At 40.0% G+C, this 852167-nt stretch carries 822 protein-coding genes, 23 tRNA genes, 6 rRNA genes, 3 other RNA genes, 23 pseudogenes, 1 riboswitch and 3 other annotated features (1 of these 881 only partly in view); of the genes and pseudogenes, 428 read left to right on the top strand and 449 right to left on the bottom strand.

From position 1 onward, the window contains the following. Positions 1–238: 238 nt before the first annotated feature. Both ACWPVZ_RS06740 and ACWPVZ_RS06735 read right to left on the bottom strand, forming a co-directional pair. Positions 239–1006, bottom strand: a complete 768-nt coding sequence (locus ACWPVZ_RS06740) for a ParB/RepB/Spo0J family partition protein (RefSeq protein WP_037598566.1) — start codon at positions 1004–1006, stop codon at positions 239–241. A gap of 65 nt (positions 1007–1071) precedes the next feature. Further along, positions 1072–2307, bottom strand: a complete 1236-nt coding sequence (locus ACWPVZ_RS06735) for a S1C family serine protease (RefSeq protein WP_002892211.1) — start codon at positions 2305–2307, stop codon at positions 1072–1074. Positions 2308–2512: 205 nt separating this feature from the next. Here ACWPVZ_RS06735 and rlmH point away from each other — a divergent pair, with 205 nt between their 5' ends. Continuing rightward, the gene (gene rlmH, locus ACWPVZ_RS06730; RefSeq protein ID WP_037598563.1) at positions 2513–2992 is read left to right on the top strand and encodes a 23S rRNA (pseudouridine(1915)-N(3))-methyltransferase RlmH; all 480 of its coding nucleotides are present in this window, start codon (positions 2513–2515) and stop codon (positions 2990–2992) included. Between the two features lie 16 nt (positions 2993–3008). Continuing rightward, a complete protein-coding gene (locus tag ACWPVZ_RS06725) occupies positions 3009–3692 on the top strand; it encodes a YoaK family protein (protein ID WP_070577141.1) in 684 nt (227 codons plus the stop codon). 24 nt (positions 3693–3716) lie between these two features. Here ACWPVZ_RS06725 and ACWPVZ_RS06720 read toward each other — a convergent pair. Continuing rightward, a tRNA-Arg gene (locus ACWPVZ_RS06720) sits at positions 3717–3790 on the bottom strand. Between the two features lie 186 nt (positions 3791–3976). Between ACWPVZ_RS06720 and ACWPVZ_RS06715 the strand changes: the two genes are divergently transcribed. Together ACWPVZ_RS06715 and ACWPVZ_RS06710 are read left to right on the top strand one after the other, a co-directional pair. Continuing rightward, positions 3977–4048 (top strand) — tRNA-Glu (locus tag ACWPVZ_RS06715). Positions 4049–4070: 22 nt separating this feature from the next. After that, positions 4071–4144, top strand: a tRNA-Asn gene (locus ACWPVZ_RS06710). 96 nt (positions 4145–4240) lie between these two features. Here the strand turns inward: ACWPVZ_RS06710 and ACWPVZ_RS06705 are convergent. The 3 genes from ACWPVZ_RS06705 to ACWPVZ_RS06695 form a co-directional block, all read right to left on the bottom strand. Next, positions 4241–6835: a YfhO family protein gene (locus ACWPVZ_RS06705; protein ID WP_414341113.1), complete on the bottom strand. Its 2595-nt coding sequence runs from the start codon at positions 6833–6835 to the stop codon at positions 4241–4243. Between the two features lie 49 nt (positions 6836–6884). Next, entirely contained in the window at positions 6885–8507 is a 1623-nt protein-coding gene (locus ACWPVZ_RS06700) for an ABC-F family ATP-binding cassette domain-containing protein (RefSeq protein WP_454381479.1), read from the bottom strand. Between the two features lie 66 nt (positions 8508–8573). Then, complete coding sequence (locus ACWPVZ_RS06695; protein WP_037599377.1) at positions 8574–9446, bottom strand: YitT family protein; 873 nt, start codon at positions 9444–9446, stop codon at positions 8574–8576. A gap of 144 nt (positions 9447–9590) precedes the next feature. Next, positions 9591–9830 (top strand) — a binding site (T-box leader). A 45-nt stretch (positions 9831–9875) separates the two neighbouring features. On the opposite strand from ACWPVZ_RS06695, the gene trpS reads away from it, so the two are divergent. Together trpS and guaB are read left to right on the top strand one after the other, a co-directional pair. Next, positions 9876–10898: a tryptophan--tRNA ligase gene (gene trpS / locus ACWPVZ_RS06690; protein WP_002892198.1), complete on the top strand. Its 1023-nt coding sequence runs from the start codon at positions 9876–9878 to the stop codon at positions 10896–10898. 178 nt (positions 10899–11076) lie between these two features. Next, on the top strand, positions 11077–12558 hold the full coding sequence (gene guaB, locus ACWPVZ_RS06685; protein WP_064523650.1) for an IMP dehydrogenase: 1482 nt from the start codon (positions 11077–11079) through the stop codon (positions 12556–12558). A gap of 181 nt (positions 12559–12739) precedes the next feature. Here the strand turns inward: guaB and recF are convergent, their stop codons facing one another. Together recF and yaaA (ACWPVZ_RS06675) are read right to left on the bottom strand one after the other, a co-directional pair. Beyond that, positions 12740–13840 (bottom strand): DNA replication/repair protein RecF, encoded by a 1101-nt coding sequence (gene recF, locus ACWPVZ_RS06680; protein ID WP_064523648.1) that lies wholly within the window; start codon positions 13838–13840, stop codon positions 12740–12742. Between the two features lie 2 nt (positions 13841–13842). Then, positions 13843–14220: a S4 domain-containing protein YaaA gene (yaaA, locus tag ACWPVZ_RS06675; RefSeq protein WP_002892188.1), complete on the bottom strand. Its 378-nt coding sequence runs from the start codon at positions 14218–14220 to the stop codon at positions 13843–13845. Between the two features lie 77 nt (positions 14221–14297). Between yaaA (ACWPVZ_RS06675) and yfmF the strand changes: the two genes are divergently transcribed. The 18 genes from yfmF to rpsD all read left to right on the top strand — a co-directional run bounded on the left by yfmF (position 14298) and on the right by rpsD (position 33361). Continuing rightward, entirely contained in the window at positions 14298–15548 is a 1251-nt protein-coding gene (gene yfmF / locus ACWPVZ_RS06670; protein ID WP_198463573.1) for an EF-P 5-aminopentanol modification-associated protein YfmF, read from the top strand. A gap of 1 nt (position 15549) precedes the next feature. Then, a complete protein-coding gene (gene yfmH, locus ACWPVZ_RS06665) occupies positions 15550–16827 on the top strand; it encodes an EF-P 5-aminopentanol modification-associated protein YfmH (protein ID WP_414341114.1) in 1278 nt (425 codons plus the stop codon). A gap of 58 nt (positions 16828–16885) precedes the next feature. Then, a complete protein-coding gene (locus ACWPVZ_RS06660) occupies positions 16886–17743 on the top strand; it encodes a helix-turn-helix domain-containing protein (protein WP_070577130.1) in 858 nt (285 codons plus the stop codon). 12 nt (positions 17744–17755) lie between these two features. After that, entirely contained in the window at positions 17756–18298 is a 543-nt protein-coding gene (pgsA, locus tag ACWPVZ_RS06655; RefSeq protein ID WP_454381474.1) for a CDP-diacylglycerol--glycerol-3-phosphate 3-phosphatidyltransferase, read from the top strand. Between the two features lie 12 nt (positions 18299–18310). Further along, positions 18311–19141, top strand: a complete 831-nt coding sequence (locus ACWPVZ_RS06650; protein ID WP_414341116.1) for an energy-coupling factor ABC transporter ATP-binding protein — start codon at positions 18311–18313, stop codon at positions 19139–19141. Continuing rightward, positions 19117–19959: an energy-coupling factor transporter ATPase gene (locus ACWPVZ_RS06645; RefSeq protein ID WP_060971636.1), complete on the top strand. Its 843-nt coding sequence runs from the start codon at positions 19117–19119 to the stop codon at positions 19957–19959. Before ACWPVZ_RS06650 ends, ACWPVZ_RS06645 begins: the two co-directional genes overlap by 25 nt. Continuing rightward, positions 19952–20746, top strand: a complete 795-nt coding sequence (locus ACWPVZ_RS06640) for an energy-coupling factor transporter transmembrane component T family protein (RefSeq protein ID WP_002892171.1) — start codon at positions 19952–19954, stop codon at positions 20744–20746. The genes ACWPVZ_RS06645 and ACWPVZ_RS06640 overlap by 8 nt, the downstream gene beginning before the upstream one ends. 300 nt (positions 20747–21046) lie before the next feature. Then, positions 21047–21619, top strand: a complete 573-nt coding sequence (gene apf, locus ACWPVZ_RS06635; protein WP_037599365.1) for an aggregation-promoting factor — start codon at positions 21047–21049, stop codon at positions 21617–21619. 183 nt (positions 21620–21802) lie between these two features. Continuing rightward, complete coding sequence (locus ACWPVZ_RS06630; RefSeq protein ID WP_060971635.1) at positions 21803–22501, top strand: transglycosylase SLT domain-containing protein; 699 nt, start codon at positions 21803–21805, stop codon at positions 22499–22501. A gap of 129 nt (positions 22502–22630) precedes the next feature. Further along, a complete protein-coding gene (locus tag ACWPVZ_RS06625; RefSeq protein ID WP_414341117.1) occupies positions 22631–24340 on the top strand; it encodes a hypothetical protein in 1710 nt (569 codons plus the stop codon). Between the two features lie 144 nt (positions 24341–24484). Continuing rightward, positions 24485–25606 (top strand): tRNA 2-thiouridine(34) synthase MnmA, encoded by a 1122-nt coding sequence (mnmA, locus tag ACWPVZ_RS06620; RefSeq protein ID WP_060971633.1) that lies wholly within the window; start codon positions 24485–24487, stop codon positions 25604–25606. A gap of 19 nt (positions 25607–25625) precedes the next feature. Further along, positions 25626–26240: a MarC family protein gene (locus ACWPVZ_RS06615; RefSeq protein WP_060971632.1), complete on the top strand. Its 615-nt coding sequence runs from the start codon at positions 25626–25628 to the stop codon at positions 26238–26240. A 179-nt stretch (positions 26241–26419) separates the two neighbouring features. Then, entirely contained in the window at positions 26420–28321 is a 1902-nt protein-coding gene (gene mnmG / locus ACWPVZ_RS06610; RefSeq protein ID WP_347100251.1) for a tRNA uridine-5-carboxymethylaminomethyl(34) synthesis enzyme MnmG, read from the top strand. Between the two features lie 73 nt (positions 28322–28394). After that, entirely contained in the window at positions 28395–30359 is a 1965-nt protein-coding gene (locus ACWPVZ_RS06605) for a DHH family phosphoesterase (RefSeq protein ID WP_201553318.1), read from the top strand. 1 nt (position 30360) lies between these two features. Further along, positions 30361–30819 carry a 50S ribosomal protein L9 gene (gene rplI, locus ACWPVZ_RS06600; RefSeq protein ID WP_002885729.1) on the top strand — a complete coding sequence of 153 codons (459 nt, stop codon included), beginning with the start codon at positions 30361–30363 and terminating at the stop codon, positions 30817–30819. Positions 30820–30862: 43 nt separating this feature from the next. Beyond that, positions 30863–32224, top strand: a complete 1362-nt coding sequence (gene dnaB / locus ACWPVZ_RS06595; protein ID WP_002892156.1) for a replicative DNA helicase — start codon at positions 30863–30865, stop codon at positions 32222–32224. 25 nt (positions 32225–32249) lie between these two features. Next, positions 32250–32552, top strand: a complete 303-nt coding sequence (locus ACWPVZ_RS06590; RefSeq protein WP_070577122.1) for a Veg family protein — start codon at positions 32250–32252, stop codon at positions 32550–32552. A gap of 197 nt (positions 32553–32749) precedes the next feature. Then, positions 32750–33361: a 30S ribosomal protein S4 gene (gene rpsD / locus ACWPVZ_RS06585; protein ID WP_002885833.1), complete on the top strand. Its 612-nt coding sequence runs from the start codon at positions 32750–32752 to the stop codon at positions 33359–33361. 210 nt (positions 33362–33571) lie between these two features. On the opposite strand, the gene ACWPVZ_RS06580 is transcribed toward rpsD, so the two are convergent. Then, complete coding sequence (locus ACWPVZ_RS06580) at positions 33572–33760, bottom strand: hypothetical protein (protein ID WP_003095232.1); 189 nt, start codon at positions 33758–33760, stop codon at positions 33572–33574. 115 nt (positions 33761–33875) lie between these two features. On the opposite strand from ACWPVZ_RS06580, the gene ACWPVZ_RS06575 reads away from it, so the two are divergent. After that, positions 33876–34238, top strand: a complete 363-nt coding sequence (locus ACWPVZ_RS06575) for a DUF1304 domain-containing protein (protein ID WP_060971628.1) — start codon at positions 33876–33878, stop codon at positions 34236–34238. Between the two features lie 74 nt (positions 34239–34312). On the opposite strand, the gene ACWPVZ_RS06570 is transcribed toward ACWPVZ_RS06575, so the two are convergent. Next, positions 34313–34852, bottom strand: a complete 540-nt coding sequence (locus ACWPVZ_RS06570) for a TetR/AcrR family transcriptional regulator (protein ID WP_037599355.1) — start codon at positions 34850–34852, stop codon at positions 34313–34315. A 128-nt stretch (positions 34853–34980) separates the two neighbouring features. Between ACWPVZ_RS06570 and ACWPVZ_RS06565 the strand changes: the two genes are divergently transcribed. Further along, entirely contained in the window at positions 34981–37350 is a 2370-nt protein-coding gene (locus ACWPVZ_RS06565; RefSeq protein WP_060971627.1) for a YhgE/Pip domain-containing protein, read from the top strand. Between the two features lie 37 nt (positions 37351–37387). Here ACWPVZ_RS06565 and ACWPVZ_RS06560 read toward each other — a convergent pair whose 3' ends face one another. From ACWPVZ_RS06560 to ACWPVZ_RS06550, 3 genes are read right to left on the bottom strand one after another with little or no spacing between them, the layout of a single operon-like run. After that, positions 37388–38233 carry a DUF4097 family beta strand repeat-containing protein gene (locus tag ACWPVZ_RS06560; RefSeq protein ID WP_414341119.1) on the bottom strand — a complete coding sequence of 282 codons (846 nt, stop codon included), beginning with the start codon at positions 38231–38233 and terminating at the stop codon, positions 37388–37390. Beyond that, positions 38230–38814, bottom strand: a complete 585-nt coding sequence (locus ACWPVZ_RS06555) for a DUF1700 domain-containing protein (RefSeq protein WP_414341120.1) — start codon at positions 38812–38814, stop codon at positions 38230–38232. Before ACWPVZ_RS06555 ends, ACWPVZ_RS06560 begins: the two co-directional genes overlap by 4 nt. Next, positions 38801–39127, bottom strand: coding sequence for a PadR family transcriptional regulator (locus tag ACWPVZ_RS06550; RefSeq protein WP_414341121.1), 327 nt, complete (start codon positions 39125–39127; stop codon positions 38801–38803). The genes ACWPVZ_RS06555 and ACWPVZ_RS06550 overlap by 14 nt, the downstream gene beginning before the upstream one ends. A 162-nt stretch (positions 39128–39289) precedes the next feature. Here ACWPVZ_RS06550 and ACWPVZ_RS06545 point away from each other — a divergent pair, with 162 nt between their 5' ends. Beyond that, complete coding sequence (locus ACWPVZ_RS06545; RefSeq protein ID WP_414341122.1) at positions 39290–39898, top strand: NUDIX hydrolase; 609 nt, start codon at positions 39290–39292, stop codon at positions 39896–39898. 558 nt (positions 39899–40456) lie between these two features. Here the strand turns inward: ACWPVZ_RS06545 and ACWPVZ_RS06540 are convergent. From ACWPVZ_RS06540 to rpmF, 5 genes are all read right to left on the bottom strand, one after another. Further along, positions 40457–40633, bottom strand: coding sequence for a hypothetical protein (locus ACWPVZ_RS06540; protein WP_454381465.1), 177 nt, complete (start codon positions 40631–40633; stop codon positions 40457–40459). Between the two features lie 198 nt (positions 40634–40831). Beyond that, positions 40832–41398 carry a hypothetical protein gene (locus ACWPVZ_RS06535; RefSeq protein ID WP_454381463.1) on the bottom strand — a complete coding sequence of 189 codons (567 nt, stop codon included), beginning with the start codon at positions 41396–41398 and terminating at the stop codon, positions 40832–40834. A 1-nt stretch (position 41399) separates the two neighbouring features. Next, positions 41400–42332: a hypothetical protein gene (locus ACWPVZ_RS06530; RefSeq protein ID WP_414341124.1), complete on the bottom strand. Its 933-nt coding sequence runs from the start codon at positions 42330–42332 to the stop codon at positions 41400–41402. Between the two features lie 63 nt (positions 42333–42395). Next, on the bottom strand, positions 42396–42545 hold the full coding sequence (rpmG, locus tag ACWPVZ_RS06525; RefSeq protein WP_002262412.1) for a 50S ribosomal protein L33: 150 nt from the start codon (positions 42543–42545) through the stop codon (positions 42396–42398). A 15-nt stretch (positions 42546–42560) separates the two neighbouring features. Then, complete coding sequence (rpmF, locus tag ACWPVZ_RS06520; protein ID WP_002892130.1) at positions 42561–42743, bottom strand: 50S ribosomal protein L32; 183 nt, start codon at positions 42741–42743, stop codon at positions 42561–42563. A 230-nt stretch (positions 42744–42973) separates the two neighbouring features. On the opposite strand from rpmF, the gene ACWPVZ_RS06515 reads away from it, so the two are divergent. From ACWPVZ_RS06515 to yaaA (ACWPVZ_RS06475), 9 genes are all read left to right on the top strand, one after another. Then, positions 42974–44086, top strand: coding sequence for a vitamin B12 independent methionine synthase (locus tag ACWPVZ_RS06515; RefSeq protein ID WP_414341125.1), 1113 nt, complete (start codon positions 42974–42976; stop codon positions 44084–44086). Between the two features lie 208 nt (positions 44087–44294). Beyond that, positions 44295–44564, top strand: a complete 270-nt coding sequence (locus ACWPVZ_RS06510) for a PTS beta-glucoside transporter subunit IIABC (RefSeq protein ID WP_454381455.1) — start codon at positions 44295–44297, stop codon at positions 44562–44564. Positions 44565–44660: 96 nt separating this feature from the next. Further along, positions 44661–45320, top strand: coding sequence for a PTS transporter subunit EIIC (locus ACWPVZ_RS06505; RefSeq protein WP_414341127.1), 660 nt, complete (start codon positions 44661–44663; stop codon positions 45318–45320). Beyond that, on the top strand, positions 45301–45498 hold the full coding sequence (locus tag ACWPVZ_RS06500; RefSeq protein ID WP_414341128.1) for a hypothetical protein: 198 nt from the start codon (positions 45301–45303) through the stop codon (positions 45496–45498). Before ACWPVZ_RS06505 ends, ACWPVZ_RS06500 begins: the two co-directional genes overlap by 20 nt. A 152-nt stretch (positions 45499–45650) precedes the next feature. After that, on the top strand, positions 45651–46931 hold the full coding sequence (hisS, locus tag ACWPVZ_RS06495) for a histidine--tRNA ligase (protein ID WP_414341129.1): 1281 nt from the start codon (positions 45651–45653) through the stop codon (positions 46929–46931). Positions 46932–46938: 7 nt separating this feature from the next. Next, the gene (locus tag ACWPVZ_RS06490; RefSeq protein WP_070576091.1) at positions 46939–47361 is read left to right on the top strand and encodes a hypothetical protein; all 423 of its coding nucleotides are present in this window, start codon (positions 46939–46941) and stop codon (positions 47359–47361) included. Positions 47362–47470: 109 nt separating this feature from the next. Then, positions 47471–49222, top strand: a complete 1752-nt coding sequence (gene aspS, locus ACWPVZ_RS06485; RefSeq protein ID WP_454381452.1) for an aspartate--tRNA ligase — start codon at positions 47471–47473, stop codon at positions 49220–49222. Further along, positions 49215–50156, top strand: coding sequence for a YitT family protein (locus tag ACWPVZ_RS06480; protein WP_002892117.1), 942 nt, complete (start codon positions 49215–49217; stop codon positions 50154–50156). The genes aspS and ACWPVZ_RS06480 overlap by 8 nt, the downstream gene beginning before the upstream one ends. Before the next feature lie 86 nt (positions 50157–50242). Beyond that, positions 50243–50974 carry a peroxide stress protein YaaA gene (gene yaaA / locus ACWPVZ_RS06475; RefSeq protein ID WP_037599334.1) on the top strand — a complete coding sequence of 244 codons (732 nt, stop codon included), beginning with the start codon at positions 50243–50245 and terminating at the stop codon, positions 50972–50974. Positions 50975–51005: 31 nt separating this feature from the next. Here yaaA (ACWPVZ_RS06475) and nrdG read toward each other — a convergent pair whose 3' ends face one another. From nrdG to rpmB, 9 genes are all read right to left on the bottom strand, one after another. Next, positions 51006–51611 carry an anaerobic ribonucleoside-triphosphate reductase activating protein gene (nrdG, locus tag ACWPVZ_RS06470; RefSeq protein WP_002892115.1) on the bottom strand — a complete coding sequence of 202 codons (606 nt, stop codon included), beginning with the start codon at positions 51609–51611 and terminating at the stop codon, positions 51006–51008. Between the two features lie 4 nt (positions 51612–51615). Further along, a complete protein-coding gene (locus ACWPVZ_RS06465; protein ID WP_414341130.1) occupies positions 51616–52116 on the bottom strand; it encodes a GNAT family N-acetyltransferase in 501 nt (166 codons plus the stop codon). A gap of 1 nt (position 52117) precedes the next feature. Next, entirely contained in the window at positions 52118–52249 is a 132-nt protein-coding gene (locus ACWPVZ_RS06460; RefSeq protein WP_002885877.1) for a hypothetical protein, read from the bottom strand. 89 nt (positions 52250–52338) lie between these two features. Next, positions 52339–54543: an anaerobic ribonucleoside-triphosphate reductase gene (gene nrdD, locus ACWPVZ_RS06455; protein ID WP_414341131.1), complete on the bottom strand. Its 2205-nt coding sequence runs from the start codon at positions 54541–54543 to the stop codon at positions 52339–52341. 98 nt (positions 54544–54641) lie between these two features. Beyond that, the gene (locus ACWPVZ_RS06450) at positions 54642–56288 is read right to left on the bottom strand and encodes a hypothetical protein (protein WP_070576077.1); all 1647 of its coding nucleotides are present in this window, start codon (positions 56286–56288) and stop codon (positions 54642–54644) included. Positions 56289–56498: 210 nt separating this feature from the next. Next, positions 56499–56804, bottom strand: coding sequence for a DUF1292 domain-containing protein (locus ACWPVZ_RS06445; RefSeq protein WP_002887079.1), 306 nt, complete (start codon positions 56802–56804; stop codon positions 56499–56501). Between the two features lie 107 nt (positions 56805–56911). Beyond that, complete coding sequence (gene ruvX / locus ACWPVZ_RS06440; RefSeq protein WP_002887078.1) at positions 56912–57331, bottom strand: Holliday junction resolvase RuvX; 420 nt, start codon at positions 57329–57331, stop codon at positions 56912–56914. Next, positions 57331–57597 (bottom strand): IreB family regulatory phosphoprotein, encoded by a 267-nt coding sequence (locus ACWPVZ_RS06435; RefSeq protein ID WP_002885737.1) that lies wholly within the window; start codon positions 57595–57597, stop codon positions 57331–57333. Before ACWPVZ_RS06435 ends, ruvX begins: the two co-directional genes overlap by 1 nt. 126 nt (positions 57598–57723) lie before the next feature. After that, on the bottom strand, positions 57724–57912 hold the full coding sequence (gene rpmB, locus ACWPVZ_RS06430; protein ID WP_002885786.1) for a 50S ribosomal protein L28: 189 nt from the start codon (positions 57910–57912) through the stop codon (positions 57724–57726). A gap of 169 nt (positions 57913–58081) precedes the next feature. Between rpmB and ACWPVZ_RS06425 the strand changes: the two genes are divergently transcribed. The 44 genes from ACWPVZ_RS06425 (at position 58082) to ACWPVZ_RS06210 (ending at position 85009) form a co-directional block, all read left to right on the top strand. Further along, entirely contained in the window at positions 58082–59350 is a 1269-nt protein-coding gene (locus ACWPVZ_RS06425) for a replication-associated recombination protein A (protein WP_414341133.1), read from the top strand. Between the two features lie 86 nt (positions 59351–59436). Further along, positions 59437–59632: non-coding RNA, 6S RNA (gene ssrS / locus ACWPVZ_RS06420), on the top strand. After that, positions 59633–59705: transfer RNA gene (locus tag ACWPVZ_RS06415), tRNA-Lys, on the top strand. It begins immediately after the preceding RNA gene. A gap of 187 nt (positions 59706–59892) precedes the next feature. Then, positions 59893–60399 (top strand): DNA topology modulation protein, encoded by a 507-nt coding sequence (locus tag ACWPVZ_RS06410; RefSeq protein WP_414341134.1) that lies wholly within the window; start codon positions 59893–59895, stop codon positions 60397–60399. 235 nt (positions 60400–60634) lie between these two features. Continuing rightward, positions 60635–61927 carry an adenylosuccinate synthase gene (locus tag ACWPVZ_RS06405; protein WP_002887072.1) on the top strand — a complete coding sequence of 431 codons (1293 nt, stop codon included), beginning with the start codon at positions 60635–60637 and terminating at the stop codon, positions 61925–61927. Between the two features lie 275 nt (positions 61928–62202). Further along, complete coding sequence (locus tag ACWPVZ_RS06400) at positions 62203–62637, top strand: low molecular weight protein-tyrosine-phosphatase (RefSeq protein ID WP_049545228.1); 435 nt, start codon at positions 62203–62205, stop codon at positions 62635–62637. Then, positions 62634–63044, top strand: a complete 411-nt coding sequence (locus ACWPVZ_RS06395) for an MORN repeat-containing protein (protein WP_014635145.1) — start codon at positions 62634–62636, stop codon at positions 63042–63044. Before ACWPVZ_RS06400 ends, ACWPVZ_RS06395 begins: the two co-directional genes overlap by 4 nt. Then, the gene (locus tag ACWPVZ_RS06390; protein ID WP_454381444.1) at positions 63041–64864 is read left to right on the top strand and encodes an acyltransferase family protein; all 1824 of its coding nucleotides are present in this window, start codon (positions 63041–63043) and stop codon (positions 64862–64864) included. The genes ACWPVZ_RS06395 and ACWPVZ_RS06390 overlap by 4 nt, the downstream gene beginning before the upstream one ends. A gap of 80 nt (positions 64865–64944) precedes the next feature. Further along, the gene (gene ruvB / locus ACWPVZ_RS06385; protein WP_002892095.1) at positions 64945–65946 is read left to right on the top strand and encodes a Holliday junction branch migration DNA helicase RuvB; all 1002 of its coding nucleotides are present in this window, start codon (positions 64945–64947) and stop codon (positions 65944–65946) included. Between the two features lie 243 nt (positions 65947–66189). After that, positions 66190–66498, top strand: coding sequence for a 30S ribosomal protein S10 (rpsJ, locus tag ACWPVZ_RS06380; protein ID WP_002885653.1), 309 nt, complete (start codon positions 66190–66192; stop codon positions 66496–66498). Between the two features lie 114 nt (positions 66499–66612). After that, a complete protein-coding gene (gene rplC / locus ACWPVZ_RS06375) occupies positions 66613–67239 on the top strand; it encodes a 50S ribosomal protein L3 (protein WP_002885755.1) in 627 nt (208 codons plus the stop codon). Positions 67240–67263: 24 nt separating this feature from the next. Further along, positions 67264–67887 (top strand): 50S ribosomal protein L4, encoded by a 624-nt coding sequence (gene rplD / locus ACWPVZ_RS06370; RefSeq protein WP_002885795.1) that lies wholly within the window; start codon positions 67264–67266, stop codon positions 67885–67887. Next, positions 67887–68183, top strand: coding sequence for a 50S ribosomal protein L23 (locus ACWPVZ_RS06365; RefSeq protein WP_002887066.1), 297 nt, complete (start codon positions 67887–67889; stop codon positions 68181–68183). The genes rplD and ACWPVZ_RS06365 overlap by 1 nt, the downstream gene beginning before the upstream one ends. A 17-nt stretch (positions 68184–68200) precedes the next feature. After that, positions 68201–69034, top strand: a complete 834-nt coding sequence (gene rplB / locus ACWPVZ_RS06360; RefSeq protein WP_002887065.1) for a 50S ribosomal protein L2 — start codon at positions 68201–68203, stop codon at positions 69032–69034. 93 nt (positions 69035–69127) lie between these two features. Next, positions 69128–69406 (top strand): 30S ribosomal protein S19, encoded by a 279-nt coding sequence (gene rpsS / locus ACWPVZ_RS06355; protein WP_000533765.1) that lies wholly within the window; start codon positions 69128–69130, stop codon positions 69404–69406. Positions 69407–69421: 15 nt separating this feature from the next. Next, positions 69422–69766, top strand: a complete 345-nt coding sequence (rplV, locus tag ACWPVZ_RS06350) for a 50S ribosomal protein L22 (protein WP_002887063.1) — start codon at positions 69422–69424, stop codon at positions 69764–69766. Between the two features lie 12 nt (positions 69767–69778). Beyond that, on the top strand, positions 69779–70432 hold the full coding sequence (rpsC, locus tag ACWPVZ_RS06345) for a 30S ribosomal protein S3 (protein WP_002885727.1): 654 nt from the start codon (positions 69779–69781) through the stop codon (positions 70430–70432). A 3-nt stretch (positions 70433–70435) separates the two neighbouring features. Beyond that, the gene (gene rplP, locus ACWPVZ_RS06340) at positions 70436–70849 is read left to right on the top strand and encodes a 50S ribosomal protein L16 (RefSeq protein WP_000960950.1); all 414 of its coding nucleotides are present in this window, start codon (positions 70436–70438) and stop codon (positions 70847–70849) included. Between the two features lie 9 nt (positions 70850–70858). After that, complete coding sequence (gene rpmC / locus ACWPVZ_RS06335) at positions 70859–71065, top strand: 50S ribosomal protein L29 (RefSeq protein WP_002885754.1); 207 nt, start codon at positions 70859–70861, stop codon at positions 71063–71065. A gap of 27 nt (positions 71066–71092) precedes the next feature. Then, positions 71093–71353, top strand: coding sequence for a 30S ribosomal protein S17 (rpsQ, locus tag ACWPVZ_RS06330; protein WP_002885836.1), 261 nt, complete (start codon positions 71093–71095; stop codon positions 71351–71353). Positions 71354–71377: 24 nt separating this feature from the next. Further along, entirely contained in the window at positions 71378–71746 is a 369-nt protein-coding gene (rplN, locus tag ACWPVZ_RS06325) for a 50S ribosomal protein L14 (protein WP_002885711.1), read from the top strand. Between the two features lie 80 nt (positions 71747–71826). Next, positions 71827–72132: a 50S ribosomal protein L24 gene (gene rplX, locus ACWPVZ_RS06320; RefSeq protein WP_002885874.1), complete on the top strand. Its 306-nt coding sequence runs from the start codon at positions 71827–71829 to the stop codon at positions 72130–72132. A 26-nt stretch (positions 72133–72158) separates the two neighbouring features. Then, a complete protein-coding gene (gene rplE / locus ACWPVZ_RS06315) occupies positions 72159–72701 on the top strand; it encodes a 50S ribosomal protein L5 (RefSeq protein ID WP_002887058.1) in 543 nt (180 codons plus the stop codon). 17 nt (positions 72702–72718) lie between these two features. Further along, entirely contained in the window at positions 72719–72904 is a 186-nt protein-coding gene (locus ACWPVZ_RS06310; RefSeq protein ID WP_001085699.1) for a type Z 30S ribosomal protein S14, read from the top strand. A 122-nt stretch (positions 72905–73026) separates the two neighbouring features. After that, a complete protein-coding gene (rpsH, locus tag ACWPVZ_RS06305) occupies positions 73027–73425 on the top strand; it encodes a 30S ribosomal protein S8 (RefSeq protein ID WP_002885642.1) in 399 nt (132 codons plus the stop codon). A gap of 126 nt (positions 73426–73551) precedes the next feature. Beyond that, positions 73552–74088 (top strand): 50S ribosomal protein L6, encoded by a 537-nt coding sequence (gene rplF / locus ACWPVZ_RS06300; protein ID WP_002887056.1) that lies wholly within the window; start codon positions 73552–73554, stop codon positions 74086–74088. Between the two features lie 89 nt (positions 74089–74177). Next, positions 74178–74534 carry a 50S ribosomal protein L18 gene (gene rplR / locus ACWPVZ_RS06295; RefSeq protein WP_002885810.1) on the top strand — a complete coding sequence of 119 codons (357 nt, stop codon included), beginning with the start codon at positions 74178–74180 and terminating at the stop codon, positions 74532–74534. Between the two features lie 18 nt (positions 74535–74552). Further along, positions 74553–75047 carry a 30S ribosomal protein S5 gene (gene rpsE / locus ACWPVZ_RS06290; RefSeq protein WP_002885626.1) on the top strand — a complete coding sequence of 165 codons (495 nt, stop codon included), beginning with the start codon at positions 74553–74555 and terminating at the stop codon, positions 75045–75047. A 14-nt stretch (positions 75048–75061) separates the two neighbouring features. Beyond that, positions 75062–75244: a 50S ribosomal protein L30 gene (gene rpmD, locus ACWPVZ_RS06285; RefSeq protein WP_002885773.1), complete on the top strand. Its 183-nt coding sequence runs from the start codon at positions 75062–75064 to the stop codon at positions 75242–75244. A 127-nt stretch (positions 75245–75371) separates the two neighbouring features. Beyond that, on the top strand, positions 75372–75812 hold the full coding sequence (gene rplO, locus ACWPVZ_RS06280) for a 50S ribosomal protein L15 (RefSeq protein ID WP_110980794.1): 441 nt from the start codon (positions 75372–75374) through the stop codon (positions 75810–75812). Positions 75813–75828: 16 nt separating this feature from the next. Beyond that, positions 75829–77124 carry a preprotein translocase subunit SecY gene (gene secY, locus ACWPVZ_RS06275; protein WP_002892081.1) on the top strand — a complete coding sequence of 432 codons (1296 nt, stop codon included), beginning with the start codon at positions 75829–75831 and terminating at the stop codon, positions 77122–77124. Between the two features lie 131 nt (positions 77125–77255). Next, positions 77256–77894: an adenylate kinase gene (locus ACWPVZ_RS06270; RefSeq protein ID WP_454381429.1), complete on the top strand. Its 639-nt coding sequence runs from the start codon at positions 77256–77258 to the stop codon at positions 77892–77894. Positions 77895–78011: 117 nt separating this feature from the next. Further along, positions 78012–78230: a translation initiation factor IF-1 gene (gene infA / locus ACWPVZ_RS06265; protein WP_001040189.1), complete on the top strand. Its 219-nt coding sequence runs from the start codon at positions 78012–78014 to the stop codon at positions 78228–78230. A gap of 25 nt (positions 78231–78255) precedes the next feature. Next, on the top strand, positions 78256–78372 hold the full coding sequence (gene rpmJ / locus ACWPVZ_RS06260) for a 50S ribosomal protein L36 (RefSeq protein WP_000868345.1): 117 nt from the start codon (positions 78256–78258) through the stop codon (positions 78370–78372). Between the two features lie 17 nt (positions 78373–78389). After that, positions 78390–78755, top strand: coding sequence for a 30S ribosomal protein S13 (rpsM, locus tag ACWPVZ_RS06255; RefSeq protein ID WP_002885820.1), 366 nt, complete (start codon positions 78390–78392; stop codon positions 78753–78755). Between the two features lie 26 nt (positions 78756–78781). Then, positions 78782–79165 carry a 30S ribosomal protein S11 gene (gene rpsK / locus ACWPVZ_RS06250; protein ID WP_002885718.1) on the top strand — a complete coding sequence of 128 codons (384 nt, stop codon included), beginning with the start codon at positions 78782–78784 and terminating at the stop codon, positions 79163–79165. Between the two features lie 48 nt (positions 79166–79213). Continuing rightward, positions 79214–80152 carry a DNA-directed RNA polymerase subunit alpha gene (locus tag ACWPVZ_RS06245; protein ID WP_002885793.1) on the top strand — a complete coding sequence of 313 codons (939 nt, stop codon included), beginning with the start codon at positions 79214–79216 and terminating at the stop codon, positions 80150–80152. Between the two features lie 17 nt (positions 80153–80169). After that, the gene (gene rplQ / locus ACWPVZ_RS06240; RefSeq protein WP_002885709.1) at positions 80170–80556 is read left to right on the top strand and encodes a 50S ribosomal protein L17; all 387 of its coding nucleotides are present in this window, start codon (positions 80170–80172) and stop codon (positions 80554–80556) included. A gap of 248 nt (positions 80557–80804) precedes the next feature. Further along, on the top strand, positions 80805–82100 hold the full coding sequence (locus ACWPVZ_RS06235; RefSeq protein ID WP_110980795.1) for a gamma-glutamylcysteine synthetase: 1296 nt from the start codon (positions 80805–80807) through the stop codon (positions 82098–82100). 192 nt (positions 82101–82292) lie between these two features. Then, a tRNA-Leu gene (locus ACWPVZ_RS06230) sits at positions 82293–82378 on the top strand. Between the two features lie 145 nt (positions 82379–82523). Next, on the top strand, positions 82524–83405 hold the full coding sequence (locus tag ACWPVZ_RS06225) for a class II fructose-bisphosphate aldolase (RefSeq protein WP_002885816.1): 882 nt from the start codon (positions 82524–82526) through the stop codon (positions 83403–83405). A gap of 300 nt (positions 83406–83705) precedes the next feature. Then, positions 83706–84062: a hypothetical protein gene (locus ACWPVZ_RS06220; RefSeq protein WP_002892073.1), complete on the top strand. Its 357-nt coding sequence runs from the start codon at positions 83706–83708 to the stop codon at positions 84060–84062. Between the two features lie 32 nt (positions 84063–84094). After that, complete coding sequence (locus ACWPVZ_RS06215) at positions 84095–84433, top strand: hypothetical protein (RefSeq protein WP_080611667.1); 339 nt, start codon at positions 84095–84097, stop codon at positions 84431–84433. A 15-nt stretch (positions 84434–84448) separates the two neighbouring features. Further along, the gene (locus tag ACWPVZ_RS06210; protein WP_070576053.1) at positions 84449–85009 is read left to right on the top strand and encodes a TIGR01440 family protein; all 561 of its coding nucleotides are present in this window, start codon (positions 84449–84451) and stop codon (positions 85007–85009) included. Between the two features lie 51 nt (positions 85010–85060). On the opposite strand, the gene treR is transcribed toward ACWPVZ_RS06210, so the two are convergent. Further along, the gene (treR, locus tag ACWPVZ_RS06205; protein ID WP_002887040.1) at positions 85061–85771 is read right to left on the bottom strand and encodes a trehalose operon repressor; all 711 of its coding nucleotides are present in this window, start codon (positions 85769–85771) and stop codon (positions 85061–85063) included. A gap of 156 nt (positions 85772–85927) precedes the next feature. On the opposite strand from treR, the gene ACWPVZ_RS06200 reads away from it, so the two are divergent. From ACWPVZ_RS06200 to ilvC, 15 genes and pseudogenes are all read left to right on the top strand, one after another. Continuing rightward, entirely contained in the window at positions 85928–86116 is a 189-nt protein-coding gene (locus tag ACWPVZ_RS06200) for a PTS transporter subunit EIIB (protein WP_414341141.1), read from the top strand. Position 86117: 1 nt separating this feature from the next. After that, positions 86118–86783, top strand: a pseudogene (locus ACWPVZ_RS06195) (glucose PTS transporter subunit IIA); the annotation flags it as partial. Between the two features lie 63 nt (positions 86784–86846). Next, positions 86847–88472: an alpha,alpha-phosphotrehalase gene (gene treC, locus ACWPVZ_RS06190; RefSeq protein WP_414341142.1), complete on the top strand. Its 1626-nt coding sequence runs from the start codon at positions 86847–86849 to the stop codon at positions 88470–88472. A gap of 81 nt (positions 88473–88553) precedes the next feature. Then, entirely contained in the window at positions 88554–90449 is a 1896-nt protein-coding gene (locus tag ACWPVZ_RS06185) for a M13 family metallopeptidase (RefSeq protein ID WP_454381385.1), read from the top strand. Between the two features lie 116 nt (positions 90450–90565). After that, positions 90566–93178, top strand: a pseudogene (gene adhE, locus ACWPVZ_RS06180) (bifunctional acetaldehyde-CoA/alcohol dehydrogenase); the annotation flags it as partial. A gap of 160 nt (positions 93179–93338) precedes the next feature. Continuing rightward, positions 93339–94184 carry a hypothetical protein gene (locus ACWPVZ_RS06175; protein WP_201709822.1) on the top strand — a complete coding sequence of 282 codons (846 nt, stop codon included), beginning with the start codon at positions 93339–93341 and terminating at the stop codon, positions 94182–94184. 25 nt (positions 94185–94209) lie between these two features. After that, a complete protein-coding gene (locus ACWPVZ_RS06170; RefSeq protein WP_155213319.1) occupies positions 94210–95187 on the top strand; it encodes a hypothetical protein in 978 nt (325 codons plus the stop codon). A gap of 159 nt (positions 95188–95346) precedes the next feature. Continuing rightward, complete coding sequence (gene thrC / locus ACWPVZ_RS06165) at positions 95347–96831, top strand: threonine synthase (RefSeq protein ID WP_037599311.1); 1485 nt, start codon at positions 95347–95349, stop codon at positions 96829–96831. Between the two features lie 61 nt (positions 96832–96892). Further along, complete coding sequence (locus ACWPVZ_RS06160; protein ID WP_002885805.1) at positions 96893–98179, top strand: MATE family efflux transporter; 1287 nt, start codon at positions 96893–96895, stop codon at positions 98177–98179. 111 nt (positions 98180–98290) lie between these two features. After that, on the top strand, positions 98291–98656 hold the full coding sequence (locus ACWPVZ_RS06155; RefSeq protein WP_002885694.1) for an Asp23/Gls24 family envelope stress response protein: 366 nt from the start codon (positions 98291–98293) through the stop codon (positions 98654–98656). Further along, positions 98656–100323 carry a DAK2 domain-containing protein gene (locus ACWPVZ_RS06150; RefSeq protein WP_014635125.1) on the top strand — a complete coding sequence of 556 codons (1668 nt, stop codon included), beginning with the start codon at positions 98656–98658 and terminating at the stop codon, positions 100321–100323. The genes ACWPVZ_RS06155 and ACWPVZ_RS06150 overlap by 1 nt, the downstream gene beginning before the upstream one ends. Before the next feature lie 158 nt (positions 100324–100481). Continuing rightward, positions 100482–102203, top strand: coding sequence for a dihydroxy-acid dehydratase (gene ilvD / locus ACWPVZ_RS06145; protein WP_454381381.1), 1722 nt, complete (start codon positions 100482–100484; stop codon positions 102201–102203). A gap of 133 nt (positions 102204–102336) precedes the next feature. Beyond that, positions 102337–104037 carry an acetolactate synthase large subunit gene (locus ACWPVZ_RS06140; protein WP_454381379.1) on the top strand — a complete coding sequence of 567 codons (1701 nt, stop codon included), beginning with the start codon at positions 102337–102339 and terminating at the stop codon, positions 104035–104037. After that, positions 104030–104506: an acetolactate synthase small subunit gene (gene ilvN, locus ACWPVZ_RS06135; RefSeq protein WP_002887025.1), complete on the top strand. Its 477-nt coding sequence runs from the start codon at positions 104030–104032 to the stop codon at positions 104504–104506. The genes ACWPVZ_RS06140 and ilvN overlap by 8 nt, the downstream gene beginning before the upstream one ends. A 75-nt stretch (positions 104507–104581) precedes the next feature. Further along, positions 104582–105604 carry a ketol-acid reductoisomerase gene (ilvC, locus tag ACWPVZ_RS06130; protein WP_002885764.1) on the top strand — a complete coding sequence of 341 codons (1023 nt, stop codon included), beginning with the start codon at positions 104582–104584 and terminating at the stop codon, positions 105602–105604. A 153-nt stretch (positions 105605–105757) separates the two neighbouring features. On the opposite strand, the gene tyrS is transcribed toward ilvC, so the two are convergent. Further along, positions 105758–107014: a tyrosine--tRNA ligase gene (tyrS, locus tag ACWPVZ_RS06125; RefSeq protein ID WP_073686092.1), complete on the bottom strand. Its 1257-nt coding sequence runs from the start codon at positions 107012–107014 to the stop codon at positions 105758–105760. Positions 107015–107115: 101 nt separating this feature from the next. On the opposite strand from tyrS, the gene pbp1b reads away from it, so the two are divergent. The 17 genes from pbp1b to ACWPVZ_RS06040 all read left to right on the top strand — a co-directional run bounded on the left by pbp1b (position 107116) and on the right by ACWPVZ_RS06040 (position 126105). Next, positions 107116–109539 carry a penicillin-binding protein PBP1B gene (gene pbp1b / locus ACWPVZ_RS06120; RefSeq protein WP_145517083.1) on the top strand — a complete coding sequence of 808 codons (2424 nt, stop codon included), beginning with the start codon at positions 107116–107118 and terminating at the stop codon, positions 109537–109539. A 359-nt stretch (positions 109540–109898) separates the two neighbouring features. Continuing rightward, on the top strand, positions 109899–113480 hold the full coding sequence (gene rpoB, locus ACWPVZ_RS06115) for a DNA-directed RNA polymerase subunit beta (protein WP_454381375.1): 3582 nt from the start codon (positions 109899–109901) through the stop codon (positions 113478–113480). 100 nt (positions 113481–113580) lie between these two features. After that, on the top strand, positions 113581–117219 hold the full coding sequence (rpoC, locus tag ACWPVZ_RS06110; protein WP_454381373.1) for a DNA-directed RNA polymerase subunit beta': 3639 nt from the start codon (positions 113581–113583) through the stop codon (positions 117217–117219). Positions 117220–117381: 162 nt separating this feature from the next. Next, entirely contained in the window at positions 117382–117744 is a 363-nt protein-coding gene (locus ACWPVZ_RS06105) for a DUF1033 family protein (RefSeq protein ID WP_073949471.1), read from the top strand. A 79-nt stretch (positions 117745–117823) separates the two neighbouring features. Next, a complete protein-coding gene (comGA, locus tag ACWPVZ_RS06100) occupies positions 117824–118765 on the top strand; it encodes a competence type IV pilus ATPase ComGA (protein WP_414341149.1) in 942 nt (313 codons plus the stop codon). Next, on the top strand, positions 118647–119747 hold the full coding sequence (gene comGB, locus ACWPVZ_RS06095) for a competence type IV pilus assembly protein ComGB (protein ID WP_414341150.1): 1101 nt from the start codon (positions 118647–118649) through the stop codon (positions 119745–119747). Before comGA ends, comGB begins: the two co-directional genes overlap by 119 nt. Before the next feature lie 8 nt (positions 119748–119755). After that, on the top strand, positions 119756–120070 hold the full coding sequence (comGC, locus tag ACWPVZ_RS06090; RefSeq protein ID WP_037611125.1) for a competence type IV pilus major pilin ComGC: 315 nt from the start codon (positions 119756–119758) through the stop codon (positions 120068–120070). After that, a complete protein-coding gene (gene comGD / locus ACWPVZ_RS06085; protein ID WP_014632541.1) occupies positions 120030–120458 on the top strand; it encodes a competence type IV pilus minor pilin ComGD in 429 nt (142 codons plus the stop codon). Before comGC ends, comGD begins: the two co-directional genes overlap by 41 nt. A gap of 31 nt (positions 120459–120489) precedes the next feature. Next, the gene (gene comGE / locus ACWPVZ_RS06080; protein ID WP_014635119.1) at positions 120490–120720 is read left to right on the top strand and encodes a competence type IV pilus minor pilin ComGE; all 231 of its coding nucleotides are present in this window, start codon (positions 120490–120492) and stop codon (positions 120718–120720) included. Next, positions 120707–121144, top strand: coding sequence for a competence type IV pilus minor pilin ComGF (gene comGF / locus ACWPVZ_RS06075; RefSeq protein ID WP_002887014.1), 438 nt, complete (start codon positions 120707–120709; stop codon positions 121142–121144). Before comGE ends, comGF begins: the two co-directional genes overlap by 14 nt. Then, entirely contained in the window at positions 121122–121439 is a 318-nt protein-coding gene (gene comGG / locus ACWPVZ_RS06070) for a competence type IV pilus minor pilin ComGG (protein WP_064523505.1), read from the top strand. The genes comGF and comGG overlap by 23 nt, the downstream gene beginning before the upstream one ends. Before the next feature lie 44 nt (positions 121440–121483). Further along, positions 121484–122440: a class I SAM-dependent methyltransferase gene (locus tag ACWPVZ_RS06065; protein ID WP_064523503.1), complete on the top strand. Its 957-nt coding sequence runs from the start codon at positions 121484–121486 to the stop codon at positions 122438–122440. A 56-nt stretch (positions 122441–122496) separates the two neighbouring features. Then, the gene (locus ACWPVZ_RS06060; protein ID WP_073949473.1) at positions 122497–123690 is read left to right on the top strand and encodes an acetate kinase; all 1194 of its coding nucleotides are present in this window, start codon (positions 122497–122499) and stop codon (positions 123688–123690) included. A gap of 250 nt (positions 123691–123940) precedes the next feature. Then, entirely contained in the window at positions 123941–124138 is a 198-nt protein-coding gene (locus ACWPVZ_RS06055) for a helix-turn-helix transcriptional regulator (RefSeq protein WP_454381368.1), read from the top strand. Positions 124139–124149: 11 nt separating this feature from the next. Continuing rightward, entirely contained in the window at positions 124150–124806 is a 657-nt protein-coding gene (locus ACWPVZ_RS06050) for a CPBP family intramembrane glutamic endopeptidase (protein ID WP_454381366.1), read from the top strand. Positions 124807–124883: 77 nt separating this feature from the next. Next, positions 124884–125330 (top strand): CAAX protease, encoded by a 447-nt coding sequence (locus tag ACWPVZ_RS06045; protein WP_073949479.1) that lies wholly within the window; start codon positions 124884–124886, stop codon positions 125328–125330. A 112-nt stretch (positions 125331–125442) separates the two neighbouring features. Continuing rightward, entirely contained in the window at positions 125443–126105 is a 663-nt protein-coding gene (locus ACWPVZ_RS06040) for a CPBP family intramembrane glutamic endopeptidase (protein WP_073949481.1), read from the top strand. Between the two features lie 26 nt (positions 126106–126131). Here ACWPVZ_RS06040 and proC read toward each other — a convergent pair whose 3' ends face one another. Both proC and pepA read right to left on the bottom strand, forming a co-directional pair. Continuing rightward, positions 126132–126902, bottom strand: a complete 771-nt coding sequence (gene proC / locus ACWPVZ_RS06035) for a pyrroline-5-carboxylate reductase (RefSeq protein WP_347105856.1) — start codon at positions 126900–126902, stop codon at positions 126132–126134. Between the two features lie 15 nt (positions 126903–126917). Then, positions 126918–127985: a glutamyl aminopeptidase gene (pepA, locus tag ACWPVZ_RS06030; protein WP_454381363.1), complete on the bottom strand. Its 1068-nt coding sequence runs from the start codon at positions 127983–127985 to the stop codon at positions 126918–126920. Between the two features lie 99 nt (positions 127986–128084). Here pepA and ACWPVZ_RS06025 point away from each other — a divergent pair, with 99 nt between their 5' ends. From ACWPVZ_RS06025 to tadA, 7 genes are all read left to right on the top strand, one after another. After that, a complete protein-coding gene (locus ACWPVZ_RS06025) occupies positions 128085–128369 on the top strand; it encodes a DUF4651 domain-containing protein (protein WP_070576705.1) in 285 nt (94 codons plus the stop codon). Then, the gene (locus ACWPVZ_RS06020) at positions 128366–128680 is read left to right on the top strand and encodes a thioredoxin family protein (RefSeq protein WP_014635108.1); all 315 of its coding nucleotides are present in this window, start codon (positions 128366–128368) and stop codon (positions 128678–128680) included. Before ACWPVZ_RS06025 ends, ACWPVZ_RS06020 begins: the two co-directional genes overlap by 4 nt. Positions 128681–128683: 3 nt before the next feature. Then, complete coding sequence (locus ACWPVZ_RS06015; RefSeq protein WP_070576702.1) at positions 128684–129208, top strand: hypothetical protein; 525 nt, start codon at positions 128684–128686, stop codon at positions 129206–129208. 32 nt (positions 129209–129240) lie between these two features. Beyond that, positions 129241–129864, top strand: coding sequence for a YtpR family tRNA-binding protein (ytpR, locus tag ACWPVZ_RS06010; protein WP_002885779.1), 624 nt, complete (start codon positions 129241–129243; stop codon positions 129862–129864). 265 nt (positions 129865–130129) lie between these two features. Then, entirely contained in the window at positions 130130–130807 is a 678-nt protein-coding gene (locus ACWPVZ_RS06005) for a CPBP family intramembrane glutamic endopeptidase (protein WP_070576695.1), read from the top strand. A 427-nt stretch (positions 130808–131234) separates the two neighbouring features. Then, positions 131235–131627, top strand: coding sequence for a single-stranded DNA-binding protein (locus ACWPVZ_RS06000; RefSeq protein ID WP_129852291.1), 393 nt, complete (start codon positions 131235–131237; stop codon positions 131625–131627). Between the two features lie 769 nt (positions 131628–132396). Then, positions 132397–132915, top strand: coding sequence for a tRNA adenosine(34) deaminase TadA (tadA, locus tag ACWPVZ_RS05995; RefSeq protein WP_060971580.1), 519 nt, complete (start codon positions 132397–132399; stop codon positions 132913–132915). Between the two features lie 85 nt (positions 132916–133000). Here tadA and ACWPVZ_RS05990 read toward each other — a convergent pair whose 3' ends face one another. Genes ACWPVZ_RS05990 through ACWPVZ_RS05980 form a run of 3 tightly spaced genes read right to left on the bottom strand, consistent with a single transcriptional unit; the run spans position 133001 to position 133649 of the window. Then, entirely contained in the window at positions 133001–133255 is a 255-nt protein-coding gene (locus ACWPVZ_RS05990) for a hypothetical protein (protein WP_002892006.1), read from the bottom strand. 47 nt (positions 133256–133302) lie between these two features. Continuing rightward, complete coding sequence (locus tag ACWPVZ_RS05985) at positions 133303–133470, bottom strand: class IIb bacteriocin, lactobin A/cerein 7B family (protein WP_270281210.1); 168 nt, start codon at positions 133468–133470, stop codon at positions 133303–133305. 20 nt (positions 133471–133490) lie between these two features. Continuing rightward, positions 133491–133649, bottom strand: a complete 159-nt coding sequence (locus ACWPVZ_RS05980; protein ID WP_080611755.1) for a class IIb bacteriocin, lactobin A/cerein 7B family — start codon at positions 133647–133649, stop codon at positions 133491–133493. A gap of 315 nt (positions 133650–133964) precedes the next feature. Here ACWPVZ_RS05980 and ffs point away from each other — a divergent pair. The 8 genes from ffs (at position 133965) to ACWPVZ_RS05940 (ending at position 140416) form a co-directional block, all read left to right on the top strand. Next, positions 133965–134062: signal recognition particle sRNA small type (gene ffs / locus ACWPVZ_RS05975), an RNA gene on the top strand. 6 nt (positions 134063–134068) lie between these two features. Next, positions 134069–134908, top strand: a complete 840-nt coding sequence (locus tag ACWPVZ_RS05970) for a methyltransferase domain-containing protein (protein ID WP_454381357.1) — start codon at positions 134069–134071, stop codon at positions 134906–134908. 113 nt (positions 134909–135021) lie between these two features. Next, positions 135022–135774, top strand: a complete 753-nt coding sequence (locus ACWPVZ_RS05965; RefSeq protein ID WP_454381355.1) for an HAD family hydrolase — start codon at positions 135022–135024, stop codon at positions 135772–135774. An 85-nt stretch (positions 135775–135859) separates the two neighbouring features. Further along, positions 135860–136558 carry a 2,3,4,5-tetrahydropyridine-2,6-dicarboxylate N-acetyltransferase gene (gene dapD, locus ACWPVZ_RS05960; RefSeq protein ID WP_060971575.1) on the top strand — a complete coding sequence of 233 codons (699 nt, stop codon included), beginning with the start codon at positions 135860–135862 and terminating at the stop codon, positions 136556–136558. 78 nt (positions 136559–136636) lie between these two features. Continuing rightward, a complete protein-coding gene (locus tag ACWPVZ_RS05955; RefSeq protein WP_002891992.1) occupies positions 136637–137770 on the top strand; it encodes an N-acetyldiaminopimelate deacetylase in 1134 nt (377 codons plus the stop codon). A gap of 68 nt (positions 137771–137838) precedes the next feature. Then, positions 137839–138366, top strand: coding sequence for a 5-formyltetrahydrofolate cyclo-ligase (locus ACWPVZ_RS05950; protein WP_454381353.1), 528 nt, complete (start codon positions 137839–137841; stop codon positions 138364–138366). After that, positions 138357–139031 (top strand): rhomboid family intramembrane serine protease, encoded by a 675-nt coding sequence (locus tag ACWPVZ_RS05945; RefSeq protein ID WP_454381351.1) that lies wholly within the window; start codon positions 138357–138359, stop codon positions 139029–139031. The genes ACWPVZ_RS05950 and ACWPVZ_RS05945 overlap by 10 nt, the downstream gene beginning before the upstream one ends. Positions 139032–139165: 134 nt before the next feature. Next, on the top strand, positions 139166–140416 hold the full coding sequence (locus ACWPVZ_RS05940; RefSeq protein WP_454381349.1) for an ISL3 family transposase: 1251 nt from the start codon (positions 139166–139168) through the stop codon (positions 140414–140416). A gap of 80 nt (positions 140417–140496) precedes the next feature. On the opposite strand, the gene galU is transcribed toward ACWPVZ_RS05940, so the two are convergent. From galU to ACWPVZ_RS05910, 6 genes are all read right to left on the bottom strand, one after another. Next, entirely contained in the window at positions 140497–141411 is a 915-nt protein-coding gene (galU, locus tag ACWPVZ_RS05935; protein ID WP_080611756.1) for a UTP--glucose-1-phosphate uridylyltransferase GalU, read from the bottom strand. A gap of 17 nt (positions 141412–141428) precedes the next feature. After that, a complete protein-coding gene (locus tag ACWPVZ_RS05930) occupies positions 141429–142451 on the bottom strand; it encodes an NAD(P)H-dependent glycerol-3-phosphate dehydrogenase (protein WP_060971571.1) in 1023 nt (340 codons plus the stop codon). 118 nt (positions 142452–142569) lie between these two features. Next, positions 142570–143130 (bottom strand): MptD family putative ECF transporter S component, encoded by a 561-nt coding sequence (locus ACWPVZ_RS05925; RefSeq protein ID WP_454381346.1) that lies wholly within the window; start codon positions 143128–143130, stop codon positions 142570–142572. Positions 143131–143138: 8 nt separating this feature from the next. Continuing rightward, positions 143139–143930: a formate/nitrite transporter family protein gene (locus tag ACWPVZ_RS05920; RefSeq protein WP_414341153.1), complete on the bottom strand. Its 792-nt coding sequence runs from the start codon at positions 143928–143930 to the stop codon at positions 143139–143141. Positions 143931–144046: 116 nt separating this feature from the next. Next, positions 144047–145297, bottom strand: a complete 1251-nt coding sequence (locus ACWPVZ_RS05915; RefSeq protein ID WP_414341154.1) for an NAD(P)H-dependent oxidoreductase — start codon at positions 145295–145297, stop codon at positions 144047–144049. 18 nt (positions 145298–145315) lie between these two features. Further along, on the bottom strand, positions 145316–145918 hold the full coding sequence (locus ACWPVZ_RS05910) for an NADPH-dependent FMN reductase (RefSeq protein ID WP_002886986.1): 603 nt from the start codon (positions 145916–145918) through the stop codon (positions 145316–145318). A gap of 206 nt (positions 145919–146124) precedes the next feature. Between ACWPVZ_RS05910 and ACWPVZ_RS05905 the strand changes: the two genes are divergently transcribed. The 5 genes from ACWPVZ_RS05905 to ACWPVZ_RS05885 all read left to right on the top strand — a co-directional run bounded on the left by ACWPVZ_RS05905 (position 146125) and on the right by ACWPVZ_RS05885 (position 149839). Continuing rightward, entirely contained in the window at positions 146125–146571 is a 447-nt protein-coding gene (locus ACWPVZ_RS05905) for a dUTP diphosphatase (RefSeq protein WP_002886985.1), read from the top strand. A 9-nt stretch (positions 146572–146580) separates the two neighbouring features. After that, a complete protein-coding gene (locus tag ACWPVZ_RS05900; protein WP_414341155.1) occupies positions 146581–147048 on the top strand; it encodes an isochorismatase family protein in 468 nt (155 codons plus the stop codon). Continuing rightward, entirely contained in the window at positions 147045–148406 is a 1362-nt protein-coding gene (gene radA / locus ACWPVZ_RS05895) for a DNA repair protein RadA (protein WP_454381502.1), read from the top strand. The genes ACWPVZ_RS05900 and radA overlap by 4 nt, the downstream gene beginning before the upstream one ends. An 88-nt stretch (positions 148407–148494) precedes the next feature. After that, entirely contained in the window at positions 148495–149190 is a 696-nt protein-coding gene (locus ACWPVZ_RS05890; RefSeq protein ID WP_037598509.1) for a TIGR00266 family protein, read from the top strand. 151 nt (positions 149191–149341) lie between these two features. Continuing rightward, positions 149342–149839: a beta-class carbonic anhydrase gene (locus ACWPVZ_RS05885; RefSeq protein WP_198463599.1), complete on the top strand. Its 498-nt coding sequence runs from the start codon at positions 149342–149344 to the stop codon at positions 149837–149839. A gap of 94 nt (positions 149840–149933) precedes the next feature. Here the strand turns inward: ACWPVZ_RS05885 and ACWPVZ_RS05880 are convergent, their stop codons facing one another. Next, positions 149934–150287, bottom strand: a complete 354-nt coding sequence (locus ACWPVZ_RS05880) for a DUF3397 domain-containing protein (protein WP_002885872.1) — start codon at positions 150285–150287, stop codon at positions 149934–149936. A gap of 171 nt (positions 150288–150458) precedes the next feature. On the opposite strand from ACWPVZ_RS05880, the gene rplK reads away from it, so the two are divergent. The 38 genes from rplK (at position 150459) to ACWPVZ_RS05690 (ending at position 182933) form a co-directional block, all read left to right on the top strand. Further along, positions 150459–150884 (top strand): 50S ribosomal protein L11, encoded by a 426-nt coding sequence (gene rplK / locus ACWPVZ_RS05875; protein WP_002885648.1) that lies wholly within the window; start codon positions 150459–150461, stop codon positions 150882–150884. 99 nt (positions 150885–150983) lie between these two features. After that, on the top strand, positions 150984–151673 hold the full coding sequence (rplA, locus tag ACWPVZ_RS05870) for a 50S ribosomal protein L1 (RefSeq protein ID WP_002885800.1): 690 nt from the start codon (positions 150984–150986) through the stop codon (positions 151671–151673). A gap of 181 nt (positions 151674–151854) precedes the next feature. After that, positions 151855–153825 (top strand): peptide ABC transporter substrate-binding protein, encoded by a 1971-nt coding sequence (locus tag ACWPVZ_RS05865; protein WP_073689646.1) that lies wholly within the window; start codon positions 151855–151857, stop codon positions 153823–153825. Between the two features lie 236 nt (positions 153826–154061). Then, positions 154062–155516 (top strand): glutamate--tRNA ligase, encoded by a 1455-nt coding sequence (gene gltX / locus ACWPVZ_RS05860; RefSeq protein ID WP_347093431.1) that lies wholly within the window; start codon positions 154062–154064, stop codon positions 155514–155516. Between the two features lie 464 nt (positions 155517–155980). Beyond that, complete coding sequence (locus ACWPVZ_RS05855; protein ID WP_037600068.1) at positions 155981–157288, top strand: GHKL domain-containing protein; 1308 nt, start codon at positions 155981–155983, stop codon at positions 157286–157288. A gap of 55 nt (positions 157289–157343) precedes the next feature. After that, positions 157344–158234, top strand: coding sequence for a histidine kinase (locus tag ACWPVZ_RS05850; RefSeq protein ID WP_454381339.1), 891 nt, complete (start codon positions 157344–157346; stop codon positions 158232–158234). A gap of 21 nt (positions 158235–158255) precedes the next feature. Next, positions 158256–159536 carry a hypothetical protein gene (locus tag ACWPVZ_RS05845; RefSeq protein ID WP_454381337.1) on the top strand — a complete coding sequence of 427 codons (1281 nt, stop codon included), beginning with the start codon at positions 158256–158258 and terminating at the stop codon, positions 159534–159536. 20 nt (positions 159537–159556) lie between these two features. Next, the gene (locus ACWPVZ_RS05840; protein ID WP_347096367.1) at positions 159557–160873 is read left to right on the top strand and encodes a GHKL domain-containing protein; all 1317 of its coding nucleotides are present in this window, start codon (positions 159557–159559) and stop codon (positions 160871–160873) included. 1 nt (position 160874) lies between these two features. Then, positions 160875–161618: a response regulator transcription factor gene (locus ACWPVZ_RS05835; protein ID WP_073690048.1), complete on the top strand. Its 744-nt coding sequence runs from the start codon at positions 160875–160877 to the stop codon at positions 161616–161618. 943 nt (positions 161619–162561) lie between these two features. Beyond that, positions 162562–163761 (top strand): argininosuccinate synthase, encoded by a 1200-nt coding sequence (locus ACWPVZ_RS05830; RefSeq protein WP_037598503.1) that lies wholly within the window; start codon positions 162562–162564, stop codon positions 163759–163761. A 326-nt stretch (positions 163762–164087) separates the two neighbouring features. Beyond that, entirely contained in the window at positions 164088–165473 is a 1386-nt protein-coding gene (gene argH, locus ACWPVZ_RS05825; RefSeq protein ID WP_002891959.1) for an argininosuccinate lyase, read from the top strand. Positions 165474–165557: 84 nt separating this feature from the next. Further along, positions 165558–165893 (top strand): ribonuclease P protein component, encoded by a 336-nt coding sequence (gene rnpA / locus ACWPVZ_RS05820; RefSeq protein WP_002891957.1) that lies wholly within the window; start codon positions 165558–165560, stop codon positions 165891–165893. Between the two features lie 114 nt (positions 165894–166007). Then, entirely contained in the window at positions 166008–166814 is an 807-nt protein-coding gene (locus tag ACWPVZ_RS05815) for a membrane protein insertase YidC (protein WP_414341157.1), read from the top strand. Between the two features lie 11 nt (positions 166815–166825). After that, positions 166826–167869: an RNA-binding cell elongation regulator Jag/EloR gene (gene jag / locus ACWPVZ_RS05810; RefSeq protein WP_414341158.1), complete on the top strand. Its 1044-nt coding sequence runs from the start codon at positions 166826–166828 to the stop codon at positions 167867–167869. A 130-nt stretch (positions 167870–167999) separates the two neighbouring features. Further along, a complete protein-coding gene (locus ACWPVZ_RS05805; protein WP_414341159.1) occupies positions 168000–168596 on the top strand; it encodes a TetR/AcrR family transcriptional regulator in 597 nt (198 codons plus the stop codon). Continuing rightward, on the top strand, positions 168593–169156 hold the full coding sequence (locus ACWPVZ_RS05800) for an NAD(P)H-dependent oxidoreductase (protein WP_073686074.1): 564 nt from the start codon (positions 168593–168595) through the stop codon (positions 169154–169156). Before ACWPVZ_RS05805 ends, ACWPVZ_RS05800 begins: the two co-directional genes overlap by 4 nt. Positions 169157–169351: 195 nt before the next feature. Continuing rightward, complete coding sequence (rpmH, locus tag ACWPVZ_RS05795; protein WP_002885866.1) at positions 169352–169486, top strand: 50S ribosomal protein L34; 135 nt, start codon at positions 169352–169354, stop codon at positions 169484–169486. 204 nt (positions 169487–169690) lie between these two features. Beyond that, positions 169691–170833, top strand: a complete 1143-nt coding sequence (gene tgt / locus ACWPVZ_RS05790) for a tRNA guanosine(34) transglycosylase Tgt (protein ID WP_414341160.1) — start codon at positions 169691–169693, stop codon at positions 170831–170833. Positions 170834–171248: 415 nt separating this feature from the next. Further along, positions 171249–172796: ribosomal RNA gene (locus tag ACWPVZ_RS05785) — 16S ribosomal RNA — on the top strand. Positions 172797–172850: 54 nt separating this feature from the next. Continuing rightward, positions 172851–172923, top strand: a tRNA-Ala gene (locus ACWPVZ_RS05780). A 146-nt stretch (positions 172924–173069) separates the two neighbouring features. Next, a 23S ribosomal RNA gene (locus ACWPVZ_RS05775) occupies positions 173070–175969 on the top strand. Positions 175970–176052: 83 nt separating this feature from the next. Continuing rightward, positions 176053–176168: ribosomal RNA gene (rrf, locus tag ACWPVZ_RS05770) — 5S ribosomal RNA — on the top strand. Positions 176169–176173: 5 nt separating this feature from the next. Next, positions 176174–176246: transfer RNA gene (locus tag ACWPVZ_RS05765), tRNA-Val, on the top strand. A gap of 2 nt (positions 176247–176248) precedes the next feature. Beyond that, positions 176249–176321, top strand: a tRNA-Asp gene (locus ACWPVZ_RS05760). 19 nt (positions 176322–176340) lie between these two features. After that, positions 176341–176413: transfer RNA gene (locus ACWPVZ_RS05755), tRNA-Lys, on the top strand. A gap of 5 nt (positions 176414–176418) precedes the next feature. Continuing rightward, positions 176419–176500, top strand: a tRNA-Leu gene (locus ACWPVZ_RS05750). A gap of 12 nt (positions 176501–176512) precedes the next feature. After that, a tRNA-Thr gene (locus tag ACWPVZ_RS05745) sits at positions 176513–176585 on the top strand. Positions 176586–176591: 6 nt separating this feature from the next. After that, positions 176592–176663: transfer RNA gene (locus ACWPVZ_RS05740), tRNA-Gly, on the top strand. Positions 176664–176669: 6 nt separating this feature from the next. Further along, positions 176670–176755: transfer RNA gene (locus ACWPVZ_RS05735), tRNA-Leu, on the top strand. A 14-nt stretch (positions 176756–176769) separates the two neighbouring features. Then, a tRNA-Arg gene (locus ACWPVZ_RS05730) sits at positions 176770–176843 on the top strand. Between the two features lie 6 nt (positions 176844–176849). Further along, positions 176850–176923 (top strand) — tRNA-Pro (locus ACWPVZ_RS05725). Between the two features lie 130 nt (positions 176924–177053). After that, positions 177054–178601, top strand: a 16S ribosomal RNA gene (locus tag ACWPVZ_RS05720). Positions 178602–178655: 54 nt separating this feature from the next. Then, positions 178656–178728, top strand: a tRNA-Ala gene (locus tag ACWPVZ_RS05715). A 146-nt stretch (positions 178729–178874) separates the two neighbouring features. Next, a 23S ribosomal RNA gene (locus tag ACWPVZ_RS05710) occupies positions 178875–181774 on the top strand. A gap of 83 nt (positions 181775–181857) precedes the next feature. After that, positions 181858–181973: ribosomal RNA gene (gene rrf / locus ACWPVZ_RS05705) — 5S ribosomal RNA — on the top strand. The 16S, 23S and 5S rRNA genes sit together here with 12 tRNA genes alongside, the layout of an rRNA operon. A 5-nt stretch (positions 181974–181978) precedes the next feature. Further along, positions 181979–182052 (top strand) — tRNA-Asn (locus ACWPVZ_RS05700). Between the two features lie 114 nt (positions 182053–182166). Further along, the gene (gene traF, locus ACWPVZ_RS05695; protein WP_060971720.1) at positions 182167–182502 is read left to right on the top strand and encodes a conjugal transfer protein TraF; all 336 of its coding nucleotides are present in this window, start codon (positions 182167–182169) and stop codon (positions 182500–182502) included. A gap of 17 nt (positions 182503–182519) precedes the next feature. Next, the gene (locus ACWPVZ_RS05690; RefSeq protein ID WP_073950916.1) at positions 182520–182933 is read left to right on the top strand and encodes an acyl-CoA thioesterase; all 414 of its coding nucleotides are present in this window, start codon (positions 182520–182522) and stop codon (positions 182931–182933) included. 31 nt (positions 182934–182964) lie between these two features. Here ACWPVZ_RS05690 and ACWPVZ_RS05685 read toward each other — a convergent pair whose 3' ends face one another. Continuing rightward, entirely contained in the window at positions 182965–183747 is a 783-nt protein-coding gene (locus ACWPVZ_RS05685) for a protein-ADP-ribose hydrolase (RefSeq protein ID WP_414341163.1), read from the bottom strand. A 194-nt stretch (positions 183748–183941) separates the two neighbouring features. On the opposite strand from ACWPVZ_RS05685, the gene trxA reads away from it, so the two are divergent. Both trxA and ACWPVZ_RS05675 read left to right on the top strand, forming a co-directional pair. Further along, on the top strand, positions 183942–184256 hold the full coding sequence (trxA, locus tag ACWPVZ_RS05680) for a thioredoxin (RefSeq protein ID WP_002884315.1): 315 nt from the start codon (positions 183942–183944) through the stop codon (positions 184254–184256). Between the two features lie 65 nt (positions 184257–184321). Beyond that, positions 184322–184753, top strand: coding sequence for a CoA-binding protein (locus ACWPVZ_RS05675; RefSeq protein ID WP_414341164.1), 432 nt, complete (start codon positions 184322–184324; stop codon positions 184751–184753). A gap of 197 nt (positions 184754–184950) precedes the next feature. On the opposite strand, the gene ACWPVZ_RS05670 is transcribed toward ACWPVZ_RS05675, so the two are convergent. Next, positions 184951–185277 carry a helix-turn-helix transcriptional regulator gene (locus ACWPVZ_RS05670; protein WP_129852423.1) on the bottom strand — a complete coding sequence of 109 codons (327 nt, stop codon included), beginning with the start codon at positions 185275–185277 and terminating at the stop codon, positions 184951–184953. A gap of 263 nt (positions 185278–185540) precedes the next feature. On the opposite strand from ACWPVZ_RS05670, the gene ACWPVZ_RS05665 reads away from it, so the two are divergent. The 13 genes from ACWPVZ_RS05665 (at position 185541) to rsmA (ending at position 195509) form a co-directional block, all read left to right on the top strand. Continuing rightward, positions 185541–186050: a hypothetical protein gene (locus ACWPVZ_RS05665; protein WP_129852422.1), complete on the top strand. Its 510-nt coding sequence runs from the start codon at positions 185541–185543 to the stop codon at positions 186048–186050. Positions 186051–186060: 10 nt separating this feature from the next. Beyond that, on the top strand, positions 186061–187224 hold the full coding sequence (locus ACWPVZ_RS05660) for a hypothetical protein (protein ID WP_454381299.1): 1164 nt from the start codon (positions 186061–186063) through the stop codon (positions 187222–187224). A gap of 10 nt (positions 187225–187234) precedes the next feature. Next, positions 187235–187822, top strand: a complete 588-nt coding sequence (locus tag ACWPVZ_RS05655) for a hypothetical protein (protein ID WP_454381297.1) — start codon at positions 187235–187237, stop codon at positions 187820–187822. A 21-nt stretch (positions 187823–187843) separates the two neighbouring features. Further along, positions 187844–188701, top strand: a complete 858-nt coding sequence (locus ACWPVZ_RS05650) for a hypothetical protein (RefSeq protein WP_129852419.1) — start codon at positions 187844–187846, stop codon at positions 188699–188701. A 222-nt stretch (positions 188702–188923) separates the two neighbouring features. After that, positions 188924–189358 carry a sigma factor-like helix-turn-helix DNA-binding protein gene (locus ACWPVZ_RS05645; protein WP_129852418.1) on the top strand — a complete coding sequence of 145 codons (435 nt, stop codon included), beginning with the start codon at positions 188924–188926 and terminating at the stop codon, positions 189356–189358. Positions 189359–189491: 133 nt separating this feature from the next. After that, positions 189492–189866, top strand: coding sequence for a hypothetical protein (locus tag ACWPVZ_RS05640; protein ID WP_073688629.1), 375 nt, complete (start codon positions 189492–189494; stop codon positions 189864–189866). A 59-nt stretch (positions 189867–189925) separates the two neighbouring features. Continuing rightward, a complete protein-coding gene (locus ACWPVZ_RS05635) occupies positions 189926–190495 on the top strand; it encodes a hypothetical protein (RefSeq protein ID WP_347088443.1) in 570 nt (189 codons plus the stop codon). A gap of 232 nt (positions 190496–190727) precedes the next feature. Beyond that, positions 190728–191600: a rolling circle replication-associated protein gene (locus tag ACWPVZ_RS05630; RefSeq protein ID WP_347088445.1), complete on the top strand. Its 873-nt coding sequence runs from the start codon at positions 190728–190730 to the stop codon at positions 191598–191600. Positions 191601–191626: 26 nt separating this feature from the next. Beyond that, positions 191627–191839 carry a DNA-binding protein gene (locus ACWPVZ_RS05625; RefSeq protein WP_073688611.1) on the top strand — a complete coding sequence of 71 codons (213 nt, stop codon included), beginning with the start codon at positions 191627–191629 and terminating at the stop codon, positions 191837–191839. Between the two features lie 60 nt (positions 191840–191899). Continuing rightward, positions 191900–193039 (top strand): tyrosine-type recombinase/integrase, encoded by a 1140-nt coding sequence (locus ACWPVZ_RS05620; protein ID WP_347088447.1) that lies wholly within the window; start codon positions 191900–191902, stop codon positions 193037–193039. Positions 193040–193180: 141 nt separating this feature from the next. Next, a complete protein-coding gene (locus ACWPVZ_RS05615) occupies positions 193181–193957 on the top strand; it encodes a TatD family hydrolase (RefSeq protein WP_454381292.1) in 777 nt (258 codons plus the stop codon). Next, positions 193950–194510, top strand: a complete 561-nt coding sequence (gene rnmV / locus ACWPVZ_RS05610; RefSeq protein ID WP_414341166.1) for a ribonuclease M5 — start codon at positions 193950–193952, stop codon at positions 194508–194510. Before ACWPVZ_RS05615 ends, rnmV begins: the two co-directional genes overlap by 8 nt. A gap of 126 nt (positions 194511–194636) precedes the next feature. Beyond that, the gene (gene rsmA, locus ACWPVZ_RS05605) at positions 194637–195509 is read left to right on the top strand and encodes a 16S rRNA (adenine(1518)-N(6)/adenine(1519)-N(6))-dimethyltransferase RsmA (protein WP_049546081.1); all 873 of its coding nucleotides are present in this window, start codon (positions 194637–194639) and stop codon (positions 195507–195509) included. Between the two features lie 39 nt (positions 195510–195548). On the opposite strand, the gene ACWPVZ_RS05600 is transcribed toward rsmA, so the two are convergent. Then, positions 195549–195631 (bottom strand) — tRNA-Leu (locus ACWPVZ_RS05600). A 134-nt stretch (positions 195632–195765) separates the two neighbouring features. On the opposite strand from ACWPVZ_RS05600, the gene rsgA reads away from it, so the two are divergent. From rsgA to gap, 10 genes are all read left to right on the top strand, one after another. Next, positions 195766–196638: a ribosome small subunit-dependent GTPase A gene (gene rsgA, locus ACWPVZ_RS05595; protein WP_107372382.1), complete on the top strand. Its 873-nt coding sequence runs from the start codon at positions 195766–195768 to the stop codon at positions 196636–196638. Between the two features lie 7 nt (positions 196639–196645). Further along, positions 196646–197305, top strand: a complete 660-nt coding sequence (gene rpe / locus ACWPVZ_RS05590) for a ribulose-phosphate 3-epimerase (RefSeq protein WP_002891923.1) — start codon at positions 196646–196648, stop codon at positions 197303–197305. Continuing rightward, the gene (locus tag ACWPVZ_RS05585) at positions 197298–197930 is read left to right on the top strand and encodes a thiamine diphosphokinase (RefSeq protein ID WP_201036119.1); all 633 of its coding nucleotides are present in this window, start codon (positions 197298–197300) and stop codon (positions 197928–197930) included. The genes rpe and ACWPVZ_RS05585 overlap by 8 nt, the downstream gene beginning before the upstream one ends. Before the next feature lies 1 nt (position 197931). Beyond that, positions 197932–199206: a DNA recombination protein RmuC gene (gene rmuC / locus ACWPVZ_RS05580; RefSeq protein WP_414341167.1), complete on the top strand. Its 1275-nt coding sequence runs from the start codon at positions 197932–197934 to the stop codon at positions 199204–199206. After that, a complete protein-coding gene (locus ACWPVZ_RS05575) occupies positions 199196–200137 on the top strand; it encodes a 3'-5' exoribonuclease YhaM family protein (protein WP_002891919.1) in 942 nt (313 codons plus the stop codon). Before rmuC ends, ACWPVZ_RS05575 begins: the two co-directional genes overlap by 11 nt. Before the next feature lie 93 nt (positions 200138–200230). Continuing rightward, a complete protein-coding gene (gene purR / locus ACWPVZ_RS05570; RefSeq protein WP_002891918.1) occupies positions 200231–201046 on the top strand; it encodes a pur operon repressor in 816 nt (271 codons plus the stop codon). Positions 201047–201273: 227 nt separating this feature from the next. Next, positions 201274–201687, top strand: a complete 414-nt coding sequence (gene rpsL, locus ACWPVZ_RS05565; RefSeq protein ID WP_002884809.1) for a 30S ribosomal protein S12 — start codon at positions 201274–201276, stop codon at positions 201685–201687. Between the two features lie 18 nt (positions 201688–201705). Further along, positions 201706–202176 (top strand): 30S ribosomal protein S7, encoded by a 471-nt coding sequence (gene rpsG / locus ACWPVZ_RS05560; RefSeq protein WP_002884746.1) that lies wholly within the window; start codon positions 201706–201708, stop codon positions 202174–202176. A gap of 211 nt (positions 202177–202387) precedes the next feature. Continuing rightward, the gene (gene fusA / locus ACWPVZ_RS05555) at positions 202388–204469 is read left to right on the top strand and encodes an elongation factor G (protein ID WP_002891917.1); all 2082 of its coding nucleotides are present in this window, start codon (positions 202388–202390) and stop codon (positions 204467–204469) included. A gap of 188 nt (positions 204470–204657) precedes the next feature. Continuing rightward, positions 204658–205668, top strand: a complete 1011-nt coding sequence (gene gap, locus ACWPVZ_RS05550) for a type I glyceraldehyde-3-phosphate dehydrogenase (RefSeq protein ID WP_002884461.1) — start codon at positions 204658–204660, stop codon at positions 205666–205668. A 111-nt stretch (positions 205669–205779) separates the two neighbouring features. On the opposite strand, the gene ACWPVZ_RS05545 is transcribed toward gap, so the two are convergent. After that, the gene (locus tag ACWPVZ_RS05545) at positions 205780–206484 is read right to left on the bottom strand and encodes a hypothetical protein (RefSeq protein WP_454381284.1); all 705 of its coding nucleotides are present in this window, start codon (positions 206482–206484) and stop codon (positions 205780–205782) included. Positions 206485–206625: 141 nt separating this feature from the next. Here ACWPVZ_RS05545 and ACWPVZ_RS05540 point away from each other — a divergent pair, with 141 nt between their 5' ends. The 5 genes from ACWPVZ_RS05540 to ACWPVZ_RS05520 all read left to right on the top strand — a co-directional run bounded on the left by ACWPVZ_RS05540 (position 206626) and on the right by ACWPVZ_RS05520 (position 211276). Continuing rightward, a complete protein-coding gene (locus tag ACWPVZ_RS05540; protein ID WP_151404775.1) occupies positions 206626–207825 on the top strand; it encodes a phosphoglycerate kinase in 1200 nt (399 codons plus the stop codon). A gap of 188 nt (positions 207826–208013) precedes the next feature. Continuing rightward, positions 208014–208517, top strand: coding sequence for an FUSC family protein (locus ACWPVZ_RS05535; protein ID WP_037602725.1), 504 nt, complete (start codon positions 208014–208016; stop codon positions 208515–208517). A 173-nt stretch (positions 208518–208690) separates the two neighbouring features. After that, positions 208691–209065, top strand: coding sequence for a MerR family transcriptional regulator (locus ACWPVZ_RS05530; RefSeq protein ID WP_008535631.1), 375 nt, complete (start codon positions 208691–208693; stop codon positions 209063–209065). A 48-nt stretch (positions 209066–209113) separates the two neighbouring features. Next, positions 209114–210457 carry a type I glutamate--ammonia ligase gene (gene glnA / locus ACWPVZ_RS05525; RefSeq protein ID WP_454381280.1) on the top strand — a complete coding sequence of 448 codons (1344 nt, stop codon included), beginning with the start codon at positions 209114–209116 and terminating at the stop codon, positions 210455–210457. 186 nt (positions 210458–210643) lie between these two features. After that, positions 210644–211276, top strand: a complete 633-nt coding sequence (locus ACWPVZ_RS05520; protein WP_008535629.1) for a CHAP domain-containing protein — start codon at positions 210644–210646, stop codon at positions 211274–211276. Between the two features lie 99 nt (positions 211277–211375). Here the strand turns inward: ACWPVZ_RS05520 and rnjA are convergent, their stop codons facing one another. Together rnjA and ACWPVZ_RS05510 are read right to left on the bottom strand one after the other, a co-directional pair. Then, positions 211376–213058 carry a ribonuclease J1 gene (gene rnjA / locus ACWPVZ_RS05515; protein WP_002884294.1) on the bottom strand — a complete coding sequence of 561 codons (1683 nt, stop codon included), beginning with the start codon at positions 213056–213058 and terminating at the stop codon, positions 211376–211378. A gap of 4 nt (positions 213059–213062) precedes the next feature. Then, the gene (locus ACWPVZ_RS05510) at positions 213063–213293 is read right to left on the bottom strand and encodes a DNA-dependent RNA polymerase subunit epsilon (RefSeq protein WP_002884752.1); all 231 of its coding nucleotides are present in this window, start codon (positions 213291–213293) and stop codon (positions 213063–213065) included. Positions 213294–213553: 260 nt separating this feature from the next. Between ACWPVZ_RS05510 and tsaB the strand changes: the two genes are divergently transcribed. The 5 genes from tsaB to ACWPVZ_RS05485 are packed head-to-tail and all read left to right on the top strand — an operon-like array spanning position 213554 to position 216725. After that, positions 213554–214240, top strand: coding sequence for a tRNA (adenosine(37)-N6)-threonylcarbamoyltransferase complex dimerization subunit type 1 TsaB (tsaB, locus tag ACWPVZ_RS05505; protein ID WP_347096059.1), 687 nt, complete (start codon positions 213554–213556; stop codon positions 214238–214240). Beyond that, positions 214200–214655 (top strand): ribosomal protein S18-alanine N-acetyltransferase, encoded by a 456-nt coding sequence (gene rimI / locus ACWPVZ_RS05500; protein WP_045769118.1) that lies wholly within the window; start codon positions 214200–214202, stop codon positions 214653–214655. The genes tsaB and rimI overlap by 41 nt, the downstream gene beginning before the upstream one ends. Next, complete coding sequence (tsaD, locus tag ACWPVZ_RS05495; RefSeq protein ID WP_454381276.1) at positions 214655–215668, top strand: tRNA (adenosine(37)-N6)-threonylcarbamoyltransferase complex transferase subunit TsaD; 1014 nt, start codon at positions 214655–214657, stop codon at positions 215666–215668. The genes rimI and tsaD overlap by 1 nt, the downstream gene beginning before the upstream one ends. A gap of 51 nt (positions 215669–215719) precedes the next feature. Next, on the top strand, positions 215720–216412 hold the full coding sequence (locus ACWPVZ_RS05490) for an AzlC family ABC transporter permease (protein WP_270317651.1): 693 nt from the start codon (positions 215720–215722) through the stop codon (positions 216410–216412). Further along, on the top strand, positions 216399–216725 hold the full coding sequence (locus tag ACWPVZ_RS05485; RefSeq protein ID WP_073686400.1) for an AzlD domain-containing protein: 327 nt from the start codon (positions 216399–216401) through the stop codon (positions 216723–216725). The genes ACWPVZ_RS05490 and ACWPVZ_RS05485 overlap by 14 nt, the downstream gene beginning before the upstream one ends. Positions 216726–216776: 51 nt before the next feature. On the opposite strand, the gene recD2 is transcribed toward ACWPVZ_RS05485, so the two are convergent. Genes recD2 through rnhC form a run of 3 tightly spaced genes read right to left on the bottom strand, consistent with a single transcriptional unit; the run spans position 216777 to position 220874 of the window. Then, positions 216777–219281, bottom strand: coding sequence for an SF1B family DNA helicase RecD2 (recD2, locus tag ACWPVZ_RS05480; RefSeq protein WP_454381273.1), 2505 nt, complete (start codon positions 219279–219281; stop codon positions 216777–216779). 60 nt (positions 219282–219341) lie between these two features. Continuing rightward, the gene (gene lepB, locus ACWPVZ_RS05475; RefSeq protein WP_013991198.1) at positions 219342–219965 is read right to left on the bottom strand and encodes a signal peptidase I; all 624 of its coding nucleotides are present in this window, start codon (positions 219963–219965) and stop codon (positions 219342–219344) included. 18 nt (positions 219966–219983) lie between these two features. After that, positions 219984–220874: a ribonuclease HIII gene (gene rnhC, locus ACWPVZ_RS05470; RefSeq protein ID WP_414341175.1), complete on the bottom strand. Its 891-nt coding sequence runs from the start codon at positions 220872–220874 to the stop codon at positions 219984–219986. Between the two features lie 316 nt (positions 220875–221190). Here rnhC and zapA point away from each other — a divergent pair, with 316 nt between their 5' ends. Both zapA and ACWPVZ_RS05460 read left to right on the top strand, forming a co-directional pair. After that, complete coding sequence (gene zapA, locus ACWPVZ_RS05465) at positions 221191–221505, top strand: cell division protein ZapA (RefSeq protein ID WP_414341176.1); 315 nt, start codon at positions 221191–221193, stop codon at positions 221503–221505. Beyond that, positions 221502–222044, top strand: coding sequence for a CvpA family protein (locus tag ACWPVZ_RS05460; protein WP_002891882.1), 543 nt, complete (start codon positions 221502–221504; stop codon positions 222042–222044). The genes zapA and ACWPVZ_RS05460 overlap by 4 nt, the downstream gene beginning before the upstream one ends. Before the next feature lie 102 nt (positions 222045–222146). On the opposite strand, the gene ACWPVZ_RS05455 is transcribed toward ACWPVZ_RS05460, so the two are convergent. Beyond that, positions 222147–224495, bottom strand: coding sequence for an endonuclease MutS2 (locus ACWPVZ_RS05455; RefSeq protein ID WP_414341178.1), 2349 nt, complete (start codon positions 224493–224495; stop codon positions 222147–222149). 231 nt (positions 224496–224726) lie between these two features. Between ACWPVZ_RS05455 and polA the strand changes: the two genes are divergently transcribed. The 4 genes from polA (at position 224727) to ACWPVZ_RS05435 (ending at position 228866) form a co-directional block, all read left to right on the top strand. After that, complete coding sequence (gene polA, locus ACWPVZ_RS05450) at positions 224727–227366, top strand: DNA polymerase I (protein ID WP_414341180.1); 2640 nt, start codon at positions 224727–224729, stop codon at positions 227364–227366. A 543-nt stretch (positions 227367–227909) separates the two neighbouring features. Continuing rightward, a complete protein-coding gene (locus ACWPVZ_RS05445) occupies positions 227910–228311 on the top strand; it encodes a DUF6608 family protein (RefSeq protein ID WP_070847552.1) in 402 nt (133 codons plus the stop codon). A gap of 20 nt (positions 228312–228331) precedes the next feature. Next, positions 228332–228592 carry a hypothetical protein gene (locus tag ACWPVZ_RS05440; protein ID WP_347100339.1) on the top strand — a complete coding sequence of 87 codons (261 nt, stop codon included), beginning with the start codon at positions 228332–228334 and terminating at the stop codon, positions 228590–228592. 148 nt (positions 228593–228740) lie between these two features. Continuing rightward, complete coding sequence (locus ACWPVZ_RS05435) at positions 228741–228866, top strand: hypothetical protein (RefSeq protein ID WP_268926489.1); 126 nt, start codon at positions 228741–228743, stop codon at positions 228864–228866. A gap of 21 nt (positions 228867–228887) precedes the next feature. On the opposite strand, the gene mutY is transcribed toward ACWPVZ_RS05435, so the two are convergent. Both mutY and ACWPVZ_RS05425 read right to left on the bottom strand, forming a co-directional pair. After that, positions 228888–230039, bottom strand: a complete 1152-nt coding sequence (mutY, locus tag ACWPVZ_RS05430) for an A/G-specific adenine glycosylase (RefSeq protein WP_414341181.1) — start codon at positions 230037–230039, stop codon at positions 228888–228890. 1176 nt (positions 230040–231215) lie between these two features. Continuing rightward, positions 231216–232169 carry a hypothetical protein gene (locus ACWPVZ_RS05425; RefSeq protein WP_414341182.1) on the bottom strand — a complete coding sequence of 318 codons (954 nt, stop codon included), beginning with the start codon at positions 232167–232169 and terminating at the stop codon, positions 231216–231218. 203 nt (positions 232170–232372) lie between these two features. Between ACWPVZ_RS05425 and rpsF the strand changes: the two genes are divergently transcribed. From rpsF to rpsR, 3 genes are read left to right on the top strand one after another with little or no spacing between them, the layout of a single operon-like run. Beyond that, the gene (gene rpsF, locus ACWPVZ_RS05420; RefSeq protein WP_003093185.1) at positions 232373–232663 is read left to right on the top strand and encodes a 30S ribosomal protein S6; all 291 of its coding nucleotides are present in this window, start codon (positions 232373–232375) and stop codon (positions 232661–232663) included. Positions 232664–232674: 11 nt separating this feature from the next. After that, positions 232675–233193: a single-stranded DNA-binding protein gene (locus tag ACWPVZ_RS05415; protein ID WP_002891844.1), complete on the top strand. Its 519-nt coding sequence runs from the start codon at positions 232675–232677 to the stop codon at positions 233191–233193. A gap of 41 nt (positions 233194–233234) precedes the next feature. Next, positions 233235–233474 carry a 30S ribosomal protein S18 gene (gene rpsR / locus ACWPVZ_RS05410; RefSeq protein WP_000068665.1) on the top strand — a complete coding sequence of 80 codons (240 nt, stop codon included), beginning with the start codon at positions 233235–233237 and terminating at the stop codon, positions 233472–233474. 123 nt (positions 233475–233597) lie between these two features. Here rpsR and ACWPVZ_RS05405 read toward each other — a convergent pair whose 3' ends face one another. The 3 genes from ACWPVZ_RS05405 to ACWPVZ_RS05395 all read right to left on the bottom strand — a co-directional run bounded on the left by ACWPVZ_RS05405 (position 233598) and on the right by ACWPVZ_RS05395 (position 236280). After that, positions 233598–234479, bottom strand: coding sequence for a DUF4300 family protein (locus ACWPVZ_RS05405; protein ID WP_002891843.1), 882 nt, complete (start codon positions 234477–234479; stop codon positions 233598–233600). A gap of 116 nt (positions 234480–234595) precedes the next feature. Beyond that, complete coding sequence (locus ACWPVZ_RS05400; protein ID WP_002891841.1) at positions 234596–235267, bottom strand: DUF1129 domain-containing protein; 672 nt, start codon at positions 235265–235267, stop codon at positions 234596–234598. A 68-nt stretch (positions 235268–235335) separates the two neighbouring features. Then, on the bottom strand, positions 235336–236280 hold the full coding sequence (locus ACWPVZ_RS05395; protein ID WP_004183470.1) for a magnesium transporter CorA family protein: 945 nt from the start codon (positions 236278–236280) through the stop codon (positions 235336–235338). Positions 236281–236574: 294 nt separating this feature from the next. On the opposite strand from ACWPVZ_RS05395, the gene uvrA reads away from it, so the two are divergent. From uvrA to nusB, 10 genes are all read left to right on the top strand, one after another. Next, complete coding sequence (uvrA, locus tag ACWPVZ_RS05390) at positions 236575–239400, top strand: excinuclease ABC subunit UvrA (protein ID WP_454381249.1); 2826 nt, start codon at positions 236575–236577, stop codon at positions 239398–239400. A 95-nt stretch (positions 239401–239495) separates the two neighbouring features. Beyond that, positions 239496–239738, top strand: a complete 243-nt coding sequence (locus ACWPVZ_RS05385) for a DUF3923 family protein (protein WP_082759633.1) — start codon at positions 239496–239498, stop codon at positions 239736–239738. A 174-nt stretch (positions 239739–239912) separates the two neighbouring features. Next, entirely contained in the window at positions 239913–240062 is a 150-nt protein-coding gene (locus tag ACWPVZ_RS05380; RefSeq protein WP_171966959.1) for a hypothetical protein, read from the top strand. 36 nt (positions 240063–240098) lie between these two features. Then, the gene (locus ACWPVZ_RS05375) at positions 240099–240299 is read left to right on the top strand and encodes a hypothetical protein (protein WP_004183464.1); all 201 of its coding nucleotides are present in this window, start codon (positions 240099–240101) and stop codon (positions 240297–240299) included. A 265-nt stretch (positions 240300–240564) separates the two neighbouring features. Next, entirely contained in the window at positions 240565–241425 is an 861-nt protein-coding gene (locus ACWPVZ_RS05370) for a thioredoxin family protein (protein ID WP_014632606.1), read from the top strand. A 214-nt stretch (positions 241426–241639) separates the two neighbouring features. Beyond that, complete coding sequence (locus ACWPVZ_RS05365; protein WP_014635041.1) at positions 241640–242701, top strand: M24 family metallopeptidase; 1062 nt, start codon at positions 241640–241642, stop codon at positions 242699–242701. Between the two features lie 18 nt (positions 242702–242719). Next, positions 242720–243175, top strand: coding sequence for a deoxycytidylate deaminase (locus ACWPVZ_RS05360; RefSeq protein ID WP_002884736.1), 456 nt, complete (start codon positions 242720–242722; stop codon positions 243173–243175). Between the two features lie 115 nt (positions 243176–243290). Further along, positions 243291–243851 (top strand): elongation factor P, encoded by a 561-nt coding sequence (efp, locus tag ACWPVZ_RS05355; RefSeq protein ID WP_002884532.1) that lies wholly within the window; start codon positions 243291–243293, stop codon positions 243849–243851. 70 nt (positions 243852–243921) lie between these two features. After that, on the top strand, positions 243922–244311 hold the full coding sequence (locus ACWPVZ_RS05350) for an Asp23/Gls24 family envelope stress response protein (RefSeq protein WP_002884704.1): 390 nt from the start codon (positions 243922–243924) through the stop codon (positions 244309–244311). Further along, positions 244304–244738, top strand: a complete 435-nt coding sequence (gene nusB, locus ACWPVZ_RS05345; protein ID WP_002884506.1) for a transcription antitermination factor NusB — start codon at positions 244304–244306, stop codon at positions 244736–244738. The genes ACWPVZ_RS05350 and nusB overlap by 8 nt, the downstream gene beginning before the upstream one ends. 90 nt (positions 244739–244828) lie before the next feature. Here nusB and ACWPVZ_RS05340 read toward each other — a convergent pair whose 3' ends face one another. Both ACWPVZ_RS05340 and ACWPVZ_RS05335 read right to left on the bottom strand, forming a co-directional pair. Continuing rightward, on the bottom strand, positions 244829–245794 hold the full coding sequence (locus tag ACWPVZ_RS05340) for a LacI family DNA-binding transcriptional regulator (protein WP_414341185.1): 966 nt from the start codon (positions 245792–245794) through the stop codon (positions 244829–244831). A gap of 8 nt (positions 245795–245802) precedes the next feature. Next, positions 245803–247245, bottom strand: coding sequence for a sucrose-6-phosphate hydrolase (locus tag ACWPVZ_RS05335; protein WP_414341186.1), 1443 nt, complete (start codon positions 247243–247245; stop codon positions 245803–245805). Between the two features lie 188 nt (positions 247246–247433). Here ACWPVZ_RS05335 and ACWPVZ_RS05330 point away from each other — a divergent pair, with 188 nt between their 5' ends. The 14 genes from ACWPVZ_RS05330 to ACWPVZ_RS05265 all read left to right on the top strand — a co-directional run bounded on the left by ACWPVZ_RS05330 (position 247434) and on the right by ACWPVZ_RS05265 (position 262911). Then, entirely contained in the window at positions 247434–249335 is a 1902-nt protein-coding gene (locus tag ACWPVZ_RS05330) for a sucrose-specific PTS transporter subunit IIBC (RefSeq protein ID WP_002884626.1), read from the top strand. Positions 249336–249515: 180 nt separating this feature from the next. Continuing rightward, complete coding sequence (scrK, locus tag ACWPVZ_RS05325) at positions 249516–250409, top strand: fructokinase ScrK (protein WP_002891824.1); 894 nt, start codon at positions 249516–249518, stop codon at positions 250407–250409. A gap of 65 nt (positions 250410–250474) precedes the next feature. Next, on the top strand, positions 250475–251422 hold the full coding sequence (gene manA / locus ACWPVZ_RS05320; RefSeq protein ID WP_414341187.1) for a mannose-6-phosphate isomerase, class I: 948 nt from the start codon (positions 250475–250477) through the stop codon (positions 251420–251422). A 2-nt stretch (positions 251423–251424) separates the two neighbouring features. Next, positions 251425–251769, top strand: a complete 345-nt coding sequence (locus tag ACWPVZ_RS05315) for a hypothetical protein (protein WP_013991167.1) — start codon at positions 251425–251427, stop codon at positions 251767–251769. 182 nt (positions 251770–251951) lie between these two features. Further along, positions 251952–254501, top strand: coding sequence for a preprotein translocase subunit SecA (gene secA, locus ACWPVZ_RS05310; RefSeq protein WP_225745629.1), 2550 nt, complete (start codon positions 251952–251954; stop codon positions 254499–254501). Between the two features lie 19 nt (positions 254502–254520). Then, positions 254521–255552: a 3-deoxy-7-phosphoheptulonate synthase gene (locus tag ACWPVZ_RS05305; RefSeq protein ID WP_002891816.1), complete on the top strand. Its 1032-nt coding sequence runs from the start codon at positions 254521–254523 to the stop codon at positions 255550–255552. An 84-nt stretch (positions 255553–255636) separates the two neighbouring features. Continuing rightward, positions 255637–256665, top strand: coding sequence for a 3-deoxy-7-phosphoheptulonate synthase (locus ACWPVZ_RS05300; protein ID WP_371482571.1), 1029 nt, complete (start codon positions 255637–255639; stop codon positions 256663–256665). Positions 256666–256670: 5 nt separating this feature from the next. Then, on the top strand, positions 256671–257024 hold the full coding sequence (gene acpS, locus ACWPVZ_RS05295; RefSeq protein WP_002891813.1) for a holo-ACP synthase: 354 nt from the start codon (positions 256671–256673) through the stop codon (positions 257022–257024). Between the two features lie 27 nt (positions 257025–257051). Further along, on the top strand, positions 257052–258155 hold the full coding sequence (gene alr, locus ACWPVZ_RS05290; RefSeq protein ID WP_414341189.1) for an alanine racemase: 1104 nt from the start codon (positions 257052–257054) through the stop codon (positions 258153–258155). A 132-nt stretch (positions 258156–258287) separates the two neighbouring features. Continuing rightward, positions 258288–260306 (top strand): ATP-dependent DNA helicase RecG, encoded by a 2019-nt coding sequence (gene recG, locus ACWPVZ_RS05285; protein WP_454381240.1) that lies wholly within the window; start codon positions 258288–258290, stop codon positions 260304–260306. 11 nt (positions 260307–260317) lie between these two features. Beyond that, positions 260318–260824: a hypothetical protein gene (locus ACWPVZ_RS05280; protein ID WP_414341191.1), complete on the top strand. Its 507-nt coding sequence runs from the start codon at positions 260318–260320 to the stop codon at positions 260822–260824. A gap of 618 nt (positions 260825–261442) precedes the next feature. Then, positions 261443–261913, top strand: a complete 471-nt coding sequence (locus tag ACWPVZ_RS05275) for a hypothetical protein (protein WP_414341192.1) — start codon at positions 261443–261445, stop codon at positions 261911–261913. A 167-nt stretch (positions 261914–262080) separates the two neighbouring features. After that, complete coding sequence (locus ACWPVZ_RS05270) at positions 262081–262689, top strand: DUF2975 domain-containing protein (RefSeq protein WP_073688474.1); 609 nt, start codon at positions 262081–262083, stop codon at positions 262687–262689. Positions 262690–262698: 9 nt separating this feature from the next. Beyond that, a complete protein-coding gene (locus tag ACWPVZ_RS05265) occupies positions 262699–262911 on the top strand; it encodes a helix-turn-helix domain-containing protein (RefSeq protein WP_414341193.1) in 213 nt (70 codons plus the stop codon). Positions 262912–262960: 49 nt separating this feature from the next. Here the strand turns inward: ACWPVZ_RS05265 and ACWPVZ_RS05260 are convergent, their stop codons facing one another. Together ACWPVZ_RS05260 and ACWPVZ_RS05255 are read right to left on the bottom strand one after the other, a co-directional pair. After that, a complete protein-coding gene (locus tag ACWPVZ_RS05260) occupies positions 262961–263104 on the bottom strand; it encodes a hypothetical protein (RefSeq protein ID WP_171966960.1) in 144 nt (47 codons plus the stop codon). Between the two features lie 3 nt (positions 263105–263107). Beyond that, a complete protein-coding gene (locus ACWPVZ_RS05255) occupies positions 263108–264073 on the bottom strand; it encodes an asparaginase (protein WP_060972674.1) in 966 nt (321 codons plus the stop codon). Positions 264074–264146: 73 nt separating this feature from the next. On the opposite strand from ACWPVZ_RS05255, the gene ACWPVZ_RS05250 reads away from it, so the two are divergent. The 17 genes from ACWPVZ_RS05250 (at position 264147) to tnpA (ACWPVZ_RS05170) (ending at position 288399) form a co-directional block, all read left to right on the top strand. After that, positions 264147–265532 (top strand): Cof-type HAD-IIB family hydrolase, encoded by a 1386-nt coding sequence (locus ACWPVZ_RS05250; protein ID WP_049545361.1) that lies wholly within the window; start codon positions 264147–264149, stop codon positions 265530–265532. Between the two features lie 117 nt (positions 265533–265649). Then, positions 265650–266867, top strand: coding sequence for a DUF6574 domain-containing protein (locus ACWPVZ_RS05245; protein ID WP_454381236.1), 1218 nt, complete (start codon positions 265650–265652; stop codon positions 266865–266867). A gap of 46 nt (positions 266868–266913) precedes the next feature. Beyond that, positions 266914–268641 (top strand): zinc ribbon domain-containing protein, encoded by a 1728-nt coding sequence (locus tag ACWPVZ_RS05240; RefSeq protein WP_414341197.1) that lies wholly within the window; start codon positions 266914–266916, stop codon positions 268639–268641. Between the two features lie 216 nt (positions 268642–268857). Further along, complete coding sequence (locus ACWPVZ_RS05235; protein WP_037598460.1) at positions 268858–269304, top strand: LytTR family DNA-binding domain-containing protein; 447 nt, start codon at positions 268858–268860, stop codon at positions 269302–269304. Between the two features lie 4 nt (positions 269305–269308). Continuing rightward, positions 269309–270004 carry a hypothetical protein gene (locus ACWPVZ_RS05230; RefSeq protein WP_414341198.1) on the top strand — a complete coding sequence of 232 codons (696 nt, stop codon included), beginning with the start codon at positions 269309–269311 and terminating at the stop codon, positions 270002–270004. 96 nt (positions 270005–270100) lie between these two features. Further along, on the top strand, positions 270101–271138 hold the full coding sequence (locus ACWPVZ_RS05225) for a S66 family peptidase (RefSeq protein ID WP_414341200.1): 1038 nt from the start codon (positions 270101–270103) through the stop codon (positions 271136–271138). A 355-nt stretch (positions 271139–271493) separates the two neighbouring features. After that, on the top strand, positions 271494–273092 hold the full coding sequence (locus ACWPVZ_RS05220) for an Hsp70 family protein (protein WP_414341202.1): 1599 nt from the start codon (positions 271494–271496) through the stop codon (positions 273090–273092). Then, positions 273089–273601, top strand: coding sequence for a hypothetical protein (locus ACWPVZ_RS05215; RefSeq protein ID WP_414341204.1), 513 nt, complete (start codon positions 273089–273091; stop codon positions 273599–273601). The genes ACWPVZ_RS05220 and ACWPVZ_RS05215 overlap by 4 nt, the downstream gene beginning before the upstream one ends. 9 nt (positions 273602–273610) lie before the next feature. Beyond that, entirely contained in the window at positions 273611–274396 is a 786-nt protein-coding gene (locus ACWPVZ_RS05210; RefSeq protein WP_037602569.1) for an ATP-binding cassette domain-containing protein, read from the top strand. Positions 274397–274404: 8 nt separating this feature from the next. Continuing rightward, the gene (locus ACWPVZ_RS05205) at positions 274405–275220 is read left to right on the top strand and encodes an ABC transporter permease (RefSeq protein WP_107372357.1); all 816 of its coding nucleotides are present in this window, start codon (positions 274405–274407) and stop codon (positions 275218–275220) included. Then, positions 275221–275481 (top strand): hypothetical protein, encoded by a 261-nt coding sequence (locus ACWPVZ_RS05200; RefSeq protein ID WP_084915313.1) that lies wholly within the window; start codon positions 275221–275223, stop codon positions 275479–275481. 9 nt (positions 275482–275490) lie between these two features. After that, positions 275491–277233 carry a DUF6287 domain-containing protein gene (locus tag ACWPVZ_RS05195; protein ID WP_414341205.1) on the top strand — a complete coding sequence of 581 codons (1743 nt, stop codon included), beginning with the start codon at positions 275491–275493 and terminating at the stop codon, positions 277231–277233. 279 nt (positions 277234–277512) lie between these two features. After that, positions 277513–278823: an ATP-binding protein gene (locus tag ACWPVZ_RS05190; RefSeq protein WP_414341207.1), complete on the top strand. Its 1311-nt coding sequence runs from the start codon at positions 277513–277515 to the stop codon at positions 278821–278823. A gap of 35 nt (positions 278824–278858) precedes the next feature. Continuing rightward, positions 278859–280232, top strand: coding sequence for a GHKL domain-containing protein (locus ACWPVZ_RS05185; protein ID WP_073686189.1), 1374 nt, complete (start codon positions 278859–278861; stop codon positions 280230–280232). A 245-nt stretch (positions 280233–280477) separates the two neighbouring features. Further along, positions 280478–283798 (top strand): ATP-dependent nuclease subunit B, encoded by a 3321-nt coding sequence (gene rexB, locus ACWPVZ_RS05180; RefSeq protein WP_414341208.1) that lies wholly within the window; start codon positions 280478–280480, stop codon positions 283796–283798. Then, positions 283788–287441, top strand: coding sequence for a helicase-exonuclease AddAB subunit AddA (addA, locus tag ACWPVZ_RS05175; RefSeq protein ID WP_454381229.1), 3654 nt, complete (start codon positions 283788–283790; stop codon positions 287439–287441). Before rexB ends, addA begins: the two co-directional genes overlap by 11 nt. A 493-nt stretch (positions 287442–287934) precedes the next feature. Beyond that, the gene (gene tnpA / locus ACWPVZ_RS05170; RefSeq protein ID WP_414341212.1) at positions 287935–288399 is read left to right on the top strand and encodes an IS200/IS605 family transposase; all 465 of its coding nucleotides are present in this window, start codon (positions 287935–287937) and stop codon (positions 288397–288399) included. A 159-nt stretch (positions 288400–288558) separates the two neighbouring features. On the opposite strand, the gene ACWPVZ_RS05165 is transcribed toward tnpA (ACWPVZ_RS05170), so the two are convergent. Then, positions 288559–289290 (bottom strand): DUF554 domain-containing protein, encoded by a 732-nt coding sequence (locus ACWPVZ_RS05165; RefSeq protein WP_173018052.1) that lies wholly within the window; start codon positions 289288–289290, stop codon positions 288559–288561. A gap of 274 nt (positions 289291–289564) precedes the next feature. On the opposite strand from ACWPVZ_RS05165, the gene ACWPVZ_RS05160 reads away from it, so the two are divergent. The 29 genes from ACWPVZ_RS05160 (at position 289565) to ACWPVZ_RS05020 (ending at position 316498) form a co-directional block, all read left to right on the top strand. Continuing rightward, positions 289565–290296 carry an ABC transporter ATP-binding protein gene (locus ACWPVZ_RS05160; RefSeq protein WP_155198283.1) on the top strand — a complete coding sequence of 244 codons (732 nt, stop codon included), beginning with the start codon at positions 289565–289567 and terminating at the stop codon, positions 290294–290296. Positions 290297–290298: 2 nt separating this feature from the next. Next, positions 290299–291888, top strand: a complete 1590-nt coding sequence (locus ACWPVZ_RS05155; RefSeq protein WP_021146443.1) for a DUF4231 domain-containing protein — start codon at positions 290299–290301, stop codon at positions 291886–291888. Positions 291889–292067: 179 nt separating this feature from the next. Then, positions 292068–292541: an IS200/IS605 family transposase gene (gene tnpA / locus ACWPVZ_RS05150; RefSeq protein ID WP_002891962.1), complete on the top strand. Its 474-nt coding sequence runs from the start codon at positions 292068–292070 to the stop codon at positions 292539–292541. A gap of 215 nt (positions 292542–292756) precedes the next feature. Next, a complete protein-coding gene (proB, locus tag ACWPVZ_RS05145; RefSeq protein ID WP_021146442.1) occupies positions 292757–293560 on the top strand; it encodes a glutamate 5-kinase in 804 nt (267 codons plus the stop codon). Position 293561: 1 nt separating this feature from the next. After that, a complete protein-coding gene (locus ACWPVZ_RS05140) occupies positions 293562–294812 on the top strand; it encodes a glutamate-5-semialdehyde dehydrogenase (protein ID WP_021146441.1) in 1251 nt (416 codons plus the stop codon). Between the two features lie 95 nt (positions 294813–294907). Further along, a complete protein-coding gene (locus tag ACWPVZ_RS05135; RefSeq protein WP_021146440.1) occupies positions 294908–295300 on the top strand; it encodes a DUF805 domain-containing protein in 393 nt (130 codons plus the stop codon). 99 nt (positions 295301–295399) lie between these two features. Beyond that, positions 295400–295813 carry a DUF805 domain-containing protein gene (locus ACWPVZ_RS05130; RefSeq protein WP_414340930.1) on the top strand — a complete coding sequence of 138 codons (414 nt, stop codon included), beginning with the start codon at positions 295400–295402 and terminating at the stop codon, positions 295811–295813. 102 nt (positions 295814–295915) lie between these two features. Beyond that, a complete protein-coding gene (locus ACWPVZ_RS05125; RefSeq protein WP_414340929.1) occupies positions 295916–296314 on the top strand; it encodes a DUF805 domain-containing protein in 399 nt (132 codons plus the stop codon). A gap of 87 nt (positions 296315–296401) precedes the next feature. Beyond that, positions 296402–296800 carry a DUF805 domain-containing protein gene (locus tag ACWPVZ_RS05120; RefSeq protein ID WP_414340928.1) on the top strand — a complete coding sequence of 133 codons (399 nt, stop codon included), beginning with the start codon at positions 296402–296404 and terminating at the stop codon, positions 296798–296800. A gap of 140 nt (positions 296801–296940) precedes the next feature. Continuing rightward, positions 296941–297354, top strand: a complete 414-nt coding sequence (locus ACWPVZ_RS05115; RefSeq protein WP_414340927.1) for a Wzz/FepE/Etk N-terminal domain-containing protein — start codon at positions 296941–296943, stop codon at positions 297352–297354. A 30-nt stretch (positions 297355–297384) separates the two neighbouring features. Then, entirely contained in the window at positions 297385–298413 is a 1029-nt protein-coding gene (locus ACWPVZ_RS05110; RefSeq protein ID WP_454381224.1) for a hypothetical protein, read from the top strand. Between the two features lie 114 nt (positions 298414–298527). Next, the gene (gene rsmH / locus ACWPVZ_RS05105) at positions 298528–299478 is read left to right on the top strand and encodes a 16S rRNA (cytosine(1402)-N(4))-methyltransferase RsmH (protein WP_014635000.1); all 951 of its coding nucleotides are present in this window, start codon (positions 298528–298530) and stop codon (positions 299476–299478) included. A gap of 2 nt (positions 299479–299480) precedes the next feature. Beyond that, positions 299481–299801 (top strand): cell division protein FtsL, encoded by a 321-nt coding sequence (gene ftsL, locus ACWPVZ_RS05100; protein WP_002891750.1) that lies wholly within the window; start codon positions 299481–299483, stop codon positions 299799–299801. Between the two features lie 3 nt (positions 299802–299804). After that, positions 299805–302072, top strand: coding sequence for a penicillin-binding protein PBP2X (gene pbp2x, locus ACWPVZ_RS05095; protein ID WP_289092878.1), 2268 nt, complete (start codon positions 299805–299807; stop codon positions 302070–302072). 1 nt (position 302073) lies between these two features. Next, positions 302074–303096, top strand: coding sequence for a phospho-N-acetylmuramoyl-pentapeptide-transferase (gene mraY / locus ACWPVZ_RS05090; RefSeq protein ID WP_002891748.1), 1023 nt, complete (start codon positions 302074–302076; stop codon positions 303094–303096). 73 nt (positions 303097–303169) lie between these two features. Further along, on the top strand, positions 303170–304513 hold the full coding sequence (locus ACWPVZ_RS05085; protein ID WP_002884262.1) for a DEAD/DEAH box helicase: 1344 nt from the start codon (positions 303170–303172) through the stop codon (positions 304511–304513). Positions 304514–304996: 483 nt separating this feature from the next. Then, positions 304997–305227 carry a Blp family class II bacteriocin gene (locus tag ACWPVZ_RS05080; RefSeq protein ID WP_013991130.1) on the top strand — a complete coding sequence of 77 codons (231 nt, stop codon included), beginning with the start codon at positions 304997–304999 and terminating at the stop codon, positions 305225–305227. Between the two features lie 270 nt (positions 305228–305497). Continuing rightward, the gene (locus ACWPVZ_RS05075) at positions 305498–306853 is read left to right on the top strand and encodes a bifunctional metallophosphatase/5'-nucleotidase (RefSeq protein ID WP_454381220.1); all 1356 of its coding nucleotides are present in this window, start codon (positions 305498–305500) and stop codon (positions 306851–306853) included. A gap of 54 nt (positions 306854–306907) precedes the next feature. After that, a complete protein-coding gene (locus tag ACWPVZ_RS05070; RefSeq protein ID WP_048790202.1) occupies positions 306908–307630 on the top strand; it encodes a YutD family protein in 723 nt (240 codons plus the stop codon). 63 nt (positions 307631–307693) lie between these two features. Beyond that, positions 307694–308803, top strand: a complete 1110-nt coding sequence (rlmN, locus tag ACWPVZ_RS05065; RefSeq protein ID WP_096832658.1) for a 23S rRNA (adenine(2503)-C(2))-methyltransferase RlmN — start codon at positions 307694–307696, stop codon at positions 308801–308803. Between the two features lies 1 nt (position 308804). Beyond that, complete coding sequence (locus ACWPVZ_RS05060) at positions 308805–309332, top strand: VanZ family protein (RefSeq protein ID WP_454381217.1); 528 nt, start codon at positions 308805–308807, stop codon at positions 309330–309332. Positions 309333–309485: 153 nt separating this feature from the next. Further along, positions 309486–309881: a hypothetical protein gene (locus ACWPVZ_RS05055; RefSeq protein ID WP_014634994.1), complete on the top strand. Its 396-nt coding sequence runs from the start codon at positions 309486–309488 to the stop codon at positions 309879–309881. A gap of 63 nt (positions 309882–309944) precedes the next feature. Beyond that, on the top strand, positions 309945–311705 hold the full coding sequence (locus ACWPVZ_RS05050) for an ABC transporter ATP-binding protein (RefSeq protein ID WP_037599120.1): 1761 nt from the start codon (positions 309945–309947) through the stop codon (positions 311703–311705). After that, positions 311695–313443 carry an ABC transporter ATP-binding protein gene (locus tag ACWPVZ_RS05045; RefSeq protein ID WP_414340921.1) on the top strand — a complete coding sequence of 583 codons (1749 nt, stop codon included), beginning with the start codon at positions 311695–311697 and terminating at the stop codon, positions 313441–313443. The genes ACWPVZ_RS05050 and ACWPVZ_RS05045 overlap by 11 nt, the downstream gene beginning before the upstream one ends. Before the next feature lie 159 nt (positions 313444–313602). Then, on the top strand, positions 313603–313830 hold the full coding sequence (locus tag ACWPVZ_RS05040) for a Blp family class II bacteriocin (RefSeq protein WP_070575402.1): 228 nt from the start codon (positions 313603–313605) through the stop codon (positions 313828–313830). 17 nt (positions 313831–313847) lie between these two features. Beyond that, complete coding sequence (locus ACWPVZ_RS05035; protein WP_070575405.1) at positions 313848–314249, top strand: hypothetical protein; 402 nt, start codon at positions 313848–313850, stop codon at positions 314247–314249. A 283-nt stretch (positions 314250–314532) separates the two neighbouring features. Then, positions 314533–314700 carry a hypothetical protein gene (locus ACWPVZ_RS05030; protein ID WP_002884432.1) on the top strand — a complete coding sequence of 56 codons (168 nt, stop codon included), beginning with the start codon at positions 314533–314535 and terminating at the stop codon, positions 314698–314700. Positions 314701–315029: 329 nt separating this feature from the next. Then, entirely contained in the window at positions 315030–315431 is a 402-nt protein-coding gene (locus tag ACWPVZ_RS05025; protein WP_454381213.1) for a hypothetical protein, read from the top strand. 767 nt (positions 315432–316198) lie between these two features. Continuing rightward, positions 316199–316498 carry a bacteriocin immunity protein gene (locus tag ACWPVZ_RS05020; RefSeq protein WP_049545907.1) on the top strand — a complete coding sequence of 100 codons (300 nt, stop codon included), beginning with the start codon at positions 316199–316201 and terminating at the stop codon, positions 316496–316498. Between the two features lie 198 nt (positions 316499–316696). Here ACWPVZ_RS05020 and ACWPVZ_RS05015 read toward each other — a convergent pair whose 3' ends face one another. Continuing rightward, entirely contained in the window at positions 316697–318964 is a 2268-nt protein-coding gene (locus tag ACWPVZ_RS05015; RefSeq protein ID WP_414340920.1) for a Xaa-Pro dipeptidyl-peptidase, read from the bottom strand. Positions 318965–319084: 120 nt separating this feature from the next. On the opposite strand from ACWPVZ_RS05015, the gene gla reads away from it, so the two are divergent. Continuing rightward, on the top strand, positions 319085–319951 hold the full coding sequence (gene gla, locus ACWPVZ_RS05010) for an aquaglyceroporin Gla (protein WP_037602504.1): 867 nt from the start codon (positions 319085–319087) through the stop codon (positions 319949–319951). Between the two features lie 89 nt (positions 319952–320040). Here gla and ACWPVZ_RS05005 read toward each other — a convergent pair whose 3' ends face one another. Then, entirely contained in the window at positions 320041–320712 is a 672-nt protein-coding gene (locus ACWPVZ_RS05005; RefSeq protein WP_316714805.1) for a CPBP family intramembrane glutamic endopeptidase, read from the bottom strand. Positions 320713–320885: 173 nt separating this feature from the next. Between ACWPVZ_RS05005 and ACWPVZ_RS05000 the strand changes: the two genes are divergently transcribed. From ACWPVZ_RS05000 to ACWPVZ_RS04990, 3 genes are read left to right on the top strand one after another with little or no spacing between them, the layout of a single operon-like run. Continuing rightward, positions 320886–321641, top strand: a complete 756-nt coding sequence (locus ACWPVZ_RS05000) for a CppA family protein (protein WP_022495893.1) — start codon at positions 320886–320888, stop codon at positions 321639–321641. Continuing rightward, positions 321641–322588 (top strand): serine hydrolase domain-containing protein, encoded by a 948-nt coding sequence (locus ACWPVZ_RS04995; RefSeq protein ID WP_148512869.1) that lies wholly within the window; start codon positions 321641–321643, stop codon positions 322586–322588. The genes ACWPVZ_RS05000 and ACWPVZ_RS04995 overlap by 1 nt, the downstream gene beginning before the upstream one ends. Then, positions 322572–323246 (top strand): hypothetical protein, encoded by a 675-nt coding sequence (locus ACWPVZ_RS04990; protein WP_398581429.1) that lies wholly within the window; start codon positions 322572–322574, stop codon positions 323244–323246. The genes ACWPVZ_RS04995 and ACWPVZ_RS04990 overlap by 17 nt, the downstream gene beginning before the upstream one ends. 16 nt (positions 323247–323262) lie before the next feature. Here the strand turns inward: ACWPVZ_RS04990 and ACWPVZ_RS04985 are convergent, their stop codons facing one another. The 3 genes from ACWPVZ_RS04985 to pflB all read right to left on the bottom strand — a co-directional run bounded on the left by ACWPVZ_RS04985 (position 323263) and on the right by pflB (position 327157). Continuing rightward, positions 323263–323715, bottom strand: coding sequence for a GNAT family N-acetyltransferase (locus ACWPVZ_RS04985; protein ID WP_316714801.1), 453 nt, complete (start codon positions 323713–323715; stop codon positions 323263–323265). 85 nt (positions 323716–323800) lie between these two features. Continuing rightward, entirely contained in the window at positions 323801–324583 is a 783-nt protein-coding gene (locus ACWPVZ_RS04980) for a carbonic anhydrase (RefSeq protein WP_316714799.1), read from the bottom strand. A 261-nt stretch (positions 324584–324844) separates the two neighbouring features. Then, on the bottom strand, positions 324845–327157 hold the full coding sequence (gene pflB / locus ACWPVZ_RS04975; protein ID WP_004183340.1) for a formate C-acetyltransferase: 2313 nt from the start codon (positions 327155–327157) through the stop codon (positions 324845–324847). Positions 327158–327424: 267 nt separating this feature from the next. Between pflB and dinB the strand changes: the two genes are divergently transcribed. The 15 genes from dinB to ACWPVZ_RS04900 all read left to right on the top strand — a co-directional run bounded on the left by dinB (position 327425) and on the right by ACWPVZ_RS04900 (position 342574). Beyond that, positions 327425–328531 (top strand): DNA polymerase IV, encoded by a 1107-nt coding sequence (gene dinB, locus ACWPVZ_RS04970; RefSeq protein WP_175057761.1) that lies wholly within the window; start codon positions 327425–327427, stop codon positions 328529–328531. Positions 328532–328647: 116 nt separating this feature from the next. Continuing rightward, positions 328648–329538 (top strand): peptidase, encoded by an 891-nt coding sequence (locus ACWPVZ_RS04965; protein ID WP_198463644.1) that lies wholly within the window; start codon positions 328648–328650, stop codon positions 329536–329538. A gap of 216 nt (positions 329539–329754) precedes the next feature. Beyond that, positions 329755–330585: a transporter substrate-binding domain-containing protein gene (locus tag ACWPVZ_RS04960; protein WP_316714796.1), complete on the top strand. Its 831-nt coding sequence runs from the start codon at positions 329755–329757 to the stop codon at positions 330583–330585. Positions 330586–330972: 387 nt separating this feature from the next. After that, positions 330973–331719: an amino acid ABC transporter permease gene (locus ACWPVZ_RS04955; protein ID WP_134954496.1), complete on the top strand. Its 747-nt coding sequence runs from the start codon at positions 330973–330975 to the stop codon at positions 331717–331719. Next, a complete protein-coding gene (locus ACWPVZ_RS04950) occupies positions 331719–332462 on the top strand; it encodes an amino acid ABC transporter ATP-binding protein (protein ID WP_201042986.1) in 744 nt (247 codons plus the stop codon). The genes ACWPVZ_RS04955 and ACWPVZ_RS04950 overlap by 1 nt, the downstream gene beginning before the upstream one ends. A gap of 207 nt (positions 332463–332669) precedes the next feature. Beyond that, on the top strand, positions 332670–332894 hold the full coding sequence (locus ACWPVZ_RS04945; RefSeq protein WP_002884393.1) for a DUF4059 family protein: 225 nt from the start codon (positions 332670–332672) through the stop codon (positions 332892–332894). Positions 332895–332926: 32 nt separating this feature from the next. Then, positions 332927–333880 (top strand): thioredoxin-disulfide reductase, encoded by a 954-nt coding sequence (gene trxB / locus ACWPVZ_RS04940; RefSeq protein WP_255296714.1) that lies wholly within the window; start codon positions 332927–332929, stop codon positions 333878–333880. 181 nt (positions 333881–334061) lie between these two features. Beyond that, the gene (locus ACWPVZ_RS04935; RefSeq protein WP_414340912.1) at positions 334062–336365 is read left to right on the top strand and encodes a hypothetical protein; all 2304 of its coding nucleotides are present in this window, start codon (positions 334062–334064) and stop codon (positions 336363–336365) included. Positions 336366–336504: 139 nt separating this feature from the next. Next, positions 336505–337101 carry a 16S rRNA (guanine(966)-N(2))-methyltransferase RsmD gene (gene rsmD / locus ACWPVZ_RS04930; protein ID WP_257214342.1) on the top strand — a complete coding sequence of 199 codons (597 nt, stop codon included), beginning with the start codon at positions 336505–336507 and terminating at the stop codon, positions 337099–337101. 32 nt (positions 337102–337133) lie between these two features. Further along, positions 337134–337631: a pantetheine-phosphate adenylyltransferase gene (gene coaD / locus ACWPVZ_RS04925; RefSeq protein WP_002891701.1), complete on the top strand. Its 498-nt coding sequence runs from the start codon at positions 337134–337136 to the stop codon at positions 337629–337631. Then, a complete protein-coding gene (locus tag ACWPVZ_RS04920; protein ID WP_414340911.1) occupies positions 337609–338685 on the top strand; it encodes a SepM family pheromone-processing serine protease in 1077 nt (358 codons plus the stop codon). The genes coaD and ACWPVZ_RS04920 overlap by 23 nt, the downstream gene beginning before the upstream one ends. An 85-nt stretch (positions 338686–338770) precedes the next feature. Further along, a complete protein-coding gene (locus tag ACWPVZ_RS04915; protein ID WP_414340910.1) occupies positions 338771–339715 on the top strand; it encodes a TIGR01212 family radical SAM protein in 945 nt (314 codons plus the stop codon). Beyond that, a complete protein-coding gene (locus tag ACWPVZ_RS04910) occupies positions 339712–340260 on the top strand; it encodes a class I SAM-dependent methyltransferase (protein ID WP_347105706.1) in 549 nt (182 codons plus the stop codon). Before ACWPVZ_RS04915 ends, ACWPVZ_RS04910 begins: the two co-directional genes overlap by 4 nt. Then, the gene (locus tag ACWPVZ_RS04905; protein WP_288562429.1) at positions 340257–340499 is read left to right on the top strand and encodes a hypothetical protein; all 243 of its coding nucleotides are present in this window, start codon (positions 340257–340259) and stop codon (positions 340497–340499) included. Before ACWPVZ_RS04910 ends, ACWPVZ_RS04905 begins: the two co-directional genes overlap by 4 nt. Before the next feature lie 8 nt (positions 340500–340507). Then, entirely contained in the window at positions 340508–342574 is a 2067-nt protein-coding gene (locus ACWPVZ_RS04900; RefSeq protein WP_414340909.1) for a cation:proton antiporter, read from the top strand. 32 nt (positions 342575–342606) lie between these two features. On the opposite strand, the gene ACWPVZ_RS04895 is transcribed toward ACWPVZ_RS04900, so the two are convergent. Next, positions 342607–342927 (bottom strand): hypothetical protein, encoded by a 321-nt coding sequence (locus ACWPVZ_RS04895; protein ID WP_080611826.1) that lies wholly within the window; start codon positions 342925–342927, stop codon positions 342607–342609. A gap of 256 nt (positions 342928–343183) precedes the next feature. On the opposite strand from ACWPVZ_RS04895, the gene ACWPVZ_RS04890 reads away from it, so the two are divergent. Beyond that, positions 343184–344347 (top strand): hypothetical protein, encoded by a 1164-nt coding sequence (locus tag ACWPVZ_RS04890; protein ID WP_414340908.1) that lies wholly within the window; start codon positions 343184–343186, stop codon positions 344345–344347. Between the two features lie 98 nt (positions 344348–344445). On the opposite strand, the gene ACWPVZ_RS04885 is transcribed toward ACWPVZ_RS04890, so the two are convergent. Then, positions 344446–345228, bottom strand: a complete 783-nt coding sequence (locus ACWPVZ_RS04885) for an ABC transporter ATP-binding protein (protein WP_080611827.1) — start codon at positions 345226–345228, stop codon at positions 344446–344448. Between the two features lie 109 nt (positions 345229–345337). On the opposite strand from ACWPVZ_RS04885, the gene ACWPVZ_RS04880 reads away from it, so the two are divergent. The 4 genes from ACWPVZ_RS04880 to ACWPVZ_RS04865 all read left to right on the top strand — a co-directional run bounded on the left by ACWPVZ_RS04880 (position 345338) and on the right by ACWPVZ_RS04865 (position 349548). Then, positions 345338–346669 (top strand): hemolysin family protein, encoded by a 1332-nt coding sequence (locus ACWPVZ_RS04880; protein WP_080611828.1) that lies wholly within the window; start codon positions 345338–345340, stop codon positions 346667–346669. Positions 346670–347022: 353 nt separating this feature from the next. Next, positions 347023–347757 (top strand): LPXTG cell wall anchor domain-containing protein, encoded by a 735-nt coding sequence (locus ACWPVZ_RS04875; protein ID WP_347095155.1) that lies wholly within the window; start codon positions 347023–347025, stop codon positions 347755–347757. A 186-nt stretch (positions 347758–347943) separates the two neighbouring features. Then, the gene (gene pflA / locus ACWPVZ_RS04870) at positions 347944–348744 is read left to right on the top strand and encodes a pyruvate formate-lyase-activating protein (RefSeq protein ID WP_002891689.1); all 801 of its coding nucleotides are present in this window, start codon (positions 347944–347946) and stop codon (positions 348742–348744) included. Between the two features lie 69 nt (positions 348745–348813). Continuing rightward, positions 348814–349548, top strand: a complete 735-nt coding sequence (locus tag ACWPVZ_RS04865; RefSeq protein WP_347100380.1) for a hypothetical protein — start codon at positions 348814–348816, stop codon at positions 349546–349548. Positions 349549–349644: 96 nt separating this feature from the next. Here the strand turns inward: ACWPVZ_RS04865 and ACWPVZ_RS04860 are convergent, their stop codons facing one another. Further along, positions 349645–350097: a universal stress protein gene (locus ACWPVZ_RS04860; RefSeq protein WP_002884397.1), complete on the bottom strand. Its 453-nt coding sequence runs from the start codon at positions 350095–350097 to the stop codon at positions 349645–349647. Positions 350098–350460: 363 nt separating this feature from the next. On the opposite strand from ACWPVZ_RS04860, the gene ACWPVZ_RS04855 reads away from it, so the two are divergent. From ACWPVZ_RS04855 to gatB, 11 genes are all read left to right on the top strand, one after another. Further along, complete coding sequence (locus ACWPVZ_RS04855; RefSeq protein ID WP_004183315.1) at positions 350461–351675, top strand: pyridoxal phosphate-dependent aminotransferase; 1215 nt, start codon at positions 350461–350463, stop codon at positions 351673–351675. A 267-nt stretch (positions 351676–351942) separates the two neighbouring features. Beyond that, complete coding sequence (gene codY, locus ACWPVZ_RS04850) at positions 351943–352728, top strand: GTP-sensing pleiotropic transcriptional regulator CodY (protein ID WP_002884784.1); 786 nt, start codon at positions 351943–351945, stop codon at positions 352726–352728. Between the two features lie 65 nt (positions 352729–352793). Continuing rightward, positions 352794–353345, top strand: a complete 552-nt coding sequence (locus tag ACWPVZ_RS04845; protein WP_454381198.1) for a cysteine hydrolase family protein — start codon at positions 352794–352796, stop codon at positions 353343–353345. 192 nt (positions 353346–353537) lie between these two features. Further along, positions 353538–354977 (top strand): 6-phospho-beta-glucosidase, encoded by a 1440-nt coding sequence (locus ACWPVZ_RS04840; RefSeq protein ID WP_454381196.1) that lies wholly within the window; start codon positions 353538–353540, stop codon positions 354975–354977. Between the two features lie 218 nt (positions 354978–355195). Next, positions 355196–356404 (top strand): glycosyltransferase, encoded by a 1209-nt coding sequence (locus tag ACWPVZ_RS04835; RefSeq protein ID WP_454381194.1) that lies wholly within the window; start codon positions 355196–355198, stop codon positions 356402–356404. Positions 356405–356407: 3 nt separating this feature from the next. After that, positions 356408–357289: a glycosyltransferase family 2 protein gene (locus ACWPVZ_RS04830; protein ID WP_454381192.1), complete on the top strand. Its 882-nt coding sequence runs from the start codon at positions 356408–356410 to the stop codon at positions 357287–357289. 49 nt (positions 357290–357338) lie between these two features. Further along, positions 357339–358637 (top strand): accessory Sec system glycosyltransferase GtfB, encoded by a 1299-nt coding sequence (locus tag ACWPVZ_RS04825; RefSeq protein WP_454381190.1) that lies wholly within the window; start codon positions 357339–357341, stop codon positions 358635–358637. Next, positions 358618–360090, top strand: a complete 1473-nt coding sequence (locus ACWPVZ_RS04820) for a glycosyltransferase (protein WP_454381188.1) — start codon at positions 358618–358620, stop codon at positions 360088–360090. Before ACWPVZ_RS04825 ends, ACWPVZ_RS04820 begins: the two co-directional genes overlap by 20 nt. A gap of 139 nt (positions 360091–360229) precedes the next feature. Beyond that, positions 360230–360532: an Asp-tRNA(Asn)/Glu-tRNA(Gln) amidotransferase subunit GatC gene (gatC, locus tag ACWPVZ_RS04815; protein ID WP_002884769.1), complete on the top strand. Its 303-nt coding sequence runs from the start codon at positions 360230–360232 to the stop codon at positions 360530–360532. Continuing rightward, positions 360532–361998: an Asp-tRNA(Asn)/Glu-tRNA(Gln) amidotransferase subunit GatA gene (gene gatA / locus ACWPVZ_RS04810; RefSeq protein WP_454381182.1), complete on the top strand. Its 1467-nt coding sequence runs from the start codon at positions 360532–360534 to the stop codon at positions 361996–361998. The genes gatC and gatA overlap by 1 nt, the downstream gene beginning before the upstream one ends. Beyond that, positions 361998–363440 (top strand): Asp-tRNA(Asn)/Glu-tRNA(Gln) amidotransferase subunit GatB, encoded by a 1443-nt coding sequence (gene gatB, locus ACWPVZ_RS04805; protein ID WP_454381180.1) that lies wholly within the window; start codon positions 361998–362000, stop codon positions 363438–363440. Before gatA ends, gatB begins: the two co-directional genes overlap by 1 nt. 106 nt (positions 363441–363546) lie before the next feature. Here gatB and ACWPVZ_RS04800 read toward each other — a convergent pair whose 3' ends face one another. Next, positions 363547–363912, bottom strand: coding sequence for a hypothetical protein (locus ACWPVZ_RS04800; protein WP_060971917.1), 366 nt, complete (start codon positions 363910–363912; stop codon positions 363547–363549). 157 nt (positions 363913–364069) lie between these two features. On the opposite strand from ACWPVZ_RS04800, the gene ACWPVZ_RS04795 reads away from it, so the two are divergent. The 26 genes and pseudogenes from ACWPVZ_RS04795 (at position 364070) to ACWPVZ_RS04670 (ending at position 385068) form a co-directional block, all read left to right on the top strand. Next, positions 364070–365506, top strand: coding sequence for a 6-phospho-beta-glucosidase (locus ACWPVZ_RS04795; RefSeq protein WP_454381178.1), 1437 nt, complete (start codon positions 364070–364072; stop codon positions 365504–365506). 54 nt (positions 365507–365560) lie between these two features. Continuing rightward, positions 365561–365800 (top strand): annotated as a pseudogene (locus ACWPVZ_RS04790) (SemiSWEET transporter). Positions 365801–365931: 131 nt separating this feature from the next. Next, positions 365932–366246, top strand: coding sequence for a PTS cellobiose transporter subunit IIB (locus ACWPVZ_RS04785; protein WP_003096262.1), 315 nt, complete (start codon positions 365932–365934; stop codon positions 366244–366246). A 164-nt stretch (positions 366247–366410) separates the two neighbouring features. Then, the gene (locus ACWPVZ_RS04780; protein WP_414340902.1) at positions 366411–368387 is read left to right on the top strand and encodes a BglG family transcription antiterminator; all 1977 of its coding nucleotides are present in this window, start codon (positions 366411–366413) and stop codon (positions 368385–368387) included. A 9-nt stretch (positions 368388–368396) separates the two neighbouring features. Further along, entirely contained in the window at positions 368397–368711 is a 315-nt protein-coding gene (locus ACWPVZ_RS04775) for a PTS cellobiose transporter subunit IIA (RefSeq protein ID WP_048790340.1), read from the top strand. Between the two features lie 29 nt (positions 368712–368740). Then, on the top strand, positions 368741–369247 hold the full coding sequence (locus tag ACWPVZ_RS04770; protein WP_454381175.1) for a hypothetical protein: 507 nt from the start codon (positions 368741–368743) through the stop codon (positions 369245–369247). A gap of 58 nt (positions 369248–369305) precedes the next feature. Further along, the gene (gene celB / locus ACWPVZ_RS04765) at positions 369306–370652 is read left to right on the top strand and encodes a PTS cellobiose transporter subunit IIC (protein WP_454381173.1); all 1347 of its coding nucleotides are present in this window, start codon (positions 369306–369308) and stop codon (positions 370650–370652) included. An 88-nt stretch (positions 370653–370740) separates the two neighbouring features. Beyond that, positions 370741–371124, top strand: a complete 384-nt coding sequence (locus ACWPVZ_RS04760) for a hypothetical protein (RefSeq protein WP_454381171.1) — start codon at positions 370741–370743, stop codon at positions 371122–371124. 158 nt (positions 371125–371282) lie between these two features. Continuing rightward, a complete protein-coding gene (locus ACWPVZ_RS04755; protein ID WP_002891676.1) occupies positions 371283–372326 on the top strand; it encodes a 2,3-butanediol dehydrogenase in 1044 nt (347 codons plus the stop codon). A 97-nt stretch (positions 372327–372423) separates the two neighbouring features. Continuing rightward, the gene (locus ACWPVZ_RS04750; protein WP_454381168.1) at positions 372424–373341 is read left to right on the top strand and encodes a DMT family transporter; all 918 of its coding nucleotides are present in this window, start codon (positions 372424–372426) and stop codon (positions 373339–373341) included. Between the two features lie 136 nt (positions 373342–373477). After that, entirely contained in the window at positions 373478–374005 is a 528-nt protein-coding gene (locus ACWPVZ_RS04745) for a YqeG family HAD IIIA-type phosphatase (RefSeq protein ID WP_002891674.1), read from the top strand. After that, on the top strand, positions 374005–375123 hold the full coding sequence (gene yqeH / locus ACWPVZ_RS04740) for a ribosome biogenesis GTPase YqeH (RefSeq protein ID WP_002891673.1): 1119 nt from the start codon (positions 374005–374007) through the stop codon (positions 375121–375123). The genes ACWPVZ_RS04745 and yqeH overlap by 1 nt, the downstream gene beginning before the upstream one ends. A gap of 29 nt (positions 375124–375152) precedes the next feature. Continuing rightward, positions 375153–375470, top strand: a complete 318-nt coding sequence (gene yhbY, locus ACWPVZ_RS04735) for a ribosome assembly RNA-binding protein YhbY (RefSeq protein ID WP_002884193.1) — start codon at positions 375153–375155, stop codon at positions 375468–375470. 105 nt (positions 375471–375575) lie between these two features. Then, complete coding sequence (locus ACWPVZ_RS04730) at positions 375576–376208, top strand: nicotinate-nucleotide adenylyltransferase (protein WP_021143701.1); 633 nt, start codon at positions 375576–375578, stop codon at positions 376206–376208. Then, positions 376205–376798, top strand: a complete 594-nt coding sequence (gene yqeK / locus ACWPVZ_RS04725) for a bis(5'-nucleosyl)-tetraphosphatase (symmetrical) YqeK (protein WP_004183288.1) — start codon at positions 376205–376207, stop codon at positions 376796–376798. Before ACWPVZ_RS04730 ends, yqeK begins: the two co-directional genes overlap by 4 nt. A 3-nt stretch (positions 376799–376801) precedes the next feature. After that, positions 376802–377302: a cysteine hydrolase family protein gene (locus ACWPVZ_RS04720; protein WP_004183286.1), complete on the top strand. Its 501-nt coding sequence runs from the start codon at positions 376802–376804 to the stop codon at positions 377300–377302. Positions 377303–377316: 14 nt separating this feature from the next. After that, positions 377317–377667, top strand: a complete 351-nt coding sequence (gene rsfS, locus ACWPVZ_RS04715; RefSeq protein ID WP_107372311.1) for a ribosome silencing factor — start codon at positions 377317–377319, stop codon at positions 377665–377667. Positions 377668–377831: 164 nt separating this feature from the next. Further along, on the top strand, positions 377832–378572 hold the full coding sequence (locus ACWPVZ_RS04710) for a class I SAM-dependent DNA methyltransferase (RefSeq protein ID WP_454381163.1): 741 nt from the start codon (positions 377832–377834) through the stop codon (positions 378570–378572). A gap of 6 nt (positions 378573–378578) precedes the next feature. Beyond that, complete coding sequence (locus ACWPVZ_RS04705) at positions 378579–379670, top strand: nucleotidyltransferase (RefSeq protein ID WP_454381161.1); 1092 nt, start codon at positions 378579–378581, stop codon at positions 379668–379670. 141 nt (positions 379671–379811) lie between these two features. Further along, positions 379812–380066: a type II toxin-antitoxin system Phd/YefM family antitoxin gene (locus tag ACWPVZ_RS04700; RefSeq protein WP_060971904.1), complete on the top strand. Its 255-nt coding sequence runs from the start codon at positions 379812–379814 to the stop codon at positions 380064–380066. A 3-nt stretch (positions 380067–380069) separates the two neighbouring features. Then, positions 380070–380324: a Txe/YoeB family addiction module toxin gene (locus ACWPVZ_RS04695; protein ID WP_070476136.1), complete on the top strand. Its 255-nt coding sequence runs from the start codon at positions 380070–380072 to the stop codon at positions 380322–380324. 709 nt (positions 380325–381033) lie between these two features. Continuing rightward, a complete protein-coding gene (locus ACWPVZ_RS04690) occupies positions 381034–383139 on the top strand; it encodes an AAA family ATPase (protein WP_060971902.1) in 2106 nt (701 codons plus the stop codon). Between the two features lie 436 nt (positions 383140–383575). After that, positions 383576–383701 carry a hypothetical protein gene (locus ACWPVZ_RS04685; RefSeq protein WP_002884447.1) on the top strand — a complete coding sequence of 42 codons (126 nt, stop codon included), beginning with the start codon at positions 383576–383578 and terminating at the stop codon, positions 383699–383701. A 17-nt stretch (positions 383702–383718) separates the two neighbouring features. Then, on the top strand, positions 383719–384327 hold the full coding sequence (locus tag ACWPVZ_RS04680) for a DUF4230 domain-containing protein (RefSeq protein WP_002884297.1): 609 nt from the start codon (positions 383719–383721) through the stop codon (positions 384325–384327). A 92-nt stretch (positions 384328–384419) separates the two neighbouring features. Continuing rightward, positions 384420–384794 (top strand): hypothetical protein, encoded by a 375-nt coding sequence (locus ACWPVZ_RS04675; RefSeq protein ID WP_454381158.1) that lies wholly within the window; start codon positions 384420–384422, stop codon positions 384792–384794. A 106-nt stretch (positions 384795–384900) separates the two neighbouring features. Next, positions 384901–385068, top strand: coding sequence for a hypothetical protein (locus ACWPVZ_RS04670; protein WP_173014516.1), 168 nt, complete (start codon positions 384901–384903; stop codon positions 385066–385068). 180 nt (positions 385069–385248) lie between these two features. Here ACWPVZ_RS04670 and ACWPVZ_RS04665 read toward each other — a convergent pair whose 3' ends face one another. Both ACWPVZ_RS04665 and ACWPVZ_RS04660 read right to left on the bottom strand, forming a co-directional pair. Beyond that, positions 385249–385548, bottom strand: a complete 300-nt coding sequence (locus ACWPVZ_RS04665) for a hypothetical protein (RefSeq protein ID WP_454381155.1) — start codon at positions 385546–385548, stop codon at positions 385249–385251. Then, positions 385545–385964 carry an HIT family protein gene (locus tag ACWPVZ_RS04660; RefSeq protein ID WP_037599159.1) on the bottom strand — a complete coding sequence of 140 codons (420 nt, stop codon included), beginning with the start codon at positions 385962–385964 and terminating at the stop codon, positions 385545–385547. Before ACWPVZ_RS04660 ends, ACWPVZ_RS04665 begins: the two co-directional genes overlap by 4 nt. A 64-nt stretch (positions 385965–386028) precedes the next feature. On the opposite strand from ACWPVZ_RS04660, the gene ACWPVZ_RS04655 reads away from it, so the two are divergent. From ACWPVZ_RS04655 to ACWPVZ_RS04635, 5 genes are all read left to right on the top strand, one after another. After that, positions 386029–386760 (top strand): ABC transporter ATP-binding protein, encoded by a 732-nt coding sequence (locus ACWPVZ_RS04655; protein ID WP_342982879.1) that lies wholly within the window; start codon positions 386029–386031, stop codon positions 386758–386760. Further along, positions 386757–387794: an ABC transporter permease gene (locus ACWPVZ_RS04650; protein ID WP_454381152.1), complete on the top strand. Its 1038-nt coding sequence runs from the start codon at positions 386757–386759 to the stop codon at positions 387792–387794. The genes ACWPVZ_RS04655 and ACWPVZ_RS04650 overlap by 4 nt, the downstream gene beginning before the upstream one ends. Before the next feature lie 57 nt (positions 387795–387851). Beyond that, on the top strand, positions 387852–388643 hold the full coding sequence (ccrZ, locus tag ACWPVZ_RS04645; RefSeq protein WP_002884270.1) for a cell cycle regulator CcrZ: 792 nt from the start codon (positions 387852–387854) through the stop codon (positions 388641–388643). Positions 388644–388652: 9 nt separating this feature from the next. Further along, positions 388653–389294 carry a tRNA (guanosine(46)-N7)-methyltransferase TrmB gene (gene trmB / locus ACWPVZ_RS04640; protein ID WP_003096317.1) on the top strand — a complete coding sequence of 214 codons (642 nt, stop codon included), beginning with the start codon at positions 388653–388655 and terminating at the stop codon, positions 389292–389294. Between the two features lie 58 nt (positions 389295–389352). After that, a tRNA-Ser gene (locus ACWPVZ_RS04635) sits at positions 389353–389439 on the top strand. 109 nt (positions 389440–389548) lie between these two features. On the opposite strand, the gene ACWPVZ_RS04630 is transcribed toward ACWPVZ_RS04635, so the two are convergent. Then, a complete protein-coding gene (locus ACWPVZ_RS04630; RefSeq protein WP_454381149.1) occupies positions 389549–390730 on the bottom strand; it encodes an NAD(P)/FAD-dependent oxidoreductase in 1182 nt (393 codons plus the stop codon). A gap of 112 nt (positions 390731–390842) precedes the next feature. On the opposite strand from ACWPVZ_RS04630, the gene ilvD (ACWPVZ_RS04625) reads away from it, so the two are divergent. Beyond that, a complete protein-coding gene (gene ilvD, locus ACWPVZ_RS04625) occupies positions 390843–392561 on the top strand; it encodes a dihydroxy-acid dehydratase (RefSeq protein WP_002891655.1) in 1719 nt (572 codons plus the stop codon). Positions 392562–392718: 157 nt separating this feature from the next. On the opposite strand, the gene ACWPVZ_RS04620 is transcribed toward ilvD (ACWPVZ_RS04625), so the two are convergent. Then, on the bottom strand, positions 392719–393078 hold the full coding sequence (locus ACWPVZ_RS04620) for a metal-sulfur cluster assembly factor (RefSeq protein ID WP_073685960.1): 360 nt from the start codon (positions 393076–393078) through the stop codon (positions 392719–392721). A gap of 503 nt (positions 393079–393581) precedes the next feature. Here ACWPVZ_RS04620 and ACWPVZ_RS04615 point away from each other — a divergent pair. From ACWPVZ_RS04615 to ACWPVZ_RS04600, 4 genes and pseudogenes are all read left to right on the top strand, one after another. Next, positions 393582–394118 carry a DUF536 domain-containing protein gene (locus tag ACWPVZ_RS04615; RefSeq protein WP_002884601.1) on the top strand — a complete coding sequence of 179 codons (537 nt, stop codon included), beginning with the start codon at positions 393582–393584 and terminating at the stop codon, positions 394116–394118. 49 nt (positions 394119–394167) lie between these two features. After that, positions 394168–394758 carry a 3'-5' exonuclease gene (locus ACWPVZ_RS04610; protein WP_454381146.1) on the top strand — a complete coding sequence of 197 codons (591 nt, stop codon included), beginning with the start codon at positions 394168–394170 and terminating at the stop codon, positions 394756–394758. A 174-nt stretch (positions 394759–394932) separates the two neighbouring features. Then, a complete protein-coding gene (locus ACWPVZ_RS04605) occupies positions 394933–395661 on the top strand; it encodes a MerR family transcriptional regulator (RefSeq protein ID WP_454381144.1) in 729 nt (242 codons plus the stop codon). Between the two features lie 156 nt (positions 395662–395817). Further along, positions 395818–397056 (top strand): annotated as a pseudogene (locus tag ACWPVZ_RS04600) (ISL3 family transposase). Between the two features lie 65 nt (positions 397057–397121). Here the strand turns inward: ACWPVZ_RS04600 and ACWPVZ_RS04595 are convergent. After that, the gene (locus ACWPVZ_RS04595; RefSeq protein WP_454381142.1) at positions 397122–399764 is read right to left on the bottom strand and encodes an FtsX-like permease family protein; all 2643 of its coding nucleotides are present in this window, start codon (positions 399762–399764) and stop codon (positions 397122–397124) included. A gap of 14 nt (positions 399765–399778) precedes the next feature. Further along, positions 399779–400480, bottom strand: a complete 702-nt coding sequence (locus tag ACWPVZ_RS04590) for an ABC transporter ATP-binding protein (protein ID WP_060972587.1) — start codon at positions 400478–400480, stop codon at positions 399779–399781. 1101 nt (positions 400481–401581) lie between these two features. Here ACWPVZ_RS04590 and ACWPVZ_RS04585 point away from each other — a divergent pair. Continuing rightward, positions 401582–402199: a signal peptide protein gene (locus ACWPVZ_RS04585; RefSeq protein ID WP_347100618.1), complete on the top strand. Its 618-nt coding sequence runs from the start codon at positions 401582–401584 to the stop codon at positions 402197–402199. A gap of 118 nt (positions 402200–402317) precedes the next feature. Here ACWPVZ_RS04585 and ACWPVZ_RS04580 read toward each other — a convergent pair whose 3' ends face one another. After that, on the bottom strand, positions 402318–402617 hold the full coding sequence (locus ACWPVZ_RS04580; RefSeq protein ID WP_347100616.1) for a YbaB/EbfC family nucleoid-associated protein: 300 nt from the start codon (positions 402615–402617) through the stop codon (positions 402318–402320). A gap of 311 nt (positions 402618–402928) precedes the next feature. Between ACWPVZ_RS04580 and ACWPVZ_RS04575 the strand changes: the two genes are divergently transcribed. From ACWPVZ_RS04575 to ACWPVZ_RS04545, 7 genes and pseudogenes are all read left to right on the top strand, one after another. Continuing rightward, positions 402929–403438 (top strand): hypothetical protein, encoded by a 510-nt coding sequence (locus tag ACWPVZ_RS04575; RefSeq protein ID WP_347100624.1) that lies wholly within the window; start codon positions 402929–402931, stop codon positions 403436–403438. Between the two features lie 367 nt (positions 403439–403805). Further along, entirely contained in the window at positions 403806–404690 is an 885-nt protein-coding gene (locus ACWPVZ_RS04570; RefSeq protein ID WP_454381139.1) for a hypothetical protein, read from the top strand. Between the two features lie 257 nt (positions 404691–404947). Next, positions 404948–405646 (top strand): hypothetical protein, encoded by a 699-nt coding sequence (locus ACWPVZ_RS04565; protein WP_454381137.1) that lies wholly within the window; start codon positions 404948–404950, stop codon positions 405644–405646. Between the two features lie 317 nt (positions 405647–405963). Continuing rightward, entirely contained in the window at positions 405964–406824 is an 861-nt protein-coding gene (locus ACWPVZ_RS04560; protein ID WP_454381135.1) for an ImmA/IrrE family metallo-endopeptidase, read from the top strand. Between the two features lie 8 nt (positions 406825–406832). Next, positions 406833–407519 (top strand): helix-turn-helix domain-containing protein, encoded by a 687-nt coding sequence (locus ACWPVZ_RS04555; RefSeq protein ID WP_454381133.1) that lies wholly within the window; start codon positions 406833–406835, stop codon positions 407517–407519. A gap of 14 nt (positions 407520–407533) precedes the next feature. After that, positions 407534–407989: a hypothetical protein gene (locus ACWPVZ_RS04550; protein ID WP_454381131.1), complete on the top strand. Its 456-nt coding sequence runs from the start codon at positions 407534–407536 to the stop codon at positions 407987–407989. After that, positions 407989–408180, top strand: a pseudogene (locus ACWPVZ_RS04545) (DNA polymerase); the annotation flags it as partial. The gene ACWPVZ_RS04550 and the pseudogene ACWPVZ_RS04545, both read left to right, overlap by 1 nt. Positions 408181–408292: 112 nt before the next feature. Here ACWPVZ_RS04545 and ACWPVZ_RS04540 read toward each other — a convergent pair. The 6 genes from ACWPVZ_RS04540 to metK all read right to left on the bottom strand — a co-directional run bounded on the left by ACWPVZ_RS04540 (position 408293) and on the right by metK (position 416776). Then, a complete protein-coding gene (locus ACWPVZ_RS04540) occupies positions 408293–410233 on the bottom strand; it encodes a hypothetical protein (RefSeq protein WP_060972324.1) in 1941 nt (646 codons plus the stop codon). Continuing rightward, positions 410230–412455 (bottom strand): glycosyltransferase family 2 protein, encoded by a 2226-nt coding sequence (locus ACWPVZ_RS04535; RefSeq protein WP_454381129.1) that lies wholly within the window; start codon positions 412453–412455, stop codon positions 410230–410232. The genes ACWPVZ_RS04540 and ACWPVZ_RS04535 overlap by 4 nt, the downstream gene beginning before the upstream one ends. Beyond that, positions 412445–413509 (bottom strand): bifunctional glycosyltransferase family 2/GtrA family protein, encoded by a 1065-nt coding sequence (locus ACWPVZ_RS04530; protein WP_195413973.1) that lies wholly within the window; start codon positions 413507–413509, stop codon positions 412445–412447. The genes ACWPVZ_RS04535 and ACWPVZ_RS04530 overlap by 11 nt, the downstream gene beginning before the upstream one ends. Continuing rightward, on the bottom strand, positions 413506–414540 hold the full coding sequence (locus ACWPVZ_RS04525) for a sensor domain-containing diguanylate cyclase (RefSeq protein ID WP_195413972.1): 1035 nt from the start codon (positions 414538–414540) through the stop codon (positions 413506–413508). Before ACWPVZ_RS04525 ends, ACWPVZ_RS04530 begins: the two co-directional genes overlap by 4 nt. Positions 414541–414555: 15 nt before the next feature. Beyond that, a complete protein-coding gene (locus ACWPVZ_RS04520; protein ID WP_008535356.1) occupies positions 414556–414717 on the bottom strand; it encodes a UDP-N-acetyl glucosamine 2-epimerase in 162 nt (53 codons plus the stop codon). 865 nt (positions 414718–415582) lie between these two features. Beyond that, positions 415583–416776 (bottom strand): methionine adenosyltransferase, encoded by a 1194-nt coding sequence (gene metK, locus ACWPVZ_RS04515; RefSeq protein WP_454381126.1) that lies wholly within the window; start codon positions 416774–416776, stop codon positions 415583–415585. Positions 416777–417055: 279 nt separating this feature from the next. On the opposite strand from metK, the gene birA reads away from it, so the two are divergent. After that, positions 417056–417994 carry a bifunctional biotin--[acetyl-CoA-carboxylase] ligase/biotin operon repressor BirA gene (gene birA, locus ACWPVZ_RS04510; protein WP_004182623.1) on the top strand — a complete coding sequence of 313 codons (939 nt, stop codon included), beginning with the start codon at positions 417056–417058 and terminating at the stop codon, positions 417992–417994. Here the strand turns inward: birA and ACWPVZ_RS04505 are convergent. The 4 genes from ACWPVZ_RS04505 to miaA all read right to left on the bottom strand — a co-directional run bounded on the left by ACWPVZ_RS04505 (position 417981) and on the right by miaA (position 421531). Continuing rightward, on the bottom strand, positions 417981–418166 hold the full coding sequence (locus ACWPVZ_RS04505; protein ID WP_002883500.1) for a DUF3272 family protein: 186 nt from the start codon (positions 418164–418166) through the stop codon (positions 417981–417983). The two genes, birA and ACWPVZ_RS04505, sit on opposite strands and share 14 nt — an antisense overlap. Before the next feature lie 267 nt (positions 418167–418433). Continuing rightward, the gene (gene dnaX, locus ACWPVZ_RS04500; protein ID WP_454381123.1) at positions 418434–420086 is read right to left on the bottom strand and encodes a DNA polymerase III subunit gamma/tau; all 1653 of its coding nucleotides are present in this window, start codon (positions 420084–420086) and stop codon (positions 418434–418436) included. Then, positions 420086–420586, bottom strand: coding sequence for a GAF domain-containing protein (locus ACWPVZ_RS04495; RefSeq protein WP_282186302.1), 501 nt, complete (start codon positions 420584–420586; stop codon positions 420086–420088). Before ACWPVZ_RS04495 ends, dnaX begins: the two co-directional genes overlap by 1 nt. Positions 420587–420619: 33 nt before the next feature. Continuing rightward, positions 420620–421531, bottom strand: a complete 912-nt coding sequence (gene miaA, locus ACWPVZ_RS04490) for a tRNA (adenosine(37)-N6)-dimethylallyltransferase MiaA (RefSeq protein WP_454381120.1) — start codon at positions 421529–421531, stop codon at positions 420620–420622. Positions 421532–421606: 75 nt separating this feature from the next. Between miaA and ACWPVZ_RS04485 the strand changes: the two genes are divergently transcribed. After that, positions 421607–421783 (top strand): DUF3042 family protein, encoded by a 177-nt coding sequence (locus ACWPVZ_RS04485; protein ID WP_002883513.1) that lies wholly within the window; start codon positions 421607–421609, stop codon positions 421781–421783. Positions 421784–421856: 73 nt separating this feature from the next. Beyond that, on the top strand, positions 421857–422390 hold the full coding sequence (locus tag ACWPVZ_RS04480) for a hypothetical protein (RefSeq protein ID WP_454381117.1): 534 nt from the start codon (positions 421857–421859) through the stop codon (positions 422388–422390). Positions 422391–422574: 184 nt separating this feature from the next. Here the strand turns inward: ACWPVZ_RS04480 and ACWPVZ_RS04475 are convergent. The 26 genes and pseudogenes from ACWPVZ_RS04475 to ACWPVZ_RS04350 form a co-directional block, all read right to left on the bottom strand. Next, positions 422575–422646, bottom strand: a tRNA-Arg gene (locus ACWPVZ_RS04475). 50 nt (positions 422647–422696) lie between these two features. After that, positions 422697–423044, bottom strand: a complete 348-nt coding sequence (gene rplS / locus ACWPVZ_RS04470; RefSeq protein ID WP_002883489.1) for a 50S ribosomal protein L19 — start codon at positions 423042–423044, stop codon at positions 422697–422699. 127 nt (positions 423045–423171) lie between these two features. Then, positions 423172–424398, bottom strand: coding sequence for a voltage-gated chloride channel family protein (locus ACWPVZ_RS04465; protein ID WP_454381114.1), 1227 nt, complete (start codon positions 424396–424398; stop codon positions 423172–423174). Between the two features lie 9 nt (positions 424399–424407). After that, positions 424408–424680, bottom strand: a complete 273-nt coding sequence (locus ACWPVZ_RS04460) for a chorismate mutase (protein ID WP_004182630.1) — start codon at positions 424678–424680, stop codon at positions 424408–424410. Positions 424681–424753: 73 nt separating this feature from the next. Next, positions 424754–426289: a chloride channel protein gene (locus tag ACWPVZ_RS04455; RefSeq protein WP_454381112.1), complete on the bottom strand. Its 1536-nt coding sequence runs from the start codon at positions 426287–426289 to the stop codon at positions 424754–424756. 51 nt (positions 426290–426340) lie between these two features. Next, positions 426341–426784 (bottom strand): flavodoxin, encoded by a 444-nt coding sequence (locus tag ACWPVZ_RS04450; protein WP_002888085.1) that lies wholly within the window; start codon positions 426782–426784, stop codon positions 426341–426343. A gap of 368 nt (positions 426785–427152) precedes the next feature. Further along, positions 427153–427524 carry a hypothetical protein gene (locus ACWPVZ_RS04445; RefSeq protein ID WP_347101061.1) on the bottom strand — a complete coding sequence of 124 codons (372 nt, stop codon included), beginning with the start codon at positions 427522–427524 and terminating at the stop codon, positions 427153–427155. 12 nt (positions 427525–427536) lie between these two features. Further along, positions 427537–428256 carry a matrixin family metalloprotease gene (locus ACWPVZ_RS04440; protein WP_454381108.1) on the bottom strand — a complete coding sequence of 240 codons (720 nt, stop codon included), beginning with the start codon at positions 428254–428256 and terminating at the stop codon, positions 427537–427539. A 119-nt stretch (positions 428257–428375) separates the two neighbouring features. Further along, entirely contained in the window at positions 428376–429158 is a 783-nt protein-coding gene (locus tag ACWPVZ_RS04435; RefSeq protein ID WP_061652391.1) for an alpha/beta hydrolase, read from the bottom strand. A gap of 134 nt (positions 429159–429292) precedes the next feature. Beyond that, positions 429293–430954: a ribonuclease J gene (locus ACWPVZ_RS04430; RefSeq protein ID WP_211180921.1), complete on the bottom strand. Its 1662-nt coding sequence runs from the start codon at positions 430952–430954 to the stop codon at positions 429293–429295. Positions 430955–431133: 179 nt separating this feature from the next. After that, positions 431134–431892 (bottom strand): ABC transporter ATP-binding protein, encoded by a 759-nt coding sequence (locus tag ACWPVZ_RS04425; RefSeq protein ID WP_454381105.1) that lies wholly within the window; start codon positions 431890–431892, stop codon positions 431134–431136. Then, the gene (locus ACWPVZ_RS04420; RefSeq protein ID WP_002883493.1) at positions 431889–432758 is read right to left on the bottom strand and encodes an ABC transporter permease; all 870 of its coding nucleotides are present in this window, start codon (positions 432756–432758) and stop codon (positions 431889–431891) included. The genes ACWPVZ_RS04425 and ACWPVZ_RS04420 overlap by 4 nt, the downstream gene beginning before the upstream one ends. A 9-nt stretch (positions 432759–432767) precedes the next feature. Next, entirely contained in the window at positions 432768–433769 is a 1002-nt protein-coding gene (gene trpX, locus ACWPVZ_RS04415; RefSeq protein WP_002890797.1) for a tryptophan ABC transporter substrate-binding protein, read from the bottom strand. A gap of 135 nt (positions 433770–433904) precedes the next feature. Next, on the bottom strand, positions 433905–434126 hold the full coding sequence (locus ACWPVZ_RS04410) for a DUF4649 family protein (protein ID WP_002890796.1): 222 nt from the start codon (positions 434124–434126) through the stop codon (positions 433905–433907). A gap of 185 nt (positions 434127–434311) precedes the next feature. Next, a pseudogene (locus ACWPVZ_RS04405) lies at positions 434312–436210 on the bottom strand (LPXTG cell wall anchor domain-containing protein); the annotation flags it as partial. 60 nt (positions 436211–436270) lie between these two features. Beyond that, on the bottom strand, positions 436271–443779 hold the full coding sequence (locus ACWPVZ_RS04400) for a CshA family fibrillar surface protein C (RefSeq protein WP_454381102.1): 7509 nt from the start codon (positions 443777–443779) through the stop codon (positions 436271–436273). A gap of 48 nt (positions 443780–443827) precedes the next feature. Next, complete coding sequence (locus ACWPVZ_RS04395) at positions 443828–446374, bottom strand: CshA/CshB family fibrillar adhesin-related protein (protein WP_454381100.1); 2547 nt, start codon at positions 446372–446374, stop codon at positions 443828–443830. A gap of 741 nt (positions 446375–447115) precedes the next feature. Continuing rightward, positions 447116–448618 carry a pyruvate kinase gene (gene pyk / locus ACWPVZ_RS04390; protein WP_002890793.1) on the bottom strand — a complete coding sequence of 501 codons (1503 nt, stop codon included), beginning with the start codon at positions 448616–448618 and terminating at the stop codon, positions 447116–447118. Between the two features lie 69 nt (positions 448619–448687). Next, positions 448688–449707, bottom strand: coding sequence for a 6-phosphofructokinase (gene pfkA / locus ACWPVZ_RS04385; RefSeq protein ID WP_013990713.1), 1020 nt, complete (start codon positions 449705–449707; stop codon positions 448688–448690). Between the two features lie 92 nt (positions 449708–449799). Further along, positions 449800–452910 (bottom strand): DNA polymerase III subunit alpha, encoded by a 3111-nt coding sequence (locus tag ACWPVZ_RS04380; RefSeq protein ID WP_454381097.1) that lies wholly within the window; start codon positions 452908–452910, stop codon positions 449800–449802. A gap of 168 nt (positions 452911–453078) precedes the next feature. After that, entirely contained in the window at positions 453079–453669 is a 591-nt protein-coding gene (leuD, locus tag ACWPVZ_RS04375) for a 3-isopropylmalate dehydratase small subunit (RefSeq protein WP_002890790.1), read from the bottom strand. A gap of 11 nt (positions 453670–453680) precedes the next feature. Further along, entirely contained in the window at positions 453681–455072 is a 1392-nt protein-coding gene (gene leuC, locus ACWPVZ_RS04370; protein ID WP_048674602.1) for a 3-isopropylmalate dehydratase large subunit, read from the bottom strand. Positions 455073–455102: 30 nt separating this feature from the next. Continuing rightward, complete coding sequence (locus ACWPVZ_RS04365) at positions 455103–455384, bottom strand: DUF1294 domain-containing protein (protein ID WP_073950880.1); 282 nt, start codon at positions 455382–455384, stop codon at positions 455103–455105. Between the two features lie 4 nt (positions 455385–455388). Further along, a complete protein-coding gene (gene leuB / locus ACWPVZ_RS04360) occupies positions 455389–456426 on the bottom strand; it encodes a 3-isopropylmalate dehydrogenase (protein ID WP_454381094.1) in 1038 nt (345 codons plus the stop codon). A gap of 18 nt (positions 456427–456444) precedes the next feature. Further along, complete coding sequence (locus ACWPVZ_RS04355; RefSeq protein ID WP_037597709.1) at positions 456445–458001, bottom strand: 2-isopropylmalate synthase; 1557 nt, start codon at positions 457999–458001, stop codon at positions 456445–456447. A 347-nt stretch (positions 458002–458348) separates the two neighbouring features. Next, entirely contained in the window at positions 458349–459041 is a 693-nt protein-coding gene (locus ACWPVZ_RS04350; protein ID WP_454381091.1) for a phosphoglycerate mutase, read from the bottom strand. 255 nt (positions 459042–459296) lie between these two features. Between ACWPVZ_RS04350 and ACWPVZ_RS04345 the strand changes: the two genes are divergently transcribed. After that, positions 459297–460232, top strand: a complete 936-nt coding sequence (locus ACWPVZ_RS04345) for a dihydroorotate oxidase (RefSeq protein WP_060971492.1) — start codon at positions 459297–459299, stop codon at positions 460230–460232. 61 nt (positions 460233–460293) lie between these two features. On the opposite strand, the gene ACWPVZ_RS04340 is transcribed toward ACWPVZ_RS04345, so the two are convergent. The 26 genes and pseudogenes from ACWPVZ_RS04340 to ACWPVZ_RS04215 all read right to left on the bottom strand — a co-directional run bounded on the left by ACWPVZ_RS04340 (position 460294) and on the right by ACWPVZ_RS04215 (position 487917). Next, on the bottom strand, positions 460294–460494 hold the full coding sequence (locus ACWPVZ_RS04340; RefSeq protein WP_454381089.1) for a hypothetical protein: 201 nt from the start codon (positions 460492–460494) through the stop codon (positions 460294–460296). Between the two features lie 59 nt (positions 460495–460553). Further along, positions 460554–460829, bottom strand: a complete 276-nt coding sequence (locus tag ACWPVZ_RS04335; protein ID WP_002884048.1) for an HU family DNA-binding protein — start codon at positions 460827–460829, stop codon at positions 460554–460556. 136 nt (positions 460830–460965) lie between these two features. After that, the gene (locus tag ACWPVZ_RS04330; protein WP_454381087.1) at positions 460966–461538 is read right to left on the bottom strand and encodes a YpmS family protein; all 573 of its coding nucleotides are present in this window, start codon (positions 461536–461538) and stop codon (positions 460966–460968) included. After that, positions 461531–462406, bottom strand: coding sequence for an SGNH/GDSL hydrolase family protein (locus ACWPVZ_RS04325; RefSeq protein WP_149561287.1), 876 nt, complete (start codon positions 462404–462406; stop codon positions 461531–461533). Before ACWPVZ_RS04325 ends, ACWPVZ_RS04330 begins: the two co-directional genes overlap by 8 nt. Next, positions 462399–463241, bottom strand: coding sequence for a DegV family protein (locus tag ACWPVZ_RS04320; RefSeq protein WP_156246651.1), 843 nt, complete (start codon positions 463239–463241; stop codon positions 462399–462401). Before ACWPVZ_RS04320 ends, ACWPVZ_RS04325 begins: the two co-directional genes overlap by 8 nt. Before the next feature lie 69 nt (positions 463242–463310). Then, a complete protein-coding gene (recN, locus tag ACWPVZ_RS04315) occupies positions 463311–464981 on the bottom strand; it encodes a DNA repair protein RecN (RefSeq protein WP_454381085.1) in 1671 nt (556 codons plus the stop codon). 8 nt (positions 464982–464989) lie between these two features. Next, positions 464990–465436 (bottom strand): arginine repressor, encoded by a 447-nt coding sequence (locus tag ACWPVZ_RS04310; RefSeq protein ID WP_002890762.1) that lies wholly within the window; start codon positions 465434–465436, stop codon positions 464990–464992. Continuing rightward, positions 465423–466250 carry a TlyA family RNA methyltransferase gene (locus ACWPVZ_RS04305; RefSeq protein ID WP_155198180.1) on the bottom strand — a complete coding sequence of 276 codons (828 nt, stop codon included), beginning with the start codon at positions 466248–466250 and terminating at the stop codon, positions 465423–465425. The genes ACWPVZ_RS04310 and ACWPVZ_RS04305 overlap by 14 nt, the downstream gene beginning before the upstream one ends. Further along, positions 466243–467115, bottom strand: coding sequence for a polyprenyl synthetase family protein (locus ACWPVZ_RS04300; RefSeq protein WP_070476336.1), 873 nt, complete (start codon positions 467113–467115; stop codon positions 466243–466245). Before ACWPVZ_RS04300 ends, ACWPVZ_RS04305 begins: the two co-directional genes overlap by 8 nt. Beyond that, positions 467115–467330 carry an exodeoxyribonuclease VII small subunit gene (locus ACWPVZ_RS04295; protein WP_454381082.1) on the bottom strand — a complete coding sequence of 72 codons (216 nt, stop codon included), beginning with the start codon at positions 467328–467330 and terminating at the stop codon, positions 467115–467117. Before ACWPVZ_RS04295 ends, ACWPVZ_RS04300 begins: the two co-directional genes overlap by 1 nt. Continuing rightward, a complete protein-coding gene (gene xseA, locus ACWPVZ_RS04290; RefSeq protein ID WP_454381080.1) occupies positions 467320–468648 on the bottom strand; it encodes an exodeoxyribonuclease VII large subunit in 1329 nt (442 codons plus the stop codon). The genes ACWPVZ_RS04295 and xseA overlap by 11 nt, the downstream gene beginning before the upstream one ends. Before the next feature lie 186 nt (positions 468649–468834). Then, entirely contained in the window at positions 468835–469596 is a 762-nt protein-coding gene (locus ACWPVZ_RS04285) for a hypothetical protein (RefSeq protein WP_002890759.1), read from the bottom strand. A gap of 127 nt (positions 469597–469723) precedes the next feature. Continuing rightward, entirely contained in the window at positions 469724–470368 is a 645-nt protein-coding gene (gene nth / locus ACWPVZ_RS04280) for an endonuclease III (RefSeq protein ID WP_002884001.1), read from the bottom strand. Next, positions 470368–471066: a DnaD domain-containing protein gene (locus ACWPVZ_RS04275; RefSeq protein WP_002890756.1), complete on the bottom strand. Its 699-nt coding sequence runs from the start codon at positions 471064–471066 to the stop codon at positions 470368–470370. The genes nth and ACWPVZ_RS04275 overlap by 1 nt, the downstream gene beginning before the upstream one ends. 71 nt (positions 471067–471137) lie before the next feature. Continuing rightward, positions 471138–472082: a homoserine O-acetyltransferase MetA gene (gene metA / locus ACWPVZ_RS04270; RefSeq protein ID WP_060972377.1), complete on the bottom strand. Its 945-nt coding sequence runs from the start codon at positions 472080–472082 to the stop codon at positions 471138–471140. A 172-nt stretch (positions 472083–472254) separates the two neighbouring features. Continuing rightward, positions 472255–472773 (bottom strand): adenine phosphoribosyltransferase, encoded by a 519-nt coding sequence (locus ACWPVZ_RS04265; protein ID WP_004182660.1) that lies wholly within the window; start codon positions 472771–472773, stop codon positions 472255–472257. A 119-nt stretch (positions 472774–472892) separates the two neighbouring features. Then, entirely contained in the window at positions 472893–475094 is a 2202-nt protein-coding gene (gene recJ / locus ACWPVZ_RS04260) for a single-stranded-DNA-specific exonuclease RecJ (RefSeq protein ID WP_454381076.1), read from the bottom strand. Between the two features lie 310 nt (positions 475095–475404). Continuing rightward, positions 475405–475809: a GNAT family N-acetyltransferase gene (locus ACWPVZ_RS04255; protein WP_014634313.1), complete on the bottom strand. Its 405-nt coding sequence runs from the start codon at positions 475807–475809 to the stop codon at positions 475405–475407. A gap of 1 nt (position 475810) precedes the next feature. Then, entirely contained in the window at positions 475811–476521 is a 711-nt protein-coding gene (locus tag ACWPVZ_RS04250) for a class I SAM-dependent methyltransferase (RefSeq protein ID WP_454381074.1), read from the bottom strand. A gap of 11 nt (positions 476522–476532) precedes the next feature. Continuing rightward, positions 476533–477300, bottom strand: coding sequence for an SDR family NAD(P)-dependent oxidoreductase (locus ACWPVZ_RS04245; RefSeq protein ID WP_454381072.1), 768 nt, complete (start codon positions 477298–477300; stop codon positions 476533–476535). Further along, the gene (gene rnz / locus ACWPVZ_RS04240) at positions 477300–478229 is read right to left on the bottom strand and encodes a ribonuclease Z (protein WP_201041214.1); all 930 of its coding nucleotides are present in this window, start codon (positions 478227–478229) and stop codon (positions 477300–477302) included. The genes ACWPVZ_RS04245 and rnz overlap by 1 nt, the downstream gene beginning before the upstream one ends. A gap of 31 nt (positions 478230–478260) precedes the next feature. Next, complete coding sequence (locus ACWPVZ_RS04235; RefSeq protein ID WP_454381070.1) at positions 478261–478902, bottom strand: cystathionine beta-lyase; 642 nt, start codon at positions 478900–478902, stop codon at positions 478261–478263. Then, on the bottom strand, positions 478895–480133 hold the full coding sequence (gene hflX, locus ACWPVZ_RS04230; protein WP_037601066.1) for a GTPase HflX: 1239 nt from the start codon (positions 480131–480133) through the stop codon (positions 478895–478897). Before hflX ends, ACWPVZ_RS04235 begins: the two co-directional genes overlap by 8 nt. A gap of 377 nt (positions 480134–480510) precedes the next feature. Then, positions 480511–481680: pseudogene (locus ACWPVZ_RS04225) on the bottom strand (FtsW/RodA/SpoVE family cell cycle protein); the annotation flags it as partial. 139 nt (positions 481681–481819) lie between these two features. Beyond that, complete coding sequence (locus tag ACWPVZ_RS04220) at positions 481820–486619, bottom strand: glycoside hydrolase family 70 protein (RefSeq protein ID WP_454381068.1); 4800 nt, start codon at positions 486617–486619, stop codon at positions 481820–481822. 123 nt (positions 486620–486742) lie between these two features. After that, a pseudogene (locus tag ACWPVZ_RS04215) lies at positions 486743–487917 on the bottom strand (IS256 family transposase). A 51-nt stretch (positions 487918–487968) separates the two neighbouring features. Between ACWPVZ_RS04215 and ACWPVZ_RS04210 the strand changes: the two are divergent. Next, entirely contained in the window at positions 487969–488508 is a 540-nt protein-coding gene (locus ACWPVZ_RS04210) for a DNA-3-methyladenine glycosylase I (RefSeq protein WP_051148714.1), read from the top strand. Positions 488509–488741: 233 nt separating this feature from the next. Here ACWPVZ_RS04210 and ACWPVZ_RS04205 read toward each other — a convergent pair whose 3' ends face one another. Both ACWPVZ_RS04205 and ACWPVZ_RS04200 read right to left on the bottom strand, forming a co-directional pair. Beyond that, positions 488742–489005, bottom strand: a complete 264-nt coding sequence (locus ACWPVZ_RS04205) for a SemiSWEET family transporter (protein WP_060934300.1) — start codon at positions 489003–489005, stop codon at positions 488742–488744. A gap of 241 nt (positions 489006–489246) precedes the next feature. Further along, positions 489247–489456 (bottom strand): annotated as a pseudogene (locus tag ACWPVZ_RS04200) (DUF1129 family protein); the annotation flags it as partial. Positions 489457–489547: 91 nt separating this feature from the next. Here ACWPVZ_RS04200 and ACWPVZ_RS04195 point away from each other — a divergent pair. Next, positions 489548–489768, top strand: a pseudogene (locus ACWPVZ_RS04195) (transposase); the annotation flags it as partial. Positions 489769–489848: 80 nt separating this feature from the next. Here the strand turns inward: ACWPVZ_RS04195 and ACWPVZ_RS04190 are convergent. The 4 genes from ACWPVZ_RS04190 to ACWPVZ_RS04175 all read right to left on the bottom strand — a co-directional run bounded on the left by ACWPVZ_RS04190 (position 489849) and on the right by ACWPVZ_RS04175 (position 501923). Further along, positions 489849–494405: a glycoside hydrolase family 70 protein gene (locus ACWPVZ_RS04190; RefSeq protein ID WP_454381066.1), complete on the bottom strand. Its 4557-nt coding sequence runs from the start codon at positions 494403–494405 to the stop codon at positions 489849–489851. 426 nt (positions 494406–494831) lie between these two features. Further along, positions 494832–499313: a glycoside hydrolase family 70 protein gene (locus ACWPVZ_RS04185; RefSeq protein ID WP_454381064.1), complete on the bottom strand. Its 4482-nt coding sequence runs from the start codon at positions 499311–499313 to the stop codon at positions 494832–494834. A gap of 273 nt (positions 499314–499586) precedes the next feature. Further along, positions 499587–500609 carry a glycosyltransferase gene (locus ACWPVZ_RS04180; protein WP_155222235.1) on the bottom strand — a complete coding sequence of 341 codons (1023 nt, stop codon included), beginning with the start codon at positions 500607–500609 and terminating at the stop codon, positions 499587–499589. Positions 500610–500642: 33 nt separating this feature from the next. Then, entirely contained in the window at positions 500643–501923 is a 1281-nt protein-coding gene (locus tag ACWPVZ_RS04175; protein ID WP_454381061.1) for a carbohydrate-binding domain-containing protein, read from the bottom strand. Positions 501924–502245: 322 nt separating this feature from the next. Here ACWPVZ_RS04175 and ACWPVZ_RS04170 point away from each other — a divergent pair, with 322 nt between their 5' ends. Together ACWPVZ_RS04170 and ACWPVZ_RS04165 are read left to right on the top strand one after the other, a co-directional pair. Then, positions 502246–503025 (top strand): polyphosphate polymerase domain-containing protein, encoded by a 780-nt coding sequence (locus ACWPVZ_RS04170; RefSeq protein WP_454381059.1) that lies wholly within the window; start codon positions 502246–502248, stop codon positions 503023–503025. Next, entirely contained in the window at positions 503018–503701 is a 684-nt protein-coding gene (locus tag ACWPVZ_RS04165) for a DUF4956 domain-containing protein (RefSeq protein ID WP_454381057.1), read from the top strand. The genes ACWPVZ_RS04170 and ACWPVZ_RS04165 overlap by 8 nt, the downstream gene beginning before the upstream one ends. Before the next feature lie 135 nt (positions 503702–503836). Here the strand turns inward: ACWPVZ_RS04165 and ACWPVZ_RS04160 are convergent, their stop codons facing one another. From ACWPVZ_RS04160 to cdaA, 32 genes are all read right to left on the bottom strand, one after another. Continuing rightward, positions 503837–504631, bottom strand: coding sequence for a hypothetical protein (locus ACWPVZ_RS04160; RefSeq protein WP_454381055.1), 795 nt, complete (start codon positions 504629–504631; stop codon positions 503837–503839). Between the two features lie 213 nt (positions 504632–504844). Further along, entirely contained in the window at positions 504845–505159 is a 315-nt protein-coding gene (hisE, locus tag ACWPVZ_RS04155; protein ID WP_002884043.1) for a phosphoribosyl-ATP diphosphatase, read from the bottom strand. Between the two features lie 8 nt (positions 505160–505167). Then, a complete protein-coding gene (hisI, locus tag ACWPVZ_RS04150) occupies positions 505168–505506 on the bottom strand; it encodes a phosphoribosyl-AMP cyclohydrolase (RefSeq protein WP_073689295.1) in 339 nt (112 codons plus the stop codon). Continuing rightward, complete coding sequence (hisF, locus tag ACWPVZ_RS04145; RefSeq protein ID WP_073689296.1) at positions 505503–506261, bottom strand: imidazole glycerol phosphate synthase subunit HisF; 759 nt, start codon at positions 506259–506261, stop codon at positions 505503–505505. The genes hisI and hisF overlap by 4 nt, the downstream gene beginning before the upstream one ends. A 1-nt stretch (position 506262) precedes the next feature. After that, complete coding sequence (gene hisA / locus ACWPVZ_RS04140) at positions 506263–506982, bottom strand: 1-(5-phosphoribosyl)-5-[(5-phosphoribosylamino)methylideneamino]imidazole-4-carboxamide isomerase (RefSeq protein WP_183139595.1); 720 nt, start codon at positions 506980–506982, stop codon at positions 506263–506265. A 48-nt stretch (positions 506983–507030) separates the two neighbouring features. Beyond that, complete coding sequence (gene hisH, locus ACWPVZ_RS04135; protein WP_454381051.1) at positions 507031–507639, bottom strand: imidazole glycerol phosphate synthase subunit HisH; 609 nt, start codon at positions 507637–507639, stop codon at positions 507031–507033. Next, on the bottom strand, positions 507636–508220 hold the full coding sequence (gene hisB / locus ACWPVZ_RS04130; RefSeq protein ID WP_002884025.1) for an imidazoleglycerol-phosphate dehydratase HisB: 585 nt from the start codon (positions 508218–508220) through the stop codon (positions 507636–507638). Before hisB ends, hisH begins: the two co-directional genes overlap by 4 nt. Positions 508221–508239: 19 nt before the next feature. Beyond that, a complete protein-coding gene (gene hisD, locus ACWPVZ_RS04125) occupies positions 508240–509523 on the bottom strand; it encodes a histidinol dehydrogenase (protein ID WP_454381050.1) in 1284 nt (427 codons plus the stop codon). Beyond that, the gene (hisG, locus tag ACWPVZ_RS04120; RefSeq protein WP_021144333.1) at positions 509520–510170 is read right to left on the bottom strand and encodes an ATP phosphoribosyltransferase; all 651 of its coding nucleotides are present in this window, start codon (positions 510168–510170) and stop codon (positions 509520–509522) included. Before hisG ends, hisD begins: the two co-directional genes overlap by 4 nt. Continuing rightward, complete coding sequence (locus ACWPVZ_RS04115) at positions 510163–511143, bottom strand: ATP phosphoribosyltransferase regulatory subunit (RefSeq protein ID WP_454381047.1); 981 nt, start codon at positions 511141–511143, stop codon at positions 510163–510165. Before ACWPVZ_RS04115 ends, hisG begins: the two co-directional genes overlap by 8 nt. Then, entirely contained in the window at positions 511140–512192 is a 1053-nt protein-coding gene (hisC, locus tag ACWPVZ_RS04110) for a histidinol-phosphate transaminase (RefSeq protein ID WP_368386705.1), read from the bottom strand. Before hisC ends, ACWPVZ_RS04115 begins: the two co-directional genes overlap by 4 nt. Positions 512193–512941: 749 nt before the next feature. After that, on the bottom strand, positions 512942–513331 hold the full coding sequence (locus ACWPVZ_RS04105; RefSeq protein WP_368386706.1) for a hypothetical protein: 390 nt from the start codon (positions 513329–513331) through the stop codon (positions 512942–512944). Continuing rightward, complete coding sequence (locus ACWPVZ_RS04100; RefSeq protein WP_156685429.1) at positions 513312–514235, bottom strand: phosphodiester glycosidase family protein; 924 nt, start codon at positions 514233–514235, stop codon at positions 513312–513314. The genes ACWPVZ_RS04105 and ACWPVZ_RS04100 overlap by 20 nt, the downstream gene beginning before the upstream one ends. A 161-nt stretch (positions 514236–514396) precedes the next feature. Next, the gene (locus tag ACWPVZ_RS04095; protein ID WP_454381496.1) at positions 514397–515131 is read right to left on the bottom strand and encodes a PHP domain-containing protein; all 735 of its coding nucleotides are present in this window, start codon (positions 515129–515131) and stop codon (positions 514397–514399) included. 8 nt (positions 515132–515139) lie between these two features. Beyond that, positions 515140–515784, bottom strand: a complete 645-nt coding sequence (locus ACWPVZ_RS04090) for a TIGR01906 family membrane protein (protein WP_022495926.1) — start codon at positions 515782–515784, stop codon at positions 515140–515142. Beyond that, positions 515774–516547, bottom strand: coding sequence for a TIGR01457 family HAD-type hydrolase (locus ACWPVZ_RS04085; RefSeq protein WP_410534426.1), 774 nt, complete (start codon positions 516545–516547; stop codon positions 515774–515776). The genes ACWPVZ_RS04090 and ACWPVZ_RS04085 overlap by 11 nt, the downstream gene beginning before the upstream one ends. A 1-nt stretch (position 516548) precedes the next feature. Continuing rightward, the gene (locus ACWPVZ_RS04080) at positions 516549–517292 is read right to left on the bottom strand and encodes an acyl-ACP thioesterase domain-containing protein (RefSeq protein ID WP_454381043.1); all 744 of its coding nucleotides are present in this window, start codon (positions 517290–517292) and stop codon (positions 516549–516551) included. Continuing rightward, positions 517293–518429 carry a radical SAM family heme chaperone HemW gene (hemW, locus tag ACWPVZ_RS04075; protein WP_013990758.1) on the bottom strand — a complete coding sequence of 379 codons (1137 nt, stop codon included), beginning with the start codon at positions 518427–518429 and terminating at the stop codon, positions 517293–517295. It lies immediately after the preceding gene. Between the two features lie 96 nt (positions 518430–518525). Then, positions 518526–519266, bottom strand: coding sequence for a hypothetical protein (locus ACWPVZ_RS04070; protein WP_201061494.1), 741 nt, complete (start codon positions 519264–519266; stop codon positions 518526–518528). Positions 519267–519474: 208 nt separating this feature from the next. Continuing rightward, positions 519475–520590: a hypothetical protein gene (locus ACWPVZ_RS04065; RefSeq protein WP_454381041.1), complete on the bottom strand. Its 1116-nt coding sequence runs from the start codon at positions 520588–520590 to the stop codon at positions 519475–519477. 64 nt (positions 520591–520654) lie between these two features. Further along, the gene (rfbB, locus tag ACWPVZ_RS04060) at positions 520655–521701 is read right to left on the bottom strand and encodes a dTDP-glucose 4,6-dehydratase (protein WP_002884100.1); all 1047 of its coding nucleotides are present in this window, start codon (positions 521699–521701) and stop codon (positions 520655–520657) included. A gap of 271 nt (positions 521702–521972) precedes the next feature. Then, positions 521973–522566, bottom strand: coding sequence for a dTDP-4-dehydrorhamnose 3,5-epimerase family protein (locus ACWPVZ_RS04055; protein WP_022495791.1), 594 nt, complete (start codon positions 522564–522566; stop codon positions 521973–521975). Next, a complete protein-coding gene (gene rfbA, locus ACWPVZ_RS04050; protein WP_002883992.1) occupies positions 522566–523435 on the bottom strand; it encodes a glucose-1-phosphate thymidylyltransferase RfbA in 870 nt (289 codons plus the stop codon). Before rfbA ends, ACWPVZ_RS04055 begins: the two co-directional genes overlap by 1 nt. A 213-nt stretch (positions 523436–523648) precedes the next feature. Further along, complete coding sequence (locus tag ACWPVZ_RS04045; RefSeq protein WP_454381038.1) at positions 523649–524995, bottom strand: acyl-CoA thioester hydrolase/BAAT C-terminal domain-containing protein; 1347 nt, start codon at positions 524993–524995, stop codon at positions 523649–523651. A gap of 186 nt (positions 524996–525181) precedes the next feature. Next, the gene (locus ACWPVZ_RS04040) at positions 525182–526270 is read right to left on the bottom strand and encodes an NAD(P)/FAD-dependent oxidoreductase (protein WP_454381036.1); all 1089 of its coding nucleotides are present in this window, start codon (positions 526268–526270) and stop codon (positions 525182–525184) included. Positions 526271–526334: 64 nt separating this feature from the next. Then, positions 526335–527162, bottom strand: coding sequence for a ZIP family metal transporter (locus ACWPVZ_RS04035; RefSeq protein ID WP_454381034.1), 828 nt, complete (start codon positions 527160–527162; stop codon positions 526335–526337). A 12-nt stretch (positions 527163–527174) separates the two neighbouring features. Beyond that, positions 527175–527963: a Nif3-like dinuclear metal center hexameric protein gene (locus ACWPVZ_RS04030; protein ID WP_454381032.1), complete on the bottom strand. Its 789-nt coding sequence runs from the start codon at positions 527961–527963 to the stop codon at positions 527175–527177. After that, a complete protein-coding gene (locus ACWPVZ_RS04025; protein WP_070575006.1) occupies positions 527953–528639 on the bottom strand; it encodes a tRNA (adenine(22)-N(1))-methyltransferase in 687 nt (228 codons plus the stop codon). The genes ACWPVZ_RS04030 and ACWPVZ_RS04025 overlap by 11 nt, the downstream gene beginning before the upstream one ends. 97 nt (positions 528640–528736) lie before the next feature. After that, positions 528737–529177 (bottom strand): GtrA family protein, encoded by a 441-nt coding sequence (locus ACWPVZ_RS04020; protein ID WP_013990768.1) that lies wholly within the window; start codon positions 529175–529177, stop codon positions 528737–528739. A gap of 2 nt (positions 529178–529179) precedes the next feature. Further along, complete coding sequence (glmM, locus tag ACWPVZ_RS04015) at positions 529180–530532, bottom strand: phosphoglucosamine mutase (protein ID WP_454381029.1); 1353 nt, start codon at positions 530530–530532, stop codon at positions 529180–529182. 220 nt (positions 530533–530752) lie between these two features. Then, on the bottom strand, positions 530753–531718 hold the full coding sequence (locus ACWPVZ_RS04010) for a CdaR family protein (protein WP_002890696.1): 966 nt from the start codon (positions 531716–531718) through the stop codon (positions 530753–530755). Further along, a complete protein-coding gene (cdaA, locus tag ACWPVZ_RS04005; protein ID WP_155211851.1) occupies positions 531715–532566 on the bottom strand; it encodes a diadenylate cyclase CdaA in 852 nt (283 codons plus the stop codon). The genes ACWPVZ_RS04010 and cdaA overlap by 4 nt, the downstream gene beginning before the upstream one ends. 101 nt (positions 532567–532667) lie before the next feature. Between cdaA and murT the strand changes: the two genes are divergently transcribed. Then, on the top strand, positions 532668–534011 hold the full coding sequence (murT, locus tag ACWPVZ_RS04000; protein WP_014634270.1) for a lipid II isoglutaminyl synthase subunit MurT: 1344 nt from the start codon (positions 532668–532670) through the stop codon (positions 534009–534011). Beyond that, positions 534011–534799, top strand: coding sequence for a lipid II isoglutaminyl synthase subunit GatD (gatD, locus tag ACWPVZ_RS03995; RefSeq protein WP_014634269.1), 789 nt, complete (start codon positions 534011–534013; stop codon positions 534797–534799). Before murT ends, gatD begins: the two co-directional genes overlap by 1 nt. Positions 534800–534851: 52 nt before the next feature. On the opposite strand, the gene mprF is transcribed toward gatD, so the two are convergent. From mprF to udk, 5 genes are all read right to left on the bottom strand, one after another. Beyond that, on the bottom strand, positions 534852–537407 hold the full coding sequence (mprF, locus tag ACWPVZ_RS03990; RefSeq protein WP_454381025.1) for a bifunctional lysylphosphatidylglycerol flippase/synthetase MprF: 2556 nt from the start codon (positions 537405–537407) through the stop codon (positions 534852–534854). After that, positions 537404–538123: an alpha/beta fold hydrolase gene (locus tag ACWPVZ_RS03985; protein WP_454381023.1), complete on the bottom strand. Its 720-nt coding sequence runs from the start codon at positions 538121–538123 to the stop codon at positions 537404–537406. Before ACWPVZ_RS03985 ends, mprF begins: the two co-directional genes overlap by 4 nt. A gap of 195 nt (positions 538124–538318) precedes the next feature. Further along, entirely contained in the window at positions 538319–538579 is a 261-nt protein-coding gene (locus tag ACWPVZ_RS03980) for a YiaA/YiaB family inner membrane protein (RefSeq protein ID WP_002883990.1), read from the bottom strand. A gap of 89 nt (positions 538580–538668) precedes the next feature. Then, on the bottom strand, positions 538669–540588 hold the full coding sequence (gene abc-f, locus ACWPVZ_RS03975; protein WP_104020858.1) for a ribosomal protection-like ABC-F family protein: 1920 nt from the start codon (positions 540586–540588) through the stop codon (positions 538669–538671). Between the two features lie 36 nt (positions 540589–540624). Continuing rightward, complete coding sequence (gene udk / locus ACWPVZ_RS03970) at positions 540625–541260, bottom strand: uridine kinase (RefSeq protein WP_002890688.1); 636 nt, start codon at positions 541258–541260, stop codon at positions 540625–540627. A gap of 91 nt (positions 541261–541351) precedes the next feature. Between udk and ACWPVZ_RS03965 the strand changes: the two genes are divergently transcribed. Beyond that, a complete protein-coding gene (locus tag ACWPVZ_RS03965) occupies positions 541352–542434 on the top strand; it encodes a DEAD/DEAH box helicase (RefSeq protein ID WP_339157094.1) in 1083 nt (360 codons plus the stop codon). Between the two features lie 52 nt (positions 542435–542486). Here the strand turns inward: ACWPVZ_RS03965 and ACWPVZ_RS03960 are convergent, their stop codons facing one another. The 9 genes from ACWPVZ_RS03960 to acnA all read right to left on the bottom strand — a co-directional run bounded on the left by ACWPVZ_RS03960 (position 542487) and on the right by acnA (position 554321). Continuing rightward, a complete protein-coding gene (locus ACWPVZ_RS03960; RefSeq protein WP_454381019.1) occupies positions 542487–543650 on the bottom strand; it encodes an ATP-grasp domain-containing protein in 1164 nt (387 codons plus the stop codon). A gap of 46 nt (positions 543651–543696) precedes the next feature. Further along, positions 543697–544437, bottom strand: a complete 741-nt coding sequence (locus tag ACWPVZ_RS03955; protein WP_002884014.1) for an esterase family protein — start codon at positions 544435–544437, stop codon at positions 543697–543699. 47 nt (positions 544438–544484) lie between these two features. Next, positions 544485–545312: an alpha/beta hydrolase gene (locus ACWPVZ_RS03950; RefSeq protein ID WP_049528774.1), complete on the bottom strand. Its 828-nt coding sequence runs from the start codon at positions 545310–545312 to the stop codon at positions 544485–544487. Positions 545313–545427: 115 nt separating this feature from the next. After that, positions 545428–546861 carry an NADP-dependent glyceraldehyde-3-phosphate dehydrogenase gene (locus ACWPVZ_RS03945; protein WP_070574978.1) on the bottom strand — a complete coding sequence of 478 codons (1434 nt, stop codon included), beginning with the start codon at positions 546859–546861 and terminating at the stop codon, positions 545428–545430. 218 nt (positions 546862–547079) lie between these two features. Then, positions 547080–548813 (bottom strand): phosphoenolpyruvate--protein phosphotransferase, encoded by a 1734-nt coding sequence (gene ptsP, locus ACWPVZ_RS03940; RefSeq protein ID WP_454381016.1) that lies wholly within the window; start codon positions 548811–548813, stop codon positions 547080–547082. Between the two features lie 4 nt (positions 548814–548817). Continuing rightward, a complete protein-coding gene (locus ACWPVZ_RS03935; protein ID WP_045772118.1) occupies positions 548818–549081 on the bottom strand; it encodes a phosphocarrier protein HPr in 264 nt (87 codons plus the stop codon). A gap of 261 nt (positions 549082–549342) precedes the next feature. Then, a complete protein-coding gene (gene icd / locus ACWPVZ_RS03930) occupies positions 549343–550518 on the bottom strand; it encodes an NADP-dependent isocitrate dehydrogenase (RefSeq protein WP_454381014.1) in 1176 nt (391 codons plus the stop codon). Between the two features lie 13 nt (positions 550519–550531). Beyond that, positions 550532–551656 (bottom strand): citrate synthase, encoded by a 1125-nt coding sequence (locus ACWPVZ_RS03925; RefSeq protein WP_002890679.1) that lies wholly within the window; start codon positions 551654–551656, stop codon positions 550532–550534. A gap of 1 nt (position 551657) precedes the next feature. Beyond that, positions 551658–554321: an aconitate hydratase AcnA gene (gene acnA, locus ACWPVZ_RS03920; protein WP_454381012.1), complete on the bottom strand. Its 2664-nt coding sequence runs from the start codon at positions 554319–554321 to the stop codon at positions 551658–551660. 331 nt (positions 554322–554652) lie between these two features. On the opposite strand from acnA, the gene nrdH reads away from it, so the two are divergent. The 3 genes from nrdH (at position 554653) to nrdF (ending at position 558245) form a co-directional block, all read left to right on the top strand. Beyond that, complete coding sequence (gene nrdH / locus ACWPVZ_RS03915; protein ID WP_004182714.1) at positions 554653–554877, top strand: glutaredoxin-like protein NrdH; 225 nt, start codon at positions 554653–554655, stop codon at positions 554875–554877. Between the two features lie 90 nt (positions 554878–554967). After that, positions 554968–557127 carry a class 1b ribonucleoside-diphosphate reductase subunit alpha gene (gene nrdE / locus ACWPVZ_RS03910; protein WP_002890676.1) on the top strand — a complete coding sequence of 720 codons (2160 nt, stop codon included), beginning with the start codon at positions 554968–554970 and terminating at the stop codon, positions 557125–557127. 158 nt (positions 557128–557285) lie between these two features. After that, positions 557286–558245, top strand: coding sequence for a class 1b ribonucleoside-diphosphate reductase subunit beta (nrdF, locus tag ACWPVZ_RS03905; RefSeq protein ID WP_347099960.1), 960 nt, complete (start codon positions 557286–557288; stop codon positions 558243–558245). 91 nt (positions 558246–558336) lie between these two features. Here nrdF and ileS read toward each other — a convergent pair whose 3' ends face one another. The 18 genes and pseudogenes from ileS to ACWPVZ_RS03815 all read right to left on the bottom strand — a co-directional run bounded on the left by ileS (position 558337) and on the right by ACWPVZ_RS03815 (position 575825). After that, positions 558337–561135 carry an isoleucine--tRNA ligase gene (ileS, locus tag ACWPVZ_RS03900; RefSeq protein WP_454381009.1) on the bottom strand — a complete coding sequence of 933 codons (2799 nt, stop codon included), beginning with the start codon at positions 561133–561135 and terminating at the stop codon, positions 558337–558339. Positions 561136–561182: 47 nt separating this feature from the next. Further along, positions 561183–561394, bottom strand: a binding site (T-box leader). Further along, on the bottom strand, positions 561381–562256 hold the full coding sequence (locus ACWPVZ_RS03895) for a DivIVA domain-containing protein (protein WP_002890673.1): 876 nt from the start codon (positions 562254–562256) through the stop codon (positions 561381–561383). (Overlaps the previous feature by 14 nt.) Positions 562257–562308: 52 nt before the next feature. Further along, positions 562309–563112 carry a YlmH family RNA-binding protein gene (locus ACWPVZ_RS03890; protein ID WP_293921825.1) on the bottom strand — a complete coding sequence of 268 codons (804 nt, stop codon included), beginning with the start codon at positions 563110–563112 and terminating at the stop codon, positions 562309–562311. Further along, the gene (locus ACWPVZ_RS03885) at positions 563112–563369 is read right to left on the bottom strand and encodes a YggT family protein (protein WP_002890670.1); all 258 of its coding nucleotides are present in this window, start codon (positions 563367–563369) and stop codon (positions 563112–563114) included. Before ACWPVZ_RS03885 ends, ACWPVZ_RS03890 begins: the two co-directional genes overlap by 1 nt. Positions 563370–563372: 3 nt before the next feature. Then, positions 563373–563972 carry a cell division protein SepF gene (locus tag ACWPVZ_RS03880; RefSeq protein ID WP_037600934.1) on the bottom strand — a complete coding sequence of 200 codons (600 nt, stop codon included), beginning with the start codon at positions 563970–563972 and terminating at the stop codon, positions 563373–563375. Positions 563973–563976: 4 nt separating this feature from the next. Then, entirely contained in the window at positions 563977–564660 is a 684-nt protein-coding gene (locus tag ACWPVZ_RS03875; protein WP_002890668.1) for a YggS family pyridoxal phosphate-dependent enzyme, read from the bottom strand. 2 nt (positions 564661–564662) lie between these two features. Then, positions 564663–564821: pseudogene (locus tag ACWPVZ_RS03870) on the bottom strand (cell division protein FtsZ); the annotation flags it as partial. A 74-nt stretch (positions 564822–564895) separates the two neighbouring features. After that, positions 564896–565985, bottom strand: a pseudogene (gene ftsZ / locus ACWPVZ_RS03865) (cell division protein FtsZ); the annotation flags it as partial. 28 nt (positions 565986–566013) lie between these two features. Continuing rightward, entirely contained in the window at positions 566014–567390 is a 1377-nt protein-coding gene (gene ftsA, locus ACWPVZ_RS03860; protein ID WP_037600477.1) for a cell division protein FtsA, read from the bottom strand. Positions 567391–567516: 126 nt separating this feature from the next. Beyond that, complete coding sequence (locus ACWPVZ_RS03855; protein WP_454381004.1) at positions 567517–568659, bottom strand: cell division protein FtsQ/DivIB; 1143 nt, start codon at positions 568657–568659, stop codon at positions 567517–567519. Positions 568660–568668: 9 nt separating this feature from the next. Further along, positions 568669–569739: a UDP-N-acetylglucosamine--N-acetylmuramyl-(pentapeptide) pyrophosphoryl-undecaprenol N-acetylglucosamine transferase gene (locus ACWPVZ_RS03850; protein WP_454381002.1), complete on the bottom strand. Its 1071-nt coding sequence runs from the start codon at positions 569737–569739 to the stop codon at positions 568669–568671. Between the two features lie 3 nt (positions 569740–569742). Continuing rightward, the gene (gene murD, locus ACWPVZ_RS03845) at positions 569743–571095 is read right to left on the bottom strand and encodes a UDP-N-acetylmuramoyl-L-alanine--D-glutamate ligase (RefSeq protein WP_454381000.1); all 1353 of its coding nucleotides are present in this window, start codon (positions 571093–571095) and stop codon (positions 569743–569745) included. 127 nt (positions 571096–571222) lie between these two features. Beyond that, positions 571223–571492, bottom strand: a complete 270-nt coding sequence (locus ACWPVZ_RS03840) for a DUF3165 family protein (RefSeq protein WP_002890660.1) — start codon at positions 571490–571492, stop codon at positions 571223–571225. A gap of 19 nt (positions 571493–571511) precedes the next feature. After that, entirely contained in the window at positions 571512–573362 is a 1851-nt protein-coding gene (typA, locus tag ACWPVZ_RS03835; RefSeq protein ID WP_454380998.1) for a translational GTPase TypA, read from the bottom strand. Between the two features lie 140 nt (positions 573363–573502). Beyond that, entirely contained in the window at positions 573503–574471 is a 969-nt protein-coding gene (locus tag ACWPVZ_RS03830) for an ROK family glucokinase (RefSeq protein ID WP_037600464.1), read from the bottom strand. Then, positions 574464–574670, bottom strand: a complete 207-nt coding sequence (locus ACWPVZ_RS03825) for a YqgQ family protein (protein ID WP_454380995.1) — start codon at positions 574668–574670, stop codon at positions 574464–574466. Before ACWPVZ_RS03825 ends, ACWPVZ_RS03830 begins: the two co-directional genes overlap by 8 nt. Positions 574671–574777: 107 nt before the next feature. Beyond that, the gene (locus tag ACWPVZ_RS03820; protein ID WP_002884117.1) at positions 574778–575215 is read right to left on the bottom strand and encodes a Fur family transcriptional regulator; all 438 of its coding nucleotides are present in this window, start codon (positions 575213–575215) and stop codon (positions 574778–574780) included. 88 nt (positions 575216–575303) lie between these two features. After that, complete coding sequence (locus ACWPVZ_RS03815; RefSeq protein ID WP_195413660.1) at positions 575304–575825, bottom strand: Dps family protein; 522 nt, start codon at positions 575823–575825, stop codon at positions 575304–575306. A 109-nt stretch (positions 575826–575934) separates the two neighbouring features. Here ACWPVZ_RS03815 and ACWPVZ_RS03810 point away from each other — a divergent pair, with 109 nt between their 5' ends. Continuing rightward, positions 575935–576591: a prepilin peptidase gene (locus tag ACWPVZ_RS03810; RefSeq protein ID WP_195413659.1), complete on the top strand. Its 657-nt coding sequence runs from the start codon at positions 575935–575937 to the stop codon at positions 576589–576591. Positions 576592–576620: 29 nt separating this feature from the next. Here the strand turns inward: ACWPVZ_RS03810 and ACWPVZ_RS03805 are convergent, their stop codons facing one another. From ACWPVZ_RS03805 to ACWPVZ_RS03780, 6 genes are all read right to left on the bottom strand, one after another. Further along, entirely contained in the window at positions 576621–578066 is a 1446-nt protein-coding gene (locus ACWPVZ_RS03805) for a serine hydrolase (protein WP_454380992.1), read from the bottom strand. A gap of 41 nt (positions 578067–578107) precedes the next feature. After that, entirely contained in the window at positions 578108–578713 is a 606-nt protein-coding gene (gene sodA, locus ACWPVZ_RS03800) for a superoxide dismutase SodA (RefSeq protein WP_049545964.1), read from the bottom strand. Between the two features lie 95 nt (positions 578714–578808). Continuing rightward, on the bottom strand, positions 578809–579843 hold the full coding sequence (gene holA, locus ACWPVZ_RS03795; RefSeq protein WP_454380990.1) for a DNA polymerase III subunit delta: 1035 nt from the start codon (positions 579841–579843) through the stop codon (positions 578809–578811). Between the two features lie 67 nt (positions 579844–579910). Beyond that, positions 579911–582733 carry a phosphoenolpyruvate carboxylase gene (ppc, locus tag ACWPVZ_RS03790; protein WP_002890650.1) on the bottom strand — a complete coding sequence of 941 codons (2823 nt, stop codon included), beginning with the start codon at positions 582731–582733 and terminating at the stop codon, positions 579911–579913. 173 nt (positions 582734–582906) lie between these two features. Beyond that, on the bottom strand, positions 582907–583302 hold the full coding sequence (locus ACWPVZ_RS03785) for a DUF4430 domain-containing protein (protein WP_037600447.1): 396 nt from the start codon (positions 583300–583302) through the stop codon (positions 582907–582909). After that, positions 583299–583772: a membrane protein gene (locus ACWPVZ_RS03780; RefSeq protein ID WP_037597654.1), complete on the bottom strand. Its 474-nt coding sequence runs from the start codon at positions 583770–583772 to the stop codon at positions 583299–583301. The genes ACWPVZ_RS03785 and ACWPVZ_RS03780 overlap by 4 nt, the downstream gene beginning before the upstream one ends. Positions 583773–584061: 289 nt before the next feature. On the opposite strand from ACWPVZ_RS03780, the gene ACWPVZ_RS03775 reads away from it, so the two are divergent. The 4 genes from ACWPVZ_RS03775 (at position 584062) to ACWPVZ_RS03760 (ending at position 587292) form a co-directional block, all read left to right on the top strand. After that, entirely contained in the window at positions 584062–584790 is a 729-nt protein-coding gene (locus tag ACWPVZ_RS03775; protein ID WP_002884031.1) for a metal ABC transporter ATP-binding protein, read from the top strand. Further along, the gene (locus tag ACWPVZ_RS03770) at positions 584780–585619 is read left to right on the top strand and encodes a metal ABC transporter permease (RefSeq protein ID WP_002884063.1); all 840 of its coding nucleotides are present in this window, start codon (positions 584780–584782) and stop codon (positions 585617–585619) included. The genes ACWPVZ_RS03775 and ACWPVZ_RS03770 overlap by 11 nt, the downstream gene beginning before the upstream one ends. Positions 585620–585638: 19 nt before the next feature. Further along, on the top strand, positions 585639–586565 hold the full coding sequence (locus tag ACWPVZ_RS03765) for a metal ABC transporter substrate-binding protein (protein ID WP_037600902.1): 927 nt from the start codon (positions 585639–585641) through the stop codon (positions 586563–586565). 79 nt (positions 586566–586644) lie between these two features. Beyond that, on the top strand, positions 586645–587292 hold the full coding sequence (locus tag ACWPVZ_RS03760) for a metal-dependent transcriptional regulator (RefSeq protein WP_454380986.1): 648 nt from the start codon (positions 586645–586647) through the stop codon (positions 587290–587292). Between the two features lie 50 nt (positions 587293–587342). Here the strand turns inward: ACWPVZ_RS03760 and htpX are convergent, their stop codons facing one another. The 10 genes from htpX to ACWPVZ_RS03710 all read right to left on the bottom strand — a co-directional run bounded on the left by htpX (position 587343) and on the right by ACWPVZ_RS03710 (position 598774). Further along, positions 587343–588242 (bottom strand): zinc metalloprotease HtpX, encoded by a 900-nt coding sequence (htpX, locus tag ACWPVZ_RS03755; protein ID WP_002890638.1) that lies wholly within the window; start codon positions 588240–588242, stop codon positions 587343–587345. Position 588243: 1 nt separating this feature from the next. Continuing rightward, positions 588244–588804 (bottom strand): LemA family protein, encoded by a 561-nt coding sequence (locus ACWPVZ_RS03750; protein WP_454380983.1) that lies wholly within the window; start codon positions 588802–588804, stop codon positions 588244–588246. Positions 588805–588952: 148 nt separating this feature from the next. Then, complete coding sequence (locus ACWPVZ_RS03745; RefSeq protein WP_454380981.1) at positions 588953–589954, bottom strand: DNA/RNA non-specific endonuclease; 1002 nt, start codon at positions 589952–589954, stop codon at positions 588953–588955. A gap of 147 nt (positions 589955–590101) precedes the next feature. Further along, complete coding sequence (locus ACWPVZ_RS03740) at positions 590102–592933, bottom strand: YSIRK-type signal peptide-containing protein (protein WP_454381494.1); 2832 nt, start codon at positions 592931–592933, stop codon at positions 590102–590104. 532 nt (positions 592934–593465) lie between these two features. Beyond that, positions 593466–594401, bottom strand: coding sequence for an Rpn family recombination-promoting nuclease/putative transposase (locus ACWPVZ_RS03735; RefSeq protein WP_454380979.1), 936 nt, complete (start codon positions 594399–594401; stop codon positions 593466–593468). 81 nt (positions 594402–594482) lie between these two features. Beyond that, positions 594483–596228 (bottom strand): DUF2075 domain-containing protein, encoded by a 1746-nt coding sequence (locus ACWPVZ_RS03730; protein WP_080610404.1) that lies wholly within the window; start codon positions 596226–596228, stop codon positions 594483–594485. After that, entirely contained in the window at positions 596228–596563 is a 336-nt protein-coding gene (locus tag ACWPVZ_RS03725; RefSeq protein ID WP_080610403.1) for a nucleotide pyrophosphohydrolase, read from the bottom strand. The genes ACWPVZ_RS03730 and ACWPVZ_RS03725 overlap by 1 nt, the downstream gene beginning before the upstream one ends. Positions 596564–596677: 114 nt before the next feature. After that, a complete protein-coding gene (locus ACWPVZ_RS03720; protein ID WP_263970029.1) occupies positions 596678–596809 on the bottom strand; it encodes a hypothetical protein in 132 nt (43 codons plus the stop codon). Positions 596810–596818: 9 nt separating this feature from the next. Further along, positions 596819–597586 (bottom strand): SDR family NAD(P)-dependent oxidoreductase, encoded by a 768-nt coding sequence (locus tag ACWPVZ_RS03715; protein ID WP_080610402.1) that lies wholly within the window; start codon positions 597584–597586, stop codon positions 596819–596821. A gap of 30 nt (positions 597587–597616) precedes the next feature. Continuing rightward, positions 597617–598774: an Mbeg1-like protein gene (locus tag ACWPVZ_RS03710; RefSeq protein WP_080610401.1), complete on the bottom strand. Its 1158-nt coding sequence runs from the start codon at positions 598772–598774 to the stop codon at positions 597617–597619. A gap of 109 nt (positions 598775–598883) precedes the next feature. Between ACWPVZ_RS03710 and ACWPVZ_RS03705 the strand changes: the two genes are divergently transcribed. Further along, positions 598884–599510 carry a Pr6Pr family membrane protein gene (locus ACWPVZ_RS03705; protein WP_080610400.1) on the top strand — a complete coding sequence of 209 codons (627 nt, stop codon included), beginning with the start codon at positions 598884–598886 and terminating at the stop codon, positions 599508–599510. Positions 599511–599546: 36 nt separating this feature from the next. Here ACWPVZ_RS03705 and ACWPVZ_RS03700 read toward each other — a convergent pair whose 3' ends face one another. Beyond that, the gene (locus ACWPVZ_RS03700) at positions 599547–600389 is read right to left on the bottom strand and encodes an HAD family hydrolase (RefSeq protein WP_454380975.1); all 843 of its coding nucleotides are present in this window, start codon (positions 600387–600389) and stop codon (positions 599547–599549) included. Between the two features lie 151 nt (positions 600390–600540). On the opposite strand from ACWPVZ_RS03700, the gene ACWPVZ_RS03695 reads away from it, so the two are divergent. From ACWPVZ_RS03695 to ACWPVZ_RS03680, 4 genes are all read left to right on the top strand, one after another. Then, the gene (locus ACWPVZ_RS03695; RefSeq protein WP_061652211.1) at positions 600541–600930 is read left to right on the top strand and encodes a hypothetical protein; all 390 of its coding nucleotides are present in this window, start codon (positions 600541–600543) and stop codon (positions 600928–600930) included. 190 nt (positions 600931–601120) lie between these two features. Continuing rightward, positions 601121–602023 (top strand): glycoside hydrolase family 25 protein, encoded by a 903-nt coding sequence (locus tag ACWPVZ_RS03690; RefSeq protein WP_037597645.1) that lies wholly within the window; start codon positions 601121–601123, stop codon positions 602021–602023. A gap of 112 nt (positions 602024–602135) precedes the next feature. Then, positions 602136–602609 (top strand): aminoacyl-tRNA deacylase, encoded by a 474-nt coding sequence (locus tag ACWPVZ_RS03685; RefSeq protein ID WP_022495771.1) that lies wholly within the window; start codon positions 602136–602138, stop codon positions 602607–602609. 2 nt (positions 602610–602611) lie between these two features. Beyond that, positions 602612–603250: a histidine phosphatase family protein gene (locus tag ACWPVZ_RS03680; protein ID WP_454380972.1), complete on the top strand. Its 639-nt coding sequence runs from the start codon at positions 602612–602614 to the stop codon at positions 603248–603250. Positions 603251–603349: 99 nt separating this feature from the next. Here the strand turns inward: ACWPVZ_RS03680 and ACWPVZ_RS03675 are convergent, their stop codons facing one another. From ACWPVZ_RS03675 to ACWPVZ_RS03655, 5 genes are all read right to left on the bottom strand, one after another. Beyond that, entirely contained in the window at positions 603350–603517 is a 168-nt protein-coding gene (locus tag ACWPVZ_RS03675; protein ID WP_454380970.1) for a hypothetical protein, read from the bottom strand. Positions 603518–603600: 83 nt separating this feature from the next. Then, complete coding sequence (locus ACWPVZ_RS03670; protein ID WP_454380968.1) at positions 603601–603771, bottom strand: hypothetical protein; 171 nt, start codon at positions 603769–603771, stop codon at positions 603601–603603. A gap of 57 nt (positions 603772–603828) precedes the next feature. Next, positions 603829–604731, bottom strand: a complete 903-nt coding sequence (locus ACWPVZ_RS03665) for an HAD family hydrolase (RefSeq protein ID WP_454380966.1) — start codon at positions 604729–604731, stop codon at positions 603829–603831. Between the two features lie 320 nt (positions 604732–605051). Further along, the gene (locus ACWPVZ_RS03660) at positions 605052–605531 is read right to left on the bottom strand and encodes a hypothetical protein (RefSeq protein WP_002885961.1); all 480 of its coding nucleotides are present in this window, start codon (positions 605529–605531) and stop codon (positions 605052–605054) included. Between the two features lie 13 nt (positions 605532–605544). Next, a complete protein-coding gene (locus tag ACWPVZ_RS03655) occupies positions 605545–606852 on the bottom strand; it encodes a LysM peptidoglycan-binding domain-containing protein (RefSeq protein ID WP_226973189.1) in 1308 nt (435 codons plus the stop codon). A gap of 227 nt (positions 606853–607079) precedes the next feature. Here ACWPVZ_RS03655 and lysS point away from each other — a divergent pair, with 227 nt between their 5' ends. From lysS to ACWPVZ_RS03640, 3 genes are all read left to right on the top strand, one after another. Continuing rightward, positions 607080–608570 carry a lysine--tRNA ligase gene (gene lysS, locus ACWPVZ_RS03650; protein ID WP_013990828.1) on the top strand — a complete coding sequence of 497 codons (1491 nt, stop codon included), beginning with the start codon at positions 607080–607082 and terminating at the stop codon, positions 608568–608570. Positions 608571–609155: 585 nt separating this feature from the next. Next, entirely contained in the window at positions 609156–610034 is an 879-nt protein-coding gene (locus ACWPVZ_RS03645; RefSeq protein ID WP_454380963.1) for a hypothetical protein, read from the top strand. A gap of 308 nt (positions 610035–610342) precedes the next feature. Then, on the top strand, positions 610343–611677 hold the full coding sequence (locus ACWPVZ_RS03640; RefSeq protein WP_064520520.1) for an Nramp family divalent metal transporter: 1335 nt from the start codon (positions 610343–610345) through the stop codon (positions 611675–611677). Between the two features lie 33 nt (positions 611678–611710). Here ACWPVZ_RS03640 and ACWPVZ_RS03635 read toward each other — a convergent pair whose 3' ends face one another. Beyond that, entirely contained in the window at positions 611711–611923 is a 213-nt protein-coding gene (locus ACWPVZ_RS03635) for a YdbC family protein (RefSeq protein WP_002886106.1), read from the bottom strand. 124 nt (positions 611924–612047) lie between these two features. Between ACWPVZ_RS03635 and ACWPVZ_RS03630 the strand changes: the two genes are divergently transcribed. After that, positions 612048–612332: a hypothetical protein gene (locus tag ACWPVZ_RS03630; protein ID WP_247924705.1), complete on the top strand. Its 285-nt coding sequence runs from the start codon at positions 612048–612050 to the stop codon at positions 612330–612332. A gap of 97 nt (positions 612333–612429) precedes the next feature. Then, complete coding sequence (locus tag ACWPVZ_RS03625) at positions 612430–612969, top strand: biotin transporter BioY (protein WP_073686238.1); 540 nt, start codon at positions 612430–612432, stop codon at positions 612967–612969. Between the two features lie 46 nt (positions 612970–613015). Here ACWPVZ_RS03625 and ACWPVZ_RS03620 read toward each other — a convergent pair whose 3' ends face one another. The 3 genes from ACWPVZ_RS03620 to ACWPVZ_RS03610 all read right to left on the bottom strand — a co-directional run bounded on the left by ACWPVZ_RS03620 (position 613016) and on the right by ACWPVZ_RS03610 (position 615644). Then, the gene (locus ACWPVZ_RS03620) at positions 613016–613333 is read right to left on the bottom strand and encodes a CHY zinc finger protein (protein WP_454380959.1); all 318 of its coding nucleotides are present in this window, start codon (positions 613331–613333) and stop codon (positions 613016–613018) included. Continuing rightward, a complete protein-coding gene (locus tag ACWPVZ_RS03615) occupies positions 613333–614619 on the bottom strand; it encodes a peptidase U32 family protein (protein ID WP_254734930.1) in 1287 nt (428 codons plus the stop codon). Before ACWPVZ_RS03615 ends, ACWPVZ_RS03620 begins: the two co-directional genes overlap by 1 nt. Positions 614620–614714: 95 nt before the next feature. Next, entirely contained in the window at positions 614715–615644 is a 930-nt protein-coding gene (locus ACWPVZ_RS03610) for a peptidase U32 family protein (protein ID WP_454380957.1), read from the bottom strand. Between the two features lie 238 nt (positions 615645–615882). Between ACWPVZ_RS03610 and ACWPVZ_RS03605 the strand changes: the two genes are divergently transcribed. Beyond that, positions 615883–616179 carry a DUF3270 domain-containing protein gene (locus ACWPVZ_RS03605; RefSeq protein WP_002890571.1) on the top strand — a complete coding sequence of 99 codons (297 nt, stop codon included), beginning with the start codon at positions 615883–615885 and terminating at the stop codon, positions 616177–616179. A 56-nt stretch (positions 616180–616235) separates the two neighbouring features. Here ACWPVZ_RS03605 and ACWPVZ_RS03600 read toward each other — a convergent pair whose 3' ends face one another. The 7 genes from ACWPVZ_RS03600 to ACWPVZ_RS03570 form a co-directional block, all read right to left on the bottom strand. Beyond that, positions 616236–616676: a YtxH domain-containing protein gene (locus ACWPVZ_RS03600; RefSeq protein WP_002890570.1), complete on the bottom strand. Its 441-nt coding sequence runs from the start codon at positions 616674–616676 to the stop codon at positions 616236–616238. A 12-nt stretch (positions 616677–616688) separates the two neighbouring features. Next, entirely contained in the window at positions 616689–617087 is a 399-nt protein-coding gene (locus ACWPVZ_RS03595) for a DUF948 domain-containing protein (RefSeq protein ID WP_002885965.1), read from the bottom strand. A gap of 124 nt (positions 617088–617211) precedes the next feature. Beyond that, a complete protein-coding gene (gene lgt / locus ACWPVZ_RS03590; protein WP_347105154.1) occupies positions 617212–618003 on the bottom strand; it encodes a prolipoprotein diacylglyceryl transferase in 792 nt (263 codons plus the stop codon). Next, the gene (gene hprK / locus ACWPVZ_RS03585; RefSeq protein WP_347105156.1) at positions 618003–618932 is read right to left on the bottom strand and encodes an HPr(Ser) kinase/phosphatase; all 930 of its coding nucleotides are present in this window, start codon (positions 618930–618932) and stop codon (positions 618003–618005) included. Before hprK ends, lgt begins: the two co-directional genes overlap by 1 nt. Before the next feature lie 126 nt (positions 618933–619058). Further along, a complete protein-coding gene (locus tag ACWPVZ_RS03580) occupies positions 619059–619322 on the bottom strand; it encodes a PspC domain-containing protein (protein ID WP_247924698.1) in 264 nt (87 codons plus the stop codon). Positions 619323–619387: 65 nt separating this feature from the next. Beyond that, positions 619388–619828 (bottom strand): SprT family protein, encoded by a 441-nt coding sequence (locus ACWPVZ_RS03575; protein ID WP_347105157.1) that lies wholly within the window; start codon positions 619826–619828, stop codon positions 619388–619390. Next, complete coding sequence (locus ACWPVZ_RS03570; RefSeq protein ID WP_454380953.1) at positions 619815–621947, bottom strand: Tex family protein; 2133 nt, start codon at positions 621945–621947, stop codon at positions 619815–619817. The genes ACWPVZ_RS03575 and ACWPVZ_RS03570 overlap by 14 nt, the downstream gene beginning before the upstream one ends. 341 nt (positions 621948–622288) lie before the next feature. On the opposite strand from ACWPVZ_RS03570, the gene ACWPVZ_RS03565 reads away from it, so the two are divergent. The 3 genes from ACWPVZ_RS03565 to ACWPVZ_RS03555 are packed head-to-tail and all read left to right on the top strand — an operon-like array spanning position 622289 to position 624143. Then, on the top strand, positions 622289–622420 hold the full coding sequence (locus tag ACWPVZ_RS03565) for an SPJ_0845 family protein (protein WP_002885949.1): 132 nt from the start codon (positions 622289–622291) through the stop codon (positions 622418–622420). 5 nt (positions 622421–622425) lie between these two features. Further along, positions 622426–623328: a permease gene (locus ACWPVZ_RS03560; protein ID WP_454380950.1), complete on the top strand. Its 903-nt coding sequence runs from the start codon at positions 622426–622428 to the stop codon at positions 623326–623328. Next, entirely contained in the window at positions 623328–624143 is an 816-nt protein-coding gene (locus tag ACWPVZ_RS03555; RefSeq protein ID WP_073950150.1) for a TIGR03943 family putative permease subunit, read from the top strand. The genes ACWPVZ_RS03560 and ACWPVZ_RS03555 overlap by 1 nt, the downstream gene beginning before the upstream one ends. A 52-nt stretch (positions 624144–624195) precedes the next feature. Here the strand turns inward: ACWPVZ_RS03555 and ACWPVZ_RS03550 are convergent, their stop codons facing one another. The 8 genes from ACWPVZ_RS03550 to ACWPVZ_RS03515 form a co-directional block, all read right to left on the bottom strand. After that, positions 624196–625857 (bottom strand): SulP family inorganic anion transporter, encoded by a 1662-nt coding sequence (locus tag ACWPVZ_RS03550; RefSeq protein ID WP_454380947.1) that lies wholly within the window; start codon positions 625855–625857, stop codon positions 624196–624198. 239 nt (positions 625858–626096) lie between these two features. Further along, positions 626097–626711 carry a DUF2140 domain-containing protein gene (locus tag ACWPVZ_RS03545; RefSeq protein ID WP_247915871.1) on the bottom strand — a complete coding sequence of 205 codons (615 nt, stop codon included), beginning with the start codon at positions 626709–626711 and terminating at the stop codon, positions 626097–626099. 95 nt (positions 626712–626806) lie between these two features. After that, complete coding sequence (locus tag ACWPVZ_RS03540; protein ID WP_454380944.1) at positions 626807–627448, bottom strand: GDSL-type esterase/lipase family protein; 642 nt, start codon at positions 627446–627448, stop codon at positions 626807–626809. 26 nt (positions 627449–627474) lie between these two features. Beyond that, positions 627475–628086, bottom strand: a complete 612-nt coding sequence (locus tag ACWPVZ_RS03535) for a CPBP family intramembrane glutamic endopeptidase (protein ID WP_454380942.1) — start codon at positions 628084–628086, stop codon at positions 627475–627477. A 103-nt stretch (positions 628087–628189) separates the two neighbouring features. Beyond that, positions 628190–628552, bottom strand: a complete 363-nt coding sequence (locus tag ACWPVZ_RS03530) for a hypothetical protein (protein WP_156246601.1) — start codon at positions 628550–628552, stop codon at positions 628190–628192. Positions 628553–628556: 4 nt separating this feature from the next. Beyond that, the gene (locus ACWPVZ_RS03525; protein WP_060972784.1) at positions 628557–628934 is read right to left on the bottom strand and encodes a hypothetical protein; all 378 of its coding nucleotides are present in this window, start codon (positions 628932–628934) and stop codon (positions 628557–628559) included. Between the two features lie 12 nt (positions 628935–628946). Then, positions 628947–629309 (bottom strand): TIGR02328 family protein, encoded by a 363-nt coding sequence (locus ACWPVZ_RS03520; protein ID WP_070476439.1) that lies wholly within the window; start codon positions 629307–629309, stop codon positions 628947–628949. Further along, on the bottom strand, positions 629306–629698 hold the full coding sequence (locus ACWPVZ_RS03515) for a YbgA family protein (protein ID WP_060972385.1): 393 nt from the start codon (positions 629696–629698) through the stop codon (positions 629306–629308). Before ACWPVZ_RS03515 ends, ACWPVZ_RS03520 begins: the two co-directional genes overlap by 4 nt. A gap of 175 nt (positions 629699–629873) precedes the next feature. On the opposite strand from ACWPVZ_RS03515, the gene ACWPVZ_RS03510 reads away from it, so the two are divergent. Together ACWPVZ_RS03510 and ACWPVZ_RS03505 are read left to right on the top strand one after the other, a co-directional pair. Further along, positions 629874–630293, top strand: coding sequence for an SP_0198 family lipoprotein (locus ACWPVZ_RS03510; protein ID WP_454380939.1), 420 nt, complete (start codon positions 629874–629876; stop codon positions 630291–630293). Between the two features lie 98 nt (positions 630294–630391). Continuing rightward, complete coding sequence (locus tag ACWPVZ_RS03505; protein ID WP_139723964.1) at positions 630392–630589, top strand: bacteriocin immunity protein; 198 nt, start codon at positions 630392–630394, stop codon at positions 630587–630589. A 255-nt stretch (positions 630590–630844) separates the two neighbouring features. On the opposite strand, the gene ACWPVZ_RS03500 is transcribed toward ACWPVZ_RS03505, so the two are convergent. The 3 genes from ACWPVZ_RS03500 to ACWPVZ_RS03490 form a co-directional block, all read right to left on the bottom strand. Then, complete coding sequence (locus tag ACWPVZ_RS03500) at positions 630845–631594, bottom strand: CPBP family intramembrane glutamic endopeptidase (protein ID WP_454380937.1); 750 nt, start codon at positions 631592–631594, stop codon at positions 630845–630847. A gap of 96 nt (positions 631595–631690) precedes the next feature. Then, a complete protein-coding gene (locus tag ACWPVZ_RS03495; RefSeq protein ID WP_037600327.1) occupies positions 631691–632002 on the bottom strand; it encodes a hypothetical protein in 312 nt (103 codons plus the stop codon). A 110-nt stretch (positions 632003–632112) separates the two neighbouring features. Beyond that, positions 632113–632700 carry a TetR/AcrR family transcriptional regulator gene (locus ACWPVZ_RS03490; RefSeq protein WP_316582265.1) on the bottom strand — a complete coding sequence of 196 codons (588 nt, stop codon included), beginning with the start codon at positions 632698–632700 and terminating at the stop codon, positions 632113–632115. Between the two features lie 155 nt (positions 632701–632855). Here ACWPVZ_RS03490 and ACWPVZ_RS03485 point away from each other — a divergent pair, with 155 nt between their 5' ends. Then, entirely contained in the window at positions 632856–633449 is a 594-nt protein-coding gene (locus ACWPVZ_RS03485; RefSeq protein ID WP_454380934.1) for a class I SAM-dependent methyltransferase, read from the top strand. A 199-nt stretch (positions 633450–633648) separates the two neighbouring features. Here the strand turns inward: ACWPVZ_RS03485 and ACWPVZ_RS03480 are convergent, their stop codons facing one another. The 6 genes from ACWPVZ_RS03480 to ACWPVZ_RS03455 form a co-directional block, all read right to left on the bottom strand. Beyond that, positions 633649–634878, bottom strand: coding sequence for a dihydrolipoamide acetyltransferase family protein (locus ACWPVZ_RS03480; RefSeq protein WP_201041587.1), 1230 nt, complete (start codon positions 634876–634878; stop codon positions 633649–633651). A 10-nt stretch (positions 634879–634888) separates the two neighbouring features. Beyond that, positions 634889–635920 carry an alpha-ketoacid dehydrogenase subunit beta gene (locus tag ACWPVZ_RS03475; protein WP_002890539.1) on the bottom strand — a complete coding sequence of 344 codons (1032 nt, stop codon included), beginning with the start codon at positions 635918–635920 and terminating at the stop codon, positions 634889–634891. A 16-nt stretch (positions 635921–635936) separates the two neighbouring features. Next, complete coding sequence (locus ACWPVZ_RS03470) at positions 635937–637010, bottom strand: thiamine pyrophosphate-dependent dehydrogenase E1 component subunit alpha (protein WP_014634179.1); 1074 nt, start codon at positions 637008–637010, stop codon at positions 635937–635939. A 104-nt stretch (positions 637011–637114) separates the two neighbouring features. Further along, positions 637115–638455, bottom strand: a complete 1341-nt coding sequence (gene lpdA, locus ACWPVZ_RS03465) for a dihydrolipoyl dehydrogenase (RefSeq protein WP_195413815.1) — start codon at positions 638453–638455, stop codon at positions 637115–637117. 566 nt (positions 638456–639021) lie between these two features. Continuing rightward, positions 639022–639225, bottom strand: coding sequence for a CsbD family protein (locus tag ACWPVZ_RS03460; RefSeq protein WP_004182825.1), 204 nt, complete (start codon positions 639223–639225; stop codon positions 639022–639024). 256 nt (positions 639226–639481) lie between these two features. After that, positions 639482–639721: a GlsB/YeaQ/YmgE family stress response membrane protein gene (locus ACWPVZ_RS03455; protein ID WP_002890536.1), complete on the bottom strand. Its 240-nt coding sequence runs from the start codon at positions 639719–639721 to the stop codon at positions 639482–639484. Between the two features lie 780 nt (positions 639722–640501). Here ACWPVZ_RS03455 and ACWPVZ_RS03450 point away from each other — a divergent pair. Together ACWPVZ_RS03450 and ACWPVZ_RS03445 are read left to right on the top strand one after the other, a co-directional pair. Continuing rightward, the gene (locus ACWPVZ_RS03450) at positions 640502–641527 is read left to right on the top strand and encodes a DUF389 domain-containing protein (RefSeq protein WP_155212933.1); all 1026 of its coding nucleotides are present in this window, start codon (positions 640502–640504) and stop codon (positions 641525–641527) included. A gap of 103 nt (positions 641528–641630) precedes the next feature. Continuing rightward, positions 641631–642512 (top strand): diacylglycerol/lipid kinase family protein, encoded by an 882-nt coding sequence (locus ACWPVZ_RS03445; protein ID WP_454380930.1) that lies wholly within the window; start codon positions 641631–641633, stop codon positions 642510–642512. Positions 642513–642804: 292 nt separating this feature from the next. Here ACWPVZ_RS03445 and ACWPVZ_RS03440 read toward each other — a convergent pair whose 3' ends face one another. The 12 genes from ACWPVZ_RS03440 to ACWPVZ_RS03385 form a co-directional block, all read right to left on the bottom strand. Continuing rightward, the gene (locus ACWPVZ_RS03440) at positions 642805–643494 is read right to left on the bottom strand and encodes an alpha/beta hydrolase-fold protein (RefSeq protein WP_454380928.1); all 690 of its coding nucleotides are present in this window, start codon (positions 643492–643494) and stop codon (positions 642805–642807) included. Beyond that, positions 643475–644491: an ABC transporter substrate-binding protein gene (locus tag ACWPVZ_RS03435; RefSeq protein WP_454380926.1), complete on the bottom strand. Its 1017-nt coding sequence runs from the start codon at positions 644489–644491 to the stop codon at positions 643475–643477. The genes ACWPVZ_RS03440 and ACWPVZ_RS03435 overlap by 20 nt, the downstream gene beginning before the upstream one ends. Before the next feature lie 20 nt (positions 644492–644511). Beyond that, positions 644512–645267: an ABC transporter ATP-binding protein gene (locus ACWPVZ_RS03430; RefSeq protein WP_073950125.1), complete on the bottom strand. Its 756-nt coding sequence runs from the start codon at positions 645265–645267 to the stop codon at positions 644512–644514. A gap of 4 nt (positions 645268–645271) precedes the next feature. Continuing rightward, positions 645272–646315, bottom strand: coding sequence for a FecCD family ABC transporter permease (locus ACWPVZ_RS03425; protein WP_073950123.1), 1044 nt, complete (start codon positions 646313–646315; stop codon positions 645272–645274). 121 nt (positions 646316–646436) lie between these two features. Beyond that, on the bottom strand, positions 646437–647186 hold the full coding sequence (locus ACWPVZ_RS03420; protein WP_064521320.1) for a CPBP family intramembrane glutamic endopeptidase: 750 nt from the start codon (positions 647184–647186) through the stop codon (positions 646437–646439). A gap of 49 nt (positions 647187–647235) precedes the next feature. Next, positions 647236–648075 (bottom strand): DUF4300 family protein, encoded by an 840-nt coding sequence (locus ACWPVZ_RS03415; RefSeq protein WP_454380923.1) that lies wholly within the window; start codon positions 648073–648075, stop codon positions 647236–647238. A 132-nt stretch (positions 648076–648207) separates the two neighbouring features. Next, a complete protein-coding gene (locus ACWPVZ_RS03410; protein WP_454380921.1) occupies positions 648208–649455 on the bottom strand; it encodes a DUF4767 domain-containing protein in 1248 nt (415 codons plus the stop codon). A gap of 118 nt (positions 649456–649573) precedes the next feature. Then, on the bottom strand, positions 649574–649846 hold the full coding sequence (locus ACWPVZ_RS03405; RefSeq protein WP_021144457.1) for a hypothetical protein: 273 nt from the start codon (positions 649844–649846) through the stop codon (positions 649574–649576). A 123-nt stretch (positions 649847–649969) separates the two neighbouring features. Continuing rightward, positions 649970–650605: a copper homeostasis protein CutC gene (locus ACWPVZ_RS03400; protein ID WP_454380919.1), complete on the bottom strand. Its 636-nt coding sequence runs from the start codon at positions 650603–650605 to the stop codon at positions 649970–649972. Between the two features lie 41 nt (positions 650606–650646). After that, positions 650647–651471 (bottom strand): CPBP family intramembrane glutamic endopeptidase, encoded by an 825-nt coding sequence (locus ACWPVZ_RS03395; RefSeq protein ID WP_454380917.1) that lies wholly within the window; start codon positions 651469–651471, stop codon positions 650647–650649. A 49-nt stretch (positions 651472–651520) separates the two neighbouring features. After that, the gene (locus ACWPVZ_RS03390) at positions 651521–652093 is read right to left on the bottom strand and encodes an HD domain-containing protein (RefSeq protein ID WP_454380915.1); all 573 of its coding nucleotides are present in this window, start codon (positions 652091–652093) and stop codon (positions 651521–651523) included. Between the two features lie 99 nt (positions 652094–652192). Next, positions 652193–652762 (bottom strand): TetR/AcrR family transcriptional regulator, encoded by a 570-nt coding sequence (locus tag ACWPVZ_RS03385; protein ID WP_156246584.1) that lies wholly within the window; start codon positions 652760–652762, stop codon positions 652193–652195. 125 nt (positions 652763–652887) lie between these two features. Here ACWPVZ_RS03385 and ACWPVZ_RS03380 point away from each other — a divergent pair, with 125 nt between their 5' ends. Both ACWPVZ_RS03380 and ACWPVZ_RS03375 read left to right on the top strand, forming a co-directional pair. Beyond that, positions 652888–653730, top strand: a complete 843-nt coding sequence (locus tag ACWPVZ_RS03380; RefSeq protein WP_155198122.1) for a DegV family protein — start codon at positions 652888–652890, stop codon at positions 653728–653730. Positions 653731–653950: 220 nt separating this feature from the next. Next, entirely contained in the window at positions 653951–655123 is a 1173-nt protein-coding gene (locus ACWPVZ_RS03375) for a CynX/NimT family MFS transporter (protein WP_155123864.1), read from the top strand. 143 nt (positions 655124–655266) lie between these two features. Here ACWPVZ_RS03375 and ACWPVZ_RS03370 read toward each other — a convergent pair whose 3' ends face one another. The 21 genes and pseudogenes from ACWPVZ_RS03370 to rlmD form a co-directional block, all read right to left on the bottom strand. After that, positions 655267–656004: a DUF4336 domain-containing protein gene (locus ACWPVZ_RS03370; RefSeq protein WP_061652240.1), complete on the bottom strand. Its 738-nt coding sequence runs from the start codon at positions 656002–656004 to the stop codon at positions 655267–655269. Between the two features lie 32 nt (positions 656005–656036). Beyond that, a complete protein-coding gene (locus ACWPVZ_RS03365) occupies positions 656037–656813 on the bottom strand; it encodes an alpha/beta fold hydrolase (protein WP_061652241.1) in 777 nt (258 codons plus the stop codon). A gap of 131 nt (positions 656814–656944) precedes the next feature. Next, complete coding sequence (locus ACWPVZ_RS03360; protein WP_002890505.1) at positions 656945–657118, bottom strand: hypothetical protein; 174 nt, start codon at positions 657116–657118, stop codon at positions 656945–656947. A gap of 199 nt (positions 657119–657317) precedes the next feature. Further along, a complete protein-coding gene (locus ACWPVZ_RS03355; protein ID WP_454380911.1) occupies positions 657318–659000 on the bottom strand; it encodes an ABC transporter ATP-binding protein in 1683 nt (560 codons plus the stop codon). Between the two features lie 2 nt (positions 659001–659002). Beyond that, a complete protein-coding gene (locus ACWPVZ_RS03350) occupies positions 659003–659740 on the bottom strand; it encodes an ABC transporter ATP-binding protein (protein WP_454380909.1) in 738 nt (245 codons plus the stop codon). A gap of 134 nt (positions 659741–659874) precedes the next feature. Further along, on the bottom strand, positions 659875–660615 hold the full coding sequence (locus ACWPVZ_RS03345) for an ABC transporter permease (RefSeq protein WP_002890499.1): 741 nt from the start codon (positions 660613–660615) through the stop codon (positions 659875–659877). Positions 660616–660892: 277 nt separating this feature from the next. Further along, positions 660893–661522, bottom strand: coding sequence for a TetR/AcrR family transcriptional regulator (locus tag ACWPVZ_RS03340; protein ID WP_002890498.1), 630 nt, complete (start codon positions 661520–661522; stop codon positions 660893–660895). A gap of 452 nt (positions 661523–661974) precedes the next feature. Beyond that, positions 661975–662151, bottom strand: a complete 177-nt coding sequence (locus ACWPVZ_RS03335; protein WP_241673361.1) for a hypothetical protein — start codon at positions 662149–662151, stop codon at positions 661975–661977. A gap of 185 nt (positions 662152–662336) precedes the next feature. After that, positions 662337–662903, bottom strand: a complete 567-nt coding sequence (locus ACWPVZ_RS03330; RefSeq protein ID WP_002890492.1) for a hypothetical protein — start codon at positions 662901–662903, stop codon at positions 662337–662339. A 200-nt stretch (positions 662904–663103) separates the two neighbouring features. Beyond that, positions 663104–663646 carry a GNAT family N-acetyltransferase gene (locus tag ACWPVZ_RS03325; protein WP_454380904.1) on the bottom strand — a complete coding sequence of 181 codons (543 nt, stop codon included), beginning with the start codon at positions 663644–663646 and terminating at the stop codon, positions 663104–663106. A 26-nt stretch (positions 663647–663672) separates the two neighbouring features. After that, a pseudogene (locus ACWPVZ_RS03320) lies at positions 663673–663819 on the bottom strand (TfoX/Sxy family protein); the annotation flags it as partial. 41 nt (positions 663820–663860) lie between these two features. Next, positions 663861–664613, bottom strand: coding sequence for a CPBP family intramembrane glutamic endopeptidase (locus tag ACWPVZ_RS03315; protein WP_002890489.1), 753 nt, complete (start codon positions 664611–664613; stop codon positions 663861–663863). Positions 664614–664771: 158 nt separating this feature from the next. After that, positions 664772–665122 (bottom strand): GntR family transcriptional regulator, encoded by a 351-nt coding sequence (locus ACWPVZ_RS03310; protein WP_454380901.1) that lies wholly within the window; start codon positions 665120–665122, stop codon positions 664772–664774. Then, positions 665119–665340 (bottom strand): DUF1648 domain-containing protein, encoded by a 222-nt coding sequence (locus ACWPVZ_RS03305; protein WP_002890487.1) that lies wholly within the window; start codon positions 665338–665340, stop codon positions 665119–665121. The genes ACWPVZ_RS03310 and ACWPVZ_RS03305 overlap by 4 nt, the downstream gene beginning before the upstream one ends. Positions 665341–665358: 18 nt before the next feature. Beyond that, positions 665359–666918 carry a putative ABC transporter permease subunit gene (locus ACWPVZ_RS03300; protein ID WP_454380899.1) on the bottom strand — a complete coding sequence of 520 codons (1560 nt, stop codon included), beginning with the start codon at positions 666916–666918 and terminating at the stop codon, positions 665359–665361. After that, the gene (locus ACWPVZ_RS03295; protein ID WP_002890485.1) at positions 666911–667621 is read right to left on the bottom strand and encodes an ABC transporter ATP-binding protein; all 711 of its coding nucleotides are present in this window, start codon (positions 667619–667621) and stop codon (positions 666911–666913) included. The genes ACWPVZ_RS03300 and ACWPVZ_RS03295 overlap by 8 nt, the downstream gene beginning before the upstream one ends. Positions 667622–667729: 108 nt before the next feature. Next, complete coding sequence (locus ACWPVZ_RS03290) at positions 667730–668347, bottom strand: TetR/AcrR family transcriptional regulator (RefSeq protein WP_002890483.1); 618 nt, start codon at positions 668345–668347, stop codon at positions 667730–667732. A gap of 135 nt (positions 668348–668482) precedes the next feature. Next, positions 668483–669613: pseudogene (locus ACWPVZ_RS03285) on the bottom strand (IS3 family transposase). 299 nt (positions 669614–669912) lie between these two features. Further along, entirely contained in the window at positions 669913–670533 is a 621-nt protein-coding gene (locus ACWPVZ_RS03280) for a class I SAM-dependent methyltransferase (protein ID WP_444817940.1), read from the bottom strand. A 150-nt stretch (positions 670534–670683) separates the two neighbouring features. Beyond that, positions 670684–671010, bottom strand: a pseudogene (locus tag ACWPVZ_RS03275) (23S rRNA (uracil(1939)-C(5))-methyltransferase RlmD); the annotation flags it as partial. 60 nt (positions 671011–671070) lie between these two features. Then, positions 671071–672429: a 23S rRNA (uracil(1939)-C(5))-methyltransferase RlmD gene (gene rlmD / locus ACWPVZ_RS03270; RefSeq protein WP_454380896.1), complete on the bottom strand. Its 1359-nt coding sequence runs from the start codon at positions 672427–672429 to the stop codon at positions 671071–671073. A 212-nt stretch (positions 672430–672641) separates the two neighbouring features. Here rlmD and ACWPVZ_RS03265 point away from each other — a divergent pair, with 212 nt between their 5' ends. The 3 genes from ACWPVZ_RS03265 to ACWPVZ_RS03255 are packed head-to-tail and all read left to right on the top strand — an operon-like array spanning position 672642 to position 675256. Continuing rightward, a complete protein-coding gene (locus ACWPVZ_RS03265) occupies positions 672642–673190 on the top strand; it encodes a carboxymuconolactone decarboxylase family protein (RefSeq protein ID WP_002885920.1) in 549 nt (182 codons plus the stop codon). A 46-nt stretch (positions 673191–673236) separates the two neighbouring features. Then, on the top strand, positions 673237–674301 hold the full coding sequence (locus ACWPVZ_RS03260) for an acyl-CoA dehydrogenase family protein (RefSeq protein WP_004182902.1): 1065 nt from the start codon (positions 673237–673239) through the stop codon (positions 674299–674301). Positions 674302–674317: 16 nt separating this feature from the next. Then, a complete protein-coding gene (locus ACWPVZ_RS03255; protein ID WP_004182904.1) occupies positions 674318–675256 on the top strand; it encodes an SLAC1 family transporter in 939 nt (312 codons plus the stop codon). A 14-nt stretch (positions 675257–675270) separates the two neighbouring features. On the opposite strand, the gene ACWPVZ_RS03250 is transcribed toward ACWPVZ_RS03255, so the two are convergent. The 12 genes from ACWPVZ_RS03250 to ACWPVZ_RS03195 form a co-directional block, all read right to left on the bottom strand. Then, a complete protein-coding gene (locus ACWPVZ_RS03250) occupies positions 675271–676704 on the bottom strand; it encodes an LCP family protein (protein WP_265107498.1) in 1434 nt (477 codons plus the stop codon). Between the two features lie 11 nt (positions 676705–676715). After that, positions 676716–677540, bottom strand: coding sequence for a prephenate dehydratase (gene pheA, locus ACWPVZ_RS03245; protein WP_002890467.1), 825 nt, complete (start codon positions 677538–677540; stop codon positions 676716–676718). Next, positions 677531–678022, bottom strand: coding sequence for a shikimate kinase (locus ACWPVZ_RS03240; protein ID WP_014634149.1), 492 nt, complete (start codon positions 678020–678022; stop codon positions 677531–677533). The genes pheA and ACWPVZ_RS03240 overlap by 10 nt, the downstream gene beginning before the upstream one ends. Beyond that, entirely contained in the window at positions 678015–679298 is a 1284-nt protein-coding gene (gene aroA, locus ACWPVZ_RS03235) for a 3-phosphoshikimate 1-carboxyvinyltransferase (RefSeq protein WP_342983042.1), read from the bottom strand. Before aroA ends, ACWPVZ_RS03240 begins: the two co-directional genes overlap by 8 nt. Before the next feature lie 80 nt (positions 679299–679378). Further along, entirely contained in the window at positions 679379–680329 is a 951-nt protein-coding gene (locus ACWPVZ_RS03230) for an L-lactate dehydrogenase (protein ID WP_454380891.1), read from the bottom strand. 88 nt (positions 680330–680417) lie between these two features. Continuing rightward, positions 680418–680756: a YlbF/YmcA family competence regulator gene (locus ACWPVZ_RS03225; RefSeq protein WP_454380889.1), complete on the bottom strand. Its 339-nt coding sequence runs from the start codon at positions 680754–680756 to the stop codon at positions 680418–680420. Positions 680757–680765: 9 nt separating this feature from the next. Next, on the bottom strand, positions 680766–681872 hold the full coding sequence (locus ACWPVZ_RS03220; RefSeq protein WP_148512756.1) for a prephenate dehydrogenase: 1107 nt from the start codon (positions 681870–681872) through the stop codon (positions 680766–680768). 29 nt (positions 681873–681901) lie between these two features. Beyond that, entirely contained in the window at positions 681902–683068 is a 1167-nt protein-coding gene (gene aroC, locus ACWPVZ_RS03215; RefSeq protein ID WP_454380886.1) for a chorismate synthase, read from the bottom strand. Beyond that, positions 683069–684136, bottom strand: coding sequence for a 3-dehydroquinate synthase (aroB, locus tag ACWPVZ_RS03210; RefSeq protein WP_084869395.1), 1068 nt, complete (start codon positions 684134–684136; stop codon positions 683069–683071). It lies immediately after the preceding gene. A gap of 12 nt (positions 684137–684148) precedes the next feature. Next, positions 684149–685006, bottom strand: coding sequence for a shikimate dehydrogenase (locus tag ACWPVZ_RS03205; RefSeq protein WP_454380884.1), 858 nt, complete (start codon positions 685004–685006; stop codon positions 684149–684151). Beyond that, entirely contained in the window at positions 684996–685673 is a 678-nt protein-coding gene (aroD, locus tag ACWPVZ_RS03200; protein WP_070839839.1) for a type I 3-dehydroquinate dehydratase, read from the bottom strand. Before aroD ends, ACWPVZ_RS03205 begins: the two co-directional genes overlap by 11 nt. Continuing rightward, positions 685670–686833 (bottom strand): class I SAM-dependent rRNA methyltransferase, encoded by a 1164-nt coding sequence (locus ACWPVZ_RS03195; RefSeq protein ID WP_037597587.1) that lies wholly within the window; start codon positions 686831–686833, stop codon positions 685670–685672. The genes aroD and ACWPVZ_RS03195 overlap by 4 nt, the downstream gene beginning before the upstream one ends. Before the next feature lie 161 nt (positions 686834–686994). On the opposite strand from ACWPVZ_RS03195, the gene ACWPVZ_RS03190 reads away from it, so the two are divergent. Further along, a complete protein-coding gene (locus ACWPVZ_RS03190; RefSeq protein ID WP_454380882.1) occupies positions 686995–689175 on the top strand; it encodes an LTA synthase family protein in 2181 nt (726 codons plus the stop codon). Between the two features lie 170 nt (positions 689176–689345). Further along, positions 689346–689531, top strand: coding sequence for a hypothetical protein (locus tag ACWPVZ_RS03185; protein WP_002890454.1), 186 nt, complete (start codon positions 689346–689348; stop codon positions 689529–689531). Between the two features lie 149 nt (positions 689532–689680). Here the strand turns inward: ACWPVZ_RS03185 and eno are convergent, their stop codons facing one another. After that, the gene (gene eno / locus ACWPVZ_RS03180; RefSeq protein ID WP_002886048.1) at positions 689681–690985 is read right to left on the bottom strand and encodes a surface-displayed alpha-enolase; all 1305 of its coding nucleotides are present in this window, start codon (positions 690983–690985) and stop codon (positions 689681–689683) included. 205 nt (positions 690986–691190) lie between these two features. Between eno and ACWPVZ_RS03175 the strand changes: the two genes are divergently transcribed. Next, positions 691191–691646: a YueI family protein gene (locus ACWPVZ_RS03175; protein ID WP_064523269.1), complete on the top strand. Its 456-nt coding sequence runs from the start codon at positions 691191–691193 to the stop codon at positions 691644–691646. Positions 691647–691676: 30 nt separating this feature from the next. Here the strand turns inward: ACWPVZ_RS03175 and ACWPVZ_RS03170 are convergent, their stop codons facing one another. The 3 genes from ACWPVZ_RS03170 to ccpA are packed head-to-tail and all read right to left on the bottom strand — an operon-like array spanning position 691677 to position 694933. After that, complete coding sequence (locus ACWPVZ_RS03170; protein ID WP_454380878.1) at positions 691677–692792, bottom strand: glycerate kinase; 1116 nt, start codon at positions 692790–692792, stop codon at positions 691677–691679. A 12-nt stretch (positions 692793–692804) separates the two neighbouring features. Then, positions 692805–693872, bottom strand: coding sequence for an MmcQ/YjbR family DNA-binding protein (locus ACWPVZ_RS03165; protein WP_454380876.1), 1068 nt, complete (start codon positions 693870–693872; stop codon positions 692805–692807). Between the two features lie 59 nt (positions 693873–693931). Next, positions 693932–694933 (bottom strand): catabolite control protein A, encoded by a 1002-nt coding sequence (gene ccpA / locus ACWPVZ_RS03160; protein WP_454380874.1) that lies wholly within the window; start codon positions 694931–694933, stop codon positions 693932–693934. A 312-nt stretch (positions 694934–695245) separates the two neighbouring features. On the opposite strand from ccpA, the gene ACWPVZ_RS03155 reads away from it, so the two are divergent. Further along, positions 695246–696328 (top strand): M24 family metallopeptidase, encoded by a 1083-nt coding sequence (locus ACWPVZ_RS03155; RefSeq protein WP_454380872.1) that lies wholly within the window; start codon positions 695246–695248, stop codon positions 696326–696328. Positions 696329–696426: 98 nt separating this feature from the next. Here ACWPVZ_RS03155 and ACWPVZ_RS03150 read toward each other — a convergent pair whose 3' ends face one another. From ACWPVZ_RS03150 to argF, 27 genes and pseudogenes are all read right to left on the bottom strand, one after another. Beyond that, positions 696427–696795 carry a S1 RNA-binding domain-containing protein gene (locus ACWPVZ_RS03150; RefSeq protein ID WP_002886108.1) on the bottom strand — a complete coding sequence of 123 codons (369 nt, stop codon included), beginning with the start codon at positions 696793–696795 and terminating at the stop codon, positions 696427–696429. A 1-nt stretch (position 696796) separates the two neighbouring features. Then, entirely contained in the window at positions 696797–698203 is a 1407-nt protein-coding gene (locus ACWPVZ_RS03145; protein ID WP_454380870.1) for a Cof-type HAD-IIB family hydrolase, read from the bottom strand. A 146-nt stretch (positions 698204–698349) separates the two neighbouring features. Continuing rightward, positions 698350–698814 carry an SsrA-binding protein SmpB gene (smpB, locus tag ACWPVZ_RS03140; RefSeq protein ID WP_002885905.1) on the bottom strand — a complete coding sequence of 155 codons (465 nt, stop codon included), beginning with the start codon at positions 698812–698814 and terminating at the stop codon, positions 698350–698352. Between the two features lie 21 nt (positions 698815–698835). Further along, entirely contained in the window at positions 698836–701289 is a 2454-nt protein-coding gene (gene rnr / locus ACWPVZ_RS03135; RefSeq protein WP_454380867.1) for a ribonuclease R, read from the bottom strand. Between the two features lie 62 nt (positions 701290–701351). After that, positions 701352–701588 carry a preprotein translocase subunit SecG gene (secG, locus tag ACWPVZ_RS03130; protein ID WP_002886135.1) on the bottom strand — a complete coding sequence of 79 codons (237 nt, stop codon included), beginning with the start codon at positions 701586–701588 and terminating at the stop codon, positions 701352–701354. Between the two features lie 45 nt (positions 701589–701633). Then, on the bottom strand, positions 701634–701780 hold the full coding sequence (gene rpmG, locus ACWPVZ_RS03125) for a 50S ribosomal protein L33 (RefSeq protein ID WP_002890443.1): 147 nt from the start codon (positions 701778–701780) through the stop codon (positions 701634–701636). Beyond that, positions 701770–702993 carry a multidrug efflux MFS transporter gene (locus ACWPVZ_RS03120; RefSeq protein WP_454380864.1) on the bottom strand — a complete coding sequence of 408 codons (1224 nt, stop codon included), beginning with the start codon at positions 702991–702993 and terminating at the stop codon, positions 701770–701772. The genes rpmG (ACWPVZ_RS03125) and ACWPVZ_RS03120 overlap by 11 nt, the downstream gene beginning before the upstream one ends. A gap of 50 nt (positions 702994–703043) precedes the next feature. Then, positions 703044–703637: a dephospho-CoA kinase gene (gene coaE / locus ACWPVZ_RS03115; RefSeq protein WP_454380862.1), complete on the bottom strand. Its 594-nt coding sequence runs from the start codon at positions 703635–703637 to the stop codon at positions 703044–703046. Beyond that, a complete protein-coding gene (mutM, locus tag ACWPVZ_RS03110; RefSeq protein ID WP_454380860.1) occupies positions 703634–704455 on the bottom strand; it encodes a DNA-formamidopyrimidine glycosylase in 822 nt (273 codons plus the stop codon). Before mutM ends, coaE begins: the two co-directional genes overlap by 4 nt. 44 nt (positions 704456–704499) lie before the next feature. Continuing rightward, positions 704500–705399, bottom strand: a complete 900-nt coding sequence (gene era, locus ACWPVZ_RS03105) for a GTPase Era (RefSeq protein WP_454380858.1) — start codon at positions 705397–705399, stop codon at positions 704500–704502. A 22-nt stretch (positions 705400–705421) separates the two neighbouring features. Then, positions 705422–705826 (bottom strand): diacylglycerol kinase family protein, encoded by a 405-nt coding sequence (locus tag ACWPVZ_RS03100; protein WP_454380856.1) that lies wholly within the window; start codon positions 705824–705826, stop codon positions 705422–705424. Beyond that, positions 705807–706304 (bottom strand): rRNA maturation RNase YbeY, encoded by a 498-nt coding sequence (gene ybeY, locus ACWPVZ_RS03095; protein WP_454380854.1) that lies wholly within the window; start codon positions 706302–706304, stop codon positions 705807–705809. Before ybeY ends, ACWPVZ_RS03100 begins: the two co-directional genes overlap by 20 nt. A gap of 216 nt (positions 706305–706520) precedes the next feature. Then, a complete protein-coding gene (locus tag ACWPVZ_RS03090) occupies positions 706521–706682 on the bottom strand; it encodes a PRD domain-containing protein (protein ID WP_454380852.1) in 162 nt (53 codons plus the stop codon). 134 nt (positions 706683–706816) lie between these two features. Next, complete coding sequence (gene tnpA / locus ACWPVZ_RS03085) at positions 706817–707290, bottom strand: IS200/IS605 family transposase (RefSeq protein ID WP_002891962.1); 474 nt, start codon at positions 707288–707290, stop codon at positions 706817–706819. 132 nt (positions 707291–707422) lie between these two features. Continuing rightward, a pseudogene (locus ACWPVZ_RS03080) lies at positions 707423–708106 on the bottom strand (PRD domain-containing protein); the annotation flags it as partial. Positions 708107–708207: 101 nt separating this feature from the next. Further along, positions 708208–708804, bottom strand: coding sequence for a recombination mediator RecR (gene recR, locus ACWPVZ_RS03075; RefSeq protein WP_002889030.1), 597 nt, complete (start codon positions 708802–708804; stop codon positions 708208–708210). A gap of 140 nt (positions 708805–708944) precedes the next feature. After that, positions 708945–711059, bottom strand: coding sequence for a penicillin-binding protein PBP2B (gene pbp2b, locus ACWPVZ_RS03070; protein ID WP_454380850.1), 2115 nt, complete (start codon positions 711057–711059; stop codon positions 708945–708947). A gap of 121 nt (positions 711060–711180) precedes the next feature. Beyond that, a complete protein-coding gene (locus ACWPVZ_RS03065) occupies positions 711181–712017 on the bottom strand; it encodes an NAD(P)H-hydrate dehydratase (protein ID WP_454380848.1) in 837 nt (278 codons plus the stop codon). A 3-nt stretch (positions 712018–712020) separates the two neighbouring features. Beyond that, complete coding sequence (locus tag ACWPVZ_RS03060; protein ID WP_022496003.1) at positions 712021–712875, bottom strand: bifunctional methylenetetrahydrofolate dehydrogenase/methenyltetrahydrofolate cyclohydrolase; 855 nt, start codon at positions 712873–712875, stop codon at positions 712021–712023. A gap of 147 nt (positions 712876–713022) precedes the next feature. Continuing rightward, on the bottom strand, positions 713023–713799 hold the full coding sequence (locus tag ACWPVZ_RS03055) for an alpha/beta fold hydrolase (protein WP_347105196.1): 777 nt from the start codon (positions 713797–713799) through the stop codon (positions 713023–713025). 149 nt (positions 713800–713948) lie between these two features. Continuing rightward, entirely contained in the window at positions 713949–714089 is a 141-nt protein-coding gene (locus tag ACWPVZ_RS03050) for a FeoB-associated Cys-rich membrane protein (protein ID WP_155211674.1), read from the bottom strand. A 17-nt stretch (positions 714090–714106) separates the two neighbouring features. Next, the gene (gene feoB, locus ACWPVZ_RS03045) at positions 714107–716245 is read right to left on the bottom strand and encodes a ferrous iron transport protein B (protein ID WP_201709367.1); all 2139 of its coding nucleotides are present in this window, start codon (positions 716243–716245) and stop codon (positions 714107–714109) included. Then, positions 716242–716718 carry a ferrous iron transport protein A gene (locus ACWPVZ_RS03040; protein WP_064523218.1) on the bottom strand — a complete coding sequence of 159 codons (477 nt, stop codon included), beginning with the start codon at positions 716716–716718 and terminating at the stop codon, positions 716242–716244. Before ACWPVZ_RS03040 ends, feoB begins: the two co-directional genes overlap by 4 nt. A 171-nt stretch (positions 716719–716889) precedes the next feature. Then, positions 716890–717624 (bottom strand): amino acid ABC transporter ATP-binding protein, encoded by a 735-nt coding sequence (locus ACWPVZ_RS03035; RefSeq protein ID WP_037602114.1) that lies wholly within the window; start codon positions 717622–717624, stop codon positions 716890–716892. Beyond that, complete coding sequence (locus ACWPVZ_RS03030; RefSeq protein ID WP_002890385.1) at positions 717624–718304, bottom strand: amino acid ABC transporter permease; 681 nt, start codon at positions 718302–718304, stop codon at positions 717624–717626. The genes ACWPVZ_RS03035 and ACWPVZ_RS03030 overlap by 1 nt, the downstream gene beginning before the upstream one ends. 314 nt (positions 718305–718618) lie before the next feature. Continuing rightward, complete coding sequence (locus ACWPVZ_RS03025; RefSeq protein ID WP_002885970.1) at positions 718619–718849, bottom strand: DUF1797 family protein; 231 nt, start codon at positions 718847–718849, stop codon at positions 718619–718621. 68 nt (positions 718850–718917) lie between these two features. Beyond that, positions 718918–719898 (bottom strand): ornithine carbamoyltransferase, encoded by a 981-nt coding sequence (gene argF / locus ACWPVZ_RS03020; protein WP_454380843.1) that lies wholly within the window; start codon positions 719896–719898, stop codon positions 718918–718920. A gap of 242 nt (positions 719899–720140) precedes the next feature. Between argF and ACWPVZ_RS03015 the strand changes: the two genes are divergently transcribed. The 3 genes from ACWPVZ_RS03015 to ACWPVZ_RS03005 all read left to right on the top strand — a co-directional run bounded on the left by ACWPVZ_RS03015 (position 720141) and on the right by ACWPVZ_RS03005 (position 723324). Beyond that, a complete protein-coding gene (locus ACWPVZ_RS03015) occupies positions 720141–722411 on the top strand; it encodes an AAA family ATPase (RefSeq protein WP_454380841.1) in 2271 nt (756 codons plus the stop codon). Between the two features lie 142 nt (positions 722412–722553). Then, complete coding sequence (locus ACWPVZ_RS03010; RefSeq protein WP_002890379.1) at positions 722554–723012, top strand: NUDIX hydrolase; 459 nt, start codon at positions 722554–722556, stop codon at positions 723010–723012. Positions 723013–723021: 9 nt separating this feature from the next. After that, a complete protein-coding gene (locus tag ACWPVZ_RS03005) occupies positions 723022–723324 on the top strand; it encodes a DUF1827 family protein (protein WP_002885967.1) in 303 nt (100 codons plus the stop codon). 45 nt (positions 723325–723369) lie between these two features. Here ACWPVZ_RS03005 and ACWPVZ_RS03000 read toward each other — a convergent pair whose 3' ends face one another. From ACWPVZ_RS03000 to parE, 14 genes and pseudogenes are all read right to left on the bottom strand, one after another. After that, on the bottom strand, positions 723370–724332 hold the full coding sequence (locus ACWPVZ_RS03000) for a Gfo/Idh/MocA family protein (protein WP_145516341.1): 963 nt from the start codon (positions 724330–724332) through the stop codon (positions 723370–723372). 99 nt (positions 724333–724431) lie between these two features. Then, a complete protein-coding gene (locus ACWPVZ_RS02995) occupies positions 724432–725667 on the bottom strand; it encodes an aminoacyltransferase (protein ID WP_454380837.1) in 1236 nt (411 codons plus the stop codon). Next, entirely contained in the window at positions 725645–726145 is a 501-nt protein-coding gene (locus ACWPVZ_RS02990) for a TVP38/TMEM64 family protein (protein WP_192831325.1), read from the bottom strand. Before ACWPVZ_RS02990 ends, ACWPVZ_RS02995 begins: the two co-directional genes overlap by 23 nt. Positions 726146–726410: 265 nt before the next feature. Further along, positions 726411–727031, bottom strand: coding sequence for a DUF3862 domain-containing protein (locus tag ACWPVZ_RS02985; RefSeq protein ID WP_454380835.1), 621 nt, complete (start codon positions 727029–727031; stop codon positions 726411–726413). A gap of 45 nt (positions 727032–727076) precedes the next feature. Then, positions 727077–727426, bottom strand: a transfer-messenger RNA (tmRNA) gene (gene ssrA, locus ACWPVZ_RS02980). Between the two features lie 252 nt (positions 727427–727678). Then, positions 727679–727750: transfer RNA gene (locus tag ACWPVZ_RS02975), tRNA-Arg, on the bottom strand. Positions 727751–727818: 68 nt separating this feature from the next. Further along, positions 727819–729021: a 30S ribosomal protein S1 gene (gene rpsA, locus ACWPVZ_RS02970; RefSeq protein ID WP_003094841.1), complete on the bottom strand. Its 1203-nt coding sequence runs from the start codon at positions 729019–729021 to the stop codon at positions 727819–727821. Positions 729022–729141: 120 nt separating this feature from the next. Beyond that, positions 729142–729213: transfer RNA gene (locus ACWPVZ_RS02965), tRNA-Gln, on the bottom strand. 68 nt (positions 729214–729281) lie between these two features. Continuing rightward, a tRNA-Tyr gene (locus tag ACWPVZ_RS02960) sits at positions 729282–729362 on the bottom strand. Positions 729363–729422: 60 nt separating this feature from the next. After that, positions 729423–729653, bottom strand: a complete 231-nt coding sequence (locus ACWPVZ_RS02955) for a DUF2969 domain-containing protein (RefSeq protein WP_002890369.1) — start codon at positions 729651–729653, stop codon at positions 729423–729425. A 118-nt stretch (positions 729654–729771) separates the two neighbouring features. After that, positions 729772–730803: pseudogene (locus ACWPVZ_RS02950) on the bottom strand (branched-chain amino acid aminotransferase); the annotation flags it as partial. Between the two features lie 155 nt (positions 730804–730958). Next, positions 730959–733415: a DNA topoisomerase IV subunit A gene (parC, locus tag ACWPVZ_RS02945; protein WP_454380832.1), complete on the bottom strand. Its 2457-nt coding sequence runs from the start codon at positions 733413–733415 to the stop codon at positions 730959–730961. 623 nt (positions 733416–734038) lie between these two features. After that, positions 734039–734587, bottom strand: coding sequence for a hypothetical protein (locus ACWPVZ_RS02940; protein WP_060972431.1), 549 nt, complete (start codon positions 734585–734587; stop codon positions 734039–734041). A gap of 155 nt (positions 734588–734742) precedes the next feature. Continuing rightward, positions 734743–736692 carry a DNA topoisomerase IV subunit B gene (gene parE / locus ACWPVZ_RS02935; protein ID WP_454380830.1) on the bottom strand — a complete coding sequence of 650 codons (1950 nt, stop codon included), beginning with the start codon at positions 736690–736692 and terminating at the stop codon, positions 734743–734745. 137 nt (positions 736693–736829) lie between these two features. Between parE and plsY the strand changes: the two genes are divergently transcribed. Next, positions 736830–737471 carry a glycerol-3-phosphate 1-O-acyltransferase PlsY gene (gene plsY / locus ACWPVZ_RS02930; protein WP_454380828.1) on the top strand — a complete coding sequence of 214 codons (642 nt, stop codon included), beginning with the start codon at positions 736830–736832 and terminating at the stop codon, positions 737469–737471. Positions 737472–737587: 116 nt separating this feature from the next. Here the strand turns inward: plsY and ACWPVZ_RS02925 are convergent, their stop codons facing one another. From ACWPVZ_RS02925 to ACWPVZ_RS02885, 9 genes and pseudogenes are all read right to left on the bottom strand, one after another. After that, a complete protein-coding gene (locus ACWPVZ_RS02925; protein ID WP_454380826.1) occupies positions 737588–737965 on the bottom strand; it encodes a helix-hairpin-helix domain-containing protein in 378 nt (125 codons plus the stop codon). A gap of 74 nt (positions 737966–738039) precedes the next feature. Beyond that, entirely contained in the window at positions 738040–738294 is a 255-nt protein-coding gene (locus ACWPVZ_RS02920) for a DUF1912 family protein (protein WP_002886199.1), read from the bottom strand. Between the two features lie 112 nt (positions 738295–738406). After that, positions 738407–739357 (bottom strand): homocysteine S-methyltransferase, encoded by a 951-nt coding sequence (gene mmuM / locus ACWPVZ_RS02915; RefSeq protein WP_454380824.1) that lies wholly within the window; start codon positions 739355–739357, stop codon positions 738407–738409. An 11-nt stretch (positions 739358–739368) separates the two neighbouring features. Then, positions 739369–740745 (bottom strand): annotated as a pseudogene (locus tag ACWPVZ_RS02910) (amino acid permease). 129 nt (positions 740746–740874) lie between these two features. Then, positions 740875–741474, bottom strand: a complete 600-nt coding sequence (gene yihA / locus ACWPVZ_RS02905; protein WP_145516357.1) for a ribosome biogenesis GTP-binding protein YihA/YsxC — start codon at positions 741472–741474, stop codon at positions 740875–740877. 9 nt (positions 741475–741483) lie between these two features. Further along, positions 741484–742710 carry an ATP-dependent Clp protease ATP-binding subunit ClpX gene (gene clpX / locus ACWPVZ_RS02900; RefSeq protein ID WP_002890340.1) on the bottom strand — a complete coding sequence of 409 codons (1227 nt, stop codon included), beginning with the start codon at positions 742708–742710 and terminating at the stop codon, positions 741484–741486. A 17-nt stretch (positions 742711–742727) separates the two neighbouring features. Beyond that, the gene (locus ACWPVZ_RS02895) at positions 742728–742898 is read right to left on the bottom strand and encodes a hypothetical protein (protein WP_002886174.1); all 171 of its coding nucleotides are present in this window, start codon (positions 742896–742898) and stop codon (positions 742728–742730) included. A gap of 4 nt (positions 742899–742902) precedes the next feature. Next, on the bottom strand, positions 742903–743406 hold the full coding sequence (locus ACWPVZ_RS02890; RefSeq protein WP_037597549.1) for a dihydrofolate reductase: 504 nt from the start codon (positions 743404–743406) through the stop codon (positions 742903–742905). Positions 743407–743514: 108 nt separating this feature from the next. Next, positions 743515–744375 (bottom strand): thymidylate synthase, encoded by an 861-nt coding sequence (locus ACWPVZ_RS02885; RefSeq protein ID WP_454380820.1) that lies wholly within the window; start codon positions 744373–744375, stop codon positions 743515–743517. A gap of 344 nt (positions 744376–744719) precedes the next feature. On the opposite strand from ACWPVZ_RS02885, the gene ACWPVZ_RS02880 reads away from it, so the two are divergent. From ACWPVZ_RS02880 to ACWPVZ_RS02860, 5 genes are all read left to right on the top strand, one after another. Further along, on the top strand, positions 744720–745886 hold the full coding sequence (locus ACWPVZ_RS02880; RefSeq protein WP_060971322.1) for a hydroxymethylglutaryl-CoA synthase: 1167 nt from the start codon (positions 744720–744722) through the stop codon (positions 745884–745886). 1 nt (position 745887) lies between these two features. Next, positions 745888–747159 carry a hydroxymethylglutaryl-CoA reductase, degradative gene (locus tag ACWPVZ_RS02875; RefSeq protein ID WP_454380818.1) on the top strand — a complete coding sequence of 424 codons (1272 nt, stop codon included), beginning with the start codon at positions 745888–745890 and terminating at the stop codon, positions 747157–747159. Between the two features lie 171 nt (positions 747160–747330). Beyond that, a complete protein-coding gene (locus ACWPVZ_RS02870) occupies positions 747331–747780 on the top strand; it encodes a DUF1836 domain-containing protein (RefSeq protein WP_060971320.1) in 450 nt (149 codons plus the stop codon). Next, complete coding sequence (gene trhA / locus ACWPVZ_RS02865; protein ID WP_454380815.1) at positions 747773–748450, top strand: PAQR family membrane homeostasis protein TrhA; 678 nt, start codon at positions 747773–747775, stop codon at positions 748448–748450. Before ACWPVZ_RS02870 ends, trhA begins: the two co-directional genes overlap by 8 nt. A gap of 58 nt (positions 748451–748508) precedes the next feature. Next, positions 748509–748700, top strand: coding sequence for a PspC domain-containing protein (locus ACWPVZ_RS02860; protein WP_002886147.1), 192 nt, complete (start codon positions 748509–748511; stop codon positions 748698–748700). 72 nt (positions 748701–748772) lie between these two features. On the opposite strand, the gene ACWPVZ_RS02855 is transcribed toward ACWPVZ_RS02860, so the two are convergent. The 25 genes from ACWPVZ_RS02855 to ACWPVZ_RS02735 all read right to left on the bottom strand — a co-directional run bounded on the left by ACWPVZ_RS02855 (position 748773) and on the right by ACWPVZ_RS02735 (position 779823). Then, entirely contained in the window at positions 748773–749831 is a 1059-nt protein-coding gene (locus tag ACWPVZ_RS02855) for a DUF3114 domain-containing protein (protein ID WP_454380813.1), read from the bottom strand. Between the two features lie 29 nt (positions 749832–749860). Then, positions 749861–750799: an alpha/beta hydrolase gene (locus ACWPVZ_RS02850; RefSeq protein ID WP_454380811.1), complete on the bottom strand. Its 939-nt coding sequence runs from the start codon at positions 750797–750799 to the stop codon at positions 749861–749863. Positions 750800–750847: 48 nt separating this feature from the next. Then, a complete protein-coding gene (gene thrS, locus ACWPVZ_RS02845; protein WP_454380809.1) occupies positions 750848–752794 on the bottom strand; it encodes a threonine--tRNA ligase in 1947 nt (648 codons plus the stop codon). Between the two features lie 44 nt (positions 752795–752838). Further along, positions 752839–753234 carry a hypothetical protein gene (locus tag ACWPVZ_RS02840; protein ID WP_454380807.1) on the bottom strand — a complete coding sequence of 132 codons (396 nt, stop codon included), beginning with the start codon at positions 753232–753234 and terminating at the stop codon, positions 752839–752841. Between the two features lie 458 nt (positions 753235–753692). Further along, positions 753693–755015: a glycosyltransferase family 4 protein gene (locus ACWPVZ_RS02835; RefSeq protein ID WP_454380805.1), complete on the bottom strand. Its 1323-nt coding sequence runs from the start codon at positions 755013–755015 to the stop codon at positions 753693–753695. Continuing rightward, the gene (locus ACWPVZ_RS02830) at positions 755016–756014 is read right to left on the bottom strand and encodes a glycosyltransferase family 4 protein (protein WP_454380803.1); all 999 of its coding nucleotides are present in this window, start codon (positions 756012–756014) and stop codon (positions 755016–755018) included. A gap of 130 nt (positions 756015–756144) precedes the next feature. Further along, positions 756145–759165, bottom strand: coding sequence for a Spy0128 family protein (locus ACWPVZ_RS02825; protein ID WP_454380801.1), 3021 nt, complete (start codon positions 759163–759165; stop codon positions 756145–756147). Positions 759166–759556: 391 nt separating this feature from the next. Then, positions 759557–760249 carry a 5'-methylthioadenosine/adenosylhomocysteine nucleosidase gene (locus ACWPVZ_RS02820; RefSeq protein WP_145516379.1) on the bottom strand — a complete coding sequence of 231 codons (693 nt, stop codon included), beginning with the start codon at positions 760247–760249 and terminating at the stop codon, positions 759557–759559. Positions 760250–760315: 66 nt separating this feature from the next. Then, entirely contained in the window at positions 760316–760576 is a 261-nt protein-coding gene (gene macP, locus ACWPVZ_RS02815) for a cell wall synthase accessory phosphoprotein MacP (RefSeq protein ID WP_454380798.1), read from the bottom strand. A gap of 3 nt (positions 760577–760579) precedes the next feature. Next, on the bottom strand, positions 760580–761128 hold the full coding sequence (locus ACWPVZ_RS02810) for an NUDIX domain-containing protein (RefSeq protein WP_454380796.1): 549 nt from the start codon (positions 761126–761128) through the stop codon (positions 760580–760582). 75 nt (positions 761129–761203) lie between these two features. Next, the gene (gene glmU / locus ACWPVZ_RS02805) at positions 761204–762586 is read right to left on the bottom strand and encodes a bifunctional UDP-N-acetylglucosamine diphosphorylase/glucosamine-1-phosphate N-acetyltransferase GlmU (protein ID WP_454380794.1); all 1383 of its coding nucleotides are present in this window, start codon (positions 762584–762586) and stop codon (positions 761204–761206) included. A 284-nt stretch (positions 762587–762870) separates the two neighbouring features. Beyond that, a complete protein-coding gene (gene mgtA, locus ACWPVZ_RS02800) occupies positions 762871–765531 on the bottom strand; it encodes a magnesium-translocating P-type ATPase (RefSeq protein ID WP_454380792.1) in 2661 nt (886 codons plus the stop codon). Positions 765532–765755: 224 nt separating this feature from the next. Continuing rightward, positions 765756–765911: riboswitch (M-box (ykoK) riboswitch) on the bottom strand. Between the two features lie 498 nt (positions 765912–766409). Beyond that, positions 766410–767414: a type 2 isopentenyl-diphosphate Delta-isomerase gene (gene fni / locus ACWPVZ_RS02795; protein ID WP_454380790.1), complete on the bottom strand. Its 1005-nt coding sequence runs from the start codon at positions 767412–767414 to the stop codon at positions 766410–766412. A 48-nt stretch (positions 767415–767462) separates the two neighbouring features. Further along, positions 767463–768458: a phosphomevalonate kinase gene (locus ACWPVZ_RS02790; RefSeq protein WP_454380788.1), complete on the bottom strand. Its 996-nt coding sequence runs from the start codon at positions 768456–768458 to the stop codon at positions 767463–767465. After that, positions 768451–769395, bottom strand: a complete 945-nt coding sequence (gene mvaD / locus ACWPVZ_RS02785; protein WP_060971304.1) for a diphosphomevalonate decarboxylase — start codon at positions 769393–769395, stop codon at positions 768451–768453. The genes ACWPVZ_RS02790 and mvaD overlap by 8 nt, the downstream gene beginning before the upstream one ends. Next, positions 769377–770255, bottom strand: a complete 879-nt coding sequence (gene mvk / locus ACWPVZ_RS02780) for a mevalonate kinase (protein WP_454380786.1) — start codon at positions 770253–770255, stop codon at positions 769377–769379. The genes mvaD and mvk overlap by 19 nt, the downstream gene beginning before the upstream one ends. Before the next feature lie 242 nt (positions 770256–770497). Beyond that, positions 770498–771814, bottom strand: coding sequence for an FAD-containing oxidoreductase (locus tag ACWPVZ_RS02775; RefSeq protein WP_454380784.1), 1317 nt, complete (start codon positions 771812–771814; stop codon positions 770498–770500). Between the two features lie 141 nt (positions 771815–771955). After that, on the bottom strand, positions 771956–772756 hold the full coding sequence (locus ACWPVZ_RS02770) for an alpha/beta fold hydrolase (protein ID WP_454381492.1): 801 nt from the start codon (positions 772754–772756) through the stop codon (positions 771956–771958). Positions 772757–772788: 32 nt separating this feature from the next. Then, positions 772789–773154, bottom strand: coding sequence for a hypothetical protein (locus ACWPVZ_RS02765; protein ID WP_073950745.1), 366 nt, complete (start codon positions 773152–773154; stop codon positions 772789–772791). Positions 773155–773375: 221 nt separating this feature from the next. After that, positions 773376–774488, bottom strand: coding sequence for an alanine dehydrogenase (ald, locus tag ACWPVZ_RS02760; protein ID WP_454380782.1), 1113 nt, complete (start codon positions 774486–774488; stop codon positions 773376–773378). A gap of 464 nt (positions 774489–774952) precedes the next feature. Further along, a complete protein-coding gene (locus ACWPVZ_RS02755; RefSeq protein WP_454380780.1) occupies positions 774953–776098 on the bottom strand; it encodes an amidohydrolase in 1146 nt (381 codons plus the stop codon). A 247-nt stretch (positions 776099–776345) separates the two neighbouring features. Next, positions 776346–777065 (bottom strand): 16S rRNA pseudouridine(516) synthase, encoded by a 720-nt coding sequence (locus ACWPVZ_RS02750; RefSeq protein WP_454380778.1) that lies wholly within the window; start codon positions 777063–777065, stop codon positions 776346–776348. A gap of 82 nt (positions 777066–777147) precedes the next feature. Beyond that, positions 777148–777831, bottom strand: a complete 684-nt coding sequence (locus tag ACWPVZ_RS02745; RefSeq protein ID WP_037599694.1) for a VIT1/CCC1 transporter family protein — start codon at positions 777829–777831, stop codon at positions 777148–777150. Positions 777832–777948: 117 nt separating this feature from the next. Beyond that, a complete protein-coding gene (trhO, locus tag ACWPVZ_RS02740; RefSeq protein ID WP_454380776.1) occupies positions 777949–778932 on the bottom strand; it encodes an oxygen-dependent tRNA uridine(34) hydroxylase TrhO in 984 nt (327 codons plus the stop codon). Positions 778933–779121: 189 nt separating this feature from the next. Continuing rightward, positions 779122–779823, bottom strand: a complete 702-nt coding sequence (locus ACWPVZ_RS02735) for a glucosamine-6-phosphate deaminase (protein ID WP_454380774.1) — start codon at positions 779821–779823, stop codon at positions 779122–779124. Positions 779824–779974: 151 nt separating this feature from the next. Here ACWPVZ_RS02735 and queA point away from each other — a divergent pair, with 151 nt between their 5' ends. Then, positions 779975–781018, top strand: a complete 1044-nt coding sequence (queA, locus tag ACWPVZ_RS02730) for a tRNA preQ1(34) S-adenosylmethionine ribosyltransferase-isomerase QueA (RefSeq protein ID WP_060973333.1) — start codon at positions 779975–779977, stop codon at positions 781016–781018. A gap of 88 nt (positions 781019–781106) precedes the next feature. Here the strand turns inward: queA and ACWPVZ_RS02725 are convergent, their stop codons facing one another. From ACWPVZ_RS02725 to ACWPVZ_RS02690, 8 genes and pseudogenes are all read right to left on the bottom strand, one after another. Then, on the bottom strand, positions 781107–782903 hold the full coding sequence (locus tag ACWPVZ_RS02725; RefSeq protein ID WP_454380771.1) for an ABC transporter ATP-binding protein: 1797 nt from the start codon (positions 782901–782903) through the stop codon (positions 781107–781109). A 12-nt stretch (positions 782904–782915) separates the two neighbouring features. After that, positions 782916–784652, bottom strand: a complete 1737-nt coding sequence (locus tag ACWPVZ_RS02720; RefSeq protein ID WP_254734985.1) for an ABC transporter ATP-binding protein — start codon at positions 784650–784652, stop codon at positions 782916–782918. A gap of 197 nt (positions 784653–784849) precedes the next feature. Continuing rightward, positions 784850–785005, bottom strand: a pseudogene (locus tag ACWPVZ_RS02715) (LysR family transcriptional regulator); the annotation flags it as partial. Positions 785006–785014: 9 nt separating this feature from the next. After that, on the bottom strand, positions 785015–786568 hold the full coding sequence (locus ACWPVZ_RS02710; protein ID WP_454380769.1) for a BCCT family transporter: 1554 nt from the start codon (positions 786566–786568) through the stop codon (positions 785015–785017). Between the two features lie 165 nt (positions 786569–786733). Then, positions 786734–786799, bottom strand: a pseudogene (locus tag ACWPVZ_RS02705) (nucleotidyl transferase AbiEii/AbiGii toxin family protein); the annotation flags it as partial. Beyond that, complete coding sequence (locus tag ACWPVZ_RS02700; RefSeq protein WP_454380767.1) at positions 786796–787389, bottom strand: type IV toxin-antitoxin system AbiEi family antitoxin domain-containing protein; 594 nt, start codon at positions 787387–787389, stop codon at positions 786796–786798. The gene ACWPVZ_RS02700 and the pseudogene ACWPVZ_RS02705, both read right to left, overlap by 4 nt. Before the next feature lie 57 nt (positions 787390–787446). Beyond that, positions 787447–787656, bottom strand: a pseudogene (locus ACWPVZ_RS02695) (CHAP domain-containing protein); the annotation flags it as partial. Between the two features lie 372 nt (positions 787657–788028). Further along, positions 788029–788286: pseudogene (locus ACWPVZ_RS02690) on the bottom strand (type II toxin-antitoxin system Phd/YefM family antitoxin). Positions 788287–789234: 948 nt separating this feature from the next. On the opposite strand from ACWPVZ_RS02690, the gene ACWPVZ_RS02685 reads away from it, so the two are divergent. Next, on the top strand, positions 789235–789978 hold the full coding sequence (locus tag ACWPVZ_RS02685) for a response regulator transcription factor (protein WP_060972488.1): 744 nt from the start codon (positions 789235–789237) through the stop codon (positions 789976–789978). Positions 789979–789987: 9 nt separating this feature from the next. After that, complete coding sequence (locus ACWPVZ_RS02680) at positions 789988–791295, top strand: sensor histidine kinase (RefSeq protein ID WP_454380764.1); 1308 nt, start codon at positions 789988–789990, stop codon at positions 791293–791295. Between the two features lie 239 nt (positions 791296–791534). Here ACWPVZ_RS02680 and ACWPVZ_RS02675 read toward each other — a convergent pair whose 3' ends face one another. Continuing rightward, positions 791535–792101 carry a transcriptional regulator gene (locus tag ACWPVZ_RS02675; protein ID WP_454380762.1) on the bottom strand — a complete coding sequence of 189 codons (567 nt, stop codon included), beginning with the start codon at positions 792099–792101 and terminating at the stop codon, positions 791535–791537. A gap of 403 nt (positions 792102–792504) precedes the next feature. Between ACWPVZ_RS02675 and ACWPVZ_RS02670 the strand changes: the two genes are divergently transcribed. Continuing rightward, positions 792505–792795 (top strand): hypothetical protein, encoded by a 291-nt coding sequence (locus tag ACWPVZ_RS02670; RefSeq protein ID WP_454380760.1) that lies wholly within the window; start codon positions 792505–792507, stop codon positions 792793–792795. 100 nt (positions 792796–792895) lie between these two features. Here the strand turns inward: ACWPVZ_RS02670 and ACWPVZ_RS02665 are convergent, their stop codons facing one another. Genes ACWPVZ_RS02665 through ACWPVZ_RS02645 form a run of 5 tightly spaced genes read right to left on the bottom strand, consistent with a single transcriptional unit; the run spans position 792896 to position 797387 of the window. Next, positions 792896–793642 (bottom strand): flavodoxin family protein, encoded by a 747-nt coding sequence (locus ACWPVZ_RS02665; protein WP_454380758.1) that lies wholly within the window; start codon positions 793640–793642, stop codon positions 792896–792898. A gap of 9 nt (positions 793643–793651) precedes the next feature. Next, positions 793652–794965 (bottom strand): MFS transporter, encoded by a 1314-nt coding sequence (locus ACWPVZ_RS02660; protein ID WP_454380756.1) that lies wholly within the window; start codon positions 794963–794965, stop codon positions 793652–793654. A gap of 14 nt (positions 794966–794979) precedes the next feature. Beyond that, entirely contained in the window at positions 794980–795618 is a 639-nt protein-coding gene (locus ACWPVZ_RS02655; RefSeq protein WP_454380754.1) for an NAD(P)H-binding protein, read from the bottom strand. Positions 795619–795634: 16 nt separating this feature from the next. Continuing rightward, entirely contained in the window at positions 795635–796516 is an 882-nt protein-coding gene (locus ACWPVZ_RS02650; protein WP_454380752.1) for an alpha/beta hydrolase, read from the bottom strand. Between the two features lie 10 nt (positions 796517–796526). Further along, positions 796527–797387 (bottom strand): aldo/keto reductase, encoded by an 861-nt coding sequence (locus ACWPVZ_RS02645; RefSeq protein WP_454380750.1) that lies wholly within the window; start codon positions 797385–797387, stop codon positions 796527–796529. A 108-nt stretch (positions 797388–797495) separates the two neighbouring features. Between ACWPVZ_RS02645 and ACWPVZ_RS02640 the strand changes: the two genes are divergently transcribed. Next, complete coding sequence (locus ACWPVZ_RS02640) at positions 797496–798323, top strand: LysR family transcriptional regulator (RefSeq protein WP_454380748.1); 828 nt, start codon at positions 797496–797498, stop codon at positions 798321–798323. Between the two features lie 61 nt (positions 798324–798384). Here the strand turns inward: ACWPVZ_RS02640 and ACWPVZ_RS02635 are convergent, their stop codons facing one another. From ACWPVZ_RS02635 to ACWPVZ_RS02475, 33 genes and pseudogenes are all read right to left on the bottom strand, one after another. Further along, on the bottom strand, positions 798385–798948 hold the full coding sequence (locus tag ACWPVZ_RS02635; RefSeq protein WP_454381490.1) for a TMEM175 family protein: 564 nt from the start codon (positions 798946–798948) through the stop codon (positions 798385–798387). 112 nt (positions 798949–799060) lie between these two features. Then, positions 799061–799624, bottom strand: a complete 564-nt coding sequence (locus ACWPVZ_RS02630; RefSeq protein WP_065868426.1) for a TMEM175 family protein — start codon at positions 799622–799624, stop codon at positions 799061–799063. Positions 799625–799880: 256 nt separating this feature from the next. After that, complete coding sequence (locus ACWPVZ_RS02625) at positions 799881–800294, bottom strand: flavodoxin family protein (protein WP_454380746.1); 414 nt, start codon at positions 800292–800294, stop codon at positions 799881–799883. Positions 800295–800329: 35 nt separating this feature from the next. Then, a complete protein-coding gene (locus tag ACWPVZ_RS02620) occupies positions 800330–801184 on the bottom strand; it encodes an aldo/keto reductase (protein WP_454380744.1) in 855 nt (284 codons plus the stop codon). 49 nt (positions 801185–801233) lie between these two features. Continuing rightward, entirely contained in the window at positions 801234–802106 is an 873-nt protein-coding gene (locus ACWPVZ_RS02615) for an alpha/beta hydrolase (protein ID WP_454380742.1), read from the bottom strand. Between the two features lie 389 nt (positions 802107–802495). After that, on the bottom strand, positions 802496–802930 hold the full coding sequence (locus tag ACWPVZ_RS02610; protein ID WP_454381488.1) for an SDR family NAD(P)-dependent oxidoreductase: 435 nt from the start codon (positions 802928–802930) through the stop codon (positions 802496–802498). Between the two features lie 26 nt (positions 802931–802956). Then, positions 802957–803997: a zinc-dependent alcohol dehydrogenase family protein gene (locus tag ACWPVZ_RS02605; RefSeq protein WP_454380740.1), complete on the bottom strand. Its 1041-nt coding sequence runs from the start codon at positions 803995–803997 to the stop codon at positions 802957–802959. 22 nt (positions 803998–804019) lie between these two features. Then, a complete protein-coding gene (locus ACWPVZ_RS02600; RefSeq protein WP_268690951.1) occupies positions 804020–804676 on the bottom strand; it encodes an NAD(P)H-binding protein in 657 nt (218 codons plus the stop codon). A 27-nt stretch (positions 804677–804703) separates the two neighbouring features. Further along, positions 804704–805561 (bottom strand): aldo/keto reductase, encoded by an 858-nt coding sequence (locus ACWPVZ_RS02595; protein ID WP_454380738.1) that lies wholly within the window; start codon positions 805559–805561, stop codon positions 804704–804706. A 2-nt stretch (positions 805562–805563) separates the two neighbouring features. Further along, positions 805564–806427 carry an aldo/keto reductase gene (locus tag ACWPVZ_RS02590; RefSeq protein ID WP_454380736.1) on the bottom strand — a complete coding sequence of 288 codons (864 nt, stop codon included), beginning with the start codon at positions 806425–806427 and terminating at the stop codon, positions 805564–805566. Between the two features lie 109 nt (positions 806428–806536). Beyond that, positions 806537–806872, bottom strand: coding sequence for a hypothetical protein (locus ACWPVZ_RS02585; protein ID WP_454380734.1), 336 nt, complete (start codon positions 806870–806872; stop codon positions 806537–806539). Positions 806873–806955: 83 nt separating this feature from the next. After that, positions 806956–807039: pseudogene (locus tag ACWPVZ_RS02580) on the bottom strand (replication initiator protein A); the annotation flags it as partial. A gap of 11 nt (positions 807040–807050) precedes the next feature. Continuing rightward, positions 807051–807209, bottom strand: coding sequence for a hypothetical protein (locus ACWPVZ_RS02575; RefSeq protein ID WP_183139468.1), 159 nt, complete (start codon positions 807207–807209; stop codon positions 807051–807053). 210 nt (positions 807210–807419) lie between these two features. Then, on the bottom strand, positions 807420–807788 hold the full coding sequence (rplL, locus tag ACWPVZ_RS02570) for a 50S ribosomal protein L7/L12 (RefSeq protein ID WP_004183006.1): 369 nt from the start codon (positions 807786–807788) through the stop codon (positions 807420–807422). A 74-nt stretch (positions 807789–807862) separates the two neighbouring features. Then, the gene (rplJ, locus tag ACWPVZ_RS02565) at positions 807863–808366 is read right to left on the bottom strand and encodes a 50S ribosomal protein L10 (protein WP_003095623.1); all 504 of its coding nucleotides are present in this window, start codon (positions 808364–808366) and stop codon (positions 807863–807865) included. A 31-nt stretch (positions 808367–808397) separates the two neighbouring features. Beyond that, positions 808398–808534, bottom strand: a sequence feature (ribosomal protein L10 leader region). A 122-nt stretch (positions 808535–808656) separates the two neighbouring features. Continuing rightward, a complete protein-coding gene (locus ACWPVZ_RS02560) occupies positions 808657–809865 on the bottom strand; it encodes an ABC transporter permease (protein WP_060971850.1) in 1209 nt (402 codons plus the stop codon). A 9-nt stretch (positions 809866–809874) separates the two neighbouring features. Further along, positions 809875–810561 (bottom strand): ABC transporter ATP-binding protein, encoded by a 687-nt coding sequence (locus ACWPVZ_RS02555; RefSeq protein WP_155124436.1) that lies wholly within the window; start codon positions 810559–810561, stop codon positions 809875–809877. A 10-nt stretch (positions 810562–810571) separates the two neighbouring features. After that, the gene (locus tag ACWPVZ_RS02550) at positions 810572–811825 is read right to left on the bottom strand and encodes an efflux RND transporter periplasmic adaptor subunit (protein WP_454380730.1); all 1254 of its coding nucleotides are present in this window, start codon (positions 811823–811825) and stop codon (positions 810572–810574) included. Positions 811826–811888: 63 nt separating this feature from the next. Continuing rightward, the gene (locus tag ACWPVZ_RS02545; protein ID WP_454380728.1) at positions 811889–812644 is read right to left on the bottom strand and encodes a class I SAM-dependent methyltransferase; all 756 of its coding nucleotides are present in this window, start codon (positions 812642–812644) and stop codon (positions 811889–811891) included. A gap of 367 nt (positions 812645–813011) precedes the next feature. Then, the gene (gene carB, locus ACWPVZ_RS02540) at positions 813012–816191 is read right to left on the bottom strand and encodes a carbamoyl-phosphate synthase large subunit (protein ID WP_454380726.1); all 3180 of its coding nucleotides are present in this window, start codon (positions 816189–816191) and stop codon (positions 813012–813014) included. Between the two features lie 230 nt (positions 816192–816421). Next, complete coding sequence (locus tag ACWPVZ_RS02535; RefSeq protein ID WP_002890257.1) at positions 816422–817510, bottom strand: carbamoyl phosphate synthase small subunit; 1089 nt, start codon at positions 817508–817510, stop codon at positions 816422–816424. 163 nt (positions 817511–817673) lie between these two features. Next, the gene (locus ACWPVZ_RS02530; RefSeq protein WP_454380724.1) at positions 817674–818600 is read right to left on the bottom strand and encodes an aspartate carbamoyltransferase catalytic subunit; all 927 of its coding nucleotides are present in this window, start codon (positions 818598–818600) and stop codon (positions 817674–817676) included. A gap of 24 nt (positions 818601–818624) precedes the next feature. Continuing rightward, a complete protein-coding gene (locus tag ACWPVZ_RS02525; protein ID WP_048676126.1) occupies positions 818625–819902 on the bottom strand; it encodes a uracil-xanthine permease family protein in 1278 nt (425 codons plus the stop codon). Between the two features lie 776 nt (positions 819903–820678). Further along, positions 820679–821200 carry a bifunctional pyr operon transcriptional regulator/uracil phosphoribosyltransferase PyrR gene (gene pyrR / locus ACWPVZ_RS02520; protein WP_002890254.1) on the bottom strand — a complete coding sequence of 174 codons (522 nt, stop codon included), beginning with the start codon at positions 821198–821200 and terminating at the stop codon, positions 820679–820681. Positions 821201–821420: 220 nt separating this feature from the next. Next, positions 821421–822311 carry an RluA family pseudouridine synthase gene (locus tag ACWPVZ_RS02515; protein ID WP_454380721.1) on the bottom strand — a complete coding sequence of 297 codons (891 nt, stop codon included), beginning with the start codon at positions 822309–822311 and terminating at the stop codon, positions 821421–821423. Further along, positions 822295–822756: a signal peptidase II gene (gene lspA / locus ACWPVZ_RS02510; protein ID WP_037602007.1), complete on the bottom strand. Its 462-nt coding sequence runs from the start codon at positions 822754–822756 to the stop codon at positions 822295–822297. Before lspA ends, ACWPVZ_RS02515 begins: the two co-directional genes overlap by 17 nt. An 8-nt stretch (positions 822757–822764) precedes the next feature. Next, entirely contained in the window at positions 822765–823670 is a 906-nt protein-coding gene (locus ACWPVZ_RS02505) for a LysR family transcriptional regulator (RefSeq protein ID WP_245084418.1), read from the bottom strand. Between the two features lie 115 nt (positions 823671–823785). Continuing rightward, positions 823786–825024, bottom strand: coding sequence for a CD20-like domain-containing protein (locus ACWPVZ_RS02500; RefSeq protein WP_454380718.1), 1239 nt, complete (start codon positions 825022–825024; stop codon positions 823786–823788). A gap of 217 nt (positions 825025–825241) precedes the next feature. Beyond that, entirely contained in the window at positions 825242–825571 is a 330-nt protein-coding gene (locus tag ACWPVZ_RS02495; protein WP_454380716.1) for a hypothetical protein, read from the bottom strand. 86 nt (positions 825572–825657) lie between these two features. Continuing rightward, positions 825658–826125: a helix-turn-helix transcriptional regulator gene (locus ACWPVZ_RS02490; RefSeq protein WP_454380714.1), complete on the bottom strand. Its 468-nt coding sequence runs from the start codon at positions 826123–826125 to the stop codon at positions 825658–825660. 21 nt (positions 826126–826146) lie between these two features. Further along, positions 826147–826383 (bottom strand): hypothetical protein, encoded by a 237-nt coding sequence (locus tag ACWPVZ_RS02485; protein ID WP_454380712.1) that lies wholly within the window; start codon positions 826381–826383, stop codon positions 826147–826149. Positions 826384–826780: 397 nt separating this feature from the next. Continuing rightward, a complete protein-coding gene (locus tag ACWPVZ_RS02480; RefSeq protein ID WP_454380710.1) occupies positions 826781–827287 on the bottom strand; it encodes a hypothetical protein in 507 nt (168 codons plus the stop codon). A 334-nt stretch (positions 827288–827621) separates the two neighbouring features. Next, on the bottom strand, positions 827622–829007 hold the full coding sequence (locus ACWPVZ_RS02475) for a hypothetical protein (RefSeq protein ID WP_454380708.1): 1386 nt from the start codon (positions 829005–829007) through the stop codon (positions 827622–827624). A 287-nt stretch (positions 829008–829294) separates the two neighbouring features. Between ACWPVZ_RS02475 and ACWPVZ_RS02470 the strand changes: the two genes are divergently transcribed. Next, complete coding sequence (locus tag ACWPVZ_RS02470; protein WP_021144561.1) at positions 829295–830053, top strand: peptidylprolyl isomerase; 759 nt, start codon at positions 829295–829297, stop codon at positions 830051–830053. 36 nt (positions 830054–830089) lie between these two features. On the opposite strand, the gene ACWPVZ_RS02465 is transcribed toward ACWPVZ_RS02470, so the two are convergent. Further along, positions 830090–831991: a beta-glucoside-specific PTS transporter subunit IIABC gene (locus tag ACWPVZ_RS02465; protein ID WP_454380706.1), complete on the bottom strand. Its 1902-nt coding sequence runs from the start codon at positions 831989–831991 to the stop codon at positions 830090–830092. Positions 831992–832296: 305 nt separating this feature from the next. On the opposite strand from ACWPVZ_RS02465, the gene ACWPVZ_RS02460 reads away from it, so the two are divergent. Beyond that, positions 832297–832932 carry a nucleotidyltransferase gene (locus ACWPVZ_RS02460; RefSeq protein ID WP_414341298.1) on the top strand — a complete coding sequence of 212 codons (636 nt, stop codon included), beginning with the start codon at positions 832297–832299 and terminating at the stop codon, positions 832930–832932. 71 nt (positions 832933–833003) lie between these two features. Here the strand turns inward: ACWPVZ_RS02460 and ACWPVZ_RS02455 are convergent, their stop codons facing one another. From ACWPVZ_RS02455 to ACWPVZ_RS02415, 9 genes are all read right to left on the bottom strand, one after another. Beyond that, positions 833004–834395: an amino acid permease gene (locus ACWPVZ_RS02455; protein ID WP_414341299.1), complete on the bottom strand. Its 1392-nt coding sequence runs from the start codon at positions 834393–834395 to the stop codon at positions 833004–833006. A 167-nt stretch (positions 834396–834562) separates the two neighbouring features. After that, positions 834563–834820: a DUF896 family protein gene (locus ACWPVZ_RS02450; RefSeq protein ID WP_002886085.1), complete on the bottom strand. Its 258-nt coding sequence runs from the start codon at positions 834818–834820 to the stop codon at positions 834563–834565. Positions 834821–834853: 33 nt separating this feature from the next. Then, positions 834854–836890, bottom strand: a complete 2037-nt coding sequence (glyS, locus tag ACWPVZ_RS02445; RefSeq protein WP_454380703.1) for a glycine--tRNA ligase subunit beta — start codon at positions 836888–836890, stop codon at positions 834854–834856. A gap of 281 nt (positions 836891–837171) precedes the next feature. Continuing rightward, positions 837172–838089 (bottom strand): glycine--tRNA ligase subunit alpha, encoded by a 918-nt coding sequence (gene glyQ / locus ACWPVZ_RS02440; protein ID WP_002886077.1) that lies wholly within the window; start codon positions 838087–838089, stop codon positions 837172–837174. 211 nt (positions 838090–838300) lie between these two features. Next, on the bottom strand, positions 838301–838672 hold the full coding sequence (locus tag ACWPVZ_RS02435) for a GFA family protein (RefSeq protein WP_414341303.1): 372 nt from the start codon (positions 838670–838672) through the stop codon (positions 838301–838303). A gap of 272 nt (positions 838673–838944) precedes the next feature. Further along, complete coding sequence (locus tag ACWPVZ_RS02430; RefSeq protein ID WP_414341304.1) at positions 838945–840189, bottom strand: YkvI family membrane protein; 1245 nt, start codon at positions 840187–840189, stop codon at positions 838945–838947. Positions 840190–840294: 105 nt separating this feature from the next. Further along, positions 840295–841443, bottom strand: coding sequence for an N-acetylglucosamine-6-phosphate deacetylase (nagA, locus tag ACWPVZ_RS02425; protein ID WP_414341305.1), 1149 nt, complete (start codon positions 841441–841443; stop codon positions 840295–840297). An 84-nt stretch (positions 841444–841527) separates the two neighbouring features. Beyond that, complete coding sequence (locus ACWPVZ_RS02420; protein ID WP_002890237.1) at positions 841528–843159, bottom strand: Na/Pi cotransporter family protein; 1632 nt, start codon at positions 843157–843159, stop codon at positions 841528–841530. A gap of 136 nt (positions 843160–843295) precedes the next feature. Further along, positions 843296–844354, bottom strand: coding sequence for an SH3 domain-containing protein (locus ACWPVZ_RS02415; RefSeq protein WP_414341306.1), 1059 nt, complete (start codon positions 844352–844354; stop codon positions 843296–843298). Between the two features lie 224 nt (positions 844355–844578). On the opposite strand from ACWPVZ_RS02415, the gene ACWPVZ_RS02410 reads away from it, so the two are divergent. Together ACWPVZ_RS02410 and tnpA (ACWPVZ_RS02405) are read left to right on the top strand one after the other, a co-directional pair. After that, entirely contained in the window at positions 844579–845088 is a 510-nt protein-coding gene (locus tag ACWPVZ_RS02410; protein ID WP_414341307.1) for a YgjV family protein, read from the top strand. 148 nt (positions 845089–845236) lie between these two features. After that, entirely contained in the window at positions 845237–845710 is a 474-nt protein-coding gene (gene tnpA / locus ACWPVZ_RS02405) for an IS200/IS605 family transposase (protein WP_002891962.1), read from the top strand. A 141-nt stretch (positions 845711–845851) separates the two neighbouring features. Here the strand turns inward: tnpA (ACWPVZ_RS02405) and ACWPVZ_RS02400 are convergent, their stop codons facing one another. The 9 genes from ACWPVZ_RS02400 to tmk form a co-directional block, all read right to left on the bottom strand. Then, on the bottom strand, positions 845852–846673 hold the full coding sequence (locus tag ACWPVZ_RS02400; RefSeq protein WP_414341308.1) for a Cof-type HAD-IIB family hydrolase: 822 nt from the start codon (positions 846671–846673) through the stop codon (positions 845852–845854). Between the two features lie 17 nt (positions 846674–846690). Further along, complete coding sequence (locus ACWPVZ_RS02395) at positions 846691–847347, bottom strand: glucosaminidase domain-containing protein (RefSeq protein WP_002890229.1); 657 nt, start codon at positions 847345–847347, stop codon at positions 846691–846693. Between the two features lie 90 nt (positions 847348–847437). Then, positions 847438–847779, bottom strand: coding sequence for a P-II family nitrogen regulator (locus tag ACWPVZ_RS02390; protein ID WP_347095736.1), 342 nt, complete (start codon positions 847777–847779; stop codon positions 847438–847440). Between the two features lie 10 nt (positions 847780–847789). Further along, positions 847790–849025 (bottom strand): ammonium transporter, encoded by a 1236-nt coding sequence (locus tag ACWPVZ_RS02385; protein WP_414341309.1) that lies wholly within the window; start codon positions 849023–849025, stop codon positions 847790–847792. A 139-nt stretch (positions 849026–849164) separates the two neighbouring features. Continuing rightward, complete coding sequence (gene rsmI, locus ACWPVZ_RS02380) at positions 849165–850031, bottom strand: 16S rRNA (cytidine(1402)-2'-O)-methyltransferase (RefSeq protein WP_002890224.1); 867 nt, start codon at positions 850029–850031, stop codon at positions 849165–849167. Positions 850032–850033: 2 nt separating this feature from the next. Further along, positions 850034–850354, bottom strand: a complete 321-nt coding sequence (yabA, locus tag ACWPVZ_RS02375) for a DNA replication initiation control protein YabA (protein ID WP_002887582.1) — start codon at positions 850352–850354, stop codon at positions 850034–850036. After that, the gene (gene ricT / locus ACWPVZ_RS02370; RefSeq protein ID WP_073950236.1) at positions 850341–851147 is read right to left on the bottom strand and encodes a regulatory iron-sulfur-containing complex subunit RicT; all 807 of its coding nucleotides are present in this window, start codon (positions 851145–851147) and stop codon (positions 850341–850343) included. Before ricT ends, yabA begins: the two co-directional genes overlap by 14 nt. Continuing rightward, positions 851144–852019, bottom strand: coding sequence for a DNA polymerase III subunit delta' (locus ACWPVZ_RS02365; RefSeq protein ID WP_414341310.1), 876 nt, complete (start codon positions 852017–852019; stop codon positions 851144–851146). Before ACWPVZ_RS02365 ends, ricT begins: the two co-directional genes overlap by 4 nt. Positions 852020–852027: 8 nt before the next feature. Continuing rightward, positions 852028–852167, bottom strand: partial view of a dTMP kinase gene (gene tmk / locus ACWPVZ_RS02360; RefSeq protein WP_414341312.1) — the final stretch only. Its footprint extends 490 nt past the window's final position; the window shows 140 of its 630 coding nt (coding positions 491–630); the start codon falls outside the window, past its right edge — the gene reads right to left on this strand; it ends in the stop codon at positions 852028–852030.

The raw sequence follows: 852167 nt of genomic DNA, 5'->3' as shown, positions 1-852167 counted from the left end.
TCCATCAATTCTCCTTCTTTATTCTTGTTCTCTGATTCTATCATAAAACAAAAAAGTTTTCCACAGGTCAGAAGATAAAAGTTTTCCGAGTTATCCACAGATAAAAAAAGACAATTCACATTGTGCACAATAGTTATCCACAAGTTGTGAATAAAAAAAGAAACCCTCGTAAATAAAGGGAGGGCAACATTTTTATGATGTGGATAAGTTTGTTTCTTTTTTCTCATCAATTCACAGGTCAAATTAGCTTGTTGATAATTCTGTTAAAATCTTCTTCCGTCGAAAAGTGGATCTGAATAGTTCCAGAGTGATTTTTGTGATAACGAAGAGTAACGGGGAGACCAAGTGATTTTTCTAGTTCTTTTTCTTTATCTTTTATGTGAATATCTTTTTTTGATTTTTGTTTTTTAGGAAGTTCTTGAAGTCTTTTTTCCAGAGTACGAACGGACCATTTTTCAGTAAGCACCTGATGATAGATAGTTAATTGCTTTTGGGTATCCTCAACAGATAAAAGCGCTCTAGCATGTCCTTGACTCAGTTTGCCATTTTCGATACTTGTCTGTATCTCTTTGGGAAGTTGGAGGAGTCTGAGAGCGTTACTGATATAGGGCCTGGATTTTCCCATAGCTTTTGCCAGTTCCTCGTGACTGTAAGCTAACTCATTAATTAAACTACGATAGGCCTTTGCTTCTTCAATAGGATTGAGATTCGAGCGTTGTAAATTTTCAATAATAGCTTGTTTACGACTCTCTTGATCTGAGACTTCCTTTACGACTGCAGGGATTTCTGTCATTCCCAGACGTTTACAGGCACGTAAACGTCTTTCCCCAGCAATTAGTTCATAACCAATAATGTCCGATTTTCGGACAATGATTGGCTGTATCAGTCCATTTTCAGCGATTGATTGGCTTAGTTCTGCTAATTCTTCATCAGAGAATTCTATACGAGGTTGAAAAGGATTTGGGTAGATTTCACTAATAGGTAAAGCTTTGAGTTGTTCTTGCATGTTATTCCTTTCCAAAAAAGACCTTTACATTATTGTAAAGGTCTTTTGACAGATTTGTCAATGACTTAGTCAGATAAGTCTTCTGTAGATTTTGTTAATTTAAGTTCTTCAGTTTTCTTCTCTTTACCACGATAGAAGGTTACCTTGATTGTATCTCCGATACTATGGCTGTAAAGATTGGTTTGAATATCAGTTTTTGAGCTGATTTCCTTACCGTCAATTTCAGTAATAACATCATTTTCTTGAAGTTTACCGTCAGCTGGCATACCTTTTTGAACGCTACCGACAACAACTCCAGATTTAACTTCATCTGGTAAATCTAATTTAGAAGTTGCACTGCTAGAAAGGCTATTAAGATCGGCCATTGAGATTCCTAGGGCTGGGCGTGTAACTTTACCGTCTTTTTCCAATTGATTAATGATTTCGACAACATCGTTTGATGGAATGGCGAATCCCATACCTTCAACGGCACTACCAGCGACTGCTGACGTTGATGAAATCTTACTTGAGTTAATACCGATAACTTGTCCTTCAATATTGACTAAGGCACCACCAGAGTTACCAGGGTTAATGGCAGCATCTGTTTGGATAGCATTTGTTGAGACAGTTTCACCATTGTCGTTTTGCATAGTTACGGTACGGCTAAGGCTAGATACGATTCCCTCTGTTACTGAGTTGGCGTATTCGGTACCAAGTGGGCTACCGATAGCAATTGCCTTTTCACCAACTGTGAGGGAGTTTGAATCTGCAAATTCTGCGACGGTTTTTATTTTATCTGAAGAAACTTTGACAACTGCTAGGTCAGAGTAAGTATCTTTACCAACGAGTTCACCAGTAATTTTTGATCCATCTGAAAGCATGATTTCAAGTTTTTTAGCACCATCAACAACGTGGTTGTTGGTTACGATGTAGGCCTCTTTCCCATCTTTTTTATAGATAACACCGGAACCTTCACCAGCGACTTGCAATCCATCAGAATCTTTTGATTTGTCTTGGCTAGAATCAGAACTATCATCTCCACCAAAAATACGACCATAAAGTTCATTTAGGGAATCTGAAGATGAGCCTTCTTGGTAATTGATGACAGAAACAACGGCATTTTGTACTTTCTTAACGGCCTTAGTTGTATCTGTTGTATTGTTGTATACGGTCTTAGCTGTTTTAACACCTGTATCTGTTGTATTGGTAAAAGATACCCCTGCTGCTGTTAATAGGATAAAGGCACCTAGTAGACCACCTAGTAAGCCAATAACAAGCATTGCAATTGGCGCTACTATTTTTTTCCAGTTAAATTTTTTCACGTTTAGTCCTCCTTTTTGATAAACATATCAAAGTAAGCTTAATTATATCATAAAGTGATTTTAAAAAACAGTTATCAACAGTCTGTGGATAAGTTTCAAAAAGTGTAGATAAAAAGCGATTTTATAAGGATAACTATAGATGCTTGACACGAAAAAGGTGTGGATAAGGTGTTAAAAGATTGTGGATATGTGCTATAATAAGCCTATGAAAGTTAAATTGATTACCGTTGGAAAACTGAAAGAAAAATATTTGAAAGATGGCATTGCGGAGTATGTCAAACGACTAGGACGCTTCACAAAATTTGAATCTATAGAATTAACGGATGAAAAGACGCCAGATAATGCAAGTGAAGCTGAAAATAAAGCTATCCTAGACAAAGAAGGACAGCGTATCTTGGCTAAAGTAGGTGATCGTGATTATGTCATTGCCTTAGCTATTGAAGGAAAACAATTTCCCTCGGAACAATTTGCTAAAGAGTTAGAGCAAGTGACCCTTAGAGGCTATTCAGATATTACTTTTATTATAGGGGGCAGTTTGGGACTCTCTCCAACAGTAAAAAAGAGAGCTAATCGATTGATGAGTTTTGGTCTCTTAACATTCCCTCATCAGCTTATGCGCCTTGTATTAGTAGAACAAATTTATCGTGCATTCATGATTCAGCAGGGAAGTCCTTATCATAAGTAGAAAAAAGGAAACAGACATGTTCAGAATGAAAAAACGCTCCTATCGTGTTTTTGAAGGATTACGAGTAGCAACTCTTGTTAGTTATATAGGAGGCTTCATTGATGCCTATACTTACAATACTCAAGACGGTCGATTTGCAAGTATCCAGACAGGCAATCTCCTCTATTTGGTCATTCACCTTGTTGAGGGGCATATTGCAAGAGCTTTTAGCTATGTAATACCTATTTTTTTCTTTGTTTTAGGTCAGTTTTTTGTTTTTTTTGTTAAGAAGTGGCTCATTAACCATAAGTGGGGATGGCATTTGCAAGCGATTAGACTTGCCCTTCTCTTGATGACTATTCTTGCAATTATTACACCATACGTTGATTCTACTATTACGATTGCAGGCTTGGCATTCTTCGCCTCTCTTCAAGTAGGTATTTTTAAGCGAGTCAGAGGTGTAAATTATGCTTCCTTTATGATGACTGGTAATATTACTAATACTTCTTTAACCATTGCTAGGGCTATTGACGAGGGTGATGCCAAAGTGCTTAAACAAGCTTCTTATACAACTATTATCATCTTTACATTTATGGTAGGAGTCGCAGCCTCAACTTGGTTTGCTCAATATTTACATGAATACAGCCTATATACGACTTTGCTTCCCTTGTTTGTTTTAAATTATTTCTTATTTATCGAGGCAAAAGAAAAACGCAACTAGAGATTCTAGATTGCGTTTTTTATCTGATCCCAGCAGGATTCGAACCTGCGACCGTTCGCTTAGAAGGCGAATGCTCTATCCAGCTGAGCTATGGGACCAATAACTCTATTAGTTTACAAAATATATAGCAACATGTCAATACTTTGTAAAAGCAAGATAAAAACTAACGTAAAATTCGAATAAATTTAGCAAAATTTAATATTTTTTTTGAAAAAAAGTATAGACAAAACCGAATACTCTGATATAATAATAAGAGTATTAACGAGATAAAAATCTCAGAACTTGGTCCGTTGGTCAAGGGGTTAAGACACCGCCTTTTCACGGCGGTAACACGGGTTCGAATCCCGTACGGACTATTTTTGCTACTTAGCAGTTTTATCCGCCATAGCTCAGTTGGTAGTAGCGCATGACTGTTAATCATGATGTCGTAGGTTCGAGTCCTACTGGCGGAGTGATAAGACACCTCAAGTTGTATAGCTTGAGTTTTTTTGTACCCAAAGTTAAATAGGTCTGGAACACTTGTTCCAGACCTATTTAATTTAAGATAATCAGCTTTTTTGAATAATAGTTGTTTTTCTGATGAAGTAAGCGTAGCAACAAAATATGATACTTGCCAATAGACTAATCAATGAACCTGTCTTAAGTCCATAGGGAATAAAGGTTAGAACAACTTTTCCTTTTCCACTAGTGACATCGACTTTCATGAACCCCTTTTGAGCTCGTTGAATCTTAACTTTTTTATGATTTATGGTCGCTGTCCATCCCTTATCATATGGAATGGTAAAGAATAGTGACGCATTCGTTTTACTGCTATAATCAACGAACACTTTATTTTTTGACATAGTAACCTTGCTATCACGTTCATTAATAGTATCCATAGCTATCTGATAGTTTTGAGTATCAAGGGCATAAAAACTAGGATTATCAAAGGATATTGCTTTATTGCCAGGGAAACTAAGTTTGATGGTAACCATTGATTCTGTTTCAAAGTAGCCAAGGTCAAAGAAATCAAAGGTATTGTCAGTAACTTGATTCTTTGTCACACCGTTTACAGTAATTGACAGAGAGTGGTTATTGTCATCAGACCAAGAAATATTAGGAATACTAACATGGAGTTGACTATGTGGTGGAGCAATAACTTGATAGGTGATTGTTACAAAATCTTTATTCGAGTTGCTAACGTTTTTAGCCACGCGCTGATTCAAAAATCTAGCATCCTTATCAAACAGTTGAGATGGAGCTCGTTTAAAATAGGTTAAGTTAAGTCCAGAGAGAGTATTCAGCAAGCTAGTTTGATTGTCAAGCGTATTGACAGTGAAGTCAATATTATTGTAAATGCCATCAGTTAAGATAGCAAGCTGACTTGCATTATTATTTTGATAAAGTCCTATTGTTTTCTCAGAAGTTACGTGATTAAAACCATACTTATTAAGGTCAAAGTTCGATAAATTATATTTTATTCCGAAGAGACTATCAGCGATAATGGTGTTATTTTGGTAACGTAGGTTTAAATTAGTCCCTTCAGATTTGAAGCCTAACCTATCGAGTGTTGAGCTTGAAGCGGTATTTCGAATGGATGAAAACTGAGAAATACCATTATAATTGAATTTCATACTGTCGTTACCAGTTTGAGCCTCTAACCTTTCAGTACGGTAAAAAGTTTTATTTGCTTGCTTAGTTTTTGAAACTAGTTTTGTAATGGCAGACATATTTCGCAGATAGCCTTCATGAGTTGGGAATACCCACTCATTTCCAAGAGCTCCAACAACATAGTAAGTACTTAATGTAAGCTCAAAAATGCAGAATAAGAAGGTGAAACAGCGAAAAACACTCCCAGGAATTTGCTGTCTAAAATAGCTAGTAAATAGAATAGCATAGGCTAGGAGAAATGCTAGACTTAATAGCCAGGAGACTGATTCAATAAAGCTATAGTGAGATTGGAAAATCCAAGTTAGTAAGTAAGCGGTACTCAATCCTAAGAAAGATAGGAGGAGTCTTTTAAAAGAAAACTTTCTAATTCGGTTGAGTGTTTCTCCTGCCAAAAGAACAATTAGGAGAGATAGTAGCCAAGAATAGCGATGGAGAAACATGTTGGGTGCATGCATTCCTTGCCAAAACAAATCAAGAGGCTGTAAGTAGAAGCTAGCGATAAAGAAAGCTACTAATAAGAGGTAACCTAGACGTAATGATAGCTTGATTTCCCTACTAATAAAGAAAAGTAGAAAAAGAATCAAAGGTAAGATTCCCACATAAATCATAGGGATTGATCCGAATTTAGTAGTATCGTAAACTCCAACGAGATTTTTCGCAAAGAAGTCAAAATAATAGGTAGACTCTGTCAACAAACTTGACGCACCTGTAAATTTTTCACCATGTGTTGTCAAGTCAAGTAGCGTTGGTAACAGCATGACAGCACTACTTAAACCAGCTAGTATAGAGACAATTCCAAAGTCTATGAAATGAAGAATCTTACTCTTCCACCCCTTGATAGTTATCAATTGTACTATGGTGTAAAGGGTTAGGAAAATAGCCATCATATATCCAAAATAGTAGTTTTGGATAAAAAGGCAGGTTAGACTAAAAAAGTATAAGCCCCGTCTATTGAATCTTAGTAAGAGGTGTAAACCTAATATGATTAGAGGTGCTAGAATAAAGGCATCTAGCCAGGTGTTAATTTCTAACTGACTGGTAGCAAAGCTCATCAAAGCAAATCCTGTAGAAAGACATAGGATGAAACTTCTTGACACTTTTGTAAAGAGACGCTTAAAGCTAAAAGCTCCTGAGAGCCCAATAAGACCGAACTTAAGCAGTGTTATATAATAAAAAGCATCGGCCATTTGGTTGACAGTAAAGAAATAGTAAAGTGGAGACAAGAAGGAACCTAAGTAATAGCTTGTTAGAGCATAGAAATTAAGGCCTAGTCCACTTGTAAAGGTGTAAAAGAGGCTTCCATCTCCATGAAGTATATTCCTAAGTCCAGTTGCAAAAATCACATACTGATGAAAACCATCACTTGTTAAAATAGTCCGCTCACTACCAGGATAGATTTTTTGGCTATACAGCACACCTATCATGATTAGTACTGGCAAGAAAAAGGCAGCCAGATAAAATAATAAAGTCGTATGGTATTTTTTATTTGTCATAATGATACTAAGACAGGTTGGGATATCCCAACCTGCATCTTTTTATAGTTTAATCAGCCCATAGTGCTTTGACTTTAGCTTGCACTTCTTCATTTTCAAGGAATTCATCATAAGTTTCATCAATACGGTCAATAACCCCATTTTTAGAAACGACTACGATGTGGTTCGCTATTGTTTGGATGAATTCATGGTCATGACTGGCAAAGATAACAGACTCTTTGAAGTCACGGACGCCATCATTCAGACTTGAGATTGATTCCAAATCCAAGTGATTAGTAGGATCATCTAGAAGAAGGACGTTAGATTTCAAAAGCATGAGTTTAGAAAGCATGACACGTACCTTTTCTCCCCCTGAGAGAACACTAACAGATTTATTAACCTCATCTCCTGAGAAGAGCATACGTCCAAGGAATCCACGCAAGAAGGTATCATCATCTTCACCTTTTTCGGCAAATTGACGGAGCCATTCGAGAATTGATTCACCGGATGCAAAGTCTTTAGAATTATCTTTTGGAAGGTAAGAGCGGCTAGTAGTAACACCCCATTTGATTGTACCTTCGTAGTCAATATCATCGGCAAGAGCACGAATCAATGCAGTTGTTTGAATATCGTTTTGACCGATGATGGCAGTCTTATCTCCCGGTCGCAAGATGAAACTAATGTTATCAAGAATAGTCTCACCATCCATCTTAACAGTGAGATTTTCAACTGTTAGAAGGTCATTACCGATTTCACGCTCTGCTTTAAAATTGATGAATGGGTATTTACGACTTGATGGGACGATTTCTTCTAGTTCAATTTTATCAAGCATTTTCTTACGAGAAGTCGCTTGTTTAGATTTTGAAGCGTTGGCAGAGAAACGTGCAACGAATTCTTGAAGTTCTTTGATTTTTTCTTCTGCTTTTGCATTACGGTCAGCCTGCAAGCGTGCAGCCAATTCTGAAGATTGTTTCCAGAAGTCATAGTTACCGACATAGAGTTTGATTTTACCAAAGTCAAGGTCGGCCATATGCGTACACACCTTATTCAAGAAGTGACGGTCATGGGATACGACAATGACAGTATTTTCAAAATCAATCAAGAAATCTTCAAGCCAAGAGATTGACTGGATATCAAGACCGTTGGTAGGTTCGTCAAGAAGAAGTACATCAGGTTTACCAAAAAGCGCTTTTGCAAGGAGGACTTTCACTTTGTCACCATTAGCTAATTCGCTCATGTTTTGATAGTGAAGGTCTTCTGAGATATTTAGGTTCTGAAGCAATTGTGAGGCTTCGCTTTCAGCTTCCCAACCACCTAATTCAGCAAATAGACCTTCTAATTCAGTAGCACGAACACCATCTTCATCTGAAAAATCTTCCTTCATGTAGATGGCATCTTTTTCTTTCATAATATCGTAGAGGCGTTCATTCCCCATGATAACAACATCAATGACGCGTTCATCTTCATAGTCAAAGTGGTTCTGACGAAGAACAGAAAGACGCTCATCAGGACCAAGAGAGATATGTCCTGTTGTTGGTTCGATATCACCAGCTAAAATTTTCAAAAAAGTAGATTTACCAGCACCATTGGCACCGATAAGACCGTAAGTATTACCTGGTGTGAAGGCAATATTAACATCATCAAAAAGTTTACGATCGCTAAAACGAAGCGATACATCCGATACAGTAAGCATATAATATCCTTTATTTTTATTCTTAACTACTATTTTACGAGAAATTAGACTTTATTTCAATCGATTTTATAAGGGATTAATAAAGTCATTTGGAACTTTTTGGTAATCTTTTTGGAGGCTAAATCCACGTCCCATAACTGTAGAAGCAGGAACAATGACGATAAAGGCAGTTTCATCTATTTTTTGGATTTCTTCTTGAACTTTCGGAACCTCATGAGTTGACAAGGTAGTCATAATCATATTTTGTGCATGTCCAGTATGTCCACCAAGAACTGGAATTTTTGTTGCTCCTCGATCAGCCACTCTAGTGATGTAGTTTAGGATTTGTTCACTATTTTGCGAAATGATTAGAAGATTTCGTGATGAATTGAGTCCGACCATCATTTTATCAATTGTAAGAGAAACAACTCCAAGTGAGAGAATGGAGTACATAACAGTATCAGGAGGAAAGGCAATAGCACTGATTGCGACAATGATTCCATCAACAATAAGTAGTACCATTCCTAGTGGGAGTGGCGTATACTTGTGGAGAATTTGTGTGATAATTCCAGTTCCCCCAGTTGAGGAATTTCCATAAAAGACTATTCCTAGTCCTAACCCTAATACAATCCCACCAAAAATAGCAGCCAACAAAGGTTGTTTGGTGAGTGTAGGTAAGCCCTCGGTTAATTTAATAAAAGTTGGGAAGATAAGAGATCCATAGAAGGTTTTTAGAAGAACTTCGCGACCAAGAAAGCACCAACATAAAATTAACAAAGGGATGGTGGTTGCTAAGACGAAGTTAGCATTGTTCCAACCAAAAAGGGCGTTTAAACTAATGGCTAGCCCTCCGACACCACCCGAGGCAATATTATTCTTAACTAAAAGTGAGTTATAGCCAACCGAAGCTATAAAAGAACCGATTGTAACTAAAAGTATATCTATTATTCGACGTTTCATATATTATCTCCTAGAAATGATATTCTTATTATCAAGTCTTTTTAAGTTTCCGTCAAGTAATGACTATTTTGGTTGTATCTAAGGTTGTGTTTCACGTGAAACTAGAAACATAATCTTGACAAGAATAGATAAAACAATGTAGAATAATAGTCATCAGAAGAGTAATTCTTTCCTTTTTTATAGAGAGCTGGTGGTTGCTGAAAACCAGTATGAAGGTGGAATGAATGGGCTGAAGAGAATTGACGGTTAACGTGAACACATAAACGTTAGGTTTGGCACCCCTTATCGTGCAACTTCTTTGTTGAGAAGGTTTGAGATGATAGCTTCAGAAAGAGTTATCAACTGAGGTGGTACCGCGTATCAAAAGTGATTAACGCCCTCACGCATGTTTTTGCGTGGGGATTTTTTTTGTATTAGAGAGGTAATTATATGACGAAACCTATTATTTTGACGGGAGACCGTCCAACAGGGAAACTTCATCTAGGACACTATGTTGGTAGTTTAAAAAATCGTGTCCTTTTACAAAACGAAGATAAATATAACATGTTTGTCTTTTTGGCTGATCAGCAAGCCCTTACGGATCACGCCAAAGAGTCAGAGATTATCAAAGAATCAATTGGGAATGTTGCTTTAGATTATCTCTCTGTAGGTTTGGATCCAACGAAGTCGACTATTTTCATTCAAAGTCAGATTCCTGAGTTGGCTGAGTTGACTATGTATTACATGAACCTAGTTTCATTGGCACGTTTAGAGCGTAACCCAACGGTTAAGACGGAAATTGCTCAAAAAGGCTTCGGAGAATCTATTCCAACAGGCTTTTTAGTTTATCCAATTTCTCAGGCAGCTGATATCACGGCCTTTAAAGCAAATTATGTTCCTGTAGGTAATGACCAAAAGCCAATGATTGAGCAGACACGAGAAATTGCACGTAGCTTCAATCATACTTATCATTGTGATATTTTGGTTGAGCCAGAGGGAATCTACCCTAAAAATGAAGCTGCAGGACGTCTTCCAGGTCTAGATGGAAATGCTAAGATGTCTAAATCCTTGGGTAATGGTATCTTCCTTTCAGATGATGAGGACACTGTTCGTAAAAAAGTCATGAGCATGTATACGGATCCAAATCATATTCGTGTGGAAGATCCAGGCCAAATTGAAGGTAATATGGTTTTCCATTATCTTGATATCTTTGGTCGCGAAGAGGATGCTACTACAATTGCTGAAATGAAAGAACATTATCAACGAGGTGGTTTGGGAGATGTGAAGACAAAACGTTATCTTCTAGAAATCTTAGAACGTGAGTTAGCTCCAATTCGTGAACGTCGTTTAGAATATGCCAAGGATATGGGAGAAGTTTTCCGTATGCTTGAAAAAGGTAGTCAAGCAGCGCGTGAAGTTGCTGGACAAACATTGACGGAAGTAAAAGAAGCGATGGGAATTAAGTATTTCTAAGAAATAAAAAGTAGGGACTCAAGATAATCTGGAGCCCTATTTTTATTTGGAAAAAGGTTTTCTTAGAATCTTATGCGAAATCTGTTGACAAATCATTTTAGCATGATATGATATTAACAATTAAAAAATAGGCTGGGGTTTTTGTACCTCAAAACTTTGAGAAAAGAGGACGATTATAATGTCAAATTGGGACACTAAATTCTTGAAAAAAGGTTACACTTTTGATGACGTATTGCTTATTCCTGCGGAAAGTCATGTTCTACCAAACAACGTCAACTTGAAGACGAATTTGGCTAAAAATTTGACATTAAATATCCCAATTATCACTGCAGCCATGGATACGGTCACAGATAGTAAGATGGCTATCTCAATTGCTCGTGCAGGTGGTTTGGGTGTCATTCACAAAAACATGTCTATTGCGGAACAAGCTGAAGAAGTTCGAAAAGTAAAGCGCTCTGAAAATGGTGTCATCATTGATCCATTCTTCCTAACGCCTGAAAATAAAGTTGCTGAAGCTGAAGAGTTGATGCAACGTTACCGTATCTCAGGGGTTCCGATTGTTGAGACACTTGAAAATCGTAAATTGGTTGGTATTATCACAAACCGTGATATGCGTTTTATCTCTAATTACGATACTCCAATTTCAGAACACATGACTTCTGAGAAATTGGTCACTGCTCCAGTTGAAACAGATCTTGAAACGGCTGAAAGTATTCTTCATGAGCATCGTATTGAAAAGCTACCTCTAGTTGATGAAGAAGGTCGTTTGTCAGGACTTATTACTATTAAGGATATCGAAAAAGTTATCGAGTTTCCTAATGCAGCTAAGGATGAGTTCGGTCGTCTTTTGGTAGCAGGTGCTGTAGGTGTTACTTCTGATACCTTTGAACGTGCAGAAGCTCTTTTTGAAGCAGGCGCAGATGCTATTGTCATTGATACTGCACATGGTCATTCAGCAGGTGTTCTTCGTAAAATTGCTGAAATTCGTGCCCACTTCCCAGACCGTACTTTGATTGCAGGAAATATCGCAACAGCTGAAGGTGCGCGTGCACTTTATGAAGCAGGTGTCGATGTTGTTAAAGTAGGTATCGGACCAGGTTCTATTTGTACAACACGTGTGGTTGCGGGTGTAGGTGTTCCTCAAGTCACTGCTATTTACGATTCAGCTAGTGTTGCGCGTGAATACGGAAAAACAATCATTGCTGATGGCGGTATCAAATACTCAGGTGATATTGTAAAAGCTCTTGCAGCAGGTGGTAATGCTGTAATGCTTGGTTCTATGTTTGCTGGTACTGATGAAGCACCAGGTGAAACTGAGATTTTCCAAGGTCGTAAATACAAATCTTACCGTGGTATGGGATCAATTGCAGCGATGAAGAAGGGATCAAGCGATCGTTACTTCCAAGGTGCAGTTAATGAAGCGAATAAACTTGTTCCAGAAGGAATTGAAGGCCGTGTAGCTTATAAGGGTTCTGCTGCTGATATCGTATTCCAATTGATTGGCGGTATCCGTGCAGGTATGGGTTATACAGGTGCAGAAGATATCCAGGCTTTACATGACAAAGCTCAGTTTGTTGAAATGTCAGGTGCAGGACTTATTGAAAGTCACCCTCACGATGTTCAAATTACAAACGAGGCGCCTAACTACTCAGCTCATTAAAAAAACATAAAAGTACTTACTTCAGGTAAGTACTTTTTCTTTACATTGGTTTTTACAGTAGGTTTACAATATATTTACACAAACAAAATTGTCAATAAAGGGTTTGGGTGAGTTTTTGTTTACACTTTTTTTAACATCACTTGTCATATATGTAAAACACAGAAAACAGAAAAAAAGTCGCTTAATCGACTTGTTTTTCACAAATAATACCATTCTTGACTAAGAAGGTCTTTAAATCGGGTGGTAGGTTACTCAGATGATCAAGTGAAGTTGTCGTCATGAAGGTTTGAACCTCTTCGTCAATACTTTCTAACAGTTTGAGTTGACGGTGATTGTCAAGCTCACTCATGACATCATCGAGGAGAAGAATTGGAAATTCACCTGTTACTTTTTTTATCAGAGCAATCTCAGCCATTTTTAAAGAAAGAATGAGACTACGTTGTTGCCCCTGACTGCCGAAAGATGCGTTCATGTCATTAATGTAAAATGTCAAATCATCCCTATGTGGACCAACACCAGTGTTCTTTTTGAAGATATCCCTTTTGCGATTTTGCTTTAACGTGGTTAAAAATGATTCACGAATAACTTTGTTATTCCCGAATGGGATATTAGATTCGTAGGAGATTTTAAGGCGCTCTATCTGATTTGAGAGATTACTATGATGTCTATCTGCCTCTTCCTCTAATTGCTTGATAAATTCTAGTCTATGTTCGATAACGCGTGCTCCAAAATCGGAAAGCTGTTCATCTAACACTGAGAGAAAATTAATATCTACATTGTCAGTAGATTTGAGATAGGCATTACGTTGCTTGAGTACATGATTATAACTTGATAGGTCTGAAAGGTAAACAGGCTTAATCTGTCCTAAATCAATATCTATAAATTTACGTCTTAGGCTTGGCGATCCCTTTACAAGTTGTAAATCCTCAGGAGCAAAGAGTACCACTGTCATGTGACCGATATAATCGGATAATTTAGCTTGTTTGAGGTGGTTGACCTTTGTTATGCGGCCTTTATTAGATAAACTGATTTCCAGAGGTAGCTTTCCACTATGATGATGCACGATGCCGTTCAGTTTGAGAGTATTTTGCTGAAATTGAATCAGTTCCTTATCTGAACGGGTCCTATGACTACGTGTCAATGCTAGAAAATAGATGGCCTCAAGAATATTTGTTTTTCCTTGAGCATTGCGACCAAGAAAAATATTGAGATGAGGTGAGAAGCTCACAGAGGCTTCAGTATAATTTCTAAAGTGTTGAATATCAATATTTTCGAGCCACATAGTTAGGTTCCTGGGAAACGAACGGGTTTTCGTTTAGTTTTATTGCCTTCTTTTGACGGATGTGCCTTTTGTTTCTTTTTATTATCCTGATTCATTTTTTTAACAATGGCAGCAACACGTGCTTTTTCAGCGACTTCTTTTTGATGCTCTTCAATTTCATTTGTTGTAGGAGCTATAATCGTTATTTCAAGTTCCTCAGACGGAATAGTAATAACATCCCCATAACGAAGTTTTTTTCCACGACGTTTTTCATCCTCACCATTGAACAAAACGGTATTGTTGGCTAAAAAACCTTTAATAGCTCCGCCACTATGAATGATACTTAATTCTTTTAAAAGTGCCTGCAGTGTGATGTATTCATCAAATAATTTATATTCCATAGTACCTCAACTTTCTCTTGAGATAAGATAGCATAAAAATGGTATAATTGGAAGCATAAACTTTTTAGAGGTTATCAATGAAAATTGCTGATGGTGTCTATGTACACTTCATTCCAACACAAAAATATAAAACTAATCGTATTGTTTTTCGAATGACAGGTTCTTTGAATAAACAAACAATTGCTAAACGAGCTCTGGTTTCACAAATGTTGGCTACAGCCAATCAGACGTATCCAACAGTACAGTCTTTTAAAGAGAGATTAGCTTCTCTTTATGGAACACAGTTGTCAACTAGAGTGTTAACTAAAGGGTTGACACATAGTGTTGACATAGAGTTGACATACCTGAAGGATGCCTTTATCCCTACGAATAATGGATTATTTTGGGAAGTTCTAGGATTTTTGAAAGAGTGTCTTTACAAGCCACTGTCAAGAGTAGCTCAATACCAAAATAGAGTATTTGATATAGAGAAACAAAATTTAAAGACCTACCTTGATGTTGACACAGAGAATAATTACTATTACAGTGAAGTTAAGGGAAGAGAGCTTTATTTTGTAAATGAAGGCTTGAAAGTTCCCAAATATGGTCAAGCAGAACTTGTTGAAGCGGAGACTTCGTTTACAGCTTATCAAGAATTTCAAAGTATGTTGACAAGAGATCGTATTGATATCTTTATGGTTGGAGAATTTGATGATTATCAAGTACTCCAAGGTTTACATCGTTTTCCTTTGGAGGGACGTCAAGTTGATTTACAGTTTAGCTATAGTCAACCTTATGTCAATGTGGTGAAAGAAAAGATAGAACCTAGACAGAGCAGTCAATCTATTTTACAATTAGGGTACCAATTTTCATGTCAATATGGAGATAAAGATTACTTTGCTTTAATTGTATTTAATGCCATGTTTGGTGAATTTGCCCACTCTGCTTTATTTACAACGCTTCGAGAAAAGGAAGGATTGGCTTATTCAATTAGTAGTCAATTTGATGTCTTTACAGGTTTACTAGAAGTTTACGCTGGAATTGAAAAATCTAATAGAAATCAGGCTATGCGAGGAATTAGTAGAGAATTGAATTACATTAAATTAGGACGTTTTTCAAGTTCTCTCCTGAATCAAACCAAAAAAATCATACGAATGAATGCCCTACTCTCTGAAGATCATGCCTTAACATTGGTGGAACAACGTTTTAATAAGGTGATTTTTGGCGATAAAAGTCTTTCATTAGAGAATTGGTTAGATGAGATTGAGAAGGTTAATAAAAAAGATGTTTGCCGTGTAGCGCGTCAAGTTAAGCTACAGAGTTTGTTCTTTTTAGAAGGAGTGTCTTAGAATGGCTGCTTTGAAGAAACGTTATTATCAAAAAATTGATGAAGAAGTTTATTCAGCAATTTTAGATAATGGTATGTCTTTATCAATTATTAAGAAAAAAGGATTTTTAGAAAAAGCCGCCTTTCTGTCAACGAATTTTGGGGCGCTAGATAATCACTTTTATATTGATGGTGAGTTACAATCTTATCCTGCAGGTATTGCTCATTTTCTGGAACACAAGCTATTTGAGGATGAGCAGGGAAGGGATGTGACATTGGATTTTGTCAAGCTTGGAGCTGATGTCAATGCTTTTACAACCTTGGATAAGACAACATATTATTTCTCTACCCTTGATCACTTTGAGGAGTCTTTAGAACTTTTATTAAAGTTTACATCGAAGTTTACAAGTTCCGAAGATGCTGTCAACCATGAAAAAAGAATTATTGAACAAGAAATAAATATGTATCAGGATGATCCTGATTATAGAGTATATCTGGGTTGTTTACAAAGTTTGTATCCCAATACTATATTAGGGCAAGACATTGCTGGAAGTGTTGATAGCATTGAAAAAATTACTGTAAAGGATTTGAAAGATAATTTTGACTGCTTTTACAAACCAGCAAACTGTCATCTCGTTTTGGTAGGTGATTTTGATGTTGAAGATATTTACACTTTTGTCAATGAAAAACAAAGCGAGTTTACACTACCTGAGAGAATAGTTGAAAAAGAAAAGAACCCCATTGAGTCAGATGTCCAAAAATTAGATAGTATTCAAATGGAGATTTTCATCTCAAAGCTAGCCATTGGTTTTAAGAGTGTTCCTTTTACTGATAATCGTATGAGAGAAAACATACTGGTACAGTTATTGTTTAATTTACTGTTTGGCTGGACGTCTCCTTATTATCAAAATTGGTATGCTGAAGGAAAAATAGACGAGTCTGTATCAATTGAATACGAGGTATCTAATCGATATTCATTTGTCATTATGACTATGGACACTGCAGAACCTATCCGTATGTCAAGCTTAATTCGTCAAGTGATGACGTCGGCAGATAAAAAAAGACTGTTGACGGATGAGGCATTGGATTTGCAAAAGAAAGCTTTGTATGGTGAATTTTTACGTAGTCTAGACAATATCCAGAATTTAGGAAGTCAGTATTTAGCTTATTTTGAGAATGATAAAACATACTTTGATTTTGGTCAGGAACTGATGAGCATTACTTCCAAGGATTTGAAGGACTTTTTGAATCATTATCTATCAAATATAGAGATTACCGATTTTGTTGTCTTCCCTAAATAAGTGATTATTTGCTATAATAGAGACACGAAAACAAAGAAGAATATTAGAAAGGGGAAAAATGAAGTTACACTCTCTAGGTGAGCAATTACGTGCAGCACGTGTAAAGAAAGAATTAAGTTTATATGATGTAGAAAAAATTTCTGGAGTCGAAGCTCAGTTTCTTCTGGCTATGGAAATGGATCAACTTAAAGCTTTGCCAGAGGACATTCAGCAAGAAGCGCTTGAAAAGTATGCCACTTCGGTTGGTTTAGATGGAAAGCGTCTGTTTGAGGAGCAGAGGCAGAACGAGCAAAAACTAAAAAAAGAAAAGAAAACAGTTGAACGTAAGGAAGAAAGCTTAGCTACCAAAGCTCCTATGTCACGCTTTTTAAAGCATAAACGTGAAGAAAAAAGAAAGTCTAACTATCTACCTTTACTAATTCTTAGTGCGGTTTCGTTACTTATCATTTGTTCAGTAGGTTATATTATTATTAGACATCTTTCTAATCAACCTCAGGTGATAAAACCGAATACTATCTCTACAGTTAATCATCTATCAACGGCTAGTAAGGCTAAATCGTCACGAAGCATTTCTGAGGTTACCGTTTCAGGGGCAAATGTAACAACGACAACTCAAGGAAATCAGCTAATGGTTGATTTCTCCAATGTGAATTCTTCAGTAGTTTTAGATGTAGAGTTATCAGAAAATAATGATGACACCTGGTTTTCAGTAGATAATTCAGAGACTTCAGAGAGTTACCTCCTTTCAAAAACGAAAAATTCAAAATACTCTTTAGATTTTTCTGATAAAACGAAACCAACTCAAATTATTATTGCTCAATCTTCAAAAGTAACTCTAAAGGTAAATGGGGAGTCACTTGATTTATCGCAATTAGATAAAAATACACCTAGCTACCTAACATTAAGAATCCAATAGAATCGAGAAGAAATGTTTAAAAAAGAAAATTTACCTAACTTATTGACACTTGCTAGAATTATTTTGATTCCTATCTTTTTATTAATGACATCACTTGCGTCAAGTAATATCATGCATATTGCTGCGGCGGTTGTCTTTGCTATTGCCAGTATTACAGATTATTTGGATGGCTATTTGGCACGAAAATGGCATGTTGTTACTAATTTCGGGAAATTTGCAGATCCATTAGCGGATAAAATGTTGGTAATGTCAGCTTTTATTATGCTAGTAGGTATTAATCAAGCGCCGTCCTGGGTAGTTTCGGTTATTATCTGTCGTGAGCTTGCAGTAACAGGTCTTCGTCTTTTATTAGTGGAAAACGGTGGTACAGTTCTCGCTGCATCTATGCCTGGTAAGATTAAGACAGTGACTCAGATGTTATCTATCATTCTATTATTGTGTCATTTGCATTTTATTGGAACAATTATGCTTTATATCGCTTTGTTCTTTACAATTTACTCAGGCTATGATTATTTCAAAGGTGCAGGTTTCTTATTTAAGGATACTTTCAAGTAGTACGATAAACAAATGATTGAAATAAAAAATTTAAAGTTTAAATATCATCAAGATCAACCATCCTATATTCTTGATGATGTATCGTTTCACGTGAAACGTGGGGAGTGGCTATCCATTGTAGGGCATAATGGTTCTGGAAAATCCACGACAGCACGTCTTATTGACGGACTATTAGTGGCAGAGTTTGGGCAGATTATCGTTGATGGTCAAGAATTAACAGAAGAGAATGTCTGGGATATTCGTGATAAGATTGGCATGGTCTTTCAAAATCCAGATAATCAATTTGTTGGGGCAACTGTTGAAGACGATGTTGCTTTTGGTCTTGAAAATAAAGGTGTTCCCTATGAAGAAATGGCTTCAAGAGTTCAAGAGGCTCTGGAATTTGTAGGAATGTCAGAATTTAAGGATAGAGAGCCAGCTAGATTATCTGGAGGTCAAAAACAACGTGTGGCTATCGCAGGTATTGTAGCTATGAGACCATCAATTTTGATTTTGGATGAGGCAACTAGTATGCTGGACCCAGAAGGTCGCCAGGAATTGATTCAATCTATTAAAGCTATTCGTAAAGAATACGGAATGACTGTTTTATCAATTACTCATGATCTCGATGAGGTCGCTTTGAGTGACCGTGTTTTGGTTTTGAAAAAAGGTAAAGTGGAGTCTGTTTCAAGTCCTCGTGAACTATTTAGTAGAGGCACAGAGTTGGTTGACTTAGGTTTGGATATCCCTTTTAGTGCATTATTAACTCAAAAGCTAAGAAATAAAGGTCTGATAGAGTGTGAAGACTATCTGACAGAAAAGGAATTGGTAGAACAATTATGGGAATCTCTCTCGAAAATGTAAGTTATATCTATCAAGCGGGTACTCCTTTTGAGGGGCGTGCCCTTTTTGAATTGACAACGACGATAAAAGATGGTTCATATACAGCCTTTATTGGACATACCGGAAGTGGTAAATCTACTATTATGCAGCTCTTGAATGGCCTCTATTTACCAACTAGTGGTCAGGTTCAAGTTGATGATACTATCATAACCAGTCAATCAAAGAACAAGGACATAAAACCAATTCGTAAGAAAGTAGGTTTAGTTTTTCAATTTCCAGAAAGTCAGTTATTTGCAGAGACTGTTTTAGAAGATGTTGCCTTTGGACCTCAAAATTTCGGAGTTTCTAAGGAAGAAGCAGAACAACGTGCTATTGAAAGTCTAAAATTAGTTGGACTCCCGGAAGAATTTCATGGACAGAATCCTTTTGATTTATCAGGAGGGCAAATGCGACGTGTTGCCATTGCAGGGATTCTAGCTATGCAACCAGATATTCTGGTGCTGGATGAACCGACTGCAGGTCTAGATCCACAGGGCCGGAAGGAATTGATGTCTCTCTTTAAGGAGTTACATCTTTCTGGAATGACGATTGTTTTAGTTACTCACTTGATGGATGATGTTGCCGATTATGCAACAGCTGTGAATGTTATGGAAAAAGGGCAACTAGTGTTGACGGGAGCTCCTAAAGATGTTTTTCAAAAGGTTACTTTTCTTAAAGAAAAGCAATTAGGTGTTCCTAAAATTACAGAGTTTGCACTACTGCTACAAGAAAAAGGTTATCGATTTGAAACTCTCCCTATTACAATCGAGGAATTCGTAGAGGTGTTGTCGCATGGATAAGTTAATTATTGGACGTTATATTGTTGGGGACTCTTTTATACACCGATTAGATCCTAGAAGTAAATTATTAGCCATGTTGATTTATATTGTTATTATCTTTTGGGCTAATAATCCTTTAACTTATGCTGTAATAACTTTATTTACACTTTTCTTGGTTTTCTTGTCTAAAATAAAACTTGGTTTCTTTTTAGGTGGAATTAAACCAATGATTTGGATTATTTTATTTTCTACCCTATTTCAAGTTTTCTTCAATACAAAAGGGAGTGTGCTTTGGTCTATCGGCTTTTTAAAGATTACGGAAGTCGGTTTAAATCAAGGTTGGATGATATTTCTTAGATTTATCCTCATTATTAGTTTTTCTACCCTACTTACTCTAACGACAACACCTTTAAGTTTATCTGATGCAGTTGAATCACTTTTAAAACCACTTACTGTTTTCAAAGTGCCAGCACATGAAATTGGTTTAATGCTATCTTTGAGTCTACGTTTTGTACCAACTTTGATGGATGATACGACTCGTATTATGAATGCTCAAAAGGCGCGTGGTGTTGACTTTGGTGAAGGAAATATTATTCAGAAGGTACGGTCAATAATACCTATTTTAATTCCTTTGTTTGCATCAAGCTTTAAACGAGCAGATGCTCTGGCGATTGCTATGGAAGCACGAGGCTATCAAGGTGGTGAAGGACGAACAAAATATCGTCGACTTTCATGGAATAGTCGAGATACCTTATCAATTATTGCTATTTTAGCTTTAGGATTAATGCTTTTTTATCTTAAGAGTTAATTCGTTGAGATAAATAAAAACTAGGTCTTAAGACCTAGAAATTTTAGATGGACGCCCACGTAGGCGTTCTTTTTTCGTCTAATCCCAACCTACTTGTAATATTTTTAATATCCCTAACAAGGGGATGTTATATTTCCAAGGTATCATAGATACATGGTTATAGTTCTTCAGCTTAATCTGGATTGAAAAATCCCTATATAGAATAAGCCCGTTGATTTACCTATTAGTCATAAACAATAAAATAACTTAATATCTTTGACTAATATGAATTGGACTATAAATAGATAAAGGAGCATCATCATGCAAAAAAAGAATACATCTAACACTAAAAAATTAGGTCTTTTTGGACTTGTTACAGTAGCAACACTTGGAGCAACAGCCTTAGCTAATGCAGAAACTTACACAGTTCAAAAAGGCGATACCCTTTCAGCTATTGCTAAGAAGAATGGTACGACTGTAGATGAAATCGTTTCAAAAAACGGTATTCAAGATGCTAATAAGATTTCTATTGGTCAAAACTTAACAATTAATGAAACTACTGAAGAAACTACAGAACCTTCAGTTACAACAGAAGCAACTGCTGAATCAACACAATCAACAGAGTCTACACAAAGTGAAGATACTCAAGCAACCAATACAAATCTTTCTTCTTCAGAGGCAGCTGCCAAAGAAGAAATTGCACAACGTGAGTCAAGCGGTAGCTATACAGCTCAAAATGGGCAATATTATGGACGTTACCAATTAGCATCATCATATTTGAATGGAGACTTGTCTCCTGAAAATCAAGAGAAAGTAGCAGATAATTATGTAGCAAGCCGTTATGGTTCATGGACTGCAGCTCTTGCTTTCTGGAATGCTAATGGTTGGTACTAAATCATTATTACTGACTTATGAGGAAAACTAGTAAAACCTCATACAAATAAGGGAAAAATGCCAGATTTTTGGCATTTTTTTATTAAATTGATAAATCATTGTAACATTAGACATAATACAAATAATCGGCAGTAATATTACTAGGTTATGATGAATGTAACTAGAATTAACTAGGAGGGATTTATGTTTAAAAAAAGTTATAAGGGACGCCGTATTAAATTTGCAGCGAAGAAATCATTGGCGGTACCAGTAGCAATTGTAACAAGTTTTATTGTCATTTTGGCAGTATCACTGTCTACACTAATTAATAAAGGGTTGGTTAATGCATTTTCAGATTCTGTTACTCCAGCGCCTTCAACAGCATCAACAACGTCAGAATCGACAGCAGATTTAGTAAAATCAACAGAAATTAGCTCAAGTAAAGATAATAAGGCTAATAAAGAAAAGGTTGAAGAAAGTAAGCCTCAGTCAGAAACAACAGGAGAAGCGGTAGAAGCAGCTGAAAAGTCTCAGTCAGATACTGCTACTACAAGCACTACTACAACGAGTACTGATACTACGTCGACTCAAAATACTGGAACAGCTCCTTCGGTTGCTGCAAGTGGTAGTGGGTCAGTTGTTCTCTCAAATGGTAACACTGCAGGAGAAGTTGGTTCTTATGCAGCAGCACAGATGGCAGCTGCTACTGGTGTTCCTCAGTCAACTTGGGAGTCAATTATTGCGCGTGAGTCAAATGGTGATCATACTGCAGCAAATGGTTCAGGTGCATCAGGTCTTTTTCAAACAATGCCTGGATGGGGCTCTACTGCAACAGTTGAGGATCAAATTCAATCAGCCTTGAATGCCTATAACGCACAAGGTTTGTCAGCTTGGAATTACTAATATTAATAGAAGTTGGGAGCGTACTCTCAGCTTTTTAATTTGGATGTGGGTAATATGTTTTATAGAGCTTTTTGTTATTATTAGGTAGGGTATGGCCTTTTTGTTATAATAGGAATGAAAGGTATAGCAATGAAACAAATTTTTAAATCAAGAGAAAAGTTGTGGGTTTCTCTTATTATTATAGCTTTTGCTGTGTTATTGGTTACACCACAACTATTTACAAGAAAAGTCATTTTAGGTTCAGATTCCATCTTTCACTATAACAGGTTCTATGAAGCTGCTATGCAACTAAAAAATGGTAACCTTTCTTACTTTTTATCTTTATATGGATTCCAACAGTCAGGCCGCATTGTCAATGCTCTTTACGGTCCTTTTTTTGCTTATTTACAAGGAGGGCTTATTTTAATAAGTGGCACTTGGTTTCGTTATCAGATTGTGTCAAGGGTATTACTACATATACTGGCTGAGTCCTCAATGTATGCTTTGCTCAAGCAGTGTAAAGTTAAGACAAACATTGCCTTGTCACTAGGTTTACTCTATGCGACAACATTCTCTATCCAATACTGGACGATGCGTCAGGGGTTCTCTAGTTGGGGAGCAGCTTTACTACCTTTTTGTTTTATTCCAGCGATTCACTATGTCTTTTATCAAAAAGTAGAACCAATTAGACTTGCCTTATCACTGGCATTGATTTTTCAGATTCACGTACTTAGTGCTTTGATGCTAGTGATGATGTATCTTCCTTTTTATCTTTACACTTTTGTAAAGTCTCCTATCGCAAAGAAAAAGGAAACCTTCGTGCAAGTCGTTATAGCAGTCATTCTGTTCCTCTTACTGACTGTCAATGTCTGGTTAGTACTCTTATATTTGAGAGGGACTAATCACCTTTTAGATCCATTTATAAATAGAGAAATAGGTAAGAATGGGATAGATGGAACGGCAAGATACTGGCTATATACCCCAATTTCCTTAATGGTGTTACTCATTTTACAGTTTATTTACGCTGTTTTGAATTGGAAGAAATTTGCTAAATGGAAAAAAATACTGCATTTTATTTATTTTATCTTTTTCTTCTTATCGACAGGTCTTTTTCCATGGCAGTATCTAGTAGAAAATGGAAATACATTTGCTGAATTGATTCAATTTCCATTTAGATTTTTTGTTCCTGCGACTATTTTACTTTTAGCAATTACAGGGTTAACGGTCACGCGATTTGTAAACTGGCGAAAAAGTATTGCTGTTTTACTCTTTGCCTTTGCGGGCGTTGGTCTTATTCAGAATATGATGGATACTACCGATCGTGTAAAAACTGCGGCACAAGATGGTGAACTTATTTCCATTGTTAAACATACTTACGTTGAAGGAGATTACCAGACGATAAGTCTTACCATGAATGACAGTGACTTGTCACAGTTTTTAAATTTAGTTGTCAAACCCACACCAGATTACGTACCGATTTATGGGAAAATAGGTGAGCAAAATACTTACGATCTTTATTATAAAAATATCGTTACGAATCAGAAGGCAAAGAAGATAATCGAAGATGGTTATCTTGTATTAACTTGGTCAGCTGCTGAAGGGGAGGAACTGAATCTACCGATAGTTGTTTATAAAGATTCCATCTTGACACTAAATGGTAAAGAACTAGACAAGGATGACTATAGTTTGTCAACGATTGGTACACCGACCGTTTCATCACAAAAAGGACAGAATAAACTTGTGTTAAGTTATCAGGAGCCAGGATGGCTATTTGTAGCGTTAGTGATTCCAATAATAGTTCTGGGAGTAATTGGTTTACAGTGGCTTTACACAAAAATAAGTATAAAAAAGGTTGCCTAGTGGTAACCTTTTTGCATTATTCTTTAATCATGATATAATTAAGCTTGCGTGCTTTTACGCTTCAAAATCGACCTTCAAATCGATATTTGAATAACTAGACCCTTCAAGTCTATGTTAAATTTTATTTGATGGGAGGAGTTATCAATGACTGATAATTCAAAAACACGTGTTGTTGTCGGTATGAGTGGTGGCGTTGATTCATCAGTAACAGCCTTACTTTTAAAAGAGCAAGGTTATGATGTAATTGGTGTTTTCATGAAAAACTGGGATGACACAGATGAATTTGGTGTGTGTACAGCAACCGAAGATTATAAAGATGTAGCAGCAGTAGCTGATCAGATTGGTATCCCCTATTACTCTGTCAACTTTGAAAAAGAGTACTGGGATCGTGTATTTGAGTATTTCTTAGCAGAGTACCGTGCAGGCCGTACCCCTAATCCAGACGTTATGTGTAATAAGGAAATCAAGTTTAAGGCATTCTTAGATTATGCGATGACATTGGGAGCAGATTATGTGGCTACAGGACATTACGCTCAAGTTGTTCGCGATGAAGACGGCATTGTCCATATGTTGCGTGGTGCAGATAATAATAAAGATCAAACCTACTTCCTTAGTCAACTTTCGCAAGAGCAGTTGCAGAAAACGATGTTTCCCTTAGGACATCTACAAAAGCCAGAAGTTCGTGAGATTGCTGAACGTGCAAGTCTTGCAACAGCCAAGAAAAAAGATTCGACAGGAATTTGTTTTATTGGTGAGAAAAACTTTAAAGAGTTTCTTAGCCAATACTTGCCAGCTCAAAAAGGTCGTATGATGACTGTCGATGGTCGTGATATGGGGGAACATAACGGACTCATGTATTACACCATTGGTCAACGTGGTGGTATGGGTATTGGTGGTCAAAAAGGTGGAGATAATGCTCCTTGGTTTGTAGTAGGGAAAGATCTTTCTAAAAATATTCTTTACGTGGGTCAAGGTTTCCACCATGAGTCGTTGATGTCAACTTCACTTGACGCTTCAATGATTCACTTTACTCGAGAAATGCCAGAAGAATTTGAAATGGAATGCACAGCAAAATTCCGTTATCGTCAACCTGATAGTAAAGTTACTGTAAAGGTTAAGGGTGATAAAGCAGAGGTTATTTTTGCTGAACCTCAGCGTGCTATTACACCTGGTCAAGCTGTTGTTTTCTATGATGGTCAGGAATGTTTGGGCGGCGGTATTATTGACCAAGCGTATAAAGACGGAAAAGTTTGTCAGTATATCTAACTGGAGGTAAGTAATAACGATGAGTTCCCAATTGTTTTATGCATTTATGGCATTTTTCGCTATAATGAATCCAATTTCAAATCTTCCTGCTTACATGGCTTTAGTAGCAGATGATAGTCAAAAAATTTCACGAAAAATTGCTTTTAGGAGTCTTTTGATTGCCTTTGTTATTGTAACTGTTTTTATCTTTTCAGGAGATTTCATTTTTAAAGTATTTGGAATTACAATTGTTTCTTTCAGAATTGCTGGTGGAATATTAGTGGCCGTTATCGGTTATCATATGATTAATGGTAATCATTCACCTAGCTATAAAGGAATGGAGCAGCAAGCAGTAAACTCAGATCCAATGTCTATTGCTATTTCTCCTCTTGCAATGCCGCTTTTTGCAGGACCAGGAACAATTACAACTGCCTTAAGCTTGGCTAATGGAGGTTTGCGGAATCAACTAATAACCGTAGTTGCTTTTGCTCTACTATGTGTAATCACTTATCTCCTACTAAGAAGTGCAAAACAAATTGCAGGCTTCTTGGGAAAAAATTTGATGAAAATTATAACGAAAATGATGGGACTTTTACTATTCTCGATAGGAATACAGATGATTATCGTCAGTGTGCAGACCTTGATCAAACAGTGATTTGCATTGACAAAACGATTTGATTTGATAAAATAACTTTAACAATAGTCATGATGGTCAAAGCTCATGAGAATTGTGCGTTTTTGCGTACAGTTTTCTGGAGTTTTGGCTATTTTTGTAGGAAAAAAACAAAGAAAGGATAGGGCAGTTGATTGTAAATCACTGCATAAATCTAAAAAATGTCTTACGAGTTTGATGAAAATTTTGATGTAATTGTTGTTGGTGCTGGTCACGCTGGTGTAGAAGCCTCCCTAGCTGCAGCCCGCATGGGATGTAAGGTTTTATTAGCGACTATTAACCTAGAGATGCTGGCATTTATGCCATGTAATCCTTCTATTGGAGGATCGGCCAAGGGTATTGTTGTCCGTGAGATTGATGCCCTCGGCGGAGAGATGGGTAAAAATATTGATAAAACTTATATTCAAATGAAAATGTTGAATACTGGTAAGGGACCTGCTGTCAGAGCTTTACGTGCACAAGCAGATAAAGCCTTGTATGCTATGACGATGAAGCATACAGTTGAGCGTCAGGAAAACTTAACTCTCCGTCAGTCAATGGTTGATGAAATTCTTGTTGAAGATGGTAAGGTAGTTGGTGTCAGAACAGCCACAAATCAAAAATACGGAGCAAAAGCGGTTATTGTAACAACAGGAACGGCTTTACGTGGTGAAATTATCCTAGGTGAGCTCAAATATTCTTCTGGACCAAATAATAGTCTTGCATCGGTTACTTTGGCAGATAACCTGAGGGATCTTGGCCTTGAAATAGGAAGATTTAAAACGGGTACCCCTCCTCGTGTTAAGGCATCATCAATTAATTACGAAGAAACTGAAATTCAACCAGGTGATGAAAAGCCAAATCATTTTTCATTCTTGTCGAAAGATGAAGATTATCTTCAGGATCAAATACCTTGTTGGCTAACTTATACGAATCAAGAGAGCCACGATATTATCAATAATAATTTACACCGTGCACCAATGTTTTCAGGTATTGTCAAGGGTGTAGGACCTCGTTATTGTCCATCAATCGAAGATAAAATTGTCCGATTTGCCGATAAGAATCGCCATCAACTTTTCCTTGAACCTGAAGGAAGAGAGACTGAAGAAGTCTATGTGCAAGGCCTGTCAACTAGTCTGCCAGAAGATGTTCAAAAAGAGTTGATTCACTCAATTAAAGGCCTCGAGAAGGCAGAGATGATGCGAACTGGTTATGCGATTGAATATGATATCGTGCTCCCTCATCAATTACGTGCAACACTTGAAACGAAGTTAATTTCAGGTCTCTTTACAGCAGGACAGACCAACGGAACTTCTGGATACGAGGAAGCAGCAGGTCAAGGTCTAGTTGCTGGTATCAATGCAGCTCTGAAAGTCCAAGGTAAACCTGAGCTTATTCTCAAACGTAGTGATGCCTATATTGGTGTAATGATTGACGATCTTGTCACGAAAGGAACCTTGGAGCCATATCGTTTATTGACATCACGCGCAGAGTATCGTCTCATATTACGTCATGATAATGCTGACATGCGCTTGACACCTATTGGTCGAGAAGTTGGTTTGGTTGACGATGAACGTTGGAATATCTTTGAAATTAAGAAAAATCAGTTTGACAGCGAGTTGGCACGTTTGTCAAAAGAAAAATTAAAACCAATTAAAGAAACGAATGAGAAAATTCAAGCTCTAGGCTTTAAGCCATTGACAGATGCCATGACAGCTAAAGAGTTTATGCGTAGACCAGAGATTGATTACGCCACAGCTACTCAGTTTGTGGGTCCAGCTGCAGAAAATTTGGACGCTAAGATTATAGAGTTGCTTGAGACTGAAATCAAGTACGAAGGTTATATCAATAAAGCTTTGGATCAAGTAGCTAAGATGAAGCGTATGGAAGAAAAGAGGATTCCCAAAAATATTGATTGGGATGCTATTGATTCTATTGCTACTGAAGCTCGTCAAAAATTTAAGAAAATCAATCCTGAGACCATTGGTCAAGCGAGTCGTATTTCAGGGGTCAATCCAGCAGATATCTCAATTCTGATGGTTTATCTTGAAGGCAATAATAAGGCCCGCAGAAAAGTAGATTAACGGTGGTAACACGTTTAAAAGCCTTTTAATTAAGGCTTTTTTATGTTATAATTGTTAGATTAAGAGGTTTTATATGAAAAGATTTCACTTTGCAACGATTCATCTTATAATGATTGGGTTAATTCTTTTTGGAATTGCTACTATTTTTGTTCGCGTACTAAAATCGGAGTCTGCCCTCATTTTTGCGCTTTTTATTATTATGGTAGTAGTTGTTGCCTTATTGCATTACCAAAAGACAACATATGAGTCCTTAGAAATAGAGCAATTAGATGAACTGAATCAGGATGTTGAAGATTCTTTGAAGACCCTTCTCGGAAAGATGCCTGTTGGGGTTATTACTTTTGATGAGAACGATCATATTGAATGGTTCAACCCCTATGCGAAGCTAGTACTTTCGGATGAAAATGGAAATTTCAATAAACAGTTGATTGCGGATTTTATTTCTCAGAAACGAAAAGGTTCGCCTTCGAATGTGATAACCGTTGGTGACAATAAATATGCCGCTTTTGTGGATTTTGACAATAAGTTGACATATTTTATTGACAATGTTTATGATCAAGATGAAAATGCTGATCCAAATATGACTCGTCCTGTTATCGGGATTATTTCAGTTGATAACTACGACGATGTGACAGGAAGTTTACCCGATGCCGATGTTTCAAAAATCAACACATTCGTGGCAGGGTTTATTTCTGAGTTTGCTAAGGCTAAGCATATTCATTATCGACGTATTGAAGGCGATCGTTTTTACTTCTTCACCAATTACAGTGTCTTGACAGAATTCATGGATCAAAAGTTTTCTGTCTTGGATGACTTTCGTCAGCAGGCTCAAGAGCGTGGTTTACCACTGACTTTGAGCATGGGAATTTCGTTCGGTACGCTTAAGCATGATCAAATCGGTCAGGTTGCCTTGCAGAATCTGAACATCGCACTAGTTCGCGGTGGAGATCAAGCTGTTGTCAAGGAAAACGATGATCACAAGGAACTTCTTTATTTTGGAGGAGGTTCTGTCTCAACAGTAAAACGTTCTCGTACAAGAACAAGGGCTATGATGACTGCAATCTCAGATAAGTTGAAAACAGTCGAAAAAGTGTTTGTTGTCGGACATAAGAATCTCGATATGGATGCTCTAGGGGCCACTGTCGGTATGGCTCATTTTGCTAGTCAAATTGTTCGAAAAAGCTATGCTGTTTACGATGATACGGCTATGAATGCAGATATTGAGCGTGCGGTCGAACGCTTAAAAGAAGATGGTCAATCACCTCTTATTACACTTTCAGAGGCTGAAGAGTTAGTCAACCAACATTCATTACTAATTATGGTTGACCATTCTAAAATCAATTTAACTTTGTCTAAGGATTTTTATGATCGATTTAATGAAGTTATTGTGGTAGATCATCACCGTCGAGATGACGATTTTCCTGAAAATGCTGTTTTGACCTTTATTGAAAGTGGGGCAAGCTCAGCCTGTGAATTGGTTACGGAGTTGTTGCAATTCCAGGGTGCCCCAGAACGTTTGAGTAAAATCCAAGCCTCTATCCTTATGGCAGGTATCATGCTGGATACTAAAAATTTCTCAACTCGTGTGACTAGTAGAACCTTTGATGTTGCCTCTTATCTACGTAGTTTAGGAAGTGATAGTGGAGAAATCCAAACAATCTCTGCTACTGATTTTGAAGAATATCGACGTATCAATGAGCTAATTCTAGCAGGTGAACGTATTACAGATGATATCATTGTTGCCTCAGGTGATAATCCTAAATGTTATAATAATGTTGTGATTTCTAAGGCAGCAGATACGATGCTTGCCATGGCAGGTATCGAAGCAACTTTTGTTGTCGCTAGGACAAGCGATTCTACTGTGAATATCTCTGCTCGAAGTCATAAAACGATTAATGTACAACGTATTATGGAGAAAATGGGTGGTGGTGGCCATTTCAACTTAGCTGCCTGCCAATTGCGAGACTGTAGTGTTGCTCAAGCAAAAAATAAATTGATTGAAACTATTATGGGAGAGTTGGCTCCCAAGGAGGACTAAAATGAAAGTTATTTTCTTACAAGACGTTAAAGGTAAAGGTAAAAAAGGCGAAATTAAAGAAGTACCATCAGGTTATGCTCAAAACTTCTTGATTAAAAAGAATCTTGCTAAGGAAGCGACAAACCAAGCTATCGGTGAGTTGAAAGGCAAGCAAAAATCTGAAGAAAAACATGCAGCAGAGTTGTTGGCTGAAGCGAAGCAAGTTAAAGAGCAACTTGAAAAAGAAGAAAATCGTCTTCAATTTACTGAGAAGGTCGGACCAGACGGACGTACTTTTGGTTCAATTACAGCCAAAAAGATTGCAGAAGGACTTCAAAAACAATTTGGTATAAAAGTTGATAAACGTCATATTGAACTTGAACATCCTATTCGTGCGATTGGTCTGATTGAGGTTCCTGTAAAGCTTCATAAAGAAGTGAGCGCACAAATTAAACTTAACATCAAAAATAGTGCTGAGTAATTCGTTGACACTATAAGTAAATCTTGTAAAGGAGGGAATAATTGTGGCAGAGGCTCAAGAATTACGAGTACAACCTCATGATTTAGTAGCGGAACAGTCTGTTCTAGGGGCTATTCTCATTAACCCGGAAAAGTTGATTACAGTTCGAGAATTTATCGAAGCAGACGACTTTTACAAGTATTCCCATCGTGTCATTTTTAAAGCAATGGTAACACTGTCGGATCGAAATGATGCCATTGATGCCACGACAGTACGTACCATTTTAGATGACCAAGATGACCTCCAAAATATAGGGGGTATTTCTTATCTTGTAGATTTGGTCAATAGTGTCCCAACATCCGCAAATGCTGAGTACTATGCTAAGATTGTGGCTGAGAAAGCCATGCTTCGACGTATTATAAATAGGCTGACAGAGACTGTCAACCAAGCATATGAGGGTGCAACGGAATCTGATGAAATTATTGCGAATGCTGAGAAAGCCTTGGTTGATGTTTCAGAGCATAGTAATCGTAGTGGTTTCCGCAAAATATCTGAAGTTCTTGACGTTAATTTTAATACCTTGGAGATGCGTTCCCAGCAAACATCAGATGTTACTGGATTACCAACAGGTTTCCGTGACCTTGACAAGATTACAACAGGTTTACACCCTGATCAATTAATTATTTTAGCAGCTCGCCCCGCAGTTGGTAAAACAGCCTTTGTGTTGAACATTGCTCAGAATGTTGGCACCAAGCAAAATAAAGCTGTTGCAGTCTTTTCATTAGAGATGGGGGCAGAAAGCTTGGTTGATCGTATGTTGGCAGCTGAAGGGATGATTGATTCTCATGCTTTACGTACAGGTCAATTGACAGAGCAAGATTGGAATAATGTTATGATTGCTCAAGGAGCACTGGCTGAGGCACCTATTTACATAGATGATACCCCTGGTATAAAGATTACTGAGATTCGTGCACGGTCCCGTAAATTGTCACAAGAAGTAGAGGGTGGTCTTGGTCTTATTGTGATTGACTACTTGCAGTTGATTACAGGTACGCGACCAGAAAATCGCCAACAAGAGGTTTCAGATATTTCAAGACAGTTAAAAATCCTGGCCAAGGAGCTCAAAGTTCCTGTAATTGCCTTGAGTCAGTTATCTCGTGGGGTTGAACAACGTCAGGACAAACGTCCAGTCTTATCTGATATCCGTGAGTCAGGATCTATCGAGCAGGATGCCGATATTGTCGCCTTCTTGTATCGTGATGATTACTACCGAAAAGAGGGTGAAGAACCAGAAAATGCGATTGAAGATAATACCATCGAAGTTATCCTAGAAAAAAACCGTGCTGGTGCGCGTGGAACAGTCAAGTTACTATTCCAAAAAGAATACAATAAATTTTCATCGATTGCTCAGTTTGAGGAATCATAATTTTCAGATTTAAGGAGATATATATATGAGTGATGCATTTGCAGATGTTGCTAAGATGAAAAACATCAAGGAAGCTATTAAGTCACATGAAGGTCAGCTAGTAGAATTGACCCTAGAGAATGGTCGTAAACGTGAAAAGAATAAAATTGGTCGATTGACAGAAGTTTATCCATCATTGTTTATTGTTGAATATCAAGACTTCAGTTCCCAAGCAGGAGCTATTAATAATAGTTATGTTGAATCTTACACTTATTCAGATATTTTGACTGAGAAGACTCTCATTCGTTATTTGAGTCATGAGGAACAAGCTGAAATCGAAAATAAATAAGAAAAAGCCTTTACTTGGGCTTTTTTTCGTGGTAAAATATTTGAGTATGTGAAATAATAGCAGGATAAAATGAAGCTCGTCAACAGGAAGTCGGCTAGAAAAGTAACCTTTGCTGTTTGGGCGAAGTCTTTCTGAACGAATCAGGTTTATCTAAAACGTTATTTCCTAAAAATATTTTTTATAGGAGGACATTATTAATGTCACGTTATACAGGTCCATCATGGAAACAATCACGTCGCCTTGGTTTCTCACTTACAGGCACAGGTAAAGAATTGGCACGTCGTAACTACGTACCAGGTCAACACGGTCCAAACAACCGTTCAAAACTTTCAGAATACGGTTTGCAATTGGCTGAGAAACAAAAACTTCGTTTCTCATACGGTTTGGGTGAAAAACAATTCCGTAACTTGTTCGTACAAGCTACTAAAGTTAAAGGTGGAACACTTGGTTTCAACTTTATGGTTCTTTTGGAACGTCGTCTTGACAACGTTGTTTACCGTCTTGGTCTTGCAACTACTCGTCGTCAAGCACGCCAATTCGTAAACCACGGTCACATCCTTGTTGATGGTAAACGTGTTGATATCCCTTCATACCGCGTTGAAGTTGGTCAAGTAATCTCAGTTCGTGAAAAATCAGCTAAAGTTCCTGCTATCCTTGAAGCAGTAGAAGCTACTATCGGACGTCCAGCATTTGTATCATTCGATGCTGAAAAACTTGAAGGTTCATTGACACGTCTTCCAGAACGTGATGAAATCAACCCAGAAATCAACGAAGCACTTGTCGTTGAATTCTACAACAAAATGCTTTAATTTTAAGATTATTGTATCTAAAAGCCCGTTGTTATGGGCTTTTTTGTTTGTCTTAAATCATTGATTTCTAGGTTTGTTCAGTTACAAGTTTCCTAAAGCCATTTCATAGAATGAGACGGCTTTTTGTTTTCGAATATTAAAAAGACCCCTAGTCTGATACAAGTGACTAAGGGATTCGTAACATGATGATAGATGATTTTGAGGTATAAATTATTTATTATCCAATCCGCCTTCAAAATCTGCTGAAACGTTTGAAACGTAGTTGGTGAAGTAGCTTTCAAAATCTTTTTTTAGTTGGTCGTACTCCTCTTCGGAGTAATCTTTATCCTCTATATAAGCCTGAAATCTAGGAATTCCCAAATCTTTTTGGAGACGTTGGATTACTTCTGTCTTTGTCATAAGAACCTCTCTTTCATTCTTTATTTTACCATATTTCAAATTGTATGAAGCATACATGTTGTTTTAAAAGTTTACTTTTGATATACTGTCAAAGTTATTTAAGAAGGAGGCTACTATGTCTATTATTACACTAATCTTAGCTGGGATTGTTGCTTTGGAGCATCTCTATATCATGTATTTGGAAACTTTTGCGACACATTCAGACACGACTAGTCGTGTTTTCAATATGAGTAAAGAAGAACTTCAACGTGATTCTGTTACAAACTTATTTAAAAATCAAGGGATTTACAATGGTTTGATTGCTATATTCCTCTTGTATGGGATTTTCACAAGTAGTCAGCTACTTGTAACTGTTTTTGTACTCAATGTTTTCTTTGCTGCTATTTATGGTGCTATAACTGCAAATAAGAAAATTATTTTAACGCAAGGTGGACCCGCAATCTTGACCTTACTTTCACTTATCATTTCCTTATTTTAAGGATTTTATTGTAAAAGAAAAAGCTGCTTTAACTGTTGAAATGGTTTGCAGCTTTTTATGCTTTTGAAGTTGTTTTATTGTGGAATAAATCGTAGAAGAAAATCTGTCATTTCTCGGGGGGATTCTTTTTTTCCTTTATTTATCCAGGCTTGACAAGCACCAAAAATAGCGTGCGCAAAATAAATACTGGCATAGTCTTTCTCAAATCCTTTTAGAGATCTTTCTTCAGCAGTAGGGACAATGAAGTCCTCAGCTATCATACGCTGAAGTTTATGTATCAGAAAATCTTGAATTTCTTTTGATCCATTGGTAGACAATAGAGCTGATAGGAGTTTTTCACGAGTAAGAAATTCAAAGATTTCGAGGAAGGCTCCCTCTTTCTTTCCTTCGTATTTATCGAAGATATACTCTAGTTTATGGAAAAGCTCTTTCTGATAACTATCAATCATTTCATACTTATCTTTGTAGTGGGTATAAAAACTCGAACGGCTAATCCCAGCTGTTTGAACCAGACGAATGGTAGTAATATCATTGAAATCTTGGTCTTTTAAGCATATTACTAAAGCATCTAAAAGAGCTTTTTTAGTTTGAGCTCGCCTTTGATCTTTTGACATACAAATCTCCTTTTATACACTCTTAGACTATGTGTCCAAAAACTAATTATTTAACATTGATTTTCATGTAAATGAGTTTATAATTGATTATATCATAAAAATAAACACAATGTCTAAAAAGGAGAAATATGTTAGCAGAATTAAAGGCGCTTCTTAAAAGTCCAAAGCTCTGGATAACTATTATTGGTGTCTCATTGATACCCGCTTTATATAATCTAATCTTTTTATCTTCTATGTGGGATCCTTATGGAAATGTAAAGCATCTGCCAGTAGCCGTAGTGAACAAAGATAAGAGTGCTAGTTTCCAGAATAAAACTCTAAATATTGGTCATGATATGGTAGACAATATGTCTAAAAATAAAAATCTAGACTATCATTTTGTGACTGAAAATGAAGCCAAAAAAGGAATTGATGATGGTGACTACTATATGGTAATCACTTTTCCAGAAAATCTCTCAAGTAATGCAGCAAGTCTTTTGACAAATGATCCTAAGAAACTTGAAATTTCTTATCAGACAACAGCAGGGCATAGCTTCGTTTCTTCAAAAATGAGCGATTCTGCCATGTCTAAGTTAAAGGATACCGTTTCTAAAAATATTACGTCAACTTATGTTGGAGCTGTCTTTAAGAGTATGACTCAACTACAGAGTGGTATGGGAACTGCGGCGAATGGAGCTAGTCAATTATACGCAGGTGCAGGCGCACTTCAGTCTGGGAGTCAGACCTTATCAAGTGGTTTAGGAACTCTTGCTGGTTCTACACAGACATTGGCTACAGGTGTTGATACCTTGAGTTCAGGTGCATCTGCCTATACTTCAGGTGTGTCAACTTTGTCAGGTGCTTTGTCACAGTTAAATGCTAACTCTGAGGCTGTTAATTCTGCTGCAGGTCAATTTGTATCAGGAGCAGATGCTATGAGTACCTTAGTTACTGGTGCAGATTCTTTGTCAACTGCACTCAGTCAAATGGCTACGGCAACAAGTTTATCTGAAGAACAGCAAGCACAGTTGTCAACCTTGTCAACTAATTTAACCGATTTAAATACAGCAATTCAAAATCTCAATACAGCGGTAAGTAACACATCATTACCTAGTGGAACATCAACAACATCAGTAGATACAAGTTCAATAGCGACTTATCTTTCAAATATTTCTTCTGCGGCTAGTTCTATAGCTACGGCTAGTGCCACTGACAAAGCGAACGATTTGGCTGCGGTACAAGGAACAGCTGCTTATCAAAGCTTGACGGCAGATCAACAAGCAGAGATTACATCGGCAATTAGTAACGCAGGATCTACGGCTAGTAGTTACGCTTCAACTATTGCATCAGAAGTGTCAAGTATGTCAACGGCCTTATCTAGCTTGACAGGTACGACAACAACTAGTAGCGGAGATTCAAGTAGTTTAGCTTCTCTACAAACATCTATTTCAGGCATTGCAAGTTCGGCGAATGCTCTTCTTCCTGTAGCTTCATCAACGGTATCATCAATGCAAGCTAATATTGCTAATGTCAATTCGGTACTTGTCAATCAATTATCACCAGGAGCAATTCAAGTGGCTTCAGGTGTGTCAACCGCTCAAAGTACTCTAGCAACAGGTGCAAGCGCACTTTCAACTGGTTTGTCAACTTATACTGGTGCTGTGTCAACAATTGCTAGTGGCGCTCAAACTCTAGATGCTAACAGTAGTAGTTTAATGACTGGTTTTTCTACTCTTCAAAGTGGTACAAGTGCTCTCAATGCAGGTGCTCAACAATTAGCAACTGGAGGAAACACCTTAACAAATGGTTTGACAAGTCTGTCAACTAACCTTTCTACATTATCTGATTCATTAAACAAAGCTAATCAGCAACTCTCTCTTGTTTCTGTAAACTCAGACAATTCAAAAATGGTGAGTGCTCCGCTCAAAGAGAAGAAAACTGATAAGGATAAGGTTGACACTAATGGTGTGGGAATGGCTCCATATATGATTTCTGTTTCTCTTATGGTTGTCGCTCTTTCAACTAATGTTATCTTTGCTAAGAGCTTGACAGGAAGAAAATTTACGGGTCGTTTTGATTGGGCTAAGAATAAGTTACTTATCAATGGTATTATTACAACTATGGCTGCTATTGCGCTTTATATTGCCATTCGATTTGTGGGAGTTGAACCAAATCATCCATTAGCTACATTTGGTATGATTCTCCTTGCAGCATGTACTTTAATGGCGCTGGTTACAGCCCTTGTGGGTTGGGATGATAGATATGGTGCATTTGCTTCCATGATTATACTCCTTTTGCAGTTAGGTTCTAGTGCAGGAACTTATCCAATTGAACTTAGTCCTAAGTTCTTTAAGGTCGTCCAACCATTCTTACCAATGTCCTACTCGGTATCAGGTCTTCGTCAAACTATTTCAATGACAGGACAGATCTCAGATCAAGTACGTATGTTATTCATTTTCTTACTTATTTTTGTAGTTGTAGGTATTATTATTTATAGACCAAAGTCTGAAAATGAATAAACTAAAGGCCAGCTCTAATGTGAGCTGGCTTTTTATGTTATTCAACAGTTATATCACCGAGGTCTGAGGTAATGGTTAGTGAGTTATCCTTTGAGATTTTAAGGTTATTTGTGATGTCTACCTCTCCTGAATGACTATCGGCTTGAACATTGAGCGTGTAATCTTTAAGAGCTAGTTCAATATCACCAGATGTAACATCAAGTTTATTGTGACCATTGAAAATTAGGTTATCTCCAGAGTAATCTCCCATTGCAATAGATAAATCTGAGTTAGTAAAAAGTGTATGATTACTATCAACACTACCAACATCAAGGTTAGCTTTTAGGTTGCTGACAATCATTTTAGTAAAAGTTAGGTCCCCTACATTTAGATTGATATCTGCTTGTTTGATGGTGCTATTACTTAAATCTAGATTTCCAGTTGCTAAATCAACCTTTAAAAAATCAATCGTTTGTTTTTTAGGGAGTGTAATGACAATGGTTTTATTTCTGACTTCCTCGTTGAGAGTAGAAAGCTTTACTAAATCTTTTAATCCGAAAAAGTTAATATGTTTGTTAGAAGTTGAATCTAATTCAGAGTTGCTATCATTGATAGTCAATTGACCATCCTTTACAGATGTGTCAATTGGATTTTTTGTTTTTTGGTAGTAAGAAAGCGTTGCTTTGTCAACATCACCATTTTTTATAAGCACATTGTAGCTACTACTTTTAATATCAATTTTATTGAAGTCCTCAACTTCTTTCTTGACATAATCTTGCTCACTTATAGTTTGATTTTGTAAATCTGTTAAGCCACCTTGGCTATAACCCCAAGCTACGAATCCTCCTCCTAAAAATAGAGAGATAAGAGACACTCCGAGGACAATCTTTTTCCAAGTTTTCATGATTTTCTTCCTTTCTTGATGAGCCATTTAATCAATAGGGTAATTAGATTTACAATAAGTTTACAGATTTCAAATGAAATCAAAAGCAGTAAGAGTGCTCCTCCAAACATCAATAGACCTAGACCTACTCCAAACAGTGTTGAAGCTAGTGAAATATTTAAGAGAGAGAAGCTTGTAAAGAAAGTGTAAACACCACTAATGAGCAAGGCAAAAGTAAGAGCTAAGGCAGTCACTATAACTGCGAAAATAATCATAAGAAGTGTCACTATCATAGCTAAGAAGAATAGTAGAATTGGTAAGGCGACTGGACTGGCTAAAACAGCTAGAATCGCAATCCAGAGGATAGTTGTTTTATTACGTAAGCTACTCTTTTCCTCAATAATCTTTTCGTCTAGAAGACGACTAATGACTTCATGTGCGGCTTCCTTAGGTGTACCCAGTTCTGCAATAACCTGAGCTTCATTCTCAGGTCCAGCCTCTTCAAAATATTCCATGAAATATTCTATAGCTTCTTCGTAGTCCTGTTGTGGTAATTTTCGTAGATATTTTGTTAATTTGGCTATATATTCAGTCTTTGTCATGTCTTAATCTCCCTTCTAGAATACCGTCCAGAGTTTCTTTATAGGTTAACCATTCTTCATTAAGAAATTGAAGTTGCTCTTTTCCCTCTTGGGTAATACTGTAATATTTACGTTTACGCCCTTGGTACGCTTGGCTATAGGTGGTCATATAGCCTGCTTTTTCAAGCTTTTTTAGAATAGGATAAAGTGTTGACTCCTTGATATTAGCCGCAAGCTTTATTGTTTGACTAATCTCATAGCCATAAGAGTCATCTCTATCGATAATAGCTAATATTAAGAACTCTATCAGTCTTGATGATGTTGGAAAATACATAGTGTGCTCCTTTGCTTCTAGGATATGTATAAAAATTATATATAATTATTTTATATATAGAGTGTATCTCTTTTAGAAATATATGTCAATATTTTATATATATAAATTTTATATAATAGGGCTATCTTCTTTTTTATGATAATATGAAGTCAAGGAGTTCTTATGACTATTAAAGATAAACTAGCTCGTTACGAGCCGAAGCCGCTAGGGGAGAAAAGACGCTATGCGGTGCTTTTACCCCTGATATATGATGTAAAAACTGATAAGTATCAAATTCTTTACCAAGTACGAAGTGAGCACATTTCTCAACCAGGTGAGGTCTCTTTTCCTGGTGGTCGTGTCGAAAATGGTGAGACTTTTCAGGAAGCTGCTATACGAGAAACTTGTGAAGAATTAAACCTAGTTCCTGATCAAATTGACATTTGGGGAGAGCTTGATTATCTGATTCATCAGGGGAGAACCATCCATTGCTTTGTTGGAAAGATAAATATAGAAAATTGGGAGCATATTCATCCAAATGAAGAGGTGAAACGGTTGTTTACAGTTTATGTTGACACGTTGTTGACAGAAGATCCGATTTATTACAAAGTCACTTCTACCTTGAGTGATGCGAAAGGTTTCCCATTTTTCTTGGTAAAAAATAGAGAAAAATATAATTTTGGGTACAGTGAACGTCATATTCCTTTTTACAGAAACTTGACAGAGAATATATGGGGGATGACAGCTATGTTTACACATAGGTTTACAGATATTTTAAAAGGTTTAGAGTGAAAATAAAAGATCAACGGTAATATGTTGATCTTTTTACTATTAATTAAATTGTTTATTTGCTACCAAAGGAGTGAAATTTATTTCTGGGACATGAGTCTAGAGTATTCCTAAAATGATTTTCAAAATTAATATCGAAGCTTTTAGCTAGGTGGTCAAATTCAGAGTGGACAATGACTTTTTGTTTCGTTTGTGTCATTCCTATGCTAAAAGGGGAGTACTATGTAGATAGAGGCTGTTATGCTTTGGTGTTATTCTGCCTAAGATTGATGATTCTATTGATCTTTCTTAGGGAGTTACCTATGTTGAAGAGAAGGTAAAGCATATAACTATAAATAGTAAAGCTCCAAAAATCTGGGACAATACTGAGACTATAGACAAATAGGACTGTTGCACTAACAAAAATTAGACAGCTACATATTATTGAAAGTAGAGGATATCCTTTTGAAAATAATAGGCTTTCTATGATTAAGGCAAAAGCAGGTAGCAATAGAGTTAGAATGATAATAATAAAGATGAAGCGTTGTGTATCATCTAGCATCAAGTTACCCAATGATTTACCTAGGTAAAAATGAGAATCACTCCCCCCGGATAAATCAATTCTCTTGTCAAGGGACTAACTAGGATTAGGGTGTCAAATAGTGAGAAAGCCGCCCATCTCCAAATAGGGAAAGCCCATTCTTCCTCAGATAATTCTCTCTGAGTGCTTTCTTTAGTTAATTTTAATTTGATTGCCATCAATATGTACCTCTTTTGGAAAGTCGTTATTTTGATTTAAGATATACCATCCATCTGGTAGTTCAGAGTTTTTTAGTACTTGTTCTAATTGAGAATGTAAGTCAATTTCTTTAGTCGTGGAACCAGAAGTAAAACTCAATTGGACAGTAAGTTGTTTGTTTCGTAGAGCATCTTTAAGTGAAAAATCATAATAGCCACCTAGCGCTTTAGAATGTCCCTCTCATAAGTATAGAGCGTCGTGTATGGTACAGGTTCTATCTGAACAATAATATTTTTTAAATCTTTCTCGGTACTTAAAGCTTCAGAGATATCATTGATAAATTTTTGATTTCTAGGGTTGATTTTAATAGACTTTTTAACAAAGTCGTCCCCATATTCTCTTTCATCAGGTAAAATCTTATATTCACTATTTTGGCGATTAAAATCTGAGTCGTTTTCTGTTGGGCTGGCAATGTAAGGATAGAGTAAATCTTGAATATGGAGAGGAAGTTGAGTCTTTACATGTTCTTTTTTGTTATTAATGGTCTCTTGATAATCAATATGGAAAATCAGGTAATGTTTAACCTCATCTTCTTTATTCATACGATAAGTAATTTTATCTGCCCATCCGATACCAGTTATTTGCCCCTTTCCTTGAAATCCACGAGTTTTATAAAAACCTTTAATATTTTCTTGAGCATTGTAATAGAAAAAGATAGCAATCATGGTCAATAATAAAATCAAGGGCATAGTAATTTTAAGGTATTTGAAGCTATTTTTTACCATCTTAGTTCTGACTCTCCTTAACTAGTAGGTTGTAATCTTTTTGACTTTTAACTTCCTCGAGGCGTCCAGTCGTTGTATCAGTACTTGTAAAATACCAATAGATATCCTCCTTATCTGGTGTTAATTCTTTTTGGAGTTTAATGGCATCATCCAGATTAAGTGAGTCAGTTGTTACAATAATTAAGCTAAATCTTTTTTTGAGTGATTGGTCACTGTATTCGTTATCACCTTGATCTTTGTAATCAGCAAAATTTCTTTCTTTAGTCCAGATAAGGGGCATGGAGTTGATAGTGAGGGGATCATCTTTATGACCTACAGAAAAATTATCCTTTGAAAGGAGATAGCGGTAAGGTTTAGCAAATCCGTAGTATTGACTAACTCTTTCTGGTTTGGTTTTAGTTGCCTTATGGGTGCGTAAATTGACATAGAATACTCTTTTGTTGTTATAGGATGAAAATTTCACAAACTCATCCCTACCATCGGAGTACATGGTATTATCCATGGAACCGGGATTATTATATCCTAGTTTTTTAGCAAGGCCTAGTACATTAATAGTGTGTCCTTTTCTAGTGTCTTTACCAAGCTGATAAAAGTGAATAATATCATAATTTTTAGAGTCTTTCTTGTTTTTAGATAGTTTATACCTAGATTCTTGGAAGGCTAGGTAGGTGCGACCAACGGCTAATTGACTTCTCTCCAGTGATTTTTCATTTCCAAACTTAACACCTAAAACGTTAAAGTTTCCAATTTTGACGTTTTGAAAGGATGTTACAGTAACTTTTTTGTTAGTATAGTCGTAAAGTCTATCGTCTAAGGAATAAGCGGCTTGAATTCTATAAGCATGGCGAACGAATGTACCTGTAAGTAGAATGGTTATAAAAATAAGGAGGTAAACATGCCACATACGCCATCTAAATGTTTCTATTTTAGTCATAGGAACTCCTCTTTGAGTAATAGAAAAACCATGAAAATCTTATTTTCATGGTTTTTAATTCAATTATTTTACCTCTGTAAAGATTACGTGTTTACGCAATTTTGGTGAGTATTTTTTCAATTGAAGACGGTCTGGAGTGTTACGTTTGTTTTTTGAAGTAAGGTACAAGCGTTCACCAGATTCTTTGTGTTCAAGTGTAATATTTACGCGCATGGTATCTCCCTTCTATTATTTAGTTGCGTTAGCTTTAGCGATTTTACGTCCTTTGTAGTATCCTTTAAGTGATACACGGTGTGAACGTGAGTAATCTCCAGTTGTTTCGTCAAATTGTACTGATGGAGCAGTCAATTTGTAGTGTGTACGACGTTTGTTTTTCTTCGCTTTTGAAGTGTGACGTGCAGGTACTGCCATTTCTTTATTTCCTCCGAGTTAATATTTATGTTCTTGATTTTAAATCAACTATAACAGAATAACATATCTTTTTTGTAAAGTAAAGTTACTTGACAAAAAACTTTCCAAGAAATGATATAGTTAAAAACTATATCATGCGATAACAAATACATATTTCACTGCTATAGCAGCAAGTGCTAGAATAGGCTTATTATTACATTAAGCGAAAGCATAAAAAGGAGTAAATAACTATGAGTAAAGTTCATTATCATTTTGATCATGTTGGTTCTTACCTTCGTCCACAAGCTTTAAAAGAAGCACGTGAAAAATTTGCCAATGGTGAGATTTCGCAAGAAGAATTGTTGAAAGTACAAGATGAATTGGTTAAGGAATTGGTTCATCATGAGGTAGAAAATGGTCTTCAAGTAGTTTCTGATGGTGAATTTGGTCGTTCTTGGTGGCACCTTGATTTCCTATGGAACCTAACTGGTTTTGAAGCTTACCAACAAGAAGATTCATATAAATTCCATGGAGCTAAGACACGTACAACCAACGTTCGTATCAATGGTAAGATTGCCGAAAATCCTAATCATCCTTTCTATCGTGACTTTGAATATCTTAAATCAGTGACTCCTGAAGGAATTACTCCAAAAGTAACTATTCCAAGTCCATCACTCATCATTAACCGTGACCACCGTAGTGATCTTTATGCAGATTACTATGATTCGTGGACAGATTTTCTTGATGATTTGGCAAAAGCTTACCATGATACCATCCAACATTTCTACGATTTGGGTGCACGTTATGTACAGTTGGATGATACGACTTGGGGTTATTTGATTCAACAGTTTGAGAATGAAAAAAATAATCCTGAGAAAACAGCTGAGTTGGTAAAAATTGCTGAGGATGATGTATACACTATCAATAAAGCCTTGGAAGGTCTTCCAGAAGATTTGACTTTGGCTACTCATATTTGTCGTGGAAACTTTAAATCAACTTATCTTTTTGAAGGTGGCTATGATTCAGTAGCTAAATATCTTGGGAAATTGAATTATGATATCTTCTTCTTGGAATACGATGATGCGCGTTCAGGTAGCTTCGCACCACTTCCAACGATTTGGAATAACCGTGATCATGTTGAATTGGTGCTTGGTGTGATTACTTCTAAGGATCCAGCTTTGGAAGATGTAGATGCTGTCATCGCTCGTATCCATGAAGCGGCTGAGCTTGTACCACTTAAGAACCTTGGTATCTCAACTCAATGTGGTTTTGCATCAACTGAAGAAGGCAATATCTTGACTGAGAAAGACGAGTGGAATAAATTACAATTGATTAAAACAATTACTGATAAAGTTTGGTCATAATAGAAAAATGTAGAGGACAGGCTCAGCTTGTTCTCTCTTTTTATGAGTATAGAAAGGAAGTGTCATGAACTATAAAGAGACAGGACAGAAGATTTTAGATGCTGTAGGAGGAAAGGAGAAAGTTTAGAATCTTGTAAACTGTGCTAAACGTTTATGTTTTACCTTAGCGGATGATAAAGTTGTTCAAACTATCTAAGGTATTGTGAGTTTGGCTAAGAGTGGTGGCCAGTATCAAGTTGTTGTTGGGAGTGATGTACCAAATGTATACCGTGCCTTGGAAGGCTTATTAGACCTAGATGAAGTGTCTAAGGAATCATCGGAAAAACAAGACAGAACTCCTCTTCAAAGCTTTTTAGCCCTTATTTCTGGGATTTTCACACCAATCTTACCGGTAATTACAGCAGCAGGGATGATCAAAGCCGTTTTGTCTCTTTTGGTTGTCTTTAAGGTAGTAGCTGTAGATGATGTTAACGATTAAGTTCTTAATTTTATTAGTGATGCTGGATTTTATTTTTTACCTGTATTTTTAGGTGCTTCAGAAGCTCGATAGTTTAAGACAACCGCTCAATTGGGGATGTTGATTGGTGCTATTTTATTACACCCAACTTTTACGCAGATTGTGACAACTGCCAAGGAATCAGGTCATGGCGTCTCTTTCTTTAGTATTCCTCTTACATTAACTTCTTACTCATCAACGGTTATTCCTGTTATTTTGGCAGTTTGGTTTATGAGTTATGTGGAGCGCAATGCAATTAAAATTTCATCAAAGGCTGTTAAATTTTTCTTGGTGCCTATGATTACGACCTTGATCACTGCAATCGTAACACTTTTGATTTTAGGTCCAGGTGGTGCTGTCATTGGTAACTGGTTGGGTGATTTCTTTAAGTGGTTGGAAAACTTTGGTTCATGGGTTGTTCCAACAATTGTAGGGGCAACCTTCCCATTAATGGTTACTACAGGAACTCACTATGGCTTAGTATCTATTGGAATTAATAACCGTATGACTATTGGGTATGATACGATTGCACAGCCAGGTGCTTTGGCTTCGAATGTGGCTCAGGGGGGAGTAGCCCTTGCTATTGCTTTAAAAACTAAGGATACCAATGAAAAAGCTCTGGCTTCATCTGCTGGAATTACTGCAATTTGTGGGATTACGGAACCGGCTCTTTATGGGGTAACTTTGCAAAATAAAGCTGCCCTCATAGGATCTATTGTTGCAGGGGGGAGTAGGTAGCTTCTTCCTTGGTATTTTAGGTGCGAGAAATTTTGCAGGTGCTTCCCCAGGTCTCTTGACGATTGCAGCCTATATCGGTGAAGATACACTTAAATATTTTTACACAGCTATTGCAGGTCTTGTAATTTCTGTTGTGATATCTTTTATTGTGACCTTCGTTCTTTATAAAGAAGATTAATGATTGTGGCAGGCCGAGAGGTCTGTTTCTTTCTTACGTTGAAAAAACCTCTACCATTTCCCAAAAGCTATGTAAATTATGATAGAATAGAGTGATTATATCTGTAATAACGGAAAAGGAGGGCAGGTCTATTTGAGACCTGTATCATCATTATGAAACTTCAAAAACCTAAGGGAACGCAGGATATTTTACCTGCTGATAGTGCTAAATGGCAGTACGTAGAAAATGTTGCACGTGAAACATTTAAGAAATACAATTATGGTGAAATTCGTACACCTATGTTTGAACATTACGAGGTCATTTCACGTTCAGTAGGTGATACAACTGACATCGTTACTAAGGAAATGTACGATTTTCATGATAAGGGAGACCGTCATATCACACTTCGTCCAGAAGGAACAGCACCGGTTGTACGCTCTTATGTAGAAAATAAACTCTTTGCGCCAGAGGTTCAAAAACCCGTTAAAGTTTATTATATTGGATCAATGTTCCGTTATGAACGTCCTCAAGCAGGACGCTTGCGTGAGTTCCACCAACTAGGTGTAGAGTGCTTTGGATCAAAAAATCCAGCCACAGATGTTGAAACCATTGCTATGGCCTACCAACTCTTTAATACGCTTGGCATCAAGGAAGTCACCCTTCATTTGAATAGCCTTGGAAATACTGAGAGTCGTCTGGCTTATCGTCAGGCCTTGATTGACTACTTGACACCAATGCGTGATACTTTATCAAAAGATAGTCAGCGCCGTTTGGATGAAAATCCTTTGCGAGTACTCGATTCAAAAGAAAAAGAAGATAAGGTTGCAGTTGAAAATGCACCCTCTATTCTTGATTATTTAGATGACGAAAGTCAAGCGCACTTTGACGAAGTGCGTGCCATGCTCGATAGTCTTAACATTCCTTATGTGATTGATACTAATATGGTACGTGGTCTTGATTACTACAACCACACGATTTTTGAATTTATTACCACTATTGATAAGTCTGAATTGACAATCTGTGCAGGCGGTCGTTACGATAGTTTGGTTGAATACTTCGGTGGTCCAGAAACAGCTGGTTTTGGTTTTGGACTTGGTTTAGAACGCTTGCTTTTGGTTATTGATAAACAAGGTATTGAACTTCCGGTGGAAGAAAGTCTAGATGTTTACATTGCAGTACTTGGTTCAGGTGCTAATGGTAAAGCTCTTGAGTTAGTTCAAGCTATCCGCTATCAAGGATTTAAAGCTGAACGTGATTACCTTGGACGGAAGATTAAGGCACAATTCAAGTCAGCAGATACCTTCAAGGCCAAGACTGTTATCACATTAGGTGAGAGTGAAGTGGAGTCAGGTCAAGTTAATGTCAAAAATAATGCTACTCGTGAGGAAGTTACTGTAAGTTTCGAAGAGCTAACTAAGAACTTTGCAGCAGTCCTCAAACAGTTAGAAAAGTAGGGGGCATATGATTAGTATAGTTGATATGCTCAAACGGAGTGAAAAGTTTAGTTTGGCTTTTGATCGTAGTATGCCTATTCGTTTCCAACAACAGTTTTGGCAGTTGATTGCTTTTCTTGATAAGCATGAAATTACTTGGTTTAATGATGAGCCTGCAAGTGATCATGCGATGTGTCAGCAATTACTTGGTCAAGTTTGGCGTCAAGATTGTCAAGATGTAGTCTTGAGTTTTGAAACTCAGGAACGTTATTTGGGATGGCAGGTAGACGAGGAAACTGATGAACTTAGTGTTATCATTGAAGATGTTTACGGTTTCCGCTGGAATAGTTTACTTGACTTAGAAACAGCTGATTATCGTTTTGAAGAGTTTGAAGAGTTTGCTGAAGATTACGTGGATACTAGTGATTTGTTGAAACAATTTGGCAAATAGTTTGATAAAAAAGAAAGTCTATTAAAATTCTAACCTGAAATGGGTGGGGTTTTGATGGGCTTTTTGCTATAATAGTTAAGACTAAAAAATTAACGAAAGAAGTGTATTTATGGAACGTTCTATGTATGCCGGACGTGTTCGTAGTGAACACATCGGAACTACTATTACTTTGAAAGGTTGGGTATCTCGCCGTCGTAACCTCGGAGGTTTGATTTTCATCGATCTTCGTGACCGTGAAGGTTTGATGCAGTTGGTTGTTAACCCTGAGAATGTGGATGCAACTGTGGTTGAAACAGCTGAGAGCTTGCGTAGCGAATTTGTTATTGAAGTAACAGGAACTGTTGAAGCGCGTGAACAAGCTAATGATAACTTGCCTACAGGTGCTGTCGAACTTAAAGTTGAAGACCTTAAAGTCCTTAATACTGCCAAAACAACACCATTTGAAATCAAAGATGGTGTTGAGGCTAGTGATGATACACGTATGCGTTACCGCTACTTGGATCTTCGTCGTCCAGAGATGTTGGAAAACTTTAAGCTCCGTGCAAAGGTAACTCACGCCATCCGTAATTATCTTGATGACTTGGAATTTATCGATGTTGAAACACCAATGTTGACAAAATCTACACCAGAAGGTGCTCGTGATTACTTGGTTCCAAGCCGTGTTAGCCAAGGCCACTTTTATGCTCTTCCGCAAAGTCCTCAAATCACTAAACAGTTATTAATGAATGCTGGTTTTGACCGTTATTATCAAATTGTTAAGTGTTTCCGTGATGAAGATTTGCGTGGAGATCGTCAACCTGAGTTTACACAAGTTGACTTGGAAACCTCATTCCTTAATGAGCAAGAAATCCAAGATATTACTGAAGGGTTGATTGCTAAGGTCATGAAAGAAACTAAAGGGATTGAAGTTACACTACCATTCCCACGTATGTCTTATGATGATGCCATGAATAACTATGGTTCTGACAAGCCAGATACACGCTTTGACATGCTTTTACAAGACTTGACAGAGGTTGTCAAGGGTGTAGACTTCAAAGTGTTTGCTGAGGCACCAGCTGTTAAGGCAATTGTTGTCAAAGGAAATGCAGACAAATACTCACGTAAAAGCATTGACAAGTTGACAGAGTTTGCCAAACAATTTGGCGCTAAAGGTCTTGCTTGGGTTAAGATGACTGACGGAGCTCTAGCTGGTCCAGTTGCTAAATTCTTGACAAGTATTGAAGAAAAGTTGACAGGTGCTTTACACCTTGAAGAGAATGATCTAGTTCTTTTTGTAGCAGATACTCTTGAAATTGCTAATAACACACTTGGTGCTTTGCGTAATCAGATTGCTAAAGAACTTGACATGATTGACAATACTAAGTTCAACTTCCTTTGGGTTGTCGATTGGCCAATGTTTGAGTGGTCTGAAGAAGAAGGACGCTATATGTCTGCTCACCACCCATTTACTTTGCCAACAGAAGATTCTGTAGCAGAGCTTGAAGGTGATCTTTCCAAGGTTCGTGCTGTGGCTTATGATATTGTCTTGAATGGCTATGAGCTTGGTGGGGGTAGTCTACGTATCAATCATAAAGACCTACAGGAACGTATGTTGAAAGCCCTTGGCTTCTCTGAAGAATCAGCCTACGAGCAATTTGGATTCCTTCTTGAAGCTATGGACTATGGTTTCCCACCACATGGTGGTTTGGCTATCGGTCTTGACCGTTTTGTTATGCTTCTTGCAGGTAAAGATAATATCCGTGAAGTGATTGCCTTCCCTAAAAATAATAAGGCATCAGATCCTATGACTCAGGCTCCAAGTCTTGTGGCTGATAAACAGTTGGAAGAACTTGCCCTTCATGTAGATTTAGAAAATGAATAAAGCACCTCTTCATAAACATGTTAAATTTGTAGCGAAAAAGTCTGCGAAGAGAATGGGCGTTTTGCAGGCTGTTCGTAGTATTTCCCGTGAAAAGTATACTGAAAAAGTCTCAGCGTCTTTACTTTATGGGCTCTTATCGTCAATCGCTGTTAATTTCTTTTTTCAACCTGGACATGTTTACTCCAGTGGAGCGACAGGTTTGGCACAGGTTTTATCGGCATTGAGTGTTAGAACTTTGGGCTTTGAGATACCAGTATCATTGACTTTCTACGCGATTAATATCCCTCTCTTGATTTTGGCTTGGTATAAGATTGGCCATAAATTTACTATCTTTACCTTCATTACAGTAACGATGAGTTCCCTTTTTATTCAGGTGATGCCACATGTAACCTTGACAGAGGATCCTTTGATCAATGCTATCTTTGGTGGTTTGGTCATGGGAACAGGGATTGGTTTCGGTTTAAAATCTCGTATCTCTAGCGGAGGGACGGATATCGTTAGCCTCACTATTCGTAAGAAAACAGGCCGTGATGTTGGTAATATCTCCTTGATTGTCAATGGGATTATCATGGTTTTTGCGGGCATTCTTTTTGGTTGGAAATACGCTCTCTATTCAATGGTTACGATTTTTGTTTCTAGTCGAGTAACGGATGCGATTTTCACTAAACAAAAGAAAATGCAGGCTATGATTGTTACAAGTAATCCAGATCCAGTTGTACGAATGATCCAGAAGAAACTCCACCGTGGAGTAACGTTGATTAATGATGCGGAAGGAACATATAATCACGAAAAGAAAGCCGTATTATTGGCGATTATTACGCGTGAAGAGTATACTGACTTCAAGCATTATATGAGAAAAGCAGACCCTAAAGCCTTTGTCTCCATTGCAGAAAATGTACATATTCTAGGTCGTTTTGTTGATTTAGATGACTAACAAAAAAAGAAAGTTGACGAACGTTAGCTTCTTTTTTGTTGGATAGAATTCTTGACGAAATGCTTGCTTGACTTTACAATATCAGTATGATTAGATTTTTAATTCCAACCGCAAAAGAAATGAAGGCCAGTAAGGAAGTTCCGTCTCAAAAATTATCTGAAAAGAGTGCGGCTATCCTAACTGAAATGGCAAAATTATCCACAGATGAATTGTCCACAGCTTATAAAATAAAGCCTGAGCAGGCTGAGAAAGAGAAGCAGCGCTGGGCTGCGATTTTGTCTGGAGAAGCGAAGAACTATCCGGCTGTCGAGCTTTTTAATGGACTGATGTATCGTCACATCAAACGTAGTGACTTATCCACATATGAAAAAGATTTCTTAGGCCAACAAGTATTCATCACATCTTCTTTTTATGGAATCATTCCCGCTTTTTACCCGATTCAAGAACATCGTCATGACTTTCATACGAAGATCAAGGTTAATGGTCAGTCCTTAAAAAACTATTGGCGTGCTGAATATGACCAATTTCTAGAGGAGAGTCAAGTTCCAGTTGTTTCTTTGCTTTCAAGTGAATTTGAAGATGTTTTTAGTCCAACTCTTCGTAAGCAGTTATTCACGGTTAGCTTTATGGAAGACCGCAATGGGGTTCTTAAGACTCACTCTACGATATCCAAAAAGGCAAGAGGGGCTTTTTTGACAGCTGTTATGGAGGAGAATTGTCAAACGATTAATGCTTTACGAAAATTGTCTTTTGATGATTTTAACTATCGTGAGGATTTATCCTCTAACAATGAGCTAGTTTTTGTTAAAATAGTCTAAAAAAGTCTGAGTTATCAACTCAGACTTTTTCTTATAGCATATCTTTACGATCAACTTGTTCATAGTTAGTTTGACCGTCATTTAGTTTGTCCCAAATAACGACTGCTCCTTGATCAAGAGATTTTTTGACATCAATAATACGTTGATTAGATGATCCTCGAAACTGGAGCATAAGATTCTTTTTAGTGATGTCAAAGCGGCCGTCAACGAGAATATCAACGAGTTGAAGAAGTTCTAGTTTATCAGGGGTTTCAAGCATCAACTCCTCCCAAGTATACCCAGTCCAAGACCAGATATCTTTTTCCGGGAGTTCCTTACGAATGCGTTTGACTAGGGGAATGAGAATTCCTGTGTTTAGGAAGGGTTCACCACCAAGTAGCGTGAGACCTTGTACGTAAGGTTGAGCTAGGTCAAGCATGATTTGTTCTTCAAGTTCTTTGGTATAGGGAATACCTGCCTTAAATGACCAGGTAGCAGCATTATAGCATCCCTTGCAATGAAACATGCAACCAGAGACGTAAAGCGAATTACGTACGCCTTCACCATCAACGAAGTTAAAAGCTTTGTAGTCAATAATGCGTCCTTGGCTAAGTTCTTCAGACTTCCATTCTTGTGGTTTTGGTGTATTCCATGTCATTATTCTACTCCAAATCTATCCAATAGCGCTCAGTTTCATGGCGAATGTCCTCCAACTGACCACCGTTGGCCAATATAACAGCTTGGCTAGCAGGGTTTTCTGTGCTACAAGTTACCAGAGCTCGTTTGATATTCTTTTCCTTAGCAACTTGTAAACCTTGGCGGAGGGCCTCTTTAGCATAGCCCTTACCTCTTTCAGATGGACGAATGGAGTAGCCGATATGGCCCCCTTTTTCTAGTAAGTAGTCATTTAATCGGAGACGAAGGTTGAGAAAGCCAAGAGCCTGGCCTGCTACGTCAAAACTAACCAGCTGGATAGCAGGAACCCAGTTTTCAGGAATATTGAGTCCCGCTTCCGCTTGAAGATTTTCTTCTAGCCACTCTTCATAAACAAAATTGTTGGCGTTCCAAAATCCACCATCATGAGCAGCTTGCTCCCTTTCAAATTCAGCCATCATCTCTAAGATAGCTTCTTTATCTGTTTGACTTGGACGGCGTAAAATCATATTACTTCTTCTTTCCAGCTTTTTTCAAAAGGGCTTGGACACGTGCTTTTTTATCATTTTTGACGGTTGCATTTTTTTCGTGGTAACGTTCCACTTGTTGCATACCTTTATAATCTAATTGATATTTTCCCATAATATTCCTTTCTAAAAATGAAATAAGCAAAGCAGTTGGAAGGTATCATCCAGCTGCTTCTAGTTTATTATAATGTATTCTAGGTCGTATTAAAGGTGTTTACCTTCATATTTTATGGTTGAACCGTTCATGTGTTTGACTCGAGCTGAGATTTCTTTGTGGCGTCCTTTAACCATTGGGCGTGCCTGTGGATTTCCTAGATAACCGCAAGTACGTTTGACAACATCAACTGTTTTAGGATCTGTGTTGCCACAGTTAGGACACATGAATCCACGTTCTGTTGGGGTGAAGTCCCCTTCAAAGTCACACTTGTAGCATTTATCTATTGGAGTATTCGTTCCAAGATAACCGACACGGTCATAAGCAAAGTCCCAGACAGCTTCGAGTGCTTTAGGGTTTTGCTGGAGGACTGGATATTCACAATAATGGATGAATCCACCAGTTGCGCCAGCTTCTGGGTAAGCTTTTTCGAATTCTAATTTTTCAAATGGTGTTGGATTTTTACGAACATCGTAGTGGAAAGAGTTGGTGTAATATTCTTTATCTGTGATATCAGTCACGACACCGAATTTTTCGGTATCCAAACGACAGAAGCGATCAGTCAAACTTTCTGATGGTGTTGAATAAACAGAGAAATGATAATCATATTCGTCAGACCAACCTTCACAAGCATTTTTCATAGCTTTTACGATATTTAAAGAAAATGCCTTGGCTTCTAGATTTGTCTCCCAGTCACTACCATAAAAAACAGATGCTACTTCATAAAGCCCAATATAACCAAGTGATACGGTTGCACGGCGATGTTTGAAGAGTTGATCTACATTGTCGAATTTACCTAGACGTTGGCCAAAGGCCCCATACTGATAAAGTATAGGCGCATTAGCAGGTGTAGCTTCTTTGACACGTTCAACTCGATAAACGAGTGCATCTTTGGCAATTCCCATTCTTTCTTCAAAAATTTCCCAAAATTTATCTTGGTCTCCCTTAGATTCTAAGGCAATTCGAGGAAGATTAAGGGTTACAACCCCCAGATTCATTCGTCCAGAATTAACTTCAACACCATTTTCATCCTTCCACCCCTGTAGGAAGGAACGACATCCCATAGGAGCCTTGAAGGAACCCGTCAATTCAATGACTTTGTCATATGATAGGACATCCGGGTACATACGCTTTGTTGCACATTCAAGAGCTAGTTGCTTAATATCGTAGTTAGGTGAGCTAGGCTCTAAGTTAAGTCCACGTTTTAAGGTAAAAATCAGTTTAGGGAAAATAGCTGTACGGTGTTCGGAGCCAAGTCCTAAAATACGAACTTGTAGGATAGCCTTTTGGATTTCACGCTCAAACCAGCTTGTTCCCAAACCGAAACCTAGAGAGGTAAAGGGAGTCTGTCCATTTGAAGTGAAAAGCGTATTAATCTCATATTCAAGAGATTGCATAGCATCGTAGATATCTTTACGCGTTTTGGCGCGTGCATAATCTTCACGTTTTTCTTCAGCTACCCACTCTTTAGCATCAGCTAAGTGTTTTTTGTAGTTAAGTTTTGCGTAAGGAGCTAAAAACTCATCGATACGGTCAGCAGTACAGCCACCATATTGACTAGAGGCAACATTTGCGATGATTTGTGAAATTTGTGCTGTTGCAGTTTGAATGGATTTAGGACTTTCAACTTCTGCGTTACCAATTTTAAAACCATTTGCCAACATGCCTTTGAAGTCAATCAAACAACAGTTGGTCATAGGTGTGTAGGGGCTATAGTCTAAATCGTGGAAATGGATATCTCCCTTTTGATGAGCATTTGCCACGTGTGGAGGAAGCATTTTAAGTCCTACAGATTTTCCGACAATTCCTGCGGTTAAATCACGTTGTGTATTGTAAAGGTCGCTATCTTTATTAGCATTTTCATGAACAACAGCTTGATCTTTATTAACAAGTTTACTGATGGTGAAATTAATGTCAGTAGCCTGAGAACGCTCAAAATCACGTTTGGTACGATAGTTAATATATTCTTGAGCGATAGTATATTCGTTAGCTTCGAGTAACTCGTGCTCTACAATGCTTTGGATTTCATATATTTTGATATTTTGAGTGAAGCGGTCATTGATTTCAGCAACAATACGGTTGGCAATTCCCTCCAACTTTGCTTCAATTAAGGGTGTGATAGGTGTAATAGCTTCACTCGCTTTGAGAATAGCTTCATATATTTTACTTGAATCAAAGACAACCATACGACCATCACGTTTGATGACTTTGATATCAGGGTTGGTTGTAACCTTTTCTTTTTCTAATGTAATCATCTAAAAATCACCTCGTTACTAATTATAGCACTAGGCAAAAAAAAATCAATATATTGTGGTATATTTTTATTCCAACCACTATATATTGATTTTTTGACCTATTTTAGGACATAAACAGTGTATCGTTTAACGCCTTTTACAGGGGCCTTTTTATAGTTTTTTGAAAGTGTAGATTTAACCTCAGAAGGTAGTTGTGTATCCTGTTGGACAACGATATATTGTGCTGAATCTTGGATAATAGTATCCGAAAGAGCTTTCTGATGACTAGATTTAGCTGTGTTAAGTTCTGGAAGAACAAATTGTGAGGCTGCTTTACGACTGCTTTCCAAATAAATCTTTGCTGAGGAATCGTAAACGTAAATCGTTTCATCTTTCTTGGTATTTTTAGAGAGGTAATTTGCAACAGTACTACGTTCAGTATTATTTCCTAAATTAAATAGGAACATAATGATTGGCATCGCAAAAGCGAATGCAAAGACTGCAATAGGTAAGAAGTAATTACGGCTAAGGAAGATACCAAAAACTTTAAGTGTGTGAATCTGGTTACCATTACGACGTCGGTGAGAAGTTCGCTCTGCTCTCTTTTTAATAGCATCATCTAAAGAAAGTGCTGTTAAGACTAGACCATAAGGTACGATATTGAGCATACTGTAAAGTCCAAAGCTTTGAGAGAATAAGCTGTAAACCACTGTAAAGATAAAACTAAGGAGCAGTACCCACTTGATGCTCTTATCTTTAGCCTCGCCAAGAAGGTGGTTGCTTGTAGTAAGTGCACCAATAAGTAACCCAGAGCCTAAAACAGCAAAGCTTTGATAGGCTAATGTAAGTAGAAAGTCATTTTTTTCTACAGCGAGTTGTGTAAAGTTGTAAACCAAAACTTGGTTAATGTAGTCCGATGTAATTTGTAAATTAAGGATAAAGTAAAGACATAGATACAATACTAGAATATTACCAAAAACAATACAAAGAACTTGATAAAAACCACGAGCAAAGTGTTTGTTGACAAGGTTGTAAACGAATATTGTCACAAGTGACAATATCCAGAAAATAAGAGTTCGAGCTTCAAAGAGGGCCCCGGCAGTTCCAGCAAAGCCGTAAAGAATAAAGGCTTCGTCACGACTATGACCCGCAAAGTAACGAGTTAAGAAGAAGATTGCACCTAGGACAAAAGGCATAGCAAATTGGATAGGGTAAAGCCCACCAAAACCAAGTGTTCCATTAGTGACATAGAAAATAATACTAATTAGAGTGGCAATTTCCTTCTTACTTGTCATGTGCATGACAGTCTTGTAAAGGTAACTACCAGAAAGATAGTAGGCGAGGAATTGTATAGGAATTAGCCAAAGCGTTGATCCTAAACGGAAAGCCAGAGAAACCAGGAGGTAATAAAAGAATCCACCTGTCGCAAAAAAGTCAGAGTAAGGTAAGCTACCATTGGCAAACATTTTTGCAATATAAAGGTTTTGAGACTGTATATTATTGGCAAAGTCTGTAAAGCAGGGAACTGATATACTAAAAATACTTAAGATCAAACTGAAAATCAGGATATGACCTTTATGCTTCCATGGAAGTGAGATCTTAGTTTTTTTCTCTATTTGAGAAGAATCTGATTCTTCGGTATGTCCTTGAATTGTCACTTCAATCTTTTCGGATTGACTATCTTGTGTATGAGATCGATGGTGGCTTCGATGATAACCTTGGTAGCCACTTGAATCTACAGTATTGTCTTCGTTGTATGGACTCACAATTAAACTCCTTTGTTGACATTTGGAAAGTTATAAATAGAAGGGTCTTGCCTCCTAATTGTCTTATTTAAAGTATATCAGATAATACCATTTAGTCAATTTTCCTCTAATTTCTTACATTTAATAAAAAATATCTAAAAAAGAGACTGAAATACAATATCCCAATCTCTTTTTAACAAGCCAATTCTTTGCCTATGGCATTGAATATTTTTAGTTTTCGTCGATAAAGCTATTGAAAACTTCTTCAATCATATCCCATTCAGCATCTGAATCTTCAGGGATTGGTTGAAGGTCGCCTTCAGTACCGTCTTCATTTTCAGTGAATGAGTATGCTTGTATTTCGATTTCTCCATTAGCATCTTCTTCAGCACCAGCTGGTACTAAAAGAACATAGTTTTTACCAAATTCTTCGCGTCCATCAATAGTCAACAAGATTTCAAAAAGTGTTTCATTTCCTTGTTCGTCTACTAAAGTGATGACTTCATGATCATGGTTGTGGTCGTGATTGTGTGACATATTGTTCTCCTTTTTGAAGAGAGCGCTGAATAGTGAGGAAAATCTAGTATATTTGCTTGTCAGTTTACTAGATTGTCACTTGACTATTAGGTCTCTATTACACTTTCTTAAAACATTCGATCGAGGTAGTTTTGTAGAATAAGTTGGGCAGCTAATTTATCAATAACTTTTTTACGTTTTCCACGGCTGACATCTGCTTGTTCAACTAACATACGCTCGGCTTGAACAGTTGTCAAGCGCTCGTCTTGGTAATCTACAGGAATTCCAAAGATTTCCTTGATTTTGTCACCATAGGCTTTGCTTGCCTCAACACGTGGTCCTTCAGTGTTATTCATGTTTTTAGGAAGACCAACAACAAATTTTTCTACCTTATATTCTTTAACGAGCTCGCCTAGTCGGTCGAAACCAAACTCTTCAGCCTCCTCGTCAATTTTGATAATTTCAACGCCTTGGGCTGTAAAACCGAGGGGGTCACTAATCGCAACTCCTACTGTTTTTGAGCCAACATCAAGTCCCATTACTCGCATTAGAGGTCAATTCCATTTCCTTTAAGATAATAGCGAACGAGTTCTTCAACGATTTCATCACGTTCGTATTTACGAATCTGGTTACGGGCGTCATTATAACGCGGAACATAAGCAGGGTCACCGCTCAGAACATAACCGACGATTTGGTTGATAGGATTATAACCTTTCTCAGCCAACGAACGGTAGACATTTGTCAAAGTATTACTGATTTCATCTTTGCTACCGTCGTCTAGGTTGAAACGAACAGTTTCATCTGTAAATCCCATACTGACACCTTCTTTCTATAAGAATTATCTGTTAGTTCTTTATTATAACATAAGTATACCCAAAAGGGAAAGATGATAAATAAAAAAAGAGACGACTAAAGTCATCTCTCTTAATATCCAATAAGATTAAACGCGTTCAACTTTACCAGATTTAAGCGCACGAGCTGAAGCCCAAACTTTTTTAGGTTTACCATCAACAAGGATAGTAACTTTTTGAAGGTTAGGTTTAACGGCACGTTTAGTTTTGTTCATAGCGTGTGAACGGTTGTTTCCAGAAACAGTTTTACGTCCTGTAAAGTAACATACTTTAGCCATTTCGTGTTTTCCTCCTAGGTAGAATTTATTACGGATGTGCTAGCACCACATACCAAAACATTCTATCATAAGAATTTAGGTTTGACAAGAACTATTTATGATTTCTTTTTGTAACAAAATAGTATATGCTTATTATAATAAGAAAAAATCAGTTAAAAAAGGAGAGAAGATGCCAGATAATCTTGCTCTACGCATGCGTCCACGTACAATTTCAGAGGTGATTGGTCAGAAGCATCTGGTTGGTGAAGGTAAAATTATTCGCCGTATGGTAGAAGCTAATATGCTATCGTCAATGATTCTCTACGGGCCACCAGGAATCGGGAAGACCTCAATAGCTAGTGCTATTGCAGGAACAACAAAATTTGCTTTTAGAACCTTTAATGCTACAGTTGATAGCAAGAAACGCCTGCAGGAAATTGCGGAAGAGGCTAAATTTTCAGGTGGCTTAGTTCTGCTCCTAGATGAGATTCATCGTTTAGATAAAGCTAAACAAGACTTTTTATTACCACTCTTAGAGAATGGTAATATTATCATGATTGGGGCTACAACGGAGAATCCGTTTTTTTCTGTAACACCAGCCATCCGTAGTCGTGTACAAATATTTGAGTTGGAACCACTCTCTAACGAGGATATTAAGGAAGCTATCCTAGGTGTTTTAGAGGACAAGGAGCGTGGTTTTGACTTTGATGTCCAGTTAGATGATGATGCTCTAGATTTTATTGCTACAGCTACTAATGGTGATTTACGTTCAGCTTATAATTCGTTGGATCTAGCTGTCATGTCGACGCCAGCTTCAGAAGATGGGCTTCGCCATATTACTTTAGATACAGTGGAAAATAGTTTACAACGTAGCTATATCACCATGGATAAAGACGGTGATGGACACTATGATGTGCTCTCTGCTTTGCAAAAATCTATTCGAGGCTCTGATGTTAATGCCAGTCTTCATTATGCAGCGCGTTTGATTGAAGCAGGAGATCTCCCTAGTCTAGCGCGGCGCTTGACTGTGATTGCATACGAGGATATTGGTTTAGCTAATCCTGATGCGCAAGTTCACACGGTTACAGCTTTGGAAGCTGCACAGAAAGTAGGTTTCCCAGAGGCGCGTATTTTGATAGCCAATGTAGTTGTTGACTTAGCTTTATCTCCTAAGTCGAATTCTGCTTATATGGCTATGGATGCTGCCTTGGCAGACCTTAGAAAATCAGGAAATTTACCGATTCCTCGTCATTTGAGAGATGGGCACTATGCTGGAAGTAAGGAACTGGGCAATGCACAAGATTACAAGTATCCCCATGCTTATCCTGAAAAGTGGGTCAAGCAACAATACCTTCCGGATAAATTAAGAGGTGTGAATTATTTCCAACCCAATGAAACCGGGAAATATGAAAGAGCTCTTGGAGCTAATAAAGACCGAATCGATAAGTTATCTAGATAATGCGAGAGGAATCAACGAAAACGATTGCAAAAAAATTGATTTTTCCTCTTGCAATAATTTTCAAAAGTGGTATTATAAAAACATAGAAATTGCTGTGGTATACGAATCCACATATAAGTGTTGACCGACTAATTTTTGTATTATCGGGAGACAGAGGTCTATTAACAGTGTGCAGGCTGGCTCACCCAGAAGCAACTGAAGTTAGTAGCGAGTCGCCCACCTGCTTTTTTACGTCGCGGGTTCAATACAAACCGTGGATCATCGGTACCAATACAGCATCCAGCCTCCTTAGCTCAGTTGGTAGAGCAGTGGACTCTTAATCCATGGGTCACAGGTTCGAGCCCTGTAGGGGGTATCTTAATATCGGAAAGAGACTTGCTTATAAGTCTCTTTTTTATTTCTCTAAGAAAGAACTCACTTTAAACAGAACTTTACGTGCTTGTTTGTCTAAACGAGAGTTGTTCCCAATAATAATTTCTTCTAAATATATGCTATGTGTTATGATAATAGTCAAGAAACAGAATTGAAAAAGGAGACATGAGTTGAAAATTGCAATCATTGGCTATAGTGGTTCTGGAAAGTCGACTTTGGCAAATTTTTTAGGTCAACACTACAATTGTGAGGTACTTCATTTAGATAAAATTCATTTCACATCAAATTGGCAAGAGCGAACAGTTGATGAAATGACTGACGATATATCAACATTTATGCTACAAAGTGATTGGATTATTGAAGGGAATTACTCGGCCTGTCTTTATGAAGAACGTATGAGGGAAGCTGACTGTATTGTCTATTTCAACTTTAACAGAGTTAATTGTCTCTATCGGGCGTTTAGGCGTTATTTAACATATAGGGGAAAGACACGTCCTAGCATGGCAGAAGGCTGTAATGAAAAATTTGATTTTGCATTTGTGAAATGGATTTTATTAGACGGACGTTCTAAAAAATATGTAGAGCGATATAATGCAGTTGTTAAAAATTATTCTGACAAGACAATTATTTTAAAGAATCAAAGGCAGTTAAATAATTATATGAAGCAGGTTAAATAGCTGATAGTTATACATAAGAAGCAAGGTTAAAAATATATAGTAAATAACTAGTTGCAATCTTAGCTATAACTGTCAGAATATTTTGTAAGAAGCGCTTTCAACGTTGAACAAATAGACTTTTTTCTGCTATAATAAACTGTAACGCAAAACTTGTGGGTGAAATTCCCACCGTGAAGTTTTTCAAGAAAGGTGGGGACAGCCTCGTAAAGGTGGAGCTGTCCGTTATCAAAATAATATGACATCAGTAGTTGTTGTGGGTACCCAGTGGGGTGATGAAGGTAAAGGGAAAATTACAGATTTCCTAAGTCAAGATGCCGAAGTGATCGCACGTTATCAAGGTGGAGACAATGCAGGTCACACGATTGTTATCGATGGTAAGAAATTTAAATTGCACTTGATTCCATCAGGTATTTTCTTCCCAGAGAAAATCTCTGTTATCGGGAACGGTGTAGTGGTCAATCCTAAATCACTTGTCAAAGAGTTGGAATATCTTCATGCAGAAGGTGTGTCAACAGAGAGCCTTCGTATTTCTGACCGCGCACACGTTATTTTGCCGTACCATATTAAACTTGATCAACTGCAAGAAGCCGCCAAAGGTGACAATAAGATTGGTACAACTAACAAAGGTATTGGTCCTGCCTATATGGATAAGGCTGCGCGTGTAGGTATCCGTATTGCAGACCTTTTGGACAAAGAAATCTTTGCTGATCGTTTGAAAACGAACTTAGCTGAGAAAAACCGTCTTTTCAGTAAGATGTATGAAGCTGAAGAATTATCATTCGATGAGATTTTTGAAGAATACTACGCTTACGGACAACAAATTAAGCAATATGTCACAGATACATCCGTTATCTTGAATGACGCTCTTGATGCAGGTAAACGTGTCCTCTTTGAAGGAGCTCAAGGGGTTATGCTTGATATTGACCAAGGTACTTACCCATTTGTAACGTCATCAAACCCAGTTGCGGGTGGTGTTACAATCGGTTCTGGTGTTGGTCCATCTAAAATTAATAAGGTAGTTGGTGTATGTAAGGCCTATACGAGTCGTGTTGGTGATGGTCCTTTCCCAACTGAGTTATTTGATGAAGTGGGTGAACGCATCCGTGAAGTTGGTCATGAATATGGAACAACAACTGGACGTCCACGTCGTGTAGGATGGTTTGACTCAGTGGTGATGCGCCATAGTCGTCGTGTATCAGGTATCACAAACCTCAGCTTGAACTGTATCGATGTTCTCTCAGGTCTTGACACTGTAAAAATTTGTGTAGCTTATGACCTTGATGGTGAGCGTATTGATTACTACCCAGCTAGTCTTGAGCAACTGAAACGTTGTAAACCAATCTATGAAGAATTGCCAGGTTGGGAAGAAGACATCACAGGTTGCCGTAGTTTAGATGAGCTTCCTGAAAATGCTCGTAATTATGTTCGTCGTGTTGGTGAATTGGTAGGTGTACGTATCTCTACTTTCTCTGTAGGACCAGGACGTGAACAAACAAACATCCTTGAAAGTGTTTGGTCAAATATCTAAAGCCAACAAAAGGAGAATCTAGGAAACTAGGTTCTCTTTTCTCACGCCTTAAACATATAGATTAATATGAATATTGCAACTGTTAAAAAAGGTTACTAATTTTTCGATATGATTAGGAAAGAAACCTTTCTATTTGATTAGTTTTTCGGTATAATATGGATTGATTAAATGAAAATTAATGAGAACCTACTTTCATAATTTAAAAGTGTGTTCATAATTTTGACGAAGAAAATAAGTGAGCAGATCTCTTAATAGTTTTGGGCAAGAGGTGAATAATGAATAAGATTGTATTTGTTTGTCTGGGGAATATTTGTCGTAGCCCAATGGCAGAATTTGTGATGAAAGAGCTGGACCAAGAAAAGTCTTTGCATATCGAAAGTCGCGCGACGTCTTCATGGGAGCATGGAAATTCAGTTCATCAAGGAACCCAAAAGATTTTAAGGAAATATGCTATTTCTTTTGACTCTTCCAAGGGCTCACAACAGATTAGTCAGGCTGATTTTGAGTTCTTTGACTTAGTTGTGGGAATGGATGAGTCAAATGTTGAGGATCTTTTACAGATATCTGCAGGGCGTTATGACGATAAAATCAAGCTTTTCAGACCTGGTGGAGTTCCGGACCCATGGTATACAGGTGACTTTGAAGAAACATACAAATTGGTAACTGCAGGTTGTCGAGACTGGTTACAGTGGATTAAGGATAGACAATGAATTTTAAACAACTAAAGGATTTTGATTTTAAAAATATTGATATCGACCGAAATCAATTTGAGCGTATTACAGTAGGGGTTATTATTTTATGCGCCCTATCCTTGTTTTTGGTGACTATAAAAACGCAACATTCTATCAAGATTGATGGGACTAAGATTGCCTATAAAGGTCAGATGCAGAACCATCGTTTGAATGGTCAAGGAACTTTGACCTATGATAATGGTGATACCTATACGGGAGAATTTAAGAATGGTTCCTTTAATGGTCAAGGAACCTTCAAATCTCATGAGGGTTGGATTTATCAAGGAGAGTTCAAGTCTGGTCAAGCCGATGGTCAAGGAAAATTGACTACTGAAAATAAGGTTACCTACAAAGGAAAATTTAAACAGGGGATTTTTAAAGGATGAGAATTAACTGGTTTTCTTATATTCGTGTGACAGGACTTCTTTTGGTTCTGATCTATCATTTCTTCCCAAGTATTCTTCCTGGGGGCTTCATCGGTGTTGATGTCTTCTTTACCTTCTCAGGGTATTTGATTACAGCACTTTTGATTGATGAGGTATCTAGGACGCATCGCATTGATTATCTTGGTTTTATGCGACGACGCTTCTACCGGATAGTACCACCACTTGTGTTGATGGTTCTTATCTGCACCCCTTTGGCACTCTTGGTTCGAAATGATTTTATTGCAGGTATTGGACGTCAAATCACCTCTGTTATCGGTTTTGTAACTAACTATTATGAGATTTTGACCGGGGGAAATTATGAGAACCAATTTAACCAGCATATTTACCTCCATACATGGAGTCTGGCTATTGAGGTTCACTATTATATTCTTTGGGGTGCCTTGCTTTGGTTCCTAGCTAAGCGTGTTAAACATCAAAATCAATTTAGAAGCCTAGTCTTTATGGTATCTCTTGCCTGCTTTATGGTGAGTTTCCTATCAATGTTTATTAGTGCTTTCTTTGTTGATAGTTTTTCTCGCTTATATTTCTCGTCAATTACGCATGCTTATCCGTTTTTCCTAGGTTCGCTCTTTGCGACACTTTCAGGTGTGTATGAAACGACCGCTAGGTTCAAGAAAAATATACGCCTTTGGACTCTGAAAAAGATAGTCCTTTATATGGTAGGAAGTTTTGCCTTGCTCGTATTGTTGGGCTTAGTTCTCCATTTTGAGGAACGCATTACCTATCTATTTGGTTTTGTTTTAGCTAGTTTGTTCACGGCTGTTATGATTTACTCTGCCCGTGTCCTCCATGAGAAATTGCCTGGAAAATCAGAGCCTGCTCTTATTAGTTATTTGGCAGAGATTAGCTATAGTGTCTATCTTTTTCACTGGCCGCTATATATTATCTTTAGTCAATTGACCAATAATATTATTGCAGTCATTCTGACAACGATTCTGTCAATTGTTTTCGCAACACTTTCCTACTATATAATAGAGCCATTTATTGCAGGAAGAAAGGCCAGTCTCTTTGGAATAGATTTAGACTTGACGCCGTACCGACATATTGTGCTTTATGTTTTTAGTGGTCTTACTTTAATTACAGTGCTTATTTCTCTCTTTGCGCCAGCTGTAGGGAACTTCGAGAAAGATTTAGAAGCTAATGGTTTGTCGCAAGCTCAGACTAAGATGAAATTAACGCGTACCAATGCGGAAAACAGTCAGGCTACTTCATTTGGTGTGAATAAGGGAGTGACAGTTTTAGGGGACTCGGTAGCTCTTAGATCAAAAGATCAGCTGGAATCAAGTATTGATAATGTCGCTATAGATGCGGTTGTCAGTCGTAACCTATCAACAATCAATGATTTGCTTAAAGATTACGCGGATAGTAATGCTCTTGCTAAGGATGTTGTCATTGCTGGTGGTGTTAATGAGATTGACGACTATAAAGGCGTTATTAATAAAATCATCAAGAATTTACCTAAGGGTCACCATATTATCTTTGTGACACCATATAATGGTAGTAAATCTGGTAATGAGGCCCAATCTTTGATTCAGTTACGTAAGTATGAGTTAGAGATGGCTAAGAAATACGACTTTGTGACGGTTGCTGACTGGTATCAAGTGGCTAAAGAAAATATTTCTATCTGGAATGGTACAGATGGAGTTCACTTTGGATCTGATAGCGACTCTATTAACCGTGGTGCTAAACTCTATACTAAGACAATTAAAGAAGCTATAGAGAAAGCTGATAAGGCACCAGTTAAGGGTGGTAAGAAATAATCAAAAAAGAAGGCAAGTCTTGTCTTCTTTTTTATGGACAAATTTTGACTGCATTTTTTGTTTTGTGCTAAAATAAGCCTATGGCAAGAATATTAGATAATGATTTACTAGGAGATGAAGAGTATGTTGAGCGTACCCTTCGTCCTCAGTACTTTAAGGAATATATTGGTCAAGATAAGGTTAAGGACCAATTAAAGATTTTCATAGAGGCAGCTAAACTTCGTGATGAAGCATTGGATCATACTCTTTTGTTTGGTCCTCCAGGTTTAGGGAAAACGACCATGGCTTTTGTGATAGCTAATGAGATGGGCGTCAATTTAAAGCAGACGTCTGGGCCAGCAATTGAGAAGGCTGGAGATCTGGTTGCTATACTCAATGACTTGGAGCCGGGTGATATCTTATTTATTGATGAGATTCATCGAATGCCTATGGCAGTGGAAGAAGTACTTTATAGTGCTATGGAAGATTACTACATCGATATCATGATTGGTGCAGGAGAAACAAGTCGTAGTGTTCATCTAGAGTTACCACCGTTCACTTTAGTGGGTGCAACCACACGAGCAGGTATGTTGTCAAATCCATTGAGGGCTCGTTTTGGGATTAATGGTCATATGGAATATTATGAGTTACCAGATTTGAAGGAAATTATAGAACGCACTTCAGAAATCTTTGATATGACTATAACACCTGAGGCTGCCCTAGAGTTAGCACGTCGTAGTCGTGGAACGCCACGTATTGCTAACCGCCTACTTAAGCGTGTGAGAGACTATGCACAAATTATGGGTGATGGCATCATTGATGATAAGATTGCAGACAAGGCGTTGACTATGTTGGATGTGGACCATGAAGGACTAGATTATGTCGACCAAAAAATTCTCCGAACCATGATTGAGATGTATGGTGGTGGACCGGTTGGTCTAGGGACCTTGTCAGTTAATATTGCTGAAGAGCGAGAAACGGTAGAAGATATGTATGAACCCTATCTAATTCAAAAAGGATTTATTATGCGAACACGAACAGGACGTGTTGCAACGGTTAAAGCCTATGAACACATGGGGTACGACTACACTAAAGAAAGTTGATAAAAAATCCATCGAAGGTGGATTTTTTTGTTTAGTCAAAAAGAAAATAAAGAAAAAAGAAAAAAACTTTAAAAATCCCTTGCAATGAGTGGGTTCTTTTGTTATTATATTATGGTGCTGTAAATACAGCGCTTAGCTATGATACAAGAGGTTGCGACACGCCTGGTTGCACTGCCACGCAATCCGTGTTGGTTTTCTTGAGGAGCTAGCCTATTATCTTAAATAGACGAAAGAGGAGAAAAAATGGCAAACAAAAAAATTCGTATCCGTTTGAAAGCTTACGAACACCGTACGCTTGATACAGCGGCTGAAAAAATCGTAGAAACTGCAACTCGCACAGGTGCGACAGTTGCTGGACCAGTTCCACTTCCAACTGAACGTAGTCTCTACACAATTATTCGTGCGACTCACAAATATAAAGATTCTCGCGAACAATTTGAAATGCGTACACATAAACGTCTTATCGACATCATCAACCCAACTCAAAAAACAGTTGATGCTTTGATGAAACTTGATCTTCCAAGTGGTGTGAACGTAGAAATCAAACTTTAATTTAAAGTTTGATTCAATGAGCATAAAAAACGCTCGTTAAAAACTTTTTTGAGCATAAAAAACGCTCATAAAAAACTTTTTGAAAAAACAATAAAGTAAAGGAAATATTTTCTCATGACAAAAGGAATCTTAGGGAAAAAAGTGGGAATGACTCAAATCTTCACTGAAGCAGGTGAATTTATCCCTGTTACTGTCATCGAAGCTACTCCAAACGTTGTGCTTCAAGTTAAAACTGTTGAAACAGACGGTTACGAAGCAGTTCAAGTTGGTTTTGACGACAAACGCGAAGTATTGAGCAACAAACCTGCCAAAGGCCACGTAGCGAAAGCTAACACAGCTCCTAAGCGCTTCATTCGTGAATTCAAAAACATTGAAGGCTTGGAAGTTGGATCAGAAATCACTGTTGACACATTCGAAGCTGGAGATGTTGTTGACGTAACTGGTACTTCAAAAGGTAAAGGTTTCCAAGGTGTTATCAAACGCCATGGTCAATCACGCGGACCTATGGCTCACGGTTCTCGTTACCACCGTCGTCCAGGTTCAATGGGACCTGTTGCGCCTAACCGTGTTTTCAAAAACAAACACTTGGCAGGACGTATGGGTGGCAACCGTGTGACAATTCAAAATCTTGAAGTTGTACAAGTTATCCCAGAGAAAAACGTTATCCTTATCAAAGGTAACGTACCAGGTGCTAAGAAATCTCTTATCACTATCAAATCAGCAGTTAAAGCTGCTAAATAATAAGAAAGGAGAAATCAGTTAAAAATGGCAAACGTAAAACTATTTGACCAAACTGGTAAAGAAGTTAGCACAGTTGAACTTAATGACGCTATCTTCGGTATCGAACCAAACGAATCAGTAGTATTTGATGTCGTAATCAGCCAACGTGCTAGCCTTCGCCAAGGTACTCACGCGGTTAAAAACCGTTCAGCAGTATCAGGTGGTGGACGTAAACCATGGCGTCAAAAAGGAACTGGACGTGCTCGTCAAGGTTCTATCCGCTCACCACAATGGCGTGGTGGTGGTGTTGTCTTCGGACCAACTCCACGTTCTTACGGATACAAACTTCCACAAAAAGTTCGTCGCCTTGCATTGAAATCTGTTTACTCAGCTAAAGTTGCAGAAGATAAATTTGTAGCAGTTGAAGCTCTTTCATTTGCAGCTCCAAAAACTGCTGAATTCGCAAACGTTCTTTCAGCTCTTAGCATCGATTCTAAAGTACTTGTTATCGTTGAAGAAGGAAACAAATTCGCTGAACTTTCAGCACGTAACCTTGCAAACGTAACTGTTGCAACTCCTGCAACTGCAAGCGTACTTGACATCGTAAACGCAGATAAACTTCTTGTTACTAAAGAAGCTATCTCATCAATCGAGGAGGTTCTTGCATAATGAATTTGTATGACGTAATCAAAAAACCTGTTATCACTGAGAAATCTATGATTGCTCTTGAAGCAGGAAAATACACTTTCGAAGTTGATACACGTGCACACAAACTCTTGATCAAACAAGCAGTTGAAGCTGCATTTGAAGGTGTTAAAGTTGCTAGCGTGAACACTGTAACTGTTAAACCAAAACAAAAACGTGTTGGACGTTACACTGGTTTCACTTCAAAAACTAAAAAAGCTATCATCACTCTTACAGCTGATTCTAAAGCAATCGAGTTGTTTGCAGCTGAAGCTGAATAATCAAAGGAGAAATTAACGTGGGTATTAAAGTTTATAAACCAACGACAAATGGCCGTCGTAACATGACTTCTTTGGATTTCGCAGAAATCACTACAAGCACTCCTGAAAAATCATTGCTTGTTTCTCTTAAGAACAAAGCTGGTCGTAACAACAACGGTCGTATCACTGTACGTCACCAAGGTGGCGGACACAAACGTCACTACCGTTTGATTGACTTCAAACGTAACAAAGATGGCGTTGAAGCAGTTGTTAAAACAATTGAGTATGATCCAAACCGTACTGCAAACATCGCTCTTGTACACTACACTGACGGGGTTAAAGCTTACATCATCGCACCTAAAGGTCTTGAAGTAGGTCAACGTATCGTTTCAGGTCCAGATGCGGATATCAAGATTGGTAACGCTCTTCCACTTGCAAACATCCCAGTTGGTACAGTTATCCACAACATCGAGCTTCAACCAGGTAAAGGAGCTGAACTTATCCGTGCCGCTGGTGCTTCTGCTCAAGTTTTGGGTCAAGAAGGTAAATACGTACTTGTTCGTCTTCAATCAGGTGAAGTTCGTATGGTTCTTGGTACATGTCGTGCAACTATCGGTACTGTAGGTAACGAACAACAATCACTTATCAACCTTGGTAAAGCCGGCCGTAATCGCTGGAAAGGTATTCGCCCAACAGTTCGTGGTTCTGTAATGAACCCTAACGATCACCCACACGGTGGTGGTGAAGGTAAAGCACCAGTTGGACGTAAAGCGCCATCTACTCCATGGGGTAAACCTGCGCTTGGTCTTAAAACTCGTAACAAGAAAGCTAAATCTGACAAACTTATCGTTCGTCGTCGTAACGAAAAATAATTTAGTCGCTTAGCACATAACATCCGCCAACTCGGTAGCATTTCTTAGTGCAAGCCGCTGTGGTACATTCAATTTAAAGGAGAAAACTACAAAATGGGACGTAGTCTTAAAAAAGGACCTTTCGTCGATGAGCATTTGATGAAAAAAGTTGAAGCTCAAGCCAATGACGAAAAGAAAAAAGTAATTAAAACTTGGTCACGTCGTTCAACGATTTTCCCAAGTTTCATCGGATACACTATCGCAGTTTATGATGGACGTAAACACGTTCCTGTTTACATCCAAGAAGACATGGTAGGTCACAAACTTGGTGAATTTGCACCAACTCGTACTTACAAAGGTCACGCAGCTGACGATAAGAAAACACGTCGTTAATAGGAGGAGGACACAATGGCAGAAATTACTTCAGCTAAAGCAATGGCTCGTACAGTGCGTGTTTCACCTCGTAAAACACGTCTTGTTCTTGATCTTATCCGTGGTAAGAACGTTGCTGATGCAATCGCAATCTTGAAATTCACTCCAAACAAAGCAGCTCGCATTGTTGAGAAAACTCTTAACTCTGCTATCGCTAACGCAGAAAACAACTTTGGTTTGGAAAAAGCTAACTTGGTAGTATCTGAAACATTCGCAAACGAAGGACCAACAATGAAACGTTTCCGTCCACGTGCGAAAGGTTCAGCTTCACCAATCAACAAACGCACAACTCACGTAACAGTAGTTGTGTCAGAAAAATAAGGAGGTAAACTCGTGGGTCAAAAAGTACATCCAATTGGTATGCGTGTCGGGATCATCCGTGACTGGGATGCGAAATGGTATGCTGAAAAAGAATACGCAGATTACCTTCACGAAGATTTGGCAATCCGCAAATTCATTCAAAAAGAACTTGCAGACGCTTCAGTTTCAACTATTGAAATCGAACGTGCTGTAAACAAAGTTATTGTTTCACTTCACACTGCAAAACCAGGTATGGTTATCGGTAAAGGTGGATCAAACGTTGACGCTCTTCGCGCTCAACTTAACAAATTGACTGGAAAACAAGTACACATCAACATCGTTGAAATCAAGAAACCTGATTTGGACGCTCACCTTGTTGGTGAAACAATTGCTCGCCAACTTGAGCAACGTGTTGCTTTCCGTCGTGCACAAAAACAAGCTATCCAACGTGCAATGCGTGCTGGAGCTAAAGGAATCAAAACTCAAGTATCAGGTCGTTTGAACGGTGCAGATATCGCCCGTGCAGAAGGATACTCTGAAGGTACAGTTCCACTTCACACACTTCGCGCTGATATCGATTACGCTTGGGAAGAAGCTGACACAACTTACGGTAAACTTGGTGTTAAAGTTTGGATCTACCGTGGAGAAGTTCTTCCAGCTCGTAAAAACACTAAAGGAGGCAAATAACAAATGTTAGTACCTAAACGTGTTAAACACCGTCGTGAATTCCGTGGAAAAATGCGCGGTGAGGCTAAAGGTGGTAAAGAAGTATCATTCGGTGAATACGGTCTTCAAGCTACAACTAGCCACTGGATTACAAACCGTCAAATCGAGGCTGCTCGTATTGCCATGACTCGTTACATGAAACGTGGTGGTAAGGTTTGGATTAAGATCTTCCCACACAAATCATACACTGCTAAAGCTATCGGTGTACGTATGGGTTCTGGTAAAGGGGCACCTGAAGGTTGGGTAGCACCAGTTAAACGTGGTAAAGTAATGTTCGAAATCGCAGGTGTTTCTGAAGAAGTTGCACGTGAAGCGCTTCGTCTTGCTAGCCACAAATTGCCAGTTAAATGTAAATTCGTGAAACGTGAAGCAGAATAAGGAGAAGACATGAAACTTGAAGAAATCAAAAAGTTTGTTGCTGAGCTTCGTGGCTTGTCTCAAGAAGAGCTTGCTAAAAAAGAAAACGAACTTAAGAAAGAACTTTTCGACCTTCGTTTCCAAGCTGCAGCAGGTCAACTTGATCAAACTGCCCGTTTGAACGAAGTGAAAAAACAAATTGCACGTGTTAAAACGGTGCAATCTGAAATCAAATAATAGATTGGGAAAGGAGCAATTCTAATAATGGAACGTAATCAACGTAAAACCCTTGTTGGACGCGTAGTATCTGACAAGATGGATAAAACAATCACAGTTGTAGTTGAAACTAAACGTAACCACCCAGTCTATGGTAAACGTATCAACTATTCTAAAAAATACAAAGCACATGATGAAAACAACGTTGCTAAAGAAGGCGATATCGTTCGTATCATGGAAACTCGCCCACTTTCAGCTACAAAACGCTTCCGTCTTGTAGAAGTTGTGGAAGAAGCTGTTATTATCTAATAAAACTAAAAGGAGACAATTGAAATGATTCAACAAGAAAGTCGCTTAAAAGTTGCTGATAATAGCGGTGCTCGTGAAATCTTGACTATCAAAGTTCTTGGTGGTTCAGGACGTAAATTCGCTAACATCGGCGACGTTATCGTTGCAACTGTTAAACAAGCTACACCAGGTGGAGCTGTTAAAAAAGGTGATGTTGTTAAAGCTGTTATCGTTCGTACAAAAACTGGTGCTCGCCGTCCAGACGGTTCATACATCAAGTTTGATGATAACGCTGCAGTAATCATCCGCGATGACAAAACTCCTCGTGGAACTCGTATCTTTGGCCCTGTTGCACGTGAATTGCGTGAAGGTGGATACATGCGTATCGTATCTTTGGCGCCAGAAGTACTTTAATCTGAATTAACACAAACTTAGTCCCCTGAAATGTTCAGGGTGCCCATTAGGGCGTAAGAAATAATAGGAGAAATACTCAAATGTTTGTAAAAAAAGGCGATAAAGTTCGCGTTATTGCTGGTAAAGACAAAGGAACTGAAGCAGTAGTTCTTAAAGCTCTTCCAAAAGTAAACAAAGTTGTTGTTGAAGGTGTTGCAATCATCAAAAAACACCAAAAACCATCAGCTGAAAACCCTCAAGGTGCTATCGTGGAAAAAGAAGCACCAATCCACGCTTCAAACGTTCAAGTTCTTGACAAGAACGGTGTAGCTGGACGTGTAGGTTACAAAGTTGTTGACGGCAAAAAAGTTCGTTACAACAAAAAATCAGGCGAAGTGCTTGACTAATCACGAAGGAAAGGAGAAAGTATTAAATGGCTAACCGTCTTAAAGAAAAATACACTAACGAAGTAATTCCAGCTTTGACTGAAAAATTCAATTATTCTTCAGTTATGGCTGTGCCAAAAGTTGATAAAATCGTTATCAACATGGGTGTTGGTGAAGCTGTAAACAACGCTAAAACTCTTGAAAAAGCTGCTGCTGAGTTGGCACTTATTTCAGGTCAAAAACCATTGATTACTAAAGCTAAGAAATCAATCGCTGGCTTCCGTCTTCGTGAAGGTGTAGCGATCGGTGCTAAAGTTACCCTTCGTGGTGAACGCATGTACGAATTCTTGGATAAATTGGTATCAGTATCACTTCCACGTGTTCGTGACTTCCATGGTGTTCCAACTAAATCATTTGATGGACGTGGTAACTACACACTTGGTGTTAAAGAACAACTTATCTTCCCAGAAATCAACTTCGACGATGTTGATAAAGTACGTGGTATGGATATCGTTATCGTAACTACTGCTAACACTGACGAAGAAGGTCGTGAATTGCTTAAAGGCCTTGGAATGCCTTTTGCAAAATAATCTAGGAGGTAAATAAATTGGCTAAAAAATCAATGATTGCTAAGAACAAACGCCCTGCGAAGTTCTCTACGCAAGCTTACACTCGTTGCGAACGTTGTGGACGTCCACACTCAGTTTATCGCAAATTTAAACTTTGCCGTGTTTGCTTCCGTGAATTGGCTTACAAAGGTCAAATTCCAGGTGTTACCAAAGCTTCTTGGTAAAAACATGGTACATTTAAGTTAGTTTTACCTAATTTGAATGTATTTAACACAATCTGAGCCTAGCTCAATCATTAACTAGCAAGTGAATTATTCAAACTACTAGTAAGAGGAGAAAATATAAAATGGTTATGACTGACCCAATTGCAGATTTCTTGACACGTATTCGTAACGCTAACCAAGCTAAACACGAAGTACTTGAAGTACCTGCATCAAACATTAAAAAAGGTATCGCTGAAATCCTTAAACGTGAAGGTTTCGTAAAAAATGTTGAAGTTATCGAAGATGACAAACAAGGTATCATCCGCGTATTCTTGAAATACGGACAAAACGGTGAACGTGTTATCACTAACTTGAAACGTATTTCTAAACCAGGTCTTCGTGTTTACTCTAAACGTGAAGATGTTCCTAAAGTTCTTAACGGACTTGGAATCGCGATCATCTCTACTTCAGAAGGTCTTTTGACTGATAAAGAAGCTCGTCAAAAGAACGTTGGTGGAGAAGTTATCGCTTACGTTTGGTAAGAAGTTGATACTAAGCGCTTATCTCAAATGATTTGTGCGAGTTTCGTTGTTTATATTCTATGAAACTCATCCCCGTGAAAACTAGTCACTTTGTGGCTTGATAATCTAACAGGAGAATTAAATACTATGTCACGTATTGGTAATAAAGTTATTACTTTGCCTGCTGGTGTTGAAGTAACAAACAACGATAACGTTGTTACTGTTAAAGGACCTAAAGGCGAACTCACTCGTGAGTTTAACAAAAACATTGAAATCAAAGTTGAAGGCAATGAAGTTACACTTCACCGTCCAAACGACTCAAAAGAAAACAAAACAATCCACGGTACTTCTCGTGCAAACTTGAACAACATGGTTGTTGGTGTTTCTGAAGGTTTCAAAAAAGAACTTGAAATGCGCGGTGTCGGATATCGTGCGCAACTCCAAGGAACAAAACTTGTTCTTTCAGTTGGTAAATCTCACCAAGACGAAGTTGAAGCTCCAGAAGGTATTACTTTTGAAGTACCATCTGCAACTTCAATCGTTGTAAGTGGTATTAACAAAGAAGTTGTTGGTCAAACAGCAGCTTACATCCGTAGCCTTCGTTCACCAGAACCTTACAAAGGTAAAGGTATCCGTTACGTTGGTGAATACGTACGTCGTAAAGAAGGTAAAACTGGTAAATAATAGGATTTTATCCTTATGGCAATTCTTTGTGGATTGTCTCTTTACCAAAAGCTCTCATGAGCTAGCATTATAATTAAGAGGTGAAAATTGTGATTTCGAAACCAGATAAAAACAAACTCCGCCAAAAACGCCACCGTCGCGTTCGCGGAAAACTCTCTGGAACTGCTGATCGCCCACGTTTGAACATTTTCCGTTCTAATACAGGCATCTACGCTCAAGTTATTGATGACGTAGCGGGTGTAACGCTCGCAAGTGCATCAACTCTTGATAAAGAAGTTTCTAAAGGAACTAAAACAGAACAAGCCGTTGTTGTCGGTAAACTTGTTGCTGAACGCGCAGTAGCTAAAGGTATTTCTGAAGTGGTGTTTGACCGCGGTGGATATCTCTATCACGGACGTGTTAAAGCTTTGGCTGACTCAGCTCGTGAAAACGGATTGAAATTCTAATAGGGAGGACACTTAATAATGGCATTTAAAGATAATGCAGTAGAACTTGAAGAACGCGTAGTTGCTATCAACCGTGTTACTAAAGTTGTAAAAGGTGGACGCAACATGCGTTTTGCTGCTCTTGTTGTTGTTGGTGACCGTAATGGTCGCGTAGGATTTGGTACTGGTAAATCTCAAGAGGTTCCAGAAGCTATCCGTAAAGCAGTTGAAGCAGCTAAGAAAAACCTTATCGAAGTTCCTATGGTTGGTACAACTATTCCTCACGAAGTTCGTTCAGAATTTGGTGGAGCGAAAGTATTGTTGAAACCAGCTGTTGAAGGGGCTGGGGTTGCCGCTGGTGGTGCAGTTCGTGCCGTCATCGAATTGGCTGGTGTTGCTGATGTAACATCTAAATCACTCGGTTCAAACACTCCAATCAACATCGTTCGTGCGACTGTTGAAGGATTGAAACAACTTAAACGTGCTGAAGAAGTTGCGGCTCTTCGTGGCATCTCAGTATCTGACTTGGCATAAGAAAGGAGATAACAATGGCTCAAATTAAAATTACTTTGACTAAGTCTCCAATCGGACGCAAACCAGAACAACGTAAAACAGTTGTTGCTCTTGGACTTGGTAAATTGAATAGCTCAGTTGTTAAAGAAGACAACGCTGCTATCCGTGGTATGGTCAACGCAGTATCTCACTTGGTAACTGTAGAAGACGTTAAATAAAAATTGATTTAAGTCGTGAGGGTTACCTTGCGACTTAAACTGAATTTCATGTATAGGCGAGTTTCTAATCAAGCTACCTTACTTGGTTAGAGGCGCTAGCATTTTACAAAAAGAGGAGAAAATAATAATGAAACTTCATGAATTGAAACCTGCTGAAGGTTCTCGTAAAGTCCGCAACCGTGTAGGTCGTGGTACTTCATCTGGTAACGGTAAAACTTCAGGCCGTGGTCAAAAAGGTCAAAAAGCTCGTAGCGGTGGTGGCGTACGTCCAGGATTTGAAGGTGGACAAACTCCATTGTTCCGTCGTCTTCCAAAACGCGGATTCACTAACATCAACGCTAAAGAATACGCACTTGTAAACCTTGATCAATTGAACGTCTTTGAAGATGGTACAGTAGTAACTCCAGCAGTTCTTAAAGAAGCTGGAATCGTTCGTGCTGAAAAATCAGGCGTTAAAGTTCTTGGTAACGGCGAATTGACTAAGAAATTGACTGTTAAAGCAGCTAAATTCTCAAAATCTGCTGAAGCAGCTATCACTGCTAAAGGTGGTTCAATCGAAGTCATCTAATGAGGGGTAACTCATTATGTTCTTTAAACTATTAAAAGACGCATTGAAAGTCAAAAACGTTCGTAATAAGATTTTATTTACAATCTTCATTATTTTCGTTTTTCGTGTAGGGACTCATGTAACAGTTCCTGGTATCAATGCGGAAAGTTTGAAACAATTAAGCGATTTACCTTTCTTGAACATGCTTAACTTGGTGTCTGGTAATGCCATGAATAACTTCTCAATCTTCTCGATGGGGGTTAGTCCTTACATTACAGCATCAATCATCGTCCAACTTTTGCAGATGGATATCTATCCGAAATTTGTGGAGTGGGGCAAACAAGGGGAAGTTGGTCGTCGTAAATTGAACCAAGCGACTCGCTATATTACTCTTGTTTTAGCCTTTGTTCAATCGATTGGTATTACAGCAAGTTTTAATACTCTCTCATCAATTTCATTGGTTAAAACACCAAATGTTTCAACCTACCTATTGATTGGGACAATTCTAACTGCTGGTAGCATAATTGTGACATGGCTTGGTGAACAAATCACAGATAAAGGTTTTGGTAATGGTGTGTCAATGATTATCTTTTCAGGGATTATTGCTTCTATTCCAAAAATGTTCTCAACGATTTACGAGGATTTCTTTGTCAATGTTCGTTCAGGAGAATTGACTCGTTCATATATCATAGTTGCTTTGTTAATTGTGGTAGGTTTGGCGATTGTCTTCTTTACGACCTTTGTTCAACAGGCAGAATATCAAATTCCAATTCAATATACTAAATTGGTTCAAGGGGCTCCAACGAGTTCTTACCTTCCATTGAAAGTAAATCCAGCTGGTGTTATTCCCGTTATCTTTGCTAGCTCGATTACAACAATTCCTAGTACTATTCTTCCATTCTTCTCGAAGGTTACATGGTTATCACACTTACAAGGACTACTCTCGTATAATACACCTAGTGGAATGATTACTTATGCGATATTGATTATCTTATTCTCATTCTTCTACACATTTGTCCAAGTAAATCCTGAAAAAACTGCTGAAAATCTTCAAAAGAATGGGTCTTACATTCCTAGTGTTCGTCCAGGTCGTGAGACTGAAAAGTACATGTCTTCATTGCTTAAGAGATTGGCAACAATCGGGGCTGTATTTCTCGCGTTTATTTCATTGGCTCCAATTGCGGCTCAACAGTTTATGCACCTTACAAGCTCAATCGCGCTTGGTGGTACATCTCTCTTGATCTTGATTTCAACTGGTATCGAAGGTATGAAACAACTCGAAGGTTACCTATTGAAACGTCAGTACGTTGGATTTATGAATCTTGAAGACTAAGTCTTCTCATGAACAATTGAGAGGGAAAGAAAGGTTACTTTCTGTCCCTTCTCTTTTGTTTTTTGATAACTCTACCAATGTGTTAAAACCTTGATAGAGTTATTTGAAAACAAAAATAAGGAGTTCGTAAGATGAATCTTTTAATTATGGGTCTACCAGGTGCTGGTAAAGGGACTCAAGCTGCAAAAATTGTTGAAGAATTTGGTGTAGCTCACATCTCAACTGGTGATATGTTCCGTGCTGCTATGGCTAACCAAACTGAAATGGGTGTTTTGGCCAAATCATTCATCGATAAAGGTGAATTGGTACCAGATGAAGTAACAAACGGAATCGTTAAAGAGTGTTTGGCTCAAGACGACATTAAGGAAAAAGGATTCCTTTTGGATGGTTTTCCTCGCACAATCGAACAAGCTCATTCCTTGGATCAAATCTTGGTTGATCTTGGTTTGGAGCTTGATGGAGTAATCAATATCGAAGTGGATCCATCTTGCCTTCTTGAACGCTTGAGTGGTCGTATTATTCACCGCGAAACAGGTGAAACTTACCATAAAGTATTCAACCCACCAGCTGACTACAAGGAAGAAGACTATTACCAACGTGAAGATGACAAACCAGAAACAGTGAAACGCCGCTTGGATGTGAATATTGCTCAAGGTGAGCCAATTATTGCACATTACCGTGAGCTTGGTCTTGTATCAGATATTCAAGGTAACCAAGATATCGACGATGTATTCGCTGATGTTAAAAAAGCGATTGCAGCAATTAAATAATTATATAATCTTACTTGCGTATCAGACTTAAGCATGTTATAATACTTTAGTCTGACTTATAATTGTTACCTCTGTGCTCAGAGGAAATCAAATCGAAATTTTAGGGGGTACTTTTGCGTGGCAAAAGAAGACGTGATTGAAATTGAAGGTAAAGTTGTAGAAACTATGCCTAATGCTATGTTTACTGTTGAATTGGAAAATGGACACCAAATTTTGGCGACAGTTTCTGGTAAAATCCGTAAAAACTACATTCGTATTTTGGTCGGTGACCGTGTGACTGTTGAAATGAGTCCTTATGATTTGACACGTGGACGCATCACATACCGCTTTAAATAATCGAAATAATTGGAGGGATTGAAACATGAAGGTAAGACCATCGGTTAAACCAATTTGCGAATACTGTAAAGTTATTCGTCGTAACGGTCGTGTTATGGTAATTTGTCCAACAAATCCAAAACACAAACAACGTCAAGGATAATATAGAAAGGAGAAATCATGGCTCGTATTGCTGGAGTTGACATTCCAAACGATAAACGTGTAGTAATTTCACTTACTTACGTATACGGTATCGGACTTGCAACATCTAAGAAAATCTTGGCTGCTGCAGGCGTTTCTGAAGACATCCGCGTTAAAGATTTGACAAATGATCAAGAAGACGCTATCCGTCGCGAAGTGGATGCAATCAAAGTTGAAGGTGACCTTCGTCGTGAAGTTAACCTTAACATCAAACGTTTGATGGAAATCGGTTCATACCGTGGTATCCGTCACCGTCGTGGACTTCCTGTCCGTGGACAAAACACTAAAAACAATGCCCGCACTCGTAAAGGTAAAGCTGTTGCGATTGCAGGTAAGAAAAAATAATTAAAATAAAATAGGAGGTAAAAACATTGGCTAAACCAACACGTAAACGTCGTGTGAAAAAGAATATCGAATCTGGTATTGCTCACATTCACGCTACTTTCAATAACACTATTGTTATGATTACAGATGTGCATGGTAACGCTGTAGCATGGTCATCAGCTGGTGCTCTTGGTTTCAAAGGTTCTCGTAAATCTACACCATTTGCTGCACAAATGGCTTCAGAAGCTGCTGCTAAATCTGCACAAGAACATGGTCTTAAAACAGTTGAAGTAACTGTTAAAGGTCCTGGTTCAGGTCGTGAGTCTGCTATCCGTGCTCTTGCTGCTGCAGGTCTTGAAGTAACAGCAATCCGTGATGTAACACCTGTACCACATAATGGTTGTCGTCCTCCAAAACGTCGTCGTGTGTAATCTTTAATAACAATAGTACACAAGGTTCGTTTCGAGGGAGTATAATAAATGATTGAGTTTGAAAAACCAATAATAACAAAAATTGATGAAAATAAAGATTACGGCAAATTTGTCATCGAACCACTAGAACGTGGTTATGGTACAACTTTGGGTAACTCTCTTCGTCGTGTACTTTTGTCATCACTTCCAGGTGCTGCCGTAACATCAATTAAGATTGATGGAGTACTCCACGAATTTGATACCGTACCAGGCGTCCGTGAAGACGTGATGCAAATCATCCTTAATATTAAAGGACTTGCTGTAAAATCTTACGTCGAAGACGAAAAGACAATTGAACTTGATGTCCAAGGTCCAGCTGAAGTTACTGCTGGAGACATCTTGACTGATAGCGACATTGAAATTGTTAACCCTGATCATTATCTTTTCACTATCGCTGACGGCGCTTCTTTGAAAGCGACTATGACAGTAGCTACAAACCGTGGTTATGTTCCAGCAGATGAAAACAAGAAAGACGATGCACCAGTGGGAACATTGGCTGTAGATTCAATCTACACACCAGTGAAAAAAGTCAATTATCAAGTTGAACCTGCCCGTGTAGGTAGCAATGATGGTTTTGATAAATTGACAATCGAAATCATGACAAACGGAACAATCATCCCTGAAGATGCCCTCGGTCTCTCGGCTCGCGTTTTGATTGAACACTTGAACTTGTTTACTGACCTTACTGATGTTGCTAAAGCTACTGATGTAATGAAAGAAACTGAAAAAGTGAACGATGAAAAGGTGCTTGACCGTACCATCGAAGAACTTGATTTGTCTGTACGCTCATATAACTGTTTGAAACGTGCCGGTATTAATACCGTTCATGATTTGACAGAAAAAACTGAGCCTGAAATGATGAAAGTCCGTAACCTAGGTCGTAAATCTCTTGAAGAAGTCAAAGTTAAGTTGGCTGATCTTGGACTTGGACTCAAAAACGATAAATAATAATATAGGAGGATAACATGGCTTACCGTAAACTTGGACGCACAAGCTCACAACGTAAAGCGGTTCTTCGTGATTTGACTACAGATCTTATCATTAACGAAGCAATCGTTACAACTGAAGCACGTGCTAAAGAAATCCGTAAAACAGTTGAAAAAATGATTACTCTTGGTAAACGTGGTGATTTGCACGCACGTCGTCAAGCAGCTGCATTTGTACGTAACGAAATTGCATCTGAAAGCTATGATGAAGCAACTGATAAATATACATCAACAACTGCTCTTCAAAAACTTTTCTCAGAAATCGCACCTCGTTATGCTGAACGTAACGGTGGATACACTCGTATCCTTAAAACAGAACCACGTCGTGGCGATGCTGCCCCAATGGCAATCATCGAACTTGTTTAATTTTTATCAATTTTGTTGAGTGTTATGATGATGGAATAGCTTAGCTTTTCTTAGTCTAGCTCTGGTCTACCGCTGGGCATACGCCTAGCGGGAACACTCATCATAAAAATGGGAATAAATAAGCATGTAACGCTTGTTTACGAAAGGTAATACGGTTATTTTTCGTAAGCAGGCGTTTTTTTGTCTATAAATCGTCTGAATATTTTGATATAATGGAATAAGCTTATTTTAAAAAGGGGGACATTATTTTGACAACAGCCAAGGAACTGCTTAAGCAAAGGTACTATGAGCCAATTAAGGAGCAACCCGAATTATTTGTGGGGATTGAGTTGGAATACCCAGTTGTTAATTTGAGTGGTAATGCTACAGATGTCTCTCTTACAAAACAGTTACTAGTCTATCTTTTGGATAATTTTGATTTTCAAGCTGATAAGTATGATTCTTATAATAATCCTATTCAGCTTATCGATAAAGTTTCTGGAGACATGATTCTTTTTGAAGTTTCGTACAATACGATCGAGTTTGCTTTTGCAAAGGCTGAGAGAATTTCTGAGGTTGAGGAACGTCTGGATACTTACCTCAGTATAATCCAATCCTATCTTCAGAATCATAATCATGAGTTGCAAGGTTGGGGAGTGAATCCAAACTGGGCAAAAAATGACAACAGACCTGTTAAATCTCCTCGTTATGAAATGCTTATGGATTTTCTCGAGCTATCTAAAGCAAAGAACGATCCTTTCTTTCATGATTATCCAGAATATGCTTCTTTCATCTGTGGGAGTCAGGTACAATTAGATGTTTCAAAAACATCCTATTTAAGAGTCTTAAATGCTTTTAACCAAATAGAGGGACCCAAGGCAGTATTATTGGCAAACTCTGAGTTTTGGGGTTCTGATTGGGATTTAGCGCTTTCCCGTGATGTTTTCTGGGAGAATTCCATGCATGGTGTGTTTGAGGAAAATGCAGGAGTATTTCCTAAGGTATTTAAGAATGAAGATGACTATTTTTCTTACTTGTCTGAGACAGCCCTTTTTACTGCTAAGCGTGGTGACGAAACTTACTATTTTGAACCAATACGCGCTAAAGACTATCTGAGTACGCCATCTATCAAAGCACACTCTATTCGTGGCGAAGTAGTCACTATTGAACCAAGTGAGGAAGATTTTAAGACTCACCGTTCTTATCAATTTCAAGACTTAACGACTAGGGGAACCGTTGAGTTTCGCAGTGTTTGTACCCAACCTTTCTCATCAACCTTTGCGCCAGCAGCCTTTCACCTTGGTCTTTTAGTCAATTTGGTAAATCTAGAAAATATTTTAAATGACTCACCTTTTTTTGAAGCACTTGACTATGATTACCCTAGAATTCGTCGTTTATTTTCGAAAAAAGATATTTCTGCTACAGACCTCAAAATGATTTTACCTTTGACAGAATCGTTATTGTCTTGTGCTGAGGATGGCTTAAAATTGCGTGGTTTTGGAGAAGAAGTTTACTTAGCTCCCCTTAGAGAGAAATTAGATAGGCTGAATAAGAGTTTAGCTTAACCTTTGACAAGAGATATGATAGATAGTTTTTGCTAAAAAATTTAAAAAAAGTCAAAAAAGTATTGACGTCAGCAAACAATAAATGGTATTATATAATAGTTGTTTCGAAAGAGACAAGAGAAAGTTATTAAAAAACTTTCAAAAAAGTATTGACACGAGTTGTCAATCTTGATATAATAACTAATGTTGTTAGCGGAAATGGCGGAATTGGCAGACGCGCAGGACTAAGGATCCTGTGACCGCTTTAGGTCGTGAGGGTTCAAGTCCCTCTTTCCGCAGAGTAACCAGTCACATGACTGGTTTTTTTGTATTAAAAAATCAAAACGCTTACAAATTGTAGAAAAGCTAGTTTTTTGAGTTCAATTGTGATAGAATAAACTTGTAAACGGGTTCAAACCCAAAAAAATATAGGAGGCCTTTATAATGGCAATCGTTTCAGCAGAAAAATTTGTCCAAGCAGCTCGTGATAATGGTTACGCAGTTGGTGGATTTAACACAAACAACCTTGAGTGGACTCAAGCTATCTTGCGTGCAGCAGAAGCTAAACAAGCTCCAGTACTTATCCAAACTTCTATGGGTGCAGCTAAGTACATGGGTGGTTACAAATTGTGTAAAGTCCTTATCGAAGAATTGGTTGAATCAATGGGTATCACTGTACCAGTTGCTATTCACCTTGACCACGGTCACTACAATGACGCTTTGGAATGTATCCGTGTAGGTTACACTTCAGTTATGTTTGACGGTTCACACCTTCCAGTTGAAGAAAACCTTGAAAAAGCAGCTAAAGTTGTTGAATTTGCACACGCTAACGGTGTATCAGTTGAAGCTGAAGTTGGTACAATCGGTGGTGAAGAAGATGGTATCATCGGTGATGGTGAATTGGCACCAATCGAAGATGCTAAAGCTATGGTTGCAACTGGTATCGACTTCCTTGCAGCAGGTATCGGTAACATCCACGGTCCTTACCCAGAAAACTGGAGCGGACTTCACCTTGACCACTTGCAAAAATTGACAGAAGCTGTTCCTAACTTCCCAATCGTATTGCACGGTGGATCAGGTATTCCTGATGATCAAATCCAAGAAGCTATCAAACTTGGTGTTGCTAAAGTTAACGTTAACACTGAATGTCAAATCGCATTTGCTAACGCAACACGTAAATTTGTTGCTGAATACGAAGCAAATGAAGCAGAATACGACAAGAAGAAACTCTTCGACCCACGTAAATTCTTGAAACCAGGTTTCGAAGCTATTACAGAAGCTGTTGAAGAACGTATCGACGTATTCGGTTCAGCAAACAAAGCTTAATTAGACTATATAAGCTTGAAAATAAAGGGTTTGTCCAATATGGACAAGCCTTTTTCTTATGTTTTGCCACAAATTTGCCACACTTTCTAAATCTCAGTTCCTTTTGATTATAGATGTAGTGCAAACAAAGCGCAATTAGGCTATTAAAACAAGGTCCTTTCTGGGTCTTGTTTTTTTGTACCCAAATAAATAGTTAGTATCTGCGAATCAATCTGTGATTGAGAGGAAACAAATTTTAAAGATTGGATATGGCTTTGGTTGATAGATTCTATTTCCTAACTTTTTAAGATATGCTATAATATGAATATGTTTGATAATTATATTGTACCTGTATTTTTTGGTGGTGGAGCTCTTGCTCTACTAGGTTTAGTGTTATTTGGTTGGGCCTTGCCTTCATTTTTGAAGGGTAAGTGGTCTTATTTGATTTCTTTGCTAGGTTTAGGTTTGGTTGCTTTTGCCTATTTTGATGCGGCGATTGTTATCACTTATAAAATCTGGCTTGGATTGCTAGGTGTCATCATGATTGGTTGGGGACTTCCTTTCAACAATCGCAAGGGACGCCGTGCGATGACTATTTTCTGGGCTGTCATGGCAATCGTTGTGGGTATTGCTGCTATTGCATTCACTATTGCTTATGGTGTCATTAACCGCCACTAACATGAAACTGTAAAACATGCTATAATAATGGCATGTTTTATTTTATGACCCTATCATTTATTATCATGCCTGCCTTGGGCTGCTTCTTAATAGGCTTGGCTTTTGCTAAATCAGATTGTTGGGAGTTTTCTTGGATATTATCCTTAATAGGTTTAGTGGCCTTTATTTCTTCTTTTTGGCATATAGCACGCGTAGATTTATGGTTTATGCTAAGTTATAGTGTTGGTCCTTTTTTGATGGGATTTGGTTTCTCTTGGGATCTAAGTAAGAAACGCCGTAGGCAGTTATTATTATTAGGGGTATTTTTCCTTATCTTTTTTGTGATTCTGTACTATCTTATTGTGCGAATCCTGAATACAGCTGTTGTCTAAAGGAGGGCTGTTGTGATGTTGCTAGATTTAGAAGAGAAGACACGTGTGCTTGTAGAAGATATTGTTGAACGTTCCGCTATTGGGCGAGGAGCTATCTTTGTCTTGGGATTGTCTTCCAGTGAGGTCGCTGGTGGGATAATCGGAAAAGCCTCTAGCCGTGAAATTGGCCAACGAATTGTGAAAACGATTCTTGAAGTTTTGGAACCTAAAGGAATTTACTTGGCTGTTCAAGGATGCGAACATCTGAATCGTGCTTTGGTTGTTGAGCGTGAGCTCGCCATGGCTAAAGATTTGGAAATTGTTAATGTTCTTCCGACCTTGCATGCTGGGGGAAGTGGTCAGCTGGCTGCTTTCGACTATATGAAGGATCCTGTTGAGGTGGAGGAAATTGTCGCTCAGGCTGGTATCGATATTGGGGATACCTCTATTGGTATGCATGTGAAGAGGGTCCAAGTTCCTCTTCGCCCGATTGCTCCAGAATTAGGTGGTGCCCATGTGACTGCTTTGGCGAGTCGACCTAAGTTGATTGGTGGTGCTCGTGCGGAGTATCTAGCAGATCCTATCCGTAAAAACTAAAAAGTATCGGACAAGTGTTCGATACTTTTTCTGTGAGCAGAGCCCTTTCTTTCAATGACGACGCTTGGCATAATCGACAAATTTGAATTTTTCAAGTTTGTGGCGACTTTCCGTAAATTGGAACTGTTTTCCATTAGTTAAATAAACTTTAGAACGGATACAAACAACGTGCTGGTCTTTACCTAGGTCGATAAGAATCTTATCTTGATCGGTAGCATTATCAATAGTGATTTCTTTAAAGGCGTGGGAAATGCTAAGGTTGAGCTGATTCTCGATGTAGTCGTAAATAGAGTGTTCAGCAATGTTACGGTTTAGTTGAGGAACAAGGCTAGTATCTAGGTAATCAATATCTATAACAGAGGCGCAGCTATCAACGACTCTTTGACGAACAACACGCCAGACCTGTCGGCTATTAGAAAACCCAGTTCTTTCTGAGAGTTTGGAATCAACGATGATTTTATCCAGAGAAATAACGTTGGTTTGCGAATTAAGGCCTTGTTGTACTATTAGCTCCTGGTAACTAGTAAGGTCAGACACAGGAAAGTTGATTTGTTCCTGGTTAATAACCTGGGAGCCAGAGCCATGAATCTTTTTGACCAAGCCTTCTTCAACGAGTAAGGTTAATGCTTTTCGTATAGTGTCTCGACTAACCTGGTAAGATTGAACCAGTTCTTGCTCGGTCGGGAGAAAGTCTCCCACTTGATATTTTTGATCATGGATAGCTTTCTCTAAATCCTTATAAATAATCTGATATTTTTTCATTGTTCTCCTTATTTGTAGGCAAAAAAACATACAACTAATGTTTTTTTCAAAAAATATGTTTAAAAAATTCCGGAACACTTACAGACAAATTTGTAAACGTTTACAATTAGTTTATCAAGTTAATCAGATATTGTCAAAAAAGAAAAGGAGATTCAAATGGGTAAATTTGAACAAGAAGCCAAAGATTTGCTTGCTGCAATCGGTGGTAAAGAAAATGTGACTGCTGTTACTCACTGTGCGACGCGTATGAGTTTCGTTCTTGGTGATGACAAGAAGGCAGATGTGAAAACAATCGAAGCCATTCCTGCTGTTAAGGGGACTTTCACCAATGCAGGTCAATTCTAAGTTATCATTTCAACCTAAATATATGATTCCATTTGCAGCAATCATGCTTGTTGCTATCATTGTACCTATGGTCCTAACTTTCTTCTTCCGCAAGGTGGGTCTCTTTACTAAGACAGAAGATGATACAGAACTTAAGGAAGAATTTGCAGCTCAAGAAGAGGCTGAATTTGCATCACATACTGCAACTCCAACAGTTCTTGCTGAATCAGCAGAGGTTGTTAGCCCACTTGCTGGTCAAGTTAAACCACTTAGCCAAGCCACAGACCCAGTTTTCTCATCAGGTGTCATGGGACAGGGGGTAGTCATCGAACCAAGTCAAGGCGAATTGGTTTCACCAGTAAATGGTACAGTGACAGTACTCTTCCCAACTAAGCACGCCGTAGGCATCGTTTCTGAAGAAGGTGTTGAAATGCTAATGCACATTGGTATGGATACTGTTAGCCTTGACGGAAAAGGTTTTGTGGCTCATGTTGAACAAGGTGATAAAGTTGTTGTTGGTCAACAATTGATTAGTTTTGATATGGATGTTATTAAAAAGGCTGGTTTGGTCACTGAGACTCCAGTTATCATTACAAATCAAGATGATTTCCAAGCAGATGTTGAAGGGGATCTTCCACGTGATATCAAACGTGGTGATGTTCTCATGATTGCTCATCGAACAAAATAAGCTAAGGGGTGGAGACGTTACGCTTCCACCTCTTCATATAAAGAACAAAAGAGGAAAAATCACATGGCATTAGATAAAACAAAGGTTGTATACCAAATTTATCCAAAATCATATAAGGACACGACAGGAAATGGAATCGGTGATTTCAGAGGGATCATTGAAAAAATTCCTTATCTAGCAGAGTTGGGCGTGGATATGGTTTGGCTCAATCCTTTCTATCCGAGCCCACAACGTGACAATGGTTACGATATTTCAGACTATACAGCCGTTAACCCTGTCTTTGTAGACATGACTGATTTTGAAGAACTGGTCCGTGTCGGAAAAGAGCACAAGATTGATTTCATGCTAGACATGGTGCTCAACCATTGCTCAACGGAGCATGAGTGGTTCCAAAAAGCTTTGGCTGGAGACCAGTATTATCAAGATTTCTTCTTTATTCAGGACCAACCAACCGATTGGTTGTCTAAATTTGGTGGTTCTGCCTGGGCTCCTTTTGGAGATACAGGGAAATACTATCTTCACCTCTTTGATGAAACACAGGCGGACCTTAATTGGCGCAATCCCAATGTCCGTAAGGAGTTGTTCAAGGTGGTCAACTTCTGGCGTGACAAGGGAGTCAAAGGTTTCCGTTTCGATGTGATCAATTTGATTGGGAAAGATGAAGTCTTGGTAGATTGCCCTGAAAATGAAGGGAAACCAGCTTATACGGATAAACCAATTGTCCATGACTATCTTCGTATGATGAATGAAGCGACCTTTGGTTCTGATGATAGCTTTATGACAGTTGGAGAGATGTCATCGACAACCATTGATAACTGCGTTCTTTATTCAGCACCGGAGCGTCACGAGTTGTCTATGGCCTTTAACTTCCATCATCTTAAAGTAGATTATGAAGATGGTCAAAAATGGACTATTACTCCCTTTGATTTTGAAGAGCTCAAACGTCTCTATCATACCTGGGGTAAGGAAATGAGTGAACGAGGTGGTTGGAGTGCCCTTTTCTGGAATAACCATGACCAACCTCGTGCCTTGAATCGCTTTGTGGATATCAAGAACTTCCGTAATGAAGGAGCGACCATGCTAGCAGCTAGCATTCACCTATCACGTGGAACACCTTATATCTACATGGGCGAAGAAATCGGGATGATTGATCCAGATTATGATTCTATGGCAGATTACGTGGATGTCGAGTCCATCAATGCTTACCAAATGCTCTTGGACCAAGGCGAGTCTCCTGAGCAGGCCTTCAAGATCATTCAAGCCAAATCACGTGATAATTCTCGTACGCCAATGCAATGGGATGCTTCTGAGAATGCAGGTTTTTCAACAGGCACTCCATGGTTGAAAGTCGGTAAATCTTATAAAGACATCAACGTTGAAAATGAAATCGATGGACCAATCTTTAAATTCTATAAAGAATTGATTCGCTTGCGCAAAGAAATGCCTATCATTTCAGAAGGAAGCTATCAGCCAGCATTTGAGGATAGTCAACAAGTCTACGCCTTTGAACGCCACTTAGAGGATCAAAAACTCTTGGTACTCAATCATTTCTATGGAAGTGAAGTCGAAGTAGCGATTCCAGCAGAATATCAGTCAGGGCGCGTGCTCTTATCCAATTATGATGATGTAGAGCTTGCTGAAAAGATAATTTTGAAACCTTATCAAACCCTAGCAATCTTAGTAAAATAAACCAAACTTTCCTCAGTAAATGCTTTTGCTGGGGAATTTTGTTATAATGAAAGCACTTTTAATGTTGATGGAGGAAGTGTAATGACACGCTTACAAGATGATTTTTACCATGCGATTAATGGTGAGTGGGAAAAAACAGCAGTGATTCCCGATGATAAACCACGCACAGGAGGTTTCTCAGATTTAGCAGATGAAATTGAAGACCTCATGCTTGAAACAACTGATCAATGGTTGGCAGGAGAGAATGTTCCTGACAATACCATTCTACAAAACTTTATAAAGTTTCACCGTATGGCTGCGGACTTTGACAAACGTGAGGCATTGGGTATCGAGCCTGTTAAACCTTGGATTGAAGAATACAAGAAGCTTTCCTCATTCTCAGAATTTGCTTCGAAAATTGCTGACTATGAGATGTCTGGTAAGCCTAATGAGTTCCCATTCGGTGTATCTCCAGACTTTATGAATGCTCAATTAAATGTCCTCTGGGCAGCAGCGCCAAGTATTATTTTACCTGATACAACCTATTACACTGAGGATAATGAGAAGGGCAAGGAGCTTTTAGGAATCTGGCGTGAAATGGAAGAAGAACTCCTTGAGAAATATGGCTTTACAGCTGAAGAAATCAAAGATATCTTGGACAAGGTTATCGCCCTTGATGCTAAGTTGGCCAAGTATGTCCTTTCGAGTGAAGAATCTTCCGAGTATGTGGAACTCTACCACCCATATGATTGGGAAGACTTTACCAAGCTAGCACCGGAACTCCCACTTGATAACATCTTCACAGAAATCTTGGGACAAGTTCCTGATAAAGTTATCGTTCCTGAAGAGCGCTTCTGGACAGAATTTGCGGCGGAATATTATTCAGAAGATAATTGGGAGCTACTTAAGGCGAGCCTACTTATCAATGCTATGACAATTTGGAATGCCTATTTGACAGACGAACTTCGTGTTCTATTTGGAAAATATGGTCGTGCGCTTTCAGGAACACCACAAGCCTGGGACAAGAAAAAAGGAGCCTACTATTTGGCACAAGGACCTTACAATCAGGCTCTTGGACTTTGGTATGCAGGTGAAAAATTCTCTCCAGAAGCAAAAGCAGATGTTGAAGCGAAGGTGGCAACTATGATTGATGTTTATAAATCACGCCTTCAAACTGCGGATTGGTTGGCACCAGAAACACGTGAAAAGGCTATTACGAAACTTAATGTTATTACGCCTCACATTGGTTATCCAGAAAAACTACCTGAGACATATGATAAGAAGATTATTGATGAAAACTTATCACTTGTTGAGAATGCACAGAAGTTAGTTGAAATTTCAGTTGCACATAGTTGGAGCAAGTGGAATCAACCTGTTGATCGTAGTGAGTGGCATATGCCTGCCCACATGGTTAATGCTTACTATGATCCACAGCAGAACCAAATTGTTTTCCCAGCAGCTATCCTTCAAGCACCTTTCTATGACCTTCACCAATCGTCATCAGCCAACTACGGTGGTATTGGTGCTGTCATTGCTCATGAGATTTCCCATGCCTTTGATACAAATGGTGCTTCCTTTGATGAGAACGGTAGTCTTAAGAATTGGTGGACTGAAGAGGACTATGCAGCCTTTAAGGAACGTACTGACAAGATTGTGGATCAGTTTGAGGGCTTGGACTCTTATGGTGCCAAGGTCAATGGTAAATTGACTGTTTCTGAGAATGTTGCTGACCTCGGTGGTGTAGCCTGTGCCTTAGAAGCAGCTAAACGAGATAAGGATTTTTCAGTTCATGAATTCTTTGTTAATTTTGCGACAATCTGGCGTATGAAGGCGCGTGAAGAATACATGCAAATGTTAGCTAGCGTGGATGTGCATGCTCCAGCCAAATGGCGCACCAATGTTATCGTGAGCAACTTCGACGAATTCCACAAGGAATTTGACGTTAAAGAGGGCGACGGCATGTGGCGTGCCCCAGAAGATTGCGTGATTATTTGGTAATAATGATGAAATCTGTCCAAAAATGGACGGATTTCTTTATTTTTTATCGTTGTAAGGGTTTACATAGCGACTAGAAAACGCTATAATATACTTGTGTTAAAGATTGTGAAGTTTTTAACAAGTATTCAAAGGAGTTTCATATGACTAAACAAACTAAAGATGTTCAAACAGTAATAGATGAATTGGCAACAAAAGGGGTTGAAGCCCTTGATGCTATGGCTAACTTTACGCAGGAGCAAGTGGACCATATTGTTCACCAAGCTGCGATTGCTGCTCTAGATAAACATATGTATTTGGCAAAATTGGCCGTTGATGAAACAGGGCGCGGTATTTACGAAGATAAAGCCATCAAGAACATGTATGCTTCTGAATACATTTGGAATAGTATTAAATATGACAAAACTGTAGGCGTTATTGCTGAAGATAAAGAACAAGGTTTGGTTTCTATCGCTGAGCCGGTAGGTGTTATCTGTGGGGTAACTCCAACAACTAATCCAACATCTACTACTATTTTCAAAGCTTTGATTGCGTTGAAAACACGTAACTCAATTGTATTTGCCTTCCACCCATCAGCTCAAAAATCATCAGCAGAAGCTGCGCGCATTGTTCGCGATGCTGCTATTGAAGCTGGTGCACCTAAGAACTGTATTCAGTGGATTGAAGAGCCATCTATCGAAGCGACTGGTCTCTTGATGAACCATCCTAAGATTGCCACAGTACTTGCGACTGGTGGACCTGGTATGGTTAAAGCAGCTTACTCAACTGGTAAACCAGCACTTGGTGTAGGAGCTGGAAACGTCCCATCTTACATCGCTGCTGATGCTAAGGTTAAACGTGCGGTCAACGATATCATCGTTTCAAAAACTTTTGATAATGGTATGATTTGTGCGTCTGAACAAGCAGCTATCGTTGATGCAGCTATTTATGACGAAGTTAAGGCTGAATTTGAAGCACATCAATGTGTCATCATTTCTAAAAAAGCTGACATTGCTAAATTGGAAAAAGTCGTTCTTAATGAAGCGCGTACAGCTGTAAATGGTGCCATTGTAGGTCACTCAGCTATTGAAATTGCTGAAAAAGCTGGCCTTAAAGTTCCTGCAGGTACAAAAATGCTTTTGGCAGAAATTCCAGATGCAACAATGGAACACCCACTTGCCTTGGAAAAATTGTCTCCAGTACTTGCTCTTATCAAATCTGATGGCGTTGAAGATGGATTCAAAAAAGCAGAAGGCATGCTCAATTTGGGTGGTCTTGGACACACTGCTGTTATCCACACTGAAAATGAAGAGCTCCAACTCCAATATGGTATCCGCATGAAAGCCTGCCGTGTCTTGGTTAATAGCCCATCAGCTGAAGGTGGTATCGGTAATATCTACAATAACATGATTCCATCATTGACTCTTGGTTGTGGTTCACACGGTCATAACTCAGTGTCACACAATGTTAGCTCATTTGATCTCTTGAATGTTAAAACATTGTCAAAGCGTCGCAATAACATGCAATGGTTTCGCGTCCCACCAAAAATCTTCTTCGAAAAAGATTCAATAACTTACTTGCGTCACATTGAAGCTGAGCGCGTGATGTTGGTTTGTGACCCTGGTATGGTTCAGTTTGGTTATGCAGACTTGGTTAAACGCCAATTGGAACTTAACCGCCACAGACCGGCAGTAGATGTTTTCTCAGATGTTGAGCCAAACCCATCTACTAATACCGTTTATAAAGGTTTGGAACGCTTTGTAGATTTCCAACCAGATGTAATCATCGCTCTTGGTGGTGGTTCTGCAATGGACGCTGCTAAGGCTATGTGGATGTTCTTCGAACACCCAGATGTAAGCTTCTTCGGTGCTAAACAAAAATTCTTGGATATCCGTAAACGTACTTACAAGATTCCTTACGCTCAGAAGACACAATTCATCTGTATCCCAACAACTTCAGGGACAGGTTCAGAGGTAACGTCATTTGCGGTTATCACTGATAGTGAAACTCATATCAAGTACCCATTGGCAGATTATGCTTTGACTCCGGACATTGCTATCGTTGACCCTGCTTTGGTTATGAGTGTACCTGCCAGCGTTACAGCAGATACAGGTATGGACGTTTTGACTCACGCCATTGAATCTTATGTATCAGTCATGGCTAGTGACTATACACGTGGGCTTTCACTCCAAGCAATTAAACTTGTTTTTGAAAATCTTGAACATTCTTACCGCTTTGGTGATGAAGAATCACGTGAAAAGATGCATAATGCGTCAACAATGGCTGGTATGGCCTTTGCCAATGCCTTCCTTGGTATCAACCACTCACTAGCTCATAAGGTTGGTCCTATGTTTGACATTCCACACGGACGTACTAATGCGATTTTGATGCCTCACGTTATCCGTTACAACGGTCGTGATCCTCAAAAACACGCTATGTTCCCTAAATATGACTACTTCCGTGCAGACAAAGATTACGCAGATATCGCTCGTTTCATGGGATGGGGTACTGACAAGCAATCAGATGCTGAGTTGGTTGAAGTTTTGGCACAAAAAGTATACGAATTGGGTATTGCCGTTGGTATTGACATGAACTGGAAGGGACAAGGTGTTACTAAGAAACTTCTTCAAGACACTGCCTATACTTTGGCCGAACATGCTTATGAAGACCAATGTACAACAGCTAATCCGAAAGAACCACTTATTTCAGAATTGAAAGAAATCATCGAAATTGCCTTTGATTATAAAGGATAAGCGATAGACTAAAGTAGCTCTATAAGGGCTACTTTTTTTGCTAGAAACCTTTTATATTAGAGTGTTTATCCAAATTAAAAATAAAGGACTTTCCCGAATAAGATAGAAAAACGCTTTAAGAATTGTTATAATAACCTTACAGCGAGATAAGGAGATTCCTATGACAAAAGAAGAAGGGCTTAGTTTGGGTGAAACAGCACATCCTCTCAAGTCTCGTGAATTGAGGCCACCAGTGGCTTCTGCAGCAGGGAATAGAGCGACTAATAAGTTTAAAGAGTTTAATGCTGATAGGATGGTGAGTGTTCAATTCAATCCTAGTCAACAAGTAAAAGAATCAAAGGAGCCAGTAACCTCAAAGAATATTGTGGGGATGGTATCAGGTGTGATTGCAGCGATACTCACCATACTTTTGATTGTTTGTCTCGTGATGGGATACCGTTATCGAGCCGCAAGCATTGAGGGCGATTGGACAAGCCCAACCTTTAGTGAGAAAATGTTAGCCACTCTGAAAGATACTGCTAATACTAAGAATAAAGTTAGTAATGCTTTACCACAAGGTCAAGATCTTATCACCGATATCAATACAGTAATGAGTATTACTGACAATAAGGCTCACTTAAAAGTGAGCTTTGTTTACAATCGTAAAGGTCTTTATCAGGCTTACCAGAGTAGAGTTACTGAATTGAAAGGTCAGTACGGCGAGGAGTTCTCGGAGGTTTTTGATAGTTATTCATTGTCAGAAAAAGACTACTATAAACAGTTTGATGAGACAGTGAAGAAAGAACTTCCAAAGAGTTATACCTACGATGCCAAAACCGGTCGTGTCACAACAACTGCTTTTACGGGTGATATTAACCGTTGGGAGCAAACAATCACTGTGGATAAGGCTGGAGATTCAGATGCTTTTAAAAAAGGTGATGTATTAGATTATACGCCTAACAATGGAGGCTTTACTATTAAGGCACACAGTGAATTTGGTGACATTAGCTTTACAAAAAATAAATAAAAAAGGAAATTAAAGGGGAATATAAATGACAAGAGCAGAATGGTTGGACTATTTTGAAACGGTAAACGGACGTAAGCCGAGTGTTCAGGAAATGGCGGATGCGTTGAAAGCTGGAGAGTTTATTAATGAAGCACCGGCTAAAACTGAAGATACAGTTACTACTGAACCCATTAAGGTTGAGGCGGAAATCGTCGAGACAAGTACTAGTCCTCTACCAACTGAAACGGCACCAGTAGTAACAGCAACTGCACCTTCTACGGTTCCTTTTCCAGAAGGACAAGTAGCTATGGCAAATTTGGCTCCTAAAAAACCAATGGATTCCAAAAAGAAAAAACGCATCCTAGTCTCAGTTTTGTCAGCAGTAGTCCTTGTCTTCTTATGTATCGGTGGCTTTATGACTTACCGTTATGTGACAGGTAATATTGATGGCAAATGGTACAGTAGTTCTCTAGGTAGAGAGTATAGCTCAAGCATGTCTGAAAGTTTGACAGACTTGGATAGTAAGGAGCTTGAAAAGTACTTTAAAGATACTGCTGTAACCATGAAAGTAAAAGGTAGCAATGCGAAGGTGACTGCTAGCTATACTTTTGATAAGAAAACCTATATCAAGGACTATCGTGAGAGGGTTCAGAAGTCCTTCTCAGCCTTTGGAGATTTATTTAAAGCCTTCTATGGAGATTCCTTTGAAAACTATTATAGTGAGGAAACCATAGAAAAAGAACTTGATGAAGCTCTTGAAAAAGCTGCGAAAGATAATGGTCAAAAGTATGATTCGAAGACAGGCGAAACAACAACAACCCTTTTCAAAGGGAAGGTTAGTCGCTTGGGACATAAGATGACTGTTACTTCTGTCAATAAAGATGTTGATATCGATGGTCTCAATGTGAAAAAAGGTCAAGAGCTAAAAGTGACTAAAAAAGACAAGAAAGTAACGCTTAGTGGTGATGGTAAATCAAAAGATATTACTTTCTCAACTAAGAATGACACCAAAGATAAATTTTAAAATGACATCCGGAATCGCTATTCCGGATTTTTTCATGTCGTTGAGGGAAGAGAATAAGGTGATATCCGAATGATTTTCTCACAAGTCACAATACGTGTAGAAATATTCTGACAATTATGCTACAATAGAGCCACACACTATCTAAAAAGAGGATTTACCATGACACTTGTATACCAATCAACACGTGACGAAAATAATAAAGTAACTGCTAGTCAAGCTATTCTTCAAGGTTTGGCAACAGATGGTGGCTTGTTCACACCATTGTCAACACCTGAGGTTGCTTTGGACTTTGATCAATTGAAAGATGCTTCTTACCAAGAAGTTGCTAAATTGGTCTTGTCAGCTTTCTTGGATGATTTTACGGAAGAGGAATTAGATTACTGTATCACAAATGCTTATGACGACAAATTTGATACAGCTGCTATTGCACCAGTAGTTAAACTTAAGAACCACTACAACCTTGAACTTTTCCATGGTTCTACTATCGCTTTCAAAGATATGGCCCTTTCAATCTTGCCTTACTTGCTAACAACATCAGCTAAAAAGCAAGGTGTTGATAATAAGATTGTTATCTTGACAGCGACATCAGGTGATACTGGTAAGGCTGCTATGGCTGGTTTTGCAGATGTTCCTGGAACTGAAATTATTGTCTTTTATCCAAAAGACGGTGTTTCAAAAATCCAAGAATTGCAAATGACCACTCAAACAGGAGCTAACACTCACGTTATTGCTATTGATGGTAACTTTGATGATGCCCAAACCGATGTGAAACGTATGTTTAATGATTTTGACTTGCGTGAGAAATTGTTGGCTCATCATACGCAATTCTCATCAGCTAACTCAATGAACGTAGGTCGTTTGGTACCACAAGTGGTTTACTATGTATATGCCTATGCGCAGTTGGTTAAGGCAGGTCATATCCAAAACGGAGATAAGGTTAACTTCACAGTACCAACAGGAAACTTTGGTAATATCTTGGCGGCTTATTATGCACGTCAGATTGGTGTTCCGGTTGGCAAATTAATCTGTGCCTCTAATGAAAATAACGTCCTCACAGACTTCTTCGCAACGGGTACTTATGACAAGAAACGTGACTTCAAGGTAACGACAAGTCCTTCTATGGATATCTTGGTATCTTCTAACTTGGAACGCTTGATTTTCCACCTTCTTGGTAATGATGCTGCTAAGACTAAAGAGCTCATGGATGCGCTTGTGACTAAGGGTGAGTATACTTTGGCGGATGCAGATAAAGATATTCTTGACTTGTTTGCAGCAGGATTTGCAACTGAGGATGAAACAGCTGCTGAAATCAAACGTGTTTATGAAGAAGACAAGTATATCGAAGATCCTCATACAGCGGTTGCCTCAGCGGTTTACGAAGCATATGTTCAAAAGACAGATGACCACACCCCTACAGTTATCGCTTCAACAGCTAGCCCATATAAATTCCCACGTGTGGCTATTTCAGCTGTCACTGGTAAAGACAGTGGGGATGATTTCAAAGCAGTAGAAGATTTGCACCAACTTTCAGGTGTAGCTATCCCAGCTGCTGTAGATGGACTTGAACATGCGGAAGTTCGCCATAAAACAGTTGTTGCGGCAGCTGATATGCAAAAAGCAGTTGAAAGCTATCTTGGTGTATAAGAATAAAAAAAATAGGAGCTGAGAAATCAGCCCTATTTTTATCAATATAGAAGAGAATATTATGACAGAAACAAAGAAAATTCTAAACATAGCCTTGCCTGCTATGGCCGAAAACCTTCTACAAATGTTGATGGGGGTTGTCGATTCTTACCTAGTGGCTCAGGTTGGTATTGTCGCCATATCAGGGGTTTCCGTAGCCAATAATATAATCACGATTTACCAAGCTATCTTCATTGCTCTAGGAGCCTCAAGTGCCAGTGTCATTGCTAGAAGTCTAGGGAAGGGAGATGTTAAAGCGACTAACCGAGACACCTGGGATGCTATTATTATTACCCTTGCTCTTAGTCTCATTCTTGGTTTACTTTCCATTTTTGGTGGTGGGGCCATTCTTAATCTTTTAGGTACTGAGCAATCTGTGACTCAGGCTGGTAGTCTCTACCTTGCTCTTGTCGGTGGAGGAGTGGTCTTCCTAGCCTTAATGACTACTTTTGGTAACATATTACGGGCCAAGGGACGGCCTCGTATTTCCATGGTCGTCAGTCTTTTGACTAATGTTCTTAATGCTATTTTATCTTCTTTAGCTATCTTTGTGGGACATTGGGGGATTATTGGGGTCGCAACGGCTACGGTTTTTTCTCGTCTGGTTGGGACAGTGATACTGTGGCAAGCGATGAAACTGGATGTGAAGCAGCTTGAAGTTACCAAACCTTTCAACAGGGAGTTGTTGGGGATTGCTCTGCCAGCAGCAGGTGAACGACTGATGATGCGTGCTGGAGATGTGGTCATTGTGGCTATTATTGTTACCTTTGGTACAGCCGTTGTCGGTGGTAACGCCATTGGTGAAAACCTCACTCAGTTTAACTATATGCCCGGTATGGGAGTCGCCACGGCTACAGTTATCTTGGTTGCCAATAGTCTGGGACGAGGGGATAAGGCGCAGATGAAGCGTATTATACGAGAGTCTTATTGGATTTCAACCTTCTTGATGGTTCTGGTTTCAGGGGGTATCTTGCTTTTTGGACAAGGATTATCAAGTCTCTTTACAGATAATAAAGCAGCTATTGCGGCTAGTCAGGTAGTTATTCTTTATTCTTTCCTTGGGAATCCCGTGACTTCGGCGACTCTAGTCTACACTGCAGTTTGGCAAGGTCTGGGTAAGGCTAAGATGCCTTTCTATGCGACAACTATTGGGATGTGGATTATCCGAATTTTCTCAGGCTACTTCCTAGGAGTGAGTTTGGGAATGGGTCTTGCAGGCGTCTGGATTGCAACTGTTGTTGATAATGTATGGCGTGCGGTCTTCCTCTATGTGATGTACCGTCGTTATCTCATAAAGAGAAAGTTTTAATGATAAATATTGAGGAGATACTCTTATTCAAAGGGTATCTTCTTCTTATTTTTTACAAGTAAGCTCGAATATGGTAAAATAAGCTGATAAAAACTTTTTGAGGTAGTAATTATGACTGTAAAAATCAATACAAAAGATGGTCAAATCGAATTGTCAGATGATGTCATCGCAACAGTAGTTGGCGGTTCAGCAACAGAAATTTTTGGCGTTGTCGGTATGGCAAGTAAGAGTGCTATCCGAGATAATTTTCAAGCACTTCTTGGAAAGGAAAACTACGCAAAAGGAGTTGTCGTGAAATCTACTGATGCAGGTATCACTGTGGATGTTTACACTGTTATGAGTTATGGTGTTAAGATTAGTGAGGTTTCAAAAAATATTCAAGAACGTGTGAAATTTAATCTTGAGAATCAGCTCGGTATCAAGGCTGAAACAGTAAATGTTTACGTTCAAAATATTAAAGTCGTAGGAGAAAACTAGTGTCTAAAATTACAACAAGCTTGCTTCAGGAGATGGTCCAAGCGGCAGCAACACGTCTAGGTAAGCAAGCAGAATATGTGAATTCACTCAATGTCTTCCCAGTACCAGATGGAGATACTGGAACAAACATGGGAATGACTATGGATAACGGAGCCAAAGCTGTCGCAGATCAATCAGCTTCAACAGTTGGTGAAGTTGGTCAGATTTTATCTAAAGGTCTTTTGATGGGTGCCCGTGGTAACTCGGGTGTTATCACGTCACAATTGTTCCGTGGATTTGGTCAAAGTATCAAGGATAAAACGGAACTTGATGGTCAAGATTTAGCTCATGCCTTCCAAGCAGGGGTTGAAGTTGCCTATAAAGCAGTTATGAAACCTGTCGAAGGAACAATCCTTACAGTATCACGTGGTGCAGCTTCAGCAGCGATTAAGAAAGCTGAATCTACAAATGATGCTGTTGAGGTTATGCGTGCAGCTCTCGATGGAGCTAAAGCTGCTTTGGCTAAGACACCAGAGATGCTTCCAGTTTTGAAAGAAGTTGGTGTGGTAGACTCAGGTGGTCAAGGTTTGGTCTTCATTTATGAAGGTTTCTTGTCAGCCCTCACAGGTGAGTATATCGCTTCAGAGGACTTCCAAGCGACACCGGCTACTATGACAGAGATGATCAATGCAGAACATCATAAGTCAGTTGCTGGTCATGTTGCCACAGAAGACATTACCTTCGGTTACTGTACGGAAATCATGATTGGTCTCAAACAAGGTCCAACTTATGTGAAGGACTTTGACTATGAAGAGTTCCAAAATTACTTGAGCAACCTTGGGGATTCTCTCCTAGTTGTTAACGATGATGAAATTGTAAAAGTTCACGTCCATACTGAGGATCCAGGTCTTGTCATGCAAGAAGGTCTTAAATATGGGGCTCTTGTCAAAGTTAAGGTTGACAACATGCGTAACCAACACGATGCACAAGTTCAAAAAGAAGAAGCTATCCAAGCTGCACCTTCTGCTCCTAAAGACTTTGCCCTTATTGCAGTTGTTGCTGGAGATGGACTTGCAGATATCTTCAAATCACAAGGTGTTGACTATGTGATTTCAGGTGGTCAAACAATGAACCCATCAACAGAAGATATTGTTAAGGCTATTGAGCAGGTTAATGCTAAGAATGTTATCATCTTGCCAAACAATAAAAACATCTTTATGGCAGCACAATCAGCTGCTGAAGTAGTAGATGTCAATGCGGCTGTTGTTGAAACACGTACAGTTCCACAAGGCTTTACAAGTTTGCTTGCTTTTGATCCTAGTCAAAGTATCGAAGCTAATGTTGAAGCTATGACAGCTAGTCTTTCAGATGTAACAAGTGGTAGCGTGACCTTGGCGGTACGTGATACAACTATTGATGGTCTTGAGATTCATGAAAATGATATCCTTGGTATGGTGGATGGTAAGATCCTTGTGTCTACACCAGATATGGACCAAGCCCTTCTTGACACCTTTGACAAGATGATTGACGAAGACAGTGAAATTGTTATGATTTACGTCGGCGAAGAAGGTAATCAAGAACAAGCTCAAGCACTTGCGGAAAAATTGGAAGAGGCTCATGAAGATATCGAAGTTGAAATCTTCCAAGGAGACCAACCAGTTTATCCATACCTCTTCAGTGTTGAATAATCATTTAGGAAGTCTTAGGGCTTCCTTTTTGTTTTGTCAGTTTTGATATAGCAGGTATATCTTTTCGGAATTACAAAAATATTCTGAAAATTCCTTGACATTACTTTCCAAAGTGGTAACATATGTTGTAAGAAATTTTATAGATTGAAGGTAACATCATGAGAAGTGATATGATCAAAGTTGGTGTTGATAAGGCACCAGCACGCGGACTTTTGTATGCGACTGGGCAAGTTAAATCTGCCAATGATATGCAAAAGCCCTTCATTGCTATTTGTAACTCTTATATTGACATTGTTCCAGGGCATGTTCACTTGCGTGAATTAGCAGATATTGCCAAGGAAGCTATCCGTGAGGCTGGCGGTATTCCTTTTGAGTTTAATACCATTGGTGTGGATGATGGGATTGCCATGGGGCATATTGGGATGCGTTACAGTCTTCCATCTCGTGAATTGATTGCCGATTCTGCAGAAACAGTTATTAATGCCCACTGGTTTGACGGGGTTTTCTACATTCCTAACTGTGATAAGATTACACCAGGGATGATTTTGGCGGCTATGCGTACTAATGTGCCAGCAGTATTTTGTTCTGGTGGACCTATGAAGGGTGGCGTTGACATGACTGGTCATCAAGCGACTCTCTCAAGTTTGTTTGAAGCAGTAGGTACTTATCAGGCTGGTGATATGAGCATGGATGAGCTCGATTATTTAGAGAAAAATGCTTGTCCAACTTGTGGTTCATGTTCAGGAATGTTTACCGCTAACTCAATGAACTGTTTGATGGAAGTTTTGGGCCTTGCCCTTCCAGGTAACGGTACTATCCTAGCCGTTTCAGATGAACGTCGTGAATTGGTTCGTCAAGCAGCCACAAAATTGATGGATAACATCAAAAATAATGTTCGCCCACGTGATATTGTGACCAAAGAAGCCATCGATGATGCGTTTGCTCTAGATATGGCCATGGGTGGTTCAACCAATACTGTTCTTCATACGCTTGCTATTGCGCGTGAGGCCGGTATTGACTATGATCTTAAAGACATTAACGAGATTGCCAAGAAGACCCCTTATCTCTCTAAAATTGCACCTTCAAGTGTTTACACTATGCATGATGTCCATGAAGCTGGTGGTGTTCCAGCCATTATTAATCAGTTGATTAAAAAAGGAGCCATTAAGGGTGATCGTATTACAGTTACTGGTAAGACTTTGAAAGAAAACGTAGCTGGTGCTGAAATCAAAAATGAAGAAATTATCCATCCAATTGAGCATCCTATCTCACCAGTTGGTGGTTTGTCTATCCTTTACGGAAATATTGCTCAGGATGGAGCTGTTATCAAGGTCGGTGGTGTAGATCCATCTGTTAAAACTTTCCGTGGTAAAGCTATTTGTTGTGATTCACAAGATCAGGCCCTTGAGTTGATTGATAATGGAACAGTTAAGAAGGGCCATGTCGTTGTCATTCGTTACGAAGGTCCTCAGGGTGGACCTGGTATGCCAGAAATGTTGGCACCAACTTCTAAGATTGTCGGACGCGGTCTTGGTAAGGATGTGGCTCTGATTACGGATGGTCGTTTCTCAGGAGCTACTCGTGGTATTGCTATTGGTCACGTTTCTCCAGAAGCAGCAGAAGGTGGTAATATCGCCCTAATCGAAGATGGGGATGAAATCGTGATTGACCTACCAAATCGTACCCTTGATCTACTTGTCGATGATGCAACCCTTGAAGAACGCCGCAAACATTTGAAACCTTTCAAATCAAAAATTTCAAGTGGTTGGTTGCGTCGCTATACAGCCTTTGCTAAATCAGCCAATGTTGGCGGAACTTTGATGAGTGACGAAGAATTCGAAGAACGTAAAGCAGAACGTCAAGCACAAGAAAAAAACTAAGAACATTCTTTCCGAAGAGTTTGTGATATTTTTCTCCGAAACCCTTGCAAATTTGGTTAAAAATGTTATCATAGTATACAAGGTTTTGAATTTTTAGACAATTCGAAAAAAACAACTACTAAAGGAGGTCCATGTGAAGAAAATTGAACTTGAAGAAGCACGCTCTGGTGCTGATTTAATTCTAGATACACTTCTTGAACTTGGGATTTCAACTATCTTTGGATATCCTGGCGGAGCGGTTCTTCCTTTGTATGATGCTATTTACAAAAATGACAAGATTAATCATATTTTATCTCGTCATGAGCAAGGAAGTCTGCACGAAGCTGAAGGTTATGCCAAATCAACTGGTAAACTCGGTGTTGCTCTTGTAACGAGTGGTCCTGGTGCCACTAATGCTATTACAGGGATTGCAGATGCTATGAGTGATAGCGTACCTCTCCTAGTCTTTACTGGTCAGGTCGCAACACCAGGTATTGGTAAAGATGCCTTCCAAGAGGCTGACATTGTCGGAATTACCATGCCGATTACAAAATACAATTATCAGATTCGCGATACAGCTGATATTCCTCGTGTTATTAGGGAAGCGGTTCATATTGCAACAACTGGCCGACCTGGTCCAGTTGTTATCGACCTCCCTAAAGATGTCGTGGCTAAGGAAACAGCCTTCATCAACGATCCTGAAATTAATCTTCCAAGTTACCAACCGACGCTAAGACCAAACGAAATGCAAATCAAGAAAATCTTGAAGCAGTTGGGTAAAGCTAAGAAGCCGGTTATTGTAGCTGGAGGTGGGGTGTCTTATTCTGAATCTGCTAAGGAGCTAGTTGCTTTTGCAGAACGCTACCAAATCCCAGTTGTTACAAGTCTTTTAGGACAAGGGACAATTGCTACTAGTCATCCCCTCTTCTTGGGTATGGGTGGTATGCACGGTTCATATGCAGCTAACATTGCTATGACCGATGCTGACTTTATGATTGCCATTGGCTGTCGTTTTGATGACCGTTTGACAGGTAATCCTAAAACATTTGCTAAGAATGCCAAGGTTGTCCATATTGATGTAGATCCAGCTGAGATTGGTAAAATTATTTCAGTGGACCTTCCAGTTGTTGGTGATGCCAAGCAAGCTCTTGAAATGCTCTTAGCAGAACCAGTGGTTAAGAATAACACTGAAAAATGGATCGAAAAAGTTACAAAAGACAAAGAGCGTGTACGTTCTTACGATAAGAAAGAACGTATGGTACAGCCTCAGGCAGTTATCGAGCGTATCGGTGAATTGACTAAGGGTGACGCGGTTGTTGTTACTGACGTTGGTCAACATCAAATGTGGACAGCTCAGTATTATCCATACCAAAATGAGCGTCAATTGGTGACCTCAGGTGGTCTTGGAACAATGGGATTCGGTGTCCCAGCAGCAATTGGTGCTAAAATTGCTAATCCTGATAAAGAAGTTATCCTCTTTGTTGGTGATGGTGGTTTCCAAATGACGAATCAAGAATTGGCTATCTTAAATATTTACAAGGTGCCAATCAAGGTTGTTATGTTGAATAACCACTCACTTGGTATGGTACGTCAATGGCAAGAGTCCTTCTACGAAGGGCGTACATCAGAGTCTGTCTTTGATACCCTTCCAGATTTCCAATTGATGGCTCAAGCTTACGGCATTAAGTCTTACAAGTTTGATAATCCAGAGACAATTGATCAGGATTTGGAAGTTATCAAGGAAGACGTGCCAATGTTCATCGAGGTGGATATCTCTCGTAAAGAGCATGTCTTGCCAATCGTTCCGGCTGGTAAGAGTAATCACGAAATGTTGGGGGTGAAGTTCAATGCGTAGAATGTTAACAGCTAAACTTCAGAACCGTTCAGGTGTCCTTAACCGCTTCACAGGTGTTCTTTCACGACGTCAAGTTAACATTGAAAGTATCTCTGTAGGGGCTTCTGAGGATCCTAACGTTTCACGTATTACGATTATTATTGATGTGAATTCTCAAAATGAAGTGGAACAAATCATCAAACAGCTTAATCGTCAGATTGATGTGATTCGCATCCGTGATATCACGGATCAGCCACACTTGGAACGTGAAGTTATCCTAGTTAAGGTATCAGCACCAACCTCTAAACGTGCTGAAATCTTGGCGATTATTCAACCTTTCCGTGCTTCGGTGGTTGATGTGGCACCAAGCTCTATCACTATCCAGATGACTGGTGATGCTGAAAAGAGCGAGGCGCTTCTACGAGTTATTCGTCCTTACGGAATCAAGAATATCGCTCGTACGGGTGCTACTGGATTTACCCGTGATTAAAAAATCCAACTTAAATTTGTTAACCCAGCCTTAAAAAGGCAATAAATTATTTTTTTAGAAAAGAGACATATTACTATGGCAGTTCAAATGGAATATGAAAAAGACGTAAAAGTAGCAGCACTTGACGGTAAAAAAATCGCCGTTATCGGTTACGGTTCACAAGGTCATGCGCATGCACAAAACTTGCGTGATACAGGTCACGATGTGATCATCGGTGTTCGTCCAGGTAAATCATTTGATAAAGCTAAAGAAGATGGTTTTGATACTTACACAGTAGCAGAAGCAACTAAATTGGCTGATGTTATCATGATCTTGGCTCCAGACGAAATCCAACAAGAACTTTACGAAGCAGAAATTGCTCCAAACCTTGAAGCTGGTAATGCTGTTGGTTTCGCACACGGATTTAACATCCACTTCGAATTCATCAAAGTTCCTAAAGATGTTGATGTTTTCATGTGTGCTCCTAAAGGACCAGGTCACTTGGTACGTCGTACATTTGAAGAAGGTTTTGGTGTTCCTGCACTTTACGCAGTATACCAAGATGCTACAGGTAACGCTAAAGACATCGCTATGGACTGGTGTAAAGGTGTCGGTGCAGCACGTGTTGGTCTTCTTGAAACAACATACAAAGAAGAAACTGAAGAAGATTTGTTTGGTGAACAAGCAGTTCTTTGTGGTGGTTTGACTGCCCTTATCGAAGCTGGTTTTGAAGTCTTGACTGAAGCTGGATATGCTCCAGAATTGGCTTACTTTGAAGTGCTTCACGAAATGAAATTGATCGTTGACTTGATCTACGAAGGTGGATTCAAGAAAATGCGTCAATCAATTTCAAACACTGCTGAATTCGGTGACTACGTATCAGGTCCACGTGTTATCACTGAACAAGTGAAAGAAAATATGAAAGCAGTTCTTGCTGACATCCAAAACGGTAAATTCGCTAACGACTTCGTTAACGACTACAAGGCTGGACGTCCAAAACTTACTGCTTACCGTGAAGAAGCTGCTAACCTTGAAATCGAAAAAGTTGGTGCTGAATTGCGTAAAGCAATGCCATTCGTTGGTCAAAACGACGACGACGCATTCAAAATCTATAACTAATGTGATAGTCTCGAAAACCAGCCTAGTGCTGGTTTTTTGTGTTCTGAAGAGAGTAGTTGGGAATCAATCCTACTGCTCTTTTTTGGTAGATAAATTGTAAAATATAGTGCAACAAAAAAACTCACTCCATTAAGGAGTGAGAATAGCTATAAATTAGTAAGTCAAGACAAAGTTTTTCTTCTTACCACGACGGACAACAGTAATTTCATTATCAATCTTATCGGTGTCTGAGAGAGTGTAATCCAAGTCTTGTACACGTTCACCGTTGATGTAGATAGCGCCGTTTTGGACATCTTCACGTGCTTGACGTTTAGATGGTGAAATTTTTGCATTGACGAGAAGTTCAACGATGTTCAGATTTTCATCTGCTGAAATTTCATAAGTTGGGACACCGTTAAGGGCAACTTTAAGGTCTCGTGCTGAGAGAGCTTTAAGGTTACCAGCGAAGAGTTGTTCAGTGATGTGAACAGCTTGTTCGTAAGCTTCTTTACCGTGGACCAAAGTAACAACTTCACGAGCCAAAACCTTTTGTGCCAAACGTTGGTGACGAGCTTGGTCAAATTCTTTACCGATTTCTTCGATTTCTTCAAGTGATAAGAAAGTGAAAATCTTCAAGAAGCGAACAGCATCATCATCCATAACGTTGAGCCAGAATTGGTACATTTCGTAAGGTGTAGTCTTAGTCGCATCAAGCCAGACAGCGTTACCTTCAGATTTACCGAATTTTTTACCAGTTGAATCTGTGATAAGTGGCACAGTGATAACATGTCCAGATTTGTCTGCTTTACGACGCAAGAGCTCAGTACCTGCTGTCATGTTACCCCATTGGTCAGAACCACCAATTTGGAGGGTTACGCCGTACTTATCGTTGAGTTCATAGAAATCGTAACCTTGCATGATTTGGTAGGCAAACTCAGTGTAAGAGATACCTGTTTCGATACGTTTCTTAACAGATTCCTTACTCATCATGTAGTTAACTGTGAAGTATTTACCTACGTCACGCAAGAAATCAATGAAGCTGACTGAACCAAACCAGTCATAGTTGTTGACCATAACGGCCTTGTTGTCACCATTTTCAAAATCAAGGAAACGAGAGAGTTGTCCTTGGATTTTTTCAACCCAACCTTCAACAGTTTCTTTGGTTTGCAGGCTACGTTCAGCATCTTTAAATGATGGGTCACCAATCAAACCTGTTGCACCACCAACGAGGGCGTAAGGTTTGTGTCCAGCCAATTGAAGTCGGCGACTTGTAAGGATAGCGACAAGGTGTCCAAGGTGGAGACTGTCTGCTGTTGGGTCATAACCAGTGTAGTATGAGACTGGTCCCTCTTCAAAGGCTTTTACAAGGGCTTCTTCATCAGTGGTTTGAAAAATCAAGCCACGTGCTTTTAGTTCTTCAAAAATTGTCATGATATTCTCCAGTAAAGTATATTCTGCACCATTATACCAAAAGAAAGCAACCCTATGCAAGCTTTGTCAAAGTTTGTTATAATAGGCTTTGAGGTATTTCTATGAATTTTGAAAAAATAATAAATTATTTTAGGCGACTAGGGCAGACTATTCGTACAAAGTTTGCTGGTTCTAGGTCTAAAAGAGGAGATAAATCTTTTAAAGAAAGGAAAGCTACGACTGGATCTAAGTGGAATCGTAAGCAAGCACGGAAGTCGCCTGAGGATGGGATGACACTCATAGACATGGGTGATGTTTTCTTAAAAACCTTAAAGCTCTTGTCTGATTTCTTTTATGTGGTTATTATCGTTCTTACCTTATTCGGTGCAGGAATTGGTTTGGGTTATCTGGGGAGTCAAATTGAGTCTGTTCCGTCGATTAAGGACAAATCCTTGTTGAATCAGATTAGCGAGGTTAGTTTGGTATCTTCGATGAGATATTCCGATTCCAAGAAGATTGCGGATATTGATACTGACTTGCTGAGAACACCTATTGAGAGTGATGCGATTTCTAACAATGTCAAAAATGCCATCATTGCGACTGAGGATGAAAATTTTAAAAAGCATAAGGGTGTTGTACCAAAGGCAGTTTTTAGGGCTTTGGTGTCATCAGTTTTGGGGGTTGGCTCTTCAAGTGGTGGTTCGACGCTAACGCAGCAGTTAATCAAGCAACAGGTAACAGGCGATGCGCCAACCTTTAAACGTAAGGCGGCGGAGATTATCTATGCCTTACAATTGGAGCGTCGCGCTTCTAAAAATGAAATTTTAACCGATTATCTGAATGTTTCTCCTTTTGGACGTAACAACAAGGGGAAAAATATTGCTGGAATTGAGGAGGCTGCTCAAGGTATCTTTGGGGTATCTGCAGCGGATTTGACAGTTCCTCAAGCGGCCTATCTGGCAGGTTTGCCACAGAGCCCGATTGTCTACTCACCTTATACAGCTGACGGTCAATTAAAAAATGCAGAGGATCTTTCTTATGGCTTAGCACGTCAGCAAGATGTACTCTACAATCTTTATCGCGGTGGCTATCTAGATAAGTCGCAGTATGAAAGCTATAAGGATTATGATATCACTAAAGATTTCAAGGCTGGTGAGAAGTCTGATGCCGTAAGTCATGACTATTTGTACTATTCTGTCATGTCTGAGGCTCAGGATGTCATGTATGATTATCTCGTTAAACGTGACAAGGTATCGAGTCAAGATTTGAAAAATGATAAGACCAAGGAAAGCTATCGTGAGAGGGCCCTACAAGAGCTACAAACCGGTGGCTACAGCGTTAAGACAACTATTGATAATGCAGTTTATAATGCGATGCAAGATGCTGCGAGTCAATATGGTGGCCTCCTCGACCAAGGTGGAAATAGTGGAGTTGAAGTCGGAAATGTGCTTATGGATAATGCGACTGGAGCAATTCTAGGATTTGTTGGTGGTCGTAGTTACGAAAATAATCAAAATAACCATGCCTTTGATACGGCACGCTCCCCAGGCTCATCTATTAAGCCTATTATTGCTTATGGAATTGCTATTGATCAAGGTTTGATGGGTAGCTCAAGTATCCTTTCTAACTACCCAACTAATTTTACGGGTGGAACGCCTATTCTCCATGATGGTGATAAGGGTACAGCTATGATGAACCTACAAGAGGCACTCAATACCTCGTGGAATATTCCAGCCTTTTGGACATATCAAATGCTTCAACGTCATGATGTTGACGTTGAGGGTTACATGACCAAGATGGGTTATAAGATTGCTAACTACAATATCGAGAGTTTACCTCTTGGCGGGGGAATTGAAACCACGGTTGCCCAGCAAGTAAATGCCTATCAGATGCTTTCAAATGGTGGCGTCTATGAGAAGGGTCATATGATTGATAGTATTACTGACCGGACTGGCGAAGTTATCTATCAGCATAAATCTGAAGGGGTTCAAGTCTTTTCAAGAGCTACGGCTAGCATCATGGATAACCTGCTCAAGGAAGTTGTGGTTAAGGGAGCGACAACTCAATTTTATTCTGAATTGAAAAATGTCAATGGTGCAGCAGCCTCAGCTGACTGGATGGGTAAAACAGGAACGACAGATAACTTTGCGGATGCTTGGTTGATCGTCTCAACGCCTGGTATTACTCTTGGAGGTTGGGCTGGTTATGACAATAATACACCAACTAATTCTAAAACGGGTTACACCTACAATGCGCAATATATGGCTCGTTTAACTTCCGCCATTTACAATGCCAATCCAGGTATTTTTAAAACGGGAGATAAGTTTAATATCGATTCAAGTGCTATTAAGGCAAGTGTGCTCAAATCAACAGGTCTTAAACCAGCAACAGTGTCTGTCAATGGTCGTAATGTTTCTGTAAGTGGTGAAATGGTTGATACTTATTGGGCTAAAAATGGGCCTGGAGATACAACCTACAAATTTGCTATTGGTGGAACTGACAGTGACTATCAAAAAGCCTGGTCTAGCATTCTTGGAGGGCATTAGGAATTCCCAAGAAAACTTGCAAAAAAGCAAAAAATTAGGTATAATATAGACAACTATTTGTCGTCTTACTTGGTTGAAATATTGTCCAATCAAGAGATACAGCAGTTAAATCAACGTTTTTTCGGTCAGATTTAGCTGCTATTTTTGTGCTTATTTTTAGGATTTTCAAGTGTTGTAACGCATATTTAAAGGTTCTAAAAATTCACAAACTAAGTTTTTTGCTTATCCTTAATCAGATAAGTGGATGTTAGTGTTTAATCACTTGTTAATGGGACAAGCAACTGAACAAGGAAGAAGACAAATATTTAAAGTGCACGACTTGCAAAGCAGGTCTCGAATGTAGAAAAGGAGTAGAAGACTTGGCAGGACATGACGTTCAATACGGGAAACATCGTACCCGTCGTAGTTTTTCAAGAATCAAAGAAGTTCTTGATTTACCAAACTTGATTGAAATCCAAACGGATTCATTCAAAGAATTCTTGGATACTGGTCTTAAAGAGGTTTTTGAGGATGTACTTCCTATCTCAAACTTCACAGACACTATGGAATTGGAATTCGTTGGTTACGAATTGAAAGAGCCTAAGTATACACTTGAAGAAGCTCGTATCCACGATGCATCATACTCAGCACCTATCTTTGTGACTTTCCGTCTTATTAACAAAGAAACTGGTGAAATCAAAACTCAGGAAGTCTTCTTCGGAGATTTCCCTATTATGACTGAGATGGGTACTTTCATCATCAATGGTGGTGAACGTATTATCGTTTCTCAGTTGGTGCGCTCACCTGGTGTTTACTTTAACGATAAGGTGGATAAAAACGGTAAAGTGGGTTATGGATCAACAGTTATCCCTAACCGTGGGGCATGGCTTGAGCTTGAAACAGATTCAAAAGACATCGCCTACACTCGTATCGACCGTACACGTAAGATTCCATTCACAACGCTTGTGCGTGCGCTTGGATTCTCAGGTGATGACGAAATTGTTGATATCTTTGGTGATAGCGAGTTGGTTCGTAACACTATTGAAAAAGATATCCACAAAAACCCAGCAGATTCACGTACTGATGAAGCGCTTAAAGAAATTTATGAACGTCTTCGTCCAGGTGAACCAAAAACTGCCGACAGCTCACGTAGCTTGCTTGTAGCTCGTTTCTTTGATCCACGTCGTTATGACTTGGCTGCTGTTGGTCGTTACAAAGTCAATAAAAAACTTAACATCAAGACACGTCTTTTGGGACAAACAATTGCTGAAAACTTGGTAGATCCTGAAACAGGTGAAATCCTTGTTGAAGCTGGTACTGAAATGACACGTGATGTGATTGACTCAATCGCAGAATACTTGGATGGTGATTTGAACAAATTTGTATACACACCAAACGATTATGCGGTGGTTACAGAACCTGTTATTCTTCAAAAATTCAAGGTTGTTGCACCAAATGATTCAGATCGTGTGGTTACAATTGTTGGTAATGCCAACCCAGATGATAAAGTTCGTGCTTTGACAACAGCGGATATCTTGGCTGAAATGAGTTACTTCCTCAACCTTGCTGAAGGTATCGGTAAAGTAGACGATATCGACCACCTTGGTAACCGTCGTATCCGTGCGGTTGGTGAATTGCTTGCTAACCAATTCCGTATTGGTTTGGCTCGTATGGAACGTAACGTACGTGAGCGTATGTCAGTTCAAGATAACGAAGTCTTGACACCACAACAAATCATCAATATTCGCCCTGTAACTGCTGCTGTTAAAGAATTCTTCGGTTCTTCACAGTTGTCACAGTTCATGGACCAACACAACCCATTGTCAGAGTTGTCACACAAACGTCGTTTGTCAGCCTTGGGACCTGGTGGTTTGACACGTGACCGTGCCGGATATGAAGTTCGTGACGTGCACTACACGCACTACGGTCGTATGTGTCCAATTGAAACACCTGAAGGACCTAACATCGGTTTGATCAATAACTTGTCTTCATATGGACACCTTAACAAGTACGGTTTCATTCAAACACCATATCGTAAGGTTGACCGTGCAACTGGTAAAGTAACCAACGAAGTGGTTTGGTTGACTGCTGATGAAGAAGATGAGTACACAGTTGCTCAGGCTAACTCTAAATTGAACGAAGATGGAACATTTGCAGAAGAAATTGTTATGGGTCGTCACCAAGGTAATAACCAAGAGTACCCATCACACCTTGTAGATTTCGTGGATGTTTCTCCTAAACAGGTAGTTGCCGTTGCGACAGCATGTATTCCTTTCTTGGAAAACGATGACTCTAACCGTGCCCTCATGGGTGCCAACATGCAACGTCAGGCTGTGCCTTTGATTGATCCTAAAGCACCTTATGTTGGTACTGGTATGGAATATCAAGCTGCCCACGATTCAGGAGCTGCGGTTATCGCCCAACACGACGGTAAAGTTGTCTACTCTGATGCTGATAAAGTTGAAGTTCGTCGTGAAGATGGTTCTCTTGATGTTTATACTATTCAAAAATTCCGTCGTTCAAACTCAGGTACTGCCTATAACCAACGTACTTTGGTTAAGGTTGGCGATATTGTTGAAAAAGGTGACTTTATCGCTGATGGTCCATCTATGGAAGGTGGAGAAATGGCCCTCGGTCAAAACCCTATCGTCGCATACATGACATGGGAAGGTTACAACTTCGAGGATGCCGTTATCATGAGTGAGCGTCTTGTGAAAGATGACGTTTATACATCTGTTCACTTGGAAGAATTCGAATCAGAAACACGTGATACAAAGCTTGGGCCTGAAGAAATCACACGTGAATTGCCAAACGTTGGTGAAGAAGCCCTCAAAGACCTTGACGAAATGGGTATTATCCGTATCGGTGCTGAGGTTAAAGAAGGTGACATTCTTGTTGGTAAGGTAACACCTAAGGGTGAAAAAGACCTTTCTGCTGAAGAACGTCTTCTCCACGCTATCTTTGGTGATAAATCTCGTGAAGTACGTGATACGTCACTCCGTGTACCTCACGGTGGTGATGGTGTCGTTCGCGATGTTAAAATCTTTACACGTGCAAACGGTGATGAATTGCAATCAGGTGTTAACATGCTTGTTCGTGTTTACATCGCTCAAAAACGTAAGATCAAGGTCGGAGATAAGATGGCCGGTCGTCACGGTAACAAAGGGGTTGTTTCTCGTATTGTTCCGGTTGAAGACATGCCTTACCTTCCAGACGGTACACCAGTTGATATCATGTTGAACCCACTTGGGGTGCCATCACGTATGAACATCGGTCAGGTTATGGAACTTCACCTTGGTATGGCTGCACGTAACTTGGGTATCCACATCGCAACACCAGTCTTTGATGGAGCAAGCTCAGAAGACCTCTGGGATACTGTTCGTGAAGCAGGTATGGATAGTGATGCTAAGACAATCCTTTACGATGGACGTACAGGTGAACCATTTGATAACCGTGTGTCAGTTGGTGTCATGTACATGATCAAACTTCACCACATGGTTGATGATAAACTTCACGCTCGTTCAGTAGGTCCTTACTCACTTGTTACCCAACAACCTCTTGGTGGTAAAGCACAATTTGGTGGACAACGTTTCGGTGAGATGGAGGTTTGGGCCCTTGAAGCTTATGGTGCATCAAATATCCTTCAAGAAATCTTGACTTACAAGTCAGATGACGTTAACGGACGTTTGAAAGCCTATGAAGCTATCACTAAAGGTAAACCAATTCCAAAACCAGGTGTACCAGAATCATTCCGAGTACTTGTTAAAGAATTGCAATCACTTGGTCTTGATATGCGTGTCCTTGATGAAGATGACTACGAAGTTGAATTACGTGATCTTGATGAAGGTGAAGACGATGATGTCATGCACGTTGATGATCTTGAAAAAGCACGTGTACAACAAGCCAAAGAAGCTGCTGAATTAGAAAAAGCTAAAGAAGAAGCTTCAGATAAAACAGAATAAAATAAGCTTTAGAGAGGGAGTTCACTCTCTCTGCTAAGGTAGCTGATAAAGGTGAGAATAGCGCTGCTATTGTCAATAGAACAAAAGAAAGGTAATACTAGTGGTTGACGTAAATCGATTTAAAAGTATGCAAATCACACTAGCTTCACCAACTAAGGTCCGTTCATGGTCTTATGGTGAAGTTAAGAAACCTGAAACAATCAACTACCGTACGCTCAAACTAGAACGCGAAGGTCTCTTCGACGAAGTGATCTTTGGTCCTACCAAAGACTGGGAATGTGCGTGTGGGAAATACAAACGTATCCGTTATAAAGGTATCGTTTGTGACCGCTGTGGTGTTGAAGTAACACGTGCTAAGGTTCGTCGTGAACGTATGGGTCACATCGAGTTGAAAGCACCAGTATCACACATCTGGTACTTCAAGGGAATCCCTTCTCGTATGGGATTGACTTTGGACATGAGTCCTCGTGCGCTTGAAGAAGTTATTTACTTCGCAGCTTACGTGGTTATTGATCCAAAGGAAACACCACTTGAACCAAAATCTCTCTTGACAGAACGTGAATATCGTGAAAAATTGCAAGAGTATGGACATGGTTCATTTGTCGCTAAAATGGGTGCCGAAGCTATCCAAGATCTCTTGAAACAAGTAGATTTGGAAGCTGAAATTGCTGAACTCAAAGAAGAGTTGAAAACAGCAACTGGTCAAAAACGTGTTAAAGCTGTTCGTCGTTTGGACGTTCTTGATGCCTTCTACAAGTCTGGTAACAAACCAGAATGGATGGTGCTTAACATTTTGCCAGTATTGCCACCGGACCTTCGTCCAATGGTTCAATTGGATGGTGGACGTTTTGCGGCATCTGACTTGAACGATCTTTATCGTCGTGTTATCAACCGTAACAATCGTTTGGCTCGTTTGCTTGAATTGAATGCCCCAGGTATCATCGTGCAAAACGAAAAACGTATGTTGCAAGAAGCGGTAGATGCCCTTATCGATAATGGACGTCGTGGTCGTCCAATTACTGGACCAGGTAGTCGTCCACTTAAATCTTTGAGCCACATGCTTAAAGGTAAACAAGGTCGTTTCCGTCAAAACTTGCTTGGTAAACGTGTTGACTTCTCTGGACGTTCCGTTATCGCTGTTGGTCCAACACTTAAAATGTACCAATGTGGTGTGCCACGTTTGATGGCCATCGAACTTTTCAAACCATTTGTGATGCGTGAAATCGTTGCGCGTGAATACGCAGGTAACGTGAAAGCCGCTAAACGTATGGTTGAACGTGGTGATGAACGTATTTGGGATATTCTTGAAGATGTTATCAAGGAACACCCAGTACTTCTTAACCGCGCACCTACCCTCCACCGTTTGGGTATCCAGGCCTTTGAACCAGTCTTGATTGATGGTAAGGCCCTTCGTCTTCACCCATTGGTATGTGAGGCCTACAATGCCGACTTTGACGGTGACCAAATGGCTATCCACGTTCCATTGTCTGAAGAAGCTCAAGCTGAAGCACGTTTGCTCCTTCTTGCGGCTGAACACATCCTTAACCCTAAAGACGGTAAACCGGTCGTAACGCCATCTCAGGATATGGTTCTTGGTAACTACTACTTGACTATGGAAGAAGAAGGCCGTGAGGGTGAAGGTATGGTCTTCAAGGATATTGATGAGGCAGTTATGGCTTATCGTAATGGTTATGTTCACTTGCATAGCCGTGTAGGTATTGCAGTAGACAGCATGCCTGATAAACCTTGGAAAGAAAACCAACTTCACAAGATTTTGGTTACAACTGTTGGTAAGATTCTCTTTAACTCAATCATCCCAGCAGAAATTCCATATCTTCAAGAAACAACAAATGAGAACTTGACAGATAGTACACCAGATAAGTACTTCCTTGAACCAGGTCAAGATATCCAAACAGTAATTGATAGTTTGGAAATTAATGCACCGTTCAAGAAGAAAAATCTTGGTAACATCATTGCTGAAACCTTCAAACGTCTTCGTACGACTGAAACATCAGCCTTCCTTGACCGTTTGAAAGACCTTGGTTACTACCACTCAACACTTGCTGGTTTGACAGTGGGTATCGCCGATATCCCAGTTATCGATAACAAACAAGAAATTATCGATGCTGCTCACCACCGTGTTGAAGAAATTAACAAGGCCTTCCGTCGTGGTTTGATGACAGATGATGACCGTTATGTTGCTGTTACAACAACATGGCGTGAAGCGAAAGAAGCCCTTGAAAAACGTCTGATTGAGACACAAGATTCTAAGAACCCAATCGTTATGATGATGGACTCAGGAGCTCGTGGTAACATCTCTAACTTCTCTCAACTTGCCGGTATGCGTGGTTTGATGGCCGCTCCTAACGGACGTATCATGGAATTGCCTATCCTTTCAAACTTCCGTGAAGGTTTGAGCGTTTTGGAAATGTTCTTCTCTACTCACGGTGCGCGTAAAGGTATGACCGATACGGCCCTTAAGACAGCCGACTCAGGTTACCTTACTCGTCGTTTGGTTGACGTTGCCCAAGATGTTATCATTCGTGAAGATGACTGTGGAACAGACCGAGGTCTTCTTATCCGTGCGATTACTGATGGTAAAGAAGTGACGGAAACACTTGAAGAACGTCTTCAAGGTCGTTACACTAAGAAATCAGTTAAGAATCCTACAACAGGTGAAGTAATCGTAGGTCCAGATACTTTGATTACTGAAGACATGGCTGCTGCTATTGTCAATGCTGGTGTTGAAGAAGTAACTATCCGTTCAGTCTTTACATGTAACACACGTCACGGTGTCTGCCGTCACTGTTACGGTATCAACTTGGCAACAGGTGATGCGGTTGAAGTTGGTGAAGCAGTTGGTACTATCGCCGCTCAATCTATCGGGGAACCTGGTACACAGCTTACTATGCGTACCTTCCACACCGGTGGGGTAGCCTCAAACACCGATATCACACAGGGTCTTCCACGTATCCAGGAAATCTTTGAAGCACGTAACCCTAAAGGGGAAGCGGTTATCACTGAAGTTAAGGGTACTGTTATTGAAATCGAAGAAGATGCTGCAACACGTACTAAGAAAGTCTTCGTTCAAGGTAAGACTGGAATGGGTGAATACGTTGTTCCATTTACAGCTCGTATGAAAGTTGAAGTTGGTGACGAAGTACACCGTGGTGCGGCCTTGACAGAAGGTTCAATCCAACCTAAACGTCTCCTTGAAGTACGTGATACCTTGTCAGTTGAAACTTATCTTCTTGCAGAAGTACAAAAAGTTTACCGTAGCCAAGGGGTAGAAATCGGTGACAAACACGTCGAAGTAATGGTTCGTCAAATGCTTCGTAAAGTACGTGTTATGGATCCAGGTGATACAGATCTCCTTCCAGGTACACTTATGGACATTTCTGACTTCACAGATGCTAACAAGGATATTGTTATCTCTGGTGGTGTTCCTGCAACATCTCGTCCAGTCCTTCTTGGTATTACTAAAGCCTCACTTGAAACAAATTCATTCTTGTCAGCGGCTTCCTTCCAAGAAACAACACGTGTCCTTACAGATGCAGCTATCCGTGGTAAGAAAGACCATCTCCTTGGTCTTAAAGAAAATGTTATCATTGGTAAGACTATCCCTGCTGGTACAGGTATGGCTCGTTACCGTAACATTGAACCACTTTCAGTTAACGAAGTTGAAGTTATTGAAAACATTGCTGTTGATGAAGCAATTGTGGAATCATCTGAAGACTAAAATGAAAGCAAAAGAACTCACAATGAATTGTGGGTTCTTTTCGTATTTATATGACTAGAATCTCTTCTATTTTTGATAAATATAAAATATAAGACCATTTTTTTTATCTTTTCCAGAAAATTTTGTATAATAAGAACACCAAAGATGAAGTGAGAAAGAAAAATGTACCAAGTAGTTGAAATGAAAGGGGATTTGGAACCGTGGTGGTTCCTAGAAGGCTGGCAAGAGGATATCATCAGTACTAAGGAATTTGAAAATTTTTACGATGCCCTCAAGTACTATAAAAAACTTTGGTTTGCGATGGAGGAAACCTTTCCAAGTTATATCAGCCGTAGTAGTGTCATGACTGCTTTTTGGGATCAAGAGGATAAGCACTGGTGTGAGGAGTGTGACGAATACCTGCAGGTCTATCAATCGATTGCTCTTTTGGATGATTGGCAGGAAATTCCTGAGGAAAAATACCGTCCGGGATATGAAAAGCGAAATGACCTTCCAAGTCATGCCCACTGTAAAATTAAACGTTAAATAATGCAGAAGCTCGAAATTTTCGAGCTTTTTTTCATTTTCTTAAACTTTTTACGAATAGGACTATGAGGAGGTCCTTATGGTAACAGAATTTGCTAAGGAAATGATCAAAAATGCTGATAGTTGTGGGGCTCAAGACATCTATGTCATTCCACGTCAGGATACTTACGAGCTCTATATGCGAGTTGGCCAGGAGAGGAGATTAATTGATGTATATCGGCCTGATTTCATGGCTAGTCTTATTGGTCACTTTAAATTTGTGGCGGGAATGATGGTGGGTGAGAAGCGTAGGAGTCAACTAGGTTCTTGTGACTATGATTGTGGTGATGGTCAAAGGGTTTCTCTGCGTTTGTCTACCGTTGGGGATTATCGCGGCTTAGAAAGTTTAGTTATTCGTGTTCTACATTCCGAACGTCGAGAATTAGTGTACTGGAATCAAGGAATCCAGCCTATTATGGATGCTTTGGATTATCGTGGCTTATATCTCTTTGCAGGTCCCGTTGGTTCTGGAAAGACTACGCTTATGCATGAGTTGATTCAGGAGCGTTTTAAGGGACAGCAGGTGATTTCGATTGAGGACCCTGTGGAAATTAAACAGGATAATGTTTTGCAACTCCAGGTAAATCAAGCAATTGACATGACCTATGATAATTTGATTAAGCTATCATTACGTCACCGCCCGGATGTTTTGATTATTGGAGAGATTCGAGATAAGGAGACTGCTCGAGCGGTTATTAGAGCTAGTCTGACGGGAGTGACTGTTCTTTCAACTATTCACGCAAAGAGTGTGGCAGGTGTTTATGAGCGTCTTCTGGACCTTGGTGTAGATAAATCTGAGTTGGATAATGCCCTTCAAGGGATTGCCTACATGCGTCTGATTAAGGGAGGAGGTGTGATTGATTTTGCCAGTGAAAATTTCCAAAGCCATTCGTCAACCAGCTGGAACCAGCAGTTGGAAGGCTTGGTTAAACAAGGATATCTCACTGAAGGGGATATCCAAGGGGAAAAAATTAAAGATTAATCAGCAACTCAAGGTTATCCAGCTTTTCAAACAACTTTTAAAGGCAGGGTTTACCTTGACTGAAATCGTAGCCTTTTTGGAGCGAAGTCACTTGTTGAAAGAATCCTCCTTGTCTCTTATGAAAGCGAGCTTAATGCGAGGCGACAGGTTGGACCAGATGTTTGCGTCAGTAGGTTTTTCGGACAATATTGTTACTCAGATTGCCCTTGCTGATAAGCACGGTAATCTTCTAGGAAGTCTAACCAAGATTGAAACCTACATGCTTCGTATGACCAAGGTTCGTAAGAAACTCATGGAGGTAGCAACCTATCCTATTCTACTTCTGGGTTTCCTAGTTCTGATTATGTTGGGACTCAAAAATTATCTTCTGCCTCAATTGTTAGAGGGGGACGGTAAGGAGAATTGGGCTGTACAGTTGGTTCAGATTTTTCCCCAGCTCTTTTTTGTGAGTTTGTGTGGACTGCTTGTATTAAGCTTAATTCTCTATCTATGGGTCAAACGCCAGTCAGCCCTTGTCTTTTATCGACGAATGGCTAAAATCCCTTTTATAGCCCAAACTGTCAGGCTATATACGACTGCCTATTATGCTAGAGAATGGGGAAATCTCTTAGGGCAAGGTATTGACTTGCTAGACTTAGTTGCTCTAATGAAAGAGCAAAAATCAAAGCTCTTTCGTGAGCTGGGGGCTGATTTAGAAGAAGCCTTGATGCTAGGACAGAGTTTTCCTGACCGTATTGCTAGTCACCCTTTCTTCACTAAGGAACTATCCTTAATTATTGCTTATGGAGAGGCTAATGCTAGGTTGGGCTATGAGTTAGAAGTCTATGCTGAAGAGGTTTGGCAGGCTTTCTTTAACCGTCTTAATAAGGCAACAACCTTTGTGCAACCCCTCATTTTTGTTATTGTTGCTGTCGTGATTGTAATGATCTATGCAGCCATGCTATTACCAATGTATCAAAATATGGAAGGAATGATGTCATGAAAATGATGTTGAAAAAATTGAATGCCGTTAAATTACGTGCTTTTACGCTGATTGAAATGCTGGTCGTGCTTCTCATTATCAGTATTCTCCTTTTGCTCTTTGTACCTAACTTGAGCAAGCAGAAGGATTCTGTTAAAGAGACTGGAAATGCGGCTGTGGTCAAGGTCGTGGATTCTCAAGCAGAACTTTATGAAATGAAGAATAACAAGACAGCTAGCTTAGCCGCTCTTGTTTCAGAAGGTCAAATCACGCAAAAACAGGCAGATTCATACAATGATTACTATGCGAAACATGGTGGCGAAAGCCGCTCAGTGGCCAATTAGAGCCTTTACCTTGTTGGAGAGTCTGGTGACTCTAGCAGTGGTTGCCTTTCTCACTCTGAGTTTATCAGGCTCAGTCACAGGTATTTTTCAGCAGGTTGAGACTAATCTTTTTTATCTGCGCTTTGAGTACCTATACCGAGATAGTCAGCGCTTGGCAGCGGCGGAAGGGTCCAATGTTGAATTGCAGTTGTCCAAGGATAAAATCAGTAACGGAAAATCAAGTCTGGTGATTCCTAAAAATATACATCTGGATAAGGGGCAGACGCTAGTGTTTGATGCCAAAGGAGGCAACTCTAGCCTCACAAAGATTCGTTTTTCAAGTGATAAGGAGGTGGTGACCTATCAGCTTAACATGGGCAGCGGTAAATATAAAAAGACGGTCTCTTAGAGGCTATATTCTTATCGAAAGCTTGGTAGCAATGGCTGTCTTAGTACTCGTCAGTGGTCTTATCTTGGATCAGATCAATACCAATCGTAGGCTAATGGCTAGGAATCTCCACCAACAGGAGGTTTTGAGTGTGGCAACCATGGCAGTTCAGACCAAACAGGATCAGTTGACTTTAAATGGTATCACAGTGACAGTAAAACGTAGCCAGCAAGGTATCGAGGTTTATGAATCAGGAAAGGAGATTATTCATGTCTCTCAATAGTAAGGTTCGCGCCTTTACCCTCTTGGAATGTCTAGTGGCCTTGTTGGTGATTGCTGGTTCAGTTCAAGTTTATCAAGGTCTGACTACAGTATTGGTGAGCAATGTTAAGCAGGTCAAGCAACAAGAAAGCCAAGACTGGCTTCTATTCGTTCAACAAATGGAGGCGGAATTAGAAGGTTGTCAGTTGGTAAAGGTAGAGGGGAACAAACTCTATGTCAAGCAGGATAATCAAGACCTGGCTTTTGGACTTTCAAGTGCTACTGATTTTCGAAAAACAAATGCTGATGGTCGAGGCTATCAACCAATGCTTTTCAATGTAAAAGCTAGTACAATTAGCCAAAATAACCAGATAGTCACCATCCAAGTGACTCTTAAAAATGGGCTACAAAGGAGTTTTGTTTATGCTTTTGAAAAAACAGGTTAGGGGAGGCGTTCTTCTCTACGCTCTTTTTATGGCTGGCATTTTCACACTTCTTCTGCATGTTTATTTGGAGCGGGTGGTTGCTAGCTCTAGACAGAACCAAGCGCAAATCATCTCCAGTCAAAGTCGTCTCATGGCAGAAATGACCATGGACTTAGTGGACAAGGAAGCAGGTGCTTTTAGTTTTTCTCAGGGAACTACGACCTACGAGGTTAAGGACAAACAAGTGATTGTTAGAGTTGCCAGTAAAGGCCAAATCAAGACCTATCGTTATGTGAAGAAACAGGAGCATAAATAGAAATTCTCTTCCCTTTTTGATATGATAGAAGGACGGAGGAAATCATGAATTTTGAAGCAATTGAGACAGCTTTTGAGCTGTTGTTAGAAAATGTCCAAACCATTGAAAATGATCTTGGAACCCATGCTTACGATGCACTTATTGAGCAAAATTCCTATTATTTGGGAGCTGAGGTAGCTAATGAAGTCATCATCAAAAACAACGAGAAATTACGTGCTCTTGATTTAAGTAAAGAGGAGTGGCGTCGTGCTTTTCAGTTCTTGTTTATCAAACTAGGGCAATTGGAAGCTTTACAAGCCAATCACCAATTTACACCAGATGCTATTGGATTTATCATTCTTTACCTACTCGAAGGTTTGACCAAGGACGACCAATTAGATATTTTAGAGATTGGTTCAGGGACAGGAAACTTAGCTGAAACCCTTCTAAATAATAGTCAGAAAACCCTTAATTATATGGGAATGGAAGTTGACGATCTCCTTATCGATTTGTCAGCTAGTATTGCTGATGTGGTGAATTCAAGTGCAGTTTACATCCAAGAAGATGCTGTTCGACCACACATTCTCAAAGAGAGTGATGTTATTATCAGTGACCTACCTGTTGGGTATTACCCAAATGATGAGATTGCGAGTCGTTTCACGGTGGCAGCAACTGGTGAACACACTTATGCCCATCACCTTCTCATGGAGCAATCACTCAAGTACCTGAAGAAAGATGGTATTGCTATTCTTTTGGCACCAACTAATCTTTTGACAAGCCCACAAAGTGACTTGCTTAAGAAATGGCTATCAGGATATGCTGATATTATTGCCGTTATCACTCTTCCAGAAGCAGCTTTTGGCAATAAACATAACATGAAGTCTATCTTCGTGCTTAAAAAACAAACTGAAAATGCTCCAGAGACCTTCGTTTATCCACTTAGCGATTTGCAAAATCCAGAGATCCTCAAGGATTTCACAGATAATTTCCAAAAATGGAAATCAGATAATTCCATTTTCTAGCAAAACATGTTAGAATAGGACTATATTATTGAAAGCGTTTTACAAAGAGGTGGCTTATGACAAAAACAATAGCAATTAATGCAGGAAGCTCAAGCTTGAAATGGCAATTATATGAAATGCCAGATGAAGTTGTTCTTGCTAAGGGTTTGATTGAACGTATCGGCTTGAAAGATTCTGTTTCAACAGTAAAATTTGATGACCGTTCAGAATCGCAAACCCTAGATATTGCTGACCATGTTCAGGCAGTAAAAATCTTGCTTGATGATTTGATTCGTTTTGATATTATCAAGAGTTATGATGAAATTACAGGTGTTGGTCACCGTGTGGTTGCTGGTGGAGAATATTTCAAAGAATCAAGCTTGGTGGATGAAGATGCCTTGGCTAAGATTGAAGAATTGTCAGCCTTAGCACCGTTACACAATCCAGGTGCAGCTTCAGGTATTCGTGCCTTTAAGGAGCTCCTCCCAGATATTACGAGTGTTGCTGTTTTTGATACAGCCTTCCATACGTCTATGCCGGAAGTGGCCTACCGTTATCCAGTGCCTAATCGTTACTATACAGACTACCAAGTCCGTAAGTATGGCGCACACGGAACTAGCCACCAATATGTTTCTCAAGAAGCAGCTAAGTTGTTAGGTAAGCCAATTGAAGAAACTAAGATTATCACAGCCCATGTGGGAAATGGTGTTTCAATTACTGCCGTTGATGGTGGTAAATCAGTAGACACGTCAATGGGGTTGACACCACTTGGTGGCGTTATGATGGGAACACGTACTGGGGATCTTGACCCTGCGATTATTCCATTTGTTATCGACCGTGAGCCTGACATGGCAGATGCTGAGCGTATCCGTCACGTCTTTAATAAGGAATCAGGTCTTCTTGGTATTTCTGAAAAATCAAGTGATATGCGTGATATCATTGCTGGTAAGAATGCTGGCGATGAAAAATGTGCCTTGGCCTATGATCTTTATGTGGATCGTTTGCGTAAATACATCGCTCAATACTTTGGTGTCTTGAACGGAGCGGATGCTATCGTCTTTACAGCGGGTATCGGTGAAAATTCTGCAGATGTTCGAGCTTCAGTATTGGATGGTCTCACTTGGTTTGGTATTGAAGTGGATCCTGAAAAGAATGTCTTTGGACATGTAGGCGACATTACAACAGCAGAGTCAGCTGTTAAAGTATTTGTTATCCCAACAGATGAAGAGTTGGTGATTGCGCGTGATGTTGAGCGCCTTAAAACTAAATAAGTTATCAAAAATTTGATAAGACCAGAAAAGTTGGCTGAGTGATTGGCCAGCTTTTTTGAATGCTCTGACAGAATCATTCGCCTATGTCTATAAACGTGCAATTCAATAAGTAAAGAAAACTTTATAAAAAATGTAAAAGAGACTTTACAAAATATGTAAAGCAAACTATACTATAAATGTAAAGTAAACTTAACGAAGAAAAGTAAGGAGTTTAACCATTTGAGAATAAACGATAAAGTTGAGGTACCACATGGAAACAAGAATTCAGGAACTTCGCAAGGCTAATAAGATTAGTCAGGCAGAGTTAGCAGATGAGATGGGAGTCACGAGACAGACCATCATTTCACTCGAAAAAGGACGCTATAATGCGTCGTTGGAACTAGCTTTTAAAATTGCTAGGTATTTTGGAAAGGCTATTGAAGAAGTCTTTATTTTTGAAGAAGATTAAGGAGTAAAGATATGTTTAAACAAGTAATGAAGAAAATTGGTGTTATTTTTTTAGCGCTCACTCTACTAATCTTAGATTTAACACTATCACGTGCTTTCCCGCTACTTACTCAGGATGGTAAGTTTTCACTTGTGGAGCAAATAGGTTACGGTGTTTGGGCATTAGGGAGTTTGGCTATTTTTATCGTGATTGCTTATAGATTTAAACTCTTATCGCTTAAAGAGATTAATTGGAGACGTCTCGTTGCGATTGCTTCTCTAAATCTCGTCATCTTTTTCCTAGGTGATCTTCTAGGGTATTTTGTTGGTCAGTTAACACACAATGCGGCTATGGAACATCAAGATACTTTAAAAAAGATATTTATTCACGTACCAACCTATCTTCAGTTTGCAGTAGTAGGTTTTATCATTCCTGTTATGGAAGAAATCGTTTTTAGGGGACTCTTAGCCAAGGTGCTCTTTGGAAAATACTTTAAGACAGGTCTTGTTATTTCCAGTCTTTTCTTTATGGCTGGTCACTCAGCATTTACGCCTAAGACAATTGTCATCTATGGTATTGTGTCAGCTGGTTATGCGGTAACATATTATAAGACTAAGCATATCGAGTACAGTATGAGTGTTCATATTTTAAACAATAGCATAAGTGTACTACTCAGCCTTTTGGTTTAAGGTGAATAAGTGTTTATAGTTGTCAGTGAAAAAAGTTATATTGCTCTTATAAAGGATAATAAAGGGAGTGTTAAGATATGTTAATAAAAATGTTATTAGGAAAGAGAAAAACAGAGGCCGAGTTTAAGAAATACATTACACGAGTAGCTTGTTCCCTTTTTTCCTTAGGTGTTTTGGGATTGTTTGTTGTTCGCTCTAACAGTCTTAGTGATTATGCTCTAGGCTTAGTTTTGGGACTTACCCTTGGGGTTTATGCCTTGTCAATCTATTATTTTGCGACACTTACCCATCCTAAACGTCTTCATCGGATGTATATTGCTGCCTACGATGAGCGAAATAAACAGATTTTAATGGCGACAGCAGTTGCAACTCTGATTTTAGAGTTTTTGCTTATCTTTGCTTTGATTGCCCTATATGCCTTTGTCAATATTCAGTTGCCCTATGTTACAGTCTTATCTATCTTGCTCTATGGCTTAGTACTGGGATTTGCTCTTATTCGTCTCATTCTATCTAAAATAGGATAAGAACCTATATTATCTTGAAAAACTCCTCTTTCGTTTTCTTTTTGTCTTGTCAAATAAGTTATGTTGTATTATAATAAAAGTACAAACAGATGATGAAAAGAGGTGGATTCTCATGAACAAAGGGTCAATTCTCAAACGCTTTCTTTATTTTTTACTAGCTTTCCTAATACTAATTATTGATCAAGTTCCAACCATCTATTTAGGTGTCAAAGATATAAGGCTGGTCTGTCTCTTAATTTTTGTCTTGCTTCTTATGAGCGCAGGAGCTCTTTTCTTAGGAAAACGTCTTGGGCTTTTCGAAGGCTTTAAGGCCCTTTCTTCCCTGAAGGCCTGGGGTATGATTGGCTTGACCTACCTAGGTATTTATATCGTTACTAGGATTGGTTCTATAGTCATGATGATGGAAGGTGTTAGTAATAGCACCAATCAGGCAGCCATAGAAAATGCCCATATGAATCCCTTCCTTCTCATAACGTTTACAGTAATTATGGCACCAATTGTGGAAGAGCTGGTTTTTCGCGGGCTCCTCATGGGACGCGTCTTTAATCCAGATTCTATTGTTGGCTTGATTGTTAGTAGTTTACTTTTTGGCCTTGTTCATATGCCGAATAGTATCGGTGTTTGGATTGTATATGCAGGTATGGGTCTTGCCCTTGGAATAGCATATCGTAAGTTTCAAAAGTTAGAGTACTGTATCATTGCCCATATCATTAACAATAGCATTGCGGTTTCAATGTTGTTACTCTTGCAATTTTTAGCGCCATATATCAAATAAAGCTCGGAAGATTCCGAGCTTTTTTCTTATAGTTTTTTAGCTTTAGCAATGGTTGTATCAATACTTGAAACCACACTATGGGTGAGGCCTGTACGCTCAAGGTCCATGAGACCAGCGATAGTGGTCCCACCAGGGCTACAGACCTTGTCAATAAGATCATGTGGGCTGTCGCTACCAAGACTGAGATTTTCAGCGGTAGCTAGAACCGTCTGTGTGGCAATGGTCAGAGCGACCTGCTTACTTAGGCCATTTTTGACGCCAGCCTTAGCCAGAGCCTCGATAAAGAGGGCAATATAGGCCGGACTAGAGCCAGCTAGGGCAGTGAAGGTATCAAAGTCCTTCTCAGCCAATTCAACAGTGGTTCCAAAACTGTCTGTGATTTCCTTGGCAACTGCCAAAAGGTCCTCGGATACCTTATCGTTGGTACAAAGACCAGTAGTGCTCTTGAGAATCTGAGCGTTAAGGTTAGGCATGATACGAATGAGAGGAAGGTCTGGACTGGTGAGTGAAGCGAGGCGTTCCAAGGTTACTCCAGCAGCCATACTCATGATAGGTTGATGGAAAGTGAGGCCAGTTAGTACCTTATCAAACATTTGAGGTTTGATACCAAGAATGACTAAGTCAGCATTATCCAACAATTCTTGATGGGAAGCAGCGGCTTCAACCTCTAGTTCCTCTGCAATTTGGCGTGAACGAGCCAAGGAAGACCCTGAAATAATGATACGATGTGAGCTTGTATTTAGGCCGTTGATAATGGCTGTCGCCATCTTTCCAACGCCAATAAAACCAATAATCATGGGTTACTCCTTGTCTTAGTAGTTTTTAATCAAATCCACTGTTGAACGATCCAACTTCTTAACAATCACTTGTAAGAAGGCTTGTGCCTCTAGGAAGTCATCCATCGCATAAAGGGTTTGGTGCGAGTGAATGTAACGGGCACAAACACCGATAGTTGTTGATGGGACACCAGCATTCTGCAAGTGAGCGGCACCAGCATCTGTTCCGCCTGCAGCACAGTAGTATTGGTATTTGATACCAGCTTCTTCAGCTGTAGTCAAAAGGAAATCTTTCATATTTGGCAACATGATGTGACCTGGGTCGAAGAAACGAATAAGGGTACCATCACCTACCTTACCTTGATTACCATAGATATCACCTGCAGGAGAACAGTCCACTGCAAAGAAAACTTCAGGATCAAATTTAGTGGTAGAAACATGGGCACCACGTAAACCAACTTCTTCTTGAACGTTGGCACCAGCAATTAGAGTATTATTGAGTTCTTGATCTTTAACGATTTCCAAGAGTTCACGAATCATGAGAATACCATAACGGTTGTCCCATGCTTTAGAAATCACATTTTTTTGATTGGCTGTGAGAATCGTTTCTGATTCAGGAATGATGACATCACCTGGGAAAACGCCGTAGGCATTAGCCTCTTCTTGGTTGGCAAAACCAGCATCAAAGACAATATCAGAAACACTAGGAAGACTTGAAGCTCCGCTGCTGGCACGTAAGAAATGAGGTGGCACCGAACCTGAGATGACAGGATAGATACGGCCATCACGAGTGTGTAGGGTGAAGCGTTGTGAGCTGACAACCAGTGGGTTCCAACCACCAAGTTCGACGACACGGAAAGTCCCGTCTGCCTTGATTTCCTTAATCATAAACCCAACTTCGTCCATGTGGGCAGCCACGAGCACCTTAGGGGCATTTTCCGCCTGGCTATGTTTGATACCGAAAATACCACCGAGACCATCTGTTTGGACCTCATCTACGAGTGGTGTAATATTTTGGCGAAGGTAGTCGCGTACTGGCGCTTCAAATCCTGAAGTGGCACTGAGTTCAGTTACTTCTTTAATCTTGTCAAATAGGGTAGTCATAAAATCCTCCTTGAGTAGTACTTGCTACTATTTTAGCACGATTCTTAAGAGATAGGTAGCCTCTCCCCATTCATCTAAAATTATGGTAAAATGTTTCTTATGAAACGTAAAACATTGGCCTTGTTTGCTGGAGGCGTAGGAGCTTTAGGTCTCTTGGCAATGGCAGAGAAGTATAGACAGTCACGTGCAGAAATGAAGAAGGCTGCATTAATCCAAGATATTAGGCAAGAATTATCACACCTGGGGACTATCGCAGTCCTCTATACGAATCCCACTGATAAGGAAAATTCAGGGCTTACAGGAGGTATCGTCTTAGAGGATGGACGTGCCTATAGCTTTGTTTATGCAGAGGATATCTTGACCTATGAGGAGGAGCAGGTATGATTATTCCTAAGAATCTTGAAGAACTGGCAAGCTATGTCGAAAGTGATCAAAAGGTGGTTTTCTTTTTCACTGCCGACTGGTGTCCAGACTGCCAGTTCATCTATCCCGTTATGCCTGAAATCGAAGCCCTCCATCCAGATATGACCTTTGTGCGTGTTAATCGTGATGATTATATGGCTTTGGCACAAACTTGGAATATTTTTGGTATCCCAAGTTTTGTTGTGACTAAGAAAGGTCAGGAATTGGGGCGCTTGGTCAATAAAGCTCGTAAAACCAAAGAAGAAATCAATGCCTTTTTGTCGGAGATTTAAAAGATGAAAATCAATCACTTTCCTAATATCTCTTTTGATATTTCAGAAACCAAAGAAAAGTATCTGACAGAAAAAAATGAGAGGATCATCGAAGAATTATGCCAAGTTTTAGTAGAGCATTCCAAAATTGAAAGTGATATCTTCCTAAAACACCAAGAAATAAACACCTACAAAAAGGAAAATAATCTTCCTACACATCAGACTATTCCTGGAGAAATGGAGTTATTTGATGAATTTAAAGTGAAGTTGACTCCTTTAGCTCAAAAACACTTGACTGATAACTGTTATAAAAGAGGTTTTTCAGCTTCTTTTGGTTCTCCAGGCACCTATGATTTTGTGTTAGAGCCCTGTCGAGTTAAGTTTATTATGAAGAGTAAGGCTAAGATGTTTCTTGAATTTTCCTATGGGAATGACTTTTGGTACCACAAACAATTTATCTTAAAATTAACAGAGAGTGACTGGAAAATTGACAAGATTAGTTATCGCTATGGTAGTAACGACGATTCTTGGCATATCAGTCGATTTTAAAATCTAGAAAAAGAATTATTGAAGGAGAATCCATGATTTTTGCATATAATAAAGAACAAGTTGGCGACGTTTTGTTGGTTATCTTAGAAGATACTAAAGACATCAAACGTAGCGTAGAACGTAAAGGTAAAGTGGCGCGTGTCACAGCTGATGAAACAGGCAAGACTCTTGCTTGGAATATTTTTGAAGCGTCAAGCCTCATTGATATCGAAGGTAACGGTCAAGTTTTCTTATCAGACCAAGATGTAGCTGTTTTGAACGAGGAATTGGCTAAAGAGGGCTTTGAAGAGCGTTTGGAAAACACACAAGGACCAGTCTTTGTGGTTGGACAAATTGATGAAATGGTTGCACATCCAGACAGTGACCACCTTAACATCTGTCAAGTGAACATTGGTGATAAGAAGGTCCAAATCGTTGCAGGAGCACCAAACGCAGCGCTTGGGCTTAAAACTATCGTAGCCCTTCCTGGTGCTATGATGCCTAGCGGTGCCCTTATCTTCCCAGGAAAACTTCGTGGTGAAGATAGTTATGGTATGATGTGTGCCCCACGTGAGTTGGCACTTCCAAATGCTCCACAAAAACGTGGTATTATTGAACTTGATGATTCAGCAGTAGTTGGTGAGGCTTTTGATCCAGCCAAACACTGGAAAGGGTAAATAAGACAAGAAGCGGTAAGTAAGTCGCTTTTTTTTCAGGAGAGCTCATCCTGGCAAATGGTTCAAAATTTTCGAGAACCTCTTTATACTTACCAAGTTCATCATCAAAATATAATAGTATTGCTCTCAATCTCTATTATTTGCCAAAACAACTTTATCCGAGCAATTATCTAAAAAATGTGGCTTCAAGTTTATTAATCAAGTTGTGTTTTATTTATCTGTCAGACTCAGATTTGGTGATGATTATAAAAGAAAGGAAAGTTCAATGACTTACAACAAACATAAGGGAGTCCTTGTTTTTATGATTCTCTATACAGTCCTCTTTGTTTTTGATGGTATACGAGTATTTGATGCTCCCTTACCTTCTTCTTTAACGACCTATTTAGTTTATACCATCATGTTTTTGTATGGTTGCTTCCTATTTAAGTCTGAATTGCTCAAAAAGTGGGAAGAGGTCAGAAGTTCTAAAAGAAAATTTTTCTTGGGGGTTTTAAAAGGCTGGCTCTTACTTGTCCTGGTGACCATTTTCTTTGGACTACTATCGGCAATATTGAGGCAGGTTTTGGGACTAAGTGAACAAGGACTAAACGAGGCTAATATACAAAGCACCTTTAAAGAACAACCACTACTGATAGTAGTTTTCGCCTGTATCATTGGACCTTTGGTGGAAGAACTCTTTTTCCGTCAAAATTTATTGCATTGTTTACAGAGACATTTGCCAAGCTGGCTAAGCATTTGTGTGGTAGGATTTGTTTTCGCCTTTACCCATATGCACAGTTTGTCTTTATCAGAGTGGGTCAGTGCAGTTGGTTACTTAGGTGGCGGAGTAGCCCTTTCAATTATTTATGTGAATGAAAAAGGAAATATTTACTATCCCTTGATGGTTCATGTGCTAGGAAATATTTTATCTTTTATAGTATTGGTCATTGGTAGTATGCAATAAGTGGATTCCAAACTATTTCAGCTTACAAAGAAAAAGGCAAAGGACTCTCGTCTCTCTTCTATCAATAAAACAATTTCAAAACGGAGTGTTAAAATTATTTTAAGTGGTAACTCTGGGTCAGCAGAGGATGATTTGAGTAAGTAAACTAATGACAAGTTTGTATGGCAATAACTGTTCTTTGAATCGACAGCTCATACCAAGCTTCCTACTTCCTTTGCTAGTAGCTCAGCTCATCTTCAGATGTCTAATATTTAGTGACAAGTACATTTATTGCAGAACTCATCCTGCTTTTCAACCGAATAGATTTTACTTTTTTCTATTTAATTGAAGTCAATAATGTGATATATATCTTATTTTTATTCTTGCTTTTTCAAAATCTGTCACTTTTTTTACTTCCTCTTACGAATAGATAGGTGGAGGTAAAAAAATGTATAACAAAGTAATTTTAATTGGACGTTTGACAGCTACTCCTGAAATGGTTAAGACTGCTAGCGATAGGTCTTTTACACGTGTCACAGTTGCGGTTAATCGTCGCTATAAGACGCAAAATGGTGAGCGTGAGGCTGACTTTATTACAGTGGTTGTCTGGGGGCGTTTGGCTGAGACCTTAGCCTCTTATGCTAGCAAGGGGAGTTTAATTTCTCTTGATGGTGAGCTTCGTGCCCGTAAGTATGATAAGGATGGTCAAACCCATTACGTTACTGAAGTGCTTTGTTCCTCTTTCCAACTTCTGGAGAGTCGTGCTCAGCGTGCTGTTAGGGAAAATAATCCTGATAATGACTTGGCTGACCTCGTCTTGGAAGAAGAACTTCCCTTCTAGTTTATCCTTTGACTAGCTATCTAGGCCTCCTATCTTTGAAGCAACCTCTCTAAAAAATCATTATCTTGTTCCATACCTTGTTTTGAAGAATTGTTGGAGATAAAACATTAAACACCTGTTAGACTAATAAACAGTAAAATTAGATAAGACTTAGGATGATAGGGGTTTAAAAGTATAGATAGAGTAGAGAAAGTTATTCGAAAAACCTTAAAATGCAGTTATAACATGGTTTTTTGCTATTTGGTTAATTAGCCAAAACAGTGTACACAATTAACAGTTCTTTCTCATTTATATCATTGTTTTATTACCAATTTTTAAATTAAATGATAGAGGTTTCGTGATAAACTATAGGTGGGTAAGGAAAAAGCTATAAAAGTTACTTTTATAGTAGGCATTATTTGTTTGGAAGGAAAGTGTGAAATATCACAACTAGAACACTATCCTTGCAATTGTTTGAGGCAGTTGCATTTTTGTTTATTGTTGTGAGGCCACAGGTCCATAATTGATTTCACAGACAATTGACTATGACACTCCGACTGACATATGACTTAGGATGTTAAGCGGTCGTTGACTTTTCGTCTAGCCTTGGGGGAACACATTGGTGTGATTCCTAAGACTCACCAGACTAATGTGTTTGAAGCTAGGATGATTCGTCTTAGCTTTTTTTGTGTCCTTTAAAATGGAGATCTTTGGTATTGATTTTCTTATGCTATAATAGAAGGACTAAGCGAGATAATATCTCGCAAATCTTGGAACGGGAGTGATACTAATGCTTGATTTTACCCAAGAAGAGAAAGACTTTTTTATGTCTGAAGCTCTTAAGGAGGCCGAAAAATCTCTAGATAAAGCAGAGATCCCAATTGGCTGTGTCATCGTTAAAGATGGCGAAGTCATCGGTCGTGGGCATAATGCACGTGAGGAGCTCAATCAAGCTATTATGCATGCGGAGGTCATGGCTATTCAGGAAGCTAATAGGACCGAGGGCAATTGGCGTTTATTAGATTGTACCCTCTTTGTGACCATTGAACCCTGTGTCATGTGTAGTGGGGCCATCGGCCTGGCTCGTATTCCTAAAGTTATCTATGGAGCAAGTAATCAAAAGTTTGGTGGTGCGGGCAGCCTCTACGATATCCTACGAGACGAGCGTCTCAATCATCGCGTAGAAGTAGAGACCGGTATCATGGAGGAGGAGTGTGCTAAGATTATGCAAGACTTCTTCCGCCAGAGTCGTGAACGCAAAAAAGAAGCCAAACGATTGGCTAAATTGGAAACAATGCAAGATATGTAAACAAAAGTGCAAGTCCAAAGGGACTTGCATTTTTAATAGAAGATGAGTATTTTTGTTTTCCTGAAGACAGTTTAAGTCACTCTTTCTATGCTTTATTTTTTTCTTTCTCTCTTGTTAGAAGAAAAATAGGCATAAAGAGAATCAGAGTACCAAAAGCGGACTTCAAATTAGTATCAATAATTGGTGTTCCTAATCGTATATGAAAGATAAGGTTGATTAGGAGTATCAGAAGTAGGCTACTGATAATTCCAGCTAAAGCTATTTTTACGAGTAAATAGTTATTCATTTTAGGTGATTGATTAGTAGTAGTATCATTTGTTCGATTTATGGTATGTTTCATGAGTTATCATCCTCAAAATCTTTGAGATATCAGGTGAGTTCTGTTAGTTAGTGGGTGAGGTTATAGAAAGATTTACCCGCAGCATAGCTAAGGTCATAAGTCAGTTTTGCAGCAGCCATGCCAACAGAAATAGCCGCCCAAGGAACCACTCCACCTGATACAGCTTCAAGTTCTTGAGTAGTCATGTGTTTACGATTGTTAATTGTCTTAGTCATTGTTCGTATATCCTTTCTTTTTATCGTGCAGAGTCCATGTAGCCGTTGTAGGCGCCAAGGCAAATCATAGTTCCAATAGGTCCTGAAGCTAGGCAGAGCCCTCCAACGGCAAGGTTAGTCTTCCATCCGCCTCCTGTTACTGAGGCTAAATCAGAAGTGTTCCTTTCTTTGTTAGTCATTATTGTTCTCCTTTTTTATTTTTGGTGAGTTTTAAAATCTCGTACCCTCTCACCATGAGTTAAGAGATATGTTAAACATGACTTCTCCTTTCAATAAAGTCAGCCATGTCACTAGCTTTTGGTGCTTTCCTCAAGCTATGGATTTATTATAAGGTGTCGAGAAATAAAAAAGTAGTGACATAAATGTCACCATGGTAAGTCTTATGTTTTATCGAAGTTTAGACTGACCGAAGGAAATAATAGGGACTGATAGGAAATAGGACTAGCTAGTCTTATCATAAGTTCTCTACTTGCAATCACTTCGATTTATGGTATAATATTTTTCGGAGCAACATCTGTGCGTGAAGCGGGTCAGGGGAGGAATCCAGCAGCCCTAAGCGATTTCAGGTGTGTGCTCTTTTTTGTGTTAAGGAGGATTTATGGCCAAATTTAGTGTTTTTAAAGATCAAGAGAGTCTTTTTGCTTGTCCTATCTGTCAGGCGCCAATGCATTTGGATTTGTCTAGCTTGGTTTGCCAGAATAGGCATACCTTTAATATTGCCAAGCAGGGCTTTGTCAATTTTTTGAGACAGACTAAGGGAGATAAGCACTATGATATGGCTTCTTTTGAAAAGAGGAGTCAGATTTTAGCAGCAGGCTATTACGATCCTATCCTGAAGGTGATTTCAGAGCGCTTGCGTGACCTTCCTGGACACTCGCACGTGTTAGATGTTGCCTGTGGTGAAGGCTATTATAGCCGTCAGTTGGCTCAACAGTTTGACAAGGATTTCATGGCCTTTGACTTGTCTAAGGATTCTATCCTTCTTGCGGCTCGTCAAAATCCTCAGAAAAATGTAGCTTGGTTTGTTGGTGATTTGGCTCAATTGCCCTTACGTGAACACGGTATCGATGTCATTTTAGATATCTTTTCACCAGCTAATTATCAAGAATTTGGAAGACTTTTGTCTGATCAGGGCTTGATTTTCAAGGTTATTCCTCACGAAGATCATCTTAAAGAGTTTCGCCAACTGTTACCGGAGGCGCAGGCTTATTCTAACCAGGATGTTCTGGAACATTTTCAAGAGTCTTGTGAGCTTTTGGAGCGTGTGACGATTGCTAAGACTTGGTCTATGCCATCAGAGCGTGTTCAAACATTTGCTGAGATGACACCTCTTTTCTTCCATGCCAATAAGGATACTTTGGACTTGACTTCAGTGACGCAATTAACCGTTGCGGGGGAGCTGCTGATTGGTCGTATTAGAGATGATAAGCAATCCTAACAGTCGTTGGGATTTTTTTGATGGGAAAATATCTCAGTTAGCTTGTTTGGTCTTCCTAAAAGGTGTATGATGGGAGCAATAAGTAAGAAAGTTTCAGTAATGGGTAAAAAGTGATGAAAAATAGAGCCTATAAGAACTACATTTTTGATTTTTATGGTACCTTGGTTAATATCCTAACTGATGAGAAGGATCCTATGTTATGGGATAAATTAGCCCAACTTTACCAAGCTTATGGGGCGGATTATAAGGGTGAAGGTCTTAAAAAATCTTATGCTAAGCGTGTGGCTCAGACTCGTAAGGAGTTAATAGAGATTAAAGGAGTTGCTTATCCAGAAGTTGATTTAGCTCACATTTTCAACCAGCTTTATGTAGATGGTCGGTCTCAGTCTAGTTGCCATAATCAGCTAGAAGATTGGGGCCAACTGATAGCCATGGTCTTTCGCGTCTTATCTCGTAAGCAGTTGTTAGCTTATCCGCATACCAAGGAGGTTTTGACCTTTCTAAAAGAGCAGGGCTGTCGTCTCTATCTCTTGTCTAATGCTCAAGCAGCCTTTACTAATGCTGAGATTGACTTGATGGAGTTAAGACCTTACTTTGATGCCATTTACCTGTCTTCGGATGCGGGTATCTGTAAGCCTCAACCTGAATTTTTAAAGCAAGTTTTGGATGATCATGGGTTAAAGCCATCTGAGACTGTCATGGTGGGAAATGACCTGACGACTGATATTGCTGTGGCTGAGGCAGTTGGGATCGATGGTATCTTGCTGAATACCTTCTCTTATTCTCGTCGAGAGTTGGAGAATTCCCCAATCAAACCAGATCGAGTGATTACTGACATAGAGGCTCTAAAGACAAATTTTACATAAAAATACACTCTATTTGGCAAAAACAAAGACAATTATCAGAATTTTTGGTATAATAATTCCTAACTTTATGTGAATGGAGAATCTCATGACTGCACAAAAAATGTCTGCACAAGAAATTATCGCTTTTATCGGTAATGCTGAAAAGAAAACGAATGTTAAAGTAACTTTTGAAGGGGAATTGGCAACTGTTGTTCCAGCTTCTGTCACTAAGCTTGGTAATGTTCTTTTCGGAGACTGGAAAGATATCGAACCACTTCTTGCGAATTTGACTGAAAACAAGGACTATGTTGTGGAACAAGATGGCCGTAACTCAGCTGTTCCATTACTGGATAAACGTCACCTTAATGCGCGTATCGAACCAGGCGCTATTATCCGTGACCAAGTAACTATCGAAGATAATGCTGTCGTTATGATGGGTGCTGTTATCAACATCGGTGCTGAAATTGGTGCTGGTACTATGATTGATATGGGCGCAATCCTTGGTGGTCGTGCTACTGTTGGTAAAAACAGCCACATCGGTGCGGGTGCGGTCCTGGCTGGTGTGATTGAACCAGCTTCAGCAGACCCAGTTCGTATCGGTGACAACGTTCTTGTTGGTGCTAATGCTGTTGTTATTGAAGGTGTTCAAGTTGGTAATGGTTCAGTCGTTGCTGCTGGAGCTATCGTTACTCAAGATGTTCCTGAAAATGTGGTTGTAGCTGGTGTTCCAGCTCGTATCATCAAGGAAATCGATGAAAAAACACAACAAAAAACAGCACTCGAAGACGCTTTGCGTAACTTGTAACATATTGATAGTAGAGGCCTGTAAGGCCTCTATTTCTAGATTCTCTATAAAATAAATATAAATAAAAAGGACAAAAACATGACACTTGATTTAATCAAAATCAGACGAGACCTTCACCAAATTCCTGAAATTGGTTTGGAAGAATTTAAAACTCAGGCCTATCTCTTAGAACGTATTGCTGAAATGACTGAAGGTAAGGACTTTGTGGAGCAACGTACTTGGCGTACAGGAATTCTTGTCTATCTTCACGGGCATGCTCCTGAAAAAACCATTGGTTGGCGTACAGATATTGATGGCCTCCCAATCGTAGAGGAAACAGATCTTGACTTCAAGTCTACTCATGAAGGTCGGATGCATGCTTGTGGACACGATATGCACATGACCACAGCACTTGGTCTTTTGGACCAGATGCTTCAAGTACAGCCTAAAAATAACATGCTCTTCCTCTTCCAACCAGCCGAAGAAAATGAAGCTGGTGGTATGCTTATGTATGAAGATGGTGCCTTTGGAGATTGGTTGCCAGATGAGTTCTATGGCCTCCACGTCCGTCCAGATTTCAAGGTAGGTGATATTGCGACTAACACAAGTACCCTTTTTGCTGGTACTTGTGAAGTCCTCGTTACTTTCAAGGGGAAAGGTGGACATGCGGCCTTTCCACATGAGGCCAATGATGCTCTTGTAGCAGCTTCTTACTTTATTACTCAAGTGCAAACGATTGTCAGTCGTAATGTTGACCCTATTCAGGGTGGGGTAGTTACCTTTGGTTCTTTCCATGCAGGAACTACTAATAATGTTATCGCTGAAACTGCGGAGGTTTATGGAACTATTCGTACTCTTACTCAGGAAATGAGTCTCCTTATCCAGAAGCGCGTGCGCCAGATTGCAGAAGGTGTAGCAGCTAGCTTTGGTATGGAAGTGGATATCATGTTGAAACAAGGTGGTTATCTTCCTGTGGAAAATAATCCAGCCTTGGCCAAAGAGTTGATGGCCTTCTTTGATGCTAGCCCAGAAGTTAACCTGATTGATTGTCCACCGGCTATGACTGGAGAGGATTTTGGTTATTTGCTTAGTAAAGTTCCTGGTGTCATGTTCTGGTTGGGAATCGACACGCCATATGCACTTCACCATCCTAAGATGAGTCCAAACGAAGATGCTCTCGCTTTTGCAGTGGCTGAAATTGGAAAATTCCTTAAACACAAGGCAGAAGCCTAATCAGAGTCGATAAAGCTAAAAAATCTACCAAGTCTGACTTTTGGTAGATTTTTTGATATGATAAACCTATGAAAAATGAACTTAGAAAAACAGTCTTGGCTCAATTAACTTCACAAGAACCTGAGACTAAGGCTAAGATAGATAAACATCTTTTGGAGCAATTGATTGCCTTACCTGCTTATAAAGAGGCTCAGGTGATTGCGACTTATTTGTCTTTTCCTCATGAATATGATACCAATCTTTTAATCAATCAGGCTTTAAAGGATGGTAAACGACTTTTGATTCCTAAAACATATAAACAAGGTCGAATGATTTTTGTGGATTATGATCCAGATAATCTTGTTGCAACCTCTTTTGGCTTGATGGAACCTGCGTCTGATTTGGCTGTGGAAAAATCAGAGATTGATTTGATTCATGTGCCAGGAGTAGTTTTCAATGATGAAGGCTATCGCATTGGTTACGGAGCAGGTTACTATGATCGCTATTTATCTGATTTTGAAGGGGAGACAGTTAGTACGGTTTATCCTTGCCAGAAACATGATTTTCAACCAGACAGCTATGATATTCCTGTTAAGGAGGTCGTCACATGCAAATAAATGAGTGGAAGAAATACCCGGCAACCTATCTATTGTTGGGGCTTACGACGTTGACTTTTATCTGTCAATATCTTTTAAACGACTTTCAAGCGACCTCGCCTTTGAGCCTCTTTAAGATGGGGGCTATGTACGGTGCGTTTGTTCAGTACAGTCCCTTGAACCTTTGGCGTCTTGTAACACCAATTTTTGTGCATATAGGTGTTGAGCATTTTCTATTTAATATGCTTGCTCTTTACTTTATGGGGAAAATGGCTGAGCAGATTTTTGGGACTCTACGTTTTCTAGGGCTTTATTTGTTAGCTGGTGTTATGGGAAATGCCTTTACCTTACTTTTTACGCCTAATGTTATTGCAGCTGGTGCTTCGACATCCTTGTTTGGACTTTTTGCGGCTGTTGTGATTCTTGGTTATTACAGTCACAGCCCCTTGCTTAATCAGTTAGGCCGTAATTATTTGGCTTTGATTGTTATTAACTTAATCTTCAACCTTTTTACACCTAGTGTTGGGATTACAGGCCATCTCGGTGGTTTAGTTGGAGGTGCTCTTGCAGCTATCTTTTTGGCCAACAAGGTTGAAAGTCGCTTATTTAGTAGAGGTTGGCGTTCTACAGCTCTTTTAACCTATATTTTACTATTGCTGATTCTTCTAGGATTCACTTATTTTTAAGTCATATGAAAAAGGCTCTATAATTTCTGTAGTGGGTAAAACCACTGTAGAGATTATAGAGCTTTTTGAGTGTACACAAAAAGCCCCATAAGAACTATAATGAAAAGCGACCAAACCATCATTAGGAAGAACTTATGAGACTTATTAAGAATACCACAGAATTAATCGGAATTAAAGACCCTAACATCATTATTTCTCTTGTTTTGGAAACTAATACTCATATCGAGATTCATGCAAAACTTGATTATTCTGCACCACCATGCCCTCATTGCCATGAAATGATGATCAAGTACGACTTTCAAAAATCTTCTAAAATCCCTCTTCTTGAACAAGCTGGAACTCCAACACTACTACGTCTGAAGAAACGTCGCTTCCAGTGTAAAGTGTGTAAGAGAGTAACGGTGGCTGAAACCTCAATCGTTGAGAAAAACCACCAAATCTCCAACCTTGTCCGACAAAAGGTTGCACAACTTCTAACTGAGAAGGTATCACTAACGGATATTGCCAGAAGACTTCGTGTATCGACGTCCACTGTCTATCGTAAACTTGACCAGTTTACTTTCAAGGAACATTATGACAAACTCCCAGCTGTTATGTCCTGGGATGAGTTTGGGTTCAAGAAAGGGGAACTCGCTTTTGTGGCTCAAAACTATGAGACCAACAAACTCATAACCATCCTTGATAATCGCTGCCAAACTACTATACGAAACTATTTTTTGAAGTATCCATTGAAAGTCCGACAACAGGTACAGTTTATCACGATGGACATGTCAGGAGCCTATATGCCACTAGCTCGAAGACTTTTTCCAAACGCCGAAATCATTATTGATCGTTTCCACATCATCCAGCACCTTGGTCGAGCCTTTTTAAAGACAAGAATTGCCATTATGAACCAGTTTGATAAGAAATCACTCCCCTACCGAGCCTTGAAAAATCACTGGCGACTCTTCCAAAAGGACAGCCGTAAGTTATCTCTCAACCCTGTTTACTCAAAGACCTTCCATCAAACATTATGCCCACATGAAGTCGTTGAGAAGACACTGAATTTCTCAGAAGAACTCGCCAATTATTATAACCTCTATCAGCTGTTGCTTTTTCACTTTCAGGAGAAGAGGGTAGATGAGTTTTTTGAACTCATAGAGGAGAATATAAGCAAGGTCAATCATTACTTCAAAACAGTCTTTAGGACTTTTCTTAGACATAAGCAATACATCAAGAATGCGCTAGAAACAGACTATTCAAACGCAAAACTTGAAGCAACTAATAAGTTGATTAAAGACATCAAACGGTTGGGCTTCGGTTTTAGAAACTTCATCAACTTTAAGAAACGTGTCTTCATCATTCTGAACATAAAAAAAAGAGAAGACCTATCAGGTCCTCTCTAGATGTTAGCTTTTCGCCACCCACTACAGTTGACAAAGAGCCATGAAAAATCCATCGAATGTTATGTTCGATGGATTTTATTTTAGTCTTTTTTAGCTGCTTTGCCTTCAAGTTTGTGGCCCAAGTCAATGAGGTATTGCTTGAGGTTATCTTTAACTTGAGGATGTTTAAGTGCGTAATCGATAGACGTTTTCATGAATCCGAATTTGTCACCGACATCATAACGGTCTCCAGTAAATTCGCGAGCAAAGACGCGTTGTGTCTTGTTAAGTGTATCGATGGCATCAGTCAGTTGGACTTCGTTTCCAGCACCTGGTTTTTGAGTTTCCAAAATACCGAAAATTTCAGGTGTTAGAAGGTAACGTCCGATGATAGCAAGATCACTTGGTGCATCTTCTGGATTTGGTTTTTCAACGAAAGTTTCAACGCTATAACGTCCATTTTCGCCTTTGCCTTGAGGGGCGATGACACCATATGAAGAAACTTCTTCGTGAGGTACAGGCATAACTGCAATGGTTGATGCATGTGTTTCCTCATAGTCGTTAATGAGCTGCTTAGTCAAAGGTACTGCTTTGTCATTAGTGATATCCATGAGGTCGTCACCAAGCATGACAACGAATGGCTCATTTCCGACAAATGCTTTGGCTTGAAGAACTGCATCTCCAAGACCACGCGGATGGCTTTGACGGATAAAGTGGAGGTTGATAGCAGTGGTGTCATTAACCAATTTCAACAAGTCTGTCTTACCTTTTTGTTCCAAGTTGTATTCTAACTCGAAGTTTGAATCAAAGTGGTCTTCGATAGAACGTTTTGACTTACCAGTAACCACCAAGATATCTTCAATACCTGATTTGAGGGCTTCTTCAACGATAAATTGGATGGTTGGCTTGTCAACGATTGGCAACATTTCTTTGGCCAAGGCCTTAGTAGCTGGTAAAAAGCGTGTCCCGAGTCCTGCAGCGGGGATGATAGCTTTTTTAACTTTTTGATTCTTCATGAGAACTCCTTAGATTTTTATTTTTTATCCCATTCATTTTCAGAGCGCAATTCATTGGACATCATATTGAGAATAGATTCCTTGATATCAGCACCCTCATAGATAGATTTGTAGATTGCTGTTGTAATTGGCATGTAGACACCGAGTTCTTGGGCGATTTCGTAGGCAACCTTTGTGGTTGAAATACCTTCGATAACCATTCCCATGTTACGTTCAATGTTTTCTAGTTTTTCTCCACGACCGAGCGCATCCCCAGCACGCCAGTTACGTGAATGGATAGAAGTTCCTGTAACAATAAGGTCACCAACTCCAGATAGACCGCTGTAAGTCAAAGGATCGGCACCGAGTTTCACACCAAGACGAGTGATTTCTGCAAGTCCACGAGTAATAACGGCTGCCTTAGCATTGTCCCCATATCCCATACCGTGGAGGGCACCTGCACCTACCGCGATAATGTTTTTTAGAGCACCAGCTGTTTCAACACCAATCACATCTGAATTGGTGTAGAGGCGGAAGTAGTTATTACTGAAAATGCCTTGGACATAGCGTGCCACTTCAAGATCCTTAGATGCTGCTGTAATCAAAGTGATATCGCGAACAATAGTTTCTTCAGCGTGGCTTGGACCAGATACGACAACAATGTCACTGCGAAGTTCCTCAGGAATCTCTTCTTCAAGGATTGTTGAAAGACGTTCGTGTGTTCCGGGTTCCAATCCTTTTGAAGCATGCATGACAACGACTTTGTGGTCCAAAAGTTCGGCAACTTGTTTAGCAACTAAGCGAGTAACTTTGGTTGGAACAACAAAGAGAACAGCGTCAACACTATCAAGGGCTTCAGACAGTTCCTTGTAGGCTTTAATGTTTTCATCCAAAACCACATCCTTGAAGTAGCGGGTGTTGGTGTGTTTCTCGTTAATTTCATCAATTTGTTCAGGGATGTTTCCCCAAATACGGACCTCGTGTCCGTTGTCGTTGAGTACCTGAGCAAGGGCAGTTCCCCATGAACCAGGGCCCAAGACAGCGATTTTTTGTTTTTTCATCATTAGGTCTCCCTTTAGGTCCTTTCTAACAAAGTAGAAAAAGACTGTATTCTTTCTCATTATAACATAAGAAAAGCATGTTTGTCTTGTACTCTCTGTTAGGAAGGCTGATGGCCATTTATTTTTTCAGCCAATTTTGGGCAATGTAGCTTCCAATGAGGGCAGCCATGAGCGTTCCTCCAATCAGGATTAAGATATGACTGCCTGTAAAGGGAACCATAACTTGATTGACATAATCTTGAGTTTTCCCTTTGGCCAGGAGTTGTGCGATATAAGCTTTGGGCGCAAGCCACATGGTGATAATGGGTGCTAAGTTTCCTAGAGAAAAGATCATATAGGAGAGTAGATTAAGTTTATTATTCTCATAGTTCCCTTTCTTAGCTAGAAAATCAGCGACAAGGCCGGCTAAAAAGCTAGGAAGAAAGGCTAGAACAAAGTGCCCAGAGGCAAAGAAGAAGAGGGACATAAAGATACCCAGACAGGTAATAGCTCCAAATTGTTTTGTCTTTCTGATAAGCCCCAAGTAGACCCAGCCTGCAAAGATAGCCGCTAAAGCAGGCGTATGATACATATTTTTGACTTTGAAAAAGATTAAATCAATGGCAACTGCAAGGGCTAGGCAAATAAAATAGAGTAGAATAGCTAGACTGGTTTGTTTGATGAATGTCTTTTGACGCATGATGTCTCCTAATCAATGTGAGGTGTTTTAGTTTTATTGAGCCAAGAGTATGCCAAACCAATGAAAATACCTCCGCCAATCCAGTTACCGAAGAAAACGACTATCCACTGACGTAGAATATTTGCCAAAGTGAAATTATCCACAGCGTCACGCACACCGTTGAAACCGAGCAACATGAAAGAGGCAAAGTTAGCAATCAAGTGTTCATTAATCAAAAATACAAACATGAAGATAGCTGATAGCGCAATGAAAATCTTAGCAGATTCTTCTTTGAGGAGCATGTAGCCCAAGATGGCAATATTAACGAACATATTCGCTGTAATACCTTCTGTAAAGTTCATCCAATCTGTTTTTCCAAGCTTGGTTGAGACAGCAGTAACTAAGAAGCTCTTGTCAGTCAAATGTTGGAAAGAGAAGGATTGGTTGAAGAACCAGGCCAAGATAAGGGCACCGACAAAATTAAAGAAGGTACAGTAGAGGAGGATGGTATACACCTTGCTCCATTTGATTTTACCATAATAGGCACCACTGGTCAGGAACATCATGTTTGAAGTAGCCAACTCTCCATTGAATATGAGAACGAAGACCAGTCCAATGGCAAAGATAAAGGCAAAAACAAAACGAGAAAGGGCTGGAATACCTGTAGCGATAACATCCGCACCAATAATTCCTACAGCAGTCGACATGGTAAGATAAGCTCCTGCAAGCATAGAACGCAAGGCATAGCGCCCCAGACTTTCGTCAAAGAGAGCTTCTTTTTTAGCACAAGCAGCGAATACTTTTTCTTGAAATTGAGACATAGGTTTACCTCTAAAATATGTGGCATGGAGCATGGCGAATGCGCAAGCTCGAGTGAAACTTAATCTAGGATGACCATGAAAAAAAGTCAGGACAGTTGTCCCAACTTTTCCAAGTCTTAATATGAGGATGCTCCAGATGTGGCATCTGCGGCTGGGGCTGCGTCGCCACCATGACCACCCGCATCTGATGCACCAGATGTGGCGTCGCTACCGCCATGACTAGCTGCAGCTGGTGCAAAAGGACCGCTTCCTCCGACAAGGCGTTGACCAGTTGTTTCGAGATACCAGTCAAGCCATGGTTTAAAGTTAAAGACGATTTCATTGATTCCTGCATAAGAACCATCATCATAGTACATAGCCTGATAGTTATGCGTATTGATAACTCCTTCAGGTGACCCTGGAACAATCGTACGAACATATTCTTGGTTACCATTACGAAGTGTACCGATAACCCATTCCACATTTTTCATACGAGCTGGTGGAAGTGAGCCGTGAACAGTTGACATACGGCTACCAGATTGAGGTGGCACACGTTTGGCGAACATAGTATCAGAATCTTGATGGGCGTTATTGTAGTAGAGGAACTGGTTGTTATCATCGGCATAGGTCAATTCAAATGGCATAGCCTTGAGGAACATGTCAATTTGATTAACCGTCAAAATACCGTGGTCCAATTTCACGTAGGTATCACCAGATACCGCACCAGTGATTTCAGCTACTTTTTCTACCCACTCTGGATCGTCAGGATCAACATCGGTAACAGTTGTAGCGATTGGGTTGTTACAATCCAAGTCTTCAGGTTCAATTGGTTTTGGTTTTTTCAATTTAGAAACCACTCCTACATATTGGATGAAATTGTCTAAGCATTGTTCAAGGAAATTAATAGTACCTTCGTTAGTAATGTTCCCCTCAAGGTCAAAAGCTTCTTTAGCCTTTCCAAGCAAGAATTCATTACCTGGAAGTGTATAGGCATTGACACCAGGTGCTTCAAGGATTTTACGCAAATGCACTTGGGCACGTGAAGTCCCTTGGTCGTAGTAAGAAGCACCAACAATCATTACAGGCTTGTTTTCAAAAGGGTGCACTTCGAATGATAGCCACTCTAATACTGATTTAAGTGCTGCAGAGATAGTGTGGTTGTGCTCAGGTGTTGCAATGATGACACCGTCAGCGCGTGTAATTTTGTTATTAAGTAAGCGAAGTTGGAAACTTTCATCCCATTTTTCATCTTGGTTAAACATAGGAACTTCATCAATTTCCAAAACTTCAAGTTCAAATTTAATTTTAAAATGTCTTCTGATAAATTCGAGCAGTTTACGGTTATATGATTGATCATAATTTGCTCCAACGAGTCCAACAAATTTCATAGTTTCTATTCTCCTGTCCTATAGGCTTTCCCAGTCGAAGTCTTCAGCTTCTTTATGTAATAACTCTGTAGCATGTGAGAGTTTACCAGTAATTTTGACGTAGAGACGGAAGTCATCGAAAATAGCATCTAATTTTTTGATGACATCGAGGTCAACTAAATCACCATTGCTATCAAAAGCTTGAAGGGAATGTGAAAGCAAGAATTCGTCTGGAAGCACATTAGCTTTGATTTCTGGAGCATTCAAAATTTGACGAAGTTGTAGCTGTGCACGAGAAGCTCCTAGAGTTCCATAAGATGCTCCTGTAATCATAACAGGCTTATTCAAAAGAGGGAAAACACCGTATGAGACCCAAGCTAAAGCATTCATGAGAACAGCTGGAATTGAGTGGTCATACTCAGGTGTTCCAATAATAACCCCATCAGCCTCATCGATTTTTTTAACGATTTCAAGGACACTTTCTGGCAATTGTTTGTTAGCGGGTTTGTTAAAGACAGGGAGGTCTTTGATTTCAACAAGTTCGATGTCTGCCTTATCTGCAAAATGTTTCTGAATATATTGCAATAATTGTCTATTAGTTGAACGTTTTGAATTCGTACCAACAAGTCCGATGAATTTCATGACAATTCTCCTTAAAAGTATTATATCTATTACTATGTTAGCGTTTTCCTAGTTAAAAGTCAATCTTCGTTTAATGAGAAAGTGATTAGACTATTACCTTTGTCATCTTATTTCGAATAGATTATAATAGGATAGATTTAAAAGTCTGAAGCTAGCATAGCTAGTTTTACAAGAATTAATTTATAGATGTATCGAAAGGAAAAATAATGACAAAAATTCGTGGATTTGAACTTGTATCAACCTATACCAATCAGGACTTGCTTCCAAAACGGGAGACAGCCCATGCAGCTGGCTACGACTTAAAGGTGGCAGAGCGCACAGTGATTGCACCAGGAGAAATCGTCCTCGTCCCAACTGGGGTCAAGGCTTATATGCAAGCGGGTGAGGTGCTTTATCTTTATGATCGTTCTTCTAATCCTCGCAAAAAAGGTCTGGTCTTGATCAACTCTGTGGGGGTTATTGATGGCGATTACTATGGAAATCCAGGGAATGAGGGTCACATCTTCGCCCAGATGAAAAATATTACGGATCAGCCCGTGACTCTTGAAGTTGGCGAACGCATCGTTCAAGGTGTCTTTATGCCCTTCTTAATTGTAGATGGAGATGAAGCTGACGGTGTTCGTACAGGTGGTTTCGGATCGACAGGGAAATAGAGAAAGAATATGGCAGACTATTTATTAGTTGTAGATATGCAGTCAGATTATGTTGCTGTAGGAAAAGCATATCATGAAGAACTGACTGCAGCTGTAAATGACAAAATTGCTAGCTATCCCAGCGACCGGGTTATCTATATTCTCAATCGTTTTTTCTGGGAGAGAAAAGATAGAAAGAAGAAATTTGCGACCGGCTTGCTGCTTGTAGCTTCTCGTATCTTTGAGAAGCGTCGGGCTTCTTGCTTTACCAATCTGGATTTAAAAGAGTTTCTGGAGGGGAATGCTGCTAAAAGCTTAGAGTTTATAGGGGTAGATGGCAATGGCTGTGTCAAGGCTTCCATTTTGGCAGCTGTCAAGGAGAATTATCAGGTTTCTGTCGATTTGTCCGCTGTCGGAGTTGCCAACCAGAAGAAATTTACAAAAACATTGCATAAGTGGCATTCTGTCGGAGTAATCGTAGAAGGAGAATTATCATAGCAAAGAAAAAATCAACTTTTGTTTGTCGAGAATGTGGCTACAATTCACCCAAATATCTAGGGCGCTGTCCCAACTGTTCTTCTTGGTCCTCTTTTGAAGAAGAGGTTGAGGTGCAGGAGGTGAAAAATGCCCGTGTCAGTTTGACGGGTGAAAAGTCTAAACCAACTAAATTAAAAGAAGTCTCTTCAATCAATTATGCCCGCATAAAGACTGATATGGACGAGTTTAACCGTGTTTTAGGTGGCGGTGTGGTTCCGGGCAGTCTGGTTCTTATTGGAGGAGATCCAGGGATAGGGAAATCAACCCTCCTCTTACAGGTGTCAACGCAACTGGCTAACAAGGGTACGGTCCTCTATGTATCTGGAGAAGAATCTGCCGAGCAAATCAAATTGCGGAGCGAACGTTTAGGTGATATTGATAACGAATTTTATCTTTATGCTGAGACCAATATGCAAGCCGTTCGCAGTCAAGTAGAGGCCATAAAACCCGATTTCCTCATTATCGACTCTATTCAGACCATCATGAGTCCAGAGATTTCTGGCGTTCAAGGTTCTGTATCTCAGGTTCGTGAAGTAACTGCTGAACTCATGCAGATTGATAAAACCAATAACATTGCCACTTTTATTGTTGGGCATGTGACCAAGGAGGGACAACTGGCTGGACCACGTATGTTGGAACACATGGTGGATACTGTGCTCTATTTTGAGGGGGAACGTCATCATACCTTCCGTATTTTACGAGCAGTCAAAAACCGTTTTGGTTCAACCAATGAGATTGGGATTTTTGAGATGCAGTCTGGTGGTTTGGTAGAGGTGCTAAATCCTAGCCAGGTTTTCTTAGAGGAACGCCTAGACGGTGCTACAGGTTCTGCCATTGTTGTGACAATGGAAGGTAGCAGACCTATCTTAGCTGAAGTTCAAGCCTTGGTGACACCAACCGTCTTTGGTAATGCCAAGCGGACAACGACGGGACTGGACTTTAACCGTGTCAGCCTCATTATGGCTGTTTTAGAGAAACGTTGTGGCCTTCTTCTCCAAAATCAAGATGCTTATTTAAAATCAGCTGGCGGTGTCAAATTGGATGAACCAGCTATTGACCTTGCTGTAGCCGTTGCGATTGCTTCTAGTTACAAGGAGCTTCCAACCAATCCACAAGAAGCTTTTATAGGAGAAATTGGGTTGACTGGAGAGATTCGCCGAGTAACTCGCATTGAACAGCGTATTAATGAAGCTGCTAAATTAGGTTTTACTAAGATTTATGCTCCTAAAAATTCGCTTCATGGCATGAAGATTCCAGAAGGTATCCAGGTTATTGGGGTCACGACGGTAGGAGAAGTACTCAAAAAAGTCTTTTCTTAAAAAGAGGCCTCAAAACAAGTGTTTGGAAGCGCTTGCAAAAATACCTATTCGATGCTATACTTTTCATAAGGATAGGGAGGTATTTATTATGCAATTTTTCACAGACAGCAACATGCAGTTCCCGCTAGTAGAGTTATCTCTTAATCAAGGTGAGACAGTCTTTATCCAGCGTGGCAGTATGGTATATCACACACCGAATGTGACACTGAGTACCAAATTAAATGCCAGTGGATCAGGTTTAGGTCGCTTTGTAAAAGCAGTTGGGCGTTCAATGGTTTCGGGCGAAAGTAGCTTTATTACTCAGGTTGTCTCGCAGTCCAATAATGGCTATATAGCCTTGGCCCCTGATTCTCCAGGTCAAGTGATTCCACTTTATTTAGGTGAAAAACAGTACCGACTCAACGACGGTGCCTTTCTAGCACTTGATGGCACAGCTTACTATACAATGGAGCTCCAGTCTGTTGGTAAGGCTCTTTTTGGTGGTCAGGGTGGTTTCTTTGTAATGACTACCCAAGGCCAAGGAACTCTCTTGGCAAATGCTTACGGCTCTATTAAAAAAATTGAGCTAAACAATCAAGAAGTGACTATTGATAATGCTCATGTCGTTGCCTGGAGTCAGACACTTGATTATAATATTCACCTAGAAAATGGTTTCTGGCAGTCGATTGGGACAGGAGAGGGTGTTGTTAATACCTTTAGAGGAACAGGTGAAATTTATGTTCAAAGTCTCAATCTTCAAACCTTTGCAGGCTTGCTTAATAGATACTTGCCAAAACGTTCATAATATAAATTGAAGGAGGATGGATGCTTGTTAGCATTTATTCTCCTTTTTTATGTTGCGAACTCAATAGCTGACAAGTTAATAAAAAGATGATAAGATAGTGTGTAAATAATTTGATAGTCAAATTATTTTCTTCATTAGAAAGTGAGTTATTATGTCTTATTTTGAAAACTTTCTCAATGCCAACAAAGCCTATGTTGACCTCCACGGGACAGCCCATCTTCCCTTGAAACCAAAGACTAAGGTGGCTATTGTGACTTGTATGGATTCACGCCTTCACGTTGCTCAGGCCTTGGGGTTGGCACTAGGTGACGCTCATATTTTGCGTAATGCGGGTGGTCGTGTGACGGAAGATATGATTCGTTCTTTGGTCATTTCTCAACAACAGATGGGGACGCGAGAAATCGTAGTTCTTCACCATACAGATTGTGGTGCTCAGACCTTTAAGAACGATGAGTTTACCGCCTATCTCAATAAAGAACTTGGTGTTGATGTTTCTGATCAAGATTTTCTTCCATTCACAGATGTGGAAGAGAGTGTTCGTGAAGATATGGTCATTCTTCGTCAGTCACCGCTTATCCCTGAGGATGTTATCATCTCCGGTGCGGTTTATGATGTAGATACTGGCCGAATGACTCAAGTTCAACCCTAATACCGAGAAGTTAAGCAGGCATGGTTGCCTGCTTTTTTCATGTTTTGACATAAAAAACTCAGCACACAATAAATCTGCTGAGTTAATCTAGTTTTTAAGAAACAATAAAAATGAGAATCACGGTCCCCAAATAGAAAAGACTGGTGATAAAAAAGCTGATACGCCAGAACAACTTAAGAAAACGTTTAAATTTAAAGGATTGTGTTTTTCTCAGCATTTGAATCGTGATAATTATAGCCGCCAAGGATAATAAAATGGTGATGTAAGGCAAAAAGCTATGGGTAAAGAAACGGGCTGACACAGCAACTACCTCAATAAAATAAAGAGGGAAGGTAAGGTCAGCAAAATTAAGCCCGAGGTATTTTAAACTGAAGAAGCGGTGGATAATAAAAGCAAAGATAGGTGTTAGAATCAAAAATGCTATAGCAAAGAATTTATATAGAATCATAAGTCTATTTTACCTCGAAAAGCCCTTTATGTAAATTTTTTCCTAAACTTAATAAGAAATTCTTGCATCTAAAAAGAATTTCTGTATAATAGATAAGGTATGTAAAAACATACTTGTGGGAGGTAACAAAACTTACTTACCGCCAAAACCACAATAGGAGGAAATTACAAAATGGCTAAAAAAGTCGAAAACATCGTAAAACTTCAGATTCCTGCTGGTAAAGCGACTCCAGCTCCACCAGTTGGACCAGCTCTTGGTCAAGCCGGAATCAACATCATGGGATTCACTAAAGAGTTTAACGCTCGTACAGCTGACCAAGCTGGTATGATCATCCCAGTTGTTATCTCTGTGTATGAAGATAAATCATTTGATTTCATCACTAAAACACCACCAGCTGCTGTTCTTTTGAAAAAAGCTGCAGGTGTTGAAAAAGGTTCAGGTACTCCAAACTCAGTTAAAGTTGCTTCAGTAACTCGTGCACAAGTACAAGAAATTGCTGAAACTAAAATGCCTGACTTGAACGCTGCAAACATCGAATCAGCTATGCGTATGATCGAAGGTACTGCACGTTCAATGGGATTCACTGTTACTGACTAATTCAGTTAACAAGAAAACCACAGACGTCGTCTCACTTCGCTGAGTGACGTGGAAGATGAAAGTCGTTATGACCACATTACACAAGGAGAAATAATTAACATGGCTAAAAAAAGCAAACAAATGCGTGCTGCTCTTGAGAAAATCGACAGCACAAAAGCTTACAGCGTAGAAGAAGCTGTAGCTCTTGCACAAGAAACTAACTTCGCAAAATTCGATGCTACTGTTGAAGTATCATACAACCTTAACATCGACGTTAAGAAAGCTGACCAACAAATCCGTGGAGCAATGGTATTGCCAAACGGTACTGGTAAAACTCAACGCGTTCTTGTATTTGCTCGTGGTGCTAAAGCTGAAGAAGCTAAAGCAGCAGGTGCTGACTTCGTTGGTGAAGACGAACTCGTTGCTAAAATCAACGGTGGATGGCTTGACTTTGACGTTGTTGTTGCAACACCAGACATGATGGCAATCGTTGGTCGTCTTGGACGTGTCCTTGGACCACGTAATTTGATGCCAAACCCTAAAACTGGTACTGTAACTATGGACGTTGCTAAAGCAGTTGAAGAGTCTAAAGGTGGTAAAATCACTTACCGTGCTGATAAAGCAGGTAACGTACAAGCTATCATCGGTAAAGTTTCATTCGAAACTGAAAAATTGGTTGAAAACTTCAAAGCATTTAACGATGCAATCCAAAAAGCTAAACCAGCTACAGCGAAAGGTACATACATCACAAACCTTTCAATCACTACTACACAAGGTGCTGGTATCAAAGTTGATCCTAACTCATTGTAAGAGTAGTAAAGGGCCTATCTTCGGATAGGTTTTTTTCTTGGTCTAAACACGAAATTTGAGTAGAAAATAAAAAATATTCAGAAAGTAGTGTTGCTTTTTCGAATTTATGGTATAATTTAAGCGTATACACATAATTATTGATTTTTGAACTTTTTACGTTGCGAATTTAAGGAGGCAATGAATGAAAAAGAGTAAGGTATTTTTACTGGCAGCCGTAGGCCTGTTATCTGTAGGTGTTTTAACGGCTTGCTCGTCATCAAGTAAGACGTCTGGTAAGACTTATAATTATGTCTACGGTGGCGATCCTGCAACCCTAGACTATGTTTCTACAAATAAGAAAAATATGACGACAGCCGTTAGTAACGGTGTTGATGGTTTGTTTGAAAATGACCAATACGGGAATCTAAAACCTTCTGTCGCTGAAAACTGGTCTGTTTCTCAAGATGGTTTGACCTATACTTACAAGATTCGTAAGGGTATCAAATGGTACACTTCAGACGGCGAAGAATATGCCAATGTAACAGCTAAAGACTTTGTGACAGGACTTAAGCATGCTGCGGATACAAATTCTGAAGCGATTTATTTGCTACAAAACTCAGTTAAGGGCTTGAATGATTACCTTTCAGGTGCCAACAAGGACTTTTCAAATGTAGGTATCAAGGCTGTTGATGATTACACCTTGCAATATACGCTTAGTCAACCAGAACCTTATTGGAATTCAAAATTGACCTACTCTGTTACTTGGCCTGTTAATGGAGAATTCTTGAAATCTAAAGGTAAAGACTTTGGTAAGTCAACAGATCCGACTTCTATTCTCTATAACGGTCCATACCTTCTTAAATCTTTGACAACGAAATCATCTATTGAGTTCACCAAGAATGAAAACTATTGGGATAAGGATAATGTCTACTTTGATACAGTTAAATTGACTTACGATGATGGTACAGACCAAGAATCCTTGGAACGTAACTTCACAGATGGAGTCTATAACTTAGCTCGTCTATACCCAACTAGTTCAAACTATTCTAAAGTTGAAAAACAGTACAAAGACAATATTTTCTATACACAACCTGGAGCAGCTGTAGAAGGTGTCGGTATTAATATCGATCGTCAAACTTATGGTCATACATCTAAAGAAAATGACCAGCAAAAGACATCAACTAAGACAGCTCTTCTTAACAAAGATTTCCGTCAGGCATTAGGTTTTGCTATTGACCGTACGAATTATGCTGCACAACTTAACGGTAAAGAGGGTGGTAGTACTGCCGTTCGTAATATCTATGTTAAACCAGACTTTGTTCAAGCAGATGGTAAAGATTTCGGAACTATGGTAATGGATCAATTACCAAGCTATGGTGATGAGTGGTCTGGTGTGAATCTTGCAGATAGTCAAGATGGTCTTTATAATCCAGAAAAAGCTAAGGCTGAATTTGCTAAAGCTAAAGAAGCTCTTCAAGCAGAAGGGGTTCAGTTCCCAATCCATTTGGATGTTCCTGTCAATCAGTCAAATAAAATCTTTGTGAATCAAGTGCAGTCACTTAAACAATCTATTGAATCCGCTCTTGGAAAAGATAATGTTGTACTTGATCTTCACCAATTGTCAACTGATGATTTCTATAATATTACCTACTCTGCTTCAAATGCAGCTGCAGAGGATTGGGACTTGTCAGTAGGTGTGGCTTGGGAGCCTGATTACCTTGATCCATCAACTTATCTTGATGTCTTGAAGACTACAAATAGTGAAAATACTAAATCTTTCATGGGTTATGACGATCCAAATAGTCAAGCGGTTCAAAAAGTAGGTCTTAAAGAATATGACCAATTGGTTGATGATGCTTCTAAGGAAACAACAGACTTGACGGCTCGTTATGAAAAATATGCAAAAGCTCAGGCATGGTTGACGGATAGTGCACTTTATATCCCAACGACTACTTATAATGGTGCAGCCGCTGTAATTTCTCGTATTAAGCCATTCTCAGGAGCATATGCTCAAGCTGGTGATAAAGGTTCTACATACTACTTCAAGTATCTTAAATCTCAAGATGATATTGTAACTAAGAAACAATACGACTCAGCTTATAAAGATTGGCTTAAAGAAAGAGCGAAATCTAATGACAAAGCTCAAAAAGATCTTGCTAAACACGTTAAGTAATCTATCGAAAACGTCTACCTTTAGGTAGTCGTTTTTTTAACAAAATTTCTCGAACCACCCCTAGATTGTGATATAATAAGAAAGATTGGTACTCGCTTCTAGATTTTTATTTGGAAAGTTTGAAGGCTAGAGTTACCTACGGGTACTTATCATCTTAAGGTTAATCCTAAGGGAGGGACTTTAGGTTCAATAGGTATCCAAAGACTGAAGAATGAAACATAAAAAGGAGATTTATCTTGGCTAAAGATATCCGCGTTCGTTACGCACCAAGTCCAACAGGACTTCTACACATTGGTAATGCCCGTACAGCATTGTTTAATTACCTCTATGCACGTCATCATGGCGGTACTTTCATTATCCGTATTGAAGATACTGACCGTAAACGTCACGTTGAAGATGGTGAGCGTTCACAGCTTGATAACTTGCGTTGGTTGGGGATTGACTGGGATGAAAGTCCTGAAACACATGCAAATTATCGTCAATCAGAGCGTTTGCCACTTTACCAAAAATATATTGATCAACTTTTGGCAGAAGGTAAAGCCTATAAGTCATATGTAACTGAAGAAGAGTTGGCTGCTGAGCGTGAACGTCAAGAAGCAGCAGGTGAAACACCTCGTTATATTAACGAGTTCCTTGGTATGACTGAAGAAGAAAAAGCTGCCTACATCGCAGAACGTGAAGCAGCAGGTATTGTTCCTACAGTTCGTTTGGCGGTTAATGAGTCAGGAATTTATAAATGGCATGATATCGTTAAGGGAGATATCGAATTTGAAGGTGGTAATATCGGTGGCGATTGGGTTATCCAGAAGAAAGATGGTTACCCAACTTACAACTTTGCGGTAGTTGTTGATGACCACGATATGCAAATCTCACACGTTATACGTGGAGATGACCATATTGCCAATACACCAAAACAACTCATGGTTTATGAAGCTCTTGGTTGGGAAGCACCTGAGTTTGGGCACATGACCCTTATCATCAATTCTGAAACTGGTAAGAAGTTGTCTAAACGTGATACTAACACCCTTCAGTTTATCGAAGACTACCGTAAAAAAGGTTATCTTCCAGAAGCAGTCTTTAACTTCATTGCTCTTCTTGGTTGGAATCCTGGCGGTGAAGACGAAATCTTTTCTCGTGAAGAACTCATTAAACTTTTTGATGAAAACCGTCTAAGTAAGTCACCAGCGGCCTTTGATCAGAAGAAATTGGATTGGATGAGTAACGACTACATTAAGAATGCAGATTTCGATAAAGTCTTTGCTCTTTGCAAACCTTTCTTGGAAGAAGCTGGTCGCTTAACAGATAAAGCTGAAAAATTAGTGGAACTCTACAAACCACAAATGACAGCTGCAGAAGAAATTGTCCCTCTTACAGATCTCTTCTTTGAAGATTTCCCAGAATTGACAGCGGCTGAAAAAGAAGTTATGGCTGGTGAAACAGTACCAACAGTACTTGAGGCTTTTAAAGCCAAACTCGAAGCTATGTCTGATGATGAGTTTGTTGTTGAAAACATTTTCCCTCAGATTAAGGCTGTTCAAAAAGAAACAGGAATCAAAGGGAAAAACCTTTTCATGCCAATCCGTATTGCTGTTTCAGGAGAAATGCACGGTCCAGAATTGCCAGACACTATTTTCTTGCTCGGTCGTGAAAAATCAATCAAACATATTGATCAAGTTCTTGCAACATTATAAAAACAAACCCAACAATTGTTGGGTTTTCGAATGTACATAAACAATGTATCAGCAATTAATGGGGTATTACTAAGAGTGTATTTGTAATATAATGATGATATTTCGTAATCATATCATCATTTTCAAAACTTTAAATTAGTTTTATAATAGATTGGTAATAAAAAGTAGGGAGGAGTGAGCGTTATGAGAAGATTTGGTTGGTATTTCTACTACGTCATTGGCATGTACCCATAAAAAGAAGGTATGAGTCAGTTAAAGAGCTTAGTTTTTCTAAGCTCTTTTTAATGTTGATAAAAAGTAGGGGATATGGGAAATGGTCTGACGCTCATATTAATAATTGATTGTTCTTAACCGAGAAAAATAAATTTATATTTTTAGCTTTTTCTAATAGGAATGACGCTAAATTATATATTTATGTTACAATAAAGTAGGTTGATTTTTGAAAGGAAAGGGGGAGTCTAGAGATGATCGTTTTGTTTACGGTTCTACGTCTATTGGCTATTTTAATTGTTAGTCACGATATGTCAGGTTTGCTCAAAACTTGGAAGAGTAAATGCTGGTTTATCGCAGGGAGTCTCTTGCTCTCTCTATTTGTCGGAGGCATTACAGGGTCGCTCTTAGCACTTTTGTTCTGCTATCTTTTCTTAAATAAAATATCAAGTAGTGAAAAGAATTCTTTTCTTTTCACCTTTTTGCCGTGGGTTTTTGTTGAAGTCACCTCGAAACTGCTTCAACTTTACTTTTTCCCATGGATTTTTCAAATTAATTATTTACAGGTCAAGGATACCCCAGTACTTATTGCTTTGTCTTATCTCTTGATTTATCCAATTTTTCATCTGATTGTCAAAGTATTCTTTATTGACTTTGGTGCTCTCAATGTTATGGGAAATAACCATACTTACCAAGTTAGGCAACGCTTATTGGTTGGGGTTACTCTGGCTTATATTGTTTTATCTTTAATTATTTTCTATGCCAGTAACATCTTTCCTTACACAGGCCTCTTTATTTATTTAGCGGGCAGTATTACGATTGTTTACTCCATTCTCTTTATTTTGCTCTTTGCTCAGCTTAATATCTATTCTAAGAGAAGAGTGAAAAACCAGTTGGCCGAAGAAATGGCTAGACATGAGGAAAGTTTAGAGGAATATAGCCACCGTTTAGAAAATCTCTATAATGATATTTCTCAGGTGAAGAAGGATTATCTTGAAGGACTTAAGACAATGGAGGTTAGTATCCAACGTCGAGACTTACCTGCTTTGAAACAAGAGTATGCAGAGCTTTTAGAGAAATCTGGAAATAGCTTAACTTTGTCAAATTATGAATTGTCACGTTTGATCAACTTAGAAATCACGTCTCTCAAGAGTCTCTTTTCTGCTAAAGTGCTTGAGGCAGAGAACTTAGGAATTAAGGTCAATTTGGAGTTACCAGATGTTATATCGTCAACTCAGATAGAGGCCTTAGATTTGGTTGTGATTTCTTCTGTCTTCTTAAACAATGCTATTGAGTCGGCAGTGGATTCTGAAAATCCTACTTTAACCATATCCTTCTTTAAAAATCAAGGTTATCTTATCTTGGTTATTGATAATACAACCAGAGAAGAACGTATTCCTGTGTCAAGGATTTTTGATGAAGGGGTTTCTAGCAAAGGTGAAGGCCGAGGTCTTGGTTTGTCTAAGGTCGCAGATATACTTAATCGCTATCCAAAAGTAAATCTTGAGACTCGTAGTTGTGACCATCATTTTACCCAGGTCCTCTCTTTTCAGGATAATTGATAAATCAAAGACAATATTTGTGGAGGATAAGGGAAAATAGAAAGGGGAAAAGCATATGCAACTTGCGATTGATGGCCTTATTGCTTTGGTTGTTGTCGTTTCACATCTTGTGATTTTAGCTAGAATGGCTTATCTAGATGTTTTTACTTACCGTTATATTCCTTATGTAATCGTAGTAACTGCCGTTAAGTGGTTAGCCAAGGTGCTATGGCAAATTGATATTCCAGATGCAATCTATCTCCTAGTCTTTATTTTTCTTGAAAAACCTCAGGCTTTACGAGAAGAAAAGTATTTTTATGCTTTCTTTGCCCCTGTCTTTTGGACCCTGATTACAAGTTTCTTTAGTTTTTATCTTTTCCGAGTTTTCTTTAATAAGCCGGTTGAGTTGGTTCCAAACCATTTAGGAATCTTGGCTGTAGATAGTGTTGTTCTTCCTTTCTTTCTAGGCTTGCAAAAAATGTTCGGTTTAGATAGCTTTTTTAAGGAACCATATCAGGACTTGCAGGATAAATATAAGAGCATGCTCTTGCAAGTTGATCATATTTTAATTATCAGTTATCTGCTTATCCTCTTTAAACAGGAGATATTCTCCTTGCTCCTGAGTCAGACCTATCTCCCGGGTTACCCTCAAATTTATATTTGGGTTGGTTTTCTTATACACATGTATATTCTTGTTCGTTTTGTTTCCTACGGTAAAGATGTTCGTGATAGTAAAATTCTTAGAGAACAAGAGGAGCATTTGAGGAGTCTGGAAGCTAATAATGAAAAAATCGAAACTGCCTATAAGAGTGTACGCTCATTTAAACATGATTATGAAAACATACTCATTAGTATGCAGACAAGTATTGATAGTGGGGATTTTGACCTTATTGAACAAACCTATCAGGATATTTTGAAAAAGGCGGGTCAAGAACTCATTGAAGAAGATGACGAAAATGTCTCTTGAGTATAAACAGGAAATATTATCATGAACTTACAACTTTGGACCATGGTATCCCTTGAAAATAGTATTATTCAAATTATTAGTTTTCATATTACCTGGTTTATTTATAAAAAACTAACAAGGAGCACACTAGCTTACTGGAAAGTATTTTGTTTAAGTCTCTTAGGTATAGTGGTATCACTTGGTAAGGGTGATGGCTTCTATTATCAAGTTGTTATCTTTTTAGCTTTGGCCTTAAAGGAACGGCGGGAACATCGTTTGACGCTCTGGGCAAGCCTCTTTTTTGGAGCTTTCTCGGTTATTTTTACAGATTTATTTGCTACCTTTACCCCATTTTATGTATTCAATAATCTGTTTACAAATATGACTTTGAGTGAGATTCAAGAAAACTTCTTCCTCAAATTGTTATCTTTTGTACTGATTTACCCATTCTTTCTCTATATCAATTATCTTTCCAGTTCAGATGTTGATAAGGTCAAGGAATTGATTTATTCACGTGGTCGTGAACGTCTGTTGATAGCCGTTGATCTGACCTTTGCACTCTACATTACTTGTAGTACTATTTTGGTATCAACAGGTAGTAATGTGGGAGGGCCAATTTTTATTGCAATGGCAGTTTATCTCCTAATGGTAACAACCTTGAACCGCTATTCTCATAAATTTGTCAGAGAACGTAGTAAGGAAGCTGTGGAGACCTATGTCTATAACTTGGAAGTCTATAATAAACATATTGAGGATCTTTTTACAAAAGTAAAGCCTATTGAAAAAGATTTTGAGAGTCTTTTGGTAGCTCTTGAGACTCCATTGGCTAAAAATCAATTATCAGAGGTTTTATCTGTTTATCATGAGCATTTGAATCATCTTAAACTTGATAATTTGGACTTAAATGATAAGTTGGCTCCTCTGTTCGAGATTCCTTATCCGGTATTAAGAAGTTGGATTGTAAACCAAATCATTCCTTTGGAACAAAAGGGTATCACCGTTAGGTTGGATGTCAACGTTGATGCTTATCCTAACAATTTAAATATTGCAGTTCTTATTAGAGTTTTAGAACGTTGCATGAACTTAGCTGAAAAACTTTGGGCCAAGGAACCGGAGACAGATATTGGTTTCCTTATTCAACAGAATGAGGATGGCAATCTCAGCTTTATTCTTGAGAATACTAACCAGGAAGCTGATCCGAAGCTCGACGATAGTCTGACTATTAGTCGTGATTTTGCTCAGTTTTGCTGGTCAAACGGTATCGGTTTAACAAATAAAAAAGAATTATTTAAAACCTATCAAATTGTTACGGTAGGACTATAATCGTAGAAAGGAGGATAACTATGCTGGGTAACATCTTATTTCAAATTTTGATGTTTGTCATTATTTGGGATATCTACTTACGTATTGGTGGGCAAAACACTAATCTTAAAAATCGTATGCTTTATTTGTTATTTGATGTTGCTCTATGCATTTGGGGACAACTCATTGGACGCTATATAGGCATAGTACCTCCCTTAGTAGCCATTGTAACATTGACATTTAGTTATCAACTGAATAAAAGTGTCACTTCTGTAGAGCGCTTTTTTCTAGGTTTTTACCCGGTGGTACTAGTCGATTTGGCAAGACGTTTTTTGGCTACCTTCTTCTTCCCGCCGATACTTGGCATAACTGCTGCTACTTTAAACAACAATATTTGGTGGTCTATGGTACCACTTTCCTTTGTCATGTTGACGGTCAGAATAGTAGATTTTATTTTACGTCTAGATTTTACAGATATCTTGAAAGTTGCGACCCAACAAGAAAAAAAGAACCGTCTGGGTTTGGTCAACATGCTTCTTTTGCTTTATTATTTAGTTATCTTTTTGGTGTCGACATTTGATACTTATTTTCCAGAGTTACATCTTGAGAGTAGGTTTCGTGTGCCATTGGTAATGGGATATCTCTACTTACTCCTCTTTGTACTAGGAGCTGTGAACCAGTTTGCTAAGGAAAAAATAGAGCAGGATTTGGCGATGAAGCAAGCCAACTATCTTGATGATTTGAAGCGCGAGAATACTAGGGTGGAAGGTTTGTATAGAGACTTGATGCATGTTCGCTCTAACTATAATTTTCTGCTTAATAATTTGAGAGATATCGAAAGAACAGGAGATATTCGTTCTTACAAAAAAGATTTAGTTGATCTTTATGTCAATCGAGATCAGCACAGCTTTTCGACTCAGGTCACAGATTTGGATAATATCCAAAACCCAAGTATTCATAGTCTACTTTCATCAAAATATCATGAAGCTCAGATGTATCGACTCAATATTCATGCAGAGATTCCAGATCCAGTGACTCATAACTATCTAACTGATTTAGATTTAGCTGTTGTTTTGGGTCACCTCATGGATAATGCTATTCATGGTGCTCGTAAAGCCAGTGAGGGTTTCATTAGTCTGGCCTATTTTGATGAAGAAGATTGCCAGAGTTTTATTATTGAAAGTACAATTGCAGATGAGCAAGTTCCACTTTCAATGATGGGTGCCCAGACTCCTCATCCTGAGGGTGGTATAGGTGTTAATGCTGTTCAAGATATCTTGGAACGTTATCCGAATACGTCCTTCTCTGTCCGTAGTCAGAATCATAAAATGATGCAAATACTAGAAATGAGGCCCTAATATGAATATTTACATTTTAGAAGATGACTTAATGCAGCAAACACGTATTAGTGACATCATCAGAGAATTGGTTTCAGAGGGCACGTTTTCCGTACGAAAACTTGAAGTTTTTTCTAAACCCCACAAACTATTGTCCAGTATCAACGAGAAGGGTAACCATCAGGTTTTCCTTTTGGATATTGATATTGATGGTGAGCGAAAGAAGGGGCTAGAAGTCGCCTCAGAAATTCGCCAACAAGATGCTAATGCGGTTATTATTTTTGTGACAACTCACTCAGAGTTTGCACCGATTAGTTTTAAATACAAGGTTTCTGCACTAGATTTTATTGATAAGACAGTTTCTAATGCAGAGTTCAAACAACAACTAAAACAAACATTGACTTTTGTGAATCAAAAAGTTGGAGATGTGGATGATGATGAGATATTTGTGTTTGAAACAGCACAGTCTCGAATCCAAGTCCCTATGAGAGATATTTATTATTTTGCGACTGCTGTGACACCTCATAAGGTGATGCTGATTACCAAAACAGAGCGTTTGGAGTTTTATGCCAATCTTGGAGATATTACTTCGGTGAATAAAAAACTCTTTTCTTGTCATCGTTCGTTTTTAGTTAATTTGGATAATATTTCTCGTATTGATAAGAGTCAGTTGATGATTTACTTTGAAAATGGTGATTCTTGTCCAGTTTCACGTTTGAAAATGAAGGCCTTGCTTAAAAAATGGTCAGAGGTAAAAGAACATTAGTCATCGACTAATGTTCTTTTTAGTCTAAAAAAGCATGTGTTTATTTTATAGGTGATTGATTATCTTATAGGTGAGCAAATTATGTAAAAACACAAAATAGATGTCCTTTAGTGATGGAATTTAGAGATTTATAAAAAAATAACTACAAATAATGCAGTTCAGGATGAAAAAACGACATTCTATGAAATCGTATAGACAATTAAATTGAAAAAAGTTATTATATAATCAAGATATGTGATTCGGAAATGAGACATCGTCAATCTTATTGAAATCTACATACACTTTATGAAAATAAATAATGTACTTTTATATAACTTTTTCCTAATCCCCATTTTTTATTGGCCGCTCGTCCAATTACATATCTTTTTTATAGAAATTAATAGGCTTGAGAAATCAAGCCTTTTTTTTGTTTTTAAGAGGATTAGTGCAGATTGGGATAAAAAATACATTCTGTGAGTGAAATTCGACATTTTAGGAAATGAAGATATACATTTTGGGATTGCATGCTATAATGTAATCAAGGTTAGAGAGCAAGAAGAATGTATGGTTTAAGTTAGTCCCTTAAACATAATAATTTCCCTCATTCATTCTATCTAAAATTGCTGTTGTGTTCTCTACCGATGATGCTGTTGTTCAAAAGGTCTGTACTTTGTACAGGCCTTTTGGCATTTTAGAAGATAGATAGTTAAAGATGCTTTTGAATCTATTTGTATCGTTTCAAGAGTGTTTTTTTATTTTCACCCATTCCTTGCATAAAATTGAATAAAAATTAAGAATTACGCACTTTTCAGGTCGAAATAATAAATAAAAACAAATAAAAACGAAATAAATATAAAAAAATAACAAAAAACCGTTGACAGGTGAATAAATATGCAATATAATAAATCTCGTAAGGTTGATAGAGATAGCAACCGCAAGAAAATATAAGAAAAGAGAAAATATTATGTCAAAAGAGAAAGTTATTCTTGCCTATTCGGGAGGTCTTGATACCTCAGTCGCTATTACATGGCTTAAAAAAGATTACGATGTTATCGCTGTTTGTATGGATGTCGGTGAAGGTAAAGATCTTGAGTTCATCCATGACAAAGCTTTGACAGTTGGAGCTATCGAGTCATACGTGCTTGATGTCAAAGACGAGTTTGCTGAAGACTATGTGCTTCCAGCACTTCAGGCTCACGCTTACTATGAACAAAAATATCCTTTGGTTTCAGCGCTTAGCCGTCCAATCATTGCTAAAAAATTAGTTGAGATTGCTCATGAAACAGGAGCAACAACTATCGCTCACGGTTGTACTGGTAAAGGTAATGACCAAGTTCGTTTCGAAGTTGCCATTGCTGCCCTAGATCCAAGTCTTAAAGTAGTAGCGCCAGTGCGTGAATGGAAATGGTCTCGTGAGGAAGAAATTGAGTATGCTAAGGCTAATGGTGTTCCAGTTCCAGCAGACCTTGATAATCCTTACTCAGTCGATCAAAACCTTTGGGGACGTGCTAACGAGTGTGGTGTTCTTGAAAATCCTTGGAATCAAGCTCCAGAAGAAGCTTTTGGAATTACTAATTCACCAGAGTCTGCACCAGATGAAGCTGAATATGTCGATGTAACCTTTAAAGAAGGGAAACCAGTTGCCCTTAATGGTAAAGAAATGAAATTGGCTGACCTTATCCAAGAAATGAATGTTATTGCTGGCAAGCATGGTGTTGGACGTATCGACCACGTTGAGAATCGTCTTGTGGGTATCAAGTCACGTGAAATTTATGAATGCCCAGGAGCTATTGCGCTTTTGACAGCTCATAAAGAAATTGAGGACCTAACTTTGGTACGTGAAGTTTCTCATTTCAAACCAATTCTTGAAAATGAATTGTCAAACCTTATCTACAATGCTTTGTGGTTTAGCCCAGCAACACAAGCTATCATTGCTTATATTAAGGAAACACAAAAAGTTGTTAATGGTATCGCTAAAGTCAAACTTTATAAAGGGCATGCTCAGGTTGTAGCACGTCAATCAGCTAATTCATTGTATGATGAAAACTTGGCTACTTACACATCAGCGGACAGCTTTGATCAGGATGCTGCGATCGGATTTATCAAGCTTTGGGGTCTTCCAACTCAGGTTAATTCACAAGTTAATCATCCATTTGACAATTAATGACAGATTTCATAAGAAAAGTAGGATATTAGAAGAAAAATGCTTCTTATCAGATAAAAGTGGACAGGGAGCCACATCTGATACTCTTTTCTTATAACTTATATTATTATCGTTAAGGCGTTCTGAGAAGCGTCACGAGCCTAAATAAACTACGACTGAGATCGGGATTTAGGAAAACAAGTGTCCAGAGAGACAAATTAAGCTAGACAAATACTATCTAGCTTTTTTCATTTAAGTTATTGCGACCCAAGAGGTCGTTGCTTGTTATAAGTATTAAGAAAGGATGGAAGATTATCTCAGTGTAGGGAAATCTTCAAAATAAAACTATGGCAGAAAATCATAAACTATGGGGCGGTCGGTTCGAAGCTAGTCTTGAAAAATGGGTAGAAGAATTTGGTGCTTCAATCTCCTTTGACCAAAAGATGGCAGAGTTTGACCTTAAAGGGTCTATTGCCCATGTCACTATGCTTGGTGAGACAGGAATTATTACCAAAGAGGAAGCTTTACAAATTAAACAGGGTTTGGAAGAGCTGCTTGAGGAATATAAGGCTGGTAAACTAGAATTCGATGTTTCCAATGAAGATATTCATATGAATATGGAGAGCCTTTTAACAGCTAAAATTGGACCAGTAGCAGGAAAACTTCATACAGCACGTTCACGTAACGACCAAGTGGCAACGGATATGCACTTGTATCTGAAAGCTAAATTAGTGGAAGTTATTGAGAAGCTTGATAATTTACGTGGTACTTTAGTCAACCTAGCAGACAAACATACCTATACAATTATGCCAGGCTACACTCACTTGCAGCATGCACAACCGATTTCTTTTGGTCACCACTTGATGGCTTATTACAACATGTTTACACGTGATGCCGAACGTTTTGAATTTAATATCAAGCATACGGATATTTCTCCACTCGGAGCTGCTGCACTGGCAGGAACAACTTTCCCAATTGATCGTAATATGACATCTGACTTAATGGGCTTCGCAAAGCCATATAGCAATTCCTTGGATGCTGTTTCTGATCGTGACTTTATTCTCGAATTCTTGTCAAACTCAAGTATTCTAATGATGCATATGACACGTATTTGTGAAGAAATCATTAACTGGTGTTCTAACGAGTTTAAGTTTGTGACTTTATCAGATACTTTTTCAACAGGCTCTTCCATTATGCCTCAAAAGAAAAACCCAGATATGGCAGAACTAATTCGTGGGAAATCAGGTCGTGTCTATGGCAATCTGATTGGATTATTGACTGTGATGAAGTCATTACCTTTAGCCTACAATAAAGATCTCCAAGAAGATAAAGAAGGTATGTTTGATACGGTAGAAACGATTACTGTTGCTATTGATATTCTCGCAGGTATGCTCAATACAATGACTGTTAACGACAAGCATATGGCAGAATCAACAGAGAAAGATTTTTCAAATGCTACAGAGTTGGCTGATTATCTTGCGTCTAAAGGGCTACCATTCCGTGAAGCACATGAGATTGTTGGAAAACTTGTCCTTGAGTGTACCAAAGCTGGTTATTATCTTCAGGATGTTCCTCTCGAACGTTATCAAGGAGTCTCAGATTTAATTGAAGAGGACATCTATGAGACGCTTAAATCTCATACAGCTGTTGAACGTCGTCATTCCCTTGGTGGAACTGGTTTTGACCAGGTTAAATGGCAAATCAAAGAAGCTCAAAAAGCTCTAAAAAAATAAGTCTCTAAGGCCCTAACCATAAGGTTTTGGGCTTTTTTGCTATTTATGATATAATAGTACTAATTTTGAGTTTGGAGTCGCATTTTGAAAAAATCTTATCGCGTTAAGAAAGAGAAAGACTTTAAAGCATTATTTGATGCGGGACACAGTGTTGCTAATCGAAAATTTGTTGTCTACTGTCTGGATCGTGATCTGCCTCATTTTAGAGTAGGTTTGTCAGTCAGTAAGCGTCTTGGTAATGCGGTTACTCGGAATCGGGTAAAACGTCGTCTACGACATGCACTGATGGACATGTCATCTCAGTTAGAACATCAAGATTTTGTCGTTATTGCTCGTAAAGGTGTCGAAGACCTAAGTTATCAAGACATTTATAGCAATCTCGTTCATGTCTTAAAAATAGCAAAGTTATATAAGGACTAGAAAATTATTTTGCTTCTTTACATTGTAGGATAAACTAAGATCATTCCTGATTTTTGAGATAGTCTTAATGAATGGAAGCAAGCAGTTCTTTATCGTATTGAAAAGGAGTTTTTAGTGAAGAAAAAACTTAATTTATCTATTTTAGGTGCAGGAGTTCTCTTGCTTTTGTCCGCATGTGGACGAAGTGATGTTACAAGTCATTCTACAGGCCTTTGGGAACGTCTCATTTTAATGTTTGGGAAGGCTATTCAAGGGCTCTCATTTGGTGGTTCCATTGGATTAGGGATTATCATTTTCACGATTTTAATTCGTGCGGTAATGATTCCTCTTTATAATCGCCAAATTAAGTCAAGCCGTGAACTACAAGAGTTGCAGCCAGAGTTACGTCGCTTGCAGAGTGAGTATCCTGGACGCGAGAATCGTGAAGCTCTTGCTTATGCACAACAAGATCTTTATAAAGAGTATGGTGTAAATCCTTACGCAAGCTTTGTTCCTCTCTTGATTCAATTTCCTATTTTGATGGCTCTTTATGGAGCGCTCACGCGAGTGCCAGAATTGCGAGAAGGAACATTCCTCTGGGTTGACCTAGGTCAGAAAGACCCTTACTTTATTCTTCCGATTTTGGCGGCTGCTTTCACCTTCCTTTCAACTTGGTTGACCAATAAGGCAGCTAAAGATCGTAGTGCAATGCTTCTTGTTATGAATATCATGCTTCCAATCTTTATTTTCTGGTTTGGAACTCAGATTTCTTCAGGGGTAGCACTTTACTGGGCAGTTTCAAACGCCTTCCAAGTTATTCAGATTTTGGTTTTTAATAATCCGTTTAAAATCATCGAAGAACGTAATCGTTTGGAAATGGAAGAAAAAGAACGTAAAGCTAAGATTCGTCGTGCCAAGAAAAAGGCGCATAAACGTAAATAAGGAGGCTTATTATGGTTGTCTATTCTGGACGAACAGTCGAACAAGCTATTGAAAAAGGTTTGAAAGATCTTAATTTACCCCGTATGAGGGCTCATATTAAGGTGATTTCTCGTGAGAAAAAAGGTTTTCTAGGGTTCGGAAAGAAGCCAGCTCGAGTTAGCGTTGAACCAATAAATGAAAAGATAGCTCATGAAGCAGATCAAAACACCGTTAAAGTGGCTCCTGATGCTATAAAACAATTCGACGATTCTGTTGCAAGTCCAAAAGACGAAACGATTGCTTTCAATAAAGTGACAAAACTCGTTACGGTTTCAGATAATAAGGAAATTGCACAAGAAAACTTAAAGCAACCAGTGTCTACAGAGCACCTTGGTGAAGAGTTGCCAGATAAGAAACAGGAGCAACCAAAGGCAACAATTATTCCTCTATCTGTTAAACGTGAGTCATCAGAAGAGGATGCTACAGAATTTATGGCAAGTTCGCTTGAACCTCAACTAGAATCGATCGCTAAAGTTCAGACTCTGGAAACTCCAGAAGAAGATTTCAGTGATTTTGTGGCATCTGAGTTTAGTTCAGATAATTCTTCTGAAAATAATTTAGAAGATATTCAAGCTGCTGCAGATGATGTTTTATCTTATCTCGAAAAAATTATCTATGAAATGGATGTTGATGCTAGCCTAGAGGTTAGTCACAATCGTCGCAATATTATCATTCAGATTGAAACAGACCAGCCTGGTCGTGTTATCGGTTATCATGGCAAGGTTCTCAAGTCTTTACAACTTTTAGCGCAAAATTATTTGCACGATCGTCATTCTAAACGCTTTAGTGTTGTTCTTAATGTTCGTGATTATTTGGAGCAACGCACAGAGACTTTGATTGATTTAGCAGAAAAAACGGCAACTAAAGTAAAAGAAACAGGCCGAGAGTATGTTATGGATCCAATGACGAATAGCGAACGAAAAATTATCCATAAGGCACTTTCTCAAATTGAAGGGGTTGAAAGTCACTCGGAAGGGGACGATCCTAATCGTTACGTTGTTGTGACAAAAGTATAATTAGAATAGCGTTATTGCTTACAGAAACTAGTCTTATTTGAAGGCTAGTTTTTTTGACAATTAAAAGTAGACGGTGTATACTTTTAATAAAAAGTAACCGCTGTCTACTTAAATGGAAAAGGGAGTCAAAATGAAACGTAATACTGCTGAATTGAAGGAAAAGTTAATCGCAACTGGAGTCGAGGAGATAAGAATAAGAGGTGTCGATCAACTATCTATCCGAACGGTGGCCCAAAGATGTGGGGTCACCCATGGGGCACCCTATAAGCACTTTGAAAATAAGGATGTATATCTTCAAGTAGTTTTAGAGCGTTTATCTGAGATCTTTTTGAAGTATCTGACACAAGGAATAGGCTCTTCTCTTGATGTAAGGGATCAATTAGTATTAATGGGTTGTAATTTTGTGGAATTTGCTCAAAAAGAAACAAATAGTTTTGAGGCCTTGTTTATTAACTTTCCTTTCAATTATATGGAACTAACCCAGGACAGCATCTCTGTTAATGCCCATTTACCAGGATTTGAGCACTTTAAGAGTGTGGTTTTGAAGCTAAAAAATGAAATGAACATTTCTGGTAGTGAGACAGAAATATTAGTTCATATCTGGAGTTTTATTACTGGATTAGCTGTTTTGGTAAGGAGTCCTATTGGTGATAATTTCAATAGTAACACTATTAAAGAGACTGTTAGTACTATGTTAGACATCTACGTTAAAGGAGCTAAACAATGAAAACCTTAATTATTTACGCACATCCAAACGACAAGAGCTACAATGCCTCTATACTAGAGACTGTCAAGGAGAATTTATCGTCTAAACATGAGTTAAAGGTTCTAGATTTGTATAAAGAGCGGTTCGATCCTGTTTTACGCTTTGATACAACGCATAGGAGAAGAGACCTAGCGCACGATGTAGCTATGAAAGACTATCGAGATTTAATAATTTGGGCAGATCAGTTGATTTTTATTTTTCCAATTTGGTGGAGTGGAATGCCGGCTATCTTGAAAGGATTTATTGAACGCGTCTTTGCTGCTAGTTTTGCCTATGAAAATACACCCCGTGGATTGGATGGTAAACTGACTGGGAAAGCTTGGATTATTACAACCCACAATACACCAAAGATAGTTCTACCTTTAGTTCAAGATTATAGCAAAGTTCTAAAATTTCAAGTCCTAAAACCTTGTGGTATTAAATCGGTCAAAGTTACCCAGATTTCACCTGTTGAGTATATGGGTGACCATAAGCGAAAAGAGGTGCTCAAGAAAATAGCTAAAATAGCAAGAAGGTTATGAGCAAGCGATGATATAGGGATAGTAATATGGTCTACAATTATCACCAGCCTAAGGGTTTCAAAGATATAATAAAATTAATATCTAAGTAATTCTTGACAAGATTAAGCTATTGCTATAAAATAGTATAGTATGTTTAGTAACTGATCAAAAATAGCCGGCTAAACGAATACGAAAATCTATCAGGAGGTATTCAACGTGAAACGTACTTATCAACCAAGTAAAATCCGTCGTCAACGTAAACACGGATTCCGTCACCGTATGTCAACTAAAAACGGACGTCGTGTTCTTGCAGCTCGTCGTCGTAAAGGACGTAAAGTTCTTTCAGCATAAGACGTTATTGAAAGCAACAGTGCTCGAGACTGTTGTTTTTTTGTTTGCTATGAATGTTAGTGTTGGTGTTTGATGGTATTTATCGAGAGTTTGAAAATATAGAGCTGACAATTCTTGTAATTTTTGATAAACTAAAGCGGTTGTGGATAATGACCACTGACTAAAAAATACTTAGGACTGTTTTTCCTAATGTAAGGAGTATAAATGACTGATTTTCCTATTAAATATCGTCTTATAAAGAAAGAAAAACACACAGGAGCACGCCTGGGGGAAATTATCACGCCTCATGGAACTTTTCCAACGCCGATGTTTATGCCTGTAGGCACCCAAGCTACAGTAAAAACGCAATCCCCTGAAGAATTAAAACAGATGGGTTCAGGAATTATTTTGGCCAATACCTATCATTTATGGCTAAGACCTGGTGATGAGCTCGTTGCTAAAGCTGGAGGACTCCATAAATTCATGAATTGGGACCAAGCGATTCTTACAGATAGCGGTGGTTTCCAAGTTTATTCATTGGCAGAAAAACGCAATATTTCTGAAGAAGGTGTAACATTTAAAAATCACCTTAATGGAAGTAAGATGTTTTTATCTCCTGAAAAAGCGATCTCGATTCAGAACAATCTCGGTTCAGATATTATGATGAGCTTTGACGAATGTCCTCAATTTTACCAACCATACGATTATGTGAAAAATTCTATTGAAAGGACAAGTCGTTGGGCAGAACGAGGGCTAAAAGCACACCGTCGCCCACATGATCAAGGCCTATTTGGAATTGTGCAGGGAGCAGGTTTTGAAGACCTCCGTAGACAATCTGCACAGGATTTGGTTTCTATGGATTTTCCAGGTTATTCAATTGGAGGTCTTGCGGTTGGAGAAACTCATGAAGAGATGAATGCGGTCCTAGACTTTACTGTACCTTTGCTTCCTGAGAATAAACCACGTTATCTTATGGGTGTAGGAGCACCAGATAGTTTAATTGATGGTGTTATCCGTGGCGTTGATATGTATGATTGTGTTCTTCCAACTCGAATTGCTCGAAACGGAACTTGTATGACGAGTCAAGGGCGTCTCGTGGTTAAAAATGCGTCGTATGCAGAAGATTTTAGCCCTATAGATCCTGAGTGTGATTGTTATACATGTAAGAATTACACACGTGCTTATGTGAGACATTTGTTGAAAGCAGATGAAACGTTTGGAATTCGCCTGACAAGTTATCATAATCTCTACTTCTTGGTAAATTTAATGGCCAAGGTACGACAAGCTATTATAGATGACAATTTACTTGAGTTTCGCCAAGATTTCATTGAAAAATATGGTTATAATGCAAGTAAAAGAAATTTTTAAATAATTTATTTAGCAGTACATGATTGTACTGCTTTATTTTTTCAAAAACCCTATTGACAAGTATTGATTTAGGTGTTAAGATATAAAAGTTGTCTTAACAGACTTGCCATAAACTTGAAAAGGTTCCAAAACTTTTAAAAAGTTATTGACAAGACAAGTCAGAGATGATATTATAAATAAGCTGCTTCGGAAGGGGTGGCGAACACGAGAAGTAAAAAAACTTCGAAAAAAGTGTTGACAAGTTATTCTAGATTTGCTAGAATATAGGAGTTGTCTTAAGAGAGATAAAGACCTTTGAGAACTGAATAAGAAACCAAGTGCAGGGTTATGATAGAAGAAATTATAACCTGTCAATTTACAAGAATAAATCGTCAGATGACGGAAATGAGTTAACGCTCGAACAATTATTAAAGATTTTAATGAGAGTTTGATCCTGGCTCAGGACGAACGCTGGCGGCGTGCCTAATACATGCAAGTAGAACGCTGAAGAGAGGAGCTTGCTCTTCTTGGATGAGTTGCGAACGGGTGAGTAACGCGTAGGTAACCTGCCTTGTAGCGGGGGATAACTATTGGAAACGATAGCTAATACCGCATAACAATGGGTGACACATGTCATTTATTTGAAAGGGGCAATTGCTCCACTACAAGATGGACCTGCGTTGTATTAGCTAGTAGGTGAGGTAACGGCTCACCTAGGCGACGATACATAGCCGACCTGAGAGGGTGATCGGCCACACTGGGACTGAGACACGGCCCAGACTCCTACGGGAGGCAGCAGTAGGGAATCTTCGGCAATGGGGGCAACCCTGACCGAGCAACGCCGCGTGAGTGAAGAAGGTTTTCGGATCGTAAAGCTCTGTTGTAAGTCAAGAACGAGTGTGAGAGTGGAAAGTTCACACTGTGACGGTAGCTTACCAGAAAGGGACGGCTAACTACGTGCCAGCAGCCGCGGTAATACGTAGGTCCCGAGCGTTGTCCGGATTTATTGGGCGTAAAGCGAGCGCAGGCGGTTTGATAAGTCTGAAGTTAAAGGCTGTGGCTCAACCATAGTTCGCTTTGGAAACTGTCAAACTTGAGTGCAGAAGGGGAGAGTGGAATTCCATGTGTAGCGGTGAAATGCGTAGATATATGGAGGAACACCGGTGGCGAAAGCGGCTCTCTGGTCTGTAACTGACGCTGAGGCTCGAAAGCGTGGGGAGCGAACAGGATTAGATACCCTGGTAGTCCACGCCGTAAACGATGAGTGCTAGGTGTTGGATCCTTTCCGGGATTCAGTGCCGCAGCTAACGCATTAAGCACTCCGCCTGGGGAGTACGACCGCAAGGTTGAAACTCAAAGGAATTGACGGGGGCCCGCACAAGCGGTGGAGCATGTGGTTTAATTCGAAGCAACGCGAAGAACCTTACCAGGTCTTGACATCCCGATGCTATTTCTAGAGATAGAAAGTTACTTCGGTACATCGGTGACAGGTGGTGCATGGTTGTCGTCAGCTCGTGTCGTGAGATGTTGGGTTAAGTCCCGCAACGAGCGCAACCCCTATTGTTAGTTGCCATCATTCAGTTGGGCACTCTAGCGAGACTGCCGGTAATAAACCGGAGGAAGGTGGGGATGACGTCAAATCATCATGCCCCTTATGACCTGGGCTACACACGTGCTACAATGGTTGGTACAACGAGTTGCGAGTCGGTGACGGCAAGCTAATCTCTTAAAGCCAATCTCAGTTCGGATTGTAGGCTGCAACTCGCCTACATGAAGTCGGAATCGCTAGTAATCGCGGATCAGCACGCCGCGGTGAATACGTTCCCGGGCCTTGTACACACCGCCCGTCACACCACGAGAGTTTGTAACACCCGAAGTCGGTGAGGTAACCTTTTGGAGCCAGCCGCCTAAGGTGGGATAGATGATTGGGGTGAAGTCGTAACAAGGTAGCCGTATCGGAAGGTGCGGCTGGATCACCTCCTTTCTAAGGAAAAACGGAATGCACTTGAGTTTCTTATTTAGTTTTGAGAGGTCTTGTGGGGCCTTAGCTCAGCTGGGAGAGCGCCTGCTTTGCACGCAGGAGGTCAGCGGTTCGATCCCGCTAGGCTCCATTGAATCGAAAGATTCAAGTATTGTCCATTGAAAATTGAATATCTATATCAAATTCCATATGTAATTAATTACATATAGATAGTAACAAGAAAATAAACCGAAACGCTGTGAATATTTAATGAGTTAGGTCGCAAGACCAAAATAAGGTTAAGTTAATAAGGGCGCACGGTGGATGCCTTGGCACTAGAAGCCGATGAAGGACGTGACTAACGACGAAATGCTTTGGGGAGCTGTAAGTGAGCAATGATCCAGAGATGTCCGAATGGGGGAACCCGGCAGGTAATGCCTGTCACTCATTACTGTTAAGGTAATGTAGAGGAAGACGCAGTGAACTGAAACATCTAAGTAGCTGCAGGAAGAGAAAGCAAAAGCGATTGCCTTAGTAGCGGCGAGCGAAACGGCAAGAGGGCAAACCGAAGAGTTTACTCTTCGGGGTTGTAGGACTGCAACGTGGACTTAAAGATTATAGAAGAACTACCTGGGAAGGTAGGCCAAAGAGAGTAATAGCCTCGTATTCGAAATAGTCTTTATGCCTAGCAGTATCCTGAGTACGGCGAGACACGAGAAATCTCGTCGGAATCTGGGAGGACCATCTCCCAACCCTAAATACTCTCTAGTGACCGATAGTGAACCAGTACCGTGAGGGAAAGGTGAAAAGCACCCCGGGAGGGGAGTGAAATAGAACCTGAAACCGTGTGCCTACAACAAGTTCGAGCCCGTTAATGGGTGAGAGCGTGCCTTTTGTAGAATGAACCGGCGAGTTACGATATGATGCGAGGTTAAGTTGAAGAGACGGAGCCGTAGGGAAACCGAGTCTTAATAGGGCGCATTAGTATCATGTCGTAGACCCGAAACCATGTGACCTACCCATGAGCAGGTTGAAGGTGAGGTAAAACTCACTGGAGGACCGAACCAGGGCACGTTGAAAAGTGCTTGGATGACTTGTGGGTAGCGGAGAAATTCCAAACGAACTTGGAGATAGCTGGTTCTCTCCGAAATAGCTTTAGGGCTAGCGTCGATGTTAAGTCTCTTGGAGGTAGAGCACTGTTTGGGTGAGGGGTCCATCCCGGATTACCAATCTCAGATAAACTCCGAATGCCAACGAGATATAATCGGCAGTCAGACTGCGAGTGCTAAGATCCGTAGTCGAAAGGGAAACAGCCCAGACCACCAGCTAAGGTCCCAAAATATATGTTAAGTGGAAAAGGATGTGGGGTTGCACAGACAACTAGGATGTTAGCTTAGAAGCAGCTATTCATTCAAAGAGTGCGTAATAGCTCACTAGTCGAGTGACCCTGCGCCGAAAATGTACCGGGGCTAAAACATATTACCGAAGCTGTGGATACCTTTATAGGTATGGTAGGAGAGCGTTCTATGTGCGAAGAAGGTGTACCGTGAGGAGTGCTGGAGCGCATAGAAGTGAGAATGCCGGTATGAGTAGCGAAAGACAGGTGAGAATCCTGTCCACCGTAAGACTAAGGTTTCCAGGGGAAGGCTCGTCCGCCCTGGGTTAGTCGGGACCTAAGGAGAGACCGAAAGGTGTATCCGATGGACAACAGGTTGATATTCCTGTACTAGAGTATATAGTGATGGAGGGACGCAGTAGGCTAACTAAACCAGACGATTGGAAGTGTCTGGCCAAGCAGTGAGGTGTGATATGAGTCAAATGCTTATATCTATAACATTGAGCTGTGATGGGGAGCGAAGTTTAGTAGCGAAGTTAGTGATGTCACACTGCCGAGAAAAGCTTCTAGCGTTAATTATACTCTACCCGTACCGCAAACCGACACAGGTAGTCGAGGCGAGTAGCCTCAGGTGAGCGAGAGAACTCTCGTTAAGGAACTCGGCAAAATGGCCCCGTAACTTCGGGAGAAGGGGCGCTGACTTATGGTCAGCCGCAGTGAATAGGCCCAAGCAACTGTTTATCAAAAACACAGCTCTCTGCTAAATCGTAAGATGATGTATAGGGGGTGACGCCTGCCCGGTGCTGGAAGGTTAAGAGGAGTGCTTAGCGTAAGCGAAGGTATGAATTGAAGCCCCAGTAAACGGCGGCCGTAACTATAACGGTCCTAAGGTAGCGAAATTCCTTGTCGGGTAAGTTCCGACCCGCACGAAAGGCGTAATGATTTGGGCACTGTCTCAACGAGAGACTCGGTGAAATTTTAGTACCTGTGAAGATGCAGGTTACCCGCGACAGGACGGAAAGACCCCATGGAGCTTTACTGCAGTTTGATATTGAGTATCTGTACCACATGTACAGGATAGGTAGGAGCCTATGACCTCGGGACGCCAGTTTCGAGTGAGGCGTTGTTGGGATACTACCCTTGTGTTATGGCTACTCTAACCCAGATAGGTTATCCCTATCGGAGACAGTGTCTGACGGGCAGTTTGACTGGGGCGATCGCCTCCTAAAAGGTAACGGAGGCGCCCAAAGGTTCCCTCAGAATGGTTGGAAATCATTCGCAGAGTGTAAAGGTATAAGGGAGCTTGACTGCGAGAGCTACAACTCGAGCAGGGACGAAAGTCGGGCTTAGTGATCCGGTGGTTCCGCATGGAAGGGCCATCGCTCAACGGATAAAAGCTACCCTGGGGATAACAGGCTTATCTCCCCCAAGAGTTCACATCGACGGGGAGGTTTGGCACCTCGATGTCGGCTCGTCGCATCCTGGGGCTGTAGTCGGTCCCAAGGGTTGGGCTGTTCGCCCATTAAAGCGGCACGCGAGCTGGGTTCAGAACGTCGTGAGACAGTTCGGTCCCTATCCGTCGCGGGCGTAGGAAATTTGAGAGGATCTGCTCCTAGTACGAGAGGACCAGAGTGGACTTACCGCTGGTGTACCAGTTGTTCTGCCAAGAGCATCGCTGGGTAGCTATGTAGGGAAGGGATAAACGCTGAAAGCATCTAAGTGTGAAGCCCACCTCAAGATGAGATTTCCCATGATTTTATATCAGTAAGAGCCCTGAGAGATGATCAGGTTGATAGGTTAGAAGTGGAAGTGTGGTGACACATGTAGCGGACTAATACTAATAGCTCGAGGACTTATCCAAAGAAAGTAACTGAGACATATTGACAACGATTTGGTTTCTTGATACAGTATAGATGTTCAATTTTGAGTTGAGAATACTCAGAGTTAAGTGACGATAGCCTAGGAGATACACCTGTTCCCATGCCGAACACAGAAGTTAAGCCCTAGTACGCCTGATGTAGTTGGGGGTTGCCCCCTGTTAGATACGGTAGTCGCTTAGCACAAAGGGAGTTTAGCTCAGCTGGGAGAGCATCTGCCTTACAAGCAGAGGGTCAGCGGTTCGATCCCGTTAACTCCCATAGGTCCCGTGGTGTAGCGGTTATCACGTCGCCCTGTCACGGCGAAGATCGCGGGTTCGATTCCCGTCGGGACCGTTCAAGTAGAAATATTTGAGACTCGTTAGCTCAGTTGGTAGAGCAATTGACTTTTAATCAATGGGTCACTGGTTCGAGCCCAGTACGGGTCATATATGCGGGTGTGGCGGAATTGGCAGACGCACCAGATTTAGGATCTGGCGCTTAACGGCGTGGGGGTTCAAGTCCCTTCACCCGCATTAGAAAAGTTAGCCGGCTTAGCTCAGTTGGTAGAGCATCTGATTTGTAATCAGAGGGTCGCGTGTTCAAGTCATGTAGCCGGCATAAAATGCGAACGTAGTTCAGTGGTAGAACATCACCTTGCCAAGGTGGGGGTCGCGGGTTCGAATCCCGTCGTTCGCTTGAGGAGCCGGGGTGGCGGAACTGGCAGACGCACAGGACTTAAAATCCTGCGAAAGGAAACTTTCGTACCGGTTCGATCCCGGTCCTCGGCATAATAAAATAATGAGCACCCTTAGCTCAACTGGATAGAGTACCTGACTACGAATCAGGCGGTTAGAGGTTCGACTCCTCTAGGGTGCATTTTATCGGGAAGTAGCTCAGCTTGGTAGAGCACTTGGTTTGGGACCAAGGGGTCGCAGGTTCGAATCCTGTCTTCCCGATTTAGACCTTTGAGAACTGAATAAGAAACCAAGTGCAGGGTTATGATAGAAGAAATTATAACCTGTCAATTTACAAGAATAAATCGTCAGACGACGGTAATGAGTTAACGCTCGAACAATTATTAAAGATTTTAATGAGAGTTTGATCCTGGCTCAGGACGAACGCTGGCGGCGTGCCTAATACATGCAAGTAGAACGCTGAAGAGAGGAGCTTGCTCTTCTTGGATGAGTTGCGAACGGGTGAGTAACGCGTAGGTAACCTGCCTTGTAGCGGGGGATAACTATTGGAAACGATAGCTAATACCGCATAACAATGGGTGACACATGTCATTTATTTGAAAGGGGCAATTGCTCCACTACAAGATGGACCTGCGTTGTATTAGCTAGTAGGTGAGGTAACGGCTCACCTAGGCGACGATACATAGCCGACCTGAGAGGGTGATCGGCCACACTGGGACTGAGACACGGCCCAGACTCCTACGGGAGGCAGCAGTAGGGAATCTTCGGCAATGGGGGCAACCCTGACCGAGCAACGCCGCGTGAGTGAAGAAGGTTTTCGGATCGTAAAGCTCTGTTGTAAGTCAAGAACGAGTGTGAGAGTGGAAAGTTCACACTGTGACGGTAGCTTACCAGAAAGGGACGGCTAACTACGTGCCAGCAGCCGCGGTAATACGTAGGTCCCGAGCGTTGTCCGGATTTATTGGGCGTAAAGCGAGCGCAGGCGGTTTGATAAGTCTGAAGTTAAAGGCTGTGGCTCAACCATAGTTCGCTTTGGAAACTGTCAAACTTGAGTGCAGAAGGGGAGAGTGGAATTCCATGTGTAGCGGTGAAATGCGTAGATATATGGAGGAACACCGGTGGCGAAAGCGGCTCTCTGGTCTGTAACTGACGCTGAGGCTCGAAAGCGTGGGGAGCGAACAGGATTAGATACCCTGGTAGTCCACGCCGTAAACGATGAGTGCTAGGTGTTGGATCCTTTCCGGGATTCAGTGCCGCAGCTAACGCATTAAGCACTCCGCCTGGGGAGTACGACCGCAAGGTTGAAACTCAAAGGAATTGACGGGGGCCCGCACAAGCGGTGGAGCATGTGGTTTAATTCGAAGCAACGCGAAGAACCTTACCAGGTCTTGACATCCCGATGCTATTTCTAGAGATAGAAAGTTACTTCGGTACATCGGTGACAGGTGGTGCATGGTTGTCGTCAGCTCGTGTCGTGAGATGTTGGGTTAAGTCCCGCAACGAGCGCAACCCCTATTGTTAGTTGCCATCATTCAGTTGGGCACTCTAGCGAGACTGCCGGTAATAAACCGGAGGAAGGTGGGGATGACGTCAAATCATCATGCCCCTTATGACCTGGGCTACACACGTGCTACAATGGTTGGTACAACGAGTTGCGAGTCGGTGACGGCAAGCTAATCTCTTAAAGCCAATCTCAGTTCGGATTGTAGGCTGCAACTCGCCTACATGAAGTCGGAATCGCTAGTAATCGCGGATCAGCACGCCGCGGTGAATACGTTCCCGGGCCTTGTACACACCGCCCGTCACACCACGAGAGTTTGTAACACCCGAAGTCGGTGAGGTAACCTTTTGGAGCCAGCCGCCTAAGGTGGGATAGATGATTGGGGTGAAGTCGTAACAAGGTAGCCGTATCGGAAGGTGCGGCTGGATCACCTCCTTTCTAAGGAAAAACGGAATGCACTTGAGTTTCTTATTTAGTTTTGAGAGGTCTTGTGGGGCCTTAGCTCAGCTGGGAGAGCGCCTGCTTTGCACGCAGGAGGTCAGCGGTTCGATCCCGCTAGGCTCCATTGAATCGAAAGATTCAAGTATTGTCCATTGAAAATTGAATATCTATATCAAATTCCATATGTAATTAATTACATATAGATAGTAACAAGAAAATAAACCGAAACGCTGTGAATATTTAATGAGTTAGGTCGCAAGACCAAAATAAGGTTAAGTTAATAAGGGCGCACGGTGGATGCCTTGGCACTAGAAGCCGATGAAGGACGTGACTAACGACGAAATGCTTTGGGGAGCTGTAAGTGAGCAATGATCCAGAGATGTCCGAATGGGGGAACCCGGCAGGTAATGCCTGTCACTCATTACTGTTAAGGTAATGTAGAGGAAGACGCAGTGAACTGAAACATCTAAGTAGCTGCAGGAAGAGAAAGCAAAAGCGATTGCCTTAGTAGCGGCGAGCGAAACGGCAAGAGGGCAAACCGAAGAGTTTACTCTTCGGGGTTGTAGGACTGCAACGTGGACTTAAAGATTATAGAAGAACTACCTGGGAAGGTAGGCCAAAGAGAGTAATAGCCTCGTATTCGAAATAGTCTTTATGCCTAGCAGTATCCTGAGTACGGCGAGACACGAGAAATCTCGTCGGAATCTGGGAGGACCATCTCCCAACCCTAAATACTCTCTAGTGACCGATAGTGAACCAGTACCGTGAGGGAAAGGTGAAAAGCACCCCGGGAGGGGAGTGAAATAGAACCTGAAACCGTGTGCCTACAACAAGTTCGAGCCCGTTAATGGGTGAGAGCGTGCCTTTTGTAGAATGAACCGGCGAGTTACGATATGATGCGAGGTTAAGTTGAAGAGACGGAGCCGTAGGGAAACCGAGTCTTAATAGGGCGCATTAGTATCATGTCGTAGACCCGAAACCATGTGACCTACCCATGAGCAGGTTGAAGGTGAGGTAAAACTCACTGGAGGACCGAACCAGGGCACGTTGAAAAGTGCTTGGATGACTTGTGGGTAGCGGAGAAATTCCAAACGAACTTGGAGATAGCTGGTTCTCTCCGAAATAGCTTTAGGGCTAGCGTCGATGTTAAGTCTCTTGGAGGTAGAGCACTGTTTGGGTGAGGGGTCCATCCCGGATTACCAATCTCAGATAAACTCCGAATGCCAACGAGATATAATCGGCAGTCAGACTGCGAGTGCTAAGATCCGTAGTCGAAAGGGAAACAGCCCAGACCACCAGCTAAGGTCCCAAAATATATGTTAAGTGGAAAAGGATGTGGGGTTGCACAGACAACTAGGATGTTAGCTTAGAAGCAGCTATTCATTCAAAGAGTGCGTAATAGCTCACTAGTCGAGTGACCCTGCGCCGAAAATGTACCGGGGCTAAAACATATTACCGAAGCTGTGGATACCTTTATAGGTATGGTAGGAGAGCGTTCTATGTGCGAAGAAGGTGTACCGTGAGGAGTGCTGGAGCGCATAGAAGTGAGAATGCCGGTATGAGTAGCGAAAGACAGGTGAGAATCCTGTCCACCGTAAGACTAAGGTTTCCAGGGGAAGGCTCGTCCGCCCTGGGTTAGTCGGGACCTAAGGAGAGACCGAAAGGTGTATCCGATGGACAACAGGTTGATATTCCTGTACTAGAGTATATAGTGATGGAGGGACGCAGTAGGCTAACTAAACCAGACGATTGGAAGTGTCTGGCCAAGCAGTGAGGTGTGATATGAGTCAAATGCTTATATCTATAACATTGAGCTGTGATGGGGAGCGAAGTTTAGTAGCGAAGTTAGTGATGTCACACTGCCGAGAAAAGCTTCTAGCGTTAATTATACTCTACCCGTACCGCAAACCGACACAGGTAGTCGAGGCGAGTAGCCTCAGGTGAGCGAGAGAACTCTCGTTAAGGAACTCGGCAAAATGGCCCCGTAACTTCGGGAGAAGGGGCGCTGACTTATGGTCAGCCGCAGTGAATAGGCCCAAGCAACTGTTTATCAAAAACACAGCTCTCTGCTAAATCGTAAGATGATGTATAGGGGGTGACGCCTGCCCGGTGCTGGAAGGTTAAGAGGAGTGCTTAGCGTAAGCGAAGGTATGAATTGAAGCCCCAGTAAACGGCGGCCGTAACTATAACGGTCCTAAGGTAGCGAAATTCCTTGTCGGGTAAGTTCCGACCCGCACGAAAGGCGTAATGATTTGGGCACTGTCTCAACGAGAGACTCGGTGAAATTTTAGTACCTGTGAAGATGCAGGTTACCCGCGACAGGACGGAAAGACCCCATGGAGCTTTACTGCAGTTTGATATTGAGTATCTGTACCACATGTACAGGATAGGTAGGAGCCTATGACCTCGGGACGCCAGTTTCGAGTGAGGCGTTGTTGGGATACTACCCTTGTGTTATGGCTACTCTAACCCAGATAGGTTATCCCTATCGGAGACAGTGTCTGACGGGCAGTTTGACTGGGGCGATCGCCTCCTAAAAGGTAACGGAGGCGCCCAAAGGTTCCCTCAGAATGGTTGGAAATCATTCGCAGAGTGTAAAGGTATAAGGGAGCTTGACTGCGAGAGCTACAACTCGAGCAGGGACGAAAGTCGGGCTTAGTGATCCGGTGGTTCCGCATGGAAGGGCCATCGCTCAACGGATAAAAGCTACCCTGGGGATAACAGGCTTATCTCCCCCAAGAGTTCACATCGACGGGGAGGTTTGGCACCTCGATGTCGGCTCGTCGCATCCTGGGGCTGTAGTCGGTCCCAAGGGTTGGGCTGTTCGCCCATTAAAGCGGCACGCGAGCTGGGTTCAGAACGTCGTGAGACAGTTCGGTCCCTATCCGTCGCGGGCGTAGGAAATTTGAGAGGATCTGCTCCTAGTACGAGAGGACCAGAGTGGACTTACCGCTGGTGTACCAGTTGTTCTGCCAAGAGCATCGCTGGGTAGCTATGTAGGGAAGGGATAAACGCTGAAAGCATCTAAGTGTGAAGCCCACCTCAAGATGAGATTTCCCATGATTTTATATCAGTAAGAGCCCTGAGAGATGATCAGGTTGATAGGTTAGAAGTGGAAGTGTGGTGACACATGTAGCGGACTAATACTAATAGCTCGAGGACTTATCCAAAGAAAGTAACTGAGACATATTGACAACGATTTGGTTTCTTGATACAGTATAGATGTTCAATTTTGAGTTGAGAATACTCAGAGTTAAGTGACGATAGCCTAGGAGATACACCTGTTCCCATGCCGAACACAGAAGTTAAGCCCTAGTACGCCTGATGTAGTTGGGGGTTGCCCCCTGTTAGATACGGTAGTCGCTTAGCGTTTATCCGCCATAGCTCAGTTGGTAGTAGCGCATGACTGTTAATCATGATGTCGTAGGTTCGAGTCCTACTGGCGGAGTATAATTCTCATTGCTAGACCTAGGTCTAGTTTTTTTATTGTTAAGTTATTTACTTGTTAAAAGTTTAAATTTCAGATATGATAATACTGTATTTTAAATTGAAAGGTATTATTATGTCAAATTTTGCATCTGCTTTTACACCTATTTCTGTTTCTTCGGCTAAGGAGAATATTGATACAGCTGAAAAATTTATTTTATTTATTGGACGTCCTTCTTGTCCATATTGTCAACTTTTTGAACCTAAATTATCAAATGTGGCACGTAATTCAAATCTTACTATTTTCTATATTAATAGCGAAAATAGTGAAGAACTAGAAGATATTCAAGCTTTACGTAAAAGATATGGTATTGCTACAGTTCCTGCTCTCTTTGTTTCAGAAAATGGAGCTGCTAAGGTTGTATGTGACTCTTCTCTTTCTGAGGATGATATTTTAGATTTTATTTCTTAGTCTTTTTGGAGGTTCTTATGTTTATTTGTAAACACGAGGTCCAGTACTATGAAACAGATCGAATGGGTATTACTCATCATTCTAATTATGTTCGATGGATGGAAGAGGCGAGAACTTTTTTTCTAAGAGAGATAGGTTGGCCTTATGAAAAAATTGAAGAGGAGGGAATTATCTCTCCTGTTACTTCAATTTCCTGTGACTATAAAGCTACTTCTACTTTTGCAGATGTAATTTCTATCGAGATTAATGTTAAAAGAGTTAAATCTGCTAAACTTACTTTTGTATACAATATGGTAAATCAAAACGGAATCCTTGTTTGTACAGCTGTTTCTGAACATAGTTTCTTGTCTAAGGACGGTGGTTTTGTCAATCTTAAAAGAGATTATTCGTCATTTTTTAATCTTTTAAAAGAGCATTCAGTTATGCAATAAAAAAGAAGAAAATCAAATCGATTTTCTTCTTTTATTTGGCAAGGAGTTTTTGATAAATAGCTAAATTTTCATCATCAAATACGTTAAATATTACTTTTTTTATTATACTTGACTCGTCAATAAAGGTTTTGACTGTTTGAATGGCGATTTTGGCAGCTTCTTGTTTTGGAAAATTGAAATCTCCAGTTGATAGACATGGTATAGCAATTGATTCAATGTTATTTTTCTCAGCTAGTGCTAATACTGAAAGATAACTTTTTGCTAAAAGATCTTCATCAATTTGTGTCGGTTGGTCTACTATTTTTGGACCTACTGTATGAATGACAAAGGCAGAAGGAAGATTGTAAGCTGGGGTGATTTTAGCCATGCCAACGGGTTCTTCATATCCTTGTTCTAAGATGAGTTCGAAACAAGCTTGGCGTAACTGAACACCTGCGTATGTATGAATAGCGTTATCTACACAATCATGAAGTGGTTTCATACATCCAAGTAAGGTTTTATTAGCTGCATTTACGATTGCATCTACTTCGAGTCTTGTAATATCACCTTTCCAGAGGTAGATTCGATCATCTTGTGGAATGGGCTGGAGCGAACTGAGTTGTACAAATCCTCTTTCCCCTTTTCTAAACTGTAGGTAAAGGTCTTGGATTGTTAAGAATTGTGTTGATGCTGCCATTGGTTTACGTGTATTAAAGAGTGCTCTGAGAAGTTTTTGTTTTTCCTCGAGTTCTTCTGGGATAATCAAATCATGTAATTCTAGATTTTCTTTTTTGAGTTCACCTATGAGATAGGTAATCATTGCATCTTTATCCATATTTACTCATTTCTATTTTTATAGTTTTTTATTATTATACTCCCAAGACTGGCTGTGGGCAAGTGATGTCTATGATAGGTAATGACTAATATTTGATAAGAATTTTTTATGTATGTGTCAAATTCTTGCAATAGCCTTTAGAATCATATAGAATAGGTCTACAAAAGTTTTATAATGTCTAGGAGGATGATTAAATGACACAAGTAGTAACAGATGCTACATTTGAACAAGAAACAGCTGAAGGCCTCGTTTTGATTGATTTTTGGGCAACTTGGTGTGGGCCTTGCTTGATGCAAGCACCAATTCTTGAGCAACTTTCTGAAGAGATTTCAGAAGATGAACTTAAGATTGTTAAAATTGATGTTGATGAGAACCCAGAAACAGCTCAGAAGTTTGGAATTATGTCTATTCCAACTTTACTCTTCAAAAAAGATGGTGAGGTTGTTAAGCAAGTAGCAGGTGTACATACAAAAGAACAAATTAAAGCTATCGTTGCCGAGCTTAGCTAACTAATCGTCACAGCCCCGTTTGGGGATTTTTACTTTTAGTTTATTCAAACGACGAGGAGAATCATATGTCTTATTCATTTCAAAATCCTAGTGATGAGGTTATAGAATCTTATTTAAAATCTGCAAAGACGATTGCAATTGTTGGTTTATCTCATCGCAAGGAGGCAGCATCTTATCAGGTTGCTCATTTTCTACAAGCTGCTGGTTATCGTATTATACCAGTAAATCCCAAACTAGAAGGTCAGGAGCTTCTAGGAGAGCATGTTTATACTCATCTTAAAGATATCCCATTTTCGATTGATATTGTTGATGTATTTAGACGAAGTGAGCTTTTACCAGATGTTGCCTATGATTTTCTTGAAACGGATGCAACAGTTTTTTGGAGTCAAATTGGTCTTGAGAATGAGGAGGCTGAGACTATTCTTCGTCAAGCGAATAGACAGGATATTGTAATGAATCGTTGTACAAAGAGAGAATATATGCGACTCTTTGTTTAATAAAATGAAAAGGTGAGTGAGCTATGCTCGCTCGTTTTTGTTATAATAGAGCTATGATTGAAATTTTTGATACCTATACTATTCAATAAAATCCCCTGTTCTAAAGGGATAGTAGAGAAGAAAAATAAAATTAACCATAAAACTAACCAAAGGGAAGTTAATGTAGCATGCAAAAGAGGAATCCAGATGGACTCCTCTTATTTTAATAGCTGTAAAATAGCTTTGATTTTATTCTCTTGTTCTGCTTTTGGGTAAGTTGCAAGACGGCTAATTAGCTCATTCATCATTTTGCTATTCTCTACCTTACTGAACTCAAAAAAGTCAAGATAGTCTACGTTTAGTGTATCTAAAATTTTAGAAAGTGTTTCAATTCGGACATTAAAACGTCCGTTTTCTAATTTATTGATGTATTTAGGGTCTAACCCAGCTGAGAGTGAAAGCTGTTCTTGTGTTAGATCACTCTGTACCCGTAATTCTTTAATTCGATTGATGATAAAATTGGTTAATTCTCTATTTGTTGACATTTATTGTTCCTTTTAATGATAGGTTATCATTAAATCTACGACAAATAAACGCATTCTAGAGAACGTATAGCACTAAAAAGAACTAATGTGATATAATAGTCTAAAAATGAAGGATCATGAGGATTATTATGTTAGTTTATTCTGCTTCAACAGCCAAAGCATATCGGCTTTCACACAAAACAGAGGTGATGACTTCTAATCAGAAAGAGCAATTTTGTCGGGAGTTTAAGATGTGGAAACCAATAAAATAGGGAGGTATAGGAATGGCATTTTCAGGACAAAAACAATTAGATGACACCTCTATTCAAGAAAGGGTGACCATATTATATGAGTACCTAGTTTTGGGTAGAAGTATGGATCAAATAGCATTAGACTATTATGGTGATAAAAACTGGATAATTTCCGCAGTATGTCAAGGGTATTCTGAGAAAGGAGGAAAGAATCGAGGTAAGGTAAAAGCTACCAAAGAGGATGTTTTCCGCTTTATTCAAGCTTATCCGTATGGTACAAGTGATATTGGACTTACATTAGGTGAATTTCTTCAAAACAGAAGTTTTTCGAATACAAGAAATTTTGGAAGTGAATACTATAAAACTTATTCTAGTAATGATTCTTTTTCACCACATAAAGAGAGTCTCATTGGGTTAGGTTGCAGTGTAGCTGTTTTAATTGTTTTAGCTATGACAGGTCTTATATTAAAGTGGTGGATTATCAGTTTGATTACAGTATTTGTTGCTATAGGGTGCTTTGCAGATTTAAATGATGGTTTATAGGAGAAGTGGTATGTCATTTGGTTTATTAAAAGATTTTTTGGAAACGACTGAGGAAGAACGTGTAGAAGTTCTCTATCGCTATCTGGTAAAAGGTGAAACAGGAAGTTATATTGCCGAGGATTTGTATCGCAATAAAAACTATGCTTGGAAGGTATCAGCTATTACTCAGGGCTATAATGAAACTGGAGGGAAAAATAGGGGTAAAGTTAATACTAATAAAGAAACAATTCTTGTATTTGTTAAATCCTACCCAAAAGGAACTTATGAAGCAGGTGTAACTTTACTAGAATTTCTAGATACACCCGTAAAGTCGATATTAAATAAGTCTTATAATAAAGATATGCTTAACTCGAGAAATTTATTTGTTTACTCGAAACATAATACGACTGCTGGTGTTGATGAAGCTCTGAAATATATCTATTCAAATGGGTTGGGGTTTCCTTCGGAATACAAGTATTCTTTGGTATTAGGAGGTGATATTGAAAAGAAGGTCTCAAAAAACGAATGGGAACGAAATTCAACACATGTTTATTTCGTAGCTGTATTTGAAGATTATCTTGTTTATATTCTGGGGGCTTTGGATAGGTCTAGTGTTGATTTGTTAATTCCTTTTAAGGAAATAAAGCAATTTAAGATAGTGGACAAAAGTTTTTTAGAAGTTGATGTTTTATATCATGGAAAAACCGACTTGGGCCACCATTATAGAGTTACTATGCAATTTAGTAATAAATACGAAGTTAAAGCACATCGAGAATTATTTGAAGCGCTCGTTGATCAATATAAGAAATGGAATTTAGAAGGTCGAACAAATTACAGTAGTCAATTGCCAATGATTAGAGAACAGCATGGTATAAATACAAACTTGTTTATTGGTGACATTCTATATAATTTTTTGCACGAAGGTCAAACTGTAAATTCAATTGCTGAATCTATTTTTGATGGACAACCGAAGGGATATGGAGTGAGAGCTATTGCTAAGTTGCTATTTTTTGACTTTAGGTTAAAATTGTCAGACCGTGGCAAATTATCTACATCTTCTTTTACAAAATCTGATTATCGAAACGTAGTAATTCATTTTAATAATGGTATTAGAGTAGATAAAGATGAAATGTCTAGTGCACAGCCGAGTCAAAATGGAATCTACGTAATAGAAAGATTTTTAACGGATAAATAATCTAAACTAAATGGAACTTTATGTTGAGAAGGGGACTCAAAAATTGAAAAATGAATTTGGTCGTGATTTACGGTTCCCAAAACAGTTTGGAGATTTTGCTGAAACTTTAGTTATGTATATATTAGGGTTGAAAAGTTGGTCGGTTGCTTTGATTGATCATGTTGGTGCAGATATTATTGCCATAAATAAAGATAGTCTACTAAGACGATTTGCAATATCTGTAAAAGGGAGAAATTTTCCAAGTAACGAAAGTAAATCATTTGATTTTGATAAAAATAATATCAATAAATTGTGTAGTACAGCCGAGATGCTGGGAATGGAAGCGGGTGTTGCGTTTGTTTTTGTTGATGAACAGGAAGAAGTTAAGAAGATTAGGATATTGCTTGCCAGACTTTCTGATTTGCAAATGATGGCTTCAAATAGCGAAGTTACTTTTGTCAATTACAATAGTAAAGGCAGCATACAAATTAAGTTCACGCAGTCAAATAGAACGAATCATCTTACGGCTATAAAAGAGAATAATCGAATTTTTTATTCTGAGCTTACATTCAATGATATAAATGTATTTTCTGAATCAGAAATTTCTTCTAGCAATTGATGAGGATAGAAAGGTGAGGGAATGGTTAGAGCGTTATTTGCATTTTTGGAAACTTTATGGAAAATGATTTTCTTTGTTTTGTTAGTAATAGGATTGATAGTTTTATTTTTTGTTTGGAAAGGACTAGATGCGCGTTCAAATGCTGGTAGGGAGGCTGCAAGGCATGAGACTACTATGAAGAAATTGGAAGTTAGTTCCGATAGAGAACCTGTTACTTATTTGGTAAAGGGAACTAAAGCTCTTCCAGATAATATGAAATATGATACCAGTAGATGGATGAATGAAATCTATCAATTTAATGAATATTATGGTATTGATGCGGAAGTACACTCACTGGAACCATATGTTGGTCAAAATGATGAAGTATATGTGTTTTCAGACAAGAAACGTGGTGTGGCCTACGTGTTGGATACCTCTGGCCATGTTTGGGGATATTTTAATAAAAACTTTGTAGAACCAACCTTGCATAGTGATGACTTTGATAAAGTATATGATGCAAATGAACTTTGGAAAGGGGTTATGCTGAAAGATGAAGCTAGAGCTGATACGAATTGGTATATCCCTAAAGAAGGTAAAATGCCGTTTGATAAGAAAGAAAGCTTTATGGGAATTGATAATAGGGTAATTCCATCCGTAAAATTAAAGGATTATGGGACACTTAATGTCACTTTTCCTGATTCAGGTAAAGAAGAAGTTCTAGCCATTTATACTTTTAGTGATTCTGTTTATCTCGTTAATAAAGAAGGGGTCATAGTGGGGCAGAGTGTTGAAATTGGAGATACTGATTGGGAAGACTGGGCGACTAGTCAAGGTAATAGTTATCGAATAGCCCCAAAAATAAATTTAAAGACAGTTGATATTATTCTCTATGAAAAATAAAAGTATATTTCTTGAGAAACAATAGCAATGAAAATATATTCCTCTGACTACAAGGGTTTATAATATAAATATACATAGCAGTTATACTTTTTTGTATGACTGCTATTTTTTTATTCCTCTGACTGTTTCCAAATTGAAATAGAAGATTCTGTTTTTATACCCAAAGGAATTAAACTTCCTCTTTGGGTAGTGTTGGTAAATCCAAAAGGGAGGTACCAACAAATGGTAGAAAAAAATGTAGTGGAAAAACGAAGAGATGTTCGTATTCAGAGGGCAAAAGAACTTGGTGATTGGGATGAAGTATTAAGACAACTTGACTTAATTGAAGAAAATTTGGAACGAAAGGATAGGAGTTACGGTCTATGTAGTTTAAATAGCGTAGATCCCTTTGGGACAGGTGAGCTACTTCAAACTATTACTGATAATCAAGACCCGTTAACGATTCTTATTCAAAAAGAAGAAAGTGAAAGACTTTATCAAGCTTTAGGAGAATTGAGTGATATTGAGAGAACTATTTTGTTAGAAAGAGTTTTCAATAAATACAGTTTTTCTAAATTAGCTAGAATGTACGGTACTAGCGATAAAACTGCTAAAAGGTATTACGAAAATGCTATAGATAAGATGGAGAAGATTTTTAAAGAACAGTATCATTTTTAAAATACTTTCTAAATTTTCTCCGAGATTCTCGATTTTTTCTCCTTATATATGAGGAGGTCAGTTTTATTGTCTAGCAAAAATATTAGTATGATTTGCTTTGCATTGGTTTGGTTTTTACCTAGAAAGTGGTTGTATGTCATTTAAAAAATTATCTCATTTTACTGAGTTTAACGCTCCGCTGTTTCTCTTACATAAAGAATTGCGCTTTGTTTCAGTTGCTAACTGGATAGAGCGGAGTGACACGGGGGCGAACGTAGAGAAAGGCGTTAAGGTAGGGTTACTTATCTACGAAGATAACAGCGACTACCCTGACGGCGCAACAAACTTAGGTGAAAAATTGGTGGTGAAAGTACCATTCGCTAGCATTGATGATTATTCATCATTTAAACCTATGGTAACTGTTTGTAAAGTTGTCGATGTTGAGAAGGCATCGGTCTATGGTGAATATCGTAACGAGCTATCAATCACTGCAAAAGTTATTGAAGTTGATGATATTGTAGAACTATAAAATATGCAAAGTTGTCAGATAAGCTACTTATCTGACAACTATTTTGGAGGAGGTTAGAAATGCCATCTATTATAGAGGAACTGCCTAAAAAAGCAGTCAAATCTGTTATTAAAAGTTTTAATTTTGCTAAGAGAAAACGGGATGCTTATCGTATTAAGCGGCTAGAACAGGAGAAAAAAAGGGAGAGGAATATTTTTCTTAACCAAACTAGGAATCGATTAGTGCTATTAGTGAAAGAACAAATTGAGTATGATCAGTTTGATTACACTCTACAGCCTATCTTAGAGGAACAAGAAGTTATTCAAAACGATGGAACAAGATCTGTCCAGATGGTTCATGTAGCAGATGATATAGTCCCGCTATGTAAAGTTGATTTTACTGGCGGAGATTTCCAAGCAGATTGTATTGTTTTTAGTTTCGATCTTTTTGGTGAGCTGGATTCAGAAACTATGCTAAAAATGAAAGAAAAGTGGGTCCACTATCTTCAGAAAAATGGTCAATATGCTTTACATGGTATAGCTGATGTGTATATGAAAAATGGTCTGCGTTATTTAGTATTTGTTATCTACGATAAATCTCTTGAAAGAAATATCAAGCGTAAGTTATTCCAATTAAAAAATGGGCAATAAAACAATTTTTTTATGCCGAGAAAACTCCTTGATAGCAAGCTGTGCGAGATTAGACTGGCTTAGGCGGTCGTGGAGCGAAGCGCAGTGTAGCGGAGCCGACCGACAAGACACAAAGAATCAGCACAGGTTACTTGCTGTCAAGGAGGAAATTGGAATAAAAGTAAAGAGTAAAAATTGTTTGGCGCCTTTAACTCGATAAGCGTCATACAACAGCACCGAAACTGGGGGGAATATGGCTCAAATCAATGCGGAAAAAATTGTCAAATCTTACATTTACGGTAATACAATTGAAATGACCACTGCGAATGGGCAACAGGAGCAGGTTATTAAAGTTATTGAGGGGAAACGCTATGTGAACTTGGAAACAGGTGAAATCCATAATATGGATACTTCCAGCAGTACACGGCTCGATAATTTGAAGTCTACCAAACAGACCATGAAAAAACTTCGTCGTCTAGTGGCTCACAACTTTACGGGAGGTACTAATCAGTTATGGATAACATTGACATATCGGGAACATGTGACAAATTCTCAAGAAGTCTACCACGATTTCAAGTCATTTATCCGTCGCATTAGAAAAAGCTACGGTCATGTTGAGTATATTGCGGTAATCGAACCGCAGGCAAGTGGAAGATGGCATCTACACGTATTAATGAAGAATGACACAACTTTATCGATCCCTAATGATATGTTGGCCAATATTTGGGGAAGAGGATTTACTAAGACCAAGCGCTTAAAGAGTGCGGATAAAGTTGGGAACTATTTGATAGCTTATTTATCAAATTTACAAATCGGAGATGAGAATTCTGATAATAAAGCAACAGTAAAAGGAGCCCGTTTGTATATGTACCCGAAAGGATTACGTATCTATCGGACAAGCAAGGGGATAAAACGCCCTATAGAATTGACAACTACGAAAGAAGAAATCATGAAAAACTTCCACATAAATAGTCCACCTAACTTCTCGCGAACAACTAAGCATGAAACTCCATACGGCATGAAAGAGTATACGACAGAGTTTTATGATAATGTAAAAAGCCTGTCAGATACTTTTAGTGGAGCAACTGGCAAGCTTAACAAACATCAAGAATTTAATTCTCAATAAGTTTGTTTAACATGAGGGCGATATTAATGGGTAATGAAATGTATAAAAGTAAGCAAAATTTGGCACAATTATTTGATGTTCCGCTAAAAACATTAAATAACGATCTAACGGAAATGCGGAAACTATCCCAATTTCAGAAATCCATATTAAAACCTTCTCATAAGAGGGTATATGTTAGTGTGGAAGGTTACCGTCAGTTCTTGCAATACAAGCAAGAGAAACGTGAGAAAGCTATGTAAGTGTGGTATAATAAGCTATGCTACATAGCTTTCTTTTGTTTTATTAGCAAAGGAGGCAATATGTTTTATAAAGAACTAAATAGTGGTAAAGTTCGTTACTATGAGAAATTCTATGATCAGAGAGAGGAGAAGTGGAAACAAGTCACTGTTACCTTAAACTCAAAGTCACGGGTCTCTCAAGCTGAAGCAAAAAGACAGCTTGCAATAAAGATTGATAAGGCTCTGTCCAGACCAACCAAGGAAGAGGAACGACGACTGAAATTGGCTAGCACAACCTTTAGTCAATTACTGGAAGAATGGAAACGAGTTCGTAAAAGTGAAATCAAACCAGCAAGCTTCAATAGTGAAATCAATTGTTTGACCTACTTTATGAATGATGTCGGAGATCTAAAGCTGTCAGAGTACACAACACAGATGATTCAAACCTATTTAATGAGTTTAAATATTGCAAACGTGACAAGAAAGAATAGGAAGATTTACCTGAACGCCATCTTCCGATATGCTGAACGTATCGGGTATATTGATAAATCTCCTGTGAGAAATGTGGTAATTCCCCGAGTTCGTGCTGATTATGAGAAGCTCAAAAAAGCACAAAATCATTTTATCAGTAAGGACGAGCTTGGGATGGTGATTTCTTATTGCCAAAACCATAACAAGGATATCCGCTACACGTTAGCAATGGAATTTATTTTCCTTACAGGGCTAAGATTTGCTGAATTTATTGGTGTACGGTATTGTGATGTAGATTTTGATAATCGTCTCTTAAAAATCGACCACACGATAGATTACGTAGCACATAAGTACGATGAAAGAGTGTTGCAAACAACAAAGACGATAGGTTCAGTCAGAACGATTATTTTGTCAGAACGGTGTCTTGAAATTATTGATTATTTTAAGCAGAACTGTCTAGATGAGGTCTTTATATTCGTGACAGAGCGAGGTCAAATCATGCGACAACCAAAACTCTATCAATTTATAAAGGATAGATGCGATACGGTGTTGGGCGAAGGCAGGGCATACAATATTCATATGCTTCGCCATTCTCATATCAGTCTGCTAGCCGAACTTGGAGTACCTATTAAGGCGATTATGGAACGAGTAGGGCATGTTGATGAATCTATCACATTAAAGGTGTATAGCCATGTGACTCAAACTATCCATGATGATGTGAGGGAAAAATTGAACTCAATTAATCTCTAGAAACTAACCATAGGACTAACCACATAGTAACCATAGCAGGGGTTTTTATTGGGAAAATAGAGGAATTATAAAAATCAGGAAATCCCACGGTTAAGCCAAATGAGATATTATTAGGAAGCAAGAGGAAATATAAAAAAGCAAGTGATGAAGATTTTTGATACGCATACCCATCTTAATGTGGATAATTTTGCAGGAAAAGAACAAGAAGAAATAGATTTTGCAGCTGAACTAGGTGTTGTTAAAATAAATATTGTTGGTTTTGATAAACCAACAATAAATAAATCTTTAGCACTATCAGAGAGATATGATCAATTATATAGTACGATTGGATGGCATCCTACGGAAGCGGGGTCCTATTCTCAGGAAATTGAGGATATGATTGTATCACAATTAGATAATCCGAAAGTAGTGGCACTTGGGGAAATCGGTTTGGATTATTATTGGATGGAGGATCCTAAAGAAACTCAGATTGATGTCTTTAAGCGTCAAATATTTTTGTCAAAGGAACACAATTTACCTTTTGTTGTCCATACACGTGATGCACTTGAGGATACTTACGCTGTTATTAAAGAAGTTGGTGTTGGTCCTCGTGGGGGGATTATGCACTCATACTCAGGATCCCTAGAAATGGCTCAAAAATTTGTTGATCTTGGAATGATGATTTCATTTTCAGGTGTTGTAACTTTTAAGAAGGCTTTGGATGTCCAAGAAGCTGCTCAGAAATTACCTTTAGATAAGATTCTGGTTGAAACGGATGCACCGTATTTGGCACCTGTTCCCAAACGTGGTCGTGAGAATCGTACAGGCTATACACGTTACGTAGTAGACAAGATTGCTGAGCTTCGTGGTTTAACGAGTGAAGAAGTGGCTAGGGCTACTTATGACAATGCGATGAGGATTTTTGGTCTGGATGAATAAAATAAAGATTCAAGAAGTCATCGTTGTAGAAGGTAAGGATGATACGGCAAATTTGAGACGTTTTTATGAGGTGGATACCTATGAGACTAGAGGATCCGCTATTAATGAGGATGACTTAGGGCGTATCGATAAGCTTAATGACTTACGCGGAGTGATTGTTTTTACTGATCCAGACTATAATGGTGAGCGTATCCGTAAAATCATTATGGAAGCTGTTCCGACAGCAAAGCATGCTTTTTTAAACCGTGAGGAAGCAACACCAAAATCTAAGACTAAAGGTCGTTCATTGGGTGTTGAGCATGCGAGTTTTGAGGATCTTCAAAAGGCCTTATCTGGAGTTTTAGGTAGTTACGATGATGATAATCAGTTTGATATTAGTAAATCAAATCTTATGAAGTTAGGGCTACTAATGGGAGCAGATAGTCGAAAGCGTCGAGAATATTTGGGCGAGGTGCTTCGTATTGGTTATTGCAATGGAAAGCAGCTTTTAAAGCGTTTGGAATTGTTTGGAATCACATTAGAGGAGCTAGAAGAGGCTATGTCAAATTACTAGATTACCAGTGATTTTAACATCAAATCGCTACTAAGTAGCTTATTATTGAGGTTGGGATAATTAAGGGTTTGGACCTGTTTTGTGTCCAAATATAAAAATCGTGAAAATAATAAGAAAAGAGAATAAATGAGAATTGCAGATTATAGCGTGACCAAGGCTGTCCTTGAACGCCATGGCTTTACCTTTAAGAAGTCTTTTGGACAGAACTTCTTAACAGATACAAATATTTTACAAAAAATTGTTGATACGGCAGAGATCGATAAAAATGTCAATGTAATCGAAATTGGACCTGGTATCGGAGCATTAACAGAATTCTTAGCTGAAAATGCTGCGGAAGTTATGGCTTTTGAAATTGATGATCGGTTGGTTCCAATTTTAGAGGATACATTACGTGATCATGAAAATGTTAACGTAATTAATGAAGATGTTCTCAAGGCGGATTTACAGACACGTGTCAAAGAGTTTAAAAATCCAGAACTACCAATTAAGGTAGTCGCCAATTTGCCATATTATATTACGACGCCAATCTTGATGCATTTGATTGAGAGTAAGATTCCTTTTGCAGAATTTGTTGTTATGATGCAAAAAGAGGTTGCTGACCGCATTTCTGCAGAGCCTAATAGCAAGGCTTATGGTTCTCTATCAATTGCTGTACAGTATTATATGACCGCTAAAGTGGCATTTGTTGTCCCTCGTACAGTCTTTGTACCAGCCCCGAATGTTGACTCAGCAATTTTGAAGATGACGCGCCGTGAACAACCGTTGGTTGAAGTTAAAGATGAGGATTTCCTTTTCCGAGTGGCTAAGGCTAGCTTTGTCCATCGTCGTAAGACATTGTGGAATAATTTAACAAATCATTTTGGTAAATCTGAAGAAGTGAAAACCAAACTTGAGCAGGCTTTGGAAATTGCTGATATAAAACCCTCTATTCGTGGAGAGGCTCTATCTATTTCTGATTTTGCACACTTATCAGATGCTTTGAGTGAAGCAGGTCTATAATTCAAAAATCCCACTGAAATTCAGTGGGATTTTTAGCTATGCGGAGAAAGGGATTTGAACCCTCACGCTTGAAAAAGCACATGCGCCTGAAGCATGCGTGTCTGCCATTCCACCACCTCCGCAGTGATAGGATTATTATACTGCAAATTACTAAAAATGCAAGGAGCTTAAGGAAATGGAAATGTGGTTTGTTTTGGATCAGAAAAGCGTGTTGTTTTGTGGTATAATAGGGCTATTAAACGATTGAGGAGTTCACTTGCAAGGAAGAATTATCAAAGCACTGGCAGGTTTCTATTATGTAGAGCATGATGGTGTTGTATACCAGACGCGTGCGCGAGGAAATTTTAGAAAAAAAGGACAAACACCTTACGTTGGGGATTTTGTCGAATTTTCAGCAGAGGAAAATTCAGAAGGTTATATCCTTAAAATTGGTCAACGAATCAATAGTTTAGTGCGCCCACCCATTGTCAATATAGATCAGGCTGTGGTCATTATGTCTGCTAAGGAACCGGATTTCAATAGTAATCTTCTGGACCGTTTTTTGGTTTTACTAGAGCATAAAAATATAAAACCTGTAATTTATATTTCTAAGATGGATTTGGTTGAAGATGATTCAGAAATGAAGGCCATTCAAAAACAGTATAAAAAAATTGGTTTTGATTTTGTCTTCAGTTTGGAAGAACTATTACCGCTCTTGACTAATAAAATAACAGTTTTTATGGGACAGACAGGTGTTGGAAAATCAACCTTGTTGAACCGTATTGCTCCGCAGTTACATTTAGAAACAGGTGAGATTTCAGACAGTTTAGGTCGTGGACGTCATACTACAAGGGCTGTAAGTCTTTATGATGTTCATGGAGGGAAGATTGCTGATACACCAGGATTCTCTTCTCTAGATTATGAAGTGGATAATGCCGAGGACTTGAGTGAAGCTTTTCCAGAAATCCGTCAAGCTAGTCATGGCTGTAAATTCCGTTCTTGTACTCATACCCATGAGCCTTCTTGTGCTGTTAAGGATGAGGTTGAAGATGGCCAAATATGGCAAGTCCGTTATGATAATTACCTTCAATTTTTAAGTGAAATTGAAAACCGTCGTGAAACATATAAAAAAACTGTAAAAAGAAAGTAGGTCTCTCATGTCTTATAAAATTGCTCCGTCTATCCTAGCTGCTGACTATGCTAATTTTGCTTCAGAACTAGTTCGTATTGATGCATCAGGTGCGGAATATGTTCACATTGATATTATGGATGGTCAATTTGTCCCTAATATCAGTTGGGGAGCAGATGTGGTCGCTAGCATGCGTAAACATAGCAAGTTGGTTTTTGATTGCCACCTTATGGTTGTTGATCCTGAACGTTATGTGGATGCCTATGCACAAGCTGGTGCAGATATCATGACTATTCATGTTGAAGCCACTAAACATATCCATGGTGCCCTCCAGAAAATCAAAGCTGCTGGTATGAAAGCAGGTGTTGTGATTAATCCTGGAACCCCAGTCGAGGCACTTATTCCTGTACTTGATTTAGTGGATCAAGTACTTATTATGACTGTAAATCCAGGTTTTGGTGGTCAGGCGTTCATTCCAGAAATGATGTCTAAAGTAGAGCGTGTTGTGGAGCTTCGCGAAAAAGGTGGCTATTCATTCGATATTGAAGTTGATGGTGGTGTAGATAACAACACCATTGCAGCATGTGCCAAGGCGGGGGCTAATGTTTTTGTAGCGGGCTCTTACCTCTTCAAAAATCCTGATTTGACAGCCCAAGTTCAAACGCTTCGTGATGCTATCGATGCCTAAAATAGCTTTATTTGTCGGTGGTGAGCTAGAGTGGTTCACTACCGATTTTGATTATTTTGTTGGGGTGGATCGCGCGTGCTTACGTTTGTTGGAGTTAGGTTTGCCTCTTGATTTGGCTGTCGGAGACTTTGATTCAGTATCACGGTCAGAGTTAGAGATGATTCAATCAGCTGCCAAAGATTGTAGGCTTGCTCCAGCTGAAAAGGATGACACGGATACAGAGTTAGCCCTAAAAATTATATTTCAATTATATCCTGAGGCAGAAGTAACTATTTTCGGTGCTTTTGGTGGCAGAATTGATCATATGTTATCAAATCTATTTTTGGTCAGCGATCCTGATTTAGTTCCTTTTATGAGGAATATCTGTTTGCGAGATAAGCAAAATAAGATTACTTATTATTCAGAAGGAAGTCATAAAGTTTTACCAGAACCCGGAATGACATATGTTTCTTTTTTACATGAAGGTGATGGAGAACTGACGATTTTGGGAGCAAAATACGAATTAACTAGTATGAATTATTTCCAAAAGAAAATCTATTCTAGCAATGAGTTCGTTGATGGTCCAATTCAAGTGCTTGTGCCAAATGGATATGTGATTGTCATCCAGACTAAAGATAGGAGTTAGTATGATCTATCTACTTACACTTTTAACTTTATTAAGTTTTGGGATTCTTATTGTTCTTTTCTTGAGAAATATGGAGTTAAAAGAACAGATTAATAAGGGTTTGGAAGAAAATGCAGATAATCTTTCAGATCAAATTTCGTTTCAATTGGAAAGTTTTGCTAAGACAAACCAACTGGAAACGACAAAGCAATTGAACCAATTGCAGATGGAACTATATCAACAGTTGACAGATATCCGAGAAGTTTTACATCAAAAATTGTCTGATAATCGAGACCGTTCTGACCAACGTCTTGAGCAAATAAACCAAAGCTTAACCAAAGCTGTTAAAGATATGCAGGATTCCAATGAGAAACGTTTGGAACAAATGCGTCAGACAGTTGAAGAGAAACTTGAGCAAACCCTACAAACACGTTTACAAGCCTCTTTTGAGACAGTTTCAAGACAGTTAGAGTCAGTTAACCAGAGCTTGGGGGAAATGAAAAATGTAGCCAAGGATGTTGGAAGTCTTAACAAGGTCCTTTCAAATACAAAAACACGAGGTATTCTGGGAGAGCTTCAATTAGGACAAATTATTGAAGACATATTGACTGTTAACCAGTACGAACGAGAATTTTCAACGGTATCAGGTTCAAGTGAACGAGTTGAATATGCAATCAAAATGCCAGGAAACCATAAAGACGAATATATCTATCTTCCCATTGATTCTAAGTTTCCTTTGGAAGATTACTATCGTCTGGAAGATGCTTATGAGTCTGGTAATAAAGAGGAAATTGAGAATCACCGTAAGTCTCTTTTGACTAGTATTAAGCGATTTGCCAAGGATATTAACAAGAAGTATCTTAACCCACCTGAAACCACAAATTTTGGTATATTATTTTTACCGACGGAAGGACTTTATGCTGAGGTAGTACGCCAAGCAGCTTTCTTTGACTCCCTTCGTCGCGAGGAGAATATTGTTATCGCAGGGCCGTCAACTTTATCAGCACTCTTGAATTCATTGTCCGTAGGATTTAGAACTTTGAATATTCAAAAGAATGCAGATGATATTAGTAAGGTTTTAGGCAATGTCAAACTAGAATTTAGCAAGTTTGGAGACATGTTAGCTAAAGCTCAGAGACAATTGAATACAGCAAGTAAAACAGTCGATAGTCTTCTCAACACAAGGAGTAGGGCAATTGTTAGAGCTCTTGATACAATTGAAACCTATCAAGACAGTGCAACACAAAGTTTGTTAGATTTACCACGATTAGAAAACGAGGACAAGCATGAAGATTAATCAAATGAAAAAAGACGAGTATTTTGAAGGTTTTTATCTGATTAAGCGTGCAGAGGTACGTAAGACAAGAGCAGGAAAGGATTATATTGCCTTTACTTTTCAGGATGATACTGGAGAGATTTCAGGAAACCTGTGGGATGCTCAGCCTTATAATGTCGAAGAATTTACCGCAGGTAAAGTAGTGCATATGGAGGGGCGTCGAGAAGTTTATAATAATACTCCTCAGGTAAACCAAATAACCTTACGCTTGCCTACATTTGGTGAGCCAAATGATCCAGCTGATTTCAAAGAGAAACCACCAGTAAATCCTTCTGAAGTACGCGAATACCTAGAGCAAATGATTTTCAAGATTGAGGAAGCAACTTGGCAGCGTGTTGTTCGTGCTCTTTATCGAAAGTATAATAAAGAGTTTTTCACTTTTCCGGCTGCTAAAACAAATCACCATGCTTTTGAAAGTGGACTAGCCTATCATACGGCTACTATGGTTCGCCTAGCGGACAGCATTGGAGATATTTATCCAGAGCTCAATAAGAGTCTACTTTTTGCAGGGATTATGCTTCATGATTTAGCTAAGGTTATTGAACTTACTGGTCCTGAAAACACTGAGTATACGGTTCGTGGGAACTTAATTGGTCATATTGCCTTGATTGATGAAGAAATTACCAAGGTCCTTGTGGAACTTAATATTGACGATACGCGTGAGGATGTCGTTGTTTTGCGTCATGTTATTCTCAGCCACCACGGACAACTGGAGTATGGTAGCCCAGTTCGCCCGCGTATTATGGAAGCAGAAATTATTCATATGATTGATAATCTTGATGCCAGTATGATGATGATGACGACAGCTCTTAACCTAGTAGGACCAGGAGAAATGACAAATCGTCTCTTTGCTATGGATAATCGTTCCTTCTACAAGCCAAAATTTGATTAAAATCGAAATTAAGCGAGCATTTTATATGAAAATGTTCGTTTTTTGCTGTATTATGGTATAATAGTTAAAAAGTACAGAAAATATAGGTAACATATGAAATTAAAACGAAGTGAACGCATGGTAGTGATTTCAAACTACCTAATTAATAATCCCTATCAATTGACAAGTCTCAATACTTTTGCAGAGCGATATGAAGCTGCTAAGTCTTCAATCTCAGAAGATGTTGCTATCATTAAAAAAGCTTTTGAGGAAAGTCAAATAGGAGAAATCGAAACAGTAACTGGTGCATCTGGCGGTGTTATGTTTACACCAACGATTTCTGATGAAGATGCAAGAAGTCTGGTTGAAGATCTTTGTAAACGTCTTTCAGAGAGTGATCGTATCTTACCAGGTGGTTATCTCTACCTATCTGATTTATTGAGTACACCATCTATTTTGAAAAATGTTGGTCGTATCATTGCTAGTGCCTTTAAGGGACAAAAAATTGATGCCGTTATGACTGTAGCAACTAAAGGAGTTCCTTTAGCAAATGCAGTAGCAGATGTCTTGAACATTCCGTTTGTTATTGTTCGCCGTGACTTAAAAATTACAGAAGGTTCAACTGTATCGGTAAACTACGTTAGTGGTTCAAGTGACCGTATTGAAAAGATGTTCCTTTCAAAACGTAGTTTGAAACCCAATAGCCGCGTTCTTATTGTTGACGATTTTCTTAAAGGTGGTGGTACCATTACGGGTATGATTAGCTTGCTTTCAGAATTTGATAGTGAGTTAGTAGGTGTAGCTGTATTCGCAGAAAATGCCAAAGGCGATCGTGATATCCATGAATATAAATCATTACTTACGGTTTCTGACATTGATGTAAAAGCACAGAAGGTAGAAGTTGAAGTCGGTAATATTTTTGACAAGTAATTAATCTACGATATTATTCCTAATTTGATGATTAGGAATTTTTCTTTTTAACAAGAAACTGTTGACAATAACCATCGAAAAATGATATTATACTAGACGGTACTTTTTACTTTTGGTCTCTCAAAAGTGTACAGAGACGTGCTGACATAAGTTGCAAAAGTACACACAGATATGGGCTGTCACCAAGTGCCATATCAACCAAAAATAAAAAACACAGGAGAATGTAGATGCCTACAATTAACCAATTGGTTCGTAAACCACGTCAATCAAAAGTTGTTAAATCTAAATCGCCAGCTTTGAACGTTGGTTACAACAGCCACAAAAAAGTTCAAACTAACGTATCTTCACCACAAAAACGTGGTGTTGCAACACGTGTTGGAACAATGACACCTAAGAAACCTAACTCAGCCCTTCGTAAATTCGCTCGTGTACGTTTGAGCAACCTTATCGAAGTTACTGCTTACATCCCAGGTATCGGACACAACCTCCAAGAACACAGCGTTGTTCTTATCCGTGGTGGACGTGTAAAAGACCTTCCAGGGGTACGTTACCACATCGTCCGTGGTGCACTTGATACTGCAGGTGTAGCTGATCGTAAACAAAGCCGTTCTAAATACGGTGCTAAACGTCCTAAAGGATAAGAAGGGAGATAAGATAAAATGAGTCGTAAAAATAGAGCGCCTAAACGCGAAGTATTGGCAGATCCATTGTACAATTCAAAAATCGTTACACGTCTTATCAACCGTGTAATGCTAGACGGTAAACGTGGTACTGCTGCAACAATCGTATACGATGCTTTCGAGCAAATTAAAGAAGCAACTGGAAACGATGCTCTTGAAGTATTTGAAACAGCTATGGACAACATCATGCCTGTACTTGAAGTACGTGCACGTCGTGTCGGTGGTTCAAACTACCAAGTCCCAGTTGAAGTTCGTCCAGAACGTCGTACAACTCTTGGTCTTCGTTGGTTGGTTAACGCATCACGTGCGCGTGGTGAACACACTATGAAAGATCGTCTTGCAAAAGAAATCATGGATGCTGCAAACAACACTGGTGCATCAGTTAAGAAACGTGAAGATACTCACAAAATGGCTGAAGCAAACCGTGCCTTTGCACACTTCCGCTGGTAATCATAAGATTCAAGCTGAATTACAGTCATATATTCATAAGCTAAGATTATGGATTTGTAATGGGCTGACTCTGAATTCAAATAATATCATTCCTATCATTTGAAAACCAGTTAAATATTAGTGAAAAACGGGTAGGTCCTGCCTATCCGTTTTTTGACAATAATGTTATAATAAATAAGTAAACTAAAATATTTATAGGAGAATAAACCTAATGGCACGCGAATTTTCACTTGCAAAAACTCGTAATATCGGTATCATGGCCCACGTCGATGCCGGTAAAACAACTACAACAGAGCGTATCCTTTACTACACTGGTAAAATCCACAAAATCGGTGAAACTCACGAAGGTGCATCACAAATGGACTGGATGGAGCAAGAACAAGAACGTGGTATCACAATCACATCTGCCGCTACAACAGCACAATGGGATGGTCACCGCGTTAACATCATCGATACACCAGGACACGTGGACTTCACAATCGAAGTACAACGTTCACTCCGTGTATTGGATGGTGCCGTAACCGTTCTTGACTCACAATCAGGTGTAGAACCTCAAACTGAAACAGTTTGGCGTCAAGCAACTGAGTATGGTGTTCCACGTATCGTATTTGCCAACAAAATGGATAAAATCGGTGCAGACTTCCTTTACTCAGTAAGCACACTTCACGATCGTCTTCAAGCAAACGCACACCCAATCCAATTGCCAATCGGTGCTGAAGATGATTTCCGTGGTATCATTGACTTGATTAAAATGAAAGCTGAAATCTATACTAATGACCTTGGTACAGATATTCTTGAAGAAGATATTCCAGCTGATTACGTTGATCAAGCAAACGAATACCGTGAAAAATTGATCGAAGCAGTTGCTGAAACTGACGAAGATTTGATGATGAAATACCTTGAAGGTGAAGAAATCACTAACGAGGAATTGAAAGCAGCTATCCGTCGTGCAACAATCAATGTTGAATTCTTCCCAGTTCTTTGTGGTTCTGCCTTCAAGAACAAAGGTGTTCAATTGATGCTTGATGCGGTTATCGATTACCTTCCAAGCCCACTTGATATCCCTGCAATCAAAGGTATCAACCCAGATACAGACGAAGAAGAAACTCGTCCAGCATCTGATGATGAGCCATTTGCAGCTCTTGCCTTCAAGATCATGACTGACCCATTTGTAGGTCGTTTGACATTTATCCGTGTTTACTCAGGTATCCTTCAATCAGGTTCATACGTAATGAACACATCTAAAGGTAAACGTGAACGTATCGGACGTATCCTTCAAATGCACGCTAACAGCCGTCAAGAAATTGAACAAGTATACGCCGGTGATATCGCTGCTGCTATCGGTTTGAAAGATACTACAACTGGTGACTCATTGACTGATGAAAAAGCTAAAGTTATTCTTGAGTCAATCGAAGTTCCAGAACCAGTTATCCAATTGATGGTTGAGCCTAAGACTAAAGCTGACCAAGATAAGATGGGTATCGGTCTTCAAAAACTTGCTGAAGAAGATCCAACATTCCGTGTTGAAACTAACCCTGAAACTGGTGAAACAGTTATCTCTGGTATGGGTGAACTTCACCTTGATGTCCTTGTTGACCGTTTGAAACGTGAACACAAAGTTGAAGCAAACGTAGGTGCTCCACAAGTATCATACCGTGAAACATTCCGTGCAGCTACACAAGCACGTGGATTCTTCAAACGTCAATCTGGTGGTAAAGGTCAGTTTGGTGATGTTTGGATTGAATTTACTCCAAATGAAGAAGGTAAAGGTTTCGAATTCGAAAATGCTATCGTCGGTGGTGTGGTTCCACGTGAATTCATCCCTGCAGTAGAAAAAGGATTGGAAGAATCTATGGCTAACGGTGTCCTTGCTGGATACCCAATGGTTGATATCAAAGCTAAACTTTACGATGGTTCATACCACGATGTCGACTCATCTGAAACTGCCTTCAAGATTGCTGCGTCTCTTGCACTTAAAGAAGCTGCTAAGACTGCACAACCAACTATCCTTGAACCAATGATGCTTGTAACAATCACTGTTCCTGAAGAAAACCTTGGTGATGTTATGGGTCACGTTACAGCTCGTCGTGGACGTGTTGATGGTATGGAAGCACATGGTAACAGCCAAATTGTTCGTGCATATGTTCCACTTGCTGAAATGTTCGGTTATGCAACAACACTTCGTTCTGCAACACAAGGACGTGGTACATTCATGATGGTATTTGACCACTATGAAGATGTTCCTAAATCAGTTCAAGAAGAAATCATCAAGAAAAATTCTGGTGAAGCTTAATTAGAACTTATAAAGTTAAGGTACTTATGAAAGTAAGTGCCTTTTTCTATTTGCAATTTTTTGAAAAAAATTATATAATATGACTGTTGAAAGGTTGAGTTGAAAGCGCTCAAGTTAATCTTTTCACAATAGGGAGAGCTTGCTCTCAAAATTATATTTATTTGATTTTCATAAGGAGGAAATCACTAATGGTAGTTAAAGTTGGTATTAACGGTTTCGGTCGTATCGGTCGTCTTGCTTTCCGTCGTATCCAAAACGTAGAAGGTGTTGAAGTTACACGCATCAATGACCTTACAGATCCAGTTATGCTTGCACACTTGTTGAAATACGACACAACTCAAGGTCGTTTCGACGGTACTGTTGAAGTTAAAGATGGTGGATTTGAAGTTAACGGTAAATTCGTTAAAGTTTCTGCTGAACGTGACCCAGAACAAATTGACTGGGCTAACGACGGTGTAGAAATCGTTCTTGAAGCAACTGGTTTCTTTGCTAAGAAAGATGCTGCTGAAAAACACTTGCACGAAGGTGGAGCTAAGAAAGTTGTTATCACTGCTCCTGGTGGAAACGATGTTAAAACAATCGTATTTAACACTAACCACGACATCCTTGACGGTACTGAAACAGTTATCTCAGGTGCTTCATGTACTACAAACTGCTTGGCTCCAATGGCTAAAGCATTGCAAGATAACTTCGGTGTTAAACAAGGTTTGATGACTACTATCCACGCTTACACTGGTGACCAAATGATCCTTGACGGACCACACCGTGGTGGTGACCTTCGTCGTGCACGTGCTGGTGCTGCAAACATCGTTCCTAACTCAACTGGTGCTGCTAAAGCTATCGGTTTGGTTATCCCAGAATTGAACGGTAAACTTGACGGAGCTGCACAACGTGTTCCAGTTCCAACTGGATCAGTTACTGAATTGGTAGCAGTTCTTGAAAAAGACGTTACTGTTGATGAAGTGAACGCGGCTATGAAAGCAGCTTCAAACGAATCATTCGGTTACACTGAAGATCCAATCGTATCTTCAGATATCGTAGGTATTTCTTACGGTTCATTGTTTGATGCAACTCAAACTAAAGTACAAACTGTTGATGGTAAACAATTGGTTAAAGTTGTTTCTTGGTACGACAACGAAATGTCATACACTTCACAACTTGTACGTACTCTTGAATACTTCGCGAAAATCGCTAAATAATTCAATTGTATAAAAAGAAGAGCTTCGGCTCTTTTTTTATTTCTCAAAATAATAAAACAGCCGTATAAATTGGCTGTTATAATCTCAGTAGTATTGTGATTTATGAATAAGCTAGAAGGCATTCCAAATAAGTAGAAAGAGCATGACACAACCCCAGGAGTTTTTATTGTGTTTTTGAATGGCTAGCATACCATAAATTAGTATAAAAACGGTAAGTGCTTCAAATAAGGTATAGATATCAACACCAATGATTCCATGGATAAGAAGGCAAAAAATCGAACAAGTTATTGCTCCACTATCTAACCAAGAGTAAGAAGATGGAAAACGTATGCGTATCTTTTCAGCGATGACTACATAGTTAAATCCTTCCCAGAATCCCCAAATAAGACAGATGAATAGGTATGCTAGGATATTACTAGGAAATGATTGTATCATTACTTCTTTTGTTAATTGTATTGATTGAAGAGGTAGATAGGAATGAATCTGGTGAGTAACTACTTTCAATATGATAAGTGGTAAGGCTATAAGAAGAGATTGAAAAAGGGTAGGAACTAGATTTTTTGTGATTAATCTAAAGTATCTGAAAGATTCTTTACGATAAAGCATAACAGTGCTGGTTCCCAAGCCTGCAATGGCAAATTGACAACTGGCTAATAAGATTAATCGAAGCCATAGTGGTACTGAGGTTTGGTTAGTGTAGGAAAAAAGAGTTGGTTTAAAAGTAAGAAAAAGGAGAAGATGGACAAGGGTAAGAATGAGGATTACATTTAGATCATAGTCAGCTTGTTGCTGCCTATTGTTTAGTTGTTTTTTCATAGCTTTTCTACCTTTCTATTTCGATTATATGCTAAATGTTTTATACTGGCAATAAGCCAGAAATCCTTCTGATTTTGCTATCTCTTTTATGCATTTTGTGATATAATGAAAACGTATTAAAAAATTAAGGAGTCTGATCAAATGGCTAAATTGACTGTTAAAGATGTTGACTTGAAAGGGAAAAAAGTTCTCGTTCGTGTTGACTTCAACGTACCTGTAAAAGATGGCGTGATCACTAACGATAACCGTATCACTGCTGCTCTTCCAACTATCAAGTACATTCTTGAACAAGGCGGACGTGCAATCCTCTTCTCTCACCTTGGACGTGTAAAAGAAGAAGCTGATAAGGAAGGAAAATCACTTGCTCCTGTAGCCGCTGACTTGGCTGCGAAATTGGGTCAAGACGTTAAATTTATCCCAGGCGTTACACGTGGTGCAGAATTGGAAGCAGCTGTTAACGCTCTTGAAGATGGACAAGTTCTCTTGGTTGAAAACACTCGTTTTGAAGATGTTGATGGCAAGAAAGAATCTAAAAACGATTCTGAACTTGGTAAATACTGGGCATCACTTGGAGATGGTATCTTCGTAAACGATGCATTCGGTACAGCTCACCGTGCACACGCATCTAACGTTGGTATCTCAGCAAATGTTGACAAAGCTGTTGCTGGTTTCCTTCTTGAAAATGAAATTGCTTACATCAAAGAAGCAGTTGAAACTCCAGAACGTCCATTCGTAGCTATCCTTGGTGGTTCTAAAGTATCTGATAAGATTGGTGTTATCGAAAACCTTCTTGCAAAAGCTGATAAAGTTCTTATCGGTGGTGGTATGACTTACACGTTCTACAAAGCACAAGGTATCGAAATCGGTAACTCACTTGTAGAAGAAGATAAACTTGATGTTGCTAAAGCTCTTCTTGAAAAATCAAATGGTAAATTGATCTTGCCAGTTGACTCAAAAGAAGCTAATGCATTTGCTGACTACACTGAAGTGAAAGACACTGAAGGTGAAGCAGTAGACCCAGGTTTCCTTGGTTTGGATATCGGTCCTAAATCAATTGCTGAATTCGATAAAGCCTTGACTGGTGCGAAAACAGTTGTATGGAACGGACCTATGGGTGTATTTGAAAACCCTGACTTCCAAGCTGGTACAATCGGTGTGATGGACGCTATCGTGAAACAACCAGGCGTTAAATCAATCATCGGTGGTGGTGATTCAGCTGCCGCAGCTATCAACCTTGGTCGTGCAGATAAATTCTCATGGATCTCTACTGGTGGTGGTGCTTCTATGGAACTTCTTGAAGGTAAAGAACTTCCAGGATTGGCTGCACTTACTGATAAATAAGTCTATTAGAATGATAAGAGTTGGGAAACCAACTCTTTTTTGTGTCATCTCATTGAGTGTTTGATAGAGGCTAAAACTATTATTGGAAAGTAAGTTTCTCTCTAAAAATTGGCGATTATTAGTTAGAACTTTGCAGTAACATACTGTATAAGTAGCCAAATGGTTCATAATCATGTTAAAATGGTAAAATGGGATTGAAATTTGAACCGAAAAAATTTAAATTTGGTATGCGTACACTTAAGACGGGACTTGCTGTCTTTCTTGTTTTAGGTCTTTTTTCTGCTTTAGGTTGGGAAGGGCTTCAGATTGGTTGTTTGACAGCAGTCTTTAGTCTTCGAGAAAACTTTGATAGAAGTATTCAGTTTGGTAAATCACGTATTTTTGCGAATACGGTTGGAGGTCTTTTGTCGCTATTATTTTACTTTGTGAATATGTGGTTTCATCATTCAGTTTGGGTGACCTTGCTATTGGTTCCAATTTTGACAATGTTAACGATTGTCATTAATGTGTCTTTTAATAATGCTTCTGGTGTTATTGGAGGGGTGGCTGCACTTTTGATTATTACCTTGTCTATTCCGCCTGATAATACTTTTACTTATGTTATTGCTAGAGTCTTTGAAACATTCTGTGGAGTCTTTATAGCAATCCTTGTCAATTATGATTATGATTGGCTACTTAAACATTTAAAATAAGAATGATAGGGTTCTATTGGACTCTATTTTTTATGATTTTTCGATAAAATCCTTAAATTAGAGCGAATATACAATGTAATGTTCGGTAATTGCTTATTGTGTAAGAAAAAGTGACATAAACTGTTGACATGTAGAAATATTCAGAATATAATTGTTAGGAAAGGAGGATGATCATGGCAAGAGAGAAAGAATTAAGGCGTTCTCTAGCTGTTTTTCCGATTGGAACAGTTATGAAGTTGACGGATTTAACCGCTCGTCAAATTCGTTACTATGAAGATCAAGGTTTAATTCAACCTGAACGTACAGCTGGAAATCGTCGGATGTACTCATTAAATGATATGGATCGTTTATTGGAAATCAAAGATTTTTTGGATGATGGTTACAATATTGCAGCGATTAAACATGAGTACGAAGAGCGTGAAGTTCGTGCCCAACAAAAACAAGTGGCTTTAACAGATGCGGACGTTCGACGTATCTTGCATGATGAACTCCTTCAGCAAGGCCGTTTTACGACCCCGTCACAACAATTTGGTAACTTGCGTATCTAATTACGCTTTGAACTTTTATTTTTGGTTTTTATAAAGGAGACCCCTATTATGGCAATCACAGCAGCTGATATTCGTCGCGAAGTCAAAGAGAAGAATGTTACTTTCTTGCGTTTAATGTTCTCTGATATCCTTGGTGTTATGAAGAACGTTGAAATTCCTGCGACAGATGAACAGTTGGATAAGGTACTTTCAAATAAAGCTATGTTTGATGGTTCATCAATCGAGGGATTTGTTCGTATCAACGAATCTGATATGTATCTTTACCCAGATCTTGATACGTGGACAGTTTTCCCTTGGGGCGATGAAAATGGTGCAGTAGCTGGTCTTATTTGTGATATCTATACTTCTGCGGGTGAACCATTTGCTGGTGACCCTCGTGGTAACTTGAAAAAAGCTTTGCGTCATATGGAAGAAGTTGGTTATAAATCATTTAACCTTGGACCAGAACCAGAATTTTTCCTTTTCAAATTAGATGAGCAAGGTAATCCTACGCTTGAAGTTAACGATAAAGGTGGTTATTTTGACCTTGCTTCTACTGACCTTGCAGACAACACACGTCGTGAAATCGTTAATGTGTTGACAGAAATGGGATTTGATGTTGAGGCATCTCACCATGAAGTGGCGGTTGGTCAACATGAAATCGACTTCAAGTATACAGATGTTTTGAAGGCTTGTGATAATATCCAAATTTTCAAATTGGTTGTTAAGACAATCGCTCGTAAACATGGTCTTTATGCGACATTTATGGCGAAACCTAAATATGGTATTGCTGGTAGCGGTATGCACTGTAACATGTCTCTCTTCACTGAAGAAGGAAATGCATTCTTTGATCCAGAGGATCCACGTGGTATGCAATTGTCTCAAGACGCTTACTACTTCCTTGGTGGTTTGATGAAACATGCATACAACTATACTGCAATTATTAACCCAACAGTTAACTCTTACAAACGTTTGGTTCCTGGATATGAAGCTCCTGTATATATTGCATGGGCAGGTAGCAACCGTTCACCATTGATCCGCGTTCCTGCGTCTCGTGGTATGGGTACACGTTTGGAATTGCGTTCAGTAGACCCAATGGCAAACCCATACTTGGCACTTGCTGTTCTTTTGGAAGCTGGTCTTGATGGTATTATTAACAAGATTGATGCTCCAGATCCAGTTGAAACAAACATTTACTCAATGTCTCCTGAAGAACGTAAAGAAGCAGGTATTATTGATTTGCCATCAACACTTCGTAACGCTCTTAAAGCATTGGAAACAGATGAAGTGGTTCGTCAAGCTTTGGGTAATCATATCTATACAAACTTCCTTGATGCGAAACGTATGGAATGGGCAAGCTATGCTACCTTTGTTTCACAATGGGAAATTGATAACTACTTGGACATTTATTAAGAAATTAAATTTGAAAATCAGGTTATGCCTGGTTTTCTTTTTCTTTTAAATTTATTAAGTTCTTGGACAAATTACGTAGTTTTAACTGAGCTGTTTTCTTTTGTCATATTTCTTTATTCCTCCTTAATCGCATTAAAATATGAGAGTGTTAAACTAATTTCATATTAATCTTATTCAGGGGGAAATATGAAAACTACAAAAAAAGCTGCTTTGGCAGCAGCCTCAAGTGCATTATTGCTCGGTCTTACAGTCGCACAAACAGTTAATGCTGATACTTATACAGTTCAAAATGGAGATTCATTCTTCGGGATTGCTAGTCAGTATGGTGTAGATCCTTATCAATTAGCAGCTGAAAATGGCATGACTATTTGGTCAACAATTGTTCCTGGTGGAAGCTTGGAAGTTTCAGGAGCTACTACGGCAGTTGAAGAAACAACAGAAGTTTCTTCTTCAGAGGTAACAGCTACTGATTCAGATGCTACTTGGAATCGTTATCCAGTTGGTCAATGTACATGGGGTGTTAAGGAAGTCGCTCCATGGGCAAGTAACTGGTGGGGTAATGGTGGCGATTGGGCCGGAAGCGCTGCTAGCCAAGGTTATGCTGTAGGTTCAACACCTGTGACAGGATCAATTGTATGTTGGACTGATGGTGGTTATGGTCACGTTGGTTATGTAACACAAGTTGGTCAAGATGGTCAAATTCAAATCTTGGAGTCAAACTATAACAACCAGCAACAAATCAATAACTATCGTGGTTGGTTTGATCCACAAAACTCAACTACACCAGGTTCAGTATCTTACATTTATCCAGGTGCATAAAACGAAAAGAAGCGCTTATAGCGCTTTTTTACTTGCTGGAAGAGTTGTGCTCAGACTGGATTTAAACTTAAAAAAAGGTAGCTAGATGGCTACCTTTTTTTATTTATCAGGTGTGAGAATCATTGGAATAATGATTGGTTCACGTTCTGTTTTTTCATATAGAAATGGGCGTAAAGCATTGACGATAGCTCCGTTAACAGATTGGATGCTAGCATCTTTATTCTTAAGAGCGATGCGAATAGCATTGAATAGAATGCGTTGGCTTTCACGGATAAGATCGCCAGATTCACGCATATAGATGAAGCCACGACTGAGGATGTCTGGACCAGCTAGAATCATCTTAGACTTGAAGTCAACAGTAGCTACGGCAAGTACGACACCATCTTCAGAAAGATCACGACGGTCACGAAGAACCGCGGCTCCGATATCCCCAATACCATTACCATCAACATAGATATCTTGGGCATTGAAGTGACCTGCACGACGCGCAGAGTCTTTTGTTAGGGCTAAGACATCACCATTTTCCATAATGAAGATATTATCTTTGGGAACGCCACAATCAACAGCAAGACCTGCGTGGACTTTCTGCATGCGGTATTCACCGTGAACAGGCATGAAGAATTTTGGTTTTATCAAACGAAGCATTAGTTTTTGCTCTTGTTGACCACCGTGTCCAGAGGTATGGATATTGTTGATTTTACCGTGGATAACATCAACACCAGCTTCTTGAATGGTATTAATCAGACGGTTAACGCTAGTGGTGTTCCCTGGAATAGGACTAGATGAGAAGATGACAGTGTCACCAGGTTGTAGTGTCACTTGGCGGTGCATACCATTGGCGATACGTGCCAGGGCCGCCATAGGCTCCCCTTGAGAACCGGTACACATGATAAGAATCTCACTGGCATGATAGTTTTTCATCTCACTAGGATCAATGATAGTCCCTTTTGGAACCTTGATGTAACCTAGTTCAACCCCATTGACAATGGCTTTTTCCATAGAACGTCCGAAGACAACAATCTTACGGCCAGTTTTTACAGCGGCTTCGGCAGCTTGTTGAAGACGGAAAATGTTTGAGGCAAATGAGGCGAAAATAATACGTCCGTGGATGCCTTCAATAATTTTCATAATGGATTGGCCAACAACCTTCTCGGAATTAGTGAAAGTTGGTACTTCAGCATTGGTTGAGTCTGAGAGGAGGCAAAGAACGCCTTCCTCACCAAGTGCAGCCATACGGTGAAGGTCTGCTGGTTCCCCTACTGGGGTGAAGTCAAACTTAAAGTCACCGGTACACACAATTTTACCTTGAGGTGTATGGATGACAATACCGAGAGGTTCTGGAATTGAGTGAGTAGTGCGGAAGAAGGTCACGCTCATATTTTTGAAAGTAAGCTCTGTATTAGCATTAATTTCGTAGAGTTGTGCGTCACGAAGTAGTCCGTGTTCTTCCAATTTTCCTTTGATAAGAGCAAGAGCAAGCGGTCCTGCATAAATTGGGATATTTGCCTGTTTAAGAAGGAAGGGGATCCCACCAATATGGTCTTCGTGACCGTGGGTAATGACAAGTGCCTTTACACGATCAACGTTTTCAACGATGTAAGAATAGTCTGGGATGACATAGTCGATTCCGAGAAGATCGTCTTCGGGGAATTTAATACCCGCATCGACGATGATAATCTCATCTTGGTATTCAATACCATAGGTGTTTTTACCGATTTCCCCCAAACCACCAATCGCATAAACCCCAACTTCTTCAGGTTTTAGATTGATTTTTGATGCCATGGTCTTAGAACTCCGTTACTTCAAAAACGCCTGTTTCTTTTTCGTATTCAAGGGCTTTTTCTGAGAGGAGCTCGATGAATTCGATGTTATAGGCAGTGTTTTTTTCGATGATTTGACGAGCTTGGATACGTCCCTCAAGTTCAGTTTCTGCATCGATATCTAGGTAGAGTGATTTTGTCTGTTCACGGCGTGGATTACGCTCTTTAGTTTCTTGGTAAAAGACTTTATAAATCATGGTTTTCCTTTCTTTCCAAAAGGCTCTGCCATTCTATAAAAAAACCGGTCAAGTTAATCTTTCTATGATTTACTTGACGTTATGATATTCACTTTATGAGTAATAGCTAGTAGCCTTGATTCGTTTAACAATTACTATTATTGTACCATAAGATAAGGGCTAGATAAAGAAAATGGCGGAAAAAGTTGGAAAATGTTCGTTTCTGGGAAACAGTGACTTGTGTTATAATAGAAAAGCATAAAAGGAAACAAGGAAAAAAGATGAAAATATTAGCATTTGATACTTCTAGCACTGCTTTATCAGTAGCCTTGTTGGAAGATGAGAAACTAGTGGCAGAAACAACTGTCACAGTAAAAAAGAACCACAGTATTAGTTTAATGCCCACCATTGATTTTTTAGTTGCTCAGGCAGGCTGGCAGCCGTCTGATTTAGAACGTATTGTGGTTGCACAGGGGCCTGGATCCTACACCGGGCTTCGTGTGGCTGTCGCAACAGCTAAGACGTTAGCCTATGCGCTTGACATTGATTTAGTGGGGGTTTCAAGTCTACAGGCGCTGACAAACCTTTCGGTTGTCGGTGTTGTGATTCCTATCATGGATGCCCGTCGTAATAATGTTTACGTTGGTTTTTATGAAAATGGTCAGGCTATCGTCCCTGATTGTCATGCTGCCTTTACAGATGTTCTTGAGCAAGCTAAAGTTTATGAAAAGGTGACATTTGTCGGTGAAGTGGCTAATTTTGCGGATCAGATTAAGGAAAATCTTCCAGAGGCAACGATCTTGTCTAGCCTTCCATCAGCTCAGTTAATTGGTCGTTTAGGCTTGTCCTTGCCTTCTGTTGATGTGGATGCCTTTGTTCCACATTACTTGAAGCGGGTTGAGGCAGAGGAGAATTGGCTTAAGACGCATGAGGAGACTAACCGTGACAACTACATCAAGCGCGTCTAGATTGAGTAGTCAGGAGCAAGCTCAACTGATTTATCAGATTTTGTCGGATGTTTATGACAAATCTCCGTGGACGATAGAACAAGTGGTAGCAGACTTGGCTTTGGATACTACGGAGTATTTCTATGTTTATGATCAGGAAGAAGTTGTTGGTTTTTTAGCCCTTCAAAATTTGGTGGGTGAGCTTGAGGTGACCAATATCGCTGTTTTAAAAGCTTATCAGGGGCGTGGTTATGCTAGTCAGCTGATGAAGCATTTGGAAGAGCGTAGTGAACCTATATTTTTAGAGGTGAGGGCTTCAAATCAAGTCGCTCAGGCACTTTATAGAAAATTTGGTTTTGAAAGTCTAGGAATTCGGAAAAATTATTATCATGAGCCTCAAGAAGATGCAGTTATCATGAGGCGAGAGGAAGTCTAATGGTAGATAGATATATTTTGGCAGTGGAGAGCTCGTGTGACGAGACTTCAGTTGCCGTTTTGAAAAATGAGAAGGAACTTTTGAGTAATATTATTGCCAGTCAGGTGGAAAGCCATAAACGTTTTGGTGGTGTTGTCCCTGAGGTGGCTAGTCGTCACCATGTGGAAGTGGTGACTCTTTGCATTAAGGATGCCCTTTCAGAGGCGGGCATTACTGCTGAACAACTAGATGCTGTAGCAGTAACCTATGGTCCTGGTTTGGTCGGAGCGCTCTTGGTCGGGATGGCAGCGGCTAAGGCCTTCGCTTGGGTACATGGATTGCCTTTGATTCCAGTTAATCATATGGCTGGGCATCTTATGGCAGCGCGTGAGGTGCAAGAGTTGGAATACCCCCTCCTAGCCCTTTTGGTGTCTGGGGGACACACAGAGTTGGTTTATGTGTCAGAACCGGGAAATTACAAGATTGTTGGTGAGACACGTGATGATGCAGTTGGTGAGGCCTATGACAAGGTCGGGCGTGTGATGGGTTTGACCTACCCAGCTGGGCGTGAAATTGATGAATTGGCTCATAAAGGGAAAGATATTTATGATTTTCCACGCGCTATGATTAAGGAAGACCACTTGGAGTTTTCATTTTCAGGCCTAAAGTCAGCTTTCATCAATTTGCATCACAATGCAGAACAGAAGGGAGAAGTTCTAGTCAAAGAGGACCTTTGTGCTTCCTTCCAAACTGCTGTGTTGGATATTCTCCTAGCTAAGACTAAGAAAGCCTTGGAGCGTTATCCTGTCAAGACACTTGTTGTTGCTGGTGGCGTAGCAGCTAATCAGGGCTTACGTGAACGTTTGGCTGAAGAAATTACGGATGTAGATGTGGTTATTCCGCCTTTACGTCTCTGTGGTGATAATGCTGGCATGATTGCCCTAGCAGCTGCCATTGAATGTGATCAGAAACATTTTGCTGAGTTGGACTTGAATGCAAAACCAAGTCTTGCCTTTGCAGGATTTGAAGAATAAGAAGAACCTCTTACTAGTCTGGTAAGAGGTTCCTTTAGAAAGGAATTGAGTATGTCTGCCTTTCGTTTAGGTGTAAAAGCTGCAGTACCGACAGCCTTAGGATATGTGGCTATTGGCCTAGCCTTTGGTGTTGTAGCGGCGGCTTCTGGTCTATCGGCCCTTGAGGTTGGCCTCATGTGTGCCTTAGTCTATGGTGGCTCGGCTCAGTTTGCTATGTGTGCATTAGTAGTTGCAGGAGCTGGCCTTGGTGAGTTAACCTTGACTGTTTTCTTAGTTAATTTGCGTAACATGTTGATGAGTTTACATGCAACGACGATTTTTACAAAAACAAGCCTCTGGAATCAGCTGGGAATTGGTAGTCTGATTACGGATGAAAGTTATGGTGTCTTGTTGGGAGAATATGTGCATCATAAAGATATTTCTGCGAACTGGATGCATGGGAACAATATTTTCAGCTATCTGGTTTGGATTGTATCATCAGTTGTTGGGTGTTTGATTGGTTCCATGATTCCTAATCCTGAGCTTTTTGGTTTGGATTTTGCCTTGATTGCCATGTTTATAGGTTTGTTAAGTAGTCAGATAGATGCTTTGTTAGGTAAAGGCGTGCGTAAGCTATTCTTGATTTTACTATCTATTGCTGTGGCTTATCTAAGCTTTAGTGTCATTCTGTCGGAATCTTTGGCTGTTTTAGTGGCTACTTTGGTTGGATGTAGTGTGGGGGTGATGTGTGATGGCCGTCAATAAGTTTATTCTCATTGCCATTCTACTTGGGTTTGTGGTTAGCTGGGTGCCCCGTGTTCTCCCCTTTGTTTTAGTGAAATACAAGGGCTTACCAGATATCGTTGTTCGATTTTTGCACTACTTACCAGTTTCTATCCTCTTTGCTCTGATTCTCTCTAGTCTCACGACTGAGAAGATTGGTCACTTGCCACAGTTTAAGTGGATGGAAATACTGGCTACTGTGCCAACGGTAATTGTAGCATTTAAGAGCAAAAATCTGCTCTATGCAGTAATCGTCGGTATAGTGTCTATGGCCCTGATTCGTTTAGTGTTTTAGTAAATGAAAAGACTTGGAGTTGCTCTTAGTGAGTCGCTTTCCAAGTCTTTTTTAGTTATTGTTAAAAAAGGCAGCAATATCGTCTTCACTGAGACAAATCATAGGATCTATAGTTGACCAATTATCTTCAGTTAAACGATAGTTTTCTTCGGTTTGCACAGGTTTGTTAACAGACTTATCCACAGGCTGTGAATAAGTGTTAATAAGAGCTGGAGATGGATTTATATTTCCCGAAATGTCTTTGTTTTCAAGGGGTTCTGAGGATTCGTTGTTTTCCTTTTTGGTTTGATTGGATGCGTCTGTTGCCTCGTTTTTAACAATCTTTTCTACAGACTTATCAACAGCTTGTGTATAAGTTTGTTCAAAACGTTGGATGAGATAAGTATTTCGTTTAGCCCCCTCGTTGTGAACAGCATAATCGAAGGCTGCGATTTCCCCTAGCATGACTAGTTTACTCTTGGCGCGTGTGATTGCGGTGTAAATGAGGTTACGTTGTAGCATACGCCCACTTTGGCGTGTGATGGGAAGGATAACGACTGGGAACTCACTCCCTTGGGATTTGTGGATTGACATAGCATAGGCCAGAGTAATCTTACTCCATTCGTTACGAGGATAGATAACTTCATTGCCATCGAAGGACATGTAGATTTCGTCCTGCTTACTTTCAGTATATTTACCAGGGATGAGATCAGTAATGATTCCGATGTCGCCATTGAAGACATTGAGCTCTGTATCGTTGACCAGATGGAGAATCTTGTCATTCTTGCGGAAGAAGATATCATTAAAGGCGAACTGATTGGCCTTTTCTTGAGGATTAAGTAGGTCTTGCATAATGGTATTGAGATTGTTAATACCAGCCTGTCCTCGGTACATGGGGGCTAGAATCTGAACATCCTGAGCTGCAATCCCACTCTTTATCGCAGCAGAGACGATTTTAGGAACCATCTGTGGAATATGGTTGGCATTGGCCTCAAAGTAAGAGCGGTCAGCCTTTTTCTCTGTGAAATCAGCGGGTAGTTGGCCTTGGCGCATCTGGCTAGCTAGGGTAACGATAGTGGAATCCTCGGATTGTCTGAAAATTTTGGTTAGGGAAACCTTAGGCAAGTTATCAATCTGCAAAAGGTCAGCCAAGACTTGGCCAGGGCCTACGGAAGGTAGTTGGTCTTGGTCACCCACAATGATAACTTGGGTTGAATCAGAGATACTTTCAAAGAGTTGATTAGCCAACCAAGTATCAACCATAGAGAACTCATCGATGATAATCAAATCGCAATCGAGATAGTCCTCTAAGGTCTTAAAATCGTCCTCGCTATTGAGGCCTAAATGTCTATGAATAGTGGCGCTAGGTAGTTGGGTGAGTTCGTTCATCCGACGAGCAGCCCGTCCCGTTGGTGCTGCTAAAATAATAGGTAAATCGGACTTTTTGAGATCTAGGCCATGAAGGTCAGCATAGGTTTTAATAATGCCGTTAATAACAGTGGTTTTCCCTGTTCCGGGACCCCCTGTCAGGATGAAGACCTTGCTTTGTAGGGCTTTGAAAATGGCATCTTTTTGAACCTGATCATAAGTAATACCAAGCTCCTCTTCCACCCCTTCAAGGCTGTCTAAGATTTTGTCTTCAGAGCTGACATCAGGTTGGTCCTTCATGATACGAGTTAGGTGGGTATAGATGCCCTGTTCCGCAAAATATAGGGTATTATCAAAGATTTTAGTCTCTACATTTTGCACCTTATCCTCTTGGATAAGATTGGTTAATTGGTTAGCGACCAAGGCGGGGTCAAGTTCAATCGGACGAGCACCTTCCAAAAGAATGATGGTCCGTTCAAGCAAGGCTTTGGCTTCTATGTAGGTGTCGCCTTCTTCCATACTGGCTTCTAGTAGACAATGAATCAAGGCAGCTCGTAAACGCTCAGGAGCATCACTAGCAATTCCAAGACGTTCAGCTAGTTGGTCAGCCATTTTAAAACCGATTCCTTGAATCTCCTCTACTAATAGATAAGGGTGTTCCTCAATAAGATTTAGTGACTCTTCCTTATATTGGTTGAAAATTTGTGAGGCGGCCTTTGGTGTGAGTCCATAGCTAGAAAGTTTGGACAGGATTTGCTCGGCTCCATAATTGATTTTTAACTTAGCAACAAAGGCTTCTCGATTGACCTTGGAGAGGTTGGGAATCTGCTCTAACTCGCTAGGATCCTCGAGAATCTTGTCAATAGGGTCTTCTCCGTAAATTTCGACAATACGCTCGGCCGTTTTCTTACCGATTCCTTTGAAATTGTCGCTGGCAAAATATTTGATAAGACCGCTGGCAGAAGGTTTTGAACGCTCATAGCGGGTCATTTGTAGCTGTTCCCCATATTTAGGGTGATTGGTTAGTTGGCCCCAGAAGGTATAGTCTTCACCCTCCATGACATCCCCCATAGTTCCTGTGACAATGATTTCGTAGTCTTCAAAATCACTGTCCGTTTCGTCAATCTCTAAGAGTAAGATACGAAAAAAATTACTAGTGTTTTCGAAAATGACGCGTTCGATAGTTCCTGAAAAATAAAATTCTTGCATGTGTTTTTCCTAGATACATAATAAGGCTGGGTTTCCCCAACCTTATCTTATTTAGTGGTTTTAGTTGTCTTCAACGGTACCAATTTTATTAAGTGGCCAGAAGCGGAATTTGACTTCCCCTACAAGAGCACTCTTGTCAAAGTAACCAACTTCGCGGCTATCTTTTGAAACGATACGGTTATCTCCAAGTAGGAAATATTTGCCTTCAGGAACAGTGACAGAGAAAGTAGTGTTTTTGTCTGCGTTGACAGTGAAGGCCTTAGATTCTTTAGCCAGTTGTTGGAAGTAATCGCGGTATGCATACTCTTTTTGTAGCTTATCTTTGGCAAAGGCAGCCTGGAATTCTTTGAGGTATTCTTCCTTGACTTCTTTACCGTTGACAGTAAGTTTGTCGTTTTGATAGGTAATGGTATCACCTGGCATCCCAATGACACGTTTTACGATTTGTTTCGTCTTACCATTTTCAACCTCCTTGGCAACGACAATATCAAAGCGTTCAATGGACGTGTGTTTCAAAACAATAACACGCTGGTTATTGGCGAGAGTTGGATCCATTGAGTGGCCGTCAACCTGAACAGGAAGCCAGAGGAAGAGGCGAGTCAAGAGGAAGAATGTGATAAAGAGGATAAAGAGTCCCCATTCACGAAGGAAAATGAGAAAGTATTGGGTCCATTTGTTTTTCATAGTTAAGACCTTTCAGGGTTATTTTAAGCGTTGGTAGGCTTTTTTAGTATTGGCGAAATGATATTTAGCAGTAGCTTGGAGAGCCTGATCACCGTAGGCTTGAAGAAGCTTGGCTGCGATCTGGTCGGACTTAGCACCAGCACCTGAAGGAAGAGTATAACCTACTTCTTGGCTGAGTTTATCCAGATTTTCCAGGAAGAGATTGCGGGCGATGATAGAGCTCACCGCGACAGCTAGGTATTTACCTTCGGCTTTTTCTTCTAAAGTAATAGGAAAGTCAAAGCGATTACGTTCGTTCTTGAGATATTTTTGATAATTCTTCTCACTGGTAAAAGCATCAATAACAATCTTATCTGGTTTAGCACCTGATTGTAACAATAGGAAGATAGCCTGATTATGGAGGGCTACTTTAACGGACACAGCATTATGACTCTTACCGTCTCCAACCACTTCATTGTACTTTCTAGGCGAAAGAAGGAGTGCCTTGTGAGGAATTTTCTCCTCCAAAATAGGTGCAATCTGACGAATCTTGATATCGTTAAGATTTTTAGAATCATCAACTCCTAGAGATTTCAAAAAGGCATGGTCAGCTGGGGTAACTAGACTAGCTACAACAGCTAGACCACCAAAATAGGAGCCATTTCCGACTTCGTCTGATCCAATTAGGGCTAGGTTTTGCCCATCAGGTGAATGCTTAGGTTCAGCTTGGTATCCAAAACGGCTAGCTAGGATTTCTGGCTTAGCACCTTGGAAAGTTACCTTTCCTGAAGTATAGGCGATGACAATTATTCCATCGACCTTGGCTGAAAAACTTGCATAAGGATTTTTAGTCGCAGTCGCATAGCTTGCTAGGTCCTTCTGGAGTGTCGAAATCTGCTCTGCTGTCATTTTTAATACGATTGTGCCCATGAAATCTATTTTAGCACAAAAAAGGAGAATTGGTAGATATTTTACAGACTCGGAATCCCTGAAAATTATTTTTCTAGAGAAGTGCAAAGTCTAAAATTTACGAAAGTTAAAATTTAGGATATAATGATTAAAAAGAGAATGCCTAACCCTGCTCTTTTTTCCACAATTAGAAGAAATAGGTTGGCATTTAAGTGTCGAACACGCCTCAGAGTAAGTGTCTGAATCTTGCTAAAAAATGGCGATATAAAAGCAATAAAATAAGGAGAAGCTGCGGTGGCGAATCCGTGACCACCATTGATTGGCAGCTAACAAGCAAATGGCAAATAAGAACCGTTACAAATTTCATTTTGGAGAGAAGAACCTCACGCTAACAACTGATAAAGATAACCTATTCATGGAAGAGGTTGAGCGTGTTGCCCACGAGAAATATAAAATTATCAAAGAGCAGATGAAAAACGCTGACAATGAAACGATTGCTATCCTAATGGCTATCAATTCTTTGTCGACTCAGTTGGAACGTGAAATCCAAGTTGAAGATATGGAAAAAGAGTTGGAAACGTTGAGAGCTAAGCAACTTGAACAACTTAAGGTCAAGGCGACAGCTACAAATGACGATGAGGATAACGCATGATTGGACTCCTTGTCTTAGCTATCGTGGCTTGGAATTTCTACATTGGCTACCGTCGAGGCCTCTTTATGCAAGCTTATTATGTGGTTTCAGTCATTATTGCCATGTGTGTAGCGGCTTACTTTTACCGGTCGCTAGGAGAGGCTATCAATCTTTGGGTACCTTATACCAATCCAACCAAAGATGCTAGTATAGCTTTCTTTAAAGATCAGAACATCTTCTCACTTGACCGCGTCTATTATGCAGGTGTTGCCTATTTTGCCATTTACTGTGTGGCTTATTATGGTTTGCGCTTTCTTGGGATTTTCTTCCACTTTGTGAGAATTGAGCGACTTGATCAGAGACGTTACCAAGTGGTAGGTGGTGTCTTGGCCTCCTTAGTGAGTCTTGTGCCTTTGACTATGTTTGGGAATATTCTTGCGACTGTTCCCATGAATAACATTCAAACGGTCTTGTCATCTAGCTGGGTTTTGCGCCTTTTGATTAATTGGAATTTTCCAGTTAGTCAGATTATCCAGCACTTGTGGACAAGTGTGATATAGAAAATAGAAGTCTTCCTTGATTAAGGGAGGCTTTTTTGTTCTTTGTTTTGGTAACATATGAAAAAAGACTGAACACAAGGTCTCAGTCTTTCTTATCTATTTTTACCCTAAGGTTGCAATGGTACATCCGGAACCACCAGCACTTTGTGGGGCATATTCAAAACTTTTAACATGGCGATGACGGCGGAGATATTTGGTAACAGCATCACGGATGACACCTGTACCAATACCGTGGATGATGTCCACCTGACTCATGTTATTAAGTAGGGCTTGGTCAATAAAGGCATCAAGCTCTTGCATAGCTTCTTCGTAACGTTTCCCACGAAGGTCTAGACGGGCACGAGGACCGCCAGATGTCTTCTTGGCTTTTTTAACTACGTTAATCTGTTTTTTCTTAGGCTGTTGCGCCTCAGCTTGGGCACGAACCAGAGTGAATTCGTCTGCCTTGAGGGTCATCTTGATGAGACCGACCTGAGCTTCCCAGTTACCATTTTTGGCTTGACTGGTAAGCGTACCACGTTGCCCATAGGCGGTAACGATGATATCATCTCCGACATGAGGGGCACGCGCAGCCTTTTCTTTCTTAGCCTTACGAAGGACCTTATTCTTAGAGAGGTCCACTTGTGGGGCAAGTTTCTTGAGTTTTCCTTTGGCGTCGATAACTTCATGAGGTTTGAGTTGACTCTTATCGTGGAGATTTTTGAGAATACTATCGCTCTCAGCCAAAGCGGTATCAACCATCTCTTGAATTTCTTTTTGAGCCTTTTCGAGTTCCTTGTCGTATTCATGGGAGAATTCGTTATAGAGTTTCTTGACCGCACGGTTGAATTTAAGGTTCTCTTGCTCCACGTCCTTGATGTGTTCCAGACGTTTTTGTGTTTCCACAGTTTGGGCTTCAAGTTGCTCGATGATACGGTTGACATCACTATCAGTATCCGTGAGGTTTTCTGCTTCCTTGACAATAATCTCATTTAAACCGAGGCGTCGAGCAATTTCAAAGGCATTAGAACGACCAGGAACCCCTTGCATAAAACGATAGGTAGGGCTTAAAGTCGCTGTGTCAAACTCCATGCTGGCATTTTCCACATGTTGCGTCTCAATCCCATAGGCCTTAAGCTCAGGATAGTGAGTGGTAGCCATGGTCTTAATCTGACTTAAACGGAGGTGCTCTAAGATTGCCATGGCTAGACTAGCTCCTTCCTGAGGGTCGGTACCAGCCCCAAGCTCATCGACCAAGACCAGGCTGTTACTGTCGGCAGCATTCAGAATCTCAACAATGTGGGTCATGTGACTAGAGAAAGTTGACAAACTTTGTTCGATAGACTGTTCGTCTCCGATGTCCGCAAAAATCTCTTGGAAAATGGCGACACGGCTGCCCTTATCAGCCAAAATTGGAAGACCAGATTGAGCCATTAGTTGTGCTAGTCCTAGCGTTTTAAGCATGACCGTTTTACCACCAGTATTGGGACCTGTGATGACAATGGCCGTGAGGTCCTCATCAAAGTGCAAATCGTTGGCTACAGGATTGGCCAAAAGAGGGTGACGAACGTTAAGTAGTTGTAGTGTTTGGTTGTCACTAATCTTTGGAATAACCGCTTTTTTATCATGGAGATAGAGATATTTTCCTCGAATGAAATCCATGTGGCCCAAAATCCAAGCGTTGTTGGCAATTGCAGCAGCCTGTGGACGGAGTTGATCAGACAGTTCATGCAGGATACGAGCCATCTCGTGGCGTTCGTCTGCACGTAATTGTGTAATTTCTTCGTTAAGCTGGATAACGGCACGTGGCTCGATATATACTGTGTTTCCAGAGCTTGAGATGTCATGCACAACTCCAGCAATACGGTTACGGTAGGTATTTTTGACAGGAAGCACCGAACGACCGTTACGACTAGCAATCAAACTCTCAGCCAACATGTGACCAGATTTCTTGAGAATGTCTTGCAAGGTCTGGCGAATGGCATCATCACAAGATTTAAGTTGACGACGGATGTTTTGCAACTCTGGGCTAGCAAAATGCTCAATAAAACCACCGTCATTGATGCTCTGAAGACTGCCTTGTAGACTTGGAAAGGCTTCAATCTTTTCGAAAAGACGTTTAAGGGCGATGAGCTCTACATTTTCAAGGTCAGCGTAAAAGCGACCGAGGTCAGCAGAAGCTTGCAGCACCTTCTTGATGGCAATGAGCTCCTGGATGTTGAGGTCAGCATCCAGTTCCAAGCGACGCAAGGGCTCAGAAATATCTCGCAAGCTACCAATGGCAAAGCCATGGTGCTCTACGAAAATCTCTGCCATTTCTTGAATTTCTGTAAATTGATTTTGAATTCTGTCTGGATTGGTCATAGGCACCAAGTCACGTAACTCAGCCTGAGCCTGTTCAGTCTGCAGGTATTCTGTGAACTGGTCCTTGACCTTGTTAAATTCTAATTGGTCTAAAATCTTTGTGTTCATAGCTCCTATTATAACACATTTGACTATAGGGGGGTGGAGGTGGGAAATGCTTGAGATAGTTTTATAAGCAGGCTTTTGTCATCAGATGTTGACTGGCTATTTTTACAGTTTGTCTCTGAACAATTTTCCTTGAAGTTTTTTATTTTTGAACGACTATTTTACAAAAGAGTCTCTCTAAAATAAGAGATTTTCAATTAAAACCAATGCTCCCATCTATGCTATAATAAACCTATGACTAATCAGAAAAAATTACTATTAATTGACGGTTCATCCGTTGCCTTTCGTGCCTTTTTCGCACTCTATAATCAAATTGACCGTTTTCGTAACAATAACGGCCTTCATACCAATGCCATCTACGGTTTCCACCTCATGTTGGACAACCTACTTGAGCGTATCCAACCGACCCATGTTTTGGTAGCCTTTGATGCGGGTAAAACAACTTTCCGTACAGAGATGTTTGCGGACTATAAGGCTGGTCGTGCCAAGACTCCAGAGGAATTCCGTGAGCAGTTCCCTTATATCCGTGAGATGTTGGCTGCACGTGGCATCGCCTATTATGACTTGGCTCAGTACGAGGCAGATGACATTATCGGTACCTTAGCTAAGATGGCTGAAAATACCAGTGAGGACTACCAAATCACAGTTGTTTCTGGGGACAAGGACTTGATTCAGCTGACTGATGATAACACAGTCGTTGAAATTTCGAAGAAAGGTGTAGCCGAGTTTGAGTCCTTCACACCTGACTATCTCATGGAGAAAATGGGGATTACCCCAACGCAATTCATTGACCTTAAAGCCCTTATGGGTGATAAGTCCGATAATATTCCAGGAGTGACTAAGATTGGTGAAAAGACAGGTCTCAAGCTCCTCTTGGAACACGGTTCCCTTGAAGGCATCTATGACCACATCGATGAGATGAAGAAGTCTAAGATGAAGGAAAATCTCATCAATGACAAGGAACAAGCCTTCCTTTCTAAGACCCTGGCGACTATTGATACCCAGTCTCCTATTGAAATTGGTCTCGATGACACGGCCTTTACGGGACCAGACCTTGAAAAATTGGCAGCCTTTTATGACGAGATGGGCTTTGTTCAGTTCAAAAATGCCCTTGGTGGCGAGGCTGTGCCACAAGATTTTGATGTGGCCTATACTGAGCCAAGCCAAGTGACAGAAGATCACTTCAGCCCTGATGATTTCTTTTATTTTGAAATCCTTGGTGAGAATTATCACACTGAGCCTATCATCGGTTTTGCATGGGGTAACGACAAGCAGATTTATGCGTCTACAGATACTGGTCTACTCAAATCAGACGCCTTCCAGGCAGCTCTTTCTAAAGCTGTTAATATCTATGATTTCAAGCGTAGTAAGGTCCTTTTGAGTCATCTAGGTATTGACTTGCCTACGGCTAATTTTGATGCCCGTCTGGCCAAGTATCTCCTCTCAACCGTTGAGGACAATGAATTGTCAACCATTGCCCGTCTCTATACAGACTTGCCGCTTGAAACAGATGAAGTGGTCTATGGTAAGGGGGCTAAACGTGCCGTTCCTGAAAAAGAGGTCTTACTCAACCACCTAGCTAAAAAAGTCAAGGTCCTTCAGGTAGCTAAACCTGTCATGCTTGAAAAATTGGCTGAACACGGCCAATCAGAGCTTCTCTTTGATATGGAGTTACCACTGGCAAATGTGCTAGCTAAGATGGAAATCGCTGGTATTAAGGTTAAGGGACAAACCCTTAACGAGATGGCAGTGGAAAACCAAGTAGTCATCGATAAATTGACCCAAGAAATCTATGAGATGGCGGGCGAAGAGTTTAATATCAACTCGCCAAAACAGTTGGGTGTCATCCTCTTCGAAAAGATGGGACTACCTTTGGAATACACTAAGAAAACCAAGACAGGTTACTCAACGGCTGTGGATGTCCTTGAACGTTTGGCACCAATTGCTCCAATCGTAGCTAAGATTTTGGAGTACCGCCAAATCACCAAGCTTCAGTCTACCTATGTCTTGGGGCTTCAGGATTATATCCTTGAGGATGGCAAAATCCATACCCGTTATGTGCAAGATTTAACACAGACAGGTCGCCTCTCATCAGTGGATCCAAACTTGCAAAATATCCCTGTTCGCTTGGAGCAAGGTCGTCTCATCCGTAAGGCTTTTGTCCCATCGACTGAGGACGCAGTGCTTTTAAGCTCGGATTACTCACAGATTGAGTTGCGCGTGTTGGCCCACATTTCGGGAGATGAGCATTTGATTGCTGCTTTTAAAGAGGGGGCAGATATCCATACCTCTACAGCCATGCGTGTCTTTGGTATTGAAAAGCCAGAGGATGTCACACCTAACGACCGTCGTAACGCCAAGGCTGTTAACTTTGGTATCGTTTATGGCATTTCTGACTTCGGACTTTCTAATAACCTTGGCATTAGCCGTAAAAAGGCTAAGGAGTATATCAACACCTACTTTGAGCGTTATCCTGGGATCAAGGCCTATATGGATAATGTGGTCCGTGAGGCCAAGGATAAAGGATATGTAGAAACCCTCTTCCATCGCCGTCGTGAGTTGCCAGATATCAATTCTCGTAACTTTAATGTTCGCAACTTCGCAGAGCGTACAGCCATCAACTCGCCTATCCAAGGAAGTGCTGCTGATATCCTCAAGATTGCTATGATTAACTTAGACAAGGCTTTGGTAGAAGGTGGCTATAAAACTAAGATGCTCCTCCAAGTGCACGATGAACTCGTCCTTGAGGTGCCAAACGATGAACTTGTAGCGATGAAAGCCTTGGTTAAAGAAACCATGGAAGCTGCAGTCGAACTCGCTGTCCCACTCATTGCAGATGAGAATGACGGCCGTACATGGTATGAGGCAAAGTAAAACATGAAAGAAAATTTTCCATTTACCTATTTTCTCTTGCGTTACATGCTAGGATTTCTGGCTGTTATCCTAGGTATTGTAGCAGTATTGGTGATTATCACCTACTTTATGAACAAGTAGAAATAGACAGATGAAAGCTGGACTGAGGTTCGGCTTTTTTGCCTATTGAAAACCACCAGCTATGCTAGTGGTTCCGAAAAGTTTTTAACGATGTATCAAAAAAGTTCCCCTAAAGTGTTATATTAGATAGGGGTTCCCGACCAGTAGCTAATATACTAATGAGACTTGCTAGTCGGGTTAGCTAGCAAAGGTGGTGCTGAATCGGTGGTTTTTTAAGCCTTGGCCGGTAGCAGAGGCTTTCATCCGAAGAGCAAGTCACAAGTTCTAATCTATGAACTTAGAAAGGAAGGAATAACTTAGAACAGCTCTCAAATAAATTTGGAATAAACATTTCTAATTTTAGTTATATAATTAAATTGATTAATCGTTAACCTTTATTTTATAATTAGATAAACAAATTTGAATTTCTGGAGTAGTAGTGCAATGAAAAAGGATAAATATAAGAATTTGATTTTCGCATATACGGTTTTATATACATTTGTAACGGTGCTAAACAGCATTTTGTATTTATATAACGGAATATATGAGGATCCGAGCGGAAACTGGCACGAAATAGACAGAGCAATCATAGTTTTAATAGGTGTAGTGGCATATGCTCTTGTTACAGAGCTGATTATAAAGCCTATGGTTCTAAGATATGCAGTTTCGTACATACCGACAGTTTTACTTGCATTTTTTTATGTATGGTCTACGAGCTTTAGAGAAAATTTAGCTCAGTCCGCGTATATGGACGTCTGGATAAATTTCACGTCTATGTTCGTTATATTTTGTATAGTCCATTTTATTGTGTACAAATGTAGAAAAAAGAAAGAGACAATGAAGTAAATTAATTCCAATTTATAGAATTGTATACGGCAAAGGTAGCAATTGAATATGGTAAAATTACTGATGGCTTTTTTAAAGCAGGACTTGTACCAAAAGAAGTTGGTCCTGGAGGTGGAACATTGGCGTTTTTACCCAAAGGAGTACCTTTGACTGGTTCTGTAATGTCATCACCTAATGAGAAAGTAGACGATCAGTCAGATAAAAGTAAGGATCGTATCTGGGGTGGGCAGTCACTTTATGGCACCACTGACGACAGTTACTTCTTCTACAAAGTAGATTAATAATTCTCAAGCTGAAACTTGCACGTTTCGGCTTCTTTGTTCCCCGTAGTGACATTTATGTCACTATTTTTTATTGGTCATTTTACCTATAATAGAAGCATAGCTGAAAACAGCGACAGGAGTTCTTAATAAAAAGGAGTGTCGTATTATGATTGAATTTTTGATGTCAAAAAATGTGACTTATTTGGAATTGTTTTATATCTTTTTGGGAGTAGTTCTTTCAAAAGTATACCTTGCTTTGCGAGGCCGTAAGCACGATAAACTTGATGCATAAGAAAAAGGGTAGCACTCAATGCTATCCTTTTTTACTGTCTTCATAAGTTTTAATCATCTTCTTCTGTGGTGTGGCCATTGGGAACTGTTCGAAGTCTTGACTAGCCACCCAGCGTAGCTCCTTATCGGAAGTAGGTTTATCGTTCTTAACGTTGCCTTCCACCATTTCGATGGTCCATTTTTGATGGCTGAAGGTATGCTTTACGGGTGTAAAGCTATTGTTTGTCCACTCTGGTTTGAGGGCATAATTTTCCTCAAAAATAGCTTTTTGAGAGACTGTCTCGAGAATACAATCATCCTTTTCAAAAAGGCTGAGTTGTTGGCCAATAAAGTCTGTTTCCACAATAGGGAAGGACCAGAAACCACCTAGCAGACGCCCTTCGATATTTTTTTCGAGCAGAAATTCACCCTTTGCATTTCTGATAATAAAAGCCTGAATTTGCATAGGTTTAGGCTTTTTCTTTGGCAATTTGATGGGGTATTTGTCATAGGTTCCATTGAGATAGGCTGCACAGAAAAAGCGAATAGGGCTTTCGTCGGGTCTTGGATTTTTAGCTGATTCGATATCAGTCCCAAGGTCCATAAGCGCCTGGTTAAAGTCACCTGGACGGTCAGGGTCAATCAAAATGTCCATAATCGCTTGGAAAATCTTACGATTTTTGGCGTCTCCGATATCGTAGTTAACCTCAAAGAGACGAGCCATAACCCGCATAACATTACCATCAACAGCAGGTTCTGGGAGCCCAAAAGCAATGCTAGAAATAGCACCAGCAGTATAGGGTCCGATGCCCTTGAGTTTGGCAATGTTTTCATATGTATCTGGAAACTGACCATCAAAGTCATCCATGATTTGTTGCGCAGCCTTTTGCATGTTTCGGACACGTGAATAGTAACCTAGTCCCTCCCAAGCTTTGAGAAGCTTCTCTTCTGGAGCTTCAGCCAAATCCTTAACTATTGGGAACCAGTCTAAAAAGCGCTCGTAATAGGGAATGACAGTCTGAACCTGGGTTTGTTGTAGCATGATTTCACTGACCCAGATATAGTATGGGTTTCTAGTCCTACGCCAGGGGAGGTCTCGTTTCTCTCGATCGTACCAGTCCAGGAGGGTGCGACGAAAAGACGCGATTTTCTCAGCATCCCACATGACAATGCCGTATTCTTTTAAATCTAACATGTCTCTATTGTAGCAAAGAAATCTTTTTTCAAAAAATTATGCGTTTTTCCGACAAAAGGATTGACAAAAGTAAGCGTTTACATTATACTAAAAGTGTAAAGAAGATAAGGATTCATCAAGGAGGTAAGAGCCATGGTGAGAGTAAATATTTCAAGGTACAAAAATGGAGACTAAGATCTCTAAACAAAACAGTAGGCAAAACAAATAACTTTACCAATCATCTCTGAGGAGCGTGACCGCATGACAGTAGGGCGTTACAAGAACGGAGATTAATTCAGTCGCATAAAATAGCTACAAGGGAGTGATACCACCAGAAGTCGAAAGCCAAACTCAAATCTGTTAACTTAAGAAAAGTGAGGTAAAGCTCATGAGAAATGTTAGTAGGTATAAAAATGGAGACACATAGGTTGTTGCGTAAAATAGCCTAAGGAGTGATACCCATGCCATACGAAACGTAAATCCTATATTCTTAAGATGAACGAGGTGAGTTCATGAAAAATATGAGTAGGTATAAAAACGGCGATTAATAATGTTGCATAAAATAGCTACAAGGGAGTGATACCACCAGAAATCGAAAGCTAAACTCAAGATTAACGTCAAAAAGTGAGGTAAAGCTCATGAGAAATGTTAGTAGGTATAAAAATGGAGACACTTAAGCTGTTGCGTAAAATAGCTTAAGGAGTGATACCCATGCCAAATGAGTAATCTATCGACAAAAGTTAAATGCTTAAATCTTGTAACAAAGTACCGAGGTGACGCTTATGTTGATGTTTGATGTAAGTCGTTATAAGAACGGCGACAAGTAAACCTCATTGAGTGGTCAATGGGGAGATAGGTCTCAAATCATATGAATCAGAGGTGATTACTATGATGATGAATTTAGGACGTTATAAAAATGGAGACACTTCAAGTTATTGCATAAAATAGCTTAGGGAGTGATACCGATGTAATAGAAATTTTACAATGCTTGAAAGTTGTTTGTAAGTTGATGGAGGTAATCTATGATTGCTAGGTATAAAAATGGTGACACACAATGACTCCTCCTTATGAAAATATTTTTTACAAAATTCCAAAAGGATGTTCTAATGACAATTGAAGAATCTTAAAAGCTCATTCTAGCGTGTAAGAATGAGCTTTTTGATATGTTGAATATTAGTGGATTTTAGTGAGAGACTCTTAGTCCTTTTTGTTCAACCGAACCTTCCGTAGGAGAGCAAGCCTTTTTTGTTCTTTTACTAGAGTCGTAAAGATTTGGTATTGATTTTTAAGATGCGGTAGGAAACTCTTAGGAATTTTACTATCGAAGTTTAGGTTGTTCAGAAATATGGGGGCACTACTGTCTCTATAGATTTGTCCTTGGAAGAAGTAGTTGTCGGTCACGATATCAACTGAGATACGTGATGAGCGCCATCGACGTTTGCGCATGTACTTGGGTTTCCAACGAATCTTAAGTTGCTGGTCCTTGATATACCACCCCATGATGTCTATTTTGGCGGTCTGTTTCGTTTTGTCATCAAAGTAGGTTACTGGTACGCCTAAAACCTGCTGGCTTCTTGGTGAGGTTAAGAAGGGGTGAAAATCAGGAATGAAGTCGTAGTCCTTGCTAGACACTTCCGCTAGACCGTCTTCTTCTCGTATTTTGCCACGACTGACGTACTTGAAGAAGTCAAAACTCTCACCTTGTCTTTCTAGTCGTTCAGCCTCTAATTGATATCTTGTCACCTGATCACCGGTATTTTTAGTCGTCTTGAGGTAACGCATGATTTCTGCATCCTTGTAGTAAAGAGCAACGAGATTTTTTAGACGTTGACTAGGGTTCAGAGAGTGTAACTTGTCTGGAAAGGACAAGATTTGTATGCTTTGGACAGCGGCTAAAGGAACAGCAGCGATACCAGATAAGAGCTTGTCTAGTTCAAAGAGGGAGACGGTATCAAAATGACTGGTATGACCAAGCTGATGTGTTATGTCAACAACAAAGAGGTTATTGTCCTGTTTGAAAGTGATAATGTAGACGTCACTCGGACCTAAGTTTTTTAAATCATATTCTAGGGAAGTAATAGGAATATTATAGTAGTGGTTAAAGGTTGGAAGCCCTAGTTTTTCTCCTAATTTCTTTTTATGATAAAGCATTCTCTTATTTTAGCATGAAGTTTGGCCGGAGAAAAGACGACTCATAAGGCTTAATTTTTTTCTTAGCGATTCAAATTTCTATCTATTCACTTTTCCCTTGCATTATCCTTCAAACTTTGGTAGAATTATATCTTGTGAGTGCACCTCACTTACTCGTGGCGAAAGACCATGAGTCATTAGACCAAAAGAGGAGGAAAATATCAATGGCTAAATACGAAATTCTTTATATCATTCGTCCAAACATTGAAGAAGAAGCTAAAAACGCTTTGGTAGCACGTTTCGATTCTATCTTGACTGACAACGGTGCAACTGTTGTTGAATCAAAAGATTGGGAAAAACGTCGTCTTGCATACGAAATCCAAGATTTCCGTGAAGGACTTTACCACGTTGTTAACGTTGAAGCAAACGACGATGCAGCTCTTAACGAGTTCGACCGTCTTTCAAAAATCAACGGTGACATTCTTCGTCACATGATCGTTAAACTTGACGCGTAAGAAGGTAAATTATGATTAATAATGTCGTACTCGTTGGTCGCATGACCCGTGATGCGGAACTTCGTTATACACCAAGCAACGTTGCTGTTGCAACATTCAGCCTTGCGGTTAACCGTAACTTCAAGGGTGCTAATGGTGAACGTGAAACAGACTTTATTAACTGTGTTATCTGGCGCCAGCAAGCTGAAAATTTGGCTAACTGGGCTAAGAAAGGCGCATTGATTGGAATTACAGGTCGTATTCAGACTCGTAACTATGAAAATCAACAAGGTCAACGTGTTTACGTAACTGAAGTTGTCGCTGATAATTTCCAAATGTTGGAAAGCCGTGCGGCACGTGAAGGTCACAGTGGTGGTTCTTACAACGCTGGAGGATTTGATAATTCAAATTCATTCGGTGGTGGAGCTTCAACTGGTGGTTCATTTGGTGGATCACAACCTGCACAATCTACACCAAACTTCGGTCGTGATGAGAGTCCATTTGGTAATTCAAATCCAATGGATATTTCAGATGACGATCTCCCATTCTAAGAATGGACAAAACGAATTAAATATATAAAGGAGAAATAAACATGGCTCAACAACGTCGTGGCGGATTCAAACGCCGTAAAAAAGTTGATTACATCGCAGCTAACAAAATCGAATATGTTGATTACAAAGATACTGAGCTTCTTAGCCGTTTCGTTTCAGAACGTGGTAAAATTCTTCCACGTCGTGTAACAGGAACTTCAGCTAAAAACCAACGTAAAGTAACAACAGCGATTAAACGCGCTCGCGTTATGGCACTTATGCCTTACGTAAACGAAGACTAAAAATAATGCCCTCGACTGAGGGTATTTTTTTCTGCCTTGATTTTGTAGTTTTTTGTTATTTTTAGGCTTGTGTGCTGAGTTTTATTTTATACTTTAGAGAAAAAGAAAAACCAACTGGTCTTCTCATTTATCTTGAGGAGCTAGCTGGTTGTTTTGTGGTATATAGAGTGTGTTTTCTAAGAAATCATCAAATTTTTGGTCGTTAACGAGGATATCGATATTGTCTTTGAAGACCTTGAAGCGGTTGGATAACCAGTGTGTTTTGATGTCTGCCCAATTGTTGAAGCGACTCCACCTGTAAGGAAGTGTAGGGTCCTGTTTTTCAAAGACATAGATACTGCCGTCTTTTTCATAAGCTATAGCCGTGTGGAAATTGCTGACATCACCAGGGCTATTTTGAAAGACCGATAGGAGTTTAACCTTCTCTGGAAACTTGAGTCCAGCTTTTTTCCAAGCTTTAAGGAGATCGTCTGTAGTCTGATAGCTGATATTATCACCAAAAAGGAGACTGTAGAGAGCTTGATCCTTGGCAGTTAACTCTTTGTGGTGTGACTTAAGATCTATAAATTCGTTTTGAAGGGGGAGGTCTAATTTGATAAGGTCCTCTGAGCTTGTAATAAGGTTATGAAGGAGCAGGAATGATGTTCGTCGGCAGTTTAAGTCATCAGTAAAGTGTGATTTGTTATCTTCAAAAGTTTTTTCATTAAGGAAGGTGACGAATTGGTTTTGGTCCTTGCCGATTTTACTTTTGGTCCATTTTTTGACAACTGGCTGAAGGTTTGTATTTTCCTGATTGTAACGAGTAATATAAGGGGCTAGATTGTCCCAGTCTTTGGTCGGTATGCCTTTGCTTTTTAAGGCTTTGGCTAGCTGTTTTTCCTGAGTGGGAGTCGTCACGTTGTTGAAACTATAGTAAGCTTGATAGTTTTTCTGAGTATTCTTGTGGCTGCATGCCATAAGTAATAGGCAGCAAGCAATGATTAGTAGAGGGAATTTGATACGCATCTATTGGAATTCTTTCTTTTGTCTATTAACTTTAACATTTTAGTATAGAATAGCCAACTGTGTCAAGATTTCTGACGTAAAAAAGCACCCATAAGGGTGCTTGAGGTTGAGATTGATTAAGATGCAGGTGCGTAAGTACTTTGAACGTTGTAGTGACGTTTGAAGAAGTATTTGGCAACACCAGCGATGACACCAATGATAAGGATCACAATTGGTGAAAGACCAGGGTTGAGGTAGCTTGGAAGAAGGGCTGTAAGACTAAAGAGGGCAAACCATGCAATAAAAGAGAGAGTGATGATGGTCATGCTGAACCACCATTTTGGACGTTCTTCCTTTGGTTTGTTATTGTGACGGTAGATGTAGTGGTAAGGGGTATACATAGCAAGACCGCCAATGAATGACACTGAAAGCAGGGTTGTGAGGCCGTAGCTGGTTTGTGTACCTGAGAAACCAAAGATTGCGTTCATGATAGCAACGATGGCTAGAAGGAAGAGTGAGGTATCAAGCCACATCTTCCAAGGTGTTTTATCTGTTTCAGGCACTTCTTTGCTAGGCTTACCAGTTTCAGGTTTTTGGTGTTTTTCAGGAGAGAAACTAGCTGCCCAAACAGTTGGAGCACCAAGGAGTCCACGTCCTGTGATTCCTTTTTTCTGGTTTTCGATAAGTTCAGGAATAATATCGCCAAGGATATCTTTGATTTCTTGGTCTGACTTACCATCTTTGATGAGTTGGTTGGTTGCGATGTGGATAAATTCTTGGTTTTTCTTGGTGAGTTTTTGGATGTCCATGAGATGACCTTTCGATAAATAGTATTATTTTTTAGTTTTGTAGTTTAGGGAAAAGAAGAGGCTCTATGTTAGAACCATTTTTTCCTGATAAAGTAGATAACAACGCAGGATGACCCGAAGGCTGCGATGAAAAAGATAACCCAAAAAGCATTATCTAAATCGTTTAGAGGCATAGAATTATTTTTAAAGTTCATGCCGTAGGCGGAGAAGATAACGGTTGGGATGTCCAGAGCCATAGTCATGAGAGCGAGTGTCTTCATGATAGTGTTCTGGTTATTGCCGATGATAGAAGCAGCGGTTTCAGCCATGGCATTCAAGACATTTTCATAGATGCCTGCCATCTCAATGGCCTGTTGGGTTTCGACCAGTGTATCTTCCAAGAGATCCTCGTCCTCGATATATTTCTTCAAGCTAGAGGCGTTACCTGTTAGCTTTTTGACAATTCGCTCATTCATCTTAAGTGAGGCTTTTAGATAGACAATGGATTTTTCCAATTCCATCATGTCAATCAAGTGCTCATTTTTAGTCGCATTTTCCAACTGAGCTTCCAATTTATCGCTCTGACGGTCGATAGAACGTAGGGCGGTTAGGAAGAGTTGAGCATTGCGATAGAGAATCTGAAAGACAAAACGGGTCTTCATAAAGGTGTAGAAGTTACGTACACGGTGGTTGAGGAAGTTGTCCATGAGGCTGATGTCCTCGAGACAGGTTGTAACAACCACCTCATCGGTAACGATGATACCCAATGGAATAGTGACGTAGTAGCTTTTGTTATTACGCTCTTCTTGGGTTGGGACGTCGACCAGAATCAGGGTGTAGTCATCTTCGACATCGATACGTGATGTTTCTTCCACGTCCAGAGGGGCACGGAGGTCTTGAATATCAATGTTAAAACGTTCTGCGACCTTCATGGCTTCTTCTTGGGAAGGGTTCACCAAATGAATCCAAGCACCAGGCTCGAATGTTTCAATTTCTTTGAATTCTTTTCCGGTGGATAAGAACATTTGTTTCAATGGGAACCCCTCCTTTGTCATTAGGTAAGCGCTAGCGCCTTGATTACAAAAGGATTTTTACAATCGCTTTTAAGTAAAATAAACACTGCTCTTAGCTTTTTTTAGTGATGTCAAATGAGGCTTGGGACGATGTTCCTTGCCTTTTTTAGACACTCCAATATTATACTACATTTGAAACATTTTTGGGCTGGATAAATTGAAATTTTGTTATAATATGAGAGAAAGTCGGGATGGATTTTCCCTCCGTCTGTAGAAAGGAGTGGCCGTAGCTTCTAGGTTAGGGCCTCTTAAAATATGCAAGATAAGTTAGTGATTCATGGAGCAAGAGCTCACAATTTAAAAAATATCGATGTGGAGATTCCACGTGATAAACTGGTAGTGGTTACGGGTTTGTCAGGTTCTGGGAAGTCATCCTTGGCTTTTGATACCATTTATGCAGAGGGTCAGCGACGCTATGTTGAAAGTCTCTCAGCCTATGCCCGCCAATTTTTGGGAAATATGGAGAAACCTGATGTGGACTCGATTGATGGTTTGAGTCCTGCCATCTCCATTGACCAGAAAACAACAAGTAAAAACCCTCGTTCGACGGTCGGAACGGCAACGGAGATTAATGACTATCTCCGTCTCCTTTATGCACGTGTGGGTGTCCCCTATTGTCCCAATGGTCATGGAGCCATTCAGTCGTCCTCTGTGGAACAGATTGTGGACGAGGTCCTAGCTCTTCCTGAGCGTACGCGTATGCAGATTTTAGCACCGATTGTTCGTCGTAGGAAAGGGCAACACAAGGCCGTTTTTGAGCGTGTACAGAAAGACGGTTATGTTCGTGTTCGTGTAGATGGTGAGATTTACGATGTCACAGAAGTGCCAGAGTTGTCCAAGTCTAAGATGCATAATATCGAAGTGGTTGTGGACCGCTTGGTGAATAAGGAGGGTATCCGTAGTCGTCTCTTTGATTCGGTGGAGGCGGCCCTTCGTTTAGCAGATGGCTACTTGATTGTGGATACTATGGATGATAATGAGTTGCTTTACTCAGAGCATTATTCTTGTCCAGTTTGTGGCTTCACAGTACCAGAGTTGGAGCCGCGTCTCTTTTCATTCAATGCACCGTTTGGCTCTTGTCCGACCTGTGACGGTTTGGGTAATAAACTGGAAGTTGATATGGATTTGGTTATCCCTGATGCTAGTAAAACCTTGCGTGAAGGCGCTCTGGCGCCTTGGAATCCTATATCATCCAACTATTATCCAGCTATGCTTGAGCAGGCCATGGAGCAGTTCGGCGTGGATATGGATACACCATTTGAAAATCTGAAAAAAGAAGAACAGGATTTGATCCTCTATGGATCTGGGGACCGCGAATTTCACTTCCATTATGTTAATGATTTTGGTGGGGTGCGTGATATTGACATTCCTTTTGAAGGGGTTGTGACTAATATTAATCGTCGCTACCACGAGACCAATAGTGATTTCACTCGTAATGTCATGCGAGGTTATATGAATGAGTTGTCATGTCCAACTTGTCATGGCTATCGTCTTAACGAAGCAGCTCTCTCGGTTCGTGTTGGTGGTGAGAATGGCCTAAATATTGGTCAAATCTCTGATTTGTCTATTTCAGATCATCTTCAGGAAATTGATAGCCTGGAATTAGGTGAAAATGAAGGAATGATTGCCCGTCCAATTATCAAGGAAATCAAGGATCGCTTGACTTTCCTTAATAATGTAGGTCTTAATTATTTGACCCTCTCTCGTATGGCCGGAACCCTTTCTGGGGGTGAGAGTCAGCGTATCCGTTTGGCGACACAGATTGGCTCTAACCTTTCTGGAGTCCTATATGTTTTGGATGAGCCTTCTATTGGGCTTCATCAGCGTGACAATGATCGCTTGATATCAAGTCTTAAAAAGATGCGTGACTTGGGCAATACCCTGATTGTGGTGGAGCATGATGAAGATACTATGCGTGAGGCTGACTGGCTTATTGATGTGGGACCTGGTGCTGGTGCTTTTGGTGGTCAAATCATGGCCTCAGGAACCCCAGAGGAAGTTGCTAAGAACAAGAATTCAATCACCGGGCAATATCTGTCAGGTGCAAAATCAATTCCTGTTCCTCAGGAACGTCGTGTAGGTAATGGTCGTTTTATCGAGGTTAAAGGTGCTAGTGAAAATAACCTTAAGAATGTATCTGTCAAGTTTCCACTTGGAAAGTTGATTGCAGTCACTGGTGTTTCTGGTTCGGGAAAATCGACTTTGGTTAACGGAATTCTCAAGAAAAAGATTGCCCAAGAGCTTAATCGAAATAGTGAGAAACCTGGTAAACACAAATCAGTGACAGGAATCGAGTATATCGAGCGTTTGATTGATATTGACCAAAGTCCAATTGGGCGTACACCTCGTTCTAATCCAGCGACTTATACGGGCGTCTTTGACGATATTCGTGATCTGTTTGCCCAAACCAATGAGGCCAAGATTCGCGGTTACAAGAAGGGACGTTTCTCTTTCAATGTCAAGGGCGGCCGTTGTGAAGCCTGCTCTGGTGATGGTATTATCAAGATTGAGATGCATTTCTTGCCTGACGTCTATGTCCCTTGTGAGGTTTGCCATGGCACACGCTATAATTCTGAGACCTTAGAAGTTCGTTATAAGGGGAAAAATATTGCTGAAATTCTGGATATGACAGTTGATGACGCAGTTGACTTCTTTGCGGCTATCCCTAAGATTGCTCGTAAGGTGCAGACAATCAAGGACGTGGGGCTCGGGTATGTGACTTTGGGACAACCAGCAACAATCTTATCAGGTGGTGAGGCTCAACGTATGAAACTGGCTAGTGAGTTGCACAAACGCTCTACTGGGAAGTCCTTCTACATTCTGGATGAACCGACGACGGGTCTCCATACAGATGACATTGCTCGTCTCTTGAAGGTGCTTCAGCGTTTTGCGGACGATGGCAACACTGTTCTCGTGATTGAGCACAATCTAGATGTTATCAAGACCGCAGACCACATCATTGATTTGGGTCCTGAAGGCGGTGTCGGTGGAGGTACCATCGTAGCTACAGGGACTCCAGAGGAAGTAGCAGCTGTTTCAAAAAGCTACACAGGACAATATTTGAAAGAAAAATTGACATAAAGGAAAAAGGGCTCTCTGAGTCTTTTTTTGCTTTAGGCTGGTTTAAGTTGAGCTTGCTATTCTATGGTTAAGAAAAATGATACAGGAGTCAGACTATGGTTAAAAAGCGTTTTTTTATAGGATTTAATGGTATTCTTCTAGCCTTATTTCTAGATATTTGTCTTTTAATTAGCATTCGTACAGTGGATCATCACGGCCATTTTCAATCAGCAACAGATAAATGGGAAACTTTGCTTTATGTTTTAGGAATTTATTTTAGTTTTCTTCTTTTTGAAGTTATTTTTTATCTTATTCTGAAACACCGTAGAAGTAAACAAGTTTTAGAACAGGTCTTATAAAGACCTGTCTTTTTGTGTTCAGTGGTAGTGACATTTATGTCACTATTTTTTTGAAAAGGGAGAACTTATAATGACCTTATACCCAAATCCACTAGGTCTTCAAGACGACTAAATCTTTGTATAGTCCAAGTGGTTATTGCTGTATTTATTTTTGAAAAGAAAGGAGAAATAAGAATGCGAACTAAGGCATATGGTGAAGAGCTCAATGCTGAAACCTTAGAAAATGTTACAGGGGGTGGTTTTGTATCTAAACCTCAAACCTTACCTGAACGATTGGGTTGGAACAAATGGTGGTTGAAAAGAAGACCTCCTTATGGCGATTAGAAGTTACCATGAGTACCAAATATGGGAAAGAGAAATATGGATAAACAGAAGAATAATCTTATCAGAAGTTTAAGCATTGTTATCGTGATCGTCTGGCTATTTATTGTGATGATAAATGCTACGCTAAGTTTCACCGAAGGCGTTGCTTTTATTGACCATTGTCTCGTCTGGTCAACACTTTCGCTAGCTTTTTCTTTGTTTGCGCTTAGGGTAGCGGGTAAGGACAAGGAGAAATGATTTTCTCTGCTAATTACTATAGTCTCAGGTTGAGTTTATATACTTAGCCTTTTCTTTTGTCTTTAATCCTATGGAATGGTGACATCTATGTCACTATTTTTTATCTTGTTAAGCTCTTATAATGAAGTCATAGCTTGAACTTAGTTGTTAAAGCGCTAATTAAATAGAAAAAGGAGAGAAACATGGTAATTAGTGTCATGGTACCCTTGCTTTTGTTAATGGGTAAAAAGTAAGATGTCACACAGTAAACAAATAAGGAGAACACATGAAGAAAATACAATTTATTTTGATGGCGAGTTTTGTTTTAGGTACTTGTCAGTTAGCAGTGCTTAGTGGTGCAGCAGATGAGCTAGATGTTAGGGAGGTCGCTACAGAGCTAGCCAGTGATTTTGTTGAAAATGGTGAAGTAGGGAGTGTGCAAGATTCTTCCGAAACAGCTTCCGAACAAGTGGTTGAGAAGGCTGAATCTAATAGTGAGACAAAGGAAAATCCTCTTCTTCCATCATCACAGACAGGAGTGGCTGAGACAGAAGTGAGGTCCGAAGAGGTTTCGGTTGAAACTTATGAAAAGAATCTTGAAAACCTGAAGCAGGTCTCTTATAGTGATGTCACAAATATGTTGACTGAAGATGGTGGGGACCATATCCTTTATGTTGGCCGGCCAACCTGCTATTATTGTCGTCAAAATTCTCCAGTTTTGAAGGATTTCAATACCCTGATTGATGGTCAGCTTCTTTATTACAATACAGATTCGGATCAGCTGGACCGTGAGTCTCGTAAAATACTATTTGATAAGCTAGGTATTCCAGGGACTCCAAGTGTAATTCGTCTCAAAAATGGTCAATTGGTTTCTGGCTATCTTGGCAGTGCTCCAGATGCCCAAGCTATTTATCAGGCTGTTTTTAAGGAAGAAACTGAGAAAACGGAGACACCAGAGGGAACAGAGGTAGTAGAGAAGGCGGAAAATCCCTTACCTGAATCCCCCTCTGAAGATACTATCAAGTATGGTGGTGAGAATACAGTTAATCATACAGACCAGTCTGTTAATAGCCTAATGTCTCAAATTAAGCAAGTTTTTAGGAATCTAACAGACCTGCTTATAAGTCTTTTAGGGAAATTTTTCTAACAGACTATTTTCTACGTCGAGAAATAAAAGAATTTATCAAATATGATTACCAACTATCTACGAAAAGCGAGCCTTTGTATAATGCTAATAAAGTCAGAGTTTCATCTGGCTTTTTCTTTATGACATCAAAAAAACAATCTAAAATGTCAATTTAATCCTTTAAAGTCTGAAAATTTGGTATAATTAACCTAAAATACCAAAGGAGTAATTCATAATGCAACGTAGACTTGAACGATTTGATGCCAAACTTTCCCAATCAGGCCTTGATGCCTTGTTGGTGACAGGACAAAAAAATATCTATTATTTAACAGATTTCTGGGGGACAAATGCGACTGTCTTCATTACTAAGAATCGTCGCCTCTTCTTAACGGATTCACGTTATACCCTCATTGCCAAACAATCTGTGCATGGCTTTGATATTATCGAAAGTAAGGATCCACTTAAGGATATTGTTAAAATTATCGAGGCTGATAACCTTGAAACAATCGGTTTTGATAATCAGGTGTCATTTGCTTACTACCAAGGTCTTCAAGCGATTTTTGAAGGCTACACTTTGTCACCACAAAGCAACTTCATGGAAGAGTTGCGTATGATCAAGGACGAAAAAGAATTGGCAACTATCCGTAAGGCTTGTTCTATCTCAGACCGTGCCTTTACAGATGTGCTTGATTTCATTAAACCAGGTCAAACAACAGAGCTACAAGTAGCAAACTTCTTAGATTTCCGTATGCGCGAGTACGGAGCTTCAGGGATTTCCTTTGAGTCTATCATTGCTTCAGGCTACCGTTCAGCTATGCCTCACGGGGTTGCTTCAGAAAAGGTTATTCAATCTGGTGAGACCTTGACTATGGACTTTGGTTGTTACTACAACCACTACGTTAGCGATATGACTCGTACTATCCATATTGGTGACACTACTGATGAGGAGCGTGAAATTTATGATATCGTTCTACGTTCTAATCAGGCCTTGATTGACGCGGCTAAGGCTGGCATGACACGCCGTGACTATGATAAGGTTGCGCGTGATGTTATTGTCGAAGCGGGATACGGTGATTACTTTACACATGGTATCGGACACGGTATCGGTCTTGACATTCACGAGATTCCTTACTTTGGTAATTCTGATGAAACTATCGAAGCTGGCATGGTCTTGACGGACGAGCCAGGTGTTTATTTGGCTGATAAATATGGTGTTCGTATCGAAGATGACATCATTATCACAGAGAATGGTTGTGAATTGATTACCCTTGCGCCTAAGGAATTGATTGTTCTCTAAGATTTGGAGGAATACTTTATGCCAAACCGTTTATCTTGGCAAGATTATTTTATGGCTAATGCAGAGCTGATTTCTAAGCGTTCTACGTGTGATCGTGCCTTTGTTGGGGCTGTTTTAGTCAAGGACAAGCGTATTATCGCTACAGGTTATAACGGCGGGGTTTCTGAGACTGATAACTGTAACGAAGTAGGTCACTACATGGAAGATGGTCATTGTATTCGTACGGTACACGCAGAGATGAATGCCCTTATCCAATGTGCCAAAGAGGGGATTTCTACCAAAAATACAGAGATTTATGTGACGCATTTTCCTTGTATCAACTGCACCAAAGCTCTCTTGCAAGCTGGTATCGTAAAGATTACTTACAAGGCCAATTATAGACCGCACCCATTTGCGATTGAGTTGATGGAACAAAAGGGTGTTTCTTATTTGCAACATGATGTCCCAGAGGTTCACTTAGGAATGGATGACTAGTTTGTTCTTTGAAAAAAGCCTGAGGATTGGGTTTGAATCTATAAAACATTTGAGCCATGCTGTCATTTATGGTAGAATAAACTGATAATAATTTTTTACAAAGAGGTATTTAATAATGATTGAAGCAAGTAAACTCCGTGCGGGTATGACTTTCGTAACTAACGATGGCAAATTGATCAAAGTTCTTGAAGCTAGCCACCACAAACCTGGTAAAGGTAATACAATCATGCGTATGAAATTGCGTGATGTTCGCTCAGGTTCAACTTTTGATACTAGCTACCGTCCAGAAGAAAAATTTGAACAAGCAATCATCGAAACAGTACCAGCACAATACTTGTACCAAATGGATGATACTGCATACTTCATGAACACTGAAACATATGACCAATATGAAATTCCAGTAGCCAACGTTCAAGAAGAATTGAAATTTATCCTTGAAAACTCAGAAGTAAAAATCCAATTCTACGGAACAGAAGTTATCGGTGTGCAAGTACCAACAACTGTTGAATTGACTGTTACTGAAACACAACCATCAATCAAGGGTGCAACAGTTACAGGTTCAGGTAAACCTGCAACACTTGAAACTGGTCTTGTGGTTAACGTTCCAGACTTTATCGAAGCTGGTCAAAAATTGGTTATCAACACAGCTGAAGGTACTTACGTATCACGTGCCTAAGCCCGACTAAGTCTTTCAAACCATTGGTTTGAAGGCTTTATTTTCCAAACTAACGGAAAGGAAACATGCGATGACTACAGAAAATATCGGTGAAATTGTAATTGCCCCTCGCGTGCTCGAAGTGATTACAGGTATCGCTGCAACTAAAGTGGAAGGTGTTTACGCCCTTCAAAATAAAAATGTTACGGATAGTCTCAGCAAAACAAGCTTGGGACGTGGTGTTTACCTCCGAACAGAAGAAGATGGTACTGTAAATGCTGATATCTACGTTTCACTTCAGTATGGGGTTAACGTACCAGCGGTTTCAATTGAAATTCAAAAGGCTGTTAAAGCAGCTGTCTATGATATGGCAGAAGTGGCAATTTCAGAAGTCAACGTTCACGTTGAATCTATTGTTACTGAAAAGTCACAAAAACCAGACTTGGCTGAATTGTTTAACGAGGATTTTTTGAATGACTAATATCTTTAAAGATTCACGTCGTGACCTTCGTGAGCGTGCTTTTCAAACGCTTTTTGCCCTTGAATTTGGTGGTGAAGCTCTGGAACAAGCACATTTCGCTTACACTTATGACAAGCCAATTGACGAAGAAACTGAAGTTGATGTACCAGCCTTTCTCCTTAGCCTAGTAACAGGCGTCCGTGAAGAGTTGGCTCAACTTGATAGTCAAATTGAAGAAAAATTGAAAGAAGGTTGGAGTCTCTCACGTTTGATTGTGACAGATCGTACCCTCCTTCGTTTAGGACTTTATGAAATCACGTCATTTGAAGAAACACCAGGACGTGTGGCTATCAACGAAATCATTGAAATCGCTAAAAAATATTCTGATGAAACATCTGCTAAGTTCATTAACGGTGTACTTAGTCAGTTCGTGACAGATGAAGCATAAGCAAAAGAAGTTGAACACTATTTCAACTTCTTTTTTCTACAAATTTAACAAGAAAAAAAGTCGCAAGCGGAGATTTCTTGCGACTTTTATTTATATACTACCACCGGCAATCAAATTTACTGGAAGCACGTAATCACGATTAACTGTTTTGCCTTTAATTTTCTTGAGAAGAATTTCGACACAAAGCTTAGCAATTTCATCCAAAGGTTGTTGGATAGTTGCTAACTCTGGGTAGAAGTGACGGATAAAGGCGGTACCGTCATAACCGATGATTTTTAGGTCATCTGGGATAGAAAGTCCCAATTGTCTAGCTATCTTCATAACCAAGATAGCTGTTAAATCGTCCGAAACAAAGATGCCATCTGGTTTTTCACGAGAGATAATAGATTTGATTTCTAATTCTCGTCGCATGAGAGACAAATCGTTTGGAACAGGACAAATAATACCTTTCTTGTCCAATTCATAATTAAAACCTAGTTGACGAAGTCCTGTTGGAGAATCCGAATTATCATAGCCTGTAATCATGACAATGCGTTGACAGCCAGCCTTGACCATAGCTCTTGCGGCTAACTTGCCACCTTCAAAGTTGTCAGACGAAACAATAGGAATCTTTGGGGCGAGATTACGGTCGAAGGCAACGATGGGAGCTTCAACCTTCTCATAATCCTCAATACCAAGATTGTGACTAGACGAGATGATGCCGTCACATTGGTTGGCGGCAAGCATCTCCAAATAGTCTCTCTCCTTGTTAGGATCATGCTCACTATTACAAATAATGGTTTTATAGCCTTGCTTAAAGAGTTCATCCTCAAGACGTTCAATAAGTTCGGCATAAAATATATTGGAAATATTTGGGAAAATCAAGCCAATGAGTTTGGCCGACTTTCCTTGAAGACCTCGAGCTAAATTATTTGGTTTATAGTTGAGTTCTTGCATAGCAGCGTGAACTTTGTCAATGGTCTTCTGTGAGAGGTAGCCCTTTTTGTTTATGACGCGAGAAACTGTGGTTGGGCTCACACCAGCCAGTTCGGCAACGTCAGTAAGCTTTGCGACCATAAATCACCTTAGTATTTCAAGTCGAAGTAGTGCCCAGAAACGTTTCCTGATGTTACTTTGATACCAGTTTGTTCTGCACTTGGGAAAACACGACTAGTGAAGACTTTCTCACCTTTGTTGAAGTAAATTTCAACGATTGAGTTATCTACAAAGATGTTTGCGGTTGCAGCTTGACCGGCATCAAGTGTACATTCACGACTTGTTCCAAAGTCAGTAGCATATTGTTCACCAGCTTTAGAACGGTCAAGGATAACTTTTCCGTTCTCAGTATCAACAGTAAGTGACAAGCCATTTCCTTCTTGGTCTGCGAAGAGGACAAGTTCTGTTTGAGTGTTAGCTTCAAAGTTAAGTTCAAGCTCGTAAGTGTTAGTTGTTGCCGTTTTTTCAGAGAGATCTTCTTGACTAGCACGTAAGCTTGTAATAGCTTCTACTGGGTATTGGTAGAGTTTACCATCTTTGATAGATAATTCTTTAACCAAGCTCATAGCACCTTGGTAGTCGTATTTGTCAGTTGGATAGTCCACGTCTGGGAGACCAATCCAGCTAACAATAAGGGCACGACCATCAGGAGTGTTAAATCCTTGAGTAGCATAAGCTTCGAACCCGTAGTCCAAGTTAATAATTGGTGTGCCATCAACAAGGGCAGGTTTCTCAGGGTCGAAATCTTGGAAAATCTTATAAGTGTTAGGGTAGATGTTACCGTAGTCAAGTTCAGCTTTATCGAGACCTTGTGGGCTATAAAGAAGAACAGGTTTGGTATCTACAAAGACAAGGTTAGGACACTCAATCATGTACTCTGACCCAGTGCCACCAAAGTCAAGATTACCAACCTCAACCCAGTTTTCGACATCATTGTCTACTGCCTTGTAAAGTTTGATATAACCTTGTTTATCGTGGTTTTGAGCACCTACGATAGCGTAGAATTGTCCCTTGTAATCGAAGATTTGAGGGTCACGGAAGTGCCCAGTAGCGTCAGCAGGTTGTTTGATAAGAACCTTGTCGAATTTTTCGATTTTGCCGTCTTTATCCATCCAAGCGCCGATTTGACGTGGGTCACGAATCCAGTTTTCATCACGAACGTTCCCAGTATAGAAGATAAAGAGTTTATCACCGATTTGATAAGCAGAACCTGAGTAGGCACCGTGGCTATCATTTTCATGGTCTGGCAAGAGTTTGACACCAGTTTCTGTAAAGTGAACCAAATCTTCAGTTTCAGTATGCACCCATTGTTTCAAACCATGAGCAGCTCCAAATGGCCAACTTTGGTAGAAAAGTTGGAACTTACCATTAAAGTAAGAAAAACCGTTTGGATCATTAAGAAGCCCTGTTTCTGGTTCGATATGGTAACTTGCACGCCAAGGTGATTTAGCGACATTTTCTCTAATCTTTGTTTTTTCTTCGTCTGTCCAATCTGCGTATGGACGGTAACGAACTTCTGTTGGTAGATTCATATTTAGTAATCTCCTAATCTATTTGTTAATAATATAGTAAACGTTTTACCTATAAAAATCAACGATTTATAACAAAAAATAAAAAAATATGCTAAACGGTTGACATATGGCAGAAAGATGCTAAAATAGTTATCGTAAAGAAAAGCTAAACGCTTTCATACCAAATTTTATTAAGGAGAATTTTGCAAATGGATAACAAACAAATTGCAAAAGAAGTCATCGATGCCCTCGGTGGACGTGAAAACGTCAACAGTGTTGCTCACTGTGCGACTCGTCTACGTGTGATGGTCAAAGATGAAAACAAAATCAATAAAGAAAAGGCTGAGAACATTGAAAAAGTTCAAGGTGCTTTCTTTAACTCAGGTCAATACCAAATGATTTTTGGTACAGGTACTGTTAACAAGATTTACGACGAAGTCGTTGCTCAAGGTCTTCCAACAGCATCTAAAGACGAACAAAAAGCAGAAGCTGCTAAACAAGGTAACTGGTTCCAACGTGCTATCCGTTCATTCGGTGACGTTTTCGTTCCATTGCTTCCAGCAATCGTAGCGACTGGTCTTTTCATGGGTATCCGTGGAGCAATCAATAACGATACAGTTCTTGGTTTGTTCGGTACAACATCAAAAGCTTTTGCTGCTACTGATTTCTATACTTACACAGTTGTATTGACAGATACAGCCTTCGCCTTCTTCCCAGCCTTGATTTGTTGGTCAGCCTTTAACGTATTTGGTGGTTCACCACTCCTTGGTTTGGTTCTTGGTTTGATGATGGTTAACAACGCCCTTCCTAACGCTTGGGATGTTGCATCAGGTGCTGCTAAACCAATTTACTTCTTTGATTTTATTCCAGTAGTAGGTTACCAAAACTCAGTGCTTCCAGCCTTCTTCGTAGGTTTGCTTGGTGCTAAGTTCGAGCAATGGGTTCGTAAATGGGTTCCAGACGTTCTTGACCTTCTCTTGCGTCCACTTATCGTCTTCGCAGTAATGTCAGCTTTGGCCCTCTTTATCATTGGTCCTGTCTTCCATACTGTTGAAAGCTATGTTCTTGCTGCTACAGAATGGATTCTTAACTTGCCATTTGGTCTTGCTGGTCTTGTTCTTGGTGGAGTTCACCAAGTTATCGTCGTTACAGGGGTTCACCACGTCTTTAACTTGCTTGAAGCTAACCTCATTGCTAATACTGGTAAAGACCCACTTAACGCTATCATCACAGCTGCTATGACTGCCCAAGCTGGTGCGACACTTGCAGTGGGTGTTAAAACTAAAGATGCTAAATTGAAAGCACTTGCTTTCCCTGCAACTCTTTCAGCGGTACTTGGTATCACTGAACCAGCTATCTTCGGGGTTAACCTTCGTTTCGGTAAACCATTTATCATGGGTCTTATCGCTGGTGCTGCTGGTGGTTGGTTGGCCTCAATCCTTAACCTCGCTGGTACAGGATTTGGTGTAACAATCGTTCCTGGTACTCTTCTTTACCTTAACGGTCAAGTGCTTAAGTATGTGATCATGGTACTTGTAACACTTGCTCTTGGTTTTGCTCTTACTTGGATCTTCGGTTACAAAGAGGAAGAAGTTGAAGCTCAAAAAGAAGTTGTTGCTGAAGATATTGCATCTGCAGAATCAGCTCCAGTTGCATTGCAAGCCGAAACAATCGCTGCACCACTTAAAGGTGAAGTTGTAGCTTTGGAAAATGTTAATGACCCAGTCTTCTCATCAGGAGCTATGGGTAAAGGTGCCGCTATTAAACCTTCAGGAAACCAAGTAGTCGCACCATTTGATGGTGAAGTGCAAATCGCCTTCCCAACAGGTCACGCTTACGGTCTTAAATCTGATAAAGGTGCTGAAGTGCTTATCCACATCGGTATCGACACTGTCTCACTTGACGGTAAAGGATTTGATGCTAAAGTTCAAGCAAATCAACGTATTAAAAAAGGTGATGTCTTGGCTACCTTCGATAGCTCAGTAATCACTGAAGCAGGTCTTGACGATACAACTATGGTTATCGTTACAAACACTGCAGACTTCGAAGATGTTTCATCAGTAGCGACTGGTTCAGTTGCTGAAGGTGCAGACTTCATCGCAGTTAAATAATAAGCTAGAAAAGTCGAAGCCAATTCGGCTTTTTTAGTTAAATGGCTCATAAAGAAAAGTATGAAGCAGAGTAGTCTGTACCTCCTTAAACAAGGTCTCATTTAGATTGTCTTTTGCCTAGCTTTTATTTATAATAGTATAAATAGTTATTATTGATCATAAAAGGAGATAGCTTTACCTATGGCTAAACTTTACGGAAGCTTGGAAGCTGGTGGTACAAAATTTGTTTGTGCTGTTGGCGATGAGAAATTCCAAGTCGTTGAAAAAACTCAATTCCCAACAACTACACCTTACGAAACAATTGACCGTACTATTGAATTTTTCAAACGTTATGAAGATCAATTGGCTGGAATTGCAATTGGTTCATTTGGACCAATTGATGTTGATCCAAACTCTGAAACATATGGTTTTGTGACTTCAACACCAAAACCACATTGGTCAAATGTCGACCTTCTTGGTTTGATTGCTAAAGAGTTTAATATTCCTTTCTACTTTACGACTGATGTTAACTCATCTGCTTATGGTGAGACACTTGTTCGTAAAGGTGTTAAGAGTCTTGTTTACTACACTATCGGAACTGGTATTGGAGCCGGTGCTATTCAAAATGGTGAGTTCATTGGTGGTATGGGTCACACTGAAGCTGGTCACGTATATGTACCTCTTCACCCAAATGATGTTTCCAATGAATTTAACGGAACTTGTCCATTCCACCGCGGATGTTTGGAAGGTTTGGCTGCTGGTCCATCACTTGAAGCCCGTACAGGTATTCGTGGCGAATTGATTGAGCAAAATTCTGAGGTTTGGGATGTTCAAGCTTACTACATTGCTCAAGCTGCTGTCCAGGCAACTGTGCTCTACCGTCCAGAAGTTATCGTCTTTGGGGGTGGTGTTATGGGACAAGAACACATGCTTCGTCGTGTCCGTGAAAAATTCACAGCTCTTTTGAATGGTTACCTTCCAGTGCCAGACGTGACTGAGTATATTGTGACACCTGCTGTTTCAGGTAATGGCTCTGCGACGCTTGGTAACTTTGCACTTGCCAAAGATGTAGCTGACAAACACTCACGCAAATAAGCAAAATATGTAAAATCGCTTTAAGACATGATCTTAAGGCGTTTTGCTCTATACAGGAGGATGTAATGGAACCTTTATTTTTAGATTCGCCAATGCATGAAAAAATCTGGGGAGGTAATCGCCTTAAGACAGAGTTTGGTTACGATATTCCCAGTGAACACACTGGTGAATACTGGGCAATTTCTGCCCATCCTAATGGTGTATCCTATGTCAAAAACGGGAAGTATGCTGGTTTTCATCTGGCAGAACTTTACAAGGATAAACCAGAACTTTTTGGAAATCCCAAGACTAGTGTTTTTCCTTTGTTGACAAAGATTTTGGACGCTAATGACTGGCTCTCAGTACAAGTACACCCTGATGATGCTTATGGACTAGAGCATGAAGGTGAGCTAGGAAAGACAGAATGTTGGTATATTATTGATGCTGAAGAGGGTGCAGAGATTATTTATGGTCACAAGGCTAAGACCAAGGAAGAATTGGCGTCCTTAATTGACGCAGGTGATTGGGACGGACTTTTATCGAAAACTCCTGTTAAAAAAGGTGACTTTTTCTTTGTACCAAGTGGTACCATGCATGCTATTGGTCCAGGTATCCTGATCTTAGAGACTCAACAATCTAGCGACACCACTTACCGTGTCTATGATTTTGATCGTAGGGATGATCAGGGCAATAAACGTGAGCTTCATATTCAACAGTCTCTTGATGTCTTGAATCTAGGGGACCCAGAAAATAGCATCCCAGCAACTGTTAAGACCTTGCAATTAGAGTCGACTTGTTTGACATCAAACTCCTTCTTCACCGTATATAAATGGAAACTCAGTGGCTTGGTTGACTTCAAGCAATCAGCTCCTTATTTGCTTTGTTCAGTACTTTCTGGCAATGGGACTATGACTATCGATTCACGCATTTATTGTCTAAAAAAAGGTGATCACTTCATTCTTCCAAATGATGTGACAGATTGGGAAATTGATGGACAATTGGAGATGATTGTCAGTCACCCTAACGAGGCTTAAGTATGAGTAATGAAAAAGTTTTAGCTGCACTATTTGAGCGTATTGAAATCGGCAAATCCTATTATTTTGAGGGAGCTTACTATCGTCTGAAAGATTATGGAGATCACATTTATGGCTTACAACGGGCCATTCCGGGTATGTGCGGTGAAAAAACGGCCTCCCCTAGCATCAAATTTTACTGGAAAAATGGTGTCTTGGACTATCAATTCTACGTTGATTTTGAAGCTAGCCCTATGATAATGAAGGCCTATAGCGGCACCGACCATGTCTTCTTTGAGCAGGCTTTTGAAAATCTCTTGCATGATTTTGAGGATATCCTAGAGAGCCAAGAGAACTCTAAGAAGTAGTTTTAAAGCATTATTGTCGATATTTTCAGTGAATCTAATAAAAAAGTTTTCGTTTATTTGCAAATCCATTGTGAAAGCCCTTAAACTAGGGCTTTTTTCTTTGTCAATCCTTGAGTGATTTCTTGTTTAAAGGGGGCTTTTGTGGTAAAATATGGAGATAAAGACTGTCGAAAGGAAAAAAGATGGCAAATATATTACGCAAAATCATTGAAAATGATAAAGGCGAAATTAAGAAACTAGAAAAAACTGCCAAGAAAGTCGAGAGCTATGCTGATGCAATGGCAGCTCTTTCAGATGAAGAACTTCAGGCAAAAACAGAAGAATTTAAAAAACGATATCAAAACGGAGAAAGTCTAGACCAACTCTTGCCAGAGGCATTTGCAGTTGTTCGTGAAGGGGCAAAACGTGTTCTTGGACTTTTCCCATATCGTGTGCAAATCATGGGTGGTATTGTTCTTCACCATGGTGACGTCCCAGAGATGCGTACAGGGGAAGGGAAAACCCTGACTGCGACAATGCCTGTTTACCTAAATGCTATTTCAGGTGAAGGTGTGCACGTTATCACCGTTAACGAATACCTTTCAGAGCGTGATGCAACTGAAATGGGTGAGCTTTATAGTTGGCTTGGTTTGTCAGTAGGGATTAACCTTTCAGCCAAATCACCAGCTGAAAAACGTGAAGCTTATAACTGTGATATCACTTACTCAACCAACTCAGAGGTAGGTTTCGACTATCTTCGTGATAACATGGTTGTTCGTAAGGAAAACATGGTACAACGTCCATTGAACTATGCCTTGGTCGATGAGGTTGACTCAGTTCTTATCGACGAAGCTCGTACACCATTGATTGTATCAGGTCCTGTAAGTTCAGAAACTAATCAGTTATATCACCGTGCGGATGCCTTTGTTAAGACCTTGACAGAGGATGATTATGCCATTGATATTCCAACGAAAACGATTGGTTTGAATGACTCAGGTATTGACAAGGCTGAAGAATTCTTCAACTTGGACAACTTATACGATATTGACAATGTTGCCTTGACTCACTATATTGACAACGCCCTTCGTGCCAACTACATCATGTTGCATGATATTGACTATGTGGTCAGTCCTGAGCAAGAAATTCTTATCGTTGACCAATTTACAGGTCGTACCATGGAAGGACGTCGTTTCTCAGATGGGCTCCACCAAGCCATTGAGGCAAAAGAAGGTGTTCCAGTTCAAGAAGAAACGAAGACATCTGCCTCAATCACTTACCAAAATATGTTCCGTATGTACAAGAAATTGTCAGGGATGACTGGTACTGGTAAAACTGAGGAAGATGAATTCCGTGAAATTTACAACATGCGAATCATTCCGATTCCAACTAACCGTCCAATTCAACGTATTGACCACGATGACCTTCTTTACCCTACCTTGGATGCTAAATTCCGTGCAGTGGTACAAGATGTTAAACGTCGTTATGAAAAAGGACAGCCAGTCCTTGTTGGTACGGTTGCCGTTGAAACATCTGACTTGATTTCTAAGATGTTGGTTGAAGCAGGTATTCCTCATGAAGTGCTTAATGCCAAGAACCACGAAAAAGAAGCGCATATTATCATGAATGCGGGTCAACGTGGTGCCGTTACGATTGCGACCAACATGGCCGGTCGTGGTACCGACATCAAACTTGGTGAAGGTGTTCTTGACCTTGGTGGACTCTGTGTCATTGGTACAGAGCGTCACGAAAGCCGTCGTATCGATAACCAGTTGCGTGGTCGTGCGGGACGTCAAGGGGATCCAGGGGAATCTCAATTCTACCTTTCACTTGAAGACGAATTGATGCGTCGTTTCGGTTCTGATCGTATCAAACAAGTCTTGGAACGTTTGAATGCTGATGATGAAGATATTGTTATCAAATCACGTATGTTGACACGCCAAGTGGAAGCGGCTCAAAAACGTGTCGAAGGAAATAACTACGATACTCGTAAACAAGTCCTTCAGTACGATGACGTTATGCGTGAACAACGTGAAATCATCTACGCTGAGCGTTATGATGTTATCACAGCGGAACGTGACCTTGAACCTGAGATTAAGGCTATGATTAAGCGTACGATTAATCGTACGGTAGATGGTCACAGCCGCAATGATCAAGAGGAAGCTCTTAAAGGTATTTTGAACTTTGCTCGTCAGGCTTTGGTTCCTGAGAATGCCATCTCACTTGAAGATTTACAAGAAGTGGGAGAGGTAACGAAACGTAGTGTTAATTATGACGCTATTAAAGTTTACTTGAATGAGTTAGCAGATGATGTTTATGATCGTCAAATCAAGAAATTGCGTTCAGAGGAAGCTATCCGTGAATTCCAAAAAGTCTTGATTTTGATGGTTGTTGATAACAAGTGGACGGACCACATCGATGCCCTAGATCAATTACGTAATGCCGTTGGTTTGCGTGGTTATGCACAAAACAACCCAATCGTTGAGTATCAATCTGAAGGGTTCAAGATGTTCCAAGATATGATTGGGGCAATTGAATATGATGTGACACGTACAATGATGAAAGCACAAATTCATGAGCAATCTCGTGAAAATGTGAATGAACGTGTTTCGACAACAGCAACAGGCAATATCCAGGCCCACCAAGCAGATGCTAATGGTCAAGAAATTGACTTTAGTAAGGTTGGTCGTAATGACTTCTGTCCATGTGGCTCTGGTAAGAAATTTAAAAATTGTCACGGTCGTAAACAATTTTAGGAAAAAATAGGTAATTATTATGGTTTTTAAAGCAGTAAGTGAAAAAATTGATTTTGATGCAGTTAAAGAATCAACTACATTAACAGGTGAAGCCCTTGCCAAGAAACAAGCTCGTGATAAAGAGCTTGAAGCAATCATCAAGGGTGAAGATGACCGTACGCTTTTGGTTATCGGTCCATGTTCATCTGATAATGAAGAAGCTGTTCTTGATTATGCTCACCGTTTGGCTAAACTTCAAGAAGAAGTTAAAGATAAAGTCTTTATGGTTATGCGTGTCTATACAGCTAAACCTCGTACAAATGGTGATGGCTATAAAGGACTTGTACACCAACCTGATGCTGAAGGGAAACCAAACCTAATTAACGGTATCAAGGCTGTACGTAACCTTCACTACCGTGTTATCACTGAAACTGGTATCACAACTGCTGATGAAATGCTTTACCCAGAAAATCTTCCTTTGGTAGATGACCTTGTGTCATACATTGCCGTTGGTGCACGTTCTGTAGAAGACCAACAACACCGTTTTGTTGCTTCAGGTATTGATGTTCCAACTGGTATGAAGAATCCAACATCAGGGAACCTTAACGTGATGTTTAACGGTATCTACGCCGCACAAAACAAACAAAACTTCCTCTTTAACGGTGAAGAAGTTGAAACTCCAGGGAACCCATTGGCACACGTTATTCTTCGTGGTTCAACGAATGAATATGGTAAAAACGTGCCTAACTTCTACTATGATGATGTGCTTGAAACAATCGAACACTATGAACAAATGGGCCTTGAAAATCCATTCATCGTTATTGATACAAACCATGATAACTCAGGTAAACGTTACTTGGAACAAATCCGTATCGTTCGTCAAACCTTGATTAACCGTGATTGGAATGAAAAAATCAACAAAGTGGCACGTGGTTTCATGATTGAATCTTACCTTGAAGATGGCCGTCAAGATGCGCCAGATGTCTATGGTAAATCAATCACTGACCCATGTCTTGGTTGGGATAAGACAGAAGAATTGATTCGTGAAATCCACGATACTTTGTCAAAATAATAAGGTAACAGAAACCATATATGGGGAGTGAACCGTTTGGATGACCAAGCGGTTCGCTCTCTTTTCACAAAGAGAGGGAAATAGATGGGAATTCATCAAAATAGTCCGCTGATTGATGTCGCGGAAGTAAGGAAATTGCATGCTCTTACGGGAGACGCACTAGTAACTAAACAGGCTAATGATGAGGCCTTGGCAAAAATTATCAAGGGTGAGGACAAACGTATTCTCTTGGTTATTGGTCCATGTTCATCTGACAATGAAGAAGCGGTCCTTGATTATGCTCACCGTTTGGCCAAACTTCAGGAAGAAGTGAAGGATAAAATCTTTATTGTTATGCGTGTTTATACAGCTAAACCACGTACTAATGGGGACGGTTATAAGGGGCTTATCCACCAGCCAGATGCAGAGGGTGATGTAGACCTTCTTGCTGGGGTTAAGGCAGTTCGCCACCTTCAGTCACGTATTATTACTGAGACAGGTCTTCCTATCGCTGACGAGATGCTTTATCCGTCAAATCTTTCCTTCTTTGATGATTTGCTTAGCTATCATGCTGTTGGAGCACGTTCTGTTGAGGACCAAGAGCACCGCTTTGTAGCTTCAGGTATTGATGTGCCAATTGGCTTGAAGAACCCAACGTCAGGGAATTTGAATGTCATGTTTAATGGTATCTATGCTGCGCAGAATCAACAGCATTTCCTTTACAATGGTGCTGAAGTTAAAACAGATGGTAACCCACTAGCTCACGCTATCTTGCGTGGTGCCAACAATGAAAATGGTCAGAACATTGTCAACTACCATTACGAGGACTTGGTTAAGGCTTTGGACAAGTATAGTGCACTTAATCTGGAAAATCCATTTATCCTTGTTGATACTAACCATGACAACTCAGGTAAAAACTTCATGGAGCAAGTTCGTATTGTGCGTGAAGTCCTTCTTAACCGTGAGTGGGATGAGCGTATCGCGGATACCGTGCGTGGCTTTATGATTGAGTCTTACCTTGAGGATGGTCGTCAAGACACACCTGAAGTTTATGGGAAATCAATTACAGATCCATGTCTTGGTTGGGATAAGACAGATAGCCTTATTCGTGAAATCCACAATCGACTGTCGTAACAATTATGATTTTTGGACATGGTATAGACTTGCAGGAAATTTCAGCTGTTAAAAAGGCTTATGACCGCAATCCACGCTTTGCAAAAAAGGTATTGACACCAAAAGAGTGGGAACGTTTTGAATCCCTTTCTGGCAATCGTCAGATGTCCTATTTAGCAGGTCGCTGGGCCGGTAAGGAAGCATTTTCAAAGGCTTGGGGTACTGGTATTGGAGCAGTTGGCTTTAAGGATATTGAAATATTGACCAATGACAAGGGAGCTCCAGTGGTAACCCAATCACCTTTTGAAGGCAAGGTTTTTATCTCGATTTCCCATAGCGGTGATTTTGTTCAGGCAAGTGTCATTTTAGAAAAAAACTAAGAGATAGATGTTGTAAGAGGATAGCTTATGATTTCAAGTTTACATCGACCAACCTTGGCAAAGGTTGATCTATCAGCAATTTCAGAAAATATTGAACAAGTGGTTAGTCACATCCCTAAACAGGTAAAGACTTTTGCAGTTGTTAAGGCCAATGCTTATGGTCATGGCGCTGTCGAAGTGGCCAAGCATGTATCTAAGCAGGTGGATGGTTTTTGTGTTTCCAACCTAGACGAGGCGCTTGAACTTCGTCAAGCTGGCTTAGAACAACCGATGCTTATTTTAGGAGTTGTCTTGCCAGACGAGGTTCCTTTGGCTATTCAAGAAAACATCACGCTGACGGTAGCTTCGCTAGAGTGGTTGGAAATGGTTAAGGATCAAGGGCTTGATTTAACTGGTTTGACCTGTCATATTAAGGTTGATTCAGGTATGGGTCGTATTGGGGTGCGTAGCCAAGGGGATGCGGATAGCTTGATTGCTGGTCTGAAATCACTTGGTGCAGATGTCGAAGGTATTTTTACTCATTTTGCAACGGCTGATGAGGCAGATGATAGTAAATTCAAGCGTCAATTAGCCTTCTTCACGGATTTGGTTAATAACTTGGTGGACCGTCCTCGCTTGGTACACGCTAGCAACTCTGCGACAAGCATCTGGCATGCAGAAACAGTCTTTAATGCGGTACGTCTGGGTGTTGTTATCTATGGTCTCAATCCTAGTGGTAGTGTTTTAGACCTTCCATATAGGATTCGTCCTGCTTTAAGTTTGGAGACTGCACTTGTTCATGTTAAGACCCTGCCAGCAGGTCAAGATGTGGGTTATGGTGCAACCTATACGACGACAGCTGATGAGGTTATTGGAACCATTCCGATTGGCTATGCGGATGGTTGGACCAGAGATTTACAAGGTTTCCATGTTATTGTGGATGGACAGCTTTGTCCTATTGTTGGGCGTGTGTCTATGGACCAGATTACCGTTCGTCTTCCTAAGGTTTATCCCCTAGGAATTCCTGTCACTCTTATGGGTGAAAATGGTGGAGCAAGCATCACTGCGACAGAGGTGGCTGAAAAACGTGGGACTATCAACTACGAAGTTCTTTGTTTACTTAGTGACCGTGTACCTCGTAGCTATGACTAATATCAATAAAAAGAGAAGTCCAGTTTGATGCTGGATTTTTTGGTTTTAGTGAAGAGTATTTTCATGTGTTATAATAGCTGATAAGGCTTCCTTTTTCACGGGAAGAAGAACACGATAGAAATGATAGAGGATATGATTCAACTAGATTCACCAATTGCGGATTTGAAAGGCTTTGGGCCTAAGTCCGCTGAAAAATTTACCAAATTAGATTTATACACGGTTGGGGACCTCTTGCTTTATTTTCCTTTCCGATATGAGGATTTTAAGAGTAAGTCTATCTTTGAACTGATGGATGGCGAAAAGGCTGTTATTACGGGAACAGTGGTGACGCCTGCCAATGTGCAGTATTATGGCTTTAAACGGAATCGTCTGAGTTTTAAAATCAAGCAAGGAGAGGCTGTGATTGCCATTAGTTTCTTCAACCAACCTTATCTTGTGGACAAGATTGAAATGGGGGCAGAAGTGGCTATTTTTGGCAAATGGGACCAGAAGAAGTCTGCTGTGACTGGTATGAAAGTCCTGGCTCAAGTTGAGGACGATATGCAGCCAGTCTACCATGTGGCCCAGGGTGTTAGTCAGGCCCAACTGATAAAGGCCATAAAGGCAGCTTTTGATAGTGGGGCCCTTAATTTGTTGGAGGAAAGTCTCCCTCAGGTGCTGCTGGACAAGTACCGTCTCATGGGACGTCAAGAGGCTGTGCGTGCCATGCATTTTCCGAAAGATTTGGCTGAATATAAGCAGGCTCTACGTAGGACCAAGTTTGAGGAGCTCTTTTATTTCCAGATGAATTTACAGGTGCTGAAGGCTGAAAATAAGTCCGAAACCAATGGTCTAGCAATTGCTTACGATGAAGCCAAAATCAAAGCCAAAATTGCAGCATTACCATTCCCCTTAACAGAGGCCCAACAACGTAGTTTATCGGAAATCCTAGCTGATATGAAATCTGGGGCTCATATGAACCGTCTCTTGCAAGGAGATGTGGGCTCAGGGAAAACAGTTATCGCTAGCTTGGCTATGTATGGGGCCTATACGGCAGGATTTCAGTCTGCCCTCATGGTACCGACGGAAATCTTAGCAGAGCAGCATTATCAGAGTTTACAGGGGCTTTTTCCTGAGTTAGAGGTAGTGATCCTAACTTCTGGAATGAAGGCGGCGGATAAGAAAGTAGCCCTTTCCAAAATCGAGTCTGGGGAGGCTCAGATGATTGTGGGAACCCACTCGTTGATTCAAGATGCAGTGACTTATCATAGTCTTGGGTTAGTCATTACTGATGAACAGCACCGTTTTGGGGTTAATCAACGTCGTATTTTCCGTGAGAAGGGTGACAATCCTGACGTCCTCATGATGACAGCGACCCCTATCCCTAGGACCTTGGCAATCACTGCCTTTGGGGAGATGGATGTATCTATCATTGACCAGATGCCAGCTGGACGTAAGCCCATTATTACCCGTTGGGTCAAACATGAGCAGTTAGATACTGTATTGGCTTGGATTAAGGGGGAGTTGGAAAAAGATACTCAGGTCTATTTTATTTCTCCTCTGATTGAAGAGTCTGAGGCTCTTGATTTGAAAAATGCCGTTGCTCTTCACCAGGAACTCACAGAGTTCTTTGGGGATTCAGCTACAGTAGCTCTGATGCACGGTCGTATGAAAAATGATGAAAAAGACCAAATTATGCAAGATTTCAAGGACAGAAAATCTCAGATTTTAGTATCAACTACAGTTATCGAAGTAGGTGTTAACGTGCCAAATGCTACAGTTATGGTCATTATGGATGCGGATCGTTTTGGACTTAGCCAGCTTCACCAGCTTCGAGGGCGTGTAGGTCGAGGCAATCAGCAGTCCTACTGTGTTTTGGTGGCTAATCCTAAAAATGATACTGGTAAAAAACGCATGCAGGCCATGTGTGAGACCACGGATGGCTTTGTTCTAGCTGAGGAGGATCTTAAAATGCGTGGCTCAGGTGAAATCTTTGGGACACGTCAGTCAGGTATTCCTGAATTTCAGGTGGCCGATATTGTGGAAGACTACAATATCTTAGAGGAATCCAGACGGGTGGCTAGCCAAATTGTATCTGACCCTAACTGGCGAGAGAATCCTGAATGGCAGGTGCTAGGAGCACATTTGAGAAGCCAAGGCGAGTTTGATTGAGGAGGAAACTAATGAACAAAAGACGGTTAAAACTCGATTTTTTTGCTATCTTGCATCCCTTGTTTCTTATGATGTTAGGTCTTATATTTTATTTTTTCGCCTTCATCTTGATTTGGTTTATTACCGAATTGACAAAGCTGATAGAAGGAAAGACAGACTTTCATACCCTATATCTTTATTCACTTCTTATCTCTCTAGCTTGTTCGATATTACTGATTATGTACGTCGCGGGTTTTATAGCTCAACTGATTATCCATATACAGCATCAAAAGGAAAGAACGCTTTTGCCAGTCTGGTGCATGCTTACGGCTGTACTGATGCTTGTGCCACTATTCGAAGATTTTAGTATCTTAGGCTCGTCTTGGAATTTTAAAGGGTATTTTCTTTCCATAGTTGCCTACATTGCCTATCTCTTTACAAAGCTACCCAAGGTTATTGAAAGTTACCGCTATCATGCGACAATTCGCTATGCTGTTTGGGTGGCTCTGGTGTTGGGTCTTATCTTATCCATGCTTTAGACAGAAAAACTCTCAGTAAACTCACTGAGAGTTTTAAGTTTCCTTCAAGCTTATTACAAGCTTTCTTTAAGTTAGGCAACCTATAATAAAACCATCAAAACGAGATAGGTTTTGATAATAAAACGTTTTGGCTAGGCCAAACCATTCCTAAAAAGGAGGACAAAACAATGACAGTAAAAATTAAAGTAACCTACAACCGAAATTTCCAGAAGCATCCTCAAGACTTTAAGTTTTATCAAAACTAGTATTGATGCTAGAAAGAGGCTAAATTTACCCATATTCTACAACTTTCATCCCTCATTTTCCAAAATCCCTTTTTCCTTTTTTTCATAACGTAGAATCCCTCTTCTTAAACTCATAAAAAGTCTAGACGGAAGCTTGACCAGTCTAGGCGATTAACATAAGTAAGCTAACCAGTTGAGATTTTCTTGACTGGTTTTTATTTTTTGAAATTTAGATAAAAAATATCGAAAAACGATAAAAATGTGTTGACAAGGAGAAATAAAGAGTGTAATATATAGTTATCGATAAACGATAATAAGTTTTCGATAAAGATAATCTTATTCGCGAAAAAGAGAAATTATTTACTAAAACTATTTAACAAAGGAAAAACTTATCATGAAAACACTTAAACCAATCATCAACGCTCTTCTTATTCTTCTTATGGCAATCTACGGTCTTGCAATGCTTGCTTTACTTATCCTTCCTTTTGTGAACGTGGCCAATCTTTTCCCAGGTGCAGAGGTTCAATACCTTTCTGGTTGGGGTTACTGGCTGGTCGCAGAGCTACAATTTGCCTTCTATCTTGCCTTGATTTGGCTCCTTCGTAAAGAGCTTAAAGACTTTACTTGGAAGGCACTTTGGACAGAAGATTTCTCTCTTTTCTTGAAAAAGGCTGCCCTTCTAACCTTTGTGCCATCAGCCTTGAATATCTTCTTGCAGTTGGGAACGACAGATCACCTAGTAATGGACTTCAGCACATCAGTTTGGCTCTTCTTGGTCTCTCTAGCTTGTGATGCTATCCGTCTTCGTAAGGGACAAACAGCTGTCAAATGTCAAATAATTGAATGTATCTTAGTTGAAAAGTAGTAAAATCTTATCTATAAACTAGTATTTTATATTGATATTCGATATAATTGATACTGTTAATAGTTAGCTGCTGATTTAGTATAAGGTCAAGGGCTCCTAGAGGCACCTTGGCTTTTTCTAGTCTATATTCCCAAAAAATCAAAATGTATTTACAATCGAGGTAACACATGACAACTATCTTATTCTATTTTTTAATCGTCCTAGCCTTGGCTGGCTCTAGTTATTATGGTTGGAAATCGGCTAAAAGTGCTAAAAATCGTCAGGAGACGCAAGAACAAAAACGACTTCGTAGTGTTCTCCTGTTCGTTAATGTCCTCCTTTTTGCGGGCTTTTTAAGTCTTGTTATTACCATTCTTAATGACGCCTTTATTCTGACTGGTCATGAAGGACTCTTACAACAAGGTTGGCGTATGCTTCTTGGTTCGGGAGTTACCGTGAAAAGTACTAGCACTAGTCTGACACTTTTTGCAGCAACCATTGATTTCCTTCGTATGGTAGTCAACATAGGTTTCTTGTTGTGCCTACGTGCCTTTCTGATTAACCTTTATCGTTCTGATATTTTCATCGCTAAAAATGCTAAGTTGGTTCGTTGGTCAGCGCATTTGCTCGTTCTTGGGGCTTTTATCAATAATGGTATCTTTACATTTGGAACTGGCAACCAGAGTTATAGTTTCTTTAACATCAGTTATTTGCTAGTTAGCTTTGTCCTCTATGCTGTCGCTATGATTTTGACTAAGGCTAATGCCATTGCTGAGGAAAATGAGTACACGATTTAGGAGGGGCTTATGATTATTGTCAATTTGGACGTTGAACTTGCCAAGAAGAAGATGCGCTCGGGCGAGCTGGCAGAACGGATTGGTATTACCCCAGCCAATCTCTCGGTTCTTAAGACAGGCAAGGCCAAGGCAATCCGTTTTACAACACTGGACGCCATTTGTAAGGAATTAGATTGTCAACCAGGAGATATTCTTGAATATAGACCAGACGGAGAAAACTAAAAGCCTGAAGCAGTTCAGTCACCTTTCTGGTGACCATGCTTCAAGCTTTTTATTTTTTCTTCAACCATGCGACTAGGGCTAGACTGGCTAGCACGGTACCACAGACCATGGCGATATGTGTTTTTGAGATGGTTAGTTCATAGTGGAAATCTTTATTTTCCAATTTATCGGTTGCTTCAATGCTAAGTTTCATGTCTTATCCCTCGATATAATCTTTCATTTCTTGGCCTTTTAGTCCGGCACTGAGTGCGATGAGGAGTTTGAGGCGTGCCTTTGGTGCATTGAGTTCTTTAACAAACATTACGCCAGCTTCTTGGAGTTTGACCCCACCCCCTTCATAGGCGTAGACAGGTTCGGCGATACCGTTGAAACAGCGGGAGACGAGCACAACAGGGACTCCTTTGTCCATAAGCTTTGTGATTTCTCCTGCAGCTAGTGGTGGGAGGTTTCCAGCACCCAGGGCTTCGATGACGACACCGTCAATCTTCTCAGGATCCAGGAGACTGATGATACCATCTCCAATACCCATCCCTGCATAGGCTTTTATGATTGGTACTGTTCCTGTAATTTGTTCCAAATCAAAGCGAACACGAGGCTCAGCAGTTTTGAACCATAGGATATCATGCTTCATGATGATGCCTAGTGGACCATGGGTTGGTGTGTGGAAGGTTGCCACGTTTGTGGTATGGGTCTTAGTCACATACTTGGCTGCATGGATTTCATCATTCATCACGACCAGGATTCCTTTGTCAGCGGCCTTGTCATCACTGGCAACACGTAGGGCTGATAGATAGTTGTAGACCCCGTCGCTTCCTAGCTCGTTTGACGAACGCATGGCACCAGTTAGAACGATTGGAATCTCAGGGACGGCCATGGTATCTAGGAAGTAGGCTGTTTCTTCCAGGGTATCTGTCCCATGAGTGATGACCACACCATCATATTGACCAGCTGTTTCCTTGATTTTTTTGTAAATATCCAGCATGTGGTAGGGTGTGATATGTGGGCTTGGGATATTAAGAAAATCGAGTACGGTTAGTTCTAAATTATCTAAATCAAGTCCCACATGGTTCATGGGATTATCAGCGTTTTGGCTGACCCTGCCATCATTATCCGCTGACATGGAAATGGTCCCTCCAGTGTGAAGGACTAGGATTTTTTTTATCATTTATACTACTCACTATCATATTTATGTTATAATTTATTTTAGCATAAAATGTTAGAAGGAGGGGAGCTCTGTGGCCATTAAAGCAGTCTTTTTTGATATTGATGGGACTTTTCTAAATGACCGAAAACGCGTGTCTAGTTCAACCAAAAAAGCCATCAGTCAAATGAAGGAAGATGGTATCTTAGTTGGTTTGGCAACAGGTCGTGGTCCAGGATTTGTCCAGCCTTTCATGGACAATCTAGGTCTGGATTTTGCAGTCACTTATAACGGTCAGTATATTTTGACTCACGACAAGATCCTTTATCAAAACCAGCTCCCTAAATCAACAGTCTACAACTTGATTCGCTATGCCACCAAGCACCGTAGAGAGATTTCTCTAGGGACTAGTACAGGTCTTGTTGGTTCCAATATTATCAGTATGGGGACGAGTAAGTTTGGACAAATCGTCAGCCGTATTGTCCCTAAGTCCTGGGCTAAGATGGTGGAGCGTAGTTTCAAGTCTTTGATTCGTCGTTTCAAGCCACAAAGCATTGAAACCCTTAAAACTATCATGCGTGAGCCTATTTATCAGGTAGTTATGGTAGCGACGGTGGGTGAAACACAAGATATTGAAGAAAAATTTCCTCATGTGAAGATTACCCGCTCAAGTCCTTACTCAGCCGATATTATTTCAGCGGATCAATCTAAGTTGAAAGGTATCGCTCATCTAGGTGAGGTTTTTGGTTTCGAACTCAGTGAGGTTATGGCCTTTGGGGATTCGGAAAATGACCTAGAAATGCTGTCTGGCGTCGGCGTTGGTGTTGCCATGGGAAATGGTGAAGATGAACTGAAAGACCAGGCTACCCATGTCACTGATACTAATAACCAGAATGGGATTGCCAAAGCCTTGTCACACTATGGTTTGATTCACTTTGAAACAGAGAATTCATTTACTAGTGATGATGACAACTTCAACAAGGTTAAGGATTTCCACCATTTGATGGATGGCTCAACTACCGATATGCCTCGTGTTTACGGTATTGAGGAAGCTAGTCACCGTTCGGACTTCAAGTTGGAAGAAATTGTCGAATTCCTCTATGCTTCATCAGGTGGGGACAAGCGTGTCTTTGGTCAGGCTGTTCTGGATTTGCATGCTGCTCTTGACAAGGCAGCGCTTAAAGTTAGTTCTAAAGAGCACTCAGAGTCAACTATGGTTGGTCAGGTGGATGCATTGACTGACTTGCTTTACTTGACCTATGGCTCATTTGTCCTTATGGGTGTGGATCCTAAGCCTTTCTTTGATACTGTTCATGAGGCTAATATGGGTAAAATTTTCCCAGATGGCAAAGCTCACTTTGATCCTGTGACTCACAAAATTCTTAAACCAAGTGATTGGGAAGCGCGATTTGCACCAGAACCACACATTAAACGTGAGCTAGATCGTCAGATTCAAAAATCTCTACAAAGAAGTAAATAAGAAGTTATAAAGGTTTGGACAGTTTGCTCCGAACCTTTTTCTAATAAAAATGACATTTATTAATGGCTTTATTTGTGATAAAATAAAGTCATTCTATGTATTTTTAAGGAGATTATTATGACTAAAGCAGATTGGTTAGATTTTTTTGAAGCCATCAATGGTCGTTCAGCGACTGAAGAAGAAATTGCAGCAGCACTTGCAGCTGGTGAGTTCCAAGATGACGCCCCAGCAGTAGAAACTGCTCCAGTACAAGAAGCACCAGTTCAACCAGCTTTTGCTAGTGCCCAAGAAACACCAGCACAAGAGGCGCAACCACAGCCAACTTTCGCTGGTGCACAAGAAGCGCAACAACAACCGACTTTTGCAAGTGCACAAGAAGCACAACCGCAAGCTCCTTTTGCAAATGCACAAGAAGCACAACCGCAAGCTCCTTTTGCAAATGCTCAGGCTGCTCAAGCACAACCAACCTTTGCAGGGGCTCAAACAGCTCCAGTCCAAGGAGTGCCAAATCAAGCAGCGCAACCACAAGCTGGTTTTGTGAATGCTCAAGCTGGTCAACAACCAGCTTTTGCTAACGGTCAACCGCTTCAACCAGGTCAAAATGTTCAATTTATCAATGGTCAAGCTGTAGTTGTTCCAGCGCAACCATCAGCATTTGCGACAACTTTCAAAAACTATTGGACATGGTTGCTTAATGCATGGCGTCGTCCAGCTGACATGACAGATTATGGTAAGCACAATGGTTGGCTTAACTACATCTTCTTGTCACTCTTGACTGGACTTGCATTCTTTGCAATTTTGAGCGCTGTTGCACGTAAAGTTGTTAGCTCAATTGTGTCAACCACAAATGTACTGTCTAGTATGTTTGGTTCTTATGGAACAGATGCTTACTCATCTCCAGTTTCAAGTCATACATCTAGCATTGGTTTTGGAGCCTTCTTCGCAAGTATCCTAGCTGCCTTCCTCTTTATCTTTGCCTTTATCTTGGCAGGATTTGTGACACGTAAGGCCATCTTCCGTGACCCTGAGACTACTTTCTTGAATAGCTTTGATCGTTTTGGTCGTTTGACATCATTAGCCTTGCCAATCTTGCTTGTAACAATCTTGTTGGGAGCTATTGGACTTGTTGCCTTCCCAGGATTCTTGTTCTATGTTGTTTACTTCTTATTTGCAATTGCTAATCTATTTACAATTGTTCCTGTAACAACAGCGTGGAAGGCTGATAAGTTCTATCAAATGATTTTGGCAGCACTTTTGAATGGTGTGATTTTGTCAATCTTGTTTGCAATCGTATTTGCTATCATGTCATCATTTACAGTAGGTCTTCTATTCTAAGTAAACCTCTGACGATTTTTGAAAAAGCAAGTTTATAGGAGTCTTTATGGCAACAAAAGAAAAGTGGATTGATTTATTTGAAAAGGCAGTTGGTCGTCCGCCCCATGCTTTGGAGATTGAAGAAGGCCAGAAAGCAGACTTTGACTTAAAGGCTATTAAAGGCATTTCGGCAATGGGCTTGGACCAAGAAGCCACTCCTTCTGAACCAACAGAAGAAGTTGATGAGTATGACGTTGCCGAGGAAGTGTTTGAAGATGTACCGCTTGGTGATGAAGAGGAAACGACTCCTTTAGAAACTGAGGAGCTTGCACCAGTATCTCAAGCAGATCAAGGTCAAGCTGAAGAAAATTCAGAGGCCACTTCTAAAGAAGCACAAGCCATCTGGATGAAGGCTTTTAAAACCTATGTTGGACGTCAACCTCTTCCTGAGGAATTCTTACTTGGTAAGTCTTCAGGTTATGATGTGTCAACCATCCATCAGTTTATCTCAGATGGTAAGGCTGCGAAACCAGCCAAGCCAGCCATGGCTAAAGGAAAGAAAATCCTGATTATTGCTGGTGTTGTTGCAACAGTCTTAGCGCTAGCTGGTTACGGCTTTGGTTCTTATTACTACTCACGTGGTCAAGTAGCAGAGCGTTATGAAGCAGCAGCTAAGAAGAGTTTTAAAGATAGCTTGGAATACCAAGTATGGTCTGATACTAAAAAGAAAATTAAAACATCCGAAGTCAAGTACACAGACACTAAAAGTACACAAGCCTATAGCAAGAGCCAACTCCTGTCTGGCGAACGTATGCAAAAGGTTGGACGTCAGTTCCTTATTTTTCCTAAGTGGAGAGTCGTGGTAGATCCTGGAACGGTTGATTTAACCGTTAATACAGCTGATTTGAATGTGACTATTAACGGAGTTTCTTATGCTACTACAGATGGCAATAACTACACGGCTAAATTGAACCATCTCTATCCAGGTACTTACAATTTTGTGGCTTCTGGTAAGGTCAATGATCAAGATATCACGGTCTCATCTGAGGAAAATGTTACTTCTAAAACAGAAGTCAACCTTTCTGTAGAGTATCTCAGCTTTACCGTTAAGTCTAATCTTAAGGACGGAGACCTCTACGTTGGTGGTACCAAGGTTGGAACCCTCAACTCAGGGAAACTAGATGTTAACAAGGTAGCAGTAGCAGGTTCATCAGCTGTTTATGTTAAGAAGAATTTCGAAGATGGTAGCTCTATTAAAACAGAGACATTGTCTATTAAGAAAATCTCTGAAGGCCAAACGGTTACTCTTGATGCTGATGGTGTTCTTGACCGTGATACGGCAGATCGTCTAATGACTGCTGCTTATGGTAAGTTTGGTAGCTACGCATCTAATCACAACACGACACCAGATGGTGTATCCGACATTTTCCTTAATGGTACTGATGATACCATGTACAAGGATGTAACGGCTGATATTGATAAAAATACTACAGGTGCCAAAAACCGAGCCGCTGATAGTATTACTTTCTCAGACGTTGACGTCACAGAAGTCGTTCAGACTGGTGAGAAGACCTTCAAGGTGACCTTCACTGCAGTTTATGATTTCTATTATGGTTATGATTCGAAATTCAAGTCATCAGGAGATATCAAAGATAAAATCTCATGGTCATGTAATGTAGAATATGTTGGTGATGATAGTGACTCTAGCAGCAATGGTTCTAACTACAGCGACTACCGTATCAATGGCAAGGCTGGCGAATCACAAAATGTGAGTCGTGAAAATACTGTGAAATAGTAGCTGCTTTCTCATAGAGCTAGTCATTGTTGAACTGATTACAAATAGGAGGTTAGTCCTCCAGACTAAAAAATGAAGAACTTGGCAATTGCCAGGTTCTTTTGTTTGTCTGTTATTACCTCTTAGGGGCTAAACCGTGCCACTTACCTAAAAGGCCTTGTTTTGTGTAAAGCAGTTGTTATAATGGAAGCATCAAAAAGACAGGAAAGGAGTATTATGAAAGTTAGAATCGAATTGGACCCATCCATGGATGAGCCTGAAATCTTGATTCGAGCTCCTCGGTTAACACAGGAATTGGCCCAGCTCCAAGAGTCTATTCTAAAGCAAAAGTTAGTCCCTTTAGCCTTTTACAAGGATCGAAGCGAATATTTTCTGGATTTGGCAAATATTCTCTTTTTTGAAACAGACGGGGAAAAGATTTTTGGACATACCAAGGATGAGGCCTATGAGGTGAAGCAAAAGCTCTACGAATTAGAAGAGTTGCTCCCGATTGCCTTTTGTCGGATTTCCAAATCGACGATTGTTAATGCTAAGCAGATTTATTCTTTAGAGAAGTCTTTTTCGGGGACTAGTACGGTGAATTTCTATCAGACCCACAAGCAGGTCCATGTATCAAGACGCTACTATCAAGTTTTAAAAGAACGACTAAACGAAATGAGGTAAGATAATGAGAAAGAAATTAATTGGGATCCTCTTGATCCTTTTGGCAGCTTTGGTAATTGTACAAGACTATTTTATAAAATGGGAAATTAGTATTTGGATGTTGGCCTGGGTAGTCTTATTGGCAATTTTGTCCCTTTCTAGTCTTTTGAAGCGACATTTTGGTCTTGGTTTCGCCTATGGCATTGTGGCTCTATTTTCACTTAATGGACAGTTCCATTTTCTTCCAGTATCTAATTCGGTCCTTATCTTTTCTTCGATTCTTGCAGTTATTGGCTTGAACATTCTCTTCAATCCTTCTAGTAAAACAAAGAATCGCTTTGGACTGGGTTCTACTGGCTCAGACGCTAATAATGGTGGAAATGATATTGATGTCACTTTTTCAGTAGTGACCAAATATCTCAATGACCAGCAATTTACGCATGGGAGTGCGGATGTTAGTTTAGGACAGGCTTCCGTTTATTTTGATAATTGCCGTATTGAGGGGCCATCTGCTCAGTTTGATGTGGACGTTTCTCTTGGTAGTCTTAGCCTCTATGTGCCCAGTGATTGGCGGGTGCATGTGAATGTGGATAACTCTCTTTCAGCTGTACAGCATGAGGAAAATCCTAGTAACTTAACTAACAAGGATTTCTACATCAAAGGTGATGTTTCCTTGGGTAATTTAGAAATTATTTATGTTGGTGAGAATGCGATTGATTAAGTTAGTGGAGGGAACATCTGATTAATATAATACCTATTGTTTTATCTCATCTCCTGTGATAAGATAGGCTCAATCTATTTTCAGGAGGGACAAGACATGGTTTCTACTATTGGTATTATAAGTTTATCTAGTGGGATTATCGGTGAAGACTTTGTCAAGCACGAAGTGGACTTGGGTATTCAACGTCTCAAGGACCTCGGACTCAATCCTATCTTTTTACCTCATTCGCTAAAAGGCTTAGATTTTATCAAAGAACATCCTGAAGCTCGTGCAGAGGATTTGATTCATGCCTTTTCTGATGATAGCATCGACATGATCCTATGTGCCATTGGTGGAGACGATACCTATCGCTTGCTACCCTACCTCTTTGAAAATGACCAACTACAAAAGGTTATCAAACCAAAGATTTTTCTCGGTTTCTCGGATACAACCATGAACCACCTCATGTTGCATAAGCTAGGGGTCAAGACTTTTTACGGCCAATCATTTTTAGCAGACATTTGTGAGTTAGACAAAGAAATGTTGCCATATAGCCTCCACTACTTCAAGGAATTGATTGAGACGGGAAGAATCTCGGAAATTCGCCCTAGTGACGTTTGGTATGAGGAAAGAACTGACTTCAGTCTCAAAGCCTTGGGAACTCCTCGTGTCAGCCATGCAAATACAGGTTTTGACTTGTTACAAGGCAATGCCCAGTTCGAGGGGGAAATCCTCGGTGGTTGTCTTGAGTCTCTCTATGATATTTTTGACAACTCTCTACACGCAGATAGCACAGACCTCTGCCAAAAATACAAACTTTTCCCTGACTTATCCGACTGGGAAGGAAAGATTCTATTGCTAGAAACAAGTGAAGAAAAGCCTGAACCTGATGATTTCAAAAAAATGTTGCAGGCATTAAAAGAAACTGGGATATTTGAAGTCATTAGTGGACTCTTGGTCGGGAAACCTATGGATGAAACCTTCTATGACGACTATAAGGAGGCTTTAATGGACATCATTGATAGCCATATCCCGATTGTCTATAATCTGAATGTCGGACACGCAACTCCAAGAGCAATTGTCCCCTTCGGAGTCCACGCCCATGTAGATGCAAAGAAGCAAGTCATTCGCTTTGACTATAACAAAGAAAGCTGAGGTGAGATTCTCAGCTTTTTTTAGAAAGTAGGAGTATCTTAGTTGCTATAAAGCATGACACTTTAAGTAGATAATACTCCTGTATTTATAAGTTCATCCAGTCTATCAGATTGATTGACACTCAAGGGAGTGGGACAAGGAACAATTTTTAAAAAGTTGTTCGGTCCTACTCCCTTTTTTCCTATTTTATAGTCTCTTTATTTGTGATAATATAGTATAGTGAAAAAAACTAGACTGGAATAACTTTACTCTTTTGGAGTTTTATGTGACAGCGATGAATGGAGACAATCTAAGCGGATGCCTGCTTGGAGCTATAGTCAAGAAAACTCAAAATGAGGCTAGAAGGGAAATTGTTATGAGAAAAAAAGCGATTGGTATTGATTTAGGAACAACGAATTCCGTTATGGCTGTTGTTCGTGAAGATGTGCCAGAGATTATTCCGATGGGGACGAATGACGATCAGGTCTTGCGTTCAGCGGTTTACTTCTCAAATATTAGTGGCCAAAATCATGTATCTTTTGGTAAAGAAGCCATCGAGCGTGGGACAGAAATCGGAAGTACAGAAAACTTTAAATTTGACTTCAAACGTGACATCGGGCGTCCGATTGCCAGTGATACACCAGACCACACACGTGTTAATTCTATTATTCTTTCGGCCTTGGTTTTGAACGAATTCCGTAAACGCGCCTATGTCGTTGGTCAGGAGATGGGACAAGCAGACGGTATCAAGGATGCTGTCATCACCGTGCCTGCCTACTTTACGTCAGATCAACGTGCGGCAACGAAGAATGCTGGTCGTATCGCGGGATTTAATGTCTTGCGTATTATCAATGAGCCTACAGCTGCGGCCATTGCCTATGCCCACACTAAAAGTGCTCAAGGAAATGTCTTGGTCTTTGACCTTGGTGGAGGAACTTTTGATGTTACCATCATGCGCGTGGCTAATCATGCCTATGATATTTTAGCGACTGACGGGAATTCACGCCTTGGTGGGATTGACTTTGATAAGCGTCTTGTGGGCTACATCATGCAGGAGTTGGAAAAACAAGGGGTCAATATGACTAACCTTTCCGAGAAGGAAAAAATTCAACTTCAATATAAGGCTGAGCAGATTAAGACTAGTCTATCTGTGAATGACCAAGCTCTCTATGAGCATTATGTCAATGGTCAAGGTTACGGTGTCTTGATTACTCAAGCAATTTTCAATGAAATTACCTTGGACCTCCTCAAAGATACTGAAATCAAGGTACAATCTACCCTTCAAGCGTCTGGCTTGAAATGGGAAGAAATCGACCATATCCTGCTTGTGGGTGGTTCAACACGTATGCCAATGATTCGTCAAATGATTCGTTTGATGAGTGGTTTGGAACCTAAGTTTGACCTTAATCCAGACACTATCGTGGCACAGGGGGCATCTATTTTGGCCGACCTTATTGTCAATAACGAGGTTAGCTTCTCTGAGCACCAGGATGGTAAGACAACTGAGACAGACAGAGTAGTTATCAAGGATGTGACCTCTCAGGGAATAGGTCTGCTCTTCAAGAAAAATCCAAACAAGAACTACAGCTTTGTGGGTGACTACTATAATAGTGTCGTGGTTCCACGCAACTCGGTCTTGCCTTTGGCAGTGACCAAGGATCTCTTTGCAGTCGTGGATGGACAGAGTAAGCTCAAACTTCGTATCACAGAAGGAAATTATGAAAATCCATTTGCTGTAAAGATTTTGGGACAAGTGGAAGGACAAGTGCCACAACCTCGTCAGAAAGGCGAGCTTTTGGCACAAGTCACCTATGCCTTCGATTCAGAACAAATTGTTACCGTAACAGTGTCTGATCCTCGAAGCAATACTGTTGTGGCACGCTTTTCAGTCAACGCACAAGTCAACCAAACCCAAGAAGTGGTTAAGGAAGACTTATCAGAACTTCAAGCTATTTTTGCTAAATTCATCTCATGATAGACTACTACAAAGCAATTGATACAGAGACAGGACAGGAAGTACCTTATTTAAGAGAGGTCAGTAACCGTATCTCTCCAGAGATGTCGGCTCAAGATTGTTTCGTGGCACTTTCCTTTTTACGTGAAGAGCTGGAGGAGCTCTGGACAAATGGTACCTTGGACAAAGAGGGAGAGCGTTTGCGTAGTGAGCTCTACACTATTCGCTCAATCTTTTTCTCAGACCATGAGAAGTTACAATACGACCGAAAACTCAGACAGGCTCAGAGAAAGGCATTGGAAGCTGAAAAGGGGACGACCACTGATACTAGCAATGTAACAGGTAAAAAGGAAATCCCTTTTGAACCTGTTGCGGTGACTCAGACTAAAGAGTCATCTCTTAAAAATTACCTCTTTGCGGCCTTCGCCTTTGTGATTCTACTAAGCTTGATTCTCTTTTTCAATATCAATGTCATCGTTCTTATTATCGGAGCCATTCTAATTGTGGCTTTGATGTTACTTATGTCTTAGGAGATATTAATGGAAACCAATCAATTAACATTTGAACATATCTGTTTCAAATATAAGGGAAATGATAACCAGCTCTTTACAGATTTGGATGTTACTATGGAGACTGGCCGAGTTGTCGGTATCTTGGGTGCCTCTGGTTCAGGGAAAACAACCTTAACTGAGATTCTCCTTGGCCAGCTTAAACCAACCTGCCAACAATTTCGTATTTTAGAAAATGGCAAACCTGTGACTGCTGGTTCACGCTCTTGGTCCTATGTGCCCCAACAAAATCTTCTACGTGAGTACCTCAAGGTATCTGAGACCTTTGATTTTTATGCGGACCATCATCTGAAAGGAAGTGGTAAGCTGACTAAAAAGCATCGCATTGCAGGGATTATGGATGATTTAGGGCTGACGGAATTTGCAAACAAGAAGATTTCAGAGCTTTCTGGTGGGCAAAAACGCCGTGTCTCCATTGGTATCGAGCTTCTTAGCCCTAGTCCCTACTTTATCCTTGATGAGCCGTCTTCAGGCTTGGATGCTCTTAGTGACCGTAATCTCTTACGTACCTTGAAAATTTTGGCTAAATCAGCTAACAAGTCTATTGTGGTTATTACCCACAACACAGAAAATTTGGCTATTTTTGACAAGATTATCTTCTTGTCTAAGGGACGTCCGACATTTGCAGGGACCTATGAAGAGTTGCTTTTGGAATACAAGACTAGCGATCCTTATATGATTCGTAAATATATGGATATGAATATCGCAGATGTCTACCAAGAGCTCAATGCTTCAACACGTATTTACAAGATTTAGGGAGACTTATGAACGCAGCATTACGATTAAGTTGGTATAAATTTAAACACCACTACATGGATTTTGTTAAGGTTCTTCTGGGCATTGTCGCTTTCGAAGGCTTAATCCTCTATATTCAAGACAAGGGATTTTTGAAAGATTTCGAAACAACTCGAATGACCCTCTTTCTCTTGCTTTTTTCAACCAGTCTCTTGATTGTGGTTCAAAACAGTATTTATATTTCTAAGGAACGCTCAGTTCTCAACCGTGACTTTTTCTCAGGTTTGAGTCGTTCGGCCTTTGCCTTGGCTAGTATGGGGATTCACGCCTTCTTTGCTGTTTTGGAAACCATTGTCTTTATCCTATCTTACTCGGTCTTTAGTAAGTTCTTTGACAAGGAGTTTCCAGACGCTGGTCATATTTTTGGTTCCTACCGTTGGGAAGTTGGGATTACAGTGCTTCTGGTTTTCTTGGCGTCGCATTTTATTGCCCTCTTTATCTCAGCCTTGGTTGGCAAATCTGAGATTACCTCTGTTATCCTAGCAGTCGTTGTGGGTATCATGCAATTTTCATTGTCGGGAACTATCCTATCTTTGCCAAAAGCCATTGATTGGGTACAAAAATTTGTCTATCTAGGTTATGGCCACAAGCTTTTTGGGATTTCTAGTGACTTGTCAGACTTGCCATCTAGTTTGGCTAAGTACAGGGTCCCTGTTCCTAAGAGCCAGTTGGAGGCTTTTCAAGGGTCTACAGGCGAATTCTGGGGACAATGGTGGGCCTTGGTGCTTCATTGCCTCGTTTATGCCCTACTCTTTTTCGTCACACTTCAGAAGAAGGAGAAATAAATGCAACAATATGATGAATGGCTGATTGACTTCCAAGTTCAGCATGGCCGCAAGCCGAGCGATAAGGAAGTTGCTGAAGCTGCTAAGACTGGTTTTGCTCTTTCTAGTGGTTTGAGCAGACAGAAAAATTCTAAATTCAGACAAGTTTTGTCTAAGGTTGGTTTGGGCAATCTCAAGTTTAGCTGGTTTTTAGTTTTGGAAATTTTGCTCTTGATTTGTATTGCTCTCTTTGGCTATGTTGTAGGCTATCTATTTATCTAGGAGGACCTCATGAAACAGTTTAAACATAAAAAGTTTATCGGTTTGGCCTTGCTTGTCTTTTTGGTCTTCATGGTACTTGGAAAATACACTCAGAGCACGGCTTTTACATCGTCTTCAAGAGTTTATGCCACAACCGTTGTCGATAAGAATACCGGGAACAAGGTGCGTTTTGAAGTTCGCAAAATCAAGGGAGACAAATACGAAGTCAAAAATACTGAGACTGGGGATACTTATCAGGCTAATGCCCAAGCCGGCGAAGACCGTTCTTTGAGCTTTAAGTTGGCTGGAACTAACGGCAACTCAGACGGTACTATCCGTATCACACCAAGTATGGTGCCTGGAGGAGATGCAAAGGTTGAAATGACTGACTCAAACACCTATACTCAGGTTGAGGGAGGTTCTGAAGTCGTTGAGTCTAGCGAGGCTTCGTCTAGTTCTTCAAGTAGCCAAGTTAAAAGCATTATTAAGGATATTTTGGAATCAAGTAGTTCATCCTCTGGTAGCGACGCAAGCTCAGAGTCGTCTTCTAACGATCCAAATAAGCCAAATGCAGATATCAAGACTAAGACCGATGTCAATGGTGATAAGGAAACCACTTATATTGCAGACTATTCGACTGAGGACATTAAGTCTATCACGGAAGCTTTTGGGAAATGGCTCTATCAGTCTGATTATGCCAAGGATGCTGTTTTAGTTCAAAGTAGCTTTGACAGTATTACCAAGGTCAATGATGGTAGTCCAACCTTCCTTTCATTTAAGGCACCTAAGGAAAAAGATAGCAGCCAAACGATTACCATCCTTGCTAATCTCATCAATGCGGATGGCTATGAACATATTACTGGTGTTCCGAGTGGTATCATCAATGGTAAGGAAGTCTCAAACTATGATTTCAAGGACTATAAAAACACGGTTGATTCCTTTGCTCTAGGAATTAATGACAATAGTGGTAAGACCGCCGACTATAGCCCAACATCATCCTTCCGTCTTTATACCTTGAAGGATAAAAAACATGCTATGTATGAAGACGATGCCGCTGAACAGAAAGCCCTCTTTAAGGACTTCTCAGCTGATGATAAAACTGGTGGCAATTATAATGGCTATAACAAGCTCTATAAGGATTTGGTTGACCAAGATAAGGATTCTTACCAAATCGTTCTAGGCTCTAATGGTACTGTTTATTATGTAACTAACTACTGGAAGGGCAATTACGATAAGAAGGCTGTTCAGACCTATAAGGTAGCACCAGATGACATGCAAGAGGCTTACCAAGAGCTGCTCAAGCATTACTCTAGTGCTGGTACGTCTGAAAGCTCAGAATCTTCAAGTTCTTCACAAACATCAGAGTCATCGTCAAGCTCATCAGAGGCCAAAACAGAATCGAAAACTGAAACTAAGACCGATCAAACAGGCATGGATGTTAATGCTATCAAGGATAATAACTTCCAAAGCCTTGAAGGGACTTGGAAGAATGGGAATGGTAGTAGTTTGACATTTTCTAAGGATCAAGTAACTGCACCAACAGATTATGAGGTTCAAAATGCTAATTCCAGTCTTGAAAATGGCTACCTAAGAGCGAGCCTAAGAACAGGAATGTATGGCGCAATAATCTATTTCATCCCTAAAGGTACGACATTACCGAATGTGTCAGGAAATTATCCCGATGCTTCAGATAACACCAAAGACCGTATCCTGGTGACCCAATCAGGAAGTGCACAATCTGACGCCAAGCAATTCTACTATAAGGCTGACTAGACCTGTCAAGGGTGAAAGTCTTAAAAAAAGTAATGTTATAACCTAAAAGTTGAGATAAAATTATCTCAACTTTTTATGTTACATTTGTAACTTTAATTTAATAGTAAGTCCATCTTATATAAATAAATGGATTCTTAGAGGTATTATATACTTTATTAGAAATTTAATTATTGTGAAAACTTACAAAAAGCTATATAATGAGTAGTGTTGTAAAAAGGGCTTCCTAGGGGATTTTTGAGGAAGTTTCTTAAATCAGATTAAAGGGAGAGGGGGAAAAGAATGACTTTTATTATTGAATCGCTATTTGCTGTTTTTAAAGATTTTCATTGGCTAGTATCTATAGACACACTCTTGATTTTCTTTGTCAATTATCTGATGTTTCATGCAGCTGGTAGGGTCAAGATTTCTTGGAGGCTACTTTTATTAGGTGGTCTTTTGTCAGTTGTTTTGACTCCCCTTCTTCCTATGGGATTCAAATTTTTACTTAATCCTCTCATATTATTTTGTTTTAGTTATTACAAACGTCCAGACTTGCCATGGATAGAGCCGGTATTTAATAGCTTTTATGCCTGGGGAACAACTAATATCATTATACGGGGCTTGTCATTAATCGTCTTTCCTTTACTTTTGGGAGCCGACTTGACTAGCCGTATTCCAGAATCTTTAACGGAGTTTATCTGTGTGGTAGTTACCTATCCTATTTACCTCTTGGTTCACCGTTTTATTGGTTATGAATATTTGCAGGTCGAGGAAAAGGAGCGCTTGCGCATACACTTCACCCCTATTGTTATTGGGGTTAGCTTTGCCTTTCTTTCATATGGGCTTTTAAATGAATTCATGCCTTACTTTGCTAGTATCTGGCCTGTGGAAGTGGTTAACAATTATGCTAAGTTGGTCGTTCTATTGGCAACAGGAGCCTTCTTTATCGTTGTTTCCTATGCCAATCAGTGGATAAAGGATGAACTTTTTCTGGAGTTGAAAGAGGAGCAGGAACGTCATTTCCAGAGCTTACAGGAATCTAGTAGGCATATCCTCCATCTTTATCAGGAGTTATACCGTGATGGAGTGCCTAAGGTAGTTGTACCTAAGAAGGCTAAGACTGTTCTGGCTACTAGTCAAGAGGGAGACAGTCAAAACCTATCTGAGGAAGAAGTTCCCTTCAGCAAGGTTATGCCAGATATTCCCAACCTGCTTTCTCAATTGTTACGTTCTGTCATTGAGAGTAAGTATATGGAGTTTCATGCTGTTGGAATTGATTTTATCATGGAGGTTCCAGACCCTATATCCCCATCCCATATTGATATAGTGGATTTATCAGCTGTCCTAACGACCTTCTTGGACAATGCCTTGTTGAGAGCTCATGATCAAGAAAATAGCTTAGTTCGTCTGTCTTATTACCAAAGTGGTGAGGTTCAGGTCCTCTCTGTAGAGACAACCCTTTCGCAAGACAGTGCTGAGGCACCTCACAAGGCGTACGAGAATCATCTGTCAATCAATGAACAGCTCGAAGATATTATGGAGCGTTACCCTCAGTCTAAACTTAGCTTTAAGAATGATAAGTTCATCTATAGACAGCAATTTGAATACTAAACAACTTGTAAAAAAATATATAGAAAGGAGATTCGATGTTTGAGTCGTTTTTGGGAATAAATTTTTTAAATCTCTATAATACAGATGCCTTTCTAGCCATTCAGATTATTATAACGCTGACGATAAACTGTGCTATTTTCAAACGAATGACAGACATTCGTATCTCCTGGACGGTGTTTCTGACCTTAGCCCTGCTAGATGTGGTTCTTCAGTATAATATTAAGAGTATGAACATGATTGCTGATGTCTTTATTCTGATGGTTTTGGCTATTCTGGCTAAAGGAAAGACTTGGACGGTAACGCAGTATGCTTTTCATACCTTGTTTCCAGTGGTGACATCAGATTTGCTTTATCGTTTATTGGGACTCTTCTTTATTCCCCTTCTCTTAAATCTCCCTGTAGCTGAGGTAGGGTCTAATGCACTTTTCTATCTCTTATCTTACGGTTTGATTTTGCCACTTTATTTTGTTTTTGACCGTTTCTTGGGCTTGGATTTGAAGCGTTGGAAGGTCTATAGTGATGACTCTTTCCATAACCTCCAGATTTCTAGAAGAGCTGCCTTAGCCATGGCTACTTATTTATTGGGAATCTTTCTCAGTATGAATTTAGATGACTGGTTACCTGGTTATTCTTTAGATTTGGAATTGAGACTTCGTATGTTAGGGGTTCTCTTGTCTGCAGTGGCCTTTATTTTCCTAGTTGCTCATCTTAATCAACTGTCTAGGCAGTATTTGGAAGAGAGTTTGGCCATGGAGGAAAAACGGCATTTGAATAGTTTGACCAAGGCCAACCAAAAGATTGATCTTCTCTACAATGAATTGTTACAATACAGACAGTCTTATCAGACGGTTGTGGAACAATTTTCAGAGGAAGTGCGTGACCAGGAAGAGGCTCTTGCTGAACAGGTGTATCAGAATGTTCTTAGAGAGAGTGCCAAGGAGTTTGAACGTTTCCGTGTCATTGATAATCCTAAGCTAGAAAATATTCAATCCTTGCCCTTACGTAGTCTTCTTTCGGCTCGTATGATGGAGGCTAAACGTAGTAATATTCCAGTGACTTGTGATATTCCTGAGGAGATTTCAGGCTTTACCATGAACGTGGTTGACTTGACCTTGCTGGTGTCCATTTTCTTTAGTAATGCGATTGATGAGAGTAAGCAGGTGCCTGCCAGTCAAATCAATTTTAGTTTTCATCGTCATGATAAGGATGGGAGTTACCATTTCGTCATGGAAAATAGGACGCAAGAAGAAAAAGTTGACCTTGATGCCATTATGCAGGAAGAAAATCAGAAGAAGACCTCTGGTCTTAACCTTCACTCAGCCAAGGATATTCTTAGGAAGTATAGTGATGCCAATCTGATTACAAGCAGTGGTGATTACCTCTTCAAACAGGAATTGATTTTTAAATAAATATATAGAGCTGAATCAAAGGATTTGGCTCTTTTTTTCGTTACAGATCCATAAAGTAGGGCTCTTTGCTGTTGAGCTTATGCTTATGTCCGAAGCTTAGTACATCGGAGGAGGAAGGGGTGAGGGAGGAGTCTGATTGTTACTTCATTCTGTGTTATAATAGCAAGGATTAGTGGTTCTTAGCGCTAGGTGAATGGCGATTGCTTAGCCTAACGACTGGTGTAGAGACAAGAAAGGGACGTCTTATGAAATTACTTTATACGGATATGTCTCAGGATTTAACTGAAATTCTGACGGAGCAGGCGACTAGCTATGCTCAAAAGGGAAAGAGGGTCTTTTATATTGCCCCTAATGCCCTATCATTTGAGAAGGAGCGTAAGGTCTTGGAATACCTGCCTCAGTCAGCGTCCTTTGAGATTACGGTAACTCGTTTTACTCAGATGGCTAGGTACTTTATTCTCAATACGAGTAATCCGAAAACTCAGCTGGATGATACTGGTCTGGCCATGATTTTTTATAAGGTCTTGTCACATATGGGCGATGATGAGCTCAAGGTTTATGGTCGTTTACGCAAGGATAGTAACTTTATTAATCAATTGGTGGACCTTTACAAAGAGTTGCAGCAGGCTAATATGACAGTTCTGGATTTGCAGCATTTGGATCAGGCGGAGAAACAAGAGGATTTGGTAAGGATTTTCAGTGCGGCTCAGGATCTCTTGTTGGCGGGAGATTTCGACAATCAATCCAAACTCAGTGCCTTCTTCAAGGAGATTACCTCAGGTCACCTCGATAAGGCCTTGAGTAACACGGTTTTGGTCATTGATGGCTTTACGCGTTTCTCTGCCGAGGAGGAAGCACTGGTTGCACTCTTGAATGATAAGTGCCACCAGATTGTCATTGGGACTTATGCCAGTCAAAAAGCTTATAAGGCTAACTTTGTTTATGGCAATGTTTATCAGGCTTCAGTGGATTTTTTGAGGACTTTGGCTCAGACCTATAAGGTGACACCTGACTACGTGACGACAGACAAAGAGGGCGATCCTTCTTTTGCACGTATTAGTCGTCTTTTGGAGAGCCGTCATGATTTTAGTACGGTAGATGAGAAGGTTACTGATCAAGACAAGCAAGCCTTGCAGGTCTGGGAAGTGGTCAACCAAAAGGAAGAAGTGGCTCAGGTTGCCAAGAGTATTCGTCAGTTGCTGGCGGATGGCAAGCGCTACAAGGATATCTTGGTCCTGCTTGGTGATGAGGAGAGTTATAAGCTTCAGGTGGGTCAGATTTTCCGAAAATTTGATATTCCCTATTATTTCGGTAAGGAAGAAACCATGTCTAGCCATCCTTTGGTGCAGTTTGTGGATTCGCTAGAGCGTATCAAGCGCTATAATTATCGTGCTGAGGATTTGCTTAATCTTGTAAAATCAGGTCTTTATGGCGGTTTTACTCAAGAGGACTTAGACCTTTTTGAGTATTATGTCAATTTTGCAGATATCAAGGGGCGTCACAAGTTCTTGTCTGATTTTACGGCCAATAGTCGTGATAAGTATGATTTAGACCAGCTTAATGCCTTGCGCTCACAACTGGTAGAGCCCTTGGACAAGTTGCTTAACAGTCGCAAACAAAAGGGTTCTAGTCTGCTTAAGAAACTTGCGGTCTTTTTAGGGGCTGTACAAGTGCCAAATCAGATGGCTGCTTTGACTGTCAAGGCCAGTGAAGCTGAAAAAGAGCAGAATGAACAGGTCTGGAAGTCTTTCACCCAACTCTTGGAGCAGGTTGAGACTATTTTTGGAGAAGAAACGCTGTCAGTGGACGACTTTTTGTCCATTTTGCGTTCGGGAATGTTGGCCTGTGATTACCGTACGGTTCCAGCCACTGTTGATGTGGTCAATGTGAAGAAATACGATTTGATTCAACCACATTCAGCTCCTTATGTTTTTGCCTTGGGAATGACCCAGTCACATTTTCCAAAGGTAGGGCAAAATAAGAGTCTCCTGTCTGACGAGGAACGCAGTCGTATCAATGAGGCGACGGATGAGCATAGAAGTTTGGATATTGTCACGCAGAGCAATAGTCAGCGGGGGCATTTTGTGGCTATGTCGCTTTTCAATGCGGCTAGTGAACAATTGGTGCTTAGTCAGCCACAAATTCTCAATGAGACGCAGGATGACATATCGGTTTATTTGAAGGAACTTCTTGACCTTGGTCTTCCTTTGGTTGAAAAGGGACGTAATCGTTTCGAGGCTAAGGGTGACCAGATTGGGAACTACAAGGACCTCCTATCGACTGTTATTGCCCTTAACAGCAGCCATCTAGATGCTGATTTAGATAAGGAAACGCAGACGTTCTGGTCAGTTGCTGTGCGTTATCTCCGTAAGCGACTTGATAAGGACCAAGTCTTGATTCCAAATGTGATTGACGATGTGACGACGACCAAGGTGGATAATCAGGTCATGCAACTGGTCTTTCCGGGGGAAGAACCACTAAAATTATCAGCTTCGGCTCTGACGACCTTCTATAACAACCAATATCTTTATTTCTTGCGTTATGTTTTGGGACTTGAAGAGTTGGAGTCCATCCATCCAGATGCCCGACACCACGGGACATACTTGCACCGTGTCTTTGAGCGTGTGATGGGTGATTCTTCGTCAGAAAACTTCGATGATAAATTGGAAAAGGCTATTGCTCAGACCAATCAGGAACAACCTTTTGAAATTCTCTATACCGAGGACCAAGAGAGTCGCTTGTCTCGTCAGATCTTGGAAGATATCGCCCGTTCAACTGCCAGTGTTTTGCGTGACAATGCGGCCGTTAAAGTTGAGCGTGAGGAAGCCAAGTTTGACTTGCTTTTAGCAAATAGCATCAAGATTACAGGGATTATTGACCGTGTGGACCGTTTAACGGATGGGGCTCTGGGTGTCGTTGACTACAAATCAGGTAAAAATGTCTTTGACATTCAGAAATTCTACAATGGCCTCAGTCCGCAATTGGTGACCTATCTTGAGGCCCTTCGACAAACCTATAAGGTCGATGCTGACCAGCTTTTTGGTGCCATGTATCTCCACATGCAGGATCCACAACTTAACCTAGTCCAGTTTGGTCTGGATAAGCTAGCAGCTCAGGCTAATAAGGAATTGACCTATAAGGGGCTCTTTGTAGCTTCAGAAACAGAGCATCTGGCTGGTGGAAACTATGATTTACAAAAGACTGTCACCTATGACAAGGAGGACCTAGAAACCTTGTTAGACTACAATATTAAGCTCTTTACAGATGCTGCTGAGATTATTCGAAGTGGGAATTTTGCGGTCAATCCTTATACCGAGGATGGCAAGTCTGTTCAAGGGGATCAAATCAAGGCTATTACTCATTTTGAGGCCGACCGCCACATGGGACAGGCTCGTAAACTCTTGCGTTTACCAAGTAAGGGCAAGAAGGAAGCCTATTTGGAGCTGATGACAAAAGACGAGGACAAGAATCAGATGCAAGTTGCTGAAAATATCATCCCCTTTCCAGTCACTGATCAAGCTGTAAAAGCAGACAAAAAAGACCAGGAGGACAACCATGTTGACTAAAGCTTTTTTAAGTCCAACAGAGATTAAGGAACGCATTGCCCAAGAAGCAGCTTCTGACAAGGAACGCAAGCTAACACCTGAGCAAATTGAGGCCATTTACAGTAATGGTAGCAATATTCTTGTGTCAGCTTCGGCCGGATCAGGAAAAACCTTTGTCATGGTTGAGCGTATCCTTGATATGATTGGACGTGGCGTTGGTATTGACCAACTCTTTATCTCAACCTTTACGGTAAAGGCTGCAGGTGAGTTAAAAGAGCGTCTGGAAAAGCGTCTGACAGAGCAGTTGGGACAAGTTGAGACGGATGAAGAGCGTGCCTTTCTTTCAGACCAGATTGCCAAGATTGGGACGGCTGATATTGGAACCATGGATGCCTTCACCCAGAAATTGGTCAATCAGTATGGCTATCTCCTGGGTGTGTCACCTATTTTTCGCATCATGACAGATCCTGCTGAGCAGACACTCATGAAAAATGAGGTTTATGTTGATCTCTTCAACGATTACATGCAAGCCAAGGATGCCCAGCTTTTCCAAAAATTGGTCCGCAACTTCGCTGGAAATGGTAAGACTAGTAAGGCCTTCCGTGATCTAGTTTACGATGTCTATAACTTTTCTCAGGCTACTGCAGGTCCTGAAAAATGGCTACGTCAGAATCTCTTAAAAGGGCAGACGGATGCCAAGCCAGACAAGGCTAAAGTTGAGCTTTTAGAGGGTCTCAAAGATGGCTTGTTGGCTGATTTCTTAGCCTTCTTAAGAGACCATTTAGGCCTAGCTCAGCGTGAATTTGCCAAGGCCAAGTATCTGAATAATGTGTCAGATGCCATTAGCCTTCTGGAGGGAGCCTTGGCCAATGACCAAACCGATATGGAGGACTTGCTCAAACAACTCTTGACTCTGTCAGGAGGGACTGGCTTGACAAATATGACCCGTCCTAAAGACGAGGAACTCAAGGCCTACAAGGAATCTTACAACAAGACCAAAAATGAGTTTGTGGCCCAGCTGCGTGAGATTGATACCCAACTAACGGTCCTCGAGGTTTTGACCAAGCATAATGATGACATCCTACCTCTGTTAGAGCTGCTTCAGGCCTTTGTGCTTGATTTTTCAGACCAGTATTTACAGGCCAAGATTCAGGAAAATGCCTTTGAATTCTCAGATATTGCCCACTTTGCCATCCGTATTTTGGAGGAAAATCCAGAGGTGGCAGCCAGCTACCGTGACCGTTACCATGAAGTAATGGTAGATGAGTATCAGGACAATAGCCATACCCAAGAACGCATGTTGGAGCTCCTCTCTAACGGTCACAACCGATTCATGGTGGGAGATATCAAGCAATCCATCTATCGTTTCCGTCAGGCGGATCCTCAGATTTTTAATGGCAAGTTCCAGCTCTTCCTTGAAAATCCAGATGCAGGTAAGCTGATTCTCCTTAAAGAGAACTTCCGTAGCCAATCTGAGGTTCTTGATGCGACTAATGGTGTTTTCAGCCACCTCATGGATCAGGAAATCGGAGATATCCGCTATGACAAGACACACATGTTGGTAGCAGGTAGCGAGAAGCAAAAAGAGCCCCATCCTGAAAATGAGACTGAGGTTCTGATTTACAATAGTGATGAAGCAAGTGTGACTCCTGACGAAGAAGGTGCTGGTCAACCTATCAGTAGTGGTGAGATTTCCTTGGTTATCAAAGAAATTATCAACCTTCATAAGCAGGGTGTACGTTTTGAGGACATTACCCTCCTAGCACCAACCCGCAACACCTATCTGGACTTGATGGCAAGCTTCGAGGAGCACGGAATTCCTTTGGTTCCTGACGAGTACAAGTCAAGCTACCTAGAGTCGCTAGAAGTTATGATTATGTTGGATACCCTTCGTGCCATCAATAATCCTCTTAATGACTATGCTCTCGTTGCCCTCCTTCGTTCACCGATGTTTAATTTCAACGAGGATGATTTGGCTCGTATTGCTGTCCAGGCTGACGAAGGACAATTCTATGACAAGCTTCTTGTAGCTTGCACTAAAACAGGGCTTTATCCGGAAGTTGTCACACAAGGACTTGATGCCAAGTTGACTCTTTTCACTGAGACTCTGTCAGATTGGCGTGATTACAGTAAGTGGCACTCGCTCTACGACCTCATTTGGAAGATTTACGACGATCGTTTCTATTATGATTATGTTGGCAGTCTTCCACGAGCTGAGCAACGTCAGGCCAATCTCTACGCCCTTGCCTTGCGTGCTAATGCCTATGAAAAGACTGGTTTTAAGGGACTTTCTCGTTTTATTGGTATGATTGATAAGATCATTTCTAGCGGTAACGACCTAGAGGAAGTGACAGACTTGGTTCCTAAAAATGCCGTTAGCCTTATGACGATTCACAAGTCCAAGGGGCTAGAATTCAAGTATGTTTTTGTCTTGCAGATGAATCGCAAGTTCATTGGTCACAGTAGGGATGGACTAAGTGGTAAGTATATTATCAATCGTGAAAAAGGGCTTGGAATTAAGTACCTAGCTGACCTCAAAGATCAGATAAACACCAATTTGCCCAAGTTAAATGTTGTTCTTGAGACCTTAACCTTCCAGGAAAATCGTAGGGAAGAGCGCAGGGCGAGTATCTCAGAAGAGATGCGTCTGCTCTATGTTGCAATGACACGTGCAGAGAAAAAACTCTACCTGGTTGGTAAGGGTAGTAAGGAAAAGTTAACCCAGCAATTTGGCACGGATGTCGAAAATAATCGCCTATCAGTAGCTCTCCGTGACCAAATCGCTACTTATCAGGATTGGGTTATGGCTTTGGATACCGCCTTTATGAGAAAGGATCTCAAGTTTACTGTTCGCTTTGTTGAGGCTGAGGAGTTGACGCCAGAGGCTATTGGTCAGGTTGAAGTTAAAGCAGCAGTAGATGCTGATGATTTATCTAACAATCGCCAGACGGAAGACATTAAGCGTGCTCTAACTGTCTTAGAAAGTGTTGAAAAACTCAACCAGCTTTATGCACCAGCGATTGACCTTCCATCTGTGCGTACGCCGAGCCAGCTCAAAGCCTTCTACGAACCTGTCATGGATACCGAAGGGGTGGATATTATGGACAAGAAAGAGGAAGTGCAACCTCTTGAGACATCCACTAGCTTTGAACTTCCAGATTTTGGGCAAAAAACTAAGGTCACTGGAGCTGCAGTTGGTTCAGCTACCCATGAACTCATGCAACGCTTGATTCTTTCTGACAAGGTGACCCTCCAAGGTTTAACACAGGCCTTGAGTCGGGTATCGGCAGATGATCAAGTCAAGGCGCGTGTGCAGTTAGAAAAGCTACTAGGCTTCTTTGACACCGAACTTGGGAAGCTCATTCTAGCTAACCGTGGTAAGTTGCGTCGTGAAGCACCATTCGCTATGTTGGCAGAAGATCCCGCTAGTAAAGAAGATTTTGTCGTCCGTGGTATCATCGATGGCTACCTTCTTCTTGAAGACCGTATTGTCCTCTTTGACTATAAGACGGACCGCTTCACTCATCCTAGTGAACTTAAGGAACGTTACAAAGGGCAAATGAGCCTCTATGCTAAAGCACTCAGCCAAGCCTATCAAATAGATAAGATTGATAAATACCTTATTCTCCTAGGTGGAAAAGACTTGGAAGTCGTAGAAGTATAAGCTCTAGCCTAACCATTCTTTCATAGTGAAAGAGTGGTTTTTTGTGTCTTAATCCCACCAAAAAAGACCGGTGTGCACACACCAGTCTTTTCGATAGATTTCCATCAGTATTGTAAGTTCCTTAAAATATTAGAGGATGGAAATAGTTATGAAAAAAAGTATCTTGTAGGTTGCTTAGGCCTACAAGGGCTATTATAACAAACTCATCTTAGTCTAAACAAGGTTAGAAAAATTAGAATTAATCGCCACAAACATTACTAGTTTTTAATAGTTAGAATCCATAATAGCAATAAATAGAGACAAAAACCGTCAGCATGAGACTGACGGTTTTAGTTTATGTGACTTTAAGTCCGTTTCGCTCCGAAGGTGCGGAACAAATAAACCACCCGCTATGCGGGTGCGCATTGAAGGTTATACCGTCATAACAAAAAAACTCCAAACGAGTTACAATATAGGTGTTCAAGCCAATTGTAAAACGAAAGGAGTTAAGACTATGGCGCAAAAAGCTCACAGTTTATCACATACAAAATGGATGTGTAAGTACCACATTGTATTTACACCTAAGTATAGACGAAAAATAATCTATAATCAATATAGGAGTAGTCTGGGAGAGATTTTTCATAGACTATGCCAATATAAAGGCGTTGAAGTCATAGAAGGCCACTTAATGCCAGATCATGTTCATATGCTAGTAAGTATTCCACCACGAATGAGTGTAGCTAGTTTTATGGGATATTTAAAAGGTAAAAGTGCATTGATGATGTTTGATAAACACGCTAATTTAAAATATAAATTTGGTAACAGACATTTTTGGGCAGAAGGTTATTATGTAAGTACGGTAGGACTTAATGAATCCACAATTAAGAAATATATTCAGGAACAAGAGAAGCATGATATCGCTTTGGATAAATTAAGCGTTAAAGAATATGAAAATCCCTTTAGGGATAATGGTAAGTAATGCGAATGCCTCTTTGAGAGGCTTGTGACGAGTCAAAAGCAATAAGGCTTGAACAAAGTGAAAGCCAGCGTCTTTAGGCGCTGGCTGGTATTATGGGCTTATAGCCCTTGCTCAAACCACCCGTTAGACGGGTGGTTATGATTTATTTTAATCCTAATATCAACTAATCAAAGGAACCACCCAATTGACCCAGGCCCAGGAAATAGGCATAACCAGAATCATGGCTGGAATCATATCTGCTGTTGGGAATTGACGCAGTTTCATAATACGAAAACCGGTCGCAATCATGAGGAAGCCCCCGCAAGCCTTAAAGTCTCCAATCATGGCTTTTGTTGTTAGAGGGAGAATGAAACCAGCACTCACAAAGAGGAGGAAGAAAACGATAAATTGTGGAATGGCAATCATGGAGACGATGTAGCCTAGACTACAAGAGAAAATCATAGCCGTAAAGAAATCTAGGATAGATTTAGAAATTAAGATAGAAGCATCGCCTGTCATCCCAGACTCAAGACTCCCGTAAATTCCTGTACCACTTGCACAAAAAAGGACGATAACTGTCAAGAGCTGCGCATAAAATTCATCGTGAGCTAACCCTGTTTGCTTGCTTGGTGTAATCTTGGACAAGCCTTTTTCCATAAGCCCAGCTCCCTTGTTGATGAGGTTTCCAAATTTTAGGGCCAGCCCAACGATGGTACCGATAACTACTGCAAAGATAACCGCAGGCATATTAACCATATTCATAATAGCGCTAATCCCCATAACCATAGAGGCTAGGCCAAAGATAAGGTTAAGATTCTCCTTGAAGTCTTCTCTAAGATAGTCGCCAAAGAGACCTCCAGCGATTCCTCCTAGGATAATTGATAGCGAGTTGATGATAATTCCAGTTGGCACCAGTGATTTTCCTCCTATTTGTTTTAAATACTATAAGTTTAGCATTATCAAAGACCGAATGCAAAATTGTCTCGTTTTTACAAACGTTTTATTGAAATTGTACCTTTGAAATGATACAATAAATGAGAAGGTAAGGAAATAGCCTTATCTAAAACTATCGCCGATATTATTAGAGTATTGTTCATAAAAAACAAGGCAACAACTCTAATTTACAATCTAATATAAAGTGTAAAATGAGGCTATTGTTAAATAGATTCTCAAGAAAGGATAAAAGATGATTCGTTTTGAACACGTAACGAAACGTTATGAAGATAAGGATGCTCTCTCAGATCTTAACCTCGAGATTCGAGATGGGGAGATTTTTGGTCTGATTGGTCACAATGGGGCTGGTAAGACCACAACTATTTCCATTTTGACGTCTATCATTGAAGCTAGCTACGGTGAAGTTTATGTCGATGATATGGCCCTCAGCCAACATCGTGATGCTATCAAGAAAAAAATCGCTTATGTGCCAGATTCACCAGACTTATTTCTAAATTTAACTGCTAATGACTATTGGTACTTTTTGACACGTATCTATGATTTGGAAGCTAGTCAGGTTGAGGAACGTTTGATTAATCTCATGGCTACCTTTGACTTGACGGAAAGTCGCTATAACCTCATTTCTTCCTTCTCTCACGGTATGCGTCAGAAGGTTGTCGTTATCGGTGCTCTTCTGGTTAATCCGCAGATTTGGGTTTTGGATGAGCCTTTGACTGGTCTGGATCCACAGGCATCTTATGATTTGAAAGAAGCCATGCGTAACCATGCTAAGGAGGGTAATAGTGTGCTCTTTTCAACCCACGTTCTAAGTGTAGCTGAGCAGCTCTGTGATCGTATTGCTATTTTGAAGAAAGGAAAACTCATCTTCCAAGGGTCTCTAGCTGAACTTAAGTCTCAGTACCCTGACAAGGATTTGGAAACCATTTATCTGGAAATGGCTGGACGTAAGATCGAGGAGGTGTAGTCATGAACTGGAACCATGTTTGGGAGCTTTTTAAAATCAATCTCCTCTATGCAAATCCTCAAGCAGTAACTAACCTACAGAAACGTCAGGAGAAAAAGAAAAAGGCTAATTTCTCCATCGTTAATGCCATGCTTAGACAACAACTCTTGATTTTAATTATTTTTACGGTTGTTTATAGCTATCTTTTTGTAGGTGTCGATTATAAGGCCAATCCTGGAGTCTTAACCCTCTATCTTTTGACATTTTCAGTCATGGGGCTTCTCCAGACTTTTACGGCTCTCTATAGTACCTTTTACGATAGTAAGGATAGCAAGGCTTATCTGCCTCTTCCCTTAAAGCCATCAGAAGTCTTTTTGGCCAAGACCTTGTCAGGTTCTATGGTTGGGATGACCTTCATGGTACCTATCCTTAGTCTTCTCATTCTAGCTTACTGGCAATTTATTGGCCCGCTGGGGATAGTCGTGGGGTTTCTATCCTTTATCGTTTCTCTCTTTATCAATCTCGTTTTTTCAGTGATTCTGTCTAATAGTGTTGGAACGCTGATTGTTCGCAGTTCTCGTCAAAAGCTCTATTCGACTATTTTGATGACCCTGTCAACCCTATTGATTATGTTCCCTATCATGATGGTTGGTTTTCTTAATGGTTATGTTAAGGGTGCTGGACATATCGATTTTCCTTTGTTGCCTTATCTAAGAGGTTACTATGATGTGGTAGCTGCTCCTCTATCTCCGGAGGCTCTACTAAATTTTTATCTTCCTCTTATCTCAGTGCTTATCTTGGGTCTTTGGTTTTATAAAGTCAGAATGCCTCGTTATTTCCACGAAGCCATTTATAACAAAAAGGCTAGAAAGACTCAGGTAAAAGTTGTTACTCGAAGTCAAAGACAGGTCTTGGTTCGCCATCATTTATCTACTTTGGGAAACTCAACCCTCATTATCAATACCTATGTGGTACCAGTATTATATATGATCATGCTGGGCGGAGGTGCGTTCTTTTTGAAAGATTTAGGTCCAGACTATTTCGGGCTCATGCTTTTAGTCGGAATTGCCTTTGGTTTCTTTTCAGCGCAACCAACAAGTTTTCTTGGGGTGGCAACTTCCTTAGAGGGAACAAACTTTGACTTTATCCGTAGCCTGCCAATCAATACGGGTGACTATCTTCGTCAAAAGTTTTGGATTTTCTATGGCTTGCAAGTCGGTGTATCCCTCTTACTAGGAGGACTTGGTTTAATATTCCTTGCACATCTCCATCCTATTTTGGTGGCAAGTTTCGCTCTTGGTTTTCTCGTAACAACCTATCTTGTAGGTGGCTATTTCTTTGAACGTGACCTTAAATTATTGGAAGTGAATTGGCAGGAAGTCACTCAGCTCTTCAATCGGGGTGGCGGACAGTGGCTCTATATGGGTATCTTTATTCTTACAATTTTCATCGCTGCCTTGCTAGGAGGTATTGTCTTCTTTGCAAGTAAGTTCTGGATTGCCCTAGTAGTCAACGCTATAGTATCTGGGCTTATAGCTTTAATTGCCCTAATCGTTTATCTCTTTGTTGACCGCAGACGTTGGAAACGTATTAGAGCCATATTTTTTGCCTAGAACAAACTGTTTAAAGAGTCTCTCCGATTGGAGGGATTCTTTTTCTTGTCTCACGAAAACCACTAGCTGTGCTAGTGGTTCCGAAAAGCTTTTAGCGATGTATCAAAAAAGTCCCCCTAAAGTGTTATATTAGATAAGGTTTCCCGACCGCTAACTAATATACAAAAGGAGGACCCCTGATGAGACAGGATAATAATAGTTTAGCACATACTACATGGAATTGTAAGTATCATATTGTGTTCGCACCCAAATATCGACGTCAGATAATTTATGGGAAATACAAAGCAAGTATTGGTCAAATCTTACGATTATTATGCGAAAGAAAAGGTGTTGAAATTCATGAAGCAGAAGCTTGCCCAGACCATATTCACATGTTGGTGAGTATACCACCGAAACTAAGTATTTCCTCATTTATGGGATATTTAAAGGGCAAAAGTAGCTTAATGATATTTGATCGACACGCTAATTTAAAGTATAAATATGGGAATCGCAAATTTTGGTGTCGAGGGTTTTATGTTGATACGGTTGGACGAAATCAGAAGCGAATTGAAGAATATATTCGTAATCAATTACAAGAAGACGTGATAGCAGATCAGCTAAGTCTATTTGAGGAGTATGATCCGTTTACAGGTGAGAAGAATAAAAGAAAGTAATCTTAAAGAGACCCGCTAGACGGGTCAGCTAGCAAAGGTGGTGCTGAAGGGAAACCATTCGGTAGGCCTTTAGGCCTCGGCCGGTAGCAGAGGCTTTCAGCCGAAGAGCAAGCCACCCGTTCTCACGGGTGGTTTTGACTTACTGAAAATCTTTAATATGTAAACTTATGCATTATATATGTTAAAATACCTGAATTTAGTGTATAATCATAAACATGAAACGAAATTTTGACTCAGTAAAACGCCTAGTTATCAAAATCGGGACTAGCTCCCTGGTTTTGCCTTCAGGGAAAATTAATCTTGAAAAAATCGATCAGCTAGCTTTTGTGATTTCTAGCTTACATAATAAAGGAATTGAGGTTGTCCTCGTATCCTCTGGGGCTATGGGATTTGGTCTTAATGTCCTAGATCTTGAGAAGCGCCCAGCAGAGGTTGGTAAGCAACAGGCTGTCTCAAGTGTAGGGCAGGTGGCCATGATGAGCCTTTATTCTCAGGTCTTTTCACATTACCAAACCAAGGTATCTCAGCTTCTTTTGACCCGTGATGTGGTCGAGTATCCTGAGAGTTTGGCCAATGCCATCAATGCCTTTGAAAGCCTCTTTGAGCTTGGAGTTGTTCCAGTTGTTAATGAAAATGATGCTGTCAGCGTAGATGAAATGGACCATGCGACTAAATTTGGGGACAACGACCGCTTGTCAGCTATCGTAGCTAAGATTGTTGGTGCTGACCTACTCATTATGTTGTCAGATATTGATGGGCTCTTCGATAAGAACCCAAATGTCTATGAAGATGCAACCCTTCGTAGCTATGTACCAGAGATTACAGAGGAAATTCTAGCCTCAGCTGGTGGTGCTGGTAGTAAATTTGGTACGGGTGGTATGATGAGTAAGATTAAGTCAGCCCAGATGGTTTTTGAAAATCAAAGCCAAATGGTTTTAATGAATGGTGAAAATCCGCGTGACATTCTTCGTGTCCTAGAAGGAGCCAAAATCGGTACACTCTTTAAACAGGAGGACTAATATGACACATATTGATACATTGGGCCAGCAGGCCAAAGTGGCGGGTCGTCAGATTGCTAAATTATCAACAGCAGCTAAAAATGACCTTCTAAATCAGGTAGCTAAAGCTCTAGTAGCTGAGAGTGCCTATATTATCGCTGAAAATGCTAAGGATATGGCCAATGCCAAGGAAAATGGTATTTCAGAGATTATGCAAGATCGCTTGCTCTTAACGGAAGACCGTATCGCAGGGATTGCTGAGGGTGTCCGTCAGGTGGCAGATCTTCAGGACCCAATCGGTCAAGTAGTTCGTGGCTATACGAATCTGGATGGTCTCAAAATCATTCAAAAGCGTGTTCCTATGGGTGTTATCGCTATGATTTTTGAGAGCCGTCCCAATGTCTCAATCGATGCCTTTAGCCTTGCCTTTAAAACCAATAATGCCATTATTCTTCGTGGAGGACGTGATGCCATCAATTCCAACAAGGCCTTGGTTACAGTAGCTCGTAAGGCTTTGGAAAATGCGGGTATCACAGCAGATGCCGTTCAGCTGGTTGAAGATACCTCTCATGAGGTAGCAGAAGAACTCATGGCGGCGACTAAGTATGTAGACTTGCTCATCCCTCGTGGTGGAGCTCGTCTCATCCAAACGGTTAAAGAAAAAGCCAAGGTTCCAGTCATTGAAACGGGTGTTGGTAACTGTCATATTTATGTGGATAAATATGCTAACTTAGATATGGCGACACAGATTGTCATCAATGCCAAGACTCAACGACCAAGTGTGTGTAATGCGGCAGAATCTCTCGTCGTTCATGCTGATATTGTAGAAGAGTTCCTGCCTAACTTGGAAAAAGCTATTTCAAAAATTCAGTCTGTTGAGTTCCGTGCGGATGAAAGGGCTTTGAAACTTATGGAAAAAGCTGTACCCGCTTCACCTGAAGATTTTGCGACAGAGTTTCTTGATTATATCATGTCAGTTAAAGTGGTAGACAGCCTTGACGAGGCTATTGGTTGGATTAATACTTACACGACATCGCATTCAGAGGCTATCGTGACTCAGGATATTAGTCGTGCTGAGCAATTCCAAGACGATGTTGACGCTGCAGCTGTCTATGTTAATGCTTCAACCCGCTTCACAGATGGATTCGTCTTTGGACTAGGTGCTGAAATCGGAATTTCAACTCAGAAAATGCACGCTCGTGGTCCAATGGGACTTGAGGCCTTAACCTCAACCAAGTTCTATATTAACGGACAAGGACAAGTTAGAGAATAAACCATCAAGCTCCATGAAGGAGCTTTTTTAAGTTGGTTTGCTAGACGACAGGCCTTCTGATATACTGGTGGTATCAAGAATGAGGAGATTTTGCCATGTTTAAAGCTTATAAGAAGTATTGGATGGGCTATTTCGATTTTACGGGACGTTCAAGCCGCTCAGATTATTGGTTGGCAGTTTTAGCAAATACTATAGTAACTATCATTTTATTTAGCATAGTTATAGTTGTAACTGTTTTTGATAGTCCGAATAGTCATTATCATATTATTTTTATATTATTGTATTTGCTTGCAATGCTATATTTCTTTGCTAACTATATTCCATCTATTGCCCTTCAGGTGCGTCGCTTGCGTGATGCTGGTTTTCATTGGGCATTGATTTTCTTAAGCTATGCGCCTGTTATAGGTGATATCGTACTGTTGGTTTTGTTTTGTCAACCCACAAAAGTAGAATTTCCTTTCAACCAGTTCAATAATCCACCACAATAATAATGACTTAACAGCCTTGCGAGGCTGTTTTTTAGTTGATTTGTCAATCTTCCCTTCTCTTGCTACACTGGGAGTATCATAAAAAAGGGGGATTTTATTATGATTGAAGCCTACAAAAAATTTTGGAAGGGCTATGTCGATTTCAAGGGCCGTTCAACACGTTCAGATTATTGGCTTAATGTGCTTGCGCAATGTTTGGTTTTTTTACTTTTCGGTTTCTTACTTATATTAATCATGATTTTAGGGGGAGATCCGGCAACGTATACTTCTGACGCATATAGTTTTCAAATGATTTTGATCTATATTGTAGTGTTAGGAATTGGAATCTATGCGTTGGCCTCACTTGTACCATCCATTGTAATCATAGTACGTCGTTTACGAGATGCAGGTTACCACTGGGCCTTGATATTCCTATCGCTAATTCCCTACCTTGGTAGTTTTGTTATTTTTATCTTAACCTTACAACCAACAAAGGTGGAATTACCATTCAATAATTTGTATAATCCACAATAATGATAAGTATTTAGCAGCCTATTATGGCTGATTTTTAGTTGATTTGTCAAATTCTTTTTTTATTGCTATACTATAAATATCAAAAAATGAGGAGATTTTATTATGATTGAAGCTTATAAGAAGTTTTGGAAGGGCTATGTAGATTTTGAAGGCCGTTCAACACGTTCAGATTATTGGTTTGTATATTTGGTAAATGTATTGATTACCTTTGCTTATTTTTTACTCCAAGCAGTATTTGGAGGACTTGTAGCTGTAACTGATTCAAGCTTTTTGGCTGTTATTTCGCTTATCCTACTACTTATCTTTTTTGCCTATGGTATTGCTGCGTGTTTACCTGGTATTGCTCTAACGGTTCGTCGTTTGCGTGATGCTGGCTACAATTGGCCGTATATTTTTGTTGCATTTATCCCATTTGTAGGTTGGATTATCCTAATTGTTTTGCTATGTAAACCAAGTAAAGTGGAATACCCATTCAACAACTTCAATAACCCACAACAATAATAATGACTTAACAGCCTCGCTAGGCTGTTTTTTAGTTGATTTGTCACTTGTTATACTGGAAGTATCATAAAAAAGGGGGATTTTATTATGATTGAAGCCTACAAAAAATTTTGGAAGGGCTATGTTGATTTTACGGGACGTTCGACACCTTCAGATTACTGGTTTGCATATTCGGCACATCTATTGATTTTCTTTACTTGGTATTTGCTCATAGCAGTATTTGAAAGAATGGAATCTGAAACAGGATCAAGCGATTTATTTACTATTGGTGTTATTTTACTACTTATCTTTTTTGCCTATGGTGTTGCTACGGTTTTACCTGGTATTGCTATAACTGTTCGTCGTTTGCGTGATGCTGGCTATAATTGGCCGTATATTTTTATTCCTTTAATTCCTTTTGTCGGTATTTTTATCCTTATTTTTCTACTATGTCAACCAACAAAAGTAGAAGTGCCATCCAACAACGTCGATAACCCACAGCAATAATGACAATCAACCAACTCAAAGAGTTGGTTTTTCTAATGTCAAAAAAGTTTTATGTTAATGTTGCACATTTTAATATTTCTGATATAATCTTATCTGAGACTAATCAATACTAAAATATATTTAAGAAATGTGAATAACTTATGAAACTATTTCGTCATTTAAAAGAAAAACGTTACCTTATTTTGGCATTTACCCTACCGGCTATTCTTTTGGCATTGGCTATTGTCTTTTTGCAGCCTGCGCAGAATCATGCTAAGGTCCAAGTTAAGGTGGGGACTAAGCAATCATCATCAAGCAAACCCAAGGCTTCATCCAAGTCATCGAGCTCAAGTTCGTCGTCATCAAGCTCAACGGTAGAAGCAGCTAGTCAGACAGAAGCAAGCTCAACTCCTGCGGTAGCATCGGCACCAACGCCTTCTTCAGCACAAGAGGCTTATCAAGCGCCCCAGTATAACTATGTGCCACCAACAGCTTATACAGAGTCACATAGTGATGCTCCAAGTTACACAGCTCCTGCCTACAGTGCAGATGTCAGCTCTGGGACAGCAGAATAAGGATTAAAGAAAAGGAATTTAGGTTTAGAGATGAAAAATAAAGTTTTAGCATTAGTAACAGGATTATCTAGTTTAGTCCTATTAGCAGCTTGTTCAAACCAGCAGAATGGCTTAACAGCGACGACTTCATCTTCATCAGTAGAGCAGTCACAATCAAGTAGCAGTGAAAGTTCAAGTCAGGAGGAGAAGGTAGATATTTCTGCCTATGATAGCATCATTAGTAAGTACCAAGCGGCTGTGGCCAACAATCAAACGGATGCTTCACTTAATTTTCTCGTTGTGAACTATGCTAATTCTCAAACAAGTCCTGCCTCAACGGTCTATACTTACCGTGATTTGGATGGTAATGGTGTTGATGAGTTGATTCTTGCTTTTAAGCCAGGTAAACTTTTTAAAGAACATGTGATTACGGATATTTACACTATCTCTAAGGATAGTGGTCAGGTTGTTCGTCTGACAGAAGGTCCGCAATTGGGCATGTTGGGTGAGCGTATGACATTGGCCTACCTTATGGATAACACCTTTAGCTACTATGGTAGTGCTGGTGCTATGGCTGGTGGAGGTGCAGGCTACCGCTTTAGTAGTGATGGTCAGTCTCTTGTAAAAGAGGACAGTGATTCGGGTGCAGATGAGGTTGATCTTTCTAATTGGGATTGGAAGGATCTGAGCAGTGCCCCTACTAATAATAGCTCGAGCACATCGTCACAAACTCAAACAAGTTCATCAGCCCTCAAGCCTGATGAGCTCAAAAATGGCAATTACAAATCAGCTGTAGGAACATGGAAGTCTTCAAATGGAAAGACCATCACCATTACTTCGGACGGACAATTGGAACTCTGGGGATATACCTACCCAATTGATTCAGTGAGTGCAAAACAATCTGACTCAGGTGGGTTCAACCTAACTTATGTTGATTCCAATCCAACAGGTAATACCCCCATTCAGTTCTATCCTAAAGGGGTCGCTGATTTTACAAATGCTGGAGACAGTAGCAAGGATCGAATCTTAGCGACGAATGGGATGCCATCTGAGGGAGACTATTATTACAGAGTGGATTAATTTTTGAGAACCAATATATCAATCATAAAGTCAGGCCTTGGGTCTGGTTTTTTTGCCGTCCTAACAACTTTCAAGGCGAGACAATTTCTCTATTCTTATGCTATAATAAAAGTTATGACTAATGAATTTCACCATGTAACCGTTCTTTTACACGAAACTGTTGATATGCTTGATATCAAGCCCGATGGCATCTATGTTGATGCGACCTTGGGTGGCGCAGGACATTCGTCTTATCTTTTGTCGCAATTATCTGAAAAGGGTCATTTGTACTGCTTTGATCAGGACCAAAAGGCTATTGATAATGCTCAAGTGCGTCTCAAGGACTATATTGATAAGGGTATGGTGACTTTCATCAAGGATAATTTCCGTAATCTCAAGTCCAACCTTGAAGCCATGGGGATGTCTGAAATTGATGGCATTCTCTATGACTTGGGTGTCTCTAGCCCACAGTTGGATGAGCGTGAGCGTGGTTTCTCCTATAAACAGGATGCCAAGCTAGATATGCGTATGAATGAGGAGGCGAGTCTGACCGCTTATGATGTGGTCAATACCTATCCTTACAACGATTTGGTGCGCATTTTCTTCAAGTATGGTGAGGACAAGTTCTCTAAACAAATTGCACGTAAGATTGAACAGGCCCGTCAGGTTAAACCAATTGAGACCACGACGGAACTGGCGGAAATCATTAAATCAGCTAAGCCTGCTAAGGAATTGAAGAAGAAGGGCCATCCAGCCAAGCAAATTTTCCAAGCTATTCGCATCGAAGTGAACGATGAGCTTGGTGCTGCGGATGAGTCTATTCAAGAGGCCTTGGACTTACTTGCTGTGGATGGTCGTATTTCGGTCATTACCTTCCATTCTTTGGAGGATCGATTGACTAAACAGCTTTTCAAGGAAGCCAGTACGGTAGATGTGCCTAAAGGTCTGCCCTTTATTCCTGAAGACCTCCAACCTAAGGTAGCCTTAGTTAATCGCAAGCCAATCCTACCTAGTCAGGAAGAATTAGAAGCTAATAACCGCTCGCATTCTGCTAAATTGCGTGTGGCTAAAAAAATCAGGAAATAATTATGGAAAATAAGGAACATCAGATTGTCAATAGAGCCATTAGAAACCATATTCGTTTTATGACGCGTATGGAAAAGGCTTTCTATTCGGCAATTGTTTTGACAGCTATTGTGATGAGTATCGCAGTTGTATTTTTACAAGGGCGTAATCAGGCTATCAAGCAACAAATCACAGACCTTAATAGCAAGATTAGTGATGAAAAAACAGAGCTTAACAATGCTAAGCAGGCGGTTAATGAGTTGACTAACTCTGACCGTATTAAAGAGATTGCTAATAAGGCAGGCCTGTCTATTAATAACGATAGTATTAAGAGTGTGAAGTAACCAATGAACAGATTAAGAAAACTTAAACATTTATTTCTAAACTATGTCGTTAGGGATAGGCGAAAGCCAGCCCAGAATCGACAGCACGTTGGTCAGAACCTTATGGTTCTCAGCATCTTTATCTTTTTCGTCTTTATTATCAACTTTGTGGTGATTATCGGGACAGATAGTAAGTTTGGTGTCGATTTGTCGACGCAGGCTGCTAAATCTTATAACACTAAGACCACAGTGGCTGCCAAGCGTGGGACAATTTACGACCGAAATGGAAATGTTTTGGCTGAGGATTCAACCAGTTATGCCATTTACGCTATCGTGTCGACCAGCTATGTGTCAGCGACTCAAGAAAAACTCTATGTCCAAGATAGTCAGTTTGACAAGGTTGCTGATATTTTAAAGGATAAGCTAGGAATTGAAAAGAGTGATTCCTTGGCCCAATTGCGTACTAAGGGTGCCTACCAGGTTTCCTTTGGACTAAAGGGAAAGGGAATTACCTACTCTGTTAAAGAAGAACTAGAAAAAGCCTTTAAAGATGCGGGAATTAAGGGGATGGCCTTTGAAGCAACAACGTCACGAATGTATCCTAATGGAACCTTCGCGTCAGAGTTTCTTGGTCGTGCTGAAGCTGTTGAAAATAAAAAAGACGGCTCATATTCTTTGATTGGTCAAACTGGTTTGGAGCGTTCGCTCAATAGCCTCTTGACTGGGACAGATGGTGAGGCCATCTATGAAAAGGATAAAAACGGTAATACGCTTCTAGGTACGGAAACCATTACCAAGGAAGCTATCGATGGTAAGAACATCTATACAACCTTGTCAGCGCCTCTTCAAACCTTCCTAGAAACGCAGATGGATACCTTTATGGAGCAGACGCAAGGGGTAAATGCTTCAGCGACAGTTGTTAATGCTAAGACAGGTGAGATTCTTGCAACGACACAACGTCCGACCTATAATTCGGATACCCTTGAGGGACAGGCTAAGAAGAATTATGACTGGGTTAACCGTCTTTACGAAGCCCAGTATGAGCCTGGTTCAACCATGAAGGTCATGCTCTTGTCAGCTGCTATTAACAATGGAAGCTTCAACCCGAATGCGACCTTCAGTAATGCTAATGGTATTAAGGTTGACGACGTTGAAATTAATGACTGGTCAATCAATGAGGGTATCTCAACAGGTCGTACCATGTCATTTGCTCAAGGCTTCTCTTATTCAAGTAACGTTGGTATGACCATGCTAGAACAAGAGATGGGAGACAAGGTTTGGTCTAACTACTTATCTCTTTACAAATTTGGTCTTCCAACCCGTTTTGGGATGGTCGGTGAATCTTCAGGGGTTGTCTCTCGAAACTCTGTTAATATAGCTCAATCGTCCTTCGGACAAGGGATTTCGGTGACTCAGGTGCAGATGCTTCGAGCCTTTACCGCTATTTCAAACAATGGTATAATGCTAGAACCTCAATTTATCAAACAAGTTGCCGATACTAACCAAGGCACAGTTCGTACAGCGAAGAAGGAAGTTATCGGTAAGCCAGTTTCTAAGCAGGCTGCCTCTGAAACGCGTAACTATATGATTTCCGTTGGTACGGATCCAGAGTTCGGTACCCTTTACAATAAATCTGAAGGGGCACCTATTATCAAGGTTGGTAACTATGATGTAGCGGTTAAGTCTGGTACGGCCGAAGTTGCTGATGAGAAGACTGGGACCTACAAAGTTGGTTCCAATGAAACCCTCAATTCAGTTGTAGCCATGGTACCTAAAGATAATCCAGAATACATCATGTATGTGACTGTACTGGAGCCTAAGACTTGGGATAATAATTTTTATGCAACTGTGGTTAACCCGGTTTTGGAAGAAGCCATGTCTATGGGAGACACCCTAGATACTTCTGTGTCTGAAGGTAGTGAAAAGACCGAGGAAACGAGCTATCAAACCGGCGATATTATCGGTAAGAGTCCGGGCGAGACAGCTAACACCCTTCGTCAAAACTTGATTCATCCGATTGTTCTGGGTGTTGGTGATAAGATTGAGAAGGTTTCTGTAGATGCCAAAGCCAATATCAAGGCTAATGAACAGATTCTTATCATGACCAATGATTTCACAGAACTTCCAGACATGTATGGTTGGACCAAGAAGAACGTTGAAACCTTTGCCAAATGGAAGGGCATTAAAATTACTTACAAGGGTGGCAAGTCAGGGACTGTTACCAAACAAAGTGTTGCGGCAGGAAAAGCCCTGTCTAAAACCAAGAAGATTACCATTACTTTAGGAGACTAAGATGACTATGAGTCTGATAGCAGGCGTGGCCGCCTTTGTGTTGACGGTGCTCGCCATGCCTCACTTTATTACTTACTACAAAATCAAGAAAATCGGTGGCCAACAAATGCATGAAGATGTGAAGCAGCATTTGGCTAAGGCTGGGACGCCAACTATGGGAGGGACAGTCTTCCTAGTGGTTGCCATCTTGGTTAGCTTGATTTTCAACTTCCACGTCTTTAGCGAGGGGCACCAAGCCTATGGTGCCACAGTAGGGATTCTCTTTGTGATTTTGATTTATGGAATCATCGGCTTCCTTGATGATTTCCTTAAGATTTTCCGTCAAATCAATGAGGGACTTAAACCTTGGCAAAAGATGGCCTTGCAGATTATTGCGGGTTTGCTTTTCTACTTTATCCACGTACTTCCTAGTGGGACAGATAGCTTAGCTATTGGTGGATTAACCATTCATCTCGGTGTCTTTTATGTTCTCTTTGTCCTATTCTGGATTGTTGGTTTCTCAAATGCTGTGAACTTGACAGACGGTATTGATGGTTTAGCTTCTATCTCTGTGGTTATCAGCTTGATTGCCTATGGGATTATCGCTTTTGTCAAGGGTGAGTTCGCTATCTTGACCATCATTATCACTATGATTGGGGCTCTTCTTGGCTTCTTCGTCTTTAACCACAAGCCAGCCAAGGTCTTTATGGGAGATGTTGGTTCCTTGTCACTTGGAGCTATGCTTGCGGTTATCTCTATTGCCCTACGTGTAGAGTGGACGCTACTCTTGATTGGTGTGGTTTATGTCTTTGAGACAGCTTCTGTCATGCTACAGGTCAGCTATTTTAAATACACTAAGCGTAAGTATGGAGAAGGTCGTCGTATTTTCCGTATGACACCATTCCACCACCACCTCGAATTGGGTGGCCTTTCAGGTAAGGGTGACAAATGGTCAGAGTGGAAGGTTGATGCTTTCCTTTGGACTGTTGGAGCGCTCGCAAGTGCTATTACTCTTTGGATGGTTCTTGGAAACGTTATGAAATAAATGAAAAGAGCAGAAATGCTCTTTTTTTGTTATAATGATAAGGATAGACTAGATAGAAAAGAAGTAAGTAAACATGTCATTTAAAGATTTTAATTTTAAAACATTTATTCAGGAGGCTCTTGACGAGATTAAGTTTAAGGAGCCAACACCTGTTCAGCAGAAATTGATTCCTGTAGTCCGTTCAGGTCGTGATTTGGTTGGTGAATCAAAGACGGGTTCAGGGAAAACACATACTTTCCTCTTGCCAATTTTTGAGAAGCTCAATCCAAAGAGTGGTGATGTTCAAGTTGTTATCACAGCGCCATCACGTGAATTGGCGACACAAATTTACCAAGCGACAAAACAGATTGCTAAACACTCTGATACAGAAATTCGTGTGGTTAACTATGTGGGTGGTACAGACAAGCAACGTCAGATTGAGAAGCTCAAGGTAGCCCAACCCCATATTGTTATCGGAACACCAGGTCGTATTTATGACCTAGTTAAGTCTGGTGACTTGGCTATCCACAAGGCCCATACCTTTGTTGTTGACGAAGCTGATATGACCATGGACATGGGATTCTTGGATACTGTGGATAAGATTGCGGCAAGTCTGCCTAAGGAAGTTCAAATTTTGGTCTTCTCAGCAACCATTCCTCAAAAATTGCAACCATTCTTGAAGAAGTATTTGACCAATCCAGTCATGGAACAAATCAAAACTTCAACAGTTATTGCAGATACCATTGATAACTGGTTGGTATCTACCAAGGGGCGCAACAAGAATGAACAGATTCTTGAGATGCTTAAGGGGATGCAACCATACCTGGCAATGATTTTCGTTAATACCAAGGAACGTGCTGACGATTTGCACAGCTACCTAGTGTCAAATGGTCTTAAGGTTGCCAAAATTCATGGAGGTATTCCACCACGTGAACGTAAGCGTATCATGAATCAAGTCAAGAAGCTTGATTTTGAGTACATTGTAGCGACTGACCTTGCAGCGCGTGGGATTGATATTGAAGGGGTTAGCCATGTTATCAATGATGCCATCCCTCAGGATTTGTCTTTCTTTGTTCACCGTGTAGGACGTACAGGACGTAATGGTTTGTCAGGAACAGCCATTACCCTCTATCAACCAAGTGACGACTCAGATATTCGTGAGCTTGAAAAGATGGGGATTACCTTTGAACCTAAAGTCTATAAGGACGGCGAGTTTCAAGATACCTATGACCGTGACCGTCGTGCCAACCGTGAAAAAGCCTATCAAAAACTTGATACGGAAATGATCGGTTTGGTTAAGAAGAAAAAGAAAAAAATCAAACCTGGCTACAAGAAGAAAATTCAGTGGAAGGTTGACGAGAAACGCAAACGTGAGCGTCGTGCAGCTAATCGTGCGAAGGGGCGTGCTGAGCGTAAAGCTAAGAAGCAAAGTTTCTAAGTATTGGCTTCTAGGTGAGAGCAAATTTTAATTTAAAAATTCAAGAGGTTGAAACCAAAGTGTTTCAGCTTTTTTGATTATTATCAAACTTTTTGGAAACTCAAAAGACCTTATTTAGTTTGAAGATATATTTTTCTTTTGAGCCTAAGGTCTCAAAACTTCCCAACGCTTATGACTACAAAGTCTTAGTCGTCATTATCACAGTGACAAGTCTCAGTATATGCTCACTACACTCGCAAAATAATTGGCTGTCTTAAGAACTGAAACTATGACAGATTTTAAATAGTTTTATCACAGCTATTTTTAAGAAGCTTTCCGTTTAAAGTAAAATAATTTGTAAGTTTGAGGTAACTAGTTGAATCAACTCTCAAAAATCCAGTAGTGACATAAATGTCACTACTTTTTTGTTGGCTTTCTACCTATAATAAAATCATACCTTTTGAGAAAAGGGTAGAACAAAATATTTTAAAGGAGGTTGTTTTAATGACAACACAAATCATTAACAATTTTAACTCACTTAATTCCGAAGATCTTTCTACTGTTAAGGGGGGAGCATGTAGTTTTTGGGGAGCTACAGCTGCCGTAGGTGTCGGGGCTGTTGGAGGAGCCGTTAAAGGTGGTATTCAAACAGGTACTTGGCAAGGTGCAGCCTTAAAGGGTATTGGTTATGGTATTAAAGGTGGGATTACTTATGGCCTTACTTGTCGTTATTAGGCGATTACTGGGTCAATTTTTTGGCCAAATAGTACTTGCCCTCCTAATTTATGGGCTTATATTCTTTGCTTGGCAACACTTTAGAGGAGAAATTTTCTCAATTGTGTGCATCTATGTCAGTATATCCCTAGCAGATGACGTCTATCATCTGGCAGAAGAATATGTTAAAAAGAAAGTTAACTAGGAATACCTTCCTGTTTGAAAAATAGTTAAAGGCTTGGCAGATTGATTGTCAAGTTTTTTTATAGCAAAAGTGCTACAATAGGAGTCATGAAAGACACGATTCGAATTCTTCATATTAATGATTTACACTCTCATTTTGAACAGTATCCACAACTCAAGCGAGCTGTGGATGATTTGAGTCAGACGGATAGAGAGTTGATTAAGGTAGATCTTGGGGATAATGTGGATAAGTCCCATCCCCTATCTGATGCGACCGCTGGGCGTTTTAATGTAGCCCTGATGAATGAGCTGGGGATAGACTATGCGACTATTGGAAATAATGAGGGGATTGGTCTAGCTAAGGATGAGCTAGACTGTCTTTATGAGCAGGCCAAGTTTCAGCCAATTATAGGAAATCTCAAGGATGAAGGGAGTCAGCCTGAATGGGCCAAGCCCTATCTTATCCATAAAACTAAAGCAGGTACAAACATTGCTTTCTTGGCCTATACCTTCCCATATTACATCACCTATGCTCCCAACGGTTGGGAGGTTTTGAATCCACTCACGCAGTTGGAAGAGGATTTGGCTCGCCCTGAGGTAAAGGATGCAGACATAGTCGTCGTTCTTAGTCATCTAGGTGTTCGTTATGATGAGCAGATTGCAGAGACTTACCCTCAGGTGAATCTTATTATCGGGAGTCACACGCATCACCTTTTTGAAGAGGGCAAGTTGATTAATGAGACTTATTTAGCGGCTGCAGATAGGTATGGTTATTATATCGGTTGTATTGATCTTACTGTGAAAAATGGGCAATTGATAGAGTGTCAGATTGAGGCTATCCCCACCAAGTCCTATATCTTGGATTTAGACAAGGAGGACGAAACCTTTATCAAGGCAATGCGTGAGGAAGGCCATCGTCGTTTAGCTCAGAAAAAAGTAGCTAATCTAGGTCGAGAACTAAATTTTGATGAGACCTGTCAATTGGTTTTACAGGCTGTTTGTCAGGAGACTCATAGCCAATTAACGCTTTTAAATACTGGACTCATCATGAAGACTTTAGGTCCTCAAGTGACCATGGCAGACCTGCAAGAAGCCCTTCCTCATCAGATGCGGATGGCACGTCTAGTCGTGACAGGACAAGAGCTCAAAGAAATCTGTCAGGAAGTTTTTACTAAGGCTGAACTCCTTAAAAATCAAGCTATTAAAGGTATGGGATTTAGAGGGAAGACATTTGGTGAAGTAATCACGGGGAATTTTGCTTACAAAAACGGTAATTTGTTGTATAATAGAAGGGTTGTAGATTCCAATGAGAAGTTTAGTTTGGTCCTTGTGGACCAGTACTACTTTGCTTCTTACTTTCCTACAATTAAGGAAAAGGAAGTTACTCTTCTTTTTCCAGATTTGTTAAGGGAACTTGTGGCCAAGTATTTAGGAAAAAATGGTGCCAATTGGGATAAGATATAGAGACATTATTACAGCATCATGATAGAAAATAAGAGAGAGCAGAAAGGATGGCACATGCGTAAAGAAATCTTGCCAGAAATGTTTAATTATAATAAATATCCAGGGCCAGACTTTGTGTATGTGGCTGATCTTCTGAAATCAGATGCCTGTCAGTTTACAGTTCTTGAAAATCACAAGGATGCTTTAGACGCTACCCGCTTTGGGCAACGTTTTTCTGAAATCATGCTCAAGTATGATTATATCGTTGGGGACTGGTCCAATGATCAGCTTCGCCTTAAGGGATTTTACGAGGACGAGCGCCCTAATACGCGTAAGACAGACCGCATTAGCCGATTGTCGGAGTATTTGCGTGAATACTGTGCCTTTGGTTGTGCCTACTTTATTTTGAAAAATGAAGAGCCGCAATTAATCGTCTTTGAAGAGGAGACAGAACCTCGTCGCAAGCGCCGTCGTTCTAATAATCGTCGTAATGCTTCTCAGGAATCTAGAGAGCGCAATGCTTCTCAAAAGAATAAGGGGCAAAAAGCTTCTGCTAAGCAAAAGCCAGACAAGTCCAAACGAAGAGATAGGGATCAAGAGGGTCCAAGCTTTGAGAAAATCAAGCGTCGCCCTAAGTTCAAATCTAGATCCGAGGACGGTGGTCGTGAGCGTAAGCCTAACTTCAAGAAGAGTCAGAAGCAAGCTCCAAAATCTAAAGGTCAAAACACCCCATCGAAGAAACAAAGCCAGACCAAGTCAGATGGTCAGCATTTCACAATCAGAAAAAAAGGAAATTAAACTATGTCAGAAGTAACAACACAAGCAAAACCAGAACGTCGTAAACGTCAGAAGTTAGAGGATATGGAAGGCTACAAACCTTCTATTTATGGTCTTACTCGTGACGAGTTGATTGATTGGGCTATGGAACACGGCGAAAAGAAATTCCGTGCTACTCAAATTTGGGATTGGCTCTACAAGAAGCGTGTGCAATCTTTCGAAGAAATGACCAACATTTCAAAGGATTTCATTGCTAAATTGAATGAGAATTTCTGCGTAAACCCATTGAAACAACGTATCGTTCAAGAATCTAAAGATGGTACCGTTAAATATCTTTTTGAATTGCCAGATGGTATGTTGATTGAGACGGTTTTGATGCGTCAACACTATGGTTTGTCTGTCTGTGTGACAACTCAGGTTGGATGTAACATCGGTTGTACTTTCTGTGCCAGTGGTTTGATTAAGAAACAACGTGACTTGACTGCTGGTGAGATTGTGGCGCAAATCATGTTGGTACAAAAATACTTTGATGACCGTGGCGACGGTGAACGCGTCAGCCACGTGGTTGTTATGGGTATCGGTGAGCCATTTGATAACTATGACAATGTGCTTCGCTTCTTGCGTACCATTAACAATGACAATGGTCTTGCTATCGGAGCGCGTCACATTACCGTGTCAACATCTGGTTTGGCACCAAAAATCAAGGAATTTGCTAACGAAGGTGTTCAAGTTAACCTTGCCGTGTCACTTCACGCGCCTAACAATGACCTTCGTTCAAGCATCATGCGTATTAACCGCTCATTCCCACTTGAAAAACTCTTTGAAGCGATCGAGTATTACATCCAGACAACCAACCGTCGTGTAACTTTTGAGTACATCATGCTTAATGAGGTAAATGACCACCCTGAAAACGCTCAAGAGTTGGCTGATTTGACTAAGAAAATCCGTAAGTTGTCATACATCAACTTGATTCCATATAACCCAGTATCAGAGCACGACCAATATAGTCGTTCAACCAAGGAACGTGTGGCGGCCTTCTACGATGTGCTCAAGAAAAACGGGGTTAACTGTGTCGTTCGTCAAGAACACGGTACAGATATCGATGCTGCTTGTGGACAATTGCGTTCAAACACTATGAAACGTGACCGTCAAAAGGCTGTAGCAGAAGCTTCTGGTAAATCAGAAGGTAAGTAAGATGTTTCAGCTGACGACTTGGGTAGAAAAGGACGGAGAACTAACACCAAAAGGAAGACAAGCAAGCCAAGTTTTGGTTTGTGCTTATCTCCTCTGTTTAGTGCTCCTATGTTGGACACCCCAGTACGGACTAGTTGAAGGTGTTGAAACTCCTGGGATTCAACATTTTGGTCGTGTAGTGGTCCTCTTGACCCCATTCAATAGTTTGACCAACTTTTATCAGTTGGATAGTCTTAAAGAGATTGTCTTTGTGCTTGGGCAAAATGTGACCAACATTTTCTTGCTGAGTCCGCTGATTTTAGGACTTTTAGCCTTGTACCCCAGATTCAGGTCTTGGCAAAAGGTCCTTTTAGCCACGTTTATCATGTCTTTGACGATTGAGGTTGGACAAGTGATTCTAGACCTTCTCATTGATGCTAATCGTGTCTTTGAGTTAGATGATTTATGGACCAATACTTTAGGAGGTTTGCTGGCATTAGCTGCCTACCGCCTCCTTGTGAAACTGATTCAAACGCATTTTAAAGAGTAAAAAACCTGGGAGCTTACGCGTCTCAGGTTTCACTTATTTTCTATCATACAAATACAACACATTCAAAAGAGGGAAAAATGAATAAACACGTTTGGAGAAATAATGAAACATTTAATGATGACAGTAGTCACCGTATTAACGTTAGGAGTAACAATGACGATGGTTAAGGCAGATACCTATCAAAGTGGCCGTGATGCCGATATCATGCGAGAAAGAGGACAGGTTTGGAATTATTCTGAGGCTAAGAGAGAGCCTCAATTAGCTAACTACAACACCGATGGTCGCTATCTCAGTGAGGCAACTAACTTTGAATTGTACAATTTTGTCAGAGAGTATAAGACATCTGATGAAATCAGACGCATTTGGAACCCTAAGAAAGATGAATCCGTTATCCATGATAAGGATAGCTACTCTATGGATGATGGGCACAAGGTCTATAATTTTGATTCCTTTGCTTATCAATTGCCAGAGTCTACTGATTTTGGGAAGTTATCTTATATTGGTCACTTTCAGTTAGAAGATGGCACAATCTATCGCTATTGGAAGTAACCTTATCATACGAGACTTATACGAGGTCTATTATTAACCATTTGTAAGGATAGGAGGAGTAACTTGTCTTTTAAAGAATCAATCATTGCAAAACTTTGGTGGTTTTTCAAGTTAGAAAAACGCCGGTATATTGTCGGGATTTTGGCACTGAGTCTGGTTTCGGTTCTCAATCTGATTCCTCCTATGGTTATGGGGCGGGTCATTGATGCTATCACATCGGGAAAATTGACCAATCAGATCTTGCTTCTGAATCTCGTATATTTGCTTTTGGCAGCTCTGGGGATGTACTATTTGCGCTATGTTTGGCGCATGTATATCTTGGCGACTTCTTATCGCTTAGGCCAGATTATGCGTTCACGCCTTTTTGAGCATTTTACTAAGATGTCGCCTTCTTTTTATCAAAAGTACCGAACTGGGGACCTCATGGCCCATGCAACCAATGATATCAACTCTTTAACCCGCTTGGCTGGCGGGGGCGTCATGTCAGCCGTGGATGCCTCTATCACAGCCTTGGTAACCCTAATCACCATGTTTTTCAGCATTTCCTGGCAGATGACACTGGTGGCTGTCTTACCCCTCCCCTTCATGGCTTTTGCGACTAGTCGTTTAGGACGCAAGACCCATAAAGCTTTTGGAGAATCCCAGGCAGCCTTTTCAGAACTTAATAATAAGGTCCAAGAGTCGGTATCAGGTATCAAGGTAACCAAGTCTTTTGGCTATCAGGAGGCTGAGCTTCAGTCCTTCCAAGAGACCAATAAGATGACCTTTAAAAAGAATATGCATACCATGAAGTATGATAGCCTTTTTGATCCTTTGGTCTTACTCTTTGTTGGCTCATCCTATGTTTTGACCCTTCTTGTCGGTGCCTTTATGATTCAGGCTGGTCAGATAACGGTCGGAAATTTGGTAACCTTCATTACCTATTTGGACATGCTGGTTTGGCCTCTAATGGCCATTGGCTTCCTCTTTAATATCACACAGAGAGGAAATGTGTCCTACCAACGTATTGAAAATCTTCTGGAGCAGGAATCAGATGTTCAAGATCCTGCGCACCCTCTCCCAAGTATTGAAAATGGTCGCTTAGAATATGCGATTGACCGCTTTGCCTTTGAGGATGAGGATACTTTGAGAGATATTCATTTCACCTTGGACAAGGGGCAAACCCTTGGTTTGGTTGGACAGACTGGCTCAGGAAAGACGGCCCTTGTCAAGTTGCTCTTGCGGGAGCACGATGTTAATCAAGGAGCCATCTATTTGAATGGTCATAACATCCGAGATTATCGCCTATCAGACTTGCGTAGCTTGATGGGCTATGTTCCTCAAGACCAGTTTCTCTTTGCCAGCTCCATTTTAGACAATATCTGCTTTGGTAATCCGGATCTCTCCTTTGACAAGGTAGAAGAAGCGACTAAGTTAGCTCAAGTTTATGATGACATCAAGGATATGCCTGAAGGCTTTGAAACAATCATTGGTGAAAAGGGTGTCAGCCTATCAGGCGGTCAAAAACAACGTCTGGCCATGAGTCGGGCCATGATTTTGGATCCAGATATTTTGATTTTGGACGACTCCCTATCTGCGGTTGATGCCAAGACAGAATATGCTATTATTGACAATCTCAAACATACCCGCAAGGACAAGACAACTATCATTACCGCCCATCGTCTGAGTGCGGTGGTGCACGCTGACCTTATCTTAGTCATGCAGGATGGTCGTATCATTGAACGTGGCCGTCATGAGGATTTGCTAGCTCAGGGTGGTTGGTATGCCAAGACCTATGAGTCTCAACAGTTAGAAATGGAAGGAGGAGAAGAAGATGATGCCTAATCAAAACCAATGGTCTGTGTTTAAGCGTCTCTTGACCTATCTCAAGCCTTACAAATTCTTGACCTTTCTAGCTTTAGCCTTCCTCTTGTCCACAACGGTTATCAAGAGTATTATTCCCCTTGTGGCCTCTTATTTTATTGACCACTATCTTCATGATATGAATCAGGCGGCAAGTTTAATTCTGATTGGTTACTATGGTCTTTATCTTTTGCAGACACTAGTTCAGTATTTGGGAAATCTCTTTTTTGCGCGTGTGTCCTACAGCATTGTCAGGGATATTCGCCGAGATGCCTTTGCCAATATGGAGAAACTAGGCATGTCTTACTTTGACAAAACTCCAGCAGGCTCTATCGTTTCCCGCTTGACCAATGATACAGAGACTATTAGTGAGATGTTCTCAGGGATTCTGTCTAGCTTTATTTCGGCTATCTTTATATTTGTTACCACCCTTTACACCATGATGATCTTGGACATTCGTCTGACCGGGCTTATTGTGCTCTTTCTTCCTCTGATTGTTCTTTTGGTTAATCTCTACCGCAAAAAATCAGTGGTCATCATTGAAAAGACCAGAGCCTTGCTTTCAGATATAAATGCCAAACTGTCAGAGAGTATCGAAGGGATTCGCATCATTCAGGCCTTTAACCAAGAGAAACGCCTCAAAAAAGAGTTTGATGCCATTAATGAGGAACACCTGATTTACGCCAGCCGTTCCATGTCACTGGATTCTCTCTTTCTACGCCCAGCCATGAGTTTACTGAAGCTCCTGGGCTATGCTGTTCTCATGGCCTACTTTGGCTACCGAGGTATCTATTTGGGCATCACAGCGGGGACCATGTATGCCTTTATCCAGTACATTAACCGCCTCTTTGATCCCTTGATTGAAGTGACACAAAACTTCTCAACCTTGCAAACCTCGATGGTCTCAGCAGGTCGGGTCTTCGCCTTGATCGACGAGCGCACCTATGAACCTGAGCAGAGAGGCACAGATGCCAAGGTTACTGAGGGGAATATTCGCTTTGAAAATGTCTCCTTCTCCTATGATGGCAAGCACCAGATTTTAGATAGTATTTCCTTCTCTGTCAATAAAGGAGAAACCATCGCCTTTGTCGGTTCTACAGGTTCCGGAAAATCCTCTATTATCAACGTATTCATGCGTTTTTATGAGTTCCAATCAGGACGAGTTCTTCTTGACGGTGTAGATATTCGCGATTATAGTCAGGCAGAGCTGCGCAAGAACATTGGTCTTGTCCTTCAGGAACCCTTTCTCTATCATGGTACAATCAAATCCAATATTGCCATGTATCAAGATTTAACTGATGAAGATATCAAAGCCGCTGCTGAGTTTGTGGATGCCAACCACTTTATCGACAAACTTCCAGAAGGCTATGATGCTCCAGTTTCCGAACGAGGTTCCAGCTTTTCAACCGGTCAACGCCAGCTTCTAGCCTTTGCTAGAACCGTTGCTAGCAAGCCTAAAATCTTGATTTTGGATGAAGCGACAGCCAATATTGATTCGGAGACAGAGGCTATTGTTCAAAACTCTCTAGCAAAAATGCGTCAAGGACGCACAACCATTGCCATTGCCCACCGCCTATCGACGATTCAAGATGCCAACTGCATCTATGTCTTAGACAAGGGCCGCATCATCGAACACGGTAGCCATGAGGAGCTCCTAGCCCTCGGCGGCACCTACCACAAGATGTACAGCCTACAAGCAGGCGCTATGGAAGGAGCGTAAGCTAATCTAGACCATAGATTTTATATTCGAAAAGATTTCTTAAAAAGCAAAATCGAGTAGTGACATTTATGTCACTACTTTTTTGTCGGCTTGCAACCTATAATAAAACCATAGCTTGAGAGAAGAAGCTAAAAAATAATATTTTAGGAGGTTGTTAGAATGACAACACAAACAATTAACACTTTTGAAACACTCGATCTCGAGGCACTTGCAAATGTTGAAGGTGGAAAAGTCAATTGGGACCGTTTATCTAGTAGCGCTAGTGGTGCTGCTGAGGGAATTTATTTCTGTGCCGCATCAGGTGCTCCACTCTTTACGCTTGCACCTTATGCTATTGTAGGGTGTGGAGTTGTCGGAGCTGGTCTTGGTTATGCTTTCCCACATTAATTAAAAATTTACTAATTATGAAACTACAAAATAATAATGCAGTAGCATTACAGTTATTAAGACTAGGAAGTGCTGCAATAGTTGTTCTTCTCATTAATTTAGGTTTTTACCTTTATGAAAAAGTGACTCCGGTATGGATTCTGTTTGGATTAGGCTTGCTTACTATATTCGTAGGAGTGATCAACATTATTTTTTACCGGTTATCAAAAAAACAATCAGTAACAAAAAGCTATTTGACGCTAAAACAATCATTTGGTATTTTCCTTAGTGTTTCATTGTTTGTCTTGTGTGTCGAGTTTTTCAAACTACTAACACTAACGGACTTTACGGATCGCATTGTATTATTTATTTTAATGCTTTTATTGATTTTATTTGATATTCTTACTTATTTTCAAGTTAAAAAATATTTCAAAAGATAAAAGGTATCCATACTCATGACTAAAAAACGCCTAGTGTCTCTAATGATGTCTATGGGCTTCGTCCTTGTTGCCTTACATAACTTGGAAGAAAAACTGAGTTTTGGACTTCAATGCCTAAATCTTATTGGGCTATGTCTATTTCTCTTTCTTATGTGTACGATTATCAAGGATATAAGGTCAGACAAGTGGTGACATTTATGTCACTACTTTTTTATCGGCTTCCAATCTATAATAAAACTCATAGCTTTGCACAGAAAGCTAAAAACACTTTAAGGAGAAAAGTATGTTTAAAAACTCAAAACCGTATTTACTGGCTACCATTCTCATCGGAATGGGCCTCGCTAATCTATTTAGAAGTTTGGATGCAGTCCACCATACCATTAACTTGTTGGGGCTAACCTTGCTTCTTTATAGTCTGCTTTTTAAAAAATGGGCACAGTTTAAAAAGTAACCTTTTGCCCCTTTGAGCGTGAGGTGCTTGCAAATGCTTATTTCTGATGTTCCCGAAGTAAAATTATTCTTGCTAATGATAGCGGAGATTGTATTATATTTGATTGCATATCTTTGTAATAGAAAAAACAAAGATATGTATATTCGCCTATTTAAAGTATCGGTACTAATGACGCTATTGCATTACATCTCCAGTAGAATGTAATCGCTAAGGACTTACTTGAGATCTTACAGCAGTATAAAAAAATACAGAAAGGAATAGCGTTAAATGTAATAGCTTATTCGGTTTACAAGACTGACTGAGGTTATTCATAGCTTAAGTGTTTTATCATGAAGTTAAAGAGTATTAGTTCGAGAGTATTGCGATTTTTTAGGACCATCACTGCTGTATTGGCAGTCTTCCTTATAAGTACCAGTATTTCTCTCTACAAAAGTAAGACTTCGCCAGAGATTTGGTTAGCAGTCGGAGCACTTGCTTTAGTAGTCATTTTTGTAAATGGACTGCTCTACCGTTTGCTTAAGAAGCGTCCCGATTCAGTAAATCCGTTAATAATATGGCAGTTCTTCATTGTCTTTCTGGTCATCTCATTTCTAGTGCTTTGTGTAGAGTTTTACACCTTACTAACATTCAGTGATACCACAGACCGTATAGTACTAGTCGTATTAATGCTTTTGTTAATTCTCTGTGATTTTCTAGCTTACTTGCAAGTCAAAAAATATTTTAAAAGATAGAAAATATAGTAACCATTTGTGACATTATTCAATTTACGTTGCATAAAGTGCATAAAAGCGCTATAATAAGAAAGTGATTAATGAAAAATGTGAAAATTAGAGTAGGATTTCTATGGCTTGACGGATATTCTTCTATCGTATAGACAAAACTTGCAAGGTCTGGGTCTTCAAAATATGTCATGAAAGGAGGATTACTATTGGAACAATCTGTTTTTTCTAGAAAATACATAATATTTATCCTACAAGTTATCTTGGCTGTCTGTATTCAATGTGTGATAACATTTTTCTGGCATCAAGAAAGAACATTTTTATTTTATACCTTGTCACTTTATGTTTCTTTATCGTTCTCTGATGATCTTAGTCAGCTGATTTTTAGAAATGAGAAGTGATGTATTTGTTTTAAGCAGCATGGAAAGTGACAGATTCGTGTCTTTGGCCATGCTAGATTCAGAATAATAGCCAATCATTTCTATGATAATACCTTATAATTTGTTTAAATGGTCCTAGCAAAAAGGAGCAAAAATGGTGATATTACAAAAAAATAGTTCTGCTGTGTTACGTTCTTTACGTGTCGTATCAGCAATCCTAGGAGTAGTCATTGGGAATATAGCTTTAAATACTCTATCTAGTCAGCATCCAATCTGGATTTGGCTACCATTTAGGACCTATAGCCACTTTTTGGGACACTGGCTTTTATATGACTATCAGGGTGCTATACTAAAGATGTGATTGAAAAATTAGTTGAAAGAAATAAGGAGGTTTTCTTAATGACAGGACTTAAATGGTTTGCAGGAGGCAAAGAGAGACGAGAACAAGCAGTAGCTATCATCGATGAAGTAATTGAAACTATTGGAGATAAGCCAGATGATTATGCTGATTTGAAGCAGGTCCTACACTCCTACCGAACGGAACTTTCAGACTCTCGTTCAGCCACTCCCTATATCTTAAGCAGGATGTCACTGGAAATATCCGAAGTGGTCAGAAAAGACCAGCTAACCTTGTCTCCCTTTATCGAGGAGCGAATGGCAGAGTTGCGAAAATTGCTAGCGATTCGTTATGGCTATTGATGTCATTAGGGAGGATTTCTTGGTTTTAAGGTTGAGTTGTCCATTGAGAATTTGTCTTGTTCCACTGTCTTGGCTACATCATTTGTTTAAATGATATTAAATGAATCGTAACAATTGAAGATTAAATCTTGTTTATTTCCACACAATAAAAAAATCCCATGGGAGTTCTCATCCTATGGGAATTTTTTGCGATAAAGATTAATAAGGCAATGTCATTTGACTTTGGCTTAGGTCCACAGTTAATTCGTAGTCACTATTGTCACGAATGGTGTGCTCAAAGTCTGTGGTATAGAGAACGAGTCGGAGTTTGTCGCCCTTGTTGAGTTTGTAGATGGTTGGTTGTAAGTCCAAACCGATAGTCATCCATTCATTTGGCGTAACATCTTCAATGGTAAGAAGGTCTTTACGATTTTGCAGGTTAAGGTGTCCTTTGGTAATGACACGGTATTTGGCCTGCTTGAATGGCAATTCACGTAAGGCTTCTTCCTTGAAGAGACGGCCGTTATCTAGATTCATGCGTTTGAGTGCGGGAATAGGTGCGAGATACTTCTTGTCACCCATTTCTAGAACTTGGGCTGAAATGAGACCACGATTTGTGCTAGATTTAACTTTGAGCTCTAGATGGACACGACCATTAATCTTGATGTCTTGATCCAGTTCAAAGTCTAGAGTGATGGCATTGGCTTTATCCACAAAGAGGTCGTCTTTGAAGCTTTGGTAAGTCTTACCGTATTTGGCAAAGGTTTCCTCTTCATAATGGTTAGCGATACTAGCTTCAGCCTGACCAAGCTGAATGTGTTTAGCATTATCATGACCAAAGTTATCGAGAACTTCCCAGGTCTGTTCAGACTGGTTGTTTTGCCAGATAACAGTAGGAAGTGTGTAGCTGTTATCTAAACCAAGGAGTTTCTGACAAATCAAGGCGTTCATGCTTTCTCGGAAGTCAATAGACTGCCAAGCATTCATGTAAACGTGGGCACCATTGTGGAAGAAGAGGTGTTTTTCAAGAGAGTCTGGAAGAGCATTGAACATTTGATAGACGTTAATCGGTTTGACATTCCAATCCTGACTACCATGTGTAAAGACAACAGTGGCTTTGACACGATCTGCGAATTGCACATAGTTACGGTCATGCCAGAACTGGTTATAGTCCCCATGCTTACGATCAATGGCTTTGCTTAGCTCTTTGAGGTAGGTCTCATAGTCTTTTTGGTGGCGTAGGTATTCTCCAGCTAATAGGGCACGAGAATAGGTAAATTCAGTCAAGGTGTCGAGATCTTCACCAGGGTAGCCTCCAGGGCTGACGAGGAGCCCATTTTCACGATAGTAGTCGTACCAAGAAGAAATACCGGCTTCAGCAATAACCATTTCCAAACCGTCAACGCCAGTTGTGGCTAGGGCGTTGGACATGGTACCTAAGTATGAAAGTCCAGTAGTAGTCACCTTACCAGAAGCCCAATCAGCAGTGATTGTATGCTGTCTGCTACGGCTAGTAAAGGCGCGTGCACGACCATTGAGCCAGTCGATGACAGCTTTATAGGCCAGAACCTGTTGATAGTCTCCAGAGGTCATGAAACCTTCTGAGTTGAAGGTACCGACACCGGATACATAGATAGAGGCCACACCACGAGCTAACATGTAATCGTTGAGTGTGTAGGTATCTGTGTGAGCAAAACGCTCCTGAGCTTTTGTGACAGGATTGATAGGCGTAAGGTCTGCCTCTGGTACCTTGATTTCAGGTTGTCTAAGAGAGATTTCACCTGCTGGTTTGACGAGCAAGTCTCCCTCCATCTTGTGGGTGAGCTTATCTGAAGCAGGCTCATTAGTCCCTTGTTGATAAGGACTTGCGGTCATCATGGCTGGAACTGGGAAGTCTACATTAGGACGTAAGATAGTCACCTTGACCAAGTCTAACTGCCCGTCTTTATCAGTATCTACAGGTGTTTCGACATAAACCACTTCACGGTGAAGCTGATTAGTGTCAAATGTTGCTAAGCTCTTACCATTAAAGAAGACGTAGTCATTACTTACAGGGATTAAATCCTGAGCTACTAACTGATCAATTAAGGTATTGCCAGACTGTGTGCGTGTCGCCAACAATTGATGAAGGTTGTTAAGACTACCATCAAAAGTGATTGGAAAGGCCATTTTCTCTAGGAAAGCAGCACTGTCTGTAAAGTCCACATTAGGGACAAATCCTAGCAGTTGAAGGGCTACCAAACCAAAGACTTCAGCAGTCAAAGGACGGTCTGATTGGAAAAAGGTCAGGAGGTCAGTCTCTGTATCGGCAATCCAATTTTTCAAAGCTAAGTCGGTGTCTTCAAAGAAGAGGAAGGACTTGCGAACAAAGGCCTCAAAATTGGCTTTGGCACTAGCATCTAGAGAGACTTCAAAGCCCAAAGAACGAAGTTCCTGACAAGCTATTTCAGGACTAACTGGGATGTAACTAAACTGATTAAATTTCATATTCAAAAACCTCAAAAATAATACGTAAACATTTCAGAAATATCTTTACATCAGACATTATACTTGATAAAATGATAGATGTCTAAATTATTGTAAAATCGAAAGGAAATAAAGAGACAAATGAATGATTTTCTAAAAGAAGCGTTCACCAGTGAATGGGTTTTGAAATACCTCACTGAGTTTATCGCGACTGCTTTTCTTGTAGCCCTTGGTAATGGTGCTGTTGCCAACGTTGAGCTTAAGGGAACAAAAGGTAACAAATCTGGTTGGATTGTAATCGCCTTTGGTTATGGTTTTGGTGTTATGATGCCAGCCCTTATGTTTGGTGATGTTTCTGGTAACCACATCAACCCTGCCTTCACACTTGGACTTGCTGCATCTGGCTTGTTCTCATGGGTAGGTGTTCCTGGATACCTTATTGCACAACTTCTTGGTGCCTTTGTAGGTCAAGCTATCGTGGTTTGGGTTCACCAACCTTACTATGTACAAACTGAGAACCCTAACAATATTCTTGGTACCTTCTCAACGATCTCAGCAGTTGACGATCATGATGATACTCCAGAAAATCGTAATCGTGCATGGGCTAACGGTTTTGCCAATGAGTTTGCAGGCTCATTCCTTCTCTTCTTTGGTGCCCTTGCCTTGACTAACAACTACTTTGGTCACAAATTGGTCTCACAAGCAGTCCAATATGGGTATGATAAAGAAGCTGTAACAGGCCAAATGGCGAATGGATCTCTTGCTGTAGCTCACATTGGTGTTGGTTTCTTGGTTTGTGCCTTGGTTCTATCATTTGGTGGACCTACAGGACCAGCCCTTAACCCAGCCCGTGACTTGATGCCACGTCTTCTTCACCACATCTTGCCAACATCAGTTCTTGGTGAGCACAAAGGTGATTCTAAATGGTGGTATGCTTGGGTTCCAGTTGTAGCTCCAATCCTTGCAGGAATTTTGGCTGTATACTTGTTCAAAGCCCTCTACCTTTAATCAATAACAAAAAATCTGAAGTTAGTGCTTCAGATTTTTTTATGCTTAAAATTTTGAACGTAACAAAAAAACTGAGAAAGCATTCTCAGTTACATAGGAGTAGTCATAACCAGAATTGTAGCACCTAAGGTGTAAAGGTTCCACAAAACATGAAGTGTGATACTTGTAGATAAGTTCTCTCTTTTTTGGTAGACCATAGAGAGGGCCAAACCCATTCCGATATAAAGGAGGAGATGGGCAAGATTGGTAGGCATGTGGAAGAGACAAAAGAGACCGGTACTCACTAAAACAGCAACTGTCGAATAAGGAGACAACCAAGTGAAAATCCACTTACGAAAGAGCAGTTCTTGTAAGAAGGCTGTAGTCATCATACCAATCGCTACTGGTAGGATAGGCGTTGTCGTAAGGGTTCTTTGAAGTTCTGCATGGTAGTTGGTGTGAGTCAGTAGCATAAGATTGCTCCCAATAACTCCCATCAGAAAAATAAGCACAAAGCCCCAGATAATAGCTTTAGTATCCTTTCGGTCTAGTTTAAAGCGAGTAAGCAAACCTTCATTTTTAGCCCAAAGATAGGTAATATAAAAAATAATGAGATTGACAGCGATAATTCCCCAGCTTTCAAGGCTAGTGAAGGTCAACCCAGTCTGATTGTTATATGACGTTGTCATACCTAAAGCCAGGTTTGGGATAGCTATCATCAGCAGTAAAAAGAGTCCCTGATAGGTATGTCTAAACGCCAAATGATTGACGAGAGTTTTCATAGTCTCTATTATACTCTAAAATGAGGAAATAGCTAGTCCTAAGGTAAATATAATATAATGATTTTCATAATTTATGTGAAAGAATGTGAAAAAATTACAATCCTGTTTTTTCTTAGGAAAATCCTTGTCACACAGGCTCTTTTCGGATAAAATAGAAAAGAATGGAGGTTGTCATGACGCAATCAGGGAATTTTAAGTTTCACACGCCAATCTTTCGTGTGAATAACAGACAAGAAAATATTGATTTTTACCAAAATACATTAGGATTTAAGCTTTTGACTGAGGAAAATGCCCTTGCGGTCTTCACAGATTGGACAGACCGTAACTCACTTTTTGTGATTGAGGAGTCACCAGCTTACCGTTGTCGTGCAGTTGAAGGCCCTAAGAAAATTAATAAAGTGGTTATCAAGGTTTCAGATCCACTTGAGATTGAGTACCTTTTGGCGCGTGATGATCACCAAGCCAAGGCTATTTTCCAAGGGGAAAAAGGGTATGCTTTTGAAACAATCTCACCTGAGAATGGTCTTATTTTGATGCATGCCGAAGATGACTTGTCTACTCTCAAGACAGTCGAGTACGCAGATGTTGAAGAAAAAGAAGATTTCAAAGGAGTGTCAGACTTTACGGTCGAGTCTTTGACCTTGAACGTTGTTGATACAGCTCAAGCAGCTTTCTTTTACGACAATCTTTTTGGTGAAGAATTGCCTTTGTCTATCCACTTTGAGAAAGCAGAAGGTCCTGACCTCCAAGTGAGTCCAGACCAGACTTGGGATTTGGAAATTCTAGAATTTAAGGTAGCTGAAGACTACGACTTGGTTGCCTTGCATGAGAAACTTGAAAAGGAACAGTTCTCAAGTTATCTAGATACTAAAGAAAGCCTACTCGCACTGACTGATATGAGTAATATTGAGGTTTGGCTAACAAAATAATGACTAATTTTAAACAAACATTGTCAACAATTACAGACTACATCAAGGCTGACATCTTCCCGGGTGCCAGCCTTGCACTTTATGACGGACAAGATTGGCAGGAGAATTATCTAGGAACTCAGGATGGAAATATTCCGGTAGTTCCAGGACTGACCTATGATCTAGCTAGTGTTTCCAAGGTGGTAGGAGTAGGGACCCTCTGTCTTTTCTACTTGCAGGCGGGAAAATTGGACTTGGACGAGAAACTATCGACCTATTATCCTGCAGTAGTGGATAAGACGCTAACCCTTCGTCAGCTTCTTTCTCACAGTAGCGGCATTGATCCTTTTATTCCAAACCGTGATGAGTTAGACCAAGCTGGCTTGATTTCTGCTATTAATGCCATCAAAGTTAAGGATGATAAACCTTTCTTGTATACCGATATTAATTTTATTCTCCTAGGCTTGATGCTTGAGAAAGTCTCTGGACAAACACTGGATAAGCTCTTTGACAGCGAAATTTTTCAACCTTTTGGTATGACTGAAACACGGTTTGGGCCAGTTGAGGTTGCTGTTCCAACTGTTGAGGGAATTCCGGGAGGAACTGTTCACGATCCCAAGGCTCGAGTGCTCAAAGAGCATACAGGTTCAGCAGGCCTCTTTTCAACCCTAAAGGACTTGGAAATCTTTGTTGACCATTATTTGACGGATGATTTTGCTAAAAATCTGACGCAGAATATCAGCCAATCCAATAAGGAACGTAGTGTCGCTTGGGACCTCCAAGGCGATTGGATTCTTCATACTGGTTATACAGGTACCTTTGTGCTTATCAATATCCCAGCTCAACGTGCAGCTATTTTCCTCAGTAATCGTACTTACTACAAGGATGAGAGAGCTCAATGGATTAAAGACAGAGATGTTTTAATTGAGATAATGAAAAAGGAGCTGATTCGTGAAACGGTCGAGTAGACATTCTAAGGAAAGCAAACTTGTCCCTTGTTTTTTGAGTCTCCTCTTTTGTGTGCTTAACGGGAGTAGTCTCTTTGTCTGTGGTATGTGTTTTGGGGTGATGGTCGACTTGTTGGCATTTGATAAAGATTCCTTCTATTTAGGTGTTCTTGTATTTTCTTGTATAGTAGTCCCTATAATCGCTTCTTCTTATATCTTGATAAGAGAGATACTATACAAATTGATTCATTGCCTTGGTTATCGTGCCCAACCTGATTTGAAAGTCATTCGTATGAGGAGAGGATTTGATATTCACTTTCCTGTATTTGAAAAGTACGGTCAGGACTATAAGTTACTCTACAAGAAGCGTTCCAAGAAGCTTCAAATAGGGTATTTGCTTATATGTTTAGGATACTTTAGTGGACTTAGCCTTATAATGATTACCTTTACAGTTCTATTGAGAGGACTGTTTGAGCTCCTAGAACTAGAATCAAAACTGTCATCTTCTGAATATAAACAATTTCTTGGTTTTTTGGTCTGCATGGGAGTGTTTGTCCTTCTTTTTAAAGGGCAGAAATACTGGAAAAAGATCGCAGAGACATTAAAGAAAAGAGAATATGTATCAGTTCTTGCTGTTGAGCATGGCTATCCTATATTTGCGACAAAAGAAGAAGCTTAAGCAGTTGACCTACTGCTTAAGCTTTTTTACTTAGTAATGATTTTTCAACAGTAATGTGTTGGATACCAGCCTCTTCAAAGATTTTACCGACTTCCTGATAGCCATTATTGAGGTAGAACTTAAGTGCCCCGAGTTGAGCATGGAGAGAAATAGTCTGGAAGCCTTGCTCTTGTGCAAAATCTTCAGCTTCTTTTAGGAGAATGCTCCCCAGACCTTGACCTTGGTAGGCATCGAGCACCGCCATACGTTGGAGGGTAAGCTGAGTCAAATCTTTATTAGGCAGTAGGCGTACGGTTGCTGCAGCCTTGTCTTTATCATCGTATAAAACAAAGTGAATACAGTAGGCTTCATTTGCGTCAATCTCGATGGAGTGAGGAACTCCTTGGCCCTTAACGAAAACGGTGTTTCGAATAGCCACAGCATCTAGATAAGTCTCTGAAAGTGTATCTCTTGTATGTTTGATAATCATAGGACCAGTGTAACAAAGTCTATAGCTAATCGTCAACGAAAAAAAGCTCGATGAGAGGAGTAGTCATCAAGCTCTTTATCTTGTTTTATTCTTTTATCTTTCGACCGTTTGTATCTTGGATAGGACGGTTATTTTCAAATCCAAGGGTTTGAGTGAATTTCTCCACTTGTTCCTTGCTGACAGTTTCTTGATTCTTGAAGACAATCCAGTTAACACCTTCAGTACATGGAGGTGTTGTTAGGGAACCTTCAAAGTTGTAGTAGTCCTTGTCTTCAGGATAGAAATCATCAAGTGAGATGGCCTGAGAAAGCTCAGTTTCAGTATTGGCCGCCTGAGGCATTTTGTCCCAGATTTGTTTTAAGGCTTGATTTTCATCGCCATAATTATAGAGAACTGAGATAACTGTGATTTTCCCATTATCTGTCTTATATACGAAGTGCCCCTCTAGGGGATAAGTCTGACCATCAATTTCATTCTCAGCTGGTGCGTGAAAATGGAACTGTTGCAACTTGTAAACTTCGTTACCAATCGTTAGGGTATTCTTTGGATTTTTAAAGCTGACTTCAATAGTATGCCCGTTATTTTCAACTTGAGCTTCTGATTCTTGATTATTAAGGATTAGTTCAGGAAGATCAACGTCCTCAGCTCCGGTGATATTGATCGGAGATTGTTCTTTACCATTTTTGCTGAGTTCATAATCTTTCGAAAGGTCACCCCAATGGTCTGGACCAGTAGAGCCAGTATAACCCCATTGAACGTCCTTGGACTTTGAGTTTTTGGTTTTTGTCTCGGATTGGCAGGCTACGAGTAGGACTGTACTTGCTACGAGAGCTACTAATCCAATTAGCTTAAAACTTTTCTTATTCATTTATCCTCCTTATACTCTTTGGTCATATAACAATGGTAGCTTACGTGTTATTATCAACTATCCATCTGATGTAATTGAGTATCGTTTCTCTAAGGTGCTTCTGAGAGTGAAGTGTTTGGAGAAACCAAACGGAAACGCTTTTATTTTATAGCTAATCTGAGAAAAAGTCAAATGTAAATTATAGTAGATTTAGAAAAATGTAATGAAAACAAGTGTTTTAAAAAAGAAAAGAACTCGCAATTGCGAGCTCTTTATTCGTTTTTATCCCAAAGCGTCGTCCATTGAAAGAACTTCGTGGAAGACACGTTGTGTCAATTCAGTTTTTTGTTCTGGAGTGAGGTATTTAGTGTTTACACAGTATCCAGAGATACGTACGATAACATCTTCACCGCTCATGATCTTTTCATAAACGTCTGACAAGTCCATTACGTTCAAGTTAACGTGTTGTCCACCATTTTCGAAGTATCCGTCGAGGATAGTTACGAGGTTATCAACTTGTTCGTCGTGAGTCTTACCAAGGGCACGAGGTGATACTTGAGTAGTAAGTGAGATACCGTCAGCTGCATAACCGAAGTCAAGGCTTGCAAGTGAGTTCAAGTTTTGCAACCATCCACCTTTAGCTTTGTTAGATGGGTTAGCACCTGGTGAGAAGAATTCCAATTTAGACAAGTTCACTGAACCATCTTCGTTGAGGTATACCCCTTTGTGAACTGGAGAGTTACCAGTTTGTTTAGAGTAAGCAACGTTAGAAGTGATTGTAAGAAGTGAAACTGTAGCTTCTGCATCTTTGTAGAGTTTGTGGCTACGAAGACGAGTAGTGTAAGCTTCAATCAACCATTCTGCCAATTCGTTTGAACGTGGGTCATCTTCACCCCAACGTGGGTATTCACCGATTGTTTCGTAGTCGTAGATGTAGCCATCTTCGTCACGGATTGGTTTAACTGTAGCGTATTTGATTGCTGCCAATGTATCAACAGTATTTGCGAAACCACAGATACCGAATCCCATGTTAGCACGTTGTTTAGTTGGCAAGAAGGCCATTTGAACAGCTTCGTAGTTGTACTTATCAGTCATGTAGTGGATGATGTTAAGGGCATCTACGTAAGTGTCAGTCAACCAATCAAGAGATTTTTCGAAGTTAGCTTTAACAGTGTCAAAGTCAAGAACTTCATCACGGATTGGATCGATGTCAAATACTTTGTAGTCTTTATGAACATCGTCGTAACCACCGTTCAAACCAGTAAGAAGGGCTTTAAGTACGTTAACACGAGCACCGAAGTATTGGATGTTGTGGCGTTGTTCTTCGTTTTCTGGGTCAAGTGGTGATACACAACATGAGATACAGCTCATTTCACCGTATCCGTCTTTAGCCATAGTAGTCACACCTTCGTATTGGATAGAAGAGTGCTTGTGGCTCATGTGCATACAGTAGCGACGGAATGAGTAAGGCAATTTGTCAGTCCAAAGAACTGTCAAGTTTGGTTCTGGAGAGTTACCGATGTTGTCAAGAGTGTTCAAGAAACGGTAGTCCATCTTAGTAACACGGTGACGTCCGTCAGCACCCATACCAGCCATTGAAGTTGTGATGAATGTTGGGTCACCTGAGTACAATTGGTCGTAAGCTTTTGTACGAGCAAACTTAACTGTACGAAGTTTCATAACGAAATCATCAACGAATTCTTGGATTTCTGATTCAGTGTAAGTACCACGAGCAAGGTCACGTTCTGCGTATACGTCAAGGACGATTGGCACACGACCAAGTGAAGTAGCGGCACCGTTGATGACACGACATACTGCCATGAAGGCGATGTTTGTCCATTGGATAGCTTCTTTAGTATCGAAGGCAGGACGACGAACATCTACACCGTAAAGGTCACCAAGGCGAACGACATCTTGAAGTGCTTGGTATTGAAGGTTAACTTCTTCACGAAGACGGATAGTTTCTTCGTCGATTTCTTTAATAGCATTCCAGTCGTTAACTTTTTCTTGCATCAAGTAGTCAGCACCGTAAAGGGCAAGACGAGCGTAAACCCCGATGATACGTCCACGTGAGTAAGCATCTGGAAGACCAGTAACTGTGTGAGCGTGACGTGCACGACGGATGTTTGAAGTGTAAGCACGGAAGATACCATCGTTAACTGTAGTCACGTATTTTGTGAAAATTTCGTGTACAGCTGGGTCTGGTTCATAACCGTGTTCTTTCAAAGCAGTTTCCGCCATACGGATACCACCTTTAGGCATGAAGTTCAATTTGAAGAGTTCATCATTTTGGATACCATAGATAAGTTCATCTTCTTTTGAAATGTACCCTGCGTCAATGTCAGCAATTGAAGTTGGACGAGTATCCATTGGGAAACGTCCTTCAGCTTCATAGCCTGCTTTAGTTTCATCTACGATTTTTTTAATTTTTAGAGAGCGTTCAGTTGGTCCTGCAAGGAAGCTTTCGTCACCATCATAAGGTGTGTAGTTTGCTTGAACGAAACGTGAAACGCTAGCTTTTTCTTTCCAGTCAGTACCTTTAAAGCCTTCCCACGCTTTTTCAAAAACATCTGTGTTAGTTTTAACCGTTGCCATAGTTTGGATCTCCTATAATTCTAGTAACAAAATCATCTGTTACATTCTCTAGAAGTATTCTATCACACAGTAAACGCTTACACAACTTTAAAACTCCATTTTTAGAGACATTCTTTTATAATACAGTTTTGAAAACGACAAATCTGTATTATAAATTTCTGTTTTTTGATAGATTTTGGTATCATAAGGGGAGAATGCTTTGTAGTTCCAAAGTTTTATGTGAAAAGCTTTACAATGAGATAAATCTGAGAAAGGAGGCAGGGAGCCATGTTAGAGTTTCCTCTAATAAATGATACCAGTCGGAAAATCATCCATATTGACATGGACGCCTTTTTTGCTCAGGTCGAGATGAGGGATGACCCCAGTCTTAAGGACAAGCCGGTTATTATCGGTCATGATCCTAGAAAAACAGGGGGACGTGGTGTGGTATCAACTTGTAATTATGAGGCTAGAAAATATGGTGTCCATTCAGCCATGTCTTCTAAGGAAGCCTATGAACGTTGTCCTAATGCTGTCTTTATCTCAGGAAATTATAGCCATTACCGAGAGGTAGGGATGCAAATTCGTGAGATTTTTAAACGCTATACTGACTTGGTTGAGCCTATGTCTATCGATGAAGCCTATCTTGATGTGACGATAAATAAACTTGGTGTCAAATCGGCGGTTAAGGTAGCCAAGCTTATCCAGTATGATATCTGGCAGGAACTTCACCTGACTTGTTCAGCGGGCGTTTCCTATAATAAATTTATCGCCAAACTAGCCTCTGATTTTCAAAAGCCTGCTGGTTTGACGGTGGTACTTCCAGAGGAGGCTCAGGAATTTTTGGAAAAGCTCCCTATTGAAAAGTTTCATGGGGTAGGTAAAAAGTCAGTTGAACGTCTTCATGACATGGACATCTACACCGGTGCCGATCTTCTGAAGGTTCCTGAGATGGCTCTGATTGATCGTTTTGGACGTTTTGGATTTGATCTCTTTCGAAAGGCTAGGGGAATTTCCAATAGTCCTGTTAGGCCCAATCGTGTCCGTAAATCTATCGGAAGTGAGCGAACCTACGGCAAGCTTCTTTATAATGAAGATGACATCAAGGCTGAGTTGACTAAGAATGCTAGGCGAGTAGCTGAAAGTGCTCAGAAAACTAAAAAAGTCGGTCGAATTATTGTCATCAAAGTCCGTTATTCGGATTTCTCAACCTTAACCAAGCGTATGACCTTGGACAAATCGACCCAGGATTTCGACACCATCGAAAGGATTGCTCATACCATTTTTGATCAACTGGAGGAAAATAGCAGTGGTGTTCGTCTCTTAGGTGTTACTCTGACAGGTTTGGAAGACCAAGAGGGCAGGCAGTTAGATTTGGATGATTTGGAGTCATGATATAAAAACAATATAATAGGTAGAGTTTTGCTTCATACCCTGAAAAGTGACCTTGAAGAATCATCAGACCTATGCTATCTTAAATAGTAACCAATAGAAATGAGGGAATAAAAGTAATGAAAAAAGTTTTTACTTATCTGGGCTTGATTTTAGCAACCTGCTTGGTTCTTGTAGCCTGTGCTTCCAATAAACCAGCTGAGAAGAAAAAGGCGACACCAACTCCGACAGAACGTGCCAAGGCTGATGCGACAGTTTTAATTGATACCATGCTTGGAAAATCTAGTAACGGTTTTTCAAAACTCTACGGTGAAAATTACGAAACCTGGACTGAAACGAATGTCTTTGAAAAACAGGTTGCAGACACTATTGAAGAGAAGGGGTATACACCGGAAGAAAAGTATACGTTTAAATACATTGAAGGCTATGATGCCAAGACTCCAACTCAAGTACTTTCTAAGTTCCTTAAGGTCCGTCGTAATATGATTGGTAAGATTCAGGACTATAAGCTGAAGGATGTCAAAGTTAAGGGAAATGATGCGACAGTTACCTTTACTTCACGTTCTGTTAGTGCCTATGGAGCTGCAGCTGCTGTTCGTACTCTCCTTATGAGTCTCTATGACAACGACATTGACAAGTTGAAACAATGGAATCAAGCTGATAACAATGATGTGGAAAAGGGGAAGGCCAAAGATCTCACAACGAAATTCCTTTATGGTGAAAACTTTAACGGTGATTTGACGCAATTTAAGGACATTGATAAAGAAATGTCCTACACACCTTTGACAGGTGCTGATAATCTGGAAAAGACCTTCAAGCTTACTAAAGATGATGGTGGAAACTGGACTATTTCTGTAGAAGATTATAAAGAGCTTGCCGAAGCCTTGGTCGACCATGACGAATCAGGAAGCAGAGCCGTTTACGCCGAACGTATCCATAAGAATTTGTCAGACTATCAACCTGAAGATAGTAGCGACTCAAGCAGTAAGTCATCAGGTAAGGATAAGTAGTGTTTTAGTGGATTTGATGTTAAACATGTATGGAAAGCTGTTTTGGACGAAAAGAGTTGTCACTGGTGTGGCAACTCTTTTCTATCTTGTTATTTCTACCCATTCCTCCTATAACCTTTATCTATCACCACTTAGGATTTTATTATTAGACGAGTTGGGATGAAGATGGTAAACTGTTATCACTAACTATTAATGAAAGTATCGAGGAATATAGATATGAAAAAATGGCTTGCAGGTTTAGGGATTCTTGGCTTGTCAGTTTTGACTTTGGCTGCTTGTGGAAACAAGAGTGACGGTAAGTCATCTGGTGAGAAGCAGATGATTACTGTTGCGACAGACTCTGATACGGCGCCTTTCACTTTCAAAAAAGGTGACGACTTCAAGGGTTATGATATTGATTTGGTCAAGGCTATTTTCAAGGATTCGGACAAATATGAGGTCAAGTTTGTAACGACACCTTTTGATTCCATCTTGACAGGGGTGGATTCTGGACGTTATCAGATTGCGGCTAACGACTTCAACTACAATGAAGAACGTGCTCAGAAATATGGTTTCTCAGATCCGATTTCACGTTCTAACTATGCCATCACTAGTGCTGAGGGGACCAAGTACACTAGCTTAGATGATTTGTCTGGTAAGACGACAGAGGTGCTTCCTGGCTCTAACTATGCTCAGTTGCTTGAAAATTGGAACCACGCTAATGCGGACAAGACACCAATTACAATTAACTATGCATCTAGCTCAACTGGTCTTTCAACACGTGTTCAACACATTCAAGAAGGAAAAATTGATTTTATCCTTTATGATGCCATTTCCTCTGAGTACATTGTCAAAGATCAAGGCTATAAGTTGGCAGTAAACAAGATTAAAGACGATATCGGTATGAAGACTGATGGTCTTGAATATCTTCTTTTCTCAAATGATAAGCAAGGTAAGGAACTCAAGACTTTTGTCAATAAACGTATCAAAGAGCTTAAGAAGGATGGAACCCTTGCCAAACTCAGCAAGGAATACTTCGGTGGCGATTACGTCAGTGATTTGAAATAAGACTGTTAAAAGTTGAGACTGCTGTCTCAGCTTTTTGACGTTAATAAAGCTGAATTATCAGTGATATGATTTCCTTATCACTTTGATAAGAAAAGACTATTTCACAGACTTTCTGAGTCGTGCTAAAATGAATATTATAAAATTTATGATAAGATATTTGAACGGTTAGCTCTAGGCTAACCGACTTTTTTAGAAAGAAAGGGCGACATTGTGAAAAAGAGTATAGAAGCATTTAATCGGTTACCTTGGTACCTCCAAGTTGTCGTTGGCTTAATTGGTTTGAGAGTAGTTGTTGCTCTGGCTAATCTCTTATCATGGTTAGTGGAGATCCTTTGGGGCTATGTTTTGCAACTGGTTACGGTTGTCTTCAAATGGATTGCATCTTGGATGCCAGCTGGTAAGCTCTTCTCATGGAAGGCTGTCTTTGATGCGGTTCCTCAGATTGTAGAACGCTTGCCTTTAACCTTGGGATTGACTATTGCAGGGGCCTTCTTCGGTCTGATTTTGGCCCTTGTCTTTGCGGTTGTTAAAATCAATCGAGTACGTATCCTTTATCCGATTCAAGCCGTTTTTGTGAGTTTCTTGCGCGGGACACCAATTCTTGTCCAACTCATGTTGACTTACTATGGTATTCCACTCTTCCTTCGTTACTTGAATGGTGAGTTTGGTTTGGACTGGAACATTAATGAGATTCCACCAGCTATCTTCGCTATTACAGCCTTTGCCTTTAATGAAGCAGCTTACATGAGTGAGACCATCCGTGCAGCGATTCAGGCCGTTGACGCTGGGGAAATCGAAGCTGCCCGTTCTCTTGGGATGACATCAGCACAAGTTTACCGTCGTGTCATCATTCCAAATGCGGCGGTTATTGCGACACCAAGTTTGATTAACAGTTTGATCGGTTTGACTAAGGGAACATCACTTGCCTTTAGTGCAGGTATCGTCGAAATGTATGCACAGGCTCAAATCTTGGGTGGTGCCGACTACCGTTACTTTGAACGTTATATCTCAGTTGCCCTTGTATACTGGGCAATCTCAATCTTGATTGAGTACATTGGTCGTTCGGTTGAAAATCATATGGCCATTAAGGCTCCTGAAGCGACTGACATTTCTGGCATTGGAGGTGACCGCTAATGATTAGTATCAAAAATTTGACCAAAGAATTTTCAGGACAAAAGGTTCTCGATGGCATTGATATTGACATTGAAAAGGGTGAAGTTGTGGCTCTTGTTGGTGCCTCTGGTGCAGGTAAGTCAACAATCCTTCGTAGCTTAAACTATTTGGAACAACCTGATTCTGGTACCATTACCATTGATGATTTCAAGGTAGATTTCGAAACAATTACCAAAGAGCAAATCCTTACTCTTCGTCGTAAGTTGTCCATGGTGTTCCAACAGTTCAACCTCTTTGAACGTCGTACAGCCTTGGATAATGTTAAGGAAGGTCTTAAGATTGTTAAGAAACTTTCTGACGACGAAGCTACCAAGATTGCTAAAGAAGAGCTCGCTAAGGTTGGGCTTTCTAATCGTGAAAATCATTACCCACGCCACTTGTCAGGTGGTCAAAAGCAACGTGTGGCCTTGGCTCGTGCCCTTGCAATGAAGCCTGATGTGCTCTTGCTTGACGAACCGACATCTGCCCTTGACCCTGAGTTGGTTGGTGAGGTTGAAAAATCAATCGCTGATGCGGCTAAGTCAGGTCAGACCATGATTTTGGTTAGTCACGACATGAACTTTGTTTATCAAGTAGCTGACAAGGTGCTCTTCCTTGAAAAAGGGCATATTCTTGAACAAGGAACACCTGAAGAACTTTTCAACCATCCAAAAGAAGAACGAACAAAAGAATTTTTCGCTTCTTATTCAAAACAATATCTTTAAGATGGGATTTTTGTTACAATAGAAAAGTGGGATAGGACTACAGTTTAGTCCATAGTCAAAATCCCACAAGGATGATTAGGAACTTTTGAATGTTTCAAAGGCGACTTTAGTCCAATCAGAGGCTGCATCGTGCAGTTATTACTAGTCGAATTTAGAGGTTGGAGAATGTTATCTCAGCCTTTTCTATTTCTCACTTTAGGATGATTTATGTTATTAAATATTTTTAAATTTTATCTCTTAGGCCTTGTGATTGCTTTCTTTGTGTGCTTGGTGATTGGTGCCATTTGGCTTGGATGGCGTGCGTTACGTCGTGCAGACAAAACTGTTAAGGAGCGTCAAGGTGCCCTCTATGATGCTATTATGATGTCGATGGTTTCGATTCCAGTTTTGGCATTTGCTTTTATGGCGATTCTTATCGTGCTGAATGCATAATTCTAGCTTTGTTGGCACATTAGGTGTAAGATATCTCTACAAGAAAATCATATAAGGAGTTACTCATGTACGATACAATTGTTATTGGAGCTGGTCCTGCGGGGATGACTGCAGCACTTTATGCAGCTCGTGCCAACCTTAAAGTGGCAACTTTGGAGCAAGGTGCTCCTGGTGGACAGATGAATAACACGTCTGATATTGAAAATTACCCTGGTTTTGAAAGTATCTCTGGTCCAGAATTGTCAATGAAGATGTTTGAACCCTTGGAAAAATTGGGTGTTGAAAATCTTTATGGTATTGTGTCTGGTATCGAAGACAAGGGTGACTATAAAGTTGTCAAAACTGGTGATGAGGAGTATCAAACCAAGACAGTTATCATTGCGACTGGTGCCAAACACCGTCATATTGGTGTTGCTGGTGAAGAAGAGTACAACAGCCGTGGTGTCTCTTACTGTGCGGTGTGTGATGGTGCCTTCTTCCGTAATCAAGACCTCTTGGTTGTTGGTGGTGGAGACTCTGCCGTTGAAGAAGGAATTTATTTGACACGCTTTGCCAATAGCGTGACCATTGTTCACCGTCGTGATGAATTGCGTGCCCAAAAGGTTCTTCAAGACCGTGCCTTCGCCAATGAAAAGGTCAAGTTTATCTGGGATTCAGTCGTTGAAGAAATCAAGGGTGATGATATCAAGGTTCGCAGTGTTGATATCAAGAATGTCAAAACTGGTGAGGTGACTAACCACGAATTTGGCGGTGTCTTTGTTTATGTGGGACTTGATCCAGTTTCAGATTACTTGACAGGTCTTGACATCACTGACCAAGATGGTTGGGTAATTACAGATGATAAGATGGCAACACGTATTCCTGGTATCTTTGCCATTGGGGATGTCCGCCAGAAAGACCTTCGCCAAATTACAACAGCCGTAGGGGATGGTGCCACAGCTGGTATCGAAGCCTACAACTACGTGACTGCACTTGGTGATAAGTAAAATAAATGGAAACTCGGGAGGTTCTCGAGTTTTTTGTGTTTGTTTGATGGTGAAAATAAGTTTGAGGTTATTTTATATTATAAGTTAAGTAAAAACTGAGTTATAGTTATGGTAGAATGGGAGACGTATGTAGAAAAAGAAAGTAGGAGAAACGTTGAAGTTCAGAAGAATTTGGTATTTCATGCTAGCGTTAGTTATTATTTCATTTACTGAAGTGGGACGAAAGATTGTAATTAGTATTAATAGTACAGTAGGTATTCTCTTCTTTGGGCATACAATCCCAATAGAAGTCATCAAGACAATTTATCGTTGTTTTTTCATCTGTTTTATTGGTTTAGCATTTTTTATTTTGAGGGATGTATGCAAAAATAAAAGTAATAAAAAAAAGCGAATTGATAGAGAAAATTTCGAAGGGGACGAGTATAAGGAGTTTGAGTCGCTTATCAATAACGGTGGTGTCAGAAATATATGGATAACAGGTAGTTGGGGAACAGGAAAAACAAAGTTTGTTACTTCAATGTTAGATAAAATTGGGAAAAAATATTTATATGTATCTTTGTTTGGACTAAATTCACGTAAAGATATTATTCAAGAAATAAATAATAGAATTATTCAAGAAACAAAGATTTCAATTCTTGTTAATTTACCGGTAATTGGAAATCTGATTCAATGGTTTTATAGTTCTCAAGGGATATACATTCTTAGAAATTATTCAGAAGAATGGATTCTTGTTTTTGATGATTTCGAGAGGGTATCAAATACTATTATAAAATCGGCTGAGAAGTCGAATAATTTAAAATTGAGTGAATTTGAGAGCTATAATGAAGCTTTAGGAGTTATCGATTATATCGAACAAATAATCGGTTGCCGTGTTATTGTTATCTCCTCAAAGAAAGAAATAGAGCCTTTATATAAGAAAATTATCATTCCTAAGTTTAGTCCTAGAGAAATCAAAATTGATTTTAATACAGACAAGTTTCAAAATATTGTTAAAGAAAATCTAACGCAGTTGAGTCAGACAGACTTAACAAATGTATCGACTAGTCTTGCTGAAATCTGGAAAACAAAGATGAGCCTTGAGAACAAAGGGAAAGACTCTTTCTTACAGTACCGACCTTTTGTAAAGGAATTGAGTGAATTAAGTAATGAATCCAATGTTACACATATTATTTCTTATTCGCTTAGTCGTTTGATTGAGGAGCTAAATTTAGATATTCAGATTACTGACGGAGAGTTGATAGCTTATAAATTAGTATTAAAGTTAAATAGTATTGAAAATCCTTCTAAATTTGATGATGTATACAAACTTATAAAGAATTTAATCCAATACTATGGATTTGAGAACTCCAAGTTTTATTATGTGTCTGGAAGTAATATTAAATCTAAAAAAATTGGGGATGACAGAATCACTTTCCACAATGCTTTAGTGAATTTCCATATGGATTTAGCCTTGCCAAATGATGCAATTAGTGATAATGGCTCATTTAATGATGATGAGATTAGTATTCTGATGCAAAAAAACCCTGTTACCCTCCTGATGAAAAGCCTGTTACAAGAATGGTTTTCAGACAATTATTTGGAAAAACATTATTTTTCTGAAAAATATGAATCAAGATCTGGGTTAAAATCTGCAACAGGGAGAGACGTTTTTACTAATATTACTATTGGGAATTTTCACAATATAATAGGTCGTTCCAAATATAAAAAGGACTGGCAAGAAATTTATTATAGAGAAGTATCTAAATTATTGATAAGCAAGAATGGTCTACCTGATGAATGGATAAAACCCACAATGTTATTTTATCAAGAGTTTTCACAAAATCTATTAGATATCAAGTCTTTGGAAAATATTTTAACTAGTTTACCTAAAAATATTTCTCAAGATTTTGAAAAACTACTAGAATCAAGGGTTTTGTATAACATAATTTCCCCAAAATACCCAATCAATGAAAGTATATCTATGTATTTGGTAAAGGAATTTTTACTTTATTTTAAAGATATTGATATAGCTTTAATTAATAATGGTAATAGCTTTGATTATAGTAAATATAATCATGTTCCTTTGTTGCCTTCAAATAAAAATTCAGTAATAGAATTTGAAAATAGTGATCAAGGAAAATTTGAAGAACAATTATATAGAGTCAGCTTAAATACATCATCTAGGTGTATCTATCCAGATGAGAAAGACTTATTTAAACCTGATAGCATAAATATAAAGATAGAACATTTATTGTTTATTGTTATGAATCTCTCAATGTCTGAAACGATAGGTGGAAAGCTTGCTAAATACTATATAATGGATTTTTTCAAGGTTAACAAAGGGTATGATTGGGCAAAAAATAGACTTAGAGATATACTTATAGTTAATGCAGAAAAAAACGAATTTATACCTGATAAAAAGGGAATTCTTCTCAATCAATATCACTATGATGAGACAGTTGGAGAGCGATACCAAGGATGGGTTAGTTATCTAGAAGGATTGTAGCATGTGTGGTTCTTACAACTACGTGACTGCACTTGGTGATAAGTAAAATAAATGGAAACTCGGGAGGTTCTCGAGTTTTTTGTGTGGTCTTGTAGGTATTTAGCGTGACTAGATTTCTTTGTGGCAACATCTATGTGTAATTTTTTGTTATAATAGAAAAGTCTTACTAAAAATCAGTAAAAACGAGGTGACCAACTTGCGTGTTGTAGCAGGTGATTTTGGCGGGCGTCCGCTTAAAACGTTAGAAGGCAAAACGACTCGTCCAACAACGGACAAGGTCAAAGGTGCTATTTTCAATATGATTGGTCCTTTCTTTGATGGAGGGCGTGTTTTGGATCTCTTTTCTGGGAGTGGTAGTCTGGCTATTGAGGCTATCAGTCGTGGTATGTCGTCTGCTGTCCTCGTGGAAAAGGATCGTCGGGCACAGGCTATTATCCAGGAAAATATCAAGATGACCAAGAGTGAGAAGCAGTTTCAGCTTTTGAAGATGGATGCAGCGCGTGCATTGACACAATTGACAGGTCAATTTGACTTGGTGCTTTTAGATCCGCCTTATGCCAAAGAGCAGATTGTGGCTAATATTACTCAGTTAGAGGAGCAAGGGCTCTTGGCTGAAGAAGTTATGTTGGTTTGCGAGACGGATAAGGCTGTGGACTTGCCTGAAGAAATTTCAAACTTTGGGATTTGGAAGCAGAAAACCTATGGTATCAGTAAGGTGACCGTTTACGTGCGTTAGCCTATGATAGGGAAGTTGTAGAAAGGAATGCTATGACAAAGATTGCTATGTTTACGGGGTCTTTTGATCCAATTACCAATGGGCATATGGATATTATTGCCAGAGCCAGCAAGCTCTTTGATGAGCTCTATATTGGACTATTTTATAATAAAAATAAGCAGGGCTTCTGGGACATTGAGACTCGCAAGCGTATCTTGGAAGAGGTTGTGGCAGATTTTCCCAATGTCAAGGTTATAACGGCTCACGATAGTCTGGCTGTAGATGTCGCCAGAGATCTTGGGGTGACTTATCTGGTTAGAGGCCTTCGTAATGCGACAGATTTTGACTATGAGGCTAATATGGATTATTTCAATAAGGGGCTGGCGCCTGAGCTTGAAACGGTTTATTTGATTGCTAGTCATGAGGTGACACCAGTGTCCTCGAGTCGAGTGCGTGAGTTGATTTATTTTGAGGGGGACATTAGTTCTTATGTTCCTCAAGCAGTTGTTAAGGAAGTGGAGGCCAAGCGTGGCAAACAAGAACGAATCTAAATCACTATTAGGGAAAATTTGGCGTATTAAGTGGTGGTTGCTAAGTATTTTTACGGTACTGTTCCTCCTCTTTTCCCTCTTTTTCCCGCTAAATAATTATTATGTTGAGCTTCCGGGTGGTGCTTTTGATACTAAGGAAGTTTTGACTGTAGATAAGAAAGCTGATGATTCAAAAGGATCCTACAATTTTGTGGCGGTGGCTCAAACCAAGGCGACTTTGGCCCTCATGTTCTATGCTCAGCTTAATGATTTTGCAAAGCTTCAAACAGCTGAAGAGGCGACTGGAAATTACTCTGATGAAGATTTCATGCGTATCAATCAATTCTACATGGAGACTTCCCAAAACCAGGCGATTTATCAGGGATTGACTCTGGCTGGTAAGGAGGCTAGCTTGGAGTATATGGGTGTTTATGTGCTTCAGGTGGCTGATGATTCTAGTTTCAAGGGTGTCCTTAATATTGCGGATACGGTGACAGCTGTCAATGGCAAGACCTTTGATAATTCTACTGACTTGATTAAATACGTCCAAGGACTTAAGTTGGGTTCAAAAGTCAAGGTCACTTATATGACAGAGGACAAAGAAAAGACTGCCACTGGTAAGATCATTAAGATTGCTAATGGTAAAAATGGTATCGGTATTGGTTTGACGGATCATACTGAGGTCAAGAGTCCTGAAAACGTGAAGTTTAAACTTGATGGTGTTGGTGGACCAAGTGCGGGGCTTATGTTTACTTTGGCTATTTACGATCAGGTGTCTGGTCAAGACCTCAAGGCTGGCCGTAAAATTGCTGGAACAGGCACTATTGAAAAGGATGGAGCTGTCGGTGATATCGGTGGGGCCTACCTCAAGGTGAAATCAGCGGCTGATAGTGGCGCAGATATTTTCTTCGTGCCAAATAATCCAGTAACTAAGGAAATGAAAAAGGCTGATCCGGATGCCAAGACTAACTATCAAGAGGCCAAGGAAGCTGCCAAGAAACTGGGGACCAAGATGAAAATCGTCCCTGTTAAAACAGCTCAAGAAGCCATTGATTATTTGAAAAAGACTAAGTAAGAAGAGAGAGTAGGACAGGCAGAAATCCATGATTTTTGTCCTAGTCTTACTCTCTTTTTAAGGTCAAAGTGTTATAATAGTCTTTATGAAAAAACGTTATAGAACAGTCAATGATTACTATCGTGAAATTTTTGGCGAAAAGATTTTCAAACTTCCTATAGATGCGGGCTTTGATTGTCCCAACCGTGATGGCACAGTGGCTCACGGTGGCTGTACCTTTTGTACGGTATCGGGGTCTGGGGACGCCATTGTAGCTCCTGAGGCGCCGATTCGTGAGCAGTTTTACCATGAGATTGACTTTATGCACCGCAAGTGGCCAGAAGTTCAGAAATATCTGGTTTATTTTCAAAATTTTACCAATACCCACGCTCCGCTTGAGATTATCAAGGAACGCTACGAACAGGCTATCAATGAGCCTGGTGTTGTTGGCATCAATATCGGTACTCGCCCAGACTGTTTGCCAGATGATGTGATTGATTATCTGGCAGAACTCACAGAACGTATGCATGTGACTGTTGAACTTGGTTTGCAGACGACTTATGAAGAAACGTCAGAACTCATTAACCGGGCACACAGCTATGAACTCTACGTGGAGACCGTGAAGCGCCTGCGTGAGCGTGCACCAAAGGCTGAAATTGTATCGCACCTGATTAATGGATTGCCAGGGGAAACCCACGAGATGATGGTGGAAAATGTTCGCCGTTGTGTGACGGACAATGACATTCAGGGAATTAAACTCCACCTCCTCCACCTGATGACCAATACGCGTATGCAAAGAGATTACCACGAGGGGCGTCTTAAATTGCTGAGTCAGGAAGAGTATGTGTCAATCATCTGTGACCAGTTGGAAATCATCCCTAAGGATATCGTCATTCATCGGATTACTGGTGATGCGCCGCGAGATATGTTGATTGGTCCTATGTGGAGTCTCAACAAGTGGGAAGTCCTTAATGCCATTGACAAAGAGATGGAACGTCGTGACTCATGGCAAGGGTGCAAAGTAGCTAGCGAGAAGGAGGAAAAAGCATGATTAAACGACCCATTCATCTATCTCATGACTTTCTAGCAGAAGTGCTGGATGATGAGAGTGTAGCTATCGATGCGACCATGGGAAACGGCAATGATACAGCCTTTCTGGCTGGCCTTGCCAAGAAGGTCTATGCTTTTGACGTGCAGGAGCAGGCGCTTGAAAAGACCAGTCAACGCTTGTCGGACCTGGGAATTGAAAATGCGGAACTCATTTTAGATGGTCACCAAAATCTGGACCATTATGTCACGGAACCTATTCGAGCAGCTATTTTCAATCTGGGCTACCTGCCATCTGCAGACAAAAGTGTCATCACTAAGCCTCATACGACTCTTGAGGCCATTGAGAAAATCCTTGACCGCTTAGAGGTTGGTGGGCGCTTGGCTATTATGATTTACTACGGTCATGATGGTGGTGATATGGAGAAGGATGCTGTGCTTGAGTACGTTATCGGTTTGGACCAGCGTGTTTTCACAGTCATGCTTTACCAACCCCTTAATCAAATTAATACCCCACCATTTTTGGTGATGTTGGAGAAATTACAATGATTACAGATGTTAAAGAAAAACTTGCAGATATGCAGGCCAAATATATTGATAAGCAGAGTGCCGAGGATACTTTGAAAAAGGTTGATAATCGTAAAACGGCTAAGATCAAGAAAAAGTTAGCTAGTCTTGAGGTTGAACGTTGCCATAAACTTTTAGCCAAGGAAGATGTCACTGCCATTGATAAAAAAATTAGTAAGCAAAAAGAACTATTCTCAAACTGTTGTCATAAGGAAGGGTAGGAGGAGCTATGCATCTATCGTTAGCTTTGCTTGTTCTTCTTTTTAGCTTGATTTTATCGAACGTTATCAATCGTGTTTTTCCACGTCTTCCCTTACCTTTGATCCAAATTATTTTTGGAGTGGGTATCGGTTTTCTTTTGAAGGGACGTGCTTTCGAGCTTGAAACAGAACTTTTCCTAGCTTTCATTATTGCTCCCTTGCTGTTTCGTGAGGGTGAAGAAAGTGATATTACCAGTATTTTACGTAACTGGAAACTCATTTTATTTTTGATTTTTCCAGTCATCTTCGTGTCTACGCTGGGAATCGGTTATCTTGCTAAGGCTGTCTTGCCTGCCTCAGTGCCTTTGTCTGCCTGTCTAGCCATTGGGGCAGCCCTTGGACCAACGGATTTGGTGGCCTATTCTGCTATTTCTAAACGCTTTAGTTTTCCAAAGTGGATTAGCTATATTTTGCAGGGTGAAGGACTCTTAAACGATGCCTCTGGCTTGGTTGCCTTTCAGGTGGCGGTGACCGCTTTGACAACGGGTGCTTTCTCCCTCATTGATGCGAGCTGGAATTTGGTTATTTCTGTGCTTGGTGGTTTTTTGGTTGGCTTGATTACAGCCTTATTTAATCGTCTCTTTTTGACCATTTTGGATAATATGGATGCTGCAGATGTCACAGGTGCTCTCTTACTAGAGTTGGTACTACCGATTTCCTCTTACTTTGTAGCCGAGGAAATTCATGCTTCCGGAATTATTGCTGTTGTCGTAGCAGGGATTTCACTTGCCAGTCGCTTTAAAAAAATCACCGTTTTTGATGCCAAGTTGGATAGTGTTTCTCATACGATTTGGGGAACCATTACCTTCATGCTTAATGGCATGGTCTTTTTCCTCTTGGGAACAGAACTTCCAACCCTAGCAGCCCCAGTACTGCGTAGCACTACCTACGATAATCTCTGGATGCTTCTTGCTATCGTCCTTTTAACAGCGACCATGTTTGGCATTCGTTTTGTTATGATTAGTGCGGTATTTGCCCAAAGAGCTTGGAGGGCCAAACGATCACTGAAAAAAATCTGGAAGGGTGCTACTCTTTTAACCTTTTCTGGGGTCAAAGGAACGGTCTCAATTGCAACCATCCTTTTGCTTCCGGTTGCCAATATGACGGCTTTGGAACATAGTCTCTTGCTCTTTACGGTAGCGGGTGTCACTTTATTAAGTTTCTTAACAGGTATCTTAGTCCTACCTAAGCTAGCCACTGGACCAGCGCACACAACCAACCATTATATGCAGATTGCCATTCTTAATGATGTGGTCGGCGAGTTGGAAAAAGATCTAAAACAGTCAACTAATCAAGGAGCTGTCTATGCTACTATTGACAACTACAATCAACGCTTGGAAGATTTAATCTTGGAGCAGGAATCAAATGATGTCAAAGAAGAGTTGGCCAATATCCGAGTCATGATTATGGAAATTGAGAGTGAGGGTCTGGAATATGCCTACAAGAAGGGTAAGATTTCAGAACTCGAATACAATCTCTACCAACGTTATATCAAGGGCTTAGAGCGTCGTATTAACCGTGGTTTTGTCTCTAGTCTTTCTTACGCTCTAGCTGTCTTTGTGCGTGGCCTTCGTAGATTGTTGCACTTGGCTCTTACTTTCAAGTTTCGTATTAATCAGGATGAAACTAGGAGGGGTCCTAGGTTGACGGAAGAAAACCGTGACCATATGGCTGAACTTTATTTGACAAATACGGAGCAGATTTTAGAAGCCTTGAGTAATCTGGAAGGTGTTTATCATTCAGAACTCTTGTCTTATTTGAAGCGTAATCGACTTCAAGAGGCTGAAATAATTCAGTCAGGTGCCTTTGTTGAGCGGGTTATCACCCACCTTCATCCAGACAATGTCGATGAAATGTTACGAGGCTACTATTTGGAACGTAAGGTTATCAACGAGTACGAGCAGGCTGAGCTTATCTCTAGCCGTTATGCCAAGCAGCTTCGTAAGGAGGTCAATACTTTGGAAGATTACTCTCTCAAAGAAACTAGCAACACTTTAACCTATGATATGATTAATTTGGCTCGAGGTCGAGCTTAAGTGAAGAAGCCAAGATTTTTCTTGGCTTCTTTTTAATGTCTCTCTTTTTCATTATCGTGGTTTGGAAAAAGAAAGCCCAGTCCTAGGCATGTTAGGATTCCTGCAACAATCAGGATGCTATTTGATATAGGGAGCACGTCATAGATGGCATTAGCAATCATTAAACCAATCAAAGTACTCATGAGGCTAGATTTATAATCTTTTTTGATAAGATTTTCTATTGCAAAGAAAGCAAAAAGAGCGACTGGAAAGAGTGGCCAAAGGGACACCTCCAATTTTGGGAAGCCGAGAATACTGTAAGTGATAACTGTTGCTGCTGTACCGATTAATCCAATACCTATTACTTTAGTCATGTTTTTACCTCGTTTTCTATATCTGAAAGATATTTTGCTTTAACACCTACTAAGTTATCAAAAGGTTAACTTACGGACAATATCATTTGTCTATGTGGTTCATTCTAGGTTCTATTCGGTCAAAAAGGACTGTTTTGTTATCAAGTAAAGAAAAGAAGAAATATTTCACTTTAAAGGTAAAACGCTTACATAAAAAGGAGTATAATGATATTGAATGATGTTTTCTCTAAGATTAAATGAAAGGTGGGGTGGTTGTATGTCCAGAAAAACTTGGTATTATATACTTATCTTTTTTGAAGTATTGTTGGCTCTTTCTATGCTTAGGTCTTATGGTTTGCATTTTGAGTATGAAACGCTCAATTCTGTATCTGTACTAAGTTCTCAACTTCCACAGCAAGTCGTTTTAGTATGGTTTGTTTTTAGGCTTTTGAAGGACAAGCGGAAAGCTGAGGGCGTCTTAGCTGTGCTTGCCTTCCATATTTGTCAGCTAGTTACCTATTTCATAATACCGGCTTCCATTTTTAAGCCTTGGTTGGTTTCCCCAGTTTTAACTATTATGTGCCTAATTTGGCTTGTCATTACGATTAGGAAGACAGAGCTTCCAACACTCTTAGCCTCCCTTAAGAGTTCGTCAGCTTGGCAGTCCTCTGTACCCCTTCTTGGCCTAGGAATGGTCGCCGTAGTGTGGAGCACACACTATATAAATATTGATTTAGATGATTTAAGTAGTCTTACTTCCATACTGTATCCTATACTAGAGTGTGCAAGTATCTTCCTACTACTTAACTTGATGACTGAAAAAACTCAAAAGAAATTAAGAATTTCTTCAATCCTTATCATAATCATTAGTTTACTTGAGTTGATTTATGGTTTCTTGGTTGACCATATCATTACTGATGTCTCTCTTTTTCTACTAGTAGTATCAGCCTATCTGGTCTATCGTGTAAGTGGCAACACTTCCACACTAGTTAAAAAATGGCAGAAGAAGTATGGGGTTGAGTTGAGTGAGGATGACCTACTGGTGGAGAAAAGAACCAAACCAGTCATTGAAAAGCGTAAGGTTTATGATTATGCGGAGAGCCAAAGACAACCAAATCCTCAAAGTCTTCATTCTCCTTGGCTTTGGACAGCTTTTATTCTATCCTTGAGGAATTTAGTTTTTAATATAATTGCAGTTTTCAATTATCCTACTGATGAAACCAATCCCTTAGCAGGTATCGGTTGGTTTATGTACTTCATCGTGATGATTCCATTAATTATTATTCCTACTGTGATGCTTCCAAATGCCATAAGAACTACTGACAAAAAGCGTCTATATATAGTTGCTATGTTATTTATTTTAGTTGCAAGAAGCTCTATAGAACAGCTCATCGTTCCAGCCTTAATTTTGTACGGCGTATCGAAAATAAAAGAGGAGTAGCCATAAAACAACAAGTCCCCTAGACCTAGTCTGGGGGACTTGTTGTTTTGATGTTGTTTTAGAATTGGCCCTAAATCAAGTTAATTTATGACTTGTCTCTATAAAAGAGGGTTAATGTAAAAACGATGGTCGTCAATTGGAATAATTTGAACAGGATTTTGGTAGAAGTCAGCTAAAACTTCTGGTGTGATGATATCATTTTTTGGTCCTTGTGCCACGATTCTTCCCTGACGGAGTAGGAGAATGTGGTCCATCTTTTCAGTAATCTCTTCAGCATGGTGGGTGACGTAAAGAACCAATGGAGTATGTGGAAGCGAGGTGATACGGTCAATCTGACGTAAGAGTTTTTCGCGGGCAAATAGGTCCAAGCCAACAGTCGCTTCGTCAAGGATAATGATGTCAGGATCTTCCATGAGACTGCGAGCAATCAAACAAATTTGTTTTTCTCCTTGAGACAGGCCATGGTATTTACGACCTATCAAATCTCCAGCACCAAGTGAGGTCAGCATGTCCTTGGCTTCTTGCAACTCCTTATCCCCATATGCCTTGTAGAGGATTGAGCTCTTGTATTTACCAGTAAGGACGATTTTTTCAGCAGTCATATGCTTAGGCAAACGCTCAGTGATGAAGGAGCTGACGATACCGATATGTTGACGAAGACCTGTGATGTCTCCATTCCCAAAGGTGTAGCCTAGTATCTCAGCCTTTCCCTCAGAAGGGAAGAATTCAGCTGTCAACAAACGTAGGAGAGTTGATTTTCCAGCACCGTTAAGTCCCAGGATAGCCCAGGTTTGTCCTTTTTCAACTGTCCAGTTAAGATTAGACAAGAGTGTTTTTCCTTGTCGAGCCAAGCTGACATTTTCTAAGCGTATAAGTGACATAAGTCTCTCCTTCGATGATAAATTACTCTAATTATAGCATAAAATAGGAACCTATATTGGGAAATTGTGATATAATGGAAGTCAGAATTTTTTTAGAGGAGAAGAAAAAATGGAAGACTCCAGTGGTCAGTCCTTATTATTTCAATCTATTTTATTACTAATTTTAACCTTGCTTACGGCCTTTTTCTCAGCATCAGAGATGGCTTTAGTATCACTAAACCGTTCACGTGTGGAACAAAAGGCTGAAGAAGGCGACAAGAAATTTATTCGCCTGCTCAAGGTTCTTGAAAATCCAAATAACTTCTTATCAACCATTCAAGTTGGTATTACCTTTATCAGTCTCTTACAAGGGGCTAGTCTCTCCGCTTCGCTAGGTGCAGTGATAGCGACTTGGTTTGGTCATGCAGCCTGGGCTAAGACAGCAGGTAGCATGATTTCTTTGGTTGTCTTGACCTATATCTCGATTGTTTTTGGGGAACTTTATCCTAAACGTATTGCTATGAACCTCAAGGAAAATCTAGCCATCTACTCAGCACCAGTTATTATTGTTACTGGTAAGATTGTTAGTCCTTTTGTTTGGATTCTTTCAGCATCGACAAATCTAGTGTCTCATTTGACGCCTATGACCTTTGATGATGCGGATGAGCAGATGACTCGGGATGAGATTGAGTACATGTTGGCCAAGAGTGAAGATACACTTGAGGCTGAAGAAATTGAAATGCTTCAGGGGATTTTCTCTCTTGATGAATTGATGGCACGTGAGGTTATGGTCCCTCGTACAGATGCCTTCATGATTGATATTGAAGACAATACTCAAGAAAATATCCAAGCTATTCTCAAGGAAAGTTTCTCACGTATCCCTGTTTACGAAGATGACAAGGATAAGATTATCGGTGTCATTCATACTAAAAACCTTCTAAAAGCAGGTTTTGAACTTGGTTTTGAAAATATCAAACTTCGCCGAATCATGAACGAACCTCTCTTTGTTCCAGAGACTATCTTCGTAGATGATCTCTTGGCAGCCTTTCGTAACACCAATAATCAGATGGCTATCTTGCTTGATGAATACGGTGGCGTTGCTGGTCTTGTTACCTTCGAGGACCTTTTGGAAGAAATCGTTGGTGAGATTGACGACGAAACAGATAAAACTAGTGTGGAAGTTCGTGAAATTGGTGAGAATACCTATATTGTCGAAGGAGCTATGACTCTTAACGACTTCAATGAACATTTTGATACAGAACTTGAGAGTGATGACGTTGATACTATCGCAGGTTATTATTTGACTGGTGTGGGGGCCATCCCAACTCAAGAAGTCAAGGAACACTATTCAGTTATCAACAAGGACAAACACCTCGAATTTATCAATGATAAGGTTAAGGATGGTCGTGTAACCAAACTTAAGGTAATCATCACGGCAGCTCCAGAAGAGACAGAAGAATAGTTTTTTCCACGTTTTTATTAGAAAATGTTAGAACTCAAAAGCGACTATCTACTAATTAGGCACTTTCTCTCATCATGAGTGAAAGTGCTTTTTCTTATCTATCTTGGAATATCCGCTTATCAAAATAATAAGATTAGAAAACGTCTATAACGTACGTTATAAAGCCTTTTTTACCTATCTAAACTGCTAGGCTTTGTCAGAAAAAGAACTATAATTTTGGAGATGCTCTAACATATTTTAGCGTATTGATAGATTTAGAATAAAAATAAATAAGATTTTAATTAAAACAGTCTTTTATTACTTTTTTATGGTAGAATATGAATTAACTGATAAATGAAAAAAGGAGAATCTTAATGGCTTCTAAAAAATCTATATATAGTAGCTTGCTTTTACTCACCCTTACCCTAGGAGCTTTTGTACCAGTAACTTCTTTTGCGGACGACGGTATTGCGACAAATGATGCTGTTCTTACACAACCAACGACAGATCGTGCAGCAACAGGTCCTTCAACAGCCCCAAGTGATGGTGACTTGGCTCGTAGCAATGATTCAAACACAGGTGCGGCAACGCCAACAACACCTACAGCTCCTGAAGTACCAGCTGAACCAACAACACCAGCAACTCCAGAAACACCTGCGACACCGGCTCCAACAGCTGATTCATCAACAAAACCAGCTGATAAACCAACTGAGAAACCAGCCGATAAGCCAGAAGAACCGGCTTCACCAACTGATAAAGGAACAAGTGAAGCAGCTCAAACCCCTGAAACACCTGCAGTGAACGTTAATGGACAACCTGTTGTTACTGTAACACCAACAGCTCCAGTTATCACTGCAGCTGGCCAAACAATTGTGTCTACACAAAACAGCCAAATTGTCATCGCTAACACTGATGGTACAACAAGTGTTGTTGCTCCTGAAGCAGTGGGATTCAAAGTGAATGCTGACGGTACATTGACTGGTAAAGATGCTAAAGGTAAGGAAGTTACACTTCCTAAGACTGGTGAAGCATCAACAGTAATCTTGACATTGGCAGGAACATTCTTCCTTGCTGCTGCAGCCTTTTTGGGGCTTAAGAAACGTGCCTAATAATATAGATGATAAAAGACTGGATTTTTCCAGTTTTTTTGTTTTTCTTCTGGTATAGTATAGATATCCCTTGATTTCAGATGTATTATAGTATAACCTTTGCTTGAATTCAGGCAGATATGGAGCATGTTTCCGATAAAAGAGGTATAATAAAAACATGTAAAAAGCGTTTACAAGGAGGCTGCCATGGCAGAAATTGATTACAGTCAGGTGACTGGACTTGTTCATTCAACCGAAAGTTTTGGATCCGTAGATGGTCCGGGTATCCGTTTTATTGTTTTCATGCAAGGCTGTAAGATGCGTTGCCAATATTGTCATAATCCAGATACTTGGGCTATGGAGTCAAATAAGGCTGTTGAACGTACGGTTGAAGATGTCTTAGATGAGGCTCTTCGTTTCCGTCATTTCTGGGGTGAGCATGGAGGTATCACTGTATCAGGTGGTGAGGCCATGCTTCAGATTGATTTTGTCACTGCCCTCTTTACAGAGGCTAAGAAGCTAGGAATTCACTGTACGCTTGATACTTGTGGGTTTGCTTACCGCAATACTCCTGAGTATCATGAAGTTGTTGACAAACTTTTGGCTGTAACTGACTTGGTCCTACTTGACATCAAAGAGATTGATCCTGAACAACACAAGTTTGTGACCCGTCAACCTAATAAGAATATCTTGGAATTTGCTCAATATCTGTCTGATAAACAAGTTCCAGTCTGGATTCGCCATGTCTTGGTACCTGGTTTGACAGACTTTGACGAACACTTGATTAAGCTCGGCGAGTTTGTAAAGACCTTGAAAAATGTTGATAAATTTGAAATCCTTCCCTACCATACAATGGGTGAGTTCAAATGGCGTGAGCTCGGTATTCCATATCCTTTGGAAGGGGTCAAACCACCAACAGCAGATCGGGTCAAAAATGCCAAAGCTCTCATGCACACTGAAACGTATCAAGAGTATAAAAATCGTATCGGTGTTAAAACCTTGGATTGAAAAAGAAGCTCTTGACAAGGGCTTTTTAACTTTGCTATTATTTAAGGAGCAATAAAGAGCAGGTAAATTATGTTTCGTATTTTAAAATTTGATGATGACTTTGTTTATCTCAGTCATCCTGACGGGCGACTTAAGAAAATAGATCGCACGCTTTTTGATTTTGATATAAAATTAGGAGACCGTATTGATGTCTACCAAGATGGGGACTTGACCGTTGTTACTCCGGCAGAAGTTCAAACGGACTTGAGCTTAGAGGGAGACAAATCTGTTAAATCACACCTCTTGCAAGGAATTTTAGATCTTTTCCTTGAGACTCTTAATATTCACAACAATCATTTGGGTGACTTGAAGAAGATTTTCACGCAATTATTGATTACACTCTTCATGGCTTGGAGCTTGCTAGGTGTTATTCTGGTTGAGATTCTTCTTTTCGCAGAATCGATTATTGTTTTCCTATGGAGACTCTTAGTTCGTCTTATTAAGTGGATGCATATTAAAGACAACACTAAGGTCTTGATTGATGAGACGCAAAAACGTCATGCTAAGCGTGAGCGTCAAAAAGCTCAAAGACTTGAGCAGGAAAGACGTCGTCAGGAAGAGCTAGAAGAACGTGAATACCTTCGTGAAACAGAACGTCAAAAGGAACTCATGATTGTTGAAGCTAGCCTTAGTCAGGAAGCAGAGCGTGAGAGCCTTTCAACTAGCCTTGCTTTGGAGCAAGCAGGTGCCTCAAGTCAATCTGCTAGTGAAGACTTGGTCGAAGAAAGCCAGTCAACTTCAGAGTCAGAAGTGATGTCTGAATAAGCAAAGTCTGAAAAATAGAACAAAAAAAGAACTGAGAGTTAAAATCTCGGTTCTTTTTTGTATGAGAAAAGCACCAGAGGTGCTTGTGAGAGGTGACTAAAGTGTTTTTTCAGAGTCACGAACAATGAGCAAGTCAACTTTTGCGTGACGGAGAATGTATTCAGAAGATGAACCAATAAGCAAGCGTTCAAAAGTATTGAGACCAGTGGCACCAACCATAATAAGGTCAACATTTTCCTTATCAGGGATATCAACAGCCAAGAGGCTCTTAGGATTACCGAACTCAATAACTTTGCGAATCTTGGTTAAACCAGCTTCTCTGGCTTGGCGTTCAAAGTCAGCCAAAACAGCTTTAGCTTCGTCTTCTAGTTTTTCATAGATATAAGAGTCGAAAGTCGCAACGCTTTGAAGGGCGCGTGTATCGATAACGTGTACCAATAGTAACTGAGCATTATTACGTTTTGCAACGTGCACACCTTTAATAAAGGCCAGTTCTGATTCGTAAGAACCGTCGACAGCTACCATAATACGTTCATATTGTTGAGACATAAGCTCTACCTCCTATCTTTAGCTTTATTATACTCCTTTAATTTAAAAAATGAAAGCGTTGTTATGGATTTTCTGAAATCTTTTTTTGACTGCTTACTTTAGGATGTCCGTAGTAATGTGAAGATTTCAGTATTATCTAAAAATTGAAGATTGCATGAAAAAGAGGTATAATACAATCTGTTATTAGCTTCGTAAGAAACATGATAATTAAACAATTGGAAGACAAGTCTTCAGAAATGATACCAAATGGCTGAGCCTAAATAAAGTTGGTGTCAATAAAAGTGGAAATCCCCATCAGGTGTTGAATTTTCTTATTTTCTGCTAGATGTATCTGCTTTTAGTATCTTTTGAAAGGATTAACTTATGAAAACATTTGATAAATCATCAAAGTTGGAACACGTTGCCTATGATATTCGTGGACCAGTTTTGGATGAAGCCAACCGTATGATTGCTAACGGTGAAAAGATTCTTCGTCTTAATACGGGAAATCCTGCGGAATTTGGCTTTACAGCACCGGATGAAGTCATTCGTGATTTAATTATGAATGTTCGTAACAGTGAAGGGTATTCGGATAGTAAAGGGATTTTCTCAGCTCGTAAGGCGATTATGCAGTATTGCCAGTTAAAGGGATTCCCAAATGTAGATATTGATGATATTTATATTGGTAATGGTGTTTCAGAGATGATTTCCATATCTATGCAGGCCTTGCTTGATGATGGAGATGAGGTCTTGGTCCCAATGCCAGATTATCCTCTTTGGACAGCCTGTGTCAGTCTAGCAGGCGGTAATGCCGTACACTATGTATGTGATGAAAAATCTAACTGGTATCCAGATATTGATGATATCAAATCAAAGATTACGTCAAATACTAAGGCAATTGTAGTCATCAATCCCAATAATCCTACAGGTTCGCTCTATCCTAAGGATGTTCTTGAACAGATTGTGGATATTGCTCGACAAAATGATTTGATTATCTTTGCGGATGAGATTTATGACCGCTTGGTTATGGATGGTAAGAAACATACTGCAATCGCTAGTCTTGCACCAGATGTCTTCTGCGTGTCTATGAATGGTCTTTCTAAGTCTCACCGCATCTGTGGTTTCCGTGTGGGTTGGATGGTTCTCTCTGGACCTAAAAAGAATGTCAAAGGCTATATTGAAGGGCTTAATATGTTGGCTAACATGCGTCTCTGTGCCAACGTGCTCTCTCAACACGTTATTCAGACTTCACTTGGTGGCTACCAATCCGTTGATGAGCTCTTGATTCCTGGTGGGCGTATCTATGAACAACGTGAGTTTATCACGAATACCGTAAACGCTATTCCAGGGCTATCAGCTGTTAAGCCAGATGCAGGGCTTTACATCTTCCCTAGGATTGACCGAAACATGTATGATATTGAAGATGATGAAGAATTCTGTCTTCGTCTCTTGAAGAAGGAGAAGGTTCTCCTAGTTCCAGGTAAAGGCTTTAACTGGAATGAACCAGATCACTTCCGTATTGTCTATCTTCCTCGAGTGGAAGAGTTGGCTGATCTCGGTAATAAAATCGAACGAGTCTTGTCATATTACAAGCGCTAATTCCTTAAAAAACTGGACAATAAGGCTTGTCCGGTTTTTATTGTTTCTAAAAGGGGGATATGTTTGAGCAAAATCTGAACATTCTTCCTAAAAATGCCATAATATACTTAATATAATGAATAGTAGAATAATAAATAATTTTCAGACAATTGTTTGCAATTTCTGGGTTAAGTGTGCTATAATGATAGGGCTAGTGGGTCTTGACGCAGAAGATTAGTACAAGGCTTGATATTATTATGACTACAATAGAAAGTGAAGACAATAAATATGGCAAATTTGCTGGCTAAAACACGTAAAATTACATCTATCTTGCAACGCTCAGTAGACAGCTTGGAAGGAGATCTTCCATACAACAACATGGCTGCTCAATTGGCGGATATCATTGATTGTAACGCTGCTATCGTTAATGGTGGTGGTGCTCTCCTTGGTTTTGCCATGAAGTACAAAACCAACAATGATCGTGTAGAAGAGTTTTTTGAAGCTAAACAACTTCCAGAAGAATACACACGTGGTATCAGCCGTGTTTATGATACTCAAGAAAACATTGGTATTGACAGTGACTTGACCATTTTCCCAGTGGAGTCAAAAGATGACTTCCCAGATGGTTTGACTACAATTGCCCCTATCTATGGTGGTGGTATGCGTCTTGGTTCTTTCATCATTTGGCGTAACGATCATGATTTTGTGGATGAAGATCTTATCTTGGTTGAGATAGCCTCTACGGTAGTTGGGTTGCAGTTGTTGAACCTTCAAACAGAGAACTTGGAAGAAACGATTCGTAAACAAACAGCTATTAACATGGCTATTAATACCTTGTCTTACTCAGAAATCAAGGCAGTTTCAGCTATCTTGAACGAGTTGGACGGTTTGGAAGGTCGCTTGACAGCATCTGTTATCGCTGACCGTATCGGAATTACGCGTTCAGTTATCGTTAATGCCCTTCGTAAGTTGGAATCAGCTGGTATTATTGAGAGCCGTTCACTCGGTATGAAAGGGACTTATCTTAAAGTCCTTAACGAAGGTATCTACGACAAATTGAAAGAATACGAATAAGAAGAATACTGAAAGAGAGTGAGGTAGGAGGACCTGCCCCACTTTTTTTAAAAGGAGAAAGTAGCATGAAAAAGGCATTGATATCAATTGATTACTCTTATGATTTTGTGGCAGATGATGGGAAGTTGACGGCTGGTAAGCCTGCCCAAGCCATTGAAGATCGTATTGCTCAGGTAACTCAAGAAGCCTATGACAATGGGGATTATATCTTTGTTGCCATGGATCGACATGATGAAGGAGATACCTTCCATCCTGAGACTAAACTCTTTCCACCTCACAATATTGCAGGGACATCTGGGCGAGAACTTTATGGTAAGTTAGCTGGTGTATATGATGCCATCAAGGACGACCATCGTGTCTTTTGGATGGACAAGCGACACTATTCAGCCTTTTCCGGAACGGATTTAGATATTCGTTTACGTGAGCGTCGTGTGACGACAGTTGTTTTGACGGGAGTTTTAACAGATATTTGTGTGTTACATACGGCTATTGATGCTTATAATTTGGGCTATGATATCGAGGTGGTAGAGAGTGCAACAGCCTCCTTGACGCCTGAAGCTCATGACTTTGCTATTGGACATTTTAAAAATGTTCTTGGAGCAACAATTGTGGAGTAAGAGTTAGTTCTTACTCTTTTTTTATCATTGTCATAATGGAGAGAGGATTGAGAGTGGGAATCTGTCCTACTCTCAATTTTTTGTCTAAAATCATAGGATAGTATCAGTTTTCCGTAGTTTACTATAAGAAAACGATTACATGCTATTGTATACTATTACCATATTAAGTCGAAAGATATAGGAGGTAGAATAATGACTAAAAAATTAACTTTTCCTGATGGATTTTTGTGGGGTGGAGCGACGGCAGCCAACCAATGTGAAGGTGCCTATGATGCTGATGGGCGTGGTTTAGCCAATGTTGACGTGGTACCAATTGGTGAGGATCGCCTTTCGATTATTACTGGACGTCGCAAGATGTTTGATTTTGAGGATGGTTATTTTTATCCAGCTAAGGAAAGCATCGATATGTACCACCGTTACAAGGAAGATATTGCTCTCTTTGGTGAAATGGGCTTTAAGACTTATCGACTTTCTATTGCTTGGTCACGTATTTTTCCTAAGGGTGATGAGGCTGAGCCAAATGAAGCTGGGCTTGCCTTTTACGAGGACCTCTTCAAGGAATGTCACAAGCATGGCATTGAACCTTTGGTGACGATTACACACTTTGATTGTCCAATGCACTTGATTACCGAGTATGGAGGATGGCGTAATCGTAAGATGCTTGGCTTCTATGAAAATCTTTGCCGTACCCTTTTCACACGCTTTAAAGGTTTGGTTAAGTACTGGCTCACTTTCAATGAAATCAACATGATTCTCCATGCCCCATTTATGGGAGCAGGACTCTGCTTTGAAGAGGGTGAGAATGAGGAGCAGGTTAAATATCAGGCTGCTCACCATGAGTTGGTAGCCTCAGCTATGGTGACGAAATTGGCTCATGAGATTGACCCTGAAAATAAGGTCGGTTGTATGTTGGCAGCAGGTCAATATTATCCAAATACAGCCCATCCACGTGACTACTGGGCAGCTATGCAAGAAGACCGTAGTAGCTATTTCTTTACTGATGTTCAAGCTCGTGGAGAGTATCCAAATTATGCTAAGAAACAGTGGGAACGTGATGGCATTGAGCTTGAGAAGACGGAAGAAGATTTGGCCCTTCTTAAAGAGCATACTGTTGATTTTATTTCCTTCTCTTACTATGCAAGTCGTGTGGCTTCAGGTGATCCAGAAGTTAATGAAAAGACTGCTGGAAATATCTTTGCCTCTATTAAAAATCCCTATTTGGAAGCTTCAGAGTGGGGCTGGCAAATTGACCCACTAGGTCTTCGTATTACCCTCAATGCTATTTGGGATCGTTACCAAAAACCGATGTTTATCGTTGAGAATGGTCTTGGTGCTGTGGATACGCCAGATGAAAATGGCTATGTTGAAGACGATTATCGTATCGACTACTTGGCAGCCCACATCAAGGCTATGCGTGATGCTATTAATGAAGATGGTGTAGAGCTTTGGGGCTACACAACCTGGGGCTGTATCGACCTTGTTTCTGCTGGAACTGGTGAAATGAAGAAACGTTATGGCTTCATCTATGTGGACCGTGACAATGATGGTAATGGTAGCCTTAAACGCTCTAAGAAGAAATCATTTAACTGGTACAAAGAAGTTATCGCAAGTAACGGTGCCTCTGTAGAATAGGGTGTGAGTTCTCGACTAATGACATCTATGAGTTGAGAGGTGTTGGGTGTTCTAAGCCATGTGCTAGTCTGAATCCTGTTTTACGCATATAACGAGCACTAAGAGAAAATTGATCTCCATTTAAAGTCAGCCTTAGGGTTGGCTTTTTTTGTAAGGGGTAGAAATTGTAATGTTTTCTAAAAAATGATATTCTTGTTAGAGTTTGAGAGGAAGAAAACATGGGTAAAAAATCAGTTGTATTTGTAGCTGAGCTATCCTATATGGAAAAGTTAGAGGTAGCTCTTAAATCTTTGTGTGCACATAAAGGGCAGTGGAAAATTTATGTGCTAAATGAGAATTTACCAACAGAATGGTTTACGTTGATGAATCTTCGTTTAGAAGCTATTGATTCTGAAATTCTTAATTGTCGTGTGTCTGCAGAAAGCTTTAAACAATTTTCGCTTCCAAGTGCGCATATTCATTATGCGACTTTTTTCCGTTATGTGATTCCCGAGTTTGTTCAAGAAGATCGTGTTCTCTATTTAGACTGTGACATGATCTTCACGCAGGATTTGTCACCACTTTTTGAAGTAGATTTAAACGAATTTGGCATTGGAGCGGTAGTGGATCGTCCGACGACGACAGAAGGTTTTAATGCTGGTTTGATGGTTATTGATACCGATTGGTGGCGACAACACAAGGTGACAGAGTCTCTTTTTGAATTAACTAAGGAACATCACCAAAATGTTTATGGCGATCAAGGGATTTTGAATCTTTATTTCAAGGACTCTTGGCACCAACTTCCATGGACTTATAATCTCCAAGTAGGCTCTGACAAGGATCAGTACAGATATGGGGACTTGGATTGGTATGATATTTTTAAAGGGGTGCCAGCGGTTATTCATTACACCTCTCACAATAAACCTTGGACCTCTAAGCGTTTCAATCGTTTCAGAGATATTTGGTGGTTTTATTATGCCCTATCTTGGGAAGACATCTTATTGAGAAAGCCATCCTTAAAGCTTAGCTTTAGTGATATGGTAGGTGATTTTCCTTACCATACGGCTATTTATACTAATACGGCAGACATCTTTGAATTGGAACATTTACTGCAGGCTCTTCCAGATGTAGCTTTTCATGTTTTGGCTCATTCTCATTTCGGGTTTAATTTGGTAAAATTGGAGCAGTATCCAAACCTTATTCTCTATCCATCCTTTGATCCATTGACCAGTCGAAAGGTTTTGGAAAAAATAGATTTTTATTTGGATATCAACCCATTTGACGAGGTTGATCATATCACAGAAACGATTCATCAGTTGGGTCTTCCAATTTTCTCTTTTGAAGGGACCAATCATGACCACACTGGGAAAAATCAAGTGTTCAAGAATGACCAAGTAGACCAAATGGTAGAGGCAGTTCGAGACTATATAGATACGATTGAGAGATAGACCATGGAAAATAAAGAAGTAGTGAGTATTGTGATTCCCATTTATAATGTGGAAGCTTACCTGAAGCAGTGTTTGGAAACGATAGTGAATCAGACTTATCCAAACCTTGAAATCATTCTTGTCAATGATGGTTCTCCTGACAATTCAGAGGAGATTTGCAGGGAATTTTTCAAGAGAGACCAACGTATTCGCTATGTGCGACAAGTTAATGGGGGCTTATCTGCAGCCCGAAATACAGGAATTGACTTAGCCACAGGTGATTACATCACTTTTGTAGACCCAGATGACTGGGTAACAGAGGATTATGTGGAGACCTTGTACACTCAGCTTAAAAAGTATGAAGCAGATGTTTCTATTGCCAACTATAACTTGTTCAATGAAAGTACAAGTAAGTTCTTGATTAAGGTAACGGAGAACGATTATTCTGAAACCCTTTATGAGGGGAGAGACATTATAGATCAGGATGCCATCCAAGAGACAAGAGATATGGCCTGGGCATGTGCCATGATGAAACTCTACAAGATTTCCTTATTCGAGGACCTTCGTTTTCCTGTCGGGAAAAATGTCGAAGATAATTTCCTGATGTATAAACTCTTGTTAAAGGCCAATCGTGTGGTTCATACTGAGAAATGTATCTACTGGTACCGAGTGGGTCGTAAGGATACGCTGTCACAGGTCTGGACTGAGAAGCGTGTTTTAGATGAGATGGAAGCTAAGAATGAAAAACTAGCTTTGCTAGGTATGTTGGGCTATGATTTGACCTGGCACCGTTATATTTATAAGACGCGTCTAAAACGGGCGATTGAAAAGATGGAAGAAGCTAATCTTCAAGATACTGAGACCTATAAGACGGCACAGGTTAACTTGAGATTTTTGGAGCAATAAAGGTCAAGGGTTAAGCTATTATAGCTTGGATTAGTCAGAAAGGATAACTATGCTCATTATTGCACAAGAACCTAGTCAGGCAACGGAAAAACTGAGAAGATCACTAGACTCCTTTGGTATTCAGTCGCGTGTGTTTTACACGAATTTTGAAACGGATATTGATAAGGACACTATTAGTTTAGCATCGTCATTTATTTATTCCTCTGAGGAAGATTATCAAGGGAAACCACTCTTTTTTAACGATTTGTCAGTTCCTCTATATTGGGAATTGTGGACTTTGGGGATTACGACCTATATTTTTGATGGTCAAGACCGTCGTGCTAGTGTCATTTTTCGTGACAATCTAAAGGAACGTACGGTCAAACAAGTCCAATGGTTTGGACAAGGGGAAGAAGTTGTTGCGATAGACGACTATAATCGCTATGGCTGGCGTACCAAACAGCGTCTTCTGGATGATCAGGGACAAGGCATTATGGATATTTACTTTAATCGTAATCAAGAAGAGGTCTTGCTTCACTATATTCAAGATGGGTACTTGATTGATCAGGGATTTGAAGGAAGAGATAGGATTTTCTCGGGTAGGGAAGAATTAACCAAGGTTGTTTTGAATCAAATCCTAAAGTCAGACGAAGCTATCATCTGTATGGATTCCAATCTAATCCCGATTTTGCAGACCTTGAATGCTAATCGTCTGGTCTATTGCTCCGACAGTCATGATGGTCTTGAGTTTATTCAAAGTCAAGTGAATCATGTTTTGATTACTAATTATTATCCACAAGAGGAACGTTGGTCAGGCATGATTTATTTAGCTGGTGCTAAACAAGAAGGTTCTCAGACTTTTGTGCCTCAGGCTATGGTGATGACTGCTTCTGAAAATATTGAGGGACTTGCTGACTTGGTTGATGCTTTTCCGGATATTGACTTTCACATCGGAGCCCAAACTAGTATGGGACCTAAATTGACTTGTCTCGAAGATAAGGGAAATGTCCATCTTTACCCAGGGATTCGTCAGGAGAAATACCAAGAGCTACTAAGGAAATGTTTCATTTATTTAGACTTGAATTATGGAAGTGAAGTATCTGATGCAACATTGGATGCGATTGAAAATGGGCAGCTACTTTATGGCTTGGAATCAACGGTTCATCGTCACTACTATAAGGACTTACCAACGGTCTATACTTCCTTAGAGGAACTAGAGCAAGGTTTCCGACAACTCTTACAGCAACCAGAGTTTTACCCTAAGGCTCTTGAAAGTCAGAAAGAGGTTTTGAAACTCGCCGAGAGAGAAGAAATCTTAGCTTTCTTTACTAGATTGAAGGGGGAAGAAGATGACAATTTACACCTTTAACCTATTGGTGGGCTTTGAGCCTAATGGTGTTGACGTGGCCCAGGCGTCGAGAGCTTTGATGCTACGTGAATTAAATGAGCCTGCTAAGTTTGTCTTTACGACTTGGCCACAACCCTATAAATTAGACTATTATCTTTCTTTAGGGCATCGCTACGAGGAACTCCTCCATGCCTATCTTAGCTTTACAGATCAAGACAGTCATATCCCATCCTTGACAGTGGGGGCCTTGCAGCAAAAATTTAAGTTGACACGTCTAGATTTGAAGAGTCAAAGCGAAACAGACTCTGTTTATGTCTGTTCTGATGGCACTTCTTTAGTCTTCAAGATGGATTCCTACCAAAAAGGTTGTGTGCGGTATGTGGATTACCACGTCAATGGTATGCTTTTAAAACGTGAGTGGTATGGAACAAGTAAATTAGTCACAGAATACTTTGAAAAAGGCATTATCATCAGGAGAAGTTATCACAATAAAGATGGTCGCATCGCCTTTGAAGAACTCAAGCAAGGGACCAGCTGGTTATATAGGTTGGGAACTGAGATTTTAGTAACAAAAACAGAGGTCATGCGTTGTTTTCTAGCAAGACTTCCATTGATAACTGCGGATACCTTGTTGCTGGATAGGGCCTCCTTGATGGAGTTTATGCGACCGATTTATGAATTGAATACACCTGCAAAGTTAGGCTTCGTTTTTCATTCAGAGCATGAGTTTGAAAATGGCGACCTCTACTATGAGTATTATTACATCTTTAAGTACGCCCAACGTTTTGATTTCTTTATTACAGCTACGGAGGCACAAAAGGCTGTTTTAGAGAATACCCTGAAAAAGCAAGGTGTAACAGATGCTAGTATTCATGACCTAGCAGTAGGACATTTGGATAACCTTAGTTTTCCAGAGGAGCAGAGGAAGCCTCTTAGTTTGATGACGGCTTCGCGATTGGACCCACGTAAACGCTTGGATTTAGCTATAAGAGCAGTCGCCCTTGCTCATGAAAAAGAGCCAAATCTTCACTTTGACATCTACGGCAAAGGTGGCGAGCAAGAGAATCTACAAGATCTGATTGATACTCTTGGGGCAGGTGACTTCATCCAACTTCGGGGTCATGCGGATTTGCGTGAAGTTTACCCACAGTATGAACTTTATGTCACCGCCTCTCAGTGGGAGACCTTTGGTTTGACTCTGATGGAAGCGGTGGGAGCAGGTCTAGCCTTGGTTGGTTTTGACGCCCGTTATGGCAATCCAACTTTCATCAAAGATGGTAAAAACGGCTTTCTGGTCCCTTATAGCGAGACTATGGATGAGGATCTACTTGTTTCTCAGATGACCGACAAGATTGTATTTGCCTTAGAAAGTGATCTTGAGTCTATGCACCAAGCCTCATATGAGTTGGCAAAACAGTATTTGAAACCTGAAATTCTAGAAGCCTGGAGAAAGCTCTTGATAGCCATACGATAAGTGTTTTGAAAAAGCTCTATTTCTTGAAACTGTAGTGACAAAAAAGTTACTACAGTTTTTTTATCCTCCAAGCAAAATAGGCCTAATTATGGTAAAATAGAACGTATTGAAAAATCATCATTTCACGAAAGGAAGCAAGATGAAAATTACGCAAGAAGAGGTAACCCACGTTGCCAATCTTTCAAAATTGAAATTCTCTCCAGAAGAGACAGCTGAGTTTGCGACAACCTTATCGAAGATTGTTGATATGGTGGAATTATTGGAAGAAGTGGACACAACAGGTGTTGCCCCAACAACGACCATGGCGGATCGCAAGACTGTATTGCGTCCGGATGTTGCTGAAAAAGGGACAGACCGTGACCGCTTGTTTAAAAATGTACCTGAAAAAGATAACTACTACATTAAGGTACCAGCTATCCTAGAAGATGGAGGAGATGCCTAATGTCATTCAACAATAAAACCATTGAAGAGTTGCACGACCTCCTTGTCTCTAAGGAAATTTCAGCAACCGAATTGACCCAAGCAACACTTGACGATATCAAGGCGCGTGAAGAAGCGGTCAATGCCTTTGTGACGGTGGCTGAAGAAGCAGCACTTTCCCAAGCTAAGGCTATTGACGAAAAAGGAATCGATGCAGATAACCTCCTGTCAGGGATTCCACTCGCTGTCAAAGACAATATCTCAACAGATGGTATCTTGACGACTGCTGCTTCAAAAATGCTCTACAACTACGAGCCTATCTTTGATGCGACAGCTGTTGCCAATGCAAAAGCCAAAGATATGATTGTCATCGGGAAGACCAACATGGATGAATTTGCTATGGGTGGATCTGGTGAAACTTCATACTATGGACCAACCAAGAATGCTTGGGACCACAGCAAGGTGCCTGGTGGATCTTCTAGTGGTTCAGCAGCTTCTGTCGCTTCAGGGCAAGTTCGTTTGTCTCTTGGTTCTGATACCGGTGGTTCTATCCGCCAACCAGCTGCCTTCAACGGGATTGTTGGTCTCAAGCCAACCTATGGAACAGTTTCTCGTTTCGGTCTTATTGCCTTTGGTAGCTCACTTGACCAGATTGGTACCTTCTCACAAACCGTTAAGGAAAATGCCCAATTGCTCAATGTCATTGCCAGTGAAGATGCCAAAGATTCAACTTCAGCGCCAGTACGCGTAGCCGATTTTACTTCTAAGATTGGTCAAGACATCAAGGGCATGAAGATTGCCCTTCCTAAGGAATACCTCGGTGAAGGAATTGACCCAGAAGTCAAAGAAACTATCCTTAATGCGGCGAAGCACTTTGAGAAATTGGGAGCAACTGTCGAAGAAGTCAGCCTGCCTCATTCTAAATACGGGGTTGCCGTTTATTACATCATTGCTTCATCTGAAGCTTCATCAAACTTGCAACGTTTCGATGGTATTCGTTATGGTTTCCGTGCGGAAGATGCCAAGAACTTGGATGACATCTATGTGAACACTCGTAGCCAAGGCTTTGGTGATGAAGTGAAACGTCGAATCATGCTGGGTACCTTTAGTTTGTCATCTGGTTACTACGATGCTTACTATAAGAAAGCTGGTCAAGTCCGTACCCTTATTATCCAAGATTTTGAAAAAGTCTTTGCGGATTACGACCTCATCCTTGGTCCAACAGCTCCAAGCGTGGCCTTTGATTTGGATTCGCTCAACCATGATCCGGTTGCCATGTACTTGGCTGACTTGTTGACCATTCCAGTTAACTTGGCAGGTCTTCCAGGAATTTCGATTCCTGCAGGTTTTGCGCAAGGTCTTCCAGTTGGTTTGCAGTTGATCGGTCCTAAGTATTCGGAAGAAACCATCTACCAAGCTGCAGCTGCTTTTGAAGCAACAACGGATTATCACAAGCAACAACCCCTTATTTTCGGAGGTGACAATTAATGAACTTTGAAACAGTCATCGGACTTGAAGTCCATGTTGAATTGAATACAAACTCAAAAATTTTCTCACCAACCTCTGCCCACTTTGGGAACGAGCAAAATGCCAATACCAATGTGATTGACTGGTCTTTCCCAGGGGTGCTTCCTGTTTTGAACAAGGGTGTTGTGGACGCTGGTATTAAGGCTGCTTTGGCCCTGAATATGGATATCCATCAGCACATGCACTTTGACCGTAAGAACTATTTCTACCCTGATAATCCAAAGGCCTACCAGATTTCGCAATTTGACGAACCAATCGGTTACAACGGTTGGATTGAAGTGCAATTGGAAGATGGCTCAACTAAGAAAATCGGGATTGAACGTGCCCACTTGGAAGAAGATGCCGGTAAGAACACCCACGGAACAGACGGTTTCTCTTATGTAGACCTCAACCGTCAGGGGGTGCCATTGATCGAGATTGTCTCTGAAGCAGATATGCGTTCTCCGGAAGAAGCCTATGCTTATTTGACAGCTTTGAAAGAAGTCATTCAATACACAGGTATTTCTGACGTCAAGATGGAAGAAGGGTCTATGCGTGTGGATGCCAACATTTCCCTTCGCCCATACGGTCAAGAGGAATTTGGTACCAAGACGGAGTTGAAAAACTTGAACTCTTTCTCAAACGTCCGTAAAGGTCTTGAATACGAAGTGGAGCGTCAAGCGAAAATCTTGCGTTCAGGTGGTGTTATTCGTCAAGAAACACGCCGTTATGATGAGGCCAACAAGAGCACGATTCTTATGCGTGTCAAAGAAGGGGCAGCGGATTACCGTTACTTCCCAGAACCAGACCTTCCCTTGTTTGAAATCTCAGATGAGTGGATTGAGGAAATGCGTACATCATTGCCTGAGTTTCCAAAAGACCGCCGTGCTCGCTATGTGGCAGAGCTTGGCTTGTCTGACTATGATGCCAACCAATTGACAGCTACTAAGGTCACATCTGACTTCTTTGAAGCAGCCGTAGCCCTTGGCGGAGACGCTAAACAAGTGTCTAACTGGCTCCAAGGTGAAGTGGCTCAATTCTTGAACGCAGAAGGTAAAACGCTTGAAGAAATCAAGTTGACACCAGAAAACTTGGTAGAAATGATTGCCATCATCGAAGATGGAACCATCTCTTCTAAGATTGCTAAGAAAGTCTTCGTTCATTTGGCGAAAAACGGTGGAGGTGCGCGTGAATACGTCGAAAAAGCTGGATTGGTACAGATTTCAGACCCTGAAGTCTTGATCCCAATCATCCACCAAGTCTTTGCAGAAAATGAAGCAGCCGTAGACGACTTCAAGTCAGGGAAACGTAACGCTGACAAGGCCTTCACAGGCTTCCTCATGAAAGCAACCAAAGGCCAAGCCAACCCACAAGTAGCCCTCAAGCTACTTGCCCAAGAATTGGCGAAGTTGAAAGAAGAATAATAGATAAAGAACCAGCCGAGAGGTTGGTTTTTTATCTATTATTAGGGTATACAAAAACTCCTAACGAGTGGAGTTCGTAGGAGTTTTTGAAAAAGACTAAGTGACTTTAGAAATGAGGAAGAGCTGAAGCAACCTTCATTTCTTCAGGAACAGTGACAATAACTTGATGAGCTTTTAATTGATATTTATCAATAATCCATTGACGAAGTTTTTCTTTAGAGACATTAGCAGTTCCTCGGAATTCATGTCCGTTATCATGGACAGTCCAGTCTCCCATTTTCTTAAAATCAGTATTCTTAAGTAAGTCAGGGTATTGATCTAGCTCTTTAAGATGAACAATAGTAAAGGTATTACTATTACGTACAATGACGTTTTTCTTCAAAGTCTTACTTAAGTACCAGAAGAGTATAGCAACAGCGCTAACTCCAACAACAAGTCCTGCAAAAGCAATTAAAAACTGTATGAAATTCATATTATTGCCTCCTTATGAGACATAGTATACTCTTTATCTAAAACGTTTTCAAGCAAAAGATGACCTATTACTTTCCGTAGTATTATGGAAAAAGAATGCGTTTTCATTGCCGCTTATGGAGTTTATAATAGAAGTATCAAAGTCAGGAGGAAAAACGATGACTACTTTTAAAGATGGATTTTTGTGGGGTGGTGCTGTTGCTGCTCATCAACTTGAAGGTGGATGGCAAGAAGGTGGTAAAGGAATCAGTGTTGCTGATGTGATGACTGCTGGTCGTCATGGAGTTGCCCGTGAAATTACCCCGGGAGTTTTGGAAGGTAAATATTATCCAAACCATGAGGCTATAGATTTTTACCATCGTTATAAAGGAGATATTGCACTTTTTGCTGAAATGGGATTTAAGTGCTTCCGAACATCGATTGCCTGGACACGTATTTTCCCAAAAGGTGATGAGTTAGAGCCCAATGAAGAAGGTTTGCAATTTTATGATGATCTTTTTGATGAGTGCTTGAAGTATGGAATTGAACCTGTAATTACGTTATCTCATTTTGAGATGCCTTATCATTTGGTTACAGAATACGGTGGGTGGAAAAATCGAAAATTGATTGATTTCTTTGCTCACTTTGCGGAAGTCGTATTCAAACGTTATAAAGATAAAGTTAAATACTGGATGACCTTTAATGAAATCAACAATCAGGCCAATTACCAGGAAGATTTTGCACCATTTACGAACTCTGGTATTGTATATGAGGAAGGTGACGACCGAGAAGCTATTATGTATCAAGCAGCACACTATGAGTTAGTAGCTTCTGCTCGAGCAGTAAAAATTGGTCATGAAATTAATCCAGATTTTCAAATTGGTTGTATGATTGCGATGTGTCCTATTTATCCTGCAACTTGTAATCCTAAAGATATTTTAATGGCTATGAAGGCTATGCAAAAACGTTATTACTTTACTGATGTACATGTTTTGGGTAAATATCCTGAACACATTCTCAAGTATTGGGAACGTAAAGGAATCTCAGTTGATTTTACAGATCAAGATAAAGAGGATTTACTTGGAGGAACAGTAGACTATATTGGATTTAGTTACTATATGTCTTTCGCTATCGATTCTCATCGTGAGAATAATCCTTATTTCGATTATCTTGAAACAGAAGATTTGGTTAAAAATAATTATGTTCAGGCATCTGAGTGGGAGTGGCAGATTGACCCAGAGGGCTTACGTTATGCATTAAACTGGTTTACTGATCACTATCATTTGCCATTATTCATTGTTGAAAATGGTTTTGGTGCTATAGACCAAGTTGAAGAAGATGGCATGGTTCATGATGATTATCGGATTGATTACCTAGGGGCTCATATTCGTGAAATGAAAAAAGCTGTAGTTGAAGATGGTGTTGATTTGATGGGATATACTCCTTGGGGCTGCATAGACCTAGTTTCAGCTGGTACCGGTGAGATGAGAAAACGTTACGGATTTATCTATGTGGATAAAGATGATGATGGACAAGGGACTTATGAACGCTCACCAAAGAAATCATTTAATTGGTATAAAGAAGTTATTGCATCTAATGGTGCAACGATGGAATAAAACTAAGAAGCTGGGTGTATTCCCAGCTTCTTTAGTAAACATAGGAGAATAAATATGATTGGTAGTATTGCAGCAATTTTAACAACATTTGCCTTTTTGCCGCAAGTTGTGCGTGTGGTAAAAACAAAAGATACTTAATCAATTGCCTTAGGGATGTATGTTATGCAGGTTATTGGTATTGCTTTGTGGCTTGCTCATGGCCTTCATATTGGTGACTTACCTTTGATTTTGGCTAATAGTGTTTCCTTTTTACTATCTGGTATTATTTTGATTTATAAATTAAAGTACAAATAATTATTTTCCGTATCGTTGAGGAAAAATCAGAAATGGTAATTGTAAGCGCTTTATTTTATAATTAAAGTGTAAATAAGAAGTAACCCAATCAGGTATCAATTTGATGGGATTAGATTAAAGGAGAAAATCTTATGGCAAAAGCATTGATTATTTGTGCAGCTGGAATGTCTTCATCACTTATGGCAAAGAAAACAACTGAGTTTCTAAAGGGGAAAGGTCAGGATATTGAGGTTGACGCTATTAGTGCCACTGAGGGCGGAAAAGCTATTGCAGCATCAGAATTTGATTTATACCTTGTAAGTCCTCAAACAAAAATGTATTTTAAACAGTTTGAAGAGGCAGGGGCTAAAGTCGGAAAACCAGTTGTTCAAATTCCACCACAAGCTTACATTCCAATTCCAATGGGAATTGAAAAAATGGCTAATTTAATTGTAGAAAACATCTAATTTTTGTTAAAGAAATAGTGTAAAAAAATAGATGTTAGTTAATATTATCTGTTGACTAGATTATAAATGATTCATAATGTAACTTATGCTCGATAAAAAGAAGTAAAGGTGTGAAAATATCCTATAATAGAAGGTGAATATATCATTTTTAGGAGGATATGTGATTGTCAAAAACTAGGGAAAAAAGCATCCTTCAATTCTTGATAAAGCATAGGGAACGTTATGTTACGAGTAAAGAGCTTGCTGAATACTTGTCCTGCTCGGATAGGACTGTACGTAGTTACTTAAAATCAATTGATCAAACCTTAAACCTTCAAGGTGTTAGCTTAGTATCAAAACAAGGACAAGGTTATAGACTGTTTTTTGAAAGCCAAGAAGCTTGCCAAACTTTTCGTCTGATTTATGAATTAGGAGATGATTATAATACAAAATCTTCCATGTCCCAAAGTGATGATCGGCTAGCCTTCATTTTAAATAAGCTCTTGTTTGAACAGGTTCCAGTTCTTTTTGATGATTTAGTTGAGGAGCTATATGTCAGTCGCTCAACCTTGTCTAATGATTTTAAAAAGATACGCCAGATGCTGGCTGAGTATAACCTAACTATAGAAAGTAGAGCGAATAAAGGTGTCTACGTTTCTGGTGAAGAACGAGACAAACGTCGCTTTATTATGAGTTATTTCTTGGAGAACCAGTTTTTTAAAGCATTGCACTCTTATGTGAAATCAAATTTTTTTGACCAAAATCTTCCATTAGAGGAATTGGCAAAGATTGTTTTAGAAGAATGTCAGGAAGCCAATCTAAAGTTGTCGGATTTTGTTTTACAAAATTTAGTTGTTCATATAGCTTTAGCAATAGGCCGTATCAAGTCTGGTTTTGAAATAAGTAACTTAGATTGTCAGATGGCAGATAATGATATTGAACGTCGGGTTGCTAAGAGGATTCTTTCAAGAGTTAGCAAGGTAACCAATCAGGAATTTCCAGTTCAAGAGATTGATTATATTACCCTACATCTGTTAGCTAAAAGTCAGTTACCCCAAAACAATCAAACAGAGTTTTCTAAAGAGGCACTGAGAGACTCGGTGGTTCAAAGCTTTAAAACCTTAGGGTTAGAGGACATATATCACTTTTCTTCGGATTTTCAACTTATTGAGAGTCTTATAACTCATTTGATGACCTTACAGGTACGTTTAGCCAGTCATATTAATCTTAGTAATCCATTGGTAGATGAGGTTAAACAGAATTATAGTGACGTCTTCTTCATGACCAAGGAAGTTCTTGCAAATATGGAAGCTTTTTCACAGGCTACTATATCTGATGATGAAATAGTTTATGTCTGTCTTCATTTCTTGGCTGCCATCGAACGTCGGAAAGAAAACCATAAATTTTCAGTATTGGCGATTTGTGCAACAGGTTTTGGAGCTGCTCAAATGCTCCGAAATCGCCTTGAGTCTGAACTTGGGAATCGTATAGAGGTAGTTGATGTCATAGGTTACTATGAGTTGAACCAAGAAAAGATAGATGGTATTGATTTTATTGTATCGGCTGTTGATTTATCGAACCTTTACTTTCAGATACCAGTTTTTACGGTGAGTGTCTTTCTTAAATCTGACGAAATATCTCAGATTCGTCATGCTATGAATCAGATGCAAGTCTCGAAAATTAGGAAACGTTCAGAAGTAGCCCTTATTGAAGACGACAATTTTAAACAGTACTTTAGCCGAGATAATTTCTTTCTGTGGACGAAAGGCGATAAAACACGACTATTGGAAGAAATGGCTGAGTCTCTATCTGTCGATGAATCAGTGGACTTCAAACAGTCTCTACTTTATGAAATAAAACAGCGTGAGGAATTAAGCTCAGTCGTCTTTTCCGAAAAAATTGCAGTTCCTCACCCAATTAAGCCTTTGGGAAAAGAAGTGAAGATCTCAGTTGCTATCTGTCAAGAACCTGTATCTTGGGATAGTCAAAGCTCACATATTCAACTTGTTTTTCTTTTATCACCATCTAAATATGGGAATGAAGGATTGGCGGATGTGACGGTAAAAATTGTTTCCTTAACAGAAAATGATGATTTACAAAAGCAATTAATCAAGTGCAAGGATTTTGATGAGTTTATTACAATATTTGAAAAAATAACATAGGAGGTTCGTATGAATCAAGAAGAACTACAGGTTGCAGCCTTTGAAATTATTCTTCATTCAGGTACTGCTAGAACAGAAATTCATGAAGCGTTTGCTGATATGCGAGAAGGTCGCTTTGACGAAGCAGGAGCTAAGTTAGACCATTCAAATGAAGAAATTTTAGAAGCACACCATGCACAAACAAAACTTTTGCAAGACTATGCAAGTGGTGTAGAAATTAAGATTGAAATTATCATGGTCCATGCTCAAGACCATTTAATGACCACAATGACTCTATTGGAAGTGGCAAAAGAAATGCTAGTTCTTCATAGAAAGGTTGGCTAAATAGATATAGTTAAACAAGGAGGAAGACAATGACAAAAAAAGAACAACTAGAAATCGAGCGTCAACGTCGGGAGACAGCATTAAAAAATACTTTCTTTAATCGCTACCTTCTTCTACGTTATACAATAGCACTCTTCTTTTTTGGCAATTTTTATTGGCTTTTGAATCAATTTATTCGTCCTTCTTTTGTTATTGTTTTCCCTATTACGTTAATTGTATTAGCGATTTTGGCTACTGTTGAGCAGTTTCGATTGTATGGCAAGCGTGATGAACGTTTGAAAGTGACTCAGATGTTTGTTCGCTCGCAAGCTGTTATTCAGGTGGGACTACTTGTTCTAACTTGGACAAGTCTGTTTACAACTCTTTTCCCAATTTTTGAAAATAATCAAGCTGCACGTTTCTTCGTTTTTGTTATTCTTTTACTAGGTTTAGGCCTTTGCTTGCTAAATCTTAAAAGAATTCAAGAAATATATGAACGTAAAGATAAGGCTTATCAACGCTTTATCCAGTTAGAAAAGAGTTCTATAACCTTATAACAACTTTTAAAAGGATTGCTATTGAAATATATATAATTATTATTAAGGAGGTCCGATTATGGATCAACAAAACGGATTATTTGGTTTCCTTGAAAATCATGTCATGGGACCAATGGGAAAACTTGCCCAGTTTAAAGTTGTACGTGCAATCACGGCAGCAGGTATGGCAGCTGTACCATTTACTATTGTTGGGTCAATGTTCTTGGTATTTAGTATTCTGCCACAAGCTTTCTCATTCTGGCCAATTGTAGCTGATATTTTCTCAGCTTCATTTGATAAGTTTACTTCTCTATACATGGTTGCTAACTATGCTACTATGGGTTCCCTCTCTCTTTACTTTGTTCTCTCACTTGCTTATGAGTTAACTAAAATCTATGCAGAAGAAGAAGAAATAAATATGAATCCTCTTAACGGTGCTCTTCTTGCGCTCATGGCGTTCATTATGACCGTTCCACAAATCATTTTTGACGGTGGAATGATGAAAGCTGTAGGTAGCCTTAAAGAAGGTGCAGTCGTTGTTGACGGTTGGGCAATGGGCAATGGCGTTACTCGTTTTGGTACTACTGGTATTTTCACAGCTATTATCATGGCTATTGTGACAGTTCTTATTTATCGTACATGTGTAAAACGTAATTGGGTTATTAAAATGCCTGAAGCTGTTCCAGAAGGGGTTTCTCGCGGATTTACAGCCTTGATTCCAGGATTCGTCGTTGCATTTGTAGTTATCTTTATTAACGGTGCACTCGTGGCGTTGGGAACTGACATCTTTAAAGTTATTGCTATTCCATTTGGGTTTGTTGCTAACCTAACTAACTCATGGATTGGATTAATGATTATTTATCTTTTAACTCAACTCCTCTGGATTGTAGGGATTCATGGTGCTAACATTATCTTTGCTTTCGTTAGCCCTATCGCACTTGCTAACATGGCAGAAAATGCTGCTGGAGGACACTATGCTGTAGCTGGTGAGTTCTCTAACATGTTTGTTATCGCTGGTGGATCAGGTGCAACTCTTGGTCTGTGTCTCTACATTGCTTTTGCTGCTAAGTCAGAGCAACTTAAAGCGATTGGACGTGCCTCAGTTGTTCCAGCATTGTTCAACATTAATGAACCTTTGATTTTTGGTTTGCCAATTATCTATAATCCAGCATTAGCGATTCCATTTATCTTAGCTCCAATGGTTACAGCTACTATTTACTACTTTGTTAATGCATTGCACTTGATTAATCCTGTTATTGCACAAGTTCCATGGCCAACCCCAGTGGGAATCGGAGCCTTCTTAGGAACAGCAGATCTCCGTGCTGTCTTAGTTGCTCTTGTCTGTGCAGTTGCTGCCTTCCTTGTTTACTTCCCATTCATTCGTGTTTACGATAAGAAATTGTTGAAAGAAGAACAAGAAGCTTAATTTATGGTTAAAGATCTTAACTTTGTTAAGGTCTTTTTTGTTATACTAATGGTATTCAATAAAACATCTATTAAGTAGGAGCAACCCTATGAACAAATTCTTAAGAGTCCTATTTATCCTTGTCATCCTAGCCATGACTGGTGCCATTATTTTTCAGCTGTTCTTCCCAACTTATATGGGAAGTCATTCGGGGTACGGTATTTCAGTTGGCTGGCAGAGGGAGATTGGTATTTGGAATGTGGCAGTCCTTGTCATCCTGATTGCCGTAAACTTCAAATACGATTGGTTTTATTTGAGAGCTGTACTGATAGCTTTGATTATTGGAGGCCTCGGGATTGGGACTAATCATTTCCTTAGCTATCTTCAACATCATCACTCAGTCAACGCCATAGGTGCACTTGAAAATTATCTTTTAGTCCTTGGCTGGGTTGTAGGTTGGTGGCTAGAGGTGTCTGGAATCAAAAAGAAATAAGGTAACTATTGTTTAGATTAGGGAGGTACTTCATAGGATACTTCCCTTATTTTTTTGGTCCCTTTTTCCTTGACAAGTAAAAAGAAAACGTTTACAATTTGATGTATAAAGTTTCCTGAAAAGAAAACCAAAAATTGTGAAAACAAGGAGATCATCATATGGCTACTATGAAAGCAGCTCGCTGGCATGCAGCGAAAGACGTTCGTATCGAAGAAGTGGAAGTACCTGAAGTACAGCCTCATCAAGTAAAAGTGGCAGTCAAGTTCACAGGAATCTGTGGTACAGATTTGCATGAATATTTGGATGGACCAATCTTCATTCCAACAGAAGAACATGTGTATTCTGGTCAAAAAGCACCGGTTACTTTGGGACATGAATTCTCTGGTGAGATTGTAGAAGTCGGAAGTGATGTGACTCGTGTCAAAGTTGGCGATCGTGTAACCATCGAACCAATTCTTGCAGAGCACAACTTGATTGGTGATTATAACCTTGATCCAAACTTGAACTTCGTCGGCCTCGCTGCAGATGGTGGTTTTGCGAAATACTGTGTCCTTGATGGTGATCTTGTCCATGTGATTCCAGATAGCTTGAGCTATGAACAAGCCGCTCTTACAGAACCTGCTGCTGTAGCTGTGTATGCAGTCCGTCAATCTGCTTTGAAAGCTGGGGATACAGCTGTTATCTTTGGCTTGGGTCCAATTGGTCTTTTGATCGTTGAAGCCCTTCGTGCAGCAGGAGCATCAAAAATCTATGCGGTTGAATTGTCTCCTGAACGCCAAGCGAAAGCAGAAGAATTGGGAGCAATTGTTGTTCGCCCAGAAGAAGGGGAAACAGTCGTAGAGGCTATCCATCGTTTGACAGGCGGTGGAGCAGATGTTTCTTACGAAGTTACTGGGGTTCCGGTTGTTTTAGGCCAAGCCCTTGCAGCTGTTCATAAAGCTGGGGAATGTATGGTCGTATCTATCTGGGAACGTGAAGCCAGCATCAATCCAAATGAATTCGCCATCCAAGAAAAATCTCTCAAAGGAATTATTGCCTACCGTCACATCTTCCCTAAAGTTTTGGAATTGATGGAACAAGGCTACTTCCCTGCTGATAAATTGGTTACTAAGAAAATTAAATTGGAGAATATCGTTGAAGAAGGTTTTGTTGAATTAACCCAAGATAAATCTCAAATTAAAATCTTGGTTCAACCAGAATAAGCTTATAAAGGTCGAATGAATAGATAAAGGTCGAAACCGTTTTGTTTCGACCTTTTTGTGTTACAATAACAGAAACAAATAGATTTGGGAGGCGACTATGTCAAAGACGCTAAAAGGTAGTCTGATGGTCATAACTGCAGGAATTGCCTGGGGATTTTCAGGAGTTTCTGGTCAATACCTAATGGCTCATGGTGTTAATGTCAATCTTTTGACGAGTTTACGTTTGCTTCTGTCTGGAATTTTACTAACGGCTTCGGTCTTTTTTAGGCAGCGAGACAAATTAGTACAAGCTATTAAAGATAGAAAAACCTTAGTAAGTATCGCCTTATTTGCGCTCTTTGGTCTGGTACTAAATCAGTACGCCTATCTTAGTGCTATTCAATACACTAATGCTGGGACAGCGACGGTCTTGCAGTATGTCACCCCAGTTATCATCCTGGCTTTTGTATGTGCAAAATATCGTAGGTTCCCAACAGCAGCAGAGCTAGTGGCGATTATCCTGGCTATTGTGGGAACCTTTACCATCGCAACGCATGGTCAGATAAGGGAGCTGGCGATTACACCTCTGGGCTTGTTCTGGGGTCTCTTTTCGGCGGTGACCTATGCAATTTATATCTTACTGCCTGCTAAGGCTATTGAAAAATGGGGAAGTTTGATTGTCATTGGTTTAGGTCTGTTGATCGGTGGTTTAATCTTTCCGATTGCTATCCAAGCCTGGAAGTACGAGCTACCCTTGACTAGTGGAAATCTTTTAGCACTCTTTGGCTTGGTCTTCATTGGGACAGTCTTTGCCTACACAGTTTTCCTTAAGGGGACAACCATGGTTGGCGCTGTAAAAGGCAGTCTCCTGGCCTCGGTAGAACCTGTGGCATCGGTCATTTTAACGGTCTTAATCATGGGTGACCACTTCTTTGCCATTGATGTGCTTGGAATGATTTTAATTGTTCTTGCTGTTATCATCATATCGCTTAAGAATTTAGTTGCCCTTAAAAAACAAGAAAAAATTCAAAGATAAGATTGGAGCCTGAGTGATCGTGGCTCTTTTCTTTATTGTTCTGTAAAGGATGTTCTTAAAAAATAGGACTTAAGTCCCACACATAAACCTTAAAAATATGGTAGAATAAGAGGTAAACTAACATTTTGGAGAGAAAATGACTATAGACGATTATAGGCCCCATTTTATGGTGGAGGCTGTTTATGATTTGAAACCTGACCAGTTACGTGAACACGGTATTCGTGCCGTCTTGGTCGATTTGGACAATACCTTGATTGCTTGGAACAACCCTGATGGGACTCCTGAGCTACGTGCTTGGTTGGATGAGATGACAGAGGCTGATATTCCGGTAGTTGTGGTCTCTAACAATAAATATGAACGTGTTGAACGTGCGGTTGCCAATTTCCATGTGGATTTCGTGAGTCGTGCCATGAAGCCTTTCACTAAAGGTATTAATGAAGCGATTGAGCGTTACCACTTTAACCGAGACGAGGTTGTTATGGTGGGAGACCAGCTAATGACTGACATCAGAGCTAGCCACAGAGCTGGAATTCGCTCGATTTTGGTCAAGCCTTTGGTGAAATCAGATGCTTGGGTAACCAAGTTTAACCGTTGGCGTGAACGTCGCATGTGGAAAAAGATTGAAAAAGCATATGGTCCAATGACCTTCAACAAAGGAATTTAATGGAAGAATTATTTTGTATTGGGTGTGGAGCCCAAATTCAAACAGAAGATAAAGAAAAAGCAGGTTTCACACCTGCTAGCTCTATTAAAAAGGCCGAAGAAACAGGTGAGTTATACTGCCAACGCTGTTTCCGTCTTCGTCATTACAATGAGATTGTGGATGTCCACATCACAGATGATGAATTTTTAAAATTGCTTCATGAAGTTGGTGATAGTGATGCCCTCGTTGTCAATGTCGTTGATATTTTTGATTTTAATGGATCAATCATACCAGGCTTATCACGCTTTGTTTCGGGTAATGATGTGCTCTTGGTTGGAAATAAAAAGGATATCCTACCTAAATCAGTAAAAGATGGTAAGGTAACCCAATGGTTGACAGAACGTGCCCACGAAGAAGGCATGCGTCCCGTGGATGTCATGTTAACGTCTGCCCAAAATCACCACGCCATTAAAGAGTTGATTCAACGTATTGAAAAACTCCGTAAGGGTCGTGATGTCTATGTTGTTGGTGTTACGAATGTTGGTAAATCAACCTTAATCAATGCCATCATCAAAGAAATTACTGGTGATAAAGATGTTATTACAACCTCTCGTTTTCCAGGAACGACCCTTGATAAGATTGAAATCCCATTGGATGACGGTAGCTATATTTTTGATACACCAGGAATTATTCACCGACACCAGATGGCACACTATCTGTCAGCGAAGGATCTCAAGTACGTTAGTCCTAAGAAGGAAATTAAGCCAAAAACTTACCAGTTAAATGCAGGACAAAGCTTATTCCTAGGCGGTCTTGGACGTTTTGACTTTATTGATGGGAATAAGCAAGGTTTTACAGCCTTCTTTGATAATAACTTGAAGCTACATCGTACCAAACTTGAAGGCGCAGATGCCTTCTATGATAAGCATGTTGGAAGTCTTCTCATGCCTCCTGGACCAAAGGAATTGGCTGATTTTCCAAAACTTGTTCGTCATGAATTTACTGTTAAAGATAAGACAGACATTGTCTTCTCAGGATTAGGATGGATCCGTGTCCAAGGAAAAGCTGACCAACCAACCATCGTTGCTGCTTGGGCACCAGAAGGTGTTGGCGTTGCCGTACGAAAAGCGATTATTTAAACTTAATTAAGTAGTTAAAAGGAATAAACATGTCATTAACATCAAAACAACGTGCCTTCCTCAAATCGGAAGCACACACACTTAAACCTATTGTACAAATCGGGAAAAACGGTCTTAACGACCATATCAAAACTAGCGTTCGCAACGCCCTTGATGCCCGTGAATTGATCAAAGTAACCCTACTCCAAAACACTATGGAAGATATTCATGAGGTTGCTGAAATCTTGGAAGAAGAAATTGGCTGTGATACAGTTCTTAAGATTGGACGTATCTTGATACTCTATAAAGAGTCAGCCAAAAAAGAAAATCGTAAGTTGTCACCAAAGGTCAAAGCTATCCAAAAATAGTTGTTGACTTTGCTTGGTGAAGGATAAACTGAAGTATAGGAACACTTTTGAAGCATCAGCTAGCCTTAAGTCAGTTGTATAATGCTTGAAAAAGAGGAGGCGTACATGGCACTGGATCTCGTAACCCCATTTACAAAGGTTCAACTAGAAGAAGAAATCAAAGATACTGGTCGTAAGCAGGTGGGAATTTTAGGTGGAAATTTCAACCCTGTTCACAATGCTCACTTGGTTGTTGCGGACCAGGTGCGTCAGCAGTTAGGTCTTGACGAAGTTCTTCTCATGCCTGAGTTTGAGCCACCTCATGTCGATAAAAAAGAGACTATTGATGAACAACATCGCCTTAATATGCTTATGTTGGCTATTAATGGTATCGAGGGTTTGGATATTGAAACCATCGAGTTGGAACGCAAGGGAATCAGTTATACTTATGACACCATGAAGCTTTTGACAGAGGCCAATCCTGATACGGATTATTACTTTATTATTGGAGCGGATATGGTCGAATACCTACCAAAATGGCATCGTATTGATGAACTAATCGAGATGGTCCAATTTGTTGGTGTTCAGCGTCCTAAGTATAAGGCTGGAACCTCTTACCCAGTTATTTGGGTGGATGTGCCCCTTATGGATATTAGTTCGAGTGCAGTCAGAGCCTACATTAAGAAGGACCGTACACCTAACTTTATGGTGCCCCAGTCTGTACTTGCCTACATCAAGAAAGCGGGGCTCTATAAATGACCTATGAAAAATATCTAGACTATTCTCGTGAAGAACTCCTTGAAAAAGTTCGAGCGGTCATGAGTCCTAAACGCTTCAATCATGTTTTGGGTGTTGAGCGAGCTGCTATTGCTCTTGCTGAAAAGTATGGTTACGACACTGAAAAAGCTGGTTTGGCTGGCCTCCTTCATGATTATGCCAAGGAACTTCCGGATCAGGAATTCTTAGAGCTAATCGATAAGTATGAGCTCGATCCTGAATTGAAAAAATGGGGGAACAATGTCTGGCATGGCATGGTTGGGATTTACAAAATCCAAGAAGATTTGGGTTTGACTGATTCTGAGATTCTACGCAGTATTGAGATCCATACCGTCGGAAGCCATGAAATGTCAACCCTAGATAAGATTGTCTATGTGGCTGATTATATTGAGCATAATCGTAATTTCCCTTTGGTAGAGGAAGCTAGACAAGTAGCAGAGCAATCCTTGGATAAGGCAGTTGCTTTTGAAACAGTCCATACGGTAGAACACTTGGCCCACCAAGCTCTACCGATTTTCCCACAAACCTTGGAAACCTATAATGCTTTTGTGCATTACTTAAAAGAGGATTAGTAAGTGAAAACAGCTTTTATTATTATTGATGTACAAAATATCTTAGTGGAAACAGGTTTTGAAACACAAAAGCTGTTAGAGAAAATCTCTTATTTACAAGATCAGGCTAGAAAACAGCAGATTGAAATTATCTATATTCAGCATATTGAAACGGAAGAGGCTCTAACCTCGGAAGATTGGAAATTATCGCCACTATTAAAGAGACAGTCTGATGAAAAGGTTTTTCAGAAGCGATACAATAGCATGTTTAAAGAGACTGGATTAAAGGAATACTTGGATCAACAAGGAATTGAGAAACTAGTCTTATGCGGTATGCAGACGGAGTATTGTGTTGATACATCCGTTAAAGTTGCTTTCGAACATGGCTACAAGTTAGTCGTTCCCGAAGGTACTGTTACAACCTTTGATGGAGACGACATTCCAGCAGAAACGATTAATGAATTTTACGAGAACATTTGGGATGAACGTTTTGCAGATGTCTTAGATTACAAAACGATTTTTTAATGAAAGAGGATTAAATGAAAGAAGAATTACTTGAATTGGTTGTCAAAGCTGCGGATGAAAAGCGAGCTGAAGACATCGTTGCCCTTGATTTGTATGGTCTCACAAGCCTAACAGATTACTTTGTTATTTTGAGTGCTATGAATAGCCGTCAGTTGGAAGCTATTGCCGACAACGTCCGTGAGAAAGTGAAAGAAGCTGGCCTTGACGCTAGTCACATGGAAGGTGACAATAAGGGTGGTTGGATTCTTTTGGATCTTAACGATGTTGTTGTTCACATCTTTACAGAAGATGAACGTGCACACTATAACCTCGAAAAACTCTGGCATGAAGCACCAATGGTGGATGTGTCAGCTTATTTGGCATAAAATCTGAACTCAGTTGGCGACAACTGGGTTTTGTTGCTTAAACTAAAGATTTAATAGGAAGGATAGAGCCTTGTGTTTGGTTGGTTTGTCAACTGAACACGAGCTAAAAGCTGTGAGAAAAAGATAAACTTTCTTTGCTTTTGACGCTCTTTGTATCTTGATTTATGGCTACTTATGAAACTTTTGCGGCTGTCTACGACGCTGTTATGGATGATAATCTTTACGATTTGTGGACGGATTTCTCCCTCCGTCATTTGCCAAAGACTAAGGACAAAAAGAAATTGCTCGAATTGGCTTGTGGGACTGGGATTCAATCTGTGCGTTTTTCTCAAGCTGGTTTTGATGTAACTGGACTCGATTTGAGTGCTGATATGTTGAAGATTGCGGAGAAGCGTGCGTCTTCCGCCAAACAGAAAATTGACTTTATTGAAGGCAACATGTTGAATTTATCGCAAGCTGGTAAGTACGACTTTGTGACTTGCTACTCAGATTCAATCTGCTATATGCAGGATGAAGTAGAGGTTGGGGACGTCTTCAAGGAGGTTTATAATGCACTGAATGAAGATGGCGTCTTTATCTTTGATGTGCACTCAACCTATCAGACGGATGAGGTTTTCCCTGGCTATTCCTACCATGAAAATGCAGAAGACTTTGCTATGCTCTGGGATACCTATGAGGATGCGGCTCCGCATTCTATTGTCCATGAATTAACTTTCTTTGTCCAAGAGGAAGATGGAAGCTTTAGCCGTCATGATGAGGTGCATGAGGAACGCACCTATGAGGTCTTGACTTATGATATCTTGCTGGAGCAGGCTGGCTTCAAATCTTTCAAACTTTATGCCGATTTCGAGGACAAGGAACCAACTGAAACTAGTGCCCGTTGGTTCTTTGTGGCCCAAAAGTAAGAGCCTATGACAGTTACAGGTATTATTGCTGAGTTCAATCCTTTTCATAACGGTCACAAGTATCTCTTGGATCAGGCTAAAGGCGTAAAAATCGTTGCCATGTCCGGGAATTTTGTTCAGCGAGGTGAGCCAGCTATTGTGGATAAGTGGACTAGGGCTCAGATGGCTTTGGAAAATGGGGCAGACCTCGTGGTTGAGTTGCCTTTCTTGACGTCAGTCCAGTCTGCCGATTATTTTGCTGCTGGAGCCGTCGATATCTTGTCCCGACTGGGAATTGATAGCCTTACTTTTGGAACGGAAGAAGTCCTAGATTACCAGGCAATAGCAAATGTCTATGCTGAAAAGTCAGAGGACATGGAAGCCTTTGTGGAAAACTTGCCGAGTGACCTATCTTATCCACAGAAGACACAAAAAATGTGGGAAAAGTTTGCTGGTGTAGCCTTTACTGGCAATACACCCAATCATATCCTAGGCTTAGCCTATGCCAAAGCTTGTGCTGGTAAGGGTATTAAGTTGAATCCTATCCAGAGACAAGGAGCCGGCTATCATTCCTCAGATAAGGAAGTATCTTTCGCCTCAGCGACCAGCCTACGTCTCCACAAGCAAGATAGTGATTTTGTGGATAAGTTCATGCCCGATAGTAAACTTTTTCAGACATCTCCACAGGTCTCTTGGGATAATTATTTCCAATTGCTGGTTTATCAGATTCTTACAAACCCCGATTTGACTAGTATTTTCCAAGTGAATGAAGAGATTGCTAGACGTTTAAAAGCTGCTATCCGTGAGATTTCTTCTGTGGAGGAACTAGTGGATAAGGTAGCAACTAAACGCTATACAAAGGCTCGTGTACGTCGTATTTTGACCTATATCCTTGTCGGAGCTGTGGACAACCCTCTGCCTGAATCCATTCATGTGCTTGGATTTTCTCAAAATGGGCAGTCTCATCTCAAATCTGTGAAAAAATCTGTGGATATAGTGGCTCGGATTGGAAGGGAGCCTTGGGATATGCTTACACAGCAAGCGGATAATGTTTATCAATTAGGCAACCCCGAGCTTTCTCAACAAAATTTTGGACGCATACCACATAGAGTAAAATAGCTTTATAGAAGGTCTACCTCTGGTAGGCTTTTTTGCTTCTTTTTCGAATAAATGTAATAGAAAGGATAAACTTGTACAAGTTCCTGACAAGTTTATCCTTTTGGTATATAATAAAAGAAAAGAGGAAAATGAGGTATGCTAATGGAAGCAGTCGTCTATTCAACGTTTCGAAATCATTTGAAGGATTATATGAAAAAGGTTAATGATGAATTTGAACCTCTAGCTGTAGTCAATAAAAATCCTGATGAAGATATTGTAGTGGTCTCAAAGAGTGAGTGGGATAGCATTCAAGAAACATTGCGTATTGTTCAAAATAAAGAACTATCAGACAAGGTTTTAAGAGGAATGGCTCAGGTACGTGCTGGAGAGACTCAAGAACATGCACTAAAGGAGTAGAAAATGTTACTCACTTTCACTGAAGATGCATGGATGGATTATTGTTATTGGCAAAGTCAGGATAGGAAGACACTTAAGCGAATCAATAAGCTGATTAAAGACATTCAACGGGATCCTTTTTCAGGTATTGGGAAACCAGAACCCTTGAAGTATGACTTTCAAGGAGCTTGGTCTCGGCGAATTGATGCTGAAAATCGTTTGATTTATATGATTGATGGTAAGAGTGTCGCCTTTCTCTCTTTCAAAGATCATTATTAGGTCTACCTTTGGTAGGCTTTTTTTACTTTCCGTAAATTATTTTCCAAAAGGTCAAAAAAGATCAAATAATACTATTGACCTTTACTGACTAATAGTGTATGATAGTTTCATAAGGATTTAGCTTCCTTATAAATATAAATCTTGCAGTGCTTGCCTAAATACTTGTCATAAAGTTATTTTGGTTTGACTGCAAAAAAGTTTATGACAAAGGTCAAAAAAAGTCAAAAAAACTATTGACTATTACTGACCAATGTTGTACAATATAAACATAAGGAAATTAAATCCTTATGAAGGCTGTGTCAATAGCCCATATACCAATAAAAAGGATTGCAGCTAGTCTGCAAAAATTTTCATCTGAAAGGTCAGTAAAAGTCAAAACTAAATTCTTGACCTGGTCAAATGAAAGGTATATGATAAAGCTATAAGGAAAAAGGTTTCCTTAATCTACAAGTTTCTTTCTGAAAGAGGCTTGGAAGTTAGCTATATTGAGAGATTCACAGAAAGAAGGTGGCTCTTATGCTAAATGACAATTTATTTAAGACTGTGAAAGTTCTCAGTCTCCTACCAAGAGCAAAACCTGAAATTATTAGAAGAGTAGTTGAAGCTACTAAAAATTTTTAGGGTTTTGGTCAGTAAAAGTCAGAAAACACATTAACATAAAAATAACACTTAAAAAAATTCACAAGAAAACACAAAACGAGGTAATTATATGAACAACAACTTTAACAATATGGACGATCTTTTCAATCAATTGATGGGTAACATGGGTGGTTACCGTTCAGAAAACCGTCGCTACATGATTAACGGTCGTGAAGTGACACCTGAAGAATTTGCGATTTACCGTCAAACAGGTCAATTGCCTGGTAATGAAGGTGAAGCAGTGAACCCAACTCAACAACAAGGTAAAGGACCTAAACAAGATGGTATTCTTGCTAAACTTGGTCGTAACTTGACAGAAGAAGCTCGTGAAGGTAAATTGGATCCTGTTATCGGACGTAACAAAGAAATCCAAGAAGCTTGCGAAATCTTGGCTCGTCGTACAAAGAATAACCCAGTCCTTGTCGGGGATGCTGGGGTTGGTAAAACAGCCGTAGTTGAAGGTTTGGCTCAAGCCATCGTCAATGGTGATGTCCCAGCTGCTATCAAGAACAAAGAAATCATCTCAATTGATATTTCTGGACTTGAAGCTGGTACTCAATACCGTGGTAGCTTTGAAGAAAACATTCAAAACTTGGTAAACGAAGTCAAAGAAGCTGGAAACATTATCCTCTTCTTCGATGAAATCCACCAAATTCTTGGTGCCGGAAGCACTGGTGATGGTCAAGGGTCTAAAGGTCTTGCTGATATCTTGAAACCTGCTCTTTCACGTGGTGAATTGACAGTGATTGGTGCAACAACTCAGGATGAATATCGTAACACTATCTTGAAGAACGCTGCCCTAGCTCGTCGTTTCAACGAAGTTAAGGTCAATGCTCCTTCTGCTGAAGATACTTTCAAGATTCTCCAAGGTATCCGTGATCTTTATGAAAAACACCACAATGTTATCTTGCCAGATGATGTTTTGAAGGCAGCGGTAGATTTCTCTGTACAATACATTCCACAACGTAGCTTGCCAGATAAGGCTATCGACCTTGTCGATGTAACAGCTGCTCACTTGGCTGCTCAACACCCAGTGACTGATGTGAATGCTGTTGAACATGAAATTGAAGCTGAAAAAGCTAAACAAGAAGCTGCAGCTGCCAAAGAAGACTACGAAGCAGCTCTAAACGCTAAGGTTCGTATTGAAGAACTTGAAAAGAAAATTGCTAACCATACAGCAGACCTTAAAGTCACTGCAACTGTTAACGATGTGGCTGAATCTGTAGAACGTATGACTGGTATCCCAGTATCGCAAATGGGAGCAACTGATATCGAACGTTTGAAAGATATGGGCCACCGTTTGCAAACTAAAGTTATCGGTCAAGATAAGGCCGTTGAAGCAGTGGCACGTGCCATCCGTCGTAACCGTGCAGGATTTGACGAAGGTAACCGCCCAATCGGTAGCTTCCTCTTTGTAGGACCTACTGGTGTTGGTAAAACTGAGTTGGCTAAACAATTGGCTCTTGATATGTTCGGTACTAAAGATGCCATTATCCGTTTGGACATGTCAGAATACAGCGACCGCACAGCCGTTTCTAAATTGATTGGTACAACAGCTGGTTATGTTGGTTATGATGACAATAGCAATACTTTGACAGAACGTGTTCGCCGTAACCCATACTCAATCGTTCTTCTCGACGAAATTGAAAAGGCTGACCCTCAAGTCATCACCCTTCTCCTCCAAGTTTTGGACGATGGTCGTTTGACAGATGGTCAAGGTAACACTGTAAACTTCAAGAATACTGTGATTATCGCAACTTCAAACGCAGGCTTTGGTTACGAAGCTAACTTGACAGAAGATGCTGATAAACCAGAACTTATGGATCGTTTGAAACCTTACTTCCGTCCAGAATTCCTTAACCGTTTCAATGCTGTCATCGAATTCTCACACTTGAGCAAAGAAGATCTTTCTAAGATTGTAGACCTTATGTTGGTTGAAGTTAACAAGACGCTTTCTAAGAAAGACATTGACTTGGCAGTTAGCGAAGCTGCTAAAGAATACATGACTGAAGAAGGCTACGACGAAGTCATGGGTGTTCGTCCACTCCGTCGTGTGGTTGAACAACAAATCCGTGACAAAGTCACAGACTTCCACTTGGATAACCTTGATGCTAAACATCTAGAAGCTGATATGGAAGATGGTGTCTTGGTTATCAAAGAAAAAGATGCTAAATAAAAAGCATAAAACCTCCTAATCCTATTTATGAAGCAGAGATGTTAGTAGACATCTCTGTTTTTTTCTTTTTTATTTAAGACTTTCCTTGGGTGCTACGGACGGAAGCGACTTCCTAACGGAATTCCATTCCTAAGATTTGAGTCTGGGTCTCAAATCTTCCGAGTGAGAGAAGCAATAGGACTTCTCTTACTTTTAGCACAGCGGAAAGTCTTGTTTTGTGTATAGCTGTGACTTTTATATTTATTCTTAAATATAAAATGAGATAAAATTGTTTAAATTATGATAATATGATAAATAGTTAAAAATATATTCTATTTTCAAGAAAGCGTTGACAACGCATTCATATCGCTATATAATTTTTGTGTAAAATTAAATTTTAGTTAGTGATTTCTTGGGTCTAATATTACAATCTTTTGTTATTTGATAAGGAGAAATAATGTTAAAAGTAGTTTTATGGATTTTGGCTATTCTACTTCTTGTAGGAATAGCAATGTTGAACCCCCTAATTGCAGCTGGTATTGTGATTGCAGGATTGTTAATCCAGTTGTTTTTGAAGAAATGAGTTAATAGGAAAAAAGTATGAAAAAGATAATATATGGTATTTTAGCGATTTTATTAGTGATTGTCGTAGGATTCATTTTTCTTAGCGTATATAAAGGGAGTGAGTCATCTGGTAATCAAAAACCAAAGACAGAAATCATAGTAAATGTAAAATCTTTGGAAAAGGTCAGTGAGTTAGTTTTACTCAATGCATCTATTCAAAAAGTTAAGTCAATAGAAAATAATACAAAGTTATTTGGTAGTAACTTTGTAATACCTGGTTCAGAAAAGAAAGCACTCATTATTCTAAATTATACGGCAAAATTCGGTATTAAGAATGATGTAACCATTAAAGATAATGGTAATCATAATTATCAAGTTACATTACCCAAATTTGAAGTTATTGGTGTTGAATTAGATAAAGACAAACCCTATACACTCTACGATACTAGTGGAGGGATTCTTAGTTATTCGACTAAAGACATAGATACTGGTGAGGCTGTTGCAGAAGGTTTTTCAAATAAGGAACAACAAGGTTTTATAAAGGACAATAAAAAATTATTAAAGGAGTCAGCCGAGAAGTACTACTCTACAATGATTAAATCTTTGGACCACGAGGCAAAAGTGACAATTGAAACTCAAAAATAAAGGTGAGGAAAAGATATGTTAAAGTAAATTTTTAATGTTAGCGTTTATGTATTAGCGGTTTTTGGATTTATATTTACATTGTTAATATTTTTTTGGCTATTAGAGATTCTTCGAATGAAAATTCTACTAATGGCAATAATACGTCAAAAGTAGGACAAAGTATTATGGGTTCGAAAAAAACAGTAGCAAAAACGGAAGAACTATATAGTGATAAAAATATTAAAATAATAAGAACTGGTGGAAATATTATTATTGATAACTTAACGGATAAAGAAATTAATATTGAATCAACTTTTGTAATTAACAATAGTATTGAAGCAAAGCCATTTAGTTCGTCACAATCTAGAATTGATCCGAAAGGAAAGCAGTCAGTATCTATATCAGAATTTGTTGCAGTTAATTCAGGACAGAAAGTTGAGGAATCAGACGAAAAAGCAAAAAAGCAAACTACTATAAGCATAAAATGAAGAGCAGTGAAAATATTGGGTGGACTGCTAATATACAGAATGGTAACTATGATACAATGAATTCATTTAGTATAAATTTTAATTACTAATTGTGAGGAGATGCAGAATGAATTTATTGGATAAACTGTTAAGTAATAAGATTGTTAATACAAATGGTTACACACGTTCAGATACTGGTACCAAAGTCCATTCCTATTTAAGGACACATCCTAAAAATCAAGGCTTAACGAAATCAGCAACATGTTCTATTATTAATGCTTTAAAAAAGAAATAGTAATTATATGAAAATAGGTTTAGTAGCGTTCTCTTTAATCTGATTAGTGGTGCCTTTTATTATTGAATGGTACTTTCTGTTGTGAAAAAAAGGAACATTGAGTGACTATTACACTATCCATAAACTTTTTATAAGTTTTCATCATTGATAAAAAAGGTAAGTAGCACAGGCTACTTACCTTTATTCTTTATCATCACCTTGATACTTTTGCAAGCGTTCTTGGATGATATTGAGTCGGGGTTCGAGGTCTTTCTTGAAGACACGTGTTTTATAGTTGAGGTCTTGTTTGATGTCAGCAAGTACCAGGTTTTGTTCCTTGATGATGTCAAGGTTGCGTTTGATATTGTCCAAATCGTAGCAGATATTTTCTCGTGATTGGTTGAGGTCTAGGATTTCCTCTTTGATGTCTTCACGTCGTTTATAGGCGTAGTAGGCACCGTAGGCGAGGGCTCCAAGAGCTAGAAAGCGTCCAATTTTCATTCTGTTACCTCTTTAGCGATGCTGTCAGCAAGGTCAGCCAGGGCAGCGAAGTCTGGTTCGTGTTCGTCAAATCCCATGTGGATACCATCGTCTGCACCGTAACGAGGAACGAGATGAATATGAGCGTGGAAGACGGTTTGTCCAGCAACTTCTTCGTTGTTATTAAGGATATTCATGCCGATTGCTCTAGTTGCTTTTTGCACGGCACGAGCAATTTTTGGAACACGGCTAAAGACAGTCTCAGCAGTCTCAGCAGACATTTCTAAGATGTTACGAACGTGCTCTTTAGGAATAACCAAGGTATGTCCTTTTGTAGCTTGTGAAATATCGAGGAAGGCTAGAACCTTGTCGTCCTCGTAGACTTTTGATGAAGGGATTTCTCCAGATATAATTTTACAGAAAATACAATTATCCATAATAACGACCTTTCCATGAGTTTTTGTTATAATAGATTATATCATACCAAAGAGAGAAAAGATAATGCTTAAATTAGAAAAGGTGACGGGTGGTTACGCTAATATTCCCGTCCTAAAAGATGTGACTTTTGAGGTGGCTGATGGTGAATTGGTTGGTCTCATTGGTCTTAATGGTGCTGGGAAATCAACAACAATTAACGAGATTATTGGTCTCTTAACACCTTATGGGGGACAGATTGCTATTGATGGGTTAACTATTCAACAAGATCCAGCTAGCTATCGTCAGAAGATTGGCTATATTCCTGAAACGCCAAGTCTCTATGAAGAGTTGACGCTTCGTGAACATTTGGAAACGGTGTTGATGGCCTATGGTCTTGATGTGACTGAGGGGATGGCACGTGCGGACAAGTACCTCAAACTCTTTCGCTTAGATGAAAAGTTAGATTGGTTCCCGACTCAGTTTTCAAAGGGAATGAAGCAGAAGGTCATGATTATCTGTGCCTTTATTGTTGGTCCAAGTCTTCTCATTGTTGATGAGCCCTTCCTAGGTTTGGATCCCTTGGCGATTTCGGACTTGATTGAGCTTTTGGCTGAGGAAAAAGCGAATGGTAAGGCTATTCTCATGTCGACTCACGTTTTGGATTCAGCTGAGAAGATGTGTGATCGCTTTGTGATTTTGCACCATGGACAGGTCTTAGCACAGGGGACTCTCGAGGAGCTCCGTCAGACTTTTGGCGACGATAGTGCTAGTCTTAACGATATCTACATGCAGTTAACTAAGGGAGAATTGTCATGATAGCTAAGCTATTTAAGGAGCGTAGCAAGCGATTCAATGCCCGCTGTGCTAAGTATAGTCGCTACGTTTTTAATGATCATTTTATCTTGGTTCTTCTCTTTCTGCTAGGCTTTGTCTTGGTTCAGTATAGCCAGTTGCTGAAGCATTTTCCAAAAAATCCGTGGGCAATCATTCTTGGCCTGCTTGTGCTTTGTCTGTTATTACCTTTCTGGGGGAATATTGCGACTTATCTAGAACCTGCGGACAAGCACTACCTTTTGGTTAAGGAAGAAGAGGTGCTAGACCATGTTAAGAAGGCAACAGGACGTGCTTTTAGATTTTGGGTAATAGTACAAACCCTGATTTTTATTTTGGTTATTCCTCTCTTTTTAGCCTTGAGACTTCCAGTTTGGGGAGTTATCCTTGTAGCTGTGGCTATGGCTATTCTTAAGTATGTTATTTTCCAGAAAAAGGCTCAACCTTTTTATAAGCAGTCTGGACTGAATTGGACTGAAGCTATTGCAGGAGAAAATAAGCGTCAACAATCGATCTTGAAGTTCTTTTCACTCTTTACCAATGTTAAAGGGATTACGTCGAGTGTTAAACGTCGTGCTTATTTGGATGGTATTCTCAAACGTACAAAGAAAGACAAGGAAAATACCTGGTATAATCTTTACCTAAGAGCCTTCTTGCGTTCTGGAGATTACTTTGCCCTTAGCTTACGCCTTTTTGCCCTAACGCTTTTAGTTATCTTTTTGGTTCCTGAAAAATGGCTGGCTATGGTGCTTGTGGTTGTTTTTGACTACCTCTTGCTCTTCCAGCTCACAGCACTAAAATCACACTTTGCTTATCAGAGAATGGCTAACCTTATGCCAGTTGGAAAAGACATGCAGGTGAGCAATCTTAAGCGCTTGATTACTCAGATTGTACTTGTGCTGACTCTGGTCCAGGCTATTTGCCTCTTCAATCTTAAGTTTAGCCTGATTTTGGTTGGAATTATGCTGGTTTTGAGCCTTGTTTACCTACCAGCCAAGCTTAAGAAGATGATTGACTAACACCTATTAAATAAGTTAAAATAGAAACGAATGACTAAAGAAAAAGGAGATGCCTAGGTGACATCAACAGATAAAGATTTGAGCCTGACTCCTCTCAAAGGAAATAGTGGTAAGGCCTATATGGGAACTTATCCAAACGGAGATCGCGTCTTTGTGAAGATGAATACAACACCAATCTTGGCAGCTCTTGCCAAGGAACAGATTGCACCACAGCTCTTGTGGGCTAAGCGTCTGGGAAATGGTGACATGATGAGTGCACAGGAGTGGCTTGATGGTCGTATTTTGACCAAACATGACATGAACAGTAAACAGATTATCCAAATTCTTGGTAATTTGCACCGCTCTAAACACTTGGTTAATCAACTTTTGCAGTTGGATTATCATATTGAAAATCCTTTTGATCTTCTACACGAGTGGGAAGAAAATGCCGCTTATCAATTGCGTGAAAATGGCTTCCTTCAAGACGTTGTTAGAGATTTGAAACGTCATCTTCCAGAGTTTCGTGCGGAGATTGCAACAATTGTTCACGGAGATGCTCGTCATAGTAACTTTGTCATCACAACCTCAGGATTGATTTATTTGGTTGATTGGGATTCTGTACGTCTAACAGATCGTATGTATGATGTGGCACAAATCCTCAGCCATTACATTCCATTGGCACATTGGCCCCAGTGGTTGTCATACTATGGCTATAAGAACAATGACCTTGTGATGGACAAGATTTACTGGTATGGGCAATTTTCATACTTGACACAGATTTCAAAATTCTTTGATAGTCGTGATATGGAACATGCCAACCGAGAGATTTATGAACTTCGTAAATTCAGAGAGACCTTGCACAGATATTAGAAAGTAGACATGCGAGTTAGAAAACGTAAAGGTGCAGAGGAACACCTAGCTAACCATCCTCAGTACGTTATTCTTGAGCCGGAAGCTGCTAAAGGTAAGTGGCATGAGCTTTTTGGTAATGATAATCCTATCCATATCGAGGTAGGATCTGGTAAAGGGGCCTTCATTACTGGTATGGCCCAACAAAACCCTGACATCAACTACATTGGTATTGATATTCAGTTGTCCGTTTTGAGCTATGCCTTGGATAAGGTCTTGGCCTCTGGTGCTGAAAATGTCAAACTCTTGCGCGTGGATGGTTCAGCTTTGACCAATTATTTTGAAGATGGCGAAGTGGATATGATGTATCTGAATTTCTCAGATCCATGGCCTAAGAGCCGTCATGAGAAACGTCGTCTAACTTACAAGACTTTCCTAGATACTTATAAGCAAATTCTGCCTGAAAATGGAGAGATTCACTTTAAGACAGACAATCGTGGACTTTTCGAATACAGTTTGGCGAGCTTTTCACAGTATGGAATGGTTCTCAACAAAGTTTGGTTGGACCTTCATGCAAGTGATTATGAGGGCAACGTCATGACTGAGTACGAGCGTAAGTTCTCAGAAAAAGGTCAGGTCATCTACCGAGTAGAGGCTCAGTTTAAAGATTAAATCTTGAAAACTTGATTAAAAATAACGATTAGCCTATTGATGGTTAATCGTTTGATGTGGAGAGGTCGCATAGAGGCCGAGTGCGCACGCTTGGAAAGCGTGTAGTCCTTAACGGGGCTCGGGGGTTCGAATCCCCTCCTCTCCTTTGAGAAATAGACAAAGTGTCCCTTCCGTTTTAGAAGGGACACTTTTTAGGTATAGTAATTAAAAAGAAGATGGTTTTAACAGCTTTTTATGATAGGAGGACTCAATCCTTAGTCCCAAGGGCTCTGAATCCCTGCTACCCAACCAGTACAGAGGGCGCTAGTAATGTTAAAGCCACCAGTATGGGCATTGATGTCAAGGACCTCCCCTGCAAAGTGTAGGTGAGGGACTTTTTTACTTTCTAGAGTCTTGGGATTAATTTCCTTAAGGTCAACGCCACCTTTAGTCACAAAGGATTTGGCAAGTGACATTTTACCTGTGATTGGAATTTCCATGCCCTTAAGCTGACTGATAATGTTTTCCAAGTCTTTGGGATGCAGTTGTTTAACCTTACTATCAGCCTTGTCTTCTGCTAGGAATTCAGCGACACGCTCAGGTACAAGAGCTTTGAGGGTGTTTTTGACAGATTTCTCGCGATTTTCCTCAAAGTAAGCCTTGAGATTTTCTTGGCTTTGGTTGGGAAGAAAGTCCAGATGAGCTATCTCACCACCCTTTACAAAACTGGAAAGACGTAGGGCAGCTGGGCCAGATAGGCCAAAATGAGTGAAGAGAAGGTCATGGGTAATCTTGTGATTGCCATAGGACAGAGTGACATCATCAAGAGAAATTCCTTGTAAGGCCTTGTGGGGGAAGTCGGTTAGGAGTGGACTTTCCGCAGCTTCAAGATCAGTGACTTGGAGCTTAAAATGACGGGCAATATCATGTCCAAAACCAGTTGAACCAGTCGATGGATAAGATTTTCCTCCAGTTGTGACGATGAGTTTATCACTGGTAAAAGTCTGGTCTGAAGACTTAACTTGGAATTGCTCATCAACCTTTTTGACGGAGACAACTTCTGTATTGGTGAGGATGCTAGCACCAAGTTCCTGAATCTTATTTTCCAGAGCTTGGATGATGGTCCGTGATTTATCTGTCTTAGGGAAGACACGTCCGTGATCCTCAACCTTGAGTTTGACACCATTGTCCTCGAAAAAAGCAATGATATCGTGGTTATCAAATTGTGAAAAGACGCTATAGAGGAAACGGCCATTACCTGGAATGCCTACTAAAAGATCATCTAAAGTCCCGTTGTTAGTAACATTACAACGACCACCACCAGTACCAGCCAGCTTCTTTCCGAGACGTTTATTTTTTTCAATTAGAAGGGTTTGTTGGCCATAGAAGGCTGAGGCAATAGTCGCCATCATGCCAGCAGGCCCCCCACCAATAACGATAGTATCAAAATGTTTCATGCCTTTATTTTAGCATAATTTAAAAAGGGAGAATAGTTTGTAAATGGTCAGTTTTTTTAGATAATTTATGTTAGAATAGGAGTAGAAGTTTAAATTAGAATAGTTATTAACTATGGAGGAAAATATCGTGTCTGAAAATAACATGAAACACCGTTCATCTGTCTACGATAGCATGGTTAAATCACCTAACCGTGCCATGCTTCGTGCGACTGGGATGACGGATGATAGTTTTGAAAAGCCTATTGTTGGGGTTATCTCAACTTGGGCTGAGAACACACCATGTAATATCCACTTGCACGGTTTTGGTCAAATTGCCAAAGAAGGTGTTAAAGACGCGGGTGCTTGGCCAGTTCAATTTGGTACAATTACTGTTGCGGATGGTATTGCCATGGGGACACCAGGGATGCGTTTCTCGTTGACATCTCGTGATATCATCGCTGACTCAATCGAAGCAGCTATGGGGGGGCACAACGTCGATGCCTTTGTTGCTATTGGTGGTTGTGATAAGAATATGCCTGGTTCTATGATTGCCATTGCTAACATGGATATTCCAGCGATTTTTGCTTATGGTGGTACCATTGCACCAGGTAACCTTAACGGTAAGGATATCGACTTGGTTTCTGTTTTCGAAGGTATCGGTAAATGGAACCACGGTGATATGACCGCAGAAGAGGTTAAAGATCTTGAATGTAATGCCTGCCCTGGTCCTGGCGGTTGTGGTGGTATGTATACTGCCAACACAATGGCGACAGCAATCGAAGTAATGGGGATGAGCCTTCCAGGATCATCATCTCATCCTGCAGAATCAGCTGAGAAGAAAGCAGATATCGAAGAAGCAGGTCGTGCAGTTGTTAAGATGCTTGAACTAGGTCTTAAGCCATCAGATATCTTGACACGTGAAGCCTTTGAAGATGCCATCACTGTCACAATGGCACTTGGTGGTTCAACAAATGCGACACTTCACTTGCTCGCTATTGCTCATGCAGCTAACGTTGATTTGACACTTGAAGATTTCAACGATTTCCAAGAGCGTGTGCCTCACTTGGCTGACTTGAAACCTTCAGGTCAATATGTCTTCCAAGATCTTTACAATGTTGGTGGTGTACCAGCCGTTATGAAGTACCTTCTTAAGAATGGTTTCCTTCACGGTGATCGTATCACATGTACTGGTAAGACTGTTGCAGAAAACTTGGAGGCCTTCGATGATTTGACACCAGGTCAAAAAGTCATCATGCCGCTTGAAAATCCAAAACGTGCTGATGGTCCATTGATTATCTTGAAAGGTAACTTGGCTCCAGAAGGTGCGGTTGCCAAAGTATCAGGGGTTAAAGTTCGTAACATCACTGGTCCTGCTAAAGTATTTGACTCAGAAGAAGATGCCATCGAAGCGGTTCTTTCGGATGAAATCGTGGATGGTGACGTTGTTGTTGTTCGTTTCGTAGGTCCGAAGGGTGGTCCTGGTATGCCGGAAATGCTGTCCTTGTCATCCATGATCGTTGGTAAAGGCCAAGGAGATAAGGTGGCCCTCTTGACAGACGGACGCTTCTCTGGTGGTACGTATGGTCTCGTTGTTGGACACATCGCGCCTGAAGCTCAGGTCGGCGGTCCAATCGCCTATCTCCGCACAGGTGATATGGTTACAGTTGACCAAGATACCAAAGAAATTACGATGCACGTTTCAGACGAAGAGTTGGCGAAACGTAAAGCGGAAACTGAGTTGCCACCACTTTATAGCCGTGGTGTCCTCGGTAAATACGCTCACATCGTTTCTTCAGCGTCACGTGGTGCCGTTACCGACTTCTGGAACATGGATAAATCAGGTAAAGCCTAATGAAATGATATAAAACAAAATCACACCGGACATTTGTTCGATGTGATTTTTTGATATTAAATCTTGAGACAGTTGCTGGCAGTATGATGACAAGTAATGGTTTGTCTGTTGTTATTCTAGTAAAAAACCGGTTGGAAATGTCCAACCGGTTTTCCTTTTATTTTCCGCCTCGAGGTGAGATACCAAGAGCGATACGTCCATAACGACTGATGCGTGTCATCTTCCAGACTGGTGAATAAGTGGTTTCCACCTTGACAGAGTTAATACCGTCAATGGATTTTAGCTTTTCAGCGATTTCATAAGGCATAGTCTCTTCACAGCCACAACCAGTATCAGTAAAGGTCATAAGGAAGTAGCAGTGGCCATTTTCATCGACAGTGATTTCATAAATCAAACCAAGGTTGTAAATGTCTAGCTCAATCTCAGGATCGAATACAGTGGTCATTTGTTCGACGATTGACTCTAAGAAGGGCTGGGCCAAATCATTGACCTTAATATCATCACGGAAGTTTTTCATAGGACTCATTCTTTCTATTTTGCTTTTGTTTATTATGGCATAATTTAGGGCTTTTTTCAATCTCGGATGGCAATATGAGGCTTTAGTAAGCGAGTAAAGTAACAATAAAAAAACTCCAACAGTCAAACCGTTGAAGATAATGTGATTTATGCTTCAATATCAAGTCGTTTTGCAACCAAGGTTGCTCGAATACCATCAAAAATTGGAGCAAGAATGAAAATCCCAAACCTTGTGGAATTGTTCCCACCATTCCTAGATACAACAGATCTGATACCGACCAAACCCAATTTGGAAGTACCGATTGTTTAAGTCAAAGACTTTCCTTCTATATACATTTATACCCACACATAGTTTACCAAAAGCTTAGCTTCCTATCAAGTAAATTGTTTGAAGAGTGAAAGGAAAAAAGTCCTTCAGATATCCAGAATAACTAGTCAAATTGACAGAAAGGAGTGATTGTGATATTCTCATAGTAAGACATTTCAAGAGAAAATGAGGCTATTATGAGTATTGAAAAGACAGTCAGCGAGATTGCTGAAATCCTTGGTGTTAGTCGTCAAGCAGTCAATAATCGTGTCAAACAACTTCCAGAAGAAGATCTAGAAAAAAATGCTAAAGGGGTTACTGTCGTTAAACGCAGTGGCTTGATTAAGTTGGAGGAAATTTACAAGAAAACCATCTTTGACGATGAGCCAATTGATGAAGAAACAAAACAACGTGAGTTGTTGGAGATTCTTGTAGACGAGAAAAACTCTGAGATTGCCCGTCTCTATGCTCAGTTGAAGGCTAAGGACGAGCAGTTGTCTAATATGGATGACCAATTGCGTGTCAAAGACGTTCAAATCGCCGAAAAGGACAAGCAAATTGATCAACAGCAGCAATTGACCTTGACTGCTATGAAGGACAAGGAAGAGCTTAAACTGGAACTTGATGAGGCTAAGGTTGAGGTTGACGAAGCCAAGGCCCAAGTGGAAGAAATCCAGACCAAACAAGAAGAAGCTTCTAAAAAAGGTTTCTTTGGACGTCTATTTGGAAAATAAAAAAGAAGCTGGGACTCAGTCTCAGCTTTAACTATTGTAGGAGATTAAAATGGAAAATTTAGAAACTTATATTGCCTTTGATTTGGAGTTTAACACGGTGGATGGGGTTAGCCATATTATCCAAGTATCGGCCGTTAAGCTGAATCAGCATGAGGAAGTGGACCAGTTTGATTCTTTCGTCTATTCGGATGTTCCTTTGCAATCCTTTGTCAATGGTTTGACTGGAATTACAGCGGATAAGATTGCCAAGGCACCGAAGTTAGAGTCCGTTCTAGCGGATTTTAAGGCATTTGTTGGTGATACACCACTTATCGGTTACAATGCCCTTAAGTCGGATTTGCCTATTCTAGCTGAAAATGGTTTAGACTTGAAAGAGCAATATGCTTTAGATGTTTTCGATGAGGCCTTTGACCGTCGTGCTTCTGATTTGAACGGTATTGTTAACCTCAAGTTGACTAGTGTGGCAGGTTTCTTTGGAATCAAGGGACACGGTCATAACAGCTTGGAGGATGCTCGTATGACCGCACAGATTTACGAGAAGTTTCTCGAATTAGATGAGAATGCCAAACTTTTGGAGCAACAGGAAGAAGTCAGTAACAATCCTTTTGCTGCCTTAGGTTTGGGTGACCTTTTCGACTAGGGCTTTACAGAAGCTGTAAAGGGTGTAAAGAGTGATAGCTAACTTTTTCTGTAAGAAAAGAAAATCCTCTAGGGTTATAGCTTGCATATTACCTTGCGTTATAAGGTAGAATCTAGGTATCAAAGGTGGCCAAGGTCCTCCTTTGATGGAAAATCTTAAAAGGAGGTGACTGAGATGTCGCAGTTTTCAACAGGAGAGTTGGCTAAAGCAGCAGAAGTGTCAGTTAGGACTGTCCAGTACTATGATCAAAGAGGTATCTTGACGCCATCTGAAGTCACAGAAGGTGGCCGGAGAATCTATCACGAATCAGACTTGGAACGCCTGCAAGTCATTTGTTTCTTAAGAGATTTGGACTTCTCAATCAAACAAATCAAGAAACTCTTGCAAGAGGAGAATAGGGAACAGGTTTTAGAGCTTTTGTTGACAGACCAAATCGAGAGTTTGGAAAAGTCTTCGAAGGAAATAGAGGTCAAACTAAAACGTGCCCATCACTTGCAAAAAGCTACTGCTAAACGGCGTCAACTTTCGCTGGAAGATTTGTCAGACATTTCACGTCTTATGGAAAATCAAAAATCATGGCGAAATTTGCAGTTGAGAATGTATGGGAGTGTCGTTCTAATCTCCCTTCTTTATCTGATAGGTCTACTGATAGTTATTTATTATTTTAAGGATCCGAGAGGTTTGTTTGTTGTCTGCCCCGCATTTATCATAGCCACAAATTTAGTGGTGTTTCACTATAGAAAGCAGTTCGAATACCTCTGTCCTAATTGTCATAGGACCTTTGATCCAAGTTTTAAAGAGTTTGCTCTTGCCGGACATACACCAAGGACTCGAAAACTGACTTGTCCTCATTGTCATGTTAAGACCTACTGTTTGGAGTTGGCTAAGACTAAAACGAAATAAATTTATCGAATATAAAAAAACGCTTGAGAATTACTGGCTCTATAATTTCTGTAGTGGGTAAAACCACTGTAGAGATTATAGAGCTTTTTGAGTGTACACAAAAAGTCCCATAAGAACTATAATGAAAAGCGACCAAACTATCATTAGGAAGAACTTATGAGACTTATTAAGAATACCACAGAATTAATCGGAATTAAAGACCAAAATATCAAGATTTCACTTGTTTTTGAAACTAACACTCATATCGAGATTCAAGCAAAACTTGATTATTCTGCACCACCATGTCCTCATTGCCATGGAAAGATGATCAAGTACGACTTCTAAAATCCCTCTTCTCGAGCAAGCGGGAACTTCAACACTACTACGTCTGAAGAAACGTCGCTTCCAGTGTAAAGTGTGTAAGAGAGTAGCGGTGGCTGAAACCTCAATCGTTGAGAAAAACCACCAAATCTCCAACCTTATCCGACAAAAGGTTGCACAACTTCTAACTGAGAAGGTGTCACTAACAGATATTGCCAGAAGACTTCGTGTGTCGACATCCACTGTCTATCGTAAGCTTGATCAGTTTACTTTCAAGGAACATTTTGACAAACTCCCAAGGGTTATGTCCTGGGATGAGTTTGGGTTCAAGAAAGGTGAACTCGCTTTTGTGGCGCAAAACTATGAGACCAACAAACTCATAACCATCCTTGATAATCGCCGTCAAACCACGATTCGAAACTACTTTTTGAAGTATCCATTGAAAGTACGACAAAAGGTACGGTTTATCACGATGGACATGTCAGGAGCCTATATCCCACTAGCTCGAAGACTTTTTCCAAATGCCGAAATCATTATTGATCGTTTCCACATCATCCAGCACCTTGGTCGAGCCTTTTTAAAGACAAGAATTGCGATTATGAACCAGTTTGATAAGAAGTCACTACCTTATCGAGCTTTAAAAAATCACTGGAGACTCTTCCAAAAGGACAGCCGTAAGTTATCTCTCAACCCTTTTTACTCAAAGACCTTTGGTCAAACCTTAAGTCCACATGAAGTCGTTAGGAAGACACTAGACTTTTCAGAAGAACTCGCTAATTATTATAACCTCTATCAGCTGTTGCTGTTTCACTTTCAGGAGAAGAGGGTAGATGAGTTTTTTGAGCTCATAGAGGAGAATATAAGCAAGGTCAATCATTACTTTAAAACCGTCTTTAGGACCTTCCTTAGACACAAACCATACATCAAAAACGCACTAGAAACAGACTATTCAAATGCAAAATTGGAGGGAACCAATAAGCTTATCAAAGATATTAAACGTCTGGGCTTCGGTTTTAAAAATTTTATCAACTTTAGGAAGCGTGTTTTCATCACTCTGAACATACAAAAAGAGAAAACCTATCAGGTTCTCTCTAGATGTTAGCTTTTCGTCACCCACTACAGTTGACAAAGAGCCGAATTACTTCTCAGGCGTTTTTAGCTTATTCAACTGAACTTAGAGCTTCGAGCATATTAAGCTTGGCTAGGCGGTTATTAACAACGAAGCCAAGGATAATAAGAATGAAGCCGATAAGAACAGCTGGTAGAAGGTAGGTAGCCAAACCGATAGATGGATCAAACATGATACGATCTGGCGGAATGATGCTTACCATATATTGGTGGAGTGCTTGTCCAAGACCAAACCCTACGAAGATACCGATGATAGACAGGTAAATAGTTTCACGATAGATGTAGAGGGATACTTCATTATTGTAGAAACCAAGAACCTTAACGGTTGAAAGTTCGTGGATACGTTCTGAAACGTTGATGTTAGTTAGGTTATAGAGAACAACCACAGCAAGGAGAATGGAAACCGTAATCAAAATACCAATAACCTGTGTCAATGAATTGACCATAGTGCTGATTTGCAGTTTAAGGTTGTTGTTTTGAACAACACCGTAAACATTTGGCAAGTTGATGAATTTGGCTGCCATATTTTCAACATTTTGCTTAGTTGGTTCAGCGAGAGTAACAAGGTTGGCATTATTCACTGAAGGTGTCCCAAAAGCTTTTTGGTAGTAGCTAGCATTCATAAAGAGGAAATGCCCCATGTACATTTCAGTGATACCAGCTATCTTAATCTTGACAGATTCATCCTGACTGTTTTGCACAGTAATGGTATCTCCAACCTTGAGGTTTAGAAGTTTTGCCATTTTTTCAGAGATAATTGCTCCGTCATTAGATAGCTTGAGAGTCTTATTGCGGTCTCGGTCATGTAAGCTAACGTAACTGTCAATGAGTTTTTCGTCACGGTCGTTAAAGACAAGGGTTGAGATTTCTTGGGTGTCCTTATTGGTACCGGCAATTTTTTGCAAGGTTTCAAAATGGACATTCAAGTATTCTTTGACGTCTTTGCTATCGAGGAGTTTAGTGAGTTCCTCATCCAGAGTACTTGACGCATTTGGTTGCTTGGCAACAATCATATCATAGTGAATGATATCTTCAAACTGTTGTTGGTTAAGGTTAGATACAGAAGATCGAATTCCTAAACCTGCGAAGAGAAGTGCAATAGAACCTGCGACACCAAAGAGGGTCATAAACATCCGTTGCTTATAGCGGAAAATATTTCGCATGGTAACTTTTTCCGTAAAGCTGAGACGTTTCCAAAGCGGTGTGATGCGCTCTAGGACAATCTTAGCTCCCGCTCGAGGTGGTTTTGGAAGGAGGAGTTGGGAAGGCTTTTCCCAGAGCTCTTTCTTGGCAACCACAAAGGCAGGTAGCACAGCAGATAAGAGACCTAAAAGGAAGGCCACAAGGGTAAGTCCTAAGTAGAAGTGCAATTCAAAAGCAGGAAGCTGCAAATCGCTCTTATAAGTGTTGTGAATTAGAATCGGAAGTAGTGTATGACCGGTAATAACACCTGCAGTTGTACCAGTAATACTCGTTATCAAACCATAAATGACGAATTTATGGATAATTCGCGAATGACTGTAGCCTAGGGCGTTGAAAATACCAGCCTTACCACGCTCTTCTTCAACAAAGCGTCCCATGGTTACAAAGGTAACCAAAGCTGCCATAAAGTAGAGAGCGACAGGGAAGATGTTACTCACATCGTGAATGATGTTAATATTACTTTCATAAGCAACATATCCCTCGGAACCCGGAATCTCTCGACGTGAGTAGAATTGATAGCTAGGCGCTGGTAAATTATCAACCATTGCTTGACTTTCTTCGAGTTCTTTTTGCTTGGCTTCAATCTTGGTAGTAGCTTCTTTGACACTAGCAGCTTCAGCAGCGTTGCTTGTAGCCATTTGCTGGGTCTGTGCGAGGGCTGTTTCAAGTTCTTGTTTAGCTTGAGTAATTTGAGCTTGAGACTGAGACTTGATCTCAGTTAGGCGTTTCTCAGGTTCATCTTTAAAGAGTTTCTTAAGTTCAGCCTTTCGTTCAGAAATCTTATTTGCGTATTCCTCACTAAAAGGACTAACATTTTCCAAATCCTTGTAGCGGATGCGGGCAATCATGTAATCGTTAGAGGTGAAGTCCGTCTCTGGAACAATGGCGTAGCCATCTAGTTTCCCCGTACCAGCGCTGGCATTACCAAGACGGTTCCTAGAGAGAAGTTCAGAAGAATTAACAAAACCAGTAATGGTATATGTTTGTTCCTTTAACTGTTTTTGCCCAGAGCTATCTACTGGCTCAGAAAAGTTAATCTTATCTCCGACGCTATATTCTTCTTTATAAGTTGAGGAAAGAGCGATTTCCCCGTCCTTAGTAGGAAGTTTCCCTTCAATAAGGTCGTAAGTGGAGATTTTCTTAGGTTTAGAGAAGATACGAAATGCCGTATTCGTTCCCTTGACGACAGCATCTTTGAAATAACCATACTCAATGTCTACATTCTTCTTTTTTATTGTATTGAGAAGGTCCTGATCGGTTTGGTTGATATTGTAAGTACTGATTAAGCTCAAGTCAGCTGTTTGATGCGTCTTGAAGAAGTGTTCCCCAGTTTTCTTCATATTAGGAGAAGTTACTTTAAGACCAATCAAGGCAAAGGATCCCAGTGCCATAAGTAAGGCAATAGAGAGCATACGCCCTTTAGAAGCTACAAAGGTTCGCCAAACATCTTTCCAATAAGTTGTTTTTTTCATGACGTTGCTCCTTTCTAGTATTCCAAGTCCTCGATTTTTTGTGGATTAGGATTAAGTTCCACACTCTTAATCTTGGCATCGTGCATTCGAATGACACGATCGGCAATTGGAGCTAGAGAAGCATTATGGGTCACGATAATAACAGTTGTTCCCTGTTTGCGAGCCATTTCTTGAAGGAGGGTCAGGATTTGTTTCCCTGTTTGATAATCCAGAGCCCCTGTTGGTTCATCACAAAGAAGAATCTTTGGATTTTTGGCAACGGCGCGTGCAATAGCGACACGTTGTTGCTCCCCACCAGATAGTTGTGATGGGAAGTTGTCTAAGCGGTCTCCCAAACCGACTTCGACGAGTGTTTGAGTAGCATCTTTAGCGTTTGGAACGATTTCAGATGCTAGTTCGACGTTTTCCCTGGCCGTAAGGTTAGAAACTAAGTTGTAAAATTGGAACACAAAGCCAACGTCCTCACGACGATAGGTTGTAAGTTCTTTGGCTGTGTATTCAGAGATATGCTTACCATCAATAATGACGCGGCCTTCGTCATTGGTGTCCATACCACCCAAGATGTTAAGAACGGTTGATTTCCCAGCGCCAGAGGCACCAAGAATAACGACAAGCTCCCCTTTTTCGATATCAAAGCTTACGTCGTTGTTTGCGATAATTTCCAGATCACCGGTTTTATAGCGTTTATAGCTATGCTTCATTTGAATATAAGCCATGAATTTCCCTTTCATACGAAAATAATGATGCTGATAATTACCTATCTTTCCGTACTCTATTGTAACGGATTTTCCTTGGAATATCTAGGTTTTGAGGGAAAAAAGGTTTAAAAGTGGAGAAGTTCTTCTTACATGTGACAGAAATGTGGACAAAACGCTTACATATGAGAAAATACTATTTCAGATGAGCTTTGAGTGAGGTGAAGATTTGGTGAAATAGTTATAAAGTTAGGTTATTTTCAGTCTTTTACGGAGTCGATATACTATTTTTTTCAATTTCTATAATTATCGGAGAGTTTAGGTCGGTAAATACTTCATCATAGGGGTGCCAAAGGGGATCTAGTTTTCTGTCAAAGTTGATGATAGATAAAGAGTTTTTCATAGTTTCTAGCAATGACGTATCCAGAATACGGACATTTTTTTTGAATTTGGAGGATACATTTTCTATATGCGGAAAGTTATTTATGGGGAAATAGAGGGCTTTTCGTAATGATTTTTTGTGTGTTAGTTATTTTTAAAGAAGTTGTAAACACCTTAAAAATATATATCTAAATGAGAGATGTGCATCTTTAAGATTAGTTATTTATTATGGGGCATTCCATAAAGTTACCCTTAAATCCTTTTGTTGTGGCATTCTTTTGACTAATAGAGGAATTCTAGTTCCTAATCTTATTTTAGGATGTTTAGAATTCGACTTCCTGTCTCAAGAATTCTTTTTTATAGTTACATTTAAAGTGTTTTGACAAAATTTTCTTATCCGATAAAATTTTTTGGAGATAAGTCAGCAAAAGTGCTTTCTGAAGAATCTGTCTAAAAAACAACTATTATTTCCCTAAGTACTACTTAAAGAAATTACCATTTGCATAACGTAAAAAAGCTAATCTGATAATAGATTAGCACCAATTTTAAGACATGAAGTTGTCATTTGTTTAAAATGCTTAAAAATTAAAGAAACGCTTGAAATCAAGGGGATTGCATGCTAATATTGTTATCTGGGTGAAGGGGTGGTCAAACAGCTCAACCAACCTTTTGCCTCCTACAGCAGTAAATAGGACGCCTTGTTAGCCAGTTAGAGCTAACCAAATAAATAGTGAGGGATTTATGATTAAGAACAAAGATAATGGTTTTATCGGCAAAGCAATAATCAGCTTGATTGCTACTTTGGGGATTCTGGCTCTATTCATGGGTACCAGTGGGGCCTCGGCTGACGTCAAAGAAACTCCTAAACTTGATTTAGATGCCAATATGACTAAGGTTCAAACCGTTAGTGATGAGGACTTGAAGAATCATGATGGGCAAGCTCAGGATACGAAGAAGCAAGAAACACCTGGACAAAAACAGCCAGAAACTGAAGAATCTAAGACTACAGATGAGGAAACTCCCGACTACATCGTTATCACCGAGGTAGTGGATTCGTCGGAGCATAAGCAGGACTCTAATCAAGTGGTTGATGGAGTAGCTCAAACGCTTGACCCAGACTTGTTGAATGAGATTTTAGCTCAAACTAGCGAGGTTGGAGAATACCAGATTTATGTCAAGAATGATGATGAACTATTAATCTCAGGACCTGTACCTTCCCAAACAGCGAATGAGGATGTGAATTACCCTACTTTAGAAAGTTCATTGGATTCAGCGAGTATCTACTTAGGTCAAAAGAATCGTTATAAATTGGCAAACGAAGAAGACGCACAGTCAGGTCTTGCCTTGGTTGAAGAATAAAACTTTTATATGGCTAACACAAAAAGACTTGGATTTCTTGTCCAAGTCTTTTGTATGTTATGACTGAGTTGCTAGATGAGTATATAGAAAAAGGAACCGTGAGATTCCTTTTCATTTTTTAGAATGGCAATTTACCTGCAAAGGCACCCATTGATTTTTTAGTAGCTTCATCGATTTGTTTGAGAGCATCGTTAAGTGCTTGAACAGTCATATCTTGGAGTGTTTCCACATCATCAGGATCTACGACAGCATCAGCGAAAGTGATGTTAACGACCTTTTTGTCACCAGTTAATTCAGCAACAACCAAGTCTTGTGCTGATTTTCCAGTGAAGGTTGTAGCAGCCAATTCAGCTTGGCTTTTTTCCATTTGTTTCTGAAGCTTTTGAGCTTGCTTCATCATGTTTTGCATGTTCATCATAATAGTTTCTAGATTCCTTTCATATCAAGGGTTTAGCCCTTGTTTGTTAAATTTTACTGCCCACTTCTGCCCAGAAATAAGTAGTATAAAAATCTTAACTATTATACCATGTTTAGCTTGATTGAAAAAGTGGGAGCAGCATTGGAGGAATTTGTTAAGACTTGATTTTTTCTTATTCATAAAAAATGTTAGAGCAATCACAAAGTAACCAATCCTTAAATTGTAAGACTTGTTAAAAATAGTGTACAATGGTTTATTGTTCATCCGGTAAAAAATTCGATTGGAAATAGAAAAAGAAAGAGAAGATGACAATGAAAAAAAGTAATATTTTAGGGATTTTTGTAGGACTAATTATAGGGCTGTATACAGTCTTGGGAATGAGCCTATTTACCTTTATTAATTTAAAATTTAACTCTGTTTATTATGCTCAGCATATTCCTCATAAGGAGGGGACAGATCCGGATGTCATTATGCTGATGGAGAATATGGGTTGGGCCTATACACCGGAAATAGAAGGTATTAGCTATGATGATGATGGAATGTACGCTATAACTAGAGAAAAAGGAACGAAAACGTCTATATTAGGTCTTTCAGGTGATACTCTATATTTTAGTTCGGCATCTGGTGATGACTATCTTTTAAATCGTAATTTTTCTGTCCAACATGCTTTTGATGAACATTATCACAAGATTAAGTATAATCAACGAAAAGTCCAAAAAGAAATTAGAGAGACTGTTCAACCTGTGATTGATGTTCAAACAAAACCCTTCATCAATCTTCAGTGGCTGTTTAATTTAATTTATCAAAGTAGGTTTAACTAGAGAATAAGAAGCATAGAAGCATTTTGTAAGATTGATTATGCTTGTGAAGTCTATATAGTTACGCTAGTTAAAAGTATAAACGAAAACGCTTTGCAGTTTGCAAAGTGTTTTTTTACGGTTAGAGGATAGGTGCTAGTTCTGCCGAAATAAAAAAGTAGTAGAATTGAAAATTCTAAGGATGTGGGACTAGGATGTTTTACTTAAATCTCACTTTTGATAGTCAGTTCCTATTAATCTGGTGACATTTTTCATTTGAAGAAGATGAGTGAAAAATATCTATATATAGTATAATGATTTTAGAAGAGTTCGAGTTATGGAATGGGGAGACCTTGAAAAATAAATTAATATAGTGGGAGGCAACAGTGACATGAAGTCGAAAAAATATACAATTATTGGAATAGTTGCCATTGTGAGTTTAATTTTCTTTGTAGTAGTGACTTTTTGTGGAAAAGGGCATCAGTGGAGTAATAATGTCGTACAAGGATTTAAATCGCTTGGTCTTAAAGGTAATGTAAAAGTAATTAGAACATATAAAGAAATTGAAGCATTTCACGGTACTGTTGTTGAAGTGAATTATACTGAGAGATTTTCTGATGGATATTTTTTAGATGAGAATCTGAGAGCAGATATACGAGAATATAATGGGGAGCATATTTCAGATTTTTATCCTCCGTTATCTACAAAGATCGAAGCATTGCTCAATGACAAAGAAAAAGACTTGTTTGATACTGCTAAATTCAACGAGTTTAGTTTCTTGTTAGATGTTTATAAAATGAGACCAGGATTTCAACGAGAAGAAGATGAAATCAAAAAAGACGTTGCCAATAAAATTAATAAACTATTTGATAGACAAGTGACATATGATTATAGTTATAAATTTGAACCAGTATCTAGAGAAAAGATCTATGCTACTATTCTTTCACAGGCAGTCAAGAATCGGGATAATGGAGACTTTGAAGCGGCTGGCTTTTATAATATTAGACCTAAAAATTTAATGAAGAGTAAAGCAGTGAGTCTTCATTTAGATTGTATTTTTGCTTCTCTTGATCCTAACGCTAGCGAGTCGTTTTCGAGAGAGCATATCGATTATTTTAAAACAAAACTCTTATCTTTGCCCAAAGGCTCATTTTCTGATGGAAACTATGAAATACGAGGTAATTATTATAGTGAAGAAGGGAAAAGTATTGATGTGACTTGTATATTTGTTGTTGAAGACGGTGTTGGTCACTTTGAAGAAGATAAAATGAACTAAAAACAAAAAATACACCTAAATGAAATTTGGTATAAAAAAGTATCTATACTTGGGTTGTCACTTAAAAGGTATTTGCCATCGTGATGGTAATCAAGGGGTTAATATAATAAATAAAACGATAGAGATGGGGGATTGACTCTGATAAAAAAATACTAAGGGTATCCTTAATATCTGTATTACTAATACTTTTGTTAATATCTATATTTAAATCAATCGATAACAGGAATAAGACTTATGATAGTGAATTCATAACTTCATTGGCAACAGGATTAGATGAACGTTGGAATGTTACTGCCCAAAAGGATGATGATGAACAGGAAATTGAAGACTATAAATCCTATATAGATTATGAATTAATTGAAATTGAACAGTATAAAAATAGGAAGTTTAAAAATCCTAAGTTAAAGAGATTAGCTAATAAATATATTAACGTTCAAAAGAATGAAAGAAAATCTATAGAAAATCAAGATTTAGTGGACAGTACTTTTGTAAGAGAATGGAATAAATACCAAAGGAAACGTTATGAATTGCTTCTAGATATTAATTCAATAGTAGCAATTCCTGTTCAAGATAAAATAAGATTGGATGGCATATTGAAAGATGGTAAAGCTGTAAAAGAATTTAATAGAGTTTACGGTATACTAGTAGATACCCTTGCTCCTAAAGACTTCGTAGCTGAAACTGGATCAGATGTATCAGGAAAAGAGAAGCGCTACATAGGGGATTTTGAAAATACTACAGGTCATTACATCAATTACATAGATATTAGCATTGATTTTTATGATGAAAATGATAAAGTTTATTCTGGTTTTCGGTTTAACACAAGATATGTATGGGAAAATGGAACTAAAAAAGCTTCGAATTCTCGATTCCAGATTCAGATACGAGGTTCAAATATTTTAAGGTTAATTTGGGTGAAAAAAGTTTTAGGTTTGAGTAGATTTTCTATTTTATAGAAGGGTAGACAATAGTGTTTCAACTAAGTTCTAAAAATAGATAGTTATGTAAAAAAGAGGTATTTTTATACCTCTTTTTGTTCACTCTTCAATTATGCTGTCACTGTCCATTTACTGTCCTATATAGTGTAAAATATATAGAAGTTGTTAAGTTTACTAGTAGTTAAATCCCTTAAAATCAGTATTTATGATGATAACAAGCCTAAAAAATTCTTGGAACAAGTTTTGCATGTGGACAATCGTCCACTTTTTTTGTACAATAAACTCAACCTTTTCGGTTTAGTTTTGTGAATGATACTTAAAGGAGGTACTATTCTTTGGATGAATTGTATACAAGAATAAGTAAGTCTACAAAACACGTGTTATATCAGTACATGAAGGATCATGATATTTCGTTACTAAATTATAATTTCAACTACTTCTTTCAACACTGTATTCAGAAAAATCAGATTCAAGTAATTAGTCATCATTTTTCTAATCACAAGATAGAAGGTTTGACAGTAGTTGATGAATTGGGAACTAGTTTCTCTTATGAAAGAGATAACCTAAAAGTAAAGCAGAATTTCACCTTATGCCATGAGTTAGGGCATCTTATTCTCAAACACAAAGGAAATTATTTTGCAGAATCAATTGATAATCAAGAGAACTTGCTTGAGCGAGAGGCAAATATCTTTTCGGCTGTGGTATTGATGCCAGATATTGTCCTTTTATCAAAAATATACTATAGTTGCAAGACCTTCCATCAAGTACAAAATAGTCTCGAAGTTTCAAAACAGGCTTTATTTTTTCGTCTTTTGGACTTTCTACGGGAATATCATTCTGATAATGATAGTGAAATCAAACAAGCAGTTGAAACATATATTGAAGGGAAGAACGCTTCTATTTTTCACTTGTTTCATAATATTAAAGAACAAATTATCGAGGAGTTCCATCAGTTTCAACGTTTCCTTATTAATCAGGTTAAGCAGAGAGTTAGTAAAGTAGGCTTTGCAACGAGTATAGAATACCCAGATTTATTGAACCAAGATAACTGGAAAGCAATTAAAGCAAGTAGTATTAACATAAAGACGTGGCTTGTTTATAACAAAGGAAAGTCGATTGCATATGTTTGGGATAAAGAAAAATTCTCAGATGAAGAGGCAAGAAAAAAGGCAGAATTACAGTTACTATTAATGTGAGGTGAACTATGTATCAACCAGAAAAACTAAAAGCTCGTAGAAAAGAGCTAAAAATGACTCAAAAAGAGATAGCAGATCGATTAGGTATCAGCTATCAAGCTTATTCAGCATGGGAACGTGGAGTAAAAGAACCATCCAAAGAGAAAGTAAAACGACTAGAACAAATACTCAGAGTACCAAAAGGATATTTTACGGAGATTGAAATTGTTCGTTTGTATAATACATTGTCGAATAAAGGTAAAAATCAAGTAGTAGAATATGCTCGTGACTTGGTGCAAAAAGAGAAAACACAACAAGTAATATCAGTTTCAGAAAATCTCTATGAGTACCATGTATACGAAAAGATGTCGGCTGGTATCGGTGCATCAGTTTACGATGATCGAAACTACGACACTGTCTATTTCAATGAAGAACTAGCTCATGATTTTGCCTCATGGGTATCTGGAGATTCCATGGAACCCAAATATCATAATGGTTCAGTAGCTCTTATCCGTGAGACAGGTTTTGATTATGATGGAGCAGTATATGCTGTAGTGTGGAACTTTCAGACCTTTATCAAGAAAGTCTACCGTGAAGAAGAGGGGCTACGCCTAGTTTCTATTAACAAGGCTTATAAGGACATCCATATTCCTTATGATGAAAACCCTCGTATCGTGGGTAAAATTGTAGGAGACTTTATGCCATTAAAGGTGTAAGTTAGGAGAATACCATGGGAATGACGTATAAAGCAAAATTAGAAAAAGCTAAAATGGGGAATATTACTATCCCCTCAGAAATTTTAGAAAAAGATATTGTGGGCGTATATAAGTTTTTTGCCATTTTAGAAGATGAAAAAATCTGTTTTTATATTGGAAAATCAACTAATATCAGAGAACGATTGTTGTCTTCAAACGGCCATATTCATTTGTTTTTTAAAGAATCAGAGAAGTTAGTACCATCTGAAATTAAATATTATCTTGATCAAAATTATGAGATTTTAGTTGAAATAGAAGAGGTTGATTACTTCGATACGGACTTTAGCAGAGCATCTCATCGACTTTCTTTGGCTGAAATAACTGAAATTGTTAAATATCAAAGTATGGGACAATGTTTGAAGCAACTACCAGAAGGCATAGGAAAAGGTGAAAGGGAATATTGGGAAAACAACTATAAAAGAGATAGATAATGGGCTATTTTGATTGTTCACGAGAACCAAAATCTGATATTGCTTTTGTGGATATGAGATCTTTCTATGCTAGTGTTGAGTGTGTGGAACGTGGATTGTATCTTTTAAGGACCTCGCTTTGTGTGATGAGTAGAGCAGATAATTCAAACGGACTTATCTTAGCTTCCTCTCCAATGTTCAAGAAAGTCTTTTGAGCACCACAAGAGGCGAAGTCACAAACTCCGCCTCCTTCTACATATTTTTTGTTATAATAGAATATTTTATTTGAAATATCAAGACTTATGCTTGATAAAGCTAGAAAACTTACCCTTTTCCAGCAAGAATATCTGATACTTTATACAATCCTGGGGAATATGTCCGACCAAATAGTTTTTTCGTCAAGGCATTAAACGTATAATGGTCATCTAAAATCAAGACTTCGTCATACGTTTTTAAGAGTGCAATAAAGTCATCGTCTGTTAAATTGGAATCATCTCTAGTATCGATATTTTTATTGCTGAGGTAATAACTTGTTGCGCTGTCGCTGTATGATGCCATTAAATCTAAAAATTTTTGGTCAACCGACACAAAATTTTCTCTGGCATCAACATTGACATCCCACAGATAATAACGACTAGCATATTGGGCAAAATAATTATCTACATTCTCCTTATCTGCTGTTACAACCAAAATTCTATCCGTTGACGAATTACTCTGACTTCCAGTAAACTGACGAATTTCTTTTGCGACCTCGTTTGTTTCCTGATTGTTATTGTAAACAATGCTATTATTTTCTGACAAGAACATTCCAATGGCATAAACTGTCAAAACAAGGCTCGCGTATTGGTACAAGTGTTTATTAAATAAGCTCTTGTAAGACCTAGCATTACGTTTACTAATGATTTTTTCATACAGACACTTGTCCATTACCCATGCTAAAGCCATGGTCAAACAACCAAAAGCAAAGATAACGATGCTCGAAGCATAGCGCTCAAATCCTGCTAATTCTAACGCTTCATCAGTCGGCATTGCTGTCAGATACATGAGTAAAATGCCAATATAGTAAGTCACAATCGAAATATTAACAAATCCCCAAGTCAACAAGACAAATTTCTTATATTTCAAACGAATGCCAATCACAATAAAGGCAATCAGCATAATCAGATTGATTATCAAAATTCCATTGCTTGCCAAACTGTCAAACGTGAACACCGATTTGACAAAAAGAGTGATAATTTTTTGTGGGACGCCTGACAGATTTCCAGTCAATACCTGACCAAGTTCTGACATGGACACCGCATGCTTGGCACTTGAGGCATTTGGGAAATTATCCGTCACATGCTTTTGCCAAATAACAAAAGGAAGACAGCTGACCAGCAAGGTCATTATGAGCAGCACTAGTACTTTTAAACGTGCTCTTTTACGAACAAGTAAACGCACAATACAAACCACATAAACTACTAAAACGAGAGCGACAAAGAAAAGTCCACTTACTTTGACGATACTTAATAATCCAAGAATTACCGCCGTATTTAGCGACAAAAACCAGAAACGATTACGATAGACAAAACAACCTGCTATGGCTGCCAAGGCCAAGGCCGGAAGCAGAAAATCAACCAGCAAATTATTTAATCGAATAGCAACGTTGAACGTATTAAAAACAGCAAACGAAGCAAAAATCATGCTAACCATTAAGACACGTCGATCATCACGAAGTGCCGCAAACATGGCATAAAGACTGGAAGCAATCAAGAAGAATTGCCCGACCAACATACTACCTTCTGAAAAGCCTACGATAGTCGTGAAAAAATAAATGAAAAGTGAACTTCCAACAGGATAGGTATAATAACTAATAATCGTATCCTGCTGTGTTGGCAAAGCATTATTGATATGGAAAAATTTTACAATCGTTGCCCAATGCGTAAAATTATCATAATGTAAAAGCGGTGAATGCCAGAGCGTTATTCCAAACAAAAGCAAATAAGCCATCATTCCAAGCGCAATATAATCAAGTCTCCTAAAGCGATATTTCTTTTTCCATACCGCCCAAAGATAATAAAGACTCAAAAGACAGCCCAAAACAGAAATGGCATACACGGTCTGCAACATAAAGCCTAACAGACTACCAAGGTACAATACCAATGTAATGACTGAAAATGTAAACACCCATGTCAGACTGCGATTCATCTTCACAGTATTACGGAAAAAGGCATTGTACCCCATGGTAATCACAAAGAACAACAGTAATCTAGCAATACTAATCATACTCTCCCTCTCCATTCATTTGCTAAGGCTTTAAAAGCAGGTAAGCTATCCAAATCCGCTAAATTGGTAACTCGATAAAGCGACTCGTCTCTATCAGTATCATAGGACACAAAAGTCAACTGAATTGGCAAATCTTTGTAGGTAAATGCGACATTCGGTTCTTTTTTAGGATTTGTCAATTTTCCAGAAAATGTCATGTAATAATAATCTGTCTTTCTAAGCTGGCATTTTTTTCCAGCAACATGAACCTCTTCATTGACACGAACTTTCGGAAAAGCTACTTGGTCATAGGCTGAAACAGGACGTTCATTATTTTGGAAACGTTGACTAAAGTTCTCAAGTAAATCATCCCATGTTGTCATCCAAGGGTCTTTTTCCTTCGGAAGATTGTGATTAATGCGGTCATAAATGTACTGATAAAATTCGCGCTTATCAGCTTCAGGAACTTCTGAAAATTGAACGCCGTAGCGCCAACCATTATCAATCGCAAAAACACGAACAACATGACCTTTTACCCTCGCATGGTAATCACGTGATTGCAAATTAAGCGTCAGTTCTTTTTCTTTCGGCAAATACAATGGTAAATCCGTATAGAATGAAATCCCCGTTTCTGAAATATCACAGACTCTCACTTGGTAAGAATCATCATCAACCTCAATAACCATAGCTTCATCAACAGTAAAACGCTCACTTGAGCGATAAATCGGACGACCAAGCGCACAGAAAATCGCAAAGGTCAAATTGATGATATGATAAATCAACCAAAAACTGATAATACTTCCATAAAAAAGCTCTGAACCAAATTTTCCATAGTTAAAAGTCACCAAACCATAAACGGCTAATCCCCATAAAACAAGATAAGGAAGCGCATAAAGGTACAACGTCCACGACGTATAATTTCCCTTACGTGTCACCTTAAATTTTTTATTGCTAATGCCAAAGGACTCCAGCATCATGGGAATAAACAAATACGGAGCAAAAATCGTTTCCACAATTTCTCCCCAAACCTGTGTTTGGTATTTTTTTGAGACTTCTCGCATTGACAAGCGTGTCAAGGCGAAACTTGGCAACCAGAATAGGAACAGTAGCCAGATATTTGACACCACCACACGCACATGGAAAACCGTAAATAAAATCGGTGCCAAGATATACAATAACCGTCTAAAGAAAGACCACCAATAAAGATAGCCATTAATATAAACAATTCTTTGCCCCATTGTCAATTTGGGATTAAAGAAGATATTCATATTGTAGCTACTGCGAATAACGCCACGTCCCCAGCGCACGCGCTGTTTGATGACACTCTTCAAATCTGTTGGCGTTAACCCGCTAGCCATTGGACTTTTCGTCGAATAATTTACATAACCAGCCGCATTTATCCGAACACCTAGCTCGAAATCCTCCGTAATGGTATCTGTCGGAAAACCACCAACATCTTCAATCGCCTTGCGGAAAATAAGCGTATTAGACCCCGTATAAAGCGCTGCACCGTGCGAATTATTGAAAACATTAATTTCTTTGGAAAAGAAATCTTGTTCGTTTGGTAAGGTTGATTCTGAAAACAAGTTAAATTGGAAAATATCAGCATTGTAAAAACTTTGTGGCGTTTGAATCAAACCAACTTTTGACTTATCATAATCGTCACCATTTTCATAAGCCTCAACTTGTTCAACAAAATAAGGCACAGTTTCCAACAGGAATTCACGATAAGGAATCATATCCGCATCAAATGTCGCCACCAAAGGTGATGACGTCTGACGTAAAGCATTATTGTAGTTTCCTGATTTGGCATCTTTATTATCCGCCAAACCAAAATAACCAACACCAAGCTCATCAGCCAATTTGGCAACTTCTAGACGATTGGTATCATCACAGACGTAGATATGCACCTTAGACTTATCAGGATATTCCATAAAAGTGCAGGCATTAATCGTCTTATAAAGCAACTCTGGATCCTCATTATGCGTTGCAATCAAAACATCCACATCTGGGTAACGCTCCTTAGCAATCTCAGGCTTTTCAAGCTCAAAGTCCTTTTGCTTATTCCAAATGAGAATGTAGCCTGTAATGGCTGAAACTACCTCACTTCCCCACAATAAAATCCCAAAGATCAGCGCAAACCATGAATCATGCCACGGAATAGTCGCCACCAAACGCCAAGTTAAATAAAAGGCAGTCGTTACAAATGCAACGAAATAGAGTATCCTCTTACTAGTCTTCATTCTCACCTCCACTAAAAATCAAATGTTTTTGCACAAAATAACTGACAATGAAAAGTGTAGCGTCAACTAAAATCTTCACCAATGAAATTGACAGCGTCGTCAAGGCATTTCCTAGAACTGTTACCAATAAACTTGACAAAACAATCTGTACTACCACCAAAGTGAAGTATTTTATCGCACTATTTGATTGACCTTGTTTAAAGACCACCTTATGATTCAAGGTGAAATTAACAACAGATGATATCACACGCGCTAAAATCGAAGCTAACGTCACCGCACTAAAACTCAATCCATTAAACAAAGAAATTAAAATCGTAAAAGCAACAATATCAACCAAGAAGGAAAACAATGATGAAAAAATGTACTTGAAGAAAACCTTGTAAATTCTAATCGAGTCACGAATCACATCAAAATGCGACGACTGATTTTCATCCAAATAAATCGTTGCAATGCCAACTTCACAAATCAGAATATTGTCCTCTTTTGCCTCAAGTAACATATTCATCTCAAAATCATACCGTTCACCCTCCACGGTTAAGAGTTTTGGCAACCATGACATAGGAATCACACGAAGTCCCGTTTGCGTATCAGAAACGTTCACACCTGTCATAGCCCCCAAGACGTCTCTTGTCAATAAATTTCCAAATTTACTACGTAAAGGAACAGATTTTTCAAATGTTCTAACACCCAGCACCAAACGATCAGGATGTTGCAAAAATTCAGCCAAACATTTCATCATGTCTTCGTAGGTGTGTTGACCATCAGAATCAATCGTCACAATTCCTTTGGCATTAGGAAAATTGTCCAAAATATATGAAATAGCCGTTTTTAAAGCACGACCTTTTCCTTTATTATCAGCATGTCTTTGCAAATGACAAGCATAGTTACTCTGCGCTATTGCAAATAACGGTGCAAAATTAGCTCCACTACCGTCATCGACTAGAATAATGTCAAACATTTGATTTTCCTTATCCCGAATATTTTTCAAAAGTTCCAACAAACGGTCATCAGGTTCATAGGCAGGAATGACAATAACAACATCTTGAAACATCATTGATGTTCTCCTTTCTGACTTTTAATTTCGTACATTTTCTTATCAGCTATTGCAAAAAAATCAACGAAGTTTTTATGTGATTGATAAGAGTTCGTATAAGCACCTAAAGATGCTGTAATCCCCATATCTTTGAGAGTCATTTCTGCTTGAACAAGTTTTATTAAAAATTCAGCTTGATTTTCAGAAACTCCAGGGAGTAAAACCGCAAATTCATCTCCACCTAACCTTGCTATTACAGCACTTTCAGGCATTATCTTCGTTAAAATATCACCAAATTCAATTAGAATCTTATCTCCCGTAGCATGTCCAAAGGTATCATTTGCTTTCTTGAATTTATCCAAATCAGATATAATAACCGTAATTTGTTCTTCTTTACGTGTCAGACATTCCTCAAAAGCAAGCTCAATATATCGTCGATTATGAACCCGTGTTAAAACATCTTCGTATGCCATCCTCTGTATTTCAAGTTCATGAAGTCTCTGCTCTGTAACATCAAGAACAAAACAAGAAACACCAATCACTTTTTGGCGATTGTTATAAATGGGAGAATACATATTTTGCCAGTAAAGCGTTTTGTCGCCTGTCTTAATAGTATCCATAAATATAAATGTTTCACCCTTTTTCGCACGATCAACATTTGCTTTTAAACGCGCAGCATCTTCACTATTAAGATAATTCATTGGAAAGTCACCAATTTTGGGAGTGAAATAAAAGATTTCTTCCATGAGCCGAATATCATTCTTATTAACCGCAATAAAACGATAATCTAAGTCTACAGCATAGACGTTAATAAGTTTCGAACTCTGTAAGATAAAGTGGGATAGCATATGCTGTCCTCGATTAAGGTAAGATGCTAGGGTCCAAAGAACTAGTATTCCTATATAGATTGCTAAAACGATGGGATTATCACGGTCAATCAAAACATCATCATACACTAAGCGCATTAATAACATTAACGCAGCAAAAATACTTAAGTACGTTAACAATCTTTGATACTTGATTAAAAAATCACTTACTTTTCCTAATACCATTACAGCCTCACCATTCTAAGTAGTTTTAATACCTTCAGCATCCAAACTGTCTGTAACAAAACGTCCTGTAATAGTATTAATGGTTTCTTGATGTTTTTTCAACTCAAGAATTAACGGCGCCATCTTAATTGCCTCTGGTCTTGTCCCAAAGACAACCATAATATTTAATTTTCCCATAAGATCCCCCCTATGACCTATACGAAATCAATATAATATTGACAAATAAGACTCTACATTATCACTTTATTATCCCCAATAAAAAGGAAAATGAGTTATCCTTTCTCCAAAAGCATTAAAGGGAATGCCCTCGCTATTGGTCTTGTTTTGCAAATGATGTAAAGTAGATAAAGAAAAAGGTCTCAATAAAAAGACTATCATTACGTATAAAATTCAAGAAGTAAGACAAGAAAACTAAGTCATATCATCCAAGGATATCAATTGTTTTGAGATTTTCTAGTCTTCTCCCCCGAATTTAAAAATACACTATTTAATAAATAAAAAAACTGCAGGAGAAAAAACGCTTTGCTAATAAAAGTGTTTTTGAATCCAGCAGTATTGCTAATTTACATATATTTCATAAAAACTTCTCCCCATTTTAAAGAGCGTCCCCTTTACTTACGCTCTATCCCTATCTTACAAATCAAAACATCGGTATGATAAAGCTATCCCAATACCATATCACATAGCACCAAGTACCAACAAGCAATCATTCAACTCTCCCCAAAAGAGTTAAAATATTACAAACAGGTTGGCTTCGAGTTACTACTACCCATGTTCCCTATTCATATAGACACTATAATTATAGCATGTTATTTTTATTTTTCAACTTTTTTTCAATTTTTTATTATTTTAATGTATGTGACAACCATTATAATGAAGTCGTTTGAATTAAACGTTCCTACTTAACAAATACTAATCAAATGATATTTTTCTATATTTTAATAAATAATAATTAAACAGGCTTTTGTATTTAAATGGCTTTGCACATAAAAAAATCAGAATTCCTATTAAAATTCTGATTTTTTATTTCTAATTCTATTTCTTAATGATTGACGGCTTCTTTCAACGCTTCAACCTTATCCAATTTTTCCCATGGAAGATCGATGTCAGTACGTCCCATGTGACCATAGGCTGCTGTTTGACGGTAGATAGGACGTTTAAGATCAAGCATTTGAATGATACCTGCAGGACGCAAGTCAAAGAGATCACGGACAGCAGCTTCAAGTTTGCTTTCAGCAACTGTCGCCGTTCCGAAGGTATCAACACGGACAGACACAGGATTAGCAACACCAATAGCATAAGCCAATTGTACTTCTGCTTTCTTAGCAAGACCAGCAGCTACGATGTTTTTAGCAATATAGCGAGCGGCATATGAAGCTGAACGGTCAACCTTAGTGGCATCCTTACCTGAGAAGGCACCACCACCGTGTCTTGAGTAACCACCATAAGTATCAACAATAATCTTACGACCAGTCAAACCAGAGTCCCCTTGAGGTCCTCCAATAACAAAACGACCTGTTGGATTGATAAAGAATTTTGTCTCGTCATCCAAGTATTCGACTGGAATAACTGCTTTAATGACTTTTTCAATGACGTCTTGACGAATTTGATCGTTAGTTGCTTCAGGATCGTGTTGCGTTGAGATAACGACTGTATCAACACGTACTGGTTGGTCATTCTCATCATACTCAACAGTAACCTGAGATTTAGCATCCGGACGAAGGTATAAAATCTCACCAGATTTACGCAAATCTGCCAATTTTTTAACCAATTTATGTGAAAGGCTAACTGGAAGTGGCATAAACTCTGGAGTTTCATCGATAGCAAAACCAAACATCAAACCTTGGTCACCAGCTCCGATAAGATCAAGTGGATCTTGGTCACCAGTTCCACGAACTTCAAGTGATTCATTGACACCTTGAGCAATGTCTGGAGATTGTTCGATCAATGATGGGTGAACCCCAACAGATTCTGCTGCAAAGCCATATTCTGCATTGTTATAACCAATTTCAGCGATAGTATCACGAACCACACGGTTAATGTCTACATAAGCTGTTGTAGAAACTTCACCGAAAACGTGGACAGAACCAGTGTAGACAGCTGTTTCTGCTGCAACGTGTGCATCTGGATCCTCTGCTAAAATCGCATCAAGAATGGCATCTGAAATTTGGTCTGCAATTTTATCTGGATGCCCCTCAGATACAGATTCAGACGTGAAAAGTTTACGTTCTGACATATAAAATGTCCCCCTTTTAATATGAAAAATAGTATTAGATAGAACAGATTTGACCGTCTCCTAATAAGTAAAACGCTATACTCCTAATAGAGCTAGACGCCGTTAAAAAGTTACAAAGAACCAACAGCCAACCCTAGGATGACTGTTGCCTTATCGGGACTTAATAACTACCTTCCATTATATCATGTTTTTTCAGTCTAGTCATATAGTTATTTATTATCAAGCCTTATCAATAATTTATAGTGAGCATTTTACCATCTTTTGTATTATACTTAGGATATGAAAACTTATGAACACGTTTATGACATCTTATCGAAGAGTCCTGACTTTGTGACGGGAGAGAGTTTGGCTAAAAGCCTTGGTGTCTCACGGACAGCTATTTGGAAGGCAATCCAAACACTTCAAGAACAAGGAATTGACATTACAAGTGTACGGAAGAAAGGCTACTATTTAGAAAAGGGAGATATTCTTCTTCCTCAAGACATTTCTAAACAACTTAACATTCCAGTCTACTTTAATCCAGATTCTAACTCTACCCAACTTGATGCTAAACATGGCATGGAAAAGAATAATCCGACGCCCGCACTTTATCTGGCATCAAGTCAAAAAGCGGCCAAAGGACGATTTGATCGTCACTTCTTTGCCATTCCACAAGGTGGTATCTACATGAGTATCCACTTAAAGCCAAACTGTCATTTTGCCGACTTACCACCTTATACCATGATGGCGGCAGCAGCTATTGTCAAAGCGATCCAGCGTCTAACCGGTATCAATACAGAAATCAAATGGGTTAATGACATTTACCTCAACAACAAAAAAATGGCTGGTATTCTTACCGAAGCCATTAGTTCTATCGAATCTGGTCGCATCACAGATGTCATTATCGGGGTTGGGCTTAACTTCTCAATCAGTGATTTTCCTAAAGAGTTAGCCAATAAAGCTACTAGCCTTTTTACTTCTGAAAAACCAAGCATCACTCGAAACCAGCTTATTTCAGAAATTTGGAAGCTCTTTTTAACCATTCCAACTAGTGATTTGGTTAAAGTCTATAAAGAAAAGTCCCTCGTTTTAGACAAACAAGTGACCTTTGAACAAGCTGGAAAGACTTATACTGGTGTTGCTAAAGAAATTGGCGACAAGGGCCAACTTCTCGTTCTTACTGATGATGGTCAGGAAAAATGGCTGAGTGCTGGCGAAGTGAGCCTTACTTCTTGGTAGACTTGTCGGCTGCACGCGCAATGCGTGAAACAACATAGGTTGTCCAAAGACGACGAAACAATAAATAACCAAAAAAGGCTGTAAAAAAGTAATAGCCGTGCTGTAAACTGTAATTAAAACAAACCGTTTCAAAAATAGTTTCAAGCGTAATAAACAAAATTTGTTGAATCATAAGATTATTATATCAATAGATAGAGCCTAGGACAAGCAGTCTAGGCTCTTTTCATTTTTACAAGGATAACCCTTTCAAATATCAGATTCAGAAATCAAACAAATAATACTGAGTTGTCTCTCTTTCTAATTTCTAGACTTAGACCTAAAAAGGTCCACTGGAACTTCCTCGCTTTTTCATTTCTTGGCTCGGACCTAAAAAGGTCCACTGGAACTTCCTCGCTTTTCTATTTCTAGGCTCGGACCTAAAAAGGTCCACTGGACCTTTTTAGTCCTCTATTTCTACAACATCAGAGAGAAATTCGAGTTCTTGCGGGATATATTCTTCACGATCTTCTTTTTCTAGTTCTTCCTTGGATTTGAGGCTTCGTGCAAATTCTGTTCGGAGTTTTTCAAATTCTGCTTTTGGAACAGCCATAATATTGGGTGAGAAACCGGCAGCTGAACTCATGATATTGCCAAATATATCATTGAGATCACTGCGTTTCATGACCTGTTCAGCATTAAAGGCAGCATTAAAGGCCAGGATGGCATTTTCCTGATTGGCTAATACAGGCTCAGATCCATTCAAAAGGGCCCTATTTTGTGGGCTAATAGAATCCAAAATTTCAGGCCAAGTTGCCTTTAGGGCATCCAGACATTGGCGTGATTTCTGGGGATTTTCCATGGTTTCACGCATAATAGTGAGAATCTTTTCACGATCCACCTTATACTGATAAGCAGGTTTGGCTTTTCGAGTTGGTGCTACTTCTCCTTGGACTTTGCCCTCTTTAAGAGCTTTACGTAGGCCTTCTACTTCACGACGAAGACTATCTAACTCTTCTTGTAAATTTCCTGGAATTTCTTGTGACATCTGACTATGGGTTTCTGACAATTTTATAGTCAGCATCTCCGCATAGATTTTAGGATGTGTTCCAGTTTTAATTTCTGGCAAGGCACTTGTAACCAGGTCAATCAATTGGAAAAGTCGGTCTTGCTCTAGAGAAAGATTCTCTTCAAAAAGGGGACTATGATGACTGTTCTCTCCACCCGCTTTGACAATCAAAAGATCACGGAAATACTCCAAGAGATCAGTCGCAAAACGGCTCATAGACTTACCATTATCAAAGAGGGTTTCGAGATTTGATAAAGCTTGCGTAGTATCTTGATTGCGAACGTTAGCGACGAAACTATCCAAGGCTGTCAAACCAATAGAACCAGTGATTTCTTCAGCTACGGCTTGGCTGACATGATTGTCAGGAGACAGACTCAGTGCTTGGTCTAAGATTGACAAAGCATCACGCATACCACCTTCTGCACGACGAGCAATAATAGTCAAAGCCTCATCATCAAAGGTCAGTCCTTCTTTTTCCAGAATTGAAGCTAAGTGCTCTTTAATAGCTCCCTGTTTGATCGATTTAAACTCAAAGCGTTGGACACGAGAAAGGATAGTTGCTGGAATCTTATGTAATTCAGTGGTCGCTAGGATAAAGACCACATTTTCAGTTGGTTCTTCCAAAGTCTTCAAAAGAGCATTGAAAGCACCTGTCGAGAGCATGTGAACTTCGTCAATAATATAGACCTTGTAAGTCGCACGACTTGGGGCATAGGTCGATTTGTCACGAATTTCACGAATCTCATCAACACCATTATTGGATGCCGCATCAATCTCTATAACATCTTCGAGACTACCGTTTGTAATATCGCGACAAATATCACAGTGATTACATGGCTCCCCATCAACTTGATTAGGACAGTTCATAGCCTTGGCAAAGATTTTCGCCGCACTAGTTTTACCGGTACCACGCGGCCCAGAAAAGAGATAGGCATGGCTGATTTTCCCTGACTCTACCGCCTGTCTTAGCGTGGTTGAAATCACTTTTTGACCAACCATTTCGCCAAAGGTCTGACTACGGTATTTACGATATAAGGCTTGATACATTAGTTTACCTCAAACATTCCAAATGTAAGCTCGGTTTTCTCGAGTAGAATTTTGACAAATGCTTCAAGATAATCTTGGTCTACGTCGTTATAGTCTCCTACTTGGTGAGAATCCAAATCGAGAACACCAACTAATTTGCCATCTTTTACCATTGGTACAACAATTTCACTTCGAGCAGCGGAATCACAAGCGATGTAATTAGCGTGTTTGGTAACATCTTCGACAATTAAGGTTTTATTTTCTGCTGCAGACTGGCCACAAACACCCTTACCTAGGGCAATTCGAACACAAGAAACATTGCCTTGAAAAGGGCCAAGGATTAACTCATTATTTACATTATCCATCAGGTAGAAGCCTGTGAACACAGAATTTGGTAGAGTTGTATTCAAGAGAGCCGAGGCATTAGAAAAGTTGGCCAGAGCATTGTCTTCATTGGCAAAAAGTGCCTTAGCCTGAGCTAGCATTATTTCATAGGCTGATTTTTTTTCTTCGTTAGTCATAACTACCATTATAGCAAAGATAGGTCCTTAAAACTAAGATTGACCTACCTTTTCTCCTTCCCTTTCATTTAAAAATATTTCAAGATCATGAATGACATTTTCAGGATATTCTGGACTAGAAATCTGATAAAACTTAACAGTCATCCGATTTCTGAACCAGGTTAATTGACGTTTAGCAAATCGACGCGTATTTTGCTTAAGTTTTTCCAAGGCTTCATCCAAGGTCTGATTCCCAGCAAAATAAGGAAACAACTCCTTGTAGCCTATACCACGAGCTGACTGCGCGTCAGGATAATTATCATAAAGCCACTTAGCCTCTTCCAAGAGTCCAAGTTCAACCATCTTGTCCACTCGTGTATTGATACGGTCATAAATCAAGGAGCGTTCATCATCTAATCCGATAAGAAAGGGGGCATAAGTTGTCTCCGTATTTTCAAGATTCTCCGAAAAACGATGAAGCTCAAGTGCTCTAGTGGCACGACGTCGGTTAATCTCCTTAATCTCAATACCCAAGTCATCGATTTTGTCAAAAAGTTCCTGATCAGATAATTGCTCTAATTCTGAGCGATAGGCTAAAACCTGTTTCTGGTCTACCTGTCCTCCTAAATGATACCCTTCTATAAGGCTTTGTAGATAGAGACCTGTTCCTCCTACTACAATAGGCAGCTTACCACGACTAACAATATCAGTAATGGTAGCCTCAGCCTCTGTTACAAAATCATAGGCTGAATAAGACTCATCAACATCGCGAACATCAATCAGATGATGCACTGCTGCAGCCTGCTCTTCAGGAGTGGCCTTTGCGGTTCCTATATTCAATTGTCGGTAAACCTGCTGGCTATCTCCTGAAATAATTTCTCCATTAAAGCGCTGGGCCAATTTAATCCCAAGCGCCGTTTTTCCCACAGCAGTAGGTCCAGCCACTACAATAAGTTTGGTTTTCATAATGTTTTCACTTGCTATTCTAGATATTTTTTTAGATAATATAAGCATATTATAACATATACGGAGGATAGTCTCATGGCTAAAAAACATTCATTCGCTAAAGGTGTCGCTACTGGCGTTATCGGAACTGCTGCTACTGTAGCAGGTGCTGTCTTCGCAGTTAAGAAAACCATTATCGAACCAGAAGAAAAGAAATTGGCTTTCATCGAAGAAAACCGTAAAAAAGCAGCTCGTCGTCGTGTAAGCCGCTAAAACTGATGACCAGGGAAACCTGGTTTTTTACTGTAATTTTTACTCTTCATCTATGACTAAGAACGGAGCCAATTTGAAAAGAAAAAAATATAATATCATTACCTTCTCTTTGCTAGCTTTCTTCTTTCTCTTTGGTTTTTTATCAAAACATTTAAAAGAACCTGTAAAGCCCGCAGCAAAAACGCATCACATCTCTCACACCCTTTCATCAAAAAGTAGTTCATCTCATAAAAAAGAGAAGACCAAATCTTCAACTACTACTTCAAAAAAAGATGCTAAAGACGAAAATAAAGATCAAGCATCTCCTTCTGTTCAAGCACCAAATCAAAAACAAAACAGCCAAACATCCCACCAAGATGGAAATCAAGAAAAGTCCAAGCCTGCTGAAGGTGGACGAGGTTGGGGCGGACCAGAAGATGGCTCCTATGCCACAAACGGAGGAGGCGGTGGAGGTCACGATGCAGCCTTCGCCGCAGGTGCTGGTGGAGGAAGCAATCACGCAAGCTCAACCGATCAGAGCAATGAGTGGGTTGACGACGTTGATAACAATCCTTACGAGTACCCACAAGCTTCATCAAGCACAGATACAACTGCCAATTCCAATTAATGAGATAACAAAATACTAATCATCACCAGTATTCTATTTTAAACCCTAGTTAGGACTAATCCTGACTAGGGTTTTTCTTATAAAAAAACACCTATAGTTCAATAGGCGTCAAATAGATTTAGCTTAAATTTGGGGCAGATTTGGGGCAGAATAGCTTAAAACCGCATGGTTAAAGGCTTAAAAATGTCCCCTGCCGGAATCGAACCAGCAACGACTCCTTAGGAGGGAGTTGTTATATCCATTTAACTAAGAGGACTTATGAAAAAATCTGCCACGAGGACAGATTTTTTATGTGAAATCTGTAAATTATTTACGGATTTCTTTGATACGTGCAGCTTTACCTTGCAAAGCACGCAAGTAGTAAAGTTTAGCACGGCGGACTTTACCGTAGCGTACAACTTCAATCTTTTCAACACGTGGAGTGTGGATTGGGAAAGTACGTTCTACACCGATACCGCTTGAAATTTTACGAACTGTGTACATTTCTGAGATCCCTTGACCTTTGCGTGAAATAACTACACCTTCAAAGATCTGGATACGTTCGCGAGTTCCTTCGACAACTTTCGCGTGAACGCGAACAGTGTCACCAGGACGGAATGATGGGATGTCAGTACGAAGTTGACCTTCTGTCAAACTTTGGATCAATGGATTCATTTTTATATACTCCTATCTTACTAATCTTAAGAGCAACCTCTGTGTCTCAGCGGATTAGCCGTTATTTTTGTGTGTCCATTACACACTCTTAGTATCTTATCAAAAAATTATCAGGTTGTCTAGTATCTTATTGCATTTCTAGCATTTTTTGTTGCCCATAAATGCTCGTCTTATGATTGATGAGATAAGCAAAAGCCATGACAATCGCATAAGGAATTGCATTGACGGGACCAAAGACTTCAACGCCAATGAAAATAGGCGCTAAAAGGGTATTGGTACTGCTTCCAAAGACAGACAGATAGCCTAGACCTGCTACAAGTGGAATTGGAAGGCCTAGAACTGGTGCTAAAACAGCACCTAGACTTGCTCCGATGGCAAACAAAGGAGTTACTTCCCCTCCTTGGAAACCAAGAGATAAGGTAAAGACGGTAAGGAGCAATTTCAAGAGCCAATCCAATGGATAAATGGTACCACCACCAACACTTAAAGCAATCAAATTCGTTCCAAGACCTGTATAGCGTCCCTTCCACAAAATCAAAAGAAGACAGGTTAAGACGACACTTCCTAATAGAACACGATAATAGGGATTTGGGAGCAGACTTGCCACTTTCTTTTTAGCTACTGATAAGAGATAAGCAAAGAGATTTCCTACTACACCAAAGACCAGACCTAAAAGAGCTAATTTAACAAAGGTCCCAATGTTAATAGTCAAACTATCGGATACAAAGTGACTAAATTTTTCAAGACCTAAAAGATGGCTTGTTGTACTAGCCACAAAAGATGCAATAAGAGTTGGTACTAAAATTGGAAGGCTTAACTGTCCCAGGATCAAGACCTCAAGAGCAAAGAAGGTCGCAGCGATTGGTGTTTGGAAGAGCCCTCCAAAACCAGCTGCCATCCCCATGGTCAAGAAAATGCGTGAAGCATTAGGGATCTTAAAATAGCGACTAAAAGCATGGGAAACTGTGGCTCCGAGCTGAACAGCAACTCCCTCACGACCTGCAGATCCCCCGAACAGGTGGGTCAGCCATGTGGTCACAGTCACAAGTGGAATTAACCTTAGGGGGACTTGATCCTCCTCATTATGTCCTACCTTGAAAATCAAGCCCATTCCCTGTGCTGCCTTGCCAGCAAGCTTTTGATAAAGGTAAACTATCAAAAGGCCTGCTAAAGGAAGTGCTGGGACCAGATAAAAGATATGATGGTCACGAAATTCCGAGAGTCCTATAAGCACGCGCCCAAAAACAGCATCAATCAGTCCAACCAGCACCCCTAACAAGATTGCATAAAGACTTAACATTACTAAATGTAAGTAAGAAAGACCTTGACTATCACTTAATTGTCTTACTTTCATTCTAGATGCCTACTTTTTTTCCAGCTTACTTGCTTGATAAATACGTGAATGCTTCATAATATCCGCAAAACTTGCGACGATAGCTTCTTTATATTCGGGATTAAGGACACTAGCGCCTACCTTGTCTAACAGGGCCTGCTCTCGTTCGGGATCATAAATCGCCTTTCCTGTGCGTTGTTTATAAGCACTTACTCGAGTTACCAATTTCATACGTTCTTCCAACAAAGCCACAATCTCATTATCAACGGTGTCAATCTGTTGGCGAATCTCATTTAAGTCCATACTGACCTCCTTTTTTCTCTTCATTATAACAAAAATGACCTGAGGACAAAAGAGCCTCAAGCCATTGAATTGCTTATAAAAAGAGTTTTCTTACCTGACTGATATTACTTTCATTAACAACCAAATATAAGGTTGCTCCTGCTTTTAGACGTGTGTCTCCATGAACAACCTCAGACTGGTCTTGAAAAATCTGAGTGGAAATCAAAACCCCGTCAGGTAAGGTTAAATCCTTAACCAATCGACCAGCTAAACTATCTGTAACTGGTAAATCAATCATCGTCGGTATATTATCAACTTGTTTTGGTTCGTGGGCAATCAGATTGTGAAGCATGACTTCATAGACGGGTTCTCCTCCCATGAAATCCATGACGAGATAGGCAATCAGAGTCACAACTCCGATTGTCATCAATTGGTGAAGGTCACCCACCATCTCAGTCACTAAAATCATAGCAGTTAGCGGTGCCTTAGATACCGCACCGAAATAACCAGCCATACCAAGAATGATAAAAATAGGGAACTGACTGACTTGTAAGAATCCTAGATTTTCAAAAGCTACCGCAAAGACGCTACCAGAAAGAGCACCTAAAGTCAAAATCGGCAAGAAAATCCCACCAGGAAAACCTGAACCAAAGGACAACATACTCCAAATAAAGCGAATAGCCAAGTAGAGGATGGCCACAGTTAGAGCAGGATGTAAACCATTTAGGGCAAGAATCAATTCATTCCCACCACCTAAAAGATATGGAAAATAGAGGCCTATAGGAATGATAAACAGAACTGCCAGAAGGCCATGAAAATGAGATGGCAAGTGGAAGATTTTCCCTAACCCTTGGTAGACCTTACCAATACGTAAGACAACCCACTCATAGCCGTATCCAAGCACACCTAGAAAAATCCCCAAGACAATAAGAATCCAATAATCTTTCAAAGGAAATACGGGTAATTTTTCTGTCATAGCAAGAACCGGAACCTGACCAAAGATCCGTAAGGAAACAGCATTAGCCACTAAAGATGCCGTTAAAGCTGTCACCCAAACATGACGCGAGAAATGATGATAGACTTCTTCGACGACAAACAAAAGACCGGCAATCGGGGCATTAAAGGCAGCCGATAACCCTGCTGCCGCTCCTGCAGCAATCAAGACACGCTTTTCACGTGCAGAGAGCTTAAGACTCTCAGCTAAGCCCTTAGCAGTCATAGCACCAAGTTGAATACTAGGGCCCTCACGTCCCAGCATAAGTCCCATTGAAATCCCAAGGGCTCCACCTAGGAACTTACGCCATAATACTGACCACCAAGACGGATGTAAGAGCCCCATCAGTTCCCCTTCAACATGGGGAATTCCTGAGCCCTTGATGTCTTTTTCCTGCTTGATAAGGTAACCAATAAAAAGTGCAATCAAGAGATTAACCAGGACAATTCCCAAAATCAAAAGTGGATTATGAAGGGCGTCTTTGTATATAGCTACAGAAAATGCGGCCCCTTTGGCAATTAACCAGCGAAAAAGACTGACCACTGCTCCTGCCGTCACCCCCACTAAGAGCCCTCGCCAAACGGACCAAAGAAGATGTTGAGATTGCGTCCTAAAATCTCTTTCTATTTCATTCATAAAAACTCCATTTTTAACTACAATAAAAGCAGACTTTACTCTGCTTTTTTCTTATGCTAATGCTTCTGAAATTTTTTCAGCGAAAGCTTCGAGGTTCTCGATATCTTCATCTTCAGCAGAAAGATCAACCTTGACACTATCTGCTCCTTTAGTCGCCCCTGTGAAAGTGAATTGATTTTCAAATTCATCAACTGAGTGACAGAAATAATCGTAGAAAGTATCTCCTGAACCTACAACACCAAAGATTTTACCTGACAAATCGAGATCAGCCAAATCTTCGTAAAAGTCAACGATTTCATCTGGCAACTCACCATCACCATAAGTGTAAGTCGCTACAATACAGATGTCCGCATCTTCAAAATCAGCGGCATCAACCGTTGTACACTCGTCTACATCTACAGTGTGACCCAATTCTTCCAATTTTTTAGCAACGATATCTGCGATTTCTTCCGTGTTACCGGTCATACTGGCATAAACGATTTTTGCTAAAGCCATAATGTCCTCCAAAATAATAAATTAGCTATATTATATCATATTTCTTCAGAAAATAAATGACCTAATAACTCAAAAAAACTGCCCCGATTGGCAGTTTTAAATTGACATTAATTCTTCTTTTTAGACTTTTCTTAGGTGAGTACGGACGCTAGCGACTTCCTATGGAATTCCATAGCTAAGTTTTGAGCCAAGTGTCTCAAAACTTCCGAGTGCCTAAAGCTTTTAAACTTTAGGCACTTTTCTCACAGCGAAAAGTCTTGGCTACAGCTCGCTCTGAAATTATCAAAGGAACTATCTCATTTCATCTACAGAAAGTATTCTATGTTTTGATAGCCAAGTCACTTGTTAGAGGAAACTAAAACTGCCCATCAGGACAGTTTTAGATTTTGTAAAAGTTCAAAATGTCGATAGACTAGCCATAAGCCAACACCAACTAACAGAATGATAATCACTGCTCTCATGAGACCTCTAAGAAAAGTCAAGAGCCAAGTGAGAAGCATAGAGGTGATTAGCCAACTCCATCCAGAAGCACCGTAAAGGGTTTGAATACTCTCTATGGAATGACTAGTCAGCGTTTTTACCCAAGTGGGAATATAAATCCAAATGCCATCACCTGATAAGCCCAAACGATTGGCAATCATGGTTCCTGTTGTTTGCAACCAAGTAAAGACCCCAGCATTGAAAAGAAAAAGGAAGGTTTGCATGGGGTAACGTCTAGCAAGGCGTTTCAAATAGCGCATGACAGCCCCTCCTTAATTAGCATAAAGAGCATGGACCGTATCAATATCCACCTGTTGAATCCCGTAATAAGATCCAGCGGATTGCATAACGGATGTCTTAGAGTCATCATGGTCTAAGCCAATAGCATGTCCCAATTCGTGTTCAGCCGTATTAACAATACGCTTGTGAGTATAACCAAAATCACTATTCAAGAGGAAGTAACGATTTAACTTTACATCCACATGAGTGATGCGATTGGTCAAAATATTGGTTTGACTATCTGCTAAACCTGCTGCCTGTGAATTCGCATCGGAATAGTCTGTCGCAACAATGTCAGCCGTTGAGGCATCATCAGTTAAAGTAAAGATGAAAGCACCCGTGTTATTCCAGTTGGTGATAGCTTCCTTATAGGCGGCTACCAAGGTTTCGTCTGTAGATTGTATATAGATGCTGGCTGTATTTTGCGCCCATCTAGCTCCGTTAGACTCTGGAATAGTATCTGTCGTTGATAGGTTAGAGACAACTTTCTCAACGTCACTAGTACTGGTACCACTAAACCCTAGCTCTACTTGATGAAAGGCTTGGTTAATATTTGTGGCTAAGGTACTTGAAGAGTTATTGGCATAGTAGACGAGTCCATACCCAATAAGGGCTAGCACTAGGGCAAGTTTAAATATAGCCCAAATAAGATTCCAAATAAATTGTAAAAGAAGTTTGGGAATATAAAAGATTACTCTGAATAATTTTTTCATTATTGAGCCTCCTTTTCGAAACTTCCCCTAGTATATCAAGCTCTAATAGTTCTGACAAGTAAAAAATATCACTTTAAGCTTTTATAATCTCTTTGATAAGATGTTACAAACTTGACCTATTAAGACAAACGTTCTTCTTTAACGTAATCAATAGGTAACCATTCTAAGTAGGCTTCTAGTTGTTTTTCCCAATAATACCATTCATGTCTTCCATGGTCCGTGCGGTAGTCAATGTCCAAACCAAGAGCTTTCAAATCAGCTACTGCTTTGTTTTGAGAGTCAAAAAGGAAATCCTCAAGACCACACCAGGCAAAGAATTTAGTTTTCTTGTCATGTTGTTTGGCTAGATTGACCAGTTTATGCTGCTCAATGTCTTTTCCTTCTAAATCTCCAAAGACACCTTGCCAGTATTCCTTAGACTCACTCGTTTCATCAGTAATCATCTCCACTGATAATCCAAGGGCACCAGAGAAGGAACCCGCACAAGCAAAGTTATTTGTCGTTAAGGCGAGTTTGAAAGACCCATAGCCACCCATAGAAAGTCCAGCGATAAAAGTCTTTTCACGCTTCTTAGTCATACTTGGGAAGAAACGTTGCATGACTTGAGGAAGCTCCTTAGCAATGGCATCGTAATACTTAACACCGTATTTGGTATTTGTATACCATCCATTTTCAGAGTTAGGCATAATAACGATAAGATTAGTCTTACGAAGGAGACGCTGAATATTGGTACGAAAGGCCCAAGAATTATGATTGCCCCCCATGCCATGAAGGAGATAGAGAACCGGAATGTCCGTATCACTTTCCGTTTCAGCAATCTGGTCGCGGTCTGGATAAATGACATCTACTTGACGGTACTGTCCTAGAACATCTGAAGAGTATTCAATTTGAAAAAAAGCCATTGTATTTTCCTTTCTAAATGTCAGAAAAGCTGGGGTATCCCAGCTTCTGCTTTAAGAAGAAAATCTTGTTGAGATTTACCTCTATTTCGATGAATGCAAACAAGACGCTCACACCCTTATTGTAACATCAATGATTAACGTACTTCCATGACTACCGGAAGAATCGCTGGGCGACGTTTAGTTTGGTCAAAGAGGAACTTAGCTACATCGTCTCGGACAGCTCCTTTAAGTTCACCCCAATCGAAGCTGTCTCCTGCTAAGTAATTTTCAACGGTAGCATTGACAATGTCAGCAGCCTCACGGAGAATGTCACGGCTCTTCTTAACATAGACGAACCCACGTGTATTCACACGCGCTTTAGAGACAATCTTACGTTCCTTCTTGTTCACAGTGATAGCTACGATAAAGATACCATCTTCAGACAAGACCTTGCGGTCACGAAGGACGATATTACCAACATCACCAATGGCATTACCGTCGATCATCACATCACCAGCTGGAACAGCTCCTTCATGAAGGAAACCTTGATCTTCAGACAAATGCATGATATCACCGCGTTTAACGATATAAATATTTTCTGGAAGAATACCAACTTCCAAGGCTAACTCTGCATGGGCTTGAAGGTCACGGTACTCACCTTGGACAGGGAAGAGATAATGTGGACGAAGGAGATTAATCATCAATTGAAGTTCACGAGCATTGGCATGTCCAGATACACGAAGGCTCTGCGTAATCATCTTAACAGTTCCACCAGCCTTATAGATAGCGTTGTTGACACGTGCCACTACAGCTTCTTTAGCAATGCTTGGAGTTGTTACGATATAAACCAGATCTCCATCTTTAATTTGAACGTAACGGTGACGACCAACAGCCATCTTTTGGAGACCATCGATTGGTTCACCCATACGACCATTTTCAAGGATAATCAACTCGTGGTCTTCAAACTTGTTCATGTCTTTTGGTTTGACAATAAGTTTTTCATGCTCCACAGTCAATTTTTTGAGACGGATGGCTGTGCGGACAATATTTTCAACGTCAAAACCAGTAAGAACAACGCGACGTCCGTGATCAGCAGCTGAATCGAAGACTTGTTGAATACGTACCAAGTTTGAGGCAACTGCAGCAACAATAACACGTCCTTCTGCATCGGCAATGACTTGGTCAATTTCTTGACCAACTTCTGCTTCCGAAGCTGTTTGTTCAGTACTTGTCGCATTTGCTGAATCTGACAAGAGGGCCAAGACACCTTCACGTCCAATTTCAGCCAAACGACCTAAATCAGTTTTGTAGTAAGGACGGGCAGCTTGGTCAAATTTGAAGTCACCAGTATAGACAATATTACCTTGGTCAGTTCCAAGAACAATCCCCATTGATTCTGGAATAGAGTGCGTTGTTTTGAAGAATGAAACTTCAGCATTCTCAAATTCAATTTCAGTTTCTGCGTCAATAACATGGAAATTATTGAATTTCTTAACGCCAGCATTCTTCACAAAAAGCTTAGCCAACTCAATTGTGAGTGATGATCCAAAAACTGGTGCTTTGACTTCTTGCAAGATATAAGGTAGGGCACCAATGGCATCGGCATGTCCATGCGTCAAGAAAATCCCTTGGATACGATCTCTATTTTCAATCAAGTAATCTAAGTTAGGAATGACAAAGTCAACACCTAGTTGTTCATTTTCAGGATACTTTAGACCAGCATCCAAGATAAAGATAGAGTCGTTAATCTCAACAATATAGAGGTTCTTAGCATTTTCACGTACTCCACCTAGGGCAATAATTTTAATATCGCTCATGCTTGTTTTTCTCCTTTTTAGTTTGACTCTCTTCTAGAGCCTATTTTTACAGACGGTCCAAGAAGCTGAACGTTCGTGCGAACAGTCTCCTTGTCGATTTACAGGCCACAACAAAAAGTTGCATACTCTTTAAGTATACAACTTTTTAGCTTATTTTACAATTTAGAGTCAGACGAGAGTTACTCAAACATAGCGTAGTAGTCTGTGATATCCAATTGACCTTTTTCTTCCTTGGTAAGGTCTTTAATGATTTGACCATCCTTCATAACGATAAGACGATTTCCGTATTTAAGGGCATCTTCCATATGGTGAGTAATCATCAAGGCAGTCAAGTGGTCGTGCGTCACAAACTCATCGGTCAACTCCATGAGAGACACACTTGTCTTAGGATCCAAGGCTGCGGTGTGTTCGTCTAAGAGCAAGAGCTCAGGACGTTTAAGTGTCGCCATCAAAAGGCTGAGTGCCTGACGCTGACCACCTGAGAGAAGACCTGTTGGTGTATCTAAGTGTTTTTCTAAACCATTACTGATACGTTCAATCAGACCTTGAAATTCCTCTGTGTAGAGATGAATTTGTCGTGATTTAAGACCTCGTTTTTCGCCACGGTATTTGGCAATCAAAAGATTTTCTGCAACCGTCATACGAGGAGCCGTTCCCATTTTAGGATCTTGGAAGACCCGTGAGAGGTACTTGGCACGTTTCTCAGCAGGCAGAGCCGTAACATCCTCACCCATGATAAAAATATGACCACTGGTCAACATGAGGGTCCCTGCAATGACATTGAAGAGGGTTGATTTTCCGGCACCATTTCCACCAAGAATGGTAATAAAATCACCTTCTCTAATGGTAAGATTGACATGGTCCAGGATGGTTTTTTCGGTATCAAAACCATTATTAACCTTAACAGTCGCATCTTTAAGTTCTACAATAGCTGTCATCGTGATAAGGTCACCCCCTTAAAGAATTTTCGGCGTAGGACAGGCGAGATCAAGCAAATGGCCAGAACAATCGCACTAAAGAGTTTGAGGTAGTTCGTGTTAAAGCCAAGAGCGATAACTGCTGTCAAAAGGAACTGATAGAGGATTGAACCAATACAGATGGCAATCAAACGTTCCAACAGAGTCAAGTTAGTCGCATAGAGGACCTCGCCAATGATGATGCTGGCAAGACCAATGACGATAACACCAATACCTTTAGAAACATCGGCATAACCGTCCTGTTGGCTAATCAAGGCTCCTGAGAGGGCAATGATACCGTTTGAGATAACAAGACCCATCACTTCCATATTGTCTGTGTTGATACCAAAAGATTTGGCCATATCTCTATTATCACCTGTGGCAATATATGCTTGACCTAGGCGCGTGTTAAGAAAGGCAATCAAGGCAGTGATAACAATGGTTACAGCAATGAGACCAACAATCAAGAGGTTGTAGTCCTTGCTGAAAGGAAGTAAATCTTGAATAGTCTTAATATCAAGAAGTCCTAGGTTGGCCCTTCCCATAATCATAAGCATGACTGAGTTAAGAGAAGTCATGACCAAAATCCCCGCCAAAATAGTAGGAATTTCTCCCTTAGTATAGAGGAGACCAGTCACAAGTCCAGCACCACAGCCGGCCAAAACAGCAACCAAGGTTGCTAAAATTGGGTTCCAACCAAAGTTCATAAGAGTTACTGCGACTGCCCCACCAAGAGGAAAGGAACCTTCTGTTGTCAAATCAGGAAAATCCAAGATACGGAAAGTCATGTAAATCCCAAGACCTAGGATTCCGTATAGAAGCCCCTGATAAATAGATGAAATAATCATAAGTCCTCCTTATTTATCAGCTTTAACAGCGATGTCTGACTGTTTAAGCACATCGTCAGGGATGGTGATGTTGAGGTCTTGAGCAACTTTAAGGTTGAGCGTTGGAGTACCATCATCAATAACATCAACTGGGACATCCTTAACTTTCTTACCTTTAAGAACCTTAACAGCACTACGAGCTGTGGCTTTTCCAAGTTCATATTGGCTTTGAGCAACTGAGGCCAAACCGCCCTCTTTCACCATAGTATCGACAGTCGTATAAACTGGAATCTTAGCTTGGTTGGCTGATGAGATTACTGTTGAAAAAGCTGAGGCAATAGTATTATCTTGAGGCGTCCAGATAGCATCTACCTTACCAGTCATGACTGACATAGTTGTATTGATTTCATTGGTTGATGGTACGGCATACTCGACCACATTTAGGCCATCTTTTTCAGCAAATTTCTTAAAGCTCTCAACCTGTGATTTGGAATTATCCTCGCTTGAAGCGTAGAGAATACCAATTGTCTTAGCATTTGGTGTCAATGATTTGACCAATTCCACTGTCTGCTTAATCGGCACTTGGTTAGAGGTACCAGTGACATTGCCTTCTGGATGCTTGAGGTCCTTAACCAATTTGGCCCCAACAGGGTCTGAGATAGCTCCCATAATGACTGGAATGTTCTTGGTAGCTGCCGCTAGTCCTTGTGCTGCTGGCGTTGCAATACCGATAACGACATCATTCTTGTCATTGACCAATTGTTTAGACATGGTTTGAATTTTAGACTGGTCTCCTTCGGCATTTAGGAGGGTGATTTTAACCTTGTCTCCCTTATAACCAGCTTCCTTAAGACCATCCTCAATTCCCTTCTCGATTTGATCCAGGGCATCGTGAGTCACGAACTGGAGGATTCCTACTTTGACGACCTTATTAGCATCTTGGTGCTCTTTTTTGAAAAGATCTGTACCAATAGAACCGAGCGTCAAGATAGCTAAGAAAACCAAAGTCCAAATTAAACGCTTGTTTTTCATATGTGTCTCCTTCTATAAATTCTTCCTTTCTATTGTAAGTCATTTTCAGTCAATTAGCAATATTCTTAATTTATAAAAATTACCTTTCTCAAAGAAAAAGAATCAGAACACGATGTCTGATTCTTTTTCCTATTATTACTGATATTGTGCCAAGTCTAGCTTCATAATATAAAAGTAAAGGTCGCCATATTGTCCTTTGTAGCCAATATCATGTCCGTTTATCGTCACCTTAGTGACTGGCGTTGAATCCGGTAAGGCAATCCAACAAGCTTGCTGTGCTCTGACAAATTCATTGTAATCTTCAAAAGAAGTGTGTTTTTCTTGCTTTGCAGTATTTAAATAAGTTACTTCAATCATCGAGGGACCTCCTTTTAATCCTTTAATTAAAGTCTAGATTACGCTTCCTAGAGAGTAAAGTCAATCATGACGTCTTAAAAAAACTAGCAGGCTAGTCCATACAAATAGACCCCATGGCAAATGCCATGGGGTCTATTTTAATTGGAATCTGGATTCTTAAGGTCCTATCCGACCGTTAAATCATCTTAACGTTTGCGTCGTTTTGCGCCATAGAGTCCAAATCCAGCTAGAAGACTTGCCAAACCAAAGATTGCAAGGTTTGAATCCTCACTACCAGTTTCTGGAAGTACTGGAGCCTTAGGCTCTTCTGTTTGTGGAGCTGGCTGTGGCTCTGATGTCGGAGTTGTATCCGGCACTGGTGTTGGAGTCACAATTTGTTTGTAGATGTGTTGAGTATTACCATTTTCATCTACAACTGTCTTCACAAATTCATAACCTGGGATATCTTTCTTAGGTTGTTGGCCATTTTCGCTTGGATAACCAGGGATAGGAGTACCATTTTCATCAACGTATGACGTCGTCACTTGCTCGTAGACATGTTCGATATCACCATTAGGTAATTTCTTAGTTTCTACGAAGCGGTAACCTGGAATTTCAGCTTTTGGCTGTTCACCATCAACTGTAGGATATCCTGGGATTTCCTTACCTTCTTTATCAACAAACTTAGTGATTGGAAGTACAGTTGGTGTGTAGGTTGCTGAAGCCTTAGTTCCGTTAACATCTTCACGAACCACTGTGACTGCTGGGGCAGTTCCTGTAAATTCAGTTTCTGGTGTGAATGTTACAGTGCCATCTGCAGCTACTGTGTAAGTTCCTACACCTGCAATAGTCTTAGTTGTTGAGCCATCTTCAAAGGTAGCTGGTACTTGGTTATTCATTGGTACACGGCTATCGCCTTCTGTAAATACTGGCTTACCTGTTTGCGTTTGGCCTTTATTTCCAATTGAGGTAACTGATTCTGCAGTTGGTGTTACTGGTGTTACGGTTGGCGTGTAGGTTGCTGGAATGGCTGTACCGTTCTTATCAACACGTTTCACGGTCACACCTGTACCTGTTCCTGTGAATGCTTTTTCTGGGACGAAGGTTACAGTTCCGTCTGGAGCAACTGTGTAAGTTCCTTCACCTGGAATAACTTTAGTTGTTGAGCCATCTTCAAAGGTAGCTGGTACATCATCATCCATTGGGACACTTGGGTTACCAGGCGTGAAGCTTGGTTTACCTGTTTGTGTCTGACCTTGAATATCTGTAGATGTTGCTGGCTCTGAAGTTGGTGTAACTGGAGTTACTGTTGGTGTGTAGGTTGCTGAAGCCTTAGTTCCGTTAATATCTTCACGGACAACTGTCACAGCTGGTGCAGTTCCTACGAATGATTTTTCTGGAACAAAGGTTACGGTTCCGTCTGTTGCTACTGTGTATGTACCAACACCATCAACAGTCTTAGTCGTTGAACCATCTTCAAATGTTGCTGGAACATCGTCATTCATTGGTACACGGCTGTCACCTTCGGTGAAGGTTGGCTTACCGGTTTGAGTTGCACCTTGAATATCTGTTGATGTTGCTGGTTCCGCTGTTGGAGTAACAGGAGTTACTGTTGGGGTGTAAGTTGCAGAAGCTTTGGTTCCGTTCTTATCTTCACGAACCACTGTTACAGCTGGTGCAGTTCCTACGAATGATTTTTCTGGAACAAAGGTTACGGTTCCGTCTGCTACTACTGTGTATGTACCAACACCATCAACAGTCTTAGTCGTTGAACCATCTTCAAATGTTGCTGGAACATCATCGTTCATTGGCACACGGCTATCGCCTTCTGTAAATACTGGCTTACCAGTTTGTGTAGCACCTTGGATATCTGTTGATTCAGTTGGTGTCGCTGTTGGAGTTACTGGTGTCACAGTTGGTGTGTACTTCGCTGTGATTTCAGTTCCGTTCTTATCAACACGTTTCACGGTTACGCCTGTAGCAGTTCCAGTAAATGATTTTTCTGGTACGAAAGTTACTGTACCATCTGGAGCAACGGTGTAAGTTCCTTCACCATCTACTGTCTTCGTAGTTGATCCATCTTCAAAGGTCGCTGGTGTATCTTCATCAATTGGAACATTTGGATCACCTTCAGTGAAGGTTGGTTTACCAGATTGTGTAGCACCTTAGATATCTGTTGATGTAGCATCTTCAGAAGTTGGAACGACTGGAGTAATCTTAGGTGTGTAAGTTGTTTCTACAGTTGTTCCATTAGTATCCGCAGCTTGAACTTTCACTGGAACAACATCACCTGAATAAGATTTGTCTGTTGGTGTGAAGGTTACAACACCTGTCTCTTTATCAACTGTGAAGGTACCAATAATATCACCCGCTGGTGATTTCGCAAACACTGCCGTTGCTGGTTGGCCATTTTCATCAAGAAGAGTAATGGTATCCTTATCAATTGGTGCAACTGGGTCACCTTCAGTGAAGGTTACTGTTCCGGTCTGAACCACTCCTTGAGGACCAGTTGATTCTGCTGGTGTAGCAGTTGGAGTCACCGGTGTTACTGTTGGGGTGTAAGTCGCTGAAGCCTTAGTTCCGTTCATATCTTCACGAACAACCGTCACAGCTGGAGCTGTTCCAGTAAATGATTTCTCTGGAACAAAAGTTACAGTTCCGTCTGCTGCTACTGTGTAAGTACGAACTCCATCAACTGTCTTCGTAGTTGAACCATCGTCGAAAGTAGCTGGAACGTCATCGTTCATTGGCACACGGCTGTCGCCTTCAGTAAATTCAGGCTTACCAGTTTGGGTTTGACCTTGTTTACCTGTTGTTTCAACTGGTGTCGCTGTCGGTGTTACAGGAGTCACAGTTGGAGTGTACTTAGCAGTAACTGAAGTACCGTTCTTATCTACACGTTTCACAGTTACGCCTGTTCCTGTTCCAGTAAATGATTTTTCTGGTACGAAAGTTACTGTACCATCAGGAGCTACAGTGTAAGTACCTTCTCCTGGAATAACTTTAGTTGTTGAGCCATCTTCAAAGGTTGCTGGTACATCATCATCCATTGGGATTGCAGGGTTACCAGGTGTGAAGCTTGGTGTACCTGTTTGAGTTTGACCTTGGATGTCTGTAGATGTTGCAGGATCAGCAGTTGGGACAACTGGAGTGATCTTCGGTGTGTAAGTTGTTTCTACAGTTGTACCATTTGTATCTTTACCTTGAACCTTGACTGGAACAACATCACCTGAGTAAGATTTATCCGTTGGGGTGAAGGTCACAACACCTGTTTCTTTATCAACGGTGAAGGTACCGATCACGTCACCAGCTGGTGATTTCGCTTCTACTGATGCTGCTGGTTGACCATTTTCATCAAGAAGAGTAATGGTATCCTTATCAATTGGTGCAACTGGGTCACCTTCAGTGAAGGTTACTGTTCCAGTTTGAACCACGCCTTGAGGTGCTTCAGATTCAGCAGGAGTTGCTGTTGGAGTTACTGGAGTCACAGTTGGTGTGTAAGTCGCAGAAGCTTTGGTTCCGTTCTTATCTTCACGAACAACCGTTACGGCCGGTGCTTTACCTGTGAATGATTTCTCTGGAACAAAGGTTACTGTTCCGTCAGCTGCTACTGTGTATGTACCAACTCCATCAACTGTCTTAGTCGTTGAACCATCGTCGAAAGTAGCTGGAAAGTCATCGTTCATTGGTACACGACTATCACCTTCAGTAAATTCAGGCTTACCTGTTTGGGTTTGACCTTGTTTACCTGTTGTTTCAACTGGTGTCGCTGTCGGTGTTACAGGAGTTACTGTTGGTGTGTACTTAGCTGTGATTTCAGTTCCGTTCTTATCCACACGTTTCACTGTTACACCTGAAGCAGTTCCAGTAAATGATTTTTCTGGTACGAAAGTTACTGTACCATCTGGAGAAACGGTGTAAGTTCCTTCACCATCTACTGTCTTCGTAGTTGATCCATCTTCAAAGGTCGCTGGTGTATCTTCATCAATTGGAACATTTGGATTACCTTCAGTAAAGGATGGTTTACCTGTTTGAGTGGCACCTTGGATATCTGTCGATGTTGCATCTTCAGAAGTTGGAACAACTGGAGTAATCTTAGGGGTGTAAGTTGTTTCTACTGTTGTACCATTTGTATCAGCTGCTTGAACCTTAACTGGGACAACATCACCTGAATAAGATTTATCCGTTGGTGTGAAAGTAACCACACCTGTTTCTTTATCAACGGTGAATGTACCAATCACGTCACCTGCTGGTGATTTCGCTTCTACTGATGCTGCTGGCTGACCATTTTCATCAAGAAGGGTAATTGAATCCTTGTTAATTGGCGCTACTTCATCACCTTCTGTGAAGGTTACTGTTCCAGTTTGAACCAAGCCTTGAGGTCCCGTAGATTCAGCTGGTGTTGCTGTTGGGGTTACTGGTGTAACAGTTGGTGTGTACTTAGCAGTAACTGGAGTACCGTTCTTATCGACACGTTTAACCGTTACGCCTGTACCTTCTCCAGTGAATGATTTTTCTGGAACAAATGTTACGGTTCCGTCTGGAGCAACTGTGTAAGTTCCTTCACCAGGAACGGTCTTCGTAGTTGAGCCATCTTCAAATGTTGCAGGTGTATCATCATCCATTGGAACATTTGGATTACCTGGTGTGAAGGTTGGTGTACCTGTTTGCGTTTGACCTTGTTTGTCAGTAGATGTTGTATCTTCTGCAGTTGGTGTAACTGGTGTTACGGTTGGTGTATAAGTTGCAGAAGCTTTTGTTCCGTTCTTATCTTCACGAACCACTGTTACAGCTGGTGCAGTTCCTACGAATGATTTTTCTGGTACGAAGGTTACGGTTCCATCTGCTGCTACTGTGTAAGTACCAACACCGTCTACAGTCTTAGTCGTTGAGCCATCGTCAAATGTTGCTGGAACATCATCGTTCATTGGCACACGGCTATCGCCTTCTGTAAATACTGGCTTACCTGTTTGTGTAGCACCTTGGATATCTGTAGTTTCAACTGGTGTTGCAGTTGGAGTTACTGGTGTTACTGTTGGTGTGTACTTCGCTGTAATTTCAGTACCATTCTTATCTACACGTTTAACTGTTACACCTGAAGCAGTTCCAGTAAATGATTTTTCTGGTACGAAAGTTACTGTACCATCTGGAGAAACTGTGTAAGTTCCTTCACCATCTACTGTCTTCGTAGTTGATCCATCTTCAAAGGTCGCTGGTGTATCTTCATCAATTGGAACATTTGGATCACCTTCAGTAAAGGTTGGTTTACCTGTTTGAGTGGCACCTTGGATATCTGTCGATGTTGCATCTTCAGAAGTTGGAACGACTGGAGTAATCTTAGGTGTGTAAGTTGTTTCTACTGTTGTACCATTTGTATCAGCTGCTTGAACCTTAACTGGGACAACATCACCTGAGTAAGATTTATCTGTTGGTGTGAAGGTCACAACACCTGTTTCTTTATCAACAGTGAAGGTACCAATCACGTCACCTGCTGGTGATTTCGCTTCTACTGATGCGGCTGGTTGACCATTTTCATCAAGAAGAGTAATGGTATTCTTGTCGATTGGCGCTACTTCATCACCTTCTGTGAAGGTTACTGTTCCAGTTTGAACAAGACCTTGAGGTCCCGTAGATTCAGCTGGTGTAGCAGTTGGAGTCACCGGTGTTACTGTTGGGGTGTAAGTTGCAGAAGCTTTGGTTCCGTTCTTATCTTCACGAACAACCGTTACCTCCGGCGCTTTACCTGTGAATGATTTCTCAGGAACAAAGGTTACTGTTCCGTCTGAAGCTACTGTGTATGTACCAACTCCATCAACTGTCTTGGTAGTTGAACCATCGTCGAAAGTAGCTGGAACGTCATCGTTCATTGGCACACGGCTGTCACCTTCAGTAAATTCAGGCTTACCTGTTTGGGTTTGACCTTGTTTACCTGTTGTTTCAACTGGTGTCGCTGTCGGTGTTACAGGAGTTACTGTTGGTGTGTACTTCGCTGTGATTTCAGTTCCGTTCTTATCCACACGTTTCACAGTTACGCCTGTTCCTGTTCCAGTAAATGATTTTTCTGGTACGAAAGTTACTGTACCATCTGGAGAAACGGTGTAAGTTCCTTCACCATCTACTGTCTTCGTAGTTGAGCCATCTTCAAAGGTCGCTGGTGTATCTTCATCAATTGGAACATTTGGATTACCTTCAGTAAAGGTTGGTTTACCTGTTTGAGTGGCACCTTGGATATCTGTCGATGTAGCATCTTCAGAAGTTGGGACAACTGGAGTAATCTTAGGTGTATAAGTTGTTTCTACTGTTGTACCATTTGTATCAGCTGCTTGAACCTTAACTGGGACAACATCACCTGAATAAGATTTATCCGTTGGGGTGAAGGTCACAACACCTGTTTCTTTATCAACAGTGAAGGTACCGATCACGTCACCTGCTGGTGATTTCGCTTCTACTGATGCTGCTGGCTGACCATTTTCATCAAGAAGGGTAATTGAATCCTTGTTAATTGGCGCTACTTCATCACCTTCTGTGAAGGTTACTGTTCCAGTTTGAACCAAACCTTGAGGTCCCGTAGATTCAGCTGGTGTTGCTGTTGGAGTTACTGGAGTCACAGTTGGTGTGTAAGTCGCAAAGGCTTTGGTTCCGTTCTTATCTTCACGAACAACCGTCACAGCTGGAGCTGTTCCAGTAAATGATTTCTCTGGAACAAAAGTTACAGTTCCGTCGGCTGCTACTGTGTAGGTACCAACGCCATCAACTGTCTTCGTAGTTGAACCATCGTCGAAGGTTGCTGGAACGTCATCGTTCATTGGCACACGGCTGTCACCTTCAGTAAATTCAGGCTTACCTGTTTGGGTTTGACCTTGTTTACCTGTTGTTTCAACTGGTGTCGCTGTTGGTGTAACTGGTGTTACTGTTGGGGTGTAAGTCGCAGAGGCTTTGGTTCCGTTCTTATCTTCACGAACAACCGTTACAGCCGGCGCAGTTCCGACAAATGATTTCTCAGGAACAAACGTCACCGTACCGTCAGCTGCTACTGTGTAAGTACCAACTCCGTCAACTGTCTTAGTCGTTGAACCATCGTCAAATGTCGCTGGAACATCTTCATTGATAGCTACTGTTTTCTCAACACCATCAACAGTTACTGTTCCACCCTTGAATTCAGGTTTACCAGTTTGAGTAGCACCTTGAATATCAGTTGTTTCAGCTGGTGTAGCTGTTGGGGTTACTGGAACGATTTCTGGTGTGTAAGTTGTATCTACCTTGATACCGTTTGAGCTTTCAGCTTGAACCTTGGCCGGTGTTACTACACCTGTGTATGATTTATCAGTCGGTGTGAAAGTGACTTGACCAGTAGCTGAATCAATTGAGTAAGTACCAATTTCAGTTGTACCATCAGCGGCATAAGCTGGTGTACTTGTCACTTCATTACCATCATTATCCAAAAGCGTGTAGCTATTATCTTTGATCGTAATAGCTTTATCTTCACCATTCACTTGAACAGTTGTTCCTGCAAAAGTTGGTGTCCCTGTTTGCGTTGCACCTTGAACATCTTTAGAAGTTGCAGGGTTTGCAGTTGGAACTGCTGGCACAACAGTTGGTGTGTAGGTCGCATCTGAAGTAATGGTTGCAGTCTTACCATTAGCATTTGTAATCGTAGCAGTTGCCTGAACAGTTACTCCTTTTGCAGTACCAACAAAGTCTTTTTCTGGCGTAAATGTTACTGCTCCAGTCGTTGGGTCGATAGTATAGCTACCTTCACCTGCTACTGTCACTGTTGTTTCATCAGTAGGCTGACCAGTTGCTGGATCTACCAATTTCTTGCTTGTGATTTCAGCAGTCTTATCATTACTCAAATCAAAGGTTGGTGTTTGGGTTTGAGGAGCGTTTTGAACATCCGCAGAAACCTTGTCTGTAGGAGTCACTGTGATTGGTGTTACTGATGGTGTGTAAGTCGCTGAAGCTTTTGTTCCGTTCTTGTCTTCACGAACGACTGTAACTGCTGGTGCTGTTCCTGTAAAACTTGGTTCTGGAACAAATGTAACAGTACCGTCTGCTGCTACTGTGTAGGTGCCAACGCCATCAACTGACTTGGTAGTTGAGCCATCATCAAATGTTGCTGGAACATCATCGTTCATTGGCACACGGCTATCGCCTTCAGTAAATACAGGTTTACCAGTTTGTGTAGCACCTTGGATATTTGTTGTTTCAACTGGTGTTGCAGTTGGTGTTACTGGTGTTACTGTTGGGGTGTACTTAGCTGTGATTTCAGTTCCGTTCTTATCCACACGTTTCACTGTTACACCTGAAGCAGTTCCAACGAATGATTTTTCTGGTACAAATGTAACAGTACCGTCTGCTGCTACTGTGTAAGTACCAACGCCGTCAACTGTCTTAGTCGTTGAACCATCGTCAAATGTCGCTGGAACATCTTCATTGATTTCAACAGTCTTCTCAACGCCATCAACCGTTACTGTTCCACCCTTGAATTCAGGTTTACCAGTTTGTGTCGCACCTTGAATATCAGTTGTTTCAGCTGGTGTAGCTGTTGGGGTTACTGGAACGATTTCTGGTGTGTAAGTTGTATCCACCTTGATACCGTTTGAGCTTTCAGCTTGAACCTTGGCCGGTGTTACTACACCTGTGTATGATTTATCAGTCGGTGTGAAAGTGACTTGACCAGTAGCTGAATCAATTGAGTAAGTACCAATTTCAGTTGTACCATCTGCGGCATAAGCTGGTGTACTTGTCACTTCATTGCCATCATTATCCAAAAGCGTGTAGCTATTATCTTTGATCGTAATAGCTTTATCTTCACCGTTTACTTGAACAGTAGTTCCTGCGAAGGTTGGTGTGCCTGTTTGAGTCGCACCTTGGATATCTTTTGAAGTTGCAGGGTTTGCAGTTGGAACTGCTGGCACAACAGTTGGTGTGTAGGTCGCATCTGAAGTAATGGTTGCAGTCTTACCATTAGCATTTGTAATCGTAGCAGTTGCCTGAACAGTTACTCCTTTTGCAGTACCAACAAAGTCTTTTTCTGGCGTAAATGTTACTGCTCCAGTCGTTGGGTCGATAGTATAGCTACCTTCACCTGCTACTGTCACTGTTGTTTCATCAGTTGGTTGACCAGTTGCGGGATCTACCAATTTCTTGCTTGTGATTTCAGCAGTCTTATCATTACTCAAATCAAAGGTTGGTGTTTGGGTTTGAGGAACGTTTTGAACATCCGCAGAAACCTTGTCTGTAGGAGTCACTGTGATTGGTGTGACTGTTGGTGTGTACTTAGCTGTTGCAGTCTTGATGTAATCCTGTTGGATCTTACCATCTTTGTTTCTACCAACTGGCGCTGACAATGTAACATCCACACCTTTGGCTGTACCAGTAAAGTTTGGATCTGGAGTGAAGGTTACTTCACCCGTTGAAGGATTAATCGTATAAGTTCCTTCCCCTTCAACTGTTACAGATGGCGCATCAGTAGTGAGACCTGTGGCAGGATCCACCAACTTAGCAGGATATTCGGCACTTGGAGTGATTGCAATCTTTTCACCATTTGAGTTAGTCGCAGTTGTGTTAAAGGTTGGAGTTTCTTTTTGAGTCGCACCTTGAACATCAGTCGAAGTTTTGTCAACTCCTTCGATTTCAATTGGAGTGACTGTTGGAACGTATTGACCATCCATGGTATTCAACTGACCATTAATGTTTGCTTCTTGATCTGGGAATTTTGTTTACCAACCAGTATCATAACCGTTGTTATCTGAACGACGGATAGAAATACCATCAGCTGTTCCAAGGAAGTTATCTTCAGGAATAAATTCAACGTCGACATCTTTACCGTTGGCAGTAATCTTGTACTTACCTTGTCCTGGAACGACATAGTAACCGTCGGCATCAAGAGTTGCACGGTTGCCATCTTTATCAACGATGTATGGTTCTACCGTTTCGTCAATAACAGCACTAGAATTAAGCTCATACTTGTGTTCTCCACGTGCTGTAAAGGTTACAGTTGCAGTTTGCTTCGCCCCTTGAGGACCACTTGTTTCCTTGAATTCCCCTTTTGGTGGGTGCGTAATTTGAGTTCTGAAGTCTTCCACTTCCCCTGAGAAGGCCATACCAGTTGGGCTCTCAATCTCGGTAGCTTTCTTGGCAATACGAACACGAGCACCTAGTTCTTTAACGCTAGGGTCGATATAAGTCTTGCTATTTGCAAAGGTCAACTCAACAGTGCCATCTTGTGTGATTGTAGCGAGATTTGAGCGTTCATCCTCATCGAATTTACCATTTTGGTTAAAGTCTACCCAACCATAGATATGTGCTTCTGAGGCTCCATCCAAATGGGCTTGAACTGACAGCTTGTAGTTACCTGGGCGTGTACGATCCATCTTGATCATCTCATTGGTTGTACCTTTAAGCTCATCTGGAAGCAATTGGTTAATTCCTTCATCGGCCGTAGTTGCCTTATCATCACCGAACCAGTCAAGAACAGTATTCTCATCCATATCTGGGCTCACATTACCAATATATGGTTGGTTTACTTTAGCACCAGTTACACCATCTACAGTAGCAATGGTATGCATAGCTTTTCCGTATGACTCAGGAGCGTCCCCTTCATCAATTGGGAAGAATCCTAGCATTGCTGACTGTTTACCACCTGAAGCGACATAAAGTCCAACTTCAGAGGCACCACGCGTCATAACGATTGGAACAGTATAATTACCTTCAGAAATGTTTGGTCCAAAGATACCGGTTCCTAGACCACCTGTAACTTTGTCAGGATTTCCAAAATACTTCCAAGCTACTGGTTTCTTTTCTGGTCCAACTTCAGTAGATCTACGAAGTTGGTTTAAGTTGGTATTATTAAATTTAGGATTAGGTCCAAAAAGATTTTCAGTATCTTGTGGTGAATATGTTACAGAAGTACTTGGTCTGGTAAACTTTTTCCATTCTCCAATATGCTGCCAACCTTCTCCATTGGTAGTAAACATAACTAATTCACCTGGGTTAGCAGACTCCCCATCAGCCATAACAATAGCTGGCTTAACTGTCTTACCACGGAAGGTTGCAGAGATTTCAAACTGAACTCCAATATTTCCACCATTTAAAGCTGAACTTATTGTAGTCTTCTTGGTTTTCGTATCAATATTCTCAAATCTGATTTCAGTCCAATTATTTTGCGCATCAGCGACGATTTTGGCCTCTTCACCATTGTTAAAAGCTTGCTTAGCAGCATTTGAAGTGACTCCACTTACATAACCATTTTTTGCATTTGGATCATAGGTTGCTTTTTCTGCTTCTGTAGCCCCTTGATTTTCCATCCGTTTCTTATAAATTTCAGTCGCTTGGAATGGTTTCAAGGATTTGACTTTTACAGTAACTACATAACCAGGCATGATTTCCTTGGTATAGGTAGACCCAACTTGAAGAGCCAATTTTTCTTCTAAGTTCTCAGTTGGTTTAACTTCACTTTTAGGAACTAATACTGTAGTAGTTCCTGTCCAGTTAGCTACATCTCCAAAGTCCAACCATGAGATTTGGCTAGCCATAGATTTGGCATCAACATTTGTAGTAAAGCCTGGTTTTTCAACTTTTGGAGTTGAGGTTGCATCTTCTACATCATCACCAATCAAGCTTTCGTCATTAGGGTCACCGATTGCACGACGAGTACGACGTCGACCAGAAGTTTCTGCTGTTACAACAGGTTGCACTACAGCAGACGCTTCGGCACCACTTGAAAGAGCATTCGTTGTAGAAGCTTCTGCTTGAACGTCCACACCTTGTGCTTCAGATGCTGTTTCTGAAGCAGGTGTTTCAGATGATGCTGATGTAACAGAGGCTGTCGTTGAAACTCCCGTAGTATTGCCTACACTTGTAGAGCCAGCAACACTAGTGGTAGATGCTGCAGTAGTTGCTGACGTTGATGTAGCTGCTTGAGATGCAGTCTCACTAGAAGCTTGTGTTGTAGACGTTTCAGAAGTAGCTGCGCTAGCATTTGAAACGGTTTGAGACTGACTATTAGTCTCAGTACTAGATAAAATATTTGCGACTTCCGTCGAAGCTTGAGCAGCAACAGCATTCTGAGAAGATGTCTCATCACTCACTGTAGCAGTAGTGCTAGCTACATCTCCTGCTTGGACTTGGTTAGCTGTTTCATCGGCAGATACTTGACTAGCAGTACCAACCATAACCAGAGTTCCAAGAAGAACGGAGCAAACCCCTACATTCAGCTTACGAATCGAAAATCGACTTATACGATCATTAAATAAATCTTTACCCACTTTGGTAATCCTCCACACTTATACTATTAAGTATCTCACCCCTCAATGAGATTAAAAGTATTTAAAAATACTAATCGTTAAATATTTTAACAAAATTCCTAATATTTGTGAAAAGAAATGCTCTTATTTTCAATTTTTTTATAAGGTTCACTTAAAAATAATCATGTAAACAGTAGAATGATTATAGATATCACTATTTTTATAAACATTTCAATTAATAATTTTATAATTATTTACTTTTAGAATTGTCAGTAAAAAGAAACTTATGATTTCATTTTTTTCAAAAATCGATTTTCAGAATTAATAATTCATTAGAACTTTTAAATTAGTAAGTCATTATTGAAATAAAAATGGTTGGTTATCTACTCAGTCCTTCTAAAAAATATAGCTTATAACCATCTTAACTATAGTTTAGAAGCCTATTTAACTACATTTTTTATCCTGTTGTTTTCAAGAAAAGTTAAATTTCTTTGAAAAGATAATTTCCCTCTTCGCTAAATACTTTCTAAGTCATATGACACTTAGAACTAAATCTGTTGAAAATACAAACCAAATCAGCCATCTTGCTTTAAACCATTTGGAATAAATATGATCTTCTTTACTTGTTATTATTATCCAATTGATTTACCTACCTACGCAAAAAGCTCTATAATCTCTGCAATAGTTTAACCTACTAAATCGATTATAGAGCCAAAAAAAGAAGATCCTAAAGACCTTCTTTCAATTTAAGTTCTACTTAAATTATTTTACTGTGCGGATACGCATAGTGTTTGTACCACCTGTACCTACTGGAACACCAGCAACGATAACAATGTTATCACCAGATTCTACAAGACCTGATTCCAATGCAACTTTTTCAGCAACATCAAACATATCATCAGTTGAGCTTGGTTTTTCAGTAACTACTGGAATAACACCCCAGTTAAGCATCAATGATTTTTGAGTAATTTCATCGAATGTTACAGCCAAGATATCAGCTTCTGGACGGTATTTAGAAATCAAACGAGCAGTGTTACCTGATTCAGTAAGAGCAACAACAAGTTTGATATCCATTGAGTTAGTAGCATCTTTAACTGCAGACGCAACTACTTCAGTCTTAGTTGAACGGTCAAATGTTGATGAATCAAGACGACCATACTCTTTAAGAAGAGTTTGAGCGTTTTTATCAATTGTAGCCATTGTACGAACTGATTCAACTGGGTATTTACCATTTGCAGATTCACCAGAAAGCATTGTAGCATCTGTACCATCGATAACTGCGTTGAATACGTCAGATACTTCAGAACGAGTTGCACGTGGTTTTTCTGTCATTGTTTCAAGCATGTTAGTAGCTGTAACAACAACTTTACCAGCAGCGTTTACTTTTGTGATGATCATTTTTTGGTAAACTGGAACCATTTCGAATGGTACTTCGATACCCATGTCACCACGAGCAATCATAATACCGTCAGCAGCTTCGATGATTTCATCAATGTTATCGATACCTTGTTGGTTTTCGATTTTAGCCAACAATTGAACGTGACCATTACCAGTTTCTTCACAGATAGCACGAACTTCTTGTACATCTTTTGCAGTACGTACGAATGAGATAGCGATAAAGTTAAGACCTTGTTCAAGACCAAAACGGATATCAGCGTTATCACGTTCAGCAAGTGCTGGGAAAGGAATTTTAGTGTAAGGGATGTTTACACCTTTTTGTTTAGCGATGATACCATCATTTTCAACATCAACGATGAATTCACGTTTTTCAGCATCTTTGTCTACAACACGAAGACCAAGTTTACCATCATCGACAAGAACTTGTTTACCAACTTCTACATCGTCAAAAACGTCAAGTGCACCTGCAACGTTCAAAGCGATAACATCGCGAGTTGATTTGATACCTTGTTTAGTAGCAACACGAATTTGTTCACCAGTTTTGTATGCATACTCTTTAGCATCACCTTCGAACAATTCAGTACGGATTTCAGGTCCTTTTGTATCAAGAAGGAAACCTACTTTTTGACCAGCAAGGTCTTCTGCCATACGAACGACATCCATACGTTCACCTTGTTCAGCGTGGTCACCATGTGAGAAGTTGAAACGGAAAACGTTGGCACCTTCCTTGATCAATTGAGCAATGTTTTTAGCAGATGCTTCACGGTCAAGTTTTTCACCCCAGTAACCATCTTCACCAAATTTTTTGCCGCCACGGATTTCAACCGCAGGACCAAGTGTTGCAACGATTTTTACACGTTTATTCATGATAAATAAAACTCCCTTATATTTTTTGTCGCATTAGCGACGGTTTAACAATAATTTAAGTAACTGAGATTAGCTCAAGTTAGACAATGAACGGTTAAGGTCTGCAAAGTCAAGACGTGCTTTGTGAGGATTATTGACGATAATTTTACCGTCTTCAGTAAGACTGAACAAAGCTCCTTCTTCTGCTGTACCAAGGATTGGGCTTTCAACAAGCTCTTCATTGTGGATACCAACAGCTACACCACCAATACCTTGTTTAAGGAGGTCAACCGCGTGTGCACCCATCCATGAAGCAAGAACACGGTCACGCGCAGTTGGTGAACCACCACGAACCACGTGTCCAATGTTTGTTGCACGAAGATCTGAAGTATCTCCAGCTTCTTTCATTTTAGCAGCAAATTCTTCAGCACCCATGACACCTTCAGCAACTACGATTACGTGGTGAGTTTTAGCACCTGATTCGTAACCTTCTTTAACTTTACGTACAACTTCGTTAATATCATACTCTTCTTCAGGTACGATAATTTGGTCTGCACCAGAAGCAATACCAGCCCAAAGAGCGATATCACCAGCGTTACGTCCCATAACTTCAACGACAAAAGTACGTCCATGACTGAAAGCAGTGTCTTGAATCTTATCGATAGCTTCTGTTGCTGTTGCAACAGCAGTATCAAAACCAATTGTATAGTCTGTACCAACGATATCGTTATCGATAGTTCCTGGAAGACCAACAGCTGGGAAACCATGTTCAGTCAAACGCATAGCACCATGGTAAGAACCATCTCCACCAATAACTACTACACCTTCGATTCCATGTTTTTTAAGTTGCTCAATACCTTTAAGTTGACCCTCAAGTTGGGCAAACTCAGGATAGCGAGCAGACTGAAGGAAAGTTCCACCACGGCTGAGGATGTTGTCTACGCCTTTGGCATCAAGTTGGAAGATATCTCCTTCAACCATACCAGCGTATCCACGGTTAATGCCGAAGACCTCAATTCCTTCAGAAATTGCTTTGAGAACAACTGCACGAGCGGCAGCGTTCATACCAGGGGCATCTCCACCACTAGTTAAAACAGCAATACGTTTCATTATTCCTGATACTCCTTTTATATATTTAACATTTTAATTATAACACAAAGAATTCTAAATGGCTTTAAATTTGAAAATATTTATTGTTTTTTTTACCGTAAAACCGTTTTCAGCACATAAGGTGCTAATTCCCGATTAAGTTCCTCGTTCTTAGTTACTCTGTATCTTTGACTAACGATAGTTTCCTTACTTCCTTGATAACGGATAATGACAGGAATGTGTCCAGGATGCTTAGCTAATATTTGAGAAACTTCTATGTCTTTATCATGATTCTCAAGTAAAATCCAGAAACGCTCCGTGCTAGCTTCCTCCATGTTTGACAAGATTAACTGAATGCGTCCATCACGCTCTTGGGTCCGTCCATCAAGATAAAAGAGACCACCTTCACTTAATTTATCCTTATGATAGAAATAAGTTTCTGGAAATAGGGTAACATCAAGTTTATTGATCCCATCAGTGACGTTCAGAAAGGCCATCTGATCACCTTTTTTAGTTCTGATAATTCGAACGGATTCTATCTGAACCAAAACCGTTGCCTTAGTATTAACAGCCAAATCAGAAATGGCTTGATAGGGACGAGAGGCCATTTTTTGAGCCAAGTGTAAAGGATGGGGGCTAAGCCCAACTCCTAGTAACTCCTGTTCTAAATTATAACGATCCTTCTGGCTATAGTCTTCATAATCAACCCAAGAGTAAGATGACTCTGCAAACAAACTTCCTAACTCATTGACAAAAGTAAAGAGGTTGCTTAAATTACCAATGATTTTCTGACGATTTGGTTCAAAAATATCAAACAAACCAATCTGGATAAGAGGTGTCAGACTATCGACTTTCTGATATTTGCTAGGAATACGTGTCAAAAAGTCTTCTATAGAAATGTATTTACCATTTTGTTTGCGATCCTCAATAATCCAAAGGGCAAAATCTCTTGGCAAGCCTTTGATAGTCTTAAGACCTAATACAATCTTTCCATCTGAAATCTTGTCCAGATAGGGAATTCTATTAATATCAAGGCTGGCTAGAGAAAAGCCATTTTCAATTGCATCCTTAATGTAATCACTAGACGAATAGTTTAACATGACGTCATAGAAAATCTGAGGGTAATGCGTTTTGAAATAGGCTAATTGAAAGGCTAGTGCTGAATAAGCATAGGCATGACTTCTATTAAAGCCATAACCTGCAAACTTAGCCATCATACTAAAGAGTCGTTCAGCAATCTGTGGGTTACGTCCCAACCGACGACTTCCTTCCATGAACTCTTCGGACATCTTGGACATTTCATTGGCATCTTTTTTTGACATTGCCCGACGAAGCAAATCGGCTTTTCCGAGTGTAAAGCCTGCAAATACTTGGGCAATCTGCATAACCTGCTCCTGATAAAGCATGATACCATACGTAGGCTCAAGGATTGGTGCAACTACTGGATCAATCAAATCTACTTTTTCCTTACCATACTTACGAGCGATGAAATTATCTGTATAATCGCTAGCTCCAGGTCGGTTAAGAGAGGTTGTCGCTACCACTTCTTCGAACTTAGCGGGTTTAATCCGTTTAAGAAGGTTAATAGCACCCGCCTGCTCAAACTGAAATATTCCCTTAGTTTTACCCTTGGCAAAAAGAGCTAGGGTCTGAGGATCTTCCAAATCAATTGATTTGATATCTATAGCGACTCTCTGCTCTTCTTCAAGTTTCTCCTTCATTTTTTGAACAAAGGTCAAATTACGGAGGCCCAAGAAATCCATCTTAAGCAAGCCGTTGGCTTCGACCGCGGAGGCATCGTACTGAGTAACCATCATATCCTCACCAGCTTTTAGAGGAATATGGTTGGTCAGGTCATCGTCACTCATCACTATACCAGCAGCATGGATTGAGGTCTGTCTTGGTTGGCCTTCAATAGCCTTAGCAATCTCAAAAGCCCTCTGAAATTCTTGTCTTTGATTAATCAACTGTCTAAATGACATATTCTTCTCATAGACAGAGGTCAAGGTGTCACGAAAAGAAATCTTTTTACTAAGTTGTGACAGTTCAAATTCCTTGGCTCCGAAACGTTTAAAAACATCTCGGATAGCCTGTTTGGCACCAAAAGTTGAAAACGTAACAATCTGAGCAGAGTGCTTACTACCATAACGGTCCCTAACATAGTGAAGAAACTCGCTTCGATATATATCAGGCAAGTCGATATCTATATCAGGCATGCTATAACGTTCTTCATTTAGAAAACGCTCGAAAAGCAAGTCATTTTTAACGGGATCAATTCCAGTAATATCAAGGACATAAGCCACCAAGCTTCCTGCAGCAGACCCACGTCCCATTCCCATATAATAACCACGGCTACGCCCAAAGCGTAATAAGTCCCAGACAATCAAGAAATAATCATCAAAGCCCATCTGATGAATGATAGACAATTCTTTGTCTAAACGTTCCTGATAAACTGCTGCGCTTAACTTTTTAGTTTCTAATCCAGATTGGGCTAATTGACGTAATTGGTCAACTGCTGGCATATCACGATTAAAACGAGGAAGCTTCAAATCCGTATCAAATTGATAAGTAATGTCTGAAACAAGTTGCTCCAAATTGTTCAAAGCCTCTGGAATATCACTATATGCACTTTCCATTTCTTGAGGCGAGAAAAGAAGCTGATTCATAGGACAAATAGAGGCCTCTGACAAGGAAACGTTTTGTGAGATGGCGTGTAACATCTGAATCGTCGAGCGATCTACATTCTCAAAATAACGCACTGTATGTAAAGGAATTACAGGATAATCAAACTCTTTGCCAGCATCTTCTGGCTTTACCCCAATAAAAACCTCTGAACCAAGAGTCATCCCTGGCTCCCAGTCTTCACTCGGAAGGATGAGGGCAATAGCATTCAGATAGTCCGAAAAAGCTGTAAACTCGCGTTGCCCTGATGAGAGCTCTGTTGCCAACTTCATCAAATTTTTATAGCCCTGATTATTTTTTGCTAATAGACGAAAAGGAATTTTTCTTCCCTCGTAAAATAGATTAGCTTCCATACCAATCAAAGGACGTAAACCGTTGCTACTTGCAAACTGAGCAAAATGATAAGCAGCATAGAGATTGTCACGATCCATCAAACCAAGGGCTTGATAGCCAAGCTCTTTGGCACGCTTAATGTAGGTGGTCAAATCTACAACACTATCCATGAAACTATAGACAGATTTTGTATCCAATTGTGCAAACATGAAGGCCTCCTTTCTATCCTTCTATTATAGCATACGCTCCTTGTAAAAACGCCTCTACCATGTTAACTGTTTCAAACAAAAAGAATGAGATAGAACAACACCTTAAACATTGTCCTTATCCCATTCTTTTAAGTCCTCATTATTATTTTACAAACACATCATTGTTTCTTATTGCCAATATGATGGGCGTTGTTTTTCATAGGCAGCAATCAAATCTTCATATTGAAGAGTAATTCCAATATCGTCAAGCCCTTCAACCAATTTACGTTTCCACTCATGATCGATGTCAAATGGAAACTCTCCTGCTGAAGATTTAATCACTTGGTTTGGAAGGTCAATCGTAATTTCCTCACCTGCAGGAAGAGCAGCCAATTTTTGACGTACTTCCAAAGGTTGAACGATTGGCAACATACCATTCTTCAATTCATTGTTATAGTGAATATCTGAAAATGATCCAGCAATAACACAACGGAAACCGTAATCTTCCAATGCCCATGCAGCGTGTTCACGAGATGACCCCGAACCAAAGTTATCACCAGTAACCAAAATGGTCGCATCGCGATACTCAGGTTTATTGAAGACGAAATCAGGATTTTCATCGTAATCATCATTAAGGTAACGCCATTCAAACATCAAATTCTTACCGAAACCTTTTTTATCAACAGCTTTCAAGAATTGTTTGGGAATGAGTTGGTCCGTATCGATATTATCATTCATCAAAGGTACTGATTTCCCTGTATAGACGGTAAATTTTTCCATTATCTTCTCCCTTATGCTTGAACTTCTGGCATATCGCGGACATCTACAAATTTACCAGCGATTGCTGCAGCTGCTGCCATTGCTGGACTACAAAGGTGAGTACGAGCACCATATCCTTGACGTCCCTCGAAGTTACGGTTACTTGTAGATGCACAGTGCACACCTTCTGGAACATGGTCTGGGTTCATACCAAGACACATTGAACAACCTGGATCGCGCCATTCAAATCCTGCATCCATGAAAATTTTATCCAAACCAAGACGTTCAGCTTCTTTCTTAACTGGACGCGAACCTGGAACAACAATAGCTGTCAATGTCGGTGCGATATGTTTTCCTTTAACGAATTTAGCAGCTAACTCAAGGTCGCTAAGACGTGCGTTAGTACAAGAACCAATGAAGACATAGCCAAGATCGATATCTTTAGCATATTCACCAGGCTTAACGTCCATATACTCGTAGGCACGTTCATCATTAAAGTCCTTGATTTCTGGGAATGGTTGATCAAACTCAACACCCATTTCAGGGTTAGTTCCCCATGTAACCATAGGTGCCAATTCTGAAACATCAATAGTAATCACTTTATCATATTCAGCATCTGGATCTGAAACCAAAGTTTTCCAGTCGGCTACTGCTTCTTCGAATTTCTCACCCTTAGGTGCGCATGGACGCCCCTCAACATAATCATAAGTTTTTTGGTCTGGATTCATAAGACCCATCTTAGCACCAAATTCAATAGACATGTTACAGATGGTCATGCGTTCATCCATTGAAAGAGCATCGATAGCTTCACCACAATATTCAACTGCGTATCCTACACCAGCATCAACGCCATAGCGTGCAATGAGTGCAAGAATAAAGTCTTTTGAATAAACACCTGGCTGTGGTTTACCAACAAATTCAACCTTCATTTTCTTCGGTTTCACTTGCCACAAACATTGTGTCGCAAAGACATGTTCTACCTCAGATGTACCAATACCAAAGGCAATAGCACCAAAGGCACCATGAGTAGCCGTATGACTATCTCCACAAACGACAAATTTTCCTGGTTGACTACGACCTGTTTCAGGACCAACCATGTGGACAATCCCCTGACGAGCAGTACCGTGGGTAGCCGCATCAATACCAAATTCCTCAACGTTTTTCGCCAAAGTATCAATTTGGTTTTTAGAAATAAGGTCACGAATGTTAAAAATATCAACCGTAGGGACGTTGTGGTCTGTCGTACCAAAAGTTAAATCTGGGCGACGAACTTTACGTCCAGCATCACGAAGTCCTTGAAAGGCCTGTGGACTTGTAACCTCGTGAATATAATGCTGATCCACATACATTAATTGTGGTTCGCCCTCGTTTCCAGTAACGACGTGGCGTTCCCAAAGTTTATCAAAAATTGATTTTCCGCTCATAAAATACTCCAATTATAATCTAAGGATTAGCTAATCCGAAAGTCTTGTTAGAATAAGGTATAAAAGAAAGACATCTATAATAATTCCTATAAGCCAGCAAAGCTTAAAGTACCATTTGTTAATTTTATGTCTAAAAAGTCTCCCACCTAGAAAGGCACCAATACCACCAAAGATCAGTGTCTGTAATAATAATGCCTTCTCAGAAATCCGTCTCTTATGTTGAATAGCCTTATGTTTATCAAGTCCATAAACGGATAAGACGACTAGATTCCATACCAACAAAACACTTAGTAACACTAATTTCAGTGTCATGATTTTAGAGATTGCCAATAATAGCTGCTGTCATTTCAGCAGTCGAAGCCTGACCACCCAAATCACGTGTCAAGATGCCTTGATTCAAGGTCTTATCAACAGCATTTTCAATCAATTCTGCCCCTTCAGTTTCATTGAAACTTTCACGTAACATCATAGCTAATGACAAAATCATTGAAATTGGGTTGGCGATACCTTGACCAGCGATGTCTGGTGCCGAACCGTGGATTGGTTCATAAAGACTTGGACCATTTTCAGAGTGACTGGCAGATGGCATAACACCTAAAGTTCCTGGAAGGACACTTGATTCATCAGACAAGATATCACCAAAAAGGTTTTCTGTCACAACCACATCAAAACGAGCTGGGTTGGTAATCATAATCATTGCGGCACTATCAACGAGCTGATGTTCAAGGGTTACATCTGGAAACTCCAAAGAAACTTCATCAGCAACCTTACGCCACAATTTAGAAGTTGCCAAAACATTTTGTTTATCAATGCTAGTGACCTTTTTGCCACGACCTTGAGCAATCTTGAAAGCACGTCGCATGATACGACGAATCTCATCTGCTGAATAATCATTGATATCGCGAGCTTTATCTTCTTCCAAAATGTGCTCACCAAAGTAAATACCACCTGTGAGCTCACGAACAACGACGAAGTCTACGCCCTCAATACGCTCAGGTTTAAGAGGTGACAAGTGTTTCAAAGCATCAAAGATGCGGACAGGACGGATATTAGCAAAGAGATTCAACTCCTTACGAATGGCCAAAAGTCCTTGTTCAGGACGAACTGGCGCATTGTCATATTTAGGTCCACCAATTGCAGCCAAGAGGATAGCATCTGCTGATTTAGCAGCATCCAAAGTTGACTTAGGAAGTGGATGACCCTCGGCATCAATGCCAGCACCACCAAATGGTTTAGCATCGATGTCGTAATCAAATCCAATTTTTGAAGCTACTTTTTCAAGAACTTCAAGCCCTGCTGCCATAATCTCAGGTCCAATTCCATCACCTGAAAGTGTTACAATTTTCTTTGTCATGTTTAACTCCTCTTCGGCTTATGGAAGGTCACGATAAGAAACCTTACGTGCCATCTCACCAGCATTTTCTTTTTGAACCAATGTATTAGCATTGATATAGGCAATTGCTGATGCTTTCAAGACATCAAAGTCCAAACCAGATGCATTGAAAATAGTATCTGTATCTACATTTTCTACAGTTACAAGTACACGCGCTTGCGCATCAATACCATCAGTTACTGCGTCAATATTATAAGAAGTCAAGCGAACTGTTTGGTTGAAGAATTTGTCAATAGCATTGAAGATAGCTTCAACTGACCCTTGGCCATTTGCCAAAAATTCAACAGATTCACCATCTTCATTAGCCAAGCTTACTGTAGCAGTGATTGTTTCATCAGCATTAGTAGTCAAACGAAGATCTTCGAAGTGGAAACCTTCTGGATTATCTACACTTGTACCAGCAACAAGTGCACGAATATCTGCATCAGTAATATCATGTTTTTTCCCAGCCAAGACTTTAAATTTGGCAAAGAGTGGTTTGATATCTTCTTCCACAAAGTCAAGCTCAAGTTCTTTCAATTTTTCAACAAAGGCATGACGTCCTGACAATTTACCAAGAGGAAGACTGTTACTCTTCACACCTACCAATTCTGGTGTGAAAATTTCATAAGTTTGTGGGTTCTTAAGAACACCATCTTGGTGGATACCTGATTCATGAGAGAAGGCATTTCCACCAACAACAGCTTTATTTTTAGGAACAGGAATTCCAGAGAAGCGAGAAACAAGCTCTGAAGTATTCATTGTTTCATTAAGAACAATATCACTTGTTGCTTGGAAAAAGTCTTCACGAATTTTCAAGGCAACAGCTACTTCTTCAAGAGCAACATTACCCGCACGTTCACCGATACCATTAACAGTTCCCTGTACACGTCCAGCACCGTGTTTAATTGCTGTCAAAGTATTTGCAGTTGCCATACCGAGGTCATCGTGACAGTGAACACCAAAAACAACTTTATGCTCTGATTTAATATTTTCAGTCAAATGATCAAAAATACGTGCAAACTCTTCTGGAGTCGTAAATCCTACTGTATCTGGAATATTAATATATGATGCACCAGCATCAACCGCTGTTTGAACAACTTCAGTCAAGAAATCAAGCTCAGTACGAGTAGCATCCTCTGGTGAAAACTCAACAACTTCAAATTTTGAACGTGCATATGATACATGCTCTTTTACAGCTTCAAGAATTTCTTCTTTTGATTTCTTCAATTTAAACTCACGGTGAATCGGACTTGTTGCGATAAAGACATGAATTTGTGGATACTTGGCATCTTTCAAAGCCTCATAACAAGCATCAATATCAGATTTTACTGAACGAGCCAAACCAGTAACAGAAGTTGTTGTCATAGCTTCCGCAATTTGTTTTACTGCCTCAAATGAATCTGGGCTAGCTGCAGGAAAACCTGCTTCGATTACAGAAATCCCCCATTTTTCAAGTTGCTTAGCAATGGCAACTTTTTCTTTGATTGAAAAGTTAACACCTGGTGTTTGTTCCCCATCACGAAGACTTGTATCAAAAAATTCAACTTTACGCATAGACATTCCTCTTTCTAAAAGTAAAAACGATAGTAGTAAAAAAACATCTCACTCGGAAACCCAAGCGAGATGTTTTTACCTCCCGCTTGGTAAGCCAAACAGGACTAATGCTTTTGCACTAGCCCTCATTACGCAATAGCAAAACAGTTGTAGTTGCGAATGTCATTTGACTCATTTCCTTTCGATGTATCTTGGTTAATATGATACATCTTTCCAACTTGAAAGTCAAGGAAAAATTACTGAATTGACTGACTTTTCTGACCACTTTTTACATTTCTTTTTCAAGAAAAGAAAAAAGCTGACCGAAGTCAACTTTTTATTTGTTAATGATAACTACCTATCTCAGCTTATTTTCCGAGGTAGTATTCGCTAACAACGTTCAATTTTTCGTCAAATTCGAATACCAATGGTGGGAAGTTTGGAATTTCAACATCCATGATTTCGTCATCTGACAATTGTTTGATGTGTTTTACAAGGGCACGGATTGAGTTACCGTGTGCACCTACGAATACGTTTTTACCATCTTTAAGAGCTGGAGCGATTTTATCTTCCCAGAATGGAAGGGCACGTTCCAAAGTAACTTTCAAGTTTTCAGCATCTGGAATTACTGAGTCATCAAGTAAAGCGTAACGACGGTCAGTGTGTGCTGAGTGCTCATCATCACGATCCATTGCTGGAGGCAATACATCGTATGAACGACGCCAGATGTGAACTTGCTCATCACCAAATTGCTCAGCAGCTTCTGCTTTGTTTTTACCGGTCAAACCACCGTAGTGACGTTCGTTCAAGCGCCATGATTTTTCAACTGGAACCCAAAGTTGGTCAGATGCTTCAAGAGCCAAGTTAGTTGTTTTGATCGCACGTTTCAATACTGAAGTGTATGCTTGGTCAAATTCGATACCAGCTTCTTTAATCAATTTACCAGCGTCGATAGCTTGTTGAGTACCTTTTTCAGAAAGATCTACGTCAGCCCAACCTGTGAAAAGGTTAGCTTTGTTCCATTCAGACTCACCGTGGCGAGCGAAAACCAATTTTACCATTAGTTATGTCTCCTTTTTATTTTGGGTTAAACCCATTTACTGTATCTATTCTACCCAAAAAACCTTGAAAAAGCTAGCAAAATCCAAAAAATTCTGTAAAATTCTATTGCTTCTTGTTTTGGCAAAAAGAGACGATATCAGAATTTCGTTTTAGAGGCTTTAGCCCGTCCAATATTTCCTTGTTTTAGGCCCCTTTTCATGCTAAAATGAGATGAAATAGTAACATTTTACTTTGTGATCTTTAAGGAGGATCTTATGGTTTCTACTGCTACAAAAGTTGGTCAGTTTACGTTTGATAACTGTCTTATGAATGCCGCTGGTGTTCATTGTATGACTAAGGAAGAATTGGCAGAGGTTGAGGCTTCAGCTGCAGGTTCATTTGTCACAAAAACAGGAACACTTGAGGCCCGTCCCGGTAATCCTGAACCACGTTATGTGAATGTACCTCTTGGGTCAATCAACTCAATGGGATTGCCAAATAACGGTTTCGAATACTACCTTGACTATGTCATTGAATTACAAAAGCAACCCAATACAAAAAATCATTTTCTTTCTCTCGTTGGTCTTTCACCTGAGGAAACACACACCATTCTTAAAAAAGTTCAAGAAAGTGACTATGAAGGGCTGGTTGAACTCAACCTTTCATGTCCTAACGTTCCGGGTAAACCTCAAATCGCTTACGATTTTGAAACAACAACAGAGATCCTAACTGAAGTCTTTTCTTACTTTACGAAACCTCTTGGTGTGAAATTACCACCATACTTTGATATTGTGCACTTTGACCAAGCTGCTGCCGTTTTCAACCAATTCCCACTTGTCTTTGTTAACTGTGTGAACTCAATTGGTAATGGCCTTTACATTGAAGATGAGTCTGTTGTCATCAAACCTAAGAATGGTTTTGGTGGTATAGGTGGTGACTACATCAAACCTACTGCCTTGGCAAACGTTCATGCTTTCTACCAACGTTTGAAACCTGAAATCCAAATTATTGGTACTGGTGGTGTAAAATCTGGTCGTGATGCTTTTGAACACATCCTTTGTGGCGCAAGTATGGTACAAGTTGGTACTGCCCTTCAAAAAGAAGGTGTCGCTATTTTTGACCGTATTACTAAAGAACTTAAAGAAATCATGGAAGAAAAAGGTTACGAAACTCTTGAAGACTTCCGAGGAAAACTTCACTACATCGACTAGTCTATAAAAAAAGTTTGGAAGATTTTCCAAACTTTTTTGTTATTTGATGAGGATTCTCTTATTAGACAAGACCATCATCATCGCGTTCATCCCAGTCTTCAAAAGGGTCCTTGCCCTCTTTTTCAGCTTGAAAACGTTTCTGACGCGCTTCTTCAATTTGTTCTTCACTTGGCTTCATCAGTTTGCTAATAGCAACAATACCTGATAGTTTAATAACAGTAAAAACCAAAAGAAAAATCAATACCACTGTTATGGTTTTCATAGATTTCCTTAACTTATTTCGTATAAATCAAAACCCCTAAAATCTTAGGGGTTTTTACATTATTTAACTGCGTCTTTAAGAGCTTTACCAGCTTTAAATGCAGGAACTTTAGAAGCTGCGATTGAGATAGCTTCACCAGTTTGTGGGTTACGACCTTGACGAGCAGCACGTTCGCGTACTTCAAAGTTACCGAAACCAATCAATTGTACTTTTTCACCTGCAGCAAGAAATTCTTCGATAGAAGCGAAAACTGCATCTACAGCTGCTGCTGAATCTTTTTTAGTAAGCTCAGTTGCTTCTGCAACTTTAGCGATCAAATCTTGTTTGTTAGCCATTGTAACAATCCTCCAATTTATTTCTAAGCGAATAGTTTTTTTAGCGCTTGAACAAGTATTATCTTATCCTAAAAGACTTATGAGGTCAAGTAATAAACGCTAATTTAATCGCTTTTTTGCAAAAAGTAAAGGCTTTTTAATTTATTGTCTTATATATGTCAAATTCGATACGGTCATTAACCAAATCTAGGCTTTGAGCACGTGCTGTTATCCCCTTCTCATTCTTCATAGACTGAATATTTAGGGTAACCTTTCCCTTCTTACTATCGATTGCGATGTAATCAGGAAGGTTAGTCGAACGTTTAATCATCTTAAGGGCATCCGAAACAGGCAGTTTCAAGGTTCCAGCTGAAAGCTCAGAAACATGCAGTACAATTGCTCCTGATTCACTAACAACCGGCGTAAAATAGACATATAGAGGAACAGGATGACCTAAAACCTTATAGCTACTTTCAAAAACGATTTTAGAATTGGTAACCTTGACCTTGAAACGCATCTTATCAGTCGAATAATCCTGGGCAAAGCCTGTAAGAGCAGCGTCAAGCTCATCCTTAGTCATACTATATTTTCCAATTTTAGTTGCTCCCTTGGGTAGGGATACAGAACTTGTCGTCTCCACTGGAGTCATGATTCTATATGTCACAACACTTACTAGGGCTAGATCTAAGGCCAAGAGTCCTAAAAATAGCCACTTCCATATCTTACTCACCTGACCACTCCTTCTTTGTTTGGTTAATACGTTTCAAAATGGCATCTGACATAATTTGATAACCTGTATTATTTGGATGAAAATGATCATCCTCAAAAAGAGCATCGTTCAGGCTATCTTGAGAAGATTTACTAGACTGAGAGGTATCATCAGAACTTGTAACACCGCCCTTACCATCAATTCCCTTATAAAGCAAATCATTTACAGGAACAAAATACACATTATCGTACTCTTTGCACACCTCTTCAGTAGACTGGTTCCAATTATCTACAATAGTTTGCATTTCTGTCATCTCTGGAAAATTAAGATAAAAAGGATTGTAAATACCAACAATATAAATTGGTAATGTTTTATTTTCCTTGCGAGCTAGCTCAATAATCTGTCTTAATCTCTTTTGATAGGCCTGAGCAGGCTTAGTGAAGGTAGCTACATTAAGATTCGTGATATTGTCCTTAATGACATGGATCACATCATTACCACCAACTGTCAGAGTCATCACTTTAGCCTTTTTGAGATCTCTTTGAATATCCTTCTTTTCTTGCATTCTTTTGAGAATTTGATTACTTGTATTCCCCGCAATACCGTAGTTACGAGAAGTTACTTGCCAGTCAAAATCTGACTCTAATGCCTGTGATAGCACAGGAACGAATCCTCCTTGATTACTACTATCACCTACCCCTTGAGTAAGGGAATCACCAATAGCAACATAGGTCACATTTTCATTTTTAATAGATTTAATCTTTTCTGCAATTTTTGATGACTGATGCGTACTAGGAACGATAAAAATGAAGAGGCCGACAAATAAGAGAAAAAGCAAGAAGAAGCCTACAAGGCTTCTAACTAATTCTGATTCTTTCCACTTATTCATAACGAACCATTACGGCAAAGGCGCCTTCACCAGTGTGCGTTTGAATGATGGAACCAGTCTCAAGGATTGAAATTGGAGCACCCAAACCCTCAAGTTTTTCAGCCAGTTCATGTGCTAAATCAGGTGTCCCTGCATAAGAAATACCAATCTCTGCCACTTTTAGGTCCTTATCCTTGATACCATTAATATAAGAATCTAACCATTTCGTGAAAGTCTTAGCTCCTCGCCCCTTAGCAACCGTATTCAACTGATAGTCTTTCAACTCCATGATGACACGGATATTGAGTAATGAAGACAGAAGACCTGTTACACGTCCAATACGACCACCTTTAACCAGATTCTCAAGGGTAGAAACACCAATATGAAGTTCTGATTTATTTTTCACTTCTTCAACATGGGCTACAATCTCATCAAGACTAGCTCCTGCTTCGGCTAATTTAGCTGCCTCAACAACTTGAAACTTGAGGCATTGATCCGTAAAGCCTGAATCGATGACAGTTACATCTGCTCCTGAAAGACTAGCTCCTTGACGTGAGGCTTCACATGTCCCAGAGAGCGTGTGCATAATGTGGATTGCCACAATTTGTTCTGCACCTTCTTTGACAAGATTTTCATATGTCTCAGCAAACAAACCTACAGGTGGTTGGCTTGTCTTTGGTAACTCTTTACTATGCTTCATCATTTCCAAGAAACGGCCTTCTTCTCGAAGGTCACTATCTGAATAGATGACACCATCCACCATTACCGACAATGGGACAACAGTGATATTATATTTTTTAACCAATTCTGGTTCAATCGTGATTGACGAATCGGTTACAATTCTGATTTTACTCATAATTTTCTCGCTTAACACAAATTTTTATTCTATTATAGCATGACTGGAAAGTTTTTCCCAAGTCTTTTCCTAAAGAGAGTCATCCACCTTTAACAAAGCTCTTGCTTGGCTCAAGGCAGCCTCCGTCACGTTATCACCTGCTAACATCTTAGCGATTTCTTGCACCCTTTCCTCAGGTGTCAAAAGACGAACACGAGAGACAGTTGTCTCGTTATCACTTTCCTTAGAAATAAAGAACTGATAATCAGCAATAGCAATAACTTGAGGAAGGTGACTGATGGCCAAGACCTGACCATGACTCCCAATCTTATGAATCTTCTGAGCGATGGCTTGGGCAACACGTCCTGAAACGCCAGTATCAACCTCATCAAAGACGATACTTGTTTTATCTTCTTTGCGGGCAAAGGCTGACTTAATCGCTAACATGAGTCGTGATAATTCACCACCTGAAGCTACCTTAACAAGCGGTTTAAAGCCTTCACCTGGATTGGTTGAGATGTAAAACTCAACCTGCTCATTGCCATCACGATTAAATTTCCCCTTAGTAAAGGTAACTTTAAAATCAGCCTTATCCATATAGAGGTCGCATAACTCGTTCTTAATCTCAGCTTCAAGAGCCGTAGCAATTTGATGGCGTGCTGTTTGTAGGGTCTCCGCAGACGCAAGCAAGTCCTTTTCAAGTTGCTTAAGCTCTTGTTCCATAGCATCTGACGAGCTAGAGTTTCCTGTCAGAAGATTGTATTCTTTACTTGAATTTTCCAGATAATCCAAGACGTCATCGACAGTCCCACCATATTTACGAGTAATGGCATTAATGGTATCTAAGCGGTGTTCAATCTCTTGTAAACGCCCAGCATCAAAGTCCAGATTATCCAAAAAATCACCTAGTTGCTTAGTGACATCTTCCAGAACATAATAGGCTTCTGATAGATTTCCAGAGAGTTCTTTGTAATCAGAGTCATACTCTTCAAGAGACTGGAGGTCATTCATGGCAGAACGAACATTTGAAAGGCTTGAAAAATCTTCATTATCCAGCATGACATAGGCATTTGTTAAGGTATCAGCAATTTGCTTATGATTAAGAAGCTTGTCTCGCTCCTGCATCAAAGCCAAATCTTCTCCTGATTTTAGAGAGACTGCTTCAATTTCTGAAATCTGAAAAGCTAGCATTTCAATTCGAGCCTTATGCTCCTGCTCATTTTTCTGCTTTTCAAGAACAGCTTTTCTTAACTCACGATAGCGGTCAAAATACTTCTGGTACTCTTTCTTAGTCTGGAAAAATTCCTTGTCACCAAAGGCATCAAGCATGGTAATATGGAGAGCAGGTTTCATAAGCTCTTCCTGGTCATGTTGTCCATGGATATCTACCAAGAAGTGCCCAACAGCCTTAAGCGTCGTTAAATTGACCATCTGCCCATTGATGCGACTAACACTTCTACCATTTTGGAAGATTTCACGACGGATAATCAATTCATCCTCAACAGGAATCCCATTATCTTCCAAGATACTAACCAAGGCAGGATTTTGTTCGATTGAAAAGAAGCCCTGAATTTCAGCCTTAGATGCTGAATGACGGACAACCTCACTAGAAGCCCTAGCACCCAACATAAGATTCATAGCATCTATAATAATGGACTTACCAGCACCTGTTTCACCAGTAAGGACGGTCATACCATTCTCAAAGTTTAGAGAAATCTCTTCAATAATTGCGAAATTCTTTATCGTAATTTCGAGAAGCATAGGCCCTCCTATTCTTCAACCCACTTAATGATTTGCCCCTGTAGTTCAATAGCTGCTAACTCTGACTGAGCCACTAAAAAGAGGGTATCATCATCAGCAATAACACTAAAAATCAAATGCTTGTACTCATCTAAAAGAATCTTCTTGATGAGGCGGCTTGTCCCAGGTTGAACAACGATATTCATAAAGGCATGTTGACGATCAACGCGCAACAAGCGACGAGTCGCAACAGAGGTTCCACCTACTCGTCTAGGAGCAGTTGAGAGCCCATAGATGTAAGAACCGTCTTCAGTTGGTACTTTGGTAATACCAATTTCATTGATATCACGCGATACAGTCGCTTGAGTAGCCTTTAATCCCTCATTTTGGAGTAATTTTACCAATTCTCCTTGAGTCGTAATTTTATTTTCTTGGACAATCTTTCGGATTAACTCCAAACGATCATTCTTCTTCATTCTTTTTAAACTCCTTGTGTGCTTGTGCTACAACTTCCTTAATAGAGGTTTGAGCATCATTTTGAGGAGAATTTGTCTTCTCCAAGTGTGCGAGAAACTCAATGTTACCATGACCACCTTGAATAGGTGAAAAGTCCAGCCCCTTAACTGAAAAGCCATAGTCAACCGCAAAAGCAGTCACTGTTTCTAACACTTTTTCATGGACACTGCTCTCACGGACAATCCCATTTTTCCCAATTTGTTCACGGCCCGCCTCAAATTGTGGTTTCACAAGAGCAACAACTTGCCCCCCATCAACCAATATCTTAGCCAAAGCCGGTAGAATCAGATTAAGAGAGATGAAGCTGACATCAATCGATGCAAAAGACGGTAGTCCTTCTGTGAAATCGACAGGTTCAGCATAACGAAAATTATATTGCTCCATGGAACGAACACGCTCATCTTGACGCAATTTCCAAACCAACTGATTGGTACCGACATCAACAGCATAAACCAGTTTTGCCCCATTTTGAAGCATAACATCAGTAAACCCACCTGTTGAGGCTCCGATATCAATGGTCGTCATACCTTCAACTGACAGATTGAAAACTACCAAAGCTTTTTCAAGTTTGAGTCCTCCACGACTCACATACTTAAGTTTTTCACCTTTAAGCTTCAACTCTGTACCGTCGTCGATTTTTTCACCAGGTTTATCGTAACGCTCACCATTGATAACATTAACAACTAAACCTGCCATTACGCCACGTTTTGCTTGTTCTCGTGTTTCAAAAAGGCCTTGTTTATAAGCCAAGACGTCTACTCTTTCCTTAGGCATGGAGTCGTAACCTTTCTATGATTTCTATAATACTGTCTTTCTTGAAACCTTGAGTCTCAGCTAGATTTTGGAAAATAGCCTCAGCTTTACTAAGTGATTCTTCGAGGATAGCATGTGATTTTTCCAGACCAAGAAGAGCTGGATAGGTTGATTTTCCCGCTACTACATCTTTTCCAGGTGTCTTTCCAAGTTCTTCGAAATCAGCAGTCACATCCAAAATATCATCACGGACTTGAAAGGCAAGACCAATCAGGCGACCAGCTTCTTTCAGATTTTCCAAAACCTCTAGATTTTTTTGAGCAACAATACCAGCCGCCACAAAAGGAAAGGTTAAAAGCATACCTGTCTTATGCTCATGAATTTTAGCTAGTTGCGATAAATCTAGTTCCTGACCTTCCCCCTTCATATCCAACATCTGGCCACCAACCATACCGAAGGTGCCTGAGGAATGAGACAATGCTTGAATCAATTGAACTCGAATTTCTGCTGAAAGTTCTGTTTGAGCCAAGAGGTCAAAGGGATCCAAAAAGAGAGAATCGCCAGCCAAGATCGCCGTTGCTTCATCAAATTTCTTATGGTTGGTTAAACGTCCTCGACGGTAATCATCATCATCCATAGCCGGCAGATCATCGTGAATCAGACTTCCAGTATGAATCATTTCAAGACTCGCTGCAACATCGAAATGACTAGGAGTTAGCTCTAAACCAAATCCTTCAAGTAAATCTAAGAAAATCAGTGGACGAATACGCTTACCGCCACTATCAACTGAATAAAGAATAGCAGTAATTAAATCACTTGATACAGGAAGATTCTTTTTTTGGTAGTAATCACGGATAGCCGCATCAATTTTATTTAGTTTGCTCATTAGGCATCCATTTCCGTTTCTGTACCATCTGCTTGCATAACCTTAACTAGTGTTTTTTCAGCACCTTCCAAGGTCTTCTGCAAATCCTTAGACAAGGCCATACCTTTTTGGAACTCAGCAATAGCATCCTCAAGAGCAACATCACCTGTTTCGAGCTTAGTGACAATGGCTTCTAAGTCCTGTAAATTTTCCTCAAATGTTTTTTTAGTTGACATTTTTCACCTCTACTTCTAGTTCTCCATCTCTCATTTGGACGGTTAATTGATCACCTTCGGTAATATTCTTGGTACTGGTTAAAGGTTTATCATCTTTTTTGACAATGGCATAGCCCCTTGCAACAATACGGCTAGTATCTAGAGACAATAAAGCATCCTGTGCCTTTTCTAATCTCACACGGTTACCATTAATGGTGTTCTTGGTTGTGGTCACCAATAAACGTTGCAAAGACTCTCGACGGTCTTGATAGTTCTGAACACTGGTCAGAAGATTTAAGCCTTGTAACCGTTGTTTCAAAAGTTCCGCTTTTTTTTGCTTTCGCTCGAAATCTTGACTCACGAAGGTTTCAAGCCTTGTTGCTAGTCGATCCAACTTCTGTAAATAACCATCATATAGGCGCTCAGGTTGCCTAAAGACAACAGATTGTGACAGTTTAGCTAAACGTTCTTGATTGTACTGTATACGTCTCAAACAGGCTTGATAAGCTCTATTTTGTCTTTCACGAATCCAAACCAAGGTATCGGCCTTTGATACCGGAGTAGCAAGTTCTGCCGCTGCTGTAGGTGTGGCAGCCCTTCGATCTGCAACAAAGTCAGCCAAAGTCGTATCTGTTTCGTGACCAACACTCGAAATTACAGGTAGACGACTCTCAAAAATGGACTGAACAACAATTTCCTCGTTAAAAGCCCAGAGGTCCTCAATAGAACCTCCACCACGACCAACGATAAGTAAATCTAAGTCATCCCTTTGATTGGCTTTTTGGATATTTTCAGCAATTTCCTGCGCAGCTCCTTCACCTTGAACCTTGGTAGGGAAAAGTAAGATTTCTACCCCTGGAAAACGACGACTAACGGTCGTAATAATATCTCGAATAACCGCACCACTAGGACTTGTGACAACCCCGATTTTTTTGACAAAATTAGGCAGCGCTTGCTTATGACAATCATCAAAGTAGCCTTCTGCAGTCAATTTTTTACGAAGCTGTTCAAACTGGATAGCCAAAGCTCCAATACCATCCGGCTCAGCCTTCTCGATAATAATGGAATAAGAGCCACTAGGCTCATAAATCTGGACACGACCTACGACATTGATCTTCATACCTTCTTCGAGTTCAAAACCAAGTTTTTTGAAAACTCCAGCCCAAATCGTCGCCTGAATAACAGCTCCTTCATCCTTAAGCGAAAAATATTGATGACTCGGGCGGCGACGAAAATTGGAAACCTGTCCCGTCAAATATACCCTCTCTAAATAAGGATCACGGTCAAATTTCATTTTCAAATATTTGGTTAAGGATGTGACCGATAAATAGTCTGACACGACAACTCTCCTTTATTTAACCTATCCTCGAAAACCTGAAGACATTAAAAAAGTTCTGTAGAACCATCATCCCCAAATCTTCTCAGTCAGCTTTTTAATTGTATACACGATTACCTTAAATTATACCAAAAAAGACTGTCAAAAGACAGTCTCAACCACCATAGTCAGGTGTTTTATATAGTTTCATTAATCGGTTGTATAAGTTTTTGAAACGACGTCCCAAGAATCGCTTGAACCGTCAATACCACCATAGGCTTCGAGTTGTCCCTTCTTATCTACACGGAAAAGAAGAACATCATTACCATAGGCATCATAAAGTTGAGCATAAACTAGGTTATCATCATCATCCGTCCATGAATAAACATTCCAACCTAGATTTTTATAATTTTCTCCAGTTGAACCTTGTTCTTTAGCATAGGTAGAAACAACCCAGTCTTCTAACTGTTGATCAGACAAAGATGAGGTATCAACTTGTGAGGATTGATTATCAGATGATGCTGCAGCTGCTTCCTTACTTTTTGCCAACTGACCGTTTTTCCATGGATTTGTTTCACTCTCTTTTTGGTTATTACTATACCACATCAAGGTAACAACAGGAATAACCACTGCAAGTACTGCAACAACTCCAATTACCCATCTAATGTTTTTAGGATCTTTGAGTTTGTCAAAACTCGAAACTTTTCTTCCCTTTGTAGTTTCATTTTTACGACGTCTAAATTCGCTCACAGCTTTTTCCTCTTTTTCTTGAAAGTAGTCCCTTTTTTTCTTTTCCTCTTGTTCCAAGAGCTTTTGCACTTCCCTACGACCCTGTGGATCACTCGTTTGAGCCAATGAAATCTGCAACTGAAAAATACGATTATCCAAAGCTTGCTCATATTCTTTGGCTGCTTCTCTATCACCATTATCAGCTAAGGCTCTCAGATACTCTTCATTACTGAATTCAGCCATTCACTAAATCGCTCCTGCTTCTAAATCGTTTCTTCTATTTTCTTAAAGCCTGAGACTTTTGTCAAGTTACTAGTTTGTAACAAATTCTTACAGCTGTAAAAAGCCGAAGAAAATCACATTCTCCAGCTTATTTCTTGGTTGTTTCTTTATAATACTTACAATAACTTTGAAGAGGACATGTCTGGCATTTAGGATTCTTAGCCAAGCAATGATAACGTCCAAAGAAAATCATACGGTGATGACTGATAATCCAATCCCTCTTAGGGATTTTCTTCATCAGTTCTGCTTCAATTTCCTCTACACTAGCATCCTCTGGCACGATATTTAGCCTCTTAGATACACGTGAGACATGCGTATCTACAGCAATAGAAGGGATGCCATAGACTTCAGCCAATACTACGTTAGCTGTTTTTCGTCCCACACCAGGTAGACTTTCCAATTCCTTATGCGTTTTCGGAACCTGTCCATCAAAATTCATTAAAACAGCTCTAGCAGTCTTGATGATGTTCTTTGCTTTATTTTTGTAAAGACCAATCGTTCGCAAACACATCTCAACGTCATCAAGATTAGCCGAAGCCAAATCCTCAATTTCTGGATAACGCGCCCACAAGCCTGGTGTAATCTTATTAACAGCCTTATCTGTTGTCTGGGCTGATAAAATAACAGCAACTAATAGCTGGAAAGGCGTTTCCCACTCCAACTCTCCATGAGCATTGGGAAACATCTCTCCCATGAGAGCTAGAGCCTCATTAACACGTTTTCTTCCTAACATTATTGGCCACCCCATAATTGACGGGCGGCATCCATTCCTGTTTTGAAGTCATCGGAAACCTGATGATGGTGCTTCTTACCTTGATGCTCCAAACGACGCTCTTCAACTTGAATTTTAGTTGTAATACCACTTAATTTCCAGTTACGAAGAACTCCTTTTATATAATTCCAATTTGTCTTGCGGTTAAATACTGCTTCTTTCAAAGCCTCACGGATAAGTTCGGGATCAGTATGTTCTTCTTGGATTTCCTTGTTTAAATCTTCGACAACCATAGGATTCAAGATTCCCAAAGCTTGTTCCAATTCATCTGTTAATTGCTTGATGAGCTGGGTATTTGTTGGCTGACCAACAACAGGCCCTGCCGTTGTCTTTTCATTGCTCACTAACTTGTCCAACACCGCCAAGGCAGGTGAGGCATCTACAACCATCTCAATTTCATTGTTAATCTTAATAGTCGTGAAATCAAGAAGTCCAGCCTCAGTCAATGTCGTAATACTTTTATTAACTTCAGTTGGCGTCTTCCCAGTTGCTTGCGCGATCTGACTAGAAGCCACTTCTCCAATCTGAGTTGTCGTTTGTAGATAGAGAAACTGCCAAACCAGAAAGTCATCCGCAGATGGGAAAATATCCTTAAAGTGGAAAAATAAAGCATTAGGAAGGACCAGATTACCTGATCGATACTGTTCAAAAAAACTCATATTTACCTTTCAGAGTAGCTAGACACCCCAAAAAGTCAAATGCTCTCACATAAGTCCTTTGAGACTGTCTACTACAAATAACCGTAGAATGAAAAATCGTCTTCCAACTCTTCTAAACGATAAGGTGTTTCTTGATATACCGCATAGTTAATCCAATTGCTAAAGAAAGCAGATGCCGCAAGATTCCAACGAAGTTTAGGCTCCTGACTTGGATCATCCTCTGGGAAATAGTTTGCCGGTACATCTGGATTAATGCCTGCATCCAAATCTCTTCGGTATTCTCTTGCCAGAGTATCACGGTCATATTCAAAATGACCAAAACTATATACTTCACGAAGATTCTTACTTGCTAGAATGGATAAGCCAACTTCTGGTCCTGACACAACAATATCTAAATCCGTCTTGTTTTTAATATCCTCGAGCCTAACCTCTGTATAGCGTGAGTGCGGTGACACAAAGCTATCATCAAAGCCATTCATAAGGAAGTTTTCAGGCATGTCAACAGTTTGTTTATAGATTCCAGATAATTTCTCTGACAATGGAACCTTGTCGACTCCATGCTTATAATAGAGACCTGCTTGAGCTCCCCAACACAGATGGAGGGTTGAATAAACATGCTTTTTAGACCAATCAAAAACTTGTGTTAATTCTTGCCAATAATCCACTTCCTCAAATGGCATTTGCTCAACAGGTGCACCTGTTACAATGAGACCATCATAATACTTATGCTTAATTTCATCAAAAGTCTTATAGAAAGTTTCCATATGTTCGGCATGTGTATTTTTTGACTTATGACTAGCCATATAAAGAAACTCGACGTTAATTTGAAGTGGCGTATTAGCTAAAAGACGTAGTAACTGAGTTTCTGTAACTTCTTTAGTTGGCATAAGATTTAGGATTAAGACCTCCATTGGTCGAATATCCTGGCTACTAGCTCTGTTCTCATCCATGATGAAGACATTTTCCGAACGCAATACATCAAGAGCTGGTAACTTATTATCAAGTTTTATAGGCATAACAATATCTCCATCCTTATTTATTCTATCTTCATATTATAAACCGGGGAGGTATTGTTATCAAATATATATTTTCTCTAGTTAGCTATAGCTTTAAACTATATTTAGAGGCCACCTTTGTTTTAAAAGAGTTAAAAAGGCCCTAAGGCCTTTGGTTAATTCATAGATAAATTTATCCTGGGAAGTTCATCAATACTTTAGTATCGTAACCTTCAATAGCCTCACGTCCATTAAGACCATCAAGTTCAATCAAGAAGGCACAGCCAGCAACGACACCACCTAGGCGCTCAATCATTTCAATTGTAGCTTTGACGGTACCACCAGTCGCCAAGAGATCATCAACGATAAGTACACGTTGACCTGGTTTGATTGCATCAGCATGCATACAAAGTGTATCGACACCATACTCTTTTTCGTAATCGGCTGAAATCACTTCGCGTGGCAATTTACCAGGTTTACGAACTGGAGCAAAGCCAATACCAAGTTCAAAAGCAACTGGACAACCAACGATGAAACCACGCGCTTCAGGACCAACAATCATGTCAATCTTCTTATCAGTCGCATACTGAACGATTTCACGGATAGCATAGCTATAAGCATTTCCATCAGCCATCAAAGGACTAATATCACGGAAAGTAACCCCTTCTTTAGGGTAGTTTTCAATAGATGCAATATAATCTTCTAATTTCATTTGTTCTTCCTACAGGCTTTTCGCCAAAAAATATTTACATACCATTATAGCATGAATCTTCAGATTTAGAAAATGCTAACCCTCATTTCAAGACGAATCCTTTGGATTAAGTACTCCCCCTACTTATAAAGCCAGTCATAAATTTCCTGTGGTGTCCCTAAAGCCATAAGTTCTTGGAACTTGACGAGATGTTTAAGATCTTGGAAAATCTTGCTGTCCTCAATCTCACGTTTTTCAGCTTCTTTATTGACTGTCATAACACCATTATCAATAGTCACAAAATCCAATTCATCAAAAATCTGAATCATCTTGATAAGGAGAATTTTATCAATTTTAAGGTAATGACTGAGGTCATCTAGTTTATAGCGGACATCAAATTCTGGAAATTGGTAGATGGTCTTATAAAGCCTTGCGAACTGCTCTCTGGTTCCATAGCCGGTCAGATAATAAGCCTGTTTGATGCTATTCTTAAAGTATATCGCTTGGAAATCCTTACCTTCAAACCACTCTTTTACTTCTGTCGCTGAATCAGGTAAGGTGTTGAGGACAACCGCAGGTTCAGTGTCTGATGCTTCTTCTACCGTTGGTAGGCCTTCAGGTAGTGCCATATTTTTTGAGCGAAAATCAAATAACTGAACACCATCCACACGCGCATCTTCTAGCATGAGCTGGAGCGTTGTCTGACTATTCCATACATTAACGGACAGGGTCACTGCTAATTCCAACCCCTGAGCTTGTTGAAATTCTTGAAGCAAATGACCTTTATTAAAGGCCACAACATCAAAACTATCCTTTCCTTGCTTAACCTTAAACTTAAGATGGGCTCCATTTTGTCCCATTGTCCTAGCTTGAGTAACGGTAATGTCATGTAGCCAAAAGACTGGCTTTTTATTATCCATACCAAAAGGTGCTAGTTTTTCTAGGCTCTTAATGGTATCCAAGCTAAGCTCACTGAGTTGGAGCTCCTCGTCTAAATTAAGCGTGTTTTTAGCGCTTGTATCGATGTTATTGTCATAGACATAATTGCACAATATATCTGAGAGTTGACCAAGATTTTCCTCCGGAAGGGTCATCCCAGCCGCTCCAGCATGTCCTCCAAAAGCAGTAAAGATGTCCCGGTGATCATCAAGGGCATGGAAGATATTGATTGATTCCAAACTACGGGCTGATCCCTTAGCCAAGCCATCTTCAATATTCAAAACCACTACTGTCTGGCTGATTTGTTCCATGATGCGCCCAGCCACAATACCTAGAACGCCAGGATGCCAACCTTCCTTGGCCAAAACCTGAACAGGTTTGTCCAAATCCACCATAGTCATGGCTTCATCAAAGATTTTTTGAACAACTTCCTTACGTTCTTCATTTTTAGCATTGATTTCCAGAGCAATGGCTTGGGCTTCTTCATCGTCAAATCCGGTCAGCAGTTCAATGGCTGGATTTGGATCATCTAAGCGCCCCAAAGCATTGAGTTGAGGGGCCAGTTTAAATCCTACCGTTTCTTCAGAAATCGTTGTTGGGTCTACATCTGAAATACGGAGTAACTCTTGCAGTCCAATACGCTCAGTAGTCTTTAGAATTTCCAGGCCGACCTTGACCATAATACGATTTTCATCCGTTAGGCTAACCATATCGGCAATGGTACCAATGGCTACCAAGTCCAACATCTCAGTAGGAATAGTTTCAAGGAGGGCAGTTGCCAATTTGAAAGCTACACCACATCCTGCCAAATACTTAAAAGGATAATCGGCATCTGGATGCTCTGGATGGACAATGGCGTAGGCATCTGGAAGTTGTGCCGGCATACTATGGTGGTCTGTAACGATAACGTCCACACCTTGCTCTTGCGCATAAGCAATAGCCTCATTACCCGCTACCCCATTATCCACTGTAACAATGAGTGAAATGCCTTCCTGCTCAATGAAATACTTGTAGACACTTTCGTTTGGCCCATAACCATCTGTAAAACGGTTAGGCAAATAGACTCGAGCCTCAGCGCCCAGCATTTCAAGGGCTTCCTTGACAATCGATGCTGATGTCATCCCATCCGCATCATAGTCTCCATAGACTAAGATTTGCTCATAATTTTCAATGGCCTGACGAATTCTAGCCACTGCCTTGTCCATATCATGAAGAAGATATGGATCATGAAGGTGTGATAGATCAGCCTTAAGAAAGTCTTCAAGGGCTTCTTCTGTCGTCACGCCACGTTCATAGGCAATCTTGGCTGCTGTTTCTGCCAGCCCATGTTCTTTGGCAAGTTTAAAAAAGCCAGCATCTGGCTCTTTTGTGTTTATTTTCCAATCATACGTTGATGTAATCATGTTTTTATATTTTCTCCCTGTCATCTAGTCTATCTATTATATCATGAATAAATTTATCATAGTGGATAGAAGCCTAAGTTTCCTAAAAAGAGAATGGAAAACATCGTAAGTTGCTTAGACTTGCGGTACATTTCCAATCAAGCCCTGCTTTTCTAGACAAAATAAAAGACTGAGTATTGCTCCTTATTTGACTTATGTTTTCTCAGATATTCCTTTCTTCTCTTCCTTTTATATAACTCAATTCTACTATCACTTTCAAGCAACATAAGGAAAAGCAAGAAAAAGATTCCCTATTTGGAAATCCTTTACATCAATATTTATAAATCATCCCTGTACAAGCTTGCTCTGAAAGTTCGACAAAGCCCAGAGATTGGTAAAAGGCTAGATTTTTCTCGCTACGATCAGTTGCAAGGAGCTTTTGATAGACATTGGGGAAAGTCCCTAAAGCCTCTTCTAAGAGTTTCGTTCCGATGCCTTGGCGTTGGTGATCTGGTCGCACCAAGAGGTCCTGTACAAAAATGACAGAGTGGCCATCTCCTACCAAGCGAATGTAGGCTACTAACTCTTCCTCATCATAGACTGCCAACTGCCAGAGACTGGCTTTGACAGCTTCTTCTAGCATAGCTGGGTTGTTGGTATAATTGGTCCAACCGACTGAACTGTACAGTGCGAGTAGGTCTGTCATCTCTGGAATCTCTTGTTTGTACTCTAACATCTTAACTCCTTTTTAATCTATAGTGCTGGAAGAAGGCGATATCCCGATAAGGGGACTCTTGGCAGACCGCCAGCTCCATCTTGAGCATAGACTCTCGCCATCCCTCTTGGTCTTTGAAGCGATTATCCTGCAAGGCATAAAAGACACGGATTCCTTGGTAGTCTTTATTTTCAAGAGCTAGATTTTCTATTACTGCATCTAGATCATAGGCTTGAGCCAAACCCATGGAGTGGGTTTCCAGATCTTGGCCTGCTAGTAAATCGAGGGCCTTCTGAGTATCATTTTCAAAGACGACGGTCTGTAGGACTCGGCCGACTTCATTGTGCTTGACGATAGAGAGCAGGCCTCCTGGTTTCAAGAGGCGGATGAATGCCTTGAGAACAGCCTTGCGATCCTCTACATATTCCAAAACGTTGTGACAGAGGATGACATCAAAGCTGGCATCTTCAAGGCTTGCCAACTGGTCCAGACTTCCGACTAGTTGTTGGTAGGTGTGATCTTGGGTACGCAAGGCCACCATTTCTTCATTAGGCTCCACAGCAAGGACTTTATTTTCTTGCGCTAGGTGGTTGGCTACAAGGCCAAAGCCACTACCAAAATCAATCACTCGCTTTCCCTTGATGTCCTGTAATTGGTCAAAAAGAATATCATAATAGATTTGACCCCAGGGTTGCTGGAGATTTTCTAAATAGGCTTGGATATTTGCGGCCATCTAGTATCCTCCTATTTGTAGTTAAACACATTGGTAGCTAGTTTGTCCGAGATGTGTGGAAATAGCGTATAGCCTTTATGGGCAACTGCTAAGAGTCGTGGTAGATTGACTTCACGTTTATTTTTGCCCAGAATACGGACAATCTTTTTAGCCATGTATTTAGGACTGAGGACAAATTTCTTAACACTCTCAAGATAAGCTCCAGAGGGATCAGCTTGATTGAAGAAAGATGTCTCAATTGGACCAGGATTGACCGTTGTCACATAGACTCCCTTATCAGCAAGCTCTAAACGAAGGGCATCTGAAAAGCCAATTACCGCAAACTTTGTCGCTGCATAAACACTTGAATTGGCTGTCGCAATTTTTCCCGCCATACTAGCAATATTAACGATATGCCCATTGCCCTGTTCCACCATTTTCTCAGCCATCAGACGTGAAAAGGTCATCGTCGCAAAGGTATTGATATCAAACATATCACGGACTTCTTGGCTAGTGTAGTTATCATAAGACTTGAATTCACCGTAACCAGCATTATTGATAAAGACATCAATACGTCCAAATCGTTGATAGAGATAATCGACCATCTCTTTAATGGCCTTGTCGTCTCTAAGATCAATGGCAAGGCAAGTTTTATTTTCCACATGGCGATAACATTTCTCAAGTTTGGCCTTGTCTCGTCCTAAGAGGATAATACCATCACTGGGTGAGAGCTGCTTGACAATTTCTTGAGCAAGGCCTCCTGAGGCACCAGTAATAGCAATAATACGTTGTTTAGCCATTAAATCTCTACCTCTTCCAAGTCACGAACGATGTGGGTGTTTTCGAAAATTGTTTTAGCATCTGCTGCCATCTTACCGATATCACGCCCCAAGAAACGTGCTGATAGGTGATTTAGAAGAAGGCGTTTAGCTGACGCATCTTTAGCGACCTGTGCTGCTTGCATATTGGTTGAATGCCCATGGCTCTTGGCAATTTTTTCATCACCCTTACCATAAGTAGCCTCGTGAACTAAGACATCTGCCCCCAATCCAAGACGAACACTGGCATTTGTCTTACGGGTGTCACCTAAGATAGTGATAACTTTACCTTTCTTAGGCGCGGAAATGAAGTCCTTGGCAATGATTTTCGTTCCATCTTCAAGAACCACATCTTGACCATTCTTAATTTGACCAAAAAGTGGTCCAAATGGCACACCTGCTGCTTTAAGAGCCTCAGCATCCAAAGTTCCTTCAAGATCCTTTTGAACCACACGGTAACCAACACAAAAAATGGTGTGATCCAACTTATCTGCATAAACCGCAAACTTGTCATTTTCCATAACCAAGCCTAGCTTATGCTCATCAATTTCCTTAAAATGCACATGATAAGGTAAACGTGTCCCCGAGGTACGAAGGCTAGTCATGACGTATTGCTTAATACCAACTGGACCATAAACTTCAAGGTCAGTTTGTTCTTCACTAGATTGGAAAGAACGACTAGCCAAGAAACCAGGTAGACCGAAGATATGGTCCCCGTGCATATGTGTGATAAAGATTTTTTTAACTTTACGAGGTTTGATTGTTGTTTCTAAAATCTGACGTTGGGTTCCTTCCCCACAGTCAAACATCCAGACTTCGTTGATTTCATCGAGTAGCTTCAAAACTAGACTCGATACATTACGAGCCTTGGATGGCTGTCCGGCGCCCGTCCCTAAAAATTGTAATTCCATGACTTTCTATACTTTCTATCTATCGTTTTTCTTATTTCTGGACAATATAAGCCAGGCATTCACGCTGAGCAAAGTCATAATAAACGGTTTGCCCTTTATATTGAGACAAAAGCTCCACTAATTCATCTTGATTAAAGCTAGCCAACTTAATGACATTTCCCTTCAGTTTAGTTACACGACTTAGTAACTGAGTCTCTGGTGTCAACTCTTCCAACACTTCTTCATCAAAGTAAACCTTGGCCATTTTAATTTGAGTTCCTTCAAGATAAAACTTATACTGTGGGAAAACTTGAGCAAGCTCAAACAAAATACTAGCCGTTGGAACCTCTGAATGCTCTGCAAAGACTAGGGCAACTTCATCTGCATTTTCATAGCAAAAACCGTAAGATTTTCCTGAAAGATTGAGACGAATAAAAGGCTTGTGCTCATCAAAAGATGGTGCAGGGTTAAAGAGGTTCAACTCTTTTGAAAGTTCCAAGTAGTAATCCGTCGCTGCTTCAGGAGATTGTTTCTGGTAGATCTCTGCAAAATAAGCATTAATCACGCTCGGTGGTGGTGTAATGAAGGCCAATTTTTGACTGTCTGAAAGATCTGACAAGGTATTTTCCAGATAGACCTTATCTAAACTTGTAAAACCACCATATTTTAAAGCTAAATCCATATAATCAGTCATAAAATTCTTCCAATTTCCATTTATTTTTCGGTGAAATATAACCTGTGATTTCTTCCACTTCTGTCTCAAAAGTGTAGCTATCTAGCAAGGCCAATTGACTCAACTGATAAAGTTTATAAGCTTGATCCTGATGTACCTTAATACTAAAGGGTTCAAAAATCTGTTGAATTTCATCAATCAAGAGTCTTCTGAGGGCCTCACGACTTCCCTTGTCACGTGCTGAGAGGCGAACATTAGGAAAGACTGTTGCTACTAGATTATCAGCTACATCCATCTTATTGTAGATTGCTAGGCGAGGAATATCAGTCATGTCTAAGTCTTTGAGAATGTCTAAGACCACCTTTTCATGCTCTTCATGATTAGGATCACTCGCATCAATGACATGCAAAAGGAGGTCCACATTACGACTTTCTTCAAGCGTTGACTTAAAGGCAGCAACCAATTCTGTTGGCAAATCCTGGATAAAACCAACCGTATCTGTCAAGGTCACTTGAAACTGATCTTTTAAGTAAATTTTCTTAGTCGTTGCATCCAAGGTCGCGAAAAGTTCATTGGCCTCATACTGCTTATCATCCGTCATAAGGTTCATGATTGTTGACTTCCCAGCATTGGTGTAACCTATCAAGCCAATTTTAAAGGTACTTGAATCAACACGCTTTTCGCGAATGGTTTCTCGGTTCTTCTCAACAATCTTTAACTGGCGTTCAATATCGGCTATCTGGTTACGAATCGAACGACGATTGAGCTCCAACTGACTTTCACCAGGTCCACGACTACCAATGCCCCCTGCTTGACGGCTGAGCATAATCCCTTGACCAGCCAAACGAGGCAACATGTACTTAAGCTGAGCTAGGTGAACCTGAAGTTTACCTTCATGGCTTCTAGCCCTCATGGCGAAGATATCCAGAATTAATTGCATGCGATCAATAACTTTTACGCCAAATGCAGCTTCCAGATTGGTATTTTGACGAGGCGTTAAACGGTTATTGACGATGACAGTGCTAATCTCATCCGCATCCACCATGGCCTTGATTTCTTCTAATTTTCCTGAACCCACGAAAGACTTACTATCATAGCGTTCACGTTTTTGGGTATAGCTAGCTACAACCTCTGCCCCTGCAGTTTTGGCAAGACTGGCAAGTTCCTCCATCGACATGTCAAAATGCTCTGTCTCTTGCAATTCAACACCTACTAAAATAGCACGTTCTTGCTGTTTGGCTGTCTCTATCATAGCAATCCCCTTTTCGAAATAGTTGACTTCTATTATACCATAGGCAGGGGCAAAGAAAAGGTCACAGACCTTAATTTTTTTCAAAGAAAAACAAGTTGGATTAACCAACTTGCTTCTTCTTAATGTTTACGGGTCGGTTTCTTTTTTGAACCCTTACGACGCTTGCCTTGATGAATGCTTGGCGTATTTTGAGAAATGGTTTGACGCATTTTCTCAGTGGCCTTATCAACCTTATCTTTAGCCTTGCCCAATTCTTGAGAGGCCTTAGTAACACTCTTCGAAGACTTGTTCTTCTTAGACTTACTCTTAGAAACAGGTTTCACTTGACTAGTTCCAGACGTACGCATCCGACGAGACATTGCCAAGAGAATTTTATTTTCCTCGTTGAGATTGGTTTGATACGCCATCGAAAGCACCAAACCAACACCAATCAAGTTAGAGATGAGTGATGATCCCCCTTGGGAAATGAAGGGTAAAGGAATACCTGTCAAAGGAAGAATTCCCACTGCTGCCCCAATATTTTCAAAAATATGGAAGACAATCATCATGATAAAACCTGTCGAAATAAAGGTATAGAAACGATTGTTAGACCTGAATGTCACCCGCAACATACGATAAATAAGGAAGAGATAGGTTAGAAGAACCAATCCACCACCTACCAAACCAAAGTCTTCCGCAATAACTGTGAAAATCATGTCACTCTCACGAACTGGTACGTTCAACTCCAGATGATTAAAGCCTTTACCATAGATTCCTCCAGTACCAATCGAAATCATCCCCTGTGTCTGTTGAAAGGCGATACCATCTGCATAAGTGAAGGGATCCAACCAAGCTGAGATACGGTTAATCTGGTAGGTTTGTACCCCCATCTTGAGCATAGCTTCCTTACCCCAATCTGTGGTAAATACCATTACAAACAAGCCTAATCCCACTGCAAAAGCTAGAACTACCGGCAAGATAATACGCCAGGATATCCCCGAAACAACTATTATACCTGCTAAAATAGCGAGGAAGACTAAGGCTGTCCCCATATCACCTTGAAGAACCAGTAAACCTAGGACAGGAAGCGTGACCGCTACATATTGGAAAAGTAGCAACCAGTCATCCTGAAGGTTGGTCACTTCCTTTCCTTGTTTAGCCCAAACACCTATTCTCGATAGAAAAAGGATGTAGGATATCTTCATAAACTCAGATGGTTGGAAAAGGGTTACTGATCCAATACTGACCCAGTTTTTTGCCCCTGTCGAGGCAACCAAAGCAGGGGAATAGAAAACGAGAGGTAGAACCATAAGCCCCAGGCCAAACATATAGAGCCAGGGGGTTGCCTTCCAAAGAAACTCTGTATTAAATAACATGACAACAAAAGCAAGTACTGAACCTAGAAAAATCCATAGTACTTGCTGAGACATGACTTGCACAAGATTCTTTGGGTAATCAAAATTTGTTGCGATAAATACCGAGATCAGACCAACCAGTAGTAGGATAAGGACTGGCAAGAGAATCGAGTAATCTATCCGACTTTCAATAGTATTTTTTGACTTAGCCATGTGTACTCCAAAATAAAGATTTAGCAAGAGTTATTATACCACTTTTTGGCCAGACAAATGACCTGAATGTATAAAAGTTTGACAATTTTTTACGAAAAAAGCAACCACAAAAGTGATTGACTTCTTTCATTCATTAATCTTAATTTGACACGTAGCCTTTACCTTGGGCGTTAAAGTATATCCATTGCCCTGAAGGAATTTTAACCCAACGATTAATAGCCTTTTCCCCTGTATGAACATCATAGTAAGAGATTGAACCATCAGGATTCGTAGCTGTGGCACCCTTCACTTGTTTACCAGTTTGGTCAAAGTAAAGGTTTTGGCCGTTGATAGTCTGTTCGCCAACAACAACTTCACCCTTGACATCAGCATAATACCAGTTGTTATCTCCAGTAGTGAAGAAGGTTGAGACTAACTTATCACCAGTAGCTCCATGGTAATATGAGCGACTGCCATTAGCGTTTGTTGCAAAGGCACCTTTGACCTGTTTACCATCAGTACCAAAGAAGAGTTTTTGACCGTTGATTACTTGAGCTCCAGTAACGACATTACCCTTATCATCAGCATAATACCATTTATCATGACCAGTAGTGAAGAAGGTAGAAACCATCTTATCACCAGTATCCCAGTGGTAGAATGAACGACTACCGTCAGTGTTCGTTACGAAGCCACCCTTAACTTGACGACCATTAGCATCAAAATAGAGATGTTGACCATTGATAACTTGTGCACCTGTCACATTACGACCATGTGAGTCTGCGTAGAACCAGTTATTGTCCCCAGTAGTATAGAAGCCTGGTGTATGTGCCTTAGTCACAACACCCTTAGCATCGATATTAAAGGTTTGACCATCAACTACTAATGATGTATCAACAAGTTTCACACCTGTGATTGTATCGTAGTATGAAGTCGTACCATCAGGATTGTTCACGAACTCACCTTTAACTTGCTTACCTGACTCATCAAAGTAGAGCTCGTCACCATTGATGGTTTGGGCACCACGAAGAACATCACCTTCATTGTTTGCATAGTATGTGGCATCACCAACTTGGAAGAAGCGGTTCTTAACTTGAACACCTTTTTCATTGAAGTAAAGGTTTTGTTTACCTACCTTAGTAAATCCAGTGGCAACATAGCCCTTATCATTAGCGTAGTACCAGTTACCATCTTGTTCAAAGAAGCCTGAGTACTTACGTTCACCTGAATCACCACAGAAGAACATCAAATGGCCGTCTTTTGTAGGAATGAAGATACCTTTAGCTTGGTAACCATTGTCATAGAAGTATTTTTCCTTACCTTCTACTTCAGTCAAACCAGTAGCCATGATGCCACCTTTGAAGAAGTATTGATAGAATTTTTCTTCCTTACCACTATCATCTTTAACGGTAACTTCTTTCCAACCAGTTTGAGTCGTCAATTTACCTGACTTACCATAAACCAATGATTGACCTTTGGCATTTTTAATAACACCATCAGTAAACATAACACCATTTGGCAAGAAGAAATAGTTTGAACCGTCGATAGCTTGTTCACCAGTTACAAGGTAACCCTTATCGTTAAAGTAGTACTGTTTGCCATTATATGTCACAAATTGACTCTTAGCTTGAGTACCAGATGTTGTGTAATAAGTTACCCCTGTACCATCATAAGCAAATCCAGTTTTAGCTTTTGTATCACCAGTCAAGGCTGCTGGAAGGAAGGTACCTTTATCGTTAACGGTGAAGTACAATTTACCATCGCTGAGAACGTAGTCAGAACCATGTTTTTGGATATTTGTACCGTTAAAGTACTTAGCTTCCCATTGTTTAATCTTCACAGATGGATCAATTGTCTTACCTGACGCTTCCATAACTTCTTTGAAGATTTCTGGATAAAGTTTTTGAAGTTTATCCAGGAAAGCACCACCATACTGTGCTTGGAAATCATTTCCTGATGACTTAGTATTTGTCACATAGAGTTTATTAACCAAGCTAGTATCATCAAGCACCTTACCATGTGTATCTGTACGAGTAGCTGTTACTACTTCTTTACCTGGGAGGGTATACAATTGGTCTGGAACCCAGTCAGCAATGACTTGAATACCTTGTTTGTGAAGAGCCTTAAGGGCATCACGAAGATCTTCTTTTGAACCGTATTTATTGTTTTTGCTCATGGCAAAGTCATAACGGTCTGTGAAGGCATAACCATTCTCAATAATAGAATCAAGGAAAGTTCCATCCTTAGATGAGACATATTGAGGTGCAATTTCAAATGACGTAATGCCCCATGACTTGAAGAGGTCTGCATTAGCTGCAATCAATTTATTAGTGTATTGACTATCTTCTTTAACAAAGTCTTGGAAGTTTGAGAAACCTTCGTAAATCACTTGTGCTTCAAGTGCTGCAGAAGAGCTATAAACCTTATCCCCTTCTTTGTAGGCTTTTGTTGATGGTTTAGCAAGAACGTTTTGATCGTCAGTCGCACCTACTGGTACCCAAACTGAAAGGTAACCACTCATATCAACAGTCTTAAAGCCTTTGATTTCATCAGCTGTGAAGACAAGATTTCCTTGTGCATCTGTATATTTAACAACCTTAGTATCTGAATCATTCAATGATGACACGATACCTTTATCCGTACCAAGCAAGAGTGGACGGTAGGCTTGGTTCTTGTGGGCTACACCCATATTTACAGTAATTGTTTCACCATCTGCTAATTTCAAATCTGGGTTATTAGCAATAAGGGTCAACATACCAGAATTGCGGCCGTATTTTCCACCTTCTGTATCTGTCTTAGACATCAAATCTTGACCATAACGGACAGAGACAAGAACTTCTTTATTATCTTTCGCAGATGACACCCCATCACCAGCAAGGTTGTGGATATAAGATGTTTGTCCACCAGCTACATACTTAGGACGTGCTTTAAGAAGGGTTGTGATTTGATCAAAGTATGGTGATTTCTTAGCCATGTACTGACCATTATCAGTATACAAATCTCCGTAATAAACACGTGTTGCTGCACCCATTGTTTGAAGCATCAAAGCATAGGCTGCAGGAATATTTGAATGCGTATATTCCTTATCAACTTTCAACATATCAGCATTATAAATGTCAAAAGCTTGTTTCAATTGATCTAATGTAAAAGTAAATCCATCTGTTGTAGGATCAATTTTTTTGCTGATAATGTCTGCGATAACCGTTTGAACTTCTGAGTCGTGTGCACGAACAAAGAGATAGGTTGCAAAACCAAGTTGATCATATGATGTAACTTCCGCACGGTTTGAAAGACCGAAATAACCACCGTTAATAAGGTCCTTCATTGATGCATTACGAGCACCTGTACCTTTATTAGTTACTGGACGAGTCAATCCATGAACAATAGACAAACGGAGACCATTATCCATAGAAAGGGCAGCTGTATTATGTTCGTCCACATAATATGGGTCGTTTTGAGACCAAGCTTCAAGAATTGAGATATTAGCAAGGGCACGTGCTTCAGACTCATTGACCTTGTAAGCAGCCTTCATGTATGAAGACACTAATTGAAGCATATCGATGCTGACATTGTCCACAGCATCAACACGGATACCATCAAAGTGAGCATCTTTGTCCTTGTCACCAAAGACGATTTGTCCCCAGTTCATGAAGTAATACAATTGGTTAAGCATTTCAGCTTGCACAATTGGGTTTGAGTTATCGATATCGCTTGAAAGCAAGAACTCATAACCAGCATCACTACCACTCTTGATCTTATCGTTTGCCAAACGACTTGTTGCCGTTTGGTCAAGTTTACGGTAGTCTGAGTTAGCCCACTTCGTTAAATCACTATTAACAAAGAGGAGAGCCCCTTTTTGGAAGTGTTCTTTACCTGGAGATTCAGAGTTAATGTTCCATTTATCTTGGTCTTTAACAAAGGCCTCGATTGACTGACGTAACCAGTCTGTTGACTTATTAGCAGCAATCTTAACCTCAATCTTACGTTGAATGATTTGAGCAGCGGCATTCAAGCTAGCTTGAGAATTTTCAATCGTAAAGACATCTTTTGTTTCTTCACCATTGCTAAGAGCCTTAGTCATGTAGTTCAAGTAAGCTACTTGAGTATCCTTATCAGGCCACCAAGACATCAAAAGTGGACGAAAATCTTTTTCAGTTGACGCTTTCCAAGTTGTTCCTGCTTCAAGGATTTCTTTTGGACGGTACCAACTATCAGCTGTTAAATAACCATCAACAAGTTCAAAACTTGCCTTTGTCGAGTCATAAGCAGCATTGTTTTTAGTAAAATCAGTGACAAGATTTGTTGTTTCTTGTGTGAATGAATAAGTTGATGTGCTTGAAAGGGCACCATTTTCATCAAAATAAAGGACCTGACCATTTACAGTAATGGCAAAGTTTTTCTTGTGTGATCCATCTTCTAGAAGATAGTAATATTTACCATCTTTTTCCTTTTTAATATTATCGAGTGAGACTGCAGCCTTAATCTCAGCTTCAGAAAGCTCTTTAGACTTCTCAGCCGTTGGAGCAGCTACTCCAGCATTTGCAGCTACTTCCGATGTTGTAGCTGTTTCTGGTTTAGCTACTACTTCTGGCTTAGCAGTCGTTTCAGGTTTAGCTTCAGTATCTACTGTTGCAGCTCTATCTGCAGTCACTCCAGCACTCGGTTGAACTAGTGTTTCAGCTGGTTTGTCAGCAGTAACTGACGCATTGGCTGTCGTTGTGGCATTTGCAATACTTGCCACCTCTGTTGTTGCACTAACTTCTTTCTCAACTACAGGATTTGTATTTTCCCCGACTGTAGTTATTGAAGGTGAGGCATTAGAGTTATTTATTTCTTCTGCCGAAACAAGTGAAGACGTGGTAACACTAGCACCAACAATGGTAGCCAAGGCTGCTGAAGCAACCGCTAAAGTAACCCATTGCTTCTTCACTTTGTGCAGTTTATAGCGTACTTTATTTTCCATATTCAATTTTTCCCCAATATTTTTTGTCTAAAAATCTACACCTTAAAGACTCATTTATTATATCTTTTTTTTAGCGATACTGTCAATAATTCTGTATAAACACTCTAGTAGAGTTACGGAGTTTTAATCAAATAAGCTTTCAAGTGTGTAAGAACATTGTCCAAACCCTTTATGGGTTCGTTGACTTTGCTTGAAATTATAATCTTCAAACAAAGTAACTAAGTAACGTTCCAGAGCTTCCTCGTTAGGAAAAAGAACCTTCTTTTTCGTTTGACGTTTGATTTCTTTGTTAAGAGACTCAATGAGGTTTGTCGAATAAAGGCTGTGCCAAATCTGGTAGGGAAACTGATAAAAAGTTAAAAGATTGTCGCCATCTCAAGACTTTTCATTATTTTCTGATACTTTGGTTTCCATTCGGTGATAAAGTCCTCCAAAGCTTGGACTGCCATTTCTAAATTTTCAACACGATAAATCGTTTTAAATTGCTCCAAAATAACTGCCCGATCAGATCGCTTGACCTTACTAGCCAAATTTCGACTTATATGAATTAAGCAACCTTGTTGCTTAGCTAATGGGTAAGCCTGACTGATCATCTGCTCAAGCCCTTTGAAGCCATCGGTCACTACAAGAGAAACCTGTTGGATTCCTTGGTTTTGAAGCTTGTCTAACAGGGTGGACCAAGAAGCATTGTTTTCATTTGGGGCGATTTCATATCCAAGAACAGCCTTCTGTCCTTCTGGTGTAATGCCAAGTGCGATATGAATACATTCTTTACTAACGGTTCCACGTCTTAATGGAAGATAGGTTCCGTCAAGGAATAAAACAGAGTAGTTAGCTTCTAAGCTTCTCTCATGAAAAGCAGAGACGTTCTCCTGAGTTGCTTTTGAGATATTAGAAATTGTGGCAGGACTATAGTGATGACCATACATTCTCTCGATGATGTCACTAATTTCTCAAGTCGTTACACCGGTTTGATAGAGTTTGATAACCATCTCTTCCAAGTAGACATCTCGACGTCCATAAGAGGGGATCAAAGCTGGGGTAAAGTTTTCATTACGATTTCTTGGAATAGTTAACTGAACAGTCCCATATTTGGTTTCAAATTTCCGTGAATACGTTCCATTACGACTATTACCAGAATTATGGCCTACTTTTTCGTAAGGCTCATACCCTAAAAAGGCTGACAATTCTGCTTGAAGCAGATCATTCATAGCCGTTTCAAGAGAAGTACGGAAAAATTCATCAATATCTTGCTTTTGGGCTAGGAAGTTAAGTAGTTCTGTGCTAAACTGAGTCATAGGAATAAATCTCTTTCTAGTAATGTGTTGCAACTCTACCATAACGGATTTATTCCTTTTTGTGTTCACACAACTTATTTTACACTACCAGAGTGGGGCCAACCCCTTCATGATGACCGTGCTCTTTTTGAGTTACTTTGTTTGGAAACTTACCAGTCGGGTCTGTCTTGGGAAACGGTTCTCAACAAGCGCCAAGCTTTCAGAGAATCATTTTACAACTACCAAGTCCAAGGTGTTGCGGAGATGATGGATGCAGAGTTGGAGGACTTGTTAGACAATCCAACCATCATTCGAAATCGAGCCAAGATTTTTGCTACGCGTGCCAATGCTCAAGCATTTCTACAAGTCCAGAAAACCTACGGTCCCTTTGATGCCTACCTCTGGTCTTTTGTGGATGAGAAAACCATCATCAATGATGTTCCTGACCACAGCCAGGCACCTGCTAAAACACCTTTGTCTGAAAAGTTATCTCAAGATCTCAAAAAACGAGGCTTCAAGTTTACAGGTCCAGTCGCAGTTTTAGCTTTCCTACAGGCGGCAGGTCTGGTTGATGACCATGAGAATGATTGTGAAGGGAAATGCGGAAGTTAGTGAGTGCAGCGTTTAATTATCTGAGAATAGAGAAAAGAGGCTGGGACAAAAGTCCTAGCCTCTTCTTGTTTTTGGATTGTCGAGCAAGACATAGTGGTTGAGTGGGCTCTACTACGCTGATTTCATCAGCTTTTACAGCCCTACTCAACTGTGCGGAGGTGGGACGACGAAATCGAATTCTAACAAATTACCGATTTCTGTCCGACTCTCTTTTATACATATTATTAGATTTGTTAAAGTGAGGTCAAAAAAGTGAGTCCACCCAAAATAACACCAGCTGAATTTGGAATGATTAGTACCCAATCCTTTTTAGGTTCTTTTGTCCATCCATAAATAACCCAGATTAAGCAAGATATAGCAGCTGATAAAGGTTGAAATGGTTGAGCTTTATTTCCCTCTAAATTGGCGATAATTTGAGGAATGTAGGCAATAAATACCACAATTCCAATAAAGGCACCAATGGAACCTACAATTCGATTAATTTTTTGTTTTGTCATATTCACCTCCAACTATAGAGTATCAAAATGTTTGTAAATAGGCAAGGAATATGCTAATTTGTTGTTATTTTCTGTACAAAATAGAATAAAATGTTTATATTTATATTTTGCAGAGGATAAATCTACAAAGTTTTGGATATACTTAAATATTTTTTCATGATTGTTTAAAGATTAAATGAATAGTAAAGGGTAAAAAATCCCGGTTCTTGTGATGTTGAACCAGGATACGTTTCTATTCTTCTTAATAACGTGATGGGCCTGCACTTGCGCTTCGGATATTGAAGCGTTTCTTGAGATAGAAGCGAAGGGCGAGGAAGGCTGCTCCTAGAATGACCAAAGGCGGTGGAGCAAGGATTGGATTGAGAACTGCTGGTAGGGAGCTTGTTGCGAAGAAGACAGCCAACCAGAGAACCATAGCAGCTAGGATGACGAGGATTGATTTCCATAAAGGGTTTGACCAATGTTCTGACACACTTGAAAGCTTATTTGATTAACAATCCATAACTCTACTTGAGTGTTTACACAATATTATTGACAGTATCCATTACTTCAAAACAGTCTTTAGGACTTTTCTTAAACATAAACAATACATCAAAAATGCACTAAAAACACATTACTCAAATGTAAAATTGGAGGGGACCAATAAGCTTATCAAAGATATTAAACGTCTGGGCTTCGGTTTTAGAAATTTTATCAACTTTAGGAAGCGTATTTTCATCATTCTGAACATACAAAAAGAGAAGACCTACCAGGTCCTCTCTAGATGTTAACTTTTCGTCACCCACTACAGTTGACAAAGAGCCTAAAAAAGAGAACCGAAGTTCTCCTTTTTATTTTATTCTATTAGTTTAACACTCTAGGTGGGTAAGCAATACCAGTCTTATCAAAGTAAACGTAGATTCCTGGTTGGATTTCTATCCATGTGCTGATGGCTTTCTTACCACTATCACCATAGTAATAGCTAATACGACCATTACCAGCAGTTACCGTTTGTCCTTTTACTTGTTTACCATCTTTAGCGAAGTAATACGTATCAGCACCGATTTTAACTTCACCAGTTACTGTCTTACCATTAGAACCAATGTAATACCAATTGTTATCACCTGTTGTGAAGAATTCATTAGTCAAACGTTCACCTGTTGCAGCATCGTACTTGCTATAGGTACCATCTGCATTCTTAACAACGCCACCTTTAACTTGACTTCCATCTTCTTTAAAGTAGAGGTGTTGTCCATTGATAACTTGAGCACCTGTAACAGTCTTACCGTCAGCGCCTGCATAGTACCATACATTTCCATCAGTTGTGAAGAATTCGTTAGTAACTAATTCTCCAGAACCTTCTTTGTACTTACTATAAGTACCATCTGCATTCTTAACAACGCCACCTTTAACTTGACTTCCATCTTCATTAAAGTAAAGTTTTTGACCATTGATAACTTGAGCACCTGTAGCGGCAACACCATTTTCATCGAAGTGGTACCATTTACCATCGATGTTCCTCCAAGTGTTCTTGATAGCATTACCAGTATGAGCTTCGAAGTAATAAGTCTTACCTTTATAGGTTGCTAACTTATCTTTAGTTTGGAAACCGTCTTCTCCAAAGTATTGTGTGAAGCCATCAATAACCGTAACACCTTTGGCCATGACACCTTCATTAGTGAAGTAACGGAATTTCACAACCTTAGATTCATTACCATCTTTATCAGTTTCAGTTACATCAAATTTAGTGTAACCACCCTTGTACATTTGACCTTTATAGTTATAAAGGTAAGTATTACCGTTAGCATCAACATAGAAGGCATTGCTCAACATGATACCATTTGGCAAGAAACGATAAACATCTTTACCATTTGGTGAGTATTCACCATTTGTAACCATGTGACCACGTGCATCAAAGTAATAGGTATTTCCATTGAAAGTAACAAAGGCAGATTTAGCTTGATTACCACTTGTACCGAAGTAAGTGATTCCCTTACCATCATTTGAGAACCCAGTAACAGCCTTTTCATTTCCTGTCAATTGAAGAGGAATGAAGTTACCTTCTTTAGTGACAGTGAAATATTTACCAGTTGCTTCATCGCTAAGTACATAGCCAACACCGCGGTCAAGAACGTTTGTTCCGTTGAAGTATTTAGCCTTCCATTGTTTCAATTTAACAGAATCATCAATTGGTTTACCAGTTGAGATCATGTTTTCCGTGAACATTTTAGGGTACTTAGCTTTAAGTTCAGCTAAGAATTCGCCACCATATTGAGCTTGGTAATCCCTACCTGATGACTTAGAGTTAGCTACATAAAGTGAGTGATCAATGATAGCATCTGCAATCTTACGTCCTGCACCGTCAGTACGAGTCGCTGTTACGACTTCTTTACCTGGCAATTGGTAAATTTGGTCTGGAACCCAGTCAGCGATTGCTTGGATACCCGCTTTGTGAAGGGCTTTAAGAGCATCACGAAGATCTTCTTTAGAACCATATTTATTGTTCTTACTCATGGCAAGATCATAACGATCTGCAAAGGCATAACCATTTTGGATAACTGAGTCAAGGAAGGTACCGTCATCGGCAGATACAAATTGTGGTGCCATTTCAAATGATGTTACGCCCCATGATTTGAACAAATCAACATTTTCAGCAATCTTACGGTTAGTATAGACTGAAGGATCTGAACCATCCGGGATAGTTTGGAAGTTTGAGAATCCTTCGTAGATCAATTGTGAATCATAAGCCTCAGTCGCTTTAAGGGTCAATTCGCCTTCTTTTTTAGCTTCTGTTGAAGGTGCTACACGGATATCTTGATCATCTGAAGCTCCGACTGGAACCCAAACTGCTACGAAACCTGACATATCAAATGTTTCATAACCCTTGATGTCATTAGCGCCGAAAGTCAAGACACCATTGCTGTCTGTTTCTTTCACGTAACCTGCTGCGATTGCCTCTGCATCAGATGTAAAGTTCTTGATACCATCAGCTGTACCAACAATCAAAGCACGGTATTTCTGGTTGGCATGGATTTTACCCATTTCAACATTAAGTTTAGCTGACTCATGCAAAGTCAATTTTGGATTATTCACTACAAGAGTTACCTGACCAGAGGTACGGCTGTATTTAGAACCTTCTGTATCGTCAGCTGTCATGATGTCTTTACCATAACGTACTGAAGTGTAGACTTCACTTGTGCGGTAAAGTTCAACATCTGAATTGTCCATCTTACCATCAGTTGGCAACCAGTAAGAACGTTGCGCTTGTCCACCAGATACATACTTGATACGGTTCTTCATCAAGTTAACGATGGTGTCGTGATATGGTGATTTAGTTTCCATATAGTGACCGTCATCTGTATAAAGGTCTCCATAGTAGACACGAGTGATCGTTTCCATGTTCTGCAACATTACAGCATAAGCTGCAGGGATGTTATTCAAGGTATATTTCTTATTGCTGCTGAGCATGTCTTTGTTGTAAATTTCAAATGCTTGCTTCATTTCAGAATCAGAGATAGTGAAACCATCTGATTTTTTATTGATTTCTTTCTTAATGATTTCAGCAATAATATCTTGAACGTTGTTATCATGGGCACGGATAAAGACGTAGTTTCCTGACGCGTCTCCGTATTTCTCATTGTATTTACCAATTGTAGACTGTTTAGCTGTACCGTCTTCGTTGTAGGCAGTGCTTCCATCTTTGTTAATCCAGTCAGTCTTAAAATCGCGTTGAGTCGTATTGAAAGTATTGTTATACAAAGGACTTACAGCTGGTGTACGATCCTTAATTGGTTTAGCCAATGAGAAAAGGAGGGCCAAACGTTGTTTATTTTCCATGGCAAGCGCAGCACCATCAGTCTTGTCATTGTAATGGTTGTCGTTAAGACTCCACGCTTCAAGAACTGAGATATGAGCAAGAGCTTGCGCCTCAGATTTATTTACACCATAGTACTCACGGAAATAGTTTGTGTAGAGTTGAAGCATGTCAGCATTGACATTATCTACCGCATCGACACGGATACCATCGAAGTTAGCATCCTTGTCACCCATAACAATTGAACCCCAGTTCATAAGGTAGTGAATTTGGTTCAATTGTTCCGCTTGAACAACTGGGTTAGATAAGTCTACGTCATTAGCAAGCAAGAAGTCGAAGCCACCCATGTGGTTTGGGTCAGACTGCTCATCAAGAACTGACTTATTAATCGTACCAGTCTGGTTAGTAGCCGTACGGTTCAAAAGACGATAGTTAGAATTTGCCCATGGTGTACGTGAGTCATTCACATAAAGAAGAGCTCCACCTTGAAGGTGATCCTCTCCTCCACCTTTTGAATAGTTTTCAGTTTCTTTGTTCCACTGTGGTTGTGTCTTAACAAAGGCAGAGATAGTTTCACGCAACCATTGTGTTGATTTTTCAGCCTGAATCTTTTGTTCAATCTTAACTTGGATATCCTTAGCAGCACGATTTAAGTCTGCTTGCTTATCTGTGCTTGTGTACTTAGCCTCTAAGTTGAAGACTTTAGACATGTAGTTCAAGTAATTAACTTGCGTATCTACATTTGGCCACCAAGCCATCAAAAGTGGACGGAAATCTTCTGCAGTTGATGCTTGCCAAGTCACACCATCTTTGATGATAGAAACTGGACGGTACCAGCTATCAGCAGTCAAATAACCATTAATCAATTCAAAACTTGCTTCAGATGAATCGTAGGCACGGTTATTGATTGAGAAACCATCAACAATATTTGTTGTTCCAGGTGTGAAAGAGTGTGTTGATGAACTTGTAAGGGCGCCATCTTTGCCGAAGTAAAGCAATTGACCATTTACAGTAATGGCAAAGTTTTCTTTGTGTGAACCATCTTCATTAACATAGTAATATTTACCATCAGTGTATTTGATGTTTTTCAAAGAAAGTGCTGCTTCCACTTCTGAATCTTTCAAAGCAGCTTGAGGAGCTTTAACTTCTGTATTGACGACTTCAGCCTTAACTGTAGCTGGTTGTTCTTCTGCTTTTTCAGTAGTAACAGCTGGTGCATCTGTTGTCACAACTGCTTCTTTATTTGGAACAGCTGCCACTGCTACATCAGCAGTAGTTGCTGTTTTAGCTGCTTCAGCTGTTGCTTGTGTATTCGTTGTAGCTGCTGTTTCGACAGTATTTGTTTCTTTAGCAGGTGTCAAAACATCTGCTTCTTTTGTATTTGTACGTTTATCGACTTCTTTGGTTGCTTCAGTAGAAGTAACTAAATCGGCTGTTGTATCTGAATTTGGTTGAGTTACTGTCTTAACTTGAGTTTCATCCGCTGAAACTGAAGATGTTGTTGCAGACAATCCTCCTACGACAGTAGCAAGTGCTGCAGAGGCAACTGCAATTGTAACCCATTGCTTCTTAACTTTATGAAGCTTATAGTGTACCTTATTTTCCATTATAATTTTCCCCGTGATTTTATTTGTCAAAATCAGACTGAAATCTATCCGATTTCAAACAATTACATTATATCATTATTTTCTAACTATTTCTCGAATTAATTGTTTTTTTATAAAATATATGTAACATAATATTAATATTAGAAAATTTTTGTAATAAGCCTGTTTCATAGGTTTTCAATTCTCATTTTTATATCATTTGATAACTGAAACTATTTTTTTAGAAAATGTCTAGAACACTTGATTTAATAACATTTGTAGCCTTTCTGACTCAAAATTGATATTTGTCAGATTTTTTTCTTTAAGGAGCAAAAAAAGGTGAAATTTCTTTAAACGATTCTCGTTTTCAAGAAATTTCACCTATAAATTCATGTCAAATCATATCGTTTTTCCCTTAATCTCTCAGATTAAGATTAGATTGATTGATTATTTATCGAAATCAGCATAACCATTTTCATCGAAGAAGACAGTCTTACCGTCTTGGAAAGTGATCCATGTGTTTGTCACACGTTCGCCAAGAACTGATTCGTAGTATTCTACTCCTTTTGGTGTGCTGATTGGGCTACCTTTAACTTGGCGTCCCAATTTATCAAAGTAATATTCTTTACCATCGATATTTTGGCGTCCTGTTACAGCCTTACCGTCTTTGAAGTAGTACCAAACATTGTTACCAGTTGTCAAGAAACGGTTATTGAGACGCTCACCTGAATCTTTATCATAGTAAGAGAGTGATCCGTCAGCATTCTTAACGAAGTCACCTTTGACTTGACTACCATCTTCTTTGAAGTAATAGTTTTTACCACCAACACTATAGGCACCTGTCACGATTTCACCATTATCTTTGGCATAGTACCATGTCTTACCACCATCAAGAGTGAAGAAATCAGATTTAACTTGGCTACCATCAGCATTGAAGTAATAGTTAAGGTGGTCAATCGTTTGACGACCTGTGGCGAGGTTACCATCCTTATCAGCATGGTACCATTTACCGTTCACTTCGAAGAACTTGTCTTTTACTTTATAACCGTTATCTACAGTGTAGTAGCTGATCTTACCGTTTTCAGTAACAAAATCACCTTTAACTTGGGCACCATTTGCATGGAAGTAGTATTCGTGACCGTCCAAAGTAAGGGCACCTGTCACATTTTTACCAGCTGCATCACGGTAGAACCATGTTGAGCCATCCGTTGTGTAGAATTCACCCTTCTTAGCTTGTGCATAGCCTTGATCGTTGAATTCATACCAGATACCATCGATTTCTGCCCAACGATTTGTGTAGGCATTACCTGAATTTTTATCGAAGAAGTAGAGTTTTCCGTCTGGAGTCACATACTTAGTACCTTTAGCTTGGAAGCCATTTTCATCAAAGTATTGCAATCCTCCTCCAGCATAAGTCAAGCCAACAGCCATTTCCCCAGTTGGTGAGAAATAACGGAACTTAGCTTCAGTTTCTGAGGTACCTTCTTTCGGTACATCGAATACAAAGTAACCATCTTTGTATTGCTCACCAAAGCTACCAAAGTAATAATATTTACCATCTTGCTGATAAATAGAATCGCGAAGCTGGATACCATTTGGCAAGAAGAAATAAGTCTTACTATCGATGTCTTGACGACCAGTTAACATATAACCTTCTTTATCGAAGTAATAGTAATTTCCAGCATATTTAATGAAGGCATTCTTAGCTTGGAAACCACTATTATCAAAGTAGGCCATACCCTTACCATCATAGTAGAAACCTGTCTTACCACCTTGGTCCGTCAAAGGTTTTGGCAAGAAGATGCCATTATCAGTAACTTGATAATAGCGACCCGTAGCATCGTTACTGAGAACATAACGATTACCACGACCCAAGATATTAGTACCATTCATGTACTTAGCAGACCATTGCTTGATTTTAACAGATGGATCAATCTTCTTACCAGTTGATATCATTACATCTTCAAACAACTGTGGATATTTCTTTTGGAGCTCATCAAGGAACTCACCACCATATTGAGCTTGGAAGTCCTTACCTGATGATTTAGAATTTGCAACATATAAAGTGTTATTGATATAAGCATTGGCCTTTGGAGTACCATAACTATTAGCACGTGTTGCTGTTACAACTTCTTGTCCTGGCAATTGATAAAGTTGATCTGGAACCCAGTCAGCAATTGCTTGAATACCTTGCTTGTGAAGCGCCTTAAGTGCATCACGAAGATCTTCTTTAGATCCATATTTGTTATTCTTACTCATGGCAAGGTCATAACGGTCAGTAAAGGCATAGCCATTTTGGATAACAGAATCAAGGAAAGTACGGTCATCAGCCGATACAAATTGAGGAGCCATCTCGAATGATGTGATTCCCCATGACTTGAAGAGTTCCGCATTTTCTGCAATCAATTTATTAGTATATTGGCTATCTTTTTCAACAAAATCTTGGAAGTTTGAGAAACCTTCATAGATAACTTGTGAGTCCAATGCTTCAGTAGCAGAAAATGTCTTGTCAAGTTTCTTATCTGAACCTTTAACACGGATATCTTGGTTATCAGGCGCACCTACTGGTACCCAAACACCAAGATAACCTCTCATATCAACAGTTCGATATCCCTTGATTTCATCTCCACTGAAAGTCAAGTTCCCTTCAGCATCGGTGTATTTAATTTTTCCAGCTGCAGCTGCATCATTCTCGTAAGTGACAATTCCCTTATCAGTACCAAGAAGTAATGGACGGTAGGCTTGGTTAGCATGAAGTTTACCCATGTTAACTTTCAACGTACCATCACCCAGTGAGAAATCCTGATTATTGGCAATAAGTGTCAACATACCAGAATGTTTACTTGTTTCTGCTACACCCGTAGTTTGGTCAGCAGTCATAATATCTTTACCGTAACGAACAGATGACAAGATTTCTTTTCCATTGAACGTGTCGACTTTCATCGATTGTCCACCTGAAACATATTTCATACGGTTCTTCAAGAGCGTTGTGATAGCATCGTAGTAAGGAGACTTGGTAGCCATATATTGGCCGTTATCCGTATAAAGATCTCCATAATAAACACGAGTTACCTGCTCCATATTTTGAAGAATCAAAGCATAGGCAGCTGGAATATTGTTAATAGTATAACGTTTTTCTGCCTTCTTCATATCTTCATTATAGATTTCAAAGGCACGTTTCAATTCAGCATCAGTCATGGTATAACCATCTGATTTTGGATTGATCTCTTTTTGAACGATATCACGAATGATATCTTGAACAAGGTTATCATGAGCACGCGCAAAGATGTAGTTAGCTTGTGTATCTCCATACTTACTATTATTTGTACGGTCTGTCAAACTGCTAGTAATCAAATCTTTCAATGAAGAGCCTGATCCATAAAGTGCACCCATAATTGCATAACGAAGGTTATTATCCATGGCAAGGGCTGCACCATCATGTTTTTGATTATAAGCATTATCATTTAAATCCCAAGCTTCAAGGATAGAAATGTGAGCGAGTGCATTGGCTTCAGATTTATCCACACCAAAGGCTGCTCGGAAGTAGTTTGTATAAACTTGGAGAAGGTCTGCATCAACATTATCAACTGCATCAACACGGATACCATCAAAGTTAGCATCCTTATCACCCATAACAATTGATCCCCAGTTCACAAGATAGTGAATTTGGTTCAACTGCTCAGCTTGCACAACTGGATTTGAGTTATCAACGTCATTGGCAAGTAGGAATTCATAACCACCCAAATATCTTCCTGTACCATTTAGAGAACCATCTTGGTTACTTGGTGTACGGTTAAGCAAACGGTAATCAGAATTTGCCCAAGGTGTCTTGTCATTATTGACATAAAGAAGAGCTCCCCCTTGAAGGTGGTCAGCAAGGGTATAGTTTTCAGTTGTAGTATTCCACTGGTCTTGTTCTTTTACAAAAGACTCAATTGCTTGACGAAGCCATTCAGTTGATTTTTTAGCTGAAATTTCTTGTTCAATCTTAATTTGAATTGTCTTAGCAGCTGCATTCAATTCAGATTGACTTTGGCTGGTTGAATAAGTTGCGTTAAGGTTAAAGTGTTTAGAGAAAGTATTGAGGTAGGCAACTTGTGTATCTACATCAGGCCACCATGCCATCAAAAGTGGACGAAAGTCTTTCTCAGTTGATACACGCCATTTTTCACCATTTTCCAAAATAGTGACTGGACGATACCAGCTGTTTGGTGTCAAGTATCCATCTACCAACTCGAAGCTTTCTTTCTTAGAATCGTAAGCACGATTATGTGAAGAGAAAGCATCAACTAGATTAGTTGTACCTGGTGTGAATGAGTGTGTTGATGTGCTTGTCAAAGCACCGTCTTTACCGAAGTAAAGCAACTGGCCATTAACTGAAACAGCAAAATTTGTTTTGTATGAACCATCTTCCTTGACATAATAGTATTTACCATCAACTTGTTTGATGTTGTCCAAAGAGAGTGCTGCTGTTTCTTCTTTTTCAGTAACACCAGATTTTGGTTTTTCAGCTACTGTAAGCGTTGTATCTGTCGCAGTCCAAGTTGCAGCTGGTGTTTCTGTTGTCGCACCATTTGCTACTGCTGCACGATCAGTTGCTGCTGGTGCTGCCGTATTAGTAGTGGTGTCTGCTGCAGTGGTTACTGCCGCAGGAGTTTCGACTGTTGTAGTATCAGCAGCCTTGTCAGTTGTTACTGCTGTCGCATCTGTCGTAGCAGTTGCTTCAGGAGCGGCTACTTCATGCGTTTCTACCACAACATCGCTTTCAGCTGTCGTAGAGGCAACTGGTTTCGTTGTTTCATCGGCTGAAACCTTTTGATTAGCTACTGTAGCACCACCTACGATAGAGGCAAGTGCTGCCGAAGTGACGGCAATCGTCACCCACTGCTTCTTAACTTTGTGAAGCTTATAATGTACCTTTTTTCCCATTTTCGGTCCTCATTTCATTTTCCTCGTTTGAATAAAAATCTACATAATTCAAACAATTTCATTATAGCATATTTTTTTTAAGCATTTGGAAACTTTATCAGCCCTTTTAACTTTTTAATCATAATGTAAATTGAACAACATTTCGATAAATATTAAAAACTACCGAATGTCGAAAACGGTAGTTTTTTCTATTTTTTAGGAAAATTTTTAGAAGTAATCGAGAGGTGAATAAGCTATCTCTATTCAATCACTTAGCGATTTTCAAGTCAGCTATTAAGCAAAAACCACATTATGTTGGACCCTGTAGCTGACTAAAAAGAGCAAGGTTTCTGTGACCAATTTTGCCACAACTAGTCCTAAACCAATAGCAACTAGACTACTAAGTAAGAAATAGTTACAGGCCAAGAGGACCAGGACTAACATAAAGTAGCGAACACTTGACCTAAAGAGGGAGCTTGTCGGATTAAAGACCACATTAGCGTTCAGAAAACACTGGCTGGAAGCCGAAATCACACGAGCTAGCACGACCGAAAGGAGGAGATTTTTCGTCAAGGCAAAGAGTACAAATAAGGCTGTTGCATCAATGACTGAGGCCAAGACGGCCGTGCCAGAGAACTTTAAAAAAGGGCTGTAAATACGGATGGAATCACGAATGGGCCGAAAGTGCGAGCTTTTATTCTCCTCCAGATAAACGGTCTCGATAGGGACTTCAGAGATTTGGTGGCCTGACTTTTTGGCTTCAAGCAACATATTAAACTCATACTCAAAACGATTGCCATCCAGATTAAGAAGCCATGGAATCAGGTTGGTTGACATACCTCGAAGTCCTGTCTGAGTATCTGTTACCTTCTGACCAGTTATCAGATGGAAGAGCCCTGCAGTCACCTTATTTCCAAAGCGGCTACGTGCTGGTACCTTACCAACAAAGGCACGCGCACCCAAGACAAGATGACTTGGATTTTCCTCGGTTGCCTTGGCCACACGGACAATATCCTTAATTAGATGTTGACCATCACTGTCGACCGTGACTATAGGTTGAGCTGATTGATGTTGGCTAACCACTTCTTCTTGAATATAAGCGAAAGCAGTCTTGAGAGCTGCTCCTTTACCCTTATTGACCGGATGACTTAGGACGGTTGCCCCGAAGAGGGCTGTTTCGTCATAATAGTCGCCATAGTCTGGGCCACTTCCATCATTAACGACAATAATAAGGGCTGTTGGGAGTTTTATGGTAATATTTTGAACCACCTGGATCAGTCGTATATCTGGTTCATAAGCTGGAATTATAATATACATAGGCACTTCCTTTCTGTTTCATCCTATGACTCTTTAGTGACCTCCGCCAAAGCCACCTGGTTGCCCACCACCTTGGGGACCACCATCACCTTGAGGGCCACCGCCGCCAGGCATTGAGTTTTCAATCTTAGTTTGTTTCTCACCATTGATAGTAATGTCACCACCGGTATAGGTCGCTGAACCATCGAAGTCAAAACCAGACTGACCAGTCAAATTGATTGTTCCACCCGATACAATAATATCGCCGTTAGAATCAATTGGGTCTGTATCACCCTCACCAACCTCAACATTCAGTGTTCCACCGGTCATCTTGAAGAAAATCTCACTTTGACTGGCATTAGCATTGGCGGCATTAACACCATCATCCGTCGCATAGACATCGATATTTCCACCATTGATGGTCACAGATTTACCTTCGATACCTTCGGTTGATTTTTCAACTTTGTAAGTACCACTATCAATAATCAGGTTCCCGGACGCATGAATACCATCGTCACCAGCCTTAATGGTCATGGTATTGTCAGACAGATACATGGTACCCACTGAGGTGTCGTCATCATTGTCGACCTTAACAGCATCTTCTTCAGCCTCAATGGTCATGGTTGTTCCCATGAGGTTGAGTTCATCATTGACATTGAAGGCATCACCAACTGAGGTAATCTTATAGGTACCACCAGTCATATGAAGGCTGTCATTGGCTTTAATACCGTTATTTTTCTTAGCATCAATGTTTAGAGTACCTGAACCATTAATGGTCAAATCTCCTTTAGAGAAAATCACAGCATCCGCATCTTCATCACTATTAGAACTTGAATCAGAAAGTGTGTTTGTAGTGCCATCTTTAAGTGTCAGATAGACATGACCAGCTTTTGTGGCGTTGATTGCTGCATTTGTATTTGTCATGGTAACGCCATCTAAAACAATATGGACATCGTCTGAATCACCAGCGTCTACCTTGATTTGCACACCGTCGGATTTTCCTGAAATGACGTAGGTCCCAGCTTTGGAGATGGTTACGGTTGAACCTGATAGGGCTGCACCATCACCTGAAACATCCGCAGATGAGCCTGATAACTTAATCTTAGTAGCTGAGCTTTCATTATAAGAGGTATCAGAATCTTTAGAAGTAAAATAGTTGCTGTTGTTCTTATTTGTTTTCTTACTGGTCGTTACTGTTACTGCACTTGTTTTTGATGTAGTGCTTGACGTCGTCCCAGTTGACTGACTGCTTGATTGGCTACAAGCTGTCATGACTGTTAGAGCAGTCGCACAGGTCAATAAAGTCGTCCATTTTTTTAGTTTTTTTGATTTCATATTTTTTTCCTCTCGGGTTCGTTTGGATGATTACAGTTTACGGGACTTACCTAAAACAATTCTAAAGGTTAACTGAAACTTATCTTAAGTTAAGATTGGTGAAAGTTTAGCTTAGGAAAACTTTCAGAAAAATCCCATAGACTAGTAGACGAGCAAGTAAGTGCTTTATAGAAATAGTACATTTGCGATCAACTTTTCTATTATAAAAAAGAATTAAAACAATAAGTCGACTGTTTGGGAATAGATGTTCCTGCAACAGATTCCCTATTTTCATAGAAGTTGCTTTACGGCTTTGTATCTTATCTATAAAAGGAGTTTTTTCATGGTTAAACAATTGGAAACACGTTTTAAACGTATTGAAACAAAATATGTGGTCTCAAAGGAAAATCTTGAAGACCTGCTCACTGATCTTAAGGAGTATTTGGTAGAGGATGATTATCCGACATCTACCATTTCAAATATTTACTTTGATACGGATAATTTTGACGTCATCCAAGATGCCTTAGATGGTAATCACCGTCAAGAGAAAATCCGCATGCGTACCTACCTAGCCAATCCCCAAATTGATAGTAAGGTCTTTTTAGAGGTTAAAGCCAAAGATGATGAAGGAATCGGTCATAAGTTTCGTCTCGTTTCAACACCGCTTGCCATCACTAACTTGCTGACAGACGGTAAGAATCATGGTCAAATCACTGACCGCCAGCTATTACAGGATATCCACCACTTACGTCAACGATATGATGAGGGGCTTAAACCTCGTATGTATATCTACTACGACCGTTTTTTGATGAAAGAAAAAGAGACTATCGAAGGCTATGCCTACAATAAAGTTCGTGTTACTCTTGACCAAAATTTGACTTACCGTGATGAAGACGTCAGTCTCTTCAAGGGAAATCATGGTTTTCCACTACTTGATGAAGATACGATTATCATGGAAATCAAGGCACCTGGCAAAAAGCCAGACTGGCTTCAAGCTATCTTAGACAAACATGGTTTGAAAGAGCAAAAATTCTCAAAATACAGCTGCGCCTATCATAAGTCTCAAGGTCTAGACTACGGGCCACATCCAGTTCAAGAAAAAGGAGGTGCTGCCTATGTCTAATCTCTTCAATTCTATCTTTAATGATGCGACCGCAACTGCTAGTCCCCTTCAACTCATGCTGGCCTTACTGGTCAGTCTTGTTTTAGGATTGGCCTTAACCTGGACTTACAAATACCGGACCCTCTACACCAGAGAATTTGTCATTAGTTTGACCCTACTTCCATGTTTGATGACCCTAGTTATCTTCCTTGTCAATGGTAGTCTGGGAACCTCTATCGCCGTGGCAGGGACCTTTAGCCTCATTCGTTTTCGTTCTGCCACCAGCGGTTCTAGAGAACTAATCGCTGTCTTTATGGCCATGATTATTGGTCTGGCATCTGGGACAGGCTATCTCTTACTGGCTGTCCTCTTTACCATTTTCCTTCTAGCTGTTTGGCTTCTTTTGGAAAATCGTCAAAGTCGTACCGACAACCAACGTCGTAGACTCCTGACCATTAACGTCTCCTACCAAGACTTGATCGATCAAAAAATCACTAAAGCCTTGCTCAATTTCACAAGTGAATGCGACCTGATTTCCCTTAATACCACAGGTGGAGGTGAAATCATGCAACTGGTCTACGAAGTGGACTTAAATCCTCAAGTGGATGACTTCCAATTGACGAATCATCTTATCTCAAGCATTGAAAATTGTGACCTTTCCCTAACCAAAAAAGCTAAAAAGAAAAAGAATTTGTAAGACAAAAAGACATCTCCGACTTATTTCGGAGATGTCTTTGCATGTTTTGAGGTTAGTGTTTTCACTTAGCTGTACCCCCCACTTTTAACGGCCTAGTATGGCAGTCTAGCTTATCGATGAAAATCAAAATACTTTCTAATCATCTTCATCTTGGATAACCTTACCATCTTGTATGTTAAAGGTATAGCCAATATATTCGGAATTGTCATAATAAGCGGAATTTTCTTCATCAGTTGTGAAAAAATAAAATTCGTACTCTCCGTCAGGTAGCTTGCTAGCATCCAGTTTAGTTGCGGCCTCTTCTAAATCTTTCTTACTAGTATTTTCTGTATCGCCTACTTCTATTCTCATAGTAACAAGGTGTTCTTCAATCATTGTTTGGTAGGGAATTTGATAATACCCATAAAAATCATCCTTCCCGTTTTTACGGTTTTCCTCAGCTAAATGCTTTTTACGATTACCAGCCTCTTGATCAATCGTAGTATTATCGCTGAAGGAGAATTCTTCGATATCAAGGCCTAACGATTGCTTTTTAAGTTCCTTAAAGAGTTTCTGCTCTTCTTTTTTTACAGATTTTTGTTGTAAGTAGCTTTCCCAGTAATGACTTGGGGTCACATATTCTTCACCATTAACTGTCCAGTCCAGGTTAAAAGTAATTTGTGAATCTAATGATATAGTTTGATTATCGTAGGTGTCCTCTGAATAGGTATAATCGACATAAATACCATCTGAATCTAGAAACACCTTTTTGATAAGCTTAACTTGGACCTTTCCCTTAAAACCATTATGAGCCAAGATCTTTTGCGTTTTTTCCCTAGCCTTGAAGTAAGAATTTGGCAGTACAACTTTACAACCAACTAAAAGAATAGAACAGAGGAGGAGAATAGCTAAGCAAGAAAGCTTTAAAATATTAGGAGTATTTTTCTTCATAGTACATCCTTCCTTTCCTCAATGATTTGTATAAATAAGCACACCAAATCCTTCAAATAAAACGAGCTTCCTTCACTCCTATCATAGCATTTTAAAGCGCTTTCTCATGGTAGTTAGAGGAACAAAATAATTAAAATTCCTCATAGCAAAAAAGCCTGAAATTAATCATCACTTCAGGCTTTTCATCTTAGTTCAAATCGGTTGAGATAATCCTTAATAATCTGTTACTTCTTTTCGGTCATGGACATTGCTTTGTTTGCCTTGACGTGCTTTAAGAACAGCTTCCACGTCTTCAGGGCTAACTCCTGTTTCAACGAGCATGACTGCTAGGTGATAGAGGACGTCTGCTGTCTCGTTGGCAATTTCTTCTTTATCAGCATTTTTGGCCCCAATCACAACTTCTGTCGCTTCTTCGCCAACCTTTTTAAGAATCTTGTCTAGCCCCTTGTCAAAAAGGTAATTGGTATAAGACCCTTCTTTGGGATTCTTTTTACGATCTAAGGCTTCCTTATAAAGTGTTTCTAACATAGCTCCTCCTATCTGTCTTGTCTGTCATCATATATATCCGTAAAGAAACAGCTGTAGGTTCCTGTATGACAGGCTGCTCCTTCTTGTTTCACGGCGATAAGCAGGGTGTCCTGATCACAATCAGTCTTGATGCTTTTAACATGTTGGAAATGACCAGATGTGGCTCCCTTATGCCAAAGCTCATTTCTAGAACGGCTCCAGTAATGCATTTGTTTGGTCTCTAGGGTCAACTGATAGGACACCTCATTCATATAGGCCAACATGAGCACCTGCCCCGTCTTGTAATCGGTCACAATGACTGGTACCAGTCCCCCTTGTTTATCAAAATCAAGTTTAACCTCTGTCATCGTCTCACCTCAATTCCTGCATTTGCCAAGACTTGTTTGGTTTCGCCTATATTTACCTCACCAAAGTGGAAGATAGAGGCTGCCAGTGCACCCGTTGCTGTTGTCTTTTCAAAGACCTCTACAATGTCCTCAATATTTCCCGCGCCACCAGAAGCGATGATCGGAACATCAACGACTTCCGCCACACGATTTAGCATTTCCAAATCAAAACCAGACTTAGTGCCGTCCTTGTCCATGCTGGTTAAGAGAATTTCTCCAGCCCCCAAGGCGACGACTTCTTGAGCCCATTGGATGAGGTCCCTACCTGTATCCTTACGGCCACCTGCCACAAAAACATGCCAGCTCCCATCAGACATCTTTTTAGCATCAATCGCAGCGACCACACACTGATTGCCAAATTTTTGAGCACAATCAGCGATTAGTTGAGGGTTGGCAAGGGCTGAGGAATTGACCGCAACCTTGTCAGCACCGGCTTTGAGCATCTTGTTCATGTCTTCAACTGAACGGATACCACCACCAACCGTGAAAGGAATAAAGACCTGGTCGGCAACACGGCGCACCATGTCAACCGTTGTTTCACGATTGTCTGAAGTCGCTGTGATGTCCAAGAAAACAAGTTCGTCACAACCAGCCTCATAATAGGCACGCGCAGAATCAACAGGATCTCCAACATCTGTCAGATTCACAAAATTAACCCCCTTGACGACACGGCCATCCTTGACATCCAAACAGGGAATAATACGTTTCTTAAGCATATTAACCTCCGAAAGCCTTGAGCTGGTCTAATGTGATATTGCCGTTATAGTAGGCTTTCCCGACAATGGTTCCTGCCACACCAATCTCTTTTAGGTGATCTAAGTCAGCTACTTCTGCAATCCCACCTGAAGCAATGACTTTGGCGGTTGTGAGTTCAGATACCAAACGTTTGTAGTGATCAAGATTAGGTCCTGTCAGTGTGCCATCTCGATCAACGTCTGTATAGACAAAGAGGGTTACGCCCATCTTTTCCATTTCCTTGGCCAAGGTGATGTAGTCCACATTGCTTGTTTCCAACCAACCTTCGGTAGCGACAAACCCTGCCTTGGCATCAATACCCACGACAATTTTATCGGCACCAAATTCCTCTAAAGCTGCTCGAACGAAGTCAGGATTTTTAACAGCCATTGAACCGATAATGATACGGTCGATGCCAACTTCCAAATAGTCACGAATCTGCTCCAAGGTACGGATACCGCCACCAACTTCGATGCCAAGTCCAGAAACCTTCTTGACCTCTGCAATCAAGTCACGGTTAGTGGCACGACCATCAAGGGCACCGTCCAAGTCGACGACATGAATAAATTGAATGCCCGCATCCTTAAAGATCTTTGCCTGCTCAATAACATCTGGATTGACAACGGTTTGTTGGTTAAAATCTCCTTTAAAGAGACGAACAGCCTGTCCATCCTTAATATCAATTGCTGGTAGAATTTGCATCTCCCCTACCATCCTTTCTAACTAAAAAGTCTTTGCTCTCACTAGCATCTAGGCTTTACATAAACCTGAAAATTTTTCAAGGATACCTAAGCCAATATCCCCTGATTTTTCAGGATGAAATTGAGCCCCATAAACATTATCTTTATGGATCATGGCTGGCACCTCAATACTATAATCTGCGGTAACATCAATGTATTGGCTAGGGACATCTGTGAAATAACTGTGAACGAAGTAGACAGCTTGGCCATCTAAACCATCTGTCAAAGGGCTGGCTTGCTTAACAGCCAAATTATTCCACCCCATATGTGGGACAGGTTGTTCCTTGCTGGCTGGAATAGGACGGCAGACACCTGGAATAAAGCCAAGACCATCTGTTTCTTCATGTTCCAGTCCTTTTTCTGTTAAAATCTGCATGCCTAAACAAATTCCTAAAAGGGGAACTCCCTGTGCGACCGCCTCTTTGATAACAGCTACCAAGCCTCTTCGCTCCAACTCTGCCATAGCCGTTGGATAGGCACCTACACCTGGCAAAATCAACCCATCTGCAGCTAGGATTTTTTCTTTATCAGCAGACAGTTCTGCAGTCACACCAATCTTTTCAAGCGCACGCAGAACATTTGCAGTATTCCCCGCATCGTAATCAATGACGATAATCATAGCATCCCCTTTGTCGAGTTTACGCCGTGAATGTCAGGATTGACTGTGATGGCTTCACGCAAGGCACGTCCTGTAGCCTTGAAAAGACTTTCTGACTTGTGGTGATTGTTTTTTCCGTGGAGAATCTTGAGGTGGAGATTCATCTGAACATTGAAGGCCAAGGCTTGGAAAAATTCTTCTACCAGTTCTGTGTCAAAATTACCCAATTTTGGATTATCAAAACTAGCATCAAAGACCAAGAAACTACGTCCAGACAAGTCTAAACTTGCCATCCCGAGAGTTTCATCCATAGGTACAAAAGCCGTTCCATAACGGTTGATCCCTGCTTTGTCGCCCAAGGCCTCTTTAAGAGCTTGACCAAGGACAATACCGACATCTTCAACGGTGTGGTGACTATCAACCCAAAGGTCGCCATCAGCCTTAACCACCAAAGACATACGACCGTGACGGGCAAACAAGGTCAACATGTGGTCAAAAAATCCGACACCTGTTTGAATATCTACTGGTTCTTGAGCATCCAAATTGAGGCTTAACTTAATTTTGGTTTCAAAGGTATTACGTTCAATTTCTGCTTGTCTCATAACTTCTTCCTCTACTCTCTCAGTTATTGTCGTTTCTGACTTCAATTGCCTTGGCGTGGGCCTGCAAACCTTCTGCGTAAGCCAAGGTTGTGATATCGTGCTGAGCCTTATTGACTGCTGCCTTATCGTATTGCGTATATTGGATACGTTTGACAAAATCGTGCACGCCTAATGCTGATGAAAAGCGGCTGGTTGCTGTCGTCGGAAGAACGTGGTTGGCACCTGCATAGTAGTCGCCAATTGGTTCACTGGTAAAGTGACCAAGAAAGATGGAACCAGCATTTTCCACTTTTTCCAAGTAATCATAGGCATTGTCCATAGCAATTTCCAAATGTTCTGGCGCAACCAAGTTCATGAGTTCAAACATGGCATCTGTATCATTGGCAATAATAATACGACCGTTATTTTCGACAGATGGACGAGCAATCGCCTCGCGTGGCAAAAGCTTGAGTTGACGTTCAATCTCACTTTCAACCGCATCAGCCAAGGCTTCAGAATCTGTGACCAAAATGGCACGTGCGCGCGTGTCGTGCTCTGCTTGAGACAAGAGGTCAGCTGCCACATAGGTTGGATTGGCACTACTATCAGCGATAACACCAATTTCTGATGGTCCTGCAATCATATCAATACCGACAATACCATAAACTTGTTTCTTAGCAGTCGCCACGAAAATATTACCAGGACCTGTAATCTTGTCCACCTTTGGAATCGTTTCTGTACCAAAGGCCAAAGCCGCAACCCCTTGAGCCCCACCAACTTGGTAAATGCTATCCACACCAGCCAATTTGGCGGCTACCAGAATCGCAGGAACAAAGTGCTCTTGAGGCGGCGTAATCATAATAATCTCTTTAACCCCAGCAATTTTAGCAGGGATGACATTCATAAGAACTGATGATGGATAAGCCGCAGTTCCTCCAGGCACATAAACACCTACACGATTGATGGGACGAATCAACTGACCACGAATAACACCCTCACTTGGTTGGTCCTCAAAACCAGCCTCCAACTGATGCTTGTGGTAAGATTCAATGTTTTCTTTGGCATTAACTAGGGATTGGTAAACCTCTGGATCAATCTCTTTAAAGGCTTGATCAATCAAATCCTGTCCAACCTCAAAATCAGTCAAGTCAACCTTATCAAATTTAGCTGAATAGTCACGAAGGGCCTCGTCTCCTCGTTTTTTGACATCCTCAATAATGGCTTGAACCGTACTTTCAACGTCTCTATTTTCTTTTGAAAGTTCCAATTGCTCCTGATAAAGAAGCTCAGCAATTTCTTTATTTGTTCCAGTTAATCGTTTCATTCGAACGGTACCTCCTCGTTCCCTACAAGTGATTCAATCTTACGAATGAATGGCAGGACTTCCTTGTTATTTTTCAAAGAAGCCTTGTTCACAATCATTCGTGCTGAAATACGGCAAATATCTTCATAAACTTTTAGGCCATTTGCAACAAGGGTATTCCCTGTTTCTACAATATCGACAATGGCATCTGCTAGACCAATGACGGGGGCAATCTCAACGCTCCCTTGAATCGAAATGATCTCAACATCCTCACCCTTTTGATTAAAATAATCCGTCGCAATGGTTGGATACTTGGTCGCAATACGTTTACGCTTATGGTCATCAGGGTTATAGTCTTCTGTTGATGCTACGGAGAATTTACAAAGACCAAAATTAAGGTCTAACATTTCTAAATAGCCTGTCGGATGTTCGACCAAAACATCCTTACCGACAATCCCAATATCTGCGACACCATGTCGGACATAGGTAGTCACATCTGGAGCTTTGACCAAGAGAAAACGGAACCGGTTGTCAGGACTCTCGAAAATCAAATTACGTCCCTTATCGGCCATGAAAGACATATCAAAGCCAGCTTTTTCCAGTAATTTAACCGTATCTTTCTCAATACGTCCCTTGGTCAAGGCAATTGTGATTTGATTGCTAGTCATCCAAGTCACCTCCAAATTCCACATCGTCATGTACTGCTTGATAAACTGAGTCGATATCAATGGCCCAGCCAACCGCTGTTAACTCGGTAGCTCCAAAGCGTTCAAATAGTTTATCGTAACGGCCACCTGATACAAAGGCATCTGGTACCTTGTCACCGAAGACCTTAAACATCATGCCCGTGTAGTAAGGCACTGCTGGCAATTGAGCCAAATCAAGCGTCGTCTCTGGAAGACTATCTGATAAGCGATTGGTTAAAACTTCCAAACTATCCAAGGCCGTCAAAAAGGCTTCACTGTCCGTTAACTGTCTAGCCTTAGTCAGGACAGCCTTTGTCTCACCAAACAAGAATGGTAACTGCTCCAGAACTTTGTCATATTGACTTGGATTTTCTTTGGTGAACTCCTTAAGACCGGTAATCGATTTATCACGGATATAGGCCGCCAACTCTGCTTCTTTTACAGCTGGAAGGTTTAATTCTTCAAAAATGAGTTGTAGGAGGCGGGCATGTGAAAATTCAAACTTGTAATTTTTGACCCCTGCAGCATCTAGAGCCTCTTTAGCAGAAGCTATTGCTTCTTCCAATGCCTGATGAACTGGAAAACCAATGATTTCCACACCAGCCTGCGTATGCTCATTGGACAAGCCACGCATCTCCTCATTGTAGTTAAAGACTTTTCCAGAGTAAGAAAATTTGATCGGTGTATGAACTTGAGTCGAAGCAATTACACGCCCAATTTGGCTGGTAATATCAGGACGTAAACTAACAAGATCTCCATTTTTGTCAAAGAAATTATAGTTTCCATTGTCCACAAGATCACTAAAGACTTCGAAATGCTCTAAGGTTGGTGTCTCAATCCGAAGAAAGCCCTTTGTCATCAACAAGTCACAGATACGGTGTTCAATCTGATACATGGTACGGGCACGTTTGAAAAGTTTATCGTGCATTCCTAAGGCTAATGTCGTTTTTTTCATGCTTGTAACTCCTGTATTGTCATTAATACGCGCTCCATCTCATCCTGCGTCCCAATAGAAATGCGTAGTCTGTCTGAAATACGCTCCACTTTTGGAAAATAACGGACATAAATTTTCTTACTTTGGAGGTAGTCAAACAATTGACCTGCAGTCACTCCGTGAGGTTTGACCAAAACAAAATTAGTTTTTGAAGGTAGGATATCAAAACCAATCGCCTGCAATTCTTGGCTAAACCAGTCACGTGTTGCCATAATCTTTGCGCAAGTGTCCTCATAGTAGTCCCATGACTTAACCGCTGCAGTCGCCAAGACTTCCGCAATGCTATCCACATTATAGGGGTTGACTGAATTCTTGACAGCATTGATCACAGCCATTAGTTTAGGACTTCCTATGCCGTAACCTACACGCAAACCAGCAAGGGAGGCATCCTTAGAAAAGGTCCTAGTGATAAACACATTGTCATACTTTTCTAGGAGCGGTAAGGCCGTCTCCCCACCGAAGTTAATATAGGCTTCGTCAATAATCACAACTACCGACTGGTTGGCTTTTACAATCTCCTCAATTTGATCAAGCGGTTTATAAATACCTGTTGGCGCATTAGGATTGGTAATGACAATCCCACCATTTTCAACCAGATAATCTTGAGTATTAACCTCAAATGAAGAACTCAAGGGCACTTCTCTAAAAGGAATATGGTACAAATCTGCCCAAACCTTGTAAAAACCATAGGTCAAATCTGGAAACAAAACTTCTTCCTCGCTATTAAAGAAAGCTAGGAAAGCCATTGACAGGATATCGTCTGAGCCATTTCCGATAATCACTTGATCGGCAGGCACACCCAACTGTTCAGACAAAGCCTGACGTAAAGCTGCTTGATCCAAAGTCGAATACTTTCGTAACTGATGGGCATCAAAGGATGCTAAAGCTTGATGAACTGCTGGACTTGGTCCATAAGCATTTTCATTAGTATTCAACTTAATGATATTTTTCTCAGCAGGCTGACTACCCGCTACATAGGGTTCAATCTTTCGTAATCCTTTGATTTCCATAGTTTTTCCTTTCTGTTCGACTCTAACCAAGTGTACTTCTCGCTACACACTCTAAAAAAAGTGTAACAAAAAACGTCCTCGCAAAAATAACTTTTGCAAGGACGTTGGCACGTGGTTCCACCTTAATTCGAACAGGGGTCGCCCCCTCTTCCTCATGAAGTCACAAAGTATCACTTGTAACTCTCAGTCTCTAACGGAACCACCCGTCGTACACTACTGTCATCCAGAGTTCGCATACGCTCTCAAGAATGTGTCGTCTTTGATCTCATGCGTTCTCAGCTTCCCGCATTCTCTGTGAAACGATCTGACTTTTTCTATCAACGATTTAGATTTTAGTTCATTTTACCTAAAAATTCAGAACAAAGCAAGTCTTTTTTGTATATTTTTATAAAAACTTGAATTCCTTGTATATTTAATAACCAAAACAAACTGCTGTGAAATTGAGTTCAAATAAATAAAAAGTTGATGCGGTATCTTTTTACAAACCAAGTGGTTCCCTAAAGAGACTTCTGACTGTGATAGTTTAACTGGAAACCACTAATTTTTTCAAGTACTTTCATCACTACAGAAGATCTCATTCTATCTAAATTCCTATCACAAAAAATCTTGCTCAGTTATTTTTTATGACAATTTCTTTGTACTATTTTCCAAATTGAAATCATTTCTTCATATTATAATTTGTATATTTATCCTAAATAATTTTTCAAAGCAAGACAAAAAGCCTGAAGCACAGCTCCAAGCTCTCATTGTTAAGCCAGTCTTTTAGGTCTGATAAATCCCGTTAGGAGACTCAAACAAAGTAGTCCAGCTGCCACATACCAATAGGGCATATCTACACTAGTTGTACGTCCTGAGACTTCAACAATACCTTTAACTAAACAAGCACTAGCGACAACAGCGATGGCTGAATTAAAGAGAAGTTTTGAGGCACGATTCTTCACCCAAGACATTCCTATTCCCGTTAGCAGATAAATCAAAGCTCCGGCCAATGGTGCGAAGAACATCATGCGCATAAACATGGATGATTCCCCATAAGAAAAGCGTTCATAAACAAAGGTAAAGACTAGACTAAAAATGGTTAGACCGATGTAGGTGAAAAAGTGTTTGCTAGCTGATTTCTTAGTAACCGATGTAAACAATATCGCTCACCGCCCTTTCTGAGATTTTATTTCCGTTTGTGGTTGGCTTGTTAATGACTTGACCATTGAAGTACATGGTTGATGAGCCACCACCATCAAGGTTATAGGCTGTCGTCACACCATAGGATTTCATCAACTCTGCCATTTCATAAAGAGTCAATCCTGACGACTCACTGGTACGACCATCAGAGACAATGACAATATAGTGCACACTGCCGTCACTTTCTTCGATAACTCCGATGGCTGTACGTGGATTGTCAGCCATGGCTTGACCAACCTCTTCATTTTCTGATACAGCTACCTTGCCATTTTCAACCAAGGTTGGACCAAAGGCAAAGGTATTCACCACACCTGAATCAACCAATTTTTGAGCCGTTGTATCGCTCTCCTTAAAGGTCTTGAAGCTACCATCTGAGTAAACGGCAAGGTCCTCGTAATCACTGTTTCGATCAGTATCACGATAGACCTGACCATTTTTAATCACATAGCCTGACTGGTTTGCCCCATAGTAGTCACCATTGATGGCAAAGATAGCATTGTTTTGCTGAGCAATACTTGAAGTGGTATCAGTAATGTTGGTCCCATAGGTGTTTTGTGCCAAAGCCGTTTTAAGGTAATCTGCACTCGAAAGTTGGATATCTGCCACATAGTATGTGGTATCACTGGTTTTACCCGTCGTGATTTTGATATCTATATTGTCATCTTTGTAAGTTGTATCCGTCTTAGTCACCTTACCAGTGCTGGTAGATGCTGTCGACGAAGATGTGCTTGAGCTAGTCGTATTGGCTGAAACCGTTGAGACTGCTGAGGGAATGACAAAGACCTTTAGGAGAGAGTAGACATTTGCCCCCATCAGAAAAAGGGTAAAGAGTAAGGCATAGGCATGCCTTTTGAGAAATTTCATAGAAAACCTCCAATTTTGAAAGATAAGATAGAAACCATAAGTTTCTTTTGCTTGAAATTAGCATAACAAGCAAAGCTTAAAATCTTCTATAAATCCCACAACCACGCTTTTCCTTTAAGTTTTCCTTAAGAAAAAGACAGCTTCAGTTGAAGCTGTCTTCGCTATATAATCATATCTTCAGTAATATCAAATTCTCTCAAGAGCCCCTGAATCTTATCAAAGTTCAGACGGAAATGCTCTAATTTATGACCATCAGAGCCAATAGAATACTTGCAACATCCCAAATCCTTAACAAGCCCCAAGGCATAACGATAAAGATCTTCGTGATGATAGAGATACATACTCTTTGCATTCAGCTCAAAAGCCAAATCATTAGCAATCATTTTCTGGAAAATGCGTTTGAGCTGCTCCTCATAGGCTTTTAGCTCATCAACAGTCACGTCAAAAAGTCGGAAACCATAGTCAAAATGGGCCAGAACATCTGCGTCCACACGACCAATAGCGTACTCCAACTTGTCCAGATACTCTTGAATAATGCTTGCCTTGTCCATATCAGCTATCTCATCATCAAGATAATCATTGACCCCATTATGGTGAACAGAAAGCAGTTTGAGATCATAGTCCTTACCATCCAAAAAGTCTAAAATATCCTTTTCCCTAGGCTGATAATAACCAATCTCGATGCCACGTTTAATACGATTGCCATACTTACTGTTAAGGCTTTCAATCTCACGACTATAGGCCTCGTACTCAGGCACATCGTCCTGTTTGGTATAAGGATTAGAGAGATCATAATGCTCAGTCGTTACAATCTCCCCATCAAAATGTGTCAAATAGTCAGTAAAGTTCGCATCCGAATCATAGGAATGATGGGTATGCAAATGGTTATCACGAATAGACATAACTACTCCTTATTTTTCAAATACATTGTAAGCTGCTTATGGGCCAACCAGGTCAAACTCACCATCAACCCCTCATAAATAATAAAGAAAATCACAAAACATTGAAGGAAATACTCTTCTGGTAAAACATTGATAATCGGATCCAAGATTGGATTAAAGAGCCAACTGCTATCTCCAGGAAAGAGGGCTTCATGAAAGAGCGTAAAAAACTCATCAAATCCGAGAAAAACTCCCACAACCCCAATAAAGACTGGTAAGATTGCTAGACTCATATAAAGCCTACGATAAAGACCAAAGGTGCCCTTCTTCACACTTCGCCAGAGAGAAGTTGCTGCGGGATAAGCCAGTAGAATAACAAACCCCTGTACCAAATGAAAGAGCCACTTGACATCATGAAAATGCTTTAGCCCACTCTCCGACGATGGAAAATCAGGCATGGCCAGATGACCAACCCAAGGAAAGGTCAAGTACTGCATGAGGACATTGAAATTATGCCAAAGCTCCGTCTTTCCGATAATGACATAATCCATAAGATGCATCCAATCAATATCAAAATAATAGAATCCCCATGCCAGATAAATCGTCACTAGGATAGACAGGGCCAGGAGCCAAATCGGAGTCAGTACAGCTTCAATCTTAGTTCGCATCAAAATCCCACTCCGATAGACTAGCAAGTACGTGGTCTGGTTTGACAGGTAGACCTGCAACCTCTTCTGCCTTGGTAAATCCAGTTGTCACAAGAAGTGTTGGAAAGTCATTTTTAATACCAGCTGTAATATCAGTCAAGTAATTGTCACCAACCACAATAGTCTGGCTACGTTCTGTCCCAAGGATTTCAAGAGCCTTGTTCATGATAATTGCTTCAGGCTTACCAATAATAATTGGTTTCACACGGGTAGCCGCCTCGATAAGGGCCAAGAGGGAACCGGCACCTGGAAGCAGGCCTCGTTCTGTTGGGATATTCAAATCTGGGTTTGTCCCAATAAACATAGCTCCTTTATGGATGGCAAGCGTTGCTTTAACCAACATTTCATAAGTGACTTCACGGTCCAAGCCCACCACAACATAGGCAGGATTTTCCTCATCTACCGTATAGCCCGCTTCCGCAATGGCAGATTTAAGCCCAGTCTCACCGATAACATAAACCGTCTTGCCACGATTCATATCGTTCATGTAGTCAACTGTCGCCAAAGTAGCTGTATAGATGGTCTCAAGGGGCGTTTCCAACTCACACTGATTACGCAAAAGCTCTTGCACCATCTCTGGTGTACGCATACTGTTATTAGTCACAAAAAGATAGGGAATCTGACGCTTCTGCAACTCCTTAACGAAGGCTTCTCCCTCAGGAATACGGTCCTTCCCCTTGTAGATAGTTCCATCTAAATCAATCAAATAACCTTTATATGTCATCTTACTCGTCTCCTATTTCTTTCCATTGGATAATTGCCTGAGCATGAATATTCCCATCAACACAAATCTGATGTTGACTGCTCAAACTTTCTTGGTCAAACTCATAGCCTGAATAAATCTCTGACCCATGATGAATTTCCTTAACATACTTGAGGTCAATATGGGCTGGTGTGTACTTAGTCAAAAAATCCAAATCGAAAACATCCAACATCCACTCCAAGTACTTGCTATTATTAACGTGGCCATTCATATCTAGGTCAAAATAACGCACACGATAAAGCGTCTCAATTGGATTTTCCAAAGCCTTACAACGAGGCCCTCTAAGCAACTTTTTAGTCTTATCAGCCCCATAAGGTGCTACCACCTCATCTGGCACTTCGGCTACCTTACGCGTTTCATAATCCATAAGGGCAAAAGTAGTCTTAAAGAGCATGATTTGTTGACCAGTTTCATCTGTGATGTAAAAATTACGGTAACAGAAAATCTTATTATAGGAAATAGCTTCCGTTGTAATCGTCACCTTTTCATTGTAGCGAGGTAAACGGTCAATCTCAATCGCATAGTCTGTCACAATCCAAACCAGACCGTATTTATCAAAAACGTCCTTATCCGTATTTTCCAGAGATTCTGACTGCATACCAGATACTTGCAATGAAAAAGCCAATAAGTGCGGTAATTTTACCTGATGCGTGATATCCGTCTCATAAAACGGAATTTGATAAGGAATACTAAATTTTAATCCCATCTAATCCTCCAAGATAAATTGTTCAGCGACACTATCACCCAAAAAGAGGCCTCGTTTGGTCATACGAACGACTTCTGGATCCTTGACCAAAAGCCCATCTTCCTGTAGTTTTTTTACAATGTCCCCATAAGTATCCGCGAATGACAAGCCAAACTTCTCTTCAAAACGTTTAATAGACACACCCGACTTTTTACGCAAACCAAGGAAGAACTCCTCTTCCATCATCTCCGCCTTAGTCAGATGTTCTTCGTGAAGTCTAGCATGGCCATCCTCAGCTATAGCCTTTAGGTAATGCTGGATAGGGCCTCTGTTGCGATAACGAACACCATTGACATAACCAGAGGCTCCAGCACCCACACCATAATACTCATCATTATTCCAATACATGAGATTGTGACGACTCTCCATCCCAGGTTTGGTAAAGTTTGAAATCTCGTAGTGCTCAAAACCATTGTTTTCCAACTCTTGGATAATATAGTCAAACATCTCTGCTTCCAAGTCCTCCGTTGGGAGATTGAGCTTACCTCGACGCATCTTATTCATAAAGACCGTGTGATGTTCCAATATCAAACTATAGAGACTTAGGTGTGGAATATCCAGTTCCAGTGCCTTTCTCACATTTTCCTTGACCTGATCCATGGTTTGACCAGGTAGTGCATAAATGAGGTCAATAGAAATATTATGAAAACCAGCAGCCTTTAAGCTATCAATACTTTCATAAATCTGTGCCTGATTGTGACTGCGACCAATTTGACGCAAGTGCTTGTCATCAAAGGTCTGAACCCCTAAAGATACGCGATTAACAGCTGATTTTTTGAGCACTTCAATCTTATCAACCGTCAAATCACCGGGATTAGCCTCAATGGTAAACTCCTCCAACTTAGACAAATCCAAGTTCTTCTGAAGATTGCTTAAAAGGTAGTCCAATTGCTCCGCAGAAATAGCTGTCGGTGTCCCACCACCAATATAAAGGGTGCGAAGCTCCTTGATATCTAAAAGCTCCCACTCACGAATCAAAGCCCGTAGGTAGTCATCAACGGGCTGATTTTTAATAAAGACCTTAGAAAAGTCACAATAATAACAAATTTGTGTGCAAAATGGAATGTGCACATAGGCTGACGTTGGTTTTGTTTGCATGTAACTATTCTACCATTTTTTAAGTAGAAATGAGACCTTGAAAAATAAGAGTTTAAAGCCAAAAAAGAAGCCATCTCTCCAGATAGCTTCTTTACTTTATTTTGTTAATGAGAATGGGAAAGCATTATAGTTGCTATAATCAAAGGTTGGTCCCAAGTCAGAGATAAATTGAACTGGCGTGTAAGTTCCATTTTCAAGAATAAAGCCAGGCTTAGCTTGAAAACCAGCTCCCCCTATTCCTGTAATACCAGGAAGCAAGGTAGAAAAATCGCCACCCTCCCAAACGTAGAGATTTCCAGAAATTTGAACGGCTTTTGCTGTTGTTGAGCTTTGACGATAGGGTTCGTAATCGACATTGAAATTTGCCTTTGAAGTAATGTTGCCATCAGCATCAACTGTAAAACTAATGTCTGTTGCTTGAGGACTAGTACCTGTCCAAGTTCCAACCAAAGCTGCTGGGACAGGAGCATCACTTTGAGTATCAGCTGTTGCTTGACTAGACTTGTTTGACTCAGAAGCAGCACTACCACTTGTTCCTACTTGACCATCAGTTCCTTCTGTAGCTTGATTTTTTGAAGAGCTAGCTTCAGGAGCACTCGCTTCTTCTTGACCTTGAGAATCCTTTGAAGCTGAAGCTTCTGTCTTAGCCTTTTTAGCAGACTTCTTCTCAGATGTTTTTGTTTTAGCAGATGACTTCACTACTTTAGAAGTTGACGTTGTAGATGATGCTGTAGTGTCTTTTTCTGACTTAGAGCCACATCCGACAAGTGCTGTAGAAACAGCTACAGACAACAAAACAAGTGAGCAAACACGAATAACTTTTCTTTTCATTTTCATAAACCTCTTTTCTATATGTCTATTATATCTATTTTGTTACGGAAATCAAGTATTTTTTGTAACTTTTGTAACATTTATGTAATTAATTGTATTGCTGTCATAAGTTAATGTCGTATTTACAAGTAAAAAAAGTCTATCACTCCCAAAGGAATGATAGGCTTCTGCATCTTATCTAGGTACTTCTTACCTGCTAGAGGTATCCTAATTACTATTTGTCTTCTCTTTCAATATAACCCCATATGGAGGGAAGGTGGGAACTATCCTTCAAGATAATAATGCGATTACCACCATCTACAAGGACATAATAGTATGACTTTCTCGCATCGTGGTAGATGTCATTAACACTCTTAGCATGATAACCATGTGACTTAAGAGACTTCTGTATTTTAGCAAACTCTTTTTGCACCTTACCATTATCTACACTGCCTGATTGATCCGCCAGATATTCTTTTAAAGGCTTAGCAATTAAGATATCTAAAGGCTTAACATTTAAGATATCTATATCATCAGAATCTGTAGTCATAACACCATTTTCAGAGATAGTCAATTCTCCTTCTGATTCATCTTCATCATCATATGTCTTCCATTTTCCAACAAAGGCTTTTGGAACCTCTGCCTTATGAAAAAGACATTTCTTTTTTAAATCTTTGGTACTTCTTGATCCGTAGTAGAGGTCTGATAAGAATAAATCTAGAACTAAGTTTGTCCCATCTTTCTGAATCAGATTATAGTATCCAAACCATTCCCATTTCGTCTTAACCAGTATGATCTCTTTGGTCTGTAATTGATATTTCTTGTCAAAATCAGCAATCGTTTTTAGTTTTGAATTACTGACATCTTCTAAACGTGCTTCAAACTCCTGTCTAACTTTATTACCAATAGAGATTTCTTTGATTTCTTCTTCCCTATAGCCTGCAACAAGTTTTGACTTCTTCCCACTTAAATCATAAACCAAACCAACATTATCATTAGTTACCCACAAACCTCCCAAGTTTGTTCCTTTGGAAGAAAACAAAAAGAGTCCAAGACTTGTTGCTACAACAAGAAATATAGCAATCCCAAGACCAATAAAAGTCTTCTTGCCAAACTTTTTCTTCTTAACAAAGACCATTTGCTGTGAATAAGCTGGGTTAACCATTTGACCAGTCATTTGATTTGGTAAAGGCATGGCTCCTTCAGTCACGGAATTTCCATTGTTGGAAAAAGTAGCTTGTTTTCCTTCCATAACAAATTCACCATTTAGAAGGGCCTGCTGACACTCCTGAATAGTGGGCTTTCGATTATTAATCGCTTCAAAATATTCAATCCATTCTTTTCTATTCATCATCTCTCCTAATATTTCTTAATAGAAAAATCTATCACTAGCTTGGAAGTGATAGATTTTCCAATTATTTAAGCACTTCTTGTGTCTTAGCGTAGTTAGCTTCAACAGCTTCTTTTTCGGCTTTCCACCAGTCTTGGTGATCTGTGTACCACTTGATTGTTTCTTCCAAACCTGATTCAAAGTTTGTGAATTGTGGTTCCCAACCAAGTTCTTCACGCAATTTTGTTGAGTCAATAGCGTAACGCAAATCATGACCAGCACGGTCTGTCACACGGTCGTAAGCGTCTTTTGGTTGACCCATTTTTTCAAGGATGAGCTCAAGAACTTCCTTGTTGTTCTTTTCACCATCGGCACCAATCAAGTAAGTTTCACCGATACGACCTTTCGTGAGGATAGCCCAAACACCAGTTGAATGGTCGTTAGTGTGAATCCAGTCACGGACATTTTTACCTTCACCATAAAGTTTTGGTTTAATACCTGACAAGATGTTGGTGATTTGACGTGGAATGAATTTTTCGATGTGTTGGTATGGTCCATAGTTGTTTGAGCAGTTTGAAATAGTTGCCTTAACACCAAATGAACGCACCCATGCTTTAACGATAAGGTCTGAAGCAGCCTTAGTTGATGAGTATGGTGATGATGGGTTGTATTTTGTTTCTGCTGTGAATTTTTCACCAGGACCTTCACCGTGTCCAGGAAGATCTTCGCGCAATGGAAGGTCACCATACACTTCGTCTGTTGATACGTGGTGGAAACGAATATCGTATTTACGAGCAGCTTCCAAGAGTGTGTAAGTACCAATGAAGTTTGTGTGGATAAATGGTGATGGGTCGTTCAATGAATTATCGTTGTGGCTTTCAGCCGCATAGTGAACGATAGCATCAGCCTTAGCAGCCAATTTATCAACCAATTCAGCATCAGCAATATCACCAACAACCAATTCAACACGGTCACCAAGGATTTCTTCAATGTTGGCACGGTTACCAGCGTAAGTGAGTTTGTCAAGGACAGTCACATGTACGTCTGGATGATTGTTGTAGACATAGTGTACGAAGTTTGAACCGATGAAACCTGCGCCACCAGTTACGATGATGTTTTTGTATTCAGTCATTTTATCTCCAAAAAATATTGTTTTTTTCTTAATCGTTCCTTAAATCAATCTTTTTTAGCTTTCCTTAGGTGAGCACGGACGTCAGCGAACTTCGAAGAAGTTCCATGACTAAGTTTTGAGCCTATTGTCTCAAAACCTCCGAGCACCTGAAACACAATGGTTCAGGTGCTTTTCTCACGGCGGAAAGCTATTCATATAGCTCGCTTCGCTCGTTTATAACAAAGCTAAAAACTATATAATGATTTTCTTAATTGTTTTAAGAGCTATATTCTTACAAATCCTCTGGTTTGAGGGGTTTAACGTCTTTGAGCAATGGGTGATTTTTATCTGCTTCTGAGACTTCTGCTTCTTCCAAGTTTTCCCACTTGATATCAAGGCTTGGGTCAGCATAGTTGACAAAGGCGTATTTTGGTTTGAGTTCAAGTGCCCAGTAGTCGTTCACAAGGTAGCTGTAGGATACTTTATCAGACAAAACTTGGAAACCATTGGCAACACCACGAGGAACGAAGATTCCTTTTGAGGCATCAATCACTGTTTGGTAAGTATTCCCAAACGTTTCGCCTTCACGAAGGTCAACCCATGTTCCAAGAACCTTTCCTTCATCTGCTACTGAGATGTATTTGTCCCATGGCTCAGCGTGCAAGCCACGCAAAACATTTTTACGTGAGAAAGAAACATTATTTTGCAATTTTCCTTCTGCAAAGAATGATTCTGGAAAACCAAGTGGCAACATCTTTTCCTTTTGGAAGTTTTCCTTGAACCATCCACGGTTATCTCCATGAACAGGAATATCAAATTCAAGCAGACCTGGGATAGCATCAATCTTACGTGCAGCTAATTCTTTACCAAAAAATTGTTCAGTCATTATGCTTCTCCAATCAAACGGAGCAAATATTGCCCGTATTCATTCTTCTTAAGTGGTTGTGCCAATTCGAGGACCTGCTCTTTAGTAATGTAGCCCATGCGATAGGCAATTTCCTCAAGGTTAGCCACTTGAACATTTTGCAAACGTTGAACTGTTTCAATGTACTGAGCAGCTTGCAAGAGACTTTCGTGAGTGCCTGTATCCAACCAAGCAAAGCCACGTCCCATAAGTTCAACAGAGAGGTCACCACGTTCTAAGTAAGCCTTGTTAACATCCGTGATTTCAAGTTCGCCACGAGGACTTGGCTTGATATTTTTGGCAATTTCCACAACATCATTGTCATAGAAATAAAGACCAGTTACAGCAAAGTTTGATTTTGGATGCTCAGGTTTTTCCTCGATTGAGATGGCATTCATATTGTCGTCAAATTCAACAACACCAAAACGTTCTGGATCCTTAACTTGATAACCAAAGACTGTAGCTCCTTTTTCCTTAGCTTCGGCACGTTGAAGCATAGCAGAAAGACCATTGCCATGGAAAATATTGTCCCCAAGAACAAGGGCAACACTATCATCACCAATGAAGTCTTCACCAATGATAAAGGCTTGAGCCAATCCATCTGGACTTGGTTGTACTGCGTAAGAAAGGGAAATACCGAACTCAGAACCATCACCAAGGAGCTCTTCAAAACGTGGAAGGTCCTGTGGTGTTGAGATGATGAGGATTTCCTTAATACCAGCCAACATAAGCGTTGATAGTGGGTAATAAATCATTGGTTTATCGTAAATCGGCATCAGTTGTTTTGATGCAGCACGAGTCAATGGATACAAACGCGTCCCTGAACCGCCTGCAAGAATAATACCTTTCATAAGAAGGCTCCTTTTTTCTCTAATATATTACCTATATTTTAGCATTTTTCAGCCCTCTTGTCACGGTAAACCCTATGTTCTTAAGCTTTCATTAAGAAAATCACAAGTGTCCATTTTCTTAATCCAATGAAAAAAGGATTTCGATTGAAACCCTTTTAGATTGAAGATAACCTCTTGTAGCACTTTCCTTAGAAAGCGTAATCATCATCTTCTTCAGTGCCTTTGTGCACTCATCCAGTCAAAGATACTGTTATAGGTTTGCCCATTGACACTAGCTCGAGAGCCACCGCCATAGATTGGGTCAGTGGCTACCATACCACTATAACCATCCCAATTTTTCGTATTTTCAGGATGCTGAACGCCAATCACCTGGTCATGGAAGAAATAAATCCAAGCCCAATGCCCATCATACTCTGTACCAGGAAGATCAGTCCCGGTAGCTGTTTCAAAGTATGAAAACCATTTGTTAGAAGCTCCAGAGGTAATCAAACTCTTGTATAGAGGCAAGACACTATTTTCTGGTTGAACTGTTGTGTCTGCTTTCGTGTGAATCAACCACATAGGCTGGTTCTTCAGTTTATCAATCCCAGATTGGTCAACAGTTAAGGGAGCAGCAATTGGAATGAGAGCTGCAAAATAATCTGGATAGGTTGCTCCCATGGTCAAGACCATACCACCACCATTGGAAACCCCTGCAAGATAAATTCGTCCCTTATCTACCTCTGGGTGATTGGCTAGGTATGTATCAATGGTCTCTTTGAGTTGTGCTACATTATCCGAACCCCAAGGTGTCTGCGTTTGAACAGCAAGCACATTGACCCCACGCGCCTGATCACCAGTTGTTAAGAAATGGCCTTGAATCTCAGGCTGGGTAAGCGCATAGACGTCATTTGAAAGAAGGGGAATATTCATATCTGTCCCTCTTTCACCAATGCCGTGTAGCCAGACTATCAAAGGTTTGGTGCTATTTCCTGTACCGGTTTGGGCACTATAAGCCGCATACTGCATGTTACCTACCTGCCCTCGCTCATCGAAAACCTCCGTTGTTGGCATCAAACGATTATTGATGGCATCTTGCTCAGAAGACACCATTTGCGACTGACTACTACCTTCTGCCACTACTGACAAATCTTTCATTGATACCATATAACTTTCCAGCCATTGGTTAGTCCAAGTAGAAAGGTTAAAATACATAGGTTCAGCATTTCCACCCATGTTGTAGCGATTATAAGAAGGTAGGCTCAATTCAAGCGTCACATACTTGCTGTTATCATAATAGACCACATGCCCCTGATCGTCAGACACATAAGAATTCGTCACCTGACGACTAACTCCTGCTGTTGTAACCTGGGTTGAGCTGTGGACAACCTCTGGTGTGACCTTCTGATTAAATTCAAAAATGACTTTGGTTACAGCAGGACCAAACTCATAACTCTCTAGGACAATTCTTGTCTTTGTCACAGTCAAGTCTTCTGCTGCCCCTGCTTTGACAGACAAGCCTAAACTTATGGCTAACAAGGAAACAAAGACTGTCACATATACTTTAACTTTTTGGAACATAGTCCCTCCCCATTTTTTATTAGTAATCACCTACAATCGATGAACAGTTACTATTTTATCATTTTCTAATCAAATAAGAAATAGATGTAAATAACACTAATAAAAAAGAATCAGCCAACATCCCTCAATAGCGAGAAATAGCCAGCTGATTCTTGAGTCTAAATATCTAGAAGAACTTTAATACTATTAGTCTTTTTTCTCAATGTACTGAGCCACTGGATAGTCCGCACTATCCAAGCTACCAGGTCGATTCATGGCCAAATCAACCAGATTCTTTCCAATCAGTGGCCCTGTCGTAAGTCCTGAAGAGCCTAAACCTGAGGCGACAAAGACACCCTCAAGCTCTGGAACTTCTCCAAAGAAAGGAGAGAAATCACTCGTGTAGGCTCTCGTTCCCACACGTTCTGAGAAGGACTTAGCCGTACTTAAGTCAGGGAAATAGGTCTTAGCCTCTTCCTCCAGACTTGCAAGTACAGTCTCATCAACTGTCAAATCAAAGCCTTGGTCATTTTCGTGGCTGGCTCCTACCGAAATCTTTCCACCAGCAAAGGGGATGACATCTAGTTCGCCCTCTGGCATCAAAACAGGCAACTTACCAGTATCTAACCCCTCAAAGAAATAGTCACGTAATTGACCTTTTTGGGGGCGAACATCTACTTCAAAACCAAGGGGTTCAAGCGTTTGACCTAGCCAGGCACCACAAGCGAGAATGACCTTATCAAAAGTTTGAGCATTAATCTCGTAAGTGCCATTGTCAAGAGGAGAGAGTGTAACTGGTCCCCCCACCTTTTCAAAACCAGAGGCCTCAATCAAGGTAGCTGTCAACTCTGCCCCCTCCACTCTGGCTCCTCCAGAAGCATAGAGATAATGGTCAAATCCAGTGAATTCAGGGAGATCCTCAGCATTTTTTATAGAGAGTTCACCAATAATGGGTGATTCTTCTAGTCTCGTCTCTGCATGATGGTACAAAGCGTCCAATTTACTATCGTCTTTCTTGAGAAGGGCTACACCAGACTGATCATAGAAGTTCGTGTCATAACCATCCTTTTTAAGATCTGAAACTAAATCTTGGTAAAAATCTGCTCCCAAACGGGCCATGCGATACCAGGCCTTATTACGACGCTTGGAAAACCAGGGGCTGATAATACCAGCTGCTGCCTTGGTTGCTTGTCCAAGACCATGATCAAATACTGTAACTTCTACGCCTTTTTCTTTTGATAAGTAATAGGCAGCCGTTGAACCGACGATACCTGCACCAACAATTGCAATTTTCATTTTTTACTCCATCTATTTGAAAGGAGCTGAGTCCTATATCAATAGGCACAGCTCTCTAGTATTTTTAACCTAAGGCCACGTCCATGACCATCATGACGACAAAGCCAACCATGAGCCCCAAGGTTGCGACGTCAGTATTACCATTGGTTTGTGATTCAGGAATCAATTCCTCCGTTACCACAAAAATCATGGCTCCGGCCGCAAAGGCCAAAGCATAAGGAATGATTGCCATCATCAACATGACAAGGGCAGCTCCCATAACAGCCCCTATAGGCTCCACGATAGCTGACATAGATCCCCAATAAAAGGCCTTGATACGAGATTTTCCATCTGCTCGAATAGGAACTGAGAGGGCTGCACCTTCAGGGACATTCTGCAAACCAATACCTATAGCTAGACCAATGGCTCCCATAAGACCCGCGAATGTCATATTGCCACCAGCCAAGGCTCCGAAAGTCACACCGACTGCTAATCCCTCTGGAAAATTATGAATGGTGATAGCCAGAAAGAGCAGGGCTGTCTTGGACAACTTTTTCTTACGAGGTTGAATACCTTCTGCTTTAGAGATGTCATTCCCCAAATGCAAATGGGGAACGATGGCATCAATCAAACGAAGGGCAACACCTCCAAGCAAGAAACCAGCTGCCGCAGGGAACCATGACCACTTCCCATAGCCATTTTGAGTCGCATAAGTTAAAGAGGGGTCCAAAAGCGACCAAAAAGAGGCCGCAATCATGACACCTGCCGCAAAGCCCATCATGATATCTAGCAATTTACGGCTAATATTCTTGAAGAAGAAAACAATGGCCGATCCGACAATGGTACAGCCCCAAGTAAAAAGACCAGCAAGCAAGACCAAAAAGACCACATTTTGATGTAAAAGCCAAGTCACAGACACATCCTCCTACAAATGGTCAAAAGGATTTGTTGAGGACTGACTTTCAAGTATGGTCACATTCCAATCATGCTCAAGTTTCCAAGCCTCAAGTTTCTCAGCAATCTTTGAGATAAAAAGGGATTCGATATGGTGACCAGGATCAATTGCCAAGAGACCATTAGTAATCATTTCCTGTCCTGTATGGTAGTAAACATCACCAGTGATGAAAACTTGTGCGCCCTTTTTCAAAGCATCCTGGTAAAATCCTTGACCGCTACCCCCACAAATAGCCACACGGCTAACTAGAGGATTGTCATGATTATAACGAACCAAGCGAACACTATCTAAGCCAAAAACAGACTTGACTTTAAGAGCAAGTTCTTCAATAGTCTGAGGCACGATATCACCTACTCGACCGATTCCATAATTTTCAGAAGTCTGCGTTAAATAAGTGGTGTCTTTAATATCAAGTAAGTCACAGAACCAATCATTAAGCCCATCATTAACGACATCAATATTAGTATGACTCACATAGACTGCAATATCATGCTTAACCAGGTCAAGTAAAATATCTCGGTCAGGCGAAGACACCAAATCCTTAACTGGACGAAAAATTGGAGCATGTTTAGCAATAATGAGGTCCACATTTTTTTCAATGGCTTCGGCTACCGTATTCTCACGAACATCCAAGGTGACCATAACCCTCTGAATCTCCATATCCAGACTGCCAATCTGCAAGCCAACCACATCACCTTCCATAGAAAGCTCCTGTGGACAAAATTCTTCATAAGTCTTAATAAGTTCACTAGCTAACATGGTCCAAAACCTCCTTAATGGTTTGAATTTTATCTTCAATAGCTGTACGATCAGCCTGATTGGTCAGTGGAATGGATCCTAAAGCAATCTCTAATTTATTGATTTCACGTTGCCATTTGAGCTGGAAAACCTGAGATTGGTCTTTCATGAGATGAGGACCAAAACGCACTTCCTTGTCCGAAAGGCTCATGTGTCCAGCTTCTGCCACCATGATTTCGTAGTATTTGCCATTTTCAGTCATGATAGACTCTGCAATAATCTCAAAACCATTTTCCATCAACCAGATACGGAGATCATCTTCACGATTATTTGGTTGTAAAATCAGACGGTCTACGCCCTTAAGTTTGTCCTTTCCAGCATCAAGGATATCCGCAATAAGACGTCCTCCCATACCACAAATCGTGATAGTGGTTACGTCATCAGCAGGTTCGAAGGCAGCCAAGCCATTAGCCAAGCGCACCTCGATTTTATCTTGGAAACCAGAAGCTGAGACATTAGCAAGAGCAGATTCATAGGGCCCTTTTACAACTTCACCAGCAATAGCTGAAGTAATCAGGCCTTTTTCAAGTAAATAAATCGGAAGATAGGCATGATCACTGCCTACATCCAAGAGTTTTGCGCCTTTGGGAACATAGGTTGCTACGTCCTTGAGGCGTTGAGATAATTGTACGTACATATTTCATCTTTCTATTTTTTAAGTCTCTTCAATTATATCAAAAAAGGAGATTGGTAAGAAATGCTTTTAACACATTTCCTAACAACTTCCTTTTTGCTTATACTTTCTCGCCTGTAAAGACGAAGAATTTAGAAATAATATAGTTCAATACAATGATAAGGACCTGAGAGAAGAGGCTCTCGATACCGTTTACCCAAGCATGACTATGACCAACAAATTGACCAATAATTTCTGGATAGGTATCGACCAAGAAATAGGCCAGAGCCAAATCCAAGACCAAGGTCAATAGGCGAGCACCCACGAACTTAACAAAGCGCGTAACCATACCTGTCTTTTCCTGATTAAAGACAAACATGTCATTTGTAAAAAAGGCAAAGATAATGGCAATCGCATTCGCTAAGACTGCTGAAAGTGTTCCTTGTTGGGTAAACTGGAAAATCAAAGTACGACTGACCATATAAACCAAAGTTGCCAAGACACCAAAGAACAGGTACTTGAAAACTTCGGTGGCCATGAAGGCTCTGAGCTTAGCTATCATACTTAGTCCAATCCAATTTCTGCACGAACAACATCGGCAATCGTATCAACATAGTAGTTCACTTCATCATCTGTTGGTGCTTCTGCCATAACACGAAGAAGAGGTTCAGTACCACTTGGACGAACCAAGATACGTCCATTTCCAGCCATCTCAGCTTCCATTTTTTCAATGATAGATGCAATTGCAGGAACTTCCATAGCCTTATCTTTCATGCTATTTTCCACACGGATATTAACCAATTTTTGTGGATAGATGGTCACTTCTGAAGCCAATTCAGACAAGCTCTTACCTGTTTCAACCATGACTTTAGTCAATTGGATAGCTGTCAATTGACCATCACCAGTTGTGTTGTAATCCATGATAATAACGTGTCCAGACTGTTCACCACCAAGGTTATAGCCGTTTTTACGCATTTCTTCGACAACATAACGGTCACCAACAGCAGTCACTGCCTTGTTAATGCCTTCACGGTCAAGTGCCTTGTGGAAACCAAGGTTTGACATAACTGTTGTTACAATAGTATTTTTAGTCAACTCGCCTTTTTGAGACAAATGTTTACCAATGATATACATCACCTTATCACCATCAACAATATCGCCATTTTCATCAACAGCGATGAGACGGTCACTGTCACCATCAAAAGCAAGACCAATAGCTGAGCCAGTTTCTTTAACCAAGGCTTGCAACTGCTCTGGGTGTGTCGAACCAACACCAGCATTGATGTTAAGGCCATCAGGTTGGTCACCAATAACAGAGATTTCTGCGTTCAAGTCAAGGAAAATGTTACGTGCAGATACCGCAGCTGCTCCATTAGCCGCATCCAAGGCAACTTTCATGCCACCGAGGTCAACACCTGTAGCCACCAAGAATTTTTCGTATTTACGAAGACCCTCTGGATAATCCACAAGTGTTCCAAGTCCTTCAGCCGAAGGACGTGGAAGCGTATCTTCTGTAGCATCGAGAAGGGCTTCAATTTCCGCTTCACGCGCATCATCCAATTTAAAACCATCGCCACCAAAGAACTTGATACCATTATCAAGAGCTGGATTATGGCTGGCTGAAATCATAACACCAGCGCTTGCATTTTCTGTACGGACCAAGTATGAGACGCCAGGTGTCGCAAGCACTCCAAGTTTGTAGACTTCAATACCCACTGAGAGCAAACCTGCTACTAAGGCAGATTCCAACATCTCACCAGAGATACGTGTATCACGTGCCACAAAAACTTTAGGACGGCCAGTCTCATGTTGGCTAAGCACATAACCACCAAAACGACCTAATTTAAAGGCCAATTCAGGCGTAAGTTCAACGTTTGCTTCTCCACGAACACCGTCTGTTCCAAAATATTTACCCATAATTTTATTATTAGTGCTTGAGCACTAAATCCTCCTTAAACTGTGATGCTGTTTAGCAAGAGTCAATCTAGTGAAATCTATCTAGACAATCTAACTTTATAAGATTTCGCCAATATTTTCAACCCTTGATTTTAAACATTTTTAATTGGTTACATTTTTATGAGATTAGTCCCTCTCAATCCCATCCATTATACATGAATTTAGGAAAAATGTAACTCCCCTATTTTTGCGTAACTTTTAAGTTAACCTTAACAGTGCCAGGCTGAACCGTAACACCTTCTGCCTTAAGGTCTATTGTTTTTGAAGTGTCCTTAGTCACTTGGCTAATGTCCACAGGGACTGTAATGCTATCAATCTTATCCATAGCTTCTTGACTACCAACAATAGTCACATGTCCACGATTAAAGCTATAGCTGATACTAGACACATTGCTAGCCTTATCTCCAGTCAGTTCGACCTTGACAGGAACAGATTTGCTTAATTTTCGCAAACTAATCTTGGCATGCACCTTAGCTGGTGAGATTGAACTTGCTAGGACTGTTCCATTGGTCGAAACTGCTTGAAGGACCAAGTTCCCATCATAATCTTCAGACAGGTTGGAATCGCCTTCCAATACTGCTTGAACATGATCAATCTGGTTAATGATATCTTCACTCGAAGTTACCTCTACCTTGGTTGCATCCAGGCTAACTTTTTTAACTTCATAGCCATTTGCTAACTTATCTGATGTGATGTTAGCTACGACGTCAAAGGTCTTGCTGGCTTTTTTACCAATAGTCGCCGTCAAGGTTGATGGCGATACTTGCGCAGACATTCCAGCTGGAAGATCCTTAACCTGAATAGGTACTCGACTGGTTCCTTGACCCAAATTCGACAAATCAGCAACTAATTTAAAGTGACGCGTATCACTACTTGTCTCAGTCGTTAAAGCCAGCTGTGTTGTCGCTGTCAAATAGACTTCGGCATCATAGGAATAACCACTGATAAAGTACTTATCACTATCATATTTAATATCCACAGGAACCGACTCAACGGTTTGTGTAAAGGTATTAGATGCACTTGAGCTATTGTTTTTATTTTGCGTATTTCCCGACCATGCCGTGAAAAAGAGTACCACAGCAAAGAAGAGAGCAACTAGCATCTGCCATAAACGATCGTTTTTAAAGAAATTTACAAAACGCTTCATTTTTTGCTACCTCCCATCCAACGTTGGAAGAATGACTGACGTGGTTCTTGTTCTTTCAACAAGATAAGACTCAACTCTTGTTCAAATTCTTGAACAGAGAGATCATGGATGAAATTTCCCTTGTAAGCAATGGAAATCGCCCCAGTCTCCTCTGACACAACAAAGGTAAGCGCATCTGTTTGTTCTGAAAGACCAATGGCAGCCCTGTGCCTAGTTCCAAATTCTTTGGAAATCTTATTAGATTCCGTCAATGGCAGATAAGAACAAGCCGTCGCAACCTTGTTATCTCTGATAATAACTGCCCCATCATGAAGCGGTGTATTTGGAATGAAAATATTAATTAATAGTTCCCCAGTCACCACTGCATCAAGTGGAATGCCAGTCGCAATCTGCTCTTGTAGGGTCTGAGTCTGTTCAATAGAAACCAAGGCACCAATCTTACGAGGACTCATGTACTTAACAGCTTTAACGAAGGCTTGAACCAACTTCTCATCTGAGCTAACCTCTTTATTTTGCAAAAAATGCTGAGGCGTACGTCCAAAGGTTTCAAGTGCAGAACGAAGCTCTGGCGCAAAGATTACAACCGCCGCAATGGCTCCATAGTTGATAACCTGATTCATCAAATAAGAAATCGTCGTGAAGCCTATAAAATCAGAAATCAGTTTGACTAAAATAAATAAGACAACCCCTTGAACAAGGGTCATAATTTTTGTCCCTCGTAGGGCCCTAATAAAGCGATAAATTAAAAAAGCAACAATCAATATGTCCAAACTATTGACGACAACTTTCAGCGGACTATCAAAGAGTGACCGCCAAAAATCAATATCAATGGACGAAAGTATTCCCATACATATCACACTTTCTTTTAATTTTTAAACAGTTTCTATTATACCACGAATTCTAACTATTTTGAGACTACAATCACTACTTTTTGTGATAAAATAAATTCATGACTATGAAAACTACCATGGGAATTCTAGCGGGAAAAGCTAGCCATTTCGTCCTTTCAAAATTGGGACGTGGCTCAACCCTGCCTGGAAAAATCGCCCTTAAATTTGACAAAGATATTTTAGACACTTTAGCCAAGGATTACGAGATTGTTGTTGTCACTGGAACCAATGGTAAGACTCTGACAACAGCTTTAACAGTAGGAATTCTTAAAGAAGCTTTTGGTGAGATTGTGACCAACCCTAGTGGGGCCAACATGATCACAGGAATCACTTCTACTTTCCTAACAGCAAAAAAAGCCAAGTCTGGTAAGAAAATCGCTGTCTTAGAAATTGACGAGGCTAGCCTTCCAAAAATCACTGAATACATCACTCCAAGTCTTTTTGTCTTCACAAATATTTTCCGTGACCAAATGGACCGCTATGGTGAAATCTATACTACTTATCAGATGATTTTAGATGGTGCTGCTAAGGCACCTGAGGCCACTATTTTGGCCAATGGAGACAGTCCTCTCTTTAATTCTAAAGAGGTGGTCAATCCTGTACGCTTCTATGGTTTTGACACTGAAAAACACGCTCCAGAGCTGGCACATTATAATACCGAAGGAATTGTCTGCCCTAAATGTGAGAGCATTCTTCAGTATCGCCTCAATACTTATGCTAATTTGGGTGACTATGTATGCCTCAACTGTGACTTTCACCGTCCAGAATTAGACTATAAGCTAACAGAGTTGACTAAAATCACTAACACTACTTCTGAATTTGTCATTGATGGACAAGATTACAAAATTAATGTCGGTGGTCTTTATAACATCTACAATGCCCTTGCTGCCGTCTCTGTCGCTGAATTCTTCGGAGTGGCTCCAGAGCAAATCAAAGCTGGTTTTGATAAGAGTCGTGCTGTCTTTGGACGCCAAGAAACCTTTAAGATTGGTGACAAATCATGTACTCTCGTACTAATTAAGAATCCAGTAGGAGCCAGCCAAGCTCTCGATATGATTAAACTTGCAGATTATCCATTTAGCTTGTCAGTCCTTCTTAACGCCAACTATGCTGATGGTATTGATACTAGCTGGATTTGGGATGCCAACTTTGAAAGCATTATCGAGATGGATATCCCTGAGATTAACGCTGGTGGTGTTCGTCATTCTGAAATTGCCCGCCGTCTTCGTGTAACCGGCTATCCAGAAGAAAAGATTACGCAAGCAGAAAAACTTGAAGATATTATGGCCTTGATTGAAAAACAAGATTGCGATCATGCCTATATCTTAGCGACCTATACTGCCATGCTTGAATTCCGTGATATTCTTGCTCAACGTCATGCTGTCGGAAAGGAGATGAACTAATGACTTATACTTCACTCAAATCTCCAGAAAATCGTGACTACACCTATGACCTAAATGTTGCCCACCTTTATGGTAATCTACTCAATACCTACGGTGACAACGGAAATGTCCTTATGATCAAATACGTGGGTGAAAAACTTGGTGCTAAGATGACCTTCGACATCGTTTCAGTTGGTGATGACTTCGACAAGGACCACTACGACATGGTCTTCTTTGGAGGTGGTCAAGACTACGAACAATCCATCGTTGCTAAAGACCTCCCAACTAAGCGTGAGGCTATTGGTCAATTCATCCAAGATAACAAAGTAATTCTTGCCATCTGTGGTGGTTTCCAACTTCTTGGTCAATATTACATCCAGGCTAATGGTGTCCGCATTGATGGTATCGGTGTTATGGGCCACTACACCCTTAATCAAGAAAATAATCGTTATATTGGTGACATTAAGATCCATAACGAAGAGTTCGATGAAACTTACTATGGCTTTGAGAATCACCAAGGGCGTACCTTCCTCTCTGATGATGAAAAACCACTTGGAAAAGTGCTCTACGGTAATGGTAATAACAAGGAAGACGGTTCTGAGGGTGTCCACTATAAAAATGTTTATGGTAGCTACTTCCATGGACCAATTCTTTCTCGTAACGCCAACCTGGCCTACCGTTTGGTCACTACTGCCCTTCGTAACAAATATGGCCAAGACATTAAATTGCCAAGTTACAATGACATTCTTTCAAGCGAAGTCGCTGAAGAATACGCAGATACTAAATCAAAAGCAGAATTTGAGAAATAATTCTATGACATAGAAAAATAGTGAAACCTTAGGGTTTCGCTATTTTTCATATCTATTTCCAAAGACGTCTTTTCTTCAATCTGTCTTCAATTTTACGATTATCAATCCTTAGAATGGCAATCATATCAAACAAGAGCCAAGTTCGTTTAGGATAAACAATGTATTTTGGAGACCATATTGGAGAGAACTTCTCTTTATAACGTTGGAGCCCACTAAAAGAGTAAAAACGCTGCGCAAAGACATAGACTAAATTGGCAACCTTCTCTTCCAAGAAACTATCTTCTTCAGTACCCACATTCGCGAGTGGAGCCATTCCCATATCAAAGTACTGCTTTCCTTCTGCTTGGAAGTACTGGAAGAGTTTCACAAAGAGGTAATCCATGATGCCTTCAGGTGCCTTTTCAAAGTCATAACGCATAAGGTCAATCGTCGCCACCCGTTTGTTTTTGGTTGGCATGATATTGGCAAAGGCTACAATTTCTCCCTCCTCACTCTCAACAATAGCAATCGGTGCCTGCTGCAAATAGGCTACATCAAAGAAACCAAGAGAGAAGCCCTTCTCCTTACGACCGTTAAGCCAAATATCTGAGACAGCCTTCATTTCTTGCATCTGAGTCTCTGAAAATGGAGGGTCAAGTAACTTAAACTGGAAACCTGCTTTTTCAACACGATTGGTTGGCTTACGGAACTTCTTACCATGCTTACCATCAACAGAAAATGACGTCAAATCAACCATGGCATTTTCCCCAAATTTCATAAAATCAAAGCCATAATCATGAAGCATCAGGGTAATACTCTCATCTGCCTCATAAAACAAGGCTTGTAAATTCCAATCCGATAAGGTCTTCAAGAAAGATTCCCAAGCTGCTCGGTAATAGTTTTCATTACCTATCGGATTTCCCATAACCACACACTTGTTACTGGTTTGTGCAAATTGGAAAACTACCTGGTCTTGTCCATCGACACGATACCAAAAGAGGCGTTTATCATGTAAATAAGCCAGGGCACTTTCTGATGCACCTCCATATTTCTCAAGGAGAGCTGTGAAGCGCTCATCATCCATGCTTTGACCAAAAGGCCTGCGGGGTGCCAAAATTCTCAAGACTCCCCAAACTATGGTTGCAATGATAACTGATGCCAGTAAAATATCAAACCAAATATGAACAAAATGTCCAAGAACATCCCGATTCTTAGGTGGCAACAAATGAGACCAAAAACCGCTGCCACCCAAAACGAGAAGAACCAGAATCGTAAAGGCTAGGAAAAGAAAATCCTTGGTTTTGTCTTCCCAACTATAAACAAAGTAACGATGATACAATCTTTTTCTGATGATCAACATAAGCACCAAAGAGAGTAAAATTAGGAAAGACATGGCCCATGAAATACCATTGAGATTGACATAAATTAAGGCCAAGACAAAGGTTATCAAGGAGGCAACAAAAGCACCCTTAACCCGACGTCTAATGAGACGAGCCATGAAAATAAATAGGGTTCCAAATAGGATACTTGGGAATTGCCAAATCAACTGCTCCTGAATAGGATCAAAACGGCTAATAAAGTAGACATTAGCCAAGCGTTCAGGGATTAAGGCAGACAAAATCAAGAAAATCCCTAAAAAACGTAGCAAATATACGAGAAAACGGTGGAGACTTCCACCAAATACTCGTGAAGAAAGTTTGAAGTATTTCTCGTTGATACGTCCTCCCATGTGTTTGAAAAAGAAGACAACACCAAGCATGAAGGGAATAACGTAGTAGGTTAAACGAAAGAGCAAGAGCAGACTAACCGCAAGAGCATTACTAACCCCCATAGAGGTCAGACCGGTAATCACAATCAAATCGAAACTACCAATTCCACCCGGAATCATAGAGAAGATACCAATAATAACCGCTAGGAAATAAAGTGGAACCAGATTATAAAGTGGAACATGTAAGCCCATTAAATAAGCCACACTGACAAAGCTCCCCAGGGCCGTTCCCCATTCAGCTGTCGAAGCTAAAAGAAGACTTAGCCTCGTTTTCAACGGTACTTGACCAAAATAGGTTAACTTTTCACGACTAGAAACAAAGAAAATAAAAGGCAGATAAAGGAAAATACCCAATAAGAGTAACCAATATTTTCTTAAGTCTGGACTTAGAGGGAAGAACCAAAAGACAGCGAATACCAAACCACTTAAAAGGGATAGGCCCGACATAAAATAAGGCAATAAACGAGAAAGTGCCTTAACACCTGTCTTTTCCTGCCCATCCTCAGAATAAAAGGAATATCGCAGTCCCACATCGACCAAACCAGCAAAACCAGCCAAGTTATTAATGGTATTGACAGCCCAACTTGTTTCTAAGATATAGGATTTGGAATAATCCGTTTCTAGCTCCTTATTCAGTATGATGTCATAAAAGAGCATGGGGGAGACAGGGACTAGTCCGATGACAGCCATCAAAACAAGATGCCAAATAGACAAACCAGACAGAGCTGACTCCAGTGACTCTAAAGTGATGGTCCGTTTTAGACGAACCAATTCTATGACGACAAGAACCGTAATCGAGATAAAAAAGATGGATTTAACGGCTGCTTTTAAAGGTTGAAGTCTCTCTAAAAGACGCTTCATGCCACCACCTCTTTTCGACTAATTCTCACAAGCTCACGAATCATTTGATTAAAGACCTTATATTTACGTTGAGCTAGACGATGCCCTTCTCGACGTTGGACATAGAGCTTATGAATCGGAAAGAGCTCTGAAATCTCTCTAGAATGCCTAATACTGATAACATCCCTTTGCCCCATAACTACCCAAACAGGATAGGCAGCCTGATGTAGACGTTCCCTATCTAATGGCAAGTCATGAAGCATCAGACCTGTTACCTGAGCCATGATATCCATTTTAGATGAAAATGGTGACAAGGCTTTTAAGCAAAGATATTGTATATAGACTGCGAATCTTGAGCGTCTCGTCAACCCATTAAAGGTCATATTTCCCGCATTAAGCAAGAGCCCTGCAATCCGGTCAGGATAACGACTAGCATAAACCATAGCCAAATTAGCACCGTCACTATGACCGACAAATAAGGCCTTCTTGATATTCAAATATTGCAAAATTTCCTCCAAATCGGCAGCCATCTGTTCAAAGGTCATCTTTACACTCTGACGACTGGACCTGCCGTGATTACGACTATCAATGAAAATTAAACGATAGTCTCGATACAGAATTCCTTGCCTTCCAAAGTAATTCCCTGACAAATTATTGCCATGCAAAAAAACAATTGGAAAGCCTTTACCGAGATCACGATAATAGATGATTTGACCATCTTTCACTTTGAATTCCATAATATTACCTACCTTTTCACTAACGCATTCTTATACGATAATTAGTCTTATAAGGCATTAGGGCTGATGAATTGGACTTAGCACATTCCAAAATCATCTACCCCTCTTCACTCCATTATAACACTTCCACTAGGGAAGAGTCAGAATATTTGTGCATTTTCTGCAAAAAGAAAAAGCCTTTTCAGGCTTCTCCTCTTATTGTTCGAAAGTTTGTTGAGCGATGAGCTTATTATAGTTTTCCTCATCTTCTTGGTTATCACGGACAACCTTAGATACTGTAAATGAAGATGAAATCAAACCAACACATCCCATGAGGTAGTAACCCTTAACCATCAAAGGCTCTTTAAGGGTATAGAGGCCTACCAACATCAAGATTACGAAGAAGGCAAATGATCCCCATGCCATCATGTTGAAAGATGTTGTGTTACGATACACTTTTTTCTTTACTTTGTTCATAAAGTTAGTCTCCTTTTATATACTAAGACTATTATACCAACAATGTAAGCCTTTCACAACTCAAATCATGAAAGGGTTCTCATCATCCCTTAACCTTCCAATTGTTCTGATAGGTCACTCCACTCTTCCATCAGAGCTTCTTGATTGACTGATAAGTCATCCAGCTCTTTCTGTAAGTCAGACAATTCTGCCACGTCATTTGTTTCAAGCATGGCAGCAGAGATTTCCTCCAATCGTTCTTCAATCGTCTCTAGCTCATTTTCAATTTGCTCAATGCGTCGGCTTAATTTACGCAGCTCTTTTTGATTGGCTTTTTGAGTTTGATAATCACTAGCACCCGCTGAAGCGACTTGGACTTCCTCTGATACTTGATTTTCCTCTGCTTCAAGACGTGCTAACTCTTCAAGCTCCGCCTTTTTCTCAAGGTAGTAATCATAATCTCCAAGGTAAATAGTTGCCCCATCCTCAGAAATTTCCATCACTTTTGTTGCCACACGGTTGATAAAGTAACGGTCATGGCTGACAAAGAGAAGCGTTCCATCAAAGTCAATGAGGGCATTTTCCAAGACTTCCTTACTATCAATGTCCAAGTGGTTGGTCGGCTCATCTAGGATGAGGAAGTTGTTGTTTTCCATTGATAATTTAGCTAGGAGCAGACGAGCTTTCTCACCACCAGAGAGCATGGAAACAGACTTTTTGACATCATCACCTGAGAAGAGAAAGGCCCCCAGACGGTTACGAATCTCAACTTCAGGAGTCGTCGCAAAATCATTCCATAACTCATCAAGGACTGTGTTCGACGGTGTCAAGGCAGATTGGGTTTGATCATAATACCCCACTTCAACATTAGCACCATAGGTTGACGTTCCCTTGATAAAAGGCAATTTACCCACTACCGACTTGATAAAGGTTGTTTTCCCGATACCATTTGGACCAACGATGGCAATGGCATCCATCTTCTTAACATCCAGGGAAATAGGCTCTGAGAGAATCTCATCGTCATAACCAATAGCAGCATCCTTAACTGTCAAGACCACATTCCCAGAGACCTTATCCGCATGAAAAGTCATATTAGCTGACTTCTGGCCTTCTGTTGGCTTATCCAGACGTTCCATTTTCTCTAGCTGTTTACGACGGGCTTGAGCACGCTTAGTTGTAGAAGCACGGACAATATTACGATTAACAAAGTCCTCCAACTTAGCAATTTCCTTTTGTTGTTTTTCGAAGTTCTTTGCTTCAGTGGCCAACTTTTCAGCCTTAAGGTCCATGAATTTTGAATAGTTTCCGACATAACGATCTAAACTATGTTTGGTCAAATCCAGGGTTACTGTCGCCACCTTATCCAAAAAATAACGGTCGTGACTGACAATGATTAGAGCTCCCTGATAATTGACCAGGTAATTCTCCAACCAGGCAATGGTTTCGATATCCAAGTGGTTAGTCGGTTCATCCAGTATCAAGAGTTCAGGCTTCTCAAGCAGCATTTTCGCCAAAGCTAAGCGCGTGTTTTGCCCTCCAGAAAGATCTGAAATAGGCATCTCCCACATGCTTTCATCAAACTTAAAACCATTGAGAATGGCTCTGATATCAGATTCATAGGTAAAACCACCTCGCTGTCTGAAATCCTCAGAAAGGCGATCGTAGTCAGTCATTAACTTGTCCAAGTCTGACCCAGTTAACTCAGCCATCTTCATTTCCATGTCACGAAGGCGTTTTTCGTCTGCACGAAGACCTGCAAAAACATTCAACATTTCCGCATAGATGGTATTGCTAGACTCAAAGCGACTATCCTGAGCTAAGTAAGACAAATTCAAATCACGTTTTGTGTTGATTTCACCACTTGTCGGCGCTTCCTCTCCAACCAAAATTTTCAATAGGGTTGATTTCCCAGCACCGTTACGTCCAACAAGGGCAATACGATCGCGTTCATCTACCTGAATATTAATATTATCAAAGAGCACATCCCCTGAGAAAGAGCGCTCAATCTTGTTTCCTTGTAAAATAATCATAACGTTTCAATTATACCAAAAAAGCCAAGCTCCTGCTTAGGCTTTCTGACTTTCTTTCAAAATGCTTGCTACCTTAGTATTAATCAAATCGATAGCAACAGTATTTGTGACACCTTCAGGAATCACCACATCTGCGTAGCGTTTCGTAGGTTCGATAAACTGGTGGTACATAGGTTTAACCACACTGATATATTGCTCAATGATACTATCCAAGCTACGGCCACGCTCTTCCATATCACGCTTGATACGACGGATAATACGAATGTCATCATCAGTATCTACAAAAAGCTTGATATCCATCAAATCACGCAAGCGTTTATCCTCAAGTACCAAAATCCCTTCAACAATGAAGACGTCCTGTGGTTCCTGACGATAAGTCTTTTCACTACGAGTGTGTTGGGTGTAGTCATAAATCGGAATATCCACTGGACGCCCAGCAATCAGCTCATTGATGTGTTCAATCATAAGATCTGTATCGAAGGCAAAGGGATGGTCGTAGTTAGTTGACACACGCTCTTCAAAGGTCAAATGTGACTGATCCTTATAATAAGAATCATGCTCAATCATAGCAATTTTCTCATCTGGAAAATTTGATAGAATGGCACGAGAAACACTGGTCTTACCTCCACCAGAGCCACCCGTAACCCCAATAATAATCGGTTTTTTAGGCATGGTAAATTCCTATCTAATATAGTCTTTCTTATTTATTCTACACTAAATCATGATATAATAAAAGCAAATCCATATAGAAAATGAGACTTTTATGTTTAAAAACTTTCCTGAACAATGGCAAGACCTCCTTAAAGAAAAAGGAATCACTACAGAGACTGCCATTCAAAAAGAACTCTTTGCACCAATCACTGAAGGAGACAATATCCTAGGTATCAGTCCTACAGGAACAGGTAAGACTCTAGCCTACCTTCTCCCATTGCTCCTCTCACTCAAGCCCAAAAAATCTCAGCAATTGCTTATCCTAGCACCCAATTCAGAGCTTGCTGGACAGATTTTTGATGTGACCAAACAATGGGCTGAGCCACTAGGACTCACTGCCCAACTCTTCCTTTCTGGCTCTAGTCAAAAGAGACAAATTGAACGCCTGAAGAAAGGACCGGAAATTCTCATCGGAACACCTGGCCGTGTCTTTGAGCTGATTAAACTCAAAAAGATCAAGATGATGAATGTCAACACCATCGTCCTAGATGAATTTGATGAGCTTCTCAGTGATAGCCAATACCACTTTGTGACAAAAATCAGCCACCATGTTCCTCGTGACCATCAAATGATTTATATTTCGGCAACCAACAAAATTGATGATCAAAATCTTGTCGAAAATACCATCGTTTATGACCTATCTGATCAAGAACTTGACACCATCAAACATTATTTTATCAGTGTTGATAAACGTAACCGTGTCGAACTTCTTCGTAAGTTCTCCAATATCCCTGACTTCCGTGGCCTTGTCTTTTTTAACAGTCTATCTGACCTTGGGGCTACTGAAGAACGCCTCCAATTTAACGGGGCTTCAGCGGTATCATTGGCTAGTGACATCAACATCAAATTCCGTAAGGTTATCTTGGAAAAATTCAAGAATCATGAGATTTCACTCTTACTCGGTACTGACCTCTTGGCACGCGGCATCGATATTGAAAATCTAGAGGTAGTCATCAACTTCGATATACCTCGAGATCGCGAAGCCTATACTCACCGTGCAGGACGTACTGGTCGTATGGGAAATGAAGGTAGCGTCATTAGCTTTGTAACCCATCCAGAAGACCTCAAAAAACTTAAAAAATTCGCCAAAGTTTCAGAACTGGTTCTTAAAAATCAAGAACTTCACGAAAAATAAGGCATTACAAAAGCACTTCAGTTTACTCTGAAGTGCTTTTAACATATACAGACTAGGCTTTTTTACCAAAGTCCTCAATCATTTGTTCCATTTCCTCACGACTTGGAGTTGTCAACATATAGAGGAAGTCACCTTGCAACTCTGCAAAGGCTGCAGGCATGATTTTCTTAACTTTAAGTTGTTCACGATACTTATCAAAAAGTTCTTCTTCTGAATAAGCATAGTGAGAGCTTGCACGACGTGAAGTCGCCAAACAGTAAAGTGGCTCAAACTGAGAAGCTGGGAATGGTTCGCCAGCAACGATATCCGCATACCCCTTGTACAAATCGAAAGAGTGAGCATAGTTATACACGTCGATTGTGAAACCACCTGCTGGACGGTTGTTATATTCAATAGCAATATAATCGTCACCATCACGGAAGAACTCAATATGGAAGAAACGTTCCTTCATACCAAATTCTTTGACAATTGCCTCACCATACTTACGTAACTTAGGATCCATTTCCTTAAGAACGTAGTAAGAATTATCCATCTTGTAAATCATCAAGTCAAGTGGTGTGTGGGCATAATCAAAAGTTGTCGAGAAGACAATATTACCATCATGATCAATCAAACCATCGAAAGTACAGATTTCGCTTGAAGTTACAAATTTTTCAAAGAAATAAACTGTTTCATGATTCCACTCAGCCTTAAAGTGATTGATATCATCTTCTGTTTCAAGTTTGAAGGTTGCAGCTGCACCAACCCCATTATCTGGCTTAGCAATCATTGGAAGACCGATTTCTTTCACAGCTTTATCCACATCTTCATCAGTTTTAATGACAGCACCAGGTACAACTGGAACTCCAGCTTTTTGGAAGAGTTTTTTCATTTCAGACTTAAATTTAGTCTTCTTAAGATCTTCTGGCTTAGCACCAAAAACATTGAACTGTTCACGAAGAGCAGCATCCAATTCCAACCAGTATTCGTTATGAGATTCGATTCGGTCAATTGATCCGTGTTTATAGAAAAGAAAGGCTACCGCACGTTTAACTTCATCCAAGTTTTCCAGATTGTCTACACGGAAGTACTCAGTCAAAGCCTCTTTCAAAGGTTGATCCAATTGTTCATAAGGCTCTTGACCAATACCAAGAACAGTGATGCCCTTATTAGCAAGTTCAACTGTAAACTGTTGGAAGTTTTGTGGATAGTATGGTGAAATAACAAGATAATTCATTAGTAATTCCTCTTTTATAGTTATTTAGATGGGATGGACAAAGAAGTTATAGGTTCATATTGTCAAGGAAATAAGGCATTTGTTTACGCCACCATTCCCAATCGTGAGCGACATCATGACCCCACTCAGAGAACCAAGCTGGAATATTCTTTTGTTCAAAGGCTTCCTTGAGTTTATAGTAAGATGGAAGACCATCTTGTTCCCAAGCACCAAGACCTGTACATACGATGATCTCAGCTTGACGGTAGCGGTCGATAAACCAACCATCATTTTGGTTCCAGATATAATCTGATGGGGAATTTTGGTAAATAGCTTCATCCCCTCCAAACTCACCCACAAAGAAACGAGCATCGTAGACACCACTAAGGGCTACTACTTTATTGAAAACATCAGGGTGTTGCAAGAAGAAATTAAGCGCATGGTAAGCACCCATTGAACATCCTGTTGTCATCATTGGATCAAACCAACCAGTTTTGTGTTTGATAAATGGAATAGCTTCTTCAATAACATAACGTTCATAGGCACGGTGCATTTCAGCACGATCGTGTGGATTTTTCCAATCACAAAGCCAGCTTTCACTGTCCACACTTGAAAGCGTAAAGAATTGTACGCGTCCTTCTTCGATAAAACGTGCACAAGCATCAATCATACCAAAGTCATAGTATTCGTTATGGCTACCACCTGATGAAGCAAAAACCACAACAGGGATACCAGCGTGCCCATAACGGTTAACATACATTTCACGATTAAGTTGACCACTCCAGTGGCTAAGATGTTCGATATTCATATTTATATTCCTTTTCCTAAATTAAAAATATTTTGCGTTAATAAAGACTAGTCCCACTTTTCAGCGAAAAAGCGAAGACAGTCTGGTAAATTCTCGGCCCAAGCTTCTTCATTGTGTTCAGCACCAGACTGAATGTGAATCTTGATATTTTCCAAATCAACCCCACGAGCAATCAAATCATGGTAATAGCTTAATGAAGAGTCAATGTAAGCCTGCTTAATGTTACCAGCCATCAAGGTCTTATCAGTATCATCAGCTTCCTCAGTCCCCACATAAATGTAAACACGTTGATCTGCATCCAATTTTTGACGCGACATGTAACGATCAAAGGCATCTTGATGCAACCAGTTAGCTGAAGAAAATACCCCAAGACAACCAATCTGCTCCTTATAATCAAGCCCCATAAACTGAGTGATATTACCACCGAGAGATGAACCAATCATAGCTGTATGCTGACGGTCAGAGAGGGTACGGTATTCCTTATCAATAAAGGGTTTAACCACATCCATGACAAACTCTGCATACTCTACACCCTTACCTCCGAACTGGACACCAGGGATATTAGATTCTTGGTACTTCCACGCAGAATACTCATTCATACGGCCAGGACCATCATTATCAATGGCTACAACAATCATGCGCGAAATATCAGGATTACGCTTGATTGTTGGGATAATCTTCCAAGAATAGCCAGAAAAAGACTCCTTACTATAAAGAACATTCTGACCATCATGGAAATACACGACAGGGTAAGAACGATCTGTATCCGTTTCATAGTTCTTAGGTAGAAGAACACGCACACGACGAAGTTGACCAGTGTATGGTACCTCTAACTCATGCGTCTTCATAACCAAGTAAAAATAAGATTTATTCATTGTCAGAAAACTCTCTATATTCGAAATTTAGTTCTATTATACCATATTTTAAAAGAAAAAGAGCCCCTATTATTGGGACTCTTTACACTTTTTTAATGATTGAATAGCTACACTCTTAGTAGTTTGCGATATCAAATACTGTTGATTTCACACGAGTCATAGCTTCGATAGAGTATTTCACACCTTGAGTTCCGGCACCAGATCCTTTAACACCAAGGAATGGGAAGTTATCTGTACCACGTTGTGTTTTGTTGTTGATGTGAACTGTACCAACTTCAAGTTGTTCAGCAATTGCAAATGCACGTGGGTAGTCTTGTGTGAAGACAGCACCTTGAAGTCCAAATTCAGATTCGTTAGAAATCTTGATTGCTTCTTCAACTGAAGATACACGGATGAATGGCAATACTGGACCAAATGGTTCTTCCCAAGCAAGACGCATGTCAGTTGTTACATGGTCAAAGACAGCTGGGTAGATAAGGTTACCTTCACGTTTCAATTCAGTTTTAGCAGTAGCACCTTGTTCAACGGCATCATCAATCAAACCTTGAACGAAGTCAGCTGCTTTTGTATCGATAAGTGGTGTAACGCTTGCGCTTTCTTCAGGCATACCAACAGTGATATTACCTACCAAAGCAGTTACTTTTTCTACCAATTCATCTGCAACGCTATCCATTACAAGGACACGTTTGATAGCTGTACAACGTTGACCTGAATAGTCAAAGGCACCAGCAACAATGTTTTTAGCAGTCAAGTCAAGATCAGCATCTTCAAGAACGATAGCGGCATCTTTACCACCAAGTTCAAGCATGATTGGACGCATAGCTGCCAAACGACCGATGTTTTCACCAACTGGTGTTGAACCTGTGAAGTTGATGAAATCAACTGCTTTGTGTTCAACGATGTAGTCACCGATAACAGAACCACGACCTGTGATAGAGTTCAAGACACCTGAAGGGATACCAGCTTCAACAAATGCTTCAACCAAAAGAAGACCTGAGATAGAACCTTGTGTTGGTGGTTTGAAGGCAACAACGTCACCAGCAATCAAGGCAGGAGCAATTTTAGAACCAGCCAAGTTTACTGGGTAGTTAAATGGAGAGATAGCAAGTACAAGACCTACTGGTTCGCGACGAACAACAGCAATTTTTTTCTTGCTACCAGCGTCAAATGCACCACCTTCAAGTACTTCACCTTCCAAACGCAAACCTTCTTCAGCTGCATAGTGGATGATTTCAGCAGTACGAACAACTTCACCGATTGCAGATTTCAAACCTTTAGAGATTTCTTTAGAAAGAACTTGACCGATTTTTTCTGCATCACGTTCCAAGATATCTGCTGCTTTATGAAGGTATGCTGCACGTTCAGCATATGAAAGCGCACGCCATGCTGGGAGTGCTGCTTTAGCTGCTGCGTAGACTTCGTCTACTTCAGCTTGGCTCATCGCTGGAACTGATCCAAGTTCCTCACCGTTTGCAGGTGCGTAAATAGTAATTTCGTTTTCAGATGTTTTCCACTCACCATTGACATAGTTTTTGTATTGTTTAGCCAAGATAGTAACTCCTTTTATCTATTATAGGACCTATTTTATCATTTTTTTAGAAATATTCCAAGATTTAAACGAGAATTATTCAGAAAATTTTGACAAAAAATAGTTAAAATTGTTAACCTAGGTTAGCCGTATTCTACTCCTAACTAAAGAATGAGTCAATTATTTTGTCTCCGTTTAGATATAAAAAAAGTGAAAGCCTAAGCCTCCACTTTTTATGATTAGTCTACGTTAACGTATTCTTTTGAAAGTTCAAGAACTTCTTCCATTGTTGCACATTCAGTAAGAGCACGGTTAGCGTATTCTTCCATTTTAGCTGTGTCAAGTTTCTTCATCAAGCTACGTGTATGAAGAACAGATGTCGCTGACATTGAGAACTCATCCAAGCCCATTCCAACAAGAAGTGGAACAGCAGTTTGGTCACCGGCCATTTCACCACACATACCAGCCCATTTACCTTCAGCGTGAGCCGCTTTGATAACATTGTTAATCAAACGAAGGATTGATGGGTTATATGGTTGGTAAAGGTATGAAACTTGTTCGTTCATACGGTCAGCAGCCATTGTGTATTGGATAAGGTCATTTGTACCAATTGAGAAGAAATCAACTTCCTTAGCAAATTGGTCAGCAAGCATAGCTGCAGCTGGGATTTCAATCATGATACCTACTTCGATATCGTCTGCAACGGCAACACCTTCAGCAACCAATTTAGCTTTTTCTTCTTCAAGAATACCTTTAGCAGTACGGAACTCAGTCAACAAAGCAACCATTGGGAACATGATACGCAATTTACCGTGAACAGATGCACGAAGCAAAGCACGCAATTGTGTACGGAACATTTGATTACCAGTTTCAGAGATAGAAATACGCAAAGCACGGTAACCCAAGAATGGGTTCATTTCTTTAGGAAGGTCGAAGTAAGGGAGTTCTTTATCCCCACCGATATCCATTGTACGAACGACAACAGGTTTACCGTTCATACCTTCAAGAACTGCTTTGTAAGCTTCATATTGGTCATCTTCAGTTGGGAAGTCTTGAGAATCCATATACAAGAATTCTGTACGATAGAGACCAACAGCTTCAGCACCGTTATCATTTACACCTTCAACGTCTTTAGGTGTACCAATGTTAGCAGCCAATTCGAAATGTTTTCCATCAGCAGTAACTGTTTGAGCATCTTTAAGGAGAGCCCATTCAGCTTTTTGTTTAGCGTAAGCTTCACCAGCTGCTTTGAACTCAGCAATTTGCTCTTCAGTTGGGTTGATAACAACTTCACCAGTAATACCTGAAACAGCCAAAACATCACCATCTTTGACAAGTTCTGTGATGTTATTTGTTCCAAGAACGGCTGCGATTTCAAGTGTACGCGCCATGATAGCTGAGTGACTTGTACGTCCACCGATGTTAGTAACAAAGGCTTTTACGTACTTTTTGTTCAACTGAGCTGTATCAGATGGTGTCAAGTCATGAGCAACAACGATTGATTCTTCGTTGATTGTTGCCGGGTTAGGCAATTTCTTACCAAGCAAGTTAGCAAGCACACGTTTTGTAACGTCACGAATATCCGCTGCACGTTCTTGCATGTATGGGTTATCTTCCATACCTTCAAAAATAGCGATAAACATGTCTGTTACTTCTGTCAAAGCAGCTTCAGCATTAACTTGTTTAGCACGGATAGTTTCTTTAATTTGACCAGTCATTTCTGGGTCAGCAAGAACCATCAAGTGAGCATCAAAAACGGCTGCCGCTTCTTCACCAAGGCTTTCAACTGCTTTTTCACGGATAACAGAAAGCTCGTCTTGTGACGCCGCTAGAGCAGCATCTAGACGAGCCTCTTCTGCACTTGTATCTTCAACTGTTACAGTTTCAAATGACAAGTCCGGTTGAACAAGCAGATATGCCTTAGCAACTGCAACACCATCAGATGCTGCGATTCCTTTAAGCATTTCTGTCATATTCTTATGCCAATCCTTCTTTTGTCATTGTTTCTGCGATTGCTACGATTGCATCATCAGCATCAGCACCTTCTGCAGAGATAGTTACGTCAGCACCTTGACCAACACCAAGGCTCATAACACCCATGATTGATTTAAGGTTAACTGCTTTACCTTTGTAGTCAAGAGTGATATCTGAAGCAAATTTGCTAGCTGTTTGAACAAGCAAAGTAGCTGGACGTGCGTGGATACCTGTTTCTGCAACAATGTGGAAATCTTTAGAAGCCATAATGGATTCTCCTTCTTAGTTTGGAATATTTGAGTTATCAATGATAACCCTTACAATTTAGAATTATAACATAGCTAATTGAGATTATCAAGGTTAAAACGTACTTTCTACAAGTTTTTCAAAAGCCTGTCTCTCATTTTACTGCTCATTTTCATTTTTTTAAACATAAGCAAATACTAGTCTCTAGTTATTTACAACATTTTCAGAAAATTTCTTTCATGGTGTTTTCAATCGTTAATTTTCATTTTCGAGCAAAAACAATCACATAATTGAAAGAATTTGATTGCTAAAGGCACTCGTTGAATAAGCTTGTTTTCCAAATGCTAAGTCAGCTGTAAAGATATCAGCTTTAAATGTCTTTTCAATAGCACTTGTAATCAGTTGAGCTGCCTCAGTCCAACCAATATAATCTAGAAGCATGCAGCCAGATAATAGAACTGAGCAAGGATTAGCCTTATCTTGATCTTCGATATCCGGAGCTGTTCCATGTGTTGCTTCAAAAATAGCATGGCCTGTTTGATAGTTAATGTTGGCTCCAGGGGAGATGCCGATACCGCCAACTTGTGCAGCTAAGGCGTCACTGGCATAATCACCATTCAAGTTGGTTAGGGCAACAACATCAAATTTTTCTGGATTTAAAAGAATCTGTTGTAGAAAGTTATCCGCGATTATATCATTAATCTCTAAACGACCAGCCAGCAATTCTTCTTTATATTCTTCCTGAGCCAATTCATAACCCCATTTACGGAAGCCACCTTCTGTAAATTTTTGAATATTCCCCTTATGAACTAAGGTCACTTTTTTTAGATTGTTCTTGAGAGCATAGTCGATAGCCGAGCGAATGAGACGTTTACTTCCTTCTATTGAAATTGGCTTGATTCCGATACTACTTGATTCTGGGAAGCGAATTTTACTAACATTCATTTCTGTCTGGAGAAACTCAATCACGCGCTTAACATCTGTTGTTCCCGCTTCCCATTCAATTCCCGCATAAATATCTTCAGTATTTTCACGAAAAATAGTAATATTCGTTTTTTCTGGTTCCTTAAGCGGACTTGCTACTCCTTCAAAGTAACGAACCGGTCTAACACAAGCGTAGAGATCAAGTTCTTGACGTAAAGCTACATTTAAAGAACGAATCCCTCCACCTACTGGCGTCTCAAGCGGACCCTTAATAGCAACTAAACTTTCTCGAATAGTTTCCAATGTTTTTTTCGGCAACCATTCTCCTGTTTTATCATAAGCCTTCTTACCAGCTAGGAGCTCTTGCCACTCAATATGGCGCTTCCCTTCATAGGCTACTTCTACTGCTTTATCAAAGATTGCTTGGGCATTCTTCCAGATATCATGTCCAACACCATCCCCTTCAATAAAAGGGATAATTGGACTATCAGAAACTTGAAGCTGTCCATTTGTCATTACGATTTTTTCTGCCATATAGCTTTCCTCCCTAGCGTTTTTCTAAAGGAATATAGGTCATATTTTCTTGTCCAATATACTGTGAGCGAGGACGAATCAATTTGTTATTTTTTTGCTGCTCTTGAATATGAGCAATCCAGCCGGCAACACGACTCATTGCAAAGATAAGTGTGAAGATATCGCTGTCAATTCCTAGAGTATGATATACGGTGGCTGAATAGAAGTCTACATTGGGAATTAATCCCTTCTTATCTTTCATGAACTCTTCAATTTCTTGAGACATATTAAAGAATTCTTCATTCTCGGTACCCTCTGTCAACTTTTTAGCCATATCTCTTAAGAAAATTTCACGAGGGTCCTGTTTCTTGTATACACGGTGCCCAAATCCCATGATTTTCTCTTTAGAGTCAAGTTTTTCCTGTAAGTAAGCATAAACATCACCTGATTCGCGGATTTCTTTAAGCATATCAAAGACGCGTTCATTAGCCCCACCATGCAGGGGACCTTTTAGAGCACCAATAGCTGTTGTAACACAAGAATAAATATCTGTCAGAGTCGAAGCACAAACACGCGCTGCAAAAGTTGAAGCATTCAACTCATGATCAGCATGTAGAATTAAGGCCTTATTCATAGCCTCAACTTCAATTTCAGAAGGTTCAACACCATTCAGCATGTAAAGAAAATTAGCAGCAAAACCTAAATCTTCTCTTGGCTTGAGGGGCATTTTACCAGTACGTAAGCGTGCAAAAGTCGTAATAATTGTTGGCAATTTAGCCATCAATTCAATACTTTGCTGATAAACGGCTTCCATGGACTTCTCCTCAGCATCCACATTGTATACCCCAAGAAGTGAAACTGTTGAACGTAAAACACTCATTGGGTGCAAATGTGGACGAGATTGGATAAGAATGCATTGTTCTACAGCATCTGAAATGTCATAGTTCTTACGCAACTCAGCTTCAAAATACTTGAGTTCCATTTGCGTAGGAAGATGACCATTCCATAAGAGATAAATCACTTCCTCAAAAGACGCTTTATTTTCCATAAACTCGGAAATATCATATCCTGCATAGGATAAATGGTCATCAATAATAGATGAAATCCTAGTATTACAGGCAATCATATCCTTAAGTCCATTAATTTCAACTGTTGTCATATTAGGCTCCCTTCAATTTTTTTCTTACAACCATTGGTAAGATACCACCATTTTTATAGTAACGAATATCAGCATCTGCATCGAAGCGTACCAAGGCTTTAAAGGTTTTGGTTTGTTCAGGTGTTGAAGCTGTAACAGTGATAACATCATGGACACCTGGATTTTCTGAAAGATCAAAGCTAAAGGTCTCATGTCCTGTCAATCCAAGACTTTCAGCATTTTCCCCTTCCATAAATTGTACTGGTAAAATCCCCATCATAACTAAATTTGAACGGTGAATACGCTCAAAACTCTCAGCAAGCACTACTTTTACACCAAGAAGATTTGCACCTTTAGCAGCCCAGTCACGACTAGAGCCCATACCATAATCCTTACCAGCAATTACAAGCGTATCTTGATTAGCTTCTTTATATTTCATAGCAGCATCATATATAGGTAGAATATCACCATCATATTTAGTATATCCACCAATTTTTCCATCTGCTAGCTCATTCTTGATACGAATATTAGCAAAAGTTCCTCGCATCATGACTTCGTGATTTCCACGACGGCTACCATAAGAATTAAATTCTTGATAATCAACACCATTCTCAGTCAAATAACGAGCTGCTGGACTATTTCTGGCAATATTACCCGCTGGAGAAATATGGTCTGTTGTAACCGTATCTCCAAATTTAGCCAAAACCTTCAAATCATTCAATGGTTTAATACTCAAATCATCTCCTAAAGCATCAAAGTAAGGTGGATTTTGAATATAGGTAGAGTTTTGATTCCATTTATAATTTTGACTTTGTTCAGTAGGAATGGCATTCCACTTCTCGCTATCAGAAAAGACACTGGCATATTCATCTTGGAAGAGTTGACGGGTGACGTATTTATCAACATAAGTCTCAATGTCATCACGAGATGGCATAATCTCCTCTAAATAAACAGCTTGACCATTGTCGTCAAAGCCTAGAGGCTCAGTTGTCAAATCAATATTCGTGTTACCAGCCAAGGCATAAGCAACAACCAATGGTGGACTAGCCAAGAAATTCGCTTTAACAAGTGGATTAATACGCCCTTCAAAATTACGATTTCCTGACAATACAGCACTCGCTAGGAGGTCATTGTCTACAATAGCCTTAGCCACTTCAGGACGTAAATCTCCTGAGTTACCAATACAAGTTGTGCAACCATAACCTACCAAGTTAAAGCCAAGCTTATCTAGATAGGTTTGCAAGCCTGAAGATTTGAGATAGCCAGTAACAACCTTAGAACCCGGTGCCAAAGATGTCTTGACTGTTGGAGATACTTTTAATCCTTTCTCAACCGCTTTTTTGGCTAAAAGACCGGCTGCCATAAGAACGTACGGATTTGAGGTATTGGTACATGATGTGATTGCTGCAATGGCAACATGACCCGTTTGAATTGTTTCTGAATGATCCTCAAAATCAACTTTTGCAGTTTTTGCTAACTCTTCATTATCCAAACCGAAACCACGGACACCTGCTTCACGTACCACTGCATCTTGAAATTCTTGCTTAGCATCAGATAAGAGAATCAAATCTTGTGGACGTTTAGGACCTGAGATAGAAGGTTTAATAGATGACAAATCGACTTCAACAATCTTAGTATACTTGGCTTCTTTACTTGGATCATAGAAAAGATGATTGGCTTTTGTATAGGCTTCAGTGACTTGGATATGTTCCTCATCACGATTAGTTAAACGCATGTAGTTAAGAGTCTCGTCATCAATAGGAAAATAACCACAAGTCGCACCATATTCCGGTGCCATATTAGCGATAGTAGCACGGTCAGCTAGAGATAAACTCTTCAAGCCAGGTCCAAAGTACTCAACAAATTTACCAACCACATTTTCAGAACGAAGCACCTGAGTAATCTTGAGAGCCAAATCTGTTGCTGTGGCAATTTTAGGCAGCTCTCCTGTCAGATGTACTCCAATAACCTCTGGAATTGGGAAATAAGACGCTTCACCTAGCATAGCTGCTTCAGCTTCAATTCCACCAACACCCCAACCAAGAACGCCAATACCATTAATCATAGTCGTGTGACTATCTGTACCAAACATAGAGTCAGGATATAGGAGCCCATCATTTTCAATAATGACATCACTCAAAAATTCAATATTAACCTGGTGAATAATCCCTGTTGCTGGTGGAACCGCACGGTAATTTTCAAAAGATTGTTCGGCCCACTTAAGAAATTCATAGCGCTCGTTGTTACGTTTAAACTCTAGATTGATATTATCTTCAAGAGCAGTATCACATCCATATGAATCAACTTGGACAGAGTGGTCGATGACCAAATCTACTGGAATCTCGGGATTAATAAATTCGGCTTTACCACCATTAGCCACTATAGCATCACGCATGGAAGCTAAATCAACAACAACAGGAACCCCTGTAAAATCCTGTAAGATAACACGACTTGGTTTAAAAGGTACTTCAGAAATTGTTGGAAAATTCGGAAATTTTATTAGATCAGAAATGTGAGATTCCTTAACATCGACACCATCTTTTTTTCTGAGGAGACTTTCAAGTAGTATTCGAATGGTATAAGGTAGTTCTCCGACCTTAACATCATGAGATTTTGCTGCTTTTTCGAGATCATAGAAAGAGAATGTCTTACCATTTACAGTTAGATTTGAACAGTATTCTTGCATACTTGAACCTCCATTAGTTAAAAATTTTCTTTATTCTACACTGTTATTTTTGAAAAAACAAATAGAATCGGCATTTTGATGTTATATTACATAACATTTATGGTGAGATATTTCTTTTTTAGCCATTTTCATAAACAAATTCTATTTAATTTAGAGAACTTAAAAAAGCCTTTGAAACACAAGATATAGGGTTGTGTTTCAATACTAAACACAAAATATTGTATTTCCTTAAGATATTTAGCTTGATTTTTCCCAATATTTTGGGTATTCTATTAGAGTTGAAAAAGTGACTCCTAGTCACTTAAAATCTTTTTATAAAGGAGTATTTGCAATGGCAAAGATTACATTGTTTTCTAAAAACAACTGCATGCAGTGCAAAATGACTAAAAAATTCTTGGAAAAGGAAGGTGCTGATTTCGAAGAAATCAACATTGATGAACAACCAGAAAAAATCGATTACGTAAAAAGTCTTGGTTTCACTGCTGCTCCAGTTATTGAAGCAGGCGATATCGTCTTTTCAGGTTTTCAACCGACTAAACTTAAAGAAATCCTTTAATTATCAAGTTTTTAAATAGAAAGGAACTTGTTTGCTTAGTTTAATATTTTAACCTTAATATACTATTAAACTGAGCCTGGTATCTGTATTATGTCTTTAAAAAATCTTGGCGATGTCTCATACTTCCGCCTCAACAACGAAATTAACCGTCCTGTTAACGGTCAAATTCCTTTGCATAAGGACAAAGAAGCACTTCGTGCCTTCTTCCTTGAAAACGTTAAGCCAAATTCAATGGCATTCAACAGCATCACAGATAAAATTAATTATTTGATTGAGAACGATTATATCGAGTCTGAATTCATCGGTAAATACGAACCTGCTTTCATCGAAAAGTTGTCTGCAGAAATTCATTCTCAAAAATTCCGCTTCCAATCTTTCATGGCAGCCTACAAGTTCTACCAACAATATGCCCTCAAAACAAACGATGGCGAGTCTTACCTCGAAAGTATTGAAGATCGCGTTCTTTTCAACGCCCTTTACTTTGCTGATGGTGATGAAAACCTTGCTAGTGACCTTGCTAACGAAATGATTCACCAACGTTACCAACCTGCTACTCCTTCATTTCTAAATGCTGGACGTAGCCGTCGTGGTGAACTCGTGTCATGTTTCCTTATTCAAGTAACGGATGACATGAATTCTATCGGACGTTCTATCAACTCGGCCCTCCAGTTGTCTCGTATTGGTGGCGGGGTAGGTATTAGCCTATCTAACCTACGTGAAGCTGGTGCTCCTATCAAAGGTTATGCTGGGGCAGCCTCTGGTGTCGTACCTGTTATGAAGCTTTTCGAAGATAGCTTCTCTTACTCAAACCAACTTGGCCAACGTCAAGGTGCTGGTGTTGTTTACCTGGATGTTTTCCACCCAGATATCCTTGCCTTCCTTTCTACTAAGAAAGAGAATGCTGATGAGAAGGTGCGTGTTAAAACACTGTCACTTGGTGTTACAGTTCCAGATAAATTCTACGAGTTGGCACGTAATAATGAAGATATGTACCTCTTCAGCCCTTACTCAGTCGAAAAAGAGTATGGTAAACCATATAACTACATTGATATTACAGCTATGTATGATGAGTTAGTTGCCAATCCCAATATTACAAAAACCAAGATTAATGCACGTGAGCTAGAAACTGAAATTTCTAAACTCCAACAAGAATCAGGTTATCCATATATTGTCAATGTTGATACAGCCAATCGACACAACCCAATTGATGGTAAGATCGTCATGTCCAACCTCTGTTCTGAAATTCTCCAAGTTCAAACACCAAGTGAACTTAACGATGCACAAGAGTTTGTCAAACTCGGTACAGATATTTCATGTAACCTTGGATCAACTAATATCCTTAACATGATGACATCTCCTGACTTCGGACGTTCGATTAAGGCTATGACACGTGCACTTACCTTTGTTACAGATAGTTCAAGTATTGATGCTGTACCATCCATCAAAAATGGTAACCAACAAGCTCATACCTTTGGTTTAGGAGCTATGGGGCTTCACTCTTACCTTGCTAAACACCATATCGAGTATGGTAGCCCCGAATCTGTTGAATTCACTAATATCTACTTCATGCTTATGAACTACTGGACTTTGGTTGAATCTAACAATATTGCCCGCGAACGTCAAGAAACCTTTGTCGGTTTTGAAAAATCAAAATATGCTGATGGTTCTTACTTTGATAAATACGTTACAGGCCAATACGTTCCTAAATCTGACCGTATCAAAGAACTTTTCGATGGTCACTTCATTCCACAGGCCAAAGATTGGGAAGAACTACGTGAACTCGTTAAGAAAGATGGACTCTACCATCAAAACCGTTTGGCTGTTGCACCAAATGGCTCAATCTCTTATATTAATGACTGTTCTGCTTCTATCCATCCAATCACACAACGTATTGAAGAACGTCAAGAAAAGAAAATCGGAAAAATTTACTATCCGGCCAACGGTCTTTCAACAGACACAATTCCTTTCTACACTTCAGCCTACGACATGGACATGCGTAAAGTTATCGACGTCTATGCCGCTGCGACTGAACACGTTGATCAAGGTTTGTCATTAACCCTATTCTTGCGTAGTGAGTTACCAAAAGAAATTTACGAATGGAAAACAGAAAATAAACAAACAACTCGTGACCTTTCTATCCTTCGTAACTACGCCTTTAACAAAGGAATTAAATCAATCTACTACATCCGTACTTATACAGATGATGGGGAAGAGGTTGGTTCTAACCAATGTGAAAGCTGTGTCATCTAAGATAGTGATTTAACGATAGCAACTTCACTACTCTTATTTACAAAATGCATTAAAAGGTCGGTTCGCCGACTTTTTTAATAGATCAACTCAAAAAAACTATATCATGATTTTGAATTATGATAAAATAGTAACGATATCAATAAAGAAAGAGGTTTCTAATGGAAACTTACTACAAAGCCATTAACTGGAATGAAATCGAAGATGCGATTGATAAATCTACCTGGGAAAAATTGACCGAGCAATTTTGGCTAGATACACGTATCCCACTTTCAAATGACCTTGATGACTGGCGTAAACTTTCCGCTGAAGAAAAAGATTTGGTTGGAAAAGTTTTCGGTGGTTTAACATTGCTAGATACCATGCAATCTCAAACAGGTGTTGAAGCCATTCGTGCAGACGTCCGTACACCTCATGAAGAAGCTGTATTGAACAACATTCAGTTCATGGAGTCTGTTCACGCCAAATCTTACTCTTCAATCTTCTCAACTTTGAATACAAAATCTGAAATTGAAGAAATTTTCGAGTGGACTAACAGTAACAAATACCTCCAAACCAAGGCGAAAATCATTAACGATATCTATGAAAATGGAACGCCTCTTCAGAAAAAGGTTGCTTCAACATATCTTGAAACTTTCCTTTTCTATTCAGGATTCTTCACTCCACTCTATTATCTTGGTAATAACAAGCTAGCTAACGTTGCTGAAATTATCAAGCTCATTATCCGTGACGAATCTGTTCACGGAACCTATATTGGCTATAAATTCCAGCTTGGATTCAACGAATTGCCTGAAGAAGAGCAAGAAAGTTTCCGTGAATGGATGTATGATCTCCTCTATCAATTGTATGAAAATGAAGAGCTCTACACTAAATCTCTTTATGACGGTGTTGGATGGACTGAGGAAGTTATGACTTTCCTTCGCTACAACGCTAACAAGGCTCTTATGAACCTGGGACAAGATCCACTCTTCCCAGATAGTGCGAACGATGTTAACCCAATCGTTATGAATGGTATTTCTACAGGAACATCTAACCACGACTTCTTCTCTCAAGTTGGTAATGGTTACCTTCTAGGAACTGTCGAAGCCATGCATGACGATGATTATAACTACGGACTATAATAAAAAACTAGCTTAGCTAGTTTTTTATTGTGTTCAATACTATATTCGAAAAACAAATAGAAAAAAGAGTTCACGGTGAACTCTTTTTATTTTATTTTGCTTTTACTTCAAAACCTTCTGCTACACCTTCAGCAAAGTTTTCTTCAACAATGCTAGCACAGTGATCACAGATAGTCGCGTTGTAGCTGCGTTCTTTAGTAGTTGGATCGATACGACGACAACGGTCACAGACATCACCTGTAGCACGTTCTACTGTGAATGCCACGCCTTCAAAGCTTACAGCAGATTCAGGTGCTTCTCCTTCAGCAATAGTCAATGCTGAAACAATCAAAAGTTGAGCAAGGTTAGTGTTCAAACCTTCAATAAGTTCTTTGACTTCATCATCAGGATAGATAGTCAAATGAGCTTCAAGCGATTTACCAATAACTTTTTCATTACGAGCTTCTTCCAAAGCTTTTTGAGCTTGGCCACGGAAATCCATGAAGGCATTCCATCTTTCAAGAAGTGCATCTTGACCCACAAAATCTTCTGCTTCTGGCAACTCTGACAATTGAACATAGTCTTCTGTTTCAAATTCAAGATATGACCAAATTTCTTCTGCAGTGTGAGGAAGGATTGGTGTCAATAGTTTTGTGATCTTGACAAGAATATCGTAGAAGACTGTTTGCATTTGACGACGTTCAAGTGATTCCGCACTCTCAATATAAACCACATCTTTGGCAAAATCAAGATAGAATGCAGACAACTCAACATTAATAAAGTTAACCAAGGCTTTGTAGATAGTCAAGAACTCAAAGTTTGCATAGGCATCACGAATAGTCTTAACCAATTGGTTAAATCGAATAGTCATGTACTGATCTACAGAACGCAAGTCTTCAAAGGCTACAGCATCAGTTGTTGGATTGAAGTCAGAGGTATTGGCAATCAAGAAACGAAGTGTGTTACGAATCTTACGATAAGATTCTGATACTTGGCTAAGGATATCCATTGAGATACGAACGTCATTAGTTGTATCAACACTTGTTACCCAAAGACGAAGAATTTCAGCACCAAATTGTTTCTCAACATCACTAGGAGCAATTGTGTTACCAAGCGATTTAGACATCTTCTCACCCTTACCATCAAGCGCAAAACCTTGTGACAAGAGTTGTTTATATGGTGCAACACCATTATTGGCAACAGATGTAATAAGAGATGAATTAAACCATCCACGGTATTGGTCTGAACCTTCGAGATAGAGGTCAGCTGGATAAGTTAACTCAGGACGGTTAACAACAACACCGTTCCATGATGAGCCTGAGTCAAACCATACGTCCATAATGTCAGTTTCTTTAGTAAACTCGCCGTTTGGTGAGCCAGGATGTGTAAAACCTTCTGGAAGAAGATCTTTGGCATCACGTTCCCACCAAATAACTGAACCGTGTTCTTCGAAAAGTTTAGCCACATGTTCGATAGTTTCTTCAGTCATGATTGGTGTTTTATCTTCAGCATAGAAGATTGGGAGTGGCACACCCCAAGCACGCTGACGAGAGATTACCCAGTCACCACGGTCACGAATCATGTTGTAGAGACGAACTTTACCCCACTCAGAATGGAATTTAACTTTTTCAATCTCATCCAGAATCTCTTGACGGAATTTAGAAACAGATGCAAACCATTGTGGTACTGCACGCCAGATAATTGGTTTCTTCGTACGCCAGTCGAATGGGTATGAGTGTGAGATTTCTTCTTTAGCAAGGAGTAAATCGCCGAGTTTTTCCATAACAATTGGAGCCACTTTATCGTAGAACTGACCTTCAAAATCAGGTCCAGCATTTTCCATCATGATACCACGCTCATTAACGGTTACGGCAACTTCAAGACCATTAGCAATACCTACGTTATAGTCATCCTCACCAAAACCAGGAGCCGTATGGACGATACCTGTACCTGAATCTGTAGTAACGTGGTCACCAAGAATAACAAGCTCATCAACTTCTGTATCCCATGGGTGTTCAGTCACAATTTTATTTAATTCTTCACCACGGTATGATTGAAGTACTTCCACATCTGTCCAACCGAATTTCTCAGAAAGACTATTAAGTAATTCAGAAGCAACAACAAATTTGCGGTCTTCTCCGGCAGGTTTTACGAGAACGTATTCGATATCAGCACCAACAGTCAAACCACGTGAAGCTGTTACTGTAAATGGTGTTGTTGTCCAAACTACGATATATGTATCTGTGTCTAGTACTCCTTTACCATCCTTAACCTTATTGGCATAGTAAAGTGAAGTTGAAACCAAATCATGGTACTCAATTTCTGCTTCAGCAAGCGCTGATTCTGATGACCATGACCAATAAACTGGTTTTGCACCTTGATAGATGTAACCTTTTTTAGCCATCTCACCAAAGACACGAATCTGAGCTGCTTCATAATCTGGTGTCAAAGTAACATATGGGTTATCCCAATCAGCCGAAACACCAAGACGTTTGAAATCTTCACGTTGTTTGTCAACTTGTGAAAGTGCATAATCGCGACACATCTTAAGATATTCAGCACGATCAAGTTCTTTACGTTTCACACCTTGTTTTGCCAACACTTGTTCAATTGGAAGACCATGCGTATCCCAACCAGGAACGTAAGGAGCATAGAAACCAGACATTGATTTTGAACGCACAATGATATCCTTAGAAATTTTATTCATCGCGTGACCAACGTGAATATTACCATTGGCATAAGGAGGACCATCATGAAGAGTGAAGTGAGGTTTACCTTGGTTCAACTCTTGACGACGTTGATACATCTTAGCATCTTCCCACTCTTTTTGCCAGATTGGTTCTTTGTTAGGAAGTCCAGCTCGCATTGGAAAGGCTGTCTTACCTAGATTTAAGGTTTCTTTGAGTTTCATTATATCTCCTCTTTAATTTAATTTACTAAATAAAAAGAGCCTTCATCAAAAAGGACGAAAGCTCGTGGTACCACCTTAATTCAGAGCAAAAGAATTTGCTCCCTCATATGTCCGTAAGGAGGACCATCCTTCTAACTTACTTATTTCAGTTAGAATGCTTGAAAATGATAACTATCCAAATAGGGAATGTGGGACTCACACCATCTCCCACTCGCTGTTAATATACTTGGTAAGTTGTATTTTTCTTATTCGCTAATATTCAATTTAAACGTTTGTGTTTCGTTTAGATTAATTTCACCTGTTGTCTCAGGTTGCAAATCAAAATCTTCATCTACTGGTGCTGAAGTTGGGAAATCTGCCACTTCACTCTCGAAAGTGTCTGGAATACCAAACTCAACTGGAGTTGAAACAACTTCGTTTGTTTCATCAACTTCTGGACTAGAGAAATCTTCAACTTGCTTATTACTTTCAGCAACGCGACGTTGAAGTTCAGCCATTTCATCAGGAGTGAATTGACGAGTTGCATCAAATGAAGCTGCATCATTTGAATCAGGTACATGCTCATCCAAAACTTTTTCAACAACTTCTTTAAAGGCAGCATCTGAATTTTGAAGATAAATAGCTGTTGGTTGCAACAATTCACCCCATTCTGGAGCACTTGCTAAGCTAAGCTGACCTTCAACTGCAGCCAATAGGCGTTGGTGGAAGACACGACTTTGACGTTTAAGTTCTTCTGTTTCGATGGCAACACGTTTGGCTTCATCTGTTGCATCACGAAGAATTTCAGATGCCTTAGATTTAGCTTCTTCAACCAAATGAGTAGCATTGAAGTTAGCCTTATTAATCAAGTTAGCTGATTCGTCAGCCGCTGAAGCTTTAACTTTTTCTGCTGTTTCTTGAGCCAAAATAACTGATTGACTCAATGATTCTTTCATTTCATCAAAATAAGCCAATTTTTCTTCAAGCTCTTTTACACGAGCAGCAAGTTCACGATTGTCACGAACTAAATCTTCATAATCGTCTACAATAATATCAAGAAATTCATCAACTTCTTGCTCATTATATCCACGAAATTTAGTTGTAAACTGTTTATCTTTAATATCAAGTGCTGTAATAGCCATTACAGGCCTCCTTTATTTTTCATTACCATATTTAATGGTTTAAATTAAATAACTACTTTTTTCTCCGTCTTAACAGACTTTCAATAACGATTTTAGCTTTCCCGGACTTTGAAAATCCGTCTTGTTGAGCTAGTCGAAATCGACCATAACCTCTAATCGAAATCATATCACCAATAATAACTGCCTGATCAGCCTTCTCAACTTGTCTATAATTTAATTTTACTTTTCCTGAAGAAATAAGTTTTAAGGCGTTAGAACGAGATAGGTTTAATACCGTCGACAACACATTATCAAGACGCATACTGGAAAGTAAGACAAAAGTTTTTGAGTACTTTTCTTGATTTGAAATCCAATCGTCTTTACTTACTTCTTTTAGAGTAACCGAAACATTACCAATCTTAGTAATAGTCATTATCGCATAACTTGCTAAATGAGAAGCAATGTAAAATTGAACGCGTCCTTCTTCATCAAGAATAATATCTCCAAATACTTGACGATCAAGACCAAGCTGATTAAGCAGCGCTCCCAAAACTTTTGGGTGTGTCAATTTATTGAACTGTCTCGCATATAAGATTTCTAATCGTTTAATTTCAAAGTCATCTTCTTCAAGCTCGTAATATTCGGGAGCAAGTATCACTCTTCCATACTCTTCAGATTCAAGAGTTGAACTCACAAAAAATTTTAAATTGTAATAATGAGCCAACTCTTCAACAATCTGAATTTCACGAGGATTCAAGAAATCAGTTAAGTAAGGACTGTACCTCTCGTCAACTAAATGACAAAATCCCCTAACCTTCTCTAGAAAAGGCCGTTCATCTAACGAGTAATGCTGTTCAATTTTTTTAATATCTGACATCAGAGTAGAATAAATCTAAGAATTCTAAGTGAAAAGTTTAGTAGAAGTACAATTACGATTATTGAAAAATCAATACCAGCAAAAGCTAAATTCAGGCGACGAAATGGTGCGAGAATCGGTTGAACAATTTGTCTAATGATTCTTCCAAGGCTAGTATCATAAGCTCCTGGAAACCAGGATAACAAAGCATAGACTACAAGAAGAATCTCTATCACGTTAACAACACGTGCCCAAATAACATAAAGTAATACTGACATCACTTAACGTCTCTTCATGTCGAAGTCAAAATTAGCTTCTTGGTTACCGTGAGCCAAACCAATCTCTTCAATGTCAACTACGACATTAATTGGCGTAAGCAAATACATTGAAGAGCCGACTTTTTGCAAGTTGCCTGTAAGTACCTTGCTAGCACCATCAATAAAGTCAAGACAACGACGAGCTTGCGCTTCCAACATATATTGAAAATCGATTAAAACACATTCATTTTCAATCAATAGTTCTACAATTTCCTGAGCATCTTCATACTTTTTAGGATATTTAATTGCAATTGTTGTTTTAGTTGTATTCATTTGTTGTGGTCCCTGATTTGCTTGTGAACGACTCAGAGGTAAACTACGAAGGACTTGAGTTTCCTGTAAGTCTGAATTAACATGTTGGCGACGAGGAGGGACTGTTGCCTGAGAACGCTCAGGTTGACGTTGCTGACGAGGAGGTGGTGTCTGCACAGGTCTCTGTGCTTTTACTGGACGTGCTTTTACTGGACGTTCTTTAGCCTCTTCTTTAGCAGCATCTTCATAATCTGTTACTTCGTCGGTATCAAAATATGAAACAATTTTATCAATTGCGTCTTTTAATGCCATAAGGTTATTCTCCGTTCTCTTTAAAGAATGCACTGCCTATTCTGACAAAGGTTGATCCATTCTGAATAGCCATGTCATAGTCTCGACTCATCCCCATGCTTAACTGATCACAAGGAACATTCTTTAGTTTTTTCTCTTGAATTGATTGTCTAAGCTCATTTGTCTCAGAAAAAATCTTATCAAGTTCTTGAGCATCTGCATCAATTGGAGCCATAGTCATTAGTCCAACTATACAAATGTTATCAAGATTTTCAATTTGTTTTAGAACAGTATCAAGTTCTTCAGCTGAAAAACCATGTTTTGATTCCTCCCCTGAAACGTTAACTTGTAGGAAGCAATTAATAGTATGGTCGGCACGCTTTTGAATTTCCTCCGCTAATTTAACAGAATCCAAAGCATGAAAATAATCAACTAAATTAATAACATCCTTTACTTTACGACGTTGCAAGGTACCAATAAGGTGCCAAGTCAAATCATAATTTTTTAAAGCTTGATACTTATCTAAGAATTTATCAACACGATTTTCAGCAATGTGCTTAATTCCCGTTTGAACCAATTCCTCAGCGACATCACTTGAAACATATTTGGTTACGGCAATAATATTGACTTCATCACTAGAGCGATTAGCCTTTTCACATGCTTCTTTTACCGCTTGATAAACATTATTTTTATTCTCTTCTACAGTCATTATTAACGATTTTTAAAGAATGGTGGTGTCTCCAATTCATCATCATCTTCGACATCACTTGAGAATGTAGACATAGTCAATTGACTATCTAGTTGACCAGTTTCAGGACGAGAAATATTATCACGTCTCAAATCCCAATTACCAAAAGCTGACTGCTCCTGTTGAGGAGCTGCTGCTGCAGGACGAACTCCTGGTTGTGGCATTGAAGGTGTTTCATTATAGTCAAAATTTGGTTGACGTTCAAATGAAGGTTGAGAGACTGGACGTTGTTCTTCTTGAACAACTTGTTGAGTAGGAGCTGATGGTTGTGAAGGAGCTGTAGTCACTTTACGTGGTTGAGCTTTGATACCAGATACTTTTTCAGCACGATCTTTGCGAACACCAGTTGCAACAACTGTTACACGGATTTCATCTTTCAATGTATCATCGATTGATGTACCAAGCCAAATGTTAACACCGTTACCAGCTGCTTGACCAACAATTTCAGAAGCTTCTTCTGCTTCTGTAAGCGTCATATCAAGACCACCAGTTACGTTAACGATAACATCTTCTGCACCATCAATAGTAGTTTCAAGAAGTGGTGAATAGATTGCTTTGCGTGCAGCTTCAACAATACGTTCTTCACCAGACCCAATACCGATACCCATAAGTGCATTACCTTTATTGGCCATAACTGTTTTCACATCGGCAAAGTCGAGGTTAATCAAACCTGGGTTAGTGATAAGGTCTGTAATACCTTGGACCCCTTGACGAAGAACATTATCTGCTTCACTAAGAGCTTCAAGAAGAGGTGTTTTCTTATCAACGATTTCAAGAAGGTTATTGTTAGAGATAATAAGAAGGGTATCAACTTGCTCACGCAACTCTTGAATCCCTTCGACAGCAAAGGCACCACGTTTGTTACCTTCAAATCCAAATGGACGTGTCACAACTGCAACTGTCAATGCACCCAAACTTTTCGCAATACGTGCAATAACTGGTGCTGCCCCTGTACCAGAGCCACCACCCATACCAGCAGTGATAAAGACCATATCAGCTCCTGTAAGTGCTTCTGTAAGTGTTTCTTCACTTTCTTCAGCTGCCTTACGACCAACTTCAGGTTGACCTCCAGCACCAAGGCCACGAGTCAATTTAGGACCCAATTGGATTACTGTTTCTGCTTTAGAAGAACTGAGTGCTTGAATATCAGTATTAGCTGCAATAAATTCAACACCAGCAAGACCTTCTTCAATCATTCGGTTGATAGCGTTTCCGCCACCTCCACCGACACCGATAACTTTAATTACCGCACCTTGAACTGATGCGCTATCAAATGAAAAACTCATTTTATTTCCTCGCTTTTACTAGATTCAATTAATCAAACATACTGCCGAAAATTCCACGAACACGATCACCAAGTTTTTGTTTTTGTTCATGATTTTCTTCTTCAACTGGCAGAGGTACCTCAATAGTGTTCTCAACAGGAATAGGATTTGGTTGAGGAGCCACTCGAGGTGCTGGAGCAGGAGTTCTATCAAAACTCAAGGAAGGAGCCTCATTGTCGATTGGTTTACGACGTAGATACTCTTCACCAGACACAGCCTGTTGCGCGATGATGTCAACTTCTGTAAGAAGACCAACATACTCAACAAGACTAATCACATTTGCAAACATTGGATTACGGATACCAACTTGGTTTGGCACGTAAAGTTTAACATTTGTTTCAAAAATCTCTTGAGCAACTTCAACCACACCTGGCATGATAGCTGTTCCACCTACAAGGACAATGCCACCAGGCAAATCAAGTAGACGTCCTCGAGTCAAGTCTTGTTTAACTCTATCAAGGATATGCTTCACACGAGCTGAGATAATCTCAGCAAGGTATTTTTCTGTAATTTCAACAGGTGAATTCTCACCTACAACCTCTACTTGGACAGTTTCTGTTTCACTTGCTTCTTCAATATCTGCATTACCAAAATTGAACTTAAGCGCTTCAGCAATCTGCATTGAAGTCTTCAAAACTTTTGAAATATCCTTAGTGATGTACTCGCCACCTTCAGAATAAATATTGGTAAATTGAAGTTCTTGAGCACGCATGCTTGCAACAGTTGTTTGACCGCCACCCATATCAATAACAGTAGCACCAAACTCACGTTCACCTTCATTTAGAACAGCACGTGTCATTGCAAGAGGAGAGATGATAATATTCTCTACTTGAATACCAGCACGTTCAACTGTCTTACGAAGGTTGTGAAGAATTGTTGTTGGTCCTGTATAAATGAGACCTCTCATTTCAAGACGAATCCCCATCATTCCACGAGGATCACGAATTCCTTGGAAGCCATCAACAATAAACTCTTCAGGAACTAGTGAGATAACCTCACGCTCAGGTGTAATGCTCTTTGTCAAGGCTGAGCGAACAACACTTTCAACATCTTCATCTTTGATTTCTTTTGATTCACTTGTTACAGGAATCATACCTTGTGTAGGCTCAATTTGAAGAAGATTAGCTGGAAGCCCAACGTTCACTTGCTCAATAACAATCCCAGCTTTTTCCTCTGCTTGTTCAATAGCTGTTTTGATTGTTTTCGCTGCAGCGTCAATGTCAACAATGATGCCATCTTTCACACCAGAACTCTTAACATTACTTACCCCGATGACATTCATTGATCCATCAATAAACTCAGCAACAAGAACCTTAATCGAGCTAGTTCCTATATCTAATCCTGTAAAAAAGCCATCTCTAGCCATTCACTCGACCTCTCAATCTTTCCATTCAATATCTTTGTAAACTGTATAAAAACAGAATTATTCGGATACTATTGTACCATAAAAAAACGTAAAATGTCAGCATTTTACGTTTTTTATTATTCAATATTAGCCTTGAGCAGGGGAAGGACGAAGAGTTGTTTCTTGACCAACAGTTAGATTTTCCTGTCCTTGAATACCCGGATTTTCAGAATTAGACTCTTCCTCAGAATGCTGTTCAGTTGATGTTGTAGTATCTTGATCTTCTTCAGAAGTTTTATTTTCTTCCTTTTTATCAGTCTTATCTTTGTCTTTCTTTTTATCCCCATCAGTTTTTGATGATTCAACCTCAGGAGTCGTTGTATAAAGTCCAACTTCCATATCAACAATACTTCCATCTGAAAGTTGGCTCTTAATTTTCTCGTAGTAAGGGAGCTTAACCGTTAATTGAGAAAGAGGAACACGAATGGAATTGCCATCATACAACTCAATCGTTAGTAAATCTGAAGTTGCTTTAGTTGGCGTAAGATTAATAATTTGAATATTATTCTTGATTTTTGAATCAAGTTTATTTAATTCTTTTACTAAATCTTCGATTTTCTTCTCGTCATCCATCTTTAAAGTGATGAATTTATCAGGTAGATTGCTAGTTGAAACCGTTCCTCCTGTCTTACCACTTTCAAGAATAGAAACATAACCATTTGTAGTTTGACGATAAGCAACAATTGGGTATTCTTTTACTGCAATATTAAATTGATTTGGAAAACTATAAGTTACTGTAGCCTTTTTAACCCAAACATTGGTTTTTTCAACAGTTGATGCAACCTTTCCTTGGTTGAAAAAGACATGAGTGATATAGTCTGTATCAAGAATTCCACTTGCAACTTTCACATCTTCTGGTAGAGCATTTTTTGTTCCTGATACAGTGAGAACCTTTTGTTTTGACCAAGGTGAAATAAAGAAAAGTGAAAATACGATTAGGATTGCAGCGATAAAAATAACTAGTCCCGCAAGATTTTGTTGTGCAATTGGAATATTACTACTCGTATTCCCTTTTTTTCGTTTCCTCTTTTTGGTCTTTTTTTTCTTTCTAACCTTCTTTTTCACTGGTGGCTGGCTCTCATTTGAAGTCGCTCCTTCTGAATGAACGACCTTCCCATTCGCAAATTCTTCAGAATCTCCGGTTTCTTTTTTTCTCAAAAATTCGAGGTTTCTCTTCTGCCACTCTGTGAGAACTTGTTTTTCTTGTGATTCTTGATCCTTTTTTGCCATGAAATTCCTTTATTTTTTTGAAATACTAGTCACTAATAGGTTATAAAAATCATCAGGAGAAGTAATTTCCTCAGATTTAGCCATAGCTTCTTTGTAAGTCTCTGCATGTTCAACAAGTTGTTCAAGCTCATGATTTAAGGTTTCCCAACTTAACTCTGCTTCCTGTAATTGACGTGCGTACCCTTTTCGTTCAAAATAGGCAGCATTTTCAAGTTGGTCTCCTCGGCTAGCTTCTTTCCCTAAAGGAATAATTAAATGAAGTTTTTTCATAGCTAACAATTCAAAAATCGTATTTGAACCACCACGAGTGACAACTAAATCTGCCGTATCCATAAGAGGTTGATACAAATCTGTCACATAATCAACTCTATAAAGATGACGTTCTAAAGTATTCAATGAAGAGTCCCCAGAAATATTAATGACATTATATTTTTCAGTCAGTTGTGGAGTATTACTAATAAAATCATTAAATACCTTTGCACCAGCTGATCCACCTATGAAAAGTACAGTTTTTAACTTGTCATCAAACTGTACTTTAATCTTATCAAGAGCATCAAACTGATTGGACGTTGCCATCCCTACCTTTGTAATAGCACCTACATGTTTTGTCTTCGCCAATCCTTTAGATTGTTCAAAAGTCGTAAACATAGTAGTCGCAAATTTATAGGCAATCTTATTGGCCAAGCCCATAGAAAGATCAGACTCATGCACATATACAGGAACGCCTAATAACTTAGAAGCAATTACCGGTGGCACTGAGACAAATCCACCTTTTGAAAAGAGTGCTTGAGGACGAATCTTGGCAATAATTGCAATTGACTGTAGAATCCCCCAACCAACTTTAAAGACATCCAACATATTTTGCCATGAGAAATAACGACGTAGTTTACCTGTAGCAATACTATGGAATGTCACATCCAAGCCAGATTTATCAATTTGCTCGTGTTCAATTCCGTGCTTATCACCAATATAGTGCACTTCCCATCCATCTTTTAGAAATTTTGGAATTAAGATAAGATTTAAAGTCACATGTCCAACAGTTCCACCACCGGTAAAAACAATTTTTTTCGCTTTTGCCATAGCCTATCCCTTCAATTGCTCAACAGTTGTGATAAATTCGTCACCACGCACTTCAAAATTCTTGTACATATCCCAGCTTGCATTTGCAGGGCTCAACAAGACAACATCTCCTGCGCTGGCTTGATCAAAAGCAATACGTGTCGCATCTGCCACATCTTTGGCATCAAGATAAGTTACTCCTGCTTTATCAGCAGCACGCTTGACACGAGGAGCTGATTCCCCTAAAATCACCATTTTCTTAAGATCGGTAATGTCAGGAATGAGTTCATCAAATTCATTACCACGGTCCAAACCACCAGCAATCAAAATAACTTTACTATTATCAAAACCAGAAAGTGCTTTTTGTGTCGCTAAAATATTAGTTGACTTACTATCATTATAGAATTTCACTTCATCGATAGTATCAACGAATTGGAGACGGTGCTTAACACCACCAAAACTTGTGAGGGTTTCCTTTATAGCTTGGTTTGAAACACCTGACAATTTTGCTACAGCTATAGTTGCCAAGGCATTTTCAACATTGTGACTACCAGGAACGCCAATTTCATCAGCTTGCATCACTAATTCACCTTTGAAGTAAAGAGCACCATTTTCAAGATAGGCACCATCTACTTTTTCCACTGTTGAGAATGGAACTACTTGTGCCTTAGTTTGTGTAGCTAATTCCTTAGCTAAATCTTGATTGAAGTTCAAAACAACAAAATCATCCACAGTCATTTGACTTTGAATATTCCACTTGGCAGCCACATATGCTTCAAAACTACCATGATAGTCAATATGTGTCGGCATCAAGTTAGTAATCACAGCAATATGTGGATGGAAGCTGTCAATCCCCATCAATTGGAAAGAAGACAATTCCATAACTAAGGTATCTTGATTAGTTACTGACTGTGCAACTTCTGACGCAGGGAAACCAATATTCCCAGACAAGACACCTGATTTACCACCATGATTTAGGACATCAGCAATCATAGTTGTCGTTGTTGTCTTACCATTTGACCCTGTAATACCGATAATAGGTGCTTCAGATACTAGATAGGCCAATTCCACTTCAGTCCAAACAGGAATACCTTTTTCTAGTGCACTAGCTACCATTGGATTGTCATAACGAATTCCAGGATTTTTCACCATTAATTCAAAATTTTCATCCAAAAGTTCAAGAGGATGTCCGCCGCAAACAACCTTAATGCCTTCTTCAAGAAGGGCTTGAGCCGATGGATTTTCCTCAAATGGTTTACCATCATTTACTGTGACAATAGCACCCAACTTAGCCAATAGGCGGGCAGCTGCTTCACCAGATTTAGCCAAGCCAAGGACCAAAACTTTTTTATTTTCAAATTGTGTTACTGATTTCATAATTCGTCCATTCTCTCAAATTGTATCATAATCATTTTACCCTTTATCCCAAGCTATTTCAAGGAGTTACCTCTTCTTGGTAAAAGAAAAAGCCAATCTATCAGACTGACTTTTAATCTCATGCTACTTATTTATCTTCATGCTCAGCTTTTTCATGATTAAGCTCGGACATGGCGAAAAAATCTTTCAAGGTGAAATAGCTCAATACAAGCATTCCAACTGTAACAAAGAACTCACCAGGTAGGCTGAAGAATTTAATGATTGATAGCACTGCTAAAAGTAGGAGCAATGCTAAGGTAGCCATGACAAAGAGAAGATTCATGGTGTTTTTTACCGACTTTGGTGCAATAAAGAAATAGAATGATGCAATCAATACAGCAACAATCAGATAAAACATCTCTTCTCCTCTCTATATATTATTCAGCTTCTGCTGCTTTTTTCTTACGTTTATTGGCTTTATCACGCTCTGCTTTATTCAAAATTTGTTTACGCAAGCGGATAGATTCAGGCGTTACTTCCATGTATTCATCATCATCCAAGAATTCAAGTGATTCTTCAAGAGTCAAGATACGTGGAGTCTTGATAACAGCCGTTTGGTCCTTAGTTGCTGAACGCACGTTTGTCATTTGTTTTGCTGTAGTGATATTGACACCAAGGTCATTTTCACGAGCATTTTCACCAACAATCATACCTTCATAAACTTCAGTACCTGGGTTAACAAAGATTGTACCACGTTCTTCAATACGCATAATTGAGTAAGTTGTCGCTTTACCTGTATCGATAGAAACGAGAGCACCACGGTGACGTCCACCAATTTCACCAGCAACAACTGGCAAGTATTGGTCGAAGGTATGGTTCATGATACCGTAACCACGTGTCATAGACAAGAATTCAGTAGAGAATCCGATAAGTCCACGAGCTGGTACAAGGAAGATAAGGCGAGTTTGACCGTTACCAACCATTTGCATATCAAGCATGTCACCTTTACGTTCTGAAAGGGCTTGGATGATAGAACCTTGGTACTCTTCTGGAGTATCAATTTGAACACGTTCAAATGGCTCACATTTCACGCCATCAATTTCTTTGATGATAACTTCTGGACGAGACACTTGAAGTTCGTATCCTTCACGACGCATTGTTTCAATAAGGATAGACAAGTGCAATTCACCACGACCTGATACAGTCCATTTATCTGGAGAATCAGTTGGATCAACACGAAGAGAAACGTCTGTTTGCAACTCTGCCAAAAGACGCTCTTCAACCTTACGTGATGTCACGTGTTTACCTTCACGGCCGACAAATGGTGAGTTATTCGCCAAGAAAGTCATTTGAAGTGTTGGTTCGTCAATACGAAGAACTGGCAATGGTTCAACAGCATCAGTTGGTGTAATTGTTTCACCAACGAAGATGTCTTCCATACCTGAGATGGCAATCAAATCACCAGCTTTTGCTTCTTCAATTTCACGACGTTCCAAACCAAAGAAACCGAAAAGTTTAGTAACACGGAAGTTCTTTGTTGTTCCATCAAGTTTTGAAAGGGTAACTTGGTCACCAACTTTTACAGTTCCACGGAAGATACGTCCAATACCGATACGACCAACGAAATCATTGTAGTCAAGAAGCGACACTTGGAATTGAAGAGGCTCATCTGAGTTATCTACAGGAGCTGGGATGTGATCAATAATAGTGTCAAAGATTGGAGCCATAGTGTGCTCTTGATCAGCAGGGTTATCTGACAATGATGATGTACCGTTAATCGCTGACGCATACACAACTGGGAATTCCAACTGATCATCATCGGCACCAAGCTCGATGAAGAGTTCAAGAACTTCATCAACAACTTCTTCAGGACGTGCTGATGGTTTATCAATCTTGTTAACAACAACGATAGGTGTCAAGTTTTGCTCAAGCGCTTTTTTCAGCACAAAACGTGTTTGAGGCATTGTACCTTCGTAGGCATCGACAACAAGGACAACCCCATCAACCATTTTCATGATACGTTCAACTTCTCCACCGAAGTCCGCGTGACCTGGTGTATCCATGATGTTGATACGTGTACCGTTATAAGCAACGGCTGTATTTTTGGCAAGAATTGTAATTCCACGTTCTTTTTCAAGATCGTTTGAGTCCATTGCACGCTCATCAAGCTCTTTACGCTCATCAAGAGTGTGTGATTGTTTCAACAATTCATCAACAAGTGTTGTTTTACCGTGGTCAACGTGGGCAATGATGGCTACGTTACGGATATCTTCTCTAAGTTTAGTCATTTTTTCCTCTTTAATTTTTATTTCAACTTTTAAAGTATACCACATTTTCAACAAAATGGCAGAGCTCAGCTGATTGTAAACGTTTTTCAACAAGAAAAAGGTGCTATCCACCTATAATTGGTCAGACACACCTTCTGTCATTAGTTATCAATTGTAAGTGCAAGACTAGCAGCTCCAATAATACCAGCATCATTTCCAAGCTCTGCTAATTTCACTTTTGTTGTACGGCGAACTTGTGGGAATGCATAACGTGTAAAGTATCCTTCAACACGGCTACGCAAGAATTCACCAGCTGCTGAAACACCACCACCGATTACAACTGAATCTGGGTTAAGAATGTTTGAAATGTTTGCTGTTGCAAGTCCGAGGTATTGAGAGACTTTATCAACAATGCTATTAGCAAACTTATCACCTTCAGCAGCAGCTACGAAGATATCTTTACTTGTCACTTGCTCACCATTATCTACAGCAGCTTTAATAGAAGAGTTCCCTTCGTATCCTTCTGCCAAATGACGTGCTAAACGTACAACACCTGTTGCTGAAGCTACAGTTTCCAAACACCCCTTGTTTCCGCATGTACATTCAAATCCTGTTTCAGGTTCAACAATAATGTGACCAATTTCACCACCAGCACCGGCAACACCATGAATTAAATTACCATCAGCGATAACACCGCCACCAACACCTGTACCCAATGTTACAAAGACAACATCTGGATTGTTAGCACCAGCACCAACCCAACGTTCCCCCAGTGCAGCCACATTAGCATCATTATCAATAGCGAATGGAATACCAAGTTCTTTTTCAATGACAGAGCCAACTTCTTGAGTTTCTGCCCAGTTCAAGTTAAAAGCACCCGTTACTGTTTTATTTTCACGGTCAACTGCACCTGGAGATCCCATACCAATTCCAATGAAGTCTTCAGCAGTAAGTCCATACATTTCCAAACGGTGTTTCAAAGATTCTACAATGTTAGGAACGATGTGGCGACCATTTTCAAGCGTATTTGTCTCAATAGCCCATTTTTCTTGCACTTCACCTTCCGAAGTCAAAATACCAAACTTAACAGTTGTTCCACCAAGGTCAATTCCTAAGAGTTTTTTAGCCATTTTCTTTCTCCATTTCAATGCGATGTTCACGTCGTAAAATCATTTCAGCAGTAAGATAGTTGTCCTTGTCAACTAAATCATTCTGGTAGAGGGCTTCTAATTCAATCTTCATCATTTCGATATCATAGAGCCTTTTCCCTAGGTAAACCACTATGCCAAACTGTTTCAACAACTGTTGAACGTCATATAAAGTTTTCATAGCAATATTTTAGCAAAAAGCTTCTGCCATGACAAGATAGTTTTGAAAACCTTTACAGATTATTGTATACTTCAAGACTTAAAAAACCTAAGTCATTAAGACTCAGGTTATTGACAGTTTGGGCAAATCCCATGTAATATCATCTGTTCACGAGTAATGCGAAAGCCAGTTTGTGATTCTACCTCTTCCTTGAAAGACGGAATTGGTAGGTCTAAGTCGGTAATGTGACCGCATTTTTCACAAACAATATTTAAGTGATCATGTCCCATAAAATCATAATAGGTTGTATTATCATTATTAACCTTAATTTCAGAGACAATCCCTTCTTCAACCAACACCTTCAGGTTGTTATAGACCGTCGCCAAGCTCATCCCAGGATTGTCAGGGAGAAGGTCATAATATATCACATCTGCACTAGGGTGTTGATCAGACATCATCAAATAACGAATAACAGCTTTACGAGATTCCGTCAACCGAATTCCCTTAGCTTTTAACTGATTTAGGACATCTTCATAAACGCCTAGACTACGTCGATGCTCAGACATATCGCCGCCTCCCTTCTTCTAAAAGTATTTTAAGTTCATTATACACTTTTAGAGGAACTCTTGACAATCATCTTAACTCAAAATTTGATTATTTCAAGCCTGGTGCTTGTCCAAGTTCAGCAGTCAACATCCAGATTGTCTTATCAATTTCAGATTTAGCTGCAGTGAAGATATCATTTGAAGGAGCATCTCCTTCTGTATCTGTGATATCCAAACCAACTTGGAACAATACTGACAAATATTTGTATGTATCAACCAATAATTGAATTTGATCAGACATCGGTTTATCAAATGTGCCAGTAGTTTCAGTCAAGCCTGAATTAGATGAAAATTCTACCAAAGTTGAGTATGGTTCCCCACCGATAGTAATCAAACGTTCACTAATAACATCAAGATGAGCATTCAAACTATCCATCAATTCATCCATTTTTGGATGAAGATAGAGGAAACCAGGACCACGCATATACCAATGAACTTGGTGAACAATTGAAGCTGCTACAGACAAATCAGCAACTGCTTGATTCAAAACTGCTTTAGTTTTTGTATTTGCTGGAGTTTCAGCTTGTTGGTTAACTGTTTCATTGATTGTTTCTTTAATTGAATCTACCATATTAATTCTCCTTATTTAGAATTACTATTATTTACACTTTCATTTTAGAATATTTCTAAATAATATGCAAGTGAAATGCTTTTTCTCATTCTTTTTCGAATAATTAGGTATGTTAAGCATTATTTATTTTTTTCTAGGAGCCTCTTTAGGCTCATTTATCGGACTAGTTTGTGATCGTTTTCCTGAGAACTCGATTATTTTTCCTAGTAGTCACTGTAGCCATTGCAAGCATCAGTTGCGTTTTTCCGAGATGATTCCTATCCTCTCACAACTTTTCTTAAGATCTCGATGCCGTTCATGTCAGTCTCCTATCCCTTTTCGTTACCTCTTTATGGAACTATTTTGTGGGGTAATATGTCTTCTATATTTCTATGACTTTTTAAGTCTTGAAGTAACCTACTTTCTTTACTTCAGCCTTTGTTTATCTATTTTTGATTTGAAACAGAAATCCTATCCACTTCTGATCTGGATAGTTGGAACAGTCCCACTCCTATTCATGGGCAACTATTACCTCACATTTGTCATAGGGATAATCCTCGCTTTCCTTTCTTTTATAAAACATCTAAATATTGGGGAAGGTGATTTTCTCTACTTAGCAAGTGCCTCACTTATTTTCCCATTTTCAAAAATACTTCTAACTATCGAGCTTGCGTGCCTATTAGGGCTAGCGTACTTCCTTATACGAAGAAATCTTAAGGAATGTATCGCATTTGTCCCATTTCTTTTTCTAGGGATTGTACTTCTTACCTTTTATTCAATTGTATAGAAAAAAGCCGATAAACTCGGCTTTCTTTATTAGTTCATATTAACACGGTGCCACTCATTAATAACATAAGAGAGCATTCCTAATTGTTGGAGACCCCAACCGCTGATTTCATCTGAATTTTCAGTTGATCCACCAAGGTAACGTGTATAGATTGCAACCATATAAGGTGTATCTTCCATAACGATAGCATCAACGTTAAGTGCTTCACGGACATAACCTGGTTTTTGATAAATTGTCAGATTAGGAAGATACGTCTTGTAGTACTCATTAGGGAATGACTCACCAATGTAGTGGAGAATATCCTTGTAATTATCTTGGTGTTTCCAAAGGTAATCCAAAACTTGGATGTAATAATCCGTCGTTGTCTTATTACCATGCATTTGGATAGTTTTCACTTCACCTTTTGATTTACCATATTTATCAAGCATACCATAGAATTTTTCCATACCACCAAGGCGTTCCGCCAAAGCATAGGCTGGAGTATTCTCAGAGTAAACAAGAGAATACTCTTGCATTTCTGGAATAGTCATTGAACCACCGAAAGCAGCAACATAATTATCATGTTCGCCTTGATACTCATACTCAGTATTAGTAATATCAAAACGTTCAGTTAAAGAAAGTTTTCCTTTATTAACCTCATCCATGACAAGCATGTTTAGTGGCAATTTATAAGTTGATCCTGCAGTCATTGGCTGAGTATCATTCATAGAGAATTGCTCATTTGTCTTGGTATTTTTATATGAAAAGGCAATTTGGCTAGACTCGATACCTTGGTCAGCCATAAAAGCTTCAACCACTTGGTTCAATGTCATGTTAGCATAATCATAATACAAGCCATTACCATTCATGGTATCTGCATCTGCTTCCATGACTGCTTGTTTAGCTTCAGCTGATTTATTAGTTGGAGTTACCTTTTCCTCTTTTTCTTTGTCTTCTTTTTTAGTGACTTTAGAACTAGAGCCGAAGATATTTCCAAGGCTACCGGTGTGACCAGCTTGTTTACCACGTCCTGCTAAAGCAAGCATGGCAACAAACAAAAGTATTACCAGAACACCTAGGAAGGCTAAGATAAGATATGCTTTTTTATCATCACGAGATGATTTTGATTTAGATTTCTTAGAGCGTTTACTTCTAAGTGCCAAGGTTTCAGTTTTTGTTTCATTTTCCTTGTGCTCAACTGGTACTACTGTTTCTTCAGCTACTTTTTTGTCTGCTGATTTTTTAGAAACCTTTTTTGTATCTTTTTTCGCTTCTTTTTTGTTGGCCTTTTTAGCGCCTTTTTTGACATCTTTTTTAGTATCTTTAGTGTCTTTCTTGACGTCTTGTTGAAGGTCTTGTTTTACCGAATCTTTCTTTTTATCTTTAGTTTTTCGGCGACTTCCACTGTACTTCTTGCTTGAATGTTTTTTCTTTTTTTCATAACAATAATAGTTTAAGCTATAATTCACTAAAAAGCAAGGAGATTTTACAATCATATTACAAAAAATTATCCCCAATAGTGAGGATAATTTTAAACTTATTTAGCTGCTGCATAAAGCTCAGCAACTTTATTCCAGTTAATGATTTCAAAGAATGCTTTGATGTAGTTTGGACGTACGTTACGGTAGTTTAGGTAGTAAGCATGCTCCCAAACATCAAGCGCCAAAATTGGTTTCTTACCGTCTGAGATAGGAGTGTCTTGGTTAGCAGTTGAAACAACTTCAAGTTTACCTTCATCGTTAACAACAAGCCATGCCCAACCTGAACCAAAACGAGTTGTTGCTGCTGCTGTGAAAGCTTCTTGGAAGGCTTCAAATGATCCGAAAGCTTCGTTAATAGCAGCTGCTACTTCAGCAGTTGGTTCTTGTTTTTCAGGAGACAAAAGTTCCCAAAAAAGTGCGTGGTTAAGGTGTCCACCACCATTATTAATAAGTGCTTGACGAATATCAGCTGGGATTTGTTCCACATCAGCCAAAAGTGCTTCAAGGTCTTCACCGATTTCTGGGTGTTTTTCAAGAGCAGCATTAGCATTTGCTACATAAGTTGCATGGTGTTTATCGTGGTGAAGAGTCATTGTTTCAGCATCAATGTATGGTTCCAAAGCATCATATGCGTAAGGAAGGTCTGGAAGGATAATTGCCATAGTAAAGGTCCTCTTTTCATTTTTTCTTCATTTTACCGTAAAGTGGTAGAGCTTTCAAAAATTTTGCTTACAAAATCATAGAAAACTCTAAACCTCTAGCGGTTTGATAGAATTTTTAAAAGTGCTAAATCAAACAAGTAGTCTTTATCTAAAGTTCCTGTTTTTATCTGGTAATCTGTCTCTATTAAAATCTTAATCGTCATCTTTAAGAATGCTACTGATAAGGGACGGCTATCTCTCAGTGCAAAACGAACCTGAAACTGATTAACTTTACGCCCTAGATAATCTGAGAGACTTGAAACAATTTGCTGCTCACTTTTACCTTGAGCAGATAAAAGTTTAACCTGTAAATAGGTACGAAACTGTCCCAACATAACAGCAATCAACTTAATCTCATCTTCACCCTGTAGCCGTAAATCATGAACCAATTCACGAACGCTCTGAATCTGTCCTCGTATAAGAAGTTGCGTCATATCAAAAATGTTATCTTGCAAACTTTTCGGAATAGCCTCAGCAATGTCCTGTGATGAGATATTCCCTTCAGTTTTATATCCCTTTAGAAAAGCTAAGTTTTTTTGAACATCTGAAAAATCAAAATTTGACTTGATTAAAAGTTCCTCAAAAACTCCTGTATCAAAAGTAAGCCCCTCTTGATGCGCCTGCTTTTGAAAATAGGTTCTAAGTTCTGCATCTTTTAAAGGACTAGCTTCAAGCACCATGGCATCACGTTTGAGAAGTTTGACTAAACGACGCTTTCCATCTAGCTTTCCTGCAGACATTAAGACAAGACGAGTTGTTTCAACAGGAGACTCAAGATAATTTTCAAGACGCTTCAACTCTTTCTCATCCAGATACGACTTTTTAGCAGTAGTCATATCTGCGAAATGATCAAAAATGACCACCTTCTCATCGGCAAAAAAAGGCATACTTTCTAAATCGAGCTCAGCATCTTGATAATCAGTCTCTGACATATCAAAATAAGAATAGGTCAAGTCACTGGGATCGAAACCAATTTGTTTTAAAAATTTTTCTTTAGCTTGACTATACTGCCCTAAATCCTCACCAGCCAAGACAGTTATCATGGGAAGCTTTTCTTTGGACAGCTTTTCAATCGTTTCTATAGCAATCATGGTCCTATTATAACAGAAATTTTCCCATAACAAAAAGCCCACCACTAAAGTGATGAACTTTACTTGATTAACCAGAGTTACGAAGACCTGTTGCAATACCATTGATGGTAATGTGAATAAGGCTAATTTCGTCATCGGTCAAATCATTGTTACGAAGACGTTTAATCAATTCAATTTGGATGTAGTTCAAGACATTGAAGTATGGCAAACGGAAGTCCAAACTTGCTTTAAGTGACGGACTCTCATCTAGGAAGCCATCATGTTTTTCAATCGCAAGAATGACATCTTTAGTCAACTGCCACTCATCCAAAATAATATTGAAGACACTACGAACTTCTTCACTTTCTGCCAATTGTGCATAGTGGAAGGCGATATTCATATCTGATTTTGAAAGCACCATGTCTACGTTTGACAAAAGTGAACGGAAGAATGGCCATGTTTCAAACATATGTTGAAGTTTCTCGAGGTTGCCTTCTTCAGCTTGGATAAAGCGATTAAAGGCAGAACCCACACCATACCAACCTGGGAACATGATACGGTTTTGTGACCATGAGAATACCCAAGGAATCGCACGAAGACCAGAAATTTCAGTAATAGTCTTACGAGCAGCTGGACGAGAACCAATATTCAAACTTGACACTTCTTTGATAGGACTAGCTTCAAAGAAGTAATCGTAGAAATGTTCATTTCCAAAGACAAGGTCACGATAAATAACATTTGAATCGTGAACAATTCCGTCCATAACCTCACGGAAATCAACCAATTCTTCTGGATCGGCAATTTGACGTGTCACCATACGGTCAAGAGCAGCTGAAACAAGCATTTCAAGATTGTAGTAAGCAGCATCCTTGTTGCCATATTTATTACCGATAACCTCACCTTGTTCAGTCAAACGGATACGGTCTTTAATGGTACCAAACGGTTGAGACGTAATGGCATCGTATGATGGGCCACCACCACGACCGACAGTACCACCACGACCATGGAAGAAGGTAATCTTAATACCACGCTCTTCACCAATCTTAGTCAATTCGTTTTGAGCTTTGTAAAGCGTCCAACCTGAAGACAAGTAACCACCATCTTTGTTAGAGTCTGAGTAACCCAACATGATTTCTTGGTAGTTATTGCTATTCTTAATCCAACGTTTAACGATATCATAACCAAGGTATTGTTTCATGATATCATTAGAGTTTTCCAAGTCTTCGATAGTTTCAAAAAGTGGAACGATTTGGACACGCGCACGTTCTGTATCAACCAAGCCAACTTCTTTAAGAAGGATAGCCAACTCAAACATATCAGAAACGCTCTCAGTGTGAGAGATAATATGTTGTTTGATGACATCTTCACCAATATAGTCTTTCAAGAGACGAGCTGTACGGAAGATTGCCAATTCTTTTTCAAGAATTTCTGACTTAGGCACATTAGTTGATGACAAAGTACGAGGATCTTCTTGCAATTCTTTGAGAAGAACCGCAACCTTTTCAACCTCAGTCAATTCACTATAGTTATCAACAATATTAGCAGACTTAAGCAATTCTGCCACACAAGTTTCATGAACGCTTGAATCCTGACGCATATCGATTGTAGCAAGATAGAAACCAAAGACTTCTACAGCTTGGAGAAGCTCTTCAAAATCACCTGAAATTAAGACAGCATCGTCGTTTTCAAGAAGTGAATTTTTGATTGCCAAAAGATCATCATGGAAATCCTCAGCTGTTTCATAAAATTCAGTCGTTTGTTGTGAGACAGCTTGAAGACTTTGGCTGAGACGTTGTTGCACGTAATCAGCTACTACTTCACCCGTTGAAGCTGAGCCTAGACGAACATTTTCAGAAAGACGTTTAGCAACTCTTTCCTTGCTAAAGTTTCCTTCTTTAAAGAAAAGAAGTGTCTGAATCAACTTAGACTGGATGTAACTGAAAGCACGACGGTAAGGTTCATTTTCACGATAAACAGATGTATCTGGAGAATGTTTCGCCATCTCTGCTACTGTATCTGAAACCTCAGTCAAGCGTGATGAGAGGGAGAATGAACGGTAAAGATTATCAACTTTTTCGATATAGTAATTGAGGATAACTTCACTTTGTACTGTTGCAGAAAGTTTAAGAGTTTCTGCTGTTACAAATGGGTTCCCGTCACGGTCACCACCAATCCACATCCCCATAGTAATAGGTGTTGGATTGTCAAGTTTGATACCTTTTTCAACCGCTAAACGTTTGAATTCATGCGATAAGTTCGTAATCGCCTTAATCAATGAGGAGTTATAATACTCCATAACGTTAGTGATTTCGTTTTTAACCTTAAGTTTTTTCTCACGAATGATATCTGTTTGCATCATGATTTCTACATAACGACGCAAATCTGCATACCATTTATCCTTGTTGATAAGACCAGCCTTAACATCACGATGCTTACGGAGAAGTTCGTGAATGTGGTTAGTCAATTCAAGCATGGTTTTACGTTGAACCTGAGTTGGGTGGGCTGTCAATACCGGCACGACATTGACATGTTCAAGAATGTCACGTGCATTTTCACTTTCAGCGACAACATCAAAGGTTTCAGACAACTTACCTAGATAAGATTCATCAATATTGTTCTTGTGGTTGACTTCATAAGCCAAATCCACGTCTTCAGAGATATTAATCAAAAGAGGTAACAAAGAGAAATAACGTGATGCAACGACCATATCGTCATTTGTCATTTCTGAAATGGCTTGTGTAAGGGCCACATAGTCACCTTCATCATAAAGTTCAACCAAATGTTGGATAGTTGTGAGACCTTGCTCTCCAGCCATGCCTCGTGTTGCATCATCCAACAATTCTTTCAAGATACCAACTTCTTCAGAGATGATTTCCTGGTTGTTACTGCTTTCCAATTTGTTAAAAGCCAAACCTTATTCTCCTTACTTTATGTAGTACCCTCTTATCATATCACTTTTAAAACAAAAGTAAACTATTTTCCTTTAAATCGTCAGTTATTTTGCAATTTTCCGACTTTTTCAAACAAATTTTCAAGGCTATTTCCGAACTTTATAAAAAAGACTCTGAAACAGAGTTCAGAATCTTAATTATACTTTTCTTGATAGAATTTGATTTCATCGCCATCTTCAACCTTAAGTTGGTTGGCTGCTTTTTCACCAAGTTTACCATTGACATCAAACATCCAATAGATTCCCTTATCTTTATCTTGAGAAATACCATCAATCTCAGTGATGAAGCCATCGTTTTCTTGAACAGGATATACCTCTTCCAATACATCAAGCACTGTATCACCTTTTTGGATTTCTACTGATTTTTTCTTACTTTCCTTATCTGTTTTCAAAATCAAAGTCACTTGACCTTGAACCTTAGACTGATGATTATTTGTGCTGCTAGTAAGTTTAGCTGCCTCATTTTTTCCACAGGCTACTAGAGTAACAAGTGATAAAGCAAGAAAAATATATGTCGCTATTTTTTTCATTTCAAAAACCTCCTAAAAATAGACTGGATGAATGGATAGAATAGAAGCGTCGATACTGCATGATAGGTGTCGTAAAGAAGACCAGAGATCACAAAGGTAAGACCACTCTTAAATAGGAGGCCATAACTGTAATCCATGAGAACTCCGTAGAGAAAGGACAAAAGAGTTACCAAAGCTATCTGCCAAACAAGTGATAACCTAGGTGCAATCAAACTCCAAAGAGCCATCAATACTCCGAAAGCCAGAATCTGATTAAAGACCCAGGGACCAAAACCAAAGATGAATCCTGAGATGGCCATGGTTAAAGCCATAATCAAGAGACCATCTACCAAGCCCAAATAAAGAACAGCCACAAAAAACATAGCTGTAATAGGCTGAATATTTGGCAATCCTATAAATGCTGACCGTAATCCTACTGCCAGAGCTGACAGAATAGCTATCCGAGCCATTCGTTGAATCGTTAATTTCATATATCTATTATGCCAGAAATAAGGAAATATGACTAGTTTTAAAAAATAAAAACTAAAGATTTCTTGAAATACAAAGTGAGATCGTACAAATTGTAGAAAATAACATTCCTTGTTGCCTCTCCCAAATATCAAACAGTTTGAGCAGGCTGAATATTTGATATAAAAAGTGTTCTCTCATTCACTATCCTCTGTCACCTTGATAACAGTAAATAATTAAGTTCAATTAATTACAAAAGTTAACTTGACTTAATTATTATTTTAAAGTATATTAAACTCAAGGAGGTAGCTAATGATTCAAATTGAAAATATTAATGTGTCTTATCAACAGACATTAGCTCTGGATAATATCACCTTAAACTTGGAGGGACCTAGTATTACTGGAATTATTGGACCAAATGGTGCTGGTAAATCAACTCTAATTAAAGCATTAATTGGTATTATTCCTCACTCTGGAAAAATCCTTTTCAATAAACAACCTATTCATCAGCAATTGAATCGTATTTCCTATGTTGCACAGAAGGCTGATATTGATTTTAACTTTCCGATTACTGTCAGAGAGTGCATCTCTCTAGGACTCTATCCCAAAACCAAGTTCTTTAAACGTCTATCTAAGAGTGATTGGTCTAAGGTCACAGATGCTTTAACACTACTCGGTCTAAATGATTTGGCTCATCGACAAATAAGCCAATTATCAGGAGGTCAATTTCAACGTGTTCTAATCGCTCGTTGTCTTGTACAAGAGGCTGATATTATTTTATTAGATGAACCCTTTGTAGGGATTGACTCCGTTAGCGAAGATATTATCATGAACACCTTGAGAGAACTTAGGGACAAAGGTAAGCTTATTCTTATTGTCCACCATGATTTGAGCAAAGTTCCTCATTATTTTGACCAAGTTATCCTCCTAAATCGTAAACTGATTGCTAGTGGGCCTACTAATCTTATTTTTAATGAGGATAATCTCCGTAAAACCTACGGTAACAGTTTATTTTATAAAGGAGATGTAAATGATTTCTGAATTTATTGATGGTTTGCTAAATTTCCACTTCTTACAAAATGCTCTTATAACGGCTTTAGTTATTGGAATTGTCGGGGGTGCTGTTGGTTGTTTTATTATTCTAAGAGGGATGTCACTTATGGGTGATGCAATTTCACATGCGGTTCTACCTGGGGTAGCCATTTCCTTTATCTTGGGTATTAACTTTTTCATAGGAGCCATCATCTTTGGACTTTTAGCTTCTACAATGATTACCTATATCAAAAGCAATTCCATTATTAAGAGTGACACGGCAATTGGGATTACCTTTTCGAGCTTTCTAGCTCTCGGTATTATTCTCATCGGTGTTGCTAATAGTTCCACAGATCTCTTTCATATTCTCTTCGGGAATATTCTAGCTGTACAAGACATGGATATGTGGATAACGATTATCGTTTCACTTCTCGTACTAGCAACTATTACAATCTTCTTTCGCCCTCTACTCCTAACATCCTTTGATCCAATTTTGGCCAAGTCTATGGGAGTTAAGGTCACCTTCTACCACTACTTACTTATGGTTATTCTAACCTTGGTTTCTGTAACTGCCATGCAGAGTGTTGGCACTATTCTTATTGTGGCACTTTTAATTACACCGGCTGCCACTGCCTACCTTTATGTTCATAGCCTAAAAACAATGATTCTTCTCTCATCAGGATTGGGGGCTCTGGCATCTGTTCTAGGTCTTTTTATCGGCTATAGTTTTAATATTGCAGCTGGTTCGAGCATTGTATTAACGTCTGCTCTACTCTTTCTCATCAGCTTTTTCATCGCCCCAAAACAAAGTGGCATGAATAAAACTTCTAAACAATAAAAAATAGGATGAAAATAATATGAAAAAAATACTATCAACAATAGTACTACTACTTTTAGCGGTAGTTACTCTAACAGCTTGTACCAATAAACAAGGCAGTAACATGGATAAATTACGAGTCGTTACGACCAATTCCATTATTGCCGATATCACCAAAAATATTGCCGGAGATAAAATCACTCTCCACTCTATTGTCCCCGTTGGTAAGGATCCTCACGAATACGAACCTCTTCCTGATGATGTAAAGAAGACCTCACAAGCTGACTTAATTTTTTACAACGGCATCAATTTAGAAACTGGTGGAAATGCTTGGTTTACTAAGTTAGTCAAGAATGCTCATAAGACAGAAAATAAAGATTATTTTGCAGTTAGTGATGGTGTTGAGGTAATTTACCTTGAAGGTCAATCAGAAAAAGGTAAGGAAGATCCCCACGCTTGGCTTAATCTGGAAAATGGGATTATTTATGCTCAAAATATTGCCAAGCAACTGATTGCTAAGGACCCTAAAAACAAGACCTACTACGAAAAGAATCTAAAATCCTATACTGACAAACTTAGTAAACTGGACCAAGAAGCTAAAGAGACATTTAACAAGATTCCCGATGAGAAAAAACTGATTGTCACTAGTGAAGGATGCTTCAAATACTTCTCTAAAGCCTATGGCATACCATCTGCCTACATCTGGGAAATCAATACAGAAGAAGAAGGCACACCAGACCAAATCAAAACACTCGTGGAAAAACTACGCCAAACAAAGGTACCAGCTCTCTTTGTCGAATCTAGTGTCGATGAACGCCCTATGAAAACAGTATCTAAGGATACCAATATTCCTATTTATGCAAAGATCTTTACAGATTCTATTGCTGAAAAAGGGCAAGACGGTGATAGCTACTACAACATGATGAAATATAATCTGGATAAAATCACCCAAGGCTTGAATCAGTAAAAATCTCATCTAAGAAATATTCTGTATTCTTATGATAAATCTGTTATACTAAGGTGAGACTATTTTCAAAGGAAGAGAAATGACACCTAATAAAGAAGACTACCTCAAATGTATCTATGAGATTGGTACTGAAGAAGGTAAAATAAGCAATAAGGAAATCGCAAACCGTATGCAGGTGTCTCCACCTGCTGTGACGGAAATGATTAAGAAATTGATTTCAGAAGACCTCATCATTAAAGACAAAGTCAAGGGCTATCTTCTAACGAAAACTGGTAAAATCAATGTCGCTGAACTCTATCGGAAACATCGTCTCATCGAAGTCTTTTTGGTGGACCACTTGCAATATACTTGCGACCTAATTCATCAAGAGGCTGAAATTTTAGAGCATACTGTCTCTGATCACTTTATCAATGCCCTTGACCGCCTACTCAATTACCCTCAAACCTGTCCACACGGTGGGCAAATCCCCAAGTCAGGTCAGCTCATACAAGAGATTTATGACCAGACTTTTACACAAGACCTAACTCCTGGAGACTATGTCCTTCGTCGAGTTCAGGATCAAATTGATTTACTCCATTATTTGAAGACTGTCGGTCTTAAAATTGGAATACCTTTTACCTTTGAAGGCTTTGACCCTTTCACTCAACTCTACCGACTTCATATTGATGGAAGGGACATCCAAATCCCAGAAGCCATTGCTGGCAATCTTTATATTGAAGCAAACTAAAAAAGCGAGGCTGATGAACACACTTAGAAGTGTCATCAGTCTCACTTTTTTTACATTTGTTTCAAGCGTTCCACCCGTTCTGAAATTGGTGGGTGGGTATAAAAGAGCTTCTGCAAACCAGATTCTTTTTTAGGGTCATTGATAAAGAGGGCTGCGCTAGCATCATCCACGTGATGTTGCATTGGCGCACTATTATCAAGTTTGAGCAGAGCGTTAATCATACCTTGTGGGTTACGTGTCAATTCGACGCTAGAAGCATCGGCTAAAAATTCACGCTGGCGTGAAATAGCCAACTGAACCAAGGTAGCTGCCAAAGGCGCCAGAATAATGGCAATCAAAGAAATAATGAGAAGAATAATTTCCAAACCGCTACTTCCATTACGGTCATCATCATTTCTACGACGGCCTCCACCCCAGAACATCATATTACGAGCCATCCCAGCTAGCATGGTAATGGCAGATGCTAAGGCAACTGCTATGGTAGAGATTCGGATATCGTAGTTGCGAATATGACTCACTTCATGTCCAATAACTCCTTCAAGTTCCTCACGATTCATAACCGCAAGAAGACCTGTTGTAGCAGCTACAGCAGCATTTTTAGGGCTAGATCCCGTTGCAAAAGCATTCATTGAAGGATCATCGACAATAAAGACACGTGGCATCGGTATTTGTGCCACCATAGCCATATCCTCAACAACATGATAAAGGTTCGGAGCGGTTTGTTCGTCAACCTCTCGTGCACCATTCATAGCCATAACGACATTGGTTGATTGGAAAATCATGGTAACGGCATAGATAAAACCAATAACTAAGGCAAGAATCAGACCACCAAAGCCTGAACCTAACCAAAGATAGCCGACACCGTAGCCAACAAGGCCCAACAAGAGGAAAAAGACCAGGAGCAAAAGCCAAGTCTTTCTCTTATTTCGAGCAATTTGATCAAATAACATATTAGTTACCTAGTCCACTGAAATCAACCTTAGGCACAGCTTTTTCTTCTTCTGGTGTTTCAAGGAATTCAGCAGCCTTAAAGCTAAACATTTTAGCAATAACATTGCTTGGGAAGGTTTCCAATTTCGCATTGTAGTTACTTGTCACACTGTTATAAAGTTGACGTGAATAGGCAATTTTATTTTCAGTGTTCGTCAACTCTTCTTGAAGTTGGCTGAAGTTGGCACTAGCCTTAAGATCAGGGTAACTTTCAGCTACGGCAAAGATTCCAGAAACCTGACGAGTCAATTCATCACTGGCACGCATAGCTGCTGCAGGAGAAGTCGCAGCTGCTACTTGATTACGAAGTTCTGCTACTTTTTCAAGCGTTGAACCTTCGTATTTTGCATATCCCTTTACAGTCTCAATCAAGTTAGGAAGAAGGTCATTACGACGTTTCAATTGAACATCAATTTGACTCCATGCCTCCTTAGTCTGCATACGGCTTTTAACCAAGCCGTTATAACTTGCAATAACAAAAATTACAAGAACAACGATAATGGCAATAATAATCCAAATCATATTTTTATTCCTTTCTTGTACTGAAAAAGAGTCAATTAACCTCTCTTTCAAGTATCTTTGATAGTCTCAGTATATCAAATTTTCAGATAAAAGTGGTAAAATCTGAGTCGTTTTACAAAAAAACTGGACAAGATGTCCAGCTTTTGTATTACTCTTTAGACGTGTGTCGTTTACCTTGGGCTAGGGCATCTGCTTCTGTCATTGTAACGACATTTGCTTTGTTGGTATTGCTAGGCATACTGTTGATGTCATACCAATAAACATCTGCTGTACCATGACGCGCCACATAAACTGTTCGACTTTCTTCTTGTGCAGGTTGCACAGGCTCTGGTTCAGAACTTGGTTGTTCAGTCACCTGTGAACTCTCAGAACTAGGCTCAGATGGCGCTTCAGTAAATTCAGTAACCGTATTTGTCGCTGTCCCATCTGCATAATTGATTTCTGCATTTGGTGATTGGTTATCCAAGATAACATGCGTAACTCCCTGACTATCAAGAGTCTCCTTATCTCCACCAAGTTTAATTTCCAAGAGATTTCCAGAACTATCAATACCAACATACTGAAGTTCTACTTGACGAGGCAACAACTCGTCTCCACTGTAGATAGCTGTTACCTTATAGTCTAACCAATAGTTAGGGTGGAGTGCTAGCCAGTTATCCAAGCGATTCTCGTAATAAAGCATACCTGACTGATTACCTTCGTCAGTTCCTTTATAATTTCCAGAATTCAACCAGGCAGTCATAGGTACTAAATTCTTGCCCTCGTCATTGACACCAGAAAACTGATAACCAATCAAATGCCCTCGATTCATTAGCCAAGATTTTGATTTACCGTCACCATAATAAAACTTATAGTTATGCCATCCTACAGGATCATATTTTATTTTACCGGGACGCTTATTCTTCGGCTCGTCCTTATCTTGTAACTGTATATGAGCACTGTGGGCACGTCCTAGCTGGTCCTTCTCCTCCATGACAAACTGCTTTTGACCATTAAAAGCCAAGATACCATTGTTCTCATCCGCTTGAACCACTTGAGAGCTCACAGCCAAAGATTGTTTGCTAGTATCTAATGAAAATCCGGATCCTAAAGTAAATACTAAAAGAAGAAGAGCAAATAAACGAATCCTACTATTTCTTTTTTCTTTCATTGTCTTAACTCCTTAATTTTTTATCACTTTAATTATACAGGACCAAATCAAAGTAGATGATTAAAAATAAAGAATAATGATATTAGCCATCTTAGAACTTGCTTAAAAAAACAAGAAACATCCATTTTATTGGATGCTTCTTACCTATTATTTACCTGCTTTTTTACCTTGTTTTGTAAGGTAAACTGTAGATATACTTAGTGCCGCAGCAACTCCGACAAGAAGGAAGACCGTTGTCGTATTAGACTTACCTTTTTCTTTTGAGGTGCTAGCTTGACTTTCAGAACCCTTAGCAACCTGGTTTGCCTCAGTTGTTTTATCAATACGGGCGACATTCTTAGGTGTCTCATCCTTCTTGCTTTCCGCCAATTCTGACAAATCATTGCTAATCTCTTTAGCTACACCTTCAGAGCTTGTAAGTGATGCTGCTTCTGAGGCTAATGTTTCAGATGCCATAACCGCCATGACTTTACTTGCAATCACATCCACAGATTTCTCATTCAACAGAGAATTAAAGCGAATAGCTTCTGAGGCGAGCTGACTGCTTGTTATAGGGGTTTTTAGGTCATTGTTATAAGCGACCTGACTATTTGGCGAAATGCTGACAACTTCAGATGTACTTGCTGTTGTTGGTGCTTCGGAAACTTTGACGTCAACCTGACTTGTTGAACCTTTTTCAATAACTTCTGAAGAAACCTCGCTTATCGGATCCTTTTGTGTACTTTCTGAAGTTGGAGATTTCTCTGGGCTGTCAGAAGTAATTACTACGTCAACCTGACTGGTAGATGAAGCTACTGGTGTTTCCTCATTCTTTGGTGACTCAGAGGCTGGAGCAGTCGAGCTGGCTTCACTCTTTGGTGACTCAGAAACTGAAGTCTCGGATACTACTTCACTATTGGATGCTTCGGAAACTGGGGTGCTTGATCCTGATTCACTCTTTGGTGTTTCTGATGCTGAAGTCTCAGAGACTGGATTATTGACTGGCTTTGGCTCAGGCTTTGTTGGAGAAACTGTTGAAACAGCTCCAACAATCGTCGCCTTATTGTCAATCGTATTATTTGATAAACGGATTTCTCCATTACCATTGTCACCCATCTCAAAGTTTTTGGTAATCACCGGCTCAGCCAAGGTATTCAATAGCTTATTATCGTAGATAGCAACATTCTTGATTGTTCCACGAACTTGTTGGAAATCAATGGCACCACGATGGAGGTTATAGAGGTCATTAGTTGTCCCTGAACGTAGAATGGTATTGTCATGAATCTTAATTCCAGAATCATTGAGGTCAAAATTGTGGCCTGCAAAGACTGTGTTTACACGGATACCTGCTCCAGCAAAGACGTCCTTGATGAGGTTTCCTGAGATTTCATGACCCTTACCACCAAAAATACCGATACCAGCCGCACGCCAGCCTGATTCAATGGTGTTGTTGAGGAATTTATTATTTTCCTCGGCTGCGGCATTTGTCCCATCTGAAATACTTGACCAGATAGCCAAACCATCATCACCATTCCCACGGATGTTAGAGTTTTTAACCGTTGAATTCTTGGTTCCTTGAGCAAAGTTAATACCATCAGCCAAGTTATTACGGATACGAGCGTTTTCAACAACAAGACCGTCCGTATACTTCATATTTCCCGTCTGGTCGTAATCTCCAATCCACATACCAACTTCAAAATGCTGAACCCAGATATCGTAAATTTTCGAATCCTTACCAAGTGTTCCCGAAATAGCCTTGTACTGTGCATCCTCATTGTAACGAGAGGTTAAGTTGGAATCCATATAAAGATTGCTCAACTCAATACCATTACTGTTATGACCAAAGACAATACCACCACCATAGCGTTTGTCACTTGTGAAGTGTAGTTGCGTATGCCAAACACCGGCACCTGAAATTTTTAGATTATCAGCTTCGATATTAACTTGTTTGTCAAAATTGAAACGTCCTTCTGGAATATAGACAGATTTTCCATTGGCTTTAGCTTCTTCAACAGCCGCAAGTAGGGCAGCTGTGTCGTCACTATCATCATTAGCAGATGCACCCTTATCCACGATACTGATACTATTTTCACTTTGGGCAACTGGCGCTGGAGCCTGTTCTAGCTCAATAAAATCAATACCATAAGGGACATTGTCATCCTTCTTCTTAACGAGAGAAATCTTATCACCAGATTTTAATTGGATATCCTTGAGGAGGAGACGTGTCTCATCAAAACGAAAACGTGCACTTGAGCCATCGATGGCTTGATCATACTCATGGTCACCTTTAAGGTACTGCCATGATGAGTGAGATGACAAATCAAGATTACCAACGCTTGAACCATTAACTTGCACATCCAACTGACCTGATGCACCATCAGGTATTGTATAACGTACATTCAAAGCATTGGCTGGCTCGGTGACATTGAAAGTAACTGCTGCATCTTTTTTAGGAAGCTCGACATAAGTTTGGTTCGTCGCTTCCACGGCCGTAGATTCCATGTCAGTTGACTGTTGGATTGTAGCTCCATTTTCGATAGTCGCATTTTCTGCTTCATGAGTCGTGTAAGGCATTTTGGCACCGTAGGCATCTGTGTTATACTCCTTGCCTTGTCCTTGACCCTCAGTCGCATTGGTTAAGACATTTGCTGACGTTCCTTGATTTTGAGAGGTGCCTGTCTCAATCACTTGATCGATGGTCGGAGTCTGCTCAGCTGCTTGAACAGTCCTTACCTGAGGTTGAGACGGCATAATATTGGCAGGCTGAGAAGCTTGCACACTCTCTGATGCTAGCTCTGAAGTCGCCAACTGAGCTGTTGAAACCGCTTGAGGGGCCTGCGCTTGATTTGAAGCATCAGTCAAGTCACTAATCGATTGTGCCTCGTCAGCCTGAACTGCTTGCCCATTGGCAAGGGCCATGAAGCCAATCAAAGCCGATGCTGCCCCAATGGAATATTTTCGGATGCTGTACTTTGGTTTTGTTTTACTTTCTCTAAACAAGTTAATTCTCCCGATACTTTTTTTCACAATCTCTCCATTTTAGTTTTAAGCTATTCTCGAACTAAAAACAGAGACTCTTAAATATTTGATGTACTTAATGATGCTGTTGTTTCTTTAATCCAAAACAAACCAAAACAAATTATAAGTCATGAGAACACAAAATAAAAGGCTAAGTAATCCATTTTAACAAGGCCTTAACAAAAATGTCATATTAGAAAGTTCAGTTATTCATTTCTAAATTATAGTCTAAAAATGTCGCACAAAAAGGTAATTTCTTTCACGTGTAAGAAAGAGAAAACTCTAAACTTCCATAAAGGCTTATTTAGCAAGATTTATCGGCTAAAACAATCAAATTGTATTAAATCTGTTTTCTCAGATTTATGTCAAACGTTTGACAGTCTTTTTTAATTTTACGATTCAAAGTATTATTTTCCGAATGTTTAAGTATTACAAATGTTAAATACCCAAAAATAAAAAAAGAGACAAAAACTGCCTCTGACTTTTCAAATAAATGTTTATTCCTAACTGATTCTTACGATAACAATGTCTCTAATTCTTCAACCGATAAACCAGTCACATCCGATACTACTTCTAACGACAGACCTTTTGACAGCATCTTACGAATCAGTTCTAGTTGTCCCTCATAACGACCTCGTTCCAACCCTTGTTTAAGTCCACGCTCTAGTCCCTGCTCTAACCCTTTCTCTATGCCTTCTTCACGCGCTTCATCAATTGCTGTTTCCATGGTCATGTCATAATTTTCTTGAATACGTATGCGTTCATCAATCATCGCCTTTTCCTCCTGTGTCCAGCTGGATGAATCCAGTAATGAATCGGCATGCGTGACCGCTCGGCTAGGTGCCTTAGAAAATGGGAGATTTCCAAAGAACTCTAGCCACTGCCGCCCTTCATCCCTGATATGCTTATCTTTATTATACTTATCCAACTCTAAAAAGGCAATCTGAAGAAGGTTCTGCTGTTTCCCATCCTTATAGTAAGCATTCAAAGGCCTCCCCGTCCGACTATTGGCCATCCAATAAGTATTAATCGGGGACTCCTCATCTGGCAACAAGGTCTTCTCCAAGATAGCAATACCATAGACCGGCTCCATCTGCTCATACATCTTATGCGTCTGCCCTTGTTGGCGTAATTGTTGCACATTTTCTACCAGCTGATTAGCCAAATAATAATGAAAACGATTGAGAAAATAATGCTGCTTACGCACCTGAATCTCAATGATAACCTCGGTTCCATCATTCAACTTGGCTCGAACATCCACCGAGGTTGAAAAGAGCTCATCCTCGTCAAAGTCCTTTTTATGAAGCTGTGTCCCCTCCAAAATCTGAGCATCCACAACATCCAAATCCAAAATATCTCGAATAAATGCCACCGTAACCTCAGGCAGGCTAAAAATCTTCTTAGCCATAATATCCAAGGTCGGTGAGACATGCTTATGTCTTTTTTCCATTTACATCTCCTCAACTAAAAATAGAGGGTTGTCCCCTCTACTTCTATTATTCGGAAAAAGTTTTGGAATATGTAAGTTATCTTATTTTATCGCATTTTTTAATGCTTTTTGAAGTTCTTCATCAACTGCATAGACGTATAGGCCATTTACGCCACGTGTCAACAAAACATTTAACTCATTTTTTAATAATGTTTCTCCATAGTTTATCATTTCACCTGTTTCAAGTTTTCTGTTTTGAACAGCGCCTTTATTTTTACTCTTAGTAATATCAAATACGATTTTGCCGTTTCTATATTTCACGGATGGTCCGATAATAACACCAACATAGTTCAAGTCAAATCCTTGAACTGTAAACGTAGAACCTATTTCATTAATTGTTTGAGGTTGTTCTATCCAAGACAATTTTGCATATTTCTTATCTGCCTTTAATTGTTGATTCCAAGGAGCTTTCCAATCATCAATCTCTACAAACCATTTCGGAGTCGCCTGTTTCTTTTTCTCTTCAACAAATGGCCAATCATATGTAGCCACTAATCTAGAAATACCTAATTTTTGATCACTATCCTTTAATTTAATAGCATTTTGCAATTCCAACGGAGAATCAAAACACTTAATATCATATTGATTGTCTTTTTTTAATTCCTTAATTTCACCTTCATCAATAATATTACGAATCCAATTAACAGTTTCAGGATTAGCCTTTATTCTCATTTGATTACGTAATTGAATTAAATTTCCTTCTAGGTTTGCCTCATGTTCTAATTCTAAAAATGTATTATCAGTCCACATTTGAGATTTATTCATAATTTGTTTATCATCATAAACCAAAACAACTACTTTTGACTGCGCTAATAAATCTTTTAAATGATTTCCGCCGAGATATGCTTGATTTTTCGCAGTAAGAAGCAGATGCCCTTCGTCAACTATGACTACTCCAGCCTTGATTTTCTCTTTTCTCAAAGCGTTTAAAAATTGAGTAGGCTTCATCGCTACTTCCAAGCTTGAACCACTATTCCAATTTAATTTTCTTTCAATTTCTTTATATACACTTAATTGGTTGTTATGGTTTACAATAAGATTAATGTAATTATTATCTTTAATAAATGAAATATCATCAGAATTCAATAAATCATCTACCAAAGAACTCATTAAAACCGTCTTCCCTGCACCTGCTTCTCCTTTAACTAGAATAAGTGTCCCCTCTTCATTTTTACTAATTGAGGCACTTATTTTATTAATAATACTATTTTTAGCTTCAATTTGTTCTTCTGTCAATTTATGAAACGGAGATGCTTTGAAAATTGCTGAATTTCGAACAATACTCTCAGCAGGAAATAAATACTTATTTCTCTTTCTTAACGAATACCAAATTTTAAGAAAAATTGAATCTAACTCATCAGATGTATAATACTCATTTTGAGGATTTTCTTTTCTATTATGTACTCTTTTGACATTTTCAACACTTGATAAATAAAGCATCAAACGATTTTCTATATCTAGAGTTAACGACTTATTAAAATGATTGTGACCAATTACAAACATCTTCGTTGTAGAAGATGTCGCAAAATCTCTCCAATCATCTCTATCGTCTTTTTTTATATCATCAATTAAGTGTTGGCTAGTTCTCCGAATTATATCAGTTGTTTCTCCAACATATACACTAAATTGATTCTTGTTTTCATCATTAACAATGTAAACTACCGGATAATCAAATAGTAATTTTCTTTCATTTTTGTGCTCACTATATTTAAGTTGATTTTTAAGATTTACGAGAGAGTCGCTTGCATACTCTATTTCTCTTACAATTGGACTTTTTACTTTAACCATTATTTCTCCAATTCAGTATATTTTTTATTGTTACCCTTACTTAATTCTATAGGATATTTTTTTGTATTTATTTCAATTTTTTCTTTTATAATATCCTCAACATCCAAATTTAAATTATCTGCCATCATCAAAGAGTAAATCAATACATCAGCAAGTTCTTCCTTAATTTCATTAAGTGAGCTCTCTACAACTTCCTCTGAGTTTTTCCATTGGAACAACTCAAGAAGTTCACTTGCTTCTAGTGATATGGAGATAGCTAAATCCTTTTCATTATGAAATTTACGCCAATCCCTATCATCTCTAAATTGATTGATTCTATTCATTAATTTCTTCATTTTGTTACCTCAAAACTGTCGTAATCCCTTACATTATAGCATTTTCACAGTTTCTTTCATAGTTTTGGGAAAATTCGAACAAAAAAACACAGCTTGGTGCCGTGTTTTCATTATCTATTTACGAACCTTTTCCTGAATGAGTTTTTCCACTCTTTGGTAACTGGCTTCAATTTCTTCCTTGCTAAAGAGTTTTGTTTGTAAGTCTTCCCAGCTACTGCCGATGGCTGGATTAGTGTGATTCTTCATAAGCTTCTCCTAGTCTTCCTCTCTATGAATGGTAAACCCTGTGGCTTGTTGGTTAGCCATGATAGTCATGTCCGAAATTTGGACGCGTCGTGGTTGCTTGGTGACGTAGAGAACTGCGTCCGCAATATCTTGGGCTTGCAAGGCTTCTAACCCTTGATAAACCTTGGCTGCCTTGTCCTTATCACCGTGAAAGCGAACTTGAGAGAAGTCTGTCTCAACGATACCAGGTTGAATGGTCGTCACCTTGATATCTGTAGCAATGGTATCGATACGCAAGCCATCGCTGAAAGTTTTTACTGCGGCCTTGGTAGCTGAATAAACGGCTGCCCCTGCGTAGGCATAGATGCCCGCCGTAGAGCCCATATTGATGATATGGCCCTCATTGGCGGCAACCATGCTTGGCAAAATCTGACGTGTCACCATCATCAAGCCCTTGACATTGGTGTCGAGCATGGTCAGCATGTCCCACTCCTCATAGTCTTGATAAACTGTTAGACCTAGTGCCAGACCTGCATTATTGACCAAGACATGGACTTGACCTACACTTTTGAGAATGCCTTGGCAAACATCCTTGACCATGGCCATATCAGTGACATCCAGGGCAAAGGTCCAAACTTTTTGATTTGGATAGGTTGCTTGGAGCTCTTCTTTTAGAGCTTCTAAGCGCTCCACACGGCGACCTGTTAGGATGAGATTTTCTCCTTCTTCGGCAAAGGCACGCGCAGTTGCTTCCCCAATTCCTGATGTTGCTCCTGTAATCAATACGTTTTTAGGCATAAAATTCTCCACTTCTATAATCTGCTGTCTCTAATCGTTGTTGGTTAATTCACTCAACTTCTTGATAAAATCAGGAAGTTCTAGCTTGGGCAGACTAGATTTCTTATTTCCCGACTTCCAAAATATCCAGAGTAACTGGTTGAAACCGTCTTGAAGGACCTTCTTTTGTTGGTCCGAGAGATTGCCGAATTCTTGCAAGAGTTGACCTAGCTTAGGAAGGGTTTTGATACCAATATCATCCAGACTTTCAATTCCAGAATCAAGAATGGTATCAAAGAACAAGTCACAAACCTGCTTGAGTTCTTGATTAGGCAAGGTCTCAATCCATTCTTGGAAGGTCTCTTTTAAGCGTTGACTCAGGTCTGTCGGCTGGTCCACATAAACAAAATCATTTGTTTCCAAGTCAACCTGCCAAAGCAAGACATTGTGTTGAGCGATGCCTATGCCATCTGCTGCTACGAGCTTTGCGACCTTGTCCCAGTAGAGCATGACTCCCACAACTGATTCTTGAGGTCTGATAACCGTCATCTTGGCTTTCAACTCTTGGTAAGAAGGCTTCTCTAAGAGGGGCTTCATCAAGCCCGGAGAATCAAGAAGCAAGAGCTCTGCTATTTGCTCACGCAAGACAGTCGAACTCTGAACAGCCGAATAGAGGGCAAGATTGCCACCCTTGGAGTGTCCAGAAACAGCGATATGACCACTGAGGTTTGGCAAGTGCTTCTCCAGAAAGGCCATAGCTGAGCGATGCGCAGGAATTTCCCGACTGTAGGTCAGTTGAAAATCCTCCTTCCAACCAATAACGCTATCATCTGTCCCACGAAAGACAATCTGCTGGTAGTCCAATTCAGGCAAGCTGAAAATCATAGCCGCAAACTGCTTTTCCACTTCCTTGTCCAAGACACTACAGTAGTCACTTAGATTAAGTCCAGCGAAACGCCTAGACCTGACCATGGCTTCAGCCAAATCTACCCGTTCCTTAGTCACCATGAAGCTGTAGTCTGGATTTAAGTCCTTCCCTTCAGCATAGTCATGTAAATTGATGGTTTCCTTCAAATCACTTGCTGAGAGCCATTTTTCATAAGTCAGGTAGCCAATTTCATTGATGCAAACCTTATCCAAGATATTAAGAGGCTCTTGGTCGAAAGGCAAATCCTTAACCTTATCAAGATAATCGATTAAATGGGACATCATTACTCCTTAAAGTTTTTCTTACTTTGATTTTACTAGAATTTTCAATAAATTGTTAGTGAAAAATGTGATATGATAAGAGAGATTATTTATTAGGAAAAGGAAGCTTATGGCTATTTCACGATTTTACCGTATCTTACTAGCTCTCTGTGGTTTGGTAGGAGTCTCTATCCAAATCCATGACGATGGTTGGGGTATGTTGCTCTATTACACTGTTTTGTCCAATATCCTGGTCTTCTCTAGTTTGATTTTCTTTATCATCTATGACTTTAAAAAAGGGGATGCGACGACTAACACCCAACTCTTGCGTTACAAGGGTGGTGTAACTATGGCCATCCTCATCACTGGAGTCATCTATCACATCCTCTTGGCACCTATTACAGAACCTGAGAAATTCTGGACCCTCCGTAACTTCTTGGTCCACTATATTGTCCCTTGGGGATTGGTGCTTGATACCCTCATTTTCGATGCTAAGAAAGCCTACCGTCTACGTGAGCCAATTTACTGGTCCGTGGTCCCTCTGTCTTACTTTGCCTTTGCCCTTCTAAATGGCTTGGTGCTAAAACTCCCAATTCCAGGTGCCAAAGATAGCCCCTTCGCCTACTTCTTTATCAATGTCAATAAATTTGGTTGGAACAAGGTCTTGGTAAATGTCCTAGTCATCAGTGCTGGGTATATCGCTGTTGGCTATCTCTTATATCTCTTGAAAAAATTTATCGGTCGTAAACCAGCATAAAACATAAACTGAGTTACCTAGGTAACTCAGTTTTTTCTATTGCAACAAGCCTAATTTATCAAAAGCCTTATAGAGGCCATCAGCTTCAACATCGTCTGTAACTAGGTCTGCCATAGCCAAGATTTCTGGGTCACCATTTCCCATGGCAACGCCAACCTCACAGTATTCCAACATAGGGATATCAATCTTGGCATCGCCGAAAGCAATGGTATCCGAACGCTTAGCCCCCAAATGTTCCAAAAGAACATCAATGGCATGGGCCTTGTTAATATACTTAACACCCAAGTCACCAAACAAGGCTGTTTCACCTCGCCCTCCCCAAGTATGGGCTTCAAGCTGTGGAAAAGCTTCTTTGGAATCCAAGTGATCCTGATAGGAATCCAAAACGAAACTGACCTTGTTTAGGTCGTCACGATAGAGTTCTCCACCATACTGGAGGCCATGAAGAAAATCTTCTGGTTCCTTACCAGCGACAGACTCTTCTGACTGCCCCTTTTGAATGGCATAAGTCTTAAGTGTCTCACGTGCCCGCTCACGAAAATCAGGACTGGCAAAGAGACCATTATTGCTCTCAAGATAAAAAGCTAGATGACGTTGGGTCAACCAATCCACAATCTTAGCCGCATCTTCCTTAGAAATCAGCTCATGCATGAGGACTTGGCCATGATGCTCCACATAAGAGCCATTACCACCAATCATCCCATCCAAGCCAATTTCCCATAATTCTGGCTGCATTTCTGCCTTGCTACGACCAGTACAAACATAGACCAGATGGCCCTTTTCACGGGCCTGACGAATAGCCTTTACTGCTGATTCTGGAATGCGGTTATGATAATCCACCAAGGTCCCATCAACATCTAGAAAAATAAGTTTTGACATGTTTTCACCTCGAGTCTTCTTTTACTTTATTATACCCTGATAATGCTACAAGAGATACTACTATCCTTGGACAAACTGATACTATCCTACGATAGTATTGTCTCCAATCCAATGCATTGCCATTTTGCATGAAAGAAGCTATGATGAAAGTATGAATGATTTAAAAACACTACTGAATCACCTGCCCTATAAATTAGCAGCCTATGATGCCCAAGGAAACTTTCTCTATGACAATGGTGGCGCTGACGGTAGTTTCTTCCCCCGTGAGTCTGAAAATCTACCTGATTGGATCATGTCTGAAGTGCTAGCCTCTCCTACCAAAGAAAGAAGTTATCAGATTCCAACAGACAGTTTTGATCAAGTCCTCATCCAAACCTACCAAGCTGCTATAGACAAAGATGGAAATGTCTTGGGATTTTGGGAGACCATCTATGATTTGAAGCAGCCTCTCAAAACCTATCTAGATAACTCTGCTCAAGCTCTTGTAGCCTGGTCGGATGCCACTAGTGGCGCTAGTTTCAAGGAGGAAACTGACTTTTAAGCTAAATTTTTTGCTTTAATAAATGAAAAATTCACTTAATTCAAGACTAGCTCGAAACATCCTTATTCATAAAATGTGCCTAAGTCAGCACTACAAAGGCTTTTTGAACATCAGTCACTTTAATATCTCTCACAGAATTTACAAACACTCTATTTTGCATTTTTGCAGTATTTAAGGTAGAATGGGAGTAATGAGAAAAAGAATAAAACCGATCGTTGTTTACGTGGTTCTAGCTCTTTTAGGATTAGCATTAGTTATTGCAAATATTCACAATACGTCCAAACAGCAGGCGCATCTACAAAACGTGAAATCTGCTCTTCCTTATGCTACTACACCAAAAACAACAACCAGTAGTACATCTAGCAGTTCCGACGAGGAGCTGATACTCAATCCCATTATCGACCTTTCGGGGTGGCAACTACCTCAGGATATCGATTACGATGTCTTGTCAAATCATATTTCTGGTGCTATTATCCGCGTCTTCGGTGGATCACAGATTAGTAAGGATAGCAATGCCGCTAGTTCGAATGGGGTCGACAAATCTTTTAAAACACATATCAAAGAACTCAAAAAACGTGACGTTCCAGTTGCCGTCTATTCCTACGCTCAAGGTACTTCTGTTAAAGAGATGAAGGAAGAAGCTCGTATTTTCTACAAAAATGCTTCTCCATACAAACCTACTTATTACTGGATCGACGTTGAAGAAGAAACCATGTCCAACATGGAGCAAGGTGTCCAAGCCTTTCTCGCTGAGCTCAAACGTCTAGGAGCTGAAAACGTTGGTCTCTATATTGGTGCTTATTTCATGCTTGAGCAAGAAGTTTCAACTAAAAACTTTGATGCTGTTTGGATTCCAGCCTACGGTACCGATTCTGGTTATTATGAGGCTCTACCAAATACTGAAATCGACTATGACCTTCACCAGTATACGTCACAAGGAAGCCTGCCTGGTTTCGATAATATCCTAGATCTTAACCAAATCAATCCTGAGAAAAACAAACGTAAAACCTTTGAAAAACTCTTTGGTAAGATTAAGCAAAAACCAACTAAAAATAAGAAGACTACTTCGACAAGTTCATCTAGTAGTCAGTAAAAACCAGTGTCTAAGGCACTGGTTTTCTTCTTGTCAAATTGGCTTAGGCGTGCTCGGATGAATGTGTTATAATGGATGGTAGAAATGTATAACTTTAAAAGGAGATATGACAATGGCTAAGAAAGGCAAAGTCAAGAAGACCTTGGTTGACCAAATTCTTGATAAAGCTAATATTGACCATGATAGCTTATCCTTCAATGGTTTAGAAGGGGAGCTTCCAGAAGATGTGGCGCGTGAGAGCATTTATAAAACCCTCGCCCTTAAGGGAGATAAGACAGGACCAGTCATCGGCATCGTCCCTATCACCGAACACCTGTCTGAAAAGAAATTAGCTAAAATTTCAGGGAACAAGAAAGTTCAAATGATTCCACAAAAGGATCTCCAAAAAACAACTGGCTATGTTCACGGAGCTAACAACCCAGTGGGAATTCGCCAAAAGCACAATTTCCCTATTTATATCGATCAATCTGCCCAAGAAGCTGGCTTCCTTATTGTCTCAGCGGGGGAAATTGGGCGTTCTATCCGTATCAATAGTCAAGATCTTGCTGATTTTGTTAATGCTGAATTTGCTGATATTAAGGAGTAATCATGAAACTGTATTTTGTACGTCACGGTAAAACCGAGTGGAACTTGGAAGGCCGACTTCAAGGCGCCAAGGGAGACTCGCCTTTGCTTAAAGAATCTATCGAACAAGTACGTGAGTTAGGTCACTATCTCAGTGACACACATTTTGACTTGATCTTCTCAAGTGACCTACCACGTGCTAAAAAAACCACTGAACTCATCATGGAGTCTCAAAAGTCTAAAGCTAAAGTTACCTACACTAAAGCTCTGCGTGAATGGCAACTTGGTAAACTGGAAGGGCAAAAAATTGCTCTCGTTCAGGCCATCTATCCAAAAGAAATGGATGCCTTCCGTCATAACCTAGCCAACTTCCGTGCTAATGACTTCCAAGCTGAGTCTGTCTACCAGACAACCAAACGTGTGGCCGAATTTATTAAAACACTTAAAGATAGCGATGCTAAAAATGTCCTCATCGTAGGTCACGGAGCTAACTTAACGGCTTCTATCCGTACCCTCCTTGGTTTTGAACCTGGTCTTCTTCGTAAGGCAGGCGGTCTTGACAATGCTTCTGTCACTATTCTCGAAACCAATGATTTTGAGCACTTCACTCTTAAATGTTGGAATGATACGTCCTATATGGATGAACAAAACAAGATCAGCTAAATCAGCGACTGACTTCATAAGACAAGCGATCCTTAACAAGGGTCGCTTTTTAGCACTCAAAAAGCTCTTAAATCGATTGCTTTAAGAGCTTCACTTCCATTATTTCCACTTCGGTTCATCTGGCAAACGATTTAATTCGACACCAAAGTCTCGAGCCAAGTCCTCTAGTTCATTTTCAAAATCGTCTAGTTCCTGTGAGACAAAATCATACTGTCCTTCAGACAATAAACGCTTAAAACGAAGACCACGACTCAAGATAAATTCCACGTCTATTTTGGCAGTTCTATGGACATGTTCCCAATAGTTGTTAGCAAACCCTCTTTGCTTTTCCTCAGCATTAAGGTGGTCTACTAATGCATAATAGGAATCCCAAGCAACGCCCCCTTCATCTGCTCTGCATCTCTAATACCTTCGAAGAGATCGTCACGTTTGGCTTCGAGTGCTTCTACCTCTTTTCTCAAAGCATCACGTTCAGCACTTAGTGCTTCAATATCATGTTTTAAGTTGTTGATTTCTACCATTTTCAAACTCCTTATCTCACGTTCTAGACAATAAAACGGCCATACGAGGCCGCTCTATTATCTTCCATATTTCATACGAAGGATTTTTTCCTGGTTCGCATTCAAACGAAGAAGGATAACCACTTTATCAATACTCATATTGCTCTCAAGAAGACGTTCAGCCGCCATCATAAGACCATTATTGATACCTAGTTGAAGGACTGGATTTTCATTATCATTGATATCAAAGATATATTTGTTATTTGGAAGATCGAAAAGGACTTTTACCGCTCCAAAGAGTTGCTCAAAATTGTCGATTTCCAAGTCGAAGACTGGCTTAGTACCTGGTTTGAGGCTACGTCCACGGTGGTTAAACCACATAGAATGCCAGCCACCATTAAAGGCCCCCATGACATCATTGTCATAAGAATCTCCAACATAGAGCGTCGTCGATGGATTCATGTCAAATTGCTCAGCTGCGAGGTTGAAGATTTCCTTCTCAGGCTTTTGGAAACCTGTCGCCTGACTGACGATGACACGCTTAGGATCAACGTAATCATAAAGTCCCAACTTCTTAACCTTTTTAAGTTGGTGCTCTGTTGGTCCATTGGTAATAATCCCCATAGGCACATTTTTTTCCTTGAGGAAATCAAGGGTCATGCGCATCTCATCAAGCATGGTGATATTTTCCAACTCATGCTCGTAAACCTCTTGGAAATGGTTGCCCGTTTCTTCATCAATTTCACGGTAGCCAAACTCCCAAAGGGTCTCTTTACAGCGCCAAAAACGGAAATACTCGGTTGTCCACTCACCTGCCATTACACGTGGAAAACCAACATCAGAATAGTGGCGGAAACGAATGTAGGCTTGATTCATGTGACTCATATCAAAGTCAGGGAAACATTTTTCCATGGCAATACGATAAGGTGCCTGTTGGTCGTAAATAGTATCGTCAACGTCAAAAACAATAGAGGTAATCATCTGTCCGTTCTTTCTTATATCATTCTCTTGTCAGAGACTTAGCTAAATTAAGAGGTCTAACAACTAAACTGCAATATCAGTCAGCTCCTAGTGAAATCCTAAGTCTTGCAAAAGTAAGCTTTAAGTCAACTGTCTTAGGGCAATCTTACTCGTCTGTTTTTTATCAGAATGCAATTGCCCAAACAGTCTTATTATACCGTTTTTGCCCTCTTATTTCAATTTTCGACCCCACTTAAGAAAAGATTATTCGTGTTTTGAAGATAGAAAAAGGTTTGGAACAATTTGTCCCAAACCTAATGCATCTTGTCATATTCAGACACTTATTTAATTTCTTTGAAGGTCATTTTTTGTTTGACTTCACCCTGACCACCTTTGGCAATCTGGTAGTAGAAATCTTTTGATGTGAAGTGGTCACCATAAGCAAAGACCTTGTTGTACTGCCATTGTGACAATTGATCGTCCTCTTTTTTACCAAGAGTCAATGTTGTTTTTGTCACACTGTATTCCCACTTAGCTGTTTGGTCATTATAGGCCTTGTCAAAATCAGTCTGACTCTTAGCAGCATTAACCACTGTCGTACGATCCTGACTCACAAGCGCCTTGTTCCCACCTTCTTGGAAGGCTACATACATGACACGATTATTGACCTCACCGTTTAGAGTACTTGAGTATTGGTAAACCTTACCAGGTACAACACTATCTAAATGGTGTGTTCCCCAGTAATAGAAAGCACCAAATCCAGCTCCCGTAACCAAGAGACAAGCAAGAACAACACTAATAATGATATTTCTCTTTGACATGTCTTGCCCCTCTCTATTCGTCACCAGTTAGGTCAGAGAAAGTTGCCTCTGAGTCTGTTTCAGTGTGGCTTGAAGAACTTGATGATGAGCGTTCAAGGCTTGATGAGCTTGAACTCATGCGTGTTTCTGTTTGAGAATCATCACTTGATGACGCCTTAGATTCTGAAGATTTCTCAGTGCTTGATGATGAACTTTCTTTTTCCTTGTAAACATCAACGTTGAAAGCCCACTTATCACCCTTATAACTTACTTGAATTTGGGCATATTTTGACTTGATAAGATCTGACATTTTACTATCTCTGTTAAGGGCGTCGTAAATCTTTTGAGCGAGGGCTTTGGCATTGGCTTCAGTTTTGGCACCATCTTTAGGTCCATCTACAATGTCTTGAGCCTTAGGTGTTTCACCTTGAAGGTAAAGGGCTTTGCTTTCAGTGTCCTTCTTAGCAGTAGCATTTACACCCGTCTTATCATCTGCATGTGAGAAGAAAGTCCATGCAGAACTACCTGAACGATTTTGTCGATAAATATTTGAGAATTCTTCTTGAACCTTGTCTTGGAAAGCATCATCAGTCAATTCTTTTTCCTTAGAACTTTCTGTACTTGCTTTACTTTCACTACTGCTCGCTGTTGAGCTTGATGCAGAAGATGATGATCCACTTGTTGAACTTGATGAAGCATCTTTAGATTCTGATGATGATGAAGATGAGTCCTTGCCATCTTTAGAATCTTTAGTATCTTTGTCTTTATCGTTGTTATTGTTAGTTGTGCTATTTGAGAATGAAACGCTATTGTCAGAATTATCTGGAGCGTAAATCACTGTATTCTTAGAATGGTCATCAGAGACAAAAGTGCTGTTATTGATAATCACTCGGTTGTTATCACCATAATAGTTGTTGATAACAATCTTAGAATGTGCACAACGGTAACCATTACCAGTCACATGGTAACCTGCTGGGACATCACCATCACGTTTCAAGATGAGGACGTCACCTGCGAAGATAAGGTCAATATTCTGAATATTATTATCGTAGGCTAATTTTTCAATAGAAATCCCAGTCGCTTGAGAGATTCCCCACAAGGTATCTCCCCATTGAATCACGTATTGTTGACCATCCAACTGCTGTGGATTGATATTCTGAGTTGTCAAATTATTTGTAATTTGTTCAGGTGTACTGGCAATCCAGTTTGTGATATCAGCAGCGTGAGCACTCGTTTGATTTTGATAAAAGTTATCTGCTAACACAGATACCGTAGGCATCCCAATAGGTGCTAGTAAAGCGCCAAGCATCACGGCTTTACTAACATAATTTTTCTTTTTCATCGTATTTCCTCCTTATATCATACGAAACTTACTTTGCTATTGTACACCCTTTTTATTATATTTGTCAATAAATTCTATAACTTTCTAATCAAAGGTTAATGCTAGTTTACAATTTGTACTAAAAATAGACAAATCCTAGCTTTATTTATCTGACATTTAATCATTTGTCCTATCTTTAGAAGGTGATTTATGATACAATAATTACGACTATTTTATGGAGGACTAACATGTCAAATCAACACATGGAAGAATTGAACGATCAACAGATTGTCCGTCGTGAAAAAATGGCGGCCTTGGCTGAACAAGGAATCGATCCTTTTGGTAAGCGATTCGAACGCACAGCTACATCTGGTCAATTAAAAGAAAAATACGCTGACAAAACAAAAGAAGAATTGCACGAAATCAACGAAACTGCTACTATCGCAGGTCGTTTGATGACTAAACGTGGTAAAGGTAAAGTTGGCTTCGCCCACATCCAAGACCGCGATGGTCAAATCCAAATCTACGTGCGTAAAGATGCTGTCGGTGAAGAAAACTACGAAATCTTCAAGAAAGCTGACCTTGGTGACTTCCTCGGTGTCGAAGGTGAAGTTATGCGAACAGATATGGGAGAACTTTCTATCAAGGCTACTCATATCACTCACTTGTCTAAAGCCCTTCGTCCATTGCCTGAGAAATTCCACGGACTTTCAGACGTTGAAACAATCTACCGTAAACGTTACCTCGATTTGATTTCTAACCGTGAAAGCTTTGACCGCTTTGTCACACGTTCAAAAATCATTTCTGAAATCCGTCGCTACCTTGATGCTCAAGGTTTCCTTGAAGTAGAAACACCTGTTCTTCACAACGAAGCTGGTGGTGCTGCTGCTAAACCTTTCATCACTCACCACAATGCTCAAAACATCGACATGGTGCTTCGTATCGCGACTGAACTCCACCTCAAACGTCTCATCGTTGGTGGTATGGAACGCGTTTACGAAATCGGACGTATCTTCCGTAACGAAGGTATGGATGCTACTCACAACCCTGAGTTCACATCTATTGAAGTTTACCAAGCTTACGCTGACTTCCACGATATCATGAACTTGACTGAAGGTATCATCCAACACGCTGCTAAAGCTGTTAAAGGTGACGGACCTATCAACTACCAAGGAACTGAAATCAAGATCAACGAACCATTCAAACGCATCCACATGGTTGACGCTATCAAGGAAATCACTGGCGTTGACTTCTGGCAAGACATGACTTTGGATGAAGCCAAAGCTATCGCTGCTGAAAAGAATGTTCCAGTTGAAAAACACTACACTGAAGTTGGTCACATCATCAACGCCTTCTTCGAAGAATTCGTTGAAGAAACATTGATTCAACCAACATTCGTTTACGGTCACCCAGTTGCTGTGTCTCCATTGGCTAAGAAAAACCCAGAAGACCCACGCTTCACTGACCGTTTCGAACTCTTCATCATGACTAAAGAGTACGGAAATGCCTTCACCGAATTGAACGACCCAATCGATCAATTGTCACGTTTCGAAGCACAAGCTGCTGCTAAAGAACTCGGTGATGACGAAGCAACAGGCATCGACTACGACTACGTTGAAGCCCTTGAATACGGTATGCCACCAACAGGTGGACTCGGAATCGGTATCGACCGTCTCTGCATGCTCCTCACTGATACAACAACTATCCGTGATGTCTTGTTGTTCCCAACGATGAAATAAAGAATGATAAAAGTCTTCTTTGAGACCTACCTTAGGTGAAACGGGCGCTAGCGACTTCCTTGGAAATTCCATAACTAATTTTGAGTGGCTGAAACATAATGTTTCAGCCACTTTTTTCATAGCAGAAAGTCTTGATGGGGCTTGCTTTGAAAAAAATCTACCGTATAAAATACAAGAGTTAACTTCCCTAAATATACTGAACACAAGAAGTTAGAGAAAGGGAGATTACAACATCATAACGCTTGGTCGGATAAAATTTTTTTCATGCTAGCGAGAGTTTCAAAAACTGATACAAGCTCCTGTCATGCTAGGATTTTTGAAGTACTCCATGTAATTTGATACCAAGTTTCCTAATTATGTACGTGAAAACATTAGTGATTGATAAGTGGATCATTGATATTTCAAATCTTTAAATTAGATTTTTATTTTTTTGAAACTCTATATAATACCAATTAATCTGTACTTTTAATAACCATCATAATAATGGGTATAAGTAATCGTACATAATAAGCGTTTTGTACTCGTCTTTCACCTTTTTCCATTACTACTTTTTTGATAAAATACTTCTAACAAAAGGAGGTAATTATGAAAGAAATTATTAAAATTTTCGAGTACATTGTCGTTTACTTTATACCTATCTTATCCATTAGCATACAATTATTTTCTGAGCTAAAAGCTAAAAAAAGTGAGGAAAAAGTTACTGCCGAACTGGCGAAAAATGAAGTTAATTTTACAATTGAAGAAAACAATGGTCAAATTATAATTAACCAAAGCACTGACACCATCAACCAAAAATTGCAAGAACAAGTTGAACAATACAACCGAAAACTTGAAAATAGCAAATTTTATTCTAGAGTCTTATTCAAAATCTCAAGTTATATTTTCTTAGCAATTATCATTTTAAATTTCACCTATCAAATTATTAATGTTTTAGATACCCTATCAGCAGCACCTTGGCCACTAGCGAATCTCTTCACAAATCCAAATGCGGAGACTAAATTTCATGTTCTGATTATAGCTTTTAAGGATGCGTTACCAAGTATCTATAATCAAATCTTACAATTTATAGCTCTATTTTTACTTATAAACTCTATAAAATGGGGGGCACGTATCTATCTTTCAGTACGAGGAAGTACTTGTAAATTCTTATATTATTTATTTGTAAGTTCTATTTATTTCTATAACTCCATGCTGAACTTCAGCAGTACTATCAATAGCTATACTCAAAGACTACTACCTTATCTTAAAGACTCGTCTCAAGTATTTGTTACTCTTATTTCTACATTTATATTACTCTATATTGGTCTAACAGTTTCAGAAGTAACCGTCAATAGGTTCTTCGACTTACAAAAAGCAGAGAAAAAATCAACTGTTCAAAATTTTATCATCAATTCAATGGACAATTTTATTACCCAACTACTTATACCTATTTTTATATTAATTGTTATACGCTACACCAGTTAAGATAATATCCTAAAAGTATTGTTTATAAAAATAAATGATACTTTTTTATTATCACTACTCAATAAAAATAATAAAATTACTTATTCAACATTGTTTTATTCCTCACCTAACAAATCAATTGATGTTATTGTTTTACATCATACCGTAAAAGTTCATCATATAAACACCCTGGAATTAATTGGACATTGTATATTCTTCTACAACCCATTCCTTCCTTGCACATCATCCTAATAGTGTTATAATAAAATTGTCGGTTTGTCTAGAAATAATGCGACTTTTGGGCAGATATGACTTAGAAAGAGGTGTTTATGACATCTTCAAAGAAGGTTTCCCTTTCTGAGGTAAACCAATCCATAGATACACCAAATAATAATCGATTTTGGCAAAATCTTAAGGCTTTCTTGGGACCTGGGGCTCTTGTGGCCGTGGGTTACATGGATCCAGGGAACTGGATTACCAGTGTCGTCGGTGGGGCGACCTACAAGTACAGCCTGCTCTTTGTCATCTTAATTTCATCTTTAATCGCTATGCAGTTACAACAAATGGCTGGGAAATTAGGGATTGTGACCCAAATGGACCTAGCTCAAGCGACTGCTTATCACTCGCCCAAATGGTTGCGATACACGCTTTGGGTGATTCTGGAGCTAGCCTTAATGGCGACGGATTTGGCTGAGGTGCTTGGTTCTGCCATTGCTCTTAACCTGCTCTTTGGTATTCCAATTATGGTTGCCATTCTGGTGACAGTCCTTGATGTCTTCCTGCTACTGCTCATCATGAAGCTGGGATTCAAAAAAATCGAGGCTATTGTTTCAACCTTAATTTTGACAATCTTGGTTATCTTTGTCTATCTGGTAGCCTTGTCTGAGCCTAGTATTACGGGAATCCTCGAGGGTTATCTCCCTACGCCAGCGCTCTTCGAGCCACATGCTGCTGGACATACCAACCAGTTGACCTTGGCGCTTGGGATTGTGGGTGCGACCGTTATGCCACATAACCTCTACTTGCACTCATCCTTGTCACAGACTCGTAAGGTTGACTATTCTGATGGCAAAGACGTGACTAAGGCTGTCCGTTTCATGACCTGGGATTCTAACATCCAGTTGACTTTGGCTTTTGTGGTTAACTCCCTCCTCTTGATTTTGGGGGCAGCTCTCTTCTTTGGTCATGCTTCTGATATTTCAGCTTTCTCACAGATGTACAATGCTCTTCAGGACTCTAAGATTGCTGGTGCGGTAGCTAGTTCGACACTTTCAACACTCTTTGCCTTGGCGCTCTTGGCTAGTGGTCAAAACTCTACCATTACTGGTACTCTGACTGGCCAAATTGTCATGGAAGGCTTTCTCCACATGAGGTTACCGCAGTGGGTAATTCGTTTATTCACACGTCTCTTCGCCTTGCTACCTGTTATCGTTGTAGCTATTCTCTACGGTGATCAAGAAAAGACTCTGGATCAACTGCTGGTTTATTCACAGGTTTTCCTTTCACTTGCCTTGCCATTCTCTATCTTCCCTTTGATTTACTACACTTCTAAGAAATCACTCATGGGAAAACACGTCAATGCCAAGTGGAATACTTTCCTTGGTTATGCCATCGCTATTGTCCTAACCATTCTCAATCTCAAACTTATCATTGATACGTTTTAAACAAAATAAGGCCAGCGCCATGCTGACCTTGTTTTAGTTTTTGAAGGCGTCAACGAGAACTTGGAATTCTTCATTGCTAAGGGTAATCCCCTTACCCATCTTGGTATGGTCTGGACTCCATGTACGGATGTCATACTTAGCCGGTGCGCCATTAAAGCTCACACGATTGAGTTCCTTAGTCCAGCCCTTGTCATTCTCAGACAAGACCAAGAGTTTTTCTTCAATTTCAAATGAAAATTCTGCCATTTGCTTACCTCCACTAGCTTTATTCGTTTTTTTCTGTGAAAATTGTGTGTTTTAGAATGAAGTTATCCACAAAATTTCACCTTTCATGCTATAATTATTTTATCAAGAAACGAGGGAAATGACCATGATAAACTTTTTAGAAGCGGTAAAGCATCAGCTTCATCAGTTTGTGGAAACAGGTCACAGCAAACCTGTCCACCTAATGCAAAATCAGCTTATTAACGATATCTATCATGCTATTGATTATAACCAAATGGTCATGCTGACATCCAATCAGAAGACCTATAAGGGCTACATCAACCGTTATGACAGAGAGCGACAAGCCATCTTTATTGAGCAAGATAAAATCATCAGCATGATTGAGCTTAAAGAAATCAAACGTCTAAAAATCATATCACAACGAGGTTAGCTTTATCAGTTAACCTCGTTTTATTATGAGGTTGACTATTTCAGAAGTGCTTGTTATAATAAGTTAACTATTAATTTACGAAAGGTTAACTAAAAAAATGACGCAAAATCGTACATTGTCACTCATACTTCCCGCCTTCGGTGCTGCTATCATTGCCGCACTGGCTCAAATCATTATTCCTATCGGTGCAGTACCCATTACTCTCCAGACCTTCGCTGTCGGACTTGTTGCTGCCATCCTTAAGCCAAGAGAAGCAACTCTTGCCGCTACCCTCTACCTTATCCTAGGTGCCATTGGTCTTCCCGTTTTTGCAGGTGGAGGCGGTGGGCTTCAAGCCTTCTTTGGTCCTTCAGCTGGCTATCTGCTTGCCTACCCATTTTTTGCACTTGTCACATCTGCACTGGCTCATGCTAAGACTCCTATCTGGAAGATCTTTTTGGCTTTTGTTTTGGGAGATGCACTTGTCTTTGTTGGTGGTATCCTTAGCCTGCACTTTCTTGGAAAGATGGGGTGGTCTGCAGCTGTAGCAGTCGGTTTGACACCCTTTATCATCCCAGATCTTTTAAAAGGTCTGATTGTCGCTTTGGTGACTAAGCCAGTCTTAAAAGCTCTTAAAAATCATAGCTACTTTAACTAAAAAAAGATTGAAGACTTTGTTCGTGGGAACAGAATCTTCAATCTTTTTATTTTTCAAAATAAATGTCATAGTGCTTTGAACAAGCTGGATTAAAGGTACTGTGACAATTGGGACAGGCTACTACCTCTTGATATTCCTCAATCGTCATTTCGTGCCTACAAACACCACAAATAAGAACCTTGTCCTGCTTCAACTGGCAAGGATAAGCTCGAAAGCTATGTTCCTCCAAGCTATCATGACACTGATAACAGGAATAATACTTCAGACACTCAAAGCATTTTAGGGCAACAATATCTAGTGTGGAATGGTAGTGCTGGCATCTACTCTGGTCATCTACCAGGAGGCCATTGATTTGTCTTGTCATTAGGCACGAACAGTTTTACTTGAACCGTCTTTTTGGTAGAGGTTAATCAAACCTTCTTTAGTTGAACGAATCATGTCACCAGGTTTAACTTCTTGTGGCACTGTAATTGTAAGAAGTTCCATTGGGTTTGGTGCACGGTCAATTTTGTTACCATTAGCATCGTGAAGGTCTTTGATATCACACTCAAAATGACGGAAGCCTGGTCCGTAGAATTCAACGTGGTCACCTTCGAGAATAACGTTACGTTGACGGATTGTAGCTGTCATAGTGGCTGGATCAAAGTCTACTACTTCACCAACGAATTTGTATTGTGGAATCTTACGACGAGCACCAAAAAGTTGTTCGTTTTCTGTTGGTGTTTTATAGTAGAAACCTGTTGCCAATTCACGTTGGGCAACTTTCCAGAGTTCGTTAATCAAATCGTCTTTGATGGCATAAAAGGCTTCTGCACTTTCCATGTAAGCGTCACAGGCAGCCTTGTAACAGTTGGCAACTGTTGATACGTAGTGGACAGATTTCATACGACCTTCGATTTTAAGGCTGTCAACACCATTATCAATAAGGTCTGGGATATTTTCAATCATACACATGTCAACGGCTGACATTGAGTATTCTTCAGGAACTTCACCGTGGATACTCTTTCGCTCTTGGCCGAATGGCATGTCGTAAAGGTCATATTTCCAACGGCATGACTGTGAGCAACCTCCACGGTTGGCATCACGGTCTGACATATGGTTAGAAAGGGTACAGCGACCTGAGTATGAGATACACATAGCACCATGGACAAAGGCCTCAATTTCAAGGTCCGTACGTTTACGGATTTCAGCCAATTCCTCCATAGTAACCTCACGTGCCAAAACAACACGGGTCAAGCCATACTGTTTCCAAAAATGGAAGGTTTCAACGTTTGTCGCAGATGCTTGCGTTGACAAGTGGATATTAAGTCCTGGAGCGTAGGTTGAACAGATTTCAATCAAGGCTGGGTCAGATACGATAACGGCATCGAGTCCCATATCACGCAATTCATGGAACCACTCACCAGCTCCTTTTTCATTTCCTTCATGGGTAACCATATTTGAAGCGACGTGCACATCAACACCACGTGCGTGAGCGTATTCGATACCTTCACGAAGCTCATCCATGGTAAAGTTTCCGGCACGGCTACGCAAACCATAGGCTTGTCCACCAACGAAAACAGCATCTGCGCCGTAATTTACAGCGACTTTCAATTTTTCCAAAGTCCCAGCAGGTACCAAAACCTCTGGGCGTTTTTTAGTTGTAGTCATAATTTCTCCAATTTGCAAGATTGTCGATTTTAGTTTTTAGAAGGCTCCTTCGTTCCCTGAAAATGGAAAACTCTCAAACGAAGGAGGAAGGGTTATTATTTTACACGGTCAGGTTCATAATCATAGAAACCTGTGTCCAAACCACGGTTGGCTGGGTGTAATTTATGAATAGCCTCATCAAAGAGGAAAGCTTGATCTTGTGAAAATTCGCCAGCCTCGATGAGGTCACGAGCCTTCACAAAATACTCAGTGATTTTTACGAAGTTTTCACCTGGGCAATAAACACCGTCCAACTTCCAGTGGTCAAAACCATGTTCAACGAGCTCTGAAAGTTTAGTCATCATATCCAAGTCATTGTTGGCAAAGATATGTGTTCCATGCAAGTCTTCGTAAACTGAGTAGTGAGAATCTGGGTCACCAGGCTCAGAAAGGAAGAGGTCACGTTCTTTGGTAACAGCTTCATCCGTTTTGATAAAGTTGTAGTAGTTTTGAAGAAGCGGACGTTTAGAGTGGTGAATGATACTTGCACCATAAACCAAAACCTCGGCTGGAATTTGAAGATTTTCAGCCATGATGAAGAGTTCCGCAGACGGAATTTCACGAGCCAAAACAGCTTCAGAAGCTCCAGCTTGTTGGCCCCAGAAATTAATCTGACGGCTAGAGGTTACCATGGTTGAAGCATCATAAATCATTTTGAAGGGACGTTTGTCACGGTTACAGATGTAGAAAACCCCTGCATCACCAATCGTGATGTAATCTGCCTTGATTTCTTCAAGAAAATCAAGGTAGTCTGGAAGAGCATCCATCATACCTTGGTGCATGAGGGCGTTAACGGCAACAGTCAATTCCTTGCCAGACTCATGTACCAGCTCTGCAATCTTTCGCATCTCTGCGAATGAAAAAGGCTTAGGCAAACGAAGGCCAAAAGCTTTTTCGCCGATGTAAATACGATCTACGCCAAGTTCTAGGAGCTCACGTGCCTGCTCGTAGCTCTCAGCAGTCGCTGTAATCACTATTTTTTCCATAACTCACATTATAGCACAAATGATTTGATTTTTTTAGAATTTTTAGGTTCAAATAACCGTATCTAAATATTTTAAATTAGTTTTTGAATACTATAATTTTCACAAAAATCAAAAAAAACTTTGCAATATAAAATTTTTATGGTATTATTAATGAGATTCTAAATAGTGAAATACTGAAGAAGTATTTTAACCTACACGAAAAAGTGATTTAGATATTTTATATAGAAAGGAGGCAGACATGGCTGACAACTTACACCGTCAATTTGATCACATTGAAGATTTCGAGACTGAACATCCTCAAACGACGAATTATCAAGATTATCAAGGTCTAAATAGTAATAGTATTAAGCTACAAGATATGATTTTCTTTGGACGTATCTCAAGCTTCTGTGTTTCAACAGTCCTAGTTGCCTTCCTTTTCTTAGTAGCACAGGTGGCTACCTTCTGGGCCTTCTTCTGGGCAATTACCATTAGCGTCATTGGTCAGATAGGCATTTATGTCCTAATCGAATATTATAAAGCACAAAAACGTTGACTGCTGGTCAACGTTTTTTTCGTACTAAAAAAAGAAAGCCTCATGTGCTTTCTTTATTATTTTGCTTCTGCTGCTTCTTCAGAGATATCTTTAATATCAATGACGATATCATCAACGATAGCTTTTGTTTCTGCTTCAACATCCGCTTGTTCAGGAGTTACTTGAGCTGTTTTCTCCTTGATAAGTTCAAAGCTTTCTTTTGCAAAGTCAGCAACTTGTGCTGTTTTTTCTTGAACGGTTTTTGTCAAATCATCTGCAGTGATTTCACCATTTTCAAATTTTGTTTTGTAGTCTTGGAAAGTATCGACTGCCAAATCTTTGTAGTCGCTAGCTTTTTCCACTACTTGATTTTGATAAGCTTTAGGATCTTCTTTGAATGAAGCGATTTCTTCATCGATACGTGATTTAACAGCTTTACCTTTTTCAGTTGTAAAGAAGTAAGCTGCTGCAGCTCCAGAAGCTGCACCAATGATTAGGGTGTTTAAAAATTTACTCATGAAAAGACCTCCTTATTTTTTCTTGTCTTTTTTACCAAATAGTTTTGAAGCAACTTTACCGATAGCAAAGGCTGAACCCGCCTTACCGACACTTGCTCCTGCTGCACTTGCTTTAGCACCGAGGTAACGAGCTTCAGTATTCAAGTCAGAAACACTTTCTGAAAGCTCAGCTACTGCTACAAAGAGAGGATCGATTGTTTGAACTTTTTCATTAACATCTTCAACCAAGACGTTTGCCTTAGCCAAGATTTCATTTGTTTGATGAAGGGTTACATTAATGTCTGTACGAAGCACAGCAACTGTTTCTTCAACTTCTTTGACCACATGACGTGTACGAAGTAGGGTAGGGATCAATGCAATGAGGAACGCAGCAAGTGCGATTGCGATAATAAGAAATGCAATTTCTGCCATAGTTTAAGACTCCTTTGACCTTTTTAAAAGGTCGCTACAAGAAAACTGAAGTAAACTCTCCAGTTTCCAGTGACCTTTGTTATGATAATTTTCATTATATTATAACAAAGTCTGAGCTATATGACTAGTTTTTCATTTTATAATCTGCCTCTGGACGTTGCTTTCGCAAATATAGTAAGATAGCACCCAAGATGATAATGGCGATGCTGACCCATTGAGAAACACGCAAGCCAGCAAACATGAGGCTATCGGTACGCATGCCTTCAATGACAAAACGTCCAAGACCATACCAGATAAGGTAAAATGAGGTCACATCTCCTTGACGTAGTTTCTTATTAAAGCGTCTTAGTCCTAGGATAGTGATAAATCCGACTAAGTTCCAGAGACTTTCATAAAGAAAAGTCGGTACACGATAATTCCCATCAATGAACATCTGCTGGCGAATAAATTCTGGGACATAATTCAGATGACTAACTGCTCTTCCGTAAGCCTCTTGGTTAACAAAGTTTCCCCAGCGACCGATACTCTGAGCAATCATAACGCCAGGTGCCGCGATATCTAGAAAATCCAAGACAGCAATGGCATGACGTTTCGAAAACCAATAGAGGACAGCTACACCAGCAATCAAGCCACCATAAATGGCAATTCCGCCATTCCAAATCGCAAAAATTTCTGAAGGATTCTGACTGTAGTAAGACCACTGGAAGATCACATAGTAGAGCCTTGCACCAACAATGGCTATAGGAAAGGCAAGAAGAATTAAATCTAGGATGTTTTCAGGGTCAATTCCCTTTTCGGGAGCCCAACGCTGAGCCAGATAAACGGCTAGTAAAAGACCAGATACGATACAGATGGCATACCAATGAATACTAATGGGGCCAAGCCTTAGAGCAATAGGATCAATAGTAGCTAACATTAGTCTTCACCATTCTTACTAATGAGGTTGGTCAAACGTTCCTCAAAGGTTTTGGTTGCATCAAATCCCATTTGCTTAGCACGGTAGTTCATAGCTGCAGCCTCGATAACAACTGATACGTTACGTCCTGTCTTAACAGGAATGCGGACACGTGGAATCTTAACGCCTTGCAATTCGATTTCTTCGTTTCCGTTTCCAAGACGATCAAAGATCTTGCCATTTTCAAAATTCTCAAGATAAATGGCCAACTGAACTTGAGAGGAATTACGGACAGCACTAGCTCCGTAGAGACTCATGACATCAATGATACCAACCCCACGAATTTCAAGAAGATGGCGGAGGATTTCCGCGGGCTCACCCCAGAGAGTCTCCTCATCCTTAGCATAAACATCCACACGGTCGTCAGCGACAAGACGGTGACCACGTTTCACCAACTCAAGCCCTGTCTCACTCTTACCGATGCCAGAGTCTCCTTGAATAAGAACTCCCATCCCGTAGATATCTACCAAAACACCATGGACACTAGTTCGTTCAGCTAATTGCGAGTTAAGATACCAAGACATGTCACCTGAAAGCGACGATGTGCCGTTTCGTCCTTGAAGAACTGCTACACCATTTTCCTTAGCAGCTCGAAGCATCTCTTCCGGAATCTCAAGACCACGCGCCACGATAACAGCTGGAGTTTCCGCTTTAAACATATTCGCAAAAACAGAATAACGGTTGTAATCAGTCATGGTTTTAAGGTAGGACCACTCCTTCATCCCAACCAACTGAAGTCGTTCAGGTGAATAATAGTCAAAATACCCCGTCATTTCTAAACCAGGACGAGAGATATCAGCTGTTGTTATCGCTTTTGCCAAAAGCTCCTTATTTCCATAGACAACCTTGAGTTTAAGCCTATCAACCAACATTTTAACGGTTACTGTCATGTTATTTCCTCCGATTAGTTACTAGTTTCATTGTATCATAAAAAGGTTTTCAATGCGTTTCTTAACGCAAAAAAGACCTATGACTAGCACTGGAGCCAATCATAGATCTTTTCTATTATAATTTACTTACCAGTTCCACTCGTCTTCTACAGGTTCAGCGTTTTTGCGTTTTCTTCCATCCTTAAGTTTTACTTTGGGATAAATATCCTCTTTGTAAGGAAGGAGAAGGGCTAAAACCAAGTATAAGAAGATTCCAAACTGCGTTGAAACCATTAGAATAACAGCCAAGATACGAGCCAAAGCTAGGTCCCAACCAAACTTATCTGCCAAACCTGCAACAACACCGGCGACGAGTCTATTTTTTCGTGTCTTATAAAAACGATTTGACATGGTCTTCTTCTCCCATCATTTCTTTGATTTAATTATATGATTTTTTTAAATTAAAAAAATCAGCCCTAGGACTGATTTAGAAAAATGAGCTTGCCTCGACACAGACCGCATCCAAACTTCTGTGTATTGACACGGCGTTTGCGACGGTAGATATGACCACAAGATTGGCACTGATAAAGGTAGTACTTCTCCTTTTGACCTTGCATCTTTGGAGCGTATCTAAGGCCTTCAACCTTGACTAGTAAGTCCTTAAAATCTCTATCAATATGCTTGTAGCCCTTACCTTGAAAATAAAGGTGATAATGACAGAGCTCGTGGCGGACGATTTTTCGAAAGGTCTCAAGACCATGTTCCTCATAGAGTTTTGGGTTGAAATCTAAGTGTCCATCCTTGGGAAAGAACCGCCCTCCAGTGGTCCGGAGACGCTTGTTCCACAAGGCTTGATGCTTAAATTCCCAGCCAAAATCTTCTATAGAAACAGTCTTAACATAATCAGTTAGATTCACGTGGATTCACCAAGGAGAGGTTGAGTTTTTCATGCTCCAAATCAACTTTTGATACCCACACGGTAACCAAATCCCCAACAGAAACGACCTGACTTGGGTGGTTAACGAAGCTCTTGCTCATCTCAGAGATATGGATAAGGCCATCCTCATGGACACCAATATCCACAAAGGCACCAAAGTCTACAACATTTCGGACTGTCCCTTCAAGTTTTTGTCCTACTGACAAGTCTTTGAGTTCAAGAACATCCTGACGAAGCACTGGTGCTTCAAAATCATCACGGAGGTCACGACCTGGTTTCAAAAGGTCAGCGATGATATCTTTAAGGGTTTCCTGACCAAGCCCTAGCTCTTCTGCTGTTTCTTTAAGATTAAGAGCCTTCAATTTCTCTTTGGCAGAGTCGTCCAAATCTGTGATATCCAACTGCTTGAAGAGGTCTTTTACCGCTGGGTAAGACTCTGGGTGGACCCCTGTATTATCCAAGATATTCTTGGCATTTGGGATACGGAGGAAACCAGCTGCTTGTTCGAAGGCTTTGGCACCGAGACGTGGGACCTTTTTGATTTCAGCACGTGATGCAATCTCACCATTTTCCTCACGGTAGGCGACGATATTTTCAGAGATGGTCTTGTTGAGTCCTGACACGTGTGACAAGAGGGTACTACTTGCCGTATTGACATTGACACCGACTTGGTTAACCACGGTATCAACGACGAAATCAAGATTTTCAGACAGTTTCTTCTGACTAACATCGTGCTGGTATTGGCCTACTCCGATTGATTTAGGGTCAATCTTAACCAACTCGGCCAATGGGTCTTGGAGACGACGGGCAATAGAAATGGCAGAGCGTTTTTCGACCGTCAAATCTGGAAACTCATGGCGAGCTAACTCTGATGCAGAGTAGACAGAGGCACCACTTTCATTGACAATGACATAAGAAGTTTCTGGGAAATCCTTGAGGACTTCTGCCACAAAAGCTTCACTTTCACGGCTGGCTGTTCCATTACCGATCGCAATAATCTCAATGGCATACTTTTTGATGAGGTCAGCCAAGTCTTTTTTAGCCTGTGCGATTTTAGCCTGACTTGCTGGAGCTACTGGATAGATAACTTGCGTTGTAATGAGCTTACCAGTTTGGTCAACCACGGCCAACTTAGCCCCTGTACGAAAGGCTGGGTCAAAACCAAGTACCATCTTGCCTTTAAGTGGCGATACTAGAAGGAGGCTTCGAAGATTTTGAGAGAAAAGTTGAATAGCACCATCTTCTGCTGCTTCAGTCAATTCGCTTCGGATACGACGCTCCATAGCTGGAACGATTTTCTTCTTGAGAGATTGATTGATAACTTCCTCGATATAGTCATTCTTTTGTTTGAAACGAGCACTGTAGAAACGGTGCATTTTCTCAAGATTGTGCTTAAAGCTTACCTTGATAACGCCTAGTTTCTCACCACGGTTAAGGGCTAACGTACGGTAACCTTGAAGTTTAGACACCTTATCCTCAAAATCATAGTAAATCTTGAAAGTTTCTTTTTCATCCAGCGATTGATCCTTGAGGGTTGAAGTGATGTCACTGTTGTTCCAGATTTCGTTGTAGGTCCAAGAGCGCAAGCTATTGTCCTCAGAAAAGGCCTCAACCAAAATATCCACAGCACCCGCAAGTGCCTTGTCAGCTGTTGGAAAGGCTTCAGATGTCAGCTTTTCAGCTTCAGCCTTGAGGTTGGGACTATTTTGCAAGATAAGACGAGCCAATGGGAAAAGACCTGCTTCACGAGCAATAGTCGCTTTGGTGCGGCGTTTTTCCTTATAGGGGAGGTAGAGTTCTTCCACATCCGCCAACTTTTCAGCCGCTTCAATGGCTGCCTTGAGTTGATCAGTCAATTTGCCCTGTGCCTCAATCTTGGCCAGAACTGTTTCCTTACGGTCTTGAAGAGTAGTCAAGGACTTATCCATATCAATGATAGCCTTGATTTGCGTTTCATCCAGATTGCCTGTTTTTTCCTTACGGTAACGGGCAATGAAAGGAATGGTATTGCCTTCTGCGGTCAATTCCAAAACTGTTTCAACTTGTTGTTTTTTTAGGCCCAATTCCTGAGCCAATGTCTCTAGATTACGATTTTCCATAAGTTCTATTATACCACGATAGGAGATTTGCTTGGGTAGAAAACCTTGTAGCTGAAGCGAGAATTTTTAAGCAAGAGGTAGTATAATAGTAAGGTAAACCTATTGTTAGGGGCTATTTCTTTCGGAAAATAGATGCATCTTCCTAGAAGCAAAGCTTCTTCGTCTGATGCCCTAATTTTCTGTCAGAAATGACGCCCTTAGTATCTTATTGCAACTGAACTCGGGCTATTTCTTTCGGAAAATAGATGCATCTTCCTAGAAGCAGAGCTTCTTCGTCTGATGCCCTAATTTTCTCTTAGAAATGACGCCCTTAGTATCTTATTTAAACTCGGAGGCTTTTTATGGCGGTTATTCAGAAAAAAACAAATGAACTTGAAAGCATGATGGCATCTTTTGCGGCTATCCCTGATTTTGAGAAGGCGGGAACTGATCCTAAGAAGGACAAACGTCTTCAAGAAGATAAGAAGAAATAATAGTTATGGCTATTTTTCATCAACTACCAGATAGCGTTTTGCAGCTTCTGGCAGTTTTTCTATCTATTATTATCGAAGCCCTGCCCTTCGTTTTACTGGGAAGCATCTTGTCTGGCTTTATCGAAGTCTTCGTGACCCCTGAAAAGGTCCAAAACTTCCTGCCGAAAAACAAGGTCCTGGCTATTCTCTTTGGAACTCTAATTGGTTTTATTTTCCCTTCTTGTGAGTGTGGGATTGTTCCCATTATCACACGCTTTTTAGAGAAAAAAGTGCCTAGCTACACAGCTATTCCTTTCATGGCAACAGCTCCTATCATTAATCCAGTCGTTCTTTTTGCGACCTATACGGCCTTTGGGAACTCTTGGTACTACGTGATTTTACGTTTTCTCGGAGCTTTCTTGATTGCCATGTTTTTGGGAATCTTGCTTGGCTTTGTGGTGGATGACCAGATTCTTAAGGATAATCGTAAGGTCAGTCATGTGCACGACTATAGTGGTTTGTCAGCTGGTAAGAAAGTTTTTCAAGCCTTGATTCATGCGGTAGATGAATTTTTCGACACTGGACGTTACCTGATTTTCGGGAGCTTGGTGGCTGCCAGTATGCAGACCTACCTACCGACCCGTATTCTTACGACAATCGGGCACAATTCGGTGACAGCCATCCTCATCATGATGCTTTTGGCCTTTATCCTCTCGCTTTGTTCAGAGGCGGATGCCTTTATCGGGGCTTCCTTACTCTCTAGTTTTGGAGTGGCACCAACGGTGGCCTTTCTCATCATCGGTCCTATGGTTGATATCAAGAACCTAATCATGATGAAACACCAGTTTAAGACACGCTTTGTTGGTCTCTTCGTAGGAACCGCAAGTCTGGTGACAATCATTTACTGTCTGGTATTGGGGGTGATTTAATGTTACGTTTTCTCATCTTATCTGGGTATTTTGAGCTGGTCATGTACTTACAAGTTTCTGGCAAGCTCAACCAGTACATTAATATCCACTACTCCTACCTGGCTTACATTTCCATGGTGCTTTCCTTTATCCTCGCTGTGGTTCAACTCATTGTTTGGATGAAGCAGATGAAGGTTCACTCGCATTTGTCAGGTCGAGTAGCCAAGGTAGCCAGCATCGTTCTCTTGGCCTTTCCAGTCCTTACGGGGCTCTTGGTGCCAACAGTAACCTTGGATGCCAATACCGTATCAGCTAAGGGGTATCATTTTCCACTGGCGGCAGGGAGTGATCCTAATCAGGCCGACCAAGAGGGAACGACTATTCAGTACTTGAAGCCAGACACCAGCTCCTACTTCACCTCCTCAGCATATGAGAAGGAAATGACCAAGGAGCTAGCCAAGTACAAGGGACGTGAGACCATCCAGATTACCACGGAAAATTACATGGAAGTCATGGAGCTCATCTACCTCTATCCTAACGATTTCATGGGCAAGAAGGTCACCTATACCGGCTTTGTTTACAATGACCCACAGACCAAGGGTTATCAGTTCATCTTCCGTTTCGGTATTATCCACTGTATCGCCGATTCAGGTGTTTACGGACTGGCGACGACAGGAAGTGACCAAACCTTCAAGGATAATACCTGGGTAAAAGTCACTGGTACCATCACTGTGGATTATTATCAAAATCTTAAACAGAGCCTCCCTATCCTTAATTTGACTGAGATTAAAGAGGTCGGTCAGCCTGACAATCCTTATGTTTATCGCGTATTTTAAAAAGCCAAGTTCAGTTGAACTGGCTTTTTCTTCTTGTGCAAAATGGATTTGTCTAGGCTTCTTTTGCTAGGGCTAGTGCTTTTTCAAGGGCTTGGTCCGTCGACTCGCAGATATTATCTGGACCGATAGTCTGGATGAAGCCTGATTTTTCGAGAACTCGGTAGGGTTGGGCGTTAACGTGAGAAAGAAGCAAGGTCATTCCACGTTTTTGGCAGATAGCAAGCGTTTCCTCAAGGGCATCCAGACCAGAGATATCCATGGCTGGAACGTTGCGCATGCGTAAGATAAGGACATTCTTACCGTCGTCATTGATAACATTCAAGAAGTTATTGGCTGCACCAAAGAAGAGAGCACCGAAGATTTCATATACGACTGCATTTTTAGGAACTTGTTTCAAGTCGCTGTCCTCAGACAATATAGGATCTTCTAGATTTTCCTTGTCCACCCACTGACGGACTTGGGCTACGTCCGACATCCGTTTGAGGAAGAGGAAGGCTGCTAGGACCATACCAAATTCGATGGCAACCACTAGGTCAAAGAAAACGGTTAAGATAAAGGTTACGATAAGGACTGCTACGTCACTCTTAGGAGCACGTTGAATCATACGAACAACAGTACGCCAACCGCTCATGTTATAACCGACAATCATTAGGATTGAGGCCAAACAGGTCATAGGAATCAATGAGGCATAAGGCATGAGAAAGAGTAAAATCAGAAGCAAGGTAAGGGCATGAACCATCCCCGCTACTGGTGTCCGTCCTCCATTTTTGACATTGGCTGCGGTACGGGCGATGGCACCCGTTGCAGGAATCCCGCCAAAGAGGGCTGACATGATATTCCCAACACCTTGGCCAATCAATTCAGCATTAGAGCGATGATTACCACCAATCATCCCGTCTGAAACAACGCAAGAAAGCAGGGATTCGATGGCTGCTAGTATGGCAATGGTGAAGGCTGGCGACATCATTTGACGAATCAAAGAAAATGATAGGTCAGGAACTGTGAAACTTGGAAGTCCTGCTTTGATGGTGTAAAGATCACCAATGGTTTTGACTGGCAGATGACCAAAAGCTACGATGGCTGTGGTCACAATAATTGCAACCAAAGACCCCGGAATTTTCTGAGAAAGGCGTGGCCAAAAGATTTGAATGACTAGGGCCAAGATACCAATTGCAAGTGTCGGCCAGCTAATACTTGAAAGATGCTTCCCATAAGCTAGAAGTTTTTCTAAGAACTCAGCTGGCACGGACTTCATCTCAAGCCCCAGGAAATCTTTAACCTGTCCAGCCACAATCCCAACAGCTATCCCCAAGGTAAAACCAAGTGTGATGGTTTTGGGAATGAACTTGATCAGGTCACCAAAACGCAGGAGCCCCATGATAATAAGCATGAGTCCCGCCATGAGCGTGGCAAGGGTCAAACCAGCCATACCATACTGGGCGATGATGCCATAGATGATGACAACGAAGGCTGCGGTAGGTCCACCAATCTGAACCCGACTACCTCCTAAAAAGGAAATAAAAAAGCCTGCAACAACTGCTGTATAAAGACCTTGTTCGGGATTAACACCAGAGGCAATGGCAAGAGCAATCGACAAGGGGAGAGCAATGATAGCCACGATAACTCCTGCAATCAGGTCCTTGATGAACTGGCCCTTAGAATAATTCCTGATGGTAGTGAAAAATTTGGGTGTGATATATTTTAAAGCGTCCATTTTTTCCTCCTAACTACTATCCTAAAACTCTTTAACTCAGTGAAATAACTCTTTTTCAATGAGTGTCAGACGCTTATCAATTTTACAATCTTATGATAGCATAGGAAAAGCTCATTTTCTAGGGGATTGAGGGATTTAAAGCTATTATTTCAAGAATTTTTTAACTTTCTTAGTTTAGAAGTGAAGGTATCAAAAAACAAGTCCAGACTATGGACTTGTTTTGAAAGATTCATTATGGATTACCAACTTGTTGGCAAGGAAATCGGAATGTTAAGTTTAACCTTCATCTTGCTATTGGTCACAGAGGCTTGCTCAATTTCATAGCCGATTTCAGGAAGCTTGAGCTGAATTTGGTCATTAACCATGCGAACACCACTGCTGGACTGGGCAATGCTCTTCTTGAGGTAAGGCAGAACCAGTGATTTTGGAACTGGAAGGCGACCCAGGTGGGCACCTGCCAAATCTAGTAGGATGACTTCCTTGTTAGTGCTGACCGTAAAATCAAGGCTAAATGTTGATCCGATAGGCCCAAGAGATACGGGAACCTTAGCTGTTAGATAGGAATCATTCAACTCTACGCTACTGTTTTGCAAGGTCTCGTCATTAGAATCAGCCATGCTTGCTTTTAGGATTTGACGAAACTGATTACTGTCAAGATTAATCTCAGTTGAAACCCCGCCTGATGAAAGGGACGCCCCACCAATACCAGCCTGGGCTAAATCAGCAAGGGATGTTTGTGTTGATACATTTTTTAATTGGTCCTGACTGTCGATCTTGTCCGGAATAAGTAGAGCCGCCACTGCAAAAAAGAGCACAATGACGAGGACAATGAGTCGTTTAAACCATTTCCACATAGGGATACCTCATTTCAATTTTTCACTTTTGACGTCTATTGTACTGTAATCAAGGGAAAAAAGCGAGTAAGAACTGGAAATTCTCTCATATTTTCTTAATGCAGGAGATATAGCTCCAGAACTTCAAAGACTTTTAAGTAAGCATTGGCATAAAGGTGGACGCCGTCATAGGTGTGCTCAGCCTTCTGATCTTTTCTATCATTGACCAGCTCAGCATTACAATTAATGAAGTGGCAGCCATAGGTTTTGGCGATTTCCTCAAGAGCCTGATTACAGCGGTCAAGATTTTCAGGAGTTCGCAGTTTCATCCACTGAATTGAAGCCTTGGTCTGCCAAGGCAGATGTAGATTGGCTGGGTAAAAAGCCATGAGGTGAATCTTGGTATGGGGCAATATAGCTAGTGTTTGCTCCAGAATTTGGCTGATATTTGCCGTCATATGCTGGAACCATTGGTCTCCATAAGGCTCCTCGGTCATGTCATTGGTACCGATATTGATGAAAACCTTACTCGGTTGCAGATCCAAAAGCAGGTGATGGATATGCTGGAGAAATTCATCCGTATTCAAACCACTGATGCCTCGATTGTAGATGATATCGTCAATACCTCTACTCCTAGCGATTTCACAAATGGGAAAAAGCTCCATAAGAGAGGAGCCCGTGAAGAGCGTTTCCCCCTTGATAGCAACCTCATTTAGGTACTGATAGTTTTTAAGTTTGATATCTTTTAATTCATCCATGATAACTTTCTTCTATATAATTTTATCTAAATGAGAGAGAAGGCAAAGAGCAACCCTACAACCGTATTGGCCAAGGCGTGGATAAAGACACTAGGAAGAATGGACCCACTTGCTTTTATCTCATTGATAGCACCAAAAACGTAAGCTATGAGACTGATAAAGACCAAAATGGCAAAAGTCTTAAGGTAACCAGTTAGTTGGATAAACATAAGTGCATGGATGAGACCAAATAAGAGAGACTGAACCAGATTTGCTCCTAGAAATCCTAGTTTTCCTTGCATCCTTTTTAATAGAAAACCTCTAAAGAAGATTTCTTCTGGCAAGGCAGTCCCTAAGATAGCATAGGCTAGAATAGCAGGAAGAGCTCCAATTCCCTTTCCAGAAAAATCTGCTGTGGCCGTTTGGCTAGAGTCAAACCAACTAAAGACCACAATCGAAAAAAGAAGAAAAAGTAGACTAATACCCAAAATGGTCAGTAATAATTGCCTCTTCTTCTGACTCTCAACTTTCTTCAACCCAATCCAGTCAAAGAAACCGACCTTTTTCCTGCTCCAAATTAACCAAGTGATAAAAGGAATGACAGAGACTATGAGCAGTTCCATAATACCGCTCATCAGTTTAGACATAAATAGGGTCATGAGTTTGTCCTCCATTTCTAATCAAAAGACAGCTTCGTTCTTTTGAAAACGATTACCTTTACACCTTGATTATACTACTTTTAGGGGAAGAAAAAGCCCATTTTCACCAGTCTTGCCACGTTTCTTTGGCACGAATCACACGGCCTTGCTTATAGTCAATATGGTAAACACGCCAACCACCAATCCAATCGTCCTTCAGCTTGTACTCAACACTTCCTTGAAGATCACTCCCCTTGCCCAAGAGTTTCTCAACTTCTTTTCTCGTCATGCCCTCAAGCTGATACTGCCGGTGAAAACTCCACATGAGTTTGTGTCGCATAGGAGCTGGTGTTTGAGCCCATTTTTCAGGAGTAAAAATCCGGTCACGAGGGACAATGATTGCAAAATGAACCAGACAAATGATTTCAATAATTAAGCAAAAGCCTTTTAGTCTCTTACGTCTGGTTTCTGGGGTAAGATATGCCATAGGACTACCTTACTTTCTCTTGCTTCCAATGGTCGTCCAAAATCACTGTGTGCTCTTTCGAAAAGCGAATAAGGATGTCTCTGGCAACTTGTTGGGATACACGCGCGACATTGGTCAATTCTAATCCTAGCTCAGGTGTGTCGTGTTCCAAGCGATACTTGTCATCCTCGGATTCAACAAAGATAAAACTCATTGACCCTTTTTCGCTATAAGTGAGATAGAGACTATCGTAGGATACTGGAAGTTGCGCCAAGGCATCCCAGATATCACTGTCACTTGGGTTTGTAATCGTCGCATAGTCTACCTGATCAGCTGTCGAAATACGCATGACAAGGCCTTCTGCTGCTTTCTTTTTAGGTGCAAGCCACTTAAACAAATGCATCGTTTTCCTCCTTTAGATGATGATTCCTTTTTGCTTGAGATTGTCCAGACATTCCTGTAAATAGGCAGTATCATGCTCTGGGTAAATGATGACTGGTAGCTTCTCCACTTCAATCTTATCGTAGGCTGGCATCTGCCTGCCTCGATACTCCTTGTCCAACCACTCTGGGCTGACACGATAGCCACGTTCCGCCATTTCTTGCATAATAAGCTCATGGTATTTAAACAAGCGATACGGTGAATAATCAAAAACATAGTTAACCGTCGCATGTTTGCGTTGCCATCCCTTACCACGAAGGGCGCAACATTCTCGGTGCTGCCCTAATAATTGCTGACGGGGTAGTTTTGCAATCAACTCTTGATGCCACAGTCTCATTTTGAACCCCCATTAATTAAGGTTGACTCCTCCAGATAGCGATTAGGATACTTGCTGAGGAGCTCTTTGACAGATTCCACTAAACCATGCTGAGGAATTTGGCCTGCTGCATAGCTATCTAACTGAGCCATAAACTTTTCCTTCTCACTAGTGGTTGCTTTTTTCTTAAAATACCCCCAGATATGTTGGAAAGCATTGACGACCTGACCAGGATTTTCAGGAAGGTCCAGGGCTTGATCAATGTAGGCCTGAACCTGATCCAAACTAACCTCATCATTCTTGAGATAGTTACGGATTTCTAAGTAAATCTTGTTTGAATGGCTGAGCACCAGGTACTTATTGGCTGCCCAAAGTCGCTCGCACTGGCGACGTGGATTGGTAGTTGTCATTAGGAACCTTCCTTGATTGCTTTTTATCAGTATAGCATAGTTTAAATGGGGATAATAGATTATGCCTTTGAGAATTTGAAGAGTGATTTCCAACTATTTTCAGAAAAGGGCTTTTGCTTGGTTTGCTTGTAAGCGTTTGCTATACTTAAGGTATCAAAGAAAGGAGACAAAGCCTATGACATTGTCCAAAAAACTCACACTTTCTCTTGCCTCTATGGCAGTTCTTGGTCTTTTAGCAGCCTGCTCAAACCAGAAAGCTCAAACACCTGAAAGCTCTGCTAGCACCCAACAAAGTTCAAGTAAGGTTTCATCTTCACAAAGTTCTGAAGTTTCTAAACAGACTGAAGGGCTAGATGGCACCTATAAAGGAACTGATGAAAATAATCGTATTACTCTTATCATCTCTGGAAATACTGGAACTTGGGAAGAGGACGAAGCAGATGGCGAGAAGGAAAGCAAGTCTGTAACAGTTAACCCTGACAATCAAAGTCTAACGATTGGTGATGATACCAAATTCTACAAACTCGACGGTAATCAGCTGACTATTGAAGATGATGACCACGATCCAAATGATACGGTTGTCTTGACGAAATAATATGAAAACCTTAGCCAAACCACTCTCTGGAATTTAGCTAAGGTTTTTTATGTTATACTATAGGCAGAAAGAAAACGAATACAAACAGGAGGTTGACGATGACTCAAAGAAGATTATGGGTGACGCTATTTGTTATATCGATTATTGTAACTCTTATTGGACTGGGATTTTCTGTCTATAACTATTATGTCTTTGATAAACCCTTTATGACCACGACTACAAAAGGTTTACTAGCAGCCTTTTTCCTGTGTGCGACAATGGTTGCCATCACCCTATCCAAATCAAGTAAGAAGTAAAGATATGAAAGAGGTATAAGTTTGTAGACTTATACCTCTTTTGATACAACATTACTTAATCTTGTGTTTATTCATTTTTTCTTCAAAGATGCCTGTCATGATTTTACGCAATTCTTCTCTCTTTTTCAGCCTTTTGATGATGAAATGTATCCTTGGCCAAACGAATCACCTCCTAAAAATGAAACTGTGTCATTATATCAAGAGATAGGAAAGAAAAGCTCCCACCGAAATTCAGTGGGAGGTTCAACTCTATTTCTATGATTTTCGTACCGCCACCAGCCAAGAGGCTAGTAGGATTTCGCAAATAACCAGAAGGATAATCTGAGTAAGAGAGCTCTGAACTAGCATAAGGACAGCCAGACTATCGATCAGCATATGGGCAAGGATACAAGGAGCAGCTCCTTTCGAATACTCTTTGAGAGCTCCAAATAGAAAAGTATTTCCTAAAATCATCAGGTAAAAAATGAGATAGTTGGAGGAACCTGCTGTAATCCAAGGGAGTTGATAGATAGGGATATGCCAGAGGAACCAGACAATGGAAAGAACCATCATTTTAGTTATAAAGTGCTTGCTAAAGGAAAGATGTTCTTGTAAAAACCAACGCCAACCTACTTCTTCCAGCCCCCCATATAAAAAGGTCCAGGGAAAATATAGTAAGAAGGCCAAGAGGGTGTTCCCAGTAAAGCTAACATTCCTGAGAAAGAATGAGATTCCATAGTAGATGACTGGAATGAAGAGAGTTAGAATCCAGGACAGGGGACTTTCTTTTTGAAGAAAGACCTTTTTGAAGAATTCACCCAAGGATTTGACTTCACTCAACACAAGAGAAAAGACAGCCGCCATAATCAGGGGAACACAGTTCATTAGGATAAACAGTAGTGAGGCACCCAGATTACTCCTGTCTGGGAAACACCATAGGATAACTTGCCCTACTATATATGTAGCAAAGAGGGCAAACAGTGCATACCAGATAGCGACTGATTGTTTTGAAATAAATTTGCTCATTTTTTCTCCGTAACGGGATGGTAAAATTGACAGTATCTCTTTTTTATGGAAGGTTGATTCGTAATTGTAGAAATAAACACATTGTCTTTAAAAATCTTATTTAATCTTGTGTTTGTTCATCTTTTCTTCAAAGATGTCTGTCATAATCTTACGTAACTCTTCTCTCTCTTTTTCAGGAAGGTCCCCTTGACGCTTAGCCACTGCATAAAGTTCAGGATATTGCTTGGCTACACGCTCGACTGTCTTAGTCGTCGCATGCCCTCTGACAAAGAAAGGAATGCGTTTAATCCATTCTTGTGGTACGAGAGCGAGTAACTTCTTAGCCGCTTCCTTATCAGAAATCTCAGCTGTGCTCAAACCTTTTTCGATTTGCTTTTGTTCTTGTTCAGTAAAATCTTTTAATTCCATAACTTGCTCCTCTTTATCTTTATATAGTAAATTTTACACCCATGCATGAGAATATACAACTGATTGGGATGGGATGTTGCTAGCTGTGAACAATAATAGAATTAGGAAAATCATGATTTCTTTTTTCCTAAAATACCGTACAAAAAGATCTGATGAATTTGCTCAACCTCTGTCTCTAAATTGTCACTATGGGCTAATTGATTTCCCATACCATTAAGAGCATCCATGACATTTAAGATAAGCTCTGTCGATAGATCTTCAGCAATAAGGCCCTCTGCTTTTCCGAGATGAATATAAGCACGATAGATGTCACCTTTTTTTGCAGTGATTGCTTTCGTTAGGAGAGTTGAGAAAACAGAATCTTCCACCATTTTATCTTGAAAATAGTCCGAGATTTGCTGACTCATTTTCTCCTGACATAGGTCTAAAGCATGGTCTAATTTTGTATTAAAAGCTAGATTACTTTTTAAAATATCCTCGGCTTGCTGGGTTATTTCTTCAAACAAGTCATTAACACAGAGAGTTACCAAGTTATCTTTGCTCCCGAAATAATTGTAGATAGAAACAGGAGATACTTCTGCTGCCTCTGCAATAGATTTTATACTCGTTTGTTTAAAACCTTTGTCTTTAAACAAACGCAAAGCTGCTTGAATAATCGCTTGCTTCTTTTTCTCAGTCGTCTTTTGATATTGATTCATGTGAACACCTCAGTTACTACCAATTGTAGCATAAGTTTGAAATATATACCTGTATATTTCATTTTTTCTTGCTATTCTTACTAGCTTTCTCTATAATAAAGTTTGAATTTAAACCATCTATATTTCAAACTTTATTTTCAAAAATGGGAGGGAACATGCTCATTCAATATCTTATAAAGCAATCTAGAAATCCGAGTGGTCTTGTTGGCCGAGTGATTACCAACATCTGGTCGTCCTATTTTAAGGAACTCAGCCTTTGGGCAATAAAACAAACCACTATCCCTAACAATAGTCGTATTTTAGAAGTCGGTTATGGCGGTGGTAGCACTATCAAAAACCTACTTGCTTTAGATAAAAATCTTGACATTCATGGCATTGATATTTCCAAGGAGTCTTATCAAACTGCTAGACGGATGCTTTTAAAGTCAATAGAAAATGATAGTGTCCAGCTGATGGTTGGCAATGTCGAAAACCTTCCCTACCAAAATCATTATTTTGATCTTGTCTTTGCCATTCAGACCCATTTTTTCTGGATAGATTTAAAACAAAGCTTTCAGGAAATCTATCGAGTCATGTCCAATCATTCTACTCTGATTATTGCTTCCGAAAAAGAAAAAATACAGTATCATATGACAGATTATGGAACAAGTTCTGAATTGAGTCAGTTATTAACAAGTATTGGCTTTTCAAAGATTGAAGAAAGGCAAAATCACAAATGGGTTTTGTACATTGTTATTAAAAGACATTAGGAAATTGATAGACAAATTCCCACTTGACTTAAGAAAAGCTCTCCCCTTAGCAACACGAAAAGAGAAGACTAAGTTAGTCTTCTCTCTGTGTAAGCTTTACGCTAGCTATTGAGCTAGACAAGGTTAGCAAAAAACTTTATATTTTAACCTATAATATGTCTATTAGTTGATAATCTTAACCTTGCAAAATTTAAATCCACTAGAAAATAAGGAGATAAGGGTCTTCCAGATAAGATATAACTTGTGCTAAAAATTCAGCTGCTGGAAGGCCATCGATGATTTGATGGTCGAAGCTCAGACTCAATGGAAGATAGTCTTTTTGAACAACCTCTCCCTCCTCATTAAATGCCAAAGCTTGTTGAGTTGCTCCTACTCCAAGAATTGCCACCTCTGGGGAGTTAAGGATTGGTGTGAAGTATTCTACACCTGGCCCCCCTAGGTTCGTAATTGAGAAAGTAGAACCACTATATAGGTCAGATGGAAGTGTACCTTTTCGAGCTTGATTAGCCAGAGTCTTAATGCTTTGACCAAGATCTGCTAAAGTCATACGGTCTGCGTCTCGAATCACAGGGACAACCAAACCATCATCCAAAGCTGTTGCCATACCAATATGAATGCTTTCTTGAATCTGATGAATGCCGCCGCCATACCAAGCATTCAAAGCTGGAAAATCTCTCAAAGCTTTGGTTACTGCTTTAGTTAATAGAGTTGTGATACCTAGTTCACCATTTTCAAGTGGAGTATGGACCTTGGCCTTAAGTTCTTTACGGAATTTCAAAAGCTCAGTTAAATCAGCCTTACGATGAAGTGTCACTTGAGCAGAAGAATGAAGACTGTTCATCATACGTTCGGCAATAATCTTACGCATGCCTTGGAGTCCCTCACCGTATTGACCTGAGGTCATATCTTGTGGTAGAGGTTCAACGACCTTATCAACAACAAGACTTGGTTGGTAAGCTTCTACATCACGTCTTGTAATACGACCATTTCCACCTGTCCCTTTAATAAGGGAGATATCATAGCCTTTCTCAGCAGCCATCTTACGAGCCACCGGTGTAATGAAAATGCGTTCCCCACTAGTACGAGCTATAGGTGCTGTAGTAGATTTAGGACTAGGCGGTGTTGAATCTTTAGCGACTTCAGTTGGAGCTTCCTCTTGTGCAGGAGCCTCTTCGGTTCCTACATCCTCTCCTTCCTGACCAACCCATCCAACGACTTCCTTACATTTAACTGTAACACCTTCACCATGCACAATGTCTAGAACAACCCCAGAAGCAGGGGATTCGACTTCACTAGTCAATTTTTCAGAACTAATTTCCAATAAAGGCTGACCACTTGTTACTGTATCACCAACTTGGACCAACCACTTTTGAATGAGTCCTTCAGTCATGGTTAGGCCGAGCTTGGGCATTAAAATTTCTGTTGCCATAAGCGCCCTCCTATCCTTTCAAGTCCTGAATCAATTCATCAGCTACTTTCAAAACCTTATCCGCATCAGGGATATAGGCTTGTTCTAAGTTTGTCGCAAATGGAACAGGAGTATTTGGAGCACAAACACATTTCACTGGTCCATCAAGATAATCAAAAGCTTTATCTGAAACGACAGATGCAATATCAGTTGCAGTATTGTTATGTGGATTGGCCTCATCCACAATAATTAAACGACCAGTTTTCTTCACGGAATTTAACACTGTTTCTTCATCCCATGGAGCAACTGTACGAAGATCAATCACTTCTACAGAAATGTTGTCTTTTGCTAAGCGGTCGGCGACCTCATAGGCTACATACAACATCTTACCAATTGTCACAATTGTTAAATCCTTACCTTCTCTACGAACGGCAGCCTTACCAATTGGTACAGTATAGTATTCTTCTGGCACTTCCCCTTTTAAGCCATAGAGGGTTTTGTCTTCAGAAAAGATAACTACATTATCATCCTCTATTGATGCTAGGAGTAATCCTTTGGCATCATAAGGAGTAGCAGGAACGACCACCTTAATACCAGGAATCGATCCAAATAAACCGTAATAGGATCCAGAGTGTTGCGCAGCAGCTGAAGCACCTGCCCCGTGCATAGTACGAACAACCATGGGAACTTTAGCTTTACCGCCAAACATGTAACGCATCTTAGAAGCCTGTCCTAATAGGGCATCAAAACAGAATCCAATAAAATCATTAAACATCAACTCTGGTACAGGTCTTAGTCCCGTAAGCGCCATCCCCACCGAAGCTGATAAATAGCCGTGCTCAGAAATCGGAGTATCAATAACACGTTCCCTGCCATATTTCGGCATCAATCCTCGTGTGATACCCATGACACCGCCCCAGGCATCCTCGTTATTATTTTCTAAGTGTTCAACATTAACACCACCTGAGATATCCTCTCCTAGGAGAACAACTCGCTCGTCTCTTTCCATGGCTTGATCGAGCCCTTCATTGATGGCTTTCATAAATAATGTTTCTCTAGTCATTATGAATCCTCCTCAATCAGTCTGCAAATACGTCTTCGTAGAGAGCTTCTTCTTTTGGAATTGGGCTCTCTTGAGCAAAGTGGATTGCATCTTCAACATCTTTTTGTGATTGGGCAACAATCTCATCCAATTCATCTTGGCTAAGGATACCCTTTTCAGTTACCAGGTCACGAAATACTTCCAAGGCATCCACATCTGCCCATTCTTTTTCGATTCCATCTGGTGCTTTGTATTTTTGCTCATCTCCTTCGAAATGGCCATGGTTACGATAAGTAATAGCTTCAATTAACGTTGGACCATCTCCACGACGCGCACGTTCAATGGCCTCTTTAGCCACTTGATAAACAGCAAATAAGTCCTTACCATTAACGCGAACTCCAGGCATATTGTAAGCTTGTGCACGTTCAGCAATTGTTGGAGAACCTGATGAATACCATTGTGGTGTTGATTCTGCAAAAAGGTTGTTTTCATTTACAAATACCACAGGTAGATTCCAAATAGAGGCCATGTTTAAGCACTCATGAAAATTACCTTCATTGGCAGCACCATCACCAAAGAAACATACAGCAACATCATCAGTCTTTAGATATTTGTTGCGCATAGCAGCCCCAGTCGCAAGACCAAAGCCTCCGCCTACCATACCATTAGCACCAAGGATTCCTTTATCCAAGTCAGCGATATGCATAGAGCCACCCTTACCTTTACCAAGCCCAGTAGACTTACCAAAGATTTCAGCCATCATTTTTTTAAGGTCTCCACCTTTAGCCACACAGTGTCCATGTCCTCGATGTGTGCTAGTAATGTAGTCTTTATCAGTCAAGTTAGCACATACCCCAGTCGCAATAGCTTCCTCACCTGAGTAAAGGTGAACAAATCCTGGAATTTGACCGATTGAAAAGAAATGTCGTGCATTTTCTTCAAAATTTCGAATATCCCACATAGTCTTATACATGGATTTAGCCTCTTCTTTTGAAACATTTTCCACACCAAGATCATGGGCAGTTTGAACCTTAACTTCTTCCTTGGTTAAGGTTTGTCCCTGATGTTTTTCTTTCATTAGGGCTTGTGGCAATTCTTGATAATGTGTCATATTGTTTCCTCCTTCTATAGAGAGCTTTATAAAAAACAAATATTATTGACAGATATATAGATTTGAAAAAATGAGAATGGCTGTGCTAAACCTATCCATCGACCTTAGGACCTTAAAATCAGTCTTACAACTTCCTGAACCAATTCAGAAATTGTTGGATGTGCAAAAATTGTCTTATCAAGCTGATCAAGTGTTCCTTCAGCATCTTTCAAGACAATCAAGGATTGTAGAATATCAGTTGCATGTGGACCAACGATAACGGCACCTAATAGTAGGTGATAGCGTTTTTCGGAGACAATTTTAACAAAACCTTTTGCTGAATTAGACGCAATGGCTCGACCATTATAAACATAAGGAAGTTGACCAACTGATATATCATATCCTTGTTGTACCGCCTCCTCTTCTGACAAGCCAAAGGAAGCAATCTCTGGCGTTGTAAAGAGAGACCGTGGAACACTTGAATTATCAACCGGTTCCTCAGCCTGACGACAAATGGCTCGAACAGCTTTGATTCCCTCGCTACTAGCAACATGAGCTAACATATATCCAGGAATCAAATCCCCAATCGCATAAACACCTGATTGAGATGACTCGTAATAACTATCTACCTTAATAAAGCCTTTTTCGGTCAGCTCCAAGCCCATCATTTGGGCTAACTCAATATTTGGCTTACGCCCTGTTGCTACAAGTAAGTTATCATAAGAGTAGGACTTGCCATCTGCTAAAATTACAGCATTTTCTTTAACCCTATCTATGCTAACTCCCTCCAGAATAGTAATTCCAAGTTGTTCCATCTTTTCTCTAATAATGGAACGTGCTTCGTCATCTTCAGTTGCTAAAATTGTTGGTGCAACCTCTATCATTGTCACATCCACACCAAGTGGAGCCATGGCAAAAGCTAACTCAACGGAAATAATACCCCCACCAATGATAACCAAACGTTGAGGAAGTTCCTTTAAGTTGAAAAAGCTATCTGTTGTCAAGTAGTCAACATCGTTAATACCAGCAATAGGAGGAATAAATGGATGACTCCCCGTCGCCAAAATAACAGACTTACCTGAGACTCTTTCACCATTAACTTGGAAGGTTTTATCAGAAATATAAGCTGCCTCACCTTCAATATAGGTGATCCCTAATTGTTTAAAACTTGATTGAATACCAGACTGTAGTGTTGCTACGACTTGATCTTTGCGAGCAACAAGTTTTTGAAAATCAAGATTATCATTTAAAACTGTTACTCCATACTGAGAGGCTTCTTTAGCAGCTAATAACCAATGAGCATGTTCAAGATAGGCTTTGGATGGGATACAGCCAACGTTCAAACAAGTGCCACCTATGGAGTTTTTCTCAATGACAGTTACCTTTTTACCTAAACGGGCAGCTTCTTCAGCAGCAACATAACCACCAGGACCTGCCCCTATAATGAGAATATCACATTGACTCAAAACAATACTCCTTTCTAGAATGGAAGTCGGCTGTTAGCCGAACCACTTCAAGTAGGACAAAAACTCGGAGATGTTTTTGAAAGCGTTTTCTATACTTTGATTATAAAACTAATACTTATGAAAATCAAGTAATTCACTGAAAATGTGATGCTTTGGTAGTGAAAATATTCACAAGTAATGCAAACGTTTGCCATTCCCTATTCGGGATGATGTTAGCGCTTATATTTTGCTGATTTGTATAAAAACTAGAAAAATACAAACCTCCCCCAATCATTAAATAATTCTTCAAAATGTTATAAAAAACACTCTAGCGTCTATAGCTTGGATAAAACTATAGAAATTAGAGTGCTTTTACTATTAGAAAGAATATATATGGATTTAAAAAGGAATTTAAATTAATCTAAAGAAAGTTGATTTTTCAACTGAATAATATTATAAGAATATCGATTTGTAGTTATTTTGAAAGTAATCTTATAAGTGAGTAATTAGGAGTAGAATATGACAACTCTATTTTTTTGTAGAGTAACTTTTGTAGCTTTTATGTGAAAAATCAATTGACTATTTAATTATTTATCGTCCTTTTTAATCATATTTTTCACACCTTCGATAGCTCCTTCAACAGCATCTTTGGCATCTTCGGCAACTTCTTTCACTTTTGAGACTGCTTTTTCAGCAGCACCCTCTTTTTCTGTTTTTTTATCACCAGTTACTTTTCCGAAACCTTCTTTAATAGCGCCTTTAGCTTGGTTAAGTTTTTCTTCTACTGACATAATTTTATCCTCCTTTGGACATAAAGATTTTTAAATATGAACGCTCTTAAACAATACATTCAAATTTTTAAGTATAACAAGATAAGTTAAATTATAGCTTTTGTGTTGAAGTCGAGTCATAAACAGCTTGAACACCCTCACTAACGTTATCTTTATTTGCTGATAAACCATTAGCTAGTCCATGTTTACCACTTTTTTAATTTATCGGCACTAAGTTTGCTAGTTGATTGGAGTCTTCCTGTCGAAATATTGAAAATTATTCTTTTTTTCCTAAGAAAAATGATACTACTGCAACAACAATAACTGCCCCTAAAATTGATGGAACTAAGGCCATTCCAGCTAGTCTAGGTCCCCAAGAACCGAAGAGTGACTGTCCAACAGATGAACCAATTAAACCTGCAAAGATATTGGCAATTATTCCCATGGAACCTCCCTTTTTAGTGATTCCACCAGCAATAAAACCTATAAAGCCTCCGACAATAATAGCCCAAAGCATAATGTCTCCCCCTTTCTACATAGAGGAAAGTTAGATTGTTTGGAAAATCAAACCATCTAAAGAGTTACATTTTAGCTAAAACATTTTTTATATTAATCTTAACAATCATAAGATTAATGTTAGTATATACCTGTTAATAACAGTATAAGTTAATCAAATTGATAAGTCAATGAAAATGTTTGCGCTTACAAAGAAAGTATGGAAACTATCGGTGGTTTTTGCAACCGTTTGCGTAAGTTTGTAATTTCGCTTAGCTCATAATTTTTTTGTGTACACGAGAAGCTTTGAATAAATTACACCTAGCTATACAATTATAAGAGCATTTCCTAAATGGAAAAATTTAGGAATAAAAAGATTGATTAAACTGGTGCATCCATGTGATTAATCAGGTTTTAGATACAAAAGAAAATAGTCCTAAGAAGTTAGAGTGACTAAAACATAAATAAAATGTATAATTGAATTATGGAAACCCTTACATGATTTTTCTTTAAAAAGTAACCATCTAATAAAGAAGTATAAATAATATACCAGACACTGTGGTATTTTCAGTAGGAGTTTAACATTAATAAGGAGTAATGAATTGATTACAAATTGAAAGTAGAATATAAAACACGCCCACGTAAAGAAGTTACAATAATAATGGCCAATGATTTAGATACGTCGTCAAAGAGTGAGCTTAAAAAGTTGTTCCCTCAAGATATTCTTTCCTTTCAGAAGAGGTCAAACAGTATTGAGTAACTTCTTAAAAAGTGACTATACTAACAAAGAGGGAGTACTGTTATGGAAAAAGTTTTGAAGGATGGTAAACTTTATTCTCTAATAGAATTTAGGGACAAAATCTATGAGGATTTAGATTTATCAAAAAGTGACTTAACCACTTTATTGTGTGCGATATTGATTGCATCTATTGGTTTGAATATGAATTCTATTCCAACAATCATAGGGGCAATGTTGATTTCTCCATTGATGACACCTATCCTTGGAGTAGGTTTTGCGTTAGCAATATTAGATACAAAACTTCTCAAAAAATCGTTTAAAGTTCTTTTTATTCAAGTTGCAGTAAGCCTTTTAGCCTCTACACTTTATTTTTTACTTTCGCCCATTTCTTACGCAAGTACGGAAATTATTGCTAGAACTTCGCCCACAATTTGGGACGTTGTAATAGCATTCGTCGGTGGATTAGCCGGCATTATTGGAGCACGAAAGAAAGAAGCTAATAACATTGTTCCTGGTGTCGCCATTGCAACTGCTCTTATGCCACCCGTTTGTACCGTGGGGTATTCTATTGCCACAGGAAATCTTGAGTATATGATAGGGGCGTCATATTTGTTCTCCATTAACTGCAGTTTTATTATGATTGCTACATATATTGGCACTAATGTGATGATGGTTAATAATCCTTATGTTAAACATAATCGTAAAGCCTCTAAAATGCGAAAAATATTAATTCTAGTCTCGCTTGTTCTTATTATTCCAAGTTTAGCTTCTGCAACTACCTTAGTTAGAGATACGCTAATCAATGAGTCTATCAATAATTATCTATCCGATCAATTTGAAAACCATACTATTTTGAAAAAGAAATATAGTAAAGAAAATAATACACTAAAGCTAACCATTTCAGGTAAATATCTTTCAGAAGCTGAGTTACAAAGTATCATTAACAAACAAAATGAATATGGTTTGAAAAATATCTCGATTCAGGTTTCACAAATAACAAATGATAGATTAACTGAAAAAGAAATAGTCGACTACATCATTCAATATAAAAACGATGATGATCTTCAACAAATAGAAAAGGATAAGTAAAAAGAATCCCCAAATAACAACAAGTAATGTGAGATATTAATTTGATAAGCATAAGAAACCGTTGAAAAGTATTGTCACTAGTAGTCCATAGGAGAAAATATCAATGAAAAAAGTAATGATAATTATTAATCCAACTTCTGGAGGAGAAACAGCATTAGATTATAAAGAGAGCTTGGAGAATAAGGCTAAAAAGTATTTTGATTATGTTGAAACTAAGATTACGCAAAAAGCCAAAGATGCAACTCAATTTGCTGAAAAAGCCTCTAAAGAAAAATATGATGCAGTAATTGTTTTTGGTGGAGACGGTACTGTAAATGAGGTTATTTCAGGGATTGCTGAAAAAAATCACATCCCAAAACTTGGGATTATTCCTGGTGGAACTGGTAATTTAATCACTAAGCTTTTAGAAATCAACCAAAGTATTGATCAAGCGATAGAAGAACTTGACTTCAATTTTACTAAAACCATTGATGTTGGAAAAGCTAATCAAAATTATTTTGGCTATATTTTTAGTATTGGATCTTTACCAGAAGCTATTCATAACGTTGATATTGAAGATAAAACAAAGTACGGTATCTTTGCATATGCAATCAATACGATGAAGTCCGTTGTGGAAGACGATGTATTTAATGTTCGTATTGAAAGCGAAAATGGCAATTATGAAGGTGAAGCTAGTCAGGTCTTAGTTCTTCTATCTAATTACTACGCAGACAAAAAACTATTTGATGAGAATACAGATGGATATGGAAATATCTTGATTTTAAAAGATGCATCCATCATTTCTAAATTATCGACTATCCCAGATTTGTTAAAAGGGGATCTAGTAGGTAACGATAATATCGAATATATCAAAGCGCGTAATATTAGGATTTCTTCAGAGGTTGAGTTAGAGTCAGATGTTGATGGAGACAAATCGGATAATCTTCCAGTAGATATAAAAATACTAGGGAACCATATCGAAGTGTTCTCAGGCACCAAAGTATAGTTTTTTTCCTTCTACTTCTCCAACAAAAAAGTTCTAAATGATATAAGTTACTGCATCAGCAACAATAATAGTCTTGTCCTTTTTGAAGTTAGGATATAAGTCAAAGGTAAGTAAATTACTTTTAATATACAGAGTTAAGGCGTTTTTTGATTCATGTCTAAAAACTTTTCGGAAGCATCAACTGTGATGGTAGTTTTCGAGCATAACAAAAAGTAGTGAAGAGATTCCATCGTCGGAATCTTCTTCACTACTTTTCTTCTCTCTTTCCTACTCAATCACCAATAGCAGCATTTCAGAGTTTCCACTCTTCAATCAACCAGTCCGAAAAACCATCATATCTTTCTTGGAGATTATCATGATGACCGTAGGGGTCAAATGCTGAATAAGTGGACAAGCACTGTTTTTTGATGCATCCATGTACTTCTTTGGCAAAGCTAGGAGCCTTGACCAGTCTATTCTTATGATTAGCCCCTTCGGTCAAACCGTTACATAAATAGACCGAGCAAGACCTATTGAAAAGCTGGTGGGATTGGCAGTAAGCTACAAAATCTGGATACCAAAAGGATCCACAAATGGAAAAGATAAAAGGCATCTTATCACTGCTATAAAGACTGGAAATAGCAGCCAGTCCACCCAGCGAGTAGCCTCCGTAAGCCATACGACTGTCATCCAGTCTAAACTCCTCTTGGATGCTATTTAAAATATGGCCAAATAGACGGTCATGATAGCTGGCTAGCTTGCCACCAAAATCAGGACTTCCAGGTCTCAAAGCCTGAGCATACCAAGGTGTAAAATCATCCAAGCGATTCTTGGGCTCAAGGCCTACCAGGATAACGGAATCCGCTAGTTTTCCCAAATAACCCAGTTGTCCATCGTTCAGAAAAACAGCTGGATAAGTCTTAGTAGCATCATAAGACTCAGGAAGGGCAATCGTCACTCGAATGCCATGGCAGACAAAGTCTTTATTTATTAACAAAGTCATTAACCTTCTCAAGAGAATCAATCACAGATGGACCGTAATCCATAAGCTCATCATAAGAAATAGTCATGATTTTCTTGTTTTTAACGGCTGGTACATTTTCAAGAACAGCGTTCTTTTCCATCTTGTCTGTAGCATCCTTGTCCATGGCCTTATTACGGTCACTAGTTACATAGATAATCAATTCTGGTTCCATAGACACGAGATTTTCCAGAGTCAAATCTGATGTTCCTGTCGCAACATTGGTATAGCCAAGCTGATTAAGCATACTTTCTTGAAGGGCAGATTTGTAAGTTCCAAAGGTCTCATCGTTGTAGGCACACATGATCAGAGCCTTCTTCAAGTCTTTGTCAGAAGACTTGTTTTTCTTTTTAACGGCGTCGATACGCTTTTGGAGTTGTCCTGCATACTTGTCTGCCTTGTCTTGAATGTTGAAAATGTCACCAATATTTTTAACATCTTCGATGATATTATTCAAATCTTGTTTGGTTGTTGAAACAGAAGCTTTTTGCGTATAGACGGGAATGTCGTTGCTGTTCCACGTGCTGATGGTTCCCATTGATTTGTCTGAGAACATCATGTTACGACCAATAAGGGCATCAGGTCCGTAAGCCAAGATGGCTTCTTGAGAGATGGTCTTCTTATCACCGATATGCGGGATTGAGGCAATGTCTTCCTTATATTTATCGGTTACTTCATTGTCAGGGTTAAGCATACCGACAATCTTGTCTTTTAAACCAAGCTCAATCAAGATTTCAGTTGATGAAAGGTTATTTGTAATAACCTTTTCTGGTGCCTTTTTGAATACTTGATCTAACTCAGTTCCTTTATCGTCATAAGTTTTGACGGTCAAAGGATACTGGGTTTCTGAGTTGGTCTTTTTTACCGTTTCTTTTGCTGTTGATGACGATGATGTGCTGTTTTTATATGTAGAACTGCATGCTGTCAATGTAAGGACAGCTGCAGCGATTAATGCGATACGAAACGTTTTCTTGTTCATAAGGCCTTCCTTTCCTAGGCTTATAAATACTGAATCATTGCCTGCTGGTCATCCGTCCATGTAATACGACTGTGAACATCATAAACCGCCTGCAAGGATTGGGGGGTGACGGCATCCCTTGGGACGCCTTGGGCAACAATCTCACCTCCTTTCAATAGGTATATATAATCTGAAAAGCGACAGGCCAATTGAATATCATGAAGAACTGCAAGGACATTAATACCCAATGCCTTGACCAAAGTCAACATCTCCAACTGATACTTAATGTCCAAATGATTGGTAGGCTCATCCAATAAAAGGAGTTTGGGTTCCTGAGCCAAAGCACGCGCTAGGATAACTCTTTGTTTTTCTCCACCTGATAAGGACGAATAATAGCGTGTCTTCTTTTCAGACATGCCAACCTTGTCTAGGGCATCCTGGACGAGCAAGTGGTCCCGCTCCGATTCTTTTTGTAGAAAGGAAAGATGGGGCGTTCGGCCAAGCATGACAATTTCTTCCACCGTGCAATCAAATTGAAGGGTGTTAAACTGTGTCACAACAGCCATTTCTTTTGCAGTTTCCTTTAGGCTTACCTGATCTAGGCTTTTTCCATCAAGTAAAATCTGACCGCTATCTGGTTTCAACTGGCGATAAATGGTTTTTAGCAAGGTTGATTTCCCACTCCCATTTGGTCCTAGTATGGTCTGGAATTGCCCACCTTCAACCTCTAGAGAGACACCGTTTAGGATTTTTTTCTCTCCAATCGAATAATGAATATCCTTACACTTTACATCCATAAGTCTAAACCACCTTCCTACGATTTTTAGTCACAATATAAATAAAGAAAGGTGCGCCAACCAAGGCTGTAAAGATACCGATAGGTAACTCCGCATTTTTAACGAGGATTCTAGCCAAGACATCTGCCCAAACCACAAATAAGGAACCTAGGAGAGTTGCTACTGGAAAAAGCTTACGATAATTAGTCCCGACTATACTTCTAGCGATATGAGGGGTAATCAAGCCGACAAAGCCAATAATACCACAACTAGCAACCATGACGGCTGTTATGACTGCAACGATGGCAATATAAAGATACCAATAGAGTTTAAGTGGAATCCCTAAAGTCAAAGCTGCTTCATCTCCCATCATCATGGCATTGAAGACACGATACTGAGTTGAGAAAAAGAGAAAGGCCAAACCAACCACTACTGCTGGAAGCATCAAATCTGACCAAGATGTTCCTGTCAATGAACCCATGGTCCAAAACTTAATGGTCATAACACTGTCCGCTGTCGCTCCAATAGAGATTATAAAATTGGCAAAGGCAATAAAGAGGGCATTAACAACCGTTCCAGATAAAATCAAACCAGAGGTGGTCACTCTCCCTTGCATAGAGGCAATGATTAAAACAAGAACCGTCGCTAGGATAGCCCCCACAAAGGCACCCAAGCCTACCACAGCTTTAAGGCCTAAAATGATGGCCAAGGTTGCTCCAAAAGTTGCTCCTGCCGAGATGCCTAAAATGTAGGGTTCGGCAATCGGATTATTGACAGTTGACTGCATGACACTCCCAGACATGGAAAGGCCTGCACCAACTATTAACCCCAGGAGAACCCTAGGAACTCGCATATTCCAGATAATAGCTTCAAGTGGTTTGGCTATGCTTTGACTGGCAATTGGAAGCCCCAATTTACTGAAGATGACACCATAGGTATCACCTATATCTATAGTGACCGCTCCTAAAGAAACTGCTATAAAAACTGACGTTACTACTAAAAATAGAAGCAAACAAAGCAGGCTTAGGTAGCGGGAAAAAACAAGATGTTTTGTTTTTTTAAAAGGCATTAGCACCTCCTTTCCACCTGTAATGTCAGAAAATTTTGACAATACCCTTCTAGTATAACATGCCTCAAAAAGATGGGCAAGGTCATTTGAGTGGAAAAAAAGAGCAGTCACTTAACTACTCTTAGGATTTAACCTTCTCCATACTACTACCAGCAATTTTCATGGCAAGAAGAATTATCAACACCTTAATCACAAGGGATAACCAGAGGCTCTCCGCTGATGACAGTTGCGATAAAGCATTGATAAGCGCATGTGTCATCACACAAAGCCAAAGACTTCTGGTCTTTGTATAGATGGCAGATAAGATAAAACAGTTGCTTAATAAGCCTAGCAAGAAAGGCAATAAATGAATCGTGGCCAGAGACCCATCAATGTAAAAATAGAGCAAATGCCATAGTGACCAGGCTACAAAGGTACAAAGCGTGGACACTAGATAGGTTAACTTTTCTTGTAAGGCAGACTGGAAAAAATAGCGCCAACCGATTTCTTCGATACCACCAAAGACAAGGGCTTTGCAAAATAAGATAATGGGGAGATACCAAGCCTTGAAAATTATACCTCCACTCAAGACTAGTGGTAGAAAATCCAAACCTAGAAAAATGAGGACTAAGAGATAGTTACTAAGAGGCTGTTTGACTTGGAAAAAATCTCTGACAAGTTGTTTAACACTGGAGTGATGATAGCGGATGCTAACATAGCCTCCCCAAATAGCTGATGACAAGCCACCTAAGATAAGGGTAAAAAGGCCAATTGGAGTTCCATAATCAACCCTAACCCCTCCTGCTCTTAGCAGCCAAACAAGGAGACTGACCAGTAAAATCTGTCCAAGGGTCCCCACTAGATAAAGCAACAAGGCTTGTTTTCTTTTCATATCTTGCTTCCTTTTTCTTCCCTATTTAAAACCTTCTTCTCACGTTAAGCTAGTCCATATCCACCCATTTGTCATTGTCCATGATAAAGGGTTTGGCTAGACCTGGTCCGGTATAGTCCTTGTACTTGGTTGTGAGATACTTGTAGCAATCTTTCTTGTTAGCAAATTTTATGGCTTGGTAGGGCTCTTCGAAGGTCAATTTCTCGACAAATAAGTAACCATCTGTCGTAGGAACTAAGACGCCGACGTGACCGACAAAAAGGGAATTTCCATCCAGATTATCGTGGACAACGACCGATAGCATACGTGCCTTGTCATCAAAGGTAAACTGCTTGTAGTAATCCTCCATATGCGTGGCGTGAACCTTGACATCTTGGGTGGCCTCAGTCTTGACCCTTGAAAAAAGAATGTCAAAGTCTGCCTGTTCCTTGGCATCAAAGAGCTTGCCCTTGTCAATGGCATCCTTATCTTGGAAAAGGAGCTCACTATCACTTTTGACTTGTGGAATCTTAATTTTGCCTTTCAGTAGCGTATAGGTGTTAATACGACAGTTGGTACCGATAAAGTCACCATGCTTGGCTGTCCACAGGCTACTGATTTTTTCCACATCATAGTCTGTTTTGGTAAATGGTGCAAAATCCCCAGATAATCCAACAGAACCCACGGTATCATTGTAATCCCTAACCAGATTGATAAAGTTATCCACACTCCCCTTGTCCAAATGTTTCGAGAGTATGGCTCGCACCTCACTAATACTAGCCTTACTATTAAGGTTGGAGTAATTTGCTTGCTCCTCTTTTTTGTGGAGATGTGCAAAAACTGCTAAACCGACAAGTAGCAGGCTAGAGATAGATAAAAGAATTAGCGTCTGTTTTTTCAAATGTTTCATAGGCGCCTCCTTGGCTTCATTATACCAGATTTTGCTGACTACTCATTCTCAAGATACTTATCCACAAGAAAAAGCCTTGTTGCTAAGGCTTTAGATTGAAGATATTGGCTTTTTCCTAACCCCCTCAAACCATCACTTGTCATTCACAATATTTGCAAAGGCTTCTTGGATGTCCTTATTATTGGTAGGGTACATGTAATACATGTTTTCAGGATTCCCCTGATTTTGCATGGAAACTAGGACCACTGGTTGACCTTTATGGATGGTGAAATGGTAGAGAATCATGGCGGAACCTGAATACCCGTAGCTGTCTACAATGATATAGTCGGCTGTCCCTGTACCATCTTCGGAAAAGGCAACGTCTACCTTTTGTTGGTTGGTCATTGGGGCATTTTGTTCAGTCTTTTCACCTACAATAATGCGGTTATTTTTAGCAAAAGACATGGCACCAAAGAAATCGTCACTTCCGTTAGGTGTTAGCCTTCTATAACTTTCTTGATTCATCTTGTGCCCAAACTCCACCATGTAACTTGCGAGCTTGGCAGCCTTGTCACTATCCCAAAGGGCTGTCGTATTGGTTGGGCTAGTCTGGCTGGACTGGCTCTTACTTTTCACTCTGTAATAAGACGTGTAAACCACCCCTGGCCCAGCAGACTCTGGAATTTGAACCAAACGATCTGTGTCTTTGACAGAATTGTCCGGAGACGGTGCTGCTTGATTGGCTGGCACAGGCACAAAAGGATTGACCCCATGCCCTGGACCATTGTCCGCAAAATAAAACATAGGCTGACCGTTGAAATCTTTAACGACAGTCTTGCCATCAGTACTTCCTGTCTCTTCAGACTTTGTGAGCCCTGACTTGGTAATGGTAACAACATGACCACCGTCAGAAACCCAGTCACCTTCGATGCTTGAAAAATCACCATTTCGAATGGCTTCCACATCCATAGCAGGCGTTTTGGCCTCTGATGAGGCATTCTGACTTTGAGAACTAGAGTTTGAAGACGAGTCAGACGCTTTGGAACTCGATTGTTTAGACTTGTCTGAGGAAGACGTTTGACCAGTCTGACTGCTTGACGAAGAGACCGCAAGGGATGATGTCTGTTGAGCTTGTGAATGATGAGAATGCCAAGCAAAAATGGCACCACCACCAAGAAGCGTCATACAAGAAACTGCAAGAACTGACGCTGCGACCTTATGAGTCACAACATACTGACTTAAGGTTTGCCAAAAGCTCTTCTTAGATGCTAACAATAAGCTCTCTACTTCTGCTCGATTGTCCAAGAGACTACCATTTTGTATCGCCTCGTCGACCTCTGTCATCTTTGGGCGACGTCCATAAATCTTTATAAAATAGGTTAACCATTCTTCTGCTTTCATCTCATCTCCTTTTTGAAGCGTAATAATTCCATTTTAGCATAAATTAGGGATTCTAGTTGACTTGTAGAAAAGAAAAAACTGCAAGCAAGTAGCCGCAGTTAGTGTATAAACTTGATCATTATTTCTGACTATTTCCAAGTTTTTTAAGATAAGTATAGCCCAGATAGAAAAAGAAAAGCGCTAAAAGAATAAATAACCCCATGACGAGTTTGGTCCCACCTAATTGATAGGCAATGTAAACAAAAGTATTAACCTTAAGCTTACCACCCGTTTTTTCCAATAGCGAAAGGCTCTGTGAGTAATAGTGACCGAGCCAAATAGCTCCTAGCCCTAATAACGGATAAATAATGACACCCAAGATAGGGTTCTTTTTTAACAAATTATCTAACATACATCCCCCAATTTTTTTAATGCTATAGTAATAGCTTACCAAAGAATGACTAGAAAAGCAAAGTACCTCCCATTGCACAAAAATCAAAAGGAACCAAGCCAAGAAGCTGGTTCCATTGTAAATCTAAAAGACGACACGTGTTCCATGAACTTGCTCTAGACCAGGTATGGCAAGAAATTGGTCACGATTAGCCACGGAGATACCACCTCCTGCTAAAATATCCAACTGACCATCTGCTAGCTGAACCAATTCTGCATAACGTTTCAAGCGTAAGTCTAGAGCAGTCTCAGGAGTTCCAGCACGGGTGAGAAGACGCGTCACTCCATTTTCCTTGAGCCACTGGATAGCACTAGGCTGGTCTGCTTTAGGGATTTGGTCAAAGGCCATATGCATGGTGACCTCTAAGCCTCGACTAGCATCTAACAAGGTCTTTAGAGCTTCTGTATCGAGTTGGTTTTCTGAAGTCAAAGCACCTAGTGCAAAGCCGTCAACACCCAATTCACGCGCACACTTGATATCTTCTAGCATGATAGCTAATTCCTGCTGGCTATAGACAAAGTCGCCCCCTCGTGGACGAATCATCACAATCACCTTAGCCTGATAATCCTTGGCCAACTCAACAGCCGCCTTTATGACACCATAAGAAGGTGTCGTGCCTCCAACAGCTAGATTATCACACAACTCCACGCGTTGAGCACCGGCCTTAAAGGCTTTTTCTAAGTAAGTCACATTCTCTGCACAAAATTCATATATTGGCATACTGAACCTCCAATTAGTTGTAGTAGCATGGGGATTGACTATCAGTTTCTCATTTGATAACCCCATAACACTATAGCAAATGATAGCAATTGCCATAGAACGATTCTCACAATCTGCAAACTATCTGCTTCAGAATTTGAAACCACATGAACTAGATTTGAAGCAAGATTATTGAAAAAATGATCTCCTAACCCAAACCATAAGGAACCTGTCATTTTGTAGAGTAAGGACCATTTGATACTCATCATTCCCGCTAAGATAACATAGCCAATGCCCATGACGATGAGATTTACGAGTGACGATTCTCCTTGAAGATAATCTCTTAAGGGCATTACCAAGTGCCATATTCCAAATAGGAAGGCTATAAAGAATAGACTCTTGCGGTACGAAAGCCCTTCAAGAATTTTTGTGAAAAGGCCACGAAATATTCCTTCTTCCATCCAGACATTTATCAGGTTAAACAACACACTTGAGAGAATAAGTAAGATTCCTGCTTGAGATACTTTTTCGTTTGTTAAGGAAAAACCACTGGCGTAAAACGATAAGTGAACATTGCCATGAAGAAACAAGAGAACAATGCACTCAACTGTATATGCAAAGACGGAACACACTAAACCAAAGAGCAGGCCCTTCCCTATACCACTCACGGTTCCGTCAGGACTGAAACCAATATCTTTCCATCTTAAATTACAAATTGAAAGGACTCCCCACAGTAGAAGAATTCCAAAAAGTTTATGTAGAAAATTCTCAGATAAGAAGGTTTCATCCGTCCTCATATAGAAGTATTCAATTAGCCTTGCTACTGAGCAGATAACAAATATAATTGAACAACTTAAAATAGGTTTCTTTATTAGTTGATTTAGCATATCTTCCTTTCAAATAAGTCTTTTATAAAAGTTAATTTCAATATTTCACTCAGTCCAATTCCTTCTCTAGTTCTTTTAGAAAGGTGATTAAAAATTGATGGCGACTTTCTGCCATTTGTTTGGCAGTCTCCGTGTTCATTTCATCTTTTAAGAGGAGCAACTTATCGTGGAAATGTTGGACGGTATCAGTAAGGGGTCTCCCTTTGTGGCCACCATAGGAAAAAGTTCGCGCAATTCCTACAGCTCCTATCGCATCCAGACGGTCTGCATCCTGGACAATCTTGCCTTCTAACGATTCTGGATGTTTACCGCGATTTTTGCTGAAAGAAACAGCATTGATAACCCGACAAATCTGGTCGATTTGCTTTTTAGGAGCACCAATCTCTTCTAGAAACATGCGAGCATTCGCATTATTCTCTGTTTGAAACAATTTATAATCATCAGCATCGTGAAGAAGAGCTGACAAGGCCACTATCTCCAGATCACATAGACCTTCTGCTTGTGCGATTTTCATAGCATTGGTATAGACGCGAAGGGTATGCGCCACATCATGGCCATCCGCTCGATCAGCAAATAAGGTTTTAACATACTGCTTAGCAGCAAGAATTCGTTCTTCAATCATCGTTCTTGTCCTTTGTATAATCTGTGCACAGTTCTATCTATTCATTTGAACTAGTAATGGAGAGGTGCAGTTTACTTAAAAACCGCCTCTCAGCGATTACTACTTCCTCTTTTGTGGAAAAAGCGGGAGACCAAGTTTGGCAATCTTTTCCGCTGGGGTCTTCATGCCATCCTTGACCCATTTGGAAATCACTGAGACAATAGCTGAGCTCCAAAAGGAATTGAGGTAACTACCGGCACCATTTGATGAGCTACCATTTCGTTTTTCCAAAAAATCATAAACTGCCTTGATCAATACCTGCTCAAAATTATAATCAATGGCAAGACTGATGATTTTGGCTTCTTTTTTGACTTCCTTAAGGAGATAAACCCAGACTTGGTAAAGATCCGTCTTGAGATTATAGCCGTCCAAGGACTTAGTAATCTTTGCAATGCTAGACTCAAAAATAGATTTCAAAATTTCTTCCTTAGAACCATAATTGCGATAAAAGGCAGCACGAGATACACCCGCACGTTCAACAAGTTCCGATATGGTAATCTTTTTAAAGTCTTTTTTCTCCAACAATTGCAGGAGAGAAATTTCAATGGATTCTCGTGTAATTGCTTTATTTTCTTGGTTAAATCGTTTGAGATTTTCCAAGGATTTCTCTGAGATTTTTCTTTCTGCCATAACATTCACTTTCTATCTGTCACACCTGATGAGATCTGCTTTGATAGCAATGCACTTCATGATAAAATTGTAAAAGAAGACAAATAACTTGTCAATGTACATTATACAGATATGAGGTGTAACCTATGAAATGGAAAATTATTGCGGATTCAGGCTGTGACTACCGTTCTTTGGACAATCTGGCACCAGATACGGAGTTTGTCAGTGTTCCTTTGACTATCCAAGTGGGCGAAACCATTTACAGGGATGATGCCCAACTCAGTATTGATCAAATGATGGAGGAAATGTATGCGACTATGACTGCTTCTAAGTCTGCCTGTCCGAGTCCTGATGATTATATGAAATCCTTTGAAGGAGCGAACAATATCGTCGTCGTGACGATTACTGGAACCCTTTCTGGTAGCTACAATAGTGCTGAAATCGCTAAGAAAATTTATCTGGAAGAGCATCCTGATACTAAGATTCACGTGATTGATAGCCTGTCAGCTGGTGGCGAGGTCGACCTTATCGTTCGTAAACTCAATCACTTAGTCGCTGAAGGCCTTGATTTTGACCAAGTCGTTGATGGCATCACAGCTTATCAAGCCAAGACTAAGTTGCTCTTTGTTTTAGCCAAAGTTGATAATTTGGTGAAGAATGGTCGTCTAAGTAAACTGGTTGGCACCGTTGTTGGACTCCTCAATATCCGTATGGTCGGTGAAGCTAGTAAGACAGGTACTCTTGAATTGCTTCAAAAAGCCAGAGGTCAAAAGAAAGCCATCAAAGCTGCCTTTGATGAACTCCTCAAGGCTGGTTATGCTGGAGGCCACATTACGATTGCCCACCGCAACAATGAAAAATTTATCGAGCAATTCTCTGAATTGGTTCGTGAAAAATTTGCCCAAGCAAGCATCGAAGTCCTTCCTACTTCTGGACTCTGTAGTTTTTATGCTGAAGAAGGCGGACTCCTTATGGGGTATGAAATTTAAGAAGACATTGAAAAGAGACTGGACTACATGTTCGGTCTTTTAAAAATCAGATTATGCTATTTGATAATCAGCAGAATAGGATTTTAAAACTAAAAATTCTTTCCTGACAATCCAACGTAACCGCTTTCATTATCCCCATCATTTATGGTAAGATGGAAGTGATGCATTAGTGTCATATGCCTATAAATTTAAATACCCTTATTAAACATGGAGATAGTTTATGAAACAGAAACATTCACATTTTCTAATCCCTGGAATCCTTCTTCTAGGGATCGTTTTGCGGGCCCCGTTCACAACCTTGTCTACGGTCTTATCAGACATTGCTTCTGGTCTAGGTGTTGAGGTCAGTTCTCTCGGTCTCTTGACAAGTCTCCCTCTCTTGACCTTTGCGATATTCTCACCTTTTGCGGCTAGCTGGGCCAAACGCTTTGGTATTGAAAGACTCTTCCTCGGTGTTTTAATTGTGATGACACTTGGTTCTGCTTTACGTACTGTCAATCTCCCTCTTCTTTATGTGGGAACGCTTTTAGTCGGAGCTGGAATTGCCTTTATCAACGTCCTTCTCCCAAGCCTAATTCAGGCTAATGAGCCAAATCAGTTAGGATTCTTAACCACACTCTATATTACAGCCATGGGCTTGTCCACAGCTGTGGCTTCATCGGTAGCCGTTCCAATCACTAAGGCAACCTCATGGCAAGGCTTAGTCTGGGTATTGACAACAGTCTGTGCCCTGGCTCTTGTAGTTTGGCTTCCTAATGTCCATCACAATCATTACTTAGAACAAGAAACTTCTACCAGCGAAAATTCAGGCAGTTGGTATAAGAGTGGCAAGGTCTGGGCTATCATGATTTTCGGTGGATTACAATCACTCTTCTTCTATACCACTATCACTTGGCTTCCAACCATGGCCACTCAAGCCGGTGTCGGCGAGGCTAATGCCGGAATTCTAGCTTCCGTTTTCACACTGACGAGTATTCCATTCTCTATGATTGTTCCTAGCCTAATCACTAAACTTTCTGATCGTAACCGCCATTTGATGCTAGTGGCTACCGTCCTAGTAGGACTCATCGGAGTTGCCATGCTTCTAGTCAATACAGACAGCTTTGTGTATTGGTTAGTCCTTAACCTCTTAACCGGAAGTTCTGCTAGTGTCCTATTCCCTTACATGATGGTTTCCTTTTCAATGAAGGCTAGCACGCCTGAAAAAACAGCCCAACTATCAGGTTTAGCCCAAACCGGAGGCTATATCTTTGCAGCCCTTGGTCCAGTCTTGTTCGGTTCAAGCCAACAACTCTTTAACTCTTGGACCCCTGCTGTTTTAATTCTTCTTGTCTTGACCATAATCATGGGAATAGCCCTTTACAAAGTTGAAAAAACAGACGTAATTTTGTAAGAGAAAAACTAATAAAAGAAAATGCCCCACAAGTTGTAACTTGTGGGGTGTTATTTTGCGTGCGGCGAATGAATGAAACTTTTAAATACAGAGGTCGAAGTATTCGTATTTGTCTTTCGACAAGTTCCCTTAACCACATAACCCTATTTTTCTAGCCAGAAGAACGCTTGCTTTAACATCTCTTTTGCTTGACCAATAATACACGGTCCATGAGAAATAATAATATTCTTAGGTTCCCATTTCTTTATTTTGTGATAGCTCTTCAGAGCTTGTTTTTTACCAAATAAGAAAGTCATTCTTAAATCTCTTGGTGTTTTACCATTTGGATGGTGATTATCACCTATTTTAAAAAGTAGCTTTTCAAAAAGCGATAATTTCTCAGTTTCTATGTTTTCAATAAGATCCGTTAAAACCAGAGTTGAACTTTCATTATGGAAAAAAACAACCTCTTTTACATAAAAACTTCCCTCAAATGTTGTAAAAAGAATTTCTTCGTTCCAATTGGCCTTGCTTAATTCCTGACCATAATCCAAACTCATTCCCGATTTTCTGGCACGCTTTTGAACACCACTAGCTAGCCAAACTTTTGCTTCAGGAAATAGTTGATGCCATTCATCTATATAACTATAATGTAAGACATTGGGTGCAATAAGGTGTTTTACCTCACCCAATTTCTTGATTTCAAAAAGTAAATTGTCATTAGGCTTAGTCGGTGAATGCACCCAAAGACCACCATTCTGCAGACGGATAACTGTCATTCTAGTTGAAAAAGGCACTTTGAAGAATTTGAAATCCATCAGTACTTCTTCCCCATCCACAATCCATAGGTTTTCAGCTATCTTTTTTAAGGAATTGAGGGGACTATATTTTTTGACTTCCATGAAACTCTGCTTTCTAAATTAATAAAGTATAATCAATCGTTATTCTCCAAAAATGGAACAACCAACTTAATCCACTCTTGAGGTAGGTAGGCTGATAAATAGCCGTGGTTATAGCCCTTTGCTTCATAAAAGATAGTGTCGGGGTGCATCTGCTGAAATAATCTAGCTGATTCTTTAACACCGTTCAATTCTTTTTCCCCATAAATATAGAGAACCTGTGCTTTACTTTTTGAAATCCTACTCTTCAACTTATAATGCCCCATATAAGTTTTATAGATGGTCACTAATGTTTTGATAGGTGTCCTTGGCATATCCTCCATATAATAATTTTTTATCTCGTCTGGGTAAGCTAATTGGGGATAGAATTTATTCATTAAGCTTAACTGAAGTTTACAAGAGGATTTACTAAACATCAGTTTACCAAATAAAGATACCAACAAGATGCTAAATCTCGCCAACCTTGGCTGAGGAATACAGAGACTTCCGTCTATGATAGATTTCTCAGCTATATCGCTGTCTAAGGACAAAAGTTCCATAGCAATTTGACCTCCAAGTGAAACTCCACCTAAAGCAAACAGTTTTCCATCACAGTTTTGTCGAACATAATCTAGAATTTCCTGTGCCGAATCTTCCGTTGATATATAATCCTCTTGATACTCTTCACCGTGACCATTAAGTGTAGGTAAAATGACATGGTAATTATGAGACAGGAGACGAGCTTGTCTAAGATAATTCCACCAAGAGCTACCCCCACCATGTATCAATAAAATGGGAGGCAAATTTTTATCACCAAACTCATGAAATTTCATATTTGATACCCTCCAAAATGTCTCATATAGACAGTACTATATTTACTTGAAAGTCTATGTTCACCTTTATTATTCTACTATTTACTCTGCTTAGCTCTGTTACAAGTAAGAGAGACAATATCGCAACCTACCTAGTCAAGGCCAAATTCCTTTCTCGCATCAGCTAGAGAAGAGACTTTACCTTGAATAATTTCCTGATGCCCGACTAAAATTTTCTTTTTCAAATCCTCAAAAGCCACTTGATACGTTGCCTCTGGAAAATCACTAGACACATATTTGCTTTGGTTAACCATTATATTTTCCATTTTTCTAAGCGTTCTATTTTGTATATATTTATTGTAACATGAAGAAGAAATATGATTCAGATAAAAATATCAAATGACTTACCATAAAAAGCCCTGTCACCAAGGCTTTTCATTCTACACATTTTCTAGGCCTCACAAGCAGTGATACCGCTTCAACATGTCGTGCTAGTATACTCCTATATTATAGAACGAAAGAGAATTACACACTCAACTCAAACAACTTATAAAACTCACCTCTCCTATCCATCAAGTCATCAAAAGAACCATCTTCAACAATGACGCCACCTTTCATAAAGAGAATTCTATCGTATTTTTTCAAAATGTTCTCATTCAACTTGTGGGTTACTACAAGTGCAGTCAAATCTTGAATATCCAGGATTGAATTTTCAATTTCAGTAGTTACTTGATTATCCAAAGATGAGGTAGCCTCATCCAATAATAAGATTGGTGTTTTTCGAATTAAGGCACGCGCAATACTAAGTCTTTGTTTTTGTCCGCCAGATAGATTTGAGCCATTCTCTCCACATAAAGCTTGTAGACCAGATTCATTTTCTAAAACATAACTTTCTAAACCTGACTGCTGTACCGCTTGCTTTATTTCCTCATCAGTGAAGAATTGATTAAGAGTAATATTTGATCTTAAAGTATCATCAAAGATATAAATGTCTTGTTGAACAATAGTCATCAAGTTATAAAGGCTCCCTGCTGAAATAGCTTGCAAATCTATATTATCAATGGAGATGTGCCCACTTGTTACATCGTAAAAACGCAGTAATAGATTGAGCAAAGTTGATTTTCCACTCCCTGACATTCCTACAATTGCAATTTTTTCCCCTTTTTGAATCTTCAAAGATAAATGATTAAAAATTTTTTCTTCAGTATTAGGGTAAGAAAAGTCTATATTTGAAAAAGAAATAACATCATCGAAATATTCTTTTGTTTCACCAGTCTGAAGCTCAGTTACATCTTTTACCTCAAATGCATCTAGTGTTGCCTGACCTTCACGAAATTTACTTATTCCCATTCCAACTTCATTCAGTGGCATTACTACAAAATTGACCAGTTGAACAATAGCTGTTACACTCCCAATTGTGGTAGAGCTATTAAATACGAGATACATCCCTCCACCAAAGGCTACCAAAAAAACAATCATCCCTGAAAGCTGTGAAATAACATTAGCTAAAACGTCAAATTTCCCTTTTATAAAATTTATTTCATCAAATTTTTCACTTTCATGACTATAATCCTCACAGATAGCATCTTTCACATTAAAACTTTTAATAACAAGAAATCCTGCTAAAATATCTTTAACCTTAGCTAAATACTTCTGATCGGCAACCATAGCTCTATTTTGTAAAGAGGCTGATTTTTGTCCAATAAATCCTGAAATCATCATTGGAATAATGCTAGCAATGATAACTAATAAGGTCAAAAACCAATTACCTATAAACATAGCTAGAAGTGAAAAAATCATTAAGGAAAGGTTTTTTGAAATATTAAAATACTGGTATAGATAATCTTGCTCAATTTTCTTCATATTTTCGGTTAATACGGAAATAAATTTCCCTGATTTTTCTTTAGAAAAGTCTCTATAATCCCTATCTAAAATAGATTGGAACACCTTGTTTTTGTATCTTGACATGATTTGCCTAACAAGTTTATTTCTCAATCGAAGAGATATAAAGTTGAGTGCTGCATAGATGAAAATAACAGTAGCTCCTACTAGTACCGCTTGAGTTAAGGCTTCTTTATTTTGGGACATGCCACTATCAATAATACCTTTAATAGAATAAGCAAAAGCAACGTTAGTTAAAGGGACCAGTATATTAAATATCATGAAAGCATAAAAAGCCTTCTGATGGTTCTTTATCAATTGTTTCATCCTTAATCTACCTCATAATTCTTAATTTCATTTAGAAAATGTGACATAAAATATTCTTCTAAGTCAATATTCTCTCTCCTAATCTCTTTCATAGAAACCTGTTCTACAATTTCTCCATTTTTGATAAAGCCAATTTTATCTGCTATCTGTGAAATTTCCGATAATATATGACTCGATATTAGAATAGTAATTCCATGCTCCTTAGAAAGCGACAACAAAAGATTTCGAATTTCTTGAATCCCTATTGGATCTAAACCATTGATTGGCTCATCTAAAATTAACAATTTAGGTTTTGTTAGAAAGGCACGAGCTAAACCAAGCCTTTGCCTCATTCCTAACGAAAACTCTTTTACTTTTTTAGTCGTATTTTTTAATCCGACCATACTTAAGACTCTTATTATATCTGATTCAATAATATTTTTTCCCATATACTGAGCGTGAATTTCCAAGATTTCTTTTGCAGTGCAATTATCATAAAAAATTGGTGATTCAATAATACTTCCAATCTGACTTAGGATTTCTTCTCTGTGTTCTTGTAGATTTTTCCCAAAAATTTCAATACTACCTGATGTAATTGTTGATAGGGATAACATACATTTCATTAACGTTGTTTTTCCAGCACCATTCGGTCCTAAAAAACCATAGATTTCTCCTTCAGCAATTTGAAGGTTGATACCACTTAAAATTTCTTCTTTATCAATTGTTTTAAAAACTTCTTTTATTTCAACGATATTTCTCATTTCTATCTCTCTTTCTATATCTAGCTTTAAATGCTAGAATTTTTCTTCCGGTGCATAACTACCAACTTATACAGTCTCTTTTTTATAGAAATCATCAAGGAATTATCACTTTCCTTCAATTAAACTCAGGTATGCTACTTGATACTAATATCTTGTCTTGAAATACTAGAGATTGAAAAAGAAGTAATCATTAAACTTATGAAACATGCAAATATCAAAAAGAATAGGTTATCAGCAATATTATTAGATAAACTTCCTGGACTGGCATTCGAAAGTAATGCTGCTAAACCAAGTCCAGTAAGCATTGTTATAGCTGTCGAATGCTTAATCATACCTAAAACAAATGGTAGTAAGCCTATTAGTACTGTTCCAAACGTTATTCCAGCTAAGTTAATTAATTGACTAGCTAGAGGGATATAACTAGATTCAGTTACAACAGCCAGGAATCTAATGAATAATTGAATCACTAAATGTGCAGAAAAATGGGCAATAAATGCTATTAGAATGACTGAAAGAATTTTTCCCCAAAGTAACTTTATTTTAGAAATAGGGTAAGAAAACAACTGAAAAATTGTTCTTCGTTTAAATTCATCAATAATAATCGTAGATAATAAATAAGATTCGAAAATCAAAAATGCTGCTTTTGTAAATAAAGATGAAAATAATGAAGCTACAATTGCCCAACCTTCCCATTTACCAGTAACTCTAATAACATTAGAATCCTGTCCAGTGAATTCTCCTAGTTTATTGTCAGTACCTAAACCCATAATAATGATTGCTGTAATACCTAACACTATAAATATAGTACACAACCAAGCTAAAAATAATTTAGATTTAGAAACTTTATTTAATTCAATTTTAATAAGCGACAACATAGATTATTTCCTCCAAAGCGTAAATAAAGAATAAACTATTCAGACTAATCTCGACAAATATTTAAAAATAAGTTTATTCTTCAGAAAATGTCACTATACATACTATCGGTATGTCTATACTAAAAACAAACATACCTACGGTATGTATAATAGATTTTTAATAACACACTTAAAGCATGTTATTTTTTAATTATAAATTATGTAAGATAATTTATTCAATTGATAATACATAAATAGAAATGAGTATTAACAAGAATGTCATGCGACGACTTATTTACTATTTTTTTAAGTGATCGAATAAGTTGAAAATCACCTCCATCATTTCATCAGAAATTAACTGTACCCCTAGACCTTCAAAAGTAAGTTTAATGAAATTCATTTTGCGCTTTAATTCTACTAATGAAAAAACGGAAATTTGAAAACCAATCCAAATATTTAGTGTTAAAACAATTAAATCTGCTAGCTCTTCTGGATATTCTGTTTTAATAGACCCATCTTCAACTCCTTCGTAAACTTTTTCTCTAATTTCGGGTAAAAAATCAGAAAATAGACCTAGATACTGCTCTCCTAACAAACGTGGACTTCTTAGCATGATTGAGGCAGAGTAAACGAGCCTTTGGTGTTCAAAATTAGAGAAAGAGTCCATCAAAGAATTTTGTATCTTTTCTAATCCAGTATTTCCTCTCCAATTATAATTTAAAATTTCTTGATTATTTTCGCTAATGATCGTTTGCAGTATATCATATTTGGACTCAAAATGATGATAGATAACACCTTTTGTTAATCCACCTAAGCCATCTATGATATCTTGTATTGAAGTATTATCAAATCCTTTTTCTAAAAATAGATTTTTAGAGACCTCTAGTATTTTTTTTCTAGTTTCATGTGAGTTTCTATTCCTTGCCATTATAGTCCCTTTCTATCATACCATCGGTATGTAACTTCTATTGTAGTGCACGAAACTAATAATGTCAAATATCTTATCGGAAGCTGTTTTATTAATCATTTCATTTTCAAATGCAAATATTATTTAAATTCTCCAAATCTTAATTTAAAGATTTTAAAATGATTAAAGAAGTAATGAAATAATCCACATAACTATTTCAATAAGTTCTATTTTACCTAAACTGAAAATTCAGCTACTAAAGACTAGTTCACACTATGATACTTCCCCACTATATGACAAAAAGCCCTGTCACCAAGGCTTTTCCTTCTACATATTTTCTAGGCTCGTACAAGCAGTGAGACTGCCTCCACATGCGATACTAGAAAATATCTATATTATAGACCAAAACTTTTGTTCTTTTCTCAATTAGATAATATTTTTAGTTCAGTACAATTTTGGTAAGGTACGTTTTATTAATTTATCGGACGAATCGATACATCTCCAAGTCCAAAAGAGAAATTGTCAAAGATATCCTGATAGTCGAATGGAATTAGTTGCCCTGTCTGGCTCATAAGAGCAAAGTCAACGCCTAATTCACGAATGAGATAGGGACACAGTGTAAATCCATTTTTCTCAATGATAAGAGCCAAGTCCAAAGAAGGGAATTCGCTCCTCCTTTGGGAAGGACTGCTTATACAAGTCGCTGATGATTCCCCAGTGTTTAAAAGGATTAAATTTAATTTGTTTTAAGGTCAAAAATTTCTCCTTAATTCCACCATCTAGCAAAATAGAAGTCTTTTTAAATATAACTCACGTCACGCCTTCGCAACGTTCTTTAGTTTAACGATTGAATCTCTTCTTTGACATATCCTTCTACATCTTCAATCTCTACAAACAGCGGGTCTAAGTGACACAAGAAGTGCCAATCTTCAGCGCCACGTTTTCTGTAGAGAATCGCTTCGCCGTCTTCGCTTCCGAAAAAGCTTCTGTCGGTTTCATATCCACAGCGTTCTAAGAAGTCTTTTGCCTTGCGATAGTTCGCTTCTCTTGCTTCGACATAGGCTTTCACTTCATCGTTGTTAACGACATATGCGTCGATTTTTGAATATCCTTCGATCACTTTATCGTTTTTAACGGATAGATTCGAAATTTCTTTCCAAATAATGTCCACATTTTCTTCATAATTAAACGAAAATCTAGATAAAGGGACAATATTTCCATTGAAAACAATTTCCATATAATCCGGCAAGTATTTTGGGTTCACATACTCCACTTCAAACCCATCTTCTGTTTCTAAAGTATACCCAGGGAGTTGAGCTACAAAGACTCTTCCCTCTTCTAAAGAGTCAAACGTGACTAAATCCTTTTGATAATCACCTTGATACAATTCCAAGATAACCATCGATAACCCTCCATTTTAACTTTGCAACGCTACGCAAATTTATTTTTCAGATCTTACAAGCAGTGATACTGCCTCGACATGAAACGACTGATCGCTGAGTCTATCAAGTGAAGCTGTCTGTATGTGGAAACATGTCTATAAAGCTTTTAACAATATCATAAGGTAATCGTTAAAAAGTATTACCTCGCACAAACAGTGATTTACTTAAACGAAATCCACTCTTCCTTTGAGAGACAGGTTATATGTTCTGTACGAAGAACACCTTCCAATGCACACGGAACGTTCTCTTTTGTATGATGATAACGGAACCCACATTTTTCCTGAACCCTCCGTGACTTTGTATTGCCGTCAAAATAACCGCACCACAATTTCTCCAGACTCAAGTCATCAAATCCATGTCTCATTATCTCACGAACTGCTTCTGGTATAAGCCCCTGACCCCAATAGGGAACTCCAATCCAGTAGCCAATCTCCGCCTCAGTATCCGGAATCCCTTTATCACTTGCAGAGCCAATCATCAATCCTATGCTACCCACTGGCTGCATCGTTTCTTTTAAAACAATGGAATATATCTCAGGTGCTGAAAAATAATTTTTTATAATCTCCCTACTGTTTTCAACACTGGTATGTACTGGCCAACCTGCAATCGGACCAACTTCTGGATTACTGGCATATTGAAATAAATCATGGGCGTCTCTTTCCTCCCATGGGCGAAGAATCAATCTTTCCGTTTCTAAAATCATTTTGTTCTCCTTAAATTCCAATTTAATTATTTTATTCTAGGTTTAGATGTTGGCAGTTCCTCATACATACCATCCAGTAGTTCCGTAATTAAATCCGAATCCCCAAATCTGTCGAATACATGCATTAATGTCTTTGAACCTTCATAGGGATAACTCAACTCGGAATCCGAAAGATACGAATGATATCCATCCCAGAAAACTTCCTGTGGGTCTTTTACAATGTTTCTACCTGCTTTTCCTTACTAATTCTATTACTCGCCAATATAGTATAAATTAAATAACCAATAAAAATGATAATAAAAATAACATTTATTTTTAACACAAAATAGAGATTTAACAAATTTGCGAACGCATGAAATAATATACAGTACCCCACAGATTTGGTTTGACGATAAAGAAGCCCTAAAACAAAACTTAAAAATAATGTATATATAAAAAATAAAATAAAAGGAAATCCTTGATGACTTTCTCCCACTATAAACCATAAAGGCAGATGCCAAATTCCCCAAATTGATCCTACAATCAAATTAGATTGCCAATACGTATATTTTTTATCAAGTAACGGTTGTAATATACCTCTCCATCCTAATTCTTCATGTCCACCACCAAAAAAAATTAATTGAATAAAGAATAGTGGCATCAGATAAAGTGATACTCCGTTTAATTCTAAGGAAGATACAGAAAATAGGATCAAAATTGCTAACATATGAATAATGAAATAAATACTACTATTTTCTCTCTTATGAAATACAAAATGTTTAAATTTTATATTATTACTTTTCAAATAAGACCCACTTGCAATAGCTGGTCCAAGAGCACCAACTATATGTAATATTCTCCCTATAAAAGTCTCTAATCCCAAAATATGAGATTGTGTAAATATGGCAAGAAGTCCCCAAGCTATATAAGTAATTCCAAATGTAAAATAAAGATAATTTTTTAAATTCTTTTTATCAATTTCTGTCATTTATCTTCCTTATCTTGATTACTTTATGAATAATTTTTTTACTGCTTCTAAGTTGCTCTCGATGTATAACTAGCTATATTCTATCACAAAAATGCAAGAAAAAGCCTTGAAATCAAGGCTTTTCTATACTTTCACAAATAATCCTAATAAATTTCCATTCAACTTCTTCTAAGCATCTTTTCTAAAAATAAATTGACAATCTCATCTTCTGAAAAGCCTAGCTCACCAAGTTTTTCAAACAAAATTTTAACTAGCTTGTTAGATTCTTGATATCTTATCTCTTTTATTTCTTGCTCGCTTGCTATGACAAAATATCCTAATGTTCCACAGCTAGTAACCAAATTCTGATCTTCGAGAACTTTCATTGCTTTTTGGACAGTTGCCGGATTACACTTCTCGTTTTCTGCTAATCTCCTTATTGAAGGAATTTGTTGTTCAGGTGCATAATCACCTCTTAAAATCTTCGTTCTTAATTTTGATGCAATTTGTAAATATAGATGGTGTTTCATTTAATCTTTTTATTATCACTTTCCCTAACAAACTTCCAATATGCAGAATAAGGGATGACTGTAGCTAGTAGAAGATAGTATTTATTTGCAAACATATCTGCTACTCCTTTTGCATTGAAATGAATAGGAACTTTCTCAGGGAGAAACCCACATATAATGACTATGATGACCATCATTCCCAACAAAACCAAAATATCTTTTAACAGTCTATTTTTCATCTTATTTTCCTCCTTTAACTAGATAAAATTTAACTTGGTCATTTTTATATAAACTCTAAACGAAATAGCCAGTAAAATTACTGATACTGCTTGCAAAACAAATATAATTGGAAGATTAAAAAACCAATTAAGCAAAATAGGCGTAATAAGCGTAATCATACTAATAATTCCAGTTACAATAACAGGAAGACTTTGTTTGACAACTATCATCTCACTGTCCCAATCATAGTTGGGATATTTTTTATTTAATGAAATTCCGATTACCATTATAAAAAGGGAGTAACATATAGGAACAATAACTAGATTCATAACTTGAATAGGACTCATATCAAGTTTCAGCATAAATACAGATACAGAAATCATATATCCAATCAAATGAAGTGTAAGGTTGACAGCTATCTTAGCATTTAAAATCGTTTTCACTTCAACTGGAGAACTTTTCAAAATCCAAATATTTTTACCTTCTAAAGATATAGATGAAGCTGCTGGACAACTGAGTGAAAGCATAGATGCAATAAAGACGGGAGCTAAGTTTGAAAGATACTCATTTATATTTTCAATTCCTGCTGAATTTCCTATTTGACCGACAGAATTAAACAGGAAACATATACTAAAGACACATAAAAGAATCACTCCAAGCCCAGCATTCAAGACTGCCATATAAGAACTTAAAAATCGTCCAAGCTCTTTTTGATACAAGGAAAAAAATACCGATTTTCTTTCATAAGATACTTTGTCATTAGCATAACTTGATTTTGTATTGGCAAGTGTATTAAGTAGGGCATACTTCAACGAAGCAATTTTGACAAATAGATAAAAAATGACTATTGAAAGAACTATATAAAATCCCATCCCATAGTACATTGGAAAATTGTAGTATGACATAAATAGTCTAGAAATTGGATACAGTCCAGTAATTTGCTTAGCCAGAGTAACCCCAATACTACTTTCATCACCTGATTGCAAAGCTGATAATGCAAAATATCCAATTATACCTAGCATCGCAAATGAAAAAATAAGAGAGATAACATTTTTTCTTTTAAAAAAAGATGAAGCGACAACAATAACGAGTCCCATGCATGCCGCTATACACATGGGGATCAAAGGGGCAAAAATTATAGAAGTAAAATACAATATAATCTGTAGGAGGTTTAAACTTCCGTTAAAGCCCCATATAATTCCACCCGGAAGCATAAACATCAAGCCTATTAAAAAATTCAATAAGTACATAAACATGAACTTGCTGGTGATAATATACGAACTTTTAACAGGTAAGGATTGGAGAATTTCCATATCTCGACTGCCAAATAAAATGCCATTCGAATAAAATACTGTCAAAAATAATATTGAAAAACTTGAGACAGATACCATATATGCTGGAATCAAGTTCTGCTGTCCGACGTGTACCAATGTTTTCGCTGTTATTATATTATAAACAAAGCAAAATAAGGAAAGAGTTATTATGCCAAAACTCGCAATAGCCATTGAACTTTGTTTTTTATTTCGTGAATCTCTAATCTCGTTAATAGGAAAGAAATTAATCAATTGCGCTTTAAGCAGTATCCAAATGTTACTCATTGTTCTGCACCTCCATGAAAAATGCCTCCAATGATTCATCACCTTTGACGTCTCCTGTATTGCCACTTGCAATTAACTTTCCATTTTTGATAATGGCAATCTTATTACATAATTTTTCCGCAACATCCAATACATGGGTTGAAAAGAAAATAGCACCTCCATCTGAAACACACTCATGCATAATTTTCTTTAGTAGGAAAGTTGCTTTGGGATCTAGCCCAACAAAAGGTTCATCTAAAATCAACAGTTTGGGAGAATGTACAAGTGCAGAAATAATGGCTGTTCGTTGCTTCATTCCATGTGAATATGAAGAAATAATCCCCGAAAGATGATCAGTCATATCAAATAAATCACCGTATTTTTGTATTCTCTCCTTGCGTATTTTTGTAGGAATTTCAAACAAGTCAGCAATAAAATTAATATATTGAAGTCCTGTCATATGTTCATACAAATCTGGATTATCTGGGATATACGCCATCATTTTTTTACAAATAACAGGTTCTTCTTTAATAGAATGACCGTTGATAATTATACTTCCGTCTTCAAAATCATGGATACCGACAACTGCCTTTATCGTTGTCGTTTTGCCTGCACCATTTGCTCCAATAAAACCATAAATATCTCCAGGCTGTACTGAAATAGATAGGTTATCCACAACCTTCTTGTCCCCATAACTTTTACTAAAATTCTTTATCTCTAACATATTTTCACCTCTATTGACAATTTGTCAGTTATATTTTGAAATAATACCGATAGCTTGTTTTGATTTAGCTATCGGTACATAGTTCTCTTTACAAACATTCTATTTTTTTTAATTGCTAAAGAGTCCTTTTGTATTTAGATTTTGTTCCAGCATTATCTTAAATGCATTCAAGTAATCTTTGACAGGTTCTTTCTTTGAAGTTTTTATACCTATGTTATTTGAAACAAAAACATAGGCTGTCATCAGAAATTCTGCTGTTTCTGATGGATATTTTACAGAAAATACTTTTTCTGAGATGCCTTGATTTATTATCCTCTCAAAATATATAGTCAGTTTTTCAATGAGCTTATGGGATAACTTATCTAACATATAACGATTCTCTTCAAGATCAACCGTCTTTTGTAACTCAGTTCCCTCCGCTGAAACGTTATCTGTAGAGATTATTGTGGCATCTATAAAGGCTCTTATTTTTTCAATAGCAGTTTTATCCTCATCATAGACAATCACATGAATATCTCTCAGTAATTTCTCTGAATAACGTTCAACAAGACAATATAGAATATCTTCTTTATTCTTAAAATGATAATATAACAAACCTCGTGATATATTTACTTTATCAACTATATCCTGAGTTGTTGTGTTCGTATATCCTTTCTCCATAAAGAGGAGCATAGCAGCATCCATAATCTCTGCCCGTCGAATTTCCGGATCTTTTACATCTCGCATTTTATCCCTCCTGATTATAAGTTATACTACTTTACTGACAAACTGTCAATTAAAAAATTATAGTTTTGAAACCAGTAAAAAAGCCCTGTCACCAAGGGGCACTGCACCCCAATAATGGGACAAGAGAAAAACCTCTTATGCGACTAGTTTTCTGTACTCTACAGGAGACTGGTCATTTAATTTCTGTTGAATTCTAGTTTCATTATAAAATATGATGTAATTTTTAACAATATCTGTTATACTATCTTTAGTTAGGTTTCTCCACTTATGGAGATAGAAGGGTTTCAGACTTGAGAACAGAATGGAACCATTCGATACAGGCATTATCTGCTGGTGTTCCTTTTCGGGACATGGAGCGGGTGATGCCTTTTTCTGTACAAGCCTGATAGTAGGCTTTTGAGGTGTAGACAGAGCCCTGGTCGCTGTGTAAAAGTGCTCCTTGAGGTAGCTCAAGTTGATTAAGTGTGTCGAGCACGAAGTCCGTATCTTGGCACTCGGAGATGGTATAAGCTACAATTTCACGATTATAGAGATCCATGATCGAAGATAGATAAAGTCTACAGTTTTCAAAATAGAGGTAGGTGATGTCTGTGACAAGTTTCTCCATAGGCTTGTCTGCCTGGAAATCACGATCCAGCTTATTGTCTGTTACATGGTAAGGCTTCCCTAATTTAGGTCCCTTCTTGGGACGAACACGGCAAAGGCAGCCCTTTTCCTTCATGATGCGATAGACTTTCTTGCGATTAACGACGAGCTTATACACTTTTTTGAGCAAGCGAGTAATAGTTCGATAGCCGTAAATAAAGTGATTTTTCATACAGAGTTGTTCGATTTTATCTGCTATTTCATCTCTTTTCTGAGAATTCTTACACTCCTGTTTCCAGCGGTAAAAGGTTGAGCGTTTGACGCCGAAACATTCTAAAATAATCGATACAGGGAACGTTTTCTTATACTCTTCCACTAGCTTGATAAGACTTACTTTGTCGATTCTCTTACCAAGCTCTGATACTTTTTTAGTAATTCTACCTGCAAACGTAACTGTTCTACTTTGGATAACTGTTTCATCCCTTTACCATAAGTATATTGTTTCCCCACAGGTTGGTGGAAACGGTACAATTCATCATTCTGATACCATTGCCACCAAGTCTTGACCTGACTAACATTTTTGATGCCGAGGGTGTCCATGATAACTTTATTTGATTTACCTGCCTTCTTCATTTCGATACAGGCTAGCTTAGTTTCTACTGAATATGCTTTTTTGACCATAACAAAACACTCCTGTTTCTAGTTTACCAGATTTCAACAGGAGTGTTTTCTTTTGTCTCATTTTATGGGTGCAGTGCCCAATTTTCTTCAGTCTTTTTCTTTTACTAGAAAAAGAGAAAAACTCTTAAGAATAGCGCTAAAACAGCATTCCTAAGAGTTTTCGCTAAGTGGTACCCAACCGACAAAATGACAATTTTTCTATTCCTAGTAGGGTTTGTCTACGTTCTGAGACGATAGTTTTTCTATCGCCTTTGGTTACCATTTTGATGAAATTTTTTAAATCATAAGAATAGAATCTGTTAAGCCACTTTTTGAGCAATCATCACACCAATCGGTGCAAGACCTCCATGTGCCAATTTCATTTCAACTACTGAAAATCCATATTCTTTAATAAAATCTTCAAATTCCTTTTTATCCCATTCTTGATACATCTTAAATCCTAAAATAGACATCAAACTTTTTATCATTTTTCTTTGTTTTCCCTCTTTCCATAGAAAAGTGGGGGCGAACAAAGTCCCATTAGGTTTTAACACCCTATATATTTCTTTCATCGCCTCATCCGGTTTAGGCATAATATGAAGTGCATTAGCAATTAACACACAATCAAATTTTTCATGCGAATAGGATAATGCTACTGCATCGGCTGTTTCAAATGTAAGATTTTCGTATTCCCCACGCTTTTTAGCTTCCTTAATCATTTGTTCGGAAAAATCTGTGCCAATCCAACTTTTCGTATGCTTTGAAAGATTAAACGATAATTGTCCTAAGCCACAAGCAAGTTCAAGCACCTCCATGTCTTTATTCAAATGAGGACGAATGTATTCGCAAACTTTATCATATACTCCTTTGTCTTTTTTCATGAAAGGAGCATATAGCTTAGCAAATTTATCCCAAAATTTTTTATTGCTTTTATCAATCATTTCAACGCTCCTTTAAATATAAAAATGATCCTATCAATCTTTATATTGAGCCTATTTTCTCATTGATACCTTGCAAGAAAGGAATAATAGCTGTTCCTATACCAAGTAGGAATGTCATAAATGCAGAAAGTCATATGCTGTCATTCTTTTCTATTCAATCATTTTGAAGTGTCTCAAGGCATCCATGATAGCTTCTTCTTTTTCAGGTGTACACTGTGGAATAATTTGTTTCTCCTTTTTAGACTTGTTGTAATGTTCTCGTAATTCTATTCCACATTTCCTTTTTATCTGTGCAATATATAATGTCGGAACTTATAATTCAAATTTATTCCAAACATATTCTTTGATTTGAGCATATGTTGCCTTACTTTCAGCACTGGTCAAATCAAGCTCATCCAGCTCAATTTCAACGTCTATATGCTTATCGACATCGAGTTTGGACAAAAGTGATACTGCCTCAACATGATGCGTCTGTGGGAGTTCAAAGCTCCAGTGGAGCTTTGAAGCATCTCACCTTGAAATGTAAAAGCGAGATGTTTAACTGCGTTTTACCAATAAACTCACACACTCTACATGATGCGTTTGCGGAAAAAGATCCACTGGCTGTACTTTTTTCAATTCATAGCCCAATTCTTGATAGCGTTTGATATCACGCGCCATGGTTGCTGGGTTACATGAGACGTAGGTAATCTTCTCAGGTTGCATGGCGACGCTGGCTTTGATGAAGCTTTCTGTCAAGCCCTTGCGTGGTGGGTCCACAATGATAATATCTGGTTTGATGCCATCCTTGCTCCACTTGGCCATGGTATTTTCAGCTGAGTCAGCCACATAGTGGGCATTTGTAATGCCGTTGCGTTCTGCATTTTTCTTGGCATCTTCGACGGCTGTTTCGATGACTTCAACGCCGTAGACTTCCTTGACCTGTTTTGCAAATGACAAACCGATTGTCCCGATTCCTGAATAGGCATCAATTACAATGCTGTCGCTGTTTAGATCTGAGAAGTCAATGGCTGTTTGATAGAGTTTTTCAGCCATCTCGGTGTTAACCTGATAGAAAGACTGGGCAGATATCTCATAGTCATTGCCCAACATACTGTCTGTGATAGTGTCTTGGCCATAAAGGGTGCGGAACTCCTTACCAAAGATGGCGTTAGTATTCTTATCGTTGATGTTTTGGATGATGGAAACGACACTCGGGAAGGCTTCCGTAATCATAGCAATAACTTGGTCAATACGGAAAACTTTTGGTCTGGTCGTTACAAAGACCAACATCATCTGACCTGAATAATGACCACGACGAACTACCAAATGACGAATCAAACCTGTCTGCTCCTTCTCATCATAAGGTTTGAGGTCATAGCGACGGAGAAGGTCACGGACAAAGACAATGAGTTTATCAATTTCCTTGTCTTGGATAAGGAAATCTTCAATTGGAATCAAGTCGTGCGAATTCTTGCGGTAGAAACCTGTTTCAAGCTGACCTTTAACACGGCGAACGGGCACCTGCGCCTTATTACGGTAAGCGTACGGTGTATCCATTCCCAATGTTTCAGCGACTTCTACGTCTGAGATACCTGCTGTCTTATAGAGGTTGTCCACAACTTGTTTACGCTTGAACTTGAGCTGCTCCTCGTAGGTCATATGGCCAAAATCAGCAATTCCTGAACGGAGATAGGTTACATCAATGTCCTGATTACGGTTTGGTGAAAGGGTCACATACTCCTCAACCTTACCAAAGCCGATATTTTTCTTGAGCTTAAGCACTCGCATCTTGATGACTTCGCCTGGGAGGGCATTATCCACGAAAAAGACAAAGCCGTCCACCTTGGCAACGCCTGCTCCTTCATGTGTCAAATCGACAATTTCAACTTCTACAATAGCGTTTTTATTTAACATAATTCAACTTTCTTTACTCTTATAGGGCTTAAGCAGATCTTCCAAAGCCTTTTACTACCCTCCATTATAGCACATATAAATCAAATTTATGGCTGGCCATAAATAATATAGATTTTTCAGAAAAGTCATACAGTGCTATCATAGGTCCATGACAAAAAATTAAACGACTCAGCCGCTTGGCTAGATGTCGTTTCTATCTAAGGAGAATAATCATGCCAGATATTACCATTCATACAATCGAAACTGCACCAGAAGAAGTCAAAGACGTCCTTCAAACAGTCAAAGATGCCAATGGGGGATACATTCCAAACTTGATTGGTCTCCTTGCTAATGCGCCAACTGCGCTTGAAACTTACCGTACTGTCGGTGAAATCAACCGTCGCAATTCATTGACACCAACTGAACGTGAGGTTGTTCAAATTACAGCTGCTGTTACTAATGGTTGTGCCTTCTGTGTGGCAGGTCATACAGCCTTTTCAATCAAGCAAATCCAAATGACACCTCAACTTTTGGAAGCCCTTCGTAACCGTACACCAATCGAAGATGATCCAAAACTTGATACCCTTGCTAAATTCACTATTGCCGTGATCAATACCAAAGGTGCTGTTGGTGACGAAGCCTACAACGACTTCTTGGAAGCTGGCTACACTGCACAAAATGCCCTTGACGTTATCTTGGGTGTCAGCCTTGCAAGCTTGTGTAACTACGCTAACAATCTCGCACAAACACCAATTAACCCTGAACTTCAAGAATTCGCTTAATGCAAAGATAAACTGATAAAGATAAACTAGAGGAGGACCTAAGCCTATGTCACATTTTTCAAAAGAATTCCTTACTTGGTTGGACACCAACGCTGACCATATTGACCAAGAGTCTGGACCAATTGCGGACCAACTTCTTGAAAAAATCGCTGAAAACGACGTCTTTAAGATCGGCGTACCTGCTGAGTTTGATGGCCTAGGTGGTGGTCCTACTCAAGTTGTTGATGTGCTTAATGAATTGGCACAACATTCTTTGACGGCTTCCTTTATTTCTTGGGGACACCGTACTTTCATCGAGTATATCCTAGCTAGCGACAATGCTTACCCTCGTGAAACATGGTTGAAAGAATTGTATACTGGTGAACGTGCTGGTGGAACTGGCTTGTCTAATGCAGTCAAATTCTTGTCTGATATTGAAGAATTGAATGTTACTATCAGCCAAGAAGGTGATGACTACTATCTCGATGGTCGTTTGCCTTGGGTGACTAACCTTCGTTCTGATAAATTCGCTGCTCTCTTTGCTGCTGACTTTAAAGACGGTAGCCAACCTTGGATTATCACCATTCCATCTGAAGCTGAGGGCCTCAGCCGTTCTGAAGATTTGGAATTTGTTTCCCTTCAAGGTGCTAACACTGCCTCTCTTACTTTTGATCACGTTAAGTTAGATCCTAATTGGGTCCTTTCAAAAGAAGGTACAGACTATATTGCCAAAACACGTCCGAACTTCCTTGGCTTCCAGTTTGGTCTCGCCTTTGGTTTGGCACAACGTTCTCTTGATGAGGTTGAAGCTAGTCTAAACAGTAACCGTAGCGTTCTTCGTGAGGAATTTGAAGCAACACGTGGAAATCTTCTTGCTATTCAAGACCAACTCTTTGCGGGTCTTAATGATGCTAATTATTTCATTGAAAAACCACGTGAACTTTTCCAATTGCGTATCGATATTGTCGACGTCGTAGCCAACAGCCTGCTCCTCGAACTTCAGGCTAGTGGTGGTCGTGGCTATTTGAAAGAATCAGAGTCAAGCTTTATCCGTCGTTGGAATGAAGGCGTCTTCCTTCCAATTGTATCTCCGAGTGCGGTACAGCTTCGTCACATTCTTGCAGCTAGCTAGAAAGGCCGGTAGACCAATGAAGGTATTTTTTAAGAAAATTCCCTTGGCCCTATCTAGTCTAGTTCTTGCCCTCTTTAGTTTATCCAATCAAATAAACCACTATGCCCTGATTGCTCAGGGCATTTGGTTTCTGGCAAGTATAGGTTTTATGCTTATACTAGGACGCTTGATTCTTGGCTTTGAACAAGTAAGGGAAGATTTGCACAATCCAGTCATTGCTTCGGCCTTTGCTAGCTACTTTATGGCTGCCTTTCTCTTTGCCAGCCGCCTTCCACTAGCTCAAATAGGCTTAAGTGTGACTTGGGTTGGGCTCCTTGGACTTTATATTGCCTATATTATTTTTTTCAGTCTGCGTTTTATGCGCCCACTATCTTTGAACCAAGTCTTTCCAAGCTGGTTCGTGATCTACGTTGGACCTGCTATCAGTCTTGTGACAGTACCAGCTAGTGTTCCAACTAGCATCAAGGGACTTATTCTGGGAGTAACGGCATTAGCGACTCTGGCCCTCTTTCCACTTGTTTTGTGGAGAATGAGACAGATAGCCATCCCTCACCTCTATCGACCTATACTTGCCATTTTAGCAGCACCTCTGGCCCTTCTCATTACCAGCTCAATCAAGAGTAATCAAAGACCTGCAACTATTATTTTACTTGCCCTACTCTTATTCTCGCAAGCATTCTTTTTCTATGCTCTTGATCTCTTCGTAAAACTGGTTAGAAAAGGCTTTATGCCACTTTTTGCAGCTTTTAGCTTTCCCTTGGTCAATAGTGTCAATGCTTTTAAGGCAGCCACTACCAGTCTTGGACTAGTCAATCCAGCTACCCAATTAGTTTATAAGGTAGAGTTCGTCTTCGTTCTTGGCATCATGACCTATTTGCTCTATCATTTTCTAAAACTCTTATACAAGGCGATTATACAAGCTCTTAATACCAAAAAACAAGCAGGTTCAGTGTGAACCTGCTTGTTTTCTTATCTAAATCCTAGTTCTTTTAATTTTGACTGATAGTTATCAAAATCAATTTCAATTCCTTGACCGCCATACAAATCATAACTGTCAATCCAATCACCATCCGAAGGAATGGTTTGCGAATTGATCCCTTTTTTGAAACTACCAGCATTTGACAGTCCCAAATCCAACATATCCGTCATACTCATATTGGTTGAGGTCAGTGAGTAAACCTTCCCCAAAGCCTCAGGTCCATTGAAGAGATTAAGTGGATTCTTAAGCTGCTTCATAACGGCCTGCATCACTTGTTGCTGGCGTTTGGTACGGCCATAATCTCCCTCGTCATCCTTACGGAAACGAGCATAATTCAGAAGGGTGCGACCATCCATATCCTGCTTACCAACTTTAATGGTTTGATTTGGCACATGACCATTCTTGTCCATCTTCAAATCATCTGGGACTTGTACTGATGACACTTTTTTACCATCAATGGTCGCAAACTTCGCATTGATTTCCACACCATTCGGGAAGAGGGTATCGACCCCTGTCGCAAAGGTTTCAAAGTCAACCATGGCATAGTACTTAATATCAATGTCAAAGTTTCGTTTGAGGGTCTCACGCATGAGTTCTGCCCCTTGATGATTATTTTGCTCACCAATATTGAAAGCCGTATTAAGTTTCAAGTCCTGAGAATAGTCGGTTTCTGAAGCTCCCTTGATATTGACCAAGGTATCTCGCATAAAGCTAACCATCTTAATCTTACCTTCTTTATTGCCCACATTGACAACCATGATGGAGTCCGTTCTGGCATCGGTAGAGTCTTGGCTAACTCGCTGGTCAGAACCTAGAATAAGGATATTAACCCCATCCTTAGTATCCTTACCATTAAAGGTCTCAACTACGGCAGGCTGATAGGATTTACCATTATTACCTGCAGCAGAAAGGTCTGTTCCCTTGTAAAATTGATAGGCCATGGCTATCACTAAGAACACAACTCCAAGACTCAAGCAACTAAGCACCAGCTTAACAACTTTCTTAAGCCTTCTCTTTTTCTTCGGTCGCTTCTTCTTGGCTACTTGCGACTTGGACCTTGGAGCCGACGTTGCTGAAGGAGTTGCTTGCCTTCGAACCTTTTTACGTTTAGGTTTAGGTTTAGGTTTACTTTGAGCGACTTCCTCCCGATAGACGGGCAAACCTTCCTCAGTTAGCTGATTGACAGACTCATAATCACGTTCTTGATAGTAGTCAGAACGATTGTCATAAGGCTGGCGCCATGCTGCTTGATAGTCCTCTATTTGCGCTTGATACCGTCGCTCAGCTTCATAGGCATCCAACTTTCCTTGAAGATAATTGAATTCTGAGGCCTGCTGTCCATTCAGGTGAGCAAGATTTTTTAAAAGATAGCTGTAACGTAACCGTTCATGATGCGTAAACGGTCCATTGTTAGATTTGGTCATAAGATTTCCCTTTAAATTTCATAGACTTGGTAAGCACCCAAGATTTTATATCCAATTCCAACTGCAGTCAGCTCTTCAAGAGCGAACTGAGCCAACTTTTCCTTTGTATAATCACAATCAATAATAAAGAAATACTCGCCAAGTACCGTCTTCAAAGGACGACTTTCTATCTTGGTCAAGTCAATGCCTCGCCAGGCAAAGGTCGATAAGGCCTTGTAAAGTGCCCCTGGCATATTGTCAGGCAGGGTCAAGGCCAGCGTTAATTTGCAATCAATCTGATTGAGCGGAATCTCAGGAACGGTATTCCCCAACACCCAAAAGCGGGTATAATTCTTTTCAATCTCCTGAATATCCTTAGCCAAGATTTGAAGACCGTATTCCTTAGCAGCTGCATGCGGAGCGATGGCCGCATATGGCTGATCTGGATTATCAGCGACAAAACGCGCCGCAAAGGCTGTACTGGCTGTTGTCTCAATCTTGGCATGTGGAAAATGCTGTTTAATATACTTTTTCCCTTGGGCAATAGCCTGTGGGTGTGAGAAGATTTTCTCAATTTTCTCATGATGTTTCGTCGCCATCAACTGCTGCTTGATGGGCTGAACAATCTCTGCCACAGCACGAATATCGGCCTGATGGAAGAGATAGTCTAAACTCTCATGAACAGAGCCCTCGATGGAATTTTCCACCGGAATGACCGCATAATCCACACGTCCCTCTTCATAAGACTTGATAACCTCGGTAATGGTACCTAGAGAAACCAATTCTGCCTCAGGAAAAGCCTTTAAGGCTGCATTATGCGTAAACGACCCACTTGGGCCCAAATAACCTACATACATTTGATAAACCTTGCTACTTCTTCTGGCGTTCGGTTATCAACTGTGACAACCAAATCTGCTAAATCTTGATAGAGTGCCATTCGACCGTCATAAATAGCCTTAAAATCCTCTTTGGAATGATTGAGAAAGAGTGGGCGCTGATTCTTAGTATCCTTTTCAATGCGATCATAGACCACATCGAAAGAAGCGTGGAGCCAAACATTATGCTTACGATTTTTCGCCAAGAGCTGACGATTGCGCTCCGTCACAACGACACCACCTCCAGTAGAGATGATGACGTCATCTCCCTCTTGAAGGAGTTCCTCCAAAGTCTCAGACTCAATCTGACGAAAGGCTGCTTCACCTTCTTTTGCAAAAAAATCAGCAATGGACATGCCGATTTTCTCCTCGATGACCTGATCCATATCCACGAAACGACCATCCAGGTATGGGGCGACGGAACTCTTACCAACTCCCATAAAGCCCAATAAAACCTTAGCCATGGAGCAATCCTTCCAAGTCACTAAAGAAGCTTGGGTAACTTGTATTGATAGCTTCCGCACGTTGCAAGTCAACCTCACCATCTTGAACCAAAAGGGCAGCAATAGCTGTCATCATACCAATACGGTGGTCACCCAAGGTATTAACCTCTGCCCCATGAAGAACCGTCTTACCAGTGATAATCATACCATCCTCAGTTGGTACAATATCAGCACCCATAGCATTCAAGGCATCCGCTACCACCTGAATACGGTCAGTCTCTTTGACCTTAAGTTCTTCAGCATCACGAATCACAGTTTTACCTTGGGCTTGTGTCGCCAAGAGTGTGATAATTGGAAGTTCATCAATCAAACGTGGAATGATATCTCCACCAATTTCAGTTCCTTTAAGTTCTGAAGTTTCAACCGTAATGGTCGCAGATTTAGCAACCTGGTCAATATCTGAAAGGGTAATCTTACCACCCATGTCTTTGATCACATCAATGATACCCGTACGCGTCTCGTTGATACCAACATTTTCCAAGACAATCTTAGAGTTAGGCACCACAAGTCCTGCTACCAACCAAAAGGCAGCTGAAGAAATGTCACCTGGAACCACAACTTCTTGAGCAGTGAAAGTTTGGCCACCAGAAATACGAATTTCCTTGCCATCTACCTGAAGCTGACCACCAAACTGCTGAATCATATCTTCCGTATGATTACGTGTTTTTTCCTTCTCGATGATAACAGATTCGCCATCAGCTTGAAGAGCTGCAAAAATAAGGGCAGATTTAACCTGAGCAGAGGCCACAGGCAATTGGTAATGAATAGGTTTAAGAGACTTGCTACCATGCATTTTCAAAGGTGGCAAATCGCGGTCCGTCTGACCTGATACCTCTACACCCATCTGACGCAAGGGAATGGTCACACGGTCCATAGGGCGTTTTGAAAGGGAATCATCCCCAAACATCTCTACATCGAAATCTTGACCAGCGAGCACACCTGAAATCAAGCGAATGGATGTTCCAGAGTTACCCATGTCCAATTTGTTTTGAGGAGCCTTGAGACCATCAAAACCAACACCGTGAATGCGAACCACATCACCGTCATCCTCGATAGTCACACCCAGATCACGAAAGACCTGCATGGTTGAGAGGACATCCTCACCTCGTAAAATATCACGAACAGTTGTCACACCTTTAGCAAGACTTCCGAACATAATCGAACGGTGACTGATTGACTTGTCACCAGGGATACGCAAGCTGCCATGAAGACCTTGTGCCTTGGTTTCTAGTTTCATAGGTTACTCCTGAAAAATTTATAGTTACTCTCATTATACCATAATTTAAAGCCCAACCATAGACTGAATTATCAAAATATTCACTCTCTAGTATTAGTATACTTTTCTCTTAGAAAGGCAACTGCCTCTTGAACACGGTTCCGAATTAAGTTAGCAGACTCCTCCAAGAGACAATCTTCCTCAGCCGACAAAGACAAGTGAACAGGTGCAACCACCCCTTGACGTCCTAAAATAACTGGATAACCAAGATAGGTCTGATAGGCTGCTTGATAGCTAGATACCGCCACTTCTTCTTGAGCATCAGAAAGGATAATGGCTACCAAACGAAGAGCCGCACTGGCAATGCCATAAGAAGTATAGCCCTTACCATAATAGACCTTGTGGCCACCCTTCATAGAAGCCATAAAAAGATTTTGACGCTCTTCTTCACTGGTCAATGCTGTAATATCTTGACCTTTGACCTTGACTTGACTCCAGGCTGTAAATTGGGAATTCCCATGTTCGCCAAGATTGTAGCCGGATACTGATTTTGGATTGACTGATAAATCATCTCCTACCGCTGCCTTCATTCTAGCTGTATCGAGTAGAGTCCCTGTCCCAATCACACGTTCTCTTGGCCAACCTGTGAACTCTTGATAGAGGGCTGATACGGCATCTACAGGGTTTGAGATAACCAAGAGTATGCCTTTAAAATCCAATTTTTTGAGTTCCTGAGAAACCTGATAAACAGCTTCTCGGGTAAATGGAAATTCAGCAAAACGGTCCTCACCGGCATTATGCTGTAACTGAATATTTCCAAGGGATGAAATAATCACATCAGCATCTTCAAGTGCTGCATAATCATTAACGACGATGTTGGCATAGCTAGGCAGATTGGCCATAGCATCTTTAAAATCCTGGGCATCCGCCTCAGCCTTTTTCTCATTGATATCTATAAAGACATAACTATCAGCCAAACCTTGAGCAATAGCTCCATGAGCTACCGCAGCTCCAACATTTCCCATACCAATAATTCCAATTTTACGAGACATCATTTTCCTCCTTAATATTTGATCTTCATTCTTAGACAATCTCTTTTGAATGCAGAAAAGGGCCTGTCAACTGACACACCCTCTCTGATTAGCTATTCAATTCTTGCAAAGGTTTGAAGATGATACGTTCAATATCATTCAAATAAACAGACAAGCCTTGTTGTGCAGCCAAGTATTCTTTCAAAAGGGCATTAGCTTCCACTTTTTGCCCCAATTCTTGAACAGTTGCTTGTTCTTCTGCTGTTGGCATTGTACCAGCTTGCATTTTAGCATAGAAATCCTCTTGGAAATCAGTGAACTCTTTGAAAAGAGCACTAGCCTCAGCATCAGCTGCGATAGCTTCTTTTTTCTCTACCAAAGTTTTGTACTCAGGAAGGGCACGAATGCCACGTTCCAACTCATTTGCTAAATCATAAATATTTGTCATTTTATTCTCCTAGGCGATCACCACATGATAGTCTGTATTGGCTTCAATAACAGTCTTAGCATGTGTACGATCTTTTTCATTTTTAAAAGTAATTTGAAGGATACCGTGAATATCTTCACGATTTTCTTCATTGATACGAAGGTTAACCAAAGACGTTCCTCGCAACAATTCCATAATGCTAAGGATAACGTCCTCACGGTCAGGCACATCCACGAAAATATCGAAGGCACTTTCCACGCCACCCTTTTTGTGGATTTCCATCTCTTTACGCTTCTTACGACCATTGTCAAAGAACTCCCAAATGGCATTCTCATCCTCAGCCTTAATCAAGTCAGCCACATGGTCCAAACGTTTTTTGAAATCTTCAATACGATCCAAAACAGCAGGCCCATTAGTCATGAGAATGGAAGCCCACATACCCGGTTCACTCTCAGCAATACGGGTCATATCTCGGAACCCCCCAGCCGCAAAGTGATTAGTCATCTCGTGAGCCTGAGCATAATCAGCCGCCTGTTCCATAAGACCTGATGCCAACAGGTGTGGAAAATGACTGATTTGACTGGTTACACGGTCGTGTTCAGCCGCATCAATCTCCACAAAACGTGACTTAAGCCCAGACAAGATGTCCTTAAGCTCTGGGATAGTTGTCTCTCTTGTCAGACTTGTCGGTGTGAAAATATAATAGGCATTTTCAAAAAGCGTCACGTCGGCTGCAATAGCCCCTGATTTATGGGAACCAGCCATAGGGTGGGAACCTACAAACTGAACATTTTTACCTGTTAGGTAACGTTCAGCTGCCTCAACGATATCCAACTTAGTAGACCCTGCATCTGTGATGATGACATTATCTTTGAGATCCAAGTCAGCCAATTCCTGCAAGTAGGCCACAGTTTGCTTAATTGGCACTGCAAGGATAATCACATCAGCAAGTGGGGCAAACTCTTTGAAATCACTGGTTGCACGGTCAACGATACCACGCTCAAGCGCAATATTTCGAGAATAGTCAGAGCGATTATATCCAAGAATCTCATAATCAGGGTGGTCTCTTTTAATCCCTAAAGCCAAGGAACCACCAATTAAGCCCAATCCTGCGATATAAATTGTTTTCTTACTCATTACTACTCCCATCTATTGTCTGATGCTGCTTAAAAGTTTTTCACATAGTCACGATGACGTGCTACCGCTTCTTTCAATTCTTCCATGTTATCGGAAGAGAATTTGTCCAAGATTTCATTAGCTACGACTGTAGCAACTACGGATTCCATAACAACACCTGCTGCCGGCAAGGCCGTTGGATCTGAACGCTCAACTGTTGCCTTGTAAGGTTCGTGTGTTTCGATATCTACTGACATCAAAGGCTTGTAAAGGGTTGGTATGGGTTTCATAACCCCACGCACCACAATCGGTTGTCCATTGGTCATACCACCTTCGAAACCACCAAGATTGTTAGTGCGACGTGTATAACCATCCTCTTCATTCCAGAGAATCTCGTCCATCACTTGGGAGCCCTTGAGGTAGCCATCTTTGAAACCAAGACCAAATTCCACACCCTTGAAGGCATTGATGGATACAACTGCTTGAGCAATCTTAGCATCAAGTTTTGTATCCCATTGCACATAAGAACCAAGACCAACAGGAACACCACCAACGACAGTTTCAACGACACCACCGATTGTGTCCCCTTCTTTTTTGATTTGGTCAATGTAATCTTTAATTTCTTGTTCACGCTCTTGGTTAACGACTGAAATCTCTGATTGTTGAGCCAATTCCTTGATTTGAGCTACCGTCAAATTCTCAGGCACATCAATTTCCTTACCACCAAAGACAACAACATGGTTAGCAATTTCAATATCGAGCTCAGCCAAGATACGTTTAGCGACAGCACCTACTGCCACACGCATAGTTGTTTCACGCGCACTAGAACGCTCCAAGGAATTACGCAAATCATCAAAACGGTATTTCATTCCACCAACCAAGTCAGCATGTCCTGGACGTGGGTGAGTGATTTTACGTTTGGTTTTCAAACGGTCTTCAATGTCTTCCACAGCCATGATGTCCAACCATTTTTGATGGTCCTTATTGATAACATGAAGGGTGATTGGAGCCCCTGTTGTTTTCCCATGACGAACACCAGAAGTGATTTCAACTTTATCAGACTCAATTTTCATACGGCCACCACGACCATAACCACCTTGGCGGCGTTTCAAATCAGAATTGATATCTTCAGCCGTCAAGGGAAGACCAGCTGGAACACCTTCGATAATTGCTGTTAAACGTGGGCCATGAGACTCACCTGCTGTTAAATATCTCATTTATTTCTCCAAGTACTCTTTCATTTCAACTAAAGGAATCTGATTGATAGCTGCCTTACCAATCTCTGGAACGATAACTGTCTTAATGCTATTACCACGGGCTTTCTTGTCATGTGTGAGGGCTGTATAGAGCTCTTCAACACGCCATGGCTCATAGTCAACTGGCAAACCAAATTTAACACACATCTCAGCGATTTGACGTGTGATCCCCTTAGGCATCAGACCTTTTTCCTCAGCAACTCGTGAAATCTGAACCATTCCGATAGCTACCGCTTCACCGTGCATGACTTTACCGTAACCAGCTGTTTGTTCAACGGCATGCCCAATCGTATGACCAAAGTTTAGGTACATACGGACACCACCTTCAAACTCATCTTCAACCACAATTTTACGCTTAACGTTACATGAACGGTAAATAATGGTTTCTGAGTTTTCTAGGATACTGTGAACCGAACCATCAATGCTTTCAAGGAGGTGCCAAAGTTCAGGATCGTCAATCAAACCGTATTTGACAACCTCACCCATACCTTCGATCAATTCACGTTTACCAAGTGACTCAAGGACATTAGGGTCAATCAAAACCCCATCAGGCTGAGCAAAAGTTCCCACGATATTTTTAGCAAATGGTGTGTTCACACCCGTCTTACCACCAATAGATGAATCCACTTGGGCAGTTAGACTGGTTGGAACCTGAACGAAATGAATCCCACGCATATAGGTTGAAGCGACAAAGCCTGCTAAGTCTCCAACAACGCCACCACCAAGAGCAACAATGCCATCACTACGAGTCATGCCATTCTTAATCAAAAACTCATAAGCCTTGTTAACAGTCTTAAGATTTTTACTCGCTTCACCTTCTAGGAAATCAAAAACGACAACCTCAAAACCTTCGTGCTCCAGGCTAAGCTTAACTTTTTCTGCATATAGAGCTCCCACATGATTGTCCGTAATAAGGGCAATCTTTTGTGGTTCCCAAAGTGACTTCACCCATTTACCGACAGTCTTAAGGGCTCCTTTTTCAATAATAATGTCATAAGGGTTATGTGTTAAATTTACCTCTAGTTTCATCGTCGTCCCCTCCTAGCTATTGTAAATATTTTCTAATTCCTGCCAAATGGTGTCTGTTGGCATGTCCTTGCCTGTCCACAATTTAAAGGCACCTGCTGCTTGATGAAGCAACATGCCAAGTCCGTTCACAGCCTCTATTCCCTGTTTCCTGGCCAAGGCCAAGAAAGGTGTTTCAAAAGGCTGATAAATGATATCAGCAACCAAGAGTCCCTTAGGAAATTTTGTATCTGTAGGAATAGGCAAGGATGCGCCATCCATACCTACACTCGTCGCATTCACCAATAAATCAGCCTGGACTAGTTCCTCTTTAAAATACTTAAGATCATTTAAAGCATGAAACTCCAAGTGACAAGTTGTCTGTTCAATTAATGACTTAAAGCTCTCTTTTGCCTTATCCAATGACTGAGGGCGAACATAGACACTTACTTTTTTGGCACCATCAAGAACTGCCTGCGTCACAATAGCTTTAGCCGCACCACCAGCACCCAAAATCATCAGATAGGCATCTTTAGGGCTAAAGTTCCTTAGACTAGCAAAAAAGCCAAAACCGTCCGTATTATGACCAATCAAACGCCCATCACGATTAACAACTGTATTGACAGCACCAATCAGTTGAGCTGCAGGACTAATCTCATCCAAAAAAGGAATGACTGCTTCCTTATATGGCATGGACAAATTGATACCGAACATGTCGTAACGTCTAATATTTTCAACTGTCTCGGCTAGGTCTGATTCCAGAATCTCCCAGGCCACATAAACACCATTAACTTGTGTCTTCTCAAAGGCCGAATTATGAATGAATGGCGAAATCGAATGCTTGATTGGATTGGCGACAACAGCTGCTAGGCGTGTGTGTCCATCAATCTGCATCCAAAACCTCCCTGATTCTGCGCATGTCTGCTAAACTAATTTGTCCTGGAGCACTGGCATTATCAAGACTGGCAAAGGTCCATGATGACCCTATCAAGTCGCCCGCAAAACGTGACAAACGACCTAGTTTACCCATTGACATGGTCACAAACTCCTGCTCAGGATTAAAGGCCTTAAAGCCACGTGTGAAGTTCATAAGGTCGAGAACATCCTGCTCATTCTTAGGCATAACTGCCACCTTAACCACTCGTGGTGTCAAGTTTGCCATCTCAGACAAAAGTTCCATGAGGTTTTCAGGTGTCTCCTCAAAGTTATGATAAGACAAAACCAAGTTTGAAAATTCGAGCATTTGATCAAAGACAGCCTTACGTGTGAAATACTCAAAATCAATATAATCTGGCGAATAAATCGCAGCTACATCCTTAATCAGTGCGACATATTCCGCATCCGTTAACTCAAGCCTACCACCCTCACGCGTTGTACGGATGGTAAAGACAATCTCAAAGCCTGCGAATTTCTCGAAAATAGCTGGAGCAACCGTTAAGATACTATCCTTATCTAAAAAATCTGCACGCCATTCAATAATGTCTGCCCCCTCAAAACGAGACAGTTCAAGCGCTTGTGCCTCCTCTAAACTAGTTGGCATAATCGGAACTACAATTTTCATTTATTTACCTTTATTGTGTATACTTTCAAATAATTTGATGTTGGATCATTAGGATTGACGGTAAAATCCGCTGGTAATTGTTGCAGGTTAACGAAGTCCGCTGAAACATCTCCCAAGCCCTTACGTAGTTGTTTCTTAAACTGTTGCACTGTCATATTAGCAGCATTGGTACTTGCGATGATTGTCCCATGCTCTGATAAAATATCAAGACTTTGTGCAATTAACTTGTGGTAATCCTTATTTGCTGAGAAAGTGCGTTTCTTATTTCGAGCAAAGCTTGGCGGATCGATGACGATAAGGTCATAAGATAAGCCTTTTTTCTTTGCATATTTGAAATAATCGAAGACATCCATCACGACCAAGCGATGATTTTCCATACTGAAGCCATTAGCTTCAAAATGAGCTGTCGATAATTCACGTGAACGCTTAGCCAAATCAACCGATGTCGTTTCAACCGCTCCCCCCATAGCTGCAGCCACTGAAAAAGCTGCCGTATAGGAGAACATATTCAAAACTGATTTTCCCAAAGCTAAGCCATTAACTAAACCATCACGCACTTCATGCTGATCAAGGAAAATCCCCGTCATAAGCCCATCATTGAGGAAAACTTCATAAGTTACCCCATTTTCTAAAATGGTGAAGGTATCAGCCGCCTCTTGCCCAAAAAGATGGTCTGATTCGAAATCAAGACCCTTGAAGCGGATTTTCTCATAGCCTCCCAAGACCTCAGGAAAGACCATTTGGAAAGCCTCTACAATATCATTTTTCAAGGAATAAACAAAGGCATTGTACCATGAAAAGAGGGCATAATCCCCATATAAATCAATTGTGAGACCACCAAAATCGTCACCATCTTGGTTGAAAAGACGAAAAGCTGTCGTCAACTCATTATCATAATAGGATTGACGTTTGGCCTTAGCCCTTTCAAAAAGTCCTTGAAAATAAGTCACTGTCAATTGTTGTTTTTTAGGGGACAGAAACCATCCTATCCCCTTATTTTGACTTGACAAATAGCCCGTTCCTAAAAAGTCTTTGGATTGGCTATATAGATAAACCAACTGATTATTTTCAGTTATATTTGGAAAATCTTCGGCTAAAAGAAGCTGTTTTCCTTGTTTGATTTTTTTCTCCGCAAAGGGACTTACCGTCAATATACTCATGTTACTATTATACCAAAAAAATGCTATTATTTCTGTTTCGTGACTAGATTTTATCAATTATATGTCAAGGAATATCACACTCAATGGCAGTAAATTTTTGAGAGTCATTATCTTATTTGGTATAATGATTAAGATAATATAGAATCAAAGGAAGTATTACTTTGAAAAAAATTAATGAAGCCTTTTGGAAAGGAGTTTCATCAAGACTTGGATTTATCCTCTTGTTACTCTTCTTTTACTGGCTAAAAACCATATTCGCTTATTACGTCAACATTAATCTTGAGTTGGAAAGCAGATATCAGGTTATGCTTTCGCTGATCAACCCTATTCCACTAGGATTAATGCTTCTAGGTTTAGGACTATACTTTAAGAAACGACGTTTCTTTTATAGCATTACCATTGCTATCTATGTCATCCTTAACCTCTTACTTATTGCTAATGTGATTTACTTTGGAGAATTTACAGACTTCATCACTGTAAATACCATCCTAGCAAGTTCTAGTTCGGCAGCAGGACTAGGAGACTCAGCCAAGAACCTTCTTGAGCCAAGCTATCTTTTCTACCTGATTGATGTTCCTTTCTTCATCTATGCTGGCTTCAGGAAAAAGCTTAAAATGGACAGCAAGCCATTTAATAAACGAGCTAGTTTCGCAGTTACTGCACTATCAACACTCCTACTCTCAGTTAACCTCTTCTTAGCGGAAGTTAACCGTGGCGAGTTGTTGACACGTGGTTTCTCAAATAACTATATTGTTCGTGCTATGGGGCTTCCCTTCTTCACAGCCTATTCTGGTAACTTAACTTATCAAGCTTCACAGGCTCGGTCATCTGCAACAGCTGAGGATATGAAAAAGGTTGAGGCTTACGTTAAGGAGCACTATGCGGCACCTGACCCTAAGTATTACGGAATTGCTAAAGGAAGAAACGTCATCGTTATTCACCTGGAAAGCTTCCAACAGTTTCTCATTGATTACAAGCTCAAAGTAGACGGTCAAGACTATGAGGTTACACCATTCATCAATTCCATTTATCACTCAAATGAAACTCTAGCCTTTTCAAACTTCTTCCACCAAGTTAAATCAGGGAAAACTTCTGATGCTGAAACCTTGATGGAAACGTCTCTCTTTGGACTAAGTACAGGGTCATACATGGTAAACTATGGTGGTACCAATACAGCCTATGCTGCGCCATCTATCCTAGCTCAAACAGGCGACTATACGTCAGCTGTTTTCCACGGAAACACTGGATCCTTCTGGAATCGTAATAATACCTATAAACAATGGGGTTATAATTACTTCTTTGACTCATCAGCCTTCACTGAAAAAACTGATGAAAACTCCTTCCAGTATGGTCTAAATGACAAGTACATGTTCCCAGATTCCATCAAATATCTGGAACAAATGCAACAACCTTTCTACGTTAAATACCTTACAGTATCTAACCACTACCCATACACTTCACTCTCAGGCGATGAAAAGGAACAAGGTTTCCCACTCGCTGAAACAAAAGACGAAACAGTCAACGGATATTTTGCAACAGCTAACTATCTTGACTCAGCAATCAAAGACTTCTTTGATTACCTTAAGGAAACCGGTCTTTACGACAACTCTATTATTGTCATGTACGGTGACCACTATGGTATCTCTGATACACGAAGCAGCAATCTTGCTGAACTTCTCGGTAAGAACCCTGAAACTTGGTCAAACTATGATAAAGCCATGCTTCAACGTGTTCCTTACATGATTCATATTCCAGGATATACTGGTGGCGGTATCTCTAATACCTTTGGTGGTGAGGTTGATGCCCTTCCAACTCTCCTTCACGTTCTTGGCGTTGACACTAGCTCTTATATCCAGATGGGACAAGACCTCCTATCTCCTGATAATAAGCAAACCGTCGCATTTAGAACCTCCGGTCAATATGTTACTCCTCAATACACCAGCTACTCTGGTCGACTTTATAACACTCAAACAGGGGAAGAAATTACCAACCCTGATGAGACAACTAAAAAAGATAACGAAGCCATTCGTAAGGCAGTAGCAACTCAGCTTTCGATGAGTGACGCTGTTCAAACAGGTGACCTTCTTCGTTTCTATACGCCAAACGGTTTGAAGCATGTTGATTCTAGCAAGATTTCCTACACTAAACAGATGGATCAACTAAAAGAAATCAATAAAAAGCTGAAAGATAAATCAACCAGCCTCTACAAACAAAAAGGCAATAAATCAACAGCTGATCTATTCAAGACCCCATCTTACAAGGAACTACATCCTGCAGAATCTGAATCGAGCTCAAGTTCAAGTGAATCAGAGCCAAGTAGCTCTTCAACGGAACAACAATAAGCCTTAAAAGCAGTCCTGTTTGGACTGCCTTTTTAGATTAAACAATTATCAATCGTACTTAACTGGAAAATCATAATCCTAATAGCACTCGCCTCAAACATATTTCTTGCTAGTTTACTATAAGCGTGATTAAATAGAGTTTGTAAGAAAACTTATAAAGGAGAACAGATATGAATCCAATGGACCTATTTAACCAAGTAAAAGAAATGATCGAAAAGAAAGATTTCGAAGCTGCTAAAAAGTTTGTCGATGACAACAAAGATGATTTGGGCGAATACTTCGACCAAGCCAAATCTCTTGTTTCAGGTAACGAAATGGTTAGTGGAGCTTTAGACAAGATTAAAGGTCTATTCTAAGACGAAGTCCCCTCAATCAATAAGATTGAGGGGACTTTTTATGTTTAGAGTTTCTATTTAGAGACAATGCATAACACAATCTAAGATTCTTTAGAAACACAAAAAAGAGATTCCTAAGGAATCTCTTTTTATTCTATATGACTATAGAATTATTTTTTCAAGTTGTAGAATGATTTCAAACCACGGTATTCTGCAACTTCACCAAGTTGGTCTTCGATACGAAGCAATTGGTTGTATTTAGCGATACGGTCAGTACGTGACAATGAACCTGTCTTGATTTGACCAGCGTTAGTTGCAACTGCGATATCAGCGATTGTTGAATCTTCAGTTTCACCTGAACGGTGTGATACTACTGCTGTGTATCCAGCTTCTTTCGCCATTTCGATAGCGTCGAAAGTTTCAGTCAAAGTACCGATTTGGTTAACTTTGATAAGGATTGAGTTAGCAGCGTGTTCTGCAATACCTTTTTCAAGGTAAGCTGTGTTAGTTACGAAGAAGTCGTCACCAACCAATTGAACTTTACCACCAAGACGTTCAGTAAGAGCTTTCCAACCGTCCCAGTCGTTTTCGTCCATACCATCTTCGATAGTGATGATTGGGTATTTGTTAACCAATTCTTCAAGGTAGTCGATTTGTTCTGCAGCAGTACGAACAGCAGCGCCTTCACCTTCAAATTTAGTGTAGTCGTAAACTTTACGTTCTGCATCGTAGAATTCAGATGATGCACAGTCAAATCCGATAAATACATCTTTACCTGGTACATATCCAGCAGCTTCGATAGCTTTGATGATAGTTTCAACACCATCTTCAGTTCCGTCGAAACGAGGTGCAAAACCACCTTCGTCACCTACGGCTGTTTCAAGTCCACGTTCTTTAAGGATTTTCTTAAGTGCGTGGAAGATTTCAGCACCCCAACGAAGAGCTTCTTTGAATGTTGGTGCACCAGCAGGTACAATCATGAATTCTTGGAAAGCGATTGGAGCGTCTGAGTGAGAACCACCGTTGATGATGTTCATCATTGGAGTTGGAAGAACTTTAGTGTTGAATCCGCCAAGGTAGCTGTAAAGTGGAACTTCAAGGTAGTCAGCAGCTGCGCGTGCTACAGCGATAGACACACCAAGAATAGCGTTGGCACCAAGTTTACCTTTGTTTGGAGTACCGTCAAGAGCAATCATTGCGCGGTCAATACCTTGTTGATCACGTACGTCGAATCCGATGATGTGTTCAGCAATAACGTTGTTTACATTATCAACTGCTTTTTGAGTACCAAGACCACCGTAACGAGCTTTGTCACCATCACGAAGTTCTACTGCTTCGTGTTCACCAGTTGAAGCTCCTGAAGGAACCATACCGCGACCGAATGCACCAGATTCAGTGTAAACTTCTACTTCAAGTGTTGGGTTACCGCGTGAGTCAAGGACTTCGCGTGCGTAAACATCAGTAATAATTGACATTACAATACTCTCCTTATGAGTTAAATTTTTTTACACCTATATATTACCATAATATCAAGGCTTAAGCAAATTAAAACCAGAATTTTCTAGCGATTTTCTATTTTTTAATATTTTCAATTGTTTTTGAAAATCTCAGAAAGCAACTCAAATGAAAAGGAATTCAAAATATTGTATAATACAAGTAGAAAACTAAGAGGAGATTCCTATGACTTCACTTGAAAACAAAGTGCTCCAATGCGCTAGTGGCGAAAAACGCCTAAATCCCGATGAACTTCGTCAGTATTTTGGAACCTATGCGGAACGTGTAGTCCTAGCTGTTCTATTGGAAAATACCGAAAAGAAAACTGTAATTGACAATTTTCCGCAAATATTAAAAGACTTATTAGCCGTTTACCCTAATCTTAGTCTCAAACTTTCGCCAAAATTAGCCGACCAGACACAATTTACCTATATCAAGACCGCTCAAGCACTAAATATTTCTGCAACTATCGTTGACGAGGCCAAGGCCCATTCACCATACGGTCTTATCGTACATAGTAATCATGCAGAGAATCTTGATAAAGTGTTATTTTCAGAGCTCTATCCTGATATCCTTGCTCCTAGTAAAACTGAACCTATCCTTGAAAAAAAGGGATTTTTTGCTAAACTATTTGGAAAATAAAAGCTGATGCAAAGTCAGCTTTTTCTTATATCACAATGTTTTACTGAGCTTGATGACATTCCCAATATTGAGTCCTGTGCGATAGAGATTCTCCTTAGCGGTAGCTAAAACTTGGTCTAACTCTAATACTTGTCCAATGATAGGGAAAGCAGCTGAGATACCTGCTACTGGAAAATCAGGCAAGTCATCCTTCAAACTACCACAGATAGCAATGACGGGAATAGCTGATGGTGTCCGCCTAGCCACCCCGACCGGTGCTTTACCAGACAAGGACTGGCTATCCATACGTCCTTCACCAACTATGACCAAATCAACTTCCTTCACACGTTGATCAAAATCAACGCAATCAAGTACAAAGTCAATCCCTGATTTAATTTCTGCGCCTGCAAAGGCTACTAAACCCGCTGCCATGCCTCCTCCGGCTCCTGAACCAGCCAGTTTTAAAACCTCAGGAGCAAAGTTTTCGTAGAATTGTGTCATGTCTTGGTCAACCTTTTTAAATTGTGAAGGAGCTAGGCCTTTTTGTCCACCAAAAATATAGGTCGCTCCATCTTGACCACACAAGGGATTATCTACGTCAGTAATCAGATGAATAGTAACACCAGACAAATCAATCTTATTTTTAGAGGATACCTTTTTAATAAGACCAAGATTAGCACCTATTGGCTCAAGCTCCTGTCCCTCAGAATCATAAAAACGATAACCCAATCCATATGCCATACCAATACCACCATCATTGGTAGCAGACCCACCTACGCCTATGATAAAATCTCGGATGCCAGATTGAACCAAATAAACAATTAGTTCACCCATGCCTTGTGTCGTTAGAGCTAGAGGATTTCGTTTATCCTTAGGAATCTGTTCCAAGCCACAAATCGCAGCCATTTCAAAAACGGCAGTCTGGCCATTGCTGGCAAAGGAAACACTTCCATCACTTGTATAGGCATGAGGAATCTTGATCCTTTTCTTCTCAAGATTTAGATTTTCAGCAAGAGCATCTAAGGTGCCCTCGCCACCATCACCTATTGGCATGAGGTCAAACTCAGTGTCGGGTAAGGCCTTTTCAAAGCCCAATTTAAGAGCTAAGGCGACCTCTTTTGCAGACAAACTTTCCTTAAAGGAATCAGGTGCAATCAAAATTCGCATGATGTCCTCCTTCTATTTTTCTTTTAGGTAAGGGGATAAGGACTGAACTAACTCATCTGTCATATGTCTTGGACCTCGAACAGTTTTGATACCTAAACTCTTTAGTCTATCACTGTCAAATTCGGTGTCATTAAAGGCGTATAAGGGTTTAATCCGCATCAACTCCTTAATACTCGCCTCTTCACGATAACCTTGATTAGGGATATTCGCTTCTAAAACCTGACAGAGGTAACGGATGGCCTTGGTAGGTGCCGTAATATAGATAGCCACCAAATCTCCCTTTTGCATACTGGCTTTCTGTGTCCAAAGAATCTCCTCATTTGAGGAGAACTCCTCTCCAATATCGTAGTATTTCAAATTTACCGGGATAATCCAATAATGAGGCTCAAAAGCCTTTCTAAGATGTTTTGGGGCCACTAGGGAGCGACTGTCACTAAGAAGTTCAATAATGGTTTGGTCCGACAATGTCTCGTCTAAAACAAGACTAATCCAGGTCTTCTTGGACATATGGTAGCTAGGAAAAACCCCATCCATTTCCAAGAGCTTATCCATTTGCTTTGGATTAACCTTCAGGTTAACCACATCAAAAATTAAATCCGCCTTTTCTCCATCAAGCCCTAGTTTTTCTCCCTTAAGAGGAAAAAACAAGGCATACCATTTACCATCAACCCTAAAGGACAAATAGCTTGGTTCCTTTTCGAAAGGATGGTCTGCTTGGTCTGAAAATTCTTGAACTAAAAACTGAGCTAGGCGATTAGCTTGTGGAGATGAGAACAATTGATTTTCATAACAAGAATCAGCTAGCTGTGAGAGAAGTTCTCCATAAGCTTCTCTGACTTGACCAACGTAAGTTCCAGTGGCCTGAGGACTCCTGAAGATATCATAAGGCTCATCAAGATCGATATCAACAACCTGTCCCGTCAACTTACCTTCTAAATCAATAAGCAATCGAGCTTCAAGTTCATCAGCTATCAGTGTTTTTCTGAACTCGTAACCTTGCTCGGTAGCTGTAAAACCAAAAGGCTCTAGGCTATCAGGTTTTAGGACTTTCTTTTTAAAATAAGCATCCTCAAAAGTCATTGGTTCTCCCTTTTTCTAAAAAAGAGAAGTTGAGACAAACTTATGTCCCAACTCCTTTTTTATTTTGTTGACTGACGTAAGGTAAGACCATGATTAAGAATAACATCTTTTTCTTCAAGCTCTTCCTTATTCATGATTTTAGTCAACATACGCATGCTAACTGCCCCTAAATCATAGAGAGGATGATTAATACTAGAAAGGTTTGGACGTGTGTAGCTTGTAATTGGTGAATCATTGCTTGTGATGATTTCGAAGTCTTCTGGAACTGATTTGCCTGCAGCAAAGAGGCCATTCAAGAGACCTGCAGCCAATTCATCTTCCCCAACATAGGCAGCAGTAGCACCAGAGTTCAAGACACGTTGTGCTAAATCAAAGCCGTCTTTATAGCTATATTTAGCTTCAAAGACAAGTCCTTCATTGTAGCGCAAATTATTCTTTTCAAGTCCAGCCTTATAACCAGCTAGACGGAGCTTACCATTAATATCATCGATAAGCGGTCCTGATACAAAGGCAACCTTTTCATTATTTTTAGCAAGTTGTGTTATAGAATCCTCAACAGCAGCTTTATAGTCGATGTTAACACTCGGTAATTGGTGTTCGAGGTCCACTGTTCCTGCTAGAACAATCGGCGTACGGGTACGAGAAAATTCTGCACGAATTTTTTCCGTTAAGTGATAACCCATGAAGATGATACCATCAACTTGTTTGGCAAATAGAGAGTTAATGACGGTAACTTCGTGATCGTCATTTTCATCACTAGATGCAAGAACAATATTGTACTTGTACATCGTTGCAATATCATCAATCCCCCTTGCTAAAGTAGCAAAATAACTATTAGCAATATTTGGGATGACAACTCCTACAGTAGTTGTTTTCTTACTCGCCAAGCCACATGCAACCGCATTTGGACGGTAATCCAAACGATCAATGACCTCAAGCACTTTTTTTCGGGTGTTTTCTTTTACATTTTTATTTCCATTTACCACACGAGACACAGTCGCCATCGAAACGCCCGCTTCACGCGCAACGTCATAAATAGTAATTGTTTCATCAGTATTCATAAAAACACTTCCTTTCTCATTTTACGCTCACTTATTCATTCTAATTGTATCAGATTCTGAAAACACTTTCAATTATTTTGACTGATTTTTTACAAAAAAATGAAAGGGATTCCTTCTTTATGGTTACGAGGAAGAAAGCCATTTCAGAAAAAGACCTCTCATTTCGTGTTTCCAAGACTATCCATCGCTTACAAAACTAGCCTAAAAAAGTCTCAATGAAAGAAAATGATTTAATGAAAAGCCAAAAAACAACTTGCATTTTCCCTATAAAAGTGACAGAATGAGTGTAAGAAATACAAAGGAGTTTTTTCTATGTCTAAACTTGATCGCATTCGTCATTTTTTGAATGAAAATAAAGCAGGGCTAGCTATTGTTTCAGATCCTGTAACTGTCAATTATCTTACTGGTTTTGATTGTGACCCACATGAACGCCAAATGTTCCTCTTCGTCTACGAAAATCGGGAGCCTGCCCTCTTTGTTCCTGCTCTTGAGGTTGCACGTGCCTCTGCTGTACTCGACTTCCCAGTCTTTGGTTATGTGGATTCTGAAAATCCATGGCAAAAAATCAAGGCTGGCCTAGCAAGTACAGACAGCCCTATTATTTATGCAGAGTTTGACAATCTCAATGTGACTAAGTTCCAAGGATTGCAAACGGTCTTTGATGGTCGCTTTGAAAACTTGACACCATTCATTCAAAAAATGCGCGTTATCAAGTCAGCTGATGAAATTCAAAAAATGATTGTTGCCGCTGATTATGCTGATAAAGCTGTTAATATCGGTTTCGACAATATTTCTCTCGACGTTACTGAAACAGACATCATTGCTCAAATCGAATTTGGCATCAAACGCTTGGGCTATGAAATGAGCTTTGAAACTATGGTCTTGACTGGTAACAATGCAGCCAACCCACACGGCATTCCTGGAAGCAACAAAATTGAAAAAGATGCTCTTCTTCTCTTCGACTTGGGCTGTATGGTGAATGGCTATGCTTCAGATATGACGCGAACAGTCGCTGTTGGAAAACCCGATGATTTCAAAAAAGAAATCTACCACTTGACTTTAGAAGCTCAACAGGCTGCCCTAGATATGATTAAACCAGGTGTAACTGCCAGCGAAGTCGATGCTGCAGCACGTAATGTTATTGAAAAAGCTGGTTACGGCGAATACTTCAACCACCGCCTCGGACACGGTATCGGAATGGATGTGCATGAATTCCCTTCTATCATGGAAGGAAATGACATGGTCATTGAAGAAGGAATGTGCTTCTCAGTTGAACCAGGTATCTACATTCCTGAAAAAGTTGGTGTTCGTATCGAGGACTGTGGTTATGTTACAAAAGACGGCTTTGAAGTCTTCACACACACACCAAAAGAATTGCTCTATTTTGATGTTTAATTAATCCAGAAGGGTCTTCAATTAAGTTGAGGACCTTTTCGTTTGCACTCAAATTCAATAGCCATATAAAAAGCTGACTCATCGTGAGTCAGCTTTTGCTATTTCTCCTCATGCTCTTGTCTAAGATAGTCAAGTCCTTCTTCAATCCATCCTGGCATTGCTTCTGCCAAAGGTTTAAAGCCATAGTTCAAACGACTATCAGAAAAACGATGACGATGAGGGATTTTATTTTTTTCTTCCTCAAGGGTTCTCAAAGAAAGACTGGCCTTTTGTGTAAATTCATCAAAATCAACAACTTGAACTAAGACCTCCTGGTCTACCTTTAAGGTATTGTAGATATTGTCGATATAACCTGTCTTAATCTCTGAGATGTGAATCAAGCCTGTGGTACCATTTTCCAATGAAACAAAGGCACCGTAAGGCTTGATGCCTGTGATAACACCCCTAAGCTTGTCTCCAATCTTCATCTTAGTCTGCTACCTCAACTGTTTCAATTACAACATCCTCAAGTGGCTTATCTTGGGCGCCAACCTTAACATTGGCAATTTCATCAAGCACCTTGTAAGAGTCTTCATCCACCAATTGACCAAAGACTGTGTGACGACGGTCTAGGTGAGGTGTTCCCCCATTTTCAGCATAAGCTTCTGCGATTGGTGCTGGCCATCCACCACGTTCGAGTTCCTTTTTAGCATAAGGAATTTCAGACGTTTGAACGATGAAGAATTGGCTACCATTTGTATCTGGTCCAGCATTAGCCATAGAAAGCGCACCACGGAGGTTATAGAGCTCTTCAGAAAATTCGTCCTGGAAGCTACCACCAAAGCTTGACTCACCACCCATACCAGTACCAGTTGGGTCACCACCTTGAATCATAAAGTCCTTGATAATTCTGTGGAAAATCACACCATCATAGTAGCCACTCTTGGCCAAATTGACAAAGTTAGTAACTGTTAATGGTGCATGATCAGGGAAGAGTTTAATAACCAAATTACCATGATTTGTTTTAATTGTTGCGACTGGACCTTCTACTGTATCCAAGTCAAGTTGTGGGAAATGAAGTTCTTTTTCTACCAATCCGAGTTCCTCCAAGGCATTGAAAATGCCATCTTCTTCTATTGTTCCTGTAACGTAATCTGCTTTTTCTTTCAATTCTGGTGTGGCATTACCCATAGCAATCTTAAGTCCAACATAGTCAAAGATTTCCATATCGTTTGGACCATCACCAAACATCATGGCATTGACTGGTTTAAGATTTTCATGCTCTAAGACATGCTCGACACCAGAGGCCTTTGAGATACCATTTGCTACGACGTCAGAGGAGTGTTCATGCCAAGGTACCATACGGACATGGGATGCGAGTTCTTCTGGTAATTCAAGGTCACCATCATTTTCCGCAAAAGTCCACATATGGTAAACATCATTCGACAAGTGAAAGTCTGGCTCCACATCACAAAGACCATAGACTGGTTTCATAGCATTATCAATCAAATCTGAACGCTCTGAGACAACTGGCTTATCCTTACCAGCAAAGCCCCAAGCAATTCCAATCTCTTTGCACCAAGCAACAAAAGCTTCTGTAACCTCACGAGCGAGGGGTTGGTTATAAATTTCTTCCCCTTTTCGATTAATCACATAAGTTCCATTGATGGTTACAAAATAATCGGGCTCTAGGTCTCGAATGTCCTCAACGACACCATAGTAGCCACGTCCTGTGGCAATCCCCGTCAAAATTCCTTTTTCTTTAAGCCCTTTGAAAACAGCCTTAATAGATTCAGGAATGTAGCCTGTCTTTTTAACACGAAGGGTGTCGTCAATGTCAAAGAAAACAATCTTAGTCTTCTTGGCCTTGTATTTTGTTTTAGCATCTACTGGCATCGCTAATCTCCTTTACAGTATCACAGTTAGAGTCAGGTATAGCTAGTATCCTAACTAAAGACCGCATAGTACTTTCATTATATCATGTCTTAAAGCCAAAAACAAAAAATCATCTAAGACTATAGTAGTCTTAGATGATAGGCAGTTTAACGGTTAACACTCTTGATAATACGTTTAATATCACGCTCTTGTTCACGACGCTTGATAGACTCACGTTTATCGTAATCGTGTTTCCCTTTGGCAATACCGAGCAATACCTTGGCAAAACCGTTTTTTAGGTAGACCTTAAGAGGAACTAGGGTCATTCCTGTACCCTTAAGATCATTTTGAAGTTTGGTGATCTGTTTCTTCTTGAGCAACAATTTTCTCGTACGGTCTGGATCTTGATTCCAAATATTTCCTTGCTCAAAAGGAGCAATATGGACATTGATTAACCAGGCCTCACCATTTTTGATTTGGGCATAGCCATCTTTAAGTTGGATGCGGGCCGCACGAACAGACTTAATCTCTGTTCCTGTCAGCACGATACCTGCTTCAATAGTATCAACGATACTATAGTCATGTCTAGCCTTTTTATTCTGAGCAACAACATTGCCTTCACCCTTTGGCATAGCAGTCCCTCCATTCTCATCCTATTTTCGTTTTTTAGCAACGTCCTTGTAAAAAGGTTTGTTCCCTTTTTTCTTACGACGACCACTCTCACGTCCCTTGTTATCATTATGAGGACGGTTTTGATTTTTACGTTTGTCTGGTTTCTTAGATGACTTACGTTTTTCGTCATAAGAGCCTTTACGACCATTACCATCTTGACGGTTACGGTTATCCCCACGTTTACCACGACGTTCGAAGTCTCCATTTTGACGGTCACGGCGTGGACCTCTATTGCGGAAGGCTTTCGCCTTCTCTTCACGTTCCTGACGTGCCTTGTGGTCTACTTTTTCAGTGACATCATACTCGCTTGGAAGGTATTGGAAGTCAATATCTCCGGTTTCCTTATCCGCACGTGTTAATTTGACACAGATAGGCTGACCAACTCGGAAAGTCTTACCAGTTTTTTCACCCTGAAGTGTCATGGTACGTTCATTGTAATTGTAAAATTCTGGAAGGGTAGTGATGTGAACCAAACCTTCGATGGTGTTTGGCAATTCCACAAACATACCGAATTTAACCACACTTCCGACAATACCGTCGAATTCTTGACCAACAAACTCTTCCATGTATTCCGCTTTTTTCATCGCTTCAACGACACGTTCGGCATCAATGGCACGGCGTTCAAGGGTTGAAGATGATGTCGCTAACTCAGGAATAACCTCTTCAAAATGTTCACGCGTTTCTTGAGACATATTGTTAGTGTACTCACGAATCATTCGGTGAACCAAGAGGTCTGGGTAACGACGGATTGGACTAGTAAAGTGGGTATAATACTGAGCCGCAAGTCCATAGTGCCCATGGTTGTGTTCTGAATAGCGGGCTTGTTGCATTGAACGAAGCAACATCATGTTCATGACCTCTGCTCCGGGTTTGCCTTGAACTCGCGCCATGAACTCTTGCAAGTCTAGTTGATCCATCTTATTGGCAGTTCCTTTGATTTGAACACCAAAGATAGAGGCATAATCCATGAAGCGTTGCAATTTCTCAGCTTTTGGCTCTTCGTGGATACGGTAGATAAATGGCAACTTAGCCTTAGCGAAATGCTCTGCCACACATTCATTGGCAGCCAACATGAAGGATTCAATCATTCGCTCGGCTGTTCCACGTTCACGCACCACGATATCCACTGGCATCCCCTTCTCATTTACCAAGATACGAGCTTCAGATGTATCAAAGTTAAGGGCACCACGACGCTCACGCATGTCTTCTAAAATCTTATGCAGTTCTGCCATAGCTGATACAGAGTCCATGATTGGCTTAAACTGCTCAATCTTTTCTGGATTTCCAGCCAACATCTCATTGACATCACTGTAGGTCATACGGAAGGTTGTATTAATCACAGATTGACAAATCTTATGATTAACCACCTTACCTTTTGGAGTAATTTCCATAATGGCTGACTGAGTCAAGCGATCAACATTAGGATTTAGTGAACAAATACCATTTGAAAGACGCTCAGGCAACATTGGCACCACACGGTCTGTCACATAAACCGAAGTCCCACGTGCTACGGCCTCACGGTTAAGAGCTGAACCTTCAGTGACATAGTAGGACACATCGGCAATATGAACACCAAGCTCAAAATTACCATTTGGCAAACGCTTAATATGGACCGCATCATCCAAGTCCTTAGCATCAGCTCCATCAATAGTAAAGGTTACCTCTTGACGAAGGTCAACACGACCAAGGAGGTCTTCCTGACTAGGTGCATCTGGTACAGCTTCTGCTTCCGCCATGACATCCTCTGGGAACTCTGAAACAATATCCATTGATTCTAAGACTTCCAAGACATCAATACCAGCATCCCCTTGATGACCAATAATGTCACGAACACTTCCTACGAAGTAATCATAGTGACGGTTAGGGTATTTTTCAATATCAACCTTGATAATTTCAGTACCGTCTAGGGCAACTGGTTCTTTCTTAATAAAAATTGGCTGCTGAATTTTTTGATTTTTAGACTTAATGTAACCAGCATAAGGTTCTTTCTCGTCGCTAAGGATAAATTTCCCTACAACAGTCTTAAGCGAACGTTCTACAATTTCAACAACTCGTGCTTCTGCTGCCGTCCCACGCAAACGATCCGCTGGCTTCTTGATAACAACAGCAACAGTATCACCGTCAATGGCATGGCCAACATCATTACGACCAATGAACATATCATCTTCACTGTCATCGACATGCAAGAAACCAAAACCGTTCTTATTGGCACGGAAAACACCTTCAACAGTCACCTGATTTGGATTTTCTTTCTTAGGACGCAAGGAAACAGAGCCATCTCGATTAAAACGCAACTGTCCCTTACTTTCCATGGCTGATATGGCCTTGATGAGCTGAGGAAACTTTTCTCCCCCAGCATGATTAAGAGCCTGGGCAATGTCGTTTACACTGGATTTCCCATGCTCCTTCAAATAATTTATAATAGATTCTTTCATGATTTCCTTTTCTTTTATTTATTGACTATAACGCAAAAAATGAGCCAACCTCAGTCAGCTCATTACTTACTTGAGAGAATGGAAAGGACGATTGCATCTACAATCCATAGAAAAACCATGATTCCTGTAAAGCGTTGCATAAAGGCTTCAAAACCACGTGGTTTACTACGTTCAAATAGTGCTTCTGACCCACCACCATCAAAGACATTGCTACTTGGATTCTTTTGTGGCTGCATGAATACCGCAATCACAATAATAGCTGACATCACCAAGAGCAGCGTTAATAATAAGTCGTACATAGTTATTCCTCCGAAAAAGTCCTTTTTATTCTACCATAGAACCCTTTAAGATTCAACATGTAAGGTTACTTTTCTATCCTTGGGGCAGAATTTGGGTACCTGAATTTTCTCAGGATGATTTTGTTTATTTTTACTTGTGAGATAGTTGATACTCCCACATTCACTACACTTTAAATTGATTTTAACTCTCACCTATATTCTTGACTCCTAGCGATTTTCTAAAGATGATTAAGGACCAGACAAAATTTCCAAAGACAATTATTGCGGTCACAAAGAAGACCCAGCGATAACCTAGTCCAGTCGCAACTGCTGAACCAACAAAAGGACCTAAAACTTGTCCAATGTATGAAAAGCTTTGATTAAAGCTAAATATTCTTGAGATTCCTTCCTTGGGTGTCATCTTGGTCAATAAAGAATTGACACTAGGCATAAGGGCACCCACACCGAAGCCATAGGCAAAACGTAAGATACCCAATTGCAAGGCTGAACCGGCAAAACCACAAAGGAAATACAAGAGGAAGCTATAAAATAGCCCCATTAAAAGCAAGCGATGATTCCCAATACGGTCTCCCAATTTTCCCAGAAAAGGGGTACTCAAGAGACTAGAGAAGCCCATAGCAGAAACAATTAAACCTGAGTAAAAAAGGATATTGTCCCTCTGACCTAAATAACGAATATAAAGGGCCAACATAGGCGCAATCGATTGGGCAGAAATCTGGATAATCATACTGGTCACAAAAAGGCCAATCAACATAGATTTGCTGGGAATTTTCGCAAAAATCTGAGAAAGAGTCATCATCTCTCCCTTTTCGATAGGTTGAAAATTCTCTCGCAAACCAAAGACAGTTAAGAGGCAGCAGATAAATAGAATGAGGCCCACCAATAAAAAGGTCCCTCTCATACCAAACGCCTCAGACAAGGTACCACCTAACAAAGGGCCAATCAGAACACCTGCCGTTAGACCCGTAGATAAGGTCCCCAGGGCATAGCCAGAACGGTTCTGAGGAACCTGACTAGCAATTAAAGCTGTGGCATTTGGAACATACCCCGCAAACAAACCATTCAGCGTTCTTAAGAAAAGCAGCCAGAAAACATTTGGGACTAAGGCAAGACCTCCCATTGTAAAAGTCATCACCATGCTGGCTCTAATCATCATGGGCTTTCGGCCATAACGGTCAGCCAAGCGTCCCCAAATAGGAGAAACCAGGGCTGAGGCTAAAGCAGAGATGGCAACAGACAAACCAGTATACCATTCAACCATGTCTCCTTTAACACCTAGTTCCTCAATGTAGAGGGCCATGAAAGGCATAACAATGGAGAAACTAGCTCCAGTAAAAAAGGTTCCTATCCATGCAATTTTAAGGTTACGTTGCCAATCAGTACTTTTAAGCTCTTTTTGGCGCAAATAATCATCTTCTTTCTAAAATTCACTATCCATTATATCACAATGACTAGCTATGAGGAGCTAGGTAAATCATTTATTGCGCTCTTCACTTTCTCCTTCAAATCATCGAGACTACCGTTATTATTAAGAATCAAGCTGGCATAAGGCTTTTTCTCTTCTAAAGACATCTGGCTAGCGATACGCATACTAGCTTCCCTTGAACTTAAGTGATTACGTTTCATCAAGCGTTGGCGCTGGATCTCAGGTAACACTGCCACCAACCAAATCTGGTCAAACCAGTCCTGATACCCATTCTCAATAAGTAAGGGAATATCCATGAAAAAAACATCTTCTTTCTTGGCCAAACAATCCCTTTGAGTTGCTAGTTCCTCTCGAATAATTGTCCCTTGAATCTCAGCAGACCGATGTCTCATCTCCTCATTCGAAAAAATCAGTTGCCCTAGTTTAGAACGATTCAATTCTCCATTAGGAAGGAGAATCTCCTCTCCCAACCAATCAAGCAAGGCACGATACAAACGGCCTCCTTTGGCCTGCATATCGTGGACAAGCTGATCAGCATCAATGACCTTGTAACCTGCCTCTTTAATCATTTCAACAACCGTTGATTTTCCTGAAGCAATACCACCTGTTAACCCAATAATCATCGTTTCTGACAATGAGGACACAAATGTGTCCCTCTCCCTCCTAACTTGATTTTTTCAATTGTGCTTGCGCAGCGTGGACAAGGCTGTCCCGTCTTTCCGTAAACCTGCAAATAGTTCTGCATGGTTCCGTCCTCACCAAGGGCATTACGATAGGTCCTTATGGTTGAGCCGCCTTTTTCAATGCCAAGCTGTAAAATGGCAATTGTTTGATCATGGACCCGCTTCATGGCTGCCTTGCTGAGTTCCTTTGCTGGCATTTCAGGATGAACCTTGGCCGCCCAAAGCACCTCATCAACATAGATATTTCCTAGACCAGCCACCAATTTTTGCTCCAAGAGGAGACTTTTAATGGGCTTTGCAGAACTCATCAAGGCTCTCTCAAATAGAGCGTATTTAAAGGTCTTCTTAGTAGGCTCAGGACCAAGCTTTTTCCTTGTAAAATAAGCCTCCTCTTGGCTTTTAGCAAATAAATCAAAGTTCCCAAACTTGCGGACATCTTGATAGACGAGGGTGGAGCCATCATCTAACTTAAAGAATAAGTGAAAATGCTTGTTGGTAGGAACTTGATCTGTAAACAGCAGGTATTTTCCCTCCATACGCAAGTGGGAAATCATAATCAACTGTCCAAAGTCAAAAATCAAGTACTTGCCTCTTCGTCGCAGGGCTTGAATGGTTTGACCAGGTAAATCAGTCAAAAAACTATCGTAGGAGGTCTTAATCATTTTTGGAACCTTGACCTCAAGCGACAAAATAGTCCGACCTACTACTAACCTTTCTAAACCTCGTCTAACAGTTTCTACCTCAGGTAACTCAGGCATCTGCTCCTCCTTCTAGCAAGAAAGCCGAGCAAGTGCCCAGCTTTTTAATATTCTTTTTCATTGTAACCAAAATCGGCCAAATCAAGTTTTTTATCACGCCAATTTTTCTTAACCTTAACCCAGGTTTCAAGGAAGACCTTGTCTCCAAGCATGACTTCAATATCTTTACGAGCAAGGGTACCAATTTTCTTGAGCATGGAACCTTGTTTACCAATAATAATACCTTTTTGGCTGTCACGCTCAACCATGATTGTCGCACGAATATGAATCTTATCAGTGTCTTCATCACGCTTCATCTCATCAATGACAACCGCAACGGAGTGTGGAATTTCTTCACGTGTCAACTGAAGGACTTTTTCACGAATCATCTCTGATACCAAGAAACGCTCAGGGTGATCTGTGATTTGGTCCGCTGGGAAATATTGGAACCCTTCCTCAAGGTTATCACTCAAGACATCCACAAGGTGGGAAACATTGTTCCCTTGGAGGGCAGATATCGGAATAATCTCCTTGAAATCCATTTGTGTACGGAAATCGTCAATCTGCTCTAGGAGCTGATCTGGATGGACCTTGTCAATCTTATTGATTACCAAGATAACTGGAACTTTAGCTTGTTTGAGGCGTTCGATAATCATATTATCACCCTTACCACGGGGCTCATCCGCTGGTACCATAAAGAGGACTGTATCAATCTCACGAAGGGTTGAATAAGCAGATTCTACCATAAAATCTCCAAGAGCCGTCTTAGGCTTGTGAATCCCTGGGGTATCGATAAAGACAATCTGTTCCTTATCGGTTGTGTAAATTCCCATAATTTTATTGCGGGTTGTTTGAGCCTTATCACTCATGATAGCAATCTTTTGCCCCATAACATGGTTCAAAAACGTTGATTTTCCTACATTAGGACGGCCGAGAATAGCCACAAATCCTGATTTAAATGTCATATAACTTCTTTCCTATTTCGTTTTAATTGAAAATTAAGTGCCAAATTTTAGGTATGAAAACAATCATCCCCGTAATGACTGCATAACAAGAAATCACTAAAACAGCTCCAGCAGCCATATCCTTGGCATTTTTGGCTAGCATCGAAAAGTGATAATTACTAGCTAAATCGACAACATTTTCAATGGCAGAATTAACAATCTCTAGGGCAATTACGAGAAAAACTGCCATCAAAAGAAAGAGCCATTCTGTCGCAGACACACGGAAAATCAAGCCAGCCAATACCACCAAGATAGCTGAAACCAAGTGCTTGCGCATATTGCGTTCTTCTTTAAAAGCCGTTATTATTCCTGTCAGAGCAAACTCAAAACTAGCTGTGAATTCTCTATTTTTCCACTTTTTTTGTGGATTATTGTCGCGTAAGTCCATAAGCAGTCAAAATTTCTTCCTGTAATCCAAACATTTCCGCTTCTTCTTCTGGGGTGTAATGGTCATAGCCATTGATATGGAGAAAACCGTGAACAACCAAGAAACCCATCTCACGTTCAAAACTATGTCCATAATCCTCAGCTTGTTCATGAGCCTTATCAACGGAAATAAAGAGTTCACCGATATAACTATCAAACTCTCCCATCATTTCAGCTAATTCAGGATTTTCAGCCAACTCTTCCTCATCAAAGCTAATATCTAATTCAGGCTTATACTCCAAACTAATGACATCCGTTGGACGGTCTGTATCACGATATTCCAAGTTTAGTTCGTGGCTACGTTCGTTGGTTACAAATGTAACAGCCATTTCCTTGTCTTCCTTGCCAAGTTTTTCTGCTGCAAAATCTAGCAACTCCAAGGTTTGTTCTTTTAATTTCTCAGAGACTTGTCCAGTCTCGTCAATCATTTCAATATACATAAGATTCTTTAGAAACGGCTATGCTCATTTCAAGCACAGAACCGCTCGCTTCCTTTCACTAACTCATTAGCTTTTTATAGAAATACTCAAATACATAGAATCCTAACTTTGAGTATTTTTAGTTTAATATTAATCACCTCATTATACCATAAGGACACAGAAAAAGCAGACTTAAGCCTAATTGTCTGCTTTTTGTATGGCCTCTCGGTGAATCGCTTACTTATCCAAACTATCCTTAAGACGTTGAATATGAATGGTTAAATAGACCTGTTCGTCCAAACTCAATTCAAATGTATAACCCGCCTTAATATAGTTAGCAATCTTTTGGGTACAGATAAAGGATTCTGGATAATTTACCCTAACCTGCTCGTAAGTCAAAACCACCCGTGAGAACGGGTGGCTTGCTCTTCGGCTGAAAGCCTCTGCTACCGGCCGAGGCCTAAAGGCCTACCGAATGGTTTCCCTTCAGCACCACCTTTGCTAGCTGACCCGTCTAGCGGGTCTCTTTAAGATTACTTTCTTTTATTCTTCTCACCTGTAAACGGATCATACTCCTCAAATAGACTTAGCTGATCTGCTATCACGTCTTCTTGTAATTGATTACGAATATATTCTTCAATTCGCTTCTGATTTCGTCCAACCGTATCAACATAAAACCCTCGACACCAAAATTTGCGATTCCCATATTTATACTTTAAATTAGCGTGTCGATCAAATATCATTAAGCTACTTTTGCCCTTTAAATATCCCATAAATGAGGAAATACTTAGTTTCGGTGGTATACTCACCAACATGTGAATATGGTCTGGGCAAGCTTCTGCTTCATGAATTTCAACACCTTTTCTTTCGCATAATAATCGTAAGATTTGACCAATACTTGCTTTGTATTTCCCATAAATTATCTGACGTCGATATTTGGGTGCGAACACAATATGATACTTACAATTCCATGTAGTATGTGCTAAACTATTATTATCCTGTCTCATCAGGGGTCCTCCTTTTGTATATTAGTTAGCGGTCGGGAAACCTTATCTAATATAACACTTTAGGGGGACTTTTTTGATACATCGCTAAAAGCTTTTCGGAACCACTAGCACAGCTAGTGGTTTTCGTGAGACAAGAAAAGCATCATTTTTACCACCACTAACCCCACTCACAATCCGTTGCGCTAGATAGCGAAGATGTGTAATAAATCGGTTATAAGAGAAACTATCCTCCTCCAAATCACAACCAAAATGAAGACGGACAATGTCACTAATTCCAACCACAATTTGAGTCATCTGTCGGTCTTTTTCATGGAGACCCGCATCCTTTTGTGCATTGACAAAATGTAAAGCGACAGAGGCAGCCTCATCATCTGCCAATTTAACTTCTAAATCCTTGACAATCAAACGAAGAGCTTGTTTTCCAATCTCATACTCCCGAGGGTAAAATTTTCGAACCTCCCAAGCCAAGGGATTCTGCAGAGAAATACCTTCTCCACTTCTTTCAATGGCGTAATGTAGGTGGTCAGCTAGGGCGATGAAAAAAGAGGGGTCAAACTTGGGTTGTAAGACAGCTTCAGCAAAAGTAAGGATATTCAAAAAGACCTGCATTTCACCTTCAGGCAAATTGACATAAACACGAGACCATTCATCTACTGCCTCTGTATTTTCCAAAACAAAAGTCTTTTCAATCTTTTCCTTATCAACAAAGTCTCCGACCTTCTTTTGAAAGCCCAGTCCCTTGCCCATGACAATGTATTCCACATTATTATCCAAAGCCTGAACAACATTGTTGTTTAAAATCTTTTCAATCTGCATCATGATCCCTCGTCATTAAAGCGTTTACTTTATTTTACCAAATTTTTAATGAGAAACCTACTTACTGCAAACAAAAAGCGCTGGACTTACCAACACTTTTCCTAAAGTTCTGTTCGATTTTCGATAGCTCTTAGCAAGGTCACTTCATCAGCATACTCGATGTCAGAACCAACAGCCAAACCACGCGCTAAACGAGTCACCTTGATTCCCGCAGGTTTGAGGACTCGTGAAATATACATAGATGTTGCCTCACCATCTGCTGTTGCATTAGTAGCAATGATAACTTCGTCAACCTCGCTATCCATAAGACGAGTAATCAAACTTTTCAAGTTAATATCATCTGGTCCAACACCATTCATAGGGGAAATAAGCCCTTGAAGCACATGGTAGAGACCACGGTATTCCTGAATCTTTTCCATAGCTGAAACATCTTTGGAGTCTTCAACAACCAAAATCTTAGTACGATCTCTCGTTTCATCTGTACAAATGTTACAGGGATCATCATCTGTCAAACGACCACAGACCGAACAATAAGTCAATTCACGTTTGGCTGCCAAGAGGTTTTTTGCGAAATCATTGACATCTTCATCAGACATGCTAATGGTATAAAAAGCTAGGCGTGTCGCTGTTTTAGCCCCAATTCCAGGGAGTTTTGAAAAACTATCAATCAGCTTCGCAATTGGAGTAGGATAAAGCATGAAGGTCTCCTGTTCTTTATATGATTTTATTCATCTCTTATCTTTTGTCACTGTCATGGATATGTCTTTACCCAAGAACAAATACTCAAACACTATATCACAGAAAAATCCCTCGTGCAAGGCACGAGAGATTTTCATATTTAGTGAGTATTTTGATAAAGTTCCATGATAGCTTTGACCGCATTTTGATGGGCCTTACTCTTCCAGTCTAGAGCATGTGGATACATAATCCCAACCGCCAACTTAGTACCATCTTTGGCAGTCGCATAGGCCACGGCATTAAGGTTAACCGTTGTTACAGAGTTACCGGAAGCATCCGTTGCATAAGTTTCGGCTGTCCCTGTTTTACCACTAATTGGAATGATAGAACTTGCCATAGCTTTACCAGTCGCAAGGCTAGAACCAGAATTAACGACATCATTAAAGCCTTGTTGGATAATCCCCATCTGCTCAGAATCAAGAGGTAAGGTATTTAATACACGTGTATCTACCGTTGAAGCTAGAGTTCCTAAGCTACCATTAGTACCAGCATCATAAATACCTCCCACAATATGAGGTGCTACACGTTTACCACCATTTGCAATTGAAGCAACATACTGAGCCAGCTGAATGGTTGTATAAGAATCGTACTGACCAAAGGCCTCTGTCAAAACGTTGGCTACATTGTAATTCTTAGAAATGTACCCTTCTGATTCTCCAGGCAAATCAAGTCCTGTAGATACCCCCATACCAAAATCAGCGTAGGTATCACGAAGTGTCGTCATGGCCTTATCCATATTGTCAGTCGACAAGGCCATGCCTGGAACATACTGTTGGCCAAGTAGTTTGATTGCAATCTGCACCATATAGGTATTTGATGAATATTCTAGAGCCTGTGTCGCGGTAATAGGACGGCTACCTTGATCTGTAAACCAAGACGTAATCGAGGCTGAACCAGCAATGTTGATTGGTTGGTCAGTCAAGACCTGATTTCCATAGATGGCACCTGAACGCCAACCAGCAGTTAGGGTTGCTCCCTTAACAACAGATCCTGGAATAAAGACATCAGTGATTGTTCCTAAGGCATTTGCTTTAAAATCTTGTGCTCCTTGTTCATGTTTTTGCCCCGCCATGGCAAGTACAGCACCAGTTTCAGCATTCATAACAACGGCATACATTCCTTCAGAATAGGTAGCTTTGTTCTCTGAAATCTCTGAAGAAAGCTGTTGACCTAGGATATCTTCAACTCCCTTTTGGAAATCAAGGTCGATGGTCAACTGTAGATTGTTACCCTTACTTCCCTTTTGAGTGATTTTATCACTAGCAACTTCGCCTTCCTTGTCTACTGTAATCTCACGAACAGTATGTTTCCCTTGTAGCTTCTCCTCGTATTCTTTTTCTAGATAAGAAGTTCCTACACGGTCATTAAGGGCATAACCTTTTTTGAGGTATTCCTTGGCATCTTCTTGTGGCAAACCTGCTTCTGAACTTGAGACTTTCCCGATGAGAGGTGACAAGGCCGAATCAACCGTATGACGTTCCCAATCCTTAGCAACCGTAATACCATTGAGTTCCTTCTGTTTAGCTGCTACAATCGCAATTTGTTCAGGTGTCAAGTCTCCTGTTTTCAATGTGACTGTTGAGAAATTAGAAACAGCATTCATCTGTGAGTAAATGTAGACAATCTTAAGCTCATCCTCAGTGTAATCCACTGCTTCATCAGGAACGGCATCAACAGCATTGTTGTAAATAGTAGCTTCAGCTAATTTATTACCAAACTTATCTGTTTTCTTGTCCTTTGGAAGATCATTAACCACACGTTTGTAGGTGGCAGAATCCGCTAGATAGAAATCGCGTTTCTGGCGTGCTGTTACCTTCGTCTCCGTTAGTGTTACCATGGTCGCTAACTTTTCAGCGACCTTCTTCATAGTATCTGATGACACCAAATTGCTACGTGTAAAGGTGATAACGTCCTTACTCTGGTTGGTCGTAAGAGCGACCCCCTTAGCATCAAAGATTTGCCCACGTTCGCTTGCAATTCTAACCGTATACTTGGAGTTATCCTCTAATTTCTTAGTATAAAACGATTTGTTATAAACCTGCATATAGGTCAAACGTGCAAAAAGCAACAAAAAAAGGACAAAGACTACACCAAAAAGCAAGTAAACACGACGTGAGATGTTTACTGGCTTTCTAGGTTTATTCGCTCGTTTTTCTTTTTGTTTTTGGCGCCGTTTTTCCCATTTTTGACTGAGTTTTTTCGAAAATGATGTCACTTTTTTTCCTCTATGTTCTCATAAAAATTCTCTTTTATTTTATCACAAATAAGCTTTAGCAAACTTAAAAAAATGTCGAAATCGAAAAAAACTTGCCTCAATACAAGACACGTTTTTTAGATTATAATGATAACTTTTTCATCCAGCTAGGAATAGCTTTACTGATATGTGTCGGCAAAACCACATAGGCATTTTTAGCCAGATCATCAGCGATAGCTGAGTGAAGCCAGGTAGCTACTGTGACAGCCTTATAGCGATCAATTGAAGGGAACTGGGCCAGAAAACCAGTAATCATACCAGCCAAGGTATCTCCCATTCCTCCTGTGGCTTGATAAGGCCCACCAACTTCTAAATGAGCTACTTTTTCACCCTCATGGACAGCCGTCTTGTGACTCTTGGCAACCAGGATTGTCCCAGCTCGGAACTCTCCCAAGGCTTTTTGAGTGTTGGAAACTGTCTGCTCTGGAATCCTTAAACCAGACAAGCGTTCCCATTCTTTTTGATGTGGGGTGAGAGTAAGGTGACAATCTGGTAAGTCCTTCTTATTTTTCTTAGCCAAAAGATTGAGAGCTGAGCCATCAACAACCAAATTTTGATCTGCCCTAATATTTGACAGCACCAAGTCCATAGCCTGACTAGCTGCACCATCTTCACCTAGGCCAGAACCGATTAATACCACATCAGCTGCCCTAAGATTCTCAAGAAATCTTTCAGTCTCTCTAAGGTCAAAAGCCATGGCTTCAGGGAGATGAGCATGAAGGGCTGTGATATTTTCACGATCCGTAGCCACTGTGACCAAGCCTGCCCCACTATTGACACAAGCTATGGCAGCCATAATGATGGCACCACCATAAGGATAAAGCCCACCAACTAAAAGCACTCGACCGTAAGAACCCTTGTGAGACTCTCTCAAGCGAGGTGTTATCACTTGCCTAGCTAAATCGTCATCAACTTTCATAAACTATCCTTTCGCACTACGAAGAGCAGCTTGATAGGTCTGTTCCATCAGCATAGTAATAGTCATAGGGCCTACACCACCTGGAACAGGCGTGATCATGCCAACCTTATCTTTCACTTGATCAAAATCAACGTCACCACAAAGTTTGCCTTCTTCATCACGGTTGATTCCCACATCAATGACAACAGCACCCTCTTTGACATATTCTTCTGTTACAAATTTTGCACGTCCAATAGCTACAATCAAGACATCTGCCTTGCTACAAACCTTAGCCAAATGCGGTGTTCGTGAGTGGGTCAAGGTAACTGTAGCATTCTTTTCTAGAAGAAGCTGAGCCATAGGTTTACCAACAATATTACTACGTCCGATAATAACTGCTGTCTTACCTTCCAATTCAACATTGTACTCACGAAGGATTTCCATAATCCCAGCCGGTGTACAAGGCACCATTTGACGGCGACCATTCCAGAGATTACCAGTATTCATAGGATGGAAACCATCGACATCTTTTTTAGGATCAATAGCCAAAAGAATACGCATTTCATTAATATGATTAGGCAGTGGCAATTGAACCAAGATACCATGGAAAAGCGGATCCTGATTATAGCGCTCAATAACTTCAATCAACTCTTCCTCACTAATACTCTCAGAAAGATTGACCGTCTGACTATGGAAGCCAGCCTTTTTAGCAGCACGTTCCTTATTACGCACATAAACCTGACTGGCAGGGTTATCACCGACCATGATTACCACGAGTCCTGGCACAATCCATTCCTTTTCTTTTAGACGTGCTACCTTATCATGCAATTGATCCTGCATTTTAGCAGCTAGGGCCTTACCATCCATTATTATCGCCATGGGTGTTCTCCAATACATACTTTTTTTCAATTATACCATAGTGAGGACTCTTTGTGACTAAATTTTCTAAATTTTCAAAAAGACGTTTCAAATGAAAACTAAAAAAGCTGGAATTGCCTTCCAACTTCTTCTGATTATCTTTCGTGACTAATCCACAAAACCATTTTGCTGACTCCACCCCTTAATAACCTTCAAGGTCTTCTGCTGGTATTTGCCACTTTCATACATGTGATCTGCACCTGTTAAGGAAACGAGAACAGAATCACGGTAGTTCTTAGCTGTTCTTCTAGCAATATTAGGATGAGTCATCTTATCCTTTGTTCCTGAAATGACGAGAACAGGACATAAAATGTTACTAAAGTCCACATCAGCTGCCTTTGTCTTATCAAACCAATGAAGAGCCATCTGAGTATAAACTTTTCCTGATTCAGGAACCAGACCAGCAAAAACTTCCTCTTTCAAAGTTTCCTCTTGTTCATTCATGCAATACTTGAAAAACTCCTTTTTATAAGGGGGCATGGCTTTTTTCCAAAAACCCCAGCGTAAAAAGTGTTTGCCAAAACAAGCTAACATGGTTGGATAAAAGGCATAAATATCTGCTGTCGGAGCAGGTCCCATGAGAATCATACCAGCAACTTCTGTCTTTTCAGCAACCATTTGAGCCACCAGACAGCCTAAAGAGTGCCCTAAAATGAGTGGTGGTTGGTCTAGACTTTCAATCAAAGCCACTAAATCATCTCGATAGTCCTGCAGGGTAACAGTCCCAACTTTAGCTAGGCACTCTTGATAAGGTAGGTCATGGTAACGAAAGCTAGGTGTATGCACCTTGTATCCCATTTGACGTAGACCTGTCGCAAATTCTCCCCAAACATTGCCATCACACCAGGTCCCATGAATTAGGACAATCTCTCTGTTCAAAACCATTCCTTATACATCTCCCTTTTTTGTTAAAAATTTAGATTATTTATCTATCTTATAGTATCATACTTCCAACCTACATACCTTTATACATTTCTTACAATCGTAAGAAAATGGTCTCTTATTCATTTAAGAGACCATTTTTCTATATATTATTAGCGATTAACCTTATGCATTTCTTCCTTAACCGGACAAGAACACTCACAATCGCCACAAGAACCTTTTCCTTTGATATAGTGACGGATGCCAAGACCAGCCAAAGCAAAAATAATGAAGGCAATGATAAACGTTGACATAACAATTCCTCCTAAACCTAAATATGGGCTTCTTGAAGATTATCCAAGCTAATGATTTGATCCTTAATCTGACGTGGTTTACGAACCACAAAATAAATCATGGTCACTAACAGCAAGAAAGCAACAAAAGTCCAAATTGTCATTGACTTGCCGTATAGGATAACTTGGCCAAACTGATAAAGAATTAAACTCACACAATAAGCTAGGCCTGTTTGAAAACCGATAGCACCAACCGTCCATTTAAGATTGGCCATTTCACGCTTAATAGCTCCAATAGCCGCAAAACATGGGGCACAAAGTAAATTAAAGACTAAGAAGGAATAAGCTGCTAGGGAAGAATAATCTCCTCGTAAAGCCGCAGCTAAACCAGCTTCACTGCTATTATGATAGAGAATACCAAAGGTGGCAACAACAGTCTCCTTGGCAGCTAAGCCTGTAAGAGCCGCAACTGTTGCCTTCCAATTTCCAAATCCAAGCGGATCAAAAATCCAAGACAAACTCCTACCGAGAGTCGCCAAAATGCTGGCTTCCGTATCTACCGTATGTAGCGTAAAGTTGTAGTTAGACATAAACCAGATAAGAACTGTCAAACTGAAAATGATGGTTCCCGCACGTTTGACAAAACTCATAGCCTTACCAAAGGCATAGCGCAAAACTGACATGGCTTTAGGCCAATGGTAAGCAGGCAATTCCATTATAAACGGACTGGTTAGGCCACCCAAAAAACTCGTCTTTTTGAGGGCAATACCTGATAAGATAATGGTAGCCATCCCAATAAAATAAGTACTTGGTGCTACTAATGAGTTACTAGGGAAGAAAGCTCCAGCAATCAAGGCAATTATTTCCAACTTGGCCGAACAAGGCATGAAGGTTGCCGTCATAATGGTAATGCGACGGTCCCTTTCATTTTCAATAGTTCGACTAGACATAACCGCTGGAACCCCGCAACCTGTCGAAATCAACATGGGAATAAAGGATTTTCCAGAAAGCCCAAAACGTCGGAAAATACGGTCCATAACAAAGGCAATACGACTCATATATCCAATGTCCTCAAGCACACCCAAACAGATAAAGAGCACAAAAATTTGAGGAAGGAATCCTAGTACTGTCCCAATCCCAGCGACGATACCATCAACAATCAAAGACTTAAGCCAGTCCTGAACTTGAAGAAAGTCAAGACCAGAAGTTACCAAATCTGGAACATACTTACCAAAAAGCACATCGTTAGCCCAGTCTGTCCACATGGTTCCAACAGTTTGGATAGATAAGAAATAAACCAAATACATAACTGCTGCGAAAATTGGTAAAGCCAAAATACGGTTGGTAACAATCCTATCAATCTTATCTGACAAGGTCAGGGCAAAATCTTCCGTATGACTTTGAGCCATCTGACAAACACGTTCAATAAAGGCATAACGCTCATTAATGACAATTGACTCCGCATCTTCTGTGAAAATTTCCTCAGTGATACGAATGATATCTTTGATTTCTTTTCGTTGGAATGGGGACAAGCCTAGCTCAGCCTCAACTAAAGCATCGTGTTCAAAGAGTTTAATGGCATAAAAACGCGCAGACCTTTGTGGTACCGAATTTCCCAAGACTTCCAAAATTTGTGAGATGGCAGCTTCTAACTTATCGTCATAAATTGGAAAGGCAATGTCACCGACTGTAGAAGTCGTTGTATGAGCTGCCTTCTTCACTACCTGATCCACACCAGTTTGTTTGAGAGCACTAGTAGCTACTACTGGGACGCCTAGATGATAAGATAATTTATCAACATTAATCTGTTTTCCCTGAGCCTCCAAAACATCACTCATGTTAAGTGCTAAAGTGACTGGAATACCTGTCTCAATCAACTGCGTTGTCAGATAAAGGTTACGCTCCAAATTAGTCGCATCAACCACATTTAGAATACTTTCGGCCCTTTGGCTCAACAAATAGTCACGCGCTACCTTTTCTTCAGGGCTATAGGGTGACATTGAGTAAATCCCTGGTAAATCCTGGATTTCTAAATCCTTATTCTTTTTGACCAGACCACTTTTTCGTTCTACAGTAACACCCGGCCAGTTACCAACACGCTGATTGGTCCCTGTTATCAGGTTGAATAAACTGGTTTTACCACTATTAGGATTACCTATTAATGCAATTTCTGTCATTTTTCCTCTCCCTCGTCCAGCATGACCACACTAATCATTTGCGCTTCCGACTTGCGTAGGGTTAATTCATACCCTCTCAAGCTAATTTCTAGAGGATCTCCCAAAGGGGCTACCTTACGCAATAAGACCCGAGTACGCTTTGTAATTCCCATATCCATAAGACGCCGTTTGGTCTCATTTGCTGAAAAAATATCAGTAACGATAGCCGAACGTCCAACTGGTAATTCAGAAAGAGGTATCTTTTCCTGATCTTCCTCCGCAGGTGCCAAATCAATCTTATCTAGAATCGAAGCATCAAAGGCTAAGCGACTCCCCTTTACGATAATAATAGCACTGTTCTTGGTCTTAGTTACCACCTCAATCATTTCACCGGCAGCCAGCCCTAGGTTAGATAAGTGCAAAAGACTATCCTTAGGGAGGTTAATGCCAAGAATCCGGTAAGGCGTTTTTAAGGCCGCATCATATATGAGCATTTTTCTTGACCTACTTTATTATTTTTGATACGGCATCATTATAGCATATTTATCCATCTTCTACGAAAAATTATCCTAAACAAGAATGATTCTAGAAAAGCAGAACACAAAAAGAAAAGGCCGGAAAAGTTCCAGCCTTCACAAACAATGTATACATACTTAATGAATATCTTACAAAACCTTACTCAAGAAATCCTTAGTACGATCTTCCTTAGTATTGTCGAAAATCTCTTGTGGTGTACCTTCTTCTACAATAACACCGCCATCCATAAAGATAACACGATCAGCCACCTCATACGCAAAGCCCATTTCGTGGGTAACGATTGCCATTGTCATCCCTGATTTAGCAAGGTCTTGCATAACGGCAAGAACTTCACCAACCATTTCTGGATCAAGGGCTGATGTTGGTTCGTCAAACAAGAGAACGTCTGGATCCATAGCCAAACCACGTGCGATTGCAATACGTTGCTGCTGACCACCAGATAGACTTGTTGGGTAGGCATCTGCCTTATCTTTCAAGCCAACCTTTTCTAAAAGTTCCATAGCTTTCGCGTCTGCATCAGCTTTTGAAACACCCTTGGTTTTAATCGGTGACAAGGTGATATTTTCCTTAACTGTCATGTTAGGGAAGAGGTTAAACTGTTGGAAAACCATTCCCATTTTTTCACGCATTTTGAAAATGTCGTTATTCTTATCTGTAATATCCACACCTTCAAAAGAAATAACGCCTTTTGTAGGTTTCTCAAGCAAGTTCATTGAGCGTAGGAAGGTTGATTTTCCTGATCCTGAAGGACCAATGATAACCACTACTTCACCCTTTTTAATATCTAGATCAATCCCTTTGAGAACTTCATTCTTACCAAAATACTTGTGAAGATTTTTAATCTCAATAATTGTTTCTGCCATTATTTACGTCCCTCCCCAAGTCGTTGTTCCATTTGTTTCAAGAGTGCCGTCATAGCTGTTGTTACAATCAAATAATAGAAGGCTGCGAACAAGAGCGGCGTCAAAGTCAAGTAGGTCGTTGTTGCAACAGTTTGTGCACCATTCCACAATTCCATAACCCCGATGGTTTGCAAGAGCGAACTATCCTTGATAATAGTGACAAACTCGTTACCTAAGGCAGGCAAGATATTTTTAATAGCTTGAGGCAAGACCACATAACGCATGGTATTCCATGGACGGATACCAAGTGAGTAGGCTGCTTCAATCTGGCCTTTAGGAATAGACTCGATACCTGCACGTACACTCTCAGAAATATAAGCACCACTGTTCAAAGAAAGGACGATAATACCCGGAACGATACGTGATAAATCAAGGTTTAAAATCCCAAACTGCACAGTTGGAAGGTTCATGTGGATGAGGTTAAAAGCAATCATAATCTGCACAACCATAGGAGTCCCACGGAAAACCCAAACATAAAGGCTTACTAGCCACTCCAAAGGTTTGATTCCAGAACGCTTGGCCAAGGATACCAAAACCCCGAGGATGGTTCCGAAGAAGACCACGCAGACCGAAATCATAATTGTTACTAAGACACCATAGTTAAAGTAAGACCAAAACTGCGGTAGAAATGAAAAATTCATCTAGATACTCCTTACTAATATTCTTCAATATTATATCAGAAGACTGTATAATAATAAAGTATTTTCTTATAAATGCGATATTTCAGTATAAAAACTAAGTTATAGACATCGCTATCAAATCTCTCAAGCAAGACACCTCAAGTCCTCATAAGATGACATCTTCCCAAAAGGTTTGTCAATGATTTGAAATACTGCCTATTTTGGTAACCCATACAAGCATTACCCGATGCTTTCATCCTGATAAAAATGCCTGAAACTCGATAGTTTCAGGCATTTTGAGTTTTTGGAACCTTGTAAAGTCCCCAAATGATTTATTAGTAAAGCAAATCGTAGATTTCCATTGCAATCAAGTCAATGCTATCAAATGAATAAGATTCACGTGCTTCAACGTCACGCAATGTGAAAACTGGACCATTTTCAGGATCGTTGCTAAATGATACTTCGGCAACAACCACTCCTTCACGTTCAAAATTACGTTTCAAATTACCACCATCAGCCGCCATCATTTCAAGACGGTTAATGATTCTCACCAAATGTGATTCCATGTTATTTCTCCTATTAATTGTGTATTTCTTACTTATTTTATCACACTTATGGGAAAAATGGGGGAATTTTAAATATTTTTCAAGGAATTGTACATAATGCCCTTAATAGAATGCATACGATTCTCAGCTTCTTGGAAGATGATGTCACTGTACTTTTGGAAGACTTGATCTGTAATTTCTAACTCTGCCAAACCATATTTGTCATAGATTTCTTTCCCAATTTGGGTATTGAGATCATGAAAGGCTGGGAGACAATGCATAACGATAACATCTGGATTTTCTGTCTTGGCTAGTAGGTCTGCATTAATTTGATAAGGCAAGAGTAAATCAATACGAGATTTAAAATCTACCTCTTCACCCATAGATACCCAGACATCCGTATAAAGCATATCCACTCCCTTGACCTCTGAAATATCATCTGTAATGGTTAAGTCGGCACCATTATTATGTTTCTGAGCTAAGGCTACAATCTCATCTTCGGGTTGCAGCACCTCTGGGGCAATAATCTTGACATTAACGCCTAAAATAGCCGAAGTGACCAAAAGTGAGTTGGCCATATTATTTCTACCATCTCCAATATAGGCGATGGTCAAGTCTTCCAAACTACCAAAATGCTCCTTCAAAGTCATGAAATCCGCAATCATTTGCGTTGGATGCCAGGTATCCGTCAAACCATTCCAGACCGGAACACCTGAGTACTTAGCCAAATCCTCGACATCTTCTTGCTTAAACCCACGGTACTCGATTCCATCAAACATAGATCCCAGAACCTTGGCCGTATCAACTACAGATTCCTTTTTACCTAACTGAATGTCTCCAGCACCAAGGTAGGTCACATTCATACCTAGGTCCTGACCGGCCACTGTAAAAGCTGAGCGAGTTCTGGTAGATGTTTTTTCAAAAATCAAGGCAATATTTAAGCCATCTAAATATTTATGCGGAATTCTTTCCTTCTTTAACTGTTTAAATTTTATAGATAAATCAATTAACTCCTCGAGTTCTTGCTTGGTAAAGTCGATTTCTTTCAAAAAGGATTTAGATTGTGTCATAGGTATCTCTCTTTCGTTCTGAATAATATAAAAACATTATATAATTTTTATACATTACAGACAAGTAATTTTGAATTAAAATTCAAAATCAGCACTCTTATCAAGAGAGTGCCAAACCTAAATACTTTTTACTTGCAATCTACCTTCTGCATGCTATAATGTAGTCATAGATTTGACCTTTTTTGACCAAGAATATTTTCAATAAAGGTCTTTCCCAATTCAGATAGAAAAGAGGTACTGATATGCTCTGTCAAAACTGTAACCTTAATGAAGCTAGTATTCATTTGTATACCAATGTAAATGGTAATCAGCAACAAGTTGACCTCTGTCAAAATTGTTATAAAATCATGAAATCTGACCCAGAGAACCCCCTTAATCAATTCAATCAAACTGGAGGTTCCAGCTTCTTCGATGATTTCTTCAGCGACCTAAATAACTTCCGTTCTTCTAACGGTGATCTTCCCAATACACCTCCAACACAAGAAGGTGGTAACCGAGGAAACGGTGGTAATACACAAGGGCCAGGCCGTCCAGGAGGACCACGCCAACAAGCTCCTCAACAGCCACAAGGTCTTCTTGAAGAGTTCGGCATTAACATCACTGACATCGCTCGTCGTGGAGACATCGATCCAGTCATTGGTCGTGACGAGGAAATCATTCGTGTCATCGAAATTCTTAACCGCCGTACCAAGAACAATCCCGTCCTCATCGGTGAACCCGGTGTCGGTAAGACTGCTGTCGTTGAAGGACTAGCTCAAAAAATTGTAGATGGTAGCGTTCCTCAAAAACTCCAAGGCAAACAAGTCATCCGTCTTGATGTGGTCAGCTTGGTTCAAGGAACTGGTATTCGTGGCCAATTTGAAGAACGCATGCAAAAACTTATGGAAGAAATTCGTCAACGTCAGGATGTTATCCTATTTATTGATGAAATCCATGAAATCGTAGGAGCTGGTAATGCTGGAGATGGCAATATGGATGCTGGAAACATCCTAAAACCTGCCCTTGCTCGTGGGGAACTTCAACTGGTCGGAGCAACAACACTCAACGAATACCGCATCATCGAAAAAGATGCTGCCCTTGAGCGTCGTATGCAACCAGTTAAGGTTGACGAACCAACTGTTGAGGAAACCATCACTATTTTGCGTGGGATTCAGCCTAAATATCAAGACTACCACCACGTCAAATATACGGACGAAGCGATTACTGCAGCTGCAGAATTGTCCAACCGCTACATCCAAGACCGTTTCTTACCAGACAAGGCCATCGACCTTCTTGATGAAGCTGGTTCGAAGATGAACTTGACCCTCAACTTTGTTGATCCTAAAGATATCGACAAACGTTTGATTGAGGCTGAAAACCTCAAGGCTCAAGCTACTCGTGACGAGGACTTTGAAAAGGCTGCCTATTTCCGTGACCAAATTGCCAAATACAAGGAAATGCAAAAGCAAACCATCAAAGACCAAGATATGCCTGTCATCACCGAAAAACATATCGAAGCTATTGTGGAACAAAAGACCAATATTCCTGTCGGTGATTTGAAAGAAAAAGAACAATCACAACTTCTTAGTCTTGCCGATGATCTTAAATCACATGTTATCGGACAAGATGCTGCAGTTGATAAGATTGCCAAAGCTATCCGCCGTAATCGTGTTGGATTGGGTGCTCCAAACCGCCCAATTGGTAGCTTCCTCTTCGTAGGTCCTACAGGAGTCGGTAAAACTGAGCTCTCTAAACAATTAGCCATTGAACTCTTTGGTTCAGCTGACAGTATGATTCGTTTCGATATGTCAGAATACATGGAAAAACACGCTGTCGCTAAATTGGTTGGTGCCCCTCCAGGATATGTTGGTTACGACGAAGCTGGTCAGTTAACTGAAAAAGTCCGCCGTAATCCTTATTCACTTATTCTTTTAGATGAGGTCGAAAAAGCTCACCCAGACGTTCTTCACATGTTCCTCCAAGTACTTGACGACGGTCGTTTGACTGATGGTCAAGGGCGCACTGTAAGCTTCAAGGATACCATCATCATCATGACATCAAATGCTGGTACTGGTAAAGTTGAAGCTAGCGTTGGCTTTGGAGCTACTCGTGAAAATCGTACCAATTCTGTTCTTAACCAACTTGGAGATTTCTTCAGTCCTGAATTCATGAACCGCTTTGACGGTATTATCGAATTCTCTGCCCTCAGCAAAGAAAATCTCCTTACTATCGTGGACCTCATGCTTGATAATGTCAACCAACGCTTGGCTAACAACGGTATCCACCTCAGTGTAACTGAGAAAGTTAAGGAAAAATTGGTTGACCTTGGTTACGATCCTAAGATGGGTGCTCGACCACTACGTCGTACCATCCAAGATCATATTGAAGATGCTATTACCGACTTCTACCTTGAAAATCCAAACGAAAAAGATCTCAAGGCAGTCATGACTTCAAAAGGCCACATTACCATTAAGTCTGCTAAAAAAGCCGAAAAAGCTACTCAAAAAGCTGAGGCAGCAAAAGAATCTGATTAAACAAATAAACCAAGTCATTACGACTTGGTTTATTTATCTTTTCATTTCCTATTTTCAAATTTATCCCTAATTCTGCCTAAATCAATAGGAAAATGAGCAAAATTTTAGTATAATATAGGCAAATAAACGTAAGGAGCAACTCATGAATCCAACATTTGGTGACAAGGTTGAGGGAGCTCATTATCAAACACGTTACGGTGTTTATGCTGTGATTCCTAACCAAGAAAAGACAAAGATTATTTTAGTCCAGGCTCCTAACGGAGCTTGGTTTCTCCCAGGTGGAGAAATCGAAGCAGGCGAGGATCACTATAGCGCATTAGAACGCGAGTTAATTGAAGAACTTGGGTTTACAGCCACTTTAGGACAGTACTATGGCCAGGCTGATGAATACTTCTATTCAAGCCACCGTGACACTTACTATTACAATCCAGCCTATATTTATGAAGTTGTAGATTTTTCAAAAATTGGCAAACCTCTCGAAGATTTCAATAACCTGGCCTGGTTTCCAATTGATGAAGCCATTGCTAAACTTAAACGTGGCAGCCATAAATGGGGAATCGAACAATGGAAAGCAAACAATATAACAACTGGCAAATCTTAGGAGGAAACTATGAAACTCATTAATACGACCCGTACACACCAAGAACTCGTTCAAAACCAACTAGACAACACGGATGCCTTTCTCGTAGAGACCTACTCTGCTGGGAATACTGATGTTGTCTTTACACAAGCACCTAAGCATTATGAACTCTTGATTTCAAATAAACATCGTGCTGTTAAAGACAACGAATTAGAAGTTATCCGTGAATTCTTCCTCAAACGAAAAATCGACAAAGATATCGTTTTGATGGACAAACTTAGAACAGTACACACTGACAAATTGATTGAGATTTCATTCCCAACAACTGTATAAGACAGAACAAGCAATGGCTAACACCACTGCTTGTTTTTTAGTATGTTACAAAGCTTTCGAAGCTTGATCCAGAACTTTCATAACCTGACGACTATGTTCCAACTGCTGGGCAACACTGTCAAAATCCTTGGTCGCCACCATCTTTTCAAAAGCTACAAATTCATCATACATACGATGTTGTGGACTATTGAGATTGACAACTCTCTCTTTCTGACCATTGAGAGTGACTCCAATTTCAGGAAGAGTGTTGGTTGCACCAAAAATAGTAATAGCTCCCTTATCCCCTTGAATAGTTGAACGAATCTCCGCACTACAGTCTTTAGCTCCAATGGCAACAGCCTTAAAGTTACCATAGTCCAAAACTAGAATTCCTGACGTATCCACTCCTCGCTCCACATTAGGTAGATATTCCACACGATTAGGCTTACCAAAAAGGCCAACAAGAAGGTGAATATTATAGATATTAAGATCTCTAAGTGCTCCCCCACCCATTTCAGGGTTGAAGACAGGAGCAATTTCCCCATGTTTGAAGGCATCGTAACGTGATGAATATTGGGAATAATTGATATTCACAATCTTAATATCCCCAATATCAGACAAGGCTTCCTTAATCGCTGTAAAATTAGCCAGATATTGATTGGTAATGGCCTCCATCAAGAGAAGCTTTTTTTCTTGAGCAAGCTTAGCTAGCTCTTCAAACTCTTCTAAATGAAGGGTGAAGGGTTTCTCACAGATAACATGCTTTCCGGCCAAAAGTGCTTTCTTAGCATAGTCATAGTGGGTATGATTAGGCGTTCCGACATAAATCGTATCAACTTCTGGATTAGACAAAATTAACTCATAATCACTAGTCGCCTGAGATAAGCCATATTGTTTAGCTAGGGCTTCTGCCTTATCGAGCGATCGTGGTGTCGATAAGATAGCTTCAAGCTCGATACCCTCAATAGTTGTTAACACAGGAAGAACCTCTGTCACAATCATTCCAGTCCCTAATAATGCAAGTTTCATCAACTTACCTCCTTCTTCCTCTAAACTCTCTTACTATACGGCGTAATTCTATAAACAGAACTATAATGAAGGAGGACTCAAATAGAAGTCCTCTAAAATTTAAGAACGGCCAAGCAGTTTCTTAACTCCTTGAATCGCTTTATATTTAAGCGGCTGTGGATAATAACGGAAGGTTCCCATCTTGCGAACGATATAACCATTAAAGTTTTGTTTAAATCGCAAAACCCCATCTGAACCATCAAAGATCCCCATAATACCAAGGAAGTTATAGAAAGTAATTCCACGTTTAATGGCTTGGGTCATCACATACTCTTGTAAGAGTGCTGGCGCATAAAACTTATTAAACTCCGGATAAGATCCACTAAAAAGATAAACAGCTTCTTGAGGTGTATAGACAAAAAGACTGCCAGCCAAAACAATATCTTCCTGACCATATTTATCAATAAAAGCAGTCGCTTCACCCTTTCGAACATCAAAGGTCTCAAACTGACTTGATAACTCTCTTAATTGGTTTTGTTTTTTCTCAGATTTTGGGTTAGCCTCTAAATCAGCCTGTAATTTGACAATTCTAGCTCCTAACTTCGCTTGATCACTTTCCAAATGGTCATAGTAATCCTGAAAATTCAAGGTAGCCACCATAAAATCAGCATTATCACCAAAAGCATCATAAAAATCTTGGTAATAATCTAGGGACTTGTCACTATACTCACGACGATCAGAGGTCGCCGAAGTGATTTCTTTAAAAATAGATAACTCATCACGTTTCAGTTTTTTCAACTTAATCCCGAAAGTTTTGGCTTTTTTAACCAATGGCTTCCCTTTTTTACTGAAAGACTTGATAAGATCTTTTTCTTCAATCCCAGATAAATCCTTAACATAGTGCCAGTCAGGCTCACCACCAGGATAACCTGTCTGTAAACCATCAAAGCTATAGCCTAAATCTGTCAATTGACTAATCAATTGCTTCTGCTCTTCACCAATTGGCTCACCATTACTATCAAAAGTTTGATAAGTATCATAAGGCTTGATTAACAGCTCAAGAGCGCCATTTGCCTTAGCATAATCCTTCAAACCCTGATAAAAGTCACTCAGATGAGCTGTATTTGAGTGAATCGGTCCACAATTCACCTCCATACGAAGCCCACCAGTCATAGGCATGCTGTAGACAATTGCTGAGACTTCTAGTTGGTTTCCTTCTTTCCAAGCGACATAGCTAATGCTAAATCCACGTTTTTCAAGAAGCTTAGCCATTTCCTCCGTTTGCATAAAAGAACGCTCAGACACTTGTTGAGCATGTGTGTTAAATTCTTCTTTAGTTACTTGAATGAAGCTCATTTTTTTCCTTCCTAAAATGGATAAAGTAAATGACGAGTGAGATAAAGAGCAAGATGGCAAGTACTGCCACTAATGGTATTCGAATCGGACGGATATTAAGCAACAAATCTCCACTAACTGCATAAACAATCGAGACTGGCGTCACTCCAATAAGGGTTGCCAAAATCCTCGTCCTTGTGGGTAAATTCATCTGAACACAAGCATAATTGACCAGAGCTGATGGTATAAAAGGAATAGAGAAGGCTAAAGAAATCCCAATAAAACGATGCTTAAAGTTTTCAATATAGTTTAGGAGTTTCTCCATACGTTTGGACTTCTCTGGCTTTTCAAGTCTTCTCAGAATTTCAAAACTAGTCAAATTTCCAAAAGTATTACCAATAATGTTCATCGGAATCGCAAGCAAAGGACCATAGAGTAGCCCAACAAAAATACAAAAAATAGAACTTGAAACTCCAGGAATAGCTGATGACAGAATCATAAGACTAATAAGGATAAGTGCATTTTGGAAATTAGCCTGCTTAAAAACTTCTCTTAAAAAGGCTTGATCATGCTTAGCGTTGATCCATTCCTTGATTAAGGGGATGAAGTTATTTAAAAGAGGCCATAAGAATACCAGTATTAAACCTGCTATCCCTATAAAAAATAGTCTTTTTTTGGTCATTACATCTCCACAATTTTAATCACTCCTTTTATTATAACAAAAAAATGCCTTCATTGATTTAGAAAGGCATTTTTTACTGTGATTACTTGTTAATCAAATTTGCTTGTGACTTGTTTTCCAAGGCACCATTTTTAAAGTTAAGGGTAAGGCTACCTGTTTCACCCTTCTTAGCGACAAGGTTTGATGACCAAAGAGCCTGTGTCATTGTTGCATCTGAAGAGACAGCGATTGAATAAACATCCGGTGTGCCAAGCGTTTTGACAGCATCATCATAGCTAGTTCCATTTTTGAGGTTTTCATACATCTTCAGTGTGATTTTGGGATCACGGACGTAAGAAAAGTTTGAAATTGACTTAACGACAGTGCTATTGTTAAAGAGTTTCGCTGTAACCACAACATTGTCATACTGCCAATTATAAACATCAAGCTTAGCATCTCCTGCTTGCTCTTGAGCAGTTGATGAGGGTTCACCAAACCAGCCCTTCAAGCTATCAAGATTTGAGCCTCCTGAGAATTCTTGAGAAGCATTTGCCATGGTGATTTTATCAAAGTTCTGGCGAACATTCCCATGCTTAACAGTTAAAATCTTTGAAGCTTCATTATCCAGAGATCCCTTCGTCTCAGTTTTAGACGAAGATTTTCCACAAGCAGCTAGAGTAAAAAGTGAGAGACCTAAAACGATCAAAGACAAAAGTTTTTTCATAATAAATTCCTATATACACAAATAAAAGGCTGACGCCTCAAGTATTTATGGAGCCGGTGGGAGTCGAACCCACGTCCAAACACCTGCCAACATATTCGTCTACAACCATAGGTTATGTCTTTCATTTAACAGATAGACGACACATAACTCAAGCCTTCTATCTGCGAGCCTATAAATCTCTTTTCAACCAGCTAGGCAATGGTCAAACGTAGCTTATAAATCAATAAAACCTCTAAACAAACATAAGCAATCTGCTAGAAGTCACGCGAGCAGGTGTTTAGGCTGCTACAGCGTAAGAATTAGTATTTTTTGCAGTTATATTTAACTGAGCGTTTACGTCGCCACACGAGTCGCAGAATATGCCTCATAATGCCTGTCGAATCCGTAACGACCCCAATATGAGATACTGAGTATTATAGCAAATTTATTAATAAATTGCAAAAGATTAGCCAAACTGTCTCCCCCAATAAATCCACTATAGAGACGCTAATACAGTAGTCAACTTTGATTTCAGGATAAGCTAGTAGCCATTCATCTGTATGTTTGCCTTTTTCCTTTCAACACTAAAAGAATTTACATAATAATTTCACTAAAACTTAGCAACTAAAAAAACGTTGAGCGAACAAATCTTTCAACGTTTTTCTTTTTGCACCCTAAGGGAATCGAACCCCTATCTCAAGAACCGGAATCTTACGTGATATCCATTACACTAAGGGTGCTCACAGTATACTATTATAGCATACTCTAAAATAGAAAAAAAGACATGTTTCCATGCCTCTTTTTTATCTTACAATTCGATATCTCCGAAAAGATCCGCCATTGAGAATCCAGATTGAGTTTCTGGAAGTTCGTAGTCACGTTTTTCTTGACGTTTTGGACGACGTGGACGTGATTGACGTTTTTCGTTGTTTTCGCCTTCAGCGTTAGCTGGACGTTCTTCAAGAGCTTTGATAGAAAGTGATACACGTTCTGCATCAGCGTTTACTTCAAGAACTTTAACAGTAACGTCTTGACCTACTGAAAGAACATCTTTTGGATTTTCAACACGTTTGTGTGAAATTTGAGAGATGTGAACAAGTCCATCGATACCTGGCAATACTTCAACGAAAGCACCGAAGTCAGTCAAGCGTTTAACTTTACCTTCGATAACATCACCAGCAGCAAGTTTTTGTTCAACGCCATCCCATGGTCCAGGTGTTGTTGCTTTAAGTGAAAGTGATACACGTCCTGCTTCTTCGTCGATAGCAAGAACTTTAACTTCAACTTCATCACCTACAGATACAACTGATTTAGGTGAAACGTTACGTTCGTGAGACAATTCAGTCACGTGAACAAGTCCGTCAACACCACCAAGGTCGATGAAAGCACCGAAGCTTGTCAAACGAGCAACTTTACCAGTTACGATTGAACCAACTTCAAGTTTAGAGAAGACTTCTTTACGTGCTTCTGCAGCTTCAGCTTCAACAACTTCACGACGTGAAAGGATGAAACGGTTTTCAGCTGGATCAACTTCTTTAATTTTAGCGTCAAATTCTTGACCTACAAATTGTTCAGTGTTACGAACAAAACGAGTATCGATCATTGAAGCTGGAATAAATCCACGAAGACCTTCAAATTCAACTGAAAGTCCGCCTTTAACAGCGCGTGTTCCTTTAACAGTAACAACTTCTTCTTCACGACCAACAAGTTTATCCCAAGCTTTGCGAGCTTCCAAGCGTTTTTTAGATACAAGGTAAGTTACAGTATCAGTATCTTTACCAACAACTTGACGAAGAACAAGCACTTCAAGTGTTTCACCAACTTTAACAAGGTCTGCAACGTTTGCGTCACGGTCGTTTGTCAATTCACGACGTGTCAAAACACCTTCGATACCAGTTCCTTCGATAACAACATTTGCTTGATCATTATCTACTGAGATAACTTCAGCTGTTACAACGTCACCTGTGTTAACTTCGCTAACACTGTTTAGCAATTCTTCAAATTCGTTCATTCTAAAAAGATCCTCCAACAAGAGCCAGCCAATTCTGACCCTTGATAACAATATATTTTTAAAGGTACCCGCAAAGACAATGGTTAACATAGACGGTGCCAATGCACCCGATACCTTTTACTGGGGTAGCTGGATTCGAACCAACGCATGAGGGAGTCAAAGTCCCTTGCCTTACCGCTTGGCTATACCCCAATAGCAAAATGCTATAAAAAAACATCTAAGTACTTGATATCGACTATCCCGATTCAGTTTCTTAGACATGGAGAGAGAGGGATTCGAACCCCCGAACCCGAAGGAGCGGATTTACAGTCCGCCGCGTTTAGCCTCTTCGCTATCTCTCCTTAAGAACAAGAAATAGTATATCACAGTTTCTTGACCAAAGCAAGCCTTTACTTTGGATTTTAATGATTAAGATTGTATGATTCAATAATGGCAGCTACTGCATCATCCATTTTTTTGTGGAAACCTGCAACATTTTCCTTGTCAACAACGGCAAACTTACCATCAATTTCCACAATTTGTCCAATCACTTTCTTGCCAACAAGAAGTTCAAAACCTTCGATGGTTGCTTTGTTGACGACTACTTTAGCATCATTAATTTGGATTTCAATTTTTTTATCTTTTTTACTCATAGATTTATACCCGATACTTGGCTCGAGCCATCCTTTCTTAATGTATCTCCTTAATTCTACCGAAAAAGAAAAAAGCTTGCAAGAGCAAGCCTTAAAATAATCATTTATCTATTAAGAATTAGTCAACTTTGACAATCCATCCTTCTGGTGCTTCAACATCACCAAATTGGATACCTGTCAACTCATCATAAAGTTTACGTGTTACAGGACCTACTTCTGTTTCTGAGTAGAAGACATGGAAGTCATCACCATGTTGTACCCCACCAATTGGTGAGATTACGGCAGCTGTACCGCAGGCACCTGCTTCAACAAATTTATCCAATTCAGAAATCTTAACATCACCTTGGATAGCTTTCATACCGAAGCGATTTTCAGCCAAGTAAAGCAATGAGAACTTGGTGATAGATGGCAAGATAGATGGGCTGAGTGGTGTAATGAATTCGTTATTAGCTGTGATACCAAAGAAGTTTGCAGAACCAACTTCTTCAATCTTAGTGTGAGTTGCTGGATCAAGGTAGATAACATCAGAGAAGTTACGGTCATGTGCAATCTTACCTGGCAACATACTTGCTGCGTAGTTACCACCAACCTTAGCAGCACCTGTACCATGTGGCGCAGCACGGTCATAATCATCTTGAATAAGGAAGTTTGTTGGAGCCAAACCACCCTTGAAGTAGTTACCTACTGGCATAGCAAAAATAGTAAAGATATACTCATCTGCTGGATGCACACCAATAATATCACCAACCCCAATCAAAAGTGGACGGAGATAAAGTGTAGCACCTGTACCATATGGTGGAACGTATTCTTCATTGGCACGCACAACTTGTTTACATGCATCTACAAATTTGTCAACAGAAACTTGTGGCATCAAAAGACGATCAGCAGTACGTTGCAAACGTTTGGCATTCTCATCTGGACGGAACAATTGAATAGAGCCATCTTTAGTACGGTAAGCCTTGAGTCCTTCGAAAGCTTCTTGACCATAGTGAAGGGCTGGAGATGCTTCTGAAATATGCAAAGTTGCATCCTCAGTCAATTGCCCCTCGTCCCACTTGCCGTCTTTGAAATATGAGATATAACGGAATGGAAGTTTACGGTAATTAAATCCTAGATTTTCCCAGTCTAAATCAACTGTCATGTGTATGTCCTCTTTTCTGTTACTATGTGCTTTCTAGTATAGTCCTTTTCATTGAAAATTTCAAGGTTGTGTTGCAAAATTCAGACAATTCTTTTTAAAATAGTTCTTTAGTCTCTTAAAGAAAAAACTCTGCTCTCTAGTAAGAGAACAAAGCTTTCTTATCATTATTTTTCAATAATCTTAGCAGAAAAGACTTCTTTGTCTGCCAACCCTTCAATAAAACTTCCATTGCTAGTACGATCTGAAAGATTTAGAAGTGACAAATCAACCTCTGCCGTTTCACCTGTCGTGGCTGTCACAAGCAAGGTCTGAGGAGTCTCCTCTGCTGGTGTTGCTAGAAGATCTATCTCACCAACAGAATTTTCTGTAAAGACTGGACCAGCCGTAAAGACGCGATGTGGTTTCGTCTTAAGCTCACGAAGAACTTGGAGACCTCGACCAGCTCGCTTAGCCTGTGGGATATCAGCTGTAGCCACACGTTTGAGACTGGCTCTTTGTGTTAGCAGGTAGAAACTTTGAGTATTTGCCACAAAAACAGCCTGAACGATATCATCATCCTTAAGATTTATTGCCTTAACACCTGCTGCCTTGGCCCCAACTACTGGCACTTCGTCCGCGTTAAAGCGAAGGGCATAACCTCTTTGAGTGATAATCATGATATCATCCAATTGAATTGGAGTGACTGTGACAATAAAATCACTATCATCCTTGAGTTTAGCGTATTTAACCGACTTAGACTTGTAGGTACGCCATGGCGTAAATTCCTTGCGTTCGAAACGTTTAATCTGACCAAGTTTAGTGGCTGCTAGGTAAGTACCAGCTTCAAAATCATCCAGAATTTCAGCATAAAGCACTTCTTCATCCTTAGATAAATTAGTGATGGTTTGTGATAAATGCTCTCCCAAATCCTTCCAACGAATGTCTGGTAGCTCATGGATTGGACGATAAATCACATTGGCCTGGTTAGTGAAAATCAAGAGGTGTTGCGTCGTCTTAGCTTGCTGAACCAAAATCAAATCATCATCATCACGTTTTCCGACTTCATCAATCGTTGAAGCATTGAAAGAACGTGGGCTAGTACGTTTGACATAGCCACCGCGAGTGATGCTGACATAGGTTTCTTCTTCAACAATCAAACTTGCGGTATCAATTTCAATGGTCTTGGTTTCCGCTTGCAGCTCTGAACGACGGTCATTACCAAATTTCTTCTTGATATCACGGAGTTCACGTTTCATGACATTAAACATGGTACGCTCGTCTCCAATGATGGCAGCCAAGGTCGCAATCTGCTCACGTAAATCGGCTTCCTCATTTTGGAGAGTAACGATATCCGTATTGGTCAAACGATAAAGTTGCAAGGTCACGATAGCTTCGGCCTGTTCTTCTGAAAAATCATAGCTGACTTTAAGATTTTCCTTGGCATCTGCCTTATTTTCAGAAGCTCGGATAAGGGCAATAACCTCATCCAAAATAGAGATGACACGGATCAACCCTTCAACAATATGAAGACGTTTTTCAGCTTTTTCCTTATCAAATTTTGAACGGGCAACGATAATATCGCGACGGTGGGCAATGTAGCTAGACAAAATCTTTTGCAAGCCCACTTGACGTGGAGTGAAATTGTCGATAGCTACCATGTTGAAATTGTAATTGACTTGAAGATCCGTATATTTCAAAAGATAGTTAAGAATGGTTTGGCTGTCAGCATCCTTCTTAAGTTCGATAGCAATACGCAACCCCGTACGGTCAGACTCGTCACGAACTTCTGCAATGCCAGGAACCTTGTTATTGACACGAACATCATCGATTTTTTTAACAAGAACTGCCTTATTAACATCGTAAGGAATTTCAGTAACAATGATTTGCTCCTTACCACCTTTGAGTTGTTCAATTTCAGTACGTGAACGCACAACGACGCGGCCCTTACCAGTTTCGTAAGCCTTGCGAATCTCATCTTTACCCTGAATGATAGCCCCTGTTGGAAAATCTGGGCCAGGCAAGAATTCCATCAATTTATCCAGTTTAGCAGATGGGTGATCAATCATGTAGACAACAGCATCAATGACCTCTGCCAGATTATGTGGTGGAATGTCTGTGGCATAACCAGCAGAAATCCCTGTAGCCCCATTAACCAAGAGGTTTGGAAAGGCGGCGGGTAAAACGGTTGGTTCCTTCTCTGTATCATCAAAATTCCAAGCCCATGGGACTGTGTTTTTATCGATATCTTGAAGAAGGTAGCCCGCAATCTCTGACAAGCGTGCCTCTGTATAACGCATGGCCGCTGGTGGATCACCGTCCATAGAACCGTTGTTACCGTGCATCTCAACCAAGATTTCACGATTCTTCCAATCCTGAGACATACGCACCATGGCATCATAAATGGAACTGTCACCATGGGGGTGGAAATTACCCATAATGTTACCCACAGACTTGGCAGATTTACGATAGCCCTTGTCATAAGTATTACCATCCTTATTCATGGAATAAAGAATACGACGTTGAACGGGTTTCAGACCGTCACGAATATCAGGAAGCGCACGCTCCTGAATAATGTATTTGGAGTAGCGCCCAAAACGCTCCCCCATGATGTCCTCAAGGGACATGTTTTGAATATTAGACATAAGATTTCTCTTTATTTTTTAGTTTAAGTAATGATTTGAAATAATATAAAAGACAAATAGTAGACCCCCTACTTCACTGCAACACCTCTAATTACAATGTTGTTCCTTGACTTTGTAACTGTAGAAGAATGGTTTTCACCTTCCTAGTTTCTATTTCACCAATCACAAATTGAACCACTGTGCTTATCGCAATTAAAATGAAAGATACACAAGATAGTGTCAATGAAGTAGAAAGTTCCCCAAAGAATAAAATAAGGTTTAAAATTGTTAGACCGGTCATTATGGAGCCATTGATCACGAGAACTAGAGCTAATGGCATACGGAATAGCTTATAATGATAGATACTTTTTAAAAGAGATGTGATACTACAAACAACACTTAGGGGAGAAAAAACATAGACATAGTAGAAAGCCAATAACAACCCCGTGTAGGTCCTCTGTGAGAAGGGATTATCTATCAAAGATAGAAGGAAGGTTATCACTACTAGTATAGGCAAGATCAAAAAACGTGTTTTTAGTGGTCTCTTTTTATAAACGCTTAAATAAGCTATTGCCCCTGCACATACAGGAAACACCACTTGAGGATAGTAAAGTAAAAAACTTAATACCTTAGATAACATAGGTTTACCTCATACTGTCTTTTCCTGACTTAGCAATATAGTCTTTATTTTTTTCATTTTCCTTTCCTCCTATTATAGTTTGAACAATACCAATTATCGCTAGGAGAAGAAAAATAAGGTACATAGATGAAGCAGGGAGAAATCCCAAAGACCCTTGTAAAAAGAGCAGATTGAGGAAAGCCAGTAATGTGGCAAAGAAACTATTAATAACTAGTAAGATTGAATATTTGGTTTGAAAGCGTATTAAATGTAGAAGACTTTTTATAAAAGCTATTAGCGAGAATGGCACATAAAACACTGAAAAGATCAACATATAGTAAAACACAAATAATAAACCTGAGTATGGACTTCCAAAATAAGAATAGAGAGGATTATCCACCACGAAGATTATGAGGGAAACTATAGATAGAAGAAAAAGGATAAAAAAGCGTGTTTTTATAGGTCGTATGCCATAAAAAATTAAGTATATGGTAGAAACAATGACCATAAGAATAATAGCAGGAAAAGCTACATCTGCATGGTAAGCTAGGTAATCGATAACATTAAAATCCATTTTTCTACCTCCATTGATTTCTAGTCAATGACACTACAAATAGTTAATAAACTATGTAGAAAATAAATGACTTGTTTCTTTATAAACCTAATTATCTATTGATAGTAAGCACTCTCCCTAACTCTATCTTATTACTTTCCTTTCTGGCCTGCAACCTAAAATACGCCGCTTTCTTCCAAGGTAAATTTAACGTTATCTTCGATCCATTGACGGCGTGGTGCTGCCTTATCTCCCATAAGGACTGAGACGCGACGTTCGGCACGTGCTAGGTCGTCAATAGTCACTCGGATAAGGGTTCTTGTCTCTGGATCCATGGTTGTTTCCCAAAGCTGGTCAGCATTCATTTCCCCAAGTCCCTTGTAACGTTGGAGAAGAGCACCTCGACCAAACTTTTGGCGAAGCTCTTCAAGTTCCCCATCCGTCCAAGCGTATTCGACAACTTCCTTCTTGCCTTTACCTTTGGACATCTTGTAAAGAGGAGGCAGAGCGATATAAACGTGTCCTGCTTCCACTAGTGGACGCATATAACGATAGAAGAAAGTAAGAAGCAAGGTTTGGATGTGAGCCCCATCGGTATCGGCATCGGTCATGATGATAATCTTGTCGTAGTTGATATCGTCAAGGTTAAAATCAGCTCCAACCCCTGCACCAATAGTGTAAATCATGGTATTGATTTCTTCATTTTTGAGAATGTCTGCCATTTTGGCTTTCTCAGTGTTTAGGACCTTACCTCGAAGGGGGAGAATGGCCTGGAATTTACGGTCACGGCCTTGTTTGGCTGAACCGCCGGCAGAGTCCCCTTCGACCAGATAGAGCTCATTTTTCTTAGCATTTTTAGACTGGGCTGGCGTCAATTTTCCTGACAAGAGCCCCTTGTCTTTTTTATTTTTCTTGCCGTTTCGACTGGCATCACGTGCTTTTCTAGCAGCTTCACGGGCATCACGGGCCTTGATAGCCTTACGTACCAAGTTAGAAGCTAGATCCCCATTTTCCATAAGAAAGTAGGTCAAATGCTCTGAAACAATACTATCAACAATAGGACGAGCTAAAGGAGATCCAAGTTTGTCCTTGGTTTGTCCTTCAAACTGAAGGTGTTCCTCAGGAACCAAGAGCGAGATAACTGCTGACAAGCCCTCACGATAATCTGACCCTTCGAGGTTCTTATCCTTTTCTTTGAGAAGTCCCGTCTTACGAGCATAATCGTTAAGAGCCTTGGTAATGGCAGACTTGAAGCCTGTTTCGTGGGTGCCTCCGTCCTTAGTACGGACATTATTGACAAAGGAAAGGATATTGTCAGAGTAACCGTCATTATACTGAAGGGCTACTTCTAGGTGAAATTCCTGCTGGTCTCCATCAATATAGATGACTGGTGTCAGCGTTTCCTTGTCCTCATTCAAGTAAGATACAAAGTCTTGAACCCCATTTTCATAGTGGAATTCTTCACGAACTTCTTCTTCGCCACGCAAGTCTGTCAATGTCATAGTGACATTCTTAAGAAGGAAGGCTGATTCTTTGAGACGTTCTGAAATGGTGTTAAATTTGAAGTCAGTCGTTGAAAAGATACTAGCATCAGGCATAAAGGTAACTTTTGTACCTGTCTTAGATTTAGGTGCCTTGCCGATTTTTTCAAGTCCTGTTACAGGGTGACCCCCATTTTCAAAACGCTGACGATAAACACTACCGTCACGGGTAATTTCTACCTCAAGCCAGCTAGATAGCGCATTAACAACTGAAGAACCCACACCGTGAAGACCACCAGAAGTCTTATAACCACCCTGTCCAAATTTACCACCCGCGTGGAGAACAGTGAAAATAACTTCAACTGTTGGTTTACCCATGGCATGCATACCTGTCGGCATCCCACGTCCAGAGTCAGAAACAGAAACGGAACCATCCTTATTTAGGGTGACAGCGATGACATCACCAAAACCAGAAAGAGCTTCATCGACCGCATTGTCGACAATCTCCCAAACTAGGTGGTGAAGTCCTGTTCCATCCGTTGAGCCAATGTACATTCCTGGGCGCTTGCGAACCGCATCCAACCCTTCTAGTACCTGAATGGCATCATCATTATAATTATTTACATTTATTTCTTTTTTAGCCAAGAGTGACCTCCAAAATTTTCATCCTTATTATTTTATAAGTTTTCAGAAGAATTTGCAAAGGAAATCAAGAAAGCTCAAAGGATATCTTTATGCTGACTGACTTTGTCAATTACTAGGCTGTATGCTATAATTATCTCATGAAAATCTTATTGTTAATCCTAATCGCCTACTTGTTAGGTTCCATTCAGACCAGCCTCTGGATTGGGAAACTATTCTTCCATACCAATCTTCGTGAGCATGGCTCTGGAAATACTGGAACAACCAATACCTTTCGTGTCCTAGGTAAGACTGCTGGTACCATCACCTTCTTGGTTGATATGTTCAAGGGGACTTTGGCTGTTCTGCTACCTATCTGGCTTGGTGTTACAGAGGTTTCACCTCTAATCATTGGTTTCTTTGCCATTATCGGACATGTTTTTCCAATCTTTGCTGGATTTAAAGGTGGGAAGGCTGTTGCGACAAGTGCAGGGGTGCTTCTTGGCTTTGCCCCACTCTACTGTGTATTCCTACTCTTGGTCTTTGTCCTAACACTCTATCTAACCAGCATGATTTCATTTTCAAGTGTCACTGCAGCAATTGTTGGACTTATTACGCTGGCTGTCTTTCCAGCCATCCATTTCTTACTAGATGGCTATGACCTTATTTTCACTGGGGTTCTTACCATCATGGCTTTGCTTATCATCTTCCGCCACACTGAAAATATGGGGCGCATCCGCAGGCATCAAGAAAACTTGGTACCTTTTGGACTTAATTTAACCAAACAAAACCCAAAGAAATAAACAATCCAGACCTACTAACCACTAGATTTACTAGTGGTTTTCTTGTTTTTCTAATCAAGCAATGCTTTCTAAAACAATAAAAAATCCGAAAGCTACACCTCGGATCTTTTTTAGGCTTAAGCTTTGAAGCTAACACCATTTTCTTTCAATTTTTTAACTGTCGCAGGTCCGACACCCTTGAGGGCAAGAACTTCTTCTTCAGTCACAGTAGCAAAAGCCTCTACTGAAGTCAAACCTTCATTATAAAGAGTTTCTACAAGGTTTGAACGAAGGCCTTCAACTTCTGGAAGTTCTACGAAAGTTTCAAGACTAAGGTCTTTGGCTGCTACTTCTTCCTTGGCAACTGTCTTAGTTTCAGCAACAGGTTGTGGTGCTACTGGTGGCACTGGTGGAACAGGCGCAACGGGTGGAACAGGGGCTTTAACATTATTGAAAAGTCCTTGTTTTTTCAAACGGTGTTTAAAAGCTTTCTTTTTATTTTTTACTTTAGCCATGTTTAGTTTTCTCCTATTTTGATAGACGATACCTTTCTATAAAGTAGTATCGCCATTTTCTTTTTCATCCTTTATTAATAGTGACGTTCCCCGAACAAGCCATCTGGCATATCATGGAAACCTTTGCCAGCACGATAGTTGGCAAACTTACCAATTAGGAAATTGTAAGCATCCAATTTAGCTTCATAGCGGTAACTTGCATCACGTGCACGTTCATCGCCGTCTTCTTCCCAGATTTTCTTGCTAGCGGCCAAGGCCGTTTCGTTTACTTTAACTTGGGTAACAACCCAGGCTTCGAAGTCTTTTAGAAATTCTTGTTCGTAGGTCATATTTTCCTCTTCATTTTAAAAACCAGCTTAACGCTGGCTTCATTTTCTACTAATAATGTGTAGAGCTCATAGCCTTACAGTCTCCTATTATAACAAATAATTAGAAATTTGACTAGGTTCTAAACTCTTTATATAAGGCTTTAATGTCATTTGGACGTGTGCGGCAGCAGCCACCTAAAATCTTAACTCCAAACTGTGCATGCCAATCTTTACTATGTTCAACTATGGTTAGAGCATCCTTATCCTTAGGTTTCCAAGTCTGCGTACTGCCATCATAAACCTCACCTGAGTTTGGGTAAGTAATGAGGGCTTTTCCAGCATTTTTAAGAGTAGCAAGAGCTTGATCATAAAGAAGAGGCGAACTACAGTTGATTCCTAGAGCCAAGATTTGGTCTGACTGGGAAACAAGCTTGGCAATCTCATCTAAAGAAGTCCCATCACTGATAGTGGCTGATTCTTGGACTGTAAAACTGAGATAAGCTTCTGATTCTGGAAATTCTTCAGCCAGGAGTTCAATCAAGGCTTGTGCTTCTAAACGATTTGGAATAGTTTCCAAAGCTAGCAAGTCCACACCTTGATCTAGGAGAATTTGAATCCTAGGCCGATGAAACTCCTTAAGCTCCTCGATAGTAATTTGACCATAATCACCACTATACTCAGAACCATTAGCCAAATAAGCTGCGTAAGGACCGACATCTCCAGAAATCAAAGGATATGGTCGTTTTGCTTTCTCAGTCTCATCTAATGCTGCCCATACCTTATCACGTGCATTCTTTGCCAACTGAACTGTCAAGACAATAATCTGCTCCGCTTCTTTCTCAGTAAGTCCAGCCTCCATCAAGCCTGGCAAGGTCGACTGATAAGACGATGTGGTAATCAAGTCAGCCCCAGCGGCTACATAGGTTTCGTGAATTTCTTGAATAACTTCTGGCTTTTCAATAAGGTACTTGGCTGACCAGAGCTTACCTGAAATATCATACCCCAAGGCTTCCATCTCTGTTCCTAGAGCTCCATGAAGAATGAGGGGAGATTTATTTTCCAAATAATCTTTAAATGTTGCCATACAAGGCCTCCTTACCATTTTTTAAAGCGAAGGTAGTGATAAAGGTAACAGAAAATCATGAAAGGAATACCGAAGTAAAGTCCCGCACGTTGTGAACTATCCCAAGCAATCCCAAGCACAGAAATGGCCAAGAGAACGATTGTGATATAAGGTAGGATTGGGTTAAAAGGTGTCTTGTAATCCAACTCATCATCAGAATGTTCTAAATTCCACTGTTTACGGAAGTTGATTTGTGCCAAAGGAATGGAGAGCCAGACAACAACAACTGCAAAACCAGCGATTGATACCAGAGCTAGATAAACCGTATCTGCAGCATAGATACTTGAAAAGAGCGATAAAACTGCTCCTGCCATGGAAATCAAAAGGGCTGTCATTGGAACTCCATGTTTATTAATTTTCACTAGCTTTTTATTGAGCATTCCCTCATTGGCCAAAGACCAAAGCATACGGCTTGAAGCGTAGAGTCCCGAATTCCCAGCAGAAAGAATAGCTGTCAGGATAACAAAGTTCATAATGTCTGCCGCAAATGGAATCCCCATCTTGTCAAAAACATCAACGAAAGGCGCTGAAGATACCCCTGCTTCTTTCATGGGAAGAAGCGAAGCCAATACCACAATGGTCAAGACAAAGAAAATCACCAAGCGTCCAATGGTCGTTTTAATGGCACGTGGAACAGCCTCTTTAGGATTATCTGTCTCACCAGCTGCGATACCGATTAACTCTGTTCCCGAAAAGGCGTAGTTAACCGCCAACATGACTGACACAATGGCAAGACCACCATTTGGAAATAGACCATTAGCCGTCAAATGCTTGAACATAATAGCTTCACGATGACCATCAAAGCTGACCAAACCAAACATAGCCCCCAGACCTAGGATGATGAAAACCAAGATAGCAATAACCTTTATAGAAGAGAAGAAAGATTCCGCTTCCGCAAAAGACCTTACGCTCAGAGCATTAATTCCAAAAATCACCAAGGCAAAGAATGCCGCAAACATCCAAGCCGGAACTGATGGAAACCAACGTTGCATCAACATGGCCGCACCCAGAAATTCTGTTCCCAAGGCTACAGTCCAACAAATCCAATAAAGCCAAGCTACCGTAAAGCCAGTTCCCGGACTGATAAATTTAGTGGCATAGGTGTGAAAGGATCCCGTTACTGGCATAGCAACAGCTAGCTCACCTAATGAAAGCATGACTAAGTAAACAACGATAGCCCCCACAAGATAAGATAGTATCGCACCAAGAGGGCCTGCTTATGCAATCGTATAGCCTGAGCTAAGAAAGAGACCGGTACCAATGACACCACCTAGCGAGAGCATAAAGAGGTGGCGTGAGGTCATCTTCCGTTGGAACTGACCTTCATTTTCATAATTATGGTTTTCCATAGATTCCTCCAATAGATATGATAAAACAAGCTTATCACAATATCATCCCCTTGGATAATAGGTGGAAACTATCAAAGAGATAGACAAAAACTATCGCAAGAAAAAAACTCGGATTTCTCCGAGCTCTTTTTATAATTCTGCTAAAATCGTATCCCATGCTTCATCATAACCGTCACGAGTGACAGATGAAAAGACGATGAAATGGTCATTTTTATCGAAATTGAGTTTTTTCTTAATAATTGATTCGTGCTTGTTCCATTTTCCGCGAGGAATCTTGTCAGCCTTAGTCGCTACAACGATGACCGGAATTTCATAATACTTGAGAAATTCATACATTTGGATATCGTCTTGAGTTGGTTCATGTCGGAGGTCAACCAAGCTAACAACGACACGAAGATTATCTCGAGTCACGAGGTACTCCTCAATCATTTTGCCCCATTTGGCACGGTCTTTTTTAGACACACGGGCATAACCGTAACCTGGCACATCCACAAAACGAAGCTTATCGTCAATATTGTAGAAATTAAGCAACTGAGTTTTCCCTGGTTTCCCAGAAGTACGTGCTAGGTTTTTACGACCAAGAAGTGTATTGATAAAGCTTGATTTACCAACATTCGAGCGTCCTGCTAGGGCAACCTCAGGGAGGTCATCTTGGGGATAGTGGCTCTTATTCGCCGCACTGAGCAAAATCTCAGCATTGTGCGTATTTAGGACTTGTTCTTCAGCCATAGAACCTCCTTATGCTGTTTCCAAAACTGGAGCAGCTGTGCCGTCAACGGCTTCTTTTGTAATACGAACCTTAGTCACATCTTCCTGACTCGGAATCTCAAACATGACATCCATCATGACTTCCTCAATAATAGAGCGAAGGCCACGCGCACCGGTCTTACGTTCAATTGCCTTACTTGCAATAGCTTCAAGAGCATCCTGGTCAAACTCCAGTTCAACCCCATCATAAGACAAGAGGGTTTGGTACTGTTTAACCAAGGCATTTCTAGGCTCTGTCAAGATACGAACCAAGTCGTCAACTGTTAACTGTTCAAGGGCCGCAAGGACTGGCAAACGTCCGATAAACTCAGGGATAAGACCGAATTTTTGAATATCTTCAGCCACAATTTCTTGCATGTATGATGAGTCATCATCAATTGCCTTATTATTTTGACCAAAACCAATGATTTTCTCACCAAGACGTTGCTTAACGATATCTTCGATACCATCAAAAGCACCACCAACGATAAAGAGAATATTCTTAGTATCAATTTGAATCATCTCTTGGTTAGGGTGTTTACGACCACCTTGAGGGGGAACGCTGGCTACTGTTCCTTCGATAATCTTCAAGAGAGCTTGTTGAACCCCTTCACCAGAAACGTCACGAGTGATTGATACATTTTCACCCTTTTTAGCAATCTTATCAATCTCGTCAACATAAATGATACCACGTTCCGCACGTTCGATATTGAAGTCTGCCGCTTGGATCAGTTTGAGGAGGATATTTTCCACGTCCTCACCCACATAACCTGCCTCTGTCAATGAAGTCGCATCCGCAATCGCAAATGGAACATTCAAGCTACGAGCCAAGGTCTGAGCCAAGAAAGTCTTCCCTGAACCAGTTGGTCCAATCATGAGAATATTTGATTTTTGCAAATCCACATCATTGTCTTCACGACTTTCTGTGAAATTGATACGTTTATAGTGATTGTAAACAGCTACCGCCAAGGCACGTTTAGCACGGTCCTGCCCCACGACATAGTTGTTCAAAATATCTAAAAGTTCTTTTGGCTTCGGAGTTTCAGCCAAGTCAGCCAAAACTTCTTCTGCCATTTCCTCACGAATGATTTCTTGTGACAAGGCCACACATTCGTTACAGATAAAGACGCCATTCCCAGCGATAATTTTCTTTACTTCTTCTTGGTTTTTGCCACAAAATGAACAATAAACCATTTCTTCATTACGATTTCCAGCCATTTATTCCTCACTCTTTTCTAAAATAGGGTGCCATAGAAGGCGTGAATAGTATTGACAAGGTTAGTAAAAGCATTTAAAAAGAGAAAAACTGCTAACCCATAACGTTTCTTGCGAAAGGCAGGAATGGCAGAGAGTACACAAAGCACCCCCAATAATGCAGTAAATAACCCAAAAACACTACGTTGCATGAACCTAGTCTCCTTCTTTTTCATAGCGACTTATGCTAAAGTCGTAGGCATTTTTATCATCCTTGACCACGCGGTCACGTGATACCTCTTTAAATGCCGTCATATCTAGTTGTGGAAAATACGTGTCTCCCTCTAAATCAGCCTCAATAGTTGTCTTGATGAGTGCATCATAATGTCCATCAAAAGCCTTGTAGACACCAGCACCACCAGCAATATAGAGGTCCTTATCTTGCTGTTCGAACCAAGCCAGAGCTTCCTCAACACTCGTAACAGTCGTCACACCCTCACAGTTGAATTCCTTGTCTCTTGTCAAAATCAAGGTTTCACGTCCTGGTAGGCAACGACGGTTCATGCCATCAAAGGTCACACGTCCCATGAGAATTGCTGAGCCCATGGTAGTTTTCTTGAAATGTGCCAGTTCAGCAGGCAAGTGCCAAGGCATGGTGTGATTCTTCCCAATAACATGGTTATGAGCTTCCGCCCAAATAGCAATGAGTTGTTTAGACACAGTATTTCCTTTTCTTTTTAAGTTTACAATCCATTCTAACAAAAAAAGAGAAAAAGAGCTTGGAAAAAACTTTGCCAGCTCTTTATGGGCTTAAATCATAAGCATTTATTAAATTGCTAAGTCAAATTTGAGTTGAGGTTTAACAGGGTCATAGTCAACCAATTCAAAATCTTCTGGTTTGATATCGAAGAAATTAGTCCCATCAGGAACATTGAGGACCAAGCGTGGTTGGCAATCAGAGGGCTGACGTTTGAGCAGTTCTTCGGCTTGCTCAAATTGATTGTCATAAATATGGAGGTTGTTGATAAAATAAAAGAATTTACCAGCTTTCCAACCAAAGTGCTTGGCAATCATCATCTGAAGGGCAACATACTGCATGGCATTAATATGATGAGCCACCAACATATCGTTAGAACGTTGCGTCAAAGTAGCATCCAAATAAATGTCCTCACCCACACGACGAACGTCAAACATGGTTTGGAAGGCACAAGGCTGAAGTCCTGCTGTCTCCTCGAAGGCCTCGTAATCCCAAAGGGAGATGACATTACGGCGATTCCACGGATTAGCCTCCAACTGAGCCAACAAACGGTTAATAATATCGTGCTTCTTAACGACCGCCCCATAACGCTGACCAATCGAACGCTTATCCCCATTATTGGCAGGTACGCCTTCAACTTCCCAGTCATTCCAATAATGCACATTATACTTGTCTTCAAGGACATCTAGGCTATTTGACTGGTCTTGGTAAATCCAAAGCACTTCTTTGATAGCAGATTTGATAGCAATAGGACGAAGAGTGGTAATAGGAAACTCTCCCTTGCTCAAGTCATATTCTGCAAAAGCTCCTGTGATGTATTTGGAATTAGCTGTGGTACCATCCTTGTATTTAGGGCGTGCTTGCTCCGACCAAACACCCTCTTCCATGATTTTAGTGATATTTTCTTTAAATATAGTGTCTGCTTTTGTCATGATTTTCCTCTTTATTCAATTGAAAACAAAGTATTTTTTGAGACTTTCCTTAAGTGATTACGGACGTCTGCGAACTTCTTCGAAGTTCCAAGACTAATTTTTGAGCCTATGGTCTCAAAAATCCAATTATCATTTCAATTTTACCTTATTCTAGTGCAAATGAGAACTAAAAGCTACGGCAATACCAAAAGTAAGTCTTGTGAAATCCTCTAGTTCCTATCGAAACAGAAGATATAACTAACTATCAAAGTTTTTTCAAGGCGAAAGCGCTCTTTTATGGTAAAATCACTATAGATTAGTATTCTCTGGATACTCTACAATGAAGAAAAAAAAGGAAACATCATATGTCTATTGGAATTGATAAGATTGGTTTTGCGACCAGTCAATATGTTCTAAACATGGCTGATCTCGCTCTTGCCCGTGGGGCGGAGCCTGAAAAATTCAGCAAAGGTCTGATGCTTGATGCAACCAGTATTACGCCGATTACAGAAGATATTGTGACACTTGCCTCTGATGCGGCGGCTGATATTTTAAATGACGATGACAAGCAAGCTATCGATATGGTCATCGTGGCTACTGAGTCTTCCATCGACCAGTCCAAGGCTGCGGCTGTCTATGTTCACAGTCTTTTGGGGATTCAACCTTTTGCCCGTTCTTTTGAAATGAAGGAAGCTTGCTATGCTGCAACTGCTGGACTTAACTATGCTAAATTGCACGTGGCAGCCCACCCAGAGAGCAAAGTTCTAGTTATCGCTAGTGATATTGCCCGCTATGGTGTCGAATCTTCTGGTGAGTCAACCCAGGGAGCTGGTGCTGTAGCTATGCTAGTCAGTCAGAATCCACGTATTTTGGAGCTTACAGATGACAACGTGGCACAAACTCGTGATGTCATGGACTTCTGGCGTCCAAACTACAGTTCAACGCCTTATGTTCAAGGCATCTATTCAACCAAGCAGTACCTGGACAGTTTGAAGACAACTTGGGCAGCTTACCAAGAGCGTCATCAGGCTGACTTTGCTGATTTTGCAGCTTTTTGTCTCCACCTTCCTTATCCTAAGTTAGCTCTTAAGGGACTTAATAAAATCATTCCAAAAGATTTGAATCCCGAGAATAAAGAGCGTTTAACAAACAACTTTGATGCTTCAATTACCTATAGCCGTCAAATTGGAAATATCTATACAGGGTCACTCTACCTTGGGCTCCTTTCTTTGCTTGAACAGTCGCAAGACCTTAAAGCAGGAGATAAGATTGGCTTCTTCTCTTATGGTTCTGGAGCTGTCTCCGAAATTTTCTCAGGACGTCTGGTTGAGGGCTACAAAGACCTGCTTCGTTCAGACCGTCTAGATACCTTTGCCAAACGTCACCCCTTGAGCGTTGCTGATTATGAAAAACTTTTCTATGAAGAGGCGCAGTTGGATGACACTGGCTCTACTCAATTCACTGATTACCAAACCGGAGCTTTCCGTTTAACTGAAATCTCTGAACACCAACGTATCTATAAAGGAAATTAATATGACTAAACTCTCTTGGACTGGTTTTTCCAAGAAGACACCGCAAGAACGTAAAGAGCATTTGAAAAAGAATGCTCTTTTGTCTCAGGAAAATCAAAATCTTCTGGATAAGGACCAACAACTTACCCTTGAAACAGCCAATCAAATGGCTGAAAATGTTATTGGTCGATTTACACTTCCCTTTGCCGTTTGCCCAGATGTATTGGTAGACGGTATAACCTACCAGGTTCCTATGGTTACTGAGGAGCCTTCTGTTGTCGCCGCTGCTTCCTATGCTAGCAAGCTCATTAAACGCTCTGGCGGTTTCACGACTACGATTCATAATCGTCAAATGATTGGCCAAGTTGCCCTTTTTGACGTTCCTGATAAAGCCACTGCTTCAAGTAAAATTCAAGCAGCCAATCAGGACCTCATAGAGATTGCCAAAGAGGCTCATCCTTCTATTGTTAAGCGTGGGGGTGGCCCTCGCAGGCTCTGGACTGAGGCTAAGGGAGACTTCCTCATTGTCTATCTAGCCGTTGATACCCAAGAAGCCATGGGAGCCAATATGGTCAACACCATGATGGAAGCACTGGTGCCAGAACTGGAAAATCTCTCAGAAGGTCAAAGTCTCATGGCCATTCTCTCAAATCTTGCCACCGAGAGTCTAGTGACAGCAACTTGTCGTCTTAGCACACGCTTCCTCAGTCGTAACAAGGAAGACGCTCATGATTTTGCTAAGAAAATGGAGATGGCTAGCCAGTTGGCCCAGGTGGACCCTTACCGAGCAGCTACCCATAACAAGGGAATTTTCAATGGTATCGATGCCCTAGTTATTGCGACTGGCAATGATTGGCGAGCAGTTGAGGCTGGTAGTCATGCCTATGCTAGCAAGGATGGTAGATACCGTGGTCTGTCCACATGGACTTATGACCAGGAGGCTAAAGAATTGGTGGGAGAATTAACCCTCCCCATGCCAATTGCAACCCGTGGCGGTTCAATCGGACTTAACCCTAGTGTTTCTATCGCCCATGACTTACTTAACAATCCAGATGCCAAAACCCTAGCTAGTATCATCGTTTCTCTTGGTTTGGCACAAAATCTGGCTGCTCTCAAAGCTCTGACTTCAACAGGAATCCAAGCAGGACATATGAAACTTCAGGCCAAATCTCTAGCCCTATTAGCCGGTGCTAGCCCTGAAGAGATGCCTCACGTTTTGGCTGAACTTCTCAAGGCCAAACATATGAATCAAGAAACTGCACAAGCAATTTTGGAGAAACTTAGAACCCCATAAAAAGAGATACTGAAGCAGTTTTAAAAATAACTCTGCCTTATTACATAAAAAATAAAGATGTTGGAAATATTATCTCAACATCTTTTTCATTTCTCGTAAGTTCTGACTTGACTTTAATTTCTATAATGTTATAATCTAGTTATGAAAACTAGATAAAGAGGTTTTTATAATTTGACAACACAACAATACCCTCTCTGGGAAGAATTACCAGAGATTGAACTCTATTTAGATCAGGTTTTGCTCTATGTCAATCAGGTCACCCAAAGTACTTTAGGACCAAACGACAAGGGGCTAACCGCCTCTATGGTCAATAATTATGTCAAACATGGCCATGTCGCAAAACCCATCAAGAAAAAATATAATGCTGCTCAGGTAGCTAGACTTATTGTCATCACTAGTCTGAAGACCGTCTTTGAGATTTCTGAGATTGCTAAAACCTTGGAAATCCTACGTACAGATGCTGATAGTCAAAAGAGTTACTACAATGACTTTGTAGCCTGTATGAATGGTCAGTTTCCCCAAGAGGCTCCGCAAGTCATACTCTCAGCCTGTCAGACGCTTCAATGCTACCGAGCTACACATCAACTTTTGAACGACCTTGAAGGAGAAAACAATGTCTAATACTGCTACTTTTAATACTTCTCCCAACCTCAAACTCAGTAAAAAACTTAGCTTTGGTGAGGAAGTGGCTAACAGCGTGACTCACGCCGTCGGAGCTATGGCCATGCTGGTCTTATTACCAATTACTGCTGTTCATGCCAACAACGGCTACGGCATGACTGCTGCCGTCGGGATGTCCGTTTTTGTCATCAGTCTCTTCCTCATGTTTTTGAGTTCAGCCATCTATCATGCTATGGATTATAACTCACCCCACAAGATGGTTCTAAGAATTATTGACCACAGCATGATTTATATCGCCATTGCTGGAAGCTACACCCCTGTTGCCCTCTCACTGGTTGGCGGATGGCTAGGCTACAGCATCATCCTCCTCCAATGGGGAACAACAATTTTTGGTATTCTCTACAAAATCTTTGCTAAAAAAATCAATGAAAAATTCTCCCTCTTCCTCTATCTGATGATGGGATGGTTGGTTATCTTCATTATTCCAGCTATCGTCACTAAGACAGGACCTGCCTTTTGGGGACTCATGCTTGCTGGAGGATTGTCATACACGGTTGGTGCAGCTTTCTACGCTAAGAAAAAACCATACTTCCACATGATTTGGCACCTCTTCATCATGCTGGCTTCAGCTCTCCAATATATGGGTATTGTCTACTTTATGCTTCCTTAAAGCCAATACTAGACATCAAGGTGTTATGGTATAATAAGGAAGTACGGAGGTAAATCATATGAAAAAAGAACTCAGAAGAGATCCAAACAACAAAATTATTGCCGGTGTTTGTTCTGGTATCGCTAAATATCTTGACATTGACCCTGTCATTATTCGCCTTATTTGGGCTGCAGCGATCTTCTTATTTGGAACAGGTTTTCTTTTCTACATCATTTGCTGGATTATTATCCCAGAAGAAAGCAAGTGGTAAGCTATAATTGAATATACAAAAAGTGATACAGATCTAAATTCTTACCATTTAGGTCTATATCACTTTCTTTTTTTATTTTCTCAAGCGGAAAATGAAATAGCTGACGTTAACTAGGAGTAAAACACTCCAAAGAATAAGGAAAGGAATATTTCCTCGGACAGCATTGTGCCAAATACCTAGGGCGTATAAGGCCATAAATACTAGTGATCCTAGAACCGCTGTCCCTTTATTGTTTTGTGGTTGTTTAGACATATGAAGCTCCTTTGTTTGCTTTTTCTGAACTGGTTTAAAGCCATAAACCATGGCGAGAAAAAGTCTGGCTTGACGTTTGACATCATTAGCCAAAGATCTGTGTGACTGGGCATAGATACCATTTAGATTGTAAAAAGACTTGTCAAAATGCTCAGGCTCTTTTCGGCCCCACTTCTTTCTCAATTTATTGGGTGATCGAAAACCCTTGGTCATCCGATTACGAAAGGCAGGATCATGTGGTTGAACCGGCTCCACATCCAGTTGCCAGTGGCGTTTGAAATTGCCATAGTTGAAACTAGCACCATTAACCACGCCACTCTCGGTCACCTGCTCCGCATCGATCTCATTGAGAAAATTTCCCTGACTATCTAGAATAAACTCTACGCGATTATAGAGGAGAATCTTGAGATTAATACTAGGAATCCCATCTGGATAAATCCCATTGCCATCACAGAAAGAAATCTTTTGGTGCAGACGTCCCTGATCAAACATGGTGAAAGGTTTCCATCTGAGATAGACAGCTAAAGCTTCTTTGTCTGTCATCCCCTTTTTTTTATAATGCGTCCGCACATACTGGGCCTGTTGACTCGAAATCAGGTAACGTAGCTGATGAATTTGGCGCTCTACAAGGCCTTCCTGAGACAAGCTATCACCAGGAAAAGCCAAATCTACCAACCTGGCAACATCCTTCCAGAAAGCATCATGAGGCGCCAAGTCAGGGTCAAAATAGGATAATAAACGCTGAGTTTCTTCTATCTCCCCAGATAGATCCTCTGGCATCTCTATATAAGCAAGCAATAACTTCAGCACCTGCAGTGGCTGGTATTCCTTTTGCCATTCCTTCCATAAGCTAGAAAAGGCTTTTGAGCCTATGAGCATCTCATCTCTCCTCAATAACATAAGTTAGTTTAATCAGTGGTCCCCTTTATGAAGTCCTCTATCTTAGCAACTACCTCTTTGGTCTGATAGTGATAAAGATAATGTGGGGCATCATAAAAAGTCAGTTCGATATTTTTCTGGTCCTTTGCAAATCTGGTCGCATAATTTCGCCACTCCTCCTTGCTAAAACTCGTGCCTTCTCCATTAGAAACCAAAAGTAAGGTGGAGATTTGTGAATTTATCTTAGCATCAACCTTTTTAGCATTTCCCTTAACAGATAGGCTCTCATTTAACATAGCTTGTGACAGTATTTGACGATAAGCTATTCGTTGATAGAGGCGTCGATCACTACTACTTAGATTTTCATTAGGCACATATAAGCGACTCGGTATATACCTTAAAAGACCTAATTGACTTCCCAAACGAGCCATACGTAAAATCTGGGAATGCATTCTCAATTGCGAATAACTCTCTGGTAGAGCCCAATCTAAGCCAATGATAGCTTTTATTTCACTTGGGTATTTTTCTTGCCACAAAAGCGTTTCTAAGGAGGCCATCGAATGAGAAAGGATAATATAAGGACCTGATACATGAGCCTTGGATAGGGCTTGACGTGTCTCAGAAAGAACCTCAGACACATCTCTAGACTTAGATGTATCCTCACTATAACCATAGCCAGCTCTCTCTACAACGACTATCTTATACTGCTTAGAAAGCCCATCATACAAGTCTTTAAAATCTAGAATGGGAGAGGCCGTTCCAGCACCAGATAGAAAAACTAAGGTTTGTGGACCATTTCCCTTCACAAAGACGCTCATGTCATGGCCATTAACAGACACCATTTGCCCCATAGGGTTGAGAGAGGCCTTTTCTCTTTGCAAGGCTAATCTATGATAGATAAAGCTAGCCAGTAACAAGACTAGAACTGCTCCCATCAGAAATAAAAGTCTTTTCATAAAAACATGCATGGTTTATCCTACTAAAAAGTCAGTTAGCTTAGCTAACCGACCCTTTTTTTATTCGGCATCTGGGCGTGATTTGCGAGCGATATCAGCAAGGATATTTTCTACAAATTCTGACACAGCTTCTGTATGTGTTTGTTTTTGTCCATAGCGACGAACGTTAACAGTTCCGTCTTCCATTTCCTTATCACCAACAATCAATTGATAAGGGATTTTTTGTGTTTGAGACGCACGAATCTTGTATTGCATTTTCTCGTTACGTTCATCCACTTCAACACGGATACCACGGTCACGAAGTTGTTTAGCAACTTCCCAAGCATAATCTGTGTGGGCTTCATTTGAAACTGGGATAACAGTTACTTGTTGAGGTGCCAACCAAGTTGGGAAGGCTCCTTTATAGTTTTCAATAAGAATAGCTGTAAAGCGTTCCATTGTTGAGATAACCCCACGGTGAATCATAACTGGACGGTGTTCTTCCCCATCAGCTCCGATGTATTTAAGGTCAAAACGTTCTGGAAGCAAGAAGTCCAATTGGATAGTAGAAAGTGTTTCTTCATTACCAAGGGCAGTCTTCACTTGGATATCAAGTTTTGGACCGTAGAAGGCAGCTTCACCTTCTGCTTCAAAGTAGTCAAGTTCCATGTCATCCATGGCTGATTTCAACATGCTTTGAGCATTTTCCCACATTTCGTCATTGTCAAAGTATTTGTGAGTATCTTTAGGGTCACGGTATGACAAACGGAAACGATAGTCAGTCAAGTTGAAATCTTCGTAAACATCGATAATCAATTGAAGCGTACGTTGGAACTCATCTTTGATTTGTTCAGGTGTTACGAAAGTATGACCATCATTAAGTGACATTTCACGTACACGTTGAAGTCCTGTAAGGGCACCAGATTTTTCATAACGGTGCATCATACCAATTTCAGCGATACGGATAGGCAATTCGCGGTAAGAGTGCACATGGTGTTTGTAAACTTCGATGTGGTGAGGACAGTTCATTGGACGAAGCACAAAGGCTTCACCATCTCCCATATCCATTGTTGGGAACATATCTTCACGGTAGTGATCCCAGTGACCTGAAGTTTTATAAAGTTCTACAGAAGCAATTGGTGGAGTGTAAACGTGTTGGTATCCTGCTGCTACTTCCTTATCAACAATGTAGCGTTCCAAGACACGACGGATTGTCGCACCATTTGGCAACCAGAATGGAAGACCTTGACCAACCTCTTGAGAAATCATGAACAAATCAAGTTCTTTACCAAGTTTACGGTGGTCACGTTCTTTAGCTTCTTCAAGACGTTTAAGGTAAGCCTTGAGATCTTTTTTATCGAACCAAGCTGTACCGTAGATACGTTGCATCATAGCATTATCGCTATTTCCACGCCAGTAAGCACCTGCAACATTCAAAAGATGGAAGACTTGGATACGACCAGTTGATGGTACGTGTGGGCCACGGCAAAGGTCAACGTATTCACCTTGACGGTAGATAGTCAAACCACCTTCGTCTTCTGAGTGTTCTTCGATCAATTCTAATTTGTATGGATCATTTTTGAAGATTTCACGCGCTTCGTCTTTAGTCACTTCTTCACGGATTGATGGGAAGTTTTCTTTAACGATTTTCTTCATTTCTTCTTCGATACGAGGAAGGTCTTCGTTAGAAATTTGACCAGCTTCATTGTCAGTATCGTAGTAGAAACCATCTTCGATAGCTGGACCAACACCCAAATGAATATCTGGGAAAAGGCGACGAGCTGCTTGGGCAAACAAGTGAGCCGCTGATTGACGCAAGATTGGAAGAGCGTCTTCGTGATCAGGTGTCACGATTTCGATGCTTCCATCTTCAGTGATCGCACGAGTTGTGTCAATCAATTTGCCGTTAAATTTACCAGCAAGAGCTTTCTTAGCCAAAGAATTGCTGATAGATTGTGCAATTTCAAAAGTTGTAACGCCAGATTCGAATTCACGAACAGCGCCATCTGGGAAAGTAATGTTAATCATAATTAAGATGTCAGAGCCCTAAAGGATGAGCCCCTTCTTCCTTTCTATTTAATCTTTTTGTTGTAATAATTTGTTTCTAGGATGCTTTGCAATTCTGTCTTATGCCAACCTGCACCAATCATCATCTTGTTGATATTAAAGTCTAGCTCCCTACCATCAGTTAGAACGAAACGAAGTTTGTAACCAATGAAGAAACGTTTCTTAAACTGATAGGACTTAATCATCTCTTCAGGAAGTGTAGCGATAATCTTTCCTAATTTTCCTAAAGGAGTAATCGAGATAATGAAAACCTCTTTTTCTGTAAAAACAATAAGAAAATAGGCATTGTCTGTTCCACCAAGTCTTTGGGTAGCATAGATAGCGTGCATACTCTCAGCAAGACTAGGATCTACACCGTGGTCAATCAAGTAGGCCTTGATAGCTTCATATTTGAACCCCATAAAATCCTCCCTCAACTAAAAAGATAGTGTCACCTCGTTCTAAACAATCCTTTTAGTAATCAAAGAGAAAATATTTAGTCACAAAGTAAAGCTTTTCTATCTAAACTAGACATTCTAAAAATTGTAAAGCATACCAAACAATACAAAAAGCGACATCCTCAAAAGGACGTCGCAACGTGGTTCCACCTTAGTTCATGTACGACAAAAAACGAGTCTGTCCTACACCTCTGATTGGCTCTAACGTGGCCACCGTTTTATGTTTGCATAAAAAGTTAATCGAGTAGTCCCAATCATGTCCTCTGCGTGATTTCCAGCACCACACGCTCTCTGAAAGATTTCCCATGACTGATATGTCTCTATGCGTTATTATAGCATGAAACTGTAATTTTTCAAGCTAATTATCTCTTTTATTAATCAATTCTAAGATTTTATCTGACTAGGAAAATCTGGTAGCTTTCCTAATCCAAAAGTTTCGTGATATTTCTGATTCTCTTGACCTGTTTGGCTGATCCTTTAAGGATACGAACAGAGCCATTAACAGGCAAGGTAATAGCCTTAGTCGGCAAATAAGTTACCATACGCGTCAAGCGCTTCATGGTACTATCTTCACCATTCAAATCATTGTGGAAATCCTTAGAAATCGTAAGGTCCAAGTAATACTCATAGACACGTTTTCCAAAGTTTTCCGCAGAAATTTCATAAAGCTTGTCATCCCACTTAGTTTCGTCTTTTTCTGGTATTGCAATGGCAGCTTCCAAAATGGCCCCGGCTAAATCATTATCATGATAATAAAGCGTTCCAAACATCTGGTCTGTAATCACATTATCCAAATAAGGATTTCCGTGGGCAATGATAGGGGTACCGCTAGCCAAGGCTTCCAGATAGGTCAAGCCTTGAGTCTCACTGGTTGAAGCCGAAATGAAGAAATCAGCAGCCTTATAATAAAGAGCTGTCTCACTAGGCGCAATCATACCTGTGAAAACCACCTTGTCCTGAATACCAAGTTTTTTGGCTTGAGACTTAAGATCTGGTAGGTAAGGACCGTCACCAGCCACAACCAAACGCACCTTGTCGTCTTCCTCCAAAACAGAAGGGAGAGCAGCCAGCACAGCCTGGATGTTTTTCTCATAGGACACACGAGAGAGGCTCAACAACATGGTCTCATCAGGAGCAATACCAAGCTTGGCTCTCAAGTCCGCTACATCTTCTTCGGTAATCTCTGGACGCTGGAATTTTTCAAGTTCAATCCCCGTTGGAATGACACGTTTTTCAGCAGCAATCTTGTACTTGAGTAAAAGGTCATAAACAATCTCGCTCGGACAGATAACCCCATCCAGATCGCTCATAAAGCCACGAACAATGTACTTAACCATACTTGGACGGATGACCATACCTTTGGCAATATAGCGGACATAGTCTTCATACTGAGTATGATAGGTGTGCACAACAGGAATCCTAAGTTCACGCGCAATGGCAATTCCTAGAAGCCCCAAGGAGAACTCTGTCTGCGTGTGAATAATATCAAGCTTGTACTGTTTTGCAATCTCTAGAGCCTTAGAAAAGCCACGATAAGCCACTCGGCGATCCTTAAAAGCAAAGAAAGGCACACTGGGAATACGGACAATCTGCCAGTCTTCATAGCGGTCAACATCTCTATCAGTCGTGGTAAAGATAAAGACTGTATGCCCCATTTTTTCCAACTGCGTTTTCAGTGTGCGAATACTGGTCGCAACACCTGATACCTGTGGAAAATAGGTATCTGTAAACAATCCGATACGCATTTAAATCTCCAATACTTCTTTGTAGGCTTCAACAAGTTTTTGGGCGACATCATCAATCGAGCGACTTTCCGCAACCTTGTAACCTTCTTCACGTTTGTCCACTTTACCATCGATAATATCTTGTAAGGCTACTACAAATTCATCCACGTTATGCCCGAATGAAGCAGATTTGTCATCAACCCAGCCCTCATAAACAGGAATATCACGCAAAACCACATGTTGGTGACTGGCAAAGGCCTCTAGCACTACGATTCCTTCAGTTTCCTCATAGGACGGAAAAAAGAAGGCATTAGCACCACTCATAGCTCCCTGGAAGACAGCTCCCTTGAAGTAACCTGGGAAGCTGACATTATCAGGATGCTTACCATTGACAATGTCTCGAATTTTCTTAGGAATCAGCCATTTGCTGATACTACCTAACCAAATGAAACGAACATGGGGCATCTTTTCGGCAACCTTGACGAAATCTTCAATTCCCTTGCGTTGGAAATAAAGACCCGCACAAATAACCACTGGCTGTCCTTCCTTAATACCAAAGTATTCTCGGAAAACTTCTTCCTTACGTGGATCCTTACCGTATTTTTTTAGATCAATCCCATTTGAAACAGCAATGATTGGTTTGGTAACTCCGTAAGACTGAATCAATTTTTTGGAATACTCAGATGGTGTAATCACGTAATCGGCCTTTTGATACATGTGGGCCAAATATTTCCCAAAAAGTGGTGCCAAAAGGTTAGAACCGATGAATGAATTCTCAAAGTCTTCACGTGTCGAATGACCATGCATGATGACCTTCTTGCCACGGCGTTTTGCAGTATGCAACAACATCAAGCTACGTGGACCATAAGTATTAATATGAACGACATCGTAATCACCCAAGATGTCCGTCGTATAGGGAATCCCCGCCAAGTCCAAGGCATGCATCTGATGGTGGAGAGCCCGTCCGATTCCTGATTTTTCAAGAACCGATTTTCCTTCAAGATAAAGTAGAACTTTCATACTCCTCATTATAGCTTAATTTAGTAGAAATTTCATCCTGCAGTTGGCTTTATCTTGATTTCTCATTTAATGAGATAGGCATTCCAACACTAAAAAAGATCGAGCATTCTCGATCTTTTAGGTCATCATCTTAAACGTCTTTACGGCGACGATGGCTATATGCTACACCCATGACTGCTGCCATTTCTGCTGCCACACCGAGGGCAAGCAAGGCAGTATCGTTAGCTTGACCAGTCTCTGGAAGTTGAGGTCCTGATTTCTCAGAGGATTGAACTGGCTTAGCTGGTTTTGGCGTCACTGGTGGAGTAGGCGGTGTTGGTGGTGTCGGCGGAACCACTGGTGGTTTAGGTGGGACACTTGGTGGTGTCGGTGGTGTTGGCGGAGTAGGAGGTTTTGGAGGAATGTAACTATTGTTAAATTCTGTATCCAAAGGAAGGAGAACTGCTGCTACAAGCAGATTTTCCTTTTCACCCACAGTCTTGGTAACAGTCACCTGGAATTTAGCTACCATGTTATCATAAACCACATCGGCTTCATTGCCCTTGACTTCTTCAACAGTGTAGTAGTAAACACCTGGTTTGTCATAGACAATGTTTTCAAAACTAATGTTTCCTTGTGCATTATTGGTCACTGTTTGGATAACATTACCCTTGTCGTCCTTAAGAACGAAGCTAAATTCACCATCTTTGAGGTTACGGCCCGTAAGAACCTTGGTCAATTCGAATTTGGCCTTGGCTGGTTGCACTTCTTTAACATAGTTATTAAAGACAGTGTCTTTTGGATTAGCGACCGTTGATACCAAAGCATCGCCATCTCGGGTCACTGTAATCCAGACAGTCGCTTTCATGCCATCATAGACGATATCTTCGTTAGTTCCCTTAACTTCTTCAACAGTATAAGTGTAAGTTCCTGCCTTATCAAAGTGAAGTTCACTAAATGCAACACGACCATCAGCTGTATTTCCAACAGTTTCGACAATATGGCCTGCACTATCTTTGAGGACAAATTGGAACTCATTAGCAGTCAAAGTTTGGTTAACACCTGCCTTAGTCAATTCCTTACTGAACTGAATAGCAGCTTTAGCTGGAGTCACAAACTTGTTGTTAAAGATGGTGTCTTTTGGATTAACTACGGTTGAAACAAGAGCATCACCATCACGTGTTACCGTGATAGAAACAGCAGCTTTCATCGTATCATAGACAATTGCATCATCCTTACCTGCAAGTTCTTCAACAGTGTAGTTGTAGGTACCTACCTTGTTAAAGGTCAACTCACTAAAGGCAACCTGACCGTCAGCTGTATTTCCAACAGTCTCAAGGACTTTTCCAAAACGGTCTTTAAGGACAAATTGGAATTGATCTGCTTTTAGATCTTGCTTAACACCTGCCTTGGTCAATTCCTTACCAAATGTAATTTTGGCCTTGGCTGGTGTTACCAATTTATTGTTAAAGATAACGTCATCTGGATAAACCACTTTGGCCACTAATTTTTCTCGGCCATCTGTGGTTTCTCTAGCTACTTGGACAGTCACATCAGCTTGGAGCTTATCATAAACGACGTCACTTTCATTACCAGGAACTTCTGTCACACGATAGTGGTAAGTACCTGGTTGGTTAAGTACAAGATTTGAGAAGACAATTTTACCAGAGGCATCATTGGTTGTTTCACCAAGATCAACCATCTTATTATCTGTCATATCAACCAATTTGAAGGTAAATTCCTTATCTTTCAAGGCTCTACCTGCCAACTCTTTGGCTAATTCAAGATTGAAATGTACCTCTTGTTCACCACCTGCATTTCCACGACCTCCAACTAAACGTACTTCAGAAGTATATGTTTTTGACTCAACATCTGCATGAAGGTCAACTTTATTCGTAGGATTATTAGAATCTGATGCTGGGTTGGTCAATCGTGTCTGATACCAAACATAAACCATACGGTCCAAACGACCAAGATTTAACTCAAATTTAGTATCGTCATGAGAGAAACTCTTAATCAATTCCATAGCTGAACCCTTATCAACCCATGGCTCAGCAGAATCAATGTAACGTAACTCTAAAGAATTATCAACAAATCTTTGATTATCAGACCAAGTATCGATCAATTGAAGATTATTCAAGACACGTCTTGCGTAATTAAGACGCATTCCCCAGTTAATCAGGGTTGGATCATTCTTGTCCTGACTACCCCATTTAGCAATGACTTCGTCACCAGGAATAGGATTTGCAGAACCAACTGTCACATTAACGACATGACCATTGAAATTGAGGTGCAATTTTTCGCCACCTTTGAGAGCTTCAGAATAAAGCGTATCTAACTCTAAATTCATATATTTCCCAATAGGGTGATCTTCGAAATAATGATTAAATGTGGTTACAACACTGTTATTCTTAGGATCTACCTGAGCAATACCAACAACTTCGTTATTAGGGTTGTAAACATTAACACTATAGCTTGTCTTAAATTGCAATTCACTTGGAAGAGTGAAGATAACTTTGTCACCTGAATTAATAGCTATATCGTTAGGGAATGAAATATCATGATAAACAACCTTACTTCTTGAGTAAATACTATTTCCGTCTGGAAATTGAAGCTCAACGTTAGGGTTTTGAACATGAATTTCAGTTCCTGTCTTAGTCACCTTAACATCCGCTGAGACGGGATTGCTCGAGTTGGTAACCTTAAGTCCAAAATTACCAGATGAAGTAGAACTACTATTACTTGCCGCTGCAAGTTCGCTAGCACTAGCTTCTCGTGTTTCACTACCAGTTACAGGTTTCTCACTAAGAGCTTCACTCGTCTTATCTTGTGATGAACTCGTTTGTTCAGAGCTTGCAACCGTTTGCTCTTGAAGCACAACTTCACTAGAAATAGCAGTTACTGAGATAGCACTTGTACTTTCTGCCTGTACGGTAGGTTCAGCTGTCACTTCTTTACTTGAGACGCTAGCGCTTGTCCTTTGGCCCCCACCATCAGACTCGCTAGCTTCCTCAAGTACACTCGTCGCTGGTTGGCCTTTAGGCTCTTCAGCTTGTTCTGCATTAGCGGTACTTACACCAAAAACTGCAGACGAAAGTAAGATCGAAGCAACACCCACCGTAAACTTACGGATGGAGAAACGCTGCCTCGAATCACCGAATCGGTTATTCATGATTCTATCCTCCCATTATTACAAATCTTAACATTTTTGTAACCCTTTTCATTCTGAATTATACACTATTTTCAGAACTTTGCAAGATAATTATTTACCCCTTTGGAGGTTTTGTAAAGATTTCTAAGATATCAATAGATAGTGAAATTTTTAAACCCTTATATTATAGGCTTTCTTTCGGAGTCTCTCTTTTAACATTGTTTTTCTTTCTCATTTTATTGTCATAATTTTAATTCAAATTTTGTCTAAAAAATACTAAAATTCAGATCTTCTCTTCGAAAAATGAGAAGATTATCCTGTCTAAAGGAAGAAAAAACTGCCATTCTTAAAGGAATAGCAGTCGTCTTTAAATTAATTAAGAAAATGAGCATAAACACTCATTTAAAGTATTTTAGGCAAGCTCTTTGAGAAACTCTACCAAGATAGCAGCTGATTGTTTCCCCGCCTGAATAATGAATTCATCAAAAGTAATATTAGCGTCATGGGCTGCTGTATCACTCATAGCACGAACAACGATGAAAGGTTTCTTGACACTGTGTGCAGCTTGAGCAATGGCTGCTCCTTCCATTTCCACGGCTAAGACTTCTGGAAAGTGCCCTTTAATAGCATCAATCTTATCCTGACCTGCAATAAAGCTATCACCAGTCGCAATAAGACCAATTTTAGAGTCGATAGAGGCTTGAGCCAAGACCTTTTCAAAAGTCTCTACAAAGGTAGGGTCACTTTCAAAGTAGAGTGGTTGCATAGACATTTGGCCATAGTCATAGCCAAATGCTGTCAAGTCAACATCATGATAGGCCAATTTTGATGCCACAACCACATCTCCGATTTTAAGTCCAGGTGCTACTGCTCCTGCAGAACCAGTGTTAATGAGGGCATCAACGCCAAAGTGGTCTGCCAGAACAGCCACAGACATGGCTGACATGACCTTACCAACACCTGATTGGACTAAAACAACATCTTGTTTACCCAAACGTCCTGTATAGTAGGTATTGCCCAAAACAATTTCTTCAACCTTATTTTCCAATTGCTCCACTAGAAGCACTAATTCCTGCTCCATGGCAGCGATAATTCCGATTTTCATATAGTTCCTTTTCAGCTTGTAATCTTTCTTGAATCAGTAGATAGAGCTATCTGACTCATAGACTTATTAGAAATAAAAGACAGCAATGAAGAGAATAATCAAGAGGACGACAACCCAAAAGAGGATGCGATTAAGCTTGTGCTGGAATTGATTGCGTTTAGCATTCTCAATCCGACGGCTCTTGTAAGCAGAGGGCTGATAATTAGCTTCATAGTCCTCATCATAGAACTCTTCCTCGTAGTCCTCATAATAAGGATGATCCTCTAAGTCAATTTCCCCACGCTTAGCCTGCTCAATGACATCGTCAGTCAAAAGTGGCTTACTCATAGCTTATTTTCCTCCGAAATGAAGTGCATAGTATTGGAGAGCGATGATGGTTTTAGCATCTTGAATTGCACCTGAAGCTACGAGTTCCATACATTCCTCATAAGTCAACTCATAGATTTCAAGAAACTCATCTTCGTCAAGTGGGCGTGGATTTTCAACAGGCTTGAGGTTTGTAGCCACATAGAGCTTGATTTTTTCATTACAGAAACCAATGGCTGTGTAAAACTCATGAATCAATTCGAGATCACCCTTATACTGAGTCTCCTCTTCAAGTTCCCGCGCTGCTGCAGCCATTTCATCGCCAGCTTCACCGACTTCCAGTTTACCCGCAGGAATCTCGTAAGAAACTGCCTCAATAGCCTTGCGGTATTGCTTGACGATAATGATTTTTCCTTCTGGGGTAACCGCTAAAACAGCTACTGCTCCCTTGTGGAAGATGAGTTCACGACCAGCTGTCTTACCGTCTGGCAAGAGGACTTCGTCTACTGCAACTTCAAAAATATGTCCCTTAAATTTTGACTCACGTTTAAGTGTTTTTTCTTCAAACTCCATGACTTGACTCCTTTTACTTCTGACCTCATTCTAAGCTGGTTTTATAAGAACAACCAAGCTCAGATAGCCTTAAGCCTACTTTTGTTGGCTTGGGTGGTGAGGTTTCTTAATGGCATAGCCTTCTTTATTGACCTGACGGCCACGTCCAATGGCTACGCTGTCCGCTGGCACATCATCTGTAATAGTTGAACCAGCCGCTGTGAGGGCGTTATCCCCAATTTCAAGCGGTGCAATCAAGGTTGAATTGCTTCCGATAAAGACATTATTGGCAATTTGTGTCTTGAACTTGTGTTGTCCATCATAGTTAACAGTAATTGTTCCAGCACCAAAGTTAACATCAGAACCAACTTCCGCATTACCAATGTAAGTCAAGTGTCCAGCCTTGGTATTTTCACCGATAGTAGAACCCTTAACCTCAACAAAGTTACCGATATGAACATCTTTTTTGAGGGTTGAATCCGGACGAACGTGGGCAAACGGACCAACGGTAACACCTTTTTCAACCACTGAATGCTCAATCATAGAGTTAGTGATAACAGTATTAGCACCGATTGTTGAATCCACAATATAAGTCCCATTGGTAAGCACTGACTCCGCACCAATCTTAGTTTTACCTTTAAGCGTCACATTGGCTTCAATGACAACGTCTGGCTCAATTTCCACATCCACATCGATATAAGTAGCGTTTGGATTTTGGAAAGTAACACCATTAACCATGTGAGCTTGGTTGATGCGACGACGCATAACATCTTCTGCCGTAGCTAAGGCAACACGGTCGTTAACCCCGAGACTTTCTTCAAAGTCACGAAGAGTGAAGGCACCTACTTTTTCACCATTCTCACGGAAAATAGAAATAACATCAGTCAAATAGTATTCCCCTTGAGCGTTGTTAGTGTTGATATTTTTAAGTGCTTCGAAGAGGCGTTTATTATCAAAAACGTAAGTCCCTGTATTGATTTCTTTGACCTGTTGTTCGAACTCGTTGGCATCTTTTTGCTCAACAATCTTAGTCACTTCGCCATTTTCGTTACGGATAATACGACCATAACCAAACGGATTGTCCGCAGTTGCAGTCAAGATAGTGGCAACATTTTTGTGATTAACGTGGAAATCAATAAGGTTTTTAAGGCTTTCACCAGTAATCAAAGGCGTGTCACCAGCAATAACAAGCGTTTGACCTTCAAGTCCAGCCAACTCTTCTTCAGCCATCATTACTGCATGACCAGTCCCCAACTGCTCAGTTTGCATAGTGAAGGCAGATTGACCATCCAAAACCTCACGAACAAGCTCAGCCTTATGACCAATAACAGTAACGTTTTTAGCTGGTTCGATAGCTGAAACTGCACGGAAAACATGCTCAAGCATAGTGATGCCTGAAACCTTGTGCAATACTTTTGGAAGATCTGATTTCATGCGAGTTCCTTTACCCGCAGCAAGGATAATAGCGTAATTACTCATTTTCTTTTTCCTTCTTAAGATTTTTTTGTGATGGTTTCCTTCGAGGCGGTCTTAGCCTTGAGCCCCAAATCTCAGGGCCTCCACCTCCCACTGGGATAGCCTACGAAAGAAAGGGGCCTTGAAAACATAGTCTCTCATTTCTTAGAAAATATGTCCTCATAACTGACGTTTTTTAGGGCCTCTGATTATCTATAATCGCCCTATTATACCATAAATGAAAAGGTTTTGGCAGAATGAAAGGTAATGAAAAAAGAGCTTAAGCTCTTTTTCTAAGAATAGTTATCCTATAACCATTCTTTGTATTTCTTAATATAGATATGCTTCACAAAGGTAACACTAAGCATATACAAAGTAATGATGATAAACAAGAGAATGAAATAGAGACCGTTTAGATGGCTGAGTTTTAAGAGACTAGCCAATGGACTGTATGGAAGAGAAGTCACAAAGAAAGCAGCAAATAAGGTTGTCACAACAACTGATAGTGCTGGGTGACTTTGAATAAATGGTAGTTTTGGTGAACGTAACATGTGGATAACCATGGTTTGAGACCACATAGATTCGATAAACCAACCTGTTTGGAAAATAATGATAAAGGCTGCTGCTTCTGGTGAACCATGAACATAGCCATGCCCCAAAATCATTGGCACAATGATAAAATAGAGCAAGATATATGTCAAAATATCAAATACGGACGAAATAGGTCCTATCCAAGCCATGAAACGCATGATTGATTTGGCTTCCCAGATATGTGGCTCTTTAAGAAATTCCTTGTCCACATTGTCAAATGGAAGGGCGATACAAGAGATATCATAGACAAGATTTAGGACAATCAAATGCACAGGTGCCATTGGTAGGAATGGTAAGAAAATGCTGGCAAAGAGGAGAGAAAAGATATTCCCGAAATTTGAAGAAACCGTCATCTTGATATATTTGGTCATATTAGCATAGACCTTCCGTCCTTCAACCAAACCTTTTTCCAAGACCATTAAATCCTTATCAAGCAAGATAACATCTGCAGTTTCTTTGGCGATATCAACAGCTGTATCCACAGAAATCCCCACATCTGACACCTTCATGGATGGGGCATCGTTGATACCATCACCCATATAGCCTACCTTATGCCCATTTTCCTTAAGGCTTAGGATAATTCGTGCCTTTTGGTCTGGGGATAACTTAGCAAAGACTGTTGTCGTTTCCACAGCCTTAGCCAAATCTTGATCTGACATGGTATCAAGATCACTTCCAAGTAGAATGTGCGTCACATCTAGACCAACTTTTTCACAGACAGCCTGTGTCACCTTATCATTGTCTCCAGTCAAAATCTTTGTGGTCACACCATACTCTGCCAAAGCCTTGATAGCAGGTGCTGCTGATGGTTTTGGTGGGTCAAGGAAGGCAAGATATCCCGTCAAAATCATGTCACTTTCATCTTCGACACTAAAGACGTCATTTTCATTAAGCTGTGATTTGTAGCTAACACCGAGAACACGCAAACCTTGTTCATTCAACTGTGCGACTTCCGCAAGGACCTCCTCGCGAACATCGTCGGTTAATGGGATAATGTCACCCTTGTATTCCACATAGTTAGAAACAGAGAGCATTTCTTCAAGGGCACCTTTTGTCACCATGCTGACAAAACCATCATTGTCTTTAACAATGACACTCATGCGACGGCGTTCAAAATCAAAAGGGAGCTCATCAATCTTGTGGAAGGTTTGGTCAAGGTCACGAACGATGTCGTGTTTCTTAGCTTCTCTCTCAGTTCGGCTAATAATGGCACGGTCCATAAGATTTTTCAAGCCAGTTTGGAAATAAGAGTTAAGATAGGCTCTCCGAAGCACTGATAGGTCAAGGTCACCATGGATATCAAGAGGGTACTCAAGAACGATTTCATCTTGAGTCAGGGTTCCTGTCTTATCCGTACAAAGGATGTCGATAGCCCCTAGGTCTTGAATAGCATTAAGTTTTTTGATGACCACCTTTTCCTTGGCCATAATGATAGAACCCTTGGCAAGACTGGCTGTGATAATCATCGGCAACATTTCTGGGGTCAAACCGACTCCCACACTAAGGGCAAAGACGCCGGCTTCAAGCCAGTCCCCATCTGTTAAACCGTTAATCACAAAAACAACAGGAACCATGACCAACATGAGTCGAATCAAGAGCCAAGAAATGGAGTTCATCTCACGTTCAAAGGAAGTTGGTTCGTCATAAGTATTGATGGTCTGCTCGATAGCTCCCATCATGGTGTCATCACCAACAACTAAAACCAAGGCTGTTGCACGACCAGAGATAACATTAGTTCCCATGAAAGCAAGGCTCTCACTCTCAAGCAAACTCTCTAGATTTTGACCATCCGCCTTAGACAGACAAGCCTTTTCCACAGCATCGCTTTCACCTGTCAAGCCAGACTGTTGAACAAAGAAATCACGAGAGTCTAGCAAGACCACATCCGCCGGAATCATATCTCCCGCACTCAGTTTGACCACATCTCCAACCACAATTTCATCGATTGGGATTTCTTGCTCACTGCCATCTCGAAGTACTGTTGCTGTATTGACAATCATGCGAGACAAATTACTGGCAGCCTTGTCGCTACGAAGTTCTTGAATAAAACGGATACCACCAGATATCAAAACTAGAGTGACAATGATGATAGAAGTCGTTGGGTCTTCTTCACCCGGTTTAGCAAGCCAGACATTGGTGATAAAGGAAACTAGAGCAATGACTAAGAGAATAACAGTAAAGGGATTGATGATAGATTCATAAATCTTTTTGATGATAGAATCCTCTTGTCCCTTGGTTATGACATTTTCCCCATAAAGGTCACGGTTTTCTTCTACTTGGTCTTCCTTCAAGCCATCCAAATGAGTCTTGTAGCGAGTAAGGGTTGTTTCAAGTGGCTCTTGAAGAGCAGCAATAAGTCTTTCTTTATTTGTTGACATTGGAATCTCCTTATTTAATCAGGAGCCAATCACTTATGGAGTCCCTAAGACACTAATCAGCGATTGACTGGTTAGGTGCGGTTCGGGGTGATCGTCGATTAGTCTCATAGGTTTCTCCTTTCATTTTTTTACATAGTGGGTGGACCTCAGACAAAAGAAAAGAGTCCTACCCATATACAGGTAAGACTCTATAAACTCGAGGTTGATTTTTTAATAGATTCTGTCAAAAAATGGACCGTTCAAGCTTTAGCTCCGCAAGGCGATGAAATGAGCTTAGTCTTGACCTTGGCGATCAGGACTGTTGACCAACGAGTAGTGTCTCCACTGCTTTGCGGTAGTCATCCGTATCCTTGTGGTAGCCTCACCTACCGTATTTCACTGAAAATAATACTCCTAAGGCGGTAACTTGTCAAGGGGAAAAGTTACTTTTTGCTTGAGTGGGTAATAAAAAAAGAGCTTCCGCTCTTTTTTGTAAGATATTCTTTTGTAAAATGGATTTTTTTAGACTTTCCTTAAGTGAGTGCGGACGTCATCGAACTTCTTCGAAGCTCCATGACTAATTTTTGAGACCCTTCACTTTTTAATTTCTAGGCTCAGGCTAAAACAGTTCCCCAAACTGTTTTACTCTCAAAAATTCCGAGTTCTAGAAATACAAGTATTTCTAGAACTTTTCTCACAGCGGAAAGTCTCGTTAATTGCTCACTTAGCTCGCTAGAAGCAAGGCAATCGATGACAAAAACAACCAAATTAGTCTTTTGGTCGAATGCGTTAAAATTGTCAAACCAAGATTGAGAAACAAAATTAAGGATTTTAAAAAAGAAACAATTTACTTCTTTTAAAATTTCTTTTGCTTAATTCTAGAAATTTCACGCTCTTTCCTACTTTCTTTGCTTGATATAAGTCCCTTGTAGCTTACCGTGTAAGATGTAATCTACAGATTTGAGCTCATCAACAGTTTGACAATCAAGGGCACACATGATGAGACGAAGGTCATCCTTCCAGCCATTGACAATAGCCACAACCTTATCCACAGGATTACGTTCCACCAATTCAAGAACTGTTCGTGAGAGGCCTACACCTTTTACTCCTAAGACCAGACATTTAACCATATCAAGTGGATTGCGCACGCCGCCAGAGGCTAAGATTTCCACATCTTCACGAAGGTCTTGGGCTTGCAAGAGGGTCTGAACGGTGCTTTGTCCCCAGTCATTGAGGTAATCACGGTTGCCGCCTCGACTATTTTCAATATAGGCAAAGCTAGTCCCACCACGACCAGAGATATCCACAGTCTTGATACCCTGAGACATGGCGTAACGAATGGTTTCCACATCCATACCAAAGCCGACCTCCTTGAGGACAAGTGGGCACTCTATTTTCTGTGCATAAGCCGCCACATTTTCCTTCCATGTATGGAAAATACGCTCTCCCTCAGGCATGAGAAGCTCCTGCATAAGGTTAACATGGAGCTGTAAAAAGACTGGGTTCATAGCTTCCACCGTCTTAATCCCTAGGTCCACAGACTTATCCACACCGATATTAGTCGCTAGGTCTAAGTCTGGAAACTCTTGGCGATAGTCAAAGGATTCTGGTGCTTCTCCCTTTAGAGCAGCACTATAGGACCCCGTCACCATGAGAATACCTGTTCGGCTGGCCACCTCAGCTAATTTTCGATTAACAGCACCACCCTTGGCGGAACCACCTGTCATGGCATTGATATAAAAGGGAAAATCCCAATCTCGTCCCGCAAAATGTGTGGACAAGTCAATCTGATCTAAATCATAAGTCGGTAGAGACTTGTGGATAAGTTCCATATCGTCAAAACTATTGTAGGGCGACTGGTACTTGAGGGCATAACGGATGTGATCGTCTTTACGATTTGTCATAGGTTATTTCTTTACTTTCTTGCGTGATAATGTCTACTTAGCTGACCACTAAACCTCATACAAGAGCTCTATTCCTTCCTCTTGCCAGCGCTCAACTAAGGTATCTCGGCTTGCTTGGTCAAAGGCAAAGGCAATACCACAGTCGCCACCACCTGCTCCAGAAGACTTAGCGATAGCATCAAGTCCTTGCTCTGCTTCTTTGAGTTTTTTCAGCTTGGCCACATAAATATCTGGACTAAGTGATTCCAACTGGTCACTGACAGCCTGAAGGCTGCTCTTAAGTAAATTCTTATTTCCTGTTTCCAGTGCCTTGAGGGCATCTTGGACGGCAACTTCTGTTTCACTTAAATACTTGCTTGATATGCGAGATTTGGCCATTTTAACCATGTCTTTTGAGATAGCAGCTTGCTTGGTCCACCCCACCAAAAAGTGAGCTTTGAGAACTGGCACTATAGGACTGATACGATAGCCCCAGTCTTTTTCCAAAAGCTCTGATAGAGTTATTTGGTCTATAAGCTCTGCTATTTTTGCACGGTCAAAGGAACGATAGGAAATCAGATCCTCGTATACGATACAAGCTAAATCTCCCATAGAACCATTATCTCCCTGCTTGAGAAGGCTGTAGCTAGCTAGCTTAAAGAGAATGTCTTTAGATAAGTCTTTCTGAAGGGCTGCTGCCAAGGCCTTGAGGGTCAATACCACAACAGAACCCGAAGAACCGATACCAAATTTAACCCCATCTCGTTCCAACTTTCCAGTGATGGAAAGGTCCAGAGCGGGTAACTTCTCACCACAAAAGGCCTCAAAAGTATTCAAGGCCTCTTGAATGAGGGCGTAATTTGCGTCTGACTCACGACTAACACTATAGTCAAACATGTCTGAGGACAACTGGGTAGTTTGTGCTTCCTTGACCTCTGCTGACATGAAAATGGGAATAAATTGGATTAGGGCTGTCTGCCCAGCTGTTAAGACTGAGTATTCTCCAGCAATGTAGAGTTTCCCACCTGTTTTTACTGTGACCTGATTGACCGACTGCTTAGGCATCTGGCAACTCCTTGGTGCGTGAAACAATGACCTGATAGTCCTGACTGAAATGGTCTGCTAGGCGGTCTAGGTCTTCTTCCAGACAGAGCACCTTAACATTTGGTCCTGCATCCATAGTAAAGTAACACTGCTCACCAGAGGCACGGAGGGCCTTAACCTTGTCCATAGCCTGATAAGAGGCTTCCGTTAGATATGAAAATGGTGGGTTAGCCGTACTTGTTGTTTGGTGCATACGAAGAGCATTAGCTTCAGTGAGCTCACCGACTGCTTGGAAATCATTAGCCTTGAGATAGTCTAACATATCCTTGTAATCCTGCTCAGACTGTTTAATCCACTCTGGGAAAGAGGTCGATGTTTCGGTGCACAATTTCATACCGTCCCGGCTTGATACGGGTTTCTTTTGATCTGTCAAAACCAGCATAATCATGGCCAATTTAAGGTCTGTTTCAACCGGGTAAACCTCACCACTATCCTTGTCCCAGGCTGCCAATGGTCCAAAGAAAGAACGTGATGATGAGCCTGAAGCAAACTTGGCAATTTGAGCTAATTCAGACTGCGTTTTTCCGACTTGGAAGAGCTCGTTAGCTGCTTTAACTAGGGCAGAAAGTCCTGAGGAACTTGAGGATAGACCCGCTGCTGTTGGCATGTTGTTCCAAGTTTCAATCTTGACATGTTGGTTTGGATTAGTACGGAAGAGATCTAAAACCTTGCTGGCCTTGGTTGTTTCTTTTTCCCCTTGGAGCTCATCATCGATATACATGACATCACCAGTCGCATCCTCAGGCAGAAAAGATAACTTGGTTTCCGTATACATATTTTCCAAAGTCAGTGAGATACTACTGGTTGAAGGAATCATACGCTCCGCATCCGCCTTACCCCAGTATTTGACAATAGCAATATTTGCGTACGATTTGACGCTTACAGGCTTTCTATCCACGTGTTTACGGCTCCTTTTTCTTGAAGTTTTTTAGCAATCGTTTGGGCTTGGTCTTTAGTACTTGTCAGGGCAATAATACAGCCACCAAGTCCTCCACCTGACATCTTGGCTCCCAGTGCACCTTGCTCCAGAGCAGTTGCTACTAGAAGATCCGACAAATCACAAGATACCCCTAAAGATTTAAGATGATTATGGGCTTGAGACATGAGCTGACCAAGAAGCTTTTGATCCTTGGCTTTGAGGGCACGTTCTGCCTTCTGACTTAATTCGCCCAGTTGGTTGAGATCTGACAAGGCATCTAAACCAATAGCCTCAACCTTTTCCACGGCCTCACGGGTATTTCCATGGATACCCGTATCAGCAATGACCAGATAGGCACCTAAATTGACCTCGATTTCCTTGAAACCGATATTACGCGTAAAGCTAATGGCTTTGTCACTCAAGCAGGTCTTTGCATCTAAACCACTAGGTTTACTATGGGCAATGGTCTCCGCCTGATGAACTAGCATTTCCAAGGTCTCCTGGCTAAGCTCCTGATCAAAATAATCAAAGACCGCTCGAATTGCCGCAATGGCTACAGCCGCAGACGACCCCATGCCACGCTTTTCAGGGACACTAGACTTAATAGCATAGCTGATAGGCTGGTTTTTGATTTCCAGATAATTAAGCGCTGAAAAAATCGCTGTCGTCAAGGGATCTTGAGCCTTGAGCGTCAAAGGAGTCTCAGCCGCCTGAATCTGACAGACAACCTCAATATCCTTAAGAGGGAGGGCAAGGGCAGGATGACCATAAACGACCGAGTGCTCCCCCATCAAAATAATCTTACTGTGAGCCTTGCCCACTCCTACTTTCTTAGTCATAAATTACACACACTCACAGACGAATTTGCAGGCGAGTGTCTTTCTAGATTTTTCATACAGATTCTAGTGGTGACTCAAGGTCAATCAAGCATTCAAAGGAGACAAAGAGCACCAATCTAAGGAATTTTCCTATGTCACTTCTATCTTATCATCAAAGCGCAAAAAAAGCGACATCTAACCTAGAGTGTCGCTTTGTATGGATGATATACTCACAAAAAAAGAGCCTCTCGGCTCTTTTCATTTTAAATCGCAAACAAATCATTTAGGTTCTCAGCCATAGTTGGGTGAGTAAAGATTTGTTTAGCCAAATCTGTATATGGAATGTGATGATTCATAGCTAGGGTAATTAGATTGATAATTTCATGAGATTCTTGACCAAAGAGTGTCACTCCCAAGATTTCCTTAGTTTCAGGGTTTACCACAGCTTTGAAAGCACCGCGCAAGTCACCGTTAACATGACCACGAGGCATGCCAGCAACTGGAAGTTCCTTGACAGCAACTGGTCCACCTGCTGCTCTGGCTTGGTCTTCAGTAAGGCCAACCTGTGCCAAAGGTGGGTTGAGGAACATGGCAGTTGGAACTGCTCCACGTGTTTCAAGGTTATAGCTACCATCCCCTGTCAAGTAATTAAAGACAATACGGAAATCATCTAGTGAAATGTAAGTGAATTGGAGACCACCATTAACATCCCCCACCGCAAAGACACCAGGAACACTTGTTTCCAAATGTTTATTGACCTGGATACCACCACGTTCAGTCAAGGTAATATCTGTATTTTCCAAGTGAAGGGGTTCGATATTAGGCTTGCGTCCTGTCGCATAGAGGAGCGCATCAAAACGGAACTCGCCTTTGTCAGTAACAACGACAACTTCATCACCGTCATTTTTTACTTCGGAAGTTTTAACACCTTGCTCAAAGACAATGCCGTCCTCTTCCATGTATTCCTTGGCCAACTTAGCAATAGATGGCTCTACACGTGGCAAGAAGCTAGTCGCTACATCCAAGACAGTCACTTGGCTTCCCAAACGGTTATAAAGGCCAGCAAATTCAAGACCGATATTACCACCACCTAGGACACCCAGACGTTTTGGCAAGGCTTCAAGGGTTTGAATACCAGTTGAATCGTAGACATGCTCAGTTGTTGTCAAACCAGGAATAAGCAAGACATTAGATACAGCACCAGTATTGATAACAATAGTCTCAGCTGTAAGCTCTTGGCGGTCATCACCAGCTACTACTTCAATAACCTTATTCGACACAAAATGTGCCTCTGCATCAATGACATCAACGCCATTGTCTGCCAACATTTTATAATTCTTAGCATTAAGACGACCAGTCACTGCACCACGTTCCTTCATGGTGTCGTCAAATGACCAGCCCTTCTCAGCCGCAACAATCATAGTCTTGGTTGGGATACACGCAATATTAATGCAAGTACCACCATACATGGCTTTACTGCGCTCGATGACAGCAACTTTCTTACCAGCTGCATTCATCTTAGCAGCCAGAGTTTTACCGGCTTTACCGAAACCGATAACAATCAAATCATAGTTCAACATTTCTGTATCCTCCTATCTATTGCCATTCTATCATTTAATTTTTCAGACCGCACATATCTGAACTGGAAAATAAAAAGAGGTTACAGTTTTATTGTAACCCCTTTCTCATCCGTTTTTAATAGATTTCCATAAGTCCACTACCTAAGTGTTTTCTCGCAGAAATTCTAATATCATTTTATTAAATTGCTTACTCTCAATAAAGACTGCGTGACCCTGTTTGCTAAATTCATAATAGGAAGCATTTGGAATGCTATTTGCAAGTTCCCTTGTACCATCCACTCCCAGAACCAAATCTTTTTTAGCTCCCAAGACAAGAGTCGGGCAGATGATTTTATCAAGGGACTTATGGTAATCAAACTCAAGAATTGACTTGGCTAAACGGACAAATCGTTCTTGTTTTTCAACACTCACAGTCTTCAGGAATAGTTTATTAATCACATATAATTTCTTTAAAACAGGTGACGAAAATGATTTACTCATGGAATCCATATTGAGCTTATCCATATCACCATTTTCTGCCATCTCTATCCACCCTCCGATGGTTTCTCTACTGATAGCATTATTGCGAGATAATGTCAGAGCTAATACTAGCTTTTTCACCTTTTGAGGATACTTGATAGCAAACAGCTGAGCAATCATACCACCTTGTGATATGCCTATGATAGAGGCATTAGCAATATGCAACTCTTGTAAAGAATGGTAGAGGTCATCAGCCATATTTTCAATTGAAATACCTTCTTCGATATGGTTCTTTCTATCAAAAATATAGACCTTGTACTCCCTAGCGTATCGAGAAAATAGTGAGTAAATAGTGAGGTTGGACATATCACCTAATCGTTGCAAACTTAACCCCGTAATGATAATGAGAGTTTTGTTCCCCTTACCAAAAGTGATATAGTCAACGCCCTGGTCTGATAAATGATTTCTTTGAATGCTAAACATTACCTTCACTCTTTCATTGCATTATCTAAGTACTATCGTGATTCCGGTGCATCATTTGACGCCAAAATGATAGTAGTCACCAAGACAACAAAGAAAACTTGCCAAATCATAAAGGACACGAAATCCCCACCTTTGAAAATGATGTGGTAAAAAACTAAAAAAAAGAAGAGCACAGCATTTTTTCTAAAAAGTTGGTCGCAATTTTTCCAAAAAGTTTCAAAAGAAATATCGGCTCCTATCTTACGAACAAGCCTCACATGATAAATAATTTCAAGCAGGGATGCCACACCTACTGTAAATATAAGCTCGGACAATGATACATTCATTTGAAGACCAAAATAAAAGACGACAAGCTGCGAGAAAATAATTGCTGTGAAAACACGAATATGATTGGCCACGATAAAACCTCCTAATGGCAAGCATTATAGATACTCATTACTCCCCTTAATATTTCTACTCATTATAGCATAAAATAAGACCAAAATTAGAAAAAATTCATCCTTTGTGAGAACTCACCCATCAACTAGCAAAAAAATGATTCACTTCTTGTCTCAGACCACAAAAAAAGAGCCAACCAAATCATGGTGCGACTCCTCTTTGTTTATGCTAAATAATCTATTTATGCCAATTCATCAATTGATGTATATTCTCTGTTTAGACCTTTTGCAACCGGTTTGCTAGTAATATGACCTTGGTAGGTTGTAACCCCTTGACGAAGACCTTCGTCGTCGTTAATTGCCTTTCTGAATCCTTTTCCTGCAAGGGCTTCGATATAAGGCAAAGTGACATTGGTAAGGGCAATGGTTGATGTACGTGCCACAGCTCCTGGGATATTGGCAACGGCATAGTGAAGGACACCATGTGTTTCATAAACTGGCTCATCGTGAGTGGTCACGCGATCCGCAGTTTCAACAACCCCACCTTGGTCAACGGCAACGTCAACAATAACAGAACCTGGACGCATTTGTTTAACCATATCGTCAGTAACGAGTTTCGGCGCTTTTGCCCCTGGTATAAGAACTGCACCGATAACCACATCAGCATCACGAACACTCGCTTCAATATTGAGCGGATTTGACATAAGTGTTTGAATTTGGCTACCAAAGACTTCCTCAAGGACAGACAAACGTTTGGCACTGATATCAAGAATAGTCACTTGAGCCCCAAGTCCAAGGGCAATACGGGCCGCATGTGTCCCTACGACACCACCACCGATAATAGTCACTTTCCCTTTAGGAACACCAGGTACCCCACCTAGGAGAACGCCAGAACCACCCTCTTGTTTGGTCAAGAAGTGAGCACCGATTTGAACGGCCATACGTCCTGCGACTTCACTCATTGGAACTAAAAGTGGTAGGTGACCTTCTTGGCTACGTACTGTTTCATAGGCCACACCTGTTGTCTTAGCATTGACCATAGCATCTGCCAATTCTGGCGCTGCTGCCATGTGCAAGTAGGTAAAAAGTAAAAGATCCTCACGAAGGAAGCCATATTCTGCTGAAAGAGGTTCTTTCACCTTAACCACAAGCTCAGCTGCCCAGGCTTCTGCAGCAGTTGCAACAATTTTAGCACCTTGTTTTTCATAATCTGCATCAGTAAAGCCAGAGCCAAGACCGGCATTGGTTTCAATAAGAACTTCATGACCTTTAGCTACAAGGCTTTGCACACCCGCAGGCGTTAGAGCCACACGGTTTTCGTTATTTTTGATTTCTTTTGGAATACCAATTAACATACGTTTCTCCTTATTCGGAAGTTATAAGGTCAACCATCAAAAAGATGACTTGACCACTTCCTATCTATTATTTTAAGATGATAACGCTTTCATTTTATCTAAAAAGCTCAAAAATAGCAAGTGAAAAATCTTCCCTCCCTTTCTAAGTCCTGAAATCTTGCTTCTAAAATACGACAAAAGAACCCAACCAATCGGCTGGATTCTTAAGTGTAAACTAAATGATCAAAAGATTTTTTCTACTTAAGCACGTCCTCCCTTTTCAATATCAAAAGTAGTACCAATTTAAAGTCCTTAAGCTTTATTTAAAACTCTTAACAAAATAATCAAAGAGTCCTTGGTCTTTTAAGAACTTATGTCCCAAGAGAAACTCAGCATGCCACTGAACACCTATAAATGGGGCGTCAGTGAAGCTCTCAACTCCCTAACAAGTTTTTCATTACTGGTAATACCGATTAAGGGAATGGTCATTTGCCTTTCTCCTTAAAATAGTCAAGTAGGAAAAGGGCGTTTTCCACATAGTAATTAACAGCTACTGGCAAGGCCTCATCTTTCACAAGGAAATCATCATGATGCCAGTCTGGTGCATTTTCTTCACCATTAGAGCCGATAAAGGCAAAGACTCCTGGTATTTCCTTTTGATAGGCCGCAAAGTCTTCGCCCCCTGTTGATGGCAAAGTTTCAATCACTTCTGCAAAGGCCTTAGAATTTTCAAAGATGAGTGGTGTGAGTGTCTGGTCATTGTAGGTCACGTAAGGTGAATTACCCCAAGTAATGTCAACTTGAGCACCAAACTGGTCAGCTGTCGCCTGAACAACTTTTTCAAAGCGAGCAATGACATCTTCACGAACCTTAGGCTCAAAGGTACGAATCGTTCCTTCGAAAAATCCCGATGCCGGAAGGACATTCCAGGTATTTCCAACTTCGATATGAGTGACTGACAATACAGCCGATTCAAAGGGAGACACCGTCCGAGCCACAATTTGCTGTAAATTGTTGATGATGGTCGTAGTAACCAAGACCGTATCCACACCCAAATCAGGACGGGCAGCATGGGACGAAACACCTTTAACATCAACCCTAAACTGCTCCACACCTGCCATGATAGCTCCCGAACGAAGACCAATCTGACCAGGTTTCAAGTGAGGATTATTGTGATAACCGATAATAGCTGACACACCGTCAAGACCACCCGCTTCAATGACCTGATAGGCCCCTTGGAAATTTTCCTCGGCTGGTTGAAAAATCAATCGAACGGTCCCCTTAAGCTCGGCTTCTCTTTCTTTTAAAAGCTGAGCAGCTCCGAGAAGAGAGGTCTGGTGAAAATCATGACCACAAGCATGCATGGCCCCATTGTCGCTGGCATAAGGAAGTCCTGTCTTTTCCTTAATCGGTAGGGCATCAATATCAGCACGCAAAGCAATAATCGGATGACCTGACCCAATCTCAGCGATAAGTCCTGTCTTCAAGGGATAATTTAAAGGCTCAATACCTAGATTTCTCAAATAGCCTTTCAAAAAGACTGTCGTCTCGTGCTCCTCCTCAGAAACCTCTGGATGTTGGTGAATCTGATGACGTGTCTTTGCTAAATGATTATAAAATGCTTCTGTCATAATGAACCTCCCTCTCTGATTAGACTTGGTCATTGCTCCTGACTTACTTCAGTTCTCAATCGAATTGATACCATCATACCACCAGAAACAAGGATTGAGAAATTAAAAAAACTTATGGAATGCCATAAGTTTCACTTATACCCCTAGAAAAGACCGTCGTTATGGACCTTACAGTATTAAGCCTAGTGATAGGATAGACCTATCAGGAGATTGAAAGTTCCTATCATACCTTAATAATAAGAAATGACTAGCCAAGATAAGTACGTAAGATTGCTTTTTCCGCTTCGGTCAACGTTCGGTAGGAACCTACAGCTATCCCTTCATCAAGCTTAAACTCTCCAAAAGAAATACGCTTAAGATAGGTTACCTTGACGCCATAAGCCAAAAACATCTTTTTCACTTGATGAAACTTGCCTTCCGAAATCGTAATTCTAGCACAGCTCTTGTCACTCGCAGAACTTAAAACTTCCAGCTGAGCTGATTTACAAACAGTACCATCTTCAAAAACAACACCAGACTCAAAAAATGCAGGTGCATTAGGCCCAAGAACATCATTGACCTCGACATAATAAGTCTTAGCCACATGATAACGTGGGTGAAGCAGGGCAAATCCCAAGGGACCATTGTTAGTAATCAGCACCAATCCTTCCGTATCTCTATCCAATCGCCCAACAGGATAAAGCCCCTTTCGCTGATCTTCAGGCTTAATCAAATCAATGACTGTTTGGTGTTCCTTGTCCCTTCGAGCTGACACCACCCCTGACGGCTTATTCATAAGGTAGTAGACTTCTGGGGCATGCTCCAGTTCCTTACCAGAAACCGTGATGGTTTGAAGACTAGCATCCACATTAAGATTATCTTGTTCAGCCAAGACACCATCCACGTATACCTGACGGCTACGAATAAGCTTCTTGACTTGATTGCGAGAACCATAGCCCGCCTGTCCTAATAATTTATCTAAACGCATAACCCTATTGTACCACGGATAAGCTTGGTCTAGCAGACTAAAAAAGCCTACCTAACATGGTAGACTTATCCATTATTAACACTTACACATTCACGTGGAAGATATGCCCGACCAAGAAGGTTACAAGCATGGTCAAGAGTCCTACTGTCAAATTACGCAACATAGCTTGTTTAATAGGTGCTTTTCCGAGCTTAGCACTGACATAGCCAGTCAAGAGCAAAGTCAGGGCAACCACAACCACTGTTACAGGAATACGGTAAGGCTCTGGGAACAGCATGATAGCTAGTGCTGGTGGCAAGGAACCAACCGAAAAAGCAAAGAAACTAGATACGGCAGCATGCCATGGATTGGTAATTTCATCCAAGTCCACTCCATATTTTTCCTCAACCAAGACCTTAATAGGATTTTTACTGAAGGCTTGATTGACCTTGACTTCGGCTGCTGTTTCGCAATCCCCCTGACTGAGGAAGGTTTGGTACAAACTCTCTCTAGCTGCTTCAGGTGAGCGATCCAGGAGAGCTTGTTCCTTAGCGATGGCAGCTTCTTCGGTATCTTTTTGCGTTGAGACACTGACATATTCGCCACCGGCCATCGAAAAGGCACCGGCAAAAATCGCTGACAAGGCAGAAATCAAAATAAACCAGATGTTTGATGTCGCACTAGCCACACCGATAACCACTCCTGCAATGGAAATAATGCCATCATTGGCACCTAATACACCTGCTCTCAAAATATTCAAACGCTCTGCAAAATTCTTATCTTCCAATTTATTTACTCCTTATTTAGAATCATTCTAAAAAATATTATAACAGTTATTTAGAATGATTACAAATAAGAAGTTTGAAAAAGCCGAGATTCCTCTCAGCTTCTTCTCTATTTAAACTTAGGCTGGTGTTACATCCAAACTCTCACCAATAGCCGCAAGGCGTGAGACAACTTCTTCTTGGCTCAAACCATTTTCAGAGACATAACGGTTACGTGGGTGAACACGGCATTCGTGTGAGCAGCCACGGAGGTATTTGTCTTCATTTTCCTCTGAAGCAAGGATACGACGGTTACAGAATGGGTTACCACAGTTGACATAGTGTTCGCAAGGCGTGCCATCGAACCAGTCCTTACCGACAACGATAGGGTCTACATGGTTGATATCCACAGCAATACGCTCGTCAAAAACATACATCTTACCATCCCAAAGCTCCCCTTGAACTTCTGGATCTTTTCCGTAAGTTGCGATACCACCGTGCAATTGGCCAACATCTTTGTAGCCTTCACGGACCATCCAACCTGAGAACTTCTCACAGCGGACACCACCAGTACAGTACACAACCACACGCTTGTCCATGAACTCTTCCTTATGATCGCGGACCCATTGTGGCAATTCACGGAAGTTGCGAATGTCTGGACGAATGGCTCCACGGAAGTGACCAAGGTCATACTCATAGTCGTTACGTGTATCGAGGACAACAGTGTCCTCATCTAAAAGAGCATCTTTAAACTCTTTTGGTGACAAGTAAGCACCTGTAGTTTCAAGTGGATTAATGTCGCTGTCAAAGTTGTCATCCTCTAAACCAAGGTGGACGATTTCCTTCTTGTAACGAACAAACATCTTCTTGAAGGCTTGCTCTTCTTCCTCATCAATCTTGAACCAGAGGTCCTTCATCCCTGGAAGGCTGTGAACGTAGTCCATGTATTTTTGAGTGGTTTCATAGTCACCAGAAACCGTTCCATTGATTCCTTCGTCAGCGACTAGGATACGTCCTTTGAGGCCGATTGATTTACAGAAAGCCAAGTGGTCTGCCGCAAATTGCTCAGCATTTTCGATCGGAAGGTATTTATAATAAAGCAATACTCGAATAGGTTTTGCCATTGTATGTCCTCTTTCTTTATGAAATATCTATATCTGTTGTTTGATAGTCAAAGTCAACTTAACTATTATAGCGCTCTCAAAGAGGAGTAGGCAATTGATTTGTTTGGAGGAGAATTGTCACAAAAGAAAAAGGATGAGTACCAGATGCCTCAACCTGAGTTTCGTAAGATTGTTTTTCAAAAGATAGTATTACAATTTCGCAGCAGCAGCCTCATCCAAGATAAGAGTCACGTCTGGATGATGTTGCAAGACACTAGCTGGCACTTCCTCTGTTACTGGACCCTTGACCATCTTGAAAATGGCATCTGCCTTCTTGTCACCATAGGCAAACAAAATAATCTTCTTGGCAGCCATAATGGAAGCAATCCCCATCGAAATAGCCTTTGTAGGGACTTGGTCTCGACTGTCAAAGAAACGGCTATTGGCTTCAATGGTGCTGTCCGTCAAGTCGACCACATGAGTTTGACTATCAAAAGGCGTACCTGGCTCATTAAAACCAATATGCCCATTACTTCCGATACCTAAGATTTGCAGGTCAATGGCATGTTGGGACAAGATGTCATCGTAGTCCTTGGCCGCCTGTTCTAAATCTTCAGCCATGCCATCTGGTAGGAAGCTCTCTTTAAATGGCTTGGCATCAAAGAGTTGAGCTTTCATAAAGGCATGGTAGCTCTGCTCATGGTCTGGTGCTAGTCCGACGTATTCATCCAAATTAACGCTGTAAAGTTCCGAAAAATCCACGTCACTCTCAACCATCTCTTGGTAAAGGGCGATAGGTGAACTACCTGTCGCCAATCCCAATGTCTGAGCACCCGCTGCAAGGCTCTCTTTAAGAAGATCAAAGGCAACTTGGCCTCCCTCAACTTGATTTTTAACTAAAATCTTTTTCATTCTATTCACCTCGATATTGGTATATACCATTTTTCTTTATTATCTCTTTTTTAAACCTTTTTGTCAAGCGCTTTCACTCGACAAGTTTAATGACGGTCGTCCTATATCGTGCTATAATAAAAAGGCTGAACATTTTTAAACGAGGAAAGAAATGAATACAAACGATTTTGATTTTGAACTACCAGAGGAACTAATTGCCCAAACCCCATTGGAACAACGTGATGCCTCTAAACTCTTGGTCATTGATCCCGTAACCAAGGAAATGACTGACACCCACTTCGACCACATCATCGACCAGCTTAACCCTGGCGATGCCTTGGTCATGAACAATACGCGCGTGCTTCCTGCCCGTCTCTACGGTGAAAAACCTGATACACACGGTCATGTAGAATTTCTCCTTTTGAAAAATACCCAAGGTGATCAATGGGAAGTATTAGCCAAACCAGCCAAACGCCTTAAAGTAGGTGCTAAAGTCAGTTTTGGCGATGGCCGCTTGACTGCCACTGTCACTGAGGAACTAGATCACGGTGGTCGAATCGTAGAATTTAGCTACGACGGTATCTTCCTTGAGGTCTTGGAAAGTTTGGGCGAGATGCCATTGCCACCTTATATCCATGAAAAATTGGAAGACCGTGACCGTTACCAAACAGTCTATGCCAAGGAAAATGGCTCCGCCGCTGCACCAACAGCTGGTCTCCATTTCACACCTGAATTGCTTCAAAAGATTGAAGCCAAAGGCGTAAAATTGGTCTACCTCACCCTCCACGTTGGGCTGGGAACCTTCCGACCTGTTTCTGTTGAGAATGTCGACGAACATGAGATGCACTCAGAGTTTTACACCCTCAGTCAAGACGCTGCCGATACCCTTAATAGCGTCAAAGCCGCTGGAGGCCGCATCATTGCAGTAGGAACTACTTCAATACGAACACTTGAGACAATCGGCAATAAATACGATGGTCAACTCCAAGCCGACTCAGGCTGGACCAATATCTTTATCAAACCAGGCTACCAATTTACAGTCGTAGATGCCTTTTCAACCAACTTCCACCTTCCAAAATCAACCTTGGTGATGTTGGTTTCAGCCTTTGCTGGTCGTGAATTCGTCCTTGATGCCTATAAACACGCCGTCCAAGAACGCTACCGCTTCTTCAGTTTCGGAGATGCCATGTTCGTCACACGACCTGCTGAGAAATAAATATTAATTTTGAGACTTCTCTCACTGGGGAAGTCTCTTTTATTGCTCGTTAAAATCAGCAAAAATCCACCAGTTATGAACTGATGGATTATTTTGTTTCTTTCTCTGCAAACTGACTATTATACAAATCGTAATAGAAGCCTTTATCTGCAAGAAGGGATTCATGGTTCCCTTGTTCAATGATTTGACCATCTTTAAGGACCAAAATCTTGTCTGCCTCTTGGATAGTTGATAAACGGTGAGCGATGACAAAGCTTGTTCGACCCTGCATGAGAGTCTTCATAGCCTTTTGAATCAAGAGTTCCAGACGAGTATCAACCGATGAGGTTGCCTCGTCCAAAATCAAGATTTTAGGATCAGCCAAAAGCGCACGCGCAATGGTCAAAAGTTGCTTTTGTCCCAGTGAAATGTTACTTGATTCCTGGTTCATTTCCATATTGTAACCGCCTGGTAGCGTACGGATAAAGTGGTCCACATTGGCAGCCTTAGCGGCTTCAACAATTTCTTCATCAGTTGCCTCAAGATTACCAAAACGAAGATTTTCCTTGATAGTTCCTTCAAAGAGCCAAGCATCCTGAAGCACCATACCAAACTGTTTACGATAATCCTGACGTGATAAGTTACGAATATCATGACCATCAACCGAGATAGAACCAGCCGTCACATCATAGAAACGCATGAGAAGATTGATAATCGTTGATTTTCCGGCACCAGTTGGGCCGACAATAGCGACCATTTCGCCAGGATTGACTTCAAGATTAAAGTCACGAATCAAAGGTTTATCAGCCACATACTGGAAGTCTACATGCTTAAAGCTAACCTGACCGGTCAAATCTCCTTCAAGCACTTCAGTAGCATCATTAGCCTCGTCTGGTTCATCCATGAGTTGGAAAATACGGTCCAAAGAAGACTTAGCACTCTGCAATTGTCCAGCTAACTGAGTCAAGTTCTGAATAGGTTGATTAATCTGCCAAACGTACTGAACAAAGGCCTGCATATTACCAATCGTCAAGCGACCAGCCAAAACTTGCAAACCACCTAGAACAGCGACAATGAGATAGGTCAAGTCAGATAAACCATTAAGTACAGGCATCATGAGGCCTGAAATGAAATTGGCCTTAAAACCTACCTTCTGAAGATCTTCCGTTATCTCTTTAAAGTCGTCTAAAGATCGATCCTCACGGCCAAAAAGTTTAAGCACATTGAAACCAGTCAGATTTTCCTGAACAAAACCGTTAAGAGTACCTAGAGCATCAGCCTGCTGCTTAAAGTAAGGTTGAGACTTACTCATAATGAAGCGAGCACCAAAGAAAGTAATGGGAATAGTGACGACAACTATAGCTCCCAATTGAAGATTAAGGTAAAGCACTGTTCCAATAACTAAGACTAGAGTAAAGACGGCATTAACAATCTGCAAGAATGACTGCTGCAAGGCATTAGATACTGTCTCAACGTCACTAGTAAAGCGGCCCAAGAGGTCCCCAAACTGGTGCTTATCAAAGTATGACACTGAGGTACGATTGATTTTATCGGTCATCTCATTTCGCATATCTTGAACCGTTGCTTGCACAGCATTGGTCATAAAATAGTTGGAATAGTAGGCAGCCAACTCATAAATAAGACCACGCAAGAGATAAACAACTAGAACCAAACCAACATAGGATACATTGATATGGGCGCCTTCTACCCCCTTAATGATATCCAGCGTATTTTTGGTCAGCTCTGTAATAGCTAAACCAATGACTACGGGTTCAATGACACTCATGATGACACTAACAATTTTCAAGAAAATGGCTAGGTAAAGTGGGAAACGATAAGCCTGCAAGTATGACCAAAGACGGCCAAAACTTGAGGAATGATTTGGTTTCTTTTTATTATTCTTCATTTTGACCTCCTTCTAGTCTTCCGTAAGACTCTTTTGATTCAATTGTGAATTAGCAATCTCACGGTAAATCTCATTGGTTTCCATAAGCTCTTCGTGACGGCCACGACCAACGATTTCACCCTTATCCAGAACGATAATCTGGTCTGCATCCATGATAGTTCCCACACGTTGGGCTACAATCAGGACTGTCGCATCTTGAGTCACTTCTTTTAGACGGCGGCGCAAGGTCGCATCAGTCTTGTAGTCCAAGGCAGAGAAGGAATCATCAAAGATATAAAGATCAGGACGTTTAACCACCGCACGTGCAATTGACAAACGCTGCTTCTGTCCACCAGAAAGGTTGCTACCACCCTCAGCCAAGTGAGAATCATAGCGTTCTTCCTTACTTTCGATAAATTCCTTGGCTTGAGCCACATCAGTAGCTTGATTCAATTCTTCATGACTCGCATTTTCCTTACCATAACGGATATTTTCACCGATAGTCCCTGTAAAGAGTAGGGCTTTTTGTGGAATAAAGCCAATCTTACGACGAAGAGCCTTAAGATTGTAGTCACGGACATCTACACCATCAACAAGAATGCGTCCAAGTGTTACATCATAAAAGCGTGGAATCAACTGTACAAGTGATGATTTTCCTGAACCCGTTGATCCAATAAAGGCAATGGTTTCACCAGGTTTTGCCTTGAAAGAAATGTTGTGTAGGACAGGACTTTCAGTTTCACCAGGATAGGCAAAGGTAACATTGTCAAATTCCAAATATCCCTTAGTCTCGGTTTCTGTCACGCCATCTTCATTTGGATTGATAGAAATCGGCATGTCCATAATTTCCTGCAGACGTTCACTAGACACCGCCGTACGAGGATACATGGTAAAGAGATTGGCTAGGAAAAGGAAGGACAATAGTGCATGGAAGCTGTACTCAATAAAGGCAACCAAGTCACCGATTGCCAAAGTCCCAGAACCTAATGGCTCAAGAGCAAACCAAACAATTGCCACAATCATGGCTATGATGATTTGCACAAAAAGTGGCTCGGTCAAACCAGTCAATTTGAAAAGTTTGTTTGAATTATCCGCATAGACAGCATTTTCAGAAGCGAACTTCTTCTCTTGAAAATCTTCTCTAGCGAAAGCTCGGATGACACGAAGTCCAGTCAGATTTTCACGAGCATACTGGTTAATCTTGTCGAGAGTTGCCTGTTGCTTTTCAGAAAGCGGACGCGTTTTTACCGCCACATACCAGACAACTACGGCTAGGAAAGGCAAGGAGATGGCCACAATCCAAGCCAAAGATGGACTTGTCGTCAAAATCAAAAAGACACTGGAAACCATCATCAAAGGAGTGATAACCCCTAGCTTAAGAACCTGATCCGCAAACTGCATAAGCACAAAAGCATCTGATGTAATACGAGTCACCAAAGAGGATACCCCTATCTGCTCATACTCGTGGTGGGAATACTCCTGAAGCTTAGCATAAATGTCATTACGCATGACTTGCACCATAGTAGTGGTCAACTTACCAACCGCATAGGACAGAAGTATACGACCAACAATCCCAGTCAAAACTACACCAAACATGACCCAAGCATAAGCGTAAAGCTTATCAACATCACCACGGTTTATTCCCTCATCAATCATTCTGGCAAGAACCGTCGGCAAACCCAAGTTAGCAATAACAAATAAAATGGCTGCCGTAAAATTCATTGCTAGCCACTTAGGATAACGTCTGAGATAAGACCAAATGTAAGCCATAAATTTCTCCTTTTCTTTTTAGCATTTACCATGCCTTTAAGATTTTTATAGTTATTTACAACCACTAAAGCCGTAAAAGACACAGAAAAAGGGCGTGACAAGCACGCACATCACCTACATTCTAACAAATGAAAATATTAAAAGCAATAGAAAAAACCAGAGCTGATGCCCTGGTTTTCTTTATTAAGCGACTTGATATGTTCACGGATAAAAAGAGGTTCACCAAGTTCCTGCTCCAAATCTTTTAACTGACGACTGAGTGTCGGCTAAGTAATCATCAGCTTCTCAGCTGCCTTGGAGATACTCCCCTCCTCAGCAATAGTAATAAAATAACGAAGCACTCTTAACTCCATGCCATCCTCCTAATTTTCCTCATAAGATTTAAACGGTTGATTCTTCTCAGGATATCGGTCTGGTGTAATGGCGAGTCCCATTTGCTCTTTTTCGTGATATAACTCTTTCATAAGCGACCACATCATCAACACTAGTACTATAGAAAATGGAAAAGCGACAATAATGAGCGTGTTTTGTAAAGCTGTCAATCCACCAGAAAACATGAGTGCAATAGCAATCAAGGCCAGCATGACACCCCAAATCACCTTTTTACGATTACTTGGATTTAGATTGCCATCTTCAGACAACATGGCCAAAACATAGGTGGCAGAATCCGCCGAGGTCACAAAGAAGGTTAAAACTAAAATAATTGCCAGGAGTGAAAGGACACTTCCCAGAGGATATTCATTAAAAGAGGCAAAAAGAATTTCTTCTGTGGCAAAACGTATCAAATTAACCCCCGAATCTTGTAGTGAAGTAGATAAGGTACCAAAAGCAGAAAACCAGATAAAACTAAGGACTGTTGGTGCCAAAAGTACTACTGTCAAAAATTCGCGAATAGTCCGACCTTTTGAGATACGGGCAATAAAGACGCCCACAAAAGGTGACCAGGAAATCCACCATGCCCAGTAAAAAATGGTCCATTGGTTAATCCAAGCCCGCTTGGTCTCATCAAAAGCCGCCGCCCGAAAACTCATACGGAAGAAGTTTTGAAAATAAAGGCCGATAGAGTCTGTCATGGTGTCAAATATCTTAACCGTTGGCCCCAAAACTATGACTCCAGCAAGCAAGACAACAGCTAAAATCAAGTTTGTATTAGATAGGATTTTAACACCCTTTCCTAAACCTGATAAGGCAGAAATAAGAAAAAGAATTGTCGCAATGATGATAATGATGACTTGCACAAGACTATTATTAGGAATACCAAAGACATAGGAGAGACCACCATTGATTTGTGAGGCACCAAAGCCGAGCGTTGTCGCTACCCCAATCACTGTCGCAATAATGGTGATGGTATCGATAATGGTTGCTATTGGTCCGTCCGCATATTTTCCAAAAAGAGGCTTAAAGACGACTGAGAGCTGATATTTCTCCCGTTTACGAAAGCCAAAATAAGCCAAAGACAATCCCACCAGGGCATAGACCGCCCAAGCATGAAATCCCCAGTGAAAAAAAGTAAAACGAAAAGCATCTGCGAGAGCATCCGCACTGCCTATTTCTGCATTGGGCGTCGAGATAGCAAAGTGACTCAAAGGCTCTGCTGCCCCATAAAAGACCAGACCAATCCCCATTCCAGCAGAAAACATCATGGCAATCCATGACGTCGTCGAATGCTCTGGCCGACTCGTGGGATTACCCAAGCGAATCTGCCCTATCGGACTTACAATTAAAAAGACACAAAAAATTAAAATCCCCGTAACCAATAACAAGTAAAACCAGCCAACACTAGTTGTTAAGAGATTTTTTAAGTAAAAACTAATATTTTGAAACTGCTGGGGAACAAAGAGCCCTAACAAGACTAAAATAAATATGATGACGAGTGAAAGCTGAAAAACTTTTGTTATTTTAGAATACTTCACCATTTTACCTCCTTATGTGTTCTTAGTTATAAAAAGTTTTTGAGAAAACTTAAAATTCTATATGGTTTCATTGTAACACAATTGTTTAATTTACACATATAACAACCGAATACATCCAACATATTCGCACCGTATTCTTCAAATATTTGACTAATCTTTTGAGAAAGAGATCCCTTTTTCTTTTGCAATATTCTTGATTTTAGCTTTGAAACTATTAGCATTTGAAAATTTCACGACAAGACCTCCACATATGATTGTAGTTTTTCGGTTACTTTAAATAGTTGTGCATAGTGATACAACTTGGCATAATCAACAGCTCCTTTTTTAAAGTAAGCTTGAAAAGCTGGAGCAATAACTTGAATATCGACATGATAAGCTGTTCTCAAACACTCCACTAATGTTCGTTCCATATCATATACTGAGATAAACTGTCCAGCCTGTCGCTCCAGTCTAATAATACCGATTTCATGATACTTTCTAGCGACAATTGGCTTGACACCAGCTTCTTTCATTGGCCTCGTATTTGTCCCGAAAGGAAAAGTCATCACAGGCTCAAATGGAATGGTAAGGGACAGACCATGTAACCAAAGTGCTGTTTCTAAGGAATAAATTCCTTTTTGAAAACGGTACTGTAAACTAAAATAGTCATCGATATAGGTATCTGGCAGATGATAGATACCTCTTTCAATTGATTCCACTTTCCCTTTTGAGACTAATTGATTCAATTGTTGATAAGAAAAGTTAAGCTCTTCCATATCACGAAAAGTTATTACTCCATGATTATTTTTAATATAATTATAAACGGGTTTCTCTAACAAATCCATATCACCACCTCCAAAACAATATGCTAACAAATCAAGTCATTGTTAGCATATCCTTTTTTATTTCGTCGTATACGCAAAACTCAAGTTACTATCCACTCCAGATAATTTACGGAAGGTATAGTTTGGATTGCCATTGTAATTGGTTTCGGAGATAAGGAATGAGCCATTTGGGTAGAGTTTTTCGACGAAAGCCACATGTCCGTATTCTGCTGGTGTGCCATGTCCTCCTCCCGCAAAGGAAATAATAGCTCCTGCTTGTGGACTTGTCGTCAAAATCAAGAAGACACTGGAAACCATCATCAATCATTCTGGCAAGAACCGTCGACAAACCCAAGTTAGCAATAACAAATAAAATGGCCGCCGTAAAATTCATTGCTAGCCACTTAGGATAACGTCTGAGATAAGACCAAATATAAGCCATAAATTTCTCCTTTTCTTTTTAGCATTTACCATGCCTTTAAGATTTTTATAGTTATTTACAACCACTAAAGCCGTAAAAGACACAGAAAAAGGGCGTGACAAGCACGCACATTACCTACATTCTAACAAATGAAAATATTAAAAGTAATAGAAAAAACCAGAGCTTATGCCCTAGTTTTCTATCTATTTTGCTATCACTGAATTATCTGTTTTATCGCTTCATTTAGCTAATTCCTTGAAGGCATCTAAATGACGAGACAAAACATAGTTAGCCACATCGTCGACTGTGACCTGCTCTGCAACTTCTGTCTCACCTTATTCATTTTTAATTAAGGTGTCATATTCTACCAATACATACTTGGGCTTATTATTTTTTAGAATCACTGCAGTCCCCTTGCTGTCGACCATACGAGCAACTTTAGAAAAATTTTGGTTAGCTTCAGAAATGGGAACTAAATTTTCAAGATTAATCTGCATCATAATCCCCTCCCTAGATTTATCATAGCATTTTTTTAGAGAAAACCAGTAAATAGGATATATTTGTCCTAGAAAGCGATTCTAAGACAATTAAAGTACATCCTTGTTTCAAAAGTTTGCAGATTTGAACTTCGTTTTGTTATAACATACATAAATAAACATTTGTTACGATAAAACATCGAAAAACTATTTAATCTGATGATAAAAAAATAACCTCAAGTACAGTTTACATGTACATGGAGGTTAGTGCACCTTTTCGATATTAAAAAAATAATCAAGATAATCACTAATTTCATTAGAGGTATTCGCTAATGACTTTTTGATATCAATGACACCTAATAGTTCGAGATGTTCATTAAATATTTTGTTATAATCAATATTCGCTGTCAATAAAATAATTTGTGCATAAATGTTACTCCTCCTAATTTTTTTAACTTTTTTCCATAATTACAATTCTTTGTAAATGTGATAAAATAAAGAGTGTTAGTTGCTGTAGTAATCCTTATAGAATTAAAATGATTGTTAACTTTAACTTTTAACTTATATTTTTTAATATACTTTTTAACAGTTATCAACAACCAAAAGTGCCTCACAATATTGAACATACTTCACCTCCAATTCCTATTTTTATTATAGCTTGGTTATACCATTTAATTTGTCATATATCATAAACGGTTCATTTTTTGTCATTTACAGTAAAAGTATACCGATATAATAGTTTCTAGAACTGTTACGATATACCGGTTTTATGACTACTATCATTACTTAAAAGTTTCCATACTTATATGTGTACTGCATGTTAGGGAAAATTATCTGTATTTGCAAAGAAACATGGATTTTTATTTAGACGTCCTAAAAAAACAAAACAAATATATTTTCATACTGGAAAAAGACTTCAATGTCTTTTACTACAGTACTAAATATTTTAGCGAATGAGGAGTACACTAATTGTTAAATATTTTTATTTTAGAAGACGAATTTTTACAACAAACACGAATAGAGACCGTTATTAAGGATGTTATTGCCAAAAAATCTCTAAAATGTAAAGGACCTGAGATTTTTGGAAAACCTAGCCAGCTACTTGATGCGATTACCGAAAGAGGTTCTCATCAACTTTTCTTTTTAGATATTGAAATTAAAGGAGAAGAAAAAAAGGGGCTAGACATTGCGAAAGAAATTCGAAAAAAAGATCCTAATGCCACAATTGTTTTTGTAACAACACATTCAGAATTTATGCCAGTCACTTTTAAATATAGAGTTGCTGCACTAGATTTTATTGATAAAGCTTTGGATGATGAAGAGTTTTATGAACGTGTGCATTTAGCAATTGAATATACCATGGATAAAATCGGTGCCACTATTGCCCAAGATTCATTTACTTTTGAAACAGCTACGGCCCATGTTCAAGTGCCTTTTAACAATATTTTATTTTTTGAAACATCTCCAACAATACATAAAGTTATTTTGCATACTAAAGAAGAACGCATGGAGTTCTACGCCAGTATTTCAGAAGTTGAACGAGCTGATGACCGCCTATTTCGATGCCATCGTTCATTTATCGTTAATCCTGAAAATATCGTTAGGATCAATAAAGAAGATAAAATGGTAATGTTTGAAAATAATAATGAATGTCCCATTTCGCGTACGAAATATAAGGGCCTCCTAGAAAAAGTTAAATCTCTGAAAAGCTAAGGTGTTTCTATGGATATAGTTATAAATTTATTGCTGTTCTATTCTAAGATGTTAGTGGTATTGTTACTGTTTCAACAGGTTAGTAACCAACCAATCAAACCTTTGTGGTGTATTATTGGTCCATTTTTGTATGTTCTACTCCTCATCATATGTCCTCCTGTTGGGTACTTTACTTTCTTTTTTATCTTTATTGCTTATAACATATATCAAAATAAGTATGGTAGTAAAACACTTGATATTTTTTATGGCTTGTACCCCGTTATCGTTGAAAGCTTGCTAGGTAGAATGTTAGCATTCTACGTTTTCCCTCTACTAGGAGTCTCTGTCTTCAATGAAGTCAAACTAAGTTGGTATGATATCTTAATTGAATTACTGGTTTTCCCTCTTCATTTACTCATAGTAAAATCTCTTAGGTTAGATTTTAACGAAATAAAAGAAGGTTTCAAGCGTTACTATTTCAAGTATTTATTGTTACTGATCAACATCTCTATGTTTGTATATATGCTCTTAGTTTCTATACTTGTTATTTATAGAGACAAATTAGCTGATGCAGATAATTGGAGAGGACATATTAATAACTTTTATATTGTTCTGTTTTTTGTAATGCTACTCTATCTCAATGCAATTTCAAAAGAAAAACTAGAGAAGGAAATAATTGATCAAAAAGATACTCAATTAAATGAACTATCTATTTACAGCCATCATGTTGAATCACTTTATGAGGAAATTAGAAGTTTCCGTCATGACTACATTAATATTTTGACCAGTCTAAAATTAGGAATTGATAATCAAGATATTGAAGCTATTAAAACTGTTTACAATGGCGTACTTAGAGATAGTGCAAACCAATTCTATGATAGTAAGTTTGATATTGCTAAACTTAGTAATATTAAGAATGATGCTATTAAAAGTATTCTTTCCGCTAAATTACTTGAGGCACAAAATAGGGGAATTTCAATTTCTGTTGAGATTGAAGAACCTGTTAGTAATTTTAGGATAGAATTACTAGATTTCATAACTGTTCTTTCTGTCCTTTGTGATAATGCCATTGAAGCCACCATTAAAGCCACAAGTCCTAGAATGACTGTTGTTTTCATAAATAATGATGATTCATTGGTACTTATCGTTGAAAATAGTATAAAATCAGAAAAAGTGGATGTTAGTCATATTTTTGCTAGGGGGTACTCTAGTAAAGGGGAAGGAAGAGGTCTTGGGTTACATAATGTAAATAGCATATTGGAAAAATACCCTAAATCTACGATTACCACTCGTAGTGCAAATCATCTCTTTTCTCAAACTATCAGATTTTGTAAGTAATTCTCTACTTTTAACTTTAACCTCTTTAATCGACTTAGGTTTTGTATTTGAATAGTCTGTTTCTAGTATTTTTTGCTACATAGCTTAATAATTTTTGGGACCACTAGCATAGCTAGTGGTTTTCGTAAGACCAAAATAAGACAGTAACTTCAGAATAGTTACTGTCTTTTTTATTTCATGTTTATCTTAAAGCCTTGATAGACTTGAAAAGTGGTTTATAAAGACTTCTTAATACTTTATCAATGCCCTACATCTGAATATGAAATATAATAACGTTGCCCATCTTTGACAAAACTATACCAGTTTCCATCAGGTAAAATTTCATATTTATCCCAATCAACATCACCTGCAGGCATTTTAGAAACAACCCCACTGTCTTTATCTGGTGCAGCATATACAGGGGTTTCCTCATCAAGTGTCAATGTTCCAGAAGTAGCTGTCCAAGCACCTCGACCACCTTCAACTCCCCCAACTTGAGAAGCTGGTGTTGTTGCTTCAGCCACTTGGCCACCTTCCGTAGCACCTACTTGGGCTTGTTCTTGAGAAGAAGCTTTTGGTGCTACTGCTGAAGCCTGATTGTCATTTTCTTTACTTGAAACTGCTGAAGTTGATGATTGGGCTGATTTCTTATCCTTCTTAACAGCTTTACTTGAGCTTGAAGATGATTTCTTAACCGTCTTGGCTGGGCTACTACTTGTGCTAACACGCCCTGACTCATGACTATTAAACTTAGTCACTAAAAAGACAGCGAGGATAACTACAATAAGAGCTGATAGGATACCAATGAGTTTAGTTGTTGTTTTCATGATTGACGTTCCTTTTCTTATGATTTACAAGATTAGTATAATATAAAGACAACTAAAGTTTCATTGAAGTCATAAACTGTAGTTTTTTCGTCATAAAAGGACAACATCTTCTATTTTTAGCGTCTATTTAAAATGATGGTCTTGATAATATTATTCGTCATGATACAGAATTAAATGAAAAACTTACACAACAAGAACGAGATTACTTAGAGGGCGAAAGACGTGATCCACCCCCTACTCTGCTATTTGGGTATGATGCTAAAACAGATAATGAATCAGATTTTCGTTGTGAAGAATTGACTATTGAAAATGAAAATTTATAAAAAGGGTAGTTCTCGTATTTTTTCTACGACTAGTATCAAACAGAATATCTTTAGAAAAATTGAAAATAAGGAGATAATAAATGATGAATCATATCAATTCCCAAATAAAAAATAGGAGAAGAAATACAGTTATTGCAAGAGGAAAAATCATAAATATAGAACATAATGAGGATTACTCTTACTTAAAATTATTTATTCGAAATGGCGCTGGACTAAGACATACTTACTTAACATTTAGATATGATCCAAAAATATTTTATATTAGTAAAAATCAATATGTGATAATTACAGCACATATTGAAAATAAACAAAACCAGTCTAAAATAGAAAAACAAAAAACTGCCAAAGAATTTTTGGTGGTTTTTTGGTAGGGAACCTATTAATTCAAACAGTTTCTCATAATCGCTTATCGCAATAAAAAACCAGAGCTTATGCCCTGGTTTTCTTTTTTAAGCGACTTGAGTCGTTACCTTAATTATTTAAGTTATCATACCACGTCATCAAGTCTGAATCAGCCTGATCGACCTTATTTCCTTCGACTGCAAAGGCAGGCTCAATACGAGCGGTAACCTGGTTTTTAGCCAAAATAGTTTTGATATAATCTATACTTGATCCTAGTCCATAGCCTCCATTTGTCGAAAATGGAATAATCGTTTTACCATCAAGTTCTTTGGCGTGGGTTTCGAAAAAGGTTGCAACAGGTTCTGCCATTGTCATGCCCCAAATAGGATAGCCGATATAAATGGTTTTATAGCGAGATAAATCTGGCATCTCTACGTCCAATTCAGGAGTGTTTTCAACATTTCGTTCCTTATTGGCCCGTTGTACCGTTTCACCATAATCAGAACTATACGTTTCTTTGGCAACCAATTCAATCACATCTGCACCAGAAAGTGCCTGAATCTTGCTAGCCAGTAACTCAGTAGAGCCTGATCGTGAAAAATAGACAATCAGACTATCGGCGTCTTCAGACAAGATTCGAGTCGGCTCTTGCTTAGAATTGGTATCTTTTCCATCCGAAACTGTCCCACGACTATTATTCCACTCTTCATCTGAGAGACCAACTTGCGGTGCTGCAATCTGACTTTGGTCCATTTTCCCGCTTGGAAGAACAGATGAAGATGAGGTTGATAAACTACTACTTGTAGTATTGTTATTTTGAACGGAGCAAGCAGCTAAGACTAGGACACTTACCAATAAAATAAAGCTTTTTCTCATAGATACCTCCTAGGGATTTTTTCCAAATTGATAAATAAAGATAAGGACAAAAAGCAAAGCGACTAGGCTAAAACCTGCCATCCAACCAAGACTGACATAGAAATTCGATGTCATAGCCATAATAACAGATAAGCCAATTGGTCCACCAATTTGATGCATGGCATTTGTCAAGCCACTAGCCGAACCTGCCAAGTCATCAGGAGCTTGATAGATACCTGCTGCCGTCACAGGTGCCATGACCATTGCTTGACCAATACCAATCACCATCATTGGCAAGGCAACAGCTTGCACATAACCCAACTCTAATGGTGATAGGCTAGCCCATAAAAGACCAAGTGACAAAGCGATCTCTCCAATGAGTAAAATACGATTATTACCGAATCGCTTAGTCAGTTTGGGGAGCAGAAGAGAAGTAAGGAAGGTTGTGATTGTCAAGGGCAGAAAGGCAAAACCAGACCCCAAGGCAGAAAAACCGTACTCAGCCTGTAATAGCTGTGGCAATAGGAACCAATAGGGCAACATAGCCATCATGAATAGAGCTCTGACAAGATAGGCACCAAAACGAACTTTATTTTTGAATAAGTCTAGTGGCATAATAGGTAGTTTTTGTCCTTTTTCATAGAAATAAAAGCCAATCAAGATAAGAAAACCAGCGATAACAAAGGCAAGGGGGTAAATCTCACCATCCAAACCATAGATCAGACTCGCTAAACCTGCAACTGACAATAAACTTCCCAAGTAATCTATTTTCTCTTGGTGTCCAGCCTTAGCAACTACATGGCGATGAGTCAGATACATCAAGAGCAAAGTCAAAGGGACATTGATTAGAAAGCCTGCTCGCCAGGATACAAAACTGGTTAGGCCACCACCAATCAAGAGACCAACACTTGATCCAATTCCAGCCGTCGCACCATAGTAGGAAATAGCTTTTGTTCGCATTTCACCCGTATAAGTATCCATCATTAAGGCAAGGGTTGTTGGCGCGATAATAGAACTTCCAATCCCTTGAATAGCACGTGCCAAGATCATCATAGATGCATTTTGGGCAAGGCCAATCACCAAGGAACTCAGTCCAAATATAGCTAGACCAATTTGAAAAATTCGCTTACGACCCAACAAATCAGACAAGCGACCAGATAGGAGCAAAAAGCCACCGAAGGTAAGCGTATAGGCATTCGATACCCAAGCTAGACTGGTATCTGTTAGGTTTAAACTCTCCCCAATCTGAACAGAGCTGGTAAAGATAATGGAATTATCCATTAAGATCAAAAAATAAGCTAATAGGGTAATGGGTAAGATGATCCCAAATGATTCTTTTTTCATATACTCACACTTTCTTAGTAGAAAACTGGTTTCGCTAAAGCTTCACTTCCTGGCTCCACGATTCCAACGCTCACACCCAAGTCACGACTTGGATCTTGCAATAAGTCCATAACATATTGGGCAACTGCTTGGCGGGTGACTTGAGCACCTTTATAGGGTTCTCCTTGCGGAATCAACTTGTAGGAGCGATTGCCTTCCTGATTATAGAGCCAAGTCATACGAAGGTAGGTATAATCCAAACCTGACTCATCCACTAACTTAGCACCGATGACCCGATTATTTGTTGGAGAATAAGCACCAATCATGGCTTCATTCCATCGACCAAAGTCTCCGACGACCTCATCATACACACCGAGAACCCCTGCTACAATGAGGCGTCTGATACCCTTTTCCTTCATGACGGCAATGGTTGGCTCTAACAAGGCTGGCGATGCTTCATTGACAAAGACAACATCTGAATCCTCTAAAGCCTGTCGGACATTATCAAGACGGGACATATCCCCATCCACATAGCGAATGCGGTCATCCTGATAAGACAAACGTTGACTGACCTTTCGTCCCGCTAGTGTCAATTTAAAATCGGTTTCTTCTAATACCCGTGGGATAAGAAATCCCGGAATTTGTCCTGCTGCACCAATAATTGTTAATCTCATATTTTTTCTCCAATTTCTATTTGTTGACTTGTTTTTCCCAGAAGGAAATGGCGTCATCAATCCACCCCTCTGCTACCGTTTCTTTTCCAATACCAAAGCCATGCCTCAAACCTTTATAGACTTGAAACCGGCTGTCAATCCCAAGCTTTTTCAAGTTCTTCAGTCGATTTTCCATCACTTGCCAATTGGCAATCCAGTCATTAGTACCACAATTGGCATAGGTCGGTGCATCATCTCTAGAAACAGATGAATAACCAGTATATTGACTAACAACCATGCTGGCTGGCTCTATGGATGTCCTTGTTAAACGTTGTAATTCGCTTTTGTTACCTAAGCGAATAGCCATCCTAGCTCCAGCAGAACCACCCCAAAGCGAATACTGGTCAGGGTCTATCTTCAATTCACCGGAGTGACTATAAAGATAATCTAGGGCCTGTGCTAGATCTTCATAGGCCTTCTCGGGGCGATAAATCAGAGCAAAGGCATTGTAGCCTCTTTGGCTTAAGGCCAAGGCTTGTGGGAAACTGTCGTGCAAGGCAGCAACATAATGAAAACCGCCGCCTGCATTGATAAGGGCAAATTTCTCATATTCCTTCCCTTTGAAGTAAAATAGCCCTGTTTCTCTCTTACTTGGATCCTTCACCATCTCGTCCTCATCATAAATGGGGAAAAAGATTTGTTCATTTTTTTGAGCACGCTCGAGTAAGTTGTTCAAAACCTCTAAACTGGTCTTTGTTTTCAGGTTTGAATACCAGATAAAATGATTTGAATCAGTCACATCTTGGACAGTCTCCTCAGGATGAAAGGCCAACTGAAGCGGGAATAATAAGTGTCCAAATCCTCTAAAACTAGGATGTTGGGTAATTTCTCTAATTTTTGTATCTTTTGTAAATACCATAATTCCTCCTTTAGACAGGAGTCTTCTTACTCCCTAAACACAGGTTCAACCCTTTTACAACGGCTAAATTTTTATGGTCAATAATCTCACTGTAACCAATGTCCAGCTGTTTGATTTGGTCTAAGTCTTCTTGGTCCAATTCAAAATCCCAAAGGGCTACATTTTCTGCCAAATGTACGGGATTTGTTGATTTTGGGATGACGCTATTGCCCATCTGCACACTCCACTTTAAAGCGATTTGAGCAATGGATTTCTGATGTTTTTTCGCGATATTTTCTAATACTGGATGCTGAAAGATATTTTTCATCCCTTCACAAAGCGGGCCCCAAGCCTGAACCTGAATCCCGTAATCCTTCATCAGTTTCCTTAGGGATGATTGATGAAAGAAAGGATGAAGCTCAATTTGATTTACTGCTGGAACAATTTTTGTATTTAAAATAAAATCAAGCAAGCGATCTTCAGAGAAATTCGATACGCCAATAGCCTTAATTTTCCCTTGAGTATAAAGCTCCTCTAAGGCACGCCAAGATCCATAAACATCCCCCATCGGTTGATGAATCAAATACAGGTCAATGTAATCTGTTCCCAAGCGATTTAGGCTTGTTTCAAACTCCTTCATCGTTGCCTCATAGCCATCAGAATGAATCCATACCTTGCTGGAAATAAAAAAATTCTCTCGAGCAATTCCTGAATCCTTAATGGCCTGCCCTAAATCTGCTTCATTACCATAGATACTAGCCGTATCAAATAAGCGATACCCAGCCTCAATCGCCTGTTTGATGTAGGTTTGAGTCTCATTACCTTTCAGCTGAAACAGCCCCATCCCAACCTGTGGCATTTCTATTCCATTATTTAATCTAATCTTATTCATACAGCCACCTCCACTTGATGTCTCTATTTTACAAGTGCTTTAAAAAATAGTACAATAGCAATCAGTTATGCTGCTATTCATAAAGTGAATAGTCACAAAGGAGAAGATATGATCAATTTACAGCACCTAGAACAATTGATTACGGTTGCTAAAGAAGGGACACTATCACGCGCAGCTGAGGTTTTGTTGATTTCACAGCCGTCTTTGACCCGTAATATGCGTCAGTTAGAAGACGACTTAGGCGTCCAGCTTTTCCAACGAAGCAAAAACAAACTTTCCTTAACGGATACTGGTAAATATACTGTTCAACAAGCAGAAGCTTTGCTCAACTATGAGCAACAATTTTTAAAAAATATCCAACGTTTTTCTCTCCAAGCCACGACTTTATTTGGCGGCATCTCAGCTCCTGGTGTAGAATGGGAAGTGAGGAATCGTTTGGCAGATCAGGACTTAGAACAAGAAGTCCATATCGAGTTACACGATAATGACTCCCTAATAGAAGGCCTACTTAGTCAAAAATTCCAGTTTATCGTGACAGACTTTCCAATTGAGCATGACGATGTGCTGACAACTGGATTCTTCAAAGAACAACTTTACATTTCCGTTCCACCTGCCCATCCCTATGCCATGCGTGAGGAAATTGCATTGGAAGATTTGGCAAACCTAACCATGCTCTTGCGGTCCGGTTTGGGGATTTGGCAACCACTTGTGGATCAGCTAACACAAACCAAATTTATTGTCCAGACAGATTGGGAAGCCTTTGACGAACTGATCTCTGCTTCTGCTTTGCCAAGCTTTTCAACCAATATCTCTCAGGCCGCCTCAGACAATCCAACCCAACGTGTGCATGTCCCAATCGTAGATAAGGAAGCCACAAAAACCTATTACATCTCAACTTTGAAAAAGAATAAAAGTATATTAATGCAATTCACTTGATAGTACAGAAAAAAAGTATGGTTCCCTCGAAAGAACCATACTTTTCTTTATTTGATAAGGATTACTGCCTAATTGCTCTAGGTAAAACGATGACCAAGAACGTAAACAACACCGCCCACATCATGGCAGAAGGGAAGACCGTCAAGGTCAAGACTAAACCTATTAGCTTTAGTGCAATATCAATTAGACCTTCCCTATCTAAAATGTTAAAACGGCTTGCTCCAACAGCATCAGGATTTAGTTTATGCAATTCGTGATACATCCAGACGTTACAAGCTGTTACCAGAAGAACAATGACCCCATATAAGGTTTGAGCAACTGAATTGTTAAAATCAGCCGAAACCAAGGCTGTGGTGTAGGGGAAAAAGGATGAAAAGAAGAGTAAGACAATCGAACTCCAAACCAAATTGGAGTTGATTTTATCAACCACATCCCAACTACGATGCAAATTAACCCACATGGTTCCCAACCAGAAGAAAGAAATGGTGTAGGCGAAAAAATTGGTCCCCAAATCCCATAGAGCCTGCCAGCTAATCGGATCCGGCCGTTTTAATTCCAAAACTAAAATCGTCATGATAATCGCCAAGACGGCATCTGTAAAAGCGATTAAACGCTCTTTTGACATTAAATTCATGTTCACTCCTCCTTAATAAAGAGTATTATACCAAAATTTATTTCTTGTGAGAATAAAGTATGTTTCCCTCGAAAGAACCATACTTTTCTTTATTTGATAAGGATTACTGCCTAATTGTTCTAGGTAAAACGATGACCAAGAACGTAAACAGCACCGCCCACATCATGGCAGAAGGGAAGACCGTCAAGGTCAAGACTAAACCTATTAGCTTTAGTGCAATTTCAACTAGACCTTCCTTATCTAAAATGTTAAAACGGCTTGCTCCAACAGCATCAGGATTTAGTTTATGCAATTCGTGATACATCCAGACGTTACAAGCTGATACCAGAAGAACAATGACCCCATAGAAGGTTTGAGCAACTGAATTGTTAAAATCAGCCGAAACCAAGGTTGTGGTGTAGGGGAAAAAGGATGAAAAGAAGAGTAAGACAATCGAACTCCAAACCAAATTGGTGTTGATTTTATCAATCACATCCCAACTACGATGCAGATTAACCCACATGGTTCCCAACCAGAAGAAAGAAATGGTGTAGGCGAAAAAATTGGTCCGCAAATCCCATAGAGCCTGCCAGCTAATCTGATCTGGCCGTTCTAATTCCAAGACTAAAATCGTCATGATAATCGCCAAGACGGCATCTGTAAAAGCAATTAAACGCTCTTTTGACATTAAATTCATGTTCACTTCTCCTTAATAAAGAGTATTATACCAAAATTTATTTCTTGTGGAATAAAGAGTTGTTCTCTCTTTCCATAGAACTTTTAATATCCTATCTCAGTAAACCATTCAGCTACTTCTGAGCTTGTAGCTGATGAACTAAACCGTTGCCCTTCTTACCTAGACCGTAGTCAGAGAGCCAACAAGGAAAAGACTGTCAAAAACCCTAGAAAAATAAACTTAGTTTCTTCATGAACCTCTCAATTTCTTACCTAGTTATCATACCCTTGTAGTCCATTCCATACAAGCCGGCATAACGGCTCATGGTGTAGTTCCCCAAATCAAGAACTTCCTGCGTCGGAGCTGAGCCTTGAAAGATGAAATACAACACTTTTCCGTTGAGCTGTTCTTCGACACGACTATACTGTCGATCCAGGAAATTCCGTACCAAACCATTGATGCTATGCCAATAGACTGGTGAGCCAATCACAATTGTATCTGCTTCAAATAGCTTTGCTAGCACCTCTTCAAATTGATCATCTGAGAAATCTTGTCCGTAATCATAAATTTTATAATCTGCTAGATGAAGCGTTTCAAAAGATTGATCTCCTAATAATTTTTTTGCTAAAGCGACGGTATTGCCATTTTTATTGGGACTACCGTTTATAAATAATGTTGTCATTCCATTTTCTCCTTATCTACCACACTTTATACCTATTAAAATGATTTTCCAACAAAGCTTGCCAAAAGTTCAACTGTTTTAGCTTCGTGATGATCCGAGAAGACAGTTGTGTTCGTGTTAAGAGTCGCAATTTTGTCCATATCTTCTGCTGATAATTCAAAATCAAAGATGTCAAAGTTTTGACGGACACGTTCTGGATTGGCTGATTTTGAAAGGGAGACAATGCCACGTTGCAACTGCCAACGAAGCATAACTTGTGCTGTTGTTTTGCTGTATTTTTCTGCAATTTCTTTTAAAACTGGATTATTAAAAACATCAAATTGTCCTTCAGCAAAAGCGCCCCAACTCTCTGTTTGCACCCCTTTTGAGAGCATATAGGCTTGCTCATCTTCTTTTTGGTTGAAAACGTGGAGTTCAATCTGATTGACAGCTGGAGTAACTTCATTAAAGGCAGCAAGGTTAGCTAATTGATCTGGTTTAAAGTTTGAAACTCCAATCGCTTTGATTTTTCCTTCTTTATAAAGTTCTTCTAAGGCACGCCAAGCTCCGAAAATATCCCCAAATGGTTGATGTAAGAGATAGAGATCAACGTAGTCCAAATCTAATTTACGTAAGGATTCATTAAAAGCGTCTTTAGCAGCCTCATAACTAAAGTCAGAAATCCAAAGTTTGGTTGTGATAAAGAGCTCCTCACGGGGAACACCTGAGGCCTTGATAGCTTTTCCGACCGCTTCTTCATTACCATAAACTTGGGCGGTGTCAATCAAACGATAGCCCGTTTTAATCGCTTCTTCTACAACTGTCTGCGTTGTTTTGGCATCATGGATTTGGAATACTCCAAATCCAACCATAGGCATTTTGATTCCGTTATTAAGTATTGTGTATTGCATTGTTTACCTCGTTTTTATCTATTTTCATTATTCAAATGGATAGTTAGGATTAAATATTTTTTTCAAAGAAAGGTATGATTGCCTCAAAGGCGACATCTACAAAAGGATGGAGGTCGTACATGTCAAAGTGGCTTGCTTCAGGGACAACTACCCATTCTTTTACATCACTCTTGGCTGCATCAAAGATTTCACGAGATGCTGGTTGGCTCCAGGCATTTTCAGCAGTAACAACCAAGTACGGTTTGGTCATATCTTTCATGATATTGGTCACATTGTAATTAATCAGCTCTAATTGACTCCAAGCCACGACTTGATTGCTCCACCGTGCACGATTCCCACGAGCAGAATAGTAATATTGTGCCCCCTCTTCAAAGGCACGAGGTTGGAAATTAAGTGTAATTAGGTCACCTGTTCCATTTTCATAAGCTTCTTTAGCTGCCTTCACTTCCTCTTCAGGTAAGAAGAATGATGTCATTGGTGACGTTGAAATATCAGAAATTGCTGGCACAACTGCGGTAATAGCTTTTAAACGACTATCTTTGACACCAGCAACTGACATATAAGAACCTGACCCACACATGCCTAAACCACCGATACGGCTATTATCAACGTAAGGAAGGCTCTCAAGGAAGTCAATAGCCCCTTCGATATCTGATTGTTTGACATCAGGAAGCTCTTGCTGGCGTGGGAAACCTTGACTTTCGCCAAAATAAGCGCCATCAAATACCAAGGTAACGTAACCCGCTTCTGTAAGTGCATCGGCATAAACGGCTTGAGCTTGTTCTTTTACGGAAAGCATGGGCCCCGTTACAACAATTGCCGGGTAATTGGTATTCAAATCGAAGTTTGCAGGCAAGCGAAGGATACCTGCGAGGCGAAGGTTTAAATCTTTGTTCAAAAAAACAACATTTTGTGTTTGCATTATCAGTTCTCTCTTTCTTATTTATGGGCACCTCTATAAACTCCCAAAATTGTGAATTTGGAGTTCTGAAAGCCTTGTTAAATCAACATTTTAAATTTTAGAAAATTAGTTTTTAGAGGTCTCCTTATGAGTCTATTTTATTCTTAAAAGAGTGAATAGTACAATACTTATTGTTTATTGCAGTATTCATTTTATAAATACTGATAGACTATTCATCTGAGTCAGCTTTTTTAGTTCGTTTTGTCAAAAAACGTTGGGAGCATATTGTACAGATATTCTTGAACAGCAAGAAGGTCATGACTAGAACCTATACTAATATGAAGTGTCAGATTATCTTGAGAAAATGGCTGTCGTGTCCACATCATACCCTGGAGGAAGATAAACATAGGCTACTTTTTCAATATCTTGGTTAGCATCTGCATAATCTTTGCTATAGAGGCAAGAATAAACGGTAATGTTTGAATCGTGACATCCAACAAAGCCTGCACATCAAGAGCAAAGGCACGATCGTAATCTGCCATTGGCAACTCTTTAAGTGGTGTAACAGGTGCCCAACCAGCATTATTTACCAAGATATCTAACTGACCATTAAAATCAGTTTCAACGATTTTAACAATTTTAGCAACGTCATCTGAATTTGTAATATCAGCCACAACATAAGAAATATTCTTATTGCTATCTGCCACTTCTTTCAAAACATTTTCTCGACGTCCTGCGATAATAACTTTTGCTCCTTCGTTAGGATAACGTTCAGCAATACCACGACCAATTCCAGAACCGCCGCCCGTTACAACGGCAACTTTATTTTCAAAATGAAAAACCAGCTTTGAACAGCTGGTTTTGAGCTGTTTTATTCTGATACAATAACTAAAGATTTAATTGCTTCGCGTTTATCCATAGCTTCATAAGCCGCTTGAATATCATCGAGATTGAAGCGTTTGGTAAAGACTTTACCTGGATTAATTTTTTCAGTTAAGACAGCATCAAGAAGTAGTTCTTTGTCATAAGTAGTTACTGAGGCAATACCACCTCGTAAACCAATATTTTTCCAGAAGAGTGCATTGGTGTTCATTTCTGCTTTTTGAGGAACACCTACACGACCAATCACAGCACCTGGACGGCAGACATTGACAGCTGTTTCAACTGATTGTTCTGTTCCGACGCATTCTAAAACAGCATCGACTCCAGCACCATTCGTTAGCGCCATAACTTTTTCAACGGCTTCATCACCACGTTCAGCTACAATGTCAGTTGCGCCGAATTCTTTTGCTAAAGCTTGTCGGTCAGCATGGCGGCTCATGGCAATAATACGTGTTGCACCTAATAGTTTAGCACCGATAACACCACACAAACCGACGGCACCATCTCCCATGACAACAACAGTATCGCCAGCTTTGACTTCTGCTGTTTTAGCAGCATGATAACCAGTTGCCATCACATCAGCCAAAGTCAAGAGGGAATTCAATACGTCATCTGAATAGTCAGACGGTTGTCCAGGAATTTTAATAAGTGCCCAATCAGCATTTGTAAAGCGGAGATATTCACCTTGATAGCCAGCGTTACCACCTGGTTCCATATTGGTACAATTGCCATCAAAACCAGCACGGCAAGCAGCGCATTTACCACAACCATGTGTAAATGGAACAATGACAAAATCACCAGATTTAACTGAGGTCACCGCATTTCCTACTGTTTCAACAATGCCGATAGCTTCATGTCCGGTATAAGAATTTTGTTCGCGTTTAGAAATACCTCTAAACCACCAAAGGTCGGAACCGCAGACACACGCGCGAACAATCTTAATAATGGCATCTGTGTCTTTTTGAATTTCTGGTACAGGTGCTTCAGTAACTGTCATTTTCCCTGATTCAATAAATGTTGCGACTTTCATTTTTTCTCCTTCTCTATTTATCTTAATAAACAGGACGTGTCAATCCTTGAGTATCGGGGTCTGCAAGACCTATACTTTCTCTATTGAGGTAAGTTGGATCAGCAATCATTTTGACGACAACGTCTGCAATACTTTGACGTGAGCCAGAGACACCGACATATGATTCTCCTTTGTGCGTAATACTGTATTTCACCTCATCACGGTCATTTAACCAAGGCAAACGTAAAGTTGTGTAATCTAAGCCTGATTTTTCTAATAATTCGTCAGAACGTCGAGCTCGATTGAGCCCTGCTTGCGTAAGCATTTCTGTATTCCAACGACCATATTCTCCAGGAACTTCTCCGTAAATTCCTAAAACATTTGAAGCTATAACACGTTTAACATCATTTTTAATCATTGCTGCAATAACACCTTGAGTCAGTTTGTTATCAGGGTCATGGTCAACATTTGAAATAAAAACAATATCTTGTCCTTGAACAGCCTTGTCCAACATTTCTTGGTCGTGAATGTCAGCATCTACTGTCCTTACACGCGCAGGTTTAATAGCCACTAAGTCATCAACACGATGACTTTTTCGTAAATAAAGTGTCAATTGAACATCATCTTGTTCGCTCAAAAGACGTTTCGCTACAATCCGTGCAATTTGTCCATTGGCACCCAAAATTAAAACATTTTTCATTTATTATTCCTCAAACAATCTTAAAAATTAATCATTAGCATGAATGTCATAAGCTGACAAGAGATAATCTCCAACGCCTGGTGCGTCTGGGTCATGAGCACCTTTTCCTTTGTCAAGGGCACGAATCTCTGCCATTTCTTCAGCGGTCAATTCAAAATCAAAGAGTTCTTTATTTGATGCCATGCGAACTTTCTTGGTTGATTTTGGCAAGACAATGATACCTTCTTGCACTTCAAATCGCAAAATAATTTGCCCAGCATCTTTGCCATATTTGTTAGCCAAAGCTGTGATGATTGGTTCGGCAAATAAGTCTTTATTTCCTTGTCCGAGTGGCGCCCAAGCCTCGATTTTAACATCATCCTTTGCAAGCAAGTCACGTAGAGCTTTTTGTTGGAAATATGGGTTGAACTCTACTTGGTTAACAGCTGGGATAGTTGCAAAATTTGGAATAAATTGATTCCAAAAGTTTGGCGTGAAGTTTGATACACCGATGGATTTGATTTTACCAGCAGCTTTGGCTTCTTCTAGAGCTTTCCAAGCTTCTTCGACTTTGCCATAAGGTTGGTGAAGCAGGTAGAGGTCAAGGTAATCAAGCCCCATTTTTTCCAAGATTGCATCAATGGTTGCTTTAGCAGTTTCGTAAGCATAATCTTGAATCCAAAGTTTACTAGTGACAAAGATTTCATCACGTGAAATGCCAGAATCCTTGATAGCCTGTCCAACTTCTTTCTCATTGAAATATGCTTGAGCCGTATCGATATGACGGTAGCCAACTTCCAAAGCTTCTTTCACTGCTGTATAAGTTGAACCATCCGCTGGAATTTGGAATACTCCAAACCCAACTGCTGGAATACGATTGCCATCATTTAAAGTAATTGTTTTCATCTTTAGTTGTCTCCATTTTTTCTCTGTTCAATCAAACGCAAGAACATGTCAACTGTTGAAGGATCTTGGTGATTGAAAAACAGACTTTCTTTTGTATCAAGTTCTGCAATAGCTGTCATATCTTCATCCGTTAAGTTAAAATCAAAAACATCAATATTCTCAGCCATACGCTCTGGTTTTACTGATTTTGTCAAGCAGACGATACCACGCTCCACCTGCCAACGAATCATAATTTGAGCTGTGGACTTACCATATTTTTCCGCAATCGCCACTAGTGTCGGATGAGAAAAGATGCCATTTCTACCCTCTGCAAAAGTAGCCCATGACTCCATCTGAACATTGTTTTTGATCATATTCTCTTGTGCGAAAATCTGTTGATTAAACGGATGGGTTTCAACTTGATTGACCTGTGGTGTGATTTCATTAAAAGCCACCAGATCACTCAGACGATCGGGATAGAAATTGCTGACACCAATGGCACGCAGTTTCCCTTCTTTATACAAGTCCTCCAAGGCACGATAAGAACCATAATAATCTGAAAAGGGCTGATGAAGGAGCATCAAGTCTAGATAATCTAAGCCCATGACCTCCAATGAATGTAGAACAGCTTTTCTCGTTTTCTCATAACCGTAATGCTCTAGCCAGACTTTGCTAGTAATGAAAAATTCTTCCCTTGGCAAACCTGATTCTGCGATAGCTTCACCAACTTCTTTTTCATTGGCATAAGACTGAGCCGTATCAAAATGACGATAGCCAACCTTAATAGCATCAAGTACGGCCTGCTTGGTTTCACTGGCAGGAATTTGGAAAACACCAAATCCAAGAATTGGCATCTTCACTCCATTGTTCAAATTAACGTGTTTCATAGTATTCATCTCACTTTCTGTATATATTATAATCCTCTTTCATTTACCTGTACAATAGCAAAGAAAAATAGCAGTATTCATTTTTTTAATACTGCTATCTATACTAAACCTAATCCTCCTTCAGTTGACTTGGAATCACAAGGACTACCAGAGTCAAAAGAACGGAAAGAAGCATGGCTGGCGGAAAAATAGTAGCTGACAAGACAAGACCGATGACTTTCCCAATCGTATCAAAGAATATCCATTTCTTCATGTCTTCAATTTGTCGTTTTAAGAGAGGATTGTTTGGATCATCTTGATAAAGCGAACGATAAAGCCCTCTGTTTGAAACGGTAATGAATAAGACAACCAAGCCATAGACAACTTGTGCTAACGAATCGGTAAAATTAGTTGAAACAATAGCCGTCACATAGGGGAATAACGAGGAGGCAAAGAGAAGAATCATCACCCACCAGAAAGTTTTACTGGATATTTTTTAAACATAGAGCCATTCATTATGAATGATGATCAGCATACTGCCTAACCAGAAAAACGTTCACTCTCAAACAAGACTTTTGGGAGTTTATAATAACGCTCTGATGTCTTATATTGATTAACGGTAATACGTTTCATGATTATCCCTCCTAGACTAAAAGTCCAAAATTCCCGAATTCATCAAATCGGATTAAACCTGTTTGTTCCATTTCATTTACCAGTTGAGTTGCTTTTAGATTATCAACTCCCATGATGGTCATGATATGGCTCTTCACGATTTGACGTGATGACTGTTCTTCCTTTTGCATAATTACCTCCGAAACGCAAAAAAAGGAGTAGACAATCTAGTGTCTACCCCCGAAAGTTTATTAAAACAAAAATCCTGCCAAAGAATTTTTGGCAGGATTTTTGGCAGGAAACCAAATCAATTTATCAGTTTCTATCAATCGCTTATCGCAATAAAAAACCAGAGCTTATGCCCTGGTTTTCTTTATTAAGCGACTTGAGTCGTTACCTTATTATTTAAGAGTAACTGAAGCTCCAGCTTCTTCAAGTTTAGCTTTGATTTCTTCAGCTTCAGCTGCAGCAACACCTTCTTTAATAACTGATGGTGCACCGTCAACGATAGCTTTAGCTTCTTTAAGACCTTCGCCTGTGATTTCACGTACAACTTTGATAACGCCAACTTTTTTGTCGCCTGCAGATGTCAATTCAACGTCGAATGAATCTTTAGCAGCACCAGCGTCAGCAGCACCAGCTGCAGCAGCAGCTACAGGAGCAGCAGCAGTTACGCCAAACTCTTCTTCGATAGCTTTTACAAGGTCGTTCAATTCAAGGATTGAAGCTTCTTTAATTTCAGCAATAATGTTTTCAATGTTCAATGCCATTGTGATTTCCTCCAAATGTGTTTTTTAATATAGTGTTTTAAACGTAGCTTAGGCTACGAGTTGTGAAGATGGGCTTATGCAGCACCGTCTTCTTTGCTTTCTGCAACCGCTTTGACAGCGTATGCAACGTTGCGCACTGGCGCTTGAAGTACAGAAAGGAGCATAGAAAGCATACCTTCTTTGTTTGGAAGTGATGCAAGAGCGTTGATTTCTTCGACTGAAGTGAACGCACCGTCAACAACACCACCTTTGATTTCAAGAGCTTCTGCGTCTTTAGCAAATTCGCTAATAACTTTTGCTGGTGCGATAACATCTTCGTTTGAGAATGCTACTGCAGATGGACCAACAAAAAGTTCTTTAAGGTCTTCAAGACCTGCTTCTTCAGCTGCACGGCTCAAGATAGAGTTTTTGATAACTTTAAATTCAACGCCTGATTCACGAAGATTACGACGAAGAACTGTATCTTGGTCAACTGTAAGTCCACGAGAGTCAACAACAACGATAGATGCTGCTGCTTTCATTTTCTCAGCGACGATAGCAACCTGTTCAGCTTTTTTAGCAATAATAGCTTCACTCATTAGTAGTTTTACCTCCGTTTTTATTTTTGGGCTAGGCACAAAAAAATCGTACCTAAACCTAGACACGAAAGTACAATACGTTACAAAAAAATAGTTACGTTTTGTGCCTCGGTTGGATGTTTACGAGTCTTGCTCCCCAACTGTCTTAGGTCAGTTTTTTCAAACCTTATTTATAATATCATGACCTAAATCAGACGTCAAGAAAAAAATGCAATTTTTTTATTTTTTTCTCTATCTTTTTTCGAAGACCATAAAACCTCTCAAAATCTAAAGATTTCAAGAGGTTATTTCTAATCATACCTAAGGGCCTCGATAGGATCGAGTTTTGAAGCTTTATTAGCCGGTAGAAGGCCAAAGATAATCCCTACAGCTGCTGAGAAGGCTATGCTTCCCATGGCTACACCAAGAGAAACCGTCGCTTTAAGGTCCATGGCATTCCCAATTGGTCCAACAACTAGGGCTGCAAAGCCTAGCCCAATCAAACCTCCCAGAATGGTCAGAACCATCGACTCAATCAAAAACTGAGTCAAGATTTTACGACGTGTAGCACCTAAAGCCTTACGAAGACCAATCTCTCGTGTCCGCTCAGTTACCGAAACCAACATGATGTTCATAACACCGATTCCGCCAACTAATAATGAAATCCCAGCAATAGCTCCGACAACGGTGGTAATGGTTCCAAAGATCGTATTCACCTGATCTAGGGCCGAACTCATATCTGCTGCCTTATATTCTCCATTGTCATCTTGGGCCAACTGGGTCAAGCGTTTAGCAGCATCCTTAGCAACGCTACTACTATTTTTCACATCGGTCACATGGAAAAAAATCTGGCCAATAGCATCAGTGTTATTTTCAGCCGCTAACTGGGTATTGGCCACAAGAGCTGTTCCAATTTCACCATAAGCACCGATTGCTGTGTCTTTATTCTTATAAACACCAATCACACGATAATCATTGTTCCCAATAGTAACCACTTGGTTAAGGGCATCCCCATTCGTCTCAAAGAGTTTTTTAGCCACCATCTGATCAATGACAATAACTCGTGAAAAGTTTTTATAATCATTGTCTTGCAAGGAACGTCCTGTCAACATTTCTAACTTTTTAGCTTTAAAGTAGCCCTGACTGGCACCTGTGATATTAACATTCTTCACGGTCTTTTTTTGGAGGGAGATAGAGGAAGTTAGGCTGTTAGTCACAAAATAACTATCAATACCAGGCGTCTGCCTAGCCACTTGCTCCAACCAAACTTCTTTAACCGGTTTGGTAGGTTGTGCCAAATCTGCATAGGCAGGATCTAGCTCCTCACCCTTGGCTTCATAGTAGACTTGAACTGTATCCTTGTCACCAGTCACACTATCGGTAACACTCTGACGCATTCCATTTCCTAGCCCCATGATAAGTACTACCGCAGCAACACCAATGATAATTCCCAACATGGTCAGGAAGGACCGCATCTTGTGTGAACGAATAGAACTAAGAGCAAATTTCCAATTTTCCATTCTTACCTCCTAGTCAATCCGAACGCTGTCCGTCGTGTCCTGGGTGATTTCACCATCACGAATGACAATCTTACGTCGGGCATAGTCCGCAATCTCTGGCTCATGAGTAACCATGATGATAGTCTTTCCTTCACGGTTCAGCTGGGTTAAGAGCTCCATAATCTGCATCCCTGTCTTGGTATCAAGAGCACCTGTAGGTTCATCCGCCAAAATGATTGCCGGATCGTTAGACAGTGCACGCGCAATGGCAACCCTCTGCTTCTGTCCACCAGACAGCTCCGATGGTAGGTGATGGCTACGGTCTGACAAGCCAACTTTTTCCAAGAATTGTTGTGCCCTTTGCTTACGTTCACGTGGAGATTTCCCTGCATAAATCAAGGGAAGCTCTACGTTCTTTTGGGCACTTAACTTTGGCAAGAGAAAAAACTGTTGAAAGATAAAGCCAATCTGGTCATTTCTTACCTTGGCTAGACGATTTTCAGAGAGTTCAGCCACATCCTCGCCCTCGAGTTGATAGGAACCTGTAGTCGGTTGATCAAGAAGTCCGATAATATTCATGAGGGTTGATTTCCCTGAACCAGAAGGACCCATGATAGCCACAAAATCACCTTCTTCAACTGACAAGTCAATACCCTTAAGGACCTGCAAAGACTCTTGACCATTTTTGAAAGACTTGGTGATGCTCTTTAAAACCATAAGTGCTGGCTTAGTCACTAGACCTCACCTCTTCTCCACTAGTGTCTTTTGATTGTTTGCTATCAGCATCCGTCACATCTTTTAGGGTTTCGCCATCCTTAAAGGATTTATCTGCCCTGGTGATAACTTTTTGACCTTCTTTAAGTCCTGAAGCAATTTCCTGTTGCTTGGCATCCGCATTGCCAAGTTTAACCTTGACTTGCTTAATTTTCTGAGTTTCATCATCGTAAACCCAGACATAGTTGTCAGAGCCTTTCTTGGTCACAGCAGTTACAGGAACCAACAAGGCATCATCATCTTTGGTCACTTCAAGTGATACATTAAAACCTTGCTTCAGTTTTCCGATTGGACTGGTCAATTGAACCTTGTATTCATACTGAGAACCTGACTGACCTGAGTTGCCAGATGTCCCCGTTGACTGGTTGGCATTTTGCTTAGGATAATTGGAAACATAGCTGACCTTCCCTGTCCAAGTTTGGTCTGGGTATACTTTGGAAGTAATCTTGACCTTTTGCCCCACTGAAATATTTGGAATGTCATATTCTGTTAAGGTCCCTTGAATCTCAAATTGGCCTTCACTTGTCACATGAACTAGGGTTTGGCTCTCTTTTGAAGCAGGGTCCACAGAGTCCGCAACTTCTACGACTGTTCCATTAGCATCTGAAACAATCACTGTTTGGTTGAGAACATCTTGTGCCTTTTCTAGCTCTGATGCTGCATTGGCAATGGCATCATTATAATCTTGCAAGGTTTGGTAATTACTTGCCTCGGTTTGCTGACGCTGTTGAGGACTAACGGTAGTTGTCGAATCATCCTCATCCGAATCACTACTTGTTTGCGCTGAAGCCGCAGGAGCCGTCCCATACTGTTGGAAATAATTACGGTCACGAACTGCCTTATTGTAGGCACGACTAGCCGTATCATAAGCCGCTTGGGCTGAGGTGCTGTCGTATTGGACCAGTTGCTGACCGACGCTAACTTCCTCACCAACAGAGACTGTCACAGTGGCATTGCGTCCAATGGTATTGTCAAAATAAACATACTGTTCCGACTGAGCCTTCACCATACCAGTCAGAAGGGTCGACGAGGCCAGCTGCCCCTTAGTTACCTTACTTGCTGTAGGGGACTCAGAAGCCTTATCATTCTTGCCACCACCTGCAAAAAGGTTAAAGACTAGGACCAAAAGGACAAGGAAGCCAATTCCTCCAATGATCCAAACTCTTTTTTTATTTTTAAATAACTTTGGACTGATTTTCTTTCGCATATATCTCTCTTTTCTTTTTGTATCACATGGATAAAACAATTGTAATACTTTTAACTTTCAGTGTCAATGACCTTCGCTGACATCCATGACACCATAATGCAGCTTTTGATTGGGCCGAACCTGGCGTTCAAAACCAAGTTCTTCAAAAACGGTATCTCGAAAATGTGCCTTGATGATAATTTTTTCCCGTACAACACGTTTAGCTTCTTTTAGCCATTCTTCTGTCAGACGGCTACCATTGGCCAGAGGCTTGATAGCCTCTAGATTTTCCGATTCCTTGATGATCTCTGAAAACATAGGATCGGCATAGATGATATCAAAGGCATTGTCAGCTTGAGCCTTCAAAAAAGACAAGCTATCGCTCTTAATAGCTTTAATAGAACGCATGGCCTTTTCAAACTGCTTATCATCCGTCTGATAAGAGGCAAGACCACGAGAAACCACCTGAAAAATCACATCTTGACTCTCAAGGGCAGTCACCTGATTTCCCGCTGCTACCATCACTAGGCTATCAGAAGCCAGACCCATGGTCGTGTCAAGAATAGTCTTGGGAGACTTACCTAAAAGACTGACTAAAGCGTCATGGGGAGCCTTAATCCTGAGAGCAGCCGTATCTGGATGGAAGGTCAACTCACTAGCATCCGCATTAACAAAAGACAATCTGTCTTTATATAGGAGATAGAAAGGTCCAAAGCGCTCTAAACATTTTGCCAAGGACAACTTGCGACGAGGCTGGTAGTCAGCTCCTAACTCAAGAGCTAGTTCTTGGGCACGCGCAATCAAGGTCTCGTTTTCCCGTAAAGATGTCGTAATAATCATGTTTCTAGTATAGCAGAATTTAAGTAGTCTAAACCATGGTCTTAGCTTTCATTTTTAACTTTCTAGCTTACATTTGTGTAAGAAAACTCCTCAGTAAGGCTGAGATTCAGAACATAATTAAACTATTTTTAAATATGAAATAGATTTTGCTGACCTAGTCAGCTTAGACCGAGACTTTTGGCAGTGATGAAAACGCCTGAAGCAATTTGTCTCAGGCGTTCGGAAGTTTTGAGACGTTCGGCTCAAAACTTAGTCATGGAACTTCGAAGAAGATCGCTGACGTCTGCCATCACCCAAGAAAAGTCTCAAAAGAAAACTGTGCCTTCAATAAAAAAAGTCCCAGCAATGCTGAGACTCTGTTTTAAAATTAGATAGCTTCTGTTGTAAAACTACGGCTTTCAAGCACACGCACCATGGCATCTGCTGTATCAAGCGCTGTGAAGAGTGGGATTCCTGCTTCAATAGCAGAGCTACGAATTGCTGCTCCATCTTCGTCATAAGTACGTTTGTTACCAACCGTATTGATAATAGCTTGCGCTTTACCTGTACGGACAAGGGCTGGAATGTCGTTGTCGTCATTTTCACCTAATTTGTTAACAAGCGTTGCGTGAACTCCATGTTCATTCAAGAACTTAGCTGTTCCTTCAGTGGCGTAGATACCGTAACCGATAGCATCGAAACGACGAGCCAAATCAAGGGCTTCTTCTTTCGTATCATCATGAATAGTAAAGATGACATTACCAAAGGTTGGCAAGTGGAGGTAAGAAGCTTCAAAGGCTTTATAGAGGGCTTTTTCAAGAGTCGCATCTGTACCCATAACTTCACCAGTTGATTTCATTTCAGGTCCAAGGAGACTATCTACCTTAGCCAATTTTGTGAATGAGAAGACTGGTGCTTTAACATGGACATGCTTGCTTTCTGGGTAAAGACCATCTTTGTAACCTTGTTCAGCCAATGATTTACCAAGAATCAAGTTTGTAGCAACTTGTGCCATTGGAATATCAGTCACTTTAGACAAGAATGGTACCGTACGGCTGGCACGTGGGTTAACCTCGATAACATAGACAGTTTCGTCCTTAATAACGAACTGAATGTTCATCATACCAATACAGTTAAGACCGATAGCCAAGCGTTTAGTGTAATCAGCGATAGTCTCTTGGATTTTCTTAGAGAGAGTTTGTGGAGGGTAAACTGCCATTGAGTCCCCTGAGTGAACCCCTGCACGTTCGATGTGTTCCATAATACCTGGAATCAAGACATCCTTACCATCAGAGATGGCATCTACTTCACACTCACGTCCAATGATATAGCTATCAACAAGGACTGGGTGGTCTGGACTTGCCTTAACTGCTGTACGCATGTAAGAACGAAGGTCATCTTCATTTTCAACGATTTCCATGGCACGTCCACCCAAAACGTATGATGGACGAACAAGAACTGGGAAGCCAATCTTACGAGCTGCTTCAACCGCTTCTTCTTCATTTGTCGCTGTTTGTCCTGGTGGTTGTGGGATATCGAGGTCTTTAAGGGCTTGTTCAAAAAGGTCACGGTCTTCGGCACGGTCAAGGTCAGCAACCTGTGTACCCAAGATTTTCACACCAGCTTTAGACAATGGCTCTGCCAAGTTGATGGCTGTTTGACCACCAAACTGAACCACGACACCCTTAGGTTGTTCCAATTCGATAACGTTCATCACGTCTTCGAAGGTCAATGGTTCGAAGTAAAGTTTATCTGAAACTGAGAAGTCTGTTGAAACCGTCTCAGGGTTAGAGTTCATGATGATGGCTTCGTAACCTGCAGCCTGGATAGCTTTCACAGAGTGAACTGTCGCATAGTCGAACTCAACCCCTTGTCCGATACGGATAGGTCCTGAACCAAGAACGATGACAGATTCTTTATCAGATTTTATTGATTCATTTTCCCACTCGTAAGTTGAGTAGAAATATGGTGTTGATGACTCGAACTCAGCCGCACAGGTATCAACCATCTTGTAAACAGGAACAATGTTATTTTCCAAACGTGTCGCACGAACTTGGTCAGCTGTTTGATTCCAAAGATCAGCAATCTTACGATCAGAGAAACCGTTACGTTTAGCTTCTTTCAAAACAGCAACATCGCCTACGTGAGTAGCCAATTCTTGTTCCAATTCGAAGATATGAAGCAATTTGTCGAGGAAGAAGATATCAATCTTAGTCAACTCTGACAATTCTTCAATAGTATAACCACGACGGATGGCTTCAGAAAGGTAGAAGAGACGGTCGTCTTGAGCTTTGACAATCTTTTCAACCAAGGCATCGTCTGTGACGTCCGCAAGCTCAGGCATTTCATTGTGGTAAACACCGATTTCAAGTGAACGGCAGGCTTTAAGAAGTGACTCTTCGATGTTACGACCGATAGCCATAACTTCACCAGTTGCTTTCATTTGAGTACCAAGACGACGTTCCCCATGTTCAAATTTATCAAATGGGAAACGCGGAATCTTAGCAACCACATAGTCAAGAGCTGGCTCAAACATAGCGTAAGTTGTACCAGTGACTGGGTTAATCATTTCATCAAGTGTCAAACCAACAGCAATCTTGGCTGCCAATTTGGCGATTGGGTAACCAGTTGCTTTTGAGGCAAGGGCTGATGAACGAGACACACGTGGGTTTACTTCGATAACATAGTACTTGAAGCTATTAGGGTCAAGAGCCAACTGTACGTTACAACCACCCTCAATTTTAAGGGCACGAATAATCTTCAAGCTGGCATCACGAAGCATTTGGTTTTCAATATCTGACAAGGTTTGCGTTGGAGCAAATACAATTGAGTCCCCTGTGTGGATACCAACTGGGTCAAAGTTTTCCATGTTACATACCACAAGAGCATTGTCTGCGGCATCACGCATAACTTCGTATTCGATTTCTTTGAAACCAGCGATAGAACGTTCAATCAAACATTGGGTTACTGGTGACAATTTCAATCCATTTTCAGCGATTTCACGAAGTTCTTCTTCGTTGGCACACATACCACCACCAGTACCACCAAGGGTAAAGGCAGGACGCACGATAACTGGATAGCCAATCTCCGTCGCAAAGGCAACTGCTTCTTCAACCGTATTTACAATCTCTGATTCTGGAATTGGCTGTTCCAAATCTTCCATCAATTGTTTGAAGAGGTCACGGTCTTCGGCTTGGTCAATCGCAGACAATTTTGTTCCCAAAAGCTCTACTCCAAGCTCTTCAAGAATACCAGCTTTTGACAATTCCATTGCCATGTTCAAACCAGTTTGTCCACCAAGTGTTGGCAAGAGGGCATCAGGACGCTCTTTACGAAGAATACGTGTGACAAACTCAAGCGTAATTGGTTCAATGTAAACCTTGTCTGCGATTTCTTTATCAGTCATGATAGTCGCAGGGTTAGAGTTAACAAGAACAACACTGTAGCCTTCTTCTTTCAAGGCCAAGCAGGCTTGCGTACCAGCGTAGTCAAACTCAGCAGCCTGACCAATGATGATAGGACCAGACCCGATAACCATAATTTTTTTAATATCAGAACGTTTAGGCATAATTTATGATACAAAGCCCGTTAAGGACCCAGTGAAAATAGGAAACGTGACGACGACGCCTAAGCGTCTAGTCACCGTTTATCTTTTTCACACAGTCCTTAGGGCGTGTTCACTTCCGTGAACCTGTATCTTCTCCTTTCTATTTGACAACTCTCTGGTTGTCATTAAATAAGGTAGTAGACTGGGGCGAACAAGAGTCACACCCCACTATAGTCACTAGACAGTTGCAATTAACGACGTGCTTTTTCAGCTTGGAAAGCATCAATCAATTCCAAGAACTCATCAAAGAGATAGCTCGCATCGTGTGGACCAGGCGCTGCATCTGGGTGGAATTGCACTGAGAATGCAGGGAAGTCACGGTGACGAACACCTTCAACTGACTTATCATTAATTTCTTCGTGTGTTACCATGAGGCAATCTGGAAGTGTCTCACGGTCAATGGCATAACCATGGTTTTGGCTGGTGAAATCAACACGACCAGTCGCAATTTCACGAACCGCATGGTTAAATCCACGGTGACCAAACTTCATCTTGTAGGCCTTGGCACCATTCGCCAAACTAAACAACTGGTGACCCATACAAATACCAAAAATTGGAATTTTGCCTTGAATGCCACGAATCATATCAAGTGCATACGGTACATCTTCAGGGTTACCTGGACCGTTTGACAACATCACACCATCTGGATTAAGATGGAGAATTTCTTCAGCAGTGATATCATGTGGCACAACAGTCACGTTACAGTCACGTTTTGAAAACTCACGCAAGATAGAGTGCTTGAGACCAAAGTCAACCAAAACGATATTTTTACCAACACCTGGTGCTGGGTAGGCTGTCTTAGTTGATACCTGCTCAATATTGTTGGTTGGCAAAACAGTCGCACGCAATTGATCTTGCAAGTGCTCGATACTGTCACCAGGATTAGCCAAAGTCGCTTTCATGGTACCGTGTTGACGGATAATCTTAGTCAAGGCACGTGTATCAATACCAGAGATACCAGGGATGTTTTTTGCTTTCAAAAACTCATCCAAGGTCATTTGGTTACGCCAGTTGCTGGCACGACGGCTAGCCTCTGACACAACAACACCCTTGGTCGTTGGCTTAATTGACTCATAGTCGTCACGGTTAACGCCGTAGTTACCAACAAGTGGATAAGTAAAAGTCAAAATTTGACCATTGTAAGACTGGTCTGTGATAGATTCTTGATAACCTGTCATACCAGTATTAAAGACGATTTCACCCGTCACATCCACATCAGCACCGAAGGCCTGACCTTCAAAAATAGTGCCGTCTTCCAAAATAAGTAAACGTTTTGCCATTATAGTAAATTGTTCCTTTCACTAAGATACAAAGGGCGTTAAACATCTGAATGAAAATCAAATCTAACAAAGAAGCTCTAACCTCTATGAAGATTTGTCTCTTTTCAAAGATTTAGCCCATGTTCTTTTTCGTCTGATTCTCTCAGGAATCTGTTAACGTAGTTTACGCTTTGCCATTTAAAATAGCTTCAATAATTGCCATACGGACAAAGACCCCGTTTTGCATCTGAGCAACGATACGAGCCTTAGGCGCCTCAACCAGGCTATCAGCAATCTCCACATCACGATTAACCGGAGCTGGGTGCATGATGATTGCTTGATCTGCTAACTTGGCATAACGTTCTTCAGTCAAACCATAGAGAGTATGGTAGTCTTCTTTTGAAAATCCTTTATCGTCCCCATGACGTTCGTGCTGAACACGAAGCAACATGAGCACATCCAAGTCCTCAATGACGTCGTCAATAGCCACATGCTGACCATAGACATCGAACTCATTCGAGTACCACTCTGCAGGACCAGCAAAATAAAGCTGAGCACCCAAACGCTTGAGAATCTGCATATTGGACTTAGCGACACGCGAATGCGTAATGTCACCTGCAATACAAATCTTAAGATTTTCAAAGGTTCCGAACTCTTCGTAAATGGTCATCAAGTCAAGCAAACACTGACTTGGGTGTTGCCCTGAACCATCACCACCATTGACAATAGAGGTCTGGATAGTCCTACTATCAATCAACTGCTTGTAGTAATCGACTTCCGAGTGGCGAACCACACAGATGTCAACGCCCAAAGCAGACATGGTCAAAATGGTATCATAGAGAGTCTCACCCTTATTCACCGAGCTAGTTCCAGCATCGAACTCAATCACATCCAAGCCAAGTTTTTTCTCAGCCACTTCGAAGGACTTGTGTGTTCGTGTTGAATTTTCAAAAAAGAGATTGGCAGCGAAATACTGTCGATCCAGCTGGAAATCAGCTCTGCCATTTTTAAAATCTCCACCTCGACGAATCAGGCCCAAGACCTCTTCATTCGTGAGGGTTTCCATGGTCACCAAATGCTTCAGTGACACTTTTCCATCTGCAATCGCCATAGTTTTTCCTTTTAAATTGATTGACTAATCTTTGCTACCCTTTTTAGGATCAGGCAAAATTTGGTAGAGCAAAATACCAAGAATGGTTGAGCTTGCCACACCCGTGATTTGAAGACCACCAAGGTCAATCATCAAACCACCGATACCAGAAACCAAGATAACACTAGCAATCAAGAGATTCTTTTTATTATCAAAATCAATCTTATGTTCAACTAAAATTTTCAAACCGCTAGCAGCGATAACCCCAAAGAGGGCAATAGATAATCCCCCTAATACAGGAGTTGGAATAGAATGCAAGAGTGCTGATAGCTTACCAATAAAGCTCATCAAGACCGCAATCACTGCTGCGCCCGCAATAACGTAAACTGAGTAGACCTTACTGAGGGCCATAACCCCAATATTTTCACCATAAGAAGTTACCGGAGGAGCTCCAAAGAATCCAGCGATAATCTGTGCCAAACCATCACCAGTAAGGGTACGGTCAAGACCTGGATCTTTAAAGTAATCACGCTCAGTCAAACTGTTTAGAACCATGACGTGACCAAAGTGTTCAGTCATCGTCACAAAGGCAATCGGAGCCATGGTCAAAATCGCACTTGGATAGAGCTTGAAGCTATAATCCACAAATGGAATGTCAAAGTTTGGAACCTGAATCCAATGTGCCGCTGCTACCTCTGAGAAATTGATAAAACTATGTCCTGTCAGCAAACCAAGAACCGCTGAGAAAATATAGCCCACAATTAAACCAAGTAAAATTGGGATAACACCGATAATCTTCTTGCCATACATGTTAAAGAGGATAACCGCAAAGAGGGTCACCATTGAAATCAAGAGAGCATAGATACTATAGCTTTTATTTAAAGTTGTCGCATCATTGACTGCATTAGCCGCAAGGTTCAAACCAATCACCATGATAATAGGGCCAACCACAATTGGTGGAAGGACCTTATCAATCCAGTCTTTACCCGCATACTTAACAATCAGAGCCACAAGCAAGTAAACCAAACCACCTGCCATGGCACCTTGAGCCACTGCCGCAATGCCATCAGTCTTCATAAGTGTCTGCATAGCCGCAATATAGGCAAAACTAGACCCCATGTAAGCTGGAATTTTGTACTTGGTCACCGTCAAGTGAGCCAAAGTTCCCAAACCAGATGAGAAAAGAGCAATAGCGGGATCAATCCCAACCAAAATCGGCACAAGCACCGTCGCACCAAACATGGCAAACAAGTGCTGAAATGACAAACCAACCAATAAACCAGGTTTTGGCATATCATTCACATCATATTTTACGTTATTCACGATATCAAAGGACTCCTTAAAATAAGATACAAAGGGACGTTTTAGCGTAGCTAAACATTTCTGTAGAAAAATAGGAAGTCGACAAGGCACTCCAAAGAGTGCTAGGAGACTTATCTTTTTTCCTAAGAAATGAGTCCCGTGTTCAATTAACAAGATACAAAGCCCGTCTAAAGCCTAAAGCAAAAATAGGAAATATGATGACGGAGCGCCAGCTCCTAAGAATATTTATCTTTTTTGCACAAGGCTTAGGGCGTGTTCAATTAAACAAGATACAAAGGGCGTATAAAGAGCACAGTAAAATTAGGAAATCTGACGCCGAAGCTTTAGCTTCTAGGAAGATTTATCTATTTTACACAGCTCTTAGCCCGTGTTCAGTTAAACAAGATACAAAGGGACGTTTTAGCGTAGCTAAACATTTCTGTAGAAAAATAGGAAGTCGACAAGGCACTCCAAAGAGTGCTAGGAGACTTATCTTTTTTCCTAAGAAATGAGTCCCGTGTTCAATTAACAAGATACAAAGCCCGTATAAAGCCTAAAGCAAAAATAGGAAATATGATGACGGAGCGCCAGCTCCTAAGAATATTTATCTTTTTTGCACAAGGCTTAGGGCGTGTTCAATTAAACAAGATACAAAGGGCGTATAAAGAGCAAAGTAAAATTAGGAAATCTGACGCCGAAGCTTTAGCTTCTAGGAAGATTTATCTATTTTACACAGCTCTTAGCCCGTGTTCAATTAACAAGATACAAAGGGCGTTTCACCCTATCTGTCAGCCAACTTAGCTTGGATCAATAATGTTGACACTATCTTTGCCATCAACTTCTGTCACCAAAACTTCGATTTCTTCTGACTCACTTGTTGGGATATTTTTACCAACATAGTCAGCACGGATTGGCAATTCACGGTGACCACGGTCAACCAAGACAGCCAAACCAACACGCGCTGGACGTCCATGGCTAACGATATTGTCAATAGCTGCACGGATAGTACGACCTGTGTAAAGCACATCATCCACAAGGATAACATCCGTTCCATCAATTTCAATAGGAAAAACAGATGTGTCTTGTTCAGCCTTAACATCATCACGGAAAGCCTTAGTATCAAGCTCAATCAATGGCACATCAAGGTTTTCCAACTGTTTCAAGCGCTCTTGGATACGCTGAGCAATATAAACACCACGTGTCTTAATACCAGCCAAGACAATCTTGTCGAGATTTTTGTTACGCTCAATAATCTCATAAGTGATACGTGTAATGGCACGTTTCATGGTTACGTCATCGACGATTTCTTTTTTCTTCATAAAAAGAACCTTTCTAAATACAAAAAAATCCCCTCGAAAACAAGGAGATACACAAAAATATGAGTACAGTTCACCCGTACACTTCTCATGGCTCCTTGCCTGCCTCTCTGGACAGTGATTAAAGGACTTATTTAATTAGGTAAATTATAGCAAATTTCAGACTCTTTTACAAGAAAAAAACGGACGCCTCTCCCAAGAAAGACTATCCGTTTAATAACTGTTAAACTTCTCTCAACTTATCCAAGGTTTCCTTGAAAATAGCAGGTTCTTCCGCTGTAAATTCGACCAATTCTCCAGTCGTAGGATGCGTGAAACCAAGGGTCTTGGCATGTAGAAATTGGCCATGGCCCTTGAGGGTCTTGCGTGGCCCATAAAGAGGATCTCCCGCCACCGGGTGACCGATATAAGCCATGTGCACACGAATCTGGTGCGTGCGACCTGTTTCCAGTTGCAACTCTACCAACGTATAGTTGCCAAAACGTTCAAGAACGGTAAATCGTGTAACTGCAGGTTTTCCTTTAGCTGTAACCGCCTGCTTCTTGCGGTCCTTGTCTGAGCGCCCAATCGGAGCCTCAATCACGCCTCGATCGTTAGGCAGATTGCCATGCACGATAGCCACATACTTACGAAGGGACTTCTTATCCTTAAGCTCCGCCGCCAAAGCATTGTGGGCCTTATCATTCTTAGCAATCATTAGAAGGCCTGACGTGTCCTTATCGATACGGTGGACAATCCCTGGACGAACCACACCATTGATAGACGAGAGGTCCTTGACATGATACATAAGGGCATTGACCAAGGTACCAGACGTGTGACCAGCTGAAGGATGGACCACCATGCCTTGAGGTTTGTTGACCACTGCCACATCCGCATCTTCGTAGATAATATCCAAAGGAATATCCTCAGCCTTGTATTCCAAGACCTCTTCTTCTGGCAATTCATAGGTGATGACATCACCCTCTTTAACCGCATACTTGGCCTTTGCCGACTTACCATTAACCAAGACTGTCCCAGCCTTGATTGCTTCATTGGCCTGACTACGTGACAATTCTGTCAAATCTGCCAAAGCCTTGTCCAGACGGTTTCCCGCCTCTTTAATGATGACTTCCATTTTCCTCTTTCCATAAGATTAAAATCAAGAGTAGCACGCCCACCGTTAGATAGGAGTCTGCCACGTTAAATATCGCAAAATCAATAAAATCAAGCTGAACCATATCAACCACGTAACCCAAGTGCAGACGGTCAATAAAGTTACCAATACCACCTGAGATAATCAAAACCAAAGATAGCACCAGCCAAAGACTCTTCTGATAATTCTTAACCAGATAAACCAGAGCCGCACCAATCACTAGAACCGTCAAAATCACAAAGAAATATTTCTGATCCTGTAAAATCGAAAAGGCAGCACCACGGTTCTGTAGATAGGTCAAGCTGAAAAGTCCAGGAATAGCCTTGATAACTTGGTTAAGGGCAATATTTGCCACAACCCAATGCTTGACCCACTGATCCAAACCAATCAGAGCTAGAATAGCCAAAGGAATCGCAACCTTACGCATAAATCCTCCTATGGTTTGTATGTATCAAAGTAGTCAAACATAACATTGACAAACTTGAGAGCACAAGACGACAAGTTAATACCCTTACGACGGACATAAACCATCTTGTTATCCAAATTATCCTCAAGCGGAATCACCGTAATCCCATTCACACTTTGTGCATCCAAGAAGCCAGACCCCGTCGCATAAGCATCCGTCCGTTCCAAGATACCGTTCAAAGTCGCACGGTCTGTCACGTTAAACATAAGAGACGAATCTGACGTATCCACAAAGTTCTCAGAATAGTAAAGATACTCGTCCTTCTCCTGAGTGAAACGTACCGTAGGCAAGGCCACCAAGTCCTCCATGACCAGACTTTCTTTTTTAGCCAGAGGATGCCCCTTACGGAGATAAATGTGCGTCTTAAACGGAATCAAATCAATAGCCTCAAGCCCAAGCTTGTCCATATTTTGCTGGATTCCCTTGCTATTTTGACGATTCAAATAGATAATCCCAATCTCACTGTGTCCCTTGGCTACCTCATCCAAAATCTGAATGGTCGTAGACTCAAAGATACGGAAATCCTTGTAATCAGGGTAGCGCTCTGAAAAAGTCGTAATCAAAGGTGGCAAAAAGTCATAGTGCTGGCTGGCAATCGAATACTGGTTACCCTTTTCAGAAGCATTGAGATAGCGATTTTCAAAACTATCAAAACTGCGTACCACCTCAAGTGCACGTTCGTAAAAGGTCATGCCCTGACTAGTCAAGACAGCCCCCGTCGTTGTACGGGTGAAAATTTGAAAATTCAGCTCCTGCTCCAAATCCTTGATAGCCACTGATAGGCTAGGCTGGCTCACAAAGAGCTTGCTGGCTGCCTCACGAAAGGTTCCGCTGTTGGCAATGGCTACGACATAACGTAGTTGTTGTATGTTCATCTGTGACACTTCTTTCTTGAAAAATCAATCAGTTCTATTATACCAGATTTTATCCTCTTTTGTTGATACTAAAAAGCCCAGGCAACCCTGAGCTTAAATGACTAACAAAGTAGTCCTATTCGTCTGATTTGTCTGTCAAGAAGTACTCGTTTTCACGTTTGTCATAGTCGAAGGTCAAACGAACAGTATCTACCTTACCATTTTCTGGATTATAATCACGGTAGCTAAGACTCACTGACTGAGTGAGATCGCCCTGTTCAGTTTGTGTCATTTCATGATAAGTGAAGCTAGCCTCTGGGTGTTTTTCAACCACTTCAGAAAGTCGTGTCCCCTTAAGCAAATCAGCTTGTGTACCTACAGCCAACTTTTCATAGTCATCTTTTGTCCAGTTGCTATGATAGTCATCGACTTCTTTGACCTTATCATAGTCGAAGGTTGCTGAGGCAGATTTCAAAACATAGACACCGTCTTTTTTCTCAAAAGTCAAACGCACATAGTTGTTTCCATCTGTGTTTTCTTTTCTATAGGTGAGGTCTAGCAAATCTGGTTTATCTTCCTCGTAAGCCTTGCTATACTCGGCATCAGTCGCCTTACCGTGAGCGTCCAAGACCTCATCCAATGTCAAAGTACCAACCTTCAACTCCTTAAACTGATCCTCAGTCCAGTCAAACTTATAATTCTCATCGATGTACAGATAAGCTCTATCGTGACCTTCACTTTGGAACTGTTCAGCATGGTTCATGACATATTTCACCGCTTGATAACCTGCTCCAGCAAGCGAAGTCATAAAGAAGATGATTGACATGACTAGGGCAATAATAGATAGTGCCTTGCGTGTCGACTTCAGACTCAAAACCAAAGTCACAATAGCCAAAATGATAAGGAAGAAAGCAAGGAAGGTAAAGACAAAACCGATAGGAAGCGTCCAAGACAAAATGACAAATAGCATCCCCAAAACTAGGATAATAATTGGCAAAGCAATATTAACAAAAGCATTGTTCTTGGTTACTTTTGGCTTGTAATAAGGGTTTTCCAAAGGTATCTGACTTGCCTTTGGAGCTTCTTTTTCTTGCTCTTTCTCCAGATTCAACTCAGGCATGTGATTAGGAGCCTCCTCCTCTAATGTCACCTGAACTTCGTCTGGTTGCGTATCTGCTACTGAGTCAGCTGTCACCTCTTCAGTAGTTTCAGAGCTATCCACCTGCTGAGCCTCAACCTGCTCAGACACTTGGACAGTTGATTCCTCCGAAGCAATGACAAAGCCCTCTTTCTTAGCTTCCATAAACTCCTCAGGACTTGGTTTACGACCATTGACGTCCTCAAAGTGACGCACCCATTCTTCTCTAGTTGCCATAGCTGACTCCTTTATCTCTTTTTCTTTATTTTATCATACTTTAATCTGGTCTTATGAAAATAAGGTCGGATATAAGAGATAATTTTTTGAGACTGCCTGATGTGCTTTAGTGACATAATACATTATGAAAATGGATGGAAGAAGAAAAGAAACTACCCCAAAAAGTTAGATTTTTTCTGTCACACTTTTGGGGGCAATTCACATTATGGTTTATTTATTACTCATCAGATAACATCAATTCATCTATCTTTTCTCTATCTTCAGCAATACCCTTATATGACTCGATTGTATTACTAAGGAATTCCATACTTACTTCGTGATTTCCTTCGTATAAATATATTTGTGCACCTAATGTTTCAAGACTTTCTAGGAAGGTCCTCATTTTTATTAATTCCTCTAAATCTAGAAAATTACATTCTAATAAAACTTCTCCCTTTTGAATCCTATTTTTTACCTCTCCAATTGGTATACTCATAAAGTTTCTTACCAATCTATAAGCTTCAAAAATATTATTTGACATTTTTACTTTTGAGTAGATTACTGACATAACTCCATCCTTTAGAAATCTTGCACATATATACAGTCTAGTATTAGTAAGAGTAGTTTTTTATATTTATATGTATATCTAGGTATCTAATCCTTTTTGATTTCCAAACTAAGCTTATAAAAACTATAAAGGCTATAAGATATTGCAATAATTCCCAAGAAACCAAAGTATACATTATCCTTTAAACTCTTCATATAAATGCCAATTATTACAAAGAGAAAGGTATTAATCAAAATGACTAATCTTTTATTTTCTATCCTGCCTATTTTAACTACCAATAGTCTAATAATAAGTATCGATGGAGAGAATAAAACGGCAATTATTGCAAGTAAAATATTTTTTCTGCTAATTAAATTAGCTTTAATATCTTTTTGAGATTCTTTTTCAATATTCATCTCTTTAAATAATAGTTCCAGTGAAACATTATCAGGTTCACTTTTTCCTAATTCCCATTTAGAAATGGTCTGACGAGTAACAAATACTTTATCTGCAAGTTCTTGCTGAGTCATACCTGTTTTAGTTCTATATTCTTTAATCAACGTAGCAATGTCCATTTTAATACCCCTAGCTTATTTCTATTCTTTGATAAAAGGTTCTGCTAGCAAAATTACTATTAATATTATATAGAGAGGATGTTTATGAATAAAGTAAACGGCAATAAGTAATAGAAACAGTAAAATTCTCGTAACCCACGGATATTCGTTTGATAAATTAACCAATAAATTAACTAAAGGTCTCAGTATCAGTCCCATTAATCCAAAAATAAGCACCCATATAAAATTAGTTTTGTTTTTCTTAATAAATTGTAACATTAAGAATACCTCCTCAAATTTGTTACTTTAAATTTATCAAGACCCATGACTAAAAGCACGCAACGAATAGTACAATATGCGCAACGTCCTTAGAAACTATGGTGCAACGCTCCAAGTCATTACGCAACGAGGAGAATAGTACCTCTTAAAAGTACGAAATGGTAGTACATTAAAATCTAAAGACAGTAAAATTTTATAATAATTAAGCCATACTATTTTAAAGTCTATATTTACATAAACTTCTGTTTGTCTTCGAGACCAAAACGTTGGACTGCGACCATCATATTTTGAAGTATATACTTTTGTAGTTACACTTTCATTAACTTTGAGTAGTCTTTGCTACGTTTCCATCAATCTTATAATTTACTTCAAAAACTGTTAGGCTTCTCGAAGTCCCCTAACCAAACATCCTCCTATACTCCTTCGATTTCACGCCATACCAATCCTTAGCTGAGTAGTCAAACTGCTCTCTAAATTGCTCAGAGTATTTGAAGAGGTAATAACCTCGTAGCAAATCAATGGAAAAGACATAAGTCGCAAAGACAAATATGGCAGGCATGATAGGCATCAACACCGCATCAATGCTCCCTCTAGTGTCACTTCCTGTGGAGCGGTCAAAGAGTACAAGCCCAGCTGTAATCCCCGTTCCACCTAAAAAGACCAAGCCATCTGAAATCTTTTCAGTCACAAGAGCTACCATAGGGCTAAACTCTGTCTGATTTTGAAGAGCTTCTTTCAGTTTACGGGGAACCGTTCGAATCAAATAATAAATGGAAAGAAGAAACATAGCTCCCGATAGTATACTGACAATATTTCGTCGTGTCATCATCATTATACCAGCACATACCGTAAAGATAGCGAGTAAGACTACCATGTAAAAGTAGGTGCAAAATTTTAGTTTCATCGGGCTTCTTCTGTGCTTAATCGAAAAGAAAAGATAGACCAAATACATGACTACATAGAAAAGAATGATTGGCCACTGAATCCAAGAAAATGTTGGATTTTGATCAAGCGTCAATCCTTTTATAAACATGGGTGTGGCAATGGAGAAAAAGTAAATAACAATTGAAGTGATAAACAAGCCAATAAATCGTTTCCAGCTTCCTTTTTGATTGAGCTTTTCTACGGTCTCCTTAGTGACAAGAGACTGACTTTGCTCGAATGTATAATTTAAAAATCTCAATAGTTTTCTCCTTTTATCAAGAAAAAACAGGAAGGTTTCCCCTCCTGTTCCTTAATTAATCCTCGCCATCTGGACCTGATTTATAAGTAAGGTAGAACGTATCGTCATCTTCTTTGGTATCAAATGACAAGTAAACACTCTTGAGTTTACCATCTCCAGCCTCATAGTCACTATAAGAAATGCTCATTTCTTTTTTGAATTCACCTTGACGAGATGTTGAGATTGTGTATTCTGCACTTGAAGCTTTAGGGTGATCCTTAACGATATCTTCAAGTTTCGTACCGTTTGATGGATCAGTGTAATCACCCTTAGTGAGAGCATCAAACTGTTCTTTTGTCCAGTCAGCTTTGTAAGAGCGATCAACTTCTACCTTATCTTGAGGGAATCTACCTGAAGCATATGACAAGATAAAAGTACCGTCATATTGTTTCTTAAAGTTTAGGTAAACACTTTCACCATAGTCTTTACCAGAGTAATTCAACTTCATCTCATCGCCAGAGATTTGTGCATCAGAAGCCTTACCATAAGTCTTGATGATAGACTTAACGGTATCCTTACCTGCTTTCAACTTCTTGAACTTAGATTCATTCCAGTCAAATTTAGCATTTTTGTCAATGTAATCGTTGACGTCAGTGCTATCACCTTTTGAATCAGATTTAGAATCAGATTTAGAGTCAGATTTTGAATCGCTGTCATCATCTTTCTTGTCAGCGTCATCATCATCTTTATCAGCAACTTTTGATGTCTTGCTTGAGCTTGTGTTGTCACTAGCGTTTTGAGAGATTTGGAAAATCAAACCACCAATAGAAACAAAGAGCATGAGACCAGCAACACCTGTTGCAATAATTGAGAGCAATTTCTTACTTGATTTAAGGCTAAAGACAAGTGAAACAACTGCCACCGCAACTGCGAGGACTGTCAAGATGATGAAGAGCCAAGCAGGACCTACGAACCATGCCAAGATTGCAAAGATTACTGAAAGTGCAATCGCAACGATTGGCAAGATAAGATTGAAAAGAGGTTTATCTGCTGAGCCAGCTGCTGCTGGATTAGGAACTGTTCCAAATCCTTGAGCTGAAGAGATAGGTGCCTTTTCAAACATGCTTGAATCAAATTGTGGGGTTGGTTGTTGCACAGGTGCTTCTGAGAAAGCTTCTGCACCAACTGGTGATTCACTGCTTGCTTGTTCTGCGACAGCATCTTCAGCTGTTTCAGCCACATCTGCGATGTCATCTTGTTCTGTGACTTCTTCAGTAGCAACTGGTTCTGTCGCTACTTCTTCAGCGACAGGTTCATTAGCTGGTGCTTCTACAGATGCTGCTTGAGCAGTCAAAGCGCTAGTATCAAAGTCAGCTGCTTTAGCGTCCAAAAATTCTTGGGGGCTAGGTTTACGCCCATGTACCGACTCAAAGAGTTCAGCCCATTCTGCTTTAGTTGACATAAAAATCTCCTTTTATCAAGAAATCTAAACAAGAGGTCCCTTCGACTTGGCGAAGTTTTCTATAGTTTGGATTTAGACACCTCTCTCTGATAAGAGCAAGTAGCATATGTCCCTTAAAAAGTCCGACCTCACTTTATAACTTGAGGCAACCTTTCCCTATATCTAGTCCCGTGTTCATTTTCTTGTTGATAGTTCCATTCTACCATATTTAAAGACCTCTGTTAACCGTTTCCCAAAAGGTTTTTTTCTGCTACAATAGTAGGTATAATGCACCAAAGGAGTTATATATGAAAAACATTAAAAAGTACATTCCATTAATTATTGTACTTGTTATCGCAGGCCTAGGTTTTGCCTTTCGTGAGAACATCTCACGCGCCGTTCGTGGAGATGCCTACGTTGATAACAAGATATTCACTAAACAATTAGAAAAGGCTCAAAAATCTGGAAAAGATGCCTTTCCACAGTTGTCAGACAAGGTTGGTAAGGACGAAGCTGAAGTTATCCTCCACACTTCAAAGGGGGATATCACAGTCAAACTCTTCCCTACACTTGCTCCTAAGGCTTCTGAAAACTTCTTGAAGCACGCCAAGGATAAATACTACGATGGTCTTACCTTCCACCGTGTTATCAAGGACTTCATGATTCAAAGTGGTGACCCTAAGGGTGACGGTACTGGCGGAGAATCTATCTGGAAGAAAGGGTTCGCTGTTGAGCCTACACCATTCCTATACAACATCCGTGGCGCACTTGCTATGGCTAATACTGGTGCTAAAGAGTCAAACGGCAGCCAATTCTACATTGTTCAAAACAAGGATGATCAAAGCAAACAGCTAGGAAATGCTGGCTATCCAAAACCTATCATTGACGCCTACAAAAAAGGTGGTTACCCAGCTGGCGATACTAAATATACCGTCTTTGGTCAAGTCATCAAAGGCATGGATGTCGTTGATACCATTGGCAACCTTGAAGTCGATGACAACAGCAAACCAAAAGAAAATGTAACGGTCAATTCCGTTGAAGTCGTTAAAGACTACAAATTCAAATAAACAAAAATCCGAGAAGCTGATTCTCGGATTTCTTTTTTATTTAACAGCGGTGAGGAGATAATCACCAGTGTTAACACGAGCTTCTTTAGTTGTTAAGACATCATCAAAGTCAGCTGTATTGGTTACAATGACTGGTGTGATAACTGGTAATTTAGCATCTCGGATAGTTGCTAGGTCAAATTCTATAAGTTTTTGACCCGCTTCTACGACATCCCCTGCTTTCACATAGGTCTTGAACCCTTTTCCAGCAAGAGAAACAGTGTCCATACCAATATGGATGAGAAGCTCTGCACCATTTTCAGTTGTCAAACCAACCGCATGACCAGTAGGAAAGACTAAATTCACCGTTGCCTTAGTTGGTGCAACAACAACACCATCGGTAGGATCAATAGCGATACCTTTACCCATAGCTCCTGAAGCAAAGACTTGGTCAGGAACTTGGTCAAGTGGTACGACATTCCCAATAAGTGGGCTAGCAATGATTTCTTGTTGAATTTCCTTAGGAGCAGGTGCAGCTTCCTCAGCTTTTTCTTCAACCTTAGCTTCTCCACCACCGTATAGATTTGGTACTCGTACAAAGAGTTGGATGAGGAAGGCAAGAACACCACCCACAATGGCAATGACAATGGCAATGATAACTTTAGAAAGATTACCGTCAGGCCCAATAAGGCTTGGGAAGACAAAGACACCCAGACCACCTATTGAATACGTCTTAATATCTAGGGCCATCATGGCAGCCCCCATAAGTCCTGAAACACCACATGAAATGTAGAATGGCGTTTTCATTGGAAGGGTTACCCCATAGATAGCCGGTTCTGTAACCCCAAAAATAGATGAAATGAAGGCTGGCATAGAGATGGTACGGACTTTTTCTTCTTTTGTCTTAAGCATGATAGCTCCCAACACACCTGTTTGCGTGAAACATGGAAGGATAGCCGCTGAAAGAATAGTAGAACTTCCGTTTGTTGCCACATCTAAGATAGCAAGGGGAACAAGTGCCCAGTGCATTCCGAACATAACCAAGACTTGCCACAAAATACCAAGTATAAGACCAAAGACAATCGGACTAAAATTCATGATTGCTTGGAAAAGGCTTGTCAATCCATCAGAGAAAGTATTGGCAACTGGTCCTACCACCAAGAATGTTAATGGGACAGTAATGAGTAATGTAAAGAAGGGTACTACGAAGACTTTAATGACATCTGGAGTAATCTTGGTAAAGAATTTTTGAATGTATGAAGCCACCCAAACGGCCAAGATAGAAGGCATTACAGTTGAGAGATAGCCACCTGCAGGAAGCGCAAATGGAATAACTCCTAGAACATGACCTTGACCAGCCTTTTGAAGAGCAGTCACCAGCGTAGCAATATCAGGATAAACAAGTGCCGCTGCAATCGCAATAGCTGTAAACTCGTTAACCTTGAAACGACGAGCAGATGTCAAAGCAATTAAGATTGGCAAGAACTGGAAGAAACCATCTCCTGCTGCATTCAAGATGACATACATAGGACTCGTTGCAACTGACAAGCCACAAGCTGCCATGATAGCAACTATCCCTTTGATAATCCCCGCCGCAGCCAAAGGTCCAAGGAAAGGTTGGAAAATACTTGAAACCAAAGATACAAAGCGGTCAAAAAGATTCCCTTTAGGCGCATCACCTTCATCAATATCAAGACTACCACCTGCTGGAAGACCGCCAACTTGGAGAACCTCCGCATAAACATCAGGGACATGGTTACCGATAACCACCTGATATTGACCACCTGCCTTAACAACAGTAACAACACCGTCACGGTTCTTAAGGTAGTCATCATCTGCTTTAGACTCATCTTTCAAATCAAAGCGTAAGCGTGTCACACAGTGTTTCAAGCTATTGACATTTTCCTTACCACCAACATGTTTGAGAATGTCTTCAGCTAATTCAGTATATTTAGCCATAAGGGCTCCTTTCTTTTCTAGGATTTTAGTTCTTTCGAGGCTTTTTCAACGAAAAAAACCTAAATAAATACCAAGAACCAATTAGGGCGAGTATACACTACTCCCATTAGTTTTTCGTATTTATCTAGGTTTTGCCTGCTGACCAGTAACAATCCTTTTGCTATGGTTATATAATATCAGAGTTCAAATATTTTTGCAAGCCCTTACAAAATTATTTTTTGTTTTTTGAGGTAAAATCTTGACCAAGATAATAAGTCATGATAAACTATTGTTAGTTTATAAACTAACAGAAAGAGAGTTACACGATGAAAACAAGTGCAATTATTGAATTTAAAGATACATACGCTAGCATGGAATGCCACGAGCTTGGTTACCAAACCAAGGAAACTGCCTTAGCTATTACTTCTCCTACTGGACATATTCTATCAAGTACACCGCTTTTCAGAAAGGTATATGGTTCAAATACCGCTCACATCGACCAACTTCCTTTCAATATAGATAACCTTAGTATCACAGCAAGAGGTCTTAGTAAAAAGGCTAAAGCCAACTTGGAAGATTGGATTACCCATACTATAATTCTTCCAATGGACTATGATAAGTCCTTTACTAAGCATCAAGAACTTTTGCACCTCTTAGCAGATTCACCTATCGTTGAGTCTGTCCAATCTTTAACTTATAAGACAGTAAAGATTCTTTTTTCCGAAGCACTCAATGATGAACATATTCGCCAACTGCAAGGTTTTATTCTCGCTCAAGCAGGCATCTATAGCTATATTGGGACATCTACAGTCTCAGACCGAAATGCCCACCAGGCTCTTGAATGGGCTAAACTTGATGTTAATGGTCGTTCGCACAACGATCACAAGCCTGCTATTTTCCATCGTAGTAAGGGCCTCTTAAGTGGTTTCTTTCACCATGGAAGCCAAGAAAGTATTGCATAGATAATAATTGGGACACCTTGTGTCCTTTTTTGGCAACTAAAAAACCCACCATAAAGGTGAGCTAAATCGATTTATTTACTGTGTTTCCAGTTACTGTAGATACTAAACACTACAATCCAGATGGTTGCTCCGATAGCTCCGACAACTGTTGACTTTTGCAAGAAGAGACAAACAAAGACGAAGATGAAGAAAAGGATAGTCAATGGATTAAGAATCTTATAGGCTGGCATAAGGAAGCCATCTGCCATAAACTCTTGAGACTTACGGTACTTGAGATGAGCAAGCATGGTCAAAATATAGATGGCAATGTAGACACCTGATGAAGATGCGGTAATCAAAGCGAAGGCGTCAGATACACCAGGTAAGACGTTGATGAAGGCTGAAACACAAACTACAATGGCTGAAACAATGATAGCACGTGAAGGAATACCATTACGGGCCAAGGTATCAAGTTTCAAAGCTTTCATAACCTTACTGTTTGGTGTTTCCCTAGCGATTTGGAAAAGGTGACGACCTGTAGAATAAAGCGTTGAGTTCAATGATGAAGCCGCTGCTGTCAAAACAACAAAGTTAATGAAAGCCGCTGCCCACTTGATACCAGCCATTTGGAAGACCGTTACGAAGGGTGATTCATTAACTGGGAGTTTTTGCCATGGGAAGATAGCCATGATGGCAATGAGGGCACCCACATAGAAAATGACAATACGAATCGGAATCTCCTTGATTGCCTTTGGTAAAACCTTACGTGGATTTGCTGTCTCAGATGTTGTAATCCCTACAAATTCGATGGCTTGGTAGGCAAAGAAGACCATTTGGAAGGTCATAACAAAGCTCACCCAACCTTTAGGGAACATCTGGAAACCTTGTGTGATATTGTTAAGACTAGCATGTCCAGCTGGCGTTTCAAAGTTAGTTGCTACCATAAATATCCCTGTAGCTATCAAGGCAAGAATGGTGACAATCTTGATCATCCCAAACCAAAACTCAACTTCCCCGAAAATCTTAACCGCAATCAGGTTAACCGAACTCAGGATAATCAAGAAGACAATCTGAATCTGCCAGGCAGGCCAACTTGGAAACCAAAACTGCACATAGTTCGATACAGCCGTAATTTCTGCCATACCAAGAAATACCAGTGATACCCAGTAAGACCAACCTGAGAAGAATCCCCAGCCTTTACCAAGGTATTTCGTAATAAAATTAATAAAGGTATGTTGGTCCGGGTCCATGTAGAGCATCTCACCGATAGCTCGCATCATGAGGTACATGAAGACACCTGTCAGCATATAAACAAGTATGATTGAAGGTCCTGTTAGGGAAAGGGAACGCCCTGCCCCAAGGAAGAGACCTGTACCGATTGTACCAGCGATGGCAATCAGCTGGACGTGACGGTTTTGAAGACCACGCACCATCCCATTCTCAGTCTGGTTGTCGTCGTCTTTATGATGTTGCTTTTGCGACATTTTTTTCACTCCAATTCTATTAAGCAAGACTCATTGAGTCCTGCAATTTTTAACATAACTTATATTGTACCATTTTTGAAATAATTGGTCAATATTATACAGAATATTCAGAATTTTATACTTCAAAACAAGGGCTTGGAAAACTTCCAAACCCTTGTTACTAGTTATTATGATTCAGGATCATCAAGGCTACGACCATGCAAGCCTTTTTCACGTTGGACTTGACGTAGTTTTTCAGGTGTCACATCGTTACCTTCTTCGTCAACCACTTTAATTCCTTCGATGTGGTGACGAACTGAGCGACGATAACCCTCAATGTATTCTTCACGAAGTTTTGCTTGTTCTACCTCTTCTTCTGGTGTCAAGCCTTCTGTTTTTTTCTTTTTGGCAAGCTCATTGATACGAGCAATTTTTTCAGGTGTCATAACAAGACCTACTTTCTACCTGTCAACAGGTACTTATTTTGTATTCAATTGATTAAAGGCTGCAACAGCTTTAGCTTTCGCTACGAGACCTGCAAGAAGGGCCAAACGGTTATTTTTAACAGTCTCATCCTCTGCCATTACCATCGTGTTGTCAAAGAAGGCATCGATGACTGGGCTAAGAGCAAAGAGCTGAGCCAATTTGTCACTAGCTGAACCAGTCAATTCAAGCTCTTCAATTGCTTTAGAAAGGGCTTTTTCTTGATTATTTTCAAAGAGACTGGCATCAACTGCTACTGAAGCATCTGCTTTTTCTGCCAAGTTGAAGGCACGTGAGAGTGATTCAACAGCTGCCTTGTAACCATCAGCCTTAGCAGCTTCTGAGAGGGCGTCAGCTGCTTCAAGCAAATCCGCAACCACGAAGTTTGAACCAGCAAGAACGGCTTCTTTGATATCTTTTGATGTGCGTCCCATCATCTTGTCCACACGCGCTTTGATGAAGTTGATGACTTCTGCTTGATTGTCATAAGAAAGACTATCAAATGAAAGGGCGTAAAGGCTGTCGATCAACTCATCCATAGGGATGTGCCAACCAAAAGCATCCAAGATACGAACAATCCCTTGCGTTGCACGACGAAGCGCATAAGGGTCATTAGAACCTGATGGAATCAAGCCAACTGAGAAGAAGGAAAGGAGAGTATCCAATTTATCTGCAAGCGCAAGGATGGCACCAACCTTAGTCTCTGGAAGAGCTCCGTCTGCTGAATCAGGAAGGTAGTGCTCACGGATAGCTGTCGCAACCGCAGCATCCTCACCAGCAAGGAGGGCGTATTTTTCACCCATGATTCCTTGCAATTCATCGAACTCTCCGACCATACCAGTCAAGAGGTCAAATTTATAGATTTCAGCTGCACGCGCTACGGCTGCCGTTTCTTCGGCGGTCAAACCAGCTTGCTCAGCCAATGACGCGGCAATGACACCAGAACGGGCCATGTGTTCTGAGAGAGAACCGATTTTTTCATGGAAAGTCACGTTAGCCAATTTAGCAACGAGGTCTTCAATCTTAAGTTTTTGGTCTTCACGCCAGAAGAATTCACCATCTTCAAGACGGGCCACCAATACTTTTTCATTTCCTCGGATAACATTTTCCAAGTGCTCAGCGTTACCATTACGGACTGAGATGAAGTTTGGTTTAAGCTTACCGTCAAGGTCACGTACAACAAAGTAACGTTGGTGCGTTTCCATTGATGTCACCAAGACTTCTTCTGGAACGTCCAAATACTTAGTATCGAAACTTCCCATAAATGCAGTTGGGTATTCGACCAAGTTCAAGACTTCATTCAAAAGTCCTTCTTCGATTTGGACTTGAACACCTTGTTCTGCTTCGATAGCTTTGATTTGCTCACGAATCATGTTTTCACGTTCTTTGCTATCCGCAATCACGTAAACAGTACGAAGGTCTTCCTCATAAGAATCCGCATTGGTAATTTCCACTTCATGTCCAAGGAAACGATGTCCACGACTCACACGACCTGACTTGATATCCAAGAAGTCGAGGTCAAGCGCTTCGTCGCCCAAAAGAACTGTCAAGGTGTGAACTGGGCGAATGTATTCAAATGTGTTGTTAGCCCAGTGCATGCTGACAGGGAAAGTCAATGAAGCAAGCACTTCTGGAACGCCAGCCAAGACTTCTTTAGCAGGTTTTCCAGCTTCATGTTTCGTCACGTAAACGTATTCTTCACCCTTAACTTCACGGAATTCGATATCGTCAACAGTCAAGCCTTTCCCACGGACAAATCCTTGCGCCGCTTTTGAGAAGTTACCTTCTGCATCCAAAGCGATTTTCTTAGAAGGGCCTTTAAAATCTTCGGTCAAATCGGATTGTTGATCAGCCAAACCAATCACACGGACTGCCAAACGGCGTGGTGTTGAGAAGGTTTGAATGCTTTCGTATGAGAGACGGTTATCATCCAAGAAGGCTGCCATTTTCTCCCCGAGTTGTTTTTCACTTGGTGTGACAACGTAGGCTGGCAACTCTTCAAGTCCAAGTTCTACTAATAAGTTTTTTGTCATGTTTCTTCCTTTACAAAATTCTTTTTTTGATAGGTGCCTTAGGTACTGGGGACGTTGCTAACTAACTTTGTGAGGCTGTAAGGAAATCTGGTGTCTCCTTGACAGCGATTTCCAACAGTCTCATCAAAGTGGATTTAGCTAACTGATTTTTGAACCTAACGTTTCAAAAATCCCCATATACCAGTACGGCGGCGCCTATCCCTTTAGCAAGTCTTCGACTTGCCTCTGGGTAGCCATGTGGGCTCACTAGGTTCGCCCATTTTCCATTCTTGTAACTTTGCTTATTCTTCCTCTTCTGCTAGGAGTTTTGCGCGTGTGGCTTCATCAAGAAGTGGGTAACCAAGTTTCTTACGTTCTGCGACGAAGGTTTTAGCAACGACACGGGCCAAGTTACGGATGCGGGCAATGTAACCGGCACGTTCTGTAACAGAAACAGCGCCACGAGCATCTAGCAAGTTAAAAGTATGTGAACATTTCAAAACGTAGTCATAGGCAGGGTGAACAAGACCCAATTCCAAAGCACGTCCTGCTTCTTTTTCAAATTTTTCGAAGTTTTCAAGAAGCATGTCTTGGTCAGAAACTTCAAAGCTGTATTTTGAGTGTTCGTATTCTGGTTGAAGGAAGATTTCCCCGTATTTAACGCCTGGAGCCCACTCAATATCGTAAACAGAATCTACTTCTTGGATGTAAGAAGCCAAACGCTCCAAACCGTAAGTGACCTCAGAAGTTACCGGACCAGTTGCCAATCCACCAACTTGTTGGAAGTAGGTGAACTGAGTGATTTCCATACCGTCAAGCCAAACTTCCCAACCAAGACCAGCTGAACCAGTTGATGGGTTTTCCCAGTTATCTTCAACGAAACGAATATCGTGTTCCAAAGGATTGATCCCCAATTTTTCCAATGACTCAAGGTAGAGCTCTTGGATGTTTGATGGAGAAGGTTTCATAACCACTTGGAATTGGTGGTGTTGGTAAAGGCGGTTTGGGTTTTCTCCGTAACGACCATCTGCTGGACGACGAGATGGCTCTACATAAGCCGCATTCCATGGCTCAGGACCAATGGCACGAAGGAAGGTGTAAGGACTCATAGTACCCGCACCCTTTTCATTATCATAAGCCTGCATGAGCATACAACCCTGGTCATTCCAGTATTGTTGCAAAGTCAAAATAATTTCTTGAAATGTTAATTTCTTAGACATTGAATACTCCTTGATTAAAAATGATTTCTTGCGACACGAGTCTGCCTCGTCGATTATACGAGGCAAGACGAGTTAGTACTGCGTCTAGCTCAGGCACCCTAGTGCTGAGCGTGAGGCAGTCCGACTGTAAGGAGGTCTCTGCCACTGACGCAGTGGAAGGTTAGTTTTTTAGACATTATTTACTCCTTTAATTTATATTATCTTTTTAGGTTTATTTATCAAGCAACCAAGAAAAAGCTGGATCCTGAAAAATATGACGTTTGGGAATAGTTTGTAAATTCTGATAGCATTCATCTATTGTACCTAATTTCAAAGCACAGACTTCTGGTATATTTTCTTGAACAGTGAAAATTTGACTATGACAGTTCTGGCAGTAATAGCGCTGTTTTCCTGGAGAAGAACTATACGTAACAAGCTTTTCTTTTCCATGCAATACTAGATTTTTACTGCTAACTTTAGCATTAACTGTATAGGCAGACGCAGTTGCTTTCCGACAGAATGAACAGTGGCAAAAAACTAATTCAGATAATTCCTCATCTAGAGTGTAAGTCACTGCTTTACATAAACAAGATCCTTTAAGCATTGTACTCCTTTCTACTTAGGCATTAGACCAATTCAAAAAGAACCGAATTTCAACACCCAAGCCTTGCGACTAGGGGCGTCAGAAACGCGGTTCCACCCTAATTTATTACTTCATTTTATCTGTTTGTCTTCAGCTATTTGCTGAGAGAAAGCGCCACTTGCCTACTTTGCTCTACTTGGCTTCCACTGTCCCAAGCTCGCTAGAAAAACGCCATAAGCCCTTCTTTCTTGTCAGTATTATAGCAGAAATAGAGAAACTTGTAAAATAAAATTCTAATCCTTCTTACTAATCCCCATTTCCTGACGAACATGTGCATGGGAGTCTTCATGGAGAATATCATTATCAAGAATTGAGGCTTCTCGAAGTTCTTCGGCCTTTTTCTTGTCCCGATGGGTCAAGTCTTGATTGGGATTATAAGCTTTCTCAACGATAGACAAGAGATGATTTCGAATTTCCTTCTCCTTACGAATCTTAGCTTTTTTGCGGTAGCTAGCAACAACTAGCACTACCAACATCAGCATTCCCAAATAACCGATAATAGGATACATAACCGCTACCAGTTGACGGAAACCCATGAAGGAAATAGCAAAACCAGCAAGGGCAAATGCAGCCACAAAGAACTTGAAGCGTTTATCACTACCTGCTGAGAAGCGTTTTCCAAGAGCATAGTAGAGACTAAAGACGGTATTAAAAATCAAGCCAAAAATCACTAAAGCGTAAAGTGTTGCAAAGATAGGATTCACTTCCTTAGCAATAGCCAACATAGGAACATCCGAGCTAGCAATATTATCACTGTTAGCAAAGAGGATCAAGGTTGTGACAAAGAAAATCACACCAACCATAAATCCTCCCCAGGCTCCACTCTTTTCGGCTTCATTGATTTTGAGAATAGAGCCACCCATGACAAAGGCCATGGCTATGGCTGACATGACACAAACAGCAAAATAATTAACCACAGACAGCCAAATACTTGGGAAGGGAGATTGAATGGTTTGCGACACCTTATCCATCTCAGCAAAATCCCAATGACGTCCTAAAACATTGGTCACGAATATCATGGCAATCATAACCAAAATCATAGGGGTAAAAACTCCAATAACACCTATGATTTTTTTGAAATCTAGGAAACTCACAAAGATTGTCAGAGCTGTACACAGGAAGGCACCTACCCAAATCGGAAAGCCGAACTGTTGGTTTAGGTTAGCCCCTGCCCCCGCTGTCATAACAAAGCCAAACAGGAAACAAGTGATAATCAAAGCGATATCCAAAATACGGTAGATAACAGGATGACTGATTTCTGCCAGGACTACTGAATGATCGTCTGAGCGATAATAACTTCCCAGAGCAATCATGAGTCGCCCAAAGCCAACATGCAAGATTCCTAGAACTATGACACCTATCAGTCCCCAGGCTCCAAAACTAACAAAATACTGTAAGAGGTCCTGTCCTGAAGATACCCCTGCACCAATCATTACACCAACATAGGCCAGGGCAATGCTCCAAATACGTTTTGACATATTACCTCCTGTAAAATACAAAGTATTTCTATTTTACACTACTCTAACACCTTTGTAAAAATCAATAAAAAACAGCACCTTCATAAGAAAGTGCTACTCATACTCTTATTTTTCCCAACCTTTTCGTCCATCAACAAAGGTTGCCTGTAATTCCAAGGAGTCATCTAATACAATAAAATCAGCTGGTAAACCTGCTTTTAGGCTTCCGCAAGTATTTTCAAGCCCAACCGATTTAGCTGGAACACTAGTGGCCATTTGTAAGGCTTGAGCAACTGTCACAAGTCCCCAATCAACCACATGTTTGACACCGTCTTTAAGTTGTAAGATAGATCCAGCTAGATTACCACCTTCTTTGAGGCGGGCGGTACCATTTTCAACAATAACAGGAAGTTCGCCTAACATATAGTCGCCGTCCGGACAGCCTCCCGCTGACATACAGTCTGTAATTAGGGCAACTCCTTGAGGTGTCTTTTGCTTGATAAGAACCTTACAAGCTGCAGGGACCACGTGATGACCATCTGCAATCAGTTCACCAATAGTTTCAGGACTATCGAAGGCTGCACCAACCATACCTGGCTCACGATGGGTAAAGCCACGCATCCCGTTGTAGACGTGAACCCAAACGGACGCCCCGGCTTCCACTGCTGCCACGGCTTCTTCATATGTGGCATTGGAATGACCTAGAGCGATTGTCACACCTTGCTTGGTTGCTTCTTGGATAAATTCAGCCACTCCCTCACGTTCAGGAGCAAGGGCCAATTTAATCAGTTTTCCTTGAGCCGCCTCCTGCCATTCCTTCAATTGTTCCACACTTGGATTGCCCATATACTTAGGATTTTGAGCTCCCTTGTAGGTTTCAGTGAAATAAGGTCCTTCAAAGAAGAGCCCTTGAATTTTGGCACCACTCTCCTTTCCAACCGTATTAGCTGTTGTTTGGCAAATAGCCTTCAACTCTTCAAATGGCGCTGTTAAAGCTGTCGGTAAGAAGGAGGTTACACCTGCTGAAAGCAAGGCTTGACTCATGCCTAGAAGACTTTCCTCAGAATTATCCATGACATCATAACCCGAAAATCCATGAATGTGAGTATCTACAAGACCCGGAGAAATCTGATAATCACTGTAATCTAGCACCTCTGCACCTTCTGGTACATTTTCCGTCCAGTCACCAAAACGGCTATCCTCAACCGCTAGGTAGCCACCTTCCTTGATTTTATGTTCAAAGTAAAAACGTTTGGCTGAAATATAATAGGTCATAGGACCACCTCTCATCATTTTTCTATGTTTTTAATACGCTTTCATTATAACAAAAAAGCCGAGAAATTTTCTCGACTTTCTCTATTAAATCACACCTTCTGTAACCTTTTCAACAAGGTTAATCGCATGGTCTGCGATACGTGTGTAATGTGAGAGGTAATCAACATAGTTGATACCTGCTTGCGCAGTACACTCACCATTGTTAAGACGTTTGGTATGTATTTTACGCAATTGTTTTTCAAGTTTTTCCAACTCTTCATGGCGAAGGATGACTTGACCTGCAAGTACCTTATCGTCATCTACAACAACACGAATACTATCAAGGGCGATACGGTGAGTACGGTTGTAAACATCCGCAAGCTCAGCCTTGGCAGTATCAGAAAATTCAATTCCCTTATTATGAATGTGTTGTGAAAGGTTTGCACTTGCAACTGCAAGGTCACCAATACGCTCCAAGTCACGAACAGAGTCAAGCACACTTGCCAACACTTCATTTTCAGAAACGCTTAGAGATTCGTTAGAGATGTCAATCAAATAAGTTGTCAACTCTTCGTCAATACTATTAACTGCTGTTTCATACTTCTCAACCTTATCGAAGTATTTTTCATCTCCCTTAGCAAAGAAAGCATAGGAAGCTTCCAAAGACTGGATGGCGTACGATGCCAAGTGCACCAATTCTTTCTTAGCATTACCAAGGGCGATAGCTGGTGCTTGTGTGATAAGCAAACGGTCCAAGTAAAGTGCTTCGTACTTGTTAATCTCATCTTCACCAGGAATAATCTTAGTCACAAGGTAAGCCAAGAGTCCGATGAATGGGAATTGAACAATAGTATTTGCGATGTTAAAAGTACCGTGAGCAAAGGCGATAGTCATCTCAGGTGTCAAACCAAGCACAGACTTAAACCATTGAATCAAGGCTGTGAATGGTACCAAGAGAATCAAACACAAGACCGTCCCAATGACGTTGAACAGTACGTGGGCCCCTGCCACACGTTTAGCTGCAATGTTCGAACCAAGAGCAGCTAGAACCGCTGTAATAGTTGTTCCGATATTATCCCCAAAGAGGATTGGAAGGGCACCTTGCAGGTCAAGCAAACCACCTGAATAGAGACTCTGAAGAATACCGATGGTCGCTGCTGACGACTGAATCAACATGGTCAAGCCAGCACCGATGATAACCCCCATGACTGGGCGATCACCCAAGGTTGCCAAGTAGTCCTTAAAGGCTGTAACTGACTTCAAAGGTTCTACCGCATCTCCCATAAGGTTAAGGGCAAAGAAAATTCCCCCTACACCAAACAAGATACGACCTAGGTTATTGAGCTTCTTATTGCTTGTAAAGAAGAGAAGCGCAGCCCCCAGGAAAATCACTGGAAGGGCATAATCACCTAGCTTGAAACCAATCATGAAGGAAGTTACGGTTGTACCGATATTTGCCCCCATGACAATACCAATAGCCTGACGAAGACTTAAAAGCCCTGCCGAAACCAGACCGACGACAATAACGGTAACCCCTGAACTCGACTGAATCAAGGCCGTCATGACAATACCAATCAAAACCCCTAAAAACGGATTACTGGTATACTTATCGATGTAAAAACGCAACTTATCTCCGGCTGCTTGTTGAAGACCATCTCCCATGTACTTGATACTAAAGAGGAAAAGCCCCAAACCACCGAGGAAAGAAAACGCAATATCTTGCCAATTTACTGACACATTTTTGTCCTCATTATTTAAAATTTTTCGGTAAAACCGACCTTTCTATTGTATCTATTTATTAGGGAATAAACAAGGCTTTTCCTCAAAATAATAGAAAGATCAGAAGAAAATCTGACCTTTCTAGATATCTCAATTAATCCACTTGAACATAACGGCGAACACCACTATAGCTGATGTAAGAAATCCAACTATGACCATCTTGAGTAACCTTCATATCAAAGTTAATCTGATCACCTGCTTCTAAGTAAAATTCAACTGGAGCCTTATCACTAGGAGTATTTTTGACAGCCGTACGTTTGGTAAGCTTGTAGCTGCCAGATTCTGCTATACCACCATCAATTGGAAGTTGATTGTCAGTAACTGTCACGTCTTTAGGTAGCGTCATATTATCTGATTCTTTTAAGTAGACCTTTGTTCCTCCAGTACTGGTTACTTGAATGGTATCTTGTTCGTAGCTTGGACCAGAAATAGCTGCTTTTTTAGAGACAAAGCTAATATCTCCAACGATACCAGAGGTGTCCCCCCTATCTCTTGAGAGGGTAGCATCATACTTACCTGAGCCCTCTTGATAATCATCTTTCGGGTGTACATAATTATGAACTGTCGCTTGGCCTTGTGCAGTTATATCTCCTACTAGGCTAGTATTGTCAAAGACCAAACGACTGCCATCACTAGACTTCCAAGTTCCGGCAATACTATCAAACTGACCACGCGCTACCGCACTCACATCCATATCTACAGTGGTCACTTGCGTATCCGTTTTAGCTTGAGCTTGGCTGCTAGATTGACTACTTGAAGCTTGACTATCACTTGAGCTCTTCGGAGCTTGAGATTGACTCGCTGAAGACTTAGGAGCCTGGGACTGGCTGCTTGAGGAAGCTGATGAACTCTTTGAAGATGATGATTGAGACTGACTGCTACTCGAACTTGGGGCAGAAGCCTTTTGACTACTTTGCGCGCTTGAAGATTCCGTCTTTGAACCCGAAGATTCCTTGACCTTAGCACTAGACTTGCTAGTCTTACCGCTATCTTTACTAGATGATTTAGCCTTACTTGATGAGGTCACCTGGCTGCTATTAGGCGTCTTATCTGCTGAACTGGATTCCTTATGGCTGGAACAGGCCGTCAGCAAAGCCATTGAGGAAAGGGTAACCATTGAAAGCACGATTGCTTGGGAAAATTTGTTTTTCATAATCATTTCCTCATTTCTAGTCTATCACATAAAGTAAAGATAGGACCTATGTCACAAGGAAACACAGGGTTCTCTCTACTTTTAAGGGAACAATCTTATCTACACTTTTATTATATTATTTTCTAATGTAAACGCTAACATATTAGCGCTGTAAATCCTAAAAAAGAGATGAAAATATCTTGAATCCTTGTGATATAATGGAGACAAAAATTGAAAGTTATACCATGACAATCTATCTTCTAGCACAAGTATTCTCAGCCATAGGTGCCCTATGTGTCGCCATATCCTCTTTTGCAAAATCAAAAAATAACATGCTCGTCTGGCAAATTACCGACTATATTTTTACTGCTATTGCCAACCTACTTCTAGGGGGCTATACGGGTGCTTTAACCATTAGTATTTCCATCATTCGTAATAGCTTGATGGTCAAAAAGAAGATGACCAAAACTATCTTGACCATCCTCATCATTATTCAAATCATCGTCGGAACCTATCTCAATCAACTGGGGATTATTGGTTATTTACCTATAATTTCCTCCGTCTCCTATAGCCTAGCGATTGCTACCACACCAAACCTTCAGTGGCTTCGCTGGGTCATTATTGAAAATATGTTACTCTGGCTCATTTACGATTTGACCATTCAGGCTTACCCAGCTGCCATCACTGATGTCACTATCACACTTACTACTCTCATTGCCATTATCAGAAATCGAAAAACCTTTAGCAAACAATAAAGCTAAAGGTCTTTTTGTCTCACGAAAACCACTAGCTGTGCTAGTGGTTCCGAAAAGCTTTTAGCGATGTATCAAAAAAGTCCCCCTAAAGTGTTATATTAGATAAGGTTTCCCGACCGCTAACTAATATACAAAAGGAGGACCCCTGATGAGACAGGATAATAATAGTTTAGCACATACTACATGGAATTGTAAGTATCATATTGTGTTCGCACCCAAATATCGACGTCAGATAATTTATGGGAAATACAAAGCAAGTATTGGTCAAATCTTACGATTATTATGCGAAAGAAAAGGTGTTGAAATTCATGAAGCAGAAGCTTGCCCAGACCATATTCACATGTTGGTGAGTATACCACCGAAACTAAGTATTTCCTCATTTATGGGATATTTAAAGGGCAAAAGTAGCTTAATGATATTTGATCGACACGCTAATTTAAAGTATAAATATGGGAATCGCAAATTTTGGTGTCGAGGGTTTTATGTTGATACGGTTGGACGAAATCAGAAGCGAATTGAAGAATATATTCGTAATCAATTACAAGAAGACGTGATAGCAGATCAGCTAAGTCTATTTGAGGAGTATGATCCGTTTACAGGTGAGAAGAATAAAAGAAAGTAATCTTAAAGAGACCCGCTAGACGGGTCAGCTAGCAAAGGTGGTGCTGAAGGGAAACCATTCGGTAGGCCTTTAGGCCTCGGCCGGTAGCAGAGGCTTTCAGCCGAAGAGCAAGCCACCCGTTCTCACGGGTGGTTTTGACTCTTATAGAGCCCAAGTACGAATGGCGTGTGCCACACCTGCCTCGTCATTTGTCAAAGTCACATACTTACACAAAGCCTTAATGTCGTCACTCGCATTACCCATGGCAACGCTTTGACCGACGAATTGAAGCATTTCAAGGTCATTAGCAGCATCACCTAGAGCCATGATTTGATCTGGGTTAATGTCAAGCTTTTCTGCTAAATGTTTAAGCCCGCTAGCCTTTGTTGCCCCTTGTGGCATAATTTCAAAGATATAGTCTTGACTACGAACTGTGCTATAGCTCTGACTAAGTCCATCTTGCACGGCGTTTTGGAAGGCGTCCAAAGGTTCAGAATCTGCCATATACATGGCTTGGAAAATCACTTGCCCTTCCGCAAAGATTTCTTCCAAACTCCTAGCTTTCGCTTCTGTGAAGACAGTCCCAGCATCATAAGCTACTAACTCAGGCACCTCATCGCCCACAACATAGTAAGTCTTTTCTCCAGTCAAGGTTAGAGCCACCTCTGGAAAGTCTTCGCAAGCCTGCAAGAGTTCTTCCATCTCAGTGCGAGATAAACTTTCATATTGCAGCAAGGTCCAATTTTTTGTCTCATAAGTTGAACAACCATTGTTCATGATAATATACTCTTCTTCACTCAGTCCTAATTTCTCAAAATGTGGAAGAATGCCCGAACGTGGGCGACCTGTACAAAGTACGATTTTAATGCCTGCTTCAGCCGCTTCTTGAATAGCCTTAATATTCTCTTCAGGAATCTCTTTTTGGCTATTTAAGAGCGTCCCGTCCATATCTATTGCAATGAGTTTCACTTGGTTCTGATTCATTTTACTCTCCTTCGACCCTAATAAGTATCATAAATAGTTAACTGATATTGTTCAATGATGCTGTTTAATTTGTCTCCATAGGTTGTATCCGTAGCATAGACCCCTGTTAGGGCAGCTGTGGCATCCTTATAATTCTTAGTCTTGGAACGGTGTACCCCTACATAGTAGCTGCCCTCAAGGAAGTCTACGTAGTCCTGTAAAGAATTTTCCACAGAGCCATAAGAACGAAAAGCTGCATCAATATAGTAAGGATTGCCCTTACCATCATCCTCCCAGGTTGGTAGGGTTACACTTTGACCATTGTAGTCCCCCTTAATTCCAAAGAAGTTATAGGACGGCTTCTGACTCAAAGTAGATTGTCCAGAGTCAGATTCCAAGATGGCCTGAGCAATCATGACAGATGCATAAAGATCGTTTCTAGCCGCCAAATAGCGGGACGTCTCGCCAATCTCGGCAATAAAAGCAACCGTCGTCTCATCCGTAGATGTCATGTTCTTTTCCATGGTCAACCTTGGAAAATTCAAACTAGCAAGGAGTCCCAATAAGGCAAATAGCCCAATAAAAATCAGACTCCACTTCTGGAAAAATTTTGGAAAGAGCAAGAAAGACTTCTTTTTCTTTTTAGTTTTCTTAGGTCTAGCTTTCGACTTGCTTTTCTTTTTTCCTTTTGCCAATTGGTCACCCCCTCAATCATACTAACTTCTCTAAGTATATCAAAATTCACTAAAAAAGACCCAAACTAACCGGTTTAAGCCTCCATTATATTATATGGCGTCTCCACCGCGTTCACCAGTACGAATACGGATAACATCATCAATAGGAACAATAAAAATCTTCCCATCACCAACTTCTCCTGTCGCCACGGCTCTACGAATAGCATCAACAACTTCGTCAACTGCCATGTCCTTGACTACAATCTCAACCTTAACCTTAGCTAATAAGGTAGGAACAATGCGCTGTCCCCGAACAAACTCTGCAAAGCCACGTTGATTACCATAACCTAGGACTTGACTTACAGTCATTCCCTTAGCCAGACCACTACCAGTCAAGGCATTTTTCAAATCTTCTAATTTATCCGAACGAATAATCGCTTCTACTTTTTTCATCTGTATTCTCCTACGAATCTAAGCCCATAAAGGTTGGATAGGCTGTTTCCTTGTGTTCACAGTCATCGAGACCAATAGCTTCATCACGGTCACTAACACGTAAAGGCATATAATGAGCAATTACTTTAATAATACCATAGGTCACAAGAGCAGACCAAATAGCTGTAAAAATAATAGCCAAAAATGTCACAATAAACAGATGCGCTTTTCCATAAATCAAGCCAATATTGGCCTTATCTAGGGCTGAATCTGGTGTCGTAAAAATCGCAGTGGCAAAACCACCAAAGATACCTCCAACACCATGGCAACCAAAAGCGTCCAAAGCATCATCATAAGCAAAACGTTTCTTCAAGACTGAAATAGCATAGAAACAAATCGGACTAACCATAAGACCAATTAGAATAGCACTCCAAATTGAAACAAAACCAGCTCCAGGTGTGATTGCAACCAGACCTGCCACCAAACCGGTTGAACCACCAACCAAGGATGGATGTCCAGTGACATGTTTTTCAATTGCCAACCATGAAAACATGGCTGCAGCAGCTGACACATGAGTGGTTACTAGCGCGTGAACTGCCAAACCATTAGCAGCCAAGGCTGATCCTGCATTAAAGCCAAACCAACCAAACCATAAGAGACCCGCTCCCAATAGGACAAAAGGAACATTATGAGGACGGTGTTCTAAAATGCCAAAATCACGCCGTTTACCAACAACGATTGCCAAAACTAGGGCTGATACACCTGAGGTAATATGAACCACATCACCACCTGCAAAGTCAATCGTCCCCCATTTTGCAAGGAGCCCTTCATCCCAAACCATATGTGCAAATGGATAATAGACAAAAAGTAACCAAAAGACAACAAAAATGGCTAAAGGTGTAAAGCGCATCCGTCCTACCACTGAACCCATCAATATCGCCACACAGATAATCGAAAACATCATCTGAAAAGCAGCAAATAACATATCAGGAATGGTTAAACCACGGCTTGAGGCCGTTTCAGACACACCATTTAAAAAAAGGTGACTGAAATTACCGAAGAAATTCCCATGACCGCCAAAAGAAAGCGAGTAGCCAGCAACAATCCACAAGAGAGAAGCTATAGCTAAGGGAAGAACAGACATCATCATGGTATTGATAACATTCTTACGACGTCCAAGCCCACCATAGAAGAAGGCCAAGGCCGGTGTCATCAAACAAACCATGGCAGAACAAATCAATATAAAGGCACTGCTACCTGTATCCATGAAACCACTCCAATGCGTAAATTATTTTATGTCAGATAATATAACACAAAATTATGAGGCATACAAGCTTATTTACGGAATTTTTCGATAATTCTTTCTTTTCTAACATCTTGTGTTGCCACAAAAAAAAAAGAGCCTCTTAAACCCCATGAAAAAGGTTATAAAGCTCTTGTCTATTCATTTTTCGCTCTTTAGCAACGGTTTTTATAGCCTGATTAGGTTTCATTCCAGAGGCAATTAAAGCTTCTACAGCCTCTACCGGGGTAACATTTGATGTTAGATTTTCTTCCTTATCATTTTCAGAAGCTCCAGCCACAATCAGTAAACATTCACCCTTGAGAGGATTACTAGCAATATAATCTAAAACTTCTGAAATAGATCCTCGTTGGTACTCTTCATAAAGCTTGGTCAATTCTCGAACTAAAGTTACTTGACGGTTGCCATAGACCTCATGCATATTTTCAAGAGTATCCGCCACACGGTAAGGTGACTCGTAAAAAATCTGTGTCTCAGGATAAGACAGTTTTTCCTTGAAGAAATCAATCTGCTGTCCTTTTTTACGGGGTAGGAAGCCATAAAAAATATGAGGTTGGGGTGCTAAACCACTGGCAATCAAGGCTGTAATACCAGCCGATGCTCCCGGTAAGGCCACCACTGGAATATCCTCTGCAATGGCAGCTTTGACCAAATCATGCCCAGGATCCGAAATAGAAGGCATCCCCGCATCAGAAACCTGAGCCAAAGAAAGACCTGACTTCAAGCGCTCCAGTAAATCTGGAATTTTCTCATAAGCATTGTGCTCATGAAAAGAATACTGCTTCGTTTCAATCTCAAAATGCTTGAGCAAGAGACCCGTATTGCGCGTGTCCTCCGCACAAATAAGATCCACCTCTTTCAGGATTTGCACACTACGAAAAGTCATATCCTGCAAATTCCCAATAGGAGTGGGAACCAGATAGAGGGTGCCGTAGCTAGATTGCCCCTTAAAACTCTTTTGAACCTGCATGTTTAGTCTCCGTACAACAATTCTGCACAGAAGCCACAAGCTTCATTATTATCACGACGTTGGCCATAAAAATCTGGACAAATATGGAATCCATCATCATAAATAGCCTCGAGATTTACCTTGCCATGAGACATTTTAGTCCCTGTCTCCTCTTGAACCACTTGACTCAAGTGCTCACGTAGCTTGTCGTTTTCCAACTTGAGGGCCGTATTTTCATCAAGAATCCCTGAGAAGTTCGCCTTAATTGCTTCCACTTCTGCCAACATCGACATCAAATTTTGTGATAATTCCTCGAATTTATCATACAATTCACGCTTTTCCATTTAGCTGAACTTCCTCCACTCCATAAGTTAGGGGCGCACGCCCTTTTTCAAATACAACCTTAATAGTCCCTGCAATTACATCAATGGCAACGACCTGACCTGTGCCATCCTTGGTTTCAATGTCATCACCCAAGTCAGGATAACTAGCCTTGCTATCTCGGTAAAAGTCATCTTCATAACTGAGACAACACATAAGTCGACCACAGACCCCGTTCATCTTACCAGAATTCAAAGATAAACTTTGGTTTTTAGCCATCTTAATTGATACTGGTGGGAATTCACCCAAAAAACTAGAACAACAAAGTGCCCGCCCACAAGGTCCTAAGCCACCATAAATCTTTGATTCCTCACGACTTGAAATTTGGCGCAACTCAATACGTGTCTTAAAGTAAGAAGCCAGATCTTTGAGCAATTGACGAAAATCTACCCGTTTTTCAGCAACAAAACTGATTAGCACATAAGAGCAATTTAGCGGAAAGACAATGTCAACGACCTTCATTTCTAGCTGATTTTGAGCAATTAAATCAGCTACTACTCCCATACTCTTTTCAGCCTTCAAAAGATTTTCATCATATCTAGCAAAATCTTTCTCTCCTGCCAATCCTTCAACCCGATTCAAATCCGCAGGCAAACTAACCTCAGGAAAATCAGAGTTTTCCATGACAACCTGGGCTAGGCGTTTATCTTTTTTCTCCAAAACGACTACAAAGTCATCTTTGGCATAATTTTTATCAGGAACAACATATTCTACTGCTCCAGTTTCTTCAAATTTTATTCCAATGACTTCTGTCATGATAATACCATATACTCCATCGCATTTTGAAAGCTGACATTAGCTAGCCACATTTTTCGTGCCTCATAAACTAAGCCTAACCATCGTCTTGCTTGTGGATTTTGTATATCCTTCCCCAATTGATAAGTTAAAAAAGCCCAGACCATCTCTTGTTCCGACTTTTCACTACACTGGACAGCCAGTTTTGCAACATCCAAATAAAGCAGGTCCTGATTAGATAGCAGGGACTGTGTGAAACGCTCTACTGTATTAATCAGATCAAGAATCCTATTATCCTTAGCTAAGTCTAAAGCCTGAACATCATCTTTAGCAAAGTCCGCCAACACTTTGGCTTGTGTCAGCAACAAGCCTTCCTTCTGCAGCAATTCTTCTAGATAAGCCCGATTCTTAGGAAAATAAAAGAGTTGAGCTCGACTTTTAATCGTCGATAAAATACGACTATCATCAGCTGTCAAAAGAAAAATATAAATCTGACTTTGAGGTTCTTCAATAAACTTTAATAGACTATTGGCAGCATTGACATGCATCTTATCTGCATCACGAATGATAAACACCTGAGCCTGCCCCTCAAAACTCGATTGACTAAACTCTCTGGTCAACTGACGAATCGTGTCCGTCTTAATAATCTGTCCTTGTGGTTCTACTAATTTAACATCAGAAAAGTCCCCCTGTGCAATCAAGCGACAGGGACGACAATGACCACAAGGTAGACCATTCTCAGGAGTCACACAAAATCGACTCTGTGCTAGCCAAATAGCCATGTCGAGACTTCCAAAATCACCCGAAAACAAATAAGCATGACTCAAACGATTTTCCCTGATAATTTGTGAAAACTCTTCAAATAGTTTGCTTTGACTTTCAGCTAACTTCATCTTGCTCCTTATAAATAGCCTTTAATTACTTTCCAAGCGTCCTCTACAACATCTTCAAAAGCCTGTGAGGCATCGATTAGCTTGATACGTTCTGGTTCAGCCTGTGCTAAATCTAAATAACCTTGACGTACACGCTGATGCAAGTCAA

It is taken from the genome of Streptococcus sp. Marseille-Q6379 (assembly GCF_965119505.1).
Note: the sequence above shows the minus strand (reverse complement) of the source record. Positions and strands in the feature narration are given on the sequence as shown.

Excerpts from the sequence above, each read along its gene's own strand:
- ACWPVZ_RS06740 (WP_037598566.1), bottom strand. The coding sequence starts at position 1,006 with ATGCAAGAACAACTCAAAGCTTTACCTATTAGTGAAATCTACCCAAAT.
- rlmH (WP_037598563.1), top strand. The coding sequence starts at position 2,513 with ATGAAAGTTAAATTGATTACCGTTGGAAAACTGAAAGAAAAATATTTG.
- ACWPVZ_RS06725 (WP_070577141.1), top strand. The coding sequence starts at position 3,009 with ATGTTCAGAATGAAAAAACGCTCCTATCGTGTTTTTGAAGGATTACGA.
- ACWPVZ_RS06705 (WP_414341113.1), bottom strand. The coding sequence starts at position 6,835 with ATGACAAATAAAAAATACCATACGACTTTATTATTTTATCTGGCTGCC.
- ACWPVZ_RS06700 (WP_454381479.1), bottom strand. The coding sequence starts at position 8,507 with ATGCTTACTGTATCGGATGTATCGCTTCGTTTTAGCGATCGTAAACTT.
- ACWPVZ_RS06695 (WP_037599377.1), bottom strand. The coding sequence starts at position 9,446 with ATGAAACGTCGAATAATAGATATACTTTTAGTTACAATCGGTTCTTTT.
- trpS (WP_002892198.1), top strand. The coding sequence starts at position 9,876 with ATGACGAAACCTATTATTTTGACGGGAGACCGTCCAACAGGGAAACTT.
- guaB (WP_064523650.1), top strand. The coding sequence starts at position 11,077 with ATGTCAAATTGGGACACTAAATTCTTGAAAAAAGGTTACACTTTTGAT.
- recF (WP_064523648.1), bottom strand. The coding sequence starts at position 13,840 with ATGTGGCTCGAAAATATTGATATTCAACACTTTAGAAATTATACTGAA.
- yaaA (WP_002892188.1), bottom strand. The coding sequence starts at position 14,220 with ATGGAATATAAATTATTTGATGAATACATCACACTGCAGGCACTTTTA.
- yfmF (WP_198463573.1), top strand. The coding sequence starts at position 14,298 with ATGAAAATTGCTGATGGTGTCTATGTACACTTCATTCCAACACAAAAA.
- yfmH (WP_414341114.1), top strand. The coding sequence starts at position 15,550 with ATGGCTGCTTTGAAGAAACGTTATTATCAAAAAATTGATGAAGAAGTT.
- ACWPVZ_RS06660 (WP_070577130.1), top strand. The coding sequence starts at position 16,886 with ATGAAGTTACACTCTCTAGGTGAGCAATTACGTGCAGCACGTGTAAAG.
- pgsA (WP_454381474.1), top strand. The coding sequence starts at position 17,756 with ATGTTTAAAAAAGAAAATTTACCTAACTTATTGACACTTGCTAGAATT.
- ACWPVZ_RS06650 (WP_414341116.1), top strand. The coding sequence starts at position 18,311 with ATGATTGAAATAAAAAATTTAAAGTTTAAATATCATCAAGATCAACCA.
- ACWPVZ_RS06645 (WP_060971636.1), top strand. The coding sequence starts at position 19,117 with ATGGGAATCTCTCTCGAAAATGTAAGTTATATCTATCAAGCGGGTACT.
- ACWPVZ_RS06640 (WP_002892171.1), top strand. The coding sequence starts at position 19,952 with ATGGATAAGTTAATTATTGGACGTTATATTGTTGGGGACTCTTTTATA.
- apf (WP_037599365.1), top strand. The coding sequence starts at position 21,047 with ATGCAAAAAAAGAATACATCTAACACTAAAAAATTAGGTCTTTTTGGA.
- ACWPVZ_RS06630 (WP_060971635.1), top strand. The coding sequence starts at position 21,803 with ATGTTTAAAAAAAGTTATAAGGGACGCCGTATTAAATTTGCAGCGAAG.
- ACWPVZ_RS06625 (WP_414341117.1), top strand. The coding sequence starts at position 22,631 with ATGAAACAAATTTTTAAATCAAGAGAAAAGTTGTGGGTTTCTCTTATT.
- mnmA (WP_060971633.1), top strand. The coding sequence starts at position 24,485 with ATGACTGATAATTCAAAAACACGTGTTGTTGTCGGTATGAGTGGTGGC.
- ACWPVZ_RS06615 (WP_060971632.1), top strand. The coding sequence starts at position 25,626 with ATGAGTTCCCAATTGTTTTATGCATTTATGGCATTTTTCGCTATAATG.
- mnmG (WP_347100251.1), top strand. The coding sequence starts at position 26,420 with ATGTCTTACGAGTTTGATGAAAATTTTGATGTAATTGTTGTTGGTGCT.
- ACWPVZ_RS06605 (WP_201553318.1), top strand. The coding sequence starts at position 28,395 with ATGAAAAGATTTCACTTTGCAACGATTCATCTTATAATGATTGGGTTA.
- rplI (WP_002885729.1), top strand. The coding sequence starts at position 30,361 with ATGAAAGTTATTTTCTTACAAGACGTTAAAGGTAAAGGTAAAAAAGGC.
- ACWPVZ_RS06590 (WP_070577122.1), top strand. The coding sequence starts at position 32,250 with ATGAGTGATGCATTTGCAGATGTTGCTAAGATGAAAAACATCAAGGAA.
- rpsD (WP_002885833.1), top strand. The coding sequence starts at position 32,750 with ATGTCACGTTATACAGGTCCATCATGGAAACAATCACGTCGCCTTGGT.
- ACWPVZ_RS06580 (WP_003095232.1), bottom strand. The coding sequence starts at position 33,760 with ATGACAAAGACAGAAGTAATCCAACGTCTCCAAAAAGATTTGGGAATT.
- ACWPVZ_RS06575 (WP_060971628.1), top strand. The coding sequence starts at position 33,876 with ATGTCTATTATTACACTAATCTTAGCTGGGATTGTTGCTTTGGAGCAT.
- ACWPVZ_RS06570 (WP_037599355.1), bottom strand. The coding sequence starts at position 34,852 with ATGTCAAAAGATCAAAGGCGAGCTCAAACTAAAAAAGCTCTTTTAGAT.
- ACWPVZ_RS06565 (WP_060971627.1), top strand. The coding sequence starts at position 34,981 with ATGTTAGCAGAATTAAAGGCGCTTCTTAAAAGTCCAAAGCTCTGGATA.
- ACWPVZ_RS06560 (WP_414341119.1), bottom strand. The coding sequence starts at position 38,233 with ATGAAAACTTGGAAAAAGATTGTCCTCGGAGTGTCTCTTATCTCTCTA.
- ACWPVZ_RS06555 (WP_414341120.1), bottom strand. The coding sequence starts at position 38,814 with ATGACAAAGACTGAATATATAGCCAAATTAACAAAATATCTACGAAAA.
- ACWPVZ_RS06550 (WP_414341121.1), bottom strand. The coding sequence starts at position 39,127 with ATGTATTTTCCAACATCATCAAGACTGATAGAGTTCTTAATATTAGCT.
- ACWPVZ_RS06545 (WP_414341122.1), top strand. The coding sequence starts at position 39,290 with ATGACTATTAAAGATAAACTAGCTCGTTACGAGCCGAAGCCGCTAGGG.
- ACWPVZ_RS06540 (WP_454381465.1), bottom strand. The coding sequence starts at position 40,633 with ATGGCAATCAAATTAAAATTAACTAAAGAAAGCACTCAGAGAGAATTA.
- ACWPVZ_RS06535 (WP_454381463.1), bottom strand. The coding sequence starts at position 41,398 with ATGGTAAAAAATAGCTTCAAATACCTTAAAATTACTATGCCCTTGATT.
- ACWPVZ_RS06530 (WP_414341124.1), bottom strand. The coding sequence starts at position 42,332 with ATGACTAAAATAGAAACATTTAGATGGCGTATGTGGCATGTTTACCTC.
- rpmG (WP_002262412.1), bottom strand. The coding sequence starts at position 42,545 with ATGCGCGTAAATATTACACTTGAACACAAAGAATCTGGTGAACGCTTG.
- rpmF (WP_002892130.1), bottom strand. The coding sequence starts at position 42,743 with ATGGCAGTACCTGCACGTCACACTTCAAAAGCGAAGAAAAACAAACGT.
- ACWPVZ_RS06515 (WP_414341125.1), top strand. The coding sequence starts at position 42,974 with ATGAGTAAAGTTCATTATCATTTTGATCATGTTGGTTCTTACCTTCGT.
- ACWPVZ_RS06505 (WP_414341127.1), top strand. The coding sequence starts at position 44,661 with ATGTTGATTGGTGCTATTTTATTACACCCAACTTTTACGCAGATTGTG.
- hisS (WP_414341129.1), top strand. The coding sequence starts at position 45,651 with ATGAAACTTCAAAAACCTAAGGGAACGCAGGATATTTTACCTGCTGAT.
- ACWPVZ_RS06490 (WP_070576091.1), top strand. The coding sequence starts at position 46,939 with ATGATTAGTATAGTTGATATGCTCAAACGGAGTGAAAAGTTTAGTTTG.
- aspS (WP_454381452.1), top strand. The coding sequence starts at position 47,471 with ATGGAACGTTCTATGTATGCCGGACGTGTTCGTAGTGAACACATCGGA.
- ACWPVZ_RS06480 (WP_002892117.1), top strand. The coding sequence starts at position 49,215 with ATGAATAAAGCACCTCTTCATAAACATGTTAAATTTGTAGCGAAAAAG.
- yaaA (WP_037599334.1), top strand. The coding sequence starts at position 50,243 with ATGATTAGATTTTTAATTCCAACCGCAAAAGAAATGAAGGCCAGTAAG.
- nrdG (WP_002892115.1), bottom strand. The coding sequence starts at position 51,611 with ATGACATGGAATACACCAAAACCACAAGAATGGAAGTCTGAAGAACTT.
- ACWPVZ_RS06465 (WP_414341130.1), bottom strand. The coding sequence starts at position 52,116 with ATGATTTTACGCCGTCCAAGTCAAACAGATAAAGAAGCTATCTTAGAG.
- ACWPVZ_RS06460 (WP_002885877.1), bottom strand. The coding sequence starts at position 52,249 with ATGGGAAAATATCAATTAGATTATAAAGGTATGCAACAAGTGGAACGT.
- nrdD (WP_414341131.1), bottom strand. The coding sequence starts at position 54,543 with ATGATTACATTAGAAAAAGAAAAGGTTACAACCAACCCTGATATCAAA.
- ACWPVZ_RS06445 (WP_002887079.1), bottom strand. The coding sequence starts at position 56,804 with ATGTCACACAATCACGACCACAACCATGATCATGAAGTCATCACTTTA.
- ruvX (WP_002887078.1), bottom strand. The coding sequence starts at position 57,331 with ATGCGAGTAATGGGACTTGATGTTGGCTCAAAAACAGTAGGAGTTGCG.
- ACWPVZ_RS06435 (WP_002885737.1), bottom strand. The coding sequence starts at position 57,597 with ATGGGATTTACAGATGAAACTGTTCGTTTCAACCTAGACGACGGTAGC.
- rpmB (WP_002885786.1), bottom strand. The coding sequence starts at position 57,912 with ATGGCTAAAGTATGTTACTTTACAGGACGTAAAACTGTTTCTGGAAAC.
- ACWPVZ_RS06425 (WP_414341133.1), top strand. The coding sequence starts at position 58,082 with ATGCCAGATAATCTTGCTCTACGCATGCGTCCACGTACAATTTCAGAG.
- ACWPVZ_RS06405 (WP_002887072.1), top strand. The coding sequence starts at position 60,635 with ATGACATCAGTAGTTGTTGTGGGTACCCAGTGGGGTGATGAAGGTAAA.
- ACWPVZ_RS06400 (WP_049545228.1), top strand. The coding sequence starts at position 62,203 with ATGAATAAGATTGTATTTGTTTGTCTGGGGAATATTTGTCGTAGCCCA.
- ACWPVZ_RS06395 (WP_014635145.1), top strand. The coding sequence starts at position 62,634 with ATGAATTTTAAACAACTAAAGGATTTTGATTTTAAAAATATTGATATC.
- ACWPVZ_RS06390 (WP_454381444.1), top strand. The coding sequence starts at position 63,041 with ATGAGAATTAACTGGTTTTCTTATATTCGTGTGACAGGACTTCTTTTG.
- ruvB (WP_002892095.1), top strand. The coding sequence starts at position 64,945 with ATGGCAAGAATATTAGATAATGATTTACTAGGAGATGAAGAGTATGTT.
- rpsJ (WP_002885653.1), top strand. The coding sequence starts at position 66,190 with ATGGCAAACAAAAAAATTCGTATCCGTTTGAAAGCTTACGAACACCGT.
- rplC (WP_002885755.1), top strand. The coding sequence starts at position 66,613 with ATGACAAAAGGAATCTTAGGGAAAAAAGTGGGAATGACTCAAATCTTC.
- rplD (WP_002885795.1), top strand. The coding sequence starts at position 67,264 with ATGGCAAACGTAAAACTATTTGACCAAACTGGTAAAGAAGTTAGCACA.
- ACWPVZ_RS06365 (WP_002887066.1), top strand. The coding sequence starts at position 67,887 with ATGAATTTGTATGACGTAATCAAAAAACCTGTTATCACTGAGAAATCT.
- rpsS (WP_000533765.1), top strand. The coding sequence starts at position 69,128 with ATGGGACGTAGTCTTAAAAAAGGACCTTTCGTCGATGAGCATTTGATG.
- rplV (WP_002887063.1), top strand. The coding sequence starts at position 69,422 with ATGGCAGAAATTACTTCAGCTAAAGCAATGGCTCGTACAGTGCGTGTT.
- rplP (WP_000960950.1), top strand. The coding sequence starts at position 70,436 with ATGTTAGTACCTAAACGTGTTAAACACCGTCGTGAATTCCGTGGAAAA.
- rpmC (WP_002885754.1), top strand. The coding sequence starts at position 70,859 with ATGAAACTTGAAGAAATCAAAAAGTTTGTTGCTGAGCTTCGTGGCTTG.
- rpsQ (WP_002885836.1), top strand. The coding sequence starts at position 71,093 with ATGGAACGTAATCAACGTAAAACCCTTGTTGGACGCGTAGTATCTGAC.
- rplN (WP_002885711.1), top strand. The coding sequence starts at position 71,378 with ATGATTCAACAAGAAAGTCGCTTAAAAGTTGCTGATAATAGCGGTGCT.
- rplX (WP_002885874.1), top strand. The coding sequence starts at position 71,827 with ATGTTTGTAAAAAAAGGCGATAAAGTTCGCGTTATTGCTGGTAAAGAC.
- rplE (WP_002887058.1), top strand. The coding sequence starts at position 72,159 with ATGGCTAACCGTCTTAAAGAAAAATACACTAACGAAGTAATTCCAGCT.
- rpsH (WP_002885642.1), top strand. The coding sequence starts at position 73,027 with ATGGTTATGACTGACCCAATTGCAGATTTCTTGACACGTATTCGTAAC.
- rplF (WP_002887056.1), top strand. The coding sequence starts at position 73,552 with ATGTCACGTATTGGTAATAAAGTTATTACTTTGCCTGCTGGTGTTGAA.
- rpsE (WP_002885626.1), top strand. The coding sequence starts at position 74,553 with ATGGCATTTAAAGATAATGCAGTAGAACTTGAAGAACGCGTAGTTGCT.
- rpmD (WP_002885773.1), top strand. The coding sequence starts at position 75,062 with ATGGCTCAAATTAAAATTACTTTGACTAAGTCTCCAATCGGACGCAAA.
- rplO (WP_110980794.1), top strand. The coding sequence starts at position 75,372 with ATGAAACTTCATGAATTGAAACCTGCTGAAGGTTCTCGTAAAGTCCGC.
- secY (WP_002892081.1), top strand. The coding sequence starts at position 75,829 with ATGTTCTTTAAACTATTAAAAGACGCATTGAAAGTCAAAAACGTTCGT.
- ACWPVZ_RS06270 (WP_454381429.1), top strand. The coding sequence starts at position 77,256 with ATGAATCTTTTAATTATGGGTCTACCAGGTGCTGGTAAAGGGACTCAA.
- rpmJ (WP_000868345.1), top strand. The coding sequence starts at position 78,256 with ATGAAGGTAAGACCATCGGTTAAACCAATTTGCGAATACTGTAAAGTT.
- rpsM (WP_002885820.1), top strand. The coding sequence starts at position 78,390 with ATGGCTCGTATTGCTGGAGTTGACATTCCAAACGATAAACGTGTAGTA.
- ACWPVZ_RS06245 (WP_002885793.1), top strand. The coding sequence starts at position 79,214 with ATGATTGAGTTTGAAAAACCAATAATAACAAAAATTGATGAAAATAAA.
- rplQ (WP_002885709.1), top strand. The coding sequence starts at position 80,170 with ATGGCTTACCGTAAACTTGGACGCACAAGCTCACAACGTAAAGCGGTT.
- ACWPVZ_RS06225 (WP_002885816.1), top strand. The coding sequence starts at position 82,524 with ATGGCAATCGTTTCAGCAGAAAAATTTGTCCAAGCAGCTCGTGATAAT.
- ACWPVZ_RS06220 (WP_002892073.1), top strand. The coding sequence starts at position 83,706 with ATGAATATGTTTGATAATTATATTGTACCTGTATTTTTTGGTGGTGGA.
- ACWPVZ_RS06215 (WP_080611667.1), top strand. The coding sequence starts at position 84,095 with ATGTTTTATTTTATGACCCTATCATTTATTATCATGCCTGCCTTGGGC.
- ACWPVZ_RS06210 (WP_070576053.1), top strand. The coding sequence starts at position 84,449 with ATGTTGCTAGATTTAGAAGAGAAGACACGTGTGCTTGTAGAAGATATT.
- treR (WP_002887040.1), bottom strand. The coding sequence starts at position 85,771 with ATGAAAAAATATCAGATTATTTATAAGGATTTAGAGAAAGCTATCCAT.
- ACWPVZ_RS06200 (WP_414341141.1), top strand. The coding sequence starts at position 85,928 with ATGGGTAAATTTGAACAAGAAGCCAAAGATTTGCTTGCTGCAATCGGT.
- treC (WP_414341142.1), top strand. The coding sequence starts at position 86,847 with ATGGCATTAGATAAAACAAAGGTTGTATACCAAATTTATCCAAAATCA.
- ACWPVZ_RS06185 (WP_454381385.1), top strand. The coding sequence starts at position 88,554 with ATGACACGCTTACAAGATGATTTTTACCATGCGATTAATGGTGAGTGG.
- ACWPVZ_RS06175 (WP_201709822.1), top strand. The coding sequence starts at position 93,339 with ATGACAAAAGAAGAAGGGCTTAGTTTGGGTGAAACAGCACATCCTCTC.
- ACWPVZ_RS06170 (WP_155213319.1), top strand. The coding sequence starts at position 94,210 with ATGACAAGAGCAGAATGGTTGGACTATTTTGAAACGGTAAACGGACGT.
- thrC (WP_037599311.1), top strand. The coding sequence starts at position 95,347 with ATGACACTTGTATACCAATCAACACGTGACGAAAATAATAAAGTAACT.
- ACWPVZ_RS06160 (WP_002885805.1), top strand. The coding sequence starts at position 96,893 with ATGACAGAAACAAAGAAAATTCTAAACATAGCCTTGCCTGCTATGGCC.
- ACWPVZ_RS06155 (WP_002885694.1), top strand. The coding sequence starts at position 98,291 with ATGACTGTAAAAATCAATACAAAAGATGGTCAAATCGAATTGTCAGAT.
- ilvD (WP_454381381.1), top strand. The coding sequence starts at position 100,482 with ATGAGAAGTGATATGATCAAAGTTGGTGTTGATAAGGCACCAGCACGC.
- ilvN (WP_002887025.1), top strand. The coding sequence starts at position 104,030 with ATGCGTAGAATGTTAACAGCTAAACTTCAGAACCGTTCAGGTGTCCTT.
- ilvC (WP_002885764.1), top strand. The coding sequence starts at position 104,582 with ATGGCAGTTCAAATGGAATATGAAAAAGACGTAAAAGTAGCAGCACTT.
- tyrS (WP_073686092.1), bottom strand. The coding sequence starts at position 107,014 with ATGACAATTTTTGAAGAACTAAAAGCACGTGGCTTGATTTTTCAAACC.
- pbp1b (WP_145517083.1), top strand. The coding sequence starts at position 107,116 with ATGAATTTTGAAAAAATAATAAATTATTTTAGGCGACTAGGGCAGACT.
- ACWPVZ_RS06105 (WP_073949471.1), top strand. The coding sequence starts at position 117,382 with ATGTACCAAGTAGTTGAAATGAAAGGGGATTTGGAACCGTGGTGGTTC.
- comGA (WP_414341149.1), top strand. The coding sequence starts at position 117,824 with ATGGTAACAGAATTTGCTAAGGAAATGATCAAAAATGCTGATAGTTGT.
- comGD (WP_014632541.1), top strand. The coding sequence starts at position 120,030 with ATGCGAAACATGGTGGCGAAAGCCGCTCAGTGGCCAATTAGAGCCTTT.
- comGE (WP_014635119.1), top strand. The coding sequence starts at position 120,490 with ATGGCTGTCTTAGTACTCGTCAGTGGTCTTATCTTGGATCAGATCAAT.
- comGF (WP_002887014.1), top strand. The coding sequence starts at position 120,707 with ATGTCTCTCAATAGTAAGGTTCGCGCCTTTACCCTCTTGGAATGTCTA.
- comGG (WP_064523505.1), top strand. The coding sequence starts at position 121,122 with ATGCTTTTGAAAAAACAGGTTAGGGGAGGCGTTCTTCTCTACGCTCTT.
- ACWPVZ_RS06065 (WP_064523503.1), top strand. The coding sequence starts at position 121,484 with ATGAATTTTGAAGCAATTGAGACAGCTTTTGAGCTGTTGTTAGAAAAT.
- ACWPVZ_RS06060 (WP_073949473.1), top strand. The coding sequence starts at position 122,497 with ATGACAAAAACAATAGCAATTAATGCAGGAAGCTCAAGCTTGAAATGG.
- ACWPVZ_RS06055 (WP_454381368.1), top strand. The coding sequence starts at position 123,941 with ATGGAAACAAGAATTCAGGAACTTCGCAAGGCTAATAAGATTAGTCAG.
- ACWPVZ_RS06050 (WP_454381366.1), top strand. The coding sequence starts at position 124,150 with ATGTTTAAACAAGTAATGAAGAAAATTGGTGTTATTTTTTTAGCGCTC.
- ACWPVZ_RS06045 (WP_073949479.1), top strand. The coding sequence starts at position 124,884 with ATGTTAATAAAAATGTTATTAGGAAAGAGAAAAACAGAGGCCGAGTTT.
- ACWPVZ_RS06040 (WP_073949481.1), top strand. The coding sequence starts at position 125,443 with ATGAACAAAGGGTCAATTCTCAAACGCTTTCTTTATTTTTTACTAGCT.
- proC (WP_347105856.1), bottom strand. The coding sequence starts at position 126,902 with ATGATTATTGGTTTTATTGGCGTTGGAAAGATGGCGACAGCCATTATC.
- pepA (WP_454381363.1), bottom strand. The coding sequence starts at position 127,985 with ATGACTACCCTATTTGACAAGATTAAAGAAGTAACTGAACTCAGTGCC.
- ACWPVZ_RS06025 (WP_070576705.1), top strand. The coding sequence starts at position 128,085 with ATGAAACGTAAAACATTGGCCTTGTTTGCTGGAGGCGTAGGAGCTTTA.
- ACWPVZ_RS06020 (WP_014635108.1), top strand. The coding sequence starts at position 128,366 with ATGATTATTCCTAAGAATCTTGAAGAACTGGCAAGCTATGTCGAAAGT.
- ACWPVZ_RS06015 (WP_070576702.1), top strand. The coding sequence starts at position 128,684 with ATGAAAATCAATCACTTTCCTAATATCTCTTTTGATATTTCAGAAACC.
- ytpR (WP_002885779.1), top strand. The coding sequence starts at position 129,241 with ATGATTTTTGCATATAATAAAGAACAAGTTGGCGACGTTTTGTTGGTT.
- ACWPVZ_RS06005 (WP_070576695.1), top strand. The coding sequence starts at position 130,130 with ATGACTTACAACAAACATAAGGGAGTCCTTGTTTTTATGATTCTCTAT.
- ACWPVZ_RS06000 (WP_129852291.1), top strand. The coding sequence starts at position 131,235 with ATGTATAACAAAGTAATTTTAATTGGACGTTTGACAGCTACTCCTGAA.
- tadA (WP_060971580.1), top strand. The coding sequence starts at position 132,397 with ATGCTTGATTTTACCCAAGAAGAGAAAGACTTTTTTATGTCTGAAGCT.
- ACWPVZ_RS05990 (WP_002892006.1), bottom strand. The coding sequence starts at position 133,255 with ATGAAACATACCATAAATCGAACAAATGATACTACTACTAATCAATCA.
- ACWPVZ_RS05985 (WP_270281210.1), bottom strand. The coding sequence starts at position 133,470 with ATGACTAAGACAATTAACAATCGTAAACACATGACTACTCAAGAACTT.
- ACWPVZ_RS05980 (WP_080611755.1), bottom strand. The coding sequence starts at position 133,649 with ATGACTAACAAAGAAAGGAACACTTCTGATTTAGCCTCAGTAACAGGA.
- ACWPVZ_RS05970 (WP_454381357.1), top strand. The coding sequence starts at position 134,069 with ATGGCCAAATTTAGTGTTTTTAAAGATCAAGAGAGTCTTTTTGCTTGT.
- ACWPVZ_RS05965 (WP_454381355.1), top strand. The coding sequence starts at position 135,022 with ATGAAAAATAGAGCCTATAAGAACTACATTTTTGATTTTTATGGTACC.
- dapD (WP_060971575.1), top strand. The coding sequence starts at position 135,860 with ATGACTGCACAAAAAATGTCTGCACAAGAAATTATCGCTTTTATCGGT.
- ACWPVZ_RS05955 (WP_002891992.1), top strand. The coding sequence starts at position 136,637 with ATGACACTTGATTTAATCAAAATCAGACGAGACCTTCACCAAATTCCT.
- ACWPVZ_RS05950 (WP_454381353.1), top strand. The coding sequence starts at position 137,839 with ATGAAAAATGAACTTAGAAAAACAGTCTTGGCTCAATTAACTTCACAA.
- ACWPVZ_RS05945 (WP_454381351.1), top strand. The coding sequence starts at position 138,357 with ATGCAAATAAATGAGTGGAAGAAATACCCGGCAACCTATCTATTGTTG.
- ACWPVZ_RS05940 (WP_454381349.1), top strand. The coding sequence starts at position 139,166 with ATGAGACTTATTAAGAATACCACAGAATTAATCGGAATTAAAGACCCT.
- galU (WP_080611756.1), bottom strand. The coding sequence starts at position 141,411 with ATGAAGAATCAAAAAGTTAAAAAAGCTATCATCCCCGCTGCAGGACTC.
- ACWPVZ_RS05930 (WP_060971571.1), bottom strand. The coding sequence starts at position 142,451 with ATGAAAAAACAAAAAATCGCTGTCTTGGGCCCTGGTTCATGGGGAACT.
- ACWPVZ_RS05925 (WP_454381346.1), bottom strand. The coding sequence starts at position 143,130 with ATGCGTCAAAAGACATTCATCAAACAAACCAGTCTAGCTATTCTACTC.
- ACWPVZ_RS05920 (WP_414341153.1), bottom strand. The coding sequence starts at position 143,930 with ATGTCTCAATTTCAAGAAAAAGTATTCGCTGCTTGTGCTAAAAAAGAA.
- ACWPVZ_RS05915 (WP_414341154.1), bottom strand. The coding sequence starts at position 145,297 with ATGAAATTTGTTGGACTCGTTGGAGCAAATTATGATCAATCATATAAC.
- ACWPVZ_RS05910 (WP_002886986.1), bottom strand. The coding sequence starts at position 145,918 with ATGAAATTCATCGGACTTGTTGGTACGAATTCAAAACGTTCAACTAAT.
- ACWPVZ_RS05905 (WP_002886985.1), top strand. The coding sequence starts at position 146,125 with ATGACAAAAATTCGTGGATTTGAACTTGTATCAACCTATACCAATCAG.
- ACWPVZ_RS05900 (WP_414341155.1), top strand. The coding sequence starts at position 146,581 with ATGGCAGACTATTTATTAGTTGTAGATATGCAGTCAGATTATGTTGCT.
- ACWPVZ_RS05890 (WP_037598509.1), top strand. The coding sequence starts at position 148,495 with ATGCAATTTTTCACAGACAGCAACATGCAGTTCCCGCTAGTAGAGTTA.
- ACWPVZ_RS05885 (WP_198463599.1), top strand. The coding sequence starts at position 149,342 with ATGTCTTATTTTGAAAACTTTCTCAATGCCAACAAAGCCTATGTTGAC.
- ACWPVZ_RS05880 (WP_002885872.1), bottom strand. The coding sequence starts at position 150,287 with ATGATTCTATATAAATTCTTTGCTATAGCATTTTTGATTCTAACACCT.
- rplK (WP_002885648.1), top strand. The coding sequence starts at position 150,459 with ATGGCTAAAAAAGTCGAAAACATCGTAAAACTTCAGATTCCTGCTGGT.
- rplA (WP_002885800.1), top strand. The coding sequence starts at position 150,984 with ATGGCTAAAAAAAGCAAACAAATGCGTGCTGCTCTTGAGAAAATCGAC.
- ACWPVZ_RS05865 (WP_073689646.1), top strand. The coding sequence starts at position 151,855 with ATGAAAAAGAGTAAGGTATTTTTACTGGCAGCCGTAGGCCTGTTATCT.
- ACWPVZ_RS05855 (WP_037600068.1), top strand. The coding sequence starts at position 155,981 with ATGATCGTTTTGTTTACGGTTCTACGTCTATTGGCTATTTTAATTGTT.
- ACWPVZ_RS05850 (WP_454381339.1), top strand. The coding sequence starts at position 157,344 with ATGCAACTTGCGATTGATGGCCTTATTGCTTTGGTTGTTGTCGTTTCA.
- ACWPVZ_RS05845 (WP_454381337.1), top strand. The coding sequence starts at position 158,256 with ATGAACTTACAACTTTGGACCATGGTATCCCTTGAAAATAGTATTATT.
- ACWPVZ_RS05840 (WP_347096367.1), top strand. The coding sequence starts at position 159,557 with ATGCTGGGTAACATCTTATTTCAAATTTTGATGTTTGTCATTATTTGG.
- ACWPVZ_RS05835 (WP_073690048.1), top strand. The coding sequence starts at position 160,875 with ATGAATATTTACATTTTAGAAGATGACTTAATGCAGCAAACACGTATT.
- ACWPVZ_RS05830 (WP_037598503.1), top strand. The coding sequence starts at position 162,562 with ATGTCAAAAGAGAAAGTTATTCTTGCCTATTCGGGAGGTCTTGATACC.
- argH (WP_002891959.1), top strand. The coding sequence starts at position 164,088 with ATGGCAGAAAATCATAAACTATGGGGCGGTCGGTTCGAAGCTAGTCTT.
- jag (WP_414341158.1), top strand. The coding sequence starts at position 166,826 with ATGGTTGTCTATTCTGGACGAACAGTCGAACAAGCTATTGAAAAAGGT.
- ACWPVZ_RS05805 (WP_414341159.1), top strand. The coding sequence starts at position 168,000 with ATGAAACGTAATACTGCTGAATTGAAGGAAAAGTTAATCGCAACTGGA.
- ACWPVZ_RS05800 (WP_073686074.1), top strand. The coding sequence starts at position 168,593 with ATGAAAACCTTAATTATTTACGCACATCCAAACGACAAGAGCTACAAT.
- tgt (WP_414341160.1), top strand. The coding sequence starts at position 169,691 with ATGACTGATTTTCCTATTAAATATCGTCTTATAAAGAAAGAAAAACAC.
- traF (WP_060971720.1), top strand. The coding sequence starts at position 182,167 with ATGTCAAATTTTGCATCTGCTTTTACACCTATTTCTGTTTCTTCGGCT.
- ACWPVZ_RS05690 (WP_073950916.1), top strand. The coding sequence starts at position 182,520 with ATGTTTATTTGTAAACACGAGGTCCAGTACTATGAAACAGATCGAATG.
- ACWPVZ_RS05685 (WP_414341163.1), bottom strand. The coding sequence starts at position 183,747 with ATGGATAAAGATGCAATGATTACCTATCTCATAGGTGAACTCAAAAAA.
- trxA (WP_002884315.1), top strand. The coding sequence starts at position 183,942 with ATGACACAAGTAGTAACAGATGCTACATTTGAACAAGAAACAGCTGAA.
- ACWPVZ_RS05675 (WP_414341164.1), top strand. The coding sequence starts at position 184,322 with ATGTCTTATTCATTTCAAAATCCTAGTGATGAGGTTATAGAATCTTAT.
- ACWPVZ_RS05670 (WP_129852423.1), bottom strand. The coding sequence starts at position 185,277 with ATGTCAACAAATAGAGAATTAACCAATTTTATCATCAATCGAATTAAA.
- ACWPVZ_RS05665 (WP_129852422.1), top strand. The coding sequence starts at position 185,541 with ATGGCATTTTCAGGACAAAAACAATTAGATGACACCTCTATTCAAGAA.
- ACWPVZ_RS05660 (WP_454381299.1), top strand. The coding sequence starts at position 186,061 with ATGTCATTTGGTTTATTAAAAGATTTTTTGGAAACGACTGAGGAAGAA.
- ACWPVZ_RS05655 (WP_454381297.1), top strand. The coding sequence starts at position 187,235 with ATGGAACTTTATGTTGAGAAGGGGACTCAAAAATTGAAAAATGAATTT.
- ACWPVZ_RS05650 (WP_129852419.1), top strand. The coding sequence starts at position 187,844 with ATGGTTAGAGCGTTATTTGCATTTTTGGAAACTTTATGGAAAATGATT.
- ACWPVZ_RS05645 (WP_129852418.1), top strand. The coding sequence starts at position 188,924 with ATGGTAGAAAAAAATGTAGTGGAAAAACGAAGAGATGTTCGTATTCAG.
- ACWPVZ_RS05640 (WP_073688629.1), top strand. The coding sequence starts at position 189,492 with ATGTCATTTAAAAAATTATCTCATTTTACTGAGTTTAACGCTCCGCTG.
- ACWPVZ_RS05635 (WP_347088443.1), top strand. The coding sequence starts at position 189,926 with ATGCCATCTATTATAGAGGAACTGCCTAAAAAAGCAGTCAAATCTGTT.
- ACWPVZ_RS05630 (WP_347088445.1), top strand. The coding sequence starts at position 190,728 with ATGGCTCAAATCAATGCGGAAAAAATTGTCAAATCTTACATTTACGGT.
- ACWPVZ_RS05625 (WP_073688611.1), top strand. The coding sequence starts at position 191,627 with ATGGGTAATGAAATGTATAAAAGTAAGCAAAATTTGGCACAATTATTT.
- ACWPVZ_RS05620 (WP_347088447.1), top strand. The coding sequence starts at position 191,900 with ATGTTTTATAAAGAACTAAATAGTGGTAAAGTTCGTTACTATGAGAAA.
- rnmV (WP_414341166.1), top strand. The coding sequence starts at position 193,950 with ATGAATAAAATAAAGATTCAAGAAGTCATCGTTGTAGAAGGTAAGGAT.
- rsmA (WP_049546081.1), top strand. The coding sequence starts at position 194,637 with ATGAGAATTGCAGATTATAGCGTGACCAAGGCTGTCCTTGAACGCCAT.
- rpe (WP_002891923.1), top strand. The coding sequence starts at position 196,646 with ATGTCTTATAAAATTGCTCCGTCTATCCTAGCTGCTGACTATGCTAAT.
- ACWPVZ_RS05585 (WP_201036119.1), top strand. The coding sequence starts at position 197,298 with ATGCCTAAAATAGCTTTATTTGTCGGTGGTGAGCTAGAGTGGTTCACT.
- rmuC (WP_414341167.1), top strand. The coding sequence starts at position 197,932 with ATGATCTATCTACTTACACTTTTAACTTTATTAAGTTTTGGGATTCTT.
- ACWPVZ_RS05575 (WP_002891919.1), top strand. The coding sequence starts at position 199,196 with ATGAAGATTAATCAAATGAAAAAAGACGAGTATTTTGAAGGTTTTTAT.
- purR (WP_002891918.1), top strand. The coding sequence starts at position 200,231 with ATGAAATTAAAACGAAGTGAACGCATGGTAGTGATTTCAAACTACCTA.
- rpsL (WP_002884809.1), top strand. The coding sequence starts at position 201,274 with ATGCCTACAATTAACCAATTGGTTCGTAAACCACGTCAATCAAAAGTT.
- rpsG (WP_002884746.1), top strand. The coding sequence starts at position 201,706 with ATGAGTCGTAAAAATAGAGCGCCTAAACGCGAAGTATTGGCAGATCCA.
- fusA (WP_002891917.1), top strand. The coding sequence starts at position 202,388 with ATGGCACGCGAATTTTCACTTGCAAAAACTCGTAATATCGGTATCATG.
- gap (WP_002884461.1), top strand. The coding sequence starts at position 204,658 with ATGGTAGTTAAAGTTGGTATTAACGGTTTCGGTCGTATCGGTCGTCTT.
- ACWPVZ_RS05545 (WP_454381284.1), bottom strand. The coding sequence starts at position 206,484 with ATGAAAAAACAACTAAACAATAGGCAGCAACAAGCTGACTATGATCTA.
- ACWPVZ_RS05540 (WP_151404775.1), top strand. The coding sequence starts at position 206,626 with ATGGCTAAATTGACTGTTAAAGATGTTGACTTGAAAGGGAAAAAAGTT.
- ACWPVZ_RS05535 (WP_037602725.1), top strand. The coding sequence starts at position 208,014 with ATGGGATTGAAATTTGAACCGAAAAAATTTAAATTTGGTATGCGTACA.
- ACWPVZ_RS05530 (WP_008535631.1), top strand. The coding sequence starts at position 208,691 with ATGGCAAGAGAGAAAGAATTAAGGCGTTCTCTAGCTGTTTTTCCGATT.
- glnA (WP_454381280.1), top strand. The coding sequence starts at position 209,114 with ATGGCAATCACAGCAGCTGATATTCGTCGCGAAGTCAAAGAGAAGAAT.
- ACWPVZ_RS05520 (WP_008535629.1), top strand. The coding sequence starts at position 210,644 with ATGAAAACTACAAAAAAAGCTGCTTTGGCAGCAGCCTCAAGTGCATTA.
- rnjA (WP_002884294.1), bottom strand. The coding sequence starts at position 213,058 with ATGGCATCAAAAATCAATCTAAAACCTGAAGAAGTTGGGGTTTATGCG.
- ACWPVZ_RS05510 (WP_002884752.1), bottom strand. The coding sequence starts at position 213,293 with ATGATTTATAAAGTCTTTTACCAAGAAACTAAAGAGCGTAATCCACGC.
- tsaB (WP_347096059.1), top strand. The coding sequence starts at position 213,554 with ATGAAAATATTAGCATTTGATACTTCTAGCACTGCTTTATCAGTAGCC.
- rimI (WP_045769118.1), top strand. The coding sequence starts at position 214,200 with ATGAGGAGACTAACCGTGACAACTACATCAAGCGCGTCTAGATTGAGT.
- tsaD (WP_454381276.1), top strand. The coding sequence starts at position 214,655 with ATGGTAGATAGATATATTTTGGCAGTGGAGAGCTCGTGTGACGAGACT.
- ACWPVZ_RS05490 (WP_270317651.1), top strand. The coding sequence starts at position 215,720 with ATGTCTGCCTTTCGTTTAGGTGTAAAAGCTGCAGTACCGACAGCCTTA.
- ACWPVZ_RS05485 (WP_073686400.1), top strand. The coding sequence starts at position 216,399 with ATGGCCGTCAATAAGTTTATTCTCATTGCCATTCTACTTGGGTTTGTG.
- recD2 (WP_454381273.1), bottom strand. The coding sequence starts at position 219,281 with ATGCAAGAATTTTATTTTTCAGGAACTATCGAACGCGTCATTTTCGAA.
- lepB (WP_013991198.1), bottom strand. The coding sequence starts at position 219,965 with ATGAAAAACAAATGGACCCAATACTTTCTCATTTTCCTTCGTGAATGG.
- rnhC (WP_414341175.1), bottom strand. The coding sequence starts at position 220,874 with ATGGGCACAATCGTATTAAAAATGACAGCAGAGCAGATTTCGACACTC.
- zapA (WP_414341176.1), top strand. The coding sequence starts at position 221,191 with ATGGCAAATAAGAACCGTTACAAATTTCATTTTGGAGAGAAGAACCTC.
- ACWPVZ_RS05460 (WP_002891882.1), top strand. The coding sequence starts at position 221,502 with ATGATTGGACTCCTTGTCTTAGCTATCGTGGCTTGGAATTTCTACATT.
- ACWPVZ_RS05455 (WP_414341178.1), bottom strand. The coding sequence starts at position 224,495 with ATGAACACAAAGATTTTAGACCAATTAGAATTTAACAAGGTCAAGGAC.
- polA (WP_414341180.1), top strand. The coding sequence starts at position 224,727 with ATGACTAATCAGAAAAAATTACTATTAATTGACGGTTCATCCGTTGCC.
- ACWPVZ_RS05445 (WP_070847552.1), top strand. The coding sequence starts at position 227,910 with ATGAAAAAGGATAAATATAAGAATTTGATTTTCGCATATACGGTTTTA.
- ACWPVZ_RS05435 (WP_268926489.1), top strand. The coding sequence starts at position 228,741 with ATGATTGAATTTTTGATGTCAAAAAATGTGACTTATTTGGAATTGTTT.
- mutY (WP_414341181.1), bottom strand. The coding sequence starts at position 230,039 with ATGTTAGATTTAAAAGAATACGGCATTGTCATGTGGGATGCTGAGAAA.
- ACWPVZ_RS05425 (WP_414341182.1), bottom strand. The coding sequence starts at position 232,169 with ATGCTTTATCATAAAAAGAAATTAGGAGAAAAACTAGGGCTTCCAACC.
- rpsF (WP_003093185.1), top strand. The coding sequence starts at position 232,373 with ATGGCTAAATACGAAATTCTTTATATCATTCGTCCAAACATTGAAGAA.
- ACWPVZ_RS05415 (WP_002891844.1), top strand. The coding sequence starts at position 232,675 with ATGATTAATAATGTCGTACTCGTTGGTCGCATGACCCGTGATGCGGAA.
- rpsR (WP_000068665.1), top strand. The coding sequence starts at position 233,235 with ATGGCTCAACAACGTCGTGGCGGATTCAAACGCCGTAAAAAAGTTGAT.
- ACWPVZ_RS05405 (WP_002891843.1), bottom strand. The coding sequence starts at position 234,479 with ATGCGTATCAAATTCCCTCTACTAATCATTGCTTGCTGCCTATTACTT.
- ACWPVZ_RS05400 (WP_002891841.1), bottom strand. The coding sequence starts at position 235,267 with ATGGACATCCAAAAACTCACCAAGAAAAACCAAGAATTTATCCACATC.
- uvrA (WP_454381249.1), top strand. The coding sequence starts at position 236,575 with ATGCAAGATAAGTTAGTGATTCATGGAGCAAGAGCTCACAATTTAAAA.
- ACWPVZ_RS05385 (WP_082759633.1), top strand. The coding sequence starts at position 239,496 with ATGGTTAAAAAGCGTTTTTTTATAGGATTTAATGGTATTCTTCTAGCC.
- ACWPVZ_RS05380 (WP_171966959.1), top strand. The coding sequence starts at position 239,913 with ATGCGAACTAAGGCATATGGTGAAGAGCTCAATGCTGAAACCTTAGAA.
- ACWPVZ_RS05375 (WP_004183464.1), top strand. The coding sequence starts at position 240,099 with ATGGATAAACAGAAGAATAATCTTATCAGAAGTTTAAGCATTGTTATC.
- ACWPVZ_RS05370 (WP_014632606.1), top strand. The coding sequence starts at position 240,565 with ATGAAGAAAATACAATTTATTTTGATGGCGAGTTTTGTTTTAGGTACT.
- ACWPVZ_RS05365 (WP_014635041.1), top strand. The coding sequence starts at position 241,640 with ATGCAACGTAGACTTGAACGATTTGATGCCAAACTTTCCCAATCAGGC.
- ACWPVZ_RS05360 (WP_002884736.1), top strand. The coding sequence starts at position 242,720 with ATGCCAAACCGTTTATCTTGGCAAGATTATTTTATGGCTAATGCAGAG.
- efp (WP_002884532.1), top strand. The coding sequence starts at position 243,291 with ATGATTGAAGCAAGTAAACTCCGTGCGGGTATGACTTTCGTAACTAAC.
- ACWPVZ_RS05350 (WP_002884704.1), top strand. The coding sequence starts at position 243,922 with ATGACTACAGAAAATATCGGTGAAATTGTAATTGCCCCTCGCGTGCTC.
- nusB (WP_002884506.1), top strand. The coding sequence starts at position 244,304 with ATGACTAATATCTTTAAAGATTCACGTCGTGACCTTCGTGAGCGTGCT.
- ACWPVZ_RS05340 (WP_414341185.1), bottom strand. The coding sequence starts at position 245,794 with ATGGTCGCAAAGCTTACTGACGTTGCCGAACTGGCTGGTGTGAGCCCA.
- ACWPVZ_RS05335 (WP_414341186.1), bottom strand. The coding sequence starts at position 247,245 with ATGAATCTACCAACAGAAGTTCGTTACCGTCCATACGCAGATTGGACA.
- ACWPVZ_RS05330 (WP_002884626.1), top strand. The coding sequence starts at position 247,434 with ATGGATAACAAACAAATTGCAAAAGAAGTCATCGATGCCCTCGGTGGA.
- scrK (WP_002891824.1), top strand. The coding sequence starts at position 249,516 with ATGGCTAAACTTTACGGAAGCTTGGAAGCTGGTGGTACAAAATTTGTT.
- manA (WP_414341187.1), top strand. The coding sequence starts at position 250,475 with ATGGAACCTTTATTTTTAGATTCGCCAATGCATGAAAAAATCTGGGGA.
- ACWPVZ_RS05315 (WP_013991167.1), top strand. The coding sequence starts at position 251,425 with ATGAGTAATGAAAAAGTTTTAGCTGCACTATTTGAGCGTATTGAAATC.
- secA (WP_225745629.1), top strand. The coding sequence starts at position 251,952 with ATGGCAAATATATTACGCAAAATCATTGAAAATGATAAAGGCGAAATT.
- ACWPVZ_RS05305 (WP_002891816.1), top strand. The coding sequence starts at position 254,521 with ATGGTTTTTAAAGCAGTAAGTGAAAAAATTGATTTTGATGCAGTTAAA.
- ACWPVZ_RS05300 (WP_371482571.1), top strand. The coding sequence starts at position 255,637 with ATGGGAATTCATCAAAATAGTCCGCTGATTGATGTCGCGGAAGTAAGG.
- acpS (WP_002891813.1), top strand. The coding sequence starts at position 256,671 with ATGATTTTTGGACATGGTATAGACTTGCAGGAAATTTCAGCTGTTAAA.
- alr (WP_414341189.1), top strand. The coding sequence starts at position 257,052 with ATGATTTCAAGTTTACATCGACCAACCTTGGCAAAGGTTGATCTATCA.
- recG (WP_454381240.1), top strand. The coding sequence starts at position 258,288 with ATGATTCAACTAGATTCACCAATTGCGGATTTGAAAGGCTTTGGGCCT.
- ACWPVZ_RS05280 (WP_414341191.1), top strand. The coding sequence starts at position 260,318 with ATGAACAAAAGACGGTTAAAACTCGATTTTTTTGCTATCTTGCATCCC.
- ACWPVZ_RS05275 (WP_414341192.1), top strand. The coding sequence starts at position 261,443 with ATGAAAACACTTAAACCAATCATCAACGCTCTTCTTATTCTTCTTATG.
- ACWPVZ_RS05270 (WP_073688474.1), top strand. The coding sequence starts at position 262,081 with ATGACAACTATCTTATTCTATTTTTTAATCGTCCTAGCCTTGGCTGGC.
- ACWPVZ_RS05265 (WP_414341193.1), top strand. The coding sequence starts at position 262,699 with ATGATTATTGTCAATTTGGACGTTGAACTTGCCAAGAAGAAGATGCGC.
- ACWPVZ_RS05260 (WP_171966960.1), bottom strand. The coding sequence starts at position 263,104 with ATGAAACTTAGCATTGAAGCAACCGATAAATTGGAAAATAAAGATTTC.
- ACWPVZ_RS05245 (WP_454381236.1), top strand. The coding sequence starts at position 265,650 with ATGACTAAAGCAGATTGGTTAGATTTTTTTGAAGCCATCAATGGTCGT.
- ACWPVZ_RS05240 (WP_414341197.1), top strand. The coding sequence starts at position 266,914 with ATGGCAACAAAAGAAAAGTGGATTGATTTATTTGAAAAGGCAGTTGGT.
- ACWPVZ_RS05235 (WP_037598460.1), top strand. The coding sequence starts at position 268,858 with ATGAAAGTTAGAATCGAATTGGACCCATCCATGGATGAGCCTGAAATC.
- ACWPVZ_RS05230 (WP_414341198.1), top strand. The coding sequence starts at position 269,309 with ATGAGAAAGAAATTAATTGGGATCCTCTTGATCCTTTTGGCAGCTTTG.
- ACWPVZ_RS05225 (WP_414341200.1), top strand. The coding sequence starts at position 270,101 with ATGGTTTCTACTATTGGTATTATAAGTTTATCTAGTGGGATTATCGGT.
- ACWPVZ_RS05220 (WP_414341202.1), top strand. The coding sequence starts at position 271,494 with ATGAGAAAAAAAGCGATTGGTATTGATTTAGGAACAACGAATTCCGTT.
- ACWPVZ_RS05215 (WP_414341204.1), top strand. The coding sequence starts at position 273,089 with ATGATAGACTACTACAAAGCAATTGATACAGAGACAGGACAGGAAGTA.
- ACWPVZ_RS05210 (WP_037602569.1), top strand. The coding sequence starts at position 273,611 with ATGGAAACCAATCAATTAACATTTGAACATATCTGTTTCAAATATAAG.
- ACWPVZ_RS05205 (WP_107372357.1), top strand. The coding sequence starts at position 274,405 with ATGAACGCAGCATTACGATTAAGTTGGTATAAATTTAAACACCACTAC.
- ACWPVZ_RS05200 (WP_084915313.1), top strand. The coding sequence starts at position 275,221 with ATGCAACAATATGATGAATGGCTGATTGACTTCCAAGTTCAGCATGGC.
- ACWPVZ_RS05195 (WP_414341205.1), top strand. The coding sequence starts at position 275,491 with ATGAAACAGTTTAAACATAAAAAGTTTATCGGTTTGGCCTTGCTTGTC.
- ACWPVZ_RS05190 (WP_414341207.1), top strand. The coding sequence starts at position 277,513 with ATGACTTTTATTATTGAATCGCTATTTGCTGTTTTTAAAGATTTTCAT.
- ACWPVZ_RS05185 (WP_073686189.1), top strand. The coding sequence starts at position 278,859 with ATGTTTGAGTCGTTTTTGGGAATAAATTTTTTAAATCTCTATAATACA.
- rexB (WP_414341208.1), top strand. The coding sequence starts at position 280,478 with ATGAAATTACTTTATACGGATATGTCTCAGGATTTAACTGAAATTCTG.
- addA (WP_454381229.1), top strand. The coding sequence starts at position 283,788 with ATGTTGACTAAAGCTTTTTTAAGTCCAACAGAGATTAAGGAACGCATT.
- tnpA (WP_414341212.1), top strand. The coding sequence starts at position 287,935 with ATGGCGCAAAAAGCTCACAGTTTATCACATACAAAATGGATGTGTAAG.
- ACWPVZ_RS05160 (WP_155198283.1), top strand. The coding sequence starts at position 289,565 with ATGATTCGTTTTGAACACGTAACGAAACGTTATGAAGATAAGGATGCT.
- ACWPVZ_RS05155 (WP_021146443.1), top strand. The coding sequence starts at position 290,299 with ATGAACTGGAACCATGTTTGGGAGCTTTTTAAAATCAATCTCCTCTAT.
- tnpA (WP_002891962.1), top strand. The coding sequence starts at position 292,068 with ATGAGACAGGATAATAATAGTTTAGCACATACTACATGGAATTGTAAG.
- proB (WP_021146442.1), top strand. The coding sequence starts at position 292,757 with ATGAAACGAAATTTTGACTCAGTAAAACGCCTAGTTATCAAAATCGGG.
- ACWPVZ_RS05140 (WP_021146441.1), top strand. The coding sequence starts at position 293,562 with ATGACACATATTGATACATTGGGCCAGCAGGCCAAAGTGGCGGGTCGT.
- ACWPVZ_RS05135 (WP_021146440.1), top strand. The coding sequence starts at position 294,908 with ATGTTTAAAGCTTATAAGAAGTATTGGATGGGCTATTTCGATTTTACG.
- ACWPVZ_RS05130 (WP_414340930.1), top strand. The coding sequence starts at position 295,400 with ATGATTGAAGCCTACAAAAAATTTTGGAAGGGCTATGTCGATTTCAAG.
- ACWPVZ_RS05125 (WP_414340929.1), top strand. The coding sequence starts at position 295,916 with ATGATTGAAGCTTATAAGAAGTTTTGGAAGGGCTATGTAGATTTTGAA.
- ACWPVZ_RS05120 (WP_414340928.1), top strand. The coding sequence starts at position 296,402 with ATGATTGAAGCCTACAAAAAATTTTGGAAGGGCTATGTTGATTTTACG.
- ACWPVZ_RS05115 (WP_414340927.1), top strand. The coding sequence starts at position 296,941 with ATGAAACTATTTCGTCATTTAAAAGAAAAACGTTACCTTATTTTGGCA.
- ACWPVZ_RS05110 (WP_454381224.1), top strand. The coding sequence starts at position 297,385 with ATGAAAAATAAAGTTTTAGCATTAGTAACAGGATTATCTAGTTTAGTC.
- rsmH (WP_014635000.1), top strand. The coding sequence starts at position 298,528 with ATGACTAATGAATTTCACCATGTAACCGTTCTTTTACACGAAACTGTT.
- ftsL (WP_002891750.1), top strand. The coding sequence starts at position 299,481 with ATGGAAAATAAGGAACATCAGATTGTCAATAGAGCCATTAGAAACCAT.
- pbp2x (WP_289092878.1), top strand. The coding sequence starts at position 299,805 with ATGAACAGATTAAGAAAACTTAAACATTTATTTCTAAACTATGTCGTT.
- mraY (WP_002891748.1), top strand. The coding sequence starts at position 302,074 with ATGACTATGAGTCTGATAGCAGGCGTGGCCGCCTTTGTGTTGACGGTG.
- ACWPVZ_RS05085 (WP_002884262.1), top strand. The coding sequence starts at position 303,170 with ATGTCATTTAAAGATTTTAATTTTAAAACATTTATTCAGGAGGCTCTT.
- ACWPVZ_RS05080 (WP_013991130.1), top strand. The coding sequence starts at position 304,997 with ATGACAACACAAATCATTAACAATTTTAACTCACTTAATTCCGAAGAT.
- ACWPVZ_RS05075 (WP_454381220.1), top strand. The coding sequence starts at position 305,498 with ATGAAAGACACGATTCGAATTCTTCATATTAATGATTTACACTCTCAT.
- ACWPVZ_RS05070 (WP_048790202.1), top strand. The coding sequence starts at position 306,908 with ATGCGTAAAGAAATCTTGCCAGAAATGTTTAATTATAATAAATATCCA.
- rlmN (WP_096832658.1), top strand. The coding sequence starts at position 307,694 with ATGGAAGGCTACAAACCTTCTATTTATGGTCTTACTCGTGACGAGTTG.
- ACWPVZ_RS05060 (WP_454381217.1), top strand. The coding sequence starts at position 308,805 with ATGTTTCAGCTGACGACTTGGGTAGAAAAGGACGGAGAACTAACACCA.
- ACWPVZ_RS05055 (WP_014634994.1), top strand. The coding sequence starts at position 309,486 with ATGACGATGGTTAAGGCAGATACCTATCAAAGTGGCCGTGATGCCGAT.
- ACWPVZ_RS05045 (WP_414340921.1), top strand. The coding sequence starts at position 311,695 with ATGATGCCTAATCAAAACCAATGGTCTGTGTTTAAGCGTCTCTTGACC.
- ACWPVZ_RS05040 (WP_070575402.1), top strand. The coding sequence starts at position 313,603 with ATGACAACACAAACAATTAACACTTTTGAAACACTCGATCTCGAGGCA.
- ACWPVZ_RS05035 (WP_070575405.1), top strand. The coding sequence starts at position 313,848 with ATGAAACTACAAAATAATAATGCAGTAGCATTACAGTTATTAAGACTA.
- ACWPVZ_RS05030 (WP_002884432.1), top strand. The coding sequence starts at position 314,533 with ATGTTTAAAAACTCAAAACCGTATTTACTGGCTACCATTCTCATCGGA.
- ACWPVZ_RS05025 (WP_454381213.1), top strand. The coding sequence starts at position 315,030 with ATGAAGTTAAAGAGTATTAGTTCGAGAGTATTGCGATTTTTTAGGACC.
- ACWPVZ_RS05020 (WP_049545907.1), top strand. The coding sequence starts at position 316,199 with ATGACAGGACTTAAATGGTTTGCAGGAGGCAAAGAGAGACGAGAACAA.
- ACWPVZ_RS05015 (WP_414340920.1), bottom strand. The coding sequence starts at position 318,964 with ATGAAATTTAATCAGTTTAGTTACATCCCAGTTAGTCCTGAAATAGCT.
- gla (WP_037602504.1), top strand. The coding sequence starts at position 319,085 with ATGAATGATTTTCTAAAAGAAGCGTTCACCAGTGAATGGGTTTTGAAA.
- ACWPVZ_RS05005 (WP_316714805.1), bottom strand. The coding sequence starts at position 320,712 with ATGAAAACTCTCGTCAATCATTTGGCGTTTAGACATACCTATCAGGGA.
- ACWPVZ_RS05000 (WP_022495893.1), top strand. The coding sequence starts at position 320,886 with ATGACGCAATCAGGGAATTTTAAGTTTCACACGCCAATCTTTCGTGTG.
- ACWPVZ_RS04995 (WP_148512869.1), top strand. The coding sequence starts at position 321,641 with ATGACTAATTTTAAACAAACATTGTCAACAATTACAGACTACATCAAG.
- ACWPVZ_RS04985 (WP_316714801.1), bottom strand. The coding sequence starts at position 323,715 with ATGATTATCAAACATACAAGAGATACACTTTCAGAGACTTATCTAGAT.
- ACWPVZ_RS04980 (WP_316714799.1), bottom strand. The coding sequence starts at position 324,583 with ATGAATAAGAAAAGTTTTAAGCTAATTGGATTAGTAGCTCTCGTAGCA.
- pflB (WP_004183340.1), bottom strand. The coding sequence starts at position 327,157 with ATGGCAACGGTTAAAACTAACACAGATGTTTTTGAAAAAGCGTGGGAA.
- dinB (WP_175057761.1), top strand. The coding sequence starts at position 327,425 with ATGTTAGAGTTTCCTCTAATAAATGATACCAGTCGGAAAATCATCCAT.
- ACWPVZ_RS04965 (WP_198463644.1), top strand. The coding sequence starts at position 328,648 with ATGAAAAAAGTTTTTACTTATCTGGGCTTGATTTTAGCAACCTGCTTG.
- ACWPVZ_RS04960 (WP_316714796.1), top strand. The coding sequence starts at position 329,755 with ATGAAAAAATGGCTTGCAGGTTTAGGGATTCTTGGCTTGTCAGTTTTG.
- ACWPVZ_RS04955 (WP_134954496.1), top strand. The coding sequence starts at position 330,973 with ATGCCAGCTGGTAAGCTCTTCTCATGGAAGGCTGTCTTTGATGCGGTT.
- ACWPVZ_RS04950 (WP_201042986.1), top strand. The coding sequence starts at position 331,719 with ATGATTAGTATCAAAAATTTGACCAAAGAATTTTCAGGACAAAAGGTT.
- ACWPVZ_RS04945 (WP_002884393.1), top strand. The coding sequence starts at position 332,670 with ATGTTATTAAATATTTTTAAATTTTATCTCTTAGGCCTTGTGATTGCT.
- ACWPVZ_RS04935 (WP_414340912.1), top strand. The coding sequence starts at position 334,062 with ATGCTAGCGTTAGTTATTATTTCATTTACTGAAGTGGGACGAAAGATT.
- coaD (WP_002891701.1), top strand. The coding sequence starts at position 337,134 with ATGACAAAGATTGCTATGTTTACGGGGTCTTTTGATCCAATTACCAAT.
- ACWPVZ_RS04915 (WP_414340910.1), top strand. The coding sequence starts at position 338,771 with ATGAAAAAACGTTATAGAACAGTCAATGATTACTATCGTGAAATTTTT.
- ACWPVZ_RS04910 (WP_347105706.1), top strand. The coding sequence starts at position 339,712 with ATGATTAAACGACCCATTCATCTATCTCATGACTTTCTAGCAGAAGTG.
- ACWPVZ_RS04905 (WP_288562429.1), top strand. The coding sequence starts at position 340,257 with ATGATTACAGATGTTAAAGAAAAACTTGCAGATATGCAGGCCAAATAT.
- ACWPVZ_RS04900 (WP_414340909.1), top strand. The coding sequence starts at position 340,508 with ATGCATCTATCGTTAGCTTTGCTTGTTCTTCTTTTTAGCTTGATTTTA.
- ACWPVZ_RS04895 (WP_080611826.1), bottom strand. The coding sequence starts at position 342,927 with ATGACTAAAGTAATAGGTATTGGATTAATCGGTACAGCAGCAACAGTT.
- ACWPVZ_RS04890 (WP_414340908.1), top strand. The coding sequence starts at position 343,184 with ATGTCCAGAAAAACTTGGTATTATATACTTATCTTTTTTGAAGTATTG.
- ACWPVZ_RS04885 (WP_080611827.1), bottom strand. The coding sequence starts at position 345,228 with ATGTCACTTATACGCTTAGAAAATGTCAGCTTGGCTCGACAAGGAAAA.
- ACWPVZ_RS04880 (WP_080611828.1), top strand. The coding sequence starts at position 345,338 with ATGGAAGACTCCAGTGGTCAGTCCTTATTATTTCAATCTATTTTATTA.
- ACWPVZ_RS04875 (WP_347095155.1), top strand. The coding sequence starts at position 347,023 with ATGGCTTCTAAAAAATCTATATATAGTAGCTTGCTTTTACTCACCCTT.
- pflA (WP_002891689.1), top strand. The coding sequence starts at position 347,944 with ATGGCAGAAATTGATTACAGTCAGGTGACTGGACTTGTTCATTCAACC.
- ACWPVZ_RS04865 (WP_347100380.1), top strand. The coding sequence starts at position 348,814 with ATGTTTCGTATTTTAAAATTTGATGATGACTTTGTTTATCTCAGTCAT.
- ACWPVZ_RS04860 (WP_002884397.1), bottom strand. The coding sequence starts at position 350,097 with ATGTCTCAACAATATGAACGTATTATGGTAGCTGTCGACGGTTCTTAC.
- ACWPVZ_RS04855 (WP_004183315.1), top strand. The coding sequence starts at position 350,461 with ATGAAAACATTTGATAAATCATCAAAGTTGGAACACGTTGCCTATGAT.
- codY (WP_002884784.1), top strand. The coding sequence starts at position 351,943 with ATGGCAAATTTGCTGGCTAAAACACGTAAAATTACATCTATCTTGCAA.
- ACWPVZ_RS04845 (WP_454381198.1), top strand. The coding sequence starts at position 352,794 with ATGAAAAAGGCATTGATATCAATTGATTACTCTTATGATTTTGTGGCA.
- ACWPVZ_RS04840 (WP_454381196.1), top strand. The coding sequence starts at position 353,538 with ATGACTAAAAAATTAACTTTTCCTGATGGATTTTTGTGGGGTGGAGCG.
- ACWPVZ_RS04835 (WP_454381194.1), top strand. The coding sequence starts at position 355,196 with ATGGGTAAAAAATCAGTTGTATTTGTAGCTGAGCTATCCTATATGGAA.
- ACWPVZ_RS04830 (WP_454381192.1), top strand. The coding sequence starts at position 356,408 with ATGGAAAATAAAGAAGTAGTGAGTATTGTGATTCCCATTTATAATGTG.
- ACWPVZ_RS04825 (WP_454381190.1), top strand. The coding sequence starts at position 357,339 with ATGCTCATTATTGCACAAGAACCTAGTCAGGCAACGGAAAAACTGAGA.
- ACWPVZ_RS04820 (WP_454381188.1), top strand. The coding sequence starts at position 358,618 with ATGACAATTTACACCTTTAACCTATTGGTGGGCTTTGAGCCTAATGGT.
- gatC (WP_002884769.1), top strand. The coding sequence starts at position 360,230 with ATGAAAATTACGCAAGAAGAGGTAACCCACGTTGCCAATCTTTCAAAA.
- gatA (WP_454381182.1), top strand. The coding sequence starts at position 360,532 with ATGTCATTCAACAATAAAACCATTGAAGAGTTGCACGACCTCCTTGTC.
- gatB (WP_454381180.1), top strand. The coding sequence starts at position 361,998 with ATGAACTTTGAAACAGTCATCGGACTTGAAGTCCATGTTGAATTGAAT.
- ACWPVZ_RS04800 (WP_060971917.1), bottom strand. The coding sequence starts at position 363,912 with ATGAATTTCATACAGTTTTTAATTGCTTTTGCAGGACTTGTTGTTGGA.
- ACWPVZ_RS04795 (WP_454381178.1), top strand. The coding sequence starts at position 364,070 with ATGACTACTTTTAAAGATGGATTTTTGTGGGGTGGTGCTGTTGCTGCT.
- ACWPVZ_RS04785 (WP_003096262.1), top strand. The coding sequence starts at position 365,932 with ATGGCAAAAGCATTGATTATTTGTGCAGCTGGAATGTCTTCATCACTT.
- ACWPVZ_RS04775 (WP_048790340.1), top strand. The coding sequence starts at position 368,397 with ATGAATCAAGAAGAACTACAGGTTGCAGCCTTTGAAATTATTCTTCAT.
- ACWPVZ_RS04770 (WP_454381175.1), top strand. The coding sequence starts at position 368,741 with ATGACAAAAAAAGAACAACTAGAAATCGAGCGTCAACGTCGGGAGACA.
- celB (WP_454381173.1), top strand. The coding sequence starts at position 369,306 with ATGGATCAACAAAACGGATTATTTGGTTTCCTTGAAAATCATGTCATG.
- ACWPVZ_RS04760 (WP_454381171.1), top strand. The coding sequence starts at position 370,741 with ATGAACAAATTCTTAAGAGTCCTATTTATCCTTGTCATCCTAGCCATG.
- ACWPVZ_RS04755 (WP_002891676.1), top strand. The coding sequence starts at position 371,283 with ATGGCTACTATGAAAGCAGCTCGCTGGCATGCAGCGAAAGACGTTCGT.
- ACWPVZ_RS04750 (WP_454381168.1), top strand. The coding sequence starts at position 372,424 with ATGTCAAAGACGCTAAAAGGTAGTCTGATGGTCATAACTGCAGGAATT.
- ACWPVZ_RS04745 (WP_002891674.1), top strand. The coding sequence starts at position 373,478 with ATGACTATAGACGATTATAGGCCCCATTTTATGGTGGAGGCTGTTTAT.
- yqeH (WP_002891673.1), top strand. The coding sequence starts at position 374,005 with ATGGAAGAATTATTTTGTATTGGGTGTGGAGCCCAAATTCAAACAGAA.
- yhbY (WP_002884193.1), top strand. The coding sequence starts at position 375,153 with ATGTCATTAACATCAAAACAACGTGCCTTCCTCAAATCGGAAGCACAC.
- ACWPVZ_RS04730 (WP_021143701.1), top strand. The coding sequence starts at position 375,576 with ATGGCACTGGATCTCGTAACCCCATTTACAAAGGTTCAACTAGAAGAA.
- yqeK (WP_004183288.1), top strand. The coding sequence starts at position 376,205 with ATGACCTATGAAAAATATCTAGACTATTCTCGTGAAGAACTCCTTGAA.
- rsfS (WP_107372311.1), top strand. The coding sequence starts at position 377,317 with ATGAAAGAAGAATTACTTGAATTGGTTGTCAAAGCTGCGGATGAAAAG.
- ACWPVZ_RS04710 (WP_454381163.1), top strand. The coding sequence starts at position 377,832 with ATGGCTACTTATGAAACTTTTGCGGCTGTCTACGACGCTGTTATGGAT.
- ACWPVZ_RS04705 (WP_454381161.1), top strand. The coding sequence starts at position 378,579 with ATGACAGTTACAGGTATTATTGCTGAGTTCAATCCTTTTCATAACGGT.
- ACWPVZ_RS04700 (WP_060971904.1), top strand. The coding sequence starts at position 379,812 with ATGGAAGCAGTCGTCTATTCAACGTTTCGAAATCATTTGAAGGATTAT.
- ACWPVZ_RS04695 (WP_070476136.1), top strand. The coding sequence starts at position 380,070 with ATGTTACTCACTTTCACTGAAGATGCATGGATGGATTATTGTTATTGG.
- ACWPVZ_RS04690 (WP_060971902.1), top strand. The coding sequence starts at position 381,034 with ATGAACAACAACTTTAACAATATGGACGATCTTTTCAATCAATTGATG.
- ACWPVZ_RS04685 (WP_002884447.1), top strand. The coding sequence starts at position 383,576 with ATGTTAAAAGTAGTTTTATGGATTTTGGCTATTCTACTTCTTGTAGGA.
- ACWPVZ_RS04680 (WP_002884297.1), top strand. The coding sequence starts at position 383,719 with ATGAAAAAGATAATATATGGTATTTTAGCGATTTTATTAGTGATTGTC.
- ACWPVZ_RS04670 (WP_173014516.1), top strand. The coding sequence starts at position 384,901 with ATGAATTTATTGGATAAACTGTTAAGTAATAAGATTGTTAATACAAAT.
- ACWPVZ_RS04665 (WP_454381155.1), bottom strand. The coding sequence starts at position 385,548 with ATGAAAATTGGACGCTTTCTAGCTCTTGGAGCCCTCGCCTACGGTGCC.
- ACWPVZ_RS04660 (WP_037599159.1), bottom strand. The coding sequence starts at position 385,964 with ATGGATAATTGTATTTTCTGTAAAATTATATCTGGAGAAATCCCTTCA.
- ACWPVZ_RS04655 (WP_342982879.1), top strand. The coding sequence starts at position 386,029 with ATGCTTAAATTAGAAAAGGTGACGGGTGGTTACGCTAATATTCCCGTC.
- ACWPVZ_RS04650 (WP_454381152.1), top strand. The coding sequence starts at position 386,757 with ATGATAGCTAAGCTATTTAAGGAGCGTAGCAAGCGATTCAATGCCCGC.
- trmB (WP_003096317.1), top strand. The coding sequence starts at position 388,653 with ATGCGAGTTAGAAAACGTAAAGGTGCAGAGGAACACCTAGCTAACCAT.
- ACWPVZ_RS04630 (WP_454381149.1), bottom strand. The coding sequence starts at position 390,730 with ATGAAACATTTTGATACTATCGTTATTGGTGGGGGGCCTGCTGGCATG.
- ilvD (WP_002891655.1), top strand. The coding sequence starts at position 390,843 with ATGGAGGAAAATATCGTGTCTGAAAATAACATGAAACACCGTTCATCT.
- ACWPVZ_RS04620 (WP_073685960.1), bottom strand. The coding sequence starts at position 393,078 with ATGAAAAACTTCCGTGATGATATTAAGGTCAATGATTTGGCCCAGCCC.
- ACWPVZ_RS04615 (WP_002884601.1), top strand. The coding sequence starts at position 393,582 with ATGAGTATTGAAAAGACAGTCAGCGAGATTGCTGAAATCCTTGGTGTT.
- ACWPVZ_RS04610 (WP_454381146.1), top strand. The coding sequence starts at position 394,168 with ATGGAAAATTTAGAAACTTATATTGCCTTTGATTTGGAGTTTAACACG.
- ACWPVZ_RS04605 (WP_454381144.1), top strand. The coding sequence starts at position 394,933 with ATGTCGCAGTTTTCAACAGGAGAGTTGGCTAAAGCAGCAGAAGTGTCA.
- ACWPVZ_RS04595 (WP_454381142.1), bottom strand. The coding sequence starts at position 399,764 with ATGAAAAAAACAACTTATTGGAAAGATGTTTGGCGAACCTTTGTAGCT.
- ACWPVZ_RS04590 (WP_060972587.1), bottom strand. The coding sequence starts at position 400,480 with ATGGCTTATATTCAAATGAAGCATAGCTATAAACGCTATAAAACCGGT.
- ACWPVZ_RS04585 (WP_347100618.1), top strand. The coding sequence starts at position 401,582 with ATGATTAAGAACAAAGATAATGGTTTTATCGGCAAAGCAATAATCAGC.
- ACWPVZ_RS04580 (WP_347100616.1), bottom strand. The coding sequence starts at position 402,617 with ATGATGAACATGCAAAACATGATGAAGCAAGCTCAAAAGCTTCAGAAA.
- ACWPVZ_RS04575 (WP_347100624.1), top strand. The coding sequence starts at position 402,929 with ATGAAAAAAAGTAATATTTTAGGGATTTTTGTAGGACTAATTATAGGG.
- ACWPVZ_RS04570 (WP_454381139.1), top strand. The coding sequence starts at position 403,806 with ATGAAGTCGAAAAAATATACAATTATTGGAATAGTTGCCATTGTGAGT.
- ACWPVZ_RS04555 (WP_454381133.1), top strand. The coding sequence starts at position 406,833 with ATGTATCAACCAGAAAAACTAAAAGCTCGTAGAAAAGAGCTAAAAATG.
- ACWPVZ_RS04550 (WP_454381131.1), top strand. The coding sequence starts at position 407,534 with ATGGGAATGACGTATAAAGCAAAATTAGAAAAAGCTAAAATGGGGAAT.
- ACWPVZ_RS04540 (WP_060972324.1), bottom strand. The coding sequence starts at position 410,233 with ATGATTAGTATTGCTAGATTACTGTTGTTCTTTGTGATTACCATGGGG.
- ACWPVZ_RS04535 (WP_454381129.1), bottom strand. The coding sequence starts at position 412,455 with ATGAAGACTAGTAAGAGGATACTCTATTTCGTTGCATTTGTAACGACT.
- ACWPVZ_RS04530 (WP_195413973.1), bottom strand. The coding sequence starts at position 413,509 with ATGATGTTTCAAGATGTTGTTATTGTCATTCCTGCCTATGAACCTGAT.
- ACWPVZ_RS04525 (WP_195413972.1), bottom strand. The coding sequence starts at position 414,540 with ATGGTATTAGGAAAAGTAAGTGATTTTTTAATCAAGTATCAAAGATTG.
- ACWPVZ_RS04520 (WP_008535356.1), bottom strand. The coding sequence starts at position 414,717 with ATGGGAAAATTAAATATTATGGTTGTCTTTGGGACAAGACCAGAGGCA.
- metK (WP_454381126.1), bottom strand. The coding sequence starts at position 416,776 with ATGTCAGAACGTAAACTTTTCACGTCTGAATCTGTATCTGAGGGGCAT.
- birA (WP_004182623.1), top strand. The coding sequence starts at position 417,056 with ATGAAAACTTATGAACACGTTTATGACATCTTATCGAAGAGTCCTGAC.
- ACWPVZ_RS04505 (WP_002883500.1), bottom strand. The coding sequence starts at position 418,166 with ATGATTCAACAAATTTTGTTTATTACGCTTGAAACTATTTTTGAAACG.
- dnaX (WP_454381123.1), bottom strand. The coding sequence starts at position 420,086 with ATGTATCAAGCCTTATATCGTAAATACCGTAGTCAGACCTTTGGCGAA.
- ACWPVZ_RS04495 (WP_282186302.1), bottom strand. The coding sequence starts at position 420,586 with ATGACTAACGAAGAAAAAAAATCAGCCTATGAAATAATGCTAGCTCAG.
- miaA (WP_454381120.1), bottom strand. The coding sequence starts at position 421,531 with ATGAAAACCAAACTTATTGTAGTGGCTGGACCTACTGCTGTGGGAAAA.
- ACWPVZ_RS04485 (WP_002883513.1), top strand. The coding sequence starts at position 421,607 with ATGGCTAAAAAACATTCATTCGCTAAAGGTGTCGCTACTGGCGTTATC.
- rplS (WP_002883489.1), bottom strand. The coding sequence starts at position 423,044 with ATGAATCCATTGATCCAAAGTTTGACAGAAGGTCAACTTCGTACTGAC.
- ACWPVZ_RS04465 (WP_454381114.1), bottom strand. The coding sequence starts at position 424,398 with ATGAAAGTAAGACAATTAAGTGATAGTCAAGGTCTTTCTTACTTACAT.
- ACWPVZ_RS04460 (WP_004182630.1), bottom strand. The coding sequence starts at position 424,680 with ATGGACTTAAATGAGATTCGCCAACAGATTGACACCGTTGATAATGAG.
- ACWPVZ_RS04455 (WP_454381112.1), bottom strand. The coding sequence starts at position 426,289 with ATGAATGAAATAGAAAGAGATTTTAGGACGCAATCTCAACATCTTCTT.
- ACWPVZ_RS04450 (WP_002888085.1), bottom strand. The coding sequence starts at position 426,784 with ATGGCTTTAGCAAAAATCGTTTATGCCAGTATGACCGGTAACACGGAA.
- ACWPVZ_RS04445 (WP_347101061.1), bottom strand. The coding sequence starts at position 427,524 with ATGCGCTATTTGAAACGCCTTGCTAGACGTTACCCCATGCAAACCTTC.
- ACWPVZ_RS04440 (WP_454381108.1), bottom strand. The coding sequence starts at position 428,256 with ATGAAAAAATTATTCAGAGTAATCTTTTATATTCCCAAACTTCTTTTA.
- ACWPVZ_RS04435 (WP_061652391.1), bottom strand. The coding sequence starts at position 429,158 with ATGGCTTTTTTTCAAATTGAATACTCTTCAGATGTTCTAGGACAGTAC.
- ACWPVZ_RS04430 (WP_211180921.1), bottom strand. The coding sequence starts at position 430,954 with ATGAGCGATATTAAAATTATTGCCCTAGGTGGAGTACGTGAAAATGCT.
- ACWPVZ_RS04425 (WP_454381105.1), bottom strand. The coding sequence starts at position 431,892 with ATGACAGCTATTGTAGAACTTAAAGATGCGACTGTTAAGGTTAATAAT.
- ACWPVZ_RS04420 (WP_002883493.1), bottom strand. The coding sequence starts at position 432,758 with ATGATTATTTCATCTATTTATCAGGGGCTTCTATACGGAATCCTAGGT.
- trpX (WP_002890797.1), bottom strand. The coding sequence starts at position 433,769 with ATGAAAAACAAGCGTTTAATTTGGACTTTGGTTTTCTTAGCTATCTTG.
- ACWPVZ_RS04410 (WP_002890796.1), bottom strand. The coding sequence starts at position 434,126 with ATGATTGAAGTAACTTATTTAAATACTGCAAAGCAAGAAAAACACACT.
- ACWPVZ_RS04400 (WP_454381102.1), bottom strand. The coding sequence starts at position 443,779 with ATGGATGGTCAATACGTTCCAACAGTCACTCCAATTGAAATCGAAGGA.
- pyk (WP_002890793.1), bottom strand. The coding sequence starts at position 448,618 with ATGAATAAACGTGTAAAAATCGTTGCAACACTTGGTCCTGCGGTTGAA.
- pfkA (WP_013990713.1), bottom strand. The coding sequence starts at position 449,707 with ATGAAACGTATTGCTGTTTTAACTAGTGGTGGAGATGCCCCTGGTATG.
- ACWPVZ_RS04380 (WP_454381097.1), bottom strand. The coding sequence starts at position 452,910 with ATGTTTGCACAATTGGATACAAAATCTGTCTATAGTTTCATGGATAGT.
- leuD (WP_002890790.1), bottom strand. The coding sequence starts at position 453,669 with ATGGAAAAATTTACCGTCTATACAGGGAAATCAGTACCTTTGATGAAT.
- leuC (WP_048674602.1), bottom strand. The coding sequence starts at position 455,072 with ATGAGCGGAAAATCAATTTTTGATAAACTTTGGGAACGCCACGTCGTT.
- ACWPVZ_RS04365 (WP_073950880.1), bottom strand. The coding sequence starts at position 455,384 with ATGACACTGAAATTAGTGTTACTAAGTGTTTTGTTGGTATGGAATCTA.
- leuB (WP_454381094.1), bottom strand. The coding sequence starts at position 456,426 with ATGACAAAGAAAATTGTAACACTTTCAGGTGATGGAATTGGACCTGAG.
- ACWPVZ_RS04355 (WP_037597709.1), bottom strand. The coding sequence starts at position 458,001 with ATGCGTAAAGTTGAATTTTTTGATACAAGTCTTCGTGATGGGGAACAA.
- ACWPVZ_RS04350 (WP_454381091.1), bottom strand. The coding sequence starts at position 459,041 with ATGGTAAAATTGGTTTTCGCTCGCCACGGTGAGTCTGAATGGAACAAA.
- ACWPVZ_RS04345 (WP_060971492.1), top strand. The coding sequence starts at position 459,297 with ATGGTTTCTACTGCTACAAAAGTTGGTCAGTTTACGTTTGATAACTGT.
- ACWPVZ_RS04340 (WP_454381089.1), bottom strand. The coding sequence starts at position 460,494 with ATGAAAACCATAACAGTGGTATTGATTTTTCTTTTGGTTTTTACTGTT.
- ACWPVZ_RS04335 (WP_002884048.1), bottom strand. The coding sequence starts at position 460,829 with ATGGCTAACAAACAAGATTTGATCGCTAAAGTTGCAGAAGCAACTGAG.
- ACWPVZ_RS04325 (WP_149561287.1), bottom strand. The coding sequence starts at position 462,406 with ATGAATAAGTGGAAAGAATCAGAATTAGTTAGAAGCCTTGTAGGCTTC.
- ACWPVZ_RS04320 (WP_156246651.1), bottom strand. The coding sequence starts at position 463,241 with ATGAGTAAAATCAGAATTGTAACCGATTCGTCAATCACGATTGAACCA.
- recN (WP_454381085.1), bottom strand. The coding sequence starts at position 464,981 with ATGCTTCTCGAAATTACGATAAAGAATTTCGCAATTATTGAAGAGATT.
- ACWPVZ_RS04310 (WP_002890762.1), bottom strand. The coding sequence starts at position 465,436 with ATGAAGAAGAATGATCGTTTGGAGTTAATCCGAAAGATTGTCCAAGAA.
- ACWPVZ_RS04305 (WP_155198180.1), bottom strand. The coding sequence starts at position 466,250 with ATGCCTAAGGAAAGAGTAGACGTCTTGGCTTATAAACAAGGCCTTTTT.
- ACWPVZ_RS04300 (WP_070476336.1), bottom strand. The coding sequence starts at position 467,115 with ATGAGCAAACTAAATAAAATTGATGCGGCTATCCGTGATTACTACCAA.
- ACWPVZ_RS04295 (WP_454381082.1), bottom strand. The coding sequence starts at position 467,330 with ATGTCAACTAAAAAAACATTTGAGGAAAATTTACAGGACTTAGAAGCC.
- ACWPVZ_RS04285 (WP_002890759.1), bottom strand. The coding sequence starts at position 469,596 with ATGGCTGAATTCAGTAATGAAGAGTATCTGAGAGCCTTAGCTGATAAT.
- nth (WP_002884001.1), bottom strand. The coding sequence starts at position 470,368 with ATGTTAGGAAGAAAACGTGTTAATGAGGCTCTAGCTCTCATGGGAGAG.
- ACWPVZ_RS04275 (WP_002890756.1), bottom strand. The coding sequence starts at position 471,066 with ATGAGTTTTTTTGAACAGTATCGATCAGGTAATCTGGTCCTTCCTAAT.
- metA (WP_060972377.1), bottom strand. The coding sequence starts at position 472,082 with ATGCCTATAAAACTTGATAATAAGTTACCAGCTCTTGATGTATTGCGT.
- ACWPVZ_RS04265 (WP_004182660.1), bottom strand. The coding sequence starts at position 472,773 with ATGAAATTAGAAGATTATATTGCATCTATTGAAAACTACCCTAAAGAA.
- recJ (WP_454381076.1), bottom strand. The coding sequence starts at position 475,094 with ATGATTACATCAACGTATGATTGGAAAATAAACACAAAAGAGCCAGAT.
- ACWPVZ_RS04255 (WP_014634313.1), bottom strand. The coding sequence starts at position 475,809 with ATGTTAGAGTACAAACAAGAGATTCCAGAGATGACAGACCTACTCGCA.
- ACWPVZ_RS04250 (WP_454381074.1), bottom strand. The coding sequence starts at position 476,521 with ATGGCCGCAAATATCCAAGCCTATTTAGAAAATCTCCAGCAACCCTGG.
- ACWPVZ_RS04245 (WP_454381072.1), bottom strand. The coding sequence starts at position 477,300 with ATGGCTAAACAACGTATTATTGCTATTACTGGTGCCTCAGGAGGCCTT.
- rnz (WP_201041214.1), bottom strand. The coding sequence starts at position 478,229 with ATGGAATTACAATTTTTAGGGACGGGCGCCGGACAGCCATCCAAGGCT.
- ACWPVZ_RS04235 (WP_454381070.1), bottom strand. The coding sequence starts at position 478,902 with ATGACTGATTATATGGATTTAGCTTTAAAATATGGTGGTTTTACAAGT.
- hflX (WP_037601066.1), bottom strand. The coding sequence starts at position 480,133 with ATGATAGAGACAGCCAAACAGCAAGAACGTGCTATTTTAGTAGGTGTT.
- ACWPVZ_RS04220 (WP_454381068.1), bottom strand. The coding sequence starts at position 486,619 with ATGGAAAATAAAGTACGCTATAAACTGCACAAAGTGAAGAAGCAATGG.
- ACWPVZ_RS04205 (WP_060934300.1), bottom strand. The coding sequence starts at position 489,005 with ATGACAAAACAAAAAATTAATCGAATTGTAGGTTCCATTGGTGCCTTT.
- ACWPVZ_RS04190 (WP_454381066.1), bottom strand. The coding sequence starts at position 494,405 with ATGGAAAATAAGGTACACTATAAGCTTCATAAAGTTAAGAAGCAATGG.
- ACWPVZ_RS04185 (WP_454381064.1), bottom strand. The coding sequence starts at position 499,313 with ATGGGAAAAAAGGTACATTATAAGCTTCACAAAGTTAAGAAGCAGTGG.
- ACWPVZ_RS04180 (WP_155222235.1), bottom strand. The coding sequence starts at position 500,609 with ATGTATATTATAATTCCAGCTTATGAACCAGATATACGACTGATCCAG.
- ACWPVZ_RS04175 (WP_454381061.1), bottom strand. The coding sequence starts at position 501,923 with ATGAAATCAAAAAAACTAAAAAAATGGACGACTTTATTGACCTGTGCG.
- ACWPVZ_RS04170 (WP_454381059.1), top strand. The coding sequence starts at position 502,246 with ATGGTTAAACAATTGGAAACACGTTTTAAACGTATTGAAACAAAATAT.
- ACWPVZ_RS04165 (WP_454381057.1), top strand. The coding sequence starts at position 503,018 with ATGTCTAATCTCTTCAATTCTATCTTTAATGATGCGACCGCAACTGCT.
- ACWPVZ_RS04160 (WP_454381055.1), bottom strand. The coding sequence starts at position 504,631 with ATGAAGAAAAATACTCCTAATATTTTAAAGCTTTCTTGCTTAGCTATT.
- hisE (WP_002884043.1), bottom strand. The coding sequence starts at position 505,159 with ATGTTAGAAACACTTTATAAGGAAGCCTTAGATCGTAAAAAGAATCCC.
- hisI (WP_073689295.1), bottom strand. The coding sequence starts at position 505,506 with ATGACAGAGGTTAAACTTGATTTTGATAAACAAGGGGGACTGGTACCA.
- hisF (WP_073689296.1), bottom strand. The coding sequence starts at position 506,261 with ATGCTTAAGAAACGTATTATTCCCTGTTTGGATGTCAAGGATGGCCGT.
- hisA (WP_183139595.1), bottom strand. The coding sequence starts at position 506,982 with ATGCAAATTCTACCAGCAATTGATATTAAGGATGGACAGGCTGTTCGT.
- hisH (WP_454381051.1), bottom strand. The coding sequence starts at position 507,639 with ATGATTATCGTCATTGATTACGATGCGGGGAATACTGCAAATGTTCTG.
- hisB (WP_002884025.1), bottom strand. The coding sequence starts at position 508,220 with ATGAGACAAGCAGAAATTGAACGTAATACCTTTGAAACCAAAATTAAG.
- hisD (WP_454381050.1), bottom strand. The coding sequence starts at position 509,523 with ATGAAACGATTAACTGGAACAAATAAAGAAATTGCTGAGCTTCTTTAT.
- hisG (WP_021144333.1), bottom strand. The coding sequence starts at position 510,170 with ATGACTAGCAATCAAATCACAATTGCCTTGACCAAGGGACGTATTGAG.
- ACWPVZ_RS04115 (WP_454381047.1), bottom strand. The coding sequence starts at position 511,143 with ATGAAAAAAACGACATTAGCCTTAGGAATGCACGATAAACTTTTCAAA.
- hisC (WP_368386705.1), bottom strand. The coding sequence starts at position 512,192 with ATGGAAATCAAAGGATTACGAAAGATTGAACCCTATGTAGCGGGTAGT.
- ACWPVZ_RS04100 (WP_156685429.1), bottom strand. The coding sequence starts at position 514,235 with ATGAAATTTCTCAAAAGGCATGCCTATGCCTTACTCTTTACCCTTTTT.
- ACWPVZ_RS04090 (WP_022495926.1), bottom strand. The coding sequence starts at position 515,784 with ATGCGAACTAAGATTGAAGCTGTACTGACTCCGATTTGGCTCCTGGCC.
- ACWPVZ_RS04085 (WP_410534426.1), bottom strand. The coding sequence starts at position 516,547 with ATGACATATAAAGGTTATTTGATTGATTTAGATGGAACTATCTACAAG.
- ACWPVZ_RS04080 (WP_454381043.1), bottom strand. The coding sequence starts at position 517,292 with ATGGGATTAAAATTTAGTATTCCTTATCAAATTCCGTTTTATGAGACG.
- hemW (WP_013990758.1), bottom strand. The coding sequence starts at position 518,429 with ATGCAAACAAAACCAACGTCAGCCTATGTGCACATTCCATTTTGCACA.
- ACWPVZ_RS04070 (WP_201061494.1), bottom strand. The coding sequence starts at position 519,266 with ATGAAAATGAAAAGAAAAGTTATTCGTGTTTGCTCACTTGTTTTGTTG.
- ACWPVZ_RS04065 (WP_454381041.1), bottom strand. The coding sequence starts at position 520,590 with ATGAATAGAAAAGAATGGATTGAATATTTTGAAGCGATTAATAATCGA.
- rfbB (WP_002884100.1), bottom strand. The coding sequence starts at position 521,701 with ATGACTGAATACAAAAACATCATCGTAACTGGTGGCGCAGGTTTCATC.
- ACWPVZ_RS04055 (WP_022495791.1), bottom strand. The coding sequence starts at position 522,566 with ATGACTGAACAATTTTTTGGTAAAGAATTAGCTGCACGTAAGATTGAT.
- rfbA (WP_002883992.1), bottom strand. The coding sequence starts at position 523,435 with ATGAAAGGTATTATTCTTGCAGGCGGTTCAGGGACGCGTTTGTATCCA.
- ACWPVZ_RS04045 (WP_454381038.1), bottom strand. The coding sequence starts at position 524,995 with ATGTTCCAAAAAGTTAAAGTATATGTGACAGTCTTTGTTTCCTTGTTA.
- ACWPVZ_RS04040 (WP_454381036.1), bottom strand. The coding sequence starts at position 526,270 with ATGAAAATTGCAATTGTTGGTGCAGGTATCGTCGGTTCAACGGCTGCC.
- ACWPVZ_RS04030 (WP_454381032.1), bottom strand. The coding sequence starts at position 527,963 with ATGTTAGCTAGTGAACTTATTAAGACTTATGAAGAATTTTGTCCACAG.
- ACWPVZ_RS04025 (WP_070575006.1), bottom strand. The coding sequence starts at position 528,639 with ATGTACGTACAATTATCTCAACGCCTCAAGGACGTAGCAACCTATGTT.
- ACWPVZ_RS04020 (WP_013990768.1), bottom strand. The coding sequence starts at position 529,177 with ATGATAGCTAAGCTCAGAGCCTTCATGGCCACCGAAGTTTTCAAGTAC.
- glmM (WP_454381029.1), bottom strand. The coding sequence starts at position 530,532 with ATGGGTAAATATTTTGGAACAGACGGTGTTCGTGGAGAAGCAAACGTT.
- ACWPVZ_RS04010 (WP_002890696.1), bottom strand. The coding sequence starts at position 531,718 with ATGAAGCGTTTTGTAAATTTCTTTAAAAACGATCGTTTATGGCAGATG.
- cdaA (WP_155211851.1), bottom strand. The coding sequence starts at position 532,566 with ATGGGAATACTTTCGTCCATTGATATTGATTTTTGGCGGTCACTCTTT.
- murT (WP_014634270.1), top strand. The coding sequence starts at position 532,668 with ATGACTATGAAAACTACCATGGGAATTCTAGCGGGAAAAGCTAGCCAT.
- gatD (WP_014634269.1), top strand. The coding sequence starts at position 534,011 with ATGACTTATACTTCACTCAAATCTCCAGAAAATCGTGACTACACCTAT.
- mprF (WP_454381025.1), bottom strand. The coding sequence starts at position 537,407 with ATGAAGCGTCTTTTAGAGAGACTTCAACCTTTAAAAGCAGCCGTTAAA.
- ACWPVZ_RS03985 (WP_454381023.1), bottom strand. The coding sequence starts at position 538,123 with ATGGAATTCAAAGTGAAAGATGGTCAAATCATCTATTATCGTGATCTC.
- ACWPVZ_RS03980 (WP_002883990.1), bottom strand. The coding sequence starts at position 538,579 with ATGAACAAAGTAAAGAAAAAAGTGTATCGTAACACAACATCTTTCAAC.
- abc-f (WP_104020858.1), bottom strand. The coding sequence starts at position 540,588 with ATGATTATTTTACAAGGAAACAAGATTGAGCGCTCTTTCTCAGGGGAT.
- udk (WP_002890688.1), bottom strand. The coding sequence starts at position 541,260 with ATGCCTAAAAAACCGATTATTATTGGGGTTACGGGTGGCTCTGGTGGA.
- ACWPVZ_RS03965 (WP_339157094.1), top strand. The coding sequence starts at position 541,352 with ATGTTTAAAAACTTTCCTGAACAATGGCAAGACCTCCTTAAAGAAAAA.
- ACWPVZ_RS03960 (WP_454381019.1), bottom strand. The coding sequence starts at position 543,650 with ATGAATTATCTTGTTATTTCACCATACTATCCACAAAACTTCCAACAG.
- ACWPVZ_RS03955 (WP_002884014.1), bottom strand. The coding sequence starts at position 544,437 with ATGAATATCGAACATCTTAGCCACTGGAGTGGTCAACTTAATCGTGAA.
- ACWPVZ_RS03950 (WP_049528774.1), bottom strand. The coding sequence starts at position 545,312 with ATGAATAAATCTTATTTTTACTTGGTTATGAAGACGCATGAGTTAGAG.
- ptsP (WP_454381016.1), bottom strand. The coding sequence starts at position 548,813 with ATGACAGAAATGCTTAAAGGAATCGCAGCATCTGATGGTGTTGCAGTT.
- ACWPVZ_RS03935 (WP_045772118.1), bottom strand. The coding sequence starts at position 549,081 with ATGGCTTCTAAAGATTTCCACATTGTTGCAGAAACAGGTATCCACGCA.
- icd (WP_454381014.1), bottom strand. The coding sequence starts at position 550,518 with ATGGCAGAAAAAATCGTAATGACAAATGGACAGCTTCAAGTTTCTGAT.
- ACWPVZ_RS03925 (WP_002890679.1), bottom strand. The coding sequence starts at position 551,656 with ATGACAACAGTTGAAATTAATGGACTTAAGGATATGATTGCCTGTAAT.
- acnA (WP_454381012.1), bottom strand. The coding sequence starts at position 554,321 with ATGCAAGAATACTGTTCAAATCTAACTGTAAATGGTAAGACATTCTCT.
- nrdH (WP_004182714.1), top strand. The coding sequence starts at position 554,653 with ATGGCAAAGATTACATTGTTTTCTAAAAACAACTGCATGCAGTGCAAA.
- nrdE (WP_002890676.1), top strand. The coding sequence starts at position 554,968 with ATGTCTTTAAAAAATCTTGGCGATGTCTCATACTTCCGCCTCAACAAC.
- nrdF (WP_347099960.1), top strand. The coding sequence starts at position 557,286 with ATGGAAACTTACTACAAAGCCATTAACTGGAATGAAATCGAAGATGCG.
- ileS (WP_454381009.1), bottom strand. The coding sequence starts at position 561,135 with ATGAAACTCAAAGAAACCTTAAATCTAGGTAAGACAGCCTTTCCAATG.
- ACWPVZ_RS03895 (WP_002890673.1), bottom strand. The coding sequence starts at position 562,256 with ATGGCTATTACAGCACTTGATATTAAAGATAAACAGTTTACAACTAAA.
- ACWPVZ_RS03890 (WP_293921825.1), bottom strand. The coding sequence starts at position 563,112 with ATGTCAGATATTAAAAAAATTGAACAGCATTACTCGTTAGATGAACGG.
- ACWPVZ_RS03885 (WP_002890670.1), bottom strand. The coding sequence starts at position 563,369 with ATGTCAGTATTACTTTATGTTATTTGGGCACGTGTTGTTAACGTGATA.
- ACWPVZ_RS03880 (WP_037600934.1), bottom strand. The coding sequence starts at position 563,972 with ATGGCATTAAAAGACGCAATTGATAAAATTGTTTCATATTTTGATACC.
- ACWPVZ_RS03875 (WP_002890668.1), bottom strand. The coding sequence starts at position 564,660 with ATGACTGTAGAAGAGAATAAAAATAATGTTTATCAAGCGGTAAAAGAA.
- ftsA (WP_037600477.1), bottom strand. The coding sequence starts at position 567,390 with ATGGCTAGAGATGGCTTTTTTACAGGATTAGATATAGGAACTAGCTCG.
- ACWPVZ_RS03855 (WP_454381004.1), bottom strand. The coding sequence starts at position 568,659 with ATGGCAAAAAAGGATCAAGAATCACAAGAAAAACAAGTTCTCACAGAG.
- ACWPVZ_RS03850 (WP_454381002.1), bottom strand. The coding sequence starts at position 569,739 with ATGGCAAAAGCGAAAAAAATTGTTTTTACCGGTGGTGGAACTGTTGGA.
- murD (WP_454381000.1), bottom strand. The coding sequence starts at position 571,095 with ATGAAATCAGTAACACAATTTGAAAATAAAAAAGTTTTGGTCCTTGGC.
- ACWPVZ_RS03840 (WP_002890660.1), bottom strand. The coding sequence starts at position 571,492 with ATGTTTTATCTGATTGTTGCTGTATTGATTGCATCATTCTATTTCTTT.
- typA (WP_454380998.1), bottom strand. The coding sequence starts at position 573,362 with ATGACTAAACTTAGAGAAGATATCCGTAACGTAGCCATCATTGCCCAC.
- ACWPVZ_RS03830 (WP_037600464.1), bottom strand. The coding sequence starts at position 574,471 with ATGGCTAAAAAACTCTTAGGAATTGACCTTGGTGGAACAACTGTTAAG.
- ACWPVZ_RS03825 (WP_454380995.1), bottom strand. The coding sequence starts at position 574,670 with ATGAAAACTTTATATGACGTTCAACAGTTGTTGAAACAGTTTGGCATA.
- ACWPVZ_RS03820 (WP_002884117.1), bottom strand. The coding sequence starts at position 575,215 with ATGTCTGAGCATCGACGTAGTCTAGGCGTTTATGAAGATGTCCTAAAT.
- ACWPVZ_RS03815 (WP_195413660.1), bottom strand. The coding sequence starts at position 575,825 with ATGGTAGATTCAATTAAAGAAACAATCAATGAAACAGTTAACCAACAA.
- ACWPVZ_RS03810 (WP_195413659.1), top strand. The coding sequence starts at position 575,935 with ATGTTAAGCATTATTTATTTTTTTCTAGGAGCCTCTTTAGGCTCATTT.
- ACWPVZ_RS03805 (WP_454380992.1), bottom strand. The coding sequence starts at position 578,066 with ATGATTGTAAAATCTCCTTGCTTTTTAGTGAATTATAGCTTAAACTAT.
- sodA (WP_049545964.1), bottom strand. The coding sequence starts at position 578,713 with ATGGCAATTATCCTTCCAGACCTTCCTTACGCATATGATGCTTTGGAA.
- holA (WP_454380990.1), bottom strand. The coding sequence starts at position 579,843 with ATGATTGCTATAGAAACGATTGAAAAGCTGTCCAAAGAAAAGCTTCCC.
- ACWPVZ_RS03785 (WP_037600447.1), bottom strand. The coding sequence starts at position 583,302 with ATGAAAAAAATAGCGACATATATTTTTCTTGCTTTATCACTTGTTACT.
- ACWPVZ_RS03780 (WP_037597654.1), bottom strand. The coding sequence starts at position 583,772 with ATGAAATTAACGATTCAACGAATGGCTCGGATAGCTATTCTGTCAGCT.
- ACWPVZ_RS03775 (WP_002884031.1), top strand. The coding sequence starts at position 584,062 with ATGATTCAAATTGAAAATATTAATGTGTCTTATCAACAGACATTAGCT.
- ACWPVZ_RS03770 (WP_002884063.1), top strand. The coding sequence starts at position 584,780 with ATGATTTCTGAATTTATTGATGGTTTGCTAAATTTCCACTTCTTACAA.
- ACWPVZ_RS03765 (WP_037600902.1), top strand. The coding sequence starts at position 585,639 with ATGAAAAAAATACTATCAACAATAGTACTACTACTTTTAGCGGTAGTT.
- ACWPVZ_RS03760 (WP_454380986.1), top strand. The coding sequence starts at position 586,645 with ATGACACCTAATAAAGAAGACTACCTCAAATGTATCTATGAGATTGGT.
- htpX (WP_002890638.1), bottom strand. The coding sequence starts at position 588,242 with ATGTTATTTGATCAAATTGCTCGAAATAAGAGAAAGACTTGGCTTTTG.
- ACWPVZ_RS03750 (WP_454380983.1), bottom strand. The coding sequence starts at position 588,804 with ATGATTTGGATTATTATTGCCATTATCGTTGTTCTTGTAATTTTTGTT.
- ACWPVZ_RS03745 (WP_454380981.1), bottom strand. The coding sequence starts at position 589,954 with ATGAAAGAAAAAAGAAATAGTAGGATTCGTTTATTTGCTCTTCTTCTT.
- ACWPVZ_RS03735 (WP_454380979.1), bottom strand. The coding sequence starts at position 594,401 with ATGGAAAAAAGACATAAGCATGTCTCACCGACCTTGGATATTATGGCT.
- ACWPVZ_RS03730 (WP_080610404.1), bottom strand. The coding sequence starts at position 596,228 with ATGGTTAAAGTAAAAAGTCCAATTGTAAGAGAAATAGAGTATGCAAGC.
- ACWPVZ_RS03725 (WP_080610403.1), bottom strand. The coding sequence starts at position 596,563 with ATGAAGAAATTAATGAATAGAATCAATCAATTTAGAGATGATAGGGAT.
- ACWPVZ_RS03720 (WP_263970029.1), bottom strand. The coding sequence starts at position 596,809 with ATGAAGAATCACACTAATCCAGCCATCGGCAGTAGCTGGGAAGACTTA.
- ACWPVZ_RS03715 (WP_080610402.1), bottom strand. The coding sequence starts at position 597,586 with ATGCCTAAAAACGTATTGATTACAGGAGCAACATCAGGAATTGGGGAA.
- ACWPVZ_RS03710 (WP_080610401.1), bottom strand. The coding sequence starts at position 598,774 with ATGTCCCATTTAATCGATTATCTTGATAAGGTTAAGGATTTGCCTTTC.
- ACWPVZ_RS03705 (WP_080610400.1), top strand. The coding sequence starts at position 598,884 with ATGGCTATTTCACGATTTTACCGTATCTTACTAGCTCTCTGTGGTTTG.
- ACWPVZ_RS03700 (WP_454380975.1), bottom strand. The coding sequence starts at position 600,389 with ATGTCAAAACTTATTTTTCTAGATGTTGATGGGACCTTGGTGGATTAT.
- ACWPVZ_RS03695 (WP_061652211.1), top strand. The coding sequence starts at position 600,541 with ATGAATGATTTAAAAACACTACTGAATCACCTGCCCTATAAATTAGCA.
- ACWPVZ_RS03690 (WP_037597645.1), top strand. The coding sequence starts at position 601,121 with ATGAGAAAAAGAATAAAACCGATCGTTGTTTACGTGGTTCTAGCTCTT.
- ACWPVZ_RS03685 (WP_022495771.1), top strand. The coding sequence starts at position 602,136 with ATGGCTAAGAAAGGCAAAGTCAAGAAGACCTTGGTTGACCAAATTCTT.
- ACWPVZ_RS03680 (WP_454380972.1), top strand. The coding sequence starts at position 602,612 with ATGAAACTGTATTTTGTACGTCACGGTAAAACCGAGTGGAACTTGGAA.
- ACWPVZ_RS03670 (WP_454380968.1), bottom strand. The coding sequence starts at position 603,771 with ATGGTAGAAATCAACAACTTAAAACATGATATTGAAGCACTAAGTGCT.
- ACWPVZ_RS03665 (WP_454380966.1), bottom strand. The coding sequence starts at position 604,731 with ATGATTACCTCTATTGTTTTTGACGTTGACGATACTATTTACGACCAA.
- ACWPVZ_RS03660 (WP_002885961.1), bottom strand. The coding sequence starts at position 605,531 with ATGTCAAAGAGAAATATCATTATTAGTGTTGTTCTTGCTTGTCTCTTG.
- ACWPVZ_RS03655 (WP_226973189.1), bottom strand. The coding sequence starts at position 606,852 with ATGAAAAAGAAAAATTATGTTAGTAAAGCCGTGATGCTTGGCGCTTTA.
- lysS (WP_013990828.1), top strand. The coding sequence starts at position 607,080 with ATGTCAAATCAACACATGGAAGAATTGAACGATCAACAGATTGTCCGT.
- ACWPVZ_RS03645 (WP_454380963.1), top strand. The coding sequence starts at position 609,156 with ATGAAAGAAATTATTAAAATTTTCGAGTACATTGTCGTTTACTTTATA.
- ACWPVZ_RS03640 (WP_064520520.1), top strand. The coding sequence starts at position 610,343 with ATGACATCTTCAAAGAAGGTTTCCCTTTCTGAGGTAAACCAATCCATA.
- ACWPVZ_RS03635 (WP_002886106.1), bottom strand. The coding sequence starts at position 611,923 with ATGGCAGAATTTTCATTTGAAATTGAAGAAAAACTCTTGGTCTTGTCT.
- ACWPVZ_RS03630 (WP_247924705.1), top strand. The coding sequence starts at position 612,048 with ATGATAAACTTTTTAGAAGCGGTAAAGCATCAGCTTCATCAGTTTGTG.
- ACWPVZ_RS03625 (WP_073686238.1), top strand. The coding sequence starts at position 612,430 with ATGACGCAAAATCGTACATTGTCACTCATACTTCCCGCCTTCGGTGCT.
- ACWPVZ_RS03620 (WP_454380959.1), bottom strand. The coding sequence starts at position 613,333 with ATGACAAGACAAATCAATGGCCTCCTGGTAGATGACCAGAGTAGATGC.
- ACWPVZ_RS03615 (WP_254734930.1), bottom strand. The coding sequence starts at position 614,619 with ATGACTACAACTAAAAAACGCCCAGAGGTTTTGGTACCTGCTGGGACT.
- ACWPVZ_RS03610 (WP_454380957.1), bottom strand. The coding sequence starts at position 615,644 with ATGGAAAAAATAGTGATTACAGCGACTGCTGAGAGCTACGAGCAGGCA.
- ACWPVZ_RS03605 (WP_002890571.1), top strand. The coding sequence starts at position 615,883 with ATGGCTGACAACTTACACCGTCAATTTGATCACATTGAAGATTTCGAG.
- ACWPVZ_RS03600 (WP_002890570.1), bottom strand. The coding sequence starts at position 616,676 with ATGAGTAAATTTTTAAACACCCTAATCATTGGTGCAGCTTCTGGAGCT.
- ACWPVZ_RS03595 (WP_002885965.1), bottom strand. The coding sequence starts at position 617,087 with ATGGCAGAAATTGCATTTCTTATTATCGCAATCGCACTTGCTGCGTTC.
- lgt (WP_347105154.1), bottom strand. The coding sequence starts at position 618,003 with ATGTTAGCTACTATTGATCCTATTGCTCTAAGGCTTGGCCCCATTAGT.
- hprK (WP_347105156.1), bottom strand. The coding sequence starts at position 618,932 with ATGACAGTAACCGTTAAAATGTTGGTTGATAGGCTTAAACTCAAGGTT.
- ACWPVZ_RS03580 (WP_247924698.1), bottom strand. The coding sequence starts at position 619,322 with ATGTCAAATCGTTTTTATAAGACACGAAAAAATAGACTCGTCGCCGGT.
- ACWPVZ_RS03570 (WP_454380953.1), bottom strand. The coding sequence starts at position 621,947 with ATGGAAAATCGTAATCTAGAGACATTGGCTCAGGAATTGGGCCTAAAA.
- ACWPVZ_RS03565 (WP_002885949.1), top strand. The coding sequence starts at position 622,289 with ATGGCGGTTATTCAGAAAAAAACAAATGAACTTGAAAGCATGATGGCA.
- ACWPVZ_RS03560 (WP_454380950.1), top strand. The coding sequence starts at position 622,426 with ATGGCTATTTTTCATCAACTACCAGATAGCGTTTTGCAGCTTCTGGCA.
- ACWPVZ_RS03555 (WP_073950150.1), top strand. The coding sequence starts at position 623,328 with ATGTTACGTTTTCTCATCTTATCTGGGTATTTTGAGCTGGTCATGTAC.
- ACWPVZ_RS03550 (WP_454380947.1), bottom strand. The coding sequence starts at position 625,857 with ATGGACGCTTTAAAATATATCACACCCAAATTTTTCACTACCATCAGG.
- ACWPVZ_RS03545 (WP_247915871.1), bottom strand. The coding sequence starts at position 626,711 with ATGTGGAAATGGTTTAAACGACTCATTGTCCTCGTCATTGTGCTCTTT.
- ACWPVZ_RS03540 (WP_454380944.1), bottom strand. The coding sequence starts at position 627,448 with ATGGATGAATTAAAAGATATCAAACTTAAAAACTATCAGTACCTAAAT.
- ACWPVZ_RS03535 (WP_454380942.1), bottom strand. The coding sequence starts at position 628,086 with ATGACCCTATTTATGTCTAAACTGATGAGCGGTATTATGGAACTGCTC.
- ACWPVZ_RS03530 (WP_156246601.1), bottom strand. The coding sequence starts at position 628,552 with ATGGCATATCTTACCCCAGAAACCAGACGTAAGAGACTAAAAGGCTTT.
- ACWPVZ_RS03525 (WP_060972784.1), bottom strand. The coding sequence starts at position 628,934 with ATGCATTTGTTTAAGTGGCTTGCACCTAAAAAGAAAGCAGCAGAAGGC.
- ACWPVZ_RS03520 (WP_070476439.1), bottom strand. The coding sequence starts at position 629,309 with ATGAGACTGTGGCATCAAGAGTTGATTGCAAAACTACCCCGTCAGCAA.
- ACWPVZ_RS03515 (WP_060972385.1), bottom strand. The coding sequence starts at position 629,698 with ATGACAACTACCAATCCACGTCGCCAGTGCGAGCGACTTTGGGCAGCC.
- ACWPVZ_RS03510 (WP_454380939.1), top strand. The coding sequence starts at position 629,874 with ATGACATTGTCCAAAAAACTCACACTTTCTCTTGCCTCTATGGCAGTT.
- ACWPVZ_RS03505 (WP_139723964.1), top strand. The coding sequence starts at position 630,392 with ATGACTCAAAGAAGATTATGGGTGACGCTATTTGTTATATCGATTATT.
- ACWPVZ_RS03500 (WP_454380937.1), bottom strand. The coding sequence starts at position 631,594 with ATGAGCAAATTTATTTCAAAACAATCAGTCGCTATCTGGTATGCACTG.
- ACWPVZ_RS03495 (WP_037600327.1), bottom strand. The coding sequence starts at position 632,002 with ATGGAATTAAAAGATTTTACTGAACAAGAACAAAAGCAAATCGAAAAA.
- ACWPVZ_RS03490 (WP_316582265.1), bottom strand. The coding sequence starts at position 632,700 with ATGAATCAATATCAAAAGACGACTGAGAAAAAGAAGCAAGCGATTATT.
- ACWPVZ_RS03485 (WP_454380934.1), top strand. The coding sequence starts at position 632,856 with ATGCTCATTCAATATCTTATAAAGCAATCTAGAAATCCGAGTGGTCTT.
- ACWPVZ_RS03480 (WP_201041587.1), bottom strand. The coding sequence starts at position 634,878 with ATGGCAACAGAAATTTTAATGCCCAAGCTCGGCCTAACCATGACTGAA.
- ACWPVZ_RS03475 (WP_002890539.1), bottom strand. The coding sequence starts at position 635,920 with ATGACTAGAGAAACATTATTTATGAAAGCCATCAATGAAGGGCTCGAT.
- ACWPVZ_RS03470 (WP_014634179.1), bottom strand. The coding sequence starts at position 637,010 with ATGACACATTATCAAGAATTGCCACAAGCCCTAATGAAAGAAAAACAT.
- ACWPVZ_RS03460 (WP_004182825.1), bottom strand. The coding sequence starts at position 639,225 with ATGTCAGTAGAAGAAAAACTTAACCAAGCTAAAGGCGCTATTAAAGAA.
- ACWPVZ_RS03455 (WP_002890536.1), bottom strand. The coding sequence starts at position 639,721 with ATGCTTTGGGCTATTATTGTCGGAGGCTTTATAGGTTTTATTGCTGGT.
- ACWPVZ_RS03450 (WP_155212933.1), top strand. The coding sequence starts at position 640,502 with ATGGAAAAAGTTTTGAAGGATGGTAAACTTTATTCTCTAATAGAATTT.
- ACWPVZ_RS03445 (WP_454380930.1), top strand. The coding sequence starts at position 641,631 with ATGAAAAAAGTAATGATAATTATTAATCCAACTTCTGGAGGAGAAACA.
- ACWPVZ_RS03440 (WP_454380928.1), bottom strand. The coding sequence starts at position 643,494 with ATGACTTTGTTAATAAATAAAGACTTTGTCTGCCATGGCATTCGAGTG.
- ACWPVZ_RS03435 (WP_454380926.1), bottom strand. The coding sequence starts at position 644,491 with ATGAACAAGAAAACGTTTCGTATCGCATTAATCGCTGCAGCTGTCCTT.
- ACWPVZ_RS03430 (WP_073950125.1), bottom strand. The coding sequence starts at position 645,267 with ATGGATGTAAAGTGTAAGGATATTCATTATTCGATTGGAGAGAAAAAA.
- ACWPVZ_RS03425 (WP_073950123.1), bottom strand. The coding sequence starts at position 646,315 with ATGCCTTTTAAAAAAACAAAACATCTTGTTTTTTCCCGCTACCTAAGC.
- ACWPVZ_RS03420 (WP_064521320.1), bottom strand. The coding sequence starts at position 647,186 with ATGAAAAGAAAACAAGCCTTGTTGCTTTATCTAGTGGGGACCCTTGGA.
- ACWPVZ_RS03415 (WP_454380923.1), bottom strand. The coding sequence starts at position 648,075 with ATGAAACATTTGAAAAAACAGACGCTAATTCTTTTATCTATCTCTAGC.
- ACWPVZ_RS03410 (WP_454380921.1), bottom strand. The coding sequence starts at position 649,455 with ATGAAAGCAGAAGAATGGTTAACCTATTTTATAAAGATTTATGGACGT.
- ACWPVZ_RS03405 (WP_021144457.1), bottom strand. The coding sequence starts at position 649,846 with ATGTTAGATAATTTGTTAAAAAAGAACCCTATCTTGGGTGTCATTATT.
- ACWPVZ_RS03400 (WP_454380919.1), bottom strand. The coding sequence starts at position 650,605 with ATGCCAATATATGAATTTTGTGCAGAGAATGTGACTTACTTAGAAAAA.
- ACWPVZ_RS03395 (WP_454380917.1), bottom strand. The coding sequence starts at position 651,471 with ATGCTAAATCAACTAATAAAGAAACCTATTTTAAGTTGTTCAATTATA.
- ACWPVZ_RS03390 (WP_454380915.1), bottom strand. The coding sequence starts at position 652,093 with ATGATTGAAGAACGAATTCTTGCTGCTAAGCAGTATGTTAAAACCTTA.
- ACWPVZ_RS03385 (WP_156246584.1), bottom strand. The coding sequence starts at position 652,762 with ATGGCAGAAAGAAAAATCTCAGAGAAATCCTTGGAAAATCTCAAACGA.
- ACWPVZ_RS03380 (WP_155198122.1), top strand. The coding sequence starts at position 652,888 with ATGAAATGGAAAATTATTGCGGATTCAGGCTGTGACTACCGTTCTTTG.
- ACWPVZ_RS03375 (WP_155123864.1), top strand. The coding sequence starts at position 653,951 with ATGAAACAGAAACATTCACATTTTCTAATCCCTGGAATCCTTCTTCTA.
- ACWPVZ_RS03370 (WP_061652240.1), bottom strand. The coding sequence starts at position 656,004 with ATGGAAGTCAAAAAATATAGTCCCCTCAATTCCTTAAAAAAGATAGCT.
- ACWPVZ_RS03365 (WP_061652241.1), bottom strand. The coding sequence starts at position 656,813 with ATGAAATTTCATGAGTTTGGTGATAAAAATTTGCCTCCCATTTTATTG.
- ACWPVZ_RS03360 (WP_002890505.1), bottom strand. The coding sequence starts at position 657,118 with ATGGAAAATATAATGGTTAACCAAAGCAAATATGTGTCTAGTGATTTT.
- ACWPVZ_RS03355 (WP_454380911.1), bottom strand. The coding sequence starts at position 659,000 with ATGAAACAATTGATAAAGAACCATCAGAAGGCTTTTTATGCTTTCATG.
- ACWPVZ_RS03350 (WP_454380909.1), bottom strand. The coding sequence starts at position 659,740 with ATGAGAAATATCGTTGAAATAAAAGAAGTTTTTAAAACAATTGATAAA.
- ACWPVZ_RS03345 (WP_002890499.1), bottom strand. The coding sequence starts at position 660,615 with ATGTTGTCGCTTATTAAAATTGAATTAAATAAAGTTTCTAAATCTAAA.
- ACWPVZ_RS03340 (WP_002890498.1), bottom strand. The coding sequence starts at position 661,522 with ATGGCAAGGAATAGAAACTCACATGAAACTAGAAAAAAAATACTAGAG.
- ACWPVZ_RS03330 (WP_002890492.1), bottom strand. The coding sequence starts at position 662,903 with ATGGTTATCTTGGAATTGTATCAAGGTGATTATCAAAAGGATTTAGTC.
- ACWPVZ_RS03325 (WP_454380904.1), bottom strand. The coding sequence starts at position 663,646 with ATGATTTTAGAAACGGAAAGATTGATTCTTCGCCCATGGGAGGAAAGA.
- ACWPVZ_RS03315 (WP_002890489.1), bottom strand. The coding sequence starts at position 664,613 with ATGACAGAAATTGATAAAAAGAATTTAAAAAATTATCTTTATTTTACA.
- ACWPVZ_RS03310 (WP_454380901.1), bottom strand. The coding sequence starts at position 665,122 with ATGAAACACCATCTATATTTACAAATTGCATCAAAATTAAGAACGAAG.
- ACWPVZ_RS03305 (WP_002890487.1), bottom strand. The coding sequence starts at position 665,340 with ATGAAAAATAGACTGTTAAAAGATATTTTGGTTTTGTTGGGAATGATG.
- ACWPVZ_RS03300 (WP_454380899.1), bottom strand. The coding sequence starts at position 666,918 with ATGAGTAACATTTGGATACTGCTTAAAGCGCAATTGATTAATTTCTTT.
- ACWPVZ_RS03295 (WP_002890485.1), bottom strand. The coding sequence starts at position 667,621 with ATGTTAGAGATAAAGAATTTTAGTAAAAGTTATGGGGACAAGAAGGTT.
- ACWPVZ_RS03290 (WP_002890483.1), bottom strand. The coding sequence starts at position 668,347 with ATGCGAGATGTAAAAGATCCGGAAATTCGACGGGCAGAGATTATGGAT.
- ACWPVZ_RS03280 (WP_444817940.1), bottom strand. The coding sequence starts at position 670,533 with ATGATTGATAAAAGCAATAAAAAATTTTGGGATAAATTTGCTAAGCTA.
- rlmD (WP_454380896.1), bottom strand. The coding sequence starts at position 672,429 with ATGTTAAATAAAAACGCTATTGTAGAAGTTGAAATTGTCGATTTGACA.
- ACWPVZ_RS03265 (WP_002885920.1), top strand. The coding sequence starts at position 672,642 with ATGCCAGATATTACCATTCATACAATCGAAACTGCACCAGAAGAAGTC.
- ACWPVZ_RS03260 (WP_004182902.1), top strand. The coding sequence starts at position 673,237 with ATGTCACATTTTTCAAAAGAATTCCTTACTTGGTTGGACACCAACGCT.
- ACWPVZ_RS03255 (WP_004182904.1), top strand. The coding sequence starts at position 674,318 with ATGAAGGTATTTTTTAAGAAAATTCCCTTGGCCCTATCTAGTCTAGTT.
- ACWPVZ_RS03250 (WP_265107498.1), bottom strand. The coding sequence starts at position 676,704 with ATGACCAAATCTAACAATGGACCGTTTACGCATCATGAACGGTTACGT.
- pheA (WP_002890467.1), bottom strand. The coding sequence starts at position 677,540 with ATGTATGTAGGTTATTTGGGCCCAAGTGGGTCGTTTACGCATAATGCA.
- ACWPVZ_RS03240 (WP_014634149.1), bottom strand. The coding sequence starts at position 678,022 with ATGGCTAAGGTTTTATTGGGCTTTATGGGAGTTGGTAAGAGTTCCGTC.
- aroA (WP_342983042.1), bottom strand. The coding sequence starts at position 679,298 with ATGAAACTAGAAACCAAGGCACAAGGTCTTCATGGCAGCTTGCGTATC.
- ACWPVZ_RS03230 (WP_454380891.1), bottom strand. The coding sequence starts at position 680,329 with ATGTCTCGTAAAATTGGAATTATTGGTATGGGAAATGTTGGAGCTGCG.
- ACWPVZ_RS03225 (WP_454380889.1), bottom strand. The coding sequence starts at position 680,756 with ATGACAAATATTTATGATTTAGCAAATGAGTTGGAACGTGGCATTCGT.
- ACWPVZ_RS03220 (WP_148512756.1), bottom strand. The coding sequence starts at position 681,872 with ATGAGTAAGAAAACAATTTATATCGCAGGATTGGGCTTAATTGGTGGT.
- aroC (WP_454380886.1), bottom strand. The coding sequence starts at position 683,068 with ATGAGATATTTAACAGCAGGTGAGTCTCATGGCCCACGTTTAACAGCA.
- aroB (WP_084869395.1), bottom strand. The coding sequence starts at position 684,136 with ATGAAACTAGAGGTAAATTTAACACATAACCCTTATGACATTATTATT.
- ACWPVZ_RS03205 (WP_454380884.1), bottom strand. The coding sequence starts at position 685,006 with ATGCAGATTGATGGACACACACGCCTAGCAGCTGTTGTCGCCAATCCA.
- aroD (WP_070839839.1), bottom strand. The coding sequence starts at position 685,673 with ATGAAAATTGTAGTTCCGATTATGCCAACTAGTTTAGAGGAGGCACAA.
- ACWPVZ_RS03195 (WP_037597587.1), bottom strand. The coding sequence starts at position 686,833 with ATGAGTATATTGACGGTAAGTCCCTTTGCGGAGAAAAAAATCAAACAA.
- ACWPVZ_RS03185 (WP_002890454.1), top strand. The coding sequence starts at position 689,346 with ATGAATCCAATGGACCTATTTAACCAAGTAAAAGAAATGATCGAAAAG.
- eno (WP_002886048.1), bottom strand. The coding sequence starts at position 690,985 with ATGTCAATTATTACTGATGTTTACGCACGCGAAGTCCTTGACTCACGC.
- ACWPVZ_RS03175 (WP_064523269.1), top strand. The coding sequence starts at position 691,191 with ATGACTTCACTTGAAAACAAAGTGCTCCAATGCGCTAGTGGCGAAAAA.
- ACWPVZ_RS03170 (WP_454380878.1), bottom strand. The coding sequence starts at position 692,792 with ATGCGAATTTTGATTGCACCTGATTCCTTTAAGGAAAGTTTGTCTGCA.
- ACWPVZ_RS03165 (WP_454380876.1), bottom strand. The coding sequence starts at position 693,872 with ATGACTTTTGAGGATGCTTATTTTAAAAAGAAAGTCCTAAAACCTGAT.
- ccpA (WP_454380874.1), bottom strand. The coding sequence starts at position 694,933 with ATGAATACTGATGAAACAATTACTATTTATGACGTTGCGCGTGAAGCG.
- ACWPVZ_RS03155 (WP_454380872.1), top strand. The coding sequence starts at position 695,246 with ATGTCTAAACTTGATCGCATTCGTCATTTTTTGAATGAAAATAAAGCA.
- ACWPVZ_RS03150 (WP_002886108.1), bottom strand. The coding sequence starts at position 696,795 with ATGAAGATTGGAGACAAGCTTAGGGGTGTTATCACAGGCATCAAGCCT.
- ACWPVZ_RS03145 (WP_454380870.1), bottom strand. The coding sequence starts at position 698,203 with ATGCCAGTAGATGCTAAAACAAAATACAAGGCCAAGAAGACTAAGATT.
- smpB (WP_002885905.1), bottom strand. The coding sequence starts at position 698,814 with ATGCCAAAGGGTGAAGGCAATGTTGTTGCTCAGAATAAAAAGGCTAGA.
- rnr (WP_454380867.1), bottom strand. The coding sequence starts at position 701,289 with ATGAAAGAATCTATTATAAATTATTTGAAGGAGCATGGGAAATCCAGT.
- secG (WP_002886135.1), bottom strand. The coding sequence starts at position 701,588 with ATGTACGACTTATTATTAACGCTGCTCTTGGTGATGTCAGCTATTATT.
- coaE (WP_454380862.1), bottom strand. The coding sequence starts at position 703,637 with ATGATTATTGGGTTAACAGGTGGTATTGCTTCAGGAAAATCAACGGTT.
- mutM (WP_454380860.1), bottom strand. The coding sequence starts at position 704,455 with ATGCCTGAGTTACCTGAGGTAGAAACTGTTAGACGAGGTTTAGAAAGG.
- era (WP_454380858.1), bottom strand. The coding sequence starts at position 705,399 with ATGACATTTAAATCAGGATTTGTGGCTATTCTCGGCCGTCCTAATGTA.
- ACWPVZ_RS03100 (WP_454380856.1), bottom strand. The coding sequence starts at position 705,826 with ATGGACTTACGCGACAATAATCCACAAAAAAAGTGGAAAAATAGAGAA.
- ybeY (WP_454380854.1), bottom strand. The coding sequence starts at position 706,304 with ATGTATATTGAAATGATTGACGAGACTGGACAAGTCTCTGAGAAATTA.
- tnpA (WP_002891962.1), bottom strand. The coding sequence starts at position 707,290 with ATGAGACAGGATAATAATAGTTTAGCACATACTACATGGAATTGTAAG.
- recR (WP_002889030.1), bottom strand. The coding sequence starts at position 708,804 with ATGCTTTATCCTACTCCAATTGCGAAGCTGATTGATAGTTTTTCAAAA.
- ACWPVZ_RS03065 (WP_454380848.1), bottom strand. The coding sequence starts at position 712,017 with ATGAAAGTTGATGACGATTTAGCTAGGCAAGTGATAACACCTCGCTTG.
- ACWPVZ_RS03060 (WP_022496003.1), bottom strand. The coding sequence starts at position 712,875 with ATGGCGATAATAATGGATGGTAAGGCCCTAGCTGCTAAAATGCAGGAT.
- ACWPVZ_RS03055 (WP_347105196.1), bottom strand. The coding sequence starts at position 713,799 with ATGGTTTTGAACAGAGAGATTGTCCTAATTCATGGGACCTGGTGTGAT.
- ACWPVZ_RS03050 (WP_155211674.1), bottom strand. The coding sequence starts at position 714,089 with ATGTCAACGTTTATCATTGCCTTCATTATTTTTGCTTTGGCTGGTCTT.
- feoB (WP_201709367.1), bottom strand. The coding sequence starts at position 716,245 with ATGACAGAAATTGCATTAATAGGTAATCCTAATAGTGGTAAAACCAGT.
- ACWPVZ_RS03040 (WP_064523218.1), bottom strand. The coding sequence starts at position 716,718 with ATGCTCATATATGATGCGGCCTTAAAAACGCCTTACCGGATTCTTGGC.
- ACWPVZ_RS03035 (WP_037602114.1), bottom strand. The coding sequence starts at position 717,624 with ATGGCAGAAACAATTATTGAGATTAAAAATCTTCACAAGTATTTTGGT.
- ACWPVZ_RS03030 (WP_002890385.1), bottom strand. The coding sequence starts at position 718,304 with ATGAATTTTTCATTTCTACCGCAGTTTTGGTCTTACTTTAACTATGGT.
- ACWPVZ_RS03025 (WP_002885970.1), bottom strand. The coding sequence starts at position 718,849 with ATGGAATCACATTTGGTGAGAATCATTAACCGTCTTGAAATGATGGCG.
- argF (WP_454380843.1), bottom strand. The coding sequence starts at position 719,898 with ATGACACAATCTAAATCCTTTTTGAAAGAAATCGACTTTACCAAGCAA.
- ACWPVZ_RS03015 (WP_454380841.1), top strand. The coding sequence starts at position 720,141 with ATGCTCTGTCAAAACTGTAACCTTAATGAAGCTAGTATTCATTTGTAT.
- ACWPVZ_RS03010 (WP_002890379.1), top strand. The coding sequence starts at position 722,554 with ATGAATCCAACATTTGGTGACAAGGTTGAGGGAGCTCATTATCAAACA.
- ACWPVZ_RS03005 (WP_002885967.1), top strand. The coding sequence starts at position 723,022 with ATGAAACTCATTAATACGACCCGTACACACCAAGAACTCGTTCAAAAC.
- ACWPVZ_RS03000 (WP_145516341.1), bottom strand. The coding sequence starts at position 724,332 with ATGAAACTTGCATTATTAGGGACTGGAATGATTGTGACAGAGGTTCTT.
- ACWPVZ_RS02995 (WP_454380837.1), bottom strand. The coding sequence starts at position 725,667 with ATGAGCTTCATTCAAGTAACTAAAGAAGAATTTAACACACATGCTCAA.
- ACWPVZ_RS02990 (WP_192831325.1), bottom strand. The coding sequence starts at position 726,145 with ATGATTCTGTCATCAGCTATTCCTGGAGTTTCAAGTTCTATTTTTTGT.
- ACWPVZ_RS02985 (WP_454380835.1), bottom strand. The coding sequence starts at position 727,031 with ATGAAAAAACTTTTGTCTTTGATCGTTTTAGGTCTCTCACTTTTTACT.
- rpsA (WP_003094841.1), bottom strand. The coding sequence starts at position 729,021 with ATGAACGAATTTGAAGAATTGCTAAACAGTGTTAGCGAAGTTAACACA.
- ACWPVZ_RS02955 (WP_002890369.1), bottom strand. The coding sequence starts at position 729,653 with ATGAGTAAAAAAGATAAAAAAATTGAAATCCAAATTAATGATGCTAAA.
- parC (WP_454380832.1), bottom strand. The coding sequence starts at position 733,415 with ATGTCTAATATTCAAAACATGTCCCTTGAGGACATCATGGGGGAGCGT.
- ACWPVZ_RS02940 (WP_060972431.1), bottom strand. The coding sequence starts at position 734,587 with ATGGATTTTAATGTTATCGATTACCTAGCTTACCATGCAGATGTAGCT.
- plsY (WP_454380828.1), top strand. The coding sequence starts at position 736,830 with ATGAAAATCTTATTGTTAATCCTAATCGCCTACTTGTTAGGTTCCATT.
- ACWPVZ_RS02925 (WP_454380826.1), bottom strand. The coding sequence starts at position 737,965 with ATGGCTAAAGTAAAAAATAAAAAGAAAGCTTTTAAACACCGTTTGAAA.
- ACWPVZ_RS02920 (WP_002886199.1), bottom strand. The coding sequence starts at position 738,294 with ATGACCTACGAACAAGAATTTCTAAAAGACTTCGAAGCCTGGGTTGTT.
- mmuM (WP_454380824.1), bottom strand. The coding sequence starts at position 739,357 with ATGGCAACATTTAAAGATTATTTGGAAAATAAATCTCCCCTCATTCTT.
- yihA (WP_145516357.1), bottom strand. The coding sequence starts at position 741,474 with ATGGCTGAAGAACAAGTCCTAAATACGCACAATGCTGAGATTTTGCTC.
- clpX (WP_002890340.1), bottom strand. The coding sequence starts at position 742,710 with ATGGCTGGAAATCGTAATGAAGAAATGGTTTATTGTTCATTTTGTGGC.
- ACWPVZ_RS02895 (WP_002886174.1), bottom strand. The coding sequence starts at position 742,898 with ATGCAACGTAGTGTTTTTGGGTTATTTACTGCATTATTGGGGGTGCTT.
- ACWPVZ_RS02885 (WP_454380820.1), bottom strand. The coding sequence starts at position 744,375 with ATGACAAAAGCAGACACTATATTTAAAGAAAATATCACTAAAATCATG.
- ACWPVZ_RS02880 (WP_060971322.1), top strand. The coding sequence starts at position 744,720 with ATGTCTATTGGAATTGATAAGATTGGTTTTGCGACCAGTCAATATGTT.
- ACWPVZ_RS02875 (WP_454380818.1), top strand. The coding sequence starts at position 745,888 with ATGACTAAACTCTCTTGGACTGGTTTTTCCAAGAAGACACCGCAAGAA.
- trhA (WP_454380815.1), top strand. The coding sequence starts at position 747,773 with ATGTCTAATACTGCTACTTTTAATACTTCTCCCAACCTCAAACTCAGT.
- ACWPVZ_RS02860 (WP_002886147.1), top strand. The coding sequence starts at position 748,509 with ATGAAAAAAGAACTCAGAAGAGATCCAAACAACAAAATTATTGCCGGT.
- ACWPVZ_RS02855 (WP_454380813.1), bottom strand. The coding sequence starts at position 749,831 with ATGCTCATAGGCTCAAAAGCCTTTTCTAGCTTATGGAAGGAATGGCAA.
- ACWPVZ_RS02850 (WP_454380811.1), bottom strand. The coding sequence starts at position 750,799 with ATGCATGTTTTTATGAAAAGACTTTTATTTCTGATGGGAGCAGTTCTA.
- thrS (WP_454380809.1), bottom strand. The coding sequence starts at position 752,794 with ATGATTAACATTACTTTCCCAGATGGCGCTGTTCGTGAATTCGAATCT.
- ACWPVZ_RS02840 (WP_454380807.1), bottom strand. The coding sequence starts at position 753,234 with ATGGGGTTCAAATATGAAGCTATCAAGGCCTACTTGATTGACCACGGT.
- ACWPVZ_RS02835 (WP_454380805.1), bottom strand. The coding sequence starts at position 755,015 with ATGCGTATCGGATTGTTTACAGATACCTATTTTCCACAGGTATCAGGT.
- ACWPVZ_RS02830 (WP_454380803.1), bottom strand. The coding sequence starts at position 756,014 with ATGAAAGTTCTACTTTATCTTGAAGGAAAATCGGTTCTTGAAAAATCA.
- ACWPVZ_RS02825 (WP_454380801.1), bottom strand. The coding sequence starts at position 759,165 with ATGAATAACCGATTCGGTGATTCGAGGCAGCGTTTCTCCATCCGTAAG.
- ACWPVZ_RS02820 (WP_145516379.1), bottom strand. The coding sequence starts at position 760,249 with ATGAAAATCGGAATTATCGCTGCCATGGAGCAGGAATTAGTGCTTCTA.
- macP (WP_454380798.1), bottom strand. The coding sequence starts at position 760,576 with ATGAGTAAGCCACTTTTGACTGACGATGTCATTGAGCAGGCTAAGCGT.
- ACWPVZ_RS02810 (WP_454380796.1), bottom strand. The coding sequence starts at position 761,128 with ATGGAGTTTGAAGAAAAAACACTTAAACGTGAGTCAAAATTTAAGGGA.
- glmU (WP_454380794.1), bottom strand. The coding sequence starts at position 762,586 with ATGAGTAATTACGCTATTATCCTTGCTGCGGGTAAAGGAACTCGCATG.
- mgtA (WP_454380792.1), bottom strand. The coding sequence starts at position 765,531 with ATGTCAACAAATAAAGAAAGACTTATTGCTGCTCTTCAAGAGCCACTT.
- fni (WP_454380790.1), bottom strand. The coding sequence starts at position 767,414 with ATGACAAATCGTAAAGACGATCACATCCGTTATGCCCTCAAGTACCAG.
- ACWPVZ_RS02790 (WP_454380788.1), bottom strand. The coding sequence starts at position 768,458 with ATGCCTAAGCAGTCGGTCAATCAGGTCACAGTAAAAACAGGTGGGAAA.
- mvk (WP_454380786.1), bottom strand. The coding sequence starts at position 770,255 with ATGACTAAGAAAGTAGGAGTGGGCAAGGCTCACAGTAAGATTATTTTG.
- ACWPVZ_RS02775 (WP_454380784.1), bottom strand. The coding sequence starts at position 771,814 with ATGTTGAACTATGATTTGATTGTTATCGGTTTCGGTAAAGCCGGTAAA.
- ACWPVZ_RS02770 (WP_454381492.1), bottom strand. The coding sequence starts at position 772,756 with ATGTTTAGCATTCAAAGAAATCATTTATCAGACCAGGGCGTTGACTAT.
- ald (WP_454380782.1), bottom strand. The coding sequence starts at position 774,488 with ATGTTAATTGGTATTCCAAAAGAAATCAAAAATAACGAAAACCGTGTG.
- ACWPVZ_RS02755 (WP_454380780.1), bottom strand. The coding sequence starts at position 776,098 with ATGACAGAAGCATTTTATAATCATTTAGCAAAGACACGTCATCAGATT.
- ACWPVZ_RS02750 (WP_454380778.1), bottom strand. The coding sequence starts at position 777,065 with ATGCGTTTAGATAAATTATTAGGACAGGCGGGCTATGGTTCTCGCAAT.
- trhO (WP_454380776.1), bottom strand. The coding sequence starts at position 778,932 with ATGGCAAAACCTATTCGAGTATTGCTTTATTATAAATACCTTCCGATC.
- ACWPVZ_RS02735 (WP_454380774.1), bottom strand. The coding sequence starts at position 779,823 with ATGAAAAAGATTTTAGTTAAAAATCAAGTTGAGGGAGGCCAAGTTGCC.
- queA (WP_060973333.1), top strand. The coding sequence starts at position 779,975 with ATGAATACAAACGATTTTGATTTTGAACTACCAGAGGAACTAATTGCC.
- ACWPVZ_RS02725 (WP_454380771.1), bottom strand. The coding sequence starts at position 782,903 with ATGAAGAATAATAAAAAGAAACCAAATCATTCCTCAAGTTTTGGCCGT.
- ACWPVZ_RS02720 (WP_254734985.1), bottom strand. The coding sequence starts at position 784,652 with ATGGCTTACATTTGGTCTTATCTCAGACGTTATCCTAAGTGGCTAGCA.
- ACWPVZ_RS02710 (WP_454380769.1), bottom strand. The coding sequence starts at position 786,568 with ATGGTGAAGTATTCTAAAATAACAAAAGTTTTTCAGCTTTCACTCGTC.
- ACWPVZ_RS02700 (WP_454380767.1), bottom strand. The coding sequence starts at position 787,389 with ATGGATTTGTTAGAGAAACCCGTTTATAATTATATTAAAAATAATCAT.
- ACWPVZ_RS02680 (WP_454380764.1), top strand. The coding sequence starts at position 789,988 with ATGGATATAGTTATAAATTTATTGCTGTTCTATTCTAAGATGTTAGTG.
- ACWPVZ_RS02675 (WP_454380762.1), bottom strand. The coding sequence starts at position 792,101 with ATGAAAACAACAACTAAACTCATTGGTATCCTATCAGCTCTTATTGTA.
- ACWPVZ_RS02670 (WP_454380760.1), top strand. The coding sequence starts at position 792,505 with ATGATGAATCATATCAATTCCCAAATAAAAAATAGGAGAAGAAATACA.
- ACWPVZ_RS02665 (WP_454380758.1), bottom strand. The coding sequence starts at position 793,642 with ATGAGAAAAAGCTTTATTTTATTGGTAAGTGTCCTAGTCTTAGCTGCT.
- ACWPVZ_RS02660 (WP_454380756.1), bottom strand. The coding sequence starts at position 794,965 with ATGAAAAAAGAATCATTTGGGATCATCTTACCCATTACCCTATTAGCT.
- ACWPVZ_RS02655 (WP_454380754.1), bottom strand. The coding sequence starts at position 795,618 with ATGAGATTAACAATTATTGGTGCAGCAGGACAAATTCCGGGATTTCTT.
- ACWPVZ_RS02650 (WP_454380752.1), bottom strand. The coding sequence starts at position 796,516 with ATGGTATTTACAAAAGATACAAAAATTAGAGAAATTACCCAACATCCT.
- ACWPVZ_RS02645 (WP_454380750.1), bottom strand. The coding sequence starts at position 797,387 with ATGAATAAGATTAGATTAAATAATGGAATAGAAATGCCACAGGTTGGG.
- ACWPVZ_RS02640 (WP_454380748.1), top strand. The coding sequence starts at position 797,496 with ATGATCAATTTACAGCACCTAGAACAATTGATTACGGTTGCTAAAGAA.
- ACWPVZ_RS02635 (WP_454381490.1), bottom strand. The coding sequence starts at position 798,948 with ATGTCAAAAGAGCGTTTAATCGCTTTTACAGATGCCGTCTTGGCGATT.
- ACWPVZ_RS02630 (WP_065868426.1), bottom strand. The coding sequence starts at position 799,624 with ATGTCAAAAGAGCGTTTAATTGCTTTTACAGATGCCGTCTTGGCGATT.
- ACWPVZ_RS02625 (WP_454380746.1), bottom strand. The coding sequence starts at position 800,294 with ATGACAACATTATTTATAAACGGTAGTCCCAATAAAAATGGCAATACC.
- ACWPVZ_RS02620 (WP_454380744.1), bottom strand. The coding sequence starts at position 801,184 with ATGCAATACACAATACTTAATAACGGAATCAAAATGCCTATGGTTGGA.
- ACWPVZ_RS02615 (WP_454380742.1), bottom strand. The coding sequence starts at position 802,106 with ATGCAAACACAAAATGTTGTTTTTTTGAACAAAGATTTAAACCTTCGC.
- ACWPVZ_RS02605 (WP_454380740.1), bottom strand. The coding sequence starts at position 803,997 with ATGAAAGTCGCAACATTTATTGAATCAGGGAAAATGACAGTTACTGAA.
- ACWPVZ_RS02600 (WP_268690951.1), bottom strand. The coding sequence starts at position 804,676 with ATGAAAAATGTTTTAATTTTGGGTGCCAATGGACAAATTGCACGGATT.
- ACWPVZ_RS02595 (WP_454380738.1), bottom strand. The coding sequence starts at position 805,561 with ATGAAAACAATTACTTTAAATGATGGCAATCGTATTCCAGCAGTTGGG.
- ACWPVZ_RS02590 (WP_454380736.1), bottom strand. The coding sequence starts at position 806,427 with ATGAAACACGTTAATTTGAACAATGGAGTGAAGATGCCAATTCTTGGA.
- ACWPVZ_RS02585 (WP_454380734.1), bottom strand. The coding sequence starts at position 806,872 with ATGATTCTTCTCTTTGCCTCCTCGTTATTCCCCTATGTGACGGCTATT.
- ACWPVZ_RS02575 (WP_183139468.1), bottom strand. The coding sequence starts at position 807,209 with ATGCAAAAGGAAGAACAGTCATCACGTCAAATCGTGAAGAGCCATATC.
- rplL (WP_004183006.1), bottom strand. The coding sequence starts at position 807,788 with ATGGCATTGAACATTGAAAACATTATTGCTGAAATTAAAGAAGCTTCA.
- rplJ (WP_003095623.1), bottom strand. The coding sequence starts at position 808,366 with ATGAGTGAAGCTATTATTGCTAAAAAAGCTGAACAGGTTGCTATCGTC.
- ACWPVZ_RS02560 (WP_060971850.1), bottom strand. The coding sequence starts at position 809,865 with ATGGAAAATTGGAAATTTGCTCTTAGTTCTATTCGTTCACACAAGATG.
- ACWPVZ_RS02555 (WP_155124436.1), bottom strand. The coding sequence starts at position 810,561 with ATGGTTTTAAAGAGCATCACCAAGTCTTTCAAAAATGGTCAAGAGTCT.
- ACWPVZ_RS02550 (WP_454380730.1), bottom strand. The coding sequence starts at position 811,825 with ATGCGAAAGAAAATCAGTCCAAAGTTATTTAAAAATAAAAAAAGAGTT.
- ACWPVZ_RS02545 (WP_454380728.1), bottom strand. The coding sequence starts at position 812,644 with ATGATTATTACGACATCTTTACGGGAAAACGAGACCTTGATTGCGCGT.
- carB (WP_454380726.1), bottom strand. The coding sequence starts at position 816,191 with ATGCCTAAACGTTCTGATATTAAAAAAATTATGGTTATCGGGTCTGGT.
- ACWPVZ_RS02535 (WP_002890257.1), bottom strand. The coding sequence starts at position 817,510 with ATGGCAAAACGTTTACTTATTTTGGAAGACGGCACTATTTTTGAAGGT.
- ACWPVZ_RS02530 (WP_454380724.1), bottom strand. The coding sequence starts at position 818,600 with ATGGCGATTGCAGATGGAAAAGTGTCACTGAAGCATTTGGTGACCATG.
- pyrR (WP_002890254.1), bottom strand. The coding sequence starts at position 821,200 with ATGAAGAAAAAAGAAATCGTCGATGACGTAACCATGAAACGTGCCATT.
- ACWPVZ_RS02515 (WP_454380721.1), bottom strand. The coding sequence starts at position 822,311 with ATGGAAGTCATCATTAAAGAGGCGGGAAACCGTCTGGACAAGGCTTTG.
- lspA (WP_037602007.1), bottom strand. The coding sequence starts at position 822,756 with ATGCGTAAGGTTGCGATTCCTTTGGCTATTCTAGCTCTGATTGGTTTG.
- ACWPVZ_RS02505 (WP_245084418.1), bottom strand. The coding sequence starts at position 823,670 with ATGAACATACAACAACTACGTTATGTCGTAGCCATTGCCAACAGCGGA.
- ACWPVZ_RS02500 (WP_454380718.1), bottom strand. The coding sequence starts at position 825,024 with ATGGCAACTAGAGAAGAATGGGTGCGTCACTTTGAGGACGTCAATGGT.
- ACWPVZ_RS02495 (WP_454380716.1), bottom strand. The coding sequence starts at position 825,571 with ATGTCAGTAATCTACTCAAAAGTAAAAATGTCAAATAATATTTTTGAA.
- ACWPVZ_RS02490 (WP_454380714.1), bottom strand. The coding sequence starts at position 826,125 with ATGGACATTGCTACGTTGATTAAAGAATATAGAACTAAAACAGGTATG.
- ACWPVZ_RS02485 (WP_454380712.1), bottom strand. The coding sequence starts at position 826,383 with ATGTTACAATTTATTAAGAAAAACAAAACTAATTTTATATGGGTGCTT.
- ACWPVZ_RS02480 (WP_454380710.1), bottom strand. The coding sequence starts at position 827,287 with ATGAAACTAAAATTTTGCACCTACTTTTACATGGTAGTCTTACTCGCT.
- ACWPVZ_RS02475 (WP_454380708.1), bottom strand. The coding sequence starts at position 829,007 with ATGTCAACTAAAGCAGAATGGGCTGAACTCTTTGAGTCGGTACATGGG.
- ACWPVZ_RS02470 (WP_021144561.1), top strand. The coding sequence starts at position 829,295 with ATGAAAAACATTAAAAAGTACATTCCATTAATTATTGTACTTGTTATC.
- ACWPVZ_RS02465 (WP_454380706.1), bottom strand. The coding sequence starts at position 831,991 with ATGGCTAAATATACTGAATTAGCTGAAGACATTCTCAAACATGTTGGT.
- ACWPVZ_RS02460 (WP_414341298.1), top strand. The coding sequence starts at position 832,297 with ATGAAAACAAGTGCAATTATTGAATTTAAAGATACATACGCTAGCATG.
- ACWPVZ_RS02455 (WP_414341299.1), bottom strand. The coding sequence starts at position 834,395 with ATGTCGCAAAAGCAACATCATAAAGACGACGACAACCAGACTGAGAAT.
- ACWPVZ_RS02450 (WP_002886085.1), bottom strand. The coding sequence starts at position 834,820 with ATGACACCTGAAAAAATTGCTCGTATCAATGAGCTTGCCAAAAAGAAA.
- glyS (WP_454380703.1), bottom strand. The coding sequence starts at position 836,890 with ATGACAAAAAACTTATTAGTAGAACTTGGACTTGAAGAGTTGCCAGCC.
- glyQ (WP_002886077.1), bottom strand. The coding sequence starts at position 838,089 with ATGTCTAAGAAATTAACATTTCAAGAAATTATTTTGACTTTGCAACAA.
- ACWPVZ_RS02435 (WP_414341303.1), bottom strand. The coding sequence starts at position 838,672 with ATGCTTAAAGGATCTTGTTTATGTAAAGCAGTGACTTACACTCTAGAT.
- ACWPVZ_RS02430 (WP_414341304.1), bottom strand. The coding sequence starts at position 840,189 with ATGTCAAAACGTATTTGGAGCATTGCCCTGGCCTATGTTGGTGTAATG.
- nagA (WP_414341305.1), bottom strand. The coding sequence starts at position 841,443 with ATGACCTATTATATTTCAGCCAAACGTTTTTACTTTGAACATAAAATC.
- ACWPVZ_RS02415 (WP_414341306.1), bottom strand. The coding sequence starts at position 844,354 with ATGAAAAACAAATTTTCCCAAGCAATCGTGCTTTCAATGGTTACCCTT.
- ACWPVZ_RS02410 (WP_414341307.1), top strand. The coding sequence starts at position 844,579 with ATGACAATCTATCTTCTAGCACAAGTATTCTCAGCCATAGGTGCCCTA.
- tnpA (WP_002891962.1), top strand. The coding sequence starts at position 845,237 with ATGAGACAGGATAATAATAGTTTAGCACATACTACATGGAATTGTAAG.
- ACWPVZ_RS02400 (WP_414341308.1), bottom strand. The coding sequence starts at position 846,673 with ATGAATCAGAACCAAGTGAAACTCATTGCAATAGATATGGACGGGACG.
- ACWPVZ_RS02390 (WP_347095736.1), bottom strand. The coding sequence starts at position 847,779 with ATGAAAAAAGTAGAAGCGATTATTCGTTCGGATAAATTAGAAGATTTG.
- ACWPVZ_RS02385 (WP_414341309.1), bottom strand. The coding sequence starts at position 849,025 with ATGGATACAGGTAGCAGTGCCTTTATATTGATTTGTTCTGCCATGGTT.
- rsmI (WP_002890224.1), bottom strand. The coding sequence starts at position 850,031 with ATGCAGGTTCAAAAGAGTTTTAAGGGGCAATCTAGCTACGGCACCCTC.
- yabA (WP_002887582.1), bottom strand. The coding sequence starts at position 850,354 with ATGGAAAAGCGTGAATTGTATGATAAATTCGAGGAATTATCACAAAAT.
- ricT (WP_073950236.1), bottom strand. The coding sequence starts at position 851,147 with ATGACAGAAGTCATTGGAATAAAATTTGAAGAAACTGGAGCAGTAGAA.
- ACWPVZ_RS02365 (WP_414341310.1), bottom strand. The coding sequence starts at position 852,019 with ATGAAGTTAGCTGAAAGTCAAAGCAAACTATTTGAAGAGTTTTCACAA.